The sequence below is a fragment of the Lysinibacillus sp. FSL L8-0126 genome (genome assembly GCF_038630385.1).
GTDB classification, from domain to species: Bacteria; Bacillota; Bacilli; order Bacillales_A; family Planococcaceae; genus Lysinibacillus; species Lysinibacillus fusiformis_D.
The window spans coordinates 1,036,798-1,959,543 of sequence record NZ_CP152028.1 but is presented as its reverse complement, the minus strand read 5'-3'; the positions used below and the strand labels follow the sequence as shown (position 1 = coordinate 1,959,543).

Annotated in this window: 861 protein-coding genes, 42 tRNA genes, 21 rRNA genes, 2 other RNA genes, 8 pseudogenes, 9 riboswitches and 6 other annotated features (2 of these 949 cut by a window edge); of the genes and pseudogenes, 475 read left to right on the top strand and 459 right to left on the bottom strand. The window is 37.8% G+C overall.

Annotation, left to right across the window (positions count from 1 at the left end):
• The 3 genes from MHI34_RS09570 to MHI34_RS09560 form a co-directional block, all read right to left on the bottom strand.
• Positions 1–696, bottom strand: partial view of a bifunctional 2',3'-cyclic-nucleotide 2'-phosphodiesterase/3'-nucleotidase gene (locus MHI34_RS09570; protein WP_058844738.1) — the 5' end (the start) only. The gene continues 1,665 nt to the left of window position 1, outside the view; 696 of the gene's 2,361 nt are visible here — the first part of the coding sequence; the start codon lies at positions 694–696; the stop codon falls past the left edge of the window.
• 304 nt (positions 697–1,000) lie between these two features.
• Positions 1,001–1,627, bottom strand: coding sequence for an FMN-dependent NADH-azoreductase (locus tag MHI34_RS09565; RefSeq protein WP_036119245.1), 627 nt, complete (start codon positions 1,625–1,627; stop codon positions 1,001–1,003).
• A 184-nt stretch (positions 1,628–1,811) separates the two neighbouring features.
• Entirely contained in the window at positions 1,812–2,519 is a 708-nt protein-coding gene (locus tag MHI34_RS09560; protein ID WP_036119248.1) for a DsbA family oxidoreductase, read from the bottom strand.
• A 123-nt stretch (positions 2,520–2,642) separates the two neighbouring features.
• On the opposite strand from MHI34_RS09560, the gene MHI34_RS09555 reads away from it, so the two are divergent.
• Positions 2,643–4,022 (top strand): FAD-dependent oxidoreductase, encoded by a 1,380-nt coding sequence (locus MHI34_RS09555; protein ID WP_330493701.1) that lies wholly within the window; start codon positions 2,643–2,645, stop codon positions 4,020–4,022.
• 133 nt (positions 4,023–4,155) lie between these two features.
• Here MHI34_RS09555 and MHI34_RS09550 read toward each other — a convergent pair whose 3' ends face one another.
• Entirely contained in the window at positions 4,156–5,082 is a 927-nt protein-coding gene (locus MHI34_RS09550) for a manganese-dependent inorganic pyrophosphatase (protein ID WP_058844740.1), read from the bottom strand.
• Positions 5,083–5,539: 457 nt separating this feature from the next.
• Here MHI34_RS09550 and MHI34_RS09545 point away from each other — a divergent pair, with 457 nt between their 5' ends.
• On the top strand, positions 5,540–6,343 hold the full coding sequence (locus MHI34_RS09545; protein WP_036128353.1) for a GNAT family N-acetyltransferase: 804 nt from the start codon (positions 5,540–5,542) through the stop codon (positions 6,341–6,343).
• Positions 6,344–6,455: 112 nt separating this feature from the next.
• Here the strand turns inward: MHI34_RS09545 and MHI34_RS09540 are convergent, their stop codons facing one another.
• Positions 6,456–7,322: a MurR/RpiR family transcriptional regulator gene (locus tag MHI34_RS09540; protein ID WP_036128356.1), complete on the bottom strand. Its 867-nt coding sequence runs from the start codon at positions 7,320–7,322 to the stop codon at positions 6,456–6,458.
• Positions 7,323–7,627: 305 nt separating this feature from the next.
• Positions 7,628–8,857 carry an MFS transporter gene (locus MHI34_RS09535; RefSeq protein WP_051891771.1) on the bottom strand — a complete coding sequence of 410 codons (1,230 nt, stop codon included), beginning with the start codon at positions 8,855–8,857 and terminating at the stop codon, positions 7,628–7,630.
• Between the two features lie 204 nt (positions 8,858–9,061).
• Between MHI34_RS09535 and thrC the strand changes: the two genes are divergently transcribed.
• The 3 genes from thrC (at position 9,062) to MHI34_RS09520 (ending at position 11,816) form a co-directional block, all read left to right on the top strand.
• Positions 9,062–10,114, top strand: coding sequence for a threonine synthase (gene thrC, locus MHI34_RS09530; RefSeq protein WP_342504371.1), 1,053 nt, complete (start codon positions 9,062–9,064; stop codon positions 10,112–10,114).
• The gene (thrB, locus tag MHI34_RS09525) at positions 10,111–11,010 is read left to right on the top strand and encodes a homoserine kinase (RefSeq protein ID WP_089934450.1); all 900 of its coding nucleotides are present in this window, start codon (positions 10,111–10,113) and stop codon (positions 11,008–11,010) included. Before thrC ends, thrB begins: the two co-directional genes overlap by 4 nt.
• 119 nt (positions 11,011–11,129) lie before the next feature.
• A complete protein-coding gene (locus MHI34_RS09520) occupies positions 11,130–11,816 on the top strand; it encodes an MtnX-like HAD-IB family phosphatase (RefSeq protein ID WP_089934447.1) in 687 nt (228 codons plus the stop codon).
• A 48-nt stretch (positions 11,817–11,864) separates the two neighbouring features.
• On the opposite strand, the gene zupT is transcribed toward MHI34_RS09520, so the two are convergent.
• From zupT to MHI34_RS09480, 8 genes are all read right to left on the bottom strand, one after another.
• On the bottom strand, positions 11,865–12,674 hold the full coding sequence (gene zupT / locus MHI34_RS09515) for a zinc transporter ZupT (RefSeq protein ID WP_036128366.1): 810 nt from the start codon (positions 12,672–12,674) through the stop codon (positions 11,865–11,867).
• Positions 12,675–13,050: 376 nt separating this feature from the next.
• The gene (locus MHI34_RS09510) at positions 13,051–13,659 is read right to left on the bottom strand and encodes a phosphatase PAP2 family protein (protein ID WP_036128368.1); all 609 of its coding nucleotides are present in this window, start codon (positions 13,657–13,659) and stop codon (positions 13,051–13,053) included.
• Between the two features lie 84 nt (positions 13,660–13,743).
• On the bottom strand, positions 13,744–13,875 hold the full coding sequence (locus MHI34_RS09505; protein ID WP_255358824.1) for a hypothetical protein: 132 nt from the start codon (positions 13,873–13,875) through the stop codon (positions 13,744–13,746).
• Positions 13,876–13,912: 37 nt separating this feature from the next.
• Positions 13,913–14,812: a hypothetical protein gene (locus MHI34_RS09500; RefSeq protein WP_342504370.1), complete on the bottom strand. Its 900-nt coding sequence runs from the start codon at positions 14,810–14,812 to the stop codon at positions 13,913–13,915.
• A 422-nt stretch (positions 14,813–15,234) separates the two neighbouring features.
• Entirely contained in the window at positions 15,235–15,846 is a 612-nt protein-coding gene (locus tag MHI34_RS09495) for a response regulator transcription factor (protein ID WP_244504882.1), read from the bottom strand.
• Positions 15,830–18,076 (bottom strand): ATP-binding protein, encoded by a 2,247-nt coding sequence (locus MHI34_RS09490; RefSeq protein ID WP_051891772.1) that lies wholly within the window; start codon positions 18,074–18,076, stop codon positions 15,830–15,832. The genes MHI34_RS09495 and MHI34_RS09490 overlap by 17 nt, the downstream gene beginning before the upstream one ends.
• Before the next feature lie 47 nt (positions 18,077–18,123).
• Positions 18,124–18,282 carry a competence pheromone ComX gene (gene comX, locus MHI34_RS09485; RefSeq protein WP_036128375.1) on the bottom strand — a complete coding sequence of 53 codons (159 nt, stop codon included), beginning with the start codon at positions 18,280–18,282 and terminating at the stop codon, positions 18,124–18,126.
• A gap of 12 nt (positions 18,283–18,294) precedes the next feature.
• A complete protein-coding gene (locus MHI34_RS09480) occupies positions 18,295–19,197 on the bottom strand; it encodes a polyprenyl synthetase family protein (protein WP_342504369.1) in 903 nt (300 codons plus the stop codon).
• A 589-nt stretch (positions 19,198–19,786) separates the two neighbouring features.
• On the opposite strand from MHI34_RS09480, the gene MHI34_RS09475 reads away from it, so the two are divergent.
• Positions 19,787–20,326: a hypothetical protein gene (locus tag MHI34_RS09475; RefSeq protein WP_036128391.1), complete on the top strand. Its 540-nt coding sequence runs from the start codon at positions 19,787–19,789 to the stop codon at positions 20,324–20,326.
• Positions 20,327–20,417: 91 nt separating this feature from the next.
• On the opposite strand, the gene MHI34_RS09470 is transcribed toward MHI34_RS09475, so the two are convergent.
• From MHI34_RS09470 to putP, 12 genes are all read right to left on the bottom strand, one after another.
• Complete coding sequence (locus MHI34_RS09470) at positions 20,418–20,732, bottom strand: antibiotic biosynthesis monooxygenase (protein WP_036128393.1); 315 nt, start codon at positions 20,730–20,732, stop codon at positions 20,418–20,420.
• A gap of 1 nt (position 20,733) precedes the next feature.
• Positions 20,734–21,759: a siderophore ABC transporter substrate-binding protein gene (locus tag MHI34_RS09465; RefSeq protein WP_036128395.1), complete on the bottom strand. Its 1,026-nt coding sequence runs from the start codon at positions 21,757–21,759 to the stop codon at positions 20,734–20,736.
• Positions 21,760–21,825: 66 nt separating this feature from the next.
• On the bottom strand, positions 21,826–22,587 hold the full coding sequence (locus tag MHI34_RS09460) for an ABC transporter ATP-binding protein (RefSeq protein WP_036128397.1): 762 nt from the start codon (positions 22,585–22,587) through the stop codon (positions 21,826–21,828).
• On the bottom strand, positions 22,584–23,537 hold the full coding sequence (locus MHI34_RS09455; protein ID WP_036128399.1) for an iron chelate uptake ABC transporter family permease subunit: 954 nt from the start codon (positions 23,535–23,537) through the stop codon (positions 22,584–22,586). Before MHI34_RS09455 ends, MHI34_RS09460 begins: the two co-directional genes overlap by 4 nt.
• Positions 23,530–24,480: an ABC transporter permease gene (locus MHI34_RS09450; protein ID WP_036128401.1), complete on the bottom strand. Its 951-nt coding sequence runs from the start codon at positions 24,478–24,480 to the stop codon at positions 23,530–23,532. Before MHI34_RS09450 ends, MHI34_RS09455 begins: the two co-directional genes overlap by 8 nt.
• A 285-nt stretch (positions 24,481–24,765) precedes the next feature.
• Positions 24,766–25,818 carry a membrane protein gene (locus MHI34_RS09445; protein WP_036128403.1) on the bottom strand — a complete coding sequence of 351 codons (1,053 nt, stop codon included), beginning with the start codon at positions 25,816–25,818 and terminating at the stop codon, positions 24,766–24,768.
• A gap of 42 nt (positions 25,819–25,860) precedes the next feature.
• Complete coding sequence (gene menC, locus MHI34_RS09440) at positions 25,861–26,967, bottom strand: o-succinylbenzoate synthase (protein WP_342504368.1); 1,107 nt, start codon at positions 26,965–26,967, stop codon at positions 25,861–25,863.
• A gap of 21 nt (positions 26,968–26,988) precedes the next feature.
• Complete coding sequence (locus tag MHI34_RS09435; RefSeq protein ID WP_058844744.1) at positions 26,989–27,813, bottom strand: GNAT family N-acetyltransferase; 825 nt, start codon at positions 27,811–27,813, stop codon at positions 26,989–26,991.
• Positions 27,813–28,958, bottom strand: coding sequence for a M20 peptidase aminoacylase family protein (locus tag MHI34_RS09430; RefSeq protein WP_036128409.1), 1,146 nt, complete (start codon positions 28,956–28,958; stop codon positions 27,813–27,815). The genes MHI34_RS09435 and MHI34_RS09430 overlap by 1 nt, the downstream gene beginning before the upstream one ends.
• Positions 28,959–29,163: 205 nt before the next feature.
• Positions 29,164–30,651, bottom strand: coding sequence for a peptide MFS transporter (locus MHI34_RS09425; RefSeq protein WP_036128411.1), 1,488 nt, complete (start codon positions 30,649–30,651; stop codon positions 29,164–29,166).
• A 413-nt stretch (positions 30,652–31,064) separates the two neighbouring features.
• Positions 31,065–32,351, bottom strand: coding sequence for a GTPase HflX (hflX, locus tag MHI34_RS09420; RefSeq protein ID WP_340809575.1), 1,287 nt, complete (start codon positions 32,349–32,351; stop codon positions 31,065–31,067).
• A 135-nt stretch (positions 32,352–32,486) separates the two neighbouring features.
• Positions 32,487–33,974, bottom strand: a complete 1,488-nt coding sequence (gene putP / locus MHI34_RS09415; RefSeq protein ID WP_036128414.1) for a sodium/proline symporter PutP — start codon at positions 33,972–33,974, stop codon at positions 32,487–32,489.
• Between the two features lie 199 nt (positions 33,975–34,173).
• On the opposite strand from putP, the gene MHI34_RS09410 reads away from it, so the two are divergent.
• Entirely contained in the window at positions 34,174–35,334 is a 1,161-nt protein-coding gene (locus tag MHI34_RS09410; RefSeq protein ID WP_058844747.1) for an SAM-dependent methyltransferase, read from the top strand.
• Between the two features lie 61 nt (positions 35,335–35,395).
• Here the strand turns inward: MHI34_RS09410 and MHI34_RS09405 are convergent, their stop codons facing one another.
• Entirely contained in the window at positions 35,396–36,715 is a 1,320-nt protein-coding gene (locus MHI34_RS09405) for an FtsX-like permease family protein (RefSeq protein WP_036128417.1), read from the bottom strand.
• 1 nt (position 36,716) lies between these two features.
• The gene (locus tag MHI34_RS09400; RefSeq protein WP_036128420.1) at positions 36,717–37,403 is read right to left on the bottom strand and encodes an ABC transporter ATP-binding protein; all 687 of its coding nucleotides are present in this window, start codon (positions 37,401–37,403) and stop codon (positions 36,717–36,719) included.
• Positions 37,404–37,826: 423 nt separating this feature from the next.
• Between MHI34_RS09400 and MHI34_RS09395 the strand changes: the two genes are divergently transcribed.
• The 3 genes from MHI34_RS09395 (at position 37,827) to MHI34_RS09385 (ending at position 42,238) form a co-directional block, all read left to right on the top strand.
• Complete coding sequence (locus MHI34_RS09395; protein ID WP_036128422.1) at positions 37,827–38,447, top strand: DUF47 domain-containing protein; 621 nt, start codon at positions 37,827–37,829, stop codon at positions 38,445–38,447.
• A 21-nt stretch (positions 38,448–38,468) separates the two neighbouring features.
• Positions 38,469–39,485 carry an inorganic phosphate transporter gene (locus MHI34_RS09390; protein ID WP_058844748.1) on the top strand — a complete coding sequence of 339 codons (1,017 nt, stop codon included), beginning with the start codon at positions 38,469–38,471 and terminating at the stop codon, positions 39,483–39,485.
• Positions 39,486–40,126: 641 nt separating this feature from the next.
• Positions 40,127–42,238, top strand: coding sequence for an MMPL family transporter (locus MHI34_RS09385; RefSeq protein WP_340812269.1), 2,112 nt, complete (start codon positions 40,127–40,129; stop codon positions 42,236–42,238).
• Between the two features lie 46 nt (positions 42,239–42,284).
• Here MHI34_RS09385 and MHI34_RS09380 read toward each other — a convergent pair whose 3' ends face one another.
• The 20 genes from MHI34_RS09380 to MHI34_RS09285 form a co-directional block, all read right to left on the bottom strand.
• On the bottom strand, positions 42,285–42,893 hold the full coding sequence (locus MHI34_RS09380) for an alpha/beta hydrolase (protein WP_036128466.1): 609 nt from the start codon (positions 42,891–42,893) through the stop codon (positions 42,285–42,287).
• Positions 42,894–42,910: 17 nt separating this feature from the next.
• Complete coding sequence (locus MHI34_RS09375; protein ID WP_036128468.1) at positions 42,911–43,102, bottom strand: hypothetical protein; 192 nt, start codon at positions 43,100–43,102, stop codon at positions 42,911–42,913.
• 21 nt (positions 43,103–43,123) lie between these two features.
• Positions 43,124–43,588 (bottom strand): hypothetical protein, encoded by a 465-nt coding sequence (locus MHI34_RS09370; protein ID WP_036128470.1) that lies wholly within the window; start codon positions 43,586–43,588, stop codon positions 43,124–43,126.
• A gap of 136 nt (positions 43,589–43,724) precedes the next feature.
• On the bottom strand, positions 43,725–44,348 hold the full coding sequence (locus MHI34_RS09365; RefSeq protein ID WP_036128472.1) for an NUDIX domain-containing protein: 624 nt from the start codon (positions 44,346–44,348) through the stop codon (positions 43,725–43,727).
• Positions 44,349–44,359: 11 nt separating this feature from the next.
• Positions 44,360–45,451 (bottom strand): AI-2E family transporter, encoded by a 1,092-nt coding sequence (locus tag MHI34_RS09360; RefSeq protein WP_036128475.1) that lies wholly within the window; start codon positions 45,449–45,451, stop codon positions 44,360–44,362.
• Between the two features lie 242 nt (positions 45,452–45,693).
• Positions 45,694–47,391 carry a M3 family oligoendopeptidase gene (locus MHI34_RS09355; protein ID WP_342504367.1) on the bottom strand — a complete coding sequence of 566 codons (1,698 nt, stop codon included), beginning with the start codon at positions 47,389–47,391 and terminating at the stop codon, positions 45,694–45,696.
• Between the two features lie 142 nt (positions 47,392–47,533).
• Positions 47,534–48,094, bottom strand: coding sequence for a YdcF family protein (locus tag MHI34_RS09350; protein WP_101966906.1), 561 nt, complete (start codon positions 48,092–48,094; stop codon positions 47,534–47,536).
• Between the two features lie 90 nt (positions 48,095–48,184).
• Complete coding sequence (locus MHI34_RS09345; protein ID WP_089933785.1) at positions 48,185–49,927, bottom strand: methyl-accepting chemotaxis protein; 1,743 nt, start codon at positions 49,925–49,927, stop codon at positions 48,185–48,187.
• 200 nt (positions 49,928–50,127) lie between these two features.
• Positions 50,128–51,876 carry a methyl-accepting chemotaxis protein gene (locus tag MHI34_RS09340; RefSeq protein ID WP_089933783.1) on the bottom strand — a complete coding sequence of 583 codons (1,749 nt, stop codon included), beginning with the start codon at positions 51,874–51,876 and terminating at the stop codon, positions 50,128–50,130.
• An 82-nt stretch (positions 51,877–51,958) separates the two neighbouring features.
• Positions 51,959–53,254 carry an arsenic transporter gene (locus tag MHI34_RS09335; RefSeq protein ID WP_036128494.1) on the bottom strand — a complete coding sequence of 432 codons (1,296 nt, stop codon included), beginning with the start codon at positions 53,252–53,254 and terminating at the stop codon, positions 51,959–51,961.
• A gap of 66 nt (positions 53,255–53,320) precedes the next feature.
• Positions 53,321–54,040 (bottom strand): YebC/PmpR family DNA-binding transcriptional regulator, encoded by a 720-nt coding sequence (locus tag MHI34_RS09330; RefSeq protein WP_036128496.1) that lies wholly within the window; start codon positions 54,038–54,040, stop codon positions 53,321–53,323.
• A 200-nt stretch (positions 54,041–54,240) separates the two neighbouring features.
• Complete coding sequence (locus MHI34_RS09325; RefSeq protein WP_342504366.1) at positions 54,241–54,702, bottom strand: low molecular weight protein-tyrosine-phosphatase; 462 nt, start codon at positions 54,700–54,702, stop codon at positions 54,241–54,243.
• A gap of 58 nt (positions 54,703–54,760) precedes the next feature.
• The gene (locus MHI34_RS09320) at positions 54,761–55,363 is read right to left on the bottom strand and encodes a 1-acyl-sn-glycerol-3-phosphate acyltransferase (RefSeq protein WP_036128502.1); all 603 of its coding nucleotides are present in this window, start codon (positions 55,361–55,363) and stop codon (positions 54,761–54,763) included.
• Between the two features lie 79 nt (positions 55,364–55,442).
• Positions 55,443–56,276 (bottom strand): putative RNA methyltransferase, encoded by an 834-nt coding sequence (locus MHI34_RS09315; RefSeq protein ID WP_036128503.1) that lies wholly within the window; start codon positions 56,274–56,276, stop codon positions 55,443–55,445.
• A gap of 2 nt (positions 56,277–56,278) precedes the next feature.
• Positions 56,279–57,634 carry an MATE family efflux transporter gene (locus MHI34_RS09310; RefSeq protein ID WP_342504461.1) on the bottom strand — a complete coding sequence of 452 codons (1,356 nt, stop codon included), beginning with the start codon at positions 57,632–57,634 and terminating at the stop codon, positions 56,279–56,281.
• A gap of 150 nt (positions 57,635–57,784) precedes the next feature.
• Positions 57,785–58,552 carry a tyrosine-protein phosphatase gene (locus MHI34_RS09305; RefSeq protein WP_036128509.1) on the bottom strand — a complete coding sequence of 256 codons (768 nt, stop codon included), beginning with the start codon at positions 58,550–58,552 and terminating at the stop codon, positions 57,785–57,787.
• Positions 58,553–58,694: 142 nt separating this feature from the next.
• A complete protein-coding gene (locus MHI34_RS09300) occupies positions 58,695–59,645 on the bottom strand; it encodes an ABC transporter substrate-binding protein (RefSeq protein ID WP_036128510.1) in 951 nt (316 codons plus the stop codon).
• Positions 59,629–60,186, bottom strand: a complete 558-nt coding sequence (locus MHI34_RS09295; RefSeq protein WP_058843810.1) for a hypothetical protein — start codon at positions 60,184–60,186, stop codon at positions 59,629–59,631. The genes MHI34_RS09300 and MHI34_RS09295 overlap by 17 nt, the downstream gene beginning before the upstream one ends.
• A 152-nt stretch (positions 60,187–60,338) precedes the next feature.
• Positions 60,339–60,539, bottom strand: a riboswitch (cobalamin riboswitch).
• A gap of 99 nt (positions 60,540–60,638) precedes the next feature.
• Positions 60,639–61,184 carry a glutathione peroxidase gene (locus MHI34_RS09290; RefSeq protein ID WP_036128514.1) on the bottom strand — a complete coding sequence of 182 codons (546 nt, stop codon included), beginning with the start codon at positions 61,182–61,184 and terminating at the stop codon, positions 60,639–60,641.
• 84 nt (positions 61,185–61,268) lie between these two features.
• Positions 61,269–61,817 (bottom strand): hypothetical protein, encoded by a 549-nt coding sequence (locus MHI34_RS09285; protein WP_036128516.1) that lies wholly within the window; start codon positions 61,815–61,817, stop codon positions 61,269–61,271.
• Between the two features lie 90 nt (positions 61,818–61,907).
• Here MHI34_RS09285 and ytvI point away from each other — a divergent pair, with 90 nt between their 5' ends.
• A complete protein-coding gene (gene ytvI, locus MHI34_RS09280; RefSeq protein WP_036128518.1) occupies positions 61,908–62,966 on the top strand; it encodes a sporulation integral membrane protein YtvI in 1,059 nt (352 codons plus the stop codon).
• A gap of 194 nt (positions 62,967–63,160) precedes the next feature.
• Here ytvI and MHI34_RS09275 read toward each other — a convergent pair whose 3' ends face one another.
• The 3 genes from MHI34_RS09275 to MHI34_RS09265 all read right to left on the bottom strand — a co-directional run bounded on the left by MHI34_RS09275 (position 63,161) and on the right by MHI34_RS09265 (position 68,907).
• Entirely contained in the window at positions 63,161–64,294 is a 1,134-nt protein-coding gene (locus MHI34_RS09275; RefSeq protein WP_280139373.1) for a C40 family peptidase, read from the bottom strand.
• 476 nt (positions 64,295–64,770) lie between these two features.
• Positions 64,771–66,120, bottom strand: coding sequence for an IS1182-like element ISBsp5 family transposase (locus tag MHI34_RS09270; RefSeq protein ID WP_342504272.1), 1,350 nt, complete (start codon positions 66,118–66,120; stop codon positions 64,771–64,773).
• A gap of 798 nt (positions 66,121–66,918) precedes the next feature.
• Complete coding sequence (locus MHI34_RS09265) at positions 66,919–68,907, bottom strand: AarF/UbiB family protein (protein WP_058843809.1); 1,989 nt, start codon at positions 68,905–68,907, stop codon at positions 66,919–66,921.
• A 245-nt stretch (positions 68,908–69,152) separates the two neighbouring features.
• Between MHI34_RS09265 and MHI34_RS09260 the strand changes: the two genes are divergently transcribed.
• Positions 69,153–70,847: an FAD-dependent oxidoreductase gene (locus tag MHI34_RS09260; RefSeq protein ID WP_089933765.1), complete on the top strand. Its 1,695-nt coding sequence runs from the start codon at positions 69,153–69,155 to the stop codon at positions 70,845–70,847.
• Positions 70,848–71,399: 552 nt separating this feature from the next.
• Here MHI34_RS09260 and MHI34_RS09255 read toward each other — a convergent pair.
• The 11 genes from MHI34_RS09255 to hmpA all read right to left on the bottom strand — a co-directional run bounded on the left by MHI34_RS09255 (position 71,400) and on the right by hmpA (position 79,109).
• Positions 71,400–72,350 carry a c-type cytochrome gene (locus MHI34_RS09255; RefSeq protein ID WP_342504365.1) on the bottom strand — a complete coding sequence of 317 codons (951 nt, stop codon included), beginning with the start codon at positions 72,348–72,350 and terminating at the stop codon, positions 71,400–71,402.
• Between the two features lie 227 nt (positions 72,351–72,577).
• Positions 72,578–73,282 (bottom strand): DsbA family oxidoreductase, encoded by a 705-nt coding sequence (locus MHI34_RS09250; RefSeq protein WP_058843909.1) that lies wholly within the window; start codon positions 73,280–73,282, stop codon positions 72,578–72,580.
• Positions 73,283–73,284: 2 nt separating this feature from the next.
• On the bottom strand, positions 73,285–74,070 hold the full coding sequence (locus MHI34_RS09245; protein WP_342504364.1) for a sulfite exporter TauE/SafE family protein: 786 nt from the start codon (positions 74,068–74,070) through the stop codon (positions 73,285–73,287).
• Between the two features lie 85 nt (positions 74,071–74,155).
• Positions 74,156–74,383, bottom strand: coding sequence for a sulfurtransferase TusA family protein (locus tag MHI34_RS09240; RefSeq protein WP_036128590.1), 228 nt, complete (start codon positions 74,381–74,383; stop codon positions 74,156–74,158).
• A gap of 141 nt (positions 74,384–74,524) precedes the next feature.
• Entirely contained in the window at positions 74,525–75,652 is a 1,128-nt protein-coding gene (locus MHI34_RS09235) for an MBL fold metallo-hydrolase (RefSeq protein WP_036128565.1), read from the bottom strand.
• An 81-nt stretch (positions 75,653–75,733) separates the two neighbouring features.
• Positions 75,734–76,129 carry a DsrE/DsrF/DrsH-like family protein gene (locus MHI34_RS09230; RefSeq protein WP_342504363.1) on the bottom strand — a complete coding sequence of 132 codons (396 nt, stop codon included), beginning with the start codon at positions 76,127–76,129 and terminating at the stop codon, positions 75,734–75,736.
• A 16-nt stretch (positions 76,130–76,145) separates the two neighbouring features.
• On the bottom strand, positions 76,146–76,694 hold the full coding sequence (locus MHI34_RS09225) for a sulfurtransferase TusA family protein (RefSeq protein WP_271911199.1): 549 nt from the start codon (positions 76,692–76,694) through the stop codon (positions 76,146–76,148).
• Positions 76,695–76,757: 63 nt separating this feature from the next.
• Positions 76,758–77,057 carry a rhodanese-like domain-containing protein gene (locus MHI34_RS09220; RefSeq protein ID WP_271911202.1) on the bottom strand — a complete coding sequence of 100 codons (300 nt, stop codon included), beginning with the start codon at positions 77,055–77,057 and terminating at the stop codon, positions 76,758–76,760.
• 11 nt (positions 77,058–77,068) lie between these two features.
• Positions 77,069–77,410, bottom strand: coding sequence for a rhodanese-like domain-containing protein (locus MHI34_RS09215; protein WP_036128573.1), 342 nt, complete (start codon positions 77,408–77,410; stop codon positions 77,069–77,071).
• Between the two features lie 42 nt (positions 77,411–77,452).
• A complete protein-coding gene (locus MHI34_RS09210) occupies positions 77,453–77,713 on the bottom strand; it encodes a metal-sensitive transcriptional regulator (RefSeq protein WP_036128575.1) in 261 nt (86 codons plus the stop codon).
• A 229-nt stretch (positions 77,714–77,942) separates the two neighbouring features.
• Entirely contained in the window at positions 77,943–79,109 is a 1,167-nt protein-coding gene (hmpA, locus tag MHI34_RS09205) for an NO-inducible flavohemoprotein (RefSeq protein ID WP_036128577.1), read from the bottom strand.
• A 190-nt stretch (positions 79,110–79,299) separates the two neighbouring features.
• On the opposite strand from hmpA, the gene MHI34_RS09200 reads away from it, so the two are divergent.
• Positions 79,300–79,737, top strand: a complete 438-nt coding sequence (locus MHI34_RS09200; RefSeq protein WP_036128579.1) for an Rrf2 family transcriptional regulator — start codon at positions 79,300–79,302, stop codon at positions 79,735–79,737.
• Between the two features lie 48 nt (positions 79,738–79,785).
• On the opposite strand, the gene MHI34_RS09195 is transcribed toward MHI34_RS09200, so the two are convergent.
• The 4 genes from MHI34_RS09195 to MHI34_RS09180 all read right to left on the bottom strand — a co-directional run bounded on the left by MHI34_RS09195 (position 79,786) and on the right by MHI34_RS09180 (position 82,509).
• Positions 79,786–80,766 carry a GNAT family N-acetyltransferase gene (locus MHI34_RS09195; protein ID WP_058843905.1) on the bottom strand — a complete coding sequence of 327 codons (981 nt, stop codon included), beginning with the start codon at positions 80,764–80,766 and terminating at the stop codon, positions 79,786–79,788.
• Between the two features lie 61 nt (positions 80,767–80,827).
• Positions 80,828–81,205 carry a VOC family protein gene (locus MHI34_RS09190; RefSeq protein WP_036128583.1) on the bottom strand — a complete coding sequence of 126 codons (378 nt, stop codon included), beginning with the start codon at positions 81,203–81,205 and terminating at the stop codon, positions 80,828–80,830.
• Entirely contained in the window at positions 81,206–81,640 is a 435-nt protein-coding gene (locus MHI34_RS09185; protein ID WP_058843904.1) for a DUF1801 domain-containing protein, read from the bottom strand.
• 374 nt (positions 81,641–82,014) lie between these two features.
• Entirely contained in the window at positions 82,015–82,509 is a 495-nt protein-coding gene (locus MHI34_RS09180; protein ID WP_036128585.1) for a DUF1648 domain-containing protein, read from the bottom strand.
• Between the two features lie 311 nt (positions 82,510–82,820).
• Here MHI34_RS09180 and MHI34_RS09175 point away from each other — a divergent pair, with 311 nt between their 5' ends.
• The gene (locus MHI34_RS09175) at positions 82,821–84,515 is read left to right on the top strand and encodes a methyl-accepting chemotaxis protein (protein WP_036128588.1); all 1,695 of its coding nucleotides are present in this window, start codon (positions 82,821–82,823) and stop codon (positions 84,513–84,515) included.
• Positions 84,516–84,575: 60 nt separating this feature from the next.
• Here MHI34_RS09175 and MHI34_RS09170 read toward each other — a convergent pair whose 3' ends face one another.
• From MHI34_RS09170 to MHI34_RS09160, 3 genes are all read right to left on the bottom strand, one after another.
• A complete protein-coding gene (locus MHI34_RS09170; RefSeq protein WP_230593949.1) occupies positions 84,576–85,463 on the bottom strand; it encodes an IS3 family transposase in 888 nt (295 codons plus the stop codon).
• Complete coding sequence (locus MHI34_RS09165; protein ID WP_089933748.1) at positions 85,403–85,960, bottom strand: helix-turn-helix domain-containing protein; 558 nt, start codon at positions 85,958–85,960, stop codon at positions 85,403–85,405. The genes MHI34_RS09170 and MHI34_RS09165 overlap by 61 nt, the downstream gene beginning before the upstream one ends.
• 91 nt (positions 85,961–86,051) lie before the next feature.
• Positions 86,052–86,804: an HAD-IIB family hydrolase gene (locus MHI34_RS09160; RefSeq protein ID WP_342504362.1), complete on the bottom strand. Its 753-nt coding sequence runs from the start codon at positions 86,802–86,804 to the stop codon at positions 86,052–86,054.
• 198 nt (positions 86,805–87,002) lie between these two features.
• Positions 87,003–87,241: a binding site (T-box leader), on the top strand.
• An 86-nt stretch (positions 87,242–87,327) separates the two neighbouring features.
• Between MHI34_RS09160 and MHI34_RS09155 the strand changes: the two genes are divergently transcribed.
• The gene (locus MHI34_RS09155) at positions 87,328–88,899 is read left to right on the top strand and encodes a 2-isopropylmalate synthase (RefSeq protein ID WP_101966891.1); all 1,572 of its coding nucleotides are present in this window, start codon (positions 87,328–87,330) and stop codon (positions 88,897–88,899) included.
• Between the two features lie 107 nt (positions 88,900–89,006).
• On the opposite strand, the gene metG (MHI34_RS09150) is transcribed toward MHI34_RS09155, so the two are convergent.
• The 4 genes from metG (MHI34_RS09150) to rsgA form a co-directional block, all read right to left on the bottom strand.
• Entirely contained in the window at positions 89,007–90,641 is a 1,635-nt protein-coding gene (gene metG, locus MHI34_RS09150; RefSeq protein ID WP_342504361.1) for a methionine--tRNA ligase, read from the bottom strand.
• Positions 90,642–90,699: 58 nt separating this feature from the next.
• Positions 90,700–90,961, bottom strand: a binding site (T-box leader).
• 96 nt (positions 90,962–91,057) lie between these two features.
• Entirely contained in the window at positions 91,058–91,705 is a 648-nt protein-coding gene (locus MHI34_RS09145) for an NIF family HAD-type phosphatase (RefSeq protein ID WP_058843900.1), read from the bottom strand.
• 15 nt (positions 91,706–91,720) lie between these two features.
• Complete coding sequence (gene fosM / locus MHI34_RS09140; protein ID WP_342504360.1) at positions 91,721–92,146, bottom strand: FosM family fosfomycin resistance protein; 426 nt, start codon at positions 92,144–92,146, stop codon at positions 91,721–91,723.
• Positions 92,147–92,163: 17 nt separating this feature from the next.
• Entirely contained in the window at positions 92,164–93,234 is a 1,071-nt protein-coding gene (gene rsgA, locus MHI34_RS09135) for a ribosome small subunit-dependent GTPase A (RefSeq protein ID WP_342504359.1), read from the bottom strand.
• 402 nt (positions 93,235–93,636) lie between these two features.
• Between rsgA and MHI34_RS09130 the strand changes: the two genes are divergently transcribed.
• Both MHI34_RS09130 and MHI34_RS09125 read left to right on the top strand, forming a co-directional pair.
• Positions 93,637–94,719 (top strand): 3-oxoacyl-[acyl-carrier-protein] synthase III C-terminal domain-containing protein, encoded by a 1,083-nt coding sequence (locus tag MHI34_RS09130; RefSeq protein ID WP_036128609.1) that lies wholly within the window; start codon positions 93,637–93,639, stop codon positions 94,717–94,719.
• A gap of 1 nt (position 94,720) precedes the next feature.
• Positions 94,721–95,263: an isoprenylcysteine carboxyl methyltransferase family protein gene (locus tag MHI34_RS09125; protein ID WP_058843897.1), complete on the top strand. Its 543-nt coding sequence runs from the start codon at positions 94,721–94,723 to the stop codon at positions 95,261–95,263.
• Positions 95,264–95,282: 19 nt separating this feature from the next.
• Here the strand turns inward: MHI34_RS09125 and MHI34_RS09120 are convergent, their stop codons facing one another.
• Complete coding sequence (locus tag MHI34_RS09120; RefSeq protein ID WP_058843896.1) at positions 95,283–96,476, bottom strand: GTP-binding protein; 1,194 nt, start codon at positions 96,474–96,476, stop codon at positions 95,283–95,285.
• A gap of 169 nt (positions 96,477–96,645) precedes the next feature.
• On the opposite strand from MHI34_RS09120, the gene rpmG (MHI34_RS09115) reads away from it, so the two are divergent.
• Positions 96,646–96,795 (top strand): 50S ribosomal protein L33, encoded by a 150-nt coding sequence (rpmG, locus tag MHI34_RS09115; protein ID WP_036128616.1) that lies wholly within the window; start codon positions 96,646–96,648, stop codon positions 96,793–96,795.
• A gap of 336 nt (positions 96,796–97,131) precedes the next feature.
• Here the strand turns inward: rpmG (MHI34_RS09115) and MHI34_RS09110 are convergent, their stop codons facing one another.
• The 4 genes from MHI34_RS09110 to MHI34_RS09095 all read right to left on the bottom strand — a co-directional run bounded on the left by MHI34_RS09110 (position 97,132) and on the right by MHI34_RS09095 (position 99,515).
• Entirely contained in the window at positions 97,132–97,869 is a 738-nt protein-coding gene (locus MHI34_RS09110) for a hypothetical protein (RefSeq protein WP_342504358.1), read from the bottom strand.
• 8 nt (positions 97,870–97,877) lie between these two features.
• Positions 97,878–98,159, bottom strand: a complete 282-nt coding sequence (locus MHI34_RS09105; RefSeq protein ID WP_036128620.1) for a hypothetical protein — start codon at positions 98,157–98,159, stop codon at positions 97,878–97,880.
• Positions 98,152–98,724 carry a hypothetical protein gene (locus MHI34_RS09100; RefSeq protein WP_036128622.1) on the bottom strand — a complete coding sequence of 191 codons (573 nt, stop codon included), beginning with the start codon at positions 98,722–98,724 and terminating at the stop codon, positions 98,152–98,154. The genes MHI34_RS09105 and MHI34_RS09100 overlap by 8 nt, the downstream gene beginning before the upstream one ends.
• Before the next feature lie 152 nt (positions 98,725–98,876).
• Entirely contained in the window at positions 98,877–99,515 is a 639-nt protein-coding gene (locus MHI34_RS09095) for a hypothetical protein (protein WP_036128625.1), read from the bottom strand.
• Between the two features lie 235 nt (positions 99,516–99,750).
• On the opposite strand from MHI34_RS09095, the gene MHI34_RS09090 reads away from it, so the two are divergent.
• Positions 99,751–100,926, top strand: a complete 1,176-nt coding sequence (locus MHI34_RS09090; protein ID WP_342504357.1) for a hypothetical protein — start codon at positions 99,751–99,753, stop codon at positions 100,924–100,926.
• A 167-nt stretch (positions 100,927–101,093) separates the two neighbouring features.
• Complete coding sequence (locus MHI34_RS09085; protein ID WP_058843893.1) at positions 101,094–101,708, top strand: exosporium glycoprotein BclB-related protein; 615 nt, start codon at positions 101,094–101,096, stop codon at positions 101,706–101,708.
• Between the two features lie 82 nt (positions 101,709–101,790).
• Here the strand turns inward: MHI34_RS09085 and MHI34_RS09080 are convergent, their stop codons facing one another.
• The 11 genes from MHI34_RS09080 to MHI34_RS09030 form a co-directional block, all read right to left on the bottom strand.
• Positions 101,791–102,303: a YfiT family bacillithiol transferase gene (locus MHI34_RS09080; protein WP_036128632.1), complete on the bottom strand. Its 513-nt coding sequence runs from the start codon at positions 102,301–102,303 to the stop codon at positions 101,791–101,793.
• Positions 102,304–102,382: 79 nt separating this feature from the next.
• Positions 102,383–103,039, bottom strand: coding sequence for a hypothetical protein (locus MHI34_RS09075; RefSeq protein ID WP_082673706.1), 657 nt, complete (start codon positions 103,037–103,039; stop codon positions 102,383–102,385).
• 367 nt (positions 103,040–103,406) lie between these two features.
• Positions 103,407–104,960 (bottom strand): BCCT family transporter, encoded by a 1,554-nt coding sequence (locus MHI34_RS09070; RefSeq protein ID WP_058843891.1) that lies wholly within the window; start codon positions 104,958–104,960, stop codon positions 103,407–103,409.
• 117 nt (positions 104,961–105,077) lie between these two features.
• A complete protein-coding gene (locus MHI34_RS09065; protein ID WP_036128638.1) occupies positions 105,078–105,848 on the bottom strand; it encodes an alpha/beta hydrolase-fold protein in 771 nt (256 codons plus the stop codon).
• Entirely contained in the window at positions 105,845–106,627 is a 783-nt protein-coding gene (locus tag MHI34_RS09060) for an ABC transporter ATP-binding protein (RefSeq protein ID WP_036128674.1), read from the bottom strand. Before MHI34_RS09060 ends, MHI34_RS09065 begins: the two co-directional genes overlap by 4 nt.
• A 29-nt stretch (positions 106,628–106,656) precedes the next feature.
• Positions 106,657–107,688 (bottom strand): iron ABC transporter permease, encoded by a 1,032-nt coding sequence (locus tag MHI34_RS09055; RefSeq protein WP_271911233.1) that lies wholly within the window; start codon positions 107,686–107,688, stop codon positions 106,657–106,659.
• Complete coding sequence (locus MHI34_RS09050; protein WP_036128640.1) at positions 107,681–108,688, bottom strand: iron ABC transporter permease; 1,008 nt, start codon at positions 108,686–108,688, stop codon at positions 107,681–107,683. Before MHI34_RS09050 ends, MHI34_RS09055 begins: the two co-directional genes overlap by 8 nt.
• A gap of 162 nt (positions 108,689–108,850) precedes the next feature.
• Positions 108,851–109,831 (bottom strand): ABC transporter substrate-binding protein, encoded by a 981-nt coding sequence (locus MHI34_RS09045; RefSeq protein ID WP_036128642.1) that lies wholly within the window; start codon positions 109,829–109,831, stop codon positions 108,851–108,853.
• A gap of 203 nt (positions 109,832–110,034) precedes the next feature.
• Positions 110,035–110,865, bottom strand: coding sequence for an AraC family transcriptional regulator (locus tag MHI34_RS09040; RefSeq protein ID WP_036128644.1), 831 nt, complete (start codon positions 110,863–110,865; stop codon positions 110,035–110,037).
• Positions 110,866–110,996: 131 nt separating this feature from the next.
• Positions 110,997–111,341, bottom strand: coding sequence for a DinB family protein (locus MHI34_RS09035; protein ID WP_230593980.1), 345 nt, complete (start codon positions 111,339–111,341; stop codon positions 110,997–110,999).
• Between the two features lie 18 nt (positions 111,342–111,359).
• Entirely contained in the window at positions 111,360–111,929 is a 570-nt protein-coding gene (locus MHI34_RS09030; RefSeq protein WP_342504356.1) for a nucleotidyltransferase family protein, read from the bottom strand.
• A 9-nt stretch (positions 111,930–111,938) separates the two neighbouring features.
• Here MHI34_RS09030 and MHI34_RS09025 point away from each other — a divergent pair.
• Positions 111,939–112,136: pseudogene (locus MHI34_RS09025) on the top strand (sulfite exporter TauE/SafE family protein); the annotation flags it as partial.
• Here the strand turns inward: MHI34_RS09025 and MHI34_RS09020 are convergent.
• A complete protein-coding gene (locus MHI34_RS09020; RefSeq protein WP_036128648.1) occupies positions 112,133–112,498 on the bottom strand; it encodes a nuclear transport factor 2 family protein in 366 nt (121 codons plus the stop codon). The pseudogene MHI34_RS09025 and the gene MHI34_RS09020 sit on opposite strands and share 4 nt — an antisense overlap.
• Positions 112,499–112,617: 119 nt before the next feature.
• Between MHI34_RS09020 and MHI34_RS09015 the strand changes: the two genes are divergently transcribed.
• Positions 112,618–113,109 carry an SRPBCC family protein gene (locus MHI34_RS09015; protein ID WP_340809585.1) on the top strand — a complete coding sequence of 164 codons (492 nt, stop codon included), beginning with the start codon at positions 112,618–112,620 and terminating at the stop codon, positions 113,107–113,109.
• 25 nt (positions 113,110–113,134) lie between these two features.
• Here the strand turns inward: MHI34_RS09015 and MHI34_RS09010 are convergent, their stop codons facing one another.
• The 3 genes from MHI34_RS09010 to MHI34_RS09000 all read right to left on the bottom strand — a co-directional run bounded on the left by MHI34_RS09010 (position 113,135) and on the right by MHI34_RS09000 (position 116,302).
• The gene (locus tag MHI34_RS09010; RefSeq protein WP_058843885.1) at positions 113,135–113,890 is read right to left on the bottom strand and encodes a hypothetical protein; all 756 of its coding nucleotides are present in this window, start codon (positions 113,888–113,890) and stop codon (positions 113,135–113,137) included.
• A gap of 73 nt (positions 113,891–113,963) precedes the next feature.
• Positions 113,964–115,595 (bottom strand): ABC-F type ribosomal protection protein, encoded by a 1,632-nt coding sequence (abc-f, locus tag MHI34_RS09005; RefSeq protein WP_058843884.1) that lies wholly within the window; start codon positions 115,593–115,595, stop codon positions 113,964–113,966.
• Between the two features lie 344 nt (positions 115,596–115,939).
• A complete protein-coding gene (locus MHI34_RS09000; protein WP_080717174.1) occupies positions 115,940–116,302 on the bottom strand; it encodes a hypothetical protein in 363 nt (120 codons plus the stop codon).
• Between the two features lie 132 nt (positions 116,303–116,434).
• Between MHI34_RS09000 and MHI34_RS08995 the strand changes: the two genes are divergently transcribed.
• From MHI34_RS08995 to MHI34_RS08985, 3 genes are all read left to right on the top strand, one after another.
• A complete protein-coding gene (locus MHI34_RS08995) occupies positions 116,435–117,292 on the top strand; it encodes an endo alpha-1,4 polygalactosaminidase (protein WP_058843883.1) in 858 nt (285 codons plus the stop codon).
• A gap of 117 nt (positions 117,293–117,409) precedes the next feature.
• Entirely contained in the window at positions 117,410–117,883 is a 474-nt protein-coding gene (locus tag MHI34_RS08990) for a DUF2243 domain-containing protein (RefSeq protein ID WP_342504460.1), read from the top strand.
• A 13-nt stretch (positions 117,884–117,896) separates the two neighbouring features.
• Positions 117,897–118,691, top strand: coding sequence for a cytochrome c oxidase assembly protein (locus MHI34_RS08985; protein ID WP_058843881.1), 795 nt, complete (start codon positions 117,897–117,899; stop codon positions 118,689–118,691).
• Between the two features lie 13 nt (positions 118,692–118,704).
• Here MHI34_RS08985 and MHI34_RS08980 read toward each other — a convergent pair whose 3' ends face one another.
• Both MHI34_RS08980 and MHI34_RS08975 read right to left on the bottom strand, forming a co-directional pair.
• Positions 118,705–119,217, bottom strand: a complete 513-nt coding sequence (locus MHI34_RS08980; protein WP_036128664.1) for a DNA-deoxyinosine glycosylase — start codon at positions 119,215–119,217, stop codon at positions 118,705–118,707.
• 18 nt (positions 119,218–119,235) lie between these two features.
• Entirely contained in the window at positions 119,236–120,030 is a 795-nt protein-coding gene (locus MHI34_RS08975; protein ID WP_342504355.1) for a DUF2268 domain-containing putative Zn-dependent protease, read from the bottom strand.
• Positions 120,031–120,135: 105 nt separating this feature from the next.
• Between MHI34_RS08975 and MHI34_RS08970 the strand changes: the two genes are divergently transcribed.
• Complete coding sequence (locus MHI34_RS08970) at positions 120,136–120,396, top strand: hypothetical protein (protein WP_036128668.1); 261 nt, start codon at positions 120,136–120,138, stop codon at positions 120,394–120,396.
• A 65-nt stretch (positions 120,397–120,461) separates the two neighbouring features.
• Here the strand turns inward: MHI34_RS08970 and MHI34_RS08965 are convergent, their stop codons facing one another.
• Complete coding sequence (locus MHI34_RS08965) at positions 120,462–121,199, bottom strand: polysaccharide deacetylase family protein (protein WP_036128670.1); 738 nt, start codon at positions 121,197–121,199, stop codon at positions 120,462–120,464.
• A 548-nt stretch (positions 121,200–121,747) separates the two neighbouring features.
• Here MHI34_RS08965 and MHI34_RS08960 point away from each other — a divergent pair.
• From MHI34_RS08960 to MHI34_RS08950, 3 genes are all read left to right on the top strand, one after another.
• Complete coding sequence (locus MHI34_RS08960) at positions 121,748–122,050, top strand: DUF1805 domain-containing protein (RefSeq protein ID WP_036128672.1); 303 nt, start codon at positions 121,748–121,750, stop codon at positions 122,048–122,050.
• 110 nt (positions 122,051–122,160) lie between these two features.
• Complete coding sequence (locus MHI34_RS08955) at positions 122,161–122,787, top strand: DUF2238 domain-containing protein (RefSeq protein ID WP_036128680.1); 627 nt, start codon at positions 122,161–122,163, stop codon at positions 122,785–122,787.
• A gap of 47 nt (positions 122,788–122,834) precedes the next feature.
• Complete coding sequence (locus MHI34_RS08950; protein WP_058843880.1) at positions 122,835–123,479, top strand: SIMPL domain-containing protein; 645 nt, start codon at positions 122,835–122,837, stop codon at positions 123,477–123,479.
• Between the two features lie 42 nt (positions 123,480–123,521).
• Here MHI34_RS08950 and MHI34_RS08945 read toward each other — a convergent pair whose 3' ends face one another.
• Both MHI34_RS08945 and MHI34_RS08940 read right to left on the bottom strand, forming a co-directional pair.
• Positions 123,522–124,169: a phosphoribulokinase gene (locus MHI34_RS08945; protein ID WP_036128684.1), complete on the bottom strand. Its 648-nt coding sequence runs from the start codon at positions 124,167–124,169 to the stop codon at positions 123,522–123,524.
• Positions 124,170–124,407: 238 nt separating this feature from the next.
• A complete protein-coding gene (locus MHI34_RS08940) occupies positions 124,408–125,055 on the bottom strand; it encodes a TetR/AcrR family transcriptional regulator (RefSeq protein ID WP_058843879.1) in 648 nt (215 codons plus the stop codon).
• Between the two features lie 130 nt (positions 125,056–125,185).
• Here MHI34_RS08940 and MHI34_RS08935 point away from each other — a divergent pair, with 130 nt between their 5' ends.
• From MHI34_RS08935 to MHI34_RS08920, 4 genes are read left to right on the top strand one after another with little or no spacing between them, the layout of a single operon-like run.
• A complete protein-coding gene (locus MHI34_RS08935) occupies positions 125,186–126,205 on the top strand; it encodes an ABC transporter substrate-binding protein (RefSeq protein ID WP_058843878.1) in 1,020 nt (339 codons plus the stop codon).
• On the top strand, positions 126,192–127,250 hold the full coding sequence (locus tag MHI34_RS08930) for an iron ABC transporter permease (RefSeq protein WP_036128690.1): 1,059 nt from the start codon (positions 126,192–126,194) through the stop codon (positions 127,248–127,250). Before MHI34_RS08935 ends, MHI34_RS08930 begins: the two co-directional genes overlap by 14 nt.
• A gap of 1 nt (position 127,251) precedes the next feature.
• Positions 127,252–128,028, top strand: coding sequence for an ABC transporter ATP-binding protein (locus MHI34_RS08925; RefSeq protein ID WP_342504354.1), 777 nt, complete (start codon positions 127,252–127,254; stop codon positions 128,026–128,028).
• A gap of 44 nt (positions 128,029–128,072) precedes the next feature.
• Positions 128,073–129,527 carry an MFS transporter gene (locus MHI34_RS08920; RefSeq protein ID WP_342504353.1) on the top strand — a complete coding sequence of 485 codons (1,455 nt, stop codon included), beginning with the start codon at positions 128,073–128,075 and terminating at the stop codon, positions 129,525–129,527.
• A 120-nt stretch (positions 129,528–129,647) separates the two neighbouring features.
• On the opposite strand, the gene MHI34_RS08915 is transcribed toward MHI34_RS08920, so the two are convergent.
• Complete coding sequence (locus MHI34_RS08915; protein WP_058843875.1) at positions 129,648–130,502, bottom strand: DMT family transporter; 855 nt, start codon at positions 130,500–130,502, stop codon at positions 129,648–129,650.
• A complete protein-coding gene (locus tag MHI34_RS08910; protein ID WP_058843874.1) occupies positions 130,502–131,410 on the bottom strand; it encodes a DMT family transporter in 909 nt (302 codons plus the stop codon). The genes MHI34_RS08915 and MHI34_RS08910 overlap by 1 nt, the downstream gene beginning before the upstream one ends.
• A gap of 118 nt (positions 131,411–131,528) precedes the next feature.
• Between MHI34_RS08910 and MHI34_RS08905 the strand changes: the two genes are divergently transcribed.
• Together MHI34_RS08905 and MHI34_RS08900 are read left to right on the top strand one after the other, a co-directional pair.
• Positions 131,529–132,866, top strand: coding sequence for a PLP-dependent aminotransferase family protein (locus tag MHI34_RS08905; RefSeq protein WP_058843873.1), 1,338 nt, complete (start codon positions 131,529–131,531; stop codon positions 132,864–132,866).
• 73 nt (positions 132,867–132,939) lie between these two features.
• Entirely contained in the window at positions 132,940–133,185 is a 246-nt protein-coding gene (locus MHI34_RS08900; protein ID WP_036128699.1) for a hypothetical protein, read from the top strand.
• A 48-nt stretch (positions 133,186–133,233) separates the two neighbouring features.
• Here the strand turns inward: MHI34_RS08900 and MHI34_RS08895 are convergent, their stop codons facing one another.
• From MHI34_RS08895 to MHI34_RS08855, 9 genes are all read right to left on the bottom strand, one after another.
• On the bottom strand, positions 133,234–133,392 hold the full coding sequence (locus tag MHI34_RS08895; protein WP_004231699.1) for a DUF1540 domain-containing protein: 159 nt from the start codon (positions 133,390–133,392) through the stop codon (positions 133,234–133,236).
• Positions 133,393–133,482: 90 nt separating this feature from the next.
• The gene (locus tag MHI34_RS08890) at positions 133,483–134,367 is read right to left on the bottom strand and encodes an AraC family transcriptional regulator (protein ID WP_058843872.1); all 885 of its coding nucleotides are present in this window, start codon (positions 134,365–134,367) and stop codon (positions 133,483–133,485) included.
• A gap of 69 nt (positions 134,368–134,436) precedes the next feature.
• On the bottom strand, positions 134,437–135,699 hold the full coding sequence (locus MHI34_RS08885; protein WP_231745009.1) for an erythromycin esterase family protein: 1,263 nt from the start codon (positions 135,697–135,699) through the stop codon (positions 134,437–134,439).
• A 20-nt stretch (positions 135,700–135,719) separates the two neighbouring features.
• On the bottom strand, positions 135,720–136,457 hold the full coding sequence (locus MHI34_RS08880; protein ID WP_089933701.1) for an ABC transporter permease: 738 nt from the start codon (positions 136,455–136,457) through the stop codon (positions 135,720–135,722).
• Positions 136,457–137,167 carry an ABC transporter permease gene (locus MHI34_RS08875; RefSeq protein WP_036128706.1) on the bottom strand — a complete coding sequence of 237 codons (711 nt, stop codon included), beginning with the start codon at positions 137,165–137,167 and terminating at the stop codon, positions 136,457–136,459. Before MHI34_RS08875 ends, MHI34_RS08880 begins: the two co-directional genes overlap by 1 nt.
• Positions 137,164–138,075 carry an ABC transporter ATP-binding protein gene (locus tag MHI34_RS08870; RefSeq protein WP_342504352.1) on the bottom strand — a complete coding sequence of 304 codons (912 nt, stop codon included), beginning with the start codon at positions 138,073–138,075 and terminating at the stop codon, positions 137,164–137,166. The genes MHI34_RS08875 and MHI34_RS08870 overlap by 4 nt, the downstream gene beginning before the upstream one ends.
• A 170-nt stretch (positions 138,076–138,245) precedes the next feature.
• Positions 138,246–139,628, bottom strand: coding sequence for a HAMP domain-containing sensor histidine kinase (locus MHI34_RS08865; RefSeq protein ID WP_141904204.1), 1,383 nt, complete (start codon positions 139,626–139,628; stop codon positions 138,246–138,248).
• Positions 139,625–140,293: a response regulator transcription factor gene (locus MHI34_RS08860; protein WP_342504351.1), complete on the bottom strand. Its 669-nt coding sequence runs from the start codon at positions 140,291–140,293 to the stop codon at positions 139,625–139,627. Before MHI34_RS08860 ends, MHI34_RS08865 begins: the two co-directional genes overlap by 4 nt.
• 279 nt (positions 140,294–140,572) lie before the next feature.
• Complete coding sequence (locus MHI34_RS08855; protein WP_036128713.1) at positions 140,573–141,013, bottom strand: VOC family protein; 441 nt, start codon at positions 141,011–141,013, stop codon at positions 140,573–140,575.
• A gap of 351 nt (positions 141,014–141,364) precedes the next feature.
• Here MHI34_RS08855 and MHI34_RS08850 point away from each other — a divergent pair, with 351 nt between their 5' ends.
• Positions 141,365–142,210 carry an aldo/keto reductase gene (locus MHI34_RS08850; RefSeq protein WP_036128715.1) on the top strand — a complete coding sequence of 282 codons (846 nt, stop codon included), beginning with the start codon at positions 141,365–141,367 and terminating at the stop codon, positions 142,208–142,210.
• 55 nt (positions 142,211–142,265) lie between these two features.
• Here MHI34_RS08850 and MHI34_RS08845 read toward each other — a convergent pair whose 3' ends face one another.
• On the bottom strand, positions 142,266–142,649 hold the full coding sequence (locus MHI34_RS08845) for a helix-turn-helix domain-containing protein (protein ID WP_342504350.1): 384 nt from the start codon (positions 142,647–142,649) through the stop codon (positions 142,266–142,268).
• A gap of 109 nt (positions 142,650–142,758) precedes the next feature.
• Between MHI34_RS08845 and MHI34_RS08840 the strand changes: the two genes are divergently transcribed.
• The 5 genes from MHI34_RS08840 to MHI34_RS08820 all read left to right on the top strand — a co-directional run bounded on the left by MHI34_RS08840 (position 142,759) and on the right by MHI34_RS08820 (position 148,828).
• Positions 142,759–143,943 carry an MFS transporter gene (locus tag MHI34_RS08840; protein WP_141904202.1) on the top strand — a complete coding sequence of 395 codons (1,185 nt, stop codon included), beginning with the start codon at positions 142,759–142,761 and terminating at the stop codon, positions 143,941–143,943.
• A gap of 159 nt (positions 143,944–144,102) precedes the next feature.
• Positions 144,103–145,053 (top strand): ABC transporter substrate-binding protein, encoded by a 951-nt coding sequence (locus tag MHI34_RS08835; protein ID WP_342504349.1) that lies wholly within the window; start codon positions 144,103–144,105, stop codon positions 145,051–145,053.
• 656 nt (positions 145,054–145,709) lie between these two features.
• A complete protein-coding gene (locus MHI34_RS08830) occupies positions 145,710–147,278 on the top strand; it encodes a helix-turn-helix domain-containing protein (RefSeq protein WP_036128726.1) in 1,569 nt (522 codons plus the stop codon).
• A 123-nt stretch (positions 147,279–147,401) separates the two neighbouring features.
• Entirely contained in the window at positions 147,402–147,800 is a 399-nt protein-coding gene (locus MHI34_RS08825) for a hypothetical protein (RefSeq protein WP_036128728.1), read from the top strand.
• A 95-nt stretch (positions 147,801–147,895) separates the two neighbouring features.
• Positions 147,896–148,002: riboswitch (SAM riboswitch) on the top strand.
• An 88-nt stretch (positions 148,003–148,090) separates the two neighbouring features.
• Complete coding sequence (locus tag MHI34_RS08820; RefSeq protein WP_342504348.1) at positions 148,091–148,828, top strand: cyclase family protein; 738 nt, start codon at positions 148,091–148,093, stop codon at positions 148,826–148,828.
• A gap of 42 nt (positions 148,829–148,870) precedes the next feature.
• Here MHI34_RS08820 and MHI34_RS08815 read toward each other — a convergent pair whose 3' ends face one another.
• Positions 148,871–149,467 (bottom strand): DedA family protein, encoded by a 597-nt coding sequence (locus tag MHI34_RS08815; protein WP_036128732.1) that lies wholly within the window; start codon positions 149,465–149,467, stop codon positions 148,871–148,873.
• Between the two features lie 100 nt (positions 149,468–149,567).
• A pseudogene (locus MHI34_RS08810) lies at positions 149,568–150,341 on the bottom strand (Cof-type HAD-IIB family hydrolase).
• 336 nt (positions 150,342–150,677) lie between these two features.
• Here MHI34_RS08810 and MHI34_RS08805 point away from each other — a divergent pair.
• The 3 genes from MHI34_RS08805 to MHI34_RS08795 all read left to right on the top strand — a co-directional run bounded on the left by MHI34_RS08805 (position 150,678) and on the right by MHI34_RS08795 (position 153,299).
• Positions 150,678–151,361 (top strand): DUF2225 domain-containing protein, encoded by a 684-nt coding sequence (locus tag MHI34_RS08805; RefSeq protein WP_036128736.1) that lies wholly within the window; start codon positions 150,678–150,680, stop codon positions 151,359–151,361.
• Positions 151,362–151,383: 22 nt separating this feature from the next.
• A complete protein-coding gene (locus MHI34_RS08800; RefSeq protein WP_342504347.1) occupies positions 151,384–151,737 on the top strand; it encodes a hypothetical protein in 354 nt (117 codons plus the stop codon).
• Between the two features lie 143 nt (positions 151,738–151,880).
• A complete protein-coding gene (locus tag MHI34_RS08795; protein ID WP_058845252.1) occupies positions 151,881–153,299 on the top strand; it encodes an erythromycin esterase family protein in 1,419 nt (472 codons plus the stop codon).
• 49 nt (positions 153,300–153,348) lie between these two features.
• On the opposite strand, the gene MHI34_RS08790 is transcribed toward MHI34_RS08795, so the two are convergent.
• The 3 genes from MHI34_RS08790 to MHI34_RS08780 all read right to left on the bottom strand — a co-directional run bounded on the left by MHI34_RS08790 (position 153,349) and on the right by MHI34_RS08780 (position 156,842).
• Positions 153,349–154,524: a DUF4272 domain-containing protein gene (locus MHI34_RS08790; protein ID WP_141904199.1), complete on the bottom strand. Its 1,176-nt coding sequence runs from the start codon at positions 154,522–154,524 to the stop codon at positions 153,349–153,351.
• 1 nt (position 154,525) lies between these two features.
• Positions 154,526–155,827, bottom strand: a complete 1,302-nt coding sequence (locus tag MHI34_RS08785; RefSeq protein ID WP_342504346.1) for an SMI1/KNR4 family protein — start codon at positions 155,825–155,827, stop codon at positions 154,526–154,528.
• 184 nt (positions 155,828–156,011) lie between these two features.
• A complete protein-coding gene (locus MHI34_RS08780) occupies positions 156,012–156,842 on the bottom strand; it encodes a MerR family transcriptional regulator (RefSeq protein ID WP_036128745.1) in 831 nt (276 codons plus the stop codon).
• A gap of 86 nt (positions 156,843–156,928) precedes the next feature.
• Between MHI34_RS08780 and MHI34_RS08775 the strand changes: the two genes are divergently transcribed.
• Positions 156,929–157,396, top strand: coding sequence for a GNAT family N-acetyltransferase (locus tag MHI34_RS08775; protein WP_036128746.1), 468 nt, complete (start codon positions 156,929–156,931; stop codon positions 157,394–157,396).
• Positions 157,383–158,726: an MATE family efflux transporter gene (locus MHI34_RS08770; protein ID WP_058845250.1), complete on the top strand. Its 1,344-nt coding sequence runs from the start codon at positions 157,383–157,385 to the stop codon at positions 158,724–158,726. Before MHI34_RS08775 ends, MHI34_RS08770 begins: the two co-directional genes overlap by 14 nt.
• Positions 158,727–158,778: 52 nt before the next feature.
• Here MHI34_RS08770 and MHI34_RS08765 read toward each other — a convergent pair whose 3' ends face one another.
• From MHI34_RS08765 to MHI34_RS08755, 3 genes are all read right to left on the bottom strand, one after another.
• A complete protein-coding gene (locus MHI34_RS08765; RefSeq protein ID WP_268987997.1) occupies positions 158,779–158,949 on the bottom strand; it encodes a GNAT family protein in 171 nt (56 codons plus the stop codon).
• A 92-nt stretch (positions 158,950–159,041) separates the two neighbouring features.
• Positions 159,042–159,281: a GNAT family N-acetyltransferase gene (locus tag MHI34_RS08760; protein WP_268987996.1), complete on the bottom strand. Its 240-nt coding sequence runs from the start codon at positions 159,279–159,281 to the stop codon at positions 159,042–159,044.
• Between the two features lie 73 nt (positions 159,282–159,354).
• Entirely contained in the window at positions 159,355–160,398 is a 1,044-nt protein-coding gene (locus MHI34_RS08755; RefSeq protein ID WP_058845249.1) for an AI-2E family transporter, read from the bottom strand.
• A gap of 442 nt (positions 160,399–160,840) precedes the next feature.
• Between MHI34_RS08755 and MHI34_RS08750 the strand changes: the two are divergent.
• Positions 160,841–161,228 (top strand): annotated as a pseudogene (locus tag MHI34_RS08750) (RidA family protein).
• A 114-nt stretch (positions 161,229–161,342) separates the two neighbouring features.
• Here the strand turns inward: MHI34_RS08750 and MHI34_RS08745 are convergent.
• Positions 161,343–161,924 carry a TetR/AcrR family transcriptional regulator gene (locus MHI34_RS08745; RefSeq protein WP_342504345.1) on the bottom strand — a complete coding sequence of 194 codons (582 nt, stop codon included), beginning with the start codon at positions 161,922–161,924 and terminating at the stop codon, positions 161,343–161,345.
• Between the two features lie 295 nt (positions 161,925–162,219).
• On the opposite strand from MHI34_RS08745, the gene MHI34_RS08740 reads away from it, so the two are divergent.
• From MHI34_RS08740 to MHI34_RS08725, 4 genes are all read left to right on the top strand, one after another.
• Positions 162,220–163,380 carry an MFS transporter gene (locus MHI34_RS08740; RefSeq protein WP_342504459.1) on the top strand — a complete coding sequence of 387 codons (1,161 nt, stop codon included), beginning with the start codon at positions 162,220–162,222 and terminating at the stop codon, positions 163,378–163,380.
• A gap of 22 nt (positions 163,381–163,402) precedes the next feature.
• Positions 163,403–164,476 carry an LLM class flavin-dependent oxidoreductase gene (locus tag MHI34_RS08735; RefSeq protein WP_342504344.1) on the top strand — a complete coding sequence of 358 codons (1,074 nt, stop codon included), beginning with the start codon at positions 163,403–163,405 and terminating at the stop codon, positions 164,474–164,476.
• Between the two features lie 30 nt (positions 164,477–164,506).
• Positions 164,507–165,448 (top strand): alpha/beta hydrolase, encoded by a 942-nt coding sequence (locus tag MHI34_RS08730; RefSeq protein WP_342504343.1) that lies wholly within the window; start codon positions 164,507–164,509, stop codon positions 165,446–165,448.
• Positions 165,449–165,792: 344 nt separating this feature from the next.
• Positions 165,793–166,755, top strand: coding sequence for a MerR family transcriptional regulator (locus tag MHI34_RS08725; RefSeq protein WP_271911344.1), 963 nt, complete (start codon positions 165,793–165,795; stop codon positions 166,753–166,755).
• A 38-nt stretch (positions 166,756–166,793) separates the two neighbouring features.
• Here MHI34_RS08725 and MHI34_RS08720 read toward each other — a convergent pair whose 3' ends face one another.
• A complete protein-coding gene (locus tag MHI34_RS08720; protein WP_342504342.1) occupies positions 166,794–168,227 on the bottom strand; it encodes an acetylhydrolase in 1,434 nt (477 codons plus the stop codon).
• Positions 168,228–168,484: 257 nt separating this feature from the next.
• Here MHI34_RS08720 and MHI34_RS08715 point away from each other — a divergent pair, with 257 nt between their 5' ends.
• Complete coding sequence (locus MHI34_RS08715; RefSeq protein WP_340835406.1) at positions 168,485–169,237, top strand: IclR family transcriptional regulator; 753 nt, start codon at positions 168,485–168,487, stop codon at positions 169,235–169,237.
• Positions 169,238–169,379: 142 nt separating this feature from the next.
• The gene (locus MHI34_RS08710) at positions 169,380–170,312 is read left to right on the top strand and encodes an aldo/keto reductase (RefSeq protein ID WP_036128769.1); all 933 of its coding nucleotides are present in this window, start codon (positions 169,380–169,382) and stop codon (positions 170,310–170,312) included.
• 162 nt (positions 170,313–170,474) lie between these two features.
• On the opposite strand, the gene MHI34_RS08705 is transcribed toward MHI34_RS08710, so the two are convergent.
• The 6 genes from MHI34_RS08705 to MHI34_RS08680 all read right to left on the bottom strand — a co-directional run bounded on the left by MHI34_RS08705 (position 170,475) and on the right by MHI34_RS08680 (position 173,483).
• Entirely contained in the window at positions 170,475–171,413 is a 939-nt protein-coding gene (locus MHI34_RS08705; RefSeq protein ID WP_089933692.1) for a ring-cleaving dioxygenase, read from the bottom strand.
• A gap of 73 nt (positions 171,414–171,486) precedes the next feature.
• The gene (locus MHI34_RS08700) at positions 171,487–172,080 is read right to left on the bottom strand and encodes an NADPH-dependent FMN reductase (protein WP_036128773.1); all 594 of its coding nucleotides are present in this window, start codon (positions 172,078–172,080) and stop codon (positions 171,487–171,489) included.
• A gap of 138 nt (positions 172,081–172,218) precedes the next feature.
• Positions 172,219–172,563 (bottom strand): hypothetical protein, encoded by a 345-nt coding sequence (locus tag MHI34_RS08695; RefSeq protein ID WP_342504341.1) that lies wholly within the window; start codon positions 172,561–172,563, stop codon positions 172,219–172,221.
• Positions 172,564–172,585: 22 nt separating this feature from the next.
• Complete coding sequence (locus tag MHI34_RS08690; RefSeq protein WP_230593984.1) at positions 172,586–172,837, bottom strand: GNAT family protein; 252 nt, start codon at positions 172,835–172,837, stop codon at positions 172,586–172,588.
• Entirely contained in the window at positions 172,828–173,049 is a 222-nt protein-coding gene (locus MHI34_RS08685; protein ID WP_230593986.1) for a hypothetical protein, read from the bottom strand. Before MHI34_RS08685 ends, MHI34_RS08690 begins: the two co-directional genes overlap by 10 nt.
• 14 nt (positions 173,050–173,063) lie before the next feature.
• Positions 173,064–173,483 carry an Lrp/AsnC family transcriptional regulator gene (locus MHI34_RS08680; protein WP_036128778.1) on the bottom strand — a complete coding sequence of 140 codons (420 nt, stop codon included), beginning with the start codon at positions 173,481–173,483 and terminating at the stop codon, positions 173,064–173,066.
• Positions 173,484–173,589: 106 nt separating this feature from the next.
• Here MHI34_RS08680 and MHI34_RS08675 point away from each other — a divergent pair, with 106 nt between their 5' ends.
• Positions 173,590–173,994: a carboxymuconolactone decarboxylase family protein gene (locus tag MHI34_RS08675; protein WP_342504340.1), complete on the top strand. Its 405-nt coding sequence runs from the start codon at positions 173,590–173,592 to the stop codon at positions 173,992–173,994.
• Positions 173,995–174,082: 88 nt separating this feature from the next.
• On the opposite strand, the gene MHI34_RS08670 is transcribed toward MHI34_RS08675, so the two are convergent.
• Positions 174,083–174,502 carry an Rrf2 family transcriptional regulator gene (locus MHI34_RS08670; protein WP_036128781.1) on the bottom strand — a complete coding sequence of 140 codons (420 nt, stop codon included), beginning with the start codon at positions 174,500–174,502 and terminating at the stop codon, positions 174,083–174,085.
• 102 nt (positions 174,503–174,604) lie between these two features.
• Positions 174,605–175,150 (bottom strand): cupin domain-containing protein, encoded by a 546-nt coding sequence (locus tag MHI34_RS08665; protein WP_170829871.1) that lies wholly within the window; start codon positions 175,148–175,150, stop codon positions 174,605–174,607.
• A gap of 103 nt (positions 175,151–175,253) precedes the next feature.
• Between MHI34_RS08665 and MHI34_RS08660 the strand changes: the two genes are divergently transcribed.
• A complete protein-coding gene (locus tag MHI34_RS08660; protein ID WP_036128784.1) occupies positions 175,254–175,712 on the top strand; it encodes an SMI1/KNR4 family protein in 459 nt (152 codons plus the stop codon).
• A gap of 31 nt (positions 175,713–175,743) precedes the next feature.
• On the opposite strand, the gene MHI34_RS08655 is transcribed toward MHI34_RS08660, so the two are convergent.
• The 7 genes from MHI34_RS08655 to MHI34_RS08625 all read right to left on the bottom strand — a co-directional run bounded on the left by MHI34_RS08655 (position 175,744) and on the right by MHI34_RS08625 (position 182,568).
• Positions 175,744–176,865 carry a serine hydrolase gene (locus MHI34_RS08655; protein WP_036128786.1) on the bottom strand — a complete coding sequence of 374 codons (1,122 nt, stop codon included), beginning with the start codon at positions 176,863–176,865 and terminating at the stop codon, positions 175,744–175,746.
• A gap of 13 nt (positions 176,866–176,878) precedes the next feature.
• Complete coding sequence (locus tag MHI34_RS08650) at positions 176,879–177,397, bottom strand: DUF4303 domain-containing protein (RefSeq protein WP_342504458.1); 519 nt, start codon at positions 177,395–177,397, stop codon at positions 176,879–176,881.
• A 538-nt stretch (positions 177,398–177,935) separates the two neighbouring features.
• Positions 177,936–178,379 (bottom strand): SRPBCC family protein, encoded by a 444-nt coding sequence (locus tag MHI34_RS08645; RefSeq protein WP_080717176.1) that lies wholly within the window; start codon positions 178,377–178,379, stop codon positions 177,936–177,938.
• A gap of 120 nt (positions 178,380–178,499) precedes the next feature.
• Positions 178,500–179,648, bottom strand: a complete 1,149-nt coding sequence (locus MHI34_RS08640; protein ID WP_058845238.1) for an ATP-binding protein — start codon at positions 179,646–179,648, stop codon at positions 178,500–178,502.
• Positions 179,641–180,333, bottom strand: coding sequence for a response regulator transcription factor (locus tag MHI34_RS08635; RefSeq protein WP_036128792.1), 693 nt, complete (start codon positions 180,331–180,333; stop codon positions 179,641–179,643). The genes MHI34_RS08640 and MHI34_RS08635 overlap by 8 nt, the downstream gene beginning before the upstream one ends.
• 204 nt (positions 180,334–180,537) lie before the next feature.
• Positions 180,538–180,855 carry a hypothetical protein gene (locus tag MHI34_RS08630; RefSeq protein WP_342504339.1) on the bottom strand — a complete coding sequence of 106 codons (318 nt, stop codon included), beginning with the start codon at positions 180,853–180,855 and terminating at the stop codon, positions 180,538–180,540.
• A 264-nt stretch (positions 180,856–181,119) separates the two neighbouring features.
• Positions 181,120–182,568, bottom strand: a complete 1,449-nt coding sequence (locus MHI34_RS08625; protein WP_058845236.1) for an Msr family ABC-F type ribosomal protection protein — start codon at positions 182,566–182,568, stop codon at positions 181,120–181,122.
• A gap of 537 nt (positions 182,569–183,105) precedes the next feature.
• Here MHI34_RS08625 and MHI34_RS08620 point away from each other — a divergent pair.
• On the top strand, positions 183,106–183,945 hold the full coding sequence (locus MHI34_RS08620; protein WP_036128798.1) for a YitT family protein: 840 nt from the start codon (positions 183,106–183,108) through the stop codon (positions 183,943–183,945).
• 50 nt (positions 183,946–183,995) lie between these two features.
• Here MHI34_RS08620 and MHI34_RS08615 read toward each other — a convergent pair whose 3' ends face one another.
• Together MHI34_RS08615 and MHI34_RS08610 are read right to left on the bottom strand one after the other, a co-directional pair.
• Positions 183,996–184,904: a D-alanine--D-alanine ligase gene (locus tag MHI34_RS08615; RefSeq protein ID WP_342504338.1), complete on the bottom strand. Its 909-nt coding sequence runs from the start codon at positions 184,902–184,904 to the stop codon at positions 183,996–183,998.
• Positions 184,905–184,908: 4 nt separating this feature from the next.
• Positions 184,909–186,357: a PLP-dependent aminotransferase family protein gene (locus MHI34_RS08610; protein ID WP_036128802.1), complete on the bottom strand. Its 1,449-nt coding sequence runs from the start codon at positions 186,355–186,357 to the stop codon at positions 184,909–184,911.
• A 298-nt stretch (positions 186,358–186,655) separates the two neighbouring features.
• On the opposite strand from MHI34_RS08610, the gene MHI34_RS08605 reads away from it, so the two are divergent.
• Entirely contained in the window at positions 186,656–187,438 is a 783-nt protein-coding gene (locus MHI34_RS08605; protein WP_342504337.1) for an ABC transporter ATP-binding protein, read from the top strand.
• The gene (locus MHI34_RS08600; RefSeq protein WP_058845233.1) at positions 187,435–189,057 is read left to right on the top strand and encodes a hypothetical protein; all 1,623 of its coding nucleotides are present in this window, start codon (positions 187,435–187,437) and stop codon (positions 189,055–189,057) included. Before MHI34_RS08605 ends, MHI34_RS08600 begins: the two co-directional genes overlap by 4 nt.
• A 46-nt stretch (positions 189,058–189,103) precedes the next feature.
• Here the strand turns inward: MHI34_RS08600 and MHI34_RS08595 are convergent, their stop codons facing one another.
• The 8 genes from MHI34_RS08595 to MHI34_RS08560 form a co-directional block, all read right to left on the bottom strand.
• Positions 189,104–189,718: an ABC-2 transporter permease gene (locus tag MHI34_RS08595; RefSeq protein ID WP_036128808.1), complete on the bottom strand. Its 615-nt coding sequence runs from the start codon at positions 189,716–189,718 to the stop codon at positions 189,104–189,106.
• A 4-nt stretch (positions 189,719–189,722) separates the two neighbouring features.
• Positions 189,723–190,580 carry an ABC transporter ATP-binding protein gene (locus tag MHI34_RS08590; RefSeq protein ID WP_342504336.1) on the bottom strand — a complete coding sequence of 286 codons (858 nt, stop codon included), beginning with the start codon at positions 190,578–190,580 and terminating at the stop codon, positions 189,723–189,725.
• Complete coding sequence (locus tag MHI34_RS08585; protein ID WP_036128812.1) at positions 190,580–190,957, bottom strand: GntR family transcriptional regulator; 378 nt, start codon at positions 190,955–190,957, stop codon at positions 190,580–190,582. Before MHI34_RS08585 ends, MHI34_RS08590 begins: the two co-directional genes overlap by 1 nt.
• Positions 190,958–191,256: 299 nt before the next feature.
• Positions 191,257–191,688: a MarR family transcriptional regulator gene (locus MHI34_RS08580; protein WP_036128813.1), complete on the bottom strand. Its 432-nt coding sequence runs from the start codon at positions 191,686–191,688 to the stop codon at positions 191,257–191,259.
• Entirely contained in the window at positions 191,678–191,959 is a 282-nt protein-coding gene (locus MHI34_RS08575) for a transporter suffix domain-containing protein (protein ID WP_036128815.1), read from the bottom strand. The genes MHI34_RS08580 and MHI34_RS08575 overlap by 11 nt, the downstream gene beginning before the upstream one ends.
• A gap of 163 nt (positions 191,960–192,122) precedes the next feature.
• A complete protein-coding gene (locus MHI34_RS08570; RefSeq protein ID WP_058845231.1) occupies positions 192,123–193,766 on the bottom strand; it encodes a DUF4179 domain-containing protein in 1,644 nt (547 codons plus the stop codon).
• On the bottom strand, positions 193,753–194,286 hold the full coding sequence (locus MHI34_RS08565; RefSeq protein WP_036128819.1) for an RNA polymerase sigma factor: 534 nt from the start codon (positions 194,284–194,286) through the stop codon (positions 193,753–193,755). Before MHI34_RS08565 ends, MHI34_RS08570 begins: the two co-directional genes overlap by 14 nt.
• Before the next feature lie 178 nt (positions 194,287–194,464).
• Positions 194,465–195,010: a TetR/AcrR family transcriptional regulator gene (locus tag MHI34_RS08560; protein ID WP_036128821.1), complete on the bottom strand. Its 546-nt coding sequence runs from the start codon at positions 195,008–195,010 to the stop codon at positions 194,465–194,467.
• Positions 195,011–195,174: 164 nt separating this feature from the next.
• Between MHI34_RS08560 and MHI34_RS08555 the strand changes: the two genes are divergently transcribed.
• A complete protein-coding gene (locus MHI34_RS08555; RefSeq protein WP_342504335.1) occupies positions 195,175–196,092 on the top strand; it encodes an alpha/beta hydrolase in 918 nt (305 codons plus the stop codon).
• A gap of 101 nt (positions 196,093–196,193) precedes the next feature.
• Here the strand turns inward: MHI34_RS08555 and MHI34_RS08550 are convergent, their stop codons facing one another.
• From MHI34_RS08550 to MHI34_RS08520, 7 genes are all read right to left on the bottom strand, one after another.
• Positions 196,194–197,405 (bottom strand): MFS transporter, encoded by a 1,212-nt coding sequence (locus tag MHI34_RS08550; RefSeq protein ID WP_342504334.1) that lies wholly within the window; start codon positions 197,403–197,405, stop codon positions 196,194–196,196.
• Positions 197,406–197,561: 156 nt separating this feature from the next.
• Positions 197,562–198,923, bottom strand: coding sequence for a TraB/GumN family protein (locus tag MHI34_RS08545; protein WP_082673780.1), 1,362 nt, complete (start codon positions 198,921–198,923; stop codon positions 197,562–197,564).
• 232 nt (positions 198,924–199,155) lie between these two features.
• Complete coding sequence (locus tag MHI34_RS08540) at positions 199,156–199,848, bottom strand: stalk domain-containing protein (protein ID WP_342504333.1); 693 nt, start codon at positions 199,846–199,848, stop codon at positions 199,156–199,158.
• Between the two features lie 211 nt (positions 199,849–200,059).
• Positions 200,060–201,721: an AraC family transcriptional regulator gene (locus MHI34_RS08535; RefSeq protein WP_051891779.1), complete on the bottom strand. Its 1,662-nt coding sequence runs from the start codon at positions 201,719–201,721 to the stop codon at positions 200,060–200,062.
• Positions 201,722–201,858: 137 nt separating this feature from the next.
• Positions 201,859–202,857, bottom strand: coding sequence for an ABC transporter substrate-binding protein (locus MHI34_RS08530; RefSeq protein ID WP_340809600.1), 999 nt, complete (start codon positions 202,855–202,857; stop codon positions 201,859–201,861).
• A 318-nt stretch (positions 202,858–203,175) separates the two neighbouring features.
• Positions 203,176–203,664: a VOC family protein gene (locus tag MHI34_RS08525; protein WP_036128833.1), complete on the bottom strand. Its 489-nt coding sequence runs from the start codon at positions 203,662–203,664 to the stop codon at positions 203,176–203,178.
• A 375-nt stretch (positions 203,665–204,039) separates the two neighbouring features.
• Positions 204,040–205,332 carry a CitMHS family transporter gene (locus MHI34_RS08520; protein ID WP_058845225.1) on the bottom strand — a complete coding sequence of 431 codons (1,293 nt, stop codon included), beginning with the start codon at positions 205,330–205,332 and terminating at the stop codon, positions 204,040–204,042.
• Between the two features lie 363 nt (positions 205,333–205,695).
• Here MHI34_RS08520 and MHI34_RS08515 point away from each other — a divergent pair, with 363 nt between their 5' ends.
• The 3 genes from MHI34_RS08515 (at position 205,696) to MHI34_RS08505 (ending at position 209,423) form a co-directional block, all read left to right on the top strand.
• The gene (locus tag MHI34_RS08515; RefSeq protein ID WP_089933670.1) at positions 205,696–207,300 is read left to right on the top strand and encodes a helix-turn-helix domain-containing protein; all 1,605 of its coding nucleotides are present in this window, start codon (positions 205,696–205,698) and stop codon (positions 207,298–207,300) included.
• A gap of 98 nt (positions 207,301–207,398) precedes the next feature.
• Positions 207,399–208,376: an ABC transporter substrate-binding protein gene (locus tag MHI34_RS08510; RefSeq protein ID WP_058845223.1), complete on the top strand. Its 978-nt coding sequence runs from the start codon at positions 207,399–207,401 to the stop codon at positions 208,374–208,376.
• Positions 208,377–209,423: an NAD(P)/FAD-dependent oxidoreductase gene (locus MHI34_RS08505; RefSeq protein ID WP_036128836.1), complete on the top strand. Its 1,047-nt coding sequence runs from the start codon at positions 208,377–208,379 to the stop codon at positions 209,421–209,423.
• Between the two features lie 119 nt (positions 209,424–209,542).
• Here MHI34_RS08505 and MHI34_RS08500 read toward each other — a convergent pair whose 3' ends face one another.
• Positions 209,543–210,508, bottom strand: coding sequence for an ABC transporter substrate-binding protein (locus tag MHI34_RS08500; protein ID WP_340809604.1), 966 nt, complete (start codon positions 210,506–210,508; stop codon positions 209,543–209,545).
• A 340-nt stretch (positions 210,509–210,848) separates the two neighbouring features.
• On the opposite strand from MHI34_RS08500, the gene MHI34_RS08495 reads away from it, so the two are divergent.
• Positions 210,849–212,597: a methyl-accepting chemotaxis protein gene (locus tag MHI34_RS08495; protein WP_342504332.1), complete on the top strand. Its 1,749-nt coding sequence runs from the start codon at positions 210,849–210,851 to the stop codon at positions 212,595–212,597.
• Between the two features lie 160 nt (positions 212,598–212,757).
• Here MHI34_RS08495 and MHI34_RS08490 read toward each other — a convergent pair.
• From MHI34_RS08490 to MHI34_RS08410, 17 genes and pseudogenes are all read right to left on the bottom strand, one after another.
• Positions 212,758–212,901: pseudogene (locus tag MHI34_RS08490) on the bottom strand (acetyltransferase); the annotation flags it as partial.
• A 3-nt stretch (positions 212,902–212,904) separates the two neighbouring features.
• Positions 212,905–213,297 (bottom strand): VOC family protein, encoded by a 393-nt coding sequence (locus MHI34_RS08485; RefSeq protein WP_330493673.1) that lies wholly within the window; start codon positions 213,295–213,297, stop codon positions 212,905–212,907.
• Positions 213,298–213,542: 245 nt separating this feature from the next.
• The gene (locus MHI34_RS08480; protein WP_257982961.1) at positions 213,543–214,427 is read right to left on the bottom strand and encodes a helix-turn-helix domain-containing protein; all 885 of its coding nucleotides are present in this window, start codon (positions 214,425–214,427) and stop codon (positions 213,543–213,545) included.
• Positions 214,428–214,892: 465 nt separating this feature from the next.
• Positions 214,893–216,695, bottom strand: coding sequence for a glutamine--fructose-6-phosphate transaminase (isomerizing) (gene glmS, locus MHI34_RS08475; RefSeq protein WP_101967027.1), 1,803 nt, complete (start codon positions 216,693–216,695; stop codon positions 214,893–214,895).
• Positions 216,696–217,306: 611 nt separating this feature from the next.
• Complete coding sequence (locus MHI34_RS08470) at positions 217,307–217,822, bottom strand: type 1 glutamine amidotransferase domain-containing protein (RefSeq protein ID WP_342504331.1); 516 nt, start codon at positions 217,820–217,822, stop codon at positions 217,307–217,309.
• Between the two features lie 122 nt (positions 217,823–217,944).
• The gene (glmM, locus tag MHI34_RS08465) at positions 217,945–219,297 is read right to left on the bottom strand and encodes a phosphoglucosamine mutase (RefSeq protein ID WP_101967053.1); all 1,353 of its coding nucleotides are present in this window, start codon (positions 219,295–219,297) and stop codon (positions 217,945–217,947) included.
• A 226-nt stretch (positions 219,298–219,523) separates the two neighbouring features.
• Entirely contained in the window at positions 219,524–220,600 is a 1,077-nt protein-coding gene (locus MHI34_RS08460) for a CdaR family protein (RefSeq protein WP_036128306.1), read from the bottom strand.
• Positions 220,593–221,429 carry a diadenylate cyclase CdaA gene (cdaA, locus tag MHI34_RS08455; RefSeq protein WP_089935020.1) on the bottom strand — a complete coding sequence of 279 codons (837 nt, stop codon included), beginning with the start codon at positions 221,427–221,429 and terminating at the stop codon, positions 220,593–220,595. Before cdaA ends, MHI34_RS08460 begins: the two co-directional genes overlap by 8 nt.
• A 149-nt stretch (positions 221,430–221,578) precedes the next feature.
• Entirely contained in the window at positions 221,579–222,205 is a 627-nt protein-coding gene (locus MHI34_RS08450) for an anti-sigma factor (protein ID WP_058845282.1), read from the bottom strand.
• A gap of 13 nt (positions 222,206–222,218) precedes the next feature.
• Entirely contained in the window at positions 222,219–222,782 is a 564-nt protein-coding gene (sigW, locus tag MHI34_RS08445; protein ID WP_004225410.1) for an RNA polymerase sigma factor SigW, read from the bottom strand.
• A gap of 133 nt (positions 222,783–222,915) precedes the next feature.
• Positions 222,916–223,821 (bottom strand): arginase, encoded by a 906-nt coding sequence (gene rocF / locus MHI34_RS08440; protein ID WP_036128873.1) that lies wholly within the window; start codon positions 223,819–223,821, stop codon positions 222,916–222,918.
• A 185-nt stretch (positions 223,822–224,006) separates the two neighbouring features.
• A tRNA-Lys gene (locus MHI34_RS08435) sits at positions 224,007–224,079 on the bottom strand.
• A gap of 14 nt (positions 224,080–224,093) precedes the next feature.
• A tRNA-Gln gene (locus MHI34_RS08430) sits at positions 224,094–224,168 on the bottom strand.
• Between the two features lie 14 nt (positions 224,169–224,182).
• Positions 224,183–224,266: transfer RNA gene (locus MHI34_RS08425), tRNA-Tyr, on the bottom strand.
• A 15-nt stretch (positions 224,267–224,281) separates the two neighbouring features.
• Positions 224,282–224,357, bottom strand: a tRNA-Val gene (locus MHI34_RS08420).
• A 56-nt stretch (positions 224,358–224,413) separates the two neighbouring features.
• Positions 224,414–224,488: transfer RNA gene (locus MHI34_RS08415), tRNA-Glu, on the bottom strand.
• A 114-nt stretch (positions 224,489–224,602) separates the two neighbouring features.
• A tRNA-Asn gene (locus MHI34_RS08410) sits at positions 224,603–224,679 on the bottom strand.
• Between the two features lie 269 nt (positions 224,680–224,948).
• Between MHI34_RS08410 and MHI34_RS08405 the strand changes: the two genes are divergently transcribed.
• Complete coding sequence (locus tag MHI34_RS08405) at positions 224,949–226,535, top strand: acyl--CoA ligase (RefSeq protein ID WP_271911417.1); 1,587 nt, start codon at positions 224,949–224,951, stop codon at positions 226,533–226,535.
• Between the two features lie 127 nt (positions 226,536–226,662).
• On the opposite strand, the gene rrf (MHI34_RS08400) is transcribed toward MHI34_RS08405, so the two are convergent.
• From rrf (MHI34_RS08400) to MHI34_RS08390, 3 genes are all read right to left on the bottom strand, one after another.
• Positions 226,663–226,778, bottom strand: a 5S ribosomal RNA gene (gene rrf / locus MHI34_RS08400).
• 190 nt (positions 226,779–226,968) lie between these two features.
• Positions 226,969–229,896, bottom strand: a 23S ribosomal RNA gene (locus tag MHI34_RS08395).
• Between the two features lie 184 nt (positions 229,897–230,080).
• Positions 230,081–231,632, bottom strand: a 16S ribosomal RNA gene (locus MHI34_RS08390).
• A 267-nt stretch (positions 231,633–231,899) separates the two neighbouring features.
• Between MHI34_RS08390 and MHI34_RS08385 the strand changes: the two genes are divergently transcribed.
• A complete protein-coding gene (locus tag MHI34_RS08385; protein WP_058845115.1) occupies positions 231,900–232,556 on the top strand; it encodes a hypothetical protein in 657 nt (218 codons plus the stop codon).
• A gap of 35 nt (positions 232,557–232,591) precedes the next feature.
• Here the strand turns inward: MHI34_RS08385 and MHI34_RS08380 are convergent, their stop codons facing one another.
• Entirely contained in the window at positions 232,592–233,266 is a 675-nt protein-coding gene (locus MHI34_RS08380) for a KinB-signaling pathway activation protein (protein ID WP_009374014.1), read from the bottom strand.
• A gap of 151 nt (positions 233,267–233,417) precedes the next feature.
• Here MHI34_RS08380 and gerD point away from each other — a divergent pair, with 151 nt between their 5' ends.
• Positions 233,418–234,026, top strand: coding sequence for a spore germination lipoprotein GerD (gene gerD, locus MHI34_RS08375; protein WP_036129059.1), 609 nt, complete (start codon positions 233,418–233,420; stop codon positions 234,024–234,026).
• A gap of 54 nt (positions 234,027–234,080) precedes the next feature.
• Here the strand turns inward: gerD and MHI34_RS08370 are convergent, their stop codons facing one another.
• From MHI34_RS08370 to MHI34_RS08000, 75 genes and pseudogenes are all read right to left on the bottom strand, one after another.
• Complete coding sequence (locus MHI34_RS08370; RefSeq protein ID WP_036129061.1) at positions 234,081–235,136, bottom strand: P-loop NTPase; 1,056 nt, start codon at positions 235,134–235,136, stop codon at positions 234,081–234,083.
• 72 nt (positions 235,137–235,208) lie between these two features.
• The gene (locus tag MHI34_RS08365) at positions 235,209–235,922 is read right to left on the bottom strand and encodes an N-acetylmuramoyl-L-alanine amidase (protein WP_036129063.1); all 714 of its coding nucleotides are present in this window, start codon (positions 235,920–235,922) and stop codon (positions 235,209–235,211) included.
• 132 nt (positions 235,923–236,054) lie between these two features.
• Positions 236,055–236,984 (bottom strand): DUF4822 domain-containing protein, encoded by a 930-nt coding sequence (locus MHI34_RS08360; RefSeq protein WP_342504457.1) that lies wholly within the window; start codon positions 236,982–236,984, stop codon positions 236,055–236,057.
• Between the two features lie 422 nt (positions 236,985–237,406).
• Positions 237,407–237,799: a 30S ribosomal protein S9 gene (gene rpsI / locus MHI34_RS08355; RefSeq protein ID WP_004233744.1), complete on the bottom strand. Its 393-nt coding sequence runs from the start codon at positions 237,797–237,799 to the stop codon at positions 237,407–237,409.
• A gap of 25 nt (positions 237,800–237,824) precedes the next feature.
• Complete coding sequence (gene rplM / locus MHI34_RS08350) at positions 237,825–238,262, bottom strand: 50S ribosomal protein L13 (RefSeq protein ID WP_004233742.1); 438 nt, start codon at positions 238,260–238,262, stop codon at positions 237,825–237,827.
• A 178-nt stretch (positions 238,263–238,440) separates the two neighbouring features.
• Positions 238,441–239,181: a tRNA pseudouridine(38-40) synthase TruA gene (gene truA / locus MHI34_RS08345; protein ID WP_340812358.1), complete on the bottom strand. Its 741-nt coding sequence runs from the start codon at positions 239,179–239,181 to the stop codon at positions 238,441–238,443.
• Positions 239,182–239,195: 14 nt separating this feature from the next.
• Positions 239,196–239,993 (bottom strand): energy-coupling factor transporter transmembrane protein EcfT, encoded by a 798-nt coding sequence (locus MHI34_RS08340; RefSeq protein ID WP_036129069.1) that lies wholly within the window; start codon positions 239,991–239,993, stop codon positions 239,196–239,198.
• On the bottom strand, positions 239,990–240,862 hold the full coding sequence (locus tag MHI34_RS08335) for an energy-coupling factor ABC transporter ATP-binding protein (RefSeq protein WP_342504330.1): 873 nt from the start codon (positions 240,860–240,862) through the stop codon (positions 239,990–239,992). Before MHI34_RS08335 ends, MHI34_RS08340 begins: the two co-directional genes overlap by 4 nt.
• Positions 240,838–241,683: an energy-coupling factor ABC transporter ATP-binding protein gene (locus tag MHI34_RS08330; protein WP_058845118.1), complete on the bottom strand. Its 846-nt coding sequence runs from the start codon at positions 241,681–241,683 to the stop codon at positions 240,838–240,840. The genes MHI34_RS08335 and MHI34_RS08330 overlap by 25 nt, the downstream gene beginning before the upstream one ends.
• A 425-nt stretch (positions 241,684–242,108) precedes the next feature.
• Positions 242,109–242,489: a 50S ribosomal protein L17 gene (gene rplQ / locus MHI34_RS08325; protein WP_012296051.1), complete on the bottom strand. Its 381-nt coding sequence runs from the start codon at positions 242,487–242,489 to the stop codon at positions 242,109–242,111.
• Between the two features lie 56 nt (positions 242,490–242,545).
• Positions 242,546–243,490 (bottom strand): DNA-directed RNA polymerase subunit alpha, encoded by a 945-nt coding sequence (locus MHI34_RS08320; RefSeq protein WP_004233733.1) that lies wholly within the window; start codon positions 243,488–243,490, stop codon positions 242,546–242,548.
• A 139-nt stretch (positions 243,491–243,629) separates the two neighbouring features.
• Positions 243,630–244,019: a 30S ribosomal protein S11 gene (gene rpsK, locus MHI34_RS08315; RefSeq protein WP_004233731.1), complete on the bottom strand. Its 390-nt coding sequence runs from the start codon at positions 244,017–244,019 to the stop codon at positions 243,630–243,632.
• A gap of 25 nt (positions 244,020–244,044) precedes the next feature.
• Positions 244,045–244,410 carry a 30S ribosomal protein S13 gene (rpsM, locus tag MHI34_RS08310; RefSeq protein WP_004233729.1) on the bottom strand — a complete coding sequence of 122 codons (366 nt, stop codon included), beginning with the start codon at positions 244,408–244,410 and terminating at the stop codon, positions 244,045–244,047.
• 24 nt (positions 244,411–244,434) lie between these two features.
• On the bottom strand, positions 244,435–244,548 hold the full coding sequence (gene rpmJ / locus MHI34_RS08305; protein ID WP_000868344.1) for a 50S ribosomal protein L36: 114 nt from the start codon (positions 244,546–244,548) through the stop codon (positions 244,435–244,437).
• 37 nt (positions 244,549–244,585) lie between these two features.
• Positions 244,586–244,804: a translation initiation factor IF-1 gene (gene infA / locus MHI34_RS08300; RefSeq protein WP_004233690.1), complete on the bottom strand. Its 219-nt coding sequence runs from the start codon at positions 244,802–244,804 to the stop codon at positions 244,586–244,588.
• A gap of 86 nt (positions 244,805–244,890) precedes the next feature.
• Positions 244,891–244,965: pseudogene (locus MHI34_RS08295) on the bottom strand (type I methionyl aminopeptidase); the annotation flags it as partial.
• A 252-nt stretch (positions 244,966–245,217) separates the two neighbouring features.
• Complete coding sequence (locus MHI34_RS08290) at positions 245,218–245,871, bottom strand: adenylate kinase (RefSeq protein ID WP_330493772.1); 654 nt, start codon at positions 245,869–245,871, stop codon at positions 245,218–245,220.
• Positions 245,872–245,941: 70 nt separating this feature from the next.
• Positions 245,942–247,237: a preprotein translocase subunit SecY gene (gene secY, locus MHI34_RS08285; RefSeq protein ID WP_036129079.1), complete on the bottom strand. Its 1,296-nt coding sequence runs from the start codon at positions 247,235–247,237 to the stop codon at positions 245,942–245,944.
• Positions 247,237–247,677 (bottom strand): 50S ribosomal protein L15, encoded by a 441-nt coding sequence (gene rplO, locus MHI34_RS08280; RefSeq protein ID WP_036129082.1) that lies wholly within the window; start codon positions 247,675–247,677, stop codon positions 247,237–247,239. The genes secY and rplO overlap by 1 nt, the downstream gene beginning before the upstream one ends.
• A gap of 34 nt (positions 247,678–247,711) precedes the next feature.
• Positions 247,712–247,894 carry a 50S ribosomal protein L30 gene (rpmD, locus tag MHI34_RS08275; RefSeq protein WP_004233668.1) on the bottom strand — a complete coding sequence of 61 codons (183 nt, stop codon included), beginning with the start codon at positions 247,892–247,894 and terminating at the stop codon, positions 247,712–247,714.
• 13 nt (positions 247,895–247,907) lie between these two features.
• Complete coding sequence (rpsE, locus tag MHI34_RS08270) at positions 247,908–248,411, bottom strand: 30S ribosomal protein S5 (protein ID WP_008181711.1); 504 nt, start codon at positions 248,409–248,411, stop codon at positions 247,908–247,910.
• A 21-nt stretch (positions 248,412–248,432) separates the two neighbouring features.
• Positions 248,433–248,792 carry a 50S ribosomal protein L18 gene (gene rplR, locus MHI34_RS08265; protein WP_036124657.1) on the bottom strand — a complete coding sequence of 120 codons (360 nt, stop codon included), beginning with the start codon at positions 248,790–248,792 and terminating at the stop codon, positions 248,433–248,435.
• A 32-nt stretch (positions 248,793–248,824) separates the two neighbouring features.
• Positions 248,825–249,364, bottom strand: a complete 540-nt coding sequence (rplF, locus tag MHI34_RS08260; protein WP_008181715.1) for a 50S ribosomal protein L6 — start codon at positions 249,362–249,364, stop codon at positions 248,825–248,827.
• Between the two features lie 30 nt (positions 249,365–249,394).
• On the bottom strand, positions 249,395–249,793 hold the full coding sequence (rpsH, locus tag MHI34_RS08255; protein WP_008181717.1) for a 30S ribosomal protein S8: 399 nt from the start codon (positions 249,791–249,793) through the stop codon (positions 249,395–249,397).
• A 29-nt stretch (positions 249,794–249,822) separates the two neighbouring features.
• Entirely contained in the window at positions 249,823–250,008 is a 186-nt protein-coding gene (locus MHI34_RS08250) for a type Z 30S ribosomal protein S14 (RefSeq protein ID WP_004233656.1), read from the bottom strand.
• Positions 250,009–250,030: 22 nt separating this feature from the next.
• Entirely contained in the window at positions 250,031–250,570 is a 540-nt protein-coding gene (gene rplE, locus MHI34_RS08245; protein ID WP_008181719.1) for a 50S ribosomal protein L5, read from the bottom strand.
• 29 nt (positions 250,571–250,599) lie between these two features.
• Complete coding sequence (gene rplX / locus MHI34_RS08240) at positions 250,600–250,908, bottom strand: 50S ribosomal protein L24 (RefSeq protein WP_004233652.1); 309 nt, start codon at positions 250,906–250,908, stop codon at positions 250,600–250,602.
• A gap of 35 nt (positions 250,909–250,943) precedes the next feature.
• Positions 250,944–251,312 (bottom strand): 50S ribosomal protein L14, encoded by a 369-nt coding sequence (gene rplN / locus MHI34_RS08235; protein ID WP_004233650.1) that lies wholly within the window; start codon positions 251,310–251,312, stop codon positions 250,944–250,946.
• Positions 251,313–251,354: 42 nt separating this feature from the next.
• Positions 251,355–251,618: a 30S ribosomal protein S17 gene (rpsQ, locus tag MHI34_RS08230; protein WP_008181723.1), complete on the bottom strand. Its 264-nt coding sequence runs from the start codon at positions 251,616–251,618 to the stop codon at positions 251,355–251,357.
• 18 nt (positions 251,619–251,636) lie between these two features.
• A complete protein-coding gene (rpmC, locus tag MHI34_RS08225) occupies positions 251,637–251,837 on the bottom strand; it encodes a 50S ribosomal protein L29 (RefSeq protein ID WP_004233646.1) in 201 nt (66 codons plus the stop codon).
• Positions 251,827–252,261, bottom strand: a complete 435-nt coding sequence (gene rplP, locus MHI34_RS08220) for a 50S ribosomal protein L16 (RefSeq protein ID WP_025116437.1) — start codon at positions 252,259–252,261, stop codon at positions 251,827–251,829. The genes rpmC and rplP overlap by 11 nt, the downstream gene beginning before the upstream one ends.
• A 1-nt stretch (position 252,262) precedes the next feature.
• Complete coding sequence (gene rpsC, locus MHI34_RS08215; protein ID WP_025116438.1) at positions 252,263–252,916, bottom strand: 30S ribosomal protein S3; 654 nt, start codon at positions 252,914–252,916, stop codon at positions 252,263–252,265.
• A 3-nt stretch (positions 252,917–252,919) separates the two neighbouring features.
• Positions 252,920–253,264, bottom strand: coding sequence for a 50S ribosomal protein L22 (rplV, locus tag MHI34_RS08210; protein ID WP_004233639.1), 345 nt, complete (start codon positions 253,262–253,264; stop codon positions 252,920–252,922).
• 22 nt (positions 253,265–253,286) lie between these two features.
• Positions 253,287–253,565: a 30S ribosomal protein S19 gene (rpsS, locus tag MHI34_RS08205; protein WP_008181911.1), complete on the bottom strand. Its 279-nt coding sequence runs from the start codon at positions 253,563–253,565 to the stop codon at positions 253,287–253,289.
• Positions 253,566–253,625: 60 nt separating this feature from the next.
• Positions 253,626–254,456 (bottom strand): 50S ribosomal protein L2, encoded by an 831-nt coding sequence (rplB, locus tag MHI34_RS08200; RefSeq protein WP_036124661.1) that lies wholly within the window; start codon positions 254,454–254,456, stop codon positions 253,626–253,628.
• Between the two features lie 48 nt (positions 254,457–254,504).
• Positions 254,505–254,789, bottom strand: a complete 285-nt coding sequence (gene rplW / locus MHI34_RS08195; RefSeq protein WP_036124663.1) for a 50S ribosomal protein L23 — start codon at positions 254,787–254,789, stop codon at positions 254,505–254,507.
• The gene (gene rplD, locus MHI34_RS08190; RefSeq protein WP_004233626.1) at positions 254,789–255,412 is read right to left on the bottom strand and encodes a 50S ribosomal protein L4; all 624 of its coding nucleotides are present in this window, start codon (positions 255,410–255,412) and stop codon (positions 254,789–254,791) included. Before rplD ends, rplW begins: the two co-directional genes overlap by 1 nt.
• Positions 255,413–255,438: 26 nt before the next feature.
• Positions 255,439–256,068: a 50S ribosomal protein L3 gene (gene rplC, locus MHI34_RS08185; protein ID WP_036124665.1), complete on the bottom strand. Its 630-nt coding sequence runs from the start codon at positions 256,066–256,068 to the stop codon at positions 255,439–255,441.
• Positions 256,069–256,114: 46 nt separating this feature from the next.
• The gene (rpsJ, locus tag MHI34_RS08180) at positions 256,115–256,423 is read right to left on the bottom strand and encodes a 30S ribosomal protein S10 (RefSeq protein ID WP_004233624.1); all 309 of its coding nucleotides are present in this window, start codon (positions 256,421–256,423) and stop codon (positions 256,115–256,117) included.
• 351 nt (positions 256,424–256,774) lie between these two features.
• Positions 256,775–258,085 (bottom strand): Na+/H+ antiporter NhaC family protein, encoded by a 1,311-nt coding sequence (locus MHI34_RS08175; protein WP_342504329.1) that lies wholly within the window; start codon positions 258,083–258,085, stop codon positions 256,775–256,777.
• Between the two features lie 160 nt (positions 258,086–258,245).
• On the bottom strand, positions 258,246–260,225 hold the full coding sequence (locus MHI34_RS08170; protein ID WP_058845121.1) for an ABC transporter permease: 1,980 nt from the start codon (positions 260,223–260,225) through the stop codon (positions 258,246–258,248).
• Positions 260,215–260,976, bottom strand: a complete 762-nt coding sequence (locus MHI34_RS08165) for an ABC transporter ATP-binding protein (protein WP_036123701.1) — start codon at positions 260,974–260,976, stop codon at positions 260,215–260,217. The genes MHI34_RS08170 and MHI34_RS08165 overlap by 11 nt, the downstream gene beginning before the upstream one ends.
• Before the next feature lie 96 nt (positions 260,977–261,072).
• Positions 261,073–262,089, bottom strand: a complete 1,017-nt coding sequence (locus MHI34_RS08160) for a sensor histidine kinase (RefSeq protein WP_036123704.1) — start codon at positions 262,087–262,089, stop codon at positions 261,073–261,075.
• 5 nt (positions 262,090–262,094) lie between these two features.
• Positions 262,095–262,784: a response regulator transcription factor gene (locus tag MHI34_RS08155; protein WP_080717086.1), complete on the bottom strand. Its 690-nt coding sequence runs from the start codon at positions 262,782–262,784 to the stop codon at positions 262,095–262,097.
• Between the two features lie 155 nt (positions 262,785–262,939).
• Entirely contained in the window at positions 262,940–264,127 is a 1,188-nt protein-coding gene (gene tuf, locus MHI34_RS08150) for an elongation factor Tu (protein ID WP_036123706.1), read from the bottom strand.
• Positions 264,128–264,263: 136 nt separating this feature from the next.
• Positions 264,264–266,342, bottom strand: a complete 2,079-nt coding sequence (gene fusA, locus MHI34_RS08145) for an elongation factor G (protein WP_036123709.1) — start codon at positions 266,340–266,342, stop codon at positions 264,264–264,266.
• 80 nt (positions 266,343–266,422) lie between these two features.
• Positions 266,423–266,893: a 30S ribosomal protein S7 gene (gene rpsG / locus MHI34_RS08140; protein ID WP_036123710.1), complete on the bottom strand. Its 471-nt coding sequence runs from the start codon at positions 266,891–266,893 to the stop codon at positions 266,423–266,425.
• Between the two features lie 149 nt (positions 266,894–267,042).
• Positions 267,043–267,462 carry a 30S ribosomal protein S12 gene (gene rpsL / locus MHI34_RS08135; RefSeq protein WP_010860613.1) on the bottom strand — a complete coding sequence of 140 codons (420 nt, stop codon included), beginning with the start codon at positions 267,460–267,462 and terminating at the stop codon, positions 267,043–267,045.
• Between the two features lie 98 nt (positions 267,463–267,560).
• On the bottom strand, positions 267,561–267,809 hold the full coding sequence (locus MHI34_RS08130; RefSeq protein ID WP_036123715.1) for a ribosomal L7Ae/L30e/S12e/Gadd45 family protein: 249 nt from the start codon (positions 267,807–267,809) through the stop codon (positions 267,561–267,563).
• A gap of 137 nt (positions 267,810–267,946) precedes the next feature.
• Positions 267,947–271,630, bottom strand: a complete 3,684-nt coding sequence (rpoC, locus tag MHI34_RS08125; RefSeq protein WP_058845122.1) for a DNA-directed RNA polymerase subunit beta' — start codon at positions 271,628–271,630, stop codon at positions 267,947–267,949.
• A 202-nt stretch (positions 271,631–271,832) separates the two neighbouring features.
• Positions 271,833–275,408 (bottom strand): DNA-directed RNA polymerase subunit beta, encoded by a 3,576-nt coding sequence (rpoB, locus tag MHI34_RS08120; RefSeq protein ID WP_170829859.1) that lies wholly within the window; start codon positions 275,406–275,408, stop codon positions 271,833–271,835.
• Between the two features lie 241 nt (positions 275,409–275,649).
• Complete coding sequence (locus MHI34_RS08115; RefSeq protein WP_058845123.1) at positions 275,650–276,252, bottom strand: class I SAM-dependent methyltransferase; 603 nt, start codon at positions 276,250–276,252, stop codon at positions 275,650–275,652.
• Between the two features lie 76 nt (positions 276,253–276,328).
• Complete coding sequence (rplL, locus tag MHI34_RS08110) at positions 276,329–276,688, bottom strand: 50S ribosomal protein L7/L12 (protein ID WP_004233598.1); 360 nt, start codon at positions 276,686–276,688, stop codon at positions 276,329–276,331.
• A gap of 73 nt (positions 276,689–276,761) precedes the next feature.
• The gene (rplJ, locus tag MHI34_RS08105) at positions 276,762–277,262 is read right to left on the bottom strand and encodes a 50S ribosomal protein L10 (RefSeq protein WP_004233596.1); all 501 of its coding nucleotides are present in this window, start codon (positions 277,260–277,262) and stop codon (positions 276,762–276,764) included.
• Positions 277,263–277,294: 32 nt separating this feature from the next.
• Positions 277,295–277,441 (bottom strand) — a sequence feature (ribosomal protein L10 leader region).
• A gap of 53 nt (positions 277,442–277,494) precedes the next feature.
• Complete coding sequence (gene rplA, locus MHI34_RS08100) at positions 277,495–278,193, bottom strand: 50S ribosomal protein L1 (protein ID WP_036123728.1); 699 nt, start codon at positions 278,191–278,193, stop codon at positions 277,495–277,497.
• 116 nt (positions 278,194–278,309) lie between these two features.
• The gene (gene rplK / locus MHI34_RS08095; RefSeq protein ID WP_004233593.1) at positions 278,310–278,735 is read right to left on the bottom strand and encodes a 50S ribosomal protein L11; all 426 of its coding nucleotides are present in this window, start codon (positions 278,733–278,735) and stop codon (positions 278,310–278,312) included.
• A gap of 230 nt (positions 278,736–278,965) precedes the next feature.
• Positions 278,966–279,499: a transcription termination/antitermination protein NusG gene (gene nusG, locus MHI34_RS08090; protein WP_036123731.1), complete on the bottom strand. Its 534-nt coding sequence runs from the start codon at positions 279,497–279,499 to the stop codon at positions 278,966–278,968.
• Positions 279,500–279,848: 349 nt separating this feature from the next.
• Entirely contained in the window at positions 279,849–280,034 is a 186-nt protein-coding gene (secE, locus tag MHI34_RS08085; protein WP_036123733.1) for a preprotein translocase subunit SecE, read from the bottom strand.
• A gap of 48 nt (positions 280,035–280,082) precedes the next feature.
• Positions 280,083–280,229, bottom strand: a complete 147-nt coding sequence (gene rpmG / locus MHI34_RS08080; RefSeq protein ID WP_004233588.1) for a 50S ribosomal protein L33 — start codon at positions 280,227–280,229, stop codon at positions 280,083–280,085.
• A 77-nt stretch (positions 280,230–280,306) separates the two neighbouring features.
• On the bottom strand, positions 280,307–280,954 hold the full coding sequence (gene sigH / locus MHI34_RS08075; RefSeq protein ID WP_036123738.1) for an RNA polymerase sporulation sigma factor SigH: 648 nt from the start codon (positions 280,952–280,954) through the stop codon (positions 280,307–280,309).
• A 68-nt stretch (positions 280,955–281,022) separates the two neighbouring features.
• Positions 281,023–281,535: an NYN domain-containing protein gene (locus MHI34_RS08070; RefSeq protein WP_036123742.1), complete on the bottom strand. Its 513-nt coding sequence runs from the start codon at positions 281,533–281,535 to the stop codon at positions 281,023–281,025.
• 2 nt (positions 281,536–281,537) lie between these two features.
• On the bottom strand, positions 281,538–282,290 hold the full coding sequence (rlmB, locus tag MHI34_RS08065; RefSeq protein ID WP_036123745.1) for a 23S rRNA (guanosine(2251)-2'-O)-methyltransferase RlmB: 753 nt from the start codon (positions 282,288–282,290) through the stop codon (positions 281,538–281,540).
• The gene (locus tag MHI34_RS08060; protein ID WP_089933406.1) at positions 282,290–282,709 is read right to left on the bottom strand and encodes a Mini-ribonuclease 3; all 420 of its coding nucleotides are present in this window, start codon (positions 282,707–282,709) and stop codon (positions 282,290–282,292) included. The genes rlmB and MHI34_RS08060 overlap by 1 nt, the downstream gene beginning before the upstream one ends.
• A 5-nt stretch (positions 282,710–282,714) precedes the next feature.
• A complete protein-coding gene (cysS, locus tag MHI34_RS08055) occupies positions 282,715–284,115 on the bottom strand; it encodes a cysteine--tRNA ligase (RefSeq protein ID WP_342504328.1) in 1,401 nt (466 codons plus the stop codon).
• Positions 284,112–284,762: a serine O-acetyltransferase EpsC gene (epsC, locus tag MHI34_RS08050; RefSeq protein ID WP_342504327.1), complete on the bottom strand. Its 651-nt coding sequence runs from the start codon at positions 284,760–284,762 to the stop codon at positions 284,112–284,114. The genes cysS and epsC overlap by 4 nt, the downstream gene beginning before the upstream one ends.
• A 197-nt stretch (positions 284,763–284,959) precedes the next feature.
• Positions 284,960–285,179 (bottom strand) — a binding site (T-box leader).
• A 50-nt stretch (positions 285,180–285,229) separates the two neighbouring features.
• Positions 285,230–286,690 carry a glutamate--tRNA ligase gene (gene gltX / locus MHI34_RS08045; protein WP_342504326.1) on the bottom strand — a complete coding sequence of 487 codons (1,461 nt, stop codon included), beginning with the start codon at positions 286,688–286,690 and terminating at the stop codon, positions 285,230–285,232.
• Between the two features lie 90 nt (positions 286,691–286,780).
• Positions 286,781–287,257: a 2-C-methyl-D-erythritol 2,4-cyclodiphosphate synthase gene (ispF, locus tag MHI34_RS08040; protein WP_089933398.1), complete on the bottom strand. Its 477-nt coding sequence runs from the start codon at positions 287,255–287,257 to the stop codon at positions 286,781–286,783.
• 272 nt (positions 287,258–287,529) lie between these two features.
• Positions 287,530–288,225, bottom strand: a complete 696-nt coding sequence (ispD, locus tag MHI34_RS08035; protein WP_089933395.1) for a 2-C-methyl-D-erythritol 4-phosphate cytidylyltransferase — start codon at positions 288,223–288,225, stop codon at positions 287,530–287,532.
• An 11-nt stretch (positions 288,226–288,236) separates the two neighbouring features.
• Entirely contained in the window at positions 288,237–289,322 is a 1,086-nt protein-coding gene (locus tag MHI34_RS08030; RefSeq protein WP_089933391.1) for a PIN/TRAM domain-containing protein, read from the bottom strand.
• A gap of 285 nt (positions 289,323–289,607) precedes the next feature.
• On the bottom strand, positions 289,608–290,984 hold the full coding sequence (gene radA, locus MHI34_RS08025; protein WP_036123854.1) for a DNA repair protein RadA: 1,377 nt from the start codon (positions 290,982–290,984) through the stop codon (positions 289,608–289,610).
• A 91-nt stretch (positions 290,985–291,075) separates the two neighbouring features.
• The gene (locus MHI34_RS08020) at positions 291,076–293,520 is read right to left on the bottom strand and encodes an ATP-dependent Clp protease ATP-binding subunit (RefSeq protein ID WP_036123786.1); all 2,445 of its coding nucleotides are present in this window, start codon (positions 293,518–293,520) and stop codon (positions 291,076–291,078) included.
• Positions 293,510–294,619, bottom strand: a complete 1,110-nt coding sequence (locus tag MHI34_RS08015; RefSeq protein ID WP_036123789.1) for a protein arginine kinase — start codon at positions 294,617–294,619, stop codon at positions 293,510–293,512. Before MHI34_RS08015 ends, MHI34_RS08020 begins: the two co-directional genes overlap by 11 nt.
• Entirely contained in the window at positions 294,616–295,158 is a 543-nt protein-coding gene (locus MHI34_RS08010; RefSeq protein ID WP_036123855.1) for a UvrB/UvrC motif-containing protein, read from the bottom strand. The genes MHI34_RS08015 and MHI34_RS08010 overlap by 4 nt, the downstream gene beginning before the upstream one ends.
• A gap of 13 nt (positions 295,159–295,171) precedes the next feature.
• A complete protein-coding gene (locus MHI34_RS08005) occupies positions 295,172–295,642 on the bottom strand; it encodes a CtsR family transcriptional regulator (RefSeq protein ID WP_058845128.1) in 471 nt (156 codons plus the stop codon).
• Positions 295,643–295,907: 265 nt separating this feature from the next.
• The gene (locus MHI34_RS08000; RefSeq protein ID WP_036123796.1) at positions 295,908–296,213 is read right to left on the bottom strand and encodes a DUF4870 domain-containing protein; all 306 of its coding nucleotides are present in this window, start codon (positions 296,211–296,213) and stop codon (positions 295,908–295,910) included.
• Positions 296,214–296,337: 124 nt separating this feature from the next.
• Here MHI34_RS08000 and MHI34_RS07995 point away from each other — a divergent pair, with 124 nt between their 5' ends.
• Positions 296,338–297,021, top strand: a complete 684-nt coding sequence (locus tag MHI34_RS07995; RefSeq protein ID WP_089933386.1) for a class I SAM-dependent methyltransferase — start codon at positions 296,338–296,340, stop codon at positions 297,019–297,021.
• Positions 297,022–297,058: 37 nt separating this feature from the next.
• On the top strand, positions 297,059–298,021 hold the full coding sequence (gene corA, locus MHI34_RS07990) for a magnesium/cobalt transporter CorA (RefSeq protein ID WP_089933383.1): 963 nt from the start codon (positions 297,059–297,061) through the stop codon (positions 298,019–298,021).
• Between the two features lie 50 nt (positions 298,022–298,071).
• Here the strand turns inward: corA and MHI34_RS07985 are convergent, their stop codons facing one another.
• Positions 298,072–298,281: a hypothetical protein gene (locus MHI34_RS07985; RefSeq protein ID WP_036123806.1), complete on the bottom strand. Its 210-nt coding sequence runs from the start codon at positions 298,279–298,281 to the stop codon at positions 298,072–298,074.
• 283 nt (positions 298,282–298,564) lie between these two features.
• Between MHI34_RS07985 and MHI34_RS07980 the strand changes: the two genes are divergently transcribed.
• Entirely contained in the window at positions 298,565–299,875 is a 1,311-nt protein-coding gene (locus MHI34_RS07980) for a globin-coupled sensor protein (protein WP_036123811.1), read from the top strand.
• Between the two features lie 44 nt (positions 299,876–299,919).
• Here MHI34_RS07980 and MHI34_RS07975 read toward each other — a convergent pair whose 3' ends face one another.
• From MHI34_RS07975 to adh, 5 genes are all read right to left on the bottom strand, one after another.
• The gene (locus tag MHI34_RS07975) at positions 299,920–300,399 is read right to left on the bottom strand and encodes an acyl-CoA thioesterase (RefSeq protein ID WP_016992152.1); all 480 of its coding nucleotides are present in this window, start codon (positions 300,397–300,399) and stop codon (positions 299,920–299,922) included.
• Positions 300,400–300,468: 69 nt separating this feature from the next.
• A complete protein-coding gene (locus MHI34_RS07970; protein WP_342504325.1) occupies positions 300,469–301,896 on the bottom strand; it encodes an aldehyde dehydrogenase family protein in 1,428 nt (475 codons plus the stop codon).
• Between the two features lie 43 nt (positions 301,897–301,939).
• Complete coding sequence (locus MHI34_RS07965) at positions 301,940–302,908, bottom strand: DUF4003 family protein (RefSeq protein ID WP_340812365.1); 969 nt, start codon at positions 302,906–302,908, stop codon at positions 301,940–301,942.
• A 332-nt stretch (positions 302,909–303,240) separates the two neighbouring features.
• Complete coding sequence (locus tag MHI34_RS07960) at positions 303,241–303,600, bottom strand: DUF779 domain-containing protein (protein ID WP_036123819.1); 360 nt, start codon at positions 303,598–303,600, stop codon at positions 303,241–303,243.
• A gap of 21 nt (positions 303,601–303,621) precedes the next feature.
• Entirely contained in the window at positions 303,622–305,142 is a 1,521-nt protein-coding gene (gene adh / locus MHI34_RS07955; protein WP_342504324.1) for an aldehyde dehydrogenase, read from the bottom strand.
• Positions 305,143–305,382: 240 nt separating this feature from the next.
• Here adh and rluF point away from each other — a divergent pair, with 240 nt between their 5' ends.
• On the top strand, positions 305,383–306,084 hold the full coding sequence (gene rluF, locus MHI34_RS07950; RefSeq protein ID WP_036123828.1) for a 23S rRNA pseudouridine(2604) synthase RluF: 702 nt from the start codon (positions 305,383–305,385) through the stop codon (positions 306,082–306,084).
• A gap of 23 nt (positions 306,085–306,107) precedes the next feature.
• Positions 306,108–306,827, top strand: coding sequence for a hypothetical protein (locus MHI34_RS07945; protein ID WP_036123832.1), 720 nt, complete (start codon positions 306,108–306,110; stop codon positions 306,825–306,827).
• 41 nt (positions 306,828–306,868) lie between these two features.
• On the opposite strand, the gene MHI34_RS07940 is transcribed toward MHI34_RS07945, so the two are convergent.
• The 12 genes from MHI34_RS07940 to MHI34_RS07885 form a co-directional block, all read right to left on the bottom strand.
• Positions 306,869–307,369, bottom strand: coding sequence for a cupin domain-containing protein (locus tag MHI34_RS07940; protein WP_170829857.1), 501 nt, complete (start codon positions 307,367–307,369; stop codon positions 306,869–306,871).
• A 146-nt stretch (positions 307,370–307,515) separates the two neighbouring features.
• A complete protein-coding gene (locus MHI34_RS07935) occupies positions 307,516–308,223 on the bottom strand; it encodes an ABC transporter ATP-binding protein (RefSeq protein WP_036123837.1) in 708 nt (235 codons plus the stop codon).
• Positions 308,223–309,002, bottom strand: a complete 780-nt coding sequence (locus MHI34_RS07930; protein ID WP_036123840.1) for an ABC transporter ATP-binding protein — start codon at positions 309,000–309,002, stop codon at positions 308,223–308,225. Before MHI34_RS07930 ends, MHI34_RS07935 begins: the two co-directional genes overlap by 1 nt.
• Positions 309,002–309,937, bottom strand: a complete 936-nt coding sequence (locus MHI34_RS07925; RefSeq protein WP_036123842.1) for a branched-chain amino acid ABC transporter permease — start codon at positions 309,935–309,937, stop codon at positions 309,002–309,004. The genes MHI34_RS07930 and MHI34_RS07925 overlap by 1 nt, the downstream gene beginning before the upstream one ends.
• 12 nt (positions 309,938–309,949) lie before the next feature.
• Positions 309,950–310,825: a branched-chain amino acid ABC transporter permease gene (locus tag MHI34_RS07920; RefSeq protein WP_036123845.1), complete on the bottom strand. Its 876-nt coding sequence runs from the start codon at positions 310,823–310,825 to the stop codon at positions 309,950–309,952.
• A 146-nt stretch (positions 310,826–310,971) separates the two neighbouring features.
• The gene (locus tag MHI34_RS07915; protein ID WP_036123848.1) at positions 310,972–312,192 is read right to left on the bottom strand and encodes an ABC transporter substrate-binding protein; all 1,221 of its coding nucleotides are present in this window, start codon (positions 312,190–312,192) and stop codon (positions 310,972–310,974) included.
• A 378-nt stretch (positions 312,193–312,570) separates the two neighbouring features.
• Positions 312,571–313,173, bottom strand: a complete 603-nt coding sequence (locus MHI34_RS07910) for an SAM-dependent methyltransferase (RefSeq protein WP_036123850.1) — start codon at positions 313,171–313,173, stop codon at positions 312,571–312,573.
• A gap of 87 nt (positions 313,174–313,260) precedes the next feature.
• Positions 313,261–315,054 (bottom strand): CotH kinase family protein, encoded by a 1,794-nt coding sequence (locus MHI34_RS07905; protein ID WP_058845135.1) that lies wholly within the window; start codon positions 315,052–315,054, stop codon positions 313,261–313,263.
• 42 nt (positions 315,055–315,096) lie between these two features.
• Positions 315,097–315,780: a DUF4956 domain-containing protein gene (locus tag MHI34_RS07900; RefSeq protein ID WP_036123865.1), complete on the bottom strand. Its 684-nt coding sequence runs from the start codon at positions 315,778–315,780 to the stop codon at positions 315,097–315,099.
• Positions 315,781–315,800: 20 nt separating this feature from the next.
• Positions 315,801–316,502 carry a polyphosphate polymerase domain-containing protein gene (locus MHI34_RS07895; protein WP_271911903.1) on the bottom strand — a complete coding sequence of 234 codons (702 nt, stop codon included), beginning with the start codon at positions 316,500–316,502 and terminating at the stop codon, positions 315,801–315,803.
• A 295-nt stretch (positions 316,503–316,797) separates the two neighbouring features.
• Positions 316,798–318,213, bottom strand: a complete 1,416-nt coding sequence (locus MHI34_RS07890; protein ID WP_089933367.1) for a HAMP domain-containing sensor histidine kinase — start codon at positions 318,211–318,213, stop codon at positions 316,798–316,800.
• Positions 318,197–318,883, bottom strand: a complete 687-nt coding sequence (locus tag MHI34_RS07885; protein WP_058845138.1) for a response regulator transcription factor — start codon at positions 318,881–318,883, stop codon at positions 318,197–318,199. The genes MHI34_RS07890 and MHI34_RS07885 overlap by 17 nt, the downstream gene beginning before the upstream one ends.
• 220 nt (positions 318,884–319,103) lie before the next feature.
• Here MHI34_RS07885 and MHI34_RS07880 point away from each other — a divergent pair, with 220 nt between their 5' ends.
• Complete coding sequence (locus tag MHI34_RS07880; RefSeq protein WP_036123876.1) at positions 319,104–319,436, top strand: heme oxygenase; 333 nt, start codon at positions 319,104–319,106, stop codon at positions 319,434–319,436.
• Positions 319,437–319,522: 86 nt separating this feature from the next.
• On the opposite strand, the gene MHI34_RS07875 is transcribed toward MHI34_RS07880, so the two are convergent.
• Positions 319,523–320,542 (bottom strand): YeiH family protein, encoded by a 1,020-nt coding sequence (locus MHI34_RS07875; protein ID WP_058845139.1) that lies wholly within the window; start codon positions 320,540–320,542, stop codon positions 319,523–319,525.
• 113 nt (positions 320,543–320,655) lie between these two features.
• Between MHI34_RS07875 and MHI34_RS07870 the strand changes: the two genes are divergently transcribed.
• Positions 320,656–321,537, top strand: coding sequence for a LysR family transcriptional regulator (locus MHI34_RS07870; protein ID WP_036123879.1), 882 nt, complete (start codon positions 320,656–320,658; stop codon positions 321,535–321,537).
• A gap of 17 nt (positions 321,538–321,554) precedes the next feature.
• Here MHI34_RS07870 and MHI34_RS07865 read toward each other — a convergent pair whose 3' ends face one another.
• Positions 321,555–322,472 (bottom strand): LysR family transcriptional regulator, encoded by a 918-nt coding sequence (locus MHI34_RS07865; RefSeq protein WP_036123883.1) that lies wholly within the window; start codon positions 322,470–322,472, stop codon positions 321,555–321,557.
• A gap of 122 nt (positions 322,473–322,594) precedes the next feature.
• Here MHI34_RS07865 and MHI34_RS07860 point away from each other — a divergent pair, with 122 nt between their 5' ends.
• Positions 322,595–323,785, top strand: coding sequence for a coenzyme F420-0:L-glutamate ligase (locus MHI34_RS07860; RefSeq protein ID WP_058845142.1), 1,191 nt, complete (start codon positions 322,595–322,597; stop codon positions 323,783–323,785).
• Positions 323,786–323,836: 51 nt separating this feature from the next.
• Here the strand turns inward: MHI34_RS07860 and MHI34_RS07855 are convergent.
• The 5 genes from MHI34_RS07855 to MHI34_RS07835 all read right to left on the bottom strand — a co-directional run bounded on the left by MHI34_RS07855 (position 323,837) and on the right by MHI34_RS07835 (position 328,366).
• Positions 323,837–323,904, bottom strand: a tRNA-Ser gene (locus MHI34_RS07855).
• A gap of 94 nt (positions 323,905–323,998) precedes the next feature.
• Positions 323,999–324,634, bottom strand: coding sequence for an RNA ligase family protein (locus MHI34_RS07850; RefSeq protein WP_036123890.1), 636 nt, complete (start codon positions 324,632–324,634; stop codon positions 323,999–324,001).
• A 20-nt stretch (positions 324,635–324,654) separates the two neighbouring features.
• A complete protein-coding gene (locus MHI34_RS07845) occupies positions 324,655–325,611 on the bottom strand; it encodes an AAA family ATPase (protein WP_058845143.1) in 957 nt (318 codons plus the stop codon).
• A 141-nt stretch (positions 325,612–325,752) separates the two neighbouring features.
• Positions 325,753–326,931 (bottom strand): amidohydrolase, encoded by a 1,179-nt coding sequence (locus MHI34_RS07840; RefSeq protein WP_308221978.1) that lies wholly within the window; start codon positions 326,929–326,931, stop codon positions 325,753–325,755.
• Positions 326,932–326,953: 22 nt separating this feature from the next.
• Positions 326,954–328,366, bottom strand: coding sequence for an AbgT family transporter (locus MHI34_RS07835; RefSeq protein WP_036123899.1), 1,413 nt, complete (start codon positions 328,364–328,366; stop codon positions 326,954–326,956).
• Between the two features lie 580 nt (positions 328,367–328,946).
• Here MHI34_RS07835 and helD (MHI34_RS07830) point away from each other — a divergent pair.
• Positions 328,947–331,250 carry an RNA polymerase recycling motor HelD gene (gene helD / locus MHI34_RS07830; protein ID WP_058845145.1) on the top strand — a complete coding sequence of 768 codons (2,304 nt, stop codon included), beginning with the start codon at positions 328,947–328,949 and terminating at the stop codon, positions 331,248–331,250.
• A 372-nt stretch (positions 331,251–331,622) separates the two neighbouring features.
• On the opposite strand, the gene MHI34_RS07825 is transcribed toward helD (MHI34_RS07830), so the two are convergent.
• The 5 genes from MHI34_RS07825 to MHI34_RS07805 form a co-directional block, all read right to left on the bottom strand.
• Positions 331,623–332,378, bottom strand: a complete 756-nt coding sequence (locus MHI34_RS07825; protein ID WP_058844107.1) for an amino acid ABC transporter ATP-binding protein — start codon at positions 332,376–332,378, stop codon at positions 331,623–331,625.
• Between the two features lie 13 nt (positions 332,379–332,391).
• Positions 332,392–333,093 (bottom strand): amino acid ABC transporter permease, encoded by a 702-nt coding sequence (locus MHI34_RS07820; protein ID WP_036123914.1) that lies wholly within the window; start codon positions 333,091–333,093, stop codon positions 332,392–332,394.
• A 15-nt stretch (positions 333,094–333,108) separates the two neighbouring features.
• Positions 333,109–333,816, bottom strand: coding sequence for an amino acid ABC transporter permease (locus MHI34_RS07815; RefSeq protein ID WP_141904543.1), 708 nt, complete (start codon positions 333,814–333,816; stop codon positions 333,109–333,111).
• Between the two features lie 82 nt (positions 333,817–333,898).
• Complete coding sequence (locus MHI34_RS07810) at positions 333,899–334,762, bottom strand: transporter substrate-binding domain-containing protein (protein ID WP_342504323.1); 864 nt, start codon at positions 334,760–334,762, stop codon at positions 333,899–333,901.
• 30 nt (positions 334,763–334,792) lie between these two features.
• Positions 334,793–335,962: an acyl-CoA dehydrogenase family protein gene (locus tag MHI34_RS07805; RefSeq protein ID WP_058844106.1), complete on the bottom strand. Its 1,170-nt coding sequence runs from the start codon at positions 335,960–335,962 to the stop codon at positions 334,793–334,795.
• 281 nt (positions 335,963–336,243) lie between these two features.
• Between MHI34_RS07805 and MHI34_RS07800 the strand changes: the two genes are divergently transcribed.
• Complete coding sequence (locus MHI34_RS07800; protein ID WP_036119444.1) at positions 336,244–336,990, top strand: hypothetical protein; 747 nt, start codon at positions 336,244–336,246, stop codon at positions 336,988–336,990.
• Positions 336,991–337,077: 87 nt separating this feature from the next.
• On the opposite strand, the gene MHI34_RS07795 is transcribed toward MHI34_RS07800, so the two are convergent.
• Positions 337,078–337,458, bottom strand: coding sequence for a VOC family protein (locus MHI34_RS07795; RefSeq protein ID WP_036119448.1), 381 nt, complete (start codon positions 337,456–337,458; stop codon positions 337,078–337,080).
• A gap of 226 nt (positions 337,459–337,684) precedes the next feature.
• On the opposite strand from MHI34_RS07795, the gene MHI34_RS07790 reads away from it, so the two are divergent.
• Together MHI34_RS07790 and MHI34_RS07785 are read left to right on the top strand one after the other, a co-directional pair.
• Entirely contained in the window at positions 337,685–339,634 is a 1,950-nt protein-coding gene (locus MHI34_RS07790) for a methyl-accepting chemotaxis protein (RefSeq protein WP_089933348.1), read from the top strand.
• Positions 339,635–339,902: 268 nt separating this feature from the next.
• Positions 339,903–341,852, top strand: coding sequence for a methyl-accepting chemotaxis protein (locus MHI34_RS07785; RefSeq protein WP_342504322.1), 1,950 nt, complete (start codon positions 339,903–339,905; stop codon positions 341,850–341,852).
• A gap of 101 nt (positions 341,853–341,953) precedes the next feature.
• On the opposite strand, the gene MHI34_RS07780 is transcribed toward MHI34_RS07785, so the two are convergent.
• Positions 341,954–342,373 carry a VOC family protein gene (locus MHI34_RS07780; protein WP_036119456.1) on the bottom strand — a complete coding sequence of 140 codons (420 nt, stop codon included), beginning with the start codon at positions 342,371–342,373 and terminating at the stop codon, positions 341,954–341,956.
• 236 nt (positions 342,374–342,609) lie between these two features.
• Here MHI34_RS07780 and guaC point away from each other — a divergent pair, with 236 nt between their 5' ends.
• Positions 342,610–343,593, top strand: coding sequence for a GMP reductase (guaC, locus tag MHI34_RS07775; protein ID WP_036119459.1), 984 nt, complete (start codon positions 342,610–342,612; stop codon positions 343,591–343,593).
• Positions 343,594–343,787: 194 nt separating this feature from the next.
• Positions 343,788–345,518 (top strand): cache domain-containing protein, encoded by a 1,731-nt coding sequence (locus MHI34_RS07770; protein ID WP_342504321.1) that lies wholly within the window; start codon positions 343,788–343,790, stop codon positions 345,516–345,518.
• A 46-nt stretch (positions 345,519–345,564) separates the two neighbouring features.
• Here MHI34_RS07770 and MHI34_RS07765 read toward each other — a convergent pair whose 3' ends face one another.
• Entirely contained in the window at positions 345,565–345,789 is a 225-nt protein-coding gene (locus MHI34_RS07765; RefSeq protein WP_036119465.1) for a hypothetical protein, read from the bottom strand.
• A 220-nt stretch (positions 345,790–346,009) separates the two neighbouring features.
• Here MHI34_RS07765 and psiE point away from each other — a divergent pair, with 220 nt between their 5' ends.
• The 3 genes from psiE (at position 346,010) to MHI34_RS07750 (ending at position 349,373) form a co-directional block, all read left to right on the top strand.
• On the top strand, positions 346,010–346,465 hold the full coding sequence (gene psiE, locus MHI34_RS07760; RefSeq protein ID WP_036119468.1) for a phosphate-starvation-inducible protein PsiE: 456 nt from the start codon (positions 346,010–346,012) through the stop codon (positions 346,463–346,465).
• A gap of 628 nt (positions 346,466–347,093) precedes the next feature.
• Positions 347,094–348,101 (top strand): hypothetical protein, encoded by a 1,008-nt coding sequence (locus tag MHI34_RS07755; protein ID WP_089933340.1) that lies wholly within the window; start codon positions 347,094–347,096, stop codon positions 348,099–348,101.
• Between the two features lie 123 nt (positions 348,102–348,224).
• Positions 348,225–349,373, top strand: coding sequence for a fused response regulator/phosphatase (locus MHI34_RS07750; RefSeq protein ID WP_271911924.1), 1,149 nt, complete (start codon positions 348,225–348,227; stop codon positions 349,371–349,373).
• A 42-nt stretch (positions 349,374–349,415) separates the two neighbouring features.
• On the opposite strand, the gene MHI34_RS07745 is transcribed toward MHI34_RS07750, so the two are convergent.
• Together MHI34_RS07745 and MHI34_RS07740 are read right to left on the bottom strand one after the other, a co-directional pair.
• Complete coding sequence (locus MHI34_RS07745) at positions 349,416–350,270, bottom strand: protein-glutamate O-methyltransferase CheR (protein ID WP_058844099.1); 855 nt, start codon at positions 350,268–350,270, stop codon at positions 349,416–349,418.
• 5 nt (positions 350,271–350,275) lie between these two features.
• Entirely contained in the window at positions 350,276–353,014 is a 2,739-nt protein-coding gene (locus MHI34_RS07740) for an ATP-binding protein (RefSeq protein WP_271911926.1), read from the bottom strand.
• Between the two features lie 184 nt (positions 353,015–353,198).
• On the opposite strand from MHI34_RS07740, the gene MHI34_RS07735 reads away from it, so the two are divergent.
• From MHI34_RS07735 to MHI34_RS07700, 8 genes are all read left to right on the top strand, one after another.
• Entirely contained in the window at positions 353,199–354,389 is a 1,191-nt protein-coding gene (locus tag MHI34_RS07735; protein WP_340809620.1) for a M14 family metallopeptidase, read from the top strand.
• 184 nt (positions 354,390–354,573) lie between these two features.
• Complete coding sequence (locus tag MHI34_RS07730) at positions 354,574–354,903, top strand: PadR family transcriptional regulator (protein ID WP_036119488.1); 330 nt, start codon at positions 354,574–354,576, stop codon at positions 354,901–354,903.
• The gene (locus tag MHI34_RS07725; RefSeq protein WP_036119491.1) at positions 354,900–355,307 is read left to right on the top strand and encodes a permease prefix domain 1-containing protein; all 408 of its coding nucleotides are present in this window, start codon (positions 354,900–354,902) and stop codon (positions 355,305–355,307) included. Before MHI34_RS07730 ends, MHI34_RS07725 begins: the two co-directional genes overlap by 4 nt.
• Positions 355,308–355,354: 47 nt before the next feature.
• The gene (locus MHI34_RS07720; protein WP_342504320.1) at positions 355,355–355,966 is read left to right on the top strand and encodes a hypothetical protein; all 612 of its coding nucleotides are present in this window, start codon (positions 355,355–355,357) and stop codon (positions 355,964–355,966) included.
• A 12-nt stretch (positions 355,967–355,978) separates the two neighbouring features.
• Positions 355,979–357,010 (top strand): alpha/beta hydrolase, encoded by a 1,032-nt coding sequence (locus tag MHI34_RS07715; protein WP_101966865.1) that lies wholly within the window; start codon positions 355,979–355,981, stop codon positions 357,008–357,010.
• 86 nt (positions 357,011–357,096) lie between these two features.
• Positions 357,097–357,504, top strand: a complete 408-nt coding sequence (locus MHI34_RS07710; protein ID WP_101966864.1) for a MarR family transcriptional regulator — start codon at positions 357,097–357,099, stop codon at positions 357,502–357,504.
• Positions 357,505–357,652: 148 nt separating this feature from the next.
• Complete coding sequence (locus tag MHI34_RS07705; protein ID WP_101966863.1) at positions 357,653–358,312, top strand: hypothetical protein; 660 nt, start codon at positions 357,653–357,655, stop codon at positions 358,310–358,312.
• A complete protein-coding gene (locus MHI34_RS07700; RefSeq protein WP_036127135.1) occupies positions 358,309–358,590 on the top strand; it encodes a hypothetical protein in 282 nt (93 codons plus the stop codon). The genes MHI34_RS07705 and MHI34_RS07700 overlap by 4 nt, the downstream gene beginning before the upstream one ends.
• A 477-nt stretch (positions 358,591–359,067) precedes the next feature.
• On the opposite strand, the gene MHI34_RS07695 is transcribed toward MHI34_RS07700, so the two are convergent.
• The 5 genes from MHI34_RS07695 to MHI34_RS07675 form a co-directional block, all read right to left on the bottom strand.
• Complete coding sequence (locus MHI34_RS07695) at positions 359,068–360,147, bottom strand: ankyrin repeat domain-containing protein (protein ID WP_101966862.1); 1,080 nt, start codon at positions 360,145–360,147, stop codon at positions 359,068–359,070.
• Positions 360,148–360,388: 241 nt separating this feature from the next.
• A complete protein-coding gene (locus tag MHI34_RS07690) occupies positions 360,389–361,870 on the bottom strand; it encodes a malate:quinone oxidoreductase (RefSeq protein WP_342504319.1) in 1,482 nt (493 codons plus the stop codon).
• A 383-nt stretch (positions 361,871–362,253) separates the two neighbouring features.
• Positions 362,254–362,397 carry a hypothetical protein gene (locus MHI34_RS07685; RefSeq protein ID WP_342504318.1) on the bottom strand — a complete coding sequence of 48 codons (144 nt, stop codon included), beginning with the start codon at positions 362,395–362,397 and terminating at the stop codon, positions 362,254–362,256.
• A 288-nt stretch (positions 362,398–362,685) separates the two neighbouring features.
• Positions 362,686–362,982, bottom strand: a complete 297-nt coding sequence (locus MHI34_RS07680) for a nucleotidyltransferase domain-containing protein (RefSeq protein ID WP_342504317.1) — start codon at positions 362,980–362,982, stop codon at positions 362,686–362,688.
• 202 nt (positions 362,983–363,184) lie between these two features.
• Positions 363,185–363,334: a hypothetical protein gene (locus MHI34_RS07675; RefSeq protein WP_342504316.1), complete on the bottom strand. Its 150-nt coding sequence runs from the start codon at positions 363,332–363,334 to the stop codon at positions 363,185–363,187.
• A 157-nt stretch (positions 363,335–363,491) separates the two neighbouring features.
• Between MHI34_RS07675 and MHI34_RS07670 the strand changes: the two genes are divergently transcribed.
• Entirely contained in the window at positions 363,492–363,983 is a 492-nt protein-coding gene (locus MHI34_RS07670; RefSeq protein WP_036127141.1) for a hypothetical protein, read from the top strand.
• A gap of 66 nt (positions 363,984–364,049) precedes the next feature.
• Here the strand turns inward: MHI34_RS07670 and MHI34_RS07665 are convergent, their stop codons facing one another.
• A complete protein-coding gene (locus MHI34_RS07665; RefSeq protein WP_036127166.1) occupies positions 364,050–364,325 on the bottom strand; it encodes a hypothetical protein in 276 nt (91 codons plus the stop codon).
• A gap of 181 nt (positions 364,326–364,506) precedes the next feature.
• Entirely contained in the window at positions 364,507–364,719 is a 213-nt protein-coding gene (locus MHI34_RS07660; protein WP_058844097.1) for a hypothetical protein, read from the bottom strand.
• Positions 364,720–364,958: 239 nt separating this feature from the next.
• On the opposite strand from MHI34_RS07660, the gene MHI34_RS07655 reads away from it, so the two are divergent.
• Genes MHI34_RS07655 through gnd form a run of 4 tightly spaced genes read left to right on the top strand, consistent with a single transcriptional unit; the run spans position 364,959 to position 370,012 of the window.
• A complete protein-coding gene (locus MHI34_RS07655) occupies positions 364,959–365,690 on the top strand; it encodes a GntR family transcriptional regulator (protein WP_036127145.1) in 732 nt (243 codons plus the stop codon).
• A complete protein-coding gene (gntK, locus tag MHI34_RS07650; RefSeq protein ID WP_036127147.1) occupies positions 365,683–367,224 on the top strand; it encodes a gluconokinase in 1,542 nt (513 codons plus the stop codon). Before MHI34_RS07655 ends, gntK begins: the two co-directional genes overlap by 8 nt.
• A 15-nt stretch (positions 367,225–367,239) precedes the next feature.
• Complete coding sequence (locus tag MHI34_RS07645; protein WP_036127149.1) at positions 367,240–368,586, top strand: GntP family permease; 1,347 nt, start codon at positions 367,240–367,242, stop codon at positions 368,584–368,586.
• A gap of 25 nt (positions 368,587–368,611) precedes the next feature.
• Entirely contained in the window at positions 368,612–370,012 is a 1,401-nt protein-coding gene (gene gnd / locus MHI34_RS07640) for a decarboxylating NADP(+)-dependent phosphogluconate dehydrogenase (protein ID WP_342504315.1), read from the top strand.
• Between the two features lie 58 nt (positions 370,013–370,070).
• On the opposite strand, the gene MHI34_RS07635 is transcribed toward gnd, so the two are convergent.
• Positions 370,071–371,615 carry a histidine kinase N-terminal 7TM domain-containing protein gene (locus MHI34_RS07635; protein WP_330493800.1) on the bottom strand — a complete coding sequence of 515 codons (1,545 nt, stop codon included), beginning with the start codon at positions 371,613–371,615 and terminating at the stop codon, positions 370,071–370,073.
• A gap of 106 nt (positions 371,616–371,721) precedes the next feature.
• On the opposite strand from MHI34_RS07635, the gene MHI34_RS07630 reads away from it, so the two are divergent.
• On the top strand, positions 371,722–372,054 hold the full coding sequence (locus MHI34_RS07630; protein WP_058844094.1) for a BRCT domain-containing protein: 333 nt from the start codon (positions 371,722–371,724) through the stop codon (positions 372,052–372,054).
• A gap of 78 nt (positions 372,055–372,132) precedes the next feature.
• On the opposite strand, the gene MHI34_RS07625 is transcribed toward MHI34_RS07630, so the two are convergent.
• Both MHI34_RS07625 and MHI34_RS07620 read right to left on the bottom strand, forming a co-directional pair.
• The gene (locus MHI34_RS07625; protein WP_036127157.1) at positions 372,133–372,786 is read right to left on the bottom strand and encodes a peptidylprolyl isomerase; all 654 of its coding nucleotides are present in this window, start codon (positions 372,784–372,786) and stop codon (positions 372,133–372,135) included.
• 227 nt (positions 372,787–373,013) lie between these two features.
• Complete coding sequence (locus tag MHI34_RS07620; RefSeq protein WP_036127159.1) at positions 373,014–374,888, bottom strand: leucine-rich repeat domain-containing protein; 1,875 nt, start codon at positions 374,886–374,888, stop codon at positions 373,014–373,016.
• Between the two features lie 281 nt (positions 374,889–375,169).
• Here MHI34_RS07620 and MHI34_RS07615 point away from each other — a divergent pair, with 281 nt between their 5' ends.
• The 4 genes from MHI34_RS07615 (at position 375,170) to MHI34_RS07600 (ending at position 377,600) form a co-directional block, all read left to right on the top strand.
• Positions 375,170–376,135, top strand: coding sequence for a tRNA-dihydrouridine synthase (locus tag MHI34_RS07615; RefSeq protein ID WP_340809625.1), 966 nt, complete (start codon positions 375,170–375,172; stop codon positions 376,133–376,135).
• Positions 376,136–376,315: 180 nt separating this feature from the next.
• Complete coding sequence (locus MHI34_RS07610; RefSeq protein WP_058844091.1) at positions 376,316–376,678, top strand: DUF2085 domain-containing protein; 363 nt, start codon at positions 376,316–376,318, stop codon at positions 376,676–376,678.
• Between the two features lie 21 nt (positions 376,679–376,699).
• Positions 376,700–376,981: a DUF983 domain-containing protein gene (locus MHI34_RS07605; protein ID WP_058844090.1), complete on the top strand. Its 282-nt coding sequence runs from the start codon at positions 376,700–376,702 to the stop codon at positions 376,979–376,981.
• A gap of 295 nt (positions 376,982–377,276) precedes the next feature.
• A complete protein-coding gene (locus MHI34_RS07600) occupies positions 377,277–377,600 on the top strand; it encodes a zinc ribbon domain-containing protein (RefSeq protein ID WP_342504314.1) in 324 nt (107 codons plus the stop codon).
• A gap of 175 nt (positions 377,601–377,775) precedes the next feature.
• On the opposite strand, the gene MHI34_RS07595 is transcribed toward MHI34_RS07600, so the two are convergent.
• From MHI34_RS07595 to MHI34_RS07580, 4 genes are all read right to left on the bottom strand, one after another.
• Positions 377,776–377,982: a TM2 domain-containing protein gene (locus MHI34_RS07595; protein WP_058844088.1), complete on the bottom strand. Its 207-nt coding sequence runs from the start codon at positions 377,980–377,982 to the stop codon at positions 377,776–377,778.
• 279 nt (positions 377,983–378,261) lie between these two features.
• Complete coding sequence (locus MHI34_RS07590) at positions 378,262–382,065, bottom strand: chitobiase/beta-hexosaminidase C-terminal domain-containing protein (protein ID WP_342504313.1); 3,804 nt, start codon at positions 382,063–382,065, stop codon at positions 378,262–378,264.
• Between the two features lie 76 nt (positions 382,066–382,141).
• Positions 382,142–383,974: an S-layer homology domain-containing protein gene (locus MHI34_RS07585; protein WP_342504312.1), complete on the bottom strand. Its 1,833-nt coding sequence runs from the start codon at positions 383,972–383,974 to the stop codon at positions 382,142–382,144.
• Between the two features lie 608 nt (positions 383,975–384,582).
• Positions 384,583–385,395 (bottom strand): MBL fold metallo-hydrolase, encoded by an 813-nt coding sequence (locus tag MHI34_RS07580; RefSeq protein WP_342504456.1) that lies wholly within the window; start codon positions 385,393–385,395, stop codon positions 384,583–384,585.
• A 355-nt stretch (positions 385,396–385,750) separates the two neighbouring features.
• On the opposite strand from MHI34_RS07580, the gene MHI34_RS07575 reads away from it, so the two are divergent.
• Positions 385,751–386,941, top strand: coding sequence for an MFS transporter (locus MHI34_RS07575; RefSeq protein ID WP_342504311.1), 1,191 nt, complete (start codon positions 385,751–385,753; stop codon positions 386,939–386,941).
• A 156-nt stretch (positions 386,942–387,097) separates the two neighbouring features.
• Here the strand turns inward: MHI34_RS07575 and MHI34_RS07570 are convergent, their stop codons facing one another.
• From MHI34_RS07570 to MHI34_RS07535, 8 genes are all read right to left on the bottom strand, one after another.
• Positions 387,098–387,637 carry a VUT family protein gene (locus MHI34_RS07570; RefSeq protein ID WP_101966857.1) on the bottom strand — a complete coding sequence of 180 codons (540 nt, stop codon included), beginning with the start codon at positions 387,635–387,637 and terminating at the stop codon, positions 387,098–387,100.
• Between the two features lie 41 nt (positions 387,638–387,678).
• Positions 387,679–388,407, bottom strand: coding sequence for a 7-carboxy-7-deazaguanine synthase QueE (gene queE, locus MHI34_RS07565; RefSeq protein WP_342504310.1), 729 nt, complete (start codon positions 388,405–388,407; stop codon positions 387,679–387,681).
• Positions 388,400–388,873 (bottom strand): 6-carboxytetrahydropterin synthase QueD, encoded by a 474-nt coding sequence (queD, locus tag MHI34_RS07560; protein ID WP_342504309.1) that lies wholly within the window; start codon positions 388,871–388,873, stop codon positions 388,400–388,402. Before queD ends, queE begins: the two co-directional genes overlap by 8 nt.
• A gap of 3 nt (positions 388,874–388,876) precedes the next feature.
• Entirely contained in the window at positions 388,877–389,536 is a 660-nt protein-coding gene (queC, locus tag MHI34_RS07555) for a 7-cyano-7-deazaguanine synthase QueC (protein WP_342504308.1), read from the bottom strand.
• A 119-nt stretch (positions 389,537–389,655) separates the two neighbouring features.
• Entirely contained in the window at positions 389,656–390,156 is a 501-nt protein-coding gene (gene queF / locus MHI34_RS07550; RefSeq protein ID WP_004233404.1) for a preQ(1) synthase, read from the bottom strand.
• A gap of 127 nt (positions 390,157–390,283) precedes the next feature.
• Positions 390,284–390,330: riboswitch (PreQ1 riboswitch) on the bottom strand.
• A 286-nt stretch (positions 390,331–390,616) separates the two neighbouring features.
• The gene (locus MHI34_RS07545; RefSeq protein WP_342504307.1) at positions 390,617–390,742 is read right to left on the bottom strand and encodes a hypothetical protein; all 126 of its coding nucleotides are present in this window, start codon (positions 390,740–390,742) and stop codon (positions 390,617–390,619) included.
• 48 nt (positions 390,743–390,790) lie between these two features.
• Entirely contained in the window at positions 390,791–391,960 is a 1,170-nt protein-coding gene (locus MHI34_RS07540; protein ID WP_342504306.1) for an XRE family transcriptional regulator, read from the bottom strand.
• A gap of 37 nt (positions 391,961–391,997) precedes the next feature.
• Positions 391,998–392,726 carry a DUF5986 family protein gene (locus MHI34_RS07535; RefSeq protein WP_342504305.1) on the bottom strand — a complete coding sequence of 243 codons (729 nt, stop codon included), beginning with the start codon at positions 392,724–392,726 and terminating at the stop codon, positions 391,998–392,000.
• 114 nt (positions 392,727–392,840) lie between these two features.
• On the opposite strand from MHI34_RS07535, the pseudogene MHI34_RS07530 reads away from it, so the two are divergent.
• A pseudogene (locus MHI34_RS07530) lies at positions 392,841–392,960 on the top strand (transposase); the annotation flags it as partial.
• A 368-nt stretch (positions 392,961–393,328) separates the two neighbouring features.
• Here MHI34_RS07530 and MHI34_RS07525 read toward each other — a convergent pair.
• The 12 genes from MHI34_RS07525 to MHI34_RS07470 all read right to left on the bottom strand — a co-directional run bounded on the left by MHI34_RS07525 (position 393,329) and on the right by MHI34_RS07470 (position 408,136).
• Entirely contained in the window at positions 393,329–394,666 is a 1,338-nt protein-coding gene (locus tag MHI34_RS07525) for a hypothetical protein (protein WP_342504304.1), read from the bottom strand.
• Positions 394,667–395,019: 353 nt separating this feature from the next.
• A complete protein-coding gene (locus tag MHI34_RS07520) occupies positions 395,020–396,588 on the bottom strand; it encodes a UvrD-helicase domain-containing protein (RefSeq protein WP_342504303.1) in 1,569 nt (522 codons plus the stop codon).
• The gene (locus MHI34_RS07515; protein ID WP_342504302.1) at positions 396,578–398,338 is read right to left on the bottom strand and encodes an AAA family ATPase; all 1,761 of its coding nucleotides are present in this window, start codon (positions 398,336–398,338) and stop codon (positions 396,578–396,580) included. Before MHI34_RS07515 ends, MHI34_RS07520 begins: the two co-directional genes overlap by 11 nt.
• 173 nt (positions 398,339–398,511) lie before the next feature.
• Positions 398,512–398,991 (bottom strand): 23S rRNA (pseudouridine(1915)-N(3))-methyltransferase RlmH, encoded by a 480-nt coding sequence (rlmH, locus tag MHI34_RS07510; protein WP_342504301.1) that lies wholly within the window; start codon positions 398,989–398,991, stop codon positions 398,512–398,514.
• Between the two features lie 90 nt (positions 398,992–399,081).
• On the bottom strand, positions 399,082–399,246 hold the full coding sequence (locus tag MHI34_RS07505; RefSeq protein WP_342504300.1) for a CxxH/CxxC protein: 165 nt from the start codon (positions 399,244–399,246) through the stop codon (positions 399,082–399,084).
• Positions 399,247–399,490: 244 nt separating this feature from the next.
• The gene (locus tag MHI34_RS07500; RefSeq protein ID WP_036119381.1) at positions 399,491–400,789 is read right to left on the bottom strand and encodes a trypsin-like peptidase domain-containing protein; all 1,299 of its coding nucleotides are present in this window, start codon (positions 400,787–400,789) and stop codon (positions 399,491–399,493) included.
• 166 nt (positions 400,790–400,955) lie between these two features.
• Positions 400,956–401,744: an MBL fold metallo-hydrolase gene (locus MHI34_RS07495; protein ID WP_036119378.1), complete on the bottom strand. Its 789-nt coding sequence runs from the start codon at positions 401,742–401,744 to the stop codon at positions 400,956–400,958.
• On the bottom strand, positions 401,744–402,565 hold the full coding sequence (gene yycI / locus MHI34_RS07490; RefSeq protein WP_036119375.1) for a two-component system regulatory protein YycI: 822 nt from the start codon (positions 402,563–402,565) through the stop codon (positions 401,744–401,746). The genes MHI34_RS07495 and yycI overlap by 1 nt, the downstream gene beginning before the upstream one ends.
• A complete protein-coding gene (yycH, locus tag MHI34_RS07485; RefSeq protein ID WP_036119372.1) occupies positions 402,552–403,877 on the bottom strand; it encodes a two-component system activity regulator YycH in 1,326 nt (441 codons plus the stop codon). The genes yycI and yycH overlap by 14 nt, the downstream gene beginning before the upstream one ends.
• Positions 403,874–405,739, bottom strand: a complete 1,866-nt coding sequence (gene walK, locus MHI34_RS07480; protein WP_036119369.1) for a cell wall metabolism sensor histidine kinase WalK — start codon at positions 405,737–405,739, stop codon at positions 403,874–403,876. The genes yycH and walK overlap by 4 nt, the downstream gene beginning before the upstream one ends.
• 5 nt (positions 405,740–405,744) lie before the next feature.
• The gene (gene yycF / locus MHI34_RS07475; RefSeq protein WP_036077923.1) at positions 405,745–406,458 is read right to left on the bottom strand and encodes a response regulator YycF; all 714 of its coding nucleotides are present in this window, start codon (positions 406,456–406,458) and stop codon (positions 405,745–405,747) included.
• 214 nt (positions 406,459–406,672) lie between these two features.
• Positions 406,673–408,136 carry a M23 family metallopeptidase gene (locus MHI34_RS07470; RefSeq protein WP_330493815.1) on the bottom strand — a complete coding sequence of 488 codons (1,464 nt, stop codon included), beginning with the start codon at positions 408,134–408,136 and terminating at the stop codon, positions 406,673–406,675.
• Between the two features lie 403 nt (positions 408,137–408,539).
• Here MHI34_RS07470 and MHI34_RS07465 point away from each other — a divergent pair, with 403 nt between their 5' ends.
• Positions 408,540–409,403 (top strand): YitT family protein, encoded by an 864-nt coding sequence (locus tag MHI34_RS07465; protein WP_051891596.1) that lies wholly within the window; start codon positions 408,540–408,542, stop codon positions 409,401–409,403.
• 49 nt (positions 409,404–409,452) lie between these two features.
• On the opposite strand, the gene MHI34_RS07460 is transcribed toward MHI34_RS07465, so the two are convergent.
• From MHI34_RS07460 to MHI34_RS07435, 6 genes and pseudogenes are all read right to left on the bottom strand, one after another.
• Entirely contained in the window at positions 409,453–410,742 is a 1,290-nt protein-coding gene (locus tag MHI34_RS07460; RefSeq protein WP_036119360.1) for an adenylosuccinate synthase, read from the bottom strand.
• A 236-nt stretch (positions 410,743–410,978) separates the two neighbouring features.
• Entirely contained in the window at positions 410,979–412,340 is a 1,362-nt protein-coding gene (gene dnaB / locus MHI34_RS07455) for a replicative DNA helicase (RefSeq protein WP_036119357.1), read from the bottom strand.
• A 13-nt stretch (positions 412,341–412,353) separates the two neighbouring features.
• Positions 412,354–412,800, bottom strand: coding sequence for a 50S ribosomal protein L9 (gene rplI, locus MHI34_RS07450; RefSeq protein WP_036119355.1), 447 nt, complete (start codon positions 412,798–412,800; stop codon positions 412,354–412,356).
• Entirely contained in the window at positions 412,800–414,770 is a 1,971-nt protein-coding gene (locus MHI34_RS07445; protein WP_036119352.1) for a DHH family phosphoesterase, read from the bottom strand. The genes rplI and MHI34_RS07445 overlap by 1 nt, the downstream gene beginning before the upstream one ends.
• Before the next feature lie 13 nt (positions 414,771–414,783).
• Positions 414,784–415,725, bottom strand: a complete 942-nt coding sequence (locus MHI34_RS07440; protein ID WP_342504299.1) for a YybS family protein — start codon at positions 415,723–415,725, stop codon at positions 414,784–414,786.
• A 419-nt stretch (positions 415,726–416,144) separates the two neighbouring features.
• A pseudogene (locus MHI34_RS07435) lies at positions 416,145–416,249 on the bottom strand (30S ribosomal protein S18); the annotation flags it as partial.
• A gap of 368 nt (positions 416,250–416,617) precedes the next feature.
• Here MHI34_RS07435 and MHI34_RS07430 point away from each other — a divergent pair.
• The gene (locus MHI34_RS07430) at positions 416,618–417,316 is read left to right on the top strand and encodes a hypothetical protein (RefSeq protein ID WP_058844075.1); all 699 of its coding nucleotides are present in this window, start codon (positions 416,618–416,620) and stop codon (positions 417,314–417,316) included.
• Positions 417,317–417,325: 9 nt separating this feature from the next.
• Positions 417,326–417,523: a hypothetical protein gene (locus MHI34_RS07425; protein ID WP_036119346.1), complete on the top strand. Its 198-nt coding sequence runs from the start codon at positions 417,326–417,328 to the stop codon at positions 417,521–417,523.
• A gap of 631 nt (positions 417,524–418,154) precedes the next feature.
• Here MHI34_RS07425 and rpsR read toward each other — a convergent pair.
• Genes rpsR through rpsF form a run of 3 tightly spaced genes read right to left on the bottom strand, consistent with a single transcriptional unit; the run spans position 418,155 to position 419,334 of the window.
• Positions 418,155–418,391 carry a 30S ribosomal protein S18 gene (gene rpsR, locus MHI34_RS07420; RefSeq protein WP_004233359.1) on the bottom strand — a complete coding sequence of 79 codons (237 nt, stop codon included), beginning with the start codon at positions 418,389–418,391 and terminating at the stop codon, positions 418,155–418,157.
• Positions 418,392–418,430: 39 nt separating this feature from the next.
• Positions 418,431–419,003: a single-stranded DNA-binding protein gene (gene ssb, locus MHI34_RS07415; protein WP_058844074.1), complete on the bottom strand. Its 573-nt coding sequence runs from the start codon at positions 419,001–419,003 to the stop codon at positions 418,431–418,433.
• A 43-nt stretch (positions 419,004–419,046) separates the two neighbouring features.
• Complete coding sequence (rpsF, locus tag MHI34_RS07410) at positions 419,047–419,334, bottom strand: 30S ribosomal protein S6 (RefSeq protein WP_036119511.1); 288 nt, start codon at positions 419,332–419,334, stop codon at positions 419,047–419,049.
• 166 nt (positions 419,335–419,500) lie between these two features.
• Here rpsF and MHI34_RS07405 point away from each other — a divergent pair, with 166 nt between their 5' ends.
• Positions 419,501–420,076, top strand: coding sequence for a DUF3267 domain-containing protein (locus tag MHI34_RS07405; RefSeq protein ID WP_271911976.1), 576 nt, complete (start codon positions 419,501–419,503; stop codon positions 420,074–420,076).
• A gap of 55 nt (positions 420,077–420,131) precedes the next feature.
• Here MHI34_RS07405 and MHI34_RS07400 read toward each other — a convergent pair whose 3' ends face one another.
• The 4 genes from MHI34_RS07400 to MHI34_RS07385 form a co-directional block, all read right to left on the bottom strand.
• The gene (locus MHI34_RS07400; protein ID WP_271911978.1) at positions 420,132–421,172 is read right to left on the bottom strand and encodes an acyl-CoA dehydrogenase; all 1,041 of its coding nucleotides are present in this window, start codon (positions 421,170–421,172) and stop codon (positions 420,132–420,134) included.
• A gap of 84 nt (positions 421,173–421,256) precedes the next feature.
• Positions 421,257–422,357, bottom strand: coding sequence for a redox-regulated ATPase YchF (ychF, locus tag MHI34_RS07395; protein ID WP_036119519.1), 1,101 nt, complete (start codon positions 422,355–422,357; stop codon positions 421,257–421,259).
• Positions 422,358–422,456: 99 nt separating this feature from the next.
• Positions 422,457–422,657: a DUF951 domain-containing protein gene (locus tag MHI34_RS07390; protein WP_036119522.1), complete on the bottom strand. Its 201-nt coding sequence runs from the start codon at positions 422,655–422,657 to the stop codon at positions 422,457–422,459.
• Complete coding sequence (locus MHI34_RS07385; RefSeq protein WP_036119525.1) at positions 422,657–423,529, bottom strand: mechanosensitive ion channel family protein; 873 nt, start codon at positions 423,527–423,529, stop codon at positions 422,657–422,659. The genes MHI34_RS07390 and MHI34_RS07385 overlap by 1 nt, the downstream gene beginning before the upstream one ends.
• Positions 423,530–423,620: 91 nt before the next feature.
• On the opposite strand from MHI34_RS07385, the gene yyaC reads away from it, so the two are divergent.
• Positions 423,621–424,253 (top strand): spore protease YyaC, encoded by a 633-nt coding sequence (yyaC, locus tag MHI34_RS07380; protein ID WP_338652191.1) that lies wholly within the window; start codon positions 423,621–423,623, stop codon positions 424,251–424,253.
• On the opposite strand, the gene MHI34_RS07375 is transcribed toward yyaC, so the two are convergent.
• From MHI34_RS07375 to rpmH, 11 genes are all read right to left on the bottom strand, one after another.
• On the bottom strand, positions 424,170–424,886 hold the full coding sequence (locus MHI34_RS07375) for a DUF554 domain-containing protein (protein WP_036119532.1): 717 nt from the start codon (positions 424,884–424,886) through the stop codon (positions 424,170–424,172). The two genes, yyaC and MHI34_RS07375, sit on opposite strands and share 84 nt — an antisense overlap.
• A gap of 77 nt (positions 424,887–424,963) precedes the next feature.
• Entirely contained in the window at positions 424,964–425,812 is an 849-nt protein-coding gene (locus MHI34_RS07370) for a ParB/RepB/Spo0J family partition protein (protein ID WP_036119535.1), read from the bottom strand.
• Positions 425,805–426,566, bottom strand: coding sequence for an AAA family ATPase (locus MHI34_RS07365; RefSeq protein WP_036119537.1), 762 nt, complete (start codon positions 426,564–426,566; stop codon positions 425,805–425,807). The genes MHI34_RS07370 and MHI34_RS07365 overlap by 8 nt, the downstream gene beginning before the upstream one ends.
• Positions 426,567–426,786: 220 nt before the next feature.
• Entirely contained in the window at positions 426,787–427,689 is a 903-nt protein-coding gene (noc, locus tag MHI34_RS07360) for a nucleoid occlusion protein (RefSeq protein ID WP_036119540.1), read from the bottom strand.
• Between the two features lie 179 nt (positions 427,690–427,868).
• Positions 427,869–428,585, bottom strand: coding sequence for a 16S rRNA (guanine(527)-N(7))-methyltransferase RsmG (gene rsmG / locus MHI34_RS07355; protein ID WP_342504298.1), 717 nt, complete (start codon positions 428,583–428,585; stop codon positions 427,869–427,871).
• 111 nt (positions 428,586–428,696) lie between these two features.
• On the bottom strand, positions 428,697–430,589 hold the full coding sequence (gene mnmG / locus MHI34_RS07350) for a tRNA uridine-5-carboxymethylaminomethyl(34) synthesis enzyme MnmG (RefSeq protein ID WP_036119546.1): 1,893 nt from the start codon (positions 430,587–430,589) through the stop codon (positions 428,697–428,699).
• A 27-nt stretch (positions 430,590–430,616) separates the two neighbouring features.
• On the bottom strand, positions 430,617–432,002 hold the full coding sequence (gene mnmE, locus MHI34_RS07345; RefSeq protein ID WP_036119549.1) for a tRNA uridine-5-carboxymethylaminomethyl(34) synthesis GTPase MnmE: 1,386 nt from the start codon (positions 432,000–432,002) through the stop codon (positions 430,617–430,619).
• 250 nt (positions 432,003–432,252) lie between these two features.
• Positions 432,253–433,056: an RNA-binding cell elongation regulator Jag/EloR gene (gene jag / locus MHI34_RS07340; RefSeq protein ID WP_058844070.1), complete on the bottom strand. Its 804-nt coding sequence runs from the start codon at positions 433,054–433,056 to the stop codon at positions 432,253–432,255.
• Positions 433,053–433,823 carry a membrane protein insertase YidC gene (yidC, locus tag MHI34_RS07335; RefSeq protein WP_025115704.1) on the bottom strand — a complete coding sequence of 257 codons (771 nt, stop codon included), beginning with the start codon at positions 433,821–433,823 and terminating at the stop codon, positions 433,053–433,055. Before yidC ends, jag begins: the two co-directional genes overlap by 4 nt.
• A gap of 368 nt (positions 433,824–434,191) precedes the next feature.
• Positions 434,192–434,536, bottom strand: a complete 345-nt coding sequence (gene rnpA / locus MHI34_RS07330) for a ribonuclease P protein component (protein ID WP_036119559.1) — start codon at positions 434,534–434,536, stop codon at positions 434,192–434,194.
• 100 nt (positions 434,537–434,636) lie between these two features.
• On the bottom strand, positions 434,637–434,771 hold the full coding sequence (rpmH, locus tag MHI34_RS07325) for a 50S ribosomal protein L34 (protein WP_004233310.1): 135 nt from the start codon (positions 434,769–434,771) through the stop codon (positions 434,637–434,639).
• 584 nt (positions 434,772–435,355) lie between these two features.
• On the opposite strand from rpmH, the gene dnaA reads away from it, so the two are divergent.
• From dnaA to asnB, 20 genes and pseudogenes are all read left to right on the top strand, one after another.
• The gene (gene dnaA, locus MHI34_RS07320; RefSeq protein WP_036119568.1) at positions 435,356–436,705 is read left to right on the top strand and encodes a chromosomal replication initiator protein DnaA; all 1,350 of its coding nucleotides are present in this window, start codon (positions 435,356–435,358) and stop codon (positions 436,703–436,705) included.
• A 169-nt stretch (positions 436,706–436,874) separates the two neighbouring features.
• A complete protein-coding gene (gene dnaN, locus MHI34_RS07315; protein ID WP_036119570.1) occupies positions 436,875–438,011 on the top strand; it encodes a DNA polymerase III subunit beta in 1,137 nt (378 codons plus the stop codon).
• Positions 438,012–438,122: 111 nt separating this feature from the next.
• The gene (gene yaaA / locus MHI34_RS07310; RefSeq protein WP_036119572.1) at positions 438,123–438,347 is read left to right on the top strand and encodes a S4 domain-containing protein YaaA; all 225 of its coding nucleotides are present in this window, start codon (positions 438,123–438,125) and stop codon (positions 438,345–438,347) included.
• A 3-nt stretch (positions 438,348–438,350) separates the two neighbouring features.
• Entirely contained in the window at positions 438,351–439,466 is a 1,116-nt protein-coding gene (gene recF / locus MHI34_RS07305; RefSeq protein WP_036119574.1) for a DNA replication/repair protein RecF, read from the top strand.
• 92 nt (positions 439,467–439,558) lie between these two features.
• Entirely contained in the window at positions 439,559–441,493 is a 1,935-nt protein-coding gene (gene gyrB / locus MHI34_RS07300) for a DNA topoisomerase (ATP-hydrolyzing) subunit B (protein ID WP_340833591.1), read from the top strand.
• A gap of 25 nt (positions 441,494–441,518) precedes the next feature.
• Positions 441,519–443,987 (top strand): DNA gyrase subunit A, encoded by a 2,469-nt coding sequence (gyrA, locus tag MHI34_RS07295; protein WP_271911986.1) that lies wholly within the window; start codon positions 441,519–441,521, stop codon positions 443,985–443,987.
• A 142-nt stretch (positions 443,988–444,129) separates the two neighbouring features.
• On the top strand, positions 444,130–445,212 hold the full coding sequence (locus tag MHI34_RS07290; protein ID WP_036119578.1) for an HD-GYP domain-containing protein: 1,083 nt from the start codon (positions 444,130–444,132) through the stop codon (positions 445,210–445,212).
• A gap of 429 nt (positions 445,213–445,641) precedes the next feature.
• Positions 445,642–447,193, top strand: a 16S ribosomal RNA gene (locus tag MHI34_RS07285).
• A gap of 94 nt (positions 447,194–447,287) precedes the next feature.
• A tRNA-Ile gene (locus tag MHI34_RS07280) sits at positions 447,288–447,364 on the top strand.
• A 12-nt stretch (positions 447,365–447,376) separates the two neighbouring features.
• Positions 447,377–447,452 (top strand) — tRNA-Ala (locus MHI34_RS07275).
• A gap of 214 nt (positions 447,453–447,666) precedes the next feature.
• Positions 447,667–450,594: ribosomal RNA gene (locus MHI34_RS07270) — 23S ribosomal RNA — on the top strand.
• 190 nt (positions 450,595–450,784) lie between these two features.
• Positions 450,785–450,900 (top strand): 5S ribosomal RNA (gene rrf / locus MHI34_RS07265).
• Between the two features lie 171 nt (positions 450,901–451,071).
• A pseudogene (gene tnpA / locus MHI34_RS07260) lies at positions 451,072–451,378 on the top strand (IS200/IS605 family transposase); the annotation flags it as partial.
• A gap of 696 nt (positions 451,379–452,074) precedes the next feature.
• A complete protein-coding gene (locus MHI34_RS07255; RefSeq protein ID WP_036124545.1) occupies positions 452,075–452,968 on the top strand; it encodes a patatin-like phospholipase family protein in 894 nt (297 codons plus the stop codon).
• Positions 452,969–453,275: 307 nt separating this feature from the next.
• A 16S ribosomal RNA gene (locus MHI34_RS07250) occupies positions 453,276–454,827 on the top strand.
• 182 nt (positions 454,828–455,009) lie between these two features.
• A 23S ribosomal RNA gene (locus MHI34_RS07245) occupies positions 455,010–457,937 on the top strand.
• 190 nt (positions 457,938–458,127) lie between these two features.
• A 5S ribosomal RNA gene (gene rrf / locus MHI34_RS07240) occupies positions 458,128–458,243 on the top strand.
• Positions 458,244–458,538: 295 nt separating this feature from the next.
• Positions 458,539–460,002 (top strand): IMP dehydrogenase, encoded by a 1,464-nt coding sequence (gene guaB / locus MHI34_RS07235; protein ID WP_036122042.1) that lies wholly within the window; start codon positions 458,539–458,541, stop codon positions 460,000–460,002.
• 143 nt (positions 460,003–460,145) lie between these two features.
• A complete protein-coding gene (locus MHI34_RS07230; RefSeq protein WP_080717062.1) occupies positions 460,146–461,477 on the top strand; it encodes a D-alanyl-D-alanine carboxypeptidase family protein in 1,332 nt (443 codons plus the stop codon).
• 100 nt (positions 461,478–461,577) lie between these two features.
• Positions 461,578–463,413, top strand: a complete 1,836-nt coding sequence (asnB, locus tag MHI34_RS07225) for an asparagine synthase (glutamine-hydrolyzing) (RefSeq protein ID WP_249646133.1) — start codon at positions 461,578–461,580, stop codon at positions 463,411–463,413.
• 18 nt (positions 463,414–463,431) lie between these two features.
• On the opposite strand, the gene MHI34_RS07220 is transcribed toward asnB, so the two are convergent.
• Positions 463,432–464,853 carry a PLP-dependent aminotransferase family protein gene (locus tag MHI34_RS07220; protein ID WP_089934910.1) on the bottom strand — a complete coding sequence of 474 codons (1,422 nt, stop codon included), beginning with the start codon at positions 464,851–464,853 and terminating at the stop codon, positions 463,432–463,434.
• A 102-nt stretch (positions 464,854–464,955) separates the two neighbouring features.
• On the opposite strand from MHI34_RS07220, the gene pdxS reads away from it, so the two are divergent.
• The 5 genes from pdxS to MHI34_RS07195 all read left to right on the top strand — a co-directional run bounded on the left by pdxS (position 464,956) and on the right by MHI34_RS07195 (position 468,582).
• Positions 464,956–465,840, top strand: coding sequence for a pyridoxal 5'-phosphate synthase lyase subunit PdxS (gene pdxS, locus MHI34_RS07215; RefSeq protein WP_058843219.1), 885 nt, complete (start codon positions 464,956–464,958; stop codon positions 465,838–465,840).
• A gap of 1 nt (position 465,841) precedes the next feature.
• Entirely contained in the window at positions 465,842–466,405 is a 564-nt protein-coding gene (pdxT, locus tag MHI34_RS07210) for a pyridoxal 5'-phosphate synthase glutaminase subunit PdxT (protein ID WP_036122068.1), read from the top strand.
• 49 nt (positions 466,406–466,454) lie between these two features.
• Positions 466,455–466,670, top strand: a binding site (T-box leader).
• A gap of 76 nt (positions 466,671–466,746) precedes the next feature.
• Complete coding sequence (serS, locus tag MHI34_RS07205) at positions 466,747–468,027, top strand: serine--tRNA ligase (RefSeq protein WP_089934916.1); 1,281 nt, start codon at positions 466,747–466,749, stop codon at positions 468,025–468,027.
• Positions 468,028–468,110: 83 nt separating this feature from the next.
• Positions 468,111–468,323 carry a hypothetical protein gene (locus MHI34_RS07200; RefSeq protein ID WP_244504897.1) on the top strand — a complete coding sequence of 71 codons (213 nt, stop codon included), beginning with the start codon at positions 468,111–468,113 and terminating at the stop codon, positions 468,321–468,323.
• Positions 468,310–468,582, top strand: coding sequence for a sigma 54-interacting transcriptional regulator (locus MHI34_RS07195; protein WP_244504896.1), 273 nt, complete (start codon positions 468,310–468,312; stop codon positions 468,580–468,582). The genes MHI34_RS07200 and MHI34_RS07195 overlap by 14 nt, the downstream gene beginning before the upstream one ends.
• 223 nt (positions 468,583–468,805) lie before the next feature.
• On the opposite strand, the gene tadA is transcribed toward MHI34_RS07195, so the two are convergent.
• Entirely contained in the window at positions 468,806–469,321 is a 516-nt protein-coding gene (gene tadA / locus MHI34_RS07190; protein WP_342504297.1) for a tRNA adenosine(34) deaminase TadA, read from the bottom strand.
• 234 nt (positions 469,322–469,555) lie between these two features.
• On the opposite strand from tadA, the gene MHI34_RS07185 reads away from it, so the two are divergent.
• The 10 genes from MHI34_RS07185 (at position 469,556) to MHI34_RS07140 (ending at position 477,923) form a co-directional block, all read left to right on the top strand.
• The gene (locus MHI34_RS07185) at positions 469,556–469,891 is read left to right on the top strand and encodes a metalloregulator ArsR/SmtB family transcription factor (RefSeq protein WP_089934908.1); all 336 of its coding nucleotides are present in this window, start codon (positions 469,556–469,558) and stop codon (positions 469,889–469,891) included.
• A gap of 19 nt (positions 469,892–469,910) precedes the next feature.
• Positions 469,911–470,858: a cation diffusion facilitator family transporter gene (locus MHI34_RS07180; RefSeq protein ID WP_089934906.1), complete on the top strand. Its 948-nt coding sequence runs from the start codon at positions 469,911–469,913 to the stop codon at positions 470,856–470,858.
• 67 nt (positions 470,859–470,925) lie between these two features.
• Positions 470,926–471,258, top strand: coding sequence for a metal-sensitive transcriptional regulator (locus tag MHI34_RS07175; protein WP_036122075.1), 333 nt, complete (start codon positions 470,926–470,928; stop codon positions 471,256–471,258).
• A gap of 32 nt (positions 471,259–471,290) precedes the next feature.
• Positions 471,291–471,497: a copper chaperone CopZ gene (copZ, locus tag MHI34_RS07170; RefSeq protein ID WP_058843215.1), complete on the top strand. Its 207-nt coding sequence runs from the start codon at positions 471,291–471,293 to the stop codon at positions 471,495–471,497.
• Positions 471,498–471,578: 81 nt separating this feature from the next.
• Complete coding sequence (locus tag MHI34_RS07165; protein ID WP_330494077.1) at positions 471,579–473,990, top strand: heavy metal translocating P-type ATPase; 2,412 nt, start codon at positions 471,579–471,581, stop codon at positions 473,988–473,990.
• A 215-nt stretch (positions 473,991–474,205) separates the two neighbouring features.
• Positions 474,206–474,841, top strand: coding sequence for a deoxynucleoside kinase (locus tag MHI34_RS07160; protein WP_036122083.1), 636 nt, complete (start codon positions 474,206–474,208; stop codon positions 474,839–474,841).
• Positions 474,841–475,509, top strand: a complete 669-nt coding sequence (locus MHI34_RS07155) for a deoxynucleoside kinase (RefSeq protein ID WP_036122086.1) — start codon at positions 474,841–474,843, stop codon at positions 475,507–475,509. The genes MHI34_RS07160 and MHI34_RS07155 overlap by 1 nt, the downstream gene beginning before the upstream one ends.
• A gap of 84 nt (positions 475,510–475,593) precedes the next feature.
• On the top strand, positions 475,594–476,121 hold the full coding sequence (locus tag MHI34_RS07150; protein WP_058843213.1) for a TIGR00730 family Rossman fold protein: 528 nt from the start codon (positions 475,594–475,596) through the stop codon (positions 476,119–476,121).
• An 82-nt stretch (positions 476,122–476,203) separates the two neighbouring features.
• Positions 476,204–477,112: a methyl-accepting chemotaxis protein gene (locus MHI34_RS07145; RefSeq protein WP_342504296.1), complete on the top strand. Its 909-nt coding sequence runs from the start codon at positions 476,204–476,206 to the stop codon at positions 477,110–477,112.
• 190 nt (positions 477,113–477,302) lie between these two features.
• Complete coding sequence (locus MHI34_RS07140) at positions 477,303–477,923, top strand: RraA family protein (protein ID WP_342504295.1); 621 nt, start codon at positions 477,303–477,305, stop codon at positions 477,921–477,923.
• A 45-nt stretch (positions 477,924–477,968) separates the two neighbouring features.
• Here the strand turns inward: MHI34_RS07140 and MHI34_RS07135 are convergent, their stop codons facing one another.
• The 4 genes from MHI34_RS07135 to MHI34_RS07120 all read right to left on the bottom strand — a co-directional run bounded on the left by MHI34_RS07135 (position 477,969) and on the right by MHI34_RS07120 (position 481,694).
• Entirely contained in the window at positions 477,969–479,243 is a 1,275-nt protein-coding gene (locus MHI34_RS07135; protein ID WP_036122120.1) for a cation:dicarboxylase symporter family transporter, read from the bottom strand.
• Positions 479,244–479,335: 92 nt separating this feature from the next.
• Positions 479,336–480,214, bottom strand: a complete 879-nt coding sequence (locus MHI34_RS07130; protein ID WP_036122124.1) for a response regulator — start codon at positions 480,212–480,214, stop codon at positions 479,336–479,338.
• Complete coding sequence (locus MHI34_RS07125) at positions 480,215–481,474, bottom strand: ATP-binding protein (RefSeq protein WP_051891648.1); 1,260 nt, start codon at positions 481,472–481,474, stop codon at positions 480,215–480,217.
• Between the two features lie 127 nt (positions 481,475–481,601).
• Positions 481,602–481,694: transfer RNA gene (locus MHI34_RS07120), tRNA-Ser, on the bottom strand.
• 168 nt (positions 481,695–481,862) lie between these two features.
• Here MHI34_RS07120 and ffs point away from each other — a divergent pair.
• The 21 genes from ffs to rsmI all read left to right on the top strand — a co-directional run bounded on the left by ffs (position 481,863) and on the right by rsmI (position 499,212).
• Positions 481,863–482,130: signal recognition particle sRNA large type (gene ffs, locus MHI34_RS07115), an RNA gene on the top strand.
• 143 nt (positions 482,131–482,273) lie between these two features.
• A complete protein-coding gene (gene dnaX, locus MHI34_RS07110) occupies positions 482,274–484,058 on the top strand; it encodes a DNA polymerase III subunit gamma/tau (protein WP_342504294.1) in 1,785 nt (594 codons plus the stop codon).
• 21 nt (positions 484,059–484,079) lie between these two features.
• Positions 484,080–484,394: a YbaB/EbfC family nucleoid-associated protein gene (locus MHI34_RS07105; protein ID WP_036122138.1), complete on the top strand. Its 315-nt coding sequence runs from the start codon at positions 484,080–484,082 to the stop codon at positions 484,392–484,394.
• Between the two features lie 11 nt (positions 484,395–484,405).
• Positions 484,406–485,002, top strand: a complete 597-nt coding sequence (gene recR, locus MHI34_RS07100; RefSeq protein ID WP_036122141.1) for a recombination mediator RecR — start codon at positions 484,406–484,408, stop codon at positions 485,000–485,002.
• A 13-nt stretch (positions 485,003–485,015) separates the two neighbouring features.
• Positions 485,016–485,231: a YaaL family protein gene (locus tag MHI34_RS07095; RefSeq protein ID WP_036122143.1), complete on the top strand. Its 216-nt coding sequence runs from the start codon at positions 485,016–485,018 to the stop codon at positions 485,229–485,231.
• A 76-nt stretch (positions 485,232–485,307) separates the two neighbouring features.
• Positions 485,308–485,580, top strand: a complete 273-nt coding sequence (locus MHI34_RS07090; RefSeq protein ID WP_036122146.1) for a pro-sigmaK processing inhibitor BofA family protein — start codon at positions 485,308–485,310, stop codon at positions 485,578–485,580.
• Positions 485,581–485,861: 281 nt separating this feature from the next.
• Positions 485,862–487,413, top strand: a 16S ribosomal RNA gene (locus MHI34_RS07085).
• Positions 487,414–487,596: 183 nt separating this feature from the next.
• Positions 487,597–490,524 (top strand): 23S ribosomal RNA (locus tag MHI34_RS07080).
• Between the two features lie 186 nt (positions 490,525–490,710).
• Positions 490,711–490,826: ribosomal RNA gene (gene rrf / locus MHI34_RS07075) — 5S ribosomal RNA — on the top strand.
• A gap of 106 nt (positions 490,827–490,932) precedes the next feature.
• Complete coding sequence (locus tag MHI34_RS07070) at positions 490,933–491,223, top strand: hypothetical protein (RefSeq protein WP_342504293.1); 291 nt, start codon at positions 490,933–490,935, stop codon at positions 491,221–491,223.
• 9 nt (positions 491,224–491,232) lie between these two features.
• A complete protein-coding gene (locus tag MHI34_RS07065; protein WP_342504292.1) occupies positions 491,233–491,370 on the top strand; it encodes a hypothetical protein in 138 nt (45 codons plus the stop codon).
• 366 nt (positions 491,371–491,736) lie between these two features.
• Positions 491,737–493,170 (top strand): aminotransferase class I/II-fold pyridoxal phosphate-dependent enzyme, encoded by a 1,434-nt coding sequence (locus MHI34_RS07060; protein ID WP_342504291.1) that lies wholly within the window; start codon positions 491,737–491,739, stop codon positions 493,168–493,170.
• Positions 493,171–493,187: 17 nt separating this feature from the next.
• The gene (tmk, locus tag MHI34_RS07055; RefSeq protein ID WP_058844483.1) at positions 493,188–493,817 is read left to right on the top strand and encodes a dTMP kinase; all 630 of its coding nucleotides are present in this window, start codon (positions 493,188–493,190) and stop codon (positions 493,815–493,817) included.
• Between the two features lie 227 nt (positions 493,818–494,044).
• Positions 494,045–494,374 carry a cyclic-di-AMP receptor gene (locus MHI34_RS07050; protein WP_004229230.1) on the top strand — a complete coding sequence of 110 codons (330 nt, stop codon included), beginning with the start codon at positions 494,045–494,047 and terminating at the stop codon, positions 494,372–494,374.
• A 108-nt stretch (positions 494,375–494,482) separates the two neighbouring features.
• Positions 494,483–494,923, top strand: a complete 441-nt coding sequence (locus MHI34_RS07045) for a YaaR family protein (protein WP_036122373.1) — start codon at positions 494,483–494,485, stop codon at positions 494,921–494,923.
• Between the two features lie 157 nt (positions 494,924–495,080).
• Positions 495,081–496,085, top strand: a complete 1,005-nt coding sequence (holB, locus tag MHI34_RS07040) for a DNA polymerase III subunit delta' (protein WP_330494073.1) — start codon at positions 495,081–495,083, stop codon at positions 496,083–496,085.
• Complete coding sequence (locus MHI34_RS07035) at positions 496,078–496,893, top strand: stage 0 sporulation family protein (protein ID WP_141905706.1); 816 nt, start codon at positions 496,078–496,080, stop codon at positions 496,891–496,893. Before holB ends, MHI34_RS07035 begins: the two co-directional genes overlap by 8 nt.
• A 27-nt stretch (positions 496,894–496,920) precedes the next feature.
• Positions 496,921–497,277 (top strand): DNA replication initiation control protein YabA, encoded by a 357-nt coding sequence (yabA, locus tag MHI34_RS07030; RefSeq protein ID WP_004229222.1) that lies wholly within the window; start codon positions 496,921–496,923, stop codon positions 497,275–497,277.
• A gap of 63 nt (positions 497,278–497,340) precedes the next feature.
• Entirely contained in the window at positions 497,341–498,090 is a 750-nt protein-coding gene (locus MHI34_RS07025; RefSeq protein ID WP_036122296.1) for a tRNA1(Val) (adenine(37)-N6)-methyltransferase, read from the top strand.
• Complete coding sequence (locus MHI34_RS07020) at positions 498,074–498,337, top strand: GIY-YIG nuclease family protein (RefSeq protein ID WP_036122300.1); 264 nt, start codon at positions 498,074–498,076, stop codon at positions 498,335–498,337. Before MHI34_RS07025 ends, MHI34_RS07020 begins: the two co-directional genes overlap by 17 nt.
• Positions 498,334–499,212, top strand: a complete 879-nt coding sequence (rsmI, locus tag MHI34_RS07015; RefSeq protein WP_342504290.1) for a 16S rRNA (cytidine(1402)-2'-O)-methyltransferase — start codon at positions 498,334–498,336, stop codon at positions 499,210–499,212. Before MHI34_RS07020 ends, rsmI begins: the two co-directional genes overlap by 4 nt.
• Before the next feature lie 185 nt (positions 499,213–499,397).
• Here rsmI and MHI34_RS07010 read toward each other — a convergent pair whose 3' ends face one another.
• Entirely contained in the window at positions 499,398–499,676 is a 279-nt protein-coding gene (locus MHI34_RS07010; RefSeq protein WP_004229214.1) for an AbrB/MazE/SpoVT family DNA-binding domain-containing protein, read from the bottom strand.
• Positions 499,677–500,025: 349 nt separating this feature from the next.
• Here MHI34_RS07010 and metG (MHI34_RS07005) point away from each other — a divergent pair, with 349 nt between their 5' ends.
• The 25 genes from metG (MHI34_RS07005) (at position 500,026) to MHI34_RS06885 (ending at position 524,208) form a co-directional block, all read left to right on the top strand.
• The gene (gene metG, locus MHI34_RS07005) at positions 500,026–502,002 is read left to right on the top strand and encodes a methionine--tRNA ligase (RefSeq protein ID WP_170829913.1); all 1,977 of its coding nucleotides are present in this window, start codon (positions 500,026–500,028) and stop codon (positions 502,000–502,002) included.
• 252 nt (positions 502,003–502,254) lie between these two features.
• Complete coding sequence (locus MHI34_RS07000; protein WP_036122308.1) at positions 502,255–503,025, top strand: TatD family hydrolase; 771 nt, start codon at positions 502,255–502,257, stop codon at positions 503,023–503,025.
• 135 nt (positions 503,026–503,160) lie between these two features.
• Positions 503,161–504,372: a G5 and 3D domain-containing protein gene (locus MHI34_RS06995; RefSeq protein WP_036122310.1), complete on the top strand. Its 1,212-nt coding sequence runs from the start codon at positions 503,161–503,163 to the stop codon at positions 504,370–504,372.
• Between the two features lie 266 nt (positions 504,373–504,638).
• On the top strand, positions 504,639–505,205 hold the full coding sequence (gene rnmV, locus MHI34_RS06990) for a ribonuclease M5 (RefSeq protein WP_036122312.1): 567 nt from the start codon (positions 504,639–504,641) through the stop codon (positions 505,203–505,205).
• Positions 505,198–506,079 (top strand): 16S rRNA (adenine(1518)-N(6)/adenine(1519)-N(6))-dimethyltransferase RsmA, encoded by an 882-nt coding sequence (rsmA, locus tag MHI34_RS06985; protein WP_036122314.1) that lies wholly within the window; start codon positions 505,198–505,200, stop codon positions 506,077–506,079. Before rnmV ends, rsmA begins: the two co-directional genes overlap by 8 nt.
• A 156-nt stretch (positions 506,080–506,235) precedes the next feature.
• The gene (locus MHI34_RS06980) at positions 506,236–506,496 is read left to right on the top strand and encodes a Veg family protein (RefSeq protein ID WP_004229199.1); all 261 of its coding nucleotides are present in this window, start codon (positions 506,236–506,238) and stop codon (positions 506,494–506,496) included.
• Positions 506,497–506,610: 114 nt separating this feature from the next.
• Positions 506,611–506,790, top strand: coding sequence for a small, acid-soluble spore protein, alpha/beta type (locus tag MHI34_RS06975; protein WP_036122317.1), 180 nt, complete (start codon positions 506,611–506,613; stop codon positions 506,788–506,790).
• Positions 506,791–507,011: 221 nt separating this feature from the next.
• Positions 507,012–507,878, top strand: coding sequence for a 4-(cytidine 5'-diphospho)-2-C-methyl-D-erythritol kinase (gene ispE / locus MHI34_RS06970; protein WP_036122319.1), 867 nt, complete (start codon positions 507,012–507,014; stop codon positions 507,876–507,878).
• A gap of 56 nt (positions 507,879–507,934) precedes the next feature.
• Positions 507,935–508,768 (top strand): pur operon repressor, encoded by an 834-nt coding sequence (gene purR, locus MHI34_RS06965; RefSeq protein WP_004229190.1) that lies wholly within the window; start codon positions 507,935–507,937, stop codon positions 508,766–508,768.
• The gene (locus MHI34_RS06960) at positions 508,765–509,139 is read left to right on the top strand and encodes a RidA family protein (RefSeq protein WP_036122322.1); all 375 of its coding nucleotides are present in this window, start codon (positions 508,765–508,767) and stop codon (positions 509,137–509,139) included. Before purR ends, MHI34_RS06960 begins: the two co-directional genes overlap by 4 nt.
• Positions 509,140–509,358: 219 nt before the next feature.
• Positions 509,359–509,661 (top strand): septation regulator SpoVG, encoded by a 303-nt coding sequence (spoVG, locus tag MHI34_RS06955; RefSeq protein WP_036122325.1) that lies wholly within the window; start codon positions 509,359–509,361, stop codon positions 509,659–509,661.
• A gap of 261 nt (positions 509,662–509,922) precedes the next feature.
• Entirely contained in the window at positions 509,923–511,293 is a 1,371-nt protein-coding gene (gene glmU / locus MHI34_RS06950) for a bifunctional UDP-N-acetylglucosamine diphosphorylase/glucosamine-1-phosphate N-acetyltransferase GlmU (RefSeq protein ID WP_036122328.1), read from the top strand.
• 24 nt (positions 511,294–511,317) lie between these two features.
• A complete protein-coding gene (locus tag MHI34_RS06945; RefSeq protein ID WP_036122331.1) occupies positions 511,318–512,277 on the top strand; it encodes a ribose-phosphate diphosphokinase in 960 nt (319 codons plus the stop codon).
• A gap of 249 nt (positions 512,278–512,526) precedes the next feature.
• Positions 512,527–513,117, top strand: coding sequence for a 50S ribosomal protein L25/general stress protein Ctc (locus tag MHI34_RS06940; protein WP_036122334.1), 591 nt, complete (start codon positions 512,527–512,529; stop codon positions 513,115–513,117).
• Positions 513,118–513,262: 145 nt separating this feature from the next.
• Complete coding sequence (pth, locus tag MHI34_RS06935; protein WP_036122336.1) at positions 513,263–513,829, top strand: aminoacyl-tRNA hydrolase; 567 nt, start codon at positions 513,263–513,265, stop codon at positions 513,827–513,829.
• A gap of 245 nt (positions 513,830–514,074) precedes the next feature.
• Positions 514,075–514,302: an anti-sigma-F factor Fin gene (locus tag MHI34_RS06930; RefSeq protein ID WP_004229176.1), complete on the top strand. Its 228-nt coding sequence runs from the start codon at positions 514,075–514,077 to the stop codon at positions 514,300–514,302.
• 142 nt (positions 514,303–514,444) lie between these two features.
• Positions 514,445–517,951 carry a transcription-repair coupling factor gene (gene mfd / locus MHI34_RS06925; RefSeq protein WP_036122341.1) on the top strand — a complete coding sequence of 1,169 codons (3,507 nt, stop codon included), beginning with the start codon at positions 514,445–514,447 and terminating at the stop codon, positions 517,949–517,951.
• Positions 517,952–518,206: 255 nt separating this feature from the next.
• A complete protein-coding gene (spoVT, locus tag MHI34_RS06920) occupies positions 518,207–518,743 on the top strand; it encodes a stage V sporulation protein T (protein ID WP_036122344.1) in 537 nt (178 codons plus the stop codon).
• 158 nt (positions 518,744–518,901) lie between these two features.
• Positions 518,902–520,524, top strand: a complete 1,623-nt coding sequence (locus tag MHI34_RS06915; protein WP_036122352.1) for an oligosaccharide flippase family protein — start codon at positions 518,902–518,904, stop codon at positions 520,522–520,524.
• A 9-nt stretch (positions 520,525–520,533) separates the two neighbouring features.
• Complete coding sequence (mazG, locus tag MHI34_RS06910; RefSeq protein WP_342504289.1) at positions 520,534–521,994, top strand: nucleoside triphosphate pyrophosphohydrolase; 1,461 nt, start codon at positions 520,534–520,536, stop codon at positions 521,992–521,994.
• 4 nt (positions 521,995–521,998) lie between these two features.
• Complete coding sequence (locus tag MHI34_RS06905; RefSeq protein WP_036122359.1) at positions 521,999–522,289, top strand: RNA-binding S4 domain-containing protein; 291 nt, start codon at positions 521,999–522,001, stop codon at positions 522,287–522,289.
• A gap of 146 nt (positions 522,290–522,435) precedes the next feature.
• The gene (yabP, locus tag MHI34_RS06900) at positions 522,436–522,735 is read left to right on the top strand and encodes a sporulation protein YabP (protein ID WP_004229167.1); all 300 of its coding nucleotides are present in this window, start codon (positions 522,436–522,438) and stop codon (positions 522,733–522,735) included.
• Complete coding sequence (gene yabQ / locus MHI34_RS06895) at positions 522,732–523,223, top strand: spore cortex biosynthesis protein YabQ (RefSeq protein WP_036122364.1); 492 nt, start codon at positions 522,732–522,734, stop codon at positions 523,221–523,223. The genes yabP and yabQ overlap by 4 nt, the downstream gene beginning before the upstream one ends.
• A gap of 17 nt (positions 523,224–523,240) precedes the next feature.
• Positions 523,241–523,645, top strand: a complete 405-nt coding sequence (locus tag MHI34_RS06890) for a septum formation initiator family protein (RefSeq protein WP_036122366.1) — start codon at positions 523,241–523,243, stop codon at positions 523,643–523,645.
• A gap of 134 nt (positions 523,646–523,779) precedes the next feature.
• Positions 523,780–524,208 (top strand): S1 domain-containing RNA-binding protein, encoded by a 429-nt coding sequence (locus tag MHI34_RS06885; protein WP_004229154.1) that lies wholly within the window; start codon positions 523,780–523,782, stop codon positions 524,206–524,208.
• An 88-nt stretch (positions 524,209–524,296) separates the two neighbouring features.
• Here MHI34_RS06885 and MHI34_RS06880 read toward each other — a convergent pair whose 3' ends face one another.
• From MHI34_RS06880 to MHI34_RS06865, 4 genes are all read right to left on the bottom strand, one after another.
• Positions 524,297–524,548: a hypothetical protein gene (locus MHI34_RS06880; RefSeq protein WP_036122369.1), complete on the bottom strand. Its 252-nt coding sequence runs from the start codon at positions 524,546–524,548 to the stop codon at positions 524,297–524,299.
• Between the two features lie 163 nt (positions 524,549–524,711).
• A tRNA-Glu gene (locus tag MHI34_RS06875) sits at positions 524,712–524,783 on the bottom strand.
• A gap of 5 nt (positions 524,784–524,788) precedes the next feature.
• Positions 524,789–524,865: transfer RNA gene (locus MHI34_RS06870), tRNA-Met, on the bottom strand.
• Between the two features lie 10 nt (positions 524,866–524,875).
• Positions 524,876–524,950: transfer RNA gene (locus MHI34_RS06865), tRNA-Gly, on the bottom strand.
• 412 nt (positions 524,951–525,362) lie between these two features.
• Between MHI34_RS06865 and MHI34_RS06860 the strand changes: the two genes are divergently transcribed.
• The 35 genes from MHI34_RS06860 to rrf (MHI34_RS06690) all read left to right on the top strand — a co-directional run bounded on the left by MHI34_RS06860 (position 525,363) and on the right by rrf (MHI34_RS06690) (position 557,293).
• Positions 525,363–527,756 carry a SpoIIE family protein phosphatase gene (locus tag MHI34_RS06860; RefSeq protein WP_342504288.1) on the top strand — a complete coding sequence of 798 codons (2,394 nt, stop codon included), beginning with the start codon at positions 525,363–525,365 and terminating at the stop codon, positions 527,754–527,756.
• A 29-nt stretch (positions 527,757–527,785) separates the two neighbouring features.
• Positions 527,786–529,192 (top strand): tRNA lysidine(34) synthetase TilS, encoded by a 1,407-nt coding sequence (gene tilS / locus MHI34_RS06855; protein WP_036120667.1) that lies wholly within the window; start codon positions 527,786–527,788, stop codon positions 529,190–529,192.
• A gap of 67 nt (positions 529,193–529,259) precedes the next feature.
• Positions 529,260–529,802, top strand: a complete 543-nt coding sequence (hpt, locus tag MHI34_RS06850) for a hypoxanthine phosphoribosyltransferase (protein WP_036120670.1) — start codon at positions 529,260–529,262, stop codon at positions 529,800–529,802.
• 278 nt (positions 529,803–530,080) lie between these two features.
• Entirely contained in the window at positions 530,081–532,108 is a 2,028-nt protein-coding gene (gene ftsH / locus MHI34_RS06845) for an ATP-dependent zinc metalloprotease FtsH (protein ID WP_036120673.1), read from the top strand.
• A 195-nt stretch (positions 532,109–532,303) separates the two neighbouring features.
• On the top strand, positions 532,304–533,104 hold the full coding sequence (locus tag MHI34_RS06840; protein ID WP_051891624.1) for an aldo/keto reductase: 801 nt from the start codon (positions 532,304–532,306) through the stop codon (positions 533,102–533,104).
• 245 nt (positions 533,105–533,349) lie between these two features.
• Positions 533,350–534,117 carry a type III pantothenate kinase gene (locus tag MHI34_RS06835; RefSeq protein ID WP_058844489.1) on the top strand — a complete coding sequence of 256 codons (768 nt, stop codon included), beginning with the start codon at positions 533,350–533,352 and terminating at the stop codon, positions 534,115–534,117.
• 21 nt (positions 534,118–534,138) lie between these two features.
• The gene (gene hslO, locus MHI34_RS06830) at positions 534,139–535,020 is read left to right on the top strand and encodes an Hsp33 family molecular chaperone HslO (RefSeq protein WP_036120682.1); all 882 of its coding nucleotides are present in this window, start codon (positions 534,139–534,141) and stop codon (positions 535,018–535,020) included.
• The gene (locus MHI34_RS06825) at positions 535,004–535,975 is read left to right on the top strand and encodes a peptidyl-prolyl cis-trans isomerase (protein ID WP_036120685.1); all 972 of its coding nucleotides are present in this window, start codon (positions 535,004–535,006) and stop codon (positions 535,973–535,975) included. Before hslO ends, MHI34_RS06825 begins: the two co-directional genes overlap by 17 nt.
• A gap of 249 nt (positions 535,976–536,224) precedes the next feature.
• Positions 536,225–537,154, top strand: a complete 930-nt coding sequence (gene cysK / locus MHI34_RS06820; RefSeq protein WP_036120688.1) for a cysteine synthase A — start codon at positions 536,225–536,227, stop codon at positions 537,152–537,154.
• 127 nt (positions 537,155–537,281) lie between these two features.
• Positions 537,282–538,712 (top strand): anthranilate synthase component I family protein, encoded by a 1,431-nt coding sequence (locus MHI34_RS06815; protein WP_082673745.1) that lies wholly within the window; start codon positions 537,282–537,284, stop codon positions 538,710–538,712.
• Positions 538,709–539,290: an aminodeoxychorismate/anthranilate synthase component II gene (gene pabA, locus MHI34_RS06810; protein ID WP_089934837.1), complete on the top strand. Its 582-nt coding sequence runs from the start codon at positions 538,709–538,711 to the stop codon at positions 539,288–539,290. The genes MHI34_RS06815 and pabA overlap by 4 nt, the downstream gene beginning before the upstream one ends.
• Positions 539,291–540,130 carry an aminodeoxychorismate lyase gene (pabC, locus tag MHI34_RS06805; RefSeq protein ID WP_058844492.1) on the top strand — a complete coding sequence of 280 codons (840 nt, stop codon included), beginning with the start codon at positions 539,291–539,293 and terminating at the stop codon, positions 540,128–540,130.
• Between the two features lie 13 nt (positions 540,131–540,143).
• On the top strand, positions 540,144–540,998 hold the full coding sequence (gene folP, locus MHI34_RS06800) for a dihydropteroate synthase (RefSeq protein WP_036120700.1): 855 nt from the start codon (positions 540,144–540,146) through the stop codon (positions 540,996–540,998).
• Positions 540,998–541,363 carry a dihydroneopterin aldolase gene (gene folB / locus MHI34_RS06795; protein WP_036120703.1) on the top strand — a complete coding sequence of 122 codons (366 nt, stop codon included), beginning with the start codon at positions 540,998–541,000 and terminating at the stop codon, positions 541,361–541,363. Before folP ends, folB begins: the two co-directional genes overlap by 1 nt.
• Positions 541,363–541,875 carry a 2-amino-4-hydroxy-6-hydroxymethyldihydropteridine diphosphokinase gene (gene folK, locus MHI34_RS06790; protein WP_058844493.1) on the top strand — a complete coding sequence of 171 codons (513 nt, stop codon included), beginning with the start codon at positions 541,363–541,365 and terminating at the stop codon, positions 541,873–541,875. Before folB ends, folK begins: the two co-directional genes overlap by 1 nt.
• An 88-nt stretch (positions 541,876–541,963) precedes the next feature.
• Positions 541,964–543,004 (top strand): tRNA dihydrouridine synthase DusB, encoded by a 1,041-nt coding sequence (gene dusB, locus MHI34_RS06785; protein ID WP_036120709.1) that lies wholly within the window; start codon positions 541,964–541,966, stop codon positions 543,002–543,004.
• Positions 543,005–543,185: 181 nt separating this feature from the next.
• Positions 543,186–544,691 carry a lysine--tRNA ligase gene (gene lysS / locus MHI34_RS06780; RefSeq protein WP_082673746.1) on the top strand — a complete coding sequence of 502 codons (1,506 nt, stop codon included), beginning with the start codon at positions 543,186–543,188 and terminating at the stop codon, positions 544,689–544,691.
• Between the two features lie 209 nt (positions 544,692–544,900).
• Positions 544,901–545,182, top strand: coding sequence for a hypothetical protein (locus tag MHI34_RS06775; RefSeq protein WP_036123109.1), 282 nt, complete (start codon positions 544,901–544,903; stop codon positions 545,180–545,182).
• Positions 545,183–546,057: 875 nt separating this feature from the next.
• A 16S ribosomal RNA gene (locus MHI34_RS06770) occupies positions 546,058–547,609 on the top strand.
• 310 nt (positions 547,610–547,919) lie between these two features.
• Positions 547,920–550,847 (top strand): 23S ribosomal RNA (locus MHI34_RS06765).
• 113 nt (positions 550,848–550,960) lie between these two features.
• Positions 550,961–551,076, top strand: a 5S ribosomal RNA gene (gene rrf, locus MHI34_RS06760).
• A gap of 10 nt (positions 551,077–551,086) precedes the next feature.
• Positions 551,087–551,162 (top strand) — tRNA-Val (locus MHI34_RS06755).
• Positions 551,163–551,165: 3 nt separating this feature from the next.
• Positions 551,166–551,241, top strand: a tRNA-Thr gene (locus MHI34_RS06750).
• Between the two features lie 7 nt (positions 551,242–551,248).
• Positions 551,249–551,324 (top strand) — tRNA-Lys (locus tag MHI34_RS06745).
• Between the two features lie 17 nt (positions 551,325–551,341).
• Positions 551,342–551,426 (top strand) — tRNA-Leu (locus MHI34_RS06740).
• 35 nt (positions 551,427–551,461) lie between these two features.
• Positions 551,462–551,536 (top strand) — tRNA-Gly (locus MHI34_RS06735).
• Positions 551,537–551,541: 5 nt separating this feature from the next.
• Positions 551,542–551,630: transfer RNA gene (locus tag MHI34_RS06730), tRNA-Leu, on the top strand.
• 8 nt (positions 551,631–551,638) lie between these two features.
• Positions 551,639–551,715, top strand: a tRNA-Arg gene (locus tag MHI34_RS06725).
• 7 nt (positions 551,716–551,722) lie between these two features.
• Positions 551,723–551,799: transfer RNA gene (locus tag MHI34_RS06720), tRNA-Pro, on the top strand.
• Between the two features lie 16 nt (positions 551,800–551,815).
• Positions 551,816–551,891, top strand: a tRNA-Ala gene (locus MHI34_RS06715).
• A 147-nt stretch (positions 551,892–552,038) separates the two neighbouring features.
• Positions 552,039–553,590: ribosomal RNA gene (locus tag MHI34_RS06710) — 16S ribosomal RNA — on the top strand.
• Between the two features lie 94 nt (positions 553,591–553,684).
• Positions 553,685–553,761: transfer RNA gene (locus MHI34_RS06705), tRNA-Ile, on the top strand.
• A 12-nt stretch (positions 553,762–553,773) separates the two neighbouring features.
• A tRNA-Ala gene (locus MHI34_RS06700) sits at positions 553,774–553,849 on the top strand.
• Positions 553,850–554,063: 214 nt separating this feature from the next.
• Positions 554,064–556,991: ribosomal RNA gene (locus MHI34_RS06695) — 23S ribosomal RNA — on the top strand.
• A gap of 186 nt (positions 556,992–557,177) precedes the next feature.
• A 5S ribosomal RNA gene (rrf, locus tag MHI34_RS06690) occupies positions 557,178–557,293 on the top strand.
• Positions 557,294–557,511: 218 nt separating this feature from the next.
• On the opposite strand, the gene MHI34_RS06685 is transcribed toward rrf (MHI34_RS06690), so the two are convergent.
• Positions 557,512–558,183, bottom strand: a complete 672-nt coding sequence (locus tag MHI34_RS06685) for a LytTR family DNA-binding domain-containing protein (protein WP_058843785.1) — start codon at positions 558,181–558,183, stop codon at positions 557,512–557,514.
• Positions 558,184–558,397: 214 nt separating this feature from the next.
• Here MHI34_RS06685 and aceA point away from each other — a divergent pair, with 214 nt between their 5' ends.
• Together aceA and aceB are read left to right on the top strand one after the other, a co-directional pair.
• Positions 558,398–559,681 carry an isocitrate lyase gene (gene aceA / locus MHI34_RS06680; protein ID WP_036122155.1) on the top strand — a complete coding sequence of 428 codons (1,284 nt, stop codon included), beginning with the start codon at positions 558,398–558,400 and terminating at the stop codon, positions 559,679–559,681.
• A gap of 112 nt (positions 559,682–559,793) precedes the next feature.
• Positions 559,794–561,392 carry a malate synthase A gene (gene aceB / locus MHI34_RS06675; RefSeq protein ID WP_271912042.1) on the top strand — a complete coding sequence of 533 codons (1,599 nt, stop codon included), beginning with the start codon at positions 559,794–559,796 and terminating at the stop codon, positions 561,390–561,392.
• Between the two features lie 240 nt (positions 561,393–561,632).
• Here the strand turns inward: aceB and MHI34_RS06670 are convergent, their stop codons facing one another.
• Complete coding sequence (locus MHI34_RS06670) at positions 561,633–562,298, bottom strand: O-methyltransferase (RefSeq protein ID WP_340812392.1); 666 nt, start codon at positions 562,296–562,298, stop codon at positions 561,633–561,635.
• A 129-nt stretch (positions 562,299–562,427) separates the two neighbouring features.
• Here MHI34_RS06670 and MHI34_RS06665 point away from each other — a divergent pair, with 129 nt between their 5' ends.
• The 6 genes from MHI34_RS06665 to MHI34_RS06640 all read left to right on the top strand — a co-directional run bounded on the left by MHI34_RS06665 (position 562,428) and on the right by MHI34_RS06640 (position 567,485).
• Complete coding sequence (locus MHI34_RS06665; RefSeq protein ID WP_271913509.1) at positions 562,428–563,321, top strand: LysR family transcriptional regulator; 894 nt, start codon at positions 562,428–562,430, stop codon at positions 563,319–563,321.
• Between the two features lie 73 nt (positions 563,322–563,394).
• On the top strand, positions 563,395–563,790 hold the full coding sequence (locus MHI34_RS06660; RefSeq protein ID WP_036126599.1) for a GntR family transcriptional regulator: 396 nt from the start codon (positions 563,395–563,397) through the stop codon (positions 563,788–563,790).
• Between the two features lie 4 nt (positions 563,791–563,794).
• Entirely contained in the window at positions 563,795–564,892 is a 1,098-nt protein-coding gene (locus tag MHI34_RS06655; protein WP_058843781.1) for a DUF5808 domain-containing protein, read from the top strand.
• Positions 564,893–564,965: 73 nt separating this feature from the next.
• Entirely contained in the window at positions 564,966–565,637 is a 672-nt protein-coding gene (locus MHI34_RS06650) for a response regulator transcription factor (protein ID WP_089933926.1), read from the top strand.
• Entirely contained in the window at positions 565,634–567,007 is a 1,374-nt protein-coding gene (locus tag MHI34_RS06645) for a HAMP domain-containing sensor histidine kinase (RefSeq protein ID WP_036126608.1), read from the top strand. The genes MHI34_RS06650 and MHI34_RS06645 overlap by 4 nt, the downstream gene beginning before the upstream one ends.
• A 73-nt stretch (positions 567,008–567,080) precedes the next feature.
• Positions 567,081–567,485: a hypothetical protein gene (locus MHI34_RS06640; RefSeq protein ID WP_058843779.1), complete on the top strand. Its 405-nt coding sequence runs from the start codon at positions 567,081–567,083 to the stop codon at positions 567,483–567,485.
• 176 nt (positions 567,486–567,661) lie between these two features.
• Here MHI34_RS06640 and MHI34_RS06635 read toward each other — a convergent pair whose 3' ends face one another.
• Positions 567,662–569,578, bottom strand: coding sequence for a tetratricopeptide repeat protein (locus MHI34_RS06635; RefSeq protein WP_342504287.1), 1,917 nt, complete (start codon positions 569,576–569,578; stop codon positions 567,662–567,664).
• 239 nt (positions 569,579–569,817) lie between these two features.
• Here MHI34_RS06635 and MHI34_RS06630 point away from each other — a divergent pair, with 239 nt between their 5' ends.
• The 4 genes from MHI34_RS06630 (at position 569,818) to MHI34_RS06615 (ending at position 573,658) form a co-directional block, all read left to right on the top strand.
• A complete protein-coding gene (locus MHI34_RS06630; protein ID WP_342504286.1) occupies positions 569,818–570,525 on the top strand; it encodes a glycosyltransferase family 2 protein in 708 nt (235 codons plus the stop codon).
• Positions 570,526–570,610: 85 nt separating this feature from the next.
• The gene (locus MHI34_RS06625; protein ID WP_036125888.1) at positions 570,611–570,871 is read left to right on the top strand and encodes a metal-sensitive transcriptional regulator; all 261 of its coding nucleotides are present in this window, start codon (positions 570,611–570,613) and stop codon (positions 570,869–570,871) included.
• A 255-nt stretch (positions 570,872–571,126) separates the two neighbouring features.
• Positions 571,127–572,263 (top strand): transglutaminase domain-containing protein, encoded by a 1,137-nt coding sequence (locus tag MHI34_RS06620; RefSeq protein ID WP_342504285.1) that lies wholly within the window; start codon positions 571,127–571,129, stop codon positions 572,261–572,263.
• Between the two features lie 99 nt (positions 572,264–572,362).
• A complete protein-coding gene (locus tag MHI34_RS06615) occupies positions 572,363–573,658 on the top strand; it encodes a transglutaminase domain-containing protein (protein ID WP_058843776.1) in 1,296 nt (431 codons plus the stop codon).
• Positions 573,659–574,148: 490 nt separating this feature from the next.
• Here MHI34_RS06615 and MHI34_RS06610 read toward each other — a convergent pair whose 3' ends face one another.
• The 7 genes from MHI34_RS06610 to MHI34_RS06580 form a co-directional block, all read right to left on the bottom strand.
• Positions 574,149–575,096, bottom strand: coding sequence for a BadF/BadG/BcrA/BcrD ATPase family protein (locus MHI34_RS06610; protein WP_342504284.1), 948 nt, complete (start codon positions 575,094–575,096; stop codon positions 574,149–574,151).
• Complete coding sequence (gene argH, locus MHI34_RS06605; RefSeq protein WP_036124962.1) at positions 575,093–576,607, bottom strand: argininosuccinate lyase; 1,515 nt, start codon at positions 576,605–576,607, stop codon at positions 575,093–575,095. Before argH ends, MHI34_RS06610 begins: the two co-directional genes overlap by 4 nt.
• A gap of 27 nt (positions 576,608–576,634) precedes the next feature.
• Complete coding sequence (locus tag MHI34_RS06600) at positions 576,635–578,356, bottom strand: iron ABC transporter permease (RefSeq protein ID WP_058843773.1); 1,722 nt, start codon at positions 578,354–578,356, stop codon at positions 576,635–576,637.
• 12 nt (positions 578,357–578,368) lie between these two features.
• A complete protein-coding gene (locus MHI34_RS06595) occupies positions 578,369–579,439 on the bottom strand; it encodes an ABC transporter ATP-binding protein (protein ID WP_342504283.1) in 1,071 nt (356 codons plus the stop codon).
• Between the two features lie 83 nt (positions 579,440–579,522).
• Entirely contained in the window at positions 579,523–580,629 is a 1,107-nt protein-coding gene (locus MHI34_RS06590) for an extracellular solute-binding protein (RefSeq protein WP_036124955.1), read from the bottom strand.
• Between the two features lie 199 nt (positions 580,630–580,828).
• A complete protein-coding gene (locus MHI34_RS06585) occupies positions 580,829–581,743 on the bottom strand; it encodes a DMT family transporter (RefSeq protein ID WP_036124953.1) in 915 nt (304 codons plus the stop codon).
• 18 nt (positions 581,744–581,761) lie between these two features.
• Positions 581,762–582,325 carry a GNAT family N-acetyltransferase gene (locus tag MHI34_RS06580; protein WP_036124951.1) on the bottom strand — a complete coding sequence of 188 codons (564 nt, stop codon included), beginning with the start codon at positions 582,323–582,325 and terminating at the stop codon, positions 581,762–581,764.
• A gap of 342 nt (positions 582,326–582,667) precedes the next feature.
• Between MHI34_RS06580 and MHI34_RS06575 the strand changes: the two genes are divergently transcribed.
• From MHI34_RS06575 to MHI34_RS06550, 6 genes are all read left to right on the top strand, one after another.
• Positions 582,668–583,615: a carbohydrate kinase gene (locus tag MHI34_RS06575; protein ID WP_342504282.1), complete on the top strand. Its 948-nt coding sequence runs from the start codon at positions 582,668–582,670 to the stop codon at positions 583,613–583,615.
• 20 nt (positions 583,616–583,635) lie between these two features.
• Complete coding sequence (locus MHI34_RS06570) at positions 583,636–584,067, top strand: dual specificity protein phosphatase family protein (protein ID WP_342504281.1); 432 nt, start codon at positions 583,636–583,638, stop codon at positions 584,065–584,067.
• A 111-nt stretch (positions 584,068–584,178) separates the two neighbouring features.
• On the top strand, positions 584,179–584,382 hold the full coding sequence (locus MHI34_RS06565) for a PLD nuclease N-terminal domain-containing protein (RefSeq protein WP_004233126.1): 204 nt from the start codon (positions 584,179–584,181) through the stop codon (positions 584,380–584,382).
• A complete protein-coding gene (locus tag MHI34_RS06560) occupies positions 584,379–585,263 on the top strand; it encodes an ABC transporter ATP-binding protein (RefSeq protein ID WP_036125076.1) in 885 nt (294 codons plus the stop codon). The genes MHI34_RS06565 and MHI34_RS06560 overlap by 4 nt, the downstream gene beginning before the upstream one ends.
• Positions 585,260–586,042, top strand: a complete 783-nt coding sequence (locus MHI34_RS06555) for an ABC transporter permease subunit (protein WP_330493871.1) — start codon at positions 585,260–585,262, stop codon at positions 586,040–586,042. Before MHI34_RS06560 ends, MHI34_RS06555 begins: the two co-directional genes overlap by 4 nt.
• Before the next feature lie 834 nt (positions 586,043–586,876).
• On the top strand, positions 586,877–587,581 hold the full coding sequence (locus MHI34_RS06550) for a CBS domain-containing protein (RefSeq protein WP_036125082.1): 705 nt from the start codon (positions 586,877–586,879) through the stop codon (positions 587,579–587,581).
• A 20-nt stretch (positions 587,582–587,601) separates the two neighbouring features.
• On the opposite strand, the gene MHI34_RS06545 is transcribed toward MHI34_RS06550, so the two are convergent.
• Positions 587,602–588,321 carry a DUF421 domain-containing protein gene (locus MHI34_RS06545; protein ID WP_080717103.1) on the bottom strand — a complete coding sequence of 240 codons (720 nt, stop codon included), beginning with the start codon at positions 588,319–588,321 and terminating at the stop codon, positions 587,602–587,604.
• 102 nt (positions 588,322–588,423) lie between these two features.
• On the opposite strand from MHI34_RS06545, the gene MHI34_RS06540 reads away from it, so the two are divergent.
• Positions 588,424–589,629 (top strand): MFS transporter, encoded by a 1,206-nt coding sequence (locus MHI34_RS06540; RefSeq protein WP_036125084.1) that lies wholly within the window; start codon positions 588,424–588,426, stop codon positions 589,627–589,629.
• 33 nt (positions 589,630–589,662) lie between these two features.
• On the opposite strand, the gene MHI34_RS06535 is transcribed toward MHI34_RS06540, so the two are convergent.
• On the bottom strand, positions 589,663–590,349 hold the full coding sequence (locus tag MHI34_RS06535; protein WP_036125087.1) for a histidine kinase: 687 nt from the start codon (positions 590,347–590,349) through the stop codon (positions 589,663–589,665).
• 567 nt (positions 590,350–590,916) lie between these two features.
• Here MHI34_RS06535 and MHI34_RS06530 point away from each other — a divergent pair.
• From MHI34_RS06530 to MHI34_RS06485, 10 genes are all read left to right on the top strand, one after another.
• Positions 590,917–593,328 (top strand): Na+/H+ antiporter subunit A, encoded by a 2,412-nt coding sequence (locus MHI34_RS06530; RefSeq protein WP_342504280.1) that lies wholly within the window; start codon positions 590,917–590,919, stop codon positions 593,326–593,328.
• A complete protein-coding gene (locus tag MHI34_RS06525; RefSeq protein ID WP_036125091.1) occupies positions 593,318–593,740 on the top strand; it encodes a Na(+)/H(+) antiporter subunit B in 423 nt (140 codons plus the stop codon). The genes MHI34_RS06530 and MHI34_RS06525 overlap by 11 nt, the downstream gene beginning before the upstream one ends.
• A 3-nt stretch (positions 593,741–593,743) precedes the next feature.
• Entirely contained in the window at positions 593,744–594,082 is a 339-nt protein-coding gene (locus tag MHI34_RS06520) for a Na(+)/H(+) antiporter subunit C (protein ID WP_036125094.1), read from the top strand.
• Positions 594,075–595,580, top strand: a complete 1,506-nt coding sequence (locus MHI34_RS06515) for a Na+/H+ antiporter subunit D (protein ID WP_036125097.1) — start codon at positions 594,075–594,077, stop codon at positions 595,578–595,580. The genes MHI34_RS06520 and MHI34_RS06515 overlap by 8 nt, the downstream gene beginning before the upstream one ends.
• On the top strand, positions 595,580–596,062 hold the full coding sequence (locus MHI34_RS06510; protein ID WP_036125100.1) for a Na+/H+ antiporter subunit E: 483 nt from the start codon (positions 595,580–595,582) through the stop codon (positions 596,060–596,062). The genes MHI34_RS06515 and MHI34_RS06510 overlap by 1 nt, the downstream gene beginning before the upstream one ends.
• Positions 596,062–596,346 (top strand): Na(+)/H(+) antiporter subunit F1, encoded by a 285-nt coding sequence (locus MHI34_RS06505; protein ID WP_036125101.1) that lies wholly within the window; start codon positions 596,062–596,064, stop codon positions 596,344–596,346. Before MHI34_RS06510 ends, MHI34_RS06505 begins: the two co-directional genes overlap by 1 nt.
• Positions 596,324–596,683 (top strand): Na+/H+ antiporter subunit G, encoded by a 360-nt coding sequence (locus MHI34_RS06500; protein ID WP_036125106.1) that lies wholly within the window; start codon positions 596,324–596,326, stop codon positions 596,681–596,683. Before MHI34_RS06505 ends, MHI34_RS06500 begins: the two co-directional genes overlap by 23 nt.
• 316 nt (positions 596,684–596,999) lie before the next feature.
• Positions 597,000–597,794 (top strand): transporter substrate-binding domain-containing protein, encoded by a 795-nt coding sequence (locus tag MHI34_RS06495; RefSeq protein ID WP_036125757.1) that lies wholly within the window; start codon positions 597,000–597,002, stop codon positions 597,792–597,794.
• A gap of 145 nt (positions 597,795–597,939) precedes the next feature.
• The gene (locus MHI34_RS06490; RefSeq protein WP_036125759.1) at positions 597,940–598,599 is read left to right on the top strand and encodes an amino acid ABC transporter permease; all 660 of its coding nucleotides are present in this window, start codon (positions 597,940–597,942) and stop codon (positions 598,597–598,599) included.
• Positions 598,592–599,314, top strand: a complete 723-nt coding sequence (locus tag MHI34_RS06485) for an amino acid ABC transporter ATP-binding protein (protein ID WP_036125761.1) — start codon at positions 598,592–598,594, stop codon at positions 599,312–599,314. The genes MHI34_RS06490 and MHI34_RS06485 overlap by 8 nt, the downstream gene beginning before the upstream one ends.
• A gap of 51 nt (positions 599,315–599,365) precedes the next feature.
• Here MHI34_RS06485 and MHI34_RS06480 read toward each other — a convergent pair whose 3' ends face one another.
• Together MHI34_RS06480 and MHI34_RS06475 are read right to left on the bottom strand one after the other, a co-directional pair.
• On the bottom strand, positions 599,366–600,409 hold the full coding sequence (locus MHI34_RS06480) for a saccharopine dehydrogenase NADP-binding domain-containing protein (protein ID WP_058843767.1): 1,044 nt from the start codon (positions 600,407–600,409) through the stop codon (positions 599,366–599,368).
• Positions 600,406–601,110 carry a class I SAM-dependent methyltransferase gene (locus tag MHI34_RS06475; RefSeq protein WP_342504279.1) on the bottom strand — a complete coding sequence of 235 codons (705 nt, stop codon included), beginning with the start codon at positions 601,108–601,110 and terminating at the stop codon, positions 600,406–600,408. Before MHI34_RS06475 ends, MHI34_RS06480 begins: the two co-directional genes overlap by 4 nt.
• Before the next feature lie 99 nt (positions 601,111–601,209).
• Here MHI34_RS06475 and MHI34_RS06470 point away from each other — a divergent pair, with 99 nt between their 5' ends.
• The 8 genes from MHI34_RS06470 to MHI34_RS06435 all read left to right on the top strand — a co-directional run bounded on the left by MHI34_RS06470 (position 601,210) and on the right by MHI34_RS06435 (position 610,911).
• A complete protein-coding gene (locus tag MHI34_RS06470; RefSeq protein WP_342504278.1) occupies positions 601,210–602,262 on the top strand; it encodes a LuxR C-terminal-related transcriptional regulator in 1,053 nt (350 codons plus the stop codon).
• A gap of 274 nt (positions 602,263–602,536) precedes the next feature.
• On the top strand, positions 602,537–603,673 hold the full coding sequence (locus MHI34_RS06465; RefSeq protein WP_058843764.1) for a hypothetical protein: 1,137 nt from the start codon (positions 602,537–602,539) through the stop codon (positions 603,671–603,673).
• Position 603,674: 1 nt separating this feature from the next.
• The gene (locus MHI34_RS06460; protein WP_058843763.1) at positions 603,675–604,070 is read left to right on the top strand and encodes a hypothetical protein; all 396 of its coding nucleotides are present in this window, start codon (positions 603,675–603,677) and stop codon (positions 604,068–604,070) included.
• A gap of 20 nt (positions 604,071–604,090) precedes the next feature.
• A complete protein-coding gene (locus MHI34_RS06455) occupies positions 604,091–604,552 on the top strand; it encodes a GNAT family N-acetyltransferase (protein WP_101966950.1) in 462 nt (153 codons plus the stop codon).
• A 189-nt stretch (positions 604,553–604,741) separates the two neighbouring features.
• Entirely contained in the window at positions 604,742–605,254 is a 513-nt protein-coding gene (locus tag MHI34_RS06450) for a tail fiber protein (RefSeq protein WP_089933955.1), read from the top strand.
• Between the two features lie 15 nt (positions 605,255–605,269).
• Positions 605,270–605,770 (top strand): tail fiber protein, encoded by a 501-nt coding sequence (locus MHI34_RS06445; RefSeq protein ID WP_089933958.1) that lies wholly within the window; start codon positions 605,270–605,272, stop codon positions 605,768–605,770.
• 14 nt (positions 605,771–605,784) lie between these two features.
• On the top strand, positions 605,785–606,309 hold the full coding sequence (locus MHI34_RS06440) for a tail fiber protein (protein WP_058843759.1): 525 nt from the start codon (positions 605,785–605,787) through the stop codon (positions 606,307–606,309).
• Between the two features lie 15 nt (positions 606,310–606,324).
• On the top strand, positions 606,325–610,911 hold the full coding sequence (locus MHI34_RS06435; protein WP_342504277.1) for a cadherin domain-containing protein: 4,587 nt from the start codon (positions 606,325–606,327) through the stop codon (positions 610,909–610,911).
• 45 nt (positions 610,912–610,956) lie between these two features.
• On the opposite strand, the gene MHI34_RS06430 is transcribed toward MHI34_RS06435, so the two are convergent.
• On the bottom strand, positions 610,957–611,652 hold the full coding sequence (locus MHI34_RS06430; RefSeq protein WP_058843758.1) for a response regulator transcription factor: 696 nt from the start codon (positions 611,650–611,652) through the stop codon (positions 610,957–610,959).
• A gap of 4 nt (positions 611,653–611,656) precedes the next feature.
• On the bottom strand, positions 611,657–614,683 hold the full coding sequence (locus tag MHI34_RS06425) for an ATP-binding protein (RefSeq protein ID WP_342504276.1): 3,027 nt from the start codon (positions 614,681–614,683) through the stop codon (positions 611,657–611,659).
• Between the two features lie 249 nt (positions 614,684–614,932).
• On the opposite strand from MHI34_RS06425, the gene MHI34_RS06420 reads away from it, so the two are divergent.
• Positions 614,933–615,748, top strand: coding sequence for a metallophosphoesterase (locus tag MHI34_RS06420; protein WP_058843756.1), 816 nt, complete (start codon positions 614,933–614,935; stop codon positions 615,746–615,748).
• A 15-nt stretch (positions 615,749–615,763) separates the two neighbouring features.
• Here MHI34_RS06420 and tatC read toward each other — a convergent pair whose 3' ends face one another.
• From tatC to MHI34_RS06400, 4 genes are read right to left on the bottom strand one after another with little or no spacing between them, the layout of a single operon-like run.
• Positions 615,764–616,609 (bottom strand): twin-arginine translocase subunit TatC, encoded by an 846-nt coding sequence (gene tatC / locus MHI34_RS06415; protein ID WP_342504275.1) that lies wholly within the window; start codon positions 616,607–616,609, stop codon positions 615,764–615,766.
• An 11-nt stretch (positions 616,610–616,620) separates the two neighbouring features.
• Entirely contained in the window at positions 616,621–616,824 is a 204-nt protein-coding gene (tatA, locus tag MHI34_RS06410) for a twin-arginine translocase TatA/TatE family subunit (RefSeq protein ID WP_036125774.1), read from the bottom strand.
• A 29-nt stretch (positions 616,825–616,853) separates the two neighbouring features.
• Entirely contained in the window at positions 616,854–618,566 is a 1,713-nt protein-coding gene (locus MHI34_RS06405) for a GMC family oxidoreductase (protein WP_058843753.1), read from the bottom strand.
• A gap of 13 nt (positions 618,567–618,579) precedes the next feature.
• Positions 618,580–619,326 carry a gluconate 2-dehydrogenase subunit 3 family protein gene (locus MHI34_RS06400; RefSeq protein ID WP_058843752.1) on the bottom strand — a complete coding sequence of 249 codons (747 nt, stop codon included), beginning with the start codon at positions 619,324–619,326 and terminating at the stop codon, positions 618,580–618,582.
• 328 nt (positions 619,327–619,654) lie between these two features.
• Here MHI34_RS06400 and MHI34_RS06395 point away from each other — a divergent pair, with 328 nt between their 5' ends.
• Positions 619,655–621,652 carry a methyl-accepting chemotaxis protein gene (locus MHI34_RS06395; RefSeq protein ID WP_342504274.1) on the top strand — a complete coding sequence of 666 codons (1,998 nt, stop codon included), beginning with the start codon at positions 619,655–619,657 and terminating at the stop codon, positions 621,650–621,652.
• Between the two features lie 46 nt (positions 621,653–621,698).
• Here MHI34_RS06395 and MHI34_RS06390 read toward each other — a convergent pair whose 3' ends face one another.
• Positions 621,699–622,877 (bottom strand): DHHA1 domain-containing protein, encoded by a 1,179-nt coding sequence (locus MHI34_RS06390; protein WP_058843750.1) that lies wholly within the window; start codon positions 622,875–622,877, stop codon positions 621,699–621,701.
• 157 nt (positions 622,878–623,034) lie between these two features.
• Between MHI34_RS06390 and MHI34_RS06385 the strand changes: the two genes are divergently transcribed.
• The 7 genes from MHI34_RS06385 to MHI34_RS06355 all read left to right on the top strand — a co-directional run bounded on the left by MHI34_RS06385 (position 623,035) and on the right by MHI34_RS06355 (position 629,727).
• Positions 623,035–623,322: a DUF6509 family protein gene (locus MHI34_RS06385; RefSeq protein WP_058843749.1), complete on the top strand. Its 288-nt coding sequence runs from the start codon at positions 623,035–623,037 to the stop codon at positions 623,320–623,322.
• Positions 623,323–623,547: 225 nt separating this feature from the next.
• Positions 623,548–624,693 carry a VanZ family protein gene (locus tag MHI34_RS06380; protein ID WP_342504273.1) on the top strand — a complete coding sequence of 382 codons (1,146 nt, stop codon included), beginning with the start codon at positions 623,548–623,550 and terminating at the stop codon, positions 624,691–624,693.
• Positions 624,694–624,706: 13 nt separating this feature from the next.
• Positions 624,707–626,041 carry an FAD-dependent oxidoreductase gene (locus tag MHI34_RS06375; RefSeq protein WP_089933979.1) on the top strand — a complete coding sequence of 445 codons (1,335 nt, stop codon included), beginning with the start codon at positions 624,707–624,709 and terminating at the stop codon, positions 626,039–626,041.
• Positions 626,042–626,055: 14 nt separating this feature from the next.
• Complete coding sequence (locus tag MHI34_RS06370) at positions 626,056–626,532, top strand: glutathione peroxidase (RefSeq protein WP_036125788.1); 477 nt, start codon at positions 626,056–626,058, stop codon at positions 626,530–626,532.
• A gap of 210 nt (positions 626,533–626,742) precedes the next feature.
• On the top strand, positions 626,743–627,510 hold the full coding sequence (locus MHI34_RS06365) for an ABC transporter ATP-binding protein (RefSeq protein ID WP_036125791.1): 768 nt from the start codon (positions 626,743–626,745) through the stop codon (positions 627,508–627,510).
• Positions 627,497–629,365 carry an ABC transporter permease gene (locus tag MHI34_RS06360; protein WP_036125793.1) on the top strand — a complete coding sequence of 623 codons (1,869 nt, stop codon included), beginning with the start codon at positions 627,497–627,499 and terminating at the stop codon, positions 629,363–629,365. Before MHI34_RS06365 ends, MHI34_RS06360 begins: the two co-directional genes overlap by 14 nt.
• Positions 629,366–629,367: 2 nt before the next feature.
• Positions 629,368–629,727, top strand: coding sequence for a YxeA family protein (locus MHI34_RS06355; protein WP_036125796.1), 360 nt, complete (start codon positions 629,368–629,370; stop codon positions 629,725–629,727).
• A gap of 169 nt (positions 629,728–629,896) precedes the next feature.
• Here MHI34_RS06355 and MHI34_RS06350 read toward each other — a convergent pair whose 3' ends face one another.
• Both MHI34_RS06350 and MHI34_RS06345 read right to left on the bottom strand, forming a co-directional pair.
• Positions 629,897–630,751, bottom strand: coding sequence for an IS3 family transposase (locus tag MHI34_RS06350; RefSeq protein ID WP_145991300.1), 855 nt, complete (start codon positions 630,749–630,751; stop codon positions 629,897–629,899).
• Positions 630,736–631,242, bottom strand: coding sequence for a helix-turn-helix domain-containing protein (locus MHI34_RS06345; protein ID WP_180957841.1), 507 nt, complete (start codon positions 631,240–631,242; stop codon positions 630,736–630,738). The genes MHI34_RS06350 and MHI34_RS06345 overlap by 16 nt, the downstream gene beginning before the upstream one ends.
• Before the next feature lie 753 nt (positions 631,243–631,995).
• Here MHI34_RS06345 and MHI34_RS06340 point away from each other — a divergent pair.
• Positions 631,996–633,345: an IS1182-like element ISBsp5 family transposase gene (locus MHI34_RS06340; RefSeq protein ID WP_342504272.1), complete on the top strand. Its 1,350-nt coding sequence runs from the start codon at positions 631,996–631,998 to the stop codon at positions 633,343–633,345.
• A gap of 267 nt (positions 633,346–633,612) precedes the next feature.
• On the opposite strand, the gene MHI34_RS06335 is transcribed toward MHI34_RS06340, so the two are convergent.
• Positions 633,613–634,998 (bottom strand): HAMP domain-containing sensor histidine kinase, encoded by a 1,386-nt coding sequence (locus tag MHI34_RS06335; RefSeq protein ID WP_342504271.1) that lies wholly within the window; start codon positions 634,996–634,998, stop codon positions 633,613–633,615.
• Entirely contained in the window at positions 634,995–635,717 is a 723-nt protein-coding gene (locus tag MHI34_RS06330; RefSeq protein WP_271912079.1) for a response regulator transcription factor, read from the bottom strand. The genes MHI34_RS06335 and MHI34_RS06330 overlap by 4 nt, the downstream gene beginning before the upstream one ends.
• A gap of 183 nt (positions 635,718–635,900) precedes the next feature.
• Between MHI34_RS06330 and MHI34_RS06325 the strand changes: the two genes are divergently transcribed.
• From MHI34_RS06325 to MHI34_RS06310, 4 genes are all read left to right on the top strand, one after another.
• Positions 635,901–636,515, top strand: a complete 615-nt coding sequence (locus MHI34_RS06325; RefSeq protein WP_271912080.1) for a PH domain-containing protein — start codon at positions 635,901–635,903, stop codon at positions 636,513–636,515.
• 83 nt (positions 636,516–636,598) lie between these two features.
• Positions 636,599–637,957, top strand: coding sequence for an acetamidase/formamidase family protein (locus tag MHI34_RS06320; RefSeq protein WP_342504270.1), 1,359 nt, complete (start codon positions 636,599–636,601; stop codon positions 637,955–637,957).
• Positions 637,958–638,152: 195 nt separating this feature from the next.
• Positions 638,153–638,707, top strand: coding sequence for an HPP family protein (locus MHI34_RS06315; protein ID WP_036124979.1), 555 nt, complete (start codon positions 638,153–638,155; stop codon positions 638,705–638,707).
• A 229-nt stretch (positions 638,708–638,936) separates the two neighbouring features.
• Entirely contained in the window at positions 638,937–640,382 is a 1,446-nt protein-coding gene (locus tag MHI34_RS06310; RefSeq protein ID WP_230593880.1) for a hypothetical protein, read from the top strand.
• Positions 640,383–640,464: 82 nt separating this feature from the next.
• Here MHI34_RS06310 and MHI34_RS06305 read toward each other — a convergent pair whose 3' ends face one another.
• The 5 genes from MHI34_RS06305 to MHI34_RS06285 all read right to left on the bottom strand — a co-directional run bounded on the left by MHI34_RS06305 (position 640,465) and on the right by MHI34_RS06285 (position 645,923).
• Complete coding sequence (locus MHI34_RS06305; RefSeq protein ID WP_342504269.1) at positions 640,465–641,670, bottom strand: M20 family metallopeptidase; 1,206 nt, start codon at positions 641,668–641,670, stop codon at positions 640,465–640,467.
• A gap of 12 nt (positions 641,671–641,682) precedes the next feature.
• The gene (locus MHI34_RS06300) at positions 641,683–642,543 is read right to left on the bottom strand and encodes a MetQ/NlpA family ABC transporter substrate-binding protein (RefSeq protein ID WP_058845259.1); all 861 of its coding nucleotides are present in this window, start codon (positions 642,541–642,543) and stop codon (positions 641,683–641,685) included.
• 47 nt (positions 642,544–642,590) lie between these two features.
• Positions 642,591–643,253 carry a methionine ABC transporter permease gene (locus MHI34_RS06295; RefSeq protein WP_036124987.1) on the bottom strand — a complete coding sequence of 221 codons (663 nt, stop codon included), beginning with the start codon at positions 643,251–643,253 and terminating at the stop codon, positions 642,591–642,593.
• Positions 643,243–644,268: a methionine ABC transporter ATP-binding protein gene (locus MHI34_RS06290; RefSeq protein WP_058845260.1), complete on the bottom strand. Its 1,026-nt coding sequence runs from the start codon at positions 644,266–644,268 to the stop codon at positions 643,243–643,245. The genes MHI34_RS06295 and MHI34_RS06290 overlap by 11 nt, the downstream gene beginning before the upstream one ends.
• Positions 644,269–644,375: 107 nt before the next feature.
• A riboswitch (SAM riboswitch) is annotated at positions 644,376–644,484 on the bottom strand.
• 254 nt (positions 644,485–644,738) lie between these two features.
• Complete coding sequence (locus MHI34_RS06285; RefSeq protein WP_101966944.1) at positions 644,739–645,923, bottom strand: CaiB/BaiF CoA-transferase family protein; 1,185 nt, start codon at positions 645,921–645,923, stop codon at positions 644,739–644,741.
• Positions 645,924–646,405: 482 nt separating this feature from the next.
• Between MHI34_RS06285 and MHI34_RS06280 the strand changes: the two genes are divergently transcribed.
• The 8 genes from MHI34_RS06280 to MHI34_RS06245 all read left to right on the top strand — a co-directional run bounded on the left by MHI34_RS06280 (position 646,406) and on the right by MHI34_RS06245 (position 661,878).
• Positions 646,406–647,965, top strand: coding sequence for a sensor domain-containing diguanylate cyclase (locus MHI34_RS06280; RefSeq protein WP_036128290.1), 1,560 nt, complete (start codon positions 646,406–646,408; stop codon positions 647,963–647,965).
• Between the two features lie 656 nt (positions 647,966–648,621).
• A complete protein-coding gene (locus MHI34_RS06275; protein WP_342504268.1) occupies positions 648,622–652,878 on the top strand; it encodes an S-layer homology domain-containing protein in 4,257 nt (1,418 codons plus the stop codon).
• 125 nt (positions 652,879–653,003) lie between these two features.
• Positions 653,004–654,914 carry an AraC family transcriptional regulator gene (locus MHI34_RS06270; protein ID WP_342504267.1) on the top strand — a complete coding sequence of 637 codons (1,911 nt, stop codon included), beginning with the start codon at positions 653,004–653,006 and terminating at the stop codon, positions 654,912–654,914.
• 115 nt (positions 654,915–655,029) lie between these two features.
• Positions 655,030–656,970, top strand: coding sequence for an AraC family transcriptional regulator (locus tag MHI34_RS06265; RefSeq protein WP_342504266.1), 1,941 nt, complete (start codon positions 655,030–655,032; stop codon positions 656,968–656,970).
• A gap of 407 nt (positions 656,971–657,377) precedes the next feature.
• The gene (locus MHI34_RS06260) at positions 657,378–657,884 is read left to right on the top strand and encodes a helix-turn-helix domain-containing protein (protein ID WP_342503599.1); all 507 of its coding nucleotides are present in this window, start codon (positions 657,378–657,380) and stop codon (positions 657,882–657,884) included.
• On the top strand, positions 657,869–658,723 hold the full coding sequence (locus MHI34_RS06255; protein ID WP_342504450.1) for an IS3 family transposase: 855 nt from the start codon (positions 657,869–657,871) through the stop codon (positions 658,721–658,723). The genes MHI34_RS06260 and MHI34_RS06255 overlap by 16 nt, the downstream gene beginning before the upstream one ends.
• 477 nt (positions 658,724–659,200) lie before the next feature.
• The gene (locus MHI34_RS06250; RefSeq protein WP_271912089.1) at positions 659,201–660,781 is read left to right on the top strand and encodes a helix-turn-helix domain-containing protein; all 1,581 of its coding nucleotides are present in this window, start codon (positions 659,201–659,203) and stop codon (positions 660,779–660,781) included.
• A 128-nt stretch (positions 660,782–660,909) separates the two neighbouring features.
• Positions 660,910–661,878, top strand: a complete 969-nt coding sequence (locus MHI34_RS06245) for an ABC transporter substrate-binding protein (protein WP_271912090.1) — start codon at positions 660,910–660,912, stop codon at positions 661,876–661,878.
• A 47-nt stretch (positions 661,879–661,925) separates the two neighbouring features.
• Here the strand turns inward: MHI34_RS06245 and MHI34_RS06240 are convergent, their stop codons facing one another.
• From MHI34_RS06240 to MHI34_RS06220, 5 genes are all read right to left on the bottom strand, one after another.
• The gene (locus MHI34_RS06240; protein WP_036125805.1) at positions 661,926–662,726 is read right to left on the bottom strand and encodes an alpha/beta hydrolase-fold protein; all 801 of its coding nucleotides are present in this window, start codon (positions 662,724–662,726) and stop codon (positions 661,926–661,928) included.
• Positions 662,723–663,709, bottom strand: a complete 987-nt coding sequence (locus tag MHI34_RS06235; protein WP_058845285.1) for an ABC transporter substrate-binding protein — start codon at positions 663,707–663,709, stop codon at positions 662,723–662,725. The genes MHI34_RS06240 and MHI34_RS06235 overlap by 4 nt, the downstream gene beginning before the upstream one ends.
• Before the next feature lie 45 nt (positions 663,710–663,754).
• Positions 663,755–664,942: a helix-turn-helix domain-containing protein gene (locus MHI34_RS06230; protein WP_342504265.1), complete on the bottom strand. Its 1,188-nt coding sequence runs from the start codon at positions 664,940–664,942 to the stop codon at positions 663,755–663,757.
• A gap of 34 nt (positions 664,943–664,976) precedes the next feature.
• Positions 664,977–666,611, bottom strand: coding sequence for an ABC transporter substrate-binding protein (locus MHI34_RS06225; RefSeq protein WP_036125811.1), 1,635 nt, complete (start codon positions 666,609–666,611; stop codon positions 664,977–664,979).
• A 97-nt stretch (positions 666,612–666,708) separates the two neighbouring features.
• Positions 666,709–667,665, bottom strand: coding sequence for an ABC transporter substrate-binding protein (locus MHI34_RS06220; RefSeq protein ID WP_342504264.1), 957 nt, complete (start codon positions 667,663–667,665; stop codon positions 666,709–666,711).
• Positions 667,666–667,897: 232 nt separating this feature from the next.
• On the opposite strand from MHI34_RS06220, the gene MHI34_RS06215 reads away from it, so the two are divergent.
• Entirely contained in the window at positions 667,898–669,064 is a 1,167-nt protein-coding gene (locus MHI34_RS06215; protein WP_271912095.1) for an MFS transporter, read from the top strand.
• An 89-nt stretch (positions 669,065–669,153) separates the two neighbouring features.
• Positions 669,154–670,125 carry an AraC family transcriptional regulator gene (locus MHI34_RS06210; protein WP_036125819.1) on the top strand — a complete coding sequence of 324 codons (972 nt, stop codon included), beginning with the start codon at positions 669,154–669,156 and terminating at the stop codon, positions 670,123–670,125.
• Between the two features lie 38 nt (positions 670,126–670,163).
• Here the strand turns inward: MHI34_RS06210 and MHI34_RS06205 are convergent, their stop codons facing one another.
• Positions 670,164–671,120 carry an ABC transporter substrate-binding protein gene (locus MHI34_RS06205; RefSeq protein WP_058845289.1) on the bottom strand — a complete coding sequence of 319 codons (957 nt, stop codon included), beginning with the start codon at positions 671,118–671,120 and terminating at the stop codon, positions 670,164–670,166.
• Between the two features lie 98 nt (positions 671,121–671,218).
• On the opposite strand from MHI34_RS06205, the gene MHI34_RS06200 reads away from it, so the two are divergent.
• The 4 genes from MHI34_RS06200 (at position 671,219) to MHI34_RS06185 (ending at position 677,993) form a co-directional block, all read left to right on the top strand.
• Positions 671,219–672,781: an AraC family transcriptional regulator gene (locus MHI34_RS06200; RefSeq protein ID WP_036125824.1), complete on the top strand. Its 1,563-nt coding sequence runs from the start codon at positions 671,219–671,221 to the stop codon at positions 672,779–672,781.
• Between the two features lie 100 nt (positions 672,782–672,881).
• Positions 672,882–673,826 carry an ABC transporter substrate-binding protein gene (locus MHI34_RS06195; protein ID WP_036125827.1) on the top strand — a complete coding sequence of 315 codons (945 nt, stop codon included), beginning with the start codon at positions 672,882–672,884 and terminating at the stop codon, positions 673,824–673,826.
• A gap of 190 nt (positions 673,827–674,016) precedes the next feature.
• Complete coding sequence (locus MHI34_RS06190) at positions 674,017–675,927, top strand: AraC family transcriptional regulator (protein ID WP_271912098.1); 1,911 nt, start codon at positions 674,017–674,019, stop codon at positions 675,925–675,927.
• A gap of 143 nt (positions 675,928–676,070) precedes the next feature.
• Positions 676,071–677,993, top strand: coding sequence for an AraC family transcriptional regulator (locus MHI34_RS06185; protein WP_342504263.1), 1,923 nt, complete (start codon positions 676,071–676,073; stop codon positions 677,991–677,993).
• A 106-nt stretch (positions 677,994–678,099) separates the two neighbouring features.
• Here the strand turns inward: MHI34_RS06185 and MHI34_RS06180 are convergent, their stop codons facing one another.
• Entirely contained in the window at positions 678,100–679,398 is a 1,299-nt protein-coding gene (locus tag MHI34_RS06180; protein ID WP_342504262.1) for a hypothetical protein, read from the bottom strand.
• A 758-nt stretch (positions 679,399–680,156) separates the two neighbouring features.
• Entirely contained in the window at positions 680,157–683,126 is a 2,970-nt protein-coding gene (locus MHI34_RS06175) for an ATP-binding protein (RefSeq protein ID WP_342504261.1), read from the bottom strand.
• Between the two features lie 211 nt (positions 683,127–683,337).
• Here MHI34_RS06175 and MHI34_RS06170 point away from each other — a divergent pair, with 211 nt between their 5' ends.
• The 4 genes from MHI34_RS06170 to thiC all read left to right on the top strand — a co-directional run bounded on the left by MHI34_RS06170 (position 683,338) and on the right by thiC (position 690,006).
• Positions 683,338–684,498 (top strand): response regulator, encoded by a 1,161-nt coding sequence (locus MHI34_RS06170; protein ID WP_342504260.1) that lies wholly within the window; start codon positions 683,338–683,340, stop codon positions 684,496–684,498.
• Between the two features lie 247 nt (positions 684,499–684,745).
• Positions 684,746–686,848, top strand: a complete 2,103-nt coding sequence (locus MHI34_RS06165) for a methyl-accepting chemotaxis protein (RefSeq protein WP_089934016.1) — start codon at positions 684,746–684,748, stop codon at positions 686,846–686,848.
• Between the two features lie 111 nt (positions 686,849–686,959).
• Positions 686,960–687,889, top strand: a complete 930-nt coding sequence (locus MHI34_RS06160) for an AEC family transporter (RefSeq protein ID WP_036125640.1) — start codon at positions 686,960–686,962, stop codon at positions 687,887–687,889.
• 78 nt (positions 687,890–687,967) lie between these two features.
• Positions 687,968–688,082, top strand: a riboswitch (TPP riboswitch).
• Between the two features lie 145 nt (positions 688,083–688,227).
• Complete coding sequence (thiC, locus tag MHI34_RS06155; RefSeq protein WP_058845297.1) at positions 688,228–690,006, top strand: phosphomethylpyrimidine synthase ThiC; 1,779 nt, start codon at positions 688,228–688,230, stop codon at positions 690,004–690,006.
• Positions 690,007–690,667: 661 nt separating this feature from the next.
• On the opposite strand, the gene MHI34_RS06150 is transcribed toward thiC, so the two are convergent.
• Positions 690,668–692,173, bottom strand: coding sequence for a catalase (locus MHI34_RS06150; RefSeq protein WP_036125644.1), 1,506 nt, complete (start codon positions 692,171–692,173; stop codon positions 690,668–690,670).
• 309 nt (positions 692,174–692,482) lie between these two features.
• Positions 692,483–693,937, bottom strand: a complete 1,455-nt coding sequence (locus MHI34_RS06145; protein ID WP_101967044.1) for a helix-turn-helix domain-containing protein — start codon at positions 693,935–693,937, stop codon at positions 692,483–692,485.
• Positions 693,938–694,218: 281 nt separating this feature from the next.
• Between MHI34_RS06145 and hutH the strand changes: the two genes are divergently transcribed.
• The 31 genes from hutH to MHI34_RS05990 all read left to right on the top strand — a co-directional run bounded on the left by hutH (position 694,219) and on the right by MHI34_RS05990 (position 713,346).
• Complete coding sequence (hutH, locus tag MHI34_RS06140; RefSeq protein WP_342504259.1) at positions 694,219–695,733, top strand: histidine ammonia-lyase; 1,515 nt, start codon at positions 694,219–694,221, stop codon at positions 695,731–695,733.
• A gap of 161 nt (positions 695,734–695,894) precedes the next feature.
• The gene (gene hutU / locus MHI34_RS06135) at positions 695,895–697,565 is read left to right on the top strand and encodes a urocanate hydratase (protein WP_058844643.1); all 1,671 of its coding nucleotides are present in this window, start codon (positions 695,895–695,897) and stop codon (positions 697,563–697,565) included.
• A complete protein-coding gene (gene hutI / locus MHI34_RS06130) occupies positions 697,562–698,839 on the top strand; it encodes an imidazolonepropionase (protein WP_058844642.1) in 1,278 nt (425 codons plus the stop codon). The genes hutU and hutI overlap by 4 nt, the downstream gene beginning before the upstream one ends.
• 150 nt (positions 698,840–698,989) lie before the next feature.
• Positions 698,990–699,790 carry an NUDIX domain-containing protein gene (locus tag MHI34_RS06125; protein WP_058844641.1) on the top strand — a complete coding sequence of 267 codons (801 nt, stop codon included), beginning with the start codon at positions 698,990–698,992 and terminating at the stop codon, positions 699,788–699,790.
• Positions 699,791–699,869: 79 nt separating this feature from the next.
• Positions 699,870–700,424 (top strand): isochorismatase family cysteine hydrolase, encoded by a 555-nt coding sequence (locus tag MHI34_RS06120; RefSeq protein ID WP_036125125.1) that lies wholly within the window; start codon positions 699,870–699,872, stop codon positions 700,422–700,424.
• A 19-nt stretch (positions 700,425–700,443) separates the two neighbouring features.
• On the top strand, positions 700,444–701,904 hold the full coding sequence (locus MHI34_RS06115; protein WP_036125128.1) for a nicotinate phosphoribosyltransferase: 1,461 nt from the start codon (positions 700,444–700,446) through the stop codon (positions 701,902–701,904).
• A 5-nt stretch (positions 701,905–701,909) separates the two neighbouring features.
• Entirely contained in the window at positions 701,910–702,524 is a 615-nt protein-coding gene (nadD, locus tag MHI34_RS06110; RefSeq protein WP_101967047.1) for a nicotinate-nucleotide adenylyltransferase, read from the top strand.
• A 164-nt stretch (positions 702,525–702,688) separates the two neighbouring features.
• Positions 702,689–704,542 (top strand): SLC13 family permease, encoded by a 1,854-nt coding sequence (locus MHI34_RS06105; RefSeq protein ID WP_058844639.1) that lies wholly within the window; start codon positions 702,689–702,691, stop codon positions 704,540–704,542.
• A 408-nt stretch (positions 704,543–704,950) separates the two neighbouring features.
• Positions 704,951–706,502: ribosomal RNA gene (locus MHI34_RS06100) — 16S ribosomal RNA — on the top strand.
• 218 nt (positions 706,503–706,720) lie between these two features.
• A 23S ribosomal RNA gene (locus tag MHI34_RS06095) occupies positions 706,721–709,648 on the top strand.
• Between the two features lie 66 nt (positions 709,649–709,714).
• A 5S ribosomal RNA gene (gene rrf / locus MHI34_RS06090) occupies positions 709,715–709,830 on the top strand.
• 11 nt (positions 709,831–709,841) lie between these two features.
• Positions 709,842–709,917 (top strand) — tRNA-Val (locus tag MHI34_RS06085).
• Between the two features lie 26 nt (positions 709,918–709,943).
• Positions 709,944–710,018: transfer RNA gene (locus MHI34_RS06080), tRNA-Met, on the top strand.
• Between the two features lie 3 nt (positions 710,019–710,021).
• A tRNA-Asp gene (locus tag MHI34_RS06075) sits at positions 710,022–710,097 on the top strand.
• Positions 710,098–710,106: 9 nt separating this feature from the next.
• Positions 710,107–710,182, top strand: a tRNA-Thr gene (locus tag MHI34_RS06070).
• A 7-nt stretch (positions 710,183–710,189) separates the two neighbouring features.
• Positions 710,190–710,273 (top strand) — tRNA-Tyr (locus MHI34_RS06065).
• A gap of 4 nt (positions 710,274–710,277) precedes the next feature.
• A tRNA-Trp gene (locus MHI34_RS06060) sits at positions 710,278–710,351 on the top strand.
• Positions 710,352–710,398: 47 nt separating this feature from the next.
• Positions 710,399–710,474 (top strand) — tRNA-His (locus tag MHI34_RS06055).
• A 9-nt stretch (positions 710,475–710,483) separates the two neighbouring features.
• A tRNA-Gln gene (locus tag MHI34_RS06050) sits at positions 710,484–710,558 on the top strand.
• 14 nt (positions 710,559–710,572) lie between these two features.
• A tRNA-Lys gene (locus MHI34_RS06045) sits at positions 710,573–710,645 on the top strand.
• A 19-nt stretch (positions 710,646–710,664) separates the two neighbouring features.
• A tRNA-Arg gene (locus MHI34_RS06040) sits at positions 710,665–710,741 on the top strand.
• 15 nt (positions 710,742–710,756) lie between these two features.
• A tRNA-Pro gene (locus MHI34_RS06035) sits at positions 710,757–710,833 on the top strand.
• A 15-nt stretch (positions 710,834–710,848) separates the two neighbouring features.
• Positions 710,849–710,924 (top strand) — tRNA-Ala (locus tag MHI34_RS06030).
• A 13-nt stretch (positions 710,925–710,937) separates the two neighbouring features.
• Positions 710,938–711,030 (top strand) — tRNA-Ser (locus tag MHI34_RS06025).
• Positions 711,031–711,034: 4 nt separating this feature from the next.
• Positions 711,035–711,110 (top strand) — tRNA-Phe (locus MHI34_RS06020).
• Positions 711,111–711,116: 6 nt separating this feature from the next.
• Positions 711,117–711,190: transfer RNA gene (locus MHI34_RS06015), tRNA-Gly, on the top strand.
• Positions 711,191–711,194: 4 nt separating this feature from the next.
• Positions 711,195–711,268: transfer RNA gene (locus MHI34_RS06010), tRNA-Ile, on the top strand.
• Positions 711,269–711,275: 7 nt separating this feature from the next.
• Positions 711,276–711,352, top strand: a tRNA-Asn gene (locus MHI34_RS06005).
• Position 711,353: 1 nt separating this feature from the next.
• Positions 711,354–711,425, top strand: a tRNA-Glu gene (locus MHI34_RS06000).
• Between the two features lie 318 nt (positions 711,426–711,743).
• Positions 711,744–712,790, top strand: a complete 1,047-nt coding sequence (locus MHI34_RS05995) for a nitric oxide synthase oxygenase (RefSeq protein WP_089934917.1) — start codon at positions 711,744–711,746, stop codon at positions 712,788–712,790.
• Between the two features lie 25 nt (positions 712,791–712,815).
• Positions 712,816–713,346, top strand: a complete 531-nt coding sequence (locus tag MHI34_RS05990) for a hypothetical protein (protein WP_271912108.1) — start codon at positions 712,816–712,818, stop codon at positions 713,344–713,346.
• Between the two features lie 66 nt (positions 713,347–713,412).
• Here MHI34_RS05990 and MHI34_RS05985 read toward each other — a convergent pair whose 3' ends face one another.
• The gene (locus tag MHI34_RS05985; RefSeq protein WP_058845206.1) at positions 713,413–714,621 is read right to left on the bottom strand and encodes an MFS transporter; all 1,209 of its coding nucleotides are present in this window, start codon (positions 714,619–714,621) and stop codon (positions 713,413–713,415) included.
• A gap of 176 nt (positions 714,622–714,797) precedes the next feature.
• Positions 714,798–714,974: riboswitch (Lysine riboswitch) on the top strand.
• A gap of 82 nt (positions 714,975–715,056) precedes the next feature.
• Here MHI34_RS05985 and MHI34_RS05980 point away from each other — a divergent pair.
• Entirely contained in the window at positions 715,057–716,520 is a 1,464-nt protein-coding gene (locus MHI34_RS05980; protein WP_036122023.1) for an amino acid permease, read from the top strand.
• Between the two features lie 242 nt (positions 716,521–716,762).
• Here the strand turns inward: MHI34_RS05980 and MHI34_RS05975 are convergent, their stop codons facing one another.
• Entirely contained in the window at positions 716,763–718,028 is a 1,266-nt protein-coding gene (locus MHI34_RS05975) for an Nramp family divalent metal transporter (protein ID WP_089934921.1), read from the bottom strand.
• Positions 718,029–718,236: 208 nt separating this feature from the next.
• Here MHI34_RS05975 and MHI34_RS05970 point away from each other — a divergent pair, with 208 nt between their 5' ends.
• The 8 genes from MHI34_RS05970 to MHI34_RS05935 all read left to right on the top strand — a co-directional run bounded on the left by MHI34_RS05970 (position 718,237) and on the right by MHI34_RS05935 (position 726,920).
• Positions 718,237–718,932, top strand: a complete 696-nt coding sequence (locus MHI34_RS05970) for a response regulator transcription factor (protein ID WP_271912110.1) — start codon at positions 718,237–718,239, stop codon at positions 718,930–718,932.
• Positions 718,922–720,217, top strand: coding sequence for a HAMP domain-containing sensor histidine kinase (locus MHI34_RS05965; protein ID WP_058845208.1), 1,296 nt, complete (start codon positions 718,922–718,924; stop codon positions 720,215–720,217). The genes MHI34_RS05970 and MHI34_RS05965 overlap by 11 nt, the downstream gene beginning before the upstream one ends.
• Complete coding sequence (locus tag MHI34_RS05960; protein WP_058845209.1) at positions 720,214–720,885, top strand: PepSY domain-containing protein; 672 nt, start codon at positions 720,214–720,216, stop codon at positions 720,883–720,885. Before MHI34_RS05965 ends, MHI34_RS05960 begins: the two co-directional genes overlap by 4 nt.
• 91 nt (positions 720,886–720,976) lie before the next feature.
• On the top strand, positions 720,977–721,501 hold the full coding sequence (locus tag MHI34_RS05955; protein ID WP_058845210.1) for a PepSY domain-containing protein: 525 nt from the start codon (positions 720,977–720,979) through the stop codon (positions 721,499–721,501).
• A gap of 192 nt (positions 721,502–721,693) precedes the next feature.
• Positions 721,694–721,844: riboswitch (cyclic di-AMP (ydaO/yuaA leader) on the top strand.
• 118 nt (positions 721,845–721,962) lie between these two features.
• Positions 721,963–723,786 (top strand): APC family permease, encoded by a 1,824-nt coding sequence (locus MHI34_RS05950; RefSeq protein WP_342504258.1) that lies wholly within the window; start codon positions 721,963–721,965, stop codon positions 723,784–723,786.
• Between the two features lie 164 nt (positions 723,787–723,950).
• Positions 723,951–724,052, top strand: a riboswitch (purine riboswitch).
• A 134-nt stretch (positions 724,053–724,186) separates the two neighbouring features.
• On the top strand, positions 724,187–724,771 hold the full coding sequence (locus MHI34_RS05945) for a xanthine phosphoribosyltransferase (protein ID WP_058845212.1): 585 nt from the start codon (positions 724,187–724,189) through the stop codon (positions 724,769–724,771).
• The gene (locus MHI34_RS05940; RefSeq protein WP_036121997.1) at positions 724,771–726,069 is read left to right on the top strand and encodes a nucleobase:cation symporter-2 family protein; all 1,299 of its coding nucleotides are present in this window, start codon (positions 724,771–724,773) and stop codon (positions 726,067–726,069) included. The genes MHI34_RS05945 and MHI34_RS05940 overlap by 1 nt, the downstream gene beginning before the upstream one ends.
• Before the next feature lie 482 nt (positions 726,070–726,551).
• A complete protein-coding gene (locus MHI34_RS05935) occupies positions 726,552–726,920 on the top strand; it encodes a hypothetical protein (RefSeq protein WP_058845213.1) in 369 nt (122 codons plus the stop codon).
• Between the two features lie 107 nt (positions 726,921–727,027).
• On the opposite strand, the gene MHI34_RS05930 is transcribed toward MHI34_RS05935, so the two are convergent.
• Positions 727,028–727,267: a transposase gene (locus tag MHI34_RS05930; RefSeq protein ID WP_058845214.1), complete on the bottom strand. Its 240-nt coding sequence runs from the start codon at positions 727,265–727,267 to the stop codon at positions 727,028–727,030.
• Between the two features lie 765 nt (positions 727,268–728,032).
• Here MHI34_RS05930 and MHI34_RS05925 point away from each other — a divergent pair.
• Positions 728,033–728,554 (top strand): DUF2179 domain-containing protein, encoded by a 522-nt coding sequence (locus MHI34_RS05925; RefSeq protein ID WP_342504257.1) that lies wholly within the window; start codon positions 728,033–728,035, stop codon positions 728,552–728,554.
• 50 nt (positions 728,555–728,604) lie between these two features.
• Here MHI34_RS05925 and MHI34_RS05920 read toward each other — a convergent pair whose 3' ends face one another.
• Positions 728,605–729,894 (bottom strand): DUF2252 family protein, encoded by a 1,290-nt coding sequence (locus MHI34_RS05920; protein WP_036121994.1) that lies wholly within the window; start codon positions 729,892–729,894, stop codon positions 728,605–728,607.
• A gap of 181 nt (positions 729,895–730,075) precedes the next feature.
• Between MHI34_RS05920 and MHI34_RS05915 the strand changes: the two genes are divergently transcribed.
• Complete coding sequence (locus tag MHI34_RS05915) at positions 730,076–730,660, top strand: YitT family protein (RefSeq protein WP_340812426.1); 585 nt, start codon at positions 730,076–730,078, stop codon at positions 730,658–730,660.
• A gap of 25 nt (positions 730,661–730,685) precedes the next feature.
• On the opposite strand, the gene MHI34_RS05910 is transcribed toward MHI34_RS05915, so the two are convergent.
• The 4 genes from MHI34_RS05910 to MHI34_RS05895 form a co-directional block, all read right to left on the bottom strand.
• Complete coding sequence (locus MHI34_RS05910) at positions 730,686–731,582, bottom strand: DMT family transporter (RefSeq protein ID WP_342504256.1); 897 nt, start codon at positions 731,580–731,582, stop codon at positions 730,686–730,688.
• Positions 731,583–731,685: 103 nt separating this feature from the next.
• Positions 731,686–732,846 carry a PucR family transcriptional regulator ligand-binding domain-containing protein gene (locus tag MHI34_RS05905; protein WP_342504255.1) on the bottom strand — a complete coding sequence of 387 codons (1,161 nt, stop codon included), beginning with the start codon at positions 732,844–732,846 and terminating at the stop codon, positions 731,686–731,688.
• Between the two features lie 160 nt (positions 732,847–733,006).
• The gene (locus tag MHI34_RS05900) at positions 733,007–734,425 is read right to left on the bottom strand and encodes an amidase (RefSeq protein ID WP_036121982.1); all 1,419 of its coding nucleotides are present in this window, start codon (positions 734,423–734,425) and stop codon (positions 733,007–733,009) included.
• Complete coding sequence (locus tag MHI34_RS05895; protein ID WP_009373346.1) at positions 734,415–734,600, bottom strand: hypothetical protein; 186 nt, start codon at positions 734,598–734,600, stop codon at positions 734,415–734,417. Before MHI34_RS05895 ends, MHI34_RS05900 begins: the two co-directional genes overlap by 11 nt.
• Before the next feature lie 297 nt (positions 734,601–734,897).
• Here MHI34_RS05895 and MHI34_RS05890 point away from each other — a divergent pair, with 297 nt between their 5' ends.
• From MHI34_RS05890 to MHI34_RS05880, 3 genes are all read left to right on the top strand, one after another.
• Positions 734,898–735,779, top strand: a complete 882-nt coding sequence (locus tag MHI34_RS05890; RefSeq protein ID WP_101966983.1) for an EAL domain-containing protein — start codon at positions 734,898–734,900, stop codon at positions 735,777–735,779.
• Positions 735,757–736,707, top strand: coding sequence for a GGDEF domain-containing protein (locus MHI34_RS05885; RefSeq protein WP_058845218.1), 951 nt, complete (start codon positions 735,757–735,759; stop codon positions 736,705–736,707). Before MHI34_RS05890 ends, MHI34_RS05885 begins: the two co-directional genes overlap by 23 nt.
• Before the next feature lie 411 nt (positions 736,708–737,118).
• On the top strand, positions 737,119–738,513 hold the full coding sequence (locus tag MHI34_RS05880) for an L-cystine transporter (protein WP_036118167.1): 1,395 nt from the start codon (positions 737,119–737,121) through the stop codon (positions 738,511–738,513).
• 47 nt (positions 738,514–738,560) lie between these two features.
• Here MHI34_RS05880 and MHI34_RS05875 read toward each other — a convergent pair whose 3' ends face one another.
• From MHI34_RS05875 to MHI34_RS05865, 3 genes are all read right to left on the bottom strand, one after another.
• Positions 738,561–738,875 carry a hypothetical protein gene (locus tag MHI34_RS05875; protein WP_036118164.1) on the bottom strand — a complete coding sequence of 105 codons (315 nt, stop codon included), beginning with the start codon at positions 738,873–738,875 and terminating at the stop codon, positions 738,561–738,563.
• 111 nt (positions 738,876–738,986) lie between these two features.
• Positions 738,987–739,541: a DUF1273 domain-containing protein gene (locus MHI34_RS05870; RefSeq protein WP_089934947.1), complete on the bottom strand. Its 555-nt coding sequence runs from the start codon at positions 739,539–739,541 to the stop codon at positions 738,987–738,989.
• Positions 739,542–739,757: 216 nt separating this feature from the next.
• On the bottom strand, positions 739,758–740,897 hold the full coding sequence (locus tag MHI34_RS05865; protein WP_036118160.1) for a DUF418 domain-containing protein: 1,140 nt from the start codon (positions 740,895–740,897) through the stop codon (positions 739,758–739,760).
• Between the two features lie 103 nt (positions 740,898–741,000).
• Between MHI34_RS05865 and MHI34_RS05860 the strand changes: the two genes are divergently transcribed.
• Together MHI34_RS05860 and MHI34_RS05855 are read left to right on the top strand one after the other, a co-directional pair.
• Positions 741,001–741,702, top strand: a complete 702-nt coding sequence (locus MHI34_RS05860) for a response regulator transcription factor (RefSeq protein WP_101966981.1) — start codon at positions 741,001–741,003, stop codon at positions 741,700–741,702.
• A complete protein-coding gene (locus tag MHI34_RS05855) occupies positions 741,699–743,342 on the top strand; it encodes a HAMP domain-containing sensor histidine kinase (protein WP_089934951.1) in 1,644 nt (547 codons plus the stop codon). The genes MHI34_RS05860 and MHI34_RS05855 overlap by 4 nt, the downstream gene beginning before the upstream one ends.
• Positions 743,343–743,442: 100 nt before the next feature.
• Here MHI34_RS05855 and MHI34_RS05850 read toward each other — a convergent pair whose 3' ends face one another.
• Positions 743,443–744,354 carry a TetR/AcrR family transcriptional regulator gene (locus MHI34_RS05850; protein ID WP_036118149.1) on the bottom strand — a complete coding sequence of 304 codons (912 nt, stop codon included), beginning with the start codon at positions 744,352–744,354 and terminating at the stop codon, positions 743,443–743,445.
• A 157-nt stretch (positions 744,355–744,511) separates the two neighbouring features.
• Here MHI34_RS05850 and MHI34_RS05845 point away from each other — a divergent pair, with 157 nt between their 5' ends.
• The 8 genes from MHI34_RS05845 (at position 744,512) to MHI34_RS05810 (ending at position 753,234) form a co-directional block, all read left to right on the top strand.
• Positions 744,512–746,026 carry a DHA2 family efflux MFS transporter permease subunit gene (locus MHI34_RS05845; RefSeq protein ID WP_036118147.1) on the top strand — a complete coding sequence of 505 codons (1,515 nt, stop codon included), beginning with the start codon at positions 744,512–744,514 and terminating at the stop codon, positions 746,024–746,026.
• 164 nt (positions 746,027–746,190) lie between these two features.
• Positions 746,191–747,210 carry a serine hydrolase domain-containing protein gene (locus MHI34_RS05840; RefSeq protein ID WP_342504254.1) on the top strand — a complete coding sequence of 340 codons (1,020 nt, stop codon included), beginning with the start codon at positions 746,191–746,193 and terminating at the stop codon, positions 747,208–747,210.
• A gap of 17 nt (positions 747,211–747,227) precedes the next feature.
• Positions 747,228–748,520, top strand: coding sequence for an extracellular solute-binding protein (locus MHI34_RS05835; RefSeq protein ID WP_342504253.1), 1,293 nt, complete (start codon positions 747,228–747,230; stop codon positions 748,518–748,520).
• Between the two features lie 86 nt (positions 748,521–748,606).
• The gene (locus MHI34_RS05830) at positions 748,607–749,551 is read left to right on the top strand and encodes a sugar ABC transporter permease (RefSeq protein ID WP_271912134.1); all 945 of its coding nucleotides are present in this window, start codon (positions 748,607–748,609) and stop codon (positions 749,549–749,551) included.
• Positions 749,552–749,563: 12 nt separating this feature from the next.
• Entirely contained in the window at positions 749,564–750,391 is an 828-nt protein-coding gene (locus tag MHI34_RS05825; RefSeq protein WP_058844874.1) for a carbohydrate ABC transporter permease, read from the top strand.
• Positions 750,378–751,391, top strand: coding sequence for a BadF/BadG/BcrA/BcrD ATPase family protein (locus MHI34_RS05820; RefSeq protein WP_342504252.1), 1,014 nt, complete (start codon positions 750,378–750,380; stop codon positions 751,389–751,391). Before MHI34_RS05825 ends, MHI34_RS05820 begins: the two co-directional genes overlap by 14 nt.
• A gap of 5 nt (positions 751,392–751,396) precedes the next feature.
• Positions 751,397–752,290 (top strand): N-acetylmuramic acid 6-phosphate etherase, encoded by an 894-nt coding sequence (murQ, locus tag MHI34_RS05815; RefSeq protein WP_036118138.1) that lies wholly within the window; start codon positions 751,397–751,399, stop codon positions 752,288–752,290.
• Between the two features lie 62 nt (positions 752,291–752,352).
• Positions 752,353–753,234 (top strand): MurR/RpiR family transcriptional regulator, encoded by an 882-nt coding sequence (locus MHI34_RS05810; RefSeq protein ID WP_036118170.1) that lies wholly within the window; start codon positions 752,353–752,355, stop codon positions 753,232–753,234.
• Between the two features lie 86 nt (positions 753,235–753,320).
• Here the strand turns inward: MHI34_RS05810 and ugpC are convergent, their stop codons facing one another.
• The 3 genes from ugpC to MHI34_RS05795 all read right to left on the bottom strand — a co-directional run bounded on the left by ugpC (position 753,321) and on the right by MHI34_RS05795 (position 757,696).
• Complete coding sequence (ugpC, locus tag MHI34_RS05805; protein ID WP_089934958.1) at positions 753,321–754,403, bottom strand: sn-glycerol-3-phosphate ABC transporter ATP-binding protein UgpC; 1,083 nt, start codon at positions 754,401–754,403, stop codon at positions 753,321–753,323.
• Between the two features lie 103 nt (positions 754,404–754,506).
• Positions 754,507–755,367 carry a helix-turn-helix domain-containing protein gene (locus tag MHI34_RS05800; protein ID WP_342504251.1) on the bottom strand — a complete coding sequence of 287 codons (861 nt, stop codon included), beginning with the start codon at positions 755,365–755,367 and terminating at the stop codon, positions 754,507–754,509.
• 142 nt (positions 755,368–755,509) lie between these two features.
• Positions 755,510–757,696, bottom strand: coding sequence for an MMPL family transporter (locus MHI34_RS05795; protein ID WP_036118128.1), 2,187 nt, complete (start codon positions 757,694–757,696; stop codon positions 755,510–755,512).
• Positions 757,697–757,821: 125 nt separating this feature from the next.
• Between MHI34_RS05795 and MHI34_RS05790 the strand changes: the two genes are divergently transcribed.
• The 6 genes from MHI34_RS05790 (at position 757,822) to MHI34_RS05765 (ending at position 762,711) form a co-directional block, all read left to right on the top strand.
• Positions 757,822–758,442, top strand: a complete 621-nt coding sequence (locus MHI34_RS05790) for a TetR/AcrR family transcriptional regulator (RefSeq protein ID WP_089934964.1) — start codon at positions 757,822–757,824, stop codon at positions 758,440–758,442.
• Positions 758,443–759,122: 680 nt separating this feature from the next.
• On the top strand, positions 759,123–759,905 hold the full coding sequence (locus tag MHI34_RS05785) for a class I SAM-dependent methyltransferase (protein WP_141905214.1): 783 nt from the start codon (positions 759,123–759,125) through the stop codon (positions 759,903–759,905).
• Positions 759,906–759,908: 3 nt separating this feature from the next.
• Positions 759,909–760,595, top strand: coding sequence for an ATP-binding cassette domain-containing protein (locus MHI34_RS05780; protein WP_036118022.1), 687 nt, complete (start codon positions 759,909–759,911; stop codon positions 760,593–760,595).
• A 19-nt stretch (positions 760,596–760,614) separates the two neighbouring features.
• A complete protein-coding gene (locus MHI34_RS05775; protein WP_058843993.1) occupies positions 760,615–761,667 on the top strand; it encodes an ABC transporter substrate-binding protein in 1,053 nt (350 codons plus the stop codon).
• Positions 761,642–762,412, top strand: coding sequence for an ABC transporter permease subunit (locus MHI34_RS05770; RefSeq protein WP_089933120.1), 771 nt, complete (start codon positions 761,642–761,644; stop codon positions 762,410–762,412). The genes MHI34_RS05775 and MHI34_RS05770 overlap by 26 nt, the downstream gene beginning before the upstream one ends.
• 2 nt (positions 762,413–762,414) lie before the next feature.
• The gene (locus MHI34_RS05765; RefSeq protein WP_089933118.1) at positions 762,415–762,711 is read left to right on the top strand and encodes an AraC family ligand binding domain-containing protein; all 297 of its coding nucleotides are present in this window, start codon (positions 762,415–762,417) and stop codon (positions 762,709–762,711) included.
• Between the two features lie 61 nt (positions 762,712–762,772).
• On the opposite strand, the gene MHI34_RS05760 is transcribed toward MHI34_RS05765, so the two are convergent.
• Entirely contained in the window at positions 762,773–763,555 is a 783-nt protein-coding gene (locus MHI34_RS05760) for a class I SAM-dependent methyltransferase (protein ID WP_342504250.1), read from the bottom strand.
• A 101-nt stretch (positions 763,556–763,656) separates the two neighbouring features.
• On the opposite strand from MHI34_RS05760, the gene MHI34_RS05755 reads away from it, so the two are divergent.
• The 4 genes from MHI34_RS05755 to MHI34_RS05740 all read left to right on the top strand — a co-directional run bounded on the left by MHI34_RS05755 (position 763,657) and on the right by MHI34_RS05740 (position 767,392).
• Positions 763,657–764,325 carry a Crp/Fnr family transcriptional regulator gene (locus tag MHI34_RS05755; RefSeq protein ID WP_342504249.1) on the top strand — a complete coding sequence of 223 codons (669 nt, stop codon included), beginning with the start codon at positions 763,657–763,659 and terminating at the stop codon, positions 764,323–764,325.
• A 321-nt stretch (positions 764,326–764,646) separates the two neighbouring features.
• Positions 764,647–765,075 carry a DUF1641 domain-containing protein gene (locus MHI34_RS05750; protein WP_036118008.1) on the top strand — a complete coding sequence of 143 codons (429 nt, stop codon included), beginning with the start codon at positions 764,647–764,649 and terminating at the stop codon, positions 765,073–765,075.
• A gap of 45 nt (positions 765,076–765,120) precedes the next feature.
• The gene (locus tag MHI34_RS05745; protein WP_101966972.1) at positions 765,121–766,305 is read left to right on the top strand and encodes an NAD(P)/FAD-dependent oxidoreductase; all 1,185 of its coding nucleotides are present in this window, start codon (positions 765,121–765,123) and stop codon (positions 766,303–766,305) included.
• Positions 766,306–766,438: 133 nt separating this feature from the next.
• On the top strand, positions 766,439–767,392 hold the full coding sequence (locus MHI34_RS05740; RefSeq protein ID WP_036118002.1) for a methyl-accepting chemotaxis protein: 954 nt from the start codon (positions 766,439–766,441) through the stop codon (positions 767,390–767,392).
• A gap of 55 nt (positions 767,393–767,447) precedes the next feature.
• Here the strand turns inward: MHI34_RS05740 and MHI34_RS05735 are convergent, their stop codons facing one another.
• Positions 767,448–769,109 (bottom strand): M20/M25/M40 family metallo-hydrolase, encoded by a 1,662-nt coding sequence (locus MHI34_RS05735; RefSeq protein WP_342504248.1) that lies wholly within the window; start codon positions 769,107–769,109, stop codon positions 767,448–767,450.
• 240 nt (positions 769,110–769,349) lie between these two features.
• On the opposite strand from MHI34_RS05735, the gene MHI34_RS05730 reads away from it, so the two are divergent.
• A complete protein-coding gene (locus tag MHI34_RS05730; protein ID WP_330493652.1) occupies positions 769,350–770,063 on the top strand; it encodes an IclR family transcriptional regulator in 714 nt (237 codons plus the stop codon).
• Positions 770,064–770,102: 39 nt separating this feature from the next.
• On the opposite strand, the gene MHI34_RS05725 is transcribed toward MHI34_RS05730, so the two are convergent.
• Entirely contained in the window at positions 770,103–771,335 is a 1,233-nt protein-coding gene (locus tag MHI34_RS05725) for an MFS transporter (protein WP_101966970.1), read from the bottom strand.
• Positions 771,336–771,401: 66 nt separating this feature from the next.
• Positions 771,402–771,666, bottom strand: a binding site (T-box leader).
• A gap of 317 nt (positions 771,667–771,983) precedes the next feature.
• Between MHI34_RS05725 and MHI34_RS05720 the strand changes: the two genes are divergently transcribed.
• The gene (locus MHI34_RS05720) at positions 771,984–772,952 is read left to right on the top strand and encodes a zinc-binding dehydrogenase (protein WP_101966969.1); all 969 of its coding nucleotides are present in this window, start codon (positions 771,984–771,986) and stop codon (positions 772,950–772,952) included.
• Positions 772,953–773,001: 49 nt separating this feature from the next.
• Here the strand turns inward: MHI34_RS05720 and MHI34_RS05715 are convergent, their stop codons facing one another.
• Both MHI34_RS05715 and MHI34_RS05710 read right to left on the bottom strand, forming a co-directional pair.
• Positions 773,002–773,808, bottom strand: coding sequence for an EcsC family protein (locus MHI34_RS05715; RefSeq protein ID WP_036117986.1), 807 nt, complete (start codon positions 773,806–773,808; stop codon positions 773,002–773,004).
• A 144-nt stretch (positions 773,809–773,952) separates the two neighbouring features.
• Entirely contained in the window at positions 773,953–775,317 is a 1,365-nt protein-coding gene (locus tag MHI34_RS05710; RefSeq protein ID WP_101966968.1) for a PLP-dependent aminotransferase family protein, read from the bottom strand.
• A gap of 96 nt (positions 775,318–775,413) precedes the next feature.
• Between MHI34_RS05710 and MHI34_RS05705 the strand changes: the two genes are divergently transcribed.
• The 5 genes from MHI34_RS05705 to MHI34_RS05685 all read left to right on the top strand — a co-directional run bounded on the left by MHI34_RS05705 (position 775,414) and on the right by MHI34_RS05685 (position 781,433).
• The gene (locus MHI34_RS05705) at positions 775,414–776,004 is read left to right on the top strand and encodes a GNAT family protein (protein WP_036117982.1); all 591 of its coding nucleotides are present in this window, start codon (positions 775,414–775,416) and stop codon (positions 776,002–776,004) included.
• Between the two features lie 107 nt (positions 776,005–776,111).
• On the top strand, positions 776,112–777,263 hold the full coding sequence (locus MHI34_RS05700; RefSeq protein WP_089933104.1) for an ATP-grasp domain-containing protein: 1,152 nt from the start codon (positions 776,112–776,114) through the stop codon (positions 777,261–777,263).
• Between the two features lie 246 nt (positions 777,264–777,509).
• Positions 777,510–778,850 carry a site-specific integrase gene (locus MHI34_RS05695; RefSeq protein ID WP_342504247.1) on the top strand — a complete coding sequence of 447 codons (1,341 nt, stop codon included), beginning with the start codon at positions 777,510–777,512 and terminating at the stop codon, positions 778,848–778,850.
• A 2-nt stretch (positions 778,851–778,852) separates the two neighbouring features.
• Positions 778,853–780,994 carry a site-specific integrase gene (locus MHI34_RS05690; protein ID WP_342504246.1) on the top strand — a complete coding sequence of 714 codons (2,142 nt, stop codon included), beginning with the start codon at positions 778,853–778,855 and terminating at the stop codon, positions 780,992–780,994.
• The gene (locus tag MHI34_RS05685; RefSeq protein ID WP_342504245.1) at positions 780,960–781,433 is read left to right on the top strand and encodes a hypothetical protein; all 474 of its coding nucleotides are present in this window, start codon (positions 780,960–780,962) and stop codon (positions 781,431–781,433) included. Before MHI34_RS05690 ends, MHI34_RS05685 begins: the two co-directional genes overlap by 35 nt.
• A gap of 90 nt (positions 781,434–781,523) precedes the next feature.
• On the opposite strand, the gene MHI34_RS05680 is transcribed toward MHI34_RS05685, so the two are convergent.
• The 4 genes from MHI34_RS05680 to MHI34_RS05665 form a co-directional block, all read right to left on the bottom strand.
• A complete protein-coding gene (locus tag MHI34_RS05680; RefSeq protein ID WP_342504244.1) occupies positions 781,524–781,874 on the bottom strand; it encodes a cyclic-phosphate processing receiver domain-containing protein in 351 nt (116 codons plus the stop codon).
• A gap of 202 nt (positions 781,875–782,076) precedes the next feature.
• A complete protein-coding gene (locus tag MHI34_RS05675) occupies positions 782,077–782,814 on the bottom strand; it encodes a hypothetical protein (RefSeq protein WP_342504243.1) in 738 nt (245 codons plus the stop codon).
• A 629-nt stretch (positions 782,815–783,443) separates the two neighbouring features.
• A complete protein-coding gene (locus MHI34_RS05670) occupies positions 783,444–784,544 on the bottom strand; it encodes a HAMP domain-containing sensor histidine kinase (RefSeq protein WP_342504242.1) in 1,101 nt (366 codons plus the stop codon).
• Positions 784,535–785,260: a response regulator transcription factor gene (locus MHI34_RS05665; protein WP_342504241.1), complete on the bottom strand. Its 726-nt coding sequence runs from the start codon at positions 785,258–785,260 to the stop codon at positions 784,535–784,537. The genes MHI34_RS05670 and MHI34_RS05665 overlap by 10 nt, the downstream gene beginning before the upstream one ends.
• A 159-nt stretch (positions 785,261–785,419) precedes the next feature.
• Between MHI34_RS05665 and MHI34_RS05660 the strand changes: the two genes are divergently transcribed.
• Genes MHI34_RS05660 through MHI34_RS05650 form a run of 3 tightly spaced genes read left to right on the top strand, consistent with a single transcriptional unit; the run spans position 785,420 to position 787,929 of the window.
• Complete coding sequence (locus MHI34_RS05660) at positions 785,420–786,343, top strand: ABC transporter ATP-binding protein (protein WP_342504240.1); 924 nt, start codon at positions 785,420–785,422, stop codon at positions 786,341–786,343.
• On the top strand, positions 786,336–787,034 hold the full coding sequence (locus MHI34_RS05655; protein WP_342504239.1) for an ABC transporter permease: 699 nt from the start codon (positions 786,336–786,338) through the stop codon (positions 787,032–787,034). Before MHI34_RS05660 ends, MHI34_RS05655 begins: the two co-directional genes overlap by 8 nt.
• 22 nt (positions 787,035–787,056) lie before the next feature.
• Positions 787,057–787,929: a DUF4097 family beta strand repeat-containing protein gene (locus MHI34_RS05650; RefSeq protein WP_342504238.1), complete on the top strand. Its 873-nt coding sequence runs from the start codon at positions 787,057–787,059 to the stop codon at positions 787,927–787,929.
• Positions 787,930–788,633: 704 nt separating this feature from the next.
• On the opposite strand, the gene MHI34_RS05645 is transcribed toward MHI34_RS05650, so the two are convergent.
• The 4 genes from MHI34_RS05645 to MHI34_RS05630 form a co-directional block, all read right to left on the bottom strand.
• Complete coding sequence (locus MHI34_RS05645) at positions 788,634–789,341, bottom strand: ABC transporter permease (protein WP_036117973.1); 708 nt, start codon at positions 789,339–789,341, stop codon at positions 788,634–788,636.
• Positions 789,338–790,186: an ABC transporter ATP-binding protein gene (locus MHI34_RS05640; RefSeq protein ID WP_036117970.1), complete on the bottom strand. Its 849-nt coding sequence runs from the start codon at positions 790,184–790,186 to the stop codon at positions 789,338–789,340. Before MHI34_RS05640 ends, MHI34_RS05645 begins: the two co-directional genes overlap by 4 nt.
• A gap of 146 nt (positions 790,187–790,332) precedes the next feature.
• Positions 790,333–791,289, bottom strand: coding sequence for a LytTR family transcriptional regulator DNA-binding domain-containing protein (locus MHI34_RS05635; protein ID WP_036117963.1), 957 nt, complete (start codon positions 791,287–791,289; stop codon positions 790,333–790,335).
• Between the two features lie 2 nt (positions 791,290–791,291).
• A complete protein-coding gene (locus MHI34_RS05630) occupies positions 791,292–791,879 on the bottom strand; it encodes a dienelactone hydrolase family protein (protein WP_036117961.1) in 588 nt (195 codons plus the stop codon).
• A 243-nt stretch (positions 791,880–792,122) separates the two neighbouring features.
• Between MHI34_RS05630 and MHI34_RS05625 the strand changes: the two genes are divergently transcribed.
• The 5 genes from MHI34_RS05625 to MHI34_RS05605 all read left to right on the top strand — a co-directional run bounded on the left by MHI34_RS05625 (position 792,123) and on the right by MHI34_RS05605 (position 797,734).
• Complete coding sequence (locus MHI34_RS05625) at positions 792,123–793,124, top strand: iron-siderophore ABC transporter substrate-binding protein (protein WP_058843979.1); 1,002 nt, start codon at positions 792,123–792,125, stop codon at positions 793,122–793,124.
• 251 nt (positions 793,125–793,375) lie between these two features.
• A complete protein-coding gene (locus MHI34_RS05620; protein ID WP_036117955.1) occupies positions 793,376–794,425 on the top strand; it encodes an NAD(P)/FAD-dependent oxidoreductase in 1,050 nt (349 codons plus the stop codon).
• Between the two features lie 80 nt (positions 794,426–794,505).
• The gene (locus MHI34_RS05615) at positions 794,506–795,318 is read left to right on the top strand and encodes an AraC family transcriptional regulator (protein WP_036117951.1); all 813 of its coding nucleotides are present in this window, start codon (positions 794,506–794,508) and stop codon (positions 795,316–795,318) included.
• A 104-nt stretch (positions 795,319–795,422) separates the two neighbouring features.
• Positions 795,423–796,937, top strand: coding sequence for an SNF2-related protein (locus MHI34_RS05610; RefSeq protein WP_058843977.1), 1,515 nt, complete (start codon positions 795,423–795,425; stop codon positions 796,935–796,937).
• Positions 796,938–796,954: 17 nt separating this feature from the next.
• Positions 796,955–797,734, top strand: coding sequence for a YqhG family protein (locus tag MHI34_RS05605; protein WP_141905196.1), 780 nt, complete (start codon positions 796,955–796,957; stop codon positions 797,732–797,734).
• Between the two features lie 40 nt (positions 797,735–797,774).
• Here MHI34_RS05605 and MHI34_RS05600 read toward each other — a convergent pair whose 3' ends face one another.
• Together MHI34_RS05600 and MHI34_RS05595 are read right to left on the bottom strand one after the other, a co-directional pair.
• A complete protein-coding gene (locus MHI34_RS05600) occupies positions 797,775–798,095 on the bottom strand; it encodes a metalloregulator ArsR/SmtB family transcription factor (RefSeq protein WP_271912159.1) in 321 nt (106 codons plus the stop codon).
• Positions 798,095–798,517, bottom strand: a complete 423-nt coding sequence (locus MHI34_RS05595; RefSeq protein ID WP_036117940.1) for an SRPBCC domain-containing protein — start codon at positions 798,515–798,517, stop codon at positions 798,095–798,097. Before MHI34_RS05595 ends, MHI34_RS05600 begins: the two co-directional genes overlap by 1 nt.
• A gap of 228 nt (positions 798,518–798,745) precedes the next feature.
• Here MHI34_RS05595 and MHI34_RS05590 point away from each other — a divergent pair, with 228 nt between their 5' ends.
• The 6 genes from MHI34_RS05590 (at position 798,746) to ytxJ (ending at position 803,042) form a co-directional block, all read left to right on the top strand.
• Positions 798,746–799,384, top strand: a complete 639-nt coding sequence (locus tag MHI34_RS05590) for a LysE family translocator (protein ID WP_340812448.1) — start codon at positions 798,746–798,748, stop codon at positions 799,382–799,384.
• Between the two features lie 398 nt (positions 799,385–799,782).
• A complete protein-coding gene (locus MHI34_RS05585; protein ID WP_101966965.1) occupies positions 799,783–800,691 on the top strand; it encodes a LysR family transcriptional regulator in 909 nt (302 codons plus the stop codon).
• Positions 800,692–800,774: 83 nt separating this feature from the next.
• Positions 800,775–801,482 carry a CoA transferase subunit A gene (locus MHI34_RS05580; protein WP_058843972.1) on the top strand — a complete coding sequence of 236 codons (708 nt, stop codon included), beginning with the start codon at positions 800,775–800,777 and terminating at the stop codon, positions 801,480–801,482.
• Positions 801,482–802,117, top strand: coding sequence for a 3-oxoacid CoA-transferase subunit B (locus tag MHI34_RS05575; RefSeq protein WP_036117929.1), 636 nt, complete (start codon positions 801,482–801,484; stop codon positions 802,115–802,117). The genes MHI34_RS05580 and MHI34_RS05575 overlap by 1 nt, the downstream gene beginning before the upstream one ends.
• 72 nt (positions 802,118–802,189) lie before the next feature.
• Positions 802,190–802,603 (top strand): VOC family protein, encoded by a 414-nt coding sequence (locus MHI34_RS05570; protein ID WP_342504237.1) that lies wholly within the window; start codon positions 802,190–802,192, stop codon positions 802,601–802,603.
• A 100-nt stretch (positions 802,604–802,703) separates the two neighbouring features.
• Positions 802,704–803,042 carry a bacillithiol system redox-active protein YtxJ gene (ytxJ, locus tag MHI34_RS05565; RefSeq protein ID WP_036117923.1) on the top strand — a complete coding sequence of 113 codons (339 nt, stop codon included), beginning with the start codon at positions 802,704–802,706 and terminating at the stop codon, positions 803,040–803,042.
• Between the two features lie 39 nt (positions 803,043–803,081).
• Here the strand turns inward: ytxJ and MHI34_RS05560 are convergent, their stop codons facing one another.
• Positions 803,082–803,540, bottom strand: coding sequence for a hypothetical protein (locus MHI34_RS05560; RefSeq protein WP_101966963.1), 459 nt, complete (start codon positions 803,538–803,540; stop codon positions 803,082–803,084).
• Positions 803,541–803,851: 311 nt separating this feature from the next.
• Here MHI34_RS05560 and MHI34_RS05555 point away from each other — a divergent pair, with 311 nt between their 5' ends.
• From MHI34_RS05555 to MHI34_RS05540, 4 genes are all read left to right on the top strand, one after another.
• Positions 803,852–804,016, top strand: a complete 165-nt coding sequence (locus tag MHI34_RS05555) for a phage holin family protein (protein WP_155273175.1) — start codon at positions 803,852–803,854, stop codon at positions 804,014–804,016.
• Between the two features lie 124 nt (positions 804,017–804,140).
• Positions 804,141–804,467 (top strand): N-acetylmuramoyl-L-alanine amidase, encoded by a 327-nt coding sequence (locus MHI34_RS05550; RefSeq protein WP_051891571.1) that lies wholly within the window; start codon positions 804,141–804,143, stop codon positions 804,465–804,467.
• Positions 804,468–804,623: 156 nt separating this feature from the next.
• Complete coding sequence (locus tag MHI34_RS05545) at positions 804,624–804,779, top strand: hypothetical protein (protein ID WP_170829845.1); 156 nt, start codon at positions 804,624–804,626, stop codon at positions 804,777–804,779.
• A gap of 411 nt (positions 804,780–805,190) precedes the next feature.
• Positions 805,191–806,009 (top strand): hypothetical protein, encoded by an 819-nt coding sequence (locus MHI34_RS05540; protein ID WP_036117894.1) that lies wholly within the window; start codon positions 805,191–805,193, stop codon positions 806,007–806,009.
• Positions 806,010–806,343: 334 nt separating this feature from the next.
• On the opposite strand, the gene MHI34_RS05535 is transcribed toward MHI34_RS05540, so the two are convergent.
• The gene (locus MHI34_RS05535) at positions 806,344–806,517 is read right to left on the bottom strand and encodes a hypothetical protein (protein WP_244504844.1); all 174 of its coding nucleotides are present in this window, start codon (positions 806,515–806,517) and stop codon (positions 806,344–806,346) included.
• Between the two features lie 195 nt (positions 806,518–806,712).
• On the opposite strand from MHI34_RS05535, the gene MHI34_RS05530 reads away from it, so the two are divergent.
• From MHI34_RS05530 to MHI34_RS05520, 3 genes are read left to right on the top strand one after another with little or no spacing between them, the layout of a single operon-like run.
• Entirely contained in the window at positions 806,713–807,009 is a 297-nt protein-coding gene (locus MHI34_RS05530) for a helix-turn-helix domain-containing protein (protein ID WP_230593749.1), read from the top strand.
• Positions 807,010–807,018: 9 nt separating this feature from the next.
• The gene (locus MHI34_RS05525) at positions 807,019–807,594 is read left to right on the top strand and encodes a helix-turn-helix domain-containing protein (protein ID WP_230593748.1); all 576 of its coding nucleotides are present in this window, start codon (positions 807,019–807,021) and stop codon (positions 807,592–807,594) included.
• A 27-nt stretch (positions 807,595–807,621) separates the two neighbouring features.
• Complete coding sequence (locus MHI34_RS05520; protein WP_155273174.1) at positions 807,622–807,789, top strand: hypothetical protein; 168 nt, start codon at positions 807,622–807,624, stop codon at positions 807,787–807,789.
• A gap of 390 nt (positions 807,790–808,179) precedes the next feature.
• On the opposite strand, the gene MHI34_RS05515 is transcribed toward MHI34_RS05520, so the two are convergent.
• The 3 genes from MHI34_RS05515 to MHI34_RS05505 form a co-directional block, all read right to left on the bottom strand.
• Positions 808,180–809,370: a site-specific integrase gene (locus MHI34_RS05515; protein ID WP_342504236.1), complete on the bottom strand. Its 1,191-nt coding sequence runs from the start codon at positions 809,368–809,370 to the stop codon at positions 808,180–808,182.
• A 73-nt stretch (positions 809,371–809,443) separates the two neighbouring features.
• Entirely contained in the window at positions 809,444–809,896 is a 453-nt protein-coding gene (locus MHI34_RS05510; RefSeq protein WP_342504235.1) for an ImmA/IrrE family metallo-endopeptidase, read from the bottom strand.
• 11 nt (positions 809,897–809,907) lie between these two features.
• Positions 809,908–810,366, bottom strand: a complete 459-nt coding sequence (locus MHI34_RS05505) for a helix-turn-helix transcriptional regulator (RefSeq protein ID WP_342504234.1) — start codon at positions 810,364–810,366, stop codon at positions 809,908–809,910.
• A gap of 204 nt (positions 810,367–810,570) precedes the next feature.
• Between MHI34_RS05505 and MHI34_RS05500 the strand changes: the two genes are divergently transcribed.
• The 47 genes from MHI34_RS05500 to MHI34_RS05270 all read left to right on the top strand — a co-directional run bounded on the left by MHI34_RS05500 (position 810,571) and on the right by MHI34_RS05270 (position 842,111).
• On the top strand, positions 810,571–810,816 hold the full coding sequence (locus tag MHI34_RS05500) for a helix-turn-helix transcriptional regulator (protein ID WP_342504233.1): 246 nt from the start codon (positions 810,571–810,573) through the stop codon (positions 810,814–810,816).
• 13 nt (positions 810,817–810,829) lie between these two features.
• Entirely contained in the window at positions 810,830–811,015 is a 186-nt protein-coding gene (locus MHI34_RS05495; RefSeq protein WP_342504232.1) for a helix-turn-helix domain-containing protein, read from the top strand.
• Complete coding sequence (locus MHI34_RS05490; RefSeq protein ID WP_342504231.1) at positions 811,012–811,251, top strand: DUF6877 family protein; 240 nt, start codon at positions 811,012–811,014, stop codon at positions 811,249–811,251. The genes MHI34_RS05495 and MHI34_RS05490 overlap by 4 nt, the downstream gene beginning before the upstream one ends.
• Positions 811,248–811,508 (top strand): hypothetical protein, encoded by a 261-nt coding sequence (locus MHI34_RS05485; RefSeq protein WP_342504230.1) that lies wholly within the window; start codon positions 811,248–811,250, stop codon positions 811,506–811,508. The genes MHI34_RS05490 and MHI34_RS05485 overlap by 4 nt, the downstream gene beginning before the upstream one ends.
• 12 nt (positions 811,509–811,520) lie before the next feature.
• A complete protein-coding gene (locus tag MHI34_RS05480; RefSeq protein WP_342504229.1) occupies positions 811,521–811,727 on the top strand; it encodes an IDEAL domain-containing protein in 207 nt (68 codons plus the stop codon).
• A gap of 16 nt (positions 811,728–811,743) precedes the next feature.
• On the top strand, positions 811,744–812,088 hold the full coding sequence (locus tag MHI34_RS05475) for a hypothetical protein (protein ID WP_342504228.1): 345 nt from the start codon (positions 811,744–811,746) through the stop codon (positions 812,086–812,088).
• Complete coding sequence (locus tag MHI34_RS05470; protein WP_342504227.1) at positions 812,088–812,345, top strand: AbrB/MazE/SpoVT family DNA-binding domain-containing protein; 258 nt, start codon at positions 812,088–812,090, stop codon at positions 812,343–812,345. Before MHI34_RS05475 ends, MHI34_RS05470 begins: the two co-directional genes overlap by 1 nt.
• Before the next feature lie 9 nt (positions 812,346–812,354).
• Positions 812,355–812,483, top strand: coding sequence for a hypothetical protein (locus MHI34_RS05465; RefSeq protein ID WP_342504226.1), 129 nt, complete (start codon positions 812,355–812,357; stop codon positions 812,481–812,483).
• Positions 812,484–812,488: 5 nt separating this feature from the next.
• A complete protein-coding gene (locus tag MHI34_RS05460; protein ID WP_342504225.1) occupies positions 812,489–813,262 on the top strand; it encodes an ArsR family transcriptional regulator in 774 nt (257 codons plus the stop codon).
• Positions 813,263–813,319: 57 nt separating this feature from the next.
• Positions 813,320–813,616: a VRR-NUC domain-containing protein gene (locus MHI34_RS05455; RefSeq protein ID WP_342504224.1), complete on the top strand. Its 297-nt coding sequence runs from the start codon at positions 813,320–813,322 to the stop codon at positions 813,614–813,616.
• On the top strand, positions 813,558–814,820 hold the full coding sequence (locus MHI34_RS05450) for a DEAD/DEAH box helicase (RefSeq protein ID WP_342504223.1): 1,263 nt from the start codon (positions 813,558–813,560) through the stop codon (positions 814,818–814,820). The genes MHI34_RS05455 and MHI34_RS05450 overlap by 59 nt, the downstream gene beginning before the upstream one ends.
• A complete protein-coding gene (locus tag MHI34_RS05445) occupies positions 814,821–815,732 on the top strand; it encodes a YqaJ viral recombinase family protein (RefSeq protein WP_342504222.1) in 912 nt (303 codons plus the stop codon).
• A gap of 2 nt (positions 815,733–815,734) precedes the next feature.
• Positions 815,735–816,808, top strand: coding sequence for an AAA family ATPase (locus MHI34_RS05440; RefSeq protein WP_342504221.1), 1,074 nt, complete (start codon positions 815,735–815,737; stop codon positions 816,806–816,808).
• Between the two features lie 30 nt (positions 816,809–816,838).
• Positions 816,839–817,282: a DUF669 domain-containing protein gene (locus tag MHI34_RS05435; protein WP_342504220.1), complete on the top strand. Its 444-nt coding sequence runs from the start codon at positions 816,839–816,841 to the stop codon at positions 817,280–817,282.
• A 1-nt stretch (position 817,283) separates the two neighbouring features.
• On the top strand, positions 817,284–819,002 hold the full coding sequence (locus MHI34_RS05430) for a DNA polymerase B (protein WP_342504219.1): 1,719 nt from the start codon (positions 817,284–817,286) through the stop codon (positions 819,000–819,002).
• Positions 819,003–819,015: 13 nt separating this feature from the next.
• Positions 819,016–819,450 (top strand): hypothetical protein, encoded by a 435-nt coding sequence (locus MHI34_RS05425; RefSeq protein WP_342504218.1) that lies wholly within the window; start codon positions 819,016–819,018, stop codon positions 819,448–819,450.
• A gap of 2 nt (positions 819,451–819,452) precedes the next feature.
• Positions 819,453–819,647: a hypothetical protein gene (locus tag MHI34_RS05420; RefSeq protein WP_342504217.1), complete on the top strand. Its 195-nt coding sequence runs from the start codon at positions 819,453–819,455 to the stop codon at positions 819,645–819,647.
• Positions 819,648–819,689: 42 nt separating this feature from the next.
• Entirely contained in the window at positions 819,690–821,582 is a 1,893-nt protein-coding gene (locus tag MHI34_RS05415) for a phage/plasmid primase, P4 family (protein ID WP_342504216.1), read from the top strand.
• Between the two features lie 362 nt (positions 821,583–821,944).
• Complete coding sequence (locus MHI34_RS05410) at positions 821,945–822,370, top strand: hypothetical protein (RefSeq protein ID WP_320938757.1); 426 nt, start codon at positions 821,945–821,947, stop codon at positions 822,368–822,370.
• 185 nt (positions 822,371–822,555) lie between these two features.
• A complete protein-coding gene (locus tag MHI34_RS05405) occupies positions 822,556–822,798 on the top strand; it encodes a hypothetical protein (RefSeq protein ID WP_342504215.1) in 243 nt (80 codons plus the stop codon).
• A 40-nt stretch (positions 822,799–822,838) separates the two neighbouring features.
• Entirely contained in the window at positions 822,839–823,249 is a 411-nt protein-coding gene (locus tag MHI34_RS05400; protein WP_342504214.1) for an HNH endonuclease, read from the top strand.
• A gap of 75 nt (positions 823,250–823,324) precedes the next feature.
• Complete coding sequence (locus MHI34_RS05395) at positions 823,325–823,786, top strand: P27 family phage terminase small subunit (RefSeq protein ID WP_342504213.1); 462 nt, start codon at positions 823,325–823,327, stop codon at positions 823,784–823,786.
• Complete coding sequence (locus MHI34_RS05390; protein ID WP_342504212.1) at positions 823,783–825,462, top strand: terminase TerL endonuclease subunit; 1,680 nt, start codon at positions 823,783–823,785, stop codon at positions 825,460–825,462. Before MHI34_RS05395 ends, MHI34_RS05390 begins: the two co-directional genes overlap by 4 nt.
• Positions 825,463–825,474: 12 nt before the next feature.
• A complete protein-coding gene (locus MHI34_RS05385) occupies positions 825,475–826,728 on the top strand; it encodes a phage portal protein (RefSeq protein ID WP_342504211.1) in 1,254 nt (417 codons plus the stop codon).
• Entirely contained in the window at positions 826,718–827,323 is a 606-nt protein-coding gene (locus tag MHI34_RS05380) for an HK97 family phage prohead protease (protein WP_342504210.1), read from the top strand. The genes MHI34_RS05385 and MHI34_RS05380 overlap by 11 nt, the downstream gene beginning before the upstream one ends.
• A gap of 1 nt (position 827,324) precedes the next feature.
• Positions 827,325–828,494 (top strand): phage major capsid protein, encoded by a 1,170-nt coding sequence (locus tag MHI34_RS05375; RefSeq protein ID WP_342504209.1) that lies wholly within the window; start codon positions 827,325–827,327, stop codon positions 828,492–828,494.
• Positions 828,495–828,531: 37 nt separating this feature from the next.
• Positions 828,532–828,687, top strand: a complete 156-nt coding sequence (locus MHI34_RS05370; RefSeq protein WP_342504208.1) for a hypothetical protein — start codon at positions 828,532–828,534, stop codon at positions 828,685–828,687.
• Positions 828,677–828,967, top strand: coding sequence for a head-tail connector protein (locus tag MHI34_RS05365; protein ID WP_342504207.1), 291 nt, complete (start codon positions 828,677–828,679; stop codon positions 828,965–828,967). Before MHI34_RS05370 ends, MHI34_RS05365 begins: the two co-directional genes overlap by 11 nt.
• Before the next feature lie 10 nt (positions 828,968–828,977).
• Complete coding sequence (locus tag MHI34_RS05360; RefSeq protein ID WP_342504206.1) at positions 828,978–829,307, top strand: phage head closure protein; 330 nt, start codon at positions 828,978–828,980, stop codon at positions 829,305–829,307.
• On the top strand, positions 829,304–829,729 hold the full coding sequence (locus tag MHI34_RS05355; protein WP_342504205.1) for an HK97 gp10 family phage protein: 426 nt from the start codon (positions 829,304–829,306) through the stop codon (positions 829,727–829,729). Before MHI34_RS05360 ends, MHI34_RS05355 begins: the two co-directional genes overlap by 4 nt.
• Positions 829,726–830,202, top strand: coding sequence for a DUF6838 family protein (locus tag MHI34_RS05350; protein ID WP_342504204.1), 477 nt, complete (start codon positions 829,726–829,728; stop codon positions 830,200–830,202). Before MHI34_RS05355 ends, MHI34_RS05350 begins: the two co-directional genes overlap by 4 nt.
• A gap of 3 nt (positions 830,203–830,205) precedes the next feature.
• Entirely contained in the window at positions 830,206–831,261 is a 1,056-nt protein-coding gene (locus MHI34_RS05345) for a phage tail sheath C-terminal domain-containing protein (RefSeq protein ID WP_342504203.1), read from the top strand.
• A 12-nt stretch (positions 831,262–831,273) separates the two neighbouring features.
• Positions 831,274–831,708, top strand: coding sequence for a phage tail tube protein (locus tag MHI34_RS05340; RefSeq protein WP_342504202.1), 435 nt, complete (start codon positions 831,274–831,276; stop codon positions 831,706–831,708).
• 24 nt (positions 831,709–831,732) lie between these two features.
• Positions 831,733–832,125, top strand: coding sequence for a hypothetical protein (locus tag MHI34_RS05335; protein WP_342504201.1), 393 nt, complete (start codon positions 831,733–831,735; stop codon positions 832,123–832,125).
• Between the two features lie 207 nt (positions 832,126–832,332).
• Positions 832,333–834,372 (top strand): phage tail tape measure protein, encoded by a 2,040-nt coding sequence (locus MHI34_RS05330; protein WP_342504200.1) that lies wholly within the window; start codon positions 832,333–832,335, stop codon positions 834,370–834,372.
• Between the two features lie 12 nt (positions 834,373–834,384).
• Entirely contained in the window at positions 834,385–834,807 is a 423-nt protein-coding gene (locus MHI34_RS05325) for a hypothetical protein (RefSeq protein ID WP_342504199.1), read from the top strand.
• A complete protein-coding gene (locus MHI34_RS05320; protein WP_342504198.1) occupies positions 834,807–835,784 on the top strand; it encodes a hypothetical protein in 978 nt (325 codons plus the stop codon). The genes MHI34_RS05325 and MHI34_RS05320 overlap by 1 nt, the downstream gene beginning before the upstream one ends.
• A complete protein-coding gene (locus MHI34_RS05315; RefSeq protein ID WP_342504197.1) occupies positions 835,785–836,066 on the top strand; it encodes a DUF2577 family protein in 282 nt (93 codons plus the stop codon). It abuts the gene before it with no gap.
• On the top strand, positions 836,056–836,502 hold the full coding sequence (locus MHI34_RS05310; protein ID WP_342504196.1) for a DUF2634 domain-containing protein: 447 nt from the start codon (positions 836,056–836,058) through the stop codon (positions 836,500–836,502). Before MHI34_RS05315 ends, MHI34_RS05310 begins: the two co-directional genes overlap by 11 nt.
• Positions 836,503–837,543, top strand: a complete 1,041-nt coding sequence (locus MHI34_RS05305; RefSeq protein ID WP_342504195.1) for a baseplate J/gp47 family protein — start codon at positions 836,503–836,505, stop codon at positions 837,541–837,543.
• Positions 837,540–837,887, top strand: coding sequence for a hypothetical protein (locus tag MHI34_RS05300; protein ID WP_342504194.1), 348 nt, complete (start codon positions 837,540–837,542; stop codon positions 837,885–837,887). The genes MHI34_RS05305 and MHI34_RS05300 overlap by 4 nt, the downstream gene beginning before the upstream one ends.
• Before the next feature lie 8 nt (positions 837,888–837,895).
• Positions 837,896–838,714 carry a putative phage tail protein gene (locus tag MHI34_RS05295; protein ID WP_342504193.1) on the top strand — a complete coding sequence of 273 codons (819 nt, stop codon included), beginning with the start codon at positions 837,896–837,898 and terminating at the stop codon, positions 838,712–838,714.
• A complete protein-coding gene (locus MHI34_RS05290) occupies positions 838,714–840,393 on the top strand; it encodes a hypothetical protein (RefSeq protein ID WP_342504192.1) in 1,680 nt (559 codons plus the stop codon). Before MHI34_RS05295 ends, MHI34_RS05290 begins: the two co-directional genes overlap by 1 nt.
• An 11-nt stretch (positions 840,394–840,404) precedes the next feature.
• Positions 840,405–840,788, top strand: a complete 384-nt coding sequence (locus MHI34_RS05285) for a hypothetical protein (RefSeq protein WP_342504191.1) — start codon at positions 840,405–840,407, stop codon at positions 840,786–840,788.
• 2 nt (positions 840,789–840,790) lie between these two features.
• Entirely contained in the window at positions 840,791–840,898 is a 108-nt protein-coding gene (locus MHI34_RS05280; protein WP_342504190.1) for a CD1375 family protein, read from the top strand.
• A gap of 83 nt (positions 840,899–840,981) precedes the next feature.
• Positions 840,982–841,386, top strand: coding sequence for a phage holin family protein (locus tag MHI34_RS05275; RefSeq protein WP_342504189.1), 405 nt, complete (start codon positions 840,982–840,984; stop codon positions 841,384–841,386).
• Positions 841,383–842,111, top strand: coding sequence for an N-acetylmuramoyl-L-alanine amidase (locus MHI34_RS05270; protein WP_342504188.1), 729 nt, complete (start codon positions 841,383–841,385; stop codon positions 842,109–842,111). The genes MHI34_RS05275 and MHI34_RS05270 overlap by 4 nt, the downstream gene beginning before the upstream one ends.
• Before the next feature lie 196 nt (positions 842,112–842,307).
• Here the strand turns inward: MHI34_RS05270 and MHI34_RS05265 are convergent, their stop codons facing one another.
• The 3 genes from MHI34_RS05265 to MHI34_RS05255 form a co-directional block, all read right to left on the bottom strand.
• Positions 842,308–842,568, bottom strand: a complete 261-nt coding sequence (locus MHI34_RS05265; RefSeq protein ID WP_342504187.1) for a hypothetical protein — start codon at positions 842,566–842,568, stop codon at positions 842,308–842,310.
• Positions 842,569–842,591: 23 nt separating this feature from the next.
• Entirely contained in the window at positions 842,592–843,113 is a 522-nt protein-coding gene (locus MHI34_RS05260; protein WP_342504186.1) for a PH domain-containing protein, read from the bottom strand.
• 90 nt (positions 843,114–843,203) lie between these two features.
• Positions 843,204–843,425, bottom strand: coding sequence for a helix-turn-helix transcriptional regulator (locus MHI34_RS05255; RefSeq protein ID WP_342504185.1), 222 nt, complete (start codon positions 843,423–843,425; stop codon positions 843,204–843,206).
• A gap of 214 nt (positions 843,426–843,639) precedes the next feature.
• On the opposite strand from MHI34_RS05255, the gene MHI34_RS05250 reads away from it, so the two are divergent.
• From MHI34_RS05250 to MHI34_RS05235, 4 genes are all read left to right on the top strand, one after another.
• Positions 843,640–843,825 carry a hypothetical protein gene (locus MHI34_RS05250; protein WP_342504184.1) on the top strand — a complete coding sequence of 62 codons (186 nt, stop codon included), beginning with the start codon at positions 843,640–843,642 and terminating at the stop codon, positions 843,823–843,825.
• A gap of 63 nt (positions 843,826–843,888) precedes the next feature.
• Positions 843,889–844,773 (top strand): helix-turn-helix domain-containing protein, encoded by an 885-nt coding sequence (locus MHI34_RS05245; protein ID WP_342504183.1) that lies wholly within the window; start codon positions 843,889–843,891, stop codon positions 844,771–844,773.
• Between the two features lie 13 nt (positions 844,774–844,786).
• Positions 844,787–844,963, top strand: coding sequence for a hypothetical protein (locus MHI34_RS05240; protein ID WP_158499501.1), 177 nt, complete (start codon positions 844,787–844,789; stop codon positions 844,961–844,963).
• Positions 844,950–845,117, top strand: a complete 168-nt coding sequence (locus MHI34_RS05235; RefSeq protein ID WP_342504182.1) for a hypothetical protein — start codon at positions 844,950–844,952, stop codon at positions 845,115–845,117. Before MHI34_RS05240 ends, MHI34_RS05235 begins: the two co-directional genes overlap by 14 nt.
• A gap of 139 nt (positions 845,118–845,256) precedes the next feature.
• Here MHI34_RS05235 and ssrS read toward each other — a convergent pair.
• A non-coding RNA gene (gene ssrS, locus MHI34_RS05230) (6S RNA) lies at positions 845,257–845,449 on the bottom strand.
• Positions 845,450–845,695: 246 nt separating this feature from the next.
• On the opposite strand from ssrS, the gene MHI34_RS05225 reads away from it, so the two are divergent.
• A complete protein-coding gene (locus MHI34_RS05225) occupies positions 845,696–846,034 on the top strand; it encodes a zinc ribbon domain-containing protein YjdM (protein WP_036117890.1) in 339 nt (112 codons plus the stop codon).
• 57 nt (positions 846,035–846,091) lie between these two features.
• Here the strand turns inward: MHI34_RS05225 and MHI34_RS05220 are convergent, their stop codons facing one another.
• Together MHI34_RS05220 and MHI34_RS05215 are read right to left on the bottom strand one after the other, a co-directional pair.
• Complete coding sequence (locus MHI34_RS05220) at positions 846,092–846,604, bottom strand: zf-HC2 domain-containing protein (RefSeq protein ID WP_101966956.1); 513 nt, start codon at positions 846,602–846,604, stop codon at positions 846,092–846,094.
• Positions 846,605–846,704: 100 nt separating this feature from the next.
• Positions 846,705–847,346 (bottom strand): YfbR-like 5'-deoxynucleotidase, encoded by a 642-nt coding sequence (locus MHI34_RS05215; protein ID WP_080717022.1) that lies wholly within the window; start codon positions 847,344–847,346, stop codon positions 846,705–846,707.
• A gap of 172 nt (positions 847,347–847,518) precedes the next feature.
• Between MHI34_RS05215 and MHI34_RS05210 the strand changes: the two genes are divergently transcribed.
• Positions 847,519–847,959: a DUF2269 family protein gene (locus MHI34_RS05210; RefSeq protein WP_036117885.1), complete on the top strand. Its 441-nt coding sequence runs from the start codon at positions 847,519–847,521 to the stop codon at positions 847,957–847,959.
• Between the two features lie 152 nt (positions 847,960–848,111).
• On the opposite strand, the gene MHI34_RS05205 is transcribed toward MHI34_RS05210, so the two are convergent.
• The 5 genes from MHI34_RS05205 to MHI34_RS05185 all read right to left on the bottom strand — a co-directional run bounded on the left by MHI34_RS05205 (position 848,112) and on the right by MHI34_RS05185 (position 855,725).
• Positions 848,112–849,953, bottom strand: a complete 1,842-nt coding sequence (locus tag MHI34_RS05205) for an ABC transporter permease (RefSeq protein ID WP_342504181.1) — start codon at positions 849,951–849,953, stop codon at positions 848,112–848,114.
• On the bottom strand, positions 849,943–850,728 hold the full coding sequence (locus MHI34_RS05200) for an ABC transporter ATP-binding protein (RefSeq protein ID WP_197413021.1): 786 nt from the start codon (positions 850,726–850,728) through the stop codon (positions 849,943–849,945). The genes MHI34_RS05205 and MHI34_RS05200 overlap by 11 nt, the downstream gene beginning before the upstream one ends.
• A gap of 145 nt (positions 850,729–850,873) precedes the next feature.
• Entirely contained in the window at positions 850,874–851,860 is a 987-nt protein-coding gene (locus MHI34_RS05195; RefSeq protein ID WP_036117876.1) for a sensor histidine kinase, read from the bottom strand.
• Positions 851,857–852,546, bottom strand: coding sequence for a response regulator transcription factor (locus MHI34_RS05190; protein ID WP_036117873.1), 690 nt, complete (start codon positions 852,544–852,546; stop codon positions 851,857–851,859). The genes MHI34_RS05195 and MHI34_RS05190 overlap by 4 nt, the downstream gene beginning before the upstream one ends.
• Before the next feature lie 137 nt (positions 852,547–852,683).
• On the bottom strand, positions 852,684–855,725 hold the full coding sequence (locus tag MHI34_RS05185; RefSeq protein WP_342504180.1) for an ATP-binding protein: 3,042 nt from the start codon (positions 855,723–855,725) through the stop codon (positions 852,684–852,686).
• Between the two features lie 294 nt (positions 855,726–856,019).
• Between MHI34_RS05185 and MHI34_RS05180 the strand changes: the two genes are divergently transcribed.
• Positions 856,020–857,036 (top strand): GGDEF domain-containing protein, encoded by a 1,017-nt coding sequence (locus tag MHI34_RS05180; RefSeq protein WP_036117870.1) that lies wholly within the window; start codon positions 856,020–856,022, stop codon positions 857,034–857,036.
• A gap of 59 nt (positions 857,037–857,095) precedes the next feature.
• Here the strand turns inward: MHI34_RS05180 and MHI34_RS05175 are convergent, their stop codons facing one another.
• Both MHI34_RS05175 and MHI34_RS05170 read right to left on the bottom strand, forming a co-directional pair.
• On the bottom strand, positions 857,096–858,247 hold the full coding sequence (locus MHI34_RS05175; RefSeq protein WP_342504179.1) for a response regulator: 1,152 nt from the start codon (positions 858,245–858,247) through the stop codon (positions 857,096–857,098).
• A gap of 35 nt (positions 858,248–858,282) precedes the next feature.
• Complete coding sequence (locus MHI34_RS05170; protein WP_141905175.1) at positions 858,283–858,462, bottom strand: YjfB family protein; 180 nt, start codon at positions 858,460–858,462, stop codon at positions 858,283–858,285.
• A 298-nt stretch (positions 858,463–858,760) separates the two neighbouring features.
• Here MHI34_RS05170 and MHI34_RS05165 point away from each other — a divergent pair, with 298 nt between their 5' ends.
• From MHI34_RS05165 to nhaC, 5 genes are all read left to right on the top strand, one after another.
• Complete coding sequence (locus MHI34_RS05165) at positions 858,761–859,537, top strand: 3D domain-containing protein (protein ID WP_036117861.1); 777 nt, start codon at positions 858,761–858,763, stop codon at positions 859,535–859,537.
• Between the two features lie 189 nt (positions 859,538–859,726).
• Positions 859,727–860,275, top strand: a complete 549-nt coding sequence (locus tag MHI34_RS05160) for a superoxide dismutase family protein (RefSeq protein ID WP_036117859.1) — start codon at positions 859,727–859,729, stop codon at positions 860,273–860,275.
• A 192-nt stretch (positions 860,276–860,467) separates the two neighbouring features.
• Positions 860,468–860,611 (top strand): hypothetical protein, encoded by a 144-nt coding sequence (locus MHI34_RS05155; RefSeq protein ID WP_170829843.1) that lies wholly within the window; start codon positions 860,468–860,470, stop codon positions 860,609–860,611.
• 205 nt (positions 860,612–860,816) lie between these two features.
• On the top strand, positions 860,817–861,926 hold the full coding sequence (locus MHI34_RS05150) for an amidohydrolase (protein WP_036117856.1): 1,110 nt from the start codon (positions 860,817–860,819) through the stop codon (positions 861,924–861,926).
• 282 nt (positions 861,927–862,208) lie between these two features.
• A complete protein-coding gene (gene nhaC / locus MHI34_RS05145; protein WP_271912200.1) occupies positions 862,209–863,657 on the top strand; it encodes a Na+/H+ antiporter NhaC in 1,449 nt (482 codons plus the stop codon).
• Positions 863,658–863,719: 62 nt separating this feature from the next.
• Here nhaC and MHI34_RS05140 read toward each other — a convergent pair whose 3' ends face one another.
• Positions 863,720–864,961: a hypothetical protein gene (locus MHI34_RS05140; protein WP_271912201.1), complete on the bottom strand. Its 1,242-nt coding sequence runs from the start codon at positions 864,959–864,961 to the stop codon at positions 863,720–863,722.
• Between the two features lie 80 nt (positions 864,962–865,041).
• Between MHI34_RS05140 and MHI34_RS05135 the strand changes: the two genes are divergently transcribed.
• Positions 865,042–866,154, top strand: a complete 1,113-nt coding sequence (locus MHI34_RS05135; protein ID WP_036117901.1) for a dipeptide epimerase — start codon at positions 865,042–865,044, stop codon at positions 866,152–866,154.
• An 11-nt stretch (positions 866,155–866,165) separates the two neighbouring features.
• Positions 866,166–866,849, top strand: a complete 684-nt coding sequence (locus MHI34_RS05130) for a hypothetical protein (protein WP_036117848.1) — start codon at positions 866,166–866,168, stop codon at positions 866,847–866,849.
• Positions 866,850–866,908: 59 nt separating this feature from the next.
• Here MHI34_RS05130 and MHI34_RS05125 read toward each other — a convergent pair whose 3' ends face one another.
• Entirely contained in the window at positions 866,909–867,619 is a 711-nt protein-coding gene (locus MHI34_RS05125; RefSeq protein ID WP_036117844.1) for a Fe-S oxidoreductase, read from the bottom strand.
• 118 nt (positions 867,620–867,737) lie between these two features.
• On the opposite strand from MHI34_RS05125, the gene MHI34_RS05120 reads away from it, so the two are divergent.
• A complete protein-coding gene (locus tag MHI34_RS05120) occupies positions 867,738–868,169 on the top strand; it encodes a DUF4395 domain-containing protein (protein ID WP_342504178.1) in 432 nt (143 codons plus the stop codon).
• A 281-nt stretch (positions 868,170–868,450) separates the two neighbouring features.
• On the opposite strand, the gene MHI34_RS05115 is transcribed toward MHI34_RS05120, so the two are convergent.
• The 3 genes from MHI34_RS05115 to MHI34_RS05105 all read right to left on the bottom strand — a co-directional run bounded on the left by MHI34_RS05115 (position 868,451) and on the right by MHI34_RS05105 (position 871,563).
• Positions 868,451–869,413: a multidrug resistance efflux transporter family protein gene (locus MHI34_RS05115; RefSeq protein ID WP_036117785.1), complete on the bottom strand. Its 963-nt coding sequence runs from the start codon at positions 869,411–869,413 to the stop codon at positions 868,451–868,453.
• Positions 869,414–869,593: 180 nt separating this feature from the next.
• A complete protein-coding gene (gene pepT, locus MHI34_RS05110) occupies positions 869,594–870,823 on the bottom strand; it encodes a peptidase T (protein WP_036117782.1) in 1,230 nt (409 codons plus the stop codon).
• An 89-nt stretch (positions 870,824–870,912) separates the two neighbouring features.
• The gene (locus tag MHI34_RS05105) at positions 870,913–871,563 is read right to left on the bottom strand and encodes a lysoplasmalogenase (protein ID WP_036117779.1); all 651 of its coding nucleotides are present in this window, start codon (positions 871,561–871,563) and stop codon (positions 870,913–870,915) included.
• A 131-nt stretch (positions 871,564–871,694) separates the two neighbouring features.
• Between MHI34_RS05105 and MHI34_RS05100 the strand changes: the two genes are divergently transcribed.
• Positions 871,695–873,374, top strand: coding sequence for a hypothetical protein (locus tag MHI34_RS05100; protein WP_342504177.1), 1,680 nt, complete (start codon positions 871,695–871,697; stop codon positions 873,372–873,374).
• A gap of 42 nt (positions 873,375–873,416) precedes the next feature.
• Here MHI34_RS05100 and MHI34_RS05095 read toward each other — a convergent pair whose 3' ends face one another.
• Positions 873,417–873,845, bottom strand: a complete 429-nt coding sequence (locus MHI34_RS05095) for a hypothetical protein (RefSeq protein ID WP_058844786.1) — start codon at positions 873,843–873,845, stop codon at positions 873,417–873,419.
• Positions 873,846–874,050: 205 nt separating this feature from the next.
• Entirely contained in the window at positions 874,051–874,782 is a 732-nt protein-coding gene (chrR, locus tag MHI34_RS05090) for a class II chromate reductase ChrR (RefSeq protein WP_342504176.1), read from the bottom strand.
• Between the two features lie 359 nt (positions 874,783–875,141).
• Here chrR and MHI34_RS05085 point away from each other — a divergent pair, with 359 nt between their 5' ends.
• A complete protein-coding gene (locus MHI34_RS05085) occupies positions 875,142–876,665 on the top strand; it encodes a succinate CoA transferase (RefSeq protein ID WP_340810237.1) in 1,524 nt (507 codons plus the stop codon).
• A 181-nt stretch (positions 876,666–876,846) separates the two neighbouring features.
• Positions 876,847–877,320, top strand: a complete 474-nt coding sequence (gene tnpA, locus MHI34_RS05080) for an IS200/IS605 family transposase (protein WP_036129052.1) — start codon at positions 876,847–876,849, stop codon at positions 877,318–877,320.
• A 149-nt stretch (positions 877,321–877,469) separates the two neighbouring features.
• Here the strand turns inward: tnpA (MHI34_RS05080) and MHI34_RS05075 are convergent, their stop codons facing one another.
• Positions 877,470–878,951, bottom strand: coding sequence for a DASS family sodium-coupled anion symporter (locus MHI34_RS05075; RefSeq protein WP_058844783.1), 1,482 nt, complete (start codon positions 878,949–878,951; stop codon positions 877,470–877,472).
• 196 nt (positions 878,952–879,147) lie between these two features.
• Complete coding sequence (locus MHI34_RS05070) at positions 879,148–879,780, bottom strand: glycerol-3-phosphate acyltransferase (protein WP_036117761.1); 633 nt, start codon at positions 879,778–879,780, stop codon at positions 879,148–879,150.
• Positions 879,781–879,935: 155 nt separating this feature from the next.
• Positions 879,936–880,049: riboswitch (SAM riboswitch) on the top strand.
• A gap of 111 nt (positions 880,050–880,160) precedes the next feature.
• Here MHI34_RS05070 and MHI34_RS05065 point away from each other — a divergent pair.
• The 3 genes from MHI34_RS05065 to MHI34_RS05055 all read left to right on the top strand — a co-directional run bounded on the left by MHI34_RS05065 (position 880,161) and on the right by MHI34_RS05055 (position 883,649).
• Positions 880,161–881,462 carry an O-acetylhomoserine aminocarboxypropyltransferase/cysteine synthase family protein gene (locus MHI34_RS05065; RefSeq protein WP_058844782.1) on the top strand — a complete coding sequence of 434 codons (1,302 nt, stop codon included), beginning with the start codon at positions 880,161–880,163 and terminating at the stop codon, positions 881,460–881,462.
• Positions 881,463–881,798: 336 nt separating this feature from the next.
• The gene (locus MHI34_RS05060) at positions 881,799–882,185 is read left to right on the top strand and encodes a hypothetical protein (RefSeq protein ID WP_342504175.1); all 387 of its coding nucleotides are present in this window, start codon (positions 881,799–881,801) and stop codon (positions 882,183–882,185) included.
• A gap of 477 nt (positions 882,186–882,662) precedes the next feature.
• Entirely contained in the window at positions 882,663–883,649 is a 987-nt protein-coding gene (locus MHI34_RS05055; protein WP_342504455.1) for a homoserine dehydrogenase, read from the top strand.
• A 64-nt stretch (positions 883,650–883,713) separates the two neighbouring features.
• Here the strand turns inward: MHI34_RS05055 and MHI34_RS05050 are convergent, their stop codons facing one another.
• Positions 883,714–883,944, bottom strand: coding sequence for an excisionase (locus tag MHI34_RS05050; protein ID WP_036117751.1), 231 nt, complete (start codon positions 883,942–883,944; stop codon positions 883,714–883,716).
• A gap of 156 nt (positions 883,945–884,100) precedes the next feature.
• Here MHI34_RS05050 and MHI34_RS05045 point away from each other — a divergent pair, with 156 nt between their 5' ends.
• From MHI34_RS05045 to MHI34_RS05030, 4 genes are all read left to right on the top strand, one after another.
• Positions 884,101–884,964, top strand: a complete 864-nt coding sequence (locus MHI34_RS05045; RefSeq protein ID WP_036117748.1) for an EamA family transporter — start codon at positions 884,101–884,103, stop codon at positions 884,962–884,964.
• A 76-nt stretch (positions 884,965–885,040) separates the two neighbouring features.
• A complete protein-coding gene (locus MHI34_RS05040; protein ID WP_036117745.1) occupies positions 885,041–885,733 on the top strand; it encodes a response regulator transcription factor in 693 nt (230 codons plus the stop codon).
• Positions 885,711–885,866 (top strand): hypothetical protein, encoded by a 156-nt coding sequence (locus MHI34_RS05035; protein WP_155273172.1) that lies wholly within the window; start codon positions 885,711–885,713, stop codon positions 885,864–885,866. Before MHI34_RS05040 ends, MHI34_RS05035 begins: the two co-directional genes overlap by 23 nt.
• Before the next feature lie 15 nt (positions 885,867–885,881).
• Positions 885,882–888,086, top strand: a complete 2,205-nt coding sequence (locus tag MHI34_RS05030) for a HAMP domain-containing sensor histidine kinase (RefSeq protein WP_058844779.1) — start codon at positions 885,882–885,884, stop codon at positions 888,084–888,086.
• Between the two features lie 35 nt (positions 888,087–888,121).
• On the opposite strand, the gene MHI34_RS05025 is transcribed toward MHI34_RS05030, so the two are convergent.
• Positions 888,122–889,270: an acyl-CoA dehydrogenase family protein gene (locus MHI34_RS05025; protein WP_342504174.1), complete on the bottom strand. Its 1,149-nt coding sequence runs from the start codon at positions 889,268–889,270 to the stop codon at positions 888,122–888,124.
• 303 nt (positions 889,271–889,573) lie between these two features.
• Between MHI34_RS05025 and MHI34_RS05020 the strand changes: the two genes are divergently transcribed.
• The 4 genes from MHI34_RS05020 (at position 889,574) to MHI34_RS05005 (ending at position 894,830) form a co-directional block, all read left to right on the top strand.
• Positions 889,574–890,653, top strand: coding sequence for a metallophosphoesterase (locus MHI34_RS05020; protein ID WP_058844777.1), 1,080 nt, complete (start codon positions 889,574–889,576; stop codon positions 890,651–890,653).
• A 107-nt stretch (positions 890,654–890,760) separates the two neighbouring features.
• Positions 890,761–891,594: an undecaprenyl-diphosphate phosphatase gene (locus MHI34_RS05015; RefSeq protein ID WP_342504454.1), complete on the top strand. Its 834-nt coding sequence runs from the start codon at positions 890,761–890,763 to the stop codon at positions 891,592–891,594.
• Positions 891,595–891,933: 339 nt separating this feature from the next.
• Entirely contained in the window at positions 891,934–893,226 is a 1,293-nt protein-coding gene (locus tag MHI34_RS05010) for a globin-coupled sensor protein (RefSeq protein WP_342504173.1), read from the top strand.
• 641 nt (positions 893,227–893,867) lie between these two features.
• Positions 893,868–894,830, top strand: a complete 963-nt coding sequence (locus MHI34_RS05005) for a D-glycerate dehydrogenase (protein WP_058844775.1) — start codon at positions 893,868–893,870, stop codon at positions 894,828–894,830.
• A gap of 296 nt (positions 894,831–895,126) precedes the next feature.
• On the opposite strand, the gene MHI34_RS05000 is transcribed toward MHI34_RS05005, so the two are convergent.
• Positions 895,127–895,927, bottom strand: coding sequence for a TIGR00266 family protein (locus tag MHI34_RS05000; RefSeq protein WP_089933090.1), 801 nt, complete (start codon positions 895,925–895,927; stop codon positions 895,127–895,129).
• 417 nt (positions 895,928–896,344) lie between these two features.
• Between MHI34_RS05000 and MHI34_RS04995 the strand changes: the two genes are divergently transcribed.
• The 4 genes from MHI34_RS04995 (at position 896,345) to MHI34_RS04980 (ending at position 902,457) form a co-directional block, all read left to right on the top strand.
• On the top strand, positions 896,345–897,823 hold the full coding sequence (locus MHI34_RS04995; RefSeq protein WP_058844773.1) for an aldehyde dehydrogenase family protein: 1,479 nt from the start codon (positions 896,345–896,347) through the stop codon (positions 897,821–897,823).
• Between the two features lie 26 nt (positions 897,824–897,849).
• Positions 897,850–899,022 (top strand): saccharopine dehydrogenase C-terminal domain-containing protein, encoded by a 1,173-nt coding sequence (locus MHI34_RS04990; RefSeq protein WP_036117720.1) that lies wholly within the window; start codon positions 897,850–897,852, stop codon positions 899,020–899,022.
• Positions 899,023–899,031: 9 nt separating this feature from the next.
• Positions 899,032–900,225 carry an acyl-CoA dehydrogenase family protein gene (locus tag MHI34_RS04985; RefSeq protein ID WP_342504172.1) on the top strand — a complete coding sequence of 398 codons (1,194 nt, stop codon included), beginning with the start codon at positions 899,032–899,034 and terminating at the stop codon, positions 900,223–900,225.
• A gap of 132 nt (positions 900,226–900,357) precedes the next feature.
• On the top strand, positions 900,358–902,457 hold the full coding sequence (locus MHI34_RS04980; RefSeq protein WP_342504171.1) for a beta-propeller domain-containing protein: 2,100 nt from the start codon (positions 900,358–900,360) through the stop codon (positions 902,455–902,457).
• Between the two features lie 71 nt (positions 902,458–902,528).
• On the opposite strand, the gene MHI34_RS04975 is transcribed toward MHI34_RS04980, so the two are convergent.
• Positions 902,529–903,941 carry a polysaccharide deacetylase family protein gene (locus MHI34_RS04975; protein ID WP_036117713.1) on the bottom strand — a complete coding sequence of 471 codons (1,413 nt, stop codon included), beginning with the start codon at positions 903,939–903,941 and terminating at the stop codon, positions 902,529–902,531.
• 336 nt (positions 903,942–904,277) lie between these two features.
• Between MHI34_RS04975 and MHI34_RS04970 the strand changes: the two genes are divergently transcribed.
• A complete protein-coding gene (locus tag MHI34_RS04970; RefSeq protein ID WP_036117711.1) occupies positions 904,278–905,030 on the top strand; it encodes a threonine/serine exporter family protein in 753 nt (250 codons plus the stop codon).
• 21 nt (positions 905,031–905,051) lie between these two features.
• Positions 905,052–905,519 carry a threonine/serine exporter family protein gene (locus tag MHI34_RS04965; RefSeq protein ID WP_170829849.1) on the top strand — a complete coding sequence of 156 codons (468 nt, stop codon included), beginning with the start codon at positions 905,052–905,054 and terminating at the stop codon, positions 905,517–905,519.
• A 43-nt stretch (positions 905,520–905,562) separates the two neighbouring features.
• On the opposite strand, the gene MHI34_RS04960 is transcribed toward MHI34_RS04965, so the two are convergent.
• Positions 905,563–907,587 carry an EAL domain-containing protein gene (locus tag MHI34_RS04960; protein WP_330493625.1) on the bottom strand — a complete coding sequence of 675 codons (2,025 nt, stop codon included), beginning with the start codon at positions 907,585–907,587 and terminating at the stop codon, positions 905,563–905,565.
• Positions 907,588–907,773: 186 nt separating this feature from the next.
• Here MHI34_RS04960 and MHI34_RS04955 point away from each other — a divergent pair, with 186 nt between their 5' ends.
• From MHI34_RS04955 to MHI34_RS04940, 4 genes are all read left to right on the top strand, one after another.
• A complete protein-coding gene (locus MHI34_RS04955; RefSeq protein WP_036117705.1) occupies positions 907,774–908,667 on the top strand; it encodes an EamA family transporter in 894 nt (297 codons plus the stop codon).
• Positions 908,668–908,732: 65 nt separating this feature from the next.
• Entirely contained in the window at positions 908,733–910,454 is a 1,722-nt protein-coding gene (locus MHI34_RS04950; protein WP_340810254.1) for an ABC transporter ATP-binding protein, read from the top strand.
• Complete coding sequence (locus MHI34_RS04945; protein ID WP_271912233.1) at positions 910,454–912,286, top strand: ABC transporter ATP-binding protein; 1,833 nt, start codon at positions 910,454–910,456, stop codon at positions 912,284–912,286. The genes MHI34_RS04950 and MHI34_RS04945 overlap by 1 nt, the downstream gene beginning before the upstream one ends.
• Positions 912,287–913,042: 756 nt before the next feature.
• A complete protein-coding gene (locus tag MHI34_RS04940; RefSeq protein ID WP_271912235.1) occupies positions 913,043–913,909 on the top strand; it encodes a GNAT family N-acetyltransferase in 867 nt (288 codons plus the stop codon).
• A gap of 265 nt (positions 913,910–914,174) precedes the next feature.
• On the opposite strand, the gene helD (MHI34_RS04935) is transcribed toward MHI34_RS04940, so the two are convergent.
• Positions 914,175–916,403: an RNA polymerase recycling motor HelD gene (gene helD / locus MHI34_RS04935; RefSeq protein WP_342504170.1), complete on the bottom strand. Its 2,229-nt coding sequence runs from the start codon at positions 916,401–916,403 to the stop codon at positions 914,175–914,177.
• A 157-nt stretch (positions 916,404–916,560) separates the two neighbouring features.
• Between helD (MHI34_RS04935) and MHI34_RS04930 the strand changes: the two genes are divergently transcribed.
• Positions 916,561–917,277, top strand: a complete 717-nt coding sequence (locus MHI34_RS04930) for a glycerophosphodiester phosphodiesterase (protein ID WP_058844765.1) — start codon at positions 916,561–916,563, stop codon at positions 917,275–917,277.
• Positions 917,278–917,370: 93 nt separating this feature from the next.
• Here the strand turns inward: MHI34_RS04930 and MHI34_RS04925 are convergent, their stop codons facing one another.
• Positions 917,371–918,393 carry a DUF2804 domain-containing protein gene (locus MHI34_RS04925; protein ID WP_036117552.1) on the bottom strand — a complete coding sequence of 341 codons (1,023 nt, stop codon included), beginning with the start codon at positions 918,391–918,393 and terminating at the stop codon, positions 917,371–917,373.
• 181 nt (positions 918,394–918,574) lie between these two features.
• Between MHI34_RS04925 and MHI34_RS04920 the strand changes: the two genes are divergently transcribed.
• Positions 918,575–919,069: an amidase domain-containing protein gene (locus tag MHI34_RS04920; protein WP_036117549.1), complete on the top strand. Its 495-nt coding sequence runs from the start codon at positions 918,575–918,577 to the stop codon at positions 919,067–919,069.
• 97 nt (positions 919,070–919,166) lie between these two features.
• On the top strand, positions 919,167–919,739 hold the full coding sequence (locus MHI34_RS04915) for a nitroreductase (protein ID WP_036117546.1): 573 nt from the start codon (positions 919,167–919,169) through the stop codon (positions 919,737–919,739).
• Positions 919,740–919,793: 54 nt separating this feature from the next.
• On the opposite strand, the gene MHI34_RS04910 is transcribed toward MHI34_RS04915, so the two are convergent.
• Together MHI34_RS04910 and MHI34_RS04905 are read right to left on the bottom strand one after the other, a co-directional pair.
• Complete coding sequence (locus MHI34_RS04910; RefSeq protein WP_342504169.1) at positions 919,794–921,176, bottom strand: dipeptidase; 1,383 nt, start codon at positions 921,174–921,176, stop codon at positions 919,794–919,796.
• A 259-nt stretch (positions 921,177–921,435) separates the two neighbouring features.
• Positions 921,436–922,746, bottom strand: the 3' portion of a protein-coding gene (locus MHI34_RS04905) for an AraC family transcriptional regulator (protein WP_342504168.1). The gene runs 501 nt beyond the window's last position; the window shows 1,311 of its 1,812 coding nt (coding positions 502–1,812); its start codon lies beyond the right edge, outside the window; it ends in the stop codon at positions 921,436–921,438.

Below are 922,746 nucleotides of genomic sequence, written 5' to 3'. Positions count from 1 at the left end.
ATTATCGAATAACAATGTATTTGGATTTTTAGCGCGCGCTTGTTCAATTAATGTAGCCGTATTAGCTAAACCAACCTCCGTTGAGGGAGCATCTAAATAGTAATTATAATTAGCTAAATTTGTATGGATATCTGTTGTCCCTAAAATCTGAAGGTCTACTGATGCTCCAGCTGAAGGTGCTTTATATTCTGCTACAAAGCGCTCCACAATACTTTCCATTTGCTCCTTCGTCACATAATCACGAGGGCGAATGGTATTATCCTCAAATGCTTGCAAAATGTTTGCAGCAACTGCGTTAGCTAAATCTTGTTTATATGCCTCTGCAATTTGGTCTGCATCTTTAAATTGCTCTAAAATAGAAAGGGAAGCGTTTTCACTAACTAGTCCACGAGCAGATATAACAAATGCTTGTTGACGTGTTAGTTTATCGTTTGGTCCAAATGTAGTTGCTGTTTTACCTTTAATAAGTTTTAATTCCACAGCCTTTTCTACATAAGGTGCTAAATCCTTAGAGACATCGGTAAAGGCAAGAGAAGAACCATCACCTATCTCTACATCTAAGCTCTTTACTAGTTCTTTTACATAATCTGCACGTGTTACATCATTGGAAGCAGCATCTGCAGAAAATCCAAATGGTATAAACGCGAATAGAACGAGTAACATTGCCAAGAAATTAGTTATTAATTTCTTATTCATACAACAACCTCCTTAATAATCTAGTATTTTCCTACAAATCCTATTATATTAAACTAATTCTATTTTTTACTGAATAAATAGTCCTGATTATATGTATTTTTAAAAGAATGGTTAATTACTTTTCTCCAAAATCATAGATTACTATCATTTTAATTCTTGCGTCGCAAACAGGATGTTAGTAAATGTAAATTCTAAATAATTAATTAATATCAATATATCCGACCTCCATACCACACCATACATCTGTTCACAAAATAAAAAAAATCCTCCCGAATTTGAGAGGACTTTTATTAAAAAATATTTTTTATGCATTCACAGTTTGAAGTGATTGAGCTACTTTTTTCACTTCTTCTAGGCCATTTGCAATAATTTCTTGTGCTTTATCAGGTGAAGCATTGTGACCTTCAATAATAACTTCTTCGATAATTTCCATACCGAATACGCCACCTGCTACATTTTTAATGTAATTTACTGACATTTCCATTGGTTGTGCTTCTGGTGATGAGTAGTAGCCACCACGAGCATTTAAAATGATTGCTTTTTTGTCAGTCATTAAGCTAATTAATTGACCATTTTCACCATACTTGAATGTAAATCCAGCTTGGTATACATAGTCGATAAATGTTTGTAAAGGTGCTGGAATTGTTAGGTTCCAAAGTGGGAATGCAAATACAACGATATCAGCTGCAGTTAATGCGTCCATTGCTTTTTGTTTTGCAGCTAAAAGACGTGATTCGATGTCTGTTAGCTCTCCGCCATTTTGAACTTTACCAAATGCATTGAAAAGGTCTTGTCCAAAATAAGGCATATCTTCAGCAAATACGTCAAAAGTTGTAACGTTGAGGCCTTGTACATTCTCCATGAATGTATCATACATTTTTGTTGAAATACCGTCTGGACGGTTGTTAGCTTTTACTACTAAAACGTTCATTATATAAATTCTCCCTTAAACATCATAATCTAATATCTCGAATTCAAGATATATATCAATCTTAAAAAATTTCACCTAAAATGTCAACGTTACTTTCCTCAGACTTTTGACTGAAATATTATGTTAAGATTCTTTCATTCATCTAACAAGAGGGGGTATAAAGCTTTACTCCCCTCTGTGTAAACTACAATTTACAGTTATCATCTGTACATACACCCTCATCATCAGAGCCAGCCATCTTTAACTTTGGTTGCAAACCCTCTTCCTCAGCAACTTTACGTAGTGTATCTTCAAATACCTCCTGTGGCTGAGCACCTGAAATACCATATTTACGATTTAAGACAAAAAATGGTACCCCACGAACACCAAGTTGTAGACCTTCTTGAATATCTACTTCTACTTCGTTTTTATAATCGTCACTTGCAAGAACCTTTGCAACCGCTTCACGCTGTAGCCCTACTTGCTCAGCTATCTCTAATAAAATGTCTTCTTGGCCAATACGCTTTCCTTCAATAAAATGGCTGTGTAAAAGTAATTCCACAAGTGCTGTAACATCTCCCTGTTGTTCAGCCCATTTCACAAGTCGGTGTGCTTTTAGCGTATTTTCTTCCATCAAATTGCTAAAGTCGTAGTTTAAGCCCACTTCTTTTGCACGTGCCGTTACGCCCAATGTCATTTCCTTAGCCTTTTCTAAAGACATTCCATATTTCTTGGCTAATGATTCATATACAGTACTAGTCGATTCTACTGGTGTAGTTGGATCTAATTGATAGCTTTTATAAACAAACTCCACTTGCCCTCCAAAGCCAGTATCTTCAATTGCTTTCTCTAATTGCTTTTTACCAATATAACAAAATGGACATACATAGTCAGACCAAATTTCAATTTTCATTACACTCACTCCTTTTGCTTCATTGTAGCGATAGAACAAATCACAAGGCAATATTTATGCTTCACTGCATAAATTTTCAAGCCCTTCTACATACTGAACATAAAAACAATGTGAGGTTTCAATATGACACAATCTCTGTGGCTCGCATCAACCGAGTCAGTCTCGCTAGCTTCTCTTACTTCCTCAACAACTTGTGATGTATGTATTATCGGTGGGGGCTTAACAGGTTTGTATACAGCCTATACTTTAGCAAAAGCAGGTGTGGATGTAGTTCTACTTGAGGCGAATACCCATTTTGGTCACGGAACGACAGGGCATTCCACAGGAAAATTAACAGCACAGCATAGTATTGTCTATGCGAATCTGTTAGAAAAACTATCTATAGAAGAGGCGCAGCTTTATTATCAGCTCAACCAACAAGCCATCGAGAAAGCTAGGCAATTACTTCCGACACACAGTGTTCGATCAGTGGACTCACTGTTGTACTGTCAAACAAAAGAAGGCTATGCACAATTATTAAAAGAATGGAATGCCTATAAGGTTTTAAATATTAAATCTAAAATTACCTCTGAGACAGAGCTACCGTTTCCTATCACCAAAGCATTATGTATGTCACAGCAAGCTCAAATAAATCCTTTAGAGGTGAGTAATTTCCTTGTCAAAGAGGCACAGGCAATGGGGGCAAGACTTTACAGCAATACTCGTGTTCAGCAATTAAACATATCACAAAATAACTTACATACCGAAAAAAATATGTCGGTTCAATACAATAAGCTTATTTTGTGTTCGCATTATCCCATTGAGGCGTTTAAAGGACTCAAACTTTTTAAACTGTCCAATAATCGCTCTTATATGATTGCTAGTAAGATTTCCGAAACGATGCAGGGGCAATATCTATCCGTTGATTTCCCTTCCCGTTCGATTCGGACTGCCACGATAGACAAGGAACATTATTTAGTAATGGGTGGAGCGAATCATATAGCTGGCGAAACCGTTCATACGGAGCCGTATTATGAAGCGATTTCCAATGAAATGAAGGAACACTTTGAACAACAGCCACTTTATCGATGGTCAGCTCAAGATATTGAAACACCTGACATTGTTCCTTACGTTGGAAGAATTACAAACTCCTTACCTAATGTACTGATTGCTACTGGCTACCGTAAATGGGGGATTTCCAATTCCTTTGTCGCTGGTGACATCTTGTCCACCCTGATTACAGGCGCACAGAGTGAGGATGGTGCCATTGCCCTTTATTCACCGTCACGTACAAAATTCGGCGCGCAATTCATGCAGATGCTTAAAGTAGGGGGCTTTGTTGCAAAGGAATATATAGCTGGTTATATGAAGAACGCCAAAGCACCGACTTGCACCCATTTAGGCTGTAAAACGAAATGGAATGAAGCAGATGAGACATGGGATTGTCCTTGCCACGGTTCACGCTTTAACGCTAAGGGTGAGGTACTTGAAGGCCCAGCAGTACAACCATTAAAACTCGATTAATATGAAAGCTGGATAATTTTCGAATGAACTAAGCAATTTAAACAGAAACCCCGAACTATTACGAAACATTAATGAACATTTCGTAGTTCGGGGTTTTCTTTGGCTAAAATTCTTTTGTCCCAGCCTCTGCCTATTATTTTAGTGCTTCCGTTAATACTGGTACAATTTGTTTTTTACGAGAAACAACACCTGGTAGTACAACACGATTGTTAATGAGTTCCGCACCGAATCCTTTTGCTGCCGCTTCTGCTACTTGTCCAATTGCAACAGCAGTTGAATCATTATTTAAAATGTCTGTCACAACGAAGAAGAATAAATCTAAGCCGTTTTCTGCAACGTTTTTATTTAATAGGATTTCTAGTTCTTCTTGACGATTAAGTACATCATTAATATCAACTGCATTAACTTGGGCTACAACTGATTTGTACTCACCAAATTGGAATTCTTTCGCATCTAATGATAAAAGATCTTCTAGTGATTTATCAGATAGGTCAGCCCCTGCTTTTAGCATAGCTAATCCATAGTCTGCAACGTCCACACCTGCAATTTTTGCTAGCTCTTCACCAGCTTTTACGTCTTGCTCTGTACAAGTTGGTGATTTAAAAAGTAATGTATCAGAAACAATTGCTGATAACATTAAGCCAGCAATATTAGCTGGTATTGCTACACCATTTTCCTTAAAGATTTTGTTTAGAATTGTTGCTGTACAACCTACTGGCTCAGCACGATAGTATAGTGGATCTGCTGTTTGGAAGTTTGCAATACGATGGTGGTCGATTACCTCTGTAATTTGTACTTCCTCAATACCATCCGCTGATTGTTGGAATTCATTGTGGTCAACAAGAATTACCTTGTCCCCTTCCCCTACTACAGAAGAAATTAAACGAGGTGCTTCAAAACCAAATTTATCTAATGCAAACTGAGTTTCATTATTAATATCTCCAAGACGTACTGCCTCAGCTTCTTCACCAATTTGGTGTTTTAAATAGGCATATACAATAGCAGACGTGATTGTGTCTGTGTCTGGGTTTTTATGTCCAAAAACTAATACTTTACTCATTCAATCAATTCCTCCTAAAATAGCACTTACATTTGTATTTTATTTTATCATATCTTATAGCCTAATAAGTGATAAAGTGTAACTTTGAATCAACGAAGCCTCATCAAACTCACTCGAAAATTTGCTCCTAAAAGCATTTGCTGAATCCAGATAAAATCTTACTGCCTATCATTTATTATATAAAAGAATAATTAATCTTTAAATACATACTTTGCAAATAAGATATATATTATAACTACCTTATGTTGCTATATAACTTTTATTGGGTCTACACACTCCTATAATACTCTCTATTTTTACCAACCTATTTTTAACATTTAATAGTAAAAATGCATCTTTTTAAAAAAATAATTAGTTTATATAGATATTTAGTTGGGTTTTCATATTTAAGTCATCGTAATTTTATGCTATCATCAGATAGTCTATATTTTTGGATATTCAGGAAATGGGGATTACGATGACAAAGAAGATGGAAAAAAAGTACATTCCTTTAGCAAACTATTTTGAAGTAGCTTTACAACAAGAGATCACTTTATCCTTTAGTGAATTAGAAAACATTATGGGACAAGTATTACCAAACGCCGCCTACTTAAATAAGAGCTGGTGGAAAAAAACTAAGCCCCCTCTCTCACACTATTTATCTTGGACCAATGCAGGTTATTATGTTATTGATGTTAAATTAGGGACAAGCGTAACTTTCTCACGTTCGCAAATGAAGCCAACTGAAAGCAGTACTTCTAACAATGAGGAAAGCCCATCTGCATACATAATTCGAGGGATTGAAGCATCCGATGCTAGATCATTCATTCATTTACAAGAGGAAATCTTTCAGCAAACTGACTTCATGTATAATGTTCAAAATGAAGTAGATCTAACGGTCCAACAACTTCGTAAAAATTTAGCCTATTGGAAACAGCTAAAAAACCGCACAATACTACTCTGTGTATTAAATGGCATTTTTGCAGGCTATGCAGTCATTCATGGGTATAAACAATCGAAAGCTAGACATGTTGCTTCTGTTCGCTTAGCAGTAAAGGAAGAACATCAACAAAAGGGCATTGGCTCTGCACTGATGAACGCTGTTGAAAATTGGTCTAAACAGCGAGACATTTCTCGTCTAGAGTTAACGGTGATGGAACATAATAATGTAGCGTTACACCTTTTTACAAAACTAGGGTTTCAACAAGAAGGCATCCGACAAAATGCCATTAAATTAAATGATACGTATGTGAATGAATATAGCTTAAGTAAAATTCTATAATTCATTTTTCCTAGATGTCTAAATCATATTTGGACATCTTTTTTTATAGTGAATTTCATAAAAACACGCATAGACCTGTGTATGAGTACACACCATCTATGCGTTGCCTACATTAAAAAACCTGCTTCTCTCTAGCAGCATCTAAGAATAACACATTACTTTCAACTTGCTCATAGGATTGCTGATATTTTTCATATTGTCCCTTATCTTGACTCATCATTTCCTCTAACAAGGCATGCAAAAAGGAAAATAAGACTGGTGCAATGTTTAGTGAAGAATGCTTTTTTGTGCCAAGAGCAAATAATGCACTGGCGTATTCTCGGATAGGGGAAAATGCAGACCCTGTAATCGCAATAATCTTTACTTTCTTCATCTTGGCAATTTCAACAATCGTCTTCATATCCTTCATCTGTTTATCAAAGGATAGTACAATGAATGTCGTATGTTCGCCCATACTATTCATTTGATTAACGAGATCATCCGAGTCTAAGCGAAGCTGCTTAATATTAGAACGTAATGTTTTTAATGTGTTGGCTAACCAATTGGCGACATATGCATTGTGGCGAGTACCAAGAATATAGATATGATCTGCCTCATGCATCCATTTCGAGCTTTTTTGAATTTGCTGATCGTTAATCAATTGAATCGTTTCTTGAATATTTTGGCTATCTTGTTGCATGATCTTACCAAAGCTAGAATTAGTTAATTTTTTTACTGTATATGTAGGTTGTAGATTTACCCCTTCATTTTGAGACATCATATATTCTCTAATTTCCTCTTGCAATTCTACATATCCTGATAAATCCATGGCATAACAAAAACGAATTACTGTAGATTCACTTACATTCGCCAGCCTGCCAACCTCTGCTGCTCCATTAGCAATAACTGTAGTGGGATTATCCATCACAAATTGTGCTACTTTACGCTGCCCCTTTGACAGCCTTACAAACCTTTTCTTTATATCCTCATGAATACTCATTCCTAACAACCTTTCTTTCAATGACCTTATCACGAACGGGAGATTGTTTCCTACTGACTCAAAATTCGATTAAAAATACAGTATCACGATTACAATTTGAATACAATGACTTTTCTGAAAAATCTTTAACACATTAACCTGCTAATAGAACAATTTGATTTACCTTTTTATATTGATTTGTCATTTTAACAAATAAATTCGTAAAATTGAATAAAAATTAATAAATACTTATTTTTATGTATTTCACTAGCGAATATAAACAAAAAAGTCCTGGATTCATTACTCTAATCCAGAACTTTTTATTTTTATTCTAATTCAAGCTGCTTTGTTTCCCTTCCAAGGAAGATGACACCCACCACGCCTATAATGATAGCACCACAGAAAATGGCAAAGATAAAGCCTATATCATAGCCTGCCGTTAATAAAAAACCAACGAGCAATGGACCAAAAATACCTCCGATTCGCCCAACAGCTGCCGCCATGCCAGCACCTGTGCCGCGAATAATAGCTGGATATTGCTCAGGTGTATAGGCATATAATGCACCCCATGCCCCTAAGTTAAAGAAGGATAAAAACATCCCTGAAATTAACAATACGGCAAGTGTATCTGCATTCCCAAAAACGAAAGCACTTCCAGCAGTACCAATTAGATAGGAAACAAGGACAAATTTACGGCCGAACTTTTCTATAAACCAAGCTGCTGTAAAATAACCTGGCAATTGAGCTAATGTCATGATTAGAACATATTTAAAGCTTGTAATCATATCAAAGCCCTTTCCAACCATTACACTTGGCAGCCATAAAAACATGCCATAATAGGAGAATACAACTGTAAACCATAATAGCCACAACATAAACGTAGAACGTGCGTACTTCTTCGACCAAACTTCTTTCATATTTTGGCCAATACTGCGTTTTTTGGATTCTTCCTTCACCGTAAATTGTGGTGAGTCTGGCAAATGCCAACGAAGATAAATAGCATAAAAGGCTGGAAGTGCTGTTAATATAAGGGCCACTCTCCATCCCCAAGTAGGGATAACGAAATATGAAATAAGTGCAGCAATTAACCATCCTGCCGCCCAAAAGCTTTCTAATAAGACAACTACACGCCCTCTTTCCTTGGCCGCTACACTTTCAGATACTAATGTTGAAGCTACAGGTAATTCTCCCCCTAGCCCCATACCTACTAAAAAGCGTAAAATTAAAAATGCAGTTAATGTAGTTGTAAAAGCGGATAGTCCACTTGCAATAGAAAATAGGACCAGAGTCCACATAAAAATTTGCTTTCGCCCTACTTTATCAGCAAAAACACCAAAGAAAAGTGCTCCTACAGCCATCCCGATTGAATTAACACTACCTATCCAGCCAGATTGACTTGGTGATAGTCCCCATTCAGCTGCCAATGCCGCAATGACGAAGGATAATATACCAACATCCATGGCATCGAAAAGCCAACCTACCCCCGCTACACCTAAAAGTTTATTTCTAGAAATGGATTGCTGAGGTTTATTTGTTACTACTGTATTTGTTGTCATCCCAACCACCTGTCTTTACACTTGACTTTACATTACAAGATTACTATACAGTTGTTTCAAGAAAGTGACAAGTAAAATTCAAATTACCGAATTGTTTCGACAATTAATGAAATGCTATTGAAATAATAGTACGATTTGCGTTAAAATGTCTTTTATACAAAAACAACTGTTCTTCCTATAAGAACAAAAGGAGATCGTATCGTTATGTGGAAAGGCCTTATTGAAGAATATAAACAATTTTTACCCGTAACTGAAAACACACCTGCTTTAACTTTAAACGAAGGCAATACGCCTCTTATACATTTAGTGAATTTATCTAAGAAACTAGGCATTGAGCTTTACGGAAAAATTGAAGGTGCAAACCCGACAGGCTCATTTAAAGACCGAGGGATGGTATTTGCCGTTGCAAAGGCTATTGAAGATGGGAGTCAATGCGTTATTTGTGCCTCTACAGGAAATACTTCTGCAGCTGCGGCAGCTTATGCAACACGCGCTGGTATTCAATCCATCGTTGTTATTCCGAAAGGAAAAGTCGCTCTTGGTAAACTTGCTCAAGCTACCATGTATGGTGCAAAAATCATCGAAATTGACGGTAACTTTGATGATGCCCTTAACATTGTTCGCCAAGTAAGTAAAACGACTCCTGTCGCACTTGTAAACTCTGTGAACCCATACCGTATTGAAGGTCAAAAAACGGCATCCTTTGAGATTGTAGATGGCTTAGGTACAGCACCTGATTATTTGTGTATTCCAGTAGGTAACGCAGGAAATATTACTGCATACTGGAAAGGCTTTAAAGAATACCATGCAGCGAAAAATTGCGGTCTACCAAAAATGTATGGCTTTGAGGCTGAAGGTGCCGCAGCTATCGTCAATGGAGAACCTATTGCTAATCCTGAGACAGTGGCAACAGCCATCCGAATTGGTAACCCTGCTAGTTGGAAATTGGCAGAAGCAGCTCGTGATGAATCTGGCGGTATCATTGATTCTGTTACAGATGAAGAAATTGTAGCTGCCTATAAATTAATCGCAAGTACAGAAGGTATTTTCGTTGAGCCTGGCTCTGCTGCTTCTTTAGCAGGTGTTATTAAGTCAGTTGAAAACGGAAAAATACCACAGGGTGCAAAAGTTGTCACAATCTTCACTGGGAACGGACTAAAAGATCCTGATACAGCTATGAACGTTTCTACTGTAGAAGTAGTGTCCCTTAAAAATGATGAAGAAGAAATTCGTGCATATATCGAGGGTGTACTATGAGTAAAGTGTGGCAAATCTCAGTTCCTGGAAGCACGGCCAACCTAGGGCCAGGCTTTGATTCGATAGGACTCGGCTTGTCCCTTTACTTAAAGCTTACCGTTACTTTACAAGATCAATGGAATATTATCCATCTCGATGATAATGGTCCTAAAGAGTTTGAGCTTGAAGAACACTTACTATACGTCATTGCTAAAAAAATTGCAGATCAATATGATCAGCAACTACCTGCTTGTCGTGTCGAGATGACTAGTGAGCTTCCATTAGCACGTGGCCTTGGAAGCAGTGCAGCTGTGATTGTGGCAGGTATTGAACTTGCTAACCAAGTATGTGAACTTGGTTTAACTGTTCAAGATAAGCTCAATCTCTCCTCACAGATTGAAGGACATCCAGACAATGCAACCGCTTCTGTTTTAGGGGGATTAACCATTTCCTCAATGGATGACAACGGAATTGTCGATACATTTCATATCAATGATATCGAGGCATCATTTGTGGTATACGTACCAGATGTTGAGCTCAAAACGAGCGAATCTCGTTCTGTTTTACCAGAACAACTAAATCGCGCCTATGCTGTTCGTGCTTCTGCAAATGCGAATATGTTAGCAGCTTCCTTAATGGCACGTGATTTCGAGCGTGCTGGTCATTATATGGAGGCTGATTTATTCCATGAACCATTTCGTGCAAAGCTAATTCCTGCCTATGCAGAAATTCGTACTGCTGCAAAAGCTAACGGTGCATACGGTACCGCTCTAAGTGGCGCTGGGCCAACGTTGATTTCCATTATTCCTTCTGCTATTGCTACTGACTTTGTTCAGTTAATGACAAAGCAATTCCCAGAGCATCAAGTAATTTTAACAAAAGCGGATGAACATGGTGTGCAAGTCCATAAGCAATAAATGTTTGAAACGTCTACTACCCTAGTAGGCGTTTTTTTGAAAACAAGTACTTATAAAACTAATATGATAGAAGTATAGAAAAGGATATTTTATACGTGCTTTTCTAAGGAGGAACTATCTTGAAACCAATTATATTCTGTGATTTCGATGGCACGATAACAGAAACTGATAATATCTTTTCATTAATGACTGAATTTGTACGAGAGGATTCTGAAAAAATTGCTAAAGCCATGATGGAACAAACCATTTCATTTAAAGATGGGCTTTCCGCTATGTTTCATCTACTTTCTACTCAACAAAAAGATGAAGTAATTCAATATCTTATGGATTCAGCAGTAATTCGTGAGGGCTTTGGGGATTTTGTTCGCTATGCTCAAGACCATAACATACCATTTTATATTGTAAGCGGTGGCGTTGATTTTTTCATTGAGCCTCTAGTTGAAAAATATGGTCCTTTTTCGGGCATCTACTGTAATAAAGCCGATTTTTCAGGTGAACAAATAGAACTAATCTATCCAAATAACTGTGACGAGGAATGTGTTAAATATAGCACACAAGGTTGCGGTTGCTGTAAACCTAGCGTGATGCGGAAGATTGCAGAGGAGGATCATTTTAAAATTGTGATTGGTGACTCTCTTTCTGATTTTGAGGCAGCTAAACTAGCAAATATTGTTCTTGCTAGAGATCATCTCGTTCAGCGCTGTGAGGAGCTTCATATTCCATATAAACCTTTTACTACATTTCATGATTGTCTAAATAGTGTACAAGAGCTTGTGGAATCAAAAAAGGCTGTTCCTACAATATAGAAAAATAACAAGGGAGCCACTTTAAATGACTCCCTTTTCCTATTTTAATTATGCTAATAATACTAAGCTAATGGCCATGACAGCCATTCCCCCTACTAGACCATACATGGATAAATGTGTTTCATCGTATCTTTGCGCTGCAGGTAATAATTCATCTAATGAAATAAAAACCATAATGCCTGCAACACCAGCAAACACGATGCCAAACATTACATCTGTTAAAAAGGGCATAAGGAGCAAAAATGCTACTAGTGCACCGACAGGCTCTGCTAATCCTGATAAAAAAGATAACTTAAAAGCTTTTCGACGATTGCCCGTTGCAAAGAAAATAGGGACTGATACAGCAATGCCTTCTGGAATATTATGAATGGCTACTGCAATAGCAATAGCAATCCCCACATTTGGGTCATTAATAGCTGACATAAATGTAGCAATGCCCTCAGGAAAATTATGAATGCCAATAGCGAGAGCTGTAAAAATACCCATCTTCATCAAATGCTCTTCATTGACCTGAGGCTTCACTGCATTCACATCTTCAACTAGCTTTACTTCGTGAGGATTAGTAGCCTTAGGAATAAATTTATCTATTAAAGCAATAAATAACATCCCGCCAAAAAATCCGAGAATTGTCATCCAATAGCCATTTGTTGTGCCTAATGCGTCGGTTAAAGCATCTTTCGCTTTAACAAAAATTTCTACAAGGGATACATATATCATGACCCCTGCTGAAAAGCCCAATGCGAATGATAAAAATTTTGTATTTGTTCTTGATGTAAAAAAGGCGATTAAACTACCTACACCCGTTGCAAGTCCGGCAAAAAGAGTCAACCCTAGTGCCAGTAAAACATTTCCGTCCATTCCCTTCTTCCTTTTCTCTTTTTATTATTGTACTCATCTTAACTTAGAAGTTTCCTATACGCAATTCTTTTTTATAAGGTAAATATCATTCTTTACAATAGGAAAATCATGCTCATTCATTAGTATATAAAAACCGTGGGCACATTCTTTCTGAGAGAGTCACTGCCTCCCGTTTCATCTACTTCTACATAGAAGATAATCAAATATAGCAAAGACAGAGACATTTTGCTTATCTTGCTGTCACGACTGTGATGTTGTGGGGAATTTAAAGAAATGCTTATAAAAAGGACCGAAACATGTAAAAAGGAATCGAGATTAAATTTCTCGATTCCTTTTGTAGACAGTATCAGTTCATCCTGATACTACTTATACTTTTTTATTTATGGTTTGATTGAAACGATTTTTTACGACGTTCATACCAGATGACACAGATGATAAACCAAGTATATCCCATACTCCAACCTGCAAGCACATCCGTAGCAAAGTGTCGAGCTCCTGCAATACGTGATAATCCAATGAGTACCATTAGAATTATTGCACCTAGCCACAGCACAATTTTACGACCTTTACTATTATTCTCGGCGAAAATATAAGCGATTGTGAATAAGTACAGAATACCCGTCATAGCATGTCCAGATGGAAAGCTAAAGGATGTCAGTTGGTTCTCCAATTCAGGACGTGGTCGTTGGATCCATTTTTTTAGTAATTGATTCAAAACATTGCCCGCTGCAAAAGTTAACACTACAAATAGCATGGCTCGATAATTTTTTACCTTCCAAGCTAAATACACCATTAAGACTACTGCGACAGCGACAACAAATTTAGGCTCTCCTATATAATGAAAGATCTCTATAAATCGATTACCAAAAAAGATCTCCGCCATCTTTGCGTCAAATGTATTCATGAACTCGCTTTGATAAGTAGCTCTTACTACGAAAAATACAATTAGCGTTAAAATTGCTAATGGATATGCCCATTTTTTCATTCTTTCACCTCAAAAACATTCATGCTATGATCTTCACATCATAACATAAATAAGTCTATTCTGAGCGAAATATAGACTCTCGTTTTAAGAAAGGTAAGCACGTTCGTATTCTTGATAAACATGGATGGATGCTTCTTCAGGTTTGTTAAAATAGTCGGAAATAGCCAATGCAATAATAAACAAAATGGCTACTATAGGTAGTATTTTTCTAAACATCCTAAACACTCCCTTATCCTTTTTTGTTCCACTTCGTTTACTTGATTAACACAGGATCAAATAGCCAATCTTTTGGGCCAAAGTTTGAATCCTTTTCTCCTCTAACTTCACGAGAAATACCATTTTTTATAATCGTTTCTCTAAATCTTTTACTGAACAAAGTCTTTCTATAAAGATATCTTCCATCGTGACTACATTCAGCTGAGTAAAATACATCGCCTTTTAAGTGCTTTAAATCTTCATGCTCATAGGTATCAGGACCATTAATCACGCCATTTAAGCCGCAGCTACATGGAGGTTGTTCTGTTGCAAAATATAATTTTACTCTATCCTTGCTACATTCAGGCAGCACTTGCACAGGAATAATTTGATAAGCTAGTTGCTTTCCTTCTTCAGGTCCTTGATGGATAACCTCTAAAAGTTCAAAGCCTTCTAAATTTTCCTTTTTCATGAGTGATGCTAGTGCCTCAGAAGCAACCCAATAACCATTTACATGGACTAAATGGCGACCCTTCATTTGTGTAGTATCAATGACTATAGGTGATAACTGCTCTTTATCCATTAGACCACAGTATTTACAGTGTGTGCTTAAAGAAAATAATGTCCCTTTGTCCTCTAAGAACATTTCTGGTGAATTACCTGTTGAATTTAAAGTAAATAATGGTGCCCGTTCATATTCCATATCTGAAAATTCAAAGTAAAAACGTTCTCCTATTGAAACAATACCAAATTCGCGTTCTAATGATTTATATAAAGCTGTTACCTGTTCGTATGTTACATCTTCATTTAATGTAAAAATAGGATTAAACTTTGTTTTTAAATTTCTTTTTCTAATTTCAGGCGCACCAATCGCAATACCATGACGATTATAAACGTTAATAACTTGATCTTGACTAGTTTCATCTACGGAAAACAAATTTTCAAGTTCTACTTTCACAATACACGCCTACCTTTATAAAGTTTTATGGTGAAGTATATTGACTAGCTAGTAACATTCTACAATCTACTAACGCTACTTTATTCATAGATAGTCAGGCTGCTTATTCTAATAAAATCTATTGTCTATTACTCACTAAAGCAAATCTACTTAACCACCGTTAATTTAAGCGTACCAGTACTTACACCGTCTTTTCAACTTCGGGTTTACGCCAATTTTTTGGCGTGATTCAAGTGAAAATCTGGCGTGATTTGGCGGTCATAAAAAACACCGCCACTTTTTTGGCGGTGTCCCTAGTATTTTATAGGTTATTTCTCATATAAATATGGTTTTATTTTACTACGGTAATATTTAGGATAGTAAACTCCCAGAAAGCTCCCTTTTTATTGAAAAATATACCAAGAGTATAGCATAGAAATAGTTTAGAGTAAATTCATTCTTTCAGCTAGATTTACAGCCTCTGTTCGTGAATCTACATTGAGCAGAGAAAAGAGTTGTGTCAAATATCTCTCAGTTGTTCGCTGAGGAATGTTTAATTCAATCGCGATGGCTTTATTTGTATGGCCCTCCGCAATCAATCTTAAAATTTTCTTTTCCTTTTCATTTAAATGAATATCTTTTGCATCTTGCAGTTTAAATTTATCATCCAAAAAATCCAAGAAATTTTTAGGTAAAACAATTTCCCCATTTGCAATGGCTCTCACCGTTCGTAAAATCTGCTCTTTAGAGGCCGTTTTAGCTAAAATGCCTTCTATTTTCCTTTCCAAAATAAGCGGGTAATAATCCGTGATATCATCACCTGTATAGAGGATAACTGCAGCATTTGACTGAAAAGCTTTAATATTACGGGCTAAGTTAATGCCATTTTCGAGTGGCATATTGATATCAATCAAATAGATATCATATGGCTTATTTTTTATTCTTTGAATAACACAAGTAGCATCGCTTTCCGTATCAATGATAATATCATCATTCTCTTGAAATAAGTTTTTAGTTCCCTCTAATACTATTGGGTGATCATCCACTATGAGCATCGTAATCAAGTGTTTCACTCCCTTCTTTCACTATTATTCTAATAGACATCCCTTTGTTTATGTGAGCGTCAATATAAAATTGCCCATTAAATGCTTTTACACGCTCCTGCATACCTCGAATACCCATAGACTCTGCTACAATAATATCCTCCACGTTACAGCCTACACCATCATCATTATAAATGATTTCAAAGCCATCATTCATCTCATTTAAATGGATTTCAACGGATGCGGCATAGGAATGCTTTAACGCATTATTCAGTAGTTCTTGAAACAATCGATAAATCATTAAATTCATGCGCTCATCCTCTAAATAAAGACGATCGATTGTATAAATGAGCACAAAGTTAGCTCTTTCTTGAACTTTTCGAATTAACTTTTCTAATGCAGCATTTAAACCTAAAGTATCCAATAAAGGAGGCTTTAGATTTTCACAATAGCTCCGCAATTCATATAAAGAGATAAGCATTTGTTTATGAATTTTAGCAAGTTGCTCTTGAATATCCGATGTATTCTTTGCATTAACAAGGACATCCACTTCTCGTGCAATATGGAGTTGCTCTTGTAAATTGGTGTCATGTAACTCTTGAGCTAACTGGTATTTTTCTTCTTCAAACCTTAACCATAATAGCTTATTTAGCCATGGCAACTGACCATCGTCAGCCTGTTTCATATGCTTTAGTTCCTCTATCAGTTCTTCCACCATCTTTGTATTTTCAATAAAATTATTTACATACAATAGGAGCAATTCAAGCCATAAAAGCTCCTCATCTTTTAAATGGATCGTATTATTATGCCCCAACACTAATGCTCTTTTATAATGTGCGTCTTGATGGAGAAAGGCTACATAAACTTTGTCTATCTTTCTTATTTCTCCTAATCTCAACTCTTCCACAGTATCAGGATGAATCGTAAAACTTTCTCCAGCCATCGTTAAGAATTCATTCGTAACATAGTTATATGTTATGACAAAAACATCCTCTAACTCAAGATGCATAGAAACTTCATAAGCAAATTTCTCTAAAAGCTCGTCGATTTTAATGGTTTTACCAATTTTATCTACAGCAGTATATAGTTGATGAATATAGTCACCTTTTGTAGAAAATAGTATTTTCCGTTTTCGATAATCAACCTTTTCTTTTACGTAAAAGAGAATTACTAATGATGAAAATGTAAAAAGTGCTACTCCTGACATGACAGTCATAGTTAAATACTGTCCTGCAATAAAATACAGTCCCATAGTAATCCATAACGTAAAGCTTAAAGAGAATATGACATAATAGCGTAATCTTGTAATATGATACTCAATATCAAATAGCCTTTCCGTTAGTTGTGTAAAGATAAAGCTAAAAGGTATAAGCAATAAAAATAATGAGCAAATTTCAGCTGAAAGAATGTACGTATGAAAAAGAATTTGTGGAAGTGCATACAAAAAAAGAAATGGTAGAAAGGGTATTAATATACTATTTAATAAAATTTTCAACTGTGGTGAGCTGTATTTGAAATAGCTTATTAGTAAAATACTAAGGATAATCACAAGGAGAAGAAGAAACATGGCTAATACAATATTGGAAAGAATATCGTTAGCAGCAGGATAAATAGTGCCTGTAAAACCTAGTATAAAAGCGATTATGGGGAAAACATAAAAGAGTTTGATATTATCCATAAATACCCAATTCGCTTTCACAAATAAAAAGTAATTTCTTAAAAAATGTAATAATAGGACTAAACATAACACCATACTACTACGATTGACGATAATACCGATCGCATCTAACCTACCAGAGACACCACTGCTCACATATGCTAATGAAACATTTAACATAAAAAGAATAAGTAAGTCTGCTAACTTTGAATTCCTTTGCTTGGAGTGTAAATAAAACGCAATGAATAACGTCAAAAAATAATAACACGCCGGAACAAAAAATATATATAAAAATTGCTGAGGAATATCTAAGTGTCTAATATGTATGTTTATTAAACTTCCACTTGGCTTCATAACTGTTAAATCATTAGCTGATAATATTTTGGATTTATACTTCAGCTGATTTAAATGGTCAATTGGACGTTCATCTACCTTTACAATAACATCACCAATGGCTATATTTTGACTGTCCGCCCAGTCTTTATAATCAAGTTGAGTTACTACCCACTGACCATTTTCTTTTTCTACCTCAATATCAATATATGGCGCGCTATAATTCACATAATTTAAATAAAAGCCGATCATTAAATAGAGAATTATAGCTGGCCAAAATAATTTACTACGCAATGTTTTTAGTTCCAAACATCACTTTCTGCAATCATCTCTCCGCTAAATGCTTCTAGAATTGCTTTTTGTTCAACAGGTGAAACTCCAATTAATGAGGCTTTTTGTTCTTTTAATAGTCCAACTAGGCTAGGATTTTGTTCTAAATACTGGATTACATTAATCATACTAATCTCTCCTCATTTCATTAATTCTTGCAGATATATTTTACCTAATTCGTTTATCTCTACATTTTCAAGGTAATTCAAGGCTTTAAACTTGTAAACATTTTTTATTGTGATGGCATAGCGTATTGCCCCACTATTTGTCAACTCATTTTCTGTTGCATTTTGATCTAAAACTGTAACTATATCATCATTATAATAGCTGGCAACAGAATTTGAAATATCATTTTTCTTGGTTAAAAGGTATATAATAGGCAATGAATATTTTTTGTTTAGCAGGTCATTTTTAGGGCCCCACACTTTCAAACCTTGTATATCATTTTTAATTTGCTGGATAATACCTATGTATTTCCCATACTCCTCTACTTCTTTAGAAACTTCCCCTTTTGCAAGTACTTCGCCGATCAAACAGCCCATTGCTGTTAAAGAGCCCGATTTCTGAGTTATCATTTGTACATAGGATTCTTCATCGCGGCAATTATTTAGTAAATCTAGTTGTTGACCATTTATACTTTGTAACGCGTATTTCTCAAGTAGTCTTATAGCAACTTGTTTATGCTCAAAGGAAGTGTCATCGATTGCTTTAGAAGCCATGATCAGCATTGCTAAGGCAACGTTTAATGATAACTCAGGTGTTTTACTCCAAATATAGTCTGAATCCTTATCCTGTATATCATCAATAATATCAAAGGAAAGTATTAAAAGTTCAATTGCCGCAGCTACTTTATAGATATCTTCATTTACTCCGTCAGAAAATGCTTCGTAATGCCAAAAGCATAACTTACCAAAGGAAAAACCTCTGGCTGTTTTTTCTTCTTTAAAGCTTTTTAACAGTAATTGTAGCTCATGTCCCAGTAATGTCTCATTTTCTATAAGAATGTCTAATGATTCATTAATACGTTCATCTAAACCGTTCAATAGTCCTCTCTCCTCTCTAGCATATTACTAGATATTATATAGATTAGTGGGAATTAATACTAGTAACATAATTAGGTAAGCCATATAAAAGCATTAATTCTTTTTTAGAGATAGAGACCGCCAAAAAATGGCGTTATTCATGCAAACCACGCCAGATTTTTGCTAATAATTACTAAAAAAATGGCGGTAGAGAACTAAGCACCGCCACTAAAGTGGCGTAAACTTACCCTTGAAATGGCGTTCTAACAGATGTTACGCTTATAGTAACTCGAGGATTAGTAATTTTAACTATAGCAAGATTTTTATCCTGCTCAATATACTACTGCTATGTAAAACAAATGAAAGTACAGGTAAATGACTATCTGTACTGTTCTATACATATTTAATTTAAAAATAAGGGGATCGGGACTTATGGTTTGAAATAAATATTATTTTCTGTATATTTGTCTCTGCCTTAATTACTAAAATATTCTAAATTAATTGAATTTAATATTACTACAATATCTGTATTATTAGAACAAAAGATTTTATAGCAATAAATTAAACATTAGTGAACAATAAATTCTTTTGTACTGGGAGTGATTTAATATTGAAAAATGCATTAAATGAAACTATTTTCATACTTACGGCTACTTTTTCATGTAATATCTCTGTCTCAGCTGAAGAAATTACAATTAAACAGCCTACAATTGATCAACATCGAATGGAGCAAGTCATTATTCAATCCGAGTTAAAAGCTTATCAAGAAACTTTAGCAGCATATCAAGGTATTTCAACCGTATCTAATCTTATTAGTGATATTCCTGGATTTGAGGATACATTCCAACAAAAAAGGGATCTTTATATGGAGCAGCATGGCATTATAAGAGTTTCGACCGAAAGTTTATCCAGTATGGCATCTGTCAATCCTTTTACCTTTGGATTAAACCTAGATTCACCTTCTGTCTATATGACACCACAATACACCATCATCAATGCTAGAGGGCTAGAAATGGAGACGACGACTCAAGATCATTTTGATGAGCAAGGAAATACAAGCATTTCAGGATTGTCCATCAATGAAAGCACGATATCCTTTAATATGGATTCAACATTTAGTGGGTGGCGAAAAACATCAATCAAACATTAAAATATAGTTAAGCAGGTCACCATCATCAACGTGACCTGCTTTTATATGTATTAAAAAAGGTGCCTCAATCTCTTGAGACACCTTAAGGCTATTAACCTTTTACATAATAAACTTCTTGTCCACTTTCAATGATATGATCAGGCTTTGGCTTTCCTGCGCTTGCCTTGTGGCCGGCAATATGCTCAGGGCTCTTCTCCCAATTTTTCCATGCTTCTTCTGATTCCCAGCGAACCATCACTAGCACTTCCTCATCACCGCGGCGAACTTTCTTTACAAGAACCTGTTTATCAATATAACCAGGTTGTTGTTCAAGTAATGATGGACTGTTTGGCTTAGCACCAAAGCGTTCCACAACCTTATCCGAATTACCTTCCGTCACAACGATACGTTTAATTTGTACAAACATATTAGTTAAACGCCTTTAACACATCTTCAGCTTTTTGTGTTTCTGATTGTAAACCGCCACCTGAAAGGTACCAAACTTCCGGATCCAAGTAGAATACTTTACTGTTTTTCACAGCATTTGTTGCACTTACGATTTCGTTTTCAATTGCTGCTTTTGTACCTGACTCACCGTTTTCATTTACAACAGCGTCACGGTCAATAACGAATAAAATATCTGGGTTTTTCTCACGTACGAACTCAAAGCTTGCATTATCACCATGAGACTCAATTTTAAATCCGCCAGCTTCAGCTACAGCTTTTACACCATATACATCATGAATCACACCGAAACGTGAACCAGGACCAAATACAGATAATGAACCTTCACTACCTAAAACGATTAATGCTTTTTCTTCTGTTGCAGTTGCTTTTGCTTTTACTTCTTCTACTTTTGCTTCATAGGCAGCAATTGCATCTGCTGCTTCTTTTTCTTTACCAAAGATTTTACCTGCTAATTCTGTATTAGCTTTGAATGACTCTAAGAAGTTATTGTTATCTACACCAACATATACAGTAGGTGCAATTTTAGATAATTCAGCATAAGCTGCTGATGCACGACCAGAGATGAAAATAATATCAGGGTTGATTTCAGATAGTTTTTCATAATCAGGTTCGAATAATGTACCTGCATTTACATAAGTGCTATCTTTATATTTGCTTAAGTAAGCTGGTAATGAATCTTGTACTACAGCAGTAGGATTAACACCTAAAGCATCTAATGTATCTAGGAAACCATTATCAAAAACGACAACTTTTTCTGGCATTTTATCAAGTTTTACTTCTTCAAATGTAGTAGTGCTATCACGACCTTCAACTGTGCTTCCAGGAATTGTTAGTGGGTATACTGATGATTCTTCATTTTGTTCTTCAGCCGGTTTGTCAGTTGAAGTCCCTTTATCTTCTTCTTTTGCTTCGTCTTTTGAACCGCAAGCAGCTAATACTAATAGCATCATTGCCATTAATACCGTAAGTAATTTCCATTTTTTCATTGTAAAATTCTCCTTTAAATAATTTATTTGATAGTCAATTGATGGTTGATCCATCGATAACTATTTTTACGAATTAAAATAAACACAAATTCGACAGCCATCCTGTTCTTGAACAGGGATATCCATATCATAGATTTCCTTCAATGCATCTGAGTTAATAATGTCATTTGTAGGACCGTTTTTAACTACACGGCCATCTTTCAATGCCACGATATTATCAGAATAAACAGAAGCAAAATTAATATCATGTAATACGATGACCACTGTTTTCCCTAACTCATCAACAAGTTTACGTAAAATCTTCATAATCTGGACAGAATGCTTCATATCTAAATTATTCAATGGCTCGTCCAGTAAGATATACTCTGTATCCTGCGCAATAACCATTGCAATAAAAGCACGCTGACGTTGACCGCCTGATAGTTCATCTAAATAACTTTGTTGCATATCTTCTAAATTCATGTAGCGAATAGCTTCGTCCACTTTTTCTTCATCTTCAGGCTTTAGGTTTCCTTTTGAATAAGGGAAACGACCAAAGGATACAAGCTCACGAATGGTTAGACGGACATTCATAAAGTTTGATTGCTTTAATATCGAGACACGCTTGGCAAAATCATCTGATTTCCAACGACGTACATCTGCTTTATCGAGTAGTACTTCGCCAGTATCTGCATTCAGTAAACGGCTTACCATTGAAAGTAGCGTGGACTTCCCTGCACCATTCGGTCCAATAAAAGATGTGATTTTTCCTGAAACAATGTCAACACTTACATCTTGAACGACAGGCTTTTTCCCAAAAAACTTCGTAATTTCTTTGACTTGAATCATCCTGCTGACCTACTTTCTCTTAATAATAAGTAGATGAAGTAAACCCCACCCACAAAATTAATAATGACACTAAGTGTAGTACTGAAACCAAATACACGTTCAACCATCCACTGTCCACCGATTAAAGCAATAATACTCATGACACAGGAGCCAGTAATCAAAATAGAATGCTTGTATGTTTTGAAATACTGATACGATAAATTTGCAACAATTAAACCAAAGAATGTGATCGGCCCAACGAGCGCCGTCGAAACGGCAATCAAGATCGAAGCTAAAATCAACATACGTTGTACCAACTTATCGTAAGGTACACCTAAATTAATCGCTGTATCTCGTCCCAAGGACATCACGTCTAATTGATTCATGTGGCGAGCACCATATGCAAACGTTATTAAAATGATAACACCTGCTAGCCAAACTAAATCTGAATTGACATTATTAAAGCTTGCAAACATTTTACTTTGTAAACCTAAAAACTCATTAGGATCGATTAATACTTGGAAGAACGTCGTAATACTTCCTAAAAACGTACCAACAATCATTCCGACAAGCAGTAAAAAATAAATCGGTCGCTTTCCTTCTTTAAATAATACTCGGTAAAAAATTAAAGCGAATATAATCATCACTACAATAGCAAGCGTGAAATTATAGTAAATATTAATGACTAATATAGATGTAGAGCCAAAGAAAAAGTAGATGAATGTTTGAATCAACATATATAAAGCATCTAATCCCATGACACTTGGCGTTAAAATACGATTATGGGTAATTGTCTGGAAAACTACTGTTGAGTAGGCAATAGCTATACCTGTTAACGACATCGCTACTACCTTTATGACACGACGTGGAAAAGCATAATGATAGTTACCATTTAATGCCCAAAATAAATACAATAAAATGGCTATTACGGCAAGACCTAGTAAAATGAACATTTTTGTACGATTACGCATATGCTCTCCCCCTAAACAACATGAATAGGAAGATGGCACTTCCAATTACACCAACAGTCATACTAATTGGTATTTCATAAGGGAAAATCAGTACACGTCCCAAAATATCGCAGAATAATAAAAATGACATACCAAGTAATGCTGTATGTGGCAAGGTTTTTGCCAAATTATCACCTTTAAACAGTGAAATTATGTTTGGAATAATCAAACCAAGGAAAGGAATGACACCGACTGTTAACACCACTGTTGTGGAGATAAGGGCTACCAACACTAAGCCTAAATTCACCACAAATTTATAGGATAGACCAAGATTTTTTGCAAAATCCTCTCCCATCCCAGCTACAGTAAAACGATTTGCGTAAATGTAAGCTAAAATGAGTACTGGTACACTTATGTATAACAGTTCGTAACGGCCTTTCATGATTAATGAGAAATCTCCTTGTAACCATGCAGAAATGTTCTGGATAATATTCGCCTTGTACGCAAAGAATGTTGTAACGGAGGACAAAATATTTCCATACATTAAGCCAATAAGTGGTATAAAAATCGCATCTTTAAACTTAATTCGGTTTAATATTTGCATAAATAGTAATGTGCCGGCTAAAGCAAATATGAAAGCGAAGGAAATTTTTTGAAAATACGTGACATTCGTAAAGAACATCATGGAAATCAATACACCCAACCGCGTGGCATCTAATGTACCAGCTGTTGTTGGCGATACGAACTTATTCCTACTTAAGCTTTGCATAATTAAACCAGCAATACTCATACCTGCACCTGCTAGCAAAATAGCAACAAGTCTAGGTACACGACTAATTAAAAATAGTCTAGCTTCTTCTGATTGAAAGTCTAATAGGTCGCTAGGCTTAATATCTATTACTCCGATAAATAGCGACACAATAGACAGCACAATCGTTGCTGTTAAAAGATATCTTATTTTCATAGTAATCCCCGGTAGATTTCATTTTTGTGTGTAATTCACTTTCTAGTGAAAATGATTATCATTACTCACGTTTCCCATTATAAGCATGATTTTATTGTCAGTCAACCAACAATTGAGAATTATTCTCGTTTTATTGAGTATTAACTAAAAAACGTGTCTAATAAACAAAATATCAGTAAGTTCGCTAAACTCTACAACTGAAATAATTCACTATTTCTACAAATTTTTTATCCAAACAAAAAGGTAATTGAGAACAAAAGCTATCTCTCAATTACCATTTTTATATTAAATAATCTTCCTCGTACCTCTTAACCACGCAGAAACAATAAATATAATTAACACCAAACCTACATAGCCCATGACTGCATACAGCTTTGCGACTAGTGTCGTGAATCCTACAAGACTCGCTAGAAATCCGAGACCACCTATAAAAATAACTGCTACTCTAAAGCTAGCTTTACTAGGCTCGAAAAACCTTACCATGAAAGAATAGAGCATTCCTACGGCCGTATTATAAATCATCCCCAAAAGGGAAATTGCCATTAAAAGGCCCACTATAGGATGAATTTCATTTGCTAAGGCTAGCATTGGAATATCTAATCCAACAATGATATTCATTTTTGCTAGAAGGGAAAAATTAACAAGTAAAATTAAAGCACCTAACAAAATGCCACCAATTATGCCACCCATGCCAGCAACTTTGGCATTGCGTATAGAACCACACATAACCGTTAGTAAAGAAAAGCTAACCCCTACATTGAATGACATATACAGTAAGGCCGTCACCCACCAACTGTTTGCACTTACTTGAACCTGTTGGGCAATAACTGCCTGCTCTACAAAGGTAAGGTCCATCGTTGCTATAGCATAGATTGCGATAATAGAGACAATTGTTAGTAGATAGGGTGTGGCAAGGGCAATGATATTAATAATGCTTTTGACATCCATCATGACCGTAGCTACTGTAAGTAAGATCATACAAATACTCCCTAGCCAAATAGGTAGTCCAAACATTTGCTGAAATGTTGCACCCGCACCAGCAAACATAATTACGGCTACACCAAATAAAAAGAGAGATAATACAAAATCCAACACAAAGCCAATCGTATTCCCTGAAATTTGATAAATCAAATCCTTATGTGAGGCTGTGCGGAGTCTTGAGCTCACTTGAGCAATACACATGCCAACAATAGAGAAGCCAACCATGGCTAACAGCGCACCATATACGCCTTGAAAGCCATAGCTTGTAAAATAGAGGACAATTTCCTGTCCTGATGCAAATCCAGCTCCAACGATGATTCCTACATAGGCCCCACCGACTTGCAAGCTTTTTTTCAATCAGTTCTCTCCTCGTTTTTCCTTTATTGACTTACTAATGCTTTATTGATAGACCTCAGTACTAATCGTTAACTTATCAATAATAGCCATATTAGGGGCATACCCAATACCAACTGACTGCGACACCTCAATATAACCATCTTTCACTACTACTTCAGGATCAATTATATCTTCATACCAATAATGACTAGAACCTGCCGTATCACCAGGTAAAATAAAATGACTAAGCGATGTTAAGGCAATATTATGTGCTCGTCCGATTCCTGCTTCTAACATACCACCACACCAAACTGGAATTCGTTTCGCTTTACATAAATCATGAATTCGTTTCGCTTCTGTTAAACCACCTACTCGTCCAATCTTGATGTTAATGACACCACAGCTCTCAAGCTCAATCGCTCGTCTGGCATCCTCAAAAGATGTGATACTTTCATCTAAACAAATTGGCGTTTTTAACTTTTTCTGTAATGTTGCATGATCGACAATATCATCCGTAGCTAATGGTTGTTCAATCATTAATAAACGAAAGTCATCCAGCTGCTGAAGTATATTTATATCCTCTAATGTATAAGCAGAGTTTGCATCCACCATCAAAGGTAAGTCTGGCAGTTCCGCACGGATTGCTCGTACTACCTCAACATCATAGCCAGGCTTTATTTTTATTTTCACCCTTTTGTAGCCCTTTGCAATATGACTTTTTATTACCTCTATTAATTGCGCAGTGGAAGGCTGGATTCCTACACTGACTCCGACTTCAATACGGTGCTTTTGGCCACCTAGCGCCTGTGCAAGTGATTGCTTCGTTAGTTGGGCATAGATGTCCCAGACAGCACCCTCTATCGAAGCCTTCGCCATACAATTTCGACGAATAGGGGCAAATAAGGAATTGACCTCATCTGGATGCCCGATCTCTTTATGTAACAAGATGGGTATCAAAAAATCCTGTAGCATATGCCATGTTGTCTTTAATGTCTCTTCTGTATACCAAGGTGCTACAAAAGCAACGGTTTCTCCCCATCCTGTAATTCCTGACTCATCTCTTGCTTCTATTAATAACAGCTCTTTTTCATCGACTGTGCCAAAGCTCGTTGTAAATGGTGTTTTCATGGGCATTTTTAAGTGCCTTAACGTTATCTTTTCTACTCTCACGATATTCACTCCTTATCCTTATTATAAGGCTAATAAGGAGCGTCTGACTAACAGATAGCTATGAACATATTCTGGGTGCTTCTTCATACGTACAATGGCATAATCTTGATTAAATAATGTAGTTAAGATTGTGCGTATTTTATAACGCCAATCCTCTGCAAGTTTTGGACTCTCTACTTTCATTTTCTGTAAAGATTGTGGAATTGGTAAGAGATAGGCATCCTTGTAAAAGGACTGCTCCATCTGAAATGCATTTTCCACATCAAGCGCAGGTAAGCCATCGACGGTTAATGTCCACGGTACAATCTCCCCCGCTATTTCTTCTAATTCATCAAGGCTATCTGTCATTTGGTCACGCTCGATCCACCATTCAACGACTAACCTATCTGAAGGTAGTCCTTCATTAAAATCATCCTGGAGCGGGCCATAGTAATCATTTTCATATTGATAGCTAGTGGCATTTAGTTTTAGAAACGCTAGATTAGCTAAACGTACTTCTAACGGTTCAATTAACCAACGGACAAGCTGAAAACCATGTTCTTTTGCATATTCTTGTTGCGCGTGCTTCAATAATTCAGCTACACCTTGTTCACGATATGCTTTTTCTACACCAATCATGTGCGAATGTAAGTACATTTCGCCATCTTGATAACCCACGAAGCAATAGTTAAAGCCAATTAGCTTTTCTCCTAAATATGCCCCTACTATTAACCCACCATTTTGTACAGCTGCTAGTAATTGATGGGAGGGAATTGCTTGGCTACCCCATATTTCTGCATTCAATTTTTGGACCTCTGCAATTTCTACCGGTGTCATTACTTTCTGTATACGCACTTGCTCTAACATTATGCTGACGCCTCCTTTGTCTGCCCTGAATCCAATGCTAGCAGTACTGCCCTCGTTAGAATTTCAACTCCCGTGACAAGTCTTGCTTGTTTAAATTTCATTTTTGGATGATGCAATCCCGGTGTAAGACCACAGCCCAAGCCAAGCATCGTTGTTTTTAAATGTGGTCGTTGCACAGCATAGTGATGAAAATCTTCTCCACCAGGTGTATGAACTGGCTTTCTTAAATTCGATAATCCCACAGCCTGTATAATGGCCTGCTCCATCATGTATTGTGCACTTGTGTCGACTTCAGCAGCTACAATATTCGCAACAGTGCGTAATTCAATCTGCACCTTATGCAAGATTTTAGAGGAATCTATAACGCGCTTTACCCCTTGTGCTAAATCATCCATTACATTATTTTGCTGGGCACGAATATCAATCGTAAACGATGCATTACCAGGAATAATATTGCCTGAATCTCCACCAGCATGAAATTTCGTCATCTTAACAGACACTGGCACCATAGGATCAGTATGAATAGTTCTTAAATCTTCAATGATCGTTGCGCCTACTTCAATGGCATTAATGCCTAGGTGAGGTCTTGCAGCATGGGCATCCTCCCCTATAATCTCCCCCTCAAGCAAGCGAGAGGCACCGTGATAGAGCGCAGCACAATACGTACCATCCTCTAGCTCATGGACAGGTCGTACATGAACACCAAATAAATAATCTAAGTCATCAATAACACCTTCCTCTAAAACAGATAACGCTCCAGTTCCCTTTTCTTCTGCCGGTTGGAAAATAACACGAATTGTACCATTAAATGATTGCTGTAAGTCTTTTAAAAGTAATAGCGTACCAATGGCCATCGTCATATGTCCGTCATGACCGCAGGAATGATTTGCACGGAAATGACCATCGACCTCCTGCCATAAGGCATCTATATCTGTTCTTAACCCCACTTTTGGATATCCATGGCCAACATCGACGTATAGACCTGTAGAATTTTTAAACCGTATAGGAGAAAATCCTTCCTGTGTTAATAGCTCAACTATATAATTGGTGGTTTCTACTTCATGCCAGCTAATTTCAGGATTTGCATGTAAATACGTAAAAATCTCCATTAACCTTGGCCTCAAATAATCTAACTCTTCTTTCATGGCTTCCAACCCCTTAAATTTTCATATTATTAAGACTATTATAACGAAAATGATTATTATCTACATAGAAACTTATACCCACATTCAATAAATTAACTACTTACGATAATATATTTCACTCTAAATTTCTTAGATAGACTTTTATTTAGATAGCAAAAAAAGATGCAAGTACAGTTACTAATCAAACTGTACTTGCATCTTTCTTTTAATTAATACCCTTCATCGCTTTTGAAATAATCGGTGAAAGTACTAATATAATAATTCCGACCACAATAGATAATGAACCTAAGAAGCCGAAGTATGTGAATTCGCTTACAACTTCATAAACCTTTACTAATTGCGCATTAATTGCTTGTGCTGCGGCACTTGTTAAAAACCATAATGACATAGTTTGTGCTGCAAAGGCTTGCGGTGCCAACTTTGTTGTAGCAGATAGACCAACTGGTGATAATAATAACTCACCAACCACTACTAGGAAGAATGACAGGACTAGCCATAAAGGGCTTACTAACGTTTCCCCACCAGATAAGTATGCTGGAATCATCATTACTAAGAATGAGAGACCTGCAAAAAACAATGCATATGAAAACTTACGTGGTGTAGTTGGTTGCTTGTCCCCCCATTTAAGCCATAGCATCGCAAATAATGGTGCCAATGTTATGACAAATAAAGGATTCAACGACTGGAACCATGAAGATTGAAGCTGAATGCCTCCAATACTTAACTGAGTACGCTCATCTGCATACGTAGCTAAAATTGTTGCCCCTTGTTCTTGAATAGCCCAGAACATTACCGCTGATAAAAATAATGGAATATAAGCAAGTAGGCGAGACTTCTCATCTTTCGTTGTTTTTTCACTGCGATACATATAAATGAAGAACACAGTTGGAATTAATACACCTAGTGCCGTAATAATAAAACTGAATACATTCATTGTTAATGTACCCGTTTTAATACCAATAGCACCTAAAATGATGATAAGTAAGGCTACAATTCCGAATTGTGTAAAGACTTTTTTACGTTCTTCAGGCTTTAATGGATTATTAACTTGTAATCCTGCTAAGCCTAAATACTTTTTCTCTGTTAATTTGTAAACAATTAAACCAACAAACATTCCAAGACCAGCTAAACCAAAGCCTAGATGGAAGCTATATTTTTGTCCAATTGTTCCGACAATAAATGGCGCAATGAATGCCCCCATATTAATACCCATATAGAAAATAGAAAAACCTGCATCACGGCGGCTATCTGTTTCAGCATAAATGTCCCCAACAATACTTGAAACGTTTGGCTTTAATAAACCTGTACCCATGACGATAAATGCCATTGAAGCAAATAACATAGTCACTCCGCCAGGCAATGCTAGCAGTAAGTGACCGATCATAATTAACACGCCACCATAAAAAATGGTTCTACGTGTTCCTAAAACTCGGTCGGCAATCCAGCCACCTATAATACCAGACATATAAACAAGTGAGCCATAGATGGCCATAATAGAGTTCGCTGTTCCGCGGTCTAGACCTAAGCCACCCTCATTCAATTCATAATACATAAAGAAGATGAGAATTGCTCGCATTCCATAATACGAGAAACGTTCCCAAAATTCCGTGAAAAACAAAGTAAAGAGCCCTTTAGGGTGTCCAACAAAGCCATTTTGAGGGACAGATTTTACAACTTCATCTTTACTAGACATACAATACCCTCTCCCAAATAAAAATTATTCTCCAAAAACATTACTACCCTAATTTAAGGATAAAAAAACTTTGTTTCATCATACTAAAGCGTTTTATTATCTTTAGCAAGAGTTTTAAAAAATGTTGAAAATTTGTCATTTTTCTATAAATTCTGATTAGTTATAGCACAAAATATTAAATCCTTTGATATATCTAAGTTTTCTCATTCTTTGTTTTCAGAAAACTGACATAAAAGCTTTAAATTATTCTAAAATATTTAACATTCGGATTTTTTACTTATTATACAAATTCACACTATTTTGTCTATAAAATTTACGAAGTCCTGTCATGTAGTTCTAGATTCTACTATTCCCACTAATCACAAAAAGCATGCCAAAAATCCTTTGGCATGCTTTGGGTGATCTACATTTTTTTAATTGACAACATATTGTTGGTACTTGGCATAATCTGCTGCCTTTACTTCAAGCGATAATAATGTACCGCCCTCTTCATAGGCTGTATTAAAAACAGAGGCATATTCATTTAAATAAGAAACAACGTTGCCTTGGTCATAAGGAATTAACATGTCACACGTCACATAATGAGAGAAGATATGCTGACGAATCAATTGTATTAATTCCTCTAAACCGATCCCTTGTTTTGCTGAAATCCACATATTATCACCGCTGACTACAGGGTAAGGAACATCTGCTATATCAGCCTTATTGTAAACATAGATTGTTGGAATGTCTTCTACTCCAACCGCCTTCAGCGTTTCATTTGTCACATCCATCATAAATCCATGCTCTGCATTTGAAACATCAACAACATGGAGTAAAAGATCAGCATCTCGCGCTTCTTCTAATGTGGATCGGAACGCTTTTACTAAATGGTGGGGTAATTTACTAACAAAACCAACTGTATCTGTCAGTAAAAATGTCTTTTTATCGGGTAGTTCAATTTGACGAACTGAAGTTTCAAGTGTAGCAAAAAGCATATCCTTTTCAAAAACCTGTTTATGTTCTTCTTGCCCTATTTGGGCAAGCAACTGATTCATAATGGTTGATTTACCCGCATTTGTATAGCCGACGATTGATACAACTGGGAGTGCATTTTTTCGACGCTGTTTACGTTGTGTTTCTCGTTGCTCTTTAACGTGCTCAAGATCCTTTTTAATTTTAGCAATTTGATCTTCAATTTTTCGTCGATCCAATTCAAGCTTCGTTTCACCAGCACCACGGTTTTTAAAGCCGCCTCCAGTACCACCGCCCTGACGACTTAGAGAGGCATGTAAGCCCACTAAGCGAGGTAGCATGTATTGTAACTGAGCTAATTCCACCTGCATTTGTGCTTCTCGTGTTTTTGCACGTCTTCCAAAAATATCTAAAATAAGCATTGTTCGATCAATAACCTTCGTTGCTAAATCACGCTCTAAATTACGAATTTGAGAAGGCGACAATTCATCATTAAAAATAACAAGATTTGCTTGCGCTTCTTCATAAAAATTTTTGATTTCTTCTATTTTACCTGTCCCCACATAATGAGACGGTGTAACACGCTCCAAATTTTGCGTGACAACGCCTACTACTTCCACATGCAAGGCCTCTGCTAAATTTTGTAACTCTTCCATAGAATAATCAAAATGCTCATCATTTCGTAAATTTACGCCAACTAATATGGCCTTTTCAAGTAATACATCGACTTCCTTAATTCTATCCATTAGAAACCTCCCACCAAAGCTTGGTGTCTCTACGACAAATTTTCTTCATTTTACCATATATAACTCTTTTTCGTATCTCTTGATATTCAGCTATTTTTCTAAAAAATGCGCCTCTTAAGAAAAGGCGCATTTTAACTATTTTCTTTCTTCTTTTAGTAATATTTCTGAGCGAGTGAACTCTTCTTCGATTTCTTTATTTGGTCTATATGTCAGCATACTGACAACAACCGCAACAATTAAACAAACAAAGAAGCCAGGAACTATTTCATATAGTGCACTTGATAAGGCATCTACTTTACCCCAAATAAACGCAGTTGCAGCCCCTGTTACCATTCCGCTAAGTGCTCCATAATTCGTGAGCTTTCTCCAATATAAAGAGAGTAAAATAATAGGTCCAAACGCTGCACCAAATCCTGCCCAAGCAAAGCCAACTAAGCTTAAAATGGAACTATCAGGATTCCACGCTAGGATTGCTGCAATAATTGCTACAACTAATACTGCCATACGCCCAACAAAAACATAATGTTTATCATCTGCTGTTTTATTAAATAAAGCTTTATAAATATCCTCTACAAGCGCTGAGGAAGTCACAATAAGCTGTGAGGAAATGGTACTCATAACAGCTGCTAAAATAGCCGCCAGCATAATACCCGCTATAAATGGATGGAATAAAATTTGTCCAAGTACAATAAATACTGTTTCAGCGTCTTTCAGCTCACCAGCGTTTTGCTCATAATAGGCTACCCCTACCAAAGCCGTCCCAATAGCACCAAATAAACTTAACATCATCCAGCCAATACCAATACGTCGAGCCTGCTTCGTTTCCTTCACAGAGCTAATGGCCATAAAGCGAACAATGATATGTGGCTGCCCAAAATAACCTAAACCCCAAGCAACTGAAGAAATAATTCCTGCTGCTGTCGCAGTGGCTGGTAATAAATTTAGAAGATCTGGATCAACAGCTTTAATGGATGTAATTGTATCACCTATACCTCCTGTTACAAATAAGCCAAATACCGGTACCATTATAAGTGCTAAAAACATAATAAGCCCTTGTAAAAAATCTGTATAACTAACCGCTAAAAACCCACCGAATAGGGTATAGGCAACTGTTACGCCTGAAACGATTAATAACCCTGTGTGATAATCATAACCAAATGAACTCTCGAAAAACTTGCCTCCTGCTACCATTCCTGACGATACATAAAACGTGAAAAATAATAGGATGATAATACCTGAAGCAATCCTAATAAGCTTAGTATTATCACGTAATCGATTATCCAAATAACTTGGAATGGTAATGGAATCATTCGTAACCTGTGTGTAAACCCGTAAACGTGGTGCAACAAGCAGCCAGTTTAAATAAGCCCCTATTGTAAGTCCAATCGCAATCCAAGCTTCCACAAGACCTGATAAAAATATCGCACCTGGTAAGCCCATAAGGAGCCAGCCAGACATATCCGCAGCACCTGCACTTAGCGCAGTAACCGCTGGACCTAAGGAACGACCGCCAAGCATATAGTCTGTTAAATTGGATGTTTTCACAAATGCATACCAACCTATTGCTAGCATGGCGACCATGTAAATAATAATTGCTAATAATTGATACATGTTATCTGACATATTTTCTCCTCCTTTTTTCCTCTTTAGTATCTCCAATTCAAAAAGAATTACTATATTTAAGATACCATGAATATACAATTCCACCTATAAATACTCAGAATTTTTATTAAAATTTTTCCGAATGTCAAAGTAGCCATTGTCTATTATAAAATGTGTTAAACTAGTGCCATCTATTACACAATAAAGTAGGCGAAAATGTATGACATTTGAAGAAATGAAAGCTCTGCTCATTGAGCAAATTTTACAGCAACAGCTTGTGACTGCTACAATCAGTCAACCACGCATGAAATCGAACGAAATCAAACGTATAAAATTAAAGCCATTAATGTTAAAAAATCATTATCATATACAAATTGAATACCAATATGAACGCATTTTAAAACATGAAAATATTGAAGTGGCCGATTTCCCTTACAAGCTTGAAGCCATTTTTGAGGATTATCGTCAAGCACATATCGATTTTGTAGATGAAAAAGTACATGTGCAATTATCCAAAAAGAATAAGGTCCTTTGGAAATCTGATAAAGCGACCTCCCCTAAACAAGTCAATTTAGCCCATAATCGAAAAAAAAATTATTTACTATCTGATGACCAGCCCTATCCATTTTTAATTCGGCTTGGGGTACAAACAGAGGAAGGGAAAGTAAAGAAACAAAAATACGATAAGTTTAAGCAAATTAATCGTTTCATTGAATTTATTGATGATGCTTTAACTTACTTACCTCAGGATCGACAAGTGCGTATTTTAGATTTTGGTTCGGGTAAATCTTACTTAACCTTCGCTTTGTATCATTATTTAAAAATCGAAAAGGGCTTAGACATTCGTGTTACTGGTTTAGATTTAAAAAAAGAGGTTATTGAAGAATGTTCAAGAATCGCACAGGATCTAGGCTATGACCAGCTCGAATTTCTTGTAGGAGATATTAATGATTATAATGATGAATCTGCTGTGGACATGGTGGTAACACTACATGCATGTGATGTTGCGACAGACATGGCACTAGCTCGTGCTGTGAAATGGGGGGCCAGTGTAATATTAAGTGTCCCTTGTTGTCAGCATGAGTTAAATCGTCAATTAAATACGCCAGCTCTTGATATTATGTTGCAACACGGTCTTGTTCGAGAACGTTTTGCAGCACTAGCCACAGATGCTATTCGTGCTGAAATATTATCCTTGGTTGGCTATGAGGCACAGCTTTTAGAGTTTATTGATATGGAAAATACCCCTAAAAACATTTTAATCCGAGCATATCAAACAGGTAAAAAACCTAGTGAAGAGCAACGCGCCAGCTATGATGCCTTCTTAAAATTGCTCAATGCCACACCATTTTTAGCTAAAGAGTTAAAAGATTATTTATAATCTACGGGGTACTCCTTCCCTAATAGAAAGGCGATCCATCTTTGAAATGGACCGCCTTTTATTATAGCTCTTGTCGTAAAGCTTGAATCACATCTATTTTAGTCGCTTTGCGTGCTGGACGATAGCCTGAAATCATCGCTACTCCGATACTAATGGCGGCTGCAATAATGACTAATTGCCATGGTATAAGAGAGAATATTATATCATTTGTTGCAAAAGCCTCCTCTCCTGTCGCTGCCTTAAGAATCAATGGTAATGCTGCGTTAGCCGCAAAGCTGATGGCATACGAAATAACAACCGCAATAAACGTTCCAAAAATACCAATAAACGTGCTCTCCATTAAGAATAATCGTTGAATAAGCTTCGGACTTGCACCAATCGCCTTTAACACACCGATTTCACGTGTACGCTCTGTGACAGCCATTGTCATTGTATTAAAAATACCAATAGAAGCAATCAGCACCGCAATCGTCCCTACAAAGATTAAGCCAATTTTTAGTACAAGGAAAAATACATTCATTTGATCTAATTGTTCGGTCACTGAATAGACACTATAGCCTTTACCCTTTAACTTCTCCAAAATCGGCTTTACATTTTCTAAAGTATCCGCATAAATATTAAATTCTGAGTAAAATAGCTCATCTTCTTTGATATCACTATTGGCAGGTATATTTTCAGCTAACACTGACTTTTGTGCTTTATCCATGTGAATGGCGTTATCAACCATCCAATCATAAGAAGGCTTCTCCATCACACCAACAATTGTATAGGCCATTTTTTGCGTTTCATCATTTGTGCCAGTATGAGGCACTAAGGAAAGCTCTATATTTTTTCCAATTAATGATTCTTTATAGCCTTCTTCACTACCATCATAGTATGTTCCTTCTGCTTCAGCCTTTTTACTCTTTTCTTCAATAATATTGCGTTCTGCCGCATTCAATAATGTTTGACCAAAATGATAGCCTACAACAATTTCATTTGGCTTTGTTGGATAGTGTCCTTTTGCAAGCTTGCCGTTCACCTGCTCAAAGTCCTGCATATCCGACAAAATTAAATTAGAGGTTGTATCACGATCACCTAAAAAGGAATGTGCAGAAGCATTCACACTTATCGTTTCAAGCACCGTTTCTACATGGTTCAAATTTTTAATTTCTTGTACTTGCTCTTCTGTCAATTGCTTATCGCCATATACTTGAATTTTCGTAACTGTTTCATTCGAAAGAATTTCATTGCGTAAAGATTCCTGTAATCCAAAACCAACGGATGCTAGCACAATCAGAAAAGCACAGCCCATCGTTGCAGCTAATATCGTCATAAACACGCGCAGCTTATTTTTCTTAATATGTTGTGTTACAAAATCTAGTTGATCTTTAAATAACATGTTAAGCCTCCTCCTTTACAAGTTCGCCATCATACATGCGAAAACGTCTATGTGCTATCGTGGCCACTTCTTCATCATGCGTAATAATGACAAAGGTTAGCCCTAGCTCACGGTTTAGGCTCTGGATAAGCAATAAAATATCTTGCTCGGTTTCTGAATCAAGACTTCCTGTAGGCTCATCAGCAAGCAATATCGGAGGATTTGTGATAAGGGCACGCGCAATACTGACACGCTGTTGTTGTCCACCAGATAATTCATTAGGATAATGATCTGCCACTTCTGTCAGACCAACTTTGTCCATTAATTTCTTTACCCTTTCTTTCCGTACAGCCTTACGTAAGCCCTGTAGTTTTAAAGGTAATTCAATATTTTCGAAAGCCGTTAAACCCGGCATCAACTGAAAGTTTTGAAAAATAAAGCCAAATTGACGTAAGCGAAAAGCAGCACTTTCTGTTTCAGTCAGATGGGCTGTTTCCTTACCATTTACTTTAATAGACCCCTGTTCAGCTTTCATAAAACCAGCAAGAACTTGTAATAAGGTCGATTTGCCAGAGCCGCTTTTTCCTACAATGGCAACAATCTCTCCTTTATTAACTTCAAAGTTCACACCTTTCAATACTGGAACCTGTTTTTCCTTCCCTCTTTTACCAATTAAAAATGTATGTTGTAAGTTTTCAACTTGAATCATTTGTTTATAAACGCTCCTTTCTCATTCATTTCCCATTGTAGAAAACAATTCTTAATAAAGAGGAAGGATAAAAATGAAGAAATTCTTAAGAATAAGAAGACTTCCTCATAGTACAAACGTATTTACATTAGCTTTACAATTCATCATGCTATTTCTCTTGTTATTCATCCTATTTTCCGTTGAAATCTGTACCAAACAGAAAAAACTATAAGATAATTCCTTATTAAATAAAGACTTTTCCTGTATCTATAAAAGTAAATACAGTTTGTTCCCCTTTCATTTTGTGAACGAAATAAATATTACAGGAATGTAAATTTTCATGTCGAATATAAAGTTTTTATGTAGATAAATTAAAGATTTTGTTATGATAATAAAGTTTAGAGGTCGATTAATTTTATTTACATCCAGGAGGATTCGATTTACATGCTTAACTCAAAAAAACAAGACCCTTTCTTTATTGCATTGCATAAAATTGCTGAAAATATGAGAGAGGCTGTACATTACGCAAATGATTTTCGTATTAACAGTGTAGCTGACCTAAAAGAGATTAGCATTACAATGAAAAATTACGAAACTGCTGGCGATAAGCTCATTCATGAACTGATCGTAATGCTAAACAAATCATTTATGACACCTATTGAACGTGAGGATATTTTAGAGTTTGCCATTCGTATGGATGATATTTTAGATGGAACAGAACACTGTATTGCACACTTTGAAATGTTTTCCCTGACAGAAATCGATGAATCCATGCGTACGTTCTTAGGGTTTATTTCTAAAAGTGCTGATGAAATTGTTAAAGCGACTGAAGAGTTAAAGAAAAAGAATCTAATTGGCATGCGTCCACACGCAATTCTTATTAAAGACTATGAACGTGAATGTGATGAGGTACAGCGTTCTTCCATTAAGAAATTATTTTTAAATGAAAAAGATCCAATTCGCCTCATTAAATTTAAAGATATATATGAACAACTTGAAGATATCGCTGATCATTGTCAAAACGTAGCAAATACTATGGAAACAATTATCATGCGCAACGCATAATTAGGAGATGGGCACTTTACAATGAACACAATCATTATACTAACCGTACTGGTCGTCATCTTTGCCCTTACATTTGACTTTATCAATGGCTTCCATGATACAGCAAATGCTATCGCAACTTCGGTTTCCACTAGAGCATTGCCACCTCGAGTAGCAATCATCATGGCAGCAACCATGAACTTTATCGGTGCTATTACCTTTGTAGGGGTTGCAAAAGCTCTAACAAAAGATATTGTAGACCCTTTCTCTTTAAATGCTTTTGAAGGTGACACAACCGGTTCAGTCGTTATTTTAGCTGCATTAATTTCAGCTATAATTTGGAATTTATTGACATGGTATTTTGGTATTCCATCTAGTTCTTCTCACACATTGATTGGCTCTATTGCCGGCGCTGCTATCGCTTCTGCTGGCTTTAATGTACTAAACTATGGTGGCTTTACTAAAATTATTATGGCGTTAGTTTTTTCTCCAATACTTGCTATTTGCGCAGGTTTTATTATGATGACGCTATTTAAAATATGGTTTAAAAATTTAAACTTATATCGAACAAATAAAGGTTTCCGTACTATGCAAATTTTCACTGCGGCCATTCAATCATTTACCCACGGGACAAACGATGCACAAAAAGCAATGGGGATTATGACAATGGCGTTAATTGCTGGTGGTTTGCATACAGGAGATGAAATACCGTTCTGGGTGCGTGCAGCAGCAGCAGCAGCAATGGGTCTAGGTACATCGATAGGTGGTTATAAAATCATCAAAACCGTTGGCGGTAAAATTATGAAAATCCGCCCTGTTAACGGTGTAGCAGCAGATTTAGCTTCCGCTACTGTCATTTTTGGGGCTACGTTAGTCCACTTACCAGTATCAACCACACATGTTATTTCTTCATCTATAATGGGTGTTGGTTCTGCACAGCGTGTACGTGGTGTAAACTGGGGTATGGCCCGCAAGATTGTCACTACTTGGATTATTACAATGCCAATTTCAGCCGTTATGGCATCTGTTATTTATTTCCTCTTATCATTATTCTTTTAATAAAAGGCTCCTGTCCAATAGATGGACAGGAGTCTTTCATGTTGTTGAAAAAAGGTAATGTCAACGGCATAATAAGCAATTTTGTAAGGCGAGGGGTTGATTTCCGTTCCGCCAGCGTCCTTTCCAGGGGGCGTCCGATGAGCCGCTTCACTCACTGCGTTCGCTCCAGGGTCTCCTCTATGACGCTAAATTCCCCTAGGAGTGACGCTGGCTCCACTCCAATCAACCTTTCTGCAAAAGTGTCTTTTCCTGAACAAAATAGCCCATTATTTATATTATAAGAGAGGATAGCCTCTTATTTTCAATGTGGAGAAGTGATGTGTGACAACACCCCTCCATAAAAGAGTAGTGAATGCCTTCACTTTTTTATGGATTGGAGTGGAAGGCTACTTGACTCCCGTGGGAATAGCGAGACAGGCGAGCCTCTAAACGGAGCGGTAGCAGAGGAAGCGGCTCGGCGCTCGCCCACAGGAAAGCAAGTAGCCTGCAACGGAAATCCTTTTTCACCTTTCACATAAATTCTATGGATGGTTTTGTTTTTCAACACTATGAAAGACTCCTGTCCAATATCTTTACTTTGTCACACGACAAAATGTGACACATCCTTTACACTATTTGAGAAGGGGGATGCATTAACAACCATGAAAACTTTTTCGGCATTTATTACAGCACATGCAAAAGCAATCGTAGCGATATGGCTTATTATTTTTCTAGCAATGGCTTATTTTGCTCTACAGCTTCCAGGTAAACTTCAGGGTGATGGCTTTTTTGTTGAAGCCGACCATACCTATGTGACTAATGAGCTAGCAGAAAACTTTGATCTACCATCTGATACGATTTTAATTGTCTTTGATCCAGCTGAAGATCAACAAATCAAAGACACTTTAAAAAAACTAGATAGCATAAAAGACATACATTCAATCCAATCACCTTTAGAAGACTCCTCTTTACGTAAAGATGACATTGCCTATGCAATGGTTCATTTAAAAAATGATGTGGAGAATCTTTCTGACATTGTAGAAAATGTTCGATCATTAATTGAAGTAGACGGCGTTAGCATTACGGGAGGACCCGTTATTTCTGCTGACATTAATACAGCCAGTCAAAAAGATTTAGCTTCCGCTGAAGCCATTGGGTTACCCATTGCCATCGTTGTTCTCTTATTGGCTTTTGGTACAGTGATTGCTTCTATTTTGCCAATCATCATTGGTGTTGTAACAGTTGTTACTGCGTTCGGTATAATGACGCTCCTTAGTGGTAGTGTGAATCTATCCATTTTCGTCTTAAATATTGTCCCAATGCTCGGGCTTGCTTTAAGCATTGATTTTGCATTGTTGTTTATTAATCGTTACCGAGAAGAGCGTGCGCACACCTCTATAGTCCAAGCTATTCAAACTGCTATACAAACAGCAGGGCGTTCCATCATTTTCTCTGCTGTTTGTGTCATGATAGGCTTAGGCGCTATGATCGTTATTGATGTAGAGATTTTTCACAATATCGCTCTAGGAGGTACCATAGTCGTCCTGTTAGCCGTTCTTTCTGGCTTGACACTACTCCCTGCCACTATGATGCTATTAGGAGATAAACTCAATAAATGGCGTCTAATACGCATTAAACCAGGTGGTGCCAATCGTTGGCGTGGCTTTGCAGGCTTTGTCATGAAACATCCAATAGCCATTGTAATCTCTGCTTTATTATTACTTGGCATTGGTATGCTCCCATTAAAGGACATACAACTAACGATTCCACAGGTTGACTCCTTGCCAACTAAATATGATGCACGTGCAGCATATGATAAATTAGATGAAACGTTTGGACTGGGTGAATCATCTACGTTATATTTATTAGCTGAACGAAAAGAAGGCTGGGAGGATGCTGAAGGAAGAGAGCTCATTTATGCTATTCAAGAAAAGCTATTAAAGGACTCCCTAGTAACAAATGTTTCAACAGTCTATACAGCTGCTAACATTCAAACACCTGAGGAGCTTTCCACTTCTTTAGCAATTCCACAGATTGCGGAACAGTTAAAGTCTGTAATGAATACTTTTTCAAAAGATACTCAATTATTTATCCCTATTACCATCGATGCAGCGGGCTCTTCCACTACTGCTCAAAAATTTGCCCGATCTTGGATGGATCAAGATTTAGGTGTAGATTTCGCGCTTGGAGGACCCGCTAAATTCAACCAAGAGATTTTTGATGAAATTGCGAATAAAATAGTTTTGGCTATAGCCATTATCATCGTTTCCACATTCTTTATTTTAATGCTGGCATTCCGTTCGATTTTAATACCGTTAAAAGCGATTATTATGAACATTATTGGGCTTTCATCTGCGTTCGGTATACTCGTTTATATTTTCCAATATGGACATTTTGGTATTGAAGCAGGTCCGATTGTACTAATTATTCCAGTCATTGTTTTCTGTCTGGTGTTCGGCTTAAGTATGGACTACGAAGTCTTCTTAATCTCTCGTATCCAAGAAGAATATTTAAAAGGGGCAGATAATACACACGCAACAATTGATGGGTTAACATCCACTAGCCGTATTATTACATCGGCAGCGCTTATTATGATTGTTATTACAGGGGCATTTGCCTTCACAGACGTGATGCCTGTAAAACAAATTGGTGTTGGTATAGCCATTGCCGTTGCTATTGATGCGACGATTATTCGTCTTATGCTTGTGCCAAGTCTCATGAAATTATTTGGTGATTGGAACTGGTGGCTACCTTTTTCAAAGAAAAGTAAATAAAATCATTAAAATCCGCCTCCTTTAGGAAAAGAGGCGGATTTTTCAATTAAACATAGATACTGTTATACCATTCTTTTGCTGCTTGTACTTCCGGCATTGTTAGCTGATGACCAAAATTAAACCAAGCTGTCGTGACCATTGCACCTGAAGACGTTAAAAGCGCTTCTAAATCCTCAGACTCCTGTGCTGTACACATCGGATCATTCGTTCCAGCACCGATAAAAACAGGCGTAGAAGAAAGTTGAGGTAATTCTATTCCACGTCTTGGTACCATTGGATGATGTAAAATAGCTCCTGCTAATGCATCAGCATAGTGGAATAATAAGCTTGCTGCAATATTAGCGCCATTTGAATAGCCAATCGCTACAATTCGTTGGCGATCAAAGCCATATTGCTGTGCCGCCTCCTGTAAAAAGTCATGAAGCTCTTTAGTTCGAAAGATTAAATCCTCTATATCAAAGACACCTTCTGCTAATCGACGGAAAAATCGCGGCATCCCATGCTCAAGAACATTTCCACGTACACTTAAAATATTGGCTGTTTCATCTATTTCTTTTGCCAACCCAATTAAACTTTCTTCATTACCACCCGTGCCATGTAACAATAGCAACGTCGGTTTTGTTTCATCTGTACCTTTATAAAAAATGTGTTGCACTAACAATCACCTCTCGATTATCTTGAATTCGAGATAATTGTAGCCTGTGGCAAAATTAAATTCAAGCTCTTTGACTTATTAATTTCTCGATTTTCTCGATTCGGCTGTTCCTCATGGTTTTTATAAAAATTAGTAATGGTAAAAACTGAAAATAAACATGCCACGATTAAAACAACAATTACAATTCCCACTAATTTTTTTCCGTTCATTTATGATGATCCCCCGTATGTTTATTTCTTTGTACGAAAGCCTTCTTCTAGTAAATATTCCTTTGCCGCGTCATACGTACCAAATGCCTCTTCAAGATTTTCTCCATGATACACATTCCAAGAACGTTGCTCAAACGCTAGCTGTAATTTCACACCATCTCGGCTATGCCAAATCTCTACAATCGGCTCCTGCTCTTCTACTTCTTCTGATAAATACTGAATAGAATCCTCAATAATCTCACGTAGCTGTTGCTCATCGTAATCACGGATATTCACTAATCCTTTATCAGTAGCCTCTTGCTCATAGCGTAATAAATCCCCAACAAAGACAAAGCCATTGCCATTTGGGTGAAGCTTTTCCACTACAATTGTCTTTTCATAAAGACTATCCATATAGTGATAATTTAAGCGTTTTAATGAAATCTCCTTTTTTGTTAGTCCAGAAAACGATTCAATAATCGCTTGTTTTTGTTCAAATGTTAGCATATTAAAAATGCTCCTTTTCTTTACAATCTATCTTACAGTATAACGTATTTTTTACTGTTATATCGTGTAGTTTCTAAATCATTTTTGCCCAAAAAGTAGGACAAGCTTACATTGATAGCTTGTCCTACTTTCCCTCTTATGATGTTTGATTAAATATCTTTTCGCGTGTAAATTTTATCACTTGTGCTACATACAATTCTCGATAAGGAACAAATTGCGTGGTGCCAACTGGTCTGACAATTTTCACTCGTTGACCATCAGGGAAATACTCGTACCCTTCAATATTAAGTGTTGTTGTTTCTCCCAAGAAGAAAGCCTCAGCCTCATTTAGCCTTGCTCTCACTACACCTGATACTTCCTCGTACTGTAAATCAAAGGAATCCCAATCGTGCTCGAAAGGGTATATGTAGACATGGCAAAATTCATTGTCAATCATATTTTCGGAAACGATACTACAAGAGGTCATGCCCATTTTGACAACTTCATGGACATCTATCTGGAGCCCTAATTCTTCTTTTACTTCTCTGATACCTGACTCCACAGTCTCAATCGCTAAAAGATGTCCTGCTGCTGTAATATCGAGTAAGCCTGGATAATCCTTTTTCTGTGAGCTACGTATTTGAAAATAAATATAGTCTTCATTGACAAGCCAGCAATGAAAAGTCTCATGCCAAAGCCCTTTTTCATGTACTTCTGCTCTCGTAGCTGTCCCTATTTGCTCATGCTGCTCATTAAATACCTTTACAATTTCTTGTTCCATTGTTTCGACTCCTATACTGACTTCGTCGCTTTTTTCTTAATCGCATTACGTTGATCATAAATATTGGATACGATAACCTTTAATACTGCATAAAATGGTACAGCGATAATAATTCCAATAAAACCTGCTATATTACCTGCTGCTAGAATAATTGTAATCACGGTTAGTGGATGGATATCAAGGGATTTCCCCATAACATTAGGTGTGATAAAGTTGCTATCAATTTGCTGAGCAACAAGCGTCACAACGGATACCCACACAACTAAAATAGGATCCTGAATAACTGCTACGATCAGCGCTGGCGCAAAGGCGATCCAAGGTCCGATAAATGGAATCATGTTCATAAAGAACGCGAAGATTACTAGCAGCAACGAATAGTCTAATCCAATAATTAAATAGCCGACATACATAATAAGTGCTAATAAAAAACTAATTTGCAGTTGGCCCTGAATATAAGTACGTAATACATCATCAATTTCACTTAACGTTTTCTTTACCCATTGCTGACGTTCACCACTGAAATACTTATAGATGGATGGTGCAAATTTCTCATGATCCTTCAGCATAAAAATAAAGAAAAACGGAATTAATATAGCTAATAACGATACGGACACTATGGATTGTAAAAAAGACATAAATCCTTTACTCGCCACTACTGCAACATCTTGTACTGAATTCGCCATTTTTTCAATAACATCATTTAATTGCTGTGGGAAGTTATCTTTATTTTGCGTTACATAGTCTGTTAGTTGCTGAATGCTTGTGCTAATGCTCGTACTAATCATAGGGGCATTCTTCACTAATTTATTGATCTGCTCAGCAATCGGATTACCAATAATCCAACCAAAAATCCCTACAATGGCTATTAGCCCAAATACAATCGTCAAAATACTTCCCCATCTAGGAAATCTACGTTTTTCTAAAAATCTCTGGATCGGTTCTGTCACATAATAGAGGACACCGCCAAGTAGTAAAGGGACAAAAATAGCTTTTAATATGATGACTAATGGTGAAAAAATCCAATGAATCTCTATAAAATATTTAATGATTAGTAGTGTAATTAATATCCCTACACCTACTTGAAACCAAACTTTCCTCGTCACTTTTATTCACTTCCTTTTTTCACAGTTACTGAAAATACTACTGATATATTACCCATTTCGCAAGTATCCTAGTATTTTTAAACAAAATCAATGATACTACTGGACGACATTGCTACATGCGCACAGCTAAGCCATGCGTCCAGATTTTTCGAATTTGCTTGAAAAATCAACTTTGACAAACTAAAAAATTCGCTCACTTCCACAACGCTTAGCATGGAAGTGTAGCGAATTTACGTAATCAATTATAGTGAAGAATCGTCTACTGAATTTAAGTATTCCTCAATTTCCCCGATAACCGATTCAACACAGCCATCTTCAAATGGTGAAATTAAACCTGCCTCTTTTACCAGCTTTGTAAAGGACATAGAACCACCTAAGCCACATAGATGAATATAGTCTTTCCAAGCCGATTCAAATTCTTCACGTGAGCGTTTCCAGAACTGGAATGCACAAATTTGGGCTAACGTGTAATCAATATAATAAAATGGACTTGCATAAATATGACCCTGACGTTGCCATATGCCTCCAGCCTCTAGGTAGCTGTTATGATCATAGTCGCGGTGTGGTAAATATGTTTCCTCAATTTTTTTCCATGCTGCTTTACGTTCAGCCGGCGTCATTGTTGGATTTTCATAAATAACATGTTGGAACTCATCTACTGCAACACCATATGGTAAGAATAAAAGACCACTACTTAAATGCGTAAATTTATATTTCTCTGTATCCTCTTTAAAGAACAACTCCATCCAAGGCCATGTGAAGAATTCCATACTCATCGAGTGAATTTCACAAGATTCATAGGTCGGCCATAGATACTCTGGAATGCCAATGTTACGGCTTGAATAAACTTGGAAGGCATGTCCTGCTTCATGTGTTAATACATCGATATCACCTGACGTACCGTTAAAATTCGAGAAAATAAATGGAGAATGATAGTTTTCAATAAATGTACAATAACCACCACTCTCTTTCCCTTTCTTCGCTACTAGGTCCATTAAGTCATGGTCAATCATGAAATTGAAGAATTCTCCTGTTTCAGGTGATAATTCCTCATACATTTTCTTACCATTCGCCACGATCCACTCTGGATCTCCTTTTGGAGCAGCATTACCTGATAAGAAGTTGAATGCTTCATCATAGAATTTAAAATCTTCAATTCCAATACGCTTTGCCTGACGCTCATATAGCTTCGTTGCCACAGGTACAATTAAATCACGAACCTGATCACGGAATTTTTGAACCATTTCCGCATTATAATCAATACGATTCATACGAACATATCCTAGCTCAACATAGTTGTTATAGCCTAGTTTAATCGCAATTTCATGACGTACTTTTACAAGCTCATCATATAAACGATCGAAATCATCTTCATGCTTCGCAAAGAAACCGAAACGGGCATCAGTTGCTGCCTTACGTGTTTCTCGATCAGTTGATTCTGCAAACGGACCAAGCTGAGCAAGTGTTAATGTCTCCCCATTAAAGTCAATTTGTGCAGAAGCTACAAGCTTATTATACTCAGAAACAAGCTTGTTTTCTTTTTGCATTAAATCAATAACTGCTGGTGAAAAACCTTTAATTTGATAGCTTGCAAGGTCAAATAATTGTTGACCCCACTTCTCTTCTAATTGCTCACGGAATGGTGAATCAATTAATGCTTTATAATATTCAGTCGTTACTTCTTCTAGCTCTGGGCCTACTTCATCGAAATAATCGCGTTCTGCTTGATAAAATTCATCATTCGTATCGATTGAAGCGCGAATGTATACTAAGTTAGCCATTGTCGCAAAGTCATTACTGATGGCATTTAGCTTCTCAATTATACCACTTTGCTCATCTATTGATTGTGCATGTTTAAATTGCTCGATAAGTGCTAATTGCTGTTCTTTCATCGCTGCCACATTTGGACGGCTATACTGATAATCTTTAAACGTTGTCATTGAAGTCCCCTCTTTCTGTCCTATACCCCGTGATATTTCTATTATATGCCAAATGGAACCTATTAAGAAACAATTATCTATTTTTGTAGTGGTGTTTTTTACGAGAAAGCACTAGAAATGATTACGCCTCAATGAAAGTACTTTAATAGCCAACAATATACGTTTTTAATAAAGCGGCTCTTTCTCTCAATCTTAGTTTAGCTTCTACTGACTTTGGTGTTTCGGCTGCGACGACATCCACTTCGAAATCTAAAGTTTCTGCTAAATACTTGGCGCGTTTCAAATGAAAGTCATTTGAAACGATGGTGATTTTCTTTGTATCTTTCGGTAATAGTTCTTTGGAAAATACTAAATTTTCATAAGTGGACGTAGACTTGTCCTCGACGATAATCCTTGTAGCCTTGATACCGTTCTGTTCTAAATATTCTTGCATAACAGATGCCTCTGTTTGATCTTCATCAGGTCCTTGCCCCCCTGACACAATGACCTTAACATGAGGGTATTTTGTTAAGTATGGAACTGCCACCTCTAATCTACTCTTTAATGAAAGTGATGGTACACCACCCGCCTTTACTTTTGCCCCTAGTATAATCATATAGTCAGCAGAGCCTTTTGCACTTGGTTCAACACCCTGCTCTATTTGTTTTCCCAACCAAATATAAAGAACCATTCCAATGCTTACTAGAAGTACACTTCCTCCAATTACCCATTTTTTCACAAACCACCCCTCCTTTACCTTTTATTAACGCAGCTAAAGAAAAAAGGATGCTTGTTGACCAAGCATCCTGCATAATTATCTCAATATAAAGCGTTTAATAGACTCCTGTAAGGCTGATATTTCATCAGTTAGATCATTGGAAGACTCACTAACAAGCTGGATTGCTCGTTGCTGCTCATCTACAGACGCTGTTACCTCTTCAGATGCAGCAGCATTCTTTTCACTAATCATTGCAATGCTTTCAATCGACTGCATAATAACATTCTTGGAGCTATTTAAATATTCTACACCCTCTGCCATATCTCCTATAATGGCTATTATTTTTTCAACAGCCAATTTAATTTCTTTAAAAGATAACGCTGTCACCTGAACCGAATCATTTTGCTGATGCACAATAGCATGCGTTTTCTGCATCTCATCATTGACTAACTTCGTTTCACTTTCAATCCCCTTTATAGTGGTGCGGACGAGCTCTGTCGCGACTGATGTTTGATCCGCAAGCTTACGTACTTCTTCTGCAACAACTGCAAATCCTTTACCATGTTCTCCCGCTCTTGCGGCTTCAATAGAGGCATTAAGAGCCAGTAGGTTTGTTTGGTCGGAAATTTGCGTAATTGTCTCTACAATACCTTCAATTTCATGCACTTTGACTATTAAACTGCCAAAAACAGATTGAATGTTCTGAATAATATCGAAAGATTCCTGTGATGTCTCTTTTAAACTATCTAGATTAACGAGACCTTCTTCATTTGATTTTTTCATATGCTGTGATGCATCCAACATTAAATCATTTTTATCGTGCAATCCTTCAATTTGCTGAGCAAACTCAATAGCTGTTCGATTTGTATCCTCCGCATCTGATGCTTGCTTGACTGCACCTTTAGATACTTCATTGATGGCTTTGACGATTTCGTCACCATAGGCATCCGTCTCTTCAGCCACTGCTGTTAGGTTCGCCGATGTCGATTGTATTTCTACAATCGCTTCCTCCACATCTGAAATAAGCGTTTTGAGTTGATTTACCATTTCATTAAAGCCCTCATTTAATTGTCCAATTTCATCTGAACGCTGTAAATGCTCAATCTCTACAGTTAAATTCCCTTGCGCTACTTCTCGCACACGCATCGATAATTTTTTAACTGGTAATGCCAGATGTCTAGATACTAAAATGACTACGATTGTCCCGATAATAATCGCACCCACTAATGTCACACCAATCACTAACAATAAAGAATTTGCCCCTTCGTTAAAATCTTGCATATATGTACCTGATGCGATTACCCATCCCCAATGTGGATCTTTCTCCGAATAAATAATTTTATCTGCTAAGACATCCTGACCTGGTAGCTCAAATTCATATACTGTAAAACCACCACCAGCAAGAGCTTTTTCAGTCACTTCCCGAATAAAATAATTTCCGCTACTATCCTGGTCATTCCAAAGATTATCCCCTTCTCGCGTTGGATGTGTTGTTAATGTCCCCTTATCATCCAATACATAAATATAGCCATATTCTCCTAAATCACCAGGATAATTAATAGGGCGTTTCCCTTCGCTATCTTTAGGTCCAAGAAACGCCTCACGTACTCGCTCCTGTGCAACTTCTAAAGGAATGTCACCTTTTTCAACACTCTCATTGGCAAGCTCAATTATTTGCAAAGCTGATTCTACGCTATTGTAAAGTACTTGCTCACCAATTTCCTCCATGCCATTCTTAGCCTTACCGTAGCTAACTATACCAATTATTAAACTTGGAATAACCAGTATTGCTAATGAAATAATAATCAATTTTCCCTGTATTGAACGTAAAAACCTCATACTTTAGCCCCCCCTATTTCGTTCAACAAATATTACTTTATATTATGTTATGGTTTGAAAGTTTTCACAATGGGTAAAACACAAATTATTTTCTAATTTCCCTTAATATGGTTTATTTAGACATTTACACACTACTATCTCCTATTAAAAAACTATTTTTCTACAAGACCTATGCTTATAGAAAAATAGTTTCAAGGTCATCATAATTTGAATGTATTAATCGTATCGATAACTTCTTTAGATGTCTGATCTAAAATGGTTACAACTTCATTTAATTCCGAAACCATTGATACTTGTAAGTCAGAGGAAGTTGCAACTTCCTTTGTTCCTAGCACACTATGCTTCGCAATATCATTCATTTGCTCTATAGTAGCTAATATTTCCTCAGAGCCAGCTGACATTTCCTCGATCACAGCTGAATCATCTTGAATTTTGTTATTTACCTCAATGACTGATTGCAATATTTGCTCTAAGCTTACACCAATATATTGCACCGCTTTATTGCCTGCTTGTACGTCTACTGTACTGCTCGACATCTCTTGCAATGCTCGATCTGTTATTTTCTTAAAGCTTTCTAAATGCATGTGTATTTCGTCAGCTGATGATTTAGACATCTCTGCAAGTTTACGTACTTCGTCCGCCACAACCGCAAATCCTTTACCTGCTTCCCCAGCCCTCGCTGCTTCAATCGCCGCATTCAAAGCAAGTAAGTTTGTTTGATCGGCAATACTCGTAATGATCGTCACCATCTCTTCAATAGAACGGAACTTCTCGCCCATCTCCTCGACATGATTAGCTGTACGTAAAACGGAGGCTTCTACATTTTGAATTTGTGATACAACTTCTTGTGAATGACCAACACTTGTTTCAACTAGACCCGTCATAGCTGAAGATGACTCGGCAATTTCAGACGTAGTATCAGCTAGACGTTGAATACCAATCGACATTTCGTTCATCGTTAAGACAACCTCTTGATTGTTTTGCTGCTGCTGCTCACTCCCCGCAGCAATTTCGATAATACGATCCGCAATTTGAGCGTTTGATGTTTCCACATGATGAGTTGTCTCATCAATCTTTTGAACGACACTTTGTAAAGCTAATGTTCGTTGTTGAATCGTGTGGAATGTTTCTTTTAATCTTTGTAGAGACTCCTTAAAGGATTGAGCAAAAATAGTAATCTCATTTTCTCCTGTCAATTGAATTTCCTCTACTGCCATAGATGCCTTAGCAATATCTCCTTGTGCAAAGTTTTGTGCGGCAACACCTAAATTTGTTAAAGGCTTCAACGCTCGATTGATATAACGATACATAATAAACATAACAAGTCCTATTAAAGCTAATATAACGACAATTAAAGCAGGTAAAATGGCTGTTAGCACAGCATTTGTCACACCACTTACCTCTGTTGCCTCTATATCTACCCCTACAAAGGCAACAATATTTCCTGAGGCATCTTTCAATGGCACAGTACCTGATAAATAATCGCCAAAATCGCTATGTAAAATATCGGAGTAGTAGTTCCCCGTATCCATTACCTTTTTTAAATCTTTATAATAGGTGGAAGCAGATTCATCTCCTATAACGCCAGCATTTTCTTGATCATCTACTGGCATACCATCCACTAAAAATCGAACCTTTTTATCTTCCTTTGGGACTGCGAAAGTATAGGCATACAGAACCCCATTTATTTCACGCAATTCATTGAGTTCTTGCCTTAGCTGCCAATATAATTCAGATTCCTTTGGGTCCTGTGAGAGTTGTTCATATTCATCTGCGTTCAAACGTTTTGCAATATTCTCAGCAACTGCAACTGCCTGTGTTCCCATTGTTTTATTAACAGATGATTTCGCTGTATATATCGTTGTTACAATGAAAAAGGCTAACAAAGCTAATAGCATAACAAATGACATTAGCACAATTTTATTACTTAATTTACCTGTCGCTCGCATACTTTCCTCCTTTAATACGCTGATATATTAATATCTTACTATTACTTATTGTACTATTTATTTCACTATTTCGACAATATAACTATGCTATTATACTTATCCAAAAAACTAATGCTAGTAAAGTAGCGAGCAGTGTTGGAATTGTAAGAATGATGCCGATTCTAAAATACTGTCCCCAGCTAATTTTAATGCCCTTTTGAGCCAATATATGAAGCCATAATAATGTCGCAAGTGAGCCAATCGGTGTCATTTTCGGACCTAAATTTGTGCCAATAACATTTGCATAAATGAGCCCTTCCTTCATCATACCAGTTGCACTTGTTTCAGAAATGGCTAAGGCATCAATCATAACAGTAGGTAAATTATTCATCACTGCAGACAAAATTGCCGCAACAAATCCCATCGTCATGGTTGCCACTACAAAACCATGCTGTACCGCTTGCTCTAGTAAACTGGCTAGCAATCCTGTCATCCCCACATTTTTTAATCCATAGACCACCACATACATACCAATGGAAAAGAACACTATATTCCACGGCGCTCCTTTTATGACCCTCTTCGTATCTACAACCTTACTACGCTGTGCAAGCGATAAGAAAATAGAAGCCACACCGCATAAAACGAAGGATACAGGAATGTGTAGAACTTCACCGACCACGAACCCTACTAATAGGATGGCGATCACATACCAAGCTATCGAAAATAAGCGAGGATCTCGAATTGCCTGCTTTGGATGCTCAACCGCCTCAAGAGAATAATGCTGTGGAATGGACCGTCGAAAAACAATATACAGTACAACAATACTGGCCACTAAAGAAAAGAAATTCGGTACAACCATATGAATTGCATACTCTATAAAGCCAATTTCAAAAAAATCAGCTGATACAATATTAGTTAAATTACTTATTACAAATGGTAAGGAAGTTGTATCTGCTATAAAACCACTTGCCATGATAAACGGAAAAATCATTTTTTCAGTTAAATTCAGTTTTCTTACCATTGCTAACACAATGGGAGTGAGTATTAAAGCCGCTCCATCATTAGCAAATAGGGCTGACACAACTGCCCCTAGGCAAGCAATATAAACAAATAAGCGAATTCCGCTCCCCTTCGCAAGTCGTGCCATGTGCAGAGCTGCCCATTCGAAAAAACCAATTTCATCTAAGATTAGCGAAATTAAAATAATGCCAATAAATGATAACGTCGCATTCCAAACAATTCCAGTTACTGCTAACACATCATGCCAAGTAACTACACCCATTAGTAAGGCAATCGCCGCCCCTATACAGGCTGACCAGCCGATAGATAGTTTACGTGGTTGCACTATGACAAAAAATAATGTGACTAAAAATAAACTAATGGCTAAAATACTCTGCATCGTTTTCCTCCCTAATTAAAAACCAGTAGCTAATTTGCTACTGGTTTACTCACTTCATTTATCGATTTATTCGCCCAAATCTGCATTGTGGAAGACATTTTGTACATCCTCTAAATCTTCTAATGCATCGATTAGTTTTTCAAACTTAGCTACATCATCGCCAGTTAAGGCAACTTCTGTTTGAGGTAGCATAGAAAGCTCTGCTACTGTAAATTCTGCAACCCCTGCAGCCTTTAACGCTTCTTGTGTCGCAAAGAATTGATCTGGCTCCGCATAAATAATAACCGCGTCATCCTCTTCTAAAATATCGCGAGCATCAAGATCTGCTTCCATTAAAATTTCAAGTACTTCATCAGCCGTTTTACCTTCTAAGCCAATAACTGCAGTTGAATCGAACATATAAGCGACAGATCCACTGACACCCATGTTCCCGTTATTTTTACCAAATGCCGCACGAACATCTGATGCTGTACGATTCACATTGTTTGTTAAAGCATCCACAATAATCATTGTGCCGGCTGGTCCAAAGCCTTCATAACGTAATTCATCAAAGTTTTCATCGCCGCCACCTTTTGCTTTATCGATGGCTTTTTCTATAATATGTTTTGGAACACTGTATGTTTTTGCGCGTTCGAGCACTACTTTAAGTGCACGGTTTGACTCTGGATCTGGTTCGCCTGATTTAGCTGCCACATAAATTTCTCGTCCGAATTTTGCATTAATACGGCTTGTGCTTTGATCTTTAGACGCTTTCTTTTCTTTAATGTTGTTCCACTTACGACCCATTGTTTCCACTCTCTTTCAAATATAAGTTTATAAAAATGATAGATACGCAGTTGCACATCTGTAAATGGTAATTAAATACTTATCGTATCTTTACTCTGCAAATAATAACACAATGATGCTTACAAAGCTATATATACCAATGTTTAAGCTAATATTTTCTGAAGAAATAGCTGTTAAAATTTTCGTTTTTTAGTGTCACTTTACAACAGCTCTTGTTTTATTTTTGCTAGTAATGCCTGACAGCCTTCTTGCACTAAATCATAGGTTTCTTGAAAATCACCCGTATAATATGGATCAGGGACGTCTTTGCGATGTTCCGTTAAATCTAGAAAACGAAAAATCTTTGGTGAGCGCGGATCGCCTAGCATCGTTCGGATATTGCGAATATTGCTTTCATCCATACCGATAATATAAGTGAATTTTTCAAAATCAGCCCTTTGTAATTGTCGACCTTGCATGCCTGTTGTGGAAATACCATTTTCTCTAAGCTTATCCAATGTACCTTGATGTGGAGGTTCACCAATATGCCATGAACTTGTGGCAGCAGAATCCACTTCAATTTTATCTCCTAAATGCTCTTTTTCTACTAACTCTCGCATGACGGCTTCTGCCATGGGAGAGCGACAAATATTACCTAAGCAAACGAAAAGTACTCGAATCATGTTTCTCCTCCTACAACAAAGCACTCAAAATCTATGTGACTCTGAGTGCCGCTTCTCTTTATTTGACTGCAATACGTTTTTGTAATTCTTCCGTTAAAGAAATTAGCTCATGTTCAAGATGTTGTGTAAATTGCTCACGACCTTCTTTCCCTTTCCCTGTTACATAAAATGGCTCACCATAGATTAAGTAGCCTTTGCCACGCTTCATTACATCGCCAGCATTACGCGCGCCAACATATGCAGCTGGAACAATTTGCGCCTTTGCTAGCTGTGCAATCGTAATCGCTCCTTGCTTCAAATCCGTTCCTTCTGAGCTACGAGTACCAGAGGGAAAAATCCCTACAATTTTACCTTCTTTCAATAACTGTGAAGGAATTTTAATCACGCTTGGTCCAGGATTATCACGATCCACCGGAAAGGCATTTAAACGCTCAATAAGCCAGCCAAGCCCTTTCATTTCAAATAATTGCTTCTTCGCCATAAAGTGAATTTCACGAGGGTACATGGCTACACCAAGGTTTAAAATATCGACGTAGCCTGTATGTGTACAAGCTATAATATACCCACCATCTTTTGGCAAGTTTTCTTCTCCATATACACGAGCCTTTGAACCCATTAATTTTAATATTACTTTGACAACATTAGCTGCTAATTTATACACTGTTACATTCCTACCTTATTCAATAGTTATTCCCATTGTAATCGAAAAGACCAGTATACTGCAATTGCAGGTGGCCCTCTTAAACTTTCCCTACTAATAGATCTACATCAATCGTAATTTCATTTAATACAATGGCCGTTTCCTCTTTTTTATGCCAGCCCATCGGTGTCATCTCTAATAACGCCGGCACAAGCTCTTCTGCAAGCGGTAAAGTATAGGTTACACGTTCTACTATAACTTCACTAAAGCTATCTTTAAAACGGGCAACAATTTGTTCATTAGAGTATGTTTCCTTGCTCGAATCTGCATATAATTGGGCACGCAGTTCCTGTAAATAGCCGCTTTGTGGTACAACCTTTACAAGACAGCCATCTGGGGCAAGAAGACGCTTAAATTCCTCATAATTTGCGGGCGATAAAATATTTAATATTGCATCAAAGCTTTCTTGCGCAAATGGACTTTTGGCTAAATCACCTACACACCAAATTTGTTGTGGATAATGACGTGTTGCTGCCAATATGCCCTCTTTTGCTATATCGATACCAACACCGATGCCATTGTCTATGTCTGTCATAATACGAGCTAAATGTGATCCTTCTCCACAGCCAGTATCAAGCACTGTTTTTGCAGAGGCTATAAGCTTACTAATTTTTTCTTCTACAGCATCATAAATCCCACTATCAATCACTGCCTTACGAGATTCAAAAAGACTTTTGCTATATTTAGAAGCAGCGCTATGTGTCAGCATGTTGACATAGCCCTGCTTAGCTATATCAAAAGAATGGTTAGCAGGACAAACCAATCTTCCCTGCTCATAGACATGCATCGATTGCTGACATACAGGACAAGCAAAAAGTGTGATAGATTGCTCCATTAATGCTGCCGCTATCGCACGTTTAGATAATGCTCCCATTTCTATGCCTCCTTCTGTTCATTCGGTGAAACGAGGGCAAATCGCTCCCATTTACGGCTTTTCCATCTAAAGTATACGATAATTGCACGTACCCATTCATCTGCTGAAATAGCTAGCCATATTCCAACCAAGCCCCAATCCAATATAAATACAAATAAATAACCAAGCGGAAGACTCATACAAACCATCGATAGAAAACCAATCTTCACAGGAAATCTGGCATCTCCAGAAGCACGTAAAGAGTTAATGACAACGATATTCATTGTACGGCCAGTCTCTAGCAAAATACTGAAGGCTAACACGGATGCTCCAATAGTAATGATATCTGGATTATCGGTAAAAACATGCATGAGTGGTTTGCGGAAAATCGTAACGACTGCAACCATAATAATCGTAAAAACAAATGCCGCACGGACACTTATCCATAGTTGATGGTATGCCTCATCCTTCTTCCCTGCCCCCACATGACGTCCGATAATAATAGCTGTTCCTGTACCAATGGCAATCGCAAATAAATACGTAAACATCGAAATATTCATAGCATATTGTCGTGCTGCCAGTGTTTCTGCTCCTAAATATGTCGCATAATATAAAAAGACAATCTGACAAAACTGATAAAGTACCTGTTCAAAGGCAGAAGGTAAACCAATGTTTAATATTTTCCTTACATATTCCTTAGAATAATCAAAATAATAGTGTAGCTTCACGCGTACTTCCATCACTTGATAGAGCAACCAGAAAAACACTAGTACAGCTAATCCTCGACTAATGACCGAAGAAATAGCCGCTCCTTTTACACCAAGCTCTGGTAAACCTAAATTCCCAAAAATCAGACCATAGTTTAGCACAACATGCAAGATATTCATGCCAAGTGATACATACATCGTTTGCTTCGTCCAACCATGTACACGAATAATTGCAGCAAGTGCATTAATAATAGCCTGTAGAAAAATAAAACTCCCGATGATAACTAAATAACTTTGTGCATAGTGAAGTACTTCTCCCTGCAAGTTCATCATAGTCATTAAATGTTTTGCAAAGAAGAAAAATAGAATACTCATTAACAGTCCAACAACCAAATTCATTGTGACAGCTAAAGCCGATATTTTCGCTGCTTCAAAAAAACGTCTTGAACCTAAATACTGTGAAACGACAATGGATGCACCATTCCCTACCACTTCAAGAATCAAGATCGCAATATGGATATATTGATTGGCTGCACCTACTCCGGATACAGCATTATCTGATAAAGCACTGAGCATAAAAGTATCGGCTAATCCCATTAACATAAATAGAAATACTTCTAAGAAAATAGGCCATGTTAAATGGAATAGACTTAACTTATTTGTCTCTTTCATTGTCTCTGCCAATACTTTCACTTCTCCTATATTTTTCTTAAAAATCTATTGTATCTTATCATAAATTTTCAGACTGTAAAGAGGTTTATAGGAAGACAGCGCTTCCACATAAAAAATCCCTCTCACACAGATATGTGAAAGGGGTCATTGTTATGTTAAGCAATAAGCTTGCAATTGCTCTCGTCTAGCAATAGTTAGGCCAAACTCCTGCTCTAAAAACTTAGTCTTTGAGCCATAATGGTAATCCATAGCATCCAATGCTGCTTGTAAATAGTCTTCTCGAGCAGACATTAATGCATAGAATTGCTGTAATTCTTGCTCATTATATTGATGTTGAATAGCCTGTGCCATTCTGTCTACCATTGGACGTAAATGGATATTCGTGTTTAAATAGTCTTCCATAATCGTCTCCTCTGGTACATCTAAGGCTAGCAAAATAAGAGCTCCCCCTATACCTGTGCGATCCTTACCAACTGCACAATGGTGGACAAGACCCAAATTGTCAGGATTTTGTATGGTTTTCATTAACTCTTTAAAAGAAGGATTATTAAACGGCATCTGTGCATAAAAATCTCGGAACATTTCGGGGCTTACTGCTTTATAAAAATCTCTACCACCAGCATTTGTAGGCATTTCAAATGTATGATTGCCCTTCGCTGGTATTTGAATATATTGAGCGTGTGAGAACATAGGGTTAGGATTATGGTGTGCCTCATTATTATCACGATAATCAAAAATGGTTTTAATCCCTAATGTTTCAAATAGCTCTTTATCCGCCAACGTCATTTTCCCAAGAGCCGCTGAGCGGTAAAATAAACCGTTCTTGACAATGCGCCCATCCCTTGTCCTATATCCCCCCATATCTCGAAAATTATAAACTGCCTCAAATGGAATTATCTTTGTCTCTAACTGTTCCAATTACTACACCTCCTAAAATTATCGAGCACTCTTACTTTTATTTTATAGAACTAACTCAATTAATTCCAATTTTCACACTAGGAAATAACAACCCACATAAAAATGGCTAGCTGTCAGTATACAGCTAGCCTTGAATGGTTTCTTATTTAAATAACTCTGGATAGACAGCCTTTGCTACTAGTTCTACGGCTTCCCCAATACGTGGGCCAGGTCGATTAGAGATATCTGTATCAAGAGTCTGTACTGCTTTATTTTGAACTGCTGTCACTGTATTCCATCCATCACGTGCAAGTATTTCACCTATTGGATCCTCTGTGTAGTTTACTGTCGTTAAAATAACATCTGGGTTTTTCACTATGACATCTTCCTCAGAAACTTGTGCCCAGCTGCTCAAGTCAGAAAAAACATTCTTAACATTGGCTGCATCTAGTATTTCTTGCTGGAAAGTACCAGAGCCTGCTGTATAAATATCGGGCTTAGGACTAATTTCTAAATAAACATTTTTCGGTGCTTTTACTTCCTTCACCTTTGCTTTAACGTCAGCTAATTTCGCTTTAATCTCTTCGTTTACTTCATTTCCTTTATCTGCAACACCCATTACAGCTGCGATCTGTTCGATGTCACCATAAACATCATCGAATGTAGCTGCTGATTGAATAACAAACACTTTGATCCCAGCATCTTCAAGTGGTTTCATTGCTTCCTTATCACCAATCGTATAAGCTATAACAACATCTGGCTTCAACGCTATGATTCGTTCACTGTTAAAATTCACAGAATCAGAAACCCGTTCAATTTTCTGTGCTTCCTCTGGGTAAGTATCATACTCAGTTGCTCCTACGATTTTATCACCAACACCTAGAGCAAATAAAATTTCTGTATTACTTGGTTGCAATGATACAACTGTTTTTGGTACTTCTTTAAACTCTATTTCTACACCGCGATCATCTGTCACTTTGTAGTTTGTTTGCTCTGTTTGTTGTGTATCCTGTGAAGCGTCTTTATTTTTAGTATCTACCGAAGTACCACAACCTGCTAAAATCATTGCAAGGAAGAGTACTGTTAGCCATTGAACATTAAATAATTTCTTCATTATTATTCTCCTTTTTCTTTTTCATCGGATATGATTTACTAATAAATGGTATTTCAGCTATCCCTGCTTGTTGATTCATAAAGACAGCCATAACGAAGCACACATTGGCTAATAGGCCTAAATAATCAAAAAGAATAGCTGGAACCTCTCGTTCATCCGATACTTTGTGTAATGTACGATATGATTTTTTTGCTTCACTACGGCAAAGATGTAGAGCAGCGGCAGCCTCTGTACCTTGAGGTAAGACAAAGTTTTGTATCTCTTCCTTCACATGACGAACATAAAAATCATAGCGCTCACTTAGCCAAGCAAGATCCTCTTCTGTTACGGCTAGTTTTCCACGAACCGAGCCATTGACATGGTAGGCCATAGGTAAAATAATCATTAAATCTTCTACAACAGCTTGTACATCCTCTTTCTTAACTGCAGCTAAAGCAACTCCCAAATGCGTAGTCAGACTGTCTGTTCGAATCTCAAAATCAACCGTCGAAGCTTTTTCACGCATAAATGGATAACAAGAATAACGTGCATCTTTTTTCACTTGCGATCCCCCCACTTTTCATTATGAAAATTCTTGCATAAAAAAACGCCGCTCCTTTACGCAAAGGAACGACGAAAATAACATAATAATGGCCAAATTAACATGACATAGCCTATGTATTTGCCGTATATCCTCCTAGCTTCCGAGAAGTTTTTATACGTTCAAACAAAGGTCGGTCTCCTGGCTTGTACAGTTCATTACATAAAAAACGAATGTGTGATAAAGTACCTTCCCATCTCTGTTAAGACAGTGGTAAACCTTTATACTAGCTGTACTTACAGTTGCGGAAACAGCTTCGGTTTTTCACCGAATTCCCGATTATGCTTGTTAGCACCTTTATTCTGCAAGAATAATTCACTTGTAAAGCAGTTTATCATATATTAATAGGAAAAAATAGCTGTGCTTTGAATGGATCGTCACCATTTCTAAAGAATAAGATAAACAAAACTGTTTTATAGTATAGTTTCAATTGCCTGTTCAATATCAAGTTGTGAATCTGTTGGTTCAAAGCGTGCAACGGTCTTGCCGTTAGCATCTACTAAAAACTTTGTAAAGTTCCAGCGAATATTACGACCATCTAAAAAGTTAGGGGCAAGTTGAACAATTGCCTCAGCAAGCATTTTTTCCTGCATGCTCGCCTTGCCAAACTCTCGAAAATCCACTTCATGTTTTAAATAATTGAATAATGGGTGGGTAGTCTCTCCATTTACTTGTACAAGCTCAAAAATTGGGAAGGTAACGCCATAATTCACTTTACAAAGATGCGTAGTCTCCTCGCCATCTTCAGGATTTTGATGACCAAATTGATCGCAAGGAAATCCTAGAACGACAAAATTATCTTTCCCATATTTATCATACATTTTTTGTAAGTCATCAAATTGATATGTAAATCGGCATTGATTCGCCGTATTGACAATTAGCATCGTTTTTCCACGATATGTTTCCATGGATAAAATTTCACCATTAGGTTTTCGTACTAAATAATTATAAATGCTCATGTCTTAACCCCTTTTATTTTTTCATTTATTATAGTTGACTATTCAATAATTTACCAAATAATTTGCACAAAAAACACCATCTCGTTACGTTGAACGGATGGCTGACTTATACTTCTGTTTAGATTTAACGTCCTGCTCTTCATTAATTAAACGATGGGCAATGTCTAATAACTTTATGTCACTTGTCTCGTCATATAGCTTTTTAAAAGATACAATAATATCATGGCGAATGTGAGTCGGATGCTTCTCATCTAAACAAGTTTGAAATCTCTTTGCTAAATAAGACACCACTAAGTCACTTTGTACTTGACCTGCTAGCCCAATTTTCCAAATAGCTTGTAATGCATTTCGAGCTGTAACGGATCGTTCATCATAAGTCACAGCCCAAATCTTTAAAAAATCCTCCAATACCCTTTCTTCTGGGTCACTTTTTGCGGCTAAGGCGCATAAAATTTGTGCAGCACGTGCACGTGCATGACCATCTTTGTATGTAAGTGCTTGTACAAGCTGTTCCCAGACTGCATATGTCCAATCTACGGGTTCCTGCAGAATTTTTATTAGTTCCTCGTAAGATTCAATATCGCGGTCATGCTCTGTTAGATTATTAAAAAGTTGCAAAATCTCTTTCTCCATAATTTATCCCTACCTTTATTGTTTCAGAACGTAATAAAATTTGATTTATGGTACACTTAACTTAATTTTTTTCTCAAAGAAGGTGAGTTTATGAATAAATTTAATGCTAGGAAAATGATTTTCCGATTGATTGTGATTCTTTCTCTACTTGTAGCTGCCTATTTTGTAATCCCTGTATCCATGCCTATAATACTTGCTGGTGTCAGTGCATTTTTCTTAGAACCCATTGTTATGTTCTTTAAAAGGCGATGGAAAATGTCAAGGAAAATTGTAGTTGCTTTTATATACATAGTGAGTGTTATTGTTATCTCTATTATTTGCTATATATCCATTACACAAATTATGTCGCAAATAATTATATTGTCAAAGCAAGCTCCCTATTATATTTCCAAGCTATCAGATATGTGGCTTCATATGCAAGAAAATATTTCTAAATACACAGAGGACTTTCCACCTGAAGTAAGTGCTTCGCTTCAAAAAACCACTATGGATTTCATAAAGAAAGTTGAAGAATCCTTTTTAAGCTTCTTTAATTATAACAAAGTTTCAGCATTCTTTTCAGAGATTCCAAGCCTATTTATCAGTCTTCTCGTTTATATGATTGCTTTATTCCTATTTATGCTTGATTTGCCCAAATTAAAGGAAATCACTTATAAATATTTAAAGCCTAACACAGCAAAGAAAATAAAAATCATCTTAAATCGTTTAAAAGATGCAACATTCGGTTATATGAAGGCACACTTATTTGTAAGCTTTATCATAGGTGGCGTCACACTTATTGGATTACTATTAATCCAACCGAAATATGCAGTTACGATGACCATTATTATTTGGTTAATAGATATCGTTCCTTTCCTAGGGTCCATTATTATATTAGCCCCATGGGGACTATACCATCTATTAATGGGAAACACAGCTATCGCTGTAAAATTATTCATCTTAGCTGCTATTTTACTTATTATTCGTCGTGTCGTCGAGCCTAAACTAATGGGCGACCACATTGGCTTATCCACTTTGCCAACATTAATTGCCATGTTCATTGGTCTACAGTTATTTGGTATCATCGGTTTACTCGTTGGCCCATTTGTTATCATTTTCTTTATTGCCTTAAAAGAAACAGGTGTCATTAAGCTAAATTTTAAAATTTAATGCAAAGTCATTACGCTTCGAGCTTACCTCTAATGCTCCTCTTAAACCACTGGAGATGCAAAATAAGTGTTCATCTCTCCTCGACAAAGGAGGTAGATGAACACTAAAGCAAAATAAAAAAGGTCATCTTTGTATATTTTTTCTCTACAAAGATGACCTTTTCATCATGTCAATCGTCTATTAAATATAGAGGCTTATTGAATACGACCAAAGCCTACTAAGTATTGATTCCACCAATCAAGTGATTCAATTACGATACCATTGTTTTGAGCATCGATCATTGTGTTGTTCCCTAAGTAAATACCTACGTGAGCTACACCAGAACCATAGCTGAAGAATACTAAGTCTCCAACACGTGCTTCACTTGCTGAGATACGTTGAGTTGCTAAATACTGCTGTGATGCTGTACGTGGTAAAGAAACACCTGCTTGTTTGTATGACCACTGTACAAGACCTGAACAGTCAAAGCCTGTCGATGGGTTACTACCACCCCAGACATATGGACGTCCTAGGAATTGTTTAGCTGTTGAAATAGCATCTCCTGAAGAAGCCGTACCAGCTCCTGAGCCCATAACAATTTTTTGTGGCACGCCGCCATCATTATTTTGAGTTGCTTGTACAACTGGAGTTGCTGCTTGTAGCGCACGTAAACGGGCTGCTTCTTCTTCAGCTGCTTTACGCTCTGCCTCTAAACGTTCTTCTTCTTGTTTCGTTGCAATTTGAGCTTTTAATGCAAGTGATTTCGCTTCATTTTCAGCCTTTTTCACTTCCATTTCGCTTTCCTTTTGTTGAAGCTCTTGGAATTGCTTTTGAAGCTCTTTTTGTTTTTCATCTAATGTAGCTTTTTGTTGCTCTAAGCTTGCTTTATCTGCTTCCTGTTGATCTACCAATTCTTGGTCAGCATCCATTAATGTTTTGACCGCTACGACACGATCCATTAAATCGGCAAAGCTTTTTGCTTCAAGAACGACATTTAAATAAACGCCTACAGTATTATCTTGTGCTTGGTATGCAGCCATACGCTCACTTAAAATTTTAGAACGTTGCTCGATACGTTTTTGTGTTTCAACAATACTAGCATCCACTTCTTTAATATCAGCTTGTACCTGTTTAAATATTTTCACCTTTGCGTCGATCTCTTGTTGTAACTTTGTTAATTCTTCTTGTAATTTTTTAACTTGTGCATCAATTTCAGCCTTTTTCTCAATCATTTGTTGAGAAGTTTCTTCGGCATGTACTTCTGTTGGTTGAATTGTATTAAATAATAAGCCGCCAGCTAGTGCTAATGCTAGCACCATCGACTTACGCCATTTATTGCGCTTACCCACTGATTTTCATTCCCCTTCATCTGTCAATTTCGCTCTAGATATTCTATGTAATCACTTGAACGATTCTATTTTAATCAAATGTTCTTATATTTATTTTAGCCTTTTAAAGTTTAGCATTTTCGGCATAACTTTTATACTATTTCATGTCTATTTAATACATTAGTAAAACTCGAAATATTTCTGTAATATTTGCAAGAAAACTACTTTATTCTACAAAACACCTAATTTATTCTATCTAATGTCGATATTAGCTGATTCAACATTAGACCTACACATCACTTTGTAATGTTTTTGTAATATTTTATTCAAATATTTCAATGAAAAAGGTAGGGAATCAATCCCTACCTCAGACCGTAGACAAAAGCCCATCGAGAAGTTCACTCTCGATGGTTTTTGTCATTTTTCTTCCTATTTTATTTTTAACATTTGGTAATATACTACCAAATTCAACATACTCTTCGAGCATAGTTGCTCTCTTAAGCTACTTGCCACGTCCAAGTAGCCAGTTTCTTCAAATTCATGGCAGCAAAAGTAAGCATCGCCTGCATGGACAATTTTTTTAGACCTCTTAAGGTTGTCCATCGCATACCATGCTTTTCTTTTGCATCGGCAAAGACACGCTCAATCGTTTCTTTGCGCTTTGCATAAATCTGTTTGATGTCATAGGAATGGCGTAAATGTTCAGCTTCCTCCACATATGACTCCCAAATATGGCGTTGAATGAGTTTTTGATGATGCTTACTTTCTGTACATTGGGAAAGGCTTGGACACTTCGCACAAATCAAAGGATTCGATTTATATTGGCGATATCCTTCCTTCGTCGTTGTCGCATACTTCAATATCTGCCCTTGTGGGCAAAGATAACAATTATAGTGCTCGTCATATGTATACTCGTGCTTTCGGAAGAATCCATCTTTCGTTTTAGGACGTGTATACGGAAGAACAGGCAACATTTGATTCTCTAACAAAAAGTTCGTAATCGCTGGTGTTTTATAGGCTGCATCTGCCGCAACAGCTAATGGTTTTTGAACATTTTGAATGACCCTTTCAACAAGTGGCTGTAATACATGGCTATCGTGCACATTTCCCGGAGTCACAATGGCACCTAAGACAAAGCCCTTTTCATCTGTGGCTGCATGAAAGGAATATGCAAACTGTTTCGTACGTTCATCCTTCACGTAATACCCACTTTCAGGATCTGTCGTGCTTTTCTTTATTTCTTTCCATTCTTCCTTTTCAAACTTCTCCGGGGAAAAGGGCTTTTTTCCGTGTTCCTCACGATCAATATTTAACTCTAATTGAAGCTTCTCTTCATAAGCCCGTGTTTCTTTTCGCACAACTTTTTTATCATACTTTCGTTTATTCGCACTCGCTTTCACATGCGTAGAATCGATAAATAAATGGTCTGCATGGAGGAGTCCTTGATGCATAATCTCTTTTAATATACGATAAAATATCTGCTCAAATATATCGGTGTCTTGAAAGCGACGGACATAATTTTTACCAAAGGTAGAGAAATGCGGAACTTCTGTATGGAAGCCAAATCCTAAAAACCAACGATACGCCATATTGGTTTCAATTTCTTTGATGGTTTGACGCATGGACCGTATACCAAAAACGTACTGAATAAACGTCATTTTAAAGAGAACAACAGGATCAATACTAGGGCGTCCTTTAGCAGAGTAGAGGTTTTCTACTAAAGGATAGATAAATGAAAAATCAATAGCCGCCTCTAGTTTTCGTACTAAATGATCTTGGGGAACTAATTGATCAATCGTTAACATTTCTAATTGTTCACGTTCATTGGTTTGATTTTTCGTCATCATGGTTGATCACCTCAAAAGTTTACTTTTTATCAATAGATGAATAAGGAATTCTTTATGTAGAAGTTGATTGGAACGAAGGGCGGCGACTCCTGCGGGAAAAGCGGGAAAGTCGAGATCCTGGACTGAGCGAAGCGAGGGAAGCAGCTCGACCCCGCCCGCGGAAAGCGTCCGCCCGTAGTGGAAATCAACGGCTTTACTTTTTTACTTTATTTTATTGTAAAAGAAAAAAGACTGTAGGCAAACTCAAAATTCATTGAGTTTGTCTACAGTCTGAGGTAGGGAATCAATCCCTACCTACTAATGTTTGAAAAAAAACCACCAATAGAATTTTCGCGAAAAGTGAAAATGGATTTCCGTTGCAGGCTACTTGCTTTCCTGTGGGCGAGCGCCGAGCCACTTCCTCCGCTATCGCTCTGTGCAGGGGCTCGCCTGACTCGCTATCCCACGGGAGTCAAGTAGCCTTCCCATAAAAATGTTTCTTTTTAGTTAAGATTTTCCAATAAAGTGAAGGGTATTCACTACTCTTTATGGAGGGGTGTTGTCACTCAGCACTTCTCCACATTGAAAATAAGGGCCTCTCCTTTCTCTAAGAAGACAAATAATGGGCTAATTTGTTTACTACGGCTCGTATGAAAGATAGGGAAAAGACACTTTTGAACATGGTTGATTAGAGCGAACGCAGTGAGCAAAGCGGCTCATAAGACGCCCCCTGGAAAAGGCGCTGGCGGAACCCCCCCACCCGTCTCTGCCGTTGACATCACCTTTTTCAACAACATGAGGTAGGGAATCAATCCCTACCTACTGCTTCATCGATCTCAGTGCTTGTATAGATAATCTCACTAACAAAATTGCACATAAAAATAAACCTAAATAAGCGGCTGTGTTTAAATATACCGCATACGAATCATGAATAAATTGTGAGATGGCTAAAAGAGCGACAGATATAATGCCAAATGTTATCCCTACTAGAAGCAGAACAAATCGAGAAAACAGATGTGTGATAAAACGTGCATTATGTTCATCCGAGAATATATCATGATGTAAAATGATTTTCCCACTTTCAACCCGTTGAATGAGTTGATCTACCCTTCTTGGCATTTTTCGCAAAGTGGGAATCAGCATGGATAGTTCCTCCTGCAGTCGCTCTTTTGTTGCCATCGGTTCTTTAAATGGCTTTAGGAAAGACGCACGCATATATGTAGCAGAAAAATCCTTTGCCTCTGTAAATATATCGAAACGTTGATCAATGACCCGTAATGTGCCATCTAGCGTCACCAAGGACCGGAGAGCCAATCCTACAGCAGGATAAAATGCAAGTCCAAAATCTCTTACCACTGTAAAGAGCGCATGGATCAATTCTTCAGTTGGTATTCGATCAACATAGGAGATTTTTAATAAAATTTGATCGATGGCCTGCTCCATTCTTGCGCGTTCTGCATGATCAGCATTTTCCACTAATAATGTTAGGCCATCATATAACACGCTTGAATCATTAAGCTGAATGCCCATCAAAAATAGCTTTAAGCCTTCTTGCTGTGTAGCTCCTAATCGTCCAACGGCTCCAAAATCGAGCAAAACGGGTGTGCCATCCGATTCATCGATATGAATATTACCTGGATGTGGGTCTGCATGAAAAATACCTGAGAATAGCATTTGCTCAAAGAAAGAATATAATACCGTTTTGGCAAAGTGCCTACGATCAATAGATAAACGTTTGAATTCTGATGCCCCATCCGCCACACTTTGTCCACGAATATATTCCATCACAATGATATTCTCATTACTATACGCTGTATAAATTTTAGGAATTCGCACCTTATAATCACTTTTGGCTAGCGCATTCTTTACCTGTAATGTGTTACGCACTTCAATATCTAAATGAATTTCCTCACGTAGTCCATCGGCAAACCCACCCGCTAACTCCCGAAAGCCTAATGACTCTGCCCAAGTCGATTTTGTTGAAAGCCAATTAGCAAATTCCTCTAAAATTTCAAGATCATCTCGCATAATCCCTTTTACTTCTGGGCGCAATAGCTTGACGACAACCTCTTCATAATTTTTGAGTCGTGCCTTATGCACTTGGCCAATTGACGCTGCTGCAATGGGCTCCATTTGAAAATGACTAAAGATTTCATCCATAGGTTGTGGAAGTGAACCCTCTAAAATTTGTGTAACTTGCTCTGCTGGTAAAGGCTTCACACTATGTTGCAATCTTTCTAACTCATCAATAAAAATAGGTGAAAATAATTCTTTACGTGTAGAGAGGACCTGTCCAAATTTAATAAAAATCCCACCACACTGCTCTAAAGTTGCTCGTAGTGCAATCGCAAGCTCTTTTTCATTTTCCCGCTGCCTTGCATATTTAATTGTTTGCACAACACCGTTTGTAACAGCAATTTTTAACACCTGTCGCAAACGTTTCTGCTGTCGCCAATAGCTTCGCAGACGCAATAGCAAGGACTTTTGACCGTTACGACGATCTCCAGCCGTAATACCGCTTGGATCAAATAACTCAAAAACCAAATAAAGCAACATCGAGATAAGTAGCATACTACCAATCCAAATAAGTGTGCTAACCTCTGTCACTGTCTGCATCATCGTTTCAGACAAAAAATCTGTATGGCGTAAATAAGAATACCAGTAAACAAAAGAGGTTAGTGTCACACTAATGACGACCGATAGCACTCTGCGAACAAAATTAATATTTGAACCAATTAATCGTCCGCTCACAATATAAATCAAACCCGATACAATGAGGATTTGAATTAAAAATTTCAAAAAAATCAACAGTGTCACCCCCTGTGTCATTTCCAATTCCTACTACCGCTAGTATAGCAAATTTATGCCCTAACTTTCTTTTACAAGGAATATCTCTGAAATTTTATAATATGTACTGCTTGATAATATACCCTTATAGGTATATTATTGATTTATAGTATTCATCCTATATAAATAATCAATCATTAGAAATTAAACCCTTATTTAATAGTATCCAAATACCCTAATATGTATTTTGAAAAGGAGTGTTTACTTTGAGTAAAAAATTTATAGTAGTTGGTGGCGTTGCAGGTGGCGCATCAACAGCGGCACGTATACGTCGTCTTGATGAAAAAGCAGAAATTATCATGTTTGAGAAAGGCCCGAATGTTTCTTTCTCTAATTGTTCCCTACCGTTCCACTTGAGCGGGATTGTTGAAAATAGCGATAAATTAATCTTAATGACACCTCAAGCCTTTCAAACAAAATACAATATTGAAGCTCGTGTTCAACAAGAAGTTATACGTATTAACCGCATGCAAAAAACTGTCACGATTACGGATTTGAAAACTGGTGTTGATTATGAGGAAAGTTACGATACGTTAGTTCTGTCGCCTGGTGCAAGTCCTATCGTTCCAAACTTAGAAGGTATTCATTCTGAACATGTCTTTACCATTCGAAATGTGGTGGATATTGACCGTTTAAACCGTTATCTACAAACGGATAATGTGCAAGATATTGCTGTAATTGGCGGAGGCTTCATTGGTGTAGAGGCAGCAGAAAATCTAAAGCTTGCAGGCTTTAATGTATCACTAGTCGAATTTGGTCAACAAATTATGGCACCGTTCGATTATGACATGGCTCAAATATTACACAAGGAAATGGCTGACAAAGGGGTTCAAGTCATTGTGAACGACGGCCTCGCACAAGTTGCACCAGATTATGTGGTATTAAATTCAGGCAAGCAATTAAAAGCACAAGCAGTTGTATTAGCCATTGGTGTTCGCCCTGAAACCAAATTAGCTAAAGAAGCTGGGCTAGTTATTGGTGAACTAGGGGGTATTCGAGTGGACGCTAATTATGTGACATCTGACCCTTCCATCTATGCTGTAGGAGATGCTATTGAAGTATTCCATCAGCTTACTCATAAACAAACGCGTCTAGCTTTAGCTGGTCCTGCTCAACGACAAGCACGCGCCGCAGCTAACCATATGTATAGTATCCCACAGCATAACAAAGGGGTTATTGGTTCTTCGAGCGTACAAATTTTCGACCTTGTATGTGCTGCAACAGGTTTGAACGAAAAAACAGCTCTAGCAAATGGCTTTCAAGCAAAAAGTGTTTATTTAATTGCACCAGACAAAGTAGGATTAATGCCAAATAGTAATCCACTTCACTTTAAACTCATTTACGAAACACCAACTGGAAAGGTTCTTGGTGCACAGGCGGTTGGTAAAGGGAATGCAGATAAACGAATAGACGTTATAGCCACTCTTATCACAATGGGCGGTACTTTAGAAGATTTGAAGGAACTAGAATTATCCTATTCTCCAATGTTTAGCACTGCACGTGATATTGTAAATTTGGCAGCACTTGTAGCACAAAACCAATTACACGGGAACTTCAAACAAATAAAAGTGGATGAAGTTAGGCCACTCATTGAAAAGCAAGCCTTTTTCTTAGATGTACGTGAAAAGAACGAATTCGAATCTGGTCATCTCATTGGCGCCCACCATATACCTTTAAGCGAACTTCGAGAACGAATGAATGAGATACCAAAGGATCAGCCTGTTTATGTACATTGCCGATCTGGTCAACGAAGTTATAACGCGGTTATGACTCTACAAAATAATGGCTATTCTAATGTCATGAATGTCAGTGGATCATTCCTTGGTATTTGCTTATATGAATACTTTACAGATATAACAACTAACAGGGAAAAAATTGTAACTACCTATAACTTTAACTAATCTAAAAGGGATGCGGTGATGTCAATGGGAGAAGCAGCTATTTTGAAAGGTAAGGGGTTGATTTCCGTTCCGTCAGTGTCCTTTCCAAGGGGGGCGTCCGATGAGCCGCTTCACTCACTGCATTCGCTCCAAGGTCTCATCTGTGACGCTGGCTCCACTCCAATCAACCATGTGCAAAAGTGTCTTTTCCTTATCTTTCATACGAGCCGTAGTGAACAAATTAGCCCATTATTTGTCTGATTAGAGAAAGGAAAGGCTCCTATTTTCAATATAGAGAAGTGATGAGTGACAATACCTCTCCATAAAGAGTAGTGAATACCCTTCACTTTATTGGAAAACCTTTACTAAATTTATGGGTTGGAGTGGAAGGCTACTTGACTCCCGTGGGATAGCGAGACAGGCGAGCCTCTAAAAGAGGAAGCGGCTCGGCGCTCGCCCACAGGAAAGCAAGTAGCCTGCAACGGAAATCCATTTTCACCTTTCGCAAAAATTCTATGGATGGTTTTGTTTTACAACACAATAAGGGATGCTGTTAAACAGCATCCCTTATTGTTAATTTGTTGACAGTACTTTTTCCCAATCAATCGTACCGTTTTTAATTTGTTCACGTTTTTCTTTATTCATAATGTCATTTGGACGTCCGCCTTTTGGCCAGTCTTTATCATGGTTTGCCCACTCTGGACGATCTTGCGATAAAATAAAGGCAGCTAAATCAGAAGCTTCCTGGTCAGTTAAAGTACCCGCCGCACCTATCGGCATATTATTTTGAATATAACCTGCCATCTTCGACATACGCGCCATGCCAGCTCCATCATTAAAGGAATTTTCCCCCCATAACGCTGGACCAGTATTGGCATCAGTACCAGATCCGTCAGCAGCATGACAAGCAATACAAGACTGTGCATAAAGCTCCTCGCCATCAGCAACATTTGGAATCGGAACATTCTTCATATCACTAGTGCCTGCCCATTCACGTTTTGCACCGATAGGTACACCTTCAGAAATATAAGCAAAATACGCCACCATAGCCTCTAGCTCATCACTATTCATTTCAAATTTTTTACCATTCATACTACGAACCATACAACCATTAATACGTTCTTCAATCGTAACTATACTACCTGAGCGTCCGATATATTGTGGATAATTTGCCATTACTCCCACTAACGACGATGTTTGCTCATCATAGCCTGCACCTGCGTGGCAACTTGTGCAAGATAATTGGTTTCCTACATATTCATCTGCCGCTACATGCGTGTTATTGACAAGCTCATAACCGTATAAGATTGCCTCTTTCATAGGTCCATCTGGTACTTCTTCAATACTTGGCGGAGCATAGACCACTGACTGAGCAGCTGCTGTTGTTGGTAATTGCGTCTGCACTGTCGCTTCTTGCTCGCCAACATTCGAATCAACTGATATTTTATCGCTGACAATTGTTCCAACAAAAATTGCGCCTGCTAACAGTACTGTCCCTGCTACTCCTGCTACTATAGGTTTCATCTATAATACCCCCCTTTGTATCCTCTCTTATATTTTAGCAACATAGCAATTAATTGGATGTGATTTTTCTCACATCTCTTTAAAATAGCACCGTTAAGATGATAAAAATGGATATATTATACATTTATTTTTGTTCTATAACACAAAAAACTAGACTTAATACCTCTTGTAGTATATTGCTCATTCTGAATAAAAAAATGTCGAGCACCCAAGTACTCGACACTTTTTTATAGTTTACATACGTCATCATTACAGGCAGCTCCATCATTTCCCACCAACTTTATCGTCGGTTGATTTCCTGCTAATGCTGCCGCCTGATGTAAAGTTCGCACAAACACTTCATTTGGCTCTGCCCCTTTAATGCCATAACGGTTTTCAAACACGAAGAACGGGACACTTTGCACACCAAGTTGCTGTGCATCATAACGATCTCGATCTAAGGCCTCGCTAAAATCATTCGTTGCTAAAATAACCTTTGCCTCTTCTATATCTAAATCTAATTGTGCTATCACTTTTAATAAAAAAGCATCTTCGTTGACATCTTCTCCAGCTGTAAAATACCCTGCCATGAGAGCTTCAGTATAAGCCGCCGCCTTGCCAAACTGCTGAGTCCACTTCGCTAAACGATGAGCCTTTTCTGTATGGGCTGTTGTCATCTTATCAAAATCATAATGCAATCCAATCTCTGCTGCTCTCACGGCGATGCCCTTCGTCATGTCTTTCGCAGCTTCTAGCGAGATATCATATTTTTTAGCCATCCCCTCGTAAAAAGAGGGGGCATTCACTTTCGGCGTATCTGGCCCTATTTGGTATGCTTTATATTCTATTTCTACTTGCTCTGTATAGCCCGCAACATCAATAGCTCGCTCCAATTCACGCTTACCAATATAACAAAATGGACATGTGAAATCAGAAAAAACTTCAATTTTCATCGCTACACTCCCCCTATTATATCCGCCCAAATTTTAATAGCCGTTGCAACGATCAGCACCGCTAAAATGGCTTGTAACACTTTTGTATTCAATTTTTTCCCCGCTCTTGCACCAAGAGGAGCCGCTAGCAGACTAGCTACAATTAAGATGAAAGCTGGATAATATTCAACTTGTCCCGTTATTAATTTCCCAATGGTGCCTCCTATTGAAGAGAGAAAAGTAATGGCAAGGCTTGTCGCTATGGTCATACGTGTTGGAATTCCTAAGACAACTAGCAGAATCGGTACTAATAAAAAGCCACCTGCTGCCCCCACAATTCCTGAACCAATACCAACAATCCAGGCCAAAATGATCGCCAGTGGTTTACGAAATGTCACTTCCTCCATCGGCTTATCATCAATTTGCTTTTTCGGGATAAACATCATGACAGCTGCAATCAATGCCAGGATACCATAGACAATGTTAATGCCTGATTCTGATAAGAACTTTGAACCGAAGCTCCCTACAAAGCTACCGATTAAAATAGCACTACCCATGTAGATAATAAGTGATTTATTTAAATACCCACCTTTCCGATATACCCATACACCAGCAAAGGAAGCAAAAAGCACTTGAATTGCGCTAATTCCTGAAACTGCATGCGCTGAAAAAGCCACAAAGCCTAATAATGACGGAACATACAGTAGCATCGGGAAATTAATAATAGCACCACCAATGCCGAGCATCCCCGAAACAAACGAACCGACAAAACCAATCAAAAATATGGTGAAAATCCATGCAATATCCATTTATTTTTCCTTCTTTCTAGCTCCCATCTATCAAGATAAAGAGAAAGAAGGTTGTGCTACGTTAATAGACAACCCTCAATAAGCTCTATGCTTTCTGAATTAAAAATGTAATGACACCAGCAACCTCGGATTGATCTAAAATCACATGCCCTCCCGCTTTAGCCCAAGCAGGAATATCCGCTAAAGCTCCTTTATCTGTTACTTGAACTTCTAAGATTTCCCCCGTAACTAATGTATCCATTGCCTTCTTTGTTTTCACAATAGGCATCGGACATGACAAGCCTTTTGCATCTAGTTGTAAATTTGACATCATAGTAATCTCCTTTGATCCGACAAAGGGTGTAAGCGATTTTGCCGGTTCCACTTTATTAACTTCAGGAAGGAAGAGTGCCTTCCATTCACGGAATTTACACGCTACAAGCATGCATGCGTACTCATTGCACTTTAGCATACGCTATCGGACAGCACAGCGATTTGGTCCAATTTCCATTTCTGTCTGTTCATCTGGTGCAGGTGTTATTTTCCCCATATTTACCTGACGAATCTCTTGATATGCATTTGGCTGTGGAGGTAATTGATCCGTGACAACACGTCTAAATTCCTCGTCACTTTGAATATTTAAACCATGGTTCTGCGCCAATAACTCTCCTAATCGTTTCGCAACCGTTCCATCTGCATTAAGCTCATCAATAATCATGAAATGTGCTGGTAGCACTATTAATTCTTCAGACAATTTGCGATAACGCTTATAAAGTGTTTCTCGTAAATCTCCAACCCAATCTTCAGCAAGTCCAGCTAAATCAGGTCGACCAATTGAATCAATAAATAAAATATCACCCGTTAATAAATAGCTGCCGTCGATGACAAAAGATGTAGAGCCAATTGTATGACCAGGTGAATAGATAGCACCTACATCTATTTTAGAAGCACCGATTTGAACAGTGGCTCCATCAACTAGAGGTGTATAAGGAAAGACAACCTCTTCAGCATCTTTTGGTGGTAAGTAGTAAGCTGCACCAGTTTCTTCTGCTATATGGCGTCCACCTGAAATATGGTCGGCATGTAAATGTGTATCAAAAACATATTTAATTGTAACGTTCTTCTGTTCAGCGAAGCTTGTAAATACATCTGTAAATCTCACAGCATCAATAATCGCTGCCTCACCTTCAGAAATGACCATATATGAAAGGCAGCCCTTTCCTAAACGGACGAATTGATACAGCTCTCCACCACCTGTTAAATCCCCAACTTTAATCGGCTCTAAATATTCACTCCAAGATTTCATGCCTCCTGCTAAATAGGCAACATCACGACCTGCCTCAGACAACATTTCAGCGACCATCAATGATGAGCCTTCTTTGGCACAGACAACTAATACTGTTTGTTCAGCCGGAATTTTAGGTAAAATATCTTCAATCCCATCTAACAACTCAAAGTACGGGATATTTAGGTACTCAAATCGATGTCCCTCCATTTTCCAATCTTCAAATGCCTCTGCATTACGAACATCTAAAATAAACAGCGCTTCATTATTAATGACCTTTTTAGCAACTTGTGATGCACTCCACTTTTGAATAGACATACATTCTACCCCCATAGGTATGATTTCAATGTTTTTTATAGCGGAGAGCTATAGTCACTCTCCACTCTCAAGAACAAATTACTAGAAAGTTAGTGATGGCGCTGCATCTTTGGCAAACTCAAGGAAAGTTACAGCTCCACCTACTTCAATACCGTCAATAAAATCATCTGTTGATAAACCCATGACATCCATAGTCATTTGACAAGCAATAAATTTCACCCCTAGTTCTTGTGCCATTTCCACCAGTTGTGGGATGGCTGGTACATTTGCTTTTGAAAAACCTTTTGCATAATGCTCCGCGCCAGCAGGCATCGATAGTACATGCATCCCTTGTTTATGAATGAGATTCAGCCCTTCAAACGTAAAGAAGATGGCTACTTCCTTCTCTGAAGCTGCCGCAGCCGTTGCGATATTAAACACTTTATATGCATCAAATAAACCACCATTACTTGCAATGATTGCTACCTTGTTTGACATCTTAAATTCCTCCTAATTAAATGCTTTTTGTTAAATTGCCCGTCCAGGATGTCATCCCCGGCAAGACATTAAATACCTTTGTAAAACCATGTGAAGCGAGCTTTTGTGCAGCCATATCACTGCGTGTTCCTGTACGACAGATGACATAAATCTCCTGCTCTTTATCAAGCTCCGTAAGTCGTGCCATTAGTTCACCCATCGGAATAGATTTTGCTCCCTCAATATGTCCAAAAGCGAATTCTGTCTCCTCACGTACATCAAGAATCAATCCCTCACGATTGGTAATCTGCTCTAGATCAATTATTTGACCAAATGTCATCTCTACTATTTGTTCATTTGTACATTTGCGAATATAATGCTTTAGCACACCGTCTGCCTCTAACGTACCAATGTATTGATGACCGACCGTTTCAGCCCATGCAGCAATATCCGCTTTTGATCCTTTATCTGTCGCAGAAACTTCTAAAATTTGACCATCCAGTAAATCAGCCATCACCTTCTTCGTTTTCACTATCGGCATTGGACAAGATAGTCCTTTAGCATCTAGCTGAAAATCAGACTTCATACACCTAACAACCTCCATATACCTACATGGGTATTATTTTTACTAAAAAAATATAGCTATGCTCTATATTTTTACTGCGCCTTCCCAAGCAAGCATACCACCAGCCATGTTGGATACAATAAAGCCATTACTTTCTAGTATTTGAGTAGCACGACCACTACGTCCACCTGATCGACAAACCATAATATACGGCTCATTCTTATTTAATTCATGTAGTCGAAACTCTAATAATCCGAGCGGGATATGAATAACACCTGGAATATGACCAGTCTCTACCTCATTTACCTCTCGTACATCAATAAGATTCAACTTGCTTCCCTGCTCCATTGCTTGTTGAACTTCTTTTGCTGTAATTTCCTTCATTTTTCCTCCTCCTAGTATGCACTCATTCCGCCACGAACATTGGTAACATGCTTAAAGCCTTGTTTTTTTAGTTTCTTACAAGCCTGGCTACTTCGCATTCCACTTTGACAAATGACAATAATTTCTTTGTCCTTTGGTAGTTTGTCAAAGCTTGATCCAAGCGGAACATTTTTAAATTGCGGAATGTTACGTCCCTTATACTCAGCTGGTGTACGCACATCAATAAATACCTTATCTTTATCATTAAGCATATTTTTTAATTGTGCAGCAGAAATTGAATGAATACCTTTAGTAGGCTTCATTCGCCAAATGAAAAACGCTGCGATAAGCGCAATAACAATCCATGTTTCCATGTGATCACTCTCCTTCTTTATACATTTTGGGGTATATCAAAACTATCGACTTTTCACAACTAAATCCATTGCCTCTTGAATAGCGAAATTCACTTTTTCTGCATCACCTTTAGCTGTTGATACACAATCCAATAAATTTTCACTAACAATAACACCTATCGTCTTATCAACCGCGGAACGTACGGCAGATAGCTGCGTTATCACATCCTTACAGTTTTGACCGTCTTCCATCATACGTAAAATACCCCGTAATTGGCCTTCCATACGTTTCACACGATTTGCTGTGTTAGAACCATAAGCCATGCTGTTTGCGCCCCCCCTCCATAACGATTGATTGAACTTGCTTACGTGATTTATAATATACCCCATAAGGTATATTGTCAACGGGAAAGTCCCTACTTTTTTTCATAGTTTCGCTCTTTCCGTCATACCGCTTCACTCATCTCGTTTCAGATTTAATCCATCTCTCAGGATTGTCCGCAAAAAATCCCTGTTACGAGTTGTAACTCATAACAGGGACCTACACATTATATTATTTAGCTAATTGCATGGCTGGTCCGAAGAATTCATAGTGAATTTTTTCATCTTTCACGCCAATTTCCTGTAAGTTTTTAATAACAGCTTCCATAAAGCCTACAGGCCCACATACATAAACATCTGCATTATTAGCAACTTTTTCTGCTAATAACTCTTTTGTAATAAGCTTATCTTCTTCAGAGAATAAAGCTGTATAGGATGCATTCGGTAGTACCTTTACTTTCTCCTGAATGTCATCGCTGAACGCTACAACTTTCTCATTACGAGCACATTGGATAAAGTTTACTTCATTCACTGCATCATCATGTAAAGATTGCAACATACTGTTTAAAGGTGTTACACCGATACCACCACTTACAAATGTAATTGGTGCAGCCGTTTCTTCTAAAACAAATAACCCAGCTGGAGCACTTACATCAACTAAATCTCCTACTTGTAAGTCATCATGAATATAGTTTGAAACTTTACCATTTGGCGTATGATCGCTTTCTCGTTTTACAGAAATACGATAGCCGTCTTCTGCATTCGCTTGTGAAAGTGTGTATTGACGGTTCATCAAATACTCTTCGCCTGGCACTTTCACACGGATGCTAATATATTGACCTGGTTCATAAGCTGGCAGTGGTGAGCCATCTTCATTCACAAAGTAAACGGATGTAACTAAGTCACTTTCAACAACTTTCTTCGCCACTTTTAATGGTTTAAATAAACGCCATCCACCGTTATTCTCAGTTTTCTGGTATAACTCTTCTTCTACTTGAATGAAAATATCTGCTATAACGCCATATGCCTCAGCCCATGCATTAATAATGTCATCGGTTGCTGCGTCACCAAGTACTTCCTTAATAGCTTTTAATAAGTTTTCCCCAACGATTGGGTAATGTTCAGGTAAAATACCTAAACTACGGTGTTTATGTGCTATAAGCATTACTGCTGGTAAAATTGCTTCTAAATTTTCAATATGAACTGCAGCAGCATAAACAGTGTTAGCTAATGCTGTTTGCTGACGACCTTGTTCTTGGTTCGTGTGATTAAAAATATTTAATAATTCTGGATGAGCTTGAAACATATTTTTGTAAAACGTCTTCGTGATCTCAACACCGTGAACTTCTAATACAGGTACTGTTGCTTTAATAATTTGAATTGTTTCTTGTTTTAACATATCGCTTACCATCCTTTCGTGATTACAATATAACCCTTTCATTTTCTTAAAGCAATATTTTAAATACATCTTTAACAAAATGGACATAATTAATGTATTTTAAATACATCTTTAAAAATGGTTTGAAAATATTATACTTCAATGTAAAAATGCTATAATTATTTTGAATTATAGAAAGTAGGGTGTTCTGATGCGCTTAACTTTATACACAGACTACTCTCTGCGTACTCTTATTTATCTAGGTGCGAAGGAAGATGGTCAATTATCAACTATTCAAGAGATTTCAGATGCTTATAATATATCGAAAAACCATTTAATGAAGGTGACACATCAGCTTGGATTATTAGGGTATATCGAAACGATTCGTGGACGTGGTGGTGGCATTCGCTTAGCCATCGATCCAAAAACCATTACTATCGGTGAAATTGTTCGTCATACAGAAGAAGATTTTCATCTTGTAGAATGTTTCGATAAAGAAAATAATCTATGTAAAATAGCCCCAGAATGTCAGCTGAAAGGTGTTCTGTATGAAGCTTTACAAGCCTATTTGAACGTATTAGATCGCTATACATTAGACGATTTCTTACATTCCAAAGAAAAGTTAATGGCTCTTCTGCTTGGGAAATAAAAATACCCGCTCAACCTTTGTTGAACGGGTATTTCTTTATGAAGATACTTATAATGCCTTTGAAAAGAAAATCATATCTAATGCGCGAATGCCGTTTTCATAAATAGGCTCTGGATAATGGCGGAAGAAATCTTTTTCAATAGCCTCCATGCGAAAGCCTGCTTTTTGATAAAAGGCAATATTATCAATACTTGAGTTGGCTGTTCCAACAAGCACTGTTTGATAGCCTTCCTTCTGGCATATTTCAGTGAGTTGTCGTAATACCTCTTTGCCCATTCCCTTCCCTTGGTACTTTGGCACAATAGCAATATTCTTCAACTCGATCGTTGTATCAGATTGCGCAATGACTAACGCCACCCCCACCAGCAGCTCCCCACACTTAATTTCAAATAAAGTGCCTTTATCTAAGTATTCTCGAACTACCATTTCACTTTCATCAGCTAGCATTAATTGTGGTAAAAAATCTTCACGATTGCCATCTACCTTCTGTAGGGATATTCGATAACGGACAAAATCTTCACGTTCAAAGACATTTAACACACACGGTTGTTTTTCCTTCACCTCCAACCATGAATGCTCCTCTGGATATTTACTTTCCACACCTAATCGAATAAAAGGCAGTTTTTCTTGTGCTTTTTGTGATCGGATATTTACCTTCCGAGCCCCAGCAAAAACCCGTGCTAGTCCTAGCTCGAAAAATGCAATGTCTAAGATAGCTGTTTTGGCTTCAAGATTATAGTCTTTCCCCCAAAATTGGTGACCTAGCCAAGAGCCAATATGACAGCTCTTTTTATCATGATCTATAAACATTAGGGATGTTACACCAATCAGTTGCCCTTCCTCATTCAAAACTACACGAGGAACCGTCTTCCCCTCTTCCTCGTCCACACATTCACGTTTGATAAAATTAATGGTATCTTCTACCTTACCAGCAGGTAACCCGAGGGCATCTCGCACCTGCGGCATAGAAGATAACTCATGCATCGCCTCAGCATATTTAATATCATGCTTCACTAAAGTTACCGCCATCCTCAATTCCCCTTTTACTACTATTTTTTGTTTTCTTTTCATTATTTATATTCCTAATTCATCAATCATACGATAATTGCCAGGACATGCCAAAACGATCTTGAATCCATGCAAACTGTTTAGAAAAACCATAATGATTAAGTGGCATTAATGCTTGGCCGCCTTCTAGCATTTGGGCAACAAAACGGTTTATTTCCTCCTCCGAATCACACTCTATAAAGACTGATGTTGATGGAGTAAACGTAAACTCGTGTTGAATGGCACTATCATTCACCAGCAATTTTAATCCCTTTAAATGGAGGACTGCCATTGCTACCTGTTGTGAATTATCCATATACGCTAAGCTAACAACTTCTAAATCTGGAAACCACTGCTTATATTGTTCAATTGCCTCATTGGCCTGCCCTTGAAACATTAAAAATGGAGTCGCGCTTTTCATCTATTTTTTCACTCCTTCATAATGTGAAATCCATTGCGTAGGGGTTATTTTTGACACAAGCTCACCGATTAAATCAAATGGAATATTTTTTGCATTTGTAAATCGAATACAGCTTTTCCCCATATTTAATTTTGTGGGCACTCGCTTTGCATACTCCTCTTGGAACCAAGAAAGCAATGCTGGATCTGCATAAATACCCATGTGGTAGAGTGCAATATGACGCTTCTGTACAGCTAGGCTAATAAAAGGTAATGGCGTATTCGGTGTCACATGGTAACCCTCAGGATAGGATGTTAATGGTACCACATAACTGACCATTCCATATTGCATTGTTTGTTCAAATCCATCTGGTACATTCGTTTCTACGACAGCAACAAGCTCACTAAAAGCATCACGCCATTTTTCTTCGACTTGCTCCATATATACATTTTTCATATTTTGCCTCACTTTTATCATGTAGTTTACTACCTTCACTCCTAGCGTAGTCCTCTTTAACACTTTTTGTAAATAATTTACCATCTCATCACTAGAGAACACAAATGAAATAATTCGATTAAATGGTGCTTTACCAGAACTTCTAACTAACAAATCACGAGGTTTATTGATTATAACAACTGCTAATTCAGCCTTCAGTTTAAATTCCTTTTGCCTAGCTTTAACACCATTTTACTGTACCTTTATCTCCTTTTTGGCCGCTAATAATGTACTGATACATTTTCATCTTAGTTTTGTTAGTATACTGAATTATTGAAAACTTGGGTATAAAAAATAAACGCCTGAAAAATTTCAAGCGTTTACGTTATTACCTATTATTTTATTTTGGCAGTCGCAATTATCCCTTTAATAATCGGAATAGCAGTTCCTAATAGGATGACAGGTAAGACCCACCAACCTAACGAATTTGTTTCACCAAGACCAATACGAACCATTTGGAATGATATAAATGCGAAGAAAATAAGACAGAGGTTTTTCACTTCATTTAGTATTTTTCTGCTATTTAAATAGAATGCCTCTACATTGTTTTCATTCAAGCGTGCTGGATAGTTATGCATATGTGGGGCCCTTTCTAGTAGTCCCATGACAATCCATAAAAATAAACCAATGAATGGAAGAATAAATAACTCTACTTTTGAGCCCCATCGATCTACCTCGCCTACACCATTAAAGTGCGCAGGAATTTCATTAGGTAATTCGAACCATGCAAATATAATATAGATGATGGATACAACAAATATACCTCCGCCAATATAATTCCATATTTTCTCTGATTTTGTTTTGGGTAATTTTAAAATTGGTCTATACATTTCCTTCACCCCTATTCATTTCCATTACTCCTTCTACGTAACTACTATAAATAAAGTTTCAAAATTTATGAAAATTGGCTTAATATTCAATAGATATCATTAACCATCTCTATTATTATTAATATTTTATCTATAAAATATCCTTTTTTTATCACATCACATATAAATTGATATTATCTTCAAACTATTAATTACAGTAAAAATACTCATAATACTTTGTAAAATCCGTATAATCTGATATAAATGATATATATACATATTTCATTATTTTGTAACATTTCTACTAATTACTGAGAAAGGACATTTCAACTATGCGATTTACTATCTACAAGAAATTATTACTCGGTTTTTTTATAGTGATTTTAGTGCTTGTTACGACAATTGGTTTAAATATAAAACAGCTAGATTCTGTAAATAAGACCTATCGTACATTACTGGAGGAACAAACAACTAAATCAATCAGTATTCAGGAATTACGAGTTATTGCAAAACAAGAAATTGTTAGTATGCGTGGCTATTTACTGCTTGGAGACAAGCAAAATTATCAAAGCAATCAGGACTCTCGCGAGGAATTTAAGCAAAAATCTGAAGAGTTGATGGCTACTTTAGATTCTGATGAATCAATAAAATTCTTAGAGGCTATTAACAAAAGTGAGCAAAGTGTCCAACAATTCGCTGACCGTATGTTTGCGTTAAAGGCTGAAGGAGAAACTGAAAAGTATGAAAAACTTGATAGTACTCAAGGACGCCTAATCATTAAACAGTTTGATGAACGCGTTGAAAACCTTTCAAATTATCAAAGTGACTATATTGATAAAAAAATGGCTGCTACATCAAAACAAATTCAAGATATTAAACTCCAAATGCTTCTACTTGGGGTCTTTGCTGTTGTCATAAGTCTGATAATTGCAATGGTTGTAGGAAGCCTAATGTCCCGCCCTATTAATGGCATGGCTAAAGCTGCTAAAAAAATAGCGGAAGGCGACTTAACAGCCGAACAAATTCGTATTAAAAACCGTGATGAGGTGGGTGACTTAGCCCTTGCCTTTAATCAAATGGCTGCAAATTTAAAGGATTTAATTACAAATGTCCGTCAAAACACAGTGCAAGTTAGTGGCTCTGCTGCTGAGTTAACAGCAAGTGCAGACCAAACTATACAGGCTACAGAACAAATCACTTCTTCTATTCAAGAGGTTGCTAGTGGCTCTGAAGCCCAAGGAAAAAATGCCTCAGAAAGCTCTGAAGCGATGAAAAATATGACAAAGGGCATACAGCAATTAGCTTCTACGACGGCTGCGGTTTCTGAACTGGCAATCGAAACGAATTCAGAAGCTAAGAAAGGCAATGATTCATTACATCGTGTCATTTCTCAGATGACAACAATTAATACAGCCGTCTTAGAGTCGGCAAGTGTTGTGAAAAATTTAGATGAACATTCTATTGAAATTGGCAATATTATTGGGATTATTACGGATATTGCTGAACAAACAAATTTATTAGCACTTAATGCTGCAATTGAAGCGGCTCGTGCAGGCGATCATGGGCGTGGTTTTGCCGTTGTTGCTGATGAAGTGAAAAAGTTAGCAGAGCAATCGAAAAAATCCGCGGAGCAAATTGCTACTTTAATTTCTGAAATTCAGCAAGATACAAATCGTGCTGTGACCGTGATGGATACCGGTACGCAAGAGGTTCAAATTGGTATGAAAGTTGTAAAAGTAGCAGAAGAAGGCTTCTCTAAAATTGTCGAGCTTATTGAACAAGTTTCCATGCAAATCCAAGAAGCTACAACCGTGTCGGAGGAGATGTCATCTAGTGCAGAGCAAATTTATGCTTCCTTTGATGAAATAGCAACGATTGCACAAATGTCCTCATCTAATTTACAAAATGTCGCTTCTGCCTCAGAAGAACAATTGGCTACTATTGAAGAAGTGGCAGCTTCAGCAGCTACCCTTTCAAATATGGCAGAAGAGCTTCACACGCAAGTTTCTCGTTTTAAATTAGATTAAATAAAAACTGCTCATTTTCTGAAGGTTTAGGTAGTGACCCCTTAAAGTTAGAGTTTTTATTTATGCAGCTAATTGGCTGGCATGAGTTCGGTATTTTACCGGACTCATGCCGGCCAATTTTTGTTTAATACGTTCGTTGTTATAGTAGTGGATATATTTTTCAATTTTCTTTTTTAACACGTCATATGAGACTAATTCTTCCCCGTAATACATTTCTTGTTTGAGTAAGCCAAAGAAGTTTTCCATTGCTGCATTGTCTGCACACGTTGCTTTGCGAGACATGCTTTGGAAAATCTTGTTCTGCTTTAATGTTTTCACCCATTTATTATGTTGATAGTGCCAGCCTTGATCTGAATGGATTGTTGTTCGATATTCTGCACGTTCTCGAATGACTGGAAGGGCTTGTTTCAATGAGTCCAGCACAAAATCCATTGTAGGCCGTTTAGACATACTGAACCCAATAACCTCTCCGTTATATAAGTCCATAATTGGGCTCAGATATAGTTTTTCATCATCTGTACATTTGAATTCAGTTACGTCTGTCACCACTTTTTGTACGGCGTAATGCGTATAGAAACGGCGATTTAAACGATTTTTCGCCACTTTTCCAACCGTACCTTTATACGATTTATAGCGCGACTTGCGGACGAATTTCTCACATTTCAAATCTAATTCCTGCATAATGCGCTGTACTTTTTTGTGATTAATGATGTAGCCTTGCGCTTTTAACTCCGTATGTATACGACGATAGCCATATCGTCCTTCATGTTTCTTAAACGTCTCTAAAATCAATGTTTGCCATCCCTTATCTGGATCTTCCTGATGCAGTTGCTTGATGTGATAATGATACGTAGCTTCTGGAATATCTACACGCATTAAAATGTCTTTTAATCGGAATCCTTCTTCTTTGAGTTCAAAGGCAATGACTGCTTGTGCTTTCCGAGGAATGCTTCCGGGTTCTCTCGAAAAGCCTTCAACTTTTTTAAGTATGCCACCTCTAGACGAAGCAGTTCATTTTCACGTTCTAACTGCTCCTCACGTGACATTTCTTTTTCTTGTTTAGTTGGTTTTGATTTTTTCGACATAGATGGGCGCCCCTTTGCTTTTTCTTGCAGGCCCTCTATCCCTTCTTCCAGAAATTTTTGGTTCCATTTAGCGATTAAACGTGGATTGTTCATCTTAAATTGAATCGCTGTCTCTTGATAGGAAGCACCTGTTTGTTTCATAAAGTGTAATACATCTACTTTAAATTGAACAGAATAGACTTCCTTACTTCTTTTTCGTTTAATACCATTATTCCCATATGCTTTGTAGGCAGCTACCCATGTTCTAATTGCTGTAGTAGATGGAATGGAATATTTTTTAGCTAATCGTTTAAGACCTATTTTTCCTGTTAAATACTCTTTCACAACCTTTAACTTAAATTCATCGCTATATTTTGCCATAAAAAAACACCCCAAAAGTTTTTTACTCTAACTTTTGGGGTGCAGCACCTTATTGCCTCTAGAAAATGAGCAGTTTTTTAGTTATATATTTCTATGTACTGTACTTTACACTTAGCATAAGAAGCATTTCAATGACGGCAGCTTCCTCGCTAGGAACTTGTAATGTAGCCATTTCACGTACCTGGTGCTCTCCTACACAGACACTTTCCTTCGCCTTCAAAAACATAGAAGCATCATTTGCATCATTTCCAAATGCAATAAACTCCCCTGCAGCAACACCCAATTTAGATAAGCCGTTCCATTTATCAATACCATTAGGACTTATATCCACAATATTTTCTGAAGCATGCTCATACAGACTCACCGGAAGCTTTTGTAGTTCAGACAATACAGCTTCTCGCTGTTCCCCTGGAAATAACACTACCTTTACAATGTCATGAATATCCTGCAATGCTACTTTTTTTGCCGCTTTTAAAGGATCTAGATTTCGATAAATTGGATGATCCTCACTTCCTGTATAAGCATAATCCCAATGACTATCTACTAGATATGGTAATTGAAAAGCGTTAATAATCTGCCGAATACCCTCCACTATTTTTGAAGCAAAAGCTGTCACCTCAATTGTTTCTCCATCACGAGCAACAAATGCCCCGTTACCACCTACCATTGGATATGCTCTCATTGATTCTGGTAATACCGGTAATAGATCACGTATTGGTCTTGCAGAGGCAAACATCACTTCATGTCCATGCCGTCTACATGCTTCTAAAGCATTGATGATTCCTTCACTTAACGGTTTCCCTTTAAAACAAATAGTCCCATCTAAATCAAAGACAAATTTCATGGTGTTTCCTTCCTTTCATGGTGTTCAATTACTCCATTATTATCTCACAGAAATTACTATTTTTAGTGGTTTCCTATACATTTCACTAAATATCAAATGATTAATAAGATACACATCGTTTAAGACAGAATTAAAAAAATTTTTAGAATATTATTGACAGGAAGTTAATATCCAAGTATTATTGCTTTCAACAACACATTGCAGGCCAAGATTGGAAATAGTAAAAGTGATTGTGTACTTGTAGAGAGCCGATGGTTGGTGTAAATCGGTAGACACACATTTTGAACTCGTCCATGAGCTACTCCCTGAACATAGTAGTAAGGGATGTCGGTTTCCCCCGTTAACAGGATAGACAGTGATAGCTGTCGATAAGTGGACTTTTTCTGTAATGAGAAGGTCAATTAGAGTGGTACCGCGAGCATAAACTCGTCTCTATTTTTATATAGAGATGGGTTTTTTTTTTAATGACTTTGGCCTACGTGTAGATTTTAGATACTAATTACGACAAAAGGAGTGTTTGAGAATGGGAAGAAAAATTTGGGTGTTTGATACAACTTTACGTGATGGCGAGCAAGTGCCTGGTGCAAAGCTAAATCTATATGAAAAAGTAGAGATTGCACAGCAACTGAAAAAACTAGGAGTCGATATTATCGAAGCTGGATTCCCCGCTTCATCACAAGGTGATTTTGATGCTGTCAGGGCCGTAGCTGAAAAGGTCGGCAACACGAACGACATCATGATTACAGCATTAGCACGTGCAGTGAAGGCAGATATTGATGCCGTCTATAACGCTGTAAAATATGCAGAAAATCCAATGATTCACATGGTACTTGGAACATCCGACATTCATGTGGAGAAAAAATTCAGCAAATCAAAGGATCAAATTCTACAAATTGGTGTAGATGCTGTGAAGTACGCTAAATCATTATTGCCGCAAGTTCAATATTCCACAGAGGATGCGTCTCGTTCAGATTTTGAATATCTTTGGAAAACAATCGAAGCTGTTATGAAAGCTGGCGCAACTATGATTAATGTTCCTGATACGGTTGGCTTTGCAGAACCAGAAGAATTTGGAGAGATGATTTTTAAATTAAATGACCGTATGAAAAATTTAAACGATAGCGTTCTTCTAAGCGTTCATTGTCACAATGACCTAGGGATGGCAACGGCTAATACACTTGCTGCCATTAAAAATGGGGCGGATAAAGTGGAATGTACAATCAATGGTATCGGTGAACGTGCAGGTAATGCTGCATTAGAGGAAGTTGTCATGGCGCTAAAAACTCGTAGCTCCGTCTACAACGCTGAGACACGTATCAATACAAAAGAGATTATGAATACTTCACGCCTTGTTTCTAGCTTTATGGGTCTAGATGTCCAGGTCAATAAAGCTATTACGGGAGATAATGCGTTTGCGCATTCTTCTGGTATTCATCAGGATGGTTTGCTAAAATCTCGTGATGCTTATGAAATTGTCCACCCTGAAGACGTAGGTCTTGATGATATGGAGCTAGTACTAACAGCTCGCTCTGGTCGCCATGCAGTAAAAAATGCCCTTGAAAAATTAGGGTTTACTAATCTTTCTACAGATGAATTTGAAGGCATTTTTGAAGGCTTCTTAAAGCTAGCGGATGCGAAAAAGGAAGTATATGATCACGACTTATACGTTATTGTGGAAAGCTATTATGAAAAACATGATGCCAATAATAAAAATGCCACACATTATAGTGACCAATTCTTTGATATCGACGATCTACAAGTCGTCAGCAATACTAGCTTCCCTTCTGCAAGTGTGAAAGTTCGTAAAGGCGGCGAAGTCTTTAAAGCAAGTGCAGTAGGCTCTGGCCCAATCGATGCCTTATATTCAGCCATTGCAGAAATTACAAACATAGATATAAAACTAGTGGAATACAATATCAATAGTGTTTCACGAGGCAAAGAGGCTTTAGGTAAGGTGAAAATTACGATTGAGTATGATGGCGAAAAGTATATTGCCAAAGCAGCTGATACTGATATTCTAAAGGCAAGTGCCTTAGCCTATATTAATGCTATCAATAGCATTGTTGTAGCAAAATTAACACCTGTGATGAATTAAATTGAATTGAAAAAAGCAGTATGACGTATGTGAACTACCCCGTAAAAATTAGACATCAATCTATCTTTTTGGGGTCAGATCATATGAGTCATACTGCTTTTTCAAATCTAACGACTGTCCCTCACTAATTTTTGATACTCTTCTTCAATTCGTTCAATGTCAAGACGTTCAAACAAAGGAGCTACTGCTTGAATCATTTGAGGCAATTCTACTTGTTCATGCCACATCATTTCCTGTATGCCTAACATATTCCTTACCTTCTCTGCTGAAAATGGTAAGAAAGGATGCAGTAGCTGTCCTAAATTAGCAATAATATAGACACAGGTTGCTAGTGTACGATTACTAGCCTCCACATTTTCTTTTACTTGTTGCCATGGCTGTTGTACGTCAAAATAGCGATTAGCCCCTCGAATATACTCAAAAATGGCTTCTAACGCTTGTTTAAAATGCCCTCCTTCAATCAGCCTGCCCGCTTCATTAAACAGTTGAATGGTTTGTTTACGAATATTGCTATCTACTTCAGCCTGTGGCACCTGGCTGGCAAAGGATTTCTCAATAAACTTCAATGTACGATTGACAAAATTACCATAGGCACCGAGTAATTCACTATTATGACTGTAAATAAATTCTCGCCATGAAAAATCTGTATCACGGTTTTCTGGCGCATTCATCGTTAAGAAGTAGCGAATGGCGTCTGCGTCATAACGACTTAAAATATACGGAACCCACACAGCCCAATTTTGACTAGTTAATAATTTTCGTTTTTCTAATGTTAAATATTCGTTCGATACGATATGTGTTGGTAATGCTTGCGCCCCAATTCCCATTAAAATAGCTGGCCAAATAACCGTATGGAAAGGAATATTATCCTTCCCATGGACATAATACGAAATGGTCTCTTCATTCCATAAATCTTCAATCGCTATTTGATGCTCTTTTGCCCACTCTAGACTTGCTGATAGATAACCAGCTACTGCTTCAATCCATACATATATTTTTTTCCCTTCAAAGCCTGGCACTGGGACATCTATGCCGTTTGGTAAATCTCTTGTTACTGCTCGGTCAGGAACCCCTTCTGCCAAGTAACGCTCCGTTAAACCTAAAGCATTATCTCGCCAACGTTTATGGGCCTTCGCTTCTGCCACATAAGACTCCAATCTACCTTGAAATTGACTAAAGGTAAAATAAAAATGCTCTGTCTCACGAATAACAGGCTCATTGCCACATATTTTGCAACGTTTATCTATTAAATCCAGTGGGTCTAAGATTTCTGAGCAGTTATCACATTGATCTCCCCTTGCCTTTGCACCACAATTTGGGCAAATTCCCTCAACAAATCGATCGGGTAGAAATTGTTGATCTGTCTCACAGTAAGCCTGTTCAATTTTCTTTTTGTATAAAAAATTGTTAGCTAGTAGCTGTAAAAATAGGCCCTTTACGGATTCATGATGGTGTTCTGCATCTGTTCTAGTGTATAAATCATAGGTAAATCCTAAATCACGAAAGCACTGCGTAAATTCAGCATGATAGTGATTGGCAATGGCCTCTGTTGTTGTATTTTCTTGTGCTGCACGAATAGAAATAGGTGTACCATTACAATCACTGCCTGATACATATAAAACCTGCTCACCTTTTTGTCGGTAATATCTAGCCAAAATATCACCTGGTAATAGTGCGGCAACATGCCCTAAATGCAAAGAACCATTTGCATATGGCCAAGCGCCTCCAATAACAATTGTCATTCTAGTTTGCTCCCCTCACTAAAAAAATGGTAAAAAAAAAATCGTCCTAATCAAATCTGATTAGGACGAGTATACCCGTGTTACCACCTATATTTACAAATAGCTCACACTATTTGTCTCCATCAGTACGTCTCCATTCAAAATGAGAGATACTGCCGCTGTTGTAACGAGTGCCCATCTCGTCGTAATCTACTTGCTAAAAAGCTTTCGGTACGAAGCTCAAAGGTCATTTTCAAAAGGGTTCATTTACCTCATTTCCACCAACAGAGGCTCTCTACAAAATGCTGCTCCAATTTACTTTTCCTTTTCAATGCTTTTCCTATAGGATTGGCACTATTTTACGCTTTCTAGTGATGAAATGCAATGATTGTCGTTAAATCAACTCTATTTTTCGATAAAGATTAAAATTTAAGCAATTAATTGAATGTGATGTTTAATAACGCTGTTAAATCATCTATTATAATGTCTGCCTTTTGCAATTCGTTATCCTGTGCAAAGCCAAAACGAACGCCTATCGACTGTAGTTGATTGTCATGTGCAGCCTGAATATCCGACGAACGATCTCCCACCACTACCCCGTTCTGGATTTCATTTTCTTCTACAACTCGTTTTACTAGATCTGATTTATGCCCACTTACAATAGATTGAATGCTGTAGATTCCCTTTATAAAACGCTCTAATTGATAGGTTTCAACAATCGCCTGTAAATAGTCAACCTGTCCATTACTCGCTATGTATAACGGATAATTCTCTGATAATGCTGCAAGAGTTTGTTCAGCATATGGATATAAAGCTCCCTGATGATTGCGTATTTGCTCAATCAGCTTTACATGGAATAAAACATTGCTCTCTTCACGTATCTCTATTGTATGCATAGGACATAATGTTTCCCACACAACAGGTAAAGGAACGCCCATTATTTCTCTGTATTTTTCTATCGGTGTTTCTCCTTGCCACAAGCCACTTGTCCGTAGCACATCAAATGTTGCGTCGAGCGCAGGCTCTAATATAAGATTTGTTTGAAATAACGTGCCATCCATATCAAAAATAAAAGCTTTATTCATAGAATCACTCCCTGATTAATTATCAAAAAACGTCATGTGAGGCTTTTCCTGCTTATAATAAGCCAAACGATCTTGCAAAGTTCCTGTATGAAATTCAAATTTATGACCATCTGGGTCTGTAAAGTAAATCGATTTTTTGTCCTTCTCATCTCTTTGACGCCCTGTTAAAATATTGACCTTTAATTGTAGCAATTTATCATACATTTTATTATAGTCATCCTCACAAATAGTAAAGGCGATGTGGGTATAGGAATGATGGATTTCATTCCGTGGTATATCCCTCTCTACATTCAGGGCGAGCCACAGCCCATTTACATCAAAATAGGCTGTGCTTTTCCCCTTTACTAGCAATTTAGCATCGAAAACATTTTCATAGAATGCGGTGGATTCCTCTAAATTGGATACAGAAAATAGTAAATGATTAATATGTTGAATGGTCATAACTAAGCTCCTAATGCTTATTTTTTACCTTTTTTTATTCCTTTAGAAATCTGCTTCCATTTACGTTGCTCCTCAAGTTTCGCCTGTGCATTGGTTTTGCGTTCCATATAAGCTAATTCTCTTTGGAGCTTAAAGTAGCTTTGGAGGCGATATTGATCCAACTCTCCATCAACAATAGCTTGCTGGACAGCACAATAAGGCTCTTTTTGATGAGTACAATCACGATAACGACAAGCTGTTGCTAGTTCCTCAATATCTTGAAAGCTTGAAGCTAAACTATCACCTTGATCCCATAATTGAAGCTCACGCATCCCTGGTGTATCGATTAAACAGCCCCCATCTGGTAATATGACTAACTCTCGATGAGTAGTTGTATGACGACCCTTAGCATCTTCCTCACGAATACCAGCAACCTTCATCAGCATCTCCCCACACAAAGCATTTGTTAAGGTCGACTTCCCTGCCCCTGAAGAGCCTAGCAATGCCCCTGTCACTCCCTCCGTGAACAATGTCTTAATTTCCATTAAGCCTTCGCCCGATAAAGCACTCGTCACAAAAATATCTACACCAAATGCTACAGACTCAACTTCTTGTACCAAGCTTGCAGTATCCTCACATAAATCTGCCTTCGTCAGGACAATCACTGGCCTTGCCCCTGAATCCCAGGCAGCTACTAAATATCTCTCCAAACGTCGAATATTAAAATCAGCGTTCAAGCTCATAACAAGTAACACGATATCGACATTTGATGCGACAATCTGTTCTTGAATTTCAGTTCCTGCAACTTTACGTGAAAATACAGATTTTCGTTGGAATAGCTGATGAATAATTGCTCGTTCCTCACCAGGCATTTTCTCTACTAGCACCCAATCACCAACTGCTGGATAGTCCTCCCGAGCTAAAGACGTATACGCATAATGACCAGCAATTGTCGCAAGCCATTCGCCCTCTTCGGCTAACACTCGGTAAGAATGCTTATGCTCTAATGTAACCCTTGCAGGCACACAATTCTTCAATTTAGGCTGTTTTTTCATTTCCATCATTTGCTCTTCAAAATACGTTGTAAAACCTACTGTTGTTAAATTCAATTTATTTTCCTCCTAAACGTACATATCCTTGACGCCTCAGCGCAATGTCTGTAATATCCGCCAGAGACTCTATCGTCATTCAGCATTTTTTGAACCACGAAAAAAACCTTGTAGCTGCAATTCGGCAGTTACAAGGTTTCACAGGCACGTTTAAAAGATACACAAATACCCCGAGTTATAGCACGGCGTCACTTTGTATATTTTAGGCGTGTGAAATGGAACAAACCGAATTGCAGTTCGCTAAAAATAGATCTATTCATCATGTCACATCACCTTCTTTCCATTTAGTTGTTATCAATATAGCTAAATTTTCAGAAATTGTCAATTATAATCTTATAAGCATTTATTCTAATCCTTGACGCATAGAATGAACAAGACCACTAAATGCGAGGAGATGTTGAATTGCCTAAAATCATTTCTATTAGCACACATCAACCACCTTACACATTACAGCAATCAAATGCAGAGGAACTAACGAAAGAGCTTTTCTATGCAAAAATCCCAAAACTAGAGCGCTACTTAAAGGTTTTTGAAAATGGTGGCATCGACACCCGCCATTTTTGTGTTCCATCAGAATGGCATCGTACGAATCACTCCTTTGAGGAACGCAATGATTTATATATTGAATTAGCTACACAATACAGCGTGAACGTCATCCAGGCATGTTTAGAAAATGATGCTTTTTTATCTTCACCCATTTCTCCCGAAGAGATTGATGCTATCATTTTTGTCAGTAGTACTGGCATTTCAACACCAAGCATTGATGCGCGTGTGATGAATAAACTTCCCTTTTCAGATCGACTGAAACGTATTCCACTATGGGGGTTAGGATGTGCTGGCGGAGCAGCAGGTGTAAGTAGAGCCTTTGATTTTTGTAAAGCCCATCCACATGCGAAGGTGCTTGTCGTTTGTGTCGAGTTATGTAGCCTCACTTTTCAGCCAAATGATTTTTCTAAAAGTAATTTAATCGGTGCTTCTCTTTTTGCAGATGGTGCTGCTTGTATTCTCGTTTGCGGAGACGATTTAACCATCGATACAAAAAAAACAACACCTTCTATTTTGGCAACAGGCTCTAAATGGATGCCAGATTCAGAAAATGTGATGGGTTGGAATGTAAAAAACAATGGACTTCATGTTATTTTTCAAAAAAGTATTCCTGCCATTATTACTAATTGGCTCGGACCATTCATTGAAAAATTTTTAATGGAACAAGGACTGTATAGTGAGCAACTTACTCATTTCATCGCTCATCCTGGAGGAAAAAAGGTTTTAAAAGCTTATGAAGATACACTTTATTTGTCTCCCCAAAAAACCGACATTTCTCGGGAAATATTGCGCCAACATGGCAATATGTCATCACCAACTGTGTTATATGTATTAGAGCAATTTATGTTACATGAAGGACAAGTGGAGGATACAGGTTTACTCGTCGCTCTTGGCCCTGGTTTTTGTGCAGAAGCTGTATTATTAAACTGGAGGGAGTAACATGATCTTCTATCTTATTTTAACTATTGTCATTCTACAAAGACTGACAGAGGTTGTCATTGCCAAACGCAATGAGAAATGGATGTTTTCACAAGGGGCCTATGAAGTAGGTGCCTCTCATTATCCCTATATGGTCACAATGCATGTTAGTTTTTTTCTGTTTTTAATTGTAGAAATCGTCACTAATAACAATGGTATCTCGCCCTTATTCCCATTATTTTTTATATTATTTATAGCTGTGCAAGCCTTAAGGATTTGGTGTATTCGCTCTTTGGGCTCCTTTTGGAATACAAAAATTCTTATATTACCTGATGCTCAAGTTGTCCGTAAAGGGCCATATGAATATATGCGTCATCCCAATTATGCGGTAGTTTGTTTGGAAATCCTTTTACTACCTCTCATGTTTCAGGCTTACTTTACAGCATTTTGTTTTACATTATTAAATATTACAATGCTTTCTGTACGAATTCCTATAGAAGAAAAAGCATTACGAGATGCTACTAATTATAATCGTGTATTTCAAAAGAAGATTTCGGAGTCTTAACCGAAATCTTCTTTTCTTCTTAATGCCATTCCCAGTTGAATGGGTCCTGTAGACGCTCCCAAGGATTATGGAACTCTTCATCCGTTAATAAACAGCTGTCCAATTGTTTGATTATATCTTCTCGATTTAAATCAATCCCAATAATAACAAGCTGTGTCATTCGATCTCCAAATTCCTCATCCCAATCCTCCAATACTTCAGGACTTTGCTGAAATACATCCTGCTGCTGTGCTTTAGGTAGGGCTGCTATCCAATAAGAAACAGGTTCAATTTTTGCAGATGACCCAGCCTGAGATAATAATAGTGCAACATCCTGATGTCTTGCACTCCAAACAATTCCCTTTGCTCGTACAATCGATTCTGGCATTTGATCACACCACTCAACAAAACGCATCGGATGGAAGGGTCTTTTGCTTTTATAGGTGAATGAAGATATCCCATACTCCTCTGTCTCTGGTGTATGATTTTCATGACCAAGCTCTAATTCCTTTAGCCAACCAGCCGACTCTGAAACCCGTTCAAAGTCAAAGCGACCTGTATTTAAAATATCTGCTGGATCAATCACACCGTTTGTTGTACGAATAAGTTTCGCTTCTGGTTGCAATGCACGCAAAATACGTTCTAACCGTTCAAGCTCCTCTGCCGATACTAAATCACACTTATTTAAGACCAGGACGTCACAAAATTCAATTTGATCAATGAGCAGATCCGCAACATCACGTTCATCTAATTCACCAACCGCTTCCTTACGTTCTAATAAGCTTTCTCCCGACTGAAAATCATGCCAAAAGCGATGTGCATCCACGACAGTAACCATTGTATCTAATTGGCAAAACTTCGTTAAATCGATGCCAAGCTCCTCATCTAAATAACTAAATGTTTGTGCAACTGGAATTGGCTCACTAATCCCCGTCGATTCAATCAAAATATAATCAATATTGCCAAGCTTCGCAAGACGTTCCACCTCCTGCAATAAATCCTCTCTTAATGTACAACAAATACAGCCATTGGATAGCTCTACAAATTTTTCCTCTGTACGCGATATACCGCTGCCATTAGCAATCAGCTCCGCATCAATATTAATTTCACTCATATCATTCACAATAACCGCGACACGTAAATCCTTGTTGTTTTGCAATACATGATTCATCATAGTTGTTTTACCAGAACCTAAATAACCACTCAATACTGTAACGGGAATTCTCTTTGTCATTATTACAACTCCTTAAATCGTAATCATTACTATTTACAATTTGTAATTAAATCATACAATATTGGAAAATGCAAAGCTTTTTATTACTTACAAAAATAAACTTGACAATATTCGGTGAGAAATATATCGTTTAAATCGTAACGATTACTATTTAAAAAGAGGGTCATACATGCGTGTTCAAATAACACTAGCCTGCACTGAAACAGGTGATAAAAACTATATAACGACTAAAAATAAACGCAATCACCCAGAAAGATTGGAGCTTAAAAAATACTCCCCTCGCCTGAAACGCGTAACAGTCCATAGAGAAACAAAATAATTTTGCAATGGGATAAATTTGGAGTAGTGCTGATGCATTTATTGAGTGGATTTCTCTATTGTTGGAGCAGGGGCAACATCGTATGTGCGAGGTTATCTAATCTTGGAGCAGATGGGGCTTTCTTTAACACCAGTTTCCACACTTTGAGAGCGCTGTTGGCAAACCTTTGAGCGACCTACTCTATTTTGAGAACGAAGTTTAGCTCTTCTCGAGCGGAGCTCAAGCAGCTTTCCCTTCCATCAAACGTAGCACCTCCAACATCCCTTCCAATCGAGCAACTAAAAAATGACTGTTTCAAAGGTATACATTTTGAAACAGTCATTATAAAATTTTCAGCTATACTTGCTTTCTATTGATTTCTAAAGCTAGCTCGTTCAATTTTTGATCTAATTCATCGAGCACCCTTAATCTGAAATTTATTTGTTCATCTATCTGGACTTGTTGCTTTATCGATGAGCTACTACCATCAGTTTGATTTTTGAATTCAACTAATTCATGGGTTAATCTTTCAATTTCTAAATTTTTCATCTCCAACTCTCTTAATAGTTGCTGTTGAAGGCTGTCCGCTTCTACTTTATCCCTATGATATGTTTCTAGCGCCTCTATAATATGCTTCATTTGTTTACCTGTTACTGTTGTATAGTCGCTTATTTTTTTATCTAGACCTTCAATAATAGCTTTATCATTTGTCTCAATCGAAGCTTTATGTGAGACTTGAACACTGTTCTTCAATGACTTATTTTCAGCTCGCAATTCGGCAACTTCCTTTAATAATACTTCTATGGATGCAATTTGTTTTTTTCTTTGTCCTTCTCGTTTTTGAATTTCTTCATCGTAGGCTTGAAGCTCTTTGTCAAAGTCTCTTTTCAACTTTAATAGCTCCATCGAAAGATCTTTTCTTAGTCTTGTTAATTGTATATTTTCTCGTTCGAGCCGCAGAACTAAAGCATAATAATCACTATCTCTAAGCCTTTTCACTTCATTTTTATACTTGGCTAATTCGGCCCTTAAAAAAATAATCATTTGTTGGAGCTGTATTGGATCATTGTTTTTTACAATATCATTGTCCATCATCACACCCCCTAGCCAGAATACCTTTTTAGTAAATCAACCACCTCTTCAAACTGCATTCTACTTTCCTCTAGTATTTCATCCAACTGCTTTATCCACTCCGCTTCTTGTTGTGGATGTTGTGATTGTTCAGCATCACTCTTTTCGCCTAAGACAAGAGAGGCGATTAATAAATGTAATGTACTTTTTTCAAGAAATGCAAAGCTATTATCCTGTTCATTACGGCGACTTAGTTGCTCCTTCAATAATTGATGGAGCACACTACCAAACTCTTGTTTTTCATTTTCACTCATTGTCTTCCTCCTGTGTTTGGCCCATTCCATTGAGATTAATCGGATTTAAAACGACAATACCATCTGTAAGCTGATCGCAATATGTAAAACCCATAATAGTGCCTGAATATGGTAAATTATGTGACCATTTTATTTGAAAATTAGTAAATGAAATGGTTTCATTCGGTTCGATTATTGATTTTCCTACGGGTTTCAGCCAGTACTCCTCTTTGCTTAATTTATCGTTAAAACGTTCCCAGTTGCTCTGTCCCTGTGTCTTAAAATTTGGCGTAAAATTTTCATGAACATATCTCCCAGAAAAGTAAAATGGCGATTCCTTCGGTAATGTTATACACAGATAGGGGTTTGTAATGGCTGTACTACCGATATTGTGAATATGATAGGAGCCTAAACATAAACTTTCTTGTTCAGGGTCATAAGAAATATTGAACGAGGTTGTAAAATAACTAATGAGGTTGACTCTGTTTGGAATGGTCAGCCCCTCGACCAGCTGTTTAATTTCATAAACATAAGCGTTTGTTTGTTCTTTTAATTCCTGTATCTTGTCTTCTACACGATTTTTCACTCCGTACCTCCTTACTATTTTCCATCAATTGTGCCTAGGCGTAATGGTATCCAGATTATTTTGGAAATCTGCGACATCCGCTGACTTAAAATAAAAAAAAGAGAGGATTATCCTCTCTTCATGATATGACTTTCCTCTATTTGTTAGCACCGTTAACCTAAAGTTGGGAAAATAATAGGGCACTGTTGTGGACGAACTGCAGTTGGACATGAGAATGGTAAGTCTGCTCTTGGTTCGCAGAAAGTTGCTAAGAATTCCACAGTAACTGGGAATGTAGACTGAATGCTTTGACAAACGGCAACAGTAATTGTTAACGCAGAAAACGTAATTGTACCTGTTCCAGCTGCAAGTGTTCCAGTTGTACATACGAAGCAATCTAAATCTGTGTATAAGATTTCAACATCTGTACCTTTAGGAGCACATAATGTCACTTGCTCACAGCGAGAAACTGGAATTTCAGCACTTGTGAAAACAGTACCATTAGGTAAAGTAACGACAATCGTTAGAATGAAGTTCTTTTGAATATTTAAATGTTGCAGACAAACAGTTGATCCATCAATAGAGAATTGACGATTCTCACGGTTCAGGATCACAATTGGGTTTGTAGCAGCTGGAATTACTCTACATGTAACAATTGCACCAGTTAAGTCAGTCGTTGGTGTTACGCCTGGGAATGTAATTGCTCCAGTAGGAGAAATATCAAATGACATTTCTTTTACAATCCAGTCATATACCTTATCGACATTTATACAAATTAGTTCCTGCGCCTGGGATGGCATATGCTCTTGCATCCTTTTGACACCTCCATAAAATTTTTATCTTTCGTTTGTAGCATATGTTTTTCAGCTATAAGTGCATGGGCTAACAAATAGTTCCTTATGATATTTGTTAAAATCAGCAAAGGATCATTTTTTCACACACTTTCTTCTTTATAGGAAGACTAAAATGTTGAAAGGACCGGTATATTTGTAACAGAAAGTCAATATTTTTAATAAACTAATAATGGACTGAAAGGGGTGAACTACAATGGAAGAGTCAAAATTGTATACCACTCAAGAAATTGAAAAATTAAAGCAAAAAATTGAAACCTACAGAGAATCGTTAACTTCATTAAAGATGGGAACGTCAATTGAAGATTTCCTTTATATGCAGCAGGAGTTTGATGGACTGAAAACACAAATGGCCCATTTAGAAGGGATCACAGAGACATTAGATAGTAAACAAAATTCGTATATAAAAGGCTATGATGACCAAATAAAGCTTCTTTCAACACAGATTGAATCTTTGAATCAAACCATTGAAGGGATGAATCAAGAGATTTTAGCGGTTTTAAACAAATTATTAACAGTTGAAGAAAATGATACAACAACCATTCCTTCCTCCATTGAATTGCCTTCTCAAACTTCGGCTACTCTTTTACCTAGACAACCTAGAATGGCTCAGACAACAGATCAAACGACGATTACATCAGCACAGCCCTCTTATAGACTACTGCAAAGTTTGGCAGGTAAAGCTACAAACCACCAACTAAATGTAAATAATAGCGCTCCTTCTCCTGGCAATGATCTACAGGCAACTAAGCCTGAAGAGCGACATTTTAATCAACAATATTTTCAATCAATTAATACGCACCCAAGCCAAATATACAATGGTTTATACAGAAACACGACAGTTGAATCCACCTTCCATTTTAAAAATGCCACGGATGCAAAGGAAGTTCCAGTACGTATTTATGACCCATCTGCTGTACAGCCTACTTCAAGTGATGAAAACATCGAGAATAATTCTTCTATTGTTCATGAATCGGTTAGCATTGGAACGGAAATAGTAGACGATCCTAGCGAGGTTATGCATTCTGAAAAAGAGGATAACAATCTTGAGTTTTCCCAAATATCTAAAGAATCGTTTGAACAAGTTATTTCGGAATTGCCTAGCGAGCCTGTTAGTCAAGATATTACAGCAATAGTTAGCGAACCTCTCGACCAAGTCATTTCAGAAACAATAGCTGACCCTGTTGACATTTATCATTCTCCTTCTTTAGAAACAGAGGAGTTTGTTGAAGTGTATCAAACCGGAGCAGCTTATGAGGTTCATTCGTCCCTTGAAGAGGAGAATACGCATCCTGAATCTGTAAATAAGCCGATTGAAGAAAATAAGAAGGGAAAGAACTCATTTTTCGATTTCTTTAAAAGATGGAGTTAACTTATTTATTTTTTACATCCACTATGTATTTACACACATAGTGGATGTCTTTTTGTTTCCAATAAAAACTGTCTTTTAAGAATTCATCGAATTTGTAGGTTTAGAAGATAATTGCCCTTAACCCCCAATCTGAACTGAATAGAATAATGAAGAAAGGGGGTGTAAAAATGTGTTTTAATAACTCAATGTGTGGCTGTTCAGGTAACGGTCATGGAAATGGTGAATGTAGTGCACTTGGACCTTTTGTAGCGATTGATGCAGCATGTATTACTCCACCAGTAGCAACAGGCTCACTCATCCCATTCGCTTCTGGAACAGTTCCGGTTATACTAGTATCACTTGCTACAGGTTTAGTGGATACAGTAAGCCTTGTGGGATTCGGTACATCTATTCCAGGCGTATCCCTTGCAGGTACTAATATCGATTTATCAGCATTAGTTGGAACAGAAGCTTTTTCTGTTTCTAGAGCAGGTTCCATTACATCTATTTCAGCTACATTCTCTGCAACTATTGGTGTAACTATAATAGGCTCGGCAACAGTTAGAGCACAAGTTTATCACGCGGTAGCAGGAAGCAATGTCTTCACTCCTACAACAGCATTTGTTGACTTAGCACCAGCTCTTTCAACAGTAGTTCTAGGTACTCTAGCAAGTGGTACAGCAAATGTTACTCCAGTACCAGTATCTGCAGGTGACCGTTTATTAATGGTGTTCTCCGCTACTTCGACAGGAGTAATTGCAACTCTTACTGGTAACGCTAGTGCAGGCATTACTATCGTATAAAATATACTATAAAGTTAAGCAAGCAAATAAGTGATTTCCAGTAACTAGGAAATCACTTATTTCTTTCACAAAATACTATTCTTTAGTTCGTCAAAGCATGCTGAATATGAGCCAAATGATGCTTACCGTGCCATGCATAGAGACCAATTGCATGTTCCAATGTTGTTAGCCCTGAATCAGGATGATGAAAGGCTCTTTGTAATTGTTCCTCCGTTAAGCTTGTCAGTAAATAAACCCAACGTTCATGTAAATTTTCAATTAAATTAAAAGAAGTTGCTACTGGCATTTCAGAATCTGGTAATTGTGCCCATTCCGCTTCATTATATGGCTTAATGGTTGGGACATCCTCTGTTAGCGCTAGCTTAAAACGGATATAGCTATTCATATGACTATCGGCAATATGATGGACTAGCTGTGTAACTGTCCAGCCATTTTCACGATAGGATTTAGCCAATGCATGCTCGCTTGCACCACTTAATGCTTCCGCCAGTTGTTTTGGTAATAAACGAATGTCTACAATCCATTCCTGTACTCGCTGTGGAGTCATTTCTTTTGGGAATTGAAATTGTCCAATAGGGTATCGTAGATCTGTCATAGTGCTATCTCCTCCGTTTCTATTCTCTTACTTTTCCATGGTACCATTAACAGTATTGCCTATTAAAATAGAAATTGTTTTATAACGTTACTTCCATTTGCTTCTTTACGACCTCAACCAAAGCCCTTAGTGGATGAATAATTGTTTGAGCGGTCTGCTCTTCAAATTGTCTTGCCGCATCCATCATTGAGAGCTGAGCTACGGAGATGGCCTTTTGCTCACTCATTAACTTATGTAGAGCTTGTGAAATAGCATCATTATAAGCTTTCTTTTTCCCTTGCATAATGAGATCAAATGTCCCCTTGATGATTTTTGCCTCAACATTTACTGATTTCCCATGCTGCCTAGCATATTGGTGAAGTCTTGCCATCGTTCCTTCTACTGTCGCAGGATTTGTAAAAAGAATAATTTGAGGCTGTTGCACATTACATATGCTTTCAAAAAAAGGCTCGTCAATCTTTATAATGGGTATCGAGGCATTGAACACAGCCTCATTCTCTAATAAAGCAATATAATTTGTACACGTTATTAACATCGCATCCACATCACAGCTAATAATCCATTCTATTTGCTCCTTAACCTTATATGCTACACCATCACTACCTTTCGACACATGCTGTAAAACGCCAGGATCTACAAAATGAAGCAGCTCTAAATCTTCCTCACTTTGAAAAGCTTGCTCTATGTACTCTATATTTGAATGATGAGCATGCAAGCAGCCAAGTTTTTTCATCAATTGTCCCCCCTCTTTCCATTGCAGCTATAGCTAGCTGCTCTCCCATTTCTTCATTCGTTACAACATTACCCAACGAGCAGTATAATTCAATATTTCGTAGAACACTTATACATACTTTACACTAAATTCTTTTTTTGATTATATTAGTGCATATTCAATTGACTCTGTCGTTGCACTCAGTGTACTAGAGCTTTTTCGTACTCTTGCAAAGCCTGTAGCATCAACTTATATATTCATTGGTGCATCCTTTAACTCTGCTAAAATTACCTTCATAGCTCAACAACTCTTCAATCACCTTTCTTCATATATTTAAACAAAAAGAAACCGTATTATGCACGAATACGGTTTACTGCTTTAATTTTTTTCTTTATTTTTTTGTTTCCTTTTCAATATGCTTTCTTGCTATTTTTAAACGTTGAATGTCCTTTTTCTTCAGAGGAATAACTTCATCCTTCATCATTTTAATGTATGAAAACATGAGTAACAGTAAAATCACGGTAAAGGGCAATGCGGCAATTAACGAGGCGGTTTGCAATGCTTCAAGCCCTCCTGTGTACAATAAAACACCTGAAATTGCAGCCATTAAAATACCCCATACTAGCTTCGATAATATTGTCGGATTTAAAGAACCTTTTGTTGTCATACTTGCCATAATGAATGTGGCGGAATCGGCAGAGGTAATTAAAAATATAACGATTAACAGTATTCCAATTACAGAGGCAAGCGTTGAAACTGGCAAGTGTTCTAACAACTGGAATAGGGCAACAGTTACATCATTATGAACAGATTGAGCGATTTCTGCATCTTGATGTAAATCAAACCACATAGCTGTTCCACCGAATGTGGCAATCCAAAAGCAAGCAATAATAGGCGGAATAATTAATACCCCTATAATGAATTCTCGAATGGTTCTCCCCTTGGATACACGAGCAATAAAGGAGCCAACAAAGGGTGACCAAGCGATTGCCCATGCCCAGTAAAAGATTGTCCAATCCTTCACCCAAGTTCCCCCAACATATGGCTGCATTCTTAAACTGTATTGAATAAAGTTAGAAATGTAATCACCTATCGCTAATGTAAACGTCTCAAGTATGAAAATCGTTGGACCTGTAATAAAAACGAATAACAGTAAGACAATCGCTAAGGTCATATTGACATTACTCAGAATCTTCATGCCCTTTTGAAGTCCTGTCGTTGCAGACAACATATAGCCAATAAACATGATAAGAATAATGGCTACTTGCAAGATAAATGTATCCGGCAAACCAAAGACGAAAGTCAAACCTCCGTTCGTTTGTAGCACGCCAAGCCCTATGGATGTGGCTACCCCCATAACTGTAGCAATGACCGCAAGAATATCGATCGTTCCTTTAACGACTCGATTTGTTCCCGTTATAGGCTCTAAAGCGGTAGAGATGAGCATATTTCTTTTTTTATTGAATTGAACATAGGCCATAACAAGCCCCAATATGGCATAAACAGACCACTGGCTTAATCCCCAATGAAAGAAGGAATAACCCATTGCCAATCTGGCTGCATCCGTTGAAAGAGGTTCTGTGTCACTAAAGGGTGGTGAAAAGTAATGACTCATAGGCTCAGCCACGCCCCAAAAAACCAGTCCGACACCTAGTCCAGCTGAAAAGAGCATGGAAATCCATGTTAGAAAACTAAATTCTGGACGACCATCTTCAGATCCTAAGCGAATGGTGCCATATTTGCTAATCGCCAAGCCAAATAGAAAAATAACGATAATAAAGACTGCCATTAAATAAAACCAACCAAAATAATCCGTTGTCATATGAAATACGCTGTTTGCTACGTTCTTAAATTTTTCCGGTATCGTTGCTCCGATAATGACTAAGAGTAAAATTGCCCCACTAGAAATAAGAAATACTGGGTTCTTTAAAATTTTATTTTGCATACAGCGCCTCCATTTATCCCAGACAGATGACCAAATTTCCTTTATTATGCGTACAATTCAAGTATTTTATTAATGAAAAAAGAAACCGCATTATCAAAAGACAATGCGGTCTACCTATTATTGTGTTTTCTGCATAAAACGAATTGCTCTACTCATAACAGTTGGTACGATAGAGGCATGATTTTCATCTAAGGCCTCATAAAAATCAACTTCCATTATTTTTTCTAACACCGTTGCCATTTGTCGTGCATCATCCACCATAAAGGTTTCAAGTTCACCTGCGCTAATAAACAATGTTTCATTCATATCTTGATGCTCGTTCAAAAATACTGACGCACATTGTACTAATTCGTGCTCATTCCACCAAATAGAAGGGCTAATAGCTAGATAGCGTTGGAAGCTAGATTGATGGTGAAATAGTTGCCAAAGCGTAAAATAACCGCCTAAGGAGTGACCAAATAATGCTTGCTGAGTTTTATTTACTGGATAATGAGCCTCAATTATTGGCTTTAACTCTTCCTCTATAAAGCGGCTAAAATCTACTGCTCCTCCAAGCTTTTCATGACCTTTTCCTTTAAATCGTGCGGGATAGATATACGTCTCTGCTGGCGCTGTAAAATCGTAAAACCTTCTTTCACGCATATCATCACCATGTTCAATGCCCACAACAATGGCTGGTTGAACTCCTGTTTTCGGTGCATTACGACTTTGTAGACGCACGGCTTCCTTTACAAGATTAAAATAAGATGAGCCATCTAGTACATACAACACTGGAAAACCTTCTTCTGGTGCTTCCTCATTTGGTACAAAGATATTAATCGTATACGTATAATCTGTCAATTTTGAAGTTATTTGTTGTGTAGCATACTCTATTTTAGCTGTACTCATTTGTTGTCCTCCTTCAAAATGTCATAGCCATAGCACACAGGTGTATTCGTTACAGGATCTTCCATAATGCGAGCATCAATATTAAATACTTTGCGCATCACCTCTGCACTTAAAATTTCCTGTGGCGTTCCAGATTGCATAATAACACCTTTGCGCATCGCAATAAGATGATCTGAATATCTGGCAGCGTGGTTAATATCATGTAGAACCATCACAATTGTACAGTTGTGCTGCTCATTTAAACTTTTGACAATATCCAATACTTCTAACTGATGTGCCATATCTAAATAAGTAGTAGGTTCGTCCAACAACAAAATATTTGTTTCTTGTGCTAATGCCATCGCTAGCCATACACGCTGACGCTGTCCCCCAGAAAGCTGTGCAAGCTCCCGATTGCGATACTCCATCGTATTCGTGACCGTTAACGCCCACTCAATCATTTCCTCATCCTTATTCGTTAAACGATTGACGTTGTTTCGATGTGGATAGCGACCATACGCAATTAACTCCTCCACTTTTAACTGACCTGGAGCAACAGGTGTTTGAGATAATATGGCTAATTTCTTGGCTATATCTTTCGTCGATAAATTTTGCATGTTTTGCTCCTGCAAATAAACCGTCCCTTGTTGCTTTTTTAAAATACGTCCAATCGTCTTAAGGAGGGTTGATTTACCGCAGCCATTCGGGCCAATGATTGTTGTCACTTTGCCCTCCTCTATCGTTAAATTTAATCCCTCAAAGACACGAACCTGCTCATAACCAGAAGCCAAGTTTTCCATTCTAAATGCAGTTTGCACATCTTTTCCTCCTATGCCTTAGATTTCACCAGTAAATACAAGAAATATGGAATCCCAATAATTGAAACAACAATTCCAACAGCTAGCTCCGATGGTGCAAATACGGTTTTGCCGATAAAATCAGCTAAAATTAACAAACCTGCACCAATTAACGCACTCACGGGCATGACATAACGATGCTGAATACCAACAAGTTGCTTCGCAATATGTGGTGCCATTAAACCGATGAAACCAATACTTCCTGATACGGATACACAAGCACTAACAAGACCGACACTGGCTAATAAAAGCTTCATTTTCTCCTTTTCAACCGCAATCCCTAAACTCGTGATGCTATCCTCTTCAAGCTGAAAATAATCCAGTAAATACGATTTCCTATGCACATAAATGCCTAAGATGACAAGCCAAGGAATCATCGTTAGTACAAAAATCCAATTCGCATTATAAATTGAACCTGCCATCCAAATGGCTGCTGATTCAAAATCTTGTGCACTCATTTTTAAGGATAAGAACAGGGATAAAGCTCCGAACCCACTGTTAATGGCTATACCCGTTAATATTAATCGTTGCATATCGAGATGACCATTTTTCAAAGCAAAAGAAAAAATCAGGATAGCCGCAATCGTTCCACCGATAAAACCGAACAATGGCATCATTAAAATAGACAGCCAGCTGCTCATATCTGCACTCACTAGCTTTAATTGAAAGAAGAACATAAATATGACGACTGCCGCACCTGCTCCTGCATTTATCCCTAAAATACCTGGGTCTGCTAGTCCATTACGTGTAATACCTTGTAAAACTACTCCTGCCATTCCTAAGCCAATGCCAACGAGTCCGGCAATGACGATTCGAGGTAAGCGAAATTCAAAAATAACAAGGTCAAATTTAGAATTTGGCTCAATACGCAATAGTGTTTTGATAACATCCATTACAGACATATCGAAAACACCATTTGTAATATGTAGATAGCTCGCAACTAAAATCAGTAAAACAAGCATCGACATAGTCAAAAAGAATACACTTGAGGTATTTTTACGCACGTTTTTCACCTCCGTGCTTACGAACTAGATATAAGAAGAATGGTACACCAACCAATGCTGTTAGGACACCAATTGGCGTTTCAAATGGATAATTGACAACACGACTTAAAACGTCACAGAGCGCTAAGAAAAAGGCACCAATGACAGCCGCGCAAGGAATAATATAGCGATAATCAACACCAACAAGGAAGCGTGTAATATGTGGTATGACTAACCCTACAAAGGCAATTTTTCCTACTAGGGCTACTGCTGTCCCTGTCAAACATACTACAGCTAGCATGCTAATAATACGCACTGCTTTTGTTTTCTGCCCTAGTCCCATGGCAATATCTTCACCTAGTGAAGTAATGGTAATTGCTTTTGCAGATAATAGAGCCAAGACTAATCCTGTCAAACCAAACGGAATAGAAAGGACGAGCATATCCATATCTACCATATGTACCTTTGTGTTATACCAAGCACTTACTGTTTGTGATACTTGGAAATACATAGCAATCGCTGTAGCAATACTACTTAAAAATGTACCAATGACCGTTCCTATAATGGCTAGCCTTACTGGTGATAGACCATTGCGAATTAACGAGCCAAAACCAAAGACAATCCCTGCCCCTAATGCAGAGCCTAGCATTGACAATAAAATCATTTGATAATTTGGTAGCCCTGGAAAAAAGACGATAGCTAATGTGATGACAAATGCAGAGCCATCATTGACCCCCATTAACGAAGGAGATGCTAAATAATTTCGTGTAATCCCCTGCATGACTGCTCCAGCTACTGCTAAAAATCCTCCAACTAGCAATACAGCGGCTACTCTAGGAATACGTCCTGTCCGTATAATTTGATGATCAACATTAGATGGATCGAATGCTGTCATTGACTGCCACACTGTCATTGCACTAATATCTTTAGTTCCATACAGAACGGAAACGAGTGCTATAAGGACAATCAGGAAAGGAGATACCGCTAATATTGAAAATGACACGATGTTTGTTTTTTTCAACTTTCACACCTTTTTCTTTATCCATTTCGCGAAACACAATGTCGATTACTCAGGTGATATACCCTTTGGAAAACAACTACCTTCAATGAAAAAATACGATATCTTACAAAAGGCTGGTAATAGCCCGGTGATATCACCAAATCTACTACCAGCCTGTTTATCTTATTTAAGTAATTTTTCAGCTGCGGCATCTAAAAATTTCACCTTAGACCAAGCAGTACCACCTTGTGCTAATGGCTCAATTGTGTTGACGAAAACTTGATTATTTTGTGCTGCCTTTAAGCTAGTGAAAATTGGATTCTTTTGTAACTCCTCTAACGCTTTTGGAGAATCCGTATTTTCTGATTCCTCAAATTGAAGGAAAATGGCATCTGGGTTTACTTGCGCTAATGTTTCAAGTGATAATTCAGCTTGTGCTTTTGCAGTTGTTAAAATTTCTGGAACTGGTGCTCCTAAATCTTCATATAGTACAGGGTTTAAATACACACCTGCTGGATAGATGTACATTACGCCACCGCGAACACGAATGATTAACACTTGCTTATCTGCTAATTGCTCTTTGGATTTCACTTGTGCATCAGCAACTTTTGCTTCATAGTCTGAGATGATTTTCTTAGCATCATCTTCTTTATCAGCTAACTGTGCAAGCAATGTTAAATTTTCCTTCCAGTTTGTTGAAATATGTGAGTATGGAATCATTGTTTGAATTTTATTCAACTTTTCAGCCGTTTCTTCAGGGAATTTCGAAGTACCCACGATTACATCAGGGTCCAGATTAAGAATGGCTTCTGCATTTGGCTCCATTTTATTTCCTACAAGTGTAGCACCTTCAAAATCTGATGCTAGATAAGCAGGAATTTTGCCACCAACTTCAAGTACACCGGCTGGCTTAATACCAAGCATTGCAGCATCTTCCATAGATTCAAGACTTGCAGCGATAATATTGTTCACTTCTGCTGGAAGCTCATATTTCTCACCTAAGTACGTGATTGTCTGTGTTTTAGATTGTTCAGTTTGTGATTCCGTTGCACTTGTTTCTGCTGTATTAGTAGTTGACGTAGACTCCTCTGCCTTATCTGTTCCACATGCAGCCAAAGATAATGCTAAAAGTGCTGGAGCACACATTTTAAAATATTTATTCATAGATATTCTCTCCTAACGAGCTCATATTGATAATGATAATCGTTTTCATATGTATGTCAATACATAATTGATACTCATTATCATTTACGGATACTATCCTAACAAAGTGAAAAAAGATTGTGAATGGACGATTTCGAAAATGACATGGATTTTTGCCGATTTCATCAAAAAAAAACTGCTTCTTTTTTATGAAGAAACAGTTTTTATATATAGTTAGCTTCCTCCATTTTTTCCTTTCGGTATGCTGAAGGTGACAAGCCCGTACATTTTTTAAAAACTCGGCTGAAATAAAAACAATCTACATATCCGACACATTCAGCTACTTCTGCTACAGGAATCACATCATACTCGAGCAATTCCTTTGCACGTCGTATACGATATTCTGTTATATATGTGCTCGGATTCATGCCTGTATGCTGCTCAAACAAATAAGCAAAGCGGCGACGCTCAATACCAAATTCCTTAGAAATATTTGATACGGAAAGTTGCTCCGCATAATTTTCATGTATATACTGTAATGCCTGTTCCATTAACTCACTGGCACTATCTAGAACCTTCATTTTTGCCGCTAAAAGAATATTCTCCAGCAAATTCATAAATAAAGTCTTAGACTTAAATATAGCCATATTCCCCGGAAAGGAATAGCTTTCTATCAATTGCTGAACATGACTAATAATTTGCGTATTAAACCCTGTATTAATTAAAAAATGTTGCTCTGAAAGTGGAAAAAGAGCTACTTCCTCTGTTGGTAGACTGTAGTGAACGACTGCATACTCCCAACCCTTGTGGCCCGTCGCTTTCACTTCGATTGGCATTTGAGGCCCTGCGTGGACAATCATTCCAGGCTCCATCACATAGGGAGTTCCATTAAAGCTAAAGATTGCACTACCTGCAAGGGGAACAACTAATCCACACTTTTCTGGTGCTGTTGTTCTGCCTCTATCAACTTCACCAGGTTCCATTTTTTTAGTAAACACATCTGTAAATTTTACAGAAGCATGTGCAAAATAATCAATTAAATATTTGATATCCATAGGCAAACTCCTATACCTGTATAGCTTTCTGAAGCTGTGAAAAATGATGTACATCGTGATTGATTAATCCTACAAAATAGTCCACAATTGTCAGCTCCGACTGCCCAATTGTAAACGATTGCTGCCATTGCTCATCTGTCAATTGTTGTATGGCCTGAAGTAATCGACTCCTCGTGGAAAATAAAATCTGTCAATGTTGCAAGCATAGGCTGTTCACGACTTTTTTTAGCCGCCATCTTATTCAACTGTGCTGCATCAGGTCCTGTTGGTAAAGGTTCCTCTGTAAAAAGAAAAGGAAGTCGATGATTCAAGACAAATTCATCCCATGACGGAAGATGTCCGATGACCTCAGCAACTGACCATTTTTCAGGTTCGATCGCCATACGCCATTGATTCTCCGATAGTCTCCTCAAATCATTTATCCAGTCAATTGATCTTTCATCATGTTTGATGATATAGATTTTATCTCGTTGCAATGGACTCCCCTCCTTTTTTTACTGAAGATTAATTTCTAATTTTGGCCAACTTACATGCCATTTCTTTTGAAGAATTCTTTGGCGATAAATTGTATAACAATCCTTATTTTCGAGGAAGAATGGTGTCGGCTCTACAATGCCAGCTCCTAAATGCCTAATGCCATATGGTGCAGCAATTTCTAGTGAATCATCTATTAATTTTATCCCAATTGCCGTTGGGATTTCAGGAAAATGAGCGAGTCCATCGACAGCAGATTGATACGGCTTACTACCATTTAGCACATGCATTCTTGCCTGATTTTTCACAGACCACGGCTCATTTGGAGATATCTTTCTAAGTTTCTGTTCATACTGTTTTTCTATGTCTTCTGCTAAATTGATTTTATCAAAATATATCACATCAATATCAGCAATTGGTGTTCTTTCTTCTTTTTCATGAAGATAATCCCATACCATGGAACGAATGACCCCAGCACATACCCACCAATCGGGGAGTTGCAATGTATTGATTGTTGATAAAATATTCATCATCCAATCATCTGCTACTATTAAATTTCTTAGTTCTTCCTCCGTTTGTAGTAATCTCACTTCATTAGCCTCCAATTTATATACCACAGTTATATAAGGGCTGTTCAGCTCACATGTGTCCTCATCTTTGGAAGCTGTACAGGTGCATTTATTGGCTCCCAGTTAGGTTTCCTAGCACTGCCAAATATTCCGTTAAAAGTAGCTAAAATACTACTAACACTCATTATTTCATTGTTGTTTGTCCAAGTCGCATTGAAAATAATTTAATAGGCACCACTCAAATGTTCATGAATTAACTTCCATTCATCGTTCACCCAAGTAAAAATATTTGTTGCTCTACCACTACCTGATACAAATTTTTCGTTATGATAACCTTCATAGTGATATGTATAAAGACAGGTAGCCGTCTTTTCATCAATTGTTAACCATTTTACATTACTAGCCGAGTAAACCTCTTCTTTAATGACATGCCATGCATGCTTGAAGTATGCCTCAATCTCTTCTATAGTTGTGCATGTTTTATCAGAAAACCAATAAACCGCTTGTGGATGCAAAATTGCCTTTACTTCTTTAAAATCATGCGTATTTGTTGCTTGTATATAACGTTCTAATGCCTGTTGATGTGTCATTATTTCTCCCCTTTTTTAACAATATTATCCTAAAATTTCATGATTGTCGTGTGATTTTTTGCTCTAACAGCCTATAATGAAGATAAAACTCTAAAGGCGAAGAATTGAGGAGGAAGCTGATGTTAGCAACTATTGAAAAACAATCTAATCGTCATGTCGTAAAGTACAAACGACCGTTACCACATTCAGTAAACGCCGTTTGGAAAGTGATTACTACCAATGAAAAATTGCAAAAATGGATGAGTAATCTTGAAATCATTGATCTACGTAAGAATGGTAAAATGCGTTTTAATATGAACGATGGAACAAATACCTATGAGGAAATAGCTATAACAGATTATATAGAGAAAAAGGTACTCGAATTTGATTGGGGAACAGATTCAGTGAGATTTGAATTGTCTTCTACAGACAATGGCTCATTATTGCTTTTTGCAGAGACTTTGCACGAGCTAACGCAGCACACTTCAAGGGATTTAGCAGGGTGGCATATATGTCTTGATCTGTTAACAGATTTGTTGGATGGCATTGAACATCATAGCTTTCCAATGGAGGAGTGGCAACAACGATTCAACGAATACAAAGAACTGCTGGATAGCTATAAAAAATCCTAGAGTAACCATTACTCTAGGATCACTATTATGGATAAAAGGCAGTGGCTATTTCCAATGCTTTTAAAGGATCTTTGATCGAATCGAGTGTGTAGACAAGCTTTTCATCCTGCCACACGATTAAATTGCCTGATTGATAAACATCCAGCTGAGCCATGCCATATTGCTTAGGAATAGGCAGCATATGACTCTCTAAATATTCTACTGCCTGCTTAGCAAGTTTTACTCCTGCTTCAGGATTATCAGTTCGTGTATGCGAGGCAATGGACCATCGTCCCTCATTCCAACCAGTCCATAATGAGCCAGCACCCGCATCTTGATAACCTTTTATATTATACCCAAGGTCAATTTCTTGCCCACCATTTTGACTAAAGTTATCAAATGCAATCTGTGTGCTTGCCCCTTCTGCGCTTTTATATTGTTTGACCAACAATCTTCCAATGACAGTCGCTGAATTCTTTAATCGAATATCATTAATTGGCATATTCTCTTTGCTTTCATAAAAGATAATTTCAACTAGGTCATCATCAGTCCTTGTTGTAGCTGTTAAAAAGCTTCCTTTAGCAATGGGTAAAGCGGTTGGCATTTTTATTGGTACATTCACATGTATTTGCTCCTTTATTTGTTGAAGAGCCTCAGTCTGTGTCATCGATGTATCAGTATTAGATTGTCTTACAGATGTATCGTTCTTATTGTCATGTGCTTGATGATTAGTAGCTTGATCAGCACAAGCACCTGCTATAGTCATACTTAACAACAAAAAGAGAAATATTATTTTTTTCATCGCTTAAACCTCCATTTACCAGTTTACCTATAATCCATATTTTTCCCTGGCAACAGTTTATTTAAACGCTTAGCTATTTAAGCTCATTGATTTGCTTCGTCAGCTCGTTAAACTTTTGGTCAAGCATTGGGTAATCCTTATCCTTAGCTGTCAAAAAGCTCAGTTTACCTAATATCTCTTGTCGTTCTGTTTCAAGCTTTAAACGAAGTGCGACTGTGTCGTCTACTTGCTTCGGAGCATCTTTTCTCCATTTTTTCTTGATGTGCTGATTGTCAATCTCCCAAACGCTATTCGTTACTTTTTCTAGAAAGTATCGATCATGAGAGACGACAAGTAATGTCCCATTATATTGCGCAAGTGTTCGCTCTAACTGTTCACGCGAAGGTAGGTCAAGATGATTCGTTGGTTCATCTAAAAGAAGAACGTTTTTGTCCTCTAAAATATAAGCCATCAGTTTACACTTGACACGCTCGCCCATGCTCATCTTGCCTATAGCAGATGTCCAATGTGTTGGTGTAAATCCTAGATTCTTCATCAGATTGCGGACTTTCCCACGCTCTTCAAATGTTTCTTGATAAAAATATTGCTCTGGTGTCTGATCTAGTGGTAAATCAAATACTTCCTGTGTTAAATAACCTATGGTTGCTGCAGGGGATAGCCACACCTCTCCCTCAGCTTCTAGCTTCCCTAAAAGAACTTTTAAAAAGCTTGTTTTTCCGCTACCATTCTTTCCTGTAATAGCAATTTTATCTCCAAATTGAGCAGTGATGCTGACATCTTTCAATAACGTACGATCACCAAAAGATAAAGATAAATGCTTGCTCTCCAATAATCGCTTGCCAACACGTTGATTCGTGTTTAAAGAAAAACGAATGTCTGCTTCAGGCTCCACCGCTTCCACCCTTGCCTTCGCAAGCTCTGCCTCTAATCGCCTCTTCTTAGATTTCACTTGTGCGTCTAGCCGCTTTGCCTTCACACGATGATACTCCTTAAAGCCTTCTAGTTTTGTTGACTGTGCATGACCCTTTTGTGACCAAGATGTGAGTTCCTGCATTTGGGCCTCAATCCGATCAATGTTTTTTTGCTGTTTCTCGTAGGCACGTTGCTGCGTCAATCTTCGGTGCTCTCTTTCAGCCATATAGCTTGTATAATTGCCATAATGTTCAATTAAGCTCTGTTCCTCAATAGACCAAATTTTTGTAGCAACCCTATCTAAAAAATAACGGTCATGTGAGACCACAATAATCGTTCCCTTATAGTTTTGTACTTGTTTTATAAGAAAAGCGGTACTTTGCTCATCTAAATGATTCGTCGGTTCATCAAGCAATAGAATTTGAGCATTCTGAGCAAAACCTTCTGCAAGACGCATTTTAAGTTTCTCTCCACCGCTTAAAGCTGCAAATGATCTATTGGGTACCTGCCATTTTGCCAGCAAATCAGCCTCTCTTGCAGATATTGCTGGTTTGTCAAAATGAGCTAGCTCCTGTTCAACGATTGTGATTTTTACAGCTGATAACCCTTGTATTACTCCCGCAGTTGGCAATAATGCACCTTGAATCAACTGTAACAATGTCGATTTCCCAGCACCATTTCTTCCAATAATGCCGATAACCTCACCTTGTTTTACGGTGCCTGTCACATGTTCAAATAGTAAAGTATCCTTTATTTCATAACGTACATCCTGTAATTTTAAAAGTTCCTTCATACTATCCACCCTCTCCAGTTGGAGGGACAAAAAAAATCCCTCCAATTATTTTGGAAGGATTAGTCGCTACAATATCATGCACAAATAAGCTATTGTAATAGCTATATTTATCACTCCAAAAGCAAGTTTTGGAGGAGCTAAATATTAGCAACTATGGGCCAATATTTAGCTATTATTATGGAAAATGGGCAGACTAATCCTATTTTTGTTTTTCGTGAAATATAAATTTCATGTGCAAAAAATAAGATTAGTTATTCATTAGCCACCCATCTTCCCTTCATTTTTAGTTACCGTCATTGTAACACCTTTTATTAAAAAATAAAAATCTCTACTCTAGAGTAGGTTTATCTAAAACATTCATAGGAGCGAATTTGATTTCTTGAAATGGTACGGAAATACCAGCCATATCTGCGGCTCCAGCGGAAACCCGCAATGATTTCCCTTCCTATAGCAGTTGGGAAAAACCAAAAACTCCGACCAGTGTTCATCCAAATATACGTATTTCTAAACAAACAAGAACGTATACCACTTGATCCTACTCGCCATGCAGGAATCGGTGGCGAAAAACCTGGTGGTGTGCTCATGGGCATTTGTCCTGCCGGAGGAGGTCCGAAATGAGTTGGCCCAAATGACGTTGTTTCAAAATCATCATAATCTCCCCAGCCAGGTCTTCTAAAATTATCTTCTCTAAATGGATTATTGTACACACAAACCCTCCTTTTACATTACTCAATATATGTAAAAGGGCGATTAACCGTTGAGCCATTGCCCATCTATCGAAGGTAATCCGTTACCTATTAATGTATAATGAAAGGGATATTTTTCTAAAAGGAGTCCTTATGAGAAAATTACTGTTACTCTTACTAGCCATTCTTATCGCAGGAAGTATGTGGTTGCTACTTGCTCAAAATCCAGTATCTTCTTCCACTAGTATCCAAGCAAAAATTGCTGACGTGAAAGATTACAAATACTACTTAGATAAAGGCAATGCTGCCATTGGTAAGGACATGACGAAGCTTGATCTAGTGATTGTAGAACCTATTGAAATGCAGCAGAAGTATATTGACAGTGCCCAAAAAAGCGGTACTTTAGTGTATGGCTATATTAATGCAATGGAGGCAGATAAATGGAACAAAGCCCTCTACCATCAATTAAACGAAGAAGACTTTTATCGAAATAAACAAGGTGAAAAAGTGTATTTTGCTGAATGGGATTCCTATTTAATGGATATGACTTCGAGTCATTATCAAGAACTTTTACTAACGGAAATCCAGAAGCAAATTGTACAGAAAGGCTTAGACGGTGTGTTTTTAGATACGGTTGGTAATATTAATTCTTATTTACCCCAAGACGAGCAAACATGGCAAAATGAAGCCATGTTATCATTTCTCCAACAAATTAAAAAACACAATCCTGAACTATCTGTTGCTCAGAATTGGGGGTTTCAAACACTAGCTGATTATACAGCACCCTATGTTGACTTTATTATGTGGGAAGACTTTTCTTACCCAGTGGTAGGAAAAGACGAATGGTCACTCGATATGATGCAAAAACTCGTCCATATACGAGATGAATTTGGTACACAGGTTATGGCAATTAGTTTTGAAGATGCAACAAAAAGTCGTGCATTAGCTGAGAAGTTTGATTTTAAATTCTTTTATAGCCCTGCTGGTTCATACTATAACACCTGGCAGTGACGATATCCCCCCACAAAAAGACTACTGTTTTTGTGGGGGATATTTTGTTTAAGTGCTCACCTCATGGGTAGACTAAAAGAAATTCAGCTTGAGGTGATATGATTGGGTATGACAAAGATGTACGAGGAACAAAATCATAAACACGAAAACTGCTTTCAATATAAACAACGTAATATGTGGACAGGCATATTATTCGGCCTTGGGGTTGTGGCATTTATAGATGAGGTCATTTTCCATCAATTATTACATTGGCATCATTTTTATGATAAATCTACAGCTGCTATTGGGTTAGTGTCAGATGGTTTATTTCATGCATTCAGCTTTTTCGCGACGATTGGTTCTGCTTTTTTATTGGCTGACCTACATAGAAAGCATGGATTTTGGCTAAAAAGATGGCTTGGTGGTATTTTTCTAGGAGCTGGCATATTTCAATTATACGACGGGATTATTCAACATAAATTCATGAAACTGCATCAAATTCGTTATCATGTTGATATTCTCCCATATGATGTGGTTTGGAACATATTAGCGGCTCTATTAATTGTTATTGGTGTGGTCTTGTTACTCCAAACCAATCAAAAGGGACGTTAGGAGGTTGCCCGTTTTGCATTCTGCTCATGCTCAAAGCTTTCCCATTATAGTACAGCTACTAATAGCTTTACCATTTTTTATAGCCATTATTTTTTATATCGTAGCTGTCATTGTTTCGAATCAACATAAAAAACAATGGCCGCATTTTCGTACTATCTGTTGGCTTGTGGGAAATGTAAGTGCCATCGTGACACTAATCGGTCCATTGGCTTCTCTTAGTCATGTCCACTTCGCAGCACATATGATAGGGCATCTATTGCTTGGCATGCTTGCCCCCCTACTTATGGCATTAGCAGCTCCCATGGCACTCCTTTTAAGGACATTATCAGTGAACACGGCTCGTACTCTTTCTCGTACAATGAGGAATCCTTATGTTCGTTTTATTTCTCACCCAATTAATGCGTCTATTTTAAATGTAGGTGGCTTATGGTTACTCTATACGACATCACTTTTCAATCTTATGCATGAACATATACTTCTATATATTTTCATTCACCTTCACATTTTTCTAGCAGGCTATGTATTTACCATTGCCTTTATTTATATTGATCCTACACCCCATCCATACCCTTATGTCTTTCGATCACTTATATTAGTAGTAGCACTAGCAGCTCATTCTATATTGGCAAAATATATTTATGCAAATCCTCCTCAGTATGTACCTGTCACACAGGCAGAGCTAGGTGCCAAGATCATGTACTATGGTGGCGATGCAATTGAAATCATCCTTGTTTATATCCTTTTTTATCAATGGTTTAAAAGCACAAGAAATGCTATTCACACAAAGACAACCATTTCATCACGCTAATTCTACCTCTGACTTAAGAGGATAAATAGGATTGAATAATCCGCCAGTCCTCTAGCTTTTCAGCAAAAGATTTTATATTTTTTCCTGGGATCGGACTGGTTGATGGCATTTTTTTATAAGCACGTTCTTCTAAAAGCTCTAGACCTATATGCTTTTTAAAAACCTCAAATGCTTTCGCTCCATTAAAGAGTACTAACTGGATATTAGGATATTCTTCAAATAAGGTTTGAAAATCATTTGGTTTTTCATTGCGAATTGCTGCGTCTAAGCTTCCTTCACGCTCACAAGTTTCAATCGTGTCCCAAAGACCGATTGCATTGTGTTTTAACAATGCGATTCTCTTTACATAATCGTCAGGAACCTCCGTCTCTAACAGCTCACTCATAATGGGCCAAAAGTGATTGCGTGGATTGCCATAATACTGTTGCTTTTCTAATGATTGCTTTCCTGGCATTGAGCCTACAATGAGCACCTTTGTTGCTGAATCTACGACTGGTAATAATACATTTTTTATTTCACTGGACACAACAATCACTCCTTTCCTCTATTGTAGCGGAAAATCTGAACCAGCAAGTATATCTTTGCTTGACGTAAATAGGAGATGTCGGGATGAATGCTTCTTACTATACGACTGAACAATTTTATAGCCTATACAGTAGCCTATCCAAGGTGGCAGCTCACCACCGTATAAAAACGGCCTATGCTTTTCTACCCCTTCAACCTGTAAATTCTGCAAAAAATGACTTTTCCATAAAACTAAAAGCTCTGTAGCTGAATATTTTTTTAACCATGGTGCAAGCCACTTTTCTCCGTATAAATCTTTCACTGCACTTTCTGCTAAGCCCTCTAAAATAAGAGCATCCAACAAAGTCATCTCATCGAGGGATTTTTTTAAATTGTGTAAACGGCAGACATGATTATATTCATGTGCGAACAATGCTTGCAGTTCCTGTGTCTCTACTTCTCCAATAAATAAAAAAAGAGCCTGAGGATAAGCCACACCGTTTTTATTGGTCATCGTTTGCTGTTGGGTAATTGGGAAAATATAAATCGGTATAGTCGGACCATTCCATTTCTTTTGCAAGTATATAAATTCTTGCTGTACGCAATCCCACACATTATGCTGCTTTAATTGCTCTACATCGACTGTCTCATCTGGTAGAAAAAGTCCCTGTTGCTGTAAAGAATAGTGTATTTCTTCTGACAAGCCGTCTTGAAATAATTCGACTAAATGATCACAAAGAATGGAGCATTGCAAACTATGTAACTCATCTTTTTTTGTGGATTTTCTGGCATAAACAAATTCATCTAACCACTTATCTGTTGGCACAACTGTCATGTCATCACCTCTTCTCAGCATATGTCGTGAATAGACAATCGGCTAGTGATAAATGCTTCGGATCGCATATATTAGCTTGTAATGACATCGAAAGGAGGGATGATATTGAATCCAGCTGATGCTTATAATCTTTGCTGTAAATATCATGGCAAACGCGTTCGAATCTCGGATTCATCTGGTAGGGTACATGTTGGGGAAATCACTAAAGTAGACAGAAGACAGGTATGGATTCTACCTGATAGAAGACATAGTGGTTATGGTTTAGGTTTTTGGGGATTTGGAGGATTTGGTGGGGAAGGTTTTGGCTATGGAATTGCTTTAGGAACAATCTTAGGGATTGCACTAGCTCCAATCATATTCTTCTAACTCAAACTTTTAATATATGTGAAAAATAAGCCATTTCAAACCTTGTTGAGATGGCTCATTTTTCATTATTGAACTTGCTCCTGTTGCTGTTGTTTACTTTCAATCATCTCGGATATTGTGACAAATGTGTAGCCCTGTTTTTTTAATGCAGGGAGGATTTCTTCTAATGCCTTAATGGTTTGTGTACGATTCCCACCACCATCATGAAATAAAATGACATCTCCAGGCCTCGTTCCCTTCATCACCTTTTGCACAATTTTCTTTACACCAGGCTCTTTCCAATCTTGCGTATCCTGATGCCAAGACCACATCACAACCTTGTAGCCATCCTTTACAGCAGCATTAATCATAGCATCCGTATAATTTCCACCTACAGGACGGAATAAAACTGGGGAAAAACCAGTAATACTATAAATCGTGTCATTTGTCTTTTGAAGCTCCTCTTGCAATTTTTTGATGGAAACTTTAAACGGATGTGTATACGTATGATTGGCTAATTCATGGCCTTCTGTATAAGAACGTAAAACAAGCTCTGGATATTTTTCTGCATTCTTTCCAATAATAAAAAAGGTTGCTTTGGCATCATATTTTGCTAATAAATCAAGCACTGCCGCAGTGTACTTGGGATGTGGGCCATCATCAAAGGTGAGGGCGACAATTTTATCCTCTGTGTTGATATCCCATACCACTTCTCCTGTTTCCTCATAATAAGGGCGACCCTTATCAGCATAGCCTTTCTCTCCTAAAAATCCCGAGATGATTAAAAAGCAAACTGTAAAAACCAATACATGTATACGTGTCATAGCATCACCTCCCAAGTCCGAATTCACAGAACTCCGTCAACTTACTATTTACGAATTGCAATGAAATATACTTATGAAGGATTGTCTGTTTTCTCCTTTTAATTATTTCATAACAATTTTGAACGATATGTGAAAAACAAGGGTTAGTGCTTTATTTTTTCTTTATTGATGTAAAATAAAATTATAAGTGATATATAACAAGTCGATAAATATACACTATGTTGTGTAACACAATGGAAGGGATGACATATATGTGGGTTATTACAGTATTTGAAGAAAACACTTATCGAATGTTTGAATATCGTTCTAAAAGTGAGGCAACAACTGCATTACATATATTTAAACAAACTGCTCTGCTTTCCTATACAAGGTAAAGAGATACAAGGAATCTATTCATCAGGAGTAGATTCCCTTTTTAATTGCCTCCATTAACTTCATCCATCATCTCATTCGTTTTCAGCATTATTCATCTGATGACTTTTTTCAAGGAAATGTTGAACACCTTGCTAGTCATCACCATATGTATATAGAGAAAAGGAGTGATTTCGATGGTGACAATTGAACCTATTATGATTAAAGGGCATTTCTTCACTGCAGTAGTTGTTCAATTACCTAAAACAACGCTACTGACCATTTCTAATACGACAGGCTACATTATGTGTGGAGCTTTAGATGTTGGCCTATTAAATAGTCGCTTAGTTGATCGAAAAATCGTTGCTGGTCGTGCAGTAGGTGTTAAAACAATTGATGAGCTATTAACAGCCCCATTAGAATCGGTAACGTATGAAGCAGAACAACTTGGCATTACTGAAGGAATGACTGGCGTAGAGGCACTTTTAAAAATGATCTAATTGGCTATAAAAAAGCGTCAACTAGACGCTTTTCTTTTTTGTTTGCCAACCGATAGTTGAATAAGCAAATATCCCCTTCCACATACTGTGGGACAAAGGGAGTTGTTGTTATGAATAATGGTCAACATTTTAAGATACACCTAACCTTACTTGCTATCGTCTTAATTGTATTTACCTGGTCAGTCATTAAACCATCCTCCTATTTAGATTGGCTGGCTGAGGTTAGCCCAGGGGTTGTGGCAATAACAGTCGTAGTTTGTATCTATCATAAATTTCGCTTCACCACATTTTCTTATATCATCATTGCCCTATTGTCGATCCTTACTTTTATAGGTGGACATTATACCTATTCAGAGGTTCCTCTTTTTAATTGGCTAAAAGAAGAATTTCATTTCCAACGCAATCACTATGATCGTTTCGGTCATTTTTTAAAAGGTTTATTAGCCATCGTGATAAGGGAAATATTACTTCGAAAGACGCAGCTTACTAAAGGAGCTTGGCTAACAGGTATTACAATTAGTATTTTGCTCGCAATTGCTGCTTTTTATGAAATCATCGAATGGTTAAGTACAAGAATCTCGAAGGGCAGTAAAGGGACGAAAGATTTTTTAGGCATGCAGGGAGATCGCTGGGATGCACAATGGGACATGTTTTTAGCCTTGTTGGGAACTATTTTAACTTTACTTTTCTTCACAAAGCTTCATGATAAATATTTAAAAAGACTAAACAAGGAATAAATTTCTTTGCATAGCATTATTATATACCTTACGAAAGGTGGTTTTGTATGTACTATGCACAAGTCAATCAACAAGTACCCCATCTATCACGCGTTATTACGGTAACTGGCAATGGCCAGGTAATGGCTACTCCAAGCTCTGTACAAATACAAATAGAAGTCCAAACACAAGGCAATAATGTACAAGGCCCTCAGCAGGAAAATGCAAGGATCATGAATCAAGTCATTCAGTCACTAGTAGCCCTCGGTATTCCAAGAGAACAAATACAAACAGCTAGTTATACAGTTACACCACAGTATCATTTTGAGGATGGCAAACAAATTTTTAATGGCTATGAAGTGGTCAATGCCATTACCGTCAATGTATCAAACATCGATAATTTGGGCTTAGTCATTGATACAGCCATAGAAAATGGAGCAAATCGTATTGCCAACATTCAGTTCAAATTGGACCATATAGACGCTTACTATCAGCAAGCATTAAATTTTGCTCTTCAGAATGCACAGTTGAAGGCGAAAACAATAGCAGAAACCATGCATCTTCCTTTACAGCCACTCCCTATAGAAATTGTGGAAGAGCAAGCTAACACACCGATCCTTTACCGCTCTATGGCTGTTTCCTCAGGAGTTACGCCTATAGAACAGGGACAAATTGCTATTGATGCTACTGTCCGCGTAAAATTCCAATACTAAAGACAGGCGCCTTCCACTAATTGATTAGTAGAAGGCTCTCATTTATTTTACAAGTGTATTTTTTTCAATAAGGATTTCATCATCCTCTGTTTTAATAACCATATCAAAATGTTGGCAATATGGATGCATAAATAATTCATATTGAATACGTCGTTCATCATGTGATTGTTTTAAATAATTTATATCTGTCCCTCTATCAAGTACATCACGATCTGATCTTCGCTTAAGCTCTGTAGCCCCATCTGTATAAAAATAAATTTTGAAATCCAATAACTCTGGATCTATAAATGCTACACTCATTCCTTCTACTATCGTGATCTGTTTTTTTGAAGAAATTAATGTGCTTTTCATATAATGTGTACCGATTGTCAATAAATCCAGCCCTGCTCTTATCATCTGAACATCTCTTTCCAATGAAGGAAGGTGATGGGCAGCGGGATGACAAGCGGTCATTTTAAAACGATGATTTACATTTTGATATGTATAATTAATCATTGTCTGTTTGCGAATATCTGAACTAACAATATAAGGATCAGTATTCAAATAATTCACTTCAGCTTGATTTAAAACTTTTAAAAGCTTTTCAGCAAATGTTGTTTTTCCTGCAGCTCCATGACCTGAAATGCCAATAATAATCCTTTTATCAGCAAATCTGATCGATTCCAATATTTCTTGAAAAATCTTCTCCATAGTATTGTTGTCCTCCCTAATTAAAAAGGTATGATGGAAAATTTGCACCATACTCGCTGTACTTTAAAAATAATAACAAACAGTTACAATACATAGAAGTTCATTTTCCAAATTTTTATGCGTTAACTCCATATCATTTCTAGCTTCGATCTAATAAAAACAATTTGACAGGTTGTCAGTCAATAATTATAATAAAAGCATCTTAATTGATATTGATTATCATTTAAGATGCTTTCACTCAATAATTAAATTTAACTTTCACAGTTTGTCTTAGGAGGGATAAATCAAATTTTCCATGAGGGACTCCGAATAAATGTTCGAACGTAGATTGAATGGCTTTAATTCTAGCAATACGTTCATCTTTATTCCATTTAAATAACGATGAATCTACCCAATGGTGGATTGTCGATAGGAAAAATTCTGCCACTAGCGTTGGATTTTCAATGTGAAAGAGCCCCTCTTTATTGCCTTGTATATTTAAATCTGTTAGCAGTGGCGTAAACTGACAAATGGTTTGTACATGTAATATTTGACGCAGAGTAGCATTACTATCATGTTGTAAATATTTAAAGATTTCGACATGGCCTGTTGGATCATCAAGCTCATAAACAAAAATCCATGCAATTTTCTCATACGCCGTAAGTGTCTCATTATAGATGACTTCTGTAAATTCTTGCTTTATTCCTTTAAGTTGCCTATCAATTAATGCATTTGCCAATGCTTCTTTGGATTTAAAGTAATAGTACAGCGTTCCCTGTGCTACTCCCATCCTTTTAGTTATATCAGTAGTTGAGGTTTTTTCATAACCTTTTTCACTAAAAAGAGACTCTGCTGTATCTAAAATCTCATTTCGTCGTTCTGATGCACTTTTTGTTACTCTAATCATTTTCTGAACTACCCCCTTTTTTCATTTAAGCATTTGACTAATAACTAGTCAAATGATCAGAGTGAGAAGAAATATTGTGAAACATTATTGAGTGACTGTCAGTCAAATACTAATTTTTAGGAGGATTTAAATGTTAAAAAAAACCCTTTCTCTATTAGGTTTCACACTTATATTGCTGATTTTAGGTTGTGCACAATCACAGGAAACTATTTCTGAGAAAAAAGACAATACAACTATTAATGGAAACTATCCATTAACACTAGATACCTACACTTATGAAGGACAGAAAATCTCTCAGACTATCCCCAATGCTCCCGAGAAAGTGATGGTCATCGGTTCAGCTGTCGCAGAGTTAATAGTTAAGTTTGGACAGCAAGAAAAAGTCGTTGGATTTGCATATAGTGATTTAACAAATTCAGACTACAAAGATGACATTGACAAACTACCTTTAGTTAGTGAAATGTGGCCAGCTAAGGAGGCTATCATGGCTCTAGAACCTGATTTAATCTACTCTATTGCTTCTGCATTTAGAGAAGAATTAATTGGAAGTATCCCTTCTTGGAACAACCGTGGACTGCCTGTTGTTTCTTCCACCAACTTTACAATAGGACGTAGCATAGATATTTACTTTGAGGAAATTCAAACATTTGGGAAGGTTTTTAATATAGAAGATAAAACGAACAAATATCTAACTGAACAACAAACACGCATAGATGCCATTACTTCTAAAGTTAAGGATTCTAAAGAAAAGCCTACTGTCCTATTGATAAGTGGCGCTAGAGGAAAGTATTTCTACTTCTCACCAAAATGGGCCATGATTGACGAGATGATTGAAGGTGCAGGCGCTACATATTTAGAACTTTCGAAAGAAGACTATATTGAGCTTTCAACAGAGGCAATTATTGCAGCAAATCCAGATAAAATTATCATCACAGAATTCCAAGAGCCTGATCAAGAAAAAACAAAAAATAATTTAATGAATGATAAAAAGCTTCGAACTGTAAAAGCCATTCAAAATAATGAGGTTATGGCCGTAGAATATACAGGAGCTATAAATGGTGGTATTGAGATTGCTGATTTATATGAGGAAGTAGCTGCATTTATCAACCCTGAAATAGTTAATGGAGTGAAAAAAAATGCTCAAAAGTAAATTTTCTTTTTTTACCCTACTTCTATTTTTGATAGTGCTAGTTTTCATTTCTATAATTGCTTCTGTTTCCATAGGACAAGTCAGTATACCATTTCTTGATTCTTGCAAAATTGTTTTATATCAAATTACAGGAATAAACATAGGTCATATAGATACAACTATTTCTAACATGACACTTGAAATCATATGGCAAATTCGTTTTCCCAGAGTTTTATTAGCACTATTCGTCGGGAGTGGTTTGGCACTTTGCGGTAGTGTGATGCAAGCAACCATTCAGAATCCACTTGCAGATCCTTATTTACTTGGTATCTCCTCAGGTGCTTCACTAGGTGCAACATTCTCTATCATATTAGGGTATCAACTCAGCCTTTTTGGAGAATCAAATTTAATGATTTGGGCGTTTCTAGGTGCGTTATTGGCAACATTTCTAGTATTGCTGCTATCAAGTATTGGGGAAAAAATGTCTGTTATTAAACTTATTCTAGCCGGAACTGTTGTCAATGCACTATTTACAGCTCTATCTAATCTATTTATATATTTTGCTAAAGATGCGGAAGGTGTACGTTCAGTATCATTTTGGACAATGGGGAGTTTGTCCACTGCTGATTGGGATGACCTGCCTTTAATCGCTACTACTATTATTATTATAGCTGTATTTTTCCTCTCCCAATGGCGCATTATGAATGCAATGCTTATGGGAGATGATGCTGCTATGACATTAGGTATTAATATAAATACTTATCGAAAAGTATTTTTAGTTATTTCTGCCGCTTTGACAGGCATTATAGTTTCAACATGTGGAATCATTGGCTTTGTTGGGCTTATCATTCCACATATTGTACGCATCTTTACAGGGTCAAATCATCAACAACTACTACCTATTGTTATTTTAGTAGGGGCTATCTTTTTAATCTGGACAGATTTATTAGCAAGGTCAATCATTCCTAACAGCGAATTACCAATTGGCATCGTAACCTCATTATTAGGTGCCCCAGTATTTATGCACATGTTAATAAAAAAGAAATATGGTTTTGGGGGTAACTAATATGGAATTAGATGTAGAAAATGTTTCATTCGCAGTATCAGATGTTGAAATTATCAAAAGTATTTCGCTAAAGGTGAAAGAAGGACAATTTGTTGGCATTATTGGACCGAATGGTTGTGGAAAATCAACACTATTAAAAAACATTTATAAAGTCATAAAACCCACTAGTGGCAAGATTTTTTTAGATGATATAGATATTGTTAAATCCTCTGCCAAAGAAATCGCGAAAAAAATGGGGGTTGTTGGACAATTTAACAACTCGAATTTTGACTTTACTGTCCGTGATATGGTGATGATGGGAAGAACACCACATAAAGGAATATTAGAATCAGATACAAAAAATGATATTGAACTTGTGGATAACATATTACGAAAAGTAAACTTAGAGCATTATGCTTCAAAACATTTCTCTTATCTTTCTGGTGGTGAAAAGCAACGTGTCATTCTCGCACGTGCCTTAGCTCAAGAACCACAGTTTTTAATTTTAGATGAACCTACAAATCACCTAGATATTAAATATCAAATTCAAATTTTATCACTAGTGCAATCATTACAGATTGGTACACTAGCCGCATTGCATGATCTATCTATTGCTGCCATGTATTGTGAATATTTATATGTACTAAAAAATGGTCGCATACTAACACATGGCAAGCCTGAGAAGCTACTAACACCTTCATTAGTAAAAGAGGTTTATGAAGTTGACTGTTGTATCTATCAAAATAATGATACGAATAATATAGTCGTTGCGTATCATCCAGCTTTACCCAATCACTAAAGCTATTTTTGACTGACAACCAATCAATATAAGGAGGAGTATCTATGAATCCAATTTCATCAGAAAAATCAAGTACGTTCTATTCATATAGATGGTTGGCATTAGCGGTGATATTACTTCCAACATTATTAATCTCCTTAAATACTTACATGATACAAATTGCATTACCTTCCATTCAAAACGACTTGCATATATCCTTTTCTCACGCTCAATTACTATTTTCAGGATATTCGGTTGGGCTTGCAACTGCTCTAATAATTGGAGGTAAACTAGGCGATATTTACGGTAGAAAAAAAATATTATGGATTGGCGTATTGTTCTTTACCCTTACTGCTTTCTTAGGAGGAATACTTTCAAGCCCATTGTTATTAGTTGGGATTCGATTTGTTCAAGGCTTAGCCGCAGCCCTTATTCAGCCTCAAGTTTTATCAACAATCCAGGAAATTTTTCCGCCTAGAGAAAAAAATTTAGCTTTCGGCTTGTATGGTGCTGTCATTGGAGTAGCCTTTACCTTTGGCTTAATATTAGGGGGATTATTAGTTCAATGGAATATATTTAACGGCGGTTGGCGAACTGTATTTTTTTTCAATGTTCCAATTGGCATGCTAGTACTCCTTTTGCTCCCTTTTATACCGGAGTCAACGGATAAGAAATCCAATCATATTGATTGGATGGGTTCAATTTTATTAATGGTTAGTATATTTCTACTTATTTATCCTTTATCCGAAGTCCAACAACAAGGATGGCAAACATGGGTTTTTAGCTGTCTACTGCTTTCATTTGTTGTACTTATTCTGTTCATTTATCTTGAGCGATTTAAGCAAAAACTTCAACAATCACCTCTCGTAGACCTAAGTTTATTTAAGCATCGCCCTTTTGTATTTGGCATTTGTTCTGTGCTAGCTATTTACTTAAGTATGTTTGCCTTTTTCTTTATCCTTAGTTACTTTTTACAATATGGCCTAAAGTATGATACAGGAGAAACGAGTTTAGTTTTTCTACCAATAGGAATTGGATTTTTTGTAACGTCTATTATTTCTTCAAAAATTATTAATAAGTATGGTTTTATTGTTTTAAAAATGGGTGCATTATGTATGAGTATGTGTACTTTTTTACTTGTCTTCTTTTTATGGATGGAGCAATATAATTTACTCAGAACTGATGCAATAATCCTTTTATTCGTCTATGGCCTTGGACTTGGTCTTGCTACAACACCTTTAGCAAATGCCATATTGGGTAACATTCCAAAGATTCATATGGGGGTTGCTGCTGGTCTATTTACAACCTTTATGTACTTAGCAAATTCCTTAGCAGTCGCAGGTATTAGTATACTATTTTCTTATTATTTAGGAACAAGTTTAGAGAGCGCTTCTTTGTTAAATTATATACATGCTTTTACTATAAGTTTAATTGTCATTGGACTGTTTTCTATGATAGCCTATATGATTTTGTCACTTTATCATAAAATGATTTTAAGAATAAAAATAAAGCAACAATAAATTACTATTTTGATTTATAGATTTTTCAAATAATGTATGACAAGCTCTTCATTATTTCGAGCTTGTCTACAGTCTGAAATCACCTCGTACACTATCGAGGTGATTTTTTATAACCAACGTTCACTTCTTGTTTCTTTTCGACAACAAAAGAGCACAAAGAATAATACATATCCCTATGAAATGTTTGATTAATAACGGTTCTTTCAATATCAAATATCCAAGTAGAACACCTACTACAGGAACGATATAATTACTAAAAGAGGCAAATAAAGCACCCTCACTTTTAATTAAAAGATTATAAAGCATATACACAATCCCTGCGTGGAAAATGCCTAATATAACAATGGAGACGACCTGAATCCCATTTATGCTTAATCGTAATGGTTGTTCAAGGATAAATGCCATTGGTAATAAAATCACAGTGGCAATTCCTAAAACATTTCTCATATGAACGATTGGTGAACCACCCTCTAACTTCTCCATTAAAATTAACGAAAATGCAAAGCTCAGTGCTGCTAATAGTAGCAGCACATTCCCTAATACTGTCCCTGAACCACTCACCCCTTGTATTGGCCAAGAAAGAATGATGATCCCCAAAAAGCCTAATAGAATGCTAATCGTTTGAAACGAACTAACTTTTTTATTAAAGAAAAAAACAAAGAGAACTGACGTGATAATCGGGACAATTGCTATGAGCATAGACGCAATACTACTGGATACATATTTTTGACCTTGCGCAATGAGGACGAAGGGAATCACTACTTCAAAAATGGCAATCCCAATGTATAATTTACTATTTGCTAAGTAGTTTTCTTTTTTCAAAAATAAGCTCATAATACTTAAGCAGATTGCACCGATTAAAGCTTTTAACAAAGATAAAGTGACAGCTCCCACATCATTCGTAACTAATGCTACGAAGAAAAACTGAGAGCCCCATATACAACTTATTAATAGCAAAAGGCTGTATTTTCTCATTACACTACCTGCCTCTGCCCAAAATAATTTGTTCCTATGACGCCAATAATGATGATGATTCCACCAATAAAGTGATAAAGGTGAAAGACTTCCTGTAAAAACAAAACGCCTGCAAGTATTGTAATGAGCGTAGCAAAGTTACTAAAAACACTCATTTTAGAAGCCTCTAATTTAGATAACGCATAATTGGATAAATAGGACGTACCGAGCGAGGATAATAGCCCTAAATATAAAATCGCGATGACAAAATCAACATGTGTTAATGGCTGAAAAAATTCATCGATTGTACCATTCATCAGATGATTTCCAAGAGCCACCCCATTAAAAATGACAAATCCACATAATGTCATTACATACGTTAAAATCAGTAATGAATATTGCTTTGTAAGCCTTCGTGCAAACACGTTATAAAGCGACGCAGCAAGGGCTGAAAGTAAAATAAGTCCACTGCCGATGACATTTCCTGTAGTTGCATTGGCCCCATTCATAATTAGCATGTAGATAACTCCAAGTACAGATAAACTAATGAAGACGAGCTGTCCACGAGTAGCTTTTTCCTTTAATAATAAACCTGCTAGTGCTAATGTAAAAATAGGAATCGTTGCTTGAATAATTCCAGCCTCTGAAGAGGAAATTTTAGCAAGCCCAAGCACTTGAAAAGTGAAAAAAACAATGGGATACAATATGGCTAACGGTAAAATTTTTAGTAAATCATATTTTTTTATTGTTAGCTTATTTTTCGTAAATACCATTAAAATAACAATACCGATGAAGGCAAACGTAAAGCGATGGGCTAAAATATCAGTTGGACTCGCCACCGTTAATGTAACTTTCACAAACATGAATGAAAGGCCAATGATAAATGCATACGAAATCGCTGCTATATAGGCTTTTCTTTTTTCTGACATACGATAATGCTCCTTCTCAAATCATTCCGGCCGGTATAGTTATCGTATTAAAAAGAGAACCTATAGACGATATGAAAAAAACACATCTGTACCGATACAGATGTGCTGGAGGCTGTCTATGCTTAAATATGAATGGATTTATTCTCAGCTGCTGACTCAAATACAAGCAGGTACTCTTCAATCAGGGGCAAAACTACCTTCTATCCGCCAGTTATCACAGCAATTTTCCTGTAGTAAAAGTACTATTTTAACTGCTTTAAAAAAACTTGAGGATCAGCATCTTATCTATGTATTACCGAAAAGCGGCTACTATGTTGTTGACCATCAGTTACCCTTACAACCACAGGAAAGAGATCACATAGATTTTGCTACATCTTCACCCAGTTGGAATGCTTTCCCATATCAGGATTTTCAACATTGTATAAACAAAGCTATTGATACATACCAAACAGATCTATTTAGATATGGAACACCAAAAGGCTTACCATCTTTAATAACAGAAGCGAAAAAATTATTAGCAAACTATCAAGTATTCGCAAAAGAAGAAAATATTTTTATTACTTCTGGCGTCCAGCAATCCCTGACTTTGCTAAGTATTATGCCATTTCCAAATGGTCGTTCAACCATTTTAGTGGAACAACCTAGTTACCATTTATATATGGATTATTTAAAAACCTATGGAGTTTCGGCAATCGGCATCAAAAGAACAATGGATGGCATTGATTTACATGAATTAGAAAGCATTTTTAGTAAACATGACATAAAGTTTTTTTACACGATGCCACGTCTGCACAATCCTCTAGGTACTTCTTATAGTAAAAAGACAAAAGATCTAATCCGTAAACTTGCTTATCAATATAATGTTTACATTGTTGAAGATGATTATTTGGCAGATTTCGAGCAAAATTCGAAAATAGATCCCATTTATACAGATGATACACAGCAATATGTTATCTATTTAAAAAGCTTTTCTAAAATCATGTTTCCTGGCTTACGTATTGGACTTGCCGTTTTACCAGATGTCTTTACTGACACATTTCAGCAGTACAAAAATACCACTGATATTGATAGCTCCATGATTTCACAGGCTGCCTTAGAGCTTTACTTGAAAAGTGGTATGTTTGAACGTTATCAAAAGAAAGTCACCGAAGCTTATGCAAGCCGAGCGAATAGCCTTCAGCAATCCATAGCAACGCATTTAGCCCAATATCAGGCATCAATAGAAGTCTGTATGCATAGCCATATCGTTCTACCAAGACAGGTCAATACTCAAAAGCTTATTCAGCATTTGATGCAACACAAAATTTATCTAGATACGATTAACCGCAATTATTTAGATGCATTTGATCATGAGCGAATATTAAAGCTAAATGTGTCCAATGTGGAGGAATCTAAAATCAACGTTGGCATAAGGGAAATTGCATCAGCCCTTCAAAGTCCTAGCAATTACTTCTAAAGAAAAAAATTCATGAAACCTTATTGTAGCTCATATAATGAGACATCTTAAATTGCTTAATAAGGAGGATTCAATGCAATCTGAAAAATTGCGATTAAGGAAAATTCAGCGTCTTGCATATGAAATCATGGATGAGATGCACAAAGACAAAGACCGTACTGAATTACACAAACTCATTCCAATTATCGATAATTTATCTCGGGCCATTGGTGATTTAACAGATTCCGTTGGTAAATACTCGTTAGATTATGTGGAAGAAAAAGTGAGCAATGCACATGCACTTTTATTTAGTAAAGAAAAGGTGGATATTTTTTATTAATAAAGACAGGGAAAAAGGGTAACCATATACATGGCTACCCTTTTGGCATTAATGCGTTTCAGGTTCGAATGTTTTACAGTCTGTTTCCTCGCTGTTGGAAGCATGTTGTCCCTTTTGGCTGACAACATAAATTTTTTCGGCTGTACATTTGTTACCAGAATCCCAAAATGTGCAGTTATTGACTTCACAAAGAATTTCTTGTGCCATTGTCTCACACCTCCTCTTTGTTAGTTTTAACAAATTAGAGGTAAACAATACGTTGTTAAACAAAGTCAATCGATGATTACATTGCCTCCATTAAGCCATACTAAAGTCTAGATTAGCTGGATGGGTTGGTAAATGCTCCTGTGAAAGCATATTCGTTGTTGGAACTTTGTCATCTACCTCTTCAAATCGGAAACCATCTGCCCATACTTTCCCAGAACCAATTAATAACACACCAAAATAAATGGAGTCACCTTCTTCAGGTACGTCTAAGACAATAGAATAATGATTCCATTCAGTAGAACCTGTCACAGAACGCTGATCCATATTATCAAATTGAATAGTATCACCCGTACCATTGTCAATACGCATCCATGCACCACACTTTGTGGCATCTGCCGTCTTTAAATAGCAAGACATTTTCAAGCGCTTTCCTTTATAGTCAGTAGCCTGAAAGCCCTGCATCATCGTAGCAAATTGTCCCTGATTTGCTGATGCAGCTGTGGAATACAATACGCCTGAACGCTTCCCTGAATGAAACACCTTGTCATCTGTATGAAATTTATATAATTCTGGATTCGCTCCACTCAACATCCAACCTTTAACCTGTTCAACTGTTTCCATGTAATTTTCCTCCTCCAACATATTAAGTGATTGCATCAATTTTCGATACTTCCCTGGTGGTAATGCATAAACTTCTTTAAAGGCTCTTGTAAAAGCTTCTTGTGATTGAAACTGAAGTGTAAATGCAATGGTTAATATCGATACATTAGAGTACATCAAATAACTCGCAGCCATGGCTAGTCGACGTATACGAATATATTCACCAATCGTAATCCCCGTTTCCTGCTTAAAAATACGACTTAGATGGAACTTCGAGTAGCCAGCATTATTAGGAAGACGTTCAAGTGAAATTTCTTCCATCAATTGCTCCTCGATATAGGCAATCGTTCTTTGTGTTGCCTGACTATACTCCATGTTACTCACCTCATCTTTATTATATTGAAGAAGGAAAGAGATTTTTTGATGGAAGTTGCTAAATTTAACTTAATCAATTATTTTTGTTGGTGTTGCTTCTTGCACAACAATGAGACCATCATAAGCCTCTTCAGGTGTCATTTTAATGGTATACAGCATTTGTGTTAGCTTATACCACGGACGGAAATCATCACCGATATTGCCCATTCTTTGCTTTTGGGAAAGGATATCTGCCAGCTCCTTCGATTGTTTGGCAGTTTCAAAATCCACATAAAAGATGTTGCTATCGATGTCACTAAAAGCATCCACTAACACATTATGATGTTCAATTGAATATTCCTTTCGTTCACCAGAGCCGTTTTGTGCTTGAAATGTATTATTGACAAAGTCTGTGCCAATCGCAAAATAGTGTTCTTTATATTGCTCATTTAAGTATTGTCCCATTGATTGATAGCCTGCCATCGAAGCAGAGGTTTTCTCAATATGACCGTTATGAGCAGACATTAACACTTTATCATGCCCTTGCGTTGCTTCGTACTCCACAATCCATTGTAAATTTTCAGCCAAATATTCATCCCGTAAATTCATATAGTTTCCATCATTTACAAATAATTGCGTACGTTGCTTCATAATTTGTGCATATTGAGCAGCAAAGGAGAAGGCATCCTTTGATGATTTTTTCTCATATATCGCCTTGTTTGATTGTAAATCGTTGATGATTGTATCAATCGTTTTATCAAGCTCTATTAGCTGATTATTCGATAAATCTCTCATCGTTTTGTTGGAAACATGCTCTAGCTCAGTCGTAAATTTCTTAGCATTGTCAGCATGTACCTGTGCATAATAATCAAGCAATCCCTTTTTGCTATAATCATAGCGTTGCATATCATTTCCGTAAAAATAAATTTTATCTTGTTCATCGACTGTTAAGTTATAATCATGCATCCATTGAACAAGTTCAATCATTTGTTCTGTTTTATAAATGCCATAATCAAGAGCCTTTATAGCTTCCTCCGCCGTTCCAACACCGTTTAAAATAAATTGATTAATCTGCTGGGCTCCACCAAAATCTCCTTCTAAGACAAAAACATGGACATTTTCATTCTTAATCATCGCTTTAAATAGGTCTTTTTTTAATGTTTGAAATTCGATATTGCCATGTGTTGCTTCTCCAAACCCAATAATTTTTACATCATCAGGGATATTGATATCTTTTATTTCACTAGTATACTGCGAGACATCTTTTATAGACTCCCCCTGCCCACATCCAGCTAAAGCTACTAATAGCATTGATGCAGTTAAAAATCGGAAGCTTCGTTTCATTATTCTCATGTCAATTCTCCTTTAAGGTGTTAAATGGCTTTTCGTTGGAAATAGTAATATCCTCCGAGGAAAAATAGGATGAACCCACCACCTACTACTGTTAATAATTGCTCCCATGGCACAAAGAATACATCGTCTGTCTTGCCACCTATGTACATCATTGAAAAAGGCTGTGCCCAGGGATAATATGGACCAATTCGTTCAGAGTTCACCGCTAAAATTGATGGCAACGTAAATATGACATTGACAGCAAATGGAGCAGCAAAGCTTTTAAACATTATGGATAACCATAATTGAAGGGCCACTAAAGGCAATGTTGCTACCCATCCTCCAACAATACTTTTCCATACGATTCCCATTGGAAAAGGATCTGTATAGCCCTTCAGCATACCTACAGCAAAGATGGAGCCTAAATACAAGAGCTGCATCGCTAAAACAAGCAGCATAATTAACACATATTTTGCTACAAATACTTTCCCTCTCGTTACCGGTAATGCTAAAAGCTGCTTCCATCCGCCAGACTGATGTTCATATCTACAGATGAGACTCGCAAAAACGCCCGTAATAAGAGGTAAAAATAATAATGCGTATGTTAAATTCATTGAAAATAAGGCAATATACCATTCATTTATTTCCAGTCCCTGCATATTGTCCTCTAAATTTGCTGATAGTCCAATGAAAAGCCCAATCATGGGCCCCGCCAAAATAATAGGTACCATTTTTGATTTACGCAATTTAAACCATTCAGCTTGCAGTAAAGCGTTCATTATTTCACGTCCCTTCTTGCAAAATCGACCATGCCAGCAATATAGAGTAAAATACCAATCCCTACACCTAGCATGACATTGATTATCGGCTCATCCCAGTGGTTCATCAATGATGGCCATTTCCATATCATCCAGTCAGGTAGAACATAGGAGGAATAAGCAAATATCACCCCAAAAATGCCTACTGTAATAGGAATTCCTTGATTATGGCTTACACTCGCAATCCACAATTGAAGTGCCAAAATAGGCAATGCTGCAAGCGCAGGGAAGTAACTAAATTTAACTAACTCCATATAAGGAATAGATTCACCTAGATTTAAAAACAGCCCATAACTCAGCGTAAAAATCATGAGTAGTGTTGAAGACAAAAATAGTAGAATAGCTAACACAGTATATTTAGATAAATACACGGTTAATTTGGATACAGGTAATGCGATAAGCTGCTTCCAAGCGTTAGTCTCGTTTTCAATACTCGCCATGAAGGACGTTAAAATGGCAATGCCCAACACAATGGCAAGCGGTGTAAATGAATGAACATTTAGTAAATAATAGCCCCAATCATCTTCACTTTGCTGTAAGAGGTAATCCTTTCTTACTCCATAATTGACCATTTGTAGAGCGACAACACCTAAGGGACCTAAGAGCGTTAAAAACCATAATCCTTTGCGTTTGATTTTTAAAAAATCAGCAGTTAACAGCTTGCCCATCATATCGCCTGCTCTCCCATCGTCATTTGAAGGAATATATCCTCCAATGAGCGTTTCTCTTCCTCCACTCGGAATACTGAAATACCCTCCTGAACAAGAACATGGACAATATGAGCAACTTTTTCATCTGAGCATTCCTCTAAGAAAATAACCCCATCTTGATAATCTGCTTTAATGCCATGGGCTAATAGAGAGCGCCATCCTTTTTCACCATTGTTCACTTTAAATAGAATCTTTGGTTGAGCAAACCTACGCATCGCCTCAATAGAATCTTGGAAAATCAATTTCCCCTTAGAAACAATCCCTACTTGAGTCGCCATTTGATCGATCTCTGATAATAAATGGCTGGAAATAATAATGGTCATGCCGTATTCCTTTGGTAGCCTTTTAATTAAATTGCGAATTTCAATAATTCCTGAAGGATCCAGACCATTGGTTGGTTCATCTAAAATAAGTAATTCAGGATTATGCAGTAGAGAAGCAGCAATACCTAGACGTTGCTTCATCCCTAACGAAAAGCCCTTTACCTTTTTATTAGCAGCTTCCTTCAAACGGACAATTTCGAGAACTTCATCGATTCGAGATTTCGGTACACCTACTATTTTTCTTAGTGCCTCCAAATTCTCGTATGCTGTTAAATGTGGGTAGTAGGAAGGATTCTCTACTAATGAACCTACATTGGCTAAGATTTGAATACGCTCCTTCGTAATGTCTTTTTGAAAAATTTTAATGGTACCTGTGGAAGGCTTCATTAAACCAAGAAGCATACGAATGGTAGTCGTTTTCCCTGCTCCATTTGGCCCTAAAAATCCGTATATTTCACCTTTTTGTATTTGTAAATTCATATTTGATACAGCTTGCTCTTTCCCAAAGTGTTTTGATAAGTTTTGTGTTTGTACGATATATTCCAATGTTCTCACCTCATTTACTATCATAAGAAGAAAAGGTTAAAAACAGGTATGGACCAAGTTTAAATTTTGTTTAAAAAACTTCTACTCTTTTTATAAGAGCCTTTCTTTTTCTGCTGCTATGCTTTCGATACAAAAAATTGTTGCATCAACATAAAAAAATCTGCGAGCTTTTACTTCCCAAGCTTCGCAGATTGAATCACATTTTTTATAATAATTTTTGTGCCCGAGTGATTGGAGTTTATGTCCCATTCTAAACCCATACCCTTTACCATTACATCAACAATGGATAAACCAATTCCTGCCCCCTTAGCATTCGATTCATTTTTCATCCCTTGACCATGGTCCTCAATCAGAAATGCTCTGTAGCTCTCCGTTGATTCCGTTGTCACCTTTATATATTTCCCACTGTTAGCGTGACGCAATACATTTTGGAATATATTATCAAATATTCGTCCTAACCATAATGGATCAACACGCCATTCATTAGGTTCAAATGCTTGCAGTTCAATGTCGATCGTAAAACCTTCTCGCTCAAAAACTGGATACCAGGTTGTTAGATGTTCCCGCACAAACCGAATAACATTGATGTTTTTCGGTTCGAAATTATATTTACTTGCCATTAACAATGTATAGGACATTAGATTTTCGATTAAAGCATCAATATTCACTATCGATGTTTCCATTGCCTTCAAAGCTTGTTTGCCTTCCTCTGACAAGGTTTCTTTGCTAATCGTATAGGACTGGGCTCTTACTTTTGTTAACGGTGTCCGTAAATCATGTGATAAATTGGCAATCAGTTCACGTCTTAGCTGTTCTTCCTTCTGTTGACGCTGTTTACTATCTCTCAGCTCGCAAACCATTCTGTTAAAGCTATGCTCTAATTGCCCAATTTCATCCCGCTTTTTCACATGAATCTCAATAGGTAGACCGTCTACATCACGTATCTCCATGGCCTCTTGGAGATGTAATAATCTTTTTCGGATTCCTTTGAAAAATAAAAGCGAAACGACAATAAAAAATAAAATAACGGCAATTACACCAAAAAGTAAGAAGCTACCATAGTTATCATAGACCTTAATAAGCGGTGGATTAAAGGCTTCCCTTGAAATCTCTAATACAATAAAGCCATTTGATACATCACCGCCTAAGAAAGCCATAACAGTAAATGGATTACCTCCATAGCGTTCCTTTATAAATTGAGTTGTATAGGCTGGGGTCCATTTTGTTGGTAACTGCTCCTTCACATTGACAGAAGTCAGGAGATTGCCCTCTTCACTTACCCAAAACATAGAGGCTGTAGGATATTGCTCTTGCCATTTTTGAAAAAACTCGGCAACAGTATGATCTGAAGCTTGTTTTATGCTGTTGGCCTCTGTATGCCATTGCTCCTCGATTTCACTTTCCAGAAGAACATCACTTGAAAATTCTCCAGACGCTGTTTTTGTAATGCCTAACACGAAAATCGCAACACCCAGATAGGATATTTGCACAATTGATATGGCTAATAAAATAATTAGCATATATTTTGCTAATAGTGATCGGAAAAATTTCATAGTTTCACCCTATAGCCTATACCTCGAATTGTTTCGATAATCAGAGGCTTTGCAGGATTTACTTCAATCTTTTCTCTTAAGTAACGGATATGTACCATCAATGTTTTATCACCTTCTATATAACTCTCACCCCAAACACCCTCATAGAGTTGTTCCTTCGTTAAAATTTGATTGAGGTGACGTATAAAATACTGCAATAAATAAAATTGTTTACCAGTCAAAAGAATTTCTTCTTCATCCAATGTATTGATAATTCGCATATCTTTCGTATAAATTTTTAGGTGCTGCAATGCTAGGACATCATCATTTTTTTGATATCTTCTCAGTAATACTTCAAGCCTTGCTACTAGTTCATCGGGGTGGAATGGCTTTGTTACATAATCATCAGCGAAGTGGAGCCCTTCAATTTTATCCTCAATAGCCGTTCGAGCTGATAACATTAATATTGGTAAGTCCTTATTTTCTCGTTTAATTCTTTTGCCAATGGAGAAACCATCTAAGCCAGGTAGCATCACATCCAATATAGCAATATCCTTTGAGGCAATATGTTGCTCAAGATCTTCTCCAGACTCTAACCAGGTTACTTCATAGCCTCTTTCAGTTAATTCCTTACTGACCCATTGCCCTATTTCTTTTTCATCTTCTATGTACAATATACGAATCAATGGTCACCCTCCTTATTACTAATTAAAAATTATATTAAAATACCATATTTTGCATTATACATTTAATTAGAAATTAAAAACAATATAAATCCCAAACATGGTTATTATAGGGTAAAATCTTATTAATTGTGGGAATAGGCAGCTATACATACAAAATCCTACTGCCCTGTGGATGAAAAGATTCTTTACTTGTCTAAAGCTGCTCAAAACTTAGGTTATTTAACAGTTCATGCAAAAGAGAGCAAACTAATGTTTCTAGTTTGCTCTCTTTTTGGATTATTATTGAATAATCAGCATATCATTTTCATCAAACTGCCACATGTCACCATAGGCTACTTCCCAGTAGTAGCCATTTGGATCTTGGAAATAGCCACTATAGCCTCCCCAAAACACAGTTTCTGGCTCTTTCACAATTGTCGCTCCAGCCTCTTTTGCTAATGCAAATACACGATCTACTTCTTCTTTTGTTTTACCATTATAGGCAAGTGTAATTCCGCCAAAGCCACGGCTAATTTCTGGTGGGTTGGCTTCATTGATGTCTTTGACTAAGCGTTCAATTGGAAAAAGCGATATTTTCGTTCCTCCATTATTAAAGAACATCACATCTGGATTCGTTTCGTCTCCGTACACGACTACCTCAAAGCCAAGCCCCTCTCGATAAAATGCTAGTGATTTCACCATATCTATAACACCTAATGTGATTAAATTTAACCGATTCATCTTCCAATTCCCCTTTATAAAGTTTTACTATTTTTAATTTAAATTCGCTATCCAACAAAAATTCCCTTTATTACAGAAAAAAAGTCATTCGTTTACTTCAGTCCAAATACTCTTTGTACAGGCAATTGTCATTCCATAGCGCCCCATATTTTTCTGATTAGAAGATGCGTGACCAATTAGGGGCTTACCATTTTGTTTAATAGCAAAATTTTTTATTCCTCTAACCATTGTCAGCTCACAAAAGTTACCTCGACGTTTCTATGAAACAAAAATGTGCGTACTTTTTTTCACCTTATCGAAACATCATAATGAAAAAGCAATCAAGCAAACTCACATATTGGAGGAATAAAAATGATTACTCATTTACAAGATACAATCACATTAAATAATGGCTTACAAATGCCTGGTATGGGTTTAGGTGTTTTCCAAGTCGAGAATGGCGCTACTGCAGAAATGGTCAAAAACGCCATCGAGGTCGGCTATCGAAGCATCGATACAGCTGCTATTTATGGCAATGAAGAAGGTGTAGGAGAAGGTATTAAACAGGCACTAACATCCACTAGTTTACAACGTGAAGACCTGTTTATTACATCAAAAGTGTGGAACGATGGATTAAGCTATGAGGAAACTATTACAGCCTATGAAAAGAGTTTAGAAAAACTGGATTTAGATTATCTAGATCTTTATCTTATTCATTGGCCAGGTAAAGATAAATATACTGACTCTTGGAAGGCTCTAGAAGACTTATATGATCAAGGTAAGATAAAAGCAATTGGCGTATGTAATTTCACAGCCTCACACTTGCAAAACTTACTATCATTTGCTCGCATTAAACCTGTTATTAATCAAGTGGAATTTCATCCACGCTTACAGCAAGCTGAGCTTCATTCATTCTGTAATAACCACCAAATTCAACTGGAGGCTTGGGCACCTTTAATGCAAGGTGGGCTTCTTGAAGATGAAACGATTTCGAAAATCGCAATAAAATATGGAAAATCTAATGCTCAAGTTATTTTGCGCTGGGATGTACAAAACGGCATTATTGCGATTCCAAAATCTGTGCGTCGAGAACGCATGCTACAAAATGCTGATATCTTCGACTTCCTTCTAACAGACGAAGAAATGGCTACAATCAATGCGATGAATCTTGAACAGCGTGTCGGACCGAATCCAAATGAATTCGACTTTGCTCTATAAGCATAAAAAGAGGAAAAGAGACTGTCTTACATGTGACAGTCTCTTTCTCCCCTCATTACGTTGTTTGCTGCATTGCGATATCTTCATCACGTTGTTTTAACAGTACATCTTCACCTTTATCCTGTAATAATTCAACATGCTTTTCGCCCCAAGTGCAAAGCATGTTCAGAATAGGTTCCATCCCTTGTCCATAGGTCGTTAATGAATATTCGACTTTTGGTGGTACTTGATTGAAGACCTTTCGTTGAATTAATCCAGCCTGCTCTAACTCTCTTAATTGACTTGTAAGCATTTTTTGAGAAATACCCGGAATTAATCGGCGAAACTCATTTGTTCGAATTTTACCATGGTGGTTTAAATGACAAAGAATGACTGGTTTCCATTTACCGCCGATAACTTCAAGCGTAGCTTCAACACCAATATTATAAACTTTTTGCATTGTGACCCCCTGTAATATTCAAAAGTAACTAAAAGTACCGTACATATCTTTTAGGTATGTATGAATAGTACTACACACAATAAAAAAAATCAAAGGAGATTTTAATAGTATGTCAAAATCAAAAGAGTCAAGTGCTAAATTAACCTTACTAGCTCTTGCAATCAGTGCATTCGGTATAGGTTCCACTGAATTTATCAGCGTTGGACTTCTACCATTAATTACAGATGACTTTGGTATCTCTCTAAGCACAGCTGGCTTAACCGTTTCTATATATGCACTAGGGGTAACTGTTGGAGCTCCATTATTAACAGCCTTAACATCACGCCTTAGTCGAAAAACCGTATTATTGCTTGTCATGACCATCTTTATAGTAGGTAACTTAGCAGTCGCTTTAGCACCTAATTTCTCTTTATTATTAATCGGACGTATTATTTCAGCATTAGCACACGGTGTGTTTATGTCCATCGCTTCCGTTATAGCGGCTGATGTAGTGGAACCAAATAAACGAGCCAGTGCTATTGCCTTTATGTTTACAGGCTTAACTTTGGCTACTGTAACAGGTGTTCCACTTGGTACATTTATTGGTCAAGTAACAGACTGGCGGATGTCGTTCATCTTTATCGTCGTCATTGGGATTATCGGTTTAATTAGTAATGCGATCTTAGTACCTAACCAATTGTCGAAAGGCAATCCTATCTCTATTCGTGATATTGGCAAAGTATTAGGCAATATTCGCATGATTTTAATATTGTTCATTACCGCAATTGGATACGGTGGTGCCTTTGTTGTCTACACATATATTTCACCTATTTTAGAGCAATATATGGGGTATTCTCCTCATGCAGTAGTCATTATTTTAGTGGTCTATGGTATTTGCGTTGCGATCGGTAATACATTAGGTGGTCATTTTGCTAATCATAATCCGCTACGTTCTATCTTTATTATTTTTGTAGGACTTGCCTTGGCGTTGCTCGGCATTGGCTTCATGCTCGAATCACCTATTATCGGATTAATCATGGTATTAGTAATGGGCTTATTTATGTTTATGAATGTCCCAGGATTGCAGCTATATGCTGTTCTACTGTCTGAAAAATATGTACCATCAGCTATTTCTATGGCCTCAGCATTAAATATTTCTGCCTTCAACATTGGTATATTTTTAGGGTCCTATATTGGGGGCTTTATTATTCACCATCAATCATTAGCGCATACTCCCTTGTATGGATTTTTAATGGTTATGCTTGCAGCAATTGTTACATTAGTCTGGTACATTTTCGATAATAAAAAACAATAGGAAGTCAAATTTCATTTTGTATAAAAAAGAAGTAGAGAATGTGTATTGTTTGTTGATATGTTGTGTCCTATAATTTACTTGAATCAAACGAGAATGATTATCATTCTAGGTTAAGATGACATTCTTACTGTTTTAGTAAATTAATAGGAGTGAATAGCAATGTGTAGAGGTCGATATTTTTCATTTGTCCTTTTACTTGCACTAATGTTCGTGTTAGGTGCCTGTGGCTCAAATGAAGTAAAAGAGGATACAGCGAAAGAAGATCAATCAACTAAAGATACAAGAATTGTAGAAGATGAGTTTGGAAAAGTAGAAATTCCTACAAACCCACAGCGTGTAGCTGCTATCTATATGGAAGATTATTTAACTGCCTTGGATGTAAAACCTGTTGTGCAATGGTATCACCCATCATGGGGTAAACAGGACTATTTAGGATTAGATGTTCCTGAGTTCGACATTACTGGTAGTATGGAAACATTACTACAAGCTAAGCCTGATTTAATCATTGTGGATGGCGCCGCGGATAAGGCAAAATATGAAGAATACTCAAAGATTGCACCTACTTACCGCTTAAAAGAAGATATTCTACAAAATCCACGTGAAATTGTAAAAACAATAGCTGATGTTTTAAATATTCCTGATAAAGCAAAGGAAATCGTTGATAAATATGAGCAACGTGTATCCGATTTAAAAGCAATATTAGATGAATCAATTGGAGACGAAACAGTTGCTGTTGTACGTCTAAATGTCGCAGATAATACATTAGCTTTATTTGGCATTAAAAATCGCTACACTGGCTATATTTACACAGAAACGGGCTTGACACCACATCCATTAGCACGTGATATGACAGAGTTTCATGAAGTCTTATCTGAAGAGGCTATTCCAGAGCTAGATGCGGATCATATCATCCTTTTCCCTTCAAATGGCACTTGGGATTCGAAAGAAAATCAAGAAGCGATTAAATGGTTAGATAGTACACTATGGAAAACAGTACCTGCTGTTAAAAATGGGCATGTCTATATTGCGGATCGAACATATTGGCAGTCTGGAGCTATCACAGCTAACCTGCTGAAATATGATGATCTTGAAAAATGGTTCGTGAAATAATTTTCAAAAGAAAGCTCTTTATGAGGGCTTTCTTTGCATAGCGTTGAAAAACAAAACCATCCATAAAATTTTTGTGAAAGATGAAAATGGATTTCCGTTGCAGGCTACTTGCTTTCCTGTGGGCGAGCGCTGAGCCGCTTCCTCCGTGCAGGGGCTCGCCTGTCTCGCTATCCCATGGGAGTCAAGTAGCCTTCCACTCCAACCCACAAAAATGGTACCTTTTTAGCAAAGGTTTTCAAATAAAGTGAAGGTGTTTGCTACTTATTTTATGGAGGATGATTGTCATTCATCACTTCTCCATATTGAAAATAAGAGCCTATCCCCTCTAAGAATACAGATAATGGGCTATTTGATCGCTATACTACTATGAAAAAAAGTAAAGACACTTTGCAGAATGGTTGATTGGAGTGGAGCCAGCGTCACTCCTAGGGGATTTAGCGTCACAGATGAGACCCTGGAGCGAGCGTAAGTGAGTGAAGCGGCTCATCGGACGCCCCCTGGAAAGGGCGCTGGCGGAACGGAAATCAACCTCTCACCTTGCAAATTTGCTTTTTCTGCCGTTGACATCATCTTTTTTCAACAACATGAAAGAAAGCTCTTCAGAGAGCTTTCTTTGTGTTGTTCTCCAAATTCAATTATAAAGGGGTGAATCATCAATGGGTAACTTAACACATGTCTATACGTTACAAACTATTTCTTATGTGATTCAATCAACGAACAAGCAGCAGTTTAATAGTGATTTCTATACACTTTTCATCGTAATGAGTGGCAGCGGAAAGCTAGAAATAGATCATAACACCATTCATCTTAGTGAAGAAAAGTGCATATCGATTCCTCCTAATAACACGGCTAATATACGCATTCAAAACGAGCACCTTTGTTTTTATCAATTACAGTTCAACATTGTCCATCTTAGCAATAAACAGACTACTAGCCCTTTTAAGCGTGTCAAAGAGCAACGTCTCCTCCCCTTTTCGCAATGTCGTAGACTGCTAGAAGCCATTTATCAGAACCGTCTAGCGGAGGATGAGCACACCATCTTTGAGCAGCATGTACACTTTCAAGAGCTGATGTTATTGCTCTTACATCAAACAATACCCAAGCTGGTGCAAAAAAATGATCGTCAATCTGTTGAGCAATCCATTAACTATTTGCATAAACATTTTGAAAAAGAGTGGACTGTCGAGCAGTTGGCAGAGCTAGCTGATGTTCCAAGATGGAATTATACCCGTATGTTCAAAGAGATTACAGGGCAAATCCCTCTTCACTATTTAAATAACATTCGCATTGAAAAAGCCAAGCAATTATTAATGACAACAAATGATCGGGTATTTGAAATTAGTCAGTCTATCGGATTTAATAATGAGTATTATTTCAATCGTCGTTTTAAAGAACATGTCGGCATCTCTCCAGGACAATATAGAAGAAACCAAAGCAGCAATCTACGTGTATTTGCACCATTCTTAGAAGACTTCTTTGTCGCCCTTGGGATTACACCAATTGCTCAATTCAGTCATCCAAAATGGGGAAAACAAGACTATTTAGGTCTTCAAGAAGTGCCTGATATCGATGTACAAAATGGAGAAATGGATCGACTCCTTCACTATAAACCAACATTAATTATGCTAGATGCAGGTATAGAGCGATGGGAATCCTGTCATCATTTAAATGAAGTAGCTCCCATCTGTCATATCTCACATCCTGGAGAGAACTGGCAGTCTACTTTGTTTAAGATTGCTGATTTAACAGGAAAAACCGCCTTGATGCAAGACGTGATCCTACAATATGAGGATAAGGTACAGCAAGCAAAAGGAATTCTTAGTAAATCCGTTTATGGGCAAAGTGTGGCATTTCTCCGCATTTCAGCTATTGGCATTACTCTATATGCGGGTCCTGAATGTGGCTATACGGGGCCAATTTTATATCGTGACCTCGGTTTAATGCCACATCCACTTGTCTGGAGTATTCCGCACAATCAACGTAAAGCACCACTGACATTTGATCAATTGCTGCAATTAGATGCGGATCATTTATTTATTACTTTTGATAAACAACATTCCATTTACGAGAACGAGGAGCGTACGATTTTAAAAACTTCTATGTGGAAAAATCTAGCTGCAGTTAAAACCAACTGTGTATATGAAGTGGATTTTTTAACATGGATGAATTACGGTATTCTGTCTCATAGTAAAAAAATTGATGATGTCTTACATGTTCTCGGCTAAAAGAGGAAGCTCACTTTGGCTTCCTTTTTAAATGATTAGGACAGACATTGCACTGCAAAATAACACCTAAAGACGTTTAGCTACATAAGATAAGATATCAGCTATAGGATAGGAGGAATTACATTGTATTACAATCCTTATCCGTACTTTGTTCATCCTTATCATTACCCAACGTCGCCACTTGCCCAGCAGCTTGCCGTTAGACCTATTCCTCAACATTTGGCAATGCCGAACACTACCCCCTTTCCACCTGTCGACACACATAAATTAAAAATGTCAGCTACACGGATAAAGGCGATCATGCAACAGGCTCAATTGCTTACGGATAAAATTGATAGCTCTCAACAATTTGCACATGATCTAATGAATGCTGCACAGCTTTCAAATAAAACAGAGGTTGATAAATTAATCACATCAACAGGCATTACGATGAAATTTGATGCAAATTATACACCAGACAATTTCAGAATACGTCTTATGGATAATGGTTGTTGTGGCATAACCATAAATTTAAGTTGGTAAAAAAATTTACCCTTATATCTCTATCGAACTTGTAAACTATAAAATTCTATGCTAAAGTGTTTTTATTATTATTTCTGAAAATTCTTATATCACTTTTCTTATCGAGAGAGACGGAGGGATTGGCCCGATGAAGTCTCAGCAACCAGCTCAACAGTATGGTGCTAATTCCAATTGGCAAAATTTTAAGCCTGAAAGATGAGAAGAAGAACTACCGTTGCTTATTCTGGAGTCCTCTTCTAAGGGGACTCTTTTTTATGTTCTACTAATTTTAACAGAAAGCAGTGAAATCAATGTCAAACCAACTTTTACAAGCATTACAATTATTAAAATCAAAACAATGGGTTGATTTAACACATACATTCGGCCCTAATTCCCCACATTTTTTTATGTTTGAAGATGCTAAATTTGAAACATTATTCTCTCATGATGACGGGTTCTTCGCACAACAATTCACGTTCCCAGGACAATATGGCACACATATCGACCCACCCATTCATTTTGTGCGAGACTCCCGCTATCTAGAAGAATTAGAACTAAAAGAACTAGTTCTTCCTCTTGTCGTCATTGATAAATCACGAGAAGCTGCTAACAATCATGACTTCTCGCTAAGTGTGCAAGATATTTTTGATTTTGAAGCACAACATGGAGTAATTGAAGCAGGTACCTTTGTAGCGCTACGTACAGATTGGAGTAAGCGCTGGCCAGATAAAGAGGCATTTAGTAACCAAGATATGGATGGACATAACCATATACCAGGCTGGGGCTTAGAGGCATTACAATTTTTATTGAAGGAACGTCAAATAAGTGCACTTGGCCATGAAACATTTGATACTGATTCAGCCGCTGATTTTCACAAAAATGGTAAGCTAGATGGCGAATACTTCGTGCTTGAACAAAACATCTATCAAATTGAGTTGATGACGAACTTGGACAAGCTACCTGCGAAGGGGGCAATTATCTTCAATATCGTCCCTAAGCCTGAAAAGGCATCTGGATTCCCTGTACGCTCATTTGCTATTTTGCCATAACACAAAGGTCTGTACGATTCATATGTTGAATCATACAGACCTTTATTTTCGTATATTTCTTTTTTTGAATAGATAGTAAACGATGAGCATTACGAGGCCAAACAATAGGATAAGATAAATACTATAATGGGATAAATAATAACCAACAAACCGCCACTTCTCCCCAAGCATCCTCCCTAACGTTATAAATGTGAAAGTCCAGATAAATGCCCCTGTATAGGCAAAAAAAGCAAACTTTCTATATGGATAATTATTAATTGCCGCAATATAGGCTGTCAGATGCCGTACACCAGGTATAAAATAGCCTATTAATAATAAAGTTGGCCCAATTTTAGTAAACAGTTGTTTTGTAAAATCAATTTTTTGCTCCGTAATATGAATTTTGGGTCCATATTTCTGCAATAATGGTAAGCCAAAACGATAGCCGATATAGTAGCTTAAGGTAATACCGCCAACTGCACCAATCATTGCACTTACTAAAGCGGGAATGTGTTCAAGGCTTTCTATATAAACACTGTAGCCAACATATGTTAGAAAGACCTCATCAGGTAGTGGCAACCCAACAATTCCTCCAATTAGGATCACGATAATACCCAAATACCCGTAATGTTCAATTAGAGATTGCACATGATGTGCCATATAACACCCCACCCAAAATTTATTAAAACGCATTGATTAACAAGTTCCTTCAATAGATCTAAGAGAACCTGAAGCATCGACTTTAAGACCTTCAGCAGCTTTATATCATTTGAAACTGCCGTAAAGCAAAGTCAATACCACCTTCAGTGGAACTCTTTGTAACAAAATTCGCAACTGCTTTTAGAGCTGCGCTACCATTTCCCATAGCGATACCTAGCCCTACATGCTCTAACATATCAATATCATTATCCCCACCTCCAAAAGCAATAGCATTCTCAGGACCAATGTTAAAATGGTCTAGTACCGCTTCAACAGCTATCGATTTGGCAACATCCTGCTGTAATACATTCACAATATAAGGATGCTATCGCTGCCAAAATATATGCGGAAATTGGCTAGCATATCTTTTTTCAGCCTCCTCATCTGCATATAGACACATGAGAAAAACTTCTTCATCCACAATTTTTTCATTCACAACCGGAAAATTTCGTAAAGATAGAGTTGCCTGCATCGCATTGAAAGCAGCTGGATGCTGAATGCCATTCATCGATAGTTGCTCTGTAAAAAATGTGAGGCTATGCTGCTGTTCACGTGCAAAAGCTTGTACATTTTGAACAATATCTTTAGCAATAGGTGTTTTATGTATGATTAAATCCTTGTGTTTCACATATGCCCCATTTGCTGTAATAAAGGTTTCAATCCCTAGCGCTTGTATCTCCTGACACATCGATAAAGGTCTTCCTGTAGCCGCTACAAGGTGAATTCCTCTCTCCTGCAAAAGTTGAATGGCCTTCTTTGTGCTTTCTTCCACACAGCCATCCTCGTAATTAATCAGTGTTCCATCCATATCAAAAAATATGATATTATAATTCATCTTAAGCCGCCTTTATAAAACAGTACTTTAGAATCACAAACATTTAATTCATTCCTTATACTTAATGAAAAGTATGAAAGTATTTTGACAAACTTTCAGCAAACTCTATAACTTACATTAACAGCACCGATAAATACTATTACAAGCATAGATTTAATGACAATTAACTATAAAACAGATGAATATTTTTATTTTAATAATTCTAAAGGAGTATACCAAAGAACACAGAATTGTTAAAATAAAAGATATCTACTTAAATACATTGAACGATAAACATTTACGTATAAATAGAGCAAAAGAAACAAAATTTTAGAGCCTGCAAAGGAGTTGATTCTTATGGCATTTAACATTTACTACTATGAAAGTAGTGTAGATTGTAAATTTTGCAAAAAGCATTTTACAACTTATAAAGTACGCCCTAATCGATATAAAATCATCGAGGAGCAAACAGATTTCATGCCTGTTTATGATGGCTTAAATCCTTTGCTGTATGAGGTTGCTGTTTGTCCCCATTGCGGCTATGCCTACCATAAGTCTATGACACGGACATATGGACCTTTCATGCAACTCATTGATGAAATTTACATTAAAGAGCTCCAGAAGCCGATGGATATTTGTCAGGAACGTACAATCGATGATGCCATTGTCAGTTTTAAGCTTGCTTATTTGGTATCACGTGCTTCCATGGAGGAATCCCTTTTAATGGCGAATTTCGCCTTGAAAATTGCTTGGCTTTATCGTTTAAAAACCGATGAGGAATCCGAAAAGCGTTACCTTTTTGCAGCTAGAGACTTTTATAGTAAATCCTTTGCATCCAATCAGGAGGGTGGAGAAAGAATCCAGTTTTTACATGCTGAATTAAGCCTTCGACTCGGTGATATTGTAGAAGCTAAAAAAGGATTCTCACGTTTAATTGCCGATCGAAATGTATCACCAAAATATCGAAAGCTTGCGCGTAATCGTTGGGAAAATTATAAATATGACGAACAACCTATAACAGTTAATGAAATCATTAATTGATTTGACGAGGAGAGGACTAGTTATGTTGCTATTCCATAAAAGAATTGATGTGAGAGAAGAGGATATATTTTCAGAGTTACATCATTTTTTATTAAGAAAAAATAATCGCTACTTAACAAACGATGAGATAGTCACTTTAACAGGAGTGTCACCTGAACTCCTTTACAAATGGGTAAAAGCAGGAAAGTTAAAAAAGTCCATTTTCCCTAATTTAGGAGCACCTTGTGAACGATGTGGACAAATTACACAAGCTAAAATTTGTGTGAGCTGCTCCTCCTCCATTGCTGGTACATTAAAGCAAGAAGAAAAGGATCGTGCATGGTTCAATCAAATTCAACGTAACCATGTTAGAGCAAGCACCTATCACTATAAATAATGATAAAACATCTCCACTTTACAAATGGGGATGTTTTTTTGCCAATATAGGCAAATTTAAACAAAATTTAAACAAACTCTTCCTAAGCTTTAAACTTCGCTCCTTATAATAAGTATCAATATAAGAAGAAGGGCTGATTATTAATGAAAAAAGATAGGAAACGTAAGGTTTTATTAAGTATTGCACTGACAAGTTTAATGGCACTAAACGGAGTAACTAGTGTCTCTGCGGCTGTCACTGCAAATGAAGAACAGCTCAATATTGAACTTAATTCAACAGTCAAACAGGTTAGGTCTTCTAATGAAACGTTATTAGATTGGAAAAAATGGGTAAACGATCATGCCTATAGCCTGTCCTCCATTCAACCTGAAACATTTAATGGACAAAAAATTCCATCTAGTGAATTTGAGGATTTAGAGATGCTAAAGCCATTATTACATGATAAGCGCATTGTCTTTTTAGGAGAGAGCTCTCATGGTGTTGCACAATTTAATCTAGCTAAAACACGTTTAATACAATTTTTACATCAAGAAATGGGCTATAATGTTCTCGCTTTTGAAAGTGGCATGGGAAATGTGATGAACGCCCAAGGAAAAATTGACAAACAAGCGGCTCTACAAACAATGAAGGATGGTATTTTCGGTGTATGGTGGACAAAAGAAACCCTTCCTCTGTTTGAATACGCCAAAACAACTTATACAACAAAGCAACCCCTTGTTCTCACGGGCTTTGATATTCAACAACAAGGGGCATTCACGAATGGAGATTGGCTGCACAATCCTCAATTAGCTCAACAATTCAGTGAAGCAGAGAAACAACTCGCTGAATGGAGCTCAGGAAAAGATTTAAAGGGCTATCAAAAAGAAAAGGCAACAATTATCAATGTGTATAAACAAGTAAAGGCACAAGTACAGTTAAAAGAAAAAGAGTTGCAAGCAGCATATCCAAATGAACCCCACATTGTAAAACTGATGGAGCGTACTTTAGCAGATCGTATTCGTTTAGCAAATGAATATGTTGAACTAACTATTCAGGCCAATATTGACCTTGAACAAAATAATATAGAGTCATTTTTACAAACAATGGAATGGCGAGATCAGGCAATGGGTGAAAACTTACTTTGGTTAGCTGAAAAGGTTTATCCAACAGAAAAGTTTATCGTGTGGGCACATAATGACCATATTCGTAAAGCACAATCGGATGTAATGGGTTCCCCTTATCCAGTCAAATTAATGGGCGAACGTTTACCAGACATCTACAAGAAATATAGCTATGTACTAGGCCTATACATGGGGAGTGGCGAGACAGCAAATAATATGGGTGAACCGATGGCTGTATTACCACCTATCAAGGGATCTATTGAGGATATTCTGTCTACAAAAAATAAACCATATACATTCATCGATATGCGCAATCGTCAAAATGAGCGAGGCAACTCATGGATGTTTGAGCCTCGCATAGGCTATAGCTGGGGCGTTATGCAGGAAAGCTTTGTTCCACGCGATCAATACGATGGTATTCTCTTGATCGATAAAGTAAGTAAACCGCATTATGTAAAATAACCTCTCTTATAAAATAATCGCAAACTAGATTCCCTAGTTTGCGATTACTTTATGTATCCATGGATATCGTATCCCATTCCTCGTCTTGATACCCAATCATCCAAAATAAGCCTCTACGCCTTTCCATCACAACACTTTCATTTAACGCTAAAGGAGCTGTCTGTCCATTAATTCGACTATCTACACAAGCCCAATGCAATCTATAAATTTTATCAGCCTCGTCTAAAATTTCTTCCTTACTGCGCATAATTGTTTGTTGGTAAAACTGTTCAAACGTTTCGCAGCTTGAAACAGCTTGAATCGCATATTCACAATCACAAACATCTTCCGGAAAATCTAACTCTTCCACCATACCTAATGCCCAAATGAGTGTCCAATAGGCTTCATATTGCCATGAAATATTGACAGCCTCTTGCGTACTAGGATGCTGCGCCCCCAGAAAGAGCCTTTCTTGCTCCGTTAAGAATGGTTGTACTTTATATTTATGTAGCATATCGGTAAAGAATTCCCTAGACCCTTCAATATCGCCATTTTGTGCTACGTCACAGGCGAATTGAATAACAATCAATAGGGCAACTGCTCTTCTTGCGATATCCTCTTGACTTTTAAAGTGGAGATTTTCTAATGGTGATAGCTGAGGAAGAGAAGCAGCGTAAGGAATCTCTCGTTCTGTTAAAAAAGCGATCGTTTTATTTTTTCGCACTTCTCCCTGTGCTGATGCTACCTCATGCGTATTTATTTTTCTTGTACAAGCATGGGGTCTAAAGTCAGATGGACCCGATTCCCCGTTAGGATAAACAATCACGCTACCGTTTTGATCCAGCAAAGTACCGTCTGGTAGAAAACCAATACCGCCTATCCTTGTTAGTAGTCTTGTAAATAGCTGCATATGCTCGTCTGTCATAGCCCTATCCATCTCGATTGCAATGACTGTATTAAGCACAGCTATTTGAATCATTACTCGTTCTTTTAGCTGTTCATCTTTAAAGGGAATAGTATCGTAATAGCCCATCATCCCAGGGATATTTTTTGCAAAATAATCAGGGTTCATATCTTCAGTTAAAATGTTCATCGAGCATCTACATTTTTTAAAAAGCCCTTTAGATTTCAATAAATATCCGCTATCTTGTTTTTCAATAGCAAAGCCTTTGGCAAATACGTCGGCTATTTTAGCATGCATATCATCTAGATCATTTTTGGAAGCAAATATCGTAAAATGATTCAAACTACTCTCTCCTTTGTAACATATAGCATTTCAGTATCCAATTTTCCAAACCATTCAGTACTTGGCTAAATAATTGTTTATTTTTTCGTAATACCTCATGTTCCATCCAATAAGCCAGCAAAGAGCGCCATTCTTCCTCATTTATCATTGTTGTTGGTGTGATTCCCTGCTGCATCATATAGCAAACAGCTCGGATAGCTGTCAGTCTCTCTACTTCACTACCATCTAACCACTCAAATAGTGTCCCTGCACTTGGCTGTGATACTGCTAAAAGCGAGTCCCAGCCATCGATCGGAAATGCAACATAGGGCTTCATCCATGTAATAATGTTTGGGTGCTGGAAATGGCGTAATCGATGTAATGCCGTATAGGCATCCATGTTATCTTTTTCAATATCCTGTAGGATAAGAGCCAGCCCTTCGTCTACTGGTAAACAATGCGCCGTTAAATAATCACGTAGCCAGGCTGGAAGTTCAGCATTCCCTTGCCAAAGTTCCTTTACCCATCTTTCAGCCTCGTCAGCACACACCGTTACTAGAACTTCACCCCAAGCTTTTTGTTGTGCTGAAGTCTGTGCTTGTTCAACTCTTTGTTGAAGTGCCTCATATATCCTTACCTTATCAAATTGCCAAAAAGCCTCTTGAATGCTTGTTTCTCTTACGCCATGCATGGAAACATAATGAAGTAAAGATTCTAAGCTTGATTTAGCCTGCTGTAAATTAGAGCTTAAATATTGTTCCAGCCACGTTAACCATATTTGTGACCTAGTCAGATTAACATCCAATCCCTCCCCACTACAAAATTGTTGATGCTGTCCACAGTCTACACCAATACAGCCTAGCGTGGTCGCAATGTCGACATACGCAGGAAAGCTTAAGGCAAGCAAATTAAATTCATCTTCTTCATGACTCCAATACCAAATCGATTCGTCCTCAAGTTTGAGGAGAAGGGCATCTCCGTTACCTGCCGTAAAAAATTGTAAGTATTGCTGTTCATGCAATTCATCATCCCCTCCAAAATAGGGGAAATCCAAATCATTTAAGCTCCAGCCAAAATCTCCAGAAGGCGTATCCAGCAATTCTGTAGGCAAGATAGCTTCGTCAGGGAGAGACCAATAAATAGTTACTTGCTGCGAGCAATTTAGTAAGAGATGACGGAACTCATTAGGGATTTGTACGCCAAGTCGTGCCTCTACCTGCTGTAAATCATGTTCAGTAGCGACTGCTCGTATTTCAATCGGATGTACATAAGCTCCTTGCCACTTCAATCGCTTTATTAAATGTTGCCAACGCTCAATCCACATTGCAGCTCACCTCCACATAGGCTAAAATGATTTCTTTCGTCTTATTTTTATCGTCAGAAAATCATCTACTGATTAGGTTCATTTCCAACGCAATAAAAAATGCTATTATTTTACTGATATATAAGCCTTCAAATATGCTAAATTACTTAACTCTATACGGTCTTTTTTAGTAAGTAACAGTGAATTATTTGACTTTCTTTACTTCCATCATAATTTTTGTCACATACTCTTCTTCTCGATTTTTTATAACAGCATCATAAACGTATTCCTCATAAACGTATTGACCAAGCTCATAGCCTTTTTCATGCATGACATTAAATAAACGTGTATAGGTCTCTCCAAGCTTCGCAGAGGGCCCAACATGATAACCAATAACGAATTCCCCCTCTATTGCTTTAAAGTAAGGATGACCTTCTCTTGGATTAGGCTGCTCAATATATAAATAGCTGTAATTATCGTAATTGCCAGCTAATACTTGTTCTCTCCTCGTAATCCCTCCGATTGGATAACCTGTATCTAATTGAGAGCGATCTAATTCCTCGATAAAATCCGATACAGCCTTCACAAACTGCTCTTCAGTAGAATCTTCGATATTTTTACTTAGGTATAATGTATCTTCAGGAAAGTACTCAATCGTGATGTCATCAAAATGTAGATGTAGAGCTTCCTCAGTCGTTTTGATTTTGACATCAATAATATTTTCAATCATTTCGAGCTCTCGACGTTTCTTCGCAACAATTTCTTTTTGTTGATGCATCAATTCTAAAAAATTCTCTGGTGATTTCTCTGCCATATACTGCTGAATATCCTTCAAGGACATTCCAACTGCTTTTAATAACTCAATAACACTAAAAAAATCATATTGAGCAAGTGAATAATACCGATAATCTTTACTATCCTTCATGATGGGAGATAATAATCCAATTTGATCGTAATAAATGAGTGTTTGCTTATTAACCTTACAAATTTTAGCAAATTCCCCAGTTGTAAAATATTTTACATTTTTATTAAGCATTTTTTGAGCTTCCTCCCTTGACTATATAGTAACTATATACTTTAAATTGTACCTATTCACAATAAAAATAGAAAGGTTTTGACATTATGTTCACGGAGATTCGTGACATTACAGCTTTCAACAAGAAAGAAATTTTAGCTTTACGCATCGCAGACAATCAGCAACATTTTATTGAAACGACAGACCAATGCTTAACAGAGGCAGAAATGGATCGACGCTTTACTCCTTTAGGTCTGTATAAAGATAACACCGTTATAGGCTTCGCTATGTATGGATTATTCCCTCATGAAGATTACAGTCAACGCGTTTGGCTCGATCGCTATCTAATTGATGAACAATACCAAGGGCAAGGTTTAGGTAAACATTTTTTACAGCAACTTATTCATTATTTAACAGTAAAGTTCAACTGTTCACAAATATATTTAAGTGTTTATGACAATAACGCAGTAGCTATTCAGCTGTATAAACGATTTGGTTTTATATTTAATGGTGAACTAGATGACAAAGGGGAAAAAGTAATGGTGTTGGAGGTGCATGGACATGACAACCATTAATCCTATTGAAACAAGACCACTGAAACCATTATTTCTTTCATACTTATTCCCCGCAATGATCGGTATGCTTTTGATGTCCGTCAATATTTTGGTAGATGGTATTTTCGTTAGTCATGGCGTGGGTCCTACAGCGTTAGCTGGGGTTAATATAGCCGTTCCCATTTTCTCTATTTTGCTTTCTATTTCTCTATGGATTGGTATGGGAGGAGCTACGCTTTTCTCAATTTCTCTTGGGGAGGGCAATAGGCAACGAGCCCATCAGCTCTTTACATTAGCATTTATAATGATGTTACTAGTCGTGCTAACGATTATCGGATTCCTTGCATTCAATTTAAAAGATATTTCTTATATATTTGGGGCAAGCGATGATACGTATCCCTATGTACAGGAATACCTACATGTTATTTTACTGTTTGGCGTGTTTTACACACTAGAAAATCTACTAAGTATTTTTATTCGAAATGATGGTAACCCAAAGCTTGCTATGCTGGGCTTAATTACAACATCAGTATTGAATATACTCTTAAATTATATCTTTATCTTCGTACTAGATTATGGTGTGACTGGCTGTGCCTTAGCAACAGCAATCGCCACTATTATAGGTACGTCTGTACTTTGTCTTCATTTTTTCCGTCCACAATCTGAGTTAAAGTTTGTCTCTTCATTTTTTAATCTATCAGATCTCAGAAAAATATTTGCTATTGGACTACCTAGCTTTATCGTTGAAGCTTCCGTAGCAGTTATCGTTATTTTGTATAATGTTACCTTCTTGCACTACTTAGGGGCAAATGGCGTAACAGCCTATGCAATGGTCAACTATATCCATACTGTATTGTTAACGATTTTCCTTGGCATCGGTATGGCACTACAACCATTAGTGAGCTATCACCATGGGGCGAGATTACTAGAACGATTAACAGCATTATTAAAAATAGGGCTAGCTACTGCATTTATTTTAGGGTTAACGACGGCACTTATCGCAATGCTTTTCCCTTCTCAATTAATGGCATTATTTGGAGATAGCTCCTTTGAAATTCGTAGTTTGGCAGCACAGGGCTTTGTTCACTTTGCCATTGGCTATGTATTTTTAGGAATCAATATGGTGTTCGCAGAATTTTTTCAATCCATTGAAAAAATTCGTATTGCCACAACCATTATGTTACTACGCAGTATTATTTTATTTATCCCTACCCTCATCGTACTACCCAAACTACTTGGCTCTCAGGCCATTTGGTGGACCTTCCCGGTAGCAGAGGGCATTACAGCATTGCTCATTTACTTGTATATTAAAAAAAATCCAAGAACCATTTCCTCTCTAAAAAATGCTTAAATAGAAAGGGGCCTCATCATGGCCCCTTTCTTACTTTTTATTCAAATATTCATCACGCAACATACTCATAATAATCCCATCCGAAAATGCATTGTTCATAAACAAAGCCTGTCTTAAAATAACTTCTGTATTTGAAACCGACCTTCTCATAGGATTTAATGGCTCTACTATTATGGAAATACACCTGTAATTCTAAGCGGTTCAGGTTTAGCTCCTCAAATATAAATTTTTGAGCAAGTTGTACGGCTTCAGAGCCATATCCCTCTACCGCACTTCTCGATACAATGTAAGGCTATACGAAACATTGCTTTTTTATTAGTTAAGTCGATCTCGATAATCGCCAATTACTTGATCGTTGTCAATTGAACAAATAGCAAAATCATAGCGCGAGGCATCTTCTTTAAAACGTTGAATCGCCTCTTTAATGTGTTCTTTTGTAAATATGTTACGCGTTCCTGTCATATACATGATTTCTTCATTTTGAAAGCACCTTGCAATACGATCGATATCATCCTCACGAATGGCTCTTAAATAGACTCTTTGACCTTTTATCATGATAGACTCCTCTTTCACATGAAATAAGGAACCATCTTGTACGTAGATGATTCCTTTGTCAAAACTATTCCATTTACTTTTCATTGGGTATTGGTACTGATTTCTTTACAGGCTCTTCCGAGGAGGTTACACCTAGAATATCGAGCAGGAACATAAACAGCGGAATACCAATGATTAATCCCCATACACCAAGGAAATGCTCTGAGAAGAGGATGACCATAAACGTATAGAAAATCGGTAAATCTGTCTTTGCGGACATCAGCTTTGGATTTAAGAAATAAGCTTCAATGGCATGTAATACCATGACAATGACTAAAATATAGACAATGTACATTAAGCCACCGATACTATATGCGATAATACTTAGTGGAATTAGTGAAATAATAACTCCTGCGACTGGCACTAAACCTAAAATAAAGAGCATAATCCCAAGAGCAATCAGATGTGGAAAGCCCATTATAGAAAGGGCAATCACTGATAACACACAGTTGACAGCAGCAATAATAAATTGAGCCTCAATTACTTTACCAAATGAGCGGATGAAAATTCTTGAAAAATAATGAAGTTCATCATAAAGTGGTCCAACTTTACTATCCTTAAACTTGGCTGTAAACTCAATAATGCGTTTCTTTTCCAACAAGATGAACAAGCTCAATATTAGAGAAATCAGAATTTGCATAATGATTTTACCAATATTCGTAATATTTTTAAGAGTTAAATCCACACCCTGCTCTAAATATTTTCCAAGTTCGATTTTCTCAAAAGTTGGCGCTAAATATCTGGCAATCTCATTGTCATCTGGATCGAGATTAAAGCTGGCAATAAGATCGAAAAGCTGGGTAATTTGCTGGGTTACAATCGGCAAATACTTGTAAATTACCGCAACAATACCTGCGACAAGTAAAAGGTACAATGTTACTGTAACAGCCTTTTCATTCATCGGTGTATATTTTCTTATGCTTTTCGTTGTCTTCGTAGTAAGCTGATTCATCAAATAGGTAATAATAAACGTCAGCAAAATTAAGTTGATCATACTACGCATTAAATACAATGCAACTGCAATCCCAACTAGAAGAATAATACGTTTAAATCCATTACTCCGAAAGAAATTACTCATTTATTCACTCCTTCTACAAAACGGCCTCGCTGCCTCTGCTACCTAGGGCTACACTATCAACTAAACATAAGCAGTATAAAATTGATTTACAACAATACGCATCATTCTTATGTAAAAATTTCCCTCTCATTTAATGAGTATAGCCATCTACCTTCAAAATAAGACGAAATTCATGTTTCTTTAGAAGTGTCTGTATAAAACCTTAGGCGTGGGTGAAGTGAATTGTATGTCTTGTCAAATTAAAAAATCAATACTTTTATCCTTTTTGAAAGCTTTATCAGCGTATAAGCCTAAATTCTATGAATCTATTATAACCCTATAAAACCAGCATATCCAATTTGAAAGTTCTTTTATAATGGTATTTGCATAGAACTTTTATCAGATGGTACATTATGCTATTTTGATTACAGAAACAAATTAAAAATAGACAAGGACTGATTCTATGAAAATTGCGAGGAATCCTGAGAACATTCACCCACCTGTTGCTCCTTATGTACATCAAATTGAAGTCACTGGCCCCCATAGGTGGTTAACCCTATCAGGTCAAATCGGTATGATGGCAGATGGACTATCCCTGAAGATGCAGCAGTACAATTGAATGTAGCACTAGAAAATATAAAAAAAATTTAGAAAGCGCCAATATGGAGGTTCAAGATCTGACGAAGATCATTTTCTATTTGGTAGGAGAAATGGATGCAAGTCAACGACAGCAAATCATCAATAACTTTTTTGGGGGACATCTTCCATGCACAACATTGATATATGTAGTTGCACTCGCTACTCCTGCCTTAAAGGTTGAGATAGACGCATGGGCTTGTAAGAAATTATAAATCATACTATGTTATATATAATCAAGATGTGCTGTAATTATGTATTTTTCTAGTACCCCTTTAACCCTTCTAAAGGGGTACAGTTTCATCTACTTTTACATAGATAGTAAAGTATTATTTAAGTAATGTGAGCGTTGTTGCAATTGCATTATCAACAAAGGCTTGTTGCGGCTGTGATTTCAGCATGACCGTTAATCCGATTAGTGCCACAAGTAGTGCTTGTGCTAAAGATTTCGCATCCGTGTCAGCATCTAACTCGCCTGTTTGGATTCCTCGCTCAATCGTCTCCTGAAAAATAACAGCTAAATAAAGTTGATGCTCTCTCGTTAAAATTTCAAATCTCTCGTCATGAGGAGCTAATTCAACCATTGTATTGATACAAAAACAGCCGTTACTAAGATCTTTCGTATATTCAGCTGCAATCACTTCTTCAAAAAAAGTAGCAAATGCCTGCTTTACAGACGTATGGCTTTGGAGTCTTGCTCGTATATCAGCTGCACGAGATGTCGTATATCTTCGAAGAGCTGCTTCGAAAAGCTCTTTTTTGTCACCAAAGGTTGAATAAATACTAGGACGTTGAATGCCCATTCTAGCAGTGAGATCACTTAAAGAAGTAGCTTCATATCCCTTCTCCCAAAATAACTGCATGGCAGCCTCTAATACTTTTTCTTCATCAAATTCACGGGTTCTTGCCATAAAAAACCCACCTCCTTTATGTAAGGATTAATAAGCTGGTCACTACAATTTAAATACCAAACAGTATGTAATAATTGTATAACCTGCTCTTTATATTGTCAATTTCCGTTTTATTTATAAAAATAAATTCAAAAAATACATTGACACAGCAAATAAAACTAAGATATATTTACCAATAATTATTTCATACCGAACGGTAAGTTATAATGACAATTCAATTATGAATGGAGGATATCGTGTGGACAATGATCTGAAGCGAGAAAACGATGCGCCTACTATAAATCAACAGTCTTCCATGTCTCGAGCTATAACATTATTATTCGCAACAGCCTGTGGAATGTCTGTAGCCAATATTTATTTTGCACAGCCGCTGCTCGATCAATTGTCAAATGAGTTTACTATTGATCACTCGATTATTGGTGTTGTTATTACCATCACGCAAATCTTTTATGGCTTAGGTTTATTACTCTTAGTGCCTCTAGGGGATTTACTCAATCAGCGCCGATTGATTATTGGACAGATGCTACTGTCCATAACGGCTTTGGTTATAGTAGGCACTGCCTCCTATAGCGCAGTACTTTTCACAGGTCTGGCTTTGGTAGGTCTACTTGCAGTTGTGACGCAGACACTTGTGGCATTTGCGGCTACTATGGCTTCCCCTACAGAACGAGGTCGTGTTGTTGGTATTGTCACGAGCGGAATCGTCATTGGCATACTGCTCGCTCGGACCTTCGCTGGTCTCTTAACTGATCTTGCTGGCTGGCGGTCCGTTTATCTAGTCTCTGCCACTCTTATGTTTTTAATGGTCTGCATATTTCTAAAAGTGTTACCTAAAGTGGAGCGTGAAGTAAAAGCCCTATCCTACTTTCAGCTAATTAAATCCGTATTTATGTTGTTCATTCAAGAAAGAACTTTACGTATCCGCTCGGTTTTAGCCATGCTAATTTTTGCTGATTTCAGTATTTTATGGACGCCACTTGTTCTGCCACTTAGTGCCCCACCGTTAACACTGTCACACAGTGTCATTGGTGCTTTTGGTCTTATTGGAGTGGCTGGTGCATTAGCTGCCGCACAGGCAGGGAAATTTGCTGACCGGGGTTATGGACAAAAAACAACAGGGATTGCTTTAGTGCTACTACTCATTTCATGGTTGTTTATAAATTATCTAGAAAAGTCGTTATTTGCATTAGTTGTTGGTATTATCTTGCTGGATTTGGCCGTACAGGCAATTCATGTCACTAATCAGACGATGATTCTTCCATTGCGTGCAGAAGCGCGAAGTCGACTTACCGCTGGTTACATGGTGTTCTACTCCATCGGCAGCGCTGGCGGTTCAATCGCTTCTACACAGACATATGCACACTTTGGCTGGGAAGGGGTTTGCTTACTTGGAGCTTCTATCAGTACAATTGCCCTTATTTTTTGGGTAATGACTAGACGATTCACAAAATATTGATTTAACTTAGGAGAGATAACAAATGGAAATAGGAATTACTTCTTTCGTAGAAACAAAACCAGATGTTCATAGTGGCGAGGTAATTAGTCATGCACAGCGTTTACGTGAAGTAGTGGAGGAAATCATTCTTGCAGATCAAGTAGGATTGGATGTGTTTGGCGTTGGCGAGCACCATCGAGAAGATTATGCTGCTTCCTCCCCAGCAATGGTGTTATCAGCTGCCGCTCCACAAACGAAAAAAATTCGATTAACAAGTGCCGTGACAGTTCTTTCTTCTGCCGATCCCGTACGTGTCTTTCAGGATTTTTCTACTTTAGACGGACTATCAAATGGGCGTGCGGAGATTATGGCTGGCCGTGGATCCTTTATCGAATCTTTCCCCCTATTTGGCTACAATTTAAATGATTATGATGAGCTGTTTGAAGAACATTTGGACTTATTACTCAAAATTCGCGAGTCAGAAAAAGTAGGATGGGAAGGGAAGCATCGACCAGCGATCAATAATTTAGGTGTGTATCCAAGACCTGTTCAAAAGTCTTTACCCATTTGGGTTGGTAGTGGAGGAAATCAACAATCAGCCATTCGGGCAGGAATTTTAGGATTACCCCTTATGCTAGCAATCATTGGTGGCAGTCCTATGCAGTTTGCTCCAATCGTACAACTTTATAAAAAAGCTGCTGCTCATGCAGGTCATGATTTATCTAAGCTTCGGGTAGGCTCCCATTCGATAGGTTTCGTTGGCCCGAATAACGAGTGGGCAGCAGATACATTTTTCCCATCTACACAGGCGGGCATGAATAAACTGGGCAAAGAACGGGGTTGGTCGTATTATGATCGTTCTAGCTATGATGCTGCACGTAGTTTTGAAGGGGCATTATATGTAGGTGATCCAAAGACAGTTGCAGATAAAATCATTCATCTTCGTAAACATGTAGGGATCACACGGTTTATGCTATACGTACCTTTAAGTACAATGCCACATGATCAAGTCATGCAAGCGATAGAACTTCTTGGAACAGAAGTGGCACCCCGTGTGCGTGAGGAAGTTGCTAAATGGGAGGCGGAAATGGTACTAGAAGGACATCCATTTCTTTAGGATTTCATTATATTTTAAAGGGGAATTTATATGACGATTAATAATCGTGTACTACCAGAATTAAGACAGGCTTACTCACAGTTTCCGGGCTTTCGTCTGCAGGAAGATTTAGCGTGGAGTCGCAGCCTCTTAGTCCAGCCACCATTAGAAAAGTCAAAACTTGTGCACACGACGAATTGCATGATTCCTAGAGGAGATGGAGGTGAAATGCTAGTTAAAATTTATGAACCAATTGAACGAAACCGTGATAAACTTCCAGCTATGCTTTGGATTCATGGTGGTGGTTTCGTTATGGGACACCCCGATATGGATGATCTTCTATGTGAACGTTTTGTTCAGACCGCTAACTGCGTTGTCGTTTCTGTTGATTATCGACTTGCTCCTGAGCATCCTTATCCAGCCGCGATTGAAGATTGTTATGCAGGGTTAGTATGGATGACAGCTGAGGCTCCATCACTCGGCATTGATGTTAAACGAGTGGCAATTGCTGGTGCAAGTGGTGGCGGAGGGCTAACAGCAGCTCTAGCATTAATGGCTCGCGATAAGGGAGGGCCCTCAATTATATTCCAAATGCCATTATATCCAATGCTTGATAACCGAAATGAAACACCATCTAGCTATGAGATTACCGATGCTCAAGCAACATGGAGTAGATTAAATAATTTGACCGCTTGGCGTATGTACTTAGGAGAAGAAAAGGACACCAACGAACTTTCTCCGTATGCGGTTCCTTCAAGAGCAGATAATTTAGCAGGATTACCACCAACCTATACATGTATAGGTCAACTTGATTTATTTCGAGATGAAACCTTTGATTATGTAACACGTCTTGCCCAAGCAGGAGTAGATGTTGAAATGAATCTCTACCCTGGTAGCTTTCATTGCTTTGAAGTCTTTGTACCTGAAGCCGAGGTAAGTCAGCGTGCAAGTCAGAACTATTTAGATGCAATGGCTCGCGCTCTTCACCCTTAGTCTACCTTACTGAAAATGTGAAATAGCCCTTATCATAGTCGTTAAGTAGTTCAGTTGCAATCATAATTGGCAGGAGCATAATTTTCTAAATGAAAGTTGCTGCTCTTGGAATGTTTGAATATGAAAATTTAAAATGCGAAAATGCTTTGACGATATTTTCGCATTTTATAATTATAACAATTTAGTTATGATGACCTTGTTGATAAAAACTTCACAGCTATGCAAGTCCAATTCCTCAATTTATGGCAAGTTTATCGTAAAATAAAATAATGACTTTTTTTATCATCAAATGAACTATGATGTTAAAATTACTATAAAGTGATCCAATCAGGAGGTGTAATCATTTGGAAGAAAAATATACTATAGGTGAAACAGCTAAAATAATAGGTTCTACTATAAAAACAGTTCGTTACTATGATGAAATTGGGTTGCTAAAACCTACAAGTTATACTGATGGTGGACATCGATTATACACAGTGAAAGATATATGGCGTCTTGAAATGATTACAAACCTACGTTATTTGGATTTTGGAATTGATGATATAAGCAAAATGATATCTGAGGAGCTATCAGTCACTAGAATACTTGATTGGCAGATTGAATCGATGGAAACACAGGTTAATACGCTTATGGATATGATATCAATTTTGCGTCAAGCAAAGGAACATAATGGGGATTCATTGCAGTGTATTCATGATTTAGTGAATGCACGAACAATTAAAGCTGAAAATAAAAAACAATTTATCGATAAAAAAGTGCAAGAAATACAATTCTTAAATGGCATTCCAAAAGAGTGGAAAGATTCGTTTTTTTATTATTTCGACAAATACATTATTAATCAGGTGAAAGGCTCCGCCAAACAAACCGCTGCTTGGCATGAGTTGCAGGAGCTCATAAATGATCCGCAGTTTATAAAAGACCTGAAAAATACTGAATTTCTGTACATGAATATTGTTCATCAGCCAAAATACAATGCTACAACACTGGTCAGAAAGCTCGAAAACATCCATGATCGATTGAATAAGGCGTTGAAACAAAAATCGCCTGCCAGCAGTCCGGTTGTACAGGCCATTGTCGATGATACTGCTAGGCTGTATGCGAACTCAGAGCATTTGGACAATAAAGAAGATTACTTCCATTACTTTGTAAAATATATTCAAAGAACCAAAACCAAACGACTCGAACGATGCGAAATATTATGTGCCATTCTAAGTCCACAATACTACCAACTCTCAAAAGCTAATCAATTACTATTTCAAGGAATAGAATGGCGACTTGAACATATGGAAAATTCAGAAGGCGAATAATTGAGGGGCTAAACACCCTCAACTATTCACCTTAGCTGTCAACCTTTCTGTAACGTAAATTCTGGATAATCCCCAATATTTTGCTCTAATAGTTTAAATGGCTGTTGCTTTAAATAATGATTAAAGAAATCCAATGAATAGTCGTTAATCAGATGATAAGCCTTTTGGATGTCGACCCCTTCCATCCGTTCATAAAGTGGTGAAAACAGGTATAAATCAGAGAAGCCCATATGCTTCATATTTTTAATCTTCATCCAATAGTTCCCACCCACAGTTACATACTCATACCGTGGCAAAGTTTCGTTTACAAACTCGATGAACTCCTCACTATCCGTTTCCTTCGCTTCTCTGATTGAGTCATCAGCACTCATCATCATAAATGGCTTCTTCAGCCCCTCCGTAGGAACTCGGAGTTTTCCATATAGAACGCCGTCCATATTAAGAGCTGCTTTTATTCTTGAATCTGTCATTAGCATTTGGGTGCTCGTTGCCCCACCAAAGGAATGGCCAAACATACCTATATTCTCCATATCCATTCGACCTGTAAAACGGTTTTCAGAATCATTTTGGGCCAGCTGCTCTACTTGATCCAGCACAAATTTAGCATCTTCAACCCAACCTTCATTTGCTTTATCTAAATATGCAATTGATTCCGTTTTTTGTGGGACGTAATTTGCTATACGACCATCAGAAAAAACTGAGGCCGTGCTACTGTAGGTGTGATCTATACCTACCACGATATAGCCTTGACTGACTAATTGCTCAATTTGAAAAGTGTTCTGATTTTTATGCCCACTAAAGCCATGAGAGAAAAGGAGTACCGGATAGGTTGTTTCCTGATTAGAAATCTCAGCGTTCTCAATAGCATGTGTTTTGACATAACCAAAATTTGCGAATAAAAACTTCGGTAAATTTAGAATTTTACTATACCCCTCTGCAAAAACAGCAGAATCGGAAATATAAGGAGCCGTATTACCTTTAGCATTCGTATCAGCAGGATACCAGATTTGTACCATTAATTCGCGTTTGTCGCCAAGCTCTGGTGTGAGAGTCTCTTCCCTCTTAGTATCTTCCCAATCGTAGGTGACTGTTCCAATTTGGTACGGACCCGCTGGCTTTTCAAAGGTAAATACCGGAAGAACGATAGGCAGACTAACTGCTATGGCAGAATAAAGTACAGCTAATGTTGAATTCAGAACAACGCGTAATCGGCGCATACTTGATTGTTGTTCTTTTTGAACTTTTGGGTTAAAAAAGTGCCTTATCACAACAACAACGAGAAAAAATAATGTCATCAAATAAGTCGGTATCATTTGCCACCGCATCCCTTCAATGATTCCATGGACAAGTAGAAATAGCATAGACATACCACCAGCTATCAGTATTCCTCGCTGTGACTTGTTTCTACCAAAAACTAACCAACCTAGTAAAACAATATTAAAGATGACATAAAACAATTCAATAGACCTCATAATAAAAACCTCCTTGTTTTTTGATCTTGCTGATTCAAATCAAAGTGTATTACCTCCAGTAAGAGGAGAATCAACAATCAATACAAAAAAACACTGACATTTTTTATAATTGTCCACCATTTTACAAATTTAAGGTTGTATATTATTAAAATAAAAATTGAGCAGTTATAAAAAATTGTCTTTATAATATCAATAAAGAACTATGAATATTTCACAGGTACAGGTTAAATTATTTTAGAAGTTAGGAGAGGACAGAAATGGATTCCTATGAAGTATCGACATTAAAAAAGGGCCTTTTGATATTGGATATATTACGACAAAAGCATGCTCTTACATTGACTGAAATTATGGAAGAGTTATCACTGAATAAGACATCGGTTTTTCGCATGCTTTATACTTTGGAAAAAATGAATTATGTTAATAAATATAATAAATACTATCAATTAAATCCTCATATTTTTAGAGATGAACATCTATATTGGCATCAAGATATTGAATGGACTTCTCTTGTAGCACCCTATCAATTAGCCCGACAAGAAGAAATAACTACTTATATTGGTATTTTGGAAGATTGTGAAATGGTGATAAAAAATGTCATCAGGGAGCCATTTGAACAACCTTTTTTTCAAGCAATCGATACTCGAACACCCATGCATTCAAGTGCACTTGGAAAAGTAGTCTTAGCTCACCTCCCCACAGAAACGCAACATGACATGTTAAATAGTATAAGACTTCATCCACTTACAACAAAAACCTTCTATGATTATGGTTTATTAATTCCTCACTTACAGGTTATTAAAGCACAAGGATACGCTGTTGATAATGAAGAAACCAATCTAGGTAAATGTTGTATTGCAGTACCTATCTATGTCAATAAAGAAGTAATAGGTGCCATTGCCCTACACGGTTCGACGGAGCAAATAAAGAAAGCGGCCATTCGTTCTTTTGTAAAAAAATTAGTCGAGGCAAGTAAAAAATTAACAGCGGAAATTGATTATCTTTTAACATAGTTTTGTATCTTAGAAGATTAATAAGCTATGCTCCTTTGCAATAAAAATGCTTTTGTTTCTATATATGAAACTATTAGTATAGATGTTTGTAAAAATAGGTTTTTATCCTATTCTTGTTATAGAAAAACGAGGAGGTAAGAAGATGAAATTCCATACATTAAAGAAAACTAATATCCGTATTTCAGAAATTGGTCTTGGAACAAATGCTGTTGGTGGTCATAATTTATTTGAAAGCTTAAATGAACAAGATGGAAAGGAGCTAGTGACAACAGCCCTAGATCTTGGAATAACTTTTATTGATACAGCAGACATTTATGGTAAAGGGCGTTCAGAGGAAATCGTTGGGGATGTTTTGAAAAACTATCGTAGGGAAGATTTCGTTTTGGCAACAAAGGCAGCTAAACGTTGGTTTGAAGATGGTACAGTAACAGTAGATAATCATCCAAAATATCTACGACAAGCTTTTGAAAATAGCTTAAATCGCCTCCAATTGGATTATGTAGATCTATACTATTTGCACTTCCCTGATAACGAAACACCTCTTGTTGAATCGATTGGAGAATTATCGCGCTTAAAAGAAGAAGGTAAAATCGGAGCAATAGGAATTTCTAACGTAACATTAGATCAATTAATCGAAGCAAATATGCATAATGATATTTCAGTCTTACAATCTCCTTATAATATGTTAAACCGTTCAGCCGAACAAGATTTACTGCCATACTGTATAAAAAATGATATTTCATTTATTCCTTATGGACCACTCTCATATGGTCTACTTGGTGGCAAGTATACAAAAGATTTTAAACTAGGCGCAGGGGACTGGCGAGTTTCAAACCCTTTATTCCACGGTGAACTGTTTGAACAAACATTAGTTAAAGTAGAGGCATTAAAGGAAGTAGCAGCAGAAAAACAAACAACATTACCAAATCTGGCTCTTGCTTGGTTGTTAGCCCAAGACGGTGTTGATGCCGTTATCCCAGGAGGAAAGCATAAAAGCCAAGTAGCTATCAATGTGGAAGCAACGGATGTCCTGTTAACAAATGAAGATTTAATGAAAATAGAAGGAATTTTATAATAAAAAATGAGAAAAGAGAGGATTTTTGCAAATTCGCTCTTTTCTCATTTTTATTATATTTTAGCTTTGTGCTCTATCGCAATTTTAGCGTAGTTTGACTGTGCAATTCTGCTAACAGCCTGTCATTTTCTTGGATTATTGGAAATTAAGCGACTCCTCTTCTTAATCCAGTTTACGCACTTTAATCGGGATTAATGTTCTTTCTAATTGTTCACGATGCTGTTCGTACTGAAGTGGCAACATTAATTGGCTACCCATTGTCTCAGGTGTTTCGTCATGAGCAAATCCAGGAGGATCTGTAGCGATTTCAAATAGAATTTCGCCAGGCTCACGGAAATAAATCGCATTGAAATAATTACGATCTTTGACTTCCGTTACATGCTGTCCATGGTTCATCACATACTCTTGCCATTCTAAATGATCCGTATTATCTTGAGCTCTCCACGCAATATGGTGAACCGTTCCTACACCCATTTGACCACGTACACCTGCTACTGTTTTTAAATCTACAGTATTACCAATAGCTGCACTTGATTTATAACGAGTATAGTCACCCTCTGTCGCTACCTGTTCAAGGCCCATCACTTCTGTTAAAACTTTTGCCGTTTCTTCAGGATGACTTGAGTATAGTGTAGCTCCACCAAAACCTTTAATAGCAACCTCGGGTGTTACCTCACCAAATGTCCATTCATTGAGCTCGCCTTCCGCACGTGCAACGAGTTCAATATGCAAACCATGTGGGTCGTCCAATTGAATGACTTGCTCACCAAAGCGTTCAGCTTTTTGGAAGGGAATCGAGAATTTTGCTAAGCGATTAATCCAAAATGGAAGTGCCCCTTCTGGTACAACATACGTTGTAACGCCAACTTGGCCATCACCAATACGTCCTTGATAAGCATCTGCCCAAGGGAAGAAGGTAATGATTGTGCCTGGTTTTCCACCTTTATCGCCAAAATATAAATGATATGTGCCAGGATCATCAAAGTTTACAGTTTGCTTCACTAAACGTAAGCCCAACACACCTGCGTAAAAATCAATATTCTCTTGTGGATGCCCTACGATGGCTGTGATATGGTGAATACCTGCTGTATGTTTTTTCATGTTAACAAGCCCTTTCGACTATTTTTCTCACCTTTACTGTGCCCAACTACGTCCTACCTCAAACTGGATAAGCTTAGCGAATTGTATATAAAGCTTTAGACCATGGGATTAATTGATCTAACATTTGGTTCACTGAATCTGATTGTACTTCCTTTGGTTTAAAGTCTGTTCCATTTTCAAAATCTGTGAATAAGGATAATGCTGGGTGAACACGTACATCTGCAATTAATAGCTCTCCCATAATGCCACGTAGATGTTCTGCTGCACGAGCTCCACCTACAGAACCATATGAAACGATTCCTGCTGCCTTGTTATTCCACTCAACACGTAAATAGTCTAGTGCATTTTTTAAGGCCCCTGTAATAGAGTGATTATATTCTTGTACGATAAACACAAATCCATCTTGTTTAGCAATAATTTCTGACCAAGCCTGTGCACCCGAAGCATCTTGCCCTGGTTCGCCTAATAATGGCAATTTATAATCAGCAATATCGATCACTGTATAGTTTGCGTCACCACGTAGATCTGCAATTTCCTTTACCCATTGTGCTACTTGAGGGCTTACACGTCCCTCACGTGTCGATCCAATAATAATACCGATATTTAATTCTGCCATTGTTTGTTCCTCCTCTTTTTTTGAACTAAATAATTTATTCAAAAAACCCATAATTGTACCTCCTGACGAAAGCTAAAGGTTCGAATTCATTTATCTCGAAATTATTTATCTTGAATTCGAGATAATAATAACACGATATTTTTATCAACGTCAACAACTTTGTTTTTAAATTTAAAAAGGCAGAGAAAACTAACTCTCTACCTTCCCTAAAAGCTTATAAACCTGTGATTTTAAATAGCTATATTGCGCATCATTGGTATCATGTAAAGCCTCTGTCCTATTTGAATCAATATCCTGATAGTCGATTATGTATGAAAATTGCTCCTCCGTAAAATCCATTTTTACGCCATTAATGACATTATAAAAGTGCCAGCCCTCCTTGAGAAATGTCTTTCTAATTTCTCCGCCAAGAATATCCTGCACCACTAATGAAGTAACGCCACATTGCCCTTTTGCAAGGTTATCCAAGCTCCATTTAGAACTTGATTGGCTTGACCATAATTTTCTTAAAGCGTTTAAAATGTCTTTTTTCATGCTATAACTCCTCTCAAACACTTTAAAATGGGACTTCATCCATTTTTATTGGTGTTGAGTTCCCTGTAATCCAATCATCTTTAATAGCACTATAGACAATACTATCTGTCACGGTACCGTCCTCATTTTCCCAAGCATTTCTTAAATAGCCCTCGTTCACAAAGCCAGCCTTACTAAAGCATTTTCGCATCCCCATATTATCGGCTCTAGTATAGCCCTCAATACGAATCTTACCTTTTTCGCCAAATAGATCAATGAAGTGCTTTAACACCATATCCTTACTTCCACATGAATAAAAAGAATCCCGACTTTTTCCCCTTCCTCAAGTAGCCAATGTGTTTCACGATCGTTCTTATAGTAACCCTCCACATATGCAGCTCGAATGGACTCTTCTTTTACCAGTGGATTCGTGTGATACAACCATTTATTTTGAGTGAGTAACTGTACTAAATCATCAATTTCTTCTTCAAATAATTTGAATTCCATTAATAGCTCCTTTCTTAAATGTCCTCACATATATCAGAAAAAATAAAATTGGTTTTTGTATGTGCATATGGCTGTAATACATCAATAAACTGCTCAACATCAGAAAAAGTTTGAAAATGCCCTTTTAATAAAAAACATGCCTCACCTGATATTCGATAACAAAAATCTATCGTTGTATACGTCTTAATAAGATCTTTAAAATCTGCATAGCGGTTGTTTTTTATTGTCGCCTCAATGATAGCCTCAACTGGATAGCCTAATGCCTTTTTATTAATAGCCAAAGTATATTTTTTTATGACTTCCTGTTCCTCTAATTGCCGTACTCTTTCACGAACAGCTGGTGCCGATAAATGTACTCGTCTCCCTAATTCACTCATAGAAATACGACTATCCTCCTTTAATTCTTTCAGTATCCTTTCATTAATGAAATCCATTATGGCAATACCCCTTCTTTTTAAAAGGAAACGATTATAATTTCCTTCGAATTCGCATGTTAACTTCGTTATTCATATTTTACACTAATGAAAGGAGGGATGTTTGATGACACTTATTCATTTACACGACAAGGGCTTAACGCCATTTCAACAACTATTAGGCTATAACGAGGGAATTCAGCTGCACTGGCAACAGTTGGGGGAGGTACTCGAAAAAGACGGGCATCTATCCGCTTCATTAAAAGAAGAGGTTCGAAAAACATTAGCTCAAAAAAATGGCTGTCAGTATTGTAAGGCAAAAGGCAAACCAGATCCACAATACTATGATGAGAAAACAGCCGTATGTACAGGTTTTGCAGAAGCATTCTTAGCTTCAAAAGGTCACACTGCGGCCAATGCCACAGCTGTATTAAAGGATTATTTAACAGCAGCCGAGATTAGCGAGCTACTAGCATTTATTTGCTTCGCGACAGCACAGCAATATTTTGGTGCTCTTATGCAATTAAAATAACGGAACTAGGGGTCTTCCCTAGTTCCTATCCACCAATTTGAACGTTCTATCCATCACATTTAGTGCTGTATCCACCGCTTTATGCATGCTATCCATCTAAATCGATTTTATTAGCTATATCTATAATAAATTGCTTACTAAGCTCCTCTTTCATATTATTCTCAGCATCCACCATCACTTGTTCAATGAGACAGCCTTGATGATGAAAGACATCTTCATGGTCTGAAGCACAACTAAATAATGAGGTTTGTCCTTCAATCGCATAAATCACATCTAAGAAAGAAATTTCTTGTGGACGCTTAGAAATACGGTAACCACCGTTGACACCTGGATTCGACTCAATTAAACCTGCCTTCACAAGCTTTGTTAATATTTTCGAAAGATAGGTTGGTGATAATTTCTGCATTTCTGCTAGAGACTCTACGCTCATTGATTTCCCTTTAGGATTGAGCGTTAAAAACACCATCGTATGTAACGCATAATTTGTTGCTTTTGAATATTTCATCATTAATCACCTCCATTCAGGACTATTACTATCTGTAATTAAAACACATTCTACCATATATCAAGAAAAAAGCATGTTTTGCAGAAAAACACGCTTTATGATTTCTTATTCACGCTGCCCATAGCCTTCTTCTTCAGCCATGGCATCAGCCTTTGTCGTATGAACAGTTCCAAATGGATGGTTTGGTGGTGCATAAATTGTGTAAAGCTTTAGCGGTTTATTGCCTATATTCGTAACATTATGCCATGTCCCTGCTGGCACCATAATGGCCATATCTTCAGACACGTGTCTTTGGAAGTTTAAATAATCTTTACTTGGTCCCATCTGTGTAACGCCATGCCCTTCCTCAATACAAATAAATTGATCGACGTGAGGGTGTACTTCTAAGCCAATATCTTCCCCAACGTTAAGGCTCATCACAGTTACTTGTAAGTGTGGCCCTGTCCATAGTACTGTTCGATAATTTTTGTTGTGCTTTGTAGTCTCTTCAATGTTGACAACGAATGGTCCTGATCCAAAATCATTCTGGACATTACTTCTTGGCACTCGTTCTTCCTGATTTGGATAGGCCCAATAAACAGGTTGATAACCGTAATTATACAGTAGATAATTACCGTAATAAGGGTGGTACATGTAACTCAATCCTCTCATACATGATAACGCTATATTATGCAGTTGAATGAAAGAAGGTACTCCGTTTGCACGTTGAATTATTAATGGAGTGCTATTTATAAACAGATTGGAGGTAGCTGCCATGTACGCTAGATTAGCAGAAATGCTAGCAAGTACTACGGCGATTAAATGGTTTCCTGGACATGATGTTGAAGATGATTGGATTGTAGAAGCTGAAGTTGAATTAGGGTTCAGCTTACCACCATCCTATTGCTGGTGGTTAAAAAATTATGGCAATGGGCAACTGAATGGTGGATCTATTCTCACAATCGGTCAACCAGCATACAGAGACATCGATCATACAGATATTCTTTATATACATCGTCTTAACTTGGCTGACAAGGATTGGTGTAAACAATATCCGAATAGGTTAGATTTATTTGTTCCAGACGCAGACGAACTATATTTTTTTAATACATCATCAAAAGATGAACATGGTGAGTTTTCAGTTATGTGCTTTGACTTATTGAATGACATGATTTATGAATATGCTTCTACTTTCTCAAAGTTTCTCGAAAAACTAATGGATGAACGGAGCTAATAGTGTGAGTTGCCATATCTATAGAGGCAACTCACAACTCAGAAAACTCCCTTTTAAGACGCTTGCGAAACTTATCATCTGTCAGAAATTTCAATTGAAAACTATTCATACTATTAGATAGTTTAATTTGTTCCATTGTATTTAAGTCGTTAGCAAAAAGGGCAATTTCCGTTTGATTCCCTTCTTTATCTTCCGCATAGGCTGCTAGTGTTAAGACAAATGCAGTCGATCCACCCTTTTGACCTGCATGTGTTAGCCATTCTTGATTTTTAGGATTCTGCATCAACTGTTCCATTACGGGATCTAAGTATTTATGTACCTCTGCACTGAAGAAATTTTTATTATTCAATTTTTCTAAAATAGAGATGTAATCGTTTGTAGTGGCCCTTATTAAACGGTCAGACCATATCTTTTGAAAATCCATATTGAGCAGTTTTTGTGCCTCTGCTTTCTCCTCGTAAGTCAAAGGTTGCTCTATCCAACTGGCGTGAATAGACGATGCACGCTCACGATATTCAGCCATATCCATTTCTTGCAAAGCCGCTAATGTTTCTTTTTTCGTTAAATTTTTTTCTTTCAAGACTTGAACCGGGATATGGAGTGCACTGACGATTGGATATAATGGTTCATGATCCTCTACATGTAGCTGTGTAAGCACATCATTAATCGCTTGAAAACCTAATACATGCATTAAATATTCCGTATTCGCATTGGAACTATAAGCAATCATACCACTTGCGACTTCACTTAAAGGCACATGATCCACACCCTGAAGGTTTAACTGCGCTAACCATGCTTCATGTGCACCTCCATCCGTTTTAGGAATATAAAATACCTCTAACTCCTTTAGATCAACCTGTTGCTGAGGATTAATGCGACCCTCTGCTGCTTGCTGTGCATAGGCTATAGCGACGATGATTTTAACTGTACTTGCTAATGGCAGCTGTTCCTTAGTGTTTAATTCCACCCAATATTGTTGATTGCGTTGAATGGCTACGGAAACATTTTTATCAGCTCTATGTTCCTTTATAAATTGAACAATATATTCTGGGTCGTCCTTCTTAATCTCTTTTTGAAACTTCCAAAAGACAATACCTATTACTAACCCTGCACAAATTAAAATGCCACCCATCATCCAATATAATTTTTTCACTTTCATCCCTCCATCACTCGTCTGCTTCCACCAACCATTGCTGCAATGCTGTAGACGACTGGTTTAATTGCAACGCTATTTCTATGTTTACTTCATCTGGGGGCATCACTTCCACGAGTATACAAATAGCGTCTCTTGTTTGATTCAAGGCAAATAGTCCCTCCTCATCAAGCTTTTTCATGGCTAATTCCATTGCTGTTAGCCGGAATGTCAATTCTTGCTGCCATTTTTCACCCCCAAGGACATTGATATTAGGTCGGTCATTCAAGTACTGACATACATTTGTAAAATACTCTTCACCGAAGCAACAATAAGGAGAATCTGCATAAGACCATTTGATAAGAGCAGCCTTTTCAGATTGAGAGTTGTTGCTATTTCTTGCCTGTTTAGTAGCTTCCCGCTCCAATGCTTCCCACGACCAAGCTGAAACGTTCGGAGCATGCCCTTCGCCAGTTGTATATAGCGTACAGTAATAGTCCCGCTCACCATTTTTAAATAAATTCAGAAATGATTTTCTTGCAGCATTAACAATTTCCTCTACTGAAGTCTCCGGTAGGCATCATAACTATGAATATCTCCTTTAACTTGCTTTAGGTATATAGAACGTGTTATCGACGGATAGCACCTTTTTCAATTTGATAGTAAGACACAAAAAACCATCTCTAATCTTCATTTAGGTGGTTTTAAATGTTTCAATTTAGTCATCGACCCTTCTTGAGAAATAAGACTAATGCTAATGAAGCCAAAAAGAATAAACTTAGATGGAAACTAACCAAATTAGCAATGTATTGAATGTAATAATGAGTATTAAGTATTGTACTTTGTTGTCGCATTAAAGTAGAAATAATTGTTGGACTAAATAACGAAATAACAGCGATAACAATTATACAACTTGAAAACATTTTCTTATCCAAAAAATCACCTACCAATTCTGTTCAGAAGTATCTATAGGTTTTTGAATAAGATGCTCCCACTAGTTTTCCTGCAACTCCACTCCCAAGACTCATCTCTCCTATAGTGGTAGCAGCATTTAATAAAGTTTAAGGTCATTGCATTGTAAGCTACATACACTAATGAATTAACGAAGCTCTTAAACTGCTAATGCCATTTTCTAAATATCCTTTGAGGCATGTTAACATATAAACCCAACCCTCTTTTTGCCCCATCATTTTTGCCATAATCTCTGGGTCATGGGCATTAAACCCTGACTCTACTACAGTAATAATGGTTTCGCCTTGTAATTCTTCAAGAGTGATGGTAACCATCGTCACTTCACCATGCTCTTCACCCCATACAAACATAATTTTTTCATTAGCCTCCATTTCCAGCACAGTGATTACACCCTCAGCATGATACTCATCATATCTAAGCGTAATCCTTTTACCCGCTCCCCATCTTTCAGAGCTATCAGAGAACCAATAATGCCCAATTTCAGTAGGAGAAATAATGGCTTCAAAAACTTTATGGACTGGCTGCCTGATTTTTAATTTCGTCGTCACATCCGTATTCATCATCGATCATCATCCTTTTTGTAATATTTATCTACACATTCTTCGCCAAATTTTCCCTTTTACCTCTCTAATAATAAAAATTAACTAAAAAAGTGTGATTCCCCTAATGGTAAAATCACACTTTTATATTGGTAAAATGATCTCAAATGTTGTACCGACATTTAATGTACTTTGGACGTTTACTTTCCCATGATGCTTTTCAACGATGGTTCTGACAATAGATAAACCTAACCCAGAGCCACCCAACTCACGGGCTCGGGAGTGATCGACACGGTAAAACGGCTCAAAAATATAGTGTAGCTGATCATTTGGTATCCCAATTCCTGAATCTGTAATTGTAATATGAGTAGCTCCATTCTTAACCTGTCCACGAACTTCAACCATTCCATTCTTGTGGTTGTACTTAATCGCATTTTCAATCATATTAGAAAAAACTCTATAGAGTAATGTTTGATTTCCCGTTATCGTTTTCACATCAATATCTACAGAAATAGCGATATTTTTTTCTATACATAAAGGCTGTAATTCTTGTGTAATCGTGTCTAACATTGCTTTGAGCTCAATATCATCAGAAAAATGTTCCGTTTGCTCATAAGCTAATGTTAACAGATCGTTCACAACCTGGATGAGCCTTTGTGTGCCTTGCTCTGTCACCTCTAAATTTTCCTTATAATCTTCTACTGTTGGTGATTTTTCCAGTTTTAAAACCTGGATACCTGCCTTCATGGTTGTTAGTGGTGTTTTCAATTCATGTGCTGCATTTGCGGCAAAGCTCTTTTGGTACAGAAACGATTTTTCTAGTCGATCTAGCATGTGATTAAATGAAGCTGTAAGATCCCCTATTTCATCTTTTGTAGAAATATGTTCGATACGTTGAGCTAAATTATGTTCGCTTATATTTCCGATTTTTTGACTAAGATCATGAACTGGCTTTAAAGCCCGACCAGCCACTACATAAATGGTAGCTATCCCTGCTACAATAATAATTAACATCCATATGACACTCTGATTGATAAATTTCTTTTTCGCTTCTCTTACATCCGTAATCTTTATCTGAGCAACAATATCATGATTCATCTTGGTTTCTACTGTCGCCTCATCTATGATTTCTTTGTGAAGCCTATTTTCTTGATTGAGTATCGTTGTCGTAATAGGTTGAACAATTTTTTCCTCGGCACTATAAATGGATAGGAACGTTAACAAAATTGTAACCACCACAAAAATACAGCCAGTTAAAAGGGTCAGCCTCATTCTTAATGTTAAGTTATTCATATGAACCTCTATCATTTTCTGCAATGATATAACCTTGTCCTCGGATTGTCTGAATCACTTCTATTTCCCCCAAAACATCTGCCATTTTTTTTCGTAATGAATGGATATGGAACTTGAGTGAATTTGAAAATAAATCCGTTTCACTGTCCCATACATGCTCTATCAACTCCTCTGAGCTAATGACTTTATTTTGATGTAGCATGAGATATTCTAGAATAGCATATTCCTTTTTGGTAACATGTATCATCTCACCATCCACTAAAACTATTTTCTTTGAGCTATCAAGTGTTATATTTTCAAAAGATATAATGGCGCTTTTTTGACTAAAAGACCGCCTTAATAAGTTGCGTATACGCGCATCCAACTCTTGAAAATCAAAGGGCTTTATTAAATAATCATTGGCTCCACAATCAAGACCCAATATTTTATCATGAATAGCTGAACGTGCTGAAAGGATAAGTATTTTCACATCCTCGCTCTGAACTCGAATCTGCTCTAACACCTCTATGCCATCCATTTTGGGTAGGTTTAAGTCCAATATAATAAGGTCATATTCATTGATTTCGAATAATTCTAATGCTTCCTTACCATCAAAAGCTGTATCAACGGCATAGCCAGATTTCTTTAACCCTTTAGAGATGATCCTGGATAAGACAGCCTCATCTTCGACCAATAAAAGTTTCATTCGTTCTATCCACCTTTAAAAATCAGACTTTTTTAACGACCCGTGAGTTTCATAAATTTTGCTAACAAACAAGTCCTACCCCTTTGTACTAGAATAGCCTACTTGAATGAGCTTTTAAAATAATTTAAGTCAACTAACACTTGTCTCTTTTACCTTTACATAGTAAGAAGCTTATTTTGAAAGATCAAAACAAGCTTCCTTTCATTACTTATCCTTTTCCCCGTTATCAACTATTGTAGTTGTCATCATCACAGCACCCTCAGGAATAGCTGGCATTTCACCAGGTTCAAAGGTTTTTACGCTCACTTTGACTGATTCTTTTTCATCTACTTTTGTTTTTTTCATTAACAAGCCTTTAGGAACCTCCTTTTTCTCCCCAGGCTTAAGTATCTTCACATCAGCCTTGATTGATTGTGCCCCTTTTTCATTCTCATCATTTGAAGAAGCTAATGCAGAAAATGAAAAACCACCTGTTAATAAACCTAATGCTAGTGTTCCTACCCCTAATGCTCTTAATTTCATAAATATCCCTCCAAGAAAATGATTTGTAACAATGGTTACAGACCAAGTATATTGATTGCTAGGTTAGAGGAAGGTTAGATTTTATAATAATCGATGATTTCTTTTACATTCCTATAATGTTCAAAATTTCGCTGACACATTTGTTTTGAATATCGATCATCATTCCTTTTTATAGTGTATTGACGCTTTATATACTCTTCTTATGAATATAAATTCAATAAAAAAAGGTGCGATTCTCCTACTGATAGAATCGCACCTTCCCATTTAAAATATTTTATTACTTTCTATAGTAAACTGTAAATCTGCTACATTTGCGATAAAATTCTTATCATGTGTCACGAAGATGATTGTTCCCTCATAAGCCATTATAAATTGCTCTAGCGCCTCTAATGCTTGAATATCTAAGAAGTTGGTTGGCTCATCCAGTAACAGTATATTAAAGTTCCCCAAAAACAGATAACAAAGCTGGAGTCGTATCGCTTCACCACCGCTTAATAACTTCACACTTTTTTGTATATCATTTCCTACAAACTGCATGGAATTTAGAACACTTCGTAGAAAACCCTCATCGTAATCAGAGCGATTTTTTAAAAATTGGAGGACCGTTTCCTCACTTTTAAATTGGTAGCTCATCTGATGAAAATAGCCTATTTTGGCCTTAGGGGAAATGGTTAACCCATCCCCATAGTTTGCAATATGTTGTAGTAATGTACTTTTTCCACAACCGTTACTACCTGCAAGCGCAATCTTTTTACCTAATGGTATTTGGAAGTTCACTTTATTCAATAGTAGTTTCCCTGGTACGTGTAAAGTGAATTGCTCTGCCATAATCGGAAATTTATTGTGTAGTTCCAAAGCTTTCGATTGTCGAAAAACTATTTTTCTCTCTACCTGTACCGCATCTACTTTCTGAAGCTTCTCTATTCGATGTTCTATCGCTTTGGCTGCACGTTGTACGCTTTTTTGACTCGTACCTTTGGACTTTGTCATAAACATACGATTCGGTTTTGCATGAGCTTCTCTTTTTGACATGCTCCCTGCTTGGGTAATTTTTTCAGCTTTTCTCATTTTTTTATCAACAGCTTGTTCAAGACGACTTCTTTCCTTCAAGTATAAGTCATGCGCCTGACTTTGTTGATCTCGCTCTACCTGCTTTTGCTGAGCATAATTACTATAATTTCCAGAATAAATATTTATTCTGCCCCCATCAACCTCCCAGATCGTTGTGACCAATTCATCTAGTACAGCACGATCATGGCTAATTAGTACAAGCGCTCCATAATAATAACGCAATTCATCCAGTAAAAACGAAATACCCTCTTGATCTAAATGTGTTGTTGGTTCATCAATGAGCAGTGCTTCCTCATAAGAAGAAAGTAATTGTGCTAACTTCAATCTCGTTTGCTCCCCACCACTTAGTCCTTCAGAATATGGAGGAACAGCTAATTTTCCTAATAACTGTGCCTCTACCTCTACGAACGTTGGTGCTTCCATTTGTTCAAAATATCCAAAATGAACATGACTCTTTAACATCCCACTCGTCGGCTGAATTTTGCTAGCAAGTAACTTCATTAATGTACTTTTTCCAGCACCATTTTTCCCAACGATGCCGATCCGATCGAATTGGTGAATAGCTAATTTTTCAATGTTTAAAATTTCTTTATCTAAATAATTTACGATTACATGCTCTAATTCAAAGCAAATTTTCTCCATATTGCTACCTCCCGAAAATAAATCATTTCGTATCGATAGCTATGGTATCGATACGAGCTTTTAGTTAAAGCCCGTATCAAAAGAATAATAGCATATGCATTCTACCTTCCCCCTTATTGGGTAAATAAAAAACACAGACAATGTGCCTGTGATCTAAGTAACTGAGATATATTAGGAAAGTTGTCTCACTAAATAAAGGCGTGAGCTCCCTTTGTTGTGTTATGAAAGATGATTAAAAAAGGACAGACTATCCCGTATACTCTGGTTTCACAAACAGAGTTATTGACCCTATTCAGTTATTGGTTCAAAACGGTAAAACGTAGTCTCATTGAATAGCCCATTTTTTTAATCCTCCTTAAAAGTGTTATGATTATTATAAATATTTTTCCCAATTAGTCAAGGTCTCCCAGACTAAAGACATACAAAAAAAGGTCGATATATCATAAATGAACATTACAAAAAGTATATCATTTGGTGAAAACCTGATATAGTATGGATTTAAGAAAAAATCTAAATTGATATGGTGGTGTTATGTGAATGAAAAAATACGTAATGGATATTTTAATGATTATGCTTGGATCACTGCTCTTTGCCCTTGCAGTTAACTTATTTGTCATTCCGAATGATTTGGGTGAAGGCGGCGTAACTGGCTTAACAATTATTGCCTATTATCTTTTCGGATGGTCTCCGAGTATTGTCAGCTTTATCATGAATGCAGCTTTACTAATGGTTGGCTATAAATTCCTAAATAGACAAACAACAATCTATACTATCATTGCGGTCTCTTTCCATTCTTTATTCTTACATTTAACAGAATCTTGGTCTATTTCCTCAGATGAGATTATCGTAAATACGATTTTTGGTGGCGTATTTGCCGGGGTTGGTATCGGCTTAATTATTAGAGTTGGTGGTACAACAGCGGGTTCTACGATTTTAGCTAGGATTACCAACAAATACCTTGGCTGGAGTATTAGCTATGGACTTTTATTCTTTGATTTAATTGTTGCTTTTTCATCTTATTTTATCATCGGTGCAGAGGCATTAATGCTAACGATTATTATGCTCTATGTTGGTACAAAGGTGATGGAATTTGTGATTGAGGGCGTTAACCCTAAAAAAGCTGTTACCATTATCTCAAAGAAACCAGAAGACATTGCTGGACAGGTGACTGCTTATATGAACCGTGGAGTTACTGTTCTTTCAGGTCATGGCTATTATACAAAGGAACAAAAAGAAATTCTGTATATCGTCATTAGTAAACAAGAAGTTGTGAAGCTCAAAAAAATCGTCAAAGAAGTCGATAAAGATGCCTTTATTGCCATTCATGATGTAAGGGACGTTTTTGGAGAAGGCTTTATTGAACTAGCAAAATCTTAAGACAGTCAAAACACCTTTTGTAAGTTACAACAAAAAGGTGTTTTTTCTATTTACCTATTTCTATCGATCTGTAAGGAGCTTTCAATAATACTGTCCAATAGTGCTGGATAACTGATGCCAGCAGCCAGTGCACTTTTTGGTAGAAGGCTATTTTGCGTCATCCCAGGCAATGTATTAACCTCTAACACATAAGGGACGCCATCCTTAATTAACATATCTACTCTAGCATAAACACTGCATCTTAAAGTCTTGTAGCTTAGCATCGCAGCTTTTGCCACACGATCATGAATCGCAAGTGGGAGTTCCACAGGCTCCTCTATTGTAGAAGCATCATCATATTTCGCCTGGTAGTCAAAAAATACTGCCGTATGTTTGATTGAAAGGACTGGCAAAAGCTTCTCATTGAGGATTGGGCATGTAATTTCGTCACCAATCAAGTACTGCTCAATAATGATTTCGTTATCCCACCTAAATACCTCTGCTACAGCAGTCAATAAGGCACTCTGATTATGGACAATTTGAACACCTACACTAGAGCCACCAGCATTTGGTTTCACTACAAGCGGATAACCAATAAGTTCTATATCCTGTAAGGGCAGCTCCTCTCCTTTGATGAGATGTATCCAATCTGGTGTTGCGACACCTTCATATCGCAATATTTTTTTAGCCATATTTTTATCCATGCACAAGCTACTTGCTAGAAGACCACTTCCTGTATAAGGAATACCCAATGTTTCTAGTACCCCTTGAATCGTACCATCCTCCCCAAACTTTCCATGCAGTGCTAACAAAGCGACATCAATGCCACGCACCTTATCAATTACCTCTTTGTTGTCATCTAAAGTAATGGCAACAACCTCATATTTTTGCGTATCTAATTGAGCGACCATTTCTTTACCTGTCATAATGGAAACCTCCTTTTCAGAGGAAGTACCTCCCATAATTACGCCAACCTTCATTTTCTCAACCCCTCATATCATTTTTCAATGTATCACCTATGATTTGAATACCACGAACAATATCGTCATCTGCTAAACGAGAAAAACCTAAACGAAATGTATTACTGCCTTTCCCATTTGTGAAAAATACATCTCCTGGGTAAAACACTACGCCCTTGTCATAGCACTTCTCCAGTAGCAGACGTGCATCAATTCCCTCTTCTAGCTCTATAAAAAGATGGAGCCCACCATCTCCTGTGATTCTACTAAACGGAATGAATTGCATACAGGCTTGACGAGCAAGCTCATATTTTTTTTTATAGACAGACCTTGCCTTCTTTAAATATTTTTCAAAATAGCCATCCTGCAAATATTGATATAATACCGCCTGATCGAGTGTTGACGTATGAATCGTTCGAGCTCTTTTCATGCTTTCTAAGCAGTCGATTAACGCCTTATCTGCTAAAATCCAGCCAACACGTAAGCCTGGGAAAAGTATTTTAGAAAAGCTGCCAATATAGACAATGTTATTACCTTTACCACTAAAAGCGATCAGCGGCGCCAAATGAGCGCTTAAATACCTTAATTCCTCATTAAAGCCATCCTCTACGACGGGAATTTGATATTTTGCAAAAAGCTGAAAAATAGCATTCCGTTTTTCTGAGGAAGTAACAATTCCAGTAGGATTATGATAAGACGGAATGAGATAGGCAAAATCAAATTCTTTTGCTGCTAAGGCTTTTTCCACCTGATCCATATCAATGCCATCATCTTTCATATCAATGCCATGTATCTCTAACCCATGCAAACGGAAAAGCTTTAATGCTGCGTGGTGTGTAGGATTTTCACATAGCACACGCCCTGATTTTTTAGCTAAAGAGGACAATAAAATATCTAGCCCCTCTGTAAAACCATTTGTAATGACAATATCTTTATTAGAAATGTCTACACCCTTCAATTCCATATAACTGAGAAGATAGTCAATTAAAGGCTTATAGCCCTTTGCATAGCCATAGTTTAAGACAACATCTCCTTCAATCGACATTCTTGTAAGAAACGCCCTTTTGAAATTTTCAACATCAAAAAGCTTTTCTTCCGGGGCAATACTAGTGAAGGAGATCATTCCTTTTTGCCACTGTATATCTTGTCGTAATAAATCAATTTCATCTGCTAATAAAGTGGTTGCATTCAGCCTTTGCTTCCAGTCCATTTCAATAGACGCTGTTTTCAATGGCGTGACCTTCCCTACAAAATGCCCTATTCCCTTCTTTGCATAGATGATGCCATCTAGCTCTAATTCGGCATATGCGTTCAAGACCGTATTTCTACTGATTGATAATAGCTTACTAAGTTCACGGGTAGATGGAAGCTTTTGATGTTCTAACAGATGCCCTTTGACAATCATATCTTGAACATAATCCTTCAATTGCACATAAACCGGACGTTCATCCATAAGCTTAAAATCACTAAACACTTCCTAACCCCCTTGCTTCATTTTTTCATAACCCTTGCCAACCTAAAAGGTCCACCTAATATGTAATTTCCAGTTAGAGTGGTTGTTCCTCTTTCTATCATATTTCAATAGTATGGTGTGTATATCAAAAAAGCCCTACGCTATGTAGCATGAAATATAGGAGTTTAAAATTTATCATATACAGTTAGACAAAGCTAGAAACGAACTGTTTTCATTTTAACAAGAGGAATAACCTCCTGTTTATTATGCTATAGTGTATTTATGGGTAATTTTTCAAAAATTAGAAAGGAGCTATGAAATGGATGAAATTTTAACGATTACGAATTTAACGAAGAGTTATGGAAACAAGGAAATCTTGAAGGGGATTGACCTTCATGCAGCTAGAGGGGAAATCATCGGTTACATTGGTCCTAATGGCGCTGGTAAAAGTACGACTGTAAAACTTATTCTAGGGCTAGAAGGTGATTATGGCGGAGAAATTAAGCTCTTTGGAAAAAGCATAGGGCAAGATCATATTGATTATAAACGAAAAATTGGCTACGTTCCCGAAATCGCTGATGTTTATGACAATTTAACAGGCTATGAGTATTTAACCTTTATTGGACAGCTTTATGGTTTAGAGCTAGAAGAGGCGGCTGACAAATCCAAATCACTAATGGAATTATTCGGGGTTGGTGAAGCATACCATTCTAGAATTTCCTCCTATTCAAAGGGTATGCGCCAAAAACTACTCATCATTGCAAGCCTTATACATAATCCAGACCTACTATTTTTAGACGAACCTATCAATGGCTTAGATGCAAACAGTGTCATGATTTTTAAAGAAATTTTAACGCAGCTGGCTGCCAACGGAAAAACCATATTTTACTCATCTCATATTATGGATGTGGTTGAAAAAATCAGTAGCCGTATCATTCTTCTGTATGAAGGAAAAATTGCAGCAGACGGAACATTTGCCCAACTACAAGCAGATAATACCGAAGGAACATTAGAAAGAATTTTTAACCAGTTAACTGGATTTCATGAGCATCAGGAAATCGGAGAGAAATTTGTGTCCATCGTCCGAGGAGTTCAATCATGACAGATTTCAAAACGCTACAATTGCTTGATAAATTCCGACTGCTCTTTGTAAAAATGGGCATTGATTATGACGTGATGAGAAAAATCCTTCATATTAAATTAACGATGGATGAACGTAAAGTACCAACAATATTTAATCAGAATAAAAAGAAAGAGAACCAAAAATACGGCTATATTAAATCATTGTGGATTTATGTTTTATTTGGACTTGTACTCATCCCACTTATGGGATTTGGTGAAAACTTTCTTTTTCAACTGAGTATTGCCTATGCCATGATCATATTTTTAATTATGACATCCCTGATTTCTGATTTTTCTTCTGTACTTTTAGATGTACGGGATAAAAGCATACTTTCAACCAAGCCTATTTCAGCTAAAACAATCAATGCAGCTAAATTTATGCATATTTTTATTTACTTATCTTATTTAACACTTGCCTTAACAGCTATCCCACTGATAGTCAGCCTTTTTACTCAAGGAATTGTATTTTTTATTTTAACGGGTCTTGAGATTCTACTCATGAATTTACTGATTGTGGCATTCACAGCCATTTTGTATATTGCTATTTTACGCTTCTTTGATGGCGAAAAACTGAAGGATATGATTAACTATGTACAAATTGCTTTGTCACTCATGCTGATGATTGGCTATCAGGTTCTTATTCGATCCTTTGAATTCGTCGATTTAAATATGACCGTAACATTTCATTGGTGGAGCCTCTTCCTTGTACCGATGTGGTTTGCCGCTCCATATGAATTAATACTACATGGTGATACATCCTTATTAACAGTCATCTACAGTATTTTAGCACTGATTATTCCTATAATCTCAATAGGAATCTACATCAAGCTCATTCCAACCTTTGAACGCAATCTTCAAAAGCTACTTAGTACAAGTAAATCAAAAAAAGAGAAGAACAACCGACTTAAGTCCCTTCTATTAACACTCGTGTGTAGCACACATGAAGAACGAGCTTTCTATCGCTTTGCCACTCTTATGATGAAGCAGGAGCGAGAGTTTAAGCTAAAGGTCTATCCGTCTTTAGGTTTTTCATTTATTATTCCTTTTATTTTCATGTTTACGTTTAATAGGTCCGAAGAAGTTGATTATGCTCTTAGTATGAGTTACTTAAATATTTACTTTAGTATGCTCATTATTCCTTCTGCTGTGCTTTTTCTTGGTCACTCTGCTAAATATAAAGCGGCGTGGATTTATAAAACACTCCCGCTTAAAGATTATACAGACTTACAAAAAGGTAGCTTGAAGGCATTTTTAATCAAATTGTATATTCCGTTATTTTTAGTACTAAGTGTAATCTTTAGCTATATTTACGGCATTCGAATTATCCCAGATTTACTAGTAGTTTTAGTAACAAGCTGGTTGTATACTATTATTTGTTTCGTCACGATGAGCAATAAAATACCTTTTACTAAACCATATGATGAAGTTGGAGATGCTCAAGGCTGGAAAACTATGTTGTTATTCATCCCTTTAGGTATGCTGGCAGGTCTACATTATTTAATTGCTAGTCAGGTACCATTCGGCTCTACTGTATATTTCATTGTGCTTCTCCTCATCAATATCGTGATATGGAAGCTGGTTTTTAAATCGGAAAAATAACTACAAAACGGCTTGAGTCCCTTAATAGGATTCAGCCGTTTTTTCATTAAAAAGCCTTTCGCTCATAAATACGTATAGACAGTAACCATGACCCCGTATATAAGATAATAATGATGACTGTTGCAATGAGATATAGTTGTAGTTCCTGTACCGCCATAAATTTTTGTACAAGGGCTCTTACTTGATTATTAAAGTCCGGAACAAAATAATTTACCATCACCATATAAATTCCAAATAAAGTTACACTAACAATAGCTAAGTGCTTTGTTTTAAATTGATAGGATATCGGCAGAATAAATGACATCGCAATCATGACTAATCCCATAATTAGTAGTATTTCTTTCCACAGTACTAATACTTCTTGCCCGTTCAAAAGAAAGTCGAGCAGATACGTATAGCACATAAATAACCCTGTAAAAATGAATGCCCCAATATATTTTGAACTAACAATTTCCTTCCTTGTATAGGGTAATGAATTCAGTAAAATATTAGCATTATCTTTTTCATCACTGGAAAATGCATTCATAATAAAAACAATACTATAAACAAATACGATAAATACTGGAGAAACACTGACCAATAAGTAAAGTATAATAGTAGCTATGTAAATGATGAGCATGTTTTTTTGAATTAAAATATCCTTCAGAATAAGGTTCACCATATCCTTATCTCTCCTTTTTTGTATAATACATAATGTCTTCAAGCGTAGGTTTTTCGACAACAACGGCATCACCAAATATTGTGGCCACTCTATGTTTATGAGCTGTTAGTGCTTCAAAACCTCTGTTTGTTTTGCGAATGGCCAAGAACTCCTGCTCTGTTTCACGATCTAATAGCTCAAGCGTTCCCTTGACGATAGCGTAATCCTCTTCAATTTTATAAAACTCCTTCGTGAAGATATGCTCGCCATTATGAATAAAGGTAATATAATCTGCAATACGATCTAAATCTGTTGTAATATGTGTAGAGAAAAATATAGTTTTGTGCTCATCTTGCATTAACTCATGTAAAATATTTAGAAGCTCTCTACGAAATATAGGATCAAGACCTGATGTTGGCTCATCCATAATGATTAATTCAGCATGATGGGCTAAAGCCATGGCTAATGATGCCTTCATCTTCATCCCCTTTGAGAATGTCTTCATATTTTTGTTCAATGGCAGTTCAAACTGATTAATATAATGTTGAAATGTTTTTTCATCCCAGTTTTTATAAGCTGGTTTAATGATCCTTTTCATATCCTTTAGTGTAATATTTTCATAAAAAATATTGTCATCATAGACAAAACCGATGCGTTCTTTTATTTCCTTTTCGTTTCCCTTATAGTGCTTACCAAAAATAGAAATAGTCCCGCTATCCTGCTGCATTAAATTCATAATCATTTTAATCGTCGTCGATTTTCCTGCCCCATTTCCACCAATAAACCCTGTCACAAAACCCTTTTTAACTTTGATCGAAAGATCCTTTATTTCAAATCCATTAAAGGATTTTTGTATATGCTGTAATTCAATAACATTTTCCATCACTCATCCTCCGTATACAATAAAGTAAGCATTTCCTTTAACTCTATTAAGCTAATATTCATTTCCTTCGCATTTTGAATCGCCACCAACAACTTTTCCTCAATGGCCTTCATTTTTCTTTCCTTCATCATTTCTGTATTTTGTTCAGAGATGAACGAGCCTTTCCCAACAATAGAGTAAATAAAGCCGTTTTTTTCAAGTTCTTCATAAGCACGCTTTGTTGTGATGACACTAATTTCCAAATCTTTTGCTAGTTGACGCATGGAGGGTAATGGTTGGCCCTCTTGTAATTCACCCGTTAAGATTCGTTTTTTGATTTGTGCATATATTTGTTCATAAATAGGCTCTTTTGAACTGTTAGAAATAATAATTTGCATGCAAATACCTCTTTTGAAATATTGTATATATACTTTATATACAATATATACACATTTACAGTTATTTGCAAGTAAAAATTTCCTTTTAGTTAACCTGAGAAGATAGTTACCTGCAAACACCAAAAAAGCATATAGCCTAATGAATGACTATATGCCCTAAAACTTAAAATATAAATGCTTTCATTTCTTCCTCGTCTTCTCATCTGCTAAAAAGATTTCATGAAGACTAATGGTCATGTTTATTCCCCCTTTAATATTAAGGGTTACTATAAACACGGGTGTTAAAATGTAACATTTCACTAAAATTTATGCAGTATTATGTTTAATTTTTCAAGAGTGTCTAACATTTCGGCTAGCTCGTCAGATGATAAATAGGCATGGTATTTTTCAGTAATCTGTTGGTTAAATGCTTCCACTTCTTGTTGATAAAGTAATCCCTTTTCACCTAATTCTATAGAAAATGCTCGCTTATCTTCAACATGCTGCTTTTTTGTAATGTAGCCATCCTTTTCAAGCTTTGCTAACTGCTGACTCACTGCACTTTTCGTAATTGCCATTTTTTCAGCTAGTTCCGAAGGTGAGCAGGATGGATGTCGAATCACTAATGTTAAAAGAACATATTGCTGATTATTTAAGGAGAATTTAGTATAGGCCCTTTCCATTTTCTCAAGGATGATCCAAATATCTTCTATCGTTTGATTAATTTGCTCCGCTACATTGTTAGTCTTCATTTTTTTGAGTATCACCTTTTTCACGCCATTTTTTAGGATTTAGATAGCTTTTAAATTTGTTCGCTACTTCTTTCCCAACAAGTAAAGCACCCAGCCAAAACATGATTTCAGCAACTATAATACTTCCTGGTATTATACCTGCTTTTACTTTTGTAGGTATCGGTGTGAATGGTGTAATGATTGGGATTAACCACAGTGAAAGGGAAAAAATAATAATGCCTATTCCAAGCTTATAAGCAAAGGATTTTTGTGTTTTTTCATTAGAGGTCATATGTCTTCTCCTGTACAATAATTTATTTAAGTTAACTAAACTATATGATAAATTTATTTTTATGTAAAGCCGTTTTATCTTTACAAGAAAATAAAAACCCCTATCTATTTGAATACTGATGAGCCAAATAGATGGGGTTAGACTATCATACTTTAAGTATTTATTATTTCCCAGATGTAAGCGGCACACGTAGCTCTGCATCTGGATCATTCGTAGTATATTTCCAAATATAAATATCGAGCTCTTTATCCTTGAAGTTCTTATACTCATCCACGTGCTTATTATTCCCATTACCAAGTATTTTAGCAATCAGAGGCATTCCATAGTTACGATCTTTATGATCTAGATAATAGGTTTGAGAGACACCACCAAATGTAGGATCAGTGCTAAAGGATTCAACGTAGAGGTTGCTATCTTTCTTATAGTAAGTCCACGTTATTGAATACTCTCCAATCGTAGATGTCTTACTTTGAGGTTTCTCTGATATGTCAGTTAACCGAATCGGTTGTTGATCACCGTCTTTTACATCAACACGATGTTTAGCTACCAATGTCACAGATTGATTCGACAACGAGGACACATCCACTCCCGTCAATTCAAAACGAAGCTCTGTTTTATACGGATCTTTTTCTATATCCCATCTCCCTCCATCCAAAAATACTCCTCCAATATCCAGCTGATAATCAATGTAAGGAATATATGCATATTTCTCCTTATGTGTCAGTATTAAACGTACTTGTGTTGGAGTAACTTTCATTTCATGAATTTTTATCCCCTCAGATGCATTTTCTAAAGGAATATTGACTACTTTTTTAAATGACCCCTTCTTCAATTCTTCTTTGGATAACTTCATCTCTATATTCCAACTATCCTTTGCAATATTTAATGTATGTTCATAAGTTAGTTGGAACTTTGTACCTTTCGCTCGTAAGTTGTGTGATGTGAAAATTTGCTGACTAAAGTATTCACCTGTTGCACCAGGAGTTCCAAATACAGGTGTTTCCTCTTCTTTAATAGGCTGATTTTTATCATCAATAGCCTTGATACGTACCCATTTGTTCTTCATTTCAGAATCTGTAAATTTAACCGCTGACTGAAGCATTACTTTCCCTTCTGATTGTTCAAAGGTTTGTAGAATTACATTGCCGATTCCATCCTTTTGAATAGCGAAATTCTGCGTATGAGAGTCATTAGGGTTGTAAGGAATAGGCAGTTCTTCATCACCTATGGAATGAATGTTCTTCATTAAAAATTTAATGTCCGATTTCTGATCATCTGCTACCCAGTCTGTCTCAAAATACCCTTGGAAAAGACCAAGATCTTCATTCCATCGATGTGAGTAATTCCCTTTAATAAAATCGCCATTAGAATCTTGAAGTCCAATTTGATCAAAGCTCACATTCTTTCCATCCCAAGATGCTTCAGGTTTCAAACTATATAGCAGAAATGTTCTGTTATCATCGATAAACGCTGTATGTACAGTTAGCGTGAACCCTTCCTTCGTAACAGATTGTTCAATCGTCTGCCCTAAGCCTTGTTCTAATGCAGACTGAATACCAGCTCTATAAGAAAGAATATTGGACCAATCATAATTCAGTGCTGCATAGACGGGTGTAGCCATTAAAGCGACAGCTAGTCCCGCAACCAAAACAAATCTTTTTCTTTTACGAGGTCGAAGTTCGATGGGTTCATCTGCAATCTTTAACTTATCCTGCTGGATACTATTCCACATTTGATCAAAGTCAGGATACGACATGTTATGGTCTGCCTTCATTTCATTGTTAAGCTTCTTTTCAATGCGTTCCAAATTGTTTCTCTCCCTTCAACGATAGGTTTTGATTTTGTTCCAACTTTTTGCGCATTATTTTCAATGCCTTATGAAGTCTCGATTTCACTGTACCCACTGGAATCCCTAGAGCTTCAGCAATTTCAGCTAACGATAGCTCACCGATATAGCGAAGGGTGACGACAGCCATTAATTTTTCAGGTAATTGCTTAAATAGCCCCTCCCATTCTTCCTCCGCTACCTTTTCCAATACAATGGTGTCTACAGATTTAACTGATTCTGTAGTTTGCTCATGAAGCAATAGAATCTGACTTTGTTTTTTTAACTGTGCCTGTTTTCTTTTAAGCATATTTAAGCATTGATTCATTGCAATTCGTAAAATCCAAGCACGCGTATGCTCAACATCCCTCCAATCTTGACGAAAAACGGTGACAAATACGTCATGGCAGAGGTCCTCTGCATCTTGGGTGTTCCGTAGCATGTAATAGCAGGTACGGTAGACATCTTTGTTGTATGCATCGAATAATTCACGTTCTGTCAATCTAAGGCACTCCTTTCTGATTGTTCTACTTTATAAACAAATGACTACTAGAAAAGGTTCATCTTTTTGGAAAAAGTCGTTACTTCACTTTAAAGATCCAACACGATAACCCTGCTCTAATGAAAGAGCAGGGTTTATCTACTTGCATTGTTTCTTTTTTGAACAGTGAAACAGGCATTTATAAATTTCTTTTCACTAATCTTCCTACTTGTTTTGCTACTAATTCGATATCACCATCGACCTCTTCTAAAACATAAGACTCTAAAACACCTAAGACAGCTGTTCCTAAAAACTTTAAGATAATATGTTTATCAATCCCCTGATTTGAAGGAGCATTTACATCTAATTTCTTATCGATTTCTCCCATAATAAAGACTAATAATTTTTTTCGAAATGAGAGTGTACTTTCACTTCTAAATAACGATGCAAAAAAAAGCTTGTGCTGCTGAAAGTAGGTAAACCATATAACGGTTCCTTCTATAAAGCCCTTCTCTTTCTTCTGATCACATATTTCTCTCAGACATGCTAAATGATCCTCAACAATTTTGTCTAATAAATCATATTTATCTGTGTAATGAAGATAAAATGTTTTTCTTCCGATGTCCGCTTTTTCACTTATATTTTTTACAGTAATATCATCAAAACCTTCATTTATCAACATTGCTAAAAATGAGGATTGTATCGCCTGTTGAGATTTCGTTTTTCTTCTATCCATTTTTTCCACGTTAAAACCTCCACGTTTTAATACACAGTTTTCATTTTATGTGTCATAACACACAATTGCTTGAATATGGTCATTGTTGTGACTACCTGTCTTTATTATTATAAATATACACGAGTGTAATAAAACTCACAAGTGTATATAAAACGTATAAAGGTGGTCTTCATATGACAGTTACAAAGAATAATGTAAGATTCAATGCAAGGGGAATAAAGCTTGCTGGTATTTTATACTTATCGGGGAAAGCTAACGAAAAGGAATCAAACCCTGCCATCGTTTGTGTACATCCAGGTAGTAGCTGTAAAGATCAAACAGCAGGTCTCTATGCTGAGAAGCTAGCAGAGTTAGGCTATGTCACAATTGCATTTGATGCCTCCTATCAAGGAGAAAGTGAAGGAGAGCCTCGATATATAGAAGAACCAGCTACACGTGTTGAAGATATTCGTTGTGCGGTAGATTACTTGACTACACTTGCGTATGTAGATAAAAACCGTATTGGTGTCTTAGGGGTTTGTGCTGGAGGAGGTTATGCAGTGAATGCAGCAATGACAGAACGCCGCATTAAAGCGGTTGGTACAGTCGTTGGTGCAAATATTGGTCGATTAAATCGTGAAAGTGATCCTATTAAAGCGTTAGAGGCAATCGGTCAACAGCGTACTGCTGAAGCTCGGGGCGCCGAGTCCATGATAACAAATTGGATTCCTAAAAACCAAGCAACGCTAGAGCAAGCTGGGATTACTGATATTGATATTATAGAAGCAGTTGATTATTACACAACCCCAAGAGGTCAAAGTCCAAACTCTCCGAATAAGTTAAACTTTACAAGTATGGGATCTGTCATTGGTTTTGATGCTTTTCATTTAGTTGAGGAATTACTAACTCAGCCGTTACAAATTATTATTGGTAGTGTACAAGGGGCATTCGGGTCATATAAAGATGGTCATGAGCTATATAAAAGAGCAGCTTCACAGAATAAAGATTTACTTGTCGTTGAAGGGGCAAGTCACTATGATTTATACGATCAACCAGAACCTGTTCAAATTGCTGTTGAAAAATTAGCCACATTCTATAATGAGTATCTTTAACTAAAGCTATTAGTTGAACCGAACTCTCTATAGTAAGTACTATCAAAAGTGCTCCTATTCAATGTTCGGTTCATCTATCATTAAAACGCAGGGATTACATTCTAAACAATCTCTTCCTTCAAACCTTCATAGGCAGACTTTGAATGCATAAATACATATAAAAGTAGAGAAATAAAAATAGCTAAGATACCAAATACAATACATACTAACTGTAGCGAAAGCCAGTCCGCTAATATGCCTAAAACTAACGTAAAGACAATCTGTAGCATATTTACGCCCATTGTGGAAACACTGCCGAAGCGGCCCATAATGGCTGATGGCACACTCAATTGATAAAATGTACTGTATCCCGCATTACAAAATGACATACATATCCCTAAGGCAATAAAACTAATGGTCCCCATTGCTACATTCGGTGATAAATAAAATAAGGTGTAGCAAATCGTTGTCAAAAGCAGACCATAAATAATATATTGTCTAGTTGAAAACCTTTTAGCATACCGAGCAGCCATTGCTCCACCGATAATCGCCCCAATCCCTGCAATACTAACCATTACACCATATAGACTATCTGAGGCTTGTAAGTTCTGTTTAATAAATGTAGCTTCCTGTGAATCTAATGCAAAAGCAATCATTAAAGCACCTTGAAAATAGAGAAAAACTTTGGCAAAGGCTCGCTCCTTTTTAATATAGGCATAGACAATACCATAATCCTCTTTCAGCATCTGCCAGGTAAGCCGTTGTCGGTGCATGTCCTGACGACCGTCTACTACTGGAAGCTTGAAAATGACCAATGCACATACAAAGAACGTTAAAGCATTAAACCAAATTGCTACGGATACATCTGATAAAGCAATGATAAACCCAGCCAGTGCAGGCCCAATTAAAAATGAACCTGAGCTAAATATTCCTAGAATGGCATTAAAGGATTGTTTATCTTTGTCTGGCACATATTTTGAAATATAATAGGTACTACTTGGTCCAAAAAAGCTACTCGCTATATTAGATAAAAATAATACGCCATAAATAAGCCAAATAGAAGACGTAAATGGTAACAATAAAATCAGTATCCCGCGAATGATGTCACTATAGATCATTAATTTTTGTTTATTGGATCGATCAATAATAGAGCCTGCAAAAAAGCTGGTTAAAATACGAGCGATTGGCCCTACAATAAATATACTAGCCATGGCAGTAGGTGACTCTGTCAAATGCCAAACTAATAAATTGAGCGCAACAAGATTTACCCAATTCCCTAAATATGAAAAACCAAAGCCAAACAGAATGAGACGATATTTCCTAATAATGCGCATAGGTCTCCCTTCTAGCTCTCAAAAATAGATTTTTTGATCATATTTTACACAAAAGTATTCTTTTGGACAATCATATCTATTGAGGAATATTGGTGCAACTAAAAATAGCAACCCTTAGCTAGGTCCATAGCTTTGGGTTGCCTTTTTAGTTTTTCTTTATTGATAAAATGGTTTTACATTGTATCCGCTTTTCTCCAAGTGATAGCGAATATTTTTATCGACTAGGAAGTGACCAGAACCAACTACAACAAAGTACTTACCTTCTTTTTCTTCAAGTACATTCATGATTTTCTTTGCCATTTGTTCATCACGTAAACCAAATAGCATTTTATTGAATTCTGATGATGTACCTTCCATTGCTTGGAAGCTTTTTGCGAACTCCTCAACATTCCCTTTATTCCAGCTTGTAAACCACTCTTTAAGAATTTTTGATTGATTTTCATCAGAAGGACTGATGATACTATCCAACACTGCGACTAATGACTGCTCCTGTGCTTCTGGTGATAATGCATCAAACATATCAACTTGTGCTTTTACTCCTTCTAATTCAATGACTGGCTTTTGTTGCAACTGTGCATTCAATAAGAAGTATACATCAATACCATGCATCGTCATCTCTTGTGGCGTCAATCCAAAGGAATCGTCCATTGCCAGCATTGATAATGCACTAGATAGCATCCAAGGCTTTTGCATTGTCAGCTGATCCATCGGAAGATCGTAAAGCTTTGCAACTTGCTCAAGCTTTGCATATGTTTCTGGTGCCACAGCATCTTTCAATGTTTTACCTTCTGTATACAGTGCCTTTTCTGAATAATATTCAAGTGCTTTTGTATCCAAAATATTTGCCTCAACTAATAGCGCATCCGATTCATTGAACGCTGTTACTAATTTTTTATCGAAAGGATATAAGTCTGGTGTGCCTAGATGGATGGATCCTAATAAGTACACAGTCGTATCCTCATCCTCTACAACCCAGGCCACCCCCTTCGATCCTTGTTCTGCAAGGGCATATGTACTTTTAATGAAACGAACAGCTAGTATAACAGCCTGCTGTGTTGTTGCTTTTTTTTCTAAATGCAGTCCGTTTGGAGAACCTTGTAATATATTTTGTTCTTTCATAAATTGAATGGCATCTTTGCCAACAGGTAAATCATAGCGTGCTACGATATTGTACATGCGCTTCACAATATCACCACGTGTATTATCGTTCTTTACACTCACTGGCTTGTATTGTTTATTTTCAGCTAAACCTAGAGTAGCAATTTTCTTTTCTGTCAAAGCTAGTAATTCATTTACTTTATCCACCGAAATTTCTTCAAGGAAACCATCGTAATACCATTCCATAGGGAAAATACCATATTTTTCTCCCTCATTTAATGTTTCAATAGCCCACGGACTAATCGATGGAACTTGAGGCTGTAATTGCTCTTCAGCATGAATCACAGGTACAACCGTTGTCAGCATTAACGAAGCACCAAGCAATACTGCACTTGTTCGTTTCATCATCTTTTTCATCATACTCTTTTCTCTCCTATCTCCTATTTTATGTATCAACACCGCTTGAAATTATACCATATAAATAACAACTATATTATACTTAAATGTGAAAAAATTAACAAAATTGTATTACCATTAAAGTTATGTCGAAATAGTTATCTATAAGCTACGTAATGCGACGTAGTTAATGCCGTTCACGCAAATAAATAAGACGATGACAGCTATTTATGTCATCGTCTTACTTGTGTATAATTTATTGAATAAATTTAGGATCTAATATACCTAAACCACTACCTTCAAGTTCAAATTTCACTTTTGAAGCTCCATCTAAATTAACATGAACCTTTACCTTGTCTTTGATTGCTCCACTATCATAAATCAATTTACCATCTGCGTAAATTTTCAAGAAACCTACTCCGAAAGAGTTAGCTGCTAACTTTTTAATTGGTGCCAAATTGGTTTCGAATCCTTTGTGATTTCCATTGGCTAAGTATTCCACTGTATGGTCTTGAACAGCACCGCCCCCATGGTAACCACCAAGTTGATAAGAACGCTCGAACTTTTCACCCGTATGAATTACGATAGAACTTGGATTATGGAACAATGGGTCCTCATCACGCCCAATAGGTTTTACATCTTTCAAAGAGGTGAACTGGGGAACCTCACCAATATAAACGGATTTTGTTTTTCCGTCCCATGTTACCTTTTCACCTAAAGATTCCGCAACAAAGCGCATTGGAACATATATTGTACCTTGATAATTAAATCCAGATTGACCTTTTTGCGGCACTTTTTCAACCTTATTGACATAGTAATTGATTGGATCCTGATACACGCTGATCTTTTTCAAGTCGCTTGCCGCTTCCGTAGTTGAGAAGTATGTAAACGTCAAACCTCCTAATATAAAAAATCCTAAATAACTTGTTATTATCAATAACTTCTTCACAAAATCACTCCTTAAAATTAATATAGATATATGTAATTATACCAGAAATTTCATATAAATTTTATACCAGGATATTTTTAAACAAACTTTTTTTCTAGTAGAATTATTTTTTCTGTACTAGTTTATTTGTACGCTATTTGAATATTAATGGAAAAAACTCGAACCATAGCTAATGGATCGAGTTTTACAGCAATTTTATTTCTTCTGCTTATCAAATAATGTTCTTTTTGAAAATAGATGGTAGCACATCTAACAACCGTTCACGTGTGATAGGGTCACAATGATTCCATGTAAAATCTACGAAATGAGTCTTACCAGGAGTTAACTTGGCTAAAGTGACGATCTGTGGACATTGAGTAATCGTTTGTAGTTCTTGAGGAGAAGCCAAGATAAAATTACGTTCTCCAGCATAGTGATTTATTTGATGCTGCTGGATTTCTATCCATGCTTGCCCTTGCTCAATTAGGTGCATTACTTTGGGAGTGGGACGGAAGCCAAGTGATTCATACAAGCTAGCAGCCAATCCGGTCTGACACATAACGTAAAATTTTACACCAAGCTTGAGATAAACCGTAGCCGTCTCTCCAGCAACATAAGCATCCACTAATTGCCTACGTACCATTCTTACTTTGTCCTCATATGTAGTAATCCACTTCTCCGCCGCTTTACTCCGCTCAACTAGTTTAGCGATATATCGTAACCGCTCAAACAATCTAAACTTCTTGTCCAGTACAACAGTTGGAGCAAGCGCATCCAGTTCCTGCAAGTCTTGCGGATAATAGCTAAGCAATATGAACTCTGGTTGCAGCTGTGCTATTTTATCTGGATCTGCCCAATCCCCGATACTATGAATATTTCGCAATTTATTGTGATAAACCACGTTATCTCTCATGATGGAGATGGCTGCTCCTATAGGGGGTATGCCTAGAACGAGTAATTCCCCAAGTGTAAATTTTCCATCAGTCACAATACGTGTTGCACTTGTAGGAACAAGAACCCTTCTACCCAGTGAATCAATAACTGTTCTTTCTGGCGTATGAAGATGAATGTTTGCATATTCACGTGGGGTGTTTCCAGTTAATTTATGAAAGCACCGACTGAAATAGTATTCATCTTTAAAACCAATTTGTCGAGCTATTTTGCTCAATGGATCGGTCGTATTACGTAGAAGTTCTTTTGCCTGATTTATACGTAAATGAGCCACATAATCAGTCGGCTTTTTGCCAGTCAACGTTTTAAACTTTTGACTATATTGCCATCTCACCATTCCAGCCATGTTAGCCAGTTGTTCTACTGTCAAGTCCTCATCATAGTGCTGTTCTATGTACTGTACAGTTTTTTGAACCAATTGTATCTTTTCTTCATTCAACAACTCGTTAGCTTGCTCATCTAACTGGACCATCATAGCTAGTATCTGCTGAAGTCTACCTTGCATCATCGCCATTCCTGATGTGGATAGAGAGGAACAAAACTGATTATTTATCCATGCTTCATTTCCTAATACTTGCTTGACTTGAGAAAATAACAGATTATAGGGATAACCACAAAGTAGGGGTGGATGGGCAACCTGATTCAACGTCATCCCTTCCACTTTAAAAGTTTCAAAGGTAAAGTGTGCCAGCTGTGCCTCTTTGTTACTTGATTCTACAGTGTAGCTTTGTGTAGGTAAAATTAGAACGCAGCTTCCTTGTCGTAGATCAATAGCCATTTTGTCTACATACAGCCGTATGCCATGACTCAGTGCTATTAATAATGCGCATACATTTATTTCATTATCCTTTATTCCCTCATTGTAGCTACTAGCTAGCATTATTTGATCAACTTGAAATCGTTCATAATGTTGTAGCCTAATATATAGGGGTGCTAGATTCATAAGCAACTCTCCAACCATTGAAAATGATTCTCATTATCGTTATTGTAACATATAATGACCCTCTATCAACTATTGTTCGAGTATGTACTATTTTAAAATACAAACAGTTTAAAAAATTGATTAGGTAAATACAATTTTTACTGTTTGTGCATCCATTCTGGTAACTTTTTATACAATTGCTCCAAAGCTAATAAATTATCTGTATTCCATTCATTAGGAACAACATAAACATTTCCCTTTTTGACTGCAGGTAAAGTTCCCCATATTGGGCTTTGTAGTAGTCGATCCGCCTCTGCTTCACTTTCACCATCCTCTTGTACAATGACAAACAAATGATCACCAGCAAACTCTGGAAGCACCTCTTCGGAAACCTCAAGGAAAGATACCCCTTCTACATCAATAATATTCTTCTGTACAGCTGGTGGGACGGCAAAACCGTTTTCTCCATATATAATGGCGCCAAAGTTACGATCGCCCATAACATAAAGTATTTTACCTAACTGGTAGAATACCGTTGCGGTCTCCCCTTTTGCTAATTGAAGCTTATCAAACATTTCTTTAGATTGCGTTTCAAACTTAGCAATCATTTTACCCACTTCTTCCTGTTTACCCGAGATATTGCCCATCTCCTTTACACGTTCTGTATAAGGAAGAGCTGGGTTAAAGGGAATAGTCGTTGCGATTTTTGACAATTCCTCGTTAAGATTTGGATCGGACTTGTAATAACCATTAATAATCAGATCAGGTTTTAAAGTCAGAATCGTCTCTAAGTTAGCAGGATTTCCAATATCAACGATGCCTTCAAGTTTATCTCCATAGTAACTTGCAGGATCTTGAGGAAGATTATTACCAACAAGGGGAATATCCATCGCCAAGAAATCACCCGTCGTCTGACCAATATAAACTACTCGTTTTGGATCTGCAGGTATTTCAACTTGTTCGCCTGTAATCGTTGTATATTGAACCGTTGTCTCACTTTCCTCTGCTTGCACATCAGATTGAGCTGTTTTCTCATTTTCCTTACCCTGCGCATCAGACGCACTGCCATTAGAATTACTGCATGCCGATAGCATCAACAGCAACAGAAGGAAACTCCCTCCCCATAGTATAAATTGCTTTCGTAGAAGCTTTTTCACATTTATTACCCCTTTCCTTTTTATCTTCAATTGAAAATGATTATCATTTACAGCACTATTATAGTTTGTATGAAAAGGGTAAACAATGGAAAAAACGCAATGATTTATTTGGATAAATGTCAATAGCTTCCCCCAAAAAACGCACGTTCTCTTATTTCACTTATTAAGTAGCAGAAAGAAGTTTTACATTTATTTAATTATCTCTACACAGCCATGTTTAATGACAATAACCCAGAAGAGTTTCAATAAAGTTGGATACTAATACGCAAACAGCAATAAGATTATTCAATTCAAATTTGATAAAAAATCTTGGGTTTTCTATTTAATTTCCTCAGCCAGCTCCAAAATAATTCCTTCTGGTCCGCGAACGTAGCATAATTTATAAGCATTTTCATAGTTAGATATCTCACCAATTAGTTCTGCGCCTTTCTTTGTCAATTTGGTAACAAGGGCTTCAATATCTTCAACAGCAAAGGCAATATGCTGGATACCCAGCGTATTTGCTAAAGGATGCCGTATCCCTATTTCATTTGTTGGCGCGTTAAATTTTACTAGTTCAATATTTGTATCACCATCTGGCGTTCGCAACATTACTATTTCTAAATTTGCGTCACTATCCGATAGTCGCCATATTGCCGTTTCCTCTTTAACGTCTTGAAGCCCTATTATCCGCTCCATCCTCTTTACCCACTCACCCTCCACTTTTCCTTCCCCTAGCATCTCAAGGCCAAATTCAAGGAAAAATGCTTTTGCTGCTGGAAGATCATTGACGATTATCCCCACATGATCGATCTTACGGATTTTCATATTTCATACCACCTTTCTCCTAATTTTAATAATTTCTTTTTGATTGTTGAATAGCTTTTCCCCTATACTCAACAAACTATCCACCATTGGCAAATATCTATAACTAACATGAACTAATAATCCTAAGTCTTAATCTTTTTCATCGTATATTTATGATAGTCCTTTTTACGAACAAAAACGTTTTTCTGAAACAACTCCATAGACCTTAAACATCTAATTTTTGATTAAGGGTGGTTTTAGAATCTTTTCATTTCCTCCAATAACAATCTACAAAAGAAGCCCATTACTTTTGTAGATTTAATACAGATAAACAATTTTTCACTTGATCATCTCTTTAACCCCTTGGACAATAGATTTTAAACTTATTATGTTAATTTAAAGAGGGAAAATCCCTAATACTACACAGACGATCATCATGACAATGGTAGAACCGAAAGCCCACTTTAAGAAGATACGTTGTAATGTGCCGAAATCCTCTCCAACCATACCTACTAATAAATAAGTAGATGGAACAAGTGGACTTAGAAGATGGACTGGCATCCCTAATAGAGAAGCTCTACCAATTAAGGCGGGGTCGATGCCATATACCGCTCCTGCCTTGGCAAGTAATGGCAGCACTCCATAGTAAAAGGCATCGTTGGACATAAAAAATGTAAAAGGTGCGCTAAGGATGGCTGTAACTACTGCAAAATGAGAACCCATTGCATCTGGAATATAATGAATTACTGAGTTTGCCATCGCATCTACCATTGCTGTTCCTGAAAGAATCCCTGTAAAAATCCCAGCTGCAAAAACCATTGAAACAACTGATAATGCATTGTCAGCATAATTCGCAATACGTTCCTTTTGGTCTTTCAATTTTGGATAGTTTACAGTAATCGCAATCGCAAAACCAAGCATGAATAATGTAACAGGTGGTAATAGCTCCATAATTAACGCTATTAAAAGAATGATTGTTAGTGCATAGTTAAAGATAATTAGTTTTGGACGTTTCAAAGAGTCATCCTCGACTGTAGCAGCAGGCTGAACTGCAGTTTCATAATCATATTCTATAACACCAATTCGCTTCCTCTCCTGTCTTCCGAACATAAATGCCATGAGCAGAACAAAGATAGCGCCGCCAATCATCGCGGGAATCACGGGTGTAAAAACTTCAGACATTTCAAGATTCAATGCTGTCATAACCCTTGCAGTTGGCCCTCCCCAAGGTAGGAGGTTCATAACACCTGAGGCTGAAACGGCAATACCGGCTAATACAATTGGTCGCATGCCAATTCTTTTATAAAGCGGTAAAAATGCTGAAATAGTAATCATGTAGGTTGTTGTACCATCACCATCTAAAGAAATCAGAAGGGCTAATACGGCTGTTCCGATGGCAATTTTTACAGGATCACCTTTTACTAACCTAAGAATTGTTTGAATGATTGGATCAAATACTCCAGCATCAATCAAAATACCAAAGAAAAGAATGGCAAATAAAATCATAATCCCGGTTGGAGCCACACTTTTAATCCCATCCAACATCATAGGACCCATTTCACTTCCGAATCCACCAATAACTGCAAACGTAATGGGAACTACAATTAATGCAATCATTGCTGTAAGACGACCAGTCATAATCAAAATCATAAATACTATTATCATTAAAAAACCTAAAATTGCTAGCATTCTAATCCCCCCAATGACCCTTTTAAGTTATTTATCAATTCTATAAATAACTAATTTTCCGAATATTAAACCTTATAGTAAAACAACATCGAGCAAATGTAATCGTTTTCAAATTAATGTTTATTAATTTCTTTATATCTATTACGTACATTTTGTTCACTAAAAGTAATACCTTCCATTTCAATAGCTTCTTAAGATGCCTATTGTACACATTAAAAATACCTCCCTTATCAAAGGGAGGCTATACATTTTGATGTTCTGTAAGGATTTTTTATTTCCTATGTTTGAACTTGTCTTTTTTATGCCGTCTGCTGTGATATTCCGTAGTATACTTTTATCACAACAAACTAAAGGAGTACATAAATGCTTGATTCTAATCCTAATTGGCTGGCACATTGCACAGAAATAAAAGATTTAGCCAAATCCTTATTTCAAAAGTCTACGATACATCTTGAAAGTGCGGCTCTCTTATTGATTACGGATGGCCAAACCACCCTGTCCATTAATGGGCACAAAGAGCATATTGTTTTTGGGCATTTGATTGCCCTCGAAAGTGATGCGGTTATCCAACTTACAAATACAAACCGTCTTGATTTTTCAGGCTATTTAATTAGCTTTGCACTGTATGATACAGCAATGAAATTAACCCGTAAATGGTCTATCAATACAATGAATGGTTACTATATTCAGCGAGTGCCTGAAACGATCATAGCTGATATTCGGATGTCGCTCGCTAAAAATATAGACCCTCTCCATAACACCATTAAACAATTTATTTTATACAGTTTGTTGAAGGAATTACAGCAAGAGCAATCAACAGATGAATACACACTTGAGGAAAGAATGGAACAAACAGTTATTTATATGCAAAAAAAATATAACCAAACAATGACAAGAGATGAACTAGCAGCCATCGCTGGATATAGCCCATGGTATTATTCGAGAAAGTTCATTGAGTTATATGATAAAACACCGATAGCTTATTTAATTAGTTATCGTATTTACCGTGCGCAAGAAATGCTATTAACAACAGATGATTTATCACAAAATGTCGCAAAAAAAGTTGGTTTTGATGATGTGCAGCACTTTAGTCGACAGTTTAAACGCATTGTAGGTCGTCCACCTAAGAAATTCAAAAAGACCGTTGGTGAATATCGTGTTTGCTTTCTATCACCTGCACACGCAGAAATTGCAATCGCATTAGGGGTTATACCAAATTGTGTTACTGTGACGAGCTCCCTCACTCCAAAATATCAAAAGAATCTTTTTCATGAAGTTGGTACAACCATCTTAGAAATGCCTCAATATGTGATTCAACAAGACATCATTGTACAACAGCAACCCGATTTAATTATCGGTGTCGACTTAACGGAAGAGACAAAACAACACTTCCAAACGATCGCACCTGTAATTACCGGGCTACCTTATGATTTAAATTCATCAATTCGTTACTTTGGTGAATTGTTTAATAAAGAGAATGAAGCTACACAAGTTATTCACGAACTTACGACACATGTAGATGTTCTAAAAAATAAAATACAACACCATCTTGTAAAGAATGCTACTGTACTTTACTTACGTGTGGAGGAGTTGGGTTATCGCTATGTCGGTGAATCTTCTAGTGACTCCGCTACCCTTTTATATCAGGAACTTGGCTTAAAAATGCCTGAATCATTGCGCACAAATAAAAATAGTTTCAACATATGTTCTTTACAACAATTAGTGGTAGCCAATCCTACTTATTTGTTTATTGAAAAACGCATAATGGATTATTATACAGCCGACCTTAGCTTAGCTACTTTACAAAAAAGTGAGCAGTGGAAAAATTTAGATGCTGTGAAAAATAAACGTGTGTTTTATGTGGATACGGGTTTATGGATAAACAATTGCAGTGTGTTTGGCAAAAGAAAAATTATGCAACAGATTGAGCAGTCGATTTTGGATGGTGTTTGCCCTAAAACACAATAATCCAATTTTTAAGGCACTTTACGCTATAGTAGGCACTCTCATTCCCTGTTATTATTTGATAGTGATAATCATTATCAAATAAAAAGGAGCTATAATCAATGAAAAAAACGATGCAATATATACTTTTTATGTTAGTAGCTTTAACATTAGTTGCTTGCTCAAGCACTAATAAAGAGAGCGGAAATGAGACAAAGGGTCAAGAAGAACAAAGTGAGCCTACAACGAGTGTTGTAAAAGATGCCTATGGTGATGTCACGATCCCTACTGAACCTAAAAATATGTTAGTTCTTAGTTCTAACTATGCTGAAAACTTAATTGAAATCGGTGTAACGCCTCAAATGGTGACAGTTGTTGAAGAAATTGAACCTGAGTATCGCTTCAAATTATTCAATGACAACAATGTTAAAATTATTCCGACTGTGCAATATGAAGATAATTTAGAAGTTATTCTTGAAGCTGCACCAGATGTCATTATTGCTCAGGGTGCAGCGATTGATGCTAAAAAATACGAAGCTTTAAGTAAAATTGCTCCTACTGTTGCTGTTGAGGCAGGCGTTGCAATAGATGAATATGTTCCTGTGCTTGGTGAACTGTTCAAGAAAGAGAAAGAAGCTACACTTGCTCTCGAGAAGTATAGGGAAAAAATAGAAGAAACCAAAGAAAAACTACACGATGCTATAGGTGACGAAAAAATTCTTGTATTACGGGTAGAACAAAATCAATACCGTGTACTAGGCACTGAAAAAGGTAGCCCTGGTAGTGATATGCTATACACACAACTTGGGTTAAATATTCCAACTATGTTGAAAGATAATAATGAGTGGTTCACGCCCATTTCCTTAGAGGTTTTACCTGACATTGATGCAGACCATATTTTTGTCGAACAACGTCAAATGCAAAATTATAGTAGTGAACAATCTATGAAAGATTTAGAGAATAGCCCGATGTGGCAAGCAATGGATGCTGTGAAAATCGGCAATGTTTATCCATTAAAAACAGCAGATTACGTTGTAGGTGAAGGTTTAATTGGCTCTCCACTATTCCTTGATTATTTAGTTGAAAAGTTGGTGCCTTAAATGGAACAAGAGATTTATGATGTAATTATAATCGGTGGTGGGCCGGCTGGCATGTATGCTGCCTTTTACAGTGGCATGCGTGAAATGAAAACGAAAATTATCGAAGTAAAACAGGAATTAGGTGGTTTTATGCGCACCTATCCTGAGAAATTGGTATGGGATGTCGGTGGTATTGAACCTATTCGCTGTGAAGAAATTATTCATTCCTTAATCAAGCAAGCTATGACATTTAATCCAACAATCGTATTTGGTCAAGAAGTTGTTGGCATGGAAAAACGCGACGATGGCATTTTCGTCTTAACAGCTAAAACAGGCGAGAAACATTATACGAAAACGATTATATTAGCTACAGGACGTGGTATTACACGCATTCAAAAATTAACGATTGAAGGCGCTGACCGTTATGAACTAAACAACCTTCACTATACGGTAACGAACATCAATAGGTTTAAAGATAAACGTGTACTCATTTCTGGTGGCGGCGACTCAGCTGTAGATTGGGCTATTGAAATGGCTCCTATTGCCAAAGAAGTATACGTTGTTCATAGACGAGATGACTTTAGTGCCTTTGAATCATCTGTAACACGTATGAAGTCTATCGCAACAACCTATGTTCCGTATACAGTTTCTCGTTTACATGGCAATGGCAATAAAATTGAACATGTCACATTACAGCATGTTGATTCTAATGATATGACAAAAATTGAAGTAGATGAAGTGCTTGTCAATCACGGATTTGACCGACACTTTGGCGGCGCCATTTTAGATTGGGGCTTGGCCTCTGAAGAATGGGGCATTTCCGTTACTCCCAAAATGGGTACAAGCATGCCAGGCATCTTTGGCGCAGGCGATATTGTAACGAATGAAGGGAAAATAAGACTGATTGCAGGCGCATTTAACGATGCTGTCCTCGCTGTCAATAGCGCCAAATTATACATTGACCCAACAGAATCAAAAATGGCGGGCGTTTCTTCTCATAATGACCGCTTCGCTGAAAAAAATGAAGCGTTACAACAAAAGAATAAAGCTGTAACTACACATAAGTAATCAGCTAATACCTTCCCCATTAGATAAACAAATCATCTGTTTATCTAATGGGGTTTTTTATTGAAGCAAGAAAGGTCTTCGTGGAGCTTAAGAAAAACGCAACTGCTTGAAGTTTTACTTTATTGTTTTTGTACTAATTCAATAATTTGTTCTGCCATGTGCTCTGCTTGATGGATAACAGAGATTGGATCTGCTGAGAAGAAGTACGTCCCATCGAATGTAATCACTTTATTATTTTTCACAACCTCTAAATTATCCCATGTAGAAGTCGTTTCGTATTTTTGACCATAATCTAAAACACCTACATAATCACCTACATAGTCACCTACCGTTTCCCATGAAATACGTTGCTTCTGCCAATCTCCCTTGCTATCTTCAATTAGCTTTTGTATAGATGTTGGTGCTGTAAGTTTTAACAAATCATACATCGCTTCACCACCTGAGTTACCACTAGGAATCACAACAATCTCTTTGTCTGTTAACGTAAAGAGTGAGAATGTTATGCCTTCTGGGATTACGGCTTTGATTTTTTCTTCAGCTACCTTTGCACGCGCCGTATAATCTGCCATAAACTTCTTCGCCTCTTCTTGGTGATTTAACATTTCGCCAATTGCTAAAATTTCTGCTTCCACACTATCGTAGCTATCCGTACTGAACACAATAGTAGGTGCAATTTTTTCATATTGTTTTATATTTTCCTCTGCAAACGTAATAATTAAATCTGGTTTTAGACTAGTAGCTGTTTCTAAAGATACAGTATCTTCATTCCCAAGATCTACAATGTCCTGCCCCTGATAGTAATCCTTTAAAAATTCACCATAATCAATGACCTTTGTCGTTGAAGCAACTGGTACAATGCCTACAGCTAATACGTGACCTAAATCCCAATCCACAATAACACGTTGTGGGTCTATGGGAACTTCTACTTCACGTCCTACCGAATCTGTTACAATACGTGTTGTTACAGTCGTTGTAGATTCCTTGTCATCCTTTGTACCTTCTGTTTTACTACCACAAGCTGCCATTATTAGCAGTAGACTCATTACCAACATTACTAGAACGGCTTTTTTTATGTATTTATTCATAATCCTTCTCCTTTAAATACTAATTGTTCCCTATTATATTGAAAATGATAATCATTTTCAATTATTGTAGCTGTAAAAAAGTCTGCTCCAATAATATTCACCTATTAGACTTGATAAACAAGAATGATTAATCCAAACATGTTATATATGAATTTCTTTTCTTAACATCCTTTATCCAGTTTTTAATTTGGTTAATCATGTAATAATACCCACCCTAATAATAAGAAGAATTTGCTTCTAGCTTTTCATATACAGCGTAATATAAAAAATAATTCCGATACCATTGAATTATGTAGATTACTGTCGAAATATACCTATATATAGTTGTGGGAGGAAGCAAATGATGAAGAGAATTTTACAGTTACGAAGCATTTCAAGAAAGTTAATGCTACTAATCACAATTATTATACTTGTAACAGTTGTGATTATCGGCTCAACAAGTTATGTTGTTGCCAAAAATCAGCTCTTAGAATCCGGTCAAAGAGAACTACAAAGCATCGTCAAGGGGGCTTATACTTCATTAGAACTGATTAATGAAGAAGTGGAAATTGGCAAAATAACACTAGAGGAAGGTAAAGAACAAGCGAGAATTATTCTAAATGGGCCAGTAAATGGAAATGGAGAGTATGATTATCAAAATTCCCATTTTACTTACAAAGAAAATGGTTATATATTAGCTTTTGACGAGGATTTAGTGTTACAACTCCATCCCTCTAAAATAGGTGGAGCTCCTGTCGATGACCTCAACAGAAGTAATCGAGAAAAGATCGTTGCAGGCGGCAAGTCCGAAAATGAATCAGATCGCTATGTCGTTTATTCTGATAAACAGCCAGATGGTTCTTTTAAAGATAAAACAGCCTATACAGAATATTTTGAGCCTTGGGGTTGGACTCTTGGAATTGCTGTTTTTCAAGATGAATTTTATGAAGGATTAAACATCTTACAATATATTATCTTTGGTGCAACAATTGTACTCATTATTTTAAGTTCAATTGTGTTTTATTTAGGTATTCGGAGGAAATTAAATACACTAAAAGAAGTAGCTGAAGCATCAACAAAAATTGCTGATGGTCATATAATTGTTACCAATCTACCTGAATCAAGTGATGAAATTGGGCAACTTGCGACTGCTTTTAATAAAATGTCACAGCAATTACGTACACTCGTCGAAAAGACTAAAAATACTAGTGAACATTTATTGGATTCAGCGACCAACTTATCAGCAATTTCAGAAGAAACATCTGCTAGTAGTGATGAAGTTGGTAGAGCAGTTAACGAAATTGCTACTGGTACACAAGAACAAGCCCATGATTTGGACAAGATAAACCGAACAGTAGAGCTATTATCAAGTTCTATAGAAACTACGGAAAAACAAAGTAAAGTGATGTACGACATTACAAAACATGCTGAAAAAATATCAGCCGAGGGAATTGCAATAGTTCATCAATTACAACAATCCAATACTGATTCATTGGCAGCATCAGAAGAAGTCAGTTATGAGATTAAAAATTTAAATAGTAAAATCAATCAAATCACACAGGTAATGGAAACAATTGAAACAATCGCTGAACAGACGAATTTACTCGCTTTAAACGCAAGCATTGAAGCAGCAAGAGCTGGTGAATATGGTAGAGGTTTTTCAGTTGTTGCCGATGAAATAAGGAAACTAGCAGAACAATCGAAAAATGCTACTCACCAAGTACAAGGAGTGGTTTCATCCATTGTTTCAGAAACAACTAAAACAGTTGAAACTGTAGAAGGAACAATGGAGACTGCTAAAAAGTTAAATGATGATGTAGTGCTAACACAAAGTAAATTCAATCAAATGTCTGATTCTGTTAAGCAAATTGTGGAATCGATATTAGCAGTTAATAAAGAAATGGACGTTATGACCTCCTATAATAAGTTGATGAGTGAAGGAATCGAAAGTGCGTCCAGCGTATCAGAACAGACGGCCGCTTCCGTACAGGAAATTGCTGCTTCCATAGATGAGCACATTAAAGCAATTGCTGATGTTGCTAATGCTGCTGAAAAACTAACGGAATTAAATCGTGAATTAAATTCTTTAATGGAGCGATATACTTTATAAAAAGGTAGCGATGTTATGAATATGGTTTAAAATGACTACAAAAGATAACTGGTTTCAATACTTTACAAGGTATTGAAGGTATTCCAAAGTTTTTGGAACTCTTGATGAAACATATAATAGATTATAATACCAAAGCATCGAATCAAATGATTCGATGCTTTTATTTTGTAGGTTGATTTCTATTAAAATTGTAAGTAATTAAATCCTTCCAAAGCCCAACCTCTTGCTCGATTCCAAGTGCCTTCATCCATATTTAATGTATTCTTGAATCCTTTCTACTTGTAACATCAAAATAAGTTACCCAATGTTATTTTTGAAGGTTCTCAAAAAAAACAATTCTATTTCCAAATGGGTCTCCAATGCAAACTTCCTGAGAATTCCAAGGGGTTGTTTCGATGCCAGGACGCGTATATTTGTATTTCTTTGATATAAGGTTTGAATGGAGTAACTCTAGGTTTTCTACTTCAATTCTTATAGCACCTCCTGGACAGCAATCTCCATGATGTTCTGAAAGATGAATAATACAATTTCCATAAGAAATTTGCATGTATAAAGGTAGATCATCCTCAAATCGATGTTCCCAATCCAATGCAAACCCCAAAAATGTTAAATAAAATTCTTTCGCTTTCTCCTCATTAAAAATACGGAATATTGGTATGGTGCTTTTCATAAATATTTCAGATGTACTCATTACATACATCACCTTTCCTTAATTTTTTTCACTAAATGATACCATAAATATTCAATATTACTTGTGATTCTTCCTCCATTAAATGGCCCGATTGCGGTATAGTTAAGCAATATTTTCACCAAAACTTTAAGTAATGAACAAGCGTGTTAATTCCTACAAACTTTACAGCCATAATTGCAATTATAACTATAATACTTAATACTACCTCGGTATCTTTTATACCAAAATTAGCCATGTTATCACCCTTCCTTAAATCATATTTCCTCGTCAAACGATAAATTTATTGGCTCGTCCAGCAGTTCACCATGCATCTCTAAATTAGTTGTTGGAATACTTTCATTCACTTCTTCAAAAGTAAATTGATCTGCCCATACAGTTCCTTGTCCAGACAGGATGATACCAAACGAAATAACAGCACTTTGGGTTGGAACATCTAAAATAATAGAATAATGGTTCCAGTTTGTTGTTCCTTTAATGGGGCGATTACTCATATTATCAAATTGAAGAACATCTTCCATTGTGTCGTCTACTCGCATCCACATCCCAGCGTACGTATCTACCTCTTCTGTACGGATGAAACAAGAGAGTCTAATGCGCTTTCCAACAAACTGATTAGCCTTAAATGTTTGCATCATGGTAGCGAATTCAGTTGAATCTAACACTGTTTTGGATTTTAAATAACCTGATGCTTTCCCCTGATGAACAACTTCATGGTCAATTCCCATTTCGTAATTAAATGGATTTGATCCACTTAAAAACCAACCTTTCACCTTTGTATCCATATATGTTTCCTCCTTAATTTTAAGTACGTCTGACATCATTCTGCGATATTTGCCAGGTGGTAGCTTATAAATCTCTTTAAATGCTCTTGTAAATGATTCTTGTGATTCAAACTGATAATATAAAGCGATATCAAGAATGCGTTCACTTGTATAAAGTAAGGCGGAAGAAGCATTAGCCAATCTTCTTAACCGAATATATTCAGTTACTGTCATGCCAATCGTGGATTGGAATATTCGATGAAAGTGATACTTTGAAAAATTTGATTGTGCTGCTATATTTTCCAAAGTAAGTGGTTCGTATAGGTTTTCTTCCACATACAAAATGATTTTCTTAATTATAATTTCATGGTTATACAACGAAGGCACCTCCTTTAAATATAGGATATCAAGGTTCTTCATTCATTTTTTGATATATCTTGCGAAGTAATCGCTGCATCCTAAAAATCATTAAAAAGAGGTTGATGTAATATCAGCCTCTTTTTATATCTGCAACAATATTGGCCCGATTGTGGAATAAGAAAAGATCCTACGTATCAACACAGGATCTTTAATCAATCTTTATTTTAAATAAGCGAACTTTGTTATAAATGATCAATCTTTTTTATAAAATTACACCAAGAACCTTTTCCATATTAATGTTCTAACCAATTAAATTCATTCCTATAAAATTACCTTTTTCCAAAGAATCAAAAATGACCTCTTCTGGATACCAAATCCGAAGAGGTCATTTTTAACCAAACTTTATTTCAAATGGTCAAACTTTGTTATAAACAATCAATATTTTTTATTAGACTACACTAGCATAAATGCTTAAACCTAATCCTATTCAACAGTCACCGATTTAGCCAAGTTACGTGGTTTATCCACATCACAACGACGGTGAAGTGCTGCATAGTAGCTAATTAATTGTAATGGCACTACAGATACAAGTGGTGTTAGTAATTCGTGAACATGCGGAATGACTAGACGGTCACCATCTTCATCAATGCCTGCCATTGCAATGATACAAGGATATGCGCCACGAGCTGCTACTTCTTTGACATTACCACGGATATTTAATCCTACTGATGCTTGAGTGACAAGTGCAAACACTGGTGTACCTTCTTCGATTAAGGCAATTGTTCCGTGCTTCAGTTCGCCACCAGCAAAGCCTTCTGCTTGAATGTACGAGATTTCTTTCAGTTTTAAGGCCCCTTCTAGGCTGACATAGAAGTCCATATTACGGCCAATGAAGAATGCGTTACGCGCGATTTTTAAGTAGTCTTCTGCAATATCTTCTAACACATCTTTTGAATCGATAATTGTTTGGATTCCATTAGCGGCAATCGCAAGCTCTTGTTTTAAATCAAATTCTAAGCCTTTGCCATTTGCCTTTGCCGTTACATACGCTGCTAACGCAAGTACTGCTACTTGAGCAACATAAGCTTTTGTAGAAGCCACTGCAATTTCCGGGCCTGCATGTAATAACAATGTATGATCTGCTTCACGTGATAGCGTTGAGCCAGGTACGTTTGTAATCGTTAATGTTGGATAGCCAAGTTCTTTAATTTTTACAAGTACTTGACGGCTGTCAGCTGTTTCACCTGATTGTGTAATAAAGATAAATAAAGGCTTTTCTGATAGTAATGGCATGTTGTAGCCGAATTCACTAGAAATATGAACCTCTACTGGGATACCCGCCATTTTTTCGAAATATTGTTTACCGATGAGACCTGCATGGTAGCTCGTGCCTGCCGCAATAATATATAAGCGATCCGCTGCTCTCAATGCCTCTAAAATCTCTGCGTCAATTGTTAAATCGCCATTGTCGCCTTCATATGCTTGAATAATTTTACGAATTACAGTTGGCTGCTCATCCATTTCTTTTAACATATAGTGAGGATAAGTTCCTTTTTCAATATCGCTCATATCAAGCTCCGCTGTATATGGTGCACGCTCTACTACAGAACCATCTAATTTTGTAATTTCGACACTTGCTTTGTGTACAATTACAACCTCTTTGTCATGAAGCTCCACGTATTGATCCGTTACTTGTAGCATAGCCATTGCGTCCGAAGCAACAACATTGAAGCCTTCACCAATACCTACTAAAAGTGGTGATTTATTTTTTGCAACAAAAATAGTATCTGTCGCTTCAGCATCTAATAATGCAAGGGCATATGAGCCATGTAATAGAGATAAAGTTTTACGGAAAGCTTCTGCTGTGCTAAGACCTTCTTTCACAAATAACTCTACTAATTGCACGATAACCTCTGTATCTGTATCAGATTTCATCGGAATGCCTTTTAAATATGTTTTTTGTAATAAATGATAGTTTTCAATAACCCCATTATGCACAAGTGTAAAGCGTCCTGATGCACTTTGATGTGGGTGAGCATTTAAACGATTGGGTACACCGTGTGTTGCCCAACGTGTATGACCAATTCCAATTTTTGCTGCAACTTCCTCGTCCACCGCTTCACGTAAGTCTGCAATACGTCCTTTTTCTTTAAAAACTGTTACTCCTTCTTCATTACGTACTGCAATACCAGCTGAGTCATAGCCGCGGTATTCAAGCTTCTCTAAACCCTTTAATAAAATTTCCTTTGCATCTGATTCACCAATATATCCTACAATTCCACACATAAATTCTCGTCCTCCGATATTGTCAATTTCATGCAATGACAAACTAGACCTCATCCTATCGAAGTTTTTTGAATGTACGAGCGATGCTTTATTTTATATTTAAAATAAGCACTCCCTTACATGCAAGCCACCCACTCATTCAGCCAACTGATTAGAGTTTTTTCGATAGGTGAAGCTTCTTTGATTTATCTATTGCTTTTACTATACCTTCTCCATTTTCTGTACATTCAATCACTTAAATGCTTTCAAAATGAAAAATGACAATCGGGTATGTCGATTGGGAGGCATCCGCCGAATTTTCGATAAACCTCCACCTCGTCTGCTGAAGATCTTGTCGTCCGATTTCTTCAGCTCAGGCGCTATAATTGTTTTCCGATTTTGCGCTTTCTTTCCTCCTTAGCGCTCGTTAAAGGATAAGGTCGGACCTCGTCATCTTCAACTTCTCCATCATACTCAATCATATGCTATCCGTCAAATTTTCGTTATAAAAAACACCTAATCCCCATGCTTTTTCGTGACAAATATGTAGACAAATAATTAGTTGCTATGCTAAATAAAGCGGAGTAAATTCCACAAAAAGGCACAAGCAATTGACTGCTTGTGCCTATCTTTTATTTATTGTCTAATAATTTAACTATTTCTCTATTAAATGCTGGAAGATCGTCTGGCGTTCTACTTGTTACGAGCTGCTTTTGACAGACGAATACTTCTTCATCATGGAATATTGCCCCTGCATTTTCTAAATCCACTTGAATGGATTTATAGCCTGTGGCGTCACGACCATTCAGTGTCTTAGCTGTAATTAGCAGCTGTGGTCCATGACAAATAGCAAAGGTCGGCTTCATGTCATCCATAAAGGATTTTACAAATGTCACTACACGATCATCTGCACGTAATATATCAGGTGAAAAACCACCAGGAATAAATAATGCATCAAATTCTGAGGCGTTTACTTCCTCAATTCCTTTATCTATTTTCACTGGCTCTCCATGTTTCCCCTTAACTTCCTTACCTGCTTCGGTATCAATTGTTACGAGCTGATGCCCAGCTGCTTCTAGAGCTTCTTTGGGGCTTGTAAACTCAATGTCCTCAAACATATCTGTTATCACTGTAGCAATTTTAGCCATATCAATTAAACACTCCTTGTTATTGTGACTCCTTACTACTGTTCCCCATCTCATTCATTTCAAACATTCTTTTTAAACAAGAAAAACTCGATTTCCTGTTATGGAAATCGAGTTTCTATATATTATTCTGCTAAGCCCATCTCCGCACGTACTACGTCCGCAATACGCTCAACAAAACGCTCACAATCTGTTTCTGTTGCTGCTTCTACCATTACACGTACAAGTGGTTCAGTCCCTGAAGGGCGCACTAGAACACGACCATTGCCGGCCATTTCTGCTTCTACCTCTGCAATGACAGCAGCCACCTTCGCATTGTCAGTCACAGCATGCTTATCTGTTACACGTACATTAACAAGACGCTGAGGGAAGATTTTCATTTCAGCAGCAAGCTCTGAAAGCTTTTTACCAGTCGCTTTCATAATGTTGACAAGCTGAATGCCAGTAAGTAATCCATCACCTGTTGTATTAAAGTCTAGAAAAACAATATGCCCTGATTGTTCGCCACCTAAATTGTATTCTTTGGCACGCATTTCTTCTACAACATAACGATCACCAACAGCAGTTTGTACACTTTGCATACCGTTGTCAGCAACAGCTTTGTAGAAGCCCATATTGCTCATAACTGTTGAAACAATCGTTTGCTTTTTCAAGCGTCCTACCGCATTTAAATACTTACCAATGATAAACATAATTTGATCGCCATCAACAATCTTACCGTTCTCATCTACAGCAATTAATCGGTCACCATCTCCATCAAATGCTAAACCAACATCTGCACCCTTTTCAGTAACAAATTTAGCTAGTCCCTCTGGATGTGTAGAACCTACACCATCATTAATGTTTAAGCCTGTTGGAGAAGCTCCCATTGTAGAAATATCAGCTTCTAGGTCCGCAAATAAATGTGTAGCCAATGCTGATGTAGCTCCATGAGCACAGTCTAGTGCTACCAGGATACCATCAAATTCCTCATCCACTGTTTGCTTTAAGTATTGAATATATTTTTGACCACCTTCGAAATAGTCACTTACAGATCCTAAATCGGCTCCAATTGGGCGTGGTAGTGTATCCTCTTGTGCATCAAGCAACACTTCAATTTCCGCTTCTTGAGCATCCGTTAACTTAAAACCATCGGGACCAAAAAATTTAATGCCATTATCAGCAACTGGGTTATGTGAAGCTGAAATCATAACGCCTGCATCTGCGCTCATAATTCGAGTAAGGTATGCCACACCTGGTGTTGAAATAATACCAAGACGCATTACTTCTACCCCAATCGATAAAAGACCAGCAACAAGTGCACCTTCAAGCATCTCACCTGAAATACGTGTGTCACGACCAATTAAAACCTTTGGACGATCAGTTGCATCTTTTGTTAAAACATAGCCACCGATACGACCTAGTTTAAATGCAAACTCTGGTGTTAATTCACTATTCGCGACTCCACGGACGCCATCTGTTCCAAAATATTTACCCATTCTACTTATTCTCTCCTTCAATGCAAGACTGTGTCTCTTGAGTTACTATCGTCCAAAAGACACTTGTCCGCTTACTTTTGGAAAAGTCTGTTTTTATTCATTCATTCGGTAATTATTAATATCCCCTCAATCGATTTGTTGGTGACTCCTGTCCTAACTACTCACCAGCACAAACCACGATTGGATTTTGATTTAGAATCAAAATAAAATTATAGTCAGATATTGTTTAAGAATCAATATCTTCCGTTTCCTCAGATGATGTATTTTTATCAGTAGTAGTACTATCGTCCGTCACATCTGGTTCTTCAGTTGGAGGTGGCGTTTCCTCTGTAGAAGCTGGTGTTTTCTGTTGTTCTTCTTGCTCTACTTTTGTAATATCTGCCTTCACTTTTATTTTCTTGTCAGATATTTTTGTCACACCATCTGGTAATTTTACATCAAATTCATAAGTTTGAGACTCAGTAATTTTTGACAGGTCAACTATAACTGGAATTTCTGTCAAACCGTCAATAATTGATTTTCTACCATACACTTTTATCATTCTTGGCGCAAATGTTAACGAATTGATCGTAATGTCTTGTGCTGCTTGCCCTGTTTCTTTCAGGACCACTGGAATTTCTCGACTATATTCTGCTATATCAACTTGAACCTTCACAGTTTCAGGCTCTATCGTCACATCTAACTTGTTTAGATCTCGATCCAATACTTTTACTGCCGCATCCTGCGAGAATGATTGCTTCAAGCCTTGCTCACCTGCAACAGTAGCTTTTACATAGCTAATGCTTTCAATAGCACTTTTTGCACCTGTTACGTAAACGGTTGGTGGATCAGCAGTCATATCTTTTAAAATATAACCTTCTTCGATTAGTCTATTATTCATTTCAGGGTCCACTCGGAACTCTTTCGTGACCTTTTCCTCAATATTCACATGAATAGTTGCAGGGTCTAATGTAACCTTTAACTTATCAGAAATATTTTCGTATTGTAGCTTTACATCATGCTCCCCAATCAATAGATTACTTAAATCGACAAATACAGAGAAATCTTTTGTAGCTCTTGTTTTTATAACAACAGGCATTGGCCCTTTTATCTTCACATCTACTGTTTCAGGTAAGCCTGTTACAATCAGATTTTCATTATCATAATAAACATCTACTGGTACATCACGAATAATATCCGTCTGTTCAGTCGTTGTTGTTGTATTGATTGGAGATAACTCGGTACGAACTGAGAAAAAAAGCAAAAATGCCAAAAATAGCGCTATGATTCTTAATACCCAAGGGCTATCCATCATTTTATCCATTCTTTTTCCCCCTCCAAGTCAACTTAGAGGCAGCATTTGACTCTTGTGCTGAACCGAACCACATTTTTCGTAATAGTGTTTCAAACTCCTCTAGAGAAAGATTACGGTGGAGATTACCATTTAACGTAATACTAATTGCACCTGTTTCTTCTGAGACAACAATTGTAATAGCATCCGTAACTTCACTTAAGCCAAGTGCAGCACGGTGACGTGTCCCTAACTCCTTTGAAATAAATGGACTTTCAGATAGGGGTAAATAACAAGCTGCTGCTGTAACTTTATCTTTTTGCATAATAACCGCTCCATCATGAAGTGGTGTATTCGGTATAAAGATATTAATCAGCAGTTCTGATGAGATTTCAGCATTTAGTCCTATACCCGTTTCAATATATTCATTAAGGCCTGTTTCTTTTTCAATAGAAATTAACGCACCGATTCGACGTTTAGCCATGTAACTAACAGACTTCTTCATCGCCTCAATGAGCCTTGTTTGTTCTTCTTCTTCTTGACTTGATGAACGTTGGAATAGCTTTCCTCGCCCAATTTGTTCTAAACCACGTCTGATTTCTGGTTGGAATATGATAATAATCGCTAAGAAACCAAACTCAATGACCTGTTGTAACATCCAGCCTAGAGTTTGTAACCCTAAAAGGTCTGTTGCAAGTCGGGCAATAATAATGACAAATATTCCCTTCAGTAATTGGACAGCCTTCGTACCTTTAATGAGGGTTAAGACTTTATAAACAACGTACCACACGAGCAGTACATCAATGAAGTTAATAACAATATTCACAGGTGTTAAATCCGTGAAATGTTCGATAATTTGCACGTGGCATCCCCCACTTTTCATTGCGAATCCATACACATTCAAGTATATCACATTCTTAACAAATGTAACTTTTTTCAAATAAAAAGTCTACTCATAAGAGTAGACCTTTCAGCCTCTCACGTGCACTATTTTTTAGGACGTATAGAGTGTTATTTAGTTTCATCTTTTTCCTCAAATGTCATGGCCGTTTTTACAGAATTTTTAATCGTATACCATAACCATTCAAATACTTCGTCAATTTCCTCAATTTTGCCTGAAACTACCGCTGAAGACGCCATATATTGCCCGTTAATTACTGTGACATTGCCATCAACTTCACCTTCAACAACCAAATCACCATTTTTAACAACAATATCGCCCTTCACTACTTCTCCTTCAGGTACAATCACCGTTTGACCATCAACAACTAAGTTCGGTTGTTTGGTCACTGAAAAATGCTGGTCATCCATAAAGCTACCCATCAATGTAGCACTCATGAATAAGCAAAATACTGCTGCTGCCACAAAGAACGGATGCCGGCGTATCCATTTTTGTATACCTACTCGACTTTTTGGTTTTGGTAAACGAGCCATCACTGCTGCTTCAAAATCCGGAGGCGCTGTAATATGGGAAGCACTCTTCACAAAGGCGATTGTTTCACTCAATTCTTGCATCAACTGTTTACAATCATTACATGTATGCAAGTGTTGTTTCAACTCTTGCTCATGCTCACGACTAATGTCACCGTCTAAATAATCATGCATATAGTCTATAATATGCTCTGGACAAGTATTCATGACGCTCCCCCTCCTACAGATTGTTTAATTGCTTACGTAATGCCTCACGTCCGCGGTGAATCCTCGTTTTCACCGTTCCAAGCGGCATATCTAAAATCTCGCTAATCTCTTGTAACGATAACTCTTCTATATATTTCAATACTATAACCGAACGGTATTTATCCGGCAATCGTCCAATTTCATATTGAATGCGATCTTGCAGCTCCATTTGCTCTAACTGCTCCTCTGGTAGCTGGTCGTCTGCTGCGATTTGCGAATACATATCAAGCCCTTCTGTACCAGCTACTTCTGCATCTAAATAATAATCCGGTTTCTTTTTGCGAATACGATCAATGCAGAGGTTTGTCGCTATGCGATAAAGCCACGTCGAAAACTTTCTTTTCTGATCAAAAGTATGCAAATTCATATAAGCACGCACAAAAGCTTCTTGAGCAATGTCTTCAGACTCTTGTTTGTTGCCTAACATTCGATAGCATACTTGGTACAGTTTGTGCTGATAGAGACTCACAATATCGGCAAATGCGTTTTGATCGCCTTTAAGCACTTGTTTTATTCTCTTGTTTACTAACGCATCCATTGTGTTGACTTCTCCACCTTTACAACTGTCTTATACTATACGACCCATCGATAAGAAAAGTTTCGTTTTAATTCAATTATAACAAAAGATTTTTATGCAATGTGGCAACAGGCAATTTTTTGTCAAATTTTCTTTAAACTAGTGTCTCTCCGAATAAAGATCCCATTAATGCAACAGCCACATTTGCTGTTGTATTCTTCTCATCTAAAATTGGGTTTACTTCTACAAACTCTGCTGATGTTAACATCCCTGATTCTTGTAACATTTCCATTGCTAAATGACTTTCTCGATACGTAATTCCTCCAGGAACGGGTGTACCAACTCCTGGCGTGTAAAGCGGATCTAAGCCATCTAAATCAAGTGATAGATGTAATCCATCAACATTACGTTCTTTCAAGTAAGCAAGTGCATCTTCCATGACACGCGTCATACCAAGTCGATCAATCTCGTGCATTGTATATACTTTAATCCCTTGTTGACGAATTAACTCACGCTCACCAGGATCTACTGAACGAGCTCCGATAATAATAACGTTCTCTGGTTTAATTTTCGGTGCATAATTACGAATTTGCACTAATCGCTCATGACCTAGTCCAATACTAACTGCTAATGGCATCCCATGGATGTTGCCAGATGGTGTTGTTTCAGGTGTATTTAAATCTGCATGAGCATCATACCAAATAACGCCAAGATTTTTATAATGCTCACCTAATCCAGCTAGTGTGCCAATAGCAATACTATGGTCTCCGCCAAATACAAGTGGGAACTTATTTTGTTCTATTACTTCATGCACGCTATTAGCTAAAGCCGTGCTAACATCTACAACTTCCTCTAAATTCAGTAATTTCTCATCGACAGGTGCGTCTGCAAGTTTTTGACTGACACGAATATCCCCTTGGTCTTGTACTTCATGTCCAATAGCCTCCAAACGTTCCACAACGCCTGCATAGCGAATTGCACTTGGCCCCATATCTACACCACGACGTGTTTGTCCATAATCTGTTGGTACTCCAATAATAGAAATATTAAGTTTATTCATGTTTTTATACCCCCTAAAAGTTATAATATTATTGTAAAGCCTAGATACCACTTGGCTCAACTAGACAAAAAAGTGCATATTTATTCAATTTTTGATAACATAAAAAAATCTCCTACTGTTTTCAGTAAGAGATTAGTTATCTATAGTTATTATAACACTTTTGAATATACTTTATTCTAAAAAAGTGAGCCATGAAGGACTCGAACCTTCGACCCTCTGATTAAAAGTCAGATGCTCTACCAACTGAGCTAATGGCTCGTAAAAAAGAAAAATGGCTGGGGTACTAGGATTCGAACCTAGGCATGACGGAATCAAAATCCGTTGCCTTACCGCTTGGCTATACCCCAATCATTTATAAAACTGGTGGAGGGGGACGGATTCGAACCGCCGAACCCTAAGGAGCGGATTTACAGTCCGCCGCGTTTAGCCACTTCGCTACCCCTCCGAAATAACACAATAATGGTGGAGGATGACGGGCTCGAACCGCCGACCCTCTGCTTGTAAGGCAGATGCTCTCCCAGCTGAGCTAATCCTCCATAGAAACAGGTGTTATATCACAGTTTATTTTTCTTTATAAAGCCTATGTTTTAAATGGTGACCCCTACGGGATTCGAACCCGTGTTACCGCCGTGAAAGGGCGGTGTCTTAACCACTTGACCAAGGGGCCAGTATCACGTCTCAAACAAGACAAGATTTATAATAACATCATTTCTTAATAGTTGCAATACTTTTTTATAACTTTTTTTATGTATAACAGCTTCTTAAAAATGGGCAAAAAAAATGGCTCCGAAGGCAGGACTCGAACCTGCGACAACCTGATTAACAGTCAGGTGCTACTACCAACTGAGCTACTTCGGAACGATACTATTCACTTCGGGTTTAAACAACCTCTTAAGTACATTTATTATTATAGCAAGCATTATAAATTATGCAACATATTTTATGAAAATTTTTATATTTTTTGTCGAAGTAGGTTTAAAAATTAATCCAAAAGCATAATAGTTCTCTATTAAATCTAATATTTCTATTTTGCGTGCTAAATATTCTTGCTGTATATTATTGCAATTGTTAAAATAAAAATAGTTTTAAGAATTTTCTATCAAATTTCCTGGGGGAGGAATATTCGGATGGTAACAAATGATTTAATTGCACCTGAATTTTATAATATCACAGAGGAATTAGAAAAGTTTTCACAAGATAGTGATCGCCAAGCAATACGCTGGTTAAATACGCAACAAGAGAGACGAACAGTTTCCTATGTAGAGCTTGTCCAAAAAATGAATCAATACGCAAATGCTTTTACAGAGACAGGACTTCGAAAGGGAGATCGCGTTCTAGTTATTATTCCTCGCCTACCAGAAGCCTATTTTGTTTTTCTTGGCTGTTTAAAGGCTGGCATCGTGCCTATTTCATGTTCAGAAATGCTACGTGCAAGTGACTTAGAATATCGCATGGAGCACTCTTCTGCTAGTGCAGTTATTGCCTATGAAGCATTTACAGGTGAGGTTGACCAAATTTCTTCTACTGTAGACACATTAAAGAACAAATTAGTTATTGGTACTGCAAAAGGCGATTGGGCTTCTTTAGATGTACTGGCAAGCACACAGCCAACTACATTTACAGCAGTAGCTACTAAACGTGATGACATGGCGTTCCTTTCCTATACATCTGGGACAACTGGGAAACCTAAAGGTGTAGTACATTCACATGGCTGGGGATATGCGCATATTCGAACAGCTGCTTCAAAATGGCTCTGCGTACGTGAAGGCGACTTAGTATGGGCTACAGCAGCTCCTGGCTGGCAAAAATGGATTTGGAGCCCTTTCTTATCTACAATCATGCTCGGTGCTACTGCATTTGTTTATCATGGTGGATTCGATGCAAAAACGTACCTTCAGCTCATACAAGATGAAAAAATAAATGTCCTTTGCTGCACACCAACTGAATATCGTATTATGGCGAAAATTGATAATTTGCAAGACTATAATCTTTCATCCCTCCGTAGTGCAGTCTCTGCTGGTGAACCGTTAAATCGCCCAGTCATTGAAACATTTATGAATCGTTTCAGGCTAAAAGTACGTGATGGCTATGGACAGACAGAGAATACATTATTAATTGGTACACTCGAAAACACTGAATTACGCCCTGGATCCATGGGTGTTCCAACTCCAGGTAATATTGTACGTATTATCGACAATGAAGGAAATGAAGCACCTGTAGGAGAGGTTGGCGATATTGCCATCCACAAATCCTCACCAGCTCTATTTAAGGAGTATTACAAAGAGCCAGAACGAACGCAAGCTGCATTTCGCGGTGATTGGTATATTACTGGTGATCAAGCAAAATGTGATGAAGATGGTTATTTCTGGTTTGAAGGTCGTGGAGATGACATTATTATATCTTCTGGTTATACGATCGGTCCATTCGAAGTTGAAGATGCATTAAACAAACATGAAGCTGTACAAGAATGTGCAGTTGTTGCTGCACCAGATGAAATTAGAGGCCATATTGTGAAGGCCTTTGTTATCCTACGAGAGAGCTTCAAAGAGCGAGATGAAGCCGAGTTAACAAAGGAGTTACAAGAGCATGTAAAGGCGTTAACAGCACCGTATAAATACCCTCGTAGTATTGTTTTTATTGATGAGTTACCAAAAACAACATCCGGAAAAATTCGCCGCATTGAACTACGAGCTGCCACTGTTCAAACACATTAAATATCAAAAAAGAAGGCATTCCACTTAAGGCATGCCTTCTTTTTTATATTTTTATAAATCATCTCAATTTATTAGTTAGCTTAAGTAAAAAAAGCCACTACTGAGTGTATCAGCAGCGACTTTTTGCGCCTAGCGACGTCCTACTCTCACAGGGGGAAGCCCCCAACTACCATCGGCGCTAAAGAGCTTAACTTCCGTGTTCGGTATGGGAACGGGTGTGACCTCTTTGCCATCATCACTAGACTATGGTCGACCTTCAATACACGGCGTATTACTGCGTCAGCTGCTCTCGTTCAATCAGTCACGTACAGAAGTACGCTCCTTCAATCACTCGTTTGCTTCCTTGTTCTACTTGTGTCTTGAAGCTCTTTTTTTATTGAAAGTTTTGTTCTTTCAAAACTGGATAAACGGTTCATTGAATGTTTCAAACGTTTTGGTTAAGTCCTCGATCGATTAGTATTCGTCAGCTCCATGTGTCACCACACTTCCACCTCGAACCTATCTACCTCATCGTCTTTGAGGGATCTTACTTACTTGCGTAATGGGAAATCTCATCTTGAGGGGGGCTTCATGCTTAGATGCTTTCAGCACTTATCCCGTCCACACATAGCTACCCAGCGATGCCTTTGGCAAGACAACTGGTACACCAGCGGTGTGTCCATCCCGGTCCTCTCGTACTAAGGACAGCTCCTCTCAAATTTCCTACGCCCACGACGGATAGGGACCGAACTGTCTCACGACGTTCTGAACCCAGCTCGCGTACCGCTTTAATGGGCGAACAGCCCAACCCTTGGGACCGACTACAGCCCCAGGATGCGATGAGCCGACATCGAGGTGCCAAACCTCCCCGTCGATGTGGACTCTTGGGGGAGATAAGCCTGTTATCCCCGGGGTAGCTTTTATCCGTTGAGCGATGGCCCTTCCATGCGGAACCACCGGATCACTAAGCCCGTCTTTCGACCCTGCTCGACTTGTAGGTCTCGCAGTCAAGCTCCCTTGTGCCTTTACACTCTACGAATGATTTCCAACCATTCTGAGGGAACCTTTGGGCGCCTCCGTTACCTTTTAGGAGGCGACCGCCCCAGTCAAACTGTCCGCCTGACACTGTCTCCTGCCCCGCTAAGGGGCATGGGTTAGAATTTCAATACAACCAGGGTAGTATCCCACCGACGCCTCCTTCGAAGCTGGCGCTCCGAGATCTCTGGCTCCTACCTATCCTGTACAAGTTGTACCAAAATTCAATATCAGGCTACAGTAAAGCTCCACGGGGTCTTTCCGTCCTGTCGCGGGTAACCTGCATCTTCACAGGTACTATAATTTCACCGAGTCTCTCGTTGAGACAGTGCCCAGATCGTTACGCCTTTCGTGCGGGTCGGAACTTACCCGACAAGGAATTTCGCTACCTTAGGACCGTTATAGTTACGGCCGCCGTTTACTGGGGCTTCAATTCGCAGCTTCGCTTGCGCTAACCACTCCTCTTAACCTTCCAGCACCGGGCAGGCGTCAGCCCCTATACGTCACCTTACGGTTTTGCAGAGACCTGTGTTTTTGCTAAACAGTCGCCTGGGCCTATTCACTGCGGCTCTCATGCGCTTGCACGCTCAAGAGCACCCCTTCTCCCGAAGTTACGGGGTCATTTTGCCGAGTTCCTTAACGAGAGTTCTCTCGCACACCTTAGGATTCTCTCCTCGACTACCTGTGTCGGTTTGCGGTACGGGCACCTCTCACCTCGATAGAGGCTTTTCTTGGCAGTGTGAAATCAGGAACTTCGTCCATACGGACTCGCCATCACAGCTCAACGTTACAGTGTGCGGATTTGCCTACACACACGCCTTACTGCTTGGACGCGCATAACCAACAGCGCGCTTACCCTATCCTACTGCGTCCCCCCATTTCTCAAACGGTGAGGAGGTGGTACAGGAATATCAACCTGTTGTCCATCGCCTACGCCTATCGGCCTCGGCTTAGGTCCCGACTAACCCTGAGCGGACGAGCCTTCCTCAGGAAACCTTAGTCATACGGTGGACGGGATTCTCACCCGTCTTTCGCTACTCATACCGGCATTCTCACTTCTAAGCGCTCCACCAGTCCTTCCGGTCTGACTTCAACGCACTTAGAACGCTCTCCTACCACTGACATCGTAGATGTCAATCCACAGCTTCGGTGAATCGTTTAGCCCCGATACATTTTCGGCGCAGCGTCACTCGACCAGTGAGCTATTACGCACTCTTTAAATGATGGCTGCTTCTAAGCCAACATCCTGGTTGTCTGTGCAACGCCACATCCTTTTCCACTTAACGATTACTTTGGGACCTTAGCTGGTGGTCTGGGCTGTTTCCCTTTTGACTACGGATCTTATCACTCGCAGTCTGACTCCCGTGTATAAATATCTGGCATTCGGAGTTTGTCTGAATTCGGTAAACCGGGATGGCCCCCTAGTCCAAACAGTGCTCTACCTCCAGTATTCTCATCACGAGGCTAGCCCTAAAGCTATTTCGGAGAGAACCAGCTATCTCCAAGTTCGATTGGAATTTCTCCGCTACCCACACCTCATCCCCGCACTTTTCAACGTGCGTGGGTTCGGGCCTCCAGTAAGTGTTACCTTACCTTCACCCTGGACATGGGTAGATCACCTGGTTTCGGGTCTACGACCACGTACTATTTCGCCCTATTCAGACTCGCTTTCGCTGCGGCTCCGCCTTCTAAAGCTTAACCTCGCACGTAATCGTAACTCGCCGGTTCATTCTACAAAAGGCACGCTATCACCCATTAACGGGCTCTAACTACTTGTAGGCACACGGTTTCAGGATCTCTTTCACTCCCCTTCCGGGGTGCTTTTCACCTTTCCCTCACGGTACTGGTTCACTATCGGTCACTAGGTAGTATTTAGCCTTGGGAGATGGTCCTCCCGGATTCCGACGGAATTTCACGTGTTCCGCCGTACTCAGGATCCACTCAGGAGAGAACGAACTTTCGACTACAGGGCTTTTACCTGCTCTGGCGGACCTTTCCAAGTCGCTTCATCTAACTCGCTCTTTTGTAACTCCGTATTGAGTGTCCTACAACCCCAAGAGGCAAGCCTCTTGGTTTGGGCTCTTCCCGTTTCGCTCGCCGCTACTCAGGGAATCGATTTTTCTTTCTCTTCCTCCAGGTACTTAGATGTTTCAGTTCCCTGGGTCTGCCTTCAAGACGCTATGTATTCACGTCAAGATACTACGCGATTAAACGTAGTGGGTTCCCCCATTCGGAAATCTCCGGATCAAAGCTCACTTACAGCTCCCCGAAGCATATCGGTGTTAGTGCCGTCCTTCTTCGGCTCCTAGTGCCAAGGCATTCGCCGTGCGCCCTTAATAACTTAACCAAGTTATTAAGCCTATAAAAAAACTTAAAAAAATAAATGTGTTTGTTACAATTTCAATGTCGTTTTATCCAGTTTTCAAAGAACAAGTTTTGAAGATTTTCATCCAAGAAAGAATGAACCTTCAAAACTGAACGCAAAACGTAATCTTACAAACCCTAGGTTTGTATTCCGAAAATATCCTTAGAAAGGAGGTGATCCAGCCGCACCTTCCGATACGGCTACCTTGTTACGACTTCACCCCAATCATCTATCCCACCTTCGGCGGCTGGCTCCAAAAGGTTACCTCACCGACTTCGGGTGTTACAAACTCTCGTGGTGTGACGGGCGGTGTGTACAAGGCCCGGGAACGTATTCACCGCGGCATGCTGATCCGCGATTACTAGCGATTCCGGCTTCATGTAGGCGAGTTGCAGCCTACAATCCGAACTGAGAACGACTTTATCGGATTAGCTCCCTCTCGCGAGTTGGCAACCGTTTGTATCGTCCATTGTAGCACGTGTGTAGCCCAGGTCATAAGGGGCATGATGATTTGACGTCATCCCCACCTTCCTCCGGTTTGTCACCGGCAGTCACCTTAGAGTGCCCAACTAAATGATGGCAACTAAGATCAAGGGTTGCGCTCGTTGCGGGACTTAACCCAACATCTCACGACACGAGCTGACGACAACCATGCACCACCTGTCACCGTTGCCCCCGAAGGGGAAACTATATCTCTACAGTGGTCAACGGGATGTCAAGACCTGGTAAGGTTCTTCGCGTTGCTTCGAATTAAACCACATGCTCCACCGCTTGTGCGGGCCCCCGTCAATTCCTTTGAGTTTCAGTCTTGCGACCGTACTCCCCAGGCGGAGTGCTTAATGCGTTAGCTGCAGCACTAAGGGGCGGAAACCCCCTAACACTTAGCACTCATCGTTTACGGCGTGGACTACCAGGGTATCTAATCCTGTTTGCTCCCCACGCTTTCGCGCCTCAGTGTCAGTTACAGACCAGATAGTCGCCTTCGCCACTGGTGTTCCTCCAAATCTCTACGCATTTCACCGCTACACTTGGAATTCCACTATCCTCTTCTGCACTCAAGTCTCCCAGTTTCCAATGACCCTCCACGGTTGAGCCGTGGGCTTTCACATCAGACTTAAGAAACCACCTGCGCGCGCTTTACGCCCAATAATTCCGGACAACGCTTGCCACCTACGTATTACCGCGGCTGCTGGCACGTAGTTAGCCGTGGCTTTCTAATAAGGTACCGTCAAGGTACAGCCAGTTACTACTGTACTTGTTCTTCCCTTACAACAGAGTTTTACGAACCGAAATCCTTCTTCACTCACGCGGCGTTGCTCCATCAGGCTTTCGCCCATTGTGGAAGATTCCCTACTGCTGCCTCCCGTAGGAGTCTGGGCCGTGTCTCAGTCCCAGTGTGGCCGATCACCCTCTCAGGTCGGCTACGCATCGTCGCCTTGGTGAGCCGTTACCTCACCAACTAGCTAATGCGCCGCGGGCCCATCCTATAGCGACAGCCGAAACCGTCTTTCAGTATTTCACCATGAGGTGAAACAGATTATTCGGTATTAGCCCCGGTTTCCCGGAGTTATCCCAAACTATAAGGTAGGTTGCCCACGTGTTACTCACCCGTCCGCCGCTAACGTCGAAGGAGCAAGCTCCTTCTCTGTTCGCTCGACTTGCATGTATTAGGCACGCCGCCAGCGTTCGTCCTGAGCCAGGATCAAACTCTCCATAAAAGAAATTTGAATAGCTCAATTTGTTTTGCTGGCATCATTTTGATGTCCAAAATTTTGTTTTGTTCACTAACCAAGGTTAGTTACTAAAAACTTTGTTGATTACGTTTTGCTTGTTCAGTTTTCAAGGTTCATGTTTTTTGTTTCACTGTCACCTCTTGGCGACTTATACATAATAACATCGATTATTCATGAAAGTCAACACTAAATCATAAGTTTTTTTAAAGAGATTCATTTTTTATTTAAAATCTTAGAAATGAGGTTATTATTATGGTCCGCAAAACGTTGATTTCACTGCTTTTAATCGTAATCCTTTTTGCTTTTCTAAAGCCTATAAACTCAACGATGATTTCTGTATTTAATATTGCGAATGCACCAGTAGTGGTCACGAAAGGACATTATGGCACATCTCTTATAGTAGAGATTTCTTTCTCTGATGACTCTCTATTAGAATGGCTTCAAACGGTGAAAGAGCCTTATCCTCTTCTACTTTTAGATACCGACTGGATTAAACGTTCACCCGAACATTTAAAAATTATACAACAACGAAAATTGCCTACAGGACTACTTGGTCCAGATGATTCAATAGAAGAACCCGTTGACATTGCGCTCATTCAAAAAGATATTGATATCTATGAAAAGTATTTAAAGGAAAAACCTTTATGGTTTGCTACCCGAAATCATCAATATTCGCAGGATTTACAGAAATCTTTATTCCAACAACAAATGAATTTACTGTCGCCTTCTCTTATTTGGCAGGGTGAGAAAACACCTAAATTACAAAAAGGTGATTTTGTATTTTTCCCACTCCATCAAAATAATCAAATATCCTTTAAAGAGCTTAACGCTCTAATACAACAACATAAGTTTATGTCAATTGAAGAAAATATATTTGGTTATAAAGTTCAAACTAAAAAAGCCCCATAAAAAAATTGCCTTCACTAAAGTGAGGCAATTTTTTCTTATGCATTTTTAGCCTGTTCACGACGAGCTTTGCGGCGTGCTTCTAATTTTTGACGATCTTCATCGGATTTTGCATTATATTTAGGCAATACTAATAGTTGATACGCATTAACAGCCAATAATGGGAATAATAAAAGCGCAACATATTCATTAATATTTTCATCACGACCCATTAATGCAATTGTCCATTCCAGCGTTGTAATGACAATCATAAAGAATAGAGCCGAAATCATTACATGCTTTTTCCCCGTTAATTTTACTTTTTGAACAGCTGTTGCTATTGCACCAAATATTAGAACAATTAATAATCCAACATAGAACAACCAGCTTTGTCCATCCTTCACACCAGGAATAAAGCGGAAGAATATAATATCGAAAATCGTTATGGCAATTAATAATAGCTGTACCCAATTCCATAATGTCAGTGTTCTAAAAATATTAACACCTACTTGATGAAGTGTTAAATAAGCAAAAAAACCAGCTTGTGCTATAACACTCATGGTAAACCCTAAGAAAACCATCCATAAAAGTCCAGCGAAAAATTCGCCCCATTGACCATTTGCTATGTATGGTTGGAAAAATTCCCAGCGAATAAATAAACTAAAAACTCCGTTGACTGCACCACCAACGAGCATTGCAAAGAAGAAAAACTTTGCCCAATTTCGTATCGTCACAACTAAAAGTCCCCCAATTTCTCAATATATCTGTCCTTATTTTATCAATGCCTTGTTAAAAAAGCTATTTCTCATCCTAACCAATACATAAAGTCCCGAGAAATGTGAACAATAATTGAAAGAGTCTATCTAGAGAAAGGACTGATTGTCGATGCGAAAATTCACCTTATTATTGATTCTAATGCTTTTTCTTTCTGCCTGTTCACAAGATAAAACCTCTACCATGTCCTATGATGAAATAAAAAAAATCATGATTGACTCTTTGCAAACAGAGGATGGTAAAAAGGCATTGCGACAGCTTTTGGAGGAGCCAAGTTTCCGTGAGCTTTTGATTTTAGAGCATGATGAAGTGAAAAAGGCTACTGAGGAAACATTACTTTCCAAGGAAGCAGAAGACTTTTGGAAGAAAACCTTTGAAGATCCAAAATTTAAAGAAACTGTTGCAAAAAGCATGCAAAAACAGCAACAGGATATTATGAAGGACTTAATAAAAGATCCGACTTTCCAAAAGGATATGGAGGCCTTTTTTGGGCAACCCGATATGCAAAAGCAGCTAGAGACCATCCTAAAATCATCCAATATGCGCAAGCAAATGGAGCAAGTGGTAAAGGAAACGATCGAAAGCCCTTTAATGCAATCTAAATGGCAGGAACTTATTAAAAAGAGTGGCGAAACGGGTTCATCAGGAAGTGGCGATAAGAAAGAAGCTAGTGGTGAAAGTGATGGCGGATCGGATAAGGAGCAAAAAAGTACTGAGTAACCATAGCAATTTAAAAACGGATTTCCCCATAAAAGGTGGAAATCCGTTTTTTATTTATTTACTTAATTTATCAATGATTTTCGTCGCGATGTCTAAATAAATTTGTCCTGTCGTATGTTTCTCAGCATAAACAGACGGAGCAAAATCTTCTTCTGTCCAATCGGGTTGACCAAGCGGGATCTGCCCAAGCAGCTCTGTACGTAATTCATCAGCTAGCTTAGGTCCGCCTCCTTGTCCAAAGACAAATTCTCGATCACCTGATTTAGATTCAAACCAAGCCATATTTTCGATAACACCTAAAATTTCATGGTCTGTTTGAAGAGCCATTGCTCCTGCACGAGCTGCAACAAATGCTGCTGTCGGATGCGGTGTTGTGACAACAATTTCTTTTGATGATGGTAGCATTTGATGGATATCTAATGCTACGTCACCTGTGCCTGGAGGTAAATCTAATAGTAGATAGTCTAGCTCTCCCCATTCAACATCACGGAAAAACTGATCTAATACTTTACCTAGCATTGGACCACGCCATACAATCGGTGCGTTGTTTTCCACAAAGAAGCCCATTGAAATCATTTTTACACCCAAGCGATCTACTGGGAAAATACGATTGTCAACTACTTTAGGCATATCCGTCACACCCATCATATCGGGCACACTAAAGCCATAAATATCGGCGTCGATTAATCCGACCTTCTTTCCTAGACGAGCTAAAGCAACAGCTAAGTTAACTGATACTGTAGATTTACCTACTCCACCTTTACCAGAAGCAATTGAAATCACTTGTACTGTGCTTAGTGGAGATAAAATATCTTGTGCTTCTGACTCTGTTGCAGTGCCACGGAAGCTTTGTAATTTTTCTGTTGATAGTTCTTCAAAACGAATGCCAACCGTATTTGCACCCGCTTCTTTCAATACCTCAACAACCTTCATTTGTAGCTGTAGCTGTTCAGGTGTATTTAATTTAGCGATCGCAATTTTTACACTAACATGATTTTTTTCTTCTTTTATTGCTACGTTTGTAATACCATCTGTTTCTGCAAGCGATTTATGTAAAAATGGATCTTGTAGTTGTCCTAGTATTTCTCGTACTTGTTGTTCAGTAATCACGACGAACACTCCCCTTATATTATCTCAATGTTAGTATATCATACTGATATGGTTTACGTTGTAGATGTTGCTCTACTCAATCTTAGCTAATAAATACTCTTCTATACCTTCAACTATGGCATCTGCCATTTTTTCCTGGTAGTTCTTATCGATTAATAATGCTCGTTCTTCATCATTACTGATAAAACCAGTCTCTACTAATGCTGCAGGGACTTCTACTTTCTTCAGTAAATAAATTTGCTTAATAGACAAAGCTTCTCGGTCTGTATTTTTTAGATTAGTGCGAATGGATTGTTGAATACTCTTGGCAAGAATTTCGCCATCGGCATGTCCTTCCTTATGATAAAACACCTGTGCACCACGCCATTTTGTTTCGGGTATAGCATTTGCATGAATTGTAATAAATACATCAGGCTTTTCTTTTTCAACGATATCCTTTCTTAAGAAAATATCCTGCTTTTTCCGCTCTCTTAAAGTTCCATATTTTTCCGACGGCGCATGCTCATCAATCACATCCCCATTTTTTGTTCGCGTCATTACGACTGTTGCGCCTTTTTTCTTTAATTTCTTCTCCACATGCTGAGCAATTGCAAGTGTAATTTCCTTTTCAATTACTTCGCCCTTTGAAGCTCCTCCGTCCTCACCACCATGCCCTGCATCAATGACAATTTTGATGCCACCAAGTGGGTCTGGTAAGAAGAAGTTACGGTCCGAAGCATTTGTTTCATATGCCACGACCACTATACTCATAAGCATAATTACTCCTAGTGCAAGCCAGCGCTTCACCCATATCCACCACCCTTTTACATTTAGTGTACGAAATTAGTAGATGAACTATGCCAGAAAGTAAAAAAAACTCCCAAGTAATAAACTTAGGAGTTTTGATTTTCTTCTATGAATAAAGGAGGAAGTATCATTTTATTGCATTGTAAATACAGGGTTTAATTCACCTTCATAAGGTTCATGCTCAACAAATACAGTTATATCATTACCGTCTTTGTCTTTACCTGTACGTTTATACGTGAATTTCTTCTCATTGATTTCAGTAATTTCAAGGGCAACGCCATACTTATTATCACCGATTGAAACATGAGCTCTTATTTTATTGCCATGAATGACATTAAAATAACCATAGTCGCCACGACTCTCACCTGTTTCAGGGTTGAAGAACTCATATTTATTTGTATTTGCGTCATATTTTGCAATGCTGATAAAATTTGAATTAAACTCTGTTAAATCATTACCTGCTTCATCTAATACAACAGTTCCGTGCCATAATGTATCAGCTAAAATCTTATCTCCGTCAACGTCTGTAACAATATTACCTGTTGAAGCATTCAGCGTTTTATTTGAATCGGTAAATGCCAGTTCATTTTCTTTATATGGAATATGCTCAACGAACACTTCTACCTCATTGCCAGCAGCATCTTTGCCCATTCTTTTATAAGTAAAGATACTATCGTTTAGCTCTGTAATTTCTACAATAGCTTGATAATCCTTGGATTCAGAAATTAAAATTCTTTGTGTCCCATCATTTGTGATAAAGAACGTCCCTTTATCATCACGGCTTTCACCAGTAGCAACGTCAAAGAATTCATAATGACCTGCCTCAGCATCATATTTTGCTAAGCCAATAAAGTTAGAATTTTCCGCAGTTAAATCATTGTTGTCTTTATCATATACTTTTGTGCCTTGCCAATTCGTACTACTTAATATATTGGCCATTTCTTCACCCTTCGTTAATTGCTCCTTTGTTTGATCCTTCGTTGTAGCAGCACTTTCTGTTTTTATTTCCTCACTATTGCCTTTCTCAGGCTCCTTATCTTGACATGCTGCAAGTAGTGCCATTGCCGCAACCGATACTATCAATAATTTTTTCATACCTACTTACCTCCATCGCTACATTCTATTTTTGAGTTACGCCAAACCCATAATGACAAATTTCAAGAAAATGCATGGTTTGTAGTACCTTCAAGAACTATATTAAAGTGGAATGTTAAACTCCCTCTAAATAATTTCTTAAAAAAACATAAACTTATGCGAAAATATTTTTAATATATCTTAAATCTGTGCGGAAATAGTAATGATTATGTAAAAGGGACAGCTACATACTGGTTCACGCTAGTCATTGGCAGTGTTACATCGCATCAAGAATTTGCAATCATCCGCTTTATAAGAAATAAGAGTAAGCAACCTTTAGTCTAATGACTAAATAACAAAAAAGACTCTTTCCACAAAAGTAGAAAGAGTCTTTGTATAGAACGCTGATATTAACGTTTTGAGAACTGAGGTGCACGACGAGCGCCGCGTAGACCTGGTTTTTTACGTTCTTTCATGCGTGAATCACGAGTAAGTAATCCAGCTGATTTTAATGCAGCACGGAAATCTGGGTCTACTTGAAGTAGAGCACGAGCGATACCGTGACGAACAGCACCAGCTTGACCAGTGTATCCACCACCGTTAACGTTTACGTGGATATCATAGCTTCCTGTAGTTTCAGTAGCTACTAATGGTTGTTTAATTACTTCGCGTAATGCAGCGAATGGTACGTATTCTTCGATTTCACGTTTATTGATAACAATTTTACCTGTACCTGGTACTAAACGTACGCGAGCTACAGAGCTTTTACGGCGACCAGTGCCGATGTATTGAACTTGTGCCAAAGTAATATCCTCCTCTTAATTTATATTATCCGCGAAGCTCGTATGCTTCTGGTTTTTGTGCAGCATGTGGATGCTCTGTTCCAGTATAAACGTTAAGTTTAGTGAACATTTTGCGACCTAAAGAGTTTTTAGGAAGCATTCCTTTAACTGCTAATTCGATCATTCTTGTTGGGTACTTATCTAGCATTTCACCAGCAGTACGCGTTTTTAAACCACCTGCAAATTGAGTATGGTGACGGTAAAGTTTACCCTCTAATTTGTTACCAGTTAAATGGATTTTGTCAGCGTTGATGATGATTACGTGATCACCTGTGTCAACGTTTGGTGTGAATGTTGGTTTATGTTTACCACGTAAGATTGCAGCTACTTCAGAAGCTAAACGTCCAAGAGTTTGGCCTTCTGCATCAACTACTAACCATTTACGGTCTACTTCGTGACCTTTAGCCATGAATGTTGTACGCATGTATATATCCTCCTAATCGATTCGATTACCGTTATTTTTCATTAGACTACACTATAAGTTTCGGGGCTTATTTGTGGTGGTAATGAAAATACCATCTGTTATCATATAATGAATGACTTTTAAAGTCAAGCAATTTCATTAAACGCCTGGTAAAGTTGTTCAGAATTCTAAAACGTCACTAATAGAACACTTTTTCTAAGTATAACCCTTGTGGTGGCGCGGTTTTTCCTGCTTTATCGCGATCTTCAGAGGCGACTACAAGTGCCACATTGTCAATCGTGCGGCGACCTACGCCAACCTCCCAAAGTGTACCTGCAATAATACGCACCATATTATATAAGAAACCATTGCCTTCAATCACCATATGAAGTTCTTCTCCATGCCATTCAAATTGCAGTGTCGTGACAGTACGTACTTTATCCTTCACACTTGTATTCGCTGCACAAAAGCATGAAAAGTCATGTGTACCAACGATAGCCTTAGCTGCCTCTTGCATCGCCTCTACATTAGGTTTGATGCCACTTGTCTCGACTGTGTAATATCTGCGAAATGGGCTTTGGATAGGCTCACAAGACCAAATATAGCGATAGCGCTTCCCTGTCACACTATAGCGTGCATGAAAGTCATGTGCCACTTCCTCTACCGATAGTACGCGAATATCTCTTGGTAGTTGCACATTCAAAGCCTTGCTATACTTGTCAACTGGAATGGCAAGAGGTGTATCGAAATGCAATGTTTGTCCTGTAGCATGAACTCTTGCATCTGTACGTCCACTTGCAGTTACCTTAATCTTTTCTCCTTTATGCATAATGGACAGTACACGCTCAAGCTCAGCCTGTACTGTGCGCTCTCCAGGCTGTACTTGATAGCCAGAAAAAAGCGTTCCATCATAGCTTATAATTACTTTTAATCGTCGCATCAAGCCTACTCCTTTTAACTTCTATAAAAGAATAGCAATACGCCTATTGCTACTAGTAACACAAGTGCAAATGTGTCACCCATATCCCATTTTAGCCTACGGTACCTTGTACGACCTTCACCACCACGATAGCCTCTTACTTCCATCGCAGTTGCTAGATCCTCAGCTCTTTTAAATGCACTGACAAAAAGTGGTACTAACAATGGCACTACTGCCTTTATACGATCTTTTATTGGTCCAGAGGATAAATCTGAGCCTCGGGCCATTTGTGCCTTCATAATCTTATCTGTTTCATCCATTAAAGTTGGTATGAAACGTAAGGAAATGGACATCATCAAAGCCAATTCATGAACTGGTACTTTTATTGCTTTTAATGGATTTAAAAGAACCTCAATACCATCTGTAATGGAGATCGGTGATGTCGTTAACGTTAAGATAGATGTCATAAATACTAATACTAGAAAACGTACTGAAATAAATATTCCTCGCCTAATTCCTTCATCGTATATCGTGATAAACTTTGACTCGAAAACAGGGACGCCTTCCTTCGTCATAAATATATGAAGAAGAAATGTGAAAGCCATTAAAAAGAGAACCGGTTTGAGACCATTAATTAAAAAATACAGACGAATACGTGATACTAATACAATCAAGAGCGTAAATGCTAGTAGCATAGCATAGGTCACTGTATTGTTGGCCAAAAACACAATAATAATAAAGGCAAACACAAAGATTAGTTTTGATCGTGGATCTAGTTTATGCACAGGTGAGTCACCTGGTAGGAAGCGTCCAAAGATCATTTTTTCCATCATGGCTCTGCACGCTCCTCTCTAAGCGTTTGAGCAATTTCAGCAGCGAGTTCCTCTTCCGTCAAGCAAACCTTTGACAAGGACTGACCCATCATGTGCTCAATCTTCTGTTGAAAGCGGACAATACGTGGTGGCTCTAAGCGGAAACTCTTTAATGTTTCACCATCTTTAAAAATAGTTTGTGGTGGTCCACTTAAGACATTTTTTCCTTCATGCATGATTACAATATTATCTGCATATCGAGCCGCATCCTCCATACTATGTGTGACAAGAATCGTTGTAAGACGACGATCTTGATGGAGTTGATAAAACATATCCATGATCTCTTTTTGACCTCGTGGATCAAGTCCAGCTGTTGGTTCATCCAACACAATTACCTCTGGATCCATCGCCAAAACACCCGCAATTGCCACTCGGCGCATTTGACCACCTGATAAATCAAACGGAGACTTCTCAAGCACGTTGTTCGGTAACCCAACTAAGCTGACAAGTTCTCTTGCACGCGCTTCAGCCTCCTTCTCTGATACACCAAAGTTCATTGGCCCAAACATAATATCCTTTAACACTGTTTCTTCAAATAGTTGATGCTCAGGGAATTGAAAGACAATACCAACCTTTTGTCTTACAGCTTTTAAATCCTTTGCTTTTTTCCCAGCTACAATCAGGCGATCCCCTATATGTACTTCTCCTGAAGTAGGTCTTAGAAGTGCATTAAAATGCTGAAGTATGGTTGATTTCCCAGAACCCGTATGACCTATAATTGCCTGATAAGTATGGGATGGAATGTCAAAGTCTACATCGAATAATGCCCGTTTTTCAAAAGGTGTCCCCTGTGCATAGGCATAGCTTATTTGTTGAAGTTTGATGTCCATAAATCATTCACCAACTCTTCTTCTGTCATATGTTGTCCCATTAATGGAACACCTTCCTTTTGCAATAGCTTTGATAACTTCAAGGCAAATGGTAAATCTAGTCCAAACTCAACTAGCTTGTCCCCAAGTGCAAAGATTTCAGCAGGTGTACCTTCTGCAAACTTCTTGCCATCATTCATAAAAAGAACTCGATCTGCTAACATGGCTTCTTCTAAATCATGTGTTATGGATATTACTGTTAATCCCGTTTCTGCACGTAATGTTTGGACAGTTTGTAACACCTCTGCACGGCCCTGAGGATCCAACATCGATGTAGCCTCATCTAAAATGAGAAGCTTTGGCTTTAGTGCAAGTGCACCAGCAATGGCAACGCGTTGTTTCTGTCCTCCAGATAAGTGATGTGGCTCATGATCTAAAAACGTGTCCATTTTTACTTGCTCTAGTGCCGCGTGTACACGTTTCACCATTTCTTCAAAAGGCACACCATTGTTTTCTAAGGCAAATGCAACATCATCCTGTACAGTGGCACCTACAAACTGATTATCAGGGTTTTGAAAAACCATACCCATTAAGGAGCGAGATTCCCAAAGGTTTTCTTCACTTAAGGGTTCTCGTAAAATTCGCACATCCCCCTGCTGAGGGAATAACAAGCCGTTCATCAGCTTGGCAATAGTGGATTTACCTGAACCATTATGTCCAACTATGGCAATCCATTCGCCTTCTTCAACAGCGAAACTAACATTTTCTACAGCATTACGACTGTCTTGAATTTCTGGTGTATATGAAAAAGTCACATTATTTAAAGATAAAATTTCAGGCATTTCTAGAACTCCTCTCTACATGCTCAGCTCTACTAACTAACTTACACTTTTTTATGTATGAATTCTACTACAATCCGTATGTCGATAAAAGAAAAATACTACTATAACAACTCAATTTGATGGTGCACTTTTGAGCGTCTAAAGAAACCCATATATTAAAAAAAGCACCACAAATTGGCGCTATCCCACATAATAAAAAAGCGCGCACCTCATTCGATAGAAATGCGCTTGTCGTTACATTTACAAGAAATACGGGTGCTCAAGCCCTTATTTCTCCTGAATGAGGTGCGGAGAGCTAAACGAGACGCCACACCCTAAAGTGCCCGCTCATCATAACGCTCAGCTTAATTATTTGTCGTATAAATCATTTATAAAGAAAGAGGGTGGTGATTCCCACCCTCTTCACCACAAGTCTTCTCTTATGATTAAACTAGTTCAATCACAACAACAGGTGCACCGTCACCACGACGAGGACCTACTTTAAGAATACGAGTGTAACCACCTTGACGCTCTGCATAACGTGGTGCAACATCATCAAATAACTTTTGAAGTGCAAATGATGTTGTTTCGTTACCTTCAGCATCAGTCGTTGTTACTAGTTCGCGACGGATGAATGCAGCAGCTTGACGGCGTGCGTGTAAATCTCCGCGTTTACCTAAAGTAATCATTTTTTCAACAGCTTTACGTACTTCTTTAGCGCGAGCCTCAGTAGTTTCGATACGCTCGTTGATGATTAAATCAGTAGCTAAGTCACGTAACATCGCTTTACGTTGAGAACTTGTACGACCAAGTTTTCTGTAACCCATGGATGTTTCCCTCCTTTATAGAAAAAATCTGATCTTATTAGTGTTGTTTAAATCGCTTAGTCTTCTTTGCGTAATCCTAAACCAAGCTCTTCTAACTTCGCTTTTACTTCTTCTAGTGACTTACGTCCAAGGTTACGAACTTTCATCATATCGTCTTCTGATTTATTCGCAAGTTCTAGTACTGTATTAATACCAGCGCGTTTTAAACAGTTATAAGAACGAACAGAAAGATCAAGTTCTTCGATAGTCATCTCTAAAACTTTTTCTTTTTGATCTTCTTCTTTTTCGACCATGATTTCAGCAGTCTGTGCCTCATCCGTCATGCCAACGAAGATGTTAAGATGCTCGGTTAAAATTTTTGCTCCGAGCGAAATCGCCTCTTTCGGACCGATGCTACCATCTGTCCACACATCAAGAGAAAGTTTGTCGTAGTCAGAAGACTGACCTACACGAGTATTTTCCACTTGGAAATTGACGCGTGATACTGGAGTGTAAATAGAGTCGATCGGGATCACGCCGATAGGAAGATCCTCACGTTTGTTTTGATCAGCAGGAGTGTAACCACGGCCGCGTTGTGCATACATACGCATACGTAAATGACCGTTTTTAGCGATTGTTGCAATATATAGATCTGGGTTTAAAATTTCTACGTCACTGTCATGTGTAATGTCAGCAGCCGTAACTGTACCATCGCCTTTTACATCAATCTCAATAACTTTTTCTTCGTCAGAGTAGATTTTAAGAGCTAGTTTTTTCACGTTCAAAATGATTGAAGCTACATCTTCTACTACGCCTTCTACAGTCGAGAATTCGTGAAGAACACCATCAATTTGAATTGAAGTGACAGCAGCTCCTGGTAATGAAGACAGAAGGATACGACGTAAAGAATTACCCAAAGTGTTTCCATATCCGCGTTCAAGCGGTTCTACAACAAACTTTCCATATTTGGAATCTTCGCTGATCTCCACCGTTTCAATCTTTGGTTTTTCAATTTCGATCATTTTATTTACCCTCCTTCAAAACATCGAATGTATAGGTTCTTTCCATCATAGATTCGATCGTCAATGACGTATCGTTTATTATCTGCACAAGACAGTCTGTACAAAAAATGATGTTCTCATACAATATGAGACGCACCCATTACACGCGACGACGTTTTGGCGGACGGCAACCATTATGAGGAACTGGAGTAACGTCTTTAATAGCAGTTACTTCTAAACCAGCAGCTTGAAGTGCACGAATAGCAGCTTCACGACCAGCACCAGGACCTTTAACAGTTACTTCCAACGTTTTCAGACCATGTTCAAGGGATGTTTTAGCAGCAGTTTCTGCAGCCATTTGAGCAGCGAATGGTGTAGATTTACGTGAACCACGGAAACCAAGAGCACCAGCACTTGACCAAGATACAGCGTTACCTTGCATATCTGTAATCGTTACAATTGTATTGTTAAATGTAGAACGAATGTGTGCAATACCAGATTCGATATTCTTTTTCACACGACGTTTACGAGTTTGTTGTTTACGAGCCATGTTAAGAAGGAACCTCCTTTACCAATTATTTTTTCTTGTTCGCAACAGTTTTACGAGGACCTTTACGCGTACGCGCATTGTTCTTCGTATTTTGACCACGAACAGGTAAGCCACGACGGTGACGGATACCACGGAATGAACCGATTTCCATCAGACGTTTAATATTTAATGAAGTTTCGCGACGTAAGTCACCTTCAAGTTTGTATGAATCTAATTGTTCACGGATTTTGTTTAACTCATCTTCAGTTAAGTCGCGTACGCGTGTATCTTCTGAAATACCTGCATCAGCTAGTACTTTCTGAGCTGTAGTTTTACCAATACCGAAAATGTACGTTAATGAAATTACCACGCGTTTGTCGCGAGGAATATCAACACCAGCAATACGTGCCATGTACGTTGTGCACCTCCTTTAGAATTAACCTTGTTTTTGTTTATGTTTAGGATTTTCACAGATTACCATTACTTTACCGCGTCGGCGAATTACTTTACATTTTTCGCAGATCGGTTTCACAGATGGTCTCACTTTCATCTAACCTAACCTCCTTAGTAGTCCGGAGCGCAAAAGATTATTTAAAACGGTATGTGATACGACCGCGAGTTAAATCATAAGGAGATAACTCGATAGTAACCTTATCTCCAGGTAGAATACGGATAAAGTGCATACGAATCTTACCAGATACGTGTGCTAGAATCACATGTCCATTTTCTAATTCTACCTTAAACATCGCGTTTGGCAAAGTCTCAACAACTGTCCCTTCGACTTCAATTACATCATCTTTCGCCATCTACTCTGTCTCCTCTCTATATGCAAATTAAAGTTCTCATCGTTACATCAAACGGATATCTGCTGCAACTTTAGAAGCAACCTCGTTTCAACATATGTTTGGATTGTATGAGAGATGTTTGAAAGACGCTCGTCTGGTTTCGCTTCACACAATCCACGGAATTTACAGAACCAATAAGGGCACTGAACCTCCCATGTTTACACGAATACCGGAATGTCTTTGATGAGATATTCATACCCGTTACACAGATGCTTCCACGAAACCCATTATACTCCTCCAAAAGGTATGTTGCACTCTTTAGAAGAAATATATACCGGGCACAATATGCTTTTGCAACTCTCAAAAAAATTATGTTTCGTTGTTGCTCCCGCATGCCTCCCGCGGAAGCAGTACTCTGCGCCCGGAGCCGGGTATCAGCTGCGGCTGCCCTGTAATAGAGCATCAAGATCAGCAAACACTTTGTTAATATCTTGCTGTCCATCAATGTTAGTTAACACACCTTTAGCTTGATAGAAATCAAGTAGAGGTTGTGCTTGATTCATATTTACTTCCAGACGGTTTGCAACCGTTTCAGGATTATCATCTGCACGTGTATAAAGCTCGCCACCATCTTTATCACATTTTCCTTCCACCTTAGGAGGATTGAAAATTAAATGATATGATGTACCACAAGTTTTACAAATACGTCGACCTGAAAGACGAGCAATTAACTCATCCTTTTCAACTTGAATGTTTAATGTATGCTCAATCGCTTTACCTAGATCAGCAAGAATGCTATCCAATGCTTCAGCTTGAGGAACAGTACGTGGGAATCCATCTAATAAGAAGCCCTTTTCACAATCAGGTTTAGCCAGTCGCTCACGAACAATACCAATCGTTACTTCATCAGGTACTAGTGCACCTTGATCCATAAACGATTTCGCTTGTAAGCCTAGTTCAGTACCTTCTTTAATAGCAGCACGGAACATATCGCCTGTAGAAATATGAGGAATCGCGTACTTCTCAACAATTTTATCTGCCTGAGTACCTTTACCAGCACCTGGCAGACCCATTAAAACGATATTCATTAGGAAATATTCCTCCCACAAAAGGTTTGCTGATTTAAGGAAACGATGGAACGTTCCCTAAAAACCAACATTATTTCATAAAGCCTTTGTAGTGACGTTTAACAAGTTGAGATTCTAGCTGCTTCATCGTTTCCAGCGCTACACCGACTACGATAATAATACTAGTACCACCGATCTGCACTGAGGCAGGTAAATTCATAAAATTAATGAATAAAATCGGCATTACAGCAATAACAGTTAAGAATATCGCACCAACAAAAGTTAGACGATATAACACGCTTGTTAAATACGTTTGAGTGTTTTCACCAGGACGAATACCTGGAATGTAAGCACCTTGTTTTTTCAAGTTGTCTGCCACATTTTCTGGATTCACTTGAACGAATGCATAGAAATATGTGAACGCGACGATCAAAATAATATAAATTGTCATACCAATAGGCTGCGTATACTGCAGATTTTTCGTAATCCAATTTGTAACACTATTTTCACCAAAGAACACAGCAAGCGTTTGAGGTGTTACAAGAAACGCTACTGAAAAGATTACCGGAATAACCCCTGCAGCATTTACTTTTAACGGTAGATGCGTTTGTTGACCACCAGTTTGCTGACTACGTCCAGTAACTCGTTTCGCATATTGAATTGGAATTTTACGAAGTGCTTGTTGCACGTATATAACCCCAACTACAACTGCTAATAAAATTAATACAAGCAATGCAAGGACAATGATGTTGATAAATAATTTATCTCCAGCACCCTCGATTTGCTGTGCAAAAATTTGGTTGATCCCTGTAGGCAATGCTGCAACGATACCTGCGAAAATGACAACAGAAATACCATTACCAACACCGTGAGCAGTAATTTGCTCAGCAAGCCATACTAGGAATGCTGTTCCCGCTGTCAATACTATAGCAATTGTAACATAAGTTAGAACGCCCTCTTCTTTAATCAAAGATCCACCATACATTCTATTAAAACCGAATGACATTGCGAATGATTGGATAAAAGCAAGAATAATAGTAAAGTAGCGAGTAAATTGTGCAAGTTTACGTCTTCCGACTTCACCTTGCTTTGCCCACTCAGCAAATTTCGGTACTACGTCCATTTGCAATAACTGAACAATGATTGAGGCTGTGATGTAAGGCATAATTCCCATCGCGAAGATGGAGAAGTTCTTTAAAGCACCACCGCCAAAAGTATTCAGGAAACCAACGAGGTTAAACTCATCAGTTGCCTTTAATACATCAGCGTCAACGTTTGGTACTGGAATGAAAGTTCCAATACGAAAAACGATTAACATTAAAAGTGTGAAAATGATTTTATTTCTTATATCTCGAACACGCATAAAGTTAGAGATTGTCTGAAACATTAAATCACCTCAGTAGTTCCGCCGGCATTCTCGATTGCTTCTTTCGCTGAAGCTGAGAATTTATGAGCTTTAACAGTAAGCTTTTTATTAAGAGCTCCGTTGCCAAGAACTTTAATTCCAGCTTTCTCGTTGCTCACTATACCAGTTTCAAGTAATAATGCAGCAGTAACTTCTGCACCGTCTTCGAAACGGTTTAAAGCATCAAGGTTAACAATCGCGTATTCTTTACGATTAATGTTCGTAAATCCACGTTTTGGTAAACGACGGAATAATGGGTTTTGACCGCCCTCAAATCCTGGGCGTACACCGCCACCAGAACGAGCGTTTTGACCTTTATGACCTTTACCTGCTGTTTTACCGTTACCAGAACCGATACCACGACCAACGCGATTGCGTTGCTTACGAGAACCTTCTGCTGGTTTTAACTCATGCAGTTTCATAGTGGGTGGCACCTCCTTGTTCAATTATTGAAAATTAAATTTCTTTTACAGTAACTAAGTGTGCTACTTTATCAAGCATACCGCGAGTAGCTGCATTATCAGCTTTCTCTACAGTTTGGTGTAATTTACGTAAACCTAAAGCTTCAACAGTTTTGCGTTGTGCAGGTTTAGTACCAATCACAGATTTAGTAAGGGTGATTTCTAATTTGTTAGCCATTATCTTTCCCCCCTTATCCTAATATTTCTTCCACTGATTTACCACGTAATTTAGCTACGTCCTCTACGCGTTTTAATTCAGTTAAACCTTGAACAGTTGCACGCACCATGTTGATTGGTGTGTTAGATCCAAGAGATTTTGAAAGAATATCAGTAATACCAGCAAGTTCTAGTACAGCACGTACTGGACCACCAGCGATAACTCCTGTACCAGGAGCAGCAGGTTTAATTAAGATTTCTCCTGCACCGAAGCGACCAAGCACTAAGTGTGGAGTTGTTCCACCAACACGTGGCACTTCTACTAAGTTTTTCTTCGCATCTTCAACAGCTTTACGGATAGCATCTGGAACCTCTTGAGCTTTACCAGTACCGAAACCTACATGACCGTTTCTATCGCCAACAACAACTAGTGCTGTGAAGCGGAAGCGACGTCCACCTTTAACAACTTTAGCAACACGGTTAATAGTAACTACGCGTTCTTCAAGTTCTCCAAGTTTGTTTGCGTCAATTCGACTCATGAAATGTGTCCCTCCTTCTTATTAAAATTCTAAACCATTCTCACGTGCAGCTTCAGCTAAAGCTTTCACGCGTCCATGATATAAGTAACCACCACGGTCAAAAACTACAGCAGTAATATTTTTTTCCGCAGCGCGTTTCGCGATTGTTTCACCGATTTTTGATGCAGTTGCAACATTGCTACCAGTGCCTTCAAAATCTTTTTCTTGAGAAGATGCGCTAACAATTGTTACGCCTGCTACGTCATCGATAAGTTGAGCGTAGATGTTCTTGTTAGAACGGAATACATTTAAGCGTGGACGCTCAGCAGTACCCGAAATTTTAGAACGAACTCGCGCATGACGTTTTTTACGAACTTGATTTTTATCCTGTTTCGTAATCACAAGGGTCACTCCTTTCTAATGCTTAGGCAGCATTATTTACCTGTTTTACCTTCTTTACGACGAACGTATTCGCCTTCGTAACGGATACCTTTACCTTTATATGGCTCTGGTGGACGAACGTCACGGATGTTAGATGCAAGAGCACCAACGCGCTCTTTGCTAATACCTTTAATGATGATTTTAGTGTTAGAAGGAACTTCAATTTCAAGACCATCTTCAGGTGTGAACTCTACTGGATGAGAGTAACCTACGTTAAGTACAAGTTTTTTGCCTTGTAATTGCGCACGGTAACCAACACCGATAAGTTCTAAAGCTTTTTCGAAACCTGCAGAAACACCAGTAACCATGTTCGCTAGAAGCGCACGAGTAGTACCGTGGTTTGTGCGGTGTTCTTTTGATTCAGAAGGACGTGATACAGAGATTACGTTACCCTCTTGCTCAATTTTCATATCTTGGTGGAAAGAACGAACAAGTTCGCCTTTAGGACCTTTAACAGTAACAGTGTTGTCAGCTGCAACAGTAACAGTTACGTTAGCTGGTACCTCGATAATTTTTTTACCTACACGAGACATTTAGTTGCACCTCCATTCATTTATTGCTAATTACCAAACGTATGCTAGAACTTCGCCGCCAACTTGTTTAGCGCGAGCTTCTTTATCTGTTAATAAACCTTGTGAAGTTGACACTAAAGCGATACCAAGACCGTTCAGTACTTTAGGCACTTCATTTGTTTTAGCATATACACGTAGACCAGGTTTAGAAATACGTTTTAAGCCAGTGATAACACGCTCGTTATCTTTACCGTATTTTAAGAAGATACGGATAATACCTTGCTTGTTGTCTTCCACGTATTCTACGTCACGTACGAAACCTTCACGCTTTAAAATTTCAGCGATTTCTTTTTTCACGTTGGAAGCTGGTACTTCTAACTTCTCGTGACGAACCATGTTCGCATTACGAATGCGAGTAAGCATATCTGCAATCGGATCAGTCATTGTCATTACATTTACCTCCTTCCCAAATTAGGGGATTACCAGCTGGCTTTTTTCACGCCAGGAATTTGTCCCTTATATGCAAGTTCTCGGAAACAAATACGGCAAAGTTTGAATTTGCGATATACAGAGTGTGGACGGCCACAGCGTTCACAACGTGTATATTCTTGCACTTTAAACTTTTGCTTACGTTGTTGTTTAACGATCATAGATTTTTTAGCCACGTTTTCGCCCTCCTTGTTTAAATTACTTTTGGAACGGCATACCGAATTGTGTCAATAACTCGCGAGCTTCTTCGTCAGAGTTCGCTGTCGTTACGATCACGATGTCCATACCGCGTACTTTTGAAACTTTATCGTAATCGATTTCTGGGAAAATTAGTTGCTCTTTAACACCTAGAGTGTAGTTACCGCGACCATCGAATGCTTTTTTAGAAACACCACGGAAGTCACGTACACGAGGAAGTGAGATTGAGATTAATTTGTCCAAGAATTCATACATACGCTCACCGCGTAATGTAACTTTAGCACCGATTGGCATACCTTCACGTAAACGGAAACCTGCGATCGATTTTTTCGCTTTAGTTACAACTGGTTTTTGACCAGTGATAATTGTTAATTCTTCTACAGCTGCATCTAATGCTTTAGAGTTTTGAACAGCATCACCAACACCCATGTTGATAACGATTTTGTCAACTTTCGGCAACTGCATAACTGATTTATATCCAAACTTGCTCATAAGAGCAGGAGAAACTTCATTTAAATATTTTTCTTTTAGGCGGCTCATGTGTGTACCTCCCTTCTTTTATTTACTAGTTAGTCGATTACTGCACCTGATTTTTTTGCAACACGAACTTTTTTACCGTTTTCGATTTTATAACCTACACGAGTCGGCTCGCCAGATTTAGGATCGATTAGCATTACGTTCGAAACGTGAATTGCAGCCTCTTGGCTTACAATCCCACCTTGTGGATTCAATTGGTTAGGTTTAACGTGCTTTTTCACGATATTAACGCCTTCAACAAGAACGCGGTCTTGTTTAGGGAAAGCAGCTAGGATTACTCCTTCTTTGCCTTTGTCCTTACCAGTGATAACCTTAACCTTGTCACCTTTTTTTACATGCATGCTGTCGCACCTCCTTGATTGGCACTATCATGAAATTAAAGAACTTCTGGAGCTAGAGAAACGATTTTCATGAAGTTGCTGTCACGTAATTCACGTGCAACAGGTCCGAAAATACGAGTTCCGCGTGGTGATTTATCATCACGAATAATTACACAAGCATTTTCATCAAATTTGATGTACGTACCGTCTTTACGACGTACGCCTGATTTAGTACGAACGATAACAGCTTTAACAACGTCACCCTTCTTGACAACGCCACCTGGTGTTGCTTTCTTAACTGTACAAACAACGATATCACCGATGTTAGCAGTTTTACGGCCAGAGCCACCAAGCACTTTAATTGTAAGAACTTCACGTGCACCTGAGTTGTCAGCAACTTTCATACGACTTTCTTGTTGGATCACTTAGGTTACCTCCCTTCGGAAATGGTTGTTCCGAAATAGTTATTAAATAATAACCGCTTTTTCTACAACTTCAACTAGACGGAAACGTTTAGTAGCTGATAGCGGGCGAGTCTCCATGATACGTACGATATCACCGATTTTCGCTTGGTTTTGCTCATCATGAGCTTTAAACTTTTTAGAGTATTTTACACGTTTACCGTAAAGCTTGTGCTTTTTGTGAGTTTCAACTAAAACAGTAACAGTTTTGTCCATTTTATCTGAAACAACGCGGCCCGTGTAAACTTTGCGTTGATTACGCTCAGTCATACTTGAAAACCTCCTTTATCAGTTATTTGCACTGATTTCTCTTTCACGAATAACAGTTTTCATACGCGCGATTGCTTTACGCACTTCACGAATACGAGCTGTGTTTTCTAATTGACCAGTCGCCAATTGGAAGCGAAGGTTGAAAAGCTCTTCTTTCAGTGATTTCACTTTTAATTCAATTTCAGAAGTGGCAAGGTCACGGATTTCATTAGCTTTCATTAGATTCACCACCAGTTTCTTGACGTTTTACGATCTTACATTTAACAGGAAGCTTATGTGATGCTAAACGAAGTGCTTCACGTGCAATCTCTTCAGATACACCAGCAATTTCGAACATAATTTTTCCTGGTTTTACTACTGCTACCCAACCTTCAGGAGAACCTTTACCAGAACCCATGCGGACTTCTAGAGGTTTTTTAGTGTAAGGTTTGTGTGGGAAGATTTTAATCCAAACTTTACCGCCACGTTTCATGTAACGAGTCATCGCGATACGTGCAGATTCGATTTGACGGTTAGTAATCCAGCTAGCAGTTTGAGCTTGTAAGCCCCACTCGCCGAATGATACTTCTTTGCCGCCTTTCGCTTCGCCACGCATGTTGCCGCGGTGTTCACGACGGTATTTTACGCGTTTAGGCAATAACATATTATTTGCCTCCTTCCACAGATTTCTTCGTAGGAAGAACTTCACCACGGTAGATCCATACTTTAACGCCTAATTTACCGTAAGTAGTGTCAGCTTCTGCGTGTGCATAGTCAATGTCAGCACGTAGAGTATGAAGTGGAACAGTTCCTTCACTATAGTGTTCAGCACGCGCGATATCAGCGCCACCTAAACGACCAGATACTTGTGTTTTAATTCCTTTTGCACCAGCACGGATTGTGCGTTGGATCGCTTGCTTTTGCGCACGACGGAATGATACACGGTTTTCTAATTGACGAGCGATGTTTTCAGCTACTAGACGAGCGTCAAGATCTGCACGTTTAATTTCAATGATGTTGATGTGTACGCGTTTACCAGTTAACTCGCTAAGGTATTTACGAAGGTTTTCAACTTCAGTACCACCTTTACCGATTACCATACCTGGTTTCGCAGTGTGAATTGTAATGTTTACACGGTTTGCAGCACGTTCGATTTCTACTTTAGAAACAGAAGCGTCTTTAAGAGCCGTTTCAATATATTTACGCACTTTGATGTCTTCGTGAAGTAGAGTTGCATAGTCTTTTTCAGCGTACCATTTTGACTCCCAGTCACGAATAATACCAACGCGCAGTCCTATTGGATGTACTTTTTGACCCACGGATTAACCCTCCTTCTTCTCAGATACCACTAGAGTGATGTGGCTTGTGCGTTTGTTAATTGCGCTTGCACGTCCTTGCGCACGTGGACGGAAACGTTTTAAAGTTGGACCTTCATCAACGAACACTTCAGAAACTACTAAAGAGTTGATGTCAAGATCGTAGTTGTGCTCAGCATTAGCAACTGCAGATTTTAATACTTTCTCAACGACTGGAGACGCCGCTTTTGGAGTATGACGTAAAATTGCAACTGCTTCACCAACTTGCTTACCTCGGATTAAGTCTACAACTAGACGTACTTTACGAGGAGCAATACGTACTGTGCGAGCGATAGCTTTAGCTTGTGTCATTAGGATTTACCTCCTCTCAAAATTAGCGTCTTGTTTTCTTGTCGTCTGCACCGTGACCTTTGTAAGTACGTGTCGGTGCGAACTCACCAAGTTTATGGCCTACCATATCTTCTGTTACGTATACAGGAACATGTTTACGTCCATCATATACAGCAATCGTTAAACCGATGAAGTTCGGGAAGATTGTAGAACGGCGTGACCAAGTTTTGATAACTTGTTTTTTCTCAGAAGCCTCTTGTACTTCCACTTTTTTCATTAAGTGGTCATCAACAAAAGGTCCTTTTTTCAAGCTGCGACCCATGTAGGAACCTCCCTCCGTGATTCCACCACGGCTCTCACATAGAACCGTAGTTTAACCACTTTATTTTTTACGACTACGGATGATAAATTTATCCGATTTGTTTTTCTTCTTACGAGTTTTGTAACCAAGTGCTGGTTTACCCCAAGGAGTCATTGGTGATTTACGTCCGATTGGAGAACGTCCTTCACCACCACCGTGTGGGTGATCGTTAGGGTTCATTACAGAACCACGAACTTCTGGGCGTTTACCTAACCAACGGCTACGACCTGCTTTACCGATGTGTACAAGTTCGTGTTGTTCGTTACCAACTTGACCGATTGTAGCGCGGCAAGTAGCTAACACTAAACGTACTTCACCAGATTGAAGACGAACGATTACGTACTTATCTTCACGACCAAGTACTTGAGCAGAAGTACCAGCAGAACGTACTAATTGTCCACCTTTACCAGGTTTTAACTCGATGTTATGGATTGTAGTACCCATTGGAATGTTTGCTAATGGTAATGCATTACCTACTTTAATATCAGCATCTGGACCAGAAACGATTGTTTGACCAACCTCTAGACCTTTTGGTGCTAAGATGTAAGCTTTTGCTCCATCAGCGTAGTTGATTAATGCGATATTCGCAGAACGGTTTGGATCATATTCAATAGTAGCAACTTTTGCCGGAATGCCATCTTTAACACGTTTGAAATCGATAACACGGTATTGCTTCTTATGACCACCACCATGATGACGAACAGTGATTTTACCTTGGTTGTTACGACCAGCTTTGCGTTTAGTTGGTTCAAGCAATGATTTCTCAGGCTTGTTAGTTGTAATTTCCGCAAAGTCTAATGACGTCATGTTACGACGACCATTAGAGGTAGGTTTATACTTTTTAATCGCCATTGTGTTTTCCCTCCTTCTTGAGTGTTCAAATCATAAATCCATTAAGGATTACACTTCGAATAATTCAATTTCTTTGCTATCAGCAGTTAATTTAACAATCGCTTTACGACGTTTGTTAGTGTAACCACCGTAACGGCCAACACGCTTGAATTTACCTTTGTAGTTAAGAACGTTTACTTTCTCAACTTTTACGCCAAAGATTTCTTCTACAGCGTCTTTTACTTGAGTTTTGTTAGCGCGAGTGTCTACTTCGAAAGTATACTTTTTCTCTGCCATAAGTTCTGAAGAACGCTCAGTAATGACCGGACGTTTTAAAATATCACGTGCTTCCATTATCCAAGCACCTCCTCAACTTTTTCTACTGCAGATTTAGTGAATACAACTTTGTCGTGACCTAATAGATCAAGAACGTTGATTCCATTTGCAGTTAAAACTGTTACACCTGGGATGTTACGAGCAGATAATGCTACGTTTTCATCTAGGTCAGCAGTTACGAATAAAGATTTTTTCTCTAAAGAAAGATCTTTAAGAATTTTTGTGAATTCTTTTGTTTTTGGTGCTGCTAGAGTTAGAGCATCAAGAACTAAGAAGTTTTGTTCTACTACTTTAGCTGATAAAGCAGATTTAAGAGCTAAGCGGCGAACTTTTTTAGGTAATTTATAAGAATAGCTACGTGGAGTAGGACCGAATACGATACCACCGCCGCGCCATTGTGGAGAACGGATAGAACCTTGACGAGCACGACCAGTTCCTTTTTGACGCCATGGTTTACGACCACCACCAGCAACCTCAGAACGGTTTTTAACCTTGTGATTACCTTGACGAAGAGAAGCACGTTGAGCTACTACTGCGTCGAATAATACTGCTTCATTTGGCTCGATTCCGAAGATCGCATCGTTTAATTCGATTTCACCAACTGAAGCACCTGTTTGACTAAGTACAGATACTTTTGTCATTCCTGTTTCCTCCTTTCTTGAAGTGATTACTTAGCTTTAATTGCAGTTTTTACTGTAACTAGAGCTTTTTTAGAACCAGGAACATTACCTTTAACAAGTAGTAAGTTACGATCAGCATCAACTTTCACGATTTCTAAGTTTTGGATTGTAACTACATTGCCACCCATTTGACCAGGTAATTTCTTTTGTTTAAATACGCGGTTCGGAGCAACTGGACCCATTGAACCAGGACGACGGTGGTAACGAGAACCGTGGGCCATAGGACCACGAGATTGTCCGTGGCGTTTAATAACACCTTGGAAACCTTTACCTTTAGTAACACCTGTTACATCAATTACATCGCCTTCTGCGAAAATTTCTACTTTGACTTCTTGACCAACTTCGTATTCTCCAACGTTCACGTTGCGGAATTCACGAATGAAGCGCTTAGGAGCAGTGTTCGCTTTTGCTACGTGACCTTGTTCAGGTTTGTTAGAAAGCTTAACGCGCTTGTCTTCGAAACCAACTTGAATTGCTTCGTAGCCGTCTGTTTCAACAGTTTTCTTTTGAAGAACTACGTTTGGCGCAGCTTCGATAACTGTTACCGGGATTAAATCGCCGTTTTCAGCGAAAACTTGTGTCATACCAATTTTTCTACCTAAGATTCCTTTAGCCATTTGTCACACCTCCTGTAAGTTTTGAAAAGTTATATTATTTTTACCATTAAAGTTTGATTTCGATATCAACGCCAGATGGTAAATCAAGTTTCATTAACGCATCAACAGTTTGTGGTGTTGGGTTAACGATATCGATCAGACGTTTATGCGTACGCATCTCGAATTGTTCACGAGAATCTTTGTACTTGTGAACCGCACGAAGAATTGTGTACACAGACTTCTCAGTTGGAAGTGGAATCGGACCTGATACACTTGCACCTGAACGTTTTGCAGTTTCCACAATTTTCTCAGCAGACTGATCTAAAATACGGTGATCATACGCTTTTAAACGAATACGAATCTTTTGTTTTGCCATTATTTTCCCTCCTTCTCGCCTATTTTCTAGACATTCTCCACGAAAATTTTCCCACACACCGCCATGGCAAAGCGGCCGGGTGTGTCGGCAACCTCTCGCTTCATCGCAGTCAAAGACCAACATTCAACATTATATACAATAAAAAAAGAATAAGCAAGTCTTTTCGCTAAATTCTTTTAAATGTTGTAGATATTCTTAGTACTACTACTTCTTCGCTTTATTAAGCCGTTTATTAGTATATAAAATTTTATTACATATTGCAATAGTTAAGGTTGTCATATCAACATTTCCGTACTTTTCAAACAATTCTTTAAGAAAGTAGTTTCTATAGATAAGAAACTACTTCTTATTTTATAGAAAGAATACACATGCCATCCAACCAAACAGGATCAAAGGGATATTAATAAAAACAAATGTCGGTACACAAGTATCCCAAATATGATGATGTTGTCCATCTACATTTAAGCCTGCTGTTGGTCCTAACGTAGAATCTGAAGCTGGAGAGCCTGCATCGCCTAAAGCACCTGCTGTACCAATTAAACAAAGAATCGCTAATGGACTCAATCCCAACCCTTGTGCAAGAGGAACAAATAACGTAGCAATAATAGGTACTGTAGCAAAAGATGAACCAATACCCATCGTCACAACTAATCCAATGACTAGCATGATAAAGACAGCGAGACTTCTATTACCTTTCAGCACAGCGATTGAGCTTGTAATTAAGCTATCCACATCCCCAGTAGCATTAATAACGGCTGCGAAGCCATTGGCCGCAATCATGACAAAGCCAATAAAGGCCATCATCTTCATCCCTTCAGAGAGAATGTCATCTGCCTCTTTCCATTTAAGTGCACCTGTAAAATACATCAACATAATCCCTGTAAACGAACCGACAATCATTGAATCTGTTAATACTTGAGCACAAAGTGATGCGACTAATGCAAGAGCTGTAGAAAACATCACAAACTTACTGACGTTCACGTTTAAAGATTCCGTCTCTACTTCATTGTGCTTATACTGTCTTGGCTTGCGGTATACAACAAAGGCGACAAGCAGCCCAATCAGCATTCCTAGCACCGGAATCGCCATTGCTACCGGTACATCACGTGAAGATACAGCCATTCCAGCCTCTGACACTTGTGTAGCAACGATATCTTGAAAAATGGCTCCGAAACCAGCTGGCACGAAACTATAAGTACCGATTAAGCCTACTGCAATTAGGACCGCAATGATACGTCGATCAACCTCCAACATATTTAATATTTTTAAAATAGGAGGAATCAATAATGGAATGAAGGCAATATGAATAGGAATAACATTTTGAGATAAAATAGACATCACGAAAATAAGGAAAAAAATTAAAACCTTCACTAAGCCTTTTCTATTACTTTCGCCATTTAAAATTTTTAACATCCCTGCAATCATCAATTTTGGTATTCCAGTTTTGGCAATAGCAATAGCAAAGCCACCAAGGAGACCATAACTCAATGCAATAGTGGCCCCTGCGCCTAACCCTTCTGTAAATGATTGTACTGTTGCCTCAATGCCCATTCCACTTGTAAGACCACCTACAAAAGCTCCTAGTACTAAGGAAAGAACGACATTGATGCGAAGCAAGCTTAATATCAACATAACGGCTACCGCCGCAATTACTGCATTCATTGTTACACTTCACTTTCATACACTAAATTACTAACATGTTAAACTTTATTATTCTGATATTTGAAAGTCAATAGTTTTCACAATTTCAATATGTTTATATAAAAAAACAGTGTAAAGGATTAATCATTACACTGTTTTTGAGTTTCTTCATATTTAATTGTTACAACGATTCACGAACAACTTTTTTATAATAGCCAACCGAAAGTATGCCAAAGATCGTATATAACGCTACGTAACAGCACATCGCAATCCACAAGGGAGCCGTTAACTCTGTACCAAATAAGAACCATCCTGACTTAACAGCAAAGTAGCTATGCAATAATCCAATAACTAATGGGACACCAAAATTAAAGGCCTGTTTCATATAAATGCCTTTCATGATGTCTTTCTCGGCAAAACCAATTTTTCTGAGTATTGTATAGGAACTTCTTTCTTCCTCTGCCTCAGACATTTGTTTAAAGTATAGAATACTACCAGTTGTCATTAGAAATGCTAATCCTAAAAATGCTGTTGTAAAAATCGTAAGACCTAATGTTTCAATATTATCTTTACGTTTTTCTTCAAAGGAAGATTGTGTATATTGCTGTGTCTTACCATCACCTTCTACAGCCGTAATAACTCCTGCATTTGTTTGAATATATAATTTCTCTGCTGTTTCTAATTCTTCTTTTGCTGTTATTGTAATGGTCGTTTGTTGATGCCAAGGATAAAGCGCTGCTTGCGTAGTTAAACTTGTAAACATGTCATCTGTCACAACAAAGATAGGTCCGCCACCTCCAGCCGTGACAATACCACTTATAACACTTTTATCATGAACATCTACTACATGGAAAGTTTCTTCAAGCTCTCCTGCAGATACCACTACATCACGATCTTTTTCTAATGGAAACATTTCAGCCATATAACCGCCATAGTTGGTTAAGATAACATCGTTGCCTGATAGCGATGCTTCAGGAACGCTTTGCTGATAATCAGAAAGCGGGATAGTATAGATTGTTCCTTCCATATCATATAAAGGATTGTCCTGCTGCTTTTTAGACATTAATTGACCTACAGAGGCTGTTACTCCTTGTAAACGATAATCTACTTTATCATACGTAATGTTATTTTTCTCTAACTCCTCTAAGAAGGTCTGACCCTGCTCTTCTAGCAATATGAAATCACCAGGTACTTGGCTATAAGCCGATGCCTCTGAGGAATAGTAGGCGATATAGGATAGCGTCGTTACACCTAGAGACACACCTGTTAATACAGTGATAAGTGTTAATGACTTTGCGTTGCTCTTCATGCGATGCATAATCGGTGTTAATGCTAATACATCCTTGATAGATAAATGCCCTTTTTTCTTCAAGCGAATAGTATTCATAATAAAGGCTACGGAGAAACGAAAGACAAGAAATGTACCACCAATAGTCGTAGCTAAAATTATCATCATATTGATAAATAAATGACCAGCTGAATCAATATCAAATAGCTTTGTTGACGCATAGTAGCCGTAAGCAATCAGCACAAGACCCATAAAGCCAATTGCCATTTGTAATGCACTAAAACGTCTCACACGCTCGTCTGCTTGTTTTGCCGCGCTAAACAGTGATAATAATGAAACACGATGAATCATCCAAGCCATCTGTACAAGAACAATAACCAAAAGAATAGCAAACACGATCATCGACTGCTGTAATGCCTGTGTACTAAATGTCATGGTTACAAGAGCTTCTTTTTCAAGGACACGTAGTAAAATCATAGCAAATACGCGTGAGCTAAAGAAACCTACCAGCATCCCTAGAATAACAGCACCAATAAATAAGAGAATGTTTTCAATCGCTAGTAAACGCACGATTAGCCCCTTTGTCATGCCTATCAATTGGTACAAGCCTATTTCCTTACTACGACGTTTCATAAATAAATGATTTGCATATAGGACGAAGAATAAAACGATAAAATAGAGAATATAAGTGGCTGCTTTAAATCCTGCCGTAGCCGTTCCACTCATTTGAACAGCATCCCATACCTCAGAATTATTTTGCAATGTAACAAAGGAAAAATACAAAGTAACACTAAAAATAAGAGCAAAGAAATATAGATAGTAGTGCTTCATATTTTTCTTCATGCTTCTAATCACTAGCTTACTAAGACTCATACCCGTCACCGCCTAGCACACTTTGCGTATGCATGATTTCTTGGAAAAATGCCTGCCTTGTTTTATCACCCTTATAAAGTTCACTATAGATCAGGCCATCCTTTAAAAATAAAACACGTGTGCAGAAGCTTGCAGCTACTGCATCATGTGTAACCATCATTATTGTCGCTTCTTTCGTCTCATTAATGTTTTGGAGATTTTGGAGCAAGGCTGTAGCCGATTTAGAATCCAATGCACCAGTAGGCTCATCTGCAAATACCAACGATGGGGTCGTAATAAGTGCACGTGCAGCAGAGGTACGCTGCTTTTGTCCACCAGATATTTCATTGGGATATTTATTTAAAATTTCTGTAATACCCAATAGGGATGTTAGCTCTTTCACTCGGCTTTCCGCAACAGCTTTTGGTAACTTACTGATAGCTAATGGCAGAAGGATATTTTCCTTTACTGTGAGGGTATCCAGTAAATTATAATCTTGAAATATGAATCCTAGCTGCTCTCGTCGAAAATTCGCTAATGCCTTTTCTTTCATATCACGCAAATTATGACCGTTTATTTCAATTACACCTTCTGTTGCGAAATCTATAGAACACAAGACATTTAAAAGTGTTGTTTTACCTGAACCTGAAGGTCCCATAATGCCTACAAACTCACCTTTATTTACTTCTAAATCAATACCCTTTAGCACTTCTTGAGCCGTTGATTTTTTGCCATATACTTTCTTTATTTTACGACCAATTAAAACTGTCACGTGATAACGCCCCTTTCTATAATCCAAGTGTACCCTGTCATAGCTATTCATTCGTGCGTTTTACATGACAATATAAAAAGGTAGGTGACAATTTCGTCATCTACCTGTTAGTTTGACATATTCATTTTGTAAGGGAAAACGCAGTGTAAATAATGAGCCGTCTCCAACATTCGATTGAACATAGATGCGAATCCCGATTTTTCGGGCTGCATTGGATGCCAAATAAAGACCCATTCCTGTAGATTGTGAGGATTCTCTTCCCGCTGTTCCCGTATACGATTTTTGAAAAATTCGAGGTAAATCCTCTAAAGGAATACCTATACCTACATCTTTTATATGTAATAATGTCGCACCTGTTGGGTCATGTTCAGTGAAAATTGTGACCTCAGAATTTACTGGACTATATTTTATGGCATTTGAGAGAATTTGCCGAACAATAAACGCCAGCCACTTGCCATCAGTCAGAACCGTATCTGTAAGCTCAGCGACTTCAAAGCCAATACCTTTTTCAATACACCAAGCCTGCATACCCCTGATTTCTTTATAGACAATCGGTTTCAGCTCGACCTCATTTAAATAGTTGTCCTTTTCAATAGAGGCTAATCTTGTTTGATGTAGCTGTTGATCGACTAAAAGATGTAGTCTCAGCCATTCATTCTCTAACTTTCGGCGCAGTGATACATCCTCAATATGCTCTAACAATAAATTAATCGTTGTTAAAGGGGCCTTTACTTCATGAACCCAAGCCAACAGCTCATCCGAATACTCTTGTAGTTGCACTTTAGCTTGATTTAACTCCATGTTCTTCTCATAAAAGACACTTTCTATTTTTTGAAAGCATGCTTCCTGAAAAGGAGTTAAAACTAGTCTGTTTTTATGTGCTTCATCAAGGTAGCCGTCCATATTTCCCAGGAAATCTTTTAATTTCCCAACTTCATTGACATAACGCCACACAAAAAAGAGCGTAAAACTAACAAGCAAACTAATGTTTACATACCATATTGAAATACTATTTAAACCAACATCTAAAGAAAATAGCACATTTAGAAGTGTAAAAATGAAAATAAAAAAACCAATCCATGCAAAGCGTTCTCTTATAAATAATAATAGCATGTTTTTCACGTCCTCTGGCTGACTGCCATATATCCAAGTCCTTTTTTAGTTAGAATCACTTCTGGTAAACCAATATCCTCTAGCTTTGTACGTAATCGATTAACATTTACCGACAAAGTATTATCATTGACAAAACGTTCATCATCCCAAAGCTTTCTCATTAATTCGTCTCTTGAAACAATCTGATTAACCTGTTCCACTAAAATTCGTAAAATGAAGAGCTCGTTTTTCGTTAAGGAAGCAGTAGCCCCATTAAACACAATCTCACTCCTTGTATAATCAATAACGGCATTATTAAAACGAGTAACGTCCATTTTCTCCTCAACATAGTCATAGGTTCTTCGTAAAATCGCCTGTGTTTTCGCGAGTAGCACTTCCATATGGAATGGCTTTTGTATAAAATCATCTGCTCCCATTTGCATAGCCATCACCATATCCATTGGATGATCTCGAGACGAGAGAAAAAGGATGGGTACTTTGGATAAATGACGTATTTCTCGACACCAATGAAAGCCATCATAGGCAGGTAATTGAATATCAATCAGCACAAGGTGTGGTTTCTCCTCTATAAAATTGTCCATCACCTTTTGAAAATTTTTAGGACCAACCACTTGTAATGACCAATGTGCAAAACGCTCTTGAATCATGTTAAAAATGGATGGATCATCTTCAATGAGCAAGATTTTCATGTCCATGTTCAATTCCCCTTTTCTTTATTTCTCCTAGATGACATGCTAGCTGTTATGTATACATACACTAATTAAAATCATTTGATTTCCCTTATTTTAACACAAAAAACCAATCTGTAAGCGTCCCTACAGATTGGTTTGATAATTAGCGAAAGCTAAAATTATTTTTGGATAGAAGCAACTACGCCAGCGCCTACAGTACGGCCACCCTCACGGATAGAGAATTTAGTACCTTCTTCAAGAGCGATTGGAGCGATAAGTTCAACTGTCATTTCGATGTTATCACCAGGCATTACCATTTCAACGCCTTCTGGTAAGTTACAGATACCTGTTACGTCAGTTGTACGGAAGTAGAACTGAGGACGGTAGTTAGAGAAGAATGGAGTATGACGGCCACCCTCTTCTTTTGATAAAACGTAAACTTCAGCTTTGAAGTTTGTGTGTGGAGTGATTGAACCTGGTTTAGCTAATACTTGACCACGTTGGATTTCTTCACGAGCAACACCACGTAGTAAAGCACCGATGTTGTCACCAGCTTCAGCATAGTCTAATAATTTACGGAACATTTCTACACCAGTTACAGTAGTAGATTTAGCTTCTTCAGCGATACCGATGATTTCAATTACGTCACCAACTTTAACTTGACCACGTTCAACACGGCCAGTTGCAACTGTACCACGACCAGTGATAGAGAATACATCCTCTACTGGCATCATGAATGGTTTGTCAGTTTGACGTTCTGGAGTTGGGATGTAAGAATCTACAGCGTCCATTAATTCAACGATTTTTTCTTCCCATTCTGGTTCACCTTCAAGAGCTTTAAGAGCAGAACCTTTGATTACAGGAATATCGTCACCTGGGAAGTCATATTCAGATAGTAGATCACGGATTTCCATTTCTACTAATTCTAATAATTCTTCGTCATCAACCATATCACATTTGTTCATGAATACTACTAAGTATGGAACACCTACTTGACGAGATAAAAGGATGTGTTCACGAGTTTGTGGCATTGGGCCATCAGCAGCAGATACTACTAAGATACCGCCGTCCATTTGTGCAGCACCAGTGATCATGTTTTTAACATAGTCAGCGTGTCCTGGGCAGTCAACGTGTGCATAGTGACGAGTTTCTGTTTCATATTCTACGTGAGAAGTGTTGATTGTGATACCACGCTCTTTTTCTTCTGGAGCGTTATCGATGTCAGCGTATGATTTAGCTGTACCACCCATTTTTTTAGAAAGAACTGTAGCGATTGCAGCAGTTAAAGTAGTTTTACCATGGTCAACGTGTCCGATTGTACCAATGTTAGCATGCGTTTTAGAACGGTCAAATTTTTCTTTAGCCATTAGAGATTGCCTCCTCAAAATTATATGTTTTATTTTTGAAATTTATAGAATGAATGCCGATAGAGAACGGGCCCATCCCCTATCCTGCAATCATAGCTTACAAATTAGTTATACTTTATGCAAGATGAAAATTCAATTATTCACCTTTATTTTTTTTGATGATTTCAGCAGCAATTGATTTTGGTACTTCTTCATAATGATCGAATGTCATTGAGAATACACCACGACCTTGTGTTGCAGAACGAAGTGTTGTTGCATAACCAAACATTTCTGCTAAAGGAACCATCGCACGAACAACTTGTGAGTTACCACGAGCATCCATACCCTCAACGCGTCCGCGACGAGAAGTAATGTTACCCATGATATCGCCAAGGTATTCTTCTGGAATTACAACTTCTACTTTCATCATTGGTTCTAAGATAACAGCGTCACATTGTTTCGAAGCTTCTTTAAGAGCCATAGATGCAGCAATTTTGAACGCCATCTCATTCGAGTCAACGTCATGGTAAGAACCGAATACTAATTTCGCTTTAATGTCGATTAGAGGGTAACCAGCTACTACACCGCGGTCAAGAGAGTCACGAAGACCTGCTTCAACTGCAGGAATGTATTCACGAGGAATTACACCACCAACGATAGCGTTTTCGAATTCAAATCCTTTACCTTCTTCATTTGGAGAGAACTCAATCGTTACGTCTCCGTATTGTCCACGACCACCAGATTGGCGAGTGAATTTACCTTGAACTTTTGCAGAGCTACGGAATGTTTCACGGTAAGATACCATTGGAGCACCTACGTTAGCTTCTACTTTAAATTCACGGCGCATACGGTCAACTAAGATATCAAGGTGAAGTTCACCCATACCTGAGATGATTGTTTGTCCAGTTTCTGTGTCAGTATGAGCACGGAAAGTTGGATCCTCTTCTTGAAGTTTTTGTAAAGCTTGACCCATTTTATCTTGGTCAGCTTTTGATTTTGGTTCTACAGAAAGAGAAATTACTGGCTCAGGGAACTCCATTGATTCAAGAATAACTAGGTTCTTCTCGTCACAAAGAGTATCACCAGTAGTAGTGTCTTTAAGACCTACTGCTGCTGCGATGTCTCCAGCAAATACTTTTGAGATCTCTTCACGAGAGTTAGCGTGCATTTGTAGGATACGACCTACACGCTCACGTTTACCTTTAGAAGAGTTTTGCACGTATGAACCTGAATCTAATGTTCCAGAGTACACACGGAAGAAAGTTAATTTACCTACGAATGGGTCAGTCATAACTTTGAATGCAAGAGCTGAGAATGGCTCTGCATCAGAAGATTTACGTTCTAACTCTTCGTCACCATCTACTGAAGTACCTTTGATTGCTGGTACATCAACTGGAGATGGTAAGTAATCGATAACGGCATTTAACATTGGACGTACGCCTTTGTGTTTGAATGCTGTACCACAGATTACTGGGTAGAATTCTACTGCGATTGTAGCACGACGGATCGCTGCTTTAAGTTCCGCAACAGTAATTTCTTCGCCTTCTAAATATTTTTCCATGATTTCTTCATCAACACTTGCAACAGCGTCGATTAGTTTTTCACGGTATTCTTCAGCTTGTGCGCGGTATTCTTCAGGAATTTCTCCTTCAGTTACTGCTGTACCTTTTTCGTCGCCATAGAAAGTAGCTTTCATCTCAACTAGGTCGATGATTGCTGAGAATTGATCTTCAGCTCCGATAGGTAATTGGATAGGGTGAGCGTTTGCTTGTAAACGATCATGTAGAGTTCCTACAGAATATAAGAAATCTGCTCCTGTTTTATCCATTTTGTTAATGAATACAATACGTGGAACACCATAAGTTGTAGCTTGACGCCATACAGTTTCAGTTTGAGGCTCAACACCAGATTGAGCATCTAGTACTGTAACAGCACCGTCAAGTACACGTAATGAACGTTCTACTTCTACAGTGAAGTCTACGTGTCCAGGAGTATCGATGATGTTTACACGATGGCCTGCCCATTGGGCTGTTGTTGCAGCAGAAGTGATTGTAATACCACGCTCTTGCTCTTGCTCCATCCAGTCCATTTGAGAAGCGCCTTCATGAGTTTCACCGATTTTGTGAATCTTACCAGTGTAATAAAGGATACGCTCAGTTGTTGTTGTTTTACCAGCATCAATGTGAGCCATGATCCCAATATTACGAGTATTCTCAAGTGAGAATTCGCGTTTCATAGGAAATTTCTCCTTCCATATTGGGGTAAAGACTGTATAAGAGACCTTGTGTTAGCTAACTGGCTAACACATAGGTTAAATTACCAACGGTAGTGAGCGAATGCTTTGTTCGCTTCTGCCATTTTGTGCATGTCTTCACGTTTCTTAACTGATGCACCAGTGTTGTTAGAAGCATCAAGAATTTCGTTAGCTAAACGTTCTTCCATAGTTTTTTCACCACGAAGACGAGCATAGTTAACTAGGTAACGAAGACCTAAAGTTGTACGACGTTCTGGACGTACTTCAACCGGTACTTGGTAGTTTGAACCACCAACACGGCGAGCACGAACTTCAAGAACTGGCATTACGTTGTTTAGAGCGGCTTCGAATACTTCAATTGGATTTTCACCAGAACGTTCTTTAACAAGTTCGAACGCACCGTATAAAATCTTTTGAGAAGTACCTCTTTTACCATCAACCATCATTTTATTGATTAAACGAGTTACTAGTTTTGAACTATAAATTGGATCTGGTAACACGTCACGTTTGGAAACAGGACCTTTACGAGGCATGTGTTTTCCTCCTTTCGAATAGTTATCGATTATTTTATAAAGTTGGCCTTTTCGTATTTGTCGATCAAATATCAAATCTGCTAGCAAGATTCGATATTTGTGACAATTAGTATGAGGCTCAGTATTAAATAACGTTATTTAACGTTAAATTATTTTTTTTCTTTAGGGCGTTTTGTTCCGTATTTAGAACGTGATTGTAAACGACCGTTTACACCAGCTGTATCAAGAGCTCCACGTACGATATGGTAACGAACACCCGCTAAGTCTTTTACGCGTCCGCCACGGATAAGAACAACACTGTGCTCTTGTAAGTTGTGGCCTTCACCTGGGATATAAGCTGTAACCTCAATTTGGTTAGTTAAACGTACACGAGCGTATTTACGTAACGCTGAGTTCGGTTTACGAGGTGTCATTGTACCAACACGAGTACAAACACCGCGTTTTTGTGGTGATTTAACATCAGTTAAAGATTTTTTAAATGAGTTATATCCTTTGTTTAACGCTGGTGATTTTGATTTCGTGATTTTAGATTGACGAGGCTTACGTACTAATTGGTTAATTGTAGGCATCGATATTTCCTCCCTTCATTTATTCCTTGTTAATACCACACATCCAGGTGGTTCATTTTTTGGGTAAAAACAAAGTCTTTGTGTTTAATACACAAAAACTACTCTACAGTAATCGCAACTACCGCAGCTCCAACATGGATTCCACAGGCCTTGCCCAGTTCCTTTTTCGACTCAACAAGAATAACTGGTATACCGATTTCTCTCGCGAAAGATATGGCCGAATCGGTTACCCAATTGTCTGCATCAAGTGCCACAAGAAGTTCTTTCACTGAACCGGCTCGCATTGCTTTTACTGCTTGCTTTGTACCTATGATTGTTTGACTAGCCCTTACTTTATCATAAGACATTTTCATATCCTCCGAAGTACAGACAGTTAACTATCAACCTTCAATATATTATCATTACCAATTTACACTGTCAACTAATATCTTTAAAAAGTCCGAAGAGACGGTGAAATTCCATCTCTTCGGTCCTATTTTAATGTCTATTCGGCAGAAACAACTTCTGTGTCAAGCTCATCTTTTTCGATGCGGATTTGACGGTAACGTTGCATACCAGTACCTGCTGGAACAAGTTTACCGATAATTACGTTCTCTTTTAATCCAAGAAGCTCGTCACGTTTACCCTTAATTGCTGCATCTGTTAACACACGTGTTGTTTCTTGGAACGATGCTGCAGATAAGAATGATTCTGTTTCAAGAGAAGCTTTTGTAATACCCAGGATAACAGGACGACAAGTTGCAGGATTTTTGCCATTCATAACAGCATCTGCATTTGCCTCTGCAAATTGGTGGATATCTAGTAATGAACCTGGTAATAAATCTGTATCTCCAGCTTCAATTACACGTACTTTACGAAGCATTTGGCGAACCATTACCTCGATATGTTTATCACCAATTTCTACCCCTTGCATACGGTATACTTTTTGAACTTCTTTTAATAAATATTCTTGAACAGTTGAAACATCTTTGACTTTTAACAATTGTTTTGGATCGATAGAACCCTCTGTTAAAACTTGACCACGCTCTACATTATCACCTTCGATAACTTTTAAACGTGCATTATAAGGTGCTTGATACTTACGCGTTTCTACGTCACCTTGAATAGTAATTTCTTTTAAGCCTTCACGAATTTCTGTGATATCTGAAACAGTACCTGTGATTTCTGAAATAACAGATTGACCTTTTGGATTACGTGCTTCAAAGATCTCTTGGATACGTGGAAGACCTTGTGTAATATCATCTCCGGCAACCCCACCTGTATGGAATGTACGCATTGTTAATTGTGTACCTGGTTCACCGATTGATTGAGCTGCAATAATACCAACTGCCTCTCCAACCTCAACCTTTTCACCTGTTGCCAAGTTCATGCCGTAACATTTTTTACATACGCCATGTTTTGTATTACATGTAAATGCTGAACGGATTGTCACTTCCTCGATACCTGCTTCAATAATTGCACGAGCAACATCTTGGTCGATTAAACCATCTCTTCCTAAAATAACTTCACCCGTTTCAGGATGTACGATTGTTTTCTTCGTATGACGACCAACAATACGTTCATCTAGAGCTTCAATCAGTTCTGTGCCTTCCATTAATGCACCAATTGTTAAGCCACGGTCAGTACCACAGTCATCTTCACGTACAATAACATCCTGTGCAACGTCAACAAGACGACGTGTTAAGTAACCTGAATCGGCAGTTTTAAGGGCTGTATCGGCAAGACCTTTACGAGCACCGTGAGTAGAGATGAAGTACTCTAATACTGTTAAACCTTCACGGAATGAAGATTTAATTGGAAGTTCAATAATACGACCAGCCGGGTTGGCCATCAGACCACGCATACCAGCTAACTGCGTAAAGTTAGATGCGTTACCACGGGCACCTGAATCAGACATCATGAAAATTGGGTTTGTTTTCTCAAGTGACTTCATCAGTTTCGCTTGAATTTCGTCTTTCGCAGCACTCCAGCTTGAGATAACACGATCATAACGTTCATCCTCTGTAATGAAACCACGACGGAATTGCGCTTGAACTTTATCCACTTTTTCTTGAGCTACAGCTAAAATTTCACCTTTATCAGGTAATACCACGATGTCAGATACACCTACAGTAATACCAGCACGTGTTGAATATTTAAATCCTAGGTTTTTCATGCGGTCAAGCATTTTAGATGTTTCAGTAATGTGGAAACGTTTAAACACTTCAGCAATGATATTTCCTAAGAATTTTTTACGGAATGGATTTACAACTGGTACTGATGCAAAATATTTACGCAATACAGCTGTACGTTGTGCATCAATTTTCCCTTTTTCATCTAAATTATTATAAGCGCTATCTGATTCAAGCTCTTTCAGAGTATCTTCGTCAATTACTAAATTAGCGAAGTATTTCTCTGGTGTTACTTGCTCTAAGTTGAAATCAGTTGGCTCATTAATATAAGGGAATGATTTTGGCAAGATTTCGTTAAAGATTACTTTACCAACAGTTGTCAATAGGAACATATTATTTTGTTCTTCTGTGAATGTTGGGTTATTTAACGAACTTGCTTTAATCGCGATACGTGTATGCAAATGTACATGACCTGTATCATATGCAATTAAGACTTCATTTGGACCATAGAAAACAGTACCTTCACCACGAGCATCTTCACGTTCAAGTGTTAGGTAGTAGTTTCCTAATACCATATCTTGAGAAGGTGTTACAACAGGTTTACCATCTTTTGGATTCAAGATGTTTTGTGCTGCAAGCATTAGAAGACGAGCTTCTGCTTGAGCTTCTGCTGATAACGGTACGTGAACCGCCATTTGGTCACCATCGAAGTCAGCGTTATACGCTGTACATACTAATGGGTGAAGACGAATAGCACGACCTTCAACTAGTGTTGGTTCAAATGCTTGAATACCAAGACGGTGAAGCGTTGGTGCACGGTTTAGTAATACCGGATGCTCACGAATAACATCTTCTAAAACGTCCCAAACGTCATTGTTTAAACGTTCAATTTTACGCTTAGCAGATTTAATGTTATGAGCAAGACCACGCTCTACTAACTCTTTCATTACGAATGGCTTGAATAATTCGATAGCCATTTCTTTTGGTAAACCACATTGGTACATTTTTAAGTTTGGACCTACTACGATAACGGAACGACCAGAATAGTCAACACGTTTACCAAGTAAGTTTTGACGGAAACGACCTTGTTTACCTTTCAGCATATGTGAAAGTGATTTTAGTGGACGGTTACCAGGACCTGTTACAGGACGTCCGCGACGACCATTATCAATTAATGCGTCAACAGCTTCTTGTAGCATACGCTTTTCGTTTTGTACGATGATGCTTGGCGCACCTAAATCTAATAAACGTTTTAAACGATTATTACGGTTGATTACACGACGGTATAAATCGTTTAAATCGGAAGTTGCAAAACGACCACCATCTAATTGCACCATTGGACGAAGCTCTGGTGGAATAACAGGTAGAACATCTAGAATCATCCATTCAGGTGAGTTACCTGAGTTACGGAAAGATTCAACAACTTCTAGACGTTTGATAGCACGAGTACGTCTTTGACCTTGTGCAGATTTTAACTCTTCTTTTAAAGAATGTGTTTCATCCTCTAAGTCAATTTTGCTTAATAGTTTTTTGATTGCTTCTGCACCCATTGCAGCTTCGAATGTGTTGCCGAATTTTTCACGGTATGCACGGTACTCTTTTTCAGAAAGTAATTGTTTGCTTTCTAAATTAGTAGCACCCGCATCAATCACAACATATGAAGCAAAATAAATAACTTCTTCTAATGCACGTGGTGACATATCTAGGATTAGACCCATACGGCTTGGAATACCTTTGAAGTACCAGATATGAGAAACTGGTGCTGCTAATTCGATGTGTCCCATACGTTCACGACGAACTTTAGCGCGTGTTACTTCAACGCCACAACGGTCACAAACTACGCCTTTATAGCGTACACGTTTATATTTACCACAATGACATTCCCAATCTTTAGTTGGACCAAAGATACGTTCACAGAATAAACCATCTTTTTCTGGTTTTAATGTACGGTAGTTAATTGTTTCAGGCTTTTTAACCTCACCATATGACCAAGAACGAATCTTGTCAGGGGATGCTAAACCGATTTTCATATATTCAAATTCATTAACGTCTATCAAGGAGCCTACCTCCCTCTAGTATAGGTCTTTATAAAGACTCTTTTACGCAGCTCGATAATCGCTTGCAAAGAATTGCCTCTTTGGCAAAGGATTAGAAATAGAATGATTTATTAAAAGAAAAAGCCAGGCAGGGCGTTAAATCCTGCCCGGCTAATTTGAAAATAAGTTTGACCTTATTCACCATTGTGAATTTGGGTTTCCATTATTCAAAAGACTCTACTGGCTCTTCTTCTGTATCTGGCTGTGGTGCAATGTTAAGTGCATCAGCTGGTTGAAGATCTTCTTCTTCGTCTAAATCGCGAAGCTCTACTTCTTCATCATTAACTGTTAACATCTTAACATCCATACCAAGAGATTGAAGTTCTTTAATCAATACTTTGAATGATTCAGGAACACCTGGCTCTGGTACACTTTCACCTTTAACGATGGCTTCATATGTTTTCACACGACCAACAACGTCATCGGATTTAACCGTTAAGATTTCTTGAAGTGTATATGCAGCACCGTATGCTTCAAGTGCCCATACCTCCATCTCACCAAAACGTTGTCCACCAAATTGCGCTTTACCACCAAGTGGTTGCTGCGTAACAAGTGAATAAGGACCAGTTGAACGTGCGTGAAGTTTATCATCAACCATGTGAGCAAGTTTGATCATGTACATGATCCCAACAGATACACGGTTATCAAATGGTTCACCAGAACGTCCATCATACAGGATTGTTTTACCGTCACGGTTCATCCCTGCTTCTTCCATTGTTTCCCAAACGTCTTCTTCATTAGCACCATCAAATACTGGTGTTGCCATGTGGACGCCTAGGTAGCGGGAAGCCATACCTAAGTGTAACTCTAAAACTTGTCCGATATTCATACGAGAAGGTACACCAAGTGGATTTAACATGATATCAACAGGCGTGCCATCTGGCATGAACGGCATATCTTCTTCCGGTAAGATACGAGAGATAACCCCTTTGTTACCATGACGTCCGGCCATTTTGTCCCCAACGCGAATTTTACGTTTTTGAACAATATAAGCACGAACTAATTGGTTAACGCCTGGTGGTAATTCATCGCCATCTTCACGGTTAAATACTTTAACGTCAAGAATGATACCGCCAGCACCGTGTGGTACACGTAATGAAGTATCACGAACCTCACGAGCCTTTTCACCGAAGATTGCATGTAATAAACGCTCTTCCGCAGTTAATTCTGTAACCCCTTTAGGTGTTACTTTCCCTACCAGAATATCGCCATCACGTACTTCCGCACCAATACGGATAATACCACGTTCGTCTAGGTTACGAAGTGCATCTTCCCCAACGTTCGGAATATCGCGAGTGATTTCTTCAGGCCCAAGCTTTGTATCACGAGATTCTGATTCATATTCTTCAATATGAACAGATGTATAGACATCGTCTTTTACAAGGCGCTCGCTCATAATAACAGCATCCTCATAGTTAAAGCCGTTCCAAGTCATGAATGCAACAAGTACGTTACGTCCAAGAGCCAGTTCTCCTCTTTCCATTGATGGACCGTCTGCTAAAATATCACGAGGTTTCACACGCTCGCCAACTTTTACAAGTGGACGTTGGTTATATGAAGTACCTTGGTTTGAACGAATGAATTTTTGTAATTTATATTTTGTTAAATCGCCTTTAACCTCTTTGCCGTCTACAACTTCAATGCGACGAACATGGATAGAGCGAGCCTCTACGTGCTCAACAATACCATCGTATTTCGCTACAACAGCTGCACCTGAATCACGCGCATCAACATGTTCCATACCCGTACCAACGAATGGTGCTTCTGGGTTAAGAAGTGGAACTGCTTGACGTTGCATGTTGGCACCCATAAGTGCACGGTTAGAGTCATCGTTTTCTAAGAACGGGATACAGGCAGTCGCAGCAGAAACTACTTGTTTAGGAGATACGTCCATGTAGTCCATTTGAGCTTTATTGAATACTGTGTTATCCCCACGGAAACGACCTACTACTTCTTCATTAGTAAATGTACCATCTGGATTTAATAGCGAGTTTGCTTGTGCTACATAGTAGTTATCTTCTTCATCAGCTGTTAAATAATCAATTTGATCCGTTACTCGGCCTGTTTCGTGATCAATACGACGATAAGGCGTTTCGATGAATCCAAATTTATTGACTTTGGCAAATGAAGATAATGAGTTGATTAAACCAATGTTTGGACCCTCAGGTGTCTCGATTGGACACATACGACCGTAGTGAGAGTAGTGAACGTCACGCACTTCAAAACCAGCACGCTCACGTGTTAAACCACCAGGCCCTAATGCAGATAAACGACGTTTATGTGTTAACTCTGCTAGAGGGTTTGTTTGGTCCATGAATTGAGATAATTGAGAGCTACCGAAGAACTCTTTAATAGACGCAATTACAGGACGAATATTAATTAATTGTTGCGGTACGATTGCAGCTGTGTCGTTAATGGACATACGCTCACGTACTACACGTTCCATACGAGATAAACCGATACGGAATTGGTTTTGTAGTAACTCACCTACTGAACGTAGACGACGGTTACCTAAATGGTCAATATCATCTGTTGCGCCTACTTGGTAAAGTAAGTTGAAGAAATAGCTTACTGAAGATAAAACGTCAGCTGGTGTAATATTCTTCACTTCTTCATCAATGTACGCATTACTGATGATATTAATTTCTTTTTGTGCTTCATCTTTCGGTGCATAAATCTTAATAGATTGGATTGTTACATCGTCCTCAAGCACGCCACCAACTTGCGATAAAGTACGGTAACCAATACCTTTTGATGAATCTTCTAGGTAAGGTAGAATTTTATCTAAAGTACGACGGTCAAGCACTGTACCCTTTTCTACTAAAATTTCGCCTGTTTCAGGATCTACAAGCGTTTCAGCAATCGTTTGGTTAAATAAACGATTTTTAATATGAAGCTTTTTATTCATTTTGTAGCGACCAACATTCGCTAAATCATAACGTTTTGCATCGAAGAAACGAGAATACAATAAACTCTTCGCACTTTCTACTGTTGGAGGCTCACCTGGACGTAAACGTTCATAGATTTCTAAAAGTGCTTTTTCTGTACTTTCAGAGTTATCTTTTTCTAACGTATTACGTAAATACTCGTTATCACCGATAATATCGATAATTTCTTGGTCTGAACCGAAACCTAGTGCACGTAGTAACACTGTTACTGGTAGCTTACGAGTACGATCGATACGCACATAAACTACGTCTTTTGCATCAGTTTCATACTCTAACCATGCACCACGGTTTGGAATCACTGTTGCGCCGAAACCTTTTTTACCGTTTTTATCAGTTTTATCATGGAAATACACACTTGGTGAACGAACTAATTGTGAAACGATAACACGTTCAGCACCATTGATAATGAACGTACCTGTTTCTGTCATTAATGGGAAGTCACCCATGAAGACATCTTGTTCTTTCACTTCGTCTGTTTCTTTGTTGTAAAGACGTACTTTCACACGTAATGGAGCTGCGTAAGTAACATCTCGCTCTTTACATTCATCAACATCATACTTAGGCTCACCTAATGAATAATCGATGAATTCTAATGAAAGATTACCTGTAAAGTCCTCGATCGGCGAAATGTCACGGAACATTTCACGTAAACCTTCTTCAAGGAACCACTCGTAAGACGCCGTTTGAATCTCAATCAGATTTGGAAGCTCAAGCACCTCTTTAATACGCGCAAAGCTTCTACGCTGGCGGTGTTGTCCGTACTGAACTAGTTGACCTGTCAACTCATTCACCCCTCAATAAAGCGATATTAGGTCTTTGCAAAATCATACAAATAGTGTATGATTTCGAAAGACAAAAAGAAAACGAGTCTTCAAAAAGATCTCATTTTCGGTTAACTAAACTTATCTTGGCAAGTATACCCATATAAAAACATTTCTATACAAAAGGGCATACGACCTCAAAATAATATTTTTGCATTGTATCATATTATCATAGCCGATTTGTCAAGTCAATAAATTATACATATTTCATTTATTTTTTTGCGCGTACTATCCAGTACCCTTTTTTCTTCTCTACAATATCGACTTCTGAAAATTTTTCTTCTAGGTAACTTACTGTCGATGGTGCTCCTTGTTTCTTCTGGATGACTACCCAAAGCTCACCCGAAGGCACTAGTCGATCATAAGCTCCATCGTAAAAGCGGAAAATCGTTTCCTTCCCTGCACGAATTGGTGGATTCGTTAAGATAGCTGCAGCTTCTACATCTGTATCAACCATCGATAGGCCGTCACTCACAAATATTCGCACATTTTGAACACCGTTCACTTGCGCATTTTTCTGCGAAAGTGTAACTGCGCGTTCATTTATATCCATCATATAAACGGTACGGTCTGGATTCGCTTTGGCAATCGATAATCCTATCGGCCCATATCCACAACCTACATCCAATATCGCACCATTAATATTAGGCATTTTAAAAGCGTCTATTAAAACACGGGATCCAAAATCTACTTCGCTTTTACTAAATACACCTGCATCCGTTTCAAACGAAAACGAATGCCCTAGTAACTTGAATGTCCAGTGACGAGGTTTACTCTCAGTTTGAGGCTTACTTGTATAATAATGATCTGACATTTTCATGCCTCCTCAGAATGAAGAAAAAAGCTCGCCAAAATGACGAGCTTTCCTTTTGTTAAAAAGTAATACGAGATTACTTAACTTCTACAGATGCGCCAACTTCTTCAAGTTTAGCTTTGATTTCTTCAGCTTCATCTTTAGAAACGCCTTCTTTAAGAGCTTTAGGAGCGTTATCTACTACTTCTTTAGCTTCTTTAAGACCTAAACCAGTGATTTCACGAACCACTTTGATTACTTTGATTTTTTCTGCACCAGCAGATGCTAATACTACGTCAAATTCAGTTTTTTCTTCAGCTGCAGCAGCACCGCCAGCAACTACTGCTACAGGAGCAGCAGCTGTTACACCGAATTCTTCTTCGATTGCTTTTACTAAATCGTTTAATTCAAGAACTGTCATAGCTTTGATAGCTTCTAAGATTTGCTCTTTATTCATTATAATTTCCTCCTAATTGGATAATGTTTTATTTTTTTGCGATCAGGCCGCAGAAGTCTGAGTGCGTATTAAATTACGCGCCTTGTTCTTCTTTTTGTTCTGCAACAGCTTTTGTTGCAAGTGCGAAGTTACGCACTGGAGCTTGAAGTACAGATAAAAGCATAGAAAGTAGACCTTCGCGTGATGGAAGTTCTGCAAGTGCTTTAACATCTTCAACAGAAGAGATTGTACCTTCAATAATACCCGCTTTAATTTCTAAAGCTTCGTTTTTCTTAGCGAACTCGTTGATGATTTTAGCAGGCGCTACAACATCTTCATTTGAGAACGCAATTGCGTTAGGACCAACTAATACGTCGTTGATTCCTTCAAGACCAGCAGCCTCAGCAGCACGACGAGTTAAAGTATTTTTGTAAACTTTGAACTCAACGCCAGCTTCACGAAGTTGTTTACGAAGCTCAGTTACTTGTGCAACATTAAGACCACGGTAATCCACAACTACTACAGAAGCAGCGCCTTGGAATTTTTCAGTAATCTCTTGAACTTGTACTTGTTTGTTTTCGATTGCTTTGCTCATGATGACACCTCCTATTAGAATGGGTCATTTATACCGACAAAAGAAAAGCCTCTGGGTCAAATAGACGCAGAGGCTGAAAGTCATCATCTTTAAAATAAGAATCTGAATTCCGATGTCCTCGGTAGGATCATTAAGTGACAAGTCACCCCTACTGTCTACGGTACAAATGGATAATTCACAACAGCAACTATAATATCATGTATACTCACTGTCGTCAACACATATATATAAATTATTTTACTACTACGTTAGAAGCGTCAACTTTAATAGCTGGGCCCATTGTAGTTGTAACATTTACAGATTTCATGTAAGTACCTTTAGCTGCAGCAGGTTTTGCTTTTTGCACTACATCAAAAACAGCTAAGAAGTTTTCTACTAATTTTTCTGCTGAGAAAGAAACTTTACCGATAGGAGCGTGGATGATACCAGCTTTATCAGCACGGTATTCTACTTTACCAGCTTTGATTTCTTCGATCGCTTTTGTTACATCGAAAGTAACTGTACCAGTTTTAGGGTTTGGCATTAAACCTTTAGGTCCTAATACACGACCAAGTTTACCAACTTCGCCCATCATGTCAGGAGTTGCTACGATTACATCGAAATCAAACCAACCTTGTTGGATTTTTTGGATGTATTCTGCATCGCCTACATAGTCAGCACCAGCTGCTTCAGCTTCTTTAAGTTTCTCACCTTTTGCGAATACTAATACACGTTGAGTTTTACCAGTACCGTTTGGTAGCACTACTGCACCACGGATTTGTTGGTCGTTTTTACGAGTATCAATACCTAGACGGAAAGCAACTTCTACAGTAGCGTCGAAGTTAACTGTGCTAGTTTTTTGAGCAAGTTCGATTGCTTCTTGTGCACTATATAGTGAGTTACGATCAATTAATTTTACTGCATCTTGCAGTTTTTTACCTTTTTTAGCCATTATATATTTCCTCCTTGATTGTGGTTATAGCGGATTTTACCTCCCACGAATAAAGGTTGCGTGTTCACAAAGAAACTTCGCAACCTTCCAAAAAACAAAACATCAAGTAAATGGGATTAGTCTTCGATAACAATACCCATGCTTCGTGCAGTACCTTCAACCATTAACATAGCAGCTTCCACTGAAGCAGCGTTAAGGTCTGGCATTTTAGTTTCAGCGATTTCGCGAACTTTATCACGCTTAACCGTTGCCACTTTTTTACGATTTGGTTCACCAGATCCTGATTGGATACCAGCTGCTACTTTAAGTAACACTGCTGCAGGTGGAGTTTTTGTAATGAAAGTGAAAGAACGGTCCTCGAATACTGAAATTTCAACTGGAATAATAAGACCAGCTTGATCAGCAGTACGCGCATTGAATTCTTTACAGAATCCCATGATGTTCACACCCGCTTGACCTAATGCAGGACCAACCGGTGGAGCTGGGTTAGCTTTACCAGCAGGGATTTGAAGTTTTACAACTTTAATAACTTTTTTAGCCACGAGACACACCTCCTTAAGTCCGTGATGTGGTAATTGGGTTGCCCCTCCCACTCAATATCTGTCTGTCAGCTAAGTGCCGATAACATTAAAATTATCAATACAGACGTCAACTAAAAGTATGACAGTCTGACCTATGAAATGATACCACTTTTAATTTTTTTAAGCAAGTAGTAATTAACAAAATCTGCGAAACATCTACCAATTGACATGTCATAGATCAATTACTGGAACTATAATTTTTGAATTTGTTCGAAATCTAGCTCCATAATTGTTTCGCGACCAAACATATCAACCGACACTTTTATTTTTCCTTTTTCCGTGTCAATTTCCTCAACACGCCCTTGGAAATGAGCGAACGGCCCTTCTAATACTTCAACAGCCTCACCAACAGTTATATCAACTTCTACAACCTTATCAGTCATACCCATTTGTTGTAGTAGACGATCTGCTTCCTCTGGTAGTAAAGGTGTTGGTTTTGCTCCTCCACCTGATGAGCCGATAAAGCCAGTAACGCCTGGCGTATTTCGTACTACATACCAAGAATCGTCTGTCATAATTAACTCAACTAACACATAACCAGGGAAAACTTTGCGCATCATCGTGCGCTTTTTCCCATCTTTCATTTCTGTTTCCTCGTGCTCAGGAACAATTACACGGAAGATTTTATCTTGCATTCCCATTGTTTCTACACGTTTTTCTAGGTTTGCTTTTACACGGTTTTCATACCCTGAATACGTATGAACAACATACCAATTTTTCTCCATAACTACTAGGACTCCTCGTCCGTCCCTCCCTTACAAATAAAAGTGAAAATGAATCGCGATATGCTAAACGCATTCTTACTCTTTTCACAAACATCTCATTAGAAAAATATAGCTTTCGCTAATAGCCAGCGAAAGCCCGATGATATATACCGAAACTAGCATAGTCATCAATCACTACTATCATACTCTCCTAGTAGCATCCTTATCATCATGAGCGTATTTTACTGACCTTCACTTCACCATGTCGTCAAACCAATAGATAAAGTTTTCTGCTGAATGAAGATAAAACAAACGAAAAAACCCGTTATTACAATGGACGGGCTATTTCAAAAATATGCTATTTACTAAATTATAAATCTAAGTACCAGCGGAATAATGATGAAACACCTAAGTCAACTAATACAAAAAATAAAGCCATAATGACAACAGTTGAAATTACAACGACTGTATATTTCGTTAGTTCTTTACTTTTTGGCCAGCTTGTTTTGCGCATTTCAGACATTACATCACTTAAAAAGCCTTTGATCTTGCCCATTCTAGCTTAACCTCCGAATCAATCATATCTGTCTATTTACATATCATTTTATAGCGTTTGTTTATGCATTGTATGTTCATTGCAATGCGAGCAAAATTTCTTTAATTCGAGACGTACAGTTGAACCTTCTTTAGCTGGGAACGTGTAATTTCTCGACCCGCATTTCTCGCAATTTAGCACGACTTTTTTTGCCATATACTCACCTTTTTCGGCACTTTGTCTTTTTAAGACTAACACCTATATTTGTCAATGTCAATAAAGGCCTATATGGACTAAGACATTTCCTCAAGGACCAAATGTCGCTCTAATTTACGCTTGACCCGCTGCAATGCATTATCAATCGATTTCACATGGCGATTTAATTTCTCAGAAATTTCATGATAAGACTGACCATCTAAATATAAAGCTAAAACTTGTAGTTCTAATTCACTTAAAATCTCACTCATTTTTTCTTCTAAATAGCCGAACTCTTCTCTATGAATCATCAATTCTTCTGGATCGTCCATAATAGCACCTGTTAGCACATCCATTAGCGTTCGGTCTGACTCTTCATCAAATATAGGCTTGTCCAAAGAGATATAGGAGTTTAGTGGAATATGCTTTTGCCTAGTAGCTGTTTTAATCGCCGTGATAATCTGCCTTGTAATACACAGCTCTGCAAAAGCCCTAAAAGAAGCCAGTTTATCGCCTTTAAAATCACGGATCGCTTTATATAAACCAATCATACCCTCTTGCACGATGTCTTCCTTATCTGCTCCAATTAAGAAATAGGACCTTGCCTTTGCTCTTACTAACAAACGGTATTTCGTAATTAAGTAATCCAACGCATCTGTATTACCTTGATGCACCATTTCAATAAGTTCTTCATCATTGAATCGTTCAAAATCTTGTGTCACTTGTACAATGCTATTTTTAAACATGGTATCACCTCAGCCACAACAGATAATTAGGAACAGTATAACGGAATTGGAAAATATGCGTCAATCTATCATTTCAATCCTCGTCGCCATTTTTCAAAAGCAAGTGCAACATCTGGCTTTAATTCTATACGAGAAGGCGGCTTGCTTTCTTGTTTGCGCCTCACGTCATGTGAAATTTTATGTTGGATAATGCTTGTATCAATTTCTAGCTCTCTAGCCGATTTCCTTAGAGCACCATTACCAAAGATAACGCTTTGCTCTGCCATATCGGACGTTGCTACATGTATCTGTACATTTCTAGCCTTTAGTTCACGCGTCATTTTTTCTATTCGTTCATCTGCCGTTTCATTTTTACGGGTATAAATGACTTCTACACCATTTTCTATATAAGATTGCTCAACTCCTGGTACAAGATGTGCGTCAAAAACAATAATTACGCGCCAGTCCATAGCCGCTTTATATTCAGCCATAACTTCTATCAGCTTTCTGCGCGCATCCTCAAAATTTGTATCACGCAATGGCCGCAGCTCTTTCCAAGATCCAATCATATTATAGCCATCAACAAGCAAAATGTTTTTCATTGTTACTCATTCGCTTCTTGACGTTTACGATACACTTCATACATTAAAAGCGCTGCAGCAACTGATGCGTTTAATGATGTAACATGCCCAACCATTGGTAAGTGATATAAAAAATCGCATTTTTCTTTTAATAAACGACCCATTCCCTTGCCCTCACTGCCAATAATGATGGCTAACGGTAATGTGGCATCCATTTTTCGATAATCCACCGAGCCCTTCGCATCTGTACCAGCGATCCATACACCTCGTTCTTTTAGTTCATCAACCGTTTGAGCAAGATTGTTCACACGTACAACTGGAACATGTTCAATAGCACCTGTGGATGCTTTTGCCACTACAGCTGTTAAACTAACAGATCGACGCTTTGGAATAATAATACCATGTGCTCCGATAGCATCAGCCGTTCGCATAATAGACCCTAGATTATGAGGATCCTCTAGCTCGTCTAAAATTAGGAAAAAAGGATCTTCCTGTTTATTGGCTGCAGCTGCAAATAAATCCTCAAGTTCAGCATACTTATAAGCGGCAACAGATGCAACAATTCCTTGATGATTAGCACTCGATAATTGATCGACTTTCTTTTTTGGGACAAACTGAACTATTACACCACGTTCTCGGGCTAAATCTAGCAATTCATTCACACCAGATTTTTTGACACCTTCTGCAATCCATACTTTATTCATATCGCGGCCTGAACGAAGTGCTTCTAACACTGGGTTTTTACCGGCAATAATTTCACCATTTTGTTCTGCCATTATTTAGACACTCCCTTTGATTCCTCGATTATTTGAATAGCATATGCAATGATTTCATACACGCGTTCTAGTTCATTTAATAAATATAAACTACCAAGCACTGCCTCAAAGCCTGAGCTATTACGATAGGTTTGGACATCTGTATTTTTTGGTACAGAGCCGGATTTGGCATTGCGTCCACGACGGAACACAGCCAATTCCTCCTCTGTTAAATAATTTTCATCCATCATGCGATGAACGATCATAGATTGCGCTTTTGCTGAAACATAACGAGTTGCCTCTCGATGCAGCGTATTCGGCTTAACACGGCCAGAACGTAGCAAATGCTCACGTATTTTTTGTTCTAATACGGCATCCCCCATATAGGCTAATGCCAGCGCATTTAATTGCTTAACATCTTCATTGCGAAGTTTATCCAACTTTATTACCCTCGTTTCCATCTAGTTCCTTGTCGTGTATCTTCTAAAATGATACCCTGGGCTTGCAAATGGTCACGGATCTCATCAGAACGAGCAAAATCACGGTTTTTACGTGCCTCTACGCGCTCTTGTAGCAATGCTTCAATTTCTTCGTCTAATAGCTCTTCTTCTTTTACAAATTCAATACCTAAGACGTCGCCTACTACTTCAAAAGTTTCCATAAATGTTTCTAAAACTTTTTTGCAAGTATTTGCTTCATTTAAGTAAATATTAGCAATACGTGCTACCTCGAATAATACTGAAATAGCGTTTGCAGTATTAAAGTCATCATCCATTGCCTCTTCAAACTGTGCTTTTTGTTCAGCAATTTTGCTCAGCCATTCTTCCGAGTGATCACCTAAGCTTGCTGTAGTTGTAAGACGATGCTTCACATTATTGTAAGCTGTACGAATGCGTTCTAAGCCCGTTGCAGCAGCTTCTACTAAATCTTTAGCAAAGTTAATTGGGTGACGATAATGAACCGATAGCATAAAGAAACGTAGTATCTGTGGATTAATTTGTTTACGAATATCATTAACAAGAATGAAATTGCCAAGAGATTTAGACATCTTTTCATTATCGATATTAATATACCCGTTATGCATCCAATAACGTGCAAATGTTTTATCGTTATGTGCTTCTGATTGAGCAATTTCATTTTCATGGTGAGGGAAAGTTAAATCTTGCCCACCAGCATGAATATCAATAGTATCTCCTAAATGCTCACGAGCCATTACAGAACATTCAATATGCCAGCCTGGACGACCATCTCCCCATGGACTTTCCCAGAAGATCTCACCCGGCTTCGCAGCTTTCCATAAAGCAAAATCTAATGCATCATCTTTTTTCTCGCCTGCTTCAATACGAGCACCGATTTTTAAATCGTCTACTGATTGATGCGATAATTTACCATAGCCATCAAACTTACGTGTGCGATAATACACATCCCCAGCAGATTCATAAGCATAGCCTTTATCAATTAATACTTGAATAAATTGAATGATATCGTCCATATGCTCTGTTACACGTGGATGAACATCCGCTTTTTTGCACCCTAGTGCTGTAACATCCTCGAAGTACGCAGCAATAAAGCGCTCTGTTAATTCATGCACTTCTTCGCCTAACTCATTTGCTGCCTTAATGATTTTATCGTCTACATCCGTAAAATTGGATACGAATTTTACATCATAGCCTTTATATTGAAAATAACGGCGAACTGTATCATACACAATGACAGGACGTGAATTTCCAATATGGATATAGTTATAAACAGTCGGACCGCAGACATACATTTTAACTTTTCCTTCTTCTAGCGGTACGAAGGTTTCCTTTTGTCTTGTTAATGAGTTAAATATTTGAATACTCATTGTGTTTCTCTCTCCTTTTGTAAGCGTTCGATTTCCTGCTGCAATTCAGTGATTTGCTTCTCGAAAACTTGACAACGTTCTTCCACAGGATCAGGTATATTTTGATGATCTAGTTTTTTCTCTAGACGAACTCCATCCTTAATTACTATTTTACCAGGAATACCGACAACTGTAGCGTTTGGCGGTACTTCTTTTAAAACAACTGATCCCGCACCAATTTTACTATTCTCACCAATTGTGATAGAGCCTAATACTTTCGCGCCCGTTGCAACAAGCACATTGTCCTCTAACGTAGGGTGTCGTTTTCCTTTTTCTTTCCCTGTACCACCTAATGTTACACCTTGATACAAAGTAACATTATTACCAATTTCACATGTTTCACCAATGACAACACCCATACCATGGTCTATAAAGAAACGACGACCAATTTTTGCACCTGGGTGAATTTCAATCCCCGTAAAGAAACGGCTAATTTGCGAAATGGCACGAGCTATAAAATAAAAATGTCTTTTAAAGAACCAATGCGCCACTCGATGCGCCCATGTCGCATGCAAACCAGAATAGGTTAACACCACTTCAAATACACTACGTGCTGCTGGATCATTCTCAAAAATTGTTTCCACATCTTCCTTCATTCTTTTAAACACAAAAACTCCCCCTTTTCATGTTGGTCTTGCTCAAATCCTTTGAAATCCTACACACTAAAACGATAGCAATTGCCAATTTCCTTCAGATTCCCTGCGTAGATGATGTGGTATTGACGCCTCCTTGTAAATTAATGAAGCCTGCATCATTGCCTTTTTCTAAAAAATAAAAAGCGCCCCTATCATCCCCAAAAGGGAATGACAGAGACGCTTAAAATGCGTGGTTCCACTCTGTTTGAAGGCAAAGATGCCTTCCACTCTGGACGTTCTTTAACGGGAACGACTCGATAAAGCCTACTATAGTTCAGCTCTATGCTCAAAGGTGCATTTCAGTTTTGCCTGGGCTCAGACCACTTTCAGCCGGTGATGGTCCTCTCTTAAGAGCATGCGCCACTTACTTCTCCTTATCAACGCTTTTTCAATGTAAATACATTTTACAACGAAAGAATGGATTGTCAATAAATTTCTCTTTATTGGGCAAATTTTTCTACGCGGTCAATTGTTTTCTCTTTACCAATTAAACAAATCGCATTTGGTAACTCTGGTCCATGCGTTTCACCTGTTGTTACAACACGAATTGGCATAAATAGATTTTTACCTTTATGACCTGTTGCTTTTTGCACAGCTTTAATAGCAGCTTTTACTGCATCTGGTGTAAATTCTTCTAATTGCTCAAGCTCTGCTTTAAATGCTGCCATTACTTCAGGCACTTGCTCTCCCGCTAAAACCTCTTTTGCTTCTTCATCATATTCAATATGGTCGTTAAAGAATAGGCTAGATAACTCCACAATCTCTGCCCCAAAGCTCATTTGATCGTGATAAAGTGCGATTAAATCCGTCGCCCATGCATATTGCTCTGCCGTAAGTTCTTCAGGTAATAGCTCTGCTTTTTGCAAGTGTGGTAAAGACAATGCTACGACTTCTTCTAAAGATAGTTTTTTAATATATTGATTATTCATCCATGTCAGCTTTTGCTTATCGAACATAGATGGTGATTTAGAAAGACGTTTTTCATCAAAGATTTTAATAAACTCTTCTTTCGAGAAGATCTCTTCTTCCCCTTCTGGAGACCATCCAAGTAGCGCAAAGAAGTTGAACATTGCTTCAGGAAGATATCCTAAATCTTTATATTGCGTGACAAATTGAATAATTGATTCATCACGTTTAGATAGCTTTTTACGATTTTCATTAATAATTAATGTCATATGACCGAAGCGTGGATATTCCCAGCCAAATGCATCAAAAATCATCATTTGCTTTGGCGTATTCGATAAATGCTCTTCTCCACGGAAAACATGCGAGATTTCCATAAAGTGATCGTCTAGCACAACCGCATAGTTATATGTTGGAATACCATTTGCTTTTACAAGTACCCAGTCACCAATGTCTTTAGATTCAAATGTAACTAGTCCACGAACTAAATCTTCAAACTCATATGTTACATTTTCAGGAACACGCATACGGATTGTATATGGCTCGCCCGCTGCTTCTTTAGCTGCGACTTCCTCTGCTGATAAGTGACGACATGTCCCATCGTAAGTAGGGGCCGCTACACCCCTTGCTTTTTGTTCTTCACGTGATGCTTCAAGCTTTTCTGATGAGCAGAAACATTTGTAAGCGACACCTTGTTCTAATAATTTCTCAGCGTGCTCTTTATAAATATCAAGACGTTCCATTTGACGATAAGGCGCATAAGGTCCACCAATATCAATGGACTCATCATATTCAATACCTAACCATTTTAGGTTATCTAGCTGAGATGCTTCTCCACCCTCTACATTACGTTCAATATCCGTATCTTCAATACGTACAATGAATTTACCGTTATGATGTTTTGCATATAAATAATTGAATAATGCTGTACGCGCTCCACCTATATGTAAAAAACCTGTTGGAGATGGCGCGTAACGAACGCGAACTTCTTTCGTCATATTAAAAGCCTCCTAAATTTTCGATCAAAAAATTAACTTTGTTCATTTTACCACTCTGTTACAGGAAATAAAAGCGGAGTTAATCCGCATTTATTTCTTCATCAATAGAATTGTGGCCATAGCCGCTATACCTTCCTCACGACCTGTAAAACCTAAACGTTCAGTTGTCGTTGCCTTTACATTGACTTGAGACGGCTCTGCATGGAGCAATTCAGCGATGCGATTTTGCATCTGTCCAATATAAGGCGCCATCTTGGGGCGCTGTGCCATAATTGTACAATCTACATTCCCTAGCACATAGCCTTTGTCCTCAACAATTTTCCAAATATACGCTAATAGTTTTGCTGAATCAGCGTCTTTAAAGGCTGGGTCCGTATCTGGAAAATGACGACCGATATCTCCTTCTCCAATTGCCCCTAGAGCTGCATCCGTAACCGTGTGTAAAAGAACATCTGCATCAGAATGCCCTACTAGCCCTTTTTCATGTGGAATCGTAATACCACCAATAATTAATGGACGACCTTCTTCAAATGCATGTACGTCAAAACCTTGTCCAATTCGAAACATATGATAGAGAGACTACTTTAGCAAAACATGTGGATCAAAACAGCTCCTTGCCTGCTGTAATCGCAGTCTCATTCACCTTCTTTCACTTTTATATTTACTCACTATTATACCCTCACATTTTAACATATTTCCTAGGAAATTGAGCTGATAGCAAATAGTGAGCCTTTCCCCTCACTTACATCTCAGCATAAGTTTGCGTCTTGCTCTATAAACATTGGCTAAATCAAGATAAAATCCCATTAGCAACAATCGCCAATGAGATTTTTAGATTACTATTCGTTTATTTGCAATGCTCGTTTACGTAAAATAGCTTCACCAAATATTAAATCTTCCTGTGTCGTCATTTTGACATTTTCATAGCTACTTTCTACAATATGCACTGCATGACCTAAGCGTTCAACTAGCATAGCTTCATCTGTACCAAGAAAGCCCACCTTCTCAGCAACATCCTCTGCCTCCACAATTAAATCAAATTGGAAGGCTTGTGGCGTTTGAATCATCCATAAGCTATCACGATCAACTGTTTCTTCGATAATACCATTACGAACCTTTTTCATTGTATCCTTCGCTCGAACCCCTGCAATAGCTGCCCCAAACTCATGAGCACTTTGTACAAGGCTAGCGATAATATCATGTGTAATAAAAGGCCGAGCTGCATCGTGGACAAGCACAATATCTACCTGCTGCATCTCTTTCATACATGAATGGACTGAATGCTGTCGCTCAGCACCGCCATCAGGTAAGCCCTTCACTTTTGTAATCTCAAATTGCTCTAGCAATTCTTGAATATAAGTACGTTCTTCTGGTTTTACAGCCAGCCAAATACCAGTGCAAAAAGGATCTTGTTGAAACACTTCTAGCGTGTGGATCAGAATAGGCTTCTCTAAAAGTTTTAAAAACAATTTATTTTGTCCCGCACCCATGCGTTTTCCGCTTCCTGCCGCAGGTAGTACTACTTCATATTGCATTTTTCCACATCCTAATCGTCCTTCGGCTTGGCAAATATCATTCGACCCGCTGATGTTTGCAGCACACTCGTTACTGTCACAGTAATGGCCTGTCCGATATAACTACGGCCACCTTCAACAACAATCATTGTTCCATCATCTAAATAGGCAACCCCTTGATTATGCTCTTTACCATCCTTGATGACCACAACCTGCATATCTTCACCTGGGATTACAACAGGCTTCACCGCATTCGCTAAATCATTAATATTTAATACTTTCACATGATGGAGCTCACAGACTTTATTCAAGTTAAAATCATTTGTGACAATCTGTGTGTCATTCCCCATTTTCTTTGCAAGACGTACAAGCTTTAAATCCACCTCTTGCACATCCTCAAAATCCTCATCCGTAATTTCCACTTTTGTCTTACGTTCATCTTGTAATTTTCTTAAAATATCTAATCCACGACGACCTCTTGTACGTTTTAACGTATCGGAAGAATCGGCAATATGCTGCAGCTCTGTAAGGACAAATTGGGGAACGACTAAGACCCCTTCTATAAAGCCAGTTCCAGAAATATCTGCAATACGACCATCAATAATAACGCTCGTATCTAACAGCTTATAACTCCCACGTATTTCTTGAATTTCAGCACCTTCAGCAGCCTTTTTCTTTGTATTATTACTACGTAAAGTAAAAAGCTGTATTAATTCATCTCTTTTTCTAAAACCTAAACGGAACCCTAAATAACCTAATACAAATGACAGAATAATAGGGAGTACTTCTGTAATTACAGGGAATTTCACACTATCGATGGCGAAGCCTAAAAAATAAGCTACAATCAGCCCCATGATTAAGCCAAGCGTACCAAAAAATAAATCTCCGATAGGCACCTTAAACAGAACCTCTTCCATCCAGCTAATGAGCTTCACAAAATAATCGGAAAATGCAAAAGACAAAGTAAATAGTAAAAGCGCGCCTAATGCTACTGATACGTAAGGATTATCTAGCCAAGGATTAGATGATAAATGAAGCAATTCGTATAATGGCGGTAAGAAAACAAGGCCCAATGCTCCTCCAATCAGTAAAAAGGCAATTTGAACAAATTTTTTCACAAGCTGTCACCTCCTATTGTTAGTTAAGATTATACATAGTTTACTGTAGAAAATCCTTCATGAGCTCATCAAATTATCATTATTTTTGATGTTCATTCACAGGGATAAATCATTTAGACATCATTCTTCCCAACCTCTATCTTACTGTGTTTTCGATGACACTCTTGCATGACTTTATCCTGCTATTATCTAGGACGTCTATCCCCTTACTTGAGTTTCCGATTTTAGTGTTAAAAATGACGGAAAATGCATGTCAGAATGGTATCCAACATGCACAATTTCCCTTTACAACTCTCTAAAGCATGCATTTAATGCATCTTTGATCGTTTCTACTCCGACAATTTCTATTCCCTGTGGAAAATCCCAACCACCAATATTGGAGGCAGGTATGAAAGCTCTTTTAAACCCAAGCTTTGCCGCTTCAATAACACGCTGTTCAATCCGCGATACTCGACGTACCTCACCTGTCAGCCCTACTTCACCAATAAAGCAGTCCGTTGCTCGCACAGCTTGATCTTTAAAGCTTGAGACAATACTTGTCAACACCGCTAAATCAATTGCTGGCTCATCCAATTTGACACCACCAGCAACTTTAATATATGCGTCCTGAGCTTGTAGCATGAGGCCCATCCGTTTTTCTAGCACTGCCATTAGCAATTGCACTCGGTTTTGATCGACACCAGTTGCCATGCGTTTAGGGTAATTAAAGCTTGTAGGTGTTACTAAAGATTGAATTTCAACAAGGATGGGTCTTGTCCCCTCCATGGATGCAACAATAGTGGATCCCGCTGCTCCTTGTGACCGCTCCTGCAAAAATAATTCAGAAGGATTGAGCACTTCCTTTAATCCCCCTTGAAGCATTTCAAATATCGCAATTTCATTGGTAGAGCCGAAGCGGTTTTTTTGGCTGCGTAGAATACGATGATTATGATGTCTTTCTCCTTCAAAATATAACACTGTATCAACCATATGCTCTAAAATACGAGGTCCGGCAATTTGCCCCTCTTTTGTTACATGCCCGACCAAGAAAATAGCAATGCCTTTTGTCTTGGCGATTCGCATCAGTTCTGCCGTACATTCACGAACTTGCGATACACTACCTGGTGCACTTGTTACTTCTGGATGAAAGACGGTTTGTATGGAATCGACAATGACAAATTTCGGTTGTACTTCATCAATGGTTTGGTTTAAAAATTCGAGATTCGTCTCGGAATATATGTAAAGCTCTTGAGAAACCACTCCTAGACGCTCTGCTCGTAATTTTGTTTGACGAATGGACTCCTCTCCAGAAATATAAAGCACACGATGCCCTTTATTCGAAAGTAATGCTGAAACTTGTAGTAATAGTGTAGATTTCCCAATCCCCGGATCTCCCCCGATTAATACGAGCGAACCGGGTACAATACCGCCACCCAATACGCGATTCAGTTCGCCCATTTCCGTCGCTACACGGGATTCTTCAGTCGCTTCGACCTGAATAATTGGGAGAGCCTTTTGGGTAACTGTAGCAGAATGCTGGAATGCTCCTCGTGGTCCCTTTGCGACCATCTCAACTTCTTCCACCATCTTATTCCATTCTCCACACCCTGGACATCTTCCCATCCATTTTGCAGTTTCATAGCCACAGCCTGAACATACAAACTTTGTTTTTTTCTTTGCCAAATTGCTTTCACCTCGAATATTTGTTCTTATCATTAATTGTACAGAAAAAAAGACAGCTTGGCACTTAAAGCCTCGCTGTCTTTGCATAAAATTATTTAGAGATGGATACTCCCTCTTTTTTCTTTACAATAAACTCACCGTCTACATAATCAATGATTACCTGATTACCCTTCTCTACATTACCTTTCAGCAATTCTTCTGATAATCGATCCTCTACTTGTTTTTGTAATGCACGGCGTAACGGACGAGCACCATATTGAGGGTCATAGCCTTCCTCAGCAATTTTCTCAAGTGCTGCATCAGTTAGCTCCAACGAAATATCTTGCTCTTTTAAGCGTTTTGTTAGTGCATTGCCCATCATTGCAATGATTTCTTTTAAATGCTCTTTATCTAATGCGTGGAAGACAATCATTTCATCGATACGGTTTAAGAACTCTGGACGGAATGCCTTTTTCAATTCTTCTAGCATCGTACCCTTCATATCTTTATGCTTAGATTCTGCTCCACCTACATTGAAACCAAGGCTCTTTTGATATTTTAAAGCATCGGCACCAACGTTTGAAGTCATAATGACTACTGTATTACGGAAGTCTACTACACGGCCCTTAGAATCTGTTAAACGGCCATCTTCAAGAACTTGCAGTAGAATATTGAAAACATCTGGATGTGCTTTTTCAATTTCATCTAATAACACAACCGAGTATGGTTTACGGCGAACCTTTTCAGTCAATTGACCACCATCATCAAAGCCCACATAGCCTGGAGGTGAACCTACTAAACGAGAAGTCGAATGCTTCTCCATGTACTCAGACATATCGACACGAATCATCGCATCTTCATCGCCAAACATCACTTCAGCAAGTGCTCTTGCCAACTCTGTTTTACCAACACCTGTAGGTCCTAAGAAAATGAATGAGCCGATTGGTCGTTTTGGATCTTTTAAGCCTGCTCTTGCACGACGGATCGCACGAGAAATCGCTTCTACCGCTTCTCCTTGCCCTACTACACGTTTGTGTAACTCTTCTTCAAGTTGTAATAACTTCGAAGATTCCTCGGAAGCAATTTTAGCTACTGGGATTCCTGTCCACATTGATACAACTGCTGCAACATCATCCACAGTCACTTTAGATTCCGCTTTGCCTTGCTCTTCTTTCCAATTTTTTCGTGTAGCTTCAATTTCATCTTTCAGCTTTTGCTCTGTGTCTCTTAGAGAGGCTGCCTTTTCAAATTCTTGGCCTGATACGGCTGCATTTTTTTCAGAGCGCACATTTTCAAGTTTATCTTCAAGTGCCTTTAAGTTTGGTGGCACTGCAAATGAACGTAAGCGGACTTTAGAACCTGCCTCGTCGATTAAGTCAATTGCTTTATCTGGTAAGAATCGGTCTGAAATATATCTGTCACTCATTTTAGCCGCTGCTTCAATCGCTTCATCTGTAATTTTTACACGGTGATGCGCTTCATAACGGTCACGTAAGCCTTGAATAATTAGAATCGCTTCTTCCACTGTTGGTTCATCTACTTGGATTGGTTGGAAGCGACGCTCTAATGCTGCATCCTTTTCAATATATTTGCGGTACTCGTCTAATGTTGTTGCACCAATACATTGAAGCTCACCGCGTGCTAAAGATGGTTTTAAAATATTGGAGGCATCAATTGCACCTTCTGCACCACCTGCACCGATTAATGTATGCAATTCATCAATGAATAAAATGATGTTGCCAGCTTGGCGAATTTCATCCATCACCTTTTTCAAACGATCTTCAAATTCACCACGATATTTAGTACCTGCAACAACCGTCCCCATATCTAAAGTCATGACACGTTTGTCACGTAGGATTTCCGGTACTTCATTATGGATAATTTGCTGTGCTAACCCTTCAGCAATTGCTGTTTTACCAACACCTGGCTCACCAATCAATACAGGGTTATTTTTCGTACGACGCGATAACACTTCAATCACACGTGTAATTTCCTTGCTTCGACCAATAACAGGGTCCAATGTGCCTTCACGTGCAATTTGTGTTAAATCACGCGCTAGGCTATCTAAAGTTGGGGTATTGGCAGCTTGAGCTGCTTGTTGCCCAGATTGTGCATTATCGTTGTTACCTAATAGCAATAATACTTGCTGACGTGCTTTATTTAAGCCGACACCCGCATTGTTTAAGACGCGAGCTGCCACGCCTTCACCTTCACGAATAAGCGCTAATAATAAGTGCTCTGTGCCGATATACGAGTGACCTAATTTACGTGATTCATCCACAGATAGTTCAATTACTTTCTTAGCTCTTGGCGTATAGTGAACAATTGGGCCGACATCTTCTTTACCTTTACCAACTAATTCCTCAATACCAGCTTCAATCATTTGAGGACTAATATCAATGGCTTCTAACGCTTTCGCAGCAATACCGCCGCCTTCACGTATAAGCCCTAATAGAATGTGCTCTGTTCCAATAGATTCGTGCTTCCAACGAATAGCCTCTTCCTGAGCAAGCTGTAATACTTTTTGCGCGCGTTGTGTAAAACGATTAAACATCATATAAATCCTCTCCTTTTTCCCCATTTATAGGCTTATTCGCATATTCTTGAGATAATGCCTCACGGAGCATTTCCGCTCGGACACGATCCCGTTCAGCAGGGGGCAGTGCCTCACCTGCATAGTGCTGTAAAAAACCTGGTTGCATACTAACAACACATTCATTTAAGGTTGTTGCTTGAATCCCATCAATTAACTGTAGATCTACTCCTAAACGAACATTAGATAGACAGGTAGCGGCTTCCTCACTTGTTAGAATTCTCGCATGTGTAAGGGTACCTAAAGCCCGATATACTCTATCTTCTAGAGCAAGCTCTGCCTTTTCCATCAACTTCCCTCTTGCGTGTCGCTCTTTTTGGATAATCTTTTCAGCGACACTTTGTATGTCTGCTAAAATGTCTTCTTCTGTCTTCCCAAGTGTAATTTGATTCGACACTTGATAAACATTTCCTAAATTTTCGCTGCCTTCCCCATATATACCTCTTACAGTCATTCCTAAGCGAGTCATGGCATTAATAATTTGATTCATTTGCCCGGTTAATGTCAGTGCGGGTAGATGCATCATGACCGATGCGCGAAGACCCGTGCCAATATTCGTCGGACAACTTGTTAAATAGCCAAAAGTATCTCGAAAGGCATACGGTAATACTTTCTCTAGGATACGATCAATTTTATTTGCTTGTTCATAGGCACTTTGAAGTTGAAAGCTTGCTGTCATACATTGAATGCGTAAATGATCCTCTTCATTCACCATAATGCTAACGGATTCATCTTCAGAAAGAAGTATGGAGCCTACTTGCTCTTTTTTAGCAAGCTGTGGACTAATCAAATGCTTTTCTACAAGAATTTGACGCTGTAGAGGCGTTAAATCCTTAATAGCAAAATAAGCATAATCATTTTGAAGCGTTGGGCTATCACTTAGTGCATGTGTAACTGCCTGTTCCACCTGCAGTGCCTCATTCTCTGAGAAAGCTAATGGAAATCGATAGCCATCTAAATTTCGAGCAAGGCGAATACGTGTACTAATGACAATATCTGAATAATCATCCTTGATATGCATCCACGTTGGAGTCGCACGCTCTAAAAATGAATCAATCATCATGACACATCACCACCTTCAAATTGTAGATGCTTCTCTAGCTCTTTAACTTCATCACGGAGCTTCGCCGCCTCCTCAAATTGTTCTTCTGCTACAGCGGCCTTCATACGCTTGCGGATATCCTCTATTTGCTTTTTAATGACATACACATTACTGCGAGCACCAGGCATTTTACCAATGTGTTGAGGGCCTGCCTGTATGCGATTAAAGAGCTTAGGCAAATGCTCACTAAAGGTGTCATAACAGCTCGGGCATCCAAATTTACCTTCTTTTAAAAATTGTTTATACGAAAATCCACATTGTGGGCATGTTTGCTGTTGTGGTTGAACTTGTTGTTTTTCCCCCACCTTTTGCCATGTAGGCGAGCCGAACCAGTTCGACAATAGCTGTTGAATAGACACTGGCTCTTGTTTAAACTCTGCATGAAATGGATGGAACTGTGAGGCGCAGACGTCACAATAATGGTGCTCCACCTTTTGCCCATTTTGAACTTGTGTTACTGTAACTGTCGCATTACGTTGTTTACAATGTTCGCATATCATTTCCATCACCTCACTATTTTTGCTGTTCATATTTGATTGTTGTCAGCATTGCTCGCAAGATCTTTGCTCGAATAGTATCTCTTAAAGGGAGATGTAAATCGATTGTGGAGCGATCAATTGCTGCTAACATTAATTTCGCTTCTCGTTTTGAAATTACCTGCTCATCGATGAGCCGATATACTAAATCTTCTGCCATCGTTTGAGATGCTCCACCTTCTATTTGTCTGAGAACATCGTCGATTAAATCAATCTGTGAATGCGCGCGGACACGTAAAATTCGTATGTACCCACCACCACCACGTTTGCTCTCAACAAGGTAACCTCGCTCGGCAGTAAATCTTGTATTAATTACATAATTTATTTGTGATGGCACACATTGAAATTTATCAGCAATCTCACTCCGTTTAATTTCAATATGCCCTTCTCCACCTAATTCAAGTACTTGCTTTAAGTAACCTTCTATGATGTCTGATATATTACGCATTTTAGGAATACACCTCGCTTGCTTCACTGACTTTGACTATCTTTGACTTTCTTTTAGTATATTATACAAAACGCTTCAAAAAAATTGCAATGATTTCGCCCATAGAAAAGTGAAAAGTCTTAAAATGCCTATTTTAGTACGAAAAACAGCACTTTTTCAGTTAAAACTGCGCGGGTTATAATTTGCTCATATACCTAATGTACCCTTATTAGTCATAGAAAAAACGCAAGCATATGCAACTAGCATATACTTGCGTCTATGAAAATTATACCCAACGACCAACAATTGGATAACGCCAAGGCTCATCAGACAATGCTTTTACGATACCGATAATTGGTACAACAAATAACATGATGCCGAAAATGATTAAAAACGGTAACCCAATAAGAACAAAACTTAAAACAACTGAGATAGCGATTAAAATACCCATAACAATTTGGAAGAGCAATGCTTGAATAGAAATCGCCTTCACTTCCTCATCCGAACTAATTAAGAAGAAAATAATAGGTACTAACCATGGCGCAAAAAATGCACTTGCGTGTATGATTACTTTAGACCATTTAGTCTCCATATATATCAACCCTTTCTTTGTACTTTGTCTATGTTTTATGTACTACTATTTACGGAACTATACCCGTAATAGTTTCACATTAAATAAGATTTATTAAATTTTTTTTGGAAGGCTGTGATGAGAGATGGAATTTAACAACACATTAGCAAACGAATATGAAAAGGGTATTCGTCGTACATTGCCAAGCTATGATGCCATGCTACGTTTAATACAAACCTTTTATCATTCCACACTGCCAGATAAAGCTGATATGTTAATTGTGGGTGCAGGAAGCGGCAATGAAATTTTACAGCTTGCAGATGGAAGGCCCGACTGGTCATTCACAGGTATTGATCCATCAGAGTCCATGCTCAGCATAGCAAAGGAACGTCTACACACTCTACCCAATACGCTGTCTTTCCACCAAGGAACAATACTAGATACTCAATTACCCTCCATAAAATACGATGCAGCAAGTTGTGTTCTCGTTCTGCATTTTATTCTGGGTTATGAAGAAAAACTATCTACATTAGAAGAAATCGCAAGACATTTAAAGCCTGGAGCACCGTTTGTCCTTGTCTCAAAATATGGTCAGCCCGGCTCTTTAGAAACTGAACTACAATTTGATTTATGGCGTTCCTATTGGCTACAACATACAAAGCTTTCTGCATCTGATGTAGCAGAGATGGAAAAATCCATTCGCTCCCTTTCGTTTATGCGTGAAGAGGATATTTTAACACTGCTACAAAAGGCGGGCTTTACAAAACCTTCTAGATTTTTTGCCACTACTTTATTTGCTGGTTGGGTATGCTTTAAAGAGGGGCACTAAATAAATATTTTGTAGTAAATAATTTGAGGTGAAAACCGTGATAAGCACCATTGGTATTACAAAACAACAACAATTACTAAAAGATTTTCCATTGGAAGTTATACATCAGCAAGAATTTGAATGGTATTGGGTTGATTTTAATTGCCCTACAGCCGAAGAAGAATCATTATTAGATACATTTTTCCATTTCCATCCGCTTGCTATTGAAGATTGCTTAATGCGATTACAGCGCCCAAAGCTCGATTTCTATGATGATTTTCATTTCTTTGTTATTCATCGAGTAAATGAAGAGACCCTAGCTGCAGAAGAGGTTAATATTTTTGCCTCCAATAAATTTATTGTGACGTTCCATAAAAACCCTGTTCCTGAAATAGATAAGGTACAAAAGATACTAGCAAGCCAACCAAAGAATTGGGAACGGGGGACGGTTTATTTAACATATCAAACAATTGATAAAATCGTGGATAGCTATTTCCCTCTTGTTTATAAAATTGAAGATCATCTTAATGCACTTGAAGGCGAACTTACATACCAAAGCAACGTAAATGCCATGAAGATTGTCTTCGAATTCCGTAGCGATTTGCTTGACCTTAGACGCACTATTTTACCGATGCGAGATCTTTTATATCGAATTCTTAATTCTTACCGTTTTTCTTTAAACAAATCAGAAAGAGCTTATTTCGGGGATATATACGACCATCTCATTAAACTAACTGAAATGGTTGAATCCAATCGAGAATTGACAGCGGATATGCGCGATAGCTATATGGCTATGAGCTCAAGTCGCATGAACGGCATTATGATGACTTTAACCATTGTATCAACTATCTTTATTCCCCTTACTTTTATTGCTGGTGTATATGGCATGAACTTTGATAACATGCCTGAGCTTCATGGCCATTACAGCTATTTTATTGTACTAAGCTCCATGATTATTATTGCGATCTTTATGCTAGCTATCTTTAAACATAAAGGCTGGTTTAAATTATTTAAACCATAAAAAAAGCTGCTCGTTTTGTCATGAAACGAGCAGTCTCCTTTTTCAAGAAGTTAATAGGGTCCCCTATCATCAATTTTATTATCACCTTGCTGCGGAAATAAAAAGTATGCTAGTACGCCTGATCCCAAAGTTGCACAGATTGTAATTAATAATCGCTCAACAGAGGGTACCTCAGCATAATAGTTTCGTAACATATAAACAGAGCCAATTGCGACAATAACCATGACTGGGATGACAAATTTAAAACGCTTTTTCTCCATATAATACCTCCTCTACTCCCTTTTTACGTACAGTCTCTATCTTGCTAAACAGTTCGTATTTTACAGGTTTCCTATTTTAAATTCAAATTTACTTCGCTTCACTAATTGAACTGACAATAAAGTAAAAAAATAAAGAAATAACCAAATTTTTAACCAAATATTCAGCAAATAATAGTAAAATAGATTTAATACCAATTATTTATCAAATTTACAAACCTAACAAATTTCAAAAGGCTTTTTTACTTACAATTTATTATGGATATTAGGAATGGAGCAAATAATAATGAGTTGGTTTTCCAAAAACAGTAGTGCTAACTATTCAATTACATTAACACCTGAAAATTTTAAGAATGATGTTCGACTAGATGTATCGAACTACCCAAATCTTCAAAAACAATTGCAACTTTTAAATTTAACAGTAGACGATTTAGCAATCATTAAACAACTACAACCGCTTGCAAAGGATCTCATCCCTGCAATGGTGGAGCAATTTTATGCTGCCATTAGTTTAAGCCAAGATCTAATCGATATTATTAATAGAACATCACATATTGACCGTTTGAAAATTACATTACATAAACATTTAAGTGATATTTTTGAGAGTCATATAAATGATGCCTACATTGCCGAAAGAAAGGCAATTGCCGAGACTCACGTGCGAATTGGTTTACAATCCAAATGGTATATTGCCTCATTCCAATCACTCACTTCTACATTCACAAATTTTGTGAGCGAAGTGGACATCTCAAAACAAGATGCCATTCGTGCCATAAATGCTTTTTGTAAAATCATTAATTTCGAGCAACAGCTTGTGATTGAGGCCTATGAAAATGAAGAAGAACGCATTCGCTCAGTGGCTGATGCAACAAAAAACTCTCTTGTTACAACCATTCAGAGTACAGCAGAGGAGCTCAACTCTATTAGTGAAGAAACAGCAGCATCACTATTGGTTATTTCCTCGCAGACAGATGATATTGCTGTGGCGACAAAGCAAGGATTAAGCTTCGTAGCAGATACCCAAGAAAAATCAAGACGTGGTCAACTGCAGCTTAAAGAACAAAATGATTTAATCCAAGTCATTTTACAAAGTGTCAACAGTCTGGAGGTAACGATGAATCAGCTACGTACTTCTTCTCAGAAAATTTCTGAGATTGTTGGACTTGTTACAGGTATTGCTGATCAAACCAATTTATTAGCCTTAAATGCTTCCATCGAGGCTGCTCGAGCTGGAGAACATGGGAAAGGTTTCGCGGTGGTGGCTGAGGAAGTACGCAAGCTTGCTGAGGAAACAAAAAATGCCGTACAAAATGTTTCACACCTCATTAAAGAAACAGAAAGCAATATTACAACGATGGCCAATTCCGTTCTTAATGTGGATCAAAAAATTCAGCACAGTGTCAATACACAAGAGAATTTATCCAAGTCATTTAATGATATTGCCGATGCTGTTTCTGGCATTCAACAGCAATATGTCAACACATCAAGAGATATTTCAGCCATCTCTAATCTAATTACTGAATTATCACAGGGAGCTACGCTCGTTTCTTCTTCTTCTGACTCTCTTATTAATGTAGTTAATGAACTAAATATGTAAAATGAAAGGGAAATTCACTTTTAAAAGCGAATTTCCCTTTCTCCTTAATGTGGTAATGCACGTTTTTGCTTACGGTGCTCTCGTCTTGCTGGCCCTGTTTCAAACAAACGTTTTTCTTCATCTGTTTCAGGATAAATCGCAGGAACTGGTACTGGTTTCCCTTCCTCATTTACTGCAACCATCGTAACAAAGGATTCTGTCGTTAATTTTTCCTCGCCAGTCTCAATATTACGAGAAACAACACGAACGTAAACTTCCATAGAAGAACGTCCTGTAGACGAAACAATACTCTCGATTTCAAGAATATCCCCTACATGTGCAGCCGATAAAAAATCAACCGAATCAATAGAGGCTGTAACTACGAGTCCCTTCGCATGTTTCATTGCTGTAATAGCAGCGATTTCATCAATATAAGCTAACACTCTTCCACCGAAAATAGAATTGTGATTATTTGTGTCTGGGGGTAATACGAGACGCGATTGAACCGTACGTGATTGGCTCATTGGTACAGCGTTGTTTGGCATAATACTTGCAACTTCCCTTCATGTAATGTTCTTTCGTCATCGTATCGCAGAAGAAGAGCTGATGCAAATTTAGAATGATTTTTTCATCGAAATAAATTTCATATCGCTCATTTCCTCAATGGCCCACTTAATTCCTTCTCGTCCATAACCACTCATCTTCACACCACCATATGGCATGTTATCTACCCTGAATGTCGGAATATCATTAATAATGACAGTACCAGCCTGTAATTCGTCTGCTGCATATAAGGCATCTGACAATATATTCGTGTAAATACCCGCATTTAGACCAAGGTCCGACTCGTTCACAAGTCGAATCGCGTCGTCTAATGTTTCATATGAAACAATTGAGACGATTGGTGCGAATGTTTCCTGACAGATAATTTTCATGTCAGCTGTTACATTCGTCATAACTGTTGGTGTTAGAGTACGTTCTGTAAATTCGCCACCTGTTGCAATAACTGCCCCTTGTTCTTGCGCTTCCTCAACCCACGCTCGGATACGTTCTACCTCATTTGGATTAATCATGGCACTGACATCTGTCTTTGTATCTAACGGGTCTCCTACTATAAGTTTTTTCGTTTCTTCAACGAATGCTTCAGTAAATTCATCAATGATGGACGAATGCACATAAATACGTTGTAACGAAATACATACTTGTCCAGCAAAGTTGAAAGCACCGCTTACGCAACGACTAACAATTTTATGAATTGGCGTCGATGGTTCGACAATTACGGCTGCATTAGAACCTAGTTCTAACGTTATTTTACGCAAACCGACCTTTTCTTTAATGCTCAAACCAACTTTACTACTGCCTGTAAAGGTTACTTTTTTGACGTATGGATGCGTAACAAGTGTATCACTAAGCTCGCCACCACTTCCTGTTACGATCTGCAACGCGCCATCAGGTAATCCTGCTTCACGAAAAATTTCAGCCATCACAATAGCACTTAACGGCGTTTGTGTTGCTGGCTTTAATACAACCGTATTACCTACTGCAAATGCTGGGCCTAATTTATGTGCCACTAAATTGAATGGAAAATTAAACGGCGTAATGGCTGAGATTACACCTAATGGTTCTCGTTTTGTCCAGCCTATACGATCTCCAGCTCCAGGTGCTGCATCCATCGGAACAGTCTCACCCTTAGACTGTTTAGCTCCCTCTGCCGCAAATTGATAGGTTGCGATTGTACGATCCATTTCGGCTAATCCTGCTACTATAGGCTTCCCTGCCTCTAATGCTAAAATTTCAGCAAATTCTTCTTTACGTTGTCGCATAATCTCAACAACTTTATATAATATTTCGGCACGTTCGTAGGCTGTAGTCTTTTTAAACGATTGGAATGCCTGCTGTGCACCTTCGATAGCTCTCTCTACATCTTGTATCGATGCTTTTGCTACCTGAGCAATAACCTCACCACTATACGGAGATGTTAGCTCATAGCTTTCCTTGGCATCTTGCCACTGACCATTCATCCATAGTTTTGTTTCCTTCATCCTTCAAATGCACCTCCAAATAATCAAGTTCTCCTTTATTCTATCATGAAGAACTTGAACTTGATGCAATAGCAGCTGCACTAACCGCAGCTATCATCGCTGCTTGCTGTGCTTGGATTAATAATTCAATGGAAGACATAATGGTCATGGACAAAGATTTTTGCACCTTCGCCATATCATAAATAGCGATTTGTACAGCCATAAAGAGAACAAATTCACGGTGCCATTTTAATAATTTCAAGTCCTTTAATTCATGATATAAATCAATAATATCTTGAAGCTGTGCTTTAGTAAGACTTAGTATGGCTAAAAAGCCGAGTAAAGGATAATGCATAGCCTTGACCTTTACATTTTGGTTTTTGAGTGTATCACGGAGTGCCACAACATTTGGTGCTAGATTAACATCAAATTGTGGGGATAAAAATGTTAATACCTGTGATAGCCACTGTAGTTCATTACCAGCATTAAAATTATATGTTCGTAATTCTTTATAATATTGATTCATTGTTTCCGCCCGTAGCTCAACATCATCAGATGGACTACTCAATAACACTGCATAAGGAATGTCCTCATAAGATGTTAAAAATGGATGATGTTTACGAATAGCATCGAATAAAGTTCTAGCTGCCTGTGCATGTGCTTTTTTATTTTGTTCATCCTCAGTCAAAAACTGTGCTCCGATATAGCTGAAATTGCCGCTTCTAAATTTTGCTTCCTTCAAGATACTCACGTTTGTAAGTAAATTCTCGACTGCCTTTTCAGTATCTTCTTGCTCCAATAAATTGGCGGCAATACTATACCCAACTGTTGTTCGTAAAGGGGACATCCACGAGGATTGCTTCTTCATCTCTTGCAGAACATTTTTATATCTTATTGCATCAAAAGTTTTTCCTGACGCTACAAATTTACTAGCAATCGCTAAAACAATTTTACGATCGACTGTCCAACCAGCAGCCTTTGATACATCCTCAACTGTATTTGTAAGTTCATTTTCAATCAGCGCGTAATCCATATTTAGCACACTCCTTTACCCATTTTACGTTACAATCTGTGCGAAAGATTCAATCCTCTTTGTAACAATTAACATAAAAAGTAAACTTAATTTAATGTATGTTACTTCATTTATCTGATTTAATAGGAAATATTAACAACTATAAAAGGAGGTCTTGAGGATGATAGCAAAAACCACAAGAAAACTATTATTTACCGTCACCTTAAAGGATCGATTACATTTATTCCTATTTTTAAGAAATTCATCAACTAATATCGCTTTACATACTCTATTCCACAAAAATTAATATAAAAAACAGCGGCAAATTTTTCTGCCGCTGTACTATCCTTCATTTAAATTAACCCTAGTTCTCGTAACTCCTCAGATGTGAAGGCTCTTGACCTTGTTAGGAAACGTTTTCCCTCTACGCCCTCTAATGAGAACATGCCTCCTCTGCCCGCAACAACATCCAATATGATTTGTGTATGCTTCCAGTAATCATATTGATTTTTGTGCATGTAGAAAGGCGCACCACCAATCTCTCCAAGGCACACATCCTGATCTCCTAATAGCAAATCACCTTCTGGATAGCACATTGGCGAGGAGCCATCACAGCATCCGCCGGACTGATGAAACATCACAGGTCCATGTTTATCTTTTAATAGATTGATTAGTGCCAGCGCTTCTTCTGTAGCTAGTACACGTTCAACCACGCTCATGCACCTCCCTACGAATTAGAAGAAACCAAGTTTGTTTTCGCTGTAGCTAACTAATAGGTTTTTCGTTTGTTGGTAATGTGCTAACATCATTTTGTGATTTTCACGACCAACACCTGACATTTTATAGCCGCCAAATGCAGCATGTGCCGGATAAGCATGGTAACAGTTTGTCCAAACACGACCTGCTTGAATTTCACGACCGAAGCGATAAGCTGTATTAATATCTCTCGTCCAAACGCCAGAACCTAAGCCATATAATGTATCATTAGCCATTTCTAGTGCTTCCTCTTTTGTTTTAAACGTTGTTACAGCAACAACTGGTCCGAAAATTTCCTCTTGGAAAATACGCATTTTATTATTTCCCTTGAAGACTGTCGGTTTAATGTAGTAGCCATTTTCGAAGCCCTCGCCTACATTATTTTTCTCGCCACCAATTAGGCATTGTGCACCCTCTTGCTTACCAATATCTAAATAAGAAAGAATTTTTTCCATTTGCTCACTTGAAGCCTGCGCACCCATCATTGTGTTTGGATCAAGCGGATTGCCCACTTTAATGGCTTCTACACGCTGTAGTACACGCTCCATAAATTTATCGTATATAGATTCCTGGATCAGTGCACGTGAAGGACATGTACATACTTCTCCTTGATTGAGAGCAAATAGTACGAAGCCCTCTACGGCTTTATCTAAAAAGGCATCATCTTTATCCATAATATCTTCAAAGAAGATATTTGGTGATTTACCGCCCAATTCTAATGTAACGGGAATAAGATTTTGAGATGCATATTGCATAATTAAACGACCTGTCGTCGTCTCACCTGTAAAGGCAATTTTACCAATGCGAGGATTGGATGCAAGCGGTTTCCCTGCTTCTAAGCCAAATCCATTCACAACATTAATAACTCCTGGTGGTAATAAATCTTCTATTAATTCCACAAGCACCATAATAGATGCTGGTGTTTGCTCTGCAGGTTTTAATACGACACAGTTCCCAGCTGCAAGTGCTGGTGCGAGCTTCCATACTGCCATTAATAGTGGGAAGTTCCAAGGGATGATTTGACCCACTACACCAATCGGCTCATGGAAGTGATAAGCAACTGTATCGTTATCAATTTGGCTAACGGAACCTTCTTGAGCACGTAAGACTCCAGCAAAATAACGGAAATGATCAATTGCAAGAGGGATATCTGCATTTAATGTTTCGCGCACCGCTTTACCGTTATCCCATGTTTCAGCAACGGCTAGCTTTTCTAGATTTTCCTCAATACGGTCCGCAATTTTAAGTAAAATGTTTGCACGTTCTGTTGGTGATGTTTTGCCCCATGCATCTTTAGCAGCATGTGCTGCATCGAGTGCATGTTCAATATCCTCAGCTGTGGAACGTGCTACTTGTGTAAAAACTTGTCCAGTAACAGGAGTGACGTTATCAAAGTATTGACCTTTCACTGGGGGTGTCCATTCGCCACCAATATAATTATCATATTTCTGTTTGAATTGAACTACCGATCCTTCAGTGTTTGGAAATGCATAAACCATTTTACTTCTCCCCTTTACACAATTTAATGAGAACTATCTAGAAAAAACGTTATTTTATATCGGAATAACACTATTTTCATAGAAACCCTCTCAACTACTATATTGTCAGAAACGTAAAATAATTTCAACTTTTTCAAAAACTTTTCCATTTAATTTATTTTTGCTAGAAAAGCTTCTAGAATTCACGGCATGTACACGTTAAGGTATACTTAAAAATAATATAAAATATAGGAGAACAATATGCGTATTAATAAATATTTAAGTGAAACAGGCATCATATCCCGTCGTGGTGCTGATAAATGGGTTGCTGAAGGAAAAGTAACCATTAATGGTCAGTTGGCGACTGTCGGTAGTCAGGTTGAAACGGGTGATATAGTTTGCGTTGATGGAAAAGAGGTAAAGAAAGAACAACAGCTTGTCTATATTGCTCTGAATAAACCTGTCGGCATTACAAGTACAACAGAGCGTCATATAAAAGGCAATGTCGTTGATTTCGTCAATCATCCCTTACGTATTTTTCATATCGGACGTCTCGATAAGGAATCAGAGGGATTATTGTTATTAACTAATGATGGCGATATCGTCAATAAAATTCTGCGTGCAGAAAACCATCATGAAAAAGAATACATCGTTCAAGTTGATCAGCCTATAACAGCGCAATTTATTAAAAAAATGGGAGCCGGTGTTGATATTCTAGATACAACAACCTTACCTTGTCGTGTAGAAAAGATTTCGGACAAAGTTTTTAAAATCATTTTAGAGCAAGGCTTAAATCGTCAAATCCGCCGAATGTGCTCAGCGCTAGGTTATTCCGTTAAGCGCCTACAGCGTATTCGTATTATGAATATTAAGCTTGGTAATTTAAAAGTGGGCCAATGGCGTGATTTAACAGATAAGGAACGAACAGAACTATTCAAACTACTCAACTACACACCTAAATAAGCACTTAAAGGAGGGCGAGGACTATGATATCTATTCAAAGCACAGAGCAACTAACAGGGGTACGGGTTAGCGGGGATTATTGGGATTTAGATGAACTAATCAATGCGATCTATAAAGTAACTGGTGATGAAAATAAATACTATGATTATCAAGGTCCTCGACTACGTATTTTAAGCGTATGCTATAAACTAAGACATGCTATGCTCGGGGAACATCACCTTGATTTTGTGAGTAACGGACTTAATAAAAATGTCCTGACACAACATGAACTGATCTTTCCTAATAAAAATGTTTATTTTGCCACAGAAATTCTTTGGCCAGAAATAATATTTAGTGCGATTGCTTTAAATGATTTTATTGATTTGCATCAGCAGTTAAACAATGCGTCCATGTGGAATTATGAAATTGCCATTTTACGCAAGTTTCAAGCGGCTATTGCCGATTGTTTGGAACAGGAGATTGATGAGGAAGATTACGTTATGTTTGTCCGAATGCTACATGCTAAAAATCCATTCACTTTCCGTTTTGCTACGCAATATGTTGATGTTCTGAATCTAGAATATATTCAATTAAGTAAAGAGGAGCGAAAAGCACATTTAGCGGCATTTGCGGTGCGATTAATGGTAGAGGATCATGAATATTTGGCATTAAAATCAACTCTAATGGAAGCAGCCATTACGACTAAGCAAGCATTACATGATATCCAAATACAACTGAATTATCCTGAAGAAATACTATGGTGAACAAATCATGCCGTCTCAAAAACTTTGAGACGGCTACTTTTCTATTTAATGGTTTTGTAAGCCATTTTACGAATAACTCCCTCGTGCTGAGGATAGTCTGCTAAAAGCTCTTCCTGTGTAAACAATTCAAAATCTGCAAAGTCAAATCCTGGTGCAACCATACACCCGACTAGACTAAACGTCTCGGAATCCTCCACCGATGAGCCGAAAATGGTATTTTTCGGAACTGCAATTTGTGGTACCTCACCAGCTTCTACATTCAAACCAAGCTTTTTCGCCTCATAGGTACCATCGGGAAAAATCATATGAACTGTTAGTGGACTTCCCGCATGGTAATACCATAGCTCATCTGATTGCAATCGATGTAAATGTGAGATATCTTGTGAGCGTAATAAGAAATAAATACTCGTATAAATAGGTCTCTGAACATCTCTCACTGCTAGCTCGTCTGTGGCACGAAATGATGAAATGTAATAGCCTCCTTCTGGATGTTCGGCTAAATTTAATTGTTTAATAAAATATTGTGCTGAAAACTTCAACATGTATCACTCCTTTTTTCCACCTTACCAAAAAATAAAGTAAAAAGGCTACCTTTGATTTTTCAAGGGATCAGCTTTATCAAGAGGTAATCTTGATATATCGAAGATCAACTGAAAGGGCATCTCTTTGTTGAGATGCCCTTCAAATTCTATAATCCGCCTAAATAAGCTGCTTTTACTTGCTCGCTCTCTTGAAGCTCTTTTGCTGAACCAGCTAAAACAATACGTCCTGTTTCAAGTACATACGCACGATTAGCAACAGATAAAGCCATATTAGCATTTTGCTCAACAAGCAATACAGTTGTACCTTCTTTATTGACCTGTTCAATAATATTAAAGATGTTTTTAACCATTAGCGGTGCAAGACCCATCGAAGGTTCATCCATTAATAACAGTTTTGGTTTTGCCATTAAGGCACGGCCCATCGCAAGCATCTGCTGTTCCCCACCAGATAATGTGCCTGACTGCTGCTTGCGACGCTCTAATAAGCGCGGAAATAGCTCGAAAACATGATCCATATCTTTTTTAATACCAGCTTTATCATTACGTAGATAGGCACCAAGCTCTAAGTTTTCTTCTACTGACATATTGGCAAAAACACGACGACCCTCCGGAACGTGGGAAATTCCCGATTTAACAATAGTTTGTGCTGCCTTCCCAGCAATAGAGAAGCCCTCGTATTCAATAATGCCACCTTTTGGCTTCAGTAAACCTGATAATGTCTTTAACAATGTACTTTTTCCAGCACCATTTGCACCGATTAACGTTACAATTTCACCCTCGTTTACTTCTAAAGAGAGGCCCTTTAATGCTTGGATGTTGCCATAATAAACATCGATATTTTGTACTTTTAGCATTAGCCGATAACCTCCTCACCAAGGTACGCTTCAATTACCTTAGGATTGTTGCGAATTTCTTCTGGTGTCCCGTCAGCAATTAATTGTCCATGATCGAGTACATAAATGCGTTCACAAATACCCATAACTAAGCTCATATCATGCTCAATTAACAAAATGGTTAAGCCAAATTCTTTACGAATAAATGCAATTAACTCCATTAAATCATGTGTTTCCTGTGGGTTCATCCCTGCTGCTGGCTCATCCAATAATAGTAGCTTGGGATTCGCTGCTAAAGCACGAGCAATTTCTAAACGACGCTGCATTCCATATGGTAAATTTTTCGCTAGTTCATCCTTATAGACATCTAAGCCAAAGATTTTTAAGAATTCAATTGATTGATGCTCCATTGCTGCCTCACCCTTGAAATGAGTTGGCAAACGGAAAATAGAAGACCACATGGAATGCTTAGCAAGAGAATGATTGGCTACCTTAACATTGTCTAGAACAGATAGCTCTTTAAATAAGCGAATATTTTGGAACGTACGGCTAATACCCTTTTGCGTCACCTGATATGGTGCCAGTCCATTTAATCTCATACCATCAAAAGTAATTATACCTTCCGTTGGGGTATAAACCCCTGTCAGCATATTAAAGCTGGTTGTTTTCCCAGCACCATTAGGTCCAATTAGCCCTACTAATTCACCTTGATTAAGGTACATATTCACACCCTGTACCGCCTTTAAACCACCGAATTGAATCCCCATGTTTTCAACTTTTATAAGAAGGTTTCCAGTCATTATTTTGTACCTCCTTTTTTACCAAACTTAAATAACTGCGTAATTTCCTTTGTTCCCATTAAGCCGGTTGGACGATACAGCATGACAATAATTAATACTAAACTATAAATAATCATACGAGTTTCAGGGAAGTTTGCTAGATAAGTTGATACAAAAGTTAAGAAAATCGCTGCAATCACTGAACCAGAAAGACTCCCTAAGCCACCGAGTACAACATAAATTAAAATATCAAATGATTTTAAGAAACCAAATGTTGTCGGTTGGATAATATAAAAGTTATGTGCGAAAATAGCTCCAGCTAGACCTGCAAAGAAAGACCCAATCGCGAATGCAACAACTTTATAATAGGTCGTATTAATACCCATAGCATCCGCTGCAATTTCATCCTCACGAATGGAAATACACGCACGACCATGACGAGAATTTGTAAAGTTCGAGATAACGAGAATCGTTAACACAACACCAAAGAATGCATATGTCCAGTTAGATAAATATTTAACCTGCATCCCCGCTGCGCCACCAACATAATCCGTATTTAAAAAGATAATACGAATAATTTCAGCAAAGCCTAGTGTCGCAATTGCTAAATAATCTCCTTTTAAACGCAGAGTGGGAATCCCTACTATTAGACCAGCAACCGCTGCTGCGACTGCCCCTAAAAGGATAGCCAATGGGAATGGCAGCATTAATTTTGTGGTAATGATAGCGGACACATATGCACCAACTGCTAGGAACCCAGCATGCCCAATTGAGAATTGTCCAGTAACCCCAATAACAATATGCAAGCTGACAGCCAGCATGATGTTAATACACATTGTGATTAACATATTTTTGTAGTACAAATCAATTACTTCTGTTGTAATCAATAATTGCACAACTGCATAGATGACTAGCGCTATTACGGCATAGCCCCAAAAAATTTTAGACTTTTTCATAAAACCGCTCACCTACACTTTCTCACGGGCATTTTTACCAAAGATACCCGATGGTCTGAAGATTAAAATTAAAATTAAAATTACGAATGCCGCTGCATCACGCCATAATGAGAAGCCAAGCGCACTTACTAAGGACTCTACAACGCCTAGTAACATACCACCAACCATAGCGCCTGGGATGATACCAATACCACCAAGAACAGCTGCGATAAATGCTTTAACACCAGGAATAACACCCATTAAAGGATCAATCTTTGTATAATAAACACCGAAGATAACACCCGCTGCACCAGCTAAAGCTGAACCAATAGCAAATGTTGCAGAGATTGTATTATCAACGTTAATACCCATTAAGCGAGCTGCATCTGCATCGTGAGAAACGGCACGCATCGCTTTACCGATTTTTGTTTTATGTACGATGAATTGTAAAAGAATCATCAGTACAACTGCGACTGATAAAATTAAAATGGATGTACTGCTAATTTGTACACCAAAAATATCAAATGATTTATTTTTGAAAACTTCAGGATAAGCTGCTGGTTGAGCACCTCTGAAGAAAATAGTAGTGTATTCAATTAACAATGACACACCAATCGCTGTAATTAATGCTGCGATACGTGTTGCATTTCGTAAACGTTTATAGGCAATACGTTCAATTAAAACACCAAAGATCGCACAAACGGTCATTGCCAATAATAGAGCTGGGAAGAAACCAAGCTCCCATTTAGCAATTGCGTAAAAGCCAATAAATGACCCGATCATGAAAACATCACCATGAGCAAAGTTAATCAGCTTGATAATACCGTATACCATCGTATACCCTAACGCTATTAACGCGTAGATACTTCCAAGTGAAATACCGTTCACAAGTTGCTGTATCCATTCCATGCGCATTCACTCCTTTGAATTTTCTGAAAAATGAGAAATCTGTACATGCATCTATACTAGAAAGTTATGAATTACGTTAGCATTCTAGTTATCTAAAACATAAAAAGGAAGGCGTGTTTACCCGCCTCCCCCTTGCTTACAAAACATTAAGGATTAACTTTAGAGTTGAACACTTGTTTACCGTCTTTGAATTCAAGAACTGTTGCTGTTTTAATTGGGTTATGGTTTTCGTCAACTGAGAAAGTACCTGTTACTAAAGAAAGATCTTTTGTTGCAGCTAATTCATTTTTAATTGCTTCACCATCCGTAGAGCCTGCACGTTTAATCGCATCTGCAATGTAGTAAATTGAGTCATAACCAAGTGCATTAAATGCGTCAGGTGCTTTGTCACCATTTGCCGCTTTAAATGCCTTTACGAAATCTTGAATTTTTTGGTCTGGGTCTTCAGCAGAATAGTGGTTTGTGATGTATGTGTTATTCAATGCATCCGCACCAGCTAAATCTATTAAAGTTGGAGAATCCCAACCATCAGCACCCATTAAAGGTACATCAATACCCATTTCACGTGCTTGTTTAACGATTAAACCAACTTCTTCATAGTATCCTGGGATAAAGATGAAATCTGGATTTGATGCTTTAATATTTGTTAACTGTGTACGGAAGTCTGTATCCTTCGCTACATAAGCTTCTTCTTTCACAACTTTTCCGCCACTCTTAGTAATTGTTTCTTTAAAGGATTTTGCCAAACCTTTTGCATAGTCTGATGCATTATCTGCGAAAATAGCTACATTTTTCGCATCTAGCTCGCCTGAGGCAAAGTTAGCCGCTACAATTCCTTGGAATGGATCGATAAAGCATGTGCGGAATGCATATTCATTCACACTGCCATCTTCGTTTACTGTAATATTTGGCGCTGTACCAGAACCAGTTACAATTGGAATTTTATTATCATTGGCTATTTGAACCGTTGCTACTGTATTTCCTGAAGTTGCAGGCGCTAGCATTGCTACTACTTTATCTTGCGTTGCTAGTTTAATAGCAGCTGAGGTTGCCTCAGAGTTCTCTGATTTATTATCTACTTTAATCAGTTCAATTTTCTTGCCGTCAATACCGCCAGCATCATTAATTTCTTTTACAGCCAGTTCTGCACCTAGCCCAATAGAGGAACCATAAGATGCTACATTCCCCGAAAGCTCTAAGTTGGCACCAATTTTAATTGTATCGCCATCAGATGAACCTCCGCCTGATGATGAGCCTCCGCCAGAACTTGAATCGTCTCCGTTACCACAACCTGCAAGAACACCAGCAAGTAATGAAGATGCTACTAAAAGTGAACCGAACTTCTTAAGCTTTTTGCTCTCTCTCATAATTAAATTCCCCCTGAAAATTTCTAAAATATTAGATATTTCTGATAATTATAAACAATTAAATTCATTTACTCAATAGCAAAAATAATTATTTATAACTATCCTAAAACGAATGAAAAATATTATTCATATAAGCCTTTTACATTGTAAAACATTCTTTATATTTAGTCTAGAGTGATTTTTCAGTATAATTAGTTATTTGTGAATTATCTTTTAATTTTACATAAAGACTAGTACAAAACTATTAGATGAAATTACTTTTTTACAATAAAGTCTAAGTAAGAGCGTTCATTTTCTCATATCATTATTTCCCTGAAAATAATTACTGCGATGTTACTTTATTTAAATTAGAAAAGCTTAGAGTTGGTTTCCCAAGCTCTAAGCTCTTTTTAAGACAAACACACAAAGACGTTCATTAATATTGGTTTCATTTTCTAAATGAACCTCATGAAGTAATTCAAATGATGTTCCGTGATGTAAAAATTGTAAATAATCATAAGGCGGATAATATAAAATTAAATGAATATCTCGCATTCGCTGTTCATAGGATTTCCAAATATTATGAATGACTGTACGAAAAATATGAATCGAAAAAGGGTTGAAGAAGAAGAACACATTATCACGTGACTTTATTTCATAAGCCTCAGCTATTGTATGAATAAACGAAATGGGTGCATGTGCTTTCATTTTTTGGAGATAACTACGTTTATTTTCTTCAGCCTCTGCATAAAATCCTGCATCCATTTCTATCCCAATAGTCGGAATACGGAACTTATGATGCACATAAATGGGTACTCTTCCTTTTCCACATCCCATATCAATGAATACTGGATTGTCCGGCATCTCGTACGCTTCAAACAATTGTTCCAACCCGCTATATGGTGTTGGCTCATATCGGTGATAGTGTGCGAGTTTTGGGAAACCGTATTGTTCTCCCACTGTGTTAATATGCAAATATTTATCAAACTGCTGTTCATTCATATGAAAAGACTCCTCAGAAAAGAATGCTTTATTTTAACACGATAAAATGCAAAAACCATACCCAAACATGTTGGATATGGTTATTTTTCAACGACCTCTGCGTTTAAATTTAACAACAAAGAGAAGTGCTAAGAGAAGCAATACAAGGCAGGCTGCGGCTGTAAACACTGTATTTTTATCAATTACAGTTGCTTGATTAGACGCTCCATCATTTTCACCTGGCATACTGATTGGGCCTCCGCTTCCATCAGGACGTTGCATTGATTCGCCATTTTGTCCTTCTCGTGGGCCATTGCCTTCTCTATTAAACGGTGGGCTCTGTGATGGATCAAAATCCTCTGGTAGCTGACTCGGGTCAAAATTCTCTGGCATTGAATTCATCTCACCATTTTCATTTGGAGTTGGTACGCCCATATTTCCTTGTGATGTCGTAGACGCTTCTACAACCAGCTCTCCAGATAGCTGCTTTAAAATAGATTGGGAGCGCTGTTTAGCGAATTCAGGTAAGCTATTTTCACCTTCAACTGCCTCTAAGAATTGCTCTGTAGTAGAGAATTTTGTGGGATCTGCCTCCACATAGGTCGTTATTAATAGTGCTAAGTTTTTAGTAATAGCTTGTACATAATCCTCTGTTAAATAGGTTGTCGCTAGCTCTTCTAGATAACCTTCATATTTAGCACGGTACTCTTCATTAGTAAGCAAGGCATTCAGCAGTGGCCGCTCCTCTAACGTTGTGCCAGAAACAGGGGTTTTCACACTAAAATTAATAGCACTCTCGGCTAACAGGTTGCTTGACATCCCCATTTCCATTCCCCTATTGAAGCCTCCATCTGGCTGTTGTAACCTCCCCCCACCTGCCTGATTAAGTTGTTCATTGTTTTGTGCTCCTGATTCTTCTAAAGTTGTCGGAGCATCAGCTGGATTTTGACTGTTTTCTCCACCCATTCTACCGCCTCCACCGCCAACACCAAAGCCGCCGAAGGACATATTGTAATCCCATGGAATAATTGAAAACACACCATTCTGTTCATACAAATAATAGTTATGTTTCATATTCCCCTGGTAACTATCTAAATTGACAAGTGCTGTATTGACAGCGAAATAACGTAACATTTCATCGACATCAAGGTATTTTTCGATGTCTCCACCGTTATTAATAGCATTTAGCATCTCCACAAGCTTGGATTGATCCATATGACCTTCATTTGTTTTTAATCCCATGCCTGTATAGTCTGCAATATCATCACTAATATATTTCAAATCACTGCCAGTTCCGTCTGGCTTAAATAAAAAGCCATCATTAGAACCATAGTTATTGGCTAGGAATGTCTCATCTACTGCTTCCACTCCTAAAAACAAGCCCCGTTCCTCACCATTTACTGTGACATACATATAGGAGTGTGCTGGTGTTGGTAAGCCCATTTGCTCCATCATTTCATAGGAGATATATTCCCGCATCAATGTAGCATCACTATAATTATTATTTAAATTTAATTTTTTCAAACCATATAAGCTTTGAGTATCATCATAGTAATCAAAATCGATTTTTAAACTATAACGATCCGAGTCACTATTGACAACTGATCGTAATGATAAATTGCCTTTTGTGCGAATAGCAACATTCTCAATTTTCTTGCCGTTTACTGTAATATCCGCCTGTTTTAATTCCTCGTCCGCTGCATTTTCAAGCATGTCAGTCCAATCTTCCTCAGCAATCTCGATATCGACAGTGGTTACTTTATTGCTATTAAATACCATATCCTCATAGGAGAACTCGGAATTTTTCGTTTCAATTCCTGCATTTGGAAGTACAGCATATATCACGACAAAGAGAAGGAGTAAAATTGCCATGCACAGGTAGACAATTCGTGTTTTAATCATAGCCATCACCTCTCATCGTAGTCCTTTTTGTTAATGAGGTCATTACGCTGTGAAATTCCCATCGTAGCTAAGCATAATGGCTGATTTAACACCAGCAACTTTTGTTAGTTCATCCATCAGCTTCGCATCATTTTGCTTTACACGAATTTCGTAAGTTGTTTCAATTTCATCATTATGCATAATGGATTTTGATTTGAGTGCGAATTTTTTTGTTTGTGCAGCAATAATTCGCTCCACCTCAGCATTTGCTAGCTCTTCTTCAAACTTTACAATCAATAAATAAGGATTCTCTACCGTAATTTTATTCACGAACACTAGTAGTACAAGACCGATTAACACAGCACCGATAATTACTAATGGAATAAACCCTGCTCCACATAAAATACCAGAAACAATTGCCCAGAAAATATAGACTAAATCCATTGGATCTTTAATAGGTGTTCTGAAACGTACGATGGATAAAGCACCAACCATACCAAGTGATAACAGAACATTTGAACTAATCCCCATAATTACAAGTGCAGTTGCCATTGTCATAATAAGTAATGAGATATTGAATGAATGAGAGTAAATGACACCATTAAAAGTTTTCTTATAAACGGCGTAAATGAAAAGCCCTATAAAAAATGCCACTACTAAGCCAATAATAGAATCGATTAATGAAAATGATGTTGTTTTTTCTAAAAAGTTGGATTTAAATATATCGCTAAATTTAATTGTATCCATTTGTTCATTCTCCTTTGTATTTAGCCGTACATACGACTAAGCTGATATTTGGAATAGGCCTCTGCACGTGTATCTACAGATTGTAGTAAATACTTGATAATGTCTGGTAAATATTCATCATACTTTACCTCTAAAACCACAAGGTTCGGCTCCAGTACATCTACCATCGGCAGGTTTTGATTAAACATATCTGTGTTGCGTAGACTCGATTGGACCTTACTATCAAACGTTACGCGGACATTTCCGAACGGATAAATGTACGCCTCTCGCTCATAGTCTACTACCGTTGTAGGTCTAAGCTGGCTATAATTCATTTCTTGATATAAGTCTCGAATTAGCACTCGGTCGTCATTCTCCATCCAGGATATATCCCCGACACGCATTTGTTCATACTCAGCCTGAGATATCTTACACTTCGATTTAAAAGTGACATTGTTACGCTTACTTTTTCGCTCTAAATTAATAATGGCACTAGATTTCCCGTATATGCGTACCCGATATTTATCCCGATTGATATAGCCCTCTTTTTTCTCATTTAGCACTTTATTGGCCAAATTATCGAAATACGTACTACGGATCAAATATTTACCGTCCTTGCCCGCATGCTGGTCTAGCTGCATAACATGCTGAAGCTTAGCTTTTAATAAAGCATAATCTGGGTAGGATATCGCTTGTTTAATTTCTTGGCGACCATTTGGATTAAATGAAGTTACTATCGGCATCTCATCACGCTCCCTTGTCTTAGTGTTATACTGACAGCTACTTTCCCATTTGAATGGTTTACCAACTAGTACATGAAGATGACAAAACCTTCATAAGGCTCGTACTCGTCGTCTACACCATTTACTATAAAGAGCTTTTGTGTCAGGCAGATGTCGGCTTTACATATTCTTCAACTATTTTTTACAATTCAATGCTCACCACCATCTCTATGAGACATGCAAAAAAATAACTATCGTCTTCCTCTACTCTCGGTACAATGATTGGCTGCATCAACATAAAAAAGCTACCACGCTCTTACAGCGTAGTAGCCTTTTGTAATACTAATTCAAAGGATGTGCCAGAGGTCTTGCTTTCGATTAATCGTAAATCACCCCCGACAGATTGTGCCATCATCTTACTAAGTGGTAGTCCTAAACCCAAGCCTCGAACTGTATATTTTTTATTTTCTCCTCTATAAAAACGCTCAAAAATAAATGCCTGTTCCTCCTGAGGGATACCGCGCCCTGTATCTTTGACTATCATCGATAACGTATCCCCTTGATCTGTCAGCGTTAAGGTGATTGTTCCTTTGTCCATCGCCTGTTTGGCATTCGTTAAAAGGTTTGTCATGATTTGTTGGATACGAACAATATCAGCCTCTACCAGTACAGGTTGATCTAATAAGTGCAAATTCACACTTACAAGCTCATCATCCTGCATGACTTCCCACTGAGCCACTGCATCACGCAATAACTGATTAACATCTACAGATTCGATCTTCACGGGGATAGCATCCACAGCAAAGTGGTTAAAGGCAAGTAAATCACCAACCATTGTTTTCATTTTTGTTGTTTCAACCATCGCCATTTCAATGAACTCTATCGCATCCTGCCCTGTTACAACGCCATCTTTTACAGCTTGTAATAGACCACTTATCGAGGTAACAGGTGTTTTCAACTCATGAGTGACACCTGCTAATAATTCCGTTCGCGTTTTCTCCAGTTGTTCTAGCTTACTCGCCATATTTTTAAAGGATGTAACAAGCTCATAGACCTCTTTTTCTTTACTATCTTGAGGTAAATCAACAGCATAATGACCTTCCTGAACATGCTTGGCTGCCTCTGCTACTTGCTTGATTGGACGGGCTAAACGCTTTGATAAAAAGTAAATGGCTATCCAGCCTAATAAAGCCAATGCTCCAATCAATAAGGCAAGCTGTCCATATGCTTGGTTAACCCTTGTTAAATTTACCTTCTTCTCCATCACGAGAACCCAGCCCAATAACTGATCATTATTTTCTATCTTTCTTATAACCACATATTCGGGCTCTCTTCCCCCAGTTACTTCCTTCGTCCCTTCTTCTCCATCCAACAAACCAGTCACATTTTTGGCACTGCCAGGAGGCACAGGGCGGTTACTCGTCAGTATATTGCCTTCTGTGTCAACAACATACAAAATCGGATCAATCTCTCTCATATTGAAGCGCTCACGATCCCCAATAAAGCCTGGAATACCCTTTATCGGCCCATTATTAGGATTTGTTGTATCAGTTAAACGATAGACCGTCTCGTCTGCTAAAAACGCCATCAATTCTAATCGATTTTCAAATGTTGTATGACGAATCCACGCAGCCGAGATGAAGGAAATTATAGCTAAGCCAATAAAAAGTGTTAATAAATAACGGCTCGTCCAATATTGGAGTAAAGATATTCGCTTATTTTTTTTGAACACTTAGCTGATACCCCAATCCACGTAGTGTCTTTATTTCTCCTTCTGCCCCATCCCATTCCTTTAATGCCCTTCTAAGCCTCTTTATAGCTAAATCTACTGCTCGATCACTACCTTCATACTCCCAACCCCAAACTTGATCTATGAGCTGATCACGGGTAAATGTTTGATTGGGATGGTCTGCTAAAAACATAAGCACTGATAAATCTCTTGGCGTTAATACAATCTCTTCTTCACCAAGAAATACCCTATGTGCTTTACTATCAATGGTTAAAGAACCATAACGTTTTATAACGGATGAATCTGTGCTTCCTTCAGCACGTCTTAAAACAGCCCTCACCCTTGCAACAACTTCATCTGCAATAAAAGGCTTAGCAATATAATCGTCTGCCCCATGGTCAAATCCTTCTAATCGGTAGTTTACTTCACCTAATGCTGTCAACATAATAACAGGGCAAGTACTTAGCTCTCTAATTTCCTTTAAAATGGACCAGCCGTTTTTCTCTGGCAACATAATATCTAATAACACTAGGTCTGGCTGTATTTCCCGAAACATGTCCAAGGCTTCACCACCCTTGAAACATTGTGTCACATCATAACCCACTTTTTGTAAATATACCTTTAACACCTGACTTATTGCATATTCATCTTCTACTACTAAAATATTTGCCATAGGCATTCACCTCGATACTAGTTCGCTCTTACATTCATTATAGCACCAGATTATGTCAGTTAAATGTCAGCCTATATACAGCCCATAAACTGCTATGAGATAATATATGGAGGGGCATCTATTGACAATGTCTTCCTAAGCCACTTATCATTGATTGCGAATGATAATCAATGATAATTCATTCAAAATTTAAGTAAATGAAATTAAGGGGGGTAAAAGCATGATTATTGTAACTAATCGTATTCAAGTGAAACCTGGTTTTGCTGCGAAAATGGCACCTAACTTTACAAAGCCAGGTCCACTACAACAATTTGAAGGCTTCCATAAAGTAGAGGTGTTAATTTCGACCGACGATCCTACTTATGACGAGATGAGTGTTAATATGTATTGGGAATCCAAAGAGCATTTCCAAGCATGGCGTAATAGCGATGCATTCGCAGCAGCCCATCAGCGTCCAAGTTCGGGTTCTGAGGGAGAAAAAGCGGACAGCCCAATGATTGGCAGCAAAATTGTGGTGGCTGAATTAGCATCTTCCATCGAAGCTTTACGTTAATGAACGACAATTAAATTATTTATACATTATCTTCTGATTCTATCTAAAAAGCCCTGCATGTTGAACCGACTATGCAGGGTCTTTTTTTAAGATAAAATAATGACTAGTATATAACCCAAAACGGATAAACAAACAGAGCCAATTAAACCAGCAATAAATGCCTTTACACCAAGCTCCTTAAAGGTTTTAATCTCCACATTTAACCCAAGGCCAGCCATGGCCATAGCGATTAAAATATACGCAATATTGACAAATGCTTGTGCTACATTAGCTGGTATAATCCCCAATGAATTAATAGCACTCATCGCTAAAAACCCTAAAATAAACCACGGAATGATGGAGAAGGAAAATGCCTTTTTCTCTTTATTTTTGTCTATTCTTCGATAGAAAATACCGATCATAATCGCTACTGGTACAAGTAGGGCAACACGTGTTAATTTCACAATAACCGCTATATCAATGGCTTCATTTCCACCAGCAGACGCTGCTGCAATAACATGGGCAATTTCATGTAATGTACCACCTGCAAAAATACCGTACTCCGTTGGCGTTAAGTCGATGATGGAATAGATAACCGTATAAATAAGCGTAAATATAGTCCCTAATAAGGCAACAATTGCTGCCCCTACTGCCGTTTCTTTTTCATTTGCTTTTATTTGAGGTGCGATTGCCACTACAGCAGCAGCCCCACAAATTGCTGTCCCACAAGCCGTTAATATCCCTAGCTTCTGTTCCACTTTAAACATTTTTGTTAATCCGTACACAACTAGTAAAGCAAATACTAAATTAATGACTGCAATCAAAAAAACATTTGCCCCTGCATGATAAATGTCTGCCAAATTTAAACGCATGCCCAATAAAATAATGCCAAGCCGTAATAGCTTCTTACTAGAGAAGGCAATACCCACTTGCCATGAATCTTGTACTTTAAAAGCTGCTCTCCAAGCCATTCCTAATATAATGGCAATAACCAACTGACCTAATATTGAAAAGAAAGGAAATGTGGCAATATATTTCGCTACTAAAGCAATAAGGAGTGTTAACAATACTCCCTTCAAGAAATTAGGATTAAGGGTGGATTTCACTTTATTCTGTCTATTAACCATGTTGTTCACTTCTTTCTCCCTTGTTGATTATTACTTTAATAAAAAGCGAACTATTAGTAAAATACATATATATAATCATTATCATTAATATTTCTAATAATAGAGGTGAAACTATGCAATACGAAGCTTTAAAAACGTTCGTCACACTAGTTGAGGTCAATAATTTTACGAAAACCTCTGAAATACTTCATATTTCACAGCCAAGTGTTAGCTTACACATTAAAAACCTAGAGCAAGAATTACAAACAACCTTGTTTATTCGTTCACCAAAATCCGTGCAAATTACACCAACTGGTGAAATTCTTTATAAACGAGCGAAGCAAATCATGGCTATAACTGAAGCGGCGAAAGAAGATATTGCGGCCTATCATCAAGAGGTGCAAGGAACACTAGTCATTGGAGCAAGCTTTACGATCGGCGAATATATATTGCCCCCCATCATAGCAAGCTTGCAGCAACAGTTCCCACAACTTGAGCTTCAAATTATTATTGGCAATACGAAAGAAATCATTCAATATACAAAATTATTGCAAGTTGATATTGGTCTGATAGAAGGGCAAGCACAGGATAATGAACTGGTAATTAAACCATTTATGCAGGATGAACTATTTATTGTCAGTGCCAGTAATCATCCACTGACAAAGCAACAACCCATTACCCCCGATAAACTTCAACAGCAAAACTGGGTTGCCCGTGAAGAAGGCTCTGGGACACGTTATTATTTAGATCATTTATTCAGAGCTAACGGTCTACAAATCCAATCACTTTTGACGATTAGTAGTAATCAGGGGGTCAAAGAGAGCGTTATGCAGGGACTTGGTCTTTCCTTACTATCCGCTTGTGTTATTGAACGTGAATTAAAAAATGAAGATATGACCATTTTGCCCCTTGAAGGACAGCATTTTCTGCGGACATTTTCTTATCTTTGCTCACCAACGATGAAAAATAAGCGCAATGTCGACATACTCATAGATATATTAATAAAGAAAGCTTAGCTGACTTTTTCTCGTCGCTAAGCTTTCTTTATGGTTCTTCTCGTATTCAAACGCTTAGTTTCAATGATTTCCACAAATTTTGTCGCTGCTCTAGAAAGAGGTACTGTTTTCAAATAACACATACCAATACTCCTTGTTGGAATACTTTCCATTAAGGTTAATTCATAGAGAAGACCTCGCTGGAGATAGTCCTTTGAAAATTCCTTGGTTACACATGCAATACCGAGATTACTACGAGCAAACTCTAACACCAAATCATGTGAACCTAGCTCAAATTCGGGTTCAATATGGATACCTCTTGCAAAGAGATAGTCTTCCACATACTTTCGTGAATTCGATTTTTTCTCTAGAAAGATAAGTGGAAATTTCAAAAGATCCTCATAGCTTAAACTTTTAGACGCAAGTGTCTTGTATTTCTCCCCACATACGAAGATATCTCGAATATTCGTGCATACGGTTAACTGTAATGTTGAATCCTCTATTGGAAAATTGCAAAATCCGATATCGACCTCACCCGATTTAATAAAATTACATATTTCAGATGTTGTACCATTCAACATTTGTAATTTGATATTCGGATACATTGTATGGAATGCTTCTAAATAAGGCATTAAAAAGAAGCGTGAAATGGTATCCCCTACTCCTAGTTTTAATTGCCCTGTTGTTAAATTTTTAAATTCTAGCAACTTTTCTTCACCAGCATCTAAAAGCCCTAAAGCTGAATTCGTATATTCAAAGAGAAGACTACCCTCTGTTGTCAGCGTCACACCTTTTGGAGTTCGATTAAAAAGACGTGTTCCAAGCTCCTTCTCCAATTGCATCATTGCCTGACTAACAGCAGGCTGTGTCATATATAAATCCTTAGCCGCACTCGAAAAGCTATTATTTTTTGCTACAACACTAAAAATACGATATAAATCTAATTTCCCTATCATATAAGCACCTCTTATAGCTATTATATGAACTATTAATTTTACTTATATCATTACTGGAGCGTATAGTAAAATCATATGGATTTTATTTCACTTTACGATTGATAGAATGAGGAGAGATTAAGTTGGAACGTGTAATCGGTACAGTTGTAAGAGGTCTTCGTGGTCCTATTATTAACGAAGGCGATAATATTGAACAAATCGTTGTAGATACAGTGTTAAATGCTGCGACAATTGAAGGCTATGCAATCGAGGATCGTGATATTGTCACAGTAACTGAATCTGTTGTAGCACGTGCACAAGGTAACTATGCGTCAATAGATGATATCGCTGTAGATGTGGCAGCTAAGTTCGGCGATGATACTGTCGGCGTTATTTTCCCGATTTTAAGTCGAAACCGCTTTGCCAACTGTTTACGTGGTATTGCCAAAGGTGTTAAAAAGGTTGTACTAATGCTAAGCTACCCATCCGATGAAGTAGGTAATCACCTTGTAGATATTGATGAGTTAGATGTAAAAGGCATTAACCCTTGGACAGATACATTAAATGAGGTTGAATTCCGTGAACATTTTGGCTACCAAAAACATACATTCACGGGTGTAGATTATATCGAATACTATAAAGAGTTAATTGAAGCAGAAGGCGCTAAATGTGAAGTCATCTTCTCTAATAACCCAAAAACAATTTTAAATTATACAAAGAGTGTATTAACATGTGATATTCATACACGCTTCCGTACAAAGCGCATTTTAACAGCAAATGGTGCTGAAAAAGTTTACAGCCTTGATAATATTTTAGCTGAGTCTATTAATGGGTCTGGCTTCAATGCAGAATATGGTCTTCTTGGCTCTAACAAAGCGACAGAGGATAGTGTAAAACTATTCCCCCATACTTGTCAGCCAATTGTTGATGGAATCCAAGCAAAAATTAAAGAGGCAACAGGCAAAACGGTAGAAGTCATGATTTATGGTGACGGTGCATTTAAAGATCCAGTGGGTAAAATTTGGGAGCTTGCAGACCCTGTTGTTTCACCAGCGTTTACGGCTGGATTGCATGGAACACCAAACGAGGTTAAATTGAAATACTTAGCAGATAACGACTTTGCTAACCTTCGAGGTGAAGAATTAAAAGCCGCTATTTCTGAATACATTCAAAATAAAGATGAAGATTTAACGGGTCAAATGGCTGCACAAGGAACAACACCTCGTCGCTTAACAGACCTAATCGGTTCGCTATCTGATCTAACATCTGGCTCAGGTGACAAAGGAACACCTATGATTTATATTCAAGGTTACTTCGATAACTATACTAAATAAAAAAATGAACTCTCGTGTAGAAATGAGAGTTCATTTTTATTTACCTTTGCGTGAGGATGACAGGAATCGAACCTGTAAGCCCTTTTCAAAAGGGATATGCATTCCTTGCACACTTCCTCATATTATATATTTTTGGAGTAATTGATTTAGTATTACATTTTTCTCAGTCCTTTTTATTTAATCTTTAATCAAAGTAATTTTGTTAGATCCATTTTATTTTAAGCCATTTGGAATCATTTCTTCCTGTAGCCAATGATCGCTTGTTTGAACATGTTGCGGTCTCACAAATTTTCCTAAATTATAGCGAAAATCATCATAATGGAATGAGGCAGCGTTTCTAATCACATAACCCTCTTGTTCACCATCAAAAATGGATTTACCAGTAAATGTCCGTTTTATTTGTTCTTCATCAAAAATACCCCGATATAAAACGGGTACTGTTTCAATACCTAACTCAGCTGCAAAAGCGACCGTTTCATCCCAACTTAAACAAATATTATCTTCATTCCAAATACTAAATAAATAAAAATAACTTGTTAAGGCTTGATAATAAATGGAATGCTTCGCATACATATTTTCTCCACATAAGCGCCAATCATTAGGAATTCGATACGCAAAACTTGCATGAAATGTTTTTATCCAATGTCTAGAAGGATGATTGGCTGAATGGATGCTTCTGGCATGCATATAGTCTTTGTAAAGCGTAGTGCCTTCCCCATCTAGTTTTTCAGTGACCACCACTTCTTTTCCTATAAAATGATTCACATTTTTAGCAACTTTATCATCATGGGTATAGCCCCTGCTCCAGGGTAAATGAAAGCTTCTTGGGTATTTCATTAATTTCGTCATAGTTCCACTTCCTTTCCTTTTTATTTAGCAAATTGATCTGCCTCTCGGAAGAAATAAAGTCTTGTTAATAAATCACCATCTAATAAGTGATAAATTTGGCTTCCGCCTTTATCGCCCCCATACTGGATTAACATATGAAATTGCACTAAATGAACAACCTTCAACACAAAATCCTCTTCAAAGCCCAACTCTACGAGAAAATGACAAACCAATTGGGCAGATACATTTTCATGCCCATAATAGCCATATCGTTGTTGCAATGGTTTATATTTTTTGCAAAATGGTTTGCCGACATCATGGAACAATGCAGCCAATTGTAGTGCCAGTTTATCGCTTTCCAAGTAGTATTCATTGATATAGGCAAACACGAAATACGTATGCTGACATAGTAAAAATTGATGGTATGGATTTTCTTGATTGAAATGATAAATTTCTTTAAAAAGTGGGACTGATCGAAGTGTTTGAAACAGTTCTTCATAAGTGGGTTGGCTTTGTATAAGTGAGACAAATTGCTGTCGAGAGATATCATAGGGACTTGATTCATGTACAATATGCACTTCATCAAACCCTTCTCCTGCTGTAGGAAACTCTAGATGCTTTCTCATTTTTTCCATCACCAATAATGGTACATGCCGCTTCCGCCGTTGGTTTCTGGCTACACAGATTGAATAAGGGGTATCAAAGTAATAGCATTCCTTCTTAACCGCACTCGACAATTTGCGGAGTGCAAACATTCTGCGCTCCCGCTCTATATTGGTGGCATCTACAATGACAGAATAACCTTTTGCCACTAAATCATTCAGACGCTCATATAACGTGCGAAAGACTACTCGTGATTTTTGCTTGGTGGCATCACCAAACAATTCTTGACGTATTGCATCACTGGAAAGAATAATCGCATTTTCACTTTTCGCTAGCTGTTTCACAAATGTACTTTTTCCACTTCCTGGCAACCCCACTGTAAAGATTACCTTCATCCTCTGCACCTCCCTTCAAGTTTCTATATCGTATTAAAAGAACAATCCTTTAGTTTTCAATACATACTGTAAGCAATTTAAAAGGCATGAGCCATTACCACACCAATACTCATGCCTTCATTATTTTTTAGCTTACGTCACTTATGGGCAAAGTGTCCGTGCTATATTTTCAAAGTAACGAACACCATATATAAGAGCTTCTTCATCTACTTTAAAACGAGGATGGTGCAATGGGTACGCTTCACCAAACTCTACGTTATGTACCCCGATAAATTGCATAGATGAGGGAACAACTTCTGAAAAATCGGCAAAATCCTCTGTGCCAAATATAGGTTCAGGCAATACCTTCACACCTGTAGCACCAACAATCTCTCCAGCTATACGACGAGATAATGCCGTTAATTCCTTATCATTTGTGACGGAAGGGCAACCTAGCTCCCAATTAATGTCTACTTTTGCACCGTGCATAGTTGCAATACCTGTCACTATCTTTTCTAAATGTTCTCGTGTATCCACACGAATTTTCGCATCTAGGGAACGGATTGTTCCTCCAAGCTCTGCTGTATCTGCAATAATATTTAATGCCGTTCCACAGTGAAATTTTGCAACAGTTAAAACAGGTGCATGTGTACTTGGTACTTTACGTGACACTATTGTTTGCAAAGCTACAACTATCTCAGAACCAATTATTAAAGGATCTATAGCGACCTCTGGTGTTGATGCATGACCGCCACGACCATAAATTTTAATTTCAAAATCATCTGCTGCTGCAGTAAATTTACCATCTTTCATAGCAAATTGCCCTACTTCATAATCAGGGCTCACGTGTAAAGCGAAAGCATAATCGACATTCTCTACTATTCCTAGTGCAACTAGTTGAGCAGCCCCCCCTGGTGTCACCTCTTCAGCATGCTGAAAAACAAAACGAATTTCTCCATTAAAATTGGTCCCACGCTCAGCCAATGCCTTTGCTGCACCAAGTAACATGGCTGGATGAGCATCATGTCCACACGCATGCATGACCCCTGGATTTATTGATTTGAATGGTAGATCCGTTTCTTCTTCAATCGGCAATGCGTCAATATCAGCTCGTAGTAAAATGGTATGTCCTTTATCTTCTGTTTTTGTACCTCTTAAAAAGGCACATACACTTGTTTCTGTTAAACGTCTTACTTCTAAATGAGGAAACGTTATTAATTGATCATAAATATATTGAGCTGTCTTATGCTCTTGATGTGATAATTCAGGATGCATATGCAAATGCCGACGCCATTCAACAACCTGTTGTTTTAAATTAGCCGTTTCTATCAATCTAATCACTCCTAATTTATTATTTATTTTATTAAAATGGTCCATAATTTATGAGATGCGCAATGACTAATAAGACAATCGCTAAGCCTGTCTGTATAAGGAAGTAAGGAAATACCCATCTGAACCATTTTGAAAATGGAATACCTGCTATTGCTAGTCCCGCTAATAAAACACCACTTGTTGGAATGACCATATTTGAAATACCATCACCAAACTGGAAAGCCAGTACGGCTGTTTGCCTAGTTACACCAATTAAATCGGCTAAAGGCGTCATGATCGGCATCGTTAACGCAGCTTGTCCACTTCCAGAAGGTACTAAGAAATTTAAGCAGAGCTGAAGCAAAAACATTCCTATCGCATTGATAGAAGCAGGTAATACACTTACAGTATTTGAAACAAAATGAAGAATAGTATCAATTAATCCTCCATTTGTAGTAATAACTAAAATGGTTTGGGCAAATCCGATAATTAATGCTCCTTCTACCATATCCCGGGCACCAGAAATAAACCCTTCAGCCATTTTATTTGGTCCAATCTTACAAATAATAGACATAATAATGCTGCTTAATAGAAAGACACCGGCAATTTCACTTATATACCATTGATACTTTATTACCCCTACAATCAATGCAACAAAATTTCCCAATAATACGAATAGTGCTATCAAATGACGTGGGCTCATCTTAAAGTCTAAATCAATTTTGATGCTCTCTTCTCTTTTAAACTTTCCGTAAATCCCTTTCGATGGGTCACTCTTCACTTTTTTTGCATGCCTATATATATAAAGTACTGTCAAACTATAAAAAACGATGAACACAATGATTCGATATGACATTCCTGAATACATTGGAAGCTCTGCAATAGTTTGAGCTACACCAATGTTAAATGGGTTCGTAATGCCTGAAGTAAAGCCAGTTGCTAATGTACCTAGCATGACGATCGCAAAGCCTGTAATCGCATCCATTCCGAGTGCCATCGTTAACGGGATAATAATCGCTATATAGACAAGCGTATCCTCTGCTGAGCCAATTAGTGTCCCTAAACTAGCAAATATTAAAACTAGAATAGGGATTAATACGTACTCTTGTTTTCCAAATTTCGAGGCCATAACTTTAATAAAGGAATCAATAGCTCCAGTCTTTTGCATTACCCCTAAAGCGCCTCCAAATAAAAAGACAAATAAAATAATAGAAGCACCCTCAAGCATTCCCAGATGCACACTATTGAATATTTCTAGAAAGCCAATAGGATTTGACTTGATATACTGAAAGGATTCTGGATCTACTATCATTCTGCCATTACTCTCAACTCTTTCATATTGTCCAGCTGGTAAAATATAGGTCAGTAACGACATGACTAAAATAATAATAAACATTAATACAAATGCATTAATTCCCTTTATCCGTGGTTCATCTTCTTTTTTATCTTGCTGTAGGTTTACCATAACCGTCTCCCCCTAATAATTTTTTCTTTAGCTTTGAACTGAGGCACAGACAACGTATCCATTAAGCATTTCTTACACACCTACAAGTTTCCACCAAACGGAAAAACATTCCGATTAACGGAAACTTTATACACAAGAATAAAAAACAGAAGATGAAATGTCAATATATTTCGACAATTCAGTAAAATTTATTTTTACTTCTAGGACAAATAAAAACTAAATATTAATAACAAATTCTTAAAAAACAGGCATAATGTTAGACTTTCCTACATATAAAAAAGACTGCTCCACTTATTTGTGGAACAGCCTTTATCGTTAAACGCTAGGTTTCTTTATAATTTTATTATAGCATAAATTTACAATAATTATTAGACTATACTTCATTGCGGAGTAGATGTATGATAAATTTCCTGATTCAATCACCCTACATTTCCTCTTAGGTTATATACGTTTATATACTAAAAAAGGTGTTTGGACAACCATTTAAAGGAGAATCACAATTATTTTCTTTTCACCATATTTATAGGTGAGGATTACTACTAACAGAAGAGAAAAATATGGAGAGGAATGTGAGTAAACGTTGGAAAATCAAAATGACTGGCTAGAAGAAAAACATCATCTTGAGCAAAGTTTAAACCTCATTGATTACAAAAAGAACGAATTATTGCTAAAAGAAAAGAGCTTCAAGGAAAATGCTGTCGCTCTGAAGAAAACTTTTTGGAACGATGTCAGAGTCAATTTAGACACTGCTGAAGATGTTGACGAAACCTTTTTCGCGATTAAGCAACAGGTAGAGCTTCTCTCTGACTCAGAGCTTGCACAGCAGCGTGCAATTCAGAATGTAAAGGTATACGAACGTTTACAACAGTCACCCTATTTTGCTCGTATTGACTTTTTACAAGATGGGCAGCAAGATCCATTAAAAATTTATATAGGTGTTGCCACTTTATTGGACGAACAAGATGAAAATATAGTTATTTATGATTGGCGTGCACCTATATCAAGTATGTACTATGATTGCACACCAGGTAAAGCCTCCTACGACACAACAGCAGAAGAGATTCATGGTGAAATGCTACTGAAACGGCAATTTATTATTAAAAACGGGCAGCTACAATCGATGTTTAATACTGGTCTTACCATTGGGGATGATTTATTACTTGATATCCTTGCACAAAATGCAAACGAGCATATTCGTAGTATCGTTGCAACGATTCAAGCTGAGCAAAATAAAATTATTCGCCATGTTCAATCACGCTATCTTATTGTAGAGGGTGTTGCGGGTAGTGGTAAAACAGCTGTGGCTTTACAACGAGTCGCTTATCTATTGTATCGCTATCGCAATGAAATGACGGCCGATCAAATTTTACTGATTACACCTAATCAACTTTTTAACCAATATGTCCATACGGTCTTACCTGATTTAGGCGAGGACAATATGCAGCAATTAACGTTTATAGAGTATGTAGAAAAACGATTAGGTCGACAGTTTAAATTGGAATATCCGTACGAGCAATTAGAGGGCCTTTTAACAGAAAAAGATGAAGCTCATTATCAAACAAAATTAAGTAGTATATCTTATAAAGCGAGCCTTGCTTACAAGCATTTGATGGATCAATATGTAAGCTATTTATCCAATAAGGGCTTATTATTTAAAAATATCGTATTTCGTGGGGAACGAATTATTACAGCACAGGAAATTACTGAATACTTCTATTCTTTCCCTTCCACTATGTCGATACCAAATCGCCTACAATTCGTAAAAGAATGGTTATTGCAGCAACTGACGAAATTTGAAAAGGCTGAGCGTACAAAAGAATGGGTAGAAGAAGCGACTGAACTATTAGATAAAGAGGACTACTCCAAGTCTTACAGTGAGCTTTTATACGAAGGGCGCTATACTGAAAATTCATTCGATGATTTAGATCAAGAACGACAAAAATTAGCGAGACAAATTGTTAAAAAATACTTTAAACCGTTACGCAATTCCGTTCACCAATTAAAGTTTGTGCATATGTTAGGTACGTATCGCCAACTCTTTGATTTGAATAATCCCATTACTAAAGATTTACAGCATCTTATGCCAAACGATTGGGAGGATATTTGCCAGCAGACACTTCCAAATTTAGCAAAACGTTTTATAGCTTATGAAGATGCAGCACCATTTTTATATTTACAGGACAAAATTGAAGGGCAGCAGACTAATACGATGATCCATCATGTATTGATTGATGAAGCGCAAGATTATTCTCCATTCCAACTAACTGTATTACAGCAGTTATTCCCAAAAGCACGTATGACTATTTTAGGAGATGGACATCAAACGATTCATCCACATACCTTCGATAACCCTTCCCTGCTCGACCCTCAATTATATGGTGAGCAGGCTGAAAAAATGATTTTAACGAAAAGCTATCGTTCGACAAAACAAATCATTCAACTTACTGCAAAAATTTTAAATGATGGTAGCGAAGTTGAGGCATTTAACCGAACTGGTCCAGAACCATCAATTACTGTCGTTCCTAATGAATTGGAACTGATAGATGAAATTACCCAAAACATCCATCACCTCTCTGCTAAATTTGAAACCATTGCTGTCATTTGTAAAACTGCTGCTGAATGCTCCGCAGTATATGGGCAATTAAGTAATCAAGTAGATATTCAATTGATTAACCATAATACGAAGCAGTTTAAAAAGGGTATTTTATTACTTCCAGCTTATATGGCGAAAGGTATCGAATTTGATGCTGTGCTTATTTATAATGCATCTGCTGCTAATTACGCAAAGGAAAACGAACGGTACTATTTTTATACAGCCTGCACGAGGGCTATGCATGAGCTACACATTTATTCCATCAACAAATTAACGCATTTCCTTCAATGATAGCTAACAGATCCTCCTGTCATAGTGCTGAAAAACAAAACTATCAATAGAATTCTTGTGAAAGGTGAAAATGGATTTCCGTTGCAGGCTACTTGCTTTCCTGTGGGCGAGCGCCGAGCCCACTACGTCTAGTATGAAAGAGAAGGAAAAGACACTTTTGCACATGGTTGGTTGGAGTGGAGCCAGCATCACAGCTGAGACCCTAGAGCGAACGGAATGCGTGAAGCGGCTCATCGGACGTGCCCTGAGAAGGATGCTGGCGGAACGGAAATCAACCTCTCGCCTTGCCAAAAAGTCTTTTTCTGCTATTTACTTCGTCTTTCTTCAACAACATAACAGGAGGATCTGTTACTGACAGATCCTCCTGTGTTTTTATATATAGAAAGTGTAATCTTCTGGAATGACACGTTTTAAAAATTTCTTTGTGCGCTCCTCTTTTGGGCTTACGAAAATATCATGAGGGCTACCCTCTTCTACGACAACGCCTCCATCCATGAAAATCACACGTTTAGCAACATCTTTGGCGAATCCCATTTCATGTGTCACCACAAGCATTGTTGTGCCTTCAGCTGCAATATTTTTCATGACCTGTAGGACCTCACCTACTAATTCAGGATCAAGTGCGGACGTTGGTTCGTCAAATAAAATAATATCTGGGTTCAATGCTACTGCACGTGCAATTCCTACTCGCTGCTGCTGACCGCCTGACAGTTGACTTGGATAGGCATCATACTTTTCCGATAAACCTACTTTATCAAGTGCCTTTTTACCAATGTCCACAGCCTGTGCTTTAGGAATTTTACGTCCAATGATTAAACCTTCCGTCACATTTTCTAATGCCGTTTTATTAGTGAAAAGATTATAATTTTGGAAGACAAATGCGACACGTTGGCGAATTGCATGTACGTCTTTTTTCTTCACATGTTGAAAATCCACTTGAATATCTCCAAATGTCGCATGTCCTTGATCCGCTTTTTCTAAAAAATTGATGCAACGTAATAATGTTGTTTTTCCCGAGCCACTAGGGCCTAAAATAACAACAACATCGCCTTTATCAATTGCTAAATCAACACCCTTTAAAATTTCATTACCACCAAATGATTTATGAATATTTTTAATTTCTAACATGCTCATTCACCCCTTAGGCATTTGCCACTTTATATTTGCTTAAATATTTTTCATAGCGCTTAAACAAGTACTCCACCGTACTACATAATATTAAGTACACGATAAAGATATCCAGATAGGCTTCCACGTAATTGTAGCCAACATTTGCAGCTACTTTTGCCTTCAGTGTAATTTCAGGAAGTGACATTGCGTAGCCTAACGAGGTAGCTTTAATAAGATTGACGGTAGCTGTACAAATATTCGGTAGCGCAACTACTAATGCTTGTGGAATGATAATTCGAGTATAAGCTTGGAATGTTGTCAAACCTACTGAGTGTGCAGCCTCTAATTGCCCCTTTTCAATAGTGCTTAACGCAGAACGAAAGACCTCTATTAAAATGGCTGTTGAGCTGAATGCAAACACGATAAACGCATACCAAATTGGATTGATTTTATAAATATCATACGCAATATTATATTTTTCAAAAATAATTTTTAACATTAACGGGATACTACTATAGATAATAAAGATTTGTATAATGATTGGCGTTCCTCGCACGAATGAAACGTAAATTTTTGCTAGATGATGAATAACTGGAATTTTATTAATTCTAGTGAGTGCCAACAAAAAACCAAGTGGCAGAGCTATCAATAAAGCAACAACTGTGACAAGGAGTGCAATGGGAACACCAGATAATGCAATGAAAAATGTTTCAAGTAAAAATGGATAATTCACGTTCACGCCTCCTCCTTAAGTTGTTTCTAAAGTTTTCTTACCCTTCCCAAATATCTTTTCTAATATAGTAAATATTTTTTCTATAATAATTGATAACACCCAATAAATAATGGCTAATGCAATATAAATTTCTAAGGCATGAGCATTGATGTTACTGGCAATAATTAAATTTGCCTTGCCCACAATGTCAATTAGACCAATTGTATAAGCTAGTGCACCTTCTTGTAGCAAAGCAATCATACCATTCCCAAAGTTCGGCAAAGCAACGACAAGTGCCTGTGGGAAAATAATTCGACGGTATGCCTGAAATGGTGTTAAGCCCACACTAACCGCTGCTTCAAACTGACCTTTTGGAATAGCTAAATAGGCTGATCTTATCACCTCAGACATGATTGCAGCAAATTGTAAGGTGAATGTTACGACAACGAATATAGCTGTTTCAATTGAATGCAGGTTAAGACCAACATTTTCTGCTAATGCTGGCACACCATAATAGACAAGAAATAACAAAACGATGGATGGCGTACAACGCATAATCGTTGTATATAAATTTGCGAATTTTTGTAACCACTTTATTGAAGATAGCTTAGCTGCCGCCAACAATAAACCAAATAGTGTGCCTAAGATAATCGAGGACCCTGCAACTAAGAACGTCATTTTTAAAAATGGTAATAACATTGGGATTGCGTTCCAAATGTAGGTTGCATCAAAATATTTATCCATTTCCTCACCAACTTTTCCTTTTATGAATAAAGACTGCTGAGCATTAAAGACTCAACAGCCTTATTATTCGTTCCGTTTCAAACTAACGATTAACATTTTCTAGCACTTCAAATAAATCGCGACCATAGAACTTGGTGCTTAATTCATTTGGTTTTTTCTGCTCTTTAATTTGAGCTATCGCTTTATCGTAGGCATCAGCAAATTCTTGCTCTTTTTTATTGAACAGAGGCCATGTTTTAATGACAGCAAATTCGTTATAGACAACCTCATTTTTTAAGTTGTAATAAGGGCCATCCTTAGCAAGCACTTGTTGTTTAAATGGTCCCTCAATCATGACGCCACCATCAACACGACCTTCATTTACCCACTGCACAACGTCTACGATAAATGCATCACCAGCTTGAAGTTGTACTTTATTGTCTGGATTTGCCGTATTATATTCATCGATAATTGTATATTGCGCGTTATTAGCAGCAATAGGTGCCAAAGAATAACCCTTTTTCGCAAAATCGGCTAATGTTTTCACACCTTCATCCTCTTTACGTAAAACGAGACCCGCACTACTCAACCCTAAAAATTCCTTCGGGAAAATAAATTTCTCTGTACGCTCCTGTGTAAAGAAGGCATTTTTAACCCCTACTTGATATTTCCCTTGCTCAACACCAATCAACAAATCATCACTTGTTGTACCTACGTATTCAAATTGATAGTCAGGTAATAATTCATCTACTAATTTCATTACTTCTACATCATACCCTGTTGGATTTCCATTATCGTCGATATAGCTAATAGGCTTGGAGGCTTGATCGTAGGCGACCTTTACTGTACGAACCTGTTCACCATCACCTGAATCCTTATCTGCTGATTCCCCTGAATTACACCCCGTTAAAAGTGCTATAGAAGCCAAACCAATTGCGGCAAATTGAAATAATCTATTCTTTTTCATCTGTCATTTCTCCTTATTTCCATGTAATCATTATGAATTTCCATTTAATCTTTGTTGTTCAATAGCGGCAGTCGCTAACTTTATAATCGTCATATCATCCATGGGCGGATTATGAAGTCCTGCACGGACGTTACGGTAATAGCGTTGTAATGGATTGGATAGCTGCAAGCTTTTCGCTCCCACGACACGCATTGCCTTATCGACTATATCTATTGCCATGTTTGTTACTGTATGTTTAGCAACAGCCATTTCATTTGTTAATAAACTACGTCTAGCTGGATCATCATAAGCCTCAGCCACTCCATACAAGACAAAACGTGCTTGATGAAGCTTTAATTCAATATCTCCTAAAAGCTGTTGTACATTTGGCAACGTACTAATCGGAGCATTCAAGCTATTCGGTTGATGATGATTGGCAAAATGGATCGCATAGTCACGGGCAGCCTGTGCAATACCTAAGTATGTTGCTGGGATATGGAGTATCCAGCCATTTATCTTGCCACCACTAGGATGACTTGGTAACTCTACTAAATGCTCTGTTGCCACTATGACATCTTTTAACACAAGATCATGGCTACTAGTACCTCGCATCGCAGACATTTCCCAATTTTCTTCAATCGTTAGCCCTACAGAATCTTTATGAATGAGGAAAAAACCAATTTGTTGCTTTTCTTCAATCCAAGCTGAAGTAAGGAAATAATCGAGCACCGGTGACGCAGTCGTAAAGATTTTGCGTCCATTTAATAGCCAGCCCTCTTTTGTCGAAACAGCATATGTTCCAGGTCGACCACCGCGTGTTGGACTACCCGTTGCTGCCTCACTAACTGCTCTATTAATGATGGCACCGCTCTTTATTTCCTGAGCGAATGCTGTTAATACATCTTCAGTCCATAAGTGGGTTTCATATATTTCACCAACAACGCCTAATGTCCAACCAAGAGAAAGAGATGCATTTTCGTCATAGCTTGCTAATGTTTCTTGCACAAGGACCATATCATAGACCGATAAACCCTCTCCGCCATATTGTTTCGGTAAAGTTAGTTGTGGATAGCCAATTTGCAAAAGCAATTGATGTGCTTCAAACGGGAAACGAGATTGTTCGTCTACCTCAACAGCCTCAGCCTTAATTGGCTCTGCAATAGCTGCTAGCTGATCTAACCAAAACCGTTGTCGCTCTGTTTTTACAAATAAATCCTTCAAGTAAATCTCCTTCTTCCTAATATATATAAATCATATAAAATTACTAAGAATTAATAGTGAAAAAAAATCTCTGCCTACATATTGTAGTGAGACACTATTCGGTACTGAATTTTCTGATTCGTTGACATTTATAATACTTTTCACATTTGAAAATGTCAATGGGTGAAACTCAAGTTTTTTTGTTAGTTTAATATGAATTACAATGTTTCAATTTTACCTTTTAATTTATGCACCATGCTTTGTTTACAACATATGCTAAGACTAATGAAAGAGGTGTATACATGACTAATCATTTTAATTCGCCACAAAGTGCTGGCACCTTATCCTATTTGGCTCCACAAGTAATTCAAACTAAGTTTGGAGATATTAATGGCGATGGTTTTTTGGAAACAATTTTTTTAGTGGGCGTTCAACAACCGGATAGCCCTCTGTGGAAAAATATCACCCTCACTATTTTTTATGTGCAAACACAACAAATGCAACAATTTCCCTTGAAACAGAATTTGGGCTATAATCCGACTATTTTTCTAGGCGATTTTACTGGTAATCATATTGAGGATATACTGGTTGTCTCTGATACTGGGGGTAGCGGAGGAATTATAAACGGTGAAATATTTTCATCCATCAACAATCAAGTTCGTTCTATTTTTGACGCAGAGTCTTTTAATAATAAACTCAAATATAGCGTTAATTATGTAGATCACTACAAGGCTGTAGTTCAAAGTTCGAATCCCGCTAAAAGATACACAATCGATTTACAGTATAAAGGAGCGGACTACTTAGCAGAAATTTATAATCCGGACGGTACATTAAAGCAACCTATAGAAGGCTGGGTAGACCCTTTTAGCGGACTATATCCCATTGATTATGATCGAGATGGAACCTATGAAATTTTAGGGTATCAAGGAATTGCAGGTAGGTATCATGCCGATGGACTAGGCTATGTAGAAAATGTTTTAAAATGGAATGGTCATGAATTTATGATAGATCGACAAACGGTTAGTATTTTTGGAGAGGATTTATCATAGAAGACTCTCTCTATTAAATAAGATGAAAAAACAGGAATCTGTTCATTTTTGCTTAAAAACAAAGCAAAAATGAACAGATTCCATCATTTATATTTGTTTTTCAACCAAGGCAAAATAGTTATTTTCAGGGTCAGCAAAATTAAATACCCTACCCATTGGCATCATAACTAAATCGCCCACTTTAATGCCCTTTGCCTGAAAATCTTGGTACATTTCTTCAATTTTATCAGCATAAAACATGATAGACGGAGTTCCTAAGTTTAGCTCCGGCTGCATTTTAGCTATGATCTCTTTATTGTGCAACACAAATGATGTTTGTGCATCCTTCGTTGGCGCAATTTCAATCCAGCGCATCCCTGCTTCTTCCTGATCAGCAACGACAACAAACCCCACTTTTTCTCTCCAAAACTTTACTGCTACCTCTTGGTCATTAACATATAGCATTACCTGCCCAATTTGATGAATCATAACCTATTTCCCTCCTCTTTTGAGCATTAGTATATATCAAACTGTAGCTTTATATAGCTTCTAACGATTTCAATTTAGCGAAATTTCGAATAATTGACCATAATATATATAACTTGTAAATTATTATTCCAAAGTACTTAACTTTTATTTTATTTCTGATAGAATGAGAATTATTTACCTTCTAGGGAAAAGTTTAGACTAAAAAAATTATGTGAGGATAATACAAGTGAAACAACTAAGTTTAAGAAAAAAGCTTATTTTTTCGTTTTTAGCAATGCTTCTCATCCCAACCCTGTTGATTGGAATTGTTTCCTACCAAAGTGCAGAAAAGCAAATTTCCGAAGAACAACATGCAAGTGCAACTGAAAGTGTACGTATTCTTAATACTAATATTACGAATACCATTGAACCCAAACTAAAAGATGTGCAATATTTTTCAAAAAAATTTAGTAAAACCTACTTTCAAGATCATAACATTCCGAAACTTCAATCATTACTAAGCGAATACATTAATATGCACCCTGAAGTAGAGCTGATTTATATTGGTACTGCCGATGGCAAACTACTTGACGAGCCTGCTCAAGACTATCCTGATGGCTTCGATCCTCGTACAAGACCTTGGTATAAGCAAGCTTTAGATAATAATGGAGAGGTCTCCATCACTGCCCCTTATGTTACACAATCAACGGGTGACATTGTCATTACAATTACGCAGGCATTACCAGATGGTTCTGGAGTTATAGGATTAGATCTTAACATTTCTACATTAAGTGATATTACGAATAATATCCGCATTGGAGAGACTGGTTTTGCCTCTCTTCTAGATAGCAATAAGCTCTATATCGCACAGCCTGAAAAAGAAAGTGGTACTGAGGCAACAGAAAACTATATCACTAAAATTTATGAGCAAGAAAGCGGCACAATTATTGAAAGAGACCGTCATTTACAGTTTGCTACAAATGAACTTACTGGCTGGAAGATAATAGGCACAATGTTTACTGCAGAAGCTGCAAAGGCTGCTGCCTCCACTTTAAATATCAACTTGATCATTATTGTTGTGTCCATTCTAGTTGGTATTATGTTTATGCTCTTCATGATTAAGTCTGTAGTTAATCCAATTAATCGACTTAAGCAAAGCGCGTTGAAAATTAGTGAAGGTAATTTAACAGAGTTTATTGAAATTCATTCTAAAGATGAAATTGGACAACTTGGGGAAGCTTTTATCTCCATGAAGGTTAGCTTGAAAAAACTAATTCGCAACGTGGACCAAAGCTCCCAGCATGTTCAAAAGTCTGCTCAAGATTTATCTGCCAATGCAGAACAAAATATTGCTGCCTCTGAACAGGTTGCGGATGCTATGCAACAAATGGCAGTCAGCACGGAAAAGCAAACAACAGGTATTGACCAAAATGCTATCTCCATTGAGGAAATTGCTAAAGGGGTTGTTGAGGTCGCAGACAGCTCTATGCAGGTATCAGACCTTTCTAGCCATGCTATCCAACTGGCAGATGAAGGTGGACAAGCAGTCGAGCAAACTGTACAACAAATGAACTCTATTCATGAATCTGTTACACAATCAGATACAATGATTAAAACTCTATATGATCGCACGAAAGAAATCGGTTCCATTTTAGAGATGATTAGTGCCATTTCAGACCAAACAAATTTACTAGCCCTCAATGCTGCTATCGAGGCAGCAAGAGCTGGAGAACATGGCAAAGGCTTTGCCGTAGTAGCCGATGAAGTACGAAAATTAGCAGAGCAATCTCACCAATCAGCAGAGCAAATTGCTGCGCTCATTACGAGTATTCAGCAGGATACAGCTAAATCTGTGCAGACTATGGTCAAGGCTTCAGCAGATGTTCAGGATGGCTTACAATTGACAGAATCAGCAAGTAAGAAATTCGCCAGCATTATTGAAAGTCTACGAAACATTGCGCCAAAGATGGAGGATATCTCTGCCTCTGCACAAGAAATGTCTGCAGTCGTGGAAGAAGTCTCCGCTACAGCTATTGAATTATCAGATCACGCCAAATTAAATGCTGCAGCTACAGAAGAAGTTGCTGCTTCTACTGAGCAAACTTTATCCTCTATGCAGGACATGGCATCCTCTGCCAAAACGTTACTTGATATGGCGGATGAATTGCAAGGTTACGTAAATCGTTTTGAATATTAAATTATCCTTTCAGAATCTGAGTTCTATTATGGAGCTCAGATTTTTTCTGTACTAATTTGACATATAAAAACAGGGGAAATTACAAAATAAAATATTTTTCTACAAAAAGTACTATAGTGTAACTTTATTTTCCAGATTTTTCAGAAAATTATGTTGATTATTATTCATTTTCCTCTTAGAATCAGATTAAACATTGGAATGACTTGTCTATTGAACCAGTTATCAAATTATGACAATTAACTAATGTCATTTTAAGGAGGAATACTATATGAAACAGATTAGCTTAAGAAAGAAACTCATTTTTGCATTTTTAATGATACTCCTCATTCCCGCACTTTTAATCGGGTATACCTCCTTTAAAAGTACTAAAAATCAGATTTTAGAAGAGCAACAAGCAAGCGCTAAGGAAAGTGTGCGTATGCTTAACAGCAATATTACAAATACAATTGCGCCAAAAGTTCATGACATTGGATATTTTTCCAAAAAAATAAATCAATCTTATTTACAAGATGATAAAAAAATTGAATTAAAAAAACTTTTTCAAGAATATATTAATACTCATCCTGAGGTAGAGCTGTTATATATTGGAACAGCAGATGGTCAAATAATTGATGAACCCGTCCATGATTATGCAAGTGATTATGATCCACGTAAACGACCTTGGTACGTAGAAGCAATTGAGAACAAAGGGCAAGTATCCATTACTTCACCATATATCTCAAAATCAACAAATAATGTAGTAGTGACTGTCATGCAAGCTCTTCCAGATAGTTCTGGTGTGATGGCCTTAGATGTAAATATCTCGGTTCTTAGTGCACTGACAGACGAAACACGTATAGGAGAAACTGGGTTTGCATCCTTACTAGATCGTAATCAGCTATATATTGCGCAAAAAGATAAAGAAAGCGGCTCACAAGCAACAGAAGAATATATGGCAAAAGTTTACGAACAACAGGAAGGTATGATTACGGAAGATGATCGCCAGTTACGTTTTGAAACCAATGAACTTACAGGGTGGAAAATAGTTGGTACAATGTTCATCGCAGAGGCTACAGAGGCAGCTACTGCTTCATTTACTCTCACATTGCTCATCATTGGTATTTCTATTATTGTAGGAGTTATTTTTATGCTCTCTATGATTAAATCTATTGTGAACCCTATTAAACGACTTCAACAAAGTGCATTAAAAATTAGTGAGGGCGATTTAACGGAGTTTATTGATATTCATACAAAGGATGAAATTGGACAGCTTGGTGAGGCATTTGTCTCGATGAAAGTTAGCTTAAAAAAACTGATACGCAATGTTGACCAAAGCTCTCTGCATGTTCAAACCTCTGCCCAAGGACTTTCAGCTAATGCTGAACAAAACATAGCTGCATCTGAACAGGTAACAGAGGCTATGCAGCAGGTAGCTATCAGCACCGAAAAACAAACAACTGGAATCGATCAAAATGCTGTTTCCATTGAGGAAATTGCTAAAGGTGTTGTAGAAGTGGCAGATAGTGCCCTACAAGTTTCAGACCTGTCCAGTCAGGCTATCCAATTAGCAGAGGAAGGCGGACAATCTGTTGAACAAACTGTGAATCAAATGGTTTCCATCCATGAATCTGTGACACAGTCCGACACAATGATTAAATCACTGTTTGATCGAACAAAAGAAATTGGTTCCATTATAGAAATTATTAGTGCCATTTCTGACCAAACGAACCTTCTTGCTCTGAATGCCGCTATTGAAGCAGCCCGAGCTGGTGAACAAGGCAAAGGCTTTGCGGTTGTAGCAGATGAAGTACGTAAATTAGCGGAACAATCCCATCAATCAGCAGAACAAATTTCTACGCTTATTACAGGCATACAACAGGACACGGCTAAATCTGTGCAAACGATGATGAAAGCTTCATCAGATGTCCAAGAAGGGTTACAGCAATCTGAGGATACGAAAAAGAAATTTACAAGTATCGTTGAAAGTCTTCGAGAGATTGCACCGAAAATGGAAGATATATCAGCTTCGGCACAAGAAATGTCTGCCGTTGTAGAAGAAGTATCCGCAACAGCAATTGAGCTATCAGACCATGCAAAACTAAATGCAGCAGCTTCTGAAGAAGTTGCCGCTTCAACGGAACAAACATTGTCCTCCATGCAGGAAATCGCTTCTTCGGCTAAAACTTTACTTGATATGGCGGACGAATTACAAGGCTATGTAGACCGATTTAATTACTAATTATCCATAACGCTTGGCTTTCGACAAAAGACATGGATGAATTAAAATAAAGCACGATGATCTTTGGACTTTCCAAGATCAGCGTGCTTTTAATTAGCTATTTATTCATTTGCCTCATGGCTAAATTGCCATTCAATACCGAATTTATCTGTCAGCGAACCGTAACATTTACTCCAAAATGTTTCTTGTAACTCCATCGTTACTTTTCCGCCGTCTTTCAGCTTATCAAATGCTGCTCGCATTTGCTCTTCGTCATCGGAAACAACCGCTAATGTAACATTATTCCCAACGGAGAACGGTGAGCCTGGAAATGTATCTGAGAACATAATTCTACTACCAAATACAGAAAGTCTTGTATGCATCACAAGATCTTTCGCTTCCTCTGGTAGTGGGTAATCAGGATTTTGAGGTGAATCTCCAAACGTCATAATTTCAGCCTTGTCCGTATTAAAAGCATTTTCGTAAAACGCAACAGCCTCTCGACAATTTCCATTAAAGATCAAATACACTTCTACTGCCATTTCCAACACTCCCTTGTCATTTTTTGAAACAATTCTATTGTACATGGATTACAAAACATAGCACAAATTATAAATGGAATCATTCATCTACAAATAAATTTATTCCCCCTTATTTTTAAATTTTTCATTTATTTTCGTAAAAGCTTTGACATTTACTCAAAAATCATGTAAATTACCAAATGGCGAACAATTTAAAATAAATCTTTAAAAATATTCGTATTTTAGGAGTGTATATAATGGATAACGTATTTGACTATGAGGATATTCAACTAATTCCCGCAAAATGTATTGTAGAAAGTCGTTCAGAGTGTGATACTTCGGTTACTTTAGGTGGGCATACTTTTAAGCTTCCTGTAGTACCTGCAAATATGCAAACAATTATTGACGAAAATCTTGCTAAGAAACTTGCTGAAAACGGTTACTTTTATATTATGCACCGTTTCCAACCAGAAACTCGTATAAACTTCATTCAAGAAATGCAAGGAAAGGGCTTAATTGCCTCGATCAGTGTTGGTGTAAAAGAAGATGAATATGCGTTTATTGAAGAATTAGCAGCTGCTAATTTAGTACCTGAATTTATTACAATTGATATTGCACATGGTCATTCAAATGCTGTTATTCGTATGATTCAGCATATTAAAAAGCACTTACCAAACAGCTTTGTCATTGCTGGAAACGTTGGAACACCTGAAGCCGTACGTGAACTAGAAAATGCTGGCGCAGATGCTACGAAAGTAGGTATTGGACCAGGTAAAGTTTGTATTACTAAAATCAAAACAGGCTTTGGTACAGGAGGCTGGCAGCTAGCTGCACTACGTTGGTGTGCAAAGGCTGCTACAAAGCCAATTATTGCTGACGGTGGTATTCGTACACATGGCGATATCGCTAAATCTGTACGTTTCGGCGCTTCAATGGTGATGATTGGTTCTTTATTTGCTGGTCATGAAGAATCACCAGGTGAAACAATTGAGGTTGATGGTAAAACGGTGAAGGAATACTTCGGCTCTGCCTCTGAATTCCAAAAAGGTGAACGCAAAAATGTCGAAGGAAAGAAAATGTATGTTGAGCATAAAGGTAGCATCAAAGATACATTAATCGAGATGCAGCAAGACTTACAATCATCTATTTCTTATGCTGGTGGCACAAAACTAGAGGCTATTCGAAATGTTGATTATGTTATCGTAAAAAATTCTATCTTCAATGGAGATAAAGTATACTAATCCATAGTAACCCCGATAAAGAACTACTTGTTCTTTATTGGGGTTCTCTTATGAGACCTTCCCCATCAATTGTTCTATAAGCATCATGAATACATAGTATATTAAAATATGACATTTATTATCAGAATTTTCTATTTTATTAGAAAACTATATATTATAATATAACTATATTGGAGGAACGGAGGTTTTGTTTCATGAAATCAGTACGTAATAAACTTGTTAGTCTTGCCATTATAGTTATTCTAATATCAACAGTACTAGTTGGAACCGTCAATTACATCGTAGTGAAAGGTGAACTAGATCAAGTAGGTCGACAAAGTCTTAAAAATGGCACACTAGGTATTCTTGAATTAATTGCACAATTAGATGCTCAAGTTCAAAAGGGAAATATAACGTTAGAGGAAGCTCAGGAAAGTGCAAGAACACAAATTGTTGGTAAAAGAGTTGAAGACAATAAACGATCCATCGATAATCCTGTTAAATATGGGGATAATTTTTATTTCTATGCCTTTCAAGATAGCGGCATAGTCGAAACGCATCCATCTCTTGAAGGGCAAAATATTGCTGATTTACAAACAGAGGATGGACGCTATTTTGTACGCGAAATGATTGAAGCAGCTAAGGCTGGTGGAGGATATGTCCGTTATGATTGGGCACTACCCTCCACCCCTGAAATCGTTGCTCCTAAAATTACTTATGTAGAAATGGACGAACATTGGGGGTGGATTATTGCAGCTGGTACATACGAAATGGACTTCAATGCAGGCACTAAAAATGTTTTCTATTACACACTTGGTATGACAATCCTTGCAACGATTATTGGTGTGGCACTCTTCTGGTTCTTCTCTGGACGAATGACTACCTATATACGCAAAATCATGGTGATTACTTCAGATATTGCTAAAGGTAAGCTAACTGGCGATGACATACCTGTTACCACAAAAGATGAACTAGGTATACTGGCTAATAACGTGAATAATATGAAACATAGCTTATATGAAATGGTCAACAATACGAAGGATAGCGCCTCTCAGATGAGAGTTTCTTCAGAGATGCTTAGTGCTATTACAGAGGAAACAACCGCTTCTGCTGACGAAATTCATCAGGCAATCAATGACATCTCTAAAGGGGCTGTTGTGCAAGCAGAAGAAGCTGAGATGGCCATTAGTAAGGTTGAAACATTATCTTCACTTATTTCACTTGCTACAAATAAATATAGTGAGATCACTGAAAATATGAATATCATCAATTCATCACAAGAAAATGGTAGACAAAAAGTAGAAGTTTTACTGCAAAATTCAAGTGAATTCACACAGGTGATTGAGGAGTTAAGAACTAATTTCTCCAGTTTGACGAATCAAATGAAAGAGATTCATCAAGTGGTACAAACAATTACATCTATATCTGAACAAACAAACCTCTTGGCACTCAATGCTAGCATAGAGGCAGCGCGTGCTGGTGAACACGGTAAAGGTTTTGCCATTGTGGCAGAGGAAGTCCGGCATTTATCGGAGGATACAAACGAAGCTACTACGCGTGTCAGAAATCTATTACAGCGTATTGAGGTGGGTACTGCAAACTCTGATGCAAAGATGATACACACGCTCCAACTTTCACAAAATCAAGCCATATCGATTACTGAAGTAAAAGGAGCTTTTACATTCCTAGCAGACTCCATTCAGGATATTACAAAGCATCTCGTTTCACTAGATGAGGGAATGAACGACATGGCGGAAAATCGCATAGTGGTGATGAATGCTATCAAAGAAATAGCCAGTGTAGCTACTCAATCTGCCGCAGCTACGGAACAAATTAATGCTTCCATAGACGAACAAAAGTCAGCAGTGAACTCGATTATGCACTCCTCTATGGAACTTCATACAGAGGCAGAGCGCATGTACGACTTAGTAGAACGCTTTACATGACAAGAAAAAAGAATGCTACGGTTTAGGCGTAGCATTCTTCTTAACATTATAGTTTGTTAATTACTGCGTGGATTGTTTCCTTAAGCTCTGCATCATGATCAGCAAGTTCTACAAGGTTTCCTAGACGTTCACGTAATACAGGGCGCTCAATTACTAATTTTTCATCAAGTACTTGTACCAGTAGCTCGATAATAAGACGATCACGAACGTTTAACGCTTCTTCTAAACGTTCTGGTGTAATTTTCGCATCAGTTTTTGCAGCTTTTGCCATTTTAAAAACCCCTTTTATATTTTATATTCATGCACATCTATTTTAGCATACCACTAAATTATTTTGAAAACTTTCTTTCATGAAAACATACCAAAACTTTACAAAAAATAAAGACAAGATTTACGGCAAATTGTTATATTTATATCATAATAAGCCACTGCTCAGCCATATGATGATGTATTTAACAAACCTAATACTAACACTCGATTGGAGGAAATGTATGAATCAAAAAAATTTTACTTATTCGCAGCTCATTAAAGCTGTGCCGAAATCTCTACAGCTATTTCTCAACGTTTGCCTTGTGCTACTAGCTCTTATCCTATCATTTTTGCTTTTTAAGGAGCTAATCGAATTTCTTAAAATATTAATCTTCGCCAAGGAAGGTGGCGATTATAAATTATTCCTTGCCAATATTCTTATTTTCTTCTTATATTTTGAGTTCATCACAATGATTATTAAATATTTTAAAGAGGATTATCATTTTCCACTGCGCTACTTTATATATATAGGTATCACAGCGATGATTCGTTTAATTATTGTGGAGCATGATCACCCTCTAAACACTTTAATTTATTCATTGATTATCCTGATATTAATCATAAGCTATTTTATTATTAATATCACACCACTTGAAAGACCAACGCGATCTTCTATTTTTATAAAAAAGGAGCACTGACCAGTAGTAAGAGCTATTCCTATTCTAAAATGTCGAAATACATGTAGGCTTTTCAAACACATAGAAAAACTGCAATAAGTCTTATAAATATAGCTCTTGGATCGTTACTACACCCATCACCAGCGAAGAAAGCTCGATCCAGAGCCAAAACCCATTTTCTTATAAAAATAAACGGAAACAAAACAACAAAATGAATGTTTTTTGCTAAAAAAATTTGAAAGAGATGTTAGATGAGTTCTTTAGCAACCTTCTCTTTTTATGTAATAAAACAACTGCAACAAGCCCTACCCCACCAATTACTAGAAAACAGGTTCAATTGAAAGTCATGTAGTTGCATACCACCAATGAGTTTGTCATTTTCCCAAAGTCCATAATACTGAAAAAAATTATCAAGCGATTTTTCAGCTGCTCTTTTGTCCCATTCTTCCTGGATAGTCTTTTACAACGATATTCAGAAAGTCTAAAACATCTTGTTCTTTTAATAACTTCTCTATTACTCTCATCATATCCCCTCCATTTTCAAAGTGTTGCATGTTGTTTGTGCATTTTTCATATTAATTTTTATATCCCACAAATAACCTATACACCGAAATAATGAACAATGAAAATGATTAAAGGAGGAAAATAAATGTCTTTAATTGATTCGTATATTCACGAAGTGTCTAAAAGGCTACATAAGAATAAGCGTGAAGACATAAAGCTTGAACTAAAAGCTACGATTGAGGATATGCTGCCTGAGTCCTATTCTGAATCCGATGTTAAGGATGTACTCCAAAAACTTGGAAGTCCTACCGAAGTTGCGGCAAGCTTTCAGGATACACCTCGTTTTTTAATTGGCCCAGAGATTTTTGATCAATATACAAGAACAATCAAGCTAGTTATGCCTTGGGCTATTTTCATTACGGTTATTATTCATGTAATCCAAAAAATTGTGCTCTATTCAGGTGAAGAAGCGCTTCTTTCAACCATTATTTCGGCATTTGCCATGATTATTGTGGCGATTATTGCTGTAATATTTCACGTATTGTTTTGGATTACCGTTGTTTTCATCATCATCGAGCGCTCTGGTTCTGAAAAGATTCATTTACCCTTTTTGAAAAACGCCAAGCAATGGTCTCCTGATGATTTAGTTAAAATGAAACCCATTCCCAAAGTTAAAGTCATTACTTTAAGTGATACGATTTTTAGCCTAGCTGGAATTCTAATATTTTCTTTTGTCTATTGGAATGCTTATCGTCTTTTAGGGATTTATACAACGAATGACAATGGTAGCTTGAAATTTGTTATGCCAATCTTTAATCAAAATGTTTTACAATCATTTGCTCCTATCGTCTTATTATGTATTGTTCTTAGTCTCGCATTAACCTTTATAAAATGGCGTGCTGGTCAGTGGACAATGCTCATCGCCATCACGAATGCACTACTTCAAAGTGTAGGAACGATCGTCTTTATTTTAATGGCGATACACCAAGATTTTATTCATAGTGCCTCGATTCCCTACATGGCTGCTATCCTAGAAACAACATCCGCTAAGGTTGCCTATACTATAGATAAAATCTTACTCGTCAGTATAATTATTGCTGTTTTAGCAAATGCATTTGATATTTATCAAGGATTTAAAAAAGCGAAAGTATAAAATCCCCCTCTTCAAATCGCTAAAATACCTTTATTCTCTGATGTTTTGTATAATGATAAAGTTGAAAGTATTTTATATACATGAATAATCTGCACAATTCAATCAGAGTAAGGGGAATTAACTATGACCATTCTTCTAGTAGATGACAATCAAGTCAATCTATTTGTCATTGAAAAAATACTAAAAAATGCAGGTTATGATAACTGTGTTTCTCTTTCATCTGCTTATGAGCTATTTGATTATTTACAATTAGATGCACCAAATCCAACAGGAAATTCTGTAGATTTAATATTGTTAGACATTATGATGCCGGAAGTAGATGGTATTGAGGCCTGCAAACGCATTAAGCAAAATGAAAGATTGAAAGATATTCAAATCATATTTGTCACAGCACTGGAAGATAAAAACAAACTAGCAGAAGCACTAGACATTGGTGGCGTAGATTATATTACAAAACCAATTAATAAAACGGAGCTGCTTGCAAGAATGCGTGTTGCCTTACGCTTAAAAGCTGAATTAGACTGGCACACCCAGCATGACAAGAAAATTCAATATGAACTAGATCTAGCCACTCATGTACAACGAAGCCTGCTCAGTCCACCATTAAACGAGAAGGATATCCGGATAGAAGTTTCTTATCTACCATCCTCTAATTTAGCAGGCGATATGTATTATTGGTACAAAATAGACGATCATCGCTATGCTATCATTTTATTGGATATGATGGGTCACGGTATATCTGCAGCGCTTGTTTGTATGTTTATCTCCTCTGTTTTAAGAGAGGCCGTTAAACAACTAAACGACCCAGAGCTTGTCATCAAAGAACTGAATCGTTATATGACTCTTTTACAAGATGGAAAAGATAATAATCTTTATTATTTTACAGCGATTTATTTCATCATTGATACAGAGCAAAAAACAGTCGAATACATAAACGCTGGTCACCCTCCTGGATACGCACTAATAGATGAAAAAACATGTATTCCATTAAATCAAGGTAGCTGTGCGGTCGGCTTTTTCGATGAAATGAAAGTTCAAAAGCAATGTATTCAATATGAACAAGATATTCAAATTGTGTTATTTACAGATGGTGTTTTAGAGGCAATGGGCCCCTGTGAAATCGAATCAGAAAAGCATTTGCAAACGCTAACATCCACTAAGTGGGATTATTCACAATGCCTCATTGACAACCTATTACCTAAAGATAAACAAGAAAACCAGCCTGATGATATGTGTGTATTAATGATTCAAGCTAGCACTACTTCCATATAAATAAAAAGCAGAGGCTATCACATGAAGATAGCCTCTTACTCATTAATACATTTTTTGATAAATTCTTTCGTAGCCTACGATTTCTCGATATTTTGAAATAATCTCTTCAAACCGCAATGTTTCTTTATCCCCTAAGCATAAAAATCCCTTGTCACTTAGACTCTCATAAAACAAGTGGTGTACCTGGCTCTGTAGCTTAGGTGAAAAATAAATCAGGACATTTCTGCACAAGACAACATGAAACTCATTAAAGGAATGATCCGTTACTAAATTATGCTGAGCAAAAATAATATTTTTCAATAGTGTTGGATGGAAGTAAGCATATTGATAATCTGTTTGATAGTATTCTGAAAACGCATGGGCTCCTCCAGCAAGCATATAGTTTTTCGTATATGCCTGCATTTTATGAATAGGGAAAGCCCCTTTCTTCGCTTTTTCTAATACTTGCTCATTCATATCTGTTGCATAAATAATAGACCTCTCTATAAGCCCCTCTTCCTGAAGTAAAATAGCCATAGAATATACTTCCTCACCTGTCGCACACCCAGCATGCCAAATACGTATTTCTGGATACTCTCTTAAAATGGGGATTACTTTTTCACGAAAAGCTTTAAAAAAGCTAGGATTACGAAACATCTCGGTTACATTTATCGAAAAATCATTCAACATCTGCTCTAAAAATTCTTGATCATGAATGACCTTTTCTAGTACCCGGGAAATCGTTGGAATGTTATTGATCCCCATCCTATTATAAATTCTACGTGAAATGGATGAACGATTGTATTGACGAAAATCATAGCCTGATAAACGATAAATAGCCTCTAGTAATAAATCAATTTCTAAATTTGTTTGTTTATTTAATTGTATTTTTTGCTCCAAAGGCTGAAATTGCTCCATGTTCATTAACTCCCTTTAGAAACGAGCCAGACTCTTAAGACCGATAGTAATTGATCTAAATTTAATGGCTTGCTAATATAATCAGATGCGCCAGCCTGCAATGATTTATCACGGTCATTTTTCATAGCCTTTGCCGTCAATGCAATGATCGGTAAGTCTATTCGTTTCATTTGTTGTCGAATAATAGTCATCGCTTCATAGCCATCCATATTCGGCATCATTATATCCATCAGAACGAGGTCGATGTCAGGATGCGCATGCATTACCTCTAAGCATTCAAGCCCATCTTTAGCAACTAGAATGCTCATACCTCTTTTTTCTAATGCCGTTTTTAATGCATAAATATTACGGTTATCATCATCTACTATTAAAATATTTTTCCCTTGGAAAACCTCTACCTCTTGTTGAAGGGCTCCCTCTATTTCCTTTGACTGCTCTGCAATTGGCTCCTCTACCAATGTAACGGCCACTTCGTTCATGGCAAGCTTTTGACAATGCTCCTCTTCGATTCCATTTGGTAAGCTTGGAATCGTTAACGTAAAGCTACTCCCCTGTCCTTCAGCACTTTGCAGCGTAATCCAGCCACCAAGCAATTTAGCAAACTCCTTACAAATAGAAAGACCAAGTCCAGTCCCACCATATTTTCGAACCGTAGCGCCATCGGCTTGCTGGAATGATTCAAAAATAAGCTGATGCTTGTCTTTTGGAATACCTATCCCCGTATCCGATACAGTAATTTCAAGCCAATCTGTACTTATATCCTGCATATTATTTGTTAACTGCTGTGGTGTAAGCTGATGAATAGCTAAATTTACCGAACCATGTTCCGTAAATTTAAAGGCATTGGATAATAAATTCTTTATGATTTGATGGAATCTCTTTTCATCTGTATAGAATACATCTACAACATGATCTGCCTTTGAAATATGGAATGCTAAATTCTTCTTCATCGCAACAGGTGCAAAGGTATGTTCAATTTGTACAGGTACTTCGCTCATGTTCACTTCATTAAAAATAATATCAAGCTTTCCTGCCTCGACTTTTGATAAATCTAAAATATCATTAATTAAAGCAAGTAAGTCCTCTCCAGAAGAATGAATGACTTGAGCATACTCTATTTCCTCGTCTGTTAGATTTTGTTGACTATTTTCTGCTAGCATCTCCGATAAAATTAATATGCTGTTTAAGGGTGTTCTTAATTCGTGTGACATGTTTGCTAAAAACTCGGATTTGTAGTTTGAATTCAAGATAAGCTGCTCGGCACTTTCTTCTAATTCCTTTTTCGCCTTTTCTAGCTCTCTTGATTTAGACTCTGCCTCTTTTGTACGTTCTTCAAGCTGCTCATTAATCATTGTCAGCTCTTCGGTCTGCATTTGTAATTCTTCTGATTGTGTCTGCAGCTCTTCTGATTGAACTTGTAACTCCTCAGTCATTGCTCTAGATTCATTCAATAGACGAACAATTTCCATGCGTCCTAAAACACTATTCACTGTTAGCCCAAAAGTTTCTGTGACCTGCTTTACTAATTCTTGCTGTAGCTTACTAAATTTAGTCATTGTCGCTATTTCTGCAACTGCTATCACTTCATTTTCAAAAATGACAGGAATCAATAAAATATTATGCGGTCTTACCTCGCCTAATCCTGTTCTGATTAAACGATAGTCTTTTGGAATATTATCGTAAAATAACATTCGTTTTTCTAATGCACATTGCCCAATTAATCCTTGTCCTATTTTAAAGCTTTCCATACCGACGCGATCATCTCCGTCAGCAAATGCAGCCTTTTTCACAAATTGTACTTGGTCCTCTGTTACTTCACGAACATAAAATGCACCAAGGGATGCCTCTGTTTTCTGCGCGATTTCTGACAGGAAGGTCTCAGCCAATTTTGTGATGGCTGAAACTCCTTGATATTTTGTCACAATTTCCGCAATATTGCTTTGTAGCCATTCTCTCTTTTCGACTGACTCTAGCAGTATATTCGTTGCATTAGCAAGATCATTCACTTCATCATTGGTATTCACATAGATTCTTCTTGTAAAATCACCTTTTGTAGCTGCGATTTCTTGTATGGTTTGTGTAACTTCTGTTATCGTTTTTACAATAGAACGTGAAATGCCACTAGCTATGACAATTGCTATAATAGAAACTAAAATTAAAATCCCAAATAAACCACTAGTTAATTTATTATTTTGTTTATCTAATTGACTTGCCTTCGCCTGTGTATAAACATTTTCAGTTGAACGGAACGAATCAAATAACTTACGCATTTTCTCCAAATCTTGGCGCCCAGTATCTACTTTAAAAAACTCATTTAACGCTTCTATATTATTATCTTTTTTATATTGAATCGTTGGCTCTCCCGAAGTGGCAATCCAATGTTCAATCGTTTCCTCTATCTCTTTTAGTTTTTCCTGCTGTGATGGTTTATCTGTCATTCGCTGATAGAGATCATTAAAATCTATTTTCCAATTATCAGCTGCCTTATTATAAGGCTCAAGATAGCTTTGCTTGCCTGTAATAATGAAAGCTCGCTGACTCGATTCCATATCCAATATATATTTTTCAATTTCATTGGTTAGTGTTTGAACATTGGAATCGTACTTAATAATATAATTTCTTTCCTTTTGCAAAGAATTAATTTGATTATTTAATATGACAACGGCTGCAAGTAAGCAAAGAATGATTACGATATAACCTAATGTAATCTTAGAGCGTATACCCAATTTCAATCTATTTAACATTTGGTTTTCCTACCTTTACCTTTCTTTCACTCTATTTTATTACTAGTATACATGTAAAAATAACTGATTATCTCTTCTTTTGACATGAGCAACAAAGAAATTTTGCTGTTTCGTATTAATAAGTCTATGCATTTTTCATATACATTTTATATTGAGCCATTTCTAAATTAAGGAGAGAATACATGTGGACATAATCGTAAGACCAGGAGATTCACTTTGGCATTTCAGTGAAGTGTTTAAAATACCACTTCAACTAATTTTAGATTCCAATGAAAATATAAATCCCCAATTTTTAAGAGTTGGACAACGCATTCGTATTCCTGGTTTTGTGACCATCGACTATCAATTGAAACAAGGGGACTCTTTTTGGCAAATTGCACAGAGTCAAAACCTCCCCCTAGTCGCTCTATTACTCGTTAATCCAGGTCTCAATCCAAATCGCTTACAAATTGGTCAGATGATTCATATACCACAACGTATTACGTGGCGTTTAGTTGATGGTAAGCAAAATTATACGTATACCCGTATGATGAATGATCTTAATAAACTAATTGATGCTTATCCTTTTCTTCACAATTCAACTATTGGCAGTTCCGTTTTAGGGAAAGGTCTACCTGAGTTGTTGATTGGCAATGGAGCTAAACGTGTTCACTATAACGGCTCCTTCCATGCAAATGAATGGATTACTACACCTATTATTCTAACATTTTTAAACGACTATTTGCTCGCCCTCACCAACCAAAGTAGCATTCGTGGCATCTCTCCATTCTCTCTTTACCAGCAAACCTCTCTTTCTATCGTACCCATGGTGAATCCTGATGGAGTGGATTTAGTAATACAAGGTCCCCCAAATGATACAACATTAAGAAATCAACTAATTACATGGAATAATGATAGCTCTGATTTTTCTGGCTGGAAAGCAAACATCCATGGCGTCGATTTAAATGATCAATTTCCTGCACAATGGGAGTTAGAAAGTGCCCGTAACCCTAAGACACCAGGGCCTAGAGATTATGGTGGTGACAGACCTTTATCTGAACCTGAAGCTATTGCGATGGCTGACTTGACTAAACTACGTGATTTTTCAAGAGTACTAGCCTTTCATACACAGGGGCGTGTTATTTATTGGGGCTTTGAAAATCTTGAGCCTCCAGAATCAGAGGTACTTGTGAATGAATTTAGTAGAGTCAGCGGCTATGAACCCATTCAATCTGCAGGAAGCTATGCAGGCTATAAAGATTGGTTCATCCAAGATTGGCGTAGACCTGGCTTTACCGTTGAGCTAGGAAGCGGTACGAATCCTTTGCCAATCAGTCAGTTTGACGAAATTTATGAGGAAGCCCTCGGAATTTTTCTTGCAGCATTATATATGTAAAAGTATTGTTTGAGCTCCATTCGCTATGAAATTGTCCTTTGCGGCATTTCAGTGAATGGAGTTTTTTCATGAAGAGGAATTGGACATAATTGCCAAAAAGGAAAAATAAATTACTTTGACAGGTAGAGTAATGTTTGCTACTATTACTCTGACAGATAGAGCAATAAAATAAAGTAGGTGACTTATGGTTCGCAGTGATATTATCCGAGGACATTTGGATTCGATTATTTTACGGCTAATTTCAGAAAAAGATCGTTATGGCTATGAAATTTCTCAGGAAATAAGTCTCCGTACAAACAATCGATTTCAAATCAAGGAAGCAACTTTGTATGCCGTTTTTCAACGTCTCGAGAAAAAAGAAATTATTGAAGCCTATTATGGCGATGTTTCACATGGAGGCAAAAGAAAGTATTACCGTATTACCTCATTAGGTAAAGCCTATTTAAATGAGTTAGTGAAAGAATGGTCAGAAGTAAAGGAAATAATCGATTTATTTATGGAGGGCTTTGAATGAAAAGAATAAAAAACCATATTGATGAGCTTTTTAAGGATATTCCTCGTAATAACGAGACTGAAATGGTCAAACAAGAAATCATTGAAAATCTTGAAGAAAAAGTATTTTACTTGATGGATCAAGGAAAGGAACAAGAAGATGCCATCAATAAGGCGATTGTAGAATTCGGAGATATTGAAGATTTGAAAAAGGAATTGGGTGTTAAGGAGCCTGCTAAGAAAAACATGGCAAAACTAAATTTAGAGTTTTCCATCTGGGGGAGTGGCTTAATCATTGCATTTTTTATCTTTATTAATCTTTATTACACTCCACATACAGTTTGGGCCATCTATCCAATCTTCGCAATACTTTGGTGGCCTTTATCAATGTACTTTGTATGGTCACGTAAGAAATGGGGTGAATGAACATGAGGAACTTTATTAACTTTTCTTTAGCCGGGAGCCTGATGACCATGATTTTTTTAGGGATCGTCAATTACACGACATCACCGCAAACAATGTGGTTTATATATCCTTGCCTGCTGCTCTTGCTATGGCCAATTACGCTATTTTTTATGTCTAATAAAATGTATAAACAATACTCTATCGTTTGTAGTGCAATGATTATCGCATTTCTTATCGTTGAAAATTATTTATATGCACCAAATCATTTATGGTTTATCTATGCTATTTATCCAATTATCTGGTGGCCGATTCTTATGTACTTAGGTGAAAAAGCAAAAACTTTAAAAACAGCACTCATCGGCTGTGCTTCCACAATTATTTATTATGCATTCCTGAATATCATGCTGTCTCCTCAATATCCTTGGGCGATTTATCCCGCGTTTTTAATTATGTGGTGGCCTCTAGCTTTATATCATGCTCAACGGAAAACGTTTGTAGCATTCTCCGTGACAGCTTCATTGCTAATTAGTAGCTTTTTCATTATTGTTAACGTCGTTTCTTCACCTACGGTTATATGGGCGATCTACCCTATTTTTGTTACGCTATGGTGGCCGCTAAGTATGTATTTTTATGTGTATAAAAGAAAAATGTATCAAGCTACCTTTACGAAACGCATGTAAAGAAGGGATTCTATGAAAGCTATTAAAAAATTCGTCAAATATCTTGTCATTATCATGAGCTCCTTACTTTTACTAGCACTTCTATTCCCAACATGGACATCATCTATAAAGGGAACTAATAGCATTAGTACATTAGAGCAGGTAGCAATTAACGACAGTGACCATGAAATTATGATACGTGGGCAAAACAAAGATAATCCTGTGATCATCTTTGTCCACGGTGGACCTGGCTGTTCTGAAATCCCCTATGCCAAAAAATATCAAGATTTGTTGGAAACCGAATTTACCGTGGTCCATTACGATCAACGGGCTAGCGGGAAATCCTATCATTTTTTCGAGGACTATTCTAATCTTTCATCTGACCTGCTTGTGGAGGATTTATTAGCACTGACTGATTATATAGCTAATCGCCTAGACAAAGAAAAAATCATCTTAATCGGTCATTCCTATGGTACATATATTGCCACACAAGCAGCTGCTAAAGCTCCTGAAAAATATGAAGCCTACATTGGTATTGGTCAAATGAGTAATACCATTGAAAGTGAAATGGATAGTTTACAGTACACCATCCTACAGGCTCAACTCAAAGGGAACACAGAAGATGTTGTATATTTACAAAGGTTAACGGAAGACATTAATAAGGGTAAGACATTTACACCCCGCCATTACGTAAATAAATATGGAGGAGCCACAAGAAACATTGATAACCCTGACGGCAATATGTTAGGAATGCTATTCAGTGCAGAATATAATTTATTGGATATGATCCGCTACAACAAAGGCCTATCATTATCTCAAGAAGCATTATTAAAAGAGGTCATGCAACATCCATTACCTACTAAAGTTAATAGACTAGACCTCCCCTTCTATTTTGTAATGGGTGACTACGACTATCAAACATCATCGAATACCGCTAAAAAATACTTCGACCAAATAGATGCCGAGAAAAAAGAATTTATAGCATACGAACACTCTGCACACTACCCACAGTTCGAAGAAAAAGATAGATTTTTTGAATGGATGCGTGTGACTTTTAAACAATAAATTTTTTAAGAGCTATTCTATGCTTGGAAAGATTTATTTAATTGCTATATAATTTAATTATTAAATATTTTAATGGACGTGATTATATGGCAGATAGTCTACACAATGTAGAAATCATTATGAAAGAAATGCTGGACATTCAGCAAAAATCAAAAATGTTTGTGGAACTTTTAACTAAAGGGGAAGCATTGTCGCAAAACCAATTGATTTTACTTCTGCAACTAAAAATAAATAATGGAATGAAGGCAACAGAAATCGCTGACTTCTTTAGTGTAACACCTGGAGCTGTAACTTCCATGTGCGATAAGCTGGAAAAGCTAGAGCTGATTCAACGAATTAGAGAAAATAATGATCGTCGTGTTGTCAAAATGGCTTTAACCAATAATGGTGATCAGAAGGTCCAAGAAATTTTCTTAAAGTTTTCTCAGGATAAACTGGCAGACATGGCTAATATCTTACGTGAAGTAAATCAATTAATGAATAATATTTTTTAGGATTTCAACAAATTGAAATCCTTTTTTTATCGGCCAAATTTTAGGGAATCCTTTTGTTCTTGACAAAAGGGGGATGCATATATTTTAATTAATATATATTTCAATAATTAAAATATATATTAATTAAAATAAAATGAGGTGATTTTTTATGTTTCAAAAACTGCGTACGCTAACACTAACGAATGGTCGCATTAAACATCTGGATACTGGGTATGAGCAATTAAATATTCGAGGAGCTGTAGCTTTACATCAAGAAGTACACTTAAAAAAGGTGTCCACTCATGGTCATAGCTCCTTTTATTGCTCTGTTACTGCCCAGGTATTTAACAGTTCAGGCTCATGCACATTAAAGGATTATTGTGAGATCGAAGAACTAACAAACGCTGGAAACATTCAAATACGTAATGGATGTGTCCACAAGATCAATAGTTCTGGGAAATTCATAATTGAGGAGAAATTACAGAGCAGACGGTTCGACGCTATTGGTGTAGTAAAAGCTGAAGAAATAGTGGCTAATCATTTTCAGTTGAAATTATCGGGGGAAAGTGAAATTAGCAAGCTACTAGCGGACAATGTAGTGATAGAAAAAGATCGAGTGACACTTCTTCCATTATTTAAGAAAAGGTTAAGTTGCCATACAATCAAAGGAAAACAACTGCAACTATCGTATACAGATGCACACATTGTTGACGGCGAAGTAGTTAGAGTGGGAGAAAACTGTCTAATTGAGACGCTTTACTATACAGATGATTATACGATTGCTTCAAACGCAAAGGTATACCACATTATACGGAGGGAAAAAGAATGACATTCCTAAAAATGCTACAAGCCTTTTTTTGCTCATTAGCCCTAGTTGTCTTATCCGTTCTTTACATTGGCTTACTTGTAAGTGCTGTTCTATCTATACTCGCTGGCATGTTACGAACATTCGGACTAGATCAAATTAAAATGAGCATCTGGTATGATGTAGACCTCCCAATTCTATTCAGCATCCCCCTAGCACTGCTAGTAGCTGTACTACTATTCCTTTGTGCCACCTATATCAAACGCTCTATGGTATTTTGTTTATCAAAGCTTCGAATTTAGATAACATGATTAAACAATCTTCCATTTTCGTTAATCTAGTGTATTCAGGCACAATTGGAACTCCGAGGATTGACAATAAAAGTCATGAATTAATATTTGTTACTAGTTTTAGAAAAAGGCGTATTCTTAATGGAATATGCCTTTTACATTTTTAATAGAAGACATAGTAAATAGAGAAAAATAGCAAAACTTGTAAGTAGTAACTTAGGAGATGCAATCCAGCGAAAACAGCACCAATGGGCAAAATCACAAATATGATACTGACAACCACAAGATGAACCTATATAAAAGCCATACATCGTATTTTCTTGATTAGGTACAATTGGGAATATGACATTCATTATAAAAATGAAAAGAGATACTCCAAAATCGTTTATTTTGCCCTCACATATAAATAATGAACAGTATGATAATACATGTGAAAATTATCTTTCCTGTCCTATCCCCATTCAGAAAGTAACCATGGACGCAATATTACTAAAGTTCCCCTTCAAGAAATTGGATAAGATAGAACTCAGGCTTAGCTAGGAACTCTGTGAAATTGCATAAATCTGCATATTCCTCATGCTCCACATCATAGCATCCAACTTGTCCCTCACCTTCCGGGTTCCAAACTACTTGTAAATCAGAATAATTGTCGACATTGGCTGAAAGAAGAAGCAGCTTTTGTTGACCAAACTTCATCTCAATTGTATCCGTTAGGTTAAAAAAATCGATATAGTGAATGTCATAATCATTTGGTGCAAGTTTAAGATGCAATTGATCACCTGTCAGAAAATCAAGCAATTCCTTTGGTAATTTATATTTTTGTAACGCACACCTTTTATTCTCTATCGAATGAAGCTCTATAGGTTCGAGTGCTTTTAAATAATTGGCAAGCTCCTTATTTTTCATACCTAGTGCAATAGTATAAGGGCGTTGCCCATCTTTCTCCGTTAAAGTGATACTTGCACCTCGTTCAATTAAATATTTCACCATAGTGATATTGCCCATTCGTGTTGCAACTGTTAATGGTGTTGCTCCATAGGGATAGACCATGTCAGGCTTTTGGTAATTAATATCTACTCCTTGTTCAAGTAAATAATTGACTGTTTTCTTATCAAAATCAGATACAGCTTGTCGTAATACTGCCCCTCCATACTCTTTCACATCAAGTCCGAGTTCATGAATGAGCGGGATATTTCTTTTATTTCCATAGTATGCCTGTAAATAAGCTCCAGAGCCAACTTGATTATGTCCATCTAGTTTTGCGCCTTGTTCAACAAGGTAACGCACTATTTCCTCCTTACAATAACGAACAGCTCGTAAAAAAGCTGGATTCTTTTTAACATTTAAATTTACGTTATACGCAACTAATAGTTTTACTACATCAAATTGCTGTGCAATTAATGCTAAATCCAATGGGCTTAATGATGTATGCTTACTTAAATGGATTTCCTCTTCAATATTCCAGCCTTTATCCTTGGCTTCTTGCAACGCAGTTAAATCTCCAGCATAGATATGCATTGCAAGCTCCGGTATTTCCCTAAATGTTCCAATGTCTTGTAGCTTAATCATCTTTAGATTGGCCTCCTTCATACATTTATAAAGAGTATAGAAAACAACTACTTACAAAACAACAGGAAATAGGACTACAGTTTAATCAATAACAACTGATATTTATATTCATTTTCAAGGTTCATTTATTAAAAAAGCAACTAGGTTAGACATTTCCCAGGAAAAGATATTTGCAAAATAAAAGGAGCCCTCAATCCTGAATAGATTGAGGGCCTGTCTTAAACGCTTATATGAATTGCCTTTATTTTAAACAAAGAGCTTTATCTGTTGTTGCATTAATTTCTTTTAGAAGCTCTGGGTTTTCTGCTAATGATAAACCATAAGATGGAATCATTTCTTTAATTTTTGTTTCCCACTCTTTAATATGTTGAGGGAAACATTTATTAAGAACTTCAAGCATAACATGCACAGCCGTAGACGCACCTGGTGAAGCTCCAAGTAAAGCTGCAATCGATCCATCAGCAGCACTTACAACTTCTGTACCAAATTGGAGTGTTCCTTTGCCGCCAGCTTCTGTATCTTTAATAACTTGTACACGTTGACCAGCTACGATAATATCCCAGTCATCGCTCTTCGCATTTGGAATGAAATCACGTAACTCTTCCATACGTTGTTCTTTTGAAAGCATAAGCTGTTGGATTAAATATTTTGTTAATCCCATCTCTTTCACGCCTGCCGCTAATAATGTTGTAATATTATGCGGTTTTACAGAAGCAAATAAATCCATATTGGAACCCGTTTTTAAAAACTTAGGTGAGAAACCTGCGAATGGTCCAAATAGTAATGATTTCTTATTATCAATATAACGTGTATCAAGATGCGGAACTGACATTGGTGGAGCACCAACTTTTGCTTTTCCGTAAACTTTTGCATGATGTTGTTCAGCCACTTCTGGATTATTACATGCTAAGAATAGACCGCTAATTGGGAACCCACCAATATGTTTCCCTTCAGGAATACCTGATTTTTGTAATAATTCTAGGCTTCCTCCACCAGCTCCAAGGAAGACAAATTTTGCTGAATGATATTCCATTTTACAGCCGTCTAAATCATGCACACGTACTTCCCATGAACCATCACTAGCTTGTTTTAAACTTTCAACACTATGGTTGTAGTTAACATCCACATCTTTGGATTTTAAGTGGTCAATTAACATACGTGTTAAAGCACCAAAGTTAACATCCGTACCCGTGTCAATTTTTGTTGCAGCAATGTCTTCACCCGCTGGACGATTCTCCATAATAAGTGGAATCCATTTTTTTAGTGTTTCAGGGTCCTTAGAAAATTCCATTCCTTCAAATAAAGGATTTTTTATCATCGTTTCATGACGTTTCTTTAGAAACTCAACATTTTCTTTCCCTTGTACTAAACTCATATGTGGTAAAGGCATAATGAAGTCTTGTGGATTATTGATCAGCTTATTGTTTACAAGATACGACCAAAATTGTCTTGAAACTTGGAACTGTTCATTAACATTAATCGCTTTTTTGATATCGATTGATCCGTCTTTTTTCTCTGAAGTGTAGTTCAGCTCACATAATGCAGCATGTCCAGTTCCCGCATTGTTCAATTCGTGAGAACTTTCTTCGCCTGCTTTCTCAAGCTTTTCAAACACTGTAATTTTCCAATCTGGTGCTAATTCTTTGAGCAATGTTCCCAAAGTTGCACTCATGATTCCGGCACCAATTAAGATAACATCTGATTTAATTTGTCTGTTACTCATTTTTACCTTCCTTATATGTTAAGATTTGCAGAAAGGATGTTAGCACTCCCGCTTTAGAAGTACTGTAAGCCATGGAGCAACCTTGGAGCACACCATTTCTGTATCAATTATTACCTTATTGCAGTTTATCACAATTAGTTCAAGAATAAAATATCAACTATTTATATGAGAGTTATCAGCTTTTTTCGAGCCTTTCCATTCATAACTCAAGCAAAAAAACAACTTTTTATTCTAGTTAAAACTTGGTTTTTTTAAGCTTTATGGAATATTCGCCCTAAAAATGGTTGACATTTTCATAAAAAATAGATTCTTTTTATTATTATATCTCTATAATAACATAGCGATAGGCCGCCCGTCTTGTTTTTGAACTAGCTCCCTATTCTTCAAGATACACTGTCGATTGGGCTTTCAATATGCCAACCATCACTATGAAAACCACCCATTTGCAGTAACACATAATCGACTAATGCTGCATATAATGTCATCATCTGTTGTGCATTGTCCTCCTGCATTGCATGGACAAACATGTTTTTAAAAGCCACATCTAGAAATGCTAGCTTACTATATTTTTGAAGATAGATTGGATCTTCAAGATAGGGCATAGATTTGACAAGAAGGAACTATTTCTACATTCAAAAACTGACAGTACTCCATAAACAAATTTGCTAATTCGTTATGATAGGTAAAGTTAAAGTCTTTTCTCTCTTGCTCATAACAGTCCTTTAAATTATCCAGTGCATTCCATACTCCATATTTTTTTATTTCTATTACTGTTTTATTCATTACTTTATATTTTTTTGAGCCACTCTTCTGCTTCAAATTTCCAGTTTTTTTATTATTCCAGTATAATTAAATACTATTCTACCTGTTTTAAATTGCAACATCGACATGGTTCTCCGTCTATTAAAATCTTCTTGGTAATACTTTCGAATTTGAGCTGGTGGATTCCCAAAGTATTCAATCAGAAAGCCACTCACTACTCGATTGCCTCTTTCTCTCCCCTCCACATGATCTGCCAAAATAATATGTATATCGATATCAGAGCGTTTTGAGGGATACCCTGAAGCATAACTCCCACAAACTAGTGCTCCTACGACCCTCGATCTTTCCAATCTTTCAAGAATGTTTCAAGTGCTAATGTCCATTTGTCCATCGATCATGGACTTCCTTTTTACTATGTCATTTTTTATTCTACACTATTCAAACAACAGAAAATCCATAATGACGTTTTCTGTTTTAATTAATTGGTTGCATGTGGGGCAAAAATTATCCTAATGAAAAAACCGCACTCTTTTAGGTACGGTTCTCAACATGCTAAAATAAATCAGATAAAAATGTTTGTATTGATGTAGGTAATAGCTGAAAGAATAATCCCTCATATTTAATATCGAATACACCAGCAATAACAATGACAGCAAAAATTAAAAACAGAAAGATTTTCTTATTTTTAGAAATCCACTTCAATAGATTCCACTCCTCTAGCTTTATAGTAAACATTTTCAGTATAGATGGGTTCATAAAAAATAGTAATCCCTAGTTACTGCCTGTCACCTAAATTTCCTATACTACATACATTAAAATGATACGGTACAATTTAGAATTATGTAAGAAGGGAATGACTATGGTCAATTTTAAATCTTTTCGTGGTGTCGTCACACAAATCAGTGATTTTCCAGTAGGGCAAAACGGGGATAAGGAAGGTTGTTATAAAATGATGACCTTAGAAGATGGAGCTGGCGGGGTCGTCAACTTTGTTATTTCTCCTTCTACTTATTTTGTTCATCATGAAATCGTTACGACAGGGGAATGGGTCACAGGCTATTATGATGGGGATGCACCTGTACCAATGATTTATCCACCCCAATATCGTGCTTTAATTATTGTTAAAGATAGCAACTATCAAAATGTAAAGGTAGATTTTTTTAATCATCAATTGCTAAGTAGTGATGGCCTATTGCAATTAAACCTTTCTCCTACTACTGTTATCTCGCTTAAAAATGGGCAGCCCTTTTCTAAAAGCCCTGCCAATCGAAACCTCATTGTCTTTTATGGACCTACCACTCGGAGCATTCCTGCCCAAACCACACCATACGAAATCATTGTTTGGTGTTAACCTCATCATTGAAATAAGCAACGGCTTAAACCTCATTACGAGAATTTAAGCCGCTTTCCTCTGTGATTACCTATTCATATCATCTTTCATTTCATGTAATTGCTGTTTAATCTGCTCTAGGCTTTCTTTATTTTGCTGCACAATATCTAAATGTTCACCATATTGCTCTGCATTGAAACGTGCATTTTCGGCATGCTTTATTTGATTGAAAGCATGCTCTAACGCTATTTCCTCTGGATGTAATTTAGCATGCTTCAACAAACGATCTGCCTTTAGCACTGAGTTACTAAACAATGTACTAGGATGATCTTGCTTCCAACTTGTATCGGAATGTTTAGCCAATGTATACATCTTCCCTTCTTAAAAAATTTCATTGTTCTAGATGTAGTATTATGAATTGATTCGAAAATATGTATGGTAAATAATCCTCCCAACACAATATTTCCCAGGCGATATTTAAAGAACTAAGGCATCCGCTGCCTTAGTTCTTTTCCCAATGTCATGAATAGTTGTCAAATATCAATTAGTGCCATGCAGTCCGTTCACTGACAGGTTGCTTGATGCCTGTTTTCCCTTGTGTTTCAGCAAAATTATTGACCTGTGCTGAAGACGCATCAAGCTCAAATTCAGCTCCAAACTCTTCCTGATGGAGTTTTTGACGCTGTTTATTTGATTTGTTTGCACTACTCGTTCCAGTTGCTTTTGCATTGTTACGATTTGTTTTCATATTTGACATAACCATCCTCCATCGAGTATTTGAAAAGCTCTAACATCGACTAAATGTTTTATGAACTTTTCATTCTCAAGTTTGTCCATAGAGCAAGAAAACAATGTGCATTAAATTTTTTATTTAGCTAAGTATAGTGTTGAGGCTTTTTTCCATTTCTAATTGTTAGTAAGTCGCTTGCAATCTTATTTTCTTTCTGACTATAATACTTGTATACAAGTATACTCAAAATCAAAAAGGGTGATTTTATGAGCCAATCTAAGGACTATTTATACCCACAAAAATGGCTTTCTAAAGCTTCAACAGGCGATCGTGTAGCCTATGAACTTAGAATGCGCATTATTTCAGGCTTAATTGAAAGCGGTACCATTCTTTCTGAAAACAAACTAGCAGCTGATTTTGAAGTAAGTCGTTCACCTATTCGTGAAGCCTTAAGAATACTAGCGTCTGAAAATATCATTCGATTAGAGAAAATGGGCGCTGTTGTCATTGGTTTATCAGAAAAAGAAATTGAAGAAATTTATGATGTTCGTCTGTTGATTGAAACATTCGTGTTTGAACGTCTCATAAAAATGGATACAACTAGCTTAGCAATAGAGCTGAGCAAAACATTAGAAATGATGAAGGTTGCCATTAAATATAACGATGCCGACGAATTTTCTTATCAGGATGTTATGTTCCACGAGGCAATTATTCGTTCCATCGATCATTCTTATATGACGATGATTTGGAATAATTTAAAGCCAGTAATGGAAGGCCTTATTTTGTTATCTATGCGCATGCGCTTCCAAGAAAAATATGAGGATTTCACTCGTATTGTGAAAAACCATGAGCTGTATATTGATGCGATCAGAGCAAAGGATCGAGAGCTCATGATTAAATCCTTACATGAAAATTTTGATGATGTTCAAGGCAAGGTAGAAGATCTATGGCGGTCACAGCAAATGCTATCTAAAGGGGTTGAGCCACAAAATGACTAACTATATGTTAGGTGTTGATATAGGGACTACTAGCACCAAAGCCGTATTATTTAGTGAACAAGGCAAGGTTATTCAACAAGAGAATATTGGGTATCCATTATATACACCTGATATTTCAACAGCTGAGCAAAATCCAGAAGAGATTTTTCAAGCTGTGCTGCAAGCCATTACCCACATTATGAAAGTCCATTCTGACAAATCATTATTATTTGTTTCCTTTAGTAGTGCTATGCATAGTGTTATTGCTGTAGACGAGGATGATCAACCCTTAACACCTGTCATCACTTGGGCGGATAATCGTAGTGAGGCATGGGCACATAAAATTAAAGATGAATGGAATGGACATGAGGTTTATAAAAGAACTGGTACACCTATTCATCCAATGTCTCCATTAAGCAAAATTACTTGGCTTGTAAATGAGCATCCTGAAATCGCTCGAAAAACAAAGAAATACATTGGCATTAAAGAATATATTTTTAAGAAGTTTTTCGATCAATACGTTGTGGATTATTCTTTAGCTTCATGTATGGGTATGATGAATCTCCATACATTAGATTGGGACGAAGAAGCTTTAGCCATTGCAGGTATTACGAAAGCACAATTATCGACTCTTGTACCTACAACGCAATCGTTTTCTAACTGTAATGTCCGTTTAGCTAAACAAATTGGTATTGACCCTCAAACACCGTTTATCATTGGTGCAAGTGATGGCGTACTGTCCAATTTAGGTGTTAACGCAATTAGAGAAGGTGAAATTGCTGTCACAATTGGGACAAGTGGTGCTATCCGTACTATTATCGATAAGCCCAAAACAGATGTGAAAGGTAGAATTTTCTGTTATGCCTTAACAGAAAATCATTGGGTTATCGGCGGACCCGTAAACAATGGTGGTATGGTATTACGCTGGATTCGTGATGAGTTTGCTTCTTCTGAGATCGAAACAGCCAAAAGACTAGGTATTGATCCATATGAAGTGTTAACAAAAATTGCAGAACGTGTAAGACCTGGTGCTGATGGACTGCTATTCCATCCTTATTTATCAGGTGAACGTGCACCTTTATGGAATCCAGATGTACGTGGTTCATTTTTCGGTTTAACAATGTCACATAAAAAAGAACATATGATACGAGCCGCTCTCGAAGGGGTTATCTACAATTTATATACGGTCTATTTAGCATTACTCGAGTGTATGGAAAGCCCTGTCACACGTATCCAAGCAACAGGTGGTTTTTCACGCTCTGAGATTTGGAGACAAATGATGGCTGATATTTTTGAATCGGAAGTAGTAGTACCTGAAAGCTATGAAAGTTCCTGTCTCGGTGCTTGTATTTTAGGCTTATATGCGATTGGAAAAATTGATTCCTTTGATGTTGTCGCTGATATGGTTGGTGACACTTATAAACATACCCCAATCGAAGAGGCGGCCAAAGAATATAGACAATTGCTCCCCATTTTCATTCGTTTATCTAGAGTGTTAGCAGATGATTATGCGTCAATTGCTCATTATCAAAGGAGCTTAATTAAGCCCGACTAAAGAGGAGGAGAATACATGCCATTAGTTATTGTAGGTATTGGTATTATTGCGCTATTAATTTTAATCATGGGCTTTAAATTAAATACATTTATCTCATTAATCATTGTTTCATTTGGTGTGGCATTGGCTCTCGACATGCCTTTAGATGTCATCGTGAAAACGATTGAAGCAGGATTAGGTGGTACGCTAGGTCACTTAGCATTAATATTTGGACTTGGAGCTATGCTTGGCAAGTTAATTGCGGATTCAGGCGGTGCCCAGCGCATTGCCATGACCCTTGTAAACAAATTCGGTGAAAAGAACATCCAATGGGCCGTTGTAGCCGCATCCTTTATTATCGGTATCGCTCTTTTCTTTGAAGTAGGGCTTGTGCTATTAATCCCTATTGTCTTCGCCATTTCAAGACAATTAAAAGTTTCTATTTTATATTTAGGAATTCCTATGACAGCAGCCTTATCCGTCACACATGGATTTTTGCCACCACATCCAGGACCAACCGTCATCGCTGGTGAATTCGGGGCAAATATTGGTGAGGTCTTGCTTTATGGCTTTATCATCGCCATTCCAACCGTTATTTTGGCAGGGCCATTATTTACAAAGTTGGCAAAAAGATTAGTGCCTGAATCATTCAACAAAACTGGGAATATTGCTTCTTTAGGTGAACAAAAAACATTTGAATTAGAGGATACCCCTAGCTTTGGCATAAGTGTCTTCACTGCACTATTACCTGTGATTTTAATGTCCCTTGCCACTATTATTACACTGCTACAAAAAACAATGGGCTTTGAAGATAATGGCCTCTTAGCAGGTATCCGCTTCATCGGTGAAGCTGGTACGTCCATGCTAATCTCCTTATTAGTAGCTGTTTATACAATGGGAATAGCCAGAAAAATTCCGATTAAGCAGGTAATGGAATCCTGTACAACAGCCATTTCACATATCGGTATGATGCTTTTAATCATTGGGGGCGGTGGCGCCTTTAAACAGGTATTAATCGATGGGGGTGTTGGGGATTACGTTGCCGAGCTATTCCATGGAACTACCTTATCACCGATTTTACTTGCGTGGATAATTGCCGCTATTTTACGTATTTCATTGGGGTCTGCTACAGTGGCTGCTTTAACAACAGCAGGGCTAGTCATTCCAATGTTAGGTCAAAGTGACGTGAATCTCGCTTTGGTTGTGCTGGCAACGGGTGCAGGAAGCTTAATTGCTTCACATGTCAATGATGCTGGTTTCTGGATGTTTAAAGAATATTTTGGGTTAAGCATGAAGGAAACGTTTGCTACATGGACGTTGCTAGAAACAATTGTATCTGTAGCTGGTTTAGGATTTATTTTATTACTTAGTTTATTCGTTTAAGAAATGTAAAAAAGGAGCGAGCACAATGTTAAATACAATAGGCGTTATTGGTTTAGGTGTTATGGGCAGTAATATTGCTTTAAACATGGCTAATAAGGGCGAGCAAGTGGCCGTTTATAATTACACACGAGATTTAACCGACAAACTACTACAAAAGGTCGAAGGACAAGCGCTTACTCCTTACTATGATATCGAAGAGTTCGTACAATCTTTAGAAAAACCAAGAAAGATATTTTTGATGGTGACAGCTGGGAAGGCTATTGATTCCGTTATTCAATCTGTAGTGCCATTCCTTGAAAAAGGCGATATTATTATGGACGGTGGTAACTCTCACTATCAAGATACAGAGCGTCGATATGATGAATTAAAAGCACAAGGACTCGGTTATTTAGGAATTGGGATTTCAGGCGGTGAAGTGGGTGCATTGACAGGGCCATCTATCATGCCTGGTGGTGATCAGGAGGTCTATGACAAAGTAGCACCTATACTTACAAAAATCGCAGCACAAGTGGATGGTACACCATGCTGTACGTATATAGGTCCTAAAGGTGCAGGCCACTTTGTTAAAATGGTGCATAACGGGATCGAGTATGCAGATATGCAGCTAATTGCTGAGGCCTATACGTTTTTAAGAAAAAATGTAGGATTATCTGTTGAGGAAATTGCTGATACTTTTGAAACATGGAATCAAGGCGAATTAAAAAGCTATTTGATTGAAATTACAGCTGAAATTTTAAGAAAAAAGGATGAAGTAACAGGTTTACCACTAATCGATATGATTCTTGATAAAGCAGGTCAAAAAGGTACTGGAAAATGGACTAGTATGCAATCCATTGATAACGGTATCCCTACATCGATTATTACAGAAGCCTTATTCGCTCGCTATATTTCATCATTAAAAGAGGAGCGGGTTCGAGCTGAAGCTATACTGTCAGGGCCGAACTACAATCCACAAAATCAAGATAAAGATGTGTGGATAGAAAACGTACGTCAAGCCTTATATATGGGTAAAATCTGTGCATATGCACAAGGCTTCACACAATATAAAATGACATCTGAGCTTTACAACTGGAACTTGCCATTAAAGGATATTGCCTTAATTTTCCGCAGTGGCTGTATTATTCGTGCAGAATTTTTAAATGTGATTAGTGAAGCCTACCAACAGCAACCTACACTTGATAATTTACTAATTGACTCTTACTTTGCAGAAAAGACAAAGGACTATCAAAACGGCTTAAGAAAAATAGTTTGTGAAGGCATTCAAGCAGGTAATGCGTTCCCATGTCTAAGTGCTTCTCTCACATATTACGATAGTTATCGAACAGGCTCATCTAATGCGAACATGTTACAAGCACAACGTGATTATTTTGGCGCCCATACGTATGAACGTACTGATGCAGAAGGTGTTTTCCATACAAATTGGTAATTAAAAAGCTAAAATATACATCATTCCTTCCATGAATGATCGTATATTTTAGCCTTTTTTATTCTAAATAAACATGTACTCGATTACGCCCTGCTTGCTTTGCTCCATACAGTGCCTTATCCGCTTTATTTAAAAGCTGATACAATGTCTCTTCTTCATTTGTTCCTTCAGCTACTCCACAGCTAATGGTAGCATAAATAGCCCCCTCAATAGTCATAAGAGGTTGTGTTTCTACACAGTGACAGAGCTGCTTAGCTAATGCTTCCCCCTTAGACAATGAATAGCCCTTGAGTGCAAGAACAAATTCCTCACCACCATATCTTGCAAAAAGCTCGCCTTTTTTCAATTGACTCTGACAAACCTGTACAACATGAACAAGTAGCTGATCGCCGACAGCATGACCATACGTATCATTGACACTTTTAAAATAATCAATGTCCATTAATACTACTGTAAATGCTGTTGATGATGCTCTTATCTCGCTGAAGGCTTGATTACATTGTTGAAAAAATGCTCGACGATTATAGATTTGTGTCAGTTCATCATAATAAGCCTGTTGTTCTAACATCCGTTGTAGCTTCTTTAACTCTGTAATATCGGTAAAAATGAGTAAATGCCCATTACCATGATTAACATGCCGTAGCGCTGATATGCGTACCTGGTAAGTATGACTCATAAGATCAAGCTCTATTTCTTGCGTATTCATCGTCGTCTCTAATGTAAATGGCATCGTTTGCCCAGTTACTTCAAGCCATAGCTTCCTAAAATCCACACCAAACATAGACCGAGTTAGTTGAGGGAACACCTTGCTACATGCTTGATTAAACTCTATTAATCGAAACGACTCATCTAACACAATGACCCCATCATTAATACTTTGGAATATAGCATCTTTGGCAACAGGCATTACACTAAATAAACGGGAGGAATTAATAGACCATAAATACAACAGAGAAGAAATCCATAAGACCATTGGAACAGGATCAACCCCTTGAGGTGTTAGACCCAATAAGTATATAAAAGCAGTGATCATAGGAATTAACTGACCACACATTAAGGCAATCAGTTGTTGGCGATAAGTTTTACTTGTTTCTTTCCAATACTTTACTATTAGTAAAAAGGATACAAACATACAGCCAAACGTAAATATACCATGAATGATGTACCATATACCGATTTCCTGATAAACATAAGGAGCCCCTAACACGGGATCAACTTCAAATATCTTATAATGAAAATGGTGCATATCATTTGTAGCAACCATTATTAAACTAATAAAAGGGATAGCTAGAAGGGCCATTATCTTTTTCCTTGACAAATGAAAGCCCAAATATTGCATGATAAACAATAAACCGAGCGGTGTTGAAAAAGCCATACCTACATATTGAATGGCTGTCCAAAACTTTATTGCGTCCAGTGTTGTAGCTATTAAACCAAAAGCAGAGGCAAAACAATATACCGTAATTAACGCCGTATACCCTATAAACAATTGCGCAATTTTTGCGTAATTGTAGCGTTGTAGAAATACGTATAAACATAAATACAAATTTAGAAAACCCGATGTACAGCTAAGAGTAATAAAAGCAGTCAATTGCGAATTCATGTGTATGTACCTCTTTAAATTTTTTATTTTTAATGTAGCATACATGCAAAATTTTGTGGATTTATTTATTATCTAAAATGAAAAGAGAATGTTAAGGAGTACCCATATGACGAATAAGAACAACCTAGAAATCATTTTCCACCCTGATTCAGCCGAAAGCCTAACACACCCCTTTTATAAAAAACAAATCGTTTTTACAGGGGCTCTTTCTACAATGACCCGTTCAGAGGCTGCCAAACAAGTAAAAGCCTGTGGAGGGTCCTTGCAGGGAGCTGTTACACAGCAAACGGATTTCGTCATTCTTGGAGATAAACGTCGTGGCATCAGTAGCAAACAGCATAAGGCTGAACAGCTAGTTACTCAAGGGCACGACATCCAAATACTGATAGAGGACGATTTTTTATGGCTTATTTCAATACCAAAGGAAATTGACAAGTAAAAAGAGTATGTAAGATTTCACCTCTTACATACTCTTTTATGTCTATATTATTGTTTTTATCAATAAATTCTAGATTAACTATTTATTGACCTTAGGCGCTGGATAATCAAAGCCTTTTGTATCCACTTCTACCTTTTTCATTTGCTGATCTTCTAGCGGCTTATCTGTGGCATCTCGCTCAACCGCAACAATGGCATCGACTGTTTCCATACCCTCGATCACTTTCCCAAAAGCAGCATAATCCCCATCAAGATGTGATGCTTCCTTTACCATAATGAAAAATTGAGAACCTGCAGAATTAGGATCTTGCGAACGAGCCATCGAAATAACACCACGTTCATGCTTCATATTATTGTCAAATCCATTTGATGAAAACTCACCATCAATTGAATAATCAGGTCCACCAGTACCATTCCCTAAAGGATCTCCACCTTGAATCATAAAATCAGGAATTACACGTTGGAAAATAAGACCATCATAAAATCCTTCTTTCACTAAGGAAATAAAGTTAGCGACTGTATTTGGGGCGACAGTAGGTTCTAATTCAATGACAATTTTTTCATCATTGCTCATCGTAATCGTCACAATTGGATTTTCCTTCACTTCCGCCGCATAATCCACTGTGTCTCCTTCAGATTTTGCTGTGTCTTTAGCGGTACCACAGCCTGTTAAAACAAAAGTGATTGCTAGTAATGATAACACTAAATAAACACCTTTATTACGTGCGAACATATTTTTCAGCTCCTCTACTTAACCATCTATTCATTATAAAACTATCCGATTGCTTAAGACAAATAAATCCAATACTCCTATCGTTTCTTCCTTATCGACCCGATATTTAGTTTGTAATACTATACTCATCTCGAGCCTTATTCTATCTAAAAACAAGTACCAGCCTCCTTTATGACTGGTACCTAATTTGATTACTAAGTGAGTTCATGTTAAAAATACACCTGACTTTAATAAATGAGAATTCCTTTGTCTAAAACAGATTGATTTTGAACCTGATTTCCTAAAATATATAGCCTTTTTAGGTTAGGCATATTCACTAAAGGCTCTACATCTGAAATAGCGTTATTTTCTAAATGAAGCACCTCGATTTGTTGCCAATTTTTCATGAAATGTAACGATTGAAGTGAACTATCCTGTAATGTGAATGAACGTAAAGCTGAAAGGCCAGCAAAGTAAGGCATGATCTTATCAACCTCATCTATCCAATCACTATTACCTATTTGAATCGATACATCATTCAAAGTTAAATGTTCCAACACGTTGTTTGTTAATGGTTGTTGACTATTAAATTGAAAATTGCATTCAGAACAATTTAATGTCTTTACGTGCTGTAAATTGAATAAATCACCTGTTTCTTCATAAAAAATGGTCTCATTAAAATGAATTGTTTGCAAACTAGGTAGGTCATTTAAGGAACGAACGCCCGTGAAAACCCCATACTCCTTGACTGTAAGCTTTTCTAGCTGTGGGTATTTCAGAAATGCTGCACCATTCAATTGCGATTCCGATCCACTTATATAAACAGTCAAATCTTTTAAAGTGGGTGCCTCTAACTTTTGTATAAAAGAACCCTTTAGCTCCGCCTTCTTCAAATTGGGTGCTGCAATCGGCGATGTATCGCCATAATAACCAGCTAATGATAACTCAGTGAGTGATGTCAGACTGTTCACAATATCAAGCAATTCAAATTGACCTGGAGAAGATAAACGTAGCTTTGTCAAAGATGATTTATTTCTAAGCTTTTCTAAATTGGCAATGTTCATATTTTCGAGATCAAGCGATTGTAGGTTAGGCATATTTTGTAAAAAATCAAGCGTTTTTAAATTTCTTACCGATGTAAGCTTCAATTCTTGTAATTGATTCAGTGAATAGAAGGAGCTAAAATCGGTCGCTTCACTATTGTCTATCGCTAACGACTCTAAATCAGTTAATGTAGACAACCACTTCAAATCATTGGAAAATTTTAAAGACAATGATTTTAGTGACAATTTATTAAGAAGCTCAAAATCCTTAACTTCTTCAGTCACATAAGATATTTCAAGTGATTGGAGATTCGGAAACTCTAATAATAAAGCAAGTTCCTCATTACTTCGAATTTGGATAGAGAGCTCTACAATATTAGACTTATCGCTAAAATATTCCGCAATTTTACTAAATGATTCATTAAAGCTACCTGTATAGCTTTTTAAGTTTTTCAGATGTCGAAAGCTTACCTTTTCACTTTGTGCTATTTCATAATCATTCATGAGCTTCAATACAGTTAGTCCAGTAAAGGCTTCAAAGTCTTTTTGTTCGATTTCTTGCGTATTTAATAACTTATCCATCATGATATAGGTAGAAATTTCAGCTTCCTTATTTGTAAATGGATCGTCTAGACTGTAATCAAAATGCCATTGATCATCAGAGTAGTAGGGGGCCAAATATCGAATACTTGCAATCTCTTCTTTAGTTGGCATTGCTCCACCCTTATCAAAAATGTCCCTTAAAAAGAATAGAAGCACTTCACTTTCAGGCATTGTTCGAACAGCTATTTTTTCATGGTTTCCATGCTCTGTTTGATTACTACTAAAAAGAAAATACCCAAGAAAGGCACACAAGAAGACAATCGGTACAATAAGAAGTGCCTTTAAATTCGTTTTGGGACGTGTAGCTGTATTAGGAGCAGCTGTACCATAATAATGATTAATCGTTTGATCTACATAATAGACTTTATTTTCTTTCAGCATTATTTCAGTTTCACAAAAAGGACATTTAAATGATTGCCCTTCTTTATATTCAATTTTCCCATTACAATTCGGACAATTTAGTTGAATTAATTCCACTGGCAGTCCCTCCCCAGCTCTATTTTTCATTAAGCTTAGTTGTCTGAAAAATAAATGTCAATATTTCTATGAAATACTAATTATATCTTTTACCATGTTCAAGACCCTAAACGGCAGCGAGGACCTATCAAGGTTTTTCCCCTTTTCCTTCTCATCAAATTTCCCACTTTCAAATAAGATACCGTTTCTTGTATCAAGCTAAGCCCCTAGCTATGTAGAAGGACAGTAAATATGGTATCTTTTTGCAAAGGTATTATTTTCGAAAGTGAGGATTTTCATCAATGCATCAACATAATTTTTGGCTTGATTTACCACGGCCATTTTTCATTTTAGCACCAATGGAGGATGTGACAGATGTTGTATTTCGTCATGTCATTAGTGAAGCGGGGAGGCCTGATGTATTTTTTACGGAATTCACCAATACAACAAGCTATTGTCAACCTGGCGGCTTCGAAAATGTACGTAACCGCTTAGCCTTCACTGAAGATGAGCAGCCAATTGTTGCCCATATTTGGGGAGACAACCCTGAGCATTTTCGTCAAATGAGCATCGGTATGAAGGAGCTAGGCTTTAAAGGTATCGATATTAATATGGGGTGCCCGGCCGATAATGTGGCTGAGAGAGGTAAAGGAGCCGGCTTAATTCTTCACCCTGAACTAGCCTCAGAAATAATTCAAGCAGCAAAAGCAGGTGGCTTACCTGTTAGTGTAAAAACAAGACTTGGCTTTACAGATGTAGCAGAGTGGCGTGCGTGGCTCACTCATATTTTTAAACAGGATATAGCTAATCTTTCTATCCATCTTCGGACACGAGAAGAAATGAGCAAGGTCGCAGCACACTGGGAATTAATTGCAGACATCAAAAAGCTACGGGATGAAATTGCTCCTAAAACGTTGCTGACAATCAATGGAGATATCCCTGACCGTTTAACAGGTCTAAAACTAGTGGAGCAATACGGCATCGATGGAGTCATGATTGGCCGAGGCATATTTTCAAACCCATTTGCTTTTGAAAAAGAGCCATCAGAGCATAGCGCCAAAGAATACCTTAACTTACTATACTTGCACCTCAACCTTCATGATCACTACTCTAAGGAATTCGAAATGCGTTCATTTAAAGCATTGCAACGTTTCTTTAAAATATATGTGCGCGGCTTTAAAGGCGCTAGTCAATTACGAGTTCAATTACTAAATGCAAATTCCACCGATGAAGTACGTGATCTTCTAGCAGCCTACACTGCTGAGTAAATCTTCAGATAAGATACGACATACGCTAAAGGAGACTGGCTATAAGCCAATCTCCTTTTTACTTTACTTGTAATACATATTAAACCTTAAAAGGGAATGGAAACTAAATTATAAGGTATATTCCATAATTTCTATTTATGTTATATACTAAACGCTATAATAATAAAGGGGTTTACAAATTTGGTAAATAATATTAATTTCATACTGCGGGTATTTTTCTTTTGCCATCAAAGACCGGACCGTTCTTTCCATTATAAGGGGCGGAAACTCCCTCTATGTGCAAGATGTACTGGTATGGCAGTAGGTTACCTCTTATCCATCATATTAGTCATACTCTTAGGCATATTTGATTTATGGATAATAGCCTTATTAATTTTACCAATGGCTATTGATGGTACAGGTCAATTATTTGGTAAATGGACAAGTAATAATAATAGACGGTTCCTTACTGGATTAATTGGTGGAATCGGCATTATTTATATTTTCTACACTATTGGTTACCAATTTTTTTTATTTGGTCAATATGTTGGAAGAAGACTATAACAAAATATCGGAGGTACAATTATGTATTGTAGAAACTGTGGTGAACATATTTCCGAATACGCAGAAATTTGTGTCCACTGTGGTGTCCGCGTAAAAAATGCAAGTGGAGAAGACACACCAAACTGGGCTGTTAATATAATTACACTTTGCTGTGTGCCACTTGTTGGGTTAATTATGTACTTTGTTTGGAAAAACGAAAAACCAGTTGCGGCTAAATCAGCCTTAATGTTCTTCTTTATTAACATAGGAATTACCATATTATTCTATATTATAATGTTCATTATTGGATTATCGAGTTATTAAATCAGGTATACATATGACAAAATTCTGTCTCTTATTAGGCTTTAATCAAGCAATGTGTATTAGCAGTAATATTATACTTAAAGGAAAAATTAGTATAAGCTACAGATTCTAATAACGTTGCAATTAGAGGAGTTGTAAGTTTTTCCTAGTTGTTTAAGCCAATGATAATGGGAAATATGTCAAAAGAGCTTATCTACTTTAATTACTACGCCTATTAATGTCATTAAACGAAGAAAAAACAGCAAGGCAAGTTGATTAATAAATAAGAAATTTTTAGTATGTAAGGGGTTCTAATATGTTTTGTCCTAATTGTGGTTCTAGCGTTGACGAAAATGCCGAAATATGTCTACATTGTGGTGTCAACGTATTAAAATTTAACAACCATGTAAATGTAGCAAAAAATGATAACCCAAATATTTGGGTTAATGTCCTCAGCTTATGCTGCTTCCCTCTACTTGGCATTATCCTCTATTTTATATGGAAAGACACACAACCAAAAGCAGCAAAGTCTGCTTTAATCTTTGCATTATGTGGGCTAGCTCTTTCAGTTATTATGATGATTATTGCATTTGTAATAGGCGTTGTAGCAGAAATGATGAATGATAGCTATTATTATTAAATAATTCTGCCACAGTGGTCTGGTATGGTAATCTGCTTATTCCACCATAAACAATAAAGAAGGGTAGACATTTATATGTCTCCCTTCTTTTTATCGTATGGCTATAAATAAAAGCAACGAGCTTAAAAGTATGTATGTATGAGCCAGCCGTTTTTTATTTCAATCATTTTAACTATTAAGATTTTATAAGATGACCATCTTTATCAGTAAATTTACCAACGATAATCATAATCAAATCGATCAATGTCCAAATACCCAATCCACCTAATGTGAAAAACATTAAAATACCTGTACCAATTTTACCAACATAAAAACGATGAGCCCCTAGACTTCCTAAAAAGAAACAAAGTAATACTGTTGCTACAAAATTTCTGTCTGACATATAAGCACCTCCAATCAATTCATAAATACTACATTAAACCCTATTAAATGATTATATTACAAATAAAGTATTTTTCAACATTTTTTCCTTTTAATTATAAAAATAAGGATATTTATTTGTTGATATACATATCAAAATTTTCTAAAACGTATGGACTAGCTTTACAATAAAAAAAATAGGCATATTCAGATAATCTGAATATGCCTAACTATTAAAAATGTATTACTTGCTTCAGAAGATGATGATGCCAATAAAATTTGTGTTTAGCATCCTTAGTTTTTATTTAAACTTAATTTTCTCTTCCGAAGCTCCTTTAGTATATGTTATGTTCGCTCCAACAGGTAAATTTCGAATTTCTTTTACATTTTCCCCTTCAATAATAATTTCACCCATTTTCGTTCCTTTAAAGTCAATAATCGCATTTCCTTTTTTGGGACTAATCGTTACCGTTTTGTCCGCAAATCCTTCACCATGGAATTCAGCATATTGACTAAATACCGCAATCCCATTTTTAATATTTGTATTGTCCCCTAACGTTAACGAAACACTTGGGCGATTCACTATTAATTTACCTGTTTTGTAGTTATTAAAGCTATATACATTTTCAGGTAATATTGGTGTTGGTATTTCTTCTTTCCCTGCCTTCAAATCAATTTGAACTAATACTGGGTCATGATCCGATGCTCGGCCTTGTGCCTCTGTAAAGTTCGCATTAATATGAATCAAGTCAATTTCGGTAACATCAGCAAGATTATTCGAAACTAAAATATGATCCAACACTTGATTATTCCCTTGGAAGAAGTACGTAAAACGGTCTTTTTCTGGGGCTTTATCTACCATATTCGTTAAAACATCACCTTTTAACGTTCCAAGTGCTGGTGTGAATTCAAAGTCATTCATGTCCCCTGCTACAATGATATTTAAATTCGGATTCGTTGCAAGACCTTTATCGATAAAGTCATTGATGGCTTGAGCAAGCTGAAGACGTTTCGTTACTGATTCTAACACTGGCGGCTGTGTTGGCCCCCAAAGTGAACCATCCCCACCTTTAGAATTTAAGTGAGCTCCAATAATGACTACACGCTCTTCCTGGAATTCAAATTCTGCTGCAATTGGTTTACGTGTATCTACAAATTTTGATGGATCAACAAAGCCAGGATTTAAGGCAAGACCTCCATCTGCTGTCCACGTATTCGCTTGGTCACCTACTCCCTTTATACCTGTCACTAATGAAACACGCGTCGGGTTATATAAGTAACCTACACGAATATTACCACCAGGTGCACCACCTACTGTATTGTTAATTGGCATGACATCAATCCAATCATAGGCAGGACCACCCGCAGCTTTAATTGCATGAATTAATCGCATATAGCTTTCCGATGCATCAGCATTTCCTGAATCAATTTGCCCATCATTATCTTGTACTTCGACTAATGTAATGATATCTGGTGACTTCATGTTTTTCACAAATGTCGCTGCAATTCTGTCTACTTTTTCATTTGATGTATTGGCAACATTATTCGAAAAGTTTTCGATATTATAAGAAGCGACATTTAACTTGTCCGCTACTGGTTCAAGATACGTCACTTCTTGTTGAAGATTTGCCTTTGTCACTTCCGGGAAGACCTTATTCGTGTTCAGTCGATAGCCATCTGTAAAATTTTCTACAAATCCGATAAGCGCTTCATTAAAACGATCACCTGAATCATAATTTTTCCCTGCTACCCCTTCAAGCATAATTTTTTCAGGGTTATAATCGTCGACAGCAATATTTAAACCACCATTCACATTAAATGTATTATTTGTTGTGCTCGGTACAACAATTGGTGAATCATTATTATAAATCGGTCCAATTACTCTCGCATCCGGGAATGATACCCGCATATACTCGATGGATTCCCAAAAGTCGATGCCATCTTCTTGTGGGTCAAAAACGGCAAAGCCATCATTATCGATAATTTTATTAGGTGGGAAAAGGTCCTCCCCTATCACAAGAGCTTCTGGAATTACTGCCGTACCCGTTTTTGTAATAGTTGTTGCTGAAATTTGCGTATCTGTCAATCGAGAGTTTCCACCTGCTTCTATTACATTTCCTGCTACTTTAATAACATCCCCTACTTTTACATTATGTGCCGACTTATTTACCTTGATTGCTGTTGATTTTACGCCATCGAACGTCGGCCCATTTTCTTGCATAATAAAGCTAGTTGAATTGATAACAAATGTAGCAATTCCCTCTACATCATTTACCGTTAAATCGACATATGGTGATTTATGGCTTGCCCCTTGAATATCGCTAATTTTTGCATTTTTAGTATCAATAATTTCATAAACAAATGTAGCAATCGCACTGTTCGTTAAACCTTCTTTTACCGCAATCGCTTTAATCGACATTGGTTTATTAACAAGAATTTCTCCTGTATACTTTGTACTGGCTGTAGTTGGTGTTGAGCCATCCACCGTGTAATAAATGGTTGCACCTTCTGTCATTGTAGAAAGTGAGACTTTCGTGCCCGCTGTTACGCCCCCAACGTGAGATGCTTTGATATCCTGAACCTTTGTTACATCTTCAATAATGCGTATCGGAAGCAGTTGGTGGTTTGTATATTGACCAATAATTCCTGTAATTTCCCCATACGTTTTTCCACTCACTAAACCTGAGTCACGTGTTTTATCGTAAATAGCAAATGTACCTACATCATCTGTTCCGGTAAAGTTTTGACCTGAACCAGTAATGGCAACATTTTTAATCGTTACTAATTTCGACTCATTATCTTCTGCAACCTCAATACTTTTAATAATGTGTGGCTCTGGTATTGTCGAAGGAATAGGCATGCCAACAAGCGAAATATTCATTAATTGCTTTAGTCCGCTATATTCAGCTACTTGACCTTGCACCGTCACCCGATCACCGATATTAGCAGTAAGACTATCTACAGGATAAATGGCTATCGCCGCACCATCTTCATCTTGAATGTGCGCTGTAGCAGTTTCTAATTTTGCTGTTACAATACCTGATACGATGACATTTTGTCCGATTTCTTTATGACGAGCTTCCGTAATTGAAATAGTGGATGGCGCATCTTTAACTGTAAAATTTAAGGATGTAATTTCGCTATCGTTTAAGCCAGTTGCTGTAGCAAATGCTTTGATCGTCATTGCTTCATTGACAACAATGCCAGCTGCCGCATCATAAACCGCACTAGCTGTTGACGGTTCAGAACCATCTATCGTGTAATAGATTGTTGCATTTGGCGTATCTGTAGACAATGTTACTTTTGTTCCTACATAGACTTCGCCTGTTGCTGGAACAGCTTTAATATTCGCTACTTGTGTTGGCTCATAATTTAATACTAATTGGAAGCTTTTCGAGCTTAACGTTTTTAATTGATAAGTTCCGTTAAAAATTGAAGCAATCCCTGTCACGGTAATCACATCATTGTTATTGAACCCATCTGCTTCAAATTGAGAGAACTGATAGCCTGTACGGTTATCATGGCGAATTAACAGCTCGTTATATGCTGCATCGACTGCTTTAAATTCAAATGTACCAGACGTACCAGATGGCTTTAAATCTTTAATCTTCATATTTTCAAGTGTAATTAATTCACCTTGCATACTGTCATCAATCGGTAGATTCACTGTTTGTGGCGCTGGTGCTGTCCCAGTTGAAATTCGTTCAATTATCGGTGAATTAAATTGAACCTCTCCGCTATATAAACTCGTTTTCCCTGTGATTTTGACAATATCTCCAACAGCTAAGCTCCCTGCTTCGGGAGAACTGGAGAAAACATATACTCCTGCTGAATCATCCTGTACATAGAAGGCCTTACCTCCCCAGCTACCAGGTGTTGTCGTAACCGTCCCTTGAATTTGGACTGTGCGGTCCGTTCCAACCGCTGCACGAGCTTCAGCAATTGTTAATTCAGAAGTTGGATCCAATTGACTGACCGATTCCCCCACTCCAATAGCTTCTGTCGTTTCCGCCTTTGCAATTGTTAAGTAAGGCAAAATCATAGAAATTACAAGTAAAAATGATAAAGCTATCTTGGAAACGACATTACATTCATATTTCTTCATTCGTTTAGCTCCTTATGATTTTTTATCTATACAATCAACTTTTTCCCTATCTTACAAAGGAATTTACTAGAAGTTATTATTCAATTATTGTGTTCCCTTCAACGGTTAACCCATCTAAACTGATATTCACATTTGGTGCAGCAATGATTAAATCCCCTGCAATAGTACCAGTACTACCAGATGGCATTAAAGAGTACCTCCCTGAAGCTGTAGGTGCTGTTAGCGTTACATTCCCATTCAAGGTTTGACCATTCAAATCAATCATTACTAAATCTGTTAGCGTTACATCTGCAGTCATTGGAGCTGTTAACCTAATCAAGTCTCCTGCTTTAGCTTTATTTAATGCTTGTTTTAATTCCTCCGCATTCTTTACATTAAATTCACTCACTTTTTCTGGTGGAATAACCGGATCGGGTGCCACATTTCCTCCACCTGTATTTGGAACCCCTGTACTTGGCGAAGAACCTCCAATAATGGCTTTAATTTGGGAAGCAACCGAGGCATAGTTTGTTATAATTTTTGTTACCGTTGAACCTGCTGGAATCGACAAGTCATTTATTAGTAAACCTGAACCGATTGTAATTCGAGCATCAGCGTTTAGAACCGTTAAATATTTCACTAAACCAATAGCATTCAATTCTAACTCCACTGCCGTAGGAAGCAACAATCGTTCAAACTTTACATTCCCAGTCATATTCAGTTTTGCCGTAGATTCAATTGTTACCTTCGTTGCTGATCCATCAATATTTATAGCAGCAATGGGAGCTGCTATGATAATTTCTGGAATCACCGTGTCCGTCACAATCGACATATTATGACGCTTGACTTGTACTTTTTCTGTGTGCGAATTTTTGATTTTCAATACAAGTGTACTTTGACCATCTATTGCATCAGCTATAATTAAATCGCCAGTAATTGTAGTACCATCAAATTCCATTTTCCTCTTAACATTTGAGGTAATGATTACATTTCCTGTAACTGATACATTTTTAACAGTCACACCATCTGCGTTAATTGTTATCGAATCGAGCGTTGCATTTGTATTGAATACAACGCCCATCTCTGCTGAACCTGCCTTATTTAAAACAACGTTATTTACTTTTGTTATAATCCCATTTTCAATAGTTGCTGTAATTTTTGCTCCTGTTAGTGCGGTTTTATTTTTAGTTGTAAAAATTGACTTTACTGAATCACCAAATAAATAAGTTTTACCATTAATAGCAATTTCATTCGCTGTATATTTTTCAACTTTAAACGTTACACTTTGAGAAGGTTGAGTAGTCGGATTACTAACAGCTTCTGAACGAGTAATAAATGCAGCCAGTTGTCCTCGTGTTACATTGGAAGAACCATCAAATAATGTAGCTGTCTTACCAGCCGTTACGTTGTTTTCATATAAAGCAGCAATCGCTTCTTTATAATCTGCACGCACATCAGTGAACGGTAATGAATTCGTATTTGAAGCTTTTAAATTAAAAGCGTTCGCTAAAATTTTTGCTACATGGTTACGTTGAATAAATTCATCCTGACGGAATGTTCCATCCTCATAACCATTAATAATCCCCTTTTCCTTTAATGCAGCAATTGCACCAAAATATACATGATTAGTAGGAATATCTTTAAAGTTTGGATTGCTAACATTCGATGTATCCAGTCCTAATACACCCGCAATAATTTTAGCAGCTTGTCCACGTGTTACGTTTTGCTCAGATTTAAATGTCCCATCTTGGAACCCATTAATAATGCCACGATCATTTAAATTTTTAATCTCGTCATAAAATGGATGCGTTCGTTGTACATCCTTGAAACTACTAGCTTCAGATGCAATCGGTGCTACTACTACCGCTGAAGCCGTTAATGCCATTGCTGTTATTGCTTTTAAATACTTCGATTTTCCCCATTTACGCATACTTAGAGTAATACCTCCCCATTCCTATTTAATAAGGATGATTTTGAATCCAATCAATACAATTAATTGTAATTATTAAACATTTCCAAAATATTGTTTAACATAGTAATTTTAACAGAAAAATAATAAATATATTGTTATTTAATATTAATATTCTAAATTTTTTGTAAAATGTTTATATTAAACTTTTACAATATTATTTAGAATAGTAGTTTTATAATAAAACCTAATTTTCTGTAATTACATTTTCACATAAACTAAAGCGCAATTGTGCCCTCACCTCTATTAGACATTGAAAGGCCCGACACAAAAGTAAAACCTCTACAACTTTTGTACGGGAGGGCTGAAATAACCGAGGAGTTGGCACATTTGCCTGAACGTAGATAATACTCTTACCTTAAAGTTAACCTCAATGTCATATCCTTAATAGGAAAAAAGCCAGTGAGTATCCATCTCGCACTGACCTAAAAAAAGGAGACAAATAAAAACACCTTTCGTTGAAAAACGGGTATTAAATACAAAACATTCAACGTGGAGGTGTTTTTTCTATGGGTACTAAACCAATCTCCTTTTTGTTTTACTTGTAATACATCTCAAAAGATTATTGACTACAGATTCTCTTCTGAACATTCTTTATTGACCATCTTTTTATTGTCAGTATGAATGCTTTTCATTCCTTCAAAAAACGAATACTCTTCCCTTAAACATTTCTCTAACGCTTCGTTATCCTGCGGAAGCTGTGCTAAGTAATGTTTAGAAAAATGAATCCTTTTTTGGATTTCTTGTTGGTTCTGTGTTGTCGTTCCGTGTCCTGGTATATGGGTTGTTATTTGATGATGCAGTAAAATATCTTCAGCTTTACGAATAGTATTGACATAGTCTTTATAACTGCTAAAAATGAAAGGAAATTCAATATCTGACAAGTAATCTCCCGAAAGAAATAGCCCATACGGCTCTATCACTGTAAATAAACCATCATCCGTATGACCAGGTGCTTGATAAAATGTCATAGTTATCGAATCTAACTCTAATGTTTGCCCATCCTCTGAAACGACAATATCTACTGTTGGATATACAGGGGAATAGCTCCTCTGTATATAATAACTTTGATCAAATTGTTTGATTTTTTGAATGCCTTTTGCTTTGTTCGGGTTTTTATCAAATTGTTTAGATGCAATTACCTTTGCTCCTGGAAAGGCCCCTGAACCAATAATATGGTCAAAATCGCTATGAGTGTAAATAATATATAGTTGCTTATCACCCTTCATGTTGTTTAGGTAAGCCTGAATTTCCTCAATTTCGCTAGGTAACCAATTAGGATCTGTCATAATTATCGCTTCATTCGTTTGAATGATAGCCGAAGTAGTCATATACAATGCACTTTGAAAAACAGTAATATTATCTTTTTGGAATTGAATCATCATGAACCTTCCTTTTCCCCTTTTAAAAGGGAGCATCTTTAAGTGAGTATTTTAGATTTTGAACAGGAATTTCTTATTTATAGAGTTCGAGCAAATTCGGTAAATTCCTTCTTTAAGGAAAAGTGGAAGGTACTAGGAATTATTCTTTAAGTACATATTTAATACAAAAGTATCTTTATTGATATCCTTTTAGGATTAGCAACAGAATGTGATTTCTCAGTAGTTTTGTCGATTTTGGGAATCCATTCATTCCGATTTAATCTAGAAAGATTTTTTCTCGCTAAAATATTTTATGATATGATGTTTAGGTTGTTTATCTACTACACATTTATATTCATCTTAGAAAGAGGTATCTATGCACAACTCACAATTATCCAAGCGACATTGGTTACTCATTTTAACACTTACGTTATTGACATTTGTATTAGGGACAAGCGAATTTGTTATAGTCGGAATCTTAACTGATATTTCCTCAAGCCTTCAAATGACTAATGCAAAAGCAGGCACACTCGTTTCTGCATTTGCCATTACATTTGCTATTGCCACACCACTAGTGATGTCAGCAACAAGTCATTTTCCAAAGCGTAAATGGATGTTGTTTTTGATCCTTTCTTTCATCGTCCTCAATGCTTTTTGCGTCATTTCAACGAGCTACATCATGCTGCTTGTACTTCGTATTATGACAGCGATTGTAACAGGAGTATTAATCTCTCTATCCATGATTGTTGCAAGCGAAACCATGCCGATAAACAAACGCGGACTTGCTATATCATTTGTTTTTGGTGGTTTCACACTAGCAAATGTCGTTGGAGTACCAATTGGTATTGTAATCGCAGACTGGTATGGTTGGAATGCCACTTTCATGTTAACAACCTTTCTAGGTGGTTTGGCGTTTTTGGCATCCTTTTTTGTCTTACCTAATCAACTCAGCCAAGTACGTAGTTCGATACGGGATCAGTTTTCTTTAATGATCAAGCCGCGTATTTTAATGGCCTTTTTCATTCCTGCTCTAGGATTTGGGGCAACTTACGCTGTCTTTACGTACCTTGTTCCTATTTTGAAGGGAATGGGAGCACTAAATAATTCTATTAGTCTAATCTTATTTGGTTATGGGTTTATTTCGATTTTCAGCAATATCCTCGCCAGTAAAATTGCCAGTCATAATGCTATCGGTCGCCTTCGCTTTGTTTTTCTTGTGCAGGCTATTGTTCTGACAAGTTTATTTTGGACTACAAATCATTTTATTTTAGGGCTGGTCAATATTGGCTTAATGTCATTAATGGCTATCCTCTTAACAACATCTACTCAGCTTTATTTAATAGACCTCGCTGAAATTTACCAACCCAGTGCGAAAGGATTGGCTGCTTCACTTATGCCTGTAGCAAGTAACGTAGGTATCGCTTTTGGTTCTGCATTAGGTGGAATTGTTTATCATCAGGGAAATTTAATGAATGTTACATGGGTCGGTGGGATTGTTGCCGTCTGTGCAAGTTTGCTAACTTTTCTTAGTCACCATTTAGATCAAAAACTAGAGAAATCAGCATAAAAATGATAGAAACAATTGAAAATGCAATAAGACCTTTAAAATTAAACTAGGCAGATTCGCATTATAAAGCGAATCTGCCTGTTTTACTTATCGCTCTGTCTCGTCAAAATGAACGGCATCTCTTGTGGAATATGCCTAATCAATGTTTTCAACGAGTTATCCTGTAGTTAGATGTTTTTCTTTCATTGTACCAACTTGATTTAAAATCATTGCGCCAAACATTTGAATAATTGTCTTCACAACAATTTGTCCGAAAATGGCGGCTGGTACGGCTTCCCAAGGTAATATATTAGCTCCAAGTGGACTCAAGCCGATTACTACGAAAATTGCAGAATCCAAAAATCCTCCAACAAGACCACTGTAGAACACGCGCCAAGCCATTGGTAATTTTAATCGAGTATAGATTTCTGTATCAGCTGTTTCAGCGACAACAAATGATAGTGCTGACGCTACCACAATCAAAAGTGTATCCCCCAGTAGGAATGACACTACTGCTGATAAAATTAAAGCTGTAATAATAAATAAATACGTCTTTGCTCTACCATATTTATTTTGTACAAGGTCCCGAAAAATAAAGGTTGCCCCAATTAAAAACGTCCCCATTGGAACAATAAACATACCGAAGTGCAATGGCGCAAATGCTGCCGTTACTACATTAGCGATGACAATAGATAATAAATAAAACAATATTCTCATACTACTACTCCTCAATTTAAAAACATTTTTGTAATGGCATACTATACGCCTCTTTTATTTCCCCAAACAAGGGCATGTAACTGTGGCAGTACTTTAACATCTCTTAATTCTTCATCCTTCATCACTCTATCAATCAGTGCATGATATTTATCCAATAAATGCATAATTAATTGTGAATTATCAGTTGTCATAAGATCATCATTACCGACTTGAAGATAAAAAGGAATCATTGGATATCGATGGTGAATTTGTTTAGCATAATCGTAATCCTCTTGATTAAAAACGACTATTTTGAGAGATATATGGTGATTGCTGTTTTGATTTTTAAGTTTTTCGAAGATATATGAGAGCACCGAATAGTCCGTGGTCATTCCAGAACTAGGTGGCTTTGGAGAAATGGTCAATTCATCAATCTCATGCATCCATTTTTGCCACCTGCTTCCCTGTGTTTCCACTCCAATTCTTATGTTGTTTTCTTTTAAAATGGCAATGAGCTCAGCTAAATGTGGATTGAGTGCAGGATTGCCGCCTGAAATCGTGACAAATGAGAAGCCATTGCCTCCAAGACATTTCAACTCAGTCCAAATCTCTTCCGCTGTCATTTGGACAATCAGATGCTTTCCACTGCCATCCCAAGTAAACGATGAATCACACCAAGAACAGGAATAATCACAACCTGCAGTTCTCACAAACATTGTCTTCTGGCCAACGACCATTCCTTCACCTTGAATCGTCGGTCCAAAAATCTCGATAACAGGTACCTTACTCACCTTCCATCCACTCCCGTCTCGCTTCTGCATAGCTTGTCGGAGTTTCATATAACCTAATAAACTCTACACATGCACCGCTATACCTTGGTTCATCAAGCAAGGCCTCTGCCAACTTTTCATAAATCCAAACAACAATGTTTTCTGCTGTCGTATTCATGGGTGGAAGCGTTTCATTTAAATAACGATGATCCAAATGAATCTCTATTTTTTGTTTCCATATTTTTTTTATATCGCCAAAATCAATCATCAAACCGCGTTCATCTGTGTAGCCACTCAATCCCAATACTACACGATAGGTATGACCATGTAGGTTTTTACATTTCCCCTCATAATGATGTAAATGATGAGCAGCATCAAAGGTAAATTCTTTACTTACAAGAACACGCTTTGCATGATAGTTCAATTGATCTTTTTGAATATCTTCATCTATTTTTTGGAGCTTATCGACGATTTTAAAATCTGACATGCCTTAAGACTCCTTCCTATAACGCAAATACTCATCTAGCCCTTTTTTTCGCAGTTTACAGGCCGGGCATTCACCGCAACCATCCGCTATAACACCGTTATAGCAAGTCAACGTTCTTTCTCGAACAAATTCCAATGCCCCAAAACGATCAGCAAGCTCCCATGTCTGTGCCTTATTCAGCCACATCAACGGTGTATCAATAACAAAAGAATCATCCATCGATAAATTTAACGTTACATTCAAGGATTTAATAAAAACATCTCGGCAATCCGGATATCCGCTAAAATCTGTTTCACAAACGCCAGTCACGATATGCTTCGCTCCTACTTGACTCGCTAAAACACCTGCAAACGAAAGAAAGAGAAGATTTCGACCAGGGACAAAAGTCGATGGAAGCTCACCATTATTTCCGTCTTCTACTGTAATATCTTGTCGTGTCAAAGCATTTGGAGCAAGCTGGTTCAGGAGTGACATATCAAGAAGATGATGCTTGATACCAAGTTCACCCACTATCTCCTTTGCACATTCAATTTCAAGGCGATGCCTTTGACCATAATCAAAAGTGACTGCCTCAACCTCTTTAAAACGTTCCTTTGCCCAAAACAAACAAGTTGTACTGTCCTGACCTCCACTAAATACAACAATTGCTTTTTCCTGCTTCATCTATAAAACTCCCTTATATCGAAAAAACAGCACTCTAAGAAAAAGTGCTGCTTTCTTCTTAGTTTTTTTAAGAGGGTAGCTAAAAACCTCTTTCTTGATGGAACTATTTAAATCTCCATTTATCGATTATCAATTTTTTCTGGATTAAGATCGTGGTTCATTAAACGATAATTGGCGATTTCTTCGTATTTCGTTCCTGGCTTCCCATAGTTACACCATGGATCGATCGAGATACCCCCACGTGGCGTAAACTTCCCCCAAACCTCAATATATCGTGGATCAAGCAATGCAATTAAGTCATTCATAATGATATTAACGCAATCTTCATGGAAATCACCGTGATTTCTAAAACTGAATAAATACAACTTTAGTGATTTACTTTCAACAATTTTTTTATCTGGGATATACGAAATGTACATCGTAGCAAAATCAGGCTGATTTGTAAGCGGGCATAAACTAGTAAACTCTGGACAATTAAATTTAACGAAATAATCTCGATTGGCATGCAGATTATCTACAGCCTCCAATACCTCAGGTGCATAATCATAGGAATACTTTGTACCTTGATTACCTAATAGCGTTAAATCCTTTAATCCTTCTTCATGACTTCGGCCAGACATAAAAAAACCTCCTTGTAAAATGTTTCCCAACACTTTTCAAGAGAGGCATCACCAAGCATTCTATTTAAAACATACGTAAACACATAAAAAAAAGCCACGTCCAATATGGACATGGCATTATTGTCATGTTTCCATAGTTTTTTATAGAGGGTATCAGCTATGAACCTCTCCCGTTCTAGTCCGGGCATTCTTTTCTTCAATATCGTACAAAAAATAATACAGCACGTCAAATGGATTTTTTTAAAAAATCTTTCTGTATGGAGTGTGGTTTGAAAGCATTACTAAAGAATTGATTCAAAGGATTTAGAATCGGATTTTTATATTTTCTTTAGAACCGTCGCACTTACTTATGGTACGGTTCTCCGTAACTGTTCAAACAGCAAACCCAAATTCACTTATCTCCAAATAAATAGTTCATCTTCTTTAATTTAAACTTTTATTAATACCATTTTGAAAACAATTAATGTTTTTTATCTTGATGTTTCTTCAGTATTTTCCCCGCTTTGGATTTAGCTGAATTACTAGAACTTTTACTACTAAGAGTTTTCCCTGCTTTCCCCACTTTTCCGCCCGAATGTTTTGTCATACAATCTCACCTCCATTGTTAAATCTAAATTTGTATCTCTATATTTTTTTAAAATGATTCATTTTTGTTTTCTATTTTCCTAACTAATGTAACGATTTGTGGTTCTTGATATTCAAGGTAACCATTATCAACATTGGTGATTTCTTCAATAAAGTCTGTAGGAAGTAATACATTGTAATTTTTTAAAATTTCTTTTGGTATTTCATATCCCTTAAAAACACCATTTTCTACCAATAATTCAATAGCTTGCTTTAAAGCAATTGGTTTCGAAATTGATTTTATATTATCTAGAGGTTCGTTAGTTCTCCATTTTCTATAACTTATTTGTCTTTGCAATTTCTGATAATCTTCACTAGAAATTATACCTAGATTAAAAGCTCTCATTACCATAGCACCAATAGAGACTTGCCATTTTTTCTTTAGATTAACGTAATAATCTAGATTTAAAGGATCTAAGCCTACATCTTTTGAAAAAGCGCTTCTGGGTAACATAAAACAAGCAGCAAATTCATTAGCTTCTTCTTCCATTTCCTTATATTCCTCTTTTTCTAAGCTTTGGGGGTCTAATACTTCAGAGTGTAAAACCCAGTGACCTAATTCATGAGCTATGCTGAATTGTTGTCTATAATAGGAATAGTCTTCTCCTTCTAGTACTACAGTGTAGTATACATTCCCATTAATTTTCGTTTGACTACTAAAGGCATCAACTTTATCCATATTATTTGAAATTAATGAAACTACAAAACCTTGCTCTTCTAATATTCTTAAGATGTTGCTTATAGGTTTATCAGATAATCCGAAATCATTTCGTATCTGATAGGCAAGTGCTTCAATTGATTCAAAATTATCAACCTTTGGTTTCGTAGGTAATTCTGGAAAATCTATATAATTCTCCAAGAAATCTCTTATTAGGACCGTCATATTTTTCGTGAATTCACTAGGTTTCTTTTCTTTTTGAGTCGATGTTAAACGAGATCTAAAAAAGGTACCTTCTGTTTCCATATGAAATTTATCTTCACCGAAGAAAAACTCTCTTGGAAACCTAAGATTATTTATTATTTGGAAAAGAACTTCGAGACTTGGTACAGCCTTGTTATTCTCATACTTTGAAACCATTTGTTTAGTGACACCAATTCCATCAGCCAAATCAGTAATAGATTTTGTTCTAAAACGTCTTGCCTCCCTTAGTCGAGATCCGTTAAATTTCACTTCTAGCATTACTAATTCCTCCAAGTTAGCTTAAGAAGAATCAGCGTTATTCTGATTCCTCTTTTGCATTTTTAGATAGCTTAATTTTATTAATTTTTTCGCTTTTATCTTTAACTTTGTCTTTTAATTTTACAATAGCTTTCTCTGGTGCTTTATCATTAATCGCAGCACTAGTAGAGTAATTAGTTGATATATATTTAGATAGATTTATTTCGTCAATAAACTCACCATTGCTTGTTAATAGTATGGCTTTAACAGCAGTGGCAATACCTCTTGCTTCTTCTAATGTAAAAACAACAATATTTTTAACTTGCTCATACATATCCCCTAATATTTCCCTTGATTGCTCTTCTCTCTCATCATCATAAGAAGTATCATCAAAAAGATTAGGTTGATAAAAAGGTGCTTGATCATCTACAGATTTATTTTTTACAAGTAAGCAATCTAAATAATGATATGGCTTTCTTCCTAAATCTCTTAAGATTTTTTTATAATTATTATCTCTAAAAAATACAAATAACTCTTTTGTTTCATTTTCTAAAATAGTAGTACATTCCCACAAAGCATTTCTTTTAATATGTAGCGGTGTATTGCCTGTTTCTAATGCTACTGTATGTAAGCGAGAATATTTAATGTCCCAAATATTTTGATTCCTTCCATTATCTGTTTTTCCACCAGTAACAGCTTTAATATCCGATAATTCTTCATCACAACTATTTGAAAATGCTAGTGTCATTTTTTTTAATAAATTTTGATTACTCTTAATAGAAGCCATATTTATCCTCCGTTCTAAATCACGATTAATTATATACACAATATCGCATATTCATTTAAAAAAGTCAACCATAATTACATTTCTATGAAAATAAGTATACAGAACATACGTCCTAATGGACGCCCTAGTATTGATCCTGTTGTTCTCTTTAAAATGACGTTTATTCAGTACGTTTTTGGTATTCGGTCCATGCGTCAAACCATCAAAGAAATTGAAACGAATATGGCGTATCGTTAGTTAGCGGGGAAATTAAAGCTTTTAGAGTTGGTAGAGCATGGAGAATTCCTCGAAAATAACTAGAAGTATATGTGTGTTAAAAAAATGCAAAAAGCAACATACCCACTTAACAATGAGCTAAGTGGGTATGTTTTTATTATCCTGTATGTTCCTACCTCTCATGAGGATTGCCTATCACCGCAGGCATCGATACTATAACATATATTTTTCATATTTAATAAAACGGTTATGATTTATATTAAAGTTTAAATTGTAACTCCCTCTAGATTTTTCGCATATTTAAAATCTTCTCTAACAAAAAAATTTTGTAAAAATGGAATATGAGGAGTTTTTTCTTCGATTACTCTATTAGCATTATCGATATTTTACTCCTTTCCAGTAAACATTCGTAATACTCTTCCGATTTTATCCGAATCAACATGTAGTAATCGATTTAATGCATGTATATATCTATAATGTTCATAAAGTAATTCCATTCCTTCAATAATATATCTATTTAAAACATACCGCTCAAAGAATTCACCGTGTTCCTGTATTTCTTTAATTTCCTCTTTTACGAAATCTAATTGTTCATCAAATTCAGACCTTTTAGGCTCAAATACACCGCTGAATCCATTTCTTGTGAATAAATATTCTTCATAATATTTAATTTTCATTATTCTAACTCTCGACAAAACTTTTATCAATTCATACTGGTATCTTGAAAACCATAAGGAAATATTTCGATTTTCTTCAGAGAGTAGGTTACTAAATTCGGTCACAATTTCACTTATCTCTGGAATATCCTTAAAGTGGAAATGGGTAGAATCTCTAAACCCCCATCTTTCTGGGAAATAATATTCAAAAGTATGTGGATATCGTTTATATATCCAATAGTCTAAAATTGACTCACGGCATCTAAAAGCATACTCTAAGTTTTCTGATCCTGTATTAATCAAGCCTAGAATATGAATAGTGAGCTGACGATGCATTTGAATAACATCTTCCAACTTTTTTCGATTTGCTTGTGCAATGGAACGGCGAATTACTCCTTTACTACTGACAAAATACCAAAGGAAGAGAATAAGAACTAATATAACTAATGCGGAAAGTTTCGTGAAGTGTTCCCATAAGAATGAATTCCCTTTGATCCAAGCTTGGTGTTCTCTAAGAATCCATAATCCTGTATCTTTGGTCATATCATTCGTAGCTAATGTTAATAGAATTGCTATAATTGTTGGAAACTTAAACATTCTTAAGAGCATAGTTTTTACAAAATCAAATATTGTAAAACTTACTATAAAATCTTTTAATTCTTTTCTACGGTCGATATAATATGAAATCCATCCAAGCCGCATATAATAAGTTAATTTATTAAAACTATATTGAATACGTATAAGCTTGACCAGTAGCCATAGCCGTTTTCTTTTAACTGCGAATTGTGTAAGTTCTGTGTAAAAAAAATCAAAAGTATAATTCAATCGAAACCATAATAAATCCCAAATAAACGCTACTAATATTACCTCAATCCAGTATATTGCAAACAACCCATACCATTTAACTGACCATTTCCAATTAAAATTCCAATCAATTATCTTGATCCATATTTCTTTTATTGTATAAGTTTGAAAGATATAGAACATCGCAAGTATACATATTAATATGAATAGCAAGTCAATTAATAGAGTTTTTTCTCTATTTATAAACTTAATCCATTTTTCCATTTAATCAACCTCACATTGAGATGGTGAGTAATTAATCCACCTTTTCATCCTTCTAAAATAACAACATCCTAAATATATGGCATGTTATTTACATATATCTTAATACTAGTAATTTTTCTAACTTGGTTTTCGGTAGTTATTTAACAGGCAAAAAATTAGACGAGAAAAACAATCCTCGTCTAATTTTTGATTAATTACCAAAGGGTAATCAAAACATGCTATCTTTTTCTTTACATTCAACATACTGTAAAGAATGAATTCAATAAACAGTTCTAGTCTAATGGTGGTATATAATTTTTGAGTAATATCGAATTTTTACGAAAATTACTTTATCTTAAAAGATAACAGGATGTTTAAGTATAATTATGAAGATTGTCCTTGCTTTCTTCAATTTTAACTATTTGAGCGATATCTTTGATACCATTCTTATTTGATATCTCCAAAACATGATTGTAATAATCGTCATTATCAAGAAACATTAAAAATTTACTTTTAGCTCTTGTCACACACACATAATGATTTTGTACATTTTCATTTTGGTATATTTTATAATAGCGGGCAAAGCTTATTACTTGTTCAAATTCTAAACCTTTAGAAGCAAATACTGTCATAATTTTATATTTTTCTTCTACCAGTTTAAAAGCCATATCATAATTGCTATTACATATAGTTTCGCCAAACTTCGCAACCTCTTCATCCGTAAATGATATTCCTAAGTAAACCCCTAAATTAATTATCACTTGGGATACCTTTTCAAGTGATATATCCTCTTCTTTTTTTAAACAGCTTATAATCTTATTAATATCAATCCTAGTTTGCTTTCTTTCATCAATACTGGTTTTTTCAATAAAGTCATAAATAGAATACGTAGAATTCTTTGCATAAAGAGCTAGTTCCTTTAATAAATATCCATTGGGTAGCCCTTCATCAATAGGCGTTTTAGGAATAAATACAAAATCATAGCCCGCTCCATTTAATAATTCTGTTAATTTGATAGCGTCATTATTGAAATTTGCAATGATTGTTATTTCTTTATTAAGATTGATTACTTTTTTTGAAATTAATGCATTAAATTCATCTACAAAACCTGTAAAATTTCTTCTCTCATAAAAGCTATTAAAAGTATTGTATTCCCTAAAAACTACATTTTCTGTACTCTTTTCGGGAATAGAAAAATACTGAGTATTATGAAAAAGGTTGGCGTAATTCTCAATTTCTTTATCACAGCGAAAGTTAGTCACAAGCTCATAAAAGTTGAATTTTTCTTTTTTTAATAAATCAAAAATATTACTCATGGCTCCTCTCCACAAATAAATAGCTTGTTTTGAGTCACCCACTATAAATAATTTAATATTTAAATCATTTTTTAACTTTATAAAGAAACGGTGCATATCATAGTCAGAATCCTGATATTCATCAATAAAGATTGTCGCATACTTCGATTTAATATATTCTTGTGCAGCTACGGATCTTTCAAGAATTATAAAAGCAAGCTTAAAATTAAAATTCTGTTTATTATCCTTAAAACTACCTAAAGTATTAGCAGTTTTTAATTGCTCTAATCCTCTTGAAAATTCATCAAATTTATAACGGTCTCCATATTCGACTGAGTAATCCCTGTTGAAATTATTGTCAAATGCATCACTAATAAATGGTCTTATAATTTCATTCTCAATAAATGAATCATTTGTCATAACTACAAATGGCTTTTTAATTTGTTTACCAGCCTTCTTTTTTATCTCGCCTGTTGCCTTAACGGTAAAAGTAACAGCGGCTATTGTTCGATGGTCATTTATTTTTTCCATTTCAATTCCCATCTTTTTGACCATTATAGTTGTTTTTCCAGACCCCGCACTTGCTGAAATCACAATACTATCATTATCACTTAAGATTTCATCTCTTTGTCTTTGATCAATTAACATTAGACAACACCAACTTCCTCAATGCCTCAAATAACTCATGTTCAAAAATGGCTTTACAATCTTTACTACTCAGTTCCTGTGCTAATTCAATCATATTTAATAACTTAGCACTTTGAAGATATTGTATTGGCGAATCACCAAGAATCTCCTCCATTCTTTCTCCTATAACATCATAAAGATCATTTTCTAAATCAATTTTAGATAAGAAGATATTATTCTCTTTTAATTTATTTATCTCCACCTCATTTCCCTTGAAAATTTGTATTTTTTTATCAAATATTAATTGCTTTTTTAACTCAAGATCTTTTATTTCTTTTTTTTCATCATTTAAAACGAAATAGTTTATCTCAACACTTTCTTTTGGACTCTTATTAATAAGTTTTAAACATCTATTAATTCCAATTAAGTCAAAGTTTTTAGGCTGTCCTTTTTTAGCTTTTAAGTCATTGTCTGTTTTTACTATTGGAGTTATATTTAATCCATTTAATACTTTTACATAAGGCTCAAAGTTTATTCCATTAACATCTAACAAGTAGCCCCCATCTAATTCATAAGTAGGGTGAATTTCTTCAAGTATTTTTTCAAATAGAACTTTTTCAGATGGTCCTTCCACTAGGAGTACTCTATCTGCAAATAATGCGGTCGCTAGTGATCTATTTAATTCTTTTTTAACATTCTTATAACTATCCTCTACATGATAGATATATGATTCACAGTTAGTTCTATTTTTAGAGTAAATACGTATTAATGAGGCATTATCCATTTCGTATAATAGCTCGGATGAATGAGTTGATAAAAAGAAATAAGTATAAACCTCAGATTCAAATAATTGTTTTGATAGTGCAATTTGCATAGATCTGTGTAAACTATTCTCAGGTTCTTCTATTAGATAGATAATGATCTTATTCCCTTCTTGCTCTTGAATAAGGTGATTAAATATAGAATAAGCTAATATTTTTTTTCTTCCATCACCTGAAGTAGGATAAATATTTTCATCATTATCTCTCTTTATATATGGTATTAGGTTTCCAAAATATCCATTAATAGATAGCTCTGATTTCATTTCAATAGAAATATCCTCTTTTTTCAGCTTTTTATACTCTTTAGTAATAGTCGTTTGAAAAGATTGGATAACCTCCATACTACTAATTTTCTCATTAAGCTGTATTCCTAAATTTTTAATTTCGTTTGAGATTGCAATATCAGATTCATCTAATTTTGTTTGATCAAATAACTGTTTTCTATTCTTTGAGAACGTTTTTTCCAGATCTATTGTTGGATCTAAATAAACTATTTTAAAGAAGCTATCTAAAGTACTGAAAATACCACTTTGTATAACTTCTTCCAACCTATCAAATTTATTTCCCCAATAAATTTTAGGTACTCCGACATTTTCACTTTCATCATAAACTCCCTTTACTTGAAAGAAAAAAACATCTAACTCACTACCTGTACCTGATCTAGCCCCACCAACTTTAGCAATAATATGTTTTGAATCATCATTGGTATCTCGATCTGATATATCAACACCCAAAGTTATACTAATCACCATATTAGTATCATTTTTAAAGTAATCTGTTTCTTTAAAACCATTTTTCCGAACTTCTCTATCCAATAGAAACCTAAGTGCATACATTAGATTAGTTTTACCTACATCATTCATGCCAAATATTACGTTTTGATTTGTAAGTTCTATTTCTACATCTTCAAAGTTTCTAAAATTCTCTACTTTTAAACTTTTAAGTTTCATAATTCCACTCCTAATTATATTGATGAAATATGTATAAATATGTAATTATATCTATATTACCAAATTTTAATGTAACATTGATAACTTTACACAAAAGAAAATGAGGTAATGACGCCAATTAAAATATAGGTGTCATTACCTCATTTTTTTATTTCTATAGCTAGAGTTTACCGTTACTTATGATACGGTTCACCCTTCATAATCCTAAAACTCCGATAAATCTGCTCGACTAACACGAGCTTCATGAGCTGGTGAGGGAGCGTCATTTTACCGAAAGATTGTTGTTCATCTGAACGTTTTAGCACGTCATCATGTAGGCCGAGGGAGCCGCCGATGACGAAGGTGATTTTGCTTTTGCCGTAGGTCATGAGGGATTCGATATCGGCTGCCATTTGTTCGGAGGTTTTCATTTTGCCGTTGATGGCTAGGGCGATGACGTAGGCATCTGGGCTTATTTTGGCTAGTATGCGTTCGCCCTCCTTTTTCTTGACGATGTCCATTTCGGCTTCACTTAGTTGTTCAGGTGCCTTTTCGTCTGGTACTTCAATCAAATCCATTTTTGCATAGCCGCCAAGTCGCTTTACGTACTCATCGATGCCCATTTTTAAGTACTTTTCTTTTAGTTTGCCGACTGATACAATCGTTATATTCACACGTTATCCACCTTTACAATTCATTTACAAACAAATTATCCACAAAAGTTATCAACATATCCACAAGTTACTTCTATATATTGTGTAAAGTTATTTACTTGATACAATATATTCTGCTGGCTGTTCACAGTAGCTACACTTTGTGGATAACTTTCTATCCTCTTCGATTTTATCCATAATTGGGAACACTTTTTGCTCTGCTACAAACATGTCTAAAGCGTGTTCTATATGGCTTTCACAGCTGTATTTTTCCATTATTTTACGTCTCCTTATTTTCCGAAATTTCCACAAACTTATTCACAAATCAGTCTATGTTATCCACAACCTATTGTAACAAAGGAATGGCATGTATGGAAGAAGTGCCTTCTTCTCACGTTTACTTGTACAGAAATAGTATTCACAATTTTCTAGTTATCCACAATATTTCATAAAAGCCTTTCTTCATCCTCGCAAAAAAAACGATGGAGAATTGTTATATCTCCATCGCTCTTCCGATTCTTTACAATGTATTACCGTTTGTTAATGTTAGTGATAGCTCGACTAATTTACCTTGACGGTAAACTTTTAATGTTAGTTTATCACCAATTTTTTTCTCATTATATAAATGCTTGCGTAAATCAATAGTTGTTTCGATCTTTTGACCATCCATTTCCACAATAACATCATATTGTTGAACACCTGCTTTTGATGCAGCTGAATTATTCATGACATCTGTTACAACAACACCTGTTGTCACCTCTGCAGGTAATTTTAATGTTTGTTGCTGATAGAATGATGGGACATCTGTTAGATCTGCTAGTGACACTCCCATTGTTGGACGTTTCATTTCACCATTTTTCTCTAATTCCTCGATAATTGGAATAGCTGAATTAATGGGAATAGAGAATCCTAAACCTTCCACGGAGGATTGAGCGATTTTCATGGAGTTAATCCCTACTAATTCTCCAGCTAAGTTGACAAGGGCTCCCCCACTATTTCCTGGGTTAATTGCAGCATCTGTTTGTAATACTTCTTGTTGCCAATCTTCCGTACCATCACCATTTAAGTCTACTGGTACAGAACGGTCTTTCCCAGAAACTACACCTGTTGTAACTGAGCCGTAGAAATCTAAGCCAAGGGGATTCCCAATTGCAATAACTGTTTCGCCTTGTTTTAATACATCAGAATTACCGAATGTCGCAACTGTTTTTACATTTTTAGCGCTAATAGAAATAACAGCAAGGTCTGTCCAAACATCATGACCTACTAATTGAGCTGGTTCTTTCGTTCCGTCTGGCATTGTGACCTCTAACTGTTTTGCACCTTCAATCACATGGTTGTTTGTAACGATAAAGGCTTTATCTCCTTCGATTTTATAAACAACACCTGAACCGCTGCCTGCTTCTTTTGTCGTTGTTGATGGTGGACTCCAAAAGCCTCCACTCGTTATTTCTTGAATATTCGTAATACCCACAACGGCTGCTGAAGCTTTATCTACTGCGGATGTCACATCGGTTGTTATCTCTGTCGCAACTTGGTTAATCGTTGTGTTATTTTTTCCTGTACCACTTGATGTTGTCCCAGGCATTTGATTGACTAGTCCAGGTAACATAAGCCATACAAGTAAAGCACCTATAATCACACCGATAAGACCACTAAAGAAATAGCCTCCCTTTCCTCCGCCACCGCCTTTCTTTTTATGCCGCTTGGCTTGCATTTCTTGCTCCTCACGCTCTAATCTTTCTTGAAGAGGTGATTTCGGTACTTCATCATTTTTTAAGAAATCACTGTTTTTATCATCATCTTGGAAATAACTCAAGTTCCTCATCCTTTCCTTTAGTGCTATTTGTTAATTGTTACCCTAATCTTACAATTCAAACATTAAAATCAGATGAAAAACAAATAAAATGGGCATAAAAATAGCTGCCCAAAGCATTTTTTTAAATGCCTTGAACAGCTCCAAGTTTTGCCTAAATAGCTTATGATTAAACCGTGACTAATTTTGTTGGTTCTTCTGCATCTGTATCAAAGAGATGAACATGCTCACCGACAAGGATGCCACAAGATTGCAAAGTTTGAGAGACACTCATGCGTGCCAACTCTTTCATATTATTATCTTTACTTAAATGCGAAAGATAAATATTGGTCGTCTTATCAAATACAACTTCACTCATTGCGATAGCTGCATCCTCATTAGACACATGTCCTACATCACTTAATATACGACGTTTAATGGACCAAGGATAACGTCCCATTTGAAGCATGTTGACATCATGATTACTTTCAAAAACAAAGGAATCTGCTCCACGGATAATCCCTTTCATACGATCACTGACATAGCCGGTATCTGTAATAATGACCAGCTTGCGATCATTCTCATGGAAAGTGTAGAACATTGGATCTGCTGCATCATGTGACACAGCAAAGGACTCAACAGCTAAAGAACCAAAATACTTCACTGTATCCATTTCAAATTCAAAACGCTGTTCTACAGGAATATCACCAACTAGCCCATCCATTGCCTGCCATGTTTTGGCGTTTGCATAAATTGGTACACTATATTTTCGTGCCAGTACACCAATTCCCTTAATATGATCACTATGCTCATGTGTAACAAAAATACCACTAAGCTGCTTCATATTACGGTCGATTTTTGTAAAGAGCTGCTCCATCTTTTTCCCACTAAGTCCCGCATCGACAATAAAAGCATGGTCGTCATTCTCTACATAAATCGAATTTCCTGTACTGCCACTTGCTAAAACACTAAATCGCATTATTCAACTCCCCAGTCTTCTTCTCCGCTCTCCTGCTTGTCCTCCTGGATTTCAATGACTTTACCTTCTACTGCATTGACAAAGTACTCCTCTTTTCCTCCATCAGGTAATTTCACTTGAACCTCCCACGTTGGCACCAGTACCTGTGTACGCGTTAATTTAACAAGCGTGGAGTAACCTAACTTCATTTGCGTAATGCGCGAGTCTGGCTTGAGCGGTCCTTTTGCATACAATGTTTGAATAATTTGAAGTGGTGGAATAACCGTTTCCTGCTGCTCCATTTCTTCAATATTATCAATCATTGTTTGTTCATACATTATTACTTCGTCATTTGTATTCCATTTTATTTTTAATGAACCATTATAATAGAACATTCGATTATTCGTCTTTTGGAAAAAAACAGCGACGCGTTCTTCTCGATCTATTTTCCATAAAGCATACGATGCTCCTTCATTGACATTGGCTAGAACAAAATCTGTAAAGCTTGCATCATCATTCACATTACGTAATTTAACAGGCTTCATGAAAATAGCACGAGCCTTTGTATTATCATCCGTAGGGGTGACCTGTTGATTAGTATCTTTAAATTCAGCCTTTGTGAATTTATGTACTTGGGCTGTAATATAAGAGGCCGATTCAATATTATTTGGTAATGAGCCATACGTAATATTATCATCTTTTAAACGAGCTTCGATCGTTTTTTCACCAGGTACTTCAATATCTTTTGCTTCATTATAGCGATTTACATAAAGTGTATATAAGAAGATGTTGAGAATTAAAAAAACGAATATAAAAATAGATTTTGTTCTATTCCAATCCATTTTTAACACCTCCTAAAACTTCAGGCGTCAGTTTAATCCATGTACCATTACGAATAACAAACCAACAAGGTTCAAATGTAAAGATATTCAGTTCTTGATTTTGCGTTAAATAATAGCCCAATACAAGTTCCTCAATGTCTGATAAGGCAATGTTATTAGCATTCTTTAATCTCTCAGCAATCTCTGTACCAGAAGGTAGTTCTTTAATTTCCTTCTCTGCTTCAATATCCATATCTAATGAAAAGTATGGACGCTTATAATGGAAAATCCGGCTATCTCCCCAAATTGTCGTCATTCGAGTAATGACATGATTGCTATAGACAGGTAAACCTTGTAAGTATAATTGATAATCCATTTGATTTTTATTGATGCTCGTTGAAGCATAACGAAAATCTGCTGTAAATCCTCCATGTTCATTGATAAATTCAAAGCTATCTTTAAGAAGCTTCGATGGCTCAATCCGTATACTGCTTTCTGCCGCAGGATAAACATAGTTTAATGATTTGAGATTTGTATCTAATGTCATTAAGGACATACCATCTGTATATTTTTCAGAGGATGCACTTTCAACATTGCGCTGGACAATATTTGGTTCTGGGAATAACACATTTTTAAATAATTCTGGTGTGATCTCTTCAATATAGTACGTAAATTTTACAGATTCCATTTTATTACTAGCTACATAAAGAGATGTCTGGCCTTCGCGCTCAACTTCTTTAAAAGCTTCATATTTTTTCGCAGGCTCTATGACTTCTTTGATAAACTGATTTACGTTTGGCACACTGACATGTGAACGGAATAATGATTGGTTATTGCTGCTAATATAATAAAGCATTAGATCCTTGCTATTATAATTACTCCAATCGATAATCATACGATTGAACGTTGTTTCGGGTAATTCCTTGTCCGTAAACTGAAAAATCGTGTTAAAGGCTGAAAACGGAATTTCACCAGTAAAGAAGATGGTCATCCGATTATCTGCACTAATAATTTGATTCACATAGTTTGGAGATAGATTATTGTTAACAGGTACTAGGTCAAGAATATTCCAGCCTTTAAAAGTCTTCATCATATCTTTCATTGCAGCATTAGATACTGTACCTGTAAATTCTTCATCAGAACGGAAAATAGCCTTGTACGGACGAATAATATCCTCCATATCCTTTTGTGGCTTAATGAGAATTTCCTCTCCTGTTGTTTTTTCAATATATTTATAATCAGGTGTGTAGGTCCAAATCAAAAAAGTTAAGACCACACTTAGCATGACAAGTAGAAATAATACAACAGATTTAACTGGCTCTATATATTTCATTCCCACTCACCTGCCTCACCAAATTCATCTGCATCATATGGTAATGTGAAGAAAATCGTTGTACCTTGTCCTTCCTCACTTTCAGCCCAAATCTTCCCACCGTGAGCTTCAATCATTTCCCGCGCAATAGCTAATCCTAAGCCTGTTCCTCCCATAGAACGAGCACGTGCACGATCCACACGATAGAAACGATCGAAAATACGCCCTACATTTTCTTTAGGAATACCCATACCATCATCTGAAATCATGACCTTCAGCATGTCTTCTTGTGCAGTAAAGCCAAAGCGAATATTACCGCCATCTGGTGAATATTTAATGGCATTCGAAATGATATTATCGATGACTTGTGTCACCTTATCTGTATCAATTTCTACATAGAAGGATGTTTCAGGGAATAATCGTTCAAACTGGACTTTATCCGATTTAGACATTTCAAATCGGTCGATAATACGGTTAAAGAATGAATTGAATAACACAATATCTTTATTCAACTCATAATCCGAACTATCCATTCTTGATAATTGTAATAAATCATTTACTAGACGAATCATTCGCTCTGTTTCGGTTTGTGTCACATTTAAAAATGTCGGAGCAATATTTTCATCTTTCCATGCCCCATCTGCTAGTGCCTCTAAATAACTATTCATCGTTGTTAGCGGCGTTCTTAACTCATGTGATACATTCGATACAAATTCTCGACGATCCATTTCAATCTTTTCCTGCTCTGTTATATCGTGCAGTACAGTAATTAAACCGTTAATAAAACCAGTCTCTTTTTGAATAACAGAGAAATTAGCACGAAGTATATAGGGTGCATCGGCTGTACTAAAGTTTAAATTGATCGCATCATTCATATGAATTAAGTCTTCAAAGCCATATTCCTGATCAATTCCCAATACAGAGGCGATAGGACGCCCTAATGTAATATCTCTTGAAATATGCAGTAATTCTAGTGCAGGGTCATTAATCAGAATTATACGTCCTTTGCGATCGGTCGCGATAACGCCATCTGTCATATTAGTCAGAACCGAATCTAGCTTTCGACGTTCGGCTTCTGTTGTCGATTGTGCTTCTTGTAAACGATTGGTTAAATGATTAAAGGTAATGGCTAGCTGTCCTATTTCATCCGTACCGTATACTCGTACTTTCCGCGAATAGTTCCCCTTTGCCATCGCCTGAGCCTGCTTTCGCATATCAGCAATTGGCTGTGTAATCGTTCGTGCAACAAGAATACCTAAGAAGATGGTAATAACTAAGGACATAGCCGTACCACCAAGGAAAATTCGGTTAATGTCATTCATTTGTTCAAAAACGGATTCAATATTAGCTTCAATATAGAGAACACCGATAATTTCATCGTCTGGTCCTGCACCAGCTCTAATCGGATTCGCTAATACCCACACTCGATTTCTCGTTTTATTGTCTAGTTTAATGATGTCAAAGAGTGTTTCAGCAGATATGGCTCGACGCACTAGATCCGTATTAGAACGTTGTCCGATTAAATTTTGATTTTCAAGCTCCGATGTGGCAAGAATTCTTTGTCTATCATCAATAACACGAATTTCTAAAATATCTCCATTCGAAACATCCTTTAAACCAGTAGAAAACTCCATCACAATGGATTTTAGACTTTCTTCTAATTTAGGCATGCTTTCATCGCGTTCCTTTAATATTTCTTCACGAATACTATATTGCATCAAGTCGACACGCTGAAAAATGGAATCTTGGAAGTTGCTCTTCAAATTTCGTTCTAATTCACGAGCGAAATAGATACCGATAATTTGTAAGGCAAGCAATATTAATAAAATATAAATCAGCACTAGTTTGACATGAATGGATTTAAAGAAGCTCACTTTCTGCATTCCTATTACTCCTGTTCAGGATTTCGTAAATAATAACCTACACCACGTCGTGTGACGATCCAAGCGGGGTGACTAGGATTATCCTCAATTTTTTCCCGTAAACGACGAATTGTTACGTCAACTGTTCGTACATCACCAAAGTAATCATAGCCCCATACTGTTTGTAGTAAGTGCTCTCGTGTCATGACCTGACCAATATGTTTTCCTAAATAATGAAGTAATTCAAATTCACGATGTGTCAGTTCAATTGCTTCATCACGCTTCATTACTAAATAAGCATCTGGTTGGATAACAAGAGATCCCACAACAATCTCATTAGACTCTTCCTCAGCCTCTTCTGCTGCAGGAGCAACAACTTGTAGACGGCGCATATTAGCCTTCACACGTGCAATCAGCTCTCGTGTACTAAATGGCTTTGTGACATAATCATCTGCGCCCATCTCTAATCCTAATACTTTATCAATCTCAGAGCCCTTAGCAGTTAGCATAATAATAGGGAAATCGTATTTTTTACGTACTTCTCTACACACTTCCATTCCATCGCGCTTTGGTAGCATGATATCTAAAAGCATTAAATCTGGTTGCTCTTCCTCTACTTTTTTTAATGCCTCATCACCATCATAAGCACAAATAACTTTATAGCCTTCTTTTATCAAATTAAATTGCAAAATATCTGCGATTGGTTTTTCATCGTCAACAACTAAAATGGTTTTGTTCATTCATTCTCTCCCTTTCGTTTTTTATCTATTCTTAAACAATGTGTATTTGTAAATTCACTACTCTTAACTCTATCATGCTTTCGAGTTCTATGCATTAATCGATATTCAATCCATCTTATACTGTGACAGAAAATGATATATTCCAACAATTATTTCTCGGGAAATAATTGAAAAAAGACAGCCCACCATTTGGACTGCCTTCTATTCCACATGTTTATCGACCTACATAAGATAACGGATTCTCTAATGAACCGTTCTTTTCAACTTCAAAGTGTAAATGTGTACCTGTCGAATTTCCAGTAGAACCCATTATTCCAATTACAGAACCCTTTTCCACTACTTGGCCCACTTCAACATTAATTGAAGATAGGTGCCCATAAAGTGTCGTATAGCCATTATTGTGATTGATAACAATGCGATTACCATAGCTGCCTGAAGTACCAGCTGCAACAACTACGCCATTATCAGCAGCTAAAATATTGTAGTTACTTGGACGAGCGATATCAATACCTCGATGGAAGGCTCCCCAACGTTCACCCATGCCACTTGAAATATAGCCTCCTACTGCTGGCCATGCAAATTCACCAGTTCCTCGTGAAGAAATTACCTTTGTACCAACTACTTCAATTTGATCTACTGGTTGTTGAATAACTTTTTCTGCTAATGCAACTTTTGAAGTTTGTGCTCCATTTTCAGACGTTAATGCATAGGTTGTTTCTTTTTTTCCATTAGCGCCTTCTTGTTTAATTACTTTTTCGCCTTTATACATTGTAGGGTCTTCTTTGACCACTTTTTTAAATGGAATTTCATCTGCAACTTTCTTTTCTTTTTTCACTTCAAGTGTTACAAACGGTTTTGCCACTGTAACATTTAGTGCTTGTCCAATTTGTAAAACTGTATCCACTGTAATGTCAGGATTCAATGCTAATAGTTCGCTTGTTGTTAAATTGTGTTTTTTAGCAACCGACCCTAACACATCACCTGATTGAATTTTATATGTCTCTTGCTCAAGATAGCCTGTCATTAAATATTTTACCGCTTGCTCAGGCGATACAATTTCAGTCGGTGTAACTTTTTGCGACAATCCCGAAACTCCCTGTTTAAACGAAATATCTAATAGACGAGATTCACCATTTTGTAATTCAGGTAAATTGTTAATAGCTTGCTGGGTTTCAGCAAGTTTATCTAATTCTTGCTGAGAAACATATTGTAGCTTTAACAATTGGACAGTCTTTTCATAAGCCTCTGTATTCTCTAATGATACAACCGGTTTATGATCAACTAATAATGTAAAAGCATCGGATTTTGCTACTAAAGATTGCTCAAGTTTGGATAACGTTTCCGCATCTTTTGTTTCATTCGCAAATACTTGCTCTGGGATTATTTTAACAGCTGAACTAGCATCAATCGATAATCCTTTGAATTGCTGACTCGCTACTTTTTCCTTTGAGGCAATAATTTCTTGAATAGCTTTCTCATCAGATACTGCACCAATATATTCATTTCCCACATAAACGTGGAAAATTTTATTTAAGTTTTCTTTATTATATTCCTTAGCAAAACCCATATTAATCGTTAGGCTGGTCATTAAAACTGCAACGATTGAAGCCTTTTTAAAAGAAGAAAAATTGTAGGTGAATCTATTGTTTTCTTCTTTTCTTTTCCAAAACGAATTCATCAATAAAGCCCCTTCCAACTTTACCCTATAGTAGGATGATTTACCCACAAGGATTTTTTGCACCCTTATAATTTACCATAAAGAAAATGGCGTTTGAATGATTTCACCCTTTTGTAATGTAAATGTATTATTTATCTACTAATTGTTACATAGAATAAATTTTATATAGTTAGTAATGACTGTATTTTTATTCATATATTAGGTTATAAAAAACACCTGCCTATAGAAGGATAAAATAAACTATATTGAGCCATTGGTATATTAATCTCTAAATTTTTTCAAGTGAATTTCGACTTAATACTTTTTACTTTTTTAATATTCCGATAAACTATAAAAGAAAATACATTATTTGATTGGAGCGATTAAATTGAGTGATTCACAAACCTCTGAGATCTCAACAAAAATGTTGAGAATGCAGAAAAATAATATGCGTAAAATTTTTCTTAGGATTATTATGGTTCCGCTAGGTGCAATAATAATGGCATTGGGCTTGGAGCTATTTTTAGTACCTAACCACATCATGGATGGAGGCATCGTAGGCGTTTCCATTATCACATCTCATTTATTAAATTTACCCCTTGGTATTTTCATCTTCATTTTAAACTTACCTTTTATTTTTTTAGGCTATAAACAAATTGGGAAAACCTTTGCTATTTCTACAGGGCTCGGTATTACTGTACTCTCGTTAGCAACACTTGCCTTACATAACATACATCCATTTACGGAAGACACACTATTGGCTACAGTTTTTGGTGGAATGATTTTAGGCGTTGGTGTCGGTATTGTCATTCGTTATGGTGGTTCATTGGATGGAACTGAAATATTAGCCATCTTATTTAATAGCAAGACACCGTTTTCAGTCGGGGAAATCATTATGATCTTCAACGTCATTATTTTTGCAGTGGCAGGTTTTGTTTTTAATTGGGAGCAGGCCATGTACTCCATCATTGCATACTATATTGCCTATAAAATGATTGATATTGTTATTCAAGGATTAGAAGAATCAAAATCGGTTTATATCATAAGTGATGAAATTGATGAAATTGGACAAACGATTATGGATCGACTTGGTCGTGGTGTTACCTTCCTTCATGGGGAGGGGGCTTATACGGGGAACGATAAGAAAGTTATCTTTACCGTTATTACTCGTTTAGAAGAAGCGAAGTTAAAATCAATTGTTGCAGAAATTGATGACAATGCATTTTTAGCCATCGGTAATATCGCCGAGGTAAAAGGCGGTCGCTTTAAGAAAAGGGATATTCACTAAAAATGGGCGTACCTCATATGGCACGCCCATTTCAATTTATTTTACTTTATTAGGCTTCCCAAACATCCACTAAAACATTTGTTTGCTCACGAGCAGGTCCCACTGAGAAAGTAGCAATTTGAATGCCAGTTAACTCACTGATGCGCTCTACATAGCGTCGTGCGTTTTCAGGTAGCTCTTCTAAAGTGCGGCAGCTCGTTACATCCTCTGACCAGCCTGGAAGCTCTTCATAGATCGGCTCACATTGTTCAATAATATGAAGATTTGCTGGATACTCCGTAATTGTTTCACCTTTATAGTTATATGCTGTACAGATTTTTACTGTTTCTAAACCAGATAAAACGTCAATAGAGTTAAGTGCAAGATGTGTAATTCCACTTACACGACGTGAATGACGAACAACGACTGTATCGAACCAACCTACACGACGTGGACGACCTGTTGTTGTACCGTATTCGCGACCAACCTCACGAATTTGTTGACCCACTTCATCAAATAATTCTGTTGGGAAAGGACCATCTCCTACACGAGATGTATAGGCCTTCGATACGCCAATAACACTTGTCACACGTGATGGACCAACACCTGCTCCAATCGCTACACCACCTGCAACTGGATTTGAAGATGTTACATATGGATACGTACCTTGATCGACATCAAGTAAAATTCCTTGTGCACCTTCAAACAACACTTTGCCGCCTTCATCAAGGACATCATTTAAGATTTTAGATGTATCTGCTACATATTTTGCGATTTCTTGTCCATAGCCATAGTATTCCTCGAAAATTTCTTCGAATGTTACGCCTTCAACTTCATAGAATTTCTCAAATAATTTATTTTTAATGGCTAAATTATGACGTAGTTTTTCTTCAAAGATTTCCTTATCAAGTAAATCAGCCATACGGATTCCAATACGCGCTACTTTATCTTGATAGCAAGGTCCAATCCCTTTACAAGTTGTGCCGATTTTATTATCGCCACGACTTTCTTCATCTGCAATATCTTGCTTAATATGATAAGGCAAAATAACATGTGCACGATTAGAAATACGTAGATTATCTGTATTAATGCCGCGCTCCTGTAAACCTTTAAGCTCTGTTACTAATGACTTTGGATTGACAACTAATCCATTACCAATTACTGAAGTTTTTTCTTTATAGAAGATCCCTGATGGAATTAAATGTAGTTTGTATGTTTCACCATCAATTTTAATGGTATGTCCTGCATTATCTCCACCTGCAAAGCGGGCGATTGCATCGGCTTTTTGCGAAAGGAAATCTGTAATTTTACCTTTCCCTTCGTCTCCCCACTGTGTTCCTACAACTACTACTGATGTCATAATCAGCACCTCCGTTAGATACCTTTGTATCTCAATTTTCAAGCCTCAATCATTGTAACAATGATAGAAACGCCCCGTCAATAAAAAACAGTGAAAAAACACGAACATAAAATCAAAAAATCTGATTCAACGTTCGTGTTTAATAACAGAATGATATGAATATTATCGAACATTCAGATTAATTTAATCTATGGGTAATATTGCATTACTTAAGAGGCAACTTATCTGAATAACGACTAATCACGTGGCGGTGGTGGTGGCATTTGAGACCAATCCACATTAATGAACTTATTGAATTCCTTTTTAAAGGCCAGTGTAACGGTTCCTGTTGGACCATTACGCTGTTTTGCAATAATAATTTCGATCATATTTTTACTCTCAGATTCTTTATCGTAATAGTCATCACGATATAAAAAGGCAACAATATCAGCATCTTGCTCAATACTTCCCGATTCACGTAAGTCACTCATCATTGGTCGTTTATCCTGTCGCTGCTCAACCCCACGAGATAGCTGTGATAGTGCAATAACAGGAACCTTTAATTCACGGGCTAGTCCCTTTAAGGAACGTGAAATCTCCGATACTTCTTGCTGACGGTTTTCTCCCGGTTTGCCACTACCTTGAATTAACTGTAAATAATCTATTAAGATCATTCCGAGTCCATTTTCCTGTGCTAAACGTCGACATTTCGCACGAATTTCATTGATTCGTACACCTGGTGTATCATCAATAAAAATTCCTGAATTCGATAAACTACCCATTGCCATAGTTAGTTTACCCCAATCATCCGTAGTTAAAGCACCTGTACGTAAAACTTGTGCATCAATATTGCCTTCTGCGCAAAGCATACGCATGACAAGTTGCTCTGCACCCATCTCTAAAGAAAATATTGCCACATTCTCACGCGCTTGTACGGCGACACTTTGCGCCACATTCAACGCAAAGGCCGTTTTCCCTACAGAAGGACGTGCTGCTACAATAATTAAATCATTGCGCTGGAAGCCCGCCGTAATATTGTCTAAATCACGGAAGCCTGTCGGTATACCCGTTACATCTCCCTTTTGTGATTGAAGTTTCTCAATATTATCGAATGTTTCCACTAGCACATCTTTAACATGCTTAAAGTCACCAGCATTCTTTCGATTGGCAACCTCCATCATTTTCTTCTCTGCTTCGCCTAATAATGCCTCTACCTCGTCCTCACGTGTGTAGCCGTCCTCAACGATTTTCGTAGCTACACGAATCAATCGACGTAATAGCGCCTTTTCCTCAACGATTTTGGCGTAATGTGCGACATTAGCAGCTGTAGGGACAGCATTGGCGAGCTCTAGTAAATAAGATAGCCCGCCAACATCTTCAATCTCTTTTTTAGCTGATAACTCTTCTGTAACTGTTACAACATCTATCGCTTTTCCTTGATCACTCAAGCGTAGCATCGTTTCGAAAATTTTCTTATGGGCATTTAAATAAAAATCATCCACCAATAAAATTTCTGATGCTGTTATTAACGCCTGTGGTTCAAGAAATATTGCACCGATAACCGATTGCTCCGCCTCCCGGTTATGCGGTGGAACGCGGTCCATCATCGGTTCACTCATGGATCGTCGCTCCTTATTCTTCCGTTACATGTACTTTTAACGTTGCTGATACTTCATGGTGCAATTTTACAGGAACATTTGTAAAGCCAAGAGCACGAATGCCATCAGGTAAAGTCATTTTACGTTTATCAATTTTAATGCCATGTACTTTTTGTAATGCATCAGCAATTTGCTTTGTTGATACTGAGCCGAATAAGCGGCCACCTTCACCTGATTTTGCTTTTACCTCAACTGTTAACGCTTCTAATTTCTCTTTTAATGCTTGTGCTTCAGCTAATTCAGCTGCTGCATTTTTAGCTTCTAATTTTTTTTGTCCATCTAATTGACTCAGTGCTTGAGCATTTGCTTCAGCAGCATAGCCATTTTTAATCAGGAAATTTTGTGCATAGCCATCAGCTACATTTTTAATTTCACCTTTTTTTCCTTTTCCTTTAACGTCTTTTAAAAATACTACTTTCATTAGTCAGAACTCCCTTCAAAGACCTCATTTATGGCCTCTTCTAAATGTTTTTTCACACCATCAATGGATTTAGCCTCTATTTGACAGGCAGCATTCGTTAAATGTCCACCGCCGCCAAGCCTTTCCATGATGAGCTGTACATTGACCTCCCCTAGAGATCGTGCACTTATACCAATTTTTCCATCTGCTCGATGTGCAATGACAAAGGATGCACTAACATCCTTCATGGTTAGTAAAATATCTGCTGTTTGTGCAATTAAAACAGAGTCATACACTTTCGATTCCTCTCCTACAGCAATAGCTACTCCAGGTTTTACAAATTGCACGGTTTGCACAATTTTGGAGCGCTCAATATAGGTGTCCACATCTTCTTTTAAAAGACGCTGCACCAATATTGTATCAGCACCATTCGTTCGTAAATAAGAAGCCGCTTCAAATGTACGTGCTCCTGTTCGAAGTGTAAAGCTTTTGGTATCGACAATAATGCCTGCCAGTAACGCAGTAGCCTCTAGCATATTGATCTTTGCACGCTTCGGCTGATATTCTAGTAACTCTGTCACTAACTCAGCCGTCGATGATGCATATGGTTCCATATAAACAAGTGTAGGATTTTCTATAAAGTCCTCACTTCGACGATGGTGGTCGATTACGACAACCTTTTCAGCTAGCTTCAATAAGTGTTCATCGATGACTAAATTCGGTTTATGAGTATCTACGATCACGAGCAATGATTTTTCTGTCATTTTCCCAGCAGCTTCCTCAGGTGTTAGGAAATTTTCATAGAAATCGGATTTACTCTCAATTTCATTCATGAGTCGTGTCACACTACCATTTAATTCATCAAAGTTTATAATGACATAGCCTTTTACATCATTCATCTGAGCCATTTTTCGTACACCGACAGATGCACCTATGGAATCCATATCAGGATTTTTATGTCCCATAACAAACACTTGGTCACTGTCTTGAATTAAATCACGCAATGCGTGTGAAATGACGCGAGCTCTAACTCGTGTACGCTTTTCAACTGGATTCGTTTTCCCACCGTAAAATTTAAGCTTTCCAGTAGGTTGTTTGATCGCCACTTGGTCACCGCCACGTCCTAATACAAGATCTAGACTCGATTGTGCCAATTCACCAAGCTCTACTAGTGATGATGATCCAGCCCCTACACCAATACTTAATGTTAATGATAAATTTTTCTGAGCTGTTTTTTCTCGAATAGTATCTAAAATAGCAAATTTTTTCTTTTCAAGCTCTGTTAAAATAGATTCGTTTAGTACCGCTAAAAAACGATCTGATGATATTCGTTTGACAAATACACCATGCTCAGCAGCCCATTCATTGACAATTGACGTAACCATCGTATTTGTTAAACTTCGTGGTTGGTCGTCCATAGCTTGTGTGATTTCATCATAATTGTCGACAAATAAGATAGCAATAACTGTACGATCTGCATAGTATTGCTTTTCAATGGCAATCTGTTCTGTTATATCAAAGAAGTATAGTAATCGTTCCTCTTTTTTATAATACACACGATATTTCCGATCACTTAGTGTAATCGTAGCCTCGTTTGTTTCCTCGGTCTTCATTAATACATAGATGTCGTCAGATATATCGACAATACCTTCTCCCACTAATGATTCCATATTTAAGATACCTTGCATATATGGATTCGACCATTCGATTTCATATTGCTCGTTAACGAGCAATATCCCGATAGGCATTTCAAGCAATGCCTCTTCGCCTACTTTTTTCATTCGGAAGGAAATGGATTCAATATGCTTTTCAGTTTCTTCAAAAGCAATCTTTTCTACCTTCCATGTGTAGGCCATTAATAAAATAAAACCTACCCCATAACCGATACCTATCCCGATATTCCAAATACATAGAAGCACGAACGTCACAATTCCAAATATGGAAAGAACAAAAAGCGGATAGCGAATTGGTCGTTTTCTAAAAGTCCCCATTACAATCAGCCCCTTATTCTTTAGTTTTCCCCTTTACAAGTGCACGTACGTCAAAACCTAAATCAACAATACCAAGTAAAATCATGAAGGATGATAACGGAATAGCTAATACGGTAGCTACCCATTTTACTCCCGTTGGCATGCCCTTTTTAGAAATGAAATAATGGATAAAAGATATCCCTTGTAGAATGAGTAAAATCCATAAAATATAAGAAACATTTAATACAATTATATCTAACGTGGAACCAGCCTCTGGACGCATAAACAGATTAATGCATAAAACAATCATGTAATACCATAAAATAGAGCGTGGTAATCTCATATTTTGGAACGGAGCAAACTTCGGTACATCTACTCCTAGTCGTTTTAAAGCTGGTAAATTTAACGTGATGATAATAAATGCAGCAAAAAATGCTGATATTGTTATCGTTGCAGGCATCGTCAGCTCGATTGTTTTAAGCATCGCCTCAAGCTGTTCTGGTTGTAAAGCTACTTGCCCCGTTACATTTTTTGCAAATTCATTAGATTGTTCATAATTTTTACGAACCATTTCTAAACTCATGCTAATGAAGTCAATTCCTGCAAGTTTTACATAGGCAAGATAAACCATTGCCATGGAGATTAGATTAGCAATCCCTGTTGACATAAATAAATAGAGCTTACTTTTCTTCAGATAAATTGCATTACCAATAATGACACCTAATAGCCCTAAAATAAAAGCAAACGGTAGCATGGTTATTCCACTCGTGATAGTGGTTAGGATACAGCCTACTATTGCGACGAGTATTGATGAGGAACGCTTGTAATTTGCACTATACCAAGCAATCGGTAGAGGAGCGAATAATAAAGCTACTATAAAGATGAATGGTACATATGCAGAAATCAGCATTAATATTGTAAAAAGTGCAACCATCATTGAGCCTTGTACAAGCGCTTTTGTTTGATTATTCGGCATTGAAAACCTTCCTTTTTTTCAGTCAAACTTACTACCCTTTATTGTACCATTTTTTCATAGTATTGAACAAAAATCACTTAGATCACTATATGCATTGCCATTAATTTTATCATTCTTGTTTAGTATTATTGCGCTTGCTTATAAAATACTTTGGTACATTACTGGTGCAAATTCAATGGTCCATGAAGAGAAAACGTATATTAGGCTTGAAAAAATGACTTTTACCTATAACAAAAAACCAGCATATACTGATTCGAATATCGTAATATGCTGGTTTTTAAGTTGATGTAAGGTCCGTTACCTTAACGTCATCAATCTTATTTATCTTCTGCTACGAATCCATGATACGAGATACTTTGATAGCTGAAGTTAATCTTAGCGCTAGTGCCAGTTACGCGACGTGTTAAAATTTCACCTCACTCAGAGATGGATTTTTTTAATAAATCCACATCTTTATAGTCGATGTGCGTAATATTGTTTGAAGTGCATTAGCAAACTTTGCGGCCTCCGTGACGTGGTGCCATAGTATGTCTCCTTCTTACCATACAGTATGTAATCCTTGTGTATTCAATTGATAACACTATCAAACAAAAAAACATGTATAATCTGAGTTTTATTATTCTAGACCAATCCCTCCTTTCTTCTTTGTATTTTAAACACAAAAAGCCCTTGAGGGATAGAATCATGTTAGATACAGAATTAGGCAGAGCTATCCTGTATTTGATGCAATCTCAAGGGCTGTTAAGTGTTAATTGCACGAGTTATCAACTCAAAAAAATAATGTCTACTTTTTTGTTGCAGATAAATATATTAATTACCAAAAAGAAGGAAATTTAGATTTGGTGTAGAATTAATAATTTGTAACAAAATACTAAAAATGGGAGGTTTTATTATGTCGATGGCAAAAAAAATGTATTTGCCAGTATTAATGATCTTTACTATTTTTTGTTTAGGTTTGTCTCCAGCTAAAGATGTTTCTGTGCAAGCTGAGGATGCTCCGAGTATTGTTGTAGTTACCGGCAAACTTGCTAAGGAACTGGTTAATACAACGCTCCGTGCAGTCGAGAAGGGGAAAGTTGAGAATGTAGCTCCTGTGTCTGCATTTGATTTGGAAGGTTCGAGTGTGTACACTGTTGGTGGTGGAGTTACGGCGGTTACAGTTCCTTTGCATGGGGATTATAGCCTTCCTAGTAATATAACGGTGTTCTTAGATGAGGATCATAATGTATTGCAGACAAATGAAATGCTGGTTACCCAGAATGAGCTAGGAAATTTCCAGATTTCGACGTATTTGAATGGAACACTTGTTAAATCTCAGGATGCTGGGATTGCTTATATGACGGATGAAGAATTACTTGCAGAAGAGCCATCTATGATTCAACCGATGGGTATAGGAGCAGTGGCAAGTTGTCTTGGAGCAGTACTTGGTGTCGGTGGTACGGTGGCTTATATTATTGCGGTTGCGTGTGGCGGTTCGTGTGCAGCACCGACACCAGTAACTGCTCCGATCTGTGCTGCATGTATTGGAGCATATGCTGTTATTGGTGCAGGGGGTATTGCTGGAGCGGTAGCTTGTTTCAACTACCTGTGAGGTGATTAGATGAATAAGGTTTTGGCAATCTCGATTTTAGGAATGGGTTTAACTGGTGCCGTTTTAATCATCTCGGTCGCCTTGTTGTTCAAATCTCCAATAGGAATTGTGTTACAGATGGTTACGGCTGCTTCAACATTAGCTTTCGTTATTTTCGCTGTCTCGGCTTTAGTATTTCGTCGGCGATTAGATGCAAAAAGAGAGTAATATATTTATTAAATGAATAAAGCCGTGGTATTAAGGAGTAGTCAACTTTGACTACTCTTTTTTACTGAGGATGATTTTAAACAAGAGGTAAAAGAATACAGTTTTATTTTGTCTAAGCGTTCGAAAATAAATTCCGACTTGTTCCTTCTAATTTCAGTTTATAAAACTGCTTGGTAAATATGTCCTCCAGCTATATCTTTTCATAGAAAAATATATTTAGAAAGTTGATTCGATTTTTGGTAATACTATACGAGATACATATTCAGATTAACTCACACTTTTATTGTTTTAACTATAAAAGGAACTAGTTGTTGCTAAGTAACAATTTAATGTTGCAGTAGAAACTTTTTTACTAGCTTGACGATTATCAATAAACTCAATGAAGTTTGGTATATCTGCTGGCTTTATTTCAAACTCTCCTATTTAGCCATAAATAAAAAACCTTTAAATCTTCTAAATAACCTTTTACAGTATTTGATGATAACCCTTTTTGTTCTAAAGTATTTATAAAATCTAAGGCCTCTACAATAATCCGCAGCTATTGCTATAGTATTTTTACATATATTTAAAATGAAGTACATAAAAAAAGTACAACAAAGGTTCAATAACCAATGTTGTACTTTTTTTAATATTATTTGTCTTCTGCTACGAATGGAAGTAATCCCATAATACGAGATACTTTAATAGCTGAAGTTAATTTACGTTGGTACTTTGCACTTGTGCCAGTTACGCGACGTGGTAAAATTTTACCGCGCTCAGAGATGAATTTTTTTAATAAATCTACATCTTTGTAGTCGATGTGCGTAATATTGTTTGAAGTGAAGTAGCAAACTTTACGGCGTTTGCGGCCTCCGCGACGTGGTGCCATAGTATGTCTCCTCCTTATCTTATTATAATTTTAGAAGCATTAGAATGGAAGATCATCCTCTGATACTTCTATTGGCCCTTTGCTATTCGCAAATGGGTCCTCATCTACACGTGTATAATTCGGCTGATTCATAGGTGGTTGATTTTGCTGATAAGCATCGCCGCCATAGGAACCCTGTCCTGGCATTGCGCCGCCACCAAACTGTTGTTGTGGTTGACCACCGCCATATGACGGTTGGTTATTACCGTAAGTTTGTCCACCACCGTATTGAGGAGCAGGTGCACCGCTACCATTACGGGGTTCTAAAAACTGTACGCTATCTGCCACGACATCTGTTGTGTATACTCGCTTACCGTCTTGTCCTTCATAACTGCCTGTTTGAATACGGCCTTCTACCCCAATTAAACTTCCTTTTCGCATGAAGTTCGCTAGGTTTTCAGCCTGTTTTCGCCATGCAACACAGCTAATGAAATCAGCTTCGCGTTCACCCTGTTGATTTGAGAATGCACGGTTTACAGCAACTGTAAATCTTGTAGACGCAATTCCATTTGGTGTATAACGTAGCTCAGGATCTTTTGTTAGTCTTCCGACTAATACGACACGGTTTATCATCAGAATGCAACCTCCTTTTCAGCGTTTTGTTAAAAATTAATTATTAAGCTTCTTGGCGAACTGCAATGTGGCGAATGATGTCTTCGCTGATGTTAGCAAGACGTGTATATTCGTTGATTGCATCTGAAGAAGCGTTTACTTTTACGATTTGGTAGTAACCTTCGCGGAAGTCTTTAATTTCATAAGCTAAGCGGCGTTTGCCCCACTCTTTTGATTCGATGACTTCTGCACCGTTAGAAGTTAAGATTTCGTTGAAACGTTCAACTAAAGCTTTCTTCGCTTCGTCTTCAATGTTCGGACGTACGATGTACATTAATTCGTATTTTCTCATCTGTTTACACCTCCTTATGGACTTAGGCTCTCCTATTGAAGGGAGCAAGGAGCAAGTAATTAATTATTACTCACATCAATGAATTGTAACATATAGATACATTTCTTTCAAGTCACAAACTAATAATTCATTATATAATGACAGTATATTTGAAAGGAGCGCCTTCATGCTAACTAATAATAAAGAGCCTATTGTTATCGAATTAGATTTAAAGAAATTAATGATCGACAATTTTGTGATCACTAGTGGTCTTGTCATATTATTTACAGCTATTCAATATATTTGCTTTAAAGATTTTCATTTTTCTGTTTGGAACATGGTTAGTGGCACAGCACTGTTCGTGGCGTTGTATATTATTTTTATTATACTACATGAGGTTTTTCATTTAATTGGCTTTATGTTTTTTGGCAAAGTGCCCTTTAAGGCTTTAAAATACGGCATCAATTTAGAGCTTGGCATTGCCTATGCGACGACTGAACAGCCTCTTTTCAATCATGCTATGAAAAAGGCTCTATTACTGCCATTCTGGACAACCGGCATCCTTCCAACCATCGTTGGGTTTTATCTCAATAGTACGGTTTTGATCCTGATTGGAGCTTTTTTAATAGCAGGAGCAGTAGGTGATTTTGCCATGTATAAAGAATTACGAAAATATCCAAGAGATGCTTTGATACGGGATGATCCCAAATTGCCGAAACTTTATGTCTATCTACCACTGGAAAAGGATAGCTCACTAAAGTAACACTTCATCATTCAAAGAATCTGTAGCGTAGAAATGACTAGCTACAGATTCTAATTTAAGGCGTTAAAAATCCGTGCTGGGCCGCTGTGTATAAATTTCTCCAAATACGATTAATAGTGGATGTTTCTGTAATAGCATCCATACCAAGACTGCGTATTAAATTATTCGCTATCTCTAGGCAAGCTGCAGCAATATCCTTACTCATTTGTGTAAATTGTGATAAGTCCTCTTCGGATAATTGATCACCACGTTGATGTAATTCCCAATATTTAGATAATGTTGTATAGAATTGTTCCTCGTATTGCTTGTAACGTTTCTGCTGTTGCATTAATAAAAACTGAAGGGATCCAATATGCTCAGCCCAGCTTCTATCATGATTTCGTTGCTTCATTAAAACGGTTGCTTCTTCTAAAAAATTCTCTGTTATCCCAAGACAAACACTTAAAAAGGAAGCTTCCGCAAAAGTGGTAAATGGAAAGTTATGTACTGAATCGCCATAATTATTTCTGATTGTACCTAATTGAAAAGTAGCTTCCTGTGGTACCCAAACATTGTTCACACGGATTGTATGACTTGCTGTTGCCTTCAAGCCCATGGCACACCAATCGTTCAAAATTTCAACATCTTGCGGGTTCACTGAGCAGCTAATAATTTTTTCTGTTTTGACACCATTTTCTTCAATATAGCAGTTCATTGTAAATGTTGACGCATAGTTAGAGCCACTACAATACTTCCACTGCCCCGTTATGTAGTAGCCTCCATCTGTTTTTACTGCTATTCCCGTTGGATAACCACTGCCTGCTATGACTGCTTCTTTAGGCATATAGATTTTCTCACAAATATCCTGGTTGAATGTTGGGATAAATGCATTTCCACCTGTACCAATAGTAATTAGCCAGCCGACATTACCATCAAGTGCAGACATTTGCTGAAATACTTTTACACCCTCTACTAAATCTAAATCCTTACCACCTAATTCTTTTGACGTGAACAATTTAAATAATTGTTGCTCATAAATAAAATCTAAGACGTCCTGTGGTAGCATCCCCAGTTGCTCAAACTCTAAACCACGTTCCTTAATTTGCAAAGCATTCATGCGTTAGTCGCCTCCATACGTTAAAAATTCTGATAATGATACAATCGAAAAAGGGCAACCATTTTCGATTGCCCTTGTCAGTTTTTATACATTAAAGCGGAACAGCATAATATCGCCATCTTGTACTTCATATTCTTTACCTTCAAGACGTACTTTACCAGCTTCCTTCGCTGCTGCTTGAGAACCTGCCTCTAATAGATCAGCATAAGCAACTGTTTCTGCCCGAATAAAGCCACGTTCAAAATCCGTATGGATGATACCTGCACATTGTGGCGCCTTCATCCCTTTACGGAACGTCCATGCACGTACCTCTTGTACGCCTGCAGTGAAGTAAGTAGCTAATCCTAATAAATCATAAGAAGTACGGATTAACTGATCTAAGCCTGATTCTTTAATTCCAAGTTCTTCTAAGAACATAGTTTTTTCTTCATCATCAAGCTCAGAAATTTCTTCTTCGATTTTTGCACAAATTGTAATAACTTGAGCACCTTCTGCTGAAGCATACTCACGTACTTTTTTCACATACTCATTATTGTCAGCATCTGCTACTTCATCTTCTGAAACGTTTGCTACATATAGCATTGGTTTAATTGTTAGTAAATGAAGACCTTTAATTATCTTTAGTTCATCATCAGAAAGCTCAGCCGCACGTGCCGGTTTACCGTTTTCTAATTGCTCTTTAATTTTTAGAAGAACTGGCTCTTCCACCATAGCCTCTTTATCTTTTTGTTTTGCCATTTTGCTAACACGTTGTAAACGTTTATCTACAGATTCTAAGTCAGCAAGTGCAAGCTCCAGATTAATAACCTCTATATCATCAATTGGGTCTACTGCACCAGATACGTGCGTAATGTTTTCGTCTACAAAACAACGTACAACCTGACAAATTGCATCTACTTCACGAATATGAGCAAGGAATTTATTCCCTAATCCTTCACCTTTGGAAGCACCTTTTACAATTCCTGCGATATCTGTGAACTCAAATGCAGTTGGTACAGTTTTTTTCGGTACAACTAATTCTGTTAATTTATCTAAACGTGCATCAGGTACTTCAACGATACCAACGTTTGGATCAATCGTTGCGAATGGATAGTTTGCAGCCAATGCGCCCGCTTTTGTAATTGCGTTAAATAATGTTGATTTTCCAACGTTAGGTAAACCAACGATTCCAGCTGTTAATGCCATGAATGGACACAACCTTTCTATACTCAGTTCAAATTTTTTCTCTCATATAACCTTATCTATTATATTGATTCACTCATAAAAAGTCTAATATGCCTGATGTTACGCCTCATTAGCAGAAATTAAAACCTTTTTCATTTTTTTCTCAAAGTCACGGCGTGGAATCATTACACTATGCTGACATCCTTCGCATTTGATACGTACGTCTGCCCCCATACGAATGATTTTCCATTTATTAGTACCACATGGATGTTGTTTTTTCATTTCAACAATATCATTTAAACCAAATTTTTTCGCTTCCATTATTCACTTCTCCCTTCTTCTTTCCCATAGAACATCATTTTTGGATAGGCCATTGGTATATTATTTTCTTCAAAAAGTTTGGTAACATCACGGCGAATACTACGTGCTACTCCATATTGCTGCTGCGGTAATGTTTCAGCAGCTATTCGTATCGTTACCTCTGTCCCTTTAACATTTTGCACACCTAAAAATACTGGCGTCGCTATTAGCTCTTTATGCATTTTTGGTAATGTTTCTAAATACTTATTAATTATTGCCTCTGCTTTTTCAAAATCAGCCTCAGTAGCCATTTGTAAATCTATAAAAATTTTGGAGTTGTTAACAGAATAATTGACGACCTCACCAATTGCACCATTTGGAATGATGAATTGCTCACCTGTAGCACCATTAATTTTCGTTGTACGTAAACCAATTTCTACAACCGTACCTTCTGCTGCGTTAATTTTTATATAATCCCCTACACCAAACTGATCTTCAAAGATAATAAAGAATCCAGTAATAACATCCTTCACTAAACTTTGAGCGCCAAAACCAATTGCTAAACCAACAATCCCTGCACCAGCCAATAAACCTGCTACCTTTATTTCTAAGGAAGAAAGAATACCAATGATTGCAGAGAAATAAACAACATAGGAAATCACACTTTGTAATAATCTTGCAATTGTTCGTTGGCGTCGCTCTGAGTGGTTTAATGGGGAGCGCATTCGTATTAAAAACACTTTTTTAATAAATTTTTTACCTAATCTTACTGCAATCCATGATGCTAATAAAATGAGCAATATCTCTAAAGATGCATTAATAACCGATTCCCAAAGGTCCTCAGATGTGAGCTTATCCCAGTATCTCTCCATTAATTTCTTATTCTCTTCCATAATTACCACCTCTTGAATAACTTGCTAAAAATTTGCGTATACTGCATAAAAATTGAGCACTTCTAAAAATAAAAAGAAAGTGAGTTTTTTTATGAATACTATACCAAATTTGTTACTACCTTATTCCCTTCATCACGAGAGTAAAAATGCCGTTTGGCAATTAAGTACATTATTTTTAGAACATATACCGTTTCATCATGAACGACTAATTTTTTGTTGTATTGGCAGTGACCGTTGTACGGGTGATACACTTGGGCCATTAACAGGTAGCTTTTTAAAAAAATCTGTCAGCTTTCCCTATGAAATTGTAGGTTCTTTAGAAGATCCTTTACATGCTCTAAATCTTGATTCTACAATGCAACAGCTACACAATCATACTACAAAACCTTTCATTATTGCGATTGATGCCTGTCTAGGCAGTGAACAAAATGTTGGTCATATTTCAGTGCAAAGCGGACCCATCTTCCCTGGCAAGGCTGTAAAAAAAGAATTACCCCCAATCGGAGACATTTCCGTTAAAGGAATCGTCAATATTGGAGGCTTTATGGAAATGCTTGTTTTACAAAATACAAGACTTCATATTTCTTATGCTATGGCTGAAAAGCTTTCAAGAGCTTTATTATTGGCTGCCCATCGCTATTCATTGAAAAGTGTAGAAGATAGCCACCATAATACCAACAATGACGATACCTGGCAGCAAGTTAGCAGCTTTGATCTTAGCTAGGCCCGCAATATTTAACCCTATTGCCATAATCATTACACCGCCTACAGCTGTCATTTCTGTAATGTACATTTGTAGTGCAGCATCAGGTATAAAGGAACTAATAACGCCTGCAAAAAGTGCGATTAATCCCTGATAAACAAAAACAGGTACAGCGGATAGCAATACACCAATGCCTAAAGTGGATGCTAGAATAATGGATGTAAACCCATCTATTAATCCTTTTGTAATTAATACATTATGATCATTACGAAGACCACTATCGAGTGCACCGATTACAGCCATTGACCCAACAACAAAAATTAAGGAGGCAGTGACAAAGCCCTCTGCTATGCTAATTTGATTTTGGTCATTTCGTTTTGTACGAAATAAACTCTCTACCCATTTCCCTAGACGATTCATTTGTCTATCTAAATCTAACCACTCACCTATTACAGTACCTACTACTAAACTTACTACTAATATAATAAAATTATCACTTTCAAAGCCCATTTTTATCCCTAATAATGTGACTGCTAAGCCAATAATAGATAGTACAGTAGATTTCATAGATTCAGGAATATTTTTAAAAATGCGCCCTACTAATGCACCTGCTACTATTAGCACAGCATTAATCAATGCCCCTAGTAATACCACACTTAAGCCTTCCTTCTCTCTAAAAAATAGAGAGCGCCTGTTTGCTTGGCGCTCTGATTAAGTTATAGAAATGTATTTTATTCTTCCTGTAAATTTAGTATTTCTAAAATACGTTCTAAATCATCTTCAGAATAAAATTCAATTTCAATTTTCCCCTTATTATTTGTTTTTTTGATTTGAACATTTGTTCCAAAGTAGTCTCGTAATTGGGATTCCTTGGCTGATACAAATATATCTTTCTTCTTTGGTGGAATTGTTTCACGTGAAACTTCTTCATTTAAGTTTTGTACTAGCATTTCAACTTGACGTACATTCAACCCTAAATTAATGACCTTATTAGCCACTTCTGAGATTCTTCTTTTATTTTTCAGGCCAAGTAATGCTCGTCCCTGCCCCATCGATAAGGTACCATCATTCATAAATTTACGTACATCTTCTGGTAAAGCAAGCAACCGAACATGATTAGCGATATGTGGTCTACTTTTCCCTAACCGTTTCGATAATTCTTCTTGAGTTAAATGTAAGTTTTCCATTAGACTCTGATAGGCTTCCGCTTCTTCAATAACGGTTAAATCCTCACGTTGAAGATTTTCTAAAATAGCTAACTCCATCATTTGTGCATCTGATAGCTCTTTTATGATGACAGGAATAACCTCTAATTCAGCTAACAGACAGGCTCTATAACGACGTTCCCCTGCAACAATTTCAAATTTGCGCCCTTTTTTGCGCACAGCAATTGGCTGCAAAATACCATGTTCTTTAATCGAATCTGCTAACTCTTGTAAACTTTCTTCATCAAAAATTTTACGAGGTTGAAAGGGGTTCGCCACAATTAAATCTAATTGAATTTCTTCCACTTGACCACTTTGCTCTAAAGACTCTCCTGGAAATAGTGCACCAATACCCTTTCCTAAACCTTTAGCCATTTTTAATCACTTCCCTCGCCATCTCCAAATAAACTTCTGCACCTCTCGATTTTGCGTCATAAGTGATGATTGGTTGACCATGACTTGGTGCCTCACTTAATCGCACATTACGAGGAATGATCGTCTTGTATACTTTATCTTGGAAATATTTTTTTACTTCATCAATAACTTGCAAGCCTAAGTTTGTACGTGCATCTAGCATTGTTAATAGAACACCATCAATATAGAGCTGCTGATTTAAATGCTTTTGAACAAGGCGAACAGTTGAGAGCAATTGACTTAGCCCTTCCAACGCATAATATTCGCATTGTACAGGGATAATGAGCGCATCTGAAGCTGTTAAAGCATTAATAGTTAAAAGCCCTAAAGATGGAGGACAGTCAATAATTATATAATCGAAATCTTCTTTCACATTTTGCAGTGCATGTTTTAAACGCACTTCTCTTGAAATAGTCGAAACCAATTCAATTTCTGCACCTGCAAGTGAGATGGTTGCTGGCACGATTGATAAATTCTCTACGTTTGTTTTTTGAATGACATTTTCAACATCTTCATCATCAATAAGCACATCATAAATACAAGCTTGTATTTCTCCTTTATTAATACCAAGTCCACTTGTTGTATTCCCCTGAGGATCGGTATCAATTAATAGCACTTTCTTACCTAAATATGCTAGGCAAGCGCTCAAATTGACCGAAGTTGTTGTTTTACCTACGCCACCCTTTTGATTGGCGATTGCTATAATTCTACCCATTTAAAAGCACCTGCTTTCATCTATCAAACTTAACTTTGACAAATCATTTGTAAAATCACTATTTAATACGCTATCTAACTTTCATTCTATCAAAAAAATTGAAGAGAGTTGTATAAAATATTAAGAATATATACAAAAAAGGAGATATCTCATTTATTTTTCTGAGATATCTCCTCTGTTCAGTATTGGACATAACAATATATTACTTTTTTAAAATAATTTATTGCACCTTTTTCTTTTTAGGTATCTTCACTGTAATTTGATAGTATTCCTCTGTATCTTCTTCTTCTGTTTTTACTGTAATACCACTTTTCGTTACCATTGTTAGTGATTGTTTAATGGTATTTAAAGCAATGCGCACATCTTTACTTATAGCCTTACGTTTTGGTTTTGCTTTCTTTGGTACTGTTTCTTCTGGCTCGTCTGTGACTGGGTTTAATATGGCTTGAATTTGCTCCTCTAACTGACGTACATTCCATTCATTATCAATCGATAGCTGTAAAATTTCTAATTGTAATGGTTGATCCTTAATAGCAATTAATGCACGTGCGTGTCGTTCAGATATTTTACGCTTCAAAATGGCTTGCTGCACTTCATCCGGCAGCCTTAATAAACGCAATTTATTGGCTACAGTGGATTGTCCTTTTCCAAGTCTTTGGGCCAGAGCTTCTTGTGTTAGCTCATGAAGCTCTAATAATTTTTGATAGGCTACCGCTTCTTCAATTGCGGTTAACTCCTCACGCTGTAAGTTCTCTATTAGCGCAATAGAAGCTGTTTCCTTATCAGTTAAATTACGTACAATAGCAGGGACCTCTGTCCATTGTAGCTTTTTCATCGCTCGGTAACGGCGCTCACCGGCAATGATTTCATATTGATTTTCTGATGTTTTACGTACAACAATTGGCTGAATCACACCATGTGTATGAATGGTTCTTGATAATTCTTCAATTTTTTCATCATCAAAAATAGTACGTGGCTGAAAACGGTTAGGTACAATTTGATCAATAGGCAACTTTATGACTTCTTCCGCTGCATGAACCGCCTCTGCTTGTTCTACTTCATTTTTCACAATAGGCTCCGTTTTACTCCCGCCTCCAAAAAAACGTGAAAAAGGACTTTTCATCCAAGTGGCACCACCTTTAAGTAACTATCTTGCTAAGTGTCATTCTATTATTATTTATTATATTTCATCAAATGTATATAGTTCATAGATGTCTTTTGCGTGAACCATCCATAACTAGTATGTATGCTCAAAATAGAAAAAATATTTTCTACTTTGAGAAGTTTCACATGAAACACTAATTATTGAATTGGTGTTTTATTTGGTACACCTGGCTTACGCGGGTATTTTTTCGGTGTTACTTTTATTTTATCAAATATATATAAAGTGCGGTCACTTTCTTCAACAGGTAGCTTGAAAGAAAATTCTTCTCTCAGTTTAACACCTAATGTTATTAAAGCTTTTTTAGCATCCTTTAATTCCTCTGCTCCTGCTGCAGCCTTTAAAGCAACAAAATAACCATCTTGCTTTGCTAAAGGTACGCATAGCTCAGATAACACTGATAAACGAGCTACAGCGCGTGCTGTTACCACATCAAATTGTTCACGATATTTTGTATTTTGACCAAACTCTTCTGCTCGTGCATGTACAAAATGCATATTCTCTAATTGTAGCTCATCACTTAAATGATTTAAAAATGTAATTCGTTTATTTAAGGAGTCGACAATTGTGACATGTAAATGCGGGAAACAGATTTTAATAGGGATACTAGGGAAACCAGCACCTGCTCCAACATCACAAACAGTAATTACTTTTGAAAAATCAAAATAAAATGAGGCACTGATCGAATCGAAGAAATGCTTTAAATAAACGCCTTCTAAATCTGTAATAGCGGTTAAATTCATTTTTTCATTCCACTCGACAAGTAATTCAAAATATTTTTTAAATTGAGCGATCTGCTTATCCGAAAGTTCGATGCCTTTCTCTTTCAGAGCCTCAATAAATTGTTGTTCGTTCATGTAAAGTCTCCTTTATCGATCTTACTATACTACTTCACTCAGCAGTATAACCTTTAAAATAGGAAGCGGGCACAAAGGTATGCCCGCCCCTTATTCACTTTACGCTGTTGATTAGCTGCTTACTTTCGCGATTTTACCTTGTTCAATATAAACAAGCAGAATGGAAATATCAGCTGGGTTAACACCCGAAATACGAGAAGCTTGTGCAATAGAAAGTGGTATAACTTGTTTTAACTTTTGACGTGCTTCTGTTGCTAAACCTGAAATCGCATCGTAATCAATATTCTCAGGAATTTTTTTGTTTTCCATTTTGTGTAGCTTCTCTACCTGTTGTAATGCTTTTTCGATATAGCCTTCATATTTAAGCTGAATTTCAATTTGTTCTTTTACTTCATCCGTAAACTCTATTTCTGCAGGAATTAAAGATGCGATTAACTCATAATGCATTTCAGTACGTTTTAATAAATCTGCGCCACGAATACCATCCTTTAATTCACTACCGCCAACAGAACGAATAACAGATTGGGTTGCTTCATTTGGCTTAATAATGATTTCACGAAGACGTGCAATTTCAGTTTCAATCAGTTCCTTTTTCTCAATGAACTTTGTATATCTTTCTTGTGGAATCATGCCCATTTTGTAAGCCAGCTCTATTAAACGTAAATCGGCATTATCGTGACGTAACAATAGACGATACTCTGCACGGGATGTTAATAAACGATATGGCTCATTTGTCCCTTTTGTCACCAAGTCATCGATCAAAACGCCAATATAGGCATCAGAGCGACTTAAAATTAACTCCTCTTTACCAAGTACATTAGCAGCAGCATTCATTCCCGCCATTAAGCCTTGTGCGGCTGCTTCTTCATAACCAGATGTACCGTTAATTTGACCAGCTGTATATAAGCCTTTAATGCGTTTTGTTTCTAATGTCGGCCATAATTGGGTTGGCACAATTGAATCGTATTCAATGGCATAACCAGCACGCATCATTTCCGCATTTTCTAAGCCAGGAATAGATTTTAGTAAACGTGTTTGGACATGTTCTGGTAAGCTTGTTGACAAACCTTGAACATACACCTCACGCGTATTACGGCCTTCTGGCTCTAAGAAAATTTGGTGTCGAGGCTTATCATTAAAACGCACAACTTTATCCTCAATAGACGGGCAATAACGTGGCCCTGTCCCTTTAATCATTCCTGAATACATCGGTGAAAGATGTAAATTTGCTTCAATAATTTCATGCGTTTCAGGGCTTGTATAGGTTAACCAGCAAGGTAGCTGGTCCATAATGAACTCAGTTGTTTCAAAACTAAATGCACGTGGAACGTCATCCCCTGGTTGAATCTCTGTTTTGTCATAATCAATTGTACGATTATTTACACGTGGTGGAGTACCTGTTTTGAAACGAACTAGGTCAAAGCCAAGCTCTTTTAAATTATCGGCTAAGCGAATCGAAGGTTGTTGGTTATTAGGACCGCTTGAATACTTCATATCACCAATAATGATTTCACCGCGTAAGAAAGTACCTGTTGTCACAACGACTGTTTTAGCACGATAAACGGCACCAATTTGTGTAATGACTCCTTTAACTTCCCCATCTTCAATAATCAGCTCTTCAACCATTCCTTGATGGATTGTTAAGTTTTCAGTTTCCTCCAACACACGTTTCATCTCTTGTTGGTACAAAACTTTATCCGCTTGTGCGCGCAATGCACGTACTGCTGGACCTTTCCCTGTATTTAACATTCTCATTTGTATATGTGTTTTATCGATAACTTTCCCCATGACGCCACCTAAAGCGTCAATTTCACGTACGACGATTCCTTTGGCAGGGCCACCAATAGATGGATTACATGGCATAAATGCAATCATATCTAAATTGATTGTTAGCATTAATGTGCTAGCGCCCATTTTAGCCGCAGCGTGTGCAGCTTCTGAACCTGCATGACCTGCGCCAATTACAATAACATCAAACGTGCCTGCCTCATATTTTGTTGGCATGCTCGTATCTTCCTTTCTCTTATCAATTTATTTTCCTAAGCAGAACTGTGAAAATAGCTGATTAATTAGGCTTTCTTGTACAGTGTCACCAATGATTTCACCAAGTATTTCCCATGTTCTTGTTACATCGATTTGTACCATATCAACTGGTACACCTTCCTGTGCAGCTGCTATTGCATCTTCAACCGTTGCCTGTGCTTGGTGCAGAAGTGCAATATGTCTTGCATTTGAAACATATGTTAAATCGCCCGCTTCGATTTGTCCTTCAAAGAATAAAGCAGCAATGGCTTCTTCTAGCTCTGTAATGCCTTCTTCCTGTAACAAGGAAGTCGTTACAATACGATGCTCATCAGCTAATTCTTCGACACGTGCTAAATCAATTTTTTGCGGTAAATCTGTTTTATTGACAATAACGATGTAATCCATCGCTTCAATTGTTTTGAATAGACGCTCATCCTCAGCAGTTAATTCATCTGCGTAGTTTAATACAAACAAAATTAAATCTGCTCCACGAAGAGCTTCTCGAGAACGTTCTACTCCAATTCGTTCAACAATATCTTCTGTCTCCCGAATACCTGCTGTATCCACTAAACGAAGTGGAACACCGCGTACATTGACATACTCTTCTATAATATCACGAGTAGTCCCTGCAATATCTGTCACTATGGCCTTATTTTCTTGTACTAAGCTATTTAAAAGAGAAGACTTCCCTACATTTGGACGACCTAAAATAACAGTTGATAAGCCCTCGCGTAAAATTTTTCCTTGAGAAGATGTTTGCAGAAGTTTACTAATTTCATTTCTTACCCATGTACATTTTTCTACTAATACAGGTACTGTCATTTCTTCTACATCATCATACTCCGGATAATCTATATTAACCTCTACTTGTGCCAATGTCTCTAGTAAAGCTTGGCGTAAATCACCAATAAGTCTCGATAATTTTCCATCCATTTGACCCAAAGCAACATTCATCGCACGATCTGTTTTAGCTCTTATCAGATCCATAACCGCTTCAGCCTGAGATAAATCAATACGTCCATTTAAAAACGCTCGTTTTGTGAATTCGCCAGGCTCAGCTAATCTTGCTCCATTCGTTAACGCAAGTTGCAATACACGATTCACTGAAACTAGTCCACCGTGACAATTTATTTCAACTACATCCTCACGTGTAAATGTTTTTGGTCCACGCATCAGTGATAGCATTACTTCCTCTACTACCTCACTTGTTTTAGGATCAACTAAATGACCATAATGAATGGTGTGCGAATCTTTCGTTGTTAAACTTTTCCCACCAGGTGATTTGAATATTTTATCTGCAATTGTCACTGCCTCGTCCCCACTTAAACGAACGATAGCTATGGCACCTTCACCCATAGGTGTGGATATCGCAGCAATTGTATCGAACTCCATTTAATGACCTCCTCAACGTTATCCACATGTGGATAATAGAAACCGACCAATACTTACTAACACCTTAGACTAACATATTTTCAACAAAATCTAAAGTAAGGATCATTTCCAAATGTGGATAATATCAATTTTTTAGGTTATCTTATTTTCGACAAAAATCACTATTCTTTGCCTCACTAAAAAAGGTCATTTTATCACGAAGATAAAATGACCTTTCAATATATAGTGTCTGTATGTTTACAGCAGCAGACTAATTATTATTTACTGGTTCAATCACTAAATAACGATTAGGCTCTGTGCCTTCTGAGTACGTTTCAAGATCTAGACGATTTGCTAATTGATTATGAATTATTTTTCGCTCGTAAGACGGCATTGGTTCAAATGCCACACGTTGATTTAAGCGTAATGCTTTATCCGCCATTCGATCTGCAAGTAATTCTAAAGCTTCTTGTCGACGTTCGCGATAGTTTTCTACATCCAATTTCACCATTAAAAACTGCTTAGCGCTTTTATTCAATACGAGTTGCGTCAATTGCTGTAAGGAATTTAGTGTTTGACCACGTTTTCCTATAAGCAGTGCAGCTTTCTCACTTTTTAGTTGAAATAATACATATTTCCCCTCGCGAGTCGTAGCAATATCAAGATCATCAATAGCCAACTGTTCAGCAATACTTTGTAAATAAGCTTTTGCCTCTTCAATTGGGTTTGCCGTGTCTTCTTCCTCATTTTGCTCTTTTACGATTTGTTGAACTTCTTCGATTTCACTTGGTTGTTCAGAAACTTGTGAACTTATTGTTTCAACATCATCTACTACTAATGGTTCGTCTAATTTAGTTGCATTTTGCGGTTCGGCTTTGTCACTTTCAATTGTCGGAACCTGAACTTCCTTTACTGTTACACGTACCTCTGCAGAACGTGCACCAAAACCTAAAAATCCTTTTTTACCTTCTTGTAAAACTTCAACATCTACTTGTTCACGGGTTTTGCCAAGTTTCTGTAACGCCAATGAGATCGCTTCTTGTGTTGTTGCGCCTATTTGCGTAAGTTGTTTCACTTTTTAGCCCCTCCATTTTGAGCAGGTTGTGTTTTATCTTTATTCCAAGGTTTATAAATATACAGGTTTTGGAAAATCGAAATAATATTCCCGATTACCCAATATAGTGATAATGCAGCTGGTAAGGCCATACCAAAACCAATGATCATGAATGGCATAATATACATCATGATTTTCATTTGAGGATTATCCATTGCTGGTCCTGTACGTAATACGATAAATTGCATTAAACCTGCCGTAATTGCTAATGCAGGTGCAGGATCTGCTAACGGGAAGATAAAGAAATTTCCTAAATCAAATGTAGATGTAGCATTCATACGACTAATTGCATGATAGAAACCAATTAAAATTGGCATTTGAATGATTACTGGTAAACACCCTGCTAGTGGGTTTACTCCAGATTCACTCATTAGCTTCATCATTTCTTGCTGATATTGTTGTTGTGTCTGAGCATCCTTAGAAGCATACTTCTTCTGCAGTTCCTTCAATTTTGGTTGAATTTCTTGCATCTTTTTAGAGCTCTTTGTTTGTTTAATCATCAAAGGTAAAATTGCTAAACGAATAATAATCGTTACGGCAATGATCCCCCATGCATACGTACCGAGCAAATCAGCAAAGTATTTTATCGCTGATACCAACGGCCAAACAATGAATTCATTCCAGAAGCCTGTGCTGTCTTTTGAAATTGGTTCATTGAATTCTGTACAACCAGAAAGTAGTAAGGCTACTGATACTAGTGACAAAATTACCCAATGTTGTTTTTTCAACCTTCTTCCCCCTACAATTACTATTCACTTTTTCTTCATTCTATATGCATTTCTTCATTCACTGGCAGTTTCCTACCTCAAGATCTGCCAGCTACTTTATCATGATTTAGCCAGCGTTTGGGACGTCCTCAATAAAGATAAAGTTATCAGTTATTTTATCACGCCTATAACGTTCACTCTACTAAATATTCTAACTACATATACTTATTCCTAAGTTATGTTGCGAATTTTACATATTTTTTTATGAAATCGCACGCTACAAATACCCCTACGCGTATATTCCTCTATTTATAATTGTATGCAAAACCGCTCTATTTCTACTCCATTACTAACAGTACAGGCGTATTTTCACCACTTGCTTGCATACATTACACTTTCTTCATTACCTTTGCGATTTGTAGTACATGCTGCAAACTTTGTTTCACTTCATGAAAATCCATAGTGGCCGCCGGATGTCTGGCGATAATAACATAATCCATATTCGGCTTTAAATCATCCTTTAATTCTTGAATACTTTGTCGAATATAGCGTTTTATTTTGTTGCGTGTTACCGCATTTCCAAGCTTTTTACTAACCGATAAACCTACACGAAATTCTGTTTGCCCTTCTTTTGCTAAAAAATAAACAACAAACTGACGATTAGCGAAAGATTTACCTTTTTTAAACACCTTTTGAAAATCATCATTTTTTTTCACTCTTTGGCGTTTTTTCATTTCTTTCACCTGCTATTAGATAATATCTTTTGATCCTCATTTCTAGGTTTACCAAAAATAAAGAAAAAAAAGACCACTGATGTGGCTCAGTGGACTTATTTTATGCTGATAAAACTTTTCTTCCTTTACGACGACGAGCAGCAAGAACTTTGCGACCGTTTTTCGTGCTCATACGTGCGCGGAAACCGTGAACTTTGCTGTGCTTACGTTTCTTTGGTTGGTAAGTACGTTTCATTTATATAGACACCTCCTGATATGAGTTGAATTTTTCAACATACAGACTCGAATATTATATAAAGTTTCTAGTTATTTTGTCAATGTATTTCATAAATTTCTTTTAACCAGCTAATCTATGTATCAAAATCAATCTATTGCATCTTTACTAATTCAAAGATTATTTATTGCATGAACATAAAATATTTATCCACAGAGTACTTGTTTTTTTTACACAGAGTTGTGTATAGTATTTTTTGCATTATTTTTTATCCACAACGATTATCTACAGCTTTTTCACATAAGCAGTGCTTGTGGACAACTCTAAAGTGCATAACTACAAGCTATGTGGATAAGTTTCATAAACTATTGAAATAGCTTTGTTTTTCTGATACGATTACTGTGCTTCACTTTGTTGAAAACTGAAATGAACATTTTAATTATCCACAACTGTTAATATGCTGTGGATAATTTTTATCACAGCCTTTGGTTAACTTTTATCCACAGCTTGTGATTATGTGGACGAGTTGTAATATGAACGTATTTACCATTTCTATAAATGCGATTTTTTTTTATGTATTGAACACTGTAAAGGAGATTAGCAGCTTGGAACATTTAGAAGAACTATGGAATAATGTCCTGGCTCAAGTTGAACAAAAAATTTCTAAACCAAGCTTCGAAACGTGGCTAAAGTCTACAAAACTACTATCTTATAATGGTAGTGGTTCCACTGTGACAATAGCTGCGCCTAATTCGTTTGCTCGAGACTGGCTTGAGAATCATTATATTCATTTGATTACAGGTATATTAACGGAGCTTACAGGCGAAGACTTGCTTATTAAATTTGTTGTTCAAAAAAACCAGGATTCGGACGATTTCGATTTGCCGGCGCCGATTATCCAAGCGAAAAATAACGATCACCATGATATTTCACCAGGTATGTTAAATCCGAAATATACTTTTGATACGTTTGTTATTGGCTCTGGTAACCGCTTTGCACACGCTGCCTCGTTAGCTGTCGCTGAAGCCCCTGCAAAGGCATATAATCCTTTCTTTATTTATGGGGGAGTTGGGCTAGGTAAAACACACTTAATGCATGCGATTGGCCATTATGTTTTAGAACATAATCCAAATGCAAAAGTAGTCTACTTATCATCCGAGAAATTTACAAATGAATTTATTAACTCTATTCGTGATAACAAAGCACTTGATTTTCGCAATAAGTACCGCAACGTGGATGTACTGCTAATTGATGATATTCAATTCCTTGCTGGAAAAGAATCAACTCAAGAAGAATTTTTCCACACTTTTAATACTTTACATGAAGAATCAAAACAAATTGTTATATCCAGTGACCGTCCTCCTAAGGAAATTCCAACATTGGAAGATCGTCTACGTTCACGCTTTGAGTGGGGGTTAATAACTGATATTGCGCCGCCTGATTTGGAAACTCGTATAGCTATCTTGCGCAAAAAAGCAAAAGCAGATGGTCTAGAGGTACCAAATGAAGTAATGCTTTATATTGCGAACCAGATTGACTCCAATATTAGGGAGCTTGAAGGTGCGCTTATTCGCGTCGTCGCCTATTCTTCACTGGTGAACAAAGATATTACGGCAACATTAGCAGCTGAGGCATTAAAAGATATAATCCCAAATTCAAAGCCGCGAGCAGTGACAATACTAGATATTCAAAATGCAGTAGGGGAACATTTTAATATACGTTTAGAAGATTTCTCTGCCAAAAAACGTACAAAATTAATTGCTTTCCCACGTCAAATCGCTATGTATTTATCACGCGAATTAACAGATTTTTCGCTGCCGAAAATCGGCGAAGAATTTGGTGGTCGCGACCATACGACTGTCATCCATGCACACGAAAAAATATCTTCTATGTTGAAAGATGACGTTCAACTACAACAAGATGTTAAACAAATTCGTAGTATGTTAGGTAAGTAATTACTGTGGACAAACCAACTATTTAAACACAAACTTATACACAGTCTATCTACATGTGGATAGACTGATTTTATTCATAAAAATACACTTATCCACAAATCCACAGGGCCTATTACTATATCTTTTTATTTTATATAAATAAATAATATAAATATGTGAGGGAAATAGAATGAAATTTGATATTTTACGTGACCGTTTATTAGAGGGTTTAAATGATGTCATGAAAGCAGTAAGTTCAAAAACAACTATTCCGATTTTAACGGGGATTAAAATTGATGTAACAGAGGAAGGTATCCGCTTAACAGGTAGTGATGCTGATATTACAATTCAAACATTTATTCCAGTAGAGGAAGATGGACAACAAATTATTCACATTACTGAAACAGGATCTATTGTTGTACAAGCACGTATGTTTAATGAAATTGTACGTAAATTACCAACAAACGATGTTGAAATCCAAGTAACACCAGGTTTCCAAACGCATATTCGTTCAGGTAAATCTGAGTTCCATCTAATTGGCTCTGATGCAGCAGAGTACCCATTATTACCAGAATTAACGGAAGATCAAAAATTTACTATTCCGGCTGATCTTTTAAAAACAATTATCCGTGAAACAGTATTTGCTGTTGCCACTTCTGAAAGTAGACCAGTGTTGACAGGTGTAAACTGGCAGATCAAAAACGAAACTTTAATCTGTGTTGCAACAGATAGTCATCGATTAGCAAGACGTAAAGTGCAATTGGAAAATTTACCAGAAGTTGAACATAGCGTAGTTATTCCAGGGAAAAGTTTAAATGAATTAAATAAAGTACTAGAAGATTCAACAAATCTAGTGCAAATTGTTATTACAAGCCAGCAAGTATTATTTAAAACTGGTGATGTATTATTCTTCTCTCGTTTACTGGAAGGCAATTACCCAGATACAACGCGTTTAATCCCTGAAGAATATCAAACAAATGTAACGATTAACGGTAAAGCTTTATTACAAGCTATCGATCGTGCGTCACTTGTTGCACGAGGAGATCGTAACAATGTTGTACGTTTTGAAATATTAGATAACCAAGCAGTTGAAGTTTCTTCTAATTCTCCTGAGATCGGTAAAGTGCAAGAAGAAATTCCTGTTGAATCATTAGAAGGAGAAAGCTTGAAAATTTCCTTCAGTGCAAAATATATGATGGAAGCTTTAAAAGCAATTGATGGCCAAGATGTAGTTATTCAATTTACAGGAGCGATGAGACCATTTATTTTACGCTCCGTTCACGATGATGCTATTTTACAATTGATTTTACCTGTACGAACTTATTAAAAATTTCATAACTGCTAAGATAGTCGCTATTGTGACTATCTTTTTTTACTTATGGCGTAATTTTAGGTATGATAGAGAGATAGACAGTCTGTATTCGGAGGGAAACACACTATGCAGGACATTAAAATTGATGAGGAGTTCATCACGTTAGGGCAGCTTTTAAAAATCACTGATGCCATTAGTTCAGGTGGCATGGCCAAGTGGTTTTTACAAGAAAATGCTGTATATGTAAATGGAGAAGTAGACGATCGTCGAGGTCGAAAATTACGTGACGGAGACGTTATAAATATTCCCGGATGTGGTCGCTTCCAAATCGTAGGACCAGCTGGACAATAAATTATGTATATTGAGCAAATAAAACTTACAAATTATCGTAACTATGATGCCTTAGCTTTAAACTTTTCTCCAAAAATTAATGTTTTTATTGGTGAAAATGCTCAAGGAAAAACAAATGTTATGGAGTCCATCTATGTTTTAGCAATGGCTAAATCCCATCGAACAACGAACGATAAAGAATTGATACGTTGGGATTCAGACTATGGTAAAATAGAAGGGGCCGTTAAAAAAAGGCATGGTATTTTACCAATCGAACTTACGATTACAAAGAAAGGTAAAAAGGGCAAGATAAATCATATAGAGCAAAGTCGCCTCAGTCATTATATTGGTCAAATGAACGTTGTTATGTTTGCGCCAGAAGACTTGAACGTTGTAAAGGGGAGTCCTCAAATACGCCGACGTTTTATTGATATGGAGATTGGGCAAATTTCGCCTGTCTATTTACATGATTTATTGACCTTTCAAAAAGTTTTAAAACAACGTAATCATTTCTTAAAGATGAATCAAGGCAAGTCCATGTCAAATGATGTGATGTATGAGGTCTACAATGAACAATATATTCATGCAGCTACCCAAATTATTCGTAAAAGATTTCAATTTATGGATTTATTGCAGGAGTGGGCAGAACCTATACACGCAGGCATATCACAAGGTAAGGAAACACTGGTTATAAAATATCGTACGGTAGCTGGTATTGAAAAAGAACACTCTACCAGTGAAATTGAAAATACTTTACATCAAAAATTGATTGAAGCGAGAGAACGTGAATTTGACAGGGGTGTGACACTTGTTGGCCCACACCGTGATGATTTGCAGTTTTTAGTAAATGGCTATGATGTTCAAACTTATGGCTCTCAAGGACAACAACGTACAACTGCATTGTCTTTAAAGCTTGCTGAAATTGAATTAATTAAACAAGAAACAAAAGAAACACCCATACTACTTTTAGATGATGTTTTGTCGGAACTCGATGATTATCGTCAATCGCATTTATTAAATACCATTCAAGGTGAAGTCCAAACCTTTGTAACAACTACAAGTGTGGATGGAATTCATCATGAAACGATGGAACAGGCTCAACTGTTCCACGTGAAACAAGGTGCGATTGAAAAAAGTTAGCCAGGGTAGTTTTTTAGATTACAAAAGAATGGTAATAGTCAGCTCGGTTGACTGTTCATTCATTTACACACAATGATGTTATGAAGGAGTAGATGAAAGCCGTGGCTATAGAGAACGAAGGTTTACAAAACCAAGCTTATGAAGCCGATCAGATACAGGTACTAGAAGGTTTAGAGGCAGTACGTAAAAGACCAGGGATGTATATCGGTTCAACAAGTTCTAAAGGGCTTCACCATTTAGTATGGGAAATTGTTGATAATAGTATCGATGAAGCTCTTGCAGGATTTTGTACAGATATACAAGTAACAATTGAAAAAGAGAACTGGATTCGCGTAGAAGATAACGGTCGAGGTATTCCAGTTAGCATTCAAGAAAAAATGGGTAAGCCAGCTGTTGAAGTTATTATGACAGTTTTACATGCTGGTGGTAAATTTGGCGGTGGAGGCTATAAAGTTTCTGGTGGTCTTCATGGAGTTGGGGCATCAGTGGTGAATGCACTCTCTGTTGAAACAATTGTTCAGGTTCATCGTGAAGGTCATATTCATGAAATTAAGTTTGAACGTGGGAAAACTGTTCAAGAATTAATGGTGATCGGTGAAACAAACCACAATGGTACAACAACGCGATTTAAAGCTGATCCAGAAATTTTTAAAGAAACGACTGTTTATGAATATGATATTTTAGCTCATCGTATTAGAGAATTGGCTTATTTAAATCGTGGTATTAAGATTACGATTGCTGATGAACGAGAAGAAGAGATTCGTTCAACTACATATCACTATGAAGGTGGTATTCGATCTTATGTTGAGCATTTAAACCAATCTAAAGAGCCAATCCATGATCCAATTGATGTTCTTGGAGAGAAGGATGGCATCTCAGTGGAAATTGCTATGCAATACAATGCTGGATTCTCCTCTAATATTTTTTCATTTGCTAATAATATTAATACGTATGAAGGCGGTACACATGAGTCTGGTTTTAAAACAGCCCTTACACGTGTTATTAACGACTATGCTCGAAAAAATGGATTGCTTAAAGAATCTGATGCCAATCTTACAGGCGAGGATGTACGTGAAGGGTTAACAGCTATTGTTTCTGTTAAACATCCAGATCCACAATTTGAAGGACAAACGAAAACAAAGCTAGGGAATTCAGAAGTAAGTCAAATTACTAATTCATTATTCTCAGATGGCTTTGAACGTTTTATGTTAGAAAATCCAACTGTTGCTCGTAAGGTTGTAGAAAAAGGTTTAATGGCTGCCCGTGCACGTGTAGCTGCGAAAAAGGCACGTGAATTTACTCGTCGTAAAAATGCACTTGAAGTATCAAGCTTACCGGGGAAATTAGCTGACTGTTCTTCTACTATCCCCGCTGATTGTGAAATTTATATTGTTGAGGGTGATTCAGCCGGCGGTTCGGCTAAATCTGGACGTGACCGTCACTTCCAAGCGATTTTGCCTTTACGTGGTAAGATTCTTAACGTTGAGAAAGCCCGACTAGATAAAATTTTATCGAATGCGGAAATTCGTGCAATGATTACAGCATTCGGCACAGGTATTGGTGAAGAGTTTAATTTAGAAAAAGCTCGTTATCATAAAATCATTATCATGACAGATGCCGATGTCGATGGAGCACATATTCGTACATTACTTTTAACATTCTTCTTCCGTTTCCTTCGACCACTTATAGAAGCAGGCTATATTTATATTGCACAGCCACCACTTTATCAAGTGAAACAAGGTAAGCATATTGAGTACTGCTACGATGAAGAAACATTAAAAGAAATTATAGAACGACTACCAAAAATGCCAAAACCAAATGTGCAGCGTTATAAAGGTCTTGGTGAAATGAACGCTGAGCAACTTTGGGAAACAACAATGGATCCAGAGTACCGCACATTATTACAAGTAGAATTAGATGATGCAATTAAAGCTAACCAAGCATTTGAGCGTTTAATGGGCGATGAAGTTGAACCTCGTCGTCAATTTATCGAGGAAAATGCCGTATACGCTAATTTAGATATCTAATTTTTCTTGAGAGGAGGTCTACACTTTGTCAGAACAAGAACGCTCCGGTGTTAAAGGAGTTAATATCACAGAAGAAATTGAAACATCCTTTCTTGATTATGCAATGAGTGTAATTGTATCGCGTGCATTACCTGATGTACGTGATGGATTAAAACCAGTTCATCGTCGTATTTTATATGGGATGCAGGAATTAGGTAACACCGCAGATAAAGCTTACAAAAAATCAGCACGTATTGTTGGGGATGTAATGGGTAAGTACCATCCACATGGTGACTCATCCATTTATGATGCAATGGTACGTATGGCGCAAGATTTTAGTTATCGTTATATGCTTGTTGATGGTCACGGAAACTTTGGCTCTGTTGATGGTGATGGAGCAGCAGCCATGCGTTATACAGAATCACGTATGTCTAAAATAGCTATGGAAATGCTTCGTGATATCAATAAAGATACAATTGACTACACTGATAACTATGATGGATCAGAAAAAGAACCAATTGTTTTACCAAGTCGCTATCCAAACCTTTTAGTGAACGGTGCTGCGGGAATTGCCGTTGGTATGGCAACGAATATTCCTCCTCACCAGTTAGGAGAAACAATTGATGCTGTTATAGCACTTTCTGAAAATCCAGCCATTACTACTGAGGAGTTAATGGATATTATTCCAGGTCCTGATTTCCCTACTGGAGGATTGATTTTAGGGCGTAGTGGTATTCGCAGAGCTTATGAAACTGGACGTGGTTCCATCATTATTCGCGCGAAGGTGGAAATTGAGCAAAAGTCAAATGGTAAGGAGACCATTCTTATTCATGAATTACCTTACCAAGTGAATAAGGCTAAGCTTATTGAAAAAATCGCAGAGCTTGTACGTGATAAAAAAATAGATGGTATTACAAATTTACGTGATGAATCTGACCGTCGTGGTATGCGAGTAGTCATTGAAGTTCGTAAAGATGCCAACGCTAATGTAGTTTTAAATAATTTATATAAACAAACAGCTATGCAATCAAGCTTTGGTATCAATATGCTGTCATTAGTAAATGGTCAACCAAAAGTATTGGGCTTAAAAGAAATGCTTTACCATTATTTAGAGCATCAAAAGGTAATTATTCGTCGTCGTACAGAATTCGAACTTCGAAAGGCTGAAGATCGTGCTCATATTTTAGAAGGCTTACGAATTGCACTCGATCATATTGATGAAATAATTGCCATTATTCGTGGTTCACGTAGCGGCGAAGAAGCAAAGCCGCAATTAATGGAGCGTTTTAGCTTATCAGAGCGCCAGGCTCAAGCTATTTTAGATATGCGTTTAGTTCGCTTAAGTGGATTAGAACGTGAAAAAATTGAAGCAGAATATCAAGAGCTTCAAATTCTTATTGCGGATTTAAAAGCAATTTTAGCGGATGAAGAAAAAATTGTGGATATTATTCGTACTGAAATTTTAGAGGTGAAAGAACGTTTTAATGATATACGCCGTACTGAGATTACATCTGGTGGTCTAGAAATGATTGAGGATGAGGATTTAATTCCTGTTGAAAACTCAGTTATTACTTTAACACATAATGGCTATATCAAGCGTTTAGCTGCGAATACATATCGTAGTCAAAAGCGTGGTGGTCGTGGTGTACAAGGAATGGGTACAAACGAAGATGATTTTGTAGAGCATCTAATGAATACCTCTACCCATGATACAATTTTATTCTTTACGTCAAAAGGTAAAGTATTTAGAGCAAAAGGATATGAAATTCCAGAATTCGGTCGTACCGCTAAAGGATTACCAATTGTAAACCTACTCAACATAGATAAAGGTGAAAAAGTAACAGCCATGATTCGCGTTGGATCGTTTGATGAAGATGCTTACTTTATCTTTACGACGAAAACAGGTATTACGAAACGTACACCTGTCTCACAATTTGCTAACATTCGAACAAATGGTTTAATAGCTATTAGCTTACGAGAAGATGATGATCTTATTTCTGTACGTCTAACAGATGGAGATAAGCAAGTGATTATTGGTACACGCGATGGTATGCTCGTTCGTTTCCAAGAAGATGACATTCGTTCTATGGGTCGTACAGCTGGTGGAGTGCGAGGCATTAAGCTACGTGATGGTGACGAAGTAGTAGGCATGGAGATTGTTGAACCAGGGCAAGAAATTTTAGTAGTTACTGAAAAAGGTTACGGTAAACGTACTTCTGAAGATGAATATCGTTTACAAAGTCGCGGTGGTGTAGGTCTGAAAACCATCCAGATTACAGATAAAAATGGACCTATGGTAGCTGTGAAAACAGTTGATGGTTCTGAAGATCTCATGCTTATTACAATCAACGGTATGTTGATCCGTATGGATATCAATGATATTTCATTAATTGGACGTAGTACGCAAGGAGTTCGTTTAATTCGATTAGGAGACGACGAATTAGTTGCGACTGTAGCTAAAGTTGAAAAAGCTGAAGAGTCTCCAGAAGACGAAGAAGATGAAATAGAGGAATAATTTCAACCGATGACGACAGAATTACATGTCGTTCATCGGTTTTTTTTACGTAAATAATGAAAAATAAGTAATTATTTAGAATTCCATGATAAAATGAAGATACCTTATTTGAAGCAAGAAACAGTGGAGAGGTGTTCATTTCGTGGAAACTATATATGTTCCGATTTCAGAGTTAGGCGTTGGTAAAGTAATTTCTGAAGATATTTTTGCTAATACACAGTATCCAATCATTTTTAAAGATACGATGATTTCCTACGTACATTTGCAAGTATTTCATGCGTTTAATATTTTCAACGTCCCCGTTTATAAAAATGAAAACGATACTCGAGTAGAGAAGAAAGAAAATGATGTTGAGGTTGTGATAGAAGAAATACCGACTTTTAGAAAAGTCTATAATAATTCTGTTGAACAATTCAAAAAAGAATTTAAAAATTGGGAAGCCGGAGCAAAAGTAGATATTGCCAAGGCAAGGACAATTATTTTACCTCTAGTAGAGATGGTCCTAGATGATCGTACAATTATATTTGATTTAAATGAGTATTCAAATGCGAAAGACTACTTGTATCACCATTGTGTTGCAACTGGTTTGATTTCCGCAGTGATTGCTCAAAAGCTTGGTTATGATAGAGGGATTACCATTCAAGTTGCAATAGGTGGTTTATTAGCTGATTGTGGTATGGCTAAAGTACACCCACGTATTAGAGATAAGAAGACACCTTTAACAGAGCAAGAGTATGATGAAATTTATAAACATCCAATTTATAGCTATAATATGGTAAAAGATTTAACGATTTTAAAGGAGACAATGAAAGAGGCAATTTTCCAACACCATGAACGTTTAAATGGAAGCGGCTATCCGAAAGGTGAAAAGATCGCTAATATCTCAATTTTTGCTCAAATTATAGCTGTGGCAGATGTCTTTCATGCTATGACATGTGAACGAGTATATAGATCAAAACAATCTTCATTTAAAGTTATAGAAATGATTAATGAATCTGAGTTTGGGAAGTTCGATATTAAAGTAGTACGTGCTTTAATCGATATTGTTGCAGATCTTCCTATAGGTACGATTGTTGAACTGTCTAATTTGGAACGTGGTGAAGTAATGTTTGTAAATAAATTTGCACCAACACGTCCACTCATTAAATTAATCCATTCAGGAGAAATTTTCGATTTAGGAAAAAATCGTAGTTTTTATATTTCACGAATTATAACAAGTCTTTAAAAATATTAGGGCAAACCATATATTATGGCTTGCCATTTTTTGACCCTTAATGCCATTAGTAAAGTATGTGTCCATGTTGAGTATAGTTTGCATCTTCTTTACTAAGTGTCTGGATAGTATATTTTTATAAAATAACAGACAATATTAATCCATTAGGTAGTAGTCTTATTTGCTATGATGGTGTTTAAACGCATTTAATTATATTGCATTTAAATATTTTCGGAGAAAGTGTTGACATAGTTTTAGAATCTTGATATTATAAATGAGTCGCCAAGAGGTGACAGTGAAATAATGAACATGAACCTTGAAAACTGAACAAGCAAAACGTAATCAATAAAGTTTTTAGTAACTAACTTCGGTTAGTGAACAAAACAAAATTTTGGACATCAAAATGATGCCAGCAAAACAATTTGAGCTATTCAAATTTCTTTTATGGAGAGTTTGATCCTGGCTCAGGACGAACGCTGGCGGCGTGCCTAATACATGCAAGTCGAGCGAACAGAGAAGGAGCTTGCTCCTTCGACGTTAGCGGCGGACGGGTGAGTAACACGTGGGCAACCTACCTTATAGTTTGGGATAACTCCGGGAAACCGGGGCTAATACCGAATAATCTGTTTCACCTCATGGTGAAACACTGAAAGACGGTTTCGGCTGTCGCTATAGGATGGGCCCGCGGCGCATTAGCTAGTTGGTGAGGTAACGGCTCACCAAGGCGACGATGCGTAGCCGACCTGAGAGGGTGATCGGCCACACTGGGACTGAGACACGGCCCAGACTCCTACGGGAGGCAGCAGTAGGGAATCTTCCACAATGGGCGAAAGCCTGATGGAGCAACGCCGCGTGAGTGAAGAAGGATTTCGGTTCGTAAAACTCTGTTGTAAGGGAAGAACAAGTACAGTAGTAACTGGCTGTACCTTGACGGTACCTTATTAGAAAGCCACGGCTAACTACGTGCCAGCAGCCGCGGTAATACGTAGGTGGCAAGCGTTGTCCGGAATTATTGGGCGTAAAGCGCGCGCAGGTGGTTTCTTAAGTCTGATGTGAAAGCCCACGGCTCAACCGTGGAGGGTCATTGGAAACTGGGAGACTTGAGTGCAGAAGAGGATAGTGGAATTCCAAGTGTAGCGGTGAAATGCGTAGAGATTTGGAGGAACACCAGTGGCGAAGGCGACTATCTGGTCTGTAACTGACACTGAGGCGCGAAAGCGTGGGGAGCAAACAGGATTAGATACCCTGGTAGTCCACGCCGTAAACGATGAGTGCTAAGTGTTAGGGGGTTTCCGCCCCTTAGTGCTGCAGCTAACGCATTAAGCACTCCGCCTGGGGAGTACGGTCGCAAGACTGAAACTCAAAGGAATTGACGGGGGCCCGCACAAGCGGTGGAGCATGTGGTTTAATTCGAAGCAACGCGAAGAACCTTACCAGGTCTTGACATCCCGTTGACCACTGTAGAGATATAGTTTCCCCTTCGGGGGCAACGGTGACAGGTGGTGCATGGTTGTCGTCAGCTCGTGTCGTGAGATGTTGGGTTAAGTCCCGCAACGAGCGCAACCCTTGATCTTAGTTGCCATCATTTAGTTGGGCACTCTAAGGTGACTGCCGGTGACAAACCGGAGGAAGGTGGGGATGACGTCAAATCATCATGCCCCTTATGACCTGGGCTACACACGTGCTACAATGGACGATACAAACGGTTGCCAACTCGCGAGAGGGAGCTAATCCGATAAAGTCGTTCTCAGTTCGGATTGTAGGCTGCAACTCGCCTACATGAAGCCGGAATCGCTAGTAATCGCGGATCAGCATGCCGCGGTGAATACGTTCCCGGGCCTTGTACACACCGCCCGTCACACCACGAGAGTTTGTAACACCCGAAGTCGGTGAGGTAACCTTTTGGAGCCAGCCGCCGAAGGTGGGATAGATGATTGGGGTGAAGTCGTAACAAGGTAGCCGTATCGGAAGGTGCGGCTGGATCACCTCCTTTCTAAGGATTATTTCGGAATACAAACCTAGGGTTTGTAAGATTACGTTTTGCGTTCAGTTTTGAAGGTTTATTAAATAATATAAAACTTCCAAGAGGGCCTATAGCTCAGCTGGTTAGAGCGCACGCCTGATAAGCGTGAGGTCGATGGTTCGAGTCCATTTAGGCCCACCATATATACCTCTTGGGGCCTTAGCTCAGCTGGGAGAGCGCCTGCCTTGCACGCAGGAGGTCAGCGGTTCGATCCCGCTAGGCTCCACCAATCTTTGTTCTTTGAAAACTGGATAAAACGACATTGAAATTGTAACAAACACATTTATTTTTTAAGTTTTTTTATAGGCTTAATAACATTAGAAGGTTTCAAGACACGAGCAGTTCTAGGAAGCAATCGAGTGAATGAAGGAGCGTACTTGAGTACGTGACTGATTGAACGAGTGAAGCTGACAACGAAATGTGATGTGTATTGAAAGCCGTTAGGTTAAGTTATTAAGGGCGCACGGCGAATGCCTTGGCACTAGGAGCCGAAGAAGGACGGCACTAACACCGATATGCTTCGGGGAGCTGTAAGTGAGCTTTGATCCGGAGATTTCCGAATGGGGGAACCCACTACGTTTAATGGCGTAGTATCTTGACGTGAATACATAGCGTCTTGAAGGCAGACCCAGGGAACTGAAACATCTAAGTACCTGGAGGAAGAGAAAGAAAAATCGATTCCCTGAGTAGCGGCGAGCGAAACGGGAAGAGCCCAAACCAAGAGGCTTGCCTCTTGGGGTTGTAGGACACTCAATACGGAGTTACAAAAGAGCGAGTTAGATGAAGCGACTTGGAAAGGTCCGCCAGAGCAGGTAAAAGCCCTGTAGTCGAAAGTTCGTTCTCTCCTGAGTGGATCCTGAGTACGGCGGAACACGTGAAATTCCGTCGGAATCCGGGAGGACCATCTCCCAAGGCTAAATACTACCTAGTGACCGATAGTGAACCAGTACCGTGAGGGAAAGGTGAAAAGCACCCCGGAAGGGGAGTGAAAGAGATCCTGAAACCGTGTGCCTACAAGTAGTTAGAGCCCGTTAATGGGTGATAGCGTGCCTTTTGTAGAATGAACCGGCGAGTTACGATTACGTGCGAGGTTAAGCTTTAGAAGGCGGAGCCGCAGCGAAAGCGAGTCTGAATAGGGCGAAATAGTACGTGGTCGTAGACCCGAAACCAGGTGATCTACCCATGTCCAGGGTGAAGGTAAGGTAACACTTACTGGAGGCCCGAACCCACGCACGTTGAAAAGTGCGGGGATGAGGTGTGGGTAGCGGAGAAATTCCAATCGAACTTGGAGATAGCTGGTTCTCTCCGAAATAGCTTTAGGGCTAGCCTCGTGATGAGAATACTGGAGGTAGAGCACTGTTTGGACTAGGGGGCCATCCCGGTTTACCGAATTCAGACAAACTCCGAATGCCAGATATTTATACACGGGAGTCAGACTGCGAGTGATAAGATCCGTAGTCAAAAGGGAAACAGCCCAGACCACCAGCTAAGGTCCCAAAGTAATCGTTAAGTGGAAAAGGATGTGGCGTTGCACAGACAACCAGGATGTTGGCTTAGAAGCAGCCATCATTTAAAGAGTGCGTAATAGCTCACTGGTCGAGTGACGCTGCGCCGAAAATGTATCGGGGCTAAACGATTCACCGAAGCTGTGGATTGACATCTACGATGTCAGTGGTAGGAGAGCGTTCTAAGTGCGTTGAAGTCAGACCGGAAGGACTGGTGGAGCGCTTAGAAGTGAGAATGCCGGTATGAGTAGCGAAAGACGGGTGAGAATCCCGTCCACCGTATGACTAAGGTTTCCTGAGGAAGGCTCGTCCGCTCAGGGTTAGTCGGGACCTAAGCCGAGGCCGATAGGCGTAGGCGATGGACAACAGGTTGATATTCCTGTACCACCTCCTCACCGTTTGAGAAATGGGGGGACGCAGTAGGATAGGGTAAGCGCGCTGTTGGTTATGCGCGTCCAAGCAGTAAGGCGTGTGTGTAGGCAAATCCGCACACTGTAACGTTGAGCTGTGATGGCGAGTCCGTATGGACGAAGTTCCTGATTTCACACTGCCAAGAAAAGCCTCTATCGAGGTGAGAGGTGCCCGTACCGCAAACCGACACAGGTAGTCGAGGAGAGAATCCTAAGGTGTGCGAGAGAACTCTCGTTAAGGAACTCGGCAAAATGACCCCGTAACTTCGGGAGAAGGGGTGCTCTTGAGCGTGCAAGCGCATGAGAGCCGCAGTGAATAGGCCCAGGCGACTGTTTAGCAAAAACACAGGTCTCTGCAAAACCGTAAGGTGACGTATAGGGGCTGACGCCTGCCCGGTGCTGGAAGGTTAAGAGGAGTGGTTAGCGCAAGCGAAGCTGCGAATTGAAGCCCCAGTAAACGGCGGCCGTAACTATAACGGTCCTAAGGTAGCGAAATTCCTTGTCGGGTAAGTTCCGACCCGCACGAAAGGCGTAACGATCTGGGCACTGTCTCAACGAGAGACTCGGTGAAATTATAGTACCTGTGAAGATGCAGGTTACCCGCGACAGGACGGAAAGACCCCGTGGAGCTTTACTGTAGCCTGATATTGAATTTTGGTACAACTTGTACAGGATAGGTAGGAGCCAGAGATCTCGGAGCGCCAGCTTCGAAGGAGGCGTCGGTGGGATACTACCCTGGTTGTATTGAAATTCTAACCCATGCCCCTTAGCGGGGCAGGAGACAGTGTCAGGCGGACAGTTTGACTGGGGCGGTCGCCTCCTAAAAGGTAACGGAGGCGCCCAAAGGTTCCCTCAGAATGGTTGGAAATCATTCGTAGAGTGTAAAGGCACAAGGGAGCTTGACTGCGAGACCTACAAGTCGAGCAGGGTCGAAAGACGGGCTTAGTGATCCGGTGGTTCCGCATGGAAGGGCCATCGCTCAACGGATAAAAGCTACCCCGGGGATAACAGGCTTATCTCCCCCAAGAGTCCACATCGACGGGGAGGTTTGGCACCTCGATGTCGGCTCATCGCATCCTGGGGCTGTAGTCGGTCCCAAGGGTTGGGCTGTTCGCCCATTAAAGCGGTACGCGAGCTGGGTTCAGAACGTCGTGAGACAGTTCGGTCCCTATCCGTCGTGGGCGTAGGAAATTTGAGAGGAGCTGTCCTTAGTACGAGAGGACCGGGATGGACACACCGCTGGTGTACCAGTTGTCTTGCCAAAGGCATCGCTGGGTAGCTATGTGTGGACGGGATAAGTGCTGAAAGCATCTAAGCATGAAGCCCCCCTCAAGATGAGATTTCCCATTACGCAAGTAAGTAAGATCCCTCAAAGACGATGAGGTAGATAGGTTCGAGGTGGAAGTGTGGTGACACATGGAGCTGACGAATACTAATCGATCGAGGACTTAACCAAAATGTTTGAACCATTCAATGAACCGTTTATCCAGTTTTGAAAGAACAAAACTTTCAATAAAAAAAGAGCTTCAAGACACAAGTAGAACAAGGAAGCAAACGAGTGATTGAAGGAGCGTACTTCTGTACGTGACTGATTGAACGAGAGCAGCTGACGCAGTAATACGCCGTGTATTGAAGGTCGACCATAGTCTAGTGATGATGGCAAAGAGGTCACACCCGTTCCCATACCGAACACGGAAGTTAAGCTCTTTAGCGCCGATGGTAGTTGGGGGCTTCCCCCTGTGAGAGTAGGACGTCGCTAGGCATAATAGAAACAGTCAGCTGTGTGCTGGCTGTTTTTTTATTTTTGTATCTTTTGAAAACCCCTTGCTATGCGAGGGGTTCTAAAGAGCTTCTAGCTATGGACAAGAAAAAATCCCCAATCGTATAATGAATTCTGGTCTGGTCAACCGACTTCGTACGAAAGGGGATCCAAATAGATAACAAGAGTTTAGCACACACAACATGGAATTGTAAGTATCACATTGTCTTTGCGCCAAAATATAGAAGGCAGATTATTTGTGTACAAATTAAAGTTAATATAGGAAGAATCCTTTGCTAGTTAGGTGAAAGAAAAGGAGCAGAAATTATCGAAGCAACAGCCTGCCCTGATTATATTCATATGTTGGTGAGTAATTCTCCAAAATTAAGTGTTTCATATGGGTTATTTGAAAGGGAAAGGTAGTTTAATGAAATTTGATTGACAGGCGAATCTGAAATACAAATATATTAACAGGGAGTTTTGATGTCGTGGATATTATGTAGATACAGTAGGAAGAAACAAAAAACATTCAGAAATATATAGTCAATGACAACAGTATTCTTGAGGATCAAATGATCATGAAGGGTTGTTCGTGCATAAAAATCTTGACTAATTTAAATTTATTTTCAGCTATATGTATGGAATGTCCTGTGCGCTTCCTTTCTCTACTATGACATAATAAGACCAATTATATTTTTGCATAAATCGTTACACTATTTTTTTGTTGGTAGATTTCTGAAAAATGTAGTGATTTCACCTTAACCATAACGAAATGTATGGCCTGCCCTTACCTTACCTGACTGTTTCGCCTCTTTCTCCTCTACGAATTGTTTCAATAGCATTTTAACTGTGTATGTTTTATATTCAGTTCCTCTAGTACTTGTTTTACTGGTATACAAGCAACTTCATTTCATTTGCCCTCATTTTACTTCAAATGGGTAACTTACTCTTAATAGCCATAGAAAAAACGTCTCTCTTAATTAATAGGTCAGTATGTACTAATTACCTTCCTTTTGTGAAATCCCTTTTATTCCGTATATTAGAAAAAATCCAATTTGATCATAAACAAAAGTTGTTAAACATGTTTTAGGTTTCGACAATAAAGTATAAATTTTAGTTCTAATCATCATTACCCTCTCTTATACTGTAAAGATTACATCAAAAAGGAGAGGAAATTTTGTGGATTGATGGCGTTTTTTCTGGTGGTGGTTTGAAGGGATTTGCCCTGGTTGGGGCATATCAAGTACTAGAAGCTGAACATTTTCGTTTTAAACGTGTAGCTGGTACAAGTGCAGGTGCAATTTTAGCTGCGTTTATTGCTGCGGGATATAGCGGTAAAGAGATCGAAGCTATGCTAGAAGAATTGGATGTACCTTCATTACTGGATCCTAGAAGAACAATATTACCTTTCCCTTTTATGAAATGGATAAATGTTTATAATCATTTAGGTCTTTATAAAGGAAAGGCATTAGAAAAATGGTTTTTTCAAAAATTAGCTGCAAAAGGTGTATATACTTTTGGAGATTTGCCTAAAGATTCACTAAAATTAGTAGCTTCAGATTTGACCAATGGTAGAATGATTGTTTTACCAGATGATCTACACAAATATCAGATTGATGCGAAGAACTTTTCAGTTGCTTGTGCACTACGTATGAGTTGTGGTATACCATTTTTCTTTGAACCAGTTACCTTAAAAACTGGCAAAGGAGAATCAGTAATCGTGGATGGTGGGGTTTTAAGTAATTTCCCATTATGGATATTTGATGATAAAGAAGGTCGAAAAGTACGACCAATTTTGGGTTTGAAGCTAAGCAGAAGGAGAGAAGAACAATGTCCGCAAGAAATTAAAAATGGCCTAAACTTATTTGAAGCATTATTTTCAACTATGAAAGACGCACATGATGAGAGGTATATATCAAGGCGACATGAAAGAGATATTATCTTTATTCCTGTAGAAGATTATAGTGCAACTCAATTTGATTTAAATGAGGAGACAAAAGAAACTCTTTTAGAAATAGGAAGAAATCGTACAATTCAATTTTTACGGAATTGGCCAAGGTTGAAATTTTAGTTCGTTTAAAATTATTTATATAAAACTATTGACCAATAATAAATGAGGTGTTATTATATAAAAGTTGCTGTTGAGATAAGCAACTACTAAAATATAAAAATAAAATAACTGTTGACATTAAATATTAAACATGTTATTATATAAAAGTTAGCTCTTAACAAAGAGAAAACATAAAATGAACCTTGAAAACTGAACAAGCAAAACGTAATCAATAAAGTTTTTAGTAACTAACCTTGGTTAGTGAACAAAACAAAATTTTGGACATCAAAATGATGCCAGCAAAACAATTTGAGCTATTCAAATTTCTTTTATGGAGAGTTTGATCCTGGCTCAGGACGAACGCTGGCGGCGTGCCTAATACATGCAAGTCGAGCGAACAGAGAAGGAGCTTGCTCCTTCGACGTTAGCGGCGGACGGGTGAGTAACACGTGGGCAACCTACCTTATAGTTTGGGATAACTCCGGGAAACCGGGGCTAATACCGAATAATCTGTTTCACCTCATGGTGAAACACTGAAAGACGGTTTCGGCTGTCGCTATAGGATGGGCCCGCGGCGCATTAGCTAGTTGGTGAGGTAACGGCTCACCAAGGCGACGATGCGTAGCCGACCTGAGAGGGTGATCGGCCACACTGGGACTGAGACACGGCCCAGACTCCTACGGGAGGCAGCAGTAGGGAATCTTCCACAATGGGCGAAAGCCTGATGGAGCAACGCCGCGTGAGTGAAGAAGGATTTCGGTTCGTAAAACTCTGTTGTAAGGGAAGAACAAGTACAGTAGTAACTGGCTGTACCTTGACGGTACCTTATTAGAAAGCCACGGCTAACTACGTGCCAGCAGCCGCGGTAATACGTAGGTGGCAAGCGTTGTCCGGAATTATTGGGCGTAAAGCGCGCGCAGGTGGTTTCTTAAGTCTGATGTGAAAGCCCACGGCTCAACCGTGGAGGGTCATTGGAAACTGGGAGACTTGAGTGCAGAAGAGGATAGTGGAATTCCAAGTGTAGCGGTGAAATGCGTAGAGATTTGGAGGAACACCAGTGGCGAAGGCGACTATCTGGTCTGTAACTGACACTGAGGCGCGAAAGCGTGGGGAGCAAACAGGATTAGATACCCTGGTAGTCCACGCCGTAAACGATGAGTGCTAAGTGTTAGGGGGTTTCCGCCCCTTAGTGCTGCAGCTAACGCATTAAGCACTCCGCCTGGGGAGTACGGTCGCAAGACTGAAACTCAAAGGAATTGACGGGGGCCCGCACAAGCGGTGGAGCATGTGGTTTAATTCGAAGCAACGCGAAGAACCTTACCAGGTCTTGACATCCCGTTGACCACTGTAGAGATATAGTTTCCCCTTCGGGGGCAACGGTGACAGGTGGTGCATGGTTGTCGTCAGCTCGTGTCGTGAGATGTTGGGTTAAGTCCCGCAACGAGCGCAACCCTTGATCTTAGTTGCCATCATTTAGTTGGGCACTCTAAGGTGACTGCCGGTGACAAACCGGAGGAAGGTGGGGATGACGTCAAATCATCATGCCCCTTATGACCTGGGCTACACACGTGCTACAATGGACGATACAAACGGTTGCCAACTCGCGAGAGGGAGCTAATCCGATAAAGTCGTTCTCAGTTCGGATTGTAGGCTGCAACTCGCCTACATGAAGCCGGAATCGCTAGTAATCGCGGATCAGCATGCCGCGGTGAATACGTTCCCGGGCCTTGTACACACCGCCCGTCACACCACGAGAGTTTGTAACACCCGAAGTCGGTGAGGTAACCTTTTGGAGCCAGCCGCCGAAGGTGGGATAGATGATTGGGGTGAAGTCGTAACAAGGTAGCCGTATCGGAAGGTGCGGCTGGATCACCTCCTTTCTAAGGATTATTTCGGAATACAAACCTAGGGTTTGTAAGATTACGTTTTGCGTTCAGTTTTGAAGGTTCATTCTTCTTGAATGAAAAGCTTCAAAACTTGTTCTTTGAAAACTGGATAAAACGACATTGAAATTGTAACAAACACATTTATTTTTTAAGTTTTTTTATAGGCTTAATAACTTGGTTAAGTTATTAAGGGCGCACGGCGAATGCCTTGGCACTAGGAGCCGAAGAAGGACGGCACTAACACCGATATGCTTCGGGGAGCTGTAAGTGAGCTTTGATCCGGAGATTTCCGAATGGGGGAACCCACTACGTTTAATCGCGTAGTATCTTGACGTGAATACATAGCGTCTTGAAGGCAGACCCAGGGAACTGAAACATCTAAGTACCTGGAGGAAGAGAAAGAAAAATCGATTCCCTGAGTAGCGGCGAGCGAAACGGGAAGAGCCCAAACCAAGAGGCTTGCCTCTTGGGGTTGTAGGACACTCAATACGGAGTTACAAAAGAGCGAGTTAGATGAAGCGACTTGGAAAGGTCCGCCAGAGCAGGTAAAAGCCCTGTAGTCGAAAGTTCGTTCTCTCCTGAGTGGATCCTGAGTACGGCGGAACACGTGAAATTCCGTCGGAATCCGGGAGGACCATCTCCCAAGGCTAAATACTACCTAGTGACCGATAGTGAACCAGTACCGTGAGGGAAAGGTGAAAAGCACCCCGGAAGGGGAGTGAAAGAGATCCTGAAACCGTGTGCCTACAAGTAGTTAGAGCCCGTTAATGGGTGATAGCGTGCCTTTTGTAGAATGAACCGGCGAGTTACGATTACGTGCGAGGTTAAGCTTTAGAAGGCGGAGCCGCAGCGAAAGCGAGTCTGAATAGGGCGAAATAGTACGTGGTCGTAGACCCGAAACCAGGTGATCTACCCATGTCCAGGGTGAAGGTAAGGTAACACTTACTGGAGGCCCGAACCCACGCACGTTGAAAAGTGCGGGGATGAGGTGTGGGTAGCGGAGAAATTCCAATCGAACTTGGAGATAGCTGGTTCTCTCCGAAATAGCTTTAGGGCTAGCCTCGTGATGAGAATACTGGAGGTAGAGCACTGTTTGGACTAGGGGGCCATCCCGGTTTACCGAATTCAGACAAACTCCGAATGCCAGATATTTATACACGGGAGTCAGACTGCGAGTGATAAGATCCGTAGTCAAAAGGGAAACAGCCCAGACCACCAGCTAAGGTCCCAAAGTAATCGTTAAGTGGAAAAGGATGTGGCGTTGCACAGACAACCAGGATGTTGGCTTAGAAGCAGCCATCATTTAAAGAGTGCGTAATAGCTCACTGGTCGAGTGACGCTGCGCCGAAAATGTATCGGGGCTAAACGATTCACCGAAGCTGTGGATTGACATCTACGATGTCAGTGGTAGGAGAGCGTTCTAAGTGCGTTGAAGTCAGACCGGAAGGACTGGTGGAGCGCTTAGAAGTGAGAATGCCGGTATGAGTAGCGAAAGACGGGTGAGAATCCCGTCCACCGTATGACTAAGGTTTCCTGAGGAAGGCTCGTCCGCTCAGGGTTAGTCGGGACCTAAGCCGAGGCCGATAGGCGTAGGCGATGGACAACAGGTTGATATTCCTGTACCACCTCCTCACCGTTTGAGAAATGGGGGGACGCAGTAGGATAGGGTAAGCGCGCTGTTGGTTATGCGCGTCCAAGCAGTAAGGCGTGTGTGTAGGCAAATCCGCACACTGTAACGTTGAGCTGTGATGGCGAGTCCGTATGGACGAAGTTCCTGATTTCACACTGCCAAGAAAAGCCTCTATCGAGGTGAGAGGTGCCCGTACCGCAAACCGACACAGGTAGTCGAGGAGAGAATCCTAAGGTGTGCGAGAGAACTCTCGTTAAGGAACTCGGCAAAATGACCCCGTAACTTCGGGAGAAGGGGTGCTCTTGAGCGTGCAAGCGCATGAGAGCCGCAGTGAATAGGCCCAGGCGACTGTTTAGCAAAAACACAGGTCTCTGCAAAACCGTAAGGTGACGTATAGGGGCTGACGCCTGCCCGGTGCTGGAAGGTTAAGAGGAGTGGTTAGCGCAAGCGAAGCTGCGAATTGAAGCCCCAGTAAACGGCGGCCGTAACTATAACGGTCCTAAGGTAGCGAAATTCCTTGTCGGGTAAGTTCCGACCCGCACGAAAGGCGTAACGATCTGGGCACTGTCTCAACGAGAGACTCGGTGAAATTATAGTACCTGTGAAGATGCAGGTTACCCGCGACAGGACGGAAAGACCCCGTGGAGCTTTACTGTAGCCTGATATTGAATTTTGGTACAACTTGTACAGGATAGGTAGGAGCCAGAGATCTCGGAGCGCCAGCTTCGAAGGAGGCGTCGGTGGGATACTACCCTGGTTGTATTGAAATTCTAACCCATGCCCCTTAGCGGGGCAGGAGACAGTGTCAGGCGGACAGTTTGACTGGGGCGGTCGCCTCCTAAAAGGTAACGGAGGCGCCCAAAGGTTCCCTCAGAATGGTTGGAAATCATTCGTAGAGTGTAAAGGCACAAGGGAGCTTGACTGCGAGACCTACAAGTCGAGCAGGGTCGAAAGACGGGCTTAGTGATCCGGTGGTTCCGCATGGAAGGGCCATCGCTCAACGGATAAAAGCTACCCCGGGGATAACAGGCTTATCTCCCCCAAGAGTCCACATCGACGGGGAGGTTTGGCACCTCGATGTCGGCTCATCGCATCCTGGGGCTGTAGTCGGTCCCAAGGGTTGGGCTGTTCGCCCATTAAAGCGGTACGCGAGCTGGGTTCAGAACGTCGTGAGACAGTTCGGTCCCTATCCGTCGTGGGCGTAGGAAATTTGAGAGGAGCTGTCCTTAGTACGAGAGGACCGGGATGGACACACCGCTGGTGTACCAGTTGTCTTGCCAAAGGCATCGCTGGGTAGCTATGTGTGGACGGGATAAGTGCTGAAAGCATCTAAGCATGAAGCCCCCCTCAAGATGAGATTTCCCATTACGCAAGTAAGTAAGATCCCTCAAAGACGATGAGGTAGATAGGTTCGAGGTGGAAGTGTGGTGACACATGGAGCTGACGAATACTAATCGATCGAGGACTTAACCAAAATGTTTGAACCATTCAATGAACCGTTTATCCAGTTTTGAAAGAACAAAACTTTCAATAAAAAAAGAGCTTCAAGACACAAGTAGAACAAGGAAGCAAACGAGTGATTGAAGGAGCGTACTTCTGTACGTGACTGATTGAACGAGAGCAGCTGACGCAGTAATACGCCGTGTATTGAAGGTCGACCATAGTCTAGTGATGATGGCAAAGAGGTCACACCCGTTCCCATACCGAACACGGAAGTTAAGCTCTTTAGCGCCGATGGTAGTTGGGGGCTTCCCCCTGTGAGAGTAGGACGTCGCTAGGCATAATAGAAACAGTCAGCTGTGTGCTGGCTGTTTTTTTATTTCCTAATGAAATTCTTTAATAATTTAAAGAATTTTCTACAAAAAACAATTACTTTCTAAGAAATATTATGAAAAAATTAAATATATCTAACTCATTCTATATTTTTACTGTAGCTATTTATTTGGATTTTTAATTAAAATTTGCTATCATTAAAAATCTGAATTGTCTTTCTTTTATAAGTTTCTTGACAGTAGCAGTCCACGTTGTTAATCTTACAATTAATATTCTTTTAACTATAGGAGGAAGTTACGAAAATGTGGGAGACTAAATTTGCCAAAGAAGGTTTAACTTTTGATGATGTATTATTAGTACCAGCTCATTCCGAAGTATTACCGAAAGATGTTGATCTATCTGTTCAATTAACACCAAAGATTAAATTAAACATTCCAATGGTCAGTGCAGGTATGGATACAGTTACAGAGTCTAAAATGGCGATTGCTATGGCACGTCAAGGCGGTATCGGTATTATTCATAAAAACATGGGGATCGATGAGCAAGCTGAACAAGTAGAAAAAGTAAAACGTTCTGAAAATGGTGTTATTACAAACCCATTCTTCTTAACTCCGACACATCAAGTTTTCGATGCTGAGCATCTAATGGGGAAATACCGAATCTCTGGTGTACCTATTGTTGATAGTATGGAAAATCAAAAGCTAGTAGGGATTATTACAAACCGTGACTTACGTTTTATCTCTGATTACTCTTTAAAAATTGAAGATGTAATGACAAAAGAAGATTTGATTACAGCACCTGTAGGAACGACTTTAGAGGATGCTGAAAAAATTCTTCAACAATATAAAATCGAAAAACTTCCAATTGTAGATGAAGAAGGTAGATTAACTGGCCTTATTACAATTAAAGATATCGAGAAAGTAATTGAGTTCCCGAATGCTGCTAAAGATACACATGGTCGTTTACTAGTAGGAGCAGCAGTCGGTGTATCAAAAGATACAATGGTGCGTATTGAGAAACTTGTAGAAGCACAAGTTGACATTGTAGTAATCGATACAGCCCATGGGCATTCAGAAGGCGTTTTACAAACAATCCGTTCAATCCGAGAAACCTACCCAGAGTTAGAGATCATTGCTGGTAACGTAGCAACAGGAGAAGGTGCACGTGCATTATTTGAAGCTGGTGCAGATGTTGTTAAAGTAGGTATTGGTCCAGGTTCTATTTGTACTACACGTGTTGTAGCTGGTGTGGGTGTACCACAAATTACAGCAGTATATGATTGTGCTACAGTAGCTCGTGAGCTTGGTAAAACAATTATTGCTGATGGTGGTATTAAATACTCTGGTGATATCGTAAAAGCTCTAGCAGCTGGAGGTAATGTTGTAATGCTTGGTTCACTTCTTGCAGGTACATCTGAATCTCCTGGAGAAACAGAAATCTTCCAAGGACGTCGTTTCAAAGTTTACCGTGGTATGGGTTCTATCGGAGCAATGGAAAAAGGTTCTAAAGATCGTTACTTCCAAGAGGATGCGAAAAAATTAGTACCTGAGGGTATTGAGGGTCGCCTTCCATATAAGGGACCATTAGCTGATACAATTTACCAACTGATTGGTGGTATTCGCGCTGGTATGGGTTATTGTGGAGCACCACATCTTGAGCACCTACGAGATAATGCACAATTTGTTAGAATGACAGGTGCTGGTCTACGGGAATCACATCCACATGATGTACAGATTACAAAAGAATCACCAAACTATTCCATGTAATAAATTACTTGCAACTTTTATGCTTTCGCATCGTCTACAAAGATGGCGCGAGAGCATTTTTTTTATGGTAGAGAGTCAACACGGTTGTTGTTATCTATGATAAAATGTCGAGGACAAGATTATTTTTTTGGAGGGCTTTAAAGGTGAAAAAGAAAATGAACACCGTATTACGTTTACTCCTAATCCCTGTTTTATTATTTAGTATTTTTGCGGGTATTCCTGCAAAGGCAAATGCGGAAACAGATTTGGGATTAACAGTGGATGCTGCGATTTTAATTGACGCAGATTCAGGGAAAATTTTGTATGAACAAAACGCAGATACTTCACTAGGTATTGCAAGTATGACGAAAATGATGACTGAATACCTGTTACTGGACGCGATTGATGCAGGGACAGTTAAGTGGGAACAGGAATATCAAGTAACAGATTATACGTATCGTATGTCTCAAAATCGTGCATTAAGTAATGTACCTTTACGTAGAGATGGCTCTTACACGATTCGTGAGTTATACGAAGCCATGGCCATTTATTCGGCAAATGCGGCAACCGTAGCTATTGCCGAAACGATTGCGGGTTCTGAGACTGAATTTTTAAAGTTAATGAATAAAAAGGCAGAGGAACTTGGCTTAGAGGGCTATAAATTTGTCAATTCTACGGGTCTTAATAACGCTGATTTATTTGGTATGCATCCATCAGGTACAGGTCCAGAAGACGAAAATGTGATGCCTGCTAAATCTGTAGCTAAATTGGCGTATCATCTATTAAAAGACCACCCGAAGGTTTTAGAAACATCTCAAATTACAAAGAAAACGTTCCGTGAAGGCACAGATGATGCAATTGAAATGTCTAACTGGAACTTTATGTTACCTGGATTAGTGTATGAGTATCAAGGTGTAGATGGATTAAAAACAGGTACAACAAACTTTGCAGGTCACTGCTTCACAGGTACTGCAGAGCGCAATGGTACTCGTTTGATTGCAGTGGTTATGAAAGCTGTTGATGCAAATGGACAAGGATCATATGCAGCTCGCTTTGATGCCACAGCAAAATTATTTAATTATGGTTTTTCACAATTCTCTAAACAAGAAATTTTACCAGCGAACTATACATTCAAAGATCAAAAAACAGTAAAAGTGACAAAAGGTAAAGAAGACAAAGTAGCGATTGCAGTAAAAGAACCAATTTCATTTATGATTAAGTCTTCTGATAAAGATTTATATAAACCTACATTGGTTTTAGATAAAAAGAGTTTAGAGGCAGATGTTAAGAAAGACACTGTTGTAGGAAAGGTCGTTATTGAGCGCACAGAAGGCACTGATTACGGCTTTATCGATGGCAAGGATATTTCATCCGATGTTGTCACAACAGAGGCTGTAGAGCGTGCTAGCGGTATTTCATTGTTCTTCCAAGGTATAGGTAACTTCTTCGGCAATTTATGGGGAGGCATTACAGACTTTGTTGGGGGACTATTTTAATCTATAGTTAATGAGCACATGAATGTTATAAAGCATTCATGTGCTTTTTCACATTTTAGCATAGTCCTGCATAAGCTAATAGGCGAAAGGATGTGGCTAAATGTGTGGAATTACAGGATGGGCTAGTTTTCAAAGGGATTTAAGAACAAGTGACACAATTTTAAAATCGATGACACAAACATTAAATAAAAGAGGGCCGGATGATGAAAATATTTGGTGTAGTGAGCATATTGCATTTGGCCATCGACGATTGGCAGTTATCGATCTAATTGGCGGCAAACAGCCAATGAAAAAAATACATGATGGCGTAAACTATGTCATTACATACAATGGCGAACTTTATAATACGGAAGAGTTACGTAAAGAACTTTTAAAAAGAGGACACAGCTTTACAACACATTCAGATACGGAAGTGTTATTAACTGCCTATATTGAATGGAAAGAAAAATGTGTAGATTTTTTAAATGGCATTTTTGCCTTCGGTGTTTGGGATGAGCAAACACAATCACTATTTTTATGCCGAGATCGATTAGGTGTGAAACCTTTGTATTATACAGAGCAACAAGGCGGTGTGCTTTTTGCATCTGAAGTGAAGGCCTTGTTGGCACATCCGACGGTTCAAGCAAGTGTAAATGTGGAAGGATTGGCAAGTATGATGGCTGTAGGACCCTCTAGAGCACCAGGCAAGACACTTTTTCAAAATATCGAGGAATTAAGACCGGGATATGCTATGCGGTTTTCCAGAGAAGGCTTGAAAAAGTGGTCATATTGGCAGCTACAAAGCAAAAGGCATGAAGAAACATTAGAGGAAACTACTGAGCATGTTCGTTTTTTATTGACGGATGCTATTGAACGTCAGCTTATTTCAGATGTACCTATTTGTACATTTCTTTCAGGTGGACTTGATTCCAGTATTATTACCGGCATTGCAGCAAATAGATTTCAACAACAAAATAATAAATTGCATACATTTTCTATCGATTACGAAGATAATGAACGTTTCTTTAATCCACATGCTTTCCAAACATCAACGGATACGTATTGGATACAAAAAATGACGGATACTTTCCAGACAACACATCATGCAGAGGAAATCACGCAACAACAATTAATTGATTTATTAGTAGAATCAGTGATCGTCCGGGATTCTCCTGGAATGGCAGATGTCGACTCATCGTTATTATGGTTTTGTCGAGAAATAAAAAAAGATTTTACTGTAGCATTATCAGGAGAGTGTGCAGATGAAATTTTTGGTGGATACCCATGGTTTCAAGAAAAAACTTCAGGTTTTCCTTGGATTCGTTCATTGTCTGAAAGAGGTGGATTACTTCAAGAGAAGTGGGATAAAAAATTAAAAATTGAGTCCTATGCACATCAACTCTACACACAAACAATGGCTGAAGTACCGTTGTTAGATGGAGAAAGTCCGGCAGAAGCAAGACATCGAGAAATGTTTTATTTAAATATGCTCTGGTTCATGCAAACATTGTTAGAAAGAAAAGATCGTATGAGCATGGGGGCAAGTTTAGAGGTGCGTGTTCCTTTTGCAGATCATAGGCTTGTGGAATATGCTTGGAATATTCCGTGGGAAATGAAGAATTTGGATGGAATAGAAAAAGGATTACTTCGAAAATCGATGGCACACTTATTACCTGATGAAGTGTTGTATCGTAAAAAGAATCCTTATCCTAAAACGTACCACCCTGTTTATACAGCAGGTGTTCAAAAATGGTTGAGAGAAATCCTTCACGATAAAAATTCAATTTTACATGAACTATTTGAACGACAAAAGCTTGCAGAGTTAATTGAATCGGGAGGTAGCTCTTTTAAAATTCCATGGTATGGGCAATTAATGGCAGGGCCTCAGCTTTTAGCATATTTAGGGCAAATTCATACATGGTTTGAACACTATCAGATTCAATTGATTGAAACGTAAAAGAAAATGACCTATCTACTAACTAGTAGACGGGTCATTTTTTTCTATTTCCCAACAATCCATCAGCTGTTCAATGGATTGTTCAATTGTTTGAACAGGTATTCCACCAAAGCCAAGTAAAAATTGAGCATGTGAAGATTCATAATGGTCTAGTCTATAAGCAGATAACGGATAAATACCAATCTCCGCTTGAGAAGCAAGTTGCTGTAATTGTTTTTCTGATAAAATGTGCTGTACTTCTAATAAAATATGCATTCCAGCTTGTTCACCAGTTATTTTAATCGCTGAAGAATATTTTTCTAAAAAGGAGGTTAGCTTATCATGTTTTTTTCGATAAACTTTACGCATTCGATTAAGGTGCTTTGCAAAATGCCCGTCTCGCATAAAATTTGCCACGATATGCTGATCGAAGCGAGGTACAGTAGATGAATAATAATTAAAGACATCGTTATATGTGGCAAGTAGTTTAGGTGGAAGTACAAAATAAGCTACTCGCAAGGATGGCATTAATGACTTTGTAAAAGTACTCATGTAAATCACTGTATCATTTCGATCTAAGGCATGTAGTGCAGGAATTGGTTTTCCAGCATAACGAAATTCCGAATCATAATCATCTTCAATAATATAACGTGAGGAGCTCTGAGCAGCCCAGTTTAAAGCTTGTGCCCGTCTAGTGGCAGATAATACCGCACCGGTAGGAAATTGGTGTGAGGGTGTAATATAAACGACATTAGCGCTCGTTTTTTCAAGCTCATGAATAATAATTCCCTCTTCATCCACTGCAATCGGATAGACTTTTCGTTTATGCTGCGAAAACATACGATGCACGGCTGGGTACCCTGGGTTTTCTAGGGCAAAGCAGGTATCGTCGTTAAAAAGACGTAGGATCATAGGCAGAAGCTGTTCAGTACCAGAGCCAATTACGATTTGCTCTGGATGACAGACAACACCGCGTGATTGATATAGATAATTTGCAATCTCTGTACGTAAAGAAAGTTCACCTTGAGGTTCACCTGTTAATAATAATTCTTTTGAGGTATCGTCAAAAAGCTCTTTCGCATACTTTCTCCATGTTTGAAACGGAAAGGCATCGATATCAATAGAACCAGGATTAAAATCAATTTTGTATGTTTTTTTCTTAGGATGCTCATTGACGGAGGTTACATTGTCTTGCTGAATGTAGGGTAGTTCATCTATTTCTTCAACAAAGTAGCCAACCCGTGATTTAGACATAATATAACCTTCAGCTAATAGCTGTGCATAAGCAATTTCAATTGTTGTTTGAGAAATATTTAAAAAATCGGATAATTTTCTTTTTGACGGTAATTTTTCTCCTACCATTATTTTCTTGGAAATAATAGCATCCTTAATACCGTTATAAAGCTGATCATAAAGCGGTTTATCACTATCTCTTTCAAGCTGAAATAAAAGCATATCCATGTTGTATAACCTCCTGACCTTATGATTATTTTAAAAACTGGATATTTTTATATGGTCAATTTCTATTATACTAAACTTCATCATAAAGGTGGAGGTTAGAAAATGAAACAAACAGGTACAGAGTTAGTAAAACGTGGAATGGCAGAAATGCAAAAGGGCGGCGTTATTATGGACGTCATTAATGCAGAGCAAGCAAAAATAGCAGAAGCAGCAGGCGCTGTAGCCGTTATGGCATTAGAAAGGGTACCTTCAGATATTCGTAAGGCAGGTGGCGTTGCACGTATGGCTGATCCTCGTATTGTGGAGGAAGTAATGGCGGCTGTAACCATTCCTGTTATGGCAAAGGCACGTATAGGGCATATCGTTGAAGCACGCGTTTTAGAGGCAATGGGGGTTGATTATATTGATGAAAGTGAAGTTTTAACACCAGCAGATGAAGAATACCATTTATTAAAAAGTGATTACACAGTACCGTTTGTGTGCGGCTGTCGTGATTTAGGTGAAGCAGCCCGTCGTATCGGAGAAGGCGCGTCAATGCTACGAACAAAAGGTGAACCAGGAACAGGGAATATAGTGGAGGCAGTTCGACATATTCGCAAAGTAAATGCTCAGGTACGTAAAGTAGTGGGTATGACAGAAGATGAATTAATGACGGAGGCAAAATTACTGGGGGCTCCTTTCGAATTATTAAGAGAAATTAAACGTCTTGGTCGTTTACCAGTAGTAAATTTTGCGGCAGGTGGTGTTGCTACGCCAGCCGATGCTGCATTAATGATGGAGCTTGGAGCTGATGGCGTTTTCGTGGGCTCTGGTATTTTCAAATCCGAAAATCCAGAAAAATTTGCACGTGCTATTGTGGAGGCGACTACCCACTATAAAGACTATAAGCTAATTGCTGAAATATCTAAAGAGCTCGGTGTACCAATGAAGGGTATTGATATTGCACAGCTTGGGCAAAACGAGCGTATGCAAGAGCGAGGCTGGTAAAATGAAACGAATTGGTGTTTTAGCATTACAAGGAGCAGTCCGTGAGCATGTCCAAATGTTAGAAGGGCTTGATTGTGAAGCGATTTTAGTAAAACAGAAGAAGGATTTAGTGAATCTCGATGGACTTGTACTACCTGGTGGGGAAAGTACGACAATGCGAAAATTGCTGGACCGTTTTGACCTACTAGAGCCAATCCGTGAACTTGCACAGCAAGGTTTACCGGTATTTGGGACATGCGCAGGATTAATTTTATTAGCCAATCAATTAGTGGATGACGAACCGCATTTAGCAGTTATGGATGTGACGGTAGCAAGAAATTCATTTGGACGTCAGATAGATAGCTTCGAAGTTCAACTGGATATTCCTAAAATAGGTGCACGTATTCCAGCAGTTTTTATTCGTGCACCTCATATTGAAGCGGTAGGTAAAGATGTTGATGTTCTCGCTCAGCATGACGGAAAAATAATTTTGGCGCAAGATGGTCATTTATTAGGTTGTTCGTTTCATCCTGAATTAACAGCAGATAAGCGAATTCTTGAATATTTTGTCTCCTCTATGGTATGACTTGCAAAATTTGTTTTCATATAGTACAGTATGGTTAAAATTTAAATAATTGAACACGATGATGGGAAGTAGTAACAAGCACGTTTTTTTTAGAGAGTCAGCGGTTGGTGGAAGCTGATAAAAGCACTTGTGAATCCGTCCTGGAGTTGCACAGTCGAAGTGAGTGAAGTAGGCTGTAGCCGGCTGAAATGCCGTTATAAAATAAGTGGATTAGGCATACGCCTAGTCAATTAGGGTGGCAACGCGGGTAGCTCTCGTCCCTTTCCAGGGATGAGGGCTTTTTTGTGTTTATTTTGATGCAACAATTTCCCATCATTAAAGAAACTATTGGAGGTATGAATATGTTAGATATTAAACGTGTACGCGATAATTTCGCGGAAATTAAAGAAATGCTATTAACACGTAATGAAGATTTAGGTAACTTAGATGACTTTGAAGGCTTAGATGCAAAGCGTCGTGAATTAATTGCTAAAACGGAAGAATTAAAAGCAGAACGTAATAAAGTATCTGAACAAATTTCACTTATGAAGCGCAATAAGGAAAACGCAGATGAAGTCATTGCTCGTATGCGTCAGGTAGGCGATGAAATTAAAGAATTAGACAATCAATTAAATGATGTAGAAGAGCGCTTTAAAGATATGATGATGCGTTTACCAAACATTCCTCATGAATCTGTCCCAGTAGGTACAACAGAGGACGACAATGTTGAGGAATATACTTGGGGCGAAATTCCAGCATTTGATTTTGATATTAAAGCACATTGGGATCTAGCGACAGATTTGAAAATTGTGGATTTTGAACGTGGCGCAAAAGTAACAGGTAGCCGTTTCTTATTCTACCGTGGTCTTGGAGCTCGTTTAGAACGTGCATTAATGACGTTCATGATGGATTTACATGCAGAAGAGCATGGCTATGAGGAAATGCTACCACCTGTCATTGTAAATCGTGATAGCTTAACAGGTACTGGACAGCTTCCAAAATTCGAGGAAGATGTATTCAAATTAGAAGAAACGGATTATTTCATGATTCCAACAGCAGAGGTTCCAGTAACGAACTTCTATCGTGATGAAATATTACCAGCTGAGGCTTTACCACAAGGCTTTGCTGCGTACAGTGCATGCTTCCGCTCAGAGGCAGGTTCTGCAGGACGTGATACACGTGGTTTAATCCGTCAACACCAATTCAATAAAGTAGAACTAGTTCGTTTTGTAAAACCAGAGGAATCATACGAACAATTAGAGCTATTAACAGGTCATGCTGAAAAAGTACTGCAATTATTAGGATTACCATATCGTAAACTAAAAATGTGTACAGCCGATTTAGGCTTTACTGCAGCAAAGAAATATGATTTAGAAGTGTGGATTCCAGCACAAAACATGTACCGTGAAATTTCTTCTTGTTCTAACTTTGAGGATTTCCAAGCACGACGTGCAAATATCCGCTTCCGTCGTGAGCCAAATGCAAAACCAGAGTATGTTCACACATTAAATGGTTCAGGTCTTGCCATTGGTCGTACAGTTGCGGCTATCCTGGAAAACTATCAACAAGCTGATGGAAGCGTAGTGATTCCTGAAGTTTTAAGACCTTATATGGGTGGTAAAGACGTAATCGCACCAAAATAAAAAACAAATAAAAGCTATTTTAGACCATCCTTTAGGGGAGAATCTAAAATGGCTTTTTTGCTTTTCCAAAATTGAAATCTCCCATGAAAGGTTTTGCAATTTTTTATAATCTAGCAAATTTAAATATATTATTAGAAATTGGCTTAACACCTGAAACAAGTACCGTTTTTGAAGTTATGCAACCAGGGAAACCCGTTTTAACCTATGGGCAACAGCTTACAACATTAGATGGTTTTAGTTATTTATCGCTAAACTTATCCCATTATGGAGCAATGGAAAGCTATGGAGGCAATTGAATTCTCAGAGCATTTTTATGAAAGTAAGCAATTAAAATGCTTAAATAATTTCCTGGGACATAATCTATCTCGAGATAATCATACGGCCTATCGTCTAGAGGATTTCATTACGATAAACACTGAAATGAAGTCTCAACTTGAAAAGGCCAGTCGTAGCGCAAAGAAAAATGCTCCGATTTTATTAACAGGGGAAACTAGAATAGAGAAAGATTTTATAGCACAAGTTCTTCATAATGAAATTGGACGCTATACTAAGTAAATGAAGAAAGAAAAGGACAGTTACAGGAAGCTAATGGTGGAAAGTTACTCATTGACCACCAGATGTATCTTTACAAGCAAAGTTATATCGAAGGTGAATGTGTTTTCAGACGATTAACTATTTAACCTTAATATTCATTACTGTTGCTGCTACGACACAGTTCATATATATTGCTATTACTCTGAGGATAAAAAAGAAGGTGTCTCATTAGGAGGCACCTTCTTTAATTGATAGTCTCATTTTTCGAAGCTATACGTGCTTTTTTCTCAGCTTTTTTACGCTCTCGTAAGGCTTTAAAAAAATCGGTTAAAATTTGTCCACATTCATCTGCTAAGATTCCTTCAGATACTTCACATTCATGGTTAAAGCGTGCATCGTTTAATAAACGATAGAGTGAATCTACACAGCCTGCTTTGATATCTCTTGCACCATAGACAACACGTGGTACACGAGATTGCAAAATTGCACCTGCGCACATTGGGCAAGGTTCAAGCGTAACATAGAGTGTTGTTTTTTCGAGACGCCAGCTGCCGATTTTTTTACAAGCCTCTTGAATAACCATTAGCTCAGCATGTGTTGTTGCATTTTGTGTTGTTTCTCGTAAATTATGAGCTTTTGCAATAATTTCCCCATTATAAACAAGTACAGCACCTATAGGCACTTCCCCAAGTATAGCTGCTTTTTTGGCTTCTTCTAATGCTTGTTTCATAAATTGACGATCTGTTTCAAAAATATCCACTAAAAATCTCTCCTTATAAAGTAGTTTATCCTGCTTAATTGGTAATTGCTACTTTTAACTTTCTTTCAGCGGGTGTCAAGGAATCAGAAAGGAACGCTTTGTGTAAGCACAAAGCTAAATCTGAATGCAACTAGGCTTCGGTATAGTTGATTATTGACATTCCTAAAATAACCCTATATATTTATACATGAACACATGCTCATATATAAATATTTAAGAATGGGGTAAACTTTTATGGATGAAACATTAAAAAGTTCAAAAACACAAAAAATTGCAATTCAGCATTTAGATGAAGAGACATTATTTGTAGTATCTCAAACCTTTAAGGCATTGAGTGATCCGACTCGAATTCGCATTTTAAACTTACTATGTACAGATGAACATTCAGTCAACGACATTGCTGAAATTTTAGATTTAGGCCAATCGACTGTTTCTCATCAATTACGTTTTTTAAAAAATTTACGCTTAGTGAAATTTCGAAGAGAGGGAACAACCTTGTATTATTCTAAGGATGACGATCACATTATGAATTTATTGAAGCAAGCTATTGAGCATGCGACACATAATTAAATGAAATGGAGGAATATAAATGGGACATCAACACGATCACGGTCATGATCATACACATGGTGCAAATAAAAAGGTGTTATTACTGTCGTTTATTATTATTACAGGCTATATGATAGTAGAGGCAATTGGTGGTTTTTTAACGAATAGCTTAGCTCTTTTATCAGACGCAGGTCATATGTTAAGTGACTCTATCTCTTTAGGTATTGCGATGTTAGCCTTTATGTTTGGAGAAAAGGCGGCTAGCTATAGTAAAACGTATGGTTATAAACGATTTGAAATTTTAGCTGCTGTATTAAATGGTATTACATTAATAGGGATAGCATTATTTATTTTCTATGAAGCGTTTAAACGCTTTGCCAATCCGCCTGAAGTAGCTACTTCAGGAATGCTTATTATTAGTACGATTGGTTTGGTCATTAATATTTTAGTGGCATGGATTATGATGCGTGGCAGTGACACAAAAGATAATTTAAATATGCGTGGCGCTTTTTTACATGTACTTAGCGATATGCTAGGGTCTGTAGGGGCAATTGTTGCGGCTTTATTAATTATGTTTTTTGGCTGGGGCTGGGCAGATCCACTTGCGAGCGTAATTGTTGCTTTATTAGTAGTAAGAAGTGGCTACTATGTCACAAAGGCTTCAATCCATGTTTTAATGGAAGGAACACCTTCAAATGTAGATGTTCAGGAGATTATTCAACTAATAGAACAGACGGATGGAATAAAAAGTATCCATGATCTACACATCTGGACAATTACTAGTGGAACGAATGCATTGTCCTGTCATGCAGTTGTCAATGAACAGTTAAAAATAGCTGATGGTGAGCATATTCTACGAAAAATTGAACATAATCTTGAGCATAAGGGTATTAAGCATGTAACCATTCAATTAGAAACGGCATCACATCAACATGGAAATACAATTTTATGCCAATTAAAAAATGATCATGAGCATCATCATGAATAAAAAAATTTTTATCGCTTGCATACCCTTCTTGGGTATAGTATTATGAAGTTGAGATAGGAGGGGTAGAATGGAAGACACAGTAAAAGATGATGTTTGTCATACAGAGGGAGCTACGTCTTGTCGAAAAAGTCATCACCCTGAGCGTGTGAAAAAGGATTTAACAACGCGCTTAAATCGTATTGAAGGCCAGATTCGCGGCATTAAAGGAATGATTGATAAAGACGTTTACTGTGATGATATTATTACGCAACTATCTGCTACACAGTCCGCATTAAATAGTGTGGCAAAAATATTATTAGAAGGTCACTTAAAGGGTTGTGTTGTAGATCGTTTATCAGAGGGCGATGAAGCGGTTTTAGATGAGTTAGTAGTAACGATTCAAAAGTTAATGAAAAAATAAATATAAACCATATTAAAAGGAGAGATTTTATTATGCAAAACGTAACGTTAAATGTACAAGGAATGTCATGTGGTCATTGTGTAAGTGCAGTTGAAAAAAATGTTGGTGCTTTAGCTGGTGTTGAACAAGTAAAAGTTAATTTAGCAGATGGTTTAGTTGATGTTGCATTTGATGATGCACAAGTATCCATTGATCAAATTAAAGAGACAATTGATGATCAAGGCTATGATGTAAAATAGTAGTTGCAGAGTGCTCCTGTAGCACTCTCTTATTTTCAAAAAAATATACCCCCTGTTGGTATAAGGAGAGGTGAAAGGTAAATGAGTTCTGATATAAAAGAAGCGAATTTGCAAATTACAGGCATGACATGTGCAGCCTGTGCCACTCGTATAGAAAAAGGCTTAAATAAAATGGATGGGGTAGAACAAGCGACGGTTAATTTAGCGCTAGAAAAATCATCTATTAAGTATGACTCAAAAAAGCTAACTGAAGAAGATTTTGAAAAGAAAATAGAAGCACTAGGTTATGGTGTTGTTAAACAAAAGACTGAGCTTGATATTACGGGTATGACATGTGCAGCTTGTGCGACTCGCATTGAAAAAGGGTTAAATAAGCTAAGTGGTATTTCTTCTGCCAATGTTAACCTAGCACTGGAGAAAGCGGTGATTGAGTTTAATCCATCAGAAGTGTCCATGGCAGATATCATTGCAAAGGTAGAGAAGTTAGGCTATGGTGCTCATCAAAAGGCAGATGAGCAGGAAACAGTGGATTACCGTGAAAAAGCCATTAAACAGCAACAACGGAAATTTATTTTTTCGGCTATTCTTTCTTTACCATTGCTTTGGACGATGGTCGGCCATTTTTCCTTTACGTCATTTTTATATGTGCCAGAATTCCTTATGAATCCATGGGTCCAAATGCTACTGGCTACTCCTGTGCAATTTATTATTGGTAAGCAATTTTATGTAGGTGCCTATAAAGCATTACGCAATGGCAGTGCAAATATGGATGTACTTGTGGTCATGGGGACATCAGCAGCTTATTTCTATAGTGTCTATCAAGCAATTGTAACGATAGGATCACACCATGGTCCACATCTTTATTTTGAGACGAGTGCAGTTTTAATTACATTAATTTTATTAGGTAAATTATTTGAAGCAAAAGCAAAAGGACGCTCATCTGAAGCCATAAAAAAACTAATGGGACTTCAAGCCAAAACCGCTATTGTTGTACGTGATGGTGTAGAAAAAGAGATTCCTTTAGAAGAAGTGATCATTGGCGATGTAATGTTAGTGAAACCAGGGGAAAAGATTCCAGTTGATGGCGAGGTAATAGAGGGAATAACAGCCGTTGACGAATCAATGTTAACAGGGGAAAGTCTACCAGTTGATAAGAAACAAGGCGATCCATTATTTGGTTCTACGCTTAATAAAAATGGTTTTATTAAAATGATAGCGACAAAGGTTGGTCGTGATACAGCATTAGCGCAAATCATAAAAGTGGTAGAAGATGCTCAAGGATCAAAAGCACCGATTCAACGTTTGGCAGACCGAATTTCAGGGATTTTCGTACCAATCGTTGTTGGCATTGCAATTGTCACATTTTTAATTTGGATTATATGGGTTCGACCTGGTGAATTTACACCTGCTTTAGAGGTTTTAATTGCAGTACTTGTCATTGCTTGTCCATGTGCTCTTGGATTAGCAACGCCAACGTCAATAATGGCAGGCTCAGGACGTGCAGCTGAATTTGGTATTTTATTTAAAGGTGGAGAACATTTAGAACAAACACAAAGTATTGATACAGTAGTTGTAGATAAAACTGGTACAGTGACACATGGTAAACCTGAGCTTACAGATGTTTTATTAGCATCAGAGCAGGATGAAGTACGCTTTTTATCTTTAATTGGGGCAGCTGAGAAACAATCAGAGCACCCTCTAGCAGAAGCCATTGTACACGGTATAGAAGATCGTGGTATCGCTTTAGGTGAAGTTCAATTCTTCGAAGCAATACCTGGTTATGGTGTGCAGGCAACTGTCTCAGGTCAAGGTATTGTCATTGGTACACGTAAATTAATGCAACAATATGGAATTTATATTGATGATATATTACCAACCATGGAGCAACTAGAACGCAACGGCAAAACAGCGATGCTTGCTGCCATTAATGGTCGATATGCAGGCTTAGTAGCGGTCGCTGATACAGTGAAAGATACATCAAAAGAGGCTATTCATCGTTTACAGGATATGGGCATTACGGTCATTATGATGACTGGTGATAATGAACGGACTGCTCAAGCCATAGGAACAGAGGTAGGCGTAAATTATGTAATTGCTGAAGTATTACCTGAAGGCAAAGCAGATGAAGTGAAAAAGCTTCAAGCTCAAGGGAAAAAAGTAGCGATGGTAGGTGACGGTATTAATGATGCACCTGCACTGGCAACCGCAAATATTGGTATGGCAATCGGTACAGGAACAGACGTTGCGATGGAAGCGGCAGACATTACGCTAATTCGTGGTGACTTAAATAGTATCGCAGATGCCATTCTAATGAGTCGAAAAACAATGCGTAATATTAAACAAAATCTATTTTGGGCATTTGCCTACAATACATTAGGTATTCCTATTGCTGCAATCGGTCTACTTGCTCCGTGGGTGGCAGGGGCAGCAATGGCTTTCAGTTCGGTATCGGTAGTATTGAATGCACTACGATTACAGCGAGTGAAATTATAAGAATTGTAAGGGCATTGGGAAGTATATTCTCGATGTCTTTTTTCTATGAATTAGAGAAAAATCGCGCAGAGAAATTTACTAGAACAATCAATAGGTTGATTCTGTTTTTCATTTTCCTACTATGATAGAATGAAAAGTACTGATTTATTTAATGAATGAGGTGCCAAAGTAGGGCACAACGTGATAATCCATCGAACAAAAAGGAGGAACTTCTGGTGACGGTTCCATTTGTTACGGTAGAAGGTCCGATTGGTGTTGGTAAAACCTCTTTATCAAAAGAGATAGCAGCGACATTTAATTACCATCTATTAAAAGAAATTGTAGACGAAAACCCTTTTTTAAATAAGTTTTATGAAAACATTGAGGAGTGGAGTTTCCAAACGGAAATGTTCTTCCTTTGTAATCGCTATAAGCAATTAACGGATATTAAAAAATTTCGATTAGCGCATGCCAAACCGGTTGTAGCAGACTATCATATTTTTAAAAATTTAATATTTGCGAAACGTACATTGGCGCCAACTGAGTACGACAAGTACGAGGAAATCTATAGAATTTTAACGAAGGATATGCCTGTTCCAAATGTAGTGGTTTATTTACATGCCAGCGTTGAAACATTAATGAAGCGTATCGCCATGCGTGGTCGAGAATTTGAAAAGATGATTTCACGAGATTACATGGAGCAGCTTGTGGCTGATTATCATTCCTTTATCCAGCATTTTGAGAACATGCATCCTGAAATTCCAGTTATTCGATTTAATGGAGATCAGCTTGATTTTGTAAAAAATCCAAATGATTTAGAACATGTTTTAAAAATAATTAAAGATACGTTACAACAAAGGAGTTTGCAATAATGAATTTAAGAGAGAAGTATGATATTCCACCACAAACAGTCATCACTATTGCAGGAACTGTTGGTGTAGGAAAATCAACGATGACAAAGGCGTTGGCAGAGGCACTAAACTTTCGTACATCATTCGAGAAAGTAGATACGAATCCATACCTTGATAAATTTTATGATGACTTTGAAAAATGGAGCTTTCATTTACAGGTTTACTTTTTAGCAGAGCGATTTAAAGAACAGAAGCGTATTTTTGAATATGGCGGAGGATTTGTACAAGATCGATCCATTTACGAAGATACTGGGATTTTTGCTAAGATGCACTATGATAAAGGAACAATGAGTCCGACAGATTATGAAACATATACAAATTTGTTTGATGCGATGGTGATGACACCCTATTTCCCGCATCCAGATTTGCTTGTCTATCTTGAAGGACCAATTGATGCAGTTATTGGTCGTATTCAAGAGCGTGGACGTGCCATGGAGCAACAGACACCGAATGATTATTGGGTAGAAATGCATGAACGCTACGAAAACTGGATTAATAACTTTAATTCCTGTCCAGTTCTTCGTTTAGATATTAACGATTATGATTTATTAAAAAATCCTGATGCCATTGAATCAATTGTGAGCCGCATCAGTCATATGCTAAAACAAACAAGCCATTTACGAAAGTAAAAGTAAATGACCAAAAAACGTGGGACAATATATAGCTGATTGTTGCACGTTTTTTGAATAGGAGGGATTACTATAAGAATTGCAGTGTATTGCGGATCTGGTTTAGGTAAAAATCCTATTTATGCTGAGAAGGCGGCGGAGCTAGGTACAGCACTAGCTAACAGCGGTCATGGTGTGGTCTATGGTGGTTCTAAAACAGGGTTAATGGGGAAGGTAGCCGATGCTGTTTTAGCAGCGGGTGGAGAAGTAATTGGTGTGATGCCCACTCATTTACAGAAGAGAGAATTGGCACATGCCTCATTAACAGAGATTCATTTTGTAGACTCTATGCATATTCGTAAGGCTAAAATGGCAGAGTTAGCCGATGCCTTTATTGCTCTTCCTGGTGGCGCAGGAACTTTAGATGAATATTTTGAGGTATTTACTTGGGCTCAGATTGGACTGCATGAAAAACCTGTCATTTTATATAATGTAAATGGATTCTATAATGCAATTTTGAAGCATTTTAAAATAATGTTAGAGGAAGACTTTATACGTGCAGAACAAAAGGCGCTCTTTCATGTGGCAACGACTTCGAAAGGTGTTTTACGTTTATTAAAAAAACATGGGTGAGCATTCCCATGTTTTTTATGTAAGATAAAAGTTAAATAATTATATTTTAAGTAAAAAAATAGAAATAAATGAGGTGTTGTATATGCACAGTGTAGATGCTCAAGTAACCGATGATTTAGTAGTACAAGCCATTGAACGTAATATAGCAATTATCCGCTTTAATATGGACAGAAGAGTAGCATACGTCAATGAGCTATTTGCTCAAACATTAGGTTATACCGTACAGGAGATGTTAGGAAAGCACCATAAAGAACTTTGCTTGCCTGATTTTACGAATAGTAGCGAGTACGATAAATTTTGGTGTAATCTAACAGCTGGAAATAGCTATCAGGATAAAGTTGAGCGAATCGATGCTAACGGTCAAAGAATTTGGTTGGAAGCGACATATATGCCTGTTTTCGCAAATAATACAAGAAAAGTAATAGGTGTTTCTAAAATAGCTGCTAATATTACTGAACGTCAAAATGAGATAATGAGCGTAGCCGACAAATTAAAGAGTATGTCTAAAGAGCTTTATCAGCGTTCAGAGGCTGGTATTCAAAATAGCCAGGACCTACTGGAAACCATTCAAGTAGTGTCACAGGAATCAAATGAAAATGTAAGTAATCTTGCACAGCTTCAAAAACAAGCGGATTCTATAAAAGGCATTGTCAAAACGATTCAAGAGATTGCCTCACAAACTAATTTATTGGCTTTAAATGCGGCCATTGAAGCAGCTAGAGCTGGCGAATATGGTAGAGGTTTTGATGTAGTAGCCAAAGAGGTTCGAAAGCTTTCTGTAAGAGTTGAGCAATCCATTTCAGAAGTGAAAGATAATGTTGAAGGGATTGAACGAGAAATTAGTCAGGTGACAGACAGTATTACAAGGATAGCTGAAAAAGCGGATAAAACGAATGAACAAATTACCGTCACTACAAATGATTTTAGTGAAATTGCATCTGCTGCTGAAGCATTAGATGAACAATCCAAGCAGTTTATCGAAATTATTTAATCTTAAACATGGCACTATCCTTTAAATAGATGATGCCATTTTAATATCAATACACATATTTCATAAAAAATAATGGTGAAATACTGTTGTCATTTTTTCCACTTGTTTTCGATATATATTGAAATAGTCTATATTTTTTATTTACAATAATAGTGTAAGGCTTTCATCAATCATAATAGGGGTGTTATGTATGACAAAAGTGGAAGTAAGCTTTCAGCATCTACCAACTACAGCTATATCAGATGCGACAGGTGGGCATACCAATTTGCGTAGTGATATCAAGCCGTTAGCAGATCATTTTAAAATTGCAGGACGAGCTGTGACTGTACGTTTACCAGATGGTGAAAACGGGGCAGTATTGGAAGCAATTAGAGCAGCGAATGAAGGGGATATTTTAGTAATTGATGCAAAAGGAAATACGAATAGAGCGGTAGCTGGAGATTTTGTGATTTCCTTAGCAAAGGGCATTGGTGTACAAGGTTTTGTTGTAGATGGCGTAATCCGTGATATTGAAGCAATTCAGGAGCTAAATTTCCCTATATTCTCGTTAGGTACTACCGTAGCTGCAGGCAATAAAAATGGTGGTGGTCAAGTAAATGTGCCCATTGCCATAGGGGGAGTAACAGTTCTCCCTGGTGATTATATAATTGGGGATGTAGACGGTGTGATTGTCGTGCCACAGCAAGAGGCTGAAAAAATTGTAGCAGCAGCAGAAGCCAAACTCGAAAAAGATGAAAAGCGTGCACAGGAAGCACATGTCAATGGAAAAGAATCCATTATTGCTTATTTAGATAAAATATTAGCAAAATAAAAAAACCCTCACGATGCCATCCAACATCGTGAGGATTTTTTTAACTTACGCTAGATTTTCATTATCATTAAAGTAATTTTTCATCTTTTCGCGATCGAAACGACCTTCCCATTTTGCCATTACTAATGACGCTAATGAGTTACCAATTACGTTAACAACTGTACGTCCCATATCAAGAATACGGTCAATACCAGCGATAAATGCTAGTCCTTCAAGTGGAATACCGACAGTACCTAAAGTTGCTAGAAGTACTACGAATGATACTCCTGGAACACCTGCAATCCCTTTAGATGTAACCATTAGTACAAGCATTAACGTAATTTGTTCACCAATGCTTAGGTGAATACCGTACATTTGAGCAATAAATAATGCTGCAATGGCTTGGTAGAGTGTTGATCCATCTAAGTTAAAGGAGTAACCAGTTGGTATAACAAAGGAAACAATATCCTTTGGCGCACCTAATTTCTCCATTTTCATCATAACACGTGGTAATACAGCTTCAGAACTTGCTGTAGAGAACGCTAAAATTAGTTCATCTTTTAATACTTTAATTAAATAGAAGATGCTAATTCCTGCGAATTTTGCCACAAGGCCAAGAACGACAAAGATAAAGAATAGCATTGTTGCATATACAAGAATGGCCAATTTGGCAAGTGGAACCAGGGAGGCAAACCCATATTTGGAAACGGTTACACCAATTAAACCAAATACCCCAAGTGGAGCGAATTTCATTACGAGGTTTGTTACCCAGAACATAGCATCTGCTACCCCTTGGAAGAAGTCTAAGACTGGTTTTCCTCGATCACCAACTGCAGCAACCCCTAAACCAAAAAGAACTGAGAAGAAGATAATCGCAAGCATATCACCTTCAGCCATTGACTGAATGATATTTGTTGGGACAATGCCTACAATGATATCAAATGGCCCCTCATGCTGTACTTCTTCAGTTGTTGATACATACTTTGAAATATCACCTTGAGATAGTTCATTCATATTTATACCTGCACCAGGTTGGAAAATGTTCGCAGAAAGTAATCCAACTACGATGGCAACAGTTGTAATAATTTCAAAGTAAATAATAGATTTCCCGCCTAATCGTCCAAGTTGCTTCATATCTCCAGTACCAGCAACACCAACGATTAAAGTCGAAATTATAATCGGTACAACAATCATCTTAATTAGATGTAAAAATATATCCCCTAATGGTTGTAAATATGTCTCAATTTTGGGGTTTCCGTAAAAGATACCACCAATAATGATCCCTAAAATCAAACCGATTAAAATTTGAGCGGCTAAACTGATTTTAAATTTCTTTTTCAAATCCTTTGTACCTCCCCTAGTATTAAATTTTCAGGACACGCCTTACTTTAATAATACAGAGGACTTACGGAATCCGACAAAATCCGAGAAAATTAATTTACTTTTGTTAAAATGTCTGAATATAAAACTTGAATAAACTTCTTAATATTAACCTTTGCTTTACGATTATCGTGGTCTTCAATTTGTGTCATGAGCTGGCGAATCTCTTTAAAATCAAAGTAGCGTGGGGCATAGTACTCGAATTCAGAGTTTGTATAATCAACAACCCCTAAATTAGCAAGATTAATCATTGCAGCTAATATTGTTCGGCGCACACGCTGTTCAATGGCTTTACTTTCCTTTAATATGTCATCGGGTGTAGCCTTTGTCACAGCTGCAATTTCTTCATACAGCTCTTTTAATGGAGGAAGAGGTGCAATCTTATGCTGATGAGCAAGTAATGTTTCTATAATGGCAATTATATCCTCACTACCAATTTCACCGACAATGCCCATATCATTTAAAATAGATTGAATATGATCTCGTGATGTTGCTTTATGAGCCTTTTGTTCAGTTAATTCAATGTTTGTAAGTGATTGACGTATAACTAACAGCGAATTTTTAAGTCGAAATTGTTCAGTTGTTTTTTTCAAAACATTTTCTACTTCGATACGGTTGATTGGTTTATGAATGAAGAAATCAATTCCTTGTTCATAGGCCTCACCAACCATTTCCTTATTCACAACTTGTGAAATCATAATAAATTGTCCCTCAAAACGATTTTGCATAAGTTGCTCAACTGTTGCTATACCATCGAGCTTGGGCATCAATAAATCAATTAACACAAATTCTGGCTGCGTCATTAAAATCTGTGGTATGGCATCCTCACCATTACGTGCCTCACCAATAACTGTACCTAGCCCGCTATCTTCAATAATTTGTTTTAACATAACACGACTTGCACGATCATCGTCTACAATAAAATACCTCATTTAAGTCTCTCCCGTTTGAATAGTTTGCGTAGGAATTATGATTTTAAACGTTGTATATTGATCGTCTGAATCAACGGTTATTGAGCCTTTTAATTTTTCTACTAATTCAGCAACGTGTGAAAGCCCAATGCCAGTTGCCGCTACACCATCAATATTGAACTTGGTTGTGTATCCAGGTTCAAAGATAACAGAAATATCTGCTTGTGAAATTCCTTGTCCATTATCACATACTGTTATTACAGTATTATCTTCTTGGCGCCCAATAGCAATAGAAATGATACCTTGTTCTTCAATAGCCTCAACAGCATTGGCAGATAAGTTATTTAAAAGAGCAAGGAGTGCAATATGTTCCTTTGTTTGAAAATCGAAGTCTATACATGTATTAAATTGTATATCCTTACCAAGTAATTCAGCGTATTTCCTATTGCCTTCTTCAATATAATGCAATAATTCAGATAATACGAAAGGGCCGAAGCTTCTTTCGCCCACAATCTTCGAAATACCAGCATATATACGTTGAGAATCTTTCTTCACTTCATGGATTTCCTGGGCAATATGAAGTGCCTGTAAACTTTCAGCTCGATAACCTAGCACTTTTAACTGTCGATATAATTCATAACCGCTGGCTGTAATAGTTTCAATATGGTTCATTGATTTTTTTAAGTATAGGGTCTCAACATAGAGGTCAGATCCGATATTGAGCATTTCTTGTACTCGTTTTTTTTGCTCAGCAATCAAAATGGAGCTATAAATACCTACTACAAAAAAACTGCGTAATATAGCTACGGCTAATAGGATCAGGAGGTCATGAAGAAATAAAAAAGTATAATTTTGGACAAAAAATCGAAAAATTTGTTCTGCTAAATTACTAATGACCTCACTAAAGGCGACGAGTAAACCAAGTTTTAAAGGTTTTTCTCTATATTGTTGAATATCTAAAATTTGTAGGCACACTGCAAACAATACATAAAATAACGCGGCTGGTAAATGGTTAAATAGACTCTCAGAAATTGGAACGTTGTGTAACGTGGAATTAATAACACGAAAAATTGTTGTCACTATACTTGTTGCAATACCGGCTAAAATAATCGGTGTAGGTTTAAGTAGTGTGCATAAAAAGAAGATGATCGTACCTAAACCAAAACGGAATGTTGTATTAGCAAATGGCATAATTTTAATTTCACTACCAATTGCGGTCAGGACAGCAATAATGAAAATCCAAGTAAGGGAAGCACGTGTCATAGATAATTTCGATTGCAATATTACAACCTCCCATCATTCATATAATAAAAAATACCACAACCGAGGCGGAAGTGGTATCTAACAAGTAATACATACAATTTTGGCAAAAAAAAACGGCTACAATTGTAGTCGGAAATTTTAAAAATGGAGGAGGTAGAGGGATTCGAACCCCCGCGCGGTGTTACCCGCCTGTCGGTTTTCAAGACCGATCCCTTCAGCCAGACTTGGGTATACCTCCATGTTATATTGCTCTGCTGTCTTATCGACAAAAATAAATTTATCATAACTAGAAACACTCGTCAATATTTTTTTTGAAAAAAATTTAAGTAGTTTATTCAGGGCTTGGAAATAAATAATTTGTGCATTAAGTTGCAATTTATACAAACTGTCAGTATACTAGTTATTGCCGTGCTAGGTGGGAAGGTAGCGGTGTCCTGTAACTCGCAATCCGCTCTAGCGAGACTGAATTCCTTTTTCGAGGCTGTCCGTATTGTTTGGTCTGCCTTTTGCACGTAGTGTTGACGATTGGGTCCTGCGCAATGGATACCCATGAACCATGTCAGGTCCGGAAGGAAGCAGCATTAAGTGGTCTTATCCATGTGCCGCGGGGTTGCCTAATCCGAGCTAACGACAAGAGTAACGCTTATGTGCGGCTGTCAAGGAAAGGTGCACGGCATTAACTTGCCAATTCAAAGCATCCGTCTACTATAAGGCGGGTGCTTTTTTATTTTTAAATTTAGTAACTTCATTTTCTATATAAGAAGGCAAATGCTATAATATAACTATTCAATTAAATGGAGAAGGAGAGAGGAAATCAGTGACGTATCAAGCATTTTATCGTGTGTATCGACCGCAATCTTTTCGAGAAATGTCTGGCCAAGCACATGTCAAAAGAACGCTACAAAATGCTCTCCTAGCAAATAAAACAACGCATGCTTACTTATTTTCTGGGCCGCGTGGTACAGGGAAAACAAGTACAGCCAAAATCTTTGCGAAGGCTTTAAATTGTGAACATGCACCATCGAAAGAACCGTGTAATGAATGCGCTACATGCATAAGTATTACGGATGGCTCCCATCCTGATGTCATTGAATTTGACGCGGCTTCGAATTCACGTGTTGAAGAGATTAGGGATATTATAGAAAAGGTTCGCTTTGCTCCTGCAAGCAGTAGATATAAGGTGTACATCATAGACGAAGTGCATATGCTTTCTACAAGTGCCTTTAACGCTCTTTTAAAAACTTTGGAAGAGCCACCTCCTCATGCTGTATTTATTTTAGCAACGACAGAGCCTCACAAATTGCCTGCAACGATTATTTCTCGTTGTCAGCGCTTTGATTTTAAGCGACTTTCTACCAATGATATTATTGAACGTATGAAGGTCGTCCTAGAAGATATTGATTTACCATATGAAGAACAAGGTTTAAAGGTGATCGCACAATCAGCCGCAGGAGGAATGCGTGATGCTTTAAGTTTGCTAGACCAAGTTGTGTCATTTAGTGGGGAAAAATTAAAGCTTGAGGACACATTATTAGTTACAGGTTCAATTAGTCAGGATGTTTTTTATGACTTAGCTGAAGCATTGAAAGTAAAAGATGTTGCTCAAATGCTAGCTCTTTTAGAGCAACTTATAGCTGATGGCAAGGATCCCTTGCGCCTTTCAGAAGATTTAATTACTTTTTTCCGCGATTTACTATTACTTCAAACAAGTGATGATTTAGCTGAACTTTTAGAGTTAGTGTCCCCTGAGGAGCGTGTATTTACTTTAGCACACGAATTTGCTCCAGATATGCTTTATGGCTATATTGATATACTCGCAAAAGTACAGCAGGAGATGCGTTTCTCTCACCATACGAAAATTTACTTAGAAACAGCATTGCTTAAAATGGCACAATTTTCGGGAGGGTTAGCGCATCAAACGGTGGCTATGAACGAAACTGTACAAAGCTCAGAACTCACGCAAAAGGTGGTAGCGCTTGAGCAGATGATTCAACAATTATCCTTGCAACTGCAAACAGGAACTCCTGTGCAAATGACGTCAACGCAAAAAGAGCAAAGACCTCGTGCTAAAAACCCGAATGGCTATAAAGCACCCACTGGTCGTATTCAGGAAGTGTTGAAAGATGCTACAAAGCAAGATGTGCAACGTATCAAGTCAGTTTGGGCACAAGCATTAAATCAAATGCAAAAATCTCAATCGGCTCTTTTAGCAGAGGCTGAACCTGTTGCGGCATCTTCGAGTGCTTTTGTGTTAAAATTCAAGTATGATATTCATTGTCAGATGGTTGCCGATAACCAATCTTTAAAGGCTCACTTTACACAATTAATTGCTGGGCAAACTGGTACAATGTACGAGATGCTATGTATACCAGAAGAATCTTGGTTGAAAATGCGTGAAGAGTTTATCCGTGATCACAGTCTACAGCAAAAGAAATCACAGGCTGTCTCAGAGCATGGAGAAGAATTATTAGAGCCACCACCGGCAGAAATGCCAGATGAACCATTTATCGATGATGCCCAACCTCTTGCTTCACAAGATCCACTTGTGACAGAGGCTGAAAAGCTCTTTGGTAAAGATTTTGTTGAAATTATTGAAGATTAAATTTTTAGGAGGAAGACATTTATGCGTGGAATGGGAAATATGCAAGGTATGATGAAAAAGATGCAAAAAATGCAAAAGGAAATGATGGAGGCTCAAGAGGCTTTAAATGCTGAGCAATTTGAAGGTGTTGCAGGCGGCGGCATGGTAAAAGTAACAGTTTCTGGTCAGCGTGAAGTAGTGTCAGTAAATCTAGATGAAGCTGTAGTAGACCCAGAAGACATCGAAATGTTACAAGACCTAATTGTTATTGCAACAAACGAAGCGTTGAAAAAGGTAGAAGAAAAAACAAACTCAACGATGGGTAAATTCACTCAAGGCTTAAACCTTCCATTCTAGGAGGTAATCATATGTACTACCCAGAACCAATATCTAAATTGATCGATAGTTTTATGAAATTGCCAGGTATCGGGCCGAAAACCGCGGCTCGTCTGGCGTTTTTTGTGTTATCTATGAAAGAAGACGATGTATTATCTTTCTCTAAAGCATTGATTGATGCTAAACGAAACCTGAGTTACTGTTCTGTCTGTGGCAATATAACAGATGTAGACCCATGTCACATTTGTGCAGACAAGCAGCGAGATCATTCTATTATTTGTGTTGTGCAAGATACAAAGGATGTTATTGCAATGGAAAAAATGCGTGACTACAACGGCATGTATCATGTACTTCAAGGTGCAATTTCTCCAATGGATGGTATCGGTCCAGAAGATATTAATGTTGCTTCCTTGTTAGTGCGTTTGCAAGATGAAAGTGTACAAGAGCTTATTTTAGCTACGAATTCAACAATTGAAGGTGAGGCAACAGCTATGTACATATCTCGCCTTGTCAAACCTTCAGGGATTCGTACGACTCGTATTGCGCATGGATTGCCAGTAGGGGGAGATTTAGAATACGCAGATGAGGTTACGCTATCTAAGGCAATGGAAGGCCGACGCGAATTATGAGTGAGGGATTAATATGTTCTTCCGTAGTAAAGGAAAGTTAAAAAAAGAATTCGATGATAGGCTTGTGAATCTTATAAAAGAAACAAAAGAGGATTTACAGCAGGCGAAGATAATAGAAGAATTAATGGATGACTATGATCTCGGGGTAATTGCTCAACGCAAAACAGCAGAAAGTATTCATTTCTATTTATTTAAGGAAGCTAGAATTCGCAAGGTATTAATAAAATAGTTCTTATTTAAATATTCATAGAAGCGATACAGGAAACATAAACTTTCATAATTATTTAATTGAGGGGGCAACCATATTGTCTTGGTTAGTAATTATGAGTATTAGTATTCCTGTAGGGCTTCTTTTTCTTTATGTAATAATAAGACATGCTAAACTAGGTAAGATTTTAGAAGGGTTATCGGTGTTTTGGTTTAGATTTGCATTTGCTTTTCTATTATTATTTATAATCCATTTAGGTATTGGTTATATAGGATATAATGTACCCATCAATCTATTTTCAGTCTTAACTATTGCCGTCTTAGGTATTCCGGGTGTATTAGGAATAACAGCTTTAATATTTTTTTTATAAAAAGCTTGCAATATGAAAAGAATATGATATAGTTATAAAAGTCGCTAATATAACTGATTGAAACGAAAATAAATTAAAAATTTATGTTGACACATTATATACGACATGGTATTATATAAGAGTTGCTGCTAAAACAGCAGTTAACGAAATGAACCTTGAAAACTGAACAAGCAAAACGTAATCAATAAAGTTTTCAGTAACTAACTTCTGTTAGTGAACGAAACAAAATTTTGGACATCAAAATTGATGCCAGCAAAACAATTTGAGCTATTCAAATTTCTTTTATGGAGAGTTTGATCCTGGCTCAGGACGAACGCTGGCGGCGTGCCTAATACATGCAAGTCGAGCGAACAGAGAAGGAGCTTGCTCCTTCGACGTTAGCGGCGGACGGGTGAGTAACACGTGGGCAACCTACCTTATAGTTTGGGATAACTCCGGGAAACCGGGGCTAATACCGAATAATCTGTTTCACCTCATGGTGAAATACTGAAAGACGGTTTCGGCTGTCGCTATAGGATGGGCCCGCGGCGCATTAGCTAGTTGGTGAGGTAACGGCTCACCAAGGCGACGATGCGTAGCCGACCTGAGAGGGTGATCGGCCACACTGGGACTGAGACACGGCCCAGACTCCTACGGGAGGCAGCAGTAGGGAATCTTCCACAATGGGCGAAAGCCTGATGGAGCAACGCCGCGTGAGTGAAGAAGGATTTCGGTTCGTAAAACTCTGTTGTAAGGGAAGAACAAGTACAGTAGTAACTGGCTGTACCTTGACGGTACCTTATTAGAAAGCCACGGCTAACTACGTGCCAGCAGCCGCGGTAATACGTAGGTGGCAAGCGTTGTCCGGAATTATTGGGCGTAAAGCGCGCGCAGGTGGTTTCTTAAGTCTGATGTGAAAGCCCACGGCTCAACCGTGGAGGGTCATTGGAAACTGGGAGACTTGAGTGCAGAAGAGGATAGTGGAATTCCAAGTGTAGCGGTGAAATGCGTAGAGATTTGGAGGAACACCAGTGGCGAAGGCGACTATCTGGTCTGTAACTGACACTGAGGCGCGAAAGCGTGGGGAGCAAACAGGATTAGATACCCTGGTAGTCCACGCCGTAAACGATGAGTGCTAAGTGTTAGGGGGTTTCCGCCCCTTAGTGCTGCAGCTAACGCATTAAGCACTCCGCCTGGGGAGTACGGTCGCAAGACTGAAACTCAAAGGAATTGACGGGGGCCCGCACAAGCGGTGGAGCATGTGGTTTAATTCGAAGCAACGCGAAGAACCTTACCAGGTCTTGACATCCCGTTGACCACTGTAGAGATATAGTTTCCCCTTCGGGGGCAACGGTGACAGGTGGTGCATGGTTGTCGTCAGCTCGTGTCGTGAGATGTTGGGTTAAGTCCCGCAACGAGCGCAACCCTTGATCTTAGTTGCCATCATTTAGTTGGGCACTCTAAGGTGACTGCCGGTGACAAACCGGAGGAAGGTGGGGATGACGTCAAATCATCATGCCCCTTATGACCTGGGCTACACACGTGCTACAATGGACGATACAAACGGTTGCCAACTCGCGAGAGGGAGCTAATCCGATAAAGTCGTTCTCAGTTCGGATTGTAGGCTGCAACTCGCCTACATGAAGCCGGAATCGCTAGTAATCGCGGATCAGCATGCCGCGGTGAATACGTTCCCGGGCCTTGTACACACCGCCCGTCACACCACGAGAGTTTGTAACACCCGAAGTCGGTGAGGTAACCTTTTGGAGCCAGCCGCCGAAGGTGGGATAGATGATTGGGGTGAAGTCGTAACAAGGTAGCCGTATCGGAAGGTGCGGCTGGATCACCTCCTTTCTAAGGATTATTTCGGAATACAAACCTAGGGTTTGTAAGATTACGTTTTGCGTTCAGTTTTGAAGGTTCATTCTTTCTTGAATGAAAATCTTCAAAACTTGTTCTTTGAAAACTGGATAAAACGACATTGAAATTGTAACAAACACATTTATTTTTTAAGTTTTTTTATAGGCTTAATAACTTGGTTAAGTTATTAAGGGCGCACGGCGAATGCCTTGGCACTAGGAGCCGAAGAAGGACGGCACTAACACCGATATGCTTCGGGGAGCTGTAAGTGAGCTTTGATCCGGAGATTTCCGAATGGGGGAACCCACTACGTTTAATGGCGTAGTATCTTGACGTGAATACATAGCGTCTTGAAGGCAGACCCAGGGAACTGAAACATCTAAGTACCTGGAGGAAGAGAAAGAAAAATCGATTCCCTGAGTAGCGGCGAGCGAAACGGGAAGAGCCCAAACCAAGAGGCTTGCCTCTTGGGGTTGTAGGACACTCAATACGGAGTTACAAAAGAGCGAGTTAGATGAAGCGACTTGGAAAGGTCCGCCAGAGCAGGTAAAAGCCCTGTAGTCGAAAGTTCGTTCTCTCCTGAGTGGATCCTGAGTACGGCGGAACACGTGAAATTCCGTCGGAATCCGGGAGGACCATCTCCCAAGGCTAAATACTACCTAGTGACCGATAGTGAACCAGTACCGTGAGGGAAAGGTGAAAAGCACCCCGGAAGGGGAGTGAAAGAGATCCTGAAACCGTGTGCCTACAAGTAGTTAGAGCCCGTTAATGGGTGATAGCGTGCCTTTTGTAGAATGAACCGGCGAGTTACGATTACGTGCGAGGTTAAGCTTTAGAAGGCGGAGCCGCAGCGAAAGCGAGTCTGAATAGGGCGAAATAGTACGTGGTCGTAGACCCGAAACCAGGTGATCTACCCATGTCCAGGGTGAAGGTAAGGTAACACTTACTGGAGGCCCGAACCCACGCACGTTGAAAAGTGCGGGGATGAGGTGTGGGTAGCGGAGAAATTCCAATCGAACTTGGAGATAGCTGGTTCTCTCCGAAATAGCTTTAGGGCTAGCCTCGTGATGAGAATACTGGAGGTAGAGCACTGTTTGGACTAGGGGGCCATCCCGGTTTACCGAATTCAGACAAACTCCGAATGCCAGATATTTATACACGGGAGTCAGACTGCGAGTGATAAGATCCGTAGTCAAAAGGGAAACAGCCCAGACCACCAGCTAAGGTCCCAAAGTAATCGTTAAGTGGAAAAGGATGTGGCGTTGCACAGACAACCAGGATGTTGGCTTAGAAGCAGCCATCATTTAAAGAGTGCGTAATAGCTCACTGGTCGAGTGACGCTGCGCCGAAAATGTATCGGGGCTAAACGATTCACCGAAGCTGTGGATTGACATCTACGATGTCAGTGGTAGGAGAGCGTTCTAAGTGCGTTGAAGTCAGACCGGAAGGACTGGTGGAGCGCTTAGAAGTGAGAATGCCGGTATGAGTAGCGAAAGACGGGTGAGAATCCCGTCCACCGTATGACTAAGGTTTCCTGAGGAAGGCTCGTCCGCTCAGGGTTAGTCGGGACCTAAGCCGAGGCCGATAGGCGTAGGCGATGGACAACAGGTTGATATTCCTGTACCACCTCCTCACCGTTTGAGAAATGGGGGGACGCAGTAGGATAGGGTAAGCGCGCTGTTGGTTATGCGCGTCCAAGCAGTAAGGCGTGTGTGTAGGCAAATCCGCACACTGTAACGTTGAGCTGTGATGGCGAGTCCGTATGGACGAAGTTCCTGATTTCACACTGCCAAGAAAAGCCTCTATCGAGGTGAGAGGTGCCCGTACCGCAAACCGACACAGGTAGTCGAGGAGAGAATCCTAAGGTGTGCGAGAGAACTCTCGTTAAGGAACTCGGCAAAATGACCCCGTAACTTCGGGAGAAGGGGTGCTCTTGAGCGTGCAAGCGCATGAGAGCCGCAGTGAATAGGCCCAGGCGACTGTTTAGCAAAAACACAGGTCTCTGCAAAACCGTAAGGTGACGTATAGGGGCTGACGCCTGCCCGGTGCTGGAAGGTTAAGAGGAGTGGTTAGCGCAAGCGAAGCTGCGAATTGAAGCCCCAGTAAACGGCGGCCGTAACTATAACGGTCCTAAGGTAGCGAAATTCCTTGTCGGGTAAGTTCCGACCCGCACGAAAGGCGTAACGATCTGGGCACTGTCTCAACGAGAGACTCGGTGAAATTATAGTACCTGTGAAGATGCAGGTTACCCGCGACAGGACGGAAAGACCCCGTGGAGCTTTACTGTAGCCTGATATTGAATTTTGGTACAACTTGTACAGGATAGGTAGGAGCCAGAGATCTCGGAGCGCCAGCTTCGAAGGAGGCGTCGGTGGGATACTACCCTGGTTGTATTGAAATTCTAACCCATGCCCCTTAGCGGGGCAGGAGACAGTGTCAGGCGGACAGTTTGACTGGGGCGGTCGCCTCCTAAAAGGTAACGGAGGCGCCCAAAGGTTCCCTCAGAATGGTTGGAAATCATTCGTAGAGTGTAAAGGCACAAGGGAGCTTGACTGCGAGACCTACAAGTCGAGCAGGGTCGAAAGACGGGCTTAGTGATCCGGTGGTTCCGCATGGAAGGGCCATCGCTCAACGGATAAAAGCTACCCCGGGGATAACAGGCTTATCTCCCCCAAGAGTCCACATCGACGGGGAGGTTTGGCACCTCGATGTCGGCTCATCGCATCCTGGGGCTGTAGTCGGTCCCAAGGGTTGGGCTGTTCGCCCATTAAAGCGGTACGCGAGCTGGGTTCAGAACGTCGTGAGACAGTTCGGTCCCTATCCGTCGTGGGCGTAGGAAATTTGAGAGGAGCTGTCCTTAGTACGAGAGGACCGGGATGGACACACCGCTGGTGTACCAGTTGTCTTGCCAAAGGCATCGCTGGGTAGCTATGTGTGGACGGGATAAGTGCTGAAAGCATCTAAGCATGAAGCCCCCCTCAAGATGAGATTTCCCATTACGCAAGTAAGTAAGATCCCTCAAAGACGATGAGGTAGATAGGTTCGAGGTGGAAGTGTGGTGACACATGGAGCTGACGAATACTAATCGATCGAGGACTTAACCAAAACGTTTGAACCATTCAATGAACCGTTTATCCAGTTTTGAAAGAATAATTTCTTTTATGAAGGGTTTCAAGATACGAGTAGTTCGAGGAAGCAATAGAGAGAGGGAAGGAGCGTACTCAAGTACGTGACTGACTGAACGACAGAAGCTGACGAAGAAATGCGATGTATATTGAAAGCCGACCATAGTCTAGTGATGATGGCAAAGAGGTCACACCCGTTCCCATACCGAACACGGAAGTTAAGCTCTTTAGCGCCGATGGTAGTTGGGGGCTTCCCCCTGTGAGAGTAGGACGTCGCTAGGCAACAAAGTAACCACTGAGAAATCAGTGGTTTTTTTTATTTATTTAGAGACCTATAAAATGTTAAAGTTTAATGGAGTGATTAAAACACACAAAGGGGTGCAATGTAATGGCAACTGGACAATATAGTAAGAATATCAGTATGCAGAAAGAAAAGTTAGAGGAATTTATTCAAAATAAAGAACAATGGGCTGTTTTAATACCAGGTTACTTACACCACGAATTATTGAATGAAAATGATATGATTTGGGTCTTTCAAGGAGATTTTGGCATTATTCAAAAAGCTGTTAAAGTGGAGCTGAAGGTGAAAAAATCAGATGCTCATCAGATACTTTTTGATTTGGAGGGCTTATCCGATCCGATAAATGGCGATGGTTCATTTGAAATAAAACAAAATTAAGATCAATCATTGCAACTTACTGGTAAGTTAACAATGAAGGCTAGCGGCTTTTTAGCAGGAATGATGAATCCAGTTTTAGATAATTTTGTCCCAAGACTAGTGGAGCAATTAGTAAAGGAAATGGCCGTTAAAGTGGTGAAAGAATAGTTTTGTGGAAAAACCGATTATTGCAGATAACGGCAATAATCGGTTTTTATATGGAATGAGCAAATGTTTTTTTACTAAATGTTCTCTCTTCGATAATGAGGTAAAGAATGTCTGCTTTTTAGTGGCTATTCAAATATCTATTCAAATAGAATGCCGGCGTGACTAAATTATGTTGTCACATAGCCTCTAAACGATGATTCCTTTGGAGTAAACTCAAAGTAATCTAGATGCAATGGAAACAGAGATAATAAGACGTTTTGTTGAAAAATTTTAGTTCAACAGATAAATATGGAGAACCTTGTTGAGGGATAGCTTTTTTATCTCGTTATAATTTCGTATAATTAAATAAGAATCTAACGAAAATGGGTGTTTGTTTTGCAAAAGAAAAAGCCAATTATAGAGGGATTAGAACGTTTTAGACAACAACAAAATATTTCTTTTCATGTCCCAGGTCATAAGCATGGCGAACTGTCCCATCTTCCGCAAGCATTTAAAGATGTTATGCGTTATGATGTAACTGAATTAACAGGTTTAGATGATTTGCATTACCCTGAGGAAATGATATTAGAAGCAGAAAATTTACTAGCAGATACATATGGAGCAATGAAGAGTTTCTTTCTAGTGGGCGGTTCTACTGTTGGGAATTTAACGATGATTTATGCTACATGTGATAAAGGTGATACCATTATTGTCCAACGTAATGCCCATAAATCAATTTTCCACGCCATTGAACTTGTGGGGGCTAAGCCTATTTTTGTCTCACCAATCTGGGATGAGCGAACGTTAACGGCAACGCATGTCACTTATAAAGATCTTAAAGAAGCAGTGAAAAATTATCCAGAGGCGAAAGCGGTCGTTTTAACATATCCTACTTATTATGGGATGACATCGAATGAAATACAGCAACAAATTGCTTATTGTCATGAAAAAGAAATCCCTGTCTTAGTGGATGAGGCACATGGCGCTCATTTTAATGCGTGTACATTATTTCAACCATCCGCTTTGTCATTAGGAGCAGATGTCGTTGTACAATCAGCACATAAGACATTACCAGCAATGACGATGGCATCCTTTATGCATGTTAAGTCGAAATTAATTGATGCTGACAAAATACATCACTATCTACGTATGCTGCAATCTAGTAGCCCATCCTATGTATTATTAGCCTCATTAGATGATGCTCGCTATTATGTACAGACATATATGGAGAGTGATGGGGCATATATAATAGAAAAAAAGAAACAATGGATTGAAGCATTACGATCAATTGGTTCCTTAGAAGTAATTGAAGTAGATGATCCACTTAAGGTATTGTTACGTGTCAATGGTTATAGTGGTTTTCAATTACAGGAGGTACTGGAGGCCAAGCATGTCTATGGAGAGCTAGCTGATGCGAATCAAGTATTATTTGTGTTACCTTTGCTGAAGCAAGGACATCCTTACCCATTTGCTGAAATAAGAGTCCGCATAAAAGAAGCTATAACAATGCTATTAAACACAACTAAAACGGATAGCATAGCTGCTTCTCAAACAGCCTATCATTTTGTACCTATTACTGAACCTATTTATACCTTTAATGAAATTGCATCATTAAGTAAAGAATGGTTACCATATATGCGTACAATGGGAAGGGTTTCAGCAAGTATGATTATTCCTTATCCGCCTGGTATTCCATTACTTGTTCTAGGAGAAAGAATAACCGTAGCAAAATTAAGTCAACTGGAAGAGCTATTAGCAGCAGGAGCGACATTCCAAGGAAATCATCGATTAGCAGAAAAAATGATTCAGGTCATTAGATAGTTGGAGGCAATAACAGCATGAAAAGCAATATATTTATTACATTCGAAGGCCCAGAGGGAGCAGGGAAAACAACAATCATTCAAATGATAGCTGAGCGACTAGCAGAAAAAAATATTGACGTTCTAGCAACAAGAGAACCAGGCGGCATCGAAATTGCAGAAAAGATAAGAACCATTATTTTAAATCCTGCACATACAGCTATGGACGAGCGAACAGAAGCATTGTTATATGCTGCAGCAAGAAGTCAGCATTATTTTGAAAAAGTACAACCAGCTTTAGATGCTGGTCAGTTGGTAATATGTGATCGTTTTATCGACTCATCTTTAGCTTATCAAGGTTATGCAAGAGGAATAGGTGTTGATGAGGTACTTTCTATTAACGAATTTGCTATCGGTAAGAAATTACCTGACGTAACTATATTATTTGATCTTCCACCAGAGGTTGGATTAGCACGTATTCATGCAACTGACAAGAGAGAAGTAAATCGTTTAGATGTTGAAAGTTTGCCGTTTCATCAGAAGGTACGTGAAGGATATTTACAACTAGTCGATCGGTACCCAGAACGTATACGTGTAGTGAATGCAGACCAACATATTGAGCATGTTGTTGAAGATGTATGGTTATTATTATTGGAAGCAATGCACTAAAAGCATGAAGTTGTCCACAACATTGTGATATAATGATACTATCCATTATTTTATCTAATTCAGCAGATACCTACTGAATTACGAGCAAGCTTGATAAAATATGGACGTAATTATGCCGAGGTGTAATTAATTTCACATGGATAATAGTCGAAGTATTAATGTTTATAAATGCTTAGGAATAGTATGAAAACCTATTTAGGTGAATTTTATAAAAGGGGTGAGTGCGAATGAAGTTAGTCGTAGCTGTAGTGCAAGATCAGGATAGCAGTCGCTTATCAAATGCTTTAACGAAAAATCAGTTTCGCGCAACTAAATTAGCGAGCACAGGAGGATTTTTACGTTCAGGAAATACGACATTTCTTATAGGAACTGAAGACTCTCTCATACCCAAACTTTTAGATATTATTCGGGATAATTGTCGAGCACGGGAGCAAATGGTTGCGCCAGTTTCTCCATTAGGAGGAAATGCCGATTCCTATATACCTTACCCTGTGGAGGTAGAGGTAGGAGGAGCTACTGTATTTGTTTTACCAATTGAACAATTCCATCATTTTTAATAAGTAGCCTCCATTCGTAAGAGGTCACTGATATTAGGCTTATCATATGAGCCTGATATTTATCCCAATGCAGGGAGAAATTGATAAAGATAGTGGGGCGAAACCAGCTTGAAGATTAATCAAGATATACGTGTCGGGTTAAATACAAATCGCAATGAGCCACTACAAAATAATAATCAAAATAACCGATTTGGAGATATGGTCGTTAAGCAAGGTAACAAGCTGCAAACAGAGCAACTAACACGTTTATTAGGAGATATTTCGAGTGCTGGTGATCGTGTTGCAAGATCACGTAATTTACGGGAACTTGCTAAGTTTAAAATGCTTGTAAAACGATTTCTACAAGAGACAGTAGAACATGGAATGGATTTAAAACAATCACATACATGGAATCGTTTTGGCGAAGGCAGACGATTAAAAATCATTGAAACTATTGATACACGTCTTGTCGAACTTGCCCAAGATCTCTTAGATGAGGAAAAAGAAGCGATAGACCTCCTTGATAAAATCGGTGAGATTAAAGGCTTACTAATTAATTTATATATGTAAAACCCGTGTCTCATTCTCATTTAGGCGCGGGCTTTTTTCAAATTTTGATTTGGCAGCTTGCCATTAAACTAGGAAGCACTGTAATGTTTCTTTTCAAAAAGTGAGAATTGGAGACAGTTACGCTTTTTGTTGTAGATACAGGAAGGAATTAAAATGTATGGCCAAGAATGTTGAAGAGCTATTCACGCTACAGCCAGTCGTAATGAAGCAACTTCAAACGATTTTTGACAAAAATAGATTAGCACATGCATATATTTTTGATGGCGAAAAAGGGACAGGCAAGGCAGATATTATGACCTTTTTTGTCAAATTAATGCTATGTGAGCAACCAAGTGGAAATGTTCCATGTGAAACATGTCGAAATTGCAGACGTGTGGATTCGGGAAATCACCCAAATATTCATCAAATTTATCCAGATGGTCAATTTATAAAAATTGATCAAATGCGAGAACTTATTGGCGAGATGAAAATGATGGGTGTAGAAGAAGGGCGTAAAATCTATGTGCTTCATCATGCAGACCGTCTGAATACAGCATCAGCCAATATGATACTTAAATTTTTAGAGGAGCCGGATGGAGAAGTAACTGCCATATTATTAACAGAGCAAATGCAGTCAATACTTCCAACAATCCGTTCTCGTTGCCAACATATCAAATTTCAAAAAATGCCACGTCATGTTTTGTTGAAGCACTTACAGGACAATAATATTTCGGATTCGATGGCTTCAACAGTAAGCATGATGACAAACGAGCTCGAAATGGCTATATTTTTGGCAAATGATGAGCAGTTTGCACTCGCTCGAAAAACAGTGTTAAAATTAGTGGAGGCCATTCGGCAAAATGTACACGAGGCAATGCTTATTGCACATGAAGAGTGGTTACCACATTTTAAAGAAAAAGGCGAGATGGAGCAAGCATTGGATTTACTACTATTTGCTTACCGTGATATAGTGTCAATAAAAGCTAATCCCGAGGCAGCTTGTACTTATCCAGACATGTTACCACTATTTAAAGAAGTTGCGTTACATTCCACTTATGAGCGACTATCAAGTCAAATGGAATCTATTTTACAAGCGCGCGCCTCTTTACAACGTAACATGAATAGGACGTTATTGATTGAGCAGTTAATGCTAAATCTGCAGGAGGGATATACATTTGTATAATGTAGTAGGAGTCCGCTTTAAAAAGGCGGGTAAAATATATTATTTTGATCCGGCATCATTTCTACTAGAAGATAGTCAATATGTTATTGTAGAGACAGCTCGCGGGGTAGAGTATGGAAAAGTAGTTGTCCCTCAAAAAGTAGTAGGTGATAATGATGTTGTATTACCACTAAAACAAGTACTTAGACCAGCAGATGATCGTGATCGTATACAAGTAGAGGAAAATGCAGCTGAGTCGAAACGTGCATTTGAACTCGCTAGTACTAAAATTATAGAGCATAATTTAGAAATGAAACTTGTAGATGTTGAATATACATTTGATCGTAATAAAATTATTTTTTATTTTACAGCTGAAGGACGTGTTGACTTCAGGGATCTTGTAAAAGATTTAGCTTCGGTTTTTAGAACACGTATCGAACTTCGCCAAATTGGTGTGCGTGATGAAGCAAAATTATTAGGTGGTATCGGCCCATGTGGAAGAATGCTTTGTTGCTCCACATTTTTAGGTGATTTTGAGCCAGTTTCTATTAAAATGGCTAAAGATCAAAACTTATCTTTAAATCCTTCAAAAATATCAGGTCTTTGCGGACGTTTAATGTGCTGCTTAAAGTATGAAAATGATGAATATGAAGAGGCAAAAGAGGGCATGCCAGATATAGGTGAGGTAGCGATGACACCAGATGGTCGCGGGAAAGTTGTAGGGTTAAATGTGCTGGAAAGACTTATTCAAGTATATTTACATGAGCAGGAACGCACAGTTGAGTATACACTAGAAGAACTGCTAGCATGCGAAAAAAATCTTATTTAAGATAGAGAATTTAACGAGGTGGCTTGGGTGAAGGACCGTAATTTCTTGGATACCGTTATGGAGTTCGAACAACAGCTCGAAGCAATGCAGGAGCAATTTGGTGCATTGAAACAATTTGTAGCGTTAATGATGGAAGAGCATAAGGCGCTTGAAACAGAAAATCATCATCTTCGTACACGTCTGGAAGAACTACTTTCTAATACAAACTCCGTACAAGCTGCTGAAGTAAAGAAAGAGAGTCCTCTAGATATAGGTGAAGGTTATGATAACCTAGCTCGCTTATACCAGGAAGGCTTCCACGTTTGTCATGTTCATTTTGGAAGTTCACGTAAAGGTGAAGATTGTCTGTTTTGTCTATCATTTTTAAATAAACAAAATGTGTAATAGAAGGCTGATTCCCACTACGGTGGTATCAGTCTTTTGTTTTGTAGCGTAGGAGGAATAAGCATGGAAAAATGGTTAAAGGATGATGAGCGATTAGACTATTTATTGGCGGAGAATTTGCGTATTATTCAAAGTCCCTCCGTCTTTTCGTTTTCGTTAGACGCAGTGTTGCTTTCAAAGTTTGTCAATATTCCCTATCATAAGGGAAAAATTGTTGATTTATGCTCAGGAAATGGCGTAATTCCTCTCTTTTTAAGTGCACGTACAAAAGGGGAAATTACGGGAGTTGAGATTCAGCCCCGTTTATTTGATATGGCAGAGAGAAGCATCCATTACAATCAACTGGAAAACCAAATTCAAATGATTCTTGGTGATGTAAAAGAAATACCAAAACACTTAGGCATAGAACAGTATGATGTTGTTACCTGCAATCCTCCCTATTTTTTAGCACATGAAGCAAGTGATAAAAATCTCAGTGAACATCATGCCATTGCACGACATGAATTATATTTAACATTAGAAGAAGCCATCCAATCTGCAAGTAAATTATTAAAGCAAGGTGGCAAGGCGGCATTTGTCCATCGTCCAGGTCGATTATTAGATATTGTTACAGCTATGCGAGCAAATCGCTTAGAGCCCAAACGGATGCAACTCATTTATCCGAAAGAAGGCAAAGAAGCCAATACATTATTAATAGAGGGAATAAAAGATGGAAAACCAGATTTAAAAATCTTGCCACCCTTGTATGTCTATGATGGCAATAACGAATATACAGCAGAAGTGAGAGACATTCTTTATGGAAAAGAGCAGTAATCACTACTTTTATGTGCTAGAGTGTGCGGATCAAACCCTTTATGCAGGGTATACAAATAATATAGAAAAGCGTGTTGCTGTACATAACGCTGGTAAAGGGGCAAAATATACAAGAGCTAGAGGCCCAGTGAAATGTATTTATAAAGAAATGTTTGAGACAAAGCAAGAAGCAATGCGTGCTGAATATGCTTTTAAGCAATTAACAAGAATGCAGAAAATAAACTATATAAGGAGGGGTGAATCGTGAAATCACAAAAAAGTACAATACACGATCTGACAGGTTGTTTATATCTGGTAGGAACGCCTATTGGAAATCTAGAGGATATGAGTGTACGTGCACTTCGCATTTTAAAAGAAGCCGATATTATTGCTGCAGAAGATACTAGAAATACAAAGAAGCTATGTAATTACTTTGATATCGAAACACCATTAATCAGTTACCATGAACATAATTTAGCAGTAGGTGGCGAAAAATTATTATCTATGCTTCACGAAGGGAAAACAATTGCATTAGTAAGTGATGCAGGTTTACCTTGTATTTCTGATCCAGGTGCGGACATAGTTGAAAAAGCAATTGCTCAAAACTTTCCAGTTGTACCAGTGCCAGGTCCCAATGCTGCGATTTCAGCATTAATTGCCTCTGGATTAATACCACAGCCATTTTTCTTTTATGGGTTTTTGAATCGTGGAAAAAAAGATCGACGCCAGCAGTTAGAGCAATTAAAAAGACGTCAAGAAACTATCTTATTATATGAGGCACCTCATCGCTTAAAAGATACATTAAAGGATATGGAAGCAATACTCGGAAACCGTCGCGTTGTCCTCGCGCGTGAGCTGACAAAGAAATTTGAAGAATTTTTACGCGGCACATTGGCTGAAGCTGTAGAATGGTCGCAAACCCAGGAGATTCGTGGAGAGTTTTGTATTGTTCTTGAAGGCAATAGCTCTGCCGAAGAGGAAGATGAACATGCAAAAGCCTATTGGGAGACAATGTCCATTATTGAACATGTTGATTTCATCATGGATCAATCGAATATAACATCAAAAGAAGCCATTAAGGAAGTAGCCAAGTTGAGACAAGTAGCTAAAAGAGATGTTTATAATGAATATCATAGTCAATAATAGTAAAGAGTTACCTTACTAAGGTAGCTCTTTATTTGATTTTAAATTGATAATAACTGTAAATAATAGTACCCTTAAATAGAAAGGTCTGACATGGACATTATAAGGGGTTTAGAAATTGGGTATAGTAAATTATATAAATAGAAACACCTAAATCATTGTATTTGATTTAGGTGAGCAATCAATTATTTTTTTAAATTAGATTGGATTTCTTTTACTAACATTTCAGCGCCTTCTGGACTTAAAATTAATTTGCCTCCAACTAGACGGAAGTTATCATCGGAAACTTCACCAGTAACAGCACATGTCATATTAGGCATATATTTTTTTAAGATGATTTTATCGTCATCCACATAGATTTCTAAAGCGTCCTTTTCAGCAATACCTAGCGTACGGCGTAACTCGATAGGAATTACTACACGACCTAACTCATCGACTTTACGAACAATCCCTGTTGATTTCATAATAGATTTCCTCCTAATTATTAAAAGTTATATTGGTATTTCGTCAAATTTCGACATAATTTCCTTGTCTGATAGTTATCATACCAAGTAATGCCATAAACGTCAATTAATTAATACACTAATATTATGCTTTCTAAAAAATTTTTTTGAGAAGAATGCAGTTATTTTATTCATTTTAAAAGGTTTTTAATAAATATTTTCAACAATAGTAAAAAAGATTCTTATTTAAGTCATTTAATGGATTCAATATATTATTCGACAATTTTCGCATATGATAAACTTTCATTGAAACGAATTTGGTACTTCGTTAGAATAGAAAGTATATTGTAAAACAATGGAGGCAGTTCTTGTGAGTGAAAAACAAAAAACATTCTATATAACAACACCCATTTACTATCCAAGTGGGAAATTTCATATTGGTACGGCATATACAACCGTTGCATCTGATACTATTGCACGTTATAAACGTTTACGTGGTTATGATGTTCGTTTTTTAACAGGAATGGACGAACATGGGCAAAAAATACAAGAAAAAGCAGCCGAAGCGGGGAAACACCCTCAAGATTATGTAAATGAAATTGCAGATGCTGCGAAAAAGCTTTGGTCTTTAATGGATATTTCTTATGATGATTTTATACAGACGACGCAAGAGCGACATACGAAAGCTGTCGAAAAGATTTTCCAAAAGTTTTTAGATAATGGTGATATTTATAAAGGCGAATATGAAGGCTGGTATTGTACACCATGTGAGTCATTCTTTACAGAAACTCAATTAGTTGATGGGAACTGTCCAGACTGTGGTCGACCAGTACACAAAGTAAAAGAAGAATCGTACTTCTTTAATATGAAGAAATACGCAGATCGTTTATTAACTTATTATGAAGAAAACCTAGAATTCATTGAGCCAGAATCACGAAAAAATGAAATGATTAATAACTTCATTAAACCAGGGCTAGAAGATTTATCAGTATCAAGAACGTCCTTCGATTGGGGGATTAAAGTACCTGGGGATCCAAAGCATGTCATTTATGTATGGGTGGATGCATTAACGAATTATATTACAGCTCTAGGGTACCTGTCTGACGATGAAACACTATTCAACAAGTACTGGCCAGCAGACGTACATGTAGTAGGGAAAGATATTGTGCGCTTCCATACAATTTATTGGCCAATTTTCTTAATGGCGTTAGATTTACCATTACCGAAAAAAGTATTTGCACATGGTTTTATTATGATGAAAGACGGTAAAATGTCTAAATCAAAAGGCAATGTCATTTATCCAGAAATGTTAATCGAACGTTATGGCCTAGATGCGACACGTTACTTCCTTTTACGTGAATTACCATTCGGCTCTGATGGTGTATTTTCGCCAGAATCATTTATTGAACGTACAAACTTTGATTTGGCGAACGATTTAGGAAATTTACTAAATCGAACTATTTCAATGATTAATAAATATTTTGATGGTATTATTCCTACAGAAAATCTTCAATCAACAGAATTTGATGCAGCATTAAAAGAGCAAGCTGAGTCGGTGCGTATTAAATATGAAGAAAGTATGGAAAAAATGCAATTTAGTGTTGTTCTTGCTGACTTATGGACACTGGTGTCGCGTACTAATAAATATATAGATGAGACACAGCCTTGGGTGTTAGCAAAAGAAGAGTCAGATAAGCCAAAATTAGGAGCCGTTATGCGAAATTTGGCAGAGAGCTTACACCAAATTGCTGTCATGTTACAACCATTTATGACAACAACACCGAAACGTATGATCGATCAGTTAGGTTTAGATGACAAATTCTTAGCATGGGATACAATTGAAACATTCGGCAATACTATTCCAACAAACATTAAAGTGGTAGAAAAAGGGATACCAATTTTCCCACGCTTGGAAAATGAAGTTGAAATTGCTTATATTCGTGAGGAAATGCGTGGCTCTGTGAAAACACCACAAGAAGAAGAGACTAAAAAGACTCCAGAGACTGACGAAAACCCAGAAATTCCTGAAATTACCATTGATGATTTTATGAAAATTGATTTGCGTGTGGCGACTGTTACGGCATGTGAAACTGTTCCAAAAGCAGATAAATTATTAAAGCTTCAAGTGGATCTTGGATATGAGCAACGCCAAGTAGTTTCAGGTATTGCAAAATTCTATACACCTGATGAATTAATCGGTCAAAAAGTGATTGTCGTAGCAAACTTGAAGCCAGTTAAACTACGTGGTGAATTATCACAAGGAATGATTCTAGCTGGTGAAAAAGATGGAATTTTAAAATTAGCATCAGTTGATCCAAAACTAGAAAATGGTGCGAAAGTAAAGTAACAAACTAAGAAAGGCCTGCTGAATACATATTATTCAGCAGGCTTTTCAAATCTGTTAGAGAAATTAGGTTATTGTTATTTTGAAATAATTTATACGGTGTGAAAAATGTGATTTTATGGGTATATAGAATTATTGCAAGTATTGTCGATTAAGTGGAATGTCACAATACCGAATGGTTTGTAACAAAATTGTAATGCTTACGAAAAATATGAAATAATAAATTTTAATAAAATCGATGTTAGGAGAATGAAGATGTTTATTGATACACATGTACATTTGAATGCAGATCAGTATGAGGAAGACCTTCAAGAGGTAATTGATAGAGCCCTTGAAGCTAGAGTAGAGAAAATGGTTGTTATTGGTTTTGACCGTAAAACCATTAATAGAACAATGCAATTAATAGAGCAATATGATTTTGTTTATGGTGTCATTGGCTGGCATCCAGTAGACGCTATTGATTGTACGCAACAAGATTTAGATTGGATTGAGGAATTAGCTGCACATCCAAAAATAGTTGGCATTGGTGAAACAGGTTTGGACTATTATTGGGATAAGTCACCAAAAGAAGTTCAACAAGCACTTTTCCGCAAGCAAATTCAATTAGCGCAAAAGTTAGGTTTGCCAATCATTATTCATAACAGGGATGCAACAGGGGATGTTGTACAAATTTTGCGTGAAGAAAACGCAGCATCCGTAGGGGGTGTTATGCACTGCTTTAGTGGGAGTGTAGAAACAGCACGTGAATGTATAGCTATGAATTTTATGATTAGTCTTGGTGGACCAGTGACATTCAAAAATGCACGTCTGCCAAAGGAAGTGGCTACGGAAATACCTCTAGAGCACTTGATGATTGAAACAGATGCACCATATTTGGCGCCACATCCACATCGAGGTAAGCGTAATGAACCAAGCTTTGTGCCCTTAGTTGCGGAGGAAATTGCGCGATTGAAGGGGTTAACAATTGAGGAAATTGCACAAGCAACTACCGCCAATGCGAAAAAATTTTTTGGGATTGACAATTAACTAGCTTAGATGCCTCCAATACAGGGTTTGTGGTTGGCAAAAACATAGAAGTCAATTTTCAGAGAAATACTTTCGGGTTGACAGTGCCAAAACTAGTCCGTATAATCCAACCTTGTATTAAGGAGGCGTTTTTTCATGTCAAATAATTCCATGAAAAACTTGTTCTTAGGATCATTGAGGAGTAAGCAAGCAGTGATAAGAATTATTTCACTTGTCCTGTTTGTATCTGTAATCTCTTTCGTACTTTATCAAGGTACGAAAAAAGCCGTAACGCTTGAAGCAAACGGAGAAACAATCGAAGTTTCAACACATGCCAAAACTGTAGAACAATTATTACAAGATCGAAATATAGATGTAGCAGCGCATGATAAAATATCACCCTCTCTGAACACCAAAATTGTTAATGGATTAGCAATTCAATGGGAACAGGCAAAAGAAGTAACTATTTCAGTTGATGGAAATCAGTCAAAAGTTTGGACAACTGAAACACTAGTGAAAGACATTTTGAAGGAAGCAAATATTGAAGTATCTGAACACGACTCTTTAGCACAAGGTCTAGATACTGAACTAGGAGCAGAGAACAAAATCGATATTCAAAAAGCGTTTCAAGTAGCGCTTGTCGATGGCGTAAACAAAAGACAAGTATGGTCCACTTCGACTACGGTCGCTAACTTTTTAAAACAACAAGGAATTCAGTTAAATGAATTCGATCGTGTCGAAAATAACCTGGAGGACGTTATTACTCCACAGAGTAAAATCGCAGTAGTTCGCGTAGAAAAGGTTATCGATGTAGTGGAAGACTCTTTAGATTTCGCAGTTGAAAAGAAGCAGGATGCTTCATTGCAAAAGGGGAAACAAAAGGTAGTGGCAACGGGCGAGAAGGGCTCAATTTCTCGTACGTATGAAGTTGTCAAAGAAAATGGCAAGGTTGTAGCTAAAAACCTACAAGCAGAGGCAGTTTTAAAAGAGCCAAAAAAACAAGTCGTTGCAGTTGGCACAAAAACAGTCGTTGCAAGTGCAGCAACTGTGTCACGTGGTTCAGCAGAGCCAGCTAGTGGTAAAGAATTCTATGTAACGGCAACAGCTTATACACCATATTGCAACGGTTGTACTGGTACATCAGCAACTGGTATAAACTTGCGTTCAAATTCTGGTATGAAGGTAATCGCAGTTGACCCTTCTGTTATTAAATTAGGCTCAAAAGTATGGGTTGAAGGCTATGGTACAGCTATCGCTGGAGATACTGGTGGCTCAATTAAGGGTAATAAGATCGATATACTTGTACAAACAGATGCTCAGGCACGTAACTGGGGACGTAAGAAAGTGCGTATTAAAGTATTAAATTAAAAAAATTGTAAAATTAATCAAAATGTTATTTCACTAATGGAGCTTTCCTGTTTTGACTGGCAGGGAGGCTTTTTTTGTTTTAACAACTGTTTAAACAGTAAGTACAACAAACGCCCCTTGAAAGAAAGCGTTGGAATGCTAATTATTAGCAATGTTTGACGGTACGTTCGCTAGAAGGCTCGTTCAAACCCTGTATTTCTGTACAAACGGTATCTTGCAGTTGTAAAATGGTCAGAAGATAAGGTAGATAGAAAAGAGGAGTCTTTTTGCAAATAAAAGAAATCATTGTCGTTGAAGGAAAAGATGATACGACAGCTATTAAGCGTGCCGTACAAGCAGATACTATAGAAACAAATGGATCTGCTATCTCTGAAGAAACATTGAAGCGAATCCAACATGCTCAAGAAAAGCGTGGTGTTATTGTATTTACGGATCCTGACTACCCAGGACGTCGAATACGTGCCATTATTGAAGAGCGTGTTCAAGGAGTGAAACATGCCTTTTTACCAAAAGCCAAAACAATTGCGAAGAATGGTAAAGGCTTGGGGATTGAGCATGCAGCTGACGATGATATACGGGAAGCATTACGACATGTCTATACCCCTAAACAAGATGTGCCAAATGAAGATGATATTACACTGGAAGATTTAATGACAGCGCGTTTGATTGGCTATCCACAATCAAAACAGCGACGTGATCGACTGGGAGAAATTTTAAATATTGGTGCTACAAACGGTAAACAGCTTCATAAAAGGTTAAAAATGTTTCAGATTACAGAACAGCAATTTGGTGCGGCGGTCGCACAGTTAGATCAGGAGGAAAATGATGCATAAGGATATTGCAACACCAATTCGTACACAGGAAATTTTAAAAAAGTATGGATTTTCATTTAAAAAAAGCTTAGGACAAAACTTTTTAATTGATCCTAATATTTTACGAAATATTGTAAGTCACGCAAATTTAACGGAAAATAGTGGCGCAATTGAAGTTGGTCCTGGTATTGGTGCCCTAACAGAGCATTTGGCGAGAAGTGCCAAAAAGGTTGTTTCCTTTGAAATTGATCAACGTTTATTACCTGTGCTAGAAGACACACTTAGTCCATATAATAATGTGTCTATTATCCACTCTGACATTCTTAAAGCAGATGTTGCAAAGATTATTGCGGAGGAAATGCCAGGTATTGAAGATATTATGGTCGTTGCCAATCTACCGTATTATGTTACTACCCCAATCTTAATGAAATTGCTAAATGACCGATTACCAATCCGAGGTTTTGTTGTCATGATGCAAAAAGAGGTGGCTGATCGTATAACGGCTAAGCCTGGAACGAAGGAATATGGTTCATTATCTATTGCGATTCAGTATTATGTTAAGGCTGATATTGCTATGACTGTACCAAAAACAGTGTTTATGCCACAACCAAATGTCGATTCAGCGGTTATTCGGCTCATCAAGCATGACGAGCCACCAGTAAAAGTAATAGATGAGGATTTTTTATTTGTTGTGACTCGAGCATCTTTTGTTCAAAGAAGAAAAACAATCTACAATAATCTGCAAGCTGGTTTACCAAATGGGAAGGCACAAAAGGAACAAATTTTACAGGCATTAGAGGCAGCTACAATTGAGCCAACTCGTCGAGGAGAAACACTTACTATTCAAGAGTTTGGAAAATTAGCCGATGCACTATATCCTGTGTTTGCAAAGTAAGAATTTTTGTTAACATTTTTTCATGGATGTAAAAAAATATATGCTTTTTATAAAAAATAAGTTGACAAGATTTATAATGGGCTGATAAAATATTATATTTTGTTGACATTTTTGGGCGATTCGCTTATACTAGTTAGTAGTGAGGTGTAAGCGAAAATGCCAAAAACTTTAGCGGACATTAAAAAGTCGTTGGATTGTCATTTGGGTAAACGTTTGCAATTAAAAGCAAATGGTGGTCGCAAGAAAACGGTTGAGTGTGCAGGGATATTACGTGAGACATATCGCGCTATCTTTGTAGTAGAGCTCGATCAAGAAGACAATACGTGCAAGCGCGTATCGTATAGCTACACAGATATTTTAACTGAAGCAGTAGAGATTACATTTTTAGACGAAGCAAAAGCTGCTGTCGCAAAATAGTTTCTAGTACTTATTTCTATATTTTAGAAACACTCATGTATGTTAAAAACTACATGAGTGTTTTGCGTTTTCACGGGCATACTAAATTCGTCAGTTGTTAAAGGAGGAGTTTATATGCCTAGAAAAGGTATCATGTCACCTCGATTAAAAGAAGAGATCGCAAAAGAGCTTGGATTTTATGATGTTGTGCAAAAGGAAGGCTGGGGCGGCATAAAAGCTCGAGATGCTGGTAATATGGTCAAACGTGCCATAGAAATGGCTGAACGGGCAAGTAATGAGCAAGAGCATAAGTAGGCTATTTTTATTAAAGTAGTCATCTTATAAAGTTTCATTCAGCAAGGATAAAAATCCTTACTGACACAACAAATACAACTGACGAGAGAGAGCCGTTACTCCGAACAGGGTAAACGGTTCTTTTTTTCCATTTTCGCATTCTCATTATGGTAAAATAAAATGAATAATCTTGCGCGAAAAAAAGAACTGTTTATACGTGTAGCTATAAGGGAGGAAGAAAGATGCTTTATGTAAAGGCGCCTGCAAAAATCAATTTAACATTAGATGTACTTTATAAAAGGCCAGATAATTTTCACGAAGTAGAGATGGTTATGACAACTGTCGATTTAGCTGATCGTATCAGTCTTGAATCTCGAGAAGACGGTGTTATTCAAATTATTTCAACAGATAATTTTGTACCAAATGATCATCGTAATTTTGCGTATCAGGCAGCGCGTCTCATTAAAGATACATACGGCATTAGGCAAGGTGTATCCATTACTATTGAAAAGGAAATACCCATTGCGGCTGGACTTGCAGGTGGCAGTAGTGATGCAGCAGCTACATTAAAGGGACTAAATGAGCTTTGGGATTTAGGGTTATCGATAGATGAATTAGCGGAGCTGGGTGCTAAAATTGGCTCGGATGTTTCGTTTTGTGTCTATGGTGGCACAGCACTCGCTACAGGCCGTGGAGAAAAAATAGCTGAATTACCAGCCCCTCCAAACTGTTGGGTTGTATTAGCAAAGCCTAAAATTGGCGTGTCAACGGCTGAGGTATATGGGGGTCTTAAGGTTGAAGGGTTGAAACATCCAAATACCAAGCAAATGATACAAGCGATAGAAACAAAAGATTATGAGCTATTATGTTCTTCATTAGGAAATGTTTTGGAAACTGTAACATTTAACTTACATCCAGAAGTTGTGATGTTAAAAGAACAAATGAAACGCTTTGGTGCAGATGCTACGTTAATGAGTGGAAGCGGCCCGACTGTGTTTGGACTAGTTGATAGTGAAGCTCGTGTTAGTCGCATTTATAATGGTTTACGTGGTTTTTGTGAGGAAGTTTATGCAGTGCGAATTTTAGGTGAGCGGAATACGCTTGCTTAGAAACGCAAATTTGTGTTAATTTTACCTATAAATATTCGTGTTTAGGAGAGGGTCGCATGAAATGGAAGCGTAGTGAACGACTAGTTGATATGACGTACTACTTACTAGAACATCCACATCAGCTGATCCCGCTAACTTATTTTTCAGAACTATATCAATCTGCGAAGTCATCCATTAGTGAGGATTTAACGATTGTAAAGGAAACATTCGAAGAAAAAGGAATCGGGTTATTGATGACAGTGCCAGGTGCTGCTGGAGGAGTAAAGTATATTCCGAAGATGTCCGAGGCAGAAGTACGTTTAGTCATTCAGGATTTAAAGGCAGAGCTTGAACATTCAGATCGATTGTTACCAGGCGGTTACTTATTTATGACAGATTTGCTAGGAAACCCAGATTTAATAAATCGTGTAGGAAAGGTCTTTGCTTCTGCCTTTGCAGATCAACAAATTGATGTCATAATGACTGTAGCAACTAAGGGGATATCCATTGCCCATGCCATTGCAAGACATTTAAATGTACCAGTAGTAGTTGTGAGAAGAGACAGTAAAGTAACTGAGGGCTCTACAGTTAGCATTAACTATGTGTCTGGTTCTTCCAGAAGAATTCAGACAATGGTATTATCAAAAAGAAGCATGAAGAGTGGACAACGTGTGTTAATTACTGACGACTTTATGAAGGTCGGTGGTACTATGAACGGCATGAAAAATCTATTAGAGGAATTTGACTGTCAGCTAGCAGGCATCGCGGTGCTTGTGGAGGCTGAGCATGCGGACGAAACTTTAGTAGATGATTATTATTCACTTGTAAAGCTTCATGAAGTAAACGAAAAAGATCGTACAATTGCATTAAGTGAAGGTAACTATTTTTCTAAAAGGGGACATGACAAATGAAAGTAGTAGCAACAACAAATGCGCCAGCAGCAATCGGACCATATTCACAGGGGATTATTGTTAACGGTATGTTTTATAGCTCTGGTCAAATTCCATTAACAGCTACAGGTGAATTAGTGGAAGGCGATATTACTGCTCAAACAAATCAAGTGTTCGCTAATTTAAAAGCAGTTTTAGCGGAAGCTGGAACTTCTTTAGATCATGTTGTGAAAACAACGGTTTTTATGAAGGATATGAACGACTTTATCGCAATGAATGAGGTTTATGCAGGCCATTTTGGTGATCATAAACCAGCACGTTCAGCTGTAGAGGTAGCTCGTCTTCCGAAAGATGTAAAAGTAGAAATCGAAGTTATCGCAATCGTAAAATAAAATAATTCGTTAAGTTCCCTAAAAAGAAACGCTCTTCTTTTTAGGGAATTTTTTTAAGCTGACAAACAATTGTCAAAAATTCCGTATATAAGAAAAAATATTATTCTAATAAGTATTCAAATTTTTTAGAAAATTTGATAGACTATTAAAAGGAAAATATTCGGTAATTGAGGATATGATATTTTCATGAAGGCATCTAAGAAGAGAGGTGGTGAGAAAATGGAAGTTACTGATGTGAGATTACGTCGAGTACAGACGGATGGTCGCATGCGTGCGATTGCTTCCATTACACTTGACAATGAGTTTGTTGTTCATGATATTCGTGTAATTGATGGAAATACTGGTTTATTTGTAGCTATGCCAAGTAAACGAACACCGGATGGGGAGTTTAGAGATATTGCGCATCCAATTAATTCTGACACTCGAAATAAAATTCAAGAGATCATTTTAAACGCCTATCATAACTCTAGCGAAATAGAGGAAACGGGCAAAGAGGAAGAATTAGAGGGTATTGGTGTGTAATAAAAAGGGAATAAATACCTATTGAAGGATTTGCTACAAATTAATGTGTAGAAAATGAGGAAGAACTCTTCTAGTAGGAAGGGTTCTTTTTATTTTGATAAAAAGAGAATATGAGTAATTTTAGGATATACTTCATGACAATCGAGCATAAGGTGCAATGGATTTTGTAATTCATCTTTTTGTCAACTCTACATGCCTTGAAAATAGATGAATTTTGCTATATAGTCATAAGAGAAAATGAGCGTATTGGAGGACTTACAGATGAGCAATATTTTTGCTGTCATTTTGGCTGCAGGTCAAGGTACACGTATGAAGTCCAAATTATATAAAGTGCTCCATCCAGTATGTGGGAAACCAATGGTGCAACATGTGGTGGATCATATTCAAACGTTAGATGTAAATCGCATTGTAACGGTTGTTGGACATGGTGCAGAGAAAGTGCAACAACAGCTTGGAGATAAAAGCGAGTATGTTCTGCAGGCCGAACAGTTAGGTACAGCTCATGCTGTTCAACAAGCTGAGGCTATTTTAGGTAACGAAGAAGGAACTACATTAGTTGTATGTGGGGATACACCACTAATTCGTCCTGAAACAATGCAGGCTTTATTCGAACATCACCAAGCAAAGAATGCTAAAGCAACTATTTTAACAGCGATTGCGGAAAATCCAACTGGCTATGGTCGTATTTTACGTGGCGATAACGGACAGGTTGAGCAAATTGTTGAGCAAAAGGACGCTTCAGCAGAACAGCAATTAGTAAAAGAAATAAACACGGGCACATACTGCTTTGATAACAAATTGTTATTTGAAACATTGAAGCTTGTGAAAAATGACAATGCACAAGGTGAATATTATTTACCGGATGTCATTGAAATTTTACAAAAGCAAGGTGATATTGTTGAAGCTTATGTCACTGATGATTTTGAAGAAACATTAGGTGTCAATGATCGTGTAGCTTTGTCACAAGCTGAGACATTAATGCGTACGAGAATCAATGAAAAACATATGCGTAATGGTGTCACAATTATACATCCTGAAACAACGCATATTAGCGCAGACGCAGTTATTGGGTGCGATACGGTTATTCAACCAGGCTCAATGATTGAAGGTGCCACTGTTATCGGTGAAGATTGCATAATTGGACCAAATACTCAAATTGTAGATAGTCGCATTGGTGACCGCACAACTGTACATTCTTCTGTTGTACGTGAAAGCGCTATTGCGGATGATACAGCTATTGGGCCATTTGCTCATATTCGACCACTTTCAGACATCGGTAGCCATGTGAAAATTGGTAACTTTGTAGAAGTGAAGAAAAGCAAGCTAGATAATGACACGAAAGTATCGCATTTAAGCTATATTGGTGATGCAGAAATAGGCAGTAACGTCAATATTGGCTGTGGTTCCATTACAGTAAATTATGATGGAAAAAACAAGTTCAAAACAATTATTGAAGATGATGTATTTGTAGGATGTAATACTAACTTAGTAGCACCAGTGAAAGTTGGAAAAGGTTCATTTATTGCAGCAGGTTCTACAATTACAAAAGAAGTTCCTGAAGACGCACTAGCAATAGCTCGTGCACGACAAGAAAACAAACCGAATTATGTAAGCAAATTAAATTCAAAATAATTATCAACTAAACAGGAGGCCATCATGCCGTATCATTATGCAAACTCACAATTAAAAATATTTTCACTTAATTCCAATAATCCATTAGCTCAAGAAATTGCGCAGGAAATGGGCGTTGAATTAGGTAAATCTTCTGTTAAGCACTTCAGCGATGGAGAAGTTCAAATTAGCATTGAAGAAAGTATTCGTGGTTGTGATGTGTTTATCGTGCAGTCTACTTCTGCACCAGTAAACGAACATTTAATGGAGCTTTTAATTATGGTAGATGCAGTTAAACGTGCGTCTGCTCGTACAGTAAACGTTGTAATGCCTTATTATGGTTATGCACGCCAAGACCGTAAAGCAAAGGCGCGTGAGCCAATTACAGCTAAATTAGTGGCTAACCTACTTGAGACTGCTGGTGCAACACGTGTTATCGTATTAGATCTACACGCACCTCAAATCCAAGGTTTCTTCGATATCTTAATTGACCACTTAATGGCGGTACCATTACTATCTGATTACTTCAAATCTAAAGGTATTCCAGATGATGAAATCGTGATTGTTTCACCAGACCACGGTGGGGTAACACGTGCTCGTAAAATGGCTGAACGATTAAAAGCACCGATTGCAATTATTGACAAACGTCGTCCGAAACCAAATGTTGCGGAAGTTATGAACATTGTTGGTAATGTTGATGGTAAAGTGGCAATCTTGATTGATGATATTATTGATACAGCAGGTACAATTACAATTGGTGCCGATGCTTTACGTGCTGCTGGCGCTAAAGAAGTTTATGCTTGCTGCTCACACCCTGTATTATCTGGCCCAGCGATTGAACGTATTGAAAACTCTTCTATTAAAGAATTAGTTGTGACAAATACAATTCAGTTGCCAGCAGAGAAAAAATCGCCTAAAATTACGGAGCTTTCTGTAGCTAAATTAATGGCTGATGCTATTTCTCGTGTTTATGAAAACAAATCTGTAAGTACTCTATTTGATTAATAAATATGGCGAGTTAAAGACAAATCTACCTTTTTGGGTGGATTTGTCTTTTTTATATTCATTTTTGTGAAGATGACGTAATAGATGAGTGCTTTTGGTGTGAATCATCTCACAAAGGGGTATAATAGATAATGTGTCTTAATAATATTTACTCTAAGTTAAAAAATAGAGCTAAATATTATCATAGCCTTCAACAAATACATTGTTGATAAGGCGTAAATAATTTTCTTGGAAGGGGAATAAAGAGGTATGAGTACAGTATTAAGTGTTACAAGGCGCGAAACTGGGCATCGTTCGACATTAACCCAACTTAGAAAAGGGGGAGCCATTCCTGCAGTTATTTACGGCTATAAGTTAGATTCAACCCCAATTTCTATTGCTGCAAAAGATTTTAAAAAATCCATTCAAAAAAATGGGCAAAATAGTGTGTTTTCACTAGAGTTAGAGGGGAAAAAAGTGAATGCTGTTGTGTCAGAGGTACAGCAATGTTCATTGAAAGATGAAGTAAATCATGTCGACTTTTTAGCTATTAATATGGCTGAAGAGTTAGAAGCTGATGTTCCGATTAAATTACTTGGTCAGTCAGTTGGAGTAAGTGAGGGCGGTATTTTAATGCAGCCTAACTTAGAATTGAAAGTGAAAGTAAAACCTGCGGCGTTACCTGAATCAATTGATGTTGATATTTCAGCATTGAAAATCGGGGAAACCCTAACGGTAGCAGATATTCGTGAAAAAATACCTGTTGAAATCATCAGTGAAGATGACTATATATTAGTAACCGTTGTGGCGCCTCCTTCTGTAGGGGAAGAGACTACAGAAAGTGTGGAAGAGCAAGTATAAAAGTAAATAATAGGTAAGGCTAATAAGGAGGCTACGGCTTTCTTATTAGCCTTTTTTTATGTCAGTAGGATTGTACAAAATGCTTTCTAGGTGTGCTATATGGTAAAATAATGACTATTAGATTGGAAAGAAGAGAGAGGTACTTATGAAAATTATCGTTGGATTAGGAAATCCAGGTAAACCTTATGAACATACAAGACATAATATTGGCTTTGATGTTATTGATGCATTAGCAGAAAAATGGGGGACACCTTTAACAAACTCGAAATTTAATGGGATGTATACAACTGTACATCGACCTGAGGGAAAGGTTCTACTTGTTAAACCTTTAACATATATGAATTTATCAGGGGAATGTGTCGGTCCCCTTATGGATTATTTTGATATTGATGTAGAAGATTTGATTGTTATTTATGATGACTTAGATTTAGAAACAGGTAAATTACGTCTGCGACAAAAAGGAAGTGCAGGTGGTCATAACGGCATTAAATCCTTAATTCAGCATCTTGGTACTCAGGAATTTAATCGTATCCGAGTAGGGATTAGCCGCCCACCAGCTGGTATGAAGGTAGCAGACTATGTATTAGCAAGATTTTCAAAGGACGATCAAGGTCTTATTGAAGAAGCCATTGAAAATTCTGTAAATGCTGTTGAAGCATCTCTTTCAAAGCCATTTCTTGATGTGATGAATCACTTTAACGCTAGCAAATAGATGGAATGCCACTAATAAATTTCCGTTAAAGTCTTTGGATAATTGGACTGGTTTAAGGTGAATGACTACAGACCTTTTACTATCATGACAGCTGATGTTTGTAGTGATTAGTCTTTACTACAAGCAAAAATCAATTCTCTAATTTTCAAGTTATTGCAATGCGGATGCCATTGGAAAGTGCATAATCCGTTTTATAAATGTCTATACTTTAAGTAGAAAGCTGCTTAAAGGAGGATGATTTGGAGATGTCAGTTCGCTACCGATGTCGGCATTGTGAAGTAGAAATAGGGACACTACCATTTGATGCAGATGATACAATTCGAAAATTGCATATTTTTGAATTGGGAGAAGCAGATGATTATGTTGAGAAAGATCAACATGGACAAACGACTGTGCACTGCATTTGTGAGCAATGTGAGGATTCGCTGAAACAATATCCAGATTATCACGCACTCAATAAATGGATTCAATAATTGGAAGGATGCTTTGACGCACTTCATGTGTGTTCAAGGCTTTTTCCATTTTATAAAATAGCTGATAAGAAAGATAAATAAAATAGTACTAGAATAATAGCATTGAAAATTTAGAATTTTATGCTGAAAGGAGCTTTTGACTGTGGAGGTTTTACGACAGCTTGTGTCGCAGGATAAACATATTACATCATTTTTACAGGAGATTCAGAGCGGTCAAACTGCATCACAGCTTATTACTGGTTTAACAGGAAGCGCACGCCCCGTAATGGTCGATGCGTTATTTGAGCATGTGAAGAAGCCAATCTACATTGTTTCTCCTAATCTACTGCAGGCACAAAAGATGGTTGATGAGCTTGCTGGATTATTAGGTGAAGAGCATGTTCATTATTATCCAGCGGATGAATTCATTGCAGCAGACCTTTCTGTTGCTTCACCAGAACTACGTGCGGAGCGAATTGCAACACTCGATTGCTTAGCTAGAGGTGAGAAGGCTGTCTACGTCATACCAGTGGCAGGTTTACGGAAAATAATGCAGCCTAAGGAACATTGGCTACAATATTTTTTACAAACAGCTGTAGGCGATGAGATTGAAATAGATACTTGGTTACAAACATTAGTTGAAATGGGCTATGTGCGTAATTCAATGGTAACGACACCTGGAGAATTTGCGTTGCGTGGAGGCATACTAGATATTTATCCACCTTATTTGGAAGCACCTATTCGAATTGAATTATTTGATACTGAGGTTGATTCCATACGAACATTTTCAGCAGATGATCAACGTTCGATTGATAAATTACAAAAGATTCGTATTCTTCCTGCTTCAGAGGTCATTCTAACTAAGTTAGAAAGGCAGGCATTAGCAGGCCGTTTAGAAGCGGCATTGGCTGCAAGCCTAAAGAAGGTAAAAAAGCAGGAGACAAAAGAACTTCTGTATCAATATATTCAATATGATATTGAATTGTTACAGCAAGGGAATTTACCCGACTACGTAAATAAATACGGCTCATTATTATACGATAAAACAGCTTATTTAGGAGATTATTTTGCACAAGATGGTATTGTGCTCTTTGACGAGCTTGGACGCATTCAGGAAGTGATGGATGCATGGGAACGTGAAGAGGATGAATGGTTTTTATCTTTAATTGAAGAAGGAAAAATGGTTCATGATGTCAAACCTGCCTTTACATTAAAAGAAATACAAGCAATGTTGTCACAACAGAAGCTATCATTTTCATTATTTTCAAGAACATTTGCTGGAATAACGTTTAATAAGACAACTAATTTCTCTTGTAAGCCAATGCAGCAATTTCACGGACAAATGTCATTGCTTCAAACTGAAGTCGAACGCTGGTTACTTGGTAAATTTACCGTACTGATTGTTGCAAGAGATAAAGAACGTGTTAAACGAGTTCAGCACATGCTTGGAGAATACGATATTCATACGGCTATTGGTGAACCAACAGAACCTGGTATTTATATAGTAGATGGTGGCTTGTCGAGTGGCTTTGAATTGCCACTGCAACGTCTAGCAATTGTGACAGAAGACGAGCTTTTTAAACAGCAGGCAAAGAAAAAAGCACGTACACAAAAAATGACTAATGCTGAACGTATTAAAAGCTATACGGAAATTAAACCAGGTGATTATGTTGTACATGTTCATCATGGGATTGGTAAATATATTGGTGTAGAAACATTAGAGGTCAATGGTACACATAAGGATTATTTGCATATTCGCTATCGTGCAGACGATAAACTATACGTACCTGTAGAACAAATAGACTTAATCCAAAAATATGTGGCGTCAGAGGATCGTGAACCGAAGCTACATAAATTAGGTGGCGCTGAATGGAAAAAGGCTAAAGCGAAGGTATCTTCTGCTGTACAGGATATTGCCGACGATTTAATTAAGCTATATGCGAAGCGTGAAGCTGAGAAGGGGCATGCTTTTACACCTGATAATGATGACCAGCGTAATTTCGAGTCATTGTTCCCTTATGAGGAAACAGAGGATCAGCTACGTTCTATTGTAGAAGTGAAACGAGATATGGAGCGAGAACGCCCTATGGACCGTTTAGTGTGCGGTGATGTAGGCTATGGTAAAACCGAGGTAGCCATTCGTGCAGCATTTAAAGCTATTCAAGATGGTAAACAGGTTGCATTCCTCGTTCCTACAACGATTTTAGCCCAGCAGCATTATGAAACCATCCGTGAGCGCTTTCAGGATTTTGCCATTAATGTTGGCCTGTTATCTCGTTTCCGAACGAAAAAGGAGCAGTCTGCCACATTAAAAGGCTTAAAAGAGGGGCGCGTTGATATAGTTATAGGAACACATCGAATTTTATCTAAAGATTTAATTTTCCAAGATCTTGGTTTGTTAATTGTTGACGAAGAACAACGCTTTGGTGTGACACATAAGGAAAAAATTAAACAGCTAAAGACAAATGTTGATGTTTTAACTTTAACGGCAACTCCAATCCCGAGGACACTTCACATGTCAATGGTAGGAGTCCGAGATTTATCTGTTATTGAAACGCCACCAGCTAACCGATTCCCGGTTCAAACGTATGTGATGGAGCACAGTGGCGCATTAGTGCGAGAAGCTATCGAGCGGGAAATGGCGCGTGGCGGACAAGTGTTTTATTTATATAACCGAGTAGAAGATATGGCTCGAAAGGTTGAGGAGATTCAAGTGCTTGTCCCTGAAGCACGTATAGGCTTTGCGCATGGAAAAATGACAGAGTCAGAGCTGGAATCTGTGATTTTAGCCTTTTTAGAGGGTGACTATGATGTGCTTGTTACAACAACCATTATTGAGACAGGCGTCGATATACCAAATGTGAATACATTAATTGTTCATGATGCTGATCGCATGGGCTTAGCGCAGCTCTATCAATTACGTGGACGTGTTGGTCGCTCTAACAGGGTAGCCTATGCGTACTTTATGTACCAGCGTGACAAAGTATTGACAGATGTAGCGGAACAACGATTGCAGGCAATTAAAGAATTTACTGAGCTAGGCTCCGGCTTTAAAATTGCTATGCGTGATTTATCTATTCGGGGAGCAGGTAACTTACTTGGTGCGCAGCAGCATGGCTTTATCGATTCAGTCGGCTTTGATTTATACTCACAAATGCTTCAGGATGCCATTGCTGAACGTCAAACAGGCGTGAAAAAAGAAGAAAAGCCAGATATAGAAATATTGCTAAGTGTTGATGCTTATATCCCCGATGCCTATATTCCAGATGGGTATCAAAAAATCCAAATGTATAAACGTATTAAGGCAATGGATCAGGTGGAGGAGTACGAAGAAATCATGGAGGAATTGGAGGATCGATTTGGCGATCTTCCAATAGAAACAGAGCGTTTACTACGAATAGCAAGAATGAAGGTTTGGGGCTTAGGTGCTGGAGTAGTATCTGTAAAGGAAAAGCAAAAAATTATTACTATCCTATTATCCGAACAGGGGACAGCCAATGTCGATGGCAGTAAGATTATTGAAGCGTCAATGAAGTTTGAGCGTGCTGTTGGCTTTGGTATGGATGGCATGCAGTTGAAATTAACAATCGATGAGCGTAAGAGCGGAAAATATCAACCCTTTGATATTTTGGAAGAGCTAATGCAAATTATCGATAAGGCAAAAAAATAGCAAAAGGCTAATCTTATCTTTTTATGGAAGAGATAAGATAGCCTTTTTATTTTTCCAGTTTTTTTTATGAATTGATTATAGAAATTTGTTCCTTGGGTAATCTAATAAGGAGTTGATTGATGTAAGTAATAAAGTTTTTTGAAAAAATTTGATGGTTGTGAAATCCTTTTTCTTCAGTTTTTGCATAGATTGTTTAAAAAAAAACCATACTATAGTTGAATAAAAATTTCATTGTAGCGAAAGCGAGGCATTAGAATGAAGGCAACAGGAATTGTTCGTCGTATTGATGATTTAGGGCGTGTGGTTATTCCGAAAGAAATTCGTAGGACGCTACGTATTCGTGAAGGCGACCCGCTTGAAATTTATACGGACCGTGAAGGTGAAGTCATATTAAAAAAATATTCGCCCATCAATGATTTGGGTGAATTTGCAAGAGAATATGTTGAAACACTTTATGAAACATTAGGAACACCAGCATTTGTCACTGACCGCGATGAGGTAATCGCAGTTGCAGGGATTGGTAAAAAGGAATATATTAACCGTCGCATTACATCCTTTGCGGAGAGCTTCATGGAAGAGCGCTCAACAAAAATAGAAAAAATGGAGACAACGATTGAAATTGTCCCTGGGCAATATGAGCAAGTGAAATCGTATTGTGCGACACCTATTATGGTGAACGGTGATCCGATAGGTTGCATTATTGCCTTATCTAAAGTACATTTTGTCGGTGAAGTAGAGGTAAAAGTAGTGGAAACAGCTGCAAACTTCTTAGCTAAACAAATGAATAGTTGATGCATGGAAAAGTTATTGCGATGACCTTTAAGGCTGAACAATAACTTTTTTGCGTACATAAAGATTGGTCAATATAGGAACAGTATAGCTCCTTAGCGCGTCAAACTTTTGAGATATGCTATACTATTGGCATTGTTAAGAAGGAAAGAGGGCAATTTATGTCGCAACGTTTTGGCATGAAAAGCTACATGAAAGGTGCCGCCTTATTGACAATAGCGGCTCTTATTGTAAAGGTTCTTAGTGCAATTTATCGTGTACCTTTTCAAAATCTAGTTGGAGATGAAGGCTTTTATATCTATCAACAGGTATATCCAGTTATATCGATTTTCGTTGTTTGGACATCTAGTGGCTTTGCTATAGCCATTTCTAAAATGCTTGCAGATAATGATTGCATTGTTGATACAATAGAACGTAATCAAAGACGAAGCACTATTATGCGTGTGGTTTTTCGGTATTTGACGGTGTTATCGCTACTGTTTTTTGCTGTTTTATTTGGAGGAGCTGAAAAAATTGCCCAATTGATGGGAGATGCTCAATTAGCACCATTGATTCGCTCAGGCTCATTTGTAGTATTGGTTATGCCAGCATTGGCTATTTTAAAAGGTGGCTTCCAATCTAGAGGCATTATGGAGCCGATTGCTTATGCCCAAGTCCTCGAACAAGCGGTAAGAGTTACTGTTATTTTAGCAGGAACATTTATCATTATGACGACTACTAAATCCCTTTATGGTGCAGGTGAAATGGCTGTTATTGGTACTGTAATTGGTGAAATTACGGCCTTGTTATTACTTGCCTATATCTCATATAAACGTTTTGGGCTAAAGCTAACTAAACTACAACTACATCCTATTTCAAGTTTGCCCATTGTTAAAGAGGTGACATGGCTAAGCTTAAGTGTCAGTATGAGCGGTCTTCTACTACTTGGATATCAGCTTGTCGATTCGTTTACGATATATTCAGCATTAATTGATAATGGCATGAATCCTACAATGGCGAAGGAAACAAAAGGTATTTATGATCGTGGACAACCTTTAGTTCAACTAGGTGTTGTCATTGCATCCTCATTGTCGCTTGCTATTGTTCCGCTTGTTGCTCATTTATCTAAAAAACAAGAGGGGCGCAGTGCAGTTCCATTTATACAATTAACGTACAAAGCGTCCATACTATTCGGCTGGTCTGCAGCCTTGGGTTTAATGCTAGTTATGCCGTATTTAAATGAAATGCTTTTCAAAACGAATACTTTATCCGAAGTATTAATCGTCTATGTATTCCAAATTGTACCATTATCGATTATTCTTACATTTACAGCGATTTTACAAGGCTATGGAAAATTAAAAAAGCCAGCTCTATTTTTAATGCTAGGTTTTCTGCTAAAAATGATACTGAATGTACGATTAATCGGTTGGTTAGGTGTATTAGGAGCGGCTATCGTAAATGATATAGGATTATTATTAACAGCGATTTTACTAATTATTTATTTAAAAACATTGACTGGCATTCAGCTAGCATCTGTCGATTTTTATAAAAAAGTTGGGACAGCCTCTTTCAGTATGGCAGTCGTTGTACTTGTCTGGTTACAGTTTGTATCGGCAATCTTAAGCCATTCACTGTCTTCACGTATGGTAGCTATGGTGACGGGTTTAACAGCTGTATCCATAGGGGCATTTGTTATGCTGACTGTCATTGCGAAGAAACGAGTATTAATGGAGAAAGAGTGGTATTTATTGCCGTTTGGACGTAGAATGGCTGTTTACCAACTTTGGCTCAATTCAAAGAAGTAGGTGTGAATATTGAAAACTTTAACAATTATTGGCTTAGGTGCAGGGGATTTTAATCAGCTGCAAATGGGTGTTTATAGAAAATTAAAGGCTGCTAAAAAATTATATGTACGTACGATAGATCACCCAGTATTAGAGGAATTAGCAGCAGAGGGTGTTAAATTCGAAAGCTTTGATAAAGTATATGAAAAACATGATGCATTCCAGCCTGTCTATGCGGAAATAGCAAATGCACTTATTGAAGCTGCTGCTGTTGAGGATATTATGTATGCTGTGCCAGGCCATCCATTAGTTGCAGAACAGACAGTGCAACTGCTTATTGCAGCAGCGGATGAAGGCAAAATTAAGTTAGTTATTGAGGGTGGTCAGAGTTTCTTAGATCCTATTTTTGGTGCATTAAAAATTGATCCAATAGAAGGTTTTCAATTGCTTGATGGTACCAGTTTTTCAATGCATGACATCAACATGCGTCAACATATTTTGATCGCGCAAGTATACGATACATTTAGTGCCTCGGAAGTAAAGCTAACGTTGATGGAGAAATATGATGACGAGTACCCTGTGACGGTTGTGACGGCTGCAGGGTCTGCACAAGAACAGATTGTTACGGTACCTCTCTATGAACTCGATCAAAGTGTAGAAGTTAATAATTTAACAACAGTCTATGTACCACCTGTCAAATCGCAAGAAGAGGCATTAAAAGATTGGACAACATTCCGTCAGATTATTGCAACGCTAAGAGGTCCAAATGGCTGTCCTTGGGATCAAAAACAAACACATGAGTCGTTAAAAAAATACTTACTTGAAGAAGCACATGAATATTTGGCTGCTATAGATGCTGAGGACGATTTTGCAATGATCGAGGAACTTGGTGATGTGCTATTACAAGTATTTTTACATGCACAAATTGGAGAAGATGAAGGTTACTTTACGCTTGAAGATGTGTTAGCTTCCATTAGTGAAAAAATGATTCGCCGCCACCCACATGTTTTTGGTGATGTTGCAGTGGAAGATGCGGACGATGTTGTGGCCAATTGGGAGGATATTAAGGCTGAAGAAAAGGGTACTAGCGATAAACCACTATTAGACGAGGAGTATAGAGCCTCTTCTGCATTACAAACAGCATATAATTACCAAAAAAGAGCTGCAAAAGTGGGCTTTGACTGGCCAGATGTGGATGGGGCATGGGATAAATTTATTGAGGAGTGGCAGGAATTTCGCCAGGAAGTAACGAAAGGCTCTAATGCATCCCGTTTGGATGAATTTGGTGACGTGTTGTTTACACTAGTAAATTTAGCGCGTTTCTACAAACTGTCACCAGAAGAGGCTATGCTACATGCAAATGAAAAATTTGCACGACGTTTCGGTTATGTAGAGGAACAGGTAAAGATCAGTGGAAAGTCTTTTTCCGATTTTACATTAGAGCAATTAGATGCATTTTGGAATGAAGCAAAGCGACTAGAAAAGGAGTAAAAAGATGAGACTAGATAAATTTTTAAAAGTATCCCGTTTAATAAAACGCCGCACTTTAGCGAAAGAGGTGGCAGATCAAGGTCGTATCACAATCAATGATAAGGTAGCGAAAGCTAGTAGTACAGTAAAAGCAGGAGATGAGCTAGCTATTCGTTTTGGTCAAAAAATAGTGACTGCACGTGTAGAAGAATTACGTGATACGGTGAAAAAAGAAGATGCCGCAAAAATGTTTACCATTTTGAAGGAAGAAAGACTAGAAAAGGTTGAACCTGAATTTATTGATGATGAGGATTAAAGTTAAATTTATTTTTTAAACCTCCTAATGTTGTCCCACCTTTCTTTTGTGGATGAAAGTATTACACAACTTAAATAAAGTTGTCATGCTTTGAAGGTTGTCCGCATAAAGTGAACAGAAGCTAGGACGACTAAAGGAGGAAAAAAATGACGCTACATCAAGAAAGTAATCGTTACACAATTCCATCTGGAGAGCATATTTTAACGATTCGTAATCGTAAAAGAATGGACATGACTTCTGTAAAATCAATTGAACGCTTTGATCAGGAAGAGTTTTTCATTAAGACGTCCCAAGGGCACTTGTTAATTCGCGGAGAAGAACTGCATATCGTTCATTTAGATGTTGATAAAGGATTATTGACGCTTGAAGGAACTGTAAAAACCTTACAGTACGACGAGGAGGAAAGTGGCTTCTCGAAAGGTTTCCTTCATAAGTTATTTGGATGATTGTTAGTGAACAATTATATCAATTAATTGTCATGGTTTTGAGCGGTATAGCAGTTGGTTTCATTATTGATAGTGTAAGGCTCGTAGTTTTTTCAACTCCAAAAAGGTCAAGCCTTCGAAAGTGGATGATGATTGTTGAATTAATAACATGGATTCTACTTGGGGGAGCGACATACTATTTATTATTTTGGCTAAAAGACGGCGCTTGGCGGGCTTATGACCCGCTAGCGCAAATAGCCGGAATTTTTTTGTATCAATCGTTATTTCAAAATTTTTTACGTTTCATTGCTAGAATTGTGGTGAATATAACTTGGAGACCCTTCTGGTTCATTGTACGCTTCATAGTCGCTGTTATTCGACAAATTTTGCAGCTATTCATAAATATAGTAATGTTTGTTATAAGACCTTTTGTCAAAATTTATTCCTATTTGTCCTACACTTTTTTTAAAAAATTACGATATTTGAAGTATAATAGAAAGCAACAATAATTTTCGGAGGTGCGGGCATGACTAGACGTCATTCATCAGATGATGAACAACAAAATTTCACGAAGCTTGATAATGACTATGTCCGTAACACGGATAGAGCTATAAATCGCAAACAGCAGGCTCGTAAACGTAAATTGCGTCGTATTGTCTTTTTTGCGATTGTACCAGTCATTATTATCGCTCTTCTCTTAAATGTGCTATCACATCAAAATGAAACTTTAGCAGCAAAAGAGAAATTAAAGAAAGAAGCGAATCAGCATCTCACTGAATTGAAAGAAGAACAAGATACATTAAATCTTAAAATCAAACAATTACAGGATGATGAATATATCGCAAAGCTATTAAGAAAAGAGTATTACTTATCTGATGAAGGTGAGATTATTTTTATCATTCCAGATAAGGAAGATAAAAAAGACGACTGAAAAGCTGTGTATTGTTGACACTCTTTTATTGTTATATATAATGAAAAGAGAAGCTTAATGCAATAAAAGGTTTGATTAAATTGATTACATGGCTCAAATGAGTCGCTTAATTTTTAAGGAGGAGCATTTTTTTTATGTCAATTGAAGTAGGCAGCAAGGTACAAGGTAAAGTAACAGGAATCACAAATTTTGGAGCATTCGTTGAGCTGCCAGATGGCAAAACAGGCTTAGTTCACATTAGTGAAGTTGCTGACAATTATGTAAAAGATATCAATGAGCATCTAAAAGTTGGAGATGAAGTTGAAGTAAAAGTGATGAATGTTGAAGCGGACGGGAAGATCGGTCTTTCAATCCGTAAAGCAAAGCCTCAAGCTGAGAGACCAGAACGTCCAGCACGTCCACGTCGTGATAATCGTTCTAATGATCGTAACGAACGCCACCAGCCAAAAGAAAATTTTGAGCAAAAAATGGCACGCTTCTTAAAAGATAGTGATGAACGTCTAGCAACACTTAAACGTGCTACAGAATCAAAACGCGGAGGTCGCGGAGCTAGAAGAGGGTAGTTTGCTGACTGTTTTAATCGTAGAAAAAGTGTATGAAATAGAGTTGGGATTAGCTTTTTAATAAAGCTAATCCCTTTTTTTCATTTACCTACAAAGTAGAAGAAGGTCTCTTTTTCTTTTTTGTGGGGTTTATTGTTTTTTCATCGGCAGAAGCTATGGATGTTTTCTCCACTGGATGAGTAACCATTTTGACAAGTAAGAAAACACCATATACACTCACGGCAAGTCCACAAAGTAATAGGATTATTTGAACAAAAAAAGGTAAATTAATAAGAATTGAAATAAGAATAATCATCGAGCCACTTCCGCAAATTAACGCGGCTTTTGTTAATGCACTCAAGGGAATTTAACCTCCTAAAAAACACTCTTTTCTTTAGTATGCCATATTTTTATACGCAGTCACATAGCTATAAATGAACAGACGGATAGATGGGAATAGTGACAAAATAGATTACAATAAAAATAGGCGCCTCAGAATTTAGTTCTGAGGCGCCTATTTGAGATGACCCGTACGGGATTCGAACCCGTGTTACCGCCGTGAAAGGGCGGTGTCTTAACCACTTGACCAACGGGCCTACTATGGTGGCGGCCGAGGGGATCGAACCCCCGACCTTACGGGTATGAACCGTACGCTCTAGCCAGCTGAGCTAGGCCGCCAATTACTATATGGAGCGGAAGACGAGGTTCGAACTCGCGACCCCCACCTTGGCAAGGTGGTGTTCTACCACTGAACTACTTCCGCACAGTCGTTTAAGCAACAAGTTAAATAATACAAGCCAAACGTGCTAGTGTCAAGTAGGTTTTTTAAAAAAATATATTTCGTAAAAACTAGCATAGAAGAGTATTTTAGCGGATTTTTTGTTCTTACGTAGAAATGTATCGTGGTAACAGTTGAATAAAGTGATTGATAGCTCATAGAATGCCCTCGCACTAAGCTTTAAGATGAATAGCAAGTCATTACAATTTTGTTTTTATAAGTGGATTTTTCAACGTTTTTCATGAATGTTAGGCTGTTGCGAAAGAAATTGTTGCCAATTCTCGTATTTATGAATAGCTATTAGTCGAAATATTTATATTTTTTTCTGTCAACGTCAGACAATCTTTCCGCACATAATTTTTTATAATAACCAAAAGTGCGGAAAGGGGATAATTAAATGACAAGTATTGAATGGTATAATACAACGAATGTAGATGACCAAAAGATCGGTATGAAAAAGAAGCAGATCCTAATAGGTTCTCTCTTTTTTTTAACCGCCTTTTTCTTAGCTCAATCTGTTGTATTTGAAGCAGCTGTACCGTTCTCAGTTCCTTTTTGGGCCATTATTCGAACAAAGTATAGGGAGTATGCCAAATTCGTTTTATTCGGTAGTTTAGCAGGTTGTTTTTTCCTTGGTTTTGGACAAGTCTTCATTCTAGCGTTACAAATTGTTATGTATGAATGTATCATGCGTTTCCGTTACTGGCAGTTGCCCCAAAGTATTGCGGTGTCTTTAGCTGTATTACTGGTACAAATAATGTGGCAAGGGGTGATGTATCAAGGCTTACCACCAGTGCTTGTACAATTTTATGTAGGCTGTGAGGCAGCTCTAGCTCTTATTATGACGCTGTTTATGCAAGTGCTATTTGTTAACTCGTATGAATGGTTTACGAGTCATTGGACATATGAGAAGCTAGGCTCTGGATTAGTCGTGTTTGCTGCCATGCTTACTGGGATGCAAGCAGTTGTGATTAGCTATTTCTCACTCCCCATTTTTTTATTGCAGCTTTTTATCTGTTTTGGTGCATTGGTTGGCAGTGTCCCATTAGCAACAGTAATCGGAGCAGTGCTGGGAACTCTTATCGGTATTGCTAAGCTTTCATTTACCGGGATGCTTTCAGTTGCGACCTTAACGGGGCTGTGTGCAGGAATGGGAGCTAAAGGTGGTAGATTTGGTGTTGCGATCGGTAGTATTTTGCCAAGTGTCTTTTTTTTATTTTATGACGCCACACTGCCTTTAGATAGCGTGTATTTTACCTCCATTGCCATCGGGAGCATTCTTTTTCTAACGATCCCAAAGAAATATTCAGATAGGGTGAGGGACAAGCTTTTCCCACAACGTGAGGAGATTTTACTGGCACGACAGAATTGGTTAACCGAACATGTAACGTATAAATTAGAGCATTTTCAGCATTTTGTACAATTCATGAAGGAGCTTGTATTTGATCGCTTTATGACGGTTCCAGTTGAAGCTGCGAAGGAAGTATCTCCAATGAACACTTGTTTAAGCTGTTTCCGCTATGAACATTGCTGGGGTGCTAAAAATAACGGTATGGACAAGCTTGTGACAGACTGGTTTCATATGAAAGGAGTAGGCAAGGAATCAGCTATTCATCGTGTAGAAGAACAAATACGGTATAAATGCGTAAAATCGACGAAGATTTTCGAGGAATTAGATACAGAGCTTTATAGGGAACGCATTAATGGGCAGTACTTTCATGGTAAAAAAATGATTGCCCTGCAACTTCGTGATATGAGTAACCATTTAAACCAGTTAATCGCTGAGATGAAGGAGGATGCAATTTCATTTGTTAGTGTAGAAAAGGATATTGCTGAACGCTTAAAGGATGCCAATATTGAATGTTTTCAACTAGATGTGCTTAGCAATAAGCCAGGTGCAAGAAAGATTGTTTGTGCTTTAGCACCAGCACGTGTCAACTGGGAGGAAGATACAACATTAGCTGAACGCATGATTCTGCCAATTCTTTATGAGATTTTCGATGAACCTTTTGAAATAGAAAAAGTAATAGCCTGTGAAATACCGTTTCGTCATGTTCAAATATGCTTTAGATCAGCTATTAGCTTTGAAGTAGAGTATGATATATATAGCATGTCGAAAGATGCAACACTATATTCTGGAGACTCTCATGCCCTCTTCCAATTGCATCCAGGACTATTTGCCATTTTGCTGTCTGATGGTATGGGGCAAAATAAAGAAGCACAACATGAAAGTAGAAAATTGATCCACTTGATGCGAGAGTGTCTTAATTACAATATGAATCCGGAAACGGCGATGCATACATTGCATTATGTTATGTCATTAAAGCAACAGGATGATATGTATGCAACACTTGATTTTGCACTTGTTGATTTACAGCATGGTGATTTGTGGTCGTGGAAGGCTGGAGGTATGTCGACCTATATTTTACGTGGAAAAGAGGTGCTGAAAGTTGAAAGTAATGCAGCACCTGTAGGATTTTTATCTATTTCAACAGTAGAAGCTGAAAAAAGAAAACTGAAGGCAGGAGACGTTATTTTAATGCACTCAGATGGCCTGTTTTCAAGTGTAGATGATTGGGATGAGCAAGAGGAAACATTTTTAGCTTTTGCACAGCAGGTTGCCAGTACAAATAAAACCATTCAAGAAAAGCTAACAACGATCATGCAATCATTCCAAGGGTATTTCGAAATAGAAGATGACTGTACAGTATTAATGTTAGAGGTGACGCATGTTGTACCGACATGGGCTGTCTTTAGACCAGCTCAGTATTCTATGAGTAATTCATCTTAAAATAACAACGAAAAGGGGAGGAGAAGCGTTTGTCATTTGAATTAAAGGTCAAAACATTTATTGAAGAAGAGCAATTATTACAGCAAGGCGATCATCTTCTCATCGCCGTTTCGGGTGGGGTAGACTCTATGGCGTTACTCCATTACTTTATCCAAACACAGGCGCAGTGGAACATTCAGGTGGAAGCAGTACATGTCGATCATATGTTGAGAGGGCAAAACTCTGCTGCAGATAGAGCATTTGTCCAAAAGTATTGTGACGACAATGGTGTTTACTTACATGCTACAGATATTCCAATACCTGCAATTATGGCACAGGAAAATGGTAATACACAGTTAATTTGTCGTAGGGAGAGGTATCGATATTTCAAAGAAATCTTGAGAAAAACAAATGCCAATAAGCTTGTAACTGCACATCATGCGGATGACCAACTGGAGTCAGTATTAATGGCCCTTACAAAAAATGCAACAATGAACAGTATGCAAGGCATACGTCCTCAACGATGTTTTGAAGGCAAATCATTAATTCGTCCGTTTTTAACGGTTACAAAGTCTGAAATAAGGGAATATTTACTTAGAAAAGGTTTGGATTATCGAGAAGATGCTAGCAATTCCAAAGACACCTATGTACGCAATCGCTTTAGACATCATGTGGTGCCTTTACTGGAGGCAGAAAATCCGAGAGTGACTGAGCAGGTGGCCCATTTCACAAAGCAATTGCAAGAAGACGATACCTTTTTAATGACATTAGCCCAAGATGTATTTTCTCAAACCATCATAAGAAGTAACGAAAATACATATAGCATGGAAATTGAGGCTTTTCAATTGGTACCACTTGCTTTACAAAGGAGGCTCATTTTAATACTATTAAACTATCTTTACAAAGATTCAAATACGATACAAAGTTATGCTTTATTGACTTCAATTTTAAAGCTTTGTGATACAACAGCAGGGTATGCTGAAATTCACTTGCCTGAAGATTTTCTAGCAGTTCGCCTTTACGGGAAATTAACGATTCAGAAGAATAAGCCATTAGAAGGCCAAACATCTCCTGAGAAACAAATGATTACGGCTGCTGATGGATGGACAACACTGACAAATGGTGAACGCTTATGCGTAGTCAATTTGCATGATTTATCGTCTGAATTGCTGACGGATACTGCACAGCTTTTTTATTTTAACGCTAGCAAACTCCAACTACCGCTCTATATTCGAGCACGCAAGGACGGAGACAGAATGCTGTTAAAAGGAATGGATCAGCCAAAACGCTTATCTCGCCTTTTTATAGATGAAAAGATTCCTTTAAATGAGCGAAATAGCTGGCCGTTACTGATTTCTCAATCTGATGAGGTGGTAGCGGTAATTGGTGTGCGTATGGGAATATTTTTTTCAACCACTCCGCAACCAAACGATGATACAGTGCTCATCGTAGACTAAGGTCTTTGTAAAATATTTCACCATAATTGGTTGAAAATTTTTTGATACATCACGAGGAGGAATCGATATGTTACAAAACGACATCGAAAAAATTATGATTACAGAAGAACAACTGCAAGAAAGAATTGCACATTTAGGTGCACAATTAACAGAGGAATACAAAGATGCATTCCCATTAGCTGTTGGTGTGCTTAAAGGAGCAATGCCATTTATGACAGACCTAATGAAACGCTTCGATTCTTTCATCGAATTGGATTTTATGGATGTTTCTAGTTATGGTAATGCTACTGTGTCATCGGGTGAAGTGAAAATTTTAAAAGATTTAAACACAAGCGTTGAGGGACGTGACGTATTAATTATTGAGGATATTATCGATAGTGGTTTAACGTTAAGCTATTTAGTAGATTTATTTAAATACCGCAAAGCAAAGTCCATCAAAATTGTTACATTATTAGATAAACCATCAGGCCGTAAAGTGGACTTATCTGCTGACTATGTTGGTTTTGAAGTGCCGGATGGCTTTGTTGTAGGGTATGGCTTAGATTACGCAGAAAAATATCGTAATTTACCTTATATTGGTATACTGAAGCCTGAAGTTTATTCTTTCTAAGTTACAAAAACCAGCTATAAATGCAAAGGCCTCCAGCGCAAGTCATGTATTTTTCGTTATGTTTAACATAATTCAAAATCTTGACACAATGTTCAGCTATATCGAGTCCAAGGAACAGGTACAATTACGCTGGGACATATAAAGATGGCCTAAAACTGTTTTGATAACGGCAAAAGTGAACGAAACATTTTTTAAGTAGGGCTTTTCGTTGTATGATGAAATCATGATATGTTAAGATTTTACTTATAATTTTTCTGTTTGTAATGAGGAGGCTGGAGATGAATCGAATATTTCGATATACCATATTTTATTTACTGATTTTCCTAGTGATTATCGGTATTTTTGGTACTTTCAATAGTGGAAATTCACCAACGAAAGAGTTATCTTATCATGAGTTTCAACAAGCTCTAGATAAGAAAGAAATAACAAGTGCTACAATTCAACCTGATAAATCAGTTTACATCGTTGAAGGTACACTGAAAGGTTATGAGAAGGGTCAAAGCTTTACAGTGAATATCCCTCGTGAAAACCAATCTTTAATGGACCGTATCGATGAGGCTGCTAAGGATAAAGATAGTAATATTAGTTTTTTAGCAGCACCAGAAACAAGTGGATGGATTCAATTCTTTACAGGAATTATTCCTTTCATCATCATCATTTTCTTATTCTTCTTCCTAATGAGCCAATCTCAGGGTGGCGGTAATAAAGTGATGAGCTTTGGTAAAAGTAAAGCTAAACTTTATGATGACCAAAAGAAAAAAGTTCGTTTTACAGATGTAGCAGGTGCTGATGAAGAGAAAGCAGAGCTTGTAGAGGTTGTAGATTTTTTAAAAGACCATCGCAAGTTCACTGAAATCGGTGCACGCATTCCAAAAGGTATCTTACTTGTCGGTCCTCCAGGTACAGGTAAAACATTACTTGCACGTGCAGTGGCAGGCGAAGCAGGCGTTCCTTTCTTCTCAATTTCAGGTTCTGACTTCGTAGAAATGTTTGTCGGCGTCGGTGCATCACGTGTTCGAGATTTATTTGAAAACGCGAAGAAAAACGCACCATGTATCATCTTTATCGATGAGATTGATGCGGTTGGTCGTCAACGTGGCGCTGGTCTTGGCGGTGGTCATGACGAACGTGAACAAACACTGAACCAATTATTGGTTGAAATGGATGGTTTCGGAGCAAATGAAGGTATTATTATCATTGCTGCAACAAACCGCCCAGATATTTTAGATAAAGCGTTATTACGTCCAGGTCGATTTGACCGCCAAATTACTGTAGGTCATCCTGATGTAAAAGGGCGCGAAGCAATTCTTAAAGTACATGCACGTAATAAACCTTTAGCAGATACAGTTGATTTAGCTGCAGTTGCTCAACGTACTCCAGGTTTCTCCGGTGCAGATTTAGAAAACTTACTAAACGAAGCAGCACTTGTAGCAGCTCGTAAAAGTAAACGTACGATTAGTATGGCGGATATCGATGAAGCCTCTGACCGAGTAATTGCGGGTCCAGCTAAAGCAAGTCGAGTATACTCAGCTAAAGAGAAAAAACTGGTATCCTTCCATGAGGCTGGTCACGTAGTAGTAGGTCTTGAGCTTGATGAAGCGGATACAGTGCACAAAGTAACAATTGTTCCTCGTGGTCAAGCGGGTGGATATGCGATTATGTTACCGAAGGAAGAACGTTTCTTTACAACAAAGCAAGAGCTCTTAGATCGTATTGCAGGCCTTCTTGGTGGTCGTGTAGCTGAAGAAATTGTTCTTGGTGAAGTTTCTACTGGGGCACATAACGATTTCCAAAAAGTTACAAGCATTGCTCGTGCTATGGTTACCGAATACGGAATGAGTGAAAACCTTGGTGCTATGCAATTTGGTTCAAGTCAGGGTGGCAATGTATTCCTTGGTCGCGACTTTAATTCAGATCAAAATTATTCTGACTCAGTAGCCTATGAAATTGATAAAGAAATGCAAAAAATTATTGATACACAATATGAGCGTACAAAACGCATCCTAACGGAGAAACGTGATTTGCTTGATTTAATTGCCAATACTTTAATGGAGAAAGAAACATTAAATGCACAGGAAATCGAACATTTACGTGATCATGGTATTTTACCAGAGCCAGAGGTCGTAGAAAGTATTGAGGAGAGCACTCCGAAAATTGAAGCGAAGCCAACATTAGATACTATTGGTGAACCAACTGTTGAAAAAGAGCTACTTAGCAAAGAGCCTAACCCAACAACTTTAAATCTGGCAAAAGAAAGTAAAGAACCAAATGATGCTCCTAAAGGTATCGATGAGAAACGTGATTAAAGTAGAAAAGACTGTTTACTAAAATTAGGTAAACAGTCTTTTTCTTTGCCTTTTCTTGCTAATAAGCATTAGGATATATTTATGTAAGACAGTTACATATAACTCTGCTCTTAGGGTGGAGAGAAGATGTAAAGTTAGTGAAAACAGATTGGAGTGTTTAACGTGGGAAATGTAACATTGAATAATGGACTTAAGATGCCTTTGGTTGGTTATGGTGTTTTTCGAGTACCTGAAGGAGATGACCTAGCAGAAGCCGTAAAAACAGCTATTGCTAAAGGTTATCGTAGCATTGATACAGCACAAGTATATCGCAATGAAGAAAGTGTTGGTCGTGGAATACAAGCCGCAATTGAAGAAGGTTTAGTAACTCGTGAAGAACTATTTATCACATCCAAAGTTTGGAACGATGGTCTTTCCTATGAAAAAACACTTGCCGCATATGATAGCAGTTTAGAGAAAATGGGATTAGACTATTTAGATTTGTATTTAGTGCACTGGCCAGGAATTGATCAAAATTATATTAAGGTTTACAAAGCACTAGAAAAAATTTATCAAGATGGTCGAGTACGCTCAATTGGTGTTAGTAATTTCCATGTGCATCATTTAGAAAGCCTTTTGAAGGAAACGACTGTTATTCCTGTTATTAATCAAATTGAATTTCACCCACATTTAACACAAGAGGAAGTACGTGCCTATTGTGAGGATAAGGGTATACAGGTGGAGGCGTGGTCTCCATTGATGAATGGCTCTCTACTTGAAGAAGCGTTGATTCAAGAATTAGCCTCTAAATACAGCAAGACACCTGCACAGATTGTGTTACGCTATGATGTACAGCATCATGTTGTCACAATTCCAAAGACGATGACACCGGCACGTATGTCTGAAAACCTTGATGTTTTTGACTTTGCGTTATCTGAGCAAGAAATGACACAGTTGGATGCATTGAATGATGGTCTACGTTGTGGTCCAGATCCAGAAAAATTTAATTTTAAATGATTTTCAAAGGGGCTGCCTAGTTTAGGGAGCTCCTTTTTAAAGAAGCTTTCATCGTTATAGATGAACATCCACTGAAAAAATAAAGTAAGCATTCCGCTCACGCCTTTAGAGGAAGGAGATGAATGCTGAATCAAGGTAAAAAGTATGGTATCATTTTCTAAAGTATTTTATCTTCATTTCAATTAGATTGTAGCTGTCATGTTAGGTTTATGAAAGGTGCAATGATGATAGGGGAGGTGTCAGCCTTGATTTTAGTTTTAGATGCAGGGAATTCTAATATTGTATTAGGTGTCTATGATGACAACGAACAATTAGCTTTCCATTGGCGTATGGTGACGGACCTTCATAAAACAGAGGATGAATATGCTATGCAAGTTCTTTCATTTTTTAATCATGCAGGCATTTCATTTGAACAAATTACAGGTATTATTATATCCTCAGTTGTGCCACCAATTATGTTTTCATTAGACGCGATGTGTCAGAAATATTTTCGAAGAAAGCCTTTGGTAGTTGGCCCGGGTGTGAAAACGGGTTTAAATATTAAATACGAAAATCCGCGTGAGGTTGGGTCAGATCGCATTGTGAATGCCATAGCAGCTCTAGATTTATATAAAGCCCCTTGTATCATAGTTGATTTTGGTACAGCGACAACCTATTGTTATTTGAATGAGAAGGGCGATTACATGGGTGGTGCTATCGCGCCGGGTATAACGATTTCTACAGAGGCTCTTTATACACAGGCTGCAAGATTGCCGCGTATTGAAATAGTACGGCCTTCACATATTGTCGGGAAAACGACCGTTTCTGCCATGCAGGCAGGTATTTTTTATGGCTTTGTAGGACAAGTAGAGGGCATTGTTAACCGGATGAAAGCACAAAGTAAAGAGGAGCCATTAGTTATTGCTACAGGTGGGCTAGCAAATTTAATCGCAGGGGAGACACAAATCATTGATGTTGTGGATCCGTTTTTAACTTTGAAGGGTTTATATAAGCTATATAAACGTAACCAATAGGAAATGAGGGACATTCCATTTATGAATGATTATTTAGTAAGAGGGTTAGGATTTAATGGGCAAGTTCGTGTGTTTGCAGCTCGTACAACTGCTACAGTAGGTGAAGCGCAACGTCGTCATGATACTTGGCCAGTTGTGTCAGCAGCTTTAGGTCGTTCAATGACAGCAGCTGTCATGATGGGAGCTATGTTAAAAGGTGAAGAGAAAATCACGATTAAAATTGAGGGTGACGGTCCAATTGGCCCTATGGTAATTGATAGTAATGCACATGGGGAAGTACGCGGATTTGTTACAAACCCCCATGTTCACTTTGATTTAAATGAGCAAGGGAAGTTAGATGTTCGAGCAGGCGTTGGTACAGAAGGATTTCTTACAATTGTTAAAGATCTTGGATTGAGAGATATGTTCTCTGGACAAACACCAATTGTTTCGGGTGAAATCGCTGAAGACTTTACTTATTATTTCGCAACATCTGAGCAAGTACCATCATCAGTTGGATTAGGTGTATTAGTCAATCCAGACAACACTATTCTTGCAGCAGGCGGATTTATTCTTCAATTAATGCCGGGCTGTGAGGAAGAAACAATCAATGAAATTGAACAACATCTTGCTACAATAGAGCCTGTTTCAAAAATGATTGAAAAAGGCTTTACACCAGAGCAAATTTTAGAAGCTGTTTTAGGAAATGGACATCTACAAATTTTAGATTCCATGCCAGTTGAATTTAAATGTCAATGTACAAAAGAGCGGTTTGGTGCAGCAATTTTAGGTTTAGGAGCAGCGGAAATTAGAGAAATGATTGAAGAGGATGGCGGAGCGGAAGCAGAGTGTCACTTCTGCCTAGAGACATACAGTTTTTCTAAGGATGAGCTAGAAGGGTTTATTGATGAGCTCAACGCGTAATCGACGACCTTCAACCACTGTAACACCAAACCAAACGCCTTTACTGCAACGTCGTTTAAAGACAAAGCCTGCTTTAGCTGTCATAGCGATTCTGTTATTAGGAAATATTTTATGGTTCATCAGCTGGTTAATCCCAAACAAAGGTCAGGAAATTGGTAGCGACGAACAAGTCGCTGCCATTGATGGGGATGTGATCACGCGCCAAGAGTGGATGATTGCCATGGAAGAACGATATGGTAAAGAAACACTACAAAATTTAGTAAATGAATCGGTAATGGAAAAGGCAGCAAAAACATATAAAATTAAAGTTACCGATAAAGAAATAGATCTTGAACTTGCGTTAATGCGTTCTGCTCAAGATAAGTTTGATACAGCCATGCAAAATCTATCAGTAGAGCAACTACGCCAAAAAATTCGTTCACAGCTTATATTGGATAAAGTACTCACGAAGGACGTAGTGATAGAGGAAGAAAGTGTTGAAAAGTATTATGAGGAAAATCAGGGGTTATATAATACAAAAACAAGCTATCGTACGAATTTTATTGAAGTCGATTCAAAAAAAGCTGCTGATGAGGCACTAGGTGAATTGAAAAATGGTTCTGATTTTACAGTGCTGGCACGAGAAATATCTGTTGATAGTGCTTCAGCCAGTCTAGGAGGAGATATTGGTTTCCTCACAGAGAATCAGGAGAATGTGGACCCTACCATTATTAATACTGTGAAATCTCTTAAGGCAAATGAGGTAAGTAAAGCCTTTAAGTTAGATAATGGTCATTATGGAATTGTTCAAGTGCAAGAGGTATTAGAAGGACAATCCTTTACATATGACGATGTGAAAGAACATATTGAGCGTGAATTGGCTTTAGAGCAATTGACGCAATCTGTTACACCGGAAGCATTTTGGTCTGAATTTAATGCTACTTGGTATTATGGAGAGTCTAAAAAAGAAAAATAATACATGAAAAGAGTCTGCAAGTTTTGCGGGGTAAAATGAGTCTGATCAAACTTGCAGGCATTCGTAGTGACATACCCAATGGATGCAGATTCTTTTTTTGTAGACAGATGATAAGGCTTTTCCGTTTTAAGTAATGATAAATATTCTGAAAATATAAGTTTTATTTATTGACAATCGAATGGAAAAATTGATAAAATACAAAATAAGTAAAACCTATAAAAATAGTAGGGATTGGGAGTGGATTAGTAAATGAGTAGATTAGCGAATTCAGTGGCTGAATTAGTTGGTAAAACACCAATTGTAAAATTAAATCATGCAACAAATGAAAATGAAGGCACTGTGTATGTAAAATTAGAATATTTTAATCCAGGAAGCTCAGTAAAAGACCGTCTAGCTCTAGCAATGATTGAAGCTGCAGAAAAAGACGGGACATTAAAGCCGGGTGGTACAATCATTGAGCCGACTTCTGGTAATACAGGTATCGGTCTTGCGATGATTGCTGCTGCTAAAGGATACAAAGCGATTTTAGTTATGCCAGAAACAATGAGTTTAGAGCGTCGTAACTTATTACGAGCTTATGGTGCAGAGCTTGTGTTAACACCTGGTCCAGCAGGCATGAAGGGTGCAATTGCTAAAGCAGAAGAACTATCTGCTGAGCATGGCTACTTCCTCCCACAACAATTTACAAATCCAGCGAACGCTGTTATTCACCGTCTGACAACAGGTCCTGAAATTGTAGAAGCATTTGATGGCCTAACACTTGATGCATTTGTAGCTGGCGTTGGTACAGGTGGTACCATTACAGGTGCAGGTGCTGTATTAAAAGAAAAGTATCCAAACATTGAAATCATTGCTGTTGAACCAAAAGATTCACCGGTTCTTTCTGGTGGTCAACCAGGGCCACATAAAATTCAAGGTATTGGAGCTGGATTTGTACCAGAAGTACTAGATACAGATGTTTATTCTGCTGTATTCCCTGTTGAAAATGAGGTTGCTTTTGAAGTAGCACGTAAAGTAGCACGTGAAGAAGGTATCCTATGTGGTATTTCATCTGGTGCTGCCATCTATGCTGCGATTGAAGCGGCAAAACGTTTAGGTAAAGGTTCGAATGTTCTTGCCATTGTACCTTCTAACGGAGAGCGTTACCTTTCAACACCTTTATACCAATTTGAAGACTAAATAAAGATTTTTATGTAAGGGCTCCTTTTTAAAAGGAGTCCTTTTTAGTGCATAAAAACGGACACTATTAAAATTATAAAAATATTCGCTTCTATGTAATATTCAAGTTAAGATGGAATCACACCACATGTTTAAAGGGGAAAATAACTTGAAAACAATACTTACAAAAACATTAACAATGGATGCAGATTCATTTTTTTATAGCTATAAGAAGCAAACAGAGACACAGCAAGCGCATGTGTTTTTAGAGAGTGGACGCGGAGGGCATTTTACGATAGCTGCTTGGAATCCGTTAGCTACTGCACAATCAGTAGAGGAGGGGCTTTTAGTAAACTGGAAAAATGATAGACAAGAAATTTTACAAGGTGAATCTCTAGCTTTACTGGAAGAGCTTGTAGCGGAATATCGAATTTCTTATAATGTGGACCTTCCTGTTTTTCAAGGAGGGGCTATTGGATTTGTTGCATATGATTATGCACGTAAAATTGAAGTACTTCCTAATATGGCAAAGGATGACTTGCAAATACCAGATATCTATTTTTATATTTTTGATAGTTGGGCAGTACATGATGTGAAAACGAATACAGTTACTCTTATGAAGCTAGAAGATAGTGACGTTAACTTGGAAGAATGGGCTAACAACTGGCAGGTTGCAGCACAGTCTGGTTTAGAGGCGCGTAAATTTGAAAAAACAAATGCTGTAGAAGTTGCTAATGATGAGCATGAATTGCTTGTCTCATTTGCAGGAACTGATTTTGAAGCAGCTGTAAAGAAAATTCAAACCTATATAGCACAGGGGGATGTGTTTCAGGTAAACTTGTCTGTTCGTCAGTCCAAGAACTTAAATGCGACTGCGATGGATGTCTACGAGGCTTTACGAGCGTTTAATCCGTCGCCATACATGGCTTATATTGAAGCGCCTGATTTTGCTGTAGTTTCTGGGTCACCCGAGTTATTAGTAAAACGTCATGGCAATGAATTATCGACAAGACCCATTGCAGGTACTCGACCAAGAGGGAAATCCGAAGCGGAAGATTTAGCATTGGCACAAGAGTTGATTGATAATGAGAAAGAACGTGCTGAGCATGTGATGTTAGTGGATTTAGAGCGCAATGATTTAGGACGAGTATCAGCCTATGGAACAGTGGAAGTGGACGAATTTATGGTCATTGAGCGCTATTCACATGTCATGCACATTGTTTCAAATGTACGAGGAGAAATAGCGGAAGATAAAACGAATGCAGATGTTATCCGTGCAATGTTCCCAGGTGGGACGATTACAGGTGCGCCAAAGATCCGCACCATGGAAATTATTGAAGAACTGGAGCCTGTACGACGAGGTTTATACACTGGTTCTATCGGTTGGCTCGGCTATACAGGTGATATGGAGTTTAATATTGTGATCCGTACAGCATTTATAAAAGATGGGGTTGCACATATTCAAGCTGGAGCAGGTATTGTCATTGACTCTGTGCCAGAAAGGGAGTATCAGGAATCCTTAAATAAGGCGAAGGCAATGTGGCAGGCAAAGGCAATGGCAGAGGAGCGAGCAAAATGATTTTAATGATTGATAATTATGATTCATTTATCTACAACATCGTACAATATTTAGGTGAATTTGGTCATGAGATAGTAGTGAAACGAAATGATGATATAACAGTAGAGGAGATTGAGCAACTTGCACCTGATATGATTGTTATTTCTCCAGGACCATGTAGTCCAAATGAGGCAGGTGAAAGCCTGAACATTATTAAATATTTCGCGGGAAATATTCCGATTTTAGGGGTCTGCCTGGGTCATCAGGCACTTGCACAGGTGTTTGGTGGCAATGTCATACGAGCTGAGCATCTTATGCATGGTAAGACATCACCTGTGCTACATGCTGAAGTGGGTTTGCATAAAGGTATGCCAAATCCCTTCCAGGCCACACGTTACCACTCTCTTATTGTAGAAAAAGAGACGTTACCAGCATGTCTAGAAGTAACCGCTTGGACAGAAGAGGGAGAAATTATGGGGCTTCGTCACACGGAATATTCGATAGAGGGTGTACAATATCATCCAGAATCTATTATGACAGAGCAAGGCAAAAAACTATTGCGTCAATTTATAGAGAAGTATGTAGAAGGAGTGGAATAGATGCAGTGCTGGATGAATGGAAACTATATGGCCGCACAGGATTTGCGGATTTCTCCATTTGATCATGGCTTTTTATATGGATTGGGCTTTTTTGAAACATTCCGCACATATAGAGGTCAGGTATTTCGCTGGGAAGAGCATATGGATAGATTACAGCTTGCTTTATCTCAGTATCACATTCATTTAACCTATCCTGAAAAATTTTTACTTGAAGTTGTGCAACAGTTAAACAAGCTGGCTGGCGGTCAGGATGGCTACTTCCGTTTAAATGTATCAGCTGGAGAACATCATATTGGATTACAGCCAACAGAATATAAACAACCCAATGTCATTATCTTTCGAAAAGAACTTCAGAATACAAAACGTGGGACGGAGAAAATTGCGCAATGGCTTTCAACGCCACGCAATACACCTGAACAAGGATTGCGAGTTAAATCACATCATTATGGTAACAACGTGCTTGGCCGCTTTGAAATGCTATCACTGGCACAACAAGAAGGGTTCTTTTTAACAGAACAGGGCTATGTGGCTGAAGGTGTGACATCAAACGTTTTTTGGGTAAATAATGATATACTATATACGCCTTCCTTAGAGACAGGTATTTTACCGGGTATTATTCGAGCGTGGGTTATAGAGAAGGCCTCTGCACTCGATTTAGAAGTTAAAGAAGGTTTTTATACAAAAGAAGACTTACTACAAAGTACGGAATGCTTCATTACCAATTCAGTACAAGAGCTTGTGCCGATTAGTAGCTTAGAGAATGTGCAATTTTTAGGTAATAATGGGCCGATTTATTCGTGTTTACATGAGGCATTTGTTCAAGAAGTGGAGCAAGGATAGAGGGAGCGTTTACATGCTAGAAAAATATAAGAAACCATTAACGCTTAATGGTATTACATTAGACTATACAAAAGAAACATTTGTTATGGGGATTCTCAATGTTACACCAGATTCCTTCTCAGATGGTGGAAAATACAACAATGTAGAAGCTGCTGTTGCTCAAGCGAAAAAAATGGTGGCTGAAGGGGCTAAAATAATTGATGTAGGTGGGGAATCTACACGCCCTGGGTATGAACGAATTTCAGATGAAGATGAAATTGCCCGCATTGTGCCCGTTATTCAAGCATTAGCGAAAGAAGTAAGGGCCGTTATTTCCGTTGATACGTATAAAGCAAATGTAGCCCGTGCTGCTATTGAAGCAGGGGCACATATGATTAATGATATTTGGGGTGCGAAGGCTGAGCCAGAAATTGCTCAGGTTGCTGCGGATTTACATGTGCCTATTATTTTAATGCATAATCGCGAAAATATGGATTATGGTGTTGATTTTTGGGCGACAGCAAAAATGGACTTAGAGAAAAGTATTGCCATCGCTCAGCAAGCGGGGGTTCCTGAACATCATATCATCTTAGATCCAGGTATCGGCTTTGCTAAAAATACTGGCCAAAATATAGTTATGATGCAACACTTAAAGGATTTAGTAGCTATGGGTTACCCTGTATTATTAGCAACGTCACGTAAATCAATGATTGGCAATGTCTTAAAACTACCTGTTGAAGAGCGTCTTGAAGGGACAAGTGCGACAGTGGTTTATGGAATTGAAAAGGGCTGTCATATGATACGTGTTCATGATGTAAAGGAAATGACGCGTGCTACGTATATGGCTGATGTCTTAGTGGGAAAACGTTTGTTTAAGGAGGAAGCGTGATGGATTACATTCATTTAAAGGACATGCAGTTTTATGGCTACCATGGTGTATTAGCAGCAGAAACAACTCTAGGTCAACGCTTTCGAGCAAATGTTTCCCTTGCTGTAGATATGACCAAGGCTGGAGAAACAGATGATCTCTCTTATACAGTGAACTATGCAGAGGTCTATGCATTATGCCGTGATATTGTGGAGGGGGAACCGTTTAAGCTAATTGAGGCTCTGGTCGTGAGAGTAGCGGATGCAATATTAACAACCTACCCTGATAAAGTAAAAGGAGTTCGTGTAGAACTAATTAAACCAGACCCACCAATTCATGGCTATTACAAAGAGGTGTCTGTTGAGGTAACGAGAGGTGATTTCTGATGAAGGATGTCTATTTATCTATCGGAACGAATATGGGAGAGAGATATGAAAATCTTCAGCATGCAGTTGCCCTTTTAAAGGAAACGGAAGGTATTAAACTTGTTCGTGTATCGTCCGTTTATGAAACTGCTGCAGTGGGTTATACAGATCAGGCAGATTTTTTAAATATTGCTGTTCATCTAAAAACAGATGTTTCTTCTGCTGATATGTTGAAGATCTGCCAATCCATAGAACAGGAATTAGGGCGTGTTCGAGAATTTCGCTGGGGCCCACGAATCATTGACCTTGACATTTTACTTTACAATCAAGAGAATATTGAAACGGAGAGTTTAACAGTTCCCCATCCAAGAATGTACGAAAGAGCATTCGTCTTAGTACCATTAGTAGAGATTGCAGCATCACCCTTTGATGTACAGCTACAACAAGCGCACGATCTGTTGCAGCAAATGGATTGCGAAAATGAAGGTATCACCCTATGGAGTCCGTTTGAAGAGTTTTCAACGGTGCATTAAGTAATAGTATGTGGATGAAAGATTAATGCATAGCATTAACAATAGATAGCAAATAATAGGTAAAAGCTTTTAGAGGAGGAAGACAACGTTGAGTCTTACAACAGAGAAGCCGTTTCAAATTGGCGATATCGTCATGGACAATCGAGTGGTTTTAGCGCCAATGGCTGGGATCTGTAACTCTGCTTTCCGATTAACGGTTAAAGAGTTCGGAGCAGGTCTCGTGTATGCTGAAATGATTAGTGATAAGGGTATTGTCCAAAAAAACGAAAAAACATTAGGGATGCTTTATATCGATGAACGTGAAAATCCTCTGTCATTGCAAATTTTTGGTGGAGATAAAGCAACTTTAGTGGAAGCGGCGAAATATGTGGATGAAAATACAACTGCTGATATTATTGATATCAACATGGGGTGCCCTGTTAATAAAATCATTAAATGTGAAGCAGGAGCCCGCTTGTTACTTGATCCAAATAAAGTATATGAAATGGTAGCGGCTGTTGTGGATGCTGTCAAAAAACCAGTCAGCGTAAAAATGCGTATTGGCTGGGATGACGAGCATATTTTTGCAGTGGAAAATGCACAAGCTGTTGAGCGTGCAGGTGCAGCAGCGGTGGCGGTTCATGGTCGTACACGTGTACAAATGTATGAAGGTAAAGCGAATTGGGATTTCATTCGTCAAGTGAAGGAGAATGTAAACATTCCTGTGCTTGGTAATGGTGACGTGGAAACACCACAAGATGCTAAACGTATGCTTGAAACTACAGGAGTAGATGCAGTCATGATTGGACGTGCTGCATTAGGTAATCCATGGATGATTTACCGCACGGTTCAATACCTAGAAACAGGTGAGTTAAAGGAAGAACCAAGTGTTCGAGAAAAAATGGATGTATGTCTCCTACACTTTGAACGTCTTCTCCAATTAAAAGGAGAAGGAATTGCGGTGCGTGAAATGCGTAAACATGCGTCATGGTATTTAAAAGGAATTCGTGGTAATGGGAAAGCACGTAATGCTATTAACCAAACAGAAACGGCGGCAGACCTTCGTGCGCTATTAAATGGCCTTGTGCAGGAATATGAAGAGAGCGAATTTAATTTAGTCGGTCCAGAAGCTAAGGAATTAATTGTATAGTGATATGTATAGGGCGTCTCGGTATTTTTAAAAGAGGCGCCTTTGTGTTGCTAACTTTAATTTTTAGAATTATTAATCATCTTTTGTTGGATTGAAAATAAATTGAAACAGATGATTACAGCACTAAAATTGTGTACAATAGAAATATTATGGACGTAAACACGGACAATTTACTTAAGGAGTGAAACAAGTGTCAAATAATATAGAAGAATTAAATGATCAACTTTTGGTGAGACGCCAAAAAATGACGACAATACTAGAAAACGGACAAGACCCTTTCGGAAGTCGTTTTGAGCGTACACATTTATCAACAGAAGTGCGTGAGCAATTTGCAGACCAAACAAAAGAGCAGCTAGAAGAAAACCTTCAAGAGGTTGTTATTGCGGGTCGTATTATGACGAAACGTGGTAAAGGAAAAGCTGGCTTTGCCCATATTCAAGATTTAGGTGGCCAAATTCAAATTTATGTTCGTCAAGATCATGTAGGCGAGGAAGCATATGAATTATTTAAGCAAGCAGACTTAGGAGATATTGTTGGAGTGCGTGGAAACGTATTCCGTACACAAGTTGGAGAGCTTTCAGTAAAAGCGGAGGGCTTCACGTTCCTTACAAAAGCACTTCGTCCTATGCCAGAGAAATTCCACGGCCTACAGGATGTTGAGCAACGTTATCGCCAACGTTACTTAGATTTAATGACAAATGAAGATAGTAAAAAAACATTTATAACTCGTTCTAAAATCATCCGTGCAATCCGTAATTATCTAGATAACTCTGGATATTTAGAAGTAGAAACACCAATGCTTCATACGATTGCTGGTGGTGCAGCTGCTCGTCCATTTATTACGCACCACAATGCACTAGATATGGAACTATATATGCGAATCGCAATCGAATTGCATTTAAAACGTTTAATAGTTGGTGGTTTAGAGAAAGTTTATGAAATCGGTCGTGTATTCCGTAACGAAGGAATCTCTACACGTCATAACCCTGAATTTACAATGATTGAGCTATATGAAGCATATGCTGATTATCAAGATATCATGTCACTAACTGAAAACCTTATTGCACATGTTGCGCAAGAAGTTCTTGGTACAACGACAGTTCAATATGGAGAAGATGAAATCAACCTTGCAGTAGGTTGGAAACGAGTACACATGGTAGACGCTGTAAAAGAGGCAACAGGTGTAGACTTCTGGCAGCCAATGACAAAAGAACAAGCGCAAGCACTTGCAAAAGAGCACGGAGTAGAAGTGAAAGATGTTCATGAAGTGGGTCATATCATTAATGAATTCTTTGAACAAAAAGTAGAAGAGACTCTTGTACAGCCAACATTTGTATATGGTCATCCAGTAGAAATTTCACCTCTTGCGAAGAAGAATCCAGAGGACGAGCGTTTCACAGATCGTTTTGAGCTATTTATTGTTCGTCGTGAGCATGCAAATGCCTTCACAGAATTAAATGATCCAATCGACCAACGCCAACGCTTTGAAGCGCAATTAGCAGAAAAAGCAGCTGGTAACGATGAAGCACATGAAATGGACAACGATTTCATTGAAGCGTTGGAATACGGTATGCCTCCAACAGGTGGACTAGGTATTGGTATTGACCGTTTAATCATGCTTCTTACAAATTCACCATCAATTCGTGATGTATTATTATTCCCAACAATGCGTCATATTACAAAATAGTTAAATTGTAATGAAGTCTTTTCGTGAAGCAATAAAAGAATAGTAATGAATGAAGAGGAGAATTCACAATATAGGTGAGTTCTCCTCTTTTTAAGCTATAAAAAAATTAAGTTGTTTAAACGAGGATTAAATTTAGGTTATACTTTTATAGTTCTATGTTTTTCAAATTCAAAAAGTATAAAAAGAAGTATTTTTATTGGGGGCTTATAATGAATTACAAAATTATTAACAAACAAGTATTTGAACAGGCACAACTACGTTCGGTTTCTGATGTGCCATTTACTGAAGAAGAACTTGAGAATGGTATGAAATTAGTGGTTGCTAAAAAAGATGAGAACCTTACTTTATATTTAGTAGAAATAGATGGCCACAAGAAATTCGACGTTCGTTGGGATGATTCTTCTGAAGTTTTCAGTGGCTGGTATTCTGCGTGGGACAATTTCTTATGGTGCTTAAATATTGTGGATCCTCAAGCGGATGACCTTAAATAGGGACATAAATAGCAGTAAGCAGGCGCTAAAGTGCAGTAGAAGCACTTTAGCGCCTGCTTATTTGTTAGGAAATGAAAAACTAAATAGAGCTTTATAGTGACTTATATAGGAAACGTTGTTATGGCGGTTATAAAATTAAAAGTAGGTTTGTGCGAAAGGTTGCTTAGATTCAAACTATCCAGAAGGCAACGGGATTTATTCATAGTAGCGTTATAGCATGAAATTATATTGCTATGTTGATTACAATTTACAAGACTTTGATTTATAAATCTGAAGGAGTAATGTTTACAAACAAATACCACTGAGATTTCCTTTCCTAAACAAATGGTATCTTGAGAATAAATAAGTATTTTTATTTTAAAACATTGAGATTTAAAAGAAAGAGATGTATAGTAAAACAAATAATTAAGTAAGCAAAGAGAATATCTCAATTTGGTATTCTCGTAAATGCACAAAAATGCTTATAAATTTGTGTTTTTTTAATTCAATAGATTTTATTTAAAAAACACTTGCCAAGTCTATCATAACGTGATAAATTATTACTTGTCGTTAAGACGACGTAAGAACTAACATCAAACTTCAAAAACAATTTGAATAAAAAGATGTTGACTTGGTAAAGTGGTTATGATAAGATTTAAAAGTTGTCTCTTCTGGGAATGAAAGTTTTCTTGAAAAAAGATGTTGACAAAGAGAAATGATGTTGTTATAATATAAAAGTTGCTGTCGAAAGATGGTTGACGAAATGAACCTTGAAAACTGAACAAGCAAAACGTAATCAATAAAGTTTTCAGTAACTAACTTCGGTTAGTGAACAAAACAAAATTTTGGACATCAAAATTGATGCCAGCAAAACAATTTGAGCTATTCAAATTTCTTTTATGGAGAGTTTGATCCTGGCTCAGGACGAACGCTGGCGGCGTGCCTAATACATGCAAGTCGAGCGAACAGAGAAGGAGCTTGCTCCTTCGACGTTAGCGGCGGACGGGTGAGTAACACGTGGGCAACCTACCTTATAGTTTGGGATAACTCCGGGAAACCGGGGCTAATACCGAATAATCTGTTTCACCTCATGGTGAAACACTGAAAGACGGTTTCGGCTGTCGCTATAGGATGGGCCCGCGGCGCATTAGCTAGTTGGTGAGGTAACGGCTCACCAAGGCGACGATGCGTAGCCGACCTGAGAGGGTGATCGGCCACACTGGGACTGAGACACGGCCCAGACTCCTACGGGAGGCAGCAGTAGGGAATCTTCCACAATGGGCGAAAGCCTGATGGAGCAACGCCGCGTGAGTGAAGAAGGATTTCGGTTCGTAAAACTCTGTTGTAAGGGAAGAACAAGTACAGTAGTAACTGGCTGTACCTTGACGGTACCTTATTAGAAAGCCACGGCTAACTACGTGCCAGCAGCCGCGGTAATACGTAGGTGGCAAGCGTTGTCCGGAATTATTGGGCGTAAAGCGCGCGCAGGTGGTTTCTTAAGTCTGATGTGAAAGCCCACGGCTCAACCGTGGAGGGTCATTGGAAACTGGGAGACTTGAGTGCAGAAGAGGATAGTGGAATTCCAAGTGTAGCGGTGAAATGCGTAGAGATTTGGAGGAACACCAGTGGCGAAGGCGACTATCTGGTCTGTAACTGACACTGAGGCGCGAAAGCGTGGGGAGCAAACAGGATTAGATACCCTGGTAGTCCACGCCGTAAACGATGAGTGCTAAGTGTTAGGGGGTTTCCGCCCCTTAGTGCTGCAGCTAACGCATTAAGCACTCCGCCTGGGGAGTACGGTCGCAAGACTGAAACTCAAAGGAATTGACGGGGGCCCGCACAAGCGGTGGAGCATGTGGTTTAATTCGAAGCAACGCGAAGAACCTTACCAGGTCTTGACATCCCGTTGACCACTGTAGAGATATAGTTTCCCCTTCGGGGGCAACGGTGACAGGTGGTGCATGGTTGTCGTCAGCTCGTGTCGTGAGATGTTGGGTTAAGTCCCGCAACGAGCGCAACCCTTGATCTTAGTTGCCATCATTTAGTTGGGCACTCTAAGGTGACTGCCGGTGACAAACCGGAGGAAGGTGGGGATGACGTCAAATCATCATGCCCCTTATGACCTGGGCTACACACGTGCTACAATGGACGATACAAACGGTTGCCAACTCGCGAGAGGGAGCTAATCCGATAAAGTCGTTCTCAGTTCGGATTGTAGGCTGCAACTCGCCTACATGAAGCCGGAATCGCTAGTAATCGCGGATCAGCATGCCGCGGTGAATACGTTCCCGGGCCTTGTACACACCGCCCGTCACACCACGAGAGTTTGTAACACCCGAAGTCGGTGAGGTAACCTTTTGGAGCCAGCCGCCGAAGGTGGGATAGATGATTGGGGTGAAGTCGTAACAAGGTAGCCGTATCGGAAGGTGCGGCTGGATCACCTCCTTTCTAAGGATTATTTCGGAATACAAACCTAGGGTTTGTAAGATTACGTTTTGCGTTCAGTTTTGAAGGTTCATTCTTTCTTGAATGAAAAGCTTCAAAACTTGTTCTTTGAAAACTGGATAAAACGACATTGAAATTGTAACAAACACATTTATTTTTTAAGTTTTTTTATAGGCTTAATAACATTAAGAGGGTTTCAAGACACGAGCAGTTCTAGGAAGCAATCGAGTGAATGAAGGAGCGTACTTTTAGTACGTGACTGATTGAACGAGTGAAGCTGACAACGAAATGTGATGTGTATTGAAAGCCGTTAGGTTAAGTTATTAAGGGCGCACGGCGAATGCCTTGGCACTAGGAGCCGAAGAAGGACGGCACTAACACCGATATGCTTCGGGGAGCTGTAAGTGAGCTTTGATCCGGAGATTTCCGAATGGGGGAACCCACTACGTTTAATGGCGTAGTATCTTGACGTGAATACATAGCGTCTTGAAGGCAGACCCAGGGAACTGAAACATCTAAGTACCTGGAGGAAGAGAAAGAAAAATCGATTCCCTGAGTAGCGGCGAGCGAAACGGGAAGAGCCCAAACCAAGAGGCTTGCCTCTTGGGGTTGTAGGACACTCAATACGGAGTTACAAAAGAGCGAGTTAGATGAAGCGACTTGGAAAGGTCCGCCAGAGCAGGTAAAAGCCCTGTAGTCGAAAGTTCGTTCTCTCCTGAGTGGATCCTGAGTACGGCGGAACACGTGAAATTCCGTCGGAATCCGGGAGGACCATCTCCCAAGGCTAAATACTACCTAGTGACCGATAGTGAACCAGTACCGTGAGGGAAAGGTGAAAAGCACCCCGGAAGGGGAGTGAAAGAGATCCTGAAACCGTGTGCCTACAAGTAGTTAGAGCCCGTTAATGGGTGATAGCGTGCCTTTTGTAGAATGAACCGGCGAGTTACGATTACGTGCGAGGTTAAGCTTTAGAAGGCGGAGCCGCAGCGAAAGCGAGTCTGAATAGGGCGAAATAGTACGTGGTCGTAGACCCGAAACCAGGTGATCTACCCATGTCCAGGGTGAAGGTAAGGTAACACTTACTGGAGGCCCGAACCCACGCACGTTGAAAAGTGCGGGGATGAGGTGTGGGTAGCGGAGAAATTCCAATCGAACTTGGAGATAGCTGGTTCTCTCCGAAATAGCTTTAGGGCTAGCCTCGTGATGAGAATACTGGAGGTAGAGCACTGTTTGGACTAGGGGGCCATCCCGGTTTACCGAATTCAGACAAACTCCGAATGCCAGATATTTATACACGGGAGTCAGACTGCGAGTGATAAGATCCGTAGTCAAAAGGGAAACAGCCCAGACCACCAGCTAAGGTCCCAAAGTAATCGTTAAGTGGAAAAGGATGTGGCGTTGCACAGACAACCAGGATGTTGGCTTAGAAGCAGCCATCATTTAAAGAGTGCGTAATAGCTCACTGGTCGAGTGACGCTGCGCCGAAAATGTATCGGGGCTAAACGATTCACCGAAGCTGTGGATTGACATCTACGATGTCAGTGGTAGGAGAGCGTTCTAAGTGCGTTGAAGTCAGACCGGAAGGACTGGTGGAGCGCTTAGAAGTGAGAATGCCGGTATGAGTAGCGAAAGACGGGTGAGAATCCCGTCCACCGTATGACTAAGGTTTCCTGAGGAAGGCTCGTCCGCTCAGGGTTAGTCGGGACCTAAGCCGAGGCCGATAGGCGTAGGCGATGGACAACAGGTTGATATTCCTGTACCACCTCCTCACCGTTTGAGAAATGGGGGGACGCAGTAGGATAGGGTAAGCGCGCTGTTGGTTATGCGCGTCCAAGCAGTAAGGCGTGTGTGTAGGCAAATCCGCACACTGTAACGTTGAGCTGTGATGGCGAGTCCGTATGGACGAAGTTCCTGATTTCACACTGCCAAGAAAAGCCTCTATCGAGGTGAGAGGTGCCCGTACCGCAAACCGACACAGGTAGTCGAGGAGAGAATCCTAAGGTGTGCGAGAGAACTCTCGTTAAGGAACTCGGCAAAATGACCCCGTAACTTCGGGAGAAGGGGTGCTCTTGAGCGTGCAAGCGCATGAGAGCCGCAGTGAATAGGCCCAGGCGACTGTTTAGCAAAAACACAGGTCTCTGCAAAACCGTAAGGTGACGTATAGGGGCTGACGCCTGCCCGGTGCTGGAAGGTTAAGAGGAGTGGTTAGCGCAAGCGAAGCTGCGAATTGAAGCCCCAGTAAACGGCGGCCGTAACTATAACGGTCCTAAGGTAGCGAAATTCCTTGTCGGGTAAGTTCCGACCCGCACGAAAGGCGTAACGATCTGGGCACTGTCTCAACGAGAGACTCGGTGAAATTATAGTACCTGTGAAGATGCAGGTTACCCGCGACAGGACGGAAAGACCCCGTGGAGCTTTACTGTAGCCTGATATTGAATTTTGGTACAACTTGTACAGGATAGGTAGGAGCCAGAGATCTCGGAGCGCCAGCTTCGAAGGAGGCGTCGGTGGGATACTACCCTGGTTGTATTGAAATTCTAACCCATGCCCCTTAGCGGGGCAGGAGACAGTGTCAGGCGGACAGTTTGACTGGGGCGGTCGCCTCCTAAAAGGTAACGGAGGCGCCCAAAGGTTCCCTCAGAATGGTTGGAAATCATTCGTAGAGTGTAAAGGCACAAGGGAGCTTGACTGCGAGACCTACAAGTCGAGCAGGGTCGAAAGACGGGCTTAGTGATCCGGTGGTTCCGCATGGAAGGGCCATCGCTCAACGGATAAAAGCTACCCCGGGGATAACAGGCTTATCTCCCCCAAGAGTCCACATCGACGGGGAGGTTTGGCACCTCGATGTCGGCTCATCGCATCCTGGGGCTGTAGTCGGTCCCAAGGGTTGGGCTGTTCGCCCATTAAAGCGGTACGCGAGCTGGGTTCAGAACGTCGTGAGACAGTTCGGTCCCTATCCGTCGTGGGCGTAGGAAATTTGAGAGGAGCTGTCCTTAGTACGAGAGGACCGGGATGGACACACCGCTGGTGTACCAGTTGTCTTGCCAAAGGCATCGCTGGGTAGCTATGTGTGGACGGGATAAGTGCTGAAAGCATCTAAGCATGAAGCCCCCCTCAAGATGAGATTTCCCATTACGCAAGTAAGTAAGATCCCTCAAAGACGATGAGGTAGATAGGTTCGAGGTGGAAGTGTGGTGACACATGGAGCTGACGAATACTAATCGATCGAGGACTTAACCAAAAATGTTTGAACCATTCAATGAACCGTTTATCCAGTTTTGAAAGAACAAGAAAGTTTAAAAAAAGCTTGCATTTATAACGAAATAAGTTATAATAAATCTTGTCTTTTAAAAGTCTAGTGATGATGGCAAAGAGGTCACACCCGTTCCCATACCGAACACGGAAGTTAAGCTCTTTAGCGCCGATGGTAGTTGGGGGCTTCCCCCTGTGAGAGTAGGACATCGCTAGGCATATTACCCAGGAGGATTAGCTCAGCTGGGAGAGCATCTGCCTTACAAGCAGAGGGTCGGCGGTTCGAGCCCGTCATCCTCCACCATATGCCGGTTTAGCTCAGCAGGTAGAGCAACTGACTTGTAATCAGTAGGTCGTGGGTTCGATTCCTATAGCCGGCACCATTTTTTAGAGCCATTAGCTCAGTTGGTAGAGCATCTGACTTTTAATCAGAGGGTCGAAGGTTCGAGTCCTTCATGGCTCACCATTTTTAAATAATAATAAGCGGGTGTGGCGGAATTGGCAGACGCACTAGACTTAGGATCTAGCGCCGCAAGGCGTGGGGGTTCGACTCCCTTCACCCGCACCATTATTTCATTGCCAGATAAAAAAACTTATGCACATGCGGAAGTAGTTCAGTGGTAGAACACCACCTTGCCAAGGTGGGGGTCGCGAGTTCGAACCTCGTCTTCCGCTCCAAATGTGCCGGGGTGGCGGAACTGGCAGACGCACAGGACTTAAAATCCTGCGGTAGGTGACTACCGTACCGGTTCGATTCCGGTCCTCGGCACCATTTTTAATGCGCCCGTAGCTCAATTGGATAGAGCGTCTGACTACGGATCAGAAGGTTATGGGTTCGACTCCTGTCGGGCGCGCCAAAAAGAACGGGAAGTAGCTCAGCTTGGTAGAGCACTTGGTTTGGGACCAAGGGGTCGCAGGTTCGAATCCTGTCTTCCCGACCATTTCCTAAAAATATATGGGGCCTTAGCTCAGCTGGGAGAGCGCCTGCCTTGCACGCAGGAGGTCAGCGGTTCGATCCCGCTAGGCTCCACCAATTCGATTTATTAAATGAACCTTGAAAACTGAACAAGCAAAACGTAATCAATAAAGTTTTCAGTAACTAACTTCGGTTAGTGAACAAAACAAAATTTTGGACATCAAAATTGATGCCAGCAAAACAATTTGAGCTATTCAAATTTCTTTTATGGAGAGTTTGATCCTGGCTCAGGACGAACGCTGGCGGCGTGCCTAATACATGCAAGTCGAGCGAACAGAGAAGGAGCTTGCTCCTTCGACGTTAGCGGCGGACGGGTGAGTAACACGTGGGCAACCTACCTTATAGTTTGGGATAACTCCGGGAAACCGGGGCTAATACCGAATAATCTGTTTCACCTCATGGTGAAACACTGAAAGACGGTTTCGGCTGTCGCTATAGGATGGGCCCGCGGCGCATTAGCTAGTTGGTGAGGTAACGGCTCACCAAGGCGACGATGCGTAGCCGACCTGAGAGGGTGATCGGCCACACTGGGACTGAGACACGGCCCAGACTCCTACGGGAGGCAGCAGTAGGGAATCTTCCACAATGGGCGAAAGCCTGATGGAGCAACGCCGCGTGAGTGAAGAAGGATTTCGGTTCGTAAAACTCTGTTGTAAGGGAAGAACAAGTACAGTAGTAACTGGCTGTACCTTGACGGTACCTTATTAGAAAGCCACGGCTAACTACGTGCCAGCAGCCGCGGTAATACGTAGGTGGCAAGCGTTGTCCGGAATTATTGGGCGTAAAGCGCGCGCAGGTGGTTTCTTAAGTCTGATGTGAAAGCCCACGGCTCAACCGTGGAGGGTCATTGGAAACTGGGAGACTTGAGTGCAGAAGAGGATAGTGGAATTCCAAGTGTAGCGGTGAAATGCGTAGAGATTTGGAGGAACACCAGTGGCGAAGGCGACTATCTGGTCTGTAACTGACACTGAGGCGCGAAAGCGTGGGGAGCAAACAGGATTAGATACCCTGGTAGTCCACGCCGTAAACGATGAGTGCTAAGTGTTAGGGGGTTTCCGCCCCTTAGTGCTGCAGCTAACGCATTAAGCACTCCGCCTGGGGAGTACGGTCGCAAGACTGAAACTCAAAGGAATTGACGGGGGCCCGCACAAGCGGTGGAGCATGTGGTTTAATTCGAAGCAACGCGAAGAACCTTACCAGGTCTTGACATCCCGTTGACCACTGTAGAGATATAGTTTCCCCTTCGGGGGCAACGGTGACAGGTGGTGCATGGTTGTCGTCAGCTCGTGTCGTGAGATGTTGGGTTAAGTCCCGCAACGAGCGCAACCCTTGATCTTAGTTGCCATCATTTAGTTGGGCACTCTAAGGTGACTGCCGGTGACAAACCGGAGGAAGGTGGGGATGACGTCAAATCATCATGCCCCTTATGACCTGGGCTACACACGTGCTACAATGGACGATACAAACGGTTGCCAACTCGCGAGAGGGAGCTAATCCGATAAAGTCGTTCTCAGTTCGGATTGTAGGCTGCAACTCGCCTACATGAAGCCGGAATCGCTAGTAATCGCGGATCAGCATGCCGCGGTGAATACGTTCCCGGGCCTTGTACACACCGCCCGTCACACCACGAGAGTTTGTAACACCCGAAGTCGGTGAGGTAACCTTTTGGAGCCAGCCGCCGAAGGTGGGATAGATGATTGGGGTGAAGTCGTAACAAGGTAGCCGTATCGGAAGGTGCGGCTGGATCACCTCCTTTCTAAGGATTATTTCGGAATACAAACCTAGGGTTTGTAAGATTACGTTTTGCGTTCAGTTTTGAAGGTTTATTAAATAATATAAAACTTCCAAGAGGGCCTATAGCTCAGCTGGTTAGAGCGCACGCCTGATAAGCGTGAGGTCGATGGTTCGAGTCCATTTAGGCCCACCATATATACCTCTTGGGGCCTTAGCTCAGCTGGGAGAGCGCCTGCCTTGCACGCAGGAGGTCAGCGGTTCGATCCCGCTAGGCTCCACCAATCTTTGTTCTTTGAAAACTGGATAAAACGACATTGAAATTGTAACAAACACATTTATTTTTTAAGTTTTTTTATAGGCTTAATAACATTAGAAGGTTTCAAGACACGAGCAGTTCTAGGAAGCAATCGAGTGAATGAAGGAGCGTACTTGAGTACGTGACTGATTGAACGAGTGAAGCTGACAACGAAATGTGATGTGTATTGAAAGCCGTTAGGTTAAGTTATTAAGGGCGCACGGCGAATGCCTTGGCACTAGGAGCCGAAGAAGGACGGCACTAACACCGATATGCTTCGGGGAGCTGTAAGTGAGCTTTGATCCGGAGATTTCCGAATGGGGGAACCCACTACGTTTAATGGCGTAGTATCTTGACGTGAATACATAGCGTCTTGAAGGCAGACCCAGGGAACTGAAACATCTAAGTACCTGGAGGAAGAGAAAGAAAAATCGATTCCCTGAGTAGCGGCGAGCGAAACGGGAAGAGCCCAAACCAAGAGGCTTGCCTCTTGGGGTTGTAGGACACTCAATACGGAGTTACAAAAGAGCGAGTTAGATGAAGCGACTTGGAAAGGTCCGCCAGAGCAGGTAAAAGCCCTGTAGTCGAAAGTTCGTTCTCTCCTGAGTGGATCCTGAGTACGGCGGAACACGTGAAATTCCGTCGGAATCCGGGAGGACCATCTCCCAAGGCTAAATACTACCTAGTGACCGATAGTGAACCAGTACCGTGAGGGAAAGGTGAAAAGCACCCCGGAAGGGGAGTGAAAGAGATCCTGAAACCGTGTGCCTACAAGTAGTTAGAGCCCGTTAATGGGTGATAGCGTGCCTTTTGTAGAATGAACCGGCGAGTTACGATTACGTGCGAGGTTAAGCTTTAGAAGGCGGAGCCGCAGCGAAAGCGAGTCTGAATAGGGCGAAATAGTACGTGGTCGTAGACCCGAAACCAGGTGATCTACCCATGTCCAGGGTGAAGGTAAGGTAACACTTACTGGAGGCCCGAACCCACGCACGTTGAAAAGTGCGGGGATGAGGTGTGGGTAGCGGAGAAATTCCAATCGAACTTGGAGATAGCTGGTTCTCTCCGAAATAGCTTTAGGGCTAGCCTCGTGATGAGAATACTGGAGGTAGAGCACTGTTTGGACTAGGGGGCCATCCCGGTTTACCGAATTCAGACAAACTCCGAATGCCAGATATTTATACACGGGAGTCAGACTGCGAGTGATAAGATCCGTAGTCAAAAGGGAAACAGCCCAGACCACCAGCTAAGGTCCCAAAGTAATCGTTAAGTGGAAAAGGATGTGGCGTTGCACAGACAACCAGGATGTTGGCTTAGAAGCAGCCATCATTTAAAGAGTGCGTAATAGCTCACTGGTCGAGTGACGCTGCGCCGAAAATGTATCGGGGCTAAACGATTCACCGAAGCTGTGGATTGACATCTACGATGTCAGTGGTAGGAGAGCGTTCTAAGTGCGTTGAAGTCAGACCGGAAGGACTGGTGGAGCGCTTAGAAGTGAGAATGCCGGTATGAGTAGCGAAAGACGGGTGAGAATCCCGTCCACCGTATGACTAAGGTTTCCTGAGGAAGGCTCGTCCGCTCAGGGTTAGTCGGGACCTAAGCCGAGGCCGATAGGCGTAGGCGATGGACAACAGGTTGATATTCCTGTACCACCTCCTCACCGTTTGAGAAATGGGGGGACGCAGTAGGATAGGGTAAGCGCGCTGTTGGTTATGCGCGTCCAAGCAGTAAGGCGTGTGTGTAGGCAAATCCGCACACTGTAACGTTGAGCTGTGATGGCGAGTCCGTATGGACGAAGTTCCTGATTTCACACTGCCAAGAAAAGCCTCTATCGAGGTGAGAGGTGCCCGTACCGCAAACCGACACAGGTAGTCGAGGAGAGAATCCTAAGGTGTGCGAGAGAACTCTCGTTAAGGAACTCGGCAAAATGACCCCGTAACTTCGGGAGAAGGGGTGCTCTTGAGCGTGCAAGCGCATGAGAGCCGCAGTGAATAGGCCCAGGCGACTGTTTAGCAAAAACACAGGTCTCTGCAAAACCGTAAGGTGACGTATAGGGGCTGACGCCTGCCCGGTGCTGGAAGGTTAAGAGGAGTGGTTAGCGCAAGCGAAGCTGCGAATTGAAGCCCCAGTAAACGGCGGCCGTAACTATAACGGTCCTAAGGTAGCGAAATTCCTTGTCGGGTAAGTTCCGACCCGCACGAAAGGCGTAACGATCTGGGCACTGTCTCAACGAGAGACTCGGTGAAATTATAGTACCTGTGAAGATGCAGGTTACCCGCGACAGGACGGAAAGACCCCGTGGAGCTTTACTGTAGCCTGATATTGAATTTTGGTACAACTTGTACAGGATAGGTAGGAGCCAGAGATCTCGGAGCGCCAGCTTCGAAGGAGGCGTCGGTGGGATACTACCCTGGTTGTATTGAAATTCTAACCCATGCCCCTTAGCGGGGCAGGAGACAGTGTCAGGCGGACAGTTTGACTGGGGCGGTCGCCTCCTAAAAGGTAACGGAGGCGCCCAAAGGTTCCCTCAGAATGGTTGGAAATCATTCGTAGAGTGTAAAGGCACAAGGGAGCTTGACTGCGAGACCTACAAGTCGAGCAGGGTCGAAAGACGGGCTTAGTGATCCGGTGGTTCCGCATGGAAGGGCCATCGCTCAACGGATAAAAGCTACCCCGGGGATAACAGGCTTATCTCCCCCAAGAGTCCACATCGACGGGGAGGTTTGGCACCTCGATGTCGGCTCATCGCATCCTGGGGCTGTAGTCGGTCCCAAGGGTTGGGCTGTTCGCCCATTAAAGCGGTACGCGAGCTGGGTTCAGAACGTCGTGAGACAGTTCGGTCCCTATCCGTCGTGGGCGTAGGAAATTTGAGAGGAGCTGTCCTTAGTACGAGAGGACCGGGATGGACACACCGCTGGTGTACCAGTTGTCTTGCCAAAGGCATCGCTGGGTAGCTATGTGTGGACGGGATAAGTGCTGAAAGCATCTAAGCATGAAGCCCCCCTCAAGATGAGATTTCCCATTACGCAAGTAAGTAAGATCCCTCAAAGACGATGAGGTAGATAGGTTCGAGGTGGAAGTGTGGTGACACATGGAGCTGACGAATACTAATCGATCGAGGACTTAACCAAAATGTTTGAACCATTCAATGAACCGTTTATCCAGTTTTGAAAGAATAATTTCTTTTATGAAGGGTTTCAAGATACGAGTAGTTCGAGGAAGCAATGGAGAGAGGGAAGGAGCGTACTCAAGTACGTGACTGACTGAACGACAGAAGCTGACGAAGAAATACGATGTATATTGAAAGCCGACCATAGTCTAGTGATGATGGCAAAGAGGTCACACCCGTTCCCATACCGAACACGGAAGTTAAGCTCTTTAGCGCCGATGGTAGTTGGGGGCTTCCCCCTGTGAGAGTAGGACGTCGCTAGGCAATTGTGAAAGACCAGAGAATAATTTCTCTGGTCTTTTTTGGTTCTTCTAGTTAGATTTTTCAAGCTCAAATCTGTGACATCCGCTTGATGATTTAGCTTGATTCATCACATGTGAACATCTGCTAAAAATAGCAACAAAATAAGCAATGATTATCCCCTATAGAGGAGTGATTCTTTGCTTTCGTTACAAAAATAATTGAAAAGACAGTCTTCGCACTTAAAATTCAAGAGCACTTCGAAGATTATTGATATAGGATTGACTCACTGGCAATTCACTTCCATCGGTTAATGTAATAATAAAATTTGATGTTAGATCTCGGGCCATTTTTTTTATGAAATGTATATTTACAATATAGGATCTATGAATACGAATAAAGTATGGTGGCAACCTTAATTGCAGCTCTTTTAGTGTAATCCCCGTTTTAAACTGTTCTTTATCTACATAAAACCAAGTTTTTTTCTGCAGACTTTCTATATGAGATATTTTACTTATTGCTACTGGATTCCACTCCTCCTCTTGTTTCCCCGTTAAAAATTGGAATGGCTCTGCTTTTTTCATAGTGAATGTGGATGGTAAGATAACAACTAATGCAGCTGGCTTATCTTGAATGGATATGGGATAGCCAATGCCATAATAGGGCGTATTGAATAAAGAATTATCTAATATGGCATCTGTTTTTTTGTGAGTGCGTAACACTTGCTCTGCAATACTCCCAGGCATTACTTGTTGACCTATCTTTAACTGAATATCTTGATGACCTGGGTGAAAATAAATATAAGAATGTTCAACAGCAATTGCAATGGATGAATTCGCAGGAACCCAGTCTTGCAACATTAAAATATACTGTTGTGAAATATCATTTCCAAAAGATTTTAACTCATTGTTCATTGTGAATATCCCCCTTGTTTGTAAACAGTCTTCCAAATTTTATCGCTCAAAAAAGTAGTTTCATCCTGAAAAAATGGTCTTTTATCCAAAAATAATGAAAATTCAAACACTCTGTTATATATTAATTTACAACAAATAAACCTGTTATGGAACAGTTAATTAAAAGTTTTTTAACAGAGTATATTGTACACAAAGGGGAAGGTGGAATTTCAATATGTCAACTCGTCAAGAAAGAATCGAAGCTTTAGAAAAACAATGGGCTGAAAACCCACGCTGGGCTGGTATTGAACGCACATATTCAGCTGAAGAGGTTGTTAAATTACAGGGCACTGTGATAATTGAACAAACATTGGCGCAAAAAGGTGCTACTCGACTTTGGAATTCGTTACGTGAAGAACCATTCATTAATGCATTGGGGGCATTAACAGGTAATCAGGCGGTACAACAAGTAAAGGCTGGATTAAAGGCTATCTATCTATCAGGCTGGCAAGTGGCTGCGGATGCAAATCTTTCTGGTCAAATGTATCCTGACCAATCGTTATATCCTGCTAACTCTGTACCAGCAGTAGTAAAAAGAATCAACCAAGCACTTCAACGTGCCGATCAAATTGATCATGCTGAAGGACGTGTCGATCAATTTGACTGGTTTGCACCAATCGTAGCAGATGCTGAAGCAGGTTTTGGTGGTCCTCTAAACGTATTTGAGCTTGTAAAAGGCATGATTGAAGCTGGTGCAGCTGGTGTGCACTTAGAAGATCAATTAGCTTCAGAAAAGAAATGTGGACATCTAGGCGGTAAAGTTTTACTGCCAACGCAAAACGCTGTTCGTAACTTAGTGGCTGCTCGTTTAGCAACAGACGTTATGGGCGTAGATACAATTTTAATTGCGCGTACAGATGCCGATGCTGCGGATATGGTTACTTCAGATATTGATCCACGTGATGCGGAGTTCATAACTGGTGAACGTACACCTGAAGGTTTCTTCCGTACAAAAGCAGGTATTAAACAAGCAATTGCTCGTGGTTTAGCTTACGCACCATATGCAGACTTAATTTGGTGTGAAACTTCTAAACCATCACTAGAAGAAGCTCGTGAATTTGCTGAGGCCATTCATGCAGAGTTCCCTGGTAAAATGCTTGCATACAACTGTTCACCATCATTCAACTGGAAAGCAAACCTTTCAGAAGAGGAAATTGCAGAGTATCAACGTGAGCTTGGTAAGCTAGGTTATAAATTCCAGTTTGTAACATTAGCAGGTTTCCATGCACTAAACCACTCTATGTTTGAGCTTGCACACGATTATAAAGATAATGGTATGGCTGCATATTCTAAGCTGCAACAAGCTGAGTTTGCTTCAGAATCAAAAGGCTATACAGCTACACGCCACCAACGTGAGGTAGGTACTGGATACTTTGATGAAATTTCTCAAGTTATCTCTGGAGGTACTTCTTCTACAACGGCAATGGCAGGTTCAACTGAAACTGAACAGTTTGTATAAGTCTTGATTGAATTACGTGTTTTCCTAAATTCATAATCATAGAGTAGTCTCCTCCGCTCCTCCTAAGGCGGAGGATGACGAAACTAAAATAGCAAAGGTGGGTAAACAACTAATGGAACAGGCAACGACAGGTAAGCTTAAAATTGTTGGAGAACAAAACGAGCAAACGAAGGAAGTTTTAACACCTGAAGCTCTTGAGTTTGTTCTTGCCTTGCATAAAAATTTTGATGCTCGTCGTAAGGAGCTGTTGAACGCTCGCCAGGAAAGACAAAATCGTCTTGATACAGGAGAGAAACTGGATTTCTTACCAGAGACTAAAGGTATTCGTGAAGGTGATTGGACAATTGCACCACTTCCAAAGGACTTGCAAGATCGCCGTGTCGAGATTACAGGTCCTGTTGATCGAAAAATGGTGATTAATGCTTTAAACTCTGGTGCAAAAATGTTTATGGCTTGCTTTGAGGATGCATCCTCTCCAACGTGGGAAAATATGATTGGTGGTCAAATTAATATGCGTGATGCTATTAATAAGACGATTGAGTTTACGCAAGCCTCCAATGGTAAAACGTATACATTAAATACTGAAACAGCAGTGCTGTTAGTTCGACCGCGAGGCTTACATCTGCTTGAGAAGCATGTGCTTGTTGATGGAGAGCCGATCTCAGGGAGTTTCTTTGATTTTGGGTTATATCTATTCCATAATGCGAAAAATGCACTAGCACAAGGTACTGGGCCATACTTCTATTTACCGAAGCTTGAAAGTCATTTAGAGGCTCGTCTATGGAATGATATCTTTGTGTTTGCCCAAGATTATATTGGCATCCCACAAGGGACTATAAAAGCTACTGTTTTGATTGAAACGATTTTAGCAGCGTTTGAGATGGATGAAATTTTATATGAGCTACGTGAACATTCAGCTGGTCTGAATTGTGGCCGTTGGGATTATATTTTCAGTTATATTAAACGTCTTCGCAATCAAGCTGACGTTATTTTACCAGATCGTGGCCAAGTAACGATGACTGTACCTTTCATGAAGGCTTATACGTCTTTATGTATACAGACATGTCATAAGCGAAATGCACCAGCAATGGGCGGTATGGCTGCACAAATTCCTGTTAAAAATGATGATGAGGCGAATGCGGTGGCATTTGCAAAGGTTGCAGAAGATAAACGTCGTGAGGCAACAGAGGGACATGATGGTACTTGGGTAGCACATCCAGGTATGGTGGCAACTGCAATGGAGCAATTTGATGCTATTATGACAACTCCTAACCAAATTCATAAAAAACGCGAAGATGTACATGTAAAGGCAGAAGATTTAGTAGCTGTACCAGAAGGGACAATTACGCTTGAAGGTCTTCGTATTAACTGCAGTGTTGGTGTACAGTATATTGCTTCATGGCTTCGTGGTAACGGTGCTGCACCTATAAATAACTTGATGGAGGATGCTGCAACAGCAGAAATCTCTCGAACACAAGTATGGCAATGGATTCGTCATCCTAAAGGTATTTTAGATGATGGACGTGGCATTACGTTAGCGTTTGTCTTAGAGATATTGGAAGAAGAGCTTGTGAAAATTAAAGAGGCTGTTGGGGAACAAGCCTATAACAGTGGTCGCTATGAAGAAGCTGCTGAACTGTTTAAATCTTTAATTGAGCAAGATGAGTTCGCGGAATTCTTGACACTTCCAGGGTATGAAAAATTAGCATAAGATAAAATCTACTATTAACATATTCAACTTTCCTAATTCTACTAACATAACGTGACGGGGTCTGTTCCCCCGTTAAATGAAAGAGATAAGCATGATCGAATTAAAAGGGGTCTAAATAAAAGTTAAGAGGTTTTAAGGGGGAAAAGATGTCTTATTAGCTTAGATGGGGAGCTGTAGGGCATCTTTTTTGAAATAAATCCGCGTAGCTGCTGCAGCAGTTTACGCGGATTTTTTTCCGTCTTAGTTTACAATGGCTAGTACGAAGCCGTCATACCCCTTCACACCAACTGTTTGTATAGCTGTTGCTTCAATTCTAGGTTCCTCTTTTAGTAAATCTATAAATTGCTGTACGCCTCTGACACGTTCATCTTCACTAATTTCATCAGTTACCGCACCATTACGAACTACATTATCCGCGATGATGATGGCGCCTGGATGAGCTAGTTTTAACGCCCACCTCAAGTAAGCGGGGTTATTAGGCTTATCGGCATCAATAAAAATAAAGTCAAATAAATGGCCTGCTTTTTTCAAGTTTGGTAATGAATCTAAGGCGTTTCCTAAAATGATCTCAACCTGTTCCTTATAGCCAGACCTCTCTATATTTTGCTGAGCAACTAAGGCAAACTCTTCATTAATTTCTAAAGTCACTACTTTCCCTTCTTTAGGAAGAGCCTGCGCTAAGCAAATACTGCTATAGCCACCAAGTGTGCCAATTTCTAAAATAGTTGCTGCTCCTTTTATTTTAGCTAGTAAATATAATAGTTTCCCTTGAGTAGGGGATACATCTATCTCTGGAATACCTGCTTCTTTATTAGCCTGTAGTACAGCATCAAGGTGTTCGTTTTCTGGTAGAAGCTTATCCATAAAATAGTCATCTACATTTTTCCAAACATTTAACTCTGTCATGATACAGTCCTCATTTCCCTATATTTTAAAGTGCAAGCTTGCCAATAAAGTGTATGATAGAATAAATCATAATAAAAATATATTATTATTATTTATACATAACTTTATATTATGAATAGGGGTGAAATCATCAACAGTCATAGCTTAAAATTATTTTATCAGGTTGCTACTACAGGTAGCTTCACTAAAGCTGCAGAGATCTTGTGTATTAGCCAACCTGCCGTTTCAAGTCAAATGAAGCGATTTGAACATGAACTAGGAGTCCAATTATTTAAGCAACAAGGGCGTGGTGTAGTACTAACAGAAGTTGGTGAAGCTCTAGCAGAGAAAGCTCAAAATTTTATTGCTCTTGAACAGCATATTGAAACATTTATCGAAAATTACCGTTTGGCGAAAGCAGGGAATTTACATATTGTGGCTACCTATCTGCCTGCCAATTTTTTAATTCCAAAATGGGCAGCTACTTTCAAGGCTGCAAATGAACAGGTGGATTTAATGATTACAACAACCAATACGAAGGACGCTTTTGAACAACTAATAAACTATAAGGCGGATATTGCGATATATGGTGGAGGAATGTCTGAAAGGCCGAAAGAAATCGAGTGGGATGAATTATATGAGGATGAGTTATGGTTTGTTGTGTCTCCAAATCATCGCTTTGCATATCAATCCATTACATTGGTTGAAATGTTTCAGGAGCCTTTTATTATGAGGGAAGAAGGGAGCTCGATGAGAGAGCATCTGTTTTCGTTATGTCAAACATACCAAGTGAAACCACCGAAAATTGCCCTCCAATTTAATGGCATCAATGAAACAATTCGCTCGGTCATGGCAGGCTATGGTGCAAACTTTATTTCTTCCCTTGCAGTTCGAGAGTATGTAGAGAGTGGCCAATTGGCAAGGGTTTATGTAAAGGATATACATGCTATTAAACATAAAATCGCTATTTGTACGAGAAATAACGAGAAACAAAATATGCTTGTGCAAAAATTTATTGAAACAATTAGAAATTCCCCAATTTAATAAGCTTGTATCTCATGCATTATTGCAGTAAATTTGTTATACTAGTTATATAACAAATTTGGAGCTGATAAACATGTTTATTCAAATAGAGCCACAATCAGACGTACCGATCTATGAGCAGGTGACACGTCAAATTATTGAAGGTATTGCAAGAGGCGAAATGAAACCAGGCGATACCCTACCATCTGTGCGAGGGTTAGCTGCTGATTTAGGTGTGAATATGCATACTGTTAATAAGAGCTATCATGAATTAGAGGCGAAAGGAATTATTGTTATTCGACCGAAATCAGGAGCTATTATTAGTTCAACTGAGGAGAGAGCTTTGTCACCTGAGCAGCTACGACAAATCGAAAAGAATTTAAAGCCTGTTGTAGCAGAAGGAATGGTGCTCGGCGCAACAGTAGAACAAATTGAGCACATGATGAAAAAGGTATTCGCTGATTTGCAAATTCCAGCAGAGGGAGTGTAGCAAGATGCTACTGGGTGTTTTTACAACAATCTACATCATGACATTAGCTATGCAAATGGTGGTTCCTTATATTGTAAGAGAGACTATTGTTTTTGGGGTTACTGTACCTGATCAGCATATTAAGCATCTCGCATTAGCTAAGCTGAAAAAACAGTATGTTCAATTGGTAGGAGGCTCAGGCATAGTATTTCTAATCATTATGTTGATGTGCTACAATCGTCTAGCTTCTTCTGAATCCACTCAAAGTATCGTTTTACTAAGCTGTTTGTTTAGTATGCTTACCGTAAGTATGGTGCTGTACTGGATAAATCATCACAAGGTATCAACGTTGAAAAGGCAGGAGCAGTGGGGCGTAAATATTAAACAAGTACGAGCGGTTGATTTAACTGCTCGAAGCCGTGATGCAATGATTCCTTGGACATTTTTTGCTGTACCTATAGGGATAGCGGTGTTTTTAATCATTTACACATTGCTCCATTACGACCTAATGCCAAATGATATAGCCGTACATTGGGGACCAAGTGGAGAAGCAGATGCTTGGAGAAACAAGACTTATTTTACGGCTATTTCGCTGCCGCTTGTTATGCTAATGATGCAATGTATGATGTGGGGAATTACCGATTCTATTAAACGTTCTGCTATTAAATTAGCTGTAAACCGCAAAGCTGAATCGTTGGAAGATCAGCTAAAGACTCGAAAATACATGAGTTGGCAAATATTGCTGATGAGCTATGCCTTAACCATTCTATTAACGGTTTTACAACTAAGCAATATTTATCCTTCCATGATTGTTGGCTATAAGCTATTACCAGTATTTATTTTATTTCTAGCTGTTGTGTTAGGTTCACTATTTATTTATATTTTGAAAAAGCGTAAACATAGAGTGCGTTATGAAGATAATGTTGATTCACAGGTAATGGATGTAGATGAAGATCGTTATTGGAAAGGCGGCTTAATTTATATGAATCGACAGGACCCTTCCGTTTTTGTAGAGAAACGTTTTGGAGTAGGTTGGACCATGAACCTTGCAAATCCAAGAGGTTATATTGTTATTGGTTTGCCTTTTCTTTTATTACTGTTGATTTCCATATTCTCGTTATAAAATAATAGTAATTTGTGATGAAAAATTCGTTCCATATGAGCGAGTTTTTTTCTTATTGATTGGAGGTAGGCAGATGCAAATTCTTGTTGTCGATGACGATGCTCATATTTTACAGCTAGTTACTATTTATCTCACAAGGGAAGGCTATCAGGTACTATGTGCAGAAAATGCACAGCAGGCATTAGCCTTACTAGAAGGGAATCTGCCTGATTTAGCTGTTGTCGATGTGATGATGCCGGGGATGGATGGTTTTACATTAACCGAGACTTTAACGCAAGATTATGACATTCCTGTTTTATTATTAACAGCGAAAGGCGAGCTTGAGGATAAAGAGCGTGGCTTTTTAGCAGGATCAGATGATTATGTTGTAAAGCCTTTTGAGCCAAAGGAATTATTGTTTCGTATAGCAGCTATTTTACGGAGATTGGATAAGAAAAATCAAGTAACTTTCCAAGTAGGCAAATTAGTGATTGATCGTCGAAGCTTTGAAGTTGTCATAGGAGAGGATACACTTATATTACCTTTAAAGGAATTTGAACTACTTGCTTTATTGGCATCACGCCCTCACCAAGTATTTACGCGAAGCTATATTATGGAGCAAGTATGGGGCTATGACTATGAAGGAGACGAACAGACGTTGAATACTCATGTGAAGCGAATTCGTGAAAGATTAAATCGCTATGACACGGCTGTTGAAATCACAACCGTAAGAGGTGTTGGCTATAAGCTAGAGGAGACAACATGAAAACTTTATACAGTAAATTTGTTGTGACGACGATGCTAGTGATGATTGGTAGCCTATGTATTGGTTTTTTAGCAACGAATACGTATTATCATCAAGTGGTAAAAGAAAAGAATGATGCAAAAAACGTAAACATAGCAAAGGATATCGTTCATTATATTGAAACAGCGAAGCCAGAGGATTTAAATAATTATTTGAAGACACTGGGTGAAATTGGCTATCAAATATATGTAACATCAGGCGAGGAAGGGTATTTTTTTGGTGGAGACTATCGTGATAAAACATTGTCAGCATCTGTTGTTGACCGCGTTTTACAAGGAGAAACCTATCATGGTATGCGAGACTTCCCTAAAGAAACCTTTGTGACAGGATTTTTCGCTAATGAATTGATTAATACAGTTGGTGTGCCATTTACGTATGAAAACAAGCCATATGCATTATTTATAAGACCTGATATTCGCTTATTATTTTCGGAAGTGCATACGATACTTGCAGGGTTAATGTTGGTTATGACAGTACTGAGTTTACTAGCAATGCTATTGTTTGCTAAAGCATTAATTCGTCCGATTACAAAGCTAACGGCGGCAACTCAACAGCTTGCGCATGAAAAGTTTGATACGGTGTTAGATATTGATAGTGCAGATGAAATTGGTCAATTAGCTGTAAGCTTTAATAGGATGACCGAGAAATTACAAGAAAATGATCGTATACGAAAGGAATTTATTAGTAATGTATCGCATGATTTTCAGTCGCCTTTGTTAAATATTCAAGGCTATGTTGACCTCCTGAAAAATCCGCTGCTGACTGAGCAGGAAAGACAGGAGTATGCAGCGATCATCGAGTTGGAAACAAAGCGCTTATCTACATTAACCAAGCAATTATTATTACTAACATCTCTCGACCAATCGACAAGAATCGTAAAACGTGAGCCGTACCGATTAGACGAACAATTGAGGGAGACTGTGCGAAAATATCGCTGGCAAATAGAAGAGGCACAGCTTCAAATAGCCTACAAGCTAGAGCCAATTAGTTATGCTGGTGATGCAGGACTTTTACAAAATGTGTGGGATAATTTGCTGACGAATGCTATTAAATATAATGTAGAGGGTGGACAAATACATCTACAATTACAGAAAAAATCTACTTCACTTGAAATCCTTGTGGAGGACAATGGGATGGGGATGACGACAGATCAATTAGCCAAAGTATATGACCGCTTTTATCGCGCAGATGCTTCCAGGACAAAGCAAGGAACAGGTCTAGGACTAGCAATTGTCAAACAGATTGTAGAGCTACACGGAGGTACTATTCAGATGGAAAGTACGATGCATGTCGGTACAAAGGTTTATATTCATTTACCAGTCTTGTCATAAGGAGTTCATGTAAAGTTCATGTTCACACGTTAAACTGCTACTTAGTTGAAACAAGCTTAGGGGGAGTTTTCGTATGGAACAGAAGTGGAGTATACGTCTTATTCGATTAGCGGCTATTTTTGCTTTCATCGGTACGTATTTAGGTTCACATATGTCAGGATCAGGTAGTTATGAATATAGACCAATCCATGCACATATTTTACTTGTCGGCTGGCTAAGTATGTTTGCATGGGGCATTTTTTATCGAGCCTTCAAAGTGAAATCACAAAAATTAGTAGCCATTCACGGTTGGACAGCTATTCTTGGTGTTTTGGGTTTAACAGTTGGCATGTGGTTTTACAATATAAATCCATTTAATTTTGGTAGTACATTTACATTAATCTTCTTTATTGTAGGTGGAACTACGCTATTAATCAGCTTTGCCTTATTTATTATAGTAACATTCATGATTCATCAACAAGACTATATAAAAAGTTAATCCATTACGCATTTCTAGCGCGCAGATAAACAATGTATCCAAAATTTTTCGATTTTGCCTGTAAAAATCTGTTGAGAAAAAATATTCATCTCCCACTATAGAAAAAGGAGATGAATGCCGAAGCAAGAGAAAAACCTACCGTATCACAATTCATGATACGGTAGGTTTTAAACTGTCTATTTAATATTTTCAAGCGATTTTTTCAGCCATTTTTCAGCCTCTTGATAATCTTGTGCAACCCCATGCCCTTTTTTGTAGAGCATACCAAGCTGAAATTGAGCCTTTTGATGTCCTTGATTAGCAGCCAATCGATAAAGCTGGGCAGCCTTTGCAAAATCTTTCGGTACACCCTGTCCATGAATGTGCATTTGAGCTAGTTGATATTGTGCCTTTATATGCCCTTGTGACGTTGCTTGTTCAATCCATTTAGCTGCCTCCGTGTAATCCTGTTTAACACCTTTCCCTTTATCAAATAAATTACCAAGTTGATATTGAGCACCTGCATGGCCCTGAATAGCAGCTAGTCGATAACATCTGCGTGCTTCTTCAAGATCCATAGCAACCCCTAATCCCTGCTCATACAGTAAGCCTAATTGATACTCCGCTTGAATATGTGACTGATCCGTTGCGGCTCGCCACCATTTTACAGCCTCTGTATAGTTTATAGGTATATCAACGCCTAATGTCAGTAATAGACCAAGTTCATACTGAGCATCAGCATAGCCTTTGTTAGCAGCAACTTTAAAGTATGACATAGCTTTAGCAGGCTGTTTTTGCTGATAGACATAAAGCCGACCTAGCTCGAAGCCGGCGCTAATATGCCCATTGTCAGCTGCTCGTAGAAGCCATTTTTCTGCTGAAACAAGATCCTGTTCTTTTTCATACAGTAAGCCGAGACAGTACTGTGCATTTAAATGTCCTTTATATGCTGCTAGCTTGAACCATTTTAAGGCTTCTAGATGATCCTTCGTCATTCCTTGTCCCGTATTGTAGAGCATAGCCAATTGAAACTCTGCGTTCACATGGTCTTGTAAAGCAGCCATATGAAACCATCTCGCCGCTTCTTCAAGGTTTTGAACAATACCACGACCTTTAAGGTACATATAGCCGAGATTATACTGTGCACTGGCATCGCCCGCTAAGGCAGCCATTTCGAAATAAGCGATGGCCTCTGCGTAGCTTTGCTCGACACCTGTGCCATTATGATAAAGGAAGCCTAAATTGTTTTGAGCACTTGTATTGCCTTGGTTGGCTGCTAAAGTATACCATTTAGCCGCTTCATGAAAGTTTTGCGAAAGGCCTAGACCTTGATTATAAAGGACACCTAAATTATATTGCGCATCTGCATTTCCGAGATCTGCCGCAATTTGATAATGGTGCGCGGCTTCCTTATAATCTTGTCCAACCCCATGCCCTAAATGAAAGAGTACGCCTAGACTATAGTGGGCATTTGCGTCATTTTGTGCGGCAGCTCGTTCATACCATACTTTCGCAAGTTTATAGTCCCTTTTCACCCCTCGCCCGTGATTGTAAAGAGTTCCTAAATTATATTGTGCACTGGCATCACCGTTTTGCGCTGCCCTTTCAAACCATTTGGCTGCATGTGTATAAGCCTCTGGGGATTGATTGTGCTGGAGTATGTTCTTATCCAATATGGTTGGAAGCTCTGTAGTGTGAGGAGTTAGACTTGCTGACTTGAAACTACGATCATAGCGTTTCATAAACCATTCCACAATATCGCTAAGATAATCCAAAACAATTTTTGCCGCTTTGGCTTCCACAATGTCGTTACTATTATGACTTGTCATTTTATGAACTAAATTCATTAATAAATAAATCCGACGAGGGTGAATTTGCGCAACAAAACTTCGATTATTTAATAGTGTACGGATATTTTTCGTTTTAGGTTCAGTATGCATTTCCAGCCGATAAATCTCATAAAGAATTTCTTCCAATACAAAAAGAGATTTTTGTAAAGATGTAGCTGGGTTTGAAATAGCGAGCAAACTTGCATCCTGTAGGTTTTTTGCTAATTTTGTGAAGGACAGCTGCTTTAATTTCTGACATTGTTCTTCAAGAATTTCGTAATGCATAACAATCACCCTCACCTCTTTCATCAATGATGCCTCGGCATCATTGCGTCTAATTTTCTTCGAGCCAGTTGAAAGCCCCTCTTCTAAATCTCTTTGTACATATATCGGAGAAAAATCTATATTATTGATAAGTTTTAATGGGATTCATCAGTTGAATTGTTGCTGTGACATGATACTATTTGATATAAGGGAAATTCGTAGCTACGGAGAGCCCGTCAGCCTATAGGTGGGGGATCGAAATGAAAAATATTGCAGCTATTATTCCAGCATATAATCCACAACAATCACTCATTACCTATGTACATCAATTATTAGCAACGACCATTACACAAATTGTCATTGTCAATGATGGGAGTGATCAAAGATATAAAGATATTTTTGAAGATTTAAATAAAATTGATCGTTGTCAAGTATTGCAGCATGATTGCAATATTGGAAAAGGTGGTGCATTGAAGACAGCCTTTGCATTTATCCGAGAGCAAAAAGGAAAGTGTCATGGTGTCCTTACAGTGGGGGCACATGGGCAGCATGCACTGCAAGATGTTAAGCTTGTCTTAACGATGACAAAGGTGTTTTCAGAAGGTATTGTGCTAGGGGTACGTAATTTCCATTCTGCCGATAGTTCATTTCTTTCTTATTGGGGAAATCGTGCAACAAGCCTATTTTTTGAGTTACTGTATCATCGAAAATTAATGGATACACAAACGGGTTTGCGATATATATCGATAAATGAGTTGCCTTGGCTGATGAAGGTGAAAGGCGAACGCTATGATTATGATACAAATATGCTAGTTGCGGCACTGAAAAGAAAGTGTCCAATTTTTGAGGTAGAGATTGGGCAATTACGTTTAAAGAAAAATACAATTATCCAGTACGATGAAATAACCAATGCAAGCACTATAATCACAAGAATGCTGATGAATTATTTAAAACCAAGGAATGGCTAGGTTTAAATTTGAAATAATGAGCTAGGATAAAGAATAACGATTACTCATGAGGACGTAGCGAGTATAGAAAGAAGGAGCAATGTTTATGGAATATTCAGATCAAGTGAAAAATCGTGTGAAACGGATGGAAGGCCAGCTACGTGGTATTTTGAAGATGATGGAGGAAGGTAAGGACTGTAAGGCAGTCATTACACAGCTATCGGCTGTACGCTCTGCTGTAGATCGTACAGTTGGTGTTATTGTCAGTACAAACTTATTAGAATGTGTCCAAAATGCTGAAGGTGATGACGAAAAAATGAATGAAGCCATTCAGGAAGCCGTTAATTTGGTTGTGAAAAGTAGATAATTACCTCGATTTTCGGAACAAAAAATAGTAGCTGAATCTAAATAAAACTCACTATAAATGGGGTGAGTTTTATTTTTTTGCAAAAAAATAGTTATATTCGAGAATTATATTTGGTTTTTAGGTATTTTATATCATGTAAGTGTTGATATATTTTTAGATGAAAGTCTTAGTTAGTGAACTTGTATGATAGCTTAGTAGGTACTTTCTTTGTTATGCTAAATAGTAACAAAAGATTCAAAGGGAAGGTGATTAGTGATGAAAAAATGGTTGTTATGTGGAGCAACTTTATTGATGTTAAGCCCAACTGCTGCCTATGCAAAACAAACAGAAATTACTTCCCCAATTTATCCTGTGGTAGCTGACTCAACAGTAGTTACTTGGGATCAATTGACAAAAGAGCTTGCTAAGCAAATGCGAAATTTCGAGACGGAAATAAAATTTACGTATACAGGCCCGATGGGTGATTTCAAAAAAGAAATGATGGATGCATTTGAAAAGGCTAAACAACAAGCTGTTTATGCAAGTGGACATTTCGAAAGTATGACGGTTTCTGCAGATTCTCTCGGAAATGTAACGTATAAAGTGAAGTACCTGACGAATCAAACACAAGAAGTAGCTGTACAAAAAAAGATTAATCAAATACTGAAAAATATTATCAAACCTTCTATGACAGAGTTCCAAAAAGTAAAGGCTATTAACGATTATATTGTATCGAATACGATGTATGGAACAAAAACAAAGGCAAGCCCACATAGTGCCTATGCTTTATTTTTTGAAAGACAAGCTGTGTGTCAAGGTTATGCATTAGCTGCACAAGCCTTGTTAGAGCAATCGGGGATAGAGACAAAATATGTTATAGGTTTTGTGAATGGGAACGAGGCACATGCTTGGAATTTAGTAAAGGTAGATGGAAAATGGTATCATTTAGATACAACATGGAATGATCCTTTGCCAAATCGTGTTGGTGCTGCTTCATATGACTATTTTTTAGTGACGGACAGTCAGCTTAACAAAGATCACACTTGGGTTAAAGCCGATTATCCTACTGCTACAAGCACAAAATACAGTTATATGCACAATGTTCATTTTGCGTATCAGTTAAATAATGCTGTTTATTTTAGCAATACGGCAGATAACGATAAACTGTATAAGCTGGATATGACTAGTGGGAAAAAGACAAAAGTATTAGATAAACGTGCATTGTATATTACTGGAACTAATGATTATCTATACTATAGTGATTACAGTAACGGTGGGTATTTGACAAAGCTGAATTTGAAAACATTAAAAGCTGAAGTGCTAGTTAAGCAGCCAGTAACGAATTTAAAGATCAATGACAATGATTTGCTGTATACTATGAATACTAAAGAATATAAACTTAAAATTAATTAAGTCAACAAACAAATATTAACAAGCACAATTGGACCCTTAAGTGAGTTCTTTGTGCTTTTTTTGTATATAATGAAAAGAAGACGGTTGGAGGTGAGGAATTTGTGGAAGAAATTAGCTATTATTGCCATTATTATTATTTTTATTGATCCCATTTATATGGCTGGTAAGGCAGTCGTTCAGCAGGTGCTGGATTGGACAAATAATGACGAAATAGAAACAATGCTTCTTTCAACAAAGGAGAAAATCGTAGATGTTACTGCTAGACTTTCAGACGATGCCTCCATAGAAACAGCCATACCTATAGAAGATATACATGAAGCGGAGGTAGCACCTAAAGCGCCGCCAATTCAGAAACCAGAAACGAAGCTAGTCGTGACAAATGCCAAAGAGATGGCTGATGCCATGTATGCATATTATAGTAGTTTTTCACCGAAGTTTGAAATTCAATATAAAGGTAATACACAACGAATTGAACAAATTGTGGAAGAGGCCTACAACAATGCTATTGAACGAGATGATTATGTTTATGGTCATGTTAGTAAGCATTCAATTCGTTATGAATATGGGCGAAATAAGGCAACTATTTTTGGAGAGCAGAGCTATTTAATGACGCCAGAACAGGCTGCCTTTGTCGAGATGAATGTCCAAGAAATCATCAACAAAATCAGTAAAGACTCTATGACAGAAGTAGAAAAGGTACGAGCAGTCAATGACTATATTGTCGCTAATACTGCCTATACAGATCAAACAAATTCTAGTCCACATAGTGCCTATACCGTACTTGCCGAGCATGGGGGAGTATGTCAGGGCTATGCTTTACTAGCTCACTCGATGCTTCAAAAACTGGGAATTGAAACAAAATATATCGTGGGCTATGTCGGCAAAGAGGGACATGCGTGGAATTTGGTCAAGCTGGATGGACAGTGGTATCACCTTGATACGACATGGAATGATCCAGTACCAGATCGCAAAGGTGCCATTCGTTACCAATACTTTTTAGTAGACGATCGTACAATGGCGAAAGATCACACGTGGATTGCTGAGGATTATCCAAAGGCAACAAGCACAATGTATAGTTATTATCATGATATAGACTTCCCAGCACAGGCTGGCGATCAATTATATTTTAGTAATATCTCTGATGACAATAAGTTGTATGTGCTTGATATAAAGACAGGTAAAATAAAGCGTGTCACAAATACTCGTGCACAATACATCGTTTACTCGGATGGGTGGCTATACTTTAGTAATTACTCTCGGGGGGCGTATTTAACAAAAATTCGTCCAGACGGTAGTGGAGAACAGGTACTAAATAGGGAAGATACAAAGGATATATTTGTGAAGGATGGCTTCCTCTATTTCACAACGAATGAATTGAAGAGAATGGCTCTCTAATTTAACATAAAAAAGGTGATGTCAACGGCACAAACAGCCATGTTGAAAGGCGGGGGGGAATTTCCGTTCTGCCAGCGTCCTTCCCAGGGGGCAGTTCAGCATTCGCTCCAGGGTCTTAGCTGTGACGCTAGATCCATATGGCAAAAGTGTCTTTTTCTTCCTTTTTATACTAGCCGTAGCGATCAAAATATTTGTATAAATAGAGAAAGGATAGGCTCTTATTTTCAATGTGGAGAAGTGATTAGTTACACCCTTAATAAATAAGTAGTGAACACCTTCACTTTATTTGAAAATTTTTGCTGAAAAGATAATTTTTTTGTGGAGTGGAAGGCTAATTGACACCTGTGGCATAGCGAGACTGGCGAGCCTCTAAACACGAAGCGGCTCGGCGCTAGCCCACGGGAAAGCAAGTAGCCTGCAACGGAAATCCATCTTCCTCTTTCACAAAATAGATGGTTTTGTTTTTTTACACTATGAAAAGGGCAATGACTTATAAATAGTCATATGCCCTTTTTGTACGTTCAATCAAATAAGTAATAGGCTGATGCTGACAAAGTTTAATATCAATTTGTGGATATAGTAAGGTGATTTCCTCCGTAAAAGTCTTTAAAATGAGTGGATTATGCTTGATGGCACCACCATTACAATAAAGTGTAAATGGTCCATTCTGATAGCCCATTTTTTTCAATACAGCGCTTGCTAGAAGAACTAATTCGTAGGCAGCCTGTAGTGATATTTGCATGGCGCAAGCATCTTCTTGCTCGACTGCCTTTGCTACAAATGAGCTCATCTTGGCCAGCTGTGCATTCGTATAGGATGGATGGAATAACCATTCCGCAAGCTCTGTTACATCCTGTATATTTAAAAAATGATAGACGGCTTCTTTTAAGATTGTTGGTTCACCACGACCATCCTCCATTTTAAATACAGCTCTTACTACTTCCTGCCCTAGCCAATATCCACTTCCCTCATCACCAGCTCGATGTCCCCAACCTCCTGCACGTACAATTCGTTGCCCGTCATAGGCATAGGCGATGGCTCCTGTTCCGGAAATGAGTAATGCACCAGCCTGTCCAGCAGTCACACCAAGTAGTGTAGCTTCCGCATCATTTTCAATAATTAGCGTCTTGATTTGTAGCTGTGTGGCCTTTAGGGCATTTTGAACAATGGCCGTTACTGTGGCATGATCCTTAGGAGAATCAATGCCAGCTAACGCAAAGGTAGCTACAGCAATTTGAGAATGGGGGTACTTTTGCAAAAATGTTTCTACATTTGCTAAAAGTCCTTGTAATCTTGCTGTAGCTGATTCGACACCAATGGCTTGATAATTCGAGCCTTGCATTGTTGTAGAATAGTGAATGTCACCAGATTCAGCATGAACGACCGCACATGCTGTTTTCGTTGCTCCACCGTCAATAATCAATAACCAATCCTTCATTGATTCCATTCCTCAAGAAAGGCTGTTAATTCCTTTTCTGCTTGTATAATAGAATTTTCCTTTAAGCGGACCCATTCATAAAGGTTTTGAGCATTTATTTTTGAACGTTCGAGCGCTGCTTTCATTGTGGCTGGAGCTGGGCCACCTAGCAATGTTCGCACACCAACAAAAGATTCTGGCTTTAATGTTTTATAAAAGTCTTCTTCTGAAATAGCTAATTCCTTTCCCGTAATCAATTTAGATTGTGTATTGGCAAGGCCCCATGTAAGGCTTGCTAGTGATTCTTCGCCATGGGCAAGTAGAACTTTAATACATTTGCTAACAATACTATGTGCTTGGCGGAATGAAATCCCCTCTGAACGCACTAATGTATCTGCAAGCTCTGTAACATTGGCAAAGCTATTCTCTGCACGGTTTCTTAATTTCTTTTTATTAACATCCATTGTGACAACAAGAGAACCAAATAACTTGTAAATACCATTTAAACGGTCAATGGCACGCCATAAATAGGGCTGCATATCATCTTCAGTGTCGACGATATCTCCGAACGGTGTATTATGTACCATTTGTAATACTGTACTTGCATCTCCAACAACCGCAGATAGTAATGAACGTGTATGCTCTACGGAAACAGGGTTACGTTTTTGAGGCATTATGGAACTTATCTGGACATATGGACTTGCGAGTGTGAATGCATTAAATTCCTGGGTAGCCCATAATAAAAAATCTTGAGATGTACGGCCGAGATTGAGTGCAGCCAGCTGTACAATACTTGCCGCTTCAGCAATATAATCTGCGCCTGCAACAGCATCCCACGCATTTTCGATAATATCATCAAATGCCAGTAGATCACGCATCCGTTCTCTACTAATATTAAAACCTGTCGTTGTTAAGGCAGCCGCCCCCATACTACTGCGATTGACAGTTTTATAGACATGCTGCATCCGCTCAAAATCACGCTCAAGCTGGTCAATAACAGCTTTTAAATAATGGGCAAAGGTTGTGGGCTGAGCCTGCTGTGTATGCGTGTAGCCAATCATGATGGTATCTATATGTTCCTCGGCAGCAGCGATTAAGTCATCACGTAATGTTAGTAACTCGTTCATTAATAATAATAGTTTTTTCCTTAAGGTCATACGATAGATGGCAATCCCCATATCATTCCTACTTCTGCCAATGTGAAGATTTCCTGCAACATCACCAGCAAGCTCGATTAGTTTATTTTCAATGCGGAAAAATAAATCCTCATATTGGGGACTGTAATCCTCTAAACGATAATAATTTAAATCTATTTTTTTTAGAGCTATCCCAATTTGTTTCGCTTCATCTTTTTTTACGAGTCCTTGTTCTTCTAACATTTTTAAATGAGCAATATTAATTTGTAGCATGATTGTTAAAAAATTTTTCTTCGCCTCATCATAAGCTGGCTGTAAGACAATTTTCCGATAGATGTTAGAAGGGAATATCATCCCATCTTCCCGCTGCGTTTTGTTGCGAAAATCTTCAAACATTGTAATGGCCTCCTAATAGATTGGCAGCTAGATGGCTGTACCAGCACTGCCTTTTGATAGTTTTTCAGAAATAATAAGAACAACTAAAATTAAGCAAATTTGTAAGACACCATAAGCACAGGCGGTCCCAAATTTAAATGCATATAATTTTTGGAATATCGCTACAGACAATGGAATAGTAGATGTACTGTATATTAGAATGGATGCAACAAACTCACCAAAGCTTTGCACGAGAGCTAAGAGTGTCCCTGCTAAAATTCCGGTGAATGTTAACGGTACGACAATCCGCCTAAATGTATACCACCAATTGGCGCCTAAGCCACGTGAAGCCTCTTCAATCGATTGATCTAGTTGTACAAGAGAGGCGGAAGTAGATCGAAAAACAAGTGGTAAATGTCGAATAAAATACGCTAATGGCAAAATCCAAAATGTACCGATCAATACTTGATTGAAACTAAAAATACTTTCTGTACTAAAGGCAGCGATTAAATTAACCGCTACAACAGTACCAGGTAAAGCCCAAGGTACCATAATCAAAATATCGAGCAATGTTTTCCCTTTAAAGTTTAACCGAACCATAGCATAAGCAGCAGCGACACCAAAAATGATATTGCCGATTGTTGCTATGACACCCATTTGAATGGAATTCCAAATAGGCCGCCATGTACGCTCATCAGTAAAAAGAGCAATATAATGATCGATCGTATAGTCGGTCGGGAGAATTTGCGTTTTCCAAGCACCATCAACAGAAAAAGATATCAATATCAAAACTAATATCGGCAATATTAATATGAATGTCCCAACAAAGGATGCGATTGTTGCCATAACTTTAATTTTTTTAGAGGATACCTCGGAACGATGAACACTGATACCCTTACTGAGATTTTGATAATTTCGCTGATTCTGATACCAACGCATGATGATTAAAAAGGTAATAGATACAAAGGATAAAATCATCGACTGTGTTGCAGCCATCTCAAGATTGCCATTTGTACGTGATAAATATATTTGCATCGTCATGGTGCGCTCTACACCAAACATTAAAGGTGCTGTATAGGAAGCCATTGAGATCATAAACACTAATAAGGACGAGGCGACAATGGAAGGTGTCAGCATTGGTAGAATAACCTTTGTCCATACGCGAATACGCCCTGCACCTAGACTGGTTGCAGCCTCTTCTAAAGCAGGATCGAGCCCCTTAATAGCAGCTGAAGCTGTTAAGTAGAAGTACGTATACATCGTGAAGGTATGAACGACGATAACTCCCCAAATGCCTTTCAATGCAAACGGTACATGGTCTAATCCGAATAGATGCTGAAAGATTCGAGGGAAAATACCGCTATCGCCATATAAAAATGAAAAAGAAAGTACACCCACTAGAGGAGGAAGTGCCATAGGAACTAATACTAAAATAGACAGTGTACGCCTTCCTGGGAAATTATAGCGCTCCAGTAAAAAGGCCATCGTAACCCCAACGACTGCACAGCAAATAACACTGATGATCGAAATATAAATACTGGTCCATAAAGCTTCTAAGTTTGCTGGGCTCGCCAGATCAAAAAATTTTTTATAGTGAAAGAAAGCCTCATCACCAGCAAAGCTTTGGATAAATGTTTGATAGAAGGGGTAAACCACATAGGCGAACAACACTAAAAATAATGGCGATATTAAAATATAAACAAACCAATTGGATTGAAAAATTCGTGTCCACGCGCTTTCCTGAGAGGCATTGACAGACTGTTTTCCCATATTGGCTTCCTCCTATTCCCCTAATAAGTACAGTGAATCATGAGCCATATTGATTGTAATGTCTTCACCGATTTTCTTTATTTGGTCATAAGAATTAATAATCATTACTTTAAGTGAAAATGCCGTAAAATCTACAATGTAATTGACGCTAATACCTGTAAATTCAACAAATGTAATTTTTCCTGTTAACGTATTATCACCAGTACCTAGTTGAATAGACTCCGGTCGAATAGAAATAAACACTTTGTCTCCAATCATATGCGTTAAAGAGGGGGAGCTTTGTTGCTTTCGCCCAGTCAAAAGATGTCCATTTAAGATTCTCACTTGTACATTTTCACCATTAATGGCTTGTATAGTGCCTTCGATTAAATTGGTTTCACCAATAAAGTTAGCTACAAAACGATCTTCAGGCTGATGATAAATTTCTTGAGGAGTCCCAATTTGCTTGATCAAACCATTCTCCATGACCATGATTCGATCCGACATAGCCATTGCCTCCATCTGATCATGAGTAACGTAAATTGTTGTAACGCCAAGCTCAGATTGAATTCGTTTGATTTCAATACGTGTTTCCTCACGCAATTTAGCATCTAGATTGGATAGAGGTTCATCCAGTAATAAAATATCTGGCTCAATTACAAGCGCTCTAGCTAAAGCAACCCGTTGTTGTTGTCCACCAGATAGTTCATTTATTTTTCTGTTACCATAAGCTGCTAGATGTACTTGTCCTCTAATGCGGTCAACCTTGTATTGAATTTCGGTCTTTGAAAATTTCCGCACTTGTAAACCAAAGGCAATATTTTCATCAACCGTCATATGAGGAAAAAGAGCATAATTTTGAAATACCATACCGATATTGCGTTTATTGGGCTGAAGTCGAGTGACATCTCGATCGTCAAAAAGAATTTTACCTTTAGAAGGGTAATAAAAGCCTGCAATCATCCTTAAAGTGGTTGTTTTGCCACAGCCGCTAGGACCGAGAAAAGTAAAAAATTCCCCTGCTTTTATTTCAAGATTTATATCATTCACGCCATACACTTGACCAAATTGCTTTGAGACATTTTCAATTTTGACACTTCTCAATCATAAACTCCTCTCTAACAAAGAATGCAGATGATACAGGAAGGTAAAAATTCGCAGCACAAGTCGAATTTTTACCTATTTTATTATTTGCCGCGCCCTTTTACATTGTTATCCCAATATTCCATCCATTCAGCTTCTTTGTCAGACATTAGCTGCCAATCAATATCGAACGTTTTTAAATCTAATTCCTGATACCATTCTGGCATGGAAGCCTTATCGATATCAGAACGTGTAGGAATTTGATAATAATCGTTCGCCAATTGTGTCACCATTTCTTTTTCAAATAAGAACTCTACAAATAGTTTTGCATTGTCTAAGTTTTTCGCATTGTTTACAACGGCTACACCATCTACTAAAATAGGTGCACCACTTTTTGGATAAATATAATCAAAAGGATAATCAGTCGTATATTTCTTTAATAAAATATCTTGCAAATTCCATAAAGAAACACTACCTTCTTGTCGTGTTAGCTTTAAATATAAGGCATTAGGATCTTGTGTATACTCCTTTGTATTAGCATCTAATTGTAATAACCATTCATAGCCTTTATCAGGTGAATCGTCTCCCTGTCGTACAATCATAGAGGAATAAATTGTGCGCATTGTACCTGACGCAAGCACACCTCTAATTAGAATTTGATCCTTCCATTTAGGATCTAATAGGTCATCCCAGTCCTGAGGCCCTGTTTCTTTTGTCAGTAAATCACTATTAATCATAATGACCTCTGGTAGCAACATCTCACCAAACCAACGTCCATCTGCATCTTTGTGTGAGGCATCAATGGCACCGATAAAGCTAGGCTGCCAAGCATGCAATAAGTCTTCATTTGCTCCAACAATGAGAGCGGATTGCGTTCCACCCCACCAAAAATCTGCTTGAGGATTGGCCTTTTCACCGCGGAGGCGCTCTAAAATTTGCTGTGCCCCCATCGTTAAAAACTCGACCTCAATGTCTGGGTATTTTTCATTAAACTGATCGATCACATTTTGCACCATTTCTTCATCACGACCTGTGTAAATGACAAGCTTTCCTGAAGGTGTCGTTGCTGCCACTTCTGTTTTATCACCATCAGATGTTTTGTCTTTATTTGCTGCACCATCTGTAGAATTTTGCTGATTATTGCCGTTACAAGCAGCTAAAGCTAAAAACATCAACACAAGGAAAAAACCAAGAATGCGGGTTTTTTTCATCATCTTCTCCTTTCATAAAGTAAGGTACTTGCATATTGCAGTATAATACGAAAGGATAAGATTAATGTTAGAATTATTAAAAAATTACATTTGCCTTCATCATAGCTAAGTACTTAACAGTAAGCAATGCGATTTCAGCAAAATTCAAAAAAACTCCTTAAAAAGGAATCATTCCATTTTTAAGGAGTTTTTTGTCGATTTATGAATGGGCTTCTAATAAGCTGTCTTTTTGTTGCCGTTGTGCAATAATGGTTGGCAGCATCATACCAGCAATAACGAGAATAATCCCTACGATTTGTACAGCGGTTAAAGGTTCATGCAGAACAATAACCGAAACTGTAACGGCAACTGGTAATTCGATGGCACTTAAAATGGAAGCTAGCGCGCCACCGACTTTAGGAATAGCGATTGAAAATAAGTAAATTGGTAAAATGATACCGAAAAGACCTAGTGCTAGTCCAAATTTCCATAAGCCTTGCATGAATAATTGGCCATTCCAAATAACCTCAGGGCTAAGGAAAATACTAATCATAATAAGGGCTACGAAGGAAACGATTAATACCCGAGAAGTCGTAGTAACTCCCTCGACAGGCCGCGAATTGAATTGAATGAAGCAAGCAAAGGTAAAGGCTGCTGCAAAGCCAAATAGCCACCCTTGGATAGGGATGCCACTTAAATCTACATTTAATACACCAGCAGCTAAAATAGTTCCTGCAAATAAGATAATGATCGAAATTACTTCAGGTCGACTGGGTAATCTTTTGTGTAGGGCACAATCAATTAGCAGACCAATCCATGTAAATTGGAATAGCATGACTACCGCAAGAGAAGCGGGTAGATATTTTAAAGATTCTCCATACACTATTCCTGTCGTCCCAGTAAAAATTCCAGCACAAATTAAAATAAGTAAGCCCTTTTTGGATGGACTCGGTAATTTTCTGTCTGTAAAAATAAAAATGGCTACAACGAGTAAAAAGCCAATTATATACTGACTTGATACTGCCTCTGATGTTGTAAAGCCATGCTGCATAGCTACTTTGACAATCGTTGACAATATACCGTAGCTACTAGAAGCAATGACAATCAAAAGAGGGTAAATAAAATTTGTTTTCATATATAAATATTTCACTTCCTAAAACTGTTTCACCATGTGATGGAATGGCTCATCGATTATGGACCATGGCTCTGTAATAACAAAGCCCAAACGCTCATAAAGTCGGCGAGCATCTTCTTTTTGGGTTTCAACATTTAATGATAATTTTGTATAGCCGCGCTGCTTTGTTAGCTCTTCGGCAAATTGTAATAGCAATGTTCCAATTCCTTTACCTCGTGCTTCTGGTGCTACGCAAACAGTATCGATATATGCCTCATCTTCATGTGCTTCTTGATCAATGACAATGGATGTAGCGTTTTTTGCTTCTAGCCATTTAACAAGGTTAGCATCCATGTGAACGGCTTGTGCACCGTGATAATAAACGAGAATCCCTAATATTTGCTCTCCTTCAGTAGCGACAAAGGTATTTAAATAAGAATGTCGATTGTCGTCACGTTGAAAAAGAATTGTCAGTTCTTGTATAACAGCTTCAGCTGATTTCTCGCCAGTTAAGCGATTAGCAATTTCACCAATTGCATCGATAATAAGAGGCACAACGGCATGGGCATCATGTGGTTGCGCTTGTCGAATTGTAATACTCATCTTGATAATCCCTACCTTTCTATAGGCAAGTATAACAAAGATAGAGATTGACTCAAATTTTATAGCCCACTAACAAAAGTAAAACCCATTAGCTTAATCCAGCAGGTGTTCAACAAAACACTAAATTAAAACAATGGCTCTAGCTGATATCAAAGATTTTGAAAAGAGGCTTGTATGATGCAGATCAGTCAACCGTTGTCACAGGACGGACAGACAGCCAGTTATAGATTCACTTCTACTCGTCAGCTCGAAAATATTTGGACGCAATGACGCCCCGGCGTCATTGATAGAATGACAATTTTCGTGTTAATCTATAATGACTAGACATTTTGGAGGACAATCATGACAAAGCAAGAGAAGGGTTTTATTTTAGTCTATGGAGATGCTTTTATTGACTATATTGCTGATGATGTAACAAACACATCATTTACTAAATATATGGGTGGTGCAACGGTAAATGTTGCAGCTGGTATTAGCCGAATTGGGGCACCGTCGGCATTAATTACTATTACAGGGGATGACGAAGGCTCTCAATTTGTGCGAGATGGGCTTGCCCAAGAGGGTGTACAACTGGATTATGCCGTATTTAATCCAGCAAAGCGAGTAAGTGGCGTATATGTGCATCTTACAGAAGCGTGTGAGCGGATTTTTAAAGATTATGTTGATGAAACACCCGATTTACAAGTGGAACCATCACAGCTAAATGAAGCAGCTTTTAAACATGCTTCGGCTTTAACAGTATGTTCAGGTACTATGTTCCATCCAACAGCACTTGCCACAACGCGAGCTGCTGTAGAAATGGCAAAGGATAAGGGTGCAATTATTGCAATGGATGCCAATATTCGACCGCTACGTTGGAGCAGTGAGGAAATTTGTCGAGAGACGATTACATCATTTTTTGAGGATGTTGATATTTTAAAGGTTACGGATGATGAATTATTCTTCCTGACAGAGACAACTACCTTAGAAGAGGGCATTGCACATCTCAATAGCTATTTAGTGCCTATTATCTTAATCACAGTAGGAGAAAATGGTACTTATGCTGTACTTAATGGTGAGGTTCTCCATGTGCCGACGGAGAAGGTAGTACCTGTAGATACGACAGGTGCGGGCGATGCATTTATGGCAGGCGTACTACGTGATGTCCATTATAATGGCTTACCTACAACGCAAGAAGAACTCGTACGCTGTACAAGCTTCGGCAATAAATTAGGAGCTTTTGCTGCCACAAAAGCAGGTGCATTAACTGCCCTACCATATTATGAGGACATTAAGCATTTACTAAAATAAACATGTGGGATGTGGAGAATATGGAAAAGAACTACGATGTTTTAGTAGAAGATCGACTATTCTTTGGTGGTGCAAAAGACGCTGAGACTGCATTTGCACAAGAATCCGTAAATATTGTGATAGATGTTCGTGTTCAAGGGCTTTCCACACAAGAGCAGCAAACAGTTCCTTATTCTTATAAACATTTGCCAATTGCAGATGAAGAGATTGAGGTAGCACCATCTATTCAACAAGTAGCGAAAGAAATTGCATCAGCCTTCGAGGACGGGCAAAAAGTATATATTCACTGTGGAAGTGGTGGCGGACGTGCAGGTGTTGCCGCCGCAGCCGCATTAATGGAGCTGGGAATGGTTAATTCATTAGAGGAAGCAGAAGCAGCAGTTAAAAAAGCTCGTCCACAAGTATCCATTCGCCCAAAAATGGAAGATGCATTGCAACAACTATATAAATAAAAAAAGATGTACCTATTAGGGTGCATCTTTTTTATTAAATTTTATTTTGTTCTATACATATTAGAACAAAGTTGTTATAGTTAATATATAACAAATGATGAGGTGATCTGTATGATGGAGGAATTAGCAAAGGTTCCATGGGCGGTTATCGCACCGCTCATCATCGTTCAAATTATATTAATGATCGTAGCGCTTATTGATCTGCGTAAAATCCATGCCACAAATGGTCCTAAAATTTTATGGGTATTTATCATTCTATTTGCCAATCTATTAGGGTCCATTGCGTACTTTATAGTAGGGAGAAAGCAGTCATGACAACATTACTTCAAGTTACAGGCTTGACCAAGCAATTTGCAGAGCACACAGTTGTAGATAATATTCATTTCGTGTTAGAAGAAAAGACTTCAACAGCTTTAATTGGACCAAATGGAGCTGGCAAGACAACAACTTTATCTATGTTAACAGGGCTCTTAAAACCGACTGCTGGAAGTGTAAGGATGTTAAATGGAGATTTACGTGCGAATATAGGGTTTTTACCTCAATATCCGCAGTTTCATCCTTGGCTAAGTGCATTAGAGTTTACAGAAATGGCTGCTAGGTTGAATGGTGTAGCAGCCAAAAAAGCTAAATTAGAAGCACAAAAAACATTAGAGTTCGTAGGGTTGGGGGATGCGCTACATAAAAAAATAGCCACTTTTTCTGGGGGAATGAAGCAACGTCTTGGTATTTCCCAGGCAATTGTGCATAAGCCTAAATTACTGCTATTAGATGAACCAGTTTCAGCGTTAGATCCCGTTGGACGCAGAGAAGTGCTCGATTTATTAAAAGGTTTACAACAAGAGACAACCATTTTATATTCAACGCATATTTTAAATGATGCGGAAGAAATGACAGACCAGCTATTATTTTTGCAAAATGGAAAACTAGTGGAACAGGGTACATTACGTGAGGTACGGCAACGTTTTGATGAGCAAAACTATGTAATTGAATTTGGCAGTGAAGAAGAGGCGAAGCTTTTTGCGGATCCATCCTATACTATAATCGGTTGTTATGTGTATATTGAGGTTGTGAATGAGGAGCCAACGATGAAGGAGCTGCTACAACGTTTAAGTGCATGTCCTTATACCATCCGAAAAGTGGAGCGACAAACAGCATCTCTGGAAGAAATTTTCATGAAGGTGGCGAAAAAAGCATGAGTGGATTCAAAGTACTTCTGCAAAAGGAATATAGAGAAGCATGGCGGAGCTGGAAATTTTTATGGATACCTCTCGTGTTTGCTTTGCTTGGAATGAGTGATCCACTAACAAACTATTATATGATGGATATATTAAATGCTGTTGGGAATGTACCTGAGGGCTTTGAAATGCTAATGCCAGAATTAGTGCCAGTTGATTTACTCCAAGCTTCTATTGGACAGTTTCAAACAATAGGCTTACTGGTGATGATGGCTTCATTTGTAGGGGCTATTAGTAAAGAACGAGCAAGTGGCATGGCTACCCTCTTATATGCACGGCCCATTTCATATGGCGCCTACTTTATGAGTAAGTTTATTGTTATAGGCACAGTTTGTTTTGTAAGTATTTTAGCTGGCTTTGCTGCAAGTGTATATTACACAAGCATATTATATGGAACTTTGGACATTGGAGCACTACTAATTAGTTTTTGTACGTACTATATTTGGCTGTTATTTGTAATAGCTGTCTCATTACTGATGAGTGCTAGTTTTAAAACGGTTATAGCTACTACATGTGCATTTACGGTGATCTTTGTAGGGCAAATCGTAGATATGATAGTGGGAATCTTTTGGACAATATCTCCTTGGAAACTAGCGAGCTATGGAATTTTGCTAGTACGAGGAGCAATGGACATGTCAGACTATTGGTGGAGCCTAATAATGACTGTGGCATTAACAATTATCTGTATTAGCATTGGGATCGCGATGATGAAAAGAAATGCGTCTATGGCAAAAATCTAAAAAAGATAAAACGGTAAAAACCAGTTTACGATGAGTTTTTACCGTTTTTTATTTTTAAATCATCCCACCATTTATAAGCAGTATCAGCCCGACAAAGAACATAATCCAAGAAAGAGCAGAACTTATACTTTGATCAAAAAGTGTTTGAATTTTTCTTAACGGTTGATTCATAAATCCACAGAATAAAAGATGTAAAACAAGTAGAATGATTCCTGGTGTAATCATCCCAAGTTAATGCGATCTATTTCGGCAGCTACAAAAATTTGCTGTCGGAAAGCTTGCTTTTTATCTCGTTATTGATTCGAAAGCTGGATGAATTTCTGGATAAGGGACTCTGTTAGCCCTCCCTCAATAGCCGCAGCGTTCTTTAATCCAAGTATGGCACTCTCCATCTGTTGTCATTTCTTTTGTTCCTCCGCTATAAAAGTTAACTTGTTTGCCACGCCCATGAATTATTTAGTAGAGTTTGAATTTCTTTTAATTTGAATCCTGATGCCTTTAAAAATACGATTTGTTGGGGCATTTTCACCGTAAATCCTCTGTCCATCCTCCGTCTTTGCTGTTGGAAGTAACAGTCCAATCTCCTCACAGTAAGCCAGTTTGCTTGGAAACATGGTGAATCGTCAGCAAAATAACTAATCCCCCTCTCTGTTACAGCTAGTATATAAAATAACGTTACGTCACTTTCAAGGGGGAATTGTTAATTCATTTCTATATTTAAAAACTACATTCTTGGAATCTCCATAACTTAGGAATATAATGGGTGTGTAACTCGAAATTTGTCAAATAACTCGGAAAATATATAGATGAATAGAGAAAGAAGGTACATGAAAAGTGGGGACTGAAAACTCCGATCGTTTCCTGACAGCGTTTAATCGAATAGATCATAGATTACGAGATATTGTAGGAGCCAAGGATTTTATGGCTTTTTATCGACTGATTGATCAAGCGAAGAAAAAGGATGTCTTGGTGAAGAAATATGAGGATGATTTACGCTCATATGCCGACTTACGTAATGCTATTGTGCATCATCGTACTTCCTTACATTATGTCATTGCAGAACCACATACCGATGTTGTAGAAAGAATTGAATACATAGATGCTACCCTTGCTAAGCCAACGCTTGTGGGACAAATGTTCCGTAAAAGAGTACTGGTTTTTCAGGAAAACGATTCATTGAAACATGTACTAAAAGTGATACGCCAACGCAAATTTACGCAGTTCCCAGTTTATTATAATAAGCAATTTAAAGGGCTTATCACGACAGTAGGAATTACCAATTGGCTTGCTTCAAAAATGGGTGGTGACCATCTACCAAAAAGGATTCCTACGTTGCATGATATTTTAATGCATGAGAAAAATAGAGTAAATTACAAATTTGTCAGCAGATCTTTAACGATCTATGAGGCTGAGGAGATTTTTAAACAAGGGGTCGAAAGGGGAAGGCGCTTCGAGGCCTTACTAATAACAGAGCATGGCGAACCACATCAAAAATTACTAGGTATCATTACACCATTAGATATAGTAAAGATCGACTAACAAAGAGACGAGACAAACAATTACGGGCTTGAATGTCTCGATTTGTCTTTTAGGCTAATGTATAAGGATCCATTTGTTTGGACTTGAGCAAAATAAACTTCTTCTACTGATTGCACATTTTGTTTTTTTAATTTTTTCAATACCCAATCTTCTGTTAGCTCAAGCTCAACTATATTTTCTGTAATAAGTTGACCATCCGAAATGACTTCTGTAGGCAGATAAGTAGGTGGTGATACATCCGCTTTCACATCTTGCTTCGTAGCCACTTGCTCAGAAGTTTTTTGTAAAACACTGAGTTTACCATTTGTTTCTAACATAGCATATTCAACATCCTGTACAGAAAAAATGGCTTGTTCACGTAGCATCATTGTTAGCTCATCTAAATGAAGACGATTTTTTTGTAGAGCTGATTCTAATATAAGCCCCTTTTGAATAACGATGGTAGGTTTATCATCGATGAGAACACGAGCCTTTTTAGATTTAATGGTAATGACGGTCATCAAATAGGTTAAAGCACTCCACCAAACGAGGGATATCATACCATCTAAAAAAGGTGTTTCTTCCTGTGAGGCTATTTCTGAAGCAATCGAACCAAATGTAATACCTGTAATATAGTGGAAGAATGTTAACTGGCCCAATTGTTTTTTCCCAAGTATACGTGCCAGAATGAGTAATGCAAAAAACGAAAGTGTTGTTCGAAGAATCATTTCCCAAAAGTGAGCATGAATAAAGCTTTCCATGCATATATCAACTCCTTTTACAGCTGTCGAACTATAGCTTGTGCAAAATGGTCGATAGTATGCGACAATCCTGTATAAACAAAATATGAGCGAGGTGGCAACATGAATAAACAATTAAATTTAACAAATCCAATCTATCCAATTATGGTTGCAATCGGTGTTGCTCACCTTATCAATGATACGATGCAAGCTGTTATCCCAGCGATGTTTCCGATATTTAAGAGTGAATTAGGTTTGACCTTTACACAAATTGGTATGATTTCTTTTGTTTTAAACATATTTGCTTCTGCATTACAGCCTGCTGTAGGCTTTATCAGTGATAAAAAACCAATGCCCTATGCTTTACCAATAGGTATGATTAGTTCTTTTATAGGTATCGCCATTATCGCGTTTACAACACAGTATTGGATTATTATTATTGCGGTATTATTTATCGGCTTTGGTTCAGCTATATTTCACCCTGAGGGATCGCGAGTTTCATTTATGGCAGCTGGTTCTAAAAGAGGACTTGCTCAGTCTATCTATCAAGTAGGAGGAAATTCAGGACAAGCTCTTGCACCGTTAATTAGTGCGTACATCTTTGATATTTTCGGGCAGCGTGGTGCTGCAATCGTATTAGTCGTTGCAACGTTTGGTATCATTTTATTGAGTAAAATAGCTACATGGTATAAAAAACAATTGGAGCAAGAGCGTATAGCGAAGAAAAAACGTGTACTAATCTCAACATTGCCTCCTTTAACAAAGAAACAAGTAGGAATTGCGTTAACATTATTATTTACAATTATTTTTGCACGATCATTTTATACAACAAATATAACAAGCTTTTATGTGTTTTATTTGATGGATCACTATGATGTCAGCCTGCGACTAGGACAAATATTAATATTCACCTTCATGGCATTCGGGGTAGTAGGTACATTTTTCGGAGGCTCTTTATCAGATCGTATTGGTAGAAAGAATGTCATTATTCTTTCTGTGGTAGTGCCAATGCCATTTTGTTTAGCATTGCCCTATGTACCATTATGGGCCGCTATGATATTTTTAGTCATTATCGGTACATTGATTATGATTAGCTTCTCCGTAACGGTAGTCTATGCTCAAGAGCTAGTACCAACAAAAATTGGTACAATGGCTGGCTTAACAACGGGCTTTGCCTTTGGTATGGGAGCAATAGGTGCGATGGTTATCGGCATTTTAATGGATCATAAAGGGATTGATTTTACTATGATGGTCGTTTCCTTATTACCGTTATTATTGTTGATTGCCTTCTTTTTACCGAAGGATAAACCAGCATCCACTGCAGTTTAAAAAACGCGTCCTCTTTAAGAGGTACGCGTCTTTTTATTGTCTTAATGGAGCTAAAAATTCTGCTGGCAACTTCTCTTGATCGATCACGTAGCCCTCTGAAATATGAACTTCATGCATTTTATCATTGTAAGTAAATTTAAAGATGCCATTGTCAAAGTCCGTGCCAATTTCCTTGAAAAATATACCTTCGATGGATACATATTTAGGGCAAGTAAATGCTACTTTAAAGTGATCCTGCTCTTTAATTAAGTAAGCACGTACTCCTTTTTCATATGTTTCATTTGCATCATCGTCTGTTGGACGTTGAACAGCCACAATATGAAAGTCTACAAAAGGAACTTCTTTTAACAGTACGTTTAGGAAAGAACCTTTAGTGATTTCCTCCCAACGACTTTGTGCGCTTTGCCCTACGATAATTTGTGAAATACCATAACTCTTTGCGACTTCTGCAATAACTTTTTGAATGGGGCGTTTTTCATTATCTTGCAAAATGAATTTTTCAACCTCAAGTTCATCTGATAGCTTCTTCCATTGCTCTATATAACTAGATTTTTCTGCGTCAAATGCATCAAGGGGTTGCGAATCGACTGAAAGAATATAGAGTGGACAATCTAGCATTGTGGCCATCTTATGACCACGACGTATTAAACGTTCGCCATTTAAGCCGTAGTAAACACAAACTAATATACTTTCATCCAAACGCCCTTTTACATGCTTCATAAAAAATGTACACCTCTTATCTGTTGGTATTTTGTTAATTTCACTGTTGTATCGAAAAAATTATCCTAAAACAGCTAAAATTGATGCTGTTACAGTGCATTATGCTCATTTATATTGTATACTTAAAAACGTATAAAAGTTAACGGAAATATATTGGAAAACCCTTGAAGGATTAAGCTTAAATCAATAATTTAAAATTATTTAATTTATGCATTATGTGCATCTGAGCAAAATTGCTTTCATATGCCACACTATTATGCAGTGTGTTAAATAGATAGTCAAGTGTCTTCATTGTACTGATATAACCTAAGTTACAACTGTATAAATTATCTGATTTTCCACAAGTTATTTAGGCTTGCATCGGGTTAGAAGTGACTAAATAACTAACATAACCATTTTTGATAAACGACAAGGCACTTTTTCACACCCCACCACATTCCATTTAAAAAATTTCAAGAATAGATCTGATATGTTACTTAGCTTGAACAAATTTCTAGAGTCTTAGCACTTACCATTCCAATCACCACAAAAATTTGCTAGATGATTTTGATAGTAGGAGGTTTTCATTTGGTTACTGTTCTCATCGCAATACTTTTGCCAATTGTTTGTGCTGCACTAATCCCATTGCTTTATAGGCGACTAAGGCGTGTCACACATCTTGGCTGGTTTGTTTTATCTGTTCCACTTATCTTGTTTCTTTTACTCGCGCGCTATATTCCTCAACTTGCCGAGGGTAAAACATTTATCCATACATATGAGTGGATTCCCTCTTTTAATATAAATTTCACAACTTACCTTGATGGACTCAGTATGATTTTTGGTTTACTGATTACAGGAGTAGGTAGTTTAGTCATTTTATATTCTATTTTTTATTTATCAACGAAAGAATCTCTTCATCATTTTTACTGCTATTTATTACTATTCATGGGCGCTATGCTTGGCGTTGTTTTTTCAGATAACCTAATGGTATTATACACATTTTGGGAACTAACAAGTGTGTCATCATTCCTATTAATTGCTTTTTGGCACCATAGAAAAGCATCTCGCGCAGGAGCTAAAAAGGCGATGATGATTACAGTCTTTGGTGGTCTATCGATGCTTGCAGGCTTCTTAATGCTTTACGTGGCCTCTCAAACATTTAGTATTCGTGAAATTGTAGCTAATGTAGAAGTAATACGTGATCATTCTCTGTTTACGCCAGCGCTAATTTTAATTTTACTAGGAGCTTTTACAAAGTCTGCTCAATTTCCATTCCATATTTGGTTACCGGATGCTATGGAAGCACCAACACCTGTTAGTGCTTACTTACACTCAGCGACAATGGTTAAGGCAGGAATTTATTTAGTTGCCCGTTTTTCACCAGTCTTTGGAGGAGAAGCCATTTGGTTCTGGCTAGTCAGTGTCGTTGGTCTAATTACACTATTCTGGGGTTCCTTTAATGCTGTTCGTCAAACGGATTTAAAAGCTTTATTAGCTTTTTCAACAGTGAGTCAGCTGGGCTTAATTATGAGTCTATTTGGCCTTGGATCTGTTGGTCATTATTATGGCTATGCAGAGAATTCTATGCTCTATACACAAGCAAGCTTTGCGGCGTTATTTCACCTTGTGAATCACTCGACATTTAAGGGAGCCTTATTCATGATGGTTGGAATTGTCGATCATGAAGTAGGTACTCGTGATATTCGCCGTTTAGGTGGCTTAATGTCTTTAATGCCTATAACATTTACAATCGCAGTTATCGGTAGCTTCTCGATGGCAGGATTACCGCCATTTAATGGTTTCTTAAGTAAGGAAATGTTTTTTGCTGCGGTATTGGCTATTCGAGATGTAGAGGCATTCTCAATTGCTGATGTAGGGCTGTTTTTCCCATTAGTAGCATGGGTGGCAAGTATCTTTACATTTGTTTACAGTTTGATATTAATTAGCCGTACATTTTTGGGTAAACTACAGCCAGAGAAGATGGATAGAAAACCACATGAAGCTCCGTTTGGCATGTTAATTTCACCAATAATCTTATGCTTGTTGGTAATAGGTATCTTTTTCTTCCCAAATGTGCTAGGTCACTATATTTTAGAGCCTGCTATGGCAAGTATTTATCCTACATTCCCAACAACAAGTGAATTAACACCACATGTCCATGCGTGGCATGGCATCAATGCGGAATTAATAATGACGCTAGGTGTCATTATTATTGGGATAATCTTATTCAAAACATTAAAAAGCTGGAAGCCACTTTATCGCCTATTTTCACAAAAGTATACGTTTAATACGTATTACAATCGAATAATTGAGATGAGTGAAAGCGGCTCTAAGAAGCTCACTAGTAAATATATGACAGGTAATTTAACACATTATTTTGTCTATATATATGTATTTTTCGTTGCACTTATTGCTGGTTATTTTATTTGGTCAGACGCAATGACCTTTCATTTTGACATGGACTCTGCTGTTGAATACTATGAGCTAATTCTTGTATTTGTCATGATTTTTGCAGCAGTTTGGATGATTTTTGCAAAAGGTCGTGTGACAGCTATGTTGTTAAATGGTGTATTAGGTTATTCCATTGCCTTCTTCTTTGTCATTTTCCGTGCACCAGATCTAGCTTTAACACAATTGGTTGTTGAATCGGTAACAACGGCTTTATTCCTGTTGTGCTTTAAATATTTACCAGATCTAATGCCGGAAGCTCCTCGCAAAAGGATTCAATGGTCAAAAGCGATGATCTCCATTTTTGTTGGGGCAACCGTAACAATGGTTGGATTGGCAGTCGTACACTACGATCGCTTTGAACCAGTGTCCACTTACTTCAATGATTCCTATGAATTGGCTGGGGGTTCCAATATTGTCAATACAATTCTAGGGGATTTCCGTGCCTTTGATACGATGTTAGAGGTTGTTGTTCTTCTGATTGCTGGCTTAGGGGTCTATATGTTGACAAAGCTTAAGCCACGAAAGGAGGAAGCAGATCGTGAAAATTAATGATGTGATATTAAGGACGGTCACAAAGACAGTCGTGTTCATTATTTTAACACTTGGCGTGTATTTGTTCTTTGCTGGACATCACGCGCCAGGTGGTGGCTTTATAGGTGGCCTCGTGTTAGCTTCTGGCATTGTTTTATTATACCTAGCCTATGATATTGAGACTGTGCATAAAGGAATGCCATTTGACTTTAAAAAGGTTGCAGCATTAGGCGTATTGCTTGCAACTGGAACTGCAATAGGTTCGTTGTTTTTCGATGTGCCGTTTTTAACACAGGCCTATACGTATATTGATGTGCCGATATTTGGGAAAATGGGTTTTTCAACCGTAACCATTTTTGAAGCGGGTGTAGCTTTAACGGTGGTGGGTGTTGTCGTGACAATTATTTTAAGTATAAGTGAGGATGAGTAGCCAATGGAGTCTTTAATACTTGTTTTAGTAGGTATATTAGTAGCTGTTGCAACGTACTTAATCCTCTCGAAACAGTTATTGCGTGTTATATTAGGCACTGCTGTTTTATCACATGCTGCCCACTTACTGATTCTGACAATGGGAGGTCTTAAAAAAGGAGCTGTACCATTATTAGGGGAATCAGAGGGCCCTTATACAGATGCATTACCACAAGCGTTAATTTTAACAGCTATTGTGATTAGCTTTGCTGTTACTGCATTTGTTTTAGTTTTAGGCTATCGTGCGTACAAGACAAATGGTTCAGGGAATTTTGATGAATTGAGAGGTACGCCGGATGAGTAATATAATTGTCTTACCATTAATTGTACCGGTAATTACAGCTATTTTACTGGTTTTTTTAAAAGAGCATGTGATGTTACAACGTATCATCAGCTTATTGACATTAAGCTTTATTGTTATTATTAGCATTATTTTATTGTTAGAGATTCAACATCAAGGTATATTGCGAATTGATTTTAGTGGCTGGGCTCCGCCATTTGGTATTTCATTTGTGGCAGATTCATTTGCAACATTATTAGTGTTAGTTGCTAATCTTGTGGCCGTTATTTGTATACTATATGCAATTTTTACGATGGAGTTAAGGTATGAAAAAATGTATTTTTATCCATTTACCTTACTCATGGTAGCGGGCGTTAACGGCTCATTTTTGACGGGCGATATTTTTAACTTATTTGTATGTTTTGAAGTAATGCTGCTTGCTTCCTATGCACTTATTAGCTTAGGTGGCGAGAAAATTCAACTGCGTGAAGCATTGAAATACGTGCTCATCAATATTGTGGCCTCTTGGATTTTCTTAGTGGCGTTAGCTTTCCTATATGGCACAGTTGGTACATTAAACATGGCCCATATATCTGTTCGTGTGATGGAGGCAGGGACTAATCCCCTTATTACAACAGTGGCGCTTATTTTCTTAATTGTCTTCAGCTTGAAGGCTGGACTTTTATTATTCTTCTGGTTGCCAGGCTCCTATAGTGTACCACCAACTGCTATTGCTGCTTTATTCGCTGCTTTATTAACAAAGGTAGGGATTTATGCACTTGTACGTACTTTTACATTGCTTTTCCCTAACAATACGGAAGTCACACACATGGCACTCGGCATAATGGCTGGAGTCACGATTATAGCAGGCTGTATCGGCGCTCTTTCAGGACGAGATGTCAGAACGATTGCCTCCTACAATGTGCTGATTGGTGTTGGCTTTATAGTAGCTGGTCTAGCGATTGGTACAGAATCAGCCTTGCAAGGCGTTGTCTACTATTTAATGCATGATATGGTAGCCAAGGCTATGCTGTTTTTAGCAATTGGTATGATGATTTATGTCACTGGGGAAACGGTAATAGATAAAATGAGTGGACTTATACGAAATTATCCTTTTTTTGGATGGTTATTCTTTGTAGCTATGTGTTCTTTAGCTGGTATACCGCCATTAAGCGGTTTTCTAGGAAAAGTTTTAATTGGACAAGGTGCGATAGAAGGTGGCAATTTTGTTCTATTAGGTCTAGGATTTTTCTCTAGTTTAATTGTTTTGTATTCACTGCTACGAATATTTCTTTCTTCCTTTTTTGGAGAAACCATCATTAGTATAGAGGATGAAAAACCTTTACCAAAACGTATTCTGCTACCATTAACACTATTGGCTGCATGTACACTCGGTTTAGGTATTGGGGCTGAAAAATTGGCACCTTTTGTAACAGATGCAGCGGAAACACTTTATACACCATCTATTTATATTGATGCTGTTTTAGATGGTGATTTATGGCAAGGTGAGGTGAATAAATAATGGCGATGCAGTTTATCTTAAATTTATTTATCGCAACACTTTGGTTACTTTTACAGGATGAAGTGACACCACATTTTTCGACATTTTTAATGGGCTTTATTGTAGGTATGGGTATTTTATATGCGATGCATCGCTTTTATGGCACCCAATTTTATTTGCGACGTGTCTTTTCAATCTTAAAATTATTATGGCTGTTTAATTGGGAGCTATTTTTATCAAGTTATAGCGTTATAAGACAAATAACTACTCCAAGGCTTAACATTACACCTGGTATTTTCACGTATAAAACGGTACTTAAGGGCGATTGGGAGATTACAGCTCTTGCCTTACTGCTAACGTTAACACCTGGCTCTGTAGTGATGGAAGTATCAGAAGAGGGCGATGTCTTTTATATCCATGCCATGGACATTGAGCAGTCTAAGGATGCTGTCATACGCTCAATTGGGAAATTTGAACAAGCAATAATGGAGGTGACACGCTAATGATTACCAATATTCTACTGCTAGCGCTTGCTTTTTTTAGTATTTCCATTGCGCTGTCGCTGTATAGAGTCATCCGTGGTCCATCAATGCCTGATCGAGCCATAGCTCTCGATACAATTGGTGTAAATCTATTATCGGCCATTGCGATTGTTTCGATTATTTTAAAGACGAAGGCATATTTGGAGGCCATTCTTATTTTAGGTATTTTAGCGTTTATTGGTACAATTGCCTTTACCAAATATATTGAAAGAGGTGTGATTGTTGAACGTAAATCAAATGATTGAATGGGCGGCCGTCATCCTTATTTTGATAGGTTCAATAGTGAGCGTTATTAGCGCATTTGGCATGATTCGCTTACCAGATGTGTATACACGATCACATGCTGCTACGAAAAGCTCTACATTATCAGTGTTAACTTGTTTACTAGGTACGTTTATCTATTTTTGGGTGCATGATGGTTTTGTCAGTGTACGCCTCATTTTAGGTATTCTTTTCGTCTTTGTAACAGCACCAGTTGCTGGACATTTAATCTGCCGCGCAGCTTATCGTTCGCATGTTCCATTAGCAGAAGGCTCTGGAGAGGACGAGCTAAAGACAAAGTTGTTTCCTGAGGAAAAATAAATTGGAGGACCTCCATTACATTGGGGGTCTTTTTTTATTTATTTTTAATTCATTATTTATGGGATAATTGTTGTGCTTTCGGAAAATAGTATAGTAAAGAGCAATTGAAATATAAATAAATTGACTTATCTGAAAATTATGTATATAATAATTCGCTAAAATATTTTTAGTTTATCTTGATTATTATTTCAAAAGAGTATATCTTAATTAGCAGATAGATTTTTTATTCTTAAGTATGAATAAATATCCAATCAACTATTTTCGAGAAATGAATTCTCATACACAATAAATTATAAATAAAAGGAGATCAATGATTATGAAGAACAAGTTATTCATGGTAATGCTTGTACTTGTTATAGGTGTACTTGCAGCATGCGGCACTAAAGATAATAATGCAAGCGATACAGGATCTAATACTGATACAGGGAACAAGCAAGTATTAAAGGTTGGTACTTCAGCTGACTATGCTCCATTTGAATATGTTGATGCAGCTAAAGGTGAAGAAATTATTGGATTTGATATTGATTTAATCAAATTAGTTGGAGAAAAAATAGGCGTTGACATGCAAGTGCAAGATATGGACTTCAACAGTTTAGTACCAGCATTACAAGCAGGGAAAATTGATGTAGTTATTTCGGGTATGACACCAAACCCAGATCGTGAAAAAGTGGTTGATTTCTCTGATCAATACAATGAAACAGAGCAAGTAATCATTGTTAAAAAGGATAGCGGCATTAAAAAAGAAGCTGACTTGGCTGGAAAAAAGATTGGTGTACAAACAGCATCTATTCAAGAAAATTTAGGTAATGATATTGCAAAAAAAGTAGATGTAGCAGTAGAAGGACGTACACGTATCCCTGAGATTATTCAAGATATGATGTCTAAACGCTTAGACGCAGGTATTTTAGAGGGTGGCGTTGCGAAAGGTTATTTAAAAACAAATGACCAATTAGAAGCCTTTCCTGTAGAAGAACAACCGGAAGATTTCAAAGCGATCGCAGTTCCAAAGGGCAGCGATTTGAAAGATAAAATTAACAAAGCACTAAAAGAATTAGCAGAAGAAGGAAAAATTCAAGAGTTAGAAGAAAAATGGTTAGAAAAAGTTGAATAATTAAAGCGTGCGATAGCTCTTATTTGGGCTATCGCTTGTGCTTTTCTTCTCCCCTATAGAGGGGAGAGTTTTCTATGCTCGACGTTTCACCTTCTGTATAAAAAACAATAGCTGTATCAAGATGAAAAAGAAAGGAGGGAGCGCTGTGAATTTAGATTTTACGGCGATTGTTCCCTCTATTCCTTATATTTTAAAAGGGATAGGTGTTACACTTCAAATTGCAATCGGTGCATCCATCATCGGTTTTATCGTAGGTATACTACTGGCATTATGTAAAATTGGTAAGGTCAATGTTTTACGTTGGTTTGCTGATTTCTATACGTCGATTTTCCGTGGTACACCACTTGTATTACAATTATTGATTATTTATTATGCAGTACCACAATTACTGGATATTCAAATTGAACCAATTCCTACAGCGATTATTGCATTTGGTTTAAACTCTGGTGCTTATATTTCAGAAATTATCCGTGCTGGTATTAATGCAGTGGATAAAGGGCAAATGGAAGCTGCACAAGCACTTGGAATTCCATATGCAAAAATGATGAAGGATATTATTATTCCACAAGCAGTAAAAAATATTTTACCATCTTTAGTTAATGAATTTATTACATTAAATAAAGAAACAGCCGTTGTGACGGTAATCAGTGCATTAGATATTATGCGTCGTGCCTATATTGTAGGAGGTTCAACATACCGTTATCTTGAGCCATTACTTTTTGCGGGAGTAATTTATTACCTTATGACGCTTGTTTTAACGTTCCTTGGTAAACGAATCGAGAAAGGAATGAGAAAAAGTGATTAAAATTGAAGATTTACACAAATCATATGGGCAAAATGAAGTACTAAAGGGTATTTCTACAGAAATCAAAGAACAAGAAGTAATAGCCATTATTGGACCATCAGGATCTGGTAAATCGACATTCCTTCGCTGCTTAAACTTATTAGAAATCCCCACGAGTGGAAAGGTAACAATCGCAGGGGATGTCCTTACGGATAAAGGGACAAATATTATGAAAATACGTGCAGAAGTAGGAATGGTATTTCAGCATTTCCATCTCTTCCCTCATAAAACAGTACTAGAAAATTTAACATATGCCCCAATCAATGTGAAGGGGTTAGATAAAACAGCTGCTATCAACAAAGCAGAAGAACTACTGAAGAAAGTAGGACTGTTTGAGAAGCGCCAGGAATATCCAAACCGATTATCTGGGGGACAAAAGCAACGTGTTGCCATTGCGCGAGCACTTGCGATGGACCCTAAAGTTATATTATTCGATGAGCCTACATCAGCACTTGATCCTGAAATGGTAAAAGAGGTATTAGCAGTTATGAAAAGCCTCGCAGATTCAGGTATGACCATGTTGATTGTGACACATGAGATGGGCTTTGCTCGTGAGGTTGCTGATCGTATTCTTTTCCTTGATGGTGGTAAGCTCATTGAGGATGCTCCACCAGAATTGTTTTTTACAGCACCATCAACACAGCGTGCAAAGGATTTTTTGGAAAAAGTTTTATAAATAATCAGAGGCATTTAGCTCTCCCGTATAGGCGAGTGCTAAATGCTTTTTTTATTGGGAAGAAAATGTGAATTGAGCTTGTAATGTTTCTAGTGTAAACAGTTCCTCAATATGATAAGTTCCAAAGGGATGCTTGTTGTTCAGGAGTTCTTTAGCAATCGCCGTTGCAACTTTTGCTGTCACGAGAGATTCATCACGGTCAAGAAAGTCTAATGTAAAGACTGCTTCTTTATGATGTTTTTTCCCAATGGCTTCTACGTGAATGCCACATACCTCTGAGCCAATTTTTATTTTTTGAATGAGAGAAGCGAGTGTTGTTTGTATTTTGTTGAATTTTAACAATTTTGCAATTCGGCTTTTTTGCAAAAAGGATACGAACCAATTGAGTGACTCTACATCAAAGCCCAATCTTGTCATGATTGGAATAGTAGGGAAATGCTTTGCTAATGTATGTTGGTCTGAGAAGTTGAATTGGTACACACTACGTTTGCCAAGCTCTTTAAACGGAACTTTTCTCCTATTAGTAAAATTAGTGGTTTTTTTATTTTTATAACTATAAAACGGAATGTTTAGTTGGTGTAATATCCAGAGAATAGCCGCGTTTCCATGTGTATCGCCTGCTCCTAGTAGGATAGAAATATGGAGTTTCTCGATGGAGGCTAATTGCTGTGCAGCATGCATAGCCATTAAATTAGTCAATCCAGGTGCCATACCAACACTAAAAACGGCTGTTGCATTATTCTGTTTAGCTATTGGATGGAGTTCCTCTAATTTTTTTAGGAAGGCATAGCTTGCCGTAATATCGATATACATAATCCCTTCCTTCAAGCAGAGATGTGCAAATGCAGTATCTTTTTGCTCTAGACACATAATGACAAGTGCTACATTGGCTAATTGCTGAGCGTTTACGGTCTTGGACACATCCATTTGGATAGGCTTAGCAAGATGATGGTGTTGTGCGCAAAATTGTTTTGCCTTTTCAAAGCTTCGACCTGCAATCCATATTTTGTTTGGATAGCTTGTGAGTAGCATAGTTGCCATTTTACTACCGACTTCACCATAGCCTCCGACAATTAAAATATTTTCTCTGCTCATTTATTTACCTCTTCCTTCGTGGCTACTAATGCATCGACTAAATATGATTTAAAATAGGGAACAATCTTTGTGAAGCCGACCTCATGTAGTAAGTCAATCAATAATTCAAGTTTAATTGGATAAATAGTTGAGCCAAAGGACTGCTCAAAACGTAACCAATCTTCTTCGGAAATATCATTTTGGTACATGGAATTTCGCCAATACTTGAGCTGCTGTTGGCATATTGTGTCTGTCATATCAGCATTAATAGAAGAAATGAATAAGACGCCCCCATTCTGTAGGCTTGTTGCCAATTTTTGCAGTAGTGCCCTTTTTTGTTCGAGATCCTTTATAAAATGTAAAACCAAATGGCAGGTAGTAACATCATATGGATGGTGGAATCTGAGGGAAAGTACATCATCCTCATACCAATCAATATGAAGGTCATGATCAAGCTGCTGTATGCGCTGATCAGCAGCCTGTCGCATGATTGTTGAAGTATCAACGGCTGTAAAATGTGAGGAAGGGAAGGCTTCTCCTAGAGTAAGAAGTTCCTGACCTCCGCCAGCACCTACTACTAAAGTGTTATCAATGACAGGGTGACCACGAAGTATATCTGTCATCATGTTATACATGAGGTCATAGCCTATAATTTTTTGTCGAATGGTATTTTGATAAGTAGATACAATGGGACTGTGCCAATCATGTAGTGGATTTTTCATTTTTATACCTCCGTGTTGTACAATATAATTAATAATTATTCTCAATTATAAATACTTATGGAGAATGTGCTATCCCATAATTCTGGGGGGAGGAGTTTTATGAGAAATTGTCATGATTGGCAAAGGATATCAGAGAGATGTATAAAAAATAGTCAAAATTCATTTCAATATCGACAAATGATGGTAGAAGAATTACGGAAATTCATTGATTTTGATGCCTATTGCTGTTCAGTGACAGATACGCAAACCCTTTTTTCGATCGGTGCTGTAACAGAGCAATCGATTGAGGATGTTCATCAAAAAATAATGACTTTTGAATATGCATTTGAAGATGTGAATAACTATAGAAAGCTAGTGGAAAGTGGCCAATGTATAGGACGATTAAGTGATGCAAGTAGTCAGAGCTTGCGTTATAGGGAGATATTAGTGCCCAATGGCTTTAGCGACGAAATTCGAGCTGCATTAATGTTTCAGGGGCAATCTTATGGCTTTTTAACTCTTTTTAAAAAGATGAAAAATGCACAGCCCATCTTTCAAGATGATGAGCTGGAACAAGTAAAAATACTCATGCCAGTGATGGGAGAGGCATTAAAGGCGTTCTACCATTCAATTATTGAAGAGCGGCTGTCAACAGAAGCAGGAGAGAGTGGCATCGTTATTTTAGATAAGGATTATCATATTTTATCTATGAGTACGAAGGCTTCTCAAATACTAGCATTTTTAAGAAGTAATGAAGGCTTGTCGGATGGGCAATTACCCAAGCCCATACAGGCATCTTGCGCTAAGTTACAGGCTGAAGACAATACACCTATTTCCTTACTAGTGCCTATCCATGACAAAGGATATATTACAATCCAAGCTTCTTTTCTTATGACAACCGATTTACAGCAGCAAATAGCCATTTTATTAAATGAGGCGTCTCCTAAAGAGATGTTGGCTTTTTTACTAACTGCTTATCAACTCACACCTAGAGAAAAAGAGGTAGTAGTGGAAATGATGAGGGGCATACCAACAAAGGTGATTGCATATAATCTTGGCATTTCTAGCTACACTGTACAAGATCATTTAAAGCTAATCTTTCAAAAAGTAGGTGTGGGAGACCGTAATGAATTAGTCTGGAAGATATTCTCTCGCTTTCAAATAAATGAATAGGAAACAATAAAAATCTGCACCTTTTGCAGATTTTTGTTGTTTTGATAAGGTGAAAAGTTTCAACCTGATTGAATTGAACTAAATAATGAAGTGAAGGTTAAGAAAAATTAACCTAAAAAATGGAATTATTTTATAGAGAATAGATGGAACCTATACTATAATTAAAGCTGTAAGAAAGTCTCATAAAAATACAATAATCGACATCATGGGATACAGATAGTAAAAAATTACATATAAATTATTCTGAAAATTCAATTAACAGGAGGATCAAACAATGACATGGACTTTCTATCTAAATGTCACGAATGACACAGATCGAGATTTAGAGCTGGTAGAATCACAGTTGCATTGGGGTTATTGGAATACAGGTGGTGAAGAGGATAAAGAACCTCAATCTATTAAAGCGGGGGAAACGATTCAAGCTGTTGGCGCCAAATCAGCTTTTGGACCAAATGGTTATGAATTTTCTTGTTCCTGGAAAGATAAAAATAATGAATATCAAGCACCGTATGGAGTAATAAGCCTTTATGTAAATGTTCCCTATAATGATCCTAATGAAGCTAGATGTCGAGCAAATGGATATTTTGAAGTAGCGGAGTGGAAAGATATTACACATGATGGTCATAACTTTGTTCGAAATATACGAATTTCTAACAAATTGGATAAATGGAGACAAAAAGAAATAAGTAACAATTTGTTTACGGACTGGTCCAAAATCAAAACATTGAAAGAAATTGAGGATGTTAGAGATATAGATCTGAATCAATATATTCCGAGTGGTGTTCATTTTGAAAAAATGTCATTATTCCGAACGTCTCTCTTCAATATTTCTAAAATATTATGGGACGGGGTAAATGATTTAGAATTTGATAGTCTTTATTTAAAGCAGCGTGAAGTGCAACAGTATTTTTCTGTAGAGGTGACTTGTTTAAGAGCGGATGCTACTAAGATTGAAACTGTTACTAAAAAGGGGAAAATTACAGTTAAAGATGAGTATGGATTATCTACTGCTAGTAAGGTGGTAGAGGAGAAGGTTAGCACTATTGAAACAGCCTTTAAATTTACTGAAAAGATCTCCGTATCTGAAGAAAAAGTAGTGAAGGCGAGCGTAGCGCAGGAACTACAGGCGGAATTAAAGGCAAAATTTAATATATTAAACGCTGTTACAAAAGAGCAACAGCAAACTGAAAAAAAATCAAAGGAAAGAGTTTTTGAAGCCCCAAGCGATAAGGATATGGACGTTGTGCCATGGATTTTTAGTAAAATGATTCTTCTTTATCGAACGGACAATAATAATGTCACAACGCTCATTGGCGCATCTGAATGGGATTATGCAGTATTACATCGTACACATGTATATGATGTAATGGATAACGCGAAGAAAAAAGTGACGACAGGAGGAGAGTACTAAAATGGCGACTTGGACATTTTCATTAATGATTACAAATGCAACAGACCGTGAGCTTGAAGTTTTTCAATCACAGTTGGAATGGGGAATCTGGAATACCAATGATGAGGAGGACAAGCAGCCAGTTAGTATTCCACCAAATACAACATTGCAGGCATTAGGAGTAAAAGCTTCAACGGGTCCGAATGGTTATGAATGCTCTTGTTCATGGCGAGATAAAGTCCCATCAGGCGAAAAATCCTATGGCACAATCTCGCTAGTCCTAGACGTACCTCAAAAAAGTAAAAATCGAGCTGAATGCTTAACTGAACATCAATTGCATGTAGATAGCTGGGAAGACTTACCTGAAAAAGGACATAACTTTGTAAGATCTATCATTGTGACTAATAAGTATGTTTAAAAGAAAGTGGAACAAATGTGATGAAAATCGAGCTTAAATCTATTACAAAGGAAGATGAAGCATTTCTTTTCGAAATCTATGCATCTACAAGAAATCAAGAAATAGATTCATGGGGATGGTCAGCTGAACAAAAGAAGCTTTTTTTAGAAATGCAATGGCGCGCACAGCAAGCTTCCTATCATCAGCAATTTCCAGGGGCAAGTCATTCTATCATTGCTGTAGGTGAACAATACGTAGGGAGATTACTAACGGAAGAATTATCAGATTATCATCATCTTATTGATATTTCAATTTTACCAAGTTACCAAGGTAAAGGGATAGGTACATTTTTAATTACTCAACTTCAACAGAAGGCAAGAGAAGGGAATAAGCCAGTTATATTGCAAGTTTTTCATACAAATCCTGCGAAAAATCTTTATGAGAGATTAGGATTTCAAATATCGTCAGCAGATGAAATATATTTGAAAATGACATGGCAGTAAGAAAGAAATCTTTCAATTTCAAAAAGTTCAAGATTATGTACCTATCATTTTCTAAATATTTCGCATCGAAGTAGATATGAAAGTCGAAAGTCGAGTTTATTCAAGAAGCACATTAAGATGTGTTAGCGGGTGTTGTTTAATGTGTTTTTATAACATTCATTGAAATTACAATAAGGGAGGGTTTGCATAATGTCAGATCAATATATAGGAGAAATTCGCATGTTTAGCGGTAAATATGCCCCAGTAGGGTGGGAACTATGCAATGGTCAATTATTAACTATTACAGGTAATGAGGCACTTTTTTCATTAATAGGTGTCAAATACGGGGGAGACGGTGCAACGAATTTTGCTTTACCTGATTTACGTGGAAGATTACCGATTCATAATTGTTCTCAGTATCCATGGGCAAGTAAAGGTGGAGTGGAGACAGTTATGTTAACCGAGGAACATCTACCTGCACATACTCATGGCGTTTATGCCAATAATATAGCAAATGAAGCAACAGAAAATTCACCAGCTAATAATACATGGGGTGTATCAAACCTCACCAACTATCAAACAAATGTTTCCAGTAATATTGTACAAATGAATAACAAGTTAGTTTCTAATGTAGGTGGAACTCAATCTCATAGTAACATTATGCCATCATTTGTTATTAATTTTATTATTGCAACGAATGGTCTTTATCCCGATTTTCAATAAAAAGGAGTGAGTATAATGGCAGAGCCATTTTTAGGAGAAATACGTCTTTTTAGTTTCAATAAAATACCGAATGGGTGGCTTCCTTGTAATGGTCAACTTTTACCGGTAGCTACAAATACTGCACTTTTTTCATTGTTAGGATTTACATATGGAGGGGATGGTAAGACAATTTTTGCGATTCCCAATTTACAGGGGAAGGTACCATTACATTCAGGTAATCAGATTGCCTATGGATCAATAGGAGGAGAAGCAACACATACATTGACAGTTAACGAGATACCTGCTCATACACATCAAATAACAGCAGATTCATCAACAACAGATAAGCCCTCCCCCAAAGATAATACATGGGGTGCAGTTAATGGAAAGAATATTTATGCTAAAAAAGATAATACAGCCATGAATGAAGCTGCTTTGTCAATGACAGGGCAGAATAAAGGACATAATAATATGCAACCCTATTTAAGCGTATCTTTTTGTATCGCAACAATGGGCATCTTTCCAAGTAGAGTATAAGGAGGAATTAGAGAATGGATCCGTATTTAGGTGAAATTAGAATTTTCGCAGGAAACTATGCTCCGAGGGACTGGGCATTATGTGATGGCAGCTTATTATCTATTGCTCAATATAATGCTCTATATTCCATTATCGGCATAACTTATGGTGGAGATGGCAAGACAACATTTAAATTACCTGATTTAAGGGGACATGCCCCTATGCATTATGGCGATGGTCCTAATTTAACGCCAAGGACATTTGCACAATCAATAGGATCAAGCACAGTAACACTTAATGAAATGCAAATGCCTATTCATACACATAGCGCACAGGGTTCCTCTGTAGTAGCAGGTGGAATTGACAACCCCACTAATGCCATTTGGGGAAGTGAGTCAGCACTTTCGGCAAAGCCATATGTTAATGTGAAAAATCCAGTTGCAATGAAAGTGGACATAGTAAAGCCACAAGGAGGAAATCAGCCACATAATAATATGCAGCCTTTTGTAGCAATGAATTTTATTATTTGTTTAGAAGGAATATATCCTCAGAAGCCCTAACAAGGAGGAGTGAGAATGGATTTAGTATCTTTTATAAAAACAGCAGTATATAAAATATTAATAATTTTAACCATTTTGGCAATGGTTTTCTCAACCTTAGGAATACAACCTGCAAGTGCTAGTTCTACAGTACCGCCGTTACTTCCAGTAGCACAGTTGAATGCACTAAACGATAGTAATGGCAACTTCGAAAAATATATTAACGAAGAGATTTATTTAGATGTTTCAAAGACTACTGATAATAAAACACGTGTAGCTGCTGTGAAATTTAATAATATTAATACAACTAAAAGCATTATTTCGGCTAACCTTATTTTAAATGTTACAAATGATAATGATAATATTAATGATATGCCAGTTTCCGATTTAGTAATAAGAGTTGGATCAAGTAACTGGAACGATGGTAGTTTTCCAAATAATTTAGATATACCTTCTGAAAAAGTATCGGTTTTGAAGGATACGTCAGGCGAGCCAATTAATGTATCAATTGATGTAAAAGAGTTATTGAAAAATCCCTCTGCAATTGATACACAACAGATTACATTTTTACTGAGCAGCGACGCTAAAAATATGGTAATTGTAAAATCAGAAAATCCAATTGCACCCGAATTGGGCCCATACTTAGAGATTACGTATGGTGATGTGCAAAATAGTGCACCTACCGACATAACATTAAGTTCGACTTCAGTAATAGAAAGTCAACCATCAGGAACCAAAGTAGGGACATTAAGTGCCGCTGACCCTGATGCAGTTTCCTCTTTTACGTATAGTCTAGTAGGAGGATCTGGGTCAACAGATAATAGTAGTTTTAGCATAGTAGGAAATGAACTACGAACGAATAGTTCATTTGATTATCAAGCAAAGAACAGCTATAGTGTTCGAATTCAGGTAACGGATAATGGAGGATTAACCTTTGAAAAAATATTCACCATTTCGGTGACAAAATTAAATGAGCGTCCAACTGATATTGTGTTGAGCTCGCTGACAGTAGCAGAAAATCAGCCAGTAGGAACGGTTGTTGGTACATTTAGCGCAACTGATCCAAATGTTGGAGAAACGTTTACTTACAGTTTAGTGGCTGGCACAGGAGCTACAGATAACAGTAGCTTTACCGTCGATGGGAATCAGCTAAAAACAGCAGGAATATTTGATTATGAAGCAAAGAATAATTACAGTGTGCGGATTCAAGTATCCGATAGTGCCAATAATTTATATGAAAAAGCATTCACTATAAATATTTCAGATGTCAATGAAGCTCCAACAGATATTTCATTAAGCCCAACATCAGTAGAAGAAAATCAACCATCAGGAACCAAAGTGGGTACATTAAGTGCCACTGATCCTGATGCAGTTTCCTCTTTTACGTATAGTTTAGTAGGTGGTGCTGGGTCAACAGATAATAGTGGCTTTAGTATAGCTGGGGATAAACTACAAACGAATAGTCCATTTGATTATGAAACAAAAAATAGCTACAGTGTACGGATTAGGGTGACAGATCAAGGCGACTTATCTTTTGAAAAAGTGTTTACTATTTCGGTGACAGATGTCAATGAAGTTCCGATTCCCACACTGGTATCAACCGTACCAGTTAACAATATGACAAATGCTTCTATTAATCCTACGCTAACGCTAAATTTTAGCAAGAGTGTGAGTGGTATTGCAGGAAAACATCTTCGTATCTATGATCAAGATAATAATTTAATAGAAACAATAGAAGCCACTGCAACAAATGTGACAGTGAATGGCAGTAACGTGTCAATTCAATTAACAAATAATTTAATAAAAGCAACAACTTATTATGTATTGATGGATGATGGAACTTTCGTTGATACATCCAATCAAGGTGTAGCTGGCATAACAGCAAAAAATATATGGAGTTTTACCACTTTACCTCCTAGTAATAATGCCTATTTAAGTAATTTAGTTATTTCACCAGGCAGTTTAAGTCCAAATTTTACAGATAGTATATTGGATTATCAGATCAACGTGGCTCATAATGTTGAAAATATTGGTATAATGTCGATAACTGCAAATAGTAGCGCAACTCTTACAGTAAATGGTTCCGCCATTGCAAGTGGGCTATTGAACACAATACCTCTAAATGTAGGCAGTAACACAATTACCATTGTTGTGACTGCTGAAAACGGAGTAGCAACCAAAACATATACCCTTACGGTGATAAGAGCATTACCTACTCTCGAACAAGTAGACAATGTTGCTTTAAGCCCTAGTGGTATTGCAACATGGACAGATTTAACAGGCGAATCTTGCTATGCTGTGCAGCTCTTAAAAGATGGCTCTCCGATTGGTAGTATCGTTGACATATCAGCAGATACAACAACGCATAATTTCTTACCAGCAATGCGTGCAGCTGGAGTGGGGACATATACAGTAACCGTAACTGCCAAGGGAGACGGGCTAGTATATTTAGATGGAGTTCCGTCAAGCCATTCCAATACACAAACGGTTATTAAGCTAGCAAGCATTACAAATGGCTTGAGCTGGGATGGAAATATTGCAAAATGGCAGACTATTCCTAATGCATTGAGCTATGATGTGCTTCTGTATAAGGAAGGAACGGCAGTTGGAACAGCAGCGAATGTATTAGCTGGAAATATCAATGAAGGTGTTGATTTTACTACCGCGTTCCAAACAAATAGCATAGGAAGCTATACTTTTACTGTTCAGCCAAAAGGTGATGAATTACTAATTTTAGATGGGGATCAAGGGGCATCATCATCAGCAAAAATTATAACACCTTTAACTTATACGGTTTTATACAATGGTAATGGTAGTACGGGTGGAACTGCACCCCAAGATAATGCAACATATAGTCAAAATGACAATATTATTGTAGCTGCAAATGGTGGGTACCTCGTTAAAATAGGGCACTCTTTTATAGGCTGGAATACAAAGGCGGATGGAACAGGAACTTCTTATTTGCCGAATGAGACGTTTAAAATGGCTAAAGAGAATGTCACACTTTTTGCACAATGGACAATTAATCATTATACTGTGAGCTTTGATGTAGCGGGAGGAAGTGTCGTTTCAAATCAGGTGGTGGCACATAGAGGAAAAGCAAGTCAGCCGACGCAAGTGCCAACGAAAGCTGGCTATACATTTGGTGGCTGGTATACGAGTAGTGCCTACACAACACCATATACTTTTGATAATGTAATTACAGCGAACACAGTGATCTATGCTAAATGGATTAGTAATAATACAGGTGGTGGCAATACTGATCCATCACCAAATCTTGAGCCAGGTTCAGCAATACCTTCAACCAAAGTAGAGGAAATTGTAATAGATGTTGAATCTGGTGATGGAAACCTAGTTTCTAAAACAACAATAAAACGAACAAAAAATGTAGACAACACTATGAAGGATGAAGTGACATTAACAGCAGAGAGCGCAACAGAGACGATTAAAAAATTAAAGGAACAAGGAAATGATACAGCAAGGGTCATCATTCCAGACCAGAAGGATCAAGTAAATCAAGTTCATGTTTCCATACCAAATAATGTAGTGACACTTCTAAAAACTGGTGCAGTTCATCTTGAAATTGTCACAGATAACGTTAGAATTGGAGTGCCTAAAACTTCATTGGAAATATTTAATGATGACCTCTATTTCCGACTTGTTCCTATAAAAGAGCTAGATAAACAACTAGAAATCAAAGAACGAGCCAAAAGGGAAATCGTTGTTCAGCAATTGGTCGAAAGTGCAGTTGTTGAGTTGCTTGGTCGCCCGATGACAATTGAAACAAATATGCAAAACCGTCCTGTTATTTTAACATTGCCGTTGCCTACAGATTTAACAGATGAACAACTAGCTCATTTGGCAATCTTTATCGAGCATAGTGATGGCTCAAAAGAGGTTGTACGTGGGAAGGTTGTAGAATATCAAAAAGGAATAGCAGGCTTACAGTTTGAGGTAAATAAGTTCTCTACTTTCTCTATTCTCTATGTACCAGAAAAGGAAGATGTAAAGGAACCAACTACTGACGCTGTTACACATACACCTTATATTCAAGGCTATCCGGATGGTACCTTCCGTCCGAATGCCCCTGTTACAAGAGCACAAATGGCAAGTATGTTTGCTCGTCAATTAACAGGTAATGCAATTCCCCAAGCGAGGGCGACATATACAGATACAATACAACATGATGCAAAAGATGCAATAGAATTTGCGAAGGATGCAGGTTTATTTAAAGGCATTACTGAGACAAACTTCCATCCAGACGGCTTTATTACACGAGCACAAATGGCGACAGTAGCAGTTCGGTGGATGGAAAGGCATTGCGCAGACAGTCCAAATGTAGAATTTTGTAAATCTACCTCACAAGGTATGATTTTCAAAGATGTGAGCGTCAATCATTGGGCTGTTAAAGCAATTAATGCTGTCAATGGATTGGGCATTATGAACGGTATGACGGTGGATATATTTAATCCAGATGGTTATTTATCACGTGCTGAAGCGGTCAAAGTATTAAATGACTTGTTTGAGCGTCAAGTAACAACAGAGCTTCAAACGCCAATATTTAAAGATGTTCTGAGTAATCATTGGGCATTTAATGAGATTCAAGAAGCGGCAAAAAAATGAATGAAAAACACGACGAGTTTATTCCAATCGTCGTGTTTTTTGACTTTATTCAAAAAGGAACTGATAACCAGATCCTCTCACAGTAACAATTTTTGCTCGATGACCCGAGGCGAACTCCAGCTTTTTTCGTAAATTACTAATATGCACTTTCAATGCCTGTGTTTGTCCAATACTTTCCTCAGCCCAAATCAGCTTGTACAATTCAGTTGGATGGAAAATTTGCGCGGGGCGTTGTGCTAGAAAAAATAAAATTTGAAATTCCTTTGTTGATAATGTTAATGCTATATCTTCAATATAGACTCTTCTTGAATGAACATGAAAGTGAAAATTATCGATGATGCTAATATCCTCATCTTTCCTATCTAGTAATTGTATTTGCTTCCTTCGTAAAGCGATTCTTTCAATGGTTTTCAGTAAACGCATTTTTTCAATCGGTTTTAAAATATAGTCTACTGCTTGAACTGCAAACGCCTCAATAGCATAATGCTCGTAGGCAGTTATAAAGATAATATCCATTGATTGCGCTAATTCTTCTACTTTACTGGCAACCTCAATGCCATTCATATCAGCCATTTCAATATCTAAAAAAAGAATATCTGGCTTCAGCCTAGGAATATGGTCTATAGCCTCTAGAGGACTTGTAAACTTGCCAATAATCTCAACTGTCTCATTGTCCTTTAACATAGCCTCTAATAAGTGGATTGCTAAGATTTCATCGTCCACAATAATCGATTTTAACATTCTTTCATCTCTTTTCATCCGGGATTAGTGGGAAATTTATTTGTACAGTTGTTCCTTCATCGACAACACTATCGATACGGAAGGTGGCATTCTCATATTTTTTTATACGTTTGGCAATATTTCGAATCCCAACGCTCTGATGAACTGAAGGTTCTTCTGATAAAATTTGGTCTAACATTTCTTGTGTCATGCCAATACCATTATCTCTGATCTGGATATTTATCATTTGCTGTTCTTTTGCTATTTTCATTGTCACTCGACCATTGTTTCGTTTGTTTTTTAAACCGTGAAAAAGAGCATTTTCAACTAAAGGCTGTAGTAGTAGAGGAGGAATCAATATATTGAATGGTTCCTCCATCTGAATTTCCCAATCGAGCTGCTCTGGATATCTCATTCGATGAATATTGACATAGGCCTGTATAAGCTGGAGTTCCTGATCTAAGGCAATTAAGCTATTAGTATTTTCGAATGAGAAGCTGCTTCTTAAAAATGCTGCAAAATCGGTAATCATTGTCCGTGCTTTATCTAAATCTAAATAACTGAGCGATAAGATCGAATTTAACACATTGTAAATAAAGTGAGGTTTAATCTGTGCTTGTAAAAAAGCTGTCTCCATTTTAATAGCTGTTTCAGCAGATTCTTTTAACAAAATAAGATTTCGAACTCTTGTCTTTAGTTCAGCCGTATCTAGTGGTTTATGTAGAAAATCATTCGCTCCGGATTGGAAAGCAGCAATCAAATCCTCGGGACGAATGGCGGCTGTAAGCATTAGTATTGGTAGCTCCGCAGAAGAATAGCTTTTTCTAATTTGCTGGCAAACCTCATAGCCAGACAACTTAGGCATCATAATATCTAAAATTAATAAATCGATAGCTGGATGCAGTGTTAATTGTTCAAAGACTTGCTGGCTATCGTCTACAGCAATGATAGAGTAATTCTCCTTTTCTAGAATATTGATTAATACTTTTAGGTTAATATGGTCATCATCAGCAATTAGAATTTTTTTCCCTACTTTATTTCCCGCAAAATGAGGAAAGGTTACTGGAGAATATTCTTTAGTTAGTATAATTTTATTCCTATGTTCCTTGTCTTGCTGCTCTTTCTTTATTGCTTCAATAGGTAGCTTAACGTAGAAAGTTGTTCCTTGACCTACAACTGAATGAACAGTAATTTCTCCACCATGCAACTGCACAAGTTCTTTTGTCACATTTAGGCCTAGACCTGCACCTCTACTTGCATCCTCTAACTGCCGGAATGGTTCAAAGATTGACTCTAAATGTTCTGGCGCAATACCCCGCCCGGTGTCACTTACTTCAATAACAAGGAATCTATGTTCTTCGTAGCATGAAATTTCAACTTTTCCTTGCTTGGTGTATTTAACAGCATTTTCAATTAGATTATAAAGAATTTGACGTAGCCTATCTTCGTCAGCTAATAGAAACTTACCTCGTTCAATATAATTATAAATTTTTACGTCTTTATTGCCGATGTACGACAATATTTCAACGATGACATGGGTTACAGAATATAGATCAACATTAGTAAGACGTAGTTTTAGTTCACCTTCTTTTATCTTTGAAAAATCTAATATATCATTAACAAGATGTGATAACTTTTCTGTGATATTAAAGATGAGCGATATTTTTTCTTTTTGTTCCATCGTTAATGTGGTGCTTTCCTGAGGCTCTAGCATGGACTGAGAAATAGCAATTACACCATGTAAGGGCGTACGAAATTCATGAGAAGTTTTTGCGAGAAACTCATCTTTTAATTTATCTACTCGCATTAAAGCACTTGTTATTCGTCCTTTCTCTAAATAAGAGTCAGTAAAACGATGGGAAATATAAAGAGAAAGCATCGTTAAACAAATAAAAGGAAGTAAAGGTGGTAATGAATAGATTTCTAGATTAATATTCAGATTTAAAGTAGCTACGACCATATAGATGAGAATAGCCATCGAACTAAGCGATAAATAAATAGCTCCTACTGATCGTTTAAAGATAGCAATGATTTGAATATAAAGGATATAAAAGATATTCATAAAAATATAAATAGAGTACACAAATTGTAAGTATGAGCTAATGGATATGGGGAGCATAACCGTAGCTAATAATAAAACGCCAATTATACAAAGTGTTTTTACAATTTTTTTATAAGCAAATTGCTGAAGGGCATAGTAAAAATACAACAGCATGAAGATACCTGTACCGATACTCGAAATAATTTGAATTCTTATCAGGAACTCATAGGTAACAGGGAGTAACGACATTAAAATTTTTTCACCATGGGAGACGCTATATAAACCGACCATGAAACAAAATAAGGAAAAATAAAGCTGTTCGATATCGAGTCTCGCATAGAGATAAGAACCAGCAAAATAAATAAACATTGTAAAAAAAGCAGCAATCGTTATCAAATCGTAAAAAAGAGAGCTTTCTCTTAATTTTCCAATACTTTCTTGATCTCCAATGAAAATGGAACCAATAATTCCTCCACCTGATGCATAATCAAAATTAGCCACATGTATAAGCAGCTCTAACTCGTTTTTATTAGGTTGAAAGTAAGCAACATAGGGTACATTCTTTTGTACATATATTGACTCTTCAGCAGGTACACCGCTTTGTCCAATACGCTTTTCATCAATATAAATGGCATTGGACATACGAATATTCCCTGTTTTGATACCTAAAATATCATCGGGATTATTGATTAAAATTTTTAATCGATAAGTACCACTGCCGAAAGTGGTGAAATTTTCTTTATCGAGCGTATACTTTGACCATTGTGACGGGACTTCTACTAAATAGGAATGATGGTTATCGAAATCGGAATAATTCAACAATTTATCGGGGACGAAATCCCATTCTCCATCTAAACTTACTGTATTGTGGTGCAAATCATATTTTTTTAGGTCTATTACGCCAGCAACAGCTTTAGGAGCGTCGGTTCTTTCATGTTTGAGTAACTGTGACGCCACACCAATAATCACTACACTAATAATGACCATAGAAATAAGTATTAGCTTTCTCATTATGGTTCTCTCAATCTTGTTATATTTAAAGGAAATAATATGTAATTATACCTACAGTATAGCATGTGAAAGTAAACTAAGAATAGTTAAAATGTGAGTGAATGCCTATTGTGACGAGTCCATTTTAGATGGATTTTGTGCATTTTATTTATTTATAGTGCATATGCTTACAATCACTCTGTTTTTTGCTTATAATAAGGAAGTCAGAGTTTTCTCTGAACAAAGTAGCCGCAAAGTGAGCGATTGCGATTGAAAAAATTATTATATAGTGTATGCTTTGTTGTGTTTATAGTCATTTTTTTGTACGTAAACAATCACTGGCTAGTCGTAAGTAAGCATGTGTTCGAATCAGAAAAAGTGCCTGCCAGCTTTGAAGGGCTACGCATTGTACAGGTATCGGATTTACATGATGCCCTCTTTGGTGACAATCAGCAAAGACTGATTGCAAAGGTTAAGGATACAAATCCTGACTATATCTTTATCACAGGTGATGTGATAGATAGCAATCGCTACGATTTAAAGCAAAGTCTACAGGCAGTAAAAGGACTAGTTGAAATAGCGGATGTTTATTATGTACTGGGCAACCATGAAGTAGCGACGAATAAGGTTGATGAAATTTATGAGGCGCTGTCATCGTTAGGGGTACATATACTGGCCAATGAATCGACCGTACTAGAGCGCGACGGGGAGCGCTTGGCGATTGTTGGAATTGAGGATCCGTTAATGGGTAGATCCACGGCAGACATGCTAGACATAGCAACAGCTTATTTACCAAACGATATGTTTAAGCTGTTACTGGCACATCGACCTGAGGTGTTTAATACGTATGTAAAGTATCACATGGATTTAGTATTTTCGGGACATGCGCATGGTGGGCAAGTTCGTATTCCTGGACTTGGTGGACTTGTTGCGCCAGGACAGGGGCTGTTTCCAAAATATACAGCTGGTGTCTACGAAGCAGGATCGACTGAAATGGTGGTTAGTCGTGGGCTAGGAAATAGCTCAGTACCATATCGCATTTTTAATCTTCCGGAAATTATTGTGATGGAATTAAAGAAAAAATAAGCACTGCGTTAAACTTTACGCAGTGCTTTCAATTTGTTTACGTTCTGTACGTCTCACAAGATAGATACTAATTTCATACAAAATAATCATAGGTATTAATACGAGTAGCTGACTGATAAAATCGGGTGGCGTGATAACAGCAGAGCCTACGCCCATTGCGATATAAGACCAGCCTCGTATTTTTTTCATGGATTCAGCAGTCAGTACACCAATGGCTGATAAAAAGAGAGCAACAATGGGTAACTCGAATAATAAACCGAGCGGTACGGTGGTCATGATTAAAAAATGCAGATATTCACTAGCTGATACCATAACATCGAAATTGGTAGCTCCGAGACTTACTAAGAAGGTATAGCTAAGTGGATTGACAACAAAGTAGCCAAAAGCTATTCCTATTAAAAAAAGAACTAGCATAATCGGTGCATAGAGACCTAAAAATCGACTTTCCTCTTCCTTTAAGCCAGGCTTTACAAAGCTCCACAGAAAATGAACGAGAAAAGGCATTGCAAGACCAAATGCTAAAGTAGTAGAAATAGTCATATAAAATTTAACAACCTCAAGCGGCCCTAAAATAACGAGAGAATGACCTCGAGTTATGAATGGAAACCAAATATTTATAGTCGAAAAGACTACAATAAAAAATAAAATGAAAATTGTTAGCCCTTTTATAATTTGCTTACGCAGCTCAGAAAGATGTTCCAATAATGAGGTAACAGGTATCAGAGGTTCATCTGCTACATGATCTTCTTCAATTGCTACTACAGGTATTTCAGCTAAAGCCTCCACGGGTGATGGAAGCTCAGCTTGTGGTTTATCAAGAGGGCTTAAATATTTTCTTTTTCCGTCTTCATATGGATCCATAGGAACCCCTCCTACGAAGCATCAGATTTTTTTTCGACCTTTTTCTCGGAATCGTCCTCATCATCCATAAGCCCTTTAGTGGACTTTTTAAATTCTGCAAACGTTTTGCCAACTGCTCCGCCGATTTCTGGCAATTTCTTCGGACCAAATACAATTAATACAATGACCAAAATAATGATTAAGCCAGGTACTCCAATTGCTCCAAGACCTCCCATAAGCCTTGCCTCCTTTAAATTTAAGTTTTTTACACTAAAGAACCGCCTGATTGACTATATTTAATAACTCCCTCTGCACAGCGATAAGCAAGTGCTCCTAATGTACCTGTTGGATTGTAGCCGCTATTGTGTGCAAAATTGCCTGCACTTACCGCGAACAGATTATCAACATCCCAATGCTGTAGGTAATTATTCACGACACCTTGCTCTGGCGTTGAACTCATGACTGTCCCACCTGTGTTATGCGTTGTTTGGTAAGGTACGATATTGTAGTCGGTAATTTCAGCGTTAGGAACAATTGTTTTTGCACCCATCTCTTTCATAATGTCAGCTGCTCTTGCGGAAATATATTTATGAAGTGCCCGATCCTGCTCAGTAAAATTGTACGTTAATTGTATTAATGGCAAGCCATAAGCATCTTTATAGGTAGGGTCCAGTGATAAATAGTTTTGCTTATGTGGCATAGATGCTCCTTGCGCACCAATACCGAATGAGCGTGTATAGTAATAAATAGACTGCTTTTTAAATTCAGGTCCCCAAGTAGGCGTATCTGGTGGTGTTGGATTGGAACCGATTGGTCGAGTACCTGTCTGTGTAAGAGCAATATTTCCTCCGTGAATAAAATCTAAATCACTATGGTCAAAATTATCCCCATTGAAGTCGTCTATACACATGCCTAATGAACCTGCGCCCATAAATGTATTGTATTGTTCATCGAAGAACCCCGCAGCACCAGGTAAGATTTGATAGCAATAGTTTCTGCCAAGTGTGCCTTTACCAGTAGTAGGATCATATCGTTCACCGATGTCTGAGACCATTAACAGCTTGGCATTATTAAAGACATAGCTAGTCAATACAACCGCATTAGCAGGCTGAATAAATTCTTCTCCCGACACAGTATCGATATATCTTACACCAGTAGCCTTATTGCCCTGCTTTAAAATTTCGACAACATTGGAATTAAAGCGTAAATCAAAGTTTCCTGTCTTTAAAGCGGTAGGGACGACTGTAATTTCTGCAGAAGATTTTGCGCCATATTCACAGCCAAACCGTTCACAGAAACCACAATATTGACAAGCATTGATCGTTTCACCATCAGGATTTTTATAAACCTCGGATACGTTGGCAGATGGCACCATATAGGGTGTTAGCTTTAAGCTTTGTGCCGCTTTTTCAAATTGCGTAAGCATAGGTGTTTTTTTCATAGCTGGTGTAGGATAGGGATTTGAACGCTTGCCGCTAAATGGATTTTTATCATCACCTGAAATACCTGCTGTTTTTTCAAATTTATCGAAATAGGGCTCCAGTTGATCGTATGTTAAACCCCAATCCTGTATTAGATAATCTGGTCCAAGCTTGTTTGGTCCATAACGTTTATCTGTTAATGTTTTTATTTGAAAATCATAGGGTAAAAATCGATAAGTCATACCATTCCAGTGCGTCCCTGATCCTCCAAGACCCTCTCCAAGTAGGAAGGAGCCAAGTTGTCGCATTGGCAATGCCTTCATATTGCGATCATTTCGAAAGCTTACCGTTTCTTTAGATAGATTTTGCATCAAATCATATCGAATGGCATAACGGTATTCATCGTGAACATTTAAATAATCTTCGGTACCACGCTTTTGACCACGCTCTAAACCGACCACCTTTAAGCCGGCTTTGGCACATTCAGCAGCAACGATACCGCCTGTCCAACCTACGCCAACTGTTACAACGTCTACACTAGGTAATGTTTTAGCCATTTTCTAACCCCCCTTAATGATTGCCTAATGGATTAGGCTCAATTTTTTGGAATTTCGCATCTTCTATTTGTGTAATATAAGCCATTTGGTGGCCAGGGAAGCCTTTCATGCGCCAGCCATCCATATTACGATTTCCGCCATACATAGGGTCAGAATAGGCACCCTCTAATGTAGCCGCACGCAGCAGTGTAAAGAAGAATGCGGATGTCACCCCAACCATTTCTATGTCACCCTTTTGAAAGGCTGTTAAAATTTCATCCATCTGTTTACCTTCTAAATCATTAAAGCTCTTTTGATAACGCTTTTGAGCTTCGTCCTCTAATTTTTGAATGCCCTGCCTGAAAATTTCTGCTCGTGTTAAACGACTTTGATAGCCTTGTGTAGGGGCACCTACGTCAAATGGAGCTTGCATATATTCTTTAGAGTTACTCCCATAATTTCCTGCCAGTTGATGATCGATAAAATAGGGAACATCTAAGCCTATAGCGCCGGGCCCTAAATCATCTTCTGGGAAGATACGCTCTGTAGCCTTTGATAAGATACTAAAATCTTTTTCATTTCTAAAAAACATCTTAGCCTTAGGCGAACCAGTAGCCTCATTCGTTTCATGCCCACCATGCTCCAGAGTGGAAGTCCCTTTACCTTGGATGTTGTAGCCTACTAGCCCTCCTATTAATCCACCACCGACTAATGTACCAGCAGCAATACCTGTTGTTTTCAAAAAGTCTCGACGAGAAACATTGTTTTTGTCTGAACTCATAGAAATCCTCCCCTCAAAATGTTTTAAACCGATCCTATTGTTAATAATCAGCAAAAATTGTGAATTATAATCAATTTTTATTGGAAAATGTTTTAATTTCATCCAATGTAGCGAGTATTCTGTCTTTCTATAGCAAACTATATCTATGAAATAAAAAATTTGTAGAAAATTGTTAGCACTATATAGATAGTGAAAATGGTATTATTATACATTTATTAATCATATTGGAAAACTTTTGTTGACTTCTACTTTTTGTGACTTTACTCTGAAGTTATGCATAAATATTCGAATAATATAGCTAAAAACGGAAGAAGTGAGAAAAAGGGATATGTGGATAAAAGGTATTGGTGGTAAATTAATTATTGCAATTATTGCTCTTGTTTTTGTAACTTGCGGCACACTTGGACTATCTACTTGGATCAATAGTACGAATGCAATGAATGAGCAAGTGGAATCCAATTTAGTATCTAGAGCAGAGGATGTTTCACAATACATAGAAGAACACTTCCAACTAACACTGGTAGAGGTAGAAGCAATCGCAGAGCAAGAGGCAGTTCGTAGTATGGACTTTGAAAAACAAAAACAATATTTGTCAAAACGCCTTGCTAATAATAAGAACTACTTAGGTTTTGGCATTATAAAAGCTGATGGGGTAGCCCATTATCTAGATGATACAACTGCTGAATTAGGCGATCGTGATTATGTAAAAGAAGGTTTTACTGGCAAGTCTGTCATGTCTGAAATAACGATTAGCCGTGTAACCGGCGAGCCGGTTATTTTAATTGTTTCACCAATTACTACAGCTACAGGTGAAAAAGCACTATTATTGGCTCGTATTGATGGTTATTATTTATCTAATATTGTCGAGGACATTAAGGTTGGAGACAGTGGCTATGCATTTATGCTGGATGCTCAAGGAACGATTATTGGACATAATAATCATTCCTATGTGAAGGAGCAAAATAATCCAATCGAAGAAGCGGAAGAAACAGGTGTTATGACGGGCAGGGCATTAGCTGCAAAAGAAATGATTACCAATGAAAGTGGCTATTTTTCGTTCGAAACAGAGGATGCTGGTACGAACTTAATGGGCTACCATACCCTTGATAATGGTTGGAAAATGGGGGTTATTGCATTAGAAAATGAGATGTTCTCAGGACTTTCTAAGCTTAAGACGAACTTTATTGTCACGACCATCATTGTTTCGATACTAGGACTATTCATCTCATTTGCTATTTCACGTTCGGTCAGTAGACCACTTCGTCATGTGCTTCGTATTAGTGAAGGCTTATCAGAAGGTGACTTTACACAGGAGATCCCTGAGAAGTATTTAAAGCGTATTGATGAGATGGGGACAATGGCGCGTGCATTAGATCGCATGATTAATAATATGCGAGAAATGGTAGCGAAAGTGAGTCAGGAAGCAACTGCAGTGAATGAAGCCTCGTGTGATTTAATGGGAGATGTCACTGCTGTGACAAAGCATTCTAAGCAAATAGCTAGTGCAATCAGTGAAGTAGACAGGGGGGCACAGAGTCAAACCGTGATGGCAGAAGAAAGTGCCTCTGCAATGGAACAAATGGCTATGGGTATACAAAATGTTGCCGAAGTAGCCTCAGCTATTGCCTGCAATACAGATTTTATTTCCCAGAAAATTAGTGAGAGCAATGAAGCTGTCCAGCAATCTATGCGCCGTATGAATGAGATTCAGGAGGGGACAACAGCTGAGCTAACAATTATTCACAAGCTAGAAAGAGAGTCAGAGGAAATTAGTTTAATTTCTAAAATGATTACAGATATTTCTGATCAAACAAATTTATTAGCATTGAATGCCTCCATCGAAGCAGCTCGTGCAGGAGAGGCAGGTAAAGGATTTGCTGTTGTAGCGGATGAAGTTCGCAAGCTTTCGGAGCAGACAGCAGAGTCAGCTACCAAAATTAATGTATTAATTGAAAGCGTTCAATCCTACACATTAGAGGTAGTAAAGGCGGCAGAATCGGGCGAAGTTCATGTTGAACGCGGATTAGCTTCTATTGAGGCAGTTGGTGAACGTTTTGAGGAAATGGTTCGAGCGGTAGGTGAGATAGCAGGTCAAATTGAAGAAATGAACGCTTCAGCTGAACAAATGTCTGCAAATACAGAGGAAGTTTCAGCATCTATGGAAGAAATGGCAGCAACCGCACATGCAGCAAGTGATTATGTGCATGAGGTAACAGATGCAACAACAGAACAGTTGAATACAGTAGAAACCATGAACGGTCAAACTGAAAAACTATCAGAAATGGCGAAACGGTTATATGGAGCCATTCAAAAATTTAAGTATTAAAAAGGAGGAGCTGTCTCATAATGACGGCTCCTTTTTCATAGTAGAATTAAGCTTTTTCCATAGCTAGCAGTAGTTCTTCTTTGGAAATCATACAATCGCCACCGCCTTGGACCATTTGGTCACTTCCGCCGCCCTTACCATTAATAAGAGGTAATGCCTTCGCGGCAATATCTTTCATGCTTTTGGTAACATTTTTACCTTTTGCTGCAACAAATTGTAGTTTGCCTTCATTTTCAGAAACTAGTAAGGTCATAGCATCTGACTGTTCAGAGACAATCAGACGAGCGATTTTTTGTAGCTCCTGCATTGTTCGTTGATGAAAAGCAGCCGTTACTACACCTTCACTATTAGCCACCAGTGCCTTTGCTTCGTAAGTTAGTAACTCCTCTTTCGCAGTAGCAAGTGCTTTCTCCGTAGTTTTTTGGACAGATAAAACTTTTGTAAGTGCTGTAGCAGCCTCAATCTCTGGAACACTTAATTGTCGAGCAACATCTGCTAATACTTTTTTCCGCATGGCAAGCTCGGCTAAAACACGTTGTCCACAGACAAAAGAAACGCGCACATTGCCTTTCATTTTTTCAGTGCTTAGTATTTTAATAGCACTGACCTGCCCTGTGGATGTTGGATGAGTGCCACCACAGCCGTTATAATCAAAATCAGGGATAATGACCAGTCGAATGTCCCCCGTCACAGCAACTTCTTTCCGAAGATTATAGTTAACAAGCTCATTTTCTGTAATCCATGTTGTTTGAATTGGACGATTTTCTAAAATGATGTCATTGGCTCTTGCTTCCGCCGCTGCAAGCTGCTGTTCAGTCAGCGTATCTACAGCAATATCAATTGTGACCTGCTCACTACCTAGGTGAAAGCTTACAGTCTGTGCATTAAAAAGCTCTATAAATGCCGCTGTTAAAATATGCTGTCCAGCATGCTGCTGCATATGATCGAACCGTCTTGACCAATTGATTTTGCCACGTACTACACCGTCTAAAGTTGATGGATCTCCTTGAATATAGTGACGAATTTCATCATCCACTTTTTCAACATCTATGACATCTACATTATTCAAAGTGCCTGTATCGTGAGGCTGTCCGCCACCAGTTGGATAGAATGCGGTATTGGATAGGACAACATAATGACGACCAGCTTCATCCATTCCTTTGCTTACAAGAGTAGCATTAAACTCGTGCAACATAACGTCTTGATAATATAATAGCTCTTTCATGAAAAAGCCTCCTTTTTATGTAGGGATTCTTAATTCTAAAACAGTTCCATTTTATTCTGGCATAATTACTTACACGTGTATACGGCTTTTCTAGTTGACCCATGCTGAAATTGATTTAATATAAAAAGGAACAGCTAAAGAAAAAGGAGCTAGAACAATGGAAATTACACAATTCACAATGGAAGAAATTTTAGACCCTACAAATATTATTGAGGGTAAGCGCTATGAATTTATTTTGGATGTAGAAATTGATGAAGAGGACGAATTATATCACGAAGCTGGCATTGAAATTCGTGTCCTCATCGGTGAAAAGGGCGAATCGCCATTTATTTTAAATTACTTCATTCTAGAAAAGGCTGAAGGTGAATACTTAGATTTTGCTTTAGAGGATGATGAACTAGAGGAAATTCTGACATTCTGTAAAGAAGAAATTGCTAAATTATAATAAATGGGAGCAGGTAGAGAGTATATTCTTTACCTGTTTTTTATTTTGTTGTAGTAGCTGCCACAGGACATGATATCTTTAGATTAACTACTCCTCGTACGTATCAGCCATATTTGATTGAATTAAGGATTATGTAAGCTTACTGAAATAAATATGTTGTATTGGAGAACTAAACTTAGTTTTAGTGTTCATAAAAACGGGCATTTTAAAGAGAGAGGTGCTTATATGTCAACTTACACAGATTCCATTTTAATAGCGTTTTTTATAACGATTATTTTATCATTTGTACTTTTTATTCCATGGCTTATTTATACGTATCGTAAATATGGATATTTATCTATGTCCAAAACCATTATTATGTTCTCATTTATTTTTTATTTTTTATCCGCACTATGTTTAGTATTACTGCCATTTCCATCTACAAGAGATACATGCTCACTCCAATCCGCAGACACTGTTCATACTAATTTGCGACTTTTTCAATTTGTTGAGGATATTTTAAAGGACAGCGGGGTTGTAGTAACAAATCCCTTTACATGGCTTGCTATAACGAAACAGCAGGCATTTTTCCAAGCATTCTTTAATTTCTTGCTACTGATGCCGTTTGGCGTTTACTTGCGATATTTTCTTAAAGAAAGAAGGTACTGGAAACGTGCATTTTTAATTAGCTTTTTGCTAACATTGTTTTATGAGGTCACACAAAGAACAGGTATTTACGGCATCTTTAATTGTGCCTACCGCATCTTTGATGTGGATGATTTATTACTGAACAGTGTAGGCGCGTTACTAGGATTCTTTTTAGCACCAATCATATGGGCACTATTTCCTTCGCATGAAGAGGTTGAGGCAAAAGCTGCTGAAATGGAAAAAATGGATATTGTTAAGCCCATCTCTATTTTGCTGGCACTCGTCATTGATTTATGTATCGCACAAATGATATGGATTATGGTTGGCGGTCTGACAGGGTATAGTGGTACATTCGAGTTCTTGGTGAACATGGTCTTGTACATGATCCTCTTTGGCGTGATCCCAAGTATGATGAATGGTGCAACGCTAGGTATGAAGATTATGCGTTTTACAATGGTCAACAAGAATGGCAAAAGTATTGTAAAGCAATCGTGGCGTCGCTGTATTGCTATTGTCGCTACGGCTAGTCTATTCGAAGCCATTTCAACGTTTGGTAGTATTCAATTAAATATGGATTCACCATTTTATGTTCTGCAAATTGTCATTTCTCTACTAGCCGCAACAGCAGGTTTTGCACTTACAATGATTATAGCCATCCATATAATACGTGTCATCGTAAGTGGAGGAAAACGACGTTTGTATATCGATCAATATGCAGATTTAATGGCAACAAGGAAAAAATAAGGGGGCTTGTAGAATGAAATACGTCATCATTGGGGGAGATGCTGCAGGTATGTCTGCAGCAATGGAAATCTATCGTAATGTGCCAGGGGCAGAAATAACTACTTTAGAACGTGGTTTTATTTATTCATATGGGCAATGTGGATTGCCTTATGTTGTAGATGGACGTATTTCATCAACCAAACGTTTAATTGCACGAGATGTCGAGACTTTTAGAGATAAGTATGGCATTGATGCAAGAGTTGGCTATGAGGTAGAAAATGTAGATATAGAGAAGAAATTTATTACGGGGACACAGGCGAGTGGTGAAGCATTTGAGATTCCCTATGATAAGCTTCTTATTGCTACGGGAGCTAGTCCAGTAGTACCTGTGCAAGAGGGGATTGAATTAGAAGGTATCCACACGGTAAAAACGATTCCTCAGTTGGAGGATTTACTGGCTGATTTAACGCCAGATATTGAACAGGTAACCATCATAGGTGGTGGCTATATTGGATTAGAAATGGCTGAAACGCTACACGCCTGCGGGAAAAAAGTAAGGCTAGTTCAACGAGGAAGCCATGTAGCACGAATTTTAGATGAAGAGCTTGCCCAACATGTTCATGAGGAAGCAAAAAAGAACGATGTGGAGCTATTATTAAATACAAGTGTGGAAGCATTTGAAGGGAGTAAACGGGTCGAGCGTGTCGTCACAGATAACAGTGTTTTAGAAACAGATTTAGTGATTGTCGCTTCAGGTATTCAACCAAATACGCAGTTTTTAAAGAATACTGGAATAGCACTTGCAAAAAATGGAGCAATTATTGTGAATCGCCATTTAGAGACTTCTATTGAAAATATTTATGCAGCAGGAGATTGTGCAACCCATTTTAATATTGTGAAGGAGCGTTTAGATTACGTACCTTTAGGAACGACTGCTAATAAGCAAGGTCGTTTAGCAGGCCTTAATATGTCAGGCAAGTTTGCGCCGTTTAGAGGAATCGTGGGAACTTCTATCTTAAAGTTTTTCAATTTAACCATTGCTACGACAGGCATCAATGAGCGTAAGGCGAAAGAGCTTGGCTTTGACTATGAGGCATTTAAACTATCTGCACGTCATATTGCTGGCTATTATCCAGGTGCACAACGTATGTATATTAAGGTGGTTGTTCGCAAGCGGGACCAGCTGCTATTAGGCGCACAAATCGTAGGTCCAGCAGGAGTTGATAAGCGTATCGATGTATTTGCTACGGCATTGTATAGTAAAATGACATTACCTGATTTACTAGATTTAGATTTAGCCTATGCACCACCATTCAATGGTGTTTGGGACCCATTACAGCAGGTGGCACGAATGAATGGACGTTTATAATAGGAGGTAGAGAGATGAGCATTTATGATATTAACGTAACTTTAGAAGATGGTACTGTCTATAGCCTCGAACGTTATAAGGGAAAGCCTTTGCTAATTGTCAATACAGCCTCCAAATGTGGGTTTACACCGCAATTTGAAGAATTAGAAGGTCTTTATGAAAAATATCAGGAGGAAGGTCTTGTGGTACTTGGTTTCCCTTCAAATCAATTTAAACAAGAGCTAGCGACTGCTGAAGAAGCTGCATCACAGTGTCGTCTGACATATGGAGTGACTTTCCCGATGCATGAGATAGTTAAGGTAAACGGAAAAGAAGCACATCCTATTTTCGATTATCTAACTTCTCACTCCAAAGGATTTTTAGGCAGTAGCGTGAAGTGGAATTTTACAAAATTCCTTGTAAATCGCAATGGTGAGGTTGTAGGGCGCTACGCCTCAGCAGATAAGCCAAGTAGCTTTGAGGACGATATTCAAAAGGTTTTAGGACAATAGATTAAAATGGTTCATGCACAGTATTTGTGTATGAATCTTTTTTTATGTCAATCAATTTTAAAAGTTGGGGAATACAAAAGGGAATGGCTTCGATAAAACGTATGAATTAATCGAAAACTAGCGATTGATTTAAGGTTGCTGTAAGCTTGCGACAAATTTGTTGTAAGTTTGAGGTCGTATACTAAAGTCAGAAAGAAGAGGTGAGCGTATATGACGCCATTATTAAAGGTACAAAACGTTGGAAAAACTTACGGCAAAGGCGCAAATACTTTTACAGCGCTATCGAATATATCATTTGAAGTAGAAAAAGGAGAGTTTGTTGGTGTAATGGGTCCTTCTGGAGCCGGGAAATCTACCCTTTTAAATGTATTAGCAACGATTGATACGCCAACGACTGGTGAAATAATTATTGGGAATACTAATTTAGCACGTATGAAGGATGCCGAATTAGCGGATTTTCGTCGCGATAATTTAGGATTTATTTTTCAAGATTATAATTTACTCGATTCTTTGACAGTGCGAGAAAATATTGTTTTACCACTAGCTATTGCGAAGATGCCAACAAAGGCTATCAACGCAAGGGTTGAGCGGATTGCTGCATTATTTGGTATAAGTGACTTGCTTGATAAATATCCTTATCAAATTTCAGGAGGACAAAAGCAGCGTACTGCGTCGTCACGAGCATTAGTGACAGAGCCAAAGCTAATCTTTGCGGATGAGCCTACAGGTGCACTTGATTCAAAATCTGCAACAGATTTACTAGAAAGCTTAAGCGATCTAAACCAATCTCAAGCCGCAACGATTATGATGGTTACCCATGATGCTTTTGCAGCTAGCTTCTGCCAGCGGATACTATTTATTCAAGATGGACAGCTTTCTAAGGAAATTCAACGTGGGACTCTAACAAGGAAGCAATTTTTCCAAGAGATCTTGCAGGTGCTGTCTAGCATCGGGGGTGGAGTAAATGACGTTATTTAGTTTAGCGCGCAAAAATATTCAACGCAATTTGTCGAATTACTTTTTATATATTGCCTCGATGGTATTTAGTATCGTTATTTACTTTACATTTGTGACGCTCAAATATAATGATGATCTTTCGGCCTTAAAACAATCATCACAACAAATAAAGGGATTGATGAGTGCATCGTCAGTAGTGCTATTATTCTTTATTGTCATCTTTATGGCCTATTCCAATTCATTTTTTATGAAGAAGCGGAAAAAGGAAGTAGCCCTCTATTCATTGCTAGGTGTGCGTAAGCAAAAAATTGGCTTAATGCTCTTTTTTGAGAATTTAGTTATAGGACTTGTTTCTCTAATACTTGGTATCATTCTAGGGTTCTTTATGTCACAAGGGCTGTTAATGATCTTAGTACGCTTAATGGGCTATGAAGTGGTTGGTAGTCTGACATTTTCGATGGAGGCATTAATTAATACGACTGGCATATTTACACTACTGTTTTTATTCACATCATTGCAAGGCTATCGTGTTATTTATCAATTTAAGCTAATTGATTTATTTCACGCTGACAAACAGGGTGAGCAAATTCCACGTGCCTCTTTAGTAGCTGCTTTACTCGGCACTGCGCTAATTGCATTTGGATATTATACAGCTGCCTCTGATATGTTTACGAGTGAAATATGGAAATTCTTCACTATGTTAGGTACGCCATTAATGGTCATAGGTGTAACGATTGCAGGAACATATCTTTTATTCCATAGTGTGAGTGTTTTTGTGTTGACAGCATTAAAAAAAGCCACATCATGGTCATGGAAAGGCTTAAATTTAATCGGTGTTTCTCAGTTATTATATCGTATTCGAGCTAATGCTAAATCGCTGTCGATCATTGCAATTTTAAGTGCAACAACGATTACAGCAGGTGGCGGTGTCTTCGGCATGTATTACAATGCAGAAGCAAGTGTGCGTCAGATGCTGCCAAATACATTTATGTGGAAAGGCGAGACGGTAGAATTTTCTCAAGAAGATGTCTTATATAATGAAGCAGTGGCTGTGAAAAATTTACGTGTTGATAATGAATTCTCATTTTTCGAATATACATTATTGAAGGAATCTGATTATAATCGTTTAGCGAAATTACAAGGTAAGGATGAAGAACTGCACATTGCAGATGGCTCTACAGTTTTACTTGATGCAGCCTATGATGAACGATTTTCACATGATTTTACGGGTGAGGACTTTAAGCTACAAAACGGAGATTCCTTCCATGTAGAGAAAATGTACAAGGAAAGCGTGCTAAACTTTATAGCAGCGGGAACAGTACTCGTTGTGAATGATCAGGAATTTGCGACTACAAATGCCGAAGAGCTCATCATGCAGGTTGTTGGATTGGACAATGATTTGAAACAACAGAACGTTTCACAAGATATTTATAAACAATTACCTACTGAACAACAAGAAACTTTCTCTAGTGTTCCACAAAGCTATGAGGATGGTTTAGCAACAGTTGGTGCACTATTGTTTGTGGGAAGCTTCTTAGGTCTCGTTTTCCTAGCGGCAACAGGCAGTATTATCTATTTCAAAATTTTAACGGAAGCTGAGGAAGATCAGGCGAAATACGCTATATTAAATAAAATTGGTGTGAATAGTAAGCAAATTTTAAAGACAGTTGCAGGACAGGTGGCTGTGATCTTTAGTGCTCCACTTATCGTCGGCATTGTGCATAGTGCTTTTGCGTTACTAGCATTTTCACAGCTATTTGGTATGAATATTACAAAGCCAGTCATTTTGTGGATTGTTGCATATTCAACTATTTACTTTATTTATTATATCTTTACCGTGCGTTCGTTCTATAAAATAGTGAGACAGGGGAATTAAATATGAAAAAAGTATTTTTCGGAATAGGTGCATTGTTCATCTTATTCGTGGCAGGATTGGTTGTATTGATGACTGTAGACTTTAATCGGTTAAATAAAGACACATACTATGTCCATATTACAGCTGAGGGAGAAGTAGAGGAGTATAAGGTTGATAGCGGTGAAATCTTTAAAATGTACTGGTACGAGCTACCTGCTTACAATAAAAATGGCGAAGAAAAAACATTAAAGTTTTCAGCCCACAAAAATTTACGCCAGGATGCTTATTTAAAGCTTTACGTGAAAAAGGAAACGGAAGTCTCTTCATTTGATGAAGTAAAATTCCACGAGTTACCTGCAAAGGTGCAAGATCAAATGAAATAGCAAAAAGGTGATGTCAATAGCAGAAAAAGAATCTTTAGCAAGGTGAGAGGTTGATTTCCGTTCCGCCAGCGCCCTTTCCAGGGGGCGTCCGATGAGCCGCTTCACTCACTTACGCTCGCTCCAGGGTCTCATCTGTGACGCTATGAACTGACCCCAAAAATTTGAACTTTTAAGAAACTCTTCGAAACTCAACTGGACTTTTTCCGTTGAGTTTTATTTTTATCCGTTCATGATTGTAGTAGTGGATATAGTCTACTAACGCTTTTTTGAATGCTTCGTAGTTCTTAAACGTTGTTGCGTATAGAAATTCTGATTTCATAATGCCAAAAAAGCTTTCTATCACGGCATTATCTAAACAATTTCCTTTCCGTGACATACTTTGCTTGATTTCATGTGTTGCCAATAACGCTTTAAAACGTGGTATTTGATATAACCATCCTTGATCAGAATGGACGATTAAGCCACTCTTTTTCGATAACTTTGTATACGTAAATGCCTTCTTAAAAGACTGTTGAACTAACTCAAAATTAGGTGATTTTGATACCTCATACCCAACGATTTCTCGATTGAATAAATCTAATACAGCGGATATATAGATTTTTTGACCGTTTATTTTAAACTCCGTTACATCGGTTACCCATTTCTGATTGGGTGCAGTGGCTTCAAAATCACGTTGGATGACATTCTCTGCGACATAGCCGACTGTCCCTTTATACGAACGGTATTTTTTAGGGCGTACCGTCCCTTTTAAGCCCAATTCTTGCATCAATCGTTGGACCGTTTTATGGTTGATGAAAAACCCTTCATTTCGGAGGGCTAAACAAATACGACGATAGCCATAACGCCCCTTATGGTAATGAAAAAGCGTCTGAATTCGTTCTTTGATCGCCTGATATTTATCTGGTTTTACCCATTTTTGGAGATGATAATAATACGTACTTTTCTTAAGTTTCGCGACTTTTAATAGAGCTTGAAGAGGAAAATCCAACCTTAGCTCATAGACAGCTCTTACTTTTTCTTGGATTTGAAGGCATCCTTTTCTTGAACTAAGGCTTTCAACTTTTTTAAATAGGCATTTTCCATCCGTAAATACTCAATTTCGGCTTTTAACTCATCCGTTGTTTTTCCATTTAAATCGGACGAAGGTGGTTGTTTTTTTGGCATTGATTGGCGCTCCTTTTCTACTTGATAGAGCACCTCACCAGCCGTTGACATCCATTGTTTTTTCCATCTCCGAATGGTTTCACGGGAAGGAATATTAAACTTCGCAGCAGTCTGAAGGAGCGAATCGCCCGTCTCTATCAGGTGTTGAATTACTTTTATTTTAAAAGAATCTTCGTAATTCGTGAACCCTTGAGGACGAATAATTCCTTCGATGCCATGATAGCGATATAATTCAATCCATAATCGAATGTACTGTCGATCCCTCTGTAATCGATTGGCAATCTGATACGTACTTTCTTTTTCTTCAAAGTAAGCTAGAACTGCGGCTAATTTTTGTTCATCAGAAATCACTACCTGCACCCCCTATAGTAGATTTTTAAGTCCAATATTTTGGGTGCAGCTCACTAAATCCCCTAGGAGTGACGCTGGCTCCACTCCAATCAAACATTCTTTTTTCATAGTAGTATAGCGATCAAATAGCCCATTATCTGTATTCTTAGAGGGGATAAGCTCTTATTTTCAATGTGGGGAAGTGATGTGTGACAACACCTCTCCATAAAGAGTAGTGAAGACCTTCGCCTTATTTGAAAACCTTTGCTAAAAAGGTAATACTTTTGTAGGTTGGAGTGGAAGGCTACTTGACTCCCGTGGGATAACGAGACAGGCGAGCCTCTAAACGGAGCGATAGCGGAGGAAGCGGCTCGGCGCTCGCCCACAGGAAAGCAAGTAGCCTGCAGCGGAAATCCATTTTCACCTTTCACAAAAATGCTATGGATAGTTTTGTTTTTCAACACTCTGAGGGGTGTCTCAAAAGTTATTTGAGACACCCCTCAGACTGTAGACAAACTCAATGAATTTTGAGTTTGCCTACAGTCTTTTTTCTTTTACAATAAAATAAAGTAAAAAAGTAAAGCCGTTGATTTCCACTACGGGCGGACGCTTTCCGCGGGCGGGGTCGAGCTGCTTCCCTCGCTTCGCTCAGTCCAGGATCTCGACTTTCCCGCTTTTCCCGCAGGAGTCGCCGCCCTTCGTTCCAATCAACTTCTACATAAAGAATTCCTTATTCATCTATTGATAAAAAGTAAACTTTTGAGGTGATCAACCATGATGACGAAAAATCAAACCAATGAACGTGAACAATTAGAAATGTTAACGATTGATCAATTAGTTCCCCAAGATCATTTAGTACGAAAACTAGAGGCGGCTATTGATTTTTCATTTATCTATCCTTTAGTAGAAAACCTCTACTCTGCTAAAGGACGCCCTAGTATTGATCCTGTTGTTCTCTTTAAAATGACGTTTATTCAGTACGTTTTTGGTATACGGTCCATGCGTCAAACCATCAAAGAAATTGAAACCAATATGGCGTATCGTTGGTTTTTAGGATTTGGCTTCCATACAGAAGTTCCGCATTTCTCTACCTTTGGTAAAAATTATGTCCGTCGCTTTCAAGACACCGATATATTTGAGCAGATATTTTATCGTATATTAAAAGAGATTATGCATCAAGGACTCCTCCATGCAGACCATTTATTTATCGATTCTACGCATGTGAAAGCGAGTGCGAATAAACGAAAGTATGATAAAAAAGTTGTGCGAAAAGAAACACGGGCTTATGAAGAGAAGCTTCAATTAGAGTTAAATATTGATCGTGAGGAACACGGAAAAAAGCCCTTTTCCCCGGAGAAGTTTGAAAAGGAAGAATGGAAAGAAATAAAGAAAAGCACGACAGATCCTGAAAGTGGGTATTACGTGAAGGATGAACGTACGAAACAGTTTGCATATTCCTTTCATGCAGCCACAGATGAAAAGGGCTTTGTCTTAGGTGCCATTGTGACTCCGGGAAATGTGCACGATAGCCATGTATTACAGCCACTTGTTGAAAGGGTCATTCAAAATGTTCAAAAACCATTAGCTGTTGCGGCAGATGCAGCCTATAAAACACCAGCGATTACGAACTTTTTGTTAGAGAATCAAATGTTGCCTGTTCTTCCGTATACACGTCCTAAAACGAAAGATGGATTCTTCCGAAAGCACGAGTATACATATGACGAGCACTATAATTGTTATCTTTGCCCACAAGGGCAGATATTGAAGTATGCGACAACGACGAAGGAAGGATATCGCCAATATAAATCGAATCCTTTGATTTGTGCGAAGTGTCCAAGCCTTTCCCAATGTACAGAAAGTAAGCATCATCAAAAACTCATTCAACGCCATATTTGGGAGTCATATGTGGAGGAAGCTGAACATTTACGCCATTCCTATGACATCAAACAGATTTATGCAAAGCGCAAAGAAACGATTGAGCGTGTCTTTGCCGATGCAAAAGAAAAGCATGGTATGCGATGGACAACCTTAAGAGGTCTAAAAAAATTGTCCATGCAGGCGATGCTTACTTTTGCTGCCATGAATTTGAAGAAACTGGCTACTTGGACGTGGCAAGTAGCTTAAGAGAGCAACTATGCTCGAAGAGTATGTTGAATTTGGTAGTATATTACCAAATGTTAAAAATAAAATAGGAAGAAAAATGACAAAAACCATCGAGAGTGAACTTCTCGATGGGCTTTTGTCTACGGTCTGAGGGGTGTCTCAAAAGTTATTTGAGACACCCCTTTTCTGCACGAAAGCGAAGTGTTACGAAGCGCCAGTGCCAAAAGTATGTTTGAAATTTATCGTTTTTCAAAGAATGCTGCTAGTTAAATTTGGGGTTTTCGTTTATTAGGTATTCCTTTTTAAATAAATGTTAACGCTTGTACCTTTCCCTTCTTCAGAGCTGATACTTACGGTTCCTCCATGGGCCTCGATAATATCTCTAGCAATAGCTGTACCTAAACCAGTGCCAGTTGTTTTTTCCGTATTTGTACCTCGGTAATAGCGTTCAAAAATATGTTCCAGATCCTCTGCTGCGATGCCTCTACCATTATCGGAAATCGTAATAGAATCTTCATCAACTGATACAAGTACGGAAACATCAGGAGTATTATGGAGGATGGCATTGTGTAAAAAGTTCATAATAGCTCTGCGCATAAAGTGCTCGTCAATTTGATGCAGACTGTCCTCGGTGGCTGTCTCAAACTCAAGATTAGCAAGCTCATATTGCGGTGTATTCAATGTATCGATTACAATTTCACGAATAAATGGCACCATATTCACTTTTTTTAATGTGAGAGGAAGCTGTTGATGTCTTAAACGCATCGTTAAATTTAAATCATCTAATAGATCTTGCATATGCAATGATTGTTTTTCTATAATTTTTGCGTACTCAGTTTGCTCACTAAGTGGCAATTTTTCATCATTCAATAGCTCTGCATAGCCACGAATAGAGGCAAGTGGTGTTTTCATATCGTGTGAAACATTACTAATCCATTCCTCACGCATAACTTCTAGTCTCTTCCTCTCCTGTTCATGGTTTGCTAATTCCCGCGATACTTCATTTAAATTTTCAAAAACAGGCTTATAAACACCACCAGGAGACTTAATAGACTTATGATTGTGATTTTTTAAATGGTGAATGCGTTCTATCATCGCATAAAGTGGTTTTGTTAATGTACGACCAAAAAACCAACCGACTAATGTAGCTACTAATAAATCAGCAATTACGATAAATAGTCCGAATTTCCCTATAAACTGTAAGAGTGATGTGCTAGAAACATGCATAACAAATCTTGTAACATCACTACCTTTGATACCGATTAAATAACTATAATCATCCTTACTGCCAATATACACCGTAGTAGTAGAATCAAATTCTTTATACTTATATACTTGAATTAGGTCAATAGGCGCATAGTGCGATAGAGCTTTATCTGGTGCAAAGTGAGAATCAATAACTTGACCATTTTTATCGAGCAATTGAATCCAAGCATTTCTTTGATGTAATTGTTCAAGCCCATCTGCACTTATTAAGGAGTCTCCGTTTTTTATTTCGATAAATTTTTGAAATTCCCGCACAAAGCTTTCCTCTTGAGTTGCTATAGCGCCTTCAGAATCAGTTACAAATCGATAAGTAAGGAGTCCCATGAAGATGGCAGTATTGACGAAAATAACGATGATGACAATAGAAAGTACAGAAAGGAGGAAGCGCGCTGTTAATTTCCACTTCATCCTTGTGCCTCTTTTGGTACGACGAATTTATAACCAAGCCCTTTAACAGTGGTGATATACAGAGGTTTTGAGGCATCCTGTTCGATTTTTTCACGCAAACGGCGGATATGCACCATGACGGTATTATCTGAACCGAAAAAGTCCTCTCCCCAGACACGTTCGAACAGCGTTTCTTTACTTAAAATTCGATTAGGATTGTGCATAAAGCACGCCATTAAACCAATTTCCTTTGCCGTTAACTCCAATAAAACGCCATCTTTATGAACTTCAGTTTCATCGGTATTCAGCTGGAATGGTCCATGCTGTAGTGCTTTCTTGGTAAGGCTCGGAGCAGTATCTTGAGTTTGGTAGCCAGCTCTTCGTAATTGGGCCTTTACACGATAGGCAACCTCTTTAGGGCTAAAAGGCTTAGTAATGTAATCGTCTCCACCAATGGCTAGCCCTAAAATTTTATCAATTTCCTCGTTTTTAGCAGACATGAAAAGTACAGGCACATGTGAGACTTCACGGATACGTCTACATAAATCGTAGCCCTCACCATCTGGAAGCATGACATCTAGCAGTACAATATCTGGTTTTGTTAGTTGAAAGCTTGTCCAAGCATCATGAATGGAGCCAGCTGTATAAATTTGTTTGTAGCCCTCTTTTTGTAAGCTTACTTTTAACAGATTAGCTAAATCAGCCTCATCATCCACTACTAATATAGTTGGTTCTTGCACTTATTCACACGACCTTTCGATTTGGAAGAATCCTTTTCTGACAATCATTATAAATGAAATATACATGAAAGAGGAAATGAAGTATTGATTATATGAAAATTTGTATATAGTAGGGAAATGTATTATGAAACTTTTACAGTTTCTAAAGCGTAAAAGGAGTATGACGATTTAGGAGGAATGACGGTGTTCAAAAAAATAGCAGCAGATGCACTTGGACTTTCAGATATTGGAGTAGTTGTGCCACAAGTGGATTATGATAAAACAGATGCAGATGATTTTATCCTACATGAAATTGACGAAAAAATATATTTTTTAATTAAAACGAAGGCAGATGAGTACTGCTTTACGAATCGTGCCATTATTCATGTAGATGGCGAGAGTGCTATGAGTAAAAAGAGATTATTGCGACGCTATGACTATTCTATGTATGCCATTACAGATGTTTTTCTAGAAACAGCAGGAACAATTGACCTTGATGTCGAAATTAAGTTTACAATTGGTAATTCTCCACTATCCATCGACATCCATAAACGCTTTATTGATGATATTAAAGACCTCTATAAAGCACTACATGCTATTAGCTATGAGCAAAAACACAATGCCTATAAGCTAGAGGTAGCAGAAAAAAGCTTAAACATTGCTTCTTCATCACTTGGACGGATGGGCAATGATAACATCTCTCCATCTACGTCATTCGAGGAAATCACACGCTTTGCGAGTACTTGGATGATCGACCATAAAGAAAAGTACAAAAAAGAAGACTTCTCACATATTTTTGATTTATACATGAACAATTGATAAAAATAGCTCTCTGCAAATGTGGAGAGCGTTTTTAACATATAACACTTACATAAAAATCAGAACCAGGAGCGTGACAAAAAATGACAAACGAATTGCATGTGCTTGAAAAGGAAGGCTTAGAAAATGATGACTTTATACAGCAATCGCAAGCCGCTGAGACATTGTTCGTAAATGAGTTCATTGATGGAATTTTAGATCCCTCAAAGAAGATGTTAGGGCCCGTTAAAGACGGTGGAACGATCATTGCCAATACAGCACCTGGATGCTGGGGACCAATGCTTACACCTACTATTCGTGGAGGACACGAAGTAACGAAGCCTGTTTTTGTAGAAGGCGCTGAGGTGGGCGACGCCATCGCCATTAAAATTAAATCTATTCAGGTCACATCTCTGGCAACCTCGTCAGGTTACGATGAGGCGATTATAGATCGTTTCATTGGCGACCCGTTCGTTTCTGTCAAATGCCCAGGTTGTGGCAAGCTACATCCAAGCACAATTGTCAAAGGGATAGGTCCACAAGCGATTCGCTGTTCAACCTGTGATACAGAAACGGCACCATTTAAAATGATAAACGGCTATACAATGGCCCTTGATCAAAAAGGTCAAATAGGTGTCACTGTTGGAAGAGAGGGGGCTCGCCGTATCGCCCTTGATGCTAAAAATTACATGAGAACACCTGAAAATTCTGTACAAAATCCAGTTGTGGCATTAGCACCAAGCGACCTAGTAGGTATAATGGCGAGAATGCGACCTTTTTTAGGACAGCTTGGTACAACCCCTTCAAAAGCAATGCCGGATTCTCATAATGCTGGTGATTTTGGTTCGTTCTTAATTGGAGCACCGCATGAATATGCCTTTACACAAGATGAATTGGATTTACATCGTACCGATGGTCATATGGATATAAGTAGAGTACGCGAAGGGGCAACGATTATTTGTCCTGTAAAGGTTCCAGGTGGCGGTGTCTATATTGGGGATATGCATGCTATGCAGGGAGACGGGGAGATTGCAGGGCATACAACAGATGTAGCTGGTATTGTACAGCTACAAGTTAGTGTCTTGAAAAAAGTAGCATTGGAAGGCCCAGTGTTATTACCAAACGAAGAAGATTTACCTTATACAGCAAAGCCCTTTACGAAGGAAGAAAAGCGCCGTGCACGAGAGCTAGCAGAGGAGTTCGGTGTGAAACAGGTAGAGGAAGCATTCCCTGTATCTATGATTGGTTCTGGAAAAACGCTAAATGAGGCTACGGATAATGCAGTCCAGAGAGCTGCAAAGTTATTTGAGATGAGTGAGCCAGAAGTATTAAATAGAGCGACGATAACAGGTTCCATTGAAATTGGACGTCATCCAGGAGTTGTCACAGCAACCTTCCAAGTACCTAAAACGATATTGAAAAAGGTACGAATTTATAAGACAGTGAAAAAGCAATATGATTAATAGATGAATTCATTCTAAAGCAAACTGTTAAAGGTTTGCTTTTTTGTATGGGTTATGGGGTGGCAAAGTAAGAATTTGTCTGAAATATGAAGTTTAGATTGAATTCTAATGTTGTGTTGATATAATAGGTAAAGTTTAAAAATGATTAGCCTAACCGAATTTAAATAGAACGTAGCATAGAAAAGTTGGTGCCGAATGACAGAGTTTTTTGGTGTGGAAAATAAAATAGAGAAAAAGAATAGTATAAAACCTTTTATATTAAAAATGAGAGGAGGGGGACATGCCCCCTCTCGAACAAATTTTGCTGATGCCATCACGGGAGCAATAGGCGGCTTAATATGTATTTTTGTTTTGCTATGGCTAACAAATTTTACAGAGGCACCTTGGCTAATGGCTTCACTTGGTGGTAGCTGTGTACTTGTATTTGTCGTCTGGAATGCACCGTTATCTCAGCCTCGAAATATTATTGGCGGCCATTTCATTTCCGCCTTTATTGGTTTGGCTATGTATGCACTATTAGGCTCGAGTATGCTGTCTATTAGTTTAGGCGTAGGGCTAACAATATTTTTTATGGCCTTCCTGGGCATTATCCATCCGCCGGCAGGTGCCAATCCTATAATTATTATTTTAGGAGGCTATGGTTGGAGTTATTTAGTAACACCTGTGTTAATTGGAGCTGTCATTATTGTATTTTTCGGATTGTTGATAAATAATTTACGTGAAAAAAGAAAATATCCACTATTTTGGTGATGGAGATTTCCATCTATGAAGTGTATTCACTTGATAGGTGGTTCTTTTTTGTTTGAGAACATTTTAGCTAGGCATATCACTAATTTTTTAGCATATTTTACTTAAGATTTGTTATATTGAAGAAAGAGTGTTAAAAACATGTATTTGAATGATAGGGGAAGATCTTTGTTGGTCGAATTTGATGGGAGGCTCCAATTTTATGCTGTTGGACTGTGATGAGCAATTATTCATGGCTTATAAACAAAAAAGTGAAAAGGGTGCTGAAAATTTACTAGCAACATGGCTGGAGGCAGAGTCAAATCTGCAGGAAGATCCAAAAATACTTGGTACTTCGCTTTCACCAAAGCTATTTTTAGTAAATGAAGAAACGGCTAAGAATATTGCCTTTTCCACAGCTCGTAAATATTGGGGTCGTGTATCAACAGAAATGCAAATGTATTTTGACAAATATGGCTTAGATGCAAAATTTGTGAATGAACGGCTCAATGCTTTTTTTTATACACAAAAAGGAAAAGAAACTTTTTTTGAGCAACTCTTTGCGCAACACACAATAGACTTAGAACGACTAATTTGGCTAGTTTTTGGGAAACGAATGCAAATAGCAATGCCAGTTAATGAACTACAAACAATTATTTTATATAAATTTCAAGATGAATATTTAGTGCATATGATGTATAAAGAGCATGCATCTTTTTGGCATTGGCTTTTTACAAAAAAGGTTTATTCACTGCTTATCCACAGACCCTTAGAGCAATTCACATTTCTTTATGAAATAATGGGACATTTTGAGCAATCTATGAAAGAAAATTGTGAACATGTGGATAACTTTGTGAATAACTATAAAACGATACTGGATAAGTGTATAACTCATGTGGATAAGCACAATGCTAGCTGTTTGGCAAAAAAACAGTTACGTCTTTATCAAATTGTTGTACACTACCGATTGGCTGAGGGAGATAATAACTGTGTGAAGGCACTTATTACGTCCTTTGAGGCGGATTGGCGCTATTCAATGTATGCATTAACGGAGAAGGAAAAAGTGTTAATAGCCTATCTACTATTTCATATAGCACATCAGGAGAAGGATAATGAATTAGTTATTCAATATGGGGAATATTTATTAGAGGATGAGCGACTTAATAATTATGCAATCGAGATAATGCTTGAATATAAAGAGTTACTACCAAATCGTAAGCCGACTCCTCCTGCAATTATTAAAAACTATGAACTAAATTTTTTAGAGAATTTGTATGCTATATTGCTGGATCATTACGTAAGAATGGGACGTTATCAAGAGGGGTTAGTCCTTTTAAAAGAGCATGTACTAGCATCCAATAAAAAAATACATGCAGCATTAGTGGAGGGGAGTTGTAGCAATGAACAATTGATTGCAATTGAGGCATATGTTCAGCAGGATATTGCATTACACGTTAATAATTCATTACAGCATATTGGGTTATCTGTGGAAGAATGGCGTCAACATTATCGCCAATCAGAGGCTCCTTATTATTTTGTAGCTCAAAGTGCCTCTCTCCATCTATTAAATATTTTAAAGATTTTATTTGTAACAGAGCACTATGAGCTTTTTGAGAAATTAATGGAAATCTACAAAAAGTATTTATTGATTGACGATCATTTTGAAAAGCTACGAGTATTTATAAGTGCATATGTATAAAAGTAGGGCTGTCCAAAAAGTTGATCTTCGGCAACTTTCTGGTACAGCCCTGTTCCATATGCAAATAATGCTAGAATGAGTTTTAGAAGTTTTCTTTCTGTGCCTTCGCTGTCTCAAAAGAAGCTTTTATTTCACTTAAAAGATCACTATCTTTTAATAAGCGATAGCCAGCTGAAGCAAGTGCTTTTGCTCCTTTTATTAAAGCTGCATCACCTTCAGGGGATTTAGCAGCTTCTCTAAATTCATTTGTATGCCCAATTAGATCGTCTGGGCCAATTTTTATATATGGATGTGCTGTTGGAACCTCGTAGCTAATATTCCCAGCATCTGTTGAACCTTTGCCTTGTCCTCGAATTGTCCAAACCTTTTCTCCTAATGCCTCTAACTCCTCTTGTAAAATATTATCTAGTAAAGGATTTAGCACAAAATCCTTTACTTCATTTTGGAATCGTTCAATTTTTACCGTTGCCCCGGTTGCTAGTGCAGCACCTTCAGCAATTGCACGTACCTTTACTGATACCTCCTCTGTTTTTTTCCATGAATCCGCACGAATGAAGAATCTTGCTGCTGCATATTCAGGAATAATGTTTGGTGCATCCCCACCATGTGTAATAATTCCATGAATTCGAACATCTGTAGGAAGCTGCTGGCGTAAAGCATTAATCCCAACAAAAAGCTGGATCACTGCATCTAATGCATTAATTCCTTCCTCAGGAGCCCCTGATGCATGTGCGGCTTTCCCGTAAAAATGGAAATCAAGTGGATCAACGGCAAGTGTTTCGCTTGTTAGAGATGTTTTTCCTGCTGGATGAATCATTAAAGCGACATCTACTTCCTTTAAATAGCCATGTGCTACAAAGCTTCCCTTTGCACTGCCGTTTGGACCACCCTCTTCAGCAGGTGTTCCTAAGACGACGACACTTCCACCAGTTTCATCTAATGTTTTAGAAAGAGCAATTCCGGCTGCTACACTCGTTGTTCCAATAATATTATGACCACAGGCATGCCCTAAACCTGGAAGAGCGTCATATTCAGCAAGAAAGGCAATTGTTGAACCAGGTTTTCCACTGTCTTTCACTGCATAAAAGGAGGTTTCATGTCCAGCAACGGCTGTGTCTACTTTAAATCCTGCATTCGTCAAGATTTCTACATGCTTTTGACTTGCGAAAAACTCCTGATTCCCTATCTCTGGATTGGCATGGATTTCCTGGCTAGTTTCAATATACAATGCTTGATTTGTTTCAATGGATTCCTGGATTAGTTCAATTCCCGATAAAGTTTTGCTCATATTTATCTCCCCCTATAGTCCTTTGCTTTGTTTTATTAACTCATCTTTTGATAAATCAACAACAATAGATCCTCCATTTGTTTCTGCCTCGACTGCCTTCATTACGTCTTCCTCATGATACAGCTCGACAATTCTCTGATATGTTTTATTATCTTGATCATCTGCTCGTGCAGCAAAAATGTTCACATAAGGTAAGGCGTTTGGATCGTTGGCATCTTCAAGATAAATGGGGTCCTTTACGGGATCAAACCCAGCTTGTCCAGCAACTCCATTATTAATAACGGATGCAACTACATCTGGTAATACACGTGGTGTTTGTTGAGCTACAATCGGTAAAATGTCTAAATCTTTCGGGTTGTCGACGATTTTACTTGGGTCACCGAAGAGACCAAAATCATCTGCCAATTTAATTAAGCCAGCTGATTCTAATAATCTTAATGCACGAGCCTGGTTGGAAGGGTCATCAGGGATAGCAATTTTGTCACCTTTTTTAATTTCGTTAACATCCTTCACTTTCTCTGAATATATTCCCATTGGAGCAATAACAGTAGCACCAATTGGAACTAAATCGACATTATTTTCTTTAGTAAATTGTGTTAGAAACGCGATATGCTGAAAGGAATTAATATCAATTTCTTTATTTGCTAATGCCTGATTCGGCAATGTATAGTCAGAGAACTCAACAAGCTCAATTTCAATCCCTTCCTTTTTAGCTTTCTCTTTTAAAATCGGCCATACTTCACCATCTGTTCCAGTTACACCAATCTTTACTTTTTCTTCTTTTTTAGCATTATCTGTAGCTGAATCAGACCCACAGGCAGCCAATGCTAATACGGCTGTTAAAACTAATAAAATACTAAACCACTTTTTCATTATTAATCTCCTCTTTCGTTGTTTTATTCAAATGAAAAATGTCCTTCTTACCGTCGCATAATTTTTCTTGATAGCTTATTCCCAATCCACTGCGCAATTTGTACAAGAATAATAAGAATAATAACGGTCACAAGCATGACACTTCCATCAAAGCGTTGATAACCATATGTCATTGCAATATGACCTAAACCGCCTCCGCCAACTGTACCAGCCATTGCAGAGAAATCTATTAAACCGACTGTCACAAACGTTAAGCCTAAAATTAACGGTCCAAGTGCCTCTGGAATTAATACAGTAAAAATAATTTGTAGAGGACTTGCTCCCATTGCCTTTGCGGCTTCAATTACCCCAGGGTCAATGCTAACTAAGTTATTCTCTACTACTCTCGCAATACCAAATGATGAGGCAATCGTCATCGGAAAGATTGCTGCCCACGTACCAATCGTTGTTCCAACAACCATTCTTGTTAATGGGCTAATGGCCACTAGAAAAATAATAAATGGAACTGGGCGAATAATATTAATTAAAAAATTTAACAATTGAAACACGAATTTGTTCTCTAAAATATTTCCTTTTCGTGTCACATATAGTAGTAAACCTATTGTTATACCAAGAATAGAACCGAAGATAAGGGTTATAATAACCATTAAAATCGTTTCACCCGTAGATTCAAAAATACGGGGCCAAAAAGTCGTCCAATCAACCTTCATTGAATTTTACCTCCTCAACAGTTACAATGTCTTGTAATTCAGTAAGAACACTAGGTATTTTATCGCTATGTCCCTCAAATGAGACGAGCAAGTTCCCATAGAACTTCTCCTGAATTTCTCGGACAGAGCCATAGACGATATTAACGTCCACATCAAATTTTCTTGTTACGCGAGAAAGGATAGGATCGCTAGCAATATCACCTTTAAAAATAACACGGTATAAATTTTTGCCGCCTTTTTTTCTCCATTCCTCTAATAGAGATGCAGATGGTCGATCTTGCTGAACCGATTGAATAAACCGTTGAGTCGTTAAATGCTGTGGATTTGTAAAAATATCAAAAACTGAATTAGATTCAATTACTGCTCCATTTTCCATGACTGCTACTCTGTCACATATTTGTTGGATGACATTCATCTCATGTGTGATTAGCAAAATAGTGATTCCTAAATCCTTGTTTACTTTTTTGAGAAGGCGGAGAATTTCCCCAGTTGTATCTGGATCGAGCGCTGAGGTTGCTTCATCACAAATTAATATATCAGGGGAGGTAGCAAGCGCCCTCGCAATGCCAACCCGCTGTTTTTGGCCTCCAGATAATTGCTCAGGGTAATCGTTCGCTTTTTCTGTAAGACCAACAAAACTAAGAAGTTCTGCAACTCTTTCATTAATTTCTTTTTTAGGCACTCCCGCCAGCTTAAGTGGATAGGCTACATTTCCAGCTACCGTTCTTGAGGAGAATAAGTTGAAATTTTGAAAAATCATGCCGATTCTTCTTCTCAGCTTTCTTACCTCTTTTGGTGTGAGCGAATTAATATCAACACCTTGTACTTGAACAGTGCCATGGGTTGGACTTTCTAATAGATTCACAAGTCGCAATAATGTGCTCTTTCCTGCACCACTAAATCCAATAATTCCAAAAATCTCTCCCTGCTGAATGGAAAGAGATACATCTTTCACTGCATTCACTTCACGATCACCAAATTTAAAGGTTTTCGCTACATTCTGAAATTCAATCATTTACTTGCTCAACTCCCTATTTAAAAATAAAGAACAAAAAGGACCTTCCTTTTGTTCTTATCGATTAAGAAAAAAGGAAGGTCCCCACTATTGAAGAAACTACTTCCTTCTCATCTTTCAAATGTAAGTACATTTGCAGGAATTGGCACGGTATTATGTTAATAACCCGCTGCCGAGACTTCATTGGGCCTGTCCCTCAGTCTCTCTGGATAAGAAGAAATTATCGTATTTAATTGTCTGTTAAGATTTAAACAATACTATAATGCTTGATGAATTATATGTCAACATTTCTTTTAAAAAGTTTTATTAGAAAAATAAATCCATTTACTGTTATAACAGCAGGAGTACATTGGTAGCTGCGTTTTTTCTAGTGAAATAATTTATGCTTATGTTACTGAGGATGTCAATGAGCAGGCAGCCATAAAAAGGTTCAATTTGAAAATTGCCTACTTCCAAATTGAACCTTTCCGTTATTCTAAAACGCCCTTTTCTCGTAAACTAGCAATTTGTTCATCATTATAGCCAAGTGCAGTTAATACTTCTTCATTATGCTCTCCAAGCTTGGCACCGACATACTTGTACTCAGGCTCAGTGCCATCAAATTTAAAGGCAGAAGCAATTTGCTGTTGCATGGTGCCATCGCTTTTTGGAATATCGACGATCATGCCGCGAGCCTTCAACTGTGGATGCTCACATGCTTCTGGAAAAGTGAGTACAGGCTCTACACAACCTTCAAAATCCTCGTTAAATACCTCAAGCCATTCCTCATATGTCTTTGATAGAAAGGCATCATGAACAGCCTCTTTAAAGCGTATTTGCGTATAGTAAGAATCATTAAAGGTATTATCAATCAACTCAGGAATGTCGAGTGCTTCACAGAGCAGTTTACGAAATTGAGGTTCTAAGCTACCGACAGAGAAGAAGCGTCCATCTTTTGTTTTGTAAAAATCATAGTAACTGCCTCCGTTTAAAATTTCTTGCTCTGGCTGTGGTACACGACCACCCCCAATAAACGCAGCACCATACATAGCATTCAGCGAAAAGACAGCATCTGTCATACTAATATCTATGAATTGTCCTTCGCCTGTTTTTTCACGATGAAGGGCAGCAGCCAGTACCCCAATTGCGGCATGCATTGTCCCTCCAGCTATATCAGCTAGTTGAACTCCCATGGAGACAGGCTTTTTATCCTTATGGCGTGAATAATCGAGTAAGCCTGCTAAAGATAAATAGTTATTATCGTGTCCAGGTCGATTGCTATAAGGTCCAGTTTGTCCGTAACCAGTAATCGCACAATAGATAACCTTTGGATTTATTTCCTTTAGAGCTTCATAGCCAATGCCAAGGCGTTGCATGACACCAGGCCGAAAACCTTCGATAATAACGTCATACTCTTGCACCAGTGATTTTACAATGTCTATAGCCTCTGGTGATTTAAGATTTAATGTAATTGATTTTTTAGATCGATTTAAATGTTGATGAATGTAAGCCTCATGATCTTCATCATAGGGAGGCATAATTCGTGTTAAATCAACGCGCTTTGAAGATTCAACATGGATGACATCTGCTCCTAAATCAGCAAAAATCATTGTCGCCATTGGCCCTGGTAGTAATGCAGAAAAATCGAGAATTTTTAACCCTTGTAAAATGCCCAAATCTTCCAACCCCTTTTTGTGTAGGCTACACGACCATCCCATTGATGGAAGCGTAGCGCTTTTCTCATAATCCCCATTGTGTGAAAAGCGTAACGTTCGATTCTGTATTAATACAGTTTATTTTATTTTAAAGAGTATTATAACAGAATAGACCTTAACTTGCCTATGCTATTTTTCATTATAAAATAAACATTTCAACTTTCATATGTCAGAATAACAATAAAAGTAAAAAAATTTAGAATTTAGATTTTTTATCAAATTTCAGACAATAGTTGTCAGTTGTTAGAATATTTAATTTAAGAAAATAAATTGTAGAATTTTGTTTACTAGCTAGCTATATGATACGACCCTTTTTATTGATACAATCCTAGTGGTGTATTGGATTCTTCTTACGCAATTTGGAAATGATACTATTACCCCATTTATTAATAAAGTATCTCTCAAAAAATACATATAAAATTAACGTAAATAGGAGAGAAGAAATGAAATCACATCAATTAAAACTAAAGCATTTAATTATGGGAGTTGCGATGGCAGCATTCTTTTTCACGAGCCTTGGTAGTGTTTGGGGCGGATACAGAATGAATATTGACTCGATAAAGGAAAATACACTAGAAACGAATAGGGTTTATGCTCAAAAATTGGCATCTACTGCGGATTCTTATCTACATGAATCTTTCCAAATATTAGGTTATAGTGCAACTCAGATACAAGCAAAGATGGACGATGCGCAAGCATTGAATCAGGAAACAGAACGTTTGAGATTGCAAAATCAAATGTTTAATTCTGTAGTAATAACAAATGCAGAAGGATTGGTTTTATCCGTCTCTCCACCATCTATTGAAATAAAGGGAGAAATTTTAACATCAATCGGTGCTAAAGAGGCGTTATCCAAAAGGACACCACTTATCTCTAAACCATATGAGGCGATGACAGGACGTCTCATCATTTTTATTTCTCATCCTATTTTTTCCGACTCCAATGAGTATTTAGGAATGATAGCAGGGACTATTTATTTAAAGGAACCAAATGCCTTTAAAACTTTACTGGGAGAGCATTATAGTAAGGACGGCTCTTACGTATATGTAGTTGATTCAGATGGGCGTGTTATCTATCATCAAGACCCAAGTCGGATTAATGATGTGGTAACGAAAAATAAAGTCGTTCAATCGGTGATATCAGGAAAGAGTGGTGCTCAACTTGTTGAGAACACAGAAAGAGTGAAAATGCTTGCTGGCTATAGTACAGTCCCATCAACAGGATGGGGCGTTGTCGCCCAGAAACCTTTAGACGTAGCACTAGCCCCTTCCTTTGATCGTGTGCAGGAAGTCATTATTAAATCTGTACCCCTTATGATTCTATCTATTATCATTGTACTTTGGGCGGCAGCACGCATTGCCAACCCTTTGCAGCAACTAGCAAATTTAACGGAGGAAAGTTTAGATAAGAAAAATGTAGAAGGTTTAAAATCTGTAAGTGGATGGTACTTTGAAGCTTATTCTTTGAAGAATGCCTTGGTTCGGAGTTTATCATTTTTACATGGACAGGTCTCGTTTTTCAAGGATCAATCTACTGTTGATCCACTGACGGGAGTTACGAATCGACGTACAATGGATTCGATGCTTGCCGAATGGTTAACGAACAATGTACCACATGCAATTATTTTACTAGATTTAGATCACTTTAAAAGTGTGAACGACACATATGGTCATGCAGTAGGCGATAAAGTTTTGCAATTTTTAGCCAGTCATATGGAAGCTGTGGCTCGTGAAGGAGATGTATGCTGTCGATATGGTGGCGAGGAATTTGTCATACTGCTACCAAATACGGCAGCAGAAGAGGCAGCACAAGTGGCTGAACAACTACGAGAAATTTTGGCAACAACAGAAAGTCCATGTGGCAGACCCATAACATTATCTGCAGGAATAGCTGCCTATCCAGCAATGGCAGATTCAACAGAGGAACTAATTAAAGCAGCTGACGATGCACTGTACCTTGCGAAACAAGAGGGACGCAATCAAGTAAAGGTTGCGGAAATATAAATGCAGTAAAAAATGAAACAAAGGGGCTTACAATTTTGAATTTCGGGGTAATTGATTAATGCAAACATCATTTGGGCAAGCTACTTGTAAGTCATCCGCCATATGACTTCCTAAACCATGTTCAAATGATATGTAACTCGGGTCACATCTCTTGATCGACTTGACAAGACGTAAGGTTATCCCCCTTTCCCTTATGACACCCCAAGGACGACTAGATGTATGCCTATATATCGTGAAAAGCCAAGCGAGCACCGATGCTCCTTGGCTTTTTTGTTGTGTGGATGAAGGGAATTTATTTTGTTATTAGTGAGGGTCAAACGTGGCCACAATGGTTTGAAGAGGAGAGAAGTGGTGATATCACATGGAAGAGCTCGTCAAAGTGTAGAGCCCGTTCTAAAAGTGGGAAAAGATGCTCATTAAGAAGGGCTATCATTCCAAAAGAAATAGAAAGGTGAGTCAAAATGGCGAATCACTCAGTTAGCAAACTGAAAAATTAATCACCATTTCAGAAATAGAAAGGTCATTTGATTAATCAAGAAATTTACCTGACTAATTTAGATTTATCTATGAAGGTTCGTTAGCTACGAGCCGATATAAAGAGTATGAGGAAATGATATTTGTACGTATCAAAATACATAAGCGAAAGGAAGAGTGGGATGGATAAATCTAAAATCCAAAAAGTAAATAAAGCCTTGATAGCAACAGTATTTGCTACAAGTGGGATTGCCGTTGTAGTACCTCCACCACAAAAAGCGGCAGCGGCTATTTCTCCCTTTACAGACATCGACCAATACTCAGTTCATTATAACGATATATTAAAATTATATTCTCAGGGTGTGATTAACGGGTTTGCCGATAAAACCTTCCGTCCTGATGTCAATGTAACACGTGGACAAGCAGCAAAAATGATTGCAACGGCATTAAAATTGGATACGAGAAATGTCCAAAATCCTTATTATAAGGATGTACCGAAGGGTAGCGAATTTTATAAATTTGTCGCAGCATTGCAAAACGCGGGCATTATGTCTGGGTATTCTAATGGCACATTTATGCCAAACGAAGTGATGACTCGTGGCGAATTAGCAAAAATATTAGTATTAGCATTCCATTTGGAGGTATCTCCTAGTTACAACAATATTTTTAAAGATGTAGATAGCCAATCAAGCAATGCTATCTATATTCAAACACTTATCGATTTAAATATTACTGAAGGCACAACACCTGTGACATTCTCTCCGTTTGATGCTGTAAATCGCGGACAGTTTGCTTCTTTTGTGGTTCGTTCACAAGAGAAAAAGAACAATGAAACATCTTTCAAAATTATAGATGTAGATGATGATGCCGTTTATATAAATGGTGAAGCCTATGCAGTTCCAGAAAGCCTTTCACATATTTTTAATGACGATAATGCACCTGTCTTAAAGGGTGCTTATATTGAGGGTGATCTTTCTGGTAAGAAGGTTCGATCCATCTCTAAACTAACATTAAATGCAAGCGGAACAAGCTCAAGATTCCTTGATTTTGATGGTGATTATGGTTCATTAGGTGCAACCATTGTAGTTAATGGCAACTATATTGAATTTTCGAATCTGAAGATGACAGGTACTATGTTTGTCAATGAAACAGTTCGACCACCATTGCATTTAGGTGCTACTAACAATCAACCATTATCCATTGGGCGTGTGGCGAGCAATAATATTTCTTTTATCAACTGGTCAAATCCAGATAATACTAAAGGCGATGGTTCATCTAATAACAATTCAACAAACGATCTTCAAAATTGGACGAACCAAAATCCTGATAAAGATAAGCCATTTGTCAACTGGTCAAAAGAAAAACAAGAAATGAAAAATGTTGAAAAGCATCTTGAATTTTATAACAGCACTGTTTCGAGACTAGTAGTATCACAAACAGGGACAAAAATCGAATCCAATATGAAACTACCACGTGTAGACATCATCGGAAGTGTTCGCGAATTTGAAATTCAAGGCTATATTGGAACATTAAATCTGGATACCGAAACAAAGTTAACGATCTATGGAGATGGCAATATTGATTGGATAAACTACAACAGTTATACAGATTTAGAGCTGTATATAGATGGCCGTATCGGTACTCTATATGTTGATAATTCATACGGCAAGGTTGACATTGGGGACTATACGTATATCGACAAAGTCATTTTACCTAAAGATGAATCTCCAAATAATATCTTTGATGATTTCCTAGATGATAAAGACAATATCGGAAATATCACAGATCCAGATGGCAAACCAATCGATAAAGACGAAAACGAGAATCAGAATCCAGATGATAAAACAAAGCCTATTGTAAGTATTACAAATGTCAAAGTGCTCAATGGCAGTGAGATTCAAGCAGATTTCACATCTGATGAGGTAGGTACGTACTACTATATTGTGCGTGAAAAGGGAGCAGAGGCACCTAATAAACGTGAAATGGTAAACCATCTTTCAATTGAAAACGTTGCATACGGAAGTAGTGCAGCAATCAAAGGCACAAACTCAATAAAAGTGTCAAATCTAGGTGAGAAAAAAGAATATGTCATCTACATCATGGTTGTAGACGGCTCGAAAAATGCATCTGATATTGTCTCTCAAGCATTCCAAATGAAAGATGCAACTCCACCAGTAGTTAAATCTCTACAAGTTACGCCTTTACATGGAGGAACACGTGCTGAATTCAAGTTTGCAGCAAGTGAACCTGGAGATTATTACTATTATGTACGTAAGAAAACAACAGCAGCTGACCCGACGACGGCAGATATCGTCGCAAACCCAACAGGTAAAGGGAAAGCAAAAGCTGGAGAACTTGGAATAACAGGAATTTTAACAGAATTAGATGCTGAAACCGAATATCAACTTTATGTTGTCATGAAGGATGATTCAGGCAACTTCTCGGTAGATCCTATACCTAAAGAGGCGGTTAAAGAGTTTAAAACTGGTGAGCTTGATAATATCCCACCATATGTTGTAGGTGGACAACTTGTATTACTAGATGAGATTAAAAATGAATTTTATCTAACCGTGAGTGAGGATTTAGATCCTATTTCTGCTGAAAAAATAGAGAACTATGATCTTTCAGGTACAGGGATAGTCAATCAAGGTGCACAGCAACCGATACATCCTACAAAGGTTGTCTATAATAAAGCTCAGAAAAGATTAATTTTCACCATTCCATCACTAACAGGCTTTGTAAACGGGGATAATCTAGTTGTTACAATATCACCGAATGTTAAAGATTTGGCTGATATCGAATTTGAAAATATCAATAACATTCCAAATAATACTGTTCCGCGAAACACAGCCGAATACATTCATAACGATATTGAATTACCAGTCCTCACAATTATAGGAGAACCAGTAATTAATAATACAAAGGACCAAACACTTCTTGAGTTTAATGCTTCAAAAGCAGGAACGTATCATTATCTAATTATGGAGTCAGATATAACTCTTACACGTGATGACCGCTTACGTTTAATTGAAGCTGTCCAATTAAATGAAACAAAATTTAAGGTTGGAACAGAAGAAATCGATATTGTTGGGAGCGGAGGTAATAAACCTGCTCAACTAGGAAAACAAAAGGTAGTAATCCCATTACCAACAGCAAATTTAAATCCGTTTAAGAGCTACTCTATCTATATGGTATTGCGCGATCGTTCAGGAAATGTTTCAGATATTGAGACTAGACATGTAATCGATGACCAAACACCACCGAAAATTGAAAATACATCGATAAAGATAGCTCAAGGAGATAAGAATGCTACCTTCAAATTTATGTCAGATGAAGATGGTACGTATCACTATATTCTTAGAAAAGCTGGCGATGCAACAGTTCCAGTACCTTCAAGTGCTGAGGAGGTTATTGAAAGAGGAAGAGCTAGCAATATGCGAAAGGGTACTAATGAAATTAATTTTACCTCTTTAGAACCCCATCAAAATTATGAGCTTTATGTTGCGGTAAAAGATAGATATAAAAATGCAACAATGCTTCAAGTAGGTACAGAGTCAAAAGTATATACTTTTGATGAACAGCAAAATAAAACAATTACTTTGACACCAGGCGAAACTGACAAAGGTGTAATGGCATATAAATTCTTCTCAGATGGTACACCACCAAAGGTAGAGGATCCGATCGTTAAACAGCTTGATGGAAAAACATTAGAAGTGACTTTTTCTGAGGCTATTGAATTAAAAGACTCAGATTTCCAATTAGTGAATCCTGAAACAGGCACTGCAATTACTCCTACTTATGCTTCATGGAAGTGGCAGGATAAGGTAGATGAAATTGATGAATGGAAGCCACGTAAAATGATACTAACATTTGCAAATGAAGTTACACAAAGCTTTGATATGACAATCAATGCTACCGCGAAGGATAAAGGCGGATGGGCATTCAGTAAATTAAAAGCAGAATACAAATATCCAACAAAAGTGAATACAATTACTTCAGCAACGTTAGTACCTGATATACAGTACCCAGGTGACTTAAATATTTCTAAGCAGGTTCGAGTTATTGCTAACTTAGATGCAGATATAACATGGAATCAGCATTACTATTATGCAGTTCTTTCAAAAAACCAGGGTGACTTAACAATAGCTAATATTAAAGATATTATCGAAAGAGCTGATAGCAGTAATTACACAGACATTCCTGGCGGAGGAATAATATCTTATGGTAAGGGACAAATAACAAAACCTTCAGATGCAAGTTCTGAAAAAACATTTACGGCTATTCAAACAAGCACTGATCCAAATTCTACAAACATATTCCAAAAGGATCAAAAAATATATTTATTTACGAAGGATAAATACGGAAATATAGTTTATGCGAAGGAATCTACATCTCCAACAGCTCCAAACTATGTCTTAATCCAACCTAGAACTCAATAGAATATAAGAACACTAGCTATCAATTCTAATAGCTAGTGTTTTTTATTTACTTAAACACGTTATTTTAAAAGTGGATGATAATCAATATCATTTATAATACATAGTGAAGGAGGGTGAAAGTCGACATGAATATAGAAGAACATCTACTACTCTGGAATTACGCTTCTATCAAGGTATTAGACGTTCGTCATAGAGTAATGAGGATAGGGGATACATTACAGCCTTATAAATTGCCAACAAGTGTACTTATAGTAATCACGCGTGGAACAGCGCAAGTGCATTTGGATCAAACTAATTATCACGTGATTCAGTTTCAAATGATACATAGCGGTAAAGGGGCAGCTTTAGAAATTAATCAAATAACTAATGAACTAGAGTGCTACCTTATTTTTTATAAAGGTTCTGTTCCTTATCCTGTTGGTCAAAGGATTCTTCAGCTGTTTGAGAAAAGAAATGCATTTCAAATCCAGTTTAGCTTGGTACCGAAATATCCGGTAACTATTTATGAAAAAGTGCAGCTTATGTACGAAAGCTGGCAACAATCACGGTGGCTGGAACGTTTGCAAGTTAAAACATTATTCTATCAAATTATATTAAGTATATATCAAGAGTTATGTAGCCAAGAGAGCTATGTAAAAGAAACAGATTTAGTAAGTCAAATAAAGAGGTATGTGGATGAGCATTATGCAGATTCGATAAAGCTAGAGTCTCTTGCAGAGCATTTAAATTACAGTGTATCACATATATCGGCAGTATTTAAAAGAGAGACCAACTATAGCTTTATCGAATATGTCATGCATACAAGAATGAAAAAGGCTGTAGCTCTATTAAAATCAACAAACGTGTCTTTAAAGGATATTGCGACAAGTGTTGGCTATACAGATGTTCATTATTTTAATCGTATTTTTAAAAGACATCTAGGAATATCACCAGGGAAATATAGAAAACGAGTAATGGAACAAGGCATACTAGAAGATACTCCACAAATCATCATGGAATCCTCTATTGAAGGGGAAATGTTTCAACGATATATTGTTAATGATAATCATTATCAATATAAAAAAGGAGAAAATATTCCAATGTCTCAGAAACATAAAACAAACTTTGCAGCGATAGTATTGCTTTGTCTAACACTACTATTGGGTGCTTGTTCGAATGGCACAAACCCACAGTCCAAGACACAAGGACAGACTACCGAAGTAACACAAGCAACCATCGTTTATAAGGCGGCGAATAGAGAAGTGGAGATTCCCAAAAATCCGAAACGTATTGTAGTTGTAGCAGACAGTTATGCGGGTTATTTATTGGCATTGGGCATTAAACCTATTGGTATGTCTGATTTTGCGTTAAGTAATCCTTATTTTGAAGGTAAAATAGATGGCATTGAAAGTATTGGTGACAACAAATCGATTGAAAAAATCTTGGAATTGAAACCAGATTTAATTATTGCTTTTGATGGCATGGAAGGCTTTGAAAACTTTGAAAAGATTGCGCCAACTGTTGGCATTAAGTATGGCGCCATGAGTTACCGTGAACAATTAGTAGAGTTTGGTAAGATGCTTAATAGAGAAAAAGAAGCCGCTCAATGGATAAATAATTGGGATGAAAAAATTGCCGACAACAAGTCAACTATCCAAGAGGTTGTTGGAGATCAGACCGTTTCTCTAATGGGTGGTACTGACAAAGAGGTTTACATATATGGTGATCATTATTCTAGAGGTGGAGAAATTATTTATGGGGAGTTCCAGCTAAATGCGCCAGCCTTGGTTCAAAAAGAAGCACTTGAGTCGAAAGAATGGGGAGTTGCATTTTCCATTGAACGTTTGCTGGATTATGCAGGAGATTTTATTTTTGTAGAAGATACAGCACTTGCATTTCTAAAGGAAAGTATTTTATGGAATGAGCTACCTGCGGTGAAAAATAACAAGGTCACTATATTAGATAGTGATGCTTCCTACTTTAATGATCCCGTTTCATTAGAGAAGCAGCTTGATATTGTAGTAGAAGCCTTTAACAAAATGCATAAAAATGAATAACATGAATATTTTCGGAAGCCAAACTACCATCAATGTAGTTTGGCTTTCATTTGAGAATCATTTTCAATTATAATGATAGTAGTAAAAAAGATAGGTAGGAGGAATTATGTGCATTATGAATGTTGATGACCATATATACCTGTGGGATCATGCTGCTATCAAAGTGCTAGATGTTCGGCATCAGATTATGAGGATGGGAGAAACATTACAGTCTTATAAAATGCCAGCTAATGGCTTTATTTTTGTTTCTCGAGGAAGGGCGCAAGTTCAGCTCAATCAAATCGAGTATATTATTCAGCAGTTTCAAGTCATACATGGTAGCAAAGGGACTATTTTAGATATTTTTCTAACGGAGGATGAGTTGGCGTATTATTTGATTTTTTATAAAGCGACCATGCCTAATCCTATGCGCCCGGAAGTATTACGCCTAATGGATAAAAGTAATCCATTTCAACTGCAATATAGCTATATACCCAGTTACCCGATTGCTATTTTTCACAAAGTTAAATTGATGGAGCAGGAGTGGAGGAAGTCTGGTGGAATAGATCGCTTTCATGTGAAATCATTATTCTATCAATTTGTTCATAATCTGCTACAGCAACTACATAGCCAAGGTATAGATATGATGAAGCCCGACCTTGTAGGACAGGTAATGAAATATTTACAAGAGCATTATGCACAGGCTTTGACACTAGAATCTATTGCAGCCAATTTGAATTATAGCGTTCCTTATTTAGCGTCCATTTTTAAAAAGAAAACGGGTTATAGTGTAATTGACTATTTGATTCAGATTCGCCTTGATATAGCGGCAAATTTATTAGTAGAAACGGATGCCACATTGAAGGAAATTGCCGAAAATGTGGGCTATAAGGACCCTTATTATTTGAGCCGTCTTTTTAAAAAGCATAGGGGTGTTACGCCATTACGTTTTAGAAAACAAGAAAGAAAAAATGCTATACATCGTCCTCAAAATAGCATTGAATCGTCCATTGTTTGGAGACCAATATGGCGATATATTGATAGTGATAATCATTATCAATATAAGCGAGAGGAAGTTATACATATGCATAGAGGTTCAAGAGCTTCATTCACAGCAATGGCACTACTTTGTATTACGTTACTATTATCAGCATGTACGGGAGGTACTGTTAATCTAAACAATGAAACTACTGGACAAAATCAGACTGTAGTAGAAAGTCAGTCAGCTAGCTCTTCTGAGACAAGGGTTTACAAAGACTTTCAAGGGACAGAAGTAGACATTCCTACAAATCCAGAACGAATTGTCCTTCAGGGTAATGCAATTGGTGATTTAATAGCATTAGGTATAGAGCCTGTTGGGGTAGATCGTCGTTTCATCGAGAGCGGTGTTTTAGAAGATAACGGGAAAATTAGTTCAACAGATATAGGCTTTCCAACAAATTTAGAGAAGGTACTGACGTTAAAGCCCGATTTGATTATGCTGTCATATATTATGGATAATGAGGTCGAAGAAGCTTCTAAAATTGCACCAACCGTTGTTTTCGATGGTATGCAGCCATTAAAGGATCGATTCCCAGTCGTTGCTGATATTGTTGGTAAAAAGGAAGAGGGAGAGCAGCTACTGAGGAAATATAATGAAGATGCCGATGCAATGTGGGAACAGCTTCGCGCAGATGGTAAGGTGACTGAAGGAGAAACGGCTGTCGTATTCCAATTTTTTTGGAATAAAAAAATGTTCGTGATGAAAACAGGCGGAGTAGCAGGCTTGCTGTATCAAGACAAAGGATATACTATGGACGAAAAGGTACAGGCATTACAGCCAAATAGTGGGCCATATATTGAAATTACTAAAGAAACACTGCATGAGACACTTGTGGGTGATCAATTATTTGTATTAATTTCTGGAGATAAAGAGGCACAAAAGGCATTTGATGAATTAACACAAGAGCCATTGTGGAACTCCTTACCTGCCGTGAAGAACAATAAAGTTCACTTTATTGAGGATAAATGGAATTATGATGATATGACAACAAGTAACATGCTGTTAGAGGAATTTCCAAATATACTGAAAAAATAAGTAAACTAGAAAGGCTCGGGGAAATCCTTAGCCTTTTTTGTGTTTGCTAAATAAAGGCAGACGTTATCAAATCATCATCCAGCAGGGGCAATAGATAGTAAAGAGGACTATCAAAACTGTTAGAGAAATAGCTGGCTTTTCTAAAGAATTAAATACGATAAACTATGAAAGTCAAGCAATTATAGTTATCTATATTTGCTTGACTTGTTGTTGAAAAAAGGTAATGTCAACGGCATAATAAGCAATTTGGTAAGGCGAGGGGTTGATTTCCGTTCCGCCAGCGTCCTTTCCAGGGGGCGTCCGATGAGCCGCTTCACTCACTGCGTTCGCTCCAGGGTCTCCTCTGTGATGCTATGAGCTGCACCCAAAATATTGGACTTAAAAATCTACTATAGGGGGTGCAGTTAGTGATTTCTGATGAACAAAAATTAGCCGCAGTTCTAGCTTACTTTGAAGAAAAAGAAAGTACGTATCAGATTGCCAATCGATTACAGAGGGATCGACAGTACATTCGATTATGGATTGAATTATATCGCTATCATGGCATCGAAGGAATTATTCGTCCTCAAGGGTTCACGAATTACGAAGATTCTTTTAAAATAAAAGTAATTCAACACCTGATAGAGACGGGCGATTCGCTCCTTCAGACTGCTGCGAAGTTTAATATTCCTTCCCGTGAAACCATTCGGAGATGGAAAAAACAATCGATGTCAACGGCTGGTGAGGTGCTCTATCAAGTAGAAAAGGAGCGCCAATCAATGCCAAAAAAACAACCACCTTCGTCCGATTTAAATGGAAAAACAACGGATGAGTTAAAAGCGGAAATTGAGTATTTACGGATGGAAAATGCCTATTTAAAAAAGTTGAAAGCCTTAGTTCAAGAAAAGGATGCCTTCAAATCCAAGAAAAAGTAAGAGCTGTCTATGAGCTAAGGTTGGATTTTCCTCTTCAAGCTCTATTAAAAGTCGCGAAACTTAAGAAAAGTACGTATTATTATCATCTCCAAAAATGGGTAAAACCAGATAAATATCAGGCGATCAAAGAACGAATTCAGACGCTTTTTCATTACCATAAGGGGCGTTATGGCTATCGTCGTATTTGTTTAGCCCTCCGAAATGAAGGGTTTTTCATCAACCATAAAACGGTCCAACGATTGATGCAAGAATTGGGCTTAAAAGGGACGGTACGCCCTAAAAAATACCGTTCGTATAAAGGGACAGTCGGCTATGTCGCAGAGAATGTCATCCAACGTGATTTTGAAGCCACTGCACCCAATCAGAAATGGGTAACCGATGTAACGGAGTTTAAAATAAACGGTCAAAAAATCTATATATCCGCTGTATTAGATTTATTCAATCGAGAAATCGTTGGGTATGAGGTATCAAAATCACCTAATTTTGAGTTAGTTCAACAGTCTTTTAAGAAGGCATTTACGTATACAAAGTTATCGAAAAAGAGTGGCTTAATCGTCCATTCTGATCAAGGATGGTTATATCAAATACCACGTTTTAAAGCGTTATTGGCAACACATGAAATCAAGCAAAGTATGTCACGGAAAGGAAATTGTTTAGATAATGCCGTGATAGAAAGCTTTTTTGGCATTATGAAATCAGAATTTCTATACGCAACAACGTTTAAGAACTACGAAGCATTCAAAAAAGCGTTAGTAGGCTATATCCACTACTACAATCATGAACGGATAAAAATAAAACTCAACGGAAAAAGTCCAGTTGAGTTTCGAAGAGTTTCTTAAAAGTTCAAATTTTTGGGGTCAGTTCACTAAATCCCCTAGGAGTGACGCTGGCTCCACTCCAATCAACCATTCTGCAAAAGTGTCTTTTCCTGAACAAAATAGCCATTAAAAGTGATGTGTGACAACACCCCTCCATAAAAGAGTAATGAATACCTTCCCTTTTTTGCTAAAAAGTTAACATTTTTATTTTATGGATTGGAGTGGAAGGCTACTTGACTCCCGTGGGATAGCGAGACAGGCGAGCCCCTGCACGGAGCGGTAGCGGAGGAAGCGGCTCGGCGCTCGCCCACAGGAAAGCAAGTAGCCTGCAACGGAAATCCTTTTTCACCTTTCACATAAATTCTATGGATGGTTTTGTTTTTCAACACTAAGTCAAGCAATTATAGTTATCTATATTTGCTTGACTTTTAATGATAACTATTATCAATTATAATGACTCTATAATGATTGTTTCAATTATATTAAGGTGGATGCAAAATGTATAGATTAATGGACACAGCAATAATTGAATGGAAAGAAAAGGTTAATACATATTCACTTCATACAAAATTTCCAACCTTATTAGCTTGCGACGTTGCTACCAAAATTTCCTTAGATGGAAAATGGTTATGTTTAGATAAAAATGAAATGATATATCTTAGTGCGGGAAAAATAGCAAAGTTAGAAAAAGCAAATCACCAAGTTGTTCATTTATACATTGTATCTTTTCAAATGTACAGTCTTACTGAAGAAAATGCTGATTTATTGCTTTATCGTGTCGATCATAAACAATTGCCTGCCCATGGCTCAATTGCTAGTGTAGAAACATTATCGTATCGTGCTGTTACTCTTCTTCAAGAGCTTGTAGGTGAGATAGACGTAGGTGAACAGCATTTTCATAGTAGACAAAATTTTTTGTTGGAGGAAATATTACATTTATTTATCCAAGCTTTAAAGCCGTATAAAGAGAAAGTAGATTTGATTATGCGAGAAGCTCTAGCATATATCAATCGCCATTATGATCAAAATCTAAATCGTTCACAATTAGCAGAGCTTATGGGTTTTAATCCAAGTTATTTTTCAAGATTGTTTCAACAACAAATAGGGCGTAGTTTCTCGAACCATTTGATGAGAGTGAGAATAGACAAAGCCAAAATGTATCTTCTTTCGACGGATGCCACATTGAACGAGATTGCGAGAAAAGTTGGCTATACAGATGGACTCTATTTAAGCCGAAAGTTTAAACAAATTGTTGGTGTATCGCCAAGTGAGTATCGGTATAGACCAAAGCCGAGACGTATTGTAGCATTCCAATATAGTGGTGATTTACTTGCTTTAGGCATACAGCCAATTGCTGCTCCTTTTACACCATGGGAAGTATCACCGCTTATACATCGTGAGCTTAGTGGTACGATTGATCTGGAGCAAGATAGAACTCATCAACTGGAGAAAATGGACATCGACCTAATCATTGTGCCTGAATATTTATATTATTGTCCAGGCAAGTTAGAAAAATTGGAGCAACTTGCACCCATTTTGGTTTTGCCATGGAATCAATTAGATCGACTTGAAGAAGTTAAGCTTATAGGGAAAATTCTTGGATGTGAGGCAGAGGCAACGATGTGGGTTGAGCATTATCAATCCATTACACATACAGCAGCTGCTAAGCTCGAATTCATTATACAACCTCACGAAACAGTAGGTTTATATGAGGTATGGGAGGATCATACAATATGTATTTGGAATACCACTGCAAGAGCTACCTATAATTTATATAATGGCTTAAAGTTAACTCCTCCTCCACGTATTCAGCAAGAGGTGCTCGAAGTAAATAGTCATCTTTTTATAGAGGAAAATATATTATCTAACTACGCTGCTAACCACATGTTTGTTGTCCTCACAGAAGATTATTATCAAGATTTTCCAAATAAGTTATTAAAGCATAAAGCTTGGAAGCAGCTATTAGAAGATCCAACAAGGAACATTTATCCGATTAAGCTGAATGATTTTTGGTGCAATGATGGATTAACGCTAGAAAAACAACTTAGTATTATGCTAGAAAAGCTATATAATCATTAATAATGAAGCCAATGTCACTTTTGTCCATATGCAAGTTCTCACATTTTGAAATAGACGATTGAAGAAGAGACCATTACGATAAGGATATTGATTGAGAAAGATTATCATTATCGATAGGAGTGGAAAAAATGGTCAAGGCTAGGCAAAGAATTTGGATAGGGTTAATGATGCTACTGTTGATTTTAATTGTTTTAGGTGGCTGTAGCAAAGCGACAGAAAGCCCTCAGTCAGAGTCAAAAAGTAATTCAGAAACAGATACAAAAATTATTAAAACAGTTGATGGTGATGTTGAAATACCTGCCAATCCTCAACGAATCGTTACGCAAGGGTATTTAGCAAATTTTTTAGTTTTTGATGTTAAACCAGTCGGTGCACCATATTGGGAAATGGAAAGCCCTTATACTATGGAATTAAGTGAAGGGATCACAGATATTGGTCAAATTGATGGAGGCTCGGTTGAAAAAATTTTATCACTTAAACCTGATTTAATAGTCACGGTTGGAGGAGATGAAAAATTAAATGAGCAATACCGCAAGATTGCCCCTACATTGGTCATCCCTTATGGTACATATCATGAAGTTCATGACGAAATGAGAGCTTTTGGGGAGATTTTAGGAAAAGAGAAGGAAGCGGAAAAATGGCTAAAAGAATTTGATAAAAAAGTAGCGAAGGCAAAGGACTCTATTAAAGGGTTAATTAGAGAAGGAACGACTTTTTCTCTTATGGGTCCGTTTGGAAAGGATTTTTATGTCTATGGTGATGGTGTAAATCGTGGTGGACAAGCAATTTATCAGCAGCTAGGTTTAACACCACCGAAATTAGTACGCAAGGATTTAATTGAGCCAAAAATTAATGCACTGAGTATTTCACAGGAAAAGATTGCAGATTATGCAGGTGACTATATCTTTTTAGACATTTCAGGAGAAGCGGAATTTGATGAGAATGACCCTGTATGGTCAACGATTGATGCAGTTAAAAATAATAAAGTATTCTACTTAAATCCCGAACGTTTCTGGCCATATGATCCAATTGCAGTGGAATCACAGGTTGAAGAAATTGCTAAAATGTTAAAGAACCATTTAGAGCAAGAGAAGTAAATGCTACAAAAAAGCCCAAGTGGATAAATTACCACTTGGGTCTTCTACTAGGAATCCAAAAAACGGGGAAGACGACTAAGCATACAAGGGAGGACGCTCACATGGTCCTCCTCATCAAATTTCACATAATCAGTAAGAATGTTTTTGTCGCTTAAACGTTTCATTTGTTCAGCTGCTTGATCAGCTCCTTCAAGCATATCTGGCAGCTCGTTAGCGCCGATTGTAAGTAAGAGATTAATAGTATGCTGACTGTTCCAAGTTTCAGCAAATTTGTCTATTTCTTTTAGTACGGCATTGTTAGCCCACCAAACAGAGGGGCTTCCGACTACTACATGACTAAATAAATTTGGTCTCGCACATAGAGCATACAGTGTGAAAAGACCGCCTAATGAATGACCAACAACCGCTTGTTTCTTCTTATTGACTGGCCACTCCTTTGCGATAGCAGGCATTAGCTCATGCTCAATAAAGTCTAGGAATTCATTGGCTTTGCCATTAGGAGGCCAAGGCGATCCATCTGGACGTGGTGGTAGCTGAGCTTCACTAACAGGTAGTGTAAAATCATTGCAACGTCGTTCCATATCAAAGGGTTCCTTTGAGGGATAGCCAATCCCAATAACAAGAATTGGCTCATAGCCTTTTGGTTTACGTGTTTGTAATTTTACTGCCTCAGCGAGCGTTGGAAAAAGAGCGTCCCCATCTAAGGCATATATAACAGTATAGCCATCTGCTGGTGGTGCTTCTGTTGGGGCAGCAATTAAAATTCGATAGTCAAGCTGTTGACGAGATGTCATGGCAACTTCAAAGTAGTTATCTGATGTATAAGGTTTCTTTGTCATTGTTGTCATGGCGCTAAAAACTCCAATACATCCTCTATCACTTTTCCTTGTGCATGAATACCACCATTTAGCCAATAATCCTCGGATGTTTCAAATACTTGATTATGTTTGAAGGCAGCTGTACTTTGCCAAATTTTACTGTCCTTCAACTCATTTATAAATTCATCTCCAAGATTGCCATCATTGATTAGGAAAATATAATCGGCATCAAGTTCAGGTAGAATTTCTAATGATACTTCAAAGGCACCATTTTTCACGTAGCTGCTTTGTTCAAATCCTAATTCATGTGTTAAGACATACCCACTGAAATACTCATCAGTCATGAAAAACATTCCTTTTGCATTAAAGCGAATTAACGCAACCTTTTTACCTTCTGTGATGGAGGCTAGCTTTGTTTTTGCTGCATCCACCTTTTCTTGATAGCCTTGTAAAGCTTGCTCAGCCTTGTCTGGTTCATCAAGTAATTGCCCTAAAATTTTAATAGAGCCTTCTAAATCGCTTGCAGCATTATTAAATACATAGGTTGGAGCAATTTTGGCATATTTTTCGTATGTGCCATTTTCCACATAAAATGAATTGTGCAAAATAATTAAATCTGGTTTATTAGCCATAATTGATTCGGCTGAAGGGGGACCACTTGCAAAGCTAATTTCAGGTACGCCTTGTAGCTGATCTTGTAAATAGAGCTGTGGTTTAACACCATTCGACCATTGCATAATAGGCTTGATGCCAAAAGCTAATAACGAATCCTCCATAACAGGTGCAAATATTTTTGTAGGCTTATCAGGTAGTGTCACATCATTGCCAACCTCATCTTTTATTGTTAATGGATAAACACTTTGCTCCTTCGTATTTTCTGAGTCAGCCTGTTCTTCTTTATTACTTGATTGGTCATTGCATGCCGAAAGTATGCCAATAGCAAGCAATAACATCGCTAATATATAGGCAGATTTTAAAATCGTTTGACAGTGATTACGACAATTTTGTTTCATTGTTCATCAAAGTCTCCTTCCATTGATAATCATTCTCAAATGGAATTATAAATCACTGTCTGATAGGATACCATGGACGGAAACAGGAAAAGGGTTTGGATTTTTTCCGGTTAACATCAGCAACATTTCATCTAGCATTCGGTTTATAGCAATAGCAGAGTATTCGAACCAAGGATTTGATGGCAAAACATATACATGTCCATTTTTTACGGCTTGGAGCTCTTTCCAATGATCGAGGTATTGTAAAGTGAGCCAATAATTCCGAGTGGGCGAATCTGGGCAAATGATAAATAGTAGACGGTCTGGATTTATATCTACTAGCTGTTCAAGTGTAATAAGCTCGTTACATGTTTGTTGTTGCGCATCGACAGGACGAAGCTGCAAATCCGTAAAGAGCACATCCTGAATGCCTTTATTACAATATAAAAATAATTGGTCGCCACATAAACGGAGAACAGCAAAAGTATCCTCCCCAGTCACTCCTTTGATATCTTGTTTAGCCTGTAATACCTTTTGTTCATATGTTTGAATGAAATGCTCACCCACGCTTTGTTTTTTGACAGCAACAGCTATCTCTCTTAACTGTGTTCGCCAGTCCTTAGCTTGTATATAGACATTTTTAATACCCATTGTTTGAAGCCAATCAAGCATGGAGAGGGAGGGCTCCTCTTGGAAAATGTGAATGTCTGGCTTAGCAGAGGCTAATTTTCTAAAGTTGTCTTCGGACTCTGCATCAAAAATATTGACATGCACTTGAATTTTGTCTTGGTAATGGTTGTAATAATAAGGACTCCATTTGGCATTCAATGGAGCTGCAACAGGTATGATGCCAAGTGCTAATAAATTCCCGGTAGCTGAAACAGAAAAAGTAGAGATTCGCTGACGAGCTATTTTATTAAAAGCAGAAGGTGAAACCCCCACTTCCTTTTTAAACTTCCGACTAAAATAAAATTCATCACTGTATCCAACTTTTCTAGCGATTTCACGAAGCAATAGATCTGTATCACGCAATAGCTGCTTAGCATGTCCAATACGCAGCTCCGTTAAATAATCAGTGGCACTTTGACCGAATGCCTTTTTAAATGCCTCACCAAAGTAGCTAGAACTTAGACCAGAAATGAGTGCCAGATGCTCCATCGTGAGTGGTTGATGATGGTTTTTAGCAATATAATCTCGAATATCCTTTAATGAAATTTGAGTTGTCATTCTATCTGTTATGCTTTCCGTTTTCATGTAACATGTCACCCCTTGTATATAATTATGGGAATTACTTTACAGTAACCAATAACTTTGGTAATGCACCGAGTAACTTCTCCCTTGTAAAGGCATCACTATAATTCCACTTTGTTGCATCCACTAAATAAACGTGGTTATTTTGTACAGCAGTGAGGCTTTTCCAAATATCACTTTGCATCAATTCCATCGTTGCCTTTTGCGATTCTGGTTTATCAGATAAAAGCATAAAGATTCGATCACCAGCGTATTGAGGCAAGTGGTTTATCGGAATTTCCTTATACCCCATGCTTGCTTGAAGTAATTTTTTTACTTGCGGGTGAGGTTGAAATCCATCTGGATGAAAAAGGGCAGGGGATAGACCTGTACAGCCCATGACATAAAGGCGTTTACCATGATCAAAGGTCAAAACTGATGCCGTTTCACCAGACTCTACAACGGTTTGTAGCTGCTGCCACATAGTTTGTTCTTGGATTTTAAAACGTGTTAGCCAATTTTCTGCACATTGTTGTTGGCTTAGCCATTGTCCTAATAGACGGATGCGTTCTTCTAATGAATCCCAAGAATTTAGGGTAATAGTTGGAGCAATCGACGATAATGCCTGATATTGCCGTTCGTCGTTATTTGTAAAAATGATTAAATCTGGATTAAGCTTTGAAGATTTTTCTAGATTGATTGGAAATGCTACATCTTGAATGTACGGAACATGGTTTTTATAAAAAGATTTACTAATAGAGTTTTTGTCACCACCTATTGGCTGTACATCAAAAATCAACATATCGCCAAATGTCTCTCCATGATAAATAATACGATGAGGAGAGGAAGGGATGACTACCTCATGTCCAGTCCAATCTTTTACAATTGTTCTTTGCTTATACTGCCGTGCAAACTGCTTTGGGGGAATCCCAATCACTTGTCGGAAGCGGCGATTAAAATAATATTCATCATCAAATCCAACTTGCTGTGCAATATCCTTTAACGGCTCATTTGTTTGTAGCAATAATTCCTTTGCATTGGTAAGACGTAAATCTGTAATATAATCTAACGGTTTTTTCCCTGTTAAAGTTTGAAAGATTGCGCTATATTGCCATTGAGCGATATGAGCTAGCTCTGACAGCTTTTTCACGGTTAAAGGCTGTTGATAGTAGCTATGTATATAGTTAATTGTTTCTTCAACCGACTTTGTCATTGTTAATTGGTAATTCACATGAAGCTGATGTTCAAATAATAAATTTAATAGTTCATACAAGATTCCGTGTTGTTTAAGATAATCTGATTTAGGCTTTAAATGATATAGATCTTCGGTAAGACGAATAAAGCGCGTATTTGGGTAAACGGTATACTCCACTTCATCAGAAAAAAGGGCTCCTAAATATGGAGAAGGGTACTCATGTTTTAGCTGAAAAGCTGTAAAAGTTATTTTATAGAAATGGAATTGCTTCGTTAGATCCGATAAATCTATCATAGAATGAGGTTGTATAAGAAAAATCTTCCCTTTCGTCACCAAATAGGGAATATCATCAATCGTTAATGTGCCACAGCCATCCATAAAAAGTATCATCGTATGGTGAGAAGTTGAGATAAACGGATAGCTCTGTGAAATATAGTCGATATCTTCTAAATGAAATAGTAAATTATTGTTAAAAGAAGATGAAATATTGTCTTCCATCTGTTCACTTCCTTGCTAAATGAAAATGATTATCAATTAACTATATTGTATAAAAAGTAAAGAGACATTTCAACAAAGATGAAATGTCTCTTGCTATTTATTTTTTTAGCATAGTAGGTATTTGTGTTAACAGCCATTCTCTAGTTGAGGCATCGCTATCACTTTTTTGAATATCAATTGTGTAAACATGTCCATTTTTCACAGCAGGTAGGTTCTTCCAGATCGAGCTTTCCATCATTTCTTTTGTCGATTGTTTCGCCTCATCATCTACTGGTGTTAGGATGAAAATTCGATCACCAGCATATTCAGGAAGAAGTTCTGTGGAGATTTCAGCAAAGCCTGTTCCATCATCAAGTATTTTTTGTATTTTGTCACCAGGCTTAAGAACGTTTGAATCGTATAAAACTTGAGAAAGTCCAGCACGTGCCATTACAAATAATCGGTCTCCTGGATAATAGGTTAAAACCGATGCCGTTTCATCTGGTTTAACGCTGCCATCAGCTACAAGTGAGTTCCACATTTTATCTGCTTTTTCTGTATAGTCATCTATCCATTGTGCTGCTTCATCTTTTTTATTAAGTATATCGCCTAGCTCTGTCAAACGTTGGTCCAAAGGCGCGAAAGTATCAAGCACTATAGTTGGAGCGATTTTAGAAAGCTGTGAATATGTCTTATCATCAGAAGTACCAATAATGATAAGGTCTGGTTTTAATGACAATGTTTTCTCAACATTAATAGGAAAACCAACGTCCTCTACATCTTTTACACGATCTTCCCAAGCATAATTTGTAATCCAGGAGAAGCCTGCACCAACTGTTTTAATATTCAATGCAAGCAAATCACCGTATCCTTCTCCATGATAAACCACTCTCTGTGGATTTACTGGGATTTCAACCTCATGATCTAAATAATCCTTATACATACGAGTTGTTGCTTCAGTTGTTGTTGTCCCTTTTTTATTTGTCTCTTCATTGCTTGAACCACAAGCAGCCATAAATATCCCCATCAGTAGTAATAGGCTACAAATGAGTATATGTCGATTTAATTTTTTCATGTCTATTCCTCCGTAAATGATAATCATTATCGATATTGATTAGCATAATTTAGTCATTGTCCAAGGACAATGGACAAACAAAAAATGGGTCATTGAGGTTTATCCAAAAAGCGAATGTCTTCTCTTTTAAATGGCAGAAAATAAAATCCGTTTAACCGTATAAGCATCCTTCCATAGGTGGAAAATGGGCCTTTCATTGAACTAAGATGCATGTAATGAAAGGAGTATACAAATGAAAAAATTTTGGGTGTTTGTCTTAACAGGTATGCTATTAATTGTTACAACGACAGGATTTGCACGTATGGCCTATGGCATTATTTTACCGTTTATGCAGGAGGGGTTAAGCCTTACGACCTCTCAGTCTGGTTACTTAGGTACAATGCTGTTTTTAGGCTATTTACTAACTGTTGGACTTTCAGGAGTACTCACAATACGCATTGGTGCAAAAAATGTTCTGTTAGTTGGAGGAGTCTGTGTTGTTTTAGGATTGATGGGTCTAGTTTTCGTCACTAGCTTCTGGGAGGCTGCTATCACACTGTTTTTTGCAGGCGCTGGTAGTGCACTTGTGTATACACCACTACTATCTATAGCCATTAGCCTATACCCTAAGAAACGAGGGACTGTCATGGGACTGTTAATGAGTGGAGCTGGAATTGGGATGCTTTTATCAGGCTTACTCGTCCCTTTTATGCTGCAACAATTTCCTACGTTAGGATGGCGAGGGGCGTGGTTAGTATTTGCGATTTTGACACTGATCGTCATGTTGTTAGCGTTCTGGACGATAAAGCAACCAAATCCTGTTAAGAAGGATACAATACAGGAAAAAACAACAGCATGGCGCAATAAGCAGCTATATATCATTGCAGGTATTTATTTTGCTGTTGGTCTAGTCTATCTTATTCCTAATCTATACCAAACAAGCTATATGAAAAGCCTTGGGCTATCCAATGGACTAGCAGGTTCCATTTATGCCATTGCGGGAATCGTGTCGATTGGAGGCGCTCCATTCTGGGGAATGTTAGCAGATAAAATGGGTGTTAAAAAGGCATTAACAGCGGCTTTACTACTATCGGTTGTCGGCGATTTACTACCAATAGTGTTTGAAAATATTGGAGGGTTTATATTATCCTCTATTATTTGGGGTTCATCACTCGGTGGTGTTCTTGTCTTGATTCAGATGAAGGCAAGCCAGCAAGTGCCACCTCCATATATTGCATCTGCCATCGGATTTATTTCCATTTTTTATGCAGTTGGTCAAATGATGGGGCCTGGTTTAGCAGGTTGGTTAATTGAGCATGTTGGAGGATTTCCAGTTGCTTATGGCTTTGGAGCGATAGTTTTCTTTATATGTATCCTGCTAGCATTTACAATGACTACTGCAACAACAGAAGAATTCTAAATTTCATAGCGGAAAAGATGTACCTTTGCTATACTTTGGTTAATTATTGATAATCATTCTCAATAAAATACTGAGGGATGGTGAACGCTATGAATATCGACTTTCATCAAAATTTCACTCAATTTTTTCATGCATTAGAGATACTAAAACCACAGGAAAATGCAACACAATATATGACATTCCAATCATCGATAAAGGAAGGGGCAATACATCGTTTTATGCCTCGTGCAGATTTAGAGGTGGTTGTATCGGATTATTCATTTCATCAAGAACATCGAATGTATATCTCTACAGCGAAGCCAATGGTGGAAGTTAGCTACTGCTTGCAAGGGACACGTGGCGTTCATATTTCTAATTGTGAATATGAAGTAACGCCAGGAACATGTACTTTGCAATTAATGGAGCAAGTAGAGGCAAATTTTTTATTTAATAAAGATGAGTCTTATCAGATGGTTGGCATCGGTATTCCCGTAACAACTTTTAATCATTACATGGAAAAAATCAATGGCAATGGCGGTGCTACCAAGTTTTCTAAGGTTCTTCAAGGATATCCCTATCGTTTGTTTCAAGAGAAGATAGATTCGCTTGATTTGTTTATGGTAAAACAGCTGCTAGAAGGGATAGCAGCTAATCGGATGACTAATTTGGAGTTAGAAAGCATGGCTTTACAGCTTTTAACGAGAACATTTCAAACCTTTTTCTCTCATCCTACTAATTCAATGGAATTTTCACAGGACGATAGAGCTAAACTATCTCAAGCAAAAGCCATCATGGCAGGAAATATAGTGAATCCTCCTTCACTCATGGAGCTGTCTCGTTTAATTGGCTTAAATGATTATAAGTTGAAAAAAGGATTTAAAGAAATGTATGGCACAACAGTATTTGGCTACTTACGTGAGCAACGATTAGAAAAGGCTTGTTATTTACTACAAAATGGAACAATGAATGTCATGGAAGTGGCAAATGCTGTCGGGTATTCGAATCCAAGTCATTTTGCTGAGGTTTTTAAGGAGAGGTATGGGCTGAGTCCTCGAGAATTTGTAAAATATAGTTCACACTAAAACCCCTCCAGCGTTATGTTGACGCTGGAGGGGTTTTCTTACTTAGCAATGCTATCTACGACATTTTGAATGATTTGCCGATTAGCAATAGCCCCTGAATATAACCAACTTGAATTTTGGTCAAATTCATAAACATGGCCATTTTTAATAGCAGGTATATTTGCTAAGAGTGGATCACTTAATAATTCAGTGCTGCCTGTATGATCACTGTTAATAACAAAAAGATAGTCAGCATCTATTTGTATAAATTTTTCTAAAGAAACCTGTGACCAATCACCAGCAGCAGAGGCTGATACCTCTTTTACTAAGGTTGGTGTTTGTAGTCCGAGATCCTCATAAAGAACAACACCGCTAGAAGCTGTGTCACTTACCATATAAATTGTATTTTTAATATTCCAGATGACAGTGGCAGAAGGGCTTCCAACTTTGTTGTGAATATCTTCTTTAGCTTCTTTAGCAAATTGATCATAATCTGCAAGGACTTTTTTTGCTGTATCTGTTTGACCAAAAATTTCGCCCATTGTTAAGAGCTTATTGCGCCAATTATTATCCTCTGCTCCCATGACATAAGTAGGCGCAATTTTGCTATATTGCTCGTATTTTTCACCTTCAGCAATTTCAGGTGAACCAATTACAATTAAATCCGGATTAAAGCTTGTAACAGCTTCGTAAGGAAGATCAAATTCAATTGTTGGGATGTCTTTTAATGAATCTTGAAGGTAGCCTTGGATAGAGGTACCTCCTTTGACTGACCATTGTGCAACTGGCTTTATGCCCAATGCTACAAGGTGATCTTCTAAATAGGGTGCAATGACATGCTGAGGATTTTTGGGAATGGTCACTGCATGACCGATGGCATCTGTTAAAACTCGATTAGTGCTCTTTTCATTGGTTGTATCGGATGAGGAAGATGGTTGATTTCCACATGCAGCTAATAGGATGGAAATAATAAAAATGCCTATTAACAAGACATTCTGTTTTATATATTTTGTCAAAACGATAAGCCTCCTAATTCAATTGATTTCTATCATGCTATTTCATTATAATGAAAATGATAATCAATATCAATTTGATGTTTAGGAGATAAAACGAAATGAACAAAGATCGTCAGTTACTGTCCCATATTTTTTATCAACCTATTCAAATAGTGACATTACAAGAAATGTTAAATGACAAAGCAGCACATTTCACACATCCTATTATTGTCATCATTTATGAGGGACAAGTAGAGTGCACCCACCAAGGTAAGAAGATTCAGCTTAGTTCAAATTCTGTTATGCTGTTGAACGATACTGACGATTTTCATCTACTTGAAACAGGTGAAAGTAGCGGAATCGTCATTCAATACTGTGCATATGGCTCTAAAACGGATCATTTATTACAAGATGCTATTTTAATTGAACATGGCTCCTATCGGCTCATGAATCTAGCTAAAGAAATAGAAAAGGAAGCGGACGCCCAAGGTAACAATCCGTTTCACTTACAAAAATTATTTGGTGAAATGCTTGAAGTGTTATACAACCATTTACGTGATAATACACAACAACAACTATGGATTGATAAGGTACTTCATTATATCAACCTACATTTTCGTGAAGAATTAACAAGGGAGCAGCTGGCTGAAAATGCACAAGTAAGTCCTGAGCATTTTTCACGTACCTTCCACAAGCATACTGGTCATACATATAGTGAATATTTAACGTTGCTAAGAATACGAGAATCCCAGAAAAAGCTGTTGTTAGCGATGCCGAAATTAGATGATCTTGCCCAGGAGGTTGGCTACCGTGAGGGTACTTATTTAAGTCGGAAATTTAAAGAATTAGTGGGTATGTCACCGACAGTTTATTATCAAAAATCGAAGCGTGTCATTGCGCTTAATACCAATCATACAGCCTGCTTACTTGCTCTAGGCATTACGCCAGTGTTGGGGGTGTATTCTCCATTTCTGGAGGGCATCGAGCCAGTACCCTCTTTGCAGAGGCTTAAAGGCTATGAGTATGCTATTACGTCAAATTATCAGGAGATAACCGCAGCATGTCCAGATGTCATTGTTAACTACAGTGGTGGCAAGGAGAAACAAGCATTACTGTCAGTAGCCCCTGTATTCGAGCTACCATGTAGACAATTGAGTTGGCGAGAGCAATTTGGGCTGATTGCCGATATTGTTGATAGACGAGAAGTGTGTAAGAGCTGGCTTCAGCAATATGATGAACAAATAGCGCATTGTAACTATATTCTTGATCAACAACTTGGGTCAAGAAGGGGTACCGCTATTGTTTGGGAAATAGGTAGTCATCAAGCATATTGTTTAAATAGTAGTCATGGGAGAGGAAGTCATATATTATATGAGGATTTAGGCTTTAGTCGACCAGATGCTATAGTCACGAAAAACATTGAACAAACAGGCTACTTAACAGTAGATATTGAAGATATTGTGTACTTTCCAGCTGATTATATATTCGTTACGGCTCTTCCTACAACCGATTTTGGAAAGGAGTGTCTCTTAACAGTATTGCAGTCAGAAAAATGGCGGTCACTTACGGCAGTGCAAAAGAAGCAGATGTACTTTATGAATCAATATGAATTATTTTATGGCTATGACCCATTATCTACAGTGGCTCAATTACAAAAATTAATGGAAGTACTAACATCATAAAAGTACAAGGGAACAAATCACTTCCATACATAGACAGTTATTTTACTTTCTTCTACAATTATTGAGAATGATTATCAACTAATGTGTATGGAGGGAAAAAATGCTTAGACAAAATAGAAAATTCATAGCACCACTGTTTCTTCTATTACTTCTTTTGTTAACGGCTTGTGGGGAAAATGAAAAAAACACTAGTTCAACTACAGAACAAGATACAAAAGAAGCAGAGACAAAAACGGTCCAGACGACAAATGGCGAAATTGTTATTCCGACTAATCCACAGCGTATCGTAGCAGAGGAATATATTGCTAGTTTGCTTGTATTGGACGTGAAACCAGTGGGAGCTCCTGGGTTGGCTCTTGAAAACTATTATTTAAAGGATGGATTAAAGGATGTAGAAGAAATCGGTGATTATGGAAAACCATCGATTGAAAAAGTTATATCACTCAAACCAGATTTAATTATTACGGGCAATGGGGAAAATTACGATGCCTTAAGTAAAATTGCACCGACAGTTGTCATCCCTTATGGTGAATTAAAGAATGCACATGAAGAGCTTACATATTTTGGTGAATTGCTTGACAAAGAGCAGGAAGCGAAGGATTGGCTCGCACAATACGATCAAAAGATTGCCGATGCAAAAGCACTGGTAGATGCGATTATTCCAGAGGATGCAAGCTTTTCTATTATTGAAGATGCAGGCAAATCTTATTATGCTTATGGCGATAACTTTGGACGTGGTGGACAGCCAGTTTATCAGTCGCTTGGTCGTAAGCCACCCGCTAAAGTAGCAGACGAAATTATGGAAAAGCAGTGGGTTGAAATTTCAAAAGAGGTGCTAGCAGATTATACAGGAGACTACATCATTTTAACTGCAGATGGTCGCACAGTTGAAGATTTTAAAAATGATCCAATATGGGGTAGCCTACCAGCTGTAAAAAACGATCATCTTTATGTTTGGCCTGAGGAACGTTCGTGGTACTATGACCCTACAGCAGTGTTGGCTCAGGTTGAGGAATTAACCAAATGGCTAACGACTAAAAAATAACAGGGTGAGTTGTGCAGATAATTTATTAGTACGATGGTTTATAGCAAGTAAAAAAAGGAAGCAACTTTAGCAATAAAGGTGCTTCTTTTTTGTTGTTTCATTTTAATATATTATTGAGAATGTTTATCATTTATAATATTCACATGAGGTACCATTCTATGCTTTGACTAGAAAGGTGTGAAAACAAACAGTGAACATAGATGACCATATCCTTTTGTGGAAGGCTGCTTCCATTCAATTGTTTGATATTCGTTATACAAGGATGCAAAGTGATGAACAGCTTAGCTCCTATCGTGTGCCAGCAAGCGGTTTTTTGTACGCAATAAAGGGAAAGGCTAAAGTATTATTAGACAGTAAAGCCTATAAGATAGAAAATTTTTATATAGTGCATGTTGGTAAAGGGAGCTGCCTGCATATTAGTGCTGTAGAAGATAGTTTGGAGTACTATTTAATTCTCTACAAAGCGACGTTACCTCTTCCTCATAGAAAAAATTTGCTAGCATTGTGGGAACGTGAAAAACCTTTTCAGCTTCAATATGTTTTTCAAATTTCGAATGCGCTCACATTACAGGAAAAAATCGAAACTATGCACCGAGAGTGGCTCAAACAGGGCAATCTAGCCCATTTTCATGTCAAAGTCCTTTTTTATCAATTCATTTATGAACTTTTGCAGCAATTACATCAACAGCAGGTCATTGTTCAACAGCCGGACCTTGTGGAGCAAATTCAAAATTATATAGAAGAATATTACAATCAACCGATTACACGAGAATCGCTTGCTCAAATGTTGAATTATAGTGTGCCCTATATAGCTAAGCAATTTAAGCAGAAGACGGGTAGAAGTATTATTGATTATCTTATCCAGATAAGAATACAAAAAGCACAGCAGTTATTATTACATACCACTTCGAGCTTGCAGGAGATTGCGTCGAGTGTTGGCTATGAAGATGTCTCTTATTTTATCCGTATCTTTAAAAAGTACAGTGGGCAAACCCCAATGCAATTTAAACAACAGCCAGATAAGCATAAATCGTATCGTCCTATGTATCGGCTTTCTTTGTCTAATGATAAAAAGTGGATACGACATTATATTGATAATGATAATTATTATCAATATAAAGCAAAAGGAGATTTATCGATGAATAAAAAAGCAAAGTCCTCTATGATGGCGACTCTATTGCTATGCTTCACTTTATTGCTTAGTGCATGCTCTGGTACTGCTATCACAGCTTCTAATAATGGAGAAACAAAAGCACCAGCTAATGAGTCAACGGAAGTACAGTCGACAACCAAAATTGTATCCACTGTGAAGGGGGATGTCGAGATTCCTGTTGACCCAGAACGTATCGTAACCGATTATTACCCAGGTTTTTTATTAACTATGGGCATTAAACCAGTTGGAACACAGGAGCTTTATATGAAAAGCCCTTACCTGAAGGAGCATAATGAAGGAATTACTTATTTTGAAGAATCCCTTGAAGCAGTAGTTGATTTGAAGCCCGACCTTATCATTACTGGGGATGATAAGAAATACGAAGCATATGCTAAAATAGCGCCTACAGTTTTAATACCCTTTAATTTAGAAATGGATGCAACATTGGAGGAGTTTAGTAAAATTTTAGATAAAGAAGAAGAAGTGAAGGCTTGGTTAGATGACTATAGTCAAAGGGTAGCAAAAGCGAGACAAACGGTTCAAGATATCATTGGTAAGGATCAAACCGTGACGATTTTTGCTGGTGGAGCAAAAAATAACATAACATTATATGGTAATGGTTATACAGGGCGATCATTTTATGATGGGCTTGGGCTAACTCCACCCGCAAAAGTAGTAGAGGAAATTGATCCTGAAAAGCCGTGGCTGGAATTATCACCTGAATTACTTCCAGATTATGCGGGTGATTATATTTTTGTGGCTGTTGATAAAGCGACAGAAACATATGATTATAAAAACGAACCAGTTTGGAAAACGCTAGATGCTGTGCAAGATGATCAAATTTTTGAAATTGATGGCTGGAGTTTCTGGTTTTCAGATCCTATTTCAATCCTAGGACAAATTGAAGAAGTGACAGAAATGCTAGTACAGCATGCAAAAGCAAAATAAATGGGATTCCATAAAATCACTCAAGCATTGGATGTTTGAGTGATTTTTCTATGTTTCATGCATGATTGTAGAAAAATGTATTGAGAACGATTATCAATTATAATAAACTGGGAGATAGTGATAATTGGAAGGAATGATGTAGGATGCTGCCAAAAGAGGAGTTTTTTTTTCTTTGGAATCATGCAACGATTAAAGTACTCGATATACGATATGAACTATTTAAACCTGAAGAGATTGGGAAATTATATAAATTGCCTGCTAATATGTTTCTTTTTGCCACAGGTGGAGGTGCAGAAATCCAGATCGATTTAACAAACTATACACTAGAGGGCTTTCATCTTATTCACGGTGGAAAAGGCTCCACTTTGCAAATCGTGGCAACAGACAAAGGGTTTGAATACTACATGGTATTTTATCGAGCTTCCATTCCTTTAACCCTTAATAAAATGATAGCAAGAGCCATGCAAAGCAATAATCCTTTCAACTATCAATACAGTCTTATACCTAACTCACCTATTACTATGTTTAAAAAAATACATTATATGTATATAGAATGGGGAAATGCTAATAATCTCAGCAAATTTACCATTAAATCGCTATTCTATCAATTATTAAATGAGATTTTCAAGCAGTTAGAACAAGACAGTATCGACATTCAAAAGCTGAATGTCTCTAATCAAATTAAAGCCTATCTAGAAGAAAATTATGCACAGCCATTGACTTTAGAATCAATTGCGAAGGCATTACGCTATAGTCCATCCCATTTATCCATTCAATTCAAGCAACAAATAGGTTGTAGTCCGATTGAGTATTTAATTCAGCTCCGTATTGAAAAAGCTTCTATTTTGCTTGAGCAGACAAATGCTAGCTTGCGCGATATCGCAATGGGTGTCGGCTATAACGATGTTTATTATTTTAGTAGACTATTCAAAAAGAGAGTAGGCGTTTCCCCCACAAAATTTCGTCAAAGGGAACAGTTGAATCGTCTAGTAAAAGATAGTCCTTCAATGTCTGAAAGATACTCTATTGTCGATTGGAGCTTCCAAGATTATATTGAGAATGGTTATCAATATAATGAAAGGAAGTATGAACCAATGAATAAAAGAGGATTATCAGCTATTGCAACACTCTTTCTATGTCTGACACTTTTATTAAATGCTTGCAGTAGTGGAGCAACAACAAATACTGGAAGCGGGGAAAAACAGGCCTCTACGGCACAAGCAGTCAGCGAATCACAAACAAAAATTGTATCCACTATGAAAGGAGATGTAGAAATACCTGTAAATCCTGAGCGAGTAGTGGTGATGTATTATACAGGTGATGTACTAGCTTTTGATGTGACACCAGTGGGATCCTCTAAAATACAAGAGGGAGCAGCATTTGAGGAAGAATTAAAAACAGTTGAAAGTTTAGGTGAGTGGTTCGAACCAAATGTGGAGGCAGTAATCCAATTAAAACCTGACGTCATCATTATCCCAAGTAAGGATGAGCTGTATGAGCAAATGCAAAAAATTGCACCTACTGTCATGATCGATTTCTCTACATCACTGGATGACCGTTTAACGAAGATTGGTGAAGTATTAGGGAAAGAGAAAGAAGCAAAAGAGCTTTTAGCTAATTTCTATACAAAAGTAGAGAACAGTCAAGAAAAGCTGAAAGAGGCAGGTATTTCAGATAAAACAGTTAGTATTATGGAAGGCGGCAAAGGACAAATGTCCGTAGTGACAAGCTATACCTATGGACGTGGTTCCCAAGCTATTTATGAGTATTTAGGTTTGAAAGCACCTGATATTATTCAAAAGAAAATTGATGACAAAAACAACACGGATGAGGCAATCAATGTCTCTTTAGAAGTACTAACAGATTATGCAGGTGATTTTGTGTTCCGTTCATCCTACGAAGGAATGGTGGATTTAACAGATCACCCAGTTTGGTCTAATATCCCAGCCGTTAAAGAAGGAAGACTGATTGAAATGGATTTTGGTTTTTGTTACTATAACGACATTTATTCATTAACAAAGCAGCTAGATTTCATCGTGGACAACCTAGTAGCTACGACAAAATAGTATAAACATTAGAGAGTGCCCCATAAATATCGTTTATGGGGCTTTTGTCTACAGTCTGGAACAACTAACTTGAATTTAGTTGTTTCTTCTTTCAGAAGCGTCATGCTTATTTTCTTATAATTTGGAATGTGCCAGACGTAGTTGCTTGAACAATATGACGATTTCCATCAACATAGAAGTTAGTATGCAACTTCTCACCTAAATCGTTCCTTTGAATAATGGAAGCATTTTTAGGCAAATTGTTAATAATTAATTCGATGTTTTCCTCGAATTCTATAGGTTTATTATTGAGTGTCATCTTGAATGTAATGTTATTTAATTTTCTTTTAAGCTGAATTTCTATGACACCAGTAGTATCCTTATCCACTAAAGTTGAGAGAGAAGGAATAATTAATGTCATATTAGATTTGGTAGTTAAGATAAATCTTTCTGTGTGAACTCCTGGGTCAGTGACATTTATTTTTGCACTATAATCATTTCTATTTCTAGACATAGCCGTTGTTTTACCAGGCAATGCGACAGTATTGGAAAAATTAGGCTTTGTATTTTCAACTGATTGTGTTGGAAGTTTATATTTACCATTCACAAAATCAATTAAAATAGACACATTTGGAACTATTTGTTGCTGCACGGGTGTTAGCGCCTCAAACGCAGTTTTAACCTTTTGTACATCCTTAATTGTAGATGTTTTAGGTGATAGAGCAGCAATGGCATTTTCTACATCTTTGGCAGCAGCTTTATCCTTTACGACAAGTCGTTCAGCCTCTAATAATAGTTGCTCTGTACCATACGGTAAATAAGCATTTGTAAATTTTCGTAATGCATTATATTCAGCACGTGCTGCCTCAACTTCTTGATGGAAGCTTAAGCGTGAAGAATTTAATAATTGTATTTTCGTTACTACTTTGTCAATTGTCGTATTTGGACTTATATATGATGATAGTATTCTCTGTGTTTCAGCATTAACAAATGTTTTCTGTGCAGCGTTTAAAGAATTGAACCACTCCCTTGTAGCCAAAACATTTTCATAATAATTTACTGCGGTAGGTTCTACAGAAGCTAGTTTTTCTTCAATTTGTGAAGCGAGTTTACGATATAAAATTCTAGTATGTTGATGATTGGAAAGTACGTCATAATTAGTAACATACTGTTTTTCTGTTTCAGTCAAGTTGTTATAAGCTTTGAGAGCCGATTCCAATCTTGTTTGGAATGAGGAATATCGATCATCAATGATTGATATGAGCTGAATAACATTCCAGACATTAGAATTGTAGTAGTAGTTATTATTGTATGTGTAGGCTATTTTTGATGGCTCTGTAACTTCAGCTGCTGATGCTGGTGCACTGTAAAGAAGTGAAGGGATAGCAACTAAAGACAGCAAAGCCAATCTTTTTTTGTTTTTCATACTAAGAGAAGCCTCCTATTTTATTTTTCATGGTAGATGCAGTGGGAATCTATCCAAGATTTGGTGTTAAATCAATTTTATCATAGCCTAGGATCTTTTTATGCATTTTTTAGATGATTAGGTAGATTGGTTATAAAATTTATGTGAGCATCATATAACTTCAGTACCTATAGAGGAAGTTATATTTGTAAAGATAATAGAAATTTAATGGGAAAAACAGGAGATGTTGAGTAGAGAGCATGGTGAGTCAATTGGTTACAATTGATCCCGAAGGTTAAAAATGCATCACTAGGTACTGTTCAAAAGAAGAAAATGAACAATTCATCAAAGTATTATGTTGTAACAGGTACATAAGAAAATCGACAAATCGCTGAAAATATTCATGATGTGATGAAGTATTAATTTGGGTGGTATGTAGACATTGAACAGATTAACAGTAGATAGAGAGCCAAGAAGGGAACGGTTACAAGCAAACTAAGCAGAAAAGAAAATTAAGCAGCTGAACAGTCAAAAGTTACGAATGTGATACATGAAAAATACAAGGATGTTCAGGATTTGTTCAGTACCATGTAGTAAGCTATTTTATGTAATCTTGTCAATGTCTTAAACTGTAAGCAAACCAAGAAAGACTAGGCTTCTTTTGTAAGCCTAGTCTTTTTTGTTCGTGCAATGGATAGGATTTCTGGAAGAGATGAATAGAGCTCATAAAGTGACGGATTCAGCTTCCAAACTGGCGGTTAGAACGACATCATTCGCCTTTAAGTTTTTGGAATGGAGAAGGAGATGGTTGTGCCTTGATCAATGACACTGTTTATCGTTAATTCCACGCCAAATAATTGCTTTAGACGTTGTTCCGTATTGACAAGACCTACGCTTGTTTTCTTTTCAGGTATCCTATGTTCAAAGCCAACACCGTTATCAGAAATGGCTATTGTAAAAAGCTTCTCCATCTCTTTGATGCAGATGGTCACAGTACCACCCTCTCGACGAGGTAAAATACCATGCTGGATAGCATTTTCGACCAAAGTTTGTAACGACAGTGGAGGAACAAACAGACTCATCTGATTAGGAATATTCCACACAACTCGTATCCTGTCACCAAAGCGAATTTGTTCAATTGCAATATAGGCGCGTACAAGCTTTAATTCATAGTCGATAGGCACGACTAAATCGACATTTTGGAAATCGAAACTCATTTGTAGGTAATCACTAAAGGCCAGTAGTAATTCCTCCATTTTTTCATCATCTACTCCATTTAAAGAAATAATAGAATTCAGTGTATTGAAGAAAAAGTGAGGTTGAATTTGTGCTTGGAGCCATGCAGCTTCAATGCGAAGACGTTCCTCACTAGATTGCTTCATCTGAATGAGTGCTTGAACACGTGATTTAAGCTCCATGTATTCCATTGGTTTCCTAATGTAGTCATTTGCTCCACTTAAAAAGGCGAGTCGAATATCTTCACTTTGCTGTCGAGCTGTTAAAAATAATATGGGCAGCTCTGAAATTGAGAATTTTTCACGAATGTACTTTGCCAATTCATAGCCAGACATATGCGGCATCATAATGTCGGAAATAACTAAATCAAAGCTACTCTCTTGTAGTTTTCTAAGAGCTTCGGTCCCACTTAAAGCTGTTTCAATTTCAAAGGGTTCAGTCGAAAATGCATTCACGAGAACTTGTAAGTTTACAGCATCATCATCCACGACAAGAATTCTTGCCTGACTGGTCACCAAAGTAGTTTCTTCAGTGGAAGCGGCAAAGCTTTCTTTCATTTGCGATAAATCATTTAACAATGACGTAAATTTTAATAATGTTGTATCCATTTCAGTATTGGAGTCACTGTATTCCACTGTTTGTGTCTTTGCTATGGGTAAGGAAAACGTAAAGGATGAGCCTTCCCCAAGAGTGGAAGTCAACGATATTGTCCCACCGTGCAAAGATATAAGCTCTTGGCAAATACTTAAGCCTAATCCGAGGCCCCCACTTACCGACGTCATTGTTGAATCAACTTGCTCATAAGGGTCGAATATTCTTTCTTGCATATCCTTTTCAATGCCAATTCCTGTATCTGTAACGGAAATATATAATTTTTTACCAACCACTTCGGCATCAATCGTAATGGAGCCCTGCTCTGTAAATTTAATGGCATTATGAATTAGGTTGGAAAAAATTTGAATTAATCGTGTCTCATCTGCTAACACAAAAGGTGAATTAGTAGGTATCCGTATGATAAGCTCAATTGGTTTTCCTTTCAGCATAAAACGAAACATATTGCTAACCCCACTTGCGAGATTATAAGCATTCAAAGGTTTGGGCTGCAGTCGAAGCGTTTTTTCTTTTAGCTTTACTAGATCTAATAAATCATCTAGCATATGGGTCATGTGATTGCCGATTCTTACCAATAGTTTTAAATCACTTTGATCTTCTTTAGTTTCCTGTTTTGCTAACAAAGTTTGGGCGATGCTCATCATGCCGTGCAAAGGGTTTCGCAGCTCATGAGAGGTATTTGCTAGAAAATCATCCTTTGTACTTATTTCTTTTTGTAATTTCACAGAAAGCTTTTCAGTTTGTAAGGTTGATTGAAAATAGCGTGTAAACCAAAATGCGGATAATGCCGTTATACCAATTAATAAATCAAAAGGATAATGACTATAAGGTAGTGTAGCATTTTGTCTTATAGAGAAAAATAATGAATTAGTGACTACTGCTGTCCCTGTTAATAATAAAAATATTACGCCTTTTTGACCTTTTATCACGATAGACAATGTGAAAATCGTTATAATAATAGGCGAGACGATGAAAAGTATTATGAATATCATTTTTGTTTTAAAAATGTATTCTATCGGGGTTACTACAATAAATAATAAATAGGTAGCACATAGCAAAGGAACAATCGTTAATATTTTAGGCTTAGCGTATTCCTTCATCAATTCACGTAGGAACAAAACGAAAAACATCATATTGTTAATATAAGAAAAATAAAATAATTTGTTTGCCCAAATCCAATTGATAGGTAGGTAGCTAAATAAAATTTTATTGCTAGAAACGAGTACGGTTACACAGGTTGAAACAATAATCAAGGCAAAATAAAGAAGAGATTTATCCCGAATACCGATAATCCAAAGTAGAATCGTAAATAATAGATAAAAAATAAAGACAAAGCAAACCGCCATTTGAGTTGTAATGGAAAAGGTTTTTGATTGTTCCATAGAGTGCAAATCGCCAAAAATAATTTCTTTTTGAAACCCGCCTTGTACATATGGGTTTGTTTGAACACCTTGGATAATAATTTCGCTTTCATTAGTATTAAGCGTAAAATAATGGGTTACAGGTCTGCCAATAGGAGCAGTTTGAGTATAATCCGCTGTAAGATTCCCTAGTCCACCAATGAATTGACCATCGATGTAAAGCTCATAGGGTGCTAAACCTTCAGGAATCGTAATGCCATACATCTGAGGTGAAGTGTGTTCTTTGAGAATTTTTAAACGATAAGAACCATAATGAACCTCATCATTATGTTGAAAATACTGATCCCAAGATTCTGGTTGATTTGTATAAACTTTATGTTGTTCCACTGATTGGGTATTTTCTGAAGCGAGAAGGGTATTAGGGTAGAATTCCCATTCCTTTTGTAGCTTAATTATAAAATTATGGCTTGTATCAATATTTCTTAAATTAACAGTCCCTTGGATAGCATCGATCCCTGTTGAAATATTTGTGAAATTCATCCAAGTGAAGCGTATCAAAGTTAGAAAACAAAAGAATAACCCGGCAATTAGAAAAATAGTAAAATTTTTGGAAAGTATTTTCTTTTTCATCATAAATAATAGATTTCGACAAATAGAGTTATTTCTCCTTCAAAAGTAATGGTTATTCTATCAATTCTTTTAATAATTATACGATAATAAGTAAAGGAATAGTTTTTTAGGAGGGGTCAATGTGAGAATCGTGCTAGTAGATGATGAAATTTTACCATTAACGAGACTAAAAACCTTACTTGAAAAAAGTAATGTCCCGGAAATTGAAATAGTAGGAGAATACACCGATTCTCTAAAAGCAATTGAAGAGATCCAAACGCTACAGCCAAATGCTGTATTTTTAGATATCGTGATGCCTGATTTGGATGGTTTAGCATTAGGGGAAAAAATTCAAGAGTTATTGCCCGATGTAGAAATCGTTTTTACAACAGGGTTTGATCAATACGCAATAGATGCATTTAATCTACATGCTATTGATTACTTATTAAAGCCTGTACAAAATGTTCGTTTAGAAAAGACCTTAGAACGCCTAGAACACATAAATAATAAACATAAAAAAGTTCCGCCTAAACATACAATTATTAAGCTTTTTGGCGGTCTTAATGTTGTTACACCAGATGGTCATACACAGCTCATGAAATGGCGTACATCTAAAGCCAAAGAGCTATTTGCCTTCATGCTAAATCACCGTGATGAAATGATTTATCGTGATACGATTTTAGAATTATTTTGGCCGGAGTCTGATATCGATAAAGCATCTAAACAGCTTTATACAGCTATCTATACAATCCGTCAAACATTAAAAAATTATGGAATGGATGGTGTGCAAATTTCAAGCCCTTTGCTGAATTCTGGCTATAAGCTCTTAGTTGAAAATGTTGTAGTGGATGTAGAACAGTGGCTGTCCTGTTTAAAATCATTACCCCCATTACAAGAGACATCAGTTGATGAACATGAAAAAGTATTCCAAATGTATACAGGTGATTATTTAGGAGATTGCGATTATCTATGGGCGGAAAGTGAGCGAGAGCGCTTAAGGAGATTGTGGTTACACCATGCTCATCAGCTAAGCGAGTTTTATATAAAAAATGAGAACTACATGGCTGCAGTAAAGGTACAGGAAAAAGTCCAGGTACTTTTTTCTGATGCAGAGGAAAACTACTTCACTTTAATGAAGCTATATGATCTTCTAAATAATACAGCTGCCGTTGAGGAGCAATACGGGTTATTAAAAAAAATGCTTCAGGAGCATTTGGCAGTGGAACCAAGCGAGGAAATTGAGAGATGGTATGAAAGCTGGAAACAAGCAAATGCTATGCCTCATGCTCAAACCTTTAGTTAAACTACATGATTTTGTTATGAAACATACTAACATTAGTAGTACAAACCAGGGCCATGGTTTGTACTACTAATGTTAGTATGTTTTGTTTTTAATAGTTCATAAGACCCTTATTAAAAAATGTATATTGGTTGTAGATTTGTCCGTATTTCTCTCTATAACTCTGTAAAATTCTACTTTATTCGCTAAATATTTTATTGTGATACAACCTTTCATCCTTTATCATTATTATAAAAGTGGGGTGTTAGTTATGAAAAAATCTAAAGGTATTGCATTAAAACTATCTTCCCTAATTATAGGATTATTTCTAGTTTTATTTTTATCCTATACAGTGACAACGGGAATTATTATAAAAAATCAAAGTGTGGAAGACTCAGAATATGCAACGGTGCAGGCTGCTGAATCTTCGGCTGCTATTATGAGTGAACGTTTCAAGAAAGCAAATACGGCATTGCAAACAACAAAGCAAATCATTGAAAGCATGCAGAAGAATAATGCTTTATCTTCCAAGGGTGTCTTAGACATTATGGAAAATAATCTAGCTAACAATGATGATTTACTTGGTGTTGGAGCAATCTTTGAGCAGGGTTCTATTATGTTAGATGCAAATGCAGAGGCTACTTTAGTCGATTCCAAAAAACGTTTTGGACCATACCTAAGCAAAGATGATAATAAGATCAGCACCACTTTAATTGAAGGGGTCGATGATAAAAGTGTTTCTGAATGGTACTGGGTGCCAAAAGAAGACGGACGCGCAGTTTTAACGGAGCCGTATGATTATAATGTAAATGGAAAGAACGTATTAATGACAACCATTTCAGTGCCGTTAGTCAATGCTTCTGGATCGTTTTTTGGTGTATTGACGGCGGATGTATCGATAGATTTTTTAAATGGATTAACAGAATCTGTTGCACCAGAGGGTGGTTATGCGGGCATTATTACGAATAAGGGTGTACTGACAGCCAACAGTTTTGGTGAAGAGCTAGATGGGCGCAATATGCAAGAGGACCCAGCTTGGACAAGTATTAGTAAGACCATGGAAAATGATGAGCTTACAAGTATGTACGTTGATTCTAACCAGTTTAAGGAAAAGGCATTTAATGTATTTGCCCCAATGATTTTAGAGGATATTGACGAGACGTGGACTGTTCAAATTGTATTGCCTGAATCAAAAATTCTAGAGACATACAACCACGTCTTTGTATTTACAATTATTTCTTCTATTATTATGGTTGTTTTGATGACAGTTGCAAGTGTGCTATTCATTTACAAACAGTTAAAGCCACTCCAATTTTTGCGTGCATCCATTGAAACAGCTGCAGAAGGGGATTTAACACAAAGAGTAGAGGAGAAATATATTAAGTCTGATGAGATTGGTGCAGTTGCACTGGCTTATAATAATATGCTGGATAAAACCAATAGTGCAATACAAACAGTGCTAAATTCTACGACATTATTGAACCAATCTTCTAATCAAGTGCATGAGGTCTTTAATGAAATAGTAGCTTCAAGTCAAGAGGTTTCAGTAGCAATCAATGAAATTGCACAAGGTGCATCGAAGCAATCAGAGGATACTGAAGAAACCAATTATCGAATGATGGATCTATCTGATCAGATTGATGCCATTACGTCACTATCCAATGAGATGGATGAGCTATCTCATAAAACAAGTGCAACGACAGAAAAGGGATTGCATGAGGTTAATAGTTTACGTGAACATAATATAGAAACAAATGAGATGAATGGGCGTATTCAACAGCAAATGGAATCATTAGCTTCTAACATTGCCAATATTAATCAAATCATCGCTTCTATTCAAAGCATTACAGAGCAAACGAATCTGTTAGCTTTAAATGCAAGTATTGAGGCAGCTCGTGCTGGCGAACATGGAAAAGGGTTTGCGGTAGTAGCAGAGGAAGTAAGAAAGCTAGCAGAGCAATCTAAAAATGAAACAGAAATTATTAAGAGTACGGTAGAAAGTATTCTCGAAAATTCCCAACAGACAGTAGCTGTTATTGCTTCGAATGCAGATTTAATGCATTCTCAAAATGAGTCCGTACAAAGCACACAAATGGCCTTTAAAGATAGCAGTGACTTGTCACGTTCAATTGCAGCTTCCATTAGTGAACTAATGAGTAAGTTATCTAGTATGTTAGAGCATAAAAATCAAGCAATTATGGCTATTCAAAGTATATCTGCTATTTCAGAGGAAACAGCTGCCTCTGCTGAACAAGTAAGTGCTTCTGCAATGGATCAACAAGCAGAGTTACAAAAAGTAGCAGAGTCTATTCAAAATATGAATGATATATCAAATGAACTGCAAGAAGTCGTAAATCGATTTAAGCTAGCGTAAAGAAAAAGGCTGCCTAAAATATATAGGCAGTCTTTCTTAATGGTGAAGGGAAGAGACATTGACCTGTTAGCCATTCAGCACTACTATAATGAAGGGAAGGGGGTCATCAATATGATGTATCTCGGAATGATTTTCTTTCAAATTGTTGCACCTATTTTAGTGTTGCTTGTACTTGGCGCTATACTACAAAAGAAATTTCGTTTTAACTTAAAAGCATTGTCTCAGCTTATTACATATTGCTTTATGCCAGCCGCTGTTTTTGTGAATTTATATGAAACACGTGTAGAGCTGTCTGTTCTGGGAGAAGTCGGGTTATTTATTGTGCTTTTTATTGGGAGTCAAATGATACTCAGTCATTTTTTAGCGAAAGGGCTTGGTTTGGCCAAAACGGAGGCAGCCGTCTTTAAAAATAGTGTTGTGCTCATTAACTCTGGAAATTATGGTATTCCAGTGGCCCAAATGATTTTTGTAACACAACCTATTGGTGTAGCCATTCAGGTCATGCTCGTTATATTTCAAAATATGACAACTTATACATATGGTTTGTACAATTTAATTTCCTCTACGAAATCGGGTATGACAATCATCAAAGATTTCTTTAAAATGCCCATTATTCATGCGCTAATTATTGGTGTCGCTATGAACTATTTTAATATTGGTATACCGCAGTTTATCAAAATACCTGTAGAGCATGTCGCAGATGGATTTATTGCTGTAGCCTTAATTACATTAGGCGCACAATTATCACAGCTTGAAATCAAATCTATGTTTAATAAAACTGTTTTTGTTAGCTGTTTTACAAGATTAGTTATCGGACCAGCTGTAGCATTGGTCATTATTTATGTATTGGGGTTAGATGGAGTTGTCGCACAATCTCTGTTTATAGCCAGTGCCTTCCCAACATCTCGCAATAGCTCTAGTCTAGCATTAGAATACGATGTGGAATCAGCTACAGCTGCGCAAACTGTTTTATTTTCAACCATTGTGAGCTGTCTAACAGTAACGATCGTGATTTATCTTGCGGAAGTATTATTTACTTAGTTGGATGAAAATTTTAAAATATTGAATGGAAAACTTCCATCTCTTAGAAATATCTGCTACACTAGCATCAAACTAAATAGTATTAACTAGGGGAGTCTGATGAGTCAGGCTGAGAGGGAAACGCTTAGAAGTTTCTTGACCCTTTGGACCTGATCTGGCTCATACCAGCGTGGGAAAGTTAAGAAGCTATTGCATCGTATGTCGTGTGCAATTACTAGACCTTTACATTCATGGCCGGATCCAAAAAAATATTTTGGATTCGGCCTTTCTTTATTTGTTGGAGTGAGCTAGATTTTCGGTCCTTGTATCAAATTACATTTAAGGGAGAGAAGTAGCTCATGTCAGTAGTTAGTGAAAAGAACATTACGATTATGTCTAGCTTTGAAGGAAGCAAAAAAGTGTATGTGGAAGGATCACGTCCAGATATTTTAGTACCTATGCGTGAAATCGCATTAAGCCCAACGACTGGTAGCTTTGGGGATGAAAAAAATGCCCCTATTCGAGTATATGATACGAGTGGTCCATACACAGATCCGAATTATCACATTGATATTACAAAGGGTCTGCCTACTTTGCGACGTGCATGGATAGAAGAAAGAGGAGATGTTGAGGAATATGAGGGGCGTACGATTAAACCTGAGGATAACGGTTTTCGTCGTGTTGATGATCCGCGCATTCAAGAAAATGTTTTCCCTGAATTGGAGCGGAAGCCTTTACGTGCAAAAAGGGGTAAAAATGTAACACAGCTTCACTATGCACGAAATGGAATGATAACGCCGGAAATGGAGTTTGTGGCGATACGTGAAAACATGGATCCTGAATTTGTTCGTTCAGAAATTGCAGCAGGTCGGGCTATTATGCCTTCTAATATTAATCACCCTGAGGCAGAGCCGATGATTATTGGTCGTAACTTCCATGTGAAAATCAATGCAAACATTGGAAATTCCGCGGTGTCGTCGTCAATAGCAGAAGAAGTTGAGAAAATGACATGGGCTACACGCTGGGGTGCCGATAATATTATGGATCTCTCGACTGGTAAACATATTCATACAACGAGAGAATGGATTATTCGAAATGCTGCAGTGCCAGTGGGAACGGTGCCCATTTATCAGGCTTTAGAAAAAGTAAATGGCATAGCCGAGGATTTAACGTGGGAAGTTTATCGTGATACGCTCATTGAGCAAGCAGAGCAGGGGGTTGATTATTTCACGATACATGCGGGTGTTCTTTTACGCTATGTACCTCTTACAGCAAATCGTGTAACAGGCATTGTGTCACGTGGTGGTTCAATTATGGCACAGTGGTGTTTATTTCATCATCAAGAGAATTTCCTTTATACACATTTTGAGGAAATCTGTGAAATTATGAAGACATATGATGTTGCTTTTTCTTTAGGAGATGGCTTACGCCCAGGTTCCATTGCAGATGCCAATGATGAGGCCCAATTTGCAGAGCTTGAAACGCTTGGTGAATTAACACAAATCGCTTGGAAGCATGATGTTCAGGTGATGGTAGAGGGGCCAGGTCATGTACCGATGCATTTGATAAAGGAGAATATGGACAAGCAATTAGAAGTTTGTAAGGAAGCGCCTTTCTATACATTGGGCCCATTAACAACAGATATTGCGCCAGGATATGACCATATTACCTCAGCTATTGGTGCAGCGATGATTGGCTGGTTTGGTACAGCGATGCTCTGCTATGTGACACCGAAGGAGCATCTTGGCTTACCTAATCGTGAGGATGTTCGAGTAGGAGTTATTACTTATAAGATTGCTGCCCATGCAGCTGATTTAGCGAAAGGACATCCAGGTGCACAACAACGGGATGATGCATTGTCAAAAGCACGCTTTGAATTCCGCTGGCGTGATCAATTCAATCTATCATTAGATCCAGAACGTGCGGTTGAATATCATGACGAAACGCTTCCAGCAGAGGGGGCAAAAACAGCGCACTTTTGCTCAATGTGTGGCCCTAAATTCTGTAGTATGAGAATCTCACAGGATATTCGTAATTATGCTAAAGAAAAAGATTTAAATACGACTGAAGCTATTCATCAAGGTATGCAGGAAAAGGCAGAGGAGTTTAAAAAAGCGGGGAGTCAGATTTATCAATAATGAAGGAAGGCTTATGTCAAAGTATAGACATAAGCCTTTCATGTTGTTGAAAAAAGATGATGTCAACGGCAGAAAAAGCAAATTTGCAAGGTGAGAGGTTGATTTCCGTTCCGCCAGCGCCCTTTCCAGGGGGCGTCCGATGAGCCACTTCACTCACTTACGCTCGCTCCACTCCAATCAACCATTCTGCAAAGTGTCTTTACTTTTTTTCATAGTAGTATAGCGATCAAATAGCCCATTATCTGTATTCTTAGAGGGGGATAGGCTCTTATTTTCAATATGGAGAAGTGATGAATGACAATCATCCTCCATAAAATAAGTAGCAAAAACCTTCACTTTATTTGAAAACCTTTGCTAAAAAGGTACCATTTATGTGGGTTGGAGTGGAAGACTACTTGACTCCCGTGGGATAGCGAGACAGGCGAGCCCCTGCACGGAGCGGTAGCGGAGGAAGCGGCTCGGCGCTCGCCCACAGGAAAGCAAGTAGCCTGCAACGGAAATCCATTTCTCCCTTTCAATTGACTGTTTTGTTTTTCAACACTAAGGAAGGCTTATGTCAAAGTATAGACATAAGCCTTTTCTAATCATAAAAAAGCTCCATGTGAATGACAGATTCACATGGAGTAAAAGTTGAATTTGGATATCAATAATAAGTGGACTATTAAACGTTAGTTGGTTGTTTTACATATGGGTTTGTAAGGTCCATACCTTCTAACGAAAGACCCATCGCTTTTGCGACACCCTCACCATATGCTGGGTCAGCTAAATAGCAGTGAAGGATGTGACGGCGTTTGATGAATTCTTCAACAGAAGCCATATCATTCGCTGTATTTTCAAATAGACGTTGTTGCTCTTCTGTAGTCATTAAACGGAACAGTTTACCTGGTTGCTCAAAGTAATTGTTATCATCTTCACGGAAGTCGTGAATACCTGCATGACCATCAATGCGTAATTCAGGCTCTTTATGGTCTAGGTTATGCTCCCATTCACCATAGCTATTTGGTTCATAGCCTAATGTAGAACCGAGGTTGCCGTCAAAGCGCATTGCACCATCACGATGGAAGGTACGGAATGGACATTTCGGTGCGTTAACTGGCAGCATATAGTGGTTTACACCTAGGCGATAGCGTTGTGCATCTGCGTATGCAAAGATACGACCTTGTAACATTTTATCTGGTGAGAAGCTAATACCAGGAATAATGTTAGATGGTGCGAATGCAGCTTGTTCAACTTCTGCAAAGTAGTTGTCCGGATTTTTATTTAACTCGAACTCACCGACAGGAATTAATGGGAAGTCTTTTTTATACCATACTTTTGTTAAGTCAAATGGGTTGTATGGAAGCTCACGAGCTTGCTCCTCTGTCATAACCTGAATATACATTTTCCATTTAGGGAAATCGCCTTTTTCAATAGCTTCATATAGATCACGTTGTGAAGATTCACGATCTTGACCGATAACTTCAGTAGCTTCAGCACCTGTTAAGTTTTTAATACCTTGCTCTGTACGGAAATGGAATTTAACCCATACACGCTCATTTTCAGCATTGATAAAGCTATACGTATGAGAACCAAATCCATGCATATTGCGGTAACCAGCTGGAATACCACGGTCAGACATTACAATTGTCACTTGGTGAAGTGCTTCAGGTAATAGAGTCCAGAAATCCCAGTTGGAGTTAGCGTTTTTCATATTTGTACGTGGATCACGTTTAACGACATGGTTTAAATCTGTAAAGTGTAATGGGTCGCGGAAGAAGAATACAGGTGTATTGTTCCCTACTAGATCCCAGTTTCCTTCTTCTGTATAGAATTTAAGGGCAAAGCCACGAATATCGCGCTCAGCATCTGCAGCACCACGCTCACCAGCAACTGTTGAGAAACGTGCGAACATTTCTGTTTTCTTGCCAATCTCTGAGAAAATTTTCGCTTTTGTATATTGAGTAATATCATGCGTTACAGTAAAAGTACCAAATGCACCTGAGCCTTTAGCGTGCATACGACGTTCAGGAATTACTTCACGGTTAAAATTTGCTAATTTTTCAACTAACCATACATCTTGAAGTAAAAGAGGACCACGTGGACCTGCTGACATAGAGTCATGGTTACTTACTACTGGAGCGCCACCTGCTGTTGTAAAACGACGGCTACGATCATTTGCGTTTGTCATATTAGTTTACCTCCTGAAAAAAATATAAGTCAAACTCTTCATCTATAACTATAACAAATATAAAATAGAATTGCTAGTACATTATAATTATTATCGTTAAAGAATTTTTATATTTAAAGATAAACTATAAATATATGCGAAGGAAAGGCGTTTTATACATAGTTTTCACCAGAAATTTCACTTTTCTAATCTCCTTTTAAAAAATATTAGGTATGAAAATGACATGAATTTTAAGATAATGACTACATTGTAAAAACCTTTATTGAAAATAAAATGGACTAATTGAAAATTATTTCAATCAATTATCTTTTAGTTTTTTCGATATCGATTAGGCGTTATGCCGATTTGTTGTTTAAATATTTTAATGAAATAATTAGGATCATCAAAACCGTTTAAATGGGCAATTTCACTAATGGAAAAATCCGTTTCTAGCAGCATGTTAGTAGCATGATGAATTCTTATTTGCTGTAAATAGCGTTTAAATGGTAAGCCTTGCTTCTTTGAGAAAATGGTACTCAAATAATTTGGGCTGATTCCGAGCTTATGGGCGACGAAGGGCAGGGACAAGGAGCTATCATTAAATTGTTGATCAATTATTTCTAAAGCTAGTTCAACATAATCGGCTCGTTTCTCCATTCGAGCTTCCCGCGCTAATTCAATTAATGTTTGTGTGAAAGAAATAATGCCATTGAGAATTGTATAAAATATAGGATGTTCAATGATTAAGTGAAATAGCTGACGATAGCTTTGCTCGATAACTGCTTTTTCGTGTAATTTATATTTCAACATAAAGCGTCGAATTTGTGCTAGAACACTTGTTAAATGAATACGTAGATCATCTTGCTCATAATATATTCCCTCATTAGATAGCTGGTATAAAAATGTTTTAACGGCTTCAAGGTTTCCGTCTTCCAAACTACTGATTAACAATTGTTGCTCTTCTGGTGTTAATAAGGGATCAAAGGGCTGTGTTTCAATTTGTTTGCTTGCATAAAAAATATGACCAAAGCCTTCGTAAAAGCTTTGATGTAGTGCGCGCTTTGTTAATGTATACATGTTTTTGATGGTTGTCGGTGGCCCATCATAAATGCCAATATTTAAAGAACTATTACTAATTAACCGCCATTCCATCATAAGTGCACGGACATCCTTTTCTACCATCTTTATGTCACTTGTTTGAAAAAGGCATACAATTGTATTGGATAGAGGGTAGGTTTTCATATGGAAGTGGATAGGTGTTTGTTGTAGCCAATTGTAAAGCTTATTAAAAGTTTCGATATGTTCTGGCTCCATCATTGTGAAATGTATGGTCGTCTCAATTGAACTAGATTTGTTATCTAAAAATAATTGATAATAAAAGGAATCATTTGTAGTCTCCTGTGCATATTCCGTGACCTGTGGTGTGCGAAGAGAAATGGTTGTGAGCTTTTGTTTTAATAATTCTAAATCAATGGGTTTTACAAAGAGATGGGCCACTTGTAAATCTATTGCCTTCAATGCATTTTTAAATAAAGGTTCTGTCGTCATTGCAAGAATGGCACCAGATAGCTTTTGTAAATCCCGATAAAGAGCCGTTAAGCGATTATTAGGAAATAGATCGATATTTAACAGAATGGCGTCCGGTTCAAATAATCGAATTCTTTGGGGCACCTCTGAAATACTTGTGCACATTTCAATGAAGACGTCTCCAGGGAAATAGGTATGTAAAAACCACTTTATGCCTGCCAAGTCGGTAGGATCACGATCAATTAATAATAGCTTCATTACATCAACTCCTATAAAATATTCCAGTTTCATATAAAAATACGATTATATTATTAAAAATAACATAGGAATCTGAAAAAAATCTTCTTTTCTCTTTTAAAATTCTCTATATTCTGAAAAAAGTAGTGAGTACAATGTAAATAGAGTAATAAATCATCAGCAGAAACCACTTGTACAATGAAAACGCTTAAATGGAATTTAATGCTGAAGTTTTTAATATTACGACCAATAAATGAGGAGTTTTTATTTACATAGTTAGATAGGGAATAGGAGGATGTCATGTGAAATCGATCATCGAGCTTGATGGCAATACATTAACAAGACAACAAATTGAGGAAATCGTTAAGGGGCAAGCAACAGTTGCACTTTCTGTCGATAGTTTACAACGTATTCGTTTAAGTAGAGAGCGTATCGAGAAACGTTTAGCTGAAGGACAAACGATTTATGGAGTGAATACAGGCTTTGGGCAACTCAGCAATATAAAAATTGAGCAAGAGGATATTGAGCTATTGCAGCTGAATTTATTAAGATCTGATGCAACGGGTGTTGGTGAACCGTTCCCTACTGATGTTGTACGTGCAATGATGGTGTTACGTGCCAATGCTTTAGCTAGAGGATTTTCTGGCATTCGTGAGGAAACCGTACAGCTGTTATTGGAGTTTATTAATAAAGGGGTGCATCCGATTGTTCCGTCACAAGGTTCGGTGGGAGCAAGCGGCGATTTAGCGCCATTATCGCATTTGGCATTAGTGCTAGTGGGAGAAGGTAAGGCGGAGTTTAACGGAGAAGTTATGAGTGGAAGCGAGGCGCTACAACGAGCGGAGTTAACACCAGTTCGACTTCAAGCTAAAGAGGGGCTGGCACTTGTTAATGGTACGCAAGCTATGACAGGAATTGGTGTATTAACAGTCAATGAAGCTGAACGAATTGGACTTGCGGCGGATATGGCGGCAAGCTTGACGCTAGAAGCTTTAAAGGGCATTACGTCAGCATTTGATCCAGCGCTATTAGCAGTAAGGCCACATCCAGAATTAGAACTGGTGGGGGGACGTATTCGTAAGTGGCTTGATGGTAGTAAACGTGTCACAAAGCAAGGCGAAATTCGCATGCAGGATGCTTACTCGCTACGCTGTATTCCGCAAGTACACGGTGCTTCTTGGCAGTCCTTTTTCTACGCGGAGAATCGTGTTCAAACTGAAATGAACGCGACTACAGATAATCCGATTGTTTTAGAAAGTGGTGAGGTACTATCGGGTGGTCATTTCCATGGTCAGCCAATTGCCTTGGCAATGGACTTTTTGAAGATTGGTGTAAGTGAATGGGCTAATATTTCAGAACGTCGTACAGAACGTATGGTAAATCCACATCTTAACGAAGGATTGCCGCCGTTCTTGGCAACAAACCCTGGGATTGAATGTGGACTAATGATTGCACAATATACAGCAGCTTCTATTGTCTCAGAAAATAAAGTATTAGCTCATCCTTCTAGTGTGGATTCTATTCCTACATCAGGTAACCAAGAGGACCATGTAAGTATGGGAACAACATCGGCCCGTCAAGTACGTCAGATTGTTCACAATGCGGCTCGCGTTATCGCAATAGAATTAATTTGTGCTTCTCAGGCAATCCATTTAGATAAGGCGGAAGAGCAATTATCTCCAACAACACATAAATTCTTAGAGAAAGTGCGTGAATTCTGTCCACCTTTATTAGCGGATCAACCAATTGGTGACGAAATTGAAGCATTGGCGAAATACTTACTAGCAAGTAATGATCTAGTAAATGAGTATGTGTAAATAGGGTTGAATGAAATAGCAAAGGCTGAGGCAAGACTCGTTAATCCGAGTCACCTCTGCTTTGGATATAATTATATGCTTTTGAGTCTGAATATTCAGTCTTTATTTTAGTGTCTACACTTTCAAACTAATAGTATTTTTATGAAAAGGAGCGTGTTTTTATGGTATTCAAAACAGATATTCGTGCACCACGTGGAAGTGAACTAACATGTAAGGGATGGACACAGGAAGCGGCAATGCGTATGTTAATGAACAATCTAGACCCAGAGGTGGCTGAGAACCCAGATGAGCTGATTGTGTACGGTGGTATTGGAAAGGCTGCTCGTAACTGGGAAAGCTATGAACAAATTATTGCTTCTTTAAAAGAATTAGAGAATGATGAAACACTGCTGATTCAATCAGGGAAGCCAGTAGCTGTATTCCGTACGCATGAGCATTCTCCCCGTGTATTAATTGCCAATTCAAACCTAGTACCTGCATGGGCAAATTGGGATCATTTCTATGAATTAGAGGACAGAGATTTAATGATGTATGGGCAAATGACTGCGGGTAGCTGGATTTATATTGGTGCTCAGGGCATTTTACAGGGAACTTATTTATCATTCGTAGAAGCAGGGAAGAAGGTATTTGGCACTGCGGATTTACGTGGTAAATTCATCCTAACAGGTGGTATGGGCGGTATGAGTGGTGCACAGCCGTTAGCTGGGAAAATGGCAGGCGCTGTAATCTTAGTCGTTGAAGTGGATCGTGCCCGCATTGAACGTAAAATAAAAGAAGGATACTGTGATTACATCGTGGAGACTGTGGATGAAGCCATTGCATTAGTCGATAAATTACGTAATCAGAAAGAGCCAGCTTCTATTGGTCTTGTAGGGAATTGTGCAGATGTCAATCGTGAGCTGTTAAATCGAGGGATTATTCCGGATTTTGTGACGGATCAAACATCTGCACATGACCCGATTAATGGCTATGTACCAAATGGCATGACATTTGAAGAAGCATTAGCACTTCGGAAATCGGACGTTAAAACGTATGAGCACAAAGCGAAAGAAACAATGGCAGAGCATGTTCGTACAATGCTAGCGTTTCAAGATGCAGGTGCAGAAGTATTTGATTATGGAAATAATATTCGTGCCTATGCCAAAGAGATGGGTGTAACGAATGCCTTCGATTTCCCGGGCTTTGTACCAGCCTATATTCGTCCACTATTCTGTGAAGGAAAGGGACCATTCCGTTGGGCGGCTCTTTCAGGAAACCCTGAGGATATTTATAAAACAGATGCACTTGCGAAAGAGATGTTCGCTGAAGACGAAGGTCTAGTCAATTGGATTGATATGGCGCAAAAAATGGTTAAATGGCAGGGGTTACCAGCTCGTATTTGCTGGTTAGGCTATGGTGATCGTCATCGCTTTGCATTAAAGGTAAACGAAATGGTTGCGAATGGTGAATTGTCAGCACCGATTGTCTTTGGGCGTGATCATTTAGATTCAGGTTCAGTCGCATCACCAAATCGTGAAACAGAAGGGATGATGGATGGTTCGGATGCAGTATCGGATTGGCCAATTTTAAATGCGCTTGTAAATACTGCTAGTGGTGCGAGCTGGGTGAGTGTGCATCATGGCGGTGGTGTAGGAATGGGATATTCACAGCATGCAGGTCAAGTACTAGTTGCGGATGGATCGGCGCTTGCTGCTGAAAAAATCGCACGAGTATTGATTTCGGACCCTGGCATGGGTGTTGCCCGTCATGCTGATGCAGGCTATGAGATTGCGATTAATACGGCAAAAAACAAAGGTGTCCATATACCAATGTTAAAGGGTGATGTGAAGTGACCATTCTAATTAGAAATGCCAATGAAGTAATTACTTTGAGAAGTAATGCACAAGGACCGCGTACGAAAGAACAAATGCAGGAAATTGCGGTAGTAGAAAATGGCTGTGTACTAATTGAAGAAGATCGTATTGTAGCTGTTGGAGCTTTTGAACAACTGGAAGTAGATTTCCCTGATTTAGTAAGGAAAGCAGACATTATTGATGCTACTGGTAAGATTGTGATGCCAGGTTTAGTGGATTGTCATACCCATTTAGTGCATGGTGGAACACGTGAACAAGAATTTAATATGAGACTTAATGGTTCTACCTATATGGAAATTATGAACGCAGGTGGCGGTATTCATGCTACAACAAAGCGTACACGAGAAACCAGCTTTGAAGAATTATATGAAAAGACGATGCAGCATTTAGATGTATTTTTAAAGCATGGTGTGACAACTGTTGAAGCAAAATCAGGTTATGGATTGGATTGGGATACGGAAAAGAAGCAGCTAGAGGTAGCGAAACAATTACAAGCTACACATGACGTTGATATTGTTAGTACGTTTATGGGTGCGCATGCAGTACCACGCGACTATAAGGAACGTGAGGATGAATTTGTTGATGTTGTAATCCATGACATGTTGCCCAAGGTGGCAGAGCTAAAACTGGCAGAATTTAATGATGTATTTTGTGAAAAGGGTGTCTTTACACCAGAGCAATCTCAGCGCATTTTAGAGGCTGGCAAAGCTCTTGGCTTAACACCGAAAATACATGCTGATGAAATCGAGCCTTATCAAGGAGCGGAGCTTGCTGCCGAGGTGGGAGCTATTTCGGCAGAGCATTTGCTGGTTGCTTCTGATAAAGGAATTCTAAAAATGGCTGAAGCGGGCACAATTGCTGTATTACTGCCAGGAACTGCATTCTTTTTACGTGCACCATATGCAAGAGGACGTCTAATGATTGATGAAGGGGTGCCTGTAGCAATATCAACAGATTTTAACCCGGGATCATCACCGACAATGAGTTTACCATTTATTATGAATTTAGCCTGTATGCATATGGGAATGACATTGGAGGAAGTGTTAACTGCGACAACGATTAATGCAGCTTATGCATTAAATCGAGGCAAACAAATAGGTTCCTTGGAAGCGAATAAAAAAGCGGATGTACTTATTTTAGATGTTGCCAACTATAAGCAGTTACAATATTTCTATGGTATGAACCATACACATACAGTTATCAAAAATGGGCAAGTTGTTGTACAAAACGGCATTCTGTTGAATAATCGATAAAAAATGGGCATAAATAAGGCTGAGGAAGCTTTATTTATGCTTTTTTAAAATTGAGTTGCAATTACCTTGAAGGAAGATTATAATACAATTAAATAGTAATTATTGAATTACAAATTACTTAACCTTGTAATCAATTAAAGGGGTTATACAATGACAAAATTCCGTACTGAGGAAGAAGTGCTTGAGCATTATGATTCTTCAAAATATCAAACACCTGATGGATATACCGCAGATATTGCCATTTTTACAATTACGTCAGAGAAAACAGAAGAAAAGGCGCCGCCCAACATGACGCTTAAGATTATGCTAATTAAGCGTGCGGCTAAGGATGCTGATGGAAATCCGAATATTGAAGGAGGGAAATGGGCACTCCCAGGAGGATTTGTAGATGCCGATCAAAAAGAAACAGCCTATATCGCAGCTAAACGAGAATTAAAAGAAGAAACCAATGTTGAAGGTTTGCATGTTCAACACTTTGGTGTTTATGATCAAATCGATCGAGATCCTCGTGGTTGGATGATCTCAAATGCATTTTACGCAATTGTTCCTGAGACATATATTGAACAACGTCAAGCAAATGATGATGCGGCTGAGGTAGAACTGTTTGATATAGAAAGTGTATTTACACTTCAACTAGCCTTCGATCATAGAAAAATTATTACAGATGCGTTGAATTTTATTAAAAGAGATATGATTCAAACAACCGTTGCTAAAAATTTTTTACCACAAGCATTCACTTTGTCAGAATTACAGCGAGTACTTTTAACAGTTGGGGAAGATCCTCGAATTTCTAATGATTCGGTGTTCTTTACAAAAGCACCCAAATTACCTTTTATCGAAAAAATATTAGATGAGGAAGGCAAACCGAAGAAAACCAAACGAAATTCATTCAGACCTTCGCAACTATATAGATTTAATAATTTTGAAATGGTGGAGTCCATTTATCATTAGGAAAGATCCGTCTTTCCTGATTGTTTTAAATGTAGTAATTTGTAATTTAGCTATTACTAATTAAAAACGGAGTGATGAGATGATGAAAAAGCGAGCATTAATTAATATTGATTATACAGTTGATTTTGTTGCATCTGATGGAGCCTTAACTTGTGGAGAGCCTGGCCAGCTGCTTGAGCAAGCAAATGTAGGCTTAACGAAGGAATTTATATTGAATGGTGAGTTTACGGTGTTTGCCATCGATGTTCATGAACGAGGAGATGTTTATCATCCAGAAACAAAGCTATTTCCACCACATAATATTCGAAATACAAAAGGCAGAGATTTATTTGGCGCTTTAAAACCGTTGTACGAAGCACATAAAGAGCAGGATCATGTCTATTACATTGATAAAACGCGCTACTCAGCTTTTGCAGGGACAGATTTAGAGCTGAAACTACGTGAAAGAGGCATTACTGAGCTTCACTTAATCGGCGTTTGTACAGATATCTGTGTTCTTCATACAGCAGTCGATGCTTATAATAAAGGGTTCGAAGTCGTCGTTCATAAGAATGCTGTCGCCTCCTTTAATCAAACAGGCCATGAGTGGGCGTTAGGACATTTCGAGCATACACTTGGCGCCACTGTGATTTGACATGAATGGAGGGAAAAACATGAAATATGCTGACGATAGTTTTATGTTACACACAGATCTATATCAAATTAATATGGTTCAAACTTACTGGCAAGATGGGGCTCATCAACGCAAAGCTGTTTTTGAGCTATATTTTAGAAACCTTCCATTTGGCAATGGGTATGCGGTATTTGCAGGCTTAAAAAAAGCTATCGAGTTTATTAATAACTTCGGTTTCTCTCAAAGTGATATTCAATATTTACGAGAAGAAGGAAAATATCCAGAGGAATTTCTTCAATATTTACAGGAGCTTAAGTTTACTGGATCGATTAAGGCGATGAGGGAAGGAGAACTAGTCTTTGCGAATGAGCCTATCCTACGAATTGAAGCCCCATTGGCAGAAGCCCAATTAATTGAAACCCCTTTGTTAAATATTGTGAACTATCAAACGTTGATTGCGACAAAGGCTTCACGCATTAAACAAGTGACAGGTGAGGATGTCGTGATGGAGTTTGGTACTCGACGTGCACATGAATTTGATGCAGCTATTTGGGGAACTCGTGCTGCCTATATAGGTGGATTCTCTTCAACAAGTAATGTAAGAGCAGGAAAATTATTCGGTATCCCCGTGTCAGGAACGCATGCCCATGCAATGATTCAAACCTATCGGGATGAGTACACTGCATTTAAAAAATATGCAGCGGCACATAAAGATTGTGTATTTTTAGTAGATACCTATGATACGTTACGTTCGGGCGTTCCTAATGCGATTCGTGTAGCAAAGGAGCTAGGAGATCACATTAATTTTATTGGTATTCGTTTAGACAGTGGTGATCTAGCATATCTTTCAAAACAGGCAAGAAAAATGCTAGATGCTGCAGGATTTACAGAAGCAAAAATTATGGCTTCGAATGATTTGGACGAATATACAATTATGCATTTAAAGTCGCAAGGTGCACAAATTGACGCTTGGGGAATCGGAACGAAGCTTATTACAGCCTATGATCAGGCAGCTCTTGGCGGGGTATATAAATTAGTTTCAATTGAAAACGAAAGTGGAGATATGGTAGATACCATTAAAATTTCAGCAAATCCTGAAAAAGTGACTACACCAGGGCGTAAACGTGTTTACCGTATTATTAATATGGATAATGGTCATGCTGAAGGAGACTATATTGCATTAGAGGGAGAAAACATAGAGCAAGAAGAAAGATTGAAAATGTTCCACCCTGTTCATACGTATATTAGTAAATTTGTAACGAATTTTTTTGCAAAAGATTTACATGAAAGCATCGTAGAAAACGGAAAAGTAGTTTATGAGGAACCTACAATTCAAGAAACACAAGCATATGTGAAAGAAAATTTACATTTACTGTGGTGTGAATATAAACGAACAATGAATCCCGAAGAGTATCCTGTCGATTTAAGTCAAGCATGTTGGGACAATAAAATGGCAAGCATACAGGACATAAAAGAAAAAATTTCACAAGATAGGAGGTAGTTACAATGGCGAGAATAGGTATTTATGGTTCATCCTTTGATCCTATTACCAATGTTCATCTTTGGACAGCAAGCACAGTCGCACACCGCTGTAAATTAGATAGAGTCATTTTTTTACCTTGTTCAAACAAACGTAAAGATAAAACGATAAAAACAGCAGATACTCATCGTTGGAATATGCTACAGCTGGCCATTGCTAAGGATGATCGTTTTATTGCAGATTCCTATGAGATGGACCAAGAAGGCTGGAACATCTATACTTATGACACGATGAAATACTTTAGAGAAAAACATCCAGAGGATGAATTGCATTTTATCATGGGCGCTGATTTATTAGTGGATATCGGCGCGGGATTGTGGAAAAAAGGTGACGCATTAGTTGCGGAGAATAAATTTATTGTAATGGCTAGACATGGCATCGATATGCTATCAACGATTAGTCGTTCTCCCATTTTAAGAAATAATGATGATGGTAGATTCCATCTGATAGATAAAGGGCTAGCGATGGAAATTAGCTCTACTTATATTCGTGAGGAATTTGCGATGGGGGGAGAGCCGAGATACCTCTTGCCTACTGCTTGTTACGACTATATTAAAGAGCATCATCTTTATCAAAAATAGTGGAATTATTTTTTTAAGTGTGGTTGGATGCCGCACTTTTTTTAATTTTGAAAAGATGGTGAATTTCATCATATGTAGCTCTAGGTAAGCTATAATAAAAATAGCAATGGAATACACCCTTTTTGCTGACGATAATTACAATGATTAATGTTAGAAAGGAATTCATGGATGTGCAGCTTACATTAACATTTCTTATTTTAGGAGCAACAATTTTTGCATTTGTGACCAATAAAATACGAGCAGATCTTGTAGCGATTGTGTCACTTCTAGCATTTGTCATTGCGGATATTCTAACGCCAACGGAGGCATTAGCTGGTTTTTCAAACTCTGTCGTTTTAATGATTGCAGGGCTATTTGTCGTGGGCGCTGGAATATTACGCACAGGTCTAGCAGGAATGGCAGGGCAACTCTTACTTAAATGGTCGGGCAATAGTGAGCTGAAATTATTTGTGCTACTGCTTATTATTGTAGGATCTGTTGGTGCCTTTATGAGCAATACTGGTACCGTAGCATTAATGATGCCAATCGTTGTAAGTATAGCGATTAGTATGAAAGTTAGTCCGTCTAAGTTTCTACTCCCACTCTCATATGTAGCAAGTCTTTCTGGTCTGATGACACTGATTGCGTCACCAACCAATTTAATTGTCAGTCAGTTATTGGTTGATCGAGGCTATAATAAACTGGGCTTTTTTGAAGTGACCCCTATTGGTATTGTTGGGATGATTGCTGGAATTACTTATTTAGTGCTTGTACGTAATATTCTATTACCAAAGGATCAAAACCGTACACAAACAAATGAAGGCTATAAACTTTCACCAAAAAAAATTATTAAGCAATATGATTTAAATAATCGTCTATTTAAAATCGCTGTTCCTGAAGACTCACCAATTATTGAGACATCTTTAGCAGAGCTAAAACTGCCAGCTAAGTACACGCTCTGTATGATGAAAATTCATCGTAAATCACAGGAGGGTATCAATTTACTGCCGATGACATATCAGGAAATGGCAGGTCCAACTAGTGTCATTCATGCCAAGGACGAGCTGTATGTTCAAGGAGAAGTAGAGGATATTCGTCGTTTTGTTGAGGATTATCATCTTGAGATGCAAGGGTTAGTGGAAGGAGAAGCTGATGAATTGGTATCGAAACATCTCGGTATTGCAGAGGTGTTGCTGACACCTAATTCGAGCTTTATTAATGAAACCGTTAGCTCTCTTGGATTCAGGGAAAAATATAATTTAAATATCATTGGCATTAATCGCAGAGGTGGTTATAAGCTTCAGGATATGGTTTCTCATAAATTGAAATTTGGAGATGCCATATTAGTACAGGGAGCATGGGATGAAATTCTCTTGTTAGCAAGAGAGACCCAGGATGTCGTGGTTGTCGGTCAGCCTAAAGAACACGCGAGTGTGGCAGCCGCTACAGGTAAAGCTGGTATTGCCGGTTTAATTATGCTGTTGATGATTATTTTAATGGCATTCGAAGTTTTCCCAGCTGTAATCTCAGTAATGATTGGTGCTGTGTTGATGATTTTAACAGGCTGTTTACGAAACATGGAAGATGCCTATAGCAATATGAATTTTGAAAGTATTGTGCTAGTGGCTGCAATGTTGCCAATGGCAACGGCGTTAGAAAAAACTGGAGGCATGACCATTTTATCGGATGGTATTATTAATGCCTTGGGTGATTTTGGACCATATGGCGTGCTCATTGGTGTTTATATTTTAACAGCTATATTTGGTCAATTTATAAGTAATACGGCAACTGCTGTATTGTTCGCGCCCATTGCAATGAGTGCAGCCATTGCTATGGAAGTTAGTCCTACAACATTTATGATTGCAGTAGCAGTTGCGGCAAGTATGGCATTTGCTACGCCGATTGCTTCCCCTACGAATGCGCTAGTAATGACGGCGGGGGGCTATAAATTTATGGATTTTGTAAGAATAGGGGTACCATTACAAATTGTTATGTTTATCGTTATGATGATTGCCATCCCATTCTTTTTCCCGTTTTAAAAACTCGGTTTCTATACCGAGTTTTTTATTTTATATAAAGATCTATTATTTTTTATCGAAAAGTATGATAAAATTCTTTTTTAGATAGCGGTATAACATGGCACTCACTTGTGAAAATTGAATTTTAGGTTGTCATTATTTTTACGAGTATATATAGGAAGTTTTTCATTACCAAGAAAAAAGTTAAATTTTTTTCATGAAAAGTGTTGACCTTTTAAAAATAAGAGTGTAGTATTATACAAGTCGCCACGGTGACACGCTAAAACAAAGCAAAACATGAACCTTGAAAACTGAACAAGCAAAACGTAATCAATAAAGTTTTCAGTAACTAACTTCGGTTAGTGAACGAAACAAAATTTTGGACATCAAAATGATGCCAGCAAAACAATTTGAGCTATTCAAATTTCTTTTATGGAGAGTTTGATCCTGGCTCAGGACGAACGCTGGCGGCGTGCCTAATACATGCAAGTCGAGCGAACAGAGAAGGAGCTTGCTCCTTCGACGTTAGCGGCGGACGGGTGAGTAACACGTGGGCAACCTACCTTATAGTTTGGGATAACTCCGGGAAACCGGGGCTAATACCGAATAATCTGTTTCACCTCATGGTGAAACACTGAAAGACGGTTTCGGCTGTCGCTATAGGATGGGCCCGCGGCGCATTAGCTAGTTGGTGAGGTAACGGCTCACCAAGGCGACGATGCGTAGCCGACCTGAGAGGGTGATCGGCCACACTGGGACTGAGACACGGCCCAGACTCCTACGGGAGGCAGCAGTAGGGAATCTTCCACAATGGGCGAAAGCCTGATGGAGCAACGCCGCGTGAGTGAAGAAGGATTTCGGTTCGTAAAACTCTGTTGTAAGGGAAGAACAAGTACAGTAGTAACTGGCTGTACCTTGACGGTACCTTATTAGAAAGCCACGGCTAACTACGTGCCAGCAGCCGCGGTAATACGTAGGTGGCAAGCGTTGTCCGGAATTATTGGGCGTAAAGCGCGCGCAGGTGGTTTCTTAAGTCTGATGTGAAAGCCCACGGCTCAACCGTGGAGGGTCATTGGAAACTGGGAGACTTGAGTGCAGAAGAGGATAGTGGAATTCCAAGTGTAGCGGTGAAATGCGTAGAGATTTGGAGGAACACCAGTGGCGAAGGCGACTATCTGGTCTGTAACTGACACTGAGGCGCGAAAGCGTGGGGAGCAAACAGGATTAGATACCCTGGTAGTCCACGCCGTAAACGATGAGTGCTAAGTGTTAGGGGGTTTCCGCCCCTTAGTGCTGCAGCTAACGCATTAAGCACTCCGCCTGGGGAGTACGGTCGCAAGACTGAAACTCAAAGGAATTGACGGGGGCCCGCACAAGCGGTGGAGCATGTGGTTTAATTCGAAGCAACGCGAAGAACCTTACCAGGTCTTGACATCCCGTTGACCACTGTAGAGATATAGTTTCCCCTTCGGGGGCAACGGTGACAGGTGGTGCATGGTTGTCGTCAGCTCGTGTCGTGAGATGTTGGGTTAAGTCCCGCAACGAGCGCAACCCTTGATCTTAGTTGCCATCATTTAGTTGGGCACTCTAAGGTGACTGCCGGTGACAAACCGGAGGAAGGTGGGGATGACGTCAAATCATCATGCCCCTTATGACCTGGGCTACACACGTGCTACAATGGACGATACAAACGGTTGCCAACTCGCGAGAGGGAGCTAATCCGATAAAGTCGTTCTCAGTTCGGATTGTAGGCTGCAACTCGCCTACATGAAGCCGGAATCGCTAGTAATCGCGGATCAGCATGCCGCGGTGAATACGTTCCCGGGCCTTGTACACACCGCCCGTCACACCACGAGAGTTTGTAACACCCGAAGTCGGTGAGGTAACCTTTTGGAGCCAGCCGCCGAAGGTGGGATAGATGATTGGGGTGAAGTCGTAACAAGGTAGCCGTATCGGAAGGTGCGGCTGGATCACCTCCTTTCTAAGGATTATTTCGGAATACAAACCTAGGGTTTGTAAGATTACGTTTTGCGTTCAGTTTTGAAGGTTCATTCTTCTTGAATGAAAAGCTTCAAAACTTGTTCTTTGAAAACTGGATAAAACGACATTGAAATTGTAACAAACACATTTATTTTTTTTAAGTTTTTTATAGGCTTAATAACATTAAGAGGTTTCCGATATTTTTATTGAAAGCCGTTAGGTTAAGTTATTAAGGGCGCACGGCGAATGCCTTGGCACTAGGAGCCGAAGAAGGACGGCACTAACACCGATATGCTTCGGGGAGCTGTAAGTGAGCTTTGATCCGGAGATTTCCGAATGGGGGAACCCACTACGTTTAATCGCGTAGTATCTTGACGTGAATACATAGCGTCTTGAAGGCAGACCCAGGGAACTGAAACATCTAAGTACCTGGAGGAAGAGAAAGAAAAATCGATTCCCTGAGTAGCGGCGAGCGAAACGGGAAGAGCCCAAACCAAGAGGCTTGCCTCTTGGGGTTGTAGGACACTCAATACGGAGTTACAAAAGAGCGAGTTAGATGAAGCGACTTGGAAAGGTCCGCCAGAGCAGGTAAAAGCCCTGTAGTCGAAAGTTCGTTCTCTCCTGAGTGGATCCTGAGTACGGCGGAACACGTGAAATTCCGTCGGAATCCGGGAGGACCATCTCCCAAGGCTAAATACTACCTAGTGACCGATAGTGAACCAGTACCGTGAGGGAAAGGTGAAAAGCACCCCGGAAGGGGAGTGAAAGAGATCCTGAAACCGTGTGCCTACAAGTAGTTAGAGCCCGTTAATGGGTGATAGCGTGCCTTTTGTAGAATGAACCGGCGAGTTACGATTACGTGCGAGGTTAAGCTTTAGAAGGCGGAGCCGCAGCGAAAGCGAGTCTGAATAGGGCGAAATAGTACGTGGTCGTAGACCCGAAACCAGGTGATCTACCCATGTCCAGGGTGAAGGTAAGGTAACACTTACTGGAGGCCCGAACCCACGCACGTTGAAAAGTGCGGGGATGAGGTGTGGGTAGCGGAGAAATTCCAATCGAACTTGGAGATAGCTGGTTCTCTCCGAAATAGCTTTAGGGCTAGCCTCGTGATGAGAATACTGGAGGTAGAGCACTGTTTGGACTAGGGGGCCATCCCGGTTTACCGAATTCAGACAAACTCCGAATGCCAGATATTTATACACGGGAGTCAGACTGCGAGTGATAAGATCCGTAGTCAAAAGGGAAACAGCCCAGACCACCAGCTAAGGTCCCAAAGTAATCGTTAAGTGGAAAAGGATGTGGCGTTGCACAGACAACCAGGATGTTGGCTTAGAAGCAGCCATCATTTAAAGAGTGCGTAATAGCTCACTGGTCGAGTGACGCTGCGCCGAAAATGTATCGGGGCTAAACGATTCACCGAAGCTGTGGATTGACATCTACGATGTCAGTGGTAGGAGAGCGTTCTAAGTGCGTTGAAGTCAGACCGGAAGGACTGGTGGAGCGCTTAGAAGTGAGAATGCCGGTATGAGTAGCGAAAGACGGGTGAGAATCCCGTCCACCGTATGACTAAGGTTTCCTGAGGAAGGCTCGTCCGCTCAGGGTTAGTCGGGACCTAAGCCGAGGCCGATAGGCGTAGGCGATGGACAACAGGTTGATATTCCTGTACCACCTCCTCACCGTTTGAGAAATGGGGGGACGCAGTAGGATAGGGTAAGCGCGCTGTTGGTTATGCGCGTCCAAGCAGTAAGGCGTGTGTGTAGGCAAATCCGCACACTGTAACGTTGAGCTGTGATGGCGAGTCCGTATGGACGAAGTTCCTGATTTCACACTGCCAAGAAAAGCCTCTATCGAGGTGAGAGGTGCCCGTACCGCAAACCGACACAGGTAGTCGAGGAGAGAATCCTAAGGTGTGCGAGAGAACTCTCGTTAAGGAACTCGGCAAAATGACCCCGTAACTTCGGGAGAAGGGGTGCTCTTGAGCGTGCAAGCGCATGAGAGCCGCAGTGAATAGGCCCAGGCGACTGTTTAGCAAAAACACAGGTCTCTGCAAAACCGTAAGGTGACGTATAGGGGCTGACGCCTGCCCGGTGCTGGAAGGTTAAGAGGAGTGGTTAGCGCAAGCGAAGCTGCGAATTGAAGCCCCAGTAAACGGCGGCCGTAACTATAACGGTCCTAAGGTAGCGAAATTCCTTGTCGGGTAAGTTCCGACCCGCACGAAAGGCGTAACGATCTGGGCACTGTCTCAACGAGAGACTCGGTGAAATTATAGTACCTGTGAAGATGCAGGTTACCCGCGACAGGACGGAAAGACCCCGTGGAGCTTTACTGTAGCCTGATATTGAATTTTGGTACAACTTGTACAGGATAGGTAGGAGCCAGAGATCTCGGAGCGCCAGCTTCGAAGGAGGCGTCGGTGGGATACTACCCTGGTTGTATTGAAATTCTAACCCATGCCCCTTAGCGGGGCAGGAGACAGTGTCAGGCGGACAGTTTGACTGGGGCGGTCGCCTCCTAAAAGGTAACGGAGGCGCCCAAAGGTTCCCTCAGAATGGTTGGAAATCATTCGTAGAGTGTAAAGGCACAAGGGAGCTTGACTGCGAGACCTACAAGTCGAGCAGGGTCGAAAGACGGGCTTAGTGATCCGGTGGTTCCGCATGGAAGGGCCATCGCTCAACGGATAAAAGCTACCCCGGGGATAACAGGCTTATCTCCCCCAAGAGTCCACATCGACGGGGAGGTTTGGCACCTCGATGTCGGCTCATCGCATCCTGGGGCTGTAGTCGGTCCCAAGGGTTGGGCTGTTCGCCCATTAAAGCGGTACGCGAGCTGGGTTCAGAACGTCGTGAGACAGTTCGGTCCCTATCCGTCGTGGGCGTAGGAAATTTGAGAGGAGCTGTCCTTAGTACGAGAGGACCGGGATGGACACACCGCTGGTGTACCAGTTGTCTTGCCAAAGGCATCGCTGGGTAGCTATGTGTGGACGGGATAAGTGCTGAAAGCATCTAAGCATGAAGCCCCCCTCAAGATGAGATTTCCCATTACGCAAGTAAGTAAGATCCCTCAAAGACGATGAGGTAGATAGGTTCGAGGTGGAAGTGTGGTGACATATGGAGCTGACGAATACTAATCGATCGAGGACTTAACCAAAACGTTTGAAACATTCAATGAACCGTTTATCCAGTTTTGAAAGAACAACTCTTTCAACTGAATAAGTGAAGTGATGATGGCAAAGAGGCCACACCCGTTCCCATACCGAACACGGAAGTTAAGCTCTTTAGCGCCGATGGTAGTTGGGGGCTTCCCCCTGTGAGAGTAGGACATCGCTTCGCTTATTTTTCGTGGAGGATTAGCTCAGCTGGGAGAGCATCTGCCTTACAAGCAGAGGGTCGGCGGTTCGAGCCCGTCATCCTCCACCATTATTTTTAAAACAGTATAGTATTATCGCGGGGTGGAGCAGTGGTAGCTCGTCGGGCTCATAACCCGAAGGTCGTTGGTTCAAATCCAGCCCCCGCAACCAAATGGTCCCGTGGTGTAGCGGTTAACATGCCTGCCTGTCACGCAGGAGATCGCCGGTTCGATCCCGGTCGGGACCGCCATTTTTTTTTGCCGGTGTAGCTCAGTTGGTAGAGCAACTGACTTGTAATCAGTAGGTCGTGGGTTCGACTCCTATCGCCGGCACCATTCCCTTGGAGGGGTAGCGAAGTGGCTAAACGCGGCGGACTGTAAATCCGCTCCTTAGGGTTCGGCGGTTCGAATCCGTCCCCCTCCACCATTTTAGGGGCATAGTTCAACGGTAGAATAGAGGTCTCCAAAACCTTTGGTGTGGGTTCGATTCCTACTGCCCCTGCCAGGTATTGAGGTACTCGTTCATATACAGCTGTTATAATTTATATAGTGGCGATTGTGGCGAAGTGGTTAACGCATCGGATTGTGGTTCCGACATTCGTGGGTTCGATTCCCATCAGTCGCCCCATTTTCAAATTGGGGTATAGCCAAGCGGTAAGGCAACGGATTTTGATTCCGTCATGCCTAGGTTCGAATCCTAGTACCCCAGCCATTTTTCTTTTTTACGAGCCATTAGCTCAGTTGGTAGAGCATCTGACTTTTAATCAGAGGGTCGAAGGTTCGAGTCCTTCATGGCTCATCGTTTTTTAATGAATATTGCGCCCGTAGCTCAATTGGATAGAGCGTCTGACTACGGATCAGAAGGTTATGGGTTCGACTCCTGTCGGGCGCGCCAATAAATTTATGTTTTCGGAATGTAGCTCAGCTTGGTAGAGCACTTGGTTTGGGACCAAGGGGTCGTAGGTTCGAATCCTGTCATTCCGACCATTTTTTATGATAAATGGGGCCTTAGCTCAGCTGGGAGAGCGCCTGCCTTGCACGCAGGAGGTCAGCGGTTCGATCCCGCTAGGCTCCACCAGTTCAATATTTTTGGAGGTATACCCAAGTCTGGCTGAAGGGATCGGTCTTGAAAACCGACAGGCGGGTAACACCGCGCGGGGGTTCGAATCCCTCTACCTCCTCCATTTTGGGTCAGTAGCTCAGTTGGTAGAGCATTAGATTGAAGCTCTAAGTGTCGGCGGTTCGATTCCGTCCTGACCCACCATTATTTGCGGGTGTAGTTTAATGGTAAAACCTCAGCCTTCCAAGCTGATGTCGTGAGTTCGATTCTCATCACCCGCTCCAAAATGGGCCTATAGCTCAGCTGGTTAGAGCGCACGCCTGATAAGCGTGAGGTCGATGGTTCGAGTCCATTTAGGCCCATCATTATTCCGAAGTAGCTCAGTTGGTAGTAGCACCTGACTGTTAATCAGGTTGTCGCAGGTTCGAGTCCTGCCTTCGGAGCCACGGCCCGTTGGTCAAGTGGTTAAGACACCGCCCTTTCACGGCGGTAACACGGGTTCGAATCCCGTACGGGTCATCAAGCATGTAGCACAAATATTGTGTTACATGCTTTTTCTTTTATCAATAAATGATACATTAGTAAAGAGTGAAAGCTACGAATCCGCTATCAATGGTTCAGTAGCTTTTTTACATGACTAATATTTTGTTTCTCCTTTCTATAAGATGTCGCCCACCTCTTTTCCTTCTTCATTCACAATATCTTCTAATCATGATTCGATTCATTATAAATTTGAACAAACTATTTCATATATGCAATATGTATGTTTTTTTATAGCTATTTTCGTGGTGCTTGTCGTTTTGTTCCTCTAATATGAGGATAAGTGGAGGAATCGAAATGAATATACAGGAGATCCAGCAATTTTTAAGTTTATATCAGACAGAACAAGATGAATCAGAGCGTTGGTTAGCGAATAGATTACAACAGATTAAGAATGCAGGTGAGTACGACCCAACAACAGAGGAGCTAGCTTTTGGTGCACGGGTGGCGTGGCGTAATAGTAACAAATGTATTGGTCGTCTGTTTTGGCAATCATTGCATGTAGTAGATGCACGTGCCGTTTTAGATGAACAGGATATTTTTCAAAAACTACTGGAGCATATCGATTATGCAACAAATAGTGGAAAAATCCGTCCAACAATAACAGTATTTGCTTCGAACAGGGTGCGTATATGGAATCATCAGCTAATTCGTTATGCAGGCTATGAAACGGAAGCTGGCGTTATTGGTGATGCACATTCTATTGTTTTTACTAAAGTATGTGAATCGTTAGGTTGGAAAAGTGAGAGGACACCATTCGATGTGTTACCTCTTGTTATACAAGTAGATGAGCGAGCTCCGCAGCTGTTTACAATTCCTGTAGAATATATTTTAGAGGTGCCAATTCGTCATCCAGAGTCAGTGGATGTAGAGAAATTAGGAATGAAATGGTATGCTGTACCCATAATTTCAAGTATGCGTTTTCAAATGGCAGGCATTGATTTCCAAGCCGCACCCTTTAATGGCTGGTATATGGGGACAGAAATCGGTGCACGTAATTTAGCAGATCATGACCGTTATAATATGCTACCAGCTATTGCGGAGGTTTTTAATCTTGATACAACCAAGCAAGCTTCACTTTGGCGTGATCGTGCATTAGTGGAGCTTAATATTGCTGTCCTTCATTCTTTTAAAGAACAAGGCGTGAGCATTGTCGATCATCATACAGCTGCTCAGCAGTTTAAATTGTTTGAAGAAGCAGAGGAATCAGCAGGACGAGACGTTACAGGCAACTGGACATGGCTAATCCCACCACTTTCGCCCGCAACGACTCATATTTTCCATAAACCTTATGTCAATATTTATCATACACCCAATTATTTTTATCAAAAACCATGCTATTAACTGATTGTGGAGAGGACGAAACGCTATGTTGAATGAGCAAATTCCGAGTATCCCGTGGTTACAATTGACGACACCTTATGGAAGAGGAACGGCTATCCCTCAGCTGATTGAACAGGAGCAATATACAGAGCTAGCTGAGTTAGTGGAGCATCAAGGTACACTATGGCAGGTCACACCATGGGCTTTGCTTGTCCTTCTAAAAAAGCTTGCTAGCAAAAATACGGGGGATGTCTCTGTACAAGAAGTAGAGCTTTATTTAGCTGTGGCACATGCAATTTCTGAAGATTATCTAGACCCATCCTATTCAGTTCAAACTATGCAGGAGCTGTTAGATGTCAAATATTTATGGATGGATCACGAAGAGAATGATGAGCTGGAATGGGAGGAGGAAACGCCAAAGGGTTATGAGCAGAAAGCTTTTGTAAGCTATTATTATTTTAGTTATATACTCTTACAAGAGGCTGTTCCTATTTTTGCAGCAGTTATAGCTCACAACAAAGAAACAGCAGACCGTCTTACTGAACTGCTAACCTTACTACAGCAATTGGACAAATAAAACGTCTATACTTATATAGAAGTAAAGCAGATGGGAAATATGAGCAGTTATCCCATCTGCTTTATTTTAATGGACATATTCGTCTTTAGAAGCTCTCATTGAGCAAAAGAAAAGAATGGTCGCCACAGCTACAAAGAGCCAACCAGCAATATTCCAGCCACCAAATAAATCATGTAAGTAGCCAAAAAGAATAGGGCCAATGGCGGCAAATAAATAACCTAATGATTGTGCAAAGCCTGATAAATCTGCTGCCTCAAATGCCGTGCGTGTACGAAGTGTAAAGAACATCATCGCTAAGGCAAATGAAGAACCTCCTGCTAAACCTAAAAGAATCATCCACAGTACCCCAAGACTTGTCCACTCCATGACAACTCCAGTAAAGCCTATTAAATAGAAGAATGTAAACATCACTACAAGAGGTCTTTGAGAAGCCATTTTACTTGCAATGATAGGCACAGCCAATGCCATTGGTACTTGTGAAAATTGCATGATAGAAAACATCCAACCAGCTTTGTCAGGAGCCAATCCCTGGGCGATGTAGATTTCGGGAATCCAAGCAGCAGTCGTATAAAATAATAAAGACTGTAATCCCATTGCACCTGTGACAGCCCAAGTAACAGGTGACTTCCATAAGGGTGTACTCGTCATTTTAGAGGTAGTGGCTGGCTCAGGTTTATTTGATTTCAATTGAGGTATCCAAATTAAAATCGTTACGACCACTAGTACAAGTGCAATGGACAGCGCTCCTTGCCAGCCAAATGATGAATTGGCTATAGGATAGCTAATACCTGCGCCAAGCCCAGCCGTTAAGTTCATCGACATAGTGAAAAATGCCATTAATAAACCAACATGGTATGGAAATTTTAATTTTAATAATCCTGGAATCAGCACATTTCCAAATGATATCGCTATGCCGATGAGTACAGTACCAAATACAAGTAACCCCGTTGTACCAAGGGAACGTAGAACAATCCCCAAGGCTAATAAAATAGTGGATAAAAATAGTGTTAGCTCAAGCCCTAGTTTGCGTGCTACAACGGGCGCAAATGGTGAGATGGTAGCAAAAGCGAGCAATGGAATCGTTGTTAGAAAGCCTGCAAGTACATTAGAAATACCAAGATCGTCACGGATAAATGATATAATAGGGCCAACAACAGTTAGTGGCATTCTTAATGTAGAGGCTATAAAGATAACTCCGAACACTAAAAGTAAGGTTGTTCCCCTCCAGCTAATTTTTTTACTCGGAAAACTAGCGGAATGATCATTTGTAGTCAAAATAAATCCCCCTGTTCGTAACCGCTCTAATTGAACTACTATAACACTTTAACAAACTAATAAAAATAGTAGAAGATTCACAAAATACAGAACATTTATTGTTATATTGAAATGTCAAAGGTCTTATGCTAATATAATAAGCATCATAAATTTAATAATTATATGCCTCATGTTTGTATTGAGGTAGAGGTCGCGATATTTATAAGTATGCTAATGGAAATGACAAGCATTGATGAGATTAGCTGAAAGGGAATATTGCCGAAGTGTGAGGGGACTTGAAAACCTCATGCTGGGGCTGTCTCCGAAAGGAACAGAACTGTCACGTTTGCACAACGTGTTGAGCTATCATTTAGGAAAAACTGAGGATTAACTTAGCCATCACAGTGTATATGTGATGGCATTTTTTTGCCTCGTAAATAGGAAGGAAGCTATATCGTGAGTGAAATAAAAGTAAATCAGCTCGGACATAAAGCGCCAAAGCTGAAAAAAGAATTGAAAAGCCGTCATATCACAATGATTTCTTTAGGCGGTACAATTGGTACGGGACTATTTTTAGCCAGTGGTGGTGCCATTGCACAAGCTGGACCTGGTGGTGCATTGCTTGCCTACGCCCTAATCGGTATTATGGTGTACTTTTTAATGACAAGCTTAGGGGAAATGGCTGCCTATATGCCATCATCCGGTTCATTTAGTACGTATGCAACAAAATTTGTAGATCCAGCACTAGGCTTTGCATTAGGCTGGAACTATTGGTATAACTGGGCAATCACTATTGCAGCAGAAATTGCGGCAGTATCCTTAATTATGAAATATTGGTTCCCTGATAGTTCATCAGCCCTTTGGACAGTATTATTTATTGCTGTTGTACTGTCATTTAATTTACTTTCTGTAAAGAGCTATGGAGAAAGTGAATATTGGTTTGCGATGATTAAAGTAGTGACAGTCATTGTTTTTATTATTATCAGTTTATTAATGATTTTTGGTATTTTAGGTGGACAGGCACCTGTAGGCTTTACTAATTTCTTTATTAGTGATGGACCATTTCACGGTGGCTTCCTAGCTACATTTGGAATTTTCCTAGCAGCCGGATTTTCATTCCAAGGAACAGAGTTACTTGGGATTACAGCAGGTGAAACAGACGATCCAGGAAAAAATATTCCAAAGGCTGTTAAATCCGTATTCTGGCGTATTCTTTTGTTTTATATTTTAGCAATTGGTGCAATCGGAATGTTGATTCCATTTACAGATGAACGCTTATTATCAGAAGATATCGCAGTATCACCGTTTACATTAGTGTTTGACCGCTTAGGTATTGCCTTTGCAGCTTCGTTAATGAATGCCATTATTTTAACGGCTATGCTGTCAGCTGGAAATTCAGGGCTTTATGCATCATCACGTATGCTATGGCAATTAGCAGTGGATGGACATGCGCCTAAGTTCTTCACAAAGCTAAGTCGTCGAGGAATACCAATTTATGCATTGATGGCAACATTAGCTGTAGGTTGCTTAGCTTTTTTAGCGTCTTTCTTTGGTGATGGCGTTGTTTATATTTGGCTGTTAAACGCCTCTGGTATGTCTGGTTTTATTGCATGGCTCGGCATTGCCTTTAGTCATTATCGCTTCCGTCGTGCATTTGAGGCACAGGGCCTAGATCCAAAGCTATTACCTTATAGAGCAAAATTGTACCCGTTTGGACCACTATTTGCCTTTACTGTTTGTATGATTGTGGTCATTGGGCAAAATTACACGGCCTTTACGGGAGACCAAATTGATTGGTATGGGATATTAGTTTCTTATGTTGGAATCCCACTATTTTTACTGTTATGGTTTGGCTACAAAATCAAGCACAAAACAAAAATGCTTTCACTTCAAGAATGTGATTTAAAAGTGGAAGATTAAATAGTAGGGCTGTTCTGTAAACTAATGAATGATTGGTTTATGGGACAGCTTTTTATGTCTTAATCGTCGTTAAAAATATCAAAAAATAATATCATATATAGAGTAATATTAGTATTTACTAACTAGCCATTCGAAAGTCGATGTCTAATCAAATAAAAAACAGGTACCCATTCTTGAACTGCCCCGTAATAGTTAGAAATCAAACTTTTACGGGGCAGTTCATCTCGAGTACCTGATTTTTATTATCCAAATATTGTTTCCCACAGTAAGTAAATATTCAATGTCACAACGATAATAACAACAAACCAACCTAAAAACGTTGTAATACGGTGATTGACTAAACTGCCCATGATGTTTCGTTTGCTTGTAAACATAACAAGAGGGACAAGAGCAAATGCAATACCGAAAGATAAAACAACCTGACTTAGAACGAGCGCATAGGTTGCATTCACGCCTGAAGCAATAATGACTAGAGGCGGCACCATAGTAATCGCTCTACGTAAATAAAGTGGTATTTTTCTTTGAATGAATCCTTGCATGACTACATCACCTGCTAACGTCCCGACAGAGGAGCTAGCTAGCCCGGCAATAAGTAAACCAAGACCAAATGAAATAGCAGCCATGGGGCCGAGCGCATCTTTTAAGCCATTGTAGGCAACATCTAAATCTTCTACAACCACGCCTTGTGTGTGGAAGACTGCTGCAGCAATGATCAGCATGCTCATATTAATCGCTCCGGCAATAATCATAGCGATGATAATATCGATAAATTCAAAACGGAAAATACGTTTTTTTTCATTTTCATTCCGACCAACAATACGATTTTGCGTTAACGATGAATGTAAGTAAATAGCATGAGGCATGACAGTTGCTCCTAAAATACCTGTTGCTAATAATAGTGAATCTACACCTTCAAACTGTGGCGTGAACATGCCAATCGCTACATCGCCCCATTCTGGCTGTGCTAAAAATGTTTGGAAGGCAAATGCTAAGACAACAATTAACACCATGCCCGAAATACCGGCTTCAAAGGCTCTAAATCCTCTTCTTTGAAGTTCTAAAATAGCAAATGAACCAACTGCCGTAATTAATGCTGCGGGCAGCATAGGGATATTGAAGAGCAAGTAAAGCCCTAATGCTGCACCAATAAATTCAGCGAGATCTGTAGCAATGATGACCAATTCAGCCTGTATCCATAAAAAGATGGATGTTTTTTTAGAAAAATGCTCGCGTGCTACTTCAGGCAAGTTTTTACCTGTCGCAATTCCAAGCTTGGCAGATAAGGATTGAATTAACACGGCCATTAAATTAGAAAAGGCTATAACCCAAAGTAGCAGGTAGCCATATTGAGAGCCTGCTGTAATATTTGTAGCAAAATTACCAGGATCGATATAGGCGACGGCTGCAATAAATGCAGGTCCTAAAAATGGTAAAAAGCGTCGCCAACCTTTTATATCTCCATCTAAAACCGCCTCGGCAGACGATTTTGTGACTCGTTTGTAAACCATATTGTTCCCTCGTTTCAAAAAGTATCATTAACGAAATAAAGTTTCCTATAGGAAAATAAGATATTAGTATTCTAACGCTAGGAATCAAAAAAGTGAAGTGGTTTGCTTTAAGTTTCTATAAGTATGTGCCATTCTCATCATTTTCTAATTAGACTTTCACCACCAGCATCGTTTACGATGAAAAGAAAAGATGAAGGACGGATTCGACATGACCAATCGAATTTTAATTATAGAAGATGAAGAAAATATTGCGAGAGTGCTACAGCTTGAGCTTCAATTTGAAGGCTTTGAGGCGGAAATGGCTCATACAGGGACAGATGGTTTGCTTCGTTACCGTGAACAGCCATGGGATTTGATCCTACTTGATGTCATGCTGCCTGAGATGAGTGGCATTGATGTGCTAAAGCGGATTCGTGCAACGGAATCCCAGACACCTGTTATTATGCTTACTGCCAAAAGTGAGGTGGAGGATAAAGTAAAAGGATTGGATTTAGGAGCCAATGATTATGTGACAAAGCCGTTTGAAATTGAAGAATTGCTGGCGCGTATTCGCAATGCTTTACGATTTTCACAAAAGGCTAGTCCAAAACAAGTTGCCCTTGCATTTGGACACTTATCGATAAACGAGCAAACAAGAGAGGTCGTATATTTTAATAAAGATATTCAACTGACACCTCGTGAATATGATTTATTGTTCTATTTACTAAAGCATCCTAAACAAGTACTGACTAGGGAACAGCTACTAGAGGCTGTATGGGGCTATGACTATTATGGGGATACAAATGTTGTGGATGTCTATATTCGCTATGTACGACAAAAGCTTGAAGCTGCTAATGCAACGCCTATTATCCAAACAGTTCGTGGAGTTGGCTATGTGTTGAAGGAACATCGTGATGAGACTTAAAACAAAAATTCATCTACTTACAACATTGCTGATGCTAGTAATATTAGTGGCCACAAACAGTGGAATTTATTTATTGTATGAGAAATCTGCCTATGATACGGAATATCATCAGCTTCAAACACGTGCCAATGATTTAAGCTCCACATTCAGTCAGTTAAATGCTCAAACTAACCTACAGCAAGTATTAAGAGCCTATATGCCGACAGATGGTGCCGTCTACATTTATGATGGAGAGCGTTTAAAAACAAAGGTTCAGGCTACCCTTGACATGCCAGAAGGCCCTTCCATTACCTATACAATGCCTGCTATTTGGATAGACGGAACGGTTGTGGATATCACATTACAGCAATCCATGGAAGAAGTAGAACGGACATTAAGTTTGCTAAAGGTTATATTGATTATTGTATCTGTTATTGCAACGATTCCTATTTTCTTAGCAAGCCTAGTACTTGGGCGACTTATTTTATTACCGCTAGAACGTTTAAATGAGACTATGCGAAAAAGTGCATCGACAGGAAAATATGAAAAAATGGATATACCAGTAAAAGGTGGGGATGAGTTAACAAACATTAACCGTACTTTTAATATGATGATGGAAAAGCTTGAACAGCATTATCGAAAGCAAGAAGAATTTGTATCGAATGCTTCCCATGAATTGAAGACACCCATTACGGTTATTGAAAGCTATGCAAAATTACTGCTCAGAAGAGGTTTTGACAATCGGGAAGTTGCACAGGAATCATTACTAGCTATTGCCAATGAATCATCACGCATGCATGAAATGGTGCTGCAATTGCTAGAACTAGCTAAAAATAATGAGCATCTGGACATTCATTTTGAACAGCTAGAGCTCGCGCCGTTCTTGAATAAAGTGGCTTCCCAAATGCAGCATGCGTATCATCGAGCATTTATAGTTGATGTGAAGAAGCCAAGTTTTGTTTATAGTGATGAAAAAATATTAAAGCAACTACTCTTTATTTTGCTGGATAACGCTAGGAAATATAGTGAGGAGGAAGTGCATATTCTCGCAACAGAAACAGCTAATCATGTATGCATTACCATCCAAGATTTTGGTATTGGTATTCCAGCGGAGCATATTCCACATTTGTTTGAGCGATTTTATCGTGTAACAGGAGATCGTAACCGTAAGACAGGTGGTTCTGGGCTAGGACTTGCCATAGCGCATGGGCTTGCAGAACAATTGGGGATAATGATGGATGTAAAAAGTACAATTGGAGAAGGGTCAAGCTTTACCTTATGTATACCAAAGGAGGGACAACAATGAGAAAGTGGCTGTTGATAATTGTTGTGATTGTCCTTCTCGGTAGCGGAACGTTTTGGTTTATTCAAACGCGTTATTTTCAAGTCGAGCCTCTTAGCGAAGCGGAGGCCATTCGCCATGTTGAAACAATCTATAAAGGTCATGTTACTCAGGTGAAGAAACAAGGAAAAACCTATGAAATGCTCTTTACGCGAGATCATATCAAGTATGGAGCTGTGCTCGATGCTACGACACAACAGGTGACTGATTTAAAAATAAAAGAAGGACAAAGTAAATTACTGTTAACAGAAAAGCAAATCAGGCAGATGGTTAAACAGGAATATGGAGATGTAGAAAGTGTTATGTTAACAGATTCCATTTATACAGTGCGAGTTGAAAAAGATAGCAAGCAAAAAGATATCACACTTGATGGCTATTCCGGTGAAGTATTATCGGAGAAAATGGTGGAGCCACAAGAACAATCTGTAGAAGGGCCTATTATTACTGAGCAGCAAGCCGTTCAAATAGCACTGGAGCAATTGAAGGGAGAGGTGGATTCAGTCGATTTTGAAGAAACCTCAGAGGGTGGTTACTATTTAGTTGAAATTGAAACACAGGATGACGAAGCCACTTTTCAAATTCATGCCGTTTCAGGAAAGGTTCTGTCTGTTACATGGGATGACGAACAATAAATCACTTCTCATGAAATTCTAATGTTCCTCTTATAGTTCTATCATCTTCGCTTGCTAAGCTAAGAATAGATAAAACAAAGGAGAGATGAATATGAAAAAAATAATTATGATTCCAGCATTGGTAGTTACTCTTGGGGTTGGAGCAGCAATTGGCTCGACAACTTTATTATCAGGAAATGCGCAAGAAAATAAGGTATTAACAATACAGCAGATTGAGAAGAAAGCATTAGCAATAGTTGATGGGACTGTTGCGGATATCGAATTTGATCAAAATCAATTCCGCTCTATTTACGAAGTAGAGGTGCATACCGAGACAGCGGAATATGATTTAAAATTTGATGCTTATACGGGAAAATTACTGAAGCAGAAAAAAGAGCGTCGAGATGACGATGATTGGGATAATTACATTTCTGTTAGCACGCCAACAGCGAAAATTATTACAAAAGAACAGGCTATCGAAACAGCCTTAACGAAAGCAAATGGTACCGTGACAAAAATTAAGCTGGATGATGGCTTATATGAAATAGAATTGAAAGATGGTCAGTATGAATATGAAGTAGATGTGGATGCAATGACAGGGAACATTGTTGATTTTGAACAAGATATGGAAGACTAAAAGAGCGAGCTGTCTTAAAAGTAGAGCATACTTTTAAGACAGTTTTTTGTTGTAGCGAGAGTATTGGCAGCAATGACGAGTATTAACATATGCTCGAAAAAAGTCTATGTTTTTCACTCGTGAAAATGAAAAATTTTCTTCTTTACTTTTTCAATCAGCAGGCGTAATATGACATCATTATAAAAGTTTCAAATTTCTAAATCGCTGAAGCAACTAAACGCGGGGGAACCAATTTTGATGTATGGCATAAGCCATTCTTGGGGTGAATCTCTTCCATTTGGAGGGGTAGGGCTACTCAGGCCCGAATCCGACAGCTAACCTCGTAAGCGTTAAGAGCAGAAAAGTGGAGCTTGGCAGACGGATGAACGTCTACAAGTCTTATTTAGTGATGACTTGTAGACGTTTTTTGATGTTATTTAGAGAGGCGAAACACATTCTATGAAACTAGAAGGTGTTTATCAATGAAATCCTCATTCAAACGTTATGTAATCGGCAAACCATTAAGATCCGATGAGTTAGGGGAACAAAAGCTTAGTAAAGCAAAGGCATTGGCAATCTTATCGTCCGATGCTTTGTCTTCAGTAGCCTATGGACCAGAACAAATTTTAATTGTTCTTATGACAGTGGGCACACTTGCCCTTTGGTATTCTTTACCGATTGCCGTTGGAGTGGTCGTTCTGCTTGTGGCACTGATTTTATCTTATCGTCAGGTTATTTTTGCTTATCCACATGGTGGTGGCGCTTATGTAGTATCGCGAGAAAATTTAGGAGTGAATGCAGGTCTTGTAGCTGGAGGCTCTTTGCTTGTTGATTATATTTTAACAGTAGCAGTTAGTGTTTCAGCAGGTACAGATGCTATTACATCGGCATTTCCAAGCCTTCATCCATACAATGTACCCATTGCTATCGTTTTTGTGATTTTCTTAACAATTTTAAACCTACGAGGTGTAACAGAGTCAGCCTCTATCTTGGCATACCCAGTCTATCTATTTGTAGGCGTTATGCTCTTGTTAATTGGGATTGGGCTCTATCAGGTTACAACTGGTCAGGTGCCAGCAGAGCTGCATCCAAAGGTTGGTACACCAGTGGCAGGGATTAGCTTATTTATTTTATTAAAGGCATTTGCCTCAGGTAGCTCAGCGTTAACCGGGGTAGAAGCTATTTCTAATGCTATTCCTAATTTTAGAAATCCTGCTCCTAATAATGCAGCAAAAACACTTTTAGCGATGGGCGCCATTTTAGCTGTTTTATTTATTGGTATTGTAAGTTTAGCTTATTTTTATGGGATTGCCCCAACGGCAGAGGCAACAGTAGTTTCCCAACTGGCAGAAGCTAGTGTTGGTCGAAATCTCTTTTATTATATTGTGCAAGGTATAACAGCAATGATTTTAGTACTTGCCGCAAACACAGGGTATTCAGCCTTTCCATTGCTTGCTGTGAATTTATCGAAGGATGGTTTTATCCCAAGAATATTCCAAATTCGTGGAGATCGTCTTGGTTATTCAAATGGCATCATGATGCTAGGTGTTGCGGCCATTGTCTTAATTATTCTTTTTGATGGTGCCACAGAGCATTTAATTCCGCTATATGCAGTTGGGGTATTTATTCCGTTTACATTAGCGCAAACGGGAATGATGCGAAAATGGTGGCGCGAAAAACCTAAAGGTTGGGTAGCAAAATTTTCTATCAATACAATTGGAGCAGCGATCTCTTTCATTGTAGCTATGATGTTCTTTGTGACAAAAATGCCCCAAGTATGGCCAGTGTTCGTCTTTTTACCAATCATTATTTTTGTATTTCATCGGATTAAGCACCATTATCAAGCCGTTGGAGAACAATTGAGATTGAATCAGGAGGAGCTGACTACTATTGAGGGAAATGTGTTCATTGTGCCAGTCGCTGGTATAACAAAGGTAGTTGAAAACTCTCTTCATTATGCTAAATCACTTAAGGTGGATAAAGTGATCGCCTTTTATGTAGCTTTCGATCAAGCAGAAGCAAAAGCTTTTGAAGAGAAGTGGAACGCATGGCAACCTGATGTACGGTTAGTGACTTACTATTCACCATATCGTAGCATTACACAGCCATTGATGAAATTTATTGATAAAGTAGAGCACCATTGTACTAAAACAAATCATAAAGTGACGGTTGTGATTCCTCAATTTCTACCGAAAAAAGGGTGGCATCATATGCTACACAACCAATCGAGTCTACTCATTCGTACGACACTGTTATTTCACAGAAATGTCGTCATTATGACAGTCCCTTTTCATTTATCAAAATAATGCTAGCAAGCTAGAAAATAGTCTGTTATAATCAGTACGTTGATTGAAAACACGAACGTTTGCAATTGAAAAGTTGCGAAATACCATTAAATTCCGAAAAATCAAACTTTATTTCGTAAAAGTTATAGGTTCTTGCCGAATAAAGTGATAAATTGGATATTCTGATAGTTTCATACAAATCCACTCATATAATAGCGAGAATAGGGCTCGCAAGTTTCTACCGATTTACCGTAAATAAATCGACTATGGGTAGCAATGCTTTTAGAGAACTTCAATTATAATGATGTTTTCTATTCGTTTCGACGTTTTTACGCTGAATGCTTTGCTCCACTCGTAGCTGAATGGAAACAAGGTATTTAGCGTTTTTTATTACTCTGAAAGAAAGAAGGATATAAAAGAAATGAAGTTATTACAAGACAAAATTATGCAAGAGGGTAAAGTATTATCTTCATCCGTATTAAAAGTTGATTCATTTTTAAACCATCAAATTGATCCAATATTAATGAAGGAAATTGGGCATGAATTCGCAAACCGTTTCTCTGATCAAGTGATTACAAAGATTTTAACAATAGAATCTTCAGGTATTGCACCATCTGTTATGTTAGGGTTAGAAATTGGCGCGCCTGTCGTGTTTGCTCGTAAACGCAAATCGTTAACACTTTCAGATAACCTTTATTCATCAAAGGTACATTCGTTTACAAAAAATGAAACAAATGAGATCTCTGTATCACGTAATTTCTTAAATGAGGACGATAATATTTTAATTGTTGATGATTTCTTAGCAAATGGTGAAGCTGTCAAAGGCTTACTAGATATTGCTGCACAAGCTGGTGCGCATGTTGTGGGTGTGGGCATCGTTATTGAAAAGGGCTTCCAAGATGGTGGAAAATTATTGCGTGAGCAGGGAGTTCGCGTTGAGTCATTAGCGATTGTAGACTCTCTTGAAGATGGCAATGTAACATTTGCTACGGAGGCTCGCTCGTAATGAATACCTTTAAATCAACTGCGCTAGCGATTCAACATTTACTTGCGATGTATGCTGGAGCCATTTTAGTGCCACTGATTATTGGTGGAGCAATTGGCTTTGATTCAACACAAATGACGTATTTAGTAGCAATTGATATTATGATGTGCGGGATTGCAACACTTTTACAGGTATATTCAGGTAAATTCATCGGGATTGGCTTACCTGTAGTACTTGGCTGTACATTCACAGCAGTAAGTCCAATTATTGCGATCGGCACCAATCCAGAGCAAGGTATTACAGATATTTATGGTTCTATTATTGCCTCTGGTGTAATTGTAATGATTATTGCGGGCTTCTTCGGCAAGCTTGTGAAATTCTTCCCTCCAGTAGTAACTGGATCCGTTGTTTCGATTATCGGTATTTCCTTATTACCAGTAGCTTTAAACAATATGGCAGGTGGACAAGGTGCTGAGGATTTTGCTTCTGCTTCTAATGTGGCATTAGCGTTTATTACATTAATCATTATTTTAATCGTGTATCGTTTTTCTACAGGTTTTGTTCGTGCGATTTCTATTCTGATTGGATTAGTAGTAGGTACCGTTTTAGGTGCATTCATGGACAAAGTGGATTTCACGCCAGTAGCGGATGCTAATGTATTTCACATGGTACAACCTTTCTACTTTGGCATGCCAACATTTGATGTAACGGCAATTATCACCATGACACTTGTAGCAATGGTATCTTTAGTAGAGTCATCTGGTGTCTATTTTGCACTAAGTGATATTTGTAATAAAAAATTAGATTCAAAGGATTTAGCTCGCGGCTATCGTTCAGAAGGTCTAGCTTCAGTAATCGGTGGTATTTTCAATGCCTTTCCTTACACAACATTCTCACAAAACGTGGGACTTACGCGTATGTCAGGCGTTAAGGACCGTAAAGTCATTTACATCACTGGTGGATTATTAGTAGCACTTGGCTTCCTACCGAAAATCGCAGCGTTAACAACGATTATTCCAACATCCGTACTAGGTGCAGCGATGCTTGCGATGTTCGGAATGGTGATTACACAAGGTATGGGGATGCTTGTACCAGTTATGAATGAGTCAGCTGAGAATGCGATGATTGCTGCGATTGCAGTAAGTTTAGGGGTCGGTGTATCAGTCGTTCCTGGCATTTTTGATGCACTACCAGAAAAAGTGTCTATTTTAACATCCAACGGTATCGTCTGTGGTTCTGTCACAGCGATTATCCTTAATATTTTATTCAATATGATTGGGCCTAAGCATAAGCAAGACCCGATGCATGGTGAAGTATAAAGGGAAAATTAAATAACTTTCATCTAAATACCCCACATGTTTTGATGAAAAGAACGTTGTAAAGTCGCCTATCTTTTGGCTATTAATTTAGTTGAAAGTAGGTGGCTTTTTTGTATGCGTAAAAGATTATTCTTTAGAAGAACAAGCTAAATTGAAATTCAGGTTATTAAGTTTTTTCTTATTTTTATTCTGCCAAAAAGGGGAAAGAAGTTAGAAAAGTATACTTCATAACTTATGATGAGCACTATATATTTTTTGTTCAATGGTTAGAGCTCTTGAATATAAAATAACTAAAGAAATGAAATAGTAGTCGCAAAATTGACATCAGACGTATTCGGAAGAAATTTAACTTTTTGTAATTGGATTAATTTGATATATGAATTAATTGTGAAAATTGGGAAAAAGTAATATTTACCATTTATGTAAAATGGATTATAATAATATTTGTGATACATATTATGAAAATGGAGGTATTAATTTACATGTTAAAAAAACTTATATTAGGTGCAACAACAGTAGGATTGTCTTTAGGGATTGCTGCCAATGCAAATGCAGAAGAACCTATTGAAACTAATTTACCACATCAAGGGAATACAGTGATTAGCATAGATCTTCCTATTACTACTTTTAGTAATCAAATATATGAAAGAGTTTTTGAGCTGTATCCTAAAAGCCAGTATCAGATGGCAGCAGATACTCCTAAAACAAAATTTGTGTATAAACAACTAAATAATGGAAATAAATACGGAGGAACACTAAGCAAAGAAACCACAACCATTGAACACGGTGGCGTAAATGGTGACTATTGGAAAGTCTGGTATTCTGGTATGCTATCAAGATATCTTGATTAGTTTTTAGTAAGAGGCTGGGACAAAACTAGCTGATATTCAAGATAAAAGGGAAATCGATGTTGTTCGATTTCCCTTTTTACTTATTTGACTAAGTTTTTTGATTTTCTTTACCTCATTTCTTGATTAATGGCAATATATTTCCGAACTGCCATTAATGCTAAACGTATTTCGTTTTCAACCTTCGATTTTCCTCGTATTAAAAACCGAATGGAACTCAAATTAGCCTTTAAGAATCCAAAAACTGGGTCTGCATCGACTTTGCGTTTTCGATAGATGGCACTCGTTTTCTCTTCCGAAAGCTTGACTCTAACATATTCTTTTTGCTGTTTCCATTTTTCATTCACCATGATTTTCTAATTGGTGCCTTCCTTTGCTTTTGTACAAGATGAACGGAATGAACATCCTAAACAGTCTTCTCATGAACGTACGTTGAAAGCATGTACAATATTCCGTACAGATGGATATTCCAATTCTAGACGTTTCTGATGTTGGGTTATGTCCCAGTCTCTTTTTGATCGTATTCATAATATTGTGAGTGACCTGAAGTAATAACATCCTATTTTCGAAAATTAAGCTATAAAAATGTGACATTTCATGCTAATGGATTATGGAGCTGGCGAGAGTCGAGATTTTCACCCTCCATTTCCTATCATTTCTGAACATTGTTTTTTACAATTAAATAAAAAATCCTTTTAGCAGTCTAGTACTTACTTCAAGATAATATGGAAATACGCTAAATTTATTTTTATTGATACTTGTATCAATAGCACTACTTTCCCTTGTTTACATATAATCATCATTATTAATTATTTTACTCACTTTAAAATGATTTTTTCTTTCGAATCTGTTTCATACCATTGGTCAAACAAGAACCACTTTCCAAAAATATATAAATTTGTGTCTAAGTGCGATTAACATATCTCATAAGCAATACTTAGGTAGTATTATATCGCGCAATTAGTTTAGAAGAGCACTTTTAAAGCAATGCCATCTGCAATGTTTAAAATTAGGTTATAAGGGGAATTTAAAAATGAGGATGGTTTTTAATAGAATGTAATTCTCTCTTTCAACATACACTTATATATAACTACTCTGAGAAAGGTCTAGTACAAATGCAAAGTATCGTTTTAATATTAATTCTTCAATTAGTTTATGTACCTTTTTTAACATTGCGAACAATATTTTTGGTAAAGAATATCACATTCCTTGCTGCGATATTTGGTATGCTGGAGATGTTAGTGTATGTATTTGGCCTTTCACTCGTTTTTAGTGGGAAGCAAAGCATGTTATCTATGGTTGTCTATGCAGTTGGATTTGGATTAGGTATATTTTTAGGAGCAAAAATAGAACGTAAGCTAGCGATAGGCTATGTTTATACAACCATTAATACGCAAAATAAGAATGAAGAGCTTGTGAAATTTCTTCGTAACGAAGGGTTTGCAGTCACGATTTATATCGGAGAAGGGCGAGATAGTAATCGCTATAAATATGAAATTTTAACGAAGAGAAATCGTGAAGGGAAGCTCTTTCAAATAGTAGAGCAATTTGAGCCGAATGCCTTTATTATCTCGTATGAGCCTAAATCATTTAAGGGCGGCTTTTTGCTTGCTCGTATGAAGGCTAAGCAAAAATAATTTAATAAGGAAGGACCTCTGCTAAATGCCGAGGTCCCTTTTTTAGGATGTTAATTAAATTTTGTTTCTACCCAGTCTTTAAATAAACTAAAGTCTGTGTAGACAATTTCCTTGTAGCTCATGGCTTGTAAAATTGTATGCTCTATAAATACATCACGCTCTTTGCCGATCGCTTTTAAAATCTCCTCCTCACTGTGATAGGTAAAAACATGAGAATAATCGATATCAGCTCGTGCATGTATTTTAGCAGCAATTTTCCCCATAAGTGATGTTGTAGTAAAGTAATCCTCTACATCCTTATAGTTTTTAGGCTTAATCTTCTTTTTATAAGGAGAACGTTCACGAATATAAAATTCCTGTCCATTCATCGTGATAAAGGCTAAATGTGGGTCCTCTAAATGGTGCATAGCTTTTTGAGTTCCGACTACACGTGCTCCCTGATGCTCATAATGAGCCCAAAATAGTTCCTGATAAGGGAGGAAGTAGGCAGGAATTGCTGTACGTACCTCTTTCATTTCTAACACTAAATCCTCGACTCCTGACGCACCTTTTTCGTCTTCCACTAAAATATAGTAACGTTTTAAACCGATAGAAGCTGTACCAGAGCCATACTTATAAGCTATGTCCCTAATTTTATATGTAGATAGTGCGTTTGAAATGGCGCTGTATTCTTCACTAGTAACAGGTTGAATTTCTTCATTCCATAAGAAGGCACGCTGACCATCCTCATTTACATACGAAATATCCTGTAAAAAATGAGATCGCTGGCGTTTATCAAGCTTTTTCAATAATCTCTTTGCTGGTCCCTTTGTATTGTCCTTTGTGAACATCAAGGTTAAAGGATTATCCTGCTTACGCTGGAATCGTTTTAGCTGATCTATGTAGCTACGGAGAAAATACTGAATAGCCGTTTCCTGAGTTGTCTTATGTAAGCCTTGTTCTTCTAAATAGAGCGCAATACTGACGCTCATGCGAATAATATCGTATAAATAAGAGCCGACATAGCCCTCATCGAAATCATTAACATCAAAAACAATCTCGCCTGCCTCATTTTGAAAAGCACCGAAGTTATCCATATGCATATCACCTTGAATCCAAGTTGGTTTTCTATCAGGAGTATGGAAGATTGAGGCGGATTTTGTCATATCAAAATAAAATAGATAGGCACTTCCACGGAAAAAGCGAAATGGGCTTTCAAGCATTTTACGGTATTTTTCCAAGCGCTGTCCCTCTGTTAAACTCATTCGTTGAACATCAAATTCTTCAAAGATTGTTTCTAATTGTTCTTGTCTTAAAAAAGTTCTAGTATGTTTAACTTGTTCCAATAAAGCATGCTCCATACAATAATCCCCTTTGTTAAATCAAAATTTACCTGTATATACGAAAAATAATTGAATAGGTTTCGAAGAAATTTAGCAAATGTTCTCGATAAAAATGGTTATACATCTAAGGGTATTTCATAACATGTTCGATAACCTATTTTCATACTATAAGACATGCTTAATCACGGAGGGGGGTTATATGTATTTCTTTACAAAAGGTCTTGTCATTATAGTAGGAAGTATTTCATTGTCGTTAGGAATTAATTTATTTTTAACGCCATATGAAATTTTAGATGGGGGAGTAGTAGGGTTAGCGCTTATATTACATTACCTATATAAGCTCAAAATCGGTTTAATGATCATTATTATTAGTATTCCTATTTTTATTATTGCTTGGTTTAAATATAGAGCCTATTTTTACAATAGTATACACGGCTTAATAGCATCTTCCGTAATTATTGATTTGTTAAAGCCTGTGCGAAATCTTGTCCAAATGGATGCGCTTTACAGTGCCATTTTTGGAGGTATACTTGTTGGCTTCGGCATTGGTCTGATGCTGCGTTTTCAGACAAGCACAGGGGGGACAGACTTAATCGCTCAATTTATCTGTGACAAGACAGGTATCAATGTTGGAATATTAATATTTTTTATTGATTCCATTGTTATTGTTATAGGAGGCTTCCTACTATCCACATCGACCTTCCTATTATCCATTATTACCGTATTGGTAGTAGGCATTACGACAAGTGTTATTACTAGTCGAAGTCGAGTATCAGGAACGTAAAAATAGTCCCAGTATAAAACTGAAACTATTTTGGCGTCTGATTATCAAGTGTTTTCATTAGCTTCTTTTTAGGGTGTGCTGGTTTGATCTCTGCAATGAGTATAGCCAGTAAAATGAGTATTGCACCTACGACCATGCGACTTGTTAAGATTTCATGCAAAAAAGTGACGGATAACACCATACCGAAAAAAGATTCAGTCGATAGGATAATCGCAGCTTTAGTAGCAGTTGTATATTGATTGGCTACATTTTGGAAGAGGTAAGCAATTGTCGTAGAAAAAATACCTAGGTAAATAATCGAATAGATTGCTTCTTTTTCGAGTGATGTCGGGATATCCCCTTGGCTAATGACGACTAGAACACCTATAAAGGATGCCGTGAGAAATTGAATAATGGTAAGGGCAATGGCATCTTCTTTTTGAACAAAAAGATTAGTATAAAAGATATCAAAGGCAAAAGCAACGGCACATGCTAAAGAAAGTGCATCCCCAACATTCATTGTTAATGAGCCTTGTAGTGATAAAAAGCCGATTCCTGCAATCGCAATTAGGGAACCAATGATTTCATAGCCGTCAATGCGGCGTTTATAAACCGCATAGGCTATTAAAGGAACAATAATGACATTCACTGCGGTTAAAAAGGCATTTTTAGACGGTGTTGTATATTGGAGTCCAACGGTTTGAAGGGCGAATGCTATATACAGAATTGTACCTAATAAAGCTCCCTTCCAAATAACAGATTTCGAAGCTTTTTTTAATCGAGAACCAAATAAAACCAATAATATAATGGAAGCTAATAAAAATCTACCAGCCATCACTTGATAAGCTGTTAAATATTCTAAGGCAATAGCTGTTATAACAAATCCACTACCCCACACGATTGCAGTAATCAATAGCATGCCATCAGCTATGTAAGTTTTCATGTTTTCTTCCTCCTGACTTCAATAGAATAGCATAGGAGTGAGGAAAAGAATTTGATTTTATTTCTAAATATTCAGGCGTTTTTTTGTACTTATTCCAAAGCGATCACTCAAAACCTACCTTGCTATGTAATAAGTACAATTTAACGGCTGCAGCTAAGTGTTCATAAAAAACATAATCATTATCTGTCGGTGCTACTAAATGACGTATTTTAGCCATACGATAGCGAATTGTATTTGGATGACAAAATTGTGCTACGGCAACTTCCTTAATATTTCCTTTTTTTACGATATAGGTTATGGCAGTTTCCATTAAATCGGGATCAGCCTTATCATCAAGTAAAGGAGCTAAAAAAGAAGTAACATAATCCATTGCAAATATGGGATCTTTACGATACAACTCAATTAATAAACGATCCGATGCGAGATGCTTATAATGAAGGCTAGGCAGCATGTCAATCTCAGCTAATATACTAGCAAAGAAGGCTTCGCGTAAAGCAATAGGGAAGCCAGTTTGAGTATCGTAGCTACTGCTATAGCCAAAAGTGATCTTTTCCGTTGGGATGGCATATAATGCTAACCATTCATGTAACACCTTGTCAAATTGAAACAGCTGGGATGGATGTGTCATGATGATAAAAAGGCTCTGCTTATAAGAACAAATCAGACCTGATTTAAGTAGTGGCTCTAACGAAAAAATAGCTTGCATCCAGTTATGGTGAGATGTGTCACTTGCTCGTAAAGTTGCTACAAATACATATTTTTCAAAGGGTCTATTGAGCTGCTGTAAAATGGATTTGATTTGCTCTTGTGTAATATCTTCCTCCATTAATCTCCGTAAGATCGTTTCTAAAAAGAATGAATAATCCTGTGTTTTAGCGTAGGCCATTGTTTCTAAAATAATCTTCTCAAAAAACTCATCTCCACCAAATCTTAAAATAGGAAAATCTTGTTCCTCTGCATAAGTCAAAACCTCTTCAGGTAAATCTCTGAAAATAACAGGCTTATAAGCTAAGGCACTCGCCCCGAGCTCCACTAGATTTTTTACTGCATTTAATAAATACTCAGGCTTTTGTTTGGCAAATAATAAACTACTTAATACAACGCTGTTGGGTGTGAAAATTGTATCTCGCACATGGGGTATGTCTGGTGAAAATTCAAAGTCTAAAATCTCTACATTTTGAACAGCTTTATGCAAACCGTTGTGGCCAGCGACAACAGTGAAATTCTTTGTAATGGGTAATTGTAAAAAATTTTCTACATTCATAAACGGACCATTGCCTTTCTTGTAGTAAGGTACTAACTTCTATTATAAATTTACTTGTTCATAAAAAACCATTTGTATTCATGCAAATGGATATCCACCACAAAAAAATCTGCTCATTCAGCGGTAAACCGTGAAGTGAGCAGATTTCAGTACTTATCGTTTAAATGTTAGCAAAAATATTTGGCTTTCTATTTCTCAGTGGATTCGTTTGCTCAACGGCATACCCTACATTTAAAATGCGTCCTTCTTTAAAGGCAGGGCCAATAATTTGTAGCCCTATTGGTAAATTCCCTTTAAAGCCACAAGGAACGGAAAGGGCAGGTAAGCCTGTTAAGTTGCTAGGGCCTGTAAAGCGAATAATATTATCAATTAAATCCACTTTTTGACCATTTAACTCTGCGAAATCATCACCAATTGTATTAGCCACAACAGGTAGAGTAGGGGTAATAAGCACATCTACCTTATTAAAAATCTCTGTAAACTCCTGTTTGATTTGACGACGTACCTGTTGTGCCTGTAAGTAATCGACTGCAGAAGGCAATTCACCGAGCTCAAAGAGTAGGCGTATATCGTCACCAAAATCTTGTGGTCTCTCTTGTAAATCGGAATGGTGTATAGCTGCCGCCTCCGAAAGGGACGTCACAAGCTCTGCCCATTCTGCATATTGTAATGAAGGAATTCGCACTACTTCCACTTTCGCACCTTGATCTACTAAGTTTTGAATACTTGCTCGAACAGCTTTTTCTATATCAGCATCCACATTTTTAAAGAAGTATTCTTCATTGATACCAATCACTAAATCCTTGATATTGCCAGAAAGCTGCTGCACGTAGTTGTCTGTTGGAACGTCAATGCAAGTAGGGTCTCGATGATCAAAGCCAGAAATGACTTCAAGCAAGCCTGCTGCATCCTTTACTGTCTTTGTCATTGGGCCAATATGGTCTAAACTCCAAGCGAGTGGGTAACAGCCATATTTACTTACACGACCGTGTGTAGGTTTTAAACCAACAATGCCACAAGCAGAGGATGGAATTCGAATGGAACCAGCTGTATCCGTTCCTAATGAAGCAACACTGGCCCCTGCTGCAACAGCCGCCCCAGAGCCGCCGCTAGAACCGCCAGGGATTTTATCTAAATCCCATGGGTTGCGAACAGGTCCGTAATGAGGATTGTTATTGGTAATTCCCCAAGCATATTCATGCATGCTTAGTTTTCCAGTGAAAATTACACCAGCGTCACGAAGTTTTTCAACCACTGTCGCATCATAATCAGAAACGAAGTCCTTATGAATTTTTGAGGACATCGTTGTTATCTTATCTTTGAAATACAAGTTATCTTTTAAGGCCATCGGAATCCCGTGATACATGCCTTTATAGTGGCCTTGGAGAATTTCCTGTTCCACTTCTTTTGCCTTTGCTAAAGCTTCTTCCCTGTAAAAGGCCATATAGGAATTAATTTTAGGCTGACTTTCCTCAGCAAAATCTAAAATCGCCTTCGTTAATTCCACGGGAGATAGTGTCTTCGATGCAAGTAAGGGTGCCAACTCTTCAACGGATTTTAAATGTAAATCAGTTGTCAATATGATCACCTCCAGGAATACTACGTACCGCGATATCTGCATCATCAATCGCAATACCTTCTAAATTGCTACGAAGTGACTGCATGCCCTCCCAGCGTGTTTTTAATAGTTCAAGGTGTTCAGGTTTCGGTGTAATTCCTTTGTTCTCCAATAATTGTTGAATAGACAAGCTCATTAACAGGATCCTCCCTTGAATAATTTTTATATCTAAATAGGTTTCCCTATTAAGATCGATAGGGTAAAAACGCAAAATATTATAATAGGTAATATAAACCTATTATTACAATCATACACTAACAATAATTTATATCAAATAAATTATTTGTAATATATTTAATATTATGAAATATTTACTACGCTAATAAACGGTCAAAGTCTAGTGTGTGTGCTTGCTCTTTTTACATACGATTCACAGTCTATTTACAATCAAAGCGTACAATGAACCATAATAACCAATTGAAGAGGTGCAAGAATGGAGTCTGCTGTGGGGCAAAATATAAAAACTAGTAATATATTTTCTTTTGTTAAATATTTATATGGGCAACATCAAAGCAATACGTTATATATGAAACGTTTAAAAGCATTGAAACAAATTATTCAGCATAACGATTTACATACATATTTTCAACCTATTGTAGATTTACAGTCAAAACAAACGATGGGATTTGAAGCATTAAACCGTCCAGTTTCCTCAGCATTATTTAATAGTGTCGACCAGTTTTATGAGTTTGTTGGACAAACAGATTGTGTATTTTTATTTGAATGTTTTTGTCGAAATCTTTCCTTACAACGATTTAAGGAACGTATGCCTAACGATTTGGCGAATAAAAGCTTCTTAGTCTTTCTTAATATACATCCAAATGTATTAGTAGATAAAAATTATCATTGTGGAGAAACACTGCAATTGCTAAAGGAACTTGGCATTAAACCGCAGCAAGTCGTGTTTGAATTAACTGAGCGTAGTGTCGTGATAGATTTTGTAGAGTTTGAGCGTGTATTATCACATTATCGATCACAGGGCTATCGCATAGCAGTGGACGATGTAGGCTCAGGCTATAATAGTTTAAAAACGCTCATTTATTTAAAGCCAGAATTCATTAAATTAGACCGTTCCTTAATTCAATTTATCGATCAAAACAGCGAACAGCAACAACTCGTTACCTTATTAATGAAGTATGCCGAGCAAGCTAACACTAAAATGATTGCTGAAGGGATTGAGCGACAAGAAGAGCTGGCGTATCTGCATCATATTGGCATTCACTATGCACAAGGTTATGCAATAGGAAAGCCCGCAAAGGAAATACAATTGGGGAAAATAAGGGTGGGTGACAATGAAGATAGGGGAAGTCATTGAAAAGGTTCCATGTATTGATGAATTTGTGAAAAATAAAGAAGTAGATGTACTTTTTACAAGTAATCCTTCATTGCGTAGTATTGTTGTCGTTCGGGATGAAAAACCAATTGGACATATTACACGCACACATTTCTATCAAAAAATAGGTACTCAATATGGCTATCATTTATTTATGGGACGGCAAAATCAACTTATCATTAAAGAAAATCCTTTAATAGTAGATCGCTATACTCCAATCACTGAGGTTAGTACACTAGCGATGTCTAGACCTCCTGAAGACTTATATGATGATATCATTGTGACGAAAAATGACTTATATGACGGAATGGTTAGCATTCGTGAGTTACTGTTAAAGCTTGTTGATACACAAGTAGCTATCGCCAGTTTTTTAAATCCGTTAAGTAGTCTTCCAGGAAATACATTAATCGATGAAAAGCTAGAGGAAGCATTACAGCTAGCACACTATAGTTTGATCTATTTTGATTTAGATCATTTTAAATCCTACAATGACACATATGGCTTTAATAAAGGAGATAAAATTTTACGTTATTTAACAGATATACTAAAAAGATATATCTGTGGGGCGGAAGATTTTTTAGGACATATTGGTGGCGACGATTTTGTTGCCATCCTTCCGCATTATGAAATAGAAAAGATTTGTCAGAAGATCATAGATGACTTTGATGCCAATATTTTAAGCTTTTATGAGCTAGAGGATTTAGTGTATGTGCAGGTAGCTAATAGAGCGGGTGAGCTAGGTACTCTAACATGTACATCCTTATCCATTGCCGTTATTACGAATGAATATCAGTATTTTAACTCCGTCGAACAATTATCCAATGCGGTCACACACGTGAAAAAGCAGTGTAAAAAAATTGCAGGCAGCTGTTACCTTATCAACGAACAAAAAACCTACTTCGTTCATTAAACGATGTAGGTTTTTTGTTCGTCAGTAAGGCATTTTGGGTATAGATTTTGTAGTTAATATGAACAATTTTAAAATTCCGGTAACCATTTTGTCACCAACTTCTATGTTTTTGACTAGAATATTAATACAACTGAAATGAGCAATTCTATCAAGCCTTATAGTTTAGCTGTCTATACGTTAAAAGTTAGCCTCATGAACGTTTTCGATAACTATCTACTATTCCCTTTTATAATGGCTCCTTTTACTTATTGCTAATAAATATTATTGATTTTAATTTTAAGGGCATAATCAAAGGAAGAAATCGTTTTTATTTTAGGAATTTATTAATCTTAATAAAACATACTTGAATTATAGGGATTATGGGTATATAATTCGATTACATTATTATAAAACATCTTAGGAGGCATTCCATTGTCGAATTTACAAATCATTCTTAACGTAGCAGTGTTACTTGTGTTCGTTGGAATTTTATATGTTATGAATAAAAAACACGTCAAGTTTTCAAATCGTGTTTTTGCAGGTTTAGGTTTAGGGATTGTACTTGGTCTTGGACTTCATTTTATCTATGGTATAGATTCTGAAGTGTTAGCCAAAACAACATCTTGGTACAACATTATAGGTACAGGATATGTAAAATTGCTACAAATGGTAGCAATGCCATTAGTCTTTATTTCTATTTTAATTGCCTTTACGAAGATGAAGATTGGCAAAAACTTTGGGAAAATGGCAGCTCTTATTTTAGCCATTTTAATTGGTACAACAGCGGTTTCAGCGGCTGTCGGTATTTTTTCTGCAACCGTATTTGATTTAGATGCAACACAAATTTTACAAGGTGATGCAGAAACGGCACGCGGTCAATATCTTGAAGAAAAAACAACGGGCTTAGCAGCTCCAGATCTACCAACACAAATTATCGAGCTATTCCCTGCAAATCCATTCCTTGATTTAACAGGTGCTCGTTCTACTTCAACAATTGCGGTTGTTATTTTCTCAGCATTCCTTGGTTTTGCTTATTTACGTGTGGCACGTAAGGATGAGGGGACAGCAGCTACAATTAAAAAAGGCTTAGATGCAATCTATGCCCTTGTAATGGGTGTCGTAACGATTGTCTTACGATTAACACCATACGGCATTTTGGCTATTATGGCTCGTACTGTTGCAACATCAGATTTCGGTGCGATTTACAATTTAGGTAAGTTTGTTATTGCTTCTTATGTGGCGTTATTTATTGTTTTACTAGTACACTTATTAATTCTGACATTAAGCGGATTAAATCCATTCACGTATTTGAAAAAATCTGCAGAGACATTATTATTCGCCTTTACATCTCGTTCTAGTGCGGGTACTTTACCGATGAATATTAAAACGCAAACAGGTCGTCTTGGGGTATCTGAGGGTATTGCAAACTTCTCAGGCTCATTCGGATTATCAATCGGTCAAAATGGCTGTGCTGGTGTATATCCTGCTATGTTAGCAATTATGATCGCACCAACAGTTGGCATTAATCCACTCGATCCGATCTTCATTATTACAGTTATCGCGGTAGTAGCGGTTAGCTCATTTGGTGTAGCAGGTGTTGGTGGTGGTGCAACATTTGCAGCTATTCTTGTGTTATCAGCACTTGATTTACCAATTGCACTTGCAGGTGTATTAATTTCTGTAGAGCCTTTAATTGATATGGGACGTACAGCATTAAATGTAAGTGGGTCAATGACAGCGGGTGTTACAACAGCACGTATTACAAAAGAATTGGATACAGAAATGTACAATGATAAAGAATTAGGTGCTCAAGTAGCAGATCTATAAAATCAAAGAGGCCCCTTTAAAGGTAAAACTTTAAAGGGGCTTACATTTTATATTATTTTTACATAAAAATCTTTACCATTAATTAATTCGGAAACTTCAATTTTATAATTTTGTTTATAGTAATCATAAATATTGTAGGCTAGACCAGAGTGTCCATTTAAATAGGTTCCCTTTTTAATCTCTTTCCGAGGATTATGGAAATCGAAATAGAGGCGTGCATCATTGCTCATTGTATTTAAAATAGCTAGAAATTCTTGTTCTTCAATATGAATTCCTCGTGTATAGCGGCATTCTCTGCGGTAGGTATCGTGAGCAACATTTACGGGAGAAGCTTCAAGAATCATTTCAATCTGTTTATTCAAATGATGATAGCTCCTTTCAAATTATTAGTAACGTCCGTGTGTGAACTAGTTACAAATAAGGATTTTATTAATTTTAGTATATAATTATCAGAAAATTATATCAATATTTTTCTACCAATCTTGTTGCTGTATGTCCTCTGCTATTACTTGTAAATCATAGGCATTTACGATTAAAAGAGTGTAGTCATGAGATTCCATATATTTTTCAGCAAGTCGCTTAATATATTTCGGAGAACCTTCATTTTCTTCATCGTAAATTAATAAAAGCCCATCTGTATTTTGAATAATAAATTTATCCTTCTCAACAAATTGCCAGGGTGCTTCGTATGGTTTTTTGGTCACGCTTGTAACAAAATCGGCTTGGGCAATTAATGTTTGATACTTTTCCCTTTTATGGTCCTGCCAATTTTTCTCTTGCTCTAAAAATGGTGTAATAACGGCATATTTTAAATGTGGAAATTCTTTTTTTAGCATTAAAACAACTTCAGCACTCCAAGATTCTACACCCTGCTGACCACTGATAATAACCCATTCCAGTCCTTCATCAAGTAGTGTGCGTAGACGGGCTTCCAGTGCTTTTTTTATGATGGCAATGCCAGGATGTTTATCATTAAAAATACCAAGTTCATGTGGCTTATAGCCAGTAATCATAATACGCTGTAACAACAAAATACCCCCTAAGCTGTATAGTTGTAGTTCTAGTATACAGTAGGGGGCAAATGAAAACGAATTCCATGCAATTGTCTATGAAAATGCAAGTAGTGTTAGAATCACTGCTACAGCCGCACAAATACCTAAAAACCACCATGAGTCTGTAAAGTCTTCTTTAGTGTCACTATTCATATAAAATAATTCCTTTCTTATTTGCCTACCTGTTGAGTTTTATTTTACCTGCCCAGTCCAAGACCAATTCGTCCATATCCGTAAGATTGTCTCAAATGGGCCACGTTTAAATTTCTTTAAATAGGCAAGGCTGAAAACACATTGCAAGCCATATACAACGATTCCGAATAGGATACCACCAAAGACGCCCAGTTTACCGTATAATCCGAGACCATAGCCATAAAAAACAGTTGTACAAATAATGGTTTGTAGTAAATAATTGGTTAATGACAGTTTTCCAACGCTCTCAAATGCTGGTGCAAGTAGTTGTACAGGACGTGTTTTATAAATGAGTGCTGCAAGGCAAACATAGCCAACCGCTAGTAACTGAGCGCCACCCATTAATAAGATGGAAGAAAAGGCACTTTCTATAAAACTTAGACTTTTACATACGAGCCCAATAGGAACGAGGAGAGTACCTAGCTTATACCATTTCATTTCCTTATCCATCTCCATGAAGGCTTGCTTTTTAGCAAGTGCCATACCGAAAAGGAATAGAGGCGCGTAGAACAACGGTGTAAAAATTAATAAAATGAAGAGGAAGGCTGGCTCTTCCATTCCCGGTACTTCAGCATTAGCTCGAAAATCAAAAATTTCTGAGTAGCTTCCGTTAGCGTAAACGTTATCTGCTTTTTCAATATAGGTATCTAGCTCTTTTTGTTCCTTTTTTGAAGCTTCCATAGAGCCGTATGTTAATGCCGTTGTTAGGACGAAAAGGATACTGGCCCATATAAATAGCGTTTTCGGCTTCCGATTAATAAAAGGAATCAAAAATAAAGTCATACAGCCATAAGAAAATAGAATATCGCCTTCCCATAATAAAGTGGAATGAAGTAAGCCGAGAGCAATCAAGCCAGTAGCACGGCGTAAAATAGACCAGCGACTTTTATTCTTTTTTCTGCGAATGGATTCAATTAATTTAATAAGTGAGAAGCCGAATAATATAGTGAAGATAGGCATAAACGAGCCTTCAATCACAATTTTCACAAAATATAAAGCTCCATTATCTAAGGTAGAAAGATTTTTTAATTCATCTTTGCCATACATCCCGTACTGGAAAATCAGTAAATTCGCCATTAAGATGCCAAATAAACTAAATCCACGCATCGTATCAATGAAAGTAACACGTTTAGTTGTCATTGCGTTTTATCTCCTTAATTGGTTATCTTATACATAGAATAGTGAAGGAAGCTTATGGTGAAATAATGACTACCTTAAATTAATCTTAAAAGTAGGTGAGGAAATGCAGGACGCATCAATTTTAGTGTTAGAGGATGAACGTGCCATTGCTGAAATGATTGAAATCATTTTAAGAAAAGAAGGAATTACCAATATTACATTATGTAACACAATTGAAGAAGCAAAAGATGAAATGAATACTAAAACATTTGACTTTTATCTATTAGATATCATGCTGCCAGATGGAAGTGGGCTGGATATCGCGAATAGGATTCGGGAAAAAAGTGATGCCCCTATTTTTTATTTAACTGCAAAAAGCAGTGATGCAGATAAACTTCGCGGTTTTATGAATGGCGCAGATGATTATATTACAAAACCATTTAACCCATTAGAGCTTGTAGCACGAGTAAAGGTACAGTTAGTCCGTTACATGAAGAAAAAGAGTGTACCAGAAAATCATGTATTTACTTGCAGCCGTTTTACATTTGACATTGACGCAGCAGAAATCGAGGTAGACGGGGTGAAGGAAATAATCAGTGGTCGCTTGTTTCATTTATTAAAATATTTATGTGACAATGTAGGGCAAGTGTTATCAAAAGAGCAAATATACGAGCGCGTATGGGGTGATTGCTTATTTGATGATAATACAGTGATGGTACATATAAGAAAGCTGCGAGAAAAAATAGAAAAAAATCCTGGAAAGCCGACCTGCATTATCACTGTCAGAGGTATTGGCTATAAGCTAGTTGGAGACATTTCTTCATGAAGTCTGCTGGAAAATTAACACTCCGTTTTGTGTCGTATTTCATCATATTCTATCTATTGATCATTTCAGGTTTTATTATAAGTCTGGTGTTTTTCGCTATCTTTATCAATGAACGTGTCGGTGACAACATTCATGTAATGAGCTCCTTTGAAATTGAAGATGATGCCGTTGTAGAGAAAGGGAAGACGGTTAAAATTGCTGATTATTTAGTGAAGAGAGCTGAGGAAAATGTAGGACAGCTCTATTTATTTGATTCATCCATGACAATTGTTGATTATACGGGAGATACATGTGGATTATGTGGAAAGTCAGATAATGAACTATTGGCATTGAAACAACCGGGTATGCATACGTGGGAACTGCCAAATTACTATTTATTATTTCTTCCGACTACTCCTGTCCAACCACTTTTTGAGGAGGCACTTGAAAACTGGACAGCAACAGGGAATATTTCTGCTGTAACACGGCAACGTCTAAAAGAAAATAAAGCCAGTGTTGAAATCTATGACGAGCAATGGAATCGGATTGAAGTCATTGGCGAACGCTATGAGAAGCTAAATAAGCCACAATTACTAGAGGAAAAATACGATATTTTCGAGCATGCGGAGCTGAAGCAAAGCACAGCCTTAGCCAACGATATGACATTTGTTGTGCGAATGCCTAACCCATCTTATAAGCCTTTTGAAGAGCCTTTTAATAAGGCGATGGTATTGTTCGTTTCTATCTTCTTTGGAGGGCATATTATATTGCTGTTGGGCGTTATCTTTTTATCCATCAGTATTTCACGACAATTTGTACGACCATTAGTCTATGTTATATCACGCATTGAACGACTAACTCAATTTGATTACAGTGAAATTAGTGATAAAAAAATCCATCATCAAAAAACAGGGAAGTTAAAACGGAAATTTAAACTGTTTCAACCTGTAGAGGAGTCACTCAATCATCTATCTGAACGACTTGATTCAAATGAAAGACAAATCAAGCATGCAGAGCATTTACGTGAGGAGTGGATAACAGGCTTATCGCACGATCTAAAGACCCCGTTAAGCTCCATTTATGGCTATTCCACTATGCTTGCATCTGAGGAATATGAGTGGACAAAGGATGAGATGCGTATTTTTGCACAAACCATGCAAGAAAAGGCGACATACATGGATGCACTCATTCAGGATTTAACCTATACGTACCAATTAAAAAATAAAGCGATACAGCTGGATAAAGTGTTATTACCGCTAGCCATATGGTTACCACAATTTGCAGATGAACAGGTATGTGTAAAGGTATATGGTGATGTGTTGCTGCAAGCAGATGAGCTTTTACTTAAGCGGATTATGGATAATTTAATAACTAATGCGAAAAAGTATACGCCTGAAGGCACGAAGGTCGTTGTGGAGGCACAACATACTGGTAAAGAAGTAATGCTAACCATTGCTGACCAAGGCCCTGGTATTCCGCAGGAGGAGCTCGATAATCTATTCGAACGCTATTATCGAGGAACGAATACGACAGATGATACAACAGGAACAGGGCTAGGACTAGCCATTACGAAACAGCTCATTGATTTACACAATGGCACAATTAGTGTTCGTTCAGGCCAAGATGGAACCATCTTCGTTCTAAAATTCCAATGTCACTAGTGTTAGATTCGATTTCTAGAGAGGAATGCTCTTGAAGGACGAGGCTTATTAAACAGAGTAAAGAGGTATCAAAGTGTTTTATTTGATACCTCTTTTTGTTTTATTTATTTTTCGTACAACGCTCGGCTGGCTGTTCAATTTTAACATAGCGCCATAAGTTATTAGCGATATCGCGCGCTTCTGCGATATGTTCTGTGCCAACGAATGCCTTACGGAAAGGAGTAAGAAGTGATTCGATGATAAAAAGCTTTGGTTTTTCGCGCTGTAGCTCTTCTAATAAGAATTGAGCATATTCCAAACCTTCCATTGTTTCGTTGTTCGACAAACCCTTTGTAAAGCCTTGTAATTGTTCGATAACCATTTCTTTTGTAACGGTTTTATAGTTCACCACATTTTGAATGGTATTGATCATTTCAACACTCACGATGATTTCTTTCGACTCAAGCATCGTGGGTATAATTACGCTAATATTACGCAATGCTACACGTACAATAGCTTCTCGATTGATATATTTATAATCGGCAATAAAGACAGCACGTAGAGTGAGGTTAATCATCCCAAGTGTTTGGACAGCACATTCATAGCTAATTGGGCTAATCTCTTCGCCAAAAACTTGTACTAGTCGGCTGGCTAGCCATTCTAATTCTTGTAAATGGTAGTTAATAATGATTTTCTTTAGTTCTTTATCTCTTGATTGGAAGACGGATTCGAAAATCTGTATTAAATTATGTTCACGATTGACATACATGAGAACAGCGACTTGCTGTGTCAATACTTCTAAATCTGTAGGGTCTTTACCATAGATAAGCTCATGACGACGATTACTAGCTTCTTCACGCCCTTCATCCAAAATGGCGATTAAGCATTCGTTTTTCGAAGTAAAGTGATTATAAAATGTACCTTTTGAGATTTTAGCTGCATTGATGATGTCATTAATCGATGTATCTAGAAAACCCTTTTCAATAAAAAGTTCACGTGCTGCTGTAATAATCTGTCTTTTTCTTTTGTTCATAACCTCACCTTTTTTATATTATTATACTCTTATTCTACACTTAAAATCCTTTCATATCAACGTTTATAAAAAATATAAACTTATTTGTTGAAAAAAGTAGACTACGAGTATAAAATAAGTTTTATCGCAAAACACAAGAAAGAATTGAGGGATATAAATGAATAGTGAGCAAACAATGAAAAAGCCCCCTTACGGCATGATAGCTATTCTATTTGTGGGTGCTTTTGTTGCTTTTCTAAACAACACATTGTTGAATGTGGCATTACCAACAATCATGAAGGATTTTGGGATTACCTATTCAAAGGTACAATGGTTAGCAACAGGGTATATGCTCGTGAGCGGTATTTTAGTGCCCGCTTCAGCATTCTTTGTGACACGCTTTAAAAATAGACATCTATTTATAACAGCGATGTCCATCTTTACAATCGGTACAATTATGGCAGGCTTTGCGCCAAACTTTGGTGTGCTGCTAGCAGGTCGTATGGTGCAAGCAGCTGGGGCTTCTAGTATGTCACCACTTTTAATGAATGTTATGCTAACAAGCTTCCCGAAAGAGAAGCGTGGAGCAGCGATGGGGATCTTTGGTTTAGTAATGATCATGGCGCCAGCAATTGGTCCTACATTATCAGGCTACATTGTGGAGCATCATGATTGGCGTATGCTCTTCCAAATGATTATTCCATTTGCAATAATTAGTTTATTATTTGGTGTGTGGAAACTAAGAAACGTGATGGAGACACGTGAAGTTCACTTAGATTTCCCTTCAGTCCTTTTATCAACAGTTGCATTCGGTGGTATTTTATACGGCTTTAGTACAGCGGGGGATAAAGGCTGGTCAAGTCCATGGGTATATGGAACAATTACAGTTGGCTTCATCGCTTTAATAATTTTTATCATTAAGCAGTTGAAAATGGATGAGCCACTTCTGGAATTACGTATTTATAAATACCCAATGTTTGCTTTAGGGTCTGTCATCTCAGTTATTATCTCTATGGCGATGTTCTCAGGGATGATTTTAACACCAGCATACGTACAATCTATTCGTGGTATTGAACCATTTGAGGCGGGCTTAATGATGCTTCCAGGGGCACTTGTTATGGGGATTATGTCACCAATCACTGGTAAGCTTTTCGATAAATTTGGTCCTCGTGTGTTGGCCATTATTGGCTTAACAATCACAACAATCGCAACATTTGGTTTAACAAAATTAGAAATTGATTCAAGCTACACATATATCGTATCAATGTATACAATTCGTATGTTTGGTATGTCGATGGTCATGATGCCAATTATGACAAACGGTTTAAATCAACTACCACAAATTATGAATCCTCATGGTACAGCTATTAACAATACATTACAGCAGGTATCAGGAGCAATCGGTAGTGCGATTTTAGTTACATTTATGAATAACCGTACAAAAGCAAAAGCAGAAGAATTAATTGTAGAAGCCAAAGCGAATGCTGCACAATCAGGAGCGGCACCTACAGCAGAGCAAATGCAACAAATGCAAGATCAGATTATGCAAACTGCCTTATTAGATGGTATTACACACTCCTTCTTAATTGCAGCGGGTATAACAGTGATTGCAGTAGTACTCGCCTTCTTCTTAAAACGTGTAAAAGTTGAAAGCACAGCAGCTTCAATGGATTTAAAAAAACCAACTAAATAATGAACAGAACCCCCTTTATAGGTAAAACATTTACCAACGAAGGGGGTTTTTTATATGTTTATTTGAAAAAAAATTTTAGGATTGTTGTTATTTTTCATCATTTTATTTTATATGATAATAATAATTTACAGAAAATTTAGATTTTTATATAATGAGGTGCTTTCGTGGTAGATGCATATATCAATGACGTAGTGAACGAAAAGGAACTGCCAGGAGCTGTATTAATTGTTCAACAGCAACAAAACAGGCTATTAACAGGCAGTTATGGAGCCTATACAGCTGAGGATGGTAGCAAGCAAGCTATTGTAAATCATACGCTGTTTGATTTAGCTTCCTTAACGAAGGTTGTAGCTACAGTACCAGCTATTTTACTGCTGATAAGTCGAAATCAATTAACATTAAGAGAGCCTGTTCAAACATTTTTGCCTACATTTCATTACCCAGATATAACGATTCAACAGTTATTACAGCATTGCTCAGGGCTACCGGCAGATTTAACACCAGTGGTAGAGCGGAATCACAGACGTGACATCATGCAGGAGATAATGGCAAGTGAAGTAGTGTGTCAGCCAAATAAACAGGTGGTATATAGTGATTTAGGCATGATTCTACTAGGAAAGGTGATTGAACAGGTTACTGGGTGTTCATTCAACAGTTTTGTAGAGCAAGAGATTTTTAAGCCATGGGGCATGCACCATACTCGTTTTCGATTGCAGGAGCAACAAAGAAGGCTTGCGGCATCAACTGAAATGTTTGCAGGGAAATTTGTTCAGGGGATTGTTCATGATGAAAAAGCTCTATTACTCGATGGGGTTGCTGGGAGTGCAGGCTTGTTTTCGTGCGCAGAGGATTTAGCAAAGTATGCGGAAATTTTTTTAGGGATCAGGCAACAAACGGTTATTCCATATGAATGGATGGAGCTTACCTATACAAAAACATTCAAAAATAGGGGACTTGGTTTTGAAGTATGGAGAGGGGACGATACATCACTTTGTTTTGGTAGGAGGTGGAGCAAGAACTCATTTGGTCATACAGGATTTACAGGCACGAGTATTTGGATGGACCCTATTCAAAAAGCATTTGTTATTTTCTTAACGAATACGGTGCATTATGGGAGAAATATAAAGCTGCGAAGGATTCGGGAGAAGCTTCATACGATGATTTATGAAAAATTACTGATATGAAGGGTGGATCTGTTGGTATGAGACAAAAGAGTAAATGGTTATTGCCGTTTCTTTTATTACTCGTTGTAGCTTTAGTAGGCTGTAACACCGATAAGAAATCAACGAACGCAACTACATCTGGTAAAGAAGACGGGCCGAAAACAGAAGAGGTTTCTCTAACAATAGGGAGTTGGCGGACAGAAGATGTTGCCAAATATGAAAAAGTAATTGCTTTATTTAATGAACAACATCCTGATATACACATTTCCTTTAACCCAACTAAAAATACAGAATATAACACAGTCCTCAATACAGCATTACAAGCGGGGGAAGGACCAGATATTTTCCACTTGCGTCCATATGCAGCTGGGTTGAAGCTTGCAGAGGCGGGTTATGTTGAGAAAATAAATGACTTACGCGGTTTGCGTGCATATCCTGAAGAGGCATTAATGGCTTCACGTGATGAACAAGGGAATCAGTATGGTGTACCAATTAATTTAAGCTCAACGCAATTTTTCTATAATAAAAAGATTTTTAAAGATAATAATCTCGAAGTTCCTACTACATGGGGTGAATTTATAGCCTTAAATGATCAATTATTAGAAAAGGGCATTACACCCATTGCAATGGGTACAAAAGAAGGCTGGTTATTATCGTTGCTACACGGTATTGTGGGCCCCGCTATTTATGAAGGAAATGATTTCTATCAAGCAGTGCTTACGGGAGAAAAGGATTTCTCAGACGCTCAGTTTATCGAATCTATACAAGTGATGAACGACTTGAAAAAGTATTTTCCAGCTAATTCAGAAGGCTTGGGAATGGATGATATTCGTACATTGTTCGCTTTAGAGGATGCAGCGATGTTCCCGCTCGGTAGCTGGGAAATTCCTGTTGTCTTAGAAATGAATCCAGATTTAGATTTAGGGTATTTCCCGATTCCTTCAAAAGAAGGTCATAAAACAGTGACAACTTGGGTAGATGGTTCATTTGCGATCAATGCAAATTCAAAAAATAAAGAAGCAGCTAAAGAATTTTTAGCGTTTTTAACAACAAAGGAATTTGGTGAACTGTTTGTGAGGGAATTTTCTATGATCAGTGCTATTCCTGGCATTACTTCTGATGACGCCTTGCTAAATGACATTAGTAACTCGACTGCTAATGAAGCAACACCATATATGTGGGTGACTAATTTTACTGGTGGGGACCCGACAACAAAGAGCTTGCTTGAGAGTGAGCTACAGGGCATGTACTTAGATCAGGTAACGCCTGAAGAGGTAGCCAAAAAAGTACAGGAAAACGCTAAAGCTTGGTTTACGCCCTTTCAGCAATAAGTAATGTATTAAGATAGACCCCTGAAACTCCACTAAGGTGTATAGGGGTCTTGTTGTCTCATTATGATTAAAGGGGGCTGTTCAGCATGAAAGAATCTACAGCTTCATCGTCAAGAAAGAGGAAATCATGGGCAAAATGGACAATACATCTTTTCCCAATTCCTGCACTAATAGTATACGGAATGTTTGTACTTTATCCGATAGTAGCAGCTTTATCCTATAGTTTTTTTGAATGGAAAGGGATGGCTCGTGGCGGTTTCATTGGCTTCCAAAATTTTGTGACGCTTTTTACGACAGAACCTTATAGCTCCATGTTTTGGAACGCCTTCAAACATAATGTCCTGTATTTTGTTTTGCAAATGGTAGTGATGAATGGATTAGCATTCTTTCTTGCATTTATTATCTACCAAAAAGTTAAGGGAGCGGAGTTTTTTAAGGCGGCTTTCTTTCTACCACGATTATTATCAGTAATCGTAGTAGGTTTCTTATGGAAGCTCATCTTAAATCCTAATTTTGGTACCTTAAATGTTATTTTAGAGAAATTGGGTCTTGAAACCTTACAAAAGGCTTGGCTTGGAGATCCTGGAACAGCTTTAATAGCGATTATTTTAGTGAATTGTTGGTTTGGGCTTGGTTTTGGCGTTTTAATATTTTTAGCTGGCTTTCAAGGAATTCCAAGTGAGTTAGTTGAAGCAGCAAAATTGGATGGTGCCAAAGGCTTTACATTATTACGCACTATTTATTTGCCATTAATGGTGCCATCTATTATGATCATGGGAATTTTAACGTTTATCCAGTCCTTTGAGGCATTTGAGCTTGTATATGCGATGCAGGGCTCCATGGGAGAGCCATATTATTCTACAGATACTTTAGCTGTATTTTTCTATCGCTTGGCATTTGGTAGCTCTACAGCTTCTGGAGCGACAGCTATTGGGCTAGGTTCTGCGCTAGCAACGGTACTATTCCTATTTATTTTAGTTTGTACCACGGTATTTTTACGCCTGGCCAATAAAAGGGATGTCCAAATGTAGGGGGTGAATATAGTGAAGCAAGGTGCAATATGGGTTCGACCTTTTTATTATCTTGTGGTATTTACGGTGGCGACCATTAGTTTATATCCTGTTTTGTTAATGATTTTATCTTCATTTAAAAAAAGTGTGGACATTTACAAAAATCCATTAGGCTTACCAACTAGCTTTAGCTTAGAGACTTACCGTACATTATTATCTAAAATCCCATTTACAACGTATTTTTTAAACAGTCTGTTTGTCAGCGTTGTATCTGTTGTATTGATTGTTGTTGTTTGTTCATTGGCTTCATTTTATATTGCTCGCTTTCAATTTTCTTGGAATCATGCATTGTTTTTTATTTTTTTATTAGGCATGATGATCCCTATAAAGCTAGGTATTGTACCGCTCTTTATTTTAATGCGTGATTTAGGATTAATTAATTCCTTATGGTCTTTAATTTTAATGAATATGGCGACAGGCATACCATTATCCATGCTGATCTTAACAGGCTTTTTTAAAACGATGCCCTATGAGCTGGAAGAGGCTGCCCGTATAGATGGGGCAGGAAACTTAAGAGTCCTTTGGCATGTGGTATTACCGTTAATGAGACCCGCACTTGGAACAGTCGTCATTATTAACTTTATCGCTGCATGGAATGATTTTTTCTTCCCGCTTATTTTTATTACAGAGAAAATGAAACGGACGATACCTGTTGGAATGATGTCACTCTTTGGGGAACATTCCGCAGATTGGGGCTCGCTGTTTGCAGGTCTAACATTAGCATCATTACCAATGATCCTATTATTCTTCATTGCTTCAAAGCAATTTATGGAAGGGCTGACGGCTGGTGCTATTAAATAGACAATACATTATTGCGGTAGATGGAGGCGGAACGAGAACTCGCGCAGTAATCGGAACGAAAGAAGGAGAAGTGCTGGCAGTTGTTGAAGGAGCCGGAACGAATATGAAGGCGACACCACCAAACGTGGTAAGGATACAGATTGAGCATCTACTAGCCCAGTTATTACAAAAGATAGCTGCGACAAAGAGTGATGTTTCGACTGTGTTCTTATGTGTGGCAGGAGGAGATCGACAAGTAGATAAAGTCCGTTGGAAGCAATGGATTGGTTTCATTTTCCCTGCTAGCTCTTGTAAGGTAACGATCACCAATGATGCAGTAGCGGCTCTTACTAGCGGTACATTTACCCAGCAAGGGCTCGTTGTAATAGCAGGCACAGGCTCCATCGTATACGCTGTCAGGAAAGATCATCAAGTTAGTCGTGTTGGAGGATGGGGTTATTTATTTGGAGATGAAGGCAGTGGCTACTATATTGGGCAAGAGGCATTGCGTGTAATTGCTCAGCATTATGATGTTTTTGGCATGAATGGAGATGTCTTTACTGCGGCCATTTTAGAGCAGTTAACATTAACAAATCCTACTGACATCATTACCCATGTTTATGAGCATCCACAACCACGTGTCCTCATAGCCTCTATAGCTCGGACGGTGTTAAGTTTAGCTGAACAACAGAATGATAAAGCAAAGAATATTATCGAACAGGCTGTTCATCATTTAGTGCAATTCCTCCAAACGATGCTGAAAAAAGAACCACAAGTGAAAAATTGGCCTATTGTCATATGTGGAGGTTTATTTGAAAATCTTTATTTTAAGCAATGTTTTCAAGAGACATTACGGCTAGCAACTAGGCATAATCGGCTCATACAACCTGAAGTGCCACCTGTTATTGGGGCTTTCATTAATGGGCTTTTGAGTGAGGGGATTCAAATGACAGAAGCTTTACAGCAAACGGTAAAGGGAACTTGGATGAGCATCCATGAAAAGAGCGTGGGAGGGATTTAAATTCAATGGAACGCATGACAAAACTGACGACTGAAGGCTACCATCCAGATACGACAAATCTAGATTTAATGTCCACTGCTGAAATTGTAAAGCTGATGAATGAAGAGGATAAAAAAATACCGTTAGCCATAGCCAAAGTTTTACCTGAGATTGAACAAGCTATTACAGCTACTGTTCATGCACTGAAGAATGGTGGCCGTTTATTTTATGTAGGTGCAGGGACGAGTGGGCGAATTGGTTTGCTTGATGCAGTGGAATGTCCGCCCACATTTAGTACCTTACCAGCGCTTGTACAGGCAATATTGGCTGGTGGGGAAGAGGCAGTCATGATTGCCGTAGAAGGAGCGGAGGATGATCTGTCATTAGGCGAAGCAGAATTAAAGAAACGACAGCTAACAAACCGCGATGTAGTGATTGGAATAGCGGCAAGTGGTAGAACACCTTTTGTGAAGGGGGCATTAATATACGCGCAGCAAATAGGAGCGAAAACCATCAGCTTAGTTAGTAATTCTCATTCTGCCATTAGTCAGTATACGGACATTGCGATAGAGGTGATTACTGGTCCGGAAATTTTGACAGGGTCTACAAGATTAAAGGCTGCCACTGCCCATAAACAAATACTGAATATGATTACAACAGCCACAATGATCAAGCTTGGCAAAGTCTATAAAAATTTAATGGTGGATGTCCATGCTAGTAACTTTAAATTGCGAGAGCGAGCCAAACAAATAGTTTGTGATGTGACAGGTGTTGCTTATAGTCAGGCTGAAAGTGTTTTGGAGCAAACTAATTTTCAAGTGAAGCTATCGATTGTGATGCTACTGACGAATACAACAATAGAAGAAGCAACGGAATTATTAGCCCAATCCGAAGGACATGTACGTAGAGCAGTGGAATGAAGAAAGTTTTGATGCGAGATGTGAATGGAAACCTCCATTCAACAAGAGATGAGGATGGAAGAATGGACAAAATAAATGCTGGCTTAATTATGCTTGCAGAAATGCGAGAGAAGCTACCTCCTTCAGAAAAAAAGGTAGCGAGCTTTATTTTAGACTACCCAACACAGGCAATTAAAATGACTGCGGTTGAATTGGGAGAAGCAAGTCATACAAGTAGTGCGGCTGTCATTCGTCTGTGTAAATCGTTAAATATAAGTGGTGTTCAAGAGCTGAAATTACGTATCGCTGGTGATTTACAACATACGAAAACAGTAGATCGGGATATTGAGGCAAATGAAGCATTGCCATCGATTGTAGAAAAGGTGACGATGCAAAGTAGTGAAATTTTGGCACAAACAGCTAATTTAATAGATATAGTTGAATTAGAGCGTGCCATCACTGCTTTATCACAAGCTCGTAAAATTATATTTTTTGGAGTGGGTGCTTCAGGTATAGCAGCAATGGATGCAGATCAAAAATTTTTAAGAATCAATAAAAATAGTAGAGCTTTTATGGACCTACATTTAGGAGCTACAGCGGTAGTCAATGCACAGGAGGGAGATGTCGTAGTGGGCATTTCCTTTTCTGGAGAAACACATGAAGTGGCTAAAATTCTTGAGATAGCTAGGGAAACACCGGCAACTACAATTAGTTTAACGCGCTATGGTAGTTCTTTAGCAGCTAGTTTAGCGGACATTTGCTTATATGTATCTCCAAATGTTGAAGCTACTTTTAGAAGTGGTGCAACCTCCTCACGCCTTGCCCAACTACTCGTCATTGATATTTTATTTATGGGAGTCGTGACGAGTGCCTATGAGCAGACAGTTGACTATTTAGACGAAACACGTTCAGTCATTCAAGGGCTGCATAAAAAAGTGGCGAAACGAAAAAATAAAATAAAGTAAACGAAGGCGATCTATTATCCCATAGTATCGTCTTCGTTTTTGGTTTCGATTCAGCTGTAGTCGACGCCTTCATCTAGAGTGTATGCTTAAAGGCGCTCTTCTGTTTCAGGGTCAAAGAAGTGGATTTTTTCCTCCCTCATGACAAAGGAAACCCTATCGGATGGGTGTAAATTATTGTCAGCCTGTACGCGTGCAATGAAATTTTGATTGTTTAAAGAACAATAAAGATAAGTTTCTGCACCTAGTAATTCAGTAACATCAATAGTTGCCTTAAAAGCAAAAGGAGAAACGACATCCGTAATTTGTAAATCCTCAGGACGTATACCCATAACAATCTCTTTCCCTAAATAATTTTTTTCCTTTAACAATGGTACGTACATGGATGGGATAGGGAAGCTCTGCTCTCCTAAAAGGATCTCTGTTTCTGTAAGGTGGCAATGGAATAAGTTCATGGATGGTGAACCAATAAAGCCTGCCACAAACATGTTATGAGGTGTATTATATACTTCCTTTGGCGTCCCGATTTGTTGAATAAGACCATCCTTCATCACGACGAGGCGAGTAGCCATTGTCATAGCCTCTGTTTGGTCATGCGTAACATAGATTGTAGTTGTTTGAATTCGTTGATGGAGTTTCTGGATTTCAGCACGCATTTGCACACGTAATTTGGCATCCAAATTAGAAAGAGGTTCATCCATTAAAAATACTTTAGCGTCTCTAACAATAGCTCGACCAAGTGCCACACGCTGACGTTGTCCACCTGATAAAGCTTTTGGCTTTCTTTTTAAATAATCCTCTAAACCTAATATTTTAGCAGCCTCTTTGACGCGGTGATCTATTTCCTTTTTATCGACCTTTCGGAGCTTTAAGCTAAACGCCATATTATCATAGACTGTCATATGTGGATATAAAGCATAGCTTTGAAATACCATGGCAATACTACGATCTTTTGACTCCACATCATTCATTAGGACATCATCAATATAGAGTTCTCCTTTTGATATGTCCTCTAAGCCAGCAATCATACGCAAAGTTGTGGTTTTTCCACAGCCAGATGGACCTACAAACACAATGAATTCTTTATTATGAATATGCAGATTGAAATCAGTTACAGCCTGAATATTTTTATCGTAAATTTTATAGATATGCTCTAACCGTAATTCCGCCATAATATACACCCCTTTGTAAGACATAATTTTATTGTAAATAACTTCAGCACAGAGTGATAGAGAAACAGTGCACAGTGTTGAGGCCATTAATTGTGCAGTTAACCTAAAGTGATTCTAAGAAAATAATTGCGAAATAAACTTCTAGTCGATGAGAAAAATGCCGAATGTCCTTTTGCGTCAATAGCTGAAATTTTTCTAAGCGATTTTGTAGTGTATTGCGATGCATATACATTTTTTTAGAAGCTAATGTGATATTCCCTTCATATTCAATCAATTGCTTTATCGTATGGAGTAATTCAGGCTGAGAGGTGGCACTTTTTAAGACAGAGGAAATAAAAATCTCCTTTTCATGTGACTCTATACGCTGCATGACATATGGCACTAAAATCTCCTGCTGTGTGAGTACATGCTTTGGTGTATAGGTCCAAATAAATTGTTGAAGGTGGACATACCAGCTAAATCGCTCCTTAGTCGTCGTTACGTCTGGTATAACATCAGATACGAAAATCTTAAAATGAGCCTGTAAATCCTCGATTAATGGATCAAGATAATGAGCAAAATTTAATATTTCATCACCCTTAATACATTCGATTATGACAAATAATTGTGGATGTATGGATAGCATGAAAATATCTTTTCCTAGTAAAGCTTCAAAGATTGTGCGGAGTAATGCAGGTGCTGTAAAATCTTTGTCGAAGTGAAGAAATAACAAACGATGTAGAGGAAGGATAGATGAAGCAATATCCGTTAGGTCTGTTAAATAATCTAGCCAAATCCTATCGTAGTCATGTGGCAAGGCAATGGGATCTGAGAAAATTTGCAACAGCTCAAATTCACTTTGTGTCACGGTATGTGCTGGAATTTCATAAAGATGGTTGTCAAAATTAAATACATAGTTTCCGTCTGTTTTACCTGAAAAGGGGGTTAATAATGGGAAGCGTTGCTGTAGTTTTTGAAGGTTCATTTATGCCACTCCTTTATTTGAATGGAGAGTAATAAAGTTAAATTAGTATAATTATATGATGAAATGTTTATAGTATTAATAGAAAAAACACGGATGTTAGCAAGTATGATAGTCATACTTATCTAATGTCCGTGTTATCTGTTTATGCCTCTTTTTTAAATAACTTCCCTGGCCAAAATGCATATTTACCTAGTACTGTTGTGATTGCTGGTACAAGCAATGGACGTACAATAAATGTATCGAGAAGCACACCAATGGCTGTAACGACACCAAATTGAACAAGCACCTGAATCGGTAAAGTTGCCAACACAGCAAACGTACCTGCCAAGATGAGTCCAGCGGATGTAATAACACTTCCTGTTCGGACGACACCTTCTTCTACAGCTGTTAAATGATCAGCAGTTTTACGCTTTTTCCAAATTTCTGAGATCATAAAGATATTATAATCTTCTCCGAGTGCTACTAGGAACACGAAGGAATACAGTGGTATAGCTCCAGAAATGGCTTCTGCACCCATGATATGATGCAAAATTAACCATCCAGCACCTAATGCTCCAAAGTAGGAAATAATAACGGTTGCTAATAAATAAACCGTAGCAGTAATAGAGCGTAAATAAACAAACAATAATAATGCGATTAAAGCAATCATGGTTGGCATGATCACGGTCTCATCACGCTTAGTTATTTGTTGTGTATCGTATTGGCTGGCTGTTTCTCCACCAATCCAAACATGCTTCTCAGCACTAGTGAGCCCTTGTACCTCCAACATTTTAATTACCTCAGCTTGAAGCTCAGGAATATGGGCTAATGATTCCTTTGCATAGGGGTTGACATTGAAAGTTAATTCGTACAATTGAATAGCCTTATTTTTATTGCCAGTTTGTACATCTGCAACACTATCAATATAAGAGATGTCAGCAAGTTGTTGCTGTAAATTAATATCGGTACCTTCAGTATCAATAACCAATTGAACAGGAGCTAGCTCTCCAGGAGAAAAATTCTCTTCTATTAAAGTAAAGCCTTCTCGGGACGGCATATCTTTTGGGAAGGATGAAAGCAGATCAAACGTGTATTGAATACGTGGAACGAATGCTGCCAATCCCCCGAGTAAAATGACTGTTACAGCAATAACAATCCATGGTTTATGTGTAACAAAACGTCCGATTTTATGACTAACCTTATGTGAAGGTTTATGCTGCTTTTTACCTTTTTTATTTGCCATTTCCTCAGTACGAGGGATGAAGGGAAAGAAAGCTACACGTCCTATTATGACAAGAATAGCTGGTAGGACAACAAGTGCTGCAATTCCCATTACAAGCACGCCAAAGCTAAATGGCACAGCAAAGCGTTGGAATGCACCATAATGAGCAAGACTAAGAGTAGCTAGACCAATGACAACCGTCAAAGCACTCATTAAAATGGCACCACCTGATTCTTTGACAGTCAGCTTCATAGCAGCAGTCTTATCCTCAACATCTAAGAGAATTTCTCTATATTTAGAAATTAAAAATAAACAATAGTCAGTACCTGCACCAAAGAGTAAAACAGTCATAATGGATACTGCTTGCGAATCCTTATCTATCCATCCTTGGTCAGCAAAGAAACCAAGTGTCGGACTAATAACACCATAGGCAAGACCTACAACAATTAAAGGAATAATAGCCAGTAATGGTGAACGATAAATGATAATAAGTAATACTAAAACGAGCAATACGGTTGCTATTAATAATTTCACGTCTGCCTGTGAAAATAAACTGACAGCATCAGTGGCAATCCCAACTGGTCCAGAATAGCGGACATGGAGTGCATCACTGGATAATTTCTCATCTAATTGAACTTGATAGCGTTCCATTACCTTTGTCAGATGATCTAAACTATCCTGTAGCATATCTGTAGCGACATCTTTTTCAAAAAACACTGGTGTCACAATCGTTGTGCCATTTTCGGAAGCGGAAGTCATTAAAGCCTGTGGTGGCATTTGATCAAATGGTGGGATCATTGTTTGATGGGCTAAGGGCTTTGCCTGAAGCTCGCTATAAACACCTTGGATAGCCGTAAAATCCTCAATGCTAAGACCACTGTCACGATGCCAAACTAGTAATAAAGGTGTTCCAGCATCGTTAGGGAATTGCTCGGCAATAATCGCCGCTGCTTGCTCAGACATTTCAGTATCAGGTAAATTTTTACCGGATTCACTTTCTATACTATTGATTTGTGGCCATGCAAACGACAGCACCACTACTAATAACACCCAAAAAGCTAATGCTAATAAGCGACCCTTTTTACTTGCAACCATTGAGCCCCATTGCTCAAGTGGATGTTTTTTCATGAGAAGACCTCCATTTCATGTAAGTGATTTAATTATATATACTAGAAGGTTAATTAATCAACCTAGAAATATTCATATGTTATACTATGTGTAAAAAGTATGCTTAATTTAAGGAGGCGAACTTGTTGAAACAATCACCGCGTGTTCTCGGGAGACCTCGCCATGATGGAAATGCGAAACCAACAAAAGATCTTGTCCTTGAAACGGCCACAAGACTTTTTATTAAAGAAGGCTACAAAAATATTTCGATGGATGATGTAGCTAAAGCTTGTAACGTAACAAAGGCGACTATCTATTACTACTACCCAACTAAAGGTGAATTATATACATCTGCATTAATTGCTATGATGGATCGAATCAAGCTATCTATCCTAGAAATTTTAGAGCAGCCTATACCATTTAAAGAGCGATTAGAGCAGCTTGTGGCAGTTCATTTATCAGCGACTATCGATATTGATATGAAAAATTTTATGAAAGAGGCAACCATCAATTTATCGGAACCACAGCTGAAACAAGTACAGGCATCTGAAAATGATATGTATCAAACAATAGAGCAGACCATGCAAGTGGAGATGGATAATGGCACGATTCGAAAAGGAAATGCTAAATTTTTCGCTCATAACTTTATGGCATTAATGACAGTAGGATATTTTAAAGATGGCGACGGTAAAACTTTGCTAGGCTCAGTAGATGTGACGGCAAAGGAAGTAACAAATTTCTTTTGGCTGTCTGTTGAAAATAAATAAAACTTAATGATTATGTGATTTTTGATAACAGGAGTTATCTCATTATTCGAGGTAACTCCTTTTATGTTGTTGAAAAAAGATCATGTCACTAGCAGAAAACGACCTTTTAGCAAGGTGGGGGGTGATTTCCGTTCCGCCAGCGTCCTTTCCAGGGGGCGTTCGATGAGCCGCTTCACTCACTTCCGTTCGCTCCAGGGTCTCCTCTGTGACGCTAAATCCCCTAGGAGTGACGCTGGCTCCACTCCAATCAACCATTCTGCAAAGTGTCTTAACTTTTTTCATAGTAGCATAGCGATCAAATCGCCCATTATCTGTATTCTTAATGAGTGACAACACCTCTTCATAAAGAGTAGTGAACACCTTCATTTATTTGAAAACCTCTGCTAAAAAGGTAACATTTTGTAGGTTGGAGTGGAAGGCTACTTGACTCCCGTGGGATAGTGAGACAGGCAAGCCTCTAAACGGAGCGGCTATGCGCTCGCCCACAGGCAAGCAAGTAGCCTGCAACGGAAATCCATTTTCACCTGTCACCAAAACTCTATGGATTGTTTTATTTTTCAACACTATTAAAGGAGTTATCTCATTATTTGAGGTAACTCCTTTAATTGTGATATGGGTCACATACATTGATAATGATTCTCATTTATAGTGTAGCTATAGATGACAGAGGAGGAGAAAAAATGAATTCGACAGAACAGCGTTTACCTACACATCTCTTTTTAGCGAAGTTAGGAAAGACAATTTTACGTCCAGGTGGAAAGGAGGCTACGAACCGAATATTAGAGGCTTGTCAGCTACATGAAGATAGCCATGTCCTAGAGGTGGCTACGAATACAGGAGCGACAGCAATACATATTGCCAAAGCATACAATGCTAAAGTAAGTGGAATTGATATTAATAAAGAGGCAGTTCAAAAAGCAAATGAGATTATTATTCGTGAAAATGTACAGCATCTCGTTCAAATTCAACAAGGAAATGCTACACAATTACCATTTGATGATGCAACCTTCGATGTGGTTATAAATGAAGCGATGCTCACAATGCTACCACAGGAATTAAAAGAACAGGCTTTAGCTGAATATAGGAGGGTTTTGAAGCCAGGCGGTATTTTAGCAACACATGATTTAGTTGTTAAAGCATCAAGTGAAGAAAGTGTTACTGATGAAATTGAGGCACTGCGTAATGTCATTGTTGTGAAGGCACAGCCACTATCAAAGCATCATTGGCAAACTTTAGTTGAAAATACAGGATTCAAACCTGTAGATGTGCATACTGGAGAACTCCACTTAGTATCTTTGGTAGGGCTTATACGAGATGAGGGCTTAGATGGTTTAATACGTATCATTGAAAATGCACGGAAAAATTCGGATGATGAGCAATATTTCCTTGAAATAATTGAGCATTTTGATCATGCTCGCCATCATTTTGGTCACATTACCATCATTGCAAAAAAGCAAGGATAGCCAATGAAAACAGCAATTCAATTTGAACACGTATCTAAATTTTTTGGAACGAAGCAAATTATTAAAGATTGTCATTTAAGTTTGCAAGAAGGCGAAGTGGTGGCTATTGTTGGACCTTCAGGATGTGGGAAAACTACCTTTTTACATCTTGCAACGAATGTACTACAGCCAACATCTGGTCATATTACATGCATCACAGATAAATTGGGTTATGTATTTCAAGAACCAAGGTTATTACCATGGTGTACATTATATGAAAATGTCACATTTAGCTGTAATGGTGTAGTAGATAGATCTCAAATTATGAATCTATTAGCTCGCGTTAAGCTTGACAATGAAATGGATGCGTTTCCTAAGCAATTATCTGGTGGCATGAAGCAGCGAGTTTCAATTGTTAGAGCATTTGCATGCAAGCCTAAGCTTATTATGATGGATGAACCTTTTTCAGCATTAGATTATTGGATAAAAAAAGAACTTGTGCAGGACCTTATTGATTTAATAGAAAATGAGCAAGTAGGTATGTTTTATGTAACTCATGACTATGAAGAAGCTGCAACGGTAGCAGACCGCATTATTAATATTGCGTATGCAAATGAAGGAATCTACAAGGAAATAGTTTTAGATACACCAAGAAAACATCGTAACTTTGATTATATAAAAAATATTGAATATCAATTATTACAACTTTAAATAAGGGAGAAAGTATGCTATGAAAAAATGGCCTATAGTAAGTCTTTTAATAGTATGTCTTACAGTTGTCTTAACGGCTTGTGGCAATACAGAAAAAGCAAAGCAAGATCAAGAACCAGAGAAAAGTGTACAAGCTACTGCTGAACAACCAAGTGTATCAAAGGTTGAAAAAATGACTATTCAGGCACCGGCAGGTATTTCGATTGCTGCACCACTCTATAAAATGATTGATGATAAATCGTTACTAGAAGGTGCAGAGGATGTTGAGTTTCTAACTTGGAATACTCCTGACGAATTACGTGCACGTATCAGTGGAGGTCAGGTGCAAGTGTCTGCTGTGCCAACATATGTAGGTGCTAACCTTTACAATAAAGGTGTAGACATTCAATTGGTAAATACATTAATTTGGGGTATTTTATATTTTATTGGACCAGAGGGTGAAGCAATATCATGGGAGGATTTAAAAGGTAAAACGGTCCATGTACCATTTAAGGGAGATATGCCAGCATTAGTATTTCAGTATTTATTACAGAAAAACGGGCTAGATATAGAGAAAGATTTAACGGTGGAATATACAGCAACTCCTCAGGAGGTTGTCCAATTATTAGCGGCTGGCAAAGCACAATATGCTGTATTACCAGAGCATACTGCTTCCCTTGTTATTGCGAAGGCGAAAAAAGAGGGAATTGCCCTACAAAAATCAATGAGTCTACAAGAGGAATGGGCAGCAGCAACAGGAAAGGCACCGCGTATTCCTCAAGCTGGCCTTGTTGTGGATAAGGCATTAATTCAAGAGCACCCAGAAACTGTAGCATTGCTACAAGCAAAAATAGAGGAATCTATTCAATTTTTAAAAGATAATCCTGAAGCTGCTGGCGAGCTATTGGCATCATATCAAGAAGGGCTTGATCCAACCTTTATTGCAGGGTTATTACCTTATTTAAATATCGAATTTGTCACGGCGCAAGAAGCCAAGGAAGAGCTTGAGTTTTTCTTTGAACAACTAGCTTCACTATCGCCAGATATTATTGGTGGGCAATTACCGGATGATGATTTCTATTATGAACCGTAAAAAAAGCTTGATTATTCAAATGAGCACTTGCAGTGGCATCGTGCTCATTTGGACACTATTATCTTTAAATTTCCCGAGCATTTTAATACCTTCTCCATATGAAACACTAACAGCACTATGGCACCTTATAGTAAGTGGTGAGTTGCTTCATCAACTTTATTTAACAATGGTTCGTATGGTAGTAGGTTTATCAATCGGTATGTTTTTGGCAATTTTATCGGGTTTATTGGCGGGTAGATTTGCAGTTATTTATGAAATGTTCCGCCCAGTTATTGCATTTTTATTAGGTATCCCACCTATTATTTTAGTCGTAGTTGCAATGGTATGGTTTGGTACTAATTCAATCATACCAATATTTGTCGTAAGTATTTTAGTGTTTCCAACATTTTATATTAATATTGCTAATGGTTATCGACAAATAGATATACAACTCTTACAAATGGCGACCGTCTATCAAAAATCAACATGGCAAAAGTTACGTTTCATCATATTACCAAGTCTGATGGTGCCATTTTTTACAGCCTGTTCGTTGGCGGCAGGAGGTGCAGTAAGAATGACCATTATGGCTGAACTATTAGGAACGAATAGTGGTATTGGAGCGGCTTTAACGATGGCACGCATCAATATTAATACGGATAAAGTATTCGCTTGGACGTTGATAAGTGTACTAATAATTTTAGCAATCGATAGTTTTATTTTAAACCCATTAAAAGCAAAAATGATGACATGGAATAGGGAGGAATGACAATGACAATTATACAAGTTCAAGCAATGCTAAAAGAGAAGAAAAAGCATATTGGTAAATTGGGTAGTATTGAGGGTGCAGATGTTTTAAACATTCAATTGCGAGCAGGTGAAAAAATTCCTGAGCATCATACAGACAATGAAGTTTTAATTATTGTTCAATTTGGGGAAGTTCGCTTTATTATTGAAGGGATGGAAGAAATTTTAACACAGGATACCATCTTAGCCTTAAACCCATCTGAGAAGCACAGCTTAGAAGCTATTACAGATGTTCGCTTGATTGTGATTAAATTGAAATAAAAAAGCTCCTAGCGTATGGAGCTTTTTCTATGCTTCATTTTTAGCTGAACTTTAAGTGATGTTATTGAGCCAGACGCGCAATGATAGAGATGCCTTGTAGGTTTTGATTATGCTTCATAAACGTTTTACGCATAAAAAGTACGCGCTTACGAGCTTTCGAATTTATTATTACATTTTTGATGATTTTTAGAACGCCGAATAAGCCTTCATCTTCAATTAAGCGTTTCGGGTAAAGGAGATGCATAGGTGCCGTTTCTACATGTTCTATAGTAAAACCATGTTGCTTTAAAGCATCTTCCCATTCCTCTACTGTTAATGGTAAGGCATTGACCTTTATAGCTTGGACTAAATCTTTACGAATCTCTTCACGTTGAGTGCTAGTAATAGTAAATGGTGTTAAGCACATCTCATGTATGGCATAGATACCACCAGGCTTTAATAGTCTTTTTGCCTCTCTAATAATGGCATTTTTCTGTTTAGTTGATTGCATGGTCAACATGGCTTCACCGTAGACAACAGTAGCCCATGCATCTGGTAAACCAGTTTGCTCTGCACTACCAATGATACAGCGTTGATTATCCCCATTTAAATATTCTCTTACCTTTTTTGCAGCTTCCTCATCACGTTCAACGGCTATGTAGATTGGATTTTTTGCTAATGTCATTTTTGCAGTAGTGCCAAGTCCAGGTGCAAATTCTACTACATAGTCCTGTTCTTTAATGGCTAAATGTTGAAGCATTTGACATGTCATTTGAATGCCACCAGGGCGAAGTACCGTTTTTCCTAAGCTCGCTAAGAGCCAATGACCAGGCATTTTTTCGTAGTTTAAAGTTTGTTTAGTCATTTATGTATCCTCCTTTTATTGAAAATGATTATTATTCTCACTATTATAAAGGTAATATAACATTAATTACTGTGATATATGTCAAATTTGGAGGTAGATAAATGAACTGTCAAAAACAATACTGTTTTTCAAAGGTACCAATATTTCAACATCTAAAAGCACATGAAATGGAAGAAATCTCACACATTATTACACATCATCATTTTGATAAGGGAGAAATTATTTTACTCGCAGGTGACCGGAAGAAAAAATTATTTATCGTAAGGTATGGCCGTGCAAAAGTATCTCATATTTCTACAGACGGTCGGGAGTACGTTATGAGAGTTTTGGAAGTAGGAGAATTTTTTGGGGATGTTACATTGTTTAATGATGAGCCGCAAAAATCGACAGTAGAGGCACTAGAAAAAACTGAAATTTGCTCACTTGATGGTGAGGAACTGATGAAGATCTTAGCAGGTACGCCTGTTACGCTGTTTCATATGCTTGCCCAGCTTTCCTCACGATTAGAGGAGACAGAAAATCAATTGAGTGAAGCTGTTTCTAAAGAGGTAAGTGAAAGACTGGCTGCCTTTATTTTAAAATCTGCTGCTACAGCAGGAAGCGATACATTTTTATTGACACTTACAAAAAAAGATTTAGCCTCTTTATTGAATACTACAAGAGAGACATTAAGCCGTCGTTTATCTGCATTTCAAAAGGAAGGTTATATAGAGATGACAGGAAAAAGAATTATCATAAAAAATTATGATGCTTTGGAAAATTTATTATAGTAAGACAGTTAATAGTTGATAAAATCAATGAGTTTTGAAAATATTGTCGAAATTGTGATATAGCTCATTGAAATAATGTACAAACAGTCTTATAATGAAGGTTGTAATGTCACCAAGACAAGATAAGGATGGTATTATGATGCGCTTTTTGCGATTTAAAGTAAACATTGTAATAACAAGTCATACGAATCGCTATCCAGCCCTTGTGACTGGTGATTGTGTAAGATATACGCTGTAACGACTGTTAAGTTTTACCTTAATGGTCTTTTTTACATGTAAGCAATAAAAAATAGTACTAGTGATGGCAAAGGAGAGTTCAAAATGTCAGAAACGAATAACCAAACACAGGCTGAACAAGTAACTGTGAGTAAAGAGCAATTAGATGTACTAGATCAATTATTAAAGCCTGAAGTTCAAGAATCACTTACAACTTTAGTTGAGCAATTACCAAAGTTAACTGAAATGATGACATTATTAACGAAATCATACGAGTTTGCTCAAGCTGTTGCAACAGACGAAGTGCTTAAAAATGATACTGTTGGAGCAGTAACAGAAATGGCTGGTCCTGTAGTAGGCTCTGCGAAAAACCTTGCAGCAACTGCAATTGAAGCGAAAGACCGTGCATCTGAAAGCCAAGAAGTAATTGGTTTATTCGGTCTTGTGAAAATGTTAAAAGACCCTCAAGTTCAAAATGTTTTCCGTTTTGTTAATGCTTTCTTACAAGTAAGCTCAGAACGCAAAGCTAAATAAGACTCAAGGTAAATTCAATTCGTAAGGACGGAGGATTAATTAATCATGTCAAAAGAAATCGTCATCTTAGGTGCAGGTTACGCTGGCGTTTTAACTGCATTAACAGCACGTAAATATCTATCAGCTGATGAAGCTAAAATTACTGTAGTAAACCAATTCCCAACACACCAAATTATCACTGAGCTTCACCGTTTAGCAGGTGGTACAATTGCAGAAGGTGCTGTTGCATTACCACTTAAAAAAATCTTTAAAGGTTTAGATATCGACTTACACATTGCAAAAGTATCAAAATTCAATGTAGATAATAAAAAAGTTGATTTAGATAATGGCTATACATTAACTTACGATACGCTTGTAGTATCTTTAGGTAGCCAAACTGGATTCTTCGGTATCCCAGGATTAGAAGAAAACTCTATGGTCCTTAAATCAGTAAATGATGCTAACAAAATTAACAAGCATATCGAAGACCGCATTAAAGCATACGCACAATCTAAAGATGAAGCAGATGCAACAATCGTTATTGGCGGTGGCGGTTTAACAGGCGTTGAGCTTGTTGGTGAAATTGTGGACAACTTCCCGAAAATCGCTGCAAAACACGGTGTTAACTTTGCTGACCTTAAAATTAAACTTGTTGAAGCTGGTCCAAAAATCTTACCAGTACTTCCAGATACACTGATCCAACGCGCTACAGAAAGCTTAACAAAACGCGGTGTAGAATTTATTACAGGTACGCCTGTAACGGGTGTTGACGGCAATGTTATTTCATTAAAAGATCGTGAACCAATCGTTGCAAACACACTTGTATGGACAGGTGGGGTAGCTCCACTACCAATCGTAGGTGAATCAGGTCTAGCAGCTGATCGTGGTAAAGCAACAATTAATGAATTCTTACAATCTACTTCTCACGAAGATGTATTTGTTATTGGTGATGCATCAGTAGCTCTACCTGCTGATGGAGGTCGTCCATTATACGCTCCAACTGCACAAGTTGCATGGCAAATGGGTGAATGCGCTGGTTATAATGTATTTGCACAATACAGAAACCAAGAGATGAAATCATTCTCAGCAGTAAACTCAGGCACACTTGCAAGCTTAGGTCGTAAAGATGCTGTCGCTACAATTGGCGCAAGCAACACAGAGCTTAAAGGTCTTCCTGCAACATTAATGAAAGAAGCTTCAAATATTCGTTATTTAACACATATTAAAGCTTTATTCGGTTTAGCTTATTAATAAATAAAACACTCTCTTTTATCGGGATTACGCTGATAGAAGTGAGTGTTTTTTTCTAAAAATGTATATTAATCACTTTAAATCCAGTAAACTAAATACATATTCAATAATCTACTTTCTGGGGTGATAGGCTATGTTAACAATGTTTCAATCAAAAAAAGAAGATATAGAGCAATTTAAGGCTAAAATTGATGAACTGAATGCAAAGCTAGATAAGAAGGATCATGAATTTCAGATTTTCCTCAATGAACTACATAAAGAACTAATTTCAACGATTGGACAACATGATATAGTCAATAACCAGCATATCATTTTAGGAGAGATGGTTACTGAAATATTAAAAGAATTTAATAGAGTAGAAGATAGTACAATACAATCAAATACCATATCTGGACATGCACTTGAAAAAGGTAGTTCTTTAATTGTCTCATCAGATAAAATGGTTTCTTTATCGATTGATAGCAAACAAGCGGTTAAGGAAGTGCAGCATGTTATTGATGAGCTAGGTGAACAATCAAGAAAAACAACAAATAGCATGAATCATTTAAGTGAACGATCAAAGCAAATAACGGATATTGTCAAAGTGATTAGTGAGATTTCCAACCAAACTAATTTACTTGCTTTGAATGCCTCAATTGAAGCAGCACGAGCTGGCGAACATGGCAAAGGGTTTTCAGTTGTTGCAGAAGAAGTACGTAAATTAGCAGAAAATACAAAGTCAAGCACAGAAGATATTGTAAACCTTACGAAAAAAATAGAGGAACAAATCTCTGAAGCCTATGAAGATAATAAAAATAATATGCAGCTAGTAACAGAGGGCCTACAAAAAAGTACAGATACTTCTGAGCAAATCAATGCTTTACTCCAAATCATTATGAATGTGCAGGGTGAAGTGAAGGAATTGCTACAATATATTGATAGTCAAAAAATATCGACTGAGGATGTTATGAGTAAATTCCAAACAACAACAGCGCTATTTGATGAAACGAATAAAGTTTTAACAGAACATATTGATGAATCGGAAATAGTAACCAAAAAATTACTAGAAGCTGTAGATAAAGTGAAATGCTTCCCGAATAAAATGTAGGTACATAAAAAAACACCATTCGATTCCTAATGAATCGAATGGTGTTTTGATTAGATTAATGGTTTGATTGGAATATTGCTTTAGTTGTTTTCTGTATGAGTTTTGGTAAAACGCCAAAGGAGTAAGGTTTGTAAACTCTCTCAGTCCATTTGTGTCCATCCTTCCCATATACACCCATTGTAACGGAAGGGATATTTAGTGCTTTTATTTTGTCAAAGGGTAGGGGATAAAGGGTATTCCATTCTGGAAAATTATGAAGCAATTCTTGTAGTTCTTCCTCTGTCGCATGAATAGATAAGAAACTACCATCAGCTAAGTAAGGGAAGAAGCGTTTAACTTGGAATAGCTCACCTGTTTCCATAGCAACCTCTTTGACAATATGCTCAATACTTTGTTTCAATACTTGATCTCTTTCCACATTTTCCTTTAAATAATTATGTGGTAAGAATGGTGGTGCAAAAAATAGGACAACACGAGGTTGATGTTCTGGATCGGCCTTTTGTAGGGCATCCACAAGAGCAAATGACTGTTGGCGTAATTCCTTTCCTTCATTCTTTTTCATTACCTCTGCAAGAATAGCCTCAGTTTGAACACCTTTTTCATTCAAGTATGAAATCAGTTCATCATACGTCACCACCTCAATATGCCAGGACAAAGAGCGTTTTGGGACATTGGACCATTCACTATATTTTTCATATTGAAGTTGTAAGTATTGTTCTGCTTCAGTACATGCCTGCTGTGTAACAGCTTTTAGTTTACTGACGACATGAGCTGGAGATTCTTCATATAAAAAATAGTTAAAATAAATTTGGCTTGTAGATGCTGTTTGAACTGTGTAGGATTCCTTTGTGTCACGCTGATATAAGCAAGTAGGTGGGAGTATCGTTTCACCTGTAATTTGCTCAGTCAATGCTAAGTTATTATGAATGCGTTCAGTAATTTTAGCTGCTATATAATTCGGGTCGATACCACTTAATGTATCACCCACATGTACCTCACGTCCGTAGATATAGAATGCGGGAAGAAGCTTACCAGCAACGCCTGTATAAATATAACGATGTGGATCATCCCCATATAATGGTGTTGTAAAATCGGTATTAATTGCCATTAGAAAATCCAACCCATGTGCTATTTTTAAATGACTAAGTTCATCTAATGCATCAATAATCCCATTATGCTCTGACTCTTCACCACCATTTAAAATTAGAAGTAGGTTTCCATCTAATTCTTCAAGATGCTGTGTGAAATACTGAATATTCGCCACATGGACAGCGGCACCACTTTTCATATCTACAGCCCCACGTCCAAACATCCAATCGCCACTTTGAGCATCCTTTTGTACTTCAGCGTTTCCTTCATATTTTCCAAAGAACTCCTCAAGCTTGTAAGGGGAAAAAGCAAACTCCTTTAGATGACCATAATCCTCTATATCGACCGTATCCAAATGGGCATGATAAATAATTGTTTTCTTTGTTTCATTAGGACTTTTTACGAATGCAAAGAGATTTTTGCGTCCGATCGGATCATGCTTCACATTTGTCGTCCAAAGAAATGTAGGGTTTTCTTGGTAATAAGGGAATGCTTGCATTTTTTCATAGATGAACTCAATGATTTTCCCTTCACCATGTGTACCATTAATGCTATTAATATGGACTAATTCTTTTGTAAGCTCTTCGATATGTGTTGCAAGTGGTAATTGACTTAGTTGTTGACACATGTATATTGCTCCTTTTTTGTTCGACTACATATCATTCAAATTAGCAACCATTTCAGTTCAATTGTTTTCATTATATGAAAATTAATCCGTATAGTGGAATATGAAAATATCATATAAGAAAAACGTGTAATAGTCAATTTTAATTTTTATAAAATTCTGTTATTTATTATTAATTTATTCGCTAGGAAGTCTATTTAAATGAGTAAAAATTCGTTAAAATGAATAAAAGGAGGAGTAGTGATGATTCAATCTATTGAAAGAGCAATGTTGATTATTAATGTACTAGCTAAACAACCGAAGAAATTCTATTCTGTGCAAGATATCTACAATGAAACAGATTTACCGAGCAGTACGATTTATCGTCTATTGTATACATTAGAAACTTTCGATTTAGTAGAAAGAAATGAGGAAAAAAAGGAATTTCGTTTAGGGTATACTTGGTTACAACTAGGAATGAAAATGTACCATCATACAAATATTCGAGAAAAAGCACATCCATTATTAGAAGAGCTTGCAAATAATGTTCGTGAAACTACATATTTAAATATTCCCAAACAATTTAGCTCAATCATTATTGATAGAGTAGACAGCCCAAAAAACGTCCGAATCATAGATATGATTGGTGAAAAAATTCCTTATCCAATCGGGGCTGCCAATAAAGTGCTACTAGCCTTTTCAAGCAAAGAAATCCAAGCTACTTTTTCAGAGAATCATGAAGTGATGGAGCAACTTCAACAAATTAAAGAGATGGGCTACTCTATTAGCTACGGTGAAAAAACAAAGGGAACCGTTTCTGTTGCAGCGCCTGTTTTTGATTTGGATGAGAAACCAATTGCAGCTATCAGTGCAGAATGCTTTGAATATGATACAGATGATGAAAAATTAGAGGGTATTGTGAAAGAAGTAACCAAAACAGCCTACCTTCTCTCACAAGAACTCGGGCATATAAAATAGGTCTTTCCTATTTAAGGAAAAGACCTATTTTTATGTTCTTTAGTCATATTCATAGTAATGGGACTTAGAGGATTGTATATTTAAAAACAATAAAATAATAGCGACGATGATCATAACAAGGGAGGCACTCACGACGACAAATCGTATTGTGATTAGTTCAGCAGTAATGCCAAAAATGGCTGTTAAGAGAATGATGAAAAATGCGTCCAAGAATCCATAAATACTGCCTATTCGCCCCATGCTCTCAGATGGGATATTATTTTGATAAAAGGTATAGAATCCTGTATTTGCAAAGGCAGTCGCAAATGATAATAGAAAGCAGCCTAGAGCAGCAATAAGAAAAGTGAAGGATGAAGTAAACACCAAATAGCCTAATGCTGTTAGAAGAGACCCCAGACCAATCAACCAGGCAGTGGACACTTTTTCAACTACCGCTGAATTGGTGAATGAGCCAATTAATACACCTATTCCAGCAATACTAACTAAAATTCCATATTGTTCCTCTGATAAAGCAAGTATTTGAGTTGCAAAGGCAGCCTCTAAAGAATCAGTCGCTGTCATTAAGACGATGGTAGCACTAAACAATAAATAGACGCTCATTACATATATATTTTTTAAGCTAAAGCGTATGACCATTTGCCAATCATGAAATAGTACTTGGTAAAGGGATTTTTTTTCTATAGCATTATCAAACTTTAGCCGTTTAAAGGCTTCAACACTCGGCATGTTAAACGTTATACAGGCTGATAAAAATAAAGCAAAGGCATTTAAGTATATAGCCATATTGGGTGTTCCTAGTGTAAATAGAAAGCCGGCAATTGCTGGTCCAGTTAGAAAAGCCCCTGAGTCCAGCAAGCTACGTAATGAGTTAAAACGTTTCCTTTGTGCTATAGGAATTAATTTAGTGATGTAGGTCATCGAGGTTGGATGATACATAGAGCTAGCTACTGTAATGATAAAAACTAGCGTATACATCCATGCTAAGCTATAGAAGAGGGGAAGTATAACAATTAGTATAGATTGCACAAGATTTAAAGTAATCATTAAATGTTTCTTATTATAGCGATCGATAAGGCTTCCTGCCCAAAAATTAGTGAGCAAAGATGAGATTGCTCTTACAATATACAAGCCAGAGACAGCAAGAGCTGATTCTGTAACATTTAATACAATAAGATTTAAGGCGATAAAATAAATCCATTCGCCAATACTGGAAACACCAATACTACATAATAGGATGGCAGGATAACGCCAGTTCTCTAAAGATTTCTTCATATCAATTCCTCCTTAAGCAAAGTCAAGATCTGCAAAATAAAAAATCCCACCCCCAAGACGATTAGTCTTAGGGACGAGATTGTGGAATTTATACTCACGTGGTGCCACCCTAGTTCACTACTATGTCACCATAATAGCCTTTTCAGTACGACATAATTACTTATGTTTATACTGTAACTCTATAACGGGAGTTCCCGTCGCACCATCATTCAAATAGAAGTCCAATGCGCTACTCCGAGACTTGTTTCAATCATTCGTTCTTGCTCGTTTTCAGCGACCCGAGCTCTCTGGGAAGAACAGCCTTATTTACTCTTCTCTTCAATGTATTTTTGCTAGTGTATCATATGTACATAATTTTGGTAAAGTGTGATCTGAAAATTTCGTCAATTCCTTTACTGATAATTTGTATGGTCAAGCAACAGTTGACGCAACTTTAAGTAAGTGATCGAGATTCTTCAAAATGGTAAGATCCAATGTCGTTAGTTGTACTATTTTTTTCTGTGAATAGTGAGCCTTTGTTAATCGTCCTAATTGGCAAAACCACTTGTTGTTTTAGACTAGCATTATTGCTCCAGTCCATTGTCAGGAAGATTATCCATCCATTCTAAATTTAGTATATAATTTTTCTTAACAAGGAGGGAGAAATGAATGAAAGCTATTGTGATCCATGAGTTTGGTGAGGCAGAAGTTTTAAACTATATAGACTGTTCAGAGCCTACTTTGACTAAAGGCGAAGTCCTAATACGCACAACTTATACGAGTGTGAACTATGCAGATATTAAAAACCGCACAGGCAATAAAGCTAAAGCCAATTTCCCAATGATTCTTGGCTTAGATGTTGCAGGTGTTGTAGAAGAGGTCTTCGATGATAACAGTAACTTTCAAAAGGGCGACCAAGTCATCGCATTCCCTAAAAATGGAGCTTATGCAGAATTTGTTGTAGCTAAGGAACAGCTGGTTTTTAAAATTCCTAGTGATGTACCAATTGACAAGGTAGCAGCTGTACCGACGGTTTCATTTTTGGCGTATATGCTAACACATCAAATAGCAGCTATTGGTCAGCATGATGTCGTCTTGATACATGCTGCTTCCGGTGGAGTAGGGACAATGCTCATCCAAATGGCAAAAAAGCTAGGGGCAAAGCAGATTATTGGGACTGTGAGTAATTTAGAGAAAGCTCCAATCGTGTATCAGCTTGGTGCAAATCATGTTCTCACATATGATCAATTCAGTACACAAGTGCATGAACTAACGGAGGGACGTGGTGTTGATATTGTGTTTGATTCGATAGCAGGTGCTATAACAGAGGAAAGTTTGAATTGTTTAGCGCCTTATGGCACTCTTGTACAATTCGGCAATAGTGGAGGTAGAGCTGGTAATATTAAAACATCAGATTTACATAGCAGCTGCCGTACTATAAAAGGCTTCAGCTTAGGCACGACTAGAGCTTCAAAGCCAGAAATGTTGCAGCAGGTTGCGCAGGCTATTTTTTCTTTAATAAAAGAAGATAGCTTTCAGGTCCCCATTGCTAAAATTTTTGCCTTAGAAGAAATGAAAAAGGCACATGAATTGATGGAAAGCCGCCAGCATCAAGGGAAAATTCTTATTAAAATATAAAAATACAAAAAGATGACACGTCAATAATAGTGCCATCTTTCCATTTCTATTAATGTTCTAATTCATTTAGTTTTTCATATATACGTCTTTTTCGGTAAAGCATCATGCCCGTTTCAGCGACATCCTGAATCATTCCTTTATTGGCATAGGCTCCAAAGACCATTCCAGCAATAGGAATCATTTGAAACAGCTTTTTCCAGCCAAGCTGATCTCGATAGGTGTAAAATACTTCCTGCCATCCTTGGAGCTGTGAAATCATATTATCAGAAGCCTTTTTCGAGCTATTCATAGTTGAAAGTTCCTGCAAAATGGCTTCTTTACCGACAATATCAGCAGAAGTAAATTGTAGACATTTCACTATGAAAACACGCTCCATCTTATCATTCGGATCATAGCCATGAATCATCGCTATTTCCTGTAATGTTTTTAAAGCAGTTCCTAAAATAACTGGAATATCAATAGCTAAAGTAAAAATGCCTCCGAAGCCAGTAGAGGCCCCTTGTACCGTAGCAAATTTTACACGTTCATTTTGTAATTTATCACTGAGAGCAATCATGTCCTCTAAAGGAATTTGCCCAATATCAGCAATCGTCAAAATATGCTGTGTAGAAGAATGGTTGCGGATTTTTTGAAGTATGGCTTGTTCATTAATTAAATATTTCCCGCCCGATTGAATATAATTGCCTAATTCATCAACTAATAAAGCAATTTTATTTTGAATAAAGGCAGGCGTCATTTTATCTAATATCTTAAAAGGTATTCTCCCTAATTTCTCCCAAAACCATAAATCCTTTTGATCCTTCTCCCACAATTGAATCTCTTGCAAATACTGTTCTAATTGCTCGCGTTTCTCCATTATTATCTAATCCCCTTATTTGTCCATATCATTTGAACTTGATTCAGCCAATGTTTATTTTCAGCGTGTCGTAATTGATATACGAAAAAATTTTTATAAGGTTTCGCTCTATTCAATGAAGATTTAGACAAACTAATGAATTCATCATGATTGCCAAACAGAAGCAAGGAGTGCAATGCCGTCATTAATTTGCTGAAGTGTCAGTCCACCATAGCCAATAATGACCTTCGCGTCAATCGTACCATTTTGATAGGAGGTAGAGCATGGATAGACTTGAATTCCTACCTCTTGAGCTAGCTGGATTGCTCTATTTTCGGCAAGATATGGAGGTAGCTTTATGACAAGATGGAGCCCAGATTTTTCACCGATCACTTGAAATTCATTTGAAAAATGTGTAGAGATGGCAGCCAGTAATGCCTGCTGTTTTTTACGATAAATCGTCCGCATTTTTGCCAAATGCTTATCGAATTGCCCTTGTGCAAGAAAATCTGCTAAAACAAGCTGGTCTACTTTGGAGACAACTGATTTTTGATCTTGATGAAAAGTCATAAACGGTATGACTAGGGATTTTGGTAGAATCATATAACTAATACGTAATGATGGAAGCAATGTTTTCGAGAATGTTCCGAAATAGATGACTCGTTGAAGCTGATCCATTTTTGCTAAAGAAGGGATTGGTAGCCCTTTATAACGATATTCAGAATCATAATCATCTTCTATAATAAGAGCCTCGTTCGAGTTAGCCCATTGTAACAATGCCGCTCTTCTTTCCATCGTCATAATCATGCCTAAAGGAAATTGATGAGCTGGTGTTGTGTATAACATGTGAATTGTTGTTGGAGGAAGTGTAACCCCTGAATTATCCACAGGAATCGCTTCTGTAGATAATCCACATTGCTGTAAAACGGCACGTACTCGTTTAAACCCTGGTTCCTCTAAGCCAACGCGAGTCGTGCCACCAAGAAAATGACAGAGAGCTTGAAGCTGGCTTTGTGTACCACTATAGACAAACACTTGTGATGCAGCACAAACAACCCCACGCGAACGTTCTACATAGCGAGCAATCTCTGTGCGTAAAGTTGCCTCTCCTTCCCAGGGGCTTGTTGATAAGTTGTTGCTATTAAAATGCTTTTTAATTAGCTTGTGCCAAACAGCATAAGGAAAAGCTTCGTTATCCACATGTCCATTCGTAAAGTCGAATTGAATGTCATTTGCGTTACTGATACTAGGAGTAAAAGCAGGTGGCTGTTCTTGCTGTAGCCAATCAAATTCAAAGGGAGCGATATAATAACCAGATCTTTCTTTGCTATAAATATAGCCTTCCGCAAGTAATTGTTCGTATGCTTCCTTGATGGTGTGCACGCTCACATCCAATGTTTGAGCAAGAGCTCGTTTAGAAGGCAGTTGCGTATGTGCGTGTATTTTTTTCGTTATAATAGCGTGTTTTATTTCTTCGTAGATGTGTATATATTTCGCTGAATCCCCTGTAAATGAAATGGAAAGCTCCACAAAAATGCCTCCTTTGGTATGGTCGGTTTTTTAGTAATTGGTTATATCTATCATATCAATTTTATCGTTAAATAAGTAAAAAAGGAGTGAGCTGTAATGGAATTTATTGCATTAGAAAATAATGTGGTTAAACTAAAGCCTTTAGAGTTAAACGATTTACCGGGAATAATAGAGGCTGGGCGTTATCCAGAAATTTGGTCACATATGTCCACAACGATCAAGAAAAAGGAGGATGTGAATAACTTTGTGGAAAACGCATTAATAACAAGAAGCGGAAAAACAGAATTCCCGTTTGTAATTGTGGATAAAAAATCAGGAGATATTATAGGTTCAACTAGGTTTATGGATATTGATGATAAGCATCAGCGACTAGAAATAGGCAATACATGGCTGACTCCTGCATACTGGCGTACAGCTATAAATACGAATTGTAAATATTTATTACTGCAATATTGTTTTGAACAGCTTCATTTAAAGCGAGTTCAAATAAAAACGGATCATGAAAATATTCGTTCTCAAAAGGCCATTGAGCGTATAGGTGCCACAAAGGAAGGAATATTGCGTAATCATATGATTCGCAAGGATGGAACAACGCGGCATACTGTGATGTATAGTATCACGATTGAAGAATGGTCAAAGGTAAAAAAACATTTAGAAGAGCTATTAGTGCAATTTGGTTATAATTAGGAATAAAATGGATTTTTTTTAATCTAGAAAACCACTTTTTCTTATAAAAAGTGTCAAAAAGTAATGGGAAGGGTAGAGTACTTAAAACTTGAAAGAGGGTAATCTACTTGAAACCAAAATATACTTTAAGACAAATTTATGGTGATAATGCTGTATATACGCCAAGAACGCCGTATAGTGATAATCCGTGGATGATGGACGAACCTCATAAGCTGGATGCTTTAACCTCTAGAGAAGTAGCTATTGCTGATATCCCCGTATTAGTACACCGAGCCACACAAACAGAAAAAGCCCAGGAGCTTCATCAATTAGCAGGGTTACCTTGGATGGAACAGCCGTATAGCTATGACACACAGGAAGAATATCTGGCACAGATCCAATCTTGGTGTGAGGAAGGGAAGACAATTGTTTGTCAGTATATACATGACTTAGAGCATATGGATCGTCAATGCTATTGGATGGATGCCGAAAAGTTTAATGAGCTGAATACAAAAGCATATATCGATCATTTAATTGATAGTAAATTCATTCCAAGTCGTTTAAATGTAGAAACCTATAGACTCTCTGATGCCATAAAAAATTGGCAGCCACCTGTTGTACTAAAGCCTGGAGATGATTCCCCAACATCGGGAGGATATGGTGTCATCATTTGCCATAATAAAGAAGAGCTGACAGAAGGTATACGCCAATTTCGAATGACTGGCACTGACAGTATCATTATTGAAGAACTTTTACAAACAAAGCACAATTATAGCTGTCAATTTATTTACTGTGAGGAGCTAGGGATTCAATACTTAGGAGCTTCACAGCAAATAACAGATGACAACGGCATTTATGAAGGAAATATCATAGTAGATAAAGTACCTGAAAAAGTAATTGAGGCAGGAAAACATATAATGAAGCGTGGTGTGGAGGAAGGTTTTGTTGGTGTGGCAGGCTTTGATTTAATTGTGACAGAGGCTGGTGATGTTCAAGCCATTGACTTAAATTTCCGTCAGAATGGTTCTACCTCTATGCTGATGTTTCATGATGCTTTAGGAAAGCCCATTAATAAATTTGCTTCCTATGCTGCACAAGATCCGCAACAGAATGATCACTTCTTTCAAACAATTAAGCAATGTATAGAACAGGAAGCATTATTTCCGTTATCTTTCTATGATGGGGATTACTTTGATGAGCCCGTTGCCTCTAGATTTGTCGGCATATGGTACGCTGAAACGCTAGATGAGATTGAAAAGCTAGAGAAGGAATTATTATAGTTAAAAAGAATGGTCTACTCTGTAAGATTAAGTACAAGTAATTGTACATTATGTCTTATTCAATAGTGTTTCTTTTATAATGTTACACATTAAATAAAAAAGCACATTACTAAATGCAAATTTTAGTAATGTGCTTTTTATTTTCATTAACTTTCTCATGTACATTTGTTAAAGGGTTAAACACTTTACAATGACTAAGTAAAATATTAATATAAGAACATTAGTTCTTATAAAGGGGGATAATAATTGTATTGGTTTGAGTATTGTCCAAAGCATATTGAAAGTAAATACCAGTTACTTGTATTTAAAGATAACCAGACCTTTATTCCTTTGACAGATTATTATCATGATTGTTTAGGGAGAATTGATAAAAGCTCTGCAATATCATATTTGAATTGTCTACTTCCATTTTTTAGATGGTTAGAGAAAGAAAGTAACTATCAAGGAAACAAAGTGCAATGGAATGATTCGGAAGAGAAAATACGTGTTGTGGTTGAAGATTATTTGATGTATGAAATGAAGTGTAAGATTCGCGATAAAGACACCTTTCGTTTTGTAAATTTAACTAACAAGAGTTCTAACACAATTAGTCGATTTTTATCAGCATTAAAATCATTTTACAAATCAATGATACGATTAAAACAGTATTTCTACAGTAACCCATTAATAGATGGTCAAGCTATCCTACATAGCTACAAAGAGGAGATAAAGGGTGTTCGAGAAGATAAGCCAAGAATGCCTTCAATAGCAGGTACAGAAGAAGCTATTCCTCATCGAAGATTAACAGATTCCTATTTTAAAATTATCAATGAAGAGTGGCAACCACAGATTATTGATGATATAGATTTACCGTATCAAATATATCAAGCTGGTAAAAAAGCAAGTTGGTCACTTCGTGAAATGGTGATAGCCCGTATGCTATTTGAAACGGGGGCAAGGGCATCAGAAATTATTGAATTAACAATTGGGGATTACCGTAAACGTAAAAGTCATCAAGAATTTATAACCTTCAATAAAGGGAGTCATGGTAGAAAAATAAAGTTTGTACGTGTTAGCAAAGATACTGTGAAAAGATTGTTTCACTACATAGATACTGAAAGAAAATCCTTTGACGATAATCATTTAAATTTTGAACAATTACCTGATGATGCCCCTATCTTTTTATCAGCAAATGGAACACCTCTTACTTATCACGCTTGGTACTACCACTGGAATCGAGCAATGAAAATAAATGAACTAAGTTTAAATCCACATAAAGCAAGACACTGGTTCGTTACTTCTAGATTACGAGAGATTTATAACGTTGCACAAAATGAAACAGAAATTCATCAACGAAAAAATGAGCTGATTAAATATATGAAGTGGAAAAATCCAGATACGATGCAAGTATATGAGCATCATTTTGATGAAACGAAACATCGAGAAGCACATGAGAAAATGTTGGAGCAAATGCAACGAAACGAAAAGGACTATGTTAAGCAACAGCAAACTTCGAAGAAATCAAAGCAAAGGTTAAGCGTCGTTAAATCATCAGCTATCGAAGACTTTGATGAAGATTTAAAAGAATTATTAGAAGGGTTGGAATAAATTTGGCTGAAACAACGCTGTTAAAACCAAAAACAGAATGGTTCGATAAAATGCTTGGGCAAATGGATACTCGATTAATGTGTCTACAAAATAATAGAGGTGAATTTTTAATTGATAAATTAGATGAAGGGATGCTAAATTATTTGCATAATAGCTGCTTGACTTTTGAGTGGAAAAATCAACTAATGCTTATAGCATTAATCTATGTAGCTAAGAATAATGACCATAGAACTGTATTAAAAAAAATAAATACCATCCATTCAAGATTCAAAGATATTTTTAGAGAATGTAACATTACTTCATTTTCAGATTTCGAGCCAGATATTCATTTATATAAATATTTACAAGGTAATATTTGTGTCAATTCTTCTAACAATATGAAAAGCGATTTACTAAAATTCTATAAACCATCTGAATACCAAATTAACAAGTGGATTAATAATAACCTTTCTTCAGGTGAACAGGAATATTATCAAAAATTTTCATTACCACCCTTTTCATATGATAGTAGTGATTTCGCCTTCCCTAAATTATCCAAGGAACAAGCACAAAACACTCGCAAAAATGAAACAGACGCTATTGTACCACATCTTTCAACAATACGTGTAGAAGCAAATCTGCGATGGAATCAAATGAAAAGACTAAGAGATGCATTTCAGCAACAAATAAGGATTGTAGAAGCCGACTCAATATCATTACCTATTGAATTTTCTTATGCGGAACCAAAACGTATTGGAGAAGTATCTCATTTTCGCTTATGGGATAAACCTTCCTTTGTACTGAACCATCAACAGGAGTTTTCAGAAGCTGTTATAAAGCAAGCAAAACATAAAAAATCAACTTATTCTGATGAAAATAATACTTATTTCCTTGAGTTTATTCGTGCTGAATCTATAGAGAGTGAGTCAGAACCGGAAGGTCTTTGGTTTAATGAATTAATTGAGCAGAATGTTTTAGGAGATTGGACACGAATCAGACCAGTTGAAGAATATGAGAGGATTTTAAATTTCTTGTCATCATGGGGCTACGATTCTGAAAACGAAAGAAAACCCACTCCATTTTATTCAAAGCATAAAGGAATAATAACACCTTCAACATTTATCACTTTACACAAGGACAAAGCAGAAGGCTTACTAATAGATGTAGAACCATTTTATGCGGCTTGTACATTTGGTCTATTAGCTGTCGACATTTTAACAACAACAGGTGCAAGAAAGAGCGAATTACTTCAAATTAGTAATACAAAAGAATGTATTCAGGTAAAGAAAATTAATAATAAACTACATTATTCCTATAAAGCTATTCCTAAAGGAAGAGATTCATTGGAAGATTTTTATTTAAGTAAACAAACGATGGACAATATTCAAATGGTATTAAGGATGTTAAAAGAACATTATGGCAGCGATAAAATTCCAAGTGTCCTATACAGAGATGAAAGAAAGCATTTATTTCCTATACCTTTTCCTTATTATTTTCAATATGCAGGTAACGCATTAAACCAATTTGCTTTATACAGTTCCATTCGATTTTTACTTCATGGATTATTATTTGAGATGCAAGACGGAAAAGCTGTAACTATAAAAACACACCTATTACGTCATGCATTTGCGACAGAAGCTGTTCAACGTCAAAAAATGCCGATTGATATTGTCGCAAAAATGTTGCATCAAAAGGATTTTAACATCACAGAGTATTATTCAGCTTCTACACCTACTCAAATCGCAGAATCAGTAAGTGAGTTACATGATGTTATTTCAAGTTATGTAGACATTGATGATGTGTATTTAAGAAGTCCACAAGAATTACAAAAAGAGTTTGATGCCTATGCAGAAAAAGTTGGTGTATTCAATAAAGTATTGGGTGGTACTTGTGTTACAGATTACATTTGTCCTACTAAAATGCAATGTTTGGGCTGCAAAGCAAAAATACCCGAACCAGACCAAGAAGATGAATTATTAGAAGTCATTCAATTATCAAAAGATATGGAAAGACGATTTAAACAAATGGGATTAGAGGTCGAAGTTCGGAAAGCAAAAGAGATGGCAAAACAAGCGAAGATTGAATTGAAAGAGATTAATTTAATTAAGCAATATAGAGAGGAACGTAGCTATGAACCAATCACCAAAAGGAATCCATTCAGATAAATATCAGTGGCTTGATAAAGTACATCAGCAACGTAAGAAGCGTTCTGTTTCTATTGGCATACAAACGATTGACTTGCTTGTCGCACAAGGAATTCCTGTAACCTATCATAACATTAGTGAGCATTCGAAAGCCTTTGATGATAAAGGAAAAGGCATTCATATGAATACCATTAAGCGTAATGAGAAACTACATGCCTATTATCAACAGCATAGCAGAACCTATAAAGTAAAGAACACTCGTAAAAAGTCAGTAATGCCTTCTAAATTTGACGAAACAGCATTAAAAAGGATTTCTTCTGAACGTGATGTAAATAACGCTAAGAAGAAATATATGCAGCTTTCAAAAGAGGAGTTAGTGAATCGCTTAATAGCAGTTGAACAATATGTGGCTGAAAATCAAGAGAGATGGGTCGCAAATCATTTTGAACAGTTCAAATGATTTAAAAAATATGGGCATTCGTAATAAGTGGTGGACTGCCCATTCTTTTTCTTACTAAACAATTTGTTCGTTCAATTGTTTAGTATTACTTCATTCGGTATATTTATTTTCGGTAACAGAATAGTGGTAAATTTCAATATCTGAATCAATGAAACCTCTTCGTTTGGCTCCATGCAGTGTTTGATACATATTCTCTCTACCAACAGGGTTGTCCGTATGAATATATATTTTGTTTGCCCGTACCCCTTTTTCACAAATATACTTTACTAAGTCATAACCTGTTGGCAATAGATTACCTTGTAGATCTTCTCCTAAATCATGGTCAAGAGAAAGTATATCTACTTCGTGAGTTTCAAGTAAGTAAATGGCTTCTTGAAACGTTCTTGCCACGACAAAACCAATAGGACAATCTCTTAAATCATCCACATATACATTAATCATAATAGTAATTCCTTTCTCCACAATATGTTTCAAATGCGTAGTGAAATATAATGTTAAAAAAATAGTTACCACTACTTGTTACGAATAGCCAAAAATATATAAACATGACTAATAATAAAGGGATATTTACGTGCATTTTCCAATATCTCTTTATTACTCGTTTTACAACCAATGTATTAATTCAACCATTTCATCAACTTCATCAATAAATTTGAGAATAGCAATAATATGACTGCATATTAGCTTGCTTTGCAAAACTTCTATTGTTTCGAACTTGATTATATTCACTTAAAATGTTCGTATATACTTTTAAAATTTGTAATGTCATATTAGAATCAACAATATTACTTGCTTCTAAGTGCTTACGATACTTACCGAATAAGGTGTGTAATCCATCTTCTTTATCATAAGGTAATTTATATTTAGTACATAGTTGTCTGAAAAAACGCGTACTGAATGTATGTAATCTATCTAGTGCAAGTTCTGGTTTATCTTCTTTTAGATTTTTCTTTATTTCATCTGAAAGGATTTGAAGAGAGGCAGAACCAAATACGTCAATTGTTGTAAGTGTATCAATATCACTGTCTAAGCTAAATTCAAGTGTTAAATCTGGTATAAATATAATACCTTTTAAATCATAGCCGACTTCTGATGGAATTAAACTTTGGCAAACATCAAATAAGGTTGACTTAATTTGGGGTTTATCTAATTCTTCAATCGCTGCGGAAGGTAATGCAAATTTTATATTTATACCTTTAGCATCCCAACGACTTCCTCTTGCCCCATCAACATAATAAGATGTACCTAAATCTTCAATAGATAAAGTAGCTGTTCTCAAAACCTCCCATGACATATCTGCATGTTTTCTTTTCAGTTCACTTATCACGACTTGAAAGAATTTCTCCTCACTAACGGGTAAACAGTATGTATAATCACTCATAAAATACACCCCCACTCTTATTATTACTAGTATTTTACAGTATAAATTGATTCTTATCTATTGTAGCTTGTAATAAAGATTGATTATTTATAATAAATAACGATAATTTGTAATAAAGTTTGATTAAAATCATCCTTCCTCTGTAAATTTCTTAGAGGTTAGATGATTCTTTTTTTGGATATTTATGTTAATGTAACTATAAAGATTGTGAAGAAATGTACTTTAACTAACGGGGCAGTTTAGTGGAAGAAGGTTATGATAGGGGCATTGAGAGTGAAGCGTTTAATTATAGGTATAGCAGTAATTTGGTTGATTTTATTAGCAATGTGGTTTTTAACTTCGGTGTCACCAAGTTAGAGTGTTATTGGATTATTAAATTAACGGTGCGTTAGTTGAATAATGAGCTTCAACAAGCGGTTGTTCTTTTGAGTAACGAAAAATCCCAATTTCTCAATTTTAATACTGAGAAATTGGGGTTTTTCTTTTGAAATCTCCTGGTGGTAACTCTAGTAGAAAACTATAGAATCCTCTCTAGCAAAATCCCTAATTCTTTTGTCATGACATTAGGTGGAGAAAGCATTCCGTTCTAAGGAACCATAAGTAGCATAGTGTCCTCAAGTGTAAAGGTGTCAATATATCTTTTTAGGCAGTGTAATCATAAACGTTGTTCCTTTAGAAGGTTCACTCTGTATGGAGATAGTGCCTTTATGAGCTTGAACGAGGTTATGAACAATTGCCATACCTAGTCCAGTACCTTCAGTAGAAGAATCTGTTGTCGTTCCACGATAATATTGCTGGAATATATTTTCTAGCATGTGTGGAGACATACCTATTCCGTTATCAGCAATGTGGATATCTACATGTTCATTGTTATCGAAAATCTGTGTATAAATATTTGTGTTAGCTGGATTGTGAATAATAGAATTCATAAGAATGTTTTGCAATATTCTTTGCATGAATTTAGTATCAAATTCACTGTTTATGACAGGTGTATCTGTTTTAAAATGCAATTTATAGTCTTTGCCTTGTGGATTATTACTAATAGTAGCTACAACTCTTTTGGTGAATTCCACAATATCCTGATTTGATTTGTGCAATGGTAACTGACCATCTGTACTATTAAGCTGAATAACGAGACTTAGATCTTGTATAAGCTCCTCCATATGCTTACCTTTGTCTGCAATTTCTTGAATAAAGGAACGGGCTTCTTCCTTGGACCATTCGTATTGAGCGTTTAATAATAGAGTAGAGTAGCCTGTAATATACGTTAATGGTGTTTTTAAATCATGTGAAATACCAGCAATCCATTCTTGTTTTGCTTGTTCAACTTTTTCGCGTTCTGTTTCAGCAGCTTTCAATTTTTCTGATAAAGATTGTAGGTGTTGAAGTACTTCTTGATATAACATATAACGCATACGGAGCTTTCCCTTGCGGGCATAGATTTTTGAAAGTCCAGCAGGCTGTGTATAGTTTTCCTGTGATAGCTGATGAATCCAAGACATGATAAATCCAAGAGGACCTCCAAAATACCATCCAAATACAGCTATACAAACAATGGTACTAAACCCAAAAATCCATACTACGATTAAATTCTCATACTCTTCACTAACAGATTTTTTAATGAGTGGAAGAATACACTCGAGTCCGATAACAATACAAATACCACTCAAAAGCATCCACAGAATAATCCCCAGTGCAAGATGTAACGTAAATCGAGTGTTTATTCGCATAGTGAATCCTCTTTTGGTGGTATAAATTTATATCCAATTCCCCTTAAATTTACAATAATTTTTGGTTTACGCGTATCATCCCCAAGCTTCTTCCTTAGCTTTGAAATATGAATCGTTACGGTTTTCTCCTCGCCATACACATCATTTCCCCACACGAATTCATAGAGCTGTGAAGTTGTAAAAATGCGATTTGGATTTTTACAAAAGAAATGTAGTAGCTCTAGCTCCTTAGCTGTACAGTCGACGAGCTGATTGTTAACAATTAATGTAGCAGATTCAGGATTAAGGGAAAAGTAACCGAAATCAAATTTTGAACTCTGCTGTTGGTGAGAACTCTCATACATTTTTTGACGTCGAAGGATGACCTTTATTCGAGCAACGACTTCTAAAGGATTAAAAGGCTTTGTAATATAATCATCTCCACCAATACCTAATCCCGTTAATTTGTCAAAATCTGTAGAGCGAGCACTGACAAAAATAATGGGTGTATTTGTATGCTTACGTATTTCTGTGCAAAGTTCAAAGCCACTTATATCTGGTAGCATTATATCGAGCAAAATAATATCGTAATGATTTTCTTTTACAAGCTGTAGTGTATCCTTGCCTGTTGAGGCCGCATCAATATTTATAAAGTTTTCTTTACGCAACGTAATTTCTAATAATTTTAAAATACCAACCTCATCATCTACGATTAGGATTTTTTCTGTAGGTTCCATTTTTATCCCTCATTTCAATCTTTATCATAACAGCTTCTAATCTTCATATCCTTAATCTCTGGAAAAAATTACTTTCATTTTCCACCGAGTTTACTTTGTTTTTACTTTCGCGTATTAAGATTAATGTAACGAATTGAAAATGGTAAGGAGTAAACAAACATGGAAACCGTTATTCAAATACATCAATTAAGTAAGAGCTTTAAAGGAGTCGAAACCGTCTCGAAAGTCAATATGAACGTTAAGAAGGGTGAGATTTATGGGTTTTTGGGTCCGAATGGGGCTGGGAAAACGACGATTATGAAAATGATTTTAAATTTAGTAAAACCAACGTCAGGTGAAATTAAAATATTAAATCAACTTATTTCTACTACTTCATATCAATACTTGAGCAAAATAGGCAGTATTATCGAGTACCCAGAATTTTACGAAAGGCTGACAGCAAAAGAAAATTTAGAGCTTCACTGCGATTATATTGGGGTTTATGAAAAAAGAGCAGTTGAGGAGGCACTTGATATAGTAGGTCTCAAGAGTGTTGAACATAAAAAAATACATGAATTTTCGCTAGGGATGAAGCAAAGATTAGGCATTGCACGGGCAATTGTTACAAAACCAGAGATTCTGATTCTTGATGAGCCGATTAATGGTCTTGATCCTATAGGCATTAAAGATATACGTGAGCTTTTAATACTTTTAAAAGAAGAGCACGGGATCACTATTTTAATATCAAGTCATATCGTGTCAGAAGTGGAATCAATAGCAGATACTATTGGCATCCTTCATCATGGGGAATTATTGAAAGAGGTAAGAATGGAGGATATTCGAAAAGAGAATATGGAGTATCTAGAGATTAAAATAGACGATGTAAAAAAAACGATTCATGTGTTAGAGAACAAGCTAGGTATCCGAAAATATGAAATTGTTAATCAGCATTGTATTCGAATTTTTGAACATGATATTTCTCAATCTCAAATTAATAAAGAACTTATTTTAAATAACATTGCTGTCAATGGCATTGAAAAACAGCAACAACATTTAGAAGAGTATTTCTTAAACCTTATTAATGGAGGGAATCAATTTGCTTAAACTAATAAGACTTGAATGGAAAAAGAATCGTATGGCTAGCTATTTTAAAGGCTTAATCATTTGTATTGTTGGAATTTTTGCGGCAGTTGCACTTATGGCTGTTGGTTCTGGGGATGAAAAGATGTTTCTAGATTATACAGATTTTATGTCTTTAACAAATATTTTAATTCGCATTGTGTTTATCATTTTTGCGAGTGTGATTTTATCTCGTTTAGTCATTGAAGAATACAAAAATAAGACGGTTCAATTATTATTTACGTATCCATTAAAAAGGAAAAAAATTATTTTTGCTAAGCTGTCGTTAGTTTTCGGATTTTGTTTCTTCAACATTATTATTGCGACTTTTATGATGAATATCGCTGTTTATTTTTTAAATCCAATGATGAACTTGTTTGAAGCTCCTGTCGAGATACAGGAGATGGTAGCTACTATACCGTCTACTTTCATCAACGCATTTATGATGGCTGGGGTAAGCCTAATTCCTTTGTACTTTGGTATGCGAAAAAAATCAACAGCTTCGACAATAACGTCAGCTGTCTTAATTGGATTTTTGATTAATGCAACGATTTCAAATGGGGATACATCTACTAGTATATCTCAATTTATCATTGTCCCAACAATAATGTGTCTATTAGGGCTCGTTATCGGCTATCTGTCCTATTATAAAATCGACAAAGTAGATTTAACTTAAAATTGTGAAATGAGGATGTAAAGTGAAAAAGGTAATCATAGTTTTGATATTCGTTATTGCAATAGGAGGAATACTTTTCACCCTTAAAATCAAAGGAGAAAAGAGCATCACTGAAGAGCAGTCCTTTGATGTTAAACAAATTGAAGAACTAGAAATAAACATAGAGTCCTGGAATATAGCATTAGAAAATACAGAATCTGAAAAACTAACAATTGAATTTGAAGGTAAGCAACAAAAAAAGCAGCAAAACAATCCTGTTGAAATTAAAAAAGACGGAAAAAAAGTAAAGGTACTTCAACAAGACGCTGAAGAAGGAGTTATGAAAAACTTTAGTTTTGGAAAAAAAGATACTATTCATATTTCTATTCCAAAAAATGCAGTGAAGAAGATTGTATTAAAAAACAGCTATGGTGATGTCAAAATTAACAACATTGAAACAAAAGAAATTTCTATTTCTACGGATTCTGGCAATAAAACTATTAAAGGACTATCGGCAAATGAAGGTATAGTCACATCAAAAGATGGTGAGTTGATTATTGTAGACAGTTCTTTAAATGAACTAATGATAAAATCTACAAATGGTGATAGCTATATGACTAGAGTCAACAGTCCGAAAACGAAAATTACTTCGACTAGCGGTGAAGTATTTATGAAAGAAATCATCGAAGGAAAAGCACTATTTGTAGAAACTGCTTCAGGAGATATTACAATAGCATATAAAGAAACACCCAAATCATTAGAGCTTACAGCGAACAGTGAATCATCCGACATAAGCGTAAATTTAGAAGGTTATCAGAAAGAAAAACATACAGATAAATTTAAAAAAGGTAAGATTGGAGAAGCCTCAAACAAATTAGAATTAATTAGCAAAGGAGGTGTAATAACTGTAAAATAAAAACTTACAATCTGTGTGGTTAATAAATAATGTTAAGACGAGAACTTGAACAACAGGGACCACATTTATCTACTGGGATTGATATTTGTGAGAGACATTCTATATGTCGTTATATAAAAAAACAATTGCAATTGCTGAATTAAGAAGTTGAAAAAAATCAATAAAAGGACGGTCAGGCATTTGAATTCAAATAATATAAAGTTAACAAATCGCATGTTAAGAATAATAAAGAATCCGGAAAAAGAAGCTTCCCCTTCACAGCATTAATTGTTTGAAATAAGGGACTTTCCTAATTTGTTTTGTAAGCTTCATAATTTGAACTTATTCCTTATGATACCAAAATTGAAGTTTATATTGTTATAGACAAAGATAGAATTTACAGACTCTCTTATTAAACTAACGGGGTGCTTTAATTGAATATTCGCATCCCGAAATAACCAAACTTTTTTATAAAAACCAAACTAGATAAATAAAGAACCAACTGTTTTGATCAAACTTTGTTTCAAAACAGTTGGTTTCTTTCTGTATAAAATCAGCGTTTGCAATTTACTTTTAATCGAACTTTATTAAAAAACTACATCTTATATAAAAAACAGAATTAGTCCTTCAACTAATTCTGCAAAAAGCTATTATAATGTGTAACATTTTATTTGTCATGTAGTTAAATCTTTAACAGTAGAAAATAACTTGACTTTTAATAAAAATTAATCGACCATTCTTTTTTTATAGATAACTGCTGCGAAAAACCAAGAAACAAGTGTCCATACAATGATTGTCAACAGAGGAATGACCACATCTGGCATGGAATACGAACCTTCTAATGCCTCTGCTAAAAGTAATAATTGTGAGCTAGGCAACCATTCTGCTATTTTTAAGATTGGGTTGACAGAAGATAAAGCTAGAGCAAAAGGACCGAAAGAGAATATTAACATTACAGGCAACACAATGATGGATGCCTCCATAATGGATTTAGCAAATAAACCACATATTGTACCTAATGCAATATAAAACAAAGCTGAAAGTAATAATGCTATTACTATGATGAAAAGATTAGCAGGCTCATAGCCAACTAGAAAAATAGTCACAGCTTCAGCTAGAATTGTAATTATTAAAACAAACAAGCTTTTACCAATTAAAATATCACCAAGTGATGCTGGGGATAGCATGAGACTGCGAAGAGTGTTTTTTTCTTTTTCCTCTGCAATTAAGCAACATTGGACATATGTTGTTACTACAGCAAAGGCCATGTTGATTGGTAGAAAATATATACTAATACTATTGGAGCCTGATTGATTATATAAATAAGCCATTATTAGCGGCAGAAGCACCATCGTCGATACAGCATAGTTACGTGAAAATTCCTTATAATCCTTCACCAATATAGCTTGAATACGTGTCATTGAAAAATTCATACTAAATCACTCCCTGTTATTTGCATAAAAATATCACCCAATGTCGGCTCATTTGTATTAATTCTTGTAACTTCGTTGGAATGCATCCATTGATAAAGCTTCTCTGCATCTTGTGCACCGTTTTGTATAATCTCTTGCATGCCATTTTTGAGTTCAACTGTAATAGAATCAGAGCCAAATTCCTGTTTTAAATCCTTTGGTGCACCTATTGCTCGAATTTTTCCCTTATGAAGGAAGGCTACACGGTCACAAAGTATCTCTGCTTCGCTCATATCATGAGTGGTTAAAAAAATAGTTGTCCCCATATCATTTAATTTTCGTAAGCCATTATAAATATGCTGTGTATTGACAGGGTCTAAAGCAGAAGTAGGCTCATCTAAAAATAATAATTCAGGCTTATGCATAATAGCACGAGCAAGGGTAACACGTTGAATCATTCCTTTTGAAAGCTGACTGATCTTCTTTTTACGTTCCGCATATAAGTTTACAAAATCTAAAGCCTCTTTTACGGCAGAGTGGGATAGCTGATATAAGTTACTATAAAATAATAAATTTTCTTCAATAGATAGTCTTGTATACAAACCACTATTATCTGTTAAAATACCAAAACGTTTACGATTTTGACTTTGCTTCATTTCAGATGCTGGTTGCCCAAATAATAGGACATTACCAGCCGACTTATCTGTTTGTGCGGTTAATATTTTAATAGTAGTTGTTTTACCAGAACCACTTGGACCAAGAAAGCCGAATATTTCCCCCTTCTGAATTGTAAAAGAAACATCTTGCAATGCTGTTTCTTTATTAAATGTTTTTTTCAAGTGCTGCACATCAATCACTGTGTTCATGTGTAAACCTCCTGTTTGTTGTTGATGTCTACACTATAAGCAACAAACATAAGGTACACAGTATAAATCGGGTGAAAGGCGGAAAAATGATCCTCAGTGAAACAATATTAAAGGTGACAGGAGTCGTTTATTTCCTGGGAAATCTACTATATTCCGAGTATTTCCTTTAAATCTGCTAATTTATTTTTCGACAGTGGGACAACAGCCTTTTCAGTGCTATTGAGTGCTAGACTATAGCTGTTACGTGTCCATGTAATGATTTCACGAACCTTTTGCAGATTCACAATATAAGAACGATGGCTTCTAAAAAAGCCGAATGGTGTCAATTTTTGCTCTAGCTCATTGAGCGATAAAGTACATGGATATGCTTCTCCAGCCACATAGATAGAAACATCACCTTCAACACTTTCAATATAATCAATTTCGGGTGGATTAAATAAAATAATCTTATCATTTTTCTTTGTTGGGATTTTATCAATGCGAATTGGTGCAGATTCAATTTGCTGAGGTGATTGTTCTATTTCATCCTCCTTTACATCTAACGCATGCAAACCAGCTCCGTCTAATCTATGTATAGCTGTACTCATAATCATTAAATCTTCTAGATTGGTCGATAATAAAATGATGGTTTTTTGCTGTTTTATTTGACTATTTAATAATTGTTGGATATTTTGTTTTGAAAATTCATCTATATTTTGAAAGGGCTCTTCTAAAATTTGAATAGGTGCTTGATGGAGATACGTATTCAATAACTTTAATCGCTGTTTTTCACTATGAGAAAGCCGACTAATTCTAGTGTTTTTTTGTTCAGTAAGGCTAAAGAGCTTTAATAGATTCTCCGTTTCGTTCGTTGGACGGTTAAAAAGTCTCAATAAAAACTGGATATATTCACGAGCAGTAAGTCGCTCATATAACGCACTTTCACGAAAATGAGTATATGTATCATGTCGGTTCATAAACCATCGCATTAATGTATGTATTTTTGAAATATCTGTATAGATGCCGATAATAGTGCCAGGTTGTAAAGAAAGCTGAAAGCTCGGATAAATAACATTGCCTGCTTCAATATAGGGTTCAACCTGAATATCAATATTTTGTTCCATGTTTATTCCTCCTGAAATTTTCTAGCTTGTAAAAAGCTTCGGATGTCATTGTGTGCCTGCAAGTAGCTCCTTTGGCAATAATTAGAGTTAGAGGCGTCCATAAAACCATGTAAACCCTGATATTGTTTGGTCTGAACATTCGGTATGCGACCAAGTGCATTCTTTAATATTTGCACATCAAAACTACTTTCATAGCTAGGTAAAACGACTAAAGTTGGACATGCAGGTAGGATATCGAAGTATTGGCGGATACGTGAACCATACACACAAATGACGCGGTGTAGGGGGAGTGTGGCTAATCGCCAAGCCAAAGTTGCACCTACGCTATAACCAATTAATACCACTTCATTATAATTTTGAGCTGCCGCCAGTATTTTTTGAGAAAGTAACTCTAGAGGGGCATCGAAGCCAACTGTCTGCATGTAAAATTCATATGCTTGCTTTTCTTGCTCATATGAAAAGGATAAACCATCTGAATAGAACGAAATACAGGAAACGGAAGTGTTTTCATCACTATATGTTTGGACTTGTTCTTTTATAAAATGATTAACTCCATATATTTCATGTAATATAAAAATTTTTCTCCTCATTATTGCCCTCTATTATCTTTTTTCCAATAGTGTATCAAAAAGTAAGTATAACGTATATTTAACGTTAAAATGAACAGTGATAACCTCGTTCAAAAAGTACAAAGCTGGACATTTTTACGTTTATGGATAAAAAAACACAAATTTGTTCATCGAGTATTATATGTACTCAAAAAATTGAATTTGCTATCATCTTTTTGATAATGATTCTCATTATTTTGCTAGAAAATTAAAGGAGGACATACAATGAAGAAGCCGTGGATAATGGTGCTGTTCACTTTGTTACTATCAGTCTTGCTAGTAGCATGTAATAATGCCGAAGAGAAGGTAGCGAATCAAACCCAAAAAGAAAAAGAGGAAATAAAGGAAGAACCGTCCATTTATCCTCTAACATATACAGACGCTTTAGGGAAGGAAGTAATAATTGAGAAAGAGCCGAAACGTGTTATTTCTTTGATGCATGTATTATACCCAGATGTTCTATTAGCATTAGATACCAAGCCAATAGGTATAGCAAATGCTGATACTATGTTTAATTTATGGGAAGCCTATCAATCTTTTGTGGAAGAACAAACATTTACTGATATTGGGGATGTTAGAAGCCCAAGTCTTGAAAAAATACTAGAACTAAAACCAGATTTAATTTTGGCTGCTTCAGGTGTTCATGATCAACTATATGACCAATTGTCAGCCATAGCACCTGTTGTGTATTTAAATCAAAGAGCGATGTCTACTGATCAAGAGTTAGCTGTAACGGAAATTTCAAAGGTATTGGGGAAAGAGCAACAAGGAAAGGCACTGCTAGAAGAAGTAAGCAAAAAAATCACAGATGGCCGAGAAGCTTTGAAGAATTTTACAGCCAAAGGAGAAACTGTAGTCTTTACATCCGTAAATACGAAAGAAGAGTTTTGGATATATGGGAAAAATATTGCGCCAACGAATCCTGAACATGGTTTAGGAATTAAAGTTCCACAAAATTACCCAGAAGATATGACAAAGGAAGTAAGTATGGAGGGGATGTCAGTCTTAAACCCAGATCATCTATTTATTTTCCTTGATAAAAGTGGAATTACCATGAGTGAAGAGGAATTTTTAAAATCCTATGAAGAAAGCGCGGTATGGAAGAACATCAATGCAGTTAAAAATAAAAATATTTATATAGTCGATCGTTCTTTATTTGCACAGGATGCACCAATTGCAACTATGTATGGAATTGATATAGTAGTAGATTTGTTAAAAGATAAATAAATATGATTAAAATGAAATAGTATGCCTAGTGCATACTATTTCTTTAAGAATATTAAAAAATGGTGACAGGATATGTATTATTATTATGTTTTGTAATAATTTTATTTGATAATGATTATCATTATCGTATAATGGAATTAAGGAGGAAGTTCAAAGTAGTTTAGACAATTAGAAATACACAGTAGGGCTGTCATGCAATGTTAGTCCAATTGTTGAGATAGGTAATGACAAATTGAAAGGTGTGTTAAGTATTGTTAGAACAAGAATTGTATGATGTAACAATCATTGGTGGTGGGCCCGCAGGTCTATATTCTAGTTTTTACTGTGGTTTACGAGAAATGAAAACGAAGCTAATTGAATCACAACCACAGCTAGGCGGTAAAATTCATGTTTACCCAGAGAAAATGATTTGGGATGTTGGGGGTGTAACGCCTATTTCAGGGGGACAACTAATTAAGCAATTAGTTGAGCAAGCCTTAACGTTTAACCCTTCTATTTATACAGATGAAAAAGTGCTGTCCATTGCCAAAAATGAAGATGGCATTTTTATGATCACTGCGGAGTCAGGAAATATTCATTATTCCAAAACGGTTATTGTCGCTATTGGCGGAGGTATCCTGAATCCTCAAAAAATTGAAATTGAAGGCGCTGAACGCTTTGAAGTTTCTAATTTAAATTACACAATTAAATCCTATGAAAAATTTAAGAATAAGGCAGTTATTATTTCCGGTGGTGGTAACACTGCTGTAGACTGGGCATTAGAGTTAATGGAAGTAGCTTCCAAAGTCTATTTAACATATCGAAAAGATACATTGTCTGCACATGAGGCTCAAATTACAGAGCTTACAAATAGTTCTATTGAATGCCATTTCAATTCTGAAATTACGAAACTGATTGCAGACGATCAAGCAGGAATGATTAAAGCGATTTCTTTAACTAATCATGAAACAGGCACTGTAACAGAGATTCCTATTGACGAAGTGGTCATCAGTCATGGATATGTACGTGATAAGGAGCTATTAGATAATAGTCCGTTAGCCATTGACCGTAAAAATGATTATTTTATAGCTGGTTCGATTAATAGTGAATCGTCCATTCCGGGCCTTTATGCAGCAGGTGATATTCTTCACCATGATGGTAAAATCCATTTAATTGCAGCTGCCTTCCACGATGCACTTCATGCAGTAAATAGTGCGAAGAAATATATTCAACCTGATGCTTCTGAGGGCGGTATCGTTTCCTCACATAATGATATTTTCAAACAACGTAATCGCAAGCTACTACAGGAAAGTTTAAAATAATCGATTTTAGGAGCACTGATGCATTGTTGGTGTTCCTTTCTTTTTGTCTTAATACTATGAAGTGAAGGAGAGCATTCAAAATGGATATACAAGAAATCATAGAATTTTACACAACTGCTCCATTAACATTTTTGGATGTGATTACGGAGAAGATTTCCTCCGAAACGGTCGTTACGAATTACAAGACGATGACGAATGCAGCTGGTTTAATATTTCCTATCAATGGAGTAGCAGATGTTAAAATTGAAGGCAAAAATTACCGATTAGAAAAAGGACAGATTATCCATGCGGGTCCAAACTTATCTATCCAACGAACAATTACAAGCGATACTAAATTCGAGTATGCTGTCATTCATTTTCAACTATCAGACGGAGAAAATTCAAAGTTTCCACTCTACAATCGTCATTTTGCCTTACAGGTAGGAGAGCAGCTAAAATTAATGAATTTGTTGCAGCAATTAATACAAAATTATGTCATGGGTAGTCATTTATCATTTCTTCAATCGAAAGCTCTTTTTTTTAATATTTTAGAAGAAATCATTTTAGTCATTAAAATGAGGGATTATCAATATAAAAAAGAAAATATAACGTTAATTACGGAGTATATGCAAGAAAACTATACAAAGAATATGACTGTTATGGATATCGCGAATCATTTTAAAATGGAAAGAAGGAAACTGTCCTATCTATTTGAGAAAAAAATGGGTGTTAGCCCGAATGTTTATCTTACTGTTTTGCGTATTCAAAAATCTAAAGTATTATTGAGAACTTCTCATTTATCTGTTAAAGATATTGCGGAAAAAGTGGGTTACACAGATTACTTTTATTTTAGCCGTGTATTTAAAAAAATAACAGGTTTATCGCCTAGCCAATTTCGTAAACATATAAACTAACAAACACCTAGTGAAAAATAACTTTCATTAGGTGTTTTTCATCTAAAAAGAACATATCTTTCCCTTTTTTGGACAACCTAAGCTAGAAAAAATAACATGAGGTGATGATCATGAAAATAGAAAGGTCGTCCGAGTGGGAAGAAGGCTTTAGCAATCGATTAAATCATCTTGAACAATGGCAGAGCTGGACATTATATAAGATGAACTATGATATTGTGAAAAGGAAATTAATCCCTGATTTTACGGGATTACAAGCAACTAAGTATTTACCGCACTTAAAACCATTAGTACACCAGTTAGAAGCGGCTGAAACAGTTATTGAGCGCATGAATGGAAAAGCGATTTTAGCCGATGAAGTAGGTCTTGGTAAAACGATTGAAGCGGGCTTAATTTTAAAGGAATACCTTATTCGAGGCCTTGTTAAAAGGGCATTAATTTTAGCACCTGCTTCTCTCATTAATCAGTGGATTGAAGAGTTAAATTTAAAATTTCATATACCGGCCATCGCCTATAAGAAAAATTGTCCAATAGAGCGCTACGATGTCCTCATTATGAGTATGGATACGGCTAAAAAAAGTCCCCATAAAGAGCGCATTTATGAGCAGGATTACGACATGATTATTATTGATGAGGCACATAAATTAAAGAATAATAAAACACAAATTTATGAGTTCGTACAAGGGTTAAAGAAAAAGTTTTGCTTATTATTAACAGCCACACCTATTCAGAACGATGTGTTCGAACTGTATTATTTAATTTCCTTATTAAAGCCAGGGCATTTAGGGAATTACGATACATTCCAGTCAGCCTTCTCTGCTAGTAAGCATCATTTAGAACATGATGATTATTTAAAAGAATTGGTCAATCAGGTAATGGTGAGAAATCGGCGAGAAGATACAGGGATTGAATGGACAAATCGCTGTGTTCAAATTGTACCGATTACATTTACGGAGGCAGAGAGGGAAGTTTACGATTTGCTTGGAGCCCTTGAAAATACAGGTTCCTTTTCATTAATTACTTTACAAAAGGAAATGTGTAGTAGCAAGGAAGCCACAGCATTAACACTAACGAATATGCTAGATGATCATGTGCAGCCACAAGAACTTGAAGCGATTTTAGCAAAGCTTATGGCCTTAGAAGTAAATTCAAAGGCGGAGAAAACGCTAGAAATCGTAAAACAAGCAGATGACAAGGTTATTATTTTTACAGAGTATCGGGCTACTCAAGTTTATTTACAATGGTATTTGCATACTAATGGCATAACGAGTGTCCTGTTTAATGGGAAGTTCAATAAAAGCAAACGAGATTATATGAAGCATCTCTTTAAAGAGAGAGCACAGGTACTCATCGCAACTGAGGCAGGAGGCGAAGGAATCAACCTTCAATTTTGTCATCATGTCATCAACTATGATCTACCATGGAATCCAATGAAGCTAGAGCAACGTATTGGTCGTGTCCATCGTTTGGGACAGGAGCATGACGTCCATATTTATAATCTTGCGATTGAAAATACCATTGAAGAAAAAATATTGGAGTTACTTCATACAAAAATTGATGTGTTCGAGAAAGTGGTTGGTGATTTAGATGCCATTTTAACAAACTTTAAAGAATCTGTATGAGGTAAGGAGGGGCAACCATGTATCCGCAACAAGTCCATCACTATTTAAAAGAATTTTTTAACGAGAATAACTGCGCTATTTTAGGTGAAGAGGATCATTATTTAACAGTTCAACTAACGGTGGATATTGATAAAAGGATTATGAATAGGCCATTTTATTGGCAGTATATTGAAGCGACTAATAGTGAGCCAAACCCAGCTCAAGTAACCTTCATAACAAATCAAACGTCAATAGCTGGTAACTTATTTGGAGAGGCCATTCATTACGGCTCACCACGTTTAAATCAGCTATTTGTAGCAACAAAAGAATTAGGAGCCTATGTTCAACTGTTTGAAAAGGTGGATAGTGCAATGGGTCAGGTCATCCTAACACCTTGGTTAGGTGTTAACTTTAAAGTTTCTTATTGCTGTGATCGTACAAAAGAAATGCTTTATTCATTTGGTATCAATTTATTGACAGGTGTGGTAAAGGAAGATTTTCATGAAACGATTTGTACCTCAGAATTCGACATGGAGCCCGCAGATAATGTATTTCATGTGCAATATATTATTAAGCCACTTCGAGCACTGGAACGACTACATGCAGCAGTTGAAGCCATCATTGAACAAGATGATCATTCATGGGCAATTGAAGCACAGAAACGTTGGCAACGAGATCAACGAGTCTTAGATTATTTTTATGAGGATGTGGAGGATAAACCTGAATGCTATGAAATTGAACGCAAAGCATTAGAGGAGCAATACGAATCTAAAATTAAAATTGAAATCATTAATGGGGGGGTATTTTATCTCTTTTAAATGTGGAGCTGTCCAGTATAAAGACAGCTCCTTTTTTGCTTTAATCCTCTTCAACCATTCTTTGAAGCTGCACCAATTTATTGTCCCAAAATAAATGGAAGTACTGAAGCCAATCTTCAATTTCCTGCAAACGCTCACTATGCAAAGTATAGATTTTTTCTCGACCCTTTTTTTCAGCAGAAATGAGCTCAGCCTGCTCTAATATTTTTAAATGCTTTACGACAGCAGTTCGACTAATAGCAAAGTGCTCAGAAATATTGGAAATAGGTCTATCACTTGCGGCAAGTATCTGTAAAATATTCCTTCTTGTGGGATCAGCAATGGCTTGAAAAACATCATATTTTACGGCTGATTGAGTCATTAGGATTCGGCAATCTCTTTTAATTTATGCTGAATAAGTATTGTCCAGCCGTCATCCATTTTTGTCCGAATAGCTTCAGCAGCAGTATTCGCTTTAGGAATAATATGAGAAGCTTCCTTCCAGCCACCATGCGTTAACGTAAATTCTGTTTGATCGCCAACCTCTTTTAGCTCAAAAGTGACGAACCATCCATCTTGATCCCAGGCAAAACGTAAATAATATGGTGCTTCGACACGTTCTACTTTACAGGGTGAAGGACCAAACGGTGATTGAATAGTGAATTCATGTCCTTCGATTGGTTGAAAATCATTTGGCATAAACCATGAAGCAATTTTTTCAGCGGTTGCGACTGTCTCCCACACTTTTTCAATAGGGGCATTCAAAGTAATCGTTTTGACAATATCCTGTAATTTTTCAGTCATGTATAGTTACTCCTTTATTGTTTGATGAAATGACACTGATGGTACGAGCCTGCTCAAACCAAAAGCGTTTGCAGAGTTGAGTGACATATAACCATAAGGTGTTATGAATATATAACACCTTATGGTTATATGTCAATGGAAAAAGATGATATTATTTTCTATCTTTCAGTAGGTCATCGCTTATGTTAAAATTATTTATAATTTTCTGACATAGAAAGGAGATGTACTATGGTTAACATATCCGTGTTCTTAATTATGTGCATTTTGCTCATTATTTTACCTGGTCCTGATACAGCGATTGCAACTAAGAATACCTTGACTGTAAGTAGAAAGGGAGGATTACAGACAATCTTAGGATCTTGTTGTGGTTTATTAATTCACACATGTGCTGCTGTAATTGGTCTTTCTGCTATTATTGTGAAATCTGCCTATGTATTTGCTGCTTTAAAGTACATTGGTGCAGTTTATTTATGTTATTTAGGTATCAAAACATTATGGACACTACGGACAATTCGCACACAATCACCTGTAGTGCAGGACGATGCAAATATGGATCACAAATATTCGCAGCAGTCCTGCTTTAAACAAGGGTTTCTTACAAATGTGACAAATCCAAAGGTCGCTGTATTTTTCCTAACGTTTCTACCTCAATTTGTAGACGGTACGAGCGGGACATTTTTTCCATTTTTAATAATGGGTCTTATTTATACAGCATTAACAATGTTATGGTTTGTCTTCTATGTGTATCTATTAGATCGAATTAGCGCCTTTATGAAAAAACCATCGACGAAGGCAATAATTGAAGGCGTAACGGGTGCTGTATTAATTGGATTCGGTATTAAACTGGCATTAGAAAAAGCCCATTAAATGGGTAGTGACTCCTTAAAAATAGAGTTTTAGTTATGTAGCTAATCGGCTGGCATAAGTTCGGTATTTTACCAGGCTCATGTCTGCCTATTTTTGCTTAATTCGATCGTTATTATAGTAATCGATATATTCCTCTATTTTCTTCTTTAACGCTTCATAGGAAATTAATTCTTCTCCCTATTACATTTCTTGTTTGAGTAAGCCAAAAAAGTTCTTCATGTGATAGTGATACGTTGCTTCTGGAATATCGACTTGTTTAAAGATGTCTTTTAATCGGAACCCTTCTTCTTTGGGTTCTTTATCCAGTAAAGGATTAAACGAATTGAAGGAGAATTTATTACTAAAAGGAATTCTACATATCATTTCATAATAAATATGAATAAATGAGGAAGATGTTTATGGAATTACGGGATTTAAAAGCATTTATGGCTGTGGTTGAACAGGGAAGTTTTACAAAGGCTGCAAATGTGTCCTTTGTATCTCAGCCATCACTAAGCAAAAGTATCAAGAAATTAGAAGAAACATTACAAGTTGAATTGTTGAACAGGTCTACTCGCAAAGTAGAGCTAACAGACGCAGGGAGTATTGTCTTTCAACAGGGACAAAAAATATTGCACGGTGTTCAAGAGTTGCATATTTTATTGGATGATTTATTGAATATTAAAACAGGCGCTATCAAATTAGGGATTCCACCTCTAATTGGCACATTATTTTTTCCTGACATCGCCAGGAAATTTCATCAACTATACCCAGAGGTGCATTTAGAGCTTGTCGAACGAGGCGCTAAAATGGTAGAAATGCTAGTTGAAAATGGCGATGTTGATATGGGCATTGTTGTATTACCAGCAGATGAAAGGAAATTTTCCGTTCAGCCATTTGTAGAGGATCAATTTTTTGTATTTATGAATGAATCCCATCCATTGGCAAAAGAGGATTCTATAGCTTTGAAGGATTTAAAAAACGAAACGTTTATTATCTTTGCAGAGGAGTTCACGCTCCATGACTATATTATTAAATCATGTAAAAGCGTAGGCTTTACACCGATAGTCGGCTATAAAAGTTCACAATGGGATTTGATTTTGGAATTAGTATCCTCCAATCTGGGCGTTACACTATTACCCTTCTCAATTGCCGCGAAGCAAACAAATGCCAATGTGAGAACGATCCCATTACATCAATTTCATATGCCATGGCGTTTAGGGATTATTACGAAGAAAAACACGTATCAATCTTATGCGTTAAAGCAGTTACTCAAAACGATTGGGAGAAATACTGAAAATGGATTTATTCCAATAAGGAATAAATAGTATTCAAATTAATTCCTTTACTTGTAAAATAGCAATGATGTAGAATTTTTCTTAATAAGCGAGCAATTATAGGGGGTTTCGAGATGGGGAATGGGAAAGTATGGAGTTCGTTTGAGGAAGCTGTTGCGGATATTAGAGATGGAGACACATTAGCTGTAGGAGGCTTTGGGCTCTGTGGTATACCAGAAAAATCGATTGCAGCGTTAGTACAGCAGGGCACAAAGGATTTAACGGTTGTCAGTAATAACTGCGGTGTAGATGATTGGGGTTTAGGTCTACTCTTAGCGAATAAGCAGATAAAAAAAATGGTGGCTTCCTATGTAGGAGAAAATAAAATTTTTGAACAACAATTTTTAAGTGGCGAGCTAGAAGTGGAATTATCGCCTCAGGGAACACTTGCGGAGCGACTACGTGCAGGTGGCGCAGGAATTCCAGGATTTTATACTGCGACAGGTGTTGGAACGCCAATTGCGGAAGGAAAAGAAGTAAAGGTTTTTGATGGGAAGGAATTTATTCTGGAAGAAGGCATTGTGGCTGATTTTGCCCTTGTCAAAGCATGGAAAGCAGATAAGCAAGGAAATTTAGTCTACAGAAAAACATCACGTAATTTTAATCCATTGGCTGCTATGGCAGGGAAAATTACGATTGCTGAGGTTGAAGAAATTGTGGAAGTGGGCGAGCTAGATCCAGATCACATTCACACACCAGGTGTTTTTGTACAACGTGTATTGGTAGGTGAAAATTATGAGAAGCGTATCGAGCGTTTAACGGTGAAAAAGGGGGAAGCGTAATGGATACAAGACAAAAAATGGTTAACAGAGCAGTAAAGGAAATAGCAAATGGGATGAATGTTAATCTAGGTATAGGCATCCCAACACTTGTTGCCAATGTGATTCCAGCCGATTATGACGTGCTGTTACAATCTGAAAATGGCCTTCTCGGTATTGGACCTTATCCAGTAGAGGAAGCCGTTGACCCTGATTTAATTAATGCGGGGAAGGAAACGGTCACTGCAGTTCCAGGAGCATCCTTCTTTGACAGTGCAGAATCATTTGCAATGATTCGAGGCGGTCATATTGACCTTGCCATTTTAGGTGGCATGGAGGTATCTGAAACAGGAGACCTTGCAAACTGGATGATTCCAGGGAAAATGGTAAAGGGAATGGGTGGCGCTATGGACCTTGTTGTAGGAGCTAAAAGAGTGATCGTCGTAATGGAGCATGTAAATAAAAACGGTGAATCTAAAATTAAAAAGCAATGTGAGCTCCCCTTAACAGGTAAAGGAGTAGTACATCGCTTAATTACAGACTTAGCTGTTTTTGATTTTACTAAAGATGGCATGCAACTAATAGAGTTAGCAGAAGGTGTTACTTTAGAGGAAGTAAAAGAGAAGACTGCTGCTTCGTTTAGCGTTGCTTTAGCATAATAACTTCAGACCTAGGACTGTTTCCAGCATTATTGTCTCATTCTACAATAGTTTAAAAAGGGAGGCATAACGATGGAACAACAATGGACAAATGAATTAGCAGTTGCACAGGTTAGAGTAGCAAGACCAACAGATCAATTACAAGAAATAGAGCGTTTTTACTGTGAAGGAGTCGGCTTAAAGAAAATTGGCTCTTTTACGGGACACCGTGGCTATGATGGGATTATGATTGGTCTCCCGAATGTAGGCTATCACCTAGAATTTACAGCGCATGTTGATGGAAGTCCTTGTCCTGCACCAACTAAGGACAACCTTTTAGTACTTTATATTCCAAATAATGAAACCATTCGTCGTATTACCGAACGTCTCGAACTTATGGGATATCCCGAAGTGGAGCCTGAAAATCCTTATTGGGCAGAGCAAGGGATAACTATTGAAGACCCAGATGGCTGGCGTCTTGTATTAATGAATACAGCAGGCATCTAACTAAAGAATCCAAAGCACGAGCTATACATATAGTCTCGTGTTTTTTTATGATGATAAATACCTGTTGTGGTATATAATGATTTATAAAGGAGGTTATGCTATGCAACGAATAAAGACATTGGATAATTGGAGCGAGGTGTTAGAGCAATCAAAGCACATGCCATGTCTTGTATTAAAAATTAGCATGACATGTATGAGCAGTATTGCAGCTATAAAGGAATATAAAGCACTCATAACAAAATTGCCGAAGTATCTTGTGATTGTCCAAATGGATAGAGTGGTTTCTAATGCTATTGCAGGTGATCTTCAGGTGAAGCATGAATCACCACAGCTATTAATATTGCAGGATGGGAAGGGAATTTGGCAAGCAACACATGACAAGATAAAACAACCTCTTTTAGTAGAGGCTATAAAGCAGTATGTAAAAACAACAACTTAAAAAAGATACCTCACAATAGGTTGTGGGGTATCTTAATGGTTAATCCTCTAAAGCCTCATCTTCGTGAAAGTTCGTAGCGCTAGATTCTATATCCACCTGTAGATAATTTGCCCAGTCTATTTTATGATAATCCTCTTCACTAAAATAAATATTCAAGACCTCTGTCATTGTTTTATCACCATCAGGCTCAGTGAGTGGAGCATACCAAGTAATAGCAGGTGTCTTCACACTTTCTAGCTTGGATAATTCAGCAAAAATTTTAGTGGAATCCTTCAACATTTGACTTTTTGATCCCTCTGTCACATCTGTGTCCTGAATGGAAATTGTGACAACACCATCTTTAGATTCCTCTACAGAGAATTCATTTTTCACAATCGCACCTACTATATCTTCAACGGTCGTGTTTTGATCGACAGCTACTTCCTTTGGCTCCGTACTTTTTCCACAGGCTGCTAAAAGTAGTGAAGTGAATACAAGTAAATAAATTATTTTTTTCAATATCCTAACCTCCCTTGTTACTCCATATATGCGCAAAATGGGAGGGAATTATACAGGCTATGGAAAGGTTGTACAGACTTTTTAAATTAGGAGGGGAACTAGTCGTATTATATAAAGAAGAAACGTTCCATATTATGTAAAAGGTTATGGCGTTTTCTATAATGAAATTTGTAAAGTGGAAAGTATATTAAAAAAGCAAAGAACTTTAACTCCACAAATAAAAAAAGATGATGTTAATAATAGAAAAAGACCCTTTGGCAAGGCGAGAGGTTGATTTCCGTTCCGCCAGCGTCCTTTCCAGGGGAAGCCCGATGAGTCGCTTCGCTCGGGTCGTTAATCAAAACTTAAACAGTCATACAGGCTTTAACGGAATCATACGAAAGATTTATTATTTAATGCTGGTCGGGTCAATTTACTTATTGCCCGTTGTGATTCCTAGCATTGAGTACGCAGGGGATGAGGCAGCCAATGCCTGACTTTATCAAAAACATTTTGGCAATCGTGAAGGATAAAACAGGAGAGGATGAGGTTAAATGAGTTACTTATTTCAAACAAACTCTTTTACCTTCAAACAAGTATTCACTAAAGGCACCTTTCATCATGGCACCACAATTTATTACAGTACATAGTACAGCCAATGATGGACCAGCTACTAATAAAATTTCGTACATGATTGGAAATAACAATTATGTATCATATCACGTTGCTCTAGATGATAAAGAGGTTATTCAAGCAATTCCTTTCAACCGTAACACTTGGCATTGTGGAGATGGCGGAGGCAGTAGTGATCCTAACGCTTTAAAGAAAGGCAACCGTCTTTCTATTAGCATCGAAATTTGTTACAGCAAAAGTGGTGGTGTACGTTATGGAGTTGCGGAGGAAAACGCTGTTCAATACATTGCAAAGCTTTTAAAGCAATACGATTAGAGCATTGAACGAGTGAAGAAACACCAGGACTGGAATGGCAAATATTGCCCTCACCGTATACTAGCGGAAGATCGTTGGGGTAGTTTCTTGAAAAGAATTGAAGAATCAATGAAACCAAAAGAATCCGATTAACCAACTGAAAAGGATTATGACACAATGAAATTCACAAATGAGACAACTAAAACTGCAGTCCGGGATTACCTCAAAAAAGCAGTAGATAAAAAGCTTATTGATAAGTCACACCTAGACAAATTTGATACTGGTACGTTGACAGGTGGCGATTTTGAAGGAATAAAAATTACAGCGGAATAGTAAATAAGAGAAAAGAGGGGCACTGAAAAATAAAAACTACATCAAGTGCCCTCATAAAAAAACTATTAATTAATTTCCTATAGCTACGGTATAGCTGATACTCCATATAATTAAAATAAACATTATTGTCATAACACTTGCTTCGACATTTGTATCATTCTGTCCCTTTATTAATTTCTTTATTAATTTTATAAAATAGAAACAAAATAAAAACCCATATACTGGCATAAGAAAAAAGCAGCTGAAAGAAAAGAATGCCTCCATTATCTAAACCTCCCTATCTATGTATTATTATAATAAACTAATATACTTCTGAAAAAACTAGTACTTTTTATTCAAATTTAAAATATTTATCCAAAAATGATAAAATATGTATATAATTAAAATTGTAAAAAATAGGGAGGCATGGAAATGAAGAAAAATAGTATTTTAATGTTTTTAGGTGTCATTTTTGCACTAACTTTGGGATTCAATCATCAAGTTGAAGCTGCAGAAGGTGAATCATCTTTAACGGATGCTGAAAAGGATTATTTATATGGCTTGAATTTTAGTAAGGTAGAAGTTGAGAATATGCCATATGAAGAACTAAAGTTCTTAGTTGATAGTGAAGCTGAAATATTAACAAGTTTTGAAGAGATTTATAGTTTTGATGAAGTAACAAGCGATCCATCAGAAGTTACAACTTTTGGTGATATTCCGAGTGCAGATATGAGTTTTAAAGGTAATGTGTTAAAGCTGAATAATAGTACTGTTTCGGGTTACAATGCATTTTATGCACACGCAAACTTCAGATGGTTAAATAAACCGATTTTTGCTTTGACAGATAAAATAGCTATTGGTTTCCCATCAAGTCTTGGTGTTTATATACCAGCTCAATCAGGAAAACTTCAAGGTTTTAACTCAACATATTCTTTATACAATACTTCAACAGGAGGAACTACGTTAATGTCAAGTAGTACTACACCATCAACGTGGGACCCATCTTTAGGAGTAGCAGGTTCGTTTGATCTTAGTGGAACTTTAAATAAATTCCAAACACATGAAGGCACTATTGCTCAAACATTCTATATTAAGTCTTCATCTTCAGGTAAAGCAACAGTTAAGTTCGAATATGGTCATAAGAAATTTACAGGTACAATAGGTATCTCAGTACTTCCTATTGGAGTAAGTATTACACCTAATCAATCAAATGTCGATATAAGAAGTTATGCTGCTAGCTTTAGTTATTAATTAAAATTAATTGAAATTTATCTTACGAAAAAGACCAGGCGCTCAATTGAGTACCTGGTCTTTTTTAGATGTAAGTGAAAATAAATGATGTACTTATTACGTATCCAATGCTAATACAGTTTATTTTGATGTTACCTCTTATGAAAGTATTAACACAATATATTACTAAAGATAAAAATTGCCCAAACCAAAATATGAATAAAACACTAAACCAAATACCAGTTAACATTATAATCCACCTCCTTTAAAAAACAAAAAAAGAGAGCACGCCCTAACAAATAAACGAATTAACGTCTATTAAATGTTAGGGGTACTCCCTTTTTTGTTTTTAAATTTACATATATTCCAATACCATTTGAGTCTTGTTCATTAATTTACTGCCTTGGAACATAAGAGAAGCATTTGCACCTAAAGACTTACCATTATAGCTGTACATAACTACATCTCCAGATTCAGAAATAACGGCACCTTCACCACCAAGGATTTCAAATACTTGATCTTTTGTCATGCCATTTTCTAATTTGTTAAATTGAACAATAGTGCAATTACCGATACTCATAAGTATCAAAATCGATTGAAGTGGACTATTAGGTATCATAGTTTGCTTACAGATTTAGAAGTAAAAGAGATACGTGATAATTTACGTAAAGCATTTAAGTAAAAACGAACAATATTCATTCAATGGATCCTAGAAAGTTCGGAATTGGAAAGCGAGGTGAAAACGAGGGCATTTGAATACTTAGCAACTTACAAAACATTTGATTCAATAGCAGATATGGATTCAGCTGTAGAGAATCATAAGGCTGCTCATTATTACGATTTAACTGAGTCAGAACGTGTCATCGTTTTCAAACTCGCTAGTCATGCTTTAGAGAATCCAGGAGCTTGTCATTTGAAAGCTGCCACAATTGCTGCAGCAATGGAGATCAGCACAAAGACAGTTTATCGAGCTATATCAAAACTGGAATCTTTAGGGATTGTTAAAAAGAAACGACTGTAAAAAGCAAAGGTGGACAAGGAGCAAGCATCTACATTATTTTGCCTTACAATGCCCCAACGTGGAAATGCTGAAAAACCCTGTGAGAGTAAGGTTGAAGCGCAACTATCTGAAAACCAATCATCTAAATATTTTAATCATTTATCTTTTAAAACAAGCACTTTACAAAATATATATAATAATGCACACGCTGAAAAAGAAGCTCATAAGGAATACATGAACGAGTACCAGGTGATGCTATTCGATTTCATGAATAGTTTGCCATTAGCTGATAACTTGAAAGACGAATTGCACAAAGTAGTATTAGCTACTCAGGTTCAAAATGCACCTGACTTTATAAAAGTTAAGAACGTGCTATTTAAAATTGTCATGGATATTAAAGAAGGTGTTCTGACAGTTACAAGCACATTGAGAGCCGTATTTGCAGGAGCGTATAACAAGGCTGTGGAGCGTTCAAGTGTGAAGCTTAGGAAATCATCATCTATTGAAGAAACAGCTAATAGAGAACGTCCAGTACCTTTCTATAATTGGCTGAATGAGCGTGCTAATCGTTCGGAAATATGCAGTAGACCAAACTTAGAAAACTGACTTGAATGGTGAAAGGGGAAATAGAAAATGACGCATTTTGAATATATGGAGCAACAAGGGCAATTATCGATTTTTGATTTAGAGGACCAATATGAGGAAATGAAATTCAAAAAGGCATCCACAATTGTTAGTAAACCTATTGATAAAAAGACTGTGGTTGTCCCATGTAAGGTGGGGCATATTGTGTGTAGGTAATTACTAATATGTGTTAAGTATTATCGTTAATTATTATTAATTTTTGCAACAGTTTTGCAACAATGCCCATTTTGATAATAAAAAACTCACCCTCCAATTAAGTAGGGTGAGTCGCTTCAAAGCCATGTGGCTGTAAGATCAAACTAAAAAGCCGCGTATGCCGTAGTTATTATAGAAAGTTTTAAACCACCACTCCTCAAATGAGTTGTCGGTTGCGCTTTATTTATAAATAATTACAATAAATAGTGTTATTCAAAGGTTTTATAAGGATTTATAAGGTTTTTCAATTATTTTTATCAAGTTTAATCATTAATTACAATTATTTATAAACAAATTTCACAATCTTAACCCCAGTCTAACTTTAGTTTAACCCCATTTTAACCCCAGGGGTTAAGATTGCTTTTTTACTCTAAAGAAACCATCCAGCTTATCAGCTGCTGCGCGATCAGCAGACTTGAAAGCATGACCGTAAGTATTCATTGTTACTGATATGTCAGAATGTCCTAGACGTTCGCTAATTAGTTTGGCATGAACACCTTGTGCGATTAAAAGACTAGCTGATGTATGGCGTAGATCATGAAGGCGAATATATTTAAATTTCCGTTCATTAATAAACTTGTGCCAATGTTTTGAAGGGCTAGTTGGATAAAGGTGTGTTCCATCAAACGAATGAAATAACCATTCTCTTTCCTGTTCAATCCATTTAGTACCTTTTTTTAATTTCTCCTTAGCCCAATGGATACGATATGCTTTCAATTCTTCCATAACTGACTCAGGTAGCGTTACATATCTTTTCGATTTTTTTGTTTTAGTAGATTTAATATGTGGGCCTTGTTTAGTCAAAACGATTGATTGGTGAATGTATATTTGCCGATTATCAAAATCAACATCTTTCCATTCTAACCCCAATAATTCTCCTTTGCGAAGTCCAGCAGCTAATGCAAGAGTAAACATCATTCTCCATAGTTCGGATTCACTTTGTAACATATACATTAACGATTCAATTTCTTCTTCTTCATATATTTGCATTTCTTTATCTACATCATCAGTATCACTAGGACGAGGCTTTTCAACTCCATCCATAGGATTAGTTGATAGTACACCCCATTTAACAGCGTATTTGAAAATACTTTTAAGTGTTCTATATACATCTTGTTTACTGTGATAAGTAACTGGATCGTCTTTGCCATCATAACGTTTCATATCACGTATGACCGTCATAAGATGAAATTGATTTATTTGATCCATACGCATGTGTCCAATGACAGGGATTATGTGCAATTCCAATTTTCGTTGGTGATTCCCAAATGTCGTTAGGGCGAGAGTGGATGCAAAATCTTTTTCCCATTGCCTTGCAAAATCTTTAAAAAGTATTCTTTCAGTTCGTACATAGTTACCTGATAAAACTTCATCTTTAAATTTTAAGTATTCACGATCCAAATATTCTTTCAGTTGCTTTGGTGACATCTTTTCTTCAATGGATATAGATTTACGCCTTTTTGGATATTTTCCTTGAGCATCTTTCGGTAAATAGACAGTGAAACGATAAGAATTTTCTCCACGCTTTTCGATATTTGCCATTTATGTTTCTCCTTTCGATATAGATATGATTCTTAATTAACCTAATAATCACCACCTTTAAGGAATATACGTTCTATTTCAGGGAAATTTTTTTACCATCTATACTTTTTAAAGACACTAATTCTTCGGGAATACCTTGTTCTTTAATAGCATCATAGATGGTAAAACAACTATTATTCTCTATAAATAATTCGTCAGGTAGTAATAATTCAACGGCAAATGTATTAGCTTCTATTTCAAGCTTATCTGTAGAAAAAAGAGTGTGCTTTTTCAAAAAAGAAGTGCTGGTGTCTGAATGTTGAACCGCATGGCCTAATTCATGTGCTGCAATAAAGAATTGAGATTTTCTATCAGCATCTTGGTTTATATGAATAATAGGAACTCTAAAATGTTTATTGTAATAGCCTAATGCATTGCCCAAAGGTTCAAATACAACTATTATTCCCATGAATTTAGCAATTTTAAAAGGATCATTAGTGCCATATTTTTTTACTAATTGATTGACTGTTGACTTAATAGAACACACACGCAACACTCCTATTTACGAAACTTTTTAGGGGTGAATTTCTGTTTAGCTACTCGTTTAGCTAGTCTTAATGAGTTTTCTAAACTAGAAATTAATAACTCTCTATCTTCTAATTCTTCCTCGCTTAATTCATCAAGCGTTCTACCATCAAATGCGGCATGTCCGTTTTTAGATAATCCTTCAAGCATTTTTTGTAATTCTTCTTGTATAGATTTTTCATCTTTTTCAGTTAGTTCAGGAACAAATGGCTTTTCAACACTTATTTCTCCATTTGCCATTTGTTCTAACTCGTCTGTAGTAATACCTAGACCTTTACATACTTTAAGCACGTTATCCACTGACGCATTTCCTATCCCTCTAGCTAACATAGATCTTAATGTTGTGGGTGGTATACCAATCATTTCAGCAAATGCTTTTTTACTATATCCAGCTTCCTCGATTAAGCGTTCAATAATTTTCGCCTTTTCCAATTATAAAAACTCCTTTTATTAACAGTTTATACGAAATTTCGTTCTTTTGTATATAATACTATACGCAATTTCGTATGTAAATAGAATAAAGACGATTTTGCGTTCTTTTTCTTCGGAAATCAGTTGACAATGAACGCAATTACGTTTATATTCGTAAATAACGAAGGACGCAATTGCGTTCTAAGTAAGTGAGGTGATGCAAAAATGTATAAAAATTTACGAGCAGAAATGGCTAGGGAAGGTATCACAATGGTTGATATTTCAGAGTTTTTAAATGTTCGTTACGCAACTGTGAATGACAAAGTCAATGGAAAATATCGTTTTTATTATGACGAGGCATTAATGATTAAAAAGCATTTCTTTCCAAATTGTAGTCTCGAGTATCTTTTTGAAAAAGAGGACGAGATTGAAACAGAGGATGAAAGTGAGCAACAAGTGGTTTGTTTATGAAAGGAGGGTTTACATGGGAAAACTCACTATGTCAGTAGATGAAGTTGCTAATGAGTTAGGTGTCAGTAAGACAACCATTTACACAATGGCACGTCAAAAAGAAATTCCTCATACAAAAGTGAGAGGAAGGATTTTATTTCACAGGCCTACAATTGAACATTGGTTAGTCACTAATACCGTAGGTGGCGAAACCAAATGAACATTAAACCTGTTCCAGCTAATTTAGTTGGCCAAGCATTAACAAGTGGTATTACGCCACTGTATGAGTTACACCAAATTGCTTGTGAGTTACCTATATCTGTTCTATCTGATGTTAAACAGCGTATAGGTGACTGGCTAGCAAGTGGTGGTAAAGAAACAGATCCATACATTAAGCAACAACTGGCTTATGCTCAGAAAGTTTATCAAGCAATTAAGGGAGGTGAAAGAGGATGAAGTTACAACCTGCAGCTGAGATGAAAAAAGTAACTGTCAGCAACTTTGACAAATTAAAGGCTGACGCATTGCAAAGTGATGATTTCAAAAACCTTATTAAAGGCATTGAAAATCAAGCTGAGAAAGGTCTTTGTGAGTATACGTATTACCACAATACCAATAAGCAAATTGTTGCCATTTTCCAACAGGCATTACAAGAGAATGGCTATACAGCTAGCAAACATTTATCAGGCTTGGGACTAAATATTAAATGGTAGGAGGTGATTTAGTTGTTTGAGGACTTATTCAGAGCAGCTGTAGCTAAAGCTCTTGAAATGGCTGTAAATGAAGGGCATTTGATTAAAGAAGATGGCATTGTCTTAAAGCCAGCAACCCTTGAATTAGTAAATGAAGTTGAAGAAATGAACCGCCAGCATTTGATCGATATGGCTTTAGCTAATAATGATCGTGAGCTGTTCATGCAATTAACTAGTTGAAAGGAGGGTGTCATTAATGGCCAAGGTGAAGGTTAGTCAAGAAGTAGCTGATGCATTAGATTATGTTACTAGAAATTTCAGCAATGAAGCGATTATCGATGCACATGTAAGGTGTCCAAATGGGTGGCACATGGATGAAAATAAAGCTCTAAAAGGACTAGATTTAGATGTTCTTTGTCAAGCTTTGTACAACGGTTATACAGCTGAGAAAACACCTGATGAAAAGGTACTTGAGTACTTTAATGTATATAGAAATAAGATTCTTGATGGTACTGCAACACCAACAGAAGAATTGGTTGCACAGGCAATAGAAACAACATGTATCTTATTAAACGCAAAAATTAAAGGAGTGAATTGTTAATGAAATCAACAGGGATTGTTCGTAAAATTGACGATTTAGGTCGCGTGGTTATTCCAAAGGAACTGAGACGTACTTTAGGAATCGAGGAAAAGGATCCAGTAGAAATCTACATCGATGGTGACAAAATCATCTTAAAAAAATATTTACCAAACGGTGAAAAAGAAGATGTAATTTCATCTTTAGAAAAAATGGCTGCTGGTACAAAAAATCCAAATGTTATTGACGTTATTGATCGTGCAATTAAATTAATTCGGTAGGTGGAAAAAATGAATGATTGTCTTTTAGAGGTCTTGGGAGATTATTTTGTAAAACATGATTTGCTCAATAAAGGTTGGAAGTTTCATGAATTTGTTGCCGAATGGCAGCGAGGAACTATCGTTATGGCGAAGGGGTGATCTAAGTGGGCCATAAACATTGGACGCCCAGGGAAATCAAATATGTAGCTGAAAAAGCATTGCTTGATTCAACTAACGCAGTGGTCAATGTAAAACAGATGGCAAAGTATTTAAAGCGCAGTACAGGAGCAGTAAATAATCAAGTACTAAGGCTTAGAAAAGAAGGCATATTACCACCAATTGAGCGTGAAAAGTCAATAGATTTTAATAATAAACCATATTCAGAGCATGCCATAAAACGCATTGAATTCATGTTGAAGAATGGTAGCACAGTACAAGAAATAGCCGATTCTTTAGGTAAAAGCAAAAGGGCTATCGAAAGCTTGTTAAGTCGTTTAAGAGGAAAGGGAACGATTGATTCTCATAAACATCGATATTGGAAAGCTCATGAAGAGGAATATCTGATTAGTTACATTGAATTTGATGAAAATGGCTTTACTAATAATGTGGATGCACTTGCAAATTTTCTTAATCGATCAGTAAGTTCAGTTACAGCAAAAATAAATAAAATGCGCCAAAGTGGTGCCATAAAGATACAACCAGATCTTACAAAGACAAGTGTAAAAGCTAAAAAAGTTCATGAACAATTTAATAATAAAAGATTTGCAGGATACGAAAGGAAGGTGCCTGTGGTGGTTAATACACCGAGTAAGGTTGAGGTTGTACAAGTTGTCCTTACAGTAACAGTCGGTGCTAAAGGAGAGGAAATCCATCAGTATTGGACATTTGATGGAAAATTACTTGCTGAAAATAAAAAACTCACTGAGGGCAATCAGTGAGCAAAGACATAAATCTGTTCTAAGCCAGTATATCAAATCTGGAGGTTGTTTCCTAGTATGACGAGAAAACCACTCGAAAAAGCAATTGAAAATCAAATAAAGAAATGGCTCGACTCACAGGGGCATTGGTGGATGAAAGTACACGGTGACATGTTCCAAAAGTCCGGTGTGCCTGACATCTTGGCTTGTATCAATGGAAAGTTTGTTGGCATTGAAGTAAAGCGACCAGGTGGCGTTGTGAGTGAGCTCCAAAAATACCATATCGAAAAAATACAAGCTGCAGGAGGTGTAGCGTTTGTCGCATACAGTGTCGAAGATGTCCGAATTAATCTCGACCGATTCCATGTTATATGAGTATCAAAAAGATGTGCTGCAGAAAGCAAAAGCCAATTATTTATATGCACTTGATACTGGCACAGGAAAAACAATTTTATCTATCCATCATTATTTACTTCATAACAATGGCGAGCCCCTTTTGATTGTGGCACCACCACAAAAGATAAAAGAAGGTGGATGGGATAGGGATATTCAAACGGTTGCTAATTATTACGGCATTGAAATTAGTTACGATCTTTTGTCTTATGGCAAGTTATTTGCTGATTGGAAGAAATACAAAGGCTGGTTTGTCATATTCGATGAATGCCATTATGTGAAAACATCTACTTCACAACGAGGTAAGGCCGCAAAGAACTTAGTTAAAGCCAGTACGTATTTTTTACTCTTATCTGCCACACCGTCGAGCAATGGGTGGGGCGATACAATAAACTATTTCATCATGTTTAATTTGGCACAAAGTAAAACGCAATTTGAGCGTGAATTTGGCATATTTGACACGCTTTATCTTGGTCAACGCCGCGTAAATAAGGTTGTTGGTTGGAACCATGAAAATATACTCAAGCAAATGTATCAATCCTTTAGTGTGAAGCTATCGAAAGATGATTGTTTGGATTTACCACCAATGGTGGTTGAAGATGTATTTTTCAAGCGATCCACTGAGTATTTGAAGTTAAAGAAAGACCGAATTTTAGAGGTTGATGGGGAAAAAGTTGTCTATGACACTTATCCAAAACTTGCACAGGGATTGCGATTCTATGCCAATCAAAAGAACAAGCTCGAATATATTGAAATGCTTGCTGAGAGTACAAATGAAAACATCATTATTTTCTATAACTTTAAAGCTGAAAAAGAAGCATTACTTTTATTAATGGGCAAATTAAAGAAAAAAGTGTTCGAGGTGAGTGGCCAACGATCAGAATTGCCGGCACGTAATACATGGCCAAAGTTAAAGGGGAGTGTAACGCTTGTTCAGTACCAAGCTGGTGCTGCAGGTATTGAATTACAATACGCCAACCTTGTGGTTTTCTATACACCTACTTATAGCTTGCAAGATTATGAACAGTCACTTGGCCGAGCTTATAGAAATGGCCAGGACAAAAAAGTAACAGTCTATCATTTCATTACAAAAGATACCATTGAGGAATTAATATATGGTGCCTTGAAAACAAAGAAAGACTTCACGGACGAGCTCTTTGTGAAGTATATGGAGGGGGAAAAATAGATGTTTCAAACAGATGATAAAAATGTTACTGAAAATCGCCGTGCTTTTGTAGGTGGTTCAGATGTTCCTATAATTTTAGGTTTAAGCAAATATAAAACACAGTTTGAGCTTGCAAAAGAGAAAATGGGCTTAGCGCCAACTGTATTTCAAGGAAATGAATATACCGTTTATGGCCAAACAATGGAGCCACAAATTCGTGACTACATTAATGTAATCAACGAAACAAACTTTCAACCAGACACAGTAATAAACAAAGAGCTTTGTATACGCGGTAACTGTGATGGTGCAGACAAAACGGAATTATTGTTACTTGAAATTAAAACCCATGGTAAAAAGCCGACAATGGAAGTTTACAAAGCGCAAATGCAACTCTACATGTACGTATTTGATTTACCTGCAGGATGGTTGGCATTATATGAACGTCCTGACAATTTCGATGCTGAATTTGATCCAGAGCTTTTAAAAATTGAAGTTATCCATTTTGATGAAGCATATGCAAATCAAATCTTACAAGCTATTGAGTTGTTCTGGAAACGTTGTGAAGCTTTAAAACAACAACCTGAAATGTCCGAAGCTGGTTTTTATTCTATTACCTTAGAGGAAAAAAACGAGATAGCTATTGTAGCCAGTGAAGTTGAAAAGTTTGAATTACAAATACAGTCTTTTAAAGAAACTGAATCACAATATAAAGCCATGAAGGACAAGTTGTATCAATTAATGATGGACCACAAAGTGAAATCATTTGAAACGGACCAATGCACAATTACTTTGGTTCTTCCTACTGAATCAGTCTCATTAGACTCGAAAGCTTTACGTGAATCACATCCACGGATTGCGAAAAGGTTTGAAACAGTTACGCCTAAAAAGGGCTATACAAAAATCTCTATGAAAAAAACTAAGGAGGCAAAATAAAAATGGCACTACCACCAAACAGACCAAAGAAAACAATTGAAACACCACGTAATTATTTCATCTGGGGACCAACTATGAATGGAAAATCATATTTATCGAGTGAGTTTCCTAATCCAGTTATTTTCAATACAGATGGGAACGCTGCACAAATTGAAACACCATCGGTTGATTTAAAAAATGAGCGTGATCCAAAGACAGGTGCAATAAAGACCACTGTTGTTGAGCAGATGTTAGAGCTTATTAAAGACCTGGAGAAAGGTGGACACGGCTTTGAAACGGTCGTTATCGATGTAATAGATGATTTAGTCACACTTATTGAGCAAGCAATTTGTGAGGAAAATGGTGTTGACTATGTAGGGGATGTACCATACGGCAAAGGTTGGGGTCTACGCAAAACATTCATTACCTCAATTGTGGTCCGTCTTAAAGCCCTGCCGATGAATGTTATTTACATTAGTCGTTATGCCACAAAATTAGAGGGTACTTTAGAAAAGCCAATTCCCTCATTAGGAGATAAAGATCTAAACGTTGTAAATGGTAACTGTGATCTGAACATCATGTGTCAAAAAATCGGTAAAAAGTATCTTCGCCGTGTTGTGGACCGCCGTAAAAATTATCAACGTAATTGGATCGAGGATGAGCGTATTTTAAAAATATTAGATTCTGTAATCGGTGCATTTGATAAAGGTTCAGCTAGTGAACCTGCACAATCATCAAAGCCAGTTGAAGAAAAGAAAACACTAACTCAAATCGCTGAGGAAGTATCGGTTGAGCTAGAAGATGGTTCAAGTGTATCAGTTGAAGTAAAGCCAAACGATAATTTAGCAACTGAGACATTGTATTTTCAACATGAAGGCTCAGGGGAATTTATTAAAGTTGAAAAAGGTGAGTCATTAGATTTTTTGGACAAAGACATCTATGATCCGCGTACCAAAGAAGATTATGAAAAACAAAACATCGAACAATATGTTAATGACAACCCACCGCCAGCCAATGCACCAAACACAACCATAAAAGCACCACGTACAGCTAAACCAGGTGCGCCACGTGCACCGAGAGCTCCACGTACAAAATAAAACTATAAAAATAAAGTGAGGTAAATTATTATGTCAAACTTAGCAGCTATGGCTCAAAAATTATTAGCAGAGGGATTTGATCCTAAAACATCACCAGTGGATGATTATGAGGCTTTACCAGAAGGAGGTTATGATGTTGTACTTTCGGAGGTACACTGGCGAGTAAATGATAAAGGTACAGAGTGGTTACAACTGGACCTTGAACTCTTGAATGAAGGCTTTGAAAACCGTAAACATTTTGGAATGATCTTTTTCACTGAAAAAATGATGGAGCGTGCATTAAAACAAACAATGAAATGTGCTGCAGCACTCAACATTGAATTAGATCCATCTGTATTTGGCTCTCCAGAAACAGATTTAGTAAACGCCTTTAAAGAAGCACTAGGTACTCAATGTGAAATGGACATTAAGCACTCAAAATCTAATAAGGGTACATTCGTTAACTTCTCATTGAGTCAACCGGAGCCATTCTAATATGTTCAAAGTGTATGATTTCGAGGTTTTCCCTAACGATTGGATGTGTGTCATCTTAAATCTGGCCAACAATAAAATCATACGCATACACAATGATAAAGAGCGCCTACAAAGCGCTCTTTCTTCAAAAGATATTCTTGTTGGCTTCAATAATTATCATTATGATGACATCATTTTATGGGCCATTTTAACCGACCAGGATCCGTATGAAATAAGTAAACAAATTATAGGCGGTTCATTTAAGCGAAAAGTAAATTGCGGTTTTCTTACTTTAGACGTAAAGCAAGAATTAATAAATAAATCACTTTCTTTAAAAGAGGCCATGGCCAATTTAGGCATGAACATTATTGAAACACCAGTAGATTTTGATCAAGAAAAATTAACTCCTGATGAAATAAAAACGATCCTTGAATACTGTGAAAACGATGTAAAAGCAACTGGTGCAGCCTTTCAAAAACGTGAAGATTATTTTGCTTCAAAGTTTGAAATTATTGAGACATTCAAATTACATCCAAGTGATGTAAAAAAGACACGTGCAAATCTAGCTTCTACAGTATTAAAGGCTTTTAAAATGAAGGACCACAAACGTGATCGATTGAAACTTAGCTATGACAAGCGACTCAAAATTAATGAATTGCCAAAATCAGTTGTCGATTTTTATAACAATATCCACTTGTCCTATTTAGAAGGTGGATCCGTTACTGATTTAGAAAAACGACAATTTGAATATAAGCTTGCTGGATTAACACACACGTATGGTTTTGGTGGATTACATGCAGCAAAAGAAAATTATTTAGGTGAAGGGTACTTCTTACACATTGATGCAAAATCTTATTTTCCAACCTTAAAGATTAACAACGGATTTATCAGTAGAGCAGCTAAGATGCCTGAACGATACGAAAAAATATACCAGGATCGATTAAGGTACCAAGCTGCAGGTGAATCAAAAGAGAAAATTTATAAAATTTTGCTCAATGCTGCAGTAGGTGCTTGTAAGTCAGAATTTAATGCACTGTTTGATCCGCAACAATTTAACAACATCGTAGTAAATGGCCAACTTATTCTTACACATCTAATTGTGTTATTGGAGCCATTTATAGAGCTTATTCAATCAAATACAGATGGCTTAATTGTTAAGTATGAGGACAAATCATTCCGTCCTTTTATCGATGAAGTCATTGAGCGATTCAGTAAACATTATGAAATACATTTCAAAGTAAACGAGATTAATAAAATTGCTCAGCGTGATGCCAATAATTATTGTGTCCGATATTCTGATGGGAAAATCGTGGCAAAAGGAATTATGAAAAACTTCGAAGGTGGGACCTGGGAGCGTAATAGTTTATCAATTATCGATACAGCCCTGGTCAATTACTACATGCATGATATACCCATTCAAAAAACAGTCATTAATATGTTCAAAAAGGATTTAACAGCATTTCAGTTAGTGGCCAAGCAAGGGAAGTTTGAGGGTATGACATGTGAAGCGTTTGAGGATGGCAAAATGCAAATGATAGAGCTTCAAAAGGTAAATCGTATTTTTGCAACAACCGATCCAAAACGTGGTGGTGTTTATAAAGTACGAGATGAAAAATATCAAAAAGTTTCTAATAGTCCAGAGCAAGCTATTGTGTGGAATGGTCCACTTGATCAATTTGAGAAACGAAAAATCGATTTGAATTGGTACGTGAAAATGATTCAAAAACAATTATTTGTATAGGAGAGTGTTTCAAATGACAACAGAAACAGTACAAACAAAAGACATTCAAATTAATGTGCTTTTTAAGAAAATGCAAAAAGATGATAAGAAAGAAGTTTTAATGTTTCATATTCTATCGGATGAAACGAAGCATGCTGCCGAGTTATTAAGATTAACAGGTAAAATGACCATTTTAACAATTTCAGATGATGAGGGACCATATGAGCCAATTCAAGCTGAATTTGTGAACTTGCAGCGTGACAATAAAAAGACTGTGCTCAAATTTAATGTAGCAACTGAAGATGTAGACCGAGTAAACGCCATTTATCCAGCTGCAGGTACAAATATTTCTTTATTAATTCAGCCACAGCAAATGAGTATTGATGATTTAGAAGATGAACATGAGGGGATCTCTTATGAGGTTGGTTCGGATGGGACGGTAGTGATTGACTCAGACCAGGAGGGATAGAATTGGAGCCAGTCGAAGTTATCGAATTTATGGAACACGTTGCACCAAATACAGGGGATAGAATAAGTCATAATACAATACAACGGAAGTTTAGAGGAAGTTATGCAGATGCTGAAAAAGCAATTAATAAACTAGTTGAACTTGGATATTTAGAATCAAAGTGTGTGGGTGGTGTTTCATTCTATTTAAGAAAATAGCTAAACACAACATCAGGAAAGGAAGAAAGGAGGTGCTACGGTTTGAAGTCTACTATAAAACCATTGCGCTATATCGAGCTAGAAGAAAAGAAGCCTAAACACTCATTCGACATATTTTCTACGGACCACAAAAATTATAAAGATGCTGGTGTCATTTTAACAAAAGATATAGTGGTCGTGGATTTCGATACACGCTCAGATGCAGCTGAATATATCTATTCTGTTTACCCATCCTTGCGTGTTGAAACAAGTCGAGGCTTTCACCTTTGGTATAAGCGCCCAAAGGCAGAGGGTATGACCACACCCATTAAAAACTACACGGATAAAACAACGGTGGCTGGATTAAAGGTCGATTATAAAACAGGCACTCGCTCACAAGCTACGATTAAGCAAAATGGCAAACTTCGACCAATGGAAAATGCTCATTATCTTGAAGATGTGAGTATGTTACCAGAGCTTCCTTTGCTCTTGTATCCTTCTAAATTAAAACATAATTTACTAGGCATTAAAGAAGGGCAAGGGCGCAATAGTGCAATATATAGCCATTTGCTCACAACACTAGAGCAATACGGCACTGATATGATCGACAATGAAACGCTGCAGGTACTTGCAACTTTCATTAATACCAAAGTGTTTGCTGAAGCAATGGGGGATGATGAGCTTAATAATACAATAAAATCCGTATTAGAAAAAAAGCCGGCACCTAGCTCACAGCAATGGCTAAATCCAAAGGATATGGTCATGACGAGTGAAGTTTTGGCCAAACGTCTGGACCTCCATTATTACAACAATCAAATTTATTTTAAGCAGCTGGACCGTTATATTAGCGACTCCAATAAACTACTGCGTGAAATAGACAAGCATATAAAATTGAAGCCAGCCCAACATAAGCAGTTGATGGAACTATTTAAAATCAAATCGAATGTAGTAGAGGACAATGATTTTGTTATCCAGCTGCCTAATGGTGTGATTATCGATGATGGGGAGCCCATAATAATCGATGCTGGATTCACACCGTATTTTTTAGATGTTCAATACGATGAAGACGCCTATGACGAGAATGTGGATCAATTCTTAGATTTTTTTACATGTAATCGAAAAGATTTAAGGTATGTGATTGAAGAAATGTTTGGCCATATTTTAATGACCAAAGGGTTTCCGCACAAGGTATTCTTTTACAAATCGGAAAAAGGTAACAATGGTAAATCAACATTATTAAAAATGTTAACGGCTTTCACAAATGGCCTTGAAACGAACGTACCATTAGATAAATTCGATGACGACACCGCTGTATATGGTATGTCCGGTAAATTAATGAACATTGCTGATGATATTGATGCTTCATATCTGGACAAGTCGGCCAACTTTAAAACGCTAGCTTCTGGGGATCCGGTTATGTTGCGTCCGATCTATTCAATTCCTATTACCATACGTTCAAAGGCGACACTCATTTTTACTTGTAACAAGATGCCACAATTTAAAGATAAGTCAGGTGGTATTGGTAGGCGCTTAGTAGTCATTCCTTGTGATGCAGAGGTTAAAGTGATCGATGAAAATTTAGACGAAAAGCTTTCGAGTGATACAGCTAAGTCTTACATACTAAAATTAGCACTCGAAGGAATTAAAAGAATACGTAAAAACGGTAATAAGCTTTCTGAGTCAGCCACGATTGAAGAACAAACAATTGAATACTTCATTCAATCTGATAGTGCTCTTTCGTTTTTGTATCAATATAGTGATGAGATCGATGGAAAGAGGACTAGGGACGTATACGCAATGTATGTGGCTTACTGTGAAGAAGAAGGGCACAAACCGGCTGGAAACACCGAATTTGGTCGTAGGATGAAGAAGGAAGGCTGGGAATCAAAAGTGGTAAAAGTTATGGGGAATTCGGTACGTGTCTATAAAAAAGTTACGGATGAAGTAACAGGATAAGTAATAATATCAGTAACCTACTACAAACCTATATCTATCAATGGTTTAATCTCCTATTTTAATGAATGACGGTTACACTTAAAAAAATACATCTGTAACCGTCACAAACCCTTATTATATATATATTTATATTATTATTATTTCTTTAGTTACAAATAAATAATAGATATAAGTATATAAAAAATAAATAAAGAGAAAAAAAGAAAGAAATAAAAATATATATAAAGAAAAAGCGCTTAAAAATCTGTATATTTGTAACCGCAAATATAAAAACGTTGATTTATCAACGTTTAGAAGGTTACGTATATCTTGAAACTCGTTGTAACACAATTTGTAACCTTTATTGAAAGTGGGTGCTTAATTTGAGTAAATTCGCATGGCTCAAGGATTATCGAGAGCTTGAATATGAAATTGCTTATTTAGAACTTAATTTAATGCGAACGAAAACCGAATTGAAACGCTGGGTACAAGGTGATCTAGCTAAAGTGAAACTAACTGCAGACAGCCAAGGAAGTAAGGTTGAGGAAGTTATTGAACAAATTGAATGGGAACTTGCCCATAAGATGAATAACCTATTTGATATTAAAAGATTAGTAAAAACGTTTGAAGGACTTGAACATAGGATATTAATAGGTAAATACATTGAACATAAAACGTTGGAACAGGTGGCAGAGGATTTAGGATACAGTGCTCAATATATCTATAATAAACATGCGCAAATAAGACGTATGGTATCATTCGCTGAAAACTATACGGTAAATTCTTCACATAATATTACCTTAAGTTAAACCAATGTTAAGTATTGAAAAATCGAGATATTATAGGAGTATCAAAAAGCGCACGGAAATGCGTTATAAAATATCATTACAAAATAAGCACGTATGCTTGTACGTGTATGTCTAAAAACAAGCGATAGGTCACGCCTGAAAAGGTGTGGCTTTTTATTATGCATACAAAAGGAGTGATAAACCTAATGGAAGAAAAATCGTGGAAAGAGTTTAGAGAAAGTGGTTTCTTGTGGTGGATAAACATGATTTTGCATACATTCGGTTGGGCTATAGTTGTAGAAGTTGAAGGTAACGAAATCAAAAGAGTTTATCCAGCAAGAGTAAGATATAGAGGTTTTACTGAGAAGGACAATTCAAATGGATATATCAAAGTGTCCGAATATATCAAGAGAAATGCAGATGGTATTTTAAAAGAATCGAAGGAGTAAGTCTATCTTTTATAGGTAGGCTTTTTATTATGCCTAAAAGGTGGTGAGTGCATTGCTAAAGAGTTGTACTTACTGTGGTGGTATTCATAAGCGTGGTCAACGGTGTACATCTAAGCCAGTAGCTACAAAGCAGACCACATACATTGATAGATTCAGATGGTCAAGGGCATGGAAGAATAAGCGAGCGCACATTGCTGATCGTGACAAACATCTGTGCCAGGTATGCTTACGAAACTTATACAATACTCAGATGCAATATAACTTCACAGACTTAGAGGTGCATCACATAGAGCCTATAGCTAATGCCTGGGACAAGAGGTTAGAGGATGACAACCTTATATCATTGTGTCGTTACCATCATGAGCTGGCAGAGAAGGGTTCAATACCTGCAAAAGAATTAAAAAATATTATTTTGGAGAGTACCCCCCAGGTATTCGGTGAAAAATCCTGAAATTCCTGTACACCGACTGCCCCTATTTGCTCTAAAAAAATTCCCTAAATGAAAATTTTTAAGGAGGTGAGAAAATTGGCTAGACCGTCTAAAAGTGTGAAAACCATGAGTAAGAATTTAACAAAAGAAGAAATCGAAATTCGTACTCAAACAGAGGAAAAGTTAAAGGGTGCTGCCGATGAAATCTTGCCTCCTACACACCTGAATGCAAGGCAAAAGAAAATTTTCAATTTCATTGTGAAGGAGTTACAAGCAAGTGGGATTCTTGGTAATCTCGATATTTATATTCTAAGCACCTGTGCGGTAGCCATTGACCGAGTGCAACAAATTGAACGAATTATTAACAGAGATATTGAAAGGCTTTTAGATCGTAACTTATTGAGTGCTAAAGATAAGTATTCAAAAGAGTTTTTCCGTTGCTGTAATGAATTAAGTCTGTCACCACAAAGTCGAGCAAAGCTAGGTAATATTAATTTCCAAGTTCGAGTTGAAGAAGATGATCAACTGTTAAAAGTATTGCGTGGTGGTAAGAAATGATATACGAAAAGGCTGTAAAATACGCTGAAAGAGTTGTAAAAGGTAAAGAAATTACAACAAAAGAGGTCATTATTCAGTGTAATTGGTTCCTAAAGGATTTAGAAAAGCAGTATGAGGATGATTTTGATTACTATTTCGACATGGAAGAAATAGAAAAGATAGAGGGTCTATTAGAATTACTTAACTTTGCTACAGGTTTAGGCGTTGCAGGGAAAACGATATTAGAAGGCTTGGAAGGATTCCAGGCTTTTTTTCTTGTCAATATATTCGGTTGGCGCTTTAAAAACGATAAAGAAAAGTTTAGGTACCGTGATATTACGCTGTTCATTCCTCGTAAGAATGCGAAGACGTTCATTTGTGCTTTAATAATCATCATCTTAATGCTTACAGAGGATGATTATTCGGAGTTCTATTCTATTTGTTTGGATCGTGAGCTTGCGGGTGAAGTGAAAAAGGCTATGACACAAATTATCATGGCCAGCCCTGGTGTAGCTAAATACTTTGTGATTCCAAAAACATTAAGTGGCCGTATCGTTTGCACATTAACAAATAGTTTTTACCAGGCACGTACTGCAGAGGCGAATAGAAACAACTCGATACGTCCATCTGCTTTTATAGCTGATGAAGTTGGCGCATTTAAAGATTACAAGAATATAAACGCCATGAAGTCGGGGCAATTAAATGTTAAAAATCCATTACGTTTTAAGTTAACAACGGCTTACGCTGAGGATAAATCGATCATGTTGGAAGAATTGGCGTATGCAAAGAAGGTCTTTAATGGGTTTATTGAAGATGATCGCATGTTTGCGCTGCTCTATTACGCTGAGGACGATCATTTGTGGGATGATACAGGGCTGTTACAGGCTAATCCGTTGAGAGTTGAGGAAAACTATAACGAGATACGAGATAGCCGTAAATCAGCCATAGAAAAGCCCTCAGAGCGTGAAGAATATCTATGTAAACATATGAATCACTTTTTACCTTCTAATAGTGGTGAAGCCTATGTGAACGTAGAGGATGTTCGGAAATGTAAAATGGACAATTTCGATTGGTCAGGCCGTCAAGTATGGCTGGGTTTAGACTTGGCCATGACGAATGATAACTGTTCATTCTCGATGGTGACAGAGGAAGATATGGAAATCTATGCAGATTCCTACGCATTTGTACCAACTGAGCGTATCCCTGATAAAAACCGCGTAGAGAAAATCAATTACTACGATCACATTAAGGCAGGGAAATGTTTTTCTTGTGGTGATATGACTGTTGATTATGGCTTTATTGAACAAAAAGTTTTGGAAGTAGAAGAAAAATTCAATGTGATTGTTATGGGCGTAGCATATGACCGTTATAACTGCCTTTCTACAGCTCAAAAACTAGAAAGGGAAGGTCTAGTTACTGTGGAAGTCAAACAGCATTCAAGCGTGTTGCATCCAGCAACAAAGCTATTACGAGAAAAGATTGTGAATAAAGAATTTCACTATACCGAAAATGAATTGCTAGAAGAAAACTTTCAAAATGCCAAAGTTACTGAGGACACTAATAAAAATATTTACGTTAATAAGAAAAAATCAACAGGCAAGGTCGATATGGTTGTAAGTTTAATCAATGCAATCTATTTACTGCAGCATGATGTCATCTTTAATCCTGATGCTGATTGGGGCGCACAAGTCATTTAAGGAGGTGAGATTGTGGGATTAATTAAAGAGTGGCGTGAATGGCGTGATTATAGGCGTATTCAGGAATTTCGTGAAAGCGGAATGGATGAATTATTGCTGCAAGCAGGTTTAACAAGTGCAGTATTAACAAAAGATGAAGCATTAAGCATACCTAGTGTTGGCACCTGTGTAGACTTGATTTCGGATCTTATTGCTACTTTACCTATCAAATTGCACAAAGAAACTAGCGGTAAAGTTGAAGAAATGGAAGATGATAGACGTGTTTTTCTACTTAATGACGAGACACTAGATACGTTAGACGGATTCCAGTTTAAAAAGGCCCTAGTAACTGATTACTTGTTGGAGGGTGCAGGGTATGCATATATCAACCGAAGAAGAAACGATGTTGAAAGTATTCACTATGTAGAAAACCGAAATGTTTCGGTGCTAGTTGGTATTGATCCAATATTTAAAAGCTATGATATTTCCGTTAATGGAGTGAACTATCGTGAATTTGAATTTATAAAGATCGCTCGAAATTCAAAAGACGGTGTAACAGGCAATGGCATCATTAAGGATCACAATAAAATTTTATCGGTTGCGTACAATACGCTTGTTTTTGAGGAAGCACTTGTTAAAACTGGCGGTAATAAAAAGGGTTTCTTAAAGTCATTGGGCCGATTGTCAAAGGATGCAATTGCCGAATTAAAAGAAGCCTGGAACAATTTATATAAGAACAATACAGAAAATATTGTTGTATTAAATAATGGGTTAGATTTCAAAGAGGCATCCAGTACATCGGTTGAAATGCAGCTTAATGAAAACAAAAAGACCAATTCAAGCGAAATAAATAAGCTTTTCAAAGTACCTGATAGCATTTTGGATGGCTCAGCCAACGAAGAAGTGCATACAAACTTTATTAAAAATTGCATACTGCCGATTATTCGAGCAATTGAAACGGCATTGAACAAGGACTTGCTACTTCCATCGGAAAAAGAGCAGTCTTTTTATTTTGCTTTCGATATGAAGGAGCTAGTCAAAGGCGATATTGAAAAACGCTATAAAGCTTATGAAATTGCGTTGAAAAACGGCTGGATGCAGGTAGATGAGGTTCGCTATTTAGAAGATCATCCTCCACTTGGTTTAGAGTTCATTAAATTAGGCTTACAAGATGTCTTGTATGATCCAAAAACTAAGACAATTTATACGCCAAATACCAATAAAACCGCTGATATTTCAGAAGGTGGCCAAGTGGCCGAGAAGGGAGGTGAAGAAGTTGAGGATTGAAATTAGAGAAAATCAAGTGTTGCTAGATGGCTATGTAAATGCTGTTGAACGTGAAAGTCGTGTTTTACCTTCACCAAGAGGACGTTTTAAAGAAAAAATTCGTGCTAAAACGTTTGAAAGGGCTTTGGATAAGGCTGAAAACGTTGATTTATTATTCAATCACGACAAAAACCGTAAGCTTGGATCATTACAAGAAGGTAATCTGCAGCTGTATGAGGATAACATCGGTTTACGTGCTATTGCCCATGTATCTGATGAAGATATTATTCAAAAGGCGAAAGACGGCAAGTTGAAAGGTTGGTCATTTGGTTTTATCGATAACAAGCCATCATGGGAAGACGGAGAAGATGGCATTCAGAAACGCACACTTGAGGACATCGAGCTTTTAGAAGTGTCTATTTTAGATAAAACGCCAGCTTATGTAGCTACTTCAATAGAGGCTCGCGGAGAAGATCAGGCGATTTCAGAAACTCGCGGTGCAGATTTTAAAGCTGAGATTGAAAATCGTACAGAAGAAGCACGTTCTAAGAAAGATATAGATTACTCATTATATGAAAAACAAATTGAGCTTTTAAAATTGAAAGGTGGAAACTGACATGAAAAGAGATATTAAGAAATTTATTGAAACGCGATCTATGCCATCACTAGTTGAACAGCGCAACAACTTATTAGATGAAATGGACAATTTACTAAAGGGTGCCAAAGAAGAAACGCGCGCACTAACCGACGAAGAATCAAATCGTTTTGATGAAATCAAAAGCCAAATTGCAGGACTAGATAAAACAATCACTGCATTGGATGAAGCACGTTCTTTAGACAAAAAATTACCTGCTAAACAAGCTGAACAACGCACACAAGAAGAAGCTGAAACACGCGCCTTCGACAGCTATATTCGCGGTTTAGTGGAGGATCGAGCAGATGTTAATTTAACAGTAGGTGCAAATGGGGCCGTAATTCCTTCTAGCATTGCCAACAAGATCATTCAAAAGGTATACGATATTTCACCAATCTATCAATTGGCAACTCGCTATAATGTGGGAGGTACTTTAAGTATTCCATACTATGATGAATCGGCAGGAACAATTGAAATGGCTTATGCTGATGAATTTGTGGAGTTGGAATCTACTAGCGGTAAACTAGGTTCAATTGAGTTAAAAGGTTTCTTAGCTGGTGCATTAAGTAAGGTATCTAAATCACTTGTTAATAACTCACAATTTGATATTGTGTCATTCGTAGTTACTAAAATGGCAGAAGCAATTTCTAAATGGATTGAAAGAGAATTATTAAACGGTACATTAAATAAGGTCGAAGGGCTTTCTACTGTTACCCAAACTGTAACTGCAGCAGCTGCAACGGTATTAACAGCAGATGAATTAATTGATGTGCAAGAAGAAGTACCTGACGTTTTCCAGGGTAACGCCATTTGGATCATGAATAAAACCACTCGTAAAGCTATTCGAAAATTGAAAGATGGACAAGGCAATTACTTATTAAACAAAGATGCTACAGCACGTTGGGGCTATTCTTTACTAGGTAAAGATGTGTATACATCGGATAATATGTCAGGGATGGCAGCAGGAAAAACAGCTATTTTCTATGGTGATATGTCAGGCCTTGCGGTAAAACTTGCAGAAGATGTTTCAATTCAAATTCTACGTGAAAAATTTGCTACTCAACACGCAATTGGTGTAGTTGGCTGGATTGAAATTGACTCTAAGGTGGAAAATGCTCAAAAAATCTCTAAATTAGTTATGAAATCAGCGTAGGGGCTATGCTCTACGTTTTTTTATTGGAGGTGACAGGATGAAAGTAAAAGCACTTGTAAGCTTTTCGGGTAGCGTCACAATGTCTAAAGATGAAGTGAAAGTGGTATCTAAAGAAGTTGCGGAGGACTTGTTACAAGCTGGCCATGTAGAGGAAGTTGTTACAAAAAAGCAGGTGAAAACTGATGCAGGTTAGTGAAATTACGCCAGGTGAGCTGGCTAAATATGCACGAGAAGATGAAACAGATACAGAAGTCCTTTCAACTTTTACGCTTATTTTATCAGCAGTAAAAGGTTATATAAAAGGCTATACAGGCTTATCGAATGAACAAATGGACACAAAAGAAGATATTTCGATTGCTGTTTTTGTACTTTCCAATGAAATGTATGAAAATCGTGTCTTTACAGTGAAAGATAACAATGTAAATAAGGTTGTTCAATCCATACTAGATATGCATTCTATTAATTTACTGTGAGGTGAGTATTATGAATCCTGGCGATTTAAGACACAGAATAGAAATCCTCACTAATCAAAAGACAAAAAATGAATTGAACGAAACTGTTTATGAATTTCTACCTGATAAAAAAATGTGGGCTGCCATTATTCCACAAACTGGCTCACTCCAACAACAAGTGGCTGACACAATCCTAACGAATGTCACACATAAAGTCATTGTGCGATACAGCACAGGCAAAGACATTACGAAAGATATGCAGATTAGATTTAAAGGCCATACATTTGAAATTAAATATATTCTTAATCCTTATTTCAAGAATGAGACACTTGAAATCTTTGTCCAGGAGGTGTTGAAATGATTCAAATGAATGGTCTAACTGACTTTCAACGAGATTTATTTAATGTAGCAACGAAGGATCTGCCTAACGAGGCCCCTAAACTGATGCGTAAAATTGGATCAAAAGCTAGAACAACTGTAGCCAAAAAATCACGGAGTCTTGTAAAAAAGAAAACAGGTGGATACCACAAGAAATGGAAACGAGGAAAAGTCTTTGTTGGTTATAATGGCGATTTAGTTGTACGTGTTTATAATTCTTCTCCACATGCTCATTTGGTCGAGGACGGCCACTGGATGGTAGACCATGATGGCAATAGAACAGGTGATTTTGTTCATGGTAAGAAACCGTTGGACAAAGGTATGAGAGAATTTGAAACCTCAGGTAATGTTGAAATTGAAACAGTGAAATGGCTAGATGAATTGTTGAGGAAAAAGAAATTATGATTACGTTTAAACAAATACAAACAACAATCAATGAAAAGTTGCAATCGAATTTTAGCATTGATGTTATAAGTAAATCTGCAAACGAGGGTTTTACACGGCCGTCTTTCAAAGTGGAACTGGATAATGTGAAGCGTGTGGGCCATTTAACGCAGGTTGAAAAGGCTTGTACGGTTCGCATTTTTTATTTCCCTGCAGATGAAAATAACTCTATTGAATTATTAGATGTTCAGGAAACACTAGGTAATCTATTTGATCTTAAATTCACAATTGAGGATCGTCATTTAGATATAAACGAACCGAATTTTGATGAAATAGATGGCGTGCTGCAGTTTGAATTTGATCTTCAATTCTTTGATGGTCGCGAATATGAAAATGAAGACGTTGGTTTCGAAGATGAAATAAAGAATGGTAAAGATTTTTATGAAAAATATCCAATTGAGCTTATGGGTGAATTGGTTGAGGAAGGGGATTAAACAATGGGCCTACCGCAAATTAATATTGAGTTTATTGGTAAAGCCGATACGGTTATCACACGTAGCCAGCTAGGAATAGTTGCTTTGATCTTAAAAGATGAAGTGCAGACAGCTGATACAGTGATTTACAAAAGCTTTGATGAAGTAAAAACAAATGAATGGTCGCCAGTAAACCTGGATTACATTCAGAAGACATTTATCGGAACACCAAGCAAAGTTATTATTGAGAGATTGCCAACAACTGCAGAGAATTACACTGACGCATTGCAACGACTGAATAATAAACGCTTTAATTACTTGGCCATTCCAGGAATTAAGGACGCTGATACAGCTGCTATTGAATCTTGGATCAAGAAAAAACGTGTGGAGAAAAAGACTTTCAAAGCAGTATTACCTAACACCTTAGCGGATCATGAAGGAATTATTAATTTCACAACTGCAGGAATCAAGGTAAAAGAAAAAGAGTACACAACATCTGAATACACATGCCGAATTGCTGGCATTTTAGCAGGGGTTCCGTTTACTCGTTCATCTACTTATTACGAGCTACCTGAAATCGACAGTATTACAGAAATTGAAGATCCTGATGAAGCTGTTGATAAAGGCGAACTTATTCTTATTAATGACGGTGAAGTTATTAAGATTGGCCGAGGCGTAAATAGTTTGACGACACTTTCAGGAGTGAAGACAGAGGACTTTAAATCGATTCGTGTTGTGGAAGTTATGGATATGATTAAAGACGATATTCGGACAACCTTTGATAAATATTACATCGGTAAATTAAACAATACCTATGATAACCAGGTACTATTTTTACAGTCTGTTAATGTATATTTTTCAGGATTAGGAGATCAAGAAATACTAGATCCTAAATTCGATAATTTAGCAGAAGTTGATGTAAAAAAACAACGTGCCGCATGGGAGAAAATCGGTGTTGATACATCTGATTGGGACGATCAAAAAGTGAAAGAAAGAACCTTTAAGCGCAATGTATATTTAGGTGGGAAAGTTAAAATCGTTGACGCTATGGAGGATTTAGATTTAGATATTGCAATTTAAGGAGGGGAACGCATGAAAAAAATTAAGTCAAATAAAGTGATTAATGGTTCATTTGGTAGCGTTTGGGTTAACAATGAAAAATGGCTCGACATTGAAGAATTTGAGGCTAAAGTATCTATCGATTATGAAGACGTAAACATGGCCGAGGATTTAGCTACGCATAAGAAAATGACAGGTTGGACAGGAGAAGGCACGCTAAAGGTGAAAAAAATTTACAGCCGAGGGGCTGGATTATTAGCAGTTGCCGTGAAAAAAGGTATTACGCCAGAGGTAAATATTGTTGGCAAGCTTGCCGATCCTGACGCTTTTGGTTCTGAGCGCGTAGCCATTAAAGAAGTAACTTTCAATGAATTTGTGTTAATGCAATTTGCGCAAAAAACAATCGGAACAGAAGAACTGCCATTTAGCTTTGCAGACTATGATCCAATTGATTTGATTGGCGCCTAAATAAATATATCGGAGGAAAATTAAATGTCTAAAAAAACAATCAAACGATTAACGGTTACAGATTTAATGAAGGAAAAAGAAAAGTACCAAGTGAAGGATGATGTCACTGAGGAAGTACTTGTAGAGCGTTTGGGCGTAGAAGTAGTATTGCGTAAACCTGAAAAGTCTTTATGTGTTGATACTATGAAAATGGCTCGTGATGAAAATAATGATACAGACGCAGATGTTTATATGGTGTATAACACAATGGTTGAACCAAATTTAAAAGATGCAGAATTACAGAAAGCATATGGTTGTACATTACCAACAGACATCGTGGCGAAAATCTTTGATCCTGGTGAAATTGAACAATTATCAGGCATGGCACTTGAATTAGCAGGTTATAAAAAAGGCGGAGTTAAAGTTATAAAAAACTAATTGATAGTGATGATGATTTTTATTTTCTTCATCACTATATTCAAAAAGGTCATACACTCGATTATTTGTTGAACTTGCAGTATGACGAAAAGTTGTTCATGACCGCAAGTTTGGACAAAGAGTTGGAAGAAAGAGATAAACGTATGAAAGCTGGAGCGATTACAACAATATCGTTCTAGCTTTTTCTTTTGTAAAGGCGGTGAGGGATTGGGAAATAGGGTTATATCTGCAGTTCTTACCTTGCAAGACCGTGATTTTTCTAGCAATTTAAGGCGTGCTAGTGATCGAGCTGATGATTTTGGCCGAGGTGTTACCAGGGTCGGAAATCAAATACAACGTTTTGGACAAGGTGCTGCCAAAGCATTTAAAACGGTAGCAATGGGGGCTGGCGCGTTAGGTGCTGCAGGAGTTGCGGCGCTAGGTGCAAATGTAGGTAAAACTATCTTGGACATGGGTAGCTCTTTGGATATGTTAGAGGCCCAAACTGGCGCAACTGCATCTCAAATGGAAGTGTACGGAAGTGCCGCAAAGGAAGTATTCAGCAAAGGGTACGGTGAAAACATCGATGAAGTAACAAATGCATTAGCTCGCGTAAAACAAAACATGAAGAATATCGATAATGGCGAATTGAGCAAAGTCACTTCTAATGCAATGTTGTTAGCAAAAACTTTTGAAGGTGACGTGAACGAAGTCACTCGCGGCACAAACAATATGATGGAGGCTTTCGGCATCTCAGCTGATAAGGCATTCGATTTATTTACTGCAGGTGGCCAACGTGGATTGAACTTTAGTAATGAAATGTTCGATAACGTTGCAGAGTATTCTTCTTTATTTGGCAATATGGGCTATAGTGCAGAAGAATATTTCGGCATTATGGAACGAGGCGCGAAAGCTGGCGTTTACAACCTGGATTATGTGAATGACGTCATGAAAGAGTTTCAGATCAAGGTTAAAGATGGCTCGAAGTCAACGGATGAAACATTCTCAGCCATGAGTAAATCGACATTTGATTTATGGGAGTCTTTTAATAAAGGCGAGGCAACAGTAGCAGAAGTCGCAAGTGCTGTTACAGCTGAGTTAAAAGGTATGGATGACCAGGTAACGGCCAATCAATTAGCGGTTGCCCTTTTCGGTACAAAATGGGAAGACCTCGAAGCAGGGGCCATGTATGCAATGCTTGGATCAAAAGACGCCATGAAGGATTTTGAAGGAGCAACAGATGCAGCAGCTGCTACAGTGGAAGGGAGTCTTAAAAACAGACTAATTTCATCTTGGCGTGAGTTGCAGGTAGGAATTGCCGATGTTGTAAACGGTGCAGGAGCACAAGAATTTTTACAAGGTGTTGCGGATAAAGCGGATGAACTTGTACCGAAGATCCAGGGCATTGTAGAAAAAGCATTTGAGTTTGGTAACACGGTAAGAGAGAATTGGGGGCCAATTAAAGAAACCCTCGTCGGTGTGGGAACAGCTGTGGGAGTTTTAGCTGTTGGAATGGGGGCATTAAAGGTCATTACGACAGTCACAACTATGATCCAGGGCTTTAAGACAGCAATGGGCCTAGCAACAGCTGGACAATGGGCCATGAATACGGCCATGCTTGCAAGTCCTCTTACATGGGTAGTTGTGGGTATTGCTGCAGTAGTTGCAGCAGGTGTCTTGTTATATCGAAATTGGGATACTGTTAAGGCAAAAGCAAGTGAATTGTGGCAAAGATTACTCGATAATCCATTGTTAGCCCTTGTAGCTGGCCCATTCGGAGCAATAATTGCGGCAGGCATAACGTTATATAAACATTTCGATGACGTAAAAAGGGTGTTTAATAGTTTTAAAGATGCAATTATGAGCTTTAAAGTACCAGGATGGGTTTCGAAAATTGGAGGGGCTTTAAGCGGTGCGGCAAGCAAGGTTGGTAATTTCATTTCAGGTTCACACGCAACTGGTTTAAATACGGTACCCTACGATGGATATATTGCCGAGTTGCATAAAGGTGAAATGGTTATTCCTGCTCGCCAATCCGAGAGAATCCGTGCAGCTGGTGGATCAATAGATAATGTGGATCAAATGGTTCAGCCTTCACCTGGTGCGGTAGCAACGCCTACACCTGGAGGAAGTACTTCACAGTCTACACCTGCAAATAGTGGCGGTATAACTTTAAACATTCAAAACTTAAATGCCAAAGGAATTACAGCAATGGAAGTAGCGAATGAACTTGTGCCATTACTAAAATTAAGATTGGCCAATTTATAGGGGGTTGAATAGATGGATATATTTTTAAGTATCAATAATCGTGAACAAGTTATTCAGCTTCCTATCGTGCCGTCAGAATTTAAAATAGCAAGCCCTCTAAACCATGAAACCTATACGACTATTAATCAAGGTGATATTAAGTTGATTGGTCAAAGAGGGTTGAAGTCGTTGACAATCGATTCTTTCTTTCCTTCTAAGGTATACCCATTTTCAAGAAACAAAAAGTATTTTGGATGGGAGTATTATGAAATCATCCAATCATGGATCGATAGACGAGTTCCGATTCGATTAATCATTACGAATACACCCATTAATATACCTGTTGTCATAGACAACTTTGAGGCAGGTGTACAAGACGGATCAGGTGATGTTTATTATTCGCTCGCTTTATCTGAGTTTAAGTTTATTAATCTCAATAAAAAGAAGGTGAAATGATGGCCCACGAATTATGGTTAATCAAGGGTGATACCAAGATCAATATTACACCAATGATAGGTACCTTAACCTGGCGTAGTAACATGGAGGAATTAGGGGATGAACTTAATTTTAGCATTGCCTTTAATGATGCGAATTATTTTCCAGTGAATCCGTGCGATATAGGCGATATGGTTGTTTTGCTTAACAATGGAAAAGAAATCACGCGTGCTATTATTGTGGACGAGGTAAAGAGTGGAACTTCACCTATTGCATACATTGGATTTGATTATGCCTTTTATCTAAATAAATCCACAGCTGTATATCAATTTAAAAAGCTATCTGCAGACGCCTGTATTAAGAAGATATTAAAAGACTTCAATGTTCCAATTGGTAAGATCACATCTATTCCTAAACCAATAACACAAATTTATAACGATAAAAAAGTAAGTGAAATTATTAAAGACATTTTAGAGACTGCAGAAAAATCGTTAGGCTTGAAATATTTAATGGAAATGCGCCAGGGTAAACTATATATCGAAAAACAAAGTAATGCAGTAGTTACTGGAACATTTCAACTTTATGCAGGTGGTACAAAGTACGACATCCATTCAGCTATTATGAATCCATCTAAAAAACGTAGCATTGTGGACATGGCCAACACAATTCAGATTGTGGGCAACAATGATAAAGTTGTTTTAACAAAAACGGATAATAAAATGGTTGAGAAATATGGCCGAATTACTAAAGTAGTTAAGCTAGATCAGAATGAGAAGAAAAGCGCTAAACAGATTGCTGAAAATGAATTAAAGCAGTTTTCCAAAATCATTGAGGAAAACGAAGTTGACTTAATGGGCGATGATAATTTTAGAGCTGGACGCCTGTTTAAATTAGACGAGCCAGTGACAGGCATTAAGGGTACATTTTTAATCAAAGATGTGTTGCATACAATCAGCAAAGGAATCCACACAATGAAGCCTAGTTTAGAGGTGAAGTAAATGGATGCATTGACAGAACTAGCTCTACTTATTAGAGGTGGCCAAGATCCCACAACAGCAAATGCCGCTAAATCTATGACAACTGGAAAAGTCATTACGCCTCCACCTAACACGAATATACAGTTAAACGAAACAATCACTTTGGATAATGAACAATTAATATTTACTGAAACGGTTGTTACTAAAGGCTTGATAAATGGTGATGAAGTTATTTTAATTCCAACAGCTGATGAACAAATGTATTTTGTGATCGATAAGGCGGTGAAGTTTGATGTTACCTAAGATTGCAGAACTTGAATTTAATACACAGGAAAACGAAACGGACTTGCCACCACTAGGTAAGTCTTTTTTATATGACTTTGATAAAAAAGACTTTGTAATGCGTAATGGGAAGATGGTTGCTATTCACGGCCTGGAAACATTGAAGCAATGGATCATAAAAGTTTTAAAGACTGAGCGTTTTCGTTTCAGGATTTATAAAGATGAAAACTATGGTGCAACACTGGACGATTTAATCGGTTCTAGCTTGCCACGCGCTTTTATTGAGGCAGAAATCAAACGAGAAGTTACTGCAGCATTATTGGAACATACGCACATTCAAGAAGTACAAGAGTGGCAATTTGAGCGTGATGGTAAGTGGATGCGTATAAAATTTAGAGTCGTTACCGTAGAAGGGGCGTTTGATATGGATGAACAGTTAAAGGGGGTGGCAGCTTAAATGGAAGATGAAAAACTCATTCATGATCGCATGATGTCTGGCATTAGTGACGAGTACGACAAAGCAAAAGGTGAGTTTATTTATGATGTAACAAAGCCTGCAGCTGTAGAGTTTGCTAGTCAGCAAAAGAAAATTTCAGAAGTACAAGAGAAATTAGATATTGAGAATTTAACAGGTGATGAATTAACACGTACTGTATATCAACGCACAGGGCAAAGCCGAAAGTTGGCCACACAAGCGACAACGACTGTCATTGTATCGGGTGCAGCTGGAACGATAGTTAGAACTGGCGAATTAGTTGGTACGGATACGATTTTATTTACTGTAATCGAAGAAGCAACGGTAAATGAAACTGGATTAGGCCATGTTCGAATACAGTGTAACGAGTTTGGTCAAATAGGAAACGTGCCAGCCAATACAATCAAAAACTTTCCTGTATCCATACCGGGTTTAATCAATGTATATAATCCAGATCCTGTTGTGGATGGCTATGATGCGGAAACGGATAACGATTTACGCCAAAGATATTATGACAAGCTGCAGCGCCCAGGTAAGGCAGGCAACAAATATCATTATCGTGAATGGGCCTTAGAAGTGACAGGCGTTGGTGATGCAAAGATATTCCCTCGCTACAACGGCCCACTATCAATGAAAGTAGTTGTAATCGATGCGAATAAATTACCTGCACCGTCTGAGCTAGTAGAAGATGTGAGGGAACACATCGAGAAGGAAATGCCGTTTGGTGTTGAGGATCTTCTTGTAATACCTGCAGTTGCATTGTTTCTCAATTTAACATTAGCCATAACTTTAATGCCTGGCTTCTCGTTTGAAGTGGTCAAAGCAAATATCAAAAAGAATATTACAAAGCATTTAAAAGAGATAGCTTTCAAGACTTCATTTGTGAGCTATGCAAAAATTGGGGCGCTCATTATAGACAGTGACGGAGTTATGGATTATCAGGATTTACTCGTTAATGGATCAACAGCAAATGTTGTTATTCCTGACGATGGGGTGCCAGTAATGGGAGGTGTTAATGAATGAATCACATGACAGTGTATTTAAAAAATAAGGTTCTAACGGACAATTTAAGGACAGCAACAGTATATGTAGCCCTCTTTAATAACGATGTTGAAGTTAACACGACAAGTTATGCAAGGCAGCAAGGTATATTCGCAACACCAACAGATGGTCAAACATCGAATAACGCTGATATTTTATTCCCCATTGCTGCAGAGTCCTGGGGAGATATTTCACACATCGGCATTTTTGACGCGAAAACAGGAGGCAATTTGCTGTTTAAATCGCAAGCCGAATTTACAAAGAATATCGATGTATCAAGTCAATACAAGATACCTAAAAACTATTTGATTGTTCGATTGAAGTAGGTGAGACTATGCACGCTATACCACAATCAGAATGGGGCCAAGCTACAGTCTTTACCTGGGGTGAGCTCTCAGCGCACCAATGGGAATGCTTTAGACTTGCCCTGATGATTACAGAAACAGAGTTACAGACACAAGGCGTAACCGTAGCAACGTCAGGCAATTCCCTGAATGAAGTTATAACAGAGTTGCAGCCGCAAGGTGTTAAAGTAGTGCAATCGCCTATCATCATGCAGACACAAACAGAAATGATTACAAGTATAGTTGTTTCCACAAAAGATTATCTAACAGACATGATTAAGCATTTACCACTGTATGAGCGTAAATCAACGATTTTCAGAGCTGTTTTAACCGCATATGATAAAGAGTTCCGAAACACTGAACAACAGCTAGAAATAGTCGATAGGAACCTTTTTGTGGATACGGCAATTGAAGCCCTGCCAATATATGAACGTGATCTTGGCATTAAACAAAATAGCTCATTACGTTATGACCAACGCAGGGAACAAATTACATCACGTAATCGAGCAAGCTTTGACCAAACAACTAAAGCAACTATTAAAGCTGTAGCAGCTGCTTTCGGTAACGGTGAAGTAGAAGTAAATCCAACAGATACACCAGGCATTTACGAGATTCGATTCGTCGGTACCAGGGGCATACCTGACAATGTGGAAGGGTTAAAGCAAGCTATTGATATTATTGTTCCAGCACATCTACAGTTTGATTATGTGTATTCTTTCAATACGTGGGATTTCATAAGTGATCGAACATGGGAAAATGTAAGCAAAATAACTTGGGAAAATATAAAAATATGGGACGAGGTGATTTGATGCAACTTACACCAAAATTAGAATTAAAAAAGCCTGATTTAACGGATAACGTGAACATTCAGGATCTAAACGACAACATGGATGTGTTGGACACTGCAGTAAGTGAATTGCAGGAGGGTAGCGCATCGATTCCTGATTTAGAAACAAATGATAAGACGCTGGCAGGGGCGATTAATGAGATTAAACAAACTGTAAGTGATGTTGAAACAAATGCTCAACAGCAACTTAAAAACCATGAGGCCGATTATGTGAAGCACCCTGCATACGCGGACGCCACATTTAATGGCACAAATTTGTATACTGTTAATTTAAACCCGACGATTACAGAATACACAAAAGGTCTAGGTATTGTATTTGGAGTAACTACCACAACAGCACTCAACGTGCAATTGCGAGTTGGTACATTACCTGCAAAAGATGTTTTAAAATCAAATGGTCAAGTGTTACGAGGAACGACAGCCAACGCTGTGTATGCTGTACGCTATAACCCATTAGCGGCTAACGGCAACGGGGCTTTTATCTTACTGGGTGAAAGGGGGAGTGGGAACGCACAACCTCAAGACGTGCGAAAAGACAAGACATTTACCAATGATAACGGCGAGCAAGTGGGGACGCTCGTTGCATATGGTACTAGCGAGGAAATACCGATTGACAAGTTATCGTCAAGTATTACATCTAACTTTTTTGGTGATCTACCGTTGGTATGGAACTACGGCAATGTATTGAACAACATCGCAACTTCGCCGACGCTTGTACGATACAACTACGTAGATAAGGTACTACATTTAGCAGCGGGTCAGGTTTATAAAGCCTACGATGGTCAGACATTAAAGTGGCAGACCGCAACAACTAACACTACTGGTTATACTCATTTATTGGATGCGGAAAACCGCATACTTTACATTTCTATGGTAGACGGGAAAATATCAAAGAGGGACTCAAATAATGTTGCGGCGCAATATTGGGAGACTACAGATACAGGAATGGACGGCGCTAACAGGACTACACATATTCCTAACAATCAAGGTTTTATAGGTTTTGCAGGTGGCACTACAGGTTTGCGTTTTTCGACAAATGGTAATAAGCTATGGACGTTAACGAGTGGTATTGTTAAAGGTACAATCACAGCGATATGTGCAACGCAAGCCAATGAAATTTTCGTGGTGGCTTATGAATACACAGGTTCGTATGTCTCCACCTTGTACAAAATCAATGGCGCTACAGGTGCGGTTACCACAACGGCTTTAACGGGTTTTCAGTCAGTAGAAATGGTAAACTTTATACGCGTAGATGAAGTTAATCAGAAACTCGTTTTGCTTGGTGCATACGGCAGTATGCAAACGCGTGCTATCAGCAACCCATCGACGATGTTTAATGCGATCGGAGGAGGGTATACGAACGAAACTAAAGGTATGGAAATTGATAATCAAGGTCGCATATATGTAGTGCACAATAATGGCAGAAACGGTTTCGGACTTACAAAATTCACGACACAGCTAGGGGCTATGTGGCAATGTAAATTGTATGGTACTACTAGCTTCACAAGTTTTATGCTAGGACTCGATATTGATCGTACCCCTAACACGCCTTACCCAGAACTGTATCTTGCTAGGACGCAAGGGTCGGGTAGTAGTGGTGAAGTATTTAGAAGTAAACAAACATATACGATAATGACATAGGAGGGCACACAATGCCAACATTATTTTTAGACTCAAATCATCCAAGTGGAACAAAAGTTCAGCTCATAGCATATGACACAACAGGATGGACACAAGAAGATTTAGAACGCGGTATCCTGGTCGAAGCTATTCCCGAACCCGAAAATAACGGCAAAGGATGGGAATTGCATATCAACAAAGACACGAAAGACATGTGGTACGAGTATTTTGAGTTACCATTAACACCTGAACAGGTCATTCAAAAATTGCGAAACGAAATGGCAACAGTCAAAGCAGAAAACGAAGATTTAAAATTAGCAATAGTTGAATCGGCAGAGGCACAACAACAAGACAAAATAGAAAATCAATTAGCTATTGCGGAATTGGCGGAATTAATAGCAACTAAGGAGGTGTAATAATGGCTAAATTATATTGGGATTTAATTAAAATGAATTTGCGAACAGTTGACCAGGTGCCATTGTTGTGGAGAGAAGCTGTTCAGGCATTACTCGATGAAAACAAGTAGACGCAGCATTAGCTAGCGTTATTTTTTATGCCTTTCACAGCCATTGTGGAGGGCTTTTATATTGGGAAAAGGGAAGTGTTCAAATGGAAAAATGGATTGCTGTAATAAGTGGAACAATAGGCACAATCGTTTCATATTCAGTTGATGGGTTAGGAATGGCTGTGACGGTTCTAATCGGTTTCATGGCTATTGACTATGCCACAGGTATCATGAGTGGAGTCGTTAATCAAAACTTAAATAGTCGTACAGGCTTCAACGGCATCATACGCAAGATTTATTACTTAATGCTAGTAGGATCGGTTTATTTATTGTCCATTGTGATTCCTGGCATTGAGTACGCAGGAGATGGAGCAGCCATTGCATTTTGTGTATTGGAATTTATATCAATCACAGAAAACGGTACAAAAATGGGCTTGCCAATGCCTGACTTTGTAAAAAATATTTTAGCAATTGTGAAGGACAAAACAGGAGAGGGTGAGGTTAAATGACAAAACCACAAGAAATAGAATTTCATGTTGGCCATTATGGTGATCGAACAGGGGCACGAGGTATTATTGATGAAGTACAATATGCTCGTAAATTTATTAAACGGATTTACGACATTTGTGTTTCTAACTGTGTACCAGCAACTTATTATGAAGATAAAATTTCAAAGAACCAAACTCAAAACATTAACAATTTAATTGCTCACCATAATCAAGATCGTAATGGATTTATTGTATCTGGTCATTTAAATGCAAGTGGATCTGTCACAGACCAAGGCATAGGGGCTGAGGTACTTTATTACGATCAGGTTACTGTCGCTCAAAAAGTAGTAGATGCTATTTGTAATGCAAGCGGTATGAAAAATCGTGGAGCTAAAAAACGTACAGATTTGGGTGTGCTTGTAAAAACTTATGAACCTGCTATTTTAATTGAGTTTGGTTTTGTTACAAGTAAAAAAGATGTTGAATTAATGGATCAACACTTTGAAGCGATTTGCCAAGCTATAGCGAAAGTTTTAGCAGCACATATTGGATACACGATAAAAATGGAGGTAGGCAACGTGGATAAACCTATAGTAGAAGCTAAAGTAATGCTAAATGATGCCAAGTCCATCCCTGCAATCATTCAAGACGGAAGAACGTATGTACAAGTACGAGAGCTTGCAGATTTGTTAAATTTAAAGCTTATTTATAATAATGAAAGCAAAATAACAAAATTATATCAGTAACTAAAAAGCCCAGGATCTCTTTGGAACCTGGGCTTTAATAAATTCTTGCATAAATAGTCACAATCGTTTATCATATAAACAATTAACTAAGTGGAATGTAAATATATATTTTCAAATAAGGTTTAATTTTTCTGAAAATCATATTATTTATTTTTTATTAACTACGTGGGAAAAAAGTCGCCTTTTGGTGGCTTTTTTATTTGTTCATCATATTTTCCACTGTCAATTCTACAATATCTTTCACATTTTCATCAGTAATACCCTCGTATGAACTGTCATAAATCTCGATTAGTTTAACTCGAAATGCTTCTCTCATATCATCTTCATGCTCTAAATCAAAATTTCTCACATACCCATTTTCGTCACGTCGTAAGTCAGCAGTTTGCTTGATTACAGGCTCGACATAAGGCATACCAAAATTTAAAAATTCATCCAATGTGTAATTCTTCTTTGTCATTTCAACAACCCCCATATCATCTTTTATATTCCTAGCAATTGCTTTTTCTTCGCGTCAAATTCTTCCTGAGTGATTAATTCATCCTCTAATAGTTCCTTTAATTCTCGAATTTCATCGGCTACATCATATATGTCCTTTTCCTGTTTAGCAGCAGGTGAAGAAGATGTTTTTGCCTTTGCTTTAAGGTTCTCGATCCCACTTTTTATTTCAAGTGCAATATGCGCTGGCACATCGTCAATGATTGCCTTGTTTCCAGTAGATACGATTTCGATTGTTGAGTAAACAAGCTTATTAGAAATGTTAATACTGCTAATTGAAGATAAAGGAATGCTTTTTTCATCGTTAGATACAAGTCCTTTAATCTCATGCAATAAAACACGTTGGTCGGTTACATAAAGTTGTTTTACACCTTTAACAGATGCACATACAGCGAGTAGTGTTTCACCTTGATCTGTAAATCGATCATCAAACATTTGAATCTGTTTAGCCATTGCTTTCTTCTTACCAAAGCCAGCAAATTTAATAGTTTCAGCGATAGTGTCCATGTCATGCACTCCTTACAGATAATTGTAATTGTAATTTCATTCTATAGAAAATCCTGCCAATAGTACATATAAAAAAACAGACAACCAATGTTAGCTATCTGTTTCTTCATCTATGCGCTGCAGTAAGTCACCTAAATTTTTTACTTCCAAAGCGATCATGATTTTTTCGAGTGCATCCTTTGGATACATCTTCACTTTATTATTAGCAATTTCACTAATCAAACGTGTTGTAAGTCCTGTTTGTTCCGCTAAATCCTTCTGACTCATATCCTTTTCGGCAAGTAATACTTTTAATCTCGACTTTAAGTACATCTGCACACCTCTTTCATTCCGATTATCTTAATTAAATTATAAATTAAGAAATAAAATTACGCAATTAGTAATTGACATTACGAATAAAGTAATTTACTATTTGAGTAACAAAGTTACTTTAATAGTAATTAAATTATTTTATTAATAACTGAAAAGACGAAAGGCGGAATTGAAATGCAAACTTATGAATCACACAAAAAAGAATATTGGGTAGGTGAATAAATTGAAAACCATTCAACAACGTCAGAAATACCTTCAAGCAAAAATGAACCAACACAATGAAATTACGGATGCTCATAAGTATCAAAATCGATTGAAGTGGATTATTAGGTATCATAGTCTGCTTACAGATTTAGAAGTAAAAGAGATACGTGATAATTTACGTAAAGCATTTAAGTAAACACGAACAATATTCATTCAATGGATCCTAGAAAGTTCGGAATTAGAAAGCGAGGTGAAAACGATGGCATTTGAATATTTAGCACAATACACAACATTTGATTCAATAGCAGACATGGACACAGCTGTAGAAAATCACATGGCAGTTCATTACTACGATTTAACAGAATCAGAACGTGCCATCGTTTTCAAGCTTGCTAGTCATGCTTTAGAGCACCCAGGAGCTTGTCATTTGAAAGCTGCCACAATTGCTGCAGCATTGGAGATCAGCACAAAGACAGTTTATCGGAGTGTCAAAAAGTTAGAGGATTTAGGCATCATCGAGAAAGTACCAGGAACGAAATTAAACGGCATCAAGGGAGCTAGTATTTATCGCATTCTACCTTATGTCCCATCGAGCGTGTCCCAACGAGAGACAGCTCAGGCCATCAGTAATGACGCGGTTTCTGAAACTTTTACAGAAAACCAATCATCTAAATCTTTTAATCATTTATCTTTTAAAACAAGCACTTTACAAGAAATATATAATAATGCTCACGCTGTAAAAGAAGCTTGTAAGGAATACATGAACGAGTATCAGGTGATGTTATTCGACTTCATGAATAGCCTGCCATTAGCTGATAACTTGAAAGAGGAATTACACAAGGTTGTATTAGCTGCTCAGGTTCAAAATGCACCTGACTTGATAAAAGCTAAGAACGTGCTATTTAAAATCGCTATGGATATTAAAGAGGGCATCTTGACAGTAACAAGCACATTAAGAGCCGTATTTGTAGGAGCGTATAACAAGGCTGTGAAGCGTTCTAGTGTGAAGCTTAGCAATTCATCATCTATAGAAGAAACAGCTAATAGAGAGCGTCCAGTACCTTTCTATAACTGGCTAGAGGATAGAGATAGTCGTTCGGAAATATGTAGTAGACCAAACTTAGAAAACTGGCTTGAATGGTGAAAGGGGATTAATAATGAATAAATTAGAAGTGTTGATAGAAGCGTTGAAATTTTATGCAGATGAAAGGAATTATTTACAAGAGTATAGCTACAATTCTGATGAATATATGGAATCTGTAGTTGTACATGATGGTGGAGATATGGCAAGAGAAGTATTAGAAAGGTTGGAGATCGAAGATGACTCATTTTGAATATATGGAGCAACAAAGGCAATTATCGATTTTCGATTTAGAGGACCAATATGAGGGAATGAAATTCAAAAAGGCATCCACGATTGTTAGTAAACCTGTTGATAAAAAAATGTATATTGAGCCTCGCATGAGAGTGTATATTGTGCGGAGATAAACAAGTGTTTAGTTTTAATTTCCAATAATTATAATGAGGTTTAACCCCAATTTAACCCCATTGGCTATTTTGGGATGAAAAAAGCACCTTAACCAATTTGGCTAAGATGCTGTAGAAACCTTGATATAACACTATTTAAGTAAAAGCCGCGTATGCCGTAGTTATTATAGAAAGTTTTAAACCACCACTCCTCAAAGTGGGTGTTCGCAGAAGTTTTCCTGCTTATCCTCATGCACCGTAGTGTGAGGCCCGTCATTCCAACTCCAATAATAAAACTCCCTTTTACAGCTTAAAGGTTAAAACTTAATATTATACGAACAATGCAGCCTTTATGGATATAATAAAGCATGATCGACGAACATGCAAGTAAGATGATTACTGTAAATTAGTCAATGGGCAAGTGTTCCAAATGGTGTAATCGACATCTAGAAATACCTTCAAAATGGTGCCACTGCTTCATATTTTTTTCACAAATACGAACGGAAAATACGAACAGTCTTTACTTATTATGATTGATTATGTAAAGATAGGAGCATAAAGAGGATTTTCCTAGAAAATATGTAAAGGAGGAAGCGGAAATGGCAGCTTATCCAAATTGTCCAAAATGTCATTCTGAATATACGTATGAGGATGGCGTAAACTATGTGTGTCCGGAATGTGCACATGAGTGGAGTATGAACGCATCAGAACAGGAGTCGGATGCACTTATTGTAAAGGATGCAAATGGCAATCTGTTAGCTGACGGCGATTCAGTTACCATTATTAAGGATTTAAAGGTGAAGGGTAGTTCTTCCACTTTAAAAATTGGGACAAAGGTAAAAAGTATTCGTCTTGTAGAAGGCGATCATAATATTGACTGTAAAATTGATGGCTTTGGTGCTATGAAATTAAAGTCAGAATTCGTGAAAAAAGCATAAAAACCAAAAGGCACCTAAACTTTAGAAATCAGTTTAAGGTGCTTTTTGTATAATTATTTATTGAAAAACCCTACGTAGTAGAATGGCAAAAGCAGCACCTAATAAGGCGAAAATTGTATGTAAAAGAGCGATGTAGCCGGCTGCAATCACGAGTGCTCCTATTTCTGCGAAGGAATAGGTTGTAATATAGAGCCCATTATTTAGATTATTAATGATAGCCCAAACAAATACAGGCACGGAGCTTATGATAAAGACAATCCAGATGTTTTTATAGAAAAGGTAAGAAAGACAACCGAAAAGTGCATATGAGATAACAAAGCCCTTTTGATTGCCGAGTAAGGATGAATTAATGGCAAACATAAAAGATAACACAATAAATATGATGTGAAAAAAGGATAATGTTCTTTTCATGGGTAAGTATTCATCTTGAGTTGGCTGTGAATGGGCTAGCCGCTGACATTGCTGACAAGTTGTTAGATGTTGTTCTACAAATTCTATCGTCGGTGCTTGGAGCTTTTGTTTTTTATAAAGAGGTATTAAATCTTCTACAATCGAGCATTCCTGTGACAATACTTTCCCTCCAATCCATGTCCTCTCATTATACGATTTTTTTTAGAAAATAAAAAAAGCCTTCCGTGAATTTTTCAATCGGAAAACTTGTACATGCATCTTATTTATTTGGCTTTAGTACTTCATCTGTTAAGGCTTGAATATCGATATGCGTTTTTTCCTTTACTGCATCCTTTAAAATTTCTGTGCGGAAATATTGCACTGTTGCTTCAAGTGGAATCGCCAAAAGCTTTGAAAGGGCTGATTGGTACATATAGACAAATTCTTTGTCAGTATTGCCACGCTTTAATTCAGCGAAAGCTTCATAAAATTGATCGAGCTTATCCGCAAATTCGAGCAAACGCCCCTCTAACGTGTTGTCCTTACCTTCCTTCATCCGTTCAAAGAATATAGCCTGAAATTCTTGTGGAATTTCATTGATAATAAATTTTTCCATCATCTTTTCTTCCACATGTGCTAGCATTTGCTTTAGCTCTGGACTCGCATGTTTGACAGGGGTCTTTATATCTCCAATAAAAACTTCAGCAAAGTCATGGTTGATGGTTTTTTCATATAAGGACTTCCAATCCACTTCTGCTCCATTCATTTCTTCTAATGTTGCGAAGAACATTGCGTATTGTGAGACTTTCCAAGAATGGGCAGCCACATTATGCTCTTCGAACTTGAAGCGACCAGGGCAGCGAATGATACGCTCTAAGTCATTAAGGTTTGTAAAAAATTGATGAATTCCTATAAAAATCATTCCTTTTTGTTCTATAAATGCATGTTACTATAAACAATACCCTCTTTGTGCAGTTTTCAAACAATTTAACAATGATTCAAGCTGTGTTTACAAAGGATTCACAATTGCTGATAAAGTAGACTTAGGTTGGGTGCTATAATGTAGAGGACTGATGAAAAGGGGAGTACACATCATGTTTTCCATTTATACACTTCTTCTTTATATACATATTTTAAGTGCCGTTCTTTCGATTGGGCCTTTGTTCGTTGTGTTAACGATTGTTAAAAAAATGCGCACAGCTTCCAATGATGAAATGCCACCATATATAGAAGCGTTTAAAGGGGCTATTGCTATTGTTAAACATTCAGGACATGTCCTAGTAGCCTCAGGTATTTTGCTAATGTGGTATGCAGGCTATCATTGGAATACTTCATGGATTGTCATGACCTTCCTTGTGATGTTTGCATCCATTGTATTTTTAGCTAGAGCGTTTAAACCGACGTTACGTACATTTAATACGCCTTCTTATAATCAACAACAATTTGTTTCTCTTTTACAGCGTAAAACGTGGATGTATATTTTATTATTGCTTATCATGCTTTGGTTAATGGTAGCAAAGCCGATTTTCTGGTAAAAAGAGCATGGAACAAAAAGATTTTAGCCAATAAAACCCGGACTATTTGACAAAACACAATTAGTGTCTTGTCATAGTTCGGGTTTTCTGCGTATATCTATTTGTTAATTGTATCTAGATTGCGTGATGGCCAAAGTTGTGGTCCAGCCTCTTTAGCTTACAAGGCGTTTAAAATAGCTTTTACGAATAAATAGGTAACTAATGAGGAAAAGCACAAAGAAACAGCAAGAGCTAGCCATGGAAACCTGTAAAAATGCCGTAGAGACCATTGTACGCATAGACAATAATGTCGTCAGCAATAGCATAATGGCAATAGTGAACGGCACAAATATAAGGATCGCTAACTCTTTGGCAATAACGGTAGCTAATTCTTTTTTGGAAAGCCCTAGCTTACGGATGCCAATATACTTTTCCTTCTCCTGTAGTAATGTAGTTTGCAAATAGAAATACAGTATACTCATGGCAGCACTTAAGAAAATTAAACTTAACATAGAGCCTATAAAGAACATGACGCTTTTGATAAACATCTCCGTGTCATACAAATCAATTTTGGAAGTAACATAACGTTCTCCAGGTAGAGATGGTATGTTTTTAGTAATTATATTCGCCAATTCTATATGGGCTGCCCAGTTGTCTAGCTCATAAATATAGGTTTTATAAACTGGGTAGTCTATGGCTTGGTAGATGCTGTCAGGTACAATGAAATAACTATGCTGGAAACCAGTAGATAGCAGATTTTGCTCAATCGTTTTAGTAAGTTTGAACGACTTTATATACGGGTCACTGGCATTGTCTGTTATAGTCGCTACACCTCGACTTCCTGCTACAGCAATAAATTCATTTTGATGTAGGACATTTTCCTGTTGTTGTAACAGGTTATAATCCGTTAATGCCATATAGCCAATGCGTTGATCCTCATTTGATTTAAATTCAATAAAAAACTTTTGTGCACGAACCGATGATAGATTATTTTCAAGATAATCAAGATCAGCCTTTACCATATTGTCGTCAGCCTTTGGATCAGCAATGTATTGAAAGCTATACGGGTAATTTTCTTCACTATCCTTTTTTACATTGTAATAAGAGCTAAATAAAATGCTAGTGCATAGAAAGACACCGCTTAATAGGATAGTGACTAGAAACAGCATATTTGCATGTGATTTCATTTTTGCATTTAAATTGGATGCCAACAGCATATTCGTTTTACGAAGATAGGCAGGGGACCTTTCAAATATTTTTAAAAATAGCCTCAAGCCCTGTGCGATGACTAAATGAATTGTACAAAGAATACTAGTGAAAAATAACAGATAATAGAGAATACCTAGCGTGTCTACAATGGCATGCTCGGTTTTTAAGAAGTACGCTAATATACCAGTTATCATTATGCTTAAAATGAACAACACATAATGCGGCTTAATCGATTTTTCGATAATCGTATCACTTTTTAAGAGCTGAATAGATGCTTCTTTATTAATGAACCTCGTTATGACTGTCGATATCACCACAAATAAAATCAGAAATAAACCAATCGTTAAGCCAATTGCTTGTAGAGGGATGTACATACCAAACGTTTCTGCCTTTAAAACAACCTTGGCCCCCATTAAAAAAAGTGGCGTAATGACAAGTCCGAGAACGATCGCAAATAGAATAGCTAAAATGCCAATTAACAAATTTTCTCGGAATACAAGCTTACGAATTTGCTTCATGGAAGCTCCCGTAATCATAAATATTCCTAGCGTTTTGGTCTTCTTGCGTAAAAACGCCATAATTGAATAGGTGATATAAATAAAAGAAAATAAATAAACGAGCATACTAGCTAACATCAGTGAGATACCAAGTGTCGAATCGGGGTCTAAGCTTTTCAGACTTGGATGAAAGACGATCACAGAAAATAAAAAGAAAATAATAATGGAAAACATGCTACTTAAGAAATAAGAAACGTATGTCCATTTGTCCCGTAAAATATTTTGAAGGACGATGTGATTAAAGCTCATGATGCCCACCACCTAAAAAAGCAAGCGTGTCCATTATTTCTTGGTAAAATTGCTTGCGGTTGTTGCCACGATGTATTTCATTATACAACTTGCCATCTTTCATAAAAATAATTCGATTGGCGAAGCTGGCTACATAAGGATCATGGGTCACCATGAGAATAGCTGTTTTGAGCTCGTGATTAATGGAGGTAAATAAGTTCATCACATCATTGACCGCCTTTGAATCTAGATTTCCTGTAGGTTCATCTGCTAACAATAGGCTAGGCTCATGAATAACAGCTCGAGCTATGGCTACTCGTTGTTTTTGTCCACCTGAAATTTCATAAATACGTTTAGGTAACAGTTCCTCGATACCAAGAAATTGAGCGACATGCTTTAAGCGCTGACGCATTTTGGGTGCAGGAAAGCTATCTAATGTTAATGGCAATAAAATATTTTCTTTCACTGTTAGTGTATGCACAAGATTAAAATCTTGAAAAACAAAGCCTAGTTCAGAGCGTCTAAACTGGGCGAGTTCTTCATCATTTAAGACATAGGGATTTCTATTATTGATGATGATATCACCAGCAGTAGGCCGATCAATAGTAGATACACTATTTAAAAATGTTGTTTTTCCACTACCAGAAGGACCCATGACAGCTACGAATTCCTGTTGACTTAGCTGAAAATCAATTCCGTTTAACGCTTTATATGTGAGCTCACCGATATATTCTTTTTGTAAATTGGTTACTTGAAGTATTGTATTCCCCACTTGAAACAACTCCTTTATGATCATTAGATAACTTTAGTATAAAAAAGGAGCGGGATATAACCTATTTCGCTTGATGACGTGAAGATGACAAAGTTGTCATCTTCGTTCATGTTGAAAAAGGATGACGTCATAGTAGAAAAAGCCCTCTTGGCTGACACAGTTCCTATGTTTATTTTTTTTGGCTGTTTGAAAAATTTATGGAAAAAGTCGTAACACGGTCAGAGGATTGAAGAGTGAAGGGGTGATCTAATGTAGTTAATATCTTTTTCACTAAATATAATCCTATACCTGTTGCTTCGCCACTCGTTCGCCCCTTCATACCCGTATAAAATAAATCAAACACTCGTGATATTTCGCTAGTAGGGATTGTTTCACCATAGTTTTTTATGTGTAAAGTGGCGTTGTCATAATGAATTTGAATTGTGCTTGCTATGTCACTATATTTAATGGCGTTATTGAACACTTGATAAAGTACAATTTTTAACCATTTTCGATCTGAATAAATAATATGGTTTTCAGCAAGCATCATTTTTGGAAAAATGTCATTCATGATAAAGTAATCCTTCAAATCATTGATGACCTCCTGCACTAGTTCCTTTAAAACAATGGGTTCAACTTTTAAATCGGCTACTAAATGAGATGTGCGCTCATACGTTAATAGCTGATTAAGTGTAAATGTCAGTTTATCGCATTCTTTATTAACGATTTGCCATTGTAGTAATTCTTCAGTAGTTTTGTTGGATGCGGATTGAACAATTAATTGAATAACAGATAATGGCGTCTTCATTTGATGTGCAAAATGTGATAGAACCAATTGCTTTTCTTGTGCTTGTTCGTCTAATTGTTGTTGCTGAGTTAAAAATAGATACTGTATTTGTCTCAATCTTTCGCTATAAACTTGTTCAATTGGTGCACGTGGTTCAAACAGATGAAGATCCTCCTGTGTGTGGATATCTTTCTGTAGATGCTTATAAAACTTTCGTCTACGATAATAACGACCTAGTAGCCATATACTAAACAGAAAGCTGGCAAGAAAGATAAAGTAGCCATAGTGTGACGCAAGGTCATCTAAAGTATGAATAATCCAAGGTAATAGCAGAAAGCTTATGCCATAGAGAATAAGAATGCTTAGATGTTCTCGAAAGAATAGCTTCATTTACCTTCCTCCACTAATTGATAACCTAGACCACGAATGGTTTTAATCTCAAGTTGTGAGTGGATTGCTTCCATTTTTCTACGTAGTCGACCAATGTTCACGGACAATGTATTTTCCTCTACAAAGGCTTCATCATCCCAAATAGCACTTAGTAGCTTTTGACGAGGCACAACATTGGGATAGGCTTCAAATAATAGCTTACTTAGCTGCATTTCTTTTAATGTTAACAGGCTCTCATTACCTTCTGCCTGAAGACGAACTGTATCTGGATTTAATGTAGTATTAGCTATGGTCATGGTAGTTGTTTCGGTTGAAGCATATTCACCATATGTGCGTCGGAGTAATCCATTAACCTTTGCCATAAAGACGTCTAATGAAAAAGGTTTCGTGATAAAGTCGTCAGCCCCATTTTCAATACCATATACTTGATCAATATCATTTACTCTGGCAGAAACAATGATGATGGGGCAGGTTGAGAGCTGACGAATTTTTCGTGACCAAAAATAGCCATCATAGGTTGGGAGATTGATATCCATAATGACTAGATGGGGTTGAATGGCATTAAATTCTTCGATAATGTGCTGAAATTGTTGGACAGGATAGCATTCATACTGGTACTTGGATAAATGCTCAACGATTAGTGAAGCAATATTTACATCGTCCTCTATTATGTATATTTTGTACATATCTATCGATCCTTCCTTTCTTCATTCTATATGTATAATGTACCCTGATTCCCTTAAATCTATAGAAGAATTGTAATTTGAAATAAGGAATAAGAGCCACTCCAAACTCGGAAAGAGGATGTAATGACTCTTATTTATTATTTTTTGGGAATATGGAAGGTTACATTTGTGCCTTGATTGACTGTACTTTGAATTTGTAATCGCTGACCATAAATTCTTTTAAGGCGTAAATCCGTATTTCGTATACCTATACCAGAGCATGCAGTTTCGTGATTTGCTTGTAATTCCTCTAATAGACTAGGGCTAATTCCCACACCATCATCAATCACGCTAATGGCTATATAAGTTGTGTAATCTTTAATACGGATACAAACAGTACCGCCTTCTGTCTTTTTTAAAATACCGTGTCGAATGGCATTTTCAACTAAAGTCTGTAAAGAAATGGGGGGTATTTCAATTTCTATATTTTCATCAATATCCCATTCAATATGAATTAATTCCCCAAATCGCTGTTGTTTAATGTAAAGGTAAGAGTGAACTAACTCGAGCTCGTGCTCTAGCGGTACAACTCGTTGAAGATTACGAACATCAAAGCTGGCATGTAAATACTCACCAAAATGGTGCATTAAGTCAATCATTCTATCAGTATCAATGGTACTAAGAGAAGCAATCGTATTGAGCGTATTAAATAAAAAATGTGGTTGGATTTGAGCTTGAAGCCAGGCACTTTCCAAATGTAAGTGTTGTTGAATACTGTATTTTAAATCAATTAAGGCGCGACTTCTTACTTTTAACTCTAATGCATTAATAGGTTTTGTTACATAATCATTGGCCCCATAGGCAAAGCCTGTATAAACATCCTCAGGGTGCTTTCTTATTGTTAGTAATAAGATAGGTAATTCGAGCAATGAGTATTGTTTTCGTATTCTTTCGATTACAGCGTAGCCTGAAATATAGGGCAGCATTGCGTCCACAATCACCAAATCCCATGAGGCTTGCTGAATGAGCGTTAAAGCTTTCTCACTGCTTGTAACAGTAGTAACTTTGTATTCAGACTTCGAAAATATACTTTTCATCGTTGTTAAATTTGTAGGATCATCATCAATCATTAAAATACTGAAATGCTTTTCTGATACTGTGGACAGCCCTTGTTCTATAGTTGGTAACTGAGTATTATCTTGAAACATGTAGGATGTATGTTCGCTCTGTTTACTTTCATCTGCAAGCGGTAATGTAAAATAAATGTCTGATCCTTTATTTTGAACAGATTGTATATGCATCGTACCACCATGTAACTCAATTAGTTTTTTTGAAATGAGAAGCCCAATTCCAATGCCTTCATCATGTTCTTGACCTTGTTCATAAGGTGTAAACACAAGACTTTTCACAAAATCGTCCATTCCTTGTCCAGTGTCACGAATGTGGATAATGGCCATATGCTGTTCCTCACGAGCGGTAATTTCTATAGAGCCTTCACTTGTATATTTTAGCGCATTATGCAAAAGGTTAAAAAGGATTTGAATAAGACGATTTTCGTCAGCTAACACATTTGGGAAATTTCGAGGTACCGATGATACCATATGTATTTGCTTTCCATCTATAATAAAACGAAGCATATCAAAGACCCCATAAACAGCACCTTGAAGGTTTACACTTTGTGTATGAAGATGTAAATTACCCTCTTTTAAGCGGGTATAGTCCAGTATGTCGTTTAATGTGAAGGACATACTTCTCCCTATATCAATCAGATGTTTAAGATTTCGATGATCTTCAGCTACAAGTCTATTCTTCGGATTATCATAAATAGACTGACCTAGGGTAATCATCCTATTCATCGGACTCCACAGTTTCTGTGCATTACTTGTGAGAAATTCATCTTTCAAAGTATCCTCCTTTTGTAGTTTTGCGACTAACTTTTGGATTTGCTGGGAGTTCTCATGAAAACGTCTAAACCAATAGCTAGAAAAACCGAGCATAACAAATAAATAATCAAATGGATAAACAGGTATGTCAAATACGTAAATAGATTTGATTAATCCCCATAAAATACCGTTTGTTGTACCAACAGCTGTTAGAGCAATAAAAGCAGAGCTCCTTTTTTGGTTTTCTAAATACTCTCTAAGAGCCAGTACCACGACGTAGAGAAAGGACACTAGATAAAGTACAAAGAAAATCATTTTAGTAGGTACCAGCCACGACATTGGTAAAATTATAATGAATACAGCGTCTAGTACATAAAAGGCAACAATCCATTGAAATGTTTTAGTGCTGTGATATTTAACCAAGAGGACTCTCATAAATTGAACAAAGAAAAAAGAGGCTCCGAGAAAAATAATAGAAGAAAGCTTATAGGACCATACATAATCAAGGTGCAACCAATCTAGCAGAGAGCGATCAAACGTAATTAATTCATCTGCCAAGGGTAGTAGAAAGCCAAATGTAAATAGTAAAACGATAGGTTTCCTATAGATGAACAGAAATACAAGTATGCTAAAAAGAGCAAACAGTATTAGCATAACGACAATTGTTGAAAGAGATAGACCTGTAATTAATTGATGATGAGTCATCGCTGACGCAGTGCCGAATGAAATCCTTTTATTAATAATTGGGCTTTTAGATGTATCAAAATTAGATACATGAAGCATGATGTTAATTTCAGAATGCGTATTTGTAAAATAAACTGTGTAGGGTGCAGCTTGCCCTTTATGATCCTGCCTGTTATCTGCCACTTTACCTGACTGTCCTACAAGTTCGCCATTTATATACAAGGAAGAGGCGGTTGAGATAGCAGGAATACGAATGGCATATCGGCTGTTATCTGCAAGATTAGGTAGCAGAATTTTTAGTTGATAAGTACCATAGGGGTGAATTGTTTTCCCGCCTTTTAGTGTAGGAAGAGTTTGGATAGTATGGTCCTCGATATTTGTCTTTTGACTATTTCCTTTATTTTCAGGATTGACGAACTGTCCAGGGGAATAGAGCCATTCGCCATTTAAAGAAAGAACTTCTTCATTCAAAAGGTCCCGATTGTTCAGATCTACAATACCACCTTGGGCACTAGGCTGATGATTAGAGGGCAGGAAATAGTTTAACCATAGCAATCGTAAAGAAGTAAGGGCTATAAAAATGGCAATTATAATAAGTAGATGTCGGATAGTCGTTTTTCTCAACACAGCCATTTTCCCTCCTAATGTTTTTCTTAAATAACTTCATCTACCATGCCATGGAATTGGAAAAAAGGAAATATGAAGGGGTGTAAAAGAATACTTTAAACCTATATAAATAGAACTATATGGAGGTCGTAGTACTATCGATTTTTTTCCTATTAATCTGAAAAAAGTAAAATCTCATTAGTTTTTAAGTTTTCTTTAAGAGATATGGCTTATGATGATTGAATAAATATATTAAATTTTGAGTTGAAACATAGATAAGATTTAACGAAAAAATCATCTCAATGGGAGAAATGATCTATTGTGGGTAAATTCAAGTTAAAGTTATCGTTTCTTATTGTTAGTATGACGATTGTCGTTGTACTCGCGACATCTAGTATTAGTATTTGGAGTAGCTATCGAAATTTTAATGAAATTTTGAAGGAAAATAAAACAGACATGCAAGAAATCTATGTAAAGGAAGTCTCTACAATTACGGAAGACTATTTACAAGGTGCTAAGACAAATGATCATTCATTAGAACCGTATATGGAACAAGTAGTTGATACTTTACTTGATGAAAGAATGGTTTCTTTTAGTTTGTTTTTTAAGAAAATTATTACCCCAATCATCATAGTTGTAGCAGCTGTGTTGGGCCTAGCTATATGGTTAGCTATCAAAATTACACAGCCTCTAAAAGATCTTTCAACAAAAATTGAAGTAGGTGAAGAGGGCCAGGAGACTGAGGAGATTGCTGATTGGTATTATGAAGCAAAGCTGTTGAAAAACAATGTACAAAAAATGGTGATTTGCTCGCAAAGTAAAATTTCTGATTTAACAGAGCAATTAAACTTAGATTCATTAACAGGAATCCCTAATCGCAGAAGAATGGATCAAACTTTACATGAATTGATTGTAGATAAGGTCCCGCATGCCATCATCTTAATAGATCTAGATGATTTTAAAAGTATAAATGATACATATGGTCATACAGTAGGGGATGAAGTTTTAAAAGCCTTTGCTATTAATATGCAAAACAGTGTGGGGGATCAAGGTTTTTGCTTTAGATATGGCGGAGAAGAATTTATGGTCATCCTGCCTTCAATGAACATAGATGATGCTGTACAATTAGCAGAAAGTCTACGGATTAAGCAAGCCTTACAAGAAACTGCATGTGGTAGACCCGTAACCATGTCTGCTGGAATTACGGCTTTTACACCAAATATCCAGAGTCCTAACCAATTGATAGAAATTGCAGACCATGCTTTGTATAAAGCTAAACAATCAGGACGTAACTGTTTATGTGTAGTTAGAAATATGAGACAAATGATTGTTAAATAATGTGAAAGCATGCTAGTACTGTACACTAGCATGCTTTTTCCTATCCTCAACATGATGGGTTATATACTTTTTTCAAGCTCCTTTGCTTGTGCCTGTACAACATTTTGAAAAAGGTCTGTTGTCTCCTGAGTGGGTGATACATTTAATTCTGACAATAAAAGGCTATTAAAAGAATGATACATTTTTATGGCTTCAGCACGATTACCAATCTCAGTGTAATGCCGAATTAATAGCTGAACAGTTTTATCGGAATATGGATTTAACTCTAAAGCTAACAATAATGAACGTTCTCTATTTTTAAAATTCTGGTTTTTAGTGTAATAATGAATCAATTCATCGAGTAATTGAGTAAATTGTTTATTCATTAAGTTAGCTTTACTGGCAGTCCATGAATAGTCCAATGTCGCCATAAACTCACCATGATAATTTTGGATGAGCTCCTCCGCCTTCTCGATATCCAATCTTCCTGTTTCTGCTTTAGTATTTAAAATATACTCCAAATCATGGGCATCACATTGAAAATCCTCTAGTTTCAAAATATAGCAGCCATTCGTATATTCAATCACATCAGAGTAACCATACGATGAAAGCGTTGTACGCAAGTATGAAACGGTAGTATGCAATTGGACTCTTGCCTTTTTAATATCCGTATCACTCCAAAGTGTATCTAGGATGGTATCACGAGGTACTGGCATATGAAGCTGTAAAAAAAGAAAGGCAAACAATTCTTTTGTTTTAATCGTTCTCCAATGAATTGCTTTTTCTTCATAAGAAACGACAAATTCTCCAAAGCATCTGATCGTAAGCGAAGGCTTTTGATGAGTTTGAGCTGCTAATGTTAGATCTTTCTGGAACAGCTCTTGAATTCTATTAATCGTCGTTTCTAAGCGAGATTTCGAAATCGGCTTTAATAAGTAATCAAGAGATTGTACATCAAATGCTTGAACAGCATAGTCTCGATAGGCAGTTACAAAAATGATACAGATGTTTTTGTCCCATGTTTTTATTAGTTGTGCAACTTCTAAACCGCTCATACCTGGCATTTCAACGTCTAAAAAGGCTACTTGAAAGTCTAAGGTAGGTCCTTCTATCAGTAAGTCTTTTGCTGTAGTAAACGTTTCAATGACCTCAATGTCATCAAATGCATTTAAATGTTTTTTTATATTAACAAGAGCTAATGGTTCATCGTCCATCACAATTACCCGGATCATATAAGGACCACCTTCCGCTAAATATAGCTGCATTATCAGACTGAGATGTCTATTCTTGATCCTTTGTATGGATGTGTAGGAACTTGCTGAGGTAGATCTTGTAATAATTCAATAGCTGTAGATGTGTTCAAATTGAGTGCGTTTTGCATTACGCTCATTTGTACGGTTTGTTGAAGTTCCATCAGCTGTGATGACATGAGTGAATTAATTTCCATTTCTACATTCCCCCCTTTCTTTATTTATCGGCTAAAAATAGCAAATATCTAATATAAAAAAGTCCGAAACTGTGCTACAAAATTATAGATTTTTCACCCTCAAAATCTGCGAATTACTAAAAAATTAATTGAAATTGTATATTTTTCCGTTTTTATAGTAATAATTCCTAATATCAGGCGGATAACCCTGAGTTATTAATTTGCAAACTTATGGTTGCTGTCATAGTAGAGCTTTCAACTCTAGCGTGCTAGCAGCAGATTTGCAACAAATAATAAAATGATGGAGGTATTACTAAACATGAAGAAAAAAGCATTAGCTTTAGCAGTAGCGATGACCTTTGGTTTGAGTCTGTATGCAAGTCCTTCCTCTGCGAAGGACAAATCACCAGGCAATATACTATGGGCAATTCCTGAGATTTATAATTTAACGGTTGGAGAATTCCAGCAACTAAATGAGATGGAGTCGTTGTGGTTCTATCCAGAGCTGGATTTAGTGAAGGACACGACAACAAAAACAGAGTCGGCAAATGAAGATGAATATGTCATCAAAGGCGGTGACACATTATTTTCAATCGCTCGTACAAATAATGTGACGGTTGATGAACTAAAAGCATGGAATAACCTTGGTTCAGATTTAATTTTAGCTGGTGAGTCATTGGCTATTAAGGCTTCGGCTGCAAAACCAAAGCCCAAAACTTCTGAGGGAATTGCAGCTGCAAAACCTGCTACAACGACTACAACTAAACCAGCAAGTGCTCCGGCAAGTGCTCCAGCAACTGGTTCTGGTAAAACATTGACAATGCGTGCGACTGCATATACGGCCTATTGTGAAGGTTGTTCAGGTATTACCGCAAATGGCACAGATATTAGATCTAATCCCAACTTAAAAGTCATTGCAGTAGACCCTAGAGTTATTCCTCTTGGTACAAAAGTTTGGGTGGAAGGCTATGGTGAAGCGATAGCAGCTGATACAGGGGGAGCTATTAAGGGTAATAAAATTGATGTATTTATTCCTACTGAAGGACAAGCACTCCAATGGGGTGTGAAACACGTAACAGTAAAAATTTTAGATTAACTATGAAAAGGGATTTCTCAAGCTTTGGGAAGTCCTTTTTTGATTCAGCAAAAATATTTCATACTAAAAACGATGTACAGAGATTAAAAATACTCCTTTTTCCTAGGAGAGGAGGAGGTCGTATTTATTTGTTTTGTGCATAAGTACTGGGTAAGTTGGTAATCATCAGAAATAGAGGAGGAATTTTTTATGAAAAAAATAAGTTTAATTGGCATTTCTTTATTAGTTTTTGTTGGTGGTTGTAGTTTCTTTAATAAAGAAGAAAAGTTACCTGTAAATGCGACGTCCCCCTTAACGGCTACTGCAAAAGTGATTGGTGCAAATAACGAAAGCTATGGGAATGCGTTTTTTCAAGAAGAGGATAATGGCGTTAGAATGACGCTGGCCTTAACTGGCTTACCGCCAGGCACACATGGTATTCATATTCATGAAGTAGGGAAATGTGAACCACCTAAATTTGAATCGGCTGGTGGACACTTTAATCCAACTAATAAAGAGCATGGTAAATTAAATCCAAACGGCTATCACTTAGGGGATTTACCAAATTTAGAGATTGGTGAGGATGGTAATGTTGATTTAGATTTCCTAGCTGAGGGATTGACTTTACAAAAAGATCAACCAAATTCGTTATTAGATAGCGATGGCAGTGCTATTGTTATTCATGAATCAGCTGACGATTATAAAACAGATCCAGCAGGTAATTCTGGAGCAAGAATTGCTTGCGGTGTAATTCAATAAAATGATGTGGAAGACTGTATCTAATAATTATTAGATGCAGTTTTTTATTATATGGAATAAAATGGTGTTCTATCTAATGATGAGATCAGTTTTATATTTATAATGCATAATGTGTATTATTTATTGCACTTTGCTAAATTACTATTGTATAATTCTTTTATCAGAAAATTCAATCAAATAAGGAGTGATACAATGGGGAAATTGTTAAATTCAAAATTTGAAACGTATTTAATGGATCAAGAGTTTGATTTCTATGAAGAGGAAGAAAAAAATGAGGAGCAAATGGTGAAGGTACATTATGAAGAATATCCAGAAGGGTTTTTTACAAGTTTATAATGAATATTTGATGGGCTATGTTGAAAGTGATGATAACTTTTAACATAGCCCATTACTTTCTGCACCTCTATTTATAAACGGCTTGTTAGGAGCATAATAATGAAATACATCCCTTTACTATTTTAGTTAGGTCTTAAGGCATATGTACTTTTCTGAAATAGATTCATGTATAATGGGAAACAAAAATGCGTATAGAGGTGTAGTTATGTCAAAAGCTTTAACAGTAGAAGAAACGATTTATCAATGGTTTGATCATTTTCACAAATATCCAGAAGTAAGCTGGAAGGAGTTCGAGACAACTAAGAAAATCGCTTCGATACTGGATGAATTACAGATTAGTTATCGTTTACTAGGTGACATACCTGGGTTAATAGCTGAAATTGGAACAGGTGAAGAAATAGTTGCAGTCCGCGCTGATATCGATGCTTTATGGCAAGAAGTTGATGGAAAATGGCAAGCGAATCATTCTTGTGGACATGATGCCAATATGACAATGGTTCTTGGTGCATTACTACTACTGAAGGATCGCCCATTGCAACATCGTGTGCGTTTCATTTTCCAACCTGCTGAAGAATTAGGAAATGGTGCATGTGCAGCATTCGATCGAGGAGCGGTTGATGGGGTAACACATTTATTTGGAGTCCATTTAAGACCAATTGAAGAATTACCACTTGGTAAAGTTTCGCCAGCAATCCATCATGGTGCAGCTTATTTTTTAGAGGGGACTATTCAAGGCATTGATGCGCATGGTGCTAGACCTCACCAAGGTAAAAATGCGATTGACGTCATTGTGGCTGTGCAACAAATGCTACATAGCATTCATTTATCACCATTTGAACCACATTCTGCTAAATTAACGAAAATTATCGCAGATGGAGGTAGTACAAACATTATTCCGGGCAATGCTAGCTTTTCAATGGATATTCGAGCACAGCACAATCAACAGCTCGAATTGCTACGCAGCAAAATTGAGTTTGGTTTAACATCAATACAGCAACAATTTGAAATTGATATGACTTGGAATTGGGTTGATTTTACGCCAGGTGCTGAAGTTTCACCAATTGCGGCAAACATGGCGAAGGCTGCCATCATTGAAACTTTAGGTGAAGAACATTTAGCGGATGAAATAACGACACCAGGTAGTGATGATTTCCATTTCTATACAGTGAAAAAGCCAGAATTAAAAGCAGCGATGATTGGAATCGGGGCAAACCTAACGCCAGGATTACATCATCCTAAGATGACATTTGATCGTAGTGCTTTAATGGATGCTGCAAAAGTACTTGCTTGTGTATTAGAAAAAAAACCTGAATAAAAAAATAATTTTTAAGCTATATGAAAAAATGTAATTTATTTTTTCATATAGCTTTTTTTGCATGAACATTTTCTTAAATGTATGGATATTCAAGGGTTTGCATTGCTTTTTATTGCTACTTGAAAACGTTTTATTACGCTAAAACAAAGGGATTTGCTAGAGAGGCATAAATTTTTTGCGTTGACTTTTAATTTTTTGAATATTAAGCTAAAAAACGTAAAAAATTATTTGCGTCTTTGAAAAACCGAAATGGGATTTGGTGCAAAAAAAGGGGATGGAAGAATGAAAAAGGATATTAATGCAGGTTGGGCACTACTAACTTTTGCAATTATGATTATTACAATGTTGATTACAGTAGTTGTTTTAGAGCAAAGTCCTCACGTACCTCTTCTTGTTGGCACAACTGTAGCAGCAATTGTTGCCAAAATGCATGGATACAAATGGTCAGAAATTGAAGAAATGATGTATAAGGGGATACGACTGGCATTACCCGCCATTGTCATTATTATTTTAGTAGGTTTGACAATTGGGGCATGGATTGGCGGCGGGGTCGTAGCAACGATGATTTTCTATGGCTTAAAATTAATTTCTCCAGCGTGGTTCTTAGTGACAATCATGCTGTTATGTTCAATCGTGTCATTAGCTATTGGTAGTTCATGGTCAACGATGGCGACAATTGGTGTCGCAGGTATGGGTATTGGTTTAAGTATGGGTATTCCAGCAGCTATGATTGCTGGTGCGGTTATTTCAGGTTCATACTTTGGAGATAAGATGTCACCACTATCAGATACAACGAATCTAGCAGCAGGTTTAACAGGTACTAATTTATTTGAGCATATTAAGCATATGCTTTATACAACAATTCCAGCGTTAATTATTTCGCTTGTTGTTTTTGGAATTCTCGGTAGAAAATTTGCAGATGTTTCCATGAAATCAGAAGAAATTTTAACAACGTTAAAAGTGATGGAAGAAAGCTTTGTCATTTCTCCTTTACTATTACTTGTACCAGTGGGTGTTATTGTTTTAGTAGCTAAAAAGGTGCCAGCAATTCCAGCTTTAATTATTGGTATTGTTTCAGGTTTCTTACTGCAAATTTTTGTACAAGGTGGTTCAGCCGCAAGTGCTGTACAAGCATTGCAAGCTGGATTCGAAATCTCGACAGGTAATCACATGGTGGATGATTTATTTAACCGTGGTGGTTTAGATTCAATGATGAATACGGTTTCAATGACCATTGTAGCGATGACTTTTGGTGGTATTTTAGAGTATTCAGGAATGTTAAAAGCGCTTATGAACGTAATTGTGAAGTTTGCTAAGTCTACTGGAAGCCTTATTGCTTCAACTATTGCAGCATGTGTAACAACAAACGCAACTTGTTCTGAGCAATATATTTCAATTGTTGTCCCTTCACGTATGTTTGCGGGGGTATATCAACAACGTGGTTTGCATTCTAAAAATCTATCTCGTGCATTAGAAGATGGGGGAACATTAACATCTGTTTTCTTCCCTTGGAATACTTGTGGTGTATTTATTCTAGCTACTTTAGGTGTAAGTGCTATGGAGTACGCACCATATGCCATTCTTAATTTTGCTGTACCTATTATCTCCATCATTTATGGATATATTGGATTTGCCATTGTTAAATTAACACCAGAGGAAATAGCAGAAGCTGAGAAGCGTAAAAAAGAATTAGAGCTAGAAAGTTCTGAGAATGTAGCGATTGCAGATTAAAATAAAATTCTCGTAGATACATGTTTATCTACGAGAATTCCTTTTTCTTTTGATGCCATCATTTAGTAGGTCGCAAAATTCAATTCATAAATGGTACGAGGGCGACCTTGTTGATGGGTCATTTCCTCACCGACAACGTTTGCATAACCATTATCAACTAATTTTTTGATAATACGTTCGGTTGTTCGTCGTGTAACTTGAAGATATTCAGCAAGATTTTGTGATGTAAATTGTGCGGATTGTCGATCATGGCTGAAATTGATTAGTTTAGAGATATTTAATGGACTGAGGCTTGTTAGCTTAGCCATTTGTAAAACGTAGGGATCATCTGTTTTTAAAGACACTTTACCTTCTGAATTCGGAAAAGGTCCTAATAGATTTTTATGTTCATCAAGAATGAAAATCTCGAAAGGCTTCGTAAATGTTAAAGCTTGCTGTGCATTTTGTGTTGCTTCCAAAATGGAGTAACCATAACCGAATGCTAGCTTAAATGGTTGTTCGATTTGTTGTATTAGTTCTTCTAAGCTTTCCCTTTCTAGTGCATTTTGTAAATGACCTGCGGTTGTGTAGAGCTCAAAGGTGTGGGCAGCAATTTGCTTGTACGTTGAAAAGGTAGCCTTAGCAATTTGATTTAAAATAGTTGATTCGATTGAAGAATCCCCCTGAATTTCTAATAGACCGACAACGGCTTTAAAGGCTTCGGATTTGGTTAGTAATGACTTGGATTTAGTTTCTTCTAGACATTGCAGAATAGAATTTGTAGTATCTAGCATACGCATTGCGGGTATGTGAAGTGCTTGTAATTCATCGAAAACACTATGAATACTTGTAATGACAAATTCTATACTTTTGGCATTCCACAAGGTGATATGACGCTGTAAAATATGTTCAGTTGGTTCTGTAATCGATATATGCTGAACATGTGGCTTAGGTCCGGTATATTCTATTTCTGTTAAAACATTGTCAACGAATGCTGGATTCATGACATCAATGGAAATTCTATCGATTGCTACACTATGTTTGGCTACTAGTGATAAGAGTGTTGTAGAAATGGCTGTTTCATCTTGTTTAATATAATTCCATGGTATTGGGATTTCCGAAAGTAATGACTGGGCATGTAAATAGGGTAATGTTCCTCCTAATAGCAGTGCGTCACATGGTTTAATTTGCTTCATTAAAGTTGGTGCTTCAGATGGGTGGTTGTAAAGATAAAATTCTAATTGAACATCGGCTATGTTTTGTGCGATACTAATAATACGATTCATAAATGCTTTAGAACAAATAATCGCTATTTTGGTAGACATGGGCATCGTTCCTTTTCTATTTTTTTAAATATTTAACGACGTATTAACGACATATATAACGACAAGGGAGATTGATTATGATGAAAATCCAACAAGTAGAAATCTTTGCAATACATTTACCTCTAATTGATCCATTTATCATTAGTTATGCTACATATGATACAATGCCTTCTATTATTTTAAAAGTGACTACCGATACAGGTATTGTGGGGTACGGGGAAGCAGTTCCTGATGAGCATGTAACAGGGGAATCATGGGAAAGCACATATGCTGTGCTAAAACATCAACTTGCTCCTGCGGTTATTGGAGAAAATCCAATGGCTTTTGAAAAGCTGCACGAAAAAATGAATAAAATTGTAAAAGACGTACCAGCTGCAAAAGCAGCACTTGATATTGCTTGCTTCGATATCACTGGGAAAGCATTAGGAGTCCCTGTATACCAACTTTTAGGTGGACGTTATCATGACAAATTCCCAATTACCCATGTATTAAGTATTGGGACGCCTGAAGAGATGGCAGAAGAGGCTGCTAATCGAGTAGAAATGGGCTATCGTTCTTTTAAAATGAAAGTAGGCACAGAGGTAACTCGTGATGTTGCACGCATTAAAGCAGTACGTGAACGTGTAGGTGAAGATATTGCTATCCGAGTGGATGTAAATCAAGGGTGGGGCAATGCGTCTACTACCTTACAGGGTTTACGTGCTATGAAGGATTTAAACATTGATTGGTTAGAGCAACCGGTAGATAGTGAAGATATTGATGGAATGGTTGAGATTAAATCAAAATCCGATGTGTCATTAATGATTGATGAAGGACTTCGTGGTGTACGTGAAATGCGTGAAATTATTGCCAAGCGTGCCGCTGATAAAGTAAATATTAAGTTAATGAAGTGTGGTGGCATCTACCCTGCGATGAAGCTAGCTGTCATGGCAGAGATGGCGGGAATTGAATGTCAAATTGGCTCCATGGTAGAATCATCTGTTGGCTCTGCTGCAGGTTTTCATGTAGCATTCTCTAAGAAAATTATGACAAGTGTAGAGTTAACAGGCCCGCTAAAATTCTCTAAAGATGTAGGGAATCTACATTATGATGTTCCATTTATTTGCTTAAATGAACAGGCTGGGCTAGGTGTAGAAGTGGATGAGGATGTAATCCAGGAACTATGTAAGTTCTCAACTGTTGTAACAGCCTAAGGAGGCGTAATATGGAAAAGATTTATGAAGGTATGCTTGATAAGACGCCGTTTTTTGTCATAAAATTAACGCCTCAGCATTTACAACAAATTGAGGAGTTACAGGTTGAAGTTTATGAAGCATTAGCAGATCAAAGTATCTTGCAGCCTTTAAGTACAGAGGAATTTGAATATATTCTAAATGGCAACGGTATGATGATTGGTGCTTATGTAGAGGACGAATTAATTGCCTTTCGAGCACTGTTAAATCCGCCTATTGATGAGGAACATCTAGGCTATGATTGTGGAATTACGGAAAATGAATTTCAGCGTGTTTTATATCAAGAAATATCGAATGTTTCACCGAAATATCGAGGTTATGGCTTACAAAAAACATTGGCTACAGTAGTAATGAATGCGATTGATTTAGAAAAATATGATTATGTTTGCTCCACTGTAAAGCCATATAATATACCAAGTTTAAAAGATAAATTTTCGCAAGATCTCGTTATTAAAGGCTTGAAAATTAAATATGTTGATAAGCTCCGTTATATTTTCTATAAAGACTTACAACAGGAATTGTCCCCAGTATTTACTGACAAACAAATAATATCAATGGGGGATACAGCCGCACAACAGCAACTGCTAAAACAAGGCTTTCTTGGTACGAGGATGTTTGAAGAAAACAATGATTGGTTTGTTGTATACGAAAAATAAAGTAAAGCCTTACCCTTCGCATAAATTGGTGGAGGGTAAGGCTTTTTTACGAGAGTCTATTATTTCTTCATTGGACAAAAGCCACAGGCCATTAAACCAGGGATATCTTTAGAAAAACAACAAGATTTTCTAACAGGAATATTGATTAAATTCGTAGGGCTCTGACAGCCTGTATATTGCGCCCACCAAGATTTATTTGAGAAGCGTGCCCATGTTTCTGGATTTTCTAAAGCTTCAATATCGTCCATGGCTTGATCGGCCAAGCCTGGATTAGATAACAAAACATGATAGTGCCATAGCAAATAACCAAAGAAGTTTTCCCAAATGGTAAGAGGGGAAATCGATGTTACTTTACGAAGCTGTTGAACAATCACATGGCCATCATAAAGGATTTTCTCAATGACCGCTTGACGTTCATCTTCCTCAACATAACGCCAATCATTTGGATTGGCGAACATGGCAACGGTAAAGCTATTGAATTCCTTTGCAGCATCGAAACGTAATTCGAGTGGCTTGCCATCCCATACCTCATCATAAGCGGCAAGCATATAAAATTGCATAGCAAAGAACATACCATAGCGGCGAGCAAAATGAGAAATAGCGGCCGTTTCTGTTGCGGCATCTGTTATACCCATCATGAGGTTCAAAAAATCAGGATGGTAAAAATCTTTATGTATATCAGCTAATGTAAATAAAGTCCGCTTAGGTTCAGCTGTGTAGATGCTATAGGAATTTAATTGTTGAACTTGATCCATCGTTAAAGCTGGCATGGTAATCCTCTTTTCCTTTGAACTCTGTTAATTTCATTATAAAGTAATCAATTTTGCTTCACAAATGGAATGTCATGCAGTAAAATAAATTAAACATATCTGAAAGGTGGGTTTTAGAATGTTAGTGCCTCATGCAATTCCAAGACCACTCGTTCGACTGAATCAATGGATCATTCTTTTAAGTGTTATCTTTACATGGCTAACAGGGGTTACATGGCTTCTAGTCATTCCACTGACTGCAAATTTATTGGGTATTATATGCCATTATAACCCTATTATTCGTGTCGGTAAGCTATTTCTAAAAAAGGCCCCATCTGCTTATATACCAGAGGATGCACAACAGCAAAAATTTAATTCCAGCATTGCTAGCTTTTGTTTAGGGGTAGGCTTGTTAGGTTATATGTTGAATTGGGCTGTTATCGGTCATATCTTCACTAGCATGGTTGCAATCGCATCATCTATCGCAATCGCAGGTTTTTGTATTGGTTGTTTTCTACATTTTCAATTGAAGCAATGGCAGTACCGTCGTTCATTAAAAAAATCTTTTTAAAAAAGGGAAAAATTTTATTAGATTATTGTTGACAATTTAATTGATAATGATTATCATTATCGTATAAAGATTATTCCTCCGCTACAATACAGTGTAGAGAGGATGAACTTTAGCTACTTTTCTCCAGAAGTTTGCTAGTTCATGATTACGCTCCTAAAACCCCCCTCATTTTTTGGGAACGTGAAAATCTCAGACGACTCATTCTATTTAATAGGATGGAGTCGTCTTTTTTGTTGGTAAATTTATTACGCCTACTAAAAAAACAGCCCATAAAAGGACTGTTAGGAAGATATATTCTGTTGAACAGCATTTTTTTTCCCAATGATCATAGTATAGTAACTATGTAATAGCATACCTACGATGATGACGCCCAGACCTGCAAGTGCAATAGGGCTAGGGAATGCAATACCTAATAATAAAACCTCACCGATAATAACAAATAAAATTTCTGTTGATTGGGTTGCTTCCACAGCGGCTAGTTTCCCTTGATGGTCTCTTACACGATCGGTTGCTATGAAAAACAATACTGTTGCAATGACACCTGAACTAATTCCTACGAGTAATGATTGGAACATCTGACTTGCTGAGGGCAGTCCAACTGTAAGACTGGCATAAATAGCTATGATGATCCATGCTGGCATTGAAGCAATGGTCATACCAAGTACTCGTTGAAAAGTATCGATCCGTCCCCCGCAAATCTCCATCATCTTGCGATTACCAAGAGGATAGGCAAATGCTGCGACGATGACAGGTAAAATACCGAGCATTAAACTTCTAAACGAAACCGATTGTGCATGAGGTATTTGTATAAGTAGAATACCTACTAAGATGACACATGAAATTAGAAGAGATATGAAAGGTATTTTTTGACGTATTGTTTTACCCGCAATAACTGAAACAAAGAGGGGAGCTAATAATACACCAGCAACAATTGTAAATTGCCATGTGCCAGAAACCAACCAACCTGGACCAAACGCTGCGGCAAAGGTTAATGGTGCATAGAATAAAACAAATCCAACAAAGCTCCAAAGTAACCAAGCTATAGGCTGTGCTTTCATTTCACCTGAAAGCTGTGAAAAGCCTTTGCGATAAAAGACAATGATAAGTAAAAAGGGTAGCATGAAAAAGAATCTTAGTGATGCACTCCATAGCCAACTGCCACCTTGCATTTCCATTGCGTGATTTAAAATAAAAGTCACGGCAAAGAAAAGAGAAGCTAAAATGCCTAAGGCAATTTCTTTCATATCGTTCACCTCAATTTGAGTTTAGAGCTTAAACCCTTTATGTAAATTGAAAATTCAGTAATTATTGCTAAAAAAATGACGAAGAAAGGAAAAGCCTTTCTTCGTAACGATGAGTATTGTTCTTTAGCGTGAGTCTAGAATCATTGAACTTACTCGAAAATTCATCAGAAATAAGATAGACTATTTAGCTTGTTGTTCAAAGAGCTGAACGATTTCAATAATAACTTGTGTTGCCTTTTCCATTGTTTCAGCAGATACATATTCAAATTTACCATGCATGTTTTCGCCACCAGCGAAAATATTAGGTGTTGGTAAGCCCATATAGGATAATTGTGAACCATCTGTACCACCACGAATTGGTAAGGTATTTGGTGTAATATCTAATTTTTCCATTGCGGCACGTGCGATATCAACAATTTCTTTTACAGGCTCAATTTTTTCGCCCATATTGTAGTATTGATCTTCAATAGTAATACTTAGGGCATGTTCGCCATATTGTGCTTGAATTTTTGCAGCCGTATCGAGCATTAATTGTTTTTTCTCTTCGAATTTTTGACGATCATGGTCACGCACGATATAAGATAGCTCAGTATGCTCAAGAGCCCCTTTAAAGCCCATTAAATGAATGAAACCTTCATAACCTTCTGTCTTTTCAGGAACTGCGTCGGCAGGCATTTCATTTTGGAAGGCAATGGCCATTGTGATAGCATTCACCATTTTATTTTTCGCAGAACCAGGGTGTACACTTGTTCCATTTGTAACAACCTTTACGCCAGCGGCATTGAAGCTTTCGTATTGTAGCTCACCAAGTGGTCCGCCATCCATTGTATAGGCATAGTCTGCTCCAAACGCGGCAACATCAAATTTATGTGGGCCACGTCCAATTTCCTCATCTGGTGTAAAGGCTACACGAATTTTTCCATGTTTAATAGTAGGGTTTTTAATGAGGTATTCCATCGCTGTTATAATTTCAGCAATACCAGCCTTATCATCAGCCCCTAATAACGTAGTGCCATCTGTTGTAATAAGTGTCTGACCCACGTAATTTTTAAGCTCAGGGAAGTCAGTTGGGGACATCACTAAATGTTCATTTAACTGAATATCTCCACCATCATAATTATCTATGCGCTGTGGATTCACATTTGTGCCAGTGTAGTCGGTAGCTGTATCAACATGGGCTAAAAAGCCGATAGTTGGTACTTCTTTATCTGTATTAGCCTCTAATGAAGCAAATAAATAGCCATTTTCATCTAATGTAATTTCTGTTAAGCCAATTTCAGCAAGTTCGTCTTTCAGGACATGTAACAGGTCAAATTGTTTTTGGGTAGAAGGAGTTGTTTCGCTTGTGAAGTCTGATTGTGTATCAATTTTTGCATAGCGTATTAATCGCTCGATTACTTGTTCTTTCATAAGTATGGCCTCCTAATGTGTATATGTTAAAATTCTTTGTGCATTCACAAAGTTGATTCTGGGCGCATTATGCCAAGGCATAATTGATATTATTGTAACACTTTACTTCGGATTTCGGAATATTGAAGGATACTTAATGCAATAAGTAATTGAGCGCTATAATAAGTTAGCATGATTACTTCGTGTGAAAAAGCTAGTGGCGTGACAAATTTATTAATAGCTAAATAAGAATCAGAAGCAATAAATAACAGAGCACCAATTGTCGCCAATGTAGAATCGGTTTTTATGGCCGTCCATCCCATAGTGAGAATCACTGAAATATAGGCAATCACTGCGATACCAAGTATCGTTTCACCTGTTTTAAAGACAGACCCTGCAATCCAGATGGCCATGCTCGCTCCGTAAAGCAGTAAGAGTATTTTTGCCCACGTGGGTACTTGCCGCTCGTTTGCGGTAGAGAAAGCAAAAATATAAAAGACATGACCTATAAGAAAGCTAGTCAGACCAATTAAAAACCACTGCAATGTATAGTCCCCAATCATACAAAATATAAGCCCAGCAATAATTAAAAGTTGGTATTTTTTAATATGTAATGGCTTCTGAATCGCAGCTAAAATAATGATGAGCAACATGGGAATCACTTTAAAAATGAGTTTTAAACTTTCGGCAATATGGGAAAAGAGAAATATATAATAAAGACCAAATAAAATAATGAAACCTATTAGAAATTTTTTTAACAAATTTTTCAGCTCCTTTCCTTTTGAAATTCAATATTTATGGTAGAATTCCTTTCTGTACAACGTATGTATGAAACTTTTTTAGTATGTAACCGTAAATAAGTAGACAGAAAGCTGAAGAGAGGATGAACCAAATGACTAAGCTACTGATAGCTTCTGCAGTCATTGCATTGATCGCGAGTGTGTTAGTGACACCGCTTATTACAAAGAAGCGAGAAGATGGTAAATCAAGAAAGGTGATTGGATACTTTTTTATTGGTGTCTTTGTACTAGGATTTTTAGCTACTGCAATCACTCTATATGTAACAAAAATTGATGTAAACTGGCTTGTTTTTTGGCCTGCTATTATTTTATTAACGTTAGCTGGCGCCCTGCTTGCAAGTGGTATTGAACGGAAAATAAAAGGTATTTTATTTTTAGCAAGTTTAGGCGTAGCTGTGTATGTATTATCGGCTCCTCTATGGAATGCTAATGAAAAATTTGAATCCTCAGAAATGAAGGAAGAAGTTGAAATAAAACCATTCGATGAGACACAAACACCTGCAAGTGTACCACCGAAATTTGCTCGCAATAAAATGAAAAAAGCTTTCGGGCAAGTGCCAAACACTAGTTACTATGAGTTAGGACGCTTACAAATCCAAAAAGTGAAGGGTGATTATGTTTATATCGCACCAGTTGAATTTTCAGGATTCTTTAAATGGATGAATGGGGATACAACACCTGGTTACTTTATTATGAGTGCCACAGATTCTGCAGATAATCCTAAATTCGTTAAAGAGGAAATGAAATATGTTCCTTCTGCATATTTAAATGCTAATTTAGAACGTCATATTCGTTTACAACATCCATTCCTTATTTTTTATGGAGATGTTCAGCTTGAAGTAGATGATGAAGGTAAGCCTTATTACATTCGTTCATATGGTGAATTTATTACCGCGCGTAATGGCTTTGATGTGAAAGGGATTGTTTTAGTTGATGCACTAACAGGGAAATCGGAAACGGTTGAACTGGACAAAATACCTGAATTTATTGATGGTGCAGTTTCACCAGAGACAGTAAGTTTACAAAACAGTTATTTTGGTAATTATGTTCACGGTTTTTGGAACAGTATGTTTGGTAAAAAGGATGTAAAGATCCCTTCCGATGAAGGAACAGAATCGAATGTAAGTCCAATTTTCGATGAGAAGGGTGATATGTATTACTTTACTGATTTTACAAGCCCTAAAGAAGGCGTAGATTCAATGTTAGGCTATTCCTTAACGAATGCTCGTACAGGGGATGCCACATACTATACAGGAAATTTAGATTCAAGTTATATGGATTCACAGGGTAATTTACAAATTATCGAGAAGAAATTTATTGAGAAAAAATGGACTGGTGAAATGCCAGTGTTATATAACTTTTATGGTGAAGCAAGCTGGCTGACAGCGGTACTAGATTCCAACGGCTTTTTACAAAACTACTTCATCGTATCTGCTGCCAATCCTGAAATATCTGTTTATGCTACTACTCCTAAAGAGGCACTAAAGCTATATAAAACGGCCTTAAGTCGTGGAGGAAATACAGTAGATGGTAGCTCAAATGCGGAAGAGAAACAAGTGAGCGGGAAGGTAATGCGTGTTTACAAAGAACGTCTAGGTGATTTTACAATGGTATCTTTCTTATTAAATAATGGTGAAAATTATTTAATTAGTGCCGAAACAGAGCCTTTAGCAATATATTTACAAGAAGGTGATGAGGTCATTCTCACATATGGCGATACAGGTGAACAATTCTTGCCAGTTCGATCCCTCATGATTAAGGGATTACAATAAAAGAACAAAAGACGATCTTCGATATATCAAGATCGTCTTTTATTATGTGGATTTGTCCTCTTGAATAAAGGTTAGCATTTTTTTTTTATGGTTCATAAAGAGTGTTTTTGCGTGGTCATTTAATGTAAAGATTTCATGTAAATAGCCTTGTAGTAATCTATTTTCGTACGCAAAAGAATGCGTGGATTCGCGTTCTAAAATATAGGATAAAAAAAGAGTATGTAAAACAGCTACTTCTAAATTTTGTGTATTGGTAATAAATTTTAAGTTGAGAATAGAGGTATGGGAAACGAACTGATTAACATAATCAATAGCCTGTTTATACAGTGTCAAATCAACATTCGGCTCTAATCGTTTTCTTAGCTGTGTACATGCATTATTTAATTCCTCTATTTTTAAAAATAAACCTCTTACACTTCTTTTATGTTGTTGTTCTAAAGTACGAGCAAGATGTTTATTGATATTGGACATTATTCATTTAACTCCTTTCATCCATTAGGGATCATTTATTAATATGAATGGAATAGCTGGAAAAGGGAAGAGGCTTTTCGTTTAATTTATTGGTGAACTTACTATCTATATCGAGACAAAATCACTAGCCTTAATATCGATGAGTAATAAAATTATGAAAAAAATGGGGTTCTAATCATACGATAGTAACCCCATTTGTATTTGGTTATTTCCAGTTAAATCCTTTTGTAGCTAAAAACTCTTTAATATGAGGACGTCGTTGTTCGACTAAAAAATCAGCCATTTGTTTAGTCCAATTATCAATTTTTCTGTTTGATGAACGATTATTGTAATAAATTTCCATTGTCGCATTATAAGCTGGTAAAAGCTCTTCATATTTTTCAACATTGTATTCATTTTCATGTAATATGGCAGATACAGGTAAACGTGGTTTTACTTCATTGCGACGAGCTGGGACACCGATTGTCAGACCGAATAATGGGAAAACGTGATCAGGTAAATTAAACAATTCACTTATTTCAGAAGGTTTATTTCGTACTCCTCCAATATAGCAAATTCCATACCCCATTGACTCTGCTGCAATAACAAAATTCTGTGCAAACAATGAAACATCTGCGACACCAACAAGGACATTTTCAGCTGAATCAGCCACAATGTCTACTCCCTCTAATTTTCCTGCCATTTGAAGACGCTTGAAATCGACGCAGAAGACAAATGCACCACCTGAAGTTTCATATTGACGTGGGTTACCAGAGAGTAAGCCTAATTTTTCTTTTTTGTCTGCATCTGTTACCCATATAACACTATAGGCCTGCACAAAATGGGATGTTGCAGCCATTTGCGCTGTTGCGATCAAATCTTCGATGATTTCCTTTGAAATTGGTTGTCCATCATAAATACGTACCGATGAATGATTGCGTAATAATTCTTTAACCATTTAAAAACTCTCTCCTTTATGCGTGCTTTATATCAAGAGCATAGCACGCTTTGTCGCCAAAATCGAATGAAAAAAAGATAGATAGTTATATTTAAATAGTTTACAAATGTAGAAATTATCTCGTAAAGTAAAATATTTCATTTAATATAGATTAAATATTCTAAATAGTTTAAAATTATTGAAGCGACTGTTTATTTGGTTGTGCTACCAAAAAATACAATTTCTTTATTCAACGGATGTGAGTGTTTATCTGATGCAACATTATTTGGATAAAGATAGAGCTTCTGACGAATGTCACACATTTAATGGAACCAAATATGCAAGTTGAACAAAAATATAGTGGGATGGGGGAATAAGGAATGGAAGAAAAGTTAGCGAAAAAGCTTCGCCATGAACAATTGCGGAGCAAGATTGTAACAGCAGAAGAAGCAGCATCTTGGATTAAAGATGGTATGGTATTAGGGATGAGTGGATTCACACGTGCTGGCGATGTAAAAGTCGTACCTCTTGCACTTGTAGAGAAAGCTAAAAAAGAGAAATTTCAAGTAGATGTCTTTACAGGTGCATCACTTGGTCCTGAAGTAGACCAATATTTAGCAGAAGCAGGTGTCATTCGTAAACGAGGCCCTTTCCAAGCAGATGCTGGTATTCGTAATAAAATCAATAGCGGTGATATCACATTTGTAGATGCCCATCTTTCTCATAATGCTGAACTTGTTCGCCAAGGTATTATAGGTCCTATTGATTTTGCGATTATTGAAGCTGCTGCCATTACAGAAGACGGCTTATTAATTCCTACAACTTCAGTTGGTAACTCTCCGATTTTTGTACAAGAAGCAGACCAAATCATCATTGAATTAAATGTAGCACAGCTTGATGCATTAGAGGGAGTGCATGATATTTTCGTACCTGCGCCACAAGGTAAGCGTGATCCAATTCCTTTGCAAAATGTGTCTGATCGTCTTGGTATAATTGGGATTCCGCTAGATTTAGATAAAGTAAAGGGCATCGTTATCTCAGATATATTAGATGCGCCATCAACAATTGTTCCTGCTGATGAGGAGACAGATGTAATGGCGAATCATTTATTAAATTTCCTACGTGAAGAGATTAATGTAGGTCGCTTAACAACGAGCTTGCGACCAATTCAATCAGGAGTAGGCTCAGTAGCAAACGCCGTATTGTTAGGCTTTAAAGATTCTGAGTTCGAGAACTTAGAAGTTTATTCAGAAGTTCTACAGGATGCAGTATTTGAATTAATCGATGCAGGGAAAGTAAATTTCGCTTCCGCTACTTCTATTACCCTTTCAGAGCAAGTAGGAAACCGTGTTTATGGGAACTTTGAAAAGTATGCTGATAAATTAGTATTACGTCCACAAGAAATTTCCAATCAACCAGAAATTATTCGTCGACTCGGACTTATTTCAGTGAATACAGCATTGGAAGTTGATATATACGGCAATGTTAATTCAACACATGTTTCTGGTACAAAGATGATGAATGGCATTGGAGGGTCTGGTGACTTTGCACGTAATGCACGTCTAGGGATTTTTGTGACGAAATCGTATGCTAAAGGTGGCAACATTTCAAGTATTGTCCCTATGGTTTCACATGTGGACCATACTGAGCATGATGTGGATGTCATCGTAACTGAGCAGGGTGTAGCTGATTTACGTGGGCTTGCCCCGAAAGAGCGAGCGGCGCTTATCATTGATAATTGTGCACACCCCGATTATCGTGAGCAACTATGGCAGTATTATAATGATGCCAATGAGGCGACTCGTGGACATCATACGCCACACGATCTAGAAAAAGCACTGTCATGGCATGTTCATTATGCAAAAAGTGGGACAATGAAGGACCCTGCGTTTACGAAACAATAAAATACCATCATTAAAGCCTTGAAGGACAATTGTGCTTCAAGGCTTTTTGTTGTGTGCTTTGAAAACCCCCTGCTATGCAGGGGGTTCCGGAAAGCTTTTAGCTATGGACAATAAAAAAACTCCAAACGTACAATAAAGTCAGGTCTAGTCAACCGACTTCGTACGAAAGGAGCCACCATAAATGGATAATAAAAGTTTAGCACATACAACGTGGAATTGTAAGTATCATATCGTCTTTGCGCCAAAGTATAGAAGGCAGATTATTTATGGTCAAATTAAAGCAGATGTTGGAAGAATATTGCGCCAATTATGTGAAAGAAAAGATGTAGAAATCATAGAGGCAACAGCCTGTCCTGACCATATTCATATGTTGGTAAGTATTCCTCCGAAATTGAGTGTATCTGCGTTCATGGGTTATTTAAAAGGGAAGAGTAGTCTAATGATTTTCGACCGACATGCAAATTTAAAGTATAAATACGGTAATCGTCAATTCTGGTGTCGAGGATACTATGTGGACACAGTCGGCCGAAATAAGAAAAAGATACAAGAGTATATAAAAAATCAATTACAAGAAGATATCCTGCAAGATCAAATGACGATGAAAGAATTCATTGACCCATTCACAGGAGAAGAAATCAAGAGAAAGAAAAAATAAGTAAGCCGCTTTAGCGGTTTGTGTGAAAACGGAGTGCGGTTGGCAGACCATTCAGAATGTCTTTAGACATGGGCCAGTACCCCAGCGTTTCACGCGCAGAGCAAACCACCAGTTATACTGGTGGTTCTGATTGTGAGCATATTAGAGTTTTATAATAATCCAATCCATTTCCAATAAGTAGCTGAGAACAGAAGAATTAGAAGGAAGCCGATAATCGTTAATGGAATACCAGATTTCAAGAAATCCTTTGTTGTAAATGCTCCTGTCCCATAGGCAAGCATATTTTGTGGTGCGCTAATTGGTAATAGGAAGCCAAAACTTATGACGAATTGTTGCACGATGACAAAGCCAACTTGATCAACATTCGTTGTTAATGTAGAGGCTAGTACGATGAATACAGGTATCAGTGCAGAGGCTAAGCTTGTTGCACTTGCAAAGCCTAAATGAATTAAAATATTAAATAATGTTACGAGTGCGATGGTTGCTAGTATTGGCATCGTATCTAGCCCAAGTGAACCAAATACTTTATCGGATAACCATGATGCACCTTCCGTCTTAAGTAAAATGGTTCCTAGCATAATACCTACGGCAAAGACGATAATTGTCCCCCACGGGATATGAGGTTCAACTTCCTTCCATGAATAAACACCGATTTTAGGCATTAATAAAATAGCGATGGCAATAATTGTGACTGTAGTTGTGTCAAAGGGATGCAATTTCCCTTCAGTTGCCCAGAAAAATAGCAAAACGATTGATGTTATGATTAAGCGAATTTCAGGAGCCTTCAATGGGCCAAGCTCTGAAAGCTGTTTTTTGATGACCTCTTTACCACCTTCGATATTGCTAGTCTCAGGCTTAATTAAAGCGATCATAATGAAAAATAGAGCTACAGACATAATGATTGAGAAGGGGGCAGCATAGAGCAACCAAGCACCCCAGGAGATATCCACATTAAATTGTTCCTGAATAAAGTTTAAAGCGACCATATTTTGAGCTGCTGCTGTCTTGATACCGATATTCCAAATGGAAACGGCTTGTACCGAAGTAATAACAAGTAAAGCGGCGAGTCGACTATCGCGTGGTAAACCAAATGCTGCGACCATCCCTAGCAATATTGGTACGACTGCGCCTGCACGTGCTGTGGCAGAAGGAACAAAAAAAGCGAGGGCTATAGAAACTAAAATGGCGCCGAATACGATAGCTTTTGTTTTTGTTCCTACAAGTGAAAGGATCCAGAGAGCAAGCCGTTTATGTAAGTTGGTAATTTGCATGGCTGCTGCTAAAAAAAGAGCTGCTGCTACTAATGCGACAGCGGAATTACTAAATCCACTTAAGGATAATTTTAAAGCGCCAGCAGTTCCTAATTCTGTAGCAGGATCGTCCATTGATGGAGCGAGCCCTAGTAGAACAGTTACAAGTGCAATGATCATGGCTGAGCTAACGGGATAGGACACGGCCTCTGTTACCCATAGGATGACTGCGAATGCTAAGATGGCTAAAGCTCGTTGTCCAGCAATCGGTAAGTCACCGTTATTAGGTAAAAAAGTAATGATGATTAGTAAAGCAAAGGCCAAGCCAATCCATAGTGGCTTTAAATTCCGTTTCGTAGCTGTTTGATTGGGTGAAGACATATTTTCTCATCCTTTCTACGATAAATATGACGATTATTATCCATAACATCGGTTAGTAAAATGTTTTATTAAGATAAGAACTTGTCTATTTTATTGTAAAAAAATAAGTATGCAGAATAGCTGCTTTTTACAGCGATATAAGTAGATAAAGAGAAAATATACGGTCATAAAAAATACAAAAATATCCATTGTAATATTATTTCTTTTTCTTAAATGCAGACGTTACTTTAGGCTCTGTACCCTTCACTAATCGTTGGATATTTTCGATGTGCAGGATAATAGCTATGCCAAAAAGAAGGACAGCAATTATAGTTGGGCCAATTCCAGGAATCCATAAATATGTTGCCGTACAAAAAACGAGATAAAACTCTAGAACACCGACAATTAAATAGTTAGTTGCAAAGGATAAAATGACAAATAAAATAAGTGCAAATAAACCAATCTTCCAATCTACAGCAAGTAGAATTCCAATAATAGAGGCAGTTCCTTTCCCACCATTGAAGCCCATATAAAATGGGAAATTATGACCCAAAATAACCCCTGCAGCAATAATGTAGGTCAGGAGCCATATTTCTCCTTCGGTTAAATGCGGAGCATCTGCTAAATAAAAGTGTGCACCGATAATAGCTACAACGCCTTTGCCAATATCGATTAGGGCTACTAAAACGCCATATTTCCAGCCGAGGGAAAGTGTAGCATTAGAGGCACCTGCATTGCCATGGCCAGCTTTTTTTAAATCAACCCCCGATAAAAATTGTGCCACTTTAGAGCCGTGAATACAGCCAATTAAATATCCAACTAAGAGAAAAATGATCACGGCTTTTACCATAAAAATACTCCTTTCAAATTTTTTTCTAAATTAGTGTATGCGTTCATATTACGTATAAGAGCTGACAGAAGTTTCGGAAAAAATAAAATTTACATATTGACAGAAAAAAACTCTATGTTTATACTGTGTTACAACGATGGAAATTGAATCTCATACTCTTATCAAGAGCGGCGGAGGGATAGGCCCTATGATGCCCAGCAACCAGTAAGTGATGAACTTACTAAGGTGCTAATTCCTACAGATTCTTACTTGGATCTGGCAGATAAGGGGAGGAAAACTTGCAACCGCAACCCTCTTCTTAACAGGAGAGGGTTTTGTTTTCTACACATAAATCCTCCTCATCTCCGGTACCATCGTAAAAAAATAATTGGAGGTACACAATGACAAATTTTAAACCAGAAACATTGCTGTTACATGGTGGTCAAGAGCCAGACCCAGTGACGGGCTCTAGAACAGTTCCTGTCTATCGCTCAACTGCTTTCGTATTTAAGGACACTGCTCATGCGCAACGTCTTTTTGCCTTAGAGGAAGCGGGGAACATTTACACACGGATTACAAATCCGACAGTGGATGTTTTTGAAAAGCGTGTGGCCTTATTGGAAGGTGGAACAGCAGCAGTAGCACTTTCATCTGGTGCAGCAGCTATCGCATTTTCCATTTTAAATCTAGCTGGAGCAGGCGATGAAATAGTAGCAGGTAGTTCTTTATATGGTGGTACGTATAATTTATTGGCTAACACATTACCGAAGTATGGCATTAAAACAATTTTTGTAGATGAAACAAACCCAGAGAATTTTAAGGCTGCGATTACCGATAAAACGAAAGCTGTCTTCGCTGAAATTTATGGTAATCCAAGTTTAAAAGTTTTAGATATTGAAGCAGTAGCTAAGATTGCACATGCTAACAGTTTACCATTAATTATCGATAGTACATTTGCTTCTCCTTATGGTTCCACACCAATTGAATACGGTGCAGATATTGTTGTTCACTCCGCGACTAAATGGATAGGTGGTCATGGTACAACTTTAGGTGGGGTTGTTGTAGACGCTGGTAAGTTTGATTGGACTAGTGGACGATTCCCTGGATTTACGGAACCAGATGCTTCTTACCATGGATTACGTTACGGAATTGATACAGCTTCTGCTGCTTTTGCTACGAAGCTACGCGTACAGTTGTTACGTGACTTCGGTCCAACATTAAGTGCTGACGCAGCGTTTAATTTACTACAAGGTTTAGAAACGCTTCATTTGCGTATCCCTAAACACAATGAAAATGCGTTGGCGGTTGCTGAATATTTACGAAACCACCCATCTGTGGAGTATGTAAACTATAATGGCCTAGAAGATTTTGCGACACATGATTTGGCGAGAAAATACTTGAAAAATGGCTTCGGTTCTGTGCTTACATTTGGCATTAAAGGTGGACGTGAGGCTGGTCGAAAGCTAATTGATAGCGTGAAGCTGTTTTCACATGTAGCAAATGTAGGGGATGCCAAATCGCTCATTATTCACCCAGCATCTACTACACATCAGCAATTATCAACAGATGAATTAATTCAAGCTGGCGTAACCGAGTCGCTCATTCGCTTATCCATCGGTTTAGAGGCAGTAGAGGATATTATTGCTGATTTAGAACAAGCCATTACGCTTGCCACAACAACTGAACAAACTGTAGAAGCTTAAGTTTTAGAACGCAAGGGAGGATGTTGTAGAGTTTACGTATTTTCTCATTCGAATTGCCTCATTTGGCATTGCGTCAAACGTTGCTACATCAACCAAGTATAAAATCCATCAATTATCAGAACTTTTTTAAAAATAATACCAAGTATTTTTATGTGTATTATTGACTTAATTAATTCCATGTTATATACTAGGGAATAAGTTAAGAATACGAAAATTCTTGTTATAAGGTAAATGTTTTCATAAGTGCTCCCCCCACTTTTGAATATATAGAAGAAGAGTGGTCGCATAGCCAGTGACTGCTCTTCCAAAAAAACTGATGATAAAGGAGTGTTTAAAATGGGTAATATCTATAGTGCACAAAACATTGCATCCTATCTAATTTATGAGCTGAATGAAGGTCATGTCTTTGTCAACAATCAATCCATTCAACACTTACTTACATCAGTCGATAAAAAATGGAAGCAAGTCTTTGGTCATACAGCATTTCAAGAGTATGTTGTGGCTGAAGAGGAGGGCTACACTGTAAAGGAAGTTTTTGAGGCATATGAACATTACGGTGTGAGCCATATTGCACTTCCTGCAACAGAGCTTTACTTAAAATACGGTACATTTCAATTAGTGAAACGTACGTATGCAATACCAAATTTTACAGAAGAAGAAATTAGTCTTGTTCAACAAGCTTTAACACATTATCGTTATCAATTGCTTTCAAAAGCAAGTTGAAATCCCCCATATATTAAAGCTCATTCTCTGCTGCTACAGGGAATGAGTTTTTTCTTTAGAGGTCATTAAAATAGTAACAAGATGATGGGTGTCCAAGCATACATATATAATAGAAGAAAGACATTCATATATTTAAATGGAAATAGTCAATTTTTGTTCAAATCTTATAGATCAACTAAAAAAACGTATAATAAAGGGAATGAAACCGATTTCTTTTGCACATCTAGAGAAAACAAATGTCCTTCCTAGAAAGATTTTTCTTGTACTAAGTATGTATTTGCGTTACAATTTTCTTTAAGATAAATTTAGAATTATTTGAATTTGTATGTGTTCCAACACATACTAAAATAGCGAAACTCGTACAAAGAAGAGTAATTGGCTAAAGCTTGCGGTGGGTGTCCAATTATCATGACACAACCCCATGGAGAAATTAGCTTTGATGAAACTGCGGAATGTAAGTTGGAGGGAATAACAGAAATGGCAACTATAAAGGCAGCGATTTTAGGATTTGGAACGGTAGGTCAAGGGATCTATCATATTTTAAATGAAAAGCGAGAAGAGCTAAAAAATAAATTAGGTATTGAATTAGAGGTAGCAAAGATTTTAGTGACAGATGCTAGTCGTGAACGTGTACCAGGTACAGCGCATTTAATGACGACGAGTATGGATGATGTCTTAGCAGAGCCAGGTATGCAGGTTGTGTTTGAAGCGATTGTAAATGAAGAGCCTGCATACAGTTATTTAAAAAGAGCAGTTGAGCATAAATGTCACGTTGTTACAGCCAACAAAGTGATGTTTGCTAAACGAGGCTTAGAGTTGCAGGATCTGGCAAAAGCAAATGGTGTTTTTGTAGGCTATGAGGCAACTACTGCAGGTGGCGTACCTGTTATTAAAACAATGAAAAATATTTTACTTGTTAATGATGTGAGCCGTATTCAAGGAGTCCTGAATGGCACATGTAATTATATTTTAACAAAAATGCGTGCACAAGGCTGGTCATTCGAAACAGCTTTAAAAGAGGCGCAAAGTTTAGGTTATGCCGAGGCGGATCCATATAATGATATTTCTGGTCAGGATGCCTTTAAAAAATTAATGATTTTAAGTGCTTTAGCTTTCGGAGAGCAACCAGATTGGGCTGATGTAGAAGTAATTGGTATCGATAGCATTTCGGCTGAACAAGTCCGTGAAGCGTGTGAAAACGGTCTGCGTTACCGCCATGTCGCTGAAGTGGAAAAAAGGGCTGACGGTAAAATTATCGCTAAAGTTGGTCCTCAACTGGTTGATAAAGAACATCCACTTTATCCCGTTGATGATGTGTTCAACGCGGTAGCGTTAGAGACTAACTATATTGGGACATTAACATTAGTTGGCCCTGGGGCAGGAATGTACCCAACTGCGAGTGTCATGGTAGAGGACTGTGCTGAAATCATTGGGAAAAGAGCAGGATTTGTTGTGACAATCTAATAAACTTATTTTTTAAAATTACCCGCCACTCAACAATGTTCGATTGTATGAATGGTGGGTTTTTTTAATCTTCATCTTTCACATCTATATCTTCTGGAATAGGGGTAGAACGCCAAATTTCGATTTCCTCTTTAATACGTTCCAATTGTTTAAAATACGTGCTAAATTGGCCGCTATTGATTAGGGTTTGTTCTCCATCGTAAACAGAACGGATACGCCCCTCATAAACTAGACGCATAATTTGATCCTCAGGCATACCAAGATCAACAGCTGTCTCTGCAATTGTTTTGTACATACGATTCGCTCCTTTTACTGTATATATTATAACTGCCATTGTTGAGAAAGCATACTAGGCTAATTGAAAGAAAAAGTAAAAATGATAATTGTTTGATTTTGGATAAATATGTATTATTAGTATTAATGAAGTAATAAAGCGAGGATGAATTGATAAATGTTAAATCCGTTGTTGGTATTACTAGCAGCCATTCTATGGGGAATGACAGGAACAGCTCAAACATTTTTAAATCAAGGGGTATCTCCAATAGCAGTGGCCACTATTCGTTCTGCAATTGGTGGCGGTCTATTATTAGCCATTACCATTTCATTACGGAAAATTAACTTTCGAAAATGGTCATGGAAATGGACGATTTTAGCTGCAGCCAGTATTGCTCTTTTCCAGGGTCTTTTCTTTTCATCTATCCGTCTAACAGGAGTAGCCATTGGAACAGTTGCGACAATTGGTAGTGCACCAGTATTTTCTGGTGTTTTAGAATGGCTTATTTGGAAAACTCGTCCGACAGCGGTATGGGGACTTGCTACACTGATGGCGATTATCGGATGTCTTTTATTATTTATGAATAATGGAGACGAGTCTGTTCATATAGGTGGATTTGCACTAGCACTTTGTGCAGGTGTGTCCTTTGCATTTTATACAAACATTAGTAAAAAATTAATGGCACAGGAAGAGGCATTGCCAGCAGTCGCCATGACATTCTCTATTTGTACGTTATTTTTACTGCCGTTTTCTTTTGAAAATGGATTTGCTTGGTTAGGGAATACACATAACTTATGGACAATGCTATTCATGGGAATTATGTGTACAAGCGTGGCGTATTTATTGTTTTTAAATGGTCTGCAAAAAATTAGTTCATCATCAGCTGTAACACTGTCATTAGCAGAGCCATTAACTGCTGCCATTCTTGGGGTGTTTTTCATTGGAGAACAATTAAGTATCGTGTCCTGGCTTGGTCTAGCAATGCTACTAGGTGGCATTGTTGTTTTAACCATAGGTGGAAGGAAAAAACGAAAACCTTAAGAAATTCTTCATTTTTATAATAGCTGGTTTTTAAGATTTGAAAGGTACACTGATATTTGAGAGCGAGGTGTATATCATGACGAAATTAACAGTTCTTGTTACAGATGACGATCAAGATATTCGTGATGGTATTGAAATTTATTTAAAAAATGAAGGCTATCATGTCATTAAAGCAGCAGACGGCCAAGATGCATTAGAAAAGCTAGAGAACAATGAAGTACATTTAATTATTTTAGATATCATGATGCCAAACATGGATGGCATTACAGCAACCTTTAAAATTAGGGAGGAGCGCAATATTCCAATTATTATGCTGAGTGCAAAGGCAGAGGATGGCGATAAAATACATGGGCTATCCGTTGGAGCTGATGATTATGTGACGAAGCCATTTCATCCATTAGAACTATTGGCACGAGTGAAATCGCAGTTGCGACGTTATGTGCAACTAGGGACGTATAGTGAAGGAGCGACAAAAGTGGAAATTGACGGACTTGTTCTTGATGAAGATGCAAAAGAGGTCATACTAGAAGGAGAACCTGTTCGACTAACTCCAATAGAATATAAAATCACGGAATTATTAATGAAAAATGTAGGGCGTGTTTTTTCGATACGTGAAATTTATGAACGTGTTTGGAATGAGGAGGCGTACAATGCTGAAAATATTGTAGCTGTTCACATTCGGAAGATACGTGAAAAAATTGAAGCAGATCCGAAAAATCCGCGCTATCTAAAGGTGGTATGGGGCGTTGGCTATAAAATGGAAAAATAAACTAGAGAAGTATATGACGATTGCAGGATTTATAGCAGGTGTTGTTGGGCTCATTTATTTTGGTGTTTATGCCTATCAAATCGTCGATTCTCGCTCCTCAGAGGTTTTGCAATTTTTGGAAAGAATTTTTTAGAGGAGTGTAAGAGGTATGATAAAAAAATGGAAATCCTCTCTAGTGTTAATGTGTTTCATTTGGACAATTTTTGGTATTTTTACTTTTTGGCATGTAGGTTATCAGTATATTGGTAAATCCTATTTCCAATCGGAAAATTTCCAGCATGAAATCGATAATTTCACAGCAGAACTAGGACCGTTAGTGTTAAATGTACCGAATGCCGCAGATTTTAAAGATGAAATAGAAATTACGCAATCAGAAATAGAAGATCATCGTAATTACTATGGTACATTGGGACAGCAAATCGATAATATTAAACAGCAATACGGACAGCGAATTCAAGAAGCAGTGGATGCCAATGCTGCAGAATTACAAATAAAGCTAGAGACTGAACGCGATAATAAGATTAAAGATATTACGGCAAACTTTGAAAATGATGAGCATGTGCGAAAGAAGATTCGTGCTGAAAAAGAAGCATTAATTGATAAATATATTAAGTCAGTACAAGCCGAAGCGAAAAGCTTTGGAAAAAACTATGACTACTGGTCCTATGAGTTGACGAATATTGAAACAGGTAAAATATACCGTGCAGGTGATGTTTCAGAAAGCAGTGCCTATAAAATAAAATATTCTGAGCGAAACCCATTATATGCAGGAAATATTAGTAATAATTTAAGGGATATTTTTTACAGTACAGAAGCATATGTGGATGTAGATAATTTTTATGAAACAGCTGAATATATGGGTGTCTTAACCATCTCGAAAAAAGCAGTTCAATCATTAGGCGTTATGCAGGATTATAATCGTTTTCACCGTAATCAATATACCTTTTTCTTTGTGTGGCTGACTAGTATAGTAACGGCAATCTTTGCATGGAGAGGTCGTAAGGTTGTACTACAAACTGTCACGAATATGAAGGAAAAAGAGATTTTAACTAAGGTAAAGTTTGACTTTCAGGTTATTCTAGTATTGATCACAGGATTTATGTATCTTTTTACTTCCCAAATTGTTTTTGAATCTATTGAATACACTTACGATTACAATTATCAATATAATTATGTACGGTCTATACTAGATTCTGCCTTTAAAATAGCTGTGTTATTCGTTATAGGCAGTGCTTTCTTTGTACAATTAATTTGGCTGTATACAAGAGTGGATACTTTGAAAAAGCTAGAAGAAAATATGAAATCAAGTTATTTATGGTCACTTGGCGATTCGATGACTGATTTATTTATCAATCGTTCTATTGCATTGCATTCATTGGTCATGTTAGCTGCAGCCTTCTTTGGGGGAGGTAGCCTTGTCGCTTCTATGTTAAGAGGAGGCGGTTTTCCAGTTCTTGTTCTTGCTATGTGTATGTTCGTAGGAATTCCTGCTCTGGTTGTTTTCCTATCAAGAATGGGTTATTTAAATCGCATTATGAAGGATACGAAGAATATGGCTGAAGGACGTTTAAACCGAGATGTGAAGGTAAAAGGCAAATCACCGCTTGCAGGTCATGCTGAAAATCTTAACCATTTACGAGAAGGTGTTCGTACGTCCATGCATGAGCAGGCGAAAAGTGAACGTTTGAAAACAGAGCTTATTACAAATGTGAGTCATGATTTACGTACGCCATTAACCTCTATTATTACGTATACGGATTTACTGAAAAAGCCCACTATTACAGACGAAGAACGTCAACAATACATTCAAATTCTCGATAAAAAATCTGAGCGTTTAAAAGTATTGATTGAAGACCTTTTTGAAGTGTCAAAAATGGCAAGTGGCAATATTGAACTCCATCGCAGTCGAGTAGATTTGACGCAGCTTATTCAGCAAGCGGTAGGGGAGCATAAAGAGGATTTGACACAGTCAAGCTTAGATTTACGTATGACGATGCCACACGATCCCATCTATGCATATGTGGACGGTCAAAAATGGTGGAGACTCATCGATAATTTAATTGTGAATGTCTTGAAATATGCGTTAGAAGGAACACGTGTATACGTGACGTTGAAACGTACGGCAGATGGTGATGCTGAATTTACAGTGAAAAATGTTGCGAAATATGAAATCAGTGAGGATGCCGAGGAATTATTTGAACGCTTTAAACGTGCAGATGCTTCAAGACATACAGAGGGCTCAGGACTTGGATTAGCGATTGCACAATCTATTGTCGACTTACATGGGGCAAGAATGAGTATTGATGTAGATGGCGATCTATTTAAAGTAATTGTTCGAATTCCAGCAGTATAATGGAAAGATGGCGGCAGAAATTTGCCGCCATCTTTTTATAAGCCTAAATTTTTGGCGATAATGACTTTCATCACTTCGTTGGTACCAGCATAGATGGACATAACAGGTATATCTCTATACCTTCTAGCAATTTTATATTCCTCCATATAGCCATAGCCACCATGCAATTGCATACATTGCGTGGCAAGCTCACGTGCATTTTCTGTGATCCAGTATTTTGCCATAGATACTTTTGTCACAACCTCTTTCCCAGCAATATGCTCTTCAATCAAGGATTCTAAAAATGATTTTCCAAGCTCAATTTTAGTAGCCATTTCAGCAATTTTAAATTTTGTATTTTGGAAGTCGCCAATTGTTTTACCAAAGGCTTGACGTGATTTTACATAGTCTAATGTCAAGGTAAGCATATCCTCTGCGGCTGTTTGTGCAGCAATCGCTACTGCTAATCGCTCTTGCTGTAGCTTTTCCATCATATAGTGAAAACCTTTGCCTTCTTCTCCAAGTAGGTTTTGCACAGGCACTCGGCAATCTTCAAAATAGAGTTCTGCCGTATCTTGGGCATGCATCCCAACCTTTTCGAGCTGTCTTCCTTTTGTAAAGCCAGGTGTACCTTCTTCAATGACAAGTAGACTGATGCCGCGATGCTTTTTCTCCACCTGTGGATTTGTTTTCACTGCAACAATGGCTAAGTTTGTATGAATGCCATTAGTGATAAAGGTTTTTTGTCCATTGACAATGTAAAAGTCACCATCGCGGATCGCGGTTGTTTGTATATTTGCCAAGTCTGAACCTGTACTAGGCTCAGTCATCGCAATCGCAGTGATATAGTCGCCTGAAATACATTTAGGCAGCCAGCGAGATTTTTGTTCATGTGTACCATAAGCCTCGATATAAGGTACGGCAATATCATTATGCAGTCCAATCCCAATAAGACTTGAACCTATACGTTCTAGCTCCTCTTGAATAATAACACCGAAGCTGAAATCCAGACCAAGCCCGCCATACTGCTCCTCGACCTGTGGGCAAAGGTAGCCCATCTCACCGAGCTTGCGCCAAAAGGAAAGTGGAATTAGATGGTCTTTTTCCCATTGAATATAATGTGGCTCAGCTTCTTCAGCTAAAAACTTACGGAAGGTTTTACGAAATAACTCATGCTCTATTGTTTCAAATTTATAACGTGTCATTCGAAATAGCACCCCTTTTTGCTCGTAAATGCGTAAATTTTCTCGTTCATCTATTATGTTACTGGAAGATTTGTAGAAATTAAAGTGGCTTTTAGTGTGAAAATGACGAAAATGTCATCTAAATATGGTGGAATGTCATGTAGAACGAGAGAATCGAAGGAAATAAAAAGGTAAACTTATAGTTGTCATCTGTAATCAGTTCCTATTTTCAGATAGAAGATTATTCAAGGGCTTCAAGCAATATGATTGTTAAGTATAATGATATAATCAACTAAATTATAGAAGAAAGTAGAGGACTAGGTTATGCCAAAAGTAATCGGTGGTATACTTTTAATTAGTATTTATAGTGCGTTGACTTTCTATTTAGGGTGGGGAGTAAAGCAGTGGCTTGTAGCGATGGGATGGTTCCGTTATCCAGTCCTATTTTGGCTGATCCTGTATATTGTTGCTTTTAGTATTATTATCGGAAGATTACATGAGTCTTTACGGTTTTTTTCGGTCATCAGTAATTACTGGATGTTTCTCTTTGAATACGGCTTATTACTGTGTTTAGCTTCACAATTGATTGTTTGGTTAACTCCCTTTAAAAATGTACAAATAATTGGTAGTATAGCAGTTGCTGTCCTAGTTTTGTTAAGTATCATCGGCTCTTATTTAGCTTATTCACCAGTAGTTCGTCATTTAGAAATAACGGTAGCCAAAAAGGAAAGTGAACTAGAATCACTGAGAGCTGTTGTGGCATCTGATTTTCATTTAGGGGTATTATCGCATAAAAGGCATTTGCAACGATTTGTAAACTTGGCAAATGAAGCGCAGCCAGATATTGTATTGTTAGCTGGCGATATCGTGGATGATGATCCAAAATGGTTTGTTCAAGAGGGCATGGCGGATGTCATGAAAGGATTAACATCTACATATGGAACGTATGGGATATTGGGTAACCATGAATATTACGGTAAAAAAATTCCTGAGTTTGTAAAGGAAATGGAAAATGCCAATGTGAAAATACTGCTAGATGAAACAATTCGTATAGAAGATGCGTTTGTATTAACAGGGCAAGAGGATAGGACGAATAAAGAAAGAAAAACACTTGAAGAATTAAAGGTATCTGATAACTTGCCATGGCTTGTGATGAACCATACACCCGATGACTTGGTAACACCAACGGCAATGGGGGTTGATTTACATATGTCAGGTCATACACATAAGGGTCAGCTATGGCCAAACCAGTATATAACGGCTCGGGTATTTGAACTGGACTATGGTTATAAGTTGAAGGAGCATATGCATACACTTGTTTCATCAGGCTATGGCTTCTGGGGACCACCGATGCGAATTGGTAGTAGATCAGAGCTTTGGGTAGTGGATATAAACTTTCAATAGTGTGTGGTAATCTTGAAATGAGCTACCTAGGTGAAATGACAGTAGTATATGAAAACGTAGTATCTTATAATAGGTGGGTATTTGATTAAAAAAGGTAAGGTGACATGGTGGAAATTATAGAATTATTAAAAGCGTTAATATTAGGCTTTGTCGAAGGTATGACGGAATTCGCACCAGTATCTTCTACGGGTCATATGATTATCGTGGATGATATGTGGTTAAAGACAGAGGAGTTTTTGGGAAAATATCCTGCTAACACATTTAAAATTGTTGTGCAGCTCGGCTCCATTTTAGCGGTTATCGTAGTGATGTGGAAACGTATGCTAAGCTTAGTTGGCTTATATAATATTGACGGTCAATCAAAATCCATAAACGGCCGTTTTAACTTAGTGCATGTTATTGTTGGGATGCTGCCAGCAGTTGTTTTAGGTTTTGCGTTTAAAGATTTTATAGACGACCATTTATTTAAAGTAGAACATGTAGTTTATGCTTTAGTGGCAGGAGCAATTCTAATGATTGCTGCGGATAAATTGGCACCAAGAAAACCAAAAGTAGATTCTTTAGACAAGATATCCTATGGTTTAGCATTTAAAGTTGGGTTAGTTCAATGTCTATCTTTATGGCCAGGTTTTTCTCGTTCAGGTGCGACTATTTCAGGTGGGGTACTCTTTGGTATGAGTCACCGTGTTGCAGCCGATTTTACATTCATTATGGCAGTGCCAATCATGGCAGGGGCTAGTCTAGTATCCGTTCTGAAAAACTGGGATACTTTATCGATGGACTATTTTGGATTCTATGCAGTTGGATTTATTAGTTCATTTATCTTTGCCTTACTATCCATCAAGTTTTTCCTAGCACTTATTTCAAAGGTGAAGTTAATGCCTTTTGCGATTTATCGTTTAGTTTTAGCCGCAGTTCTTTGTGTAATTATTTTTATGTAAATAAAAAAGGTCACTCTTGGTCCTGCACCCCTAAAGTTAGAGTCAAAAATCTAAACTTTAGGGGTGCAGGACTCTTCTTTGATAAGAAGCAGTGGCTTTTTTTATTACTCCAGCCATCATTTTTTTGAAAAATGAGTAAAATAGTTATAAAGACTTATTGAATAGTACAAATGTATAGAGGATTATAATGATAATAGCTATCATTTACCTCTTTATTATTCATTTGTTTATTTTGAGATTATAATTGATACATAGAATGTCCAAATATTTGTTGTTATTGAATAGCATTTAGGATAATAGACTTAGTTCGGTATATGATTATAATATGAGGTGGAGAAAATGTTTCAAATTGTAAATAGATCTAAGAAAAATACAATTGAAATTAGTGATGAAGCAGCTGTCGGTATTTTTATTGAAGAGCCAGAACGTTTATTTCAGTTAAATCTTGTAGGATTAAGTGTATACGACCTTCAATTGATTAAAAGCTTAAAGCCTTATGTGGAAAGAAACGTTGTTGAGGTGGTTGGTGCATTTTATCATGCTATTGAAAGCGTGCCCTCTTTACAGGCTGTGATACAAAAGCATAGTTCTAGCGAGCGCTTACGGCAAACATTACGCCATCATATTATTGAAATGTTTGAGGGGCGTATAGATGAAGCTTTTTTAGAGAAGCGAAGCCGTGTGGCAAAGATGCATGTGAAGATTAATCTCTATCCTAAATGGTATTTAGCAGCCTTTTACATTCTTGAAAAATCACTACGTAAAATTATTTATGAGCTTCGACTATCTAAAGACGAGGAAGAGAAATTTTGTGATGCTGTTAGTAAAATATGTAATTTCGAGCAGCAAATTGTTTTGGAAGAATACGATAACTATGCCAGTATATTAATAGAGAAACAACGCAATAGCGTTAGGGAGCATGTAAAGGATGTCATAGGCGGCATTTCAACACAGTTGGAGGTTCAATCTCAAAATACGACTGAAACAGTAACACAACTTGTTTATAGTGCACAGCATGTCAATGATTCTTTGACAGATAGTATGCAAGAGGCACAATCTATGCAAAAGGTGTCTAATGAAGGTTATACTAAAATTGTATCTATCAATGAGCAAACTGGAAAAATTCATCATAAAACAGTTGAGATGGCTAATATGGTGGAGCAGTTAGATGCCTCTTCTTCCAAAATTAATGCAGTTGTAGAAATTGTGAAAAGCATCTCAGGGCAAACCAATTTACTTGCGCTGAACTCTGCAATTGAAGCAGCACGTGCTGGCGAACATGGTAAGGGCTTCGCAGTCGTTGCAAATGAAGTAGGTAAGCTTGCTGATCAAACGAAAAGCTCAGTCGAACAAATAGCTGAACTAATTATGATGTCGAACGGTATTACAACACAGGTGGTCCAAGCCATTCAGGATATACAGCAACTCGTGAATAGTAGTATTGAACGCAATGCCGAGTCGCTAAAAGCATTTGATGCGATTTCTGGTTCTGTGGAAGATTCTATCTCTAACTTTCAAAATGTTGGTAGTCAAATAGCTGAATTAGTAAAGATTATTGAAACTATTGGTGAATCTTCTGGAGCATTAGAGAAAGTGGCCAATCGCTTAAATACAACAATTAGAGAATTTTAATAGTGTTGATGTCAACGGCAGAAAAAGTAAGTTTGAAAGGCGAGGGGTTAATTTCCGTTCTGCCAGCGTCTCAGCTGTGACGCTAAATCCCTAGGAGTGACGCTGGCTCCACTCCAATCAACCATGCGCAAAAGAGTCTTTTCCTAATCTTTCATACGAGCCTTAGTGAACAAAATAGCTCTTTATTTGTATGATTAGAGTAAGGATAGGCTTTTATTTTCAATGTGGAGAAGCGATGAGTGACAACACCCCTCCATAAAGAGTAGTGAATACTTCCACTTTAGTTGAAAACCTTTGCTCAAAAGAAATATTTTTATTGATTGGGCTACTTGATTCCCATGGGGTAGTACTCGCTTACAGAATGCAAGTAGCCTACAATGGAACTTTCACAAAAATGTTATTGAAGGTTTTGTTTTCCAACATTATGAAAAACTATGCATCCAATCTATGCATAGTTTTTTTCGTGCTGTGGATTAGGATAGAATGATGTATTACACGGATAAACTAAAAATGAGGCTGATGAATTAGCTAATAACTATCAGTTATGGAAGGATACAGACTAGAAAACCCTAGAAAATGCTTGTTTTAAGTGTTACGCTATAGGCGAATTAGGGAAATGAGTAGAGGGGTGTTTTTGGAGCATGAAAAAGAAATTATTTATAACACGTAAATTTCCTACACATATTGTTGAACCATTACAGGAGTTTTATGAAATCTCGCAGTGGGAAGAAGAAGACCTGGTTATTCCACGAGACAAATTGCTAGCAGCTGTCGCTGACTGTGAGGTGCTATGGGTAACGATAGCCGATCAAGTAGATGAAGAGTTACTTTCACATGCACCCAATTTGAAATTAGTGACCAATTTAGCAGTTGGCTATAATAATATTGATGTGAAAGCTTTACGGAAACAAGGCATTATGGCGACAAATACACCAGGTGTCTTAACCAATACGACTGCGGATTTAGTATTTGGCTTACTGCTTGCAACTGCACGTAGAATTCCAGAAAGTGAAAGATATTTACGTGAAGGCAAATGGAACAGCTGGTATCCAATGCAACTGGTTGGTAAGGATGTATCAGGAGCAACAATAGGAATTATTGGCATGGGGCGAATTGGCCAAGCTGTTGCTAGAAGAGCAAAAGGTTTTGATATGAAAATCTTATATAATAATCGCAGACGTCGGCATGAAGCGGAAGAAATGTATGGCTTCCAGTATGTTTCATTGGAAGACCTTTTAAAGCAATCTGATTTTGTTGTGATTATGACACCTTATAATACTGATACGGAAGGACTCATTGGGGCACAGGAACTAGCTTTGATGAAGGAAGATGCTGTATTAATAAATGCTTCCCGTGGTGGGATCATTGATGAGGCTGCCCTGTATGATGCTTTGAAAAATGGTAAGCTGTGGGCTGCGGGGCTAGATGTTTTTGAACAAGAGCCGATTGCTATGAATCATCCTTTATTAACTCTTCCAAATGTAGTAGCACTTCCACATATCGGTAGCGCTTCGTTAGCAACGAGAACGGCCATGCTGATGCTAAATGTGAAAGCATTAACGGCTTATGGACAAGGCAAGGCAATCTCCAATCGAATTGATTAAAAAAGAGGAGCATATCATTTGCTGACATGCTACACATTGAAAAAAGACTAGAAAAAACTTTTTAGTAAGCTGTGGGATTGATTTCCGTTCCTCCAGTGTCCTTTCAGGGCGTCCGTTAGCCGCTTCACTCACCACGTTTGCTCTAAATTGTTCTTTCAAGAAGTCGAATAATTTCTTAATAACAAAACATGACAAATAGAAAAACCGAACTATTCCGAAACACTTTATAAGTGTTTCATTGGATAGTTCGGTATTTTTGTTGGTTGAAACATTTTTTGTTCCAGCCTTATGTTTTCTTATTTATTGAATAAATCGAATATGCCACCGATGCCGCCTTCACCTTTAGATTGACCGCCCCCTCCTTGCGAAATAGGTGCTGCTGCAAAGACACGACTTGCTAAACGGCTAAATGGTAATGATTGTACCCACACAGTCCCTGGGCCGCGTAGTGTAGCAAAGAAGATCCCTTCTCCACCAAATAGTGCAGTTTTTACGCCTCCAACCATCTCGATATTGTAATCTACATTTGATGTCATCGCCACCAAACATCCTGTATCTACACGTAGCACTTCTCCCGGCTGTAACGTTTTTTCGTGAATCGCTCCACCTGCATGTACAAATGCCATACCGTCTCCCTCAAGCTTTTGCATAATAAAGCCTTCACCGCCGAAGAAGCCTACACCGATTTTTTTCTGAAACTCAACGCCAACAGAAACACCTTTAGCTGCTGCTAAGAATGCATCCTTTTGACAAATGATTTTACCGTTCAATTGGCTTAAATCCATTGGAATAATCTTACCTGGGTATGGTGAAGCGAAATAAACATGCTTTTTACCTGCACCAACATTTGTGAATGTCGTCATGAATAAACTTTCACCAGTAATTAGTCGTTTTCCAGCACCAAATAATTTCCCCATTAGACCACTTTGTGAGCTACCTCGTGAGCCATCACCAAAAATAGTTTCCATATGGATCGAGTCATCCATCATCATTAAAGCTCCTGCTTCTGCAACAACTGTTTCTTGAGGATCAAGCTCAACTTGCACATATTGCATGTCGTCACCAAATAACTTGTAGTCAATTTCATGATTATTCATAAAGGGATTCCTCCAAAAGTAAATTTAATGATATTGTATACGATTATAAATCACATTAGTTTCAATAGGAAATTAAATATTTTAGAAAAAAAGGGAATTAGCTAGAAAATGTCGAATATAAAAAACTAGAATGTGTATTATTTATTTTCATATAACGAAGGGTATTGTGAATATACATAACCTTAAGTGGCTTCTAAATTTAGAAGTCATCCTCTATATGGAGGTAATGACGTTAGATGAAAATAAAGCCTCTGGTAGTTGTCACCGATTATTAGGTAAATGCTAGTATGACCAGGTATATTGCATCTAGAAAATTCGGAATATTGACATATTTCATTCTGTTACAGACGCTGTACCAATGGAATACAACTGGTACAACAGCCGAGGCATCATAGAGTATTTCAGGGGGTGTATGTAGTGGAGATTAAAAACTATATTGGCGGTAAATGGGTCACACATTCACATTTACAAAGTATAGCAGTGACGAACCCTGCAAATGGTGAGCAGCTTGCTACCATACCACGTTCTACTTCAAATGAGGTAGATGAGGCTGTAGCTGCTGCCAAACAAGCACAAAAGAGCTGGGCACTTGTACCAGCGCCAAAGCGTGCAGACTATTTATATGCCATCGGTCTCAAAATGAAAGAGAAGAAAGAATATTTGGCGACCGTTTTAACAAAAGAGATGGGCAAGGTAATTGAAGAGGCTAGGGGAGAAGTGCAAGAAGGAATTGATATGGCTTATTATATGGCTGGGGAGGGTCGAAGATTGTTTGGCGAAACAACACCATCGGAGCTTGCCAATAAATTTGCCATGAGTGTAAGGGCACCGATTGGTGTTGTGGCACTCATTACGCCTTGGAATTTCCCCGTTGCCATTGCAACGTGGAAGTCATTTCCTGCCATTGTTGCGGGGAATACATTTATTTGGAAACCATCGAATGAGACACCGATGATGGCCTATGAAATGGGTAAAATTTTTGAAGAAGTGGGCTTACCAGATGGTGTCGCTAATATTGTATTTGGTACAGGGCCTACAGTAGGGACAGCGTTAATTGAACACCCTGATGTCAAGGTTATTTCCTTTACTGGTTCCACGACAACGGGCAGTAAAGTAGCCGAGCTTGGCGGTAAGCACTTGAAAAAGATTTCTTTAGAAATGGGTGGGAAAAATGCTGTCATTGTCATGGATGACGCCGATTTACAGCTAGCTACAGAAGGAATTTTATGGAGTGCATTTGGTACTGCTGGGCAAAGGTGTACAGCATGTAGTCGAGTCATTGTGCATAAAGATGTAAAAGAACAATTAGAAAAGCGTCTCTTAGATGAAATGCAAAAGCTAACAATTGGCGATGGTCTAGAAAAGGACGTTAAAATCGGGCCAGTGATTAATAAAGCCGCATTGGAAAAAATTAATCACTATGTGCAAATAGGCAAACAAGAGGGAGCTACATTATTAGCGGGGGGCAAAATATTAAATGAACCACCTTACGATAAAGGGTTCTATTATGAGCCAACTCTGTTTACAAATGTGAAGCCTGACATGATTATTGCCCAAGAAGAAATCTTTGGCCCAGTCGTTTCTATCATTGAAGTAGCAAGCTTGGAAGAAGCAATTGAAGTAAATAATGGTGTGAAGTTTGGCTTATCTAGCTCCATTTTCTCACAAGATGTAAATACAATTTTCCGCGCACAACGTGATTTGGACACAGGTATTGTTTATGTAAATGCAGGCACAACAGGTGCTGAAATCCATTTGCCATTTGGTGGCACAAAAGGGACTGGTAATGGACACCGTGATTCAGGTGTAGCGGCCCTAGATGTTTACACAGAATGGAAGAGTATTTATGTAGACTACAGCGGTAAATTACAAAGAGCACAAATCGATACAGAGTAACAGATCAACGAAAGGGGATGTTCTTGATGAAAGTTGTTGTATTAGGTGCAGGTTTAATGGGTAAAGAGGTAGCTCGTGATTTAATAAAAAATGATAAAGTGGAGAGTGTGTTTTTAGGGGATATCGATGTAAAAGTAGCACAGGATTTTGTAGATACGCTAGACTCTAATAAAGTGGAGGTTGTGGAGCTTCATGCAGAGCGTGATGATTCATTAATGGACGTTATGTCTAAGGGTGACGTTGTCGTCAATGCGCTATTTTATTCGTTCAATGAGCGAGTAGCGAGAGCAGCGATTGAGGCAGGCGTACATTCCGTAGATTTAGGCGGTCATATTGGTGGTGTGACAGAGAAGATATTAGATCTTCATGAGGAAGCAAAAGCAAAAGGTGTCACAATCATTCCGGACTTAGGTGTTGCGCCAGGTATGATTAATATTCTTGCTGGCTATGGTGCATCGAAATTAGATGATGTCGATTCTATTAAACTATTTGTAGGTGGTATTCCAACTGATCCAAAGCCTCCACTTCATTATACACGTGTGTTTTCTTTAGATGGCGTATTCGATCATTATACAGAGCCTTCCAAAACGATTCAGAAGGGCAAGCTTGAAGAAGTTCCATCCCTGTCTGGCGTTGAACCTATTTATTTTGATGACTTCGGTGTGCTAGAGGCATTTTATACATCTGGTGGCATTTCCACATTGTATAAGACATTCCCCAATGTCCGCACATTAGAATATAAAACGATCCGCTATAAAGGTCACGCAGAGAAATTTAAGCTTTTAGCTGACTTAGGATTCCTTGATTCCACTAATAAGGTAGAAGTTGATAATCAAGAAGTACCTGTTCGTGCCGTTGTACGAGAGGCGCTTAAAAAGAAGCTTGAACTGGGCACAAAACCAGATGCTGTACTGTTACGTGTCATTGTAGCTGGTGAAAAAGCACAACAGCAGGTAACGTATGAATATGAAATGGTTGTACGTAAGGATATGACAATTAATGAAACAGCCATGGCTCGTGCTACTGCTAATACCATTTCTGTTGTAGCGCAGATGATAGGAGCGGGTGCTATTACAGAGCATGGTGTATTTCCACCTGAAGCAATAGTTCCTGGTGATACGTATATCGAAGAGATGGCTAAACGTGGCGTGGTGATTAAAGAGACATCACATAAGTCTGCTATGATCGTGAAATGGTAGGTGCTAACCATGAATTTTGAAATGTCCACTGAACAGGAAATGCTACGAAAAACGGTAAGACAGTTTGTTGATGAAGAAATCATTCCCTACATTGCAAAGTGGGATGCTGATGGAGGCTTTGATGCTAAAATTTGGTCAAGGCTTGCTGAGTTAGGCTTAATGGGTGTTTGTGTTCCTGAACAATACGGTGGTAGTGGTATGGATTATAATGCTCTTGCCATCGTATGTGAGGAACTTGAACGGGGAGATACAGCATTTCGCACAGCTGTATCTGTCCACACGGGCTTAAATAGCATGACCTTAATGCAGTGGGGTACTGAAGAGCAAAAGCAGCGCTACCTTGTTCCGCAGGCTAAAGGAGTTCGTATTGGAGCATTTGGTCTTACAGAACCAGGCGCTGGGTCTGATGTAGCTGCCATGTCAACAACAGCTGTCCGTGATGGAGATCATTATACCCTCAATGGGCAGAAAACATGGATTTCCTTATGTGATATCGCAGATCATTTTCTCGTTTTTGCCTATACAGACAAATCGAAGAAACATCATGGGATTAGTGCGTTCATTGTAGAACGTTCGATGGCTGGCTTTACGTCAAAAGCGATTAAAGGAAAATATGGTATTCGTGCTGGTAATACAGGTGAGCTCTTTTTTGAAGATTTACGTGTGCCAGTTGAAAACCGACTTGGTGAAGAGGGTGAAGGCTTCAAAATTGCCATGTCTGCGCTTGATAATGGTCGATTTACAGTAGCGGCAGGTGCCGTTGGTTTAATCCAAGCTTGTATAGAGGCTAGTGTGAAATATTGTCATGAACGAGAGACATTTGGTAAGCCTATTGGAGAGCACCAGCTTGTTGGACAAATGATTGCTAATATGGAAGCCGGCTATCAAATGAGTCGTCTTCTTGTCTATCGCGTAGGTGAACTGAAAAATAAAGGTGTTCGAAATACTCGCGAGACATCCTTAGCAAAGTGGCAAGCGTGTGACTTTGCCAATAAGGCTGCTGATGATGCAGTACAGATTCATGGTGCATATGGCTATTCAGATGAATATCCAGTTGCCCGTTATTTACGAAACTCAAAAGCACCTGTTATTTATGAAGGAACCCGTGAAATTCATACCATTATGCAGGCTGATTATGTATTAGGAAGACGTCGAGATAAGTCTTTATCAAAAATGTTGCCGAAATGGCCGTTTGAAGAATAAACGAGGGGGGAGGGAGTATTCCCCCCTTGTTTTTTTGTGAAGTCATAACCTACATTAAAAAATTCAGAAAAATGTAACTTTCCGATTTTTTATTAGTCTAATGGATAAACAAGTAAATGAAAGAGAGGAAAAATGATGAAAAACAAATGGTTGGTAATTATGTTGATACTTGTTGTAGCTATCGTGCCTGGCGTTTTCACATGGATGGTGAATACGGATGTGACTGCAAAGGCCGCTAGCACCAGCATGGCTACACAAAGCTGGCAAGCATCTTTTTCAGTAGCTTTAAAGAAAAACAAGATTACAGAGGACTATGTCTTTATTACAACGGCAAAAGGCCAAAAAGTGCCTGCAACAATTGAATTATTAGAAGATCAAAAAACAATAGTGGTCAAGAAGTTAGCACCAGGGAATTATCAATTACATGTGAAAAAGGAAGCCTTCGCACAAGGGGGGCTGAATGTCTCTTCACAGACGATTTCATTTACTATTATTGAAACGTTAACAGCCGTCAAATCTGAAAAAGAGCTCCAGCAATATTTTAAAAAGCTGTTAACGACTCAAAGAGTTGGATGGGGAGAGGAAGAGAAAGCTGAAAGTGCAGCAAGTGAAGATAAAGCCACTGCTAATAACGAGTCTACAACCAATAACCAAGTAGACGGTGTAGAAGAGGGTGATATTGTTGTCGTAAAAGACGGCTTTATTTACAGTGTAAAGGATCAGAGTATTACGGTTGTCAATGCTAAAGATCCTAAGCATTTGAAGTTAGCGACAAGCATTAAACTAAAAGAGTCACAATATATTTCTAAGCTTGCATTATATGACAATCTATTAATTGCCATTGGGGATGAATATATTGAAAAGGCTGGTACAGCCATGGTAACAGCCTCATTTTATGATATTTCGAATCCAGGCAATCCAAAACATGTACGTAATGTTGGGCAAGAAGGCTTTTTACAGGATATTCGTATTACAAAGGACACATTATATATAATTGGTAATATGTATCCGAATTATTGGATGCTGCAAGAAGATAAAAAAGCCGAATTAAAGCCTAAAACATTTGATAGTGCAGCAGGATCAGCGTACACAAGCCTACCTTTAGAAAAAATCTCTATATTACCTAATACAATGGATGGTACCTATAGTTTAATTACAGCTGTCGATTTAAAAAATGGAGCTAAGACAACAGCCAATACAAAAGGGTATTTAGGTGGAAGTAGTGGTCTTTATATGTCAGAAAATGCCCTATATTTAACGACACCAATTTATGAAAATAATCAGGCTGCTCCATCCAATAAACGAGTTATGGATATGATTTGGCTACCTAGGTCAGCAGACACTCAGATTTTTAAGTGGAATGTAGATGGAACGACTTTAAATTTTGCTGGAAGTACAGAAGTAAAGGGAACTGTCTTAAATCAGTATTCAATGGACGAATACAAAGGTAATTTCCGAATCTTTACAACCGAGGGCAATACGTGGGATGAGAAAAGTACTTCCTATAATCACCTCTTTATTTTAGATGAACATTTAAAATCACTTGGCTCGGTAAAGGATATGGCACCTGGAGAAAAAATATATTCTGCTCGTTTTATGGGAGAAAAAGCTTATGTAGTGACATTTAAACAAGTGGATCCACTGTTTGTCATTGATGTAGCAAATCCGAAAAAGCCAGCAGTATTAGGGGAATTGAAGATTCCAGGCTTTAGTAATTACCTACATCCAATAGATGAAACACATTTAATGGGTATTGGTTATGATACGGAGCAACGCTATGATGCTTATACGAAACGTAATTTTACGGTGACAACCAATATGAAGATGTCACTATTTGATGTGTCAGACTTCAGTAACCCAAAAGAACAATCGACAGTAAAAATCGGTGGGAAAGGCTCTTACTCTGATGTGCAATATAATCCGAAAGCGCTATTCCGCAATAAGGAGTTCAATTATTTTGGCTTCCCAGTAGTATTGTATGATGCAGGTAAGGGTGATGAGATTGTGTACCAAGGTCATGGTGCTCAAATTTATGAAATTACTGCTGATAAAGGGATTGTTTTAAAAGGAAATATAATCAATCGTAATACTAATGAGCCATATGAGAATTGGGAGCAGGTTGTACAACGAGTAGTCTATATAGATGATGCTCTTTATACAATAGCGCGTAACGAGGTAAAGAGCTATCAGCTAAATGACTTCAAGCCTTTAGATACATTAACAATAAAATAATAAGAAAAGTCCAATGAATTCGTTTAAAAATTCATTGGACTTTTTCATTGAATATATGAAAAGGGTTCATACTATTGACGATATGGTAGTATTTCTGATACCGTTACGAATTCATAACCTTGCTCCTGTAAATAGGCAAGGACAGCATCAAGTCCATCTGCAGTAGATTGATGTATATCGTGCATTAGGACAATGGCATTATTGTGCAAATTATTTTTTACATGTGGCAATAATTGCTGTGCATTGCGATGCTTCCAATCCAATGTATCAATCGACCATAGCACTACAGGTATAGGGATCTCGGCATTAATCGTGTCATTAGTTGCACCATAAGGTGGTCTGAAAACTGTAGCACCATGATTAATTGCCTTTTCTATTTCATTGGCTGTAGTATTGTACTCTTTCATCACTTGCTCTTGTGTAAGCTTTGTTAAGACAGGGTGGTTCCACGAATGATTGCCAATTTCATGGCCCCGCGCCAATACATCTCTTGCAATATCAGGATAATATTGTACTCGACTACCGAGCATAAAGAAGGTTGCTTTTGCGTGATACTTATCGAGAATGTTTAAAATTTGTTCCGTCACTTTTGGATGTGGACCATCATCAAATGTTAATGCAATACGTTTCTTATTCGGATCACCTGTAGGCGGTGGATTTGTTGGTTTTACATTTTCCATAGCAATTTGAAACTCAGAGGCTAACAATGGGTTAATAAGTGAAAGGGGTAGTTTCACTATTGGGGCACCTGCTGCTCCGCTAGCAATCTCATATTCATTGAAATAGAATTGTAATGAATCGTCGACAATAGCAAAGCGATTGAAGTTAGACCATTTTGGCTCTGTAGCTTTCAGTAATTCATCAGTGAAAAGCTCATCCTTTATTTGAAGGTTTTTCTGCAAATCCTTTCGTACATTGGCAGCTAACGTTGATAAGTTGTTCTCGTCATTTTGTAGAAGGGTTTGAATTGTAATTTGCTCGCCTGTTTCGTTATTAATGAAGAATGTTTTCGTTGAGACTTCATGATTAGCTCCACCAAGGTACTCCATTTTTGTTAGAACAAAGGAATAATAATGCTCTCGGTATGGAAATGTTTCAAGACTAATATTTAATTCACCCATAGCTTCTTTATCTTTATTTTTTTTCATAGATGCTAGATAGTTTTCTTTTGAATCCGATATGTATTGTAATACGGCGTCATTAAAAACTTTGTTATCTGTTTGTGGGTAATGTATAGCAAATGGTGTTCGTTTATCATTAGAAACGTCTGTAACAATACGTATGCCTGGAAACGCAGAACTTTCAGTCGATAAATTACTATTGACCGATTCTGTCTTAGATTCTTCTTTTGAAGCACTAATCTTTTGAAACTTAAATTCATCCTTTGATAGGATAATAACTAGTATAACTGTTGTTAAGGTTACAATAAGGCCCAGTAATAAAAAATCAATTATTGGACCGCGTTTTTTTCTGCGTTCCTGCATGGTGTTGGATACGCTCCCCTCTTTTTTATTCTCTATACAATCAGACGTGTTAATCATTAAAAAAGTTATACAAATTACGGATCTTTTAATGTTAATTTATAGTAATTATTTTAAATCGGCTATCCTTCTATAGGGTATCAATCGAATGTTGTTGTACTTCTTTTAAAGTGGTTGTAAAATACCTACTAAAATAGAAAAAACATGCTCAATAATTGTTAATTCATGAAAATTAAATTGAAAGAAAGCTAACTGTTTATGCTGAAATTTTCAGTTGAGTTTTTATTGGCAGTTCGATAATATTGGCAAGGAACCTTTTGAAGGAGGCAGATAGCTGTAATGGTCTTACAAGAAGCGGATAATGAACTTACGATTGACTGTTTGTTGCTTGCAGGGCGTATTATGATTGAAAGTGGAGCAGAAACATATCGTGTGGAGGATACGATGCTGCGGATGGCACATACTCAAAATATGCCAGATGCTCAATGTTATGCCACACCAACTGGAATCATTTTTTCGTTAGGCAAGACACAGCCGACGCGAATTACATCAATTTCCAGTAGGGTTACAGATTTACAAAAAATAGCCTTGGTAAATTCAGTATCTCGGAGACTCACATCTCACATCATAACATTAGAAGAAGCTTATGACGAGTTAAAGTCGATACAAAAAACAAATTATTTTTTACCAACTTATTTACAAGTTTTGTCAGCCGCACTTGCAAGTGGGTGTTTCCTGATTATGTTTAAGGGAGGATGGTCGGATTTTCCGGTAGCTTGTATAGCGGGTGGGATGGGTTTTCTAGTACTTGTGATGATCAACCATTTAACAAGGGTGAAGTTTTTCTCTGAATTTACGGCATCACTTGTTCTCGGCTTTGTGGCCTTCTTAGCAGTAAAGTATGGTTATGGAACTGAACTTGATAAAATTATTATTAGTTCTGTCATGCCACTTGTACCAGGTATTTTGATTACCAATGCTGTTCGTGATTTAATGGCGGGTCATTTTATGTCAGGGATGGCAAAGGGAGCAGAGGCCTTTTTAACAGCCTTTGCAATCGGTGCAGCAATTGCCGTCACGCTAGGATTTTAGGAGGCGGACAATATGCAGATGATGGACATTCTTATACAATTAATTGTTAGTTTTTTTGCGACAGCTGGGATCGCCATTCTTTTTAATGTTCCTAGAAAAACATTACTTCATTGTGGTCTTGTTGGAGTAATTGGCTGGATTATCTATTACGTTTTAACAGAGCAAGGAATGGATGTCGTCAAAGCTTCTTTCTTTGGCTCGTTTGTCATTGCCATAGTTGCCCATTTGTATGCGCGACGTTTTAAAATACCAATGATTATTTTTATCGTTGGTGGAATTATTCCGTTGGTGCCAGGAGGGATGGCATATAATGCCATGCGAAATGTTGTAGAGGACGATTACTTACAAGGCTTACAGTATGGCCTAAAGGCATTTTTAATTACAGGTGCAATTGTGATCGGTCTAGTCTTTGCGGAAGTAATTATTCAACTTATTTTCCGTTCAGTCCGTTCAAGTAAAGTAAAATTACAAAAGGTCTATAAAAAATAGAAGGAGGCTGCGTTTAGCTTAACGCAGCCTCCTTAATTACTTATTATTTTTTACTAAGCAATACTTCAATTTCATCTGGTGTAACTGGCTTACTAATATAATAGCCTTGAATGGCGTCACAACCATATGTGATTAATAGGTCTGCTTGCTCAGCCGTTTCGACACCCTCGGCTACAACTTTCAGTTCCATAGATTTACCAAGTTGTACCATACCATGCATAAGCTTTTGGCTCTTTTCAGATTTTAATAGAGAATTCGTAAACGTTTGATCAATTTTTAGTGTATCAATCGGTAAAATCTGCATATATCTAAATGATCCATAGCCAGTTCCAAAATCATCTAATACGAAAGAGATGCCTTCGTTTTCAAGCTTGCGCATTTGCTGTGCGATAGATGTGGCAGCTTCTGCCTCTAAAGCAAATTTTTCAGTAATTTCAATTTGTAGAAGATTTGCTGGACAACCTGTTTTTGCGAGCACTTCAAGTATGGATTTTGCCATATTTTTATCGCGGAATTCGCGAACAGAAGAGTTAATAGATACTTTTAAATCATGACCCGCCTTTTTCCAAAGTAATGCCTGCTCACAAGCTTTTTCTAGCATAAAGGAACCGATATTATTAATAAGGCCTGTTTCTTCCGCAATCGGAATTAATTCATCAGGCGCAACAACGCCAATTACCTCGTCTTCCCATCTTACAAGTGCTTCAACAGCTGTAATTTTACCAGAATAAACATCAATTTGTGGCTGATAAAGTACCTTTAAATTCTTCTGATCAAGTGCTTGAAGTAACCGTTTTTCAATTAAAGCTTTACGATTTAAAGCTTTATGTGTTGCTGTTGACAGGGAAACAACTTTGTCCCCACCAGCCTCACGCACTGTTGAAATGGTAGCAATTGAGGCTTTCATAAGTTGAGAGAATGTTGTTTGGTCTTCTGGATATCTTGTAATGCCACCACTAATAGAAATTGGTACAGCAATATTGCCGCTATAAATAGGGTGCTGTTGTAAGTAAGATAAGAACCCTTGAATAAACCACTCACTTAAAGGGGTAATGACAACAAAATCATTTTCATTTATACGAGCCATTGTGCTATCTTGGAAATACATTTTTATTCGATTTGTAAATTCAATAATAAGGCTTTGATCGATTTGTTGGTCATGTAATTCTTTTAAAGTATAAAATTTATCAATACTTAGATAAACAAATGAAAAATGTCTTTGCTCTTCAATCATATTGGTAATGACTTTTTCAAGTCGATGTGCATTCATCAGCCCAGTTTCTGTATCGATATAAGCTATTTTTTCTAGCTGATGTTGAATGGTTTTCGATTTAGTAATATCTTTTTCAATTAAGATAAATTGTTGTTCATTTGTTTCGAGATTAAAAGTAGGAATGGCTGTTAGCAATACCCAATAGGATTGGCCTATTTTTGTGATTTTTTCAACTTCGCCTTGCCACGTATGACCATTGTTTAAATTACGCCAAATCGTATTTGTGACTTTTTCGCTCGCTTCATTATCCGGGAATAACTGCCAAAATGTTTTGCCGATTACACGCTTTGGCGTCCATTGACTTGTCTTTAAAAATTCATTATTACATTCTAAGATAAATCCATCGTGATCGAGTGTGACAGTCATGAATGTAGCATCTAAACCTGACTTGATATTAACAAATGTACTGCAATGTGAAACAGCATTCGTCATTAATTCTGGTAGCATAAAGATTAGTAGAATAAAACGTTCTCCTTCTTCTGTATAAGGCTTCGCTAACAGGGCTGTCGTTATTTCTGTGTTTGACGTTGTGTATACTTGAATTTTATCTAAATACGTACTGTCCTCATTTTGTAAAATAGACTGAAATGTTTCTACAGGAAGCTGACGTAGTAGATTTTCGAGTATAGATGGAGTAGTATTTCCTTTAATATCATCGGCTGACAATCCAATCAGATGTTCTGCGCTCTTTCCCCAGATAGTCGCTTGTCCATCTTGATTTATGATAATTGCAGGAAAAGGAAGTGAATTTAAATAATGTTCATCAATCGTAAATGATTTATGCATATGACTCATGATTTTTCGATCTCCTTGGGTAATCAATATATACTAATATTATAGTTAATTATCGGGAATTAGTCATTATGAATATAATTGTAAATATTTGATAATGAAGAAAAATAGGACTTTTCTCGTGATGTGTAAGAAAAGATTTGAAGAAAAGTAACAATTTTTAGTACGTATATAGGAAGCAGGATTGGTATGGAACGTTTAAAAGGAATATTATTTATTGTCTCGGGTGCTATGTTATGGGGAGCAACTGGCCCTTTGATGGAGTGGCTACTTAACCATACACCATTGACCGTCTCCTTTATGTTAACAGTCCGTTTATCGGTTGCAGGTATATTACTACTTACATATTTATTGTTAACAGGAAAAAATATTTTTAGTATTTGGCAGCATAAACTCTGGGGTAGACAGCTCATTACTTTTGGTATTGCAGGGATGCTAGGTGTACAATTTGCTTTTGTTGCTGCTATAAATGAAAGCAACGCAGTACTTGCGACCTTACTACAATTTTTAGCGCCCATTTTTGTTGTGGCATATGTCTCTCTTAGTTTAAAGAAATGGCCACCAAAATATCAAGTGTTAGGGATTATTGGTACCCTTATAGGGTTATTTCTATTACTAACGAACGCTTCGTTTGAAAGTTTGCTTATTAGTCCAAAAGCCTTGCTTTGGGGTATAGCAGTAGGCTTAACATTTGCATTTTACACACTGTATCCTGCACGCTTAATGAAGGAGTGGAGTGTGCTATTAGTAGTTGGCTGGGGCATGCTGGTAGGTGGTTTAACATTAGGCTTAGTGAGCCGTGTGTGGCAGTCCAACCAATGGGTTGTTTTAACAGATTTTAAGATACTTATGTTAGTCGTGGCATTAATATTTTTTGGAACAGTAGCCTTTATTCTGTTTTTAAGTAGTATGAAATATATTACAGCAGTGGAGACGAGTATCCTTTCCAGTATCGAACCATTAACAGCAATGGTTATTTCAGTCATTGTATTCGGTACATCTTTAGGTTTTTGGCAATTAATAGGTGTTTTCGTTATGCTTGTTTGTGTAACCTGGCTTTCGGTAGCAGGCGAAAAAGCATAAATATACTATTGGGTTAGGATTTTTTAACTAGCTTTATATTTTATCTCTGACAAGGGGGAAAGAATGTGAAAGAAGTTTTTTCCTATGTAAGACCATATAAATGGACTGCCATTTTTGCTTTATGTTTAATGCTTTTAGAATTATTTGTGGAGCTTGTACAGCCACTCATTATGGCAAAAATAATTGACGAAGGTGTACGAGCCCAAAATCAAGGGATGATTTTGCAATGGGGAGCTGTTTTACTTGCACTATCAATCGTAGCCTTTATAGCGGGAGTCATTAACTCTTATTTCTCCTCTCATACAGCACAAAGCTTTTCATATGATTTACGAAATGCCATGTTTGATAAAATTCAATCCTTTACACTAGCAACCTATCAAAAATTTTCCACAGCATCGCTCATTACTAGATTAACGAATGATGTCACACAGGTACAAACGGTACTGTTTATGAGCTTACGTATTATGCTTCGAGCACCGCTTGCTGTTATAGGAAGTATCGTAATGGCCTTTGTTGTAAATGCCAAATTGGCGCTGTTTTTAGTGATAGGCGCACCCATCATCTTTATTTTTCTTATTTTTATGGTGGCGAAGGGTGTGTCTTATTTTGGACGTGTACAGAAGAGGGTAGATCGTTTAAATAGGGTATTACAGGAGAATTTACAGGCAATTCGTTTAGTGAAGGCCTATTTACGTGGAGCATATGAGGCTACACGCTTCGATGAAGTTGCTTCACGCTTAAAAATGGATACAGTAAAGGCTTTACGCATTATGGAATATATTATGCCTGTTCTATTATTCATCATGAACATGAGCTTGCTTGCCGTTTTATGGTTTGGTACAAAGCAAATTGCCACAGGGACAACGCCACTTGGCGATATTGTAGCTATTGTCAATTATGCCATGCGTATGACCGGCTCGTTTTCAATGTTTGCGTTTATTATTATTTTTTATGCGCGTGCAAAGGCCTCCGCAGAACGTATGGCAGAAGTACTATCTATGGAAAATGAGGTGGAGGATATTTCCCACTCAGAAGAAGTAGATAGCACAATGCAATATGGAGATCTAACCTTTGAACATGTTTGTTTTACCTATCCAGGAGGAGATGCTCCCGTCCTGTCAGATGTGAGTTTTCAAGTGAGGTCAGGAGAAAAATTAGCGATTATGGGGGCAACCGGTGCTGGAAAGTCAACATTGTTACAGCTAATTCCTCGTTTTTATGAAGTAACGCAAGGAAGAATTCTTGTGGAAGGGCAGGATGTTCAGGACTGGGAATTGCAAGAGCTACGTGAAATCATTGGTTATGTCCCTCAGCAATCATTATTGTTTACAGGAAGTATTGCAGATAATGTACGTTGGGGAGATACTCAGGCTGAAATGGATGCTGTACTACAGGCTACAATGCAGGCACAAATACATGCATCTGTGGAAGATTTCCCAAATGGTTACGACACTAAGGTTGGACAAAAAGGTGTTAATTTATCAGGGGGCCAAAAACAAAGACTATCTATTGCTAGAGCTCTTTTGAGAAAGGGGCATATTTTAATGCTTGATGATAGTACAAGTGCCTTAGATGTTAAAACTGAACAGTCTTTGTGGGAGGCATTAAGTGAAGAGAAGGCAACAATGCTTGTTGTCACACAAAAAATTCGCACAGCTAAAGGTGCAGACCGTATTTTACTGATCGATGCTGGAAAAGTGGTTGCATATGGTACACATGAAGAGCTTTTACAAACTTCAACGCTCTATAAAAAAATTGCAATCTCCCAACAGGAGGTGGAGGATTAATGGGATTTTTCCAAAAACCTTTTGGCTATGAGCCCATTTTGACTAAAGATGATCTGAAGCAAGCTGTGAAGAAAAAGAAAGGGCCTCGTGCAGCAGATTGGAAAAGTACATTGCTTCGACTATGGAAAATTGTCGACGAACAACGCACACTCCTCATTGTGGTTCTTTTACTAGTGATGCTCAGTTCAATTTTAGCTTTAGTTGGTCCTTATTTAATCGGTCAAATGATTGATAATTATGTTATGCATGGCAAGCTTTCAGGTTTAGGTAAGTGGATTGGTGTATTAATTGGTATTTATATTCTGTTAGCTGTTTCACTTTTTCTACAAAACTATTGGATGATTGGTATTGCTCAGCAGACTATTTATAGATTACGAACAAGTATATTTGCTCATTTTCAACGATTACCAGTTGCATTCTTTGATCGTCGCCAACATGGTGAACTGATGAGTCGTATGACGAATGATATTGAAGCTGTCAGCTCTACCTTAAATAGCTCTTTTATCCAAGTGTTTTCAAGTGTACTTACGCTTGGAGGAACCGTCATTATTATGCTTAGTTTAAGCCCTTTGCTGACAGTGCTGACGATGACAATTATTCCGCTGATGTTTTGGGCTATGCGCTGGATTACACGGCGTACAGCACCCTTATTTAAAGAGCAGCAAGTAGCTATTGGCGCTTTGAATGGGATGATAGAGGAAACAATTTCAGGGCAGCGGATTGTCAAAGCTTTCTCACAAGAAGAGCGTATGAAAGCAGAGTTTCGAGAAAAAAGCTCGCGATTAAGAAGAACCGGTTTTTGGGCACAGACATACTCGGGCTATATTCCTAAAGTCATGAACTTTTTAAATAATATGAGCTTTACAATTGTTGCAGGTATAGGAGGCGTGCTTGCGTTATATGGGCATGTGTCGATAGGAGTTATTGTTATATTCACTGAATATGCACGACAATTTACACGTCCTTTAAATGATTTAGCAAACCAGTTCAATACGGTACTATCAGCCATTGCTGGTGCAGAGCGTGTATTTGCCTTGCTTGATGAACAACCAGAGGCAGAAACCGTTCCAGCACAAAAGCATCAGTTATTGGGGCATGTGGCGTTTAAGCATGTGTATTTTAAATATGAGCTGGAAGAAGAAGCTTACACACTAAAGAATGTTAATTTTAAAGTAGAACCTGGACAAACGGTAGCCCTTGTTGGTGCGACTGGAGCTGGGAAAACAACAATCCTCCAACTGATTGCAAGGTTTTATGAGGTAACAAAGGGTGAGGTATTATTTGATGGCATAAATGTACAGCAAATAGATCGTCAATCCCTTCGCTCACAGATGGCTTTTGTATTGCAGGACCCCTTTTTATTTGAGACTTCTGTTCGTGAAAATATCCGATATGGTCGACTGGATGCAAGTGATGCAGAGATTGAGAAAGCTGCCAAGCAAGCGAATGCCCATGACTTTATCATGAAGCTCAAAGATGGCTATGATACGATTCTTGCTGCGGATGGACGCGAGATATCACAAGGTCAGAAGCAGTTACTCTCTATAGCAAGGGCGCTTATTGCTGATCCGAAAATTTTACTTTTGGATGAGGCGACAAGCAGTATCGATACTGTGACGGAAATGGCGATACAAGAGGCGCTTGATACGTTAATGCAGGGTCGCACTAGTTTTGTTATTGCCCATCGATTAAATACTGTGCATAATGCCGATATGATTTTAGTTATGCAAAAAGGTGAGTTAGTAGAAGCTGGACCTCAGCAAAAACTAATTGAATCGGGTGGCCTTTATGCGCAAATGCTTCAGTCCTCCTCGCATCATCTTGAGGAATAGATGAAAAAGGTGATGTCAACGGCAGAAACAGCCATTTTGAAAGGCAAGGGATTGATTGCCGTTCCGCCAGCGTCCTTTCCAGGGGGCGTCTTATGAGCCGCTTTACTCCAAGCAATCATGTACAAAAGTACCTTACCCTTATCTTTCAAACGAGCCGTAGTGAACAAAATAGCCTATTATTTTTGTATGATTAGAGAAAGGATAGCCTCTTATTTTCAATGTGGAGAAGTGATGAGTGACAACAACCCTCTATAAAGAGTAGTGGACACCTTCACTTTATTTAAAAATCTTTGCTAAAAAGAGCAGTAGCGGAGGAAGCGGCTCACAGGGAAGCAAGTAGCCTGCTACGTTAATCCATTTTCACCTTTCACAAAAATTCTATGGATGGTTTACGATGAAAAGAGTAATTTCATGTGAAATTACTCTTTTTTCGTTAAATTGAAATGTTATTAATTTGAATAAATAGTATAATATTATAAAAAAAGATATCTAATAGGAGTTTCTGTATAGTTTAAAAGTAACTGTGTAAAAAAGATTAATTATCTCTCATTTTGAGAAATTAGCATAATATTTTATATCTATAATTTCTAGTAAATTTCAGTCATTTTCATGAATTTTTATAGTATAAATCCTTTTATTATTCTGTTTTTTGAAGTAAAATTCTGATTAATAGTGGGTATTTATATATTTTGTTGCCAGTTTATTTTTATTCTTGCTACAATAGGGCAATAGTCTGACACAGGAACGGAGTAAAAGATGAATATTTCAGTGATGACAGTGTCTTTTCCATTAGATGGAGAAACATTGAAAGAAGTAAAACTATTATGTGAAGAAGCAACCATTCATGATTATCGAGTATATGAAACCATTATGAGTGTACCAATGGCTAGCTCTTTTGAGTCAAAGGGCTTTATGGTACTAGCATATGAGGATGAACAGGATTTGTTAGTAGGTGCAGCTAGTGCCATTGATTTGATGGGACTTCATACATATGAATGGTCATTAGTAGTAACACCTGCATATCGACAGAAGGGTATTGGAGCTGCATTAGTTGAGGGTATACAAGCTGGCTTAGCAGATAGAGGAGCGGAGGGGCAATTAGCTGTAGTAATTGATGGCTCTCCTTATGGACATGCATTTATTGAAAATAAAGGTTATGCCTACAGCTTTTCGGAAGCAACATTAGAAACAAAAGCAGAACCAGTAGAATTACAAACGGATATTAGTATTCAACCTTATGCTGGTGAGCAGGGGGAATTGATTGCCATCTATAGTGAAGCTTTTGGTGATTTACCCGAAGAATCAGAGGAACTCATTGCCTTTAATACATCTACAAATGGACGAAAGCTTTGGGTTGCTTATCGAGATGGCCTTGTTGTTGGAACTGTGACGACTGCTCAGGAAAATGAAATCCAATGGGTAACAGCACTTGCTGTTCATCCAAATTGTGAGGGACAAGGTGTTGGAACGGCATTGCTTTCTTTTTCAAAGGATTATGCGAGCAAAGTTGGTGCGAAATTTGTTATGCTCGATGTAGAAATTGACAATAAAAAAGCATTATCTGTCTATGAAAAGGCAGGTTTTATGAAGGCACAGCAAATCGATTATTATGTAAAACAGTAGGAAAAAGGGCGAGGAGTGGTATTTAACATCAACTCCTCGCTCGTTTTTTATCATAATTACCTACTATCTTCATATAGTATTAATAAGCTTTAAGAAAGGAGTCGTGATCATGCGCATGCCAGCATTGCCAAAAAAGAAGTCTCCTCCAAAGGAAGCCCCTAGATCATGGTGGAAAGTAGTTAAAGCTTATTTATCGAAAGGGAAGTTTTATCGATTGCCGCCAAGAAACTGATGATGAATGAAAAAGTCGCCTTCTAGCGACTTTTTAATTTTCTAATAAAAATGTATTTTTGGATGGGCCAATTAAATAGAGTTCATGCATTGCTCGTGTGAGAGCTACATACAGTAGTTTCCGATCAATTATTGTATCGTAAAAGGGTGTTTCAAAGGCAGCTACAATGACGGCATCAAACTCAAGCCCTTTAGCAAGATGACTTGGTACAACAAGCAACATTTCCTGATTAATCGATTCATTTTCTGTTAGCAGCTGTGAGGCAATTTTGTTGTCTTTCAATGTATGTTGCATCGAAATGGCTTCAGCAGTAGTTTTGCAAATTAAAGCGATAGACCGATGACCATTTTGACGAATAGCTTCAAAAAACTCTTTAATTTTTAAGGCATCAAATTGATCTGCTTGAATAAAACTTGGCACATTACCGTGACGAACAACTGGCTCAACCAGCGGTAGCTGCTCATTCATTTGCGCTAAAATTTGATTAGCGACTTCCATAATTTCAATGGTTGTTCGATAGCTTTTTTGCAATGTTCGGAAGCTTGCACGAGGAAATAAACTTTGGACAGGTTCCCAGGCAGTTAATGAGCGATAGCTATGAATTCCTTGAGCTAAATCGCCAACCATTGTAAACATGTCTGTATCAAGACCTGTTTTTAAAGCAGCAAGCTGAAACAAACTATAATCTTGTACTTCATCGATAAAGACAACACGCATTTTCCATTCATCTGGGATGCCTTTTAGACGTGCTTGTAAATAGTATAGTGCGGCTAAATCTTCGAGTGCCCATTGTTCTTTACGATGTGCCTGCAAAAATTGCTGTTGTTCAAGATAATGCCATTCAGGAGCTAGCTCTGTTAAAAGTTTGGCGTCGGTAAGAAGGGTGCGATAAAGTGTTTTAATGTTATGTTTAGGAAAGCGACGCATATAGGCAGTTGCAGTTGTTTTCGTTTCTTTTTCTATTGCTGGAATTCGTTCGTCGCGTTCATCGATAAATTTTGTGACAACACGTCGACGCTTTTCATCATCCCGTATACCATTTAAGGCTTTACCCAATGCTTCATCATATTTTTTATGGAGTGTAGCTAAGACAGCCTGTTTTTTTTGGCGGACATGGCTAGCTAACACCTTTTTTATATGTGCAAGGCGTTTTTCTATTGGCATATAAGAAAACTCATATAAAAACAGTTTCTTTAGATGAGCAGCTCGCATAATACAGTATTTTTCAATATAAACATCTTCGAATTGTTGCGCGATTTCTTGCTCCAGCTTCTGGATATAGCGCTCAATGACATCACGATAATAAAGTGAACCTTTCACTTCAGCGATCCACGCAGTAGGCTGATGATTTCCACCAGCAACGAGCAATTCTAATTGCTCATTTGGATTTTGAAGCTTTAATTTTAATTTAGTGGCAGCAAGAACGTAGTCTGTAAAAGTAGTTTGGCATATTTTATCGACACCAAGCTCTGGTAAAACATCACCTATATAATCAATAAATAGCTTATTCGGTGCTAAAATCATGAGCTGTTCAGGATTAAAATGCTCGCCCATTGTGTAGAGGAAATAAGATATTCGGTGGAGAGCGATAGTTGTTTTTCCACTACCTGCTGCACCTTGTACAATAATTGGTTGACGAAGATGTGCTCGAATAATTTCATTTTGTTCCTTTTGGATTGTCGAGACAATTTCAGTTAAACGAACATCTGCTTTCCCAGCCAATGCTTCTTGTAGGAGTTCATCGTTTGTTGTTAGATCAATATCCCGTATATCGAGTAATTCGCCGTTCTCGATCTTATATTGTCTTTTAGCAAAGAGATGTCCTTTATGAACTTCTCCACGGACATCGTACTCCATATCACCAAGACGTCCATCATAATAAACATTGGCTACGGGTGAGCGCCAGTCAACAATAATGGGTTCATGGGTTTCACGATGAAATAGTGAGGTTTTCCCAATATAAAGGAATTCTTCAGGATCACCTGTCTTTTGGAAATGGATTCGGGCAAAATAGGGCTTTTTCCGAACGGCTTCTAGACCTTCTTTTTGATTACGAGCCATTTCAAAGAATCTGGCGTTTGTTAAGATATTTAAATAACTTAAACTCGAATCTAAGTAATCAAGGTCAGCCATGGATTTACGGATATTTTCTTGAGCGGATTGTAGATCTCGTTGTGATTCGTCTAATATTTGTTGCATATAACTTTGGGTATAGGTTAACCGCTCTACCTCAGCCTGAAAATCCGGATGTTGTACAGTCATTTTTAGCACCTCCTAGGTACTTACAATTTCAAAGTAGATTATCATACTACTATATATAATATTTACCATCAAGTGAAAGCTAAATAGTTAATTATGCTACTATTACATTGGGGTTGGAAAGTTTTTCTTTAAATGATAATAGAGGAGGTTAATGATTTTGGACATTTTTGCACATAGAGGTGTTTCGATAAACTATCCAGAAAACACGATGGCAGCCTTTCAAGCAGCATCAAAGCTTCCTATAGCAGGGATAGAGCTGGATGTTCATTTAACCGCAGATAAAGAGGTAGTGGTCATTCATGATGAAACCATTAATCGTACCTCCAATGGTTCAGGCTATGTAAAAGATTTTACATTACAGCAATTGCGTACATTTGACTTTGGTTCGTGGTTTTCTCCAGAGTTCGGAGATGAAACAATCCCTACGTTAGGGGAAGTGTTAGAGCTTTTTGCAGGTACCAACCATCGTATTAATATTGAACTGAAAACAGATATTATCTCATATGAAGGGATTGAAGCGCTCGTACTCAAAGAAGTGGCTGCACAGCAAATGACTGAAAGAGTAATCATTTCATCTTTTAATCATGAATCATTGCAAACAGTATCAAAAATAGCACCTTATATAGAAAGTGCGGCGCTGTTTGCAGAAGTGTTAGTAGATTTTACTTCGTACATTGCTCTTATTCCAGCTAAAGCGTTACATGTAAGTTTACCAACGTCATTTCGTAAATCAGTTAAACTAGCTCTCGCTGAAGGAGCAACTGTCCGTGTATATACTGTTAATGATCAACGTGATGCTCGCTATTTACAGCAACTAGGTATACAGGCGATATTTACTGATGACCCAGAGAAAATATTACAGGCCCTTAGTTAAAGCAAGGAAGGGGCTAGGAGACAAAAAGCTTCCGTGGAATAAGTAGCATTTTTGTAATACCCACGGAAAGCGACGTCTTCTAGAAGATACGTTCTACCATTTCGCACGATGTTCTTCAATACATCCGAGCATTTGTTGAATAACAAGTGTTTCACCATTGTCGAGTAAAATGGAGCCGTCGTAATAGCCAAATAGTTGATGTACCTCCGATTTAACTAATTTGGCATTAGTTTGAGCAACACGTTCAAAAAAAGGGGAGAAGGTTAATGAAACCTGATTAGAAAATTTCGTTTTTACTTTCCAACGTTGCATATAGTCTCCAGAATCATATTGAAACAAAAGATCCTCATGTATTTTGGTCATTTTACCATCAACAAAAACAGCATTTTCAGTCATGCCAGTACCATCTGTCCATTTACCTCCTAAGTTCAGTCCAATCCGTCTTCCTCGAACTCGCTGAGAGGCCATTCCCCAATTCCATAATGCTTGGCGTGGCCATACACCTCGTCCATAATCTAACACTGCAAAATTCTCTTCGGCCGAAAAATTATAACGGCGAGTACCAATTGTGACAACACCTGAAGTTGGGAGTATATGATGCTTGCCTGTAAATTGAAATGTTTTGCGATTCCAAGGGATGACAACATTTAAGGTTTCATCAGTTGGGGGATGTTGGACGATAAGCTTTGCACGTAAAACATCACCATCAAAGTCTGGTATGGACACCGATAGATGCGTTTCATTTTGTATATATAATAGATCAATCATCATTTCGCTATTTTTAAATGAGACGGATTCTAAAACCTGTGTCGGCATTTTTAATTTACCACCGAAGGGAATGGTAATCGTTTTTTCGAAATAGCGCTGTGTTTCATATTCAAGGAAATAAACAAAGCAGACAGCAGCATAATCTAAATGACTAATCGTAGCAGAAAACAAGATTTCGTCACCATAGATACACCAATAGTTCCATTTCTTTTTGCGCATGAGATGGCCGCTTAAATTGCTGTTAATAAGGGGCTTACGTGCAAATCCGATGGCTGCTGGATTTAAATTACCTTTTTTATCGCATAAAAGAGTAGGCTGTAAAATTTCTTTCTCAGCATGCTGCTTCACAATTAACATCCCTTCCAGTCATAAAATAAAATCTGCATTGTATTACTCTTTATTGTAGCAAAAATGTTCTTGAAAATGGAAAGGAACGTGCTGAATATAATTGATTTCAATAAGAATATGAGTAAGGACCTAACTAATAGAAAGTCATGAATAGACATATGATGGCATGAGGAGGGGATGTATGGCAAAAATGTATAACAGGCAGGCTGCAGTTCAATATGCTAATTTATGGTGGAACAGACGCAACCCAGCTTTTCCAAACTTTGATGTAGATTGCACAAACTATATATCTCAATGCTTACTTGCGGGTGGCGCACCAATGCGTGGCGCACCGAGTAGAGATAAAGGTTGGTGGATTCAACAAGGGAATTGGAGCTTTAGCTGGTCTGTGGCTCATTCATTAAGGTGGTATTTAGAGGGATCTACAACTGGATTGAAGGGTAGGCGTGTTCAATCGGCAGAGGAGCTAGAGCTTGGGGATGTCATTTTTTATGATTTTCAAGGAAATGGGAGAATTGATCACTCCGTTATTGTCACAAGTATTCAAAATGGTATTCCCTATGTCAATGCCCATACTTCGGATAGTATTAATCGACCTTATTTTTACGAGGATTCCACTGCCTATACACCGAGTATGACTTACTTTTTCTATCATATAGATGACAGCTTTGCTTAAGAAGAGATAGTTTTAAAGCATATCATTTTGTGATAATGTGAAAGATAGAAGAGACCAACTCTAATATGTTGTCTTATGGTAGAAGGAGAATAGAAATATGAGCGAACAAATTTTATCGGTTAGAGATGCAATTATTCAACGTCGTTCCATTAAAAAGTTTAATGGTCAGCCTGTAGATCGTGAGGATTTGATGGCTATTATCGATGATGCTGTCTGGGCACCAAATCACGGTAACCGTGAGCCTTGGCGTTTAGTAGTAGCCTGTGGAAAGGAATTAGCAGACCTACACCAGCTATTACGCGACCTGACAATTCCAAAATGGCAGGAGCTTTCAAGTGAAGATTTAGCGAAGCAAATGATGAAATTTACATTACCAGGTGGCTATGCTTTTGTAATCGTACCAGAGGATGCTCGTCAAAAAGAACGTTTAGAAGATTATGCAGCTGCAAGTACGTTTATTCAAAATATACAACTGCTTGCGTGGGATAGAGGCATTGGTTCTTGCTGGAAAACGCCAGGCTTCTTAGATAATCCGAAATTCCGTGAAGCTTTAAAGGTTCAGCCAGGTGAGCGTGTCATTGCCATGCTACAAATGGGTTATTTTGATGAAGTACCGAAAGGCAAGGAACGTAAACAATCAGCTGAAATAGTGACGATTTTTGGTGAATAACCGAAAAAAATCCCTTCACTTTAAAAGTGAGGGGATTTTTTAATGGGACGATATTTATTTTTGTAAATCAGAAACCTCGTATAAGTAATCACTTAACACACGTAAGCCTTTATCGAAGTTTTCTAAATGGAAGTGTTCGTTCGGTGCGTGGAAGTTTTCACTTGATAAGCCGAAGCCCATTAACACCACAGGTAAATCTAAAATTTCATCAAAGGCAGCTACAATAGGGATAGATCCTCCGCCACGTGTGTATGCAGTTGGTACATTATACACTTTTTCATAGGAACGTCCAGCTGCTTGGATAAATGGATGATCGAAAGGTGTTAAGAATGGACGCCCTTTATCAAATTCAGAAACATTGATTTCCACACCAGTAGGTTTATGTTTTTCAACATGGGCTTTTAATAGTGCTACAATTTCGTCAGGCTCTTGATTTGGAACAAGACGGCATGTGATTTTAGCACCAGCTTCCGCAGGTAGAACCGTTTTGATGCCTTCACCAGAGAAGCCACCAAATACACCGTTAACCTCTAGTGTTGGACGAGCCCAAGTGCGTTCTAAATAAGAAAAACCTTGTTCACCGAATAATTCTTTTACGCCAACTTCCTGTTTAACTGATTCCTCATCAAAGCCAAGTGCTAAATAAGCTTCACGTTCTTCTTCTGATAGTGGCAATACTTTATCATAGAAGCCTTCAACTTGAATCGTTCCATGCTCATCACGGAAGGATGCTAAAATTTCAGCCAATGCATGGATAGCATTTTGGACGCCGCCACCATAAAGACCAGAGTGTAGATCTCCTTTAGCTCCACGAACATCAATTTGAATGCCTGTTAAGCCACGTAATCCATAGCATACCGCAGGCTTACCAGGACCATAAAGACCCGTATCAGAAATTAAAATTAAATCTGCTGCGAGTTTTTCCTTATGTTCTTCAACATAAGCAGGTAGATGCGGACTGCCGATTTCTTCTTCGCCTTCATAAATGAATTTGACATTGACTGGTAAAGTCCCTGTTGTTGCAAAGAGTGCCTCAATCATTTTTAAATGCATAAACACTTGTCCTTTATCATCACTCGCTCCACGGGCAAATAATTTATTGTCACGAATCGTAGGATTGAACGGCTCGCTATCCCATAAATTTAATGGATCAACAGGTTGTACATCATAATGACCATAAAATAAAATAGTTGGTTTCCCTTCAGCATGTAACCAATCTGCATAGACAACAGGGTGCCCAGCTGTTTGTGTAATAGAGATATTTTCAAGATTTAGTTTTTCAAACGCATTAGCTAGCCATTGTGCTGCCTGTTGAATATCTTCTTTATGCTCAGATAGAGAACTGATACTTGGAATTCGTAAAAATTCATTCAGTTCATTTAAATGTGCCTCACGATGTTCTGTAAAATAAGCATCTAATTGCTGTAAATTTGTCATCTAGCATCCCTCTTTCCAATATTTCGATAATAGAAATAGTATAGCATAATGTGGTAGGGAAGTGCCGTCATATCAGAGCCACTGCTATTTTTATTTGGGAGGAGTTTACTAGTCATTTTCTAAAACTTTTCAATCAAGTTCGAATGATGATATAGAGTAAAGTAGATTGTTAAGAAAAATGTGACAAAGTCTATAAGAGAGAGCTTTGCCACACTCGGGAAATGGTAATATAAACCATGGAAACTATAAAAAGTTCGTCTTATTTTGTTTTCTTATCATTGGCACGCTCGATAAATAAGTCAGTTAGATCGTTCATTTGACCAATAACAGAAATGGGGTCTGTAAACCAAAATTTGAAATTATCTATTTCGTACACTTCATTATTTTTAACAACATCTAAACTTTTCCATACAGGAGCCGTTGTAAAGTCGACTTTAGGCGTGTCGGCCGCTCTTGCAACGATAACACGGTCCCCTACAAAGTCTGAAATTTTTTCTGAAGAAATTTGTACCCATGGGGTTTTTATAGTAGTTTCTGCTTTTACAGCTGGCGCCATTTGTAAGCCTAATCCTGTATAAACAGGATACCCTGTATAACCATCGCCATAAATAGTGATGGTTCCTTTACCATCCAGTATATCCATAACAGTTATTGTTTCTTCAGGCTTAATAATACGAGCAATTTTTTGGCGAGCGGTTTGAACTTGTTGTTGATAGTTTTTTTGCCACTCCTGGGCAAGATTTTCTCGATTTAAAATAATACCAAATTCTTTAATGAGTTTAGGTATATTTTCTTCGTATTCAATATAGATGGTAGGTGCAATTTTAGAAAGCTGCTCATACATTTCTTTATTACCTGTAATAATTAGATCAGGTTCTAATGAAAGTACTTTTTCTATAGAGTCTCCGATCACCTCAATTTCTTTTTTATCTTTTTCAGGAATATAGGGGTTTTTTAGCTGCGCTTCATTCGAACCAACTGGTTTGACATCTAAAGCAAGTAAGTAACCTAAATAAAAATCAGTAACAATACGTTGCGGATTTTTTTTATACGTAATATCACCATTGATGGAGTGATAAACCATTGTTTCCTCTGATTCTTTGGTAGTGTCGTTGTTTGTACAAGCTGTTAATAATAAAGCAGCACATAAAACAAATGAAGCTACTATAGTATGGTTCCAATTGAATTTCATTGGTAAAAAGCCTCCTTCATATTGATAACAATTATCATTATATAAAGGTCCTCGATTGAATACATCGGAGGATTTTAGCTCAAAATTAGGATTATTCAACACTAGAGAATTGGGTAAATATAATCTTTTATATTGCCCAGGCGTTAACCCAGTATGTTTTTTAAATAGGCGAGTAAAGTAAGAAGAATCTTCGTAACCAATTTGCTTCGAAACTTCTTGGATTGAATGATGTGTTTCAACTAAAAGCCGCTTTGCATGTTTGATACGAGTATGTAATAAATAATCAATTAGACCATAACCAGTTTGATATTTAAATTGTTTAGAGAGATAAGATACACTGTAATTCATTTTTTCTGCAATTGTATGACGCGATAAATT

What these genes read in the sequence shown, in the direction of transcription:
- MHI34_RS09565 (WP_036119245.1), bottom strand. Translation starts at nt 1,627, where the DNA reads ATGAACGTTTTAGTAGTAAAAGCTAACAACCGTCCAGACGGTATTTCA.
- MHI34_RS09560 (WP_036119248.1), bottom strand. Translation starts at nt 2,519, where the DNA reads ATGAAAATTGAAATTTGGTCTGACTATGTATGTCCATTTTGTTATATT.
- MHI34_RS09555 (WP_330493701.1), top strand. Translation starts at nt 2,643, where the DNA reads ATGACACAATCTCTGTGGCTCGCATCAACCGAGTCAGTCTCGCTAGCT.
- MHI34_RS09550 (WP_058844740.1), bottom strand. Translation starts at nt 5,082, where the DNA reads ATGAGTAAAGTATTAGTTTTTGGACATAAAAACCCAGACACAGACACA.
- MHI34_RS09545 (WP_036128353.1), top strand. Translation starts at nt 5,540, where the DNA reads ATGACAAAGAAGATGGAAAAAAAGTACATTCCTTTAGCAAACTATTTT.
- MHI34_RS09540 (WP_036128356.1), bottom strand. Translation starts at nt 7,322, where the DNA reads ATGAGTATTCATGAGGATATAAAGAAAAGGTTTGTAAGGCTGTCAAAG.
- MHI34_RS09535 (WP_051891771.1), bottom strand. Translation starts at nt 8,857, where the DNA reads ATGACAACAAATACAGTAGTAACAAATAAACCTCAGCAATCCATTTCT.
- thrC (WP_342504371.1), top strand. Translation starts at nt 9,062, where the DNA reads ATGTGGAAAGGCCTTATTGAAGAATATAAACAATTTTTACCCGTAACT.
- thrB (WP_089934450.1), top strand. Translation starts at nt 10,111, where the DNA reads ATGAGTAAAGTGTGGCAAATCTCAGTTCCTGGAAGCACGGCCAACCTA.
- zupT (WP_036128366.1), bottom strand. Translation starts at nt 12,674, where the DNA reads ATGGACGGAAATGTTTTACTGGCACTAGGGTTGACTCTTTTTGCCGGA.
- MHI34_RS09510 (WP_036128368.1), bottom strand. Translation starts at nt 13,659, where the DNA reads ATGAAAAAATGGGCATATCCATTAGCAATTTTAACGCTAATTGTATTT.
- MHI34_RS09505 (WP_255358824.1), bottom strand. Translation starts at nt 13,875, where the DNA reads ATGTTTAGAAAAATACTACCTATAGTAGCCATTTTGTTTATTATTGCA.
- MHI34_RS09495 (WP_244504882.1), bottom strand. Translation starts at nt 15,846, where the DNA reads ATGCTCATAGTGGATGATCACCCAATAGTATTAGAGGGAACTAAAAAC.
- MHI34_RS09490 (WP_051891772.1), bottom strand. Translation starts at nt 18,076, where the DNA reads ATGATCGGCTTTTATTTAAATTATGTGAATTATAGCGCGCCATATATT.
- comX (WP_036128375.1), bottom strand. Translation starts at nt 18,282, where the DNA reads ATGATTAATGTAATCCAGTATTTAGAACAAAATCCTAGCCTAGTTGGA.
- MHI34_RS09470 (WP_036128393.1), bottom strand. Translation starts at nt 20,732, where the DNA reads ATGTTTGTACAAATTAAACGTATCGTTGTGACGGAAGGTAATTCGGAT.
- MHI34_RS09465 (WP_036128395.1), bottom strand. Translation starts at nt 21,759, where the DNA reads ATGAAAAAATGGAAATTACTTACGGTATTAATGGCAATGATGCTATTA.
- MHI34_RS09460 (WP_036128397.1), bottom strand. Translation starts at nt 22,587, where the DNA reads ATGATTCAAGTCAAAGAAATTACGAAGTTTTTTGGGAAAAAGCCTGTC.
- MHI34_RS09455 (WP_036128399.1), bottom strand. Translation starts at nt 23,537, where the DNA reads ATGCGTAATCGTACAAAAATGTTCATTTTACTAGGTCTTGCCGTAATA.
- MHI34_RS09450 (WP_036128401.1), bottom strand. Translation starts at nt 24,480, where the DNA reads ATGAAAATAAGATATCTTTTAACAGCAACGATTGTGCTGTCTATTGTG.
- MHI34_RS09435 (WP_058844744.1), bottom strand. Translation starts at nt 27,813, where the DNA reads ATGTTAGAGCAAGTGCGTATACAGAAAGTAATGACACCGGTAGAAATT.
- MHI34_RS09430 (WP_036128409.1), bottom strand. Translation starts at nt 28,958, where the DNA reads ATGAAAGAAGAGTTAGATTATTTGAGGCCAAGGTTAATGGAGATTTTT.
- MHI34_RS09425 (WP_036128411.1), bottom strand. Translation starts at nt 30,651, where the DNA reads ATGTCTAGTAAAGATGAAGTTGTAAAATCTGTCCCTCAAAATGGCTTT.
- hflX (WP_340809575.1), bottom strand. Translation starts at nt 32,351, where the DNA reads ATGGATAGAATTAAGGAAGTCGATGTATTACTTGAAAAGGCCATATTA.
- putP (WP_036128414.1), bottom strand. Translation starts at nt 33,974, where the DNA reads ATGTCAGATAACATGTATCAATTATTAGCAATTATTATTTACATGGTC.
- MHI34_RS09410 (WP_058844747.1), top strand. Translation starts at nt 34,174, where the DNA reads ATGACATTTGAAGAAATGAAAGCTCTGCTCATTGAGCAAATTTTACAG.
- MHI34_RS09405 (WP_036128417.1), bottom strand. Translation starts at nt 36,715, where the DNA reads ATGTTATTTAAAGATCAACTAGATTTTGTAACACAACATATTAAGAAA.
- MHI34_RS09400 (WP_036128420.1), bottom strand. Translation starts at nt 37,403, where the DNA reads ATGATTCAAGTTGAAAACTTACAACATACATTTTTAATTGGTAAAAGA.
- MHI34_RS09395 (WP_036128422.1), top strand. Translation starts at nt 37,827, where the DNA reads ATGCTTAACTCAAAAAAACAAGACCCTTTCTTTATTGCATTGCATAAA.
- MHI34_RS09390 (WP_058844748.1), top strand. Translation starts at nt 38,469, where the DNA reads ATGAACACAATCATTATACTAACCGTACTGGTCGTCATCTTTGCCCTT.
- MHI34_RS09385 (WP_340812269.1), top strand. Translation starts at nt 40,127, where the DNA reads ATGAAAACTTTTTCGGCATTTATTACAGCACATGCAAAAGCAATCGTA.
- MHI34_RS09375 (WP_036128468.1), bottom strand. Translation starts at nt 43,102, where the DNA reads ATGAACGGAAAAAAATTAGTGGGAATTGTAATTGTTGTTTTAATCGTG.
- MHI34_RS09370 (WP_036128470.1), bottom strand. Translation starts at nt 43,588, where the DNA reads ATGCTAACATTTGAACAAAAACAAGCGATTATTGAATCGTTTTCTGGA.
- MHI34_RS09365 (WP_036128472.1), bottom strand. Translation starts at nt 44,348, where the DNA reads ATGGAACAAGAAATTGTAAAGGTATTTAATGAGCAGCATGAGCAAATA.
- MHI34_RS09355 (WP_342504367.1), bottom strand. Translation starts at nt 47,391, where the DNA reads ATGACAACGTTTAAAGATTATCAGTATAGCCGTCCAAATGTGGCAGCG.
- MHI34_RS09345 (WP_089933785.1), bottom strand. Translation starts at nt 49,927, where the DNA reads ATGAGGTTTTTACGTTCAATACAGGGAAAATTGATTATTATTTCATTA.
- MHI34_RS09340 (WP_089933783.1), bottom strand. Translation starts at nt 51,876, where the DNA reads ATGCGAGCGACAGGTAAATTAAGTAATAAAATTGTGCTAATGTCATTT.
- MHI34_RS09335 (WP_036128494.1), bottom strand. Translation starts at nt 53,254, where the DNA reads ATGCAGAGTATTTTAGCCATTAGTTTATTTTTAGTCACATTATTTTTT.
- MHI34_RS09330 (WP_036128496.1), bottom strand. Translation starts at nt 54,040, where the DNA reads ATGGGTCGTAAGTGGAACAACATTAAAGAAAAGAAAGCGTCTAAAGAT.
- MHI34_RS09325 (WP_342504366.1), bottom strand. Translation starts at nt 54,702, where the DNA reads ATGATTCGAGTACTTTTCGTTTGCTTAGGTAATATTTGTCGCTCTCCC.
- MHI34_RS09315 (WP_036128503.1), bottom strand. Translation starts at nt 56,276, where the DNA reads ATGGGAGCATTATCTAAACGTGCGATAGCGGCAGCATTAATGGAGCAA.
- MHI34_RS09310 (WP_342504461.1), bottom strand. Translation starts at nt 57,634, where the DNA reads ATGAAAGAGACAAATAAGTTAAGTCTATTCCATTTAACATGGCCTATT.
- MHI34_RS09300 (WP_036128510.1), bottom strand. Translation starts at nt 59,645, where the DNA reads ATGAAGAAATTATTTAATGTTCAATGGCTAACAGTACTCTTCCTTGCA.
- MHI34_RS09290 (WP_036128514.1), bottom strand. Translation starts at nt 61,184, where the DNA reads ATGAGCATTTATAATTATTTAGTACGAAAACCTAATGGTGAAATTTTA.
- MHI34_RS09285 (WP_036128516.1), bottom strand. Translation starts at nt 61,817, where the DNA reads ATGGAGAAAGAGATTTTGCAACTTTTTAATAATCTAACAGAGCATGAC.
- ytvI (WP_036128518.1), top strand. Translation starts at nt 61,908, where the DNA reads ATGAATAAATTTAATGCTAGGAAAATGATTTTCCGATTGATTGTGATT.
- MHI34_RS09270 (WP_342504272.1), bottom strand. Translation starts at nt 66,120, where the DNA reads ATGATGACGAAAAATCAAACCAATGAACGTGAACAATTAGAAATGTTA.
- MHI34_RS09255 (WP_342504365.1), bottom strand. Translation starts at nt 72,350, where the DNA reads ATGAAACCTATAGTAGCAGGAGTAGCAGGGACAGTACTGTTAGCAGGC.
- MHI34_RS09250 (WP_058843909.1), bottom strand. Translation starts at nt 73,282, where the DNA reads ATGAAAATTGAAGTTTTTTCTGATTTCACATGTCCATTTTGTTATATT.
- MHI34_RS09245 (WP_342504364.1), bottom strand. Translation starts at nt 74,070, where the DNA reads ATGGATATTGCATGGATTTTCACCATATTTTTGATTGGTTTTGTCGGT.
- MHI34_RS09240 (WP_036128590.1), bottom strand. Translation starts at nt 74,383, where the DNA reads ATGATGTCAAATTTACAACTAGATGCAAAAGGCTTGTCATGTCCGATG.
- MHI34_RS09235 (WP_036128565.1), bottom strand. Translation starts at nt 75,652, where the DNA reads ATGTCTATTCAAAAGTGGAGTGCATCACAAGTTGCTAAAAAGGTCATT.
- MHI34_RS09230 (WP_342504363.1), bottom strand. Translation starts at nt 76,129, where the DNA reads ATGTCAAACAAGGTAGCAATCATTGCAAGTAATGGTGGTTTATTTGAT.
- MHI34_RS09225 (WP_271911199.1), bottom strand. Translation starts at nt 76,694, where the DNA reads ATGAAGTCTGATTTTCAGCTAGATGCTAAAGGACTATCTTGTCCAATG.
- MHI34_RS09220 (WP_271911202.1), bottom strand. Translation starts at nt 77,057, where the DNA reads ATGAAGGAAATTACAGCAAAAGAAGTTCAACAAGCAATGGAGCAGGGA.
- MHI34_RS09215 (WP_036128573.1), bottom strand. Translation starts at nt 77,410, where the DNA reads ATGGAAACATGGATTGTTATTGCGCTTATCGCAGCGTTTTTCATTTGG.
- MHI34_RS09210 (WP_036128575.1), bottom strand. Translation starts at nt 77,713, where the DNA reads ATGGCTTATGGTTCTAACACAGCAAATCGTGTGAAACGTATGGAAGGC.
- hmpA (WP_036128577.1), bottom strand. Translation starts at nt 79,109, where the DNA reads ATGTTAAAACAAGAAACAATTCAAATTATTAAAGCAACAGTACCTGTA.
- MHI34_RS09200 (WP_036128579.1), top strand. Translation starts at nt 79,300, where the DNA reads ATGCGCTTAACTTTATACACAGACTACTCTCTGCGTACTCTTATTTAT.
- MHI34_RS09195 (WP_058843905.1), bottom strand. Translation starts at nt 80,766, where the DNA reads ATGGCGGTAACTTTAGTGAAGCATGATATTAAATATGCTGAGGCGATG.
- MHI34_RS09190 (WP_036128583.1), bottom strand. Translation starts at nt 81,205, where the DNA reads ATGAAAAGCGCGACTCCATTTTTAATGTTTCAAGGGCAGGCCAATGAG.
- MHI34_RS09185 (WP_058843904.1), bottom strand. Translation starts at nt 81,640, where the DNA reads ATGAAAAATGTATATATGGAGCAAGTCGAAGAAAAATGGCGTGATGCT.
- MHI34_RS09180 (WP_036128585.1), bottom strand. Translation starts at nt 82,509, where the DNA reads ATGTATAGACCAATTTTAAAATTACCCAAAACAAAATCAGAGAAAATA.
- MHI34_RS09175 (WP_036128588.1), top strand. Translation starts at nt 82,821, where the DNA reads ATGCGATTTACTATCTACAAGAAATTATTACTCGGTTTTTTTATAGTG.
- MHI34_RS09165 (WP_089933748.1), bottom strand. Translation starts at nt 85,960, where the DNA reads ATGGCAAAATATAGCGATGAATTTAAGTTAAAGGTTGTGAAAGAGTAT.
- MHI34_RS09160 (WP_342504362.1), bottom strand. Translation starts at nt 86,804, where the DNA reads ATGAAATTTGTCTTTGATTTAGATGGGACTATTTGTTTTAAAGGGAAA.
- MHI34_RS09155 (WP_101966891.1), top strand. Translation starts at nt 87,328, where the DNA reads ATGGGAAGAAAAATTTGGGTGTTTGATACAACTTTACGTGATGGCGAG.
- metG (WP_342504361.1), bottom strand. Translation starts at nt 90,641, where the DNA reads ATGACAATTGTTATTGGAGGCGCTTGGCCATATGCAAATGGTTCTTTG.
- MHI34_RS09145 (WP_058843900.1), bottom strand. Translation starts at nt 91,705, where the DNA reads ATGAATAAAGCTTTTATTTTTGATATGGATGGCACGTTATTTCAAACA.
- fosM (WP_342504360.1), bottom strand. Translation starts at nt 92,146, where the DNA reads ATGACCATTCAACATATTAATCATTTACTATTTTCTGTATCCAATTTA.
- MHI34_RS09125 (WP_058843897.1), top strand. Translation starts at nt 94,721, where the DNA reads ATGATCTTCTATCTTATTTTAACTATTGTCATTCTACAAAGACTGACA.
- MHI34_RS09120 (WP_058843896.1), bottom strand. Translation starts at nt 96,476, where the DNA reads ATGACAAAGAGAATTCCCGTTACAGTATTGAGTGGTTATTTAGGTTCT.
- rpmG (WP_036128616.1), top strand. Translation starts at nt 96,646, where the DNA reads ATGCGTGTTCAAATAACACTAGCCTGCACTGAAACAGGTGATAAAAAC.
- MHI34_RS09110 (WP_342504358.1), bottom strand. Translation starts at nt 97,869, where the DNA reads ATGATGGACAATGATATTGTAAAAAACAATGATCCAATACAGCTCCAA.
- MHI34_RS09105 (WP_036128620.1), bottom strand. Translation starts at nt 98,159, where the DNA reads ATGAGTGAAAATGAAAAACAAGAGTTTGGTAGTGTGCTCCATCAATTA.
- MHI34_RS09095 (WP_036128625.1), bottom strand. Translation starts at nt 99,515, where the DNA reads ATGCAAGAGCATATGCCATCCCAGGCGCAGGAACTAATTTGTATAAAT.
- MHI34_RS09090 (WP_342504357.1), top strand. Translation starts at nt 99,751, where the DNA reads ATGGAAGAGTCAAAATTGTATACCACTCAAGAAATTGAAAAATTAAAG.
- MHI34_RS09085 (WP_058843893.1), top strand. Translation starts at nt 101,094, where the DNA reads ATGTGTTTTAATAACTCAATGTGTGGCTGTTCAGGTAACGGTCATGGA.
- MHI34_RS09080 (WP_036128632.1), bottom strand. Translation starts at nt 102,303, where the DNA reads ATGACAGATCTACGATACCCTATTGGACAATTTCAATTCCCAAAAGAA.
- MHI34_RS09070 (WP_058843891.1), bottom strand. Translation starts at nt 104,960, where the DNA reads ATGCAAAATAAAATTTTAAAGAACCCAGTATTTCTTATTTCTAGTGGG.
- MHI34_RS09065 (WP_036128638.1), bottom strand. Translation starts at nt 105,848, where the DNA reads ATGAGTACAGCTAAAATAGAGTATGCTACACAACAAATAACTTCAAAA.
- MHI34_RS09060 (WP_036128674.1), bottom strand. Translation starts at nt 106,627, where the DNA reads ATGGAAAACTTGGCTTCTGGTTATGAGCAGGTTCGTGTCTTTGAGGGA.
- MHI34_RS09045 (WP_036128642.1), bottom strand. Translation starts at nt 109,831, where the DNA reads ATGAATAAATATTTTAAAATGTGTGCTCCAGCACTTTTAGCATTATCT.
- MHI34_RS09040 (WP_036128644.1), bottom strand. Translation starts at nt 110,865, where the DNA reads ATGGATATCAAATATTTAATTGATTATTTTGCACATGCTTCTGTAAAA.
- MHI34_RS09020 (WP_036128648.1), bottom strand. Translation starts at nt 112,498, where the DNA reads ATGACACATCAACAGGCATTAGAACGTTATATACAAGCAACAAATACG.
- MHI34_RS09015 (WP_340809585.1), top strand. Translation starts at nt 112,618, where the DNA reads ATGTTAGCAACTATTGAAAAACAATCTAATCGTCATGTCGTAAAGTAC.
- MHI34_RS09010 (WP_058843885.1), bottom strand. Translation starts at nt 113,890, where the DNA reads ATGAAAAAAATAATATTTCTCTTTTTGTTGTTAAGTATGACTATAGCA.
- abc-f (WP_058843884.1), bottom strand. Translation starts at nt 115,595, where the DNA reads ATGAAGGAACTTTTAAAATTACAGGATGTACGTTATGAAATAAAGGAT.
- MHI34_RS08995 (WP_058843883.1), top strand. Translation starts at nt 116,435, where the DNA reads ATGAGAAAATTACTGTTACTCTTACTAGCCATTCTTATCGCAGGAAGT.
- MHI34_RS08990 (WP_342504460.1), top strand. Translation starts at nt 117,410, where the DNA reads ATGTACGAGGAACAAAATCATAAACACGAAAACTGCTTTCAATATAAA.
- MHI34_RS08975 (WP_342504355.1), bottom strand. Translation starts at nt 120,030, where the DNA reads ATGACAGTTGTGCCAACAGATAAGTGGTTAGATGAATTTGTTTATGCC.
- MHI34_RS08965 (WP_036128670.1), bottom strand. Translation starts at nt 121,199, where the DNA reads ATGACACGTATACATGTATTGGTTTTTACAGTTTGCTTTTTAATCATC.
- MHI34_RS08960 (WP_036128672.1), top strand. Translation starts at nt 121,748, where the DNA reads ATGGTGACAATTGAACCTATTATGATTAAAGGGCATTTCTTCACTGCA.
- MHI34_RS08955 (WP_036128680.1), top strand. Translation starts at nt 122,161, where the DNA reads ATGAATAATGGTCAACATTTTAAGATACACCTAACCTTACTTGCTATC.
- MHI34_RS08950 (WP_058843880.1), top strand. Translation starts at nt 122,835, where the DNA reads ATGTACTATGCACAAGTCAATCAACAAGTACCCCATCTATCACGCGTT.
- MHI34_RS08945 (WP_036128684.1), bottom strand. Translation starts at nt 124,169, where the DNA reads ATGGAGAAGATTTTTCAAGAAATATTGGAATCGATCAGATTTGCTGAT.
- MHI34_RS08940 (WP_058843879.1), bottom strand. Translation starts at nt 125,055, where the DNA reads ATGATTAGAGTAACAAAAAGTGCATCAGAACGACGAAATGAGATTTTA.
- MHI34_RS08935 (WP_058843878.1), top strand. Translation starts at nt 125,186, where the DNA reads ATGTTAAAAAAAACCCTTTCTCTATTAGGTTTCACACTTATATTGCTG.
- MHI34_RS08930 (WP_036128690.1), top strand. Translation starts at nt 126,192, where the DNA reads ATGCTCAAAAGTAAATTTTCTTTTTTTACCCTACTTCTATTTTTGATA.
- MHI34_RS08925 (WP_342504354.1), top strand. Translation starts at nt 127,252, where the DNA reads ATGGAATTAGATGTAGAAAATGTTTCATTCGCAGTATCAGATGTTGAA.
- MHI34_RS08920 (WP_342504353.1), top strand. Translation starts at nt 128,073, where the DNA reads ATGAATCCAATTTCATCAGAAAAATCAAGTACGTTCTATTCATATAGA.
- MHI34_RS08915 (WP_058843875.1), bottom strand. Translation starts at nt 130,502, where the DNA reads ATGAGAAAATACAGCCTTTTGCTATTAATAAGTTGTATATGGGGCTCT.
- MHI34_RS08910 (WP_058843874.1), bottom strand. Translation starts at nt 131,410, where the DNA reads ATGTCAGAAAAAAGAAAAGCCTATATAGCAGCGATTTCGTATGCATTT.
- MHI34_RS08905 (WP_058843873.1), top strand. Translation starts at nt 131,529, where the DNA reads ATGCTTAAATATGAATGGATTTATTCTCAGCTGCTGACTCAAATACAA.
- MHI34_RS08900 (WP_036128699.1), top strand. Translation starts at nt 132,940, where the DNA reads ATGCAATCTGAAAAATTGCGATTAAGGAAAATTCAGCGTCTTGCATAT.
- MHI34_RS08895 (WP_004231699.1), bottom strand. Translation starts at nt 133,392, where the DNA reads ATGGCACAAGAAATTCTTTGTGAAGTCAATAACTGCACATTTTGGGAT.
- MHI34_RS08890 (WP_058843872.1), bottom strand. Translation starts at nt 134,367, where the DNA reads ATGGAGTATAGTCAGGCAACACAAAGAACGATTGCCTATATCGAGGAG.
- MHI34_RS08885 (WP_231745009.1), bottom strand. Translation starts at nt 135,699, where the DNA reads ATGAGAATAATGAAACGAAGCTTCCGATTTTTAACTGCATCAATGCTA.
- MHI34_RS08880 (WP_089933701.1), bottom strand. Translation starts at nt 136,457, where the DNA reads ATGAACGCTTTACTGCAAGCTGAATGGTTTAAATTGCGTAAATCAAAA.
- MHI34_RS08875 (WP_036128706.1), bottom strand. Translation starts at nt 137,167, where the DNA reads ATGATGGGCAAGCTGTTAACTGCTGATTTTTTAAAAATCAAACGCAAA.
- MHI34_RS08865 (WP_141904204.1), bottom strand. Translation starts at nt 139,628, where the DNA reads ATGAAATTTTTCCGATCACTATTAGCAAAATATATGCTAATTATTTTA.
- MHI34_RS08855 (WP_036128713.1), bottom strand. Translation starts at nt 141,013, where the DNA reads ATGAATCGGTTAAATTTAATCACATTAGGTGTTATAGATATGGTGAAA.
- MHI34_RS08850 (WP_036128715.1), top strand. Translation starts at nt 141,365, where the DNA reads ATGATTACTCATTTACAAGATACAATCACATTAAATAATGGCTTACAA.
- MHI34_RS08845 (WP_342504350.1), bottom strand. Translation starts at nt 142,649, where the DNA reads ATGCAAAAAGTTTATAATATTGGTGTTGAAGCTACGCTTGAAGTTATC.
- MHI34_RS08840 (WP_141904202.1), top strand. Translation starts at nt 142,759, where the DNA reads ATGTCAAAATCAAAAGAGTCAAGTGCTAAATTAACCTTACTAGCTCTT.
- MHI34_RS08835 (WP_342504349.1), top strand. Translation starts at nt 144,103, where the DNA reads ATGTGTAGAGGTCGATATTTTTCATTTGTCCTTTTACTTGCACTAATG.
- MHI34_RS08830 (WP_036128726.1), top strand. Translation starts at nt 145,710, where the DNA reads ATGGGTAACTTAACACATGTCTATACGTTACAAACTATTTCTTATGTG.
- MHI34_RS08820 (WP_342504348.1), top strand. Translation starts at nt 148,091, where the DNA reads ATGTCAAACCAACTTTTACAAGCATTACAATTATTAAAATCAAAACAA.
- MHI34_RS08815 (WP_036128732.1), bottom strand. Translation starts at nt 149,467, where the DNA reads ATGGCACATCATGTGCAATCTCTAATTGAACATTACGGGTATTTGGGT.
- MHI34_RS08805 (WP_036128736.1), top strand. Translation starts at nt 150,678, where the DNA reads ATGGCATTTAACATTTACTACTATGAAAGTAGTGTAGATTGTAAATTT.
- MHI34_RS08800 (WP_342504347.1), top strand. Translation starts at nt 151,384, where the DNA reads ATGTTGCTATTCCATAAAAGAATTGATGTGAGAGAAGAGGATATATTT.
- MHI34_RS08795 (WP_058845252.1), top strand. Translation starts at nt 151,881, where the DNA reads ATGAAAAAAGATAGGAAACGTAAGGTTTTATTAAGTATTGCACTGACA.
- MHI34_RS08785 (WP_342504346.1), bottom strand. Translation starts at nt 155,827, where the DNA reads ATGTGGATTGAGCGTTGGCAACATTTAATAAAGCGATTGAAGTGGCAA.
- MHI34_RS08780 (WP_036128745.1), bottom strand. Translation starts at nt 156,842, where the DNA reads ATGCTTAATAAAAATGTAAAATATTTTACAACTGGGGAATTTGCTAAA.
- MHI34_RS08775 (WP_036128746.1), top strand. Translation starts at nt 156,929, where the DNA reads ATGTTCACGGAGATTCGTGACATTACAGCTTTCAACAAGAAAGAAATT.
- MHI34_RS08770 (WP_058845250.1), top strand. Translation starts at nt 157,383, where the DNA reads ATGACAACCATTAATCCTATTGAAACAAGACCACTGAAACCATTATTT.
- MHI34_RS08760 (WP_268987996.1), bottom strand. Translation starts at nt 159,281, where the DNA reads ATGATAAAAGGTCAAAGAGTCTATTTAAGAGCCATTCGTGAGGATGAT.
- MHI34_RS08755 (WP_058845249.1), bottom strand. Translation starts at nt 160,398, where the DNA reads ATGAGTAATTTCTTTCGGAGTAATGGATTTAAACGTATTATTCTTCTA.
- MHI34_RS08745 (WP_342504345.1), bottom strand. Translation starts at nt 161,924, where the DNA reads ATGGCAAGAACCCGTGAATTTGATGAAGAAAAAGTATTAGAGGCTGCC.
- MHI34_RS08740 (WP_342504459.1), top strand. Translation starts at nt 162,220, where the DNA reads ATGTCTCGAGCTATAACATTATTATTCGCAACAGCCTGTGGAATGTCT.
- MHI34_RS08735 (WP_342504344.1), top strand. Translation starts at nt 163,403, where the DNA reads ATGGAAATAGGAATTACTTCTTTCGTAGAAACAAAACCAGATGTTCAT.
- MHI34_RS08730 (WP_342504343.1), top strand. Translation starts at nt 164,507, where the DNA reads ATGACGATTAATAATCGTGTACTACCAGAATTAAGACAGGCTTACTCA.
- MHI34_RS08720 (WP_342504342.1), bottom strand. Translation starts at nt 168,227, where the DNA reads ATGAGGTCTATTGAATTGTTTTATGTCATCTTTAATATTGTTTTACTA.
- MHI34_RS08715 (WP_340835406.1), top strand. Translation starts at nt 168,485, where the DNA reads ATGGATTCCTATGAAGTATCGACATTAAAAAAGGGCCTTTTGATATTG.
- MHI34_RS08710 (WP_036128769.1), top strand. Translation starts at nt 169,380, where the DNA reads ATGAAATTCCATACATTAAAGAAAACTAATATCCGTATTTCAGAAATT.
- MHI34_RS08705 (WP_089933692.1), bottom strand. Translation starts at nt 171,413, where the DNA reads ATGAAAAAACATACAGCAGGTATTCACCATATCACAGCCATCGTAGGG.
- MHI34_RS08700 (WP_036128773.1), bottom strand. Translation starts at nt 172,080, where the DNA reads ATGGGTTTTTTGAATAAATTATTTAGTTCAAAAAAAGAGGAGGAACAA.
- MHI34_RS08695 (WP_342504341.1), bottom strand. Translation starts at nt 172,563, where the DNA reads ATGAAAAAAGACATTTTAAACGCTTTAAGAAAATTATGGTCAAGCCAA.
- MHI34_RS08690 (WP_230593984.1), bottom strand. Translation starts at nt 172,837, where the DNA reads ATGGTGTTAAAGCACTTCATTGATCTATTTGGCGAAAAAGGTAAGATT.
- MHI34_RS08685 (WP_230593986.1), bottom strand. Translation starts at nt 173,049, where the DNA reads ATGGAATTCAAATTATTTGAAGAAGAAATTGATGATTTAGTACAGTTA.
- MHI34_RS08680 (WP_036128778.1), bottom strand. Translation starts at nt 173,483, where the DNA reads ATGGATTTCATTAATGAAAGGATACTGAAAGAATTAAAGGAGGATAGT.
- MHI34_RS08675 (WP_342504340.1), top strand. Translation starts at nt 173,590, where the DNA reads ATGACACTTATTCATTTACACGACAAGGGCTTAACGCCATTTCAACAA.
- MHI34_RS08670 (WP_036128781.1), bottom strand. Translation starts at nt 174,502, where the DNA reads ATGATGAAATATTCAAAAGCAACAAATTATGCGTTACATACGATGGTG.
- MHI34_RS08665 (WP_170829871.1), bottom strand. Translation starts at nt 175,150, where the DNA reads ATGAGAGGATTGAGTTACATGTACCACCCTTATTACGGTAATTATCTA.
- MHI34_RS08660 (WP_036128784.1), top strand. Translation starts at nt 175,254, where the DNA reads ATGTACGCTAGATTAGCAGAAATGCTAGCAAGTACTACGGCGATTAAA.
- MHI34_RS08645 (WP_080717176.1), bottom strand. Translation starts at nt 178,379, where the DNA reads ATGATGAATACGGATGTGACGACGAAATTAAAAATCAGGCAGCCAGTC.
- MHI34_RS08640 (WP_058845238.1), bottom strand. Translation starts at nt 179,648, where the DNA reads ATGAATAACTTAACATTAAGAATGAGGCTGACCCTTTTAACTGGCTGT.
- MHI34_RS08635 (WP_036128792.1), bottom strand. Translation starts at nt 180,333, where the DNA reads ATGAAACTTTTATTGGTCGAAGATGAGGCTGTCTTATCCAGGATCATC.
- MHI34_RS08630 (WP_342504339.1), bottom strand. Translation starts at nt 180,855, where the DNA reads ATGAAATTAAGAGCATTAGGGGTAGGAACACTAGCATTAGGTTTATTA.
- MHI34_RS08625 (WP_058845236.1), bottom strand. Translation starts at nt 182,568, where the DNA reads ATGGAGAAAATTTGCTTTGAATTAGAGCATGTAATCGTAAATTATTTA.
- MHI34_RS08620 (WP_036128798.1), top strand. Translation starts at nt 183,106, where the DNA reads ATGAAAAAATACGTAATGGATATTTTAATGATTATGCTTGGATCACTG.
- MHI34_RS08615 (WP_342504338.1), bottom strand. Translation starts at nt 184,904, where the DNA reads ATGAAGGTTGGCGTAATTATGGGAGGTACTTCCTCTGAAAAGGAGGTT.
- MHI34_RS08605 (WP_342504337.1), top strand. Translation starts at nt 186,656, where the DNA reads ATGGATGAAATTTTAACGATTACGAATTTAACGAAGAGTTATGGAAAC.
- MHI34_RS08600 (WP_058845233.1), top strand. Translation starts at nt 187,435, where the DNA reads ATGACAGATTTCAAAACGCTACAATTGCTTGATAAATTCCGACTGCTC.
- MHI34_RS08595 (WP_036128808.1), bottom strand. Translation starts at nt 189,718, where the DNA reads ATGGTGAACCTTATTCTGAAGGATATTTTAATTCAAAAAAACATGCTC.
- MHI34_RS08590 (WP_342504336.1), bottom strand. Translation starts at nt 190,580, where the DNA reads ATGGAAAATGTTATTGAATTACAGCATATACAAAAATCCTTTAATGGA.
- MHI34_RS08585 (WP_036128812.1), bottom strand. Translation starts at nt 190,957, where the DNA reads ATGCAAATTATTATTTCTAACAGTTCAAAAGAGCCTATTTATGAACAA.
- MHI34_RS08580 (WP_036128813.1), bottom strand. Translation starts at nt 191,688, where the DNA reads ATGAAGACTAACAATGTAGCGGAGCAAATTAATCAAACGATAGAAGAT.
- MHI34_RS08575 (WP_036128815.1), bottom strand. Translation starts at nt 191,959, where the DNA reads ATGACCTCTAATGAAAAAACACAAAAATCCTTTGCTTATAAGCTTGGA.
- MHI34_RS08555 (WP_342504335.1), top strand. Translation starts at nt 195,175, where the DNA reads ATGACAGTTACAAAGAATAATGTAAGATTCAATGCAAGGGGAATAAAG.
- MHI34_RS08550 (WP_342504334.1), bottom strand. Translation starts at nt 197,405, where the DNA reads ATGCGCATTATTAGGAAATATCGTCTCATTCTGTTTGGCTTTGGTTTT.
- MHI34_RS08545 (WP_082673780.1), bottom strand. Translation starts at nt 198,923, where the DNA reads ATGATGAAAAAGATGATGAAACGAACAAGTGCAGTATTGCTTGGTGCT.
- MHI34_RS08535 (WP_051891779.1), bottom strand. Translation starts at nt 201,721, where the DNA reads ATGAATCTAGCACCCCTATATATTAGGCTACAACATTATGAACGATTT.
- MHI34_RS08525 (WP_036128833.1), bottom strand. Translation starts at nt 203,664, where the DNA reads ATGAAAATCCGTAAGATCGATCATGTGGGGATAATCGTCAATGATCTT.
- MHI34_RS08520 (WP_058845225.1), bottom strand. Translation starts at nt 205,332, where the DNA reads ATGCTAGCAATTTTAGGTTTTTTAATGATAATAGTATTTATGATTTTG.
- MHI34_RS08515 (WP_089933670.1), top strand. Translation starts at nt 205,696, where the DNA reads ATGCTTGATTCTAATCCTAATTGGCTGGCACATTGCACAGAAATAAAA.
- MHI34_RS08510 (WP_058845223.1), top strand. Translation starts at nt 207,399, where the DNA reads ATGAAAAAAACGATGCAATATATACTTTTTATGTTAGTAGCTTTAACA.
- MHI34_RS08505 (WP_036128836.1), top strand. Translation starts at nt 208,377, where the DNA reads ATGGAACAAGAGATTTATGATGTAATTATAATCGGTGGTGGGCCGGCT.
- MHI34_RS08500 (WP_340809604.1), bottom strand. Translation starts at nt 210,508, where the DNA reads ATGAATAAATACATAAAAAAAGCCGTTCTAGTAATGTTGGTAATGAGT.
- MHI34_RS08495 (WP_342504332.1), top strand. Translation starts at nt 210,849, where the DNA reads ATGATGAAGAGAATTTTACAGTTACGAAGCATTTCAAGAAAGTTAATG.
- MHI34_RS08485 (WP_330493673.1), bottom strand. Translation starts at nt 213,297, where the DNA reads ATGTATGTAATGAGTACATCTGAAATATTTATGAAAAGCACCATACCA.
- glmS (WP_101967027.1), bottom strand. Translation starts at nt 216,695, where the DNA reads ATGTGTGGAATTGTAGGATATATTGGTGAATCAGATGCAAAGGAAATT.
- MHI34_RS08470 (WP_342504331.1), bottom strand. Translation starts at nt 217,822, where the DNA reads ATGGCTAAAATTGCTACAGTGATAACAGATATGTTTGAGGACATTGAG.
- glmM (WP_101967053.1), bottom strand. Translation starts at nt 219,297, where the DNA reads ATGGGTAAATATTTTGGAACAGATGGCGTCCGTGGAGTCGCGAATAGT.
- MHI34_RS08460 (WP_036128306.1), bottom strand. Translation starts at nt 220,600, where the DNA reads ATGGATAAAATGATGGATAGCCCTTGGGTATTAAGAATCATAGCGCTA.
- MHI34_RS08450 (WP_058845282.1), bottom strand. Translation starts at nt 222,205, where the DNA reads ATGAATACTTGTCCAGAGCATATTATAGACTATATGCATGATTATTTA.
- sigW (WP_004225410.1), bottom strand. Translation starts at nt 222,782, where the DNA reads ATGGATGCGTTAGTAAACAAGAGAATAAAACAAGTGCTTAAAGGCGAT.
- rocF (WP_036128873.1), bottom strand. Translation starts at nt 223,821, where the DNA reads ATGAATAAACTTAATATTTCTATTATTGGAGTACCAACAGATTATGGA.
- MHI34_RS08405 (WP_271911417.1), top strand. Translation starts at nt 224,949, where the DNA reads ATGGTAACAAATGATTTAATTGCACCTGAATTTTATAATATCACAGAG.
- MHI34_RS08385 (WP_058845115.1), top strand. Translation starts at nt 231,900, where the DNA reads ATGGTCCGCAAAACGTTGATTTCACTGCTTTTAATCGTAATCCTTTTT.
- gerD (WP_036129059.1), top strand. Translation starts at nt 233,418, where the DNA reads ATGCGAAAATTCACCTTATTATTGATTCTAATGCTTTTTCTTTCTGCC.
- MHI34_RS08360 (WP_342504457.1), bottom strand. Translation starts at nt 236,984, where the DNA reads ATGGCACTACTTGCAGCATGTCAAGATAAGGAGCCTGAGAAAGGCAAT.
- rplM (WP_004233742.1), bottom strand. Translation starts at nt 238,262, where the DNA reads ATGCGTACAACATTCATGGCTAAAGGTCACGAAGTAGACCGTAAATGG.
- truA (WP_340812358.1), bottom strand. Translation starts at nt 239,181, where the DNA reads ATGCGACGATTAAAAGTAATTATAAGCTATGATGGAACGCTTTTTTCT.
- MHI34_RS08340 (WP_036129069.1), bottom strand. Translation starts at nt 239,993, where the DNA reads ATGATGGAAAAAATGATCTTTGGACGCTTCCTACCAGGTGACTCACCT.
- MHI34_RS08335 (WP_342504330.1), bottom strand. Translation starts at nt 240,862, where the DNA reads ATGGACATCAAACTTCAACAAATAAGCTATGCCTATGCACAGGGGACA.
- MHI34_RS08330 (WP_058845118.1), bottom strand. Translation starts at nt 241,683, where the DNA reads ATGCCTGAAATTTTATCTTTAAATAATGTGACTTTTTCATATACACCA.
- rplQ (WP_012296051.1), bottom strand. Translation starts at nt 242,489, where the DNA reads ATGGGTTACAGAAAACTTGGTCGTACAAGTTCTCAACGTAAAGCGATG.
- MHI34_RS08320 (WP_004233733.1), bottom strand. Translation starts at nt 243,490, where the DNA reads ATGATCGAAATTGAAAAACCAAAGATTGAAACGGTGGAGATCAGCGAA.
- rpsK (WP_004233731.1), bottom strand. Translation starts at nt 244,019, where the DNA reads ATGGCTCGTAAACAACAAACTCGTAAACGTCGTGTGAAAAAGAATATC.
- rpsM (WP_004233729.1), bottom strand. Translation starts at nt 244,410, where the DNA reads ATGGCACGTATTGCTGGTGTTGATATTCCTCGCGACAAACGCGTGGTA.
- rpmJ (WP_000868344.1), bottom strand. Translation starts at nt 244,548, where the DNA reads ATGAAAGTGAGACCATCTGTGAAACCGATCTGCGAAAAATGTAAAGTA.
- infA (WP_004233690.1), bottom strand. Translation starts at nt 244,804, where the DNA reads ATGGCGAAAGATGATGTAATTGAAGTCGAAGGGACAGTTGTTGAGACT.
- MHI34_RS08290 (WP_330493772.1), bottom strand. Translation starts at nt 245,871, where the DNA reads ATGAATATCGTTTTAATGGGTCTGCCAGGTGCTGGTAAAGGTACTCAG.
- secY (WP_036129079.1), bottom strand. Translation starts at nt 247,237, where the DNA reads ATGTTTCAGACAATCTCTAACTTTATGCGTGTTCGAGATATAAGAAAT.
- rplO (WP_036129082.1), bottom strand. Translation starts at nt 247,677, where the DNA reads ATGAAACTGCATGAGTTAAAACCAGCAGAAGGTTCTCGTAAGCAACGC.
- rpmD (WP_004233668.1), bottom strand. Translation starts at nt 247,894, where the DNA reads ATGGCTAACAAATTAGAAATCACCCTTACTAAATCTGTGATTGGTACT.
- rpsE (WP_008181711.1), bottom strand. Translation starts at nt 248,411, where the DNA reads ATGAGTCGAATTGACGCAAACAAACTTGGAGAACTTGAAGAACGCGTA.
- rplF (WP_008181715.1), bottom strand. Translation starts at nt 249,364, where the DNA reads ATGTCTCGTGTAGGTAAAAAAATTATCGAGGTACCAGCTAACGTAACT.
- rpsH (WP_008181717.1), bottom strand. Translation starts at nt 249,793, where the DNA reads ATGACAATGACTGATCCGATTGCAGATATGCTTACTCGCATTCGTAAT.
- rplE (WP_008181719.1), bottom strand. Translation starts at nt 250,570, where the DNA reads ATGAGCCGCCTAAAAGAAAAATATTTAAATGAAGTTTCTCCTGCTCTT.
- rplX (WP_004233652.1), bottom strand. Translation starts at nt 250,908, where the DNA reads ATGCATGTAAAAAAAGGTGACAAGGTTAAGGTTATCACTGGTAAGGAC.
- rpsQ (WP_008181723.1), bottom strand. Translation starts at nt 251,618, where the DNA reads ATGACTGAGCGTAATCAACGCAAAGTTTACACGGGCCGCGTTGTTTCA.
- rpmC (WP_004233646.1), bottom strand. Translation starts at nt 251,837, where the DNA reads ATGAAAGCTAATGAAATCCGTGACCTTGCCACTTCTGAAATTGAATTA.
- rplP (WP_025116437.1), bottom strand. Translation starts at nt 252,261, where the DNA reads ATGTTATTGCCTAAACGCGTAAAATACCGTCGTGAACACCGCGGCAAC.
- rplV (WP_004233639.1), bottom strand. Translation starts at nt 253,264, where the DNA reads ATGACACAAGCTAAAGCTATCGCTCGCACAGTACGTATTGCTCCTCGT.
- rpsS (WP_008181911.1), bottom strand. Translation starts at nt 253,565, where the DNA reads ATGGGTCGCAGCTTGAAAAAAGGACCTTTTGTTGATGACCACTTAATG.
- rplB (WP_036124661.1), bottom strand. Translation starts at nt 254,456, where the DNA reads ATGGCGATTAAAAAGTATAAACCTACCTCTAATGGTCGTCGTAACATG.
- rplW (WP_036124663.1), bottom strand. Translation starts at nt 254,789, where the DNA reads ATGGAAGCACGTGATATTTTAAAACGTCCGGTCATTACTGAGCGTTCT.
- rplD (WP_004233626.1), bottom strand. Translation starts at nt 255,412, where the DNA reads ATGACAAAAGTATCTGTACTTAGTCAAACAGGTGCTTCAGTTGGTGAA.
- rplC (WP_036124665.1), bottom strand. Translation starts at nt 256,068, where the DNA reads ATGGCTAAAGGAATCTTAGGTAGAAAAATTGGTATGACACAAGTTTTC.
- rpsJ (WP_004233624.1), bottom strand. Translation starts at nt 256,423, where the DNA reads ATGGCAAAACAAAAGATTCGTATTCGTTTAAAAGCGTATGATCACCGT.
- MHI34_RS08175 (WP_342504329.1), bottom strand. Translation starts at nt 258,085, where the DNA reads ATGAATGCAGTAATTGCGGCGGTAGCCGTTATGTTGATATTAAGCTTG.
- MHI34_RS08170 (WP_058845121.1), bottom strand. Translation starts at nt 260,225, where the DNA reads ATGAGTCTTAGTAAGCTAGTGATTAGAAGCATGAAGAAAAATATGAAG.
- MHI34_RS08160 (WP_036123704.1), bottom strand. Translation starts at nt 262,089, where the DNA reads ATGCTATTATTATTTATAAGAGAACGCTTTGCATGGATTGGTTTTTTT.
- MHI34_RS08155 (WP_080717086.1), bottom strand. Translation starts at nt 262,784, where the DNA reads ATGGACATGAAAATCTTGCTCATTGAAGATGATCCATCCATTTTTAAC.
- tuf (WP_036123706.1), bottom strand. Translation starts at nt 264,127, where the DNA reads ATGGCTAAAGAAAAATTTGACCGTTCTAAAACGCATGCTAACATTGGT.
- fusA (WP_036123709.1), bottom strand. Translation starts at nt 266,342, where the DNA reads ATGAAACGCGAATTCTCACTTGAGAATACTCGTAATATTGGGATCATG.
- rpsG (WP_036123710.1), bottom strand. Translation starts at nt 266,893, where the DNA reads ATGCCTCGTAAAGGTCCTGTTTCCAAACGTGACGTGTTACCAGATCCA.
- rpsL (WP_010860613.1), bottom strand. Translation starts at nt 267,462, where the DNA reads ATGCCTACAATTAACCAATTAGTACGTAAGCCTCGTCAATCTAAAATC.
- MHI34_RS08130 (WP_036123715.1), bottom strand. Translation starts at nt 267,809, where the DNA reads ATGTCTTATGATAAAGTAAGGGCTAGTCAAACAATCATAGGTACAAAG.
- MHI34_RS08115 (WP_058845123.1), bottom strand. Translation starts at nt 276,252, where the DNA reads ATGTCAGATCATTATTATACAAGTAAGCCTCAAACTGAGAGTAAACCT.
- rplL (WP_004233598.1), bottom strand. Translation starts at nt 276,688, where the DNA reads ATGAATAAAGAGCAAATCTTAGAAGCTATCAAAGCTATGACAGTTCTT.
- rplJ (WP_004233596.1), bottom strand. Translation starts at nt 277,262, where the DNA reads ATGAGCAAAGCAATCGAAAACAAACAAGTACAAGTTCAAGAGATTACT.
- rplA (WP_036123728.1), bottom strand. Translation starts at nt 278,193, where the DNA reads ATGGCTAAAAAAGGTAAAAAACTGCAAGATGCAGTAAAATTAATTGAT.
- nusG (WP_036123731.1), bottom strand. Translation starts at nt 279,499, where the DNA reads ATGGAGAAAAATTGGTATGTTGTTCATACGTATTCAGGGTATGAAAAC.
- secE (WP_036123733.1), bottom strand. Translation starts at nt 280,034, where the DNA reads ATGGGCAAGATCAAAGGCTTTTTAAGTGATGTAATGTCTGAAATGCGC.
- rpmG (WP_004233588.1), bottom strand. Translation starts at nt 280,229, where the DNA reads ATGGCAAAAAAAGTCGTGCTAAATTGCGAGAAATGCGGGTCGAGAAAT.
- sigH (WP_036123738.1), bottom strand. Translation starts at nt 280,954, where the DNA reads ATGTTTAAAAATAGCATTGTACAAGTGACACAAGATTTTGAACGATTC.
- MHI34_RS08070 (WP_036123742.1), bottom strand. Translation starts at nt 281,535, where the DNA reads ATGAAAAACATTTTGCTTGTTGATGGCTATAATATGATTGGATCTTGG.
- rlmB (WP_036123745.1), bottom strand. Translation starts at nt 282,290, where the DNA reads ATGGCAGAACAAAATGGTGAAATTATTGCCGGTAAAAACCCAGTGTTA.
- cysS (WP_342504328.1), bottom strand. Translation starts at nt 284,115, where the DNA reads ATGAGTATTCAAATATTTAACTCATTAACAAGACAAAAGGAAACCTTC.
- gltX (WP_342504326.1), bottom strand. Translation starts at nt 286,690, where the DNA reads ATGACGAAAGAAGTTCGCGTTCGTTACGCGCCATCTCCAACAGGTTTT.
- ispF (WP_089933398.1), bottom strand. Translation starts at nt 287,257, where the DNA reads ATGTTTCGAATTGGACAAGGTTTTGACGTACATGCATTTGAAGAAGGT.
- ispD (WP_089933395.1), bottom strand. Translation starts at nt 288,225, where the DNA reads ATGCAATATGAAGTAGTACTACCTGCGGCAGGAAGCGGAAAACGCATG.
- MHI34_RS08020 (WP_036123786.1), bottom strand. Translation starts at nt 293,520, where the DNA reads ATGATGTTTAATCGTTTTACACAACGCGCGCAAAAAGTATTACAGCTT.
- MHI34_RS08015 (WP_036123789.1), bottom strand. Translation starts at nt 294,619, where the DNA reads ATGATGATTGATTCATTTTTAGAGCGTGCGACTCCAACGTGGATGCAT.
- MHI34_RS08010 (WP_036123855.1), bottom strand. Translation starts at nt 295,158, where the DNA reads ATGATATGCGAACATTGTAAACAACGTAATGCGACAGTTACAGTAACA.
- MHI34_RS08005 (WP_058845128.1), bottom strand. Translation starts at nt 295,642, where the DNA reads ATGCGTAATATATCAGACATCATAGAAGGTTACTTAAAGCAAGTACTT.
- MHI34_RS08000 (WP_036123796.1), bottom strand. Translation starts at nt 296,213, where the DNA reads ATGGAGACTAAATGGTCTAAAGTAATCATACACGCAAGTGCATTTTTT.
- MHI34_RS07995 (WP_089933386.1), top strand. Translation starts at nt 296,338, where the DNA reads ATGGAATTTAACAACACATTAGCAAACGAATATGAAAAGGGTATTCGT.
- MHI34_RS07985 (WP_036123806.1), bottom strand. Translation starts at nt 298,281, where the DNA reads ATGGAGAAAAAGCGTTTTAAATTTGTCATCCCAGTCATGGTTATTGTC.
- MHI34_RS07980 (WP_036123811.1), top strand. Translation starts at nt 298,565, where the DNA reads ATGAGTTGGTTTTCCAAAAACAGTAGTGCTAACTATTCAATTACATTA.
- MHI34_RS07975 (WP_016992152.1), bottom strand. Translation starts at nt 300,399, where the DNA reads ATGCCAAACAACGCTGTACCAATGAGCCAATCACGTACGGTTCAATCG.
- MHI34_RS07970 (WP_342504325.1), bottom strand. Translation starts at nt 301,896, where the DNA reads ATGAAGGAAACAAAACTATGGATGAATGGTCAGTGGCAAGATGCCAAG.
- MHI34_RS07965 (WP_340812365.1), bottom strand. Translation starts at nt 302,908, where the DNA reads ATGGATTACGCGCTGATTGAAAATGAACTTACAAATACAGTTGAGGAT.
- adh (WP_342504324.1), bottom strand. Translation starts at nt 305,142, where the DNA reads ATGGTTTATGCATTTCCAAACACTGAAGGATCGGTAGTTCAATTCAAA.
- rluF (WP_036123828.1), top strand. Translation starts at nt 305,383, where the DNA reads ATGCGTATTAATAAATATTTAAGTGAAACAGGCATCATATCCCGTCGT.
- MHI34_RS07945 (WP_036123832.1), top strand. Translation starts at nt 306,108, where the DNA reads ATGATATCTATTCAAAGCACAGAGCAACTAACAGGGGTACGGGTTAGC.
- MHI34_RS07940 (WP_170829857.1), bottom strand. Translation starts at nt 307,369, where the DNA reads ATGTTGAAGTTTTCAGCACAATATTTTATTAAACAATTAAATTTAGCC.
- MHI34_RS07935 (WP_036123837.1), bottom strand. Translation starts at nt 308,223, where the DNA reads ATGCTAAAAGTACAAAATATCGATGTTTATTATGGCAACATCCAAGCA.
- MHI34_RS07930 (WP_036123840.1), bottom strand. Translation starts at nt 309,002, where the DNA reads ATGACTGGAAACCTTCTTATAAAAGTTGAAAACATGGGGATTCAATTC.
- MHI34_RS07925 (WP_036123842.1), bottom strand. Translation starts at nt 309,937, where the DNA reads ATGAAAAAGTCTAAAATTTTTTGGGGCTATGCCGTAATAGCGCTAGTC.
- MHI34_RS07920 (WP_036123845.1), bottom strand. Translation starts at nt 310,825, where the DNA reads ATGGAATGGATACAGCAACTTGTGAACGGTATTTCACTTGGAAGTATC.
- MHI34_RS07915 (WP_036123848.1), bottom strand. Translation starts at nt 312,192, where the DNA reads ATGAGAGAGAGCAAAAAGCTTAAGAAGTTCGGTTCACTTTTAGTAGCA.
- MHI34_RS07910 (WP_036123850.1), bottom strand. Translation starts at nt 313,173, where the DNA reads ATGAATGAACAGCAGTTTGATAAATATTTGCATATTAACACAGTGGGA.
- MHI34_RS07905 (WP_058845135.1), bottom strand. Translation starts at nt 315,054, where the DNA reads ATGATTAAAACACGAATTGTCTACCTGTGCATGGCAATTTTACTCCTT.
- MHI34_RS07900 (WP_036123865.1), bottom strand. Translation starts at nt 315,780, where the DNA reads ATGGATACAATTAAATTTAGCGATATATTTAAATCCAACTTTTTAGAA.
- MHI34_RS07895 (WP_271911903.1), bottom strand. Translation starts at nt 316,502, where the DNA reads ATGCCGATAGTAACTTCATTTAATCCAAATGGTCGCCAAGAAATTAAA.
- MHI34_RS07885 (WP_058845138.1), bottom strand. Translation starts at nt 318,883, where the DNA reads ATGGCAAATATTTTAGTAGTAGAAGATGAATATGCAATAAGTCAGGTG.
- MHI34_RS07880 (WP_036123876.1), top strand. Translation starts at nt 319,104, where the DNA reads ATGATTATTGTAACTAATCGTATTCAAGTGAAACCTGGTTTTGCTGCG.
- MHI34_RS07875 (WP_058845139.1), bottom strand. Translation starts at nt 320,542, where the DNA reads ATGGTTAATAGACAGAATAAAGTGAAATCCACCCTTAATCCTAATTTC.
- MHI34_RS07870 (WP_036123879.1), top strand. Translation starts at nt 320,656, where the DNA reads ATGCAATACGAAGCTTTAAAAACGTTCGTCACACTAGTTGAGGTCAAT.
- MHI34_RS07865 (WP_036123883.1), bottom strand. Translation starts at nt 322,472, where the DNA reads ATGATAGGGAAATTAGATTTATATCGTATTTTTAGTGTTGTAGCAAAA.
- MHI34_RS07850 (WP_036123890.1), bottom strand. Translation starts at nt 324,634, where the DNA reads ATGACGAAATTAATGAAATACCCAAGAAGCTTTCATTTACCCTGGAGC.
- MHI34_RS07845 (WP_058845143.1), bottom strand. Translation starts at nt 325,611, where the DNA reads ATGAAGGTAATCTTTACAGTGGGGTTGCCAGGAAGTGGAAAAAGTACA.
- MHI34_RS07835 (WP_036123899.1), bottom strand. Translation starts at nt 328,366, where the DNA reads ATGGTAAACCTACAGCAAGATAAAAAAGAAGATGAACCACGGATAAAG.
- MHI34_RS07825 (WP_058844107.1), bottom strand. Translation starts at nt 332,378, where the DNA reads ATGTTAGAAATTAAAAATATTCATAAATCATTTGGTGGTAATGAAATT.
- MHI34_RS07815 (WP_141904543.1), bottom strand. Translation starts at nt 333,816, where the DNA reads ATGGATAAATATTTTGATGCAACCTACATTTGGAACGCAATCCCAATG.
- MHI34_RS07810 (WP_342504323.1), bottom strand. Translation starts at nt 334,762, where the DNA reads ATGAAAAAGAATAGATTATTTCAATTTGCCGCAATTGGTTTGGCTTCT.
- MHI34_RS07800 (WP_036119444.1), top strand. Translation starts at nt 336,244, where the DNA reads ATGACTAATCATTTTAATTCGCCACAAAGTGCTGGCACCTTATCCTAT.
- MHI34_RS07795 (WP_036119448.1), bottom strand. Translation starts at nt 337,458, where the DNA reads ATGATTCATCAAATTGGGCAGGTAATGCTATATGTTAATGACCAAGAG.
- MHI34_RS07785 (WP_342504322.1), top strand. Translation starts at nt 339,903, where the DNA reads ATGAAACAGATTAGCTTAAGAAAGAAACTCATTTTTGCATTTTTAATG.
- MHI34_RS07780 (WP_036119456.1), bottom strand. Translation starts at nt 342,373, where the DNA reads ATGGCAGTAGAAGTGTATTTGATCTTTAATGGAAATTGTCGAGAGGCT.
- guaC (WP_036119459.1), top strand. Translation starts at nt 342,610, where the DNA reads ATGGATAACGTATTTGACTATGAGGATATTCAACTAATTCCCGCAAAA.
- MHI34_RS07770 (WP_342504321.1), top strand. Translation starts at nt 343,788, where the DNA reads ATGAAATCAGTACGTAATAAACTTGTTAGTCTTGCCATTATAGTTATT.
- MHI34_RS07765 (WP_036119465.1), bottom strand. Translation starts at nt 345,789, where the DNA reads ATGGCAAAAGCTGCAAAAACTGATGCGAAAATTACACCAGAACGTTTA.
- psiE (WP_036119468.1), top strand. Translation starts at nt 346,010, where the DNA reads ATGAATCAAAAAAATTTTACTTATTCGCAGCTCATTAAAGCTGTGCCG.
- MHI34_RS07755 (WP_089933340.1), top strand. Translation starts at nt 347,094, where the DNA reads ATGTCTTTAATTGATTCGTATATTCACGAAGTGTCTAAAAGGCTACAT.
- MHI34_RS07750 (WP_271911924.1), top strand. Translation starts at nt 348,225, where the DNA reads ATGACCATTCTTCTAGTAGATGACAATCAAGTCAATCTATTTGTCATT.
- MHI34_RS07745 (WP_058844099.1), bottom strand. Translation starts at nt 350,270, where the DNA reads ATGGAGCAATTTCAGCCTTTGGAGCAAAAAATACAATTAAATAAACAA.
- MHI34_RS07740 (WP_271911926.1), bottom strand. Translation starts at nt 353,014, where the DNA reads ATGTTAAATAGATTGAAATTGGGTATACGCTCTAAGATTACATTAGGT.
- MHI34_RS07730 (WP_036119488.1), top strand. Translation starts at nt 354,574, where the DNA reads ATGGTTCGCAGTGATATTATCCGAGGACATTTGGATTCGATTATTTTA.
- MHI34_RS07725 (WP_036119491.1), top strand. Translation starts at nt 354,900, where the DNA reads ATGAAAAGAATAAAAAACCATATTGATGAGCTTTTTAAGGATATTCCT.
- MHI34_RS07720 (WP_342504320.1), top strand. Translation starts at nt 355,355, where the DNA reads ATGATTTTTTTAGGGATCGTCAATTACACGACATCACCGCAAACAATG.
- MHI34_RS07715 (WP_101966865.1), top strand. Translation starts at nt 355,979, where the DNA reads ATGAAAGCTATTAAAAAATTCGTCAAATATCTTGTCATTATCATGAGC.
- MHI34_RS07710 (WP_101966864.1), top strand. Translation starts at nt 357,097, where the DNA reads ATGGCAGATAGTCTACACAATGTAGAAATCATTATGAAAGAAATGCTG.
- MHI34_RS07705 (WP_101966863.1), top strand. Translation starts at nt 357,653, where the DNA reads ATGTTTCAAAAACTGCGTACGCTAACACTAACGAATGGTCGCATTAAA.
- MHI34_RS07700 (WP_036127135.1), top strand. Translation starts at nt 358,309, where the DNA reads ATGACATTCCTAAAAATGCTACAAGCCTTTTTTTGCTCATTAGCCCTA.
- MHI34_RS07695 (WP_101966862.1), bottom strand. Translation starts at nt 360,147, where the DNA reads ATGATTAAGCTACAAGACATTGGAACATTTAGGGAAATACCGGAGCTT.
- MHI34_RS07690 (WP_342504319.1), bottom strand. Translation starts at nt 361,870, where the DNA reads ATGAGTAACAGACAAATTAAATCAGATGTTATCTTAATTGGTGCCGGA.
- MHI34_RS07685 (WP_342504318.1), bottom strand. Translation starts at nt 362,397, where the DNA reads ATGTTTGTCCATGCAATGCAGGAGGACAATGCACAACAGATGATGACA.
- MHI34_RS07670 (WP_036127141.1), top strand. Translation starts at nt 363,492, where the DNA reads ATGGTCAATTTTAAATCTTTTCGTGGTGTCGTCACACAAATCAGTGAT.
- MHI34_RS07660 (WP_058844097.1), bottom strand. Translation starts at nt 364,719, where the DNA reads ATGTCAAATATGAAAACAAATCGTAACAATGCAAAAGCAACTGGAACG.
- MHI34_RS07655 (WP_036127145.1), top strand. Translation starts at nt 364,959, where the DNA reads ATGAGCCAATCTAAGGACTATTTATACCCACAAAAATGGCTTTCTAAA.
- gntK (WP_036127147.1), top strand. Translation starts at nt 365,683, where the DNA reads ATGACTAACTATATGTTAGGTGTTGATATAGGGACTACTAGCACCAAA.
- MHI34_RS07645 (WP_036127149.1), top strand. Translation starts at nt 367,240, where the DNA reads ATGCCATTAGTTATTGTAGGTATTGGTATTATTGCGCTATTAATTTTA.
- gnd (WP_342504315.1), top strand. Translation starts at nt 368,612, where the DNA reads ATGTTAAATACAATAGGCGTTATTGGTTTAGGTGTTATGGGCAGTAAT.
- MHI34_RS07635 (WP_330493800.1), bottom strand. Translation starts at nt 371,615, where the DNA reads ATGAATTCGCAATTGACTGCTTTTATTACTCTTAGCTGTACATCGGGT.
- MHI34_RS07630 (WP_058844094.1), top strand. Translation starts at nt 371,722, where the DNA reads ATGACGAATAAGAACAACCTAGAAATCATTTTCCACCCTGATTCAGCC.
- MHI34_RS07625 (WP_036127157.1), bottom strand. Translation starts at nt 372,786, where the DNA reads ATGTTCGCACGTAATAAAGGTGTTTATTTAGTGTTATCATTACTAGCA.
- MHI34_RS07615 (WP_340809625.1), top strand. Translation starts at nt 375,170, where the DNA reads ATGCATCAACATAATTTTTGGCTTGATTTACCACGGCCATTTTTCATT.
- MHI34_RS07605 (WP_058844090.1), top strand. Translation starts at nt 376,700, where the DNA reads ATGTATTGTAGAAACTGTGGTGAACATATTTCCGAATACGCAGAAATT.
- MHI34_RS07600 (WP_342504314.1), top strand. Translation starts at nt 377,277, where the DNA reads ATGTTTTGTCCTAATTGTGGTTCTAGCGTTGACGAAAATGCCGAAATA.
- MHI34_RS07595 (WP_058844088.1), bottom strand. Translation starts at nt 377,982, where the DNA reads ATGTCAGACAGAAATTTTGTAGCAACAGTATTACTTTGTTTCTTTTTA.
- MHI34_RS07590 (WP_342504313.1), bottom strand. Translation starts at nt 382,065, where the DNA reads ATGAAGAAATATGAATGTAATGTCGTTTCCAAGATAGCTTTATCATTT.
- MHI34_RS07585 (WP_342504312.1), bottom strand. Translation starts at nt 383,974, where the DNA reads ATGCGTAAATGGGGAAAATCGAAGTATTTAAAAGCAATAACAGCAATG.
- MHI34_RS07580 (WP_342504456.1), bottom strand. Translation starts at nt 385,395, where the DNA reads ATGATTCAATTCCAAAAAGATAATATTACTGTTTTTCAAAGTGCATTG.
- MHI34_RS07575 (WP_342504311.1), top strand. Translation starts at nt 385,751, where the DNA reads ATGCACAACTCACAATTATCCAAGCGACATTGGTTACTCATTTTAACA.
- MHI34_RS07570 (WP_101966857.1), bottom strand. Translation starts at nt 387,637, where the DNA reads ATGAGAATATTGTTTTATTTATTATCTATTGTCATCGCTAATGTAGTA.
- queD (WP_342504309.1), bottom strand. Translation starts at nt 388,873, where the DNA reads ATGTCAGATTTTAAAATCGTCGATAAGCTCCAAAAAATAGATGAAGAT.
- queC (WP_342504308.1), bottom strand. Translation starts at nt 389,536, where the DNA reads ATGAAGCAGGAAAAAGCAATTGTTGTATTTAGTGGAGGTCAGGACAGT.
- queF (WP_004233404.1), bottom strand. Translation starts at nt 390,156, where the DNA reads ATGTCTGGCCGAAGTCATGAAGAAGGATTAAAGGATTTAACGCTATTA.
- MHI34_RS07545 (WP_342504307.1), bottom strand. Translation starts at nt 390,742, where the DNA reads ATGACAAAACATTCGGGCGGAAAAGTGGGGAAAGCAGGGAAAACTCTT.
- MHI34_RS07540 (WP_342504306.1), bottom strand. Translation starts at nt 391,960, where the DNA reads ATGCTAGAAGTGAAATTTAACGGATCTCGACTAAGGGAGGCAAGACGT.
- MHI34_RS07535 (WP_342504305.1), bottom strand. Translation starts at nt 392,726, where the DNA reads ATGGCTTCTATTAAGAGTAATCAAAATTTATTAAAAAAAATGACACTA.
- MHI34_RS07525 (WP_342504304.1), bottom strand. Translation starts at nt 394,666, where the DNA reads ATGGAAAAATGGATTAAGTTTATAAATAGAGAAAAAACTCTATTAATT.
- MHI34_RS07520 (WP_342504303.1), bottom strand. Translation starts at nt 396,588, where the DNA reads ATGTTAATTGATCAAAGACAAAGAGATGAAATCTTAAGTGATAATGAT.
- MHI34_RS07515 (WP_342504302.1), bottom strand. Translation starts at nt 398,338, where the DNA reads ATGAAACTTAAAAGTTTAAAAGTAGAGAATTTTAGAAACTTTGAAGAT.
- MHI34_RS07505 (WP_342504300.1), bottom strand. Translation starts at nt 399,246, where the DNA reads ATGGAAAAATACAGCTGTGAAAGCCATATAGAACACGCTTTAGACATG.
- MHI34_RS07495 (WP_036119378.1), bottom strand. Translation starts at nt 401,744, where the DNA reads ATGCGATTTAGTGTTTTAGCAAGTGGCAGTACAGGAAATTCGATTTAT.
- yycI (WP_036119375.1), bottom strand. Translation starts at nt 402,565, where the DNA reads ATGGATTGGAATAGAACAAAATCTATTTTTATATTCGTTTTTTTAATT.
- yycH (WP_036119372.1), bottom strand. Translation starts at nt 403,877, where the DNA reads ATGAAATATATAGAGCCAGTTAAATCTGTTGTATTATTTCTACTTGTC.
- walK (WP_036119369.1), bottom strand. Translation starts at nt 405,739, where the DNA reads ATGCAGAAAGTGAGCTTCTTTAAATCCATTCATGTCAAACTAGTGCTG.
- yycF (WP_036077923.1), bottom strand. Translation starts at nt 406,458, where the DNA reads ATGAACAAAACCATTTTAGTTGTTGACGATGAAAAACCAATCGCAGAT.
- MHI34_RS07470 (WP_330493815.1), bottom strand. Translation starts at nt 408,136, where the DNA reads ATGAATTCGTTTTGGAAAAGAAAAGAAGAAAACAATAGATTCACCTAC.
- MHI34_RS07465 (WP_051891596.1), top strand. Translation starts at nt 408,540, where the DNA reads ATGTTGAGAATGCAGAAAAATAATATGCGTAAAATTTTTCTTAGGATT.
- MHI34_RS07460 (WP_036119360.1), bottom strand. Translation starts at nt 410,742, where the DNA reads ATGACATCAGTAGTAGTTGTAGGAACACAGTGGGGAGACGAAGGGAAA.
- dnaB (WP_036119357.1), bottom strand. Translation starts at nt 412,340, where the DNA reads ATGAGTGAACCGATGATGGACCGCGTTCCACCGCATAACCGGGAGGCG.
- rplI (WP_036119355.1), bottom strand. Translation starts at nt 412,800, where the DNA reads ATGAAAGTAGTATTTTTAAAAGACGTTAAAGGAAAAGGAAAAAAAGGT.
- MHI34_RS07445 (WP_036119352.1), bottom strand. Translation starts at nt 414,770, where the DNA reads ATGGGGACTTTTAGAAAACGACCAATTCGCTATCCGCTTTTTGTTCTT.
- MHI34_RS07440 (WP_342504299.1), bottom strand. Translation starts at nt 415,725, where the DNA reads ATGCCGAATAATCAAACAAAAGCGCTTGTACAAGGCTCAATGATGGTT.
- MHI34_RS07430 (WP_058844075.1), top strand. Translation starts at nt 416,618, where the DNA reads ATGTCGATGGCAAAAAAAATGTATTTGCCAGTATTAATGATCTTTACT.
- MHI34_RS07425 (WP_036119346.1), top strand. Translation starts at nt 417,326, where the DNA reads ATGAATAAGGTTTTGGCAATCTCGATTTTAGGAATGGGTTTAACTGGT.
- rpsR (WP_004233359.1), bottom strand. Translation starts at nt 418,391, where the DNA reads ATGGCACCACGTCGCGGAGGCCGCAAACGCCGTAAAGTTTGCTACTTC.
- ssb (WP_058844074.1), bottom strand. Translation starts at nt 419,003, where the DNA reads ATGATAAACCGTGTCGTATTAGTCGGAAGACTAACAAAAGATCCTGAG.
- rpsF (WP_036119511.1), bottom strand. Translation starts at nt 419,334, where the DNA reads ATGAGAAAATACGAATTAATGTACATCGTACGTCCGAACATTGAAGAC.
- MHI34_RS07405 (WP_271911976.1), top strand. Translation starts at nt 419,501, where the DNA reads ATGCTAACTAATAATAAAGAGCCTATTGTTATCGAATTAGATTTAAAG.
- MHI34_RS07400 (WP_271911978.1), bottom strand. Translation starts at nt 421,172, where the DNA reads ATGAATGCTTTGCAAATTAAGGAACGTGGTTTAGAGTTTGAGCAACTG.
- ychF (WP_036119519.1), bottom strand. Translation starts at nt 422,357, where the DNA reads ATGGCATTAACAGCTGGAATCGTTGGTTTACCTAACGTTGGAAAATCA.
- MHI34_RS07390 (WP_036119522.1), bottom strand. Translation starts at nt 422,657, where the DNA reads ATGGAAGCGAAAAAATTTGGTTTAAATGATATTGTTGAAATGAAAAAA.
- MHI34_RS07385 (WP_036119525.1), bottom strand. Translation starts at nt 423,529, where the DNA reads ATGGAAGAGAATAAGAAATTAATGGAGAGATACTGGGATAAGCTCACA.
- yyaC (WP_338652191.1), top strand. Translation starts at nt 423,621, where the DNA reads ATGAATACTATACCAAATTTGTTACTACCTTATTCCCTTCATCACGAG.
- MHI34_RS07370 (WP_036119535.1), bottom strand. Translation starts at nt 425,812, where the DNA reads ATGGCTAAAGGTTTAGGAAAGGGTATTGGTGCACTATTTCCAGGAGAG.
- MHI34_RS07365 (WP_036119537.1), bottom strand. Translation starts at nt 426,566, where the DNA reads ATGGGTAGAATTATAGCAATCGCCAATCAAAAGGGTGGCGTAGGTAAA.
- noc (WP_036119540.1), bottom strand. Translation starts at nt 427,689, where the DNA reads ATGAAAAGTCCTTTTTCACGTTTTTTTGGAGGCGGGAGTAAAACGGAG.
- rsmG (WP_342504298.1), bottom strand. Translation starts at nt 428,585, where the DNA reads ATGAACGAACAACAATTTATTGAGGCTCTGAAAGAGAAAGGCATCGAA.
- mnmG (WP_036119546.1), bottom strand. Translation starts at nt 430,589, where the DNA reads ATGCCAACAAAATATGAGGCAGGCACGTTTGATGTTATTGTAATTGGC.
- mnmE (WP_036119549.1), bottom strand. Translation starts at nt 432,002, where the DNA reads ATGGAGTTCGATACAATTGCTGCGATATCCACACCTATGGGTGAAGGT.
- rnpA (WP_036119559.1), bottom strand. Translation starts at nt 434,536, where the DNA reads ATGAAAAAACGCCAAAGAGTGAAAAAAAATGATGATTTTCAAAAGGTG.
- rpmH (WP_004233310.1), bottom strand. Translation starts at nt 434,771, where the DNA reads ATGAAACGTACTTACCAACCAAAGAAACGTAAGCACAGCAAAGTTCAC.
- dnaN (WP_036119570.1), top strand. Translation starts at nt 436,875, where the DNA reads ATGAAATTTGATATTTTACGTGACCGTTTATTAGAGGGTTTAAATGAT.
- yaaA (WP_036119572.1), top strand. Translation starts at nt 438,123, where the DNA reads ATGCAGGACATTAAAATTGATGAGGAGTTCATCACGTTAGGGCAGCTT.
- recF (WP_036119574.1), top strand. Translation starts at nt 438,351, where the DNA reads ATGTATATTGAGCAAATAAAACTTACAAATTATCGTAACTATGATGCC.
- gyrB (WP_340833591.1), top strand. Translation starts at nt 439,559, where the DNA reads ATGAAAGCCGTGGCTATAGAGAACGAAGGTTTACAAAACCAAGCTTAT.
- guaB (WP_036122042.1), top strand. Translation starts at nt 458,539, where the DNA reads ATGTGGGAGACTAAATTTGCCAAAGAAGGTTTAACTTTTGATGATGTA.
- asnB (WP_249646133.1), top strand. Translation starts at nt 461,578, where the DNA reads ATGTGTGGAATTACAGGATGGGCTAGTTTTCAAAGGGATTTAAGAACA.
- MHI34_RS07220 (WP_089934910.1), bottom strand. Translation starts at nt 464,853, where the DNA reads ATGGATATGCTTTTATTTCAGCTTGAAAGAGATAGTGATAAACCGCTT.
- pdxS (WP_058843219.1), top strand. Translation starts at nt 464,956, where the DNA reads ATGAAACAAACAGGTACAGAGTTAGTAAAACGTGGAATGGCAGAAATG.
- pdxT (WP_036122068.1), top strand. Translation starts at nt 465,842, where the DNA reads ATGAAACGAATTGGTGTTTTAGCATTACAAGGAGCAGTCCGTGAGCAT.
- serS (WP_089934916.1), top strand. Translation starts at nt 466,747, where the DNA reads ATGTTAGATATTAAACGTGTACGCGATAATTTCGCGGAAATTAAAGAA.
- MHI34_RS07200 (WP_244504897.1), top strand. Translation starts at nt 468,111, where the DNA reads ATGAAAGGTTTTGCAATTTTTTATAATCTAGCAAATTTAAATATATTA.
- MHI34_RS07195 (WP_244504896.1), top strand. Translation starts at nt 468,310, where the DNA reads ATGGAGGCAATTGAATTCTCAGAGCATTTTTATGAAAGTAAGCAATTA.
- MHI34_RS07185 (WP_089934908.1), top strand. Translation starts at nt 469,556, where the DNA reads ATGGATGAAACATTAAAAAGTTCAAAAACACAAAAAATTGCAATTCAG.
- MHI34_RS07180 (WP_089934906.1), top strand. Translation starts at nt 469,911, where the DNA reads ATGGGACATCAACACGATCACGGTCATGATCATACACATGGTGCAAAT.
- MHI34_RS07175 (WP_036122075.1), top strand. Translation starts at nt 470,926, where the DNA reads ATGGAAGACACAGTAAAAGATGATGTTTGTCATACAGAGGGAGCTACG.
- copZ (WP_058843215.1), top strand. Translation starts at nt 471,291, where the DNA reads ATGCAAAACGTAACGTTAAATGTACAAGGAATGTCATGTGGTCATTGT.
- MHI34_RS07165 (WP_330494077.1), top strand. Translation starts at nt 471,579, where the DNA reads ATGAGTTCTGATATAAAAGAAGCGAATTTGCAAATTACAGGCATGACA.
- MHI34_RS07155 (WP_036122086.1), top strand. Translation starts at nt 474,841, where the DNA reads ATGAATTTAAGAGAGAAGTATGATATTCCACCACAAACAGTCATCACT.
- MHI34_RS07145 (WP_342504296.1), top strand. Translation starts at nt 476,204, where the DNA reads ATGCACAGTGTAGATGCTCAAGTAACCGATGATTTAGTAGTACAAGCC.
- MHI34_RS07140 (WP_342504295.1), top strand. Translation starts at nt 477,303, where the DNA reads ATGACAAAAGTGGAAGTAAGCTTTCAGCATCTACCAACTACAGCTATA.
- MHI34_RS07130 (WP_036122124.1), bottom strand. Translation starts at nt 480,214, where the DNA reads ATGAGGTATTTTATTGTAGACGATGATCGTGCAAGTCGTGTTATGTTA.
- MHI34_RS07105 (WP_036122138.1), top strand. Translation starts at nt 484,080, where the DNA reads ATGCGTGGAATGGGAAATATGCAAGGTATGATGAAAAAGATGCAAAAA.
- recR (WP_036122141.1), top strand. Translation starts at nt 484,406, where the DNA reads ATGTACTACCCAGAACCAATATCTAAATTGATCGATAGTTTTATGAAA.
- MHI34_RS07095 (WP_036122143.1), top strand. Translation starts at nt 485,016, where the DNA reads ATGTTCTTCCGTAGTAAAGGAAAGTTAAAAAAAGAATTCGATGATAGG.
- MHI34_RS07070 (WP_342504293.1), top strand. Translation starts at nt 490,933, where the DNA reads ATGGCAACTGGACAATATAGTAAGAATATCAGTATGCAGAAAGAAAAG.
- tmk (WP_058844483.1), top strand. Translation starts at nt 493,188, where the DNA reads ATGAAAAGCAATATATTTATTACATTCGAAGGCCCAGAGGGAGCAGGG.
- MHI34_RS07050 (WP_004229230.1), top strand. Translation starts at nt 494,045, where the DNA reads ATGAAGTTAGTCGTAGCTGTAGTGCAAGATCAGGATAGCAGTCGCTTA.
- holB (WP_330494073.1), top strand. Translation starts at nt 495,081, where the DNA reads ATGGCCAAGAATGTTGAAGAGCTATTCACGCTACAGCCAGTCGTAATG.
- MHI34_RS07025 (WP_036122296.1), top strand. Translation starts at nt 497,341, where the DNA reads ATGGAAAAATGGTTAAAGGATGATGAGCGATTAGACTATTTATTGGCG.
- MHI34_RS07020 (WP_036122300.1), top strand. Translation starts at nt 498,074, where the DNA reads ATGGAAAAGAGCAGTAATCACTACTTTTATGTGCTAGAGTGTGCGGAT.
- MHI34_RS07010 (WP_004229214.1), bottom strand. Translation starts at nt 499,676, where the DNA reads ATGAAATCAACAGGGATTGTTCGTAAAGTCGATGAGTTAGGTCGTGTA.
- MHI34_RS07000 (WP_036122308.1), top strand. Translation starts at nt 502,255, where the DNA reads ATGTTTATTGATACACATGTACATTTGAATGCAGATCAGTATGAGGAA.
- MHI34_RS06995 (WP_036122310.1), top strand. Translation starts at nt 503,161, where the DNA reads ATGTCAAATAATTCCATGAAAAACTTGTTCTTAGGATCATTGAGGAGT.
- rsmA (WP_036122314.1), top strand. Translation starts at nt 505,198, where the DNA reads ATGCATAAGGATATTGCAACACCAATTCGTACACAGGAAATTTTAAAA.
- MHI34_RS06980 (WP_004229199.1), top strand. Translation starts at nt 506,236, where the DNA reads ATGCCAAAAACTTTAGCGGACATTAAAAAGTCGTTGGATTGTCATTTG.
- MHI34_RS06975 (WP_036122317.1), top strand. Translation starts at nt 506,611, where the DNA reads ATGCCTAGAAAAGGTATCATGTCACCTCGATTAAAAGAAGAGATCGCA.
- ispE (WP_036122319.1), top strand. Translation starts at nt 507,012, where the DNA reads ATGCTTTATGTAAAGGCGCCTGCAAAAATCAATTTAACATTAGATGTA.
- purR (WP_004229190.1), top strand. Translation starts at nt 507,935, where the DNA reads ATGAAATGGAAGCGTAGTGAACGACTAGTTGATATGACGTACTACTTA.
- MHI34_RS06960 (WP_036122322.1), top strand. Translation starts at nt 508,765, where the DNA reads ATGAAAGTAGTAGCAACAACAAATGCGCCAGCAGCAATCGGACCATAT.
- spoVG (WP_036122325.1), top strand. Translation starts at nt 509,359, where the DNA reads ATGGAAGTTACTGATGTGAGATTACGTCGAGTACAGACGGATGGTCGC.
- glmU (WP_036122328.1), top strand. Translation starts at nt 509,923, where the DNA reads ATGAGCAATATTTTTGCTGTCATTTTGGCTGCAGGTCAAGGTACACGT.
- MHI34_RS06945 (WP_036122331.1), top strand. Translation starts at nt 511,318, where the DNA reads ATGCCGTATCATTATGCAAACTCACAATTAAAAATATTTTCACTTAAT.
- MHI34_RS06940 (WP_036122334.1), top strand. Translation starts at nt 512,527, where the DNA reads ATGAGTACAGTATTAAGTGTTACAAGGCGCGAAACTGGGCATCGTTCG.
- pth (WP_036122336.1), top strand. Translation starts at nt 513,263, where the DNA reads ATGAAAATTATCGTTGGATTAGGAAATCCAGGTAAACCTTATGAACAT.
- MHI34_RS06930 (WP_004229176.1), top strand. Translation starts at nt 514,075, where the DNA reads ATGTCAGTTCGCTACCGATGTCGGCATTGTGAAGTAGAAATAGGGACA.
- spoVT (WP_036122344.1), top strand. Translation starts at nt 518,207, where the DNA reads ATGAAGGCAACAGGAATTGTTCGTCGTATTGATGATTTAGGGCGTGTG.
- MHI34_RS06915 (WP_036122352.1), top strand. Translation starts at nt 518,902, where the DNA reads ATGTCGCAACGTTTTGGCATGAAAAGCTACATGAAAGGTGCCGCCTTA.
- MHI34_RS06905 (WP_036122359.1), top strand. Translation starts at nt 521,999, where the DNA reads ATGAGACTAGATAAATTTTTAAAAGTATCCCGTTTAATAAAACGCCGC.
- yabP (WP_004229167.1), top strand. Translation starts at nt 522,436, where the DNA reads ATGACGCTACATCAAGAAAGTAATCGTTACACAATTCCATCTGGAGAG.
- yabQ (WP_036122364.1), top strand. Translation starts at nt 522,732, where the DNA reads ATGATTGTTAGTGAACAATTATATCAATTAATTGTCATGGTTTTGAGC.
- MHI34_RS06890 (WP_036122366.1), top strand. Translation starts at nt 523,241, where the DNA reads ATGACTAGACGTCATTCATCAGATGATGAACAACAAAATTTCACGAAG.
- MHI34_RS06885 (WP_004229154.1), top strand. Translation starts at nt 523,780, where the DNA reads ATGTCAATTGAAGTAGGCAGCAAGGTACAAGGTAAAGTAACAGGAATC.
- MHI34_RS06860 (WP_342504288.1), top strand. Translation starts at nt 525,363, where the DNA reads ATGACAAGTATTGAATGGTATAATACAACGAATGTAGATGACCAAAAG.
- hpt (WP_036120670.1), top strand. Translation starts at nt 529,260, where the DNA reads ATGTTACAAAACGACATCGAAAAAATTATGATTACAGAAGAACAACTG.
- ftsH (WP_036120673.1), top strand. Translation starts at nt 530,081, where the DNA reads ATGAATCGAATATTTCGATATACCATATTTTATTTACTGATTTTCCTA.
- MHI34_RS06840 (WP_051891624.1), top strand. Translation starts at nt 532,304, where the DNA reads ATGCCTTTGGTTGGTTATGGTGTTTTTCGAGTACCTGAAGGAGATGAC.
- hslO (WP_036120682.1), top strand. Translation starts at nt 534,139, where the DNA reads ATGAATGATTATTTAGTAAGAGGGTTAGGATTTAATGGGCAAGTTCGT.
- MHI34_RS06825 (WP_036120685.1), top strand. Translation starts at nt 535,004, where the DNA reads ATGAGCTCAACGCGTAATCGACGACCTTCAACCACTGTAACACCAAAC.
- cysK (WP_036120688.1), top strand. Translation starts at nt 536,225, where the DNA reads ATGAGTAGATTAGCGAATTCAGTGGCTGAATTAGTTGGTAAAACACCA.
- MHI34_RS06815 (WP_082673745.1), top strand. Translation starts at nt 537,282, where the DNA reads ATGTTTAAAGGGGAAAATAACTTGAAAACAATACTTACAAAAACATTA.
- pabA (WP_089934837.1), top strand. Translation starts at nt 538,709, where the DNA reads ATGATTTTAATGATTGATAATTATGATTCATTTATCTACAACATCGTA.
- pabC (WP_058844492.1), top strand. Translation starts at nt 539,291, where the DNA reads ATGCAGTGCTGGATGAATGGAAACTATATGGCCGCACAGGATTTGCGG.
- folP (WP_036120700.1), top strand. Translation starts at nt 540,144, where the DNA reads ATGCTAGAAAAATATAAGAAACCATTAACGCTTAATGGTATTACATTA.
- folB (WP_036120703.1), top strand. Translation starts at nt 540,998, where the DNA reads ATGGATTACATTCATTTAAAGGACATGCAGTTTTATGGCTACCATGGT.
- folK (WP_058844493.1), top strand. Translation starts at nt 541,363, where the DNA reads ATGAAGGATGTCTATTTATCTATCGGAACGAATATGGGAGAGAGATAT.
- MHI34_RS06775 (WP_036123109.1), top strand. Translation starts at nt 544,901, where the DNA reads ATGAATTACAAAATTATTAACAAACAAGTATTTGAACAGGCACAACTA.
- MHI34_RS06685 (WP_058843785.1), bottom strand. Translation starts at nt 558,183, where the DNA reads ATGAACAATGAGTTAAAATCTTTTGGAAATGATATTTCACAACAGTAT.
- aceA (WP_036122155.1), top strand. Translation starts at nt 558,398, where the DNA reads ATGTCAACTCGTCAAGAAAGAATCGAAGCTTTAGAAAAACAATGGGCT.
- aceB (WP_271912042.1), top strand. Translation starts at nt 559,794, where the DNA reads ATGGAACAGGCAACGACAGGTAAGCTTAAAATTGTTGGAGAACAAAAC.
- MHI34_RS06670 (WP_340812392.1), bottom strand. Translation starts at nt 562,298, where the DNA reads ATGACAGAGTTAAATGTTTGGAAAAATGTAGATGACTATTTTATGGAT.
- MHI34_RS06660 (WP_036126599.1), top strand. Translation starts at nt 563,395, where the DNA reads ATGTTTATTCAAATAGAGCCACAATCAGACGTACCGATCTATGAGCAG.
- MHI34_RS06655 (WP_058843781.1), top strand. Translation starts at nt 563,795, where the DNA reads ATGCTACTGGGTGTTTTTACAACAATCTACATCATGACATTAGCTATG.
- MHI34_RS06650 (WP_089933926.1), top strand. Translation starts at nt 564,966, where the DNA reads ATGCAAATTCTTGTTGTCGATGACGATGCTCATATTTTACAGCTAGTT.
- MHI34_RS06645 (WP_036126608.1), top strand. Translation starts at nt 565,634, where the DNA reads ATGAAAACTTTATACAGTAAATTTGTTGTGACGACGATGCTAGTGATG.
- MHI34_RS06640 (WP_058843779.1), top strand. Translation starts at nt 567,081, where the DNA reads ATGGAACAGAAGTGGAGTATACGTCTTATTCGATTAGCGGCTATTTTT.
- MHI34_RS06635 (WP_342504287.1), bottom strand. Translation starts at nt 569,578, where the DNA reads ATGCATTACGAAATTCTTGAAGAACAATGTCAGAAATTAAAGCAGCTG.
- MHI34_RS06630 (WP_342504286.1), top strand. Translation starts at nt 569,818, where the DNA reads ATGAAAAATATTGCAGCTATTATTCCAGCATATAATCCACAACAATCA.
- MHI34_RS06625 (WP_036125888.1), top strand. Translation starts at nt 570,611, where the DNA reads ATGGAATATTCAGATCAAGTGAAAAATCGTGTGAAACGGATGGAAGGC.
- MHI34_RS06620 (WP_342504285.1), top strand. Translation starts at nt 571,127, where the DNA reads ATGAAAAAATGGTTGTTATGTGGAGCAACTTTATTGATGTTAAGCCCA.
- MHI34_RS06610 (WP_342504284.1), bottom strand. Translation starts at nt 575,096, where the DNA reads ATGAAGGATTGGTTATTGATTATTGACGGTGGAGCAACGAAAACAGCA.
- argH (WP_036124962.1), bottom strand. Translation starts at nt 576,607, where the DNA reads ATGTTTGAAGATTTTCGCAACAAAACGCAGCGGGAAGATGGGATGATA.
- MHI34_RS06600 (WP_058843773.1), bottom strand. Translation starts at nt 578,356, where the DNA reads ATGGGAAAACAGTCTGTCAATGCCTCTCAGGAAAGCGCGTGGACACGA.
- MHI34_RS06590 (WP_036124955.1), bottom strand. Translation starts at nt 580,629, where the DNA reads ATGAAAAAAACCCGCATTCTTGGTTTTTTCCTTGTGTTGATGTTTTTA.
- MHI34_RS06585 (WP_036124953.1), bottom strand. Translation starts at nt 581,743, where the DNA reads ATGAAAACAAATTTTATTTACCCTCTTTTGATTGTCATTGCTTCTAGT.
- MHI34_RS06580 (WP_036124951.1), bottom strand. Translation starts at nt 582,325, where the DNA reads ATGAGTATTACAATTCGACAAGCGCAACCACATGATGCCCATGCCGTT.
- MHI34_RS06575 (WP_342504282.1), top strand. Translation starts at nt 582,668, where the DNA reads ATGACAAAGCAAGAGAAGGGTTTTATTTTAGTCTATGGAGATGCTTTT.
- MHI34_RS06570 (WP_342504281.1), top strand. Translation starts at nt 583,636, where the DNA reads ATGGAAAAGAACTACGATGTTTTAGTAGAAGATCGACTATTCTTTGGT.
- MHI34_RS06565 (WP_004233126.1), top strand. Translation starts at nt 584,179, where the DNA reads ATGATGGAGGAATTAGCAAAGGTTCCATGGGCGGTTATCGCACCGCTC.
- MHI34_RS06560 (WP_036125076.1), top strand. Translation starts at nt 584,379, where the DNA reads ATGACAACATTACTTCAAGTTACAGGCTTGACCAAGCAATTTGCAGAG.
- MHI34_RS06555 (WP_330493871.1), top strand. Translation starts at nt 585,260, where the DNA reads ATGAGTGGATTCAAAGTACTTCTGCAAAAGGAATATAGAGAAGCATGG.
- MHI34_RS06545 (WP_080717103.1), bottom strand. Translation starts at nt 588,321, where the DNA reads ATGGAAAGCTTTATTCATGCTCACTTTTGGGAAATGATTCTTCGAACA.
- MHI34_RS06540 (WP_036125084.1), top strand. Translation starts at nt 588,424, where the DNA reads ATGAATAAACAATTAAATTTAACAAATCCAATCTATCCAATTATGGTT.
- MHI34_RS06535 (WP_036125087.1), bottom strand. Translation starts at nt 590,349, where the DNA reads ATGAAGCATGTAAAAGGGCGTTTGGATGAAAGTATATTAGTTTGTGTT.
- MHI34_RS06520 (WP_036125094.1), top strand. Translation starts at nt 593,744, where the DNA reads ATGGAGTCTTTAATACTTGTTTTAGTAGGTATATTAGTAGCTGTTGCA.
- MHI34_RS06515 (WP_036125097.1), top strand. Translation starts at nt 594,075, where the DNA reads ATGAGTAATATAATTGTCTTACCATTAATTGTACCGGTAATTACAGCT.
- MHI34_RS06510 (WP_036125100.1), top strand. Translation starts at nt 595,580, where the DNA reads ATGGCGATGCAGTTTATCTTAAATTTATTTATCGCAACACTTTGGTTA.
- MHI34_RS06505 (WP_036125101.1), top strand. Translation starts at nt 596,062, where the DNA reads ATGATTACCAATATTCTACTGCTAGCGCTTGCTTTTTTTAGTATTTCC.
- MHI34_RS06495 (WP_036125757.1), top strand. Translation starts at nt 597,000, where the DNA reads ATGAAGAACAAGTTATTCATGGTAATGCTTGTACTTGTTATAGGTGTA.
- MHI34_RS06480 (WP_058843767.1), bottom strand. Translation starts at nt 600,409, where the DNA reads ATGAGCAGAGAAAATATTTTAATTGTCGGAGGCTATGGTGAAGTCGGT.
- MHI34_RS06475 (WP_342504279.1), bottom strand. Translation starts at nt 601,110, where the DNA reads ATGAAAAATCCACTACATGATTGGCACAGTCCCATTGTATCTACTTAT.
- MHI34_RS06470 (WP_342504278.1), top strand. Translation starts at nt 601,210, where the DNA reads ATGAGAAATTGTCATGATTGGCAAAGGATATCAGAGAGATGTATAAAA.
- MHI34_RS06465 (WP_058843764.1), top strand. Translation starts at nt 602,537, where the DNA reads ATGACATGGACTTTCTATCTAAATGTCACGAATGACACAGATCGAGAT.
- MHI34_RS06460 (WP_058843763.1), top strand. Translation starts at nt 603,675, where the DNA reads ATGGCGACTTGGACATTTTCATTAATGATTACAAATGCAACAGACCGT.
- MHI34_RS06455 (WP_101966950.1), top strand. Translation starts at nt 604,091, where the DNA reads ATGAAAATCGAGCTTAAATCTATTACAAAGGAAGATGAAGCATTTCTT.
- MHI34_RS06450 (WP_089933955.1), top strand. Translation starts at nt 604,742, where the DNA reads ATGTCAGATCAATATATAGGAGAAATTCGCATGTTTAGCGGTAAATAT.
- MHI34_RS06445 (WP_089933958.1), top strand. Translation starts at nt 605,270, where the DNA reads ATGGCAGAGCCATTTTTAGGAGAAATACGTCTTTTTAGTTTCAATAAA.
- MHI34_RS06440 (WP_058843759.1), top strand. Translation starts at nt 605,785, where the DNA reads ATGGATCCGTATTTAGGTGAAATTAGAATTTTCGCAGGAAACTATGCT.
- MHI34_RS06435 (WP_342504277.1), top strand. Translation starts at nt 606,325, where the DNA reads ATGGATTTAGTATCTTTTATAAAAACAGCAGTATATAAAATATTAATA.
- MHI34_RS06430 (WP_058843758.1), bottom strand. Translation starts at nt 611,652, where the DNA reads ATGTTAAAATCGATTATTGTGGACGATGAAATCTTAGCAATCCACTTA.
- MHI34_RS06425 (WP_342504276.1), bottom strand. Translation starts at nt 614,683, where the DNA reads ATGAGAAAGCTAATACTTATTTCTATGGTCATTATTAGTGTAGTGATT.
- tatC (WP_342504275.1), bottom strand. Translation starts at nt 616,609, where the DNA reads ATGGATCCATATGAAGACGGAAAAAGAAAATATTTAAGCCCTCTTGAT.
- tatA (WP_036125774.1), bottom strand. Translation starts at nt 616,824, where the DNA reads ATGGGAGGTCTTGGAGCAATTGGAGTACCTGGCTTAATCATTATTTTG.
- MHI34_RS06405 (WP_058843753.1), bottom strand. Translation starts at nt 618,566, where the DNA reads ATGGCTAAAACATTACCTAGTGTAGACGTTGTAACAGTTGGCGTAGGT.
- MHI34_RS06400 (WP_058843752.1), bottom strand. Translation starts at nt 619,326, where the DNA reads ATGAGTTCAGACAAAAACAATGTTTCTCGTCGAGACTTTTTGAAAACA.
- MHI34_RS06395 (WP_342504274.1), top strand. Translation starts at nt 619,655, where the DNA reads ATGTGGATAAAAGGTATTGGTGGTAAATTAATTATTGCAATTATTGCT.
- MHI34_RS06390 (WP_058843750.1), bottom strand. Translation starts at nt 622,877, where the DNA reads ATGAAAGAGCTATTATATTATCAAGACGTTATGTTGCACGAGTTTAAT.
- MHI34_RS06385 (WP_058843749.1), top strand. Translation starts at nt 623,035, where the DNA reads ATGGAAATTACACAATTCACAATGGAAGAAATTTTAGACCCTACAAAT.
- MHI34_RS06380 (WP_342504273.1), top strand. Translation starts at nt 623,548, where the DNA reads ATGTCAACTTACACAGATTCCATTTTAATAGCGTTTTTTATAACGATT.
- MHI34_RS06375 (WP_089933979.1), top strand. Translation starts at nt 624,707, where the DNA reads ATGAAATACGTCATCATTGGGGGAGATGCTGCAGGTATGTCTGCAGCA.
- MHI34_RS06370 (WP_036125788.1), top strand. Translation starts at nt 626,056, where the DNA reads ATGAGCATTTATGATATTAACGTAACTTTAGAAGATGGTACTGTCTAT.
- MHI34_RS06365 (WP_036125791.1), top strand. Translation starts at nt 626,743, where the DNA reads ATGACGCCATTATTAAAGGTACAAAACGTTGGAAAAACTTACGGCAAA.
- MHI34_RS06360 (WP_036125793.1), top strand. Translation starts at nt 627,497, where the DNA reads ATGACGTTATTTAGTTTAGCGCGCAAAAATATTCAACGCAATTTGTCG.
- MHI34_RS06355 (WP_036125796.1), top strand. Translation starts at nt 629,368, where the DNA reads ATGAAAAAAGTATTTTTCGGAATAGGTGCATTGTTCATCTTATTCGTG.
- MHI34_RS06340 (WP_342504272.1), top strand. Translation starts at nt 631,996, where the DNA reads ATGATGACGAAAAATCAAACCAATGAACGTGAACAATTAGAAATGTTA.
- MHI34_RS06335 (WP_342504271.1), bottom strand. Translation starts at nt 634,998, where the DNA reads ATGAAGTGGAAATTAACAGCGCGCTTCCTCCTTTCTGTACTTTCTATT.
- MHI34_RS06320 (WP_342504270.1), top strand. Translation starts at nt 636,599, where the DNA reads ATGACAAACGAATTGCATGTGCTTGAAAAGGAAGGCTTAGAAAATGAT.
- MHI34_RS06315 (WP_036124979.1), top strand. Translation starts at nt 638,153, where the DNA reads ATGACAGAGTTTTTTGGTGTGGAAAATAAAATAGAGAAAAAGAATAGT.
- MHI34_RS06310 (WP_230593880.1), top strand. Translation starts at nt 638,937, where the DNA reads ATGGCTTATAAACAAAAAAGTGAAAAGGGTGCTGAAAATTTACTAGCA.
- MHI34_RS06305 (WP_342504269.1), bottom strand. Translation starts at nt 641,670, where the DNA reads ATGAGCAAAACTTTATCGGGAATTGAACTAATCCAGGAATCCATTGAA.
- MHI34_RS06300 (WP_058845259.1), bottom strand. Translation starts at nt 642,543, where the DNA reads ATGAAAAAGTGGTTTAGTATTTTATTAGTTTTAACAGCCGTATTAGCA.
- MHI34_RS06295 (WP_036124987.1), bottom strand. Translation starts at nt 643,253, where the DNA reads ATGAAGGTTGATTGGACGACTTTTTGGCCCCGTATTTTTGAATCTACG.
- MHI34_RS06290 (WP_058845260.1), bottom strand. Translation starts at nt 644,268, where the DNA reads ATGATTGAATTTCAGAATGTAGCGAAAACCTTTAAATTTGGTGATCGT.
- MHI34_RS06280 (WP_036128290.1), top strand. Translation starts at nt 646,406, where the DNA reads ATGAAATCACATCAATTAAAACTAAAGCATTTAATTATGGGAGTTGCG.
- MHI34_RS06275 (WP_342504268.1), top strand. Translation starts at nt 648,622, where the DNA reads ATGGATAAATCTAAAATCCAAAAAGTAAATAAAGCCTTGATAGCAACA.
- MHI34_RS06270 (WP_342504267.1), top strand. Translation starts at nt 653,004, where the DNA reads ATGAATATAGAAGAACATCTACTACTCTGGAATTACGCTTCTATCAAG.
- MHI34_RS06265 (WP_342504266.1), top strand. Translation starts at nt 655,030, where the DNA reads ATGAATGTTGATGACCATATATACCTGTGGGATCATGCTGCTATCAAA.
- MHI34_RS06250 (WP_271912089.1), top strand. Translation starts at nt 659,201, where the DNA reads ATGTATAGATTAATGGACACAGCAATAATTGAATGGAAAGAAAAGGTT.
- MHI34_RS06245 (WP_271912090.1), top strand. Translation starts at nt 660,910, where the DNA reads ATGGTCAAGGCTAGGCAAAGAATTTGGATAGGGTTAATGATGCTACTG.
- MHI34_RS06240 (WP_036125805.1), bottom strand. Translation starts at nt 662,726, where the DNA reads ATGACAACAATGACAAAGAAACCTTATACATCAGATAACTACTTTGAA.
- MHI34_RS06235 (WP_058845285.1), bottom strand. Translation starts at nt 663,709, where the DNA reads ATGAAACAAAATTGTCGTAATCACTGTCAAACGATTTTAAAATCTGCC.
- MHI34_RS06230 (WP_342504265.1), bottom strand. Translation starts at nt 664,942, where the DNA reads ATGAAAACGGAAAGCATAACAGATAGAATGACAACTCAAATTTCATTA.
- MHI34_RS06225 (WP_036125811.1), bottom strand. Translation starts at nt 666,611, where the DNA reads ATGGAAGACAATATTTCATCTTCTTTTAACAATAATTTACTATTTCAT.
- MHI34_RS06220 (WP_342504264.1), bottom strand. Translation starts at nt 667,665, where the DNA reads ATGAAAAAATTAAATCGACATATACTCATTTGTAGCCTATTACTACTG.
- MHI34_RS06215 (WP_271912095.1), top strand. Translation starts at nt 667,898, where the DNA reads ATGAAAAAATTTTGGGTGTTTGTCTTAACAGGTATGCTATTAATTGTT.
- MHI34_RS06210 (WP_036125819.1), top strand. Translation starts at nt 669,154, where the DNA reads ATGAATATCGACTTTCATCAAAATTTCACTCAATTTTTTCATGCATTA.
- MHI34_RS06200 (WP_036125824.1), top strand. Translation starts at nt 671,219, where the DNA reads ATGAACAAAGATCGTCAGTTACTGTCCCATATTTTTTATCAACCTATT.
- MHI34_RS06195 (WP_036125827.1), top strand. Translation starts at nt 672,882, where the DNA reads ATGCTTAGACAAAATAGAAAATTCATAGCACCACTGTTTCTTCTATTA.
- MHI34_RS06185 (WP_342504263.1), top strand. Translation starts at nt 676,071, where the DNA reads ATGCTGCCAAAAGAGGAGTTTTTTTTTCTTTGGAATCATGCAACGATT.
- MHI34_RS06180 (WP_342504262.1), bottom strand. Translation starts at nt 679,398, where the DNA reads ATGAAAAACAAAAAAAGATTGGCTTTGCTGTCTTTAGTTGCTATCCCT.
- MHI34_RS06175 (WP_342504261.1), bottom strand. Translation starts at nt 683,126, where the DNA reads ATGAATTTCACAAATATTTCAACAGGGATCGATGCTATCCAAGGGACT.
- MHI34_RS06165 (WP_089934016.1), top strand. Translation starts at nt 684,746, where the DNA reads ATGAAAAAATCTAAAGGTATTGCATTAAAACTATCTTCCCTAATTATA.
- MHI34_RS06160 (WP_036125640.1), top strand. Translation starts at nt 686,960, where the DNA reads ATGATGTATCTCGGAATGATTTTCTTTCAAATTGTTGCACCTATTTTA.
- thiC (WP_058845297.1), top strand. Translation starts at nt 688,228, where the DNA reads ATGTCAGTAGTTAGTGAAAAGAACATTACGATTATGTCTAGCTTTGAA.
- MHI34_RS06150 (WP_036125644.1), bottom strand. Translation starts at nt 692,173, where the DNA reads ATGACAAACGCAAATGATCGTAGCCGTCGTTTTACAACAGCAGGTGGC.
- MHI34_RS06145 (WP_101967044.1), bottom strand. Translation starts at nt 693,937, where the DNA reads ATGAAGCTATTATTAATTGATCGTGATCCTACCGACTTGGCAGGCATA.
- hutU (WP_058844643.1), top strand. Translation starts at nt 695,895, where the DNA reads ATGGTATTCAAAACAGATATTCGTGCACCACGTGGAAGTGAACTAACA.
- MHI34_RS06125 (WP_058844641.1), top strand. Translation starts at nt 698,990, where the DNA reads ATGACAAAATTCCGTACTGAGGAAGAAGTGCTTGAGCATTATGATTCT.
- MHI34_RS06120 (WP_036125125.1), top strand. Translation starts at nt 699,870, where the DNA reads ATGATGAAAAAGCGAGCATTAATTAATATTGATTATACAGTTGATTTT.
- MHI34_RS06115 (WP_036125128.1), top strand. Translation starts at nt 700,444, where the DNA reads ATGAAATATGCTGACGATAGTTTTATGTTACACACAGATCTATATCAA.
- nadD (WP_101967047.1), top strand. Translation starts at nt 701,910, where the DNA reads ATGGCGAGAATAGGTATTTATGGTTCATCCTTTGATCCTATTACCAAT.
- MHI34_RS06105 (WP_058844639.1), top strand. Translation starts at nt 702,689, where the DNA reads ATGGATGTGCAGCTTACATTAACATTTCTTATTTTAGGAGCAACAATT.
- MHI34_RS05995 (WP_089934917.1), top strand. Translation starts at nt 711,744, where the DNA reads ATGAATATACAGGAGATCCAGCAATTTTTAAGTTTATATCAGACAGAA.
- MHI34_RS05990 (WP_271912108.1), top strand. Translation starts at nt 712,816, where the DNA reads ATGTTGAATGAGCAAATTCCGAGTATCCCGTGGTTACAATTGACGACA.
- MHI34_RS05975 (WP_089934921.1), bottom strand. Translation starts at nt 718,028, where the DNA reads ATGGTTTACAAACGAGTCACAAAATCGTCTGCCGAGGCGGTTTTAGAT.
- MHI34_RS05970 (WP_271912110.1), top strand. Translation starts at nt 718,237, where the DNA reads ATGACCAATCGAATTTTAATTATAGAAGATGAAGAAAATATTGCGAGA.
- MHI34_RS05965 (WP_058845208.1), top strand. Translation starts at nt 718,922, where the DNA reads ATGAGACTTAAAACAAAAATTCATCTACTTACAACATTGCTGATGCTA.
- MHI34_RS05960 (WP_058845209.1), top strand. Translation starts at nt 720,214, where the DNA reads ATGAGAAAGTGGCTGTTGATAATTGTTGTGATTGTCCTTCTCGGTAGC.
- MHI34_RS05955 (WP_058845210.1), top strand. Translation starts at nt 720,977, where the DNA reads ATGAAAAAAATAATTATGATTCCAGCATTGGTAGTTACTCTTGGGGTT.
- MHI34_RS05950 (WP_342504258.1), top strand. Translation starts at nt 721,963, where the DNA reads ATGAAATCCTCATTCAAACGTTATGTAATCGGCAAACCATTAAGATCC.
- MHI34_RS05945 (WP_058845212.1), top strand. Translation starts at nt 724,187, where the DNA reads ATGAAGTTATTACAAGACAAAATTATGCAAGAGGGTAAAGTATTATCT.
- MHI34_RS05940 (WP_036121997.1), top strand. Translation starts at nt 724,771, where the DNA reads ATGAATACCTTTAAATCAACTGCGCTAGCGATTCAACATTTACTTGCG.
- MHI34_RS05935 (WP_058845213.1), top strand. Translation starts at nt 726,552, where the DNA reads ATGTTAAAAAAACTTATATTAGGTGCAACAACAGTAGGATTGTCTTTA.
- MHI34_RS05930 (WP_058845214.1), bottom strand. Translation starts at nt 727,267, where the DNA reads ATGGTGAATGAAAAATGGAAACAGCAAAAAGAATATGTTAGAGTCAAG.
- MHI34_RS05925 (WP_342504257.1), top strand. Translation starts at nt 728,033, where the DNA reads ATGCAAAGTATCGTTTTAATATTAATTCTTCAATTAGTTTATGTACCT.
- MHI34_RS05920 (WP_036121994.1), bottom strand. Translation starts at nt 729,894, where the DNA reads ATGGAGCATGCTTTATTGGAACAAGTTAAACATACTAGAACTTTTTTA.
- MHI34_RS05915 (WP_340812426.1), top strand. Translation starts at nt 730,076, where the DNA reads ATGTATTTCTTTACAAAAGGTCTTGTCATTATAGTAGGAAGTATTTCA.
- MHI34_RS05910 (WP_342504256.1), bottom strand. Translation starts at nt 731,582, where the DNA reads ATGAAAACTTACATAGCTGATGGCATGCTATTGATTACTGCAATCGTG.
- MHI34_RS05905 (WP_342504255.1), bottom strand. Translation starts at nt 732,846, where the DNA reads ATGAATGTAGAAAATTTTTTACAATTACCCATTACAAAGAATTTCACT.
- MHI34_RS05895 (WP_009373346.1), bottom strand. Translation starts at nt 734,600, where the DNA reads ATGAGCTTGTCTATTCAACAATTATTGGAGAACAAAGGAATTACACCG.
- MHI34_RS05890 (WP_101966983.1), top strand. Translation starts at nt 734,898, where the DNA reads ATGGAGTCTGCTGTGGGGCAAAATATAAAAACTAGTAATATATTTTCT.
- MHI34_RS05885 (WP_058845218.1), top strand. Translation starts at nt 735,757, where the DNA reads ATGAAGATAGGGGAAGTCATTGAAAAGGTTCCATGTATTGATGAATTT.
- MHI34_RS05865 (WP_036118160.1), bottom strand. Translation starts at nt 740,897, where the DNA reads ATGACAACTAAACGTGTTACTTTCATTGATACGATGCGTGGATTTAGT.
- MHI34_RS05860 (WP_101966981.1), top strand. Translation starts at nt 741,001, where the DNA reads ATGCAGGACGCATCAATTTTAGTGTTAGAGGATGAACGTGCCATTGCT.
- MHI34_RS05855 (WP_089934951.1), top strand. Translation starts at nt 741,699, where the DNA reads ATGAAGTCTGCTGGAAAATTAACACTCCGTTTTGTGTCGTATTTCATC.
- MHI34_RS05850 (WP_036118149.1), bottom strand. Translation starts at nt 744,354, where the DNA reads ATGAACAAAAGAAAAAGACAGATTATTACAGCAGCACGTGAACTTTTT.
- MHI34_RS05845 (WP_036118147.1), top strand. Translation starts at nt 744,512, where the DNA reads ATGAATAGTGAGCAAACAATGAAAAAGCCCCCTTACGGCATGATAGCT.
- MHI34_RS05835 (WP_342504253.1), top strand. Translation starts at nt 747,228, where the DNA reads ATGAGACAAAAGAGTAAATGGTTATTGCCGTTTCTTTTATTACTCGTT.
- MHI34_RS05830 (WP_271912134.1), top strand. Translation starts at nt 748,607, where the DNA reads ATGAAAGAATCTACAGCTTCATCGTCAAGAAAGAGGAAATCATGGGCA.
- murQ (WP_036118138.1), top strand. Translation starts at nt 751,397, where the DNA reads ATGGAACGCATGACAAAACTGACGACTGAAGGCTACCATCCAGATACG.
- MHI34_RS05810 (WP_036118170.1), top strand. Translation starts at nt 752,353, where the DNA reads ATGGACAAAATAAATGCTGGCTTAATTATGCTTGCAGAAATGCGAGAG.
- ugpC (WP_089934958.1), bottom strand. Translation starts at nt 754,403, where the DNA reads ATGGCGGAATTACGGTTAGAGCATATCTATAAAATTTACGATAAAAAT.
- MHI34_RS05800 (WP_342504251.1), bottom strand. Translation starts at nt 755,367, where the DNA reads ATGAACCTTCAAAAACTACAGCAACGCTTCCCATTATTAACCCCCTTT.
- MHI34_RS05795 (WP_036118128.1), bottom strand. Translation starts at nt 757,696, where the DNA reads ATGAAAAAACATCCACTTGAGCAATGGGGCTCAATGGTTGCAAGTAAA.
- MHI34_RS05785 (WP_141905214.1), top strand. Translation starts at nt 759,123, where the DNA reads ATGAATTCGACAGAACAGCGTTTACCTACACATCTCTTTTTAGCGAAG.
- MHI34_RS05780 (WP_036118022.1), top strand. Translation starts at nt 759,909, where the DNA reads ATGAAAACAGCAATTCAATTTGAACACGTATCTAAATTTTTTGGAACG.
- MHI34_RS05775 (WP_058843993.1), top strand. Translation starts at nt 760,615, where the DNA reads ATGAAAAAATGGCCTATAGTAAGTCTTTTAATAGTATGTCTTACAGTT.
- MHI34_RS05770 (WP_089933120.1), top strand. Translation starts at nt 761,642, where the DNA reads ATGATGATTTCTATTATGAACCGTAAAAAAAGCTTGATTATTCAAATG.
- MHI34_RS05765 (WP_089933118.1), top strand. Translation starts at nt 762,415, where the DNA reads ATGACAATTATACAAGTTCAAGCAATGCTAAAAGAGAAGAAAAAGCAT.
- MHI34_RS05760 (WP_342504250.1), bottom strand. Translation starts at nt 763,555, where the DNA reads ATGACTAAACAAACTTTAAACTACGAAAAAATGCCTGGTCATTGGCTC.
- MHI34_RS05755 (WP_342504249.1), top strand. Translation starts at nt 763,657, where the DNA reads ATGAACTGTCAAAAACAATACTGTTTTTCAAAGGTACCAATATTTCAA.
- MHI34_RS05750 (WP_036118008.1), top strand. Translation starts at nt 764,647, where the DNA reads ATGTCAGAAACGAATAACCAAACACAGGCTGAACAAGTAACTGTGAGT.
- MHI34_RS05745 (WP_101966972.1), top strand. Translation starts at nt 765,121, where the DNA reads ATGTCAAAAGAAATCGTCATCTTAGGTGCAGGTTACGCTGGCGTTTTA.
- MHI34_RS05740 (WP_036118002.1), top strand. Translation starts at nt 766,439, where the DNA reads ATGTTAACAATGTTTCAATCAAAAAAAGAAGATATAGAGCAATTTAAG.
- MHI34_RS05735 (WP_342504248.1), bottom strand. Translation starts at nt 769,109, where the DNA reads ATGTGTCAACAACTAAGTCAATTACCACTTGCAACACATATCGAAGAG.
- MHI34_RS05730 (WP_330493652.1), top strand. Translation starts at nt 769,350, where the DNA reads ATGATTCAATCTATTGAAAGAGCAATGTTGATTATTAATGTACTAGCT.
- MHI34_RS05725 (WP_101966970.1), bottom strand. Translation starts at nt 771,335, where the DNA reads ATGAAGAAATCTTTAGAGAACTGGCGTTATCCTGCCATCCTATTATGT.
- MHI34_RS05720 (WP_101966969.1), top strand. Translation starts at nt 771,984, where the DNA reads ATGAAAGCTATTGTGATCCATGAGTTTGGTGAGGCAGAAGTTTTAAAC.
- MHI34_RS05715 (WP_036117986.1), bottom strand. Translation starts at nt 773,808, where the DNA reads ATGGAGAAACGCGAGCAATTAGAACAGTATTTGCAAGAGATTCAATTG.
- MHI34_RS05705 (WP_036117982.1), top strand. Translation starts at nt 775,414, where the DNA reads ATGGAATTTATTGCATTAGAAAATAATGTGGTTAAACTAAAGCCTTTA.
- MHI34_RS05685 (WP_342504245.1), top strand. Translation starts at nt 780,960, where the DNA reads ATGAACCAATCACCAAAAGGAATCCATTCAGATAAATATCAGTGGCTT.
- MHI34_RS05680 (WP_342504244.1), bottom strand. Translation starts at nt 781,874, where the DNA reads ATGATTAATGTATATGTGGATGATTTAAGAGATTGTCCTATTGGTTTT.
- MHI34_RS05675 (WP_342504243.1), bottom strand. Translation starts at nt 782,814, where the DNA reads ATGAGTGATTATACATACTGTTTACCCGTTAGTGAGGAGAAATTCTTT.
- MHI34_RS05670 (WP_342504242.1), bottom strand. Translation starts at nt 784,544, where the DNA reads ATGCGAATAAACACTCGATTTACGTTACATCTTGCACTGGGGATTATT.
- MHI34_RS05665 (WP_342504241.1), bottom strand. Translation starts at nt 785,260, where the DNA reads ATGGAACCTACAGAAAAAATCCTAATCGTAGATGATGAGGTTGGTATT.
- MHI34_RS05660 (WP_342504240.1), top strand. Translation starts at nt 785,420, where the DNA reads ATGGAAACCGTTATTCAAATACATCAATTAAGTAAGAGCTTTAAAGGA.
- MHI34_RS05645 (WP_036117973.1), bottom strand. Translation starts at nt 789,341, where the DNA reads ATGAATTTTTCAATGACACGTATTCAAGCTATATTGGTGAAGGATTAT.
- MHI34_RS05640 (WP_036117970.1), bottom strand. Translation starts at nt 790,186, where the DNA reads ATGAACACAGTGATTGATGTGCAGCACTTGAAAAAAACATTTAATAAA.
- MHI34_RS05635 (WP_036117963.1), bottom strand. Translation starts at nt 791,289, where the DNA reads ATGGAACAAAATATTGATATTCAGGTTGAACCCTATATTGAAGCAGGC.
- MHI34_RS05630 (WP_036117961.1), bottom strand. Translation starts at nt 791,879, where the DNA reads ATGAGGAGAAAAATTTTTATATTACATGAAATATATGGAGTTAATCAT.
- MHI34_RS05625 (WP_058843979.1), top strand. Translation starts at nt 792,123, where the DNA reads ATGAAGAAGCCGTGGATAATGGTGCTGTTCACTTTGTTACTATCAGTC.
- MHI34_RS05615 (WP_036117951.1), top strand. Translation starts at nt 794,506, where the DNA reads ATGGATATACAAGAAATCATAGAATTTTACACAACTGCTCCATTAACA.
- MHI34_RS05610 (WP_058843977.1), top strand. Translation starts at nt 795,423, where the DNA reads ATGATCATGAAAATAGAAAGGTCGTCCGAGTGGGAAGAAGGCTTTAGC.
- MHI34_RS05605 (WP_141905196.1), top strand. Translation starts at nt 796,955, where the DNA reads ATGTATCCGCAACAAGTCCATCACTATTTAAAAGAATTTTTTAACGAG.
- MHI34_RS05600 (WP_271912159.1), bottom strand. Translation starts at nt 798,095, where the DNA reads ATGACTCAATCAGCCGTAAAATATGATGTTTTTCAAGCCATTGCTGAT.
- MHI34_RS05595 (WP_036117940.1), bottom strand. Translation starts at nt 798,517, where the DNA reads ATGACTGAAAAATTACAGGATATTGTCAAAACGATTACTTTGAATGCC.
- MHI34_RS05590 (WP_340812448.1), top strand. Translation starts at nt 798,746, where the DNA reads ATGGTTAACATATCCGTGTTCTTAATTATGTGCATTTTGCTCATTATT.
- MHI34_RS05585 (WP_101966965.1), top strand. Translation starts at nt 799,783, where the DNA reads ATGGAATTACGGGATTTAAAAGCATTTATGGCTGTGGTTGAACAGGGA.
- MHI34_RS05580 (WP_058843972.1), top strand. Translation starts at nt 800,775, where the DNA reads ATGGGGAATGGGAAAGTATGGAGTTCGTTTGAGGAAGCTGTTGCGGAT.
- MHI34_RS05575 (WP_036117929.1), top strand. Translation starts at nt 801,482, where the DNA reads ATGGATACAAGACAAAAAATGGTTAACAGAGCAGTAAAGGAAATAGCA.
- MHI34_RS05570 (WP_342504237.1), top strand. Translation starts at nt 802,190, where the DNA reads ATGGAACAACAATGGACAAATGAATTAGCAGTTGCACAGGTTAGAGTA.
- ytxJ (WP_036117923.1), top strand. Translation starts at nt 802,704, where the DNA reads ATGCAACGAATAAAGACATTGGATAATTGGAGCGAGGTGTTAGAGCAA.
- MHI34_RS05555 (WP_155273175.1), top strand. Translation starts at nt 803,852, where the DNA reads ATGAGTCGCTTCGCTCGGGTCGTTAATCAAAACTTAAACAGTCATACA.
- MHI34_RS05550 (WP_051891571.1), top strand. Translation starts at nt 804,141, where the DNA reads ATGGCACCACAATTTATTACAGTACATAGTACAGCCAATGATGGACCA.
- MHI34_RS05545 (WP_170829845.1), top strand. Translation starts at nt 804,624, where the DNA reads ATGAAATTCACAAATGAGACAACTAAAACTGCAGTCCGGGATTACCTC.
- MHI34_RS05540 (WP_036117894.1), top strand. Translation starts at nt 805,191, where the DNA reads ATGAAGAAAAATAGTATTTTAATGTTTTTAGGTGTCATTTTTGCACTA.
- MHI34_RS05535 (WP_244504844.1), bottom strand. Translation starts at nt 806,517, where the DNA reads ATGACAAAAGATCAAGTATTTGAAATCCTTGGTGGTGAAGGTGCCGTT.
- MHI34_RS05520 (WP_155273174.1), top strand. Translation starts at nt 807,622, where the DNA reads ATGACGCATTTTGAATATATGGAGCAACAAGGGCAATTATCGATTTTT.
- MHI34_RS05515 (WP_342504236.1), bottom strand. Translation starts at nt 809,370, where the DNA reads ATGGCAAATATCGAAAAGCGTGGAGAAAATTCTTATCGTTTCACTGTC.
- MHI34_RS05500 (WP_342504233.1), top strand. Translation starts at nt 810,571, where the DNA reads ATGTATAAAAATTTACGAGCAGAAATGGCTAGGGAAGGTATCACAATG.
- MHI34_RS05495 (WP_342504232.1), top strand. Translation starts at nt 810,830, where the DNA reads ATGGGAAAACTCACTATGTCAGTAGATGAAGTTGCTAATGAGTTAGGT.
- MHI34_RS05490 (WP_342504231.1), top strand. Translation starts at nt 811,012, where the DNA reads ATGAACATTAAACCTGTTCCAGCTAATTTAGTTGGCCAAGCATTAACA.
- MHI34_RS05485 (WP_342504230.1), top strand. Translation starts at nt 811,248, where the DNA reads ATGAAGTTACAACCTGCAGCTGAGATGAAAAAAGTAACTGTCAGCAAC.
- MHI34_RS05475 (WP_342504228.1), top strand. Translation starts at nt 811,744, where the DNA reads ATGGCCAAGGTGAAGGTTAGTCAAGAAGTAGCTGATGCATTAGATTAT.
- MHI34_RS05470 (WP_342504227.1), top strand. Translation starts at nt 812,088, where the DNA reads ATGAAATCAACAGGGATTGTTCGTAAAATTGACGATTTAGGTCGCGTG.
- MHI34_RS05465 (WP_342504226.1), top strand. Translation starts at nt 812,355, where the DNA reads ATGAATGATTGTCTTTTAGAGGTCTTGGGAGATTATTTTGTAAAACAT.
- MHI34_RS05455 (WP_342504224.1), top strand. Translation starts at nt 813,320, where the DNA reads ATGACGAGAAAACCACTCGAAAAAGCAATTGAAAATCAAATAAAGAAA.
- MHI34_RS05445 (WP_342504222.1), top strand. Translation starts at nt 814,821, where the DNA reads ATGTTTCAAACAGATGATAAAAATGTTACTGAAAATCGCCGTGCTTTT.
- MHI34_RS05440 (WP_342504221.1), top strand. Translation starts at nt 815,735, where the DNA reads ATGGCACTACCACCAAACAGACCAAAGAAAACAATTGAAACACCACGT.
- MHI34_RS05435 (WP_342504220.1), top strand. Translation starts at nt 816,839, where the DNA reads ATGTCAAACTTAGCAGCTATGGCTCAAAAATTATTAGCAGAGGGATTT.
- MHI34_RS05430 (WP_342504219.1), top strand. Translation starts at nt 817,284, where the DNA reads ATGTTCAAAGTGTATGATTTCGAGGTTTTCCCTAACGATTGGATGTGT.
- MHI34_RS05425 (WP_342504218.1), top strand. Translation starts at nt 819,016, where the DNA reads ATGACAACAGAAACAGTACAAACAAAAGACATTCAAATTAATGTGCTT.
- MHI34_RS05405 (WP_342504215.1), top strand. Translation starts at nt 822,556, where the DNA reads ATGGAAGAAAAATCGTGGAAAGAGTTTAGAGAAAGTGGTTTCTTGTGG.
- MHI34_RS05390 (WP_342504212.1), top strand. Translation starts at nt 823,783, where the DNA reads ATGATATACGAAAAGGCTGTAAAATACGCTGAAAGAGTTGTAAAAGGT.
- MHI34_RS05375 (WP_342504209.1), top strand. Translation starts at nt 827,325, where the DNA reads ATGAAAAGAGATATTAAGAAATTTATTGAAACGCGATCTATGCCATCA.
- MHI34_RS05370 (WP_342504208.1), top strand. Translation starts at nt 828,532, where the DNA reads ATGAAAGTAAAAGCACTTGTAAGCTTTTCGGGTAGCGTCACAATGTCT.
- MHI34_RS05365 (WP_342504207.1), top strand. Translation starts at nt 828,677, where the DNA reads ATGCAGGTTAGTGAAATTACGCCAGGTGAGCTGGCTAAATATGCACGA.
- MHI34_RS05360 (WP_342504206.1), top strand. Translation starts at nt 828,978, where the DNA reads ATGAATCCTGGCGATTTAAGACACAGAATAGAAATCCTCACTAATCAA.
- MHI34_RS05355 (WP_342504205.1), top strand. Translation starts at nt 829,304, where the DNA reads ATGATTCAAATGAATGGTCTAACTGACTTTCAACGAGATTTATTTAAT.
- MHI34_RS05350 (WP_342504204.1), top strand. Translation starts at nt 829,726, where the DNA reads ATGATTACGTTTAAACAAATACAAACAACAATCAATGAAAAGTTGCAA.
- MHI34_RS05345 (WP_342504203.1), top strand. Translation starts at nt 830,206, where the DNA reads ATGGGCCTACCGCAAATTAATATTGAGTTTATTGGTAAAGCCGATACG.
- MHI34_RS05340 (WP_342504202.1), top strand. Translation starts at nt 831,274, where the DNA reads ATGAAAAAAATTAAGTCAAATAAAGTGATTAATGGTTCATTTGGTAGC.
- MHI34_RS05335 (WP_342504201.1), top strand. Translation starts at nt 831,733, where the DNA reads ATGTCTAAAAAAACAATCAAACGATTAACGGTTACAGATTTAATGAAG.
- MHI34_RS05325 (WP_342504199.1), top strand. Translation starts at nt 834,385, where the DNA reads ATGGATATATTTTTAAGTATCAATAATCGTGAACAAGTTATTCAGCTT.
- MHI34_RS05320 (WP_342504198.1), top strand. Translation starts at nt 834,807, where the DNA reads ATGGCCCACGAATTATGGTTAATCAAGGGTGATACCAAGATCAATATT.
- MHI34_RS05315 (WP_342504197.1), top strand. Translation starts at nt 835,785, where the DNA reads ATGGATGCATTGACAGAACTAGCTCTACTTATTAGAGGTGGCCAAGAT.
- MHI34_RS05310 (WP_342504196.1), top strand. Translation starts at nt 836,056, where the DNA reads ATGTTACCTAAGATTGCAGAACTTGAATTTAATACACAGGAAAACGAA.
- MHI34_RS05305 (WP_342504195.1), top strand. Translation starts at nt 836,503, where the DNA reads ATGGAAGATGAAAAACTCATTCATGATCGCATGATGTCTGGCATTAGT.
- MHI34_RS05300 (WP_342504194.1), top strand. Translation starts at nt 837,540, where the DNA reads ATGAATCACATGACAGTGTATTTAAAAAATAAGGTTCTAACGGACAAT.
- MHI34_RS05295 (WP_342504193.1), top strand. Translation starts at nt 837,896, where the DNA reads ATGCACGCTATACCACAATCAGAATGGGGCCAAGCTACAGTCTTTACC.
- MHI34_RS05290 (WP_342504192.1), top strand. Translation starts at nt 838,714, where the DNA reads ATGCAACTTACACCAAAATTAGAATTAAAAAAGCCTGATTTAACGGAT.
- MHI34_RS05285 (WP_342504191.1), top strand. Translation starts at nt 840,405, where the DNA reads ATGCCAACATTATTTTTAGACTCAAATCATCCAAGTGGAACAAAAGTT.
- MHI34_RS05280 (WP_342504190.1), top strand. Translation starts at nt 840,791, where the DNA reads ATGGCTAAATTATATTGGGATTTAATTAAAATGAATTTGCGAACAGTT.
- MHI34_RS05275 (WP_342504189.1), top strand. Translation starts at nt 840,982, where the DNA reads ATGGAAAAATGGATTGCTGTAATAAGTGGAACAATAGGCACAATCGTT.
- MHI34_RS05270 (WP_342504188.1), top strand. Translation starts at nt 841,383, where the DNA reads ATGACAAAACCACAAGAAATAGAATTTCATGTTGGCCATTATGGTGAT.
- MHI34_RS05265 (WP_342504187.1), bottom strand. Translation starts at nt 842,568, where the DNA reads ATGACAAAGAAGAATTACACATTGGATGAATTTTTAAATTTTGGTATG.
- MHI34_RS05260 (WP_342504186.1), bottom strand. Translation starts at nt 843,113, where the DNA reads ATGGACACTATCGCTGAAACTATTAAATTTGCTGGCTTTGGTAAGAAG.
- MHI34_RS05255 (WP_342504185.1), bottom strand. Translation starts at nt 843,425, where the DNA reads ATGTACTTAAAGTCGAGATTAAAAGTATTACTTGCCGAAAAGGATATG.
- MHI34_RS05245 (WP_342504183.1), top strand. Translation starts at nt 843,889, where the DNA reads ATGGCATTTGAATATTTAGCACAATACACAACATTTGATTCAATAGCA.
- MHI34_RS05240 (WP_158499501.1), top strand. Translation starts at nt 844,787, where the DNA reads ATGAATAAATTAGAAGTGTTGATAGAAGCGTTGAAATTTTATGCAGAT.
- MHI34_RS05235 (WP_342504182.1), top strand. Translation starts at nt 844,950, where the DNA reads ATGACTCATTTTGAATATATGGAGCAACAAAGGCAATTATCGATTTTC.
- MHI34_RS05225 (WP_036117890.1), top strand. Translation starts at nt 845,696, where the DNA reads ATGGCAGCTTATCCAAATTGTCCAAAATGTCATTCTGAATATACGTAT.
- MHI34_RS05215 (WP_080717022.1), bottom strand. Translation starts at nt 847,346, where the DNA reads ATGATTTTTATAGGAATTCATCAATTTTTTACAAACCTTAATGACTTA.
- MHI34_RS05210 (WP_036117885.1), top strand. Translation starts at nt 847,519, where the DNA reads ATGTTTTCCATTTATACACTTCTTCTTTATATACATATTTTAAGTGCC.
- MHI34_RS05205 (WP_342504181.1), bottom strand. Translation starts at nt 849,953, where the DNA reads ATGAGCTTTAATCACATCGTCCTTCAAAATATTTTACGGGACAAATGG.
- MHI34_RS05200 (WP_197413021.1), bottom strand. Translation starts at nt 850,728, where the DNA reads ATGATCATAAAGGAGTTGTTTCAAGTGGGGAATACAATACTTCAAGTA.
- MHI34_RS05195 (WP_036117876.1), bottom strand. Translation starts at nt 851,860, where the DNA reads ATGAAGCTATTCTTTCGAGAACATCTAAGCATTCTTATTCTCTATGGC.
- MHI34_RS05190 (WP_036117873.1), bottom strand. Translation starts at nt 852,546, where the DNA reads ATGTACAAAATATACATAATAGAGGACGATGTAAATATTGCTTCACTA.
- MHI34_RS05185 (WP_342504180.1), bottom strand. Translation starts at nt 855,725, where the DNA reads ATGGCTGTGTTGAGAAAAACGACTATCCGACATCTACTTATTATAATT.
- MHI34_RS05175 (WP_342504179.1), bottom strand. Translation starts at nt 858,247, where the DNA reads ATGATCCGGGTAATTGTGATGGACGATGAACCATTAGCTCTTGTTAAT.
- MHI34_RS05170 (WP_141905175.1), bottom strand. Translation starts at nt 858,462, where the DNA reads ATGGAAATTAATTCACTCATGTCATCACAGCTGATGGAACTTCAACAA.
- MHI34_RS05165 (WP_036117861.1), top strand. Translation starts at nt 858,761, where the DNA reads ATGAAGAAAAAAGCATTAGCTTTAGCAGTAGCGATGACCTTTGGTTTG.
- MHI34_RS05160 (WP_036117859.1), top strand. Translation starts at nt 859,727, where the DNA reads ATGAAAAAAATAAGTTTAATTGGCATTTCTTTATTAGTTTTTGTTGGT.
- MHI34_RS05155 (WP_170829843.1), top strand. Translation starts at nt 860,468, where the DNA reads ATGGGGAAATTGTTAAATTCAAAATTTGAAACGTATTTAATGGATCAA.
- MHI34_RS05150 (WP_036117856.1), top strand. Translation starts at nt 860,817, where the DNA reads ATGTCAAAAGCTTTAACAGTAGAAGAAACGATTTATCAATGGTTTGAT.
- nhaC (WP_271912200.1), top strand. Translation starts at nt 862,209, where the DNA reads ATGAAAAAGGATATTAATGCAGGTTGGGCACTACTAACTTTTGCAATT.
- MHI34_RS05140 (WP_271912201.1), bottom strand. Translation starts at nt 864,961, where the DNA reads ATGTCTACCAAAATAGCGATTATTTGTTCTAAAGCATTTATGAATCGT.
- MHI34_RS05135 (WP_036117901.1), top strand. Translation starts at nt 865,042, where the DNA reads ATGAAAATCCAACAAGTAGAAATCTTTGCAATACATTTACCTCTAATT.
- MHI34_RS05130 (WP_036117848.1), top strand. Translation starts at nt 866,166, where the DNA reads ATGGAAAAGATTTATGAAGGTATGCTTGATAAGACGCCGTTTTTTGTC.
- MHI34_RS05125 (WP_036117844.1), bottom strand. Translation starts at nt 867,619, where the DNA reads ATGCCAGCTTTAACGATGGATCAAGTTCAACAATTAAATTCCTATAGC.
- MHI34_RS05120 (WP_342504178.1), top strand. Translation starts at nt 867,738, where the DNA reads ATGTTAGTGCCTCATGCAATTCCAAGACCACTCGTTCGACTGAATCAA.
- MHI34_RS05115 (WP_036117785.1), bottom strand. Translation starts at nt 869,413, where the DNA reads ATGAAAGAAATTGCCTTAGGCATTTTAGCTTCTCTTTTCTTTGCCGTG.
- pepT (WP_036117782.1), bottom strand. Translation starts at nt 870,823, where the DNA reads ATGAAAGAACAAGTAATCGAGCGATTAATACGCTATGCAAAAATTGAT.
- MHI34_RS05100 (WP_342504177.1), top strand. Translation starts at nt 871,695, where the DNA reads ATGACTAAGCTACTGATAGCTTCTGCAGTCATTGCATTGATCGCGAGT.
- MHI34_RS05095 (WP_058844786.1), bottom strand. Translation starts at nt 873,845, where the DNA reads ATGTCCAATATCAATAAACATCTTGCTCGTACTTTAGAACAACAACAT.
- chrR (WP_342504176.1), bottom strand. Translation starts at nt 874,782, where the DNA reads ATGGTTAAAGAATTATTACGCAATCATTCATCGGTACGTATTTATGAT.
- MHI34_RS05085 (WP_340810237.1), top strand. Translation starts at nt 875,142, where the DNA reads ATGGAAGAAAAGTTAGCGAAAAAGCTTCGCCATGAACAATTGCGGAGC.
- tnpA (WP_036129052.1), top strand. Translation starts at nt 876,847, where the DNA reads ATGGATAATAAAAGTTTAGCACATACAACGTGGAATTGTAAGTATCAT.
- MHI34_RS05075 (WP_058844783.1), bottom strand. Translation starts at nt 878,951, where the DNA reads ATGTCTTCACCCAATCAAACAGCTACGAAACGGAATTTAAAGCCACTA.
- MHI34_RS05070 (WP_036117761.1), bottom strand. Translation starts at nt 879,780, where the DNA reads ATGGTAAAAGCCGTGATCATTTTTCTCTTAGTTGGATATTTAATTGGC.
- MHI34_RS05065 (WP_058844782.1), top strand. Translation starts at nt 880,161, where the DNA reads ATGACAAATTTTAAACCAGAAACATTGCTGTTACATGGTGGTCAAGAG.
- MHI34_RS05060 (WP_342504175.1), top strand. Translation starts at nt 881,799, where the DNA reads ATGGGTAATATCTATAGTGCACAAAACATTGCATCCTATCTAATTTAT.
- MHI34_RS05055 (WP_342504455.1), top strand. Translation starts at nt 882,663, where the DNA reads ATGGCAACTATAAAGGCAGCGATTTTAGGATTTGGAACGGTAGGTCAA.
- MHI34_RS05050 (WP_036117751.1), bottom strand. Translation starts at nt 883,944, where the DNA reads ATGTACAAAACAATTGCAGAGACAGCTGTTGATCTTGGTATGCCTGAG.
- MHI34_RS05045 (WP_036117748.1), top strand. Translation starts at nt 884,101, where the DNA reads ATGTTAAATCCGTTGTTGGTATTACTAGCAGCCATTCTATGGGGAATG.
- MHI34_RS05040 (WP_036117745.1), top strand. Translation starts at nt 885,041, where the DNA reads ATGACGAAATTAACAGTTCTTGTTACAGATGACGATCAAGATATTCGT.
- MHI34_RS05030 (WP_058844779.1), top strand. Translation starts at nt 885,882, where the DNA reads ATGATAAAAAAATGGAAATCCTCTCTAGTGTTAATGTGTTTCATTTGG.
- MHI34_RS05025 (WP_342504174.1), bottom strand. Translation starts at nt 889,270, where the DNA reads ATGACACGTTATAAATTTGAAACAATAGAGCATGAGTTATTTCGTAAA.
- MHI34_RS05020 (WP_058844777.1), top strand. Translation starts at nt 889,574, where the DNA reads ATGCCAAAAGTAATCGGTGGTATACTTTTAATTAGTATTTATAGTGCG.
- MHI34_RS05010 (WP_342504173.1), top strand. Translation starts at nt 891,934, where the DNA reads ATGTTTCAAATTGTAAATAGATCTAAGAAAAATACAATTGAAATTAGT.
- MHI34_RS05005 (WP_058844775.1), top strand. Translation starts at nt 893,868, where the DNA reads ATGAAAAAGAAATTATTTATAACACGTAAATTTCCTACACATATTGTT.
- MHI34_RS05000 (WP_089933090.1), bottom strand. Translation starts at nt 895,927, where the DNA reads ATGAATAATCATGAAATTGACTACAAGTTATTTGGTGACGACATGCAA.
- MHI34_RS04990 (WP_036117720.1), top strand. Translation starts at nt 897,850, where the DNA reads ATGAAAGTTGTTGTATTAGGTGCAGGTTTAATGGGTAAAGAGGTAGCT.
- MHI34_RS04985 (WP_342504172.1), top strand. Translation starts at nt 899,032, where the DNA reads ATGAATTTTGAAATGTCCACTGAACAGGAAATGCTACGAAAAACGGTA.
- MHI34_RS04980 (WP_342504171.1), top strand. Translation starts at nt 900,358, where the DNA reads ATGATGAAAAACAAATGGTTGGTAATTATGTTGATACTTGTTGTAGCT.
- MHI34_RS04975 (WP_036117713.1), bottom strand. Translation starts at nt 903,941, where the DNA reads ATGCAGGAACGCAGAAAAAAACGCGGTCCAATAATTGATTTTTTATTA.
- MHI34_RS04970 (WP_036117711.1), top strand. Translation starts at nt 904,278, where the DNA reads ATGGTCTTACAAGAAGCGGATAATGAACTTACGATTGACTGTTTGTTG.
- MHI34_RS04965 (WP_170829849.1), top strand. Translation starts at nt 905,052, where the DNA reads ATGGACATTCTTATACAATTAATTGTTAGTTTTTTTGCGACAGCTGGG.
- MHI34_RS04960 (WP_330493625.1), bottom strand. Translation starts at nt 907,587, where the DNA reads ATGAGTCATATGCATAAATCATTTACGATTGATGAACATTATTTAAAT.
- MHI34_RS04955 (WP_036117705.1), top strand. Translation starts at nt 907,774, where the DNA reads ATGGAACGTTTAAAAGGAATATTATTTATTGTCTCGGGTGCTATGTTA.
- MHI34_RS04945 (WP_271912233.1), top strand. Translation starts at nt 910,454, where the DNA reads ATGGGATTTTTCCAAAAACCTTTTGGCTATGAGCCCATTTTGACTAAA.
- MHI34_RS04940 (WP_271912235.1), top strand. Translation starts at nt 913,043, where the DNA reads ATGAATATTTCAGTGATGACAGTGTCTTTTCCATTAGATGGAGAAACA.
- helD (WP_342504170.1), bottom strand. Translation starts at nt 916,403, where the DNA reads ATGACTGTACAACATCCGGATTTTCAGGCTGAGGTAGAGCGGTTAACC.
- MHI34_RS04920 (WP_036117549.1), top strand. Translation starts at nt 918,575, where the DNA reads ATGGCAAAAATGTATAACAGGCAGGCTGCAGTTCAATATGCTAATTTA.
- MHI34_RS04915 (WP_036117546.1), top strand. Translation starts at nt 919,167, where the DNA reads ATGAGCGAACAAATTTTATCGGTTAGAGATGCAATTATTCAACGTCGT.
- MHI34_RS04910 (WP_342504169.1), bottom strand. Translation starts at nt 921,176, where the DNA reads ATGACAAATTTACAGCAATTAGATGCTTATTTTACAGAACATCGTGAG.